This is a genomic window from Brevundimonas vesicularis (genome assembly GCF_027105095.1).
Classification (GTDB): Bacteria; Pseudomonadota; Alphaproteobacteria; order Caulobacterales; family Caulobacteraceae; genus Brevundimonas; species Brevundimonas vesicularis_E.
The window spans coordinates 1,676,470-2,568,732 of record NZ_CP114278.1 but is presented as its reverse complement, the minus strand read 5'-3'; the positions used below and the strand labels follow the sequence as shown (position 1 = coordinate 2,568,732).

Below are 892,263 nucleotides of genomic sequence, written 5' to 3'. Positions count from 1 at the left end.
TATACGACCGCCTCCGCCGCGATCCGACCGGGTCAGCGGCTTTCTTATTGGTTTCTTTCAGGACGTCCGACCATGAAGGTCCGTAGCTCGCTCAAGTCGCTGAAGACCCGCCACCGCGACTGCAAGGTCGTGCGTCGCAAGGGCGTCGTCTTCGTCATCAACAAGACCGACCCGCGCTTTAAGGCGAAGCAGGGCTAAGCAGCGTTCGCTGCGCGCCGCTTCGGCAGCGTGCGCACGCTGGGTCGCGCTCAAGCCGCCCGAAGGGGCGATAGCGCGCTTGAAAGATGACGATCCACAGGCTGCGGATTTCTGTCCGCGGCCTTTTTCGTGTTCGCGGTTGTCGCGCGCCTGTCCGCATGGTTAGCGTCCGCGCCTGATTTCTGGAGTATTCCCCATGGCTGACGACGCCTCGTTCGACGGTGGTTCCGACGTTCTCACCGCCACGGCGCAGGGCCGCCTTCGCACCATCATCGAGCGCCTGGAGCGCCTCGAAGAGGACAAGCAGGCCGTCATGACCGACATGAAGGAGGTCTTCGCCGAAGCCAAGGGCGAGGGCTACGACGTCAAGATCCTGCGCAAGGTCATCCGCATCAGGAAGCAGGACAAGGCCAAGCGCCAGGAAGAAGACGCCATCCTGGACCTCTACCTGTCGGCCCTCGGCGAGATCTGAGGCTGACCCGGCTTGAAGCGCACCCCCTTCAAGCCAGGAGGCGGGCTGTCGCGATCCGGCGGCTTGAAGGGCGATCGTGCCAACAAGAAGCCCACCCTGAGTCCATTTGAGCAACAGCGCGAAGCCGCCAAACGCGCTGCTCTCAACGCTTTGAAACGCGCCCGCCGCTCTGCAGAGAAGGCGGGCGTTTCTCTGTCCGAATGGGAAGGCGAATTCCTCGATTCCGTCAGCGACCGCGTAAAGACCCACGGCCGCGCCTTCGCCGATCCTGAAAAAGGCGCGCCGGGCCAGGCTCTCTCAGCCATGCAAGGCCGCAAGCTCAAAGAGATCACCGCCAAGGCCAATGGCGAAGAACCGAAAAGGCATTGGGGCAGGAAACCAAAGGAGCCATAACCGCTCGTCATCCTCGGGCTTGACCCGAGGATCGGCCTGTCCACAACTCAGCGTTTATGAGCGCCGCCCTTTCATCGCCACCTATATCCAAGCCAGCCGACCGCACGGTGTCATTTACATCGGAATGACGTCGAATCTCTATGAACGCGGCCATCAGCACAGGACCGGGGCTTTCGAAGGTTTCGCCAGTCGTTACGGGTGCGGAATGTTGGTCTGGTACGAGCAGTTCGAACTGGTCACGAACGCAATCCGGCGGGAGAAGGCGCTGAAACGCTGGAATCGCGTCTGGAAGCTGGAGCTGATCGAACGGACGAACCCCGAATGGGTCGATCTCTACCCAAGTCTATGCGGCTGGGCGCCGGATCCTCGGGTCAAGCCCGAGGATGACGGAGAGGGAAGTGTGGCGGCGTTTCTGAAGAGGCTGGAATCAGAAGCGTAACCCTCAACCCGCTTCCTTCAACTGCCCTTCCAGCCCCTGTTCGCGGACCTTGCGGTACAGGGTCGAGCGGCCGATCCCGAGGCGCCGCGCGATCTCGCTCATATGGCCGGCATAGACCTCAATGGCGTGCTGGATCAGGTCGCGTTCGATGTCTTCCAAGGTCCGCAGATGCCCGCGGTCGTCCAGGATGCGGATCGGCTGGTCCGCCTGGCTGGCGTTATCGGCCTGGGCGCTGGCGGCCGTGGCGGCATACAGGGGCTGGGTGTCCTGCATGGGGGCGGCGATGCCTGAGACGGCGGGGAAATCGTGCGGTTGCAGGAAGGGCGCGTCGGCCAGGACGATGGCGCGGAAAACGGCATTCTCCAGCTGGCGCACGTTGCCGGGCCAGTCGAACCCTTGCAGCAGGGCCAGGGTCTCGGGCGCGCAGCCGGCGATCCGCTTGCCTTCCTCGGCGTTGAAGCGGGCGATGAAATGATCGACCAGGGGCGCGATGTCCTCGCGCCGATCGCGCAGGGACGGAGCCTCGATCGGAAACACGTTCAGGCGATAGAACAGATCCTCGCGGAAGGCGCCGTCCTTGACCTGCTGGGCCGGGTCGCGATTGGTCGCCGAGACGATGCGCACGTCGATCTTGACCGGCCGCTTGCCGCCGACGGGGTCGATCTCGCCTTCCTGCAGCGCGCGCAGCAGCTTGACCTGCATGTCCAGCGGCAGTTCGCCGATCTCGTCCAGGAACAGGGTGCCGCCGTCCGCCTCGCGGAACTTGCCCAGCGTCTTGTCCACGGCGCCGGTGAAGGCCCCCTTCTCATGCCCGAACAGGATGGATTCGATCAGATTGGCAGGCAGGGCGCCGCAGTTGACGGCGATGAAGGGCTTGCCGGCCCGGTCGCTGGCGCCGTGCAGGGCGCGGGCGATGACTTCCTTGCCCACGCCGCTCTCGCCGGTGATCAGGACGGGGATCGAGGATTTGGCGGCCCGGGCGCCCAGCGCCTTGACCATGCGCATCGGCGCGCTGTCGCCCACGATGTCGTCGAAACTGGTGCGGCCCTGGACGCGCTTGGTCAGGCGTCCGACCTCGGCCGTCAAACGCTTCATCTGCATGGCGTTGCGAACCCCGACCAGCAGCCGTTCGGGCCCGACCGGCTTGACGAAGAAGTCCTGGGCCCCGGCCTGCATGGCCTTGACCACCATGTCGATGCCGCCGTTGGCCGTCAGCACGATGACCGGCTCGTTGATCCCGGCGCTGCGCAGTTCGGCCAGGCATTCCAGCCCCGACATCTCTGGCATTATCATGTCCAGCAGGATCAGGTCGGCCCCGCCGCCGCGCACCATCCGGTCGATGGCCTCGCCGCCGCTGGCGGCATGGACCACGGCGTTGCCGTCCCGCTCCAGCACGGCCTGGATCAGCCGGCGCTGGGTCGGATCGTCGTCAACGACCAGAATGGTCTTGGCCATGAAAGCCCCTTGTGCTGTCGCCACCCCTGTCGCGGATGGATCGTTTCGGGACGATTTTTAGGAAGTCGAGGTGAAAATCGAGTGATGGGGCATGGTGTCCGCCGCGTTAACGGCCGCTGGGATCGTCGCACCGAATCTCGGGCGTCGCCTGCAGTTTCTGACCACCGACGATCAAGTCCGGCAGGGCGGCTGGAGCCGTGGTCACGCCTGTCGAAAGGGCTCCGTCCAAGGCCTCGGCATTGCGGCTGCATGCGGCCTGATACTGCCCGACCTTGCGCCACTGCCCGTCGTCGCCCCTCTGCTCGAACGCCAGGACCGTCCGCGCCATCGCCACCAGCAAGTCGTCTCGCCCGTCGCCGTTCAGATCCAGCGTCCGAACGGCGCATGGACTGGCCACGGAGCAGCCGAACAGGACATCGGCCTGGCTTTCGATCTGCGTTTGGAAGCTGGCGGGAATGGTCTGACCTGCAACGGCTTGCAGACGAACGGCCGCCGCGCGATCCCGACGCGCCTTGGGCGTGTCGCCGGACCGGTAGGTTCTGGCCTTGGCCGCGCGGGCCAGGCGCGCGGTCTCGGCATCGCTGGATCGCGTCAGCCCATCCAGCGCGGCTGCCCCGACCTTGCCGCTCTCGAATCTCAGGAAATCATAGTCGAAGTCCCGAGCCGACACCGCGCCTCGCTGCAGCCGTGCGATCTGATCCTTCACCGACATCCGCGCCGGATCGGCTAAAGGGCTGAACAGGGCCAGGATGACCAGGACCGACAGGACGGCGGCGACGACATTGGTCCGCTCCAGCGGCTTCATCCAGCCGCCCGGCTTGGCCGCCGCCAGCAGATAGCCCGCCCCATAGACCGCCCCGACCAGGGCGCAGGCGGCGGCGATGATCCGGTCGGGCGTCAGGCCGTGCTGGCCGATCCGCAAAGCCAATCCCCACAGGGCCAGGATGATGAGGGGCGCGATCAGCACCGAGGCGACGCGCACGCCGTATTTCAGCACGACCGGCGGCACATTGTCGGGCCGCCCGTCCTGGTAGGCCGTGTTGATCAGCACGATCAGGGCGGCGGCGGCCGACAGGACCAGGGCCGTCGCACTGCGCGTCTCCCAAAGGCCGTCCAGGCCGGTGAAGGGCAGGGCCGCCAGGAAGCCGCCGACCAGCACGGTAATCACCAGCAACAGCCAGGAAAGCAGCATCAGGGCCACGGTCCGCACGCCCCGGATCAGGCCGTCACGCACATCGGTCAGCTGGACCGCCGTGGCGAAGATCAGGACCGTGACGGGGATTGAAAACCAGGCTTCGCCCAGGATGTCCTGCAGGAAGCTGAGGCCGATCATCTTGAACAGGGACGCGCCCAGATGCAGCAGCACCCAGAAGGCGCCGGTGAACCCCAGCGAAAGGGCCAGTTGCACCCCCGCCTTCCAGGCCACGTCGAAATACTCGGTATAGTCGACGATCCAGCGCCGTTCGCGGATCGCCGGAACGATCAGGTGATGGGCGATGAACAGGGCCGCCGCGCCGAAAGCCAGGACCGGAAAGCTGAGGAAGGGCGGTTCATCGTGCGGCGCGAGCACCTGACGCTCCACGTCGTGCGCGCCCAGCAAGGCCAGGACCAAGGCGGCTGCGCCTGTCCACAGGGCCAGGGCCAAAGGCTTGATCCGCCCCGCCCCCGCCAGAATGACCGCCGGGCCATAACCCGTCGCCAGGGCCAGGGCGCCGAACAGGGCAGGCTGGGTCGCGGGCCAGGCATGACTGTCCGCCGCCAGATACAGCAGATAAAGCGCCAGTCCCTGAACCAGGCCCGTCGCCAACCGAATCGCGAACAGGCCGGACGCCCCGCCCAGGCCTGTGCGGCCGGTGTCTTGATGCGTCGTCTCGGTCATTCACGTGTCTCCAAAATGCAGGATCGCACGGCCGGCGCCGTCGAGAAAGCGTGACGGAAGGTTGCGACTGTCGTCCGGCATCCCCAGAACAGGGGTCATGAACGCTCCTTTCAAGACGCCCAGCACCGAAGCCCCGCTGTGGGACCTGACCGACCTCTACGCCTCGCGCGACGACGCCAAGGTCGCGGCCGACCTGGAAAAGGCGCGGGGCCTGGTGGATTCGCTGAACGGCCTGAGGGGAAAACTGGCCGCCGAACAGGACGCCGCCAGCCTGGGCGCCGTGCTGGACCGGGCCATCCATCTGTATGAGCAGGCGTCGGACGTGCTGGGCGCGCTGGGCGCCTACGCCTTCCTGTCGGCCTCGACGGCGCGCGACGATGCGACGGCCCAGGGGTTCGAGGCGGACGTGCGCGAGAAGATCACCGCCATCGCCACCCCCACCGTCTGGCTGACGCTGGAGATCAACCAGATCGACGACGCGGCGCTGGAGGCCGCCCTGAGCGCCCATGCCGGCGCGGCGCGCTGGCGGCCTTGGCTGCGGCGGGTGCGGGCGATGAAGCCGCATGAGCTGTCGGCCGAGCTGGAGACCTTCATCGCCGAGCGCGGACCGATCACGGCCCAATGGCCGCGCCTGTTCGACGAGCAGCTGGCCGCCCTGCGCGCAAAGGCGGGCGGCGAGGAACTGACGCTGGCCGAGGCGCTGAACCGTCTGTCCGACGCCAAGCCTGCGCGGCGCAAGGCCGCCGCCGAGGGTCTGTCCGAGGCGCTGGCCGCCCGCGCCCCGACGCTGGCCCTGGTGCTGAACACCGTCGCCGCCGACAAGGCGATGGAGGATCGCTGGCGCGGTTTCAAACGTCCCGCCGACAGTCGCCATCTGGGCAACGAGGTGGATGGCGAGGCTGTGGACGCGATGGCCGAGGCGGTCGCCGCCGCCTATCCGCGCCTGTCGCACCGCTATTATGCGCTGAAGGCCAAGGCGATGGGCAAGGCGCGCCTGGACCACTGGGACCGCAACGCGCCTATCGAAACGACCGCTCCGCGCGCCTTCACCTGGACGCAAGGGCGAGAGATCGTGCTGGACAGTTTCTCTGACCTGGGCGGCGACTTCGCCGACCGGGCGGGCGGCTTCTTCGACAAGCCGTGGATCGACGGCCGGGCGCGGGCGGGCAAGCAGTCGGGCGCCTATGCCCACCCCGTCACCGCCGACCGCCATCCCTATGTCTTCCTGAACTGGATGGGCGAGCGGCGCGATGTCCTGACCCTGGCGCACGAGCTGGGTCATGGCGTCCACCAGACCCTGGCGGCCGATCAGGGCACGCTTCTGGCCGATACGCCCCTGACCCTGGCCGAGACGGCGTCGATCTTCGCCGAGGGGCTGACGTTTGATCGTCTCTTGGCCACGGCGCCGATGGCCGAGCAGCGCGGCCTGCTGGCCGGTCGGATCGAGGATGGTCTGAACACCGTCGTGCGCCAGATCGCCTTCCACCGGTTCGAGACCCGCTTCCACGACGAGCGCCTGCAGGGCGAGGTGTCGCAACAGCGGATCAACCAGCTGTGGCTTGAGGAAATGGGCGCCTCGCTGGGGCCGTCGGTCAAGCTGAACCCGGGCTATGAACACTGGTGGGCCTACGTCAGCCACTTCGTCCATTCGCCCTTCTATGTGTACGCCTACGCGTTCGGCGACCTGCTGGTGGCGGCGCTGATGGAGGCGCGTCGCAACGATCCGGTCGGTTTCACGCCCCTCTATCGCGAGCTTCTGGCCGGCGGCGGATCGCGAACCTACGTCGAGGCGTTGAAGCCGTTCGGTCTGGACCCGCGCGACCCGGCCTTCTGGAGCGTCGGCTGTCAGAGGCTGGAGCGGCTGGTCGATCAGTTCGAGGCGCTGGCCTGACCAAGGCATGACTGCGGGCTTGAGCGGGGCGGTCGCCTCGGTGTAAGTCCGCGATAACGACGAGGGGATTCCACGAATGGCCGACCTGCACGACACCGCCAACGCACCTGCCGACGCCGATGCGCAAGCCTATCTGCACGGCCATATGGAAGTGCGCGAACAGGTCTCGACCTACCGCCTGTTTCTGAACCTGGCCAAGTGGGGCAGCCTGGCCGTCGCCGTGCTGCTGCTGTTCCTGACCCTGTGGTTCCACCCGGGCGGCAGCTTCATGGCCGCCGTCATCGGCGCGGTCGTTCTGGGCGGCGTCGGCTTCGTGGCGCTGAAGTCCAAGCCCGGCGCCGCGCACTGAGCTTTGCTTAGGATCGCCCTCGGGCGGTCTGAAATCACGCGCCTTCGCCAAGCTTTGGCATAACCGTGCTTTGACGGCTTGCGTCGGAACGGCCTAACCTTCGTTTAACGAAAAGAACGAGGGGATTCGCTTGGCCGTCGCTATCGCCGTCACCCGTGAACGTCGCGAAGGCGAGACGCGCTGCGCCGTCACGCCCGAGACGGTCAAGAAGCTGATCGCCCTGGGGGCGACCGTCACGGTCGAGGCCGGGACCGGCCTTGGCTCCTCCATTCCAGACGCTGACTACGCCGCCGCAGGGGCCGTTGTGAAGCCGGACACCCGCGCCGTGCTGGACGGCGCCGACATCGTTTTGAAGGTGCGCGGCCCCACGGCCCAGGAAACCAGCGCGCTCAAGCCCGGCGCCGTCGTTATCGCCATGCTGGACGCCTATCGCGACAAGGCTGCGGTCGACGCCCTGGCCGGGGCTGGCGCCACCGCCTTCGCCATGGAGTTCGTGCCCCGCATCACCCGCGCCCAGGTCATGGACGTCCTGTCATCCCAGGCGAACCTTGCGGGATACCGCGCGGTGATCGAGGCGGCTTACGCCTACGGCAAGGGCTTCCCGATGATGATGACGGCGGCCGGCACGGTCGCCGCCGCGAAGGTCTTCATCATGGGGGTGGGCGTCGCGGGCTTGCAGGCCATCGCCACCGCGCGCCGCCTGGGCGCCGTCGTCACCGCGACCGATGTCCGCCCCGCGACCAAGGAACAGGTCGAAAGCCTGGGCGCCAAATTCCTGGCCGTCGAGGACGAGGAGTTCAAGAACGCCCAGACCGCCGGCGGCTACGCCAAGCCCATGTCGGCCGAGTATCAAGCCAAACAGGCTGACCTGACCGCCAGCCATGTGGTCAAGCAGGACGTGGTCATCACCACTGCCCTGATCCCCGGCCGCGCCGCCCCGGTGCTGCTGACCGCCGCCCATGTCGCCTCGATGAAACCCGGCTCAGTCATCATCGATCTGGCGGTCGAGGCGGGCGGCAATGTCGAGGGCTCCAAGCTGAATGAGATCGTGACCACCGCGAACGGCGTCACCATCGTCGGCTGGTCGAACCTGCCCGGCCGCATCGCCGCCGACGCCAGCGCCCTGTACGCCCGCAATCTCACCGCCTTCGTCGGCCTGTTGATCAAGGACGGCGGTCTGGCGGTCGATCTCGAAGACGAGATCCTGAAGGCGGCGGTGGTCACCAATGCCGGCGCCGTGGTGCATGAAGGTCTGAAGGGAACACACTGATGGAACACGTCGATCCCACCGTCTTCCGCCTGGCCATCTTCGTGCTGGCGATCTTCGTCGGCTATTACGTCGTCTGGAGTGTGACGCCAGCGCTGCACACGCCCCTGATGGCCGTGACCAACGCCATTTCCAGCGTCATCATCGTCGGCGGCCTGATCGCAGCGGCGGCCGTGTCCGGCGACGCGACCGGCCCCAGCGCCTGGATCGCCAAGGGGGCGGGCGTGGTCGCCGTCACCCTGGCCAGCGTCAACATCTTCGGCGGCTTCATGGTCACCCGACGGATGCTGGCCATGTACAAGAAGAAGGAGCGACCCGCTGCCAAGGCCGCTCCGGAGGCGTCTTCGTGACGGACGCCGCGCAGATCGCCGTCACCGGATCCTGGGTCGCGACCGGCATTGGTTTCGGCCTTTGGCTGTACGGCTGGTTCGGGACGAAAATCCCGATCAAGCGCCAGCGGCTGCACGACTGCGGCATCGCCCTTGTCTTTTCGGCCATTCTGGTTCGCGTCGTGACGCAGGACCGGCCGCTGGGCGTCTTCGAATGGGCCCTGTTCTTCATCGGCCCGCTGTTCATCGCCGCCGCCCTGTGGCGGCTGGCCCGCACGTCTTGAGGGGAGGGGCGTGATGAACGCATCGCTGGCCGCACTGGCCTATCTGGTTTCGGGCGTCCTGTTCATTCTGTCGCTGCGGGGGCTGTCCAGCCCGGAAACCAGCCGTCAGGGCAACACCTTCGGCATGGTCGGCATGGCGCTGGCTATCGGCGTGACCCTGCTGACGCTGGGCGCGACGGGGGCGCTGGATACCGTGACCCTGGCCCTGATCGCGGGCGGCGTCATCGTCGGCGGCGGAGCGGGCGCCCTGATCGCGAAGCGGGTCGCCATGACCGACATGCCGCAGCTGGTCGCGGCCTTTCACAGTCTGGTCGGCATGGCCGCCTGTCTGGTCGCCATCGGCGCCATCTATGCGCCCGAGGCCTTTGGAATCCTGTCCGACGACGGAAACGGCATCAAGACGCTGTCGATCATCGAACTCAGCCTCGGCGTCGCCATCGGGGCCATCACCTTCACCGGTTCGGTCATCGCCTTCGCCAAGCTAAATGGAAACATGAGCGGCGCGCCGATCATCTTGCCGGCGCGGCATCTGATCAATGTCGGCCTGGCGCTGGGTCTGGTCTTCCTGATCGGCATCCTGATCGGAACGAACGGCGCGGCGACCTGGGCCTTCTGGGGCGTCTTCCTGATCGCGCTGGTGTTGGGCGCGACCCTGATCATTCCCATCGGCGGCGCCGACATGCCGGTCGTGGTGTCGATGCTGAACTCCTATTCCGGCTGGGCGGCGGCGGCGCTGGGCTTCACGTTGGAGAACATCGCCCTGATCATCACCGGCGCCCTGGTCGGATCGTCGGGCGCGATCCTCAGCTACATCATGTGCAAGGGCATGAACCGCAGCTTCATCAGCGTCATCCTGGGCGGCTTCGGCGGCGGCGATGCGGGGGCAGGGCCAGGCGGCGCCAAGGAGACGCGCCCGGTCAAACAGGGCTCGGCCGAGGACGCCGCCTTCATCATGAAGAATGCGTCCAAGGTCATCATCGTGCCCGGCTACGGCATGGCGGTGGCCCAGGCCCAGCACGCCCTGCGCGAAATGGCCGACAAGCTGAAGGAGGAGGGGGTCGAGGTGAAATACGCCATCCACCCCGTCGCCGGTCGGATGCCGGGCCACATGAACGTCCTGCTGGCCGAGGCCAATGTCCCCTATGACGAGGTGTTCGAGCTGGAGGACATCAACGCCGAGTTCGCCACCGCCGACGTCGCCTTCGTCATCGGCGCGAATGACGTGACCAACCCCGCCGCCAAGACCGACCCGACCAGCGCCATCTACGGCATGCCCATCCTGGACGTGGAAAAGGCCGGCACCGTCCTCTTCATCAAGCGCGGCATGGGTTCGGGCTATGCCGGGGTGGAGAATGAACTCTTCTTCCGCGACAACACCATGATGCTGTTCGCCGACGCCAAGAAGATGGTCGAGGGGATCGTGAAGGGGCTTTGAGCCATGGCCAGCACGCCCAAGACCGGCCCCACAAACACCTCTGTCGATGTCTTCTTGTCCGCGATCGACGATCCACGCCGACGGTCTGACGCTCACGCCGTCGCCGCACTGATGTCGGAGATCACCGGTGAACCGGCCGTGCTCTGGGGATCGTCCATCGTCGGGTTCGGCAATGACGGCGGCCCCAAGGGCGGCTGGCCGCTGATCAGCTTCTCGCCGCGAAAAGCCAATCTGGTGATTTATGTCCCTAGCGATTTCCCTGAACGAGCCGAGCTTATCGCCCGCTTGGGCAAGGTGAAGACCGGCGTCGGGTGCCTCTATATTTCGCGTCTGGAAGATGTCGATCAGGCGGTTCTGCGCGATCTTTGCGGTCGCGCTGTTCGCGCGGTCAAAGCCGGCTCGGACTGAAGTCTCTTCAGACCCCTATCGCGCAACCTTGACCGGCGCTATCACGCGTCCGTGAACACGCTGTCCGGACTTCTTCCTGCCGCCCATCGCCGTTTCGAGGCTCTGGATTCCTTGCGCGGGGTCTGCGCCGTCCTTGTGGTGATGTTCCACATGCCGGTTGCAAGTCATTGGCGCGACTGGGGTTTCATTCAGCATTCCTATCTGTTCGTTGACTATTTCTTCGTCCTGTCGGGCTTCGTCATCGCCCATGCCTATGCGAACCGACTGCAGTCGGGACGCGATGCCGGGCGGTTCATGGTGCGGCGCTTCGGGCGGATCTGGCCGCTGCACCTGCTGATGCTGGCGGCCTTCATCGGGCTGGAGCTGGCGCGGCTGGTCTTCCATTTCGACAGCGCGCCTCCGTTCACGCGCGATCGGTCGATCGAGGCGATCTTCACCAATCTGGCGCTGATCCAGGCCTGGCATGTGCATCCCTATCTGACCTGGAACGGGCCATCGTGGACGCTCAGCGCCGAATGGGCCTGCTATCTGATCTTCGCGGGCCTGGTGCTGATTGCGCCAAAGCGTTTCCGCTGGATCGGGCTGGTGCTGGCGATCATAGGCGGCGTGCTGGTGCTCAGCTACGCGCGGCGCTGGATGAACACGACCTATGACTTCGCCGTGCCACGCGCGGTCTATGGCTTCTTCCTGGGCTGCCTACTGCAGGGGCTCTGGACCCGCATTCCGCGGCTCAAGGGCGGCGCCGCGACGCTGTTGGAGATCGCGGCCATCGTCGCGGCCTGCGTGTTCATCGGCTATGCTCAGGGGCCGATCACCGTGGCCGTCACCTTGATCTTCGTGGCGCTAATCTGGGTCTTCGCCGGCGAGGAGGGGGCGCTGTCACGCGTGCTGGACCATCCGGCTCTGGTCACCTTGGGGCGGTGGTCGTTCGCGATCTACATGGTCCACATGTTCATCCTGACTGTCATGATGATCGTGGCCAGGAAGCTGGACCTGGTCCCGGTTCGTCGCATCGACTTCGGCTCTGTCTGGCTGAACGACCTGTTCGCCGTCGCCATGTTCGGCTTCATCGTCGCGGTCGCCGTGGCGGCTCACCGACTGGTCGAGCAGCCGGCGCAGCGCATGATTGACCGCTGGACCAAGCCGAAGGCGGCGTGAGTTCAGGCGGCCATCCGCCATTCCGGGGCCATGTCGCCGGCGCGGCCTTCGTCCCACAGCATGTCCTCGTCCGAATAGCGGCTGCTGGCGGCGGCCGAAATGACGTCCACCACCTGTTCCTCCAGCCGGTCCCAGATCACGGCGAGGTCGGACGGCCCATCGGCCTCGCACGGCACGATGATGTAACGGCTGGCGTTGACGGCCGAATGAGCGAGCGAAGGGGTGGGTTGGAAATGCGCCATCTGATGATCTCCTGAAGCGGGGGCCTCTTGTCGATGATGTCGTTATGAAGCAGTGTTGCGTCAGAAACGGACGTAGGCATCGGCGAAGGCGTTGAGACACGACAAGGCGGCGATGGTGATCGATCTGGCGCGCCGCATGGCCGCCAGCGCCGAGGGACTGAGCCTGGACGAGATCGCGCGCGATATGCGGGTCGGCCGCCGCACCGCCGAACGGATGCGCGACGCGGTTTTGATGCTGTTCCCCCAGGTGGACGAGGTCTCGGACCCGCCGTCCAAACGCTGGCGCATCCGGGGCGGTCTGTCGGCGTTCGAACAGGCCCCGACGGCGACCGAAATGCTGGAACTGGCCAAGGCCGCGACCGCCCTGCGCGCCGCCGGCGAACCGGCGCGCGCCACGGCGCTGGAGGGGCTGGAGCGCAAGCTGAAGGCGGCGATGCGGTCGACCACGCTGAACCGGATGGCGCCGGATCTGGAGGCGCTGGTCCGGGCCGAGACCATTGCGGTCCAGGCAGGACCGCGACCCTCCGCCGACGAAGCCATGCTGACCGCCATTCGCGCGGCGGTGCTGGCGCAGCAGCCCTTGGGCTTCACCTATTCTCGTCCGGGCGCCGAGCCGCGGCGGCGCAGCGTGGCGCCCTGCGGCGTCATGTTCGGCCGGGCCAACTATCTGGTCGCCGCCGATCGTGAGACGGGCCGCATCCAGACCTTCCGTCTGGACCGGATGAGCCACGTCGCCCCGCAGGAGGGGATGGCCGTCCCGCCTGCCGATTTCGACCTCGGCGTCTTCGCCAGCCAGTCCTTCGGCATCTATCAGGATGAGATCGAGGACGTCGTTCTGCGCATCGCACCCGAGGGCGCGGCGGAGGCCAGGGGCTGGCGCTGGCACCCGACCCAGTCGTTTGAGGATCAGTCGGACGGTGGCGTGATCGTGCGGTTCCGCGCCTCGGGCATGCGCGAGCTGGCCTGGCATCTGTTCACCTGGGGCGAGCAGGTGCAGATATTGGCGCCGGAGCGACTGAAGGCCGTGATGGCCGGGGAACTGGCGGCGGCGGGCCGCGCCTTGGAACAGGCCTCAGCCTGACGAAACCGTAAGCTGACGCGGCGCGTTGACGACCGCTAGGCTTCGCGCCGACCGCCCTTCAGGAGATCGCCCTTGCGCGTCCACGCCTTCACCTCGTCCGCCGTTTTGGCCCTCGCCCTGATGAGCGGCGCCTGCGCCGCCGGGCCCATGTCGGCGCCGGCGACCTTTCAAGAGGAAGGCGGACCCCAGGTGACGGTGACCCGCGACGGCAATCACCTGAACATCGACTATCGCTTCGGGCGTGACGTGCCGGTCTGGGCCTTCCAGGATTCGGCGCTGGAACAGGACTCACGCCAGCCCTGGCGGCCGCGCCAATGGACGGTCGAGACGCCCGGCGTCGTCATGGAGCGACGCGGCCATTACGACATCATCCGCAGCACGGACGGCGGTCCCGTGCCGCGCGAAGTCCGCTTCCGCGTTCGACCGCAGGCGGTGGATCTTGAGGCCGAGTATCCGACCCTGCTGTTCTCCAATGGCGCGGTAGCGCTGCCGACGCGACAACTGGATGTCTTCGCCCTGCCGTCGGCCCAGGCGGCTGAACAAGTGCCGGACGACCTGAACCGAATCCGGCTGGATGGCGGTCCCTCGCGCGTGACGTGGCGGGACGAGCACGGACCCGTCCTGTTCAACGGGCGCCGCCGCGACGAACTGACCACGACGGACGAGCGCAGCTATGTCCTGCTGGGCGAGGCGACGATGACGCCGGGGGATGGCCTGTCGACCGTCATGGACCCCAATCTGCCGCCGTGGATCGGCGAGGAAATCCGGGGCTTTGCGCCGCGTGTCGGTCACTACTACCGCGATCGCCTCGGTGCGCCGGGCTCTGGCGGCGATACGCCCATCGTCATGGTGGCCTGGAACGGGCCGACCGAAAGTATGACCAGCATGGGTGGCAGCGTACTGCCGGGCCTGATCGTCATGTCGTTCGAGGGGAGGGGCGTGACCTCGCCCCAGCCAGAAATCGTGGAGCGTTCGCGCTGGTTCATCGGCCATGAGGGGGCGCATTTCTGGCTGGGACAGACGGTGCGCTACGCCTTCGCCGATGAGGCCTGGATTACCGAGGGCGGGGCCGACCTGATGGCTGTGCGCGCCCTGAAGGCCTTGGACGCAAACTACGACCACCGCGCCGAGCTTCAGTCCGAGGTGGACGACTGCGTCAACCTGGCCCGCCAGCCGGTCGCCCAGGCCGGCGCCCGGGGCGAACACCGCGCCTATTACGCCTGCGGGGCCGTCTTCGCCCTGGCGGCGGAAGGCGCGCAACGCCAGCGGACCGGCGGCGACTGGTTCGACTTCCTCAGGCCTCTGCTGCGCCAGCCGGACGGCGTGCTCAGCCGCGAGGAATGGCTGACGGCCCTGACCCGGACATCGCGCGACCCGTCTTTGCGCGGCGATGTCGAGCGGCTGCTGGACCAGGGCGCGCCCGATCCGTCCGCCGTCATCGCGCGCCTGTTCCAGCGCACAGGCGTGGCCTTCCGCATGATCGACGGCCGGGTGGTTCTGAGCTGAAACGCAAAACGGCGACCGGATGAACCGGCCGCCGTCTCACGCTCCGCGCGAGGGGATGGTCAGTGCGGCGTCGTGGCCTCGGCGATCAGGGCGCGGGCCTTGGCGATAGCGTCCACGTCGGTCGTCTCGCCGTCTGCGATCTGTTGCGCCAAATCCATCAACGGCCTGCCGGTGACGGAACCCGTGTCTCCGGCCTCCTGCAGATGGACGCCGTTATGGGCGTCGATGGCGGCGTCCCACGCGTCGCGCACGGCGGACCAGAAACCTTGGGTTTTGGTCCAGTAGTCGTCGCCGGCTTGGGGTGAATAGCTGGTGGAGCGGTCATAGGTGTTGATGACGTCTTCCTGGGCGATGGCGATGGGTTCGCCGCCGGCCCTGCCCGACATCTTCATATTGTCCTGGATATGCACCCAGCCGTCCGGCGTCAGGATGTGACGGTTCGTGCCCAGATAGCGGTCATAGACGGGATTGCGAACCGCATCGCGACGCGCCAGCGGCCGCCACGTGGCGTTCGAGGTCCAGGCCGAAAGGCCGTTGTCATAGGTCCAGCGGCCGACGCCGCCGTAGCGAGGCGAATCGTCGGTCTGCCACACCGTTTGTGACCAGGCGCCGGCGCGCTCGGTCTCGGGCACCGCCGTCAGCGTCCACTGGTTCGGCCCGGCATAGGTCAGGACCGTCTGGGGCTGATAGACCCAGTCGTGACGCCAGTGTTTGATGACTATCACCTGGCCCTCATGCTCCATCACCAGGATGTGCTGAAGGCTGATGCGGTCGCCCTTGTCGTAGACGACGCGCACGATCTCGCTGCCGCCCGACAGCTTCTCTTCCAGCGGGTCGTAATCGGCGCGGAAGCTCACGTTTTCGCGCATGTTGAAGTGAACGCGGTACTGGCCAGCCTGGGCCAGGATCGACTGGCGATCCCGTTCGAAGGCGTTGGCCGGTGTCGCCGTCGCCGTGGTCGTGGCGGTCGACTGCTGGGCCAGGGCGGCCGGAGCCGTCGTCGTCAGCAGGGCGGCGGCGATCAGAATGGCGCGCATCGGGCGGCTCCTTGAATTAGGGAGAGATTTCATGGTCGCTTACAGGCGCAGGGTCAGGGAGACGCCGAAGTTGCGGCCTGGCTGGGTGTAGGCATCCTTGACGGTGGATGTGGCGGACAGACCGCGCACATCGCTCCACCAGCCATAGGTCTCGTCAAAGACGTTGAAGGCTCCGGCGCGCAGCGTCGTCCGCTCCGTCACATTCCAATAGGCTGTCAGGTCCAGCAGGGTGAAGCTGTCGCCCAGATAACAGGCGTTCGCACACGACAGATTATAGGTCATCTGCTCCTTCTTGCCCGACCAGGTGACGGTCGCCGATCCGCCCCAGGCGCCAGACGGCGCAGCGTAGTTCAGGCCCGCGACCACCTTCACCGGATCGACGCTGCCCAGCGCCGTTCGACGGCCATCGGTGGTCTGCTCGCCCTCGGCGTAGGCGGCCGAGCCGATCAGGCTGAAGCCATTGTCCCAATACAGGTCGGCGCGCGCTTCCAGGCCCCGGATGTCAACCTCGGTCAGGTTGACGTACTGATAGACCAGCGGATCGACGCCGGGCACGCCCGTACCGCTGACTGCGACCTGATCGATGAAGTCGTCATAGTGGGTGGCGAAGGCGGCGGTGTTCAGCCGCATCTTCCCGCCCGCCACATCGATGTCGCGCAGACGGAAACCGGCCTCGAAGCTCTCGCTGGTCTCGGGCGACAGGTTCGGGTTCGGGATCGAGCGATAGCCGAAGACCGGATTCTCGAAGTAGTTGTTCACCTGCATAGGCGACGGCGCACGGAAGCCCAGGCTGTAGTTGGCGAAGACGCCCAGGTGTGCCCCGGTCCAATAGACCACGCCCAGCTTGGGCGAGATGTGATCGTCGCTCTGGCCCGAAGCCGCCGCAGGGAATTGGGCGTCGACCTTGGGTGACAGGTCATACCAGTCATAGCGGACGGCCGGAATGATGCTGAGCGCCCCATCCAGCAGTTCGATCTCGTCCTGCAAGAACAGGCCGGCCAACTGGAACTCGGTCTTGGGGAAGGCGCGGATGGGGAAGGTCTCGCCCACCGGCGGGGTCACGCCGTCGCGGAGGCCTTCCTGTTTCGTCATCGACCAGTCGCCGCCGAAGGTGACGCGGTGCTGAACCGCGCTTCCCTCGCCGAAGACGCGGGCGCCTTGGGCGGCGAAGCCATAGACGGTGTTGTCGAAGGTGGTGTCGCGCACGCGGTCGGCCAGGGTCGCGCGATCCTCGAAGGTGTACTGACGCGTCGTAGCGTCCTGCCAATAGACCGAGACCGAGCCGTCGCTGAGGCCTGCGAAGTCCTGGAAGCGCCAGTCCGTACTGACGCGGTCGCGCTGGGTCTCGTCGTGGGCGGTGACGGCCAGGACAGTCGCGGAACGGCTGCTCAGCGCGTCGCCGTCCATCTGCGAATCCAGATGGTCATAGGTCAGGCGCAGCGTGTGGTTCCGGTTCACCTCCCACACCAGCTTGCCGAGATAGGCGTTGGAGCTGAAATCTTGCGGGTTGGGTTCGGTACGGGTCGCGCCGACGCCCGCGACCGATCCTTTGTTCTCCGTCTCCTGCGCATCGCGACGCGTATAGGCCAACAGGCCCGACAGCGATCCTGACCGACCGGCGAAGGCCACGCCCTCGGTCCAGCCTTCGTCCGCAGAGTTGTAGGCCACGCGTCCGCGGGCGCCGAAGGTCTGATCTCCGACCAGGAAATCCGACGGATCCTTGGTCGTGAAGGCCACGGCGCCGGCGATGCCGTCAGAGCCGTAAAGCGCAGAGGCCGGGCCGCGCAGGATCTCGACCGACTTGACCAGATCCAGATCGTTGTAACCGCCACGACCCACCGCCTGCGCCCCGAAAGAGAAGCCCGCAGGAAGGCGCACGCCATCGTTGATGATCAGCACCCGGTCGCCGCCCATGCCGCGAATGGTGAAGCCGGAGTTGGCGTCGCGGCCCGCGCCGGACAGGGCCAGGCTGAACCGCGCAGGGGAGGTGGGGACGCTGACGCCCGGCTCGAACCGGATCAGGTCCTTGATGTCCGCCGCCAGCAGGCTCTCGATCTGCTCGGCGTCGATGACGCTCACCGTGCCGGGGACATTCGACGCCAGGCGCCGCGAACGGGTTCCCAGGACGACGACCGGATCGACCTCAGTGGCGGGCGAGACGGTGACGGGCGTTTCGGCGCGAACGGGCTGGGCGATCAGGGCCGACCCAATGGCGGTCGCGGCGGTGGAAAGGAGGAAGAGAGTACGCATCAATAGCCCCGCTTAGTGATTGGCAGGGTGGTAATGCGAACGATTATCAGAATCAACCGCAATAATTGGGCGCGTTGAACCTGAACCTTGGCCGTTGCGTTGTGGCGAGATGAAAACGGCTCTGCTTCCGGCGCTTGGCGCCTTCGCCCTCCTTGCGGCCTGTGGAGACGATCGGGTCAATCCGCCGAATGAACCGGCCGCGCCGCTTCGCACGCCCGAAGCCATGCAGCCGGTCGAGGCGCCGGGACCTTCGTCGCTGGCGTCTCGCGGGCCGCGCAGTTTCGTGGGCGTGTGGGCGGCCAATCCCGCCTGGTGCGCTCAGTCTCAGGGCCAGAACAGTCCCATCACCATCACGCCGATGCGGTTCGACGCCTATGATCGCAAGTGCGACATCGCGCGAATTGACGAACGCGGCTCAGGCTACGTCGCCGCCCTGTCGTGCATGGCGCAGGGCCGGGCCGTAAGCGAGCGTGTGCATATGGGCGCAGCCGGAGACGTGCTGACCCTGACCTATGTGGATCGCGATATGCTGACGGTGAAACTGGCGCGTTGCCCGGCGTCGCCGCGCGCGCCCGAACCCGCCAATCCGCTGGCGAAGATGATGAAGAAGGACGGGGCCGAAACCCCGCCGGCCGCGCCGCCTAGTTGAACAGGAAGTTCATCACGTCGCCGTCCTTGACGACATAGGACTTGCCTTCGGCGCGAAGCTTGCCCGCCTCGCGCGCCTTGGCTTCCCCACGTAGAGCGACAAAGTCGTCGAAGGCGATGGTCTCGGCGCGGATGAAGCCCTTTTCGAAGTCGGTGTGGATCACGCCGGCCGCCTGGGGCGCGGTGTCGCCGACACTGATGGTCCAGGCGCGGGCTTCCTTGGGGCCGACCGTGAAATAGGTCTGCAGGCCCAGCAGCTTATAGGCCTCGCGGATCAGACGGTTCAGGCCGGGCTCTTCCAGACCCAGGGTTTCCAGGAACTCCTTCTGCTCCTCGTCGTCCAGCACGGCGATCTCGGACTCGATCTGGGCCGAGATGACGACTGAGTTGGCGTTGTCCTGGGCGGCGCGGGCCGCGACCTTGTCGGACAGGTCGTTGCCCTTGTCGGCCGAGCCTTCCTCGACGTTCGAGACATAGAGGGCAGGCAGGGCGGTCAGCAGTTGCAGCATGTGCCAGGCCTTGACGTCCTCTTTGGACACCTCGGCGGTGCGGGCGGGCTTGCCAGCGTTCAGCTGGGCCAGGGCCAGATCGACCAGCTTCAGCGTCAGGACCGATTCCTTGTCGCCGCCCTTGGCGCGCTTCTCCAGCTGCGGCCGGCGACGCTCCAGACTTTCCATGTCGGCCAGCATCAGTTCGGTCTCGATGATCTCCAGGTCGGCGATCGGATCGATGCGGTCCTCGACGTGGGTGATGTCGTCATCCACGAAGCAGCGGGCGACGAAGGCCACGGCGTCGCAGTCGCGGATGTTGGCCAGGAACTGGTTGCCCAGGCCTTCGCCCTTCGACGCGCCGCGCACCAGACCGGCGACGTCGACGAAGGTGATGCGGGCTGGAATGATCTCTTTCGATCCGGCGATCTCGGCCAGGGCGTTCAGACGCGCCTCGGGCACCGCCACGTCGCCGGTGTTTGGCTCGATGGTGCAGAACGGATAGTTGGCCGCCTGGGCCGCCGCCGTCTTGGTCAGGGCGTTGAACAGGGTGGACTTGCCGACGTTGGGCAGGCCGACGATCGCGACTTTAAGAGCCATGGTATTCCTCGTGAGGCGCGAGCCTTTACCCGGTTCGAACCGGTTTGTCAGGCTCGCGCTTCAACTGAGGTCAGTGGGCGCTGTGATCCATGCCTTCCATGGCCGGTTGGCGAACTTGCGCCTGAACCGTGATCGCCGGCGCCGAGGCGAACTGGAAGGTCAAGGGCACGGTCTCTCCGGCGACCAGAGGCGCGGTCAGGTCGATCAGCATCAGGTGATTGCCGCCCGGCGCCAGGGCCACAGCCTGACCGGCGGGCAGGGGCAGGCCCGCCGTCAGCTCGGCCATCTTCATCATGCCGTTCTCGGTCTTCATCTCGTGAACCTGTAGCGATCCGGCGCGCGGCGTCGATCCGCCCGTCAGCCGGTCGTCGGTCGCGGCGGTCAGGGTGACGTAGCAGCCGCCGGCCTTGGCCCCGTTCGGCGACGGGCGGCACCAGGCGTCGGTTGCGGTCACGGCGGCGGCCGCCGTCGGCGTCTCAGCGGCGGGCGCCTTGGCGGGCTCGGACGGATTGCAGGCCGCCAGCGACAGGGCGACGGCGGCGAGGGCGATTTTGATCTTCATGGCGTCAGGTCTTTCACGAGGCGGCGGAACGGCGCCGGATCATCGGACGCAGGGCTCGGTCGAGCAATACGGCCGCGATCAGGCTCAGTCCCGTCAGGGGATAGAGGATGGCGAGGGGCAGGACGATGCCCAGGACAGCGGCGCGCGCACGCGGTCCCGGCGGGGCGGGCGGCGCGCCCAGGCGTCGGCGCGACAGATTGGGCGGGCGGCGCTTCCACCACATGACCAGGCCGCTGATCGCCAGCAGCCAAACGCCGATGCAGCCCAGCAGCATGACGATGCGGTTCGCCTGGCCGAACTGCGTGCCCTGGTGCGTATAGATGCCGAACTCGATGGTCTTTGCGCCGGCGCCGAACTGGTCATAGCCGATGTCGCCCAGCAGCCGCCCGGAGGCCCCATCGACATAGAGCGACCGGCTGTCCTGAACCCGTGTCGCCTGGGTCGTCAGCGTATAGGCGGTGTCATCGGCCTTGGGGATGTTCACCGTATAGGGGCGCGCCAGGCTGGCCTGATCCGCGACCCGCAGAACCTGCGCCAGACCGCCATGGGCGACATGGTCGTGGGTCATCACCATGCCTTCCATGGTCCAGCCGGCCCCGACCGGCGCATCGTGGTGCTGCGCCCTCTGCCAGGCGCCGGCGACGGGTGCGGGCGGCCGCCCGAGCCCCGTCTCCTTGATCGCCCCCATGACGTTGTCGCCCCAGACCGCCGACCACGGCATGCCAGTCACGGCCAGAAACAGCACGACCCCGCCGACATAGACACCCGTCAGCGCATGCAGGTCGCGCCAGAAAGGACGGCGGCGGCTGTCTGTCGTCTGCGGTGCAAAGGTCGCCACACCCCGCCCGCGCGGCCACCACAGATAAAGCCCCGTGGCGAACAAAATGATCGTCCAGCCGGCGACGATCTCGACCAGAATGTTGAACGGCCGCCCCAGCAAGGTCAGGCTGTGTGTCTTCTTGACCAACTCCATGAACCCGCCAGCCGGAATGACCCCGGTGACGCGGCCGGTGTGCGAATCGACGAAGACCGTCTTCTGTACCCCACCGGGTCGATCGACCCGCAGCCGGATCGCCTGATCGTCGCGCGCAGGCATGACCAGATTGGCGACCCGCCCCCCGCCAGCAGCCTGGGCGGCCGAAGCCACCCACGCATCCGGCGCCGCTTGGGTCTGAACCGCCGGCACGCGGATCATGTCGCGATACAGAAAGCCGTCGATCTCGTCCTTGAACAGATAGACCCCCCCCGTCAGGGCCAGCAGCATCAGCACCGGCATGACGAAGACGCCGGCATAGAAGTGCCAACGCCAGACCGCGCGATAGGCGTCGGACAGGTCGTCCGGCGTCGTCTTGTCGAGATTGCGCGCCATCAGTAGCTCATCCTGACGCCGACATAGGCCGAACGGCCGTCGCCGGGGAAGAAGACGGCCTTGGACACGGTGGCCACGCGGGCGTCCGTGACCGCGCCGAAGTTCGACACATAGGCTTCGTCGAACAGGTTGCGGACATCGGCGAACACCGTCAGTCGGCGGTTGACGGTCCAGCCCATATTCAGGTTCGCGACGGCGTAAGAGGGCGACTTCAGGGTGTTGGCGTAATCGACCCAGGCATCCTTGATCGACCATTCCACGCTGGGCGCGATGAACCAGCCGGCCGGATCGTCGTAGCGAAGCTCCGCGCGGTACAGGTGCGGCGGCACGACCGGCAGATGGCCGTCTCCATAGACCTTGTCCCCGTCGAAATAGAAGTCGGAGAAGGCGTAGGTCTGGCGCAGCCGCCATTCCGGCGCGATCCGCCAATCCAGCCCTGCCTCGATCCCCTGGTGGATGGTCGGTCCCGCGTTGAAGGTCGCGGCCGGTATGCCCAGGGCTGCGTTTACAGCAAAGTTCAGTAGTTCGTGCTTCAGATCGGCGCGATAGGCGGTCACGTCCCACGTCAGCGGTCCTCGCCGACCCCGCGTGCCGACTTCCCAGGTCACGGCCTCTTGCGGAACGAGGGGCTGATAGCCGCCGGCGGTCGGCGACAGGGCCGAGAAGTTGGGCGGCTCGATCGAGCGGGTGACGTTGGCGAAGACCTGGGCGCCGTCCTCGCTCTCCCACAACAGGCCGGCGCGAGGCGCGAACCAGTCGAAGGTCTTGTCGGTGGTCAGGTCGATCGTGCCGACGACGCCGGGAACGACATAGCTCTGATAGTCGCGCTCGGCGCGACCCCAGGTTCCTCCCGCGACCAGCGCCAGGCGATCGGTCACGAACAGCCGCCCCTCGCCGAAGACATCCAGCCCCTTGCCGTTCTGGAAGCTGCGGGCGCGTAGACCGTTCTGCTGTCCGCCGACATTGACCCACTGTTTGGCGTCCAGATCACCCTGTCGATACCAGGCGCCATAGAAGGCGTCGGCGCGCATCCCGCCGATCCGGCCCTGCCAATCGAACCGGCCGAAGGCGCCGTAGTTGCGGCTCTGCTGGTCGATGACCTGGAAGATGGGATGGTCCAGATCCTTCCAGGTTCCATAGAGGGCGCCCTCGAACACCGTCGCGTCGTCCAGCCTCCAGCGGGTCTGCAAAGTGGTGCGAAGCGAGCGCATATTGCGCTGATAGTTGAGGGCGATATTGGCGGGATTGGCCGCCTCGGGATTTGTCAGGGCGTCGGACAGACTGACGCTGCCCGGAATCTCCTGATGAATGTCACCCCACGAGGCAAACAGGCGAACTTCGCGATCCTGACCAAAGCTGCGCCCGATGTTGCCCGACAGGTTCAGCGCCTTGCCTTCGCTCTGTTGACGCCAGCCATCGACGCTCTGGCCCGTGACGGCGGCGAAGCCGTCCCAGTCGCCGCGAACGCCCGCGATCTCGGCATGGGCGCGCACGGTTCCGTAAGAGCCTCCGTCCAGGCGCAGGTTCAGGTTGGACGAGGCCGTGCGTCCCGTCGGCGTAACCAGATTGACCGCCCCGCCCAGCAGGGCTCCGCCGAACCGCAGCGCATTCCCGCCCTTGTAGACCTCGGTGTAGCGGGCGATCAGCGGGTCGATCAGCTGGAAATCACCGAACCCGTCGGCCTCGTTGAACGGCACGCCGTCCTGAGCCAGCAGAACGCCGCGATTGTGAACCGCATTGCCTATGCCCGATCCGCGAATCGACAAGCGAATGTCGCCTCCCCACTTCTTTTGGGCATAGACGCCTGGCGCATCGCGCAGCACGTCGGCGAGGTTGGTCGCATATCGGTCGGCGTAGGATTCGGCTGAAATGACAGCGACGGCGCCCGGCGTGCGTGACAGCCGCTGTCGCGCGTCTGCGACGATGGGCGGATCCTCGACGTTGCGGCGGCCGGTGACGATGACGCTGTCCAGCATGGTCGGTTCGGGCGTCTGCTGGGCCAGGACGGGGCTCGTCCAACCGGCGTTGGAAAGGGCGGCGAGCAGCAGCGCGCAGGGCGCTGCGGTAGTCTTGAAGGACATGGATTGAACCTGAAATTAGAACGAGATGGCGCGCGGGCGTTGGGGCCGGCGCGGGCTTGGGTCTGGTTCAGGCTTGGGGCGGGGCGGTGGACGGCGGACGCGGCGGCGCGCGCGCGGGCGGCGGCGGGCTGACGCTGGCGGCTATATAGACGACGCGTTCGACGGTGCGGACCACCGGCGCCGGCTCGGGCGCAGGCGGGCAGGGCAAGGCGGCGGCCAACGGCATGACGCAGGCGGCGCATTTGGCCCCGACGTGCTTGTTGACCGGGCCGTCCATGCCGCCGGACTGGATCGTCTGGGGACCTTCCGCCGAACAGATGACCAGCGGATGACCCGGCTGGACCGCCGCCAGGGCCGCGAACGGCAACAGGGTTCCGAGCACGAGCGCGAACACCGCCGCCAGGAAGGCGAGCGATTGCGAGATCGACCAATTGTCGGCCTGGGCGCGGGTCACGTCTGGCCTCTACGGCGTTTTGCGACGGCGCGATAGGCGGCGGTTTGCCCTAGAGCTCGCCGCGGGCGGCCTGGCGGGGGCTGAACTTGGGCGCGGGGGCCAGGCGCATGACCTCGCCCTGATAGCGTTCGTCGTCGCCGGCGATGGCGAAGTGCAGGGCGTCGGCGCAGGCCTGGAGCATGGCGTCCAGCCAGGGCTGTTCCGCCTTGTGGAAGTCGCCCAGGACGTGCGGCATGACCAGTTCCTTTTCACCCGGATGGCCGATGCCCATGCGCGCACGCCGGAAGTCGGCGCCCAGGTGGCTGATCAGGGAGCGGATGCCGTTTTGTCCCGCCGCGCCGCCGCCGGTCTTCATGCGGAACCGGCCCGGGGCCAGGTCGATCTCGTCGTGGAAGACGATGATTTCGCTCGGCTTGATCTTGTAGAACCGCGCCGCCTCGCCGACGGCCCGACCGCTTTCGTTCATATAGGTCTGCGGCTTCATCAGCAGGACTTTGGTCCCGTCGACCAGACCCTCGCTGACGATCGACTGGAACTTGGCGCGCTCCGGACCGAACCGCCACCGGCGCGCGATCTCATCGGCGGCCATGAAGCCGATGTTGTGCCGGTTCTTTTCGTATTTCCCGCCCGGATTGCCGAGCCCCGCGATGATGATCATGGCGTCCTCTTGCCGTTTGCGTCAGGCAAAGAAAAGCCCCGCACGGCGAACCGGGCGGGGCGTGATCTTGTCGAAGCGACGAAGGATCAGTCTTCGGTCTTCTCGACCGGAGCCGCTTCGGCGTCGGCGGCTTCGTCGGCGGCGGCCGACAGAGCAGCCGAAGAAACCTTGATCGTGGCGATCACGAAGTCGCGGTCGGTGATGGTGGCTTCCGCGCCCTTGGGCAGGGTGATGTCCGAGATACGGATGGTGTCGCCCATCTGCGACTTGGCCAGGTCGACCACCAGTTCTTCCGGGATCTGGTCGGCGCGAACCAGGATTTCGACGGCGTGGCGGACGACTTCCAGCGAACCGCCCTGGCGAGCGAAGGGCGCTTCGTCGGCGTTCAGGAAGTGCACCGGCACTTCGATCTTGACCGGGGCCTTCTCATCGACGCGCATCAGGTCGAAGTGCAGGGGGCGGTCCGATACCGGGTCGAACTGCACGTCCTTGGCGATGACCGGCTGGGTCTCGTCGCCGTACTTCAGGGTCACCAGGTGGCCCAGCAGCTTGCCGGTGTAGAGCGACTTGCGGAAGTCCTTCTCGTTCACCGAAATGGCGACGGGGGCCTTGTCGCCGCCGTAAAGGACGCCCGGCACGAAACCGGCGCGACGCGCAGCGCGAGCGCCGCCGGTGCCGACGCCATCGCGGACGTCCACGTTCAGAATGATCTCGGCCATGTGGCTCGCCTCAACAACAACGGAAACGCCGCGCCAACCCGGGGCTCTCGCGGCGGGGGTGATGAACCCTCGAATTCAAGAGCGCGGGCTATTACACGCATCAGGTCCGAGGCGCAACCGTCAAAGGTTCCGCTTCAGGAACGGGTCAGGCCGCTTTTGCGCAATCCGCCAGCAAGGAGGCCGGCGAAGCCACGATGCCCAACAGTTCGGCGGCGTTGAACGGTTTTGCCAGGTGGTGGTCGGCGCCCGCCGCCCGCCCGGCGGCGACGTGCTCTGGCATGGCGTTGGCGGTCAGCATGACGATTGGCGTGTGATCCAGACCCATGGTCGCCTCGTGCAGGCGAATCTCCTGCGTCGCCGTCAGTCCGTCCATGATCGGCATCTGCATGTCCATCAGCACCAGGTCGAACGCCGCGCTTCGGAAGGCCTCGAGCGCCTGCGCGCCATCTTCTGCGATGACGATCTGCGCCGGGGTCTGGGCGAGGATGAGCTCGATGACGCGACGATTAGTCGGATGGTCGTCCGCCACCAAAACCCGCACCGGCCGTTCCTGAGCGGCAACGGCGGGTTGCCGCGCCGATTGTTCCCTCGCCATGGGCGGCCGGGCCGGCCTCAACGGCAGGGTCAGTATGAAGGCCGCACCCGAGCCGGGCTCGCTTTCGCAGTCGAGATCGCCGCCCATCATCTCGGCCAGCTGACGACAGATGGACAGACCCAGGCCCGACCCGCCGAATCTGCGCGTGATTCCGCCATCCGCCTGTTCGAATCGGCTGAACAGGCGCGCGCGGGTCGCGGCGTCGAATCCGATGCCGCTGTCCTCGACGGTGAAGCGCAGAACCGGCGATCCGTCTCCATCTACGCCGCTCTGCACGACCATGCCGACGAAACCCTTGCTGGTGAACTTCACGGCGTTCGAGATCAGGTTGGTCAGCACCTGTTTCAATCGCACCGCGTCGCCCAGAATCCAGACGTCGTCTTCCAGATCGATGTCGACGTGGAAGTCGAGGTGCTTCTCACGCGCATTCTCGGCATATAGTTGCGCCGCCTCGCGCACGGCCGTCGCCAGTTCGAAGGCGTCTTCGGTCAGCTCCAGCTTGCCCGATTCGACGCGGGCTAGATCCAGAATGTCGCTGAGCAGGGTCTGCAGCGTCTTTCCCGACGCCTGCATCAGATCCAGCATTTCGCGCTGTTCTTGCGTCAGGTCGGTCTTGGACAGCGCCTGCGACAGGCCGATCACGCCGTTCAGGGGCGTACGAATCTCGTGGCTCATATTGGCCAGGAACTGGCTCTTGGCGACATTGGCCGATTCGGCGGCGTCACGCGCCTCCGCCAGAGCCTGGGCGTCGCGTTTCAGGTCTGTGATGTCGCTGCAGACGGTGACCGTCCCGCCTTCGGAGGTGCGCCGGTCCTGAATCCGCAGCCAGCGTCCTCCGGTGACCTGCTGCTCGATGCTGGAGGACAACTGGCGACGCGCCTTTATGCGTTCGTTCAGCCATTCCTCTTCACGACCCTCCGCCTCTGGGTAGCGGCCTTCGTCTATGCCGATCCGCAGCGCTTCACGGAAGGTAAGGCCGACGATCAGGTGGGGTTCCAACTCGGGGTTCACCTCGGCGTAGCGCGCGTTCCATAGCACCAGCCGATCCCTGGAATCATAGAAGCCCAGACCGTCCGGCATGGCGTCCACGGCTTCGCGAATGCGGCGAAGCGAGGTGGTGGCCGACCTCAGGTCCATAACGCCCAAGGCGACGCCGACTCCGCAGATCAACAGCAGGATCGAGCCCAGGAGGATTTTTATGGCTCCGCTCGACAGGCCCTGATCATTGGCGATCGAGAAATCGGGCGAGACATTGATCGCGGCCATGCCGACGAAATGAAGAACGATCACTGTCGCCGAAAGACATGCGGCAGTGACGATCAATCTGACGGGGCCTCCCCGACGATAGAAGAAGGCTGTCGGACAGCCGATCGCAAGGGCGGCGATGATCGATGCTGCGACGAGGCCTGGGTCCCAACTGATGTGCGCCGGCGCCCGGATCGCCGCCATGCCGAGGTAGTGCATGGCGCCTACGCCAACGACGGCGACGACGGCCGCCAGCATGCGCCACTGCGGTCCCCTGCCCAGCATGGTGGAGCCGATCGTCAGGGCGATCATGGCGAGAGCTACCCCAAGCGAGGCCAATGTCAGACCCGTGTCGTAGCGCACTGGAACGCCGGCGACGAAACCCTGCATGGCGACGAAGTGGGTCGCCCAGATCGACAAGGCGCCGATAATGACCGCTAAAATGACGGATCGGCGGCGTCGCGCGGGATCGCGTGTTCTCATACGCTGCATGACGCGAGTCGCGACGAGGAGGCCCCCCATGCAGATCAGAGCGGCGAACAGAGTGATCCGCCAATCGTGATCGTGCGCAATGCAATGGATGATGCGGTCCACGAGGCCTCCCTTGGCGACATCCTGGCTGAAAATCCTAAAGAAACCGTGCGGCAAAGCTAAAGAACGCCCTGGCTGTCGACGCGCCGTCATGAAATCCGTGCAAGGATCGGAAATCACTTTCAGATGGAGGTCGGCCTGACGCCATGCCTTATGAAGTCTCGCCTTCGCCCGTCGCCCCGATCTCCACTTCACGGTTATGGACGGTCGGCGCCAGCATAGGCATCGCCATCGCGACGCTGCTGGTGCTGGCGATTCTGCATCCTCAACTGGCCGATTGGTTGGTTGGCGGCGCGGTGGTCGTGGCGGCTTCCGCCTGGTTGCTGAACATGGGCGAGCCATCGCTGGCGGCTCCGGTTGCGAACGACAGCGCTGCGACCGAGCCCGCCATCGACATGGTGACGGGCGATCTTCTCGACCGGGTGTTCGAGGCGCTGGACGATCCGGTGCTGGTGGTCAGCGGCGGCGAGCCGGACGACATCGCCGGGCGACGCATCGTGATGGCGAACGCGGCTGCGCGCGAGCTTCTGCGCATCCAGCGTCAGGGCGCGTTGCTGGTTCAGGTGATCCGCGAACCGGGCGTGCTGGAGGCGGTTGACGAGGCCCTGTTCGGCGGGACCGCGCGCACCACGGATTATGCGACGGGCGGTCAGCGCGACCGACGCTGGCGCGCCTGGACCCGTCCGCTCTCACTCGAAGCGTCAGGCAAGACCGGGTCGGAGCTAGCCCTGCTGATCCTGCGCGACGAAACGGACTCGCGCCGCATCGAGATGATGCGCGTGGACTTCCTTGCCAACGCCAGCCACGAACTGCGCACGCCCTTGGCCTCGCTCAGCGGTTTTATCGAGACCCTGAAGGGCCATGCCCGTGAGGATGTGGTCGCGCGGGACCGCTTCCTGGACATCATGTCGGCCCAGGCGGATCGGATGGGGCGGCTGGTCGCGGATCTGCTGTCGCTCAGCCGGATCGAACTGAACGAGCATATTCCGCCGTCCGGCCGCGTCGATCTGGACCGCGCCGCTTCCGACGTGGTCGACGCCATCAGCGTTCTGACGCGCGAAAAGGAGATCGCCATCGCCCTGGATCAGGGGGAGGCGAGGGCGTCGATCAGCGGCGATCGCGACGAGATATTGCAGGTGGTGCAGAACCTGCTCGACAACGCCGTCAAATATTCGTCACGCAACGGCACGGTCGAAATCTCGGTCCGTTCGGACCTGTCGTTCGACGAGGCCTGGGCCTCGCGCATGCCCGGCGCCACACGACTGCCGCTGGTCACGCCGGACCGCACGGCGGGCATCTCCTATGCCGCCGTCACAGTGCGCGACCATGGGCCCGGCATGGCGCGCGAACACCTGCCCCGCCTGACCGAGCGCTTCTATCGGGTCGAGGGTCAAAAGAGCGGCGAGCGGCAGGGGACGGGGCTGGGCCTGGCCATTGTCAAACACATCATCAACCGTCACCAAGGCGGTCTGGTGGTCGAAAGCGCGCCGGGCATGGGCGCGGCCTTCACCGCCTGGTTCCCGCAACCGGTCGAGCGACGCTGAGGGCGCGACGGACGGTCGCTGTCACCCAACTGTCATCGACCCGTCGTAATCCGCTGACCATTCGCAGGCAGTAGTCGCGCCGCGTTGGTCCCGATGTTCAGGACCGTCGTCGATTCGCGCACGGCGCTTCGGACTTCTGAATGATCTGGATTTATCTGCTGATCCTCGTCGCCTTGAGTGCGGCCGCCTTCTTGGGCGGACGCACGTTGGCGCGTCGTCGTGCGATCGGCGCAAAGCCCCATTCCCGCCCCGGCCAGCACGGCGCCTATGCGCTGATCTGGGTCGCCGCGCCGGCTCTTCTGGTTCTGATCCTGGCCTCGGTTTTCGCCGCCCCGCTTCAGCGTCAGCTGACCGCCGTCGGTACGCCTGATGCGGTCGCGGCGCTGGAGCCCTTCCGCCGCGACGCCTTCTTCGCCGACGCCCACCGCGTGGGTCGCGGAGAGGCCGCGCTGCAAATCTGGGAACGCCCGCTGGCCGAACAACTGCCGGTCGAGGCGCGCCGCATGGTTCGCATCGAACGCACCCTGTCGTGGGGCGGCGGCGTCGCAGCCATCCTGGCCGCCATCCTGGGCGGCCTGTTCGCCCTGACGCAGATCAAGCCTCAGACGCGCGCCCGCAACCGGGTCGAGGGCTGGATCTACGGCGCGCTGTTCGTCTGCTCGGCCATCGCCGTCCTTACGACCCTGGGCATCATCGCCTCCCTGGCCTTCGACAGCTTCCGCTTCTTCCAGAAGGTGCCGGTTCTCGACTTCCTGTTCGGCGCCCAATGGAGTCCCCAGATCGCGATCCGCGCCGATCAGGTCGGGTCCTCTGGCGCCTTCGGGGCCGTGCCGCTGTTCGCCGGCACCCTGCTGATCATGGTCATCGCCATGTGCGTCGCTGCGCCCATCGGCCTGCTATCGGCCATCTATCTGTCGGAATACGCCGGCCGCACGACCCGCGCGGTGATCAAGCCGCTCTTGGAGATCCTCGCCGGCGTGCCGACCGTCGTTTACGGCTTCTTCGCCGCCCTGACCGTCGGGCCGTTGCTGCGGGTCTTCTTCAACGAGATCGGCCTCTTCCTGATCGGCGGACCGCTGGACGGGCTCGGCCAATACTTGGCTCTGGTTCAGAACCAGATGGCCCTGACGGCCGGCGCCGTGATGGGCATCATGCTGATCCCGTTCGTGTCGTCCCTGTCCGACGACATTCTGAACGCCGTGCCCCAGTCGCTGCGTGACGGCTCGTTCGCCATGGGCGCGACCAAGTCCGAGACGGTGAAGCGGGTTCTTCTGCCCGCCGCGCTGCCGGGCATCGCCGGCGCCCTGCTGCTGGCGGTGTCGCGCGCCATTGGCGAGACCATGATCGTGACCATGGCCGCGGGCCTGGCCGCCAACCTGACCTTCAACCCGCTGGACACCGTCACCACCGTCACCGTTCAGATCGTGACCCTGTTGACCGGCGACCAGGAGTTCAACAGCGCAAAGACCCTGTCCGCCTTCGGCCTGGGCCTGACCCTGTTCCTTGTGACCCTGATGCTGAACATCATCGCCCACCGGATCGTGCAGACCTATCGGGAACAATATGACTGACGCGACCCCCGATCAGATCGACGGCGCGGCCGCCAAGGGACGTCTCGACCGCCTGCGTGCAGGTCTGAAGCGTCGTCACGCCAAGGAAACACGCTTCAAATGGTATGGCCGCCTGGCCATCGCGGCCGCCATGCTGTTCCTGGCCGTGCTGCTGGTCCGCATCGTCGAGCAGGGCCACACAGCCTTCTACACCCACACCGTCACCGTGCCGGTCTTCATGGACCCGGCGCGCGTGGACCGCGCCTATCCGCAGGGCTCAAACTTCGAGCAACTGGCCGCCGAGCAGCAGCTGGCCCGCATGGGTATTCAGGACGACGCGGCCGGGACGAAGGCCGCGCAGATGAAGCGGTTGTTCTCGTCGGAGCTGAAGTTCGTCGCCGCCGATCTGGTCGCCAAGCGCAGCGAAGTCATCGGCGAAACCGTGCCCCTGGCCGTGCCGCTCTCTGACGACGCCGATCTGTATCTGAAGGGCGAACTCTCCAGGGAGACGCCTGAGGATCAACGCCGCCTGACCGACCAGCAGATCGCCTGGCTGGACCGGATGCAGACCGAAGGCGTGATCGGCTCGCACTTCAACACCGCCCTGTTCACCAACGGCGATTCGACCCAGCCCGAGCTGGCGGGCGTCCTGGGCGCCGTGGTCGGTTCGGCCCTGATGCTGATGGTCACGGCCCTGATCGCCATTCCGCTGGGCGTCGGCGCGGCCATCTGGCTGGAAGAGTTCGCGCCCAAGAACAAGCTGACCGACATCATCGAGGTCAACATCAACAACCTCGCGGCCGTGCCGTCGATCGTCTACGGCCTCTTGGGTCTGGCCCTGTTCATCAACTGGATGCATCTGCCGCGCGCCAGTCCCATCGTCGGCGGTCTGGTCCTGGCGCTGATGGCCCTGCCGACCCTGGTCATCGCCACCCGTTCGGCGCTGAAAGCCGTGCCCCCGTCGATCCGCGAGGCCGCCCTGGCCATGGGCGCATCCAAGACCCAAACGGTGTTCAGCCACGTCCTGCCGCTGGCCATGCCCGGCGTCATGACCGGCGCCATCATCTCGATGGCTCACGCCCTGGGCGAGACCGCGCCGCTGCTGCTGATCGGCATGGTCAGCTTCGTGCCGGGCGTGCCGCACGCCATCGACCAGCCTGTCGGCGCGCTGCCCTCGCTGATCTACATCTGGGAGAACGCCTCGGAGCGGGCCTTCCACGAACGCACCGCTGCGGCGATCATCGTCCTGCTGGTCTTCATGATCATCATGAACGCGGCGGCCATTATCCTGAGGCGGCGCTTCGAGCGTCGGTGGTAAGAGAATGAAATTCCGTATTTTCCGCTCCGCCGAGGACCAGACCGGCGCCGGCTCGATCGATCCGACGGAAACGCCGCGCATGGGCGGTCAGATTCTGCCCGACATCGCCCCGTCCAAGGGCGCAGCCGCCGAACCGCGTGTCGAGGACGCTACGCCCCGGTCGGGGCCCGCCGTGGTCGACAGCCCGCCCGTCGGTCCGATCAAGATCGCCGCGCGCGACGTTTCGGTCTTCTATGAGGGCAAACAGGCGCTCTACGACGTCTCGTTGGATATTCCGGACAAGACCGTCACGGCTCTGATCGGCCCCTCGGGCTGCGGCAAGTCCACATTCCTGCGGACCATGAACCGCATGAACGACACCATCGCCGGGGCCAAGGTCACGGGCCGCATCGCCATGGACGGCGAGGACATTAACGACCGCTCCATCGACCCGGTGCTTCTACGCGCCCGCGTCGGCATGGTGTTCCAACGTCCGAACCCCTTCCCGAAATCGATCTACGAAAACGTCGCCTATGGGCCCAAGATCCACGGCTTGGTGTCGTCGAAGGCCGAGATGGACGAGGTCGTTGAAAAGGCGCTGAAGCGCGCCGGCCTGTGGGAAGAGGTCGCCGACCGCCTGCAATCGTCGGCCATGGGACTTTCGGGCGGTCAGCAGCAGCGTCTGGTCATCGCCCGCGCCATCGCCGTGAACCCCGAAGTCATCCTGATGGACGAGCCTTGTTCGGCGCTGGACCCCATCGCCACGGCGCGGATCGAGGAGCTGATCGACGAACTGCGCGAGCGGTTCTGCATCGTCATCGTCACCCACTCGATGGCCCAGGCCGCGCGCGTGTCACAACGCACCGCCTTCTTCCACATGGGCCGTCTGGTCGAGACCGGGGACACGGAAGACATCTTCCAGAATCCACGCGAACGGCGCACGCTCGACTACATCACGGGACGCTTCGGCTAATCCGATGAACCAGCACACCGTCAAAGCTTATGGCGACGAACTGAACCAGATCACGGCCGAGATCGCCCGTATGGGCGGTCTGGCCGAGGCCCAGGTTGCGGACGCCATCGATTCCGTCGCCCGGCGCGATATCGCTCTGGCCCGCGCCGTGGTCGAACGCGATCTGAAGTTGGACGCCCTTCACCGCGATATTGAGAAGAAGGCGATCCGCCTGATCGCCTTGCGCCAGCCGGTCGCGAGCGACCTGCGCCGCACCCTGGGCGCCATGAAGATCGCCACCGATCTGGAGCGCACAGGCGACCTGGCCAAGAACATCGCCAAGCGCGCGTTGATCCTGGCCGAAGCCCAGCCGATGCAGCCCCTGACCCGTTCGATCGAGCGGATGGGACGGCTGGTCTCGACCCGCCTGCGCGATGTGCTGGACGCCTATACGGCCTCGGAACTCGATCGGGCCGTCGCCGTCTGGCAGACCGACGACGAGGTCGACGAGCACTACAACGCCCTGTTCCGCGAACTGCTGACCTACATGATGGGCGATCCGCGCACGATCGGCGCCTGCACCCATCTGCTCTTCATGGCCAAGAACCTGGAGCGGATCGGCGACCACGCGACCAACATCGCCGAGACCGTCCACTACGAGATCACGGGCGAGGACATCGTGGGCGAACGCCCGCGCGCCCAACCTACGGCCGAGGATTCCGATCCGACGCCGAACCTTTCGACGCACTGACCCGAGACCGGAGACCCGACGTGCAGCCCTATATCCTTGTGATGGAAGACGAGGACGCGCTGGCGACCCTTCTTCAGTATAATCTCGAAAAGGAAGGCTACGACGTCGCCGTTGCCGCCGACGGCGAGGAGGGCATGCTCCAGATCGACGAGCGTCTTCCCGATCTGGTGCTGCTGGACTGGATGCTGCCCAAGCTGTCGGGCATCGAGGTCTGCCGTCGCATTCGCGGCAAGGCCGAGACCCGCAACCTGCCGATCATCATGCTGACGGCGCGCGGCGAGGAGAGCGACCGGGTTCGCGGTCTGGACACCGGCGCCGACGACTATCTGACCAAGCCCTTTTCGATGGTCGAGCTGATCGCGCGCATCCGCGCCGTCCTGCGCCGCATCCGTCCGGGTCTGGCCGACGACCGCCTGAACCACGGCGACATCGTCGTGGATCGCGTCTCGCACCGGGTGAAGCGCAATGGCAAGGAGGTCCATCTGGGCCCGACCGAGTTCCGCTTGCTGGACCACTTCATGCAACACCCCGGACGGGTGTTCAGCCGCGAGCAGCTGCTGGACGCGGTCTGGGGCTCGGACGTCTATGTCGAGGCCCGCACCGTCGACGTCCACGTCGGGCGCCTGCGCAAGGCCCTGGCCATCGCCGACGAAAGCGCCAACCCCATCCGCACAGTCCGCTCGGCGGGCTATTCGCTGGATTTGGAAGGCTGAAACTAAAAAAGGGCGGCTCTCGGAGCCGCCCTTTCTCGTTCAGATCTGCTCGGCGACCACTTCGTCAGGGTCCAGCGCATAGACCGTGGCGCAGTATTCGCAGGTGACGCGGATCTTGCCGTCGTCCTCCAGCATCTCGGCGCGCTCGGTGGGATCGAACGAGGCCAGGACCGAGGCGATCCGTTCGCGTGAGCAACGGCAGACGGCCGTCAGTTCTCGCGCGCCCTCCAGCCGAACGCCGTCCTCGTGGAAGAGGCGGAACAGCAGCGTCTCGGGCGAGATCGTCGGATCGACCAGCTCGTCATCGCCCAGCGTGCCGAACAGGGCCCGCGTGCGGTCCCAGACCTCTTCGGTCGAACCGCGGGCCTCGTCGCCGGCGATGATCTGGATCATCGCCCCGCCGGCGCGCCATTGCGATCCGGCCTCGGTCTGAGCCTGGCCGACGGCCAGACGTACCTTGGTCGGCACCTGTTCCGACTGCTGGAAATAGTGTTCGGCGGCCAGCGACAGGCTTTCGCCCTCGATCGGCGTGATCCCTTGGGTGCGCTCAAAGTCCGGGCCGCGATCCAGCGTCATGATGAAGACGCCCTGGCCCAGCAGCGAGCGGGCGCCGGGACGGGCGAAGCCCTGCGACGCCTCGGCCACCTCAGCCTCGTCGTAGCGGCAATAGCCGCGCAGCGACCCGTCGGTGCCATAGTCGGCGACGACATAGCGCACGGGGCCGTCGCCCTGGGCCTGGACCAGCAGGCGGCCCTCGAACTTCAGGCTGGAGCCGATCAGGGCAGCCAGCGCGCAGGCCTCGCCCAACAAGGCGGCGACCGGCTCGGGATAGGCGTGGGCGGCCAGGATCTTGTCGATGGTCGCGCCCAGGCGAACCAGGCGACCGCGCACGGGCCAGCCTTCGATCTGGAAGGCGGCGGCCAGATCGTCGGAAACGGGAATGTTGGGCGCGTGATCGGTCACGGCGAGGTCCTTTGGGGCGTCATTTCGGGATCGCGGCTATGTAGGCGCCCGCAGGCGGCTTGATAAGGGGCTAATCCGCCGGGTCTTGGGGGAGGGCGACGGAACCGATTTCGGCGCGGATCGCTCTTTTGGCTCAAGCGGAGCCGTCGCTCCGTTCATGACGCCAATAACTGAAGAGGTTCTGCCGATGATCCGCGACATCGATCCGATCGAAGAGATTCGCAAACACCCCGGCATCACCGCCGGCAGCCTCCTCGCGGTCGCGCTCGGCGCTGTCGCCGTCGTCTATCTGACGCAACGCAGCGGCCCTACCCGTTACCAGCGCATCAAGTCGCGCATCGACCCGCGCGGCTGGGTCGATACGTCCGACCTGCGCGATCGTTTCCACGACGCCGTCGACGCCTTCCGCCACCGCGCCGAGGATGTCGGTGAACGCGCCGGCGCCCTTTCGCGCGACGCCCGCCACCGCGCCGCAGACAGCGCCTACGATTTCCGCGACCGTGCCGACGACTGGTTCCGTTCGGCCCGCAAGGACGGAAAGAAGGCGTTGAAGAAGCATGGCAAGACGGCGCGCCGCTATGCTGACGACGCCGGTCAATATGCGCGCGACCACGCCCGTGAAGGCGGCGCGCTGCTGGCGGTGGCGACCATCGCCGCAGCCGTCGGCGCAGCAGTGCTCGAAAGCCGTCGCCCCGACAGCCACGTGCGTCGCATCGCGCGCTTCTGACATTTTCGTGCCGCCCGCCCGGTGAAAATCGCGGCGGGCGGCAAACTTTTAGCGCATCTGCCCACAGTGAGCAGCATCGCTCGGCTTTGCCGCAGGCGCGAAGGCCGCTAAGACGCCGCCCATGAGCGCGCGCCCCACCCTGATCTTCGACTTCGATTCGACCCTGGTCGATTTCGAGACCCTTGAGGCCTTGGCCGACATCGCCCTGGCAGACGCGCCGGGCGCATCCGACACGCGCGCCCAGATCGCCGCCCTGACAGATCAGGCCATGGCTGGAGAGATCGAATTCGGCGAGGCTTTGCGCCGCCGTCTGGCTCTGCTGCCGCTGACCCGCGCCCATGTCGCCGCCCTGGCCCAGAGCGCGTCGGACCACCTGACGGCGTCGGTGCGGCGCAATTTGAACTTCTTCCAGCAGAACAAGGGCAAGGTCGTCATCCTCTCCGGCGGCTTTCGCGAGGTGATTGCGCCCGTCGCCGAAGAGTTGGGCGTCTCTCCCGATCGGGTGCTGTGCAACGATCTGATCTATAACGCGGACGACCGCGTGGTCGGCGTGGACGACGCCAACCCGCTGTCGCACGCCAATGGCAAGCCGACCGCCATACACGGCCTGAACCTGTCGGGTCGCGTCGTCATGGTGGGCGACGGCTGGAACGACGCCGAGGTCAAGATCGCGGGCGCCGCTGACGCCTTTTACGCCTTCACCGAGGTCGTGCGCCGCGCGCCGGTGGTCCAGGTCGCCGACGCCGAGGCCGCGTCGCTCGACGAGGTGCTGCATGCCGAAGGGCTGGTCGGTCGCTGGTCCTTCCCGCGCAGCCGCATGAAGATGCTGCTCCTGGAAAACATCCACCCCGCCGCCGTTGAGCGGTTGGAAGAGGCGGGCTATTCCGTCGAAACCCAGAAGGGCGCGCTGGACGAGGACGATCTGATCGCGGCCATCAAGGGCGTCCATGTCCTGGGCATCCGCTCAAAGACCACGGTCAGCCGTCACGTGCTGGAACAGGCCGATCGCCTGATGGCCGTCGCGGCCTTCTGCATCGGCACCAACCAGATCGACCTGGACGCGGCGTCGGATCACGGGGTGGCGGTGTTCAACGCGCCCTATTCGAACACCCGCTCGGTGGTCGAGCTGGCCATCGGCCTGATGATCGTCCTGATGCGCGACGTGGCGGACAAGTCCGCCGCCATGCACGTCGGCAAGTGGAACAAGTCGGCGACCGGCTCAAAGGAACTGCGCGGCAAGACTCTGGGCATTGTCGGCTACGGCGCGATCGGCAGCCAGTTGTCGGTCCTGGCCGAAAACCTGGGCATGCGGGTGCTTTTCTATGACCTCTCCGAACGCCTGGCCCTGGGCAATGCGCGCCGCATGCGCTCGCTGGACGCGCTGCTGGCCGAAAGCGACGTGGTCACCCTGCATGTGGATGGCCGCAAGGAGAACGCCAACATCTTCGGCGCGGCCCAGTTCGCCCGAATGAAGGAAGGCGCGTTGTTCCTGAACCTGGCGCGGGGCCATGTGGTCGATGTCGGCGCCCTGTCCCAGGCGATCGGCTCGGGCCGGGTCGCCGGCGCCGCCGTCGATGTCTTCCCCGAAGAACCGCGCACCAACGCCGACCCCTTCGAGAGCCCGCTTCAGGGCCTGCCCAACATGATCCTGACGCCGCACATCGGCGGCTCGACCGAAGAGGCGCAGGAGGCCATCGCCGAGTTCGCGGCCGAACGCCTGCTGGGCTATCTGAACCGGGGCGATACGACGTTCAGCGTCAACTTGCCCAACGTCCAGCTTTCCGAAGTTTCGGGCGCGCACCGCATCCTGCACATCCACAGGAACCAGCCTGGCGTGCTGGCCGAACTGAACCGCGCCCTGGCGTCGGCGGGCCTGAACATCCTGGGCCAGCACCTGAAGACGGACGAGCGCACGGGCTATGTCATCACCGATGTGGACCGCGACTACGACCCGGAGGCGCTGCGCGAACTCAAGACGGTGCCGGGCACGCTGAAGTTCCGCACGTTGCAGTGATACGTCGCTCGCAAATATCTTCTCAAAGCTGACCTCGCGGCATCTTGCGCTCTGCGTGAACTGGCGCATCCTCACGCCGAACGGCCGCGCAACGACGGCTGCGGGAGGAATTTCATGTCACGCTTCATCACCGGCGGCGCCGTCGCCGCTCTGGCGCTCGCCGCCTGCGCCTTTGCCGGCTCGGCCTCGGCCCAGACCTACAACCGTCTCGTCGTCTTCGGCGACAGCCTCAGCGACAACGGCAACCTGTTTCTGATCTCGGGCGGGACCCAGCCGCCGTCGCCGCCCTATGCGCGCCGCTTCTCGAACGGTCCGACATTCGTTGAACTGCTGGGCTTCAACGCCGCCAACTTCAACGGCTCGGTCGCGGGCAGCATCAACTACGCCTTCGGCGGCTCGCGCACCGACGCCTCGGCCGGCGTGCCGTTCGGCATGCTGAACCAGCTGTCGCGCTACACCGCCGCGGGCGGCCGGTTCAGCTCGACCGACCTGGTCAGCGTCCTGGGCGGCGCAAACGACATCTTCCAGGGTCTGCCCGCCGCCGGCCTCACCACCAATCCGGTTGCCGCCATCACCCCTGTCGCCACTACAGCTGCCACTAACGTCAACACGCTGGTCAACACCGTGGCGGGCGCCGGCGCCGGGACCATCCTGGTCACCAACCTGCCCAAGCTCAGCCTGACGCCTCTCTTCCGCGGCCAGAAGGCGGCGCCGCTGGCCGACTATGCGGTGACCACCTTCAACACGGCGCTACAGGCCAATCTGACCGCCACCGCCGCCGCGCGTCCAGACAGCAACATCATCATGATGGACCTGTTCAAGGTCAGCGACACGCTGGCCGCCAATCCAGGGCTGTTCGGCATCACCAATATCACTGAGAAGTGCTTCAACGGGGTTACGGTTTGCGCGAACCCCGACAGCTATTTCTACTTTGACGATGTCCACCCGACCGCGGCGGGCCACCGGATCATCGCGCAGCTGGCGACCGACTACCTCTACTACGGCGACATCGGCGCTCAATCGACCCTGCAGGGCGAGACGACCTATCGTCACCGCGAGGACGCCCTGGACGCCGCCGGCGAGGCTCTGTCGGGTCGCCAGCCGTGGGAGGCCGGCGTGTCCGTCACAACTTCGGCCCTGATCGACAGCGTCGACACCGACGCGCGCGGCTCGGTCACCAGCTCGTCCAGCGACGGCTGGGGCGCCCGTATCGCGCTCGAGGCCGGCCCCTCGGCCAACTGGCGCTTCGGTCTGGCCGGCACGGCGCGCAACACCGACGTTGAAAGCCAGGCGCTGCAGTTCAACGTCGAAAGCTTCGGCCTGGACGTCTATGGCGGCTGGCGCTCGGGCGATGTCTTCGTCAACGCCGCCGTCGGCGTGGCGCGCGACAACATCGACGACATCGAACGCACCACCAGCCTGGCGCCGATCGTCCACACCGCCGACACCCGCGCCCTTAGCAGCGGCGCGCGTCTGCAGGGCGGCATGTGGTTCGACATGGGCGGCGTCGCCCTGTCGCCCCGTGCGGCCCTCGCCTATGTGTCCAGCGACGTGGACGGCTATTACGAACAGGGCGTCGGCGCCCAGTATCAGTACGGCGATCGCACCGTGAAGGCCCTGACCGGCGAGGTCGCCCTGCGCGCCGAGGCGGAAATGGGCGGCTTCGGCCTGTTCGCCGAAGGGGGCTACCACGACGCCCTAGACGACAGCTCCGATCCGGTGCGCGTCGGTCTCTACAACAACCCGGCCCAGGTGCTGTCGCGCGAGATCGACGATCCGTTCGGCGGACAGTTCCTGGCCTCCGCCGGCGTCGAGGGTTCGGTCGGCCCGGTCAAGGTGACGGTCGGCTATCGCGGCCGCTTCGGCGACCACGCCGACAGCCACATGGGCGGCATTCAGCTGAAACTGCCGCTTTAAGCGGCAGGGGCGGGAAGGGGCCTCAGCGCCCCTTCTTCCTCACCCACATGGCGGCGTCGGCCTCGGTCAGCCACACCTCGGCGTCGGTATGGCCGTCCCAGGCGCGCACCCCGAACGAGCCGCCCAGTTCAGTTTTCTGGCCGTCCCAGACGAAGCCTTCGGTCTTCAGCGCCTCGGCCAGCTGACGCGCCTTGGCCCGGCCCTCTTCATAGCCCGCGTGCAACATCAGCAGGGCGAACTCGTCGCCGCCCAGCCGGCCCACCGCATCCGACTCGCGCAGATTGGCCAGGAACAGCTCGGCCACCGCGACCAGGGCCGCATCACCGGCCGCATGGCCCAGGCTGTCGTTGACGCTCTTGAACCCGTCCATGTCCAGATACAGCAGCACCGCCGGCACCTCGTGCCGCTGGCAATAGGCCATGGTCCGCTGCATCGCCGTGATGAAGCCGCGTCGGTTCAGGGCGGGCGTCAGCACATCGTGGTCGGCGGCGGCCTCGGCGGCGGCGGCGCGCGTCTTCCACGCTTCCAGCTCGACGCGCAGGCGCGCGATCTCGGCGGTCAGGTCGTGTTCGGCCACGTCGGTCACGGCGCAGGAATGGCTCCGAAGGCGCGACTCAGTCTGCGTCGCGCGGTCGAACGATGGTAGAGCGTGATCCGCCGACATTGAAGGCCGACATTACGGGCCGACGCGGCTGAAATCACGGTGTTGCGGTTGCGGGCGTCACCCGCGTGCTGTAACCGGCGCCTTTCCGCGAGGGGCCTTGCAGACATGGCGACTTCCGAAACCCCGGTGGCGATCATCATGGGCAGCCGGTCCGACTGGCCGACCATGAAGTTGGCCGCCGATCGCCTGGATCAACTGGGCGTCGCCTGGGACGCCAAGGTCGTCAGCGCCCACCGCACGCCCCAACGCCTGGTCGATTTCGCCACGGGCGCCAAGGCCGCCGGATATAAGGTCATCATCGCCGGGGCAGGGGGCGCCGCCCACCTGCCGGGCATGGCCGCCTCCATGACCGAACTGCCGGTGCTGGGCGTACCGGTCCAGTCCAAGGCGCTGAAGGGCATGGATAGCCTTCTGTCGATCGTTCAAATGCCGGCGGGCGTTCCGGTCGCCACCCTGGCCATCGGCGAGGCGGGGGCAGCCAACGCCGGCATCCTGGCCGCCCAGATACTGGCCCTGTCGGACGAAGAGTTGGCCGCACGCCTGGCCGCCTTCCGCGCCGCCCAGACCGAATCCGTTGCAGAAACCGTCGAGGACTGAGTGCCTGATCTTCCGCTTCCCCCCGGTTCGACCCTCGGCATCATCGGCGGAGGCCAGCTGGGCCGGATGCTGAGCCAGGCCGCCTCGCGCCTGGGCTTCGACGTCGTAATCTTGGACCCCGAGGCCGACAGCCCGGCCGGCCGGGTCTCGGCGCGCCAGATCGTCGCCGCCTATGACGACCCCAAGGCCCTGTCGGCGCTGGGTCGCGCCGCCGATGTCGTCACCTTCGAGTTCGAGAACGTACCGGCCGAATCCATCGAGCGTCTGGCCGAGGCCGGCGCCCTAGTCGCGCCGGGACCGACGGCGTTACGCGTGTCGCAGGACCGGGTGGACGAAAAGACCTTCCTGAACGCCGTCGGCGCCCCGACGGTCGCCTTCGCCGTCGTCGACACGCTGGACGACCTGGTCGTCGGCCTGACCGAACTGGGCCTGCCCGCCCTCCTGAAGACCCGTCGCGAGGGCTATGACGGCAAGGGCCAGGTCTGGATCCACGCCATCGAGGACGCGCCCGCCGCCCTGGAAAGCCTGGGCGGTCGTCCGGCCATCCTGGAGGCCAAGGCGACCTTCGTGCGTGAACTGTCGGTCATCGCCGCCCGCGACTGGGACGGCCATATGGCGGTCTATCCGCTGGGCGAGAACCGGCACGAGGGCGGCGTCCTGCGCACCACCCTGGCCCCCGCCGCCGTGGACGAAAAAACGCAAGTTCGCGCCCGCGCCATCGCCGAGGCGATCCTGGACGGGCTGGACTACGTCGGCGTTCTGGGCGTCGAACTGTTCGACCTCGGAGACGACGTGCTTCTGGTCAACGAGATCGCCCCGCGCGTTCACAACACCGGCCACTGGACCCAGGACGGCTGTGTCTGCGACCAGTTCGAACAGCATATCCGCGCCGTCGCCGGCTGGCCGCTCGGCCCAACGACGGCCCACGCCCGCATCGAAATGACCAACCTGCTGGGCGACGAGGTCGAGGACTGGCGCAAGCTGTCGGCCAAGTCCGACGAACGCCTGCACCTCTACGGCAAGGCCGATGCCCGCCCCGGCCGCAAGATGGCCCATGTGAACCGGGTATTGGGGGCGGTCTAGCGCACTCACTTTCGTCATCCTCCGACGAGCGGAGCGAGATCGGGGGACCCAGCGGCGCGCGCGATCGCGAACCTGTCGCGGCGTTCCGGCCTAAACACCTGGGCGGCGGACGCATCGCCTTCGGCGCCGCTGGGTCCCCCGGTCTGCGCCGAAGGCGGCTTGCCGGAGGATGACGAAAGAAGAGAACTAAGCCCTCGCCCCATACCGCATGCGGCTCAGCGCATCGCTGACCTTTCGGAACGGCGCGTCGAAATCCTTGCCCGCCTTCCACTTCTCGAAGGCCATGACGTTATCGATCCGGCGGGCGACGAAGGCCTCCGCCGCTTCTCGTCCGTCGAACCAGCGCATCGTCAGGGCGGGAATCAGGATGCCCGACAGGATCGTCCGCTTCGAATAGTGATTCCAGTCGGTCGCCTCGTCCCCGGCCCAGCGCCACAGATGATCCGCGCTCTCCCAGGCCAGTTTCAGCCCCAGATCGGCGTTGACGGGCAGGGCCAGGAAGGCGGCGCAGCGACGCGTGGCCTCCAGATCGGCGGCGCCGGCCTCCATCCGTTCGGACACCGCGCGGGCGATTCGCTCGCGAATCTTCAGCGACTTGGCGTCGATTTCACCCAGAGCCGCCAGCGCTCGCGCATCATGGCGTCGCGACAGCAGGGCCGCCAGATCGCGCGCGCCGTTGGGCAGCAGCAATTCCTCGTCGCCCTGCGATAGTCCGGACGCCTCGCAGGCCTCGCGCACCAGACGCGCATTCCAGCCCAGGGCGGGCGCGCGGGCGATGGCGGCGTCCAGCACGGTCTGTTCGGTCCGGTCGGCCCAGTCTGTCGTCTCGGTCATAAGGGCGATCATACGCCGGTCGTGATGGCGTTTCGAGCCTTGAAGAATGGTCGCGACGATCTGGACAGAAGGGGGCGGCTCGTGTATCAGCGCGCCTTCATCCGAGAGCCCGGCTGTCGGAAGACGATTTTATTTTGTTCGCCCGTCTCCCTCACAGGACGCGGCGGGCGGCCAAAGGAGAGTTTAACCTGGTTCAGATTTTCGTTCGCGACAACAACGTCGACCAAGCGCTCAAAGCCCTGAAGAAGAAGATGCAGCGCGAGGGCAGCTTCCGTGAAATGAAGCGCCACGTGCATTTCGAGAAGCCCTCGGAAAAGCGCGCCCGTCAAAAGGCCGAAGCCATCCGTCGCGCTCGCAAGCTGGCGCGCAAGCGCATGCAGCGCGAGGGCCTGCTGCCCGCGCCGAAGCCGCGCGTTCCCGGCGGTCGTTAAGACCCCGGCGAAAGCCGAAAGATTTAAGGCCGCTTCCTTCGGGAAGCGGCCTTTTTCTTTGCGTTTCTTTTCTGCGGAGCGTGGTGGAGAGCTCTTCAAGTTTGACAGAGGAAGCGCCGCGTCACCTCCCCATCGCGACGCGATAGGGAGGTGACAACCGTGCCGCCTACGCCCGTCCGGTAATCGCCCGGCCGAAGCTCTTCCAGCTCAGCTTCACGTCTGACAGCGCGCCGGCGCGGAAGGCCCGCCCGGCAATCCAGACCATGAAGGCAGCGGTCGCGAACATGCCGATCAGCGTCAGAATCACCTCCACCAGCGGCGGATCGCTGGGCGCGCGGGCGCTCATCAGGAAGGGGGTGAAGAACGGGATCCAGGACAGAACCTTGACCACCGGCGCATCCGGGCTGGTCAGGGCCATCTGCATCACCAGGATCGGCACGACCAGGATCATCATGATCGGCCCCATCAGGGTCTGGGCGTCGCGCGGCGTCTCGCAGAAGGCGCCGATGGCTGCGAACAGCACCGCATACATCAGGTAGCCGCCGACCATATAGGCGATGAAATAGAAGATCAGGCCGTCGTGCAGAAGCACCTGTCCGACCGTCGCCGCCGTCTCGGGCGAGGCCGAAATCAGGGTGAAGGCCCCGATCCCGCCCCAGACCCCCATGACCGTCAGGGTCAGCAGCGCCACGCCCAGCACCTTGCCCGTCAGGATTTCGGTCGCCGAGGCCGAGGACAGCAGCACCTCCAGGATCTTGTTCGACTTCTCCTCCATCACGCTGTTCAACAGGATGGAGGCGCCGGTGATCACCAGCGACCACAAAAGGAAGCCGACGCCCAAGCCGATGAAGGACGGGATTCGGTCACGCATCGACACCTCGCCCCCGCTGGCGGCGCTGGGCGAGAAGGACTTCACATCGGGCCGGAAGGTCTGAACCTCCTGCGCCACGGCCGGGGCGACCCCGGCGGCGGTCAGAAGTTCGGTGCGTCGGGCATCACGCAGGGCATTTCGAATGAAGCCGGAGACGTCGTTGTCAGTGGCGCGCGCGGTCCAGACCTGGGCGGCGGGCTTGCCATCCGTGCGGCTCAGGAAGACCACGGCGTCGAGGCGCCTGGCGTTCGAGGTCTGCTTGTCCAGCGCCTTGCGGATCGCCTCGTCACGGGCCGGGCCGACGGCGTCGGCGATGGCGGGCGGCGTGTCAACCAGACGGATCTTGGGGCCGGTAATGGAGGCGACGGCGCGCCCGGCGCCGGCCTGTCCCTTTTCAGCGGCTTCGCGCAAGCGCTCGTTCTGACGATCCACGTCGGCTTGCAGAGAGGCGCGAACGGCGGCGGCCAGACCCGTCGCATTGGGGCCTTCCTCGATCACCGCCACCGACTTGATCGGCTCGGAGGCCTTGATCAGCGCTGGAATGCCGCCGCCCAGCACGGCGAATAGCGGAAAAGCCAACAGCGACAGCCAGAAGCCGACGGTCTTGGCGTAGGCGACATATTCGCGTCGCGCGATCAGCAGCGTGCGGTTCATCGGACAGCCTCCACGGATGCGACGGGTTGGTCGGGATGGTCCCCGGTCAGGCCGATGAAGGCGTCGTGCAGCGTCGGCTCCTTCAGCGCGAAGCCGCGCACGTCCAGGCCGTTCAGGAAGGCCGTCTTCAACGTATCCTGACCCCCGGCGCCGGGCGCTAGGGCGATCTTCAGGCGACGCACGCCATCCACGTCGGACAGGGTCTCGACGCCCGCCACGCCGGGCAGGGCGGCGGCGGCGTCCGCGCTGATCGCACCATCCAGATCCAGGAAGCGCGGCGAGGTGGCCTTGGCCTGATCCACTGTCCCCTCGAACGCCTTCTTGCCACGCGCCAGCAGCACGACCTTGTCGCACAGCCGCTCGGCATGCTGCATCACGTGGGTGGAGAACAGCACCGTGGCGCCGTTCGCGGCCAGCCCGCGAATCATCGCTTCCAGGCCCTGCTGGTTCATCGGGTCCAGACCGGAGAAGGGCTCGTCCAGGATGACGAACTCGGGCTGGTGCACGACCGAGGCGATCAGCTGCACCTTCTGCGCCATCCCCTTGGACAGCTCCTTCATCTTCTTTTTCTGCGCCTCGCCCAGCCCCTGTTGCTCCAGCAGGGTCTTGGCGCGCTTGCGGCCCTCGGCGACCGGCAGGCCTTTCAGCGCGCCGAAGAAGGCGATGGCCTCGACCGGCGTCATCTTCTTATAAAGACCGCGCTCCTCCGGCAGGAAACCGATCCGGTCGCGCACCTTGCGCCCGTCGTCGGCGCCCAGGATTTCGATCCGCCCCGACGTCGCTGGCTGCAACCCCAGGATCATCCGCAGGGTGGAGGTCTTGCCCGCCCCGTTGGGTCCTAAAAAGCCGCAGATCGCCCCCTTCTCGACCTGAAAACTCAGATCGCGCACGGCGTGAAAATCGCCGTATCGCTTGTTCACCCCATCCAGCGTCAACGCCGCCATCTAGCACCCCCGTACTCAGACGATCAGCCTAGCAAGGGAAGCGAGCCGGAAGCCAGCAACAATCGGACGCGTCGAAGCCTTCAGGCCTTGGCCTTCACCGTCACTTCGAAATGGCGATCGACCACCTTGGTCGGATTTACCTGCGCGCCGCCGCGACGGACCTCGAAATGCAGGTGCGGGCCGGTGGAATAGCCGGTGGAGCCGACCAGACCGATGCGCTGACTGGGCGCGATCGCATCGCCGTTCGCCACATCGATCCGGCTGAGGTGGCCGTACAGGGTGCTCATGCCGTTGGGGTGGCGCACCTCAATGAAGTTGCCATAGCCCTCGGGGTCGTACCCCGTGCGGATGACCTCGCCCTCGGCGGCCGTGAAGACGGTCGTGCCTTTCGGCGCGGCGATGTCGACGCCCTTGTGCGCGCGCGCCTTGGCTTCGATGGCCAGTTTGCGCAGGCCGAACGGAGAGTTGATCGCATAGCCGCGCACCGGGGCGGTGAAGGCGATCTGGCGCGTGATCGGCCCGGCCTTCTCGACCTCGGCCTTTAAGGGCGGCGAGACCGGCGCGGCGATCTGGGTCGGCGGCGGCATGGCGGCCTCGCGCGCGGCATTTGGCGCGGCGGCGGCGGCGAAAACAGCCACGGCGGCGAAGGCGGCCGTCTGGCCGGAGTGGATCAACAGGGTCTTGCACCGCGCCATCGGCGCGTTGGACAGCAGGCGTCGCATTCGGCGGCCTCTCCAGCGTCTCTACGCTCTGGAATGAAGGAAGCGGCGCCCGACAGCGCACGGCGTTCCGTGGGAGGGCGGCCTTATGCGTGACGGCCTAGGCGACTTTGGGGCCATGCGGTGCGGCGGATTGTCGCAGGCTGGAACCAGGCGCCAAGAGCGCGATCAGGCGATGATGTCCGGCAGGATGCGGTCTTCCAGCTTCACGATCTCATCCTTCAGCGCCAGCTTCTTGCGCTTCAGCCGGGCGATCATCAGCTGATCGGGAATGGCGGCCTGACCCAGGGCCTCGATGGAGGCGTCCAGGTCGGCGTGTTCCTGGCGCAGATGGTTCACCCGCGCCTGAAGCTCGGCCATTTCCTCGGTGATCGCAGGCGTGTCGTCGTTCATCGTGTCACTCTCAAGCCGCTTATAGCCAAGCCGGCTTCAGCCCGGAAGGGCGTCTGCGAGCCGGATCAGGGCCGGACGCGGCGTGACGTCCGCCCACATCCGGGCGGTGGCTGCCAGGCCGTCGATGATCGGGCGGGCCGGCCCGCTGGGTTCGGGCGCCAGCGCCTCCAGCGCGTCCAGCAAATGCCGCTCCGCCTCCAGCTCCAGCGCCTTGACGCGGTTGCGCACGCTCTCGCGCGGGCCGTCGTCGATATCGGGCACCGGCGCCTTCAGGGTCCGCCGGACTGCACGCAGCGGGGCGACCACGACGCTGTCCCAGGCGCGGGCCGTGTCGCAGGCCGCCTCGATCGTCTCTTCGTCGGGCTTTCGGCCTGTCGCCGCGACCCAGGCGGACCACAGCAGTAAGGGCACGTTCTGGTCGTGGCTGTCCTGCAGCGCCAGACACGCCTCGCCGACCCCCGGCGCGCCATAGGCGGCGATCGCCCAGTCCCACAGCCTCATGACTTCAGGCCTTCCCAGCGCCGCACCGCGCCCCAATCCAGGCCGAACAGGTCCAGCGTCCGCCCCACCGACTGATCGACCATCTCCATGATCGAGCTCGGCCGGGCGTAAAGCGCGGGCAGGGGCGGGGCGATGATCGCGCCCATTTCGGCCAAGGCCGTCATGGTGCGCAGGTGGCCCAGGTGGAACGGCGTCTCGCGCACCATCAGCACCAGCGGTCGCCGCTCCTTCAGCGTCACGTCCGCCGCCCGCGTCAGCAGGGTGGAGGTCACGCCCGTCGCGATCTCGCTCATCGTCTTGATCGAGCACGGCGCTACGATCATGCCCAGGGTGCGGAACGAGCCGGAGGCGATCGTCGCCCCCACGTCGCCCAGCTTGTGGACCACCGACGCCTTGGCCGTCAGTTCGTCGGGCGACAGGTCGGTCTCCTGCGACAATGTCAGCAGGGCGGCCTTGGTCACGACCAGATGGCTTTCGACGCCCAGATCGTTCAGCGCATCCAGCACCCGGGCGCCATAGACGGCGCCGGAAGCCCCTGAAATTCCGACCACCAGTCTGGCGAGCGGGTTCCGTATGGCTCCGTTCACATCATCGTCCATTTTGAGGGTCAGCCTCCTTCGGGTCCGGGGCGAGGGGCTGTCACTGGAAAGTGATTACACAGCGCGCCAAACCGGGCGCTCACTCTACTGGTCCCTAACCAAAGGAGGCGCAAGCCATGACCATCGAGGCTCGTATTCGCGAACTGGGTAATCGTCATCGCACCCTGGATGAGACCATCCAGAAGGAGCTTACCCGCCCGTCCACGGATCCGTTGCAGGTCAGGGCGCTGAAGCAGAAGAAGCTTCGGCTGAAGGAAGAAATCACCAGTCTGGAGGCGCGCGCGACCTAGCGCCGACCTCCTGAAAACGACGACGGCCCCGGAGATCGCTCTCCGGGGCCGTTTTCGTTGCGCGAACGTGGATCAGTCCTTGGTGCCGAACACCGATTCCGCCGTCGGCTCGGCGCCGGGACGTTGGCGGGCTTCCGGCACGAACTCGGGCTCGGCCTCGACCTGTTCGACGGGCTGGATCGTGCCGCCGCCGTTCTTCAGATCGTCCTTGGCCTTCTTGTCGGCGGCCTTCTTGACGATTTCGTCCAGCGCCAGCTGGCCGACCAGGCCAAGGGTCACCGGGTCGACCGGCTTGATGTTGGCGCTGTTCCAGTGGGTGCGGTTGCGCACGCTTTCGATGGTGGACTTGGTCGTGCCCAGCATCTTGGCGATTTGGGCGTCCGTCACCTCGGGGTGGTTGCGCACGAACCAGGCGATGGCGTCGGGGCGGTCCTGGCGGCGCGACACGGGCGTGTATTTCGGGGCCGGCTTGGCCGACTTCAGCAGTTCGGCGTGGCGGCTGACGATCGCCTTCATGCGATAGTTTTCGTCGCCCTGGGCCTTGTCCAGTTCTTCGCGCGTCAGCTGGCCGCCGGTGACGGGATCGACGCCACGGATGTCGCGCGCCACGTCGCCGTCGGCGATGCCGCGAACTTCCAGCGGGTGCAGGCCGCAGAAGTCCGCGATCTGCTCGAAGCTCAGAGAGGTGTTGTCGACCAGCCAGACCGCAGTGGCCTTGGGCATCAGAATGTCGCTCATGGGGCGTTCGTCCCGGTGTTGTTGAGCCGCCGAATGAGGCTTCGGCTGGCGTTGGATACGACGGCGCCCGGCCTTTCGACCGGGCGCGTATGATGCCGATATAGGCCTATTCGACACAAAAGAAAACGCTGACCGACAATCCCATACAGCAACAGTTCATCCGCCCTCACGCAACCTTCGCGGTAATGAAGCTTTTCGGCTTCGGGAGAGGAAACCACCATGTCCATTCTGCTTGGCGCGGCTCTGGCCGCAGCGATGGCCTCGGGCCAGGACTACGGCCCCCAACGCGTCGCCCCGCGCGGCGGCTACGCCCAGTCGTGTTCGGAAGCCTATGTGAATCGCGGTCGTCTCTATGCCGATTGCCGCGACATGCGCGGCCGGATGCGCGGCACGTCGATCGAGCTGAACCGCTGCGGCGGCGAGGAGATCAACAACGACAACGGCCTGCTGGTCTGCGGGCGTTTCCGGGGCGACTATGAAGACAGCCAGCCCGGCCGTCCGGGCGGCGGCTGGGGTCCCGGCAACGGGGGGCCAGACTGGGGCGCCGGCCGCGCGCCCCAAGGCAGTTATCGCCAAAGCTGCACGGACGCCTCGGTGCGCGGCGGTCGCCTGTTCGCCCGTTGCGAGGGCGGCGGTCGGGATCGTCGCGCCAGCTCGTTGGACTACAGCCGCTGCGGCCGCTTCGACATCGCAAACGAAAATGGCCTGTTGGTCTGTGGCCCGGTGCGAGGTCAGTGGGAAGGCGAAGGGGGATGGGGCGGCGGCAATGGGGGCGGCTGGGGTCGGTCCTCGATCACCGTCTATGAAGACGCCAACTTCCGCGGCGCCTCGCGTGAATTCACCAGCGAGGACCGCAACCTGGGTCGCACCCCGTTCAACGACCGCATCAGTTCGATGCGCGTCGAGGGCCGGTGGGAAGTCTGCACGGACGCCGAGTTCCGGGGGCGCTGCCGCATTGTCGAAGGCGACGTCCGCTTCCTGAACGGCGGCTTCAACGACAACATCTCGTCGCTGCGCCCCGTGCGCGGCGGGCGCTACTAGACGCTCAGCACGATCTTGCCGATGTGCCCGCCGGCTTCCAGCTCGGCGTGCGCATCGGCCGCCTGCTCCAACGCGAACACCGCCTGAACCGGCGGCTTCACCTTGCCGGATGCGACCCACGGCCAGGCGGTCGCCTCGACAGCCGCAGTCAGACGCGCCTTTTCGTCTGCCGGGCGGCTGCGCAGCGTCGATCCGGTCAGGGTCAATCGCTTCAGCATGATCCGCTGCAGATCCATCTCGACCTTGGGGCCGGTCAGAGAGGCGATGACCACCCAACGCCCGCCCGCATTCAGACTGTTCAGGTTCAGGGCGGCGTAATCGCGCCCCACCATGTCCAGAACCACATGCGCGCCGCCCGCCTCGCGGATCTGCGCCTCCAGATCATCGCTCTTGGCGTCTAGGCTGATGTCCGCGCCCAGCGCCTTGGCGGCTGCGGCCTTGTCCGCCCCGCGTGAGGTGGCGATCACTCGGGCGCCTGCCGCCTTGGCCATCTGGATGGCCGTCACGCCGATGCCGCTGGTCGCCCCGTGGATCAGCAACGTCTCGCCGGCCTTCAAAGCGCCGCCCTCGAACACATTGGCGAAGACGGTGAAGACGGTTTCCGGCAGCACAGCCGCCTGCACGTAATCCAAACCGTCGGGGATCGGCAGGACATGACGCGCATCCACCACGGCGAACTCCGCATAGCCGCCGCCGCCCAGCAGGGCGCAGACCCGGTCGCCGACCGTCCAGCGCGTCACGCCCTCTCCGAGGGCCTCGATCTCGCCGGCGATTTCAAGCCCCAGAACGTCCGACGCGCCAGGAGGAGGGGGATAGGCACCGGTGCGTTGCAGGAGGTCCGGCCGGTTCACGCCCGCCGCCCGCACCCGGATCAGCACCTGACCCGGCCCCGCCACGGGATCGGGCCGTTCGGCGATCTTCAGAGCCTCGGCCGGTCCGGAACCGCCTTCGATTTCGATCACGCGCATCGCACTCGCCTTGCATTCGTCCGTATCCGGGCGTTCAGATAGAGACGGTGGACGGCCTTGGCCATGACAGCGCGAAAGGAAGGCGACGATGTTCGAAGATCTTGAACCCCGCCCGCAACGCGGCGAACCGCTGCGGGCCCTGTCACGCGAAGACCTGGATGTTTACGCCGTCGAGGATTTGCAGGAGCGGATCGCCGCGCTTGAGGCCGAGATCGCGCGTTCGCGCGCCGCGATCGACACCAAACGCTCCAAGAAAAACGCCGCCGACGCCCTTTTCAACTTCGGTTCGTGATCGCGAATGGCACGTCCGCATGGCATGAGCGTTGCACCCATTCTGCGAAATGCCGCCGCGAGCGGCCGATTGCAGGACGGACCCGCACTTTTCCGATGTTTAAAGCTCAGATGACCTCCGCTCTCTCTCCCGCTGACCGCAGCCGCACCGTTCGCGATTTCGCCCGGTCGGAATTGTTCGATCGCACCTTCCGCGAAGGCATGGAGCTGGTCGAGGAGACCGCCGCCTATCTGGACGGCGAGGGCCGTCGCGATTCCAAGATGCTGTCTCGCGCCGCCGCCCTGGCCTATGCGGCCGAGAGCATGAAGCTGACCACCCGCCTGATGCAGATCGCCTCCTGGCTTCTGGTCCAGCGCGCCGTGCGCGAGGAAGACATGACGCCCGAGGCCGCCTGCGAACCGCGCTACCGGCTCAACGACCGTCGCATCGACGCCGAGCCCAGCCACGCCGAACTGCCGATCGCCCTGATCGAATATCTGGTTCGTTCGGAAAAGCTGTTCGACCGCACCCTTTATCTGGATCGCCGCATGTACGCCGACGATCAGGATCAGGCCCCGGAAAACCCGGTGCTCAGCCAGATGGGCATGCTTGAGGCGGCCTTCAGGGGCTGATCGCCCCCTTTACGGCCCGACGTCGTTGGCGTCCGCCCGGCCGTCGTCGATGGGCTTGGGCAGGTTGACGCCGATGCCCAGCGCCTGAGCCAGCTTGTCGTCGCGGCCGTAGACGTCCTCGCGGAACGCCACCCGGCCCTGACCGTCCACGAAGGCGGTCCAGTACAGCAAGCGCACCGAGATTTCCCGGCCGGTGGTCACGCGCGTCGTCTCACGCGTGTCCTGGGCCGTGTCGAACTGGGCCAGCTTGGTCGGATCGGGCGACAGCAGCAGGCGCGCGAACTCCACCGCATTCTGCACCCGCACGCAGCCGTGGCTGCGCTGACGCGTGGACAGGTTGAAGGCGGCCTTCGACGGCGTGTCGTGCAGGAAGATGGCGTAGCTGTCGCGCAGCTCGAACTTCACATAGCCCAACGCCGAGCGCGGACCGGCGCGCTGGATGACCGTGCCGTCCTTCACATACATGTCGTTGGCGGCCAGATAGCCCGGCCCCTTAGGCAGGATTTCGCGGCGCGCGATGCCGGCCGGCACATACCAAGGCGGATTGGCCACGACCGAAGCGAACGGCTTCTCCAGGCTTGGCGTCTGGTTCTCGGCCGAGCCGACCACGACGCGGTTGGAGTGAACCGGCTTGCCGTCCTTCCAATAGACCATGATGGCGGCGGCGGTGTTGACCTCGATCCGCTCCGGCGCAACCTCGCGCTTCAGCCAGCGACGGCGCTCCAGGTTCAGTGCGATCTGACGCGCACGGTCCTCGGCCGAGGCGCCCAGCGAGCGCTGGGTGCCCGCGCCGATCCGCCCGTCGGCGCCGAGGCCATGGCGGTTCTGGAAGCTTTGCACCGCACGTTGCAGTTCGGCGTTGTAAACCAGGCCCTGCGACTTCAGCCGCGCGCCGTCGGCGGCCGACAGGTCGCCCTCGGCCGTCAGGCGGTCGATCAGGGCGGGGATGCGGCGATCGCTATTGCCCGGCTCTATGGTCGCGCCCTGGGTGAAGCGCGGCCAGCCGCCCTGCGCCGCTAATCGGCGATAGCGGACATAGCCGGCCGACAGGTTCTGATAGCCGATGTCGGTGGGCGCCAGGCCGTCGTACCATTGGCCCAGCACATTGCGGGTCAGGGCGTCGCTGAGACCGCGCGGCAGGTCCACGCGGTTCTTCTGCATTTCCCAAAGGTCTTCGACCGTCTCGGGCCGCACCTTGCCCTCGGCCAGGACGCGGGCATAGGCCAGCGCCGCCGCCGTGGTCCGCAGGTCCGCGCTCGCCGGCTCGGCCGCCAGTCCCACGAAGTCGAAATAGTCAGAGCCCGCCAGACCATGGCGATTGGCGCCGGCCGCGACGGTGTTCAAGGCCCGCACCCGGTCGGCGTTCCACACCGGCCGCCAGCCGTTCATTTCATAGAAGGCGCGTACATCCGCCTGCTGAGTCTCGGGCAGACGAGAAATCTGGTCGTTGAAGCTGTTGTAGAAGGCGGTCGCCTCCGGTCCGCGCTGCACGAAGACCTGCTGCGCGCGCGCCGCCGAGCCAAGGGTCATGGCCGCCGTCGCGACGCCCAGACCCAGTTGCCGTCTATTCATAGTCTTCCGCTTCTTCGATCGCTTCGGCCAGCGTGGCCGACGCCCCTGGTACCCGAACGCCCCCACATTATCGGTGTTCCGACCAAACAAAAAGCGCCGGCCTTGCGACCGACGCTCTTGGTGTTCCGATTGCTGCGAGATGTCGCAGCCAAGACGCGCTTACTTCTTGATGAAGCCGGCGAACTTGTTGTTGAAGCGCGAGACGCGACCGCCGCGGTCCATCAGCTGGGCGTTGCCGCCCGTCCAGGCCGGGTGCGTCGACGGATCGATGTCGAGGGCCAGCTTGTCGCCTTCCTTCCCGTAGGTCGAACGGGTCTGGTAGGTGCTGCCGTCGGTCATCACCACGGTGATGAAGTGGTAGTCGGGGTGGGTATCCGCCTTCATGGTCGTCGTCCGGTCTCTGCGCGGTGACGATGCCGACCGTCCGTGCGCGTGAAATGAGAAACCCGCCAGAAATCCGGCGGGAATGAGGGGCGGCGTTTACACCGGGGGGCGTTCCGGGGCAAGAGGCGGGCGAAATGACCGATCAAGCCGCCGCCTCCGCCCCTTCCGCCAACCGCGCCTCGGGCATGGCGTCGCTGGAGGGGAGGCCCAGCGCCGGCGCCCTTCTGGCCGATCAGATGTCCGAAGCGGGCGCCAAACGCGCCAAGCGCCGCGACATCCGCCCGCTGGCGCGACTGATTCCCTTCGCCATGCGCCACAAGGGTCATGCCCTGATGGCGGTCTTCTGGCTGCTGCTGTCTACCGCCGCTTCGCTGGGCCTGACCGCCCTGGCGCGCGGGGCCATCGACCATGGGTTCGAGGCCGGCGGCGCCAATCTGAACATCTGGTTCCTGCTGCTGGGCGCCAACGCCCTGTTCCTGGGGCTGGCGACCGCCGCCCGCTACTATTTCGTCACCCGCACGGGCGAGCGCGTCATCGCCGATGTGCGAAAGGGCCTGTTCGGCCGCATCCTGACGCTGGACCCGTCCTTCTACGCCCATATGCGCACCGGCGAGGTGCTGTCGCGCCTGACCACGGACATCGCCCTGGTCGAGACGCTGATGACGACGTCGATTTCTTACGCGCTGCGCAACTTCCTGACCCTGATCGGCGGCGTGGTCCTGCTGTTCTTCGTCAGTCCCAAGCTGACCGGCTTCGTCCTGCTGATCGTGCCCTTCCTCCTGGGGCCGATCTTCATCTTCGGCCGCAAGGTGCGCAAACTGACCGTCGCGTCCCAGGACCGCTTCGCCAACGCTGTCGGCTTTGCTGGCGAAAGCGTGGACGCCATCGAGACGGTCCAGGCCTTCGGTCGCGAACAGAGCGCCATCACCCGCTTCGGCGCGGCGGTCGAGGACGCCTTCAACGCCTCCCTGACCCGGATGCAGGCCCGCGCCTGGATGACCGCCCTGATCATCGTCGTCATGTTCGGCGGCGTGACCCTGGTGCTGTGGCTGGGCGCCCAGGACGTGGTGAAGGGCGCCATGACGCCCGGCGCCCTGCTTCAGTTCGTTCTGCTGTCCGTTTTCGCCGCAGGCGCCGTGGGCGCGCTAGGGGAAAGCTGGGGCGACGTGCAAAAGGCCGCCGGCGCCATGGAGCGGATCGAGGAGCTGATGCGCGCCGTCGCCGGCATCGCGCCGCCGCCCCACGCCACGGCCCTGCCGACGCCCCCGCGCGGCGAAGTGTCGATGTCGGCCGTCGGTTTCGCCTATCCCGGCCGCCCGGATCTGCCGGCCCTCAAGGGCTTCAGCCTGACCGTGCGCCCCGGTGAGACGGTCGCCCTGGTCGGCCCGTCCGGCGCTGGCAAGTCCACGGTCTTCCGCCTGCTGCTGCGCTTCTATGATCCACAAACCGGCATGGTCTCGGTCGACGGCGTCGATGTGCGCCAGGCCGATCCAGTCGCCGTGCGCGATCGCTTCGCCTGGGTGTCGCAGGAGACGCCGCTGTTCTCGGGCTCGGCCTTGGAAAACATCCGATTCGGCCGCGAGAACACCACCCTGGAAGAGGCCCGCGCCGTCGCCGAAAAGGCCCAGGCGCTCGGCTTCATCGACGCCCTGCCGGAAGGGTTCGACACCCCGCTCGGAGAGCGCGGCAAGAGCCTGTCGGGCGGTCAGCGCCAGCGCCTGGCCATCGCCCGCGCCTTGGTCCGCGACGCCCCCATCCTGCTGCTGGACGAGGCCACCAGCGCGCTGGACGCCGAAAGCGAACGCCTGGTCCAGGTCGCCCTCGATCAGGCGATGGAGGAGCGCACCACCCTGGTCATCGCCCACCGCCTCGCCACCGTCCTGCGCGCCGACCGCATCGTCGTCATGGACGACGGCCGCGTGGTCGAAGAGGGCACCCACGAGCAACTCGTCGCCCAGGGCGGCCTCTACGCCCGCCTCGCCGAGCTTCAGTTCCGAGCAGACTAAGGTCCTGGGTCAGCACAGGCGGCGATCTTGGACGGTTTGGCCTGTGTCTTCGTCGATAACACAACTATGCCCCGGATCTCCGGCTGGCAAAGGAACGCCTGCGCCGAGCAAGAAGGCTACAGAATGCGCTCCGCTTAAACCGGCCGGAAAGCGAGCGATCGGTTTGTCAATGCGCAAGCCATCGGATAGGCGGACGATCTGACCTGACCCTATGAGTTGGGCAAGGCCCGCCTGTTGGGGCAGAACATCATAGGATTCGACTTTGACGTCGCTGAGAACCTGATCCGGATCGATCTTTGAGAAGCCGCCTGGGTGGAACCGAAGTAGTTCGCGCCACATGCCCTGGTCGAAACCATCCGGGGATCGCCCGAGCCAGTCGCCCCTCGCTGCTTTGCCGGACGGTAGTTTGACAGCGCCTACGGAATAATGCGCGGCGATCACGTCGGGCGTGCGTCCTGTCGCTCTCCGAATTACGCCGCCTGCTCGCGTCGCCTGTATTGATTCGGGGTCGGAAAAATATCCGAAGCAACTGCCAGGGTTTCGGGTCGTGATTACGTCTGACGCGATGCCCGTGACGCCTGCGAATGGTCGTTCCGAAAGTGCTCCAGCGCTTGATTGGCGACGTCCGCCTGCGATTTGAGCGGCGGCGACGGCCGCGCGTTCGGCGTCTTGCAGGGTCGCTGTCCGGCGGGACGAAGCGACAGCACCATCTGCCGCCAATAGAATCAACTTTTCCACACGGCTCGTTGCGCCGGAGAAGCGCCAGACCATGTTGTCGTAGGCTGCCAAGACCACATACAGCGGCTCGTCTCCGGCCTCCATTTCAACCTCTATAGTTGTTGTTTCAACGTCCCGGTTACCCAACGCGACTGTGGAGATCGCATCGCCCTCATAGACGCTAAAGACCACTAGTTTGCGCTCGCCTGCAGTCGGGAGGACGCAAGACGACGTCGAAAGCACACCCACGCCGCGCGGCGAGGGACGATAAGAAGCCGCATCGGCCTCGTCGCCTTTGGTCACATCAATGTTGAAGTCGAGGTGGGAGTGTTCGGCAGGCGTACCCGTCTCACCCTTCGCTTCGAACGGGTTGAACACAGGCAGAGTGAAACGTGTCTTCGCCCCCAATGATGGGTGGGCGATGCTGAGGTCCAGTCCTCCGCCGATGCACACGCCTGTGACGATGGCGACGCCGATCGCCGCTGCAAATCCCAAGTTTCGCATCTGCTCTCTCCACCTTTGTGCGGAGGATACAACTGGGGCGTTAATCCTGGCCTGACTGTGATGATTAATACACGGGCTTGGACGTGGCCTTCGACGTCTTTGCCAAGCATCGAGTTATCGGTCGTTTCGATGGCCCGGACGCACCAGGGCCGAGAAATCGGTGAACAGCGCATCGACTCCGGCCTCGGCGAACGCTGAGGTATAGCCGGTCATGTCGCCGTGCCCGGCCGGGTCGTCGCCTCTGCGTCGCTCGACCGCCAGGAAGGCGTTCTCGGCCCGCAGGGTCCAGACCACGACCTTGAAGCCCGCCGCATGGGCGTCGGCGACCAGGGGGCTCGGCGCGGTCGTGCGGCCTTCGGCGTCGCGCGGCAGGACCAGGGTCATCTCCGGCGCGAGCCAGTCGGCGTAGGCGGCGATGGCCTTTAGCCCCTCGGGCGTGATCATCCGGGCATAGGTTACGTCCGCCCTGTCCGCCGGTCCGCCCTTGGCGGCCACGAGTTGAGCCAGCGGCGCATCGATCCGCGTCGCCAACCGCTCCAGCGGCCCGACCTCGAAACACTGGATGATGATCGGGGCCTCGGCGCCCGTCAGACCCAGCCGCTCCAGTTCCGCGACGAAACCGTCCTCCATCGGCAGGCCGATAGCGGCGAAATAGGTCGGGTGTTTCAGCTCGGGCGCCACGCCGATCGTCCGCCCGGTCCGCGCCGAGGCCTCGCGCGCGATGGCGACGACCTCGTCGAAGGTCAGGATTGGTTCCTGACCGTCATGGGCGGCGCTGTCCCGTCGAAATGCGGGCAGCCGCTCCCTGGCCCTCAAAGTCTTCAACTCGGCCAGGGTGAAGTCTTCGGTGAACCAGCCAGTGGTCTCGACCCCGTCGATGGTCCTGGTCGTCTGACGGCCTGCGAACTCGGGCCGGTCGCCCACGTCCGTCGTGCCGCCGATCTCGTTCTCATGCCGATCGACGAAGACACCGTCCCTGGTCAGCACCAGATCCGGCTCGATCACGTCCGCGCCCTGTTCGATCGCCAGTTCATAGGCCGCACGCGTGTGCTCGGGCCGTTCGCCGGACGCACCACGATGGGCGATGATCAGGGGCTGGGCCAAGGCTGGCGTTCCGGTCAGAAGGACGAGGCCGCACAGGATGAAACGGATCATCCGCCTTGGATAGGGCAGGGGCGCGACAGGCCGATGACCGTCTCCGCCCCACGTGTGGGGAGGGGGAGCACGAAGCGGTGGAGGGGTTCTTGACGCCCCACCGGTCGCTGGCGATCAACCAAGATCCCCTTCGTCACGGCGCTGAAGAAGCGCCGCGCCACTTCCCCGCAAGCGGGGAAGAGACAGAAGCGAGCCTCAGGAGCCCTGCAGCACCTTGCGCAGGTGCGGATGCAGTTCGGTGTTCGACGCCAGGATCGACTTGCCCGTCTTGGGATCGCCGTCGTTCTCGATGGTCGTGACCCGGCCGCCGGCCTCGGTGACGAACAGGATGCCCGCCGCCACGTCCCAGGGCTTCAGATTGCGCTCATAATAGGCGTCGTAGCGACCGGCTGCGACCCAGGCGAAGTCCAGGGCGGCCGAGCCCAGGCGGCGTATGCCCGCGACGCGCTGGCCCACGGCGTGCAGGTCCTTGATCGACTGGGCGTGGCCCGACTTGCCGATGAAGGGCAGGCCGGTGGCGATCAGGCTTTCGGACAGATCACGACGGCCGGCGACGCGGATGCGCTGGTCGTTCAGATAGCAGCCCTTGCCCTTTTCGGCCCAGAACAGCTCGTTCATGACGGGGTTGTAGGTCACGCCGGCGACAATCTCGCTCGACCCGTCCGGCGCGCGGCGCTCCAGCCCCACCGTGATGGCGAAGTGGGGCATGGCGTGCATGAAGTTGGTGGTGCCGTCGATCGGATCGACGATCCAGGTGTGGGACTTGTCCGTCCCCTCGATCATGCCACGTTCCTCGCCCAGGAAGCCGTAGCCGGGGCGGGCCTTCATCAGCAGTTCGTAGAGCGTGTCTTCGGCCTTCAGGTCGGCGGCCGTGACGAAATCGCCGGGGCCCTTCCTCGACACCTGAAGCTGGGAGACTTCGCCGAAGTCGCGCAGCATCGGGCGGGCGGTCTTGCGCACCGCATCGGTCATGACTTGGAGCAGGGCGGAGGCGAGGGCCATCGGGGAATCTCCTGGTCCGAAAGTCCTTCAAAGCCGCAGCCGGACAGTCGGAGAAGTTCAGAAAGGAACGGCCCCGCGAGGGGCCGCTTTAGCATGGTGGTCTGTTAGTCCGCGCGGCGGACGTATTCGCCGCTGGTCGTGTCGACGACGATCTTCTCGCCGGCCGACATATAGGGCGGGATCATGATCCGCACGCCGTTCGAGGCGATGGCGGGCTTGTAGGAGGACGAGGCCGTCTGACCCTTCACGGTCGGCTCGGTCTCGGCGACTTCCAGCACGACCTGATCCGGCAGCTCCAGGCCGATCGGACGCTCTTCGTGCATCTCGATGACGACCTTCATGCCTTCCTGCAGATAGGGGATGCGCTCTTCGCCGACCCAGTCCTTCTGCAGCTCGATCTGCTCATAGGTGGCGTCGTCCATGAAGACCAGGCTGTCGCCGTTGTCGAACAGATAGGAGAAGTCCTTCTGCTCCAGGGTCACGCGCTCGACCTTGTCTTCCGACCGGAAGCGTTCGTTCAGCTTGTTGCCGGTCTCGAGGTTCTTGGCCTCGACGTTGGCGAAGGCGCCGCCCTTGCCGGGCTTGACGTGGCTGGCCTTGGTGACGACCCACAGGCCGCCATTGTGCTGCAGGACCATGCCGGGCTTGATGGTGTTGCCGTTGATCTTCATGGGGTCACATCGGAAATGGAGTTGCGCCCTCGCACCGTTCGGGGCGAGGCGAATAGGGCGCGATCCCTAGAGGAAGCCCCGATAAAGGGCAAGGCGACGCAACCTAATGCAGGGTGCGTCCGCTCGAAGCGGCGTCGGCCTTGCGGTGCAGGAAGTTTCCGATCCGCACGCCCGACCCGATCGGCGCCGCCATCTTGCCGGCCCCTTCGTCCAGCTTGCGCGCTTCGTGGGCGAAGGCGGCGGCCAGGCCGGCCGACGACATCGCGGCGACCACCTGACGCGCCATCGACGACGGACGCAGCCCCAGCCAGATGGCATTCACCGTCTGGGCGGCCACCCACAGGCCCATGGCCCTGGTCCGCTCCCGCTGGGGCGGGGCGTTCCAGACGCGCACCGCAGACAGGGTCGTGGCGGAAAACACGGCGGGCAGGATCAGGCTGAAGGCGCCGCGCGGCTTTTCCGTGATCGGCAGATCCTTCTTGCGGACCTGTTTCAGATTGCGCTTGGGCGTCAACGCCCCCGACGCGATCCCGTGCGCCAGCAGGGCGAATCCGACCGTCAGGGCGATACCGGCGGCAACGTGGCTTGCGCTGCGGCCCTCGCTGTTCAGCAAATCCACGGCGGCGTCGCGCACGTCGTCGATGGCGTCGTCAATATCGGTCATGGTCCGCTCCAGCTTGGCCCTGACAGGCTAATGGCCGGAGCGGATACGGGTTCCGTCAGACGGCAGAGCTTAGTTGCCGGTCGCCGCTCCGTCGGTGACGATCTCTTTCATCGCCGATTGCAGATAGTTCTGCGCGCCGATCAACTCGATCAGCTTGTGCTGATTTTCCAGGAAGTCGATGTGCTCTTCGGTGTCGGCCAGAATCTTCATCAGCAGGTCACGGCTGACGTAATCGCGGGTTTCCTCGCACTGGGTCACGGCGGCGGCGGTCGTGGCGCGGCTGTCCAGTTCCAGTTGCAGGTCGGCGCCCAGGCACTCGATCGGATCCTCGCCGACCTTCAGCTTGTGCAGGTCCTGCAGGTTGGGCAGCCCGTCCAGGAAGAGGATGCGCTTGATCAGCATGTCGGCGTGCTTCATCTCGCCGATCGATTCTTCATAGATCACGTTGCCCAGGTGCGCGAGGCCCCAGCTTTCGAACATGCGGGCATGCAGGAAATACTGATTGACGGCCGTCAGCTCGTTGGTCAGCACCGCGTTCAGCGTGCGCAGGATTGCGGGGTCGCCCTTCATGGCCATGGTCCTTGGTCTCGCCACGGCGCTATCGCCGTCTGTCGAGCGCAGCCATAACACAGTAAAACCCAGTGTGTTTATTTGCGAGTTTTTATCACTGCATTGAGAGTGCGAGTGGCTGTCGGCCGCAGGCGAAGAAAACTATTCGGCTGCGAGTGCGAACGCTTCGCGGCTTTCCTGAATCATCTGACGCATCTCGCAGACGCATTTGGCGCACTGGGCCTGGCACTGGTTGCGCGCGAAGATGTCACGCGGACGGCAGGCGCCGGCCTCGATGGCCTGGGCGACATCACGCTGGCGAAGACCGTTACAGTTGCAGACGTACACGAGGCGCTACACGTTTCACTGGCTGAGAATGGTTCGCTATAGCAGTCCTTAAGGCGATTGCAAGTCGTTCGCACGGTTTCGCCCGGCCTTGGGCCGTTGACGGAGGGTCGCGGGGGCAGGCAATGACGGACATGGCCCGAACACCCACCGTCCCCGAGCGTCCGCCCTGCCGGCTGTACCTGATCACGCCGCCCGCGATCGCCGACCTGAACGCCTTTGCGCAAACCCTCGATCAGGCCTTGGCCGCCGGCGATGTCGCGGCCTTGCAGATCCGGCTGAAGCCCGCCGACGACGCCGCCATCCGCACGGCGGTCGAGGTCTTGGCTCCCATCGCGCGGCGTCACGATGTCGCGGTCCTGCTGAATGACCGGCCCGATCTGGCGCGGGCCACCGGCTGCGACGGCGTTCACATCGGTCAGGAAGACGGCTCGCTGGCCGAGGCGCGGCGTATCATGGGGCCGGACGCCATGATCGGCGTCACCTGCCACGACGACCGCGATCTGGCCTGGGACGCCGCAGAGGGCGGCGCCGACTACGTCGCCTTCGGCGCCTTCTATCCCACCGATACAAAGGAAACGGTGCATCGCCCGCCGCTGGACATCCTGACGGTGTGGCAAGAGACGGTCGAGACGCCCTGCGTCGCCATCGGCGGGATCACAGTAGAAAACGCCGCAGAGCTTGCCCATGCCGGCGCCGACTTCGTGGCGGTCAGCGGCGGGGTCTGGAACCATCCTGAGGGCGCGACCGAGGCCGTCAGGCGTTTCAATAAAAAATTGCGGGCCTGACTTCAGGGGATATTAGGAACCGTGTCGTCCTATCCCGACCTCTGATTGGTCGGAACCTGTCCATGATCGTGAGCCGCGCGCTCAATGCCGATGAGCCCCGCACCGCGTCCGTCAAGGGCGTGATGGAGGTCGGCTATCGGCCCGGCCCAGGCGACGCCGACGGCCCTGACGGTCCTAATCCCCTGATCCCGGTATTGACGGGCGTGGCGGTCGCCATCCTGGTCGCCATGGCCATCGCCTACACGCGTTCGGCCGGTCTGGTCGCCGGTCTCTGGGGCGCCAGCGGCGTTGCGGTCGCTGTCTGGCTGCGCACCAGCCGTGGCCGCACCAGCGACCTGATCTTCGCCGGGGTCATGACGGTCAGTATCCTGATCGGCGAGATCATCGCCGGCAACAACCCGCCGCTGGCGCTGGCCTTCACCATCACCAACATGATTGAAATCGTGGGGGCCGTCCTGCTGGCGCGCCGGTTCTCTCCCACGCTCAATCTGTCCAGCCTGAACGGCGCGGTCAGCTTTCTGATCTTCGCGGCTGTCCTGGCGCCGATCCCGGCCGCCCTTTGCAGTGTCCTTATCCTGTCGCAGATCGGTCAGACCGAGATCGTGTGGCAGGGCTTCCAGACCTGGTGGCTTGGCCACACTTTGGGCATCGCTGTGCTGGGCTCGCTGGGCATGTCGCTGACGCCCGCCATGTTCGCCCGCCTGCTGAAGCCCAGGAAACTGATCGAGGCCGTCGTTCTGATCGGACTGGTTCCCGTCTTCTATTATGTCGCCTTCACGGGCGACGTGCCGATGGGCTTTGTCCTGCTGCCGCTTCTGCTGGGCATCGCGGTGCGGCTCGGCGTCGCCGGCACAGCCTTTACCCTGGTCGTGATGAGCGTGCTGCTGGTCGGCAGCGCCATGATCGGCAATGGCCCCTATGCTCAGGGCGACCTGACCCACCAGGTTTTGATGGCTCAGATGCTGGTGCTGATCGGCTATATGCCCGTGCTGCTGGTGGCCTCGCTGCTGGAAGAGCGCGATCTTCTGGCGGAGCGCGCGCGCGTCGGTCGCGAACGCGCCGAAAAGGCCTCGGAGGCCAAGTCTCGCCTGCTCGCCAACGTCGCCCATGAGATCAAGAGCCCCGTTGCCGGCATCATCGGCATCGGCGATCTATGGCGGCAGGGCCACCTGGGGCCGGTCTCGGCCCAGCAGGCCGAGATGTCCGACATGCTGGTCAAGACCGCGCGGCAGGTCGAGACCCTGGCCCACGATCTGCTGGATGTGGCCCGCGCCGAATCCGGGGCCGTCCGGGTCGATCTGCGCCCGACCGACATTCCGGGTCTGTTGGAAGACGTGCGCCGCACCTGTCTGCTGTGGCCCGACGCTGACTGGGTCGTCGTCGTGGTGGTGTGCGAGGGCGATGGCTTGATCGCGGTCGCGGACTCCCAGCGTCTGGCCCAGATCATCACCAACCTGACCAGCAATGCGCTGAAATACGGCGGGTCCGGCGGTCGTGTCGTGCTGCGGGCGCTTCGTCAGGACGACTGCGTCCGCATCGAGGTCAGCGATTTCGGCCCCGGCCTGTCGCTACAGAAGCAGGCGCAGTTGTTCGAACCCTTCAACCGCCTGGGCCTCGAGCGTTCGACGGTCGAGGGACACGGCGTCGGCCTGGCCCTGGCCAAGCGATTGGTCGAGTTGCAGGGCGGCTCGATCGGCGTGATCTCGGCGCCGGGCGAGGGCGCCACCTTCTGGGTCGCGCTGCCCAAGGCATGAGGTCGCGCTTGCGGTCGCGCCCCGGCCGCGCGATGGTCGGGCCATGCCCATGATCGCCCTTGCCGCCGCCCTCGTGATTTCCGGACAGGCGACGACGCCCCCGCCGCAACGTCCCGGTTCAAACCTGACGCGCGATCTGAACAGCGCGCCGCCTTCCGCGACCCCGCCCGCCGCCTCCACCGCAACCCCGAGCCAGGCCCCGGCCCAGATGCCGGCCCAGGCTCCGGCCAGGTCGACGACCCAGGCCTTGCCTCCGATCGGCCAGACCCCCGCAGCATCGCCGCGTCCGGCGCCCGCCGCGTCATCCGCACCGCGCACGACCCAGGCCCAGCCGCCCATCGGCCAAAGCCCGGCGGCCACGACGCGCCCGGCTACGGCGACACGTCCGCAAACGCCAGCACCGACCACAAGCACGCCTCAAGCGACCGCGCCCCAACCGGCAACGACCGCGCCTGCCGCAACAGCGCCGGCCGCCGCACCCGCCCCGGCGGCCTTGAACGCCGCCGCCATCGCCGCTCTGCCGTTCAGCATCCAGCTGCCTGCCGGCCTGACGATCACCCCGGCGCGCGCCGGTGCGAACGCCAGCATCTATCGTGTCCAGCGCGGCGACCAGACCCTGCTGATGATCTACGCCGGCCCGTCGTCGCAATTTCAGATCTATGACGGCGAGACGGTCCGCGCCGGCGGCCGCGCCTCGGTCGTCGTGACCGAAGGCAGCCGCCGTCTGGCGATGGAGCACCTGTTCCAGCGCGCCACGGACCCCAAGGAGATCCACGTCTGGATCGCCAGCGTTGAGGGCGCGGACCGGGATCTGGCCGAACGCATCGGCCAGTCCATCGACGTCAAATAGGGCTCAGCCCTCGGACCACACCGCCATTTCGGTGCCGGCCGGATCGGCGAAGTGGAAGCGGCGACCGCCGGGGAAGCTGTAGATCGGTTTCAAAATCCGGCCGCCGGCCGCCTCAACCTTGGCCAGCATGGCTTCAAGCTCGTGGGCGTACAGGATGGGCAGGGGAGCCCTGGTCTGATCGGCCTGGTCGGCGTCGAACCCGCCGTCCAGACCCTGATCGAAGGCCGCATAGGTCGGGCCGTAATCCACGAAGGTCCAGCCGAACGCCTGGCTGTAGAATTGCTTGGTCGCAGGCAGGTTGGCGGCGGGCAGTTCGAGGTAGTCCAGCTTTCCGTCTTCACGCACGGTTGATCTCCTAAGTTGGGCGCCACCGGTCCCTTGTCTTGCACGCGCCCTCGACATGCGCAAACCTGCAAACGGTTCGCAGTTGCAGGAATCGAGCGATGATCGTGATGACGACAGGCCTGTCGGCCCTGATGGCCCTGATGCGGTGCGAGGCGCGTCCGGCCGAGCCGTCGCTTAGGCTCGACGCCGGTCGCGCCAACCAGCGACAAGCCCGCCCCAAGCCCTGATCACCCGACCTGGGCGCGGTGCCTCAGATGCGCGTCGGCGAGGACGCAGGCGGCCATGGCCTCGACCACCGGCACGGCGCGCAGGGCGACGCACGGGTCGTGACGCCCCTTGGTGCGCAGGTTCGTCTCTTCGCCGTCGCGGGTGATCGTCTGGCGCAGGGTCAGGATGGACGAGGTCGGCTTGAACGCAACCCGCGCCGTCACCGGCTGGCCCGTCGAAATCCCGCCCAGCACCCCGCCCGCCTTGTTCGACAGGAATACCGGCTGCTTGTTCAGGTCCAGCCGCATCTCGTCGGCGTTCTGTTCGCCGGTCAGTTCGGCGGCCTCGAAGCCCGCCCCGATCTCGACCCCCTTGGCCGCATTGATCGACATCAGGGCCGCAGCCAGTTCTGAATCCAGCTTGCCGTACAGCGGCGCGCCCCAGCCCGCCGAAACGCCTGTGACCTCCAGTGCGACGACCGCCCCGACCGACGATCCCGCCTTGCGGATGCTGTCCAGATAAGCCTCCCAATCGCCCACGACCTCGGCCGAGGCGGCGAAGAGTGGATTGGTGTGGACGGCGTCGAAATCGATCCGGTCCGGTGCGATCTTATGCGGTCCGATCTGCACCACGCCCGCCCTGATCTTCACGCCGTCGCCCAGCACCTTGCGCGCCACGGCCCCGGCCGCCACGCGGCTGGCGGTCTCGCGCGCCGAGGATCGACCGCCGCCCCGGTGGTCGCGCACCCCGTATTTGGCCTGATAGGCATAGTCGGCGTGCCCCGGCCGATAGGCGCGGGCGATCTCGCCATAGTCCTTTGACCGCTGGTCCTCGTTCTCGATCATGATCGAGATCGGCGTGCCCGTCGTCACCGGCCCGTCGCCGTCGTCGAACACGCCTGACAGGATGCGCGCCGTGTCGCTTTCCTTGCGCTGGGTCACGAAGCGGCTGCCGCCCGGCTTCCGCTGATCCAGCCACGGTTGAAGATCCGCCTCGGTCAGGGGGATCATCGGCGGGCATCCGTCCACGACGCAGCCGATCGCCGGCCCGTGGCTCTCGCCCCAGGTGGTCACGCGAAACAGATGGCCGAAGGTGTTGTGCGACATGGCCCCGACTTAGGCCGCCAGACGCTCCTGCGTCCAGACCCGCGTGAAGCGCACCAGCAGGTCCTCGGCCGCCGAGGGAACATCGGACGACGGCTCCAGCGTCACGAACAGATGGCCCGCCGGCCGCGATCCGCGCGCGGGCAGGCCCAGGTCCTTCAACCGCACCCGTACTGGGACGGCCATGTCGGCGGTGATCCAGGCCGAGCGCGTGCCGACAGGGGTCTCGATTTCCACCCGCCCGCCGTCGGCCATCAGGCGACGCTCGACGGGCCAGGTCATGAACAGGTCGTCGCCGACGACCGACAGCCCGTCTTCGGGCCGGATCAGCACCGACAGATAAAGGTCGCTCCCGTCCGCCGCCCCGCGTCTCAGCCGCAGATGATCGCCGCTGCGCAGGCCCTTGGGCGCCGTGACCCGTACTATGCGCGCGCCCAGCCGAACCTCGACCTGCCCCCCGGCCAGGGCCTGCATCGGCGACAGGACCAGAACCGGCATCGGCGCGGGCCGCGCGGTTGGCGCCGACAGGGCGGGGCGAGGGGGCTGGTGCGCCTGGATCAGCCGATAGGCCGCGATCACGCGCCGGAACCGCTCGGCGTCCCCGCCGGCCTGATCCGGCCGCGCCGCCTTCACCGCCGTGCGGAAGGCGGCCTTCAGCGTCGACGCATCGACATCGCCGCGCACATCCGTTTCCAGGCCCAGGATCGACAGGGCCTCGCGGACGCCGGACACATCTGAAATTGTAACAGGCGCGCTCATGCCGTCACCGTTCGCCCATCAGGGTCAATGGGCGGTTAACCCTGACGACGAGGCGCCCGTTTTTGACCGCGATCATTCCCAGCCGCGCCTGCACCGACTACATCACCCTCATGACCGCATCCGTGATCCCGCCCAGCCCGTCGCGTGAGGAATACGCCCGCGACTATGCCGCCGCCCTGGCCGCGAATGGCGACGAGACCATCTTCGATCGGCCCGAACCGATCGGCCTGTTCGTCGAATGGCTGGCGGACGCGAGGGCGCACGAGCCGAACGATCCCAACGCCATGACCCTGTCGACCGTCGACGCCGACGGCCTGCCCGATGCGCGGATCGTCCTGCTGAAGGACGTCGATGCGCGAGGCTTCACCTTCTATTCGAACAGCGAGAGCGCCAAGGGCGTCGAACTGGCCGGTTGCGCGGCCGCCGCCCTGACCTTCCACTGGAAATCCCTGCGTCGCCAGGTGCGGGTGCGCGGCGCGGTCGAGCCGGTCACGCCGGCCGAGGCCGACGCCTATTTCGCCAGCCGCGCGCGCGAAAGCCGCATCGGCGCCTGGGCTTCGGACCAGTCCCGCCCCCTGTCGGACCGCACGGTGCTGGAAGAGGCCGTGGGTCGTGAAACCGCGCGTTTCGATGGTCAGGAGGTGCCGCGCCCGTCCCACTGGACCGGCTGGCGCGTCGTGCCGCGCTCGGTCGAGTTCTGGCGCGATCGCCCGTTCCGCCTGCATGACCGACTGCGGTTCGACCGCGACGGCGAGGCCTGGCGCTCGGGCCGCCTCTGGCCCTGATCGGGATTACTGATATCCGTCCCACAGCCGTCATTCCGGGGCGCCCGAAGGGCGAACCCGGAACCCAGGAGGCTCGCATCCGGCGTTGGATTGCGATCGGCGGTGGAGGCGTGGCCCTGGCTTCCGGGTTCTTCGCTACGCTTAGCCCCGGAATGACGGACTGTAGAGCTTTAGGGCTTTTTACGCTCTGAACAGCAGCGATCCGTCGCCGTAGGAATAGAAGCGATAGCCGTCGGCGACCGCATGAGCATAGGCCGCCTTCATCGTCGCCGTGCCGGCAAAGGCGCTGACCAGCATGAACAGCGTCGACTTCGGCAGGTGGAAGTTGGTCATCAGCACATCGACCGCCCGGAACCGATAGCCGGGCGTGATGAAGATGGCCGTGTCGCCGTGGAAGGGTTTGATCTCGCCGTCCTCGGCCGTCGCGCTTTCCAGCAGCCGCAGGGAGGTGGTGCCGACGCAGACGATGCGCCCGCCCTTTGCATGAACGGCATTCAGGGCGGCGGCGGTTTCAGGCGACACCTCGCCCCATTCGCTGTGCATCTTGTGGTCGGCCAGATCGTCGGCCTTGACCGGCAGGAAGGTGCCGGCCCCGACATGCAGCGTCACCGCATGGGTCGAGACGCCCTTGGCGCGGATGGCGTCCAGCAGGGCCGGGGTGAAATGCAGCCCCGCCGTCGGCGCCGCGACCGACCCGTCATGCTCGGCGAACACGGTCTGATAGTCCGACCGGTCGCGGTCGTCCTCGGCCCGTTTGGCGGCGATATAGGGCGGCAGGGGCATGACCCCGACATCTCGGATCGCATCGTCCAGCGCCGGTCCCGCCAGGTCGAAGGTCAGGGTGATCAGGCCGTCTTCCCCCTTGGCCGTCACCGTCGCGTCCAGCCGTCCCAGGTCGCAGGCGGCGTCGCTCGCGCTTCCGAACCGGATCCGATCCCCCGGCTTGATCCGCTTGCCCGGCTTCATGAATGCGGACCAGACGTCGGGCGCGTCGCGGTGGTGCAGCGTCGCCTCCACCTCGACCATCAGGGTCTCGCCCTCGGCCCCGATCCGCTGACGCACGCCCGACAGACGGGCGGGAATGACCCGCGTATCGTTGAACACCAGGGCGTCGCCCGGCTGCAGGAAGTCCGGCAGATCGCGAATGATCCGGTCCTCCAGCGCGCCGCCTTTCACCACCAGCAGCCGTGCGGAATCGCGCGGATCGGCGGGGCGCAACGCAATCCGGTCTTCGGGCAGGTCGAAATCAAAATCGGCGGTCTTCATCGCGCGCTCTATAGGGGGCTCCGACGCGCCGCGCCACGCTGCGGCGTGCTGCCAGCGCATCGTCGGCGCCCCGCTATTTGATTTCCAACGGGTTTTCGCCCCCGAGCGGCGTCTAACCGACCGCGCTCCGGCCACGTGCTAGACTGGCCGTGGATCTTTGACAGCGTAAGTTCAGGCGGAAGGGACGACCAAATCCCGCCCGCGCCTCACCCGGATGATGGCGTCAGATTAGACGAATTAGACACTTTAGACGGTGAATTCCCGTCCGCGCCCCAAGGCCCCGCCGCCGCGCGATTAGACGAATTAGACTCTTTAGACGGTAAAATTCCCCGCCGACGTCTGATCTCAGCTGTAGCCCGGCGCGAACGCCCCGGCCCAGGCGCCGTAGCGGTTCAGCGACAGGTCGCGGGTCTCGATCTCGGGCGCCTTGCCATCGACGATGTCGGCCAGCACCCGTGCCGAGCCGCACGCCATGGTCCAGCCCAGGGTGCCGTGGCCGGTGTTTAGATAAAGCCCCGGAACCTTGGTCGCGCCGATCACCGGCGTGCCGTCCGGCGTCATTGGACGCAGGCCCGACCAATAGCTGGCGCCCGCCAGGTCGCCGCCGCCCGGAAACAGGCTGCCGACAGAATGGGCCAGGGTCTCGCGACGGACGGCGGGCAGGGTGTTGTTGTATCCCGACAGCTCGGCCATGCCGCCCACGCGGATGCGGTCGCCCAGACGCGTGATCGCCACCTTGTAGCTTTCGTCCATGACGGTGGAGACGGGCGCCCGGTCTTCGTTCACGATCTTGGCCGTGATCGAATAGCCCTTCACCGGATAGACCGGCAGATCGAGACCCAGCGGCTTGGCCATCATCGGCGAATAGGAACCGAGCGCCAGGATCACCAGATCGGCCGTCATGGCGCCCTTGCTGGTCAGGGCGCCGGTCGCACGACCGTCCGTCATCGTGATCGACTGGATCTCGGTCCCGGTGTGGAAGACCACGCCGCGCTCCGCCGCCAGATTCGCCAGGGCATTGGTGAACAGGAAGCAGTCGCCCGTCTCGTCGTGCGGCAGACGAAGGCCTCCGACGAAATCGACGTCGGAGGCGGCCAGGCCCGGCTCGGCCGCGATACAGCCCGCGCGGTCCAGAACCTCGCACGGCACGCCGGCGGCCTTCAGCACATCGACGTCCTTGTGCACGTCGGCCAGCTGCTTTTCGGTGCGGAACAGCTGCAGCGTGCCCTGCTGGCGACCGTCATAGGCGATGCCGGTCTCGCGGCGCAGCAGGTCGATCTGGTCGCGGCTGTATTCGGCCAGACGCACCATCCGGCTTTTGTTCAGCGCATAGCGGTCATGGGTGCAGTTGCGCAGCATGGCGACGGTCCAGCGCACCATGGCCATGTCCAGCCGCGGCCGCACGATCAGCGGCGCGTGGCGCATCAGCAGCCACTTCATCGCCTTGACCGGGATCGACGGCGCAGCCCAGGGCGCGGAATAGCCCGGCGAAATCTGCGCGGCGTTGGCGAAGCTGGTCTCCAGCGCCGGACCGGCCTGCCGATCCACCACCGTGACCTCATGCCCGGCCTGGCTGAGATACCAGGCGGTGGTGACGCCTATGACGCCCGACCCAAGCACCAGAACCCGCATGTGACGTTCCCAAGCCCAATATTGTTATTCGCCGCAAGCTAGCGCCGCATGGATCGACGATCCTGCCTGTTTGCGCAACGATCGGTCGCTGATAGAAAGCTGACGCAATAATCTGCGGCTGAACGGCGGAAACTTGTGTCCCTGCTCGATCCCCTCGACCAACGCCTCCTTCAACGGCTCCGCGCCGACGGGCGCATCAGCAATGCGGACCTAGCCTCCGCCGTCGGTCTGTCGCCTTCCGCCTGCCTGCGGCGCGTGCGGCGGCTGGAAGAACGCGGGGTGATCCGGGGCTATGCCGCCGTCCTGGCCAACGACAGCGACGACGGCGTCGTCGCCTATGTCGAGATCACGCTGGAGAAGCAGACCGACGACCACATGCGTCGGTTCGAGGCGGCCGTCCGCAACCACCCGGAAATCCGCGACTGCTATCTGATGGCGGGCGAGGCCGACTACATCGTCCGCGCCGTCGCGCCCGACATCGCCGCCTATGAGGTGATCCATAAGGACGTCCTGTCGCGTCTGCCGGGGGTGTCGCGCATCCACTCCAGCCTGGCGATCCGCAACGTCCTGGCGGCGCGCGGCTGAAACGGGCTGAACCTTCCTGCCCGGTCGGGTGTTGTGGCGGCATGAAAGCCCTCGACCTCCTCCCGTCCGCCCTCATCGGCGCCGTCGCCAGCGCCCGTTCCATGACCCCGATGGCGGCCCTCGCCACCGCCGAACTGGCGCATAAGCCCTTGCCCGGTCGGGTCTTCCTGCTGAACCGGCCGCTGTTCAAGTTCGGCGCCCTGGCCATGGGCGTCGGCGAACTGCTGGGCGACAAAATGAAGTCCGCGCCCGATCGCACTGTCTTTCTCGGCCTATTGGCCCGGGTCATGAGCGCGGGCATCGCCGGCGCCGCCCTGGCCCCTCGCGGCAAGGAGAAGCTGGGCGCAGGCCTGGCGGTCGGCACGGCCGTGCCGCTGGCCTATCTGACCCTCTCGGGGCGCAAGAAGGCCATGGCCCGCATCGGCCAGACCAAGAGCGGCCTGATCGAGGACGCCCTGATCGTCGGCGCCGGCGCCCTGGTCGTCGGCCTTACCGTCTCGCGGTTCAACCGCCGCTAGCCGCTCGACAGCCGAGCCCCGGCGGCGATAGGTGAGGGACGTTTTCGAAGGAGCCCCGCCCATGATCACCCGCATCCAGCCCGGCGCCCGCATGAGCGAGGCCGTGGTCCACGGCGACACCATCTATCTCTCGGGCCAGGTCGGCGAACCCGGCGACGACGTGGCGACGCAGACCCGAACGGCGCTGGCCGAGATCGAGGCGCTGCTGGCCGAGGCCGGCAGCGACAAGTCCCGGATCCTGATGGCCCAGATCTGGCTGGCCGACATCGCCGACTTCGAGGCGATGAACGGCGTCTGGGACGCCTGGGTCGACACCGCCAACCCGCCGGCCCGCGCCACGGGCGAAAGCCGGCTCGCGTTGCCCGACTACAAGGTCGAAATCATCGTAATCGCCGCCAAAGCCTGATCGCGGTTGACCGGGCGGGATGCAGACTGCAAACCGCCGCCATGCTTCAGAACCTCGAAACCCTCGCCCGCGAGGCCAAGTCCTGGCCCTTCGAACAAGCCCGCAACCTGCTGGCCCATGTTCTGAAGAAACGGCTGGGCGAGACCGAGCGAGCCGAAGCGCGCGCCCTGATCGACGCCGGCAAGGCGGATGAAGCCCTGGCGGCCTTTCCCGCCCTGCAACGCCCGGTGGTCCTGGAGACCGGCTACGGCCCGTCGGGCCTGCCGCACATGGGCACCTTCGGCGAGGTCGCCCGCACCACCATGGTGCGCAACGCCTTTCGCGCCCTGACCGGCGACCACTGGCCCACGCGCCTGATCGCCTTCTCCGACGACATGGACGGCCTGCGCAAGGTGCCGGAGGGCGTGCCGAACCCGGAGATGCTGCGCGAGGACCTGCACCTGTCCCTGACGCGGGTGCGCGATCCCTTCGGCACCCACGATAGCTTCGGCGCGCACAACAACGCCCGCCTGCGCGCCTTCCTCGACAGCTTCGGCTTCGATTATGAGTTCATGTCCTCGACCGAGACCTACAAGTCGGGCCGGTTCGACGCGACGCTGCTGACGCTGCTGGAACGGTTCGACGCGGTCCAGGCCATCATGCTGCCGACCCTGGGCGAGGAGCGCCGCGCCACCTATTCGCCCTTCCTGCCCATCAGCCCGATCACCGGCCATGTGCTGCAGGTCCCGACCCTGGCGCGCAACGTCGAGAAGGGCACCATCACCTTCGAAGACCCCGCCGGCGAACCGGGCAACCGCACCGAGGCGCCGGTCACGGGCGGCCATGTGAAGCTGCAGTGGAAGCCCGACTGGGCCATGCGCTGGGTCGCGCTGGACATCGACTACGAGATGTCGGGCAAGGACCTGATCGAGAGCGTGCGCGAAAGCTCCAAGGTCTGCCGCGCGTTGGGCGGCACACCTCCTGAGGGCTTCAACTACGAGCTCTTCCTCGACATCGAGGGCAAGAAGATCTCCAAGTCCAAGGGCAACGGCCTGACGATGGACGAGTGGCTGCGCTACGGCACGCCCGAGAGCCTGTCGTGGTACATGTTCCAGTCGCCGAAGTCGGCCAAGAGCCTGCACTTCAACGTCATCCCGCGCGCCATCGACGACTATCTGGCCTTCATCGAAAGCTACAAGACCCAGGAGCCGGCCAAGCGGATCGACAACGCCGTCTGGTCGATCCACGCAGGCGATCCGCCGACCCACACATCGCCGGTGTCCTTCGCCCTGCTTCTGAACCTGGTCGGCGTGGCCAACGCCTCGACCAAGGACCAGCTGTGGGCCTATTTCGCCAAATACCTGCCTGACGCGACGCCGCAGAACGAGCCCCTGCTGGACCGGCTGATGGACCACGCGCTGAACTACTACGAGGACTTCGTGAAGCCCTCGAAGTCCTATCGCCTGCCGGACGACAAGGAGAAGGCGGCGCTGCTGGACCTGGCCGAACGGCTGAAGGCCCTGCCGGCCGACACCACCGATGGCGAGCTGATCCAGAACGAGGTCTATGCGGTCGGCAAGGCGCATGCGTTCGAGCCGCTGCGGGCGTGGTTCGGCGCGCTCTACGAGGTGCTGCTGGGCGCCAACCAAGGGCCGCGTTTCGGTTCGTTCGCCGCCATCTACGGCCTGCCGCAGACGATCGCCCTGATCGAGGCGGGGGCGAACGGAGAGCTGGCGCAACCTTGACGCTTCGTCAGGGTTGTTGAGTGATGCCATTCTTGGATGGACGGAGCCAGGGGAGGGGCGACGTTGCGTTACGAGATCGACGAGACGAATAAGATCCTGCTGGTCGACATAGCCTCCGCCGGCCCCGCCGACCGGGTGCTAGAAGCGACGGTTGATCTGATCACGCGGCGGCCCGAGCTGTGCAGCTGGGACTGGATCGTCGGGTGCGAACCCATGACGGACGACGCCACCGTCCAGCACCTGGATGAGCTCGCCAAAGCCTGGGGGCCGCCCCCGCCCGTCGAAGCCGTGACGGTCTTCATCTCGCATGACCGCATGCTGCATCTCTGGGCGAGGGTATTGGACTTCCAGTTCGCCCGACGCAAACACCTGATCGAACGCGACATTGATGCGGCCAAGCGGCTGGTGGCGCGCCGGCAAACCGCACGCGCAACGAAGATGAACGGAAAATAACGGCGAAGCTCCGGGAGCCTTCAGTTTCGTCCGTGCATTCTCCCCTCATCGGCAAACGCGCTGACAGGAGAAGAGTTATGTCGAACAAGATTTTCAAGACCGGTCTGGCCACCGCTGCCGCTCTGGCCGCCATGGTGACCGCCGCCCCGATGTCCGCCCAGGCTCAGGCCAACGGCGTGACCAACTGTGACGCCCCTGGCGGTCGCCAACGTGCGGGCGCTCTGATCGGCGCCGTCGTCGGCGGCGTGGTGGGGTCGAACCTCGCTCGCAACGAGCGGACGGCCGGCACCATCGTCGGCGCGGGCGCCGGCGCCGCCGCCGGTTCCTATATCGGCTGCAACCAGCAACGCGCCCGTGCTGCGTCGGCGTCCAGCGGCGCCCAGTATCGCGCTTCGTCGAACCTGCGCATCCGCAGCGGCCCCGGCACCAACTATCGCCAAGCCGGCACGCTGTCGGCGGGCCAGCCCTTCACCGCTATCGGTTCGCAAGGCGAGTGGGTGCAGATCGCAGGCGGCGGTTGGGTGAACGCCCACTACGTCACGGCTAACTGAGTCCACTGCGCCCTAATCGAAAGCCCCGTCCGGTTCGCCGGGCGGGGTTTTTGCTGCGCTTTACTGACTGACCCAAAGGATGCGGGCCATCCATTCGATCTCACGTCGGGGCACGATCCTGGGCGGATAGTCGGGATTGATCGAGGCCAGGGTGACGGCTCGGCTGGTCAGGCTGGTGACCTCCTTAGCCACGGTTTCTCCGCTGGTCAGGCGGGCGACGACGCGATCGCCCCGCCGCACCTGCGTCGCTTCCTGATCCACGATCACGCGGTCGCCTTCGCGATAGAGGGGCGACATCGAATCGCCGGTGATCTGAAGGCTGAAGAGCGTGTCCTTGGCGCGCGGCAGGTCCGTCTGATCCCAGCCTTCGCCCACCGGCAGGCCGGCGTCGTCGAAGAAACCGTCCTGACCCGCCTTGGCGAGGCCCAGCAAGGGCACGCTGATCGGCGCCTCAGGCGCGTCTTCGGCCAACACCGCAAACTCCGACAGCGACAGGCCCGTCGCCTGAAGCACCAGCGTCATGCTCTCGGTCGAGGGCCAGCGCGGACGCGGCGGATCGCCGGGCCCGAAGCGTTTTGAGGGATTGAAACTCGTCGCATCCAGACCGGCCAGTCGCGCCAAGCCCGACGGCGTCAGACCCTCACGCCGCGCCAAGGCGTCGACGGCCTTCCAGAGCTTGGCGTGGGATAGCGGCATCGTGTTCCAGCGACTGATTCTTCGCGAGAATACGGCAAGGTACTAGGAATTTCTACCTATGTTCAAGTTTGCAGCCTTGCGGGTTTGCCAAGCCCAGAAAGTCCCGGCTGTGATGCAGCCGATGATGAGGTAGCCGGTGAAATTCATGACGGTATAGATGGACGCCACCGACACGGGCTGTCCCGTCAGGATCATGATGTGAGACATCACCATGATCAGTTGCAGGCCGCTCGCCCACACAGGCCAGGATCCACGATACCTCCACGAAAGACCGACGAAGGCAGACAGAAGCGCCAGATCGATGACGAACATTCCTAGAGGGACGCCACGAAAACCGCTGTTCTCCTGCATGATGATCGTCGCAAACCAAGCGAACAGATAGGCTGCTGCGCCGAAGCGTTCGGGCTTGCCGCCTTTCAAAAAGGCGAAAAGAGCCATACCGACCATGAATACCGCGCCGACGACGGCGTAGATCATGTTCACCATGTGAAATCGCCCCCGCGCAGGAACGCGCGGAGGCGATAATGGCCTAAGTCAGATCAAACTGAAATCTCGATAAGCTAAGCTTACCAAGAATTCACGCGACGCGGAGATGTCCTTGCGGACGAACCTGCTCCTGCGGATTCAGCCAGTCATCCGGCTTGCCAACAGGGCCGGCGGCATAGGTGCCGTAGCCGAGGCGGCGGTGATCTTTTTGCAGCTCGGCGTGGCAGGCCACGATGGACTCGCGCGCGGCCGAGAGGGCGGCGATGGTTTCCATGGCCTTGGCTTGCGAAACCGTGCCGGAGACAGGCGACAGCGAAAGCGCGGCGCGAGCGCCGATGAAGGATTGAACCAGCGTGGTCGCCTGGGTGATCGCGGCGTCGATCGCGAGTTCGGTGGCATGCAGATCGCCAGCAACGCTGGTGACGACTTCAGTGCGGTCCATGGAAAGCCCCTCAAAGACAGGTTTACAAGAAGCTTATGGTTATCACGTCTTAACCTTGTTTGGTAGAGCAATGTTTACCATTTCGGCAATCGCGCGTTGAAGCGCCGCCGTAAGAACGGCGTCGAAACGCAATGAAGACGGGAAGTAGAGGCGAATCAGCGCTTTAGTGCGCGGTGATCAGTCCTGGTTGTCCAATAGGAAGTGGGCGGTGAGAGACGCAATCGGCTGTTGACGTTCTTCCTGCCAGGCCTCCGCATGCACATGGGCCACGCGACGACCCGCCCGGCTGATGCGAGCGCGGGCGAAGACGTCGATCGGTCTGCCTGTGCGCAGATAGGCCACCGTGACATTGATCGGGCGGGGCAGTCGCGGACCAGGAAAGCTGAGCGCCACCTGGGCCATCGCCGTCATTTCCAGAAGGGCGGCCGTCGATCCGCCGTGCAGGGCGGGCAGCATCGGATTGCCGATCAGCTTATCGTCGAATGGCATGATGACGGTGACTTCGTCGCCGCTGACCAGGGTTTGAAGGCCGAGAAAGCGGGCGTAGGGCATGCGGTTCAGGACGTCGGTCATGCCGCCGCTCCCTTTGCATGGGACGCCCGCTCGCGGGTCTGGTTGAGGATATAGGCGGCTTGCGCTGCGGCGACCGGGTCGGTGGGATCGTCCTCGAAAGCCCAGGCGCGCACGAAGGCGATGCTGGGCGTCAGTCGGAAGCACAGGCCCTGCGCCAGCAGGTCCTGACGCGGCCTTGCCGCGCGCATGTAGTCGACGCGCAAATCCAGGGTGGCGATGGGCTGGAAAGCGTCCATCGCGGTCCACACGGCCAAGCCGCCGATATGATCCAGCAAGGTCGTCACCAGCCCTCCAGCGAAGATGCCGCTGTCGGGATCGCCGACCAGATCTTCACGCCACGGCACACGGATCCGGGGTTCGCCGTCGTGCAGCCCGTCGAAGGTGAAGCCCAAGGCGCCGGTGTGGGCGGCGCCGGCGGCCAATTGCGGCAGAATGGTGGTCAGGAAACTCTCGTGCATCGTGCGGACTGAACCTGTTGCGCCGATTTTCGGGGTCATCCTCTATGGGGCGGCGCCCCGACGGCGTCGAGAGCGTTACCGCAAGATGATCCGACCCGAAGACCTGCTGCATCCCACGCCCGCCGGGCTCTACTGTCCTCCGGGAGATTTCTACATCGACCCGGTTCGGCCGGTGGATCGCGCCGTCATCACGCACGGCCATGCCGACCACGCGCGCGCCGGTCACGGGGCGGTGCTCGCGACGCGCCAGACCTTGGCGATCATGGCTGAACGTTATGGCGCGGATTTCACGCTGCAGCCCCAATCGGTGGAGTATGGCGAGGCGACGGCGATCAATGGGGTCGATCTCAGATTGGCGCCCGCCGGCCATGTGCTGGGCTCGGCCCAGGTCGAGGTGCGCTGGAAGGGGCTGATCATGGTGGTGTCCGGCGACTATAAGCGCCGCCGCGATCCGACCTGTGCGCCGTTCGAGCCTGTGCCGTGTCACGTCTTCATTTCGGAGGCGACGTTCGGACTGCCGGTCTTCAGCCATCCGCCGGCGGAGGAGGAAGTCGGGCGGCTGGTGCGGTCGCTGGGGCAGTTTCCCGAACGGGCGCATCTGGTCGGCGCCTATGCGCTGGGCAAGGCGCAGCGGATCATCCGCCTGCTGCGCGAGGCCGGATGGGACCGCACCATCTATGTTCACGGTGCGCTGGAGCGGCTGAACGGCCTGTACGAGAGAGAAGGGGTCGACTTGGGCCCGCTGGCGCTGCCCAAGAATGCGCTGGGCGGCGAGGTCGCCATCGCACCGCCGTCGGCCATCCAGGATCGATGGGCGCGTCGGTTCGCCGATCCGGTCACGGCCTTTGCTTCAGGCTGGATGGGAGTGAAGGCGCGGGCGCGGCAGCGCGGTGTGGAACTGCCGTTGGTCGTGTCGGACCATGCCGACTGGAACGAACTGACCGCGACCTTCACCGAGATCAAGCCGGAGGAAATCTGGATCACTCACGGCCGCGAGGAGGGCCTGCTGCGCTGGGCCGAGATCAACGGCCAGAAGGCGAGGGCCCTGCGACTGGTCGGCTATGACGAAGAGGACGAAGAGGCGCTGGACGTTCGTCCGGACTGAGGATCAGGCGACGGCGCGACCGGATTGGTCCTGCTCTTGTGCGCTTTCGTGAGCGGCGGAGATTGCGGCGTTCATCGCCATCCGCAGGCGTTCGGGCTTGATGGGCTTTTCAACGACGGCGGCCATGCCGATCGAGAGATAGTGTTTGGCGTCTTCGGGGTCCGCATTCGCGGTCAGGGCGACGATCGGCACGCGACCGACGGCCCCGGGCAGGGCGCGAATGGCCTGCGTGGCCTGAACCCCGTCCATCCGGGGCATCTTGATGTCCATCAGGACCAGGTCGTAGCGGCTCTCCTGAACGGCCTGAAGCGCCTCGAGGCCGTCTTCGGCCAGTTCGGAGCTGCAGCCGAACATCTCGCACAGCGCCTGGGCGACGACGCGGTTGGTGGCGTTGTCGTCGACGATCAGGATGTGCGGCGCGGATTTCAAATCGAGGCCCGACAGGTCCGACACATTGGATGGCGCCTCCACCTCGATCACGGCGCGGGGCGCCGTCAGATCGAAGGCGAAGGTCGCGCCGCGACCCTTGTTGTTCTCGGCCCAGATTCGGCCGTTCATGCGGTCGATCACCTGACGACAGATCGACAGACCCAGGCCGGCGCCGTCGGGGCCGGAGCCGTGAACGAAGGGCTCGAAGATGGAATCGACGCGTTCTGGCTCGACGCCCGGGCCGTCGTCGCGAATGCGGGCTTCCATACGAATGCGGTCGCCCTCGACCCAGGCCTTGAGGCCCGCCTCGACCACGCCGTTGCGGGCGAACTTCAGCGCATTGCCGATCAGGTTGTTGAACACCTGCTTCAGGCGCATGCCGTCGATGACGGCCGCCAGTTCGGTGTCGCCTTCATAGCCGACGAGCAGGGTCACGCCGTCCTGAGAGGCGCGCGGCTCCCACATCGACTGAATGTCGTCCATGACGGCGCGCAGGGCGGTCGGCTCGGTCTTCAGCTCCAGCTCGCCGGCCTCGGCCTTGGACAGGTCCACCGCGTCCTGAAGGATGCGCAGCAAGGTCTCGGACGAGTCCATGATGGTCTGGACGTGCGCCTGGGCCGCCGTATTCAACGGCTGACGGCGCAGCAGTTCGGCTACGGCCAGGACGCCGTTCATCGGCGTGCGCAGTTCGTGACTCATGATGGCCAGGAACTGGCTCTTGGCGCGGGCGGCGGCGATGGCCTGGGCGCGGGTGTCGCTGAGGATCGCGGCCTGTTCAGCCAGTTCCGCATTCTGCTGGCGCTGACGCGTGTTGACGGCCTGCAACAGGGTGGCGGCGGTGCCCACGCCCCAATCGGCGCCGTTCTTCGTGACGATGAAGCCGCGCAGCAGGGCGGCCGGACCGCCCTTCAGCATGATGTCGCAAAAGGCGTCGATGCGGACGCCGCCCTCGACCACAGCCGGCTCGGCATCCATGGCGACGGTGATGGGGCGAAGATCGTAAAGGGCGTGGCCGAAGCGGGCGGCGATTTTCTGAAGGAAGGCGGTGCGTTCGACCAGGCCGACGGGACGGTCGCCATCCACCACGGGAATGACCAGCGTATCCGGCTCGCGTTCGAAACGCGCCAGAACCTCGCAGCCGAGAGTCGTCGGTGCAACCGGCTTTGGACGCTCGGAAAGGGTCTCGATGGTCGGCATACTGCCTGGAACTCCTACTCATTGTGAGTAAAAGCCGAAATCGCTTGCGGATTGGTTAAGCTGTATCTTCCAAGACGCAAATCCGCCTTTTTTGCTCACGGGCAGGGTCTGGTGTAAGAGGCCCGCCCGACCCATCTGGGTCTCCATCCCTTTGTGCATGCGCGCGGCCGAACGGCCGACCGCAGATTCGTCATGAGCGTCATCCTGGAAAAGACCTCCCCCACCGCTAGCAAGACGGCCCTGGTTCTGTTCTCCGGCGGGCAGGACAGCGCGACCTGCCTGGCCTGGGCGCTGGAGCGGTTCGAGCGGGTGGAGACGGTCGGGTTCGACTATGGCCAGCGCCATCTGGTGGAGATGCAGGCCCGTCAGGCGGTGCGCGACGGAATGAAGACGGCCCTGCCGCGGTGGGCCGATCGCCTGGGCGATGACCATGTGGTGGACCTGACCGGATACGGCCGGATCGCCGAGAGCGCCCTGACCGCCGACCGCAAGATCGAAATGGACGCGCGCGGCCTGCCGACGACCTTCGTGCCAGGTCGCAATCTGATCTTCCTGGTTGCAGCCGCGGCGCTGGCGGATCGGCGCGGGCTGGACGTGCTGGTCGGCGGCATGTGCGAGACGGATTATTCGGGTTATCCGGATTGCCGCCACGAGACCATGGAGGCGATGGCGCGGGCGCTGTCGCTGGGGCTGGATAAGCCGGTCGTCATCGACACGCCCCTGATGTGGTTAACCAAGGTCCAGACCTGGGAGCTGGCGGACAGGATCGGCGGCGACAGGCTGATCGAGCTGATCATCGAGGATAGCCATACCTGCTATCAGGGCGACCGGGCGCATCGACACGTCTGGGGCTACGGCTGCGGGTCTTGCCCGGCCTGCGAACTGCGCGCGGCCGGCTATGACGAATGGGCGTCGGGGCGATGACCTATTCGGCCAAGGAAGTGTTCCTGACGGTTCAAGGCGAGGGCGGACAGGCGGGGCGGCCGGCGGTCTTCCTGCGATTCGCCGGCTGCAATCTGTGGAGCGGTCGCGAGCAGGATCGGGCCAGCGCCGTCTGCACCTTCTGCGACACCGACTTTGTCGGGGTGGACGGGGACGGGGGCGGCAAGTTCGCGACGGCGGACCTGCTGGCCGATCATGTCGCGGCGATGTGGCGCGGGCGTGAAGGTGATCCGAAACTGGTGGTCTGCACCGGCGGAGAGCCCTTGCTGCAACTGGATGCGCCGCTGATTGACGCGCTGCATGCGCGAGGTTTCGAGATCGCCATCGAGTCGAATGGCACCTTGTTGGCCCCCGCCGGCGTCGACTGGATCTGCATCAGTCCCAAGGCCGACGCGGATGTGGTGCAGACGCGAGGCACCGAGCTGAAGCTGGTCTTCCCCCAGCCCAAGGCCATGCCGGATCGGTTCGAACACCTGGATTTCGAACGGTTCTGGCTTCAGCCGATGGATGGGCCAGATCAGGTGGAGAACACCGCCGCCGCCATCGAATATTGCCTGACCCACCCGCAGTGGCGCCTGAGCGTCCAGACCCACAAATACATCGGCGTCCGCTAATGCCCGTCTTTGAGATCACCAAACAGGCGACCTTCGACGCCGCCCATCACTTCCCGAACGAGCCTGAGGGCAGCATCTATCGCCGCGTCCACGGCCATTCCTTCACGGTCGAAGCGACGGTGCGGTCCGAGGTGCTGGACGTCGAACACGGCTGGGTGGCGGACCTGGGTGCGCTTGACCGGGCGCTTAAAGCGGCGGCCGAGACGCTGGATCACGGCATGCTGAACGAGCACGAGGGTCTGGAGCTGCCCAGTCTGGAAAACCTGTGCCTGTGGTTCGCCAAGACGCTGAAACCCGAGTGGCCGGGCCTTTGCCGAATTCAGGTGGCGCGGCCGACGATCAACGAGCGGTGCGTTCTAAGTCTCTGACCTAGCAGCGTTTGCCCTGACGCTGGCGCTGTTCGCAGCGGCGTTGTTCGCGTTCATAGTCGCGCTGTTCACGCTCGCGACGCAGTTTGGTTTCCTCGTCCGAGGTGGTGACGGCGTCGAAACCGGCGCCGACGACCGCGCCGGTGGCTTTCGCCGTCCCGCCGACGACCGCAGCGGTCCCGCCGACGACGGCGCCGACAAGGCAGCCCTGCAGCATCAGACAACCGCCCAGCACAACGACGACTTGGGATACGGAAACGAGGCGATTTCGACGACGCATGGGCGACTCTCCAGAGATTTGGAATAGTCGTCGATAATGATGAACGAGGGCTGACTTCAGGCGGGACGTTGCGGCAGCAGTTTGCGCCGCTGGCGCGACAGGGCCAGCGGCGTTCCATCAGCGCCCCAGGCGATCGCCTCGTCCACCGTCCAGCCCAGGCCGAGGTCCAGCATCCTGAACTCGAAGAAGGCCCAGCCGTCCGGCGCGGTCTGTGGCGTTGGATCGGTCAGGATGTCGATGCGCAGATCGACGGTGGTCATGGCGCTCGGCGTCTTGGATGCGGTCCAGGCGGGCGGGTACAGCGCGTCCAGCAGGTAGCACAGGCCGACCTCATCCAAGGGCCGGCCGTCGGCCATCCGCATCCAGGTGCGCTCGATCACCGGCTTGCCCTCATTGCCGCCCAGGATGTTGGGGCCGCCGTCGAAGCGGTATTCGACGTGCTGGGCGAAATGCGGCGACATCGTCCCGCGTATGGTGGCCTTGGGGTCCAGTTCATCCAGCGGCGGTGGCGGCGCGTGCAACGGCGTCAGCGGAGGCGGCGCGGCGTCCAGCCCATAGGCGCCGGTGGCGTGGTGGGTCATGCGCCCGTCCTGCTGGGCCTCGACCGCGGCATACAGCACGTTACGGCCGCCGCGCAGCAGGCGAGGGCGAAAGGCGACCTGTTCGCCGAACCTTGCCGCTGACAGATATTGGACCGACAGGGTTCGAAGGGGCGCGGTCAGCGCCAGTCCCTGTCGCATCGACTGAGCGCACAGGGCCGCCAGCAGCCCGCCGAACGGAAAGCCCTTCTCCGGCGTCATGCTCGATGGGCCATTTGAAAAATGACCCGGCACAGGCGCGGACAAACCGCCATCGTCGAGGAGCTGGAAGGTGAGGGCGGCATCGAGGGAAATGGGCGGCGTCATTGCGCAATCCTGCGTCAGGCGAAGAAGCGGCGGAAGACCTGATGAAGATCTCCTGCCGAAGTCCAAGGAACAAGGCGGCGAACCGGGAGGCTTGCGCGTCCGTTGCGAAACACAACTGACTTGGAGCGTTCGGATTTGCAACCCTTGCCAAATGCCTGACGTGGCGTCACTTTCGCGCCTATGGGACGCACCGCCGACTACAGCCGCCAAAGCTGCTCCATCGCCGCCACGCTTGAGGTGATCGGCGATCCCTGGACCCTGTTAGTCATTCGCGACGCCTTCAACGGCGTCAGCCGGTTCGAACAGTGGCAAGACAATCTGGGCGTGGCGCGCAATGTCTTGGCCGCACGGCTCAAAAGCCTGGTCCAGCACGGCGTGCTGGAGCCGCGCCTGTATTCCGAACGCCCGCCGCGCAACGAATATGTCCTGACCGCCAAAGGCAAGGATCTGTACGGCGTTCTGGTCACACTACACGGCTGGGGCAACAAACACGTCTATGGCGACGCCGACAGCGGCATCGACATGGTCCACAAGACCTGCGGCGATTCCCTGACCCCGCGCATCGCCTGTGGCTGTTGCGGCGAGATCGTCAAGCCCAGAGACATCGCCCTGACTCGCGCGGAGAACCGGCCGACAGTCGGCGATGTGATGCCCAAGGAAGCGGCTTAGAGGGCGCTGCGTCAGACCATGAAGCGTTTGATGTTGAGATCACTGATCGCGACCGCGGTCGTCTCAGCGGTTGTTGCCGGGGCTTGGACCTACAAGATGGAAGATGACTGTAGGCGGTTGCTGGCAACCAGTTCCCAAAGCGATATCGAGGTGCGCCGCACGAGCGCGGGCATCTGCTATCCTTGTCGCGCAGACGGCCCCTTATACGATATCAGTTATCGCCCGTGCGAGGGTGGCGATCGCGCTTACCGCGCGTCCTGATACGGCGAGCCAATAACTATGCCCGTGTCGCCGCCCTGCTGACGCTTTCTGGCAGTAGCGCTGCTAGGATCGCGGGGTGTCACGCTCCGAACGCCTTCTCGATCTACTGAACGTCCTGCGGCGGCATCGTCGGCCGGTGAGCGGGCAGGTGTTGGCCGCGGAGATGGGCGTCAGTCTGCGGACGCTTTATCGCGACATCGCCAGCCTGCAGGCGCAAGGCGCGACGATCGAGGGGGAGGCGGGGGTCGGCTATGTGTTGAAGCCGGGCTTCATGCTGCCGCCGTTGATGTTCACGCCGGAAGAGATCGAGGCCCTGGTGCTGGGATCACGCTGGGTGGCGGACCGCGCCGATCCGCGCATGCGCGATGCGGCGCTGGCGGCGCTCGGACGGATCTCGGCGGTGCTGCCGCCCGACCTGCGCGACGAGATGGACACATCGGCCCTGCTGGTCGTGCCGGGAGAACCGTTCCCGGCGGATCGAGTCGATCCGGCCTTATTAAGAAAAGCGATCCGCACCGAGCGCCGGCTGAAGCTGTGTTACCGCGACGAGGCAGGGTCGGCGTCCGAGCGTGTCGTCTGGCCGTTCGCCCTGGCTTTCTTCGATCGGGTGCGATTGCTGATCGCGTGGTGCGAACTGCGCGGTGATTTCCGCAGTTTCCGCACCGACCGCATCGTCGAGGCGGAGGTGATGGAGGCGCGCTATCCAACGCGTCGTCAGGCGCTGATGAAGACCTGGCGCGAGGCGCATGAAAGATCGAAGTCGGGCGGCGGCTGCTGACGGAAACTGGCAGCAGCGAAGGCTAGGGTTCGAAGTGTTGGAAACACAAAGGGGCCGGGCTGATGAGCGAGATCGAGGATATTCTTTTGGCCGTCGCGGATCCGGAAATCAGCGCGCGCTTCTATGCCAGCCTGCTGGGTTGTCGGCCGGTGATGGCGGGACCGGACCGGGCCTTGTTCAAGCTGACGTCTGGTCGGGCATTGGGGCTGTTGCGGCGTGCCGGCGATCGGCGCGAGGTGTGCGAGGTCGACTTTCCGCTGGAGGGCGCCGAGGCGGTGGATCAGGCGCATATAGACTGGTGGGATCGCGGGGCGCGCATTCTGACGCCGCCAACGGACGCCGCGCCGGTCCGCAGCTTCGTGGCGGGCGATCCGGACGGCCATCGGCTGAGGGTCTTTGCCGTAGCGGCGTGAGCGCGATCAGACCTCGGCCTCGAGCCGGTATCCGACCCCACGCACATTGGTCAGCAAGCCGGCGGCGTCGGCGGCGTCCAGCTTGCGGCGCAGGTGGCTGACGTGGCTGTCGATCGTGCGTTCCAGAACCGCCTGATTGGGGAAGCAGGCTTGCATGATCTCGCTGCGGCTGAAGACGCGCAGGGGCGTGCGGGCCATGTGGGCCAGAATGCGAAACTCCGTCAGGGTCAGGTCCAGACGGCGCTTGCCCGACGGCGTCAGGATCGCCGCCAGATAGTTTTCCAACTGCACCTCCAACGGACCGACGCGCAGTGTCTTGGCGGCCCGCCCGCCGCCGCTGCGTCGCAGGATGGTCTGGATCGAGGCCGCGACCTCGGCCGGATTGAACGGCTTGGCGATATAGTCGTCCGCCCCGATCCGCAGCGCCTGCAGTTTGTCTGTGGCCTCGTCTCGGTCGCCGACCATGATGACGGGCGTTTCGCCGCGCCGACGAAGTTCGCCCAGCACATCCCAGCCGTCGCGCACAGGCAAGCGGACGCTGAGCAGGGCGAGATCGGGTTTGAGCGACGCATGCAGGTCGGCCGCCTGCTGGCCATCGGCGGCGACGACGGTGCGAAAGCCGTCCCGACGCAGGGCCGCGTCCAGGATTTCGACGCCCTCGGCGGCGTCATCGGCGATCAGGATCAGGCTGCTCATGGCGTCTCCGAAAGCCGCCATCGCGCCAGATCGTCGCGTCGTCCAGCAAAACCGGACGGCTGCGGTGAAGTTTCATATCGCCGTCGCAAAGCTTTCACGCAGACGAAGAAAAACCCCCTTCCGCCAAGGCGGAAGGGGGCCAGTCGTTCGTTCGGGAGGAACGCTTAGTAGGAGGCGCGCAGCTCGATGCCGAAGGTGCGCGGGTTGTTGAAGTTGCCGTAGTCGCCCAGGGTGTTCCGGTTCGACGGATCGCGGCGATAGACGTAGGTCTCGTCCAGCAGGTTGCGCGACCACAGGGCCACTTCCAGCAGCGGACCGCCGTCGCGGGTCGTGATGTCGGCGATGGCGACGCGGGCGTTCACGACGAAGGACGAGTCGGCCTTGATCGCGAACTGCTCGAAGCTGTGGGCCGCATCGGCGTAGTTGGCGTCGATGTGCGCCTTCAGGGTCGCGCCCATGAAGGGCGAGTTCCAGTCGGCGGCGACGCTGCCGGCGTTCTCAGGCGTATAGGCGATGAAGACCTGCTGAACCTGGCCGTTGAACGGGTTGACCGTGTCCGGCACCTTGGCGTCCGTATAGGCGTAAGAAGCCGACAGGGTCAGATTGTCGGTCGCCCGGAGCTGACCTTCCAGCTCGACGCCGCGGATTTTCGTGGTGCCCGGAGCGTTGATCGTTTCCAGCGTGTTGCGGGTCGAGGCGCCCTGGACGGTGACCAGGCTGAAGTCGATCTGGCTGTCGGTGCGGTCCATGGCGTAGACGGCGGCGTTGAAGCGGACGCGACGGTCGAACAGGTCGCTCTTCAGGCCAATTTCGTAGGCCTTGACCTCTTCGGGATCGAACGAACGGTAGGTCAGCGAGCGCGAGGAGGCGCCACCGGCGCGGTAGCCGGTCGAATACTTGCCGTAGACGTTGATGTTGTTGCTGACGTCATAGGCCAGGGTGACCAGCGGATCGAAGCGATCGACCTTGGAGCTGAAGGTCAGGTTGGTGGCGGCGTTGTTGACGACCTCCAGCTTGCCGTCCTTGTCGTCCCAGGTGTAGCGCCCGCCGACCGTCAGGTGCAGCGCGTCCATGCTGGCCGGGGTCCAGGTCGCCTGGCCGTAGATGGCCTTGGATTCCGAATGGGCGGTCGATTTGCGGTCCAGCGAGCGGAAGCCGCGGATCGTCGGGGTGGGGTCCAGGATGGTGTAGCCCGTGCCGTCGGCGTTCCACTGGTTCGTGGAAGGCGTGGATGCGTCGTCCGAGACGGTTTCCTTGAAGTAGAAGACGCCGCCGACGTAGTCGATGCTGTCGCCCAGCGAGCCGACGGCCTGCAGTTCCTGGCTGAACTGATGCTGCCAGAAGCCGGCCAGAGAGTAGCGGCTGAACTTGCCGTTAGGGCCTGTAACCGGCGGGCGGTGCGCGCCGGCGATGTTGTCATACTGTTCGACGTCCAGGTCGCGGTAGGCCGTGATCGAGCGGATTTCCAGTGAGTCGGTCGGGCGATACGACAGGTGCAGGTCCATGCCGCGCGTGTCGTCGACGCTGAACTGCTGAGGCACGCCGATGTCGGCCTGCGTCATGCGCTTGGAGCCTTCGACCTGAACCAAGGGCGACAGGGCCCGAATGCTGCCCGAGGGAACCGTAGCCGAGGTGAATGGCACGACGGTCAGGCCATTCGGGTTGAAGTTCAGCAGTTGGCTGTAGAACGGGGTGTTCTTGTCCTTGCTGATGTCAGCCGCGAAGTTGGCGGTGAAGTTTTCAGCCGGCGTCCAGCGCGTCTGGAAGCGAAGGCCGCGGCGGTCATACTCGCCAAAGCCCGTCTGGCCCGGCAGGATGTTCTCGGTCACCGGACCCTGGACGGAAATGATTCCGTCGACCTTGAAGGCGAAGTCGCCGAGGGCGGGGAAGTCGACGTGCAGTTCGGAGTTGTAGGACTCCAGATTGCCCACGCCGGCGATGGCGCGCATGCCGAACACGCCCGTGGGCTTCTTGGTCACCAGCGACAGGGCGCCGCCTTCGGTGTTGCGGCCGAACAGGGTGCCTTGCGGACCCTTAAGGACTTCGACGCGCTCGATGTCGAGTAGGGCGGCGGCGAGGCCGTGCTGGCGGGCCAGATAGACGCCGTCGACATAGACGCCGACGCCCTGCTCACGCGCGGGCTGGTTGGCGTCGTTCGGCACGATGCCGCGGATGCCGATGGTCAGGGCGGACTGACGGGCCTCGAAGGTGGCGATGCGCAGGCTGGGGACGCTGCCGTCGGCCAGGTCCATCAGGCTCTGCACGTGGCGATCGGCCAGGGCTTCGGCGTTGACGACCGAGATCGAGATCGGCGTGTCCTGCAGGTTTGTTTCCCGCTTGGTGGCGGTCACGACGATGTCGTCAAGACCGGCCGGCTCGGCGCTGGCGGCCGTCGGCGCGGTCTGGACCGGAGCGGTCTGGGCGAAGGCGGAAACGGGCGCGGCGAGAAGGGCGGTCCCCAGCAGCAGCTGAAGGCGCAGTTTGGTCTGACGGTGCATTTTTATCCCCTGCTTAGTCGGGGCGGGGATTACGCCGTCATTGCGATGCGCAGTTCACAGCCGTGCAACAGCCCGGTGCATCTTTGATGTCTAGCGTGGCGAGAAGTCTGCAATCTTGATCCACCGCAGCTCCACGCTGTCTCCACAATCGCACGAAGCGTGGTTAGACAGCGACTGCCGTCGTGTCGCGGATAAAGCCGCCGCCCAGGACGCGTTCCGTGTCCGTCGGGTCGTACAGGGCGCAGGCCTGGCCCGGCGCGACGCCCTCTTCGCCATCGTTGAAGACGACGCGGATATCGCCGTCGATCAGGGCGAGGCGGGCTGGCGAGGGCTGGCGGGTCGAGCGGACACGGGCCAGGACCGGGATGTTGGCCTTGGCCGCTTCATTGATGGTCGCCTCGTCGCCCAGCCAGTTGGTTTCTTCCAACGTCAGACTTGCCGTCAGCAGGGCTTCGCGCGGCCCGACGATGACGCGACGGGTCTCGGGCTCCAGTCTGGTCACGAACAGCGGCTCGCCTACGGCGACGTTCAGGCCGCGGCGCTGGCCGATCGTGTAGTCCGTGATGCCCGCGTGCTGACCCAGCACCCGGCCGTCCATATGCACGATCTCGCCGGCCTCACGCCCTTGCGGACGCAGGCGGTCGATCAGGGTGCGATAGTCGCCGGAAGGCACAAAACAGATGTCCTGGCTGTCCGGCTTGGCGGCGATCTTCAGGCCCAGTTCAGCGGCGACGCCGCGCACCTGAGGCTTCTCCAGATCGGCCAGAGGGAAGCGCAGATAGTCCAGCTGGTCCTGGGTCGTGGCGAACAGGAAATAGGACTGGTCGCGCGAATGGTCGATCGCCTTGCGCATCTGCGAGCGGTTTCCGGCGACGGCGCGGCGTACGTAGTGGCCCGTCGCCATCGCCTCTGCGCCCAGGTCGCGGGCCACGTCCAGCAGGTCGCGGAACTTGACGGTCTGATTGCAGCGGATGCAGGGAACCGGCGTCTGGCCCTTCAGATAGCTGTCGGCGAACTGGTCGATCACCGCATCCTTGAACCGGCTTTCATAGTCCAGAACATAGTGCGGAATGCCGATCATGTCGGCGGCCAGACGCGCGTCGTGAATGTCCTGGCCCGCGCAGCAGGCGCCCTTCTTCTTCAACGCCGCGCCGTGGTCGTAGAGCTGCAGGGTCACGCCGACGACGTCGTAGCCGGCCTTGTGCAGCAGGGCCGCGACAACGGTCGAATCCACCCCGCCCGACATGGCGGCCACCACGCGCGCGCCGACCGGCAGGCCGACCGCCGCCCGCGCGTTCTCGACCGCCGCATCCATGTCGGTGCGGACGATGTCGGGAACGGGGCAGAAATCTTCGACCAAGGTCATCGCGGCCATTTAGTGCGGAACCGGTGCGATTTCGAGGCCCGCAAAAGAAAAGGGCCGCACCCGTCGCCGGATGCGGCCCTTAACGTCTTCGGGGAAACCCTCAGGAGCGGTAGCTCTGGATCCGCGTCGTGCGCAGACCCTGCATGCCCCATTTGTCGATGGCCTTTTGCCAGGCCAGGAACTCTTCGGCCGTAAGGCGATATTTCGCCAGGGCGTCGTCGAGGCTGAGCAGGCCGCCGCGAACGGCGGCGACGACCTCGGCCTTGCGCCGGATCACCCACCGGTCCGTGTTGGACGGCGGCAGGTCATTAAGGGTCAGGGGCGTGCCAGTCGGTCCGACCACGTATTGTTCGCCTTTGCTATTAAGGCGTCGCTCTTGCAACATGGGCTTATGCCTCTTTCACCAACACCGTAGTGTCATGAAGGTAGGCGTCCCCGACTAAGGTCCGTTTAAGGGTCGTGGTGAAGGAACGGATAACTTCCGCCCCTTCCCGAACGACTCTGTAAACCTTGCTTGCGCGACGATTCATCGAGACTAACGCTTACTTGCTCGCCGATCAGCGTTTGATGTTGATCAGCTCGGCCAGCATTTCATCGGCCGTGGTGATGATCTTGGACGAGGCGGAGTAGGCGCGCTGGGTGGTGATCAGGCCCGTGAATTCGGCCGACAGATCGACGGTCGAGGACTCCAGCTGCTTGGCCGCGATCTCGCCCGCGCCGCCTGTTCCCGCCGCCTTTAGGTTAAAGGTGCCGGACTGAAGGCTGACGGCGTAGGCGTTGCCGGACACTTCACGCAGGCTGTCGGGGCTGGGGAAGGTGGCGACCGCCACCTGGGCGATGCGGCGCATGACGCCGTTGTCGAAGATGGCGGTGACGTACCCGCCTTCGTCGATCTTGATCTCGCTCAGATTGCCGAAAGCGGTGCCGTTGGTGACCGTCGACTGGACGACCGAGGCCGTGTTCAACTGGCTGAGGCCGCCGGCCGAGGTGTTGAGGTCCAGCGTGACGGCTTGGGCGGCGATGCCCAGACCGTCGGCCCAGGCGACTTGGCCGGCCGGCATCGTCAGATTGTTCGGATCGGACTTGCCGAAGTCCAGCGTCGCCATGGTCGGGTCGTCGAACAGACCCGTGCCGGCGGGCCAGGCTTTCATCGTGTCGACGTCCAGGCGACCTGACGGCGTGAAGGCGATCTTGCCGGTCTTGATCTGGCCATTGGCGTAGGGTGCGCCTGCGATTACGTCGCTGGCCGGCACGGACACGATTTCCGCGTACCAGATGTTCGGTTCGTCGCTCTTCAGGAAGCGGAGTTCCAGATTGCGCTGGCCGCCCTTGGAGTCCGAAACCGGGATGTTCATCTTGAAGTCGGGCTTCACGCCGACGGGGTTGTCGTCGTCTGCATTGTACATGGCCATCGAGTTGACCGAGGGGTCATACTTCGTCTTGGCGACGTTCTCGTTGCCCAGACCGATATCCGCCAAGTTGACGGTGTAAGCCGGGCCGCTGGCGGGGGTGAACTGGATCTGGGTCGGCGGCGTGCCGATCGCGGTCGCCGAGCCTGCGTTCGCGCCGTTGATGGTCAATCCGGTGATGGCGCCGGTGGTCGGGTCGAAGGTCGCCGAGGCGTCGACCTTCTGCGAACCGGACTTGATCACCAGATCATGGCTGTTGGCGCCGGTGCGGGTGTAGCGGACAGACACGTCGTGGGTCGCGGCCGGCGTCGCCGTATCGGACACGCCCTTGTAGGATTGGGCGCTGGCGGCGGAAGACGCCTCCTGGCTTGAACGCAGATTGGCGTTGATCTGCACACGAGTCGTGGGTTCTGCGGTGCCGCCGACCGAGCCGATGTTGATCGAGCGCAGACGCGTCAGGTCGGACGGATCGGTCGAGATCTCGCCGTTGGAGTCCACCGGCCAGCCTTGCAGATACAGGCCGGCGCTGTTTTTCAGATAGCCCTGCTTGTCGACGGTGAAGGCGCCGGCGCGGGTGAAAAGGCGTGTGTCGGTGGCGCCGACATTCTCGGCCTGGGTCGTCGTGACGAAGAAGCCCTGTCCGCTGACCGCGAGGTCGGTGCTGGACGTCGTCCGCTGAAGCTGGCCTTCCTGACTGATGAAGGCGCGGCTGTTGGTCGTGACGCCGCCGGCCGAATAGCTTCCGCCCACGGCCGACTGGCTGTTGACCAAGGTCTGGAACTCGCTGGCGGTGCGCTTGTAGCCAATGGTGTTGACGTTGGCGATGTTCTGCGAAATCGCCGCCAGGGCGGCGGAGTTGGCGGCCAGGCCGGACACCCCGGCTTGCATTGCGCTGTTGAGGCTCATGGGAGAACGCTCCTTAAATGAAGGTCATCGGGAAGGCGGCGGATCGCATCATGCGGCCGCCTCCTCGGTCGGGACGTTCGGATTCTCCGTATCGTCAGTATCGTTTCCCGCCTGGGACCTGATCTCGTTCAGCGAAATCACGGTCGAAAGCGGAAGGATGGAATCGCCGATCACCAGGTAGGGCGCGCCGCTGTACATCTCGACGCCGGTGACGCGGCCCTGGATCAGAGCCTGCGCATCGACCTTGGCGCCGGTGGCGTCGGTGGCGGCGACCTTTAGCGTATAGACGCCGCCGTCTTCGGCCTTGCCGCCGTCCTTCAGCTTGCCGTCCCAGTTGAAGGTGTGCAGGCCGGATTTCTTGTCGGGCGCGGCGCCTTCCCAGACTACGACGCCCTTGCTGTCGACGACCTGCAAGGTGGCCTTGTCCGCGTCGGCGCCCAGCTCATAGGCCCAGGTGGCCTTGCCGTAGCTGAACTCGGTCGCGGTCCAGGCGGCGGTGACGCTCTTGCCGATATAGTTGGCGGCGTTGTCCAGTCCGCCGCCGGCCTGAGCGGCGAGAAGGCTGGTCAGCAGGTCGTTGGTCAACAACTGCTGCTCGACACCGGCCATCTGCGTCAGTTGAGCCGTGAACTGGTTGGAATCCAGCGGCGACAGCGGATCCTGGTTCTTCATCTGCGTGGTCAGCAGGGTCAGAAAGGTCTCGAAGTTCGAGGCCAGGGCCTTTGTGCCGCCGGTGACCCGGCCGGCTGCTGTGTTTGTGGTGACGGCGTCGACCATGGGGTCAGACCTTCAGATCGACGCGGTCAGGCGTCTGGGAATGATTGATCCAGGCGGCGGGCGCCGGGACGATGGGGGTGTCGGCCTGGGCCGCCAAGCGCGAGGCGCCGGCGAACAGGGCGTTGCGCTGCTGCTGGCGCTCGAAGGCGCCGCCGCCCGCGGATGGATCGCGTTGCGAGAAGTCGAGCGCGTCGCCTGCGACCTGGAAGCCGGCGTCCTGCAGCTGGCGACGCAGTTCGTCGGCGCGACCCTTGAGATCGGCGGCGGCGGCGGGATTGTCGAAGGCCAGGCGAGCGGACAGCTGGCCATCCTTGCCGATTTCCAGGCTGACATCGACGCGGCCCAAATCTTCGGGCGTCAGCACCATGTCGAACCGGGTCGAACGGCTGTCCAGTCGTCTCGCGATCTGCGAGGCGAGTTGAGCCGTGGTCTCGACCGTGGCCCGAGAGAGTGTGGACAGACCCAGATCATGACCGGGAGCAGCGACCTGATGACGGGCCTGAGCATCGACAGTCGCTGTCGCGGCCGGCGCGTCAGGCATAGTCGATGTCGGCGTGGCGACGAAAAGGGCCGCCTCTTCGGTTGTCTTCGTGGGTTGGGACGTCGGTTCGGCGGCCAATCCGATCTTGTCGATGACAGGCGCTGCGGCCTTGCCCGTCTCACGTTTGACGGTCGCCACAGCGGCTTCGCCGGCCTGGTCTGTCGTCTTTTGGTAGGGGCCCACCAACAATGAAGCGGATTGAGGCAACGGCTTCGCCGCGTCGGCCACAGTCAGCCTGGGCGGCTGATCGGGGGCTACTTCTTCGCCCTCTGGGGCGGTGGAAACCTGGGCTTCAGCTACCGCCGCGACTACATCTGTGGCGGCCGCGACGAGGATCGTGGACTTGGGCGTGGCCGCAGTGGCGGCAACCTGGACCTGCGCCATCGGGATTTGAGCGGCCGTAAGGGCCTGAGCGATAGGCGAGGGAGAGGCCGGCTTTTCGGCGACGGCGGCGGGCGTCGCTGCGGCGGTTTTTGCGCTATCGGGCGCGACGGGTGTCGTTGTCGCAACATCAGTCGAACGAGATGCAACATCGGTCATGGGGCGATCGGAAGGCGTCGCCGGAACGGGTGGCTTTGCAGCGACGGTCGCGGTTACGGGCTGAGGCGACGCCGCTTGCGCAAGGTCGGCTTCCATCTTGACCGCTTCCCCAGACCCTCTGGCCGCAGGCATGGTTGGGTGGGCCGCCGCCTGGTCGCCCACTTCAGACATGAGCGCTTGGATGGCCGCTTGAGCCGCAAGATTCGGCGCTTTTGCGTTCTGATCTGACGGCGATGCAATTCCATTCGCCGCGATGGTGGTTTCTGCGCCGACAGGCGTTGCGGTGACTGGCGCTGACGCGTCCGTCGCTAGCGCGATGGGCAAGCCTGTAGGCTGAGCTCGCGGAGCCGTCAGATCCCCATTGGCTGGCGGGGTTTCGTCGGTTTGGAACGTCGGCGGCGTTGCGGCGAAGGTGGGAGCAGGCGAAACGACCGTGGACGAATGCGGCGCGGTGGTCGGTGACGCGACGCCTTGGTCTAAGACGGCCTGATCCTTCGCGGCCTCTTCCAATGTGATGGCGCTCTCATCGGAAACTGGCGGCTGCACGTCCAGTTCAACGGTCTCGTCAACGCTCTCGCCGGGTGTCGGCGTGACGGGGCCGTTTGCCTGGCTCGGGCCGATCCCGTCTGCCTCGGCTATCATGGCTTGAGCCGTGACGACCCCCGGCGATGGAGCGCCCGTCAGGCGGCCGGGCGTCATCCGTTCGACAGGCGCGCCGTGGACGCCAATGTTCAGCGCGTCGGCGACCTTGCTGGAGAACAGACCCGCATCGACTGCCTCTGCGCCCAGGGCGGCAGCCGACGGTCCGGTCGAAACCGGAGCGGCAGGCGCGAGCAGGGCGGATGCGATGGACATGGAAGCGCGGCGGCTTTCGTAGGAGCGACAACGGCGCCTGCTGCGCCCAAGAGTTCGCCGCCCTCGACGCAAGGGTCGGGCCAAGAAAATAAGTCAGCAAAAACAATGCAGAACTTAGCCTTGAGATCTGTGGCCCCGAAGGGTGGCGGTCGTTATTGCCGCGCTCTCGCCACTTTTTGCCCGGCTTCGCGACGCCGCCGTCAGTGACACGTGGGACGTCTGCGTCCGATTGGCCCGACCTTTGCGCATCCTTCCCATCATGACGGCCGCCCGATCAACGATCCTATGGAAAAACAACGCTTTGTACGAGCGGGCGCGGCGTGTGGCTGGGCAAGAACTGCGCATCGCGATGCAGCGGTTGCCGGGTAGCGCGGGGGAGACGCGTCAATGTCGCTGAACTCGATCATGAACATTGCGACCTCAGGGCTGAAGACCGCCCAGTCGCAGTTGCGCGTAACCGCCGACAATATCGCCAACCTCGATACGCCCGGCTACATCCGCAAGGTCGCCGATCAGTCGGCCGCCGTCACCAATGGCTATGGCGCGGGCGTCGACGTTACGCGGGTGCGTCTGGCGACAGACCGCTTCCTGCAGGCGGCCAGCCTGAGCGCCGGATCGGACGCTGCGCGCCAGACCGTGCGCTATGAACTGTACTACCAGATCCAGAACCAGTTCGGCGATCCCAGCAGCGACACCAACTTCTTCGCCCAGGTCGACAAGCTGTTCGCCACCTATGCGACCCTGGCCGAAAGCCCGACATCATCGGCCGGGCGTCAGGACACCATCTACAAGACCCAGGCGATCTTCAATCAGGCCGCCGGCATCGCGTCCCAGATCCAGTCGGCGCGTCAGGAGGCGGACGGTCGACTGTTGAGCGCGGTCGAGACGGTCAATCCGCTGCTGGAACAGATCGCCAAGCTGAACAAGACCATCGCCGCCGGCACGGTGACGAACGAGGATGTGACGGGCGCCCAGAACGCCCAACTCGGTCTGATCAACGAACTGTCCAAATATATGGATGTGAAGGTCGAGGCGCGCTCCAACGGCGGCGTGACGCTGCGCACCAACACAGGCACGACCCTGGTGGGCGAGGGGGCGGCGACGCTGTCGTACCAGGCGGCTGGCACTGTGGACGCCATGACGGCCTTCTCGGACATCATGATCACCGAGCCCAGCGGCACGCGCTGGCCGCTGCTGGACGGCGTGTCGTCCGGTCAGATCCGGGGTCTGGTCGAGATGCGCGATGTCGATGCGCCTGCCGCCGCCGCGCGCCTGGGTGAGTTGACGGCCAAACTCGCGGACGAACTGAACCGCGCCCATAACGCAAACAGTAGCGTTCCTGCACCGACCACCTTGACCGGGCGCAACACCGGCCAGTCGCTGGAGAACGCCCTGACCGGCTTCACCGGCACGACCACCATTTCGGCGGTCAATGCGTCGGGCGTGGTGCAGGCGTCGGCGCGGATCGTCTTTTCCGGCGGCACGATGACGATCAACGGCGCCGCCGCCGATCCGACCACCTTCCTTAGCGTGCTGAACGCCCAACTGGGCGGCACGGCGACGGCGAGCTTCTCGGACGGCCAACTGCGCCTGGACGGGGCGGGCGGAAACGGTGTGGCCATCGCCGACGATGCGACCTCGCCCAGCACGAAGAGCGGGCGTGGATTTTCGCACTGGTTCGGCCTGAACGACCTGGTCGCCACGACGACGCCGACCTTCTTCGAGACGGGCCTGACCCTGACGTCTCAGCATGGGTTCGATCCGGGTGAGAGCCTGACCTTGCGCTTTGCCGGCCCGTCCGGTGCTCGCCTTCGCGACATCACCGTGTCCGTGCCCGCCGGGACGGGAACGATGGGCGAGATGTTGGGCGCGCTGAACGATCCCATCACCGGCGTCGGCCGCTATGGCGCCTTCAGCCTGGATGCGGCGGGCAAGCTGTCCTTCAAGGCCTACGACGCGTCAGCGACGTCGATGAGCGTCGTGAAGGACAACACGACCCAGGATCCGTCCGGCGTTTCAATGTCGCAACTGTTCGGTCTGGGCGCGACCGGATCGACGCGGGCGGGCGCCTATACGGTGCGCAGCGACATCCAGCAGGACCCCGGCAAGCTGGCTTTGGCGCAGCTGAACCTGTCGGCGGCGGCGGGGACACCGGCGCTGAGCAAGAACGATGGGCGCGGCGGCCTGGCGCTGGGCGATGTGGGCAAGACGAACGTCGCCTTCGCGGCAGCCGGCGGAAATGCCGGCGGGACCAAGACCCTGTCGTCCTATGCGGCGGACTTCGCCGGCGAGATCGGCGGCAAGGCCTCGGCCGCCAAGACCCGCAGTGAAACCGCAAGCGCCCTGGCCAAGGAGGCGGACAGCCGCCGCACCTCGGCCGAAGGCGTGAACATGGACGAGGAACTGGTCAATATGACCACGTTCCAGCAAGCCTATAACGCCTCTGCGCGCCTGATCCAGGCGAGCAAGGACATGTACGACGTACTGATCGGAATCCTGCTATGACGCGCGTCGCGACCCACGGGAACTACCAGTCGGCCTTGCTCAGCCTGATGAACGCGCAAGGCCGCGCGCAGCAGGCGCAGGAGCGGATCGACAGCGAAAAGATCGCCACCGACATGTCCGGCTATGGCCGAGGCGCAGAGCAACTGACCAGCCTGACATCGACACAGGCGCGACTGGAGGGCTTCATCTCCACCGGCGAGGCCGTGAAGGCGCGGCTGAGCGCCCAGGATCTGGCCATGAGCCGCATCTACGAAGGCGGCAATGCGGCCCGCGAGGCCATTGCAAACAGCCTGGCGGCCGGGCGGATCGACAATTTGATGGTCGAGCTCGGTCTGAACTATCAGACGGTGCAGGGTGGACTGAATGCGGAACACCAGGGCTCGTATCTGTTTGCGGGCGGCCAAAGCGACATTGCTCCCGCCACGGCTGCAACCATGGCCGATTTGACGGCGGCGCCGTCCACCGCCGCGACCTTCGCCAACGACACCTTGAAGCAGAAGTCCCGCATCGACGAGAAGACCACGGTCGAGACCGGGTTTCTGGCCAGCGAGATCGGCGGGCCGCTGACCGAGGTGTTCCGCAACATTCAGGCCTTCCAGAACGGCACGGCGGTGACCGTCGGCGGCGTGACCTATACGCCGGCCGGCGCGGGCACGCTGACGGGACAGCCCGACGCTAACGTCACCGCGTTTTTGAAGGCGCAGATGGGCGAACTGGATAAGGCGAATGCGGGCCTGACGAACCAGACGGCCAAGAACGGTCTGATCCAGAACCATGTCGAGACGGCGCTGGACGCCCAGGAAAATCAGAAGATCGCTCTGCAGAAGATGATGCAGGACAAGTCCGGCTATGATCCGGCACGGGCGATCACCGACCTGCAGATGGCGCAGGTGGCGATCGAGGCTTCGGCCCAGATCATCAACTCGCTGAAAAGCACTTCGCTGCTCAATCTCCTGCGTTAAGTCGTCGTTTCAAAAAAGAAAACGGCAACGCTGGACCAATCATCGTTCTGGAACGTATCATGAACGATGGCCCGTCTCGATCTGCGTCGAAAACTTTCCATCCTGGCTGACGCCGCCAAGTATGACGCCTCGTGTTCGTCGTCGGGAACCTCGAAAAGAAACTCCGTCGGCGGCAGGGGGATTGGCTCGACCGAGGGCACGGGCATCTGTCACGCCTATACGCCGGACGGGCGGTGCATCAGTCTGCTCAAGATCCTGCTGACCAACTTCTGCATCTACGATTGCGCCTATTGCATCAATCGCGTGTCGTCGAATGTGGAGCGCGCGCGGTTCGATGTCGACGAGGTGGTTGACCTGACGCTCAACTTCTACAAGCGCAACTATATTGAGGGCCTGTTCCTGTCGTCGGGCATTATTCGATCCGGCGACTATACGATGGAGCAGCTGGTTCTGGTGGCCAAGACGCTGCGGGAAGTCCACGATTTCCGGGGCTATATCCATTTGAAGCTGATCCCGGAAGCGGATCCGAAGCTGGTGGAAATGGCGGGACTGTATGCCGACCGCCTGTCGGCCAATATCGAACTTCCGCGCGACGAGGCGCTGGCGCGACTGGCGCCGCAGAAGGACGTCGGGGTCATCAAGAAGGCGATGAGCCAGGTGCGCCTGGGCGTCGAGGCGGCCAAGCCAGCCAAACGTGAAAAGATCAAACCGCCGAAGTTCGCGCCGGGCGGCCAGAGCACCCAGCTGATCATCGGCGCCGACGGCGCGCCGGATACGGAAATCCTGGATCGCAGCGCTTCGCTCTACGGCGGTTACGGCCTGCGTCGCGTCTACTATTCGGCGTTCAGCCCCATCCCGGACTCCAGTTCGATCCTGCCGCTGTCCAAGCCGCCGCTGATGCGTGAGCATCGGCTGTATCAGGCCGATTGGCTGATGCGGTTCTATGGCTTCTCCGCGCCGGAGATCGGCGAGGGCGCATCGAACGGCATGCTCGATCTGGCGGTCGACCCCAAACTGGCCTGGGCGCTGAACAAGCGCGAACAATTTCCCGTCGATGTGAACCGTGCGCCGCGCGAGATGCTGCTCCGTGTGCCGGGGCTGGGCGTGAAAGCTGTGGACCGGATCGTCGCGGTGCGCCGCTATCGGACCCTGCGGTTAGAGGATGTCGGACGGCTGACGCGATCGGTGGCGAAGATCCGGCCCTTCATCACGGCGCTGGATTGGACGCCAGGCGGTCTGACGGACGCGGCGGACCTCAAGGCGCGCGTGACCAGCCGCACGCCCGAGCAGTTGAGTCTGTTCTGATGGCGGTGGCGACGCTGGACGGTGAGACCGACTTCGATGGCTGGCGGAAAGCGGCGCGCGCGTTTCGATTGGCGGGTGTTGAGCCCGCAGCGGCCCGCTTTGTTGTGGCGGGGGCGGCGGAACAGGGCGGGCTGTTCGATCAGCCGATTGCCGAAGCGGCGTCGCCGACGCCGGATGAGGGCAGAGCTTTCAACGTGCCGAAAGAGTTCGTGGACCTGGCCCAGAACCTGATCCTGCATCGATCCGCCGACCGTTTCGATCTGATGTATCGGCTTCTGTGGCGACTGAAGGATGAGCCGGACCTGATCAAGGTCATTTCGGACCGGGACGTCGCCGACGCGCTGGAGCGGGTCAAGAACGTCAGCGGCGCCTCGCACAAGATGAAGGCCTTCGTTCGCTTTCGCCAAGTGCATGACGATTTGGGCGAAGCCTGGGTGGCGTGGTTCGAGCCGCCGCATCGGGTTCTGGAGAAGACCGCGCCCTTTTTCCAACGGCGGTTCACGACCATGCGCTGGTCGATCCTGACGCCGGATGGTTCGGCCTTCTGGGATGGCGAAATCCTGCGGTTCGGGCCGCCGGCGACCCGCGACATGGCGCCGGCCGAAGACGAGATTGAGGATTTCTGGAAGACCTACTACGCCTCGACCTTCAATCCTGCGCGGCTGAAGGTGAAGACCATGCAGGGCGAGATGGCCAAGTCCTACTGGAAGAACCTGCCGGAAGCCGCCCTGATCCCGGAACTGGTCGCGGCCTCGTCGGTTCGAACCGAGACCATGGTCGCCACGCCGTCGCCTCAGCCCAATCCGCGTTTCGCGCGCGCCGTCGCGCCGGACCTTCATTCGGTGCGTCCCGACGCCGAGGCCGTGCCCGAAAACCTCGACGATGTCGCCGGCGGCGTTCAGGCCTGCCGCCGTTGCCCGCTTTACCGCGACGCGACGCAAGGCGTGTGCGGGGAGGGGCCGAAGTCGGCGCGTCTGATGATCGTCGGCGAACAGCCCGGCGATCAGGAGGATCTGGCAGGCCGCGCCTTCATCGGGCCGGCGGGACAGGTGCTGAACGCAGCACTGGCGGAGGCCGGCATTGATCGATCCGACGTTTATGTCACCAACGCGGTCAAACACTTCAAACACGAGCCGCGCGGCAAGCGTCGCCTGCACAAGACGCCGAACGCGGGCGAGGTTGAGGCCTGCCGTTGGTGGCTGGACTCTGAACGCCGGCTGATCAAGCCGCAAGTCGTGCTGGCCCTTGGGGCGACGGCGGGTCTGGCGTTGCTGGGTCGAAAGCCGGCCGTGATGCAGGAACGCGGCGCGCCGATCGACCTGAGCGATGGATCGACCGCCGTACTGACGGTTCACCCCTCCTATCTGCTGCGTCTGCCGGACGAGACGGCGAAGTCCGAGGCGAGACGGTTGTTCATTGATGATCTGGCGGCCGTGCGGCGACGTATGAGGTGACGCGAGAACGAATCCCGTTCGGCCGCGTTTGGCATCAGCGCCAGCGTGACCGTTGGACGTTTCATCGGGGGAGGCGATCTCGACACGGTCGATCGACAAACATTCGCGCGAATGTCATCGCGCGTTGACATCGAATGCCGGCTTGACCATTAGCGCGGCAGAGATTTCGGCTGTCTGTTCAGAGGGTCAGGGGAAAATCGCGATGTCAGACCGGTCTTCAGGGGCGCGATGAACACGGCCGCATACGAAATCGTCGATAGAGATGGCGAGGCCCGTCTGCGCCTGACCGGCGACTGGACGACCACGGCGCTGGGTCGTCTGCCGACGGAACTGAGCCGCGATCTGGAAGGCCGCGATATCGCCAGCATCGACACCTCCGATCTCGGTCGCTTCGATACCGCCGGCGCGCTGGCTCTTGTGCAGGCCTCAAGCGGCCGACTTTCCAAGAGCCAGTGGAAGGACCGACCGGAGGCCGGTCGCATCTATCACATGATCGAACTGCTGGAGCGCCAAAGCGCCCCGGCGCCGAAACGTCCTAGCGCCTTCGTGCGCACCTTCGCCAAGATCGGGCGCGGCGTTTACGATTTCGGCGGCGAGGCCATGTTGTCGCTGGCCTTCCTGGGTCGGCTGATGGCTGCTGTCGTGGAAGCCGCCAAACATCCCGGCGGCATCCGCTGGCCGGCCTGGGTCAGTCAGGCCGAGCGCGCCGGGCTGGACGCCATTCCGATCGTCATGATCACCAACTTCTTCATCGGCGCCGTCATCGCCTTCATCGGCGTGGATTTGCTAACCGACTTCGGCGCCCAGGTGTTTGCGGTTCAGCTGATCGGCGTCGCCATGTTCCGCGAGTTCGCCGTGGTCATCGCCTCGGTCTTGTTGGCTGGACGTTCGGCCTCGGCGTTTGCGGCCGAGATCGGGTCGATGCGGATGAATCAGGAGGTCGACGCCATGCAGGTCATGGGCGTCAATCCGTTCCAGGCCCTGGTGATTCCGCGAGTCGCGTCGCTTGTAATCATGCTGCCGCTTCTGACCTTCATGGGCATGATTGGGGGCCTGATCGGCGGTCTGGTCGTGTGCTGGAGTTCATTGAACCTCGGGCCGTCTTTCTTCTTCCAGCGTCTGGTCGAGGACGGCACCATGGCCCAACACCTGATGGTCGGTTTAATCAAGGCGCCGGTCTTCGCCTTGGTGATCGCCGCGATCGGTTGCCGCCAAGGCATGGCCGTCGCCGGTGATGTCGAAAGCCTGGGCCGGCGCGTGACGGCCGCCGTAGTGCAGGCCATCTTCGCCATCATCTTCCTGGACGCCGTGTTCGCCCTGGTCTTCCTGGAGCTGAACATATGACCGAGGCGCCAGAAAACTTGATCGAGGTGCGCGGCCTGTTGAGCCAGTTCGTCGAGCGCACCATCCACGAAAACCTCGACCTCGACCTGGTGCGCGGCGAAGTTCTGGGCGTCGTCGGAGGATCGGGGGCGGGCAAGACCGTGCTGCTGAACACCATCATCGGCTTGAAGGAGCCGGAAGGTGGGTCGGTGAAGGTGCTGGGTTACGACCGGGCGAACCTGACCAAGGCCGAGGCGGCCGACATCGAGAAGCGCACCGGCATCCTGTTCCAGCAGGGCGCGCTGTTCTCGTCGCTGAGCGTCCTGGAGAACGTGGCTTCGCCCCTGGTCGAACACACCAAACTGCCCAAATCGGTCATCTATGAGCTAGCCGAGCTCAAGATCGCCATGGTCGGTCTGAAACCCGAGCACCATCACCTGAAGCCCGCCGAACTGTCGGGCGGCATGAAGAAGCGCGCTGGCCTGGCGCGTGCGCTGGCGCTGGATCCCGAGCTGGTGTTTCTGGACGAGCCGACGGCGGGTCTGGATCCCATCGGCGCGGCCGCGTTCGACGATCTGATCCGGCAACTGGCGGACGACCTAGGTCTGTCCGTCTTCATGATCACCCACGACCTCGATACGCTCTACGCCATCTGTGACAAGGTGGCGGTGCTGGCGGACAAGCGGGTCGTGGAAAAGGCCACGGTGCAGGAGCTGGAAGGCTCCGACCACCCGTGGATCAAAGAATATTTCCTGGGGCCGCGCGGACGCGCAGCCACCAAGTCTGCCGCCTGAGGAGAGCGGATCATGGAAAGAGACGCACATTACGCCGCCGTCGGCATCGCCACCGTCGCCCTTCTGGCGGCCCTGGCGGTGTTCACCATCTGGCTGGCCCGTCTGCAGTTCAACAGCGACTATGACATGTACGACATCGTCTTCTATGGGCCGGTGAACGGCCTGTCCGAAGGCGGCGAGGTGCATTTCAACGGCATCCGCGTCGGCGAGGTCACCGACCTGAACATCGACACCAAGCGCGGCGACCAGGTCATCGCCCGTGTCCGCGTGGACGGCACGACGCCGGTGCGGGTCACCTCGCGCGCACAGCTGGAGCCGCAAGGCATCACCGGCCTGAACTACATCCAGATCACCGCCGGTTCGCCCAACAGCGCCCTGCTGAAAGACCAGTATCCGGACAATGTCGTGCCCGTGTTGCAAAGCCAGCCGTCGCCGATCGCCGAGCTCTTAAGCGGTTCGGGCACGGTGCTGGCCCAGACCGTGGATGCGCTGAACCGGATCAACCGCGTCATGTCCGACGACAATATCCGCAGCTTCTCCACCAGCGTGAAGAACGTCGAGGCACTGACGACCGAACTGGAAGCCCGCAAGGCCATCTTCCAGCAGCTGGAAGAGGCCGTGACCAACGCCAACGCGGCGGTGAAGGAATACCAGGCCCTGGCCGTCGACACGCGTCAGATCATCAACACCGACGGTCGCCAGGCCATCGCCAACATCAACGCGGCGACGGCGGAAGCCCGCACGGCGATCGCCTCGGCCAACCGTTCAATCACGGGTCTGGAGCGGCCGCTGGGCGACTTTGCGACGACCAGCCTGCCGCAACTGACCGGCACGATCGAAGAACTGCAAGACGCCACCCGGTCTCTGCAAGCCCTGATCGACGACGTCCGCGCCAGCCCGCGCGACTTCATCGGTCGTCCCAAATCCAAAGAGCTGGAGGTGCAGCCGTGATCCTTCGTCCTGTCCTTCGTCTGGCGGCGTCCGCCGCTGTCCTGACTGCGCTGAGCGGGTGCGCGCTGCTATCGTCGCCGGACCCGGTGCAGAACTATCGGTTCGGCCTGCCGATGGCCGCGCCGTCGGCGGTGGGCGACACGCCTGCGCCTCTAACGGTCTCGATCCGCCGCATCGAATTCCCCGAGGCGACCGGCGACGACAAAATCCTGGGCGTCACGGGTCTGGAGACGGCTTATATCGGCGGCGCACGCTGGGTGTCGCCGGCCTCGACCCTGTTCGACGACAGCCTGAAGGTGGCCTTCGCCAACCGAGCTGATCGCATTCGCGTGCTGGGTCGCCGCGAGCCGGGGACGCCGCCGCTGATCCTGCAGGTCACGGTGACGACGTTCGAGGCGCGTTACGCCGCGCCGGGCGCAGCGCCGGATGTTGTCGTGACGGCGCGGGCGCAGCTGCGCTCCACCCCGGAACGGCGCGCTGGCGCCGGAACCATTCGTCCCGAGGAAGGCCGCTCGGTCGAGCGCGTGTTCACCGTGACCCAGCCCGCCGGCGACAACCGCGTGTCCGCCATCGTTGCAGCCTTCGACACGGCGACCCGCGACATCAACACCCAGATCGCGGACTGGACAATCGCCTCCGCGAACTGAGGCGGTCGAACGCCTGACGCCTGACGCCGGGACGGTGGCGGTGCGGGACGTAGGCTTGCGGATGCGCTAGGGTGCGCCGCGAATCTGCTCCCGGAGTTGTCATGAGTTTTTCCGCCACCGACGCGGCCTTCGAAGGCTTCCGGGTCGTTCGCCGGCATCCGATTGTCGCGGTCGCCTGGGGCCTGGTCTATTTGGCCGTCTATGTCGCCATGTTCGGCCTGGGCGCCGACAAGTGGGCCAGCCTGATGGCCGCGGGTGAAGCGCTGGAACAGTCGGCCAACCCATCGATGGCGGAGTTCCAGGCCCTGGGTCAGACCTATGCCGGAGCGCTGATCTGGGCCGCGCCGATTGGCCTGCTGGTTGGCGCGGTGCTGAGCGCGGCGGTGGCGCGCTCGGTTCTGCGTCCGGACGAGTCGTCGTGGGGCTATCTGCGCCTCGGCATGGATGAAGTCCGTGTTCTGGCGGTCAGTCTGATCGTCAGCCTGGCTGTCGGTCTGGCGTCGGGTGTCGGCATGATGGTGGTCGGGACGGCCATCGGTTTCGGCGCGGCGTCGGGTCAGGCGCTGCTGATCTTGGCCGGCGTGCTGCTGATCTTCGCCGTCTTCGCCCTGATCGTCTGGCTGGCGATCAAGTTCAGCCTTGCGGTTCCCATGACGATCGATCGCCGCAAGATCACCATCGTGGAATCGTTCGCCGCCACCAAGGGGCATTTCTGGTCGCTGCTCGGCATGGCCGTGATTGCCATCGTCATGTACTTTATCGTCAGCATCTTGGGGATGATAATCGGCGCTGCGGCGGATTTGGCTACCGGCGGCATCCAGACCTTGGCCCGTTTCGATGGGGAAAGCCTGGGTCAGATCCTGATGCAGGCCTGGCCAGCGATCCTGGTGTCCTCGATCGTCAGCGCTTTCATCGCGGCGCTTCAATTCGCAGTGCTTTATGCGCCGTTCGCAGCGGCCTGGGCGGCGCTGAAGCCGCGCTAAGGAAAAAGTGGCGTCGGCTCAAGCCGACGCCTTCACCCTTTTCTTCTTGGCCGGAGCATCGACGGACCCGCCTAGGGCCGCCACGCGCGACTTGCGGCGGTCCTCATGCCGATTCAGCACCTCCTTGAGGTATTTGCCGGTCCAACTGGCCTTGTTGTCCGCGACTTGTTCGGGCGTGCCGACCGCGACGATCTCGCCGCCGCCGTCGCCGCCCTCGGGACCGAAGTCGAGCAGATAGTCGGCGACCTTGATGACATCGAGATTGTGCTCGATCACCACAATGGTGTTTCCGGCCTCCACCAGTTCCTGAAGCACCTCGAGCAGCTTGCGCGTATCCTCGAAGTGCAGGCCGGTGGTCGGCTCGTCGAGGATGTACAGGGTGCGGCCCGTTGCGCGTTTCGACAGTTCCTTGGACAGCTTGACCCGCTGGGCCTCGCCGCCCGACAGGGTGGTCGCCGGCTGGCCGACCTTGACGTAGCCCAGGCCCACCCGCTCCAGCGTCAGCATCTTGTCGCGGATCGGCGGCACGGCCTTGAAGAAGGTCGCCGCCTCCTCGACGGTCATGTCCAACACGTCCGAAATGGACTTGCCCTTGAACACGATCTCCAGCGTCTCGCGGTTGTAGCGTTTGCCCTTGCAGACGTCGCAGGTGACATAGACGTCGGGCAGGAAGTGCATCTCGATCTTGATGACGCCGTCGCCCTGGCAGGCCTCGCAGCGGCCGCCCTTGACGTTAAAGCTGAACCGGCCGGGACCATAGCCGCGCGCCTTGGATTCCGGCAGGCCGGCGTACCAGTCGCGGATGGGACCAAAGGCGCCGGTATAGGTCGCGGGGTTCGAGCGCGGGGTGCGGCCGATAGGCGACTGGTCGATGTCGATGACCTTGTCGAAATGCTCCAGGCCTTCGATCCGATCGAAGGGGGCAGGGGCTTCCGATGCATTGTTCAGGCGACGCGCGGCGGCCTTGTACAAGGTCTCGATAGTGAAGGTGGACTTGCCGCCGCCCGAGACGCCGGTGATGCAGGTGAAGACGCCGACCGGGATTTCGCCCGTGACGCTCTTCAGATTGTTGCCGCTCGCGCCGCTGATCTTCAGCATCCGCTTGCGGTTGATGGGGCGGCGACCCTCGGCGGGGATTTCGATCTCGCGCTCACCGGTCAGGTATTTGCCGGTCAGGGACTTCGGGTTGGCCATGACCTGGGCCGGCGTGCCTTCGGCGCAGACCTGTCCCCCGTGAACCCCGGCGGCCGGGCCCATGTCGATGACGTAGTCCGCGGTCAGGATGGCTTCTTCGTCATGCTCGACCACGAGGACCGAGTTGCCGAGGTCGCGCAGCCCCTTCAGGCTTTCCAGCAGACGGGTGTTGTCGCGCTGGTGCAGGCCGATGGACGGCTCGTCCAGCACATAGAGGACGCCGGTCAGGCCCGAGCCGATCTGCGACGCCAGGCGGATACGCTGGCTCTCGCCGCCCGACAGGGTGCCGGAGGATCGCGACAGGTTCAGATAGTCCAGGCCGACGTTGTTCAGGAACCGCAGCCGGTCGCAGATCTCCTTAAGGATTCGCCGGGCGATCTCCATCTGCTTTTCGGTCAGATTCTCTTCCAGCGTCGAGAACCACAGATAGGCCTTGGAGATCGACAGGGTGGAGATGTCGGCGATGTCCTCGCCCCCGACCTTGACCGCCAGGGCTTCGGGCTTCAGCCGCTTGCCGTGGCACGCGTCGCAGGGCGTCTCGGATTGATAGCGGGCCAGTTCCTCGCGCACCCAGGCGCTGTCGGTCTCGCGCCAGCGGCGCTCCAGGTTCGGCAGCACGCCCTCGAACGGCTTGGAGACCTCGTATTTGCGGGCGTTGTCGTCATAGACGAACTTGATCTTCTCGGATCCCGTGCCGTGCAGGATGGCCTTGTGCGCCTGGGCGGGCAGGTCGCGCCACGGCTTGTCCATCGAGAAGCCGTAGTGGAGGCTGAGCGACTGCAGGGTCTGGGTGTAGAGCGGCGACGGCCCGCGCGCCCATGGCGCAACGGCGCCCTTGTGCAGGGTCTTGTCGCGGTCCGGGATCACCAGATCGGCATCAAAGGCCAGCTTGACCCCCAGGCCATCGCAGACCGGGCAGGCGCCGAAGGGGTTGTTGAACGAGAATAGTCGCGGTTCGATCTCGCTGATCGTGAAGCCCGACACCGGGCACGCGAACCGTTCGGAAAACAGGATGGAGCGGGGCGCCGTCTCGCCCTCGGCGGTCGAGGCCCATTCGGCGTTGGCGATGCCGTCGGCCAGACCCAGCGCCGTCTGTAGACTGTCGGCGTAGCGGGCTTCCTGATCCGGCTTGGTGACGATCCGGTCCACGACGATGTCGATGTCGTGTTTGAACTTCTTGTCCAGCGTCGGGGCTTCATCGATAGGATAGAATTGCCCGTCGATCTTCAGCCGCTGGAAGCCCTGGCGCTGCCACTCGGCGACTTCTTTCTTGTACTCGCCCTTGCGGCCGCGAACGACGGGGGCGAGCAGCAGGATGCGCTCGCCGTCGGGCAGGGCGACCAGCTTGTCGACCATCTGGCTGACGGTCTGGCTCTCGATGGGCAGGCCGGTCGCCGGCGAATAGGGCACGCCGACCCGCGCCCACAAAAGACGCATATAGTCGTGGATTTCCGTCACCGTGCCGACGGTCGAGCGCGGGTTCTTGGAGGTTGTCTTTTGTTCGATGGAGATGGCCGGGGACAGGCCTTCGATCAGGTCCACGTCCGGCTTGCCCATCAGCTCCAGGAACTGGCGAGCATAGGCCGACAGGCTCTCGACATAGCGGCGCTGGCCCTCGGCATAGATGGTGTCGAACGCCAGCGAGGATTTGCCCGACCCCGACAGGCCGGTCATCACCACCAGCTGTTCACGCGGAATGTCGAGATCCACGCCCTTGAGATTATGCTCGCGGGCGCCGCGAACGCGGATGAAGTTGTGCTTTTCGGTCATGCTGTCCGGAGAACGCGGAGGAGGGCCGGCGGGTCCGGCGCGACATCGCTATATGGGGACGAATTGCGTGATTGAAGCAAGAACAATGTAGGAACATTGCGGCTGACGCATCATTCGGGTGTCCACGATTGCGTGGGGCGCACGAAACGCTCGCCCTTGGCCAGAAGCACGCCACTGGCGTTGGCGACACCCAGTTCCAGGCTTTCGGCGATGCGGCGGGCGCGTTCAATGAAGTGGTCGGCGGCGATGGGCGGGCACAGGGCACGCGCAGTTTCGGCGAACAGCTCCAGCCAGCGATCGAAATGCCGCGCATCGATGGGAAGGGGCAGGTGTTTCGGCATCGGCCGGCCCTGATAGACGCCGGTGGACAGGGCGACCGACGACCAGAACAGCTTCATCTGCGCCAGATGCGGCGCCCAGTTGGTGATCCGGTCCGCGAAGATCGGGCCGATCAGGGCGTCGTCGCGGACACGGGCGTAAAAGCCTTCGACCAGGGCGTCGATCATGGCTTCGTCTATGCCCGTTCCGTCCCGCAGGCGCTGGACGGCGGCCTCGCGCCGCGCGGCGGCGCCGGCGGGGTCGTCAATGCGGAAACGGGTTTGCATGACGGCTGGTCTAGCCGTGGCAGGCCTATTGGTCGAGGAAGTCGCCAGCGTTGAACGACAGGACGCAAACCGCATCGTCGCCTGTCGCATCGGTCGAGCAGTAGTCAACGCCGAACAGATCGGCCTGCACCTTGGCGGTCGAGCGGAAGGTGCGTCCGTCACGCTGGAACACCGATCCGATCTTGTCGCTCCAAGGTGCGAGCGCGGCGGCGAAGGCGGTGGCGGGCTCGCCGGTGCAGGTGAACAGCAAAAGCTCTGTTCCATCCCCATCGTCAGTGCGCCGATAAGCTCCCGCAGCGGCGGCCTGATGCAGACATGACGCATACAGATGCGCGTGTCGTGTCGGCGCCTGCGTCGGGACGGCGGCGTAGTTCGGCGTTGACAAAGGCGCATCCGGCGCTGTCGCGCAGGCGGCTGATGTCAGGGTGGCGACGATGGCGAATGCGGCGACGGTCTTCATGGTTGTCTCCTCAACGCCAAGCTTCTCACGCGGCCGTGTTCGACGCCAGACTTGCGCATTGCGGGATTACGACCCATCCTCCTTGTTCTGACGCGTTTTGCAGAAGGTTTGACGATCATGATCATCGCACTGGCCACTGGTTCCGCCCTGTCCGCCATGCTGCTCGTGATCCTCAATGCCAATCAGCCCAAGCCGAAACGCGTCCCCGTCCGCACTCGCGACACTCGACAAGGTCGCCGCTAGGACGCCGGACGGCGCCACATTATTCGACAATCTGAGCCTGACGTTCGGGCCTGAGCGAACCGGCATCGTCGGTCGCAATGGCGCGGGCAAGAGCACGCTGCTGCGCCTGATCTCGGGCGAAGCCGCGCCTGCCGAGGGTGCAGTCGCGCGAGCCGGAACGATCGGCGTACTGGATCAGCGCTATGAGCCAAACCCCGGTGAGACCGTCGCTCAAACCCTGGGCGTTGGAGCGGCGCTGGCTGTTGTGGCGCGGGTTTTGGCGGGGCAGGGAACGGCTGACGATCTCAATGAGGCGGACTGGACGCTGGAGACGCGTCTGGACGAGGCCTTAAGAGACGTCGGGCTGCCGGAACTGGATTGTGAACGCCTGACATCCAGTCTCAGCGGGGGCGAGCAGACGCGGTTGCGGCTGGCAGGTTTGAGGCTGGCCCGGCCCGATCTGATCCTGCTGGACGAGCCGACCAATCATCTGGATGCGCAGGCGCGGGCGCTGGTCGCCGATGTCATCGCGCGTTGGGACGGCGGTGTCGTGGTGGTCAGCCATGATCGCAACCTGTTGCGCCGCATGGACCGAATCCTTGAGGTGTCGAGCCTGGGCGTCGCCAGCTACGGCGGCGGCTATGACGCCTATGTCGAGCGAACAGCGCTGGAGCGCGAGGCGGCGACGCGGGATCTGGCCGAAGCCCAACGCGACCTCGCGCGTGCCGGCGCCGAGGCTCAGCAGCGCGCGGAGGCCCAGTCGCGCCGCGACGCCGCCGGCCGACGCAAGGCCGCCAAGGGCGACATGCCGAAAATCCTGCTGGGCGCACGGGCCGAGCGCGCCGAAAACACGGGCGGGCGCAGCCGGTTGCTCGCCGAACGACAGGCCGAGGCCGCGCAGGACGCCTTGGCCTCAGCCCAGGCGCGCGTAGAGCGGACGCGGACGCTGGCGATCCCGATGCCGACGACCAGCCTGCCAACGGGACGGACGGTGCTGACGATGGACCAGGCCGGCTGGGCGACACCCGAGGGGCGGACGATCGTCGGGCCGATCGACCTGAAGCTGGTCGGGCCGGAACGAGTCGCGATCACGGGACCGAACGGCGCGGGCAAGACGACCCTGCTTCGGCTGATCACTGGCGATCTGCAACCGACGACGGGCGCCGTCGATCGGCCTGTGCGTGCAGTGCTGCTGGATCAGGAGGTCAAGATCCTGAGCCCGGAAGAAACGCTGGTGGAGGCGTGGCGGCGGCTGAACCCGCAAGGGTCGGTCAATGACGCCCAGGCGGCGCTGGCGCGGTTCCTGTTTCGCAATACGGCGGCGCAGCGCCGAGTCGGCGACCTGTCAGGCGGGGAGCGGCTGAGGGCGGGTCTGGCCTGCGTCATGACGGGCGCGACGCCGCCGCAGTTGCTGGTGCTGGACGAACCGACCAACCACCTCGATCTGGACGCCATCGCGGCGGTCGAAGAGGCGCTGACCGCCTATGACGGCGCCTTGATTGTCGTGAGCCACGACGTGGACTTCTTGGCGGCGCTGCAGATCACGCGCATGATCGAGTTTTGACGGCTGTCGCTGGTCAGCCCCAGGCTTCGACGGCCCCCTTGCGGCGGACGAGCGAGGGATTGGACAGTTGCGTGCGCGGTTCGGCCTCTGCACGGCCGAACAGCCAACCCTGACCAAAGTCGACGCCTGCCGCCTTGAGTTCGGTCGCAACGCCGTCGGTCTCGATCATTTCGGCGATGGTTTCCAGCTTCATGGAGCGGCACATCTCGACGATGCTGTGCAGCATGGCCTTGGATCGCTGATCGGTCTCGATGTCGCGCACGATGGCTCCGTCGATCTTGACCGAGTCCACGGACAGTCGACGCAAATAATCAAGAGCGGCAGCGCCTGCGCCAAAGTCGTCGATGCAAACCTTGATGCCCGCTTCGCGCAATGCGGCCAGACGGCGATCTGCGGCCTCGATGTCGGAGACGGCGGAGGTTTCAGTCACCTCGACCATCAGGCGGCGCCGTTCATCGGGCGCGGTGGCGGTCATGCGCAGCAGTTGTTCGACATAGTTGTCGTCGCCGAGCGAAGCGCCCGAGACGTTGATCGCCATCTTCAGCAGACCCGCGCCGGGCTGGCGCATACGCTTCAAGACCTTTTCCGCCACGGCGAGATCGAAGGACTCGATCATGTCCAACTCCTCAGCCATGCGGATGGCGTCAGCGGGACCGCTGTTGCCGTTGAAGCGGGTCAGGGCCTCGAAATGATGGACGGCGCGAGAATCCAGATGGACGATGGGCTGATAGTGGACCTGGAATTCACGCGATTTGACCACGCTGCGGAAGGTCTCGGCGTCGCGGAATGTGCGCTTCAGGGAGTCCGCGAAGGCGATCTGCGGATTGGCGAGACCGTCGCCCCTGAGGCAGCCTTCAATGGCGAACCGCATGGCGCGCAGTACGCATAGGGTGTCTGAGCCCGGCGGGACAGGCGAGCTGACGGCTTCGGCTTCGAGAGCGAGACCTTCGGCGCGCCCCACTTCCACGATCTCGGCGGCGATGTCGCGGCGGTCGTTGGCCGGGCGCAACAGGGCATAACGGACGCCGGTGACCTGCGACGCGCTCGATCCCTCGACGGCGGCGGATTGCAGTGTTGCCTCGATGCGGCGGTTGAGACGGTCGGCGGCGTCGCCGGTGACATTCTCCAACCCGGTAATGTCGAGGAAGGACAGGGCCAGGTCGGGGTTGGACTCCAACACACGCCCGGCGTCGGCGAGGAAATCCTCCGGTTCCAGAAGCGGGCGTGTTTCCAAATCCTCCAGCGCAAAGGCCGGGCCTTCGTAGGAGATGGCGCAGGAGACGGCCGGCGCCATCTGAGGCAGGACGAAGGCGCGGAACGAAGCGCGGCGCACGCGGTCTGGCCCGGCCGCCACCAGGATCGAAGTCGCGGGAATACGCACGCCGGGCTTCATGCCGTGCAGGGCGGTCAGAGTAGAGGCGCCGTCGTGCAGCAGATCGAGCAGGGGACGGCCCGTCCAGGTCGCACCTGCGTCTTCGCCGGCCACGGCGCCCGCGCCGATCGCAAAGGCGACCACGCCCTTCGGATCCACCTCCACCAGCGTGTCGGCGGAAGCGAAGGCCAGGCCTAGGAGGCGAGTGGTCAGCGTCATGAGGCCATGCTGGCACGCCGTCGCTTAAAAAATAGGCAATGACCCTTAGGACGCGAACCGTGATCTGCGAACGGTCTGGGGCCGTCCTGTTCAGGCCATGCGATTCAGGGCGACGGCGCGTCCGTCGCCCAGCGAGGCGCGGCCGTCGGCGGCATAGGCGGAGGCGGGTGTGCGGGCGGCGGTGACCTCCGCCGCGATGGCGCGGACCAGACCCTCGGAGATTTGACGCGCGGCGTCGACGGCGCGGCTGTGTCGCGTCAGGGCCGCGTCGAACTCACGCGTGGCGTCGATCAGGGTCTTTCGATCTTCGAGCGGAGCGCCGCTCAGCAGAGCCGGATTGGCCTTCACATGGGCGGAATCGCGACGGTAGAGATTGGCCATCTCCTGGGTTTCCAACAGACCGGCGGCCACATCCTGAGGACGGCCATCGGCGAAGGCGGCTGTTTCGCCCTTCAGTCGCTCGGTCAGACGCAAGGTCAAGGTCGTCAACTGTCGAACCCGCGCCTGGGCCAGTTCGGTGTCGCTCATGGCCGGCCCTCCTGCATCTTCAGCATTTCGGCCATCACGGTGTTGCTCAGGCCAATGCCGCCCGCCTTCACCGTGGACTTGGCCATTTCGTCCAGCATGAAGCTGCGCCATGTCGCCTCGCCTTGGCCGCCGCCAAACAGGCCGTCTGTCGACAGGCCTTCGAACATCGGCTTCAGCATTTGCGAGATGAAGGTGGCCTCGAAGGCCTTGGCGGTTTCCGCGATCTTGTCGCGGTTCACGGCCGTGGGCGCGGCCGTGGCGGGGCGCAGCAGATCTGCAGAGACGGTCAGGTCGGTCATACTCACATCACCTCGATGTCGGCCTGCAGGGCGCCGGCGGCCTTGATGGCCTGCAGGATGCTGATCATGTCGCGCGGGCTGACGCCCAGGGCGTTCAGGCCGTTGACCAGGGTGGACAGGTTGGCCCCGCCGCCGACCAGCCGCATCTGGGTGCCCAGATCCTCTTCGACGTTCACCTGGGTCGAGGGCACGACGGCGGTCTGGCCCCGGCTGAAGGGCGCCGGCTGACTGACCTGTGGCTGCTCGTCCACTGAAATAGTCAGATTGCCCTGGGCGATGGCGACGCGGGAGATGCGCACGGCGTCGCCCATGACGATGACGCCATTGACCTCGTCGATGATGACCTTGGCGGGGGTGTCGACGCTAACGGCCAGGTTTTCGATCCGGCTGATGAAGCCCGCCATGCCCAGTTCACCAGGCGCGCGCAGGGCGACGACCGTGCCGTTCTCGGCCAAAGCCGATCCTGGATAGGCGGCGTTCACGACGGCGGCGACGCGCTGGGCGGTGGTGAAGTCGGGGTTGCGCAGGTTCAGACGCACCTCGTTCATATTGGCCATCTGGAAGCCGGTCTCGCGCTCGACCAGGGCGCCCGAGGCGATGCGGCCCGCGGTCGGCACGCCGCGCGTCACCGACGACCCCGACCCGCCCGACGCCGAGACGGCGCCGGTCTGAACCGAGCCTTGCGCCACGGCATAGACCTGCCCGTCTGCGCCTTGCAGGCTGGTGACGACCAGCGAACCGCCCAGCAAGCTCTTGGCGTCGCACATGGAGGCCACCGACACGTCGATGCGCGAGCCGGGCGTGGCGAAGGCTGGCAGGTCGGCCGTGACCATGACGGCGGCCATATTCTTGGTGTTGGCGTTGGCCCCGCGAATGTTGACGCCCAGCCGCTCGGTCATGCCTTCCAGCGATTGGCGGGTGAAGGGGCAGTTGCGTAAGGAATCGCCCGTGCCGTTCAACCCCATGACCATGCCGTAGCCGACCAACTGGTTGCCTCGCACGCCTTCAACGGCCGCGATGTCCTTGATGCGCGACTGCGACTGGGCCAACGCCGAGGTCGCGCCGCCGGCGACGACGAGCGTCGCGGCGACGGAGGCGATCAGGCGGGCAAGCAGATTTTGCATCGGTCAGGCGTCCACGCAACGTTACGCCGCCAGCTGTGCGAGGATCGTGCCGGAGAATTAACGACGTGAATTCAATGTCGGTCGGCCTTTGGCGGTCAGAGAAGCGGCAGGATTTGCCGGGGCGTTAACCAAACAGTCATCGCCGCCCTTCATGCATGGTTTCATGACGCGGAGCACCTGCACATGAAGGTTGTCGGCCCCAACGGCGTCACCACGCCTGCCAGCACACGTCCCACGCGATCCGCCAGCGGCTTTTCGCTGGGGCAGACTGCGGCTGCGTCCGCGCCCGCTGCAACGACCGCCAGCGCAGCAACGGGGGGGGTCTCTGACGTCTCGGCCCTTATGGCCCTTCAAGGGGTCGAGGGACCGCTGGAAAAGCGACGTCGCGCGATCCGGCGCGGCAGCGGTCTTCTGGATCGCCTTGACGAAATCAAGCTGGCCCTGCTGAACGGCGACGCCGACGAGGGGGCGCTGGACCGTCTGGCGTGGAGCCTGCGCGAGGAGCGCGCCGCCGACGACGACAAGGACCTGGGCGCCTTGCTGGATCAGATCGATCTGCGCGCGTCGGTCGAACTGGCGAAGGCCGAAATGCGCCGCAACCGCCCCTGATGCGAAATAATCGTCTGGCATCAGGCGCTAAGCTTCGGCAGTGAGTGACTTTTGCCACTGTCAGACGGTTAGTCGCCCTATTTCATCACGGAATCGAGAGCCGCGTTGCTGCGACTCAACGGGCTGACTATACGGCCATCTACGCCACAGGGGGGCGTGTTAGAGAGCGTGAGATCGATGAGCGCCTTGGCGTCCGTTGTGTCCGACGAAACCGGCCCGTATCGGCCGTCTGACAGCGAGCCGTTCATGAACGAACGGCAGCAAGCCTATTTCAAGAAGAAGCTGCTGGCCTGGAAGGATGAGATCCTTCGCGAGTCCAAGGGCACGGTCGTCAATCTGAAGGCCGAGACCGAAAACCACCCCGATCTGGTGGACCGGGCGTCTTCGGAATCCGATCGCGCCCTGGAGTTGCGCACCCGCGACCGCCAACGCAAGTTGATCTCCAAGATCGACGACGCGCTGCGCCGGATCGAGGACGGCTCGTACGGCTACTGCGAGGACACAGGCGAACCCATCAGCCTGGGTCGTCTTGAAGCCCGTCCGACGGCGACCCTGTCGGTCGAAGCGCAGGAACGCCACGAACGCCGCGAACGCGTTCACCGCGACGACTGAGGTTTAAGCCTTCCGCGCCTTGACTTCGCCGGGTTGCGGGGCGACCTAGCCGCCTCGCTTTCGAGGTCGTCTATCCATGTCCGTCAAGGTTCGTTTCGCCCCGTCGCCCACGGGTAAGCTGCACGTCGGCAATGTCCGCACCGCCTTGGTGAACTGGATGTTCGCCAAGGGGCAGGGCGGGTCCTTTGTGCTGCGCATCGACGACACCGACCTGGCGCGCTCCACGCCCGAGTTCGAACAGGGGATCGAAGATGATCTGACCTGGCTGGGGATGCCGTGGGACGAGCGCTATAATCAGTCCAAGCGGTTCGATCGCTACGAAGAAGCGGCCGCCAGGCTGAAGGCGTCGGGGCGGCTTTATCCCGCTTATGAGACCGCCGACGAGCTCGACCGTCGGCGCAAGGTGCAACTGTCGCGCGGCTTGCCGCCGATCTATGACCGCGCGGCGCTGGAACTGACCGAAGAGCAGAAGGCCGCTTACGAATCCGAAGGCCGTCGCCCGCATTGGCGCTTCAAACTGGACGGCAAGCGCGTCGCCTGGGAAGACCTGGCGCGCGGTCATGCGGAGGTGGACACCGCCTCGATGTCGGACCCGGTGCTGATCCGCGAGGACGGCCTGTTCCTCTACACCCTGCCGTCGGTGGTCGATGACATCGACATGGCCATCACGCACATCATCCGGGGCGAGGATCACGTCACCAACACCGGGGCGCAGATCGAAATCTTCGAAGCGCTGGGCGCGACGGTTCCCGGCTTCGCCCATATGCCGCTGCTGGTCGGCGCCGACGGCGCGGCCCTGTCCAAGCGGCTGGGATCGCTGTCGATCAGCGACATGCGCGACCAAGGCTATGAGCCGATCGCGATCACCAGCCACCTCGGCCGGATCGGGACGTCTGATCCGCTGGAAGTCGGCGCCTCGGTCGAGGCTCTGGGGCAGAGCTTCGCCTTCTCCAAGATGGGGCGTTCGCCGGCGCGTTACGATACGGCCGACCTGGACCGGCTGAACGCCCAAGCGCTGCACGTCATGGACTATGCGACGGCGCAGCCGCGTCTTCAGGCTCTCGGCGCCGATCTGGGCGAAGCCTTCTGGAATACGGTGCGTGGCAATCTGACGAAGTTCGCCGATGTCGCGGACATGGCGCAGATCGTCCGTGGTCCGATCCAACCGGTGATCGAAGATGGGACCTTCATCGAATCGGCGCTGCGTCTGCTGCCGGAAGTGATCGACGAGAACGCCTGGTCGGCGTGGACCTCGGCCGTCAAGGCCGAGACGGGCGCCAAGGGCAAGACGCTGTTCATGCCGCTGCGTCTGGCGCTGACGGGGCAGCAGCACGGGCCTGACATGGCGGCCATGGCGCCGCTGATCGGTCGCGAAACCATCCAGCGGCGTCTGAGAGGTGAGGCGGCCTAAGCCGCCTCACGCAGTCTAGGCGTTGCAGACAGCCAGTTCGTCGGCGCTTAGGGCCACACCCTTGTAGGAGAAGGCGGTCACGGGACCGAACTTCTGAACCACGCGGCGGCAGGCGCGCGTCGCGGGCTGTTCCGTGCCGCCAGCGGCGGTGCAGGTCGCGCCTTCGCAGGACCAACGAGCGCCGTCGATGATGGTGGCGCGTGCGGGCGCCTTGGCGGCGTCGGCCAGCGTCAGGCTGGTGGCGGCGGGGGCTTGGGCGACCGCAGGGGCGGCGGCGAACAGGGCGGCGGCGATCAGCAGAGCGCGCATTGAAAACTCTCCGAAATGAAGAACGGCGTCATGCCGCTGCGCCCCCATGTCAGTTTTCGATAAAAACTGTCAAGACGTGCGCAGCGGATTATGAGCGATGATCACTTATCGATGATCATGTTTCAATTGCGGCGCATCGCCGCCGGCCTGAACCTGCGCCATCGCCTCTTCGACGGTTTCGGCGACGGTCCAGGCGTCCAGGAATGACGGCGGCGTCATTCCTTCTGCGACGCTGTGCTTCATCAGCTCGAAGAAGCCGTTCCAGAAGCCGTTCAGGTTCAGGAAGACGACCGGCTTGTGGTGCAGGTCCAGCCGCTTCCAGGACAGCAGCTCTACGACTTCTTCCAGAGTGCCGATGCCGCCGGGGGCGACCACGAAGGCGTCCGACTGATCGTACATCAGCTGTTTGCGTTCGTGCATCGAAGTGACGACGACGGTCTCGACCTCGTCGAACAGGCGTTCGCGGCTGCGCAGGAAAGCCGGCATGATGCCGACGACCCGGCCGCCCGCCTCATGCGCGCCGCGCGCCGAGGCCCCCATCAGGCCCACGCCGCCGCCGCCATAGACCAGCCGCCAGCCGGCCTCGGCCGTCACCTTGCCGAACGCATAGGCCGCCTCGGTATAAATAGGATCGGCGGTCTCGGAGGCGCCGCAGAACAGGCAGACGGAAGAGCCGTCGAACGGCAGGAACGAAACGGGGGGCAGGGACATGGAGCCTCGAAGAAAACGAATAGGCGGCCTGGCCATGGCCAAACCGACGGCGCTCAAGCTAACACAGGCTCGAGCCGCTGGGTCGCCAGTCCTATATCGTAGAGGCGCAGGATGAAACGTCAGATGATGGTCGCGTGTGTCGCGGTCCTGGCTGCCGCAGCCTGTTCCGATCAGCAGGGTGGCGTGGCGGGGCCGACGGGGGCCGACGAGGCCTCGCCCTGGGTTCGCCCGCCCCAGATTGATGGCGTGATGCGCGACGGCGGCGTTCTGGTGCTGCGCGGCGGGGCGGGGCCCAATGCGCGCGTCGTGCTGCGTGCGCTGGATACTGCGGCCGTGGCGACGACGGCGGACGGCGCGGGGCGGTTCGAACTGCGACTGCCGCCTTTGAGCGGCGATGTGCGCTTTACGCCCGAGGTGCAGGTGGGCGAGGACGCCGCCGTCTCGCCTGAGACCCTGGTGGTGATCCGGGGCGGAGCCGGTCCCGTCGCCCTGATCGCAGCAGGCCAGCCGACTGTTCGGCTCGATGGCGGCGAGGGGCTGGATGCGGTGGATTCGGACGGTGCGACTCTGATGGCTTCAGGCCGGACGAATGGGGCGGCTCCCTCGGTCAATATCAACGGCGCAGATATGGCGCCGACGGCGATCGGACGCGGCCGCTGGCGGGCCGTCATCGGACAGTCGGGTGGGGCGACGATCACGGTGAATGGAAAGCGCTTCGACTATCCGGGCGCGGGGGCGACTGCGGGCTTCGTCGTCGAGCGGGCGGGGGCGGGCTGGCGGATCACATGGCCCGTCGATCCAGCGGGACGTCAGACGACATGGTTGCCGGACTGAAGGCGCTTAACGATCTGGAAACCATTTCGGTTAAGGAATGGGCCGTCCTCAGGGACACCATCACCGAACCTGCTTGCAGCCCGGCGCCCCCGCCGGGCTTCTTTTTTGCCGGACGATCAGCCCTTCCTCGGCGTATCTTCGACCCTGTCGGTGCGATCGCGGAACAGGGCGGCGCGGGCGAGCAGGATCAGGGTGACCGGCGTCGTGACCGTCAGGAACAGGCCGATCAGGATTTCGCGGGGCATGAAACGCCGCTCGACGGTCGTGAACCAGACGATCGAGGCCAGCAGGACTAGCGCCATGCCTAGCGTGGCCCCGAGCGTCGGAGCGTGGACGCGCTCATAGAAGGTCTTCAGCCGAACCAGCCCAACCGTGCCCAGCAGCGAGAGGGCCGAGCCGATGACGGCCAGGGCGACAACGATGATCGCGGCCCATGCGGGAACGTCAGCTTCGGTCATTCAATCACCTCGCCGCGCATCAGGAACTTGGCCAGGGCCACGGTGGCGGCGAAGCCCAACATGCCGATCACCAAGGCGGCCTCGAAATAGAGCTGGCTGTTGGTGCGGATGCCGAACACCACCACCAGCAGCATGCCGTTCAGATAAAGTGTGTCCATGCCCAGGACGCGATCCTGGGCGCGCGGACCGTGAATGATCCGCCACGCCGCCAGGCCCATGGCGCAGATCAGCATCATCTGGGCCAGACCCAGGCCCCACGTCAGCACCGCCGCCGTCATTCGAAAATCTCCATCAGCCGACGCTCGTAGCGGTCCTTGATCAGCCGCACCCAGGTCTCCTCGTCCACCAGATCGAGAACGTGCAGAAGCAGGCGGCCGGTCGCGGCTTCATATTCGACCCACAGGGTGCCGGGCGTCGAGGTGATGATGATGGCCAGCACCGCCAGACCGTATCGGTCGCGCAAATCCAGCGGAATATGGATGAATCCGGACGTGCGCTCATGCCGTCGCCGCCCCAGAATGATGTGCGACACCGCCCAGTTGGAGCGCACGATGTCGCCAATGACGTCGATGGCGAGGCGCATTATGGCCATCGGCGACTTCACCCGCACGCGATCAACGCCCAGCGCCAGCATGATGACCGGCGCCAGAAGGGCCAGCAGCACCGCGAGCGCCAGAGACGGCGGCGCGACCGAGGCGCTGAGCAGGATCGAGGCGACGAACAGGCCTAGTGAAAGGATGGGGTAGGGCAAGACGCGTCTCATCGACCGCCCCCGCCCAGCACCGCGTGGATATAGCCTTGCGGGTCAGCCAGCCAGGCCGCCGTGTGGTCGGTGTAGATCAGGGCGGAGCCAGCGAAGATGGCCAGGAACACGCAGGCGCCAAGCAGGGCCGCGACCGCCGTCAGCTCGGCCGCACCCACCACGAAAGCCGGCGCATCTTCGTCGCGCGTCCAGATCGCGCCGACGCCCAGGCGCGTCAGGCCGATCAAGGCGCCGAGGCTGGACACGGAAAGTACGGCGACCAGCGTCCAGGCCGCCGCATCGCCAACGCCGACCAAGGCGCTGATCATAGACAGTTTCCCGACGAAGCCGGCCAAAGGTGGCAGGCCGGCAACCATCAGGGTGCAGATCAGAAAGGCCCCGCCCAGGGCCGCGACGGCCGCCGGAATGACCAAGCCCGGCTCGTTGCGCTCTTCGTCGTCGAATGGATCACGATATTCGTCATCGAAAACAGCGCGCGCCTCGCCAACGTAGGCCTCACGTCCACGCTGGAGGATCTCGGCCAGCAAAAACAGGGCTGCGCAGGCCAGGGTGGAGCCAATCAGATAAAAGAGCGCGCCGCTGAGGGTCGCTGCATCGCCGACGCCCAGGCTGGCCAGAACGGTGCCGGAAGAAATCATCACGCCGAATCCGGCGGCGCGGGACAGATCGCGAGAGGCGATCAGGCCGAATGTGCCGAACGCTATGGTCGCCAGTCCGCCGACGAACAGCCAGGTCAGGCCAAATCCGGCGGAGGCGCCCGCGTCGGCGCCGAACAGCAACAGACTGAGGCGGATGACGATATAGACCCCGACCTTGGACAGGATGGCGAAGACCGCCGCCGCCGGCGCGCTGGCTGCCGAATAGGTCGGGGTCAGCCAGAACCCCAAGGGCCACATGGCGCACTTGATCAGAAAGGCCGTACCCAGCACCGCCGCGCCGATATGAAACAGTCCCAGGTCATCCACTGAGATGGTCGCAACCCGCGTTGCAACATCCGCCATGTTCAGCGTGCCGATCACCCCGTAGATCAGGCTGACGCCGATCAGGAACAGCAAGGACGCGGTCAGATTCACGGCGATATAGATCACGCCTGCCCGCACACGCGCCTCGCCCGACCCATGCAGGGCCAGTCCGTACGAGGCGGCGAGCATGATCTCGAAAAAGACGAACAGGTTGAACAGGTCGCCGGTCAGCAGGGCGCCGTTCACCCCCATGATGAGAAGCAGGAACAGGGCGTGGAAGCGCGGCCCCGCCCGGTCCCATCGCGCCAAGGCGAAGATCAGGGCGCATCCGCCCAGAACGCTGGTCAGCGCAACCATCATCGTCGAAAGCCGGTCGGCCACCAAGACGATGCCGTAGGGCGCAGCCCACGACCCCAGGCGATAGACGCGCGCAGTATCGCCGCCGCCCACGGCAGCGTTTGCGCTCTCGTGCAGCAGAACCAGGGCCATGACCAGAATGGCGGCCATAGCGCTCAAGCTGAGCGCCGCCTTCAGCGTTCGGCGACGCTCGTCCAGCAGCAGCATGGCTGAGGCGATGATCATCGGCAGGACGATGGGGCCGATGATCAGATGGGCGTTCCAGTCGATCATGCGTCCGGCTCCTTGCCGTCGACATGGTCGCTGCCGGTGATGCCGCGGGCGGCCAGAATGACGACCAGGAACAGCGCCGTCAGGGCGAAGCTGATGACGATCGCGGTCAGGACCAGCGCCTGCGGCGTCGGGTCGGTGTAGCGCGCGGGGTCGGAGACCTCGCCCGCCAGCACCGGCGGCGCGCCCGACCTCAGCCGTCCCATGGCGAAGATGAAGATATTGACCGCATAGGACAGCAGCGACAGCCCCATGATCACCTGGAAGGTGCGCGGGCGCAGCAGCAACCAGACACCCGAGGCCGACAGCACGCCGATGGCGAGGGCGAGAACCAGCTCCATCATGACAGCTCTCCGTCTTCGGCGTCTCTTTGCTTGGGTTTGCGCAGCGACTGGTGCGCCAGGGCGACCAGGGTCAGGACGGTGGCGCCGACCACCAGAACAACCACGCCCAAGTCGAACAGCACGGCGCTGGCCAGCGGCACGCGGCCTAGGATCGGCAGGTTGGCATACTGGAACCAGGAGGTCAGGAAAGGATAGCCGAACAGCCACGATCCGATCCCGCTGAGGGCGGCGATCACCAGGCCCGCGCCGATCCAGAAGATGGGCCGGATGGCCAGCCGCTCTTCGACCCACCGGGCGCCCGAGGCCATATATTGCAGGATGAAGGCGATCGACAGGGCCATGCCCGCCGCAAAACCGCCGCCCGGCAGGTCGTGCCCGCGCAGGAACAGGTGAACGGCGAGCAGGATGATGAAGGGGAAGATCCAGCGCATGACAACGCGGGGGATCAGCATGCTTTCCTTCAGCGTGTCGCCCTCCGATCGCGTCTCGTGATCGCGGTCTGAGGCGTCCTGCACGCTCTGCTGACTGGGATTTGACAGGGTGTCGTCGGCGGGACGGAAGCGGCGCAGCAGGGCGAAGATGGTCAGGCCCACAATGCCCAGAACCGTGATCTCGCCGAAGGTGTCGAAGGCGCGGAAATCGACCAGGATGACGTTGACGATGTTGCGCCCGCCCGCGTCATTATAGGCGTGCTCGACGAAGAAGCGCGAAATCCCCTCGATCGATGGTCGCGTCATGACGGCGTAGGAAATGGCCGCCAAGGCCGCGCCGACGGCGGCGGCGATGATCAGGTCGATGCGGCGACGGCGGCGAGACCGCTTCTCCATGGCCTGTGGCAGGCGAATGGTCTCGAGCCGCTTCGGCAGCCAGCGCAGACCCAGCAGCAGCAGGACTGTGGTCACGACCTCGACCAGCAACTGGGTCACGGCCAGATCCGGCGCTGATAGCCAGACGAAGGACAGGCAACTGGCCAGACCTGCGCCGCCCATTAGAACCACCGCCGCCAGCCGGTGATATTTCGCCTGCCATGCCGCCGCGACTGCACAGCTGGCGCCGACCAGCCAAAGACCGGCGAAGGCCCAATTGGACAGGGTCAATGTCGGCATGATCGGGCGGATCACCAATCCGGCGTTGACCGCCGCCAGCCCGCCTGCCAGCAGGGCGACCAAGACGATGGCCCGCAGCTGTGGCTGCTGTCGCTTGGCCCCGAACAGGCGAAGCATCGCTTCCGACCCTTTGAACAGGCCGGTCATGGTTCGCTCGAACACCCAGCCGCCGTTCAGACGCTTCCAGCCCCACGGTCCGCCGCGCTGATTGGCGTTGATGCGTTTGCCGAAGACGACATAGAGACCCACGCCGCCGGCGAGGGCGATAAGGCTCAGCACCAGCGGCAGATTGAACCCGTGCCACAGGGCCAGACTGTAATAGGGCAGGTCAAAGCCCAGCACCGAAACGGCGGCGCTCTTCAGGAACGGCCCCACCGTTACAGCCGGGAAGATGCCGACGACCAGGCACAGGGCGACCAGCACCTCGACGGGGCGCCGCATCCAGGCGGGCGGCTCGTGCGGGATGCGATCCAGCTCGGTCGGAGCAGGGCCGAAGAAGGTCGCGTGGATAAACCGCAGTGAATACAGAACACTGAAGGCGCTGGCCAAGGTGGCCAGGGCGGGCAGCAGCATGTTCAGGCCGTGCGTATGGGCGCTGGCCACCGCCTCGGCCAGGAACATTTCCTTGGACAGAAAGCCGTTCAACAGGGGCACGCCCGCCATCGCGGCTGCGGCCACCATGGCCAGGGTGGCTGTAAAAGGCATGAAGCGAAACAGACCGCTGAGCTTGCGCATATCCCGCGTGCCGGCCTCGTGATCGATGATGCCGGCGGCCATGAAGAGCGACGCCTTGAAGGTGGCGTGGTTCACCGTGTGGAAGATGGCCGCGATACAGGCCAACGGACTGCCCAATCCCAGCAGCAGCACGATCAGGCCCAGATGGCTGATCGTCGAATAGGCCAGCAGGCCTTTGAGATCATGCTGGAAGATGGCGCACCAGGCGCCGAGCAGCAGCGTCGCCAGACCCATGCCGCCGACGATCAGATACCAGCTCTCGGACCCCGCCAGGACGGGCCAAAAGCGGATCAGCAGGAATATCCCGGCCTTCACCATGGTCGCGGAGTGCAGATAGGCGCTGACCGGCGTCGGCGCGGCCATGGCGCGGGGCAGCCAGAAGTGAAACGGAAACTGCGCGCTCTTGGTCATCGCGCCCAGCAGCAACAGGATCAGCGCGGGCAGATAAAGTGGGCTGGTCTGGATCGCCTCGCGTGACGCCAAGACGACATCGAGGTCATAGCTGCCGACGATCCGCCCGATCAGGATCATCCCGACCAGCAGGGCGATGCCGCCCATGGCCGTCACCGTCAACGCCATGCGCGACCCTTCGCGCGCGGCGGGGTTCTGGTGCCAATAGCCAATCAGCAGGAAGGAAAAGAGGCTGGTCAGCTCCCAGAATACGACCAGCTGAATCAGATTGCCCGACAGCACCACGCCTTGCATCGCGCCCATGAAGGCCAGCAGGAAGGAAAAGAACCGCGGCACCGGATCCTTCGGCGACATGTAGTAGCGGGCGTACAGCACCACCAAGGCGCCGATCCCCAGGATCAGGGCGCTGAACAGCCACGACAGTCCATCCAGTCGCAGCACCAGATTGACGCCCAGCGACGGCAGCCACGGGATTTCGTAGCGCAGCGTCTCACCGTCCTGGAACATCGGCCATAGCGCGGCCAGACACCCCAGGCTGACCAAGGACACCACCCACGACAGGATGGCGGCCGAGGTGCGTGCGTGACGCGGCAAGCCGGACGCGACGATCGCGCCAAGGAACGGCAGGACCAGGATGACGACAAGAAGGAAGCTGATGGACATCGAGGCGGGGCGTCTCTCCTGGACCGTGAGGGATAGCTTTGCCAACGCTCAGGGTTGGCCAAGGTTCGCTATGATCTACGTGCAGGGGCGGGGTGCGTCAAAGCGACACCAGATCGCGGCACGTCCGCGCCCAGCAGCTCGGTAGTCGTGCGAGAAGGATCAGGTATTATGGAGAGTTTTTGACCTAACGCCTTGTCTGGCCTCAGTCTTTACCCCGAGTGGCTCCGCAGGTAGGATTCGAACCTACGACCAGCCGATTAACAGTCGGTGTCATGTGGTTGAAAACACATCTCGCCGTCTGACTGTTCTGCAAATGTTCACGCCAGCTAAACGCTTGATTTGATTGGGGCCGACGGGAAAGTCAGACGGCTCAGGACGCAATCAGAAACCCTTTCGATCCGTGGAAAAGGTCGCTAAGAAATGATCATGGACAGCACCTCAGAGCAAATCCGAGACCTTGAAGACGACCTCGTCTATCTGCGCAGGGAGATAGCAGACGGGCTTCTGGAGCCCACCCTTGGGCGCGAGTGCATCCAGGCTTATGAGGATCGTATTGCGTGGAAAAGGGACGTCCTGGCGAAGGAGCGACGCTCTCAGCTAAAGGTGTTACGAAGGCGGCCTCGACGCGGAATGATGGTCTCGATCGCTCGCTGGACTAAACCGTTCCGAACTCGTCTTGGGCTGCTGTAGGCAAAGAATGTCGAGTGATTAAGGGCCATGCCGCAGGGTCGCGGGCTGGCTCGTCAGGGAGAATGCACCCAAGCGGAAATGGCAGGGGCTTTCCAATGCCGGGGCGGCCGGTTATGGATTTTGCATGTTCATGCACGAAGACTTCTGGCTCCCCGATGGTGAGCAACACTGGCTCCAAGCGAACCTTGCCGACTATCAGTCTGCGGGACGACGCGCGGCGTACAAGTACGTGAAGGACTGGCGCCGCGCCCTCGACATCGGGGGCAACATCGGCATATTCGCCCGCGCCTTCTCGGACTATTTCGGCGAGGTCGTGTCGTTCGAACCGGTCCCCGGAATCAGGGAGTGCCTGGTTCGGAATGTGCCTAAGACCGTCGTGGTTCAGCCTTACGCCTTAGCCGATCAGCCAGGCGAGTTGATCATGCACCAGCTAACGAAGGGGTCTGGCGGCTCGTTCATCGCCAATCACCCCGGCATCGCCACGCCCACAAACGAGATGCCTGTTGGGCGAAAGGCCGTGCCGGTCGAAGTCCGCACTATCGACAGCTTCGAGTACGATTCTGTCGGCCTGATGAAGCTGGACATTCAGGGCGCTGAATATCTGGCCCTGTTGGGCGCCCAGGAAACGATCACGCGGTGCCGGCCGGTCATCATCCTGGAGGAGAAGCCTCGGCCCGGCGATGACCTGGACGCGCAGAACGCACACAAAGCCGCAGAGCTTCTTGTGTCGCTCGGCATGACGCCGAAGGAAAAGCCTGGCGGCGACCGGATCTATATTTTTGAGTGATCTCTAGCTGGCGATCCGAACGACGGAGGCGCGGCTGTTGACGTGGGTCATGAGCGCGGCGCCGATGTTCTGTTTCGTCTGCACCTTCATGAATGCGCCGGGAGCCCCGACAACAAGTGTTTCTCGCGCTACGACATCCGTAATAATAGACGCGCCAGCGCTGTTCACGCGAACCGACGGGAACGCGGGATTATAGCCCGATCCCGTGTCTACCACTATGCGAACATCCCGCACACCATTGACGTTTTCCACATAGGCGACCAGCGCATTGATGCTCCATACGCCTTGCGTTAGCGTGAACACGCCTGTCGAGGCGTTATAGATCAGATCAGGATCAACCTTACCGACGCCTGTGAAGATAACATCAGTCCAAGCGTCATCCGGAATGGTCTGATTTGCGTCCGTCGCGATATAGGCCGCACGACCCGCAAAGCCTGAGTTGTCCGAGACGGTTGCGCCGCCGCCTTGGTTTTCGCGGAAATAGTTAGGGGCCGCACGGTCCTTCACGGCGCCGCTGGTCACAAGCCCCCGATAGCGCATGAACGACTTGCCGGTCATCGTGTGCGTGCCGTCGCCGGCCGTCGTCAGCGTCAGGAAGACGCCATCCTCGGCGTTATTGTAGCTGGACGCCACCTGGACCGCGAGCCCGGCCTGGTCCCATCCAAGCCAATACGTCGTCCCCGCGACGAGTGGCGAGGGCAGGGTGCCGGTCGTGCTGAAGGTAACGGGCTTGCAGGTCGAGACGGGGAACGAGCCATTCGCCATGACCAGCGTGTTTGCCGACCGGGTGACGACAACCGCGCCGGTGTGGGCATTGATGACGTTCCCCTCGACCACGATGTTCTTCGGGAACTCGTTGCGGGTCGATAGCGCACTGTTGCGCTCCAGCACAACGCCGGCCGTGTCTTGCCCCAGCCCGTCGTAATAGCCGTTCGATCCAGTCTCGCTGATTGCCAGGCCAGAGATGCGGATGTTCTGCTGGTACGGAAGCGCCTCGCTGTCGTTGGGGCCGGCGATCAGAACGCCATACCGGCCGACGTGCTCGGCCTTGACGTTCGAAATGTTGTCGGCGTGGTGCGAGTGAGCCAGCTTGACGCCATTCGTAAAGCAATAGCCAATATAGCCGCTGATCTTCAGGTTCGACGAAGACCCCAGGCCCGATGCATCAACGGGCTGTTCGCAGCGCGTGATCTTGACGTTCAGCGCACCGCCGCCGACGCGGTCCAGCGTCAGACCGCGCGAATAGCGCCAGCGCTGGGCCGAGGTTAGGTCGGTCCGGCCGAGGCGGTCGATCGACACATTGCCGAAGACCGATTCGACATCGGACAGAACGACGCCCTCGATGGTGTCGTTCGTCTGCGACGAATGCACGTAACCAGCGTCGTGGACGTTGACGTTCAGATAGGCGCGCTTGACGGTGTCGATCTTGATCAGCTCGCCCGAGTTGTTGCCGCTCACATCGGCATCGACATACGGGTAGGCCACGCCGACAATCCGGATCCCCTGGTTCGGGCGCAGGGTAGTGGATACCGAGCCGCCGTTGCGAAGCACCTTGATGGCCTGCAGGCGCACCCACTCGCCAGCAGCTTTACCTGTGCCGATGCACTCGATAACTTTCGAGTTCGCTCCGCCATCAACGCCAGTGTCCGGCGCTAGGTGCTTGAACGTGGCGTTGCGGATTTCGACGTTCGGAGCGAACGAGAATGCAGCGACGCCGTAGGTCAGGCCCAGACCGTCAACCGGGAGGCCCAGCGTCCGGCCGACGCTGATCGCCGCCAGCCACCACGCCGTGTCGTCCGCGACCCCATCGCCGACGGCGCCATAGTTGAGCGGGTTCAGATAGAGGCGGGCATTGGCGCGAAACTGATCGGTGAGATTGGCGCCATTGGTCAGGGCGCGTGTTGAGATCGCCGTCGCTGCGTCGATGACGTCCTGGGGCGACACCAGATCGGCGCCAAACTCCACCTTCAAGGCGCGCGCTGCATCTCTGCACGCATCCTGAATCAAGGCCATGGCGCGGTTGAGCGCCATGTCGATAGACGTGACCGGCACACTGTTGCTGGGAGCGAACTGCGATGCTCGCTCTGGCGTCACATCGCGCCAGATGATGACCTCGCCCGTCGCAGCAGTGTTCAGCGTGACCGTTCCGCCCGAATAGCCACCACCGTCCAGCAGCGTTCCGGAGAACGTAAAGTCGCTCTGCCCCCGCTCAACCCCGTCGACCGAAACCCGCAGGTCGGGCTTGCCGGACAGCAGGGCGAACGAGATCGGGAAGACGGTTTGCGCCGTCGCCGTGAACGTCGCGTAGGTCTGTTCGTCGGGGATGGTGAGCCTGGACATGAGGCCACATTGCTGTGACCCCACATACCCTCAACGCACGCCGCTACTCAGGCATCCGCGCCTCGTCCCTTCGCCTGATCTTCTCGGCCGCCATGTCCTGCAGGTCGCTGGCGTACATCTCGGTGATCGCGGCTCGCGCGTCGCGGCGGTAGGCGGTGATCACGTCCTGAATGTACTCGGCCTTCCCGCCGCTCGGGCCGTCCGTCAGGCTGAAATAATACTCGCTGTCGGGGTGCCGGCCCTCGACCACGGCGCTCAGCTGTTCAAACGCGGGCTCGCCCGACAGGCGGATGAACTCGCTGTAGATGTCCGGCCGGTTCTTCAGGCTGACCGTCTCGCCCATGACGCTGATCGAGCGGCCCGGCATCTGGACCGACACGCCGTTGTTCAGGATCTCCAGGTCGATGGCCGAGCCGCCGGCCGCGCGCGTCTGCACCGGCGTGATGGCGTCGTAGAGCGTGCCAAGGCCGGTCTGGTAGGTACGCGGCTTGCCCCACAGGTCGCGCTGCGGCGGCAGGTCGTCCGAGAAACCGGGGATGGTGTTGCGGATCGCCGAGGTGACGTTCCACGTCTCCCGCAGATATTCGTCCTCACCGCGCCGCGCCATGCGCAAGGCAGACGAGCCGGGGATGGCGCCCGACGCGCGCTGCATAAGCAGGCGCTCCGCGTCCGCGCTGGTGCCGTCGAGAATCGCCGAGGTGAACTCGGTGGCGCCCTTCAGGATCGTCTTGTCGAAGAAGGCCTGACCCAGCGCCTGGATCGCGTGGGCCGCCACCTCGGTCAGCTCTTCCTGCCCGGCCTCGTCCCAATCGGCATTCTTCATCAGCTCGGCCATGTCGCCGATCAGCGCCATGCCCTGGCCAAGCGGATCTGCACGCTCGAAGCTGTACCAACGATCGCCGAACTTGACCGAATAGGGCTGGAAGACCTGACCGCCGAACTCGTCGGTCCGCATCAGGGCTTCCTTCTGGGCGCGGTTGCCCGGCCCTTGACCCGTGATCTGCCCGTCCATAGCCATGCCCATCCAGACGGACCACAGGGCCGTGCCGACGGCCATGCGTGCCTTTGCCGTCTCGGCGGCCGCGCCGCCCGCTGCCAGGTCGTCTCGGAACCGGCGGCTGAACGGGGCGAGGGGAGAGTAGCGCATCCCCATGCTGATCAGGTTTGCCGGCGTGCGGACGAAGGGCAGGACGACGGTGCCAAACGGGACCGGCGTCGGGTTGTTGTCCATGTGCTTGCGCAGGTCGGCGAACGTCTGGGCGATGCCGGGCGTCTGACGCGTGAACGTCAGGTCGTGCATCTCCTGCTCGGCGGCCTGCAGCATGTCGTCTGTCGGGTTGTCCAGCAGGTCGGCCATGCGGGCGGCTGCCGGTCCGCCCTCCAGCCCCTCGCGCATCGTCTGGCGGAAAGCCTGAGCGTGCAGTTCGCCGCGCGCCGAGATTGTCTTGAACAGGTCGTCGGTCAGGTTGTTGATGTTCGTCGGCGCGCCCACGATCATGTTCAGGATGTCGAGAGTCCGACCCAGCGGAGTGTCCTCTTCGACGCGCCATGCCGCAGCGGAAAGGGGGCGGTCCGCGCCGCCGCCTAGCATCCCGGCCTCTTCACGCTCGGCCCGCATCTTCACGCCGGCCGGCGCGGCGTCATCCAGGCCGGGCGCCATGCCCCGGAAGATTCCCTCACGGCGCAGAGCCTCACCGGCGTTCGCGCCGATGCGCTCGGCGGCCTCGCCCGGCTTCAGCTTGAAGATGTCGCGCATGGCCATCTGATAGCCATGGATCAGCGCCGTCGCCTCACCGACAGCCGTTGACGCCTCGCCGCCAAACGCACGGGCCAGACGGGGCGCCATGGCTCGGCTGGCCACGTTCAGCGCCAGCATCCCGCCGTTGCCCACGGCGTTGATGACCGGCGTGCCGACGCCCGACAGCAGGCTGTTGGTATAGACGAACTTCAGCAGATCACGCGACCGCGCCAGCGCGCCGCCACGGATCATCTGGTTCAGCGCCACGTCGCCCTTGTCCGCCGCCGCCAGGATGCGGCTCGCCAGTTCCTGCGCGCTGTTCGCCCCGCCGGCGTCAGCCAGCAGGTTGTCCACCTGACGCAGGGCATTGGCTGGCGATCCGGCCGGGATCTTGAAGGCGTTCAACGCGCGGCCCGCCTCGGCGCGGGCTCCCATCAGCTCGTTCTGGATCGCGTAGTGGGCGGCGGTCGCGCGGCGGAAGGCGTATTGGTTCGCCAGCGTCGGCTCGGCCTGCACGGTGCGCGCCAGTTCCAGCACCTTGCTCGCGCTGGCGTTCGTCGCCTCACGGAAGGCGAGGGCAGTCTCGGCATTCACGGCGCCGCCAGTCCGGCGCTCGGCCATCGCCTGCACCCAATCGACGTTGCCGGCCGCCTCTCGCGTCTGATCCCAGCTGCGTTGCGCGCGGCGGGCCAGGTCGACGTCCTTGGAGAAGCGATCCGCCATGCCGGTGATGACGGTCTGCACGTCCTCCGGCGTCTCGATGCGCGCCAGGTTGATGTCGAAGACGTTGGCGCCTGCGGTCATGGCCTGCGCTGGCGTCGTGCCGTCTGTGACTTCGGCGCCGCGGCGCATTTTGGTCGCCATTGTGGGTTTAGGCGGCTCTGCCGCAACAAACACAGGCGATCCATCTGGCGTGCGCCAGCTTTCCGGCCCCATGCCGTTCAGATCAACTGCGCCTCCTCGATCTTTGAGGGCCGCGTCTGGGTTTCTTTCGATTTTCCAGCCGCGTCGTTCCAATCCCTCCCAGACGCGCACGGCAGCTGGCGTGACTTCAGAATCACTGACAAGGCGCGATCCAGCAGCATCGGCTGCTTTAGCAGCGGCGACGTATGCGCGAACAGCAATGCCTTGACCGCGGACTGTTTCGGGAATTGAGGCCAAAGCAACCTGCCATTGCCCGTCAGCCCTGATGCTTCCAACGACCGCTTCCTGTCCCACACCGGGGATTTCAACCCGGAAACCAGGGATTTCCGGGTTGAGGTAGTTTTCTTCAGGAGAAACGCGCACGACTTCTGGAGCGGTTGCGCGCTCAGTCGTGCCAAACCGCGGACCGGCCGGGTTGCCCAGCGCGGCGCGCACGCTCTCCTGCATCGCCTCGCCGTCGGCGGCCGCGCGCGTTGCGGCAATGTCGGGCGGCACTTGGAGGCCGGCTGCTGCGGCCTCTTCACGGGCCAACGTACGCGTCTGGCGTGCCGCGCGCAGCGTGCGGACGCCGCCCATCAGGAAGTCGGTCGCCACGCCCAGCGCCGCGCCCTCCAGAGCGTTCTTGAATCGGCCCAGCAGTTCGGGGTCGTCCTCGTTTGCGGCAAGGAAATCGAAGGCGGGCGCGACGGCCTCTGGCGCATGTTCCGCCAACAGGTTCGACAGGCGCGCCTCCTGACCGTCGAACGCGGTGAAGTCCGCCAGCGCCCCCTGCGCCAGCGCCTTGCCGATCTGACCGCTCCTTGCCGCGACCTTCCAGCCCTTCAGCGCAGCGCCGCCCCCGGCCCAGCCCGTCGCAAACTGCGTCACACCCTCGATCATCCGGCCGGTCACGGTCTCCGGACGCTCGCCTTCGTTCGTCGGCGCCCGCACGCGCGCCGCAGGCCACGACGATCTTGCCGTCCTCGATGGCGATCTGCATCTTGAACAGATCGGCTGCGACCCACGGCACGGACGCGGTGATCGCCTGCACCGTGGCGCCGTCCAACGTGCGGACCTCGAACCGGCCTTCGCTGAAGACCAGCAACCGCGCGTCGTCCTCGCCGATACCGTAGGTTTCGAGGCGCGACAGGGCGGGAAGGGCGGCGACATCGGCCGTCCCCCACCGGCGCTTGAATCCACCGCCCGCCAGGTTCAGCGCATTGCGAAACCGGCGCGATGCCTCATTGCGGACCTGCAGGTCGGTGCGCAGCAGGTATTCCTCGGCGATCTCGCCGGCGGCCATGCTGGTGATGAAGGGGAAACGACGCGCCATCAGAAGCGCCTCGCGCGACCGCCTCGCCACACGTCAGCCAACGGCGAGGCCGTGGCGGCGACGCCGGGTTCCTGGCGCTTGTCGCGCACGATCGCGTCACGCAGCTTCTGGTCTGCGTCGCGCTCTTTCAGACGGGCGTCTTGCGGCTTGTCGCACAGCGCCTCCAGGAACAGGGCCTGCAGGCGGGTGACGATCGCCTCCGACAGGTCACCGGGCCACGTCGACTCGTGCGCGCGGACCGTGGCGACGATCTGGAGGCCGTCGGTCTCATAGCGACCGCGCGTCAGCAGGCGTCCGCTCTCGATGCTGTAGTCGCCAGTCTTGAGCCGGCAGCCGTTCGCCATGACGTAGCGGATGTTGACGACCTCGGCGGGCCACAGACGCCTTACCAGCGTGAAGTTATAGTCGTCGCGGCCGCCGCTTCCGCAATCATATTTGCCCGCAGCGTCATGAGCCTCAACACCCCAGATGTTACCGACCACGACATTTTGGAGGCCCTAACCGAGAGCCTGCTTGACGCTCGCCCTGCGCACGGAACACCCCAATGACCGCCCCCTCTAACGCGAACACGTCGGGGCTGGATTATTTCGGCTATCGAGTTTTCAACGCTGGCGTCGGTGCTTGCTGGTTGGTCGCCAACCCCGGCCCGAACGACACCAACCCCGAACCCCTCGTAACCGCCGCATCCGCTCAAGCCAGGATCGACGCAGCCGAAGCCCGAGCGGATAGGCTGGCGAAGGCGTTGACCGAGATCGCAGAAAACAGCGCTGCCGCCGGATGGTCGCGCGACCTCGCCCTCGCCGCCCTACAGCAGGAGACACAGAAGTGAGGGATTTTCAGACATTGCCCGAAAGCCTCGAATGGAAGGCACGTCAGCGCGATCCCGACGCTTGGAAAAGCGCAGACACGCAAGGGGAGGCTTTTGACCTGAGGTATCGCCGTGAGCGCGCTCGGGAAGCGGAAACCAAGGACACGCCCCAATGACCCATAACCCCACCGATGCGCTGCGCCTGGTGCCGAGCATGCCTACCGTCGAGTTGAGCGATGACATGCTGTTCAAGATCGAAACCGGAGAGACCGTCACATGGGGCGAGTTGAAGCGGCGTCAGTACGAACAGGCTGTACGAAACTTCAACACCATGCGCGAAGACGGATCATTGCCCGCACCCGCATCGCCGCTGCCAGGGGGCGGGATGCGTGCTGAACGGATCGCTGAGCTTCCCGATTTCCTCATCGCACTTTTCGACGAGTGGGGCGAAGAGGACCATGCAGAAGCCGCCAAGCAGATAGTCACCTTCCTGACCGACAGCGAAGGACTAGAGCGATACCGCGAATCCTATGGGCTTCCCGCCGCCCCGACAGGTGAACAGAAATGAGCGCCCGATACGCAGCCGACACGTCCGTCAGCCAGGATCGCAGCCGGTCTGAGATCGAAGCGACCCTGAAACGCTACGGCGCCACGTCGTTCATGTATGCGACCGAGGACACGCGGGCGATGATCGGGTTCCGCATTTCCGACCGCATGGTGAAGTTCCTGCTTCCGATGCCGGATCCGAAAGCACGCGAGTTCACTCACACTCCGGCACGCGGGACTCTGCGCTCGCCTGCCGAAGCGGAAAAGGCGTGGGAGCAGGCTGGGCGCCAACGGTGGCGTGCCCTGGCCCTCGTCATCAAGGCGAAGCTGGAGGCAGTCGCGGCGGGCATCACGACCATCGAGGACGAGTTCCTAGCCCACACCGTCCTGCCGGATGGCCAGACCGTCGGCGAGTTCATGCAGCCGCAGATAGCTATCGCCTATGAGCGCGGCTCGATGCCGACGGCGCTGATGCTGGAAGGGCCAAGCCGATGACCAGCACCGCCCGGGCCTTCCTCGCCCGCAATGGGAAGGGGGAGGGAGAATGAGAACCGCTCTTTGGGCCGCTGTGACGATGTTGGTTCTTGAGATCATCAAATGGCTGTTCGGGGTTGGCGTCAGCCTGACCATCGCTGTTGCGGCCATGTCGTTCTGCATTGGTGCACTTTGGGTGGCAGGCAAGAAATCCGACGCGGATGGGAAGAGGGAGGGATAGATGGCCTTATTGAAATCGAACGGCATCGAGGTTGCACCAGAAGGATTCGCCTTCGTTCGCGGTGAGGATTTAGAGCTTTGGGCCTGTCATGTTCAAAAGGCTTTGGGCGGCGAAAAACTGACCGATTACCTGATCGGTTGCATAAAAAATGACAGGATTACCTTTTTGGACAACCCCGCGCGTGAAAGACCGCTTCGAGTGTCTGTTAAAGATCAGGCGAGGATATTGTCGTGAGCGATTTGCCCGACCGTGACGTGCTGACGACGCGCGAGATCTGCGCATGGCGCCGCATCACCACCGAGACATTCTCCCGCCGGCGAAAGTCCGGCGCCATCGTCCTTGAGCCCTGCGACCGCGGCGCACAGCTCCTCTTCAACCGCAATGACGTTCTCCGCGCCTTTGGATTGGTGCAAGATGACCGACAACAAGCAGCGGCCGAAGCGCCGACCTGGGGCCACACAGACGCCGATGCCTTCCGTAAAGCTCGATCTCGGCAAGTACGTCAGCGTCCGGGTCCGAAAGGACGGAACGGCGCGGGTGCTGTTCGAAGTGCCGCCACGGCTCCGGCCGCACGACTGGCCATCGACAATACCGCTGCCCACTGAGGGCCGCGCCGGGAACCTACAGGATGCCGGCGAGGTCGCGCGGATTCAGCAGGATGCGGCGCGCCTGTTTGATCGCTTGCAGGCCTTGCGCCAGGGCGTGAACCCCAAGACCGCGCCCCGCAATCTGCGTACGCTTTACGACGCCTGGCGTCAGACGCAGCAGTACAAGGGTCTGCGACCGCGCACGCAGCGCGGCTACGACAAGTCCTGGCTGCACATCGCGGCATGGTCCGAGGTCCACAAGCACCCGGACCCGTCGGGCCTGCGCAAGGTCGACGTCGAGGCGTTCCTGGCGCTGCTGGATCACGCGCCCACAACGCGCCGCCACGTCAAGGTCGTCCTCAAGATGATCATGGATCAGGCCATCGACATGGGCTGGCGGCCGGACAATCCCGTAGGCCGCATCAAGATGTCGGCGCCCGATACCCAGGTCACGATCTGGGAACAGGCGGACGTCGAGGTCTATGCGTGGGCGGCGGTCGCCGTGGGTCAAGCGGACATGGCCAAGTTGCTGCTCATGGAGTGGGAGATCGGGCAGCGCCTGACCGACGCGTACCTCTTCCGCTACGGCGAGGAATACGACCCGCAGCGTGGCGTCTTCTCGTTCGCCCAAGGCAAGACCGGCAGCAAGGTCACGATCCGCGTCAGCGACCGCCTGCAGGCCATGCTGGACGACCGCCCGGTAGGAAGGCTGCATCTGTTCCATGACGCCCGTGTGGGGCGGCCCTATGCGCGCCTGATCGGCGGACGCCTTGAGGCAGACGACATTGCAGCATCGAAAGTGTTCGCCAAGGTTCGCGACATGGCCATCAGCGGCGGCGCTCGTCCTCTCAAGCTGAAGGAGCTGCGGCACTCTTGCGTCGTGCAGTTGGCTCGGTCGCAATGCACCGTGCCGGAGATTGTCGCCATCACTGGGCACAAGATCAGCAGCGCCGAGCAGATCCTGCAGAAGTACCTGCCGCGCGATTCGCAGGTCGCCGAGAACGCCCAGCGCAAGCGCGGGCTCGTGAACAATGTGGAAACAAAGAGTCTGACGGGGAGCCGACAATGAGTCTGACGGGCGCCGCTGTGAGGTTTGATCTGAGAACGAAAAACTCAATCAGATCAATGCCCCCGAGTGGCTCCGCAGGTAGGATTCGAACCTACGACCAGCCGATTAACAGTCGGCTGCTCTACCACTGAGCTACTGCGGAACATCTGCTCGGGAGGCGGGCGTATAGCAGCGGCTGTTCCGATCTTGCAATGGGAAAACGAGCCAATCGAAACGATATTTATCGACGATCCCGCAGACCCGCGTGTTGCGGCCTATCGCGATATCCGCGAGCGCGATCTGACGGGTCGTCAGGGATTGTTCATCGCGGAAGGGGAGGTGGTGGTGCGTGGATTGGCGTCGATGGCTTCGCGCTGTCGGCCCCTGTCGCTGCTGCTGGCGGAAAAGCGCGTTGCGGCCTTGGGCGACGTCATCACGTCTCTGCCGCCCGCGACGCCCGTCTATGTCGCGGGCCAAGCCGTGCTAGACCGGATCGCGGGTTTCGAACTGCACCGGGGCATTCTGGCCTTGGGCCAAAAGCCCGAGCCCCTGTCGCTGGACAAAGTGCTGGCGGATATCGGGCCGCAGGACGTGTTCGTCTTGGCCAGCGGGATCGGCAACCACGACAATGTCGGCGGCCTGTTCAGGAACGCCGCCGCGTTCGGCGCCAGGGCTGTGCTGCTTGATCCGACCTGCTGCGATCCCTTTTACCGCAAGGCGATTCGCGTTTCGGTCGGCGCGGTGCTGCGTACGCCGTTCGTCGTCGTCGGCGCGACAGACATTATCGAGGCCCTGCGGCGGGCCGGCGTCGAGGTGTTGGCGCTGACGCCTTCGTCGACCGAGCGGCTTTCGGACTACAGGCGCGCCGGACCGGTCGCTCTGATGCTGGGGTCCGAAGGTCGGGGGCTGCCCAAGGATTTGATCGACCGTTGCCGGCCGATCGGCATCGCTATGGCGGGCGGTTTCGATTCGCTGAATGTCGCGGCGACGAGTGCGGTTGCGCTTCATCATCTGACGACCACGGCGCTTGCTGGAAGCTGAAAACGCGAAGGCCGCCCCGAGGGGCGGCCTTCGTCCGTATCGTCGCGATGGAGGCCTGACCGGGAATCGAACCCGGGTGCAAGGATTTGCAGTCCTCTGCGTCACCACTCCGCCATCAGGCCGCTTTTTGTCCCCGATTTCTCGGGGGCGATCATCGCGAGGGGCGTTCGCTATCAGATCGGATTGTCCGCTGCAACGCACGGACCTATAAGCGCGCGAGTTTTCCTCCCGGATTATCGTTGAAGGCTGCCTACAGATGGATTTCACCGCAGAGCGCAAGGCCATGGTCGACTCGCAGGTGCGAGTGAACGACGTGACGGATCGCGCGATTCACCTGGCCATGATGGCCGTGCCGCGTGAAAAGTTCTGCGCGCCTGATCGCGCCTTCGCCGCCTATTCCGAAGAATCGGTGGTGATCGCAGGCGAGCGCCGCCTGATGCCGGCGCGCGACGTCGCCAAGCTGCTGCAAGCGGCCGATGCACGCGAAGGCGAGAAGGCCCTGGCCATCGCCGCGCCCTATGCCGCCGCGCTGCTGGCCCGTATGGGTGTCAGCGTCACAGCTCAGGAATCGGACGCCGCCGTTTTCGCCGTGGTCGGCGAGGCTCTGGCGGACGAAGGCGTGACCACGGTCGTCGCGCCGTTGGTCCGACCGACCGGCGAAGGGTGGGATCTGATCATTTCCGAAGGCGGCGTCGAGAGCCTGCCCGAATCGTGGGGCGCGGCCCTGCGTCCCGGCGGCCGGATCGTCGTGGTCGAACGCCGCGGCGCCATCGGCAAGGCGGCCCTGTATGTTCAGACGCGCGAAGGCCTGTCGCGCCGTGAACTGTTTGATTCGTCGCCAGCGGTCCTTGCCGAGCTGAAGCCCGCCCCCACTTTCGCGTTGTAAGATCAAAGAGACGCGCGGTTGCGACGGAAATCCCGTTCGCAACCGTGAAGAAAACTTAACTGGCGTGTGGTTCGGTCAGGCCGCAGTTACGCTTGAGAAAACATTCGGGCGTTCTTCGGAGCGTCACGCAAGGACGGACAATGTTGAAACGCTCGCGTGTGCTGGCTTCGGCCGCTGTGGTCGCCGTGATGACCGGTCTGGGCGCGCCGGCCTGGGCCGAGACGCTGCAGGACGCCATCGCCCTGGCCTATCGGACCAACCCCAACCTGCTGGCCCAACGCGCCAACCAGCGTGCGCTGGACGAGACGGTGGTCCAGGCGCGGTCGGGCCTGCGTCCGACCATCGGCGCCTCGGCCGGCGTGGACTACACCCGCAGCGACTTCCCCGCCGTGACCCAGTTCGTCGATACGAACGGCGACGGCATACCTGATACCCAGGTCACGACCTCATCGTCCGAAACCGAAGGCGCCAATGTCGGCGTCAGCGTCAGCCAGAATGTCTGGACCGCCGGTCGCACCTCGCGCGCCATCGACCAGGCCCGCGCCAGCGTCCTGGCCGGCCGTGAGAATCTGCGTGAGATCGAGCAGTCGGTCATGCTGTCGGTGATCCAGGCCTATGTGAACGTCACCCGCGACATGGAAATCCTGCGTATCCGCCAAGAGAATCTGACGGTGCTGCAACGCCAGCTGGAAGAAACCAGCGCCCGCTTCGAGGTCGGCGAGATCACCCGCACCGACGTGGCCCAGGCCGAAGCCTCGCAGGCGCAGTCCGAAGCCGACTTGGCGAACGCCCAGGCCCAGCTGTCCACGTCGCGCGCGGCCTATGCCGCCGTCGTCGGCCAGTCGCCGGCCGACTTGGAAGCCGCGCCGGTCCTGCCGGAGGTTCCCAGCGACTTCGACGTCGCCATCGAGACGGCGTTGCAGCGCAATCCCGCTGTTCTGGCCGCGACCTATCAACTGCAAAGCGCCGAGGCCGCCGTCGCCGCCGCCCGTTCGGAATATCTGCCGTCGGTGCGCGCCACCGCCTCCTACGGCGGATCTTCCAATGATCTCGGCGACCTGGGCCAACTGGCCGATCGCCGCAGCTTCACGGCCGGCGCCACTCTGTCTGTGCCGCTCTTCACCGGCGGTCTGAACCGCTCGCGCGTCGCGCAGGCTTTGGAGCGCGCCAACGCGGCCCAGATCGGCATCGAGGGCGAGCGCCGCACCGTGCTTCAGAACGTCAGCTCGGCCTACGCCCAGGTGCTGTCGACCCGCGCCACGGTCGCGGCCGGCACGGAAGCCGTTCGCGCCGCATCGGTCGCGGCCGAAGGGGTGCGCCAGGAAGCTCAAGTCGGCCTGCGCACCACGCTTGACGTGTTGAACCAGGAACTGGCGCTGCGGAACGCCCAGACTTCGGTCGCCAGCGCCCGCGCCGCCGAATACGTCGCTCGCGCCTCGCTGTTGGCCGCCATGGGCCAGCTGGAAGGCCCGGCCCTGAACCCGACGATCGAGGCCTATGATCCCGCGACGAACTACGACCAGGTCAAGGGACGCGGCGGCCTGCCGTGGGACGGCGTGATCGAGACGCTGGATCGCGTGGCCTCGCCGCCGATCGTGACCACGCCGGACACCGTCGACGCGCCGATCGACGCTCAGCTCAAGGGCGAGGTCGTGCGCACGGCGCCGCAGAACTGACCGCGTCGAATACGGACGGAAACCGCCCGTTGATTCCGACGGGCGAAGATGCGACGACAAGGCACAGGTTTCGAGCGATCCTTCGTTCGGCGCCCACCCCTTCTACCCAGGCCTCGCCCAAGGTTGCGCCATGACCGATCAGTCCGCCCAGGAACCGACCATGGAAGAGATTCTGGCGTCGATTCGCCGGATCATCTCTGAAGACGAGGCCCCGGCCGAGACGCCGGCGGCCGCGATGCCGGAAGCCACGCCTGAGCCGGTTCCCGAGCCGATCGCGGCCGAAACCGTCTTTGCCGCCCCGGTCGAGCCGACGCCGGAACCCGCCGCCGTCGAAGACGACGTGCTGGAACTGACCGACCGCTATGAAGCGCCGGCCGAGACCATCGGCGATCTGGACGTGGTCGAGCATTCGCCCGCGCCCTATCAGCCCGAACCTGAACCCGCGCCGGCTTACGAATCGGCTCCCGAGCCGGCCCCGGCCTATGACACTCTGGTCGGCGAGAGCGCCGCCGCCAGCGCCGCGTCGGCCTTCGCGGGTCTGGCCGCCAGCTTCAAGAAGCCTGAGCCGGCCCCATCGGCCTCGGGCGACCTGCCCTTCGTCAGCGGCAACACGGTCGAGGCCATGGTCGCCGAGATGCTGCGCCCGCTTCTGAAGGACTGGCTGGACAACAACCTGCCCCGTATCGTCCAGGCGGCGGTACAAAAGGAAGTCGAACGCATCGCGCGCAGCGCCTAGCCCTTCGCTTCAGCCCAGACTAATCCGAGGGGCGGCTCCTGAAGGGGCCGCCCTTTCGCATTTTGATATGCTCATTTAGCGACGCGCCGCGCGCGGAGCGTTAGCAAAAAGAACGACGATGCTTGAGAAGACTTTCGAACCCCAGGCCGCCGAGCCCCGCCTTTACGCCCAGTGGGAAGTGAGCGGCCTGTTCGCGCCCCGCACCGACGGCGCCGCCGAGGCCTATTCGATCGTCATTCCGCCGCCCAATGTGACCGGCAGCCTGCACATCGGCCATGCCCTGAACAACACGCTGCAGGACATCCTGGCCCGCTATCACCGGATGAAGGGCAAGGCGGTTCTGTGGCTGCCCGGCACGGACCACGCCGGCATCGCCACCCAGATGGTGGTCGAGCGTCAGCTGGCCGCCGCCGGCAATGTCGGGCGTCGCGACATGGGCCGCGACGCCTTCATCGAGAAGATCTGGGAATGGAAGGCCGAAAGCGGCGGAACGATCGTGCGCCAACTGCGCCGCCTCGGCGCCTCGTGCGACTGGTCGCGCGAGCGGTTCACCCTGGACAAGGGGCTCAACGCCGCCGTCCGCAAGGTCTTCGTGCAACTGCACAAGGAAGGCCTGATCTATCGCGACAAGCGGCTGGTGAACTGGGACCCGCATTTCCAGACCGCCATTTCGGACCTTGAGGTCGAGCAGCGCGAGGTGGACGGCGCCTACTGGCATTTCGCTTATCCGCTCGCGGACGGTGTCACCTACGAACACCCCGTCGCCTTCGACCAGGACGACCAGGCGACCGAGTTCGAGACGCGCGACTTCATCGTCGTCGCCACGACCCGGCCTGAGACCATGCTGGGCGACACCGGCGTGGCGGTGCATCCGGATGACGAACGCTATGCCGGCCTGGTCGGCAAGTTCGTGACCCTGCCGATCACCGGCCGTCGCATCCCAATCGTCGCCGACGACTATGCCGATCCGACCAAGGGTTCGGGCGCGGTGAAGATCACGCCGGCCCATGATTTCAACGACTTCGGCGTGGGCAAGCGGGCGGCCCTACCGTCGCTGAATATCCTCGATGCTTTCGGGCGCATCACCGACGTCGATACGCCCGACGTGCCTGCGGATTACGTTGGGCAAGACCGCTTCGCCGCGCGCAAGGCCATCGTCGCCCGCGCCGAGGAAGAGGGCTGGCTGCGCGAGATCGAGAAGACCAAACACGTCGTGCCGCACGGCGACCGCTCCGGCGTGGTCATCGAGCCGTGGCTGACGGATCAGTGGTACGTCGATGCCAAGGTCCTGGCCCAACCCGCGCTGAAGGCGGTGGAGCAGGGCGACACGGTGTTCGAGCCCAAGTCGTACGAGAAGATCTATTTCGAATGGCTGCGCAACATCGAGCCGTGGTGCATTTCGCGCCAGCTGTGGTGGGGTCACCGCATCCCCGCCTGGTACGGCCCGAACGGCGAAATCTATGTCGCCGAGACGGAAGATGACGCGCGCGAACAGGCGATGGCGGACTATGATTCCGAGGTCGCCCTGACCCAGGACGAGGACGTTCTGGATACCTGGTTCTCCTCGGCCCTGTGGCCGTTCTCGACCATGGGCTGGCCCGAGAAGACTGAGGATCTGGAGCGGTTCTATCCGACCAGCGACCTGGTCACGGCGGCGGATATCATCTTCTTCTGGGTCGCCCGGATGATGATGATGGGCCAGCACTTCATGGGCGAGGTTCCGTTCAAGCGCGTCATCATCAATGGCCTCGTCCGCGACGAGAAGGGCCAAAAGATGAGCAAGTCCAAGGGGAACGTCATCGACCCCCTGGGCATCATCGACGAGCTGGGCGCCGATCCGCTGCGCTTCACAATGGCGATCCTGTCCGGCACGCGGGACATCAAACTGTCGAAGCAGCGGATCGAGGGTTATCGCAATTTCGGCACCAAGCTGTGGAACGCCGCGCGCTTCAGCCAGATGAACGAGGCGCGCCGGGTCGAAGGCTTCGATCCCGCCACTGTCGACCAGACGATCAACCGCTGGATCCGCGGCGAGGTGACCAAGGCCGAACGCGCGGTGTCGCAAGCCATCGAAGGCGGACGCTTCGACGATGCGGCGGGCGCTTTGTATCGCTTCGTCTGGAACGTCTTCTGCGACTGGTATCTGGAACTCGCCAAGCCGGTGTTCCAAGGCGCCGACGAAGCCGCAAAAGCCGAAACGCGGGCGATGACGGCCTGGACGCTGGATCAGACGCTGAAGCTTCTGCATCCGGTCATGCCCTTCATCACAGAGGAACTGTGGGCCGAACTGGGCAAGGAAGGTCTGGCTCGCGACGGCTTGCTGATTGGGGCCGAGTGGCCGGTTCTGCCGGACGCCTTCATCGACGCCTCGGCCGAGGCCGAGATCGGCTGGCTGGTCGATCTGGTCGGTGAGGTTCGCGGCCTGCGCGCCGAAATGAACGTGCCGCCGTCGGCCAAGCCACCGCTGGCCTTCGTCGCACCCGACGCCGTGACCGCCGAGCGGATCGCCCGCCACCGCGACCTGATCCTGACCCTGGGCCGCGTGTCCGAGGTCGGTTCGGCGGATGCGGCGCCGACCGGGGCCGTGACCTTCGTCTCGGGCGGTTCGACGGTGGCGCTTTCGCTTGCGGGCATCATCGATCTGACCGCCGAACGGGCCCGTCTGGAGAAGGAAATCGCCGCCTTCGATAGCGACATCGGCCATGTGAGCAAGAAGCTGGGCAACCCCAACTTCGTGTCTCGCGCCGCGCCGGAAGTCGTCGACGAACAGCGCGCCAAGCTGGCCGAGGCCGAGGCGGGCAAGGTCAAGCTACAGGCGGCGCTGGCGCGTCTGGCGTCGCTTTGACGCCCCGATGAAAGCAAGGCCGTGAAGACGCGGATTGATCAGCTTCTCGTCGCACGCGGCCTGTTCGACAGCCGCTCGCAAGCGCGCGCCGCAATCGAGGCGGGGCTGGTTCTGGCCGACGGCGCGCTCGTGCGGAAGGCGTCCGAACAGTTCGCGGATGACATCGCGCTGGAGGCCCAACCCGCCCACCCTTGGGTCGGGCGCGGGGCGCTGAAGCTGGACCACGCCCTGACCCTGTGGCCCGTCCTCGTGAAGGGCAGGGTGGCGCTGGACGTTGGCGCATCGACCGGCGGCTTTGCCGAGGTTTTGCTGAACCGAGGCGCGGCCAAGGTGTTCGCCGTCGACGTCGGCTTCGGCCAGATGCACGCACGGGTGTCGTCCGATCCCCGCGTGGTCAATCTGGAGCGCACCGATGCGCGGGACCTGACGCCTGATCTGATCCCGCAGCCGCCGTCGCTGGTGGTCTGCGACGCCAGTTTCATCAGCCTGATCAAAGTGCTGCCAGTCGCTCTCGATCTGGCGACGCCTGATGCGGATCTGGTCACCCTGGTCAAGCCGCAGTTCGAGGCCGATGGCCCGGGCGGCGGCAAGAAGGGCGTGATCAAGGATGCGGCGGCGCATGCGGCCGCTGTCGAGCGAGTGCGCGACTGGCTGGAAGCGCTGGGCTGGGCGGTGTTGGCGACGACCGAAAGCCCGATCACCGGCGGCGACGGCAACGTCGAGTTCCTGCTGTGGGCGAAGAAGCCGGGCTGACCAAGCCCGATACCCAAGACCGATAGCTCAAAGGCCGGGCTCAAGTAGGCCAAAGGCCGATAGCCCGAAAACAAAGAGAAACCGCCGAAAGATTGCTCCTCCGGCGGCTCCGTCACGTCGTCGATTGACAGGGGGGCTGAAAATTAATCGACGACGCGATAGCGGCCGTACTGGTCGGGGCAGGTACGGACGTAGCGCGTGTCCGTGCGACCGTCCGGCAGACGGATCTGGCTTTCGGCCAGACGGCATCCGTCTGAATTCTGGTAGGAGTCGACCGGGCGCGAACGGTCGTCATAGTAGCCGCCACGGCTGTAGGCATAGTCGTCGCGACGGTCGTAGTCGTCGTAGCGATAGCCTTGATCGCCGGTGTAGCGATCATCGTAATAGCCGTAGCTCGGTTGGCTGTAGCCCTGAGCATAGTAGCCGTTTGAACCATAGCTGCTCTGATAGCTGCGGCAGGCGTCCGAGCTGGATCGACCGACCTGCGAACCTATCACGGCGCCGACCACACCGCCCAGGATGCTGCCTTCCGTGCGGCGACCGCGTGCGGCCAGTTGCGAGCCGATGACGGCGCCCGCGCCGCCGCCGATGACTGCGCCGGCGCCGGTGCGACCTTGGCGCTCACGCGTGCAAGGATCGTAATAGCGGCCGCTATTGTAATCATATGAGCGGCTATAGGCGCCCGTGCCGTAGTTCTGGCTGTAGCCGCTGCCGTAATAGTTCTGGGCCGACGCCGTAAGCGGGGCGGCCGTGACGCCGAACGCCAGGGCGGCGACGGCGGCGATCGATGTTTTCGTGAGACGCATTTTCCAACCCTCTGAGGACCGAACGGTTTCCGTCAAACGTTAACGGCAAAGCCTCGTGTCTCGTTGCAATGGGATTTACGACGGCGAAGCTGAACGGCAATTGATCGGTTCGTTCATCTTCATTCATGTTCAGCGAACCTGCCGCGATGGCCCTGTGGCTTGAGCGAAGGGGGACCTGCGGCTAGAAGCCCGCCGATGGACATCTTCACCATCGACCGCGTCGGCGGCCAGGGCGACGGCGTCGCCCAGACGCCGTCTGGCCCGGTGTTCGCCGGCCTGACCTTGCCAGGCGAAACGGTGCGCGGCGTCGTCGCGGACGGACGGCTGGAAGAGGTCGAAATCATCACGCCCAGCCCTGACCGGATCGCACCGGTCTCGCCCCAGTATGGCGACTGTGGCGGCTGCTCGCTTCAGCATTGGTCGGAAAAGCCGTATCTGGATTGGAAGCGAGAACAGGTGCGCCTGGCCCTGGCGCGCGAGCGGATCGAGACCGAGATCGAGGCGACGGTGGCGACCCCGCCGGCCAGCCGTCGCCGCCTGGCTCTTCATGCCCGTCGCGCCCAGGATGGACGCGTGGTGCTGGGCTTCAAGGCGCGCCGCTCCTGGCGGTTGGTCGAGGTGACGGCTTGTCCGGTCGCCGATCCCCGGATCGTGGCGGCTATTCCGGCGCTGACGCAGGTCGCGGCCGCCTTTTTCGAACATCCGAAGTCCGCGCCGACCCTGCACGTCACCTGGACCTTGTCGGGGCTGGACGTCGATGTGACCGGGGTCGAACGCCGCTCGGGCGGCGGCCTGTCGGCTGACGCCCAGATGCAGGCCATTCAGGCCGCGCACCGGGCCGATCTGGCGCGCCTCAGCCTGGCGGGCGACACCCTGGTGATGGCGCGCCAGCCCAAGGTGGCGTTTGGCCCAGCCACCGTGTCCCTACCGGCGGGTGGATTTCTGCAGGCGGTCCCTCAGGCCGAGGCGGCGATGGTTGCGCGCGCGCTGGCCGCGGTGAAGGGCGCCAATAAGATCGCCGATCTGTTCTGCGGCGCGGGGACCTTCACCTTCCCGTTGGCCAAGGTCGCGCCGGTGATCGCAGCGGACGCATCCAAGCCAGGCATCCTTGCGCTGAAGGCCGCCGTCGGTTCGGCCAAAGGAATGAAGGCCATCACGGCCGAGGCGCGCGATCTGTTTCGTCGACCAATGAATCCCTATGACCTGAAGGGATGCGACGCCATCGTGTTCGATCCGCCGCGGGCCGGCGCGATCGACCAGACGGCTCAGATCGCGGACACCAAGGCCGGCGTCGTCGTGGGCGTGTCGTGCAATCCTCAGACCTTTGCGCGTGATGCGCGGGTGTTGATCGATGCCGGTTTCCGGCTGGAGGCGGTGACGCCCGTGGATCAGTTCCTGTGGTCGTCGCACGTCGAACTGGTGGGGGTTTTCAAACGATGACTTTGGACGACACGAGCGAAGAGGACGGCGGCGGCTTCGACGCCGACGACTGGATGCGGCTGAAGCCGTTTACGGGCGCCGTGGCGACCCTGGACGACGTTCAGGCGCGACGTGCGGTGTTCGCCCTGGGCGAAACCGACGATCCGCGTCCCATCGTCATGGACCTGCCCCAGCCGGTCATCTGGTGGGATGAGGACGGCGAACAGGCGGCGGTGGCCGTTCAGGCCGAAAGCCATCTCGACGCCGACGGCGAGGAGATGGAAATCCTAGGTCTGATCCTGCCGGACGGGGAGGGCGCGGTGGCCCTGATGGAGGATGTCGATCTGGTCGATGACACCGCCCCCCCCTGGCGCGATCTGGTCACGCGCGCCATCGACCCATCGGCGGCGGACGACTACCCGAACAACTCCAACTGAGGCCGAGCGTCTGCGGGCACCCGGAACTGGGTTTCGTCCAGCAAACGGTGCGGCGTGTCGAGACCGTAGCGTTTGACAGCGGCCTTGAACCGCGTTCCGATCAGCTCGGCGACAGGCCCGGTGCCCTTCATCCGTTGGGACCAGTCAGCGTCATATTCCTTGCCGCCGCGCGTCTGGCGGATCAGGGACATGACGCGGGCGGCGCGATCCGGGCGGGCGTCGGCCAGCCATTCCCGAAACAGATCCTTGATCTCAAGCGGCAGACGCAGGGTGACATACATGGCCCGCGTGGCCCCGGCCTTGGCGGCGGCCTCCAGGATCGCTTCCAGTTCGTGGTCGTTCAGACCGGGAATGACGGGGGCGAAACCGACCCCGACCGGACAACCGGCGTCGGCCAGGCGGCTGATCGCCTCCAGCCGCTTGGCGGGGGTGGAGGCGCGCGGCTCCATCGCCCGCGCCAGCCCACGATCCAGGGTGGTGATGGAGACGAAGGCCGAGGCCAGCCCCGCCTTGCCCATCGGGCCCAAAATGTCGGCGTCGCGCGCGATCAAAACCGACTTGGTGATGATGCTGAACGGGTGATTGAACCGCTGCATGACCTCCAGGATCGAGCGCGTCGACTTCAGATCACGTTCGACTGGCTGATAGGGGTCTGTATTGCCGCCTATGTGGATGCGCTTGCATCGGTATCGGGGTGCGAGGAACGCCTGTTCCAGCAGACTTGCGGCCTGGGGCTTGAAGAAGATCCGGCTCTCGAAATCCAGGCCCGGGGATAGGCCCATCCAGGCATGGGACGGACGGGCGTAGCAGTAGATGCAGCCATGTTCGCAACCTTTGTACGGGTTGATGGAGCGGTCGAAGCCGATGTCCGGACTATCGTTCCGGGCGATGATGGTGCGGGCGTGTTCAGGGGTGAGGGTTGTGCGCAGCGGCGCGGCCTCGGCGTCGTCTTGCGTCCAGCCGTCATCGAACGACTGGTGCTGCTCAGGCTCATAGCGGCCGCTTGCATTCGAACGCGCGCCTTTTCCCTTGGCGGTTTCCATGGGAAGGACGATGCGACATCGTCTGGAACAAAGCAAGAACATTTGTTCTCGCGATTTTGGTCTCAGTCGGGGCCGATGACCATGCAGGTCACGCGACGCGCGGCCAGCGCCTCGCAGGCGGACTTTGCCCCGGTTTCGGTCAAGCCGACAAAGCGCGAGCGATACCAGTCGCCGGCGGTCTGGACGTTGCGTTCGGCGGTGGCGAACTGATCGCGGAAGCGGCGGTTGACCTCGATCAGCCAGTCGGTCGCCACCTTCTCTTCGCGGAAGGCGCCGACCTGCACTGCCCAGCGACCGGCCGGCATTCTGGGCGCGGCGCGGGCGGGTTCCCGCGTTGCGGACGACGCCGAGCGACGGGGCGTGGTGGACGGCGCGACAGCGGCATTGGCCGGGGCGCCGTTCAGCGAAGCGGTGACATTGCGGGCCGCACGGGGAGCGGAAGAAGCGGCCGGCGCCGAACCAATGGGCGGCAGCGTCGCGGCGGCCCGCTGGCTGGCTGCGCGCTCCGACGGGGCGGGGGCGACACGGGTCGGCAGGGCGGCGGGCACCGGTGCGGCCGTATAGGCGACAGCGGTGGATTCCGCGCCGACGCCGTCCTCGTCGTCATTGACCGAAGCATAGGCGATTGGGGCGTCTGCGATCGCCGACCCAACGCCGAATCCGCGCTGCTCGAAGAAGGTCTGCGCCACCTGGATCCGCTCGCCCTGGGCGCGGCGGCGCTCGACCTCGAACCCGGTGTCCATCAGCTCGGCGACGTGGGCGTTGCGGCTGGCGGTCGAACGGCCGCCCAGTACCACGGTGATCAGGCGTCGTCCGTCACGCACGGCCGAGGCGGCGAGGTTGTAGCCGGAGGCGTTGGTGTAGCCGGTCTTCATCCCGTCATAGCCGCGCCCGGTCGGCAGCAGGCCGTTGGTGTTGCGATAGTTGCGGCCATTGTAGGCCCAGTCGTGAAGGCCGAAATAGCTGTAATACTGAGGGAAATCGCGCATGATCGCGCGCGCCAGAATGGCCTGGTCGCGCGCGGATGTCACCTGGCGTGCGTCCGGCAGGCCGTTTGCGGTGTAGTAGCGCGTCTGGGTCATGCCTAGCTGCGCGGCCTTCTGCGTCATCATATTGGTGAAGCGGGCTTCCGATCCGCCGATGTGCTCGCCAATGGCCAAGGCCATGTCGTTGGCGGACCGCACGGCGGTGGCGCGCATGGCGTTGTCCAAGGTGATGGTCTGGCCTGCAGCCAGGCCCAGTTTCGATGGCGGCTGGGACGCGGCGCGCGGCGAGATCGTCAGCACGTCATTCACATTGGCCTTGCCCTGAGACAGCGCCTCGAACGTCAGATACAGCGTCATCATCTTGGTCAAGGACGCTGGATAGCGACGGCTGTCGGCGTTTCGTGCGAACAGAACCTCGCCCGTGGCGGCGTCGATCACGATGGCGGCGTAGCGGCTGTTCTCCTGGGCCGAGTAGGCGGTCTGGGCCTCGATCGGCCTGACGTTCGCGCCCAGAACCAGCGAAAGCGCGAGGACAGCGAACAGGCCACGGCGGAGAAAAGCGATCATGGGCGGGACAACCCCTCGGTGAGCAGGGTGCGACAGGCCCCCCGGCCGTCACGGACAAACAGCTAGCATAGGAAGCGCGGGTTTCGTGGTGGTTAACCGCGCGTCAACGCAAATTTGACCGGCCGATCAAGGTTATCGTCGATCATATTGTGCATTGCACAAAACGCTTGAAAAACCTTCGCACTTGCAGCATATTGCGGGTCTGCGAGATCCTCTCGCATCATTATTTCCGCCTTCAGGCCCGTTCCCAAGGGCCTTCTACCGGAGAGACGATCATGGCCGACGCCGCTGAAACCGTGAAGAAAACCGCCGACCAAGCCACCGCCGCTGCGACTTCGGCCGCCGCCAAGGTCAAGGCGCAAGCCGAAACCATGCAAGCCGCTGGCACGCAGGCCTTCCGTGAAGGCATCGACAAGTCGACGGCCTCGATGGCCGAGCTGAACGCGCACAGCAAGAAGACCCTGGAAGCCATGGTCGAGTCGGTCACCGTCGCCCAGAAGGGCGCCGAGGCCCTTTCGCAACAGGCGCTGGGCTTCGCCAAGTCGTCGTGGGAAGACGGCGTCGCCGCCTCCAAGGAACTGTCGACGGCCCGTTCGGTGCAGGAGTTCTTCGAGCTCCAGACCGCCTGGGCCAAGAAGTCGATGGAGCGCTATGTCGCCGAGCTGACCAAGACGAACGAGATCGTCACCGCCACGGTCAAGGACAGCATCAAGCCGATCAACGAGCGCGTCACCGCCTCGGTCGAAACCTTCCAGGCCGCTCGCTAATCCCGCGAACCGCCCGAAGAATCGAGAAGGCCCCGGAGTTCGCTCCGGGGCCTTTTTGCTGTCAGGGCAGGGCGGAATGGTCGTAGCTGAAGACCCGCGCCAGCTTCCACTCGGCCCCTTCCTGTTTCCACATCTGCGTGAAGCGGGCGCGTCCGACGCGGGTTTCGGGTCCGTCGCCCTGGCGTTCGTAAAAGACGTGCTCGCCCGTTTCGACTGCGCCATAGTTGTTGATGGGATAGACCGCCAGACCGTCCCGCAGAGCCTCGCGCCGGGTCCGCCACGCGTCTGGCGCGCTGCGGTCCTGACAGCGGGCGGCGTATTGCGCGACAAAGCCGTCGGCGTCGGTGGCCACGCGTCCGCCCCGGTCGTCGAAAAACTCGAAATCATCGGTCAGCATGGCCCTAAGTCCGGCCGGGTCGCAGCCTTCGAAAAAGACAGCGAAAAGTTTGGCGTCGGCCGCCATGACGGCGGTTTCCAGCGGCGTAGGCTGGGCGAAGGCGGCGAGCGAAAGGGCGGCGACGAGGGCGGCGGGCATGGCGATCGGGAGCTGTTCAACTGAGGCGCTCAACCTGAGCCGTTGACCTTCTGTGATCACGTGAAATCTTTGTCAGACGCGCTTCACGAAAGCCGTGACTGGACGCCGCTTCAATTCAGGCCATCATTCCCTATCTGAGAGCCAAGACGACTCCCCGATTACGGAACACGAATGCCCATACAAAGGCCCGGTGAGACCGGCGGCGGTCAAGGAACCGCCGTCGTCACCGAAACAAAGCCGAAGCTGCAAAAGCCCTCGCTCTATCGAGTGCTGATTCTGAACGACGATTATTCGCCGATGGAATTCGTCGTCTATGTGCTGGAGCGGTTCTTCCAGAAGAGCCGGGAAGAGGCCACCCGCATCATGCTGCATGTGCATCAGCATGGCGTCGGCGTCTGCGGCGTCTTCACCTACGAGGTCGCCGAGACCAAGGTCGCGCAGGTCATCGAGACGGCGCGCCGCCACCAGCACCCTTTGCAATGCACAATGGAAAAGGACTGAGAGGAGCCTCCCTATGCCTTCATTTTCCCGTCCTCTCGAAGAAACCCTGCACCGCGCGGTGGGATACGCCAATGCGCGCAGGCACGAGTATGCGACGCTCGAGCACCTGCTGCTCGCGCTGATCGACGATCCCGATGCGACCGGCGTCATGCAGGCCTGCAACGTCGATCTGTCGGCGTTGAAAGCGGCGCTGACCCTCTATGTCGACAACGACCTGGCCGCCCTGGCCACCAGCGACGGTGAGGACGCCAAGCCGACCGCCGGCTTCCAGCGCGTGATCCAGCGCGCGGTGATCCACGTCCAGTCGTCCGGCCGCGAGGAAGTGTCCGGCGCCAACGTTCTAGTCGCCATCTTCTCCGAGCGCGAGAGCCACGCCGCCTACTTCCTGCAAGAGCAGGACATGACGCGCTATGACGCGGTCAACTTCATCGCCCACGGCATCGCCAAGAAGGCGGGCGCCAACGAGGCCCGTCCGGCCAAGGGCGCTTCGCCCGAAGAGGCCGAGGATGCTTCCGCCGTCAAACAGGGCGGCGAGGCGCTGGAAGCCTATTGCGTCGACCTCAACGAGAAGTCGCGCCAGGGCAAGGTCGATCCCCTGATCGGTCGGCAGGCCGAGGTGGATCGCTCGATCCAGATCCTGTGCCGTCGGACCAAGAACAACCCGCTTCTGGTGGGCGACCCCGGCGTCGGCAAGACCGCCATCGCCGAAGGTCTGGCCCGCAAGATCGTCAACGGCGAAGTGCCCGACGTCCTGAAGGACGCCACCATCTATTCGCTCGATATGGGCGCGTTGCTGGCCGGCACCCGCTACCGCGGCGACTTCGAGGAGCGGCTGAAACAGGTGGTTAAGGAGTTGGAGAACCACGACAACGCCGTGCTCTTCATCGACGAGATCCACACGGTGATCGGCGCGGGCGCGACCTCGGGCGGGGCGATGGATGCCTCGAACCTGCTGAAACCGGCCCTTGCGTCCGGCACGCTGCGCTGCATGGGATCGACGACCTACAAGGAATATCGCCAGCACTTCGAGAAGGACCGCGCCCTGGTGCGTCGCTTCCAGAAGATCGACGTCAACGAGCCGACGGTCGAGGATACGGTGAAGATCCTGAAGGGTCTGAAGACCTACTACGAGCAGCACCACAAGGTCCGCTACACCGACAGCGCCGTGCGCACGGCGGTGGAGCTGTCTGCGCGCTACATGACCGACCGGAAACTGCCGGACAAGGCGATCGACGTAATCGACGAGGCGGGGGCTTCGCAGATGCTGCTGACCGAATCCAAGAGGAAGAAGGTCATCGGTCAGAAGGAAGTCGAGGCCGTCATCGCCAAGATGGCCCGCATCCCGGCCAAGTCAGTGTCGAAGTCCGATACCGAAAGCCTGCGCGAGCTGGAAACCGATCTGAAGCGTGCGGTCTTTGGTCAGGAGCAAGCCATCGAACAGGTGTCGGCGGCCATGAAGCTGGCGCGGGCGGGTCTGCGCGATCCGAACAAGCCGATCGGCAGCTTCCTGTTCAGCGGCCCGACCGGCGTCGGCAAGACCGAAGTCGCCAAGCAACTCGCCGCCACCTTGGGCATCGAGATGCAGCGCTTCGACATGTCGGAATATATGGAGCGCCACACGGTCAGCCGTCTGATCGGCGCGCCTCCCGGCTACGTCGGCCATGACCAGGGCGGGCTTCTGACCGACGCCGTCGATCAGCATCCGCACGCCGTCGTGCTGTTGGATGAAATCGAGAAGGCGCACCCGGATGTCTACAACATCCTGCTGCAGGTGATGGACAACGGCATGCTGACCGATGCGGTCGGCAAAAAGGTCGATTTCAGGAACGTCATCCTGATCATGACCACCAACGCCGGGGCCGCCGACAACGCTCGCGCCTCCATCGGGTTCGGCCGGGGCAAGGTCGAGGGCGAGGATGACAAGGCCATCCAGCGCCTGTTCGCGCCGGAGTTCCGCAATCGTCTGGACGCCATCGTGGCCTTCAAGCCGTTGCAGGCCGACACGATCCGCTCGGTGGTGACCAAGTTCATCCTTCAGCTGGAAGCCCAGCTGGCGGACCGCAACATCACCATCGAACTGACCGACGAAGCCGCCGACTGGCTGGCCAAGAACGGCTTCGACGAACTGTATGGCGCGCGTCCGCTGGCGCGGGTCATCCAGGACTCGATCAAGAAGCCGCTGGCCGACGACATCCTGTTCGGTCGCCTGACGCGCGGCGGACACGTCAGGGTCCAGCTGAAGGACGGCAAGATCGACTTCGACATCACGAGCGCCAGCGCGCCCGCGAAGGCCGAGGAAGAAGAGACGGCCTGATCCTTGAAAGGGTGATGACGAAAGGCCCGGCTGGCAGCAGCCGGGCCTTTTTCTATGCCTGCTTGTAGGGCGACAATTCTTCTGTCATCGCCCGCATCTCCGCAGCGACGGCCGGGCGTTCGCCGTCCAGATAGCGGGCAACAGGATCGCGCAGGGCGGGGTCGGCGATGAAGTGGGCGGAATAAACGGGGGAGGGCAGGTAGCCGCGCGCGATCTTGTGGTCGCCTTGGGCCCCGGCTTCGACGCGGGACAGGCCACGCGAAATGGCGAATTCGATAGCCTGATAGTAGCAAAGCTCGAAGTGCAGGAAGGGCACGTCTTCCAGCGTGCCCCACTGACGGCCGTAAAGCGCGTCTCGGCCAATGAAATTCAGGGCGCCGGCGATGGGCGTCTCATCCCGAAACGCCATGACCAGGGCGATCCGGTCGGCCATGGTCGCGCCGATGCGACTGAAGAAGTCGCGCGTCAGATAGGGTCGGCCCCATTTGCGCGAGCCGGTGTCCATGTAGAAGGCGAAAAGGGCGTCCCAGTGGGCCTCGGTGATGTCGGCGCCGGTCAGGACGCGGATATCCAGATCGGCCTGGGCGTCGCGGCGCTCGCGCTTGATGGTTTTGCGGCGGTTGGCCGACAGGGCGGCCAGGAAATCGTCGAAGGTCCGATAGCCGTTGTTGCGCCAGATGAACTGGATGTCCTGGCGTGGCAGCAGGTCCGCCTCGGTCATGGCTAACCAGTCCGCTTCGGTCGGGAAGTTGACGTGCAGGGAGGAGACGCCCAGCCGTTCAACCAGGGTCATCGCCCCTTGGATCAGGGCCTGACGCACCGTCGCAGCGTCGGTCTCAGGATGGTGCAGGAAACGCGGGCCGGTCGCGGGCGTAAACGGCACGGCGCCCAGCAGCTTGGGATAATACCGGCCGCCGGCCCGCTCATAGGCGTCGGCCCAGCTGTGGTCGAAGACATATTCGCCCTGGCTGTTGCCCTTCAGATAGAGGGGCATGACGCCCAGCACCGCGTTGTCTTCACTCCTTAGGGACAAGTGGCGCGGGGCCCATCCCTGAAGCGGCGCGGCGCTGCCCGAGGCCTCGCACGCGTGCAGGAATTCGTAGGAGACAAAGGGATCGCCGGTGGGCAGCGCGCACGCGTCCCAGGCCTTGCGGCCGATGTCGGCGATCCCTTCGTGAACCGAGATCTGAAAGATCAGCGGATCTCCACGATCGCATCGATCTCGACGGCGAAGCCGAGCGGCAGCTTGTACACGCCGACGGCCGAGCGGGCGTGCTTGCCTGCGTCGCCGAAGACCTCGACCATCATGTCCGAGCAGCCGTTGATCACGGCGGGAATGGCGGTGAAGTCGGGACCGGCCTGAACGAAGCCGCCCAGCTTCACGATGCGGACCACCCGGTCCAGATCACCATCGCAGGCCGCCTTGATCTGAGCGATCAGGTTCAGACCGCACAGGCGCGCGGCTTCCAGCGCCTGCTCCGGCGTCACGTCCACGCCAACCGTGCCCTTGATCCCGCCGTTCGCGTCGTTCGACAGCTGGCCCGAGATGGTGACCTGATTGCCCGAGCGGACATACGAGACATAGCTGGCCACCGGCTTGGCGGGTTCCGGCAGGGTGAGGCCGAGTTCGGCGATGCGGGCTTCGATGCTCATGGGGGCTCCTGTTTATCTGGGCGCGGTTTAGCGCGGGGCAAGGCCGGCGTCACCCGTTCGGCGCGCTTTAAAGGTTCGCCAACCGCGCCGTGTCATGCTGCGATCATGGATATGCATCTGACCCCCGACGTCGCCGCCTTCCATGCCGTGCTGGCGCGGTTGTCCGCTGAAGACCGCGCGCGCGTGGACGCTGCCGCAATCCCGGCCGCGCAAAAGGCCGCCGAGGCCGCGCCGCATTGGGACTTCGAAATGCCGGCCAAGACGGTGGATGCGCTGTTGGGCGCCGATGCCTCCGACGATGTGCGTCGCGGCCTGGTCGCCGCCTGGGCGCTGCAACTGCCCGACCGGGCAGCGGCGATGAGTCTGCCGGCCGAGGTCATGGCCCTCTATCCCTACTGGATCGAACAGTTGGCGGGGTTTCTGGATAAGGCTGAGGGCGACTACGTTTTCGACCACTGGTCCAAGGACGTCCGCTTCGCCCTGGCGCTCAGCGTGCCGGGCGCCAAGAGTCAGGTGATTGATCTCTCTTCACCGGTCGGACCAGGGCAGATCGTCAAACACGTCCGCGACGGCTGGGGCGTCAAGCCGTTGTTCCGCTATCTGGCGGCGGGCGCCAAGCGCGAGCCTTGGCTTGAGGTTCACACCGAGAGCCGCTGGCTGCGCGGCTTCAACGAAGACGGTTGGAACGAGGCCTGGGCGACGGCGGCCGAACTGTGCCGCGCGCGGCCCGAACTGGCCGGCATGATCGGCTCCAGCTGGTTCTACGATCCGCCCTTGACCGAGATCAGCCCCCGCCTGGCCCACCTGCGCCTGAACCCGCTAAAGGGCGGCGCCTTCATGGTCCACCAGGGACCAGGCGAAATCCACACCGAACGGGCGGCGACGGCGTCGGCGTCGCGCAAGGCGCTGATCGACAGCGGGGAGTACACCGCCCGCTCATGGTTGATGATCTGGCCCCGCAAGGAGCTGATCGCCTGGGCGGATCGGCGCAAGGCCGCCTGATCTTTCAGGCTGTCGCCATCCGCCACGCCGCCGCGACCGGCTGAATGTCCAGGTCGGCCGCCTTCGCCAGTCGGATCAACCGATCGATATCCTCCGGACGGCAACCATACGGCGTCGGCGCGTCGCTGACGTCGTGGCCGTAGGCGATCAGCCAGCCTCTGGATGAAGCCGTTTCGTCCACCAGCGCCTCCAGGTCGTAGCCGGGCAGCCGACGGCTCTCCAGGCCGATGGCCTGCAGCAGGTTGCGATCCGAACGGCCGGCGTTGATCCCGTCGCGGACCCCGCGCCCGCACAGGAAGCGTTTGTCGATCACGGCTTTCGATCCGAGGGCGCAATCGCCGAAGGGATAGGCGAAGGTCTGCATTTCGTACCCATCCAGCCGCTCGGCCACCCAAGTGGCGTTGCGAGCAAGGCTGGCGTCCAGCTCGGCCGGCGACAGGGTCAGGGTCGAGACATGCTCATAGGTGTGGCAACCGACTTCGTGTCCGGCCTTATGCAGGGCTTGCAGATGCTCCACCTCAAACTGGGGCAGGTCCAGATTGCGACCGCCCGATAGTCCGCCGCAGACATAGTAGGTCGCCCTGACTCCGTGATGAGCCAGGATTGGTCCGGCCTCGGTCCAGGCCGATGCCGGGATGTCGTCGAACGACAGGCTGAGGACGCCGCGCGCAGGCCGCACGTCGGCAGGACGGACATCGAGATAGCGGCCGGCGCGGCGACGCATCTTGTCGAGAAAGGCGCTCATGCCCGCCTTGTCGCACGACGGGCTTAAGGCCGGGTTTCAAACCGTGACGGGCTGGGCCGTGAGGCCGCGCACGCCGAAGACACGGCGATAGCGTTCGATCTCGCCGGGATCGCCGACCGCTTTCGCGGGATTGTCCGACAGTTTGACGGCGGGGCGACCACCGGCCTCGACCACCTTGCAGACCAAGGAGATCGGCTCCAGTTCGGGCGCGAAAGCGGGCGAACAGTCGCGAAAATCATTGGTCAGATTGGTCCCCCAGCCGAAGCTGAGACGCGCGCGACCGTGGAAATGGGCGTGGGTCGCCTCGATCGCGTCGATGTCCATCCCGTCCGAGAAGATCAGCAGCTTCTCCTTTGGGTCTCGCCCATGCGCGCGCCACCAGTCGATCAGGCGGTCGCCGGCCGGAATGGGCGGGGCCGAGTCGGGACGGAACCCAGTCCAGTCCGCCACCCAATCAGGCGCCTGGTCCAGAAACGCCTCGGTGCCGAAGGCGTCAGGCAGGACGATCAACAGATTGCCCGCATAATGCCTGCGCCATTCGTCCAGCACCGCATACGGCACCTGGGCCAGCGCGGCGTCGTCGGGTGCCAGGGCCGCCAGAACCATCGGCAGTTCGTGGCCATTGGTGCCGATGGCTTCCAGGTCGTTCTCCATGGCGTGCAGGACGTTGGACGTGCCGATGAAGGATTTGCCCAGCCCCTCCTTCAAGGCCTGAATGCACCAGCGTTGCCACAGGAAGCCGTGGCGCCGCCGCGTGCCGAAGTCTGACAGGGCGAGGTCGGGCAGAGCGCGAAGCTGCTCGACCTTGGACCACAGCCGCGTCTTGGCGCGCGAATACAGGATGTCCAGCTCAAACCGGCCCAGCCGCCGCATCCCGACCCGGCAGCGCAGCTCGTTCAGGATCGCCAGCGCCGGGATCTCCCACAGCGTCACCTCGGCCCAGCCGCCCGAAAAGGTCAGCACATACTGCCCATCCTGAACCGAAAGGTCGTAGTCCGGCAGGCGATAATCGGTCAGCCAGGCGATGAAGTCGGGCGAGAAGATCTGCTTCACGCCATAAAAGCTGTTGCCCGCCAGCCAGACCAGTTCCTTGTTGGTGAAACGTAAGGTGCGAGCATGATCCAGCTGCTCGCGCAGGGCGTCGATATCGATCTCGTCGGCCAGACGCACGGTCTTGGTGCGGTTGATGACCTGGAAGACGACCGGCACGTCGCGATGCTCGCGCCAGATCATCTGCAGCATCAGCAGCTTGTAGAAGTCCGTGTCCAGCAGGCTGCGGACGATCGGGTCCAGGCGAAAGCCGTGGTCATAGGCGCGTTTAGCGAGATCCATGCCCTGTCCTACGGCTTCAACGCACGGCCCGCCACCACCGCGTCCTTGCCGAACTTCTCGCGCAGCAAATCGATGGCGCGTTCGGTTTTCAAGGCGCGCGTTTCGGTGGTCTGGAACAGGCCGGCGGGCGCGTCCTCGGCGTCCTGCACGTCCGCCATGCCGATGCCGATCAGGCGATAGGGCCGGCCCAGCTCGGGCTTTAGCAGATCGCGCCCCGCGGCGAACAAGGCGCGGGCGGTCTGCACCGGGTCGGGCAGGGTGACGCGTCGGGTCACGATCTTGAAGTCGGTGCGCCGTAGCTTCAGCACCAGCACCCGGCTGGCGACGCCGTCGCGCCGGGCCTTGGACGCCAGTTTCTCGCACAGGGGCCACAGCTCGGCCTCCAGCGCCTCGGCCGAGGTCAGGTCTTCGTTGAAGGTCGTCTCGGCGCTCATCCCCTTGCGATCACGCTCGGGGTTCACGGCGCGGGCGTCGCGGGCGTGGGCCAGATCGTGCAGGCGCAGACCGGATTCGCCATAGCGTTTGACCAGGTCGCGCACGTCGGCCCGCGCCAGATCGCCGATGGTCGAATAGCCGTCGCTGCGCAACGCCTTGCCAAACACTGGCCCGACGCCGGGCAGGGCGGTGATTGGGCGCGGCGCCAGCAGGGCCTGGGCGTTGGCGGAGCCGACGACGGAGAAGCCGCGCGGCTTGTCCATCTCCGACGCCATCTTGGCCAGGAAGCGGTTGGGGGCCAGGCCGATGGAGACGGTCAGGCCGGTTTCCTCCTCAATCTGTTTCTGAAAGCGGATCAGCTGCAGCGCCGGCGGGCCGCCGTTCAGCCGCTCTGTGCCCGACAGATCAACCCAGGCCTCATCCAGCGACAACGGCTGGATCAAAGGCGTCAGCTGCCCCAACGCCCCCAGAATGCGCTGCGATTCGAAGACGTATTTGGTGAAGTCCGGCCTGATCACAACGGCCTCGGGACAGGCCTTCAGCGCCTTGAACATGGGCATCGCGGAGCCGACGCCATATTGGCGCGCGACGTAGCAGGCAGTGGAGACCACGCCGCGCTTTCCACCGCCGACGATCACCGGCTTGTCGCGCAACTCTGGCCGGTCGCGCTTCTCCACCGAGGCGTAGAAGGCGTCGCAGTCCATGTGCGCGATCGACAACTGGTCCAGTTCGGGGTCTGCGACCACGCGCCGCGATCCGCACGCCGGACAGCGGTTCTCGCGCGGCCCGGCGGGATCTTCGCCGGTCCAAAGGCAGTCGCGACAGATGGCCTTGATGGCCACGCTTAAGGTCTCCGTAAGGTTGGCTTCACCCCAACTTAAGACTGGGCGCCTACGAATGCGACCAACGAGGCGTCCCGCGTTCGAGGGGCGCGCAGGTCAGGTGATGATGTCCAAGAAAGTCCTCATCGTCGAGGATAACGAGCTGAACATGAAGCTTTTTCATGATCTGCTCGATTCCCAGGGCTATGAGACCCTGCAGACCCGCGAGGGTTTGCAGGCGCTCGCCTTGGCGCGCGCCCACCATCCCGACCTGATCCTGATGGATATCCAGTTGCCGGAAATCTCAGGCCTGGAGGTCACCAAATGGCTGAAGGACGACGAGGAGTTGAACCACATCCCCGTCATCGCCGTCACCGCCTTCGCCATGAAGGGCGATGAGGAGCGGATCCGTCAGGGCGGTTGCGAGGCCTATATCTCCAAGCCGATCTCGGTCATGCATTTTCTCGAAACCATCCGGCAGCACCTCGGATGAGCGCCCGTATCCTCGTCGTCGACGATGTGGACGTGAACGTCCGCCTGCTCGAAGCCAAGCTGACCATCGAATATTACGATGTGCTGACCTGCAACGACGGCGTGTCAGCCCTGGCCATCGCCTCCGAGCACCAGCCAGACCTGATTCTGCTCGACGTCATGATGCCTGGCATGGACGGGTTCGAGACGTGCCGACGGCTGAAGGCCCAGCCCGAGACGCGCCATATCCCTGTCGTGCTGGTCACGGCGCTGGACGGGCGCGAGGATCGGATCAAGGGGCTTGAGGCCGGCGCCGACGACTTCCTGACCAAGCCCATCGACGACGTCATCCTGTTCGCGCGGGTCAAGTCGCTGACGCGGCTGAAGCACGTCATGGACGAGCTGCGCGAGCGCGAGGAAAGCGGCCGTCGCCTGGGCGTCGATTCGGACAATGCCGCGCGGCTGCGTAGCGAGGGCGGGCGGGTTCTGATCGTCGACGACGACCAGCGTCAGGCCGAGAAGATCGCCCAGGAACTGGTCGGCGAACATCGCGTCACCATCGAAACCGATCCCGAGGCGGCGCTGGTCGCGGCCAAGGGCGCGCTGGACCTGATCATCGTCAATGTCGCCGCCGCCAGCTTCGACGGCCTTCGGATCGTCGCCCAGGCCAAGTCGGGCGATGCCCGCCGCGCGCCCATCCTGGCGATCGTGGAGCCGACCGAACGGCCGCGCATGATCAAGGCGCTGGAACTGGGCGCCGCCGACATCCTGCCGCGCCCTGTCGATACCGAAGAACTGTCGGCGCGGGTTCGCACCCAGATCCGGCGCAAACGCTACACCGACTTCCTGCGCCAGAAGCTGGACAGCAGCATGGAAATGGCCGTCACCGACGCCCTGACCGGTCTGCACAATCGGCGCTACATGACCGGCCAGTTGCAGGCGCTCGTTGGTCGTGCGGCCCAGGGCGGGGCCCAGGTGGCCGTGCTGGTTCTGGACATCGACCACTTCAAGTCGGTCAACGACAGCTTCGGCCATGACGCCGGGGATGAAGTGTTGGTGGAGTTCGCCGTGCGCCTGGCCACCAATGTCCGGGCCGTGGACCTGCCATGCCGCATGGGCGGCGAGGAGTTCGTGGTGGTCATGCCGGGCGCCAGCCTGGAAGACGCCGGTCGCGTCGCCGAACGGATTCGCCGAGACGTCGCGTCCGCGCCGTTCCGCGTCATGGGCGGCAAGGAGCAGATCACCATCACCATCTCGATCGGCGTGGCCGCCACGACCGGCGATGGCGACACGCCCGAAGGCCTGCTGAAGCGCGCCGACGAGGGGGTCTATGAGGCCAAGGCCGCCGGCCGCAACCGGGTCATCGCCAAGGCGGCGTGAGCCCGCTTCGAGACAACGAAAAACGCCCGGCTGGAGATCAGCCGGGCGTTTTCAATTCTCAGCCGGTCAAGAACTTACTTGATCTTGCCTTCCTTGAACTCGACGTGCTTGCGCACGACGGGGTCGTACTTCTTGACGACCATCTTCTCGGTCATGGTGCGGGCGTTCTTCTTGGTGACATAGAAGAAGCCGGTGTCGGCCGTGGAGTTCAGGCGGATCTTGATGGAAGCCGGTTTGGCCATCGGAATTACCTCTGCGACGGCGAAAGCCGCTTAAAATAAGAGGCGCGGAACATACTCAGGATCGCCCCAAAGTCAACGGGCGCGATGCCACGTTGATGAGGCGGAACGCACATATAGTCTGACCGCATGAAAATCGCATCCCTGCTGGCCGTCGCGGCCCTGATGTCCGTGTCGTGCGTCGGCGTCGCTACGGCCGATCCGGCTCAGTCCCAGGACGATTTCCTTGCGCGGCTGAACGCCCTGTGTGGCCAACGATTCGAAGGCCAGGTCGTCACCACCGACGCCGCCGACGCCAGGTTCGCCCGCGAGCGTCTGGTCATGCATGTCCGCGACTGTTCGCCGGGCGAGGTGCGCATTCCCTTCGCCGTGGGGTCGGATCGTTCGCGGACCTGGATCGTGACCAAGACCGACACGGGCCTTCGGCTGAAGCACGATCACCGACACGCGGACGGCACGACCGACGTGCTGCATTGGTATGGCGGCGATACGGTCAACGCCGGCACGGCCGAGCATCAGGAGTTCCCGGTCGACGCCGAATCGATCGCCCTGTTCAACGAAAACGACGCGGCCGTCTCGACCACCAATGTCTGGGCGATGGAGGTTTATCCCGACCGAGTGTTCGCCTACGAACTGCGTCGTCCCAACCGGCATTTCCGCGTCGAGTTCGACCTGACCAAGCCGATGGCCGACTAGGGTCAGACTGCGCGCCAGGTCCGGATCGGTCGCACGGTGGCGCAGGCGGGACCGCCGTCCTTGGCGCGGCCGGGCAGGACGACTTCCAGCACCTCGCCTTGGCGTGCCTGGGCCAGCAGATCGGCGGGAATGTCGTGGACGTCGATCTTGGCGCGTCGGCTCCATTCGCTGGCGTGCTGGCCTGCCGACGTGCCGATCGCGATATAGACGAACCGCCGCGTTGCGCCCTCGCGCCGCACGAAGGGGCCGGTCAGGCGGCCATCCTCGGACAGGGTGACGGGCGCGTCGAAGCTGATCGGGCCGTCGGCGGCGATGCGCGGCTCGACCGGCATGTTCGCCTTGTCCTGCAGGCTGTAGGCGACGCCCGCGACCGGATTGGCGATCGTCAGGCGCAGGGTGATCCCCGTTCCGGCCATGTCAGTCCCTGTGTTCGACCGTGTGCCGACCCCGCACCATCCGCACGAAGGGCAGGGGGCGGTTCGGGTGTTCCAAACGCTCGGCCAGTTCACCCAGCACGAAACGGGTGATGGCCGGCAGGTCCAGCGCGCGCGCCTCGTCGAGCGGCAGCCAGGCGATCTCGTCCAGTTCGCCCGACCCTGCGGTCGGCTCCGGGCTCAGCAAGGCCTCAGCCGAGGCCATAAAGAACCGGGCGTCGAACCGGCGGGTCCGGCCGGGCGGCGTAATAGCTCGCGCGATATAGGACAGAATCGACAGATCGGGCAGGGCGCCCGCCTGGCGATACTCACGCCACGGACCGGCGACTGAGGCGGGGGGCGCCGGCCGCCCCAGAATGAGCCCTGTCTCCTCGAACGTCTCGCGCACCGCCGTCAGGGCCAGGGCGCGCGCACGGCGAGCGGGCAGTTCGCCTTCCAGTCGCCGCGCAACCTCGCCCGACAACTCACCCGTCGCGGCGGCGGTGAAGTCGCTGCGGTCGATCCGCCCGCCAGGAAACACCCATTTCGACGCCATGAACACGTGCCCCGGCGCGCGACGCCCCATCAGCACCTCGGGCCGATCACCGCCGCGCGTCAGGATCAGCGTCGCCGCATCCTTCGGCCGCTGAGCCCCGCCGACACGCGGGGCGTCGGCCAGGTCCTGTGCGGCGTCGAAAGGTGTCACTTCCGCTTGCCCTTCCTCACGCCCTTCAGGCCGCCGGACGGCTTGGAGCCGCTGCGGGGCTTGGGGCCGCCGGGGCGGTTCTTGCCGCGCATCGGCGGGCCGTCGCCGCCGCGACCCCGGATGCCATAGCGGGGTGCTGGGGCGTTGGGATCGCGGGGTTCGGGTTCGCTGAGCATTTCGAACACCAAGCCGCCCGTGACGGGCGTGGCTTCGCGCAGCTTGACCTCGACCATCCGGCCCAGGGTGAAACGTTTGCCGGTGCGTTCGCCGACCAGGGCGTGGGCGCGGTCGTCGTGGGTGAAGTATTCGCTGCCGAGCGTCGAGACGGGCACCAAGCCGTCCGCGCCCGTGTCCTCCAGACGAATGAACAGGCCGAATCGCGTCACGCCTGTGATCCGCCCGGCGAAGGTCGCGCCGACGTGCTCTTCAAGATAGGCGGCGATGTAGCGATCCATTGCGTCGCGCTCGGCGGCCATCGACCGGCGCTCGGTCATGGTCACGCCCTCGGCGATGGCCGGCAGTTCGGCGATCTCGCGGTCGGTCAGTCCGTCCTTGCCCAGGTTCAGCGCCCGGATCAGGCCGCGGTGGACGATCAGGTCGGAATAGCGCCGGATCGGCGAGGTGAAGTGGGCGTAGCGATCCAGGTTCAGGCCGAAGTGGCCGATGTTCTCGGGGGAGTAGATCGCCTGCATCTGGCTGCGCAGGACCACCTCGTTGACCACGTCGGCGTGTTCGGTGTCGCGCGTCTCGTCCAGCAGTTTGTTGAACCGCTTGGTCGTGCCGGGCTCGCCCTTGTTCCAGGGCTTGCCGATGGTCGACAGGAAGTCGGCCAGGTTGAAGATCTTCTCCTGGCTGGGCGTATCGTGGACGCGGTAGATCAGCGGCGTCTTCTTCTGCTGCAGCGTTTCGGCGGCGCAGACGTTGGCCTGGATCATCATCTCTTCGATCAGCCGGTGCGCCTCCAGCGAGGCGCGCTTCTCGATGGAGGCGATGCCGCCATCGGGCGCCATGCGGATGCGGCGGTCAGCCGATTCGATCTGCAGCGGGCTGCGCTTCAGCCGGCCCTTCAGCATGGCGTGATAGGCGTTCCACAGCGGATAGAGGATCGCCTCCATGATCGGGCCGGTCGTGTCGTCCGGTTGTCCATCAATGGCGGCCTGCGCCTGCTCGTAGCTGAGCTTGGCGTGCGACCGCATCAGGCCGCGCACGAACCGGTGACCGGTCTTTCGTCCGTCCTTGTCGAAGACCATCCGCACGGCGAGACAGGCGCGGTTCTCGCCCTCCTTCAGGCTGCACAGACCGTTTGACAGCACTTCCGGCAGCATCGGTTCGACGCGATCGGGAAAATAGGTCGAGTTGCCCTTGTCGCGCGCCTCGCGGTCCAGCTGGCTGCCGGGGCGGACGTAGGCGGCGACGTCGGCGATGGCGACCCAGACGATCCAGCCGCCCTCATTCTTCGGATCCTCATCGCGCGCCGCATAGACGGCGTCGTCGTGGTCGCGAGCATCGGCGGGGTCGATGGTGATGAAGGGAACCTCGCGCAGGTCCTCGCGGCCCTTCAGGGTCGGCAGGGCCTGATCCTCGGCCTCGCGTTCGACCGCTTCGGAGAAGCCCGTCGGGACGCCGTGGGCATGGATGGCGATCAGGGAGGCGGCGCGGGGATCATCCTCCTTGCCGATGTGCTCCAGGATCTTGCCGCGCTTGGGACCGTAGCGGTGGTCGCCTTTCTCAACGGCGGCCAGAACCAGGTCGCCGTCACGCAGGTCGCCGGACTGGGCCTGGGGCACCAGCAGCACGTCCTTGGACCGGCGGTCGACCGGCTCGACGCGGGTCTCACGCGCCGACTTGCGGATGACGCCCAGGACGCGGTTGGTCCCCACGTCAAGCTTCTTGATCAGCCGGGCTTCCCAACCCTCGGCGCCGCGCTGTAACTTCACCAGCACGCGATCGCCCAGGCCAGGGGCGGCCTTGGACTTGTCGGGCATCAGAAGGGCGCGCGGGGCGTCGGGACTGGCCTCGACCAGGCGAACATACAGTTCGCCGTCGCCATCGCGTTCGATCACATCGGCGACGCCGACGGGGGGCAGGGCGCCGGCTTCGGAAAAACCCTTGCGACCGCGTTTGCCCAGTCGCCCTTCGGCTTCCAGTTCGCGGATCATTTCGCGCAGGGCCCGGCGGTCGCCGCCCTTCAGGCCGAAATGGCGCGCGATGTCGGTCTTCTCGGCCGATCCGGCCTCGCGCAGAAAGGCGACGAGGGTGTCTTTGTCGGGGAGACCGGCGGGCGGCCTCTTGGATGATTTGGTCATTATGTCTTTCGTAGCGCGGAACCGCGCCCTTGAGTAAATCTTGAGGGGTCAAATCTTGCGTGAGTTGACCATGTGAAGGCGGGGCTTCAGCTTCCGCCCGCCCCGAATGGAGTTTTCGATGTCTCTGACCGCCCCCGCCCTGAGCGCGACCGTCTCGTCGCCGCTGGATCTGATCGGCAAGACGCCGATGGTGGAGGTGACGAAGATCGACACCGGCCCGTGCCGCCTGCTGCTGAAGCTGGAGTCCCAGAACCCCGGCGGTTCGATCAAGGACCGGATCGCCATCTCGATGCTGGACGCCGCCGAGCGCGAAGGCTTCCTGAAGGAGGGCGGAACCATTGTGGAGGCGACGGCGGGCAACACCGGCCTGGCGTTGACGCTGGTCGGTCGGGCCAGGGGGTATAAGGTGCTTCTGGTCATCCCGGACAAGATGTCCAAGGAAAAGATCCAGCATCTCAGGGCGATGGGCGCCGATGTTCGTCTGACGCGTTCGGACGTGCCGCATGGTCACCCGGAATATTATACCGACATGGCCGAGCGGCTGGCCCAGGGCATTCCCGGCGGCTTCTACGTCAACCAGTTCGCCAACGCCGCCAATGCCGAGGCCCATGTGAAGACGACGGGTCCGGAAATCTGGGAGCAGACGGGCGGCGACATCGACGCCTTCGTCGCCGGCATCGGCTCGGGCGGCACGATCACCGGCACGGCGCAGTTTCTGAAGAGCGTGGGCTCGAAAGCCCAGATCATCCTGGCCGATCCGGTCGGCTCGACCCTGGCCGGCATCGTCAACGACGGCGTGCCGGGACCGGAAGGCAGCTACACCGTCGAGGGAATCGGTCAGAACTTCGTGCCCGACACGGCGGACATGAGCCTGATCGACAAGGCCTATGCGATCCCCGACGCGGAGGCGATCGCCACGGCGCGCGAGCTGTTGCTGAAGGAAGGCATCCTGGCTGGCTCGTCGTCCGGCACCCTGATAGCGTCGGCCCTGCGCTGGTGCCGCGAGCAGACGGAAGCGAAGACGTGCGTGACCTTCGTCTGCGACACAGGGGCCAAATATCTGTCCAAGGTCTATAACGACGCCTGGCTGGCGGATCAGGGCCTGGGCGAGCGCGAGCTGCACGGCGACCTGTCGGACCTGATAAACCGCAAATACGAGAAGGGCGATGTCGTCGTCGCCGGGCCGGGCGATACCCTGGACACCGCCTTCAAGCGGATGAAGGGCGCCGACGTATCGCAACTGCCGATCATCGAAGACGGCCGGCTGGTCGGGATTCTGGACGAAAGCGACCTGATCCGCATCATGAACACCGACGAGATCACGCGAAAGGAACGGTTCGCGAAGCCCGTTTCCTCGGCCATGACCAGCGATCTGGACACGCTTCAGGTCAATGAGCCGCTGGACGCCCTGATCCCTGTCTTCGACCGCGACCGCGTGGCCATCGTGCTGGACGGAGAGCAGTTCGTCGGCCTGATCACCCGCACCGACCTGATCAACCACCTCAGCCTGAACCGGTAAGTCCATGAGCGACAAGAAGAACAGCCAGGGCTTTTCGACCCGCGCCATCCATGCAGGCCAACATCCTGACCCGACCACGGGCGCGGTGATGACCCCGATCTACGCCACCTCGACCTACGCCCAAGAAAGCCCGGGCGTGAACAAGGGTTATGAGTATGCGCGGGGCAAGAACCCGACGCGCGAGGCGTTCGAGGCCTGTATCGCGGACCTGGAGGGCGGCACGCACGGGTTCGGCTTCGGCTCGGGCATGGCGGCGACCTCGACGGCGCTGGAGTTGCTGGATGCGGGCGATCACATCGTCACCGGCGACGATCTGTATGGCGGCTCGTGGCGACTGTTCGAGAGGGTGCGCAGGCGAACCATGGGGCTGGACTTCGCCTATGTGGACCTGAGCGACATCGCGGCGGTCGAGGCGGCGATCACGCCCAAGACCAAGATGCTGTGGGTCGAGACCCCGACCAATCCGTTGATGAAGCTGGCCGACATCGCCGCCCTGTCGACGGTGGCCAAGGCGCATGGGTTGCTGCTGGTCGTGGACAACACCTTCGCCACCCCCTTCTGCCAGCAGCCGCTGAGCCTGGGGGCGGACGTGGTGATGCATTCGGCGACCAAGTACCTGAACGGCCATTCGGACATCATCGGCGGGGTGCTGGTGACGGCAGACGCCGAGCTGGCGACGCGGATCAAGTTCCTGCAGAACTCGGTCGGCGGGATCATGGGACCTTTCGACGCCTTCCTGGCCAACCGGGGCTTGAAGACCCTGGCGCTGCGGATGAAAGCGCATTGCGAGAACGCGCTGACCATCGCGCGCTGGCTGGAGACGCGCGCGGGGATCGCAAAGGTCGTCTATCCCGGCCTGATCGCCCACCCGCAGCATGAGCTGGCCGCACGCCAGATGCATGGCGGGTTCGGCGGGATGGTGACGGTGATCCTGGAGGGCGATCTGGAGCGCACGAAGCGGGTGCTGGAGCGGGTCCAGGTCTTCACCCTGGCGGAATCGCTAGGCGGGGTCGAAAGCCTGGTGAACCACCCGGCGATCATGACCCACGCCAGCGTGCCCAAGGAGGTTCGCGAGGCGGGCGGCGTGACCGACAACCTGATCCGGCTGTCGGTCGGGGTCGAGAACGTAGAGGACTTGATCGCGGATCTGGATCAGGCCCTGGGCTGATCTGAGCTGGAGGGAAGGGCTGTCTGGTGTCCGGTGACGGGCGGCAGCTTCTTCTTGGGCGCGGCGCGTTTCACCGGCGCCTTGGCGGCCTTGGGCAAGGCGGCGCGGCGAGCCATTTCGGTGTCGATGACCGGGATGATGTCGCTGGCGGCCATCACCTGGGTCGAGGCGCCGTGTTCGACCAGGCGGGCGGCGTTGGCGCGCAGCGTCGTCAGGTCGGCGTCGGTCATCGCGGGGATCATGTCGGCGAGCGGGGTCATGTCGGCATCCGTATGCAGAAGCTTCAGGGCTGGCGCGACAGGCGCCAGCCCTTCAGCTGATTGAAGGCGATTTCCACCGTCACGCGGTCGCCCAGCCGCGAGACGCCCGTCTGGGGCGCCCAGCGAGGGCAGGACTGTGATCAGGTGTCCGTTGTCCAGGCGAACGCGACGGCCGCCGAGCGGCATCAGTTTGATGACCTCGCCGTCGAAGGCGATCACGCCGGCCCTGGTCGGGGCCGGCTCGTTCGTGTTGGACGCGTGGAGCGTGTCCTACTCCGCCGCCGCAAGGCGACCGGCGGACTCTTTGCCGGAGCGCGAATCGCGCTCGATTTCGTAGGAAATCTTCTGGCCTTCGTTCAGCGAACCGACGCTCGAGGTTTCGACGGCCGAGGCGTGGACGAAGACGTCCTTGCCGCCGTCATCGGGCGCGATGAAGCCGTAGCCTTTGGTCGGGTTGTACCATTTTACAGTGCCGGTAGCCATTTGGAGACCTCCGTCTGGCGTTGACCGCAGGGAGGGATCCCTGGTCGGCCTGTCGGGTCTGAATGGGATCGGCTTTTGGACCTCGGTGCGTGATGCAAAGGGAGCAGCGGCGTTACGCAGAGAGATCGACCAAAACTAGATGGGCACCCGACAACCGTTACGCAAGGGGCTGGCGATCAGAAGGCGTAGGCGACCTTGGCGACCAGGGCGTCCTCATACTGTTCGCCGAAGGTGTGGGCGTCGGTGTCGTAGTAGCGCAGGTCCAAATCCAGGGCGTCGGTGAGGGCGTAGGTCACGCCGGCGTTCCAGCCGGTGTAGTCGGGCGCGCCGTTCTGCTCGCGGCGACCGACGGCGACCGTGCCGCTCAGCTGGGGCGTGAAGTCCCAGCCCAGGCGGCCCTCAACCCAGGTGAAGCTGTCGGCCGAGCCGGCGGCGTCGGGCGAATACTGGACCTGCAGTCGCGCCTTGGCGGGGCCGATCGAGCGGCTGACGTTGCCGGTGATCTCCCAGGCGTCCTGATCATAGCCGGCGTCGGCATCGAGGCGGTTCTTGTAGGCGACATTGAAGTCGAAGCGATAGCCGAAGGCCTCGGGCTGATAGCCGACCACAAACTCGGCCTCGACGTTGGAGCCGCCGGCCTGGATCGTCTGGAAGCCGGGGCCGACGTAGAACAGGCCGTCCGCGCTTTCCCAGGTCGCCGAGCCGAAGGCGTAACCGTCGTTGCCGGACTTGGACGCATCCTTGGAGCGGTTGTCCGTGCCCGCGCCCAGTTCGAAGGACCAGGCGTCGCGCGCGGCAGGCGCCGACTGGGCGGCGGCCGGCAGGGCGACGGCGAGCACGGAGACGGAGAGGGCTGCGAGGACGGTCGTGCGGATCATGGGGGCTCCAACGCGCGAGGTGCGGATTGGCGCCGCCTTTAGCGCGCTCCGGCCTTGATGGCGAATTCCTCCGTGGCCTGAGCGAACTCTTGTCGCAGGTGCGCGACCAGTTCGGCGGTCGGCAGGACGTCGTGGATGGCGCCCGCGCCCTGGCCGGCGGACCAGACGGTCTTCCAGGCCTTGGCCTCGTCGCCCATGTCCAGCTTGTGCTCGGGCAGGGTCTTCGGATCGATGCCGTTCTCGATCAGCGACTTGCTCATGAAGTTGGCGGGGATGCCGGACACGGCGGGCGTGTGGACGATGTCGGTCGCGCCGCTGTCGATGACCATCTGCTTGTAGGCGTCGGCGGCCATGGCCTCGGTCGTGTTGATGAAGCGCGTGCCCATATAGGCGAAGTCGGCGCCCATCATCAGGGCGGCCGCCACGTCCTGACCCGTCGAAAGCGCGCCCGACAGGATGATGGTCCCCTTGAAGAAGCTGCGAACCTCATTGACCAGGGCGAAGGGGTTGATGACGCCCGCATGGCCGCCCGCGCCGTTGGCGACCAGGATCAGACCATCGACGCCCGCCTCGGCCGCCTTTCGCGCATGGCGAATGTTGGCGATGTCATGGAAGACCTGACCGCCGTAGCCATGGACCGCGTCGACCACGTCGCGCACGGCACCCAGGGAGGTGATGATCAGCGGCACCTTCTCCTCGACCGACACCATCATGTCGGCCATCAGCCGGGGGTTGGTCGGGTGGACGATGTGGTTGACGCCGAAGGCGGCGGCCTCGAGCTTCAGCCGACCTTTAATCTCCTGAATCCAGTCCCGATAGCCCTCGGTCGTGCGCTGGTTCAGCGAGGGGAAGGTGCCGATCACGCCCGCATTGCAGGCCTCGACCACCAGATCCGGTCCCGACACCAAAAACATCGGCGCCGAAATGATCGGCAGGATCAGACCTTTTTGCAGCGAAGCGGGAATGGCCACGGACGTCTCCTTTGGTTTTCTTTCGCTACGCTTAGCGGGCTGTCGCCGGGGAAGGCAATCGGGGGGATTTCAGACGGTGGCGCGAAAAAATGAGTCTAATTCGTCTAATCTCGGGTTCGAGGCGGGGTGAAAGCAGGCAGGCGGCGACAGCGGGTGAAAACCGGCCATCATACGACGGTTCGGACGGAGGATCAGTCGATTGACGCTGGTCGCGACGAAGGCGTTGAAAGGGTGAGGGAAGCCGTCCGGGATTAGGATGGCTGGCTGGTCGTCTCCCTTCTCCCGTTGGGAGAAGGTGGCCCGGAGGGCCGGATGAGGGTCGGTCGGTTGGCCAGATCACGCCATCCGACCCTCACCCTTTCGCGCAATGACGCCGGCTGACGCCGCCGTGCGCTCAAGCCCTCTCCCAATGGGAGAGGGAAGTGGAGCGGGGGAGGATTTTCATACGCGTCGCAAGCGCCTAAATGCCCGGCATGACCCACTATACCGACAACCTCAGCCAGCTCGGCGCCCAGACCGTCGCACCAACCAGTCCCGAGACGGCGGTGCTGGAGCGGGTGCCGAACCCGCATGCGGACACGCTGTATCTGGCCCGGTTCACGGCGCCGGAGTTCACCAGCCTTTGCCCGGTGACGGGCCAGCCGGATTTCGCCCACATCGTCATCGACTATGCGCCGGGCGACTGGCTGGTCGAGTCCAAGAGCCTGAAGCTGTATCTGACCAGTTTCCGCAATCACGGCGCCTTCCACGAGGACTGCACCGTCGCCATCGGCCGCAAGCTGGCCGACCTGCTTGAGCCCAAATGGCTGAGGATCGGGGGGTACTGGTATCCGCGCGGCGGCATCCCGATCGACGTCTTCTGGCAGACCGGCGCGCCGCCCGAGGGGCTGTGGCTGCCGGACCAGGGCGTGCCGACCTATCGCGGGCGGGGGTGAAGCCCTGTATTCTGACACTACGCCAATGGAGTCGGTAGGATTCCCACTGCGATAAGACGGATTGGCTCGTTTGACCTGTCTCTAACAAAATATGTTTGCAAATACACCAGATCTTTCTTCATATTGTCGATGATTTTCTGCTTCATTGTGTGAAGAATGTCGAAGGGAATGCTGAAGCTTACCGTCTTGGCACCATTCTCTATCTTAATTTTTCCCCACCCGTTATCTTTGTTGAACTGAGTGATATCTCCTAATATTGGTGTGATTTCTTGGTCAACAATTGCTGTCTCAATTTCTCTAGCCATGTCCTGATCCAAGAATAAAACCGATTGAGTAAGATCGTTTTCGGACGACGTTATTTCTAACGTATTGGCACTTCTGCGTAACGCTGTAGCCATTTCACTTAGTAGCGGCGCCGACATCGCAATAAGTTTCTGGCTACGAGCAAAATCTATTTTTGATATTGCGTGTTGTGATTGAATTAGTCTGCGCTCTCGGTGTGTTTCTGCGATTCTTCGTTTTAATAAATCTTGCAGCGGTACGGGTAGTGTTGAAGGGATTTGTCCTTCAGACATCGTACTTTCTACCAGGTTATCTAGTGTAACGGCAGTATCGGTACGCTTCGACTTTAACGTTGACCTTGATAGCTTTAATGGTTCGGAAAGATCTTCATCATCGATCTTCTCTACTATCCGTTCGCTTACGTATGCGATAAGATCTGAGATCGAAATATCGATGAATGGCTTGTCTGATGCTGACTGAGGCGGGTCTTCAACGTTGATATTAAAAGATCCATCTGACTGACTAATAAGCTGTATGTTTGAGTTTGACTTGTTTGTTATCTTTTTTACAAATTTTCCGGTCTGCCGAAATTGAGCGAGCTTCACCATTAGTCTGGCGGCGGCATACTGAAATCGAGCCGACTCATAAAAATTCATCCTGTGATCGTCGGCAAGCGCTCCTTCAAAATGGAAGGTGATCGTATCTGTCATCGGGTCCTCTCTGGAAGCGCTATGCCGCCTTGCCAATTTGTTCATATGTTCTCACCATCGGCCGATTCCCGCAATCTGTGATTGCGGAGTAGTCGCCTGGTTTTGTGCGCGGAGTGGGGCAGTGAACGATTTAAGCATTGGTGCGGTCGGGGCCGCGATAGTGGCGGGCCTAGTATCTTTGCTAGGTCTAGTTATTTCGAAAGAGCAAAAAGTATCTGAGTTTAGACAGGCTTGGATAAACGATCTTCGTAAATGCCTGTCAGATTATCTGGTGTCTATAAATGCTATTTCAGACATTATAAGAACTAAGAAGTCCAAGCCAGATTTTGATAATACGTCACTTTTAGACAGGTATAGAGAGATTAATCAGGCTAGCTTTGGTATAGAGCTTCGCCTTAACTCTCAAGAAAAAACTTCTATAAGGCTGTTGAATTCTATGCGTAAGTTTGAACGTATAGCTTCGAATGACGATAGTCTTTCGCCAGAAAATATTAAGAATATCGAGAGTGACTTTTTAGACTCTGCACAAGAGTTGCTGAAATTTGAATGGGGAAGGGTCAAGGCTGGCGAGCCGATATTTATATGGACAAAACGGATGGTAATATTTGCCATCGTGATAATGTTTGCTGTTTTTTCAGTGCTATTACTCGTTGGGGGTAAGGCATCAAATAAGACAGACAAATCCAGCGATGGTGCTCCGGTGCCTCTGGTGGTGAGTATGTCCAGTCTGGTCGATCTGCAGACCGAAACCTCTTCGAGCGAGCCCGAAAAGGTTAGTGTAGAGCATCATTAGTGATCGATAGAGTTGAACGTTTTGATGGCTTCGACCCGAGCTCTTCCCCTCGAAGCCTGGGGCCGTCGCCTGATGGCGCGCGCCAAGAACTGGGCTGACCAATCCTGCCCTCGTCGCCATGCCTATGAGTTCCTGTGGTTCGGGCTGAAGCAGGGGTGGGCGTGTCTGTTCGGGGGGCTGATGCTGGCCCTGATCCTGGGGACGTTTCTGCTTTGGCCGGAGGGGGCGCCGGTGTCGCGTTACGATTTCCTGGCGGTCGGGGCGGTGGTGATCCAGGCGGCGATGCTGATCTTCCGGCTGGAGAGCTGGGAAGAGGCGCGCGTGATCTTCCTGTTCCATGTGGCGGGGACGATCATGGAGCTGTTCAAGACCGCGCACGGGTCGTGGGTCTATCCCGAGGACAGTCTGTTGCGGATCGGGGCGGTGCCGCTGTTCTCGGGCTTCATGTATGCGGCGGTCGGCAGCTATATCGCGCGGGTGCAGCGCATCTTCCATATTCGGGTGCGGAGGTATCCGCCGCTGTGGACGACCTGGGTGCTGGCGGCGGCGATCTACGTCAACTTCTTCGCTCATCACTGGCTGCCGGACGTGCGTATCGTGCTGTTCATCGCGACCGCCGTGCTGTTCGGACGGGGCTGGTTCTATTTCACGGCGGATCGGAAGCGGCGGTCGATGCCGCTGCTGCTGGGCTATTTCCTGGTGGCGCTGTTCATCTGGTTCGCCGAGAACCTGGGCACGCTGGGGCGGGCCTGGGTCTATCCGGGCCAGGCCGACGGATGGGAAATGGTGTCCCTGGCCAAGCTGGGCAGCTGGTTCCTGCTGATGATCATCTCGGTGGTGCTGGTCTCGTTGGTGCACCGGCCCGAGCCGGAGATCAGCGGCCCTGCAGCGCCCCGCGCATGATGGCCGACTTGCGGCTCATGCGGGCCTTCACCAGTCGATAGACGACGGCGACGACCAGGATGGTGACGGCGAGGCCGCCGATCAGCAGGGTCGGGCCATGGGCCTCGCTGAGGACTTCCATCTTCGCCAGGCCCTGGGCGGCGAGATAGCCCGGCGCCAGCATGGCCAGCACCCAGACGATCCCGGATGTGACATTGCCGAACTGGAAGGCGCGCTGACGCATCCTGAGCATGCCCAGGGTCAGGGGCACGAAGGCCCGCAAGGGGCCGAAGAAGCGGCCCACGAAGATCGACATGACGCCGTAGCGACGGCAGTACAGGCGCGTCCAGGCGATGCGGCGGCGGTGCGCCTTGAACATCGGGCGCTGGAGGAAGCGCACGCCCAGCCGACGTCCGGCCCAGTAGGAGATGGCGTCGCCGATCACCGCGCCGATGAGGCAACCGACAATGACATTGACGGGGTCAAGCACGCCGGCCGCGATCAAACCGCCCGCCGCGACCAGCAGGCCGGTGGCGGGCACGAAGGCGCCGACGACCGCCAGCGACTCGACGAACACGACCAGGCCCAGCATGACCCCGGCCCACATATGGTTGCGGGCGATGAAGTCGCCCACGGCTTGCAACAGGGAATCCATACGAAGGCCTTGGGGGAGGAAGGCGGGGTCGGTCGAGGTCAAACCGACGTAGGGCGACTTTATGTCACCCGCTTACGGCAGGCGTGTGACCTTGGCGGCCATGTCGGGACGCGGACGTTCCAGCGCGGGTTCGTTCAGCGTGCCGATGTGGATGAAGCCGGCGACGCTCTCGCCCTCGGTCAGGCCGAACAGGGCCGTGGCCTGGGGCTCGTAGCTGTACCAGTCGGTGATCCAGCTGGACGAATAGCCGAAGCCGGAGGCGGCGTGTTCCAGGTTCATGCAGACGGCGCCGGCCGACAGGTGTTGCTCCCAGATCGGCTTGGATCCTTCCATCGGCGTCGAGACGACCAGGATGGTGACGGGCGCGGCGGTCAGCTTGGCCAGCACGGCCTGATCCTTGGCCGGGCCGTTCCTGAGTTCGACCAGCACGGCAAGGCGGGCGGCGATGTCGGCGCGCGATTGAGGCCCCAGGACGACGAACCGCCACGGGAACAGCTTGCCGTGGTCGGGCGTGCGGGCGCCCAGGGTCAGGATCTCGTCCAGTTCCGCCTCGGAAGGGCCGGGCGCGACCAGGGCCTGGGCCGGGGCGGAGCGGCGCTGGGCCAGGCGGTCGCGGAAATCTTTCGACGGAACGGGCGGGGGCAGGGGTTCGTTCAGGGCGACCATGCCGTCTAGCTAGGCTTTCATTCGCGTCTTCGCCATAGGTGGCCCATGCGCAAATCCGACGAACCGAAATGGGCCGAGGGGCTGGCGAAACCGCCGGCCTGGCGCAGCGACGGAACCGAGACGGTGTTCGACAGCCCTTGGATGGCGCTGACCCGGCATCCGGCGACGGCGCCGACCGGGATGAAGGCCGACTATGCCGTCGTGCGGTTCAAGAACGTCGGGACCGGCGTCCTGCCCGTGCACGAAGACGGGACGGTGACCCTGGTGGGCCAGCAGCGGTTCGCCCACGCCAACTACAGCTGGGAAATGCCCGAGGGCGGCGCCCCGCTGGACGAGGATCCGTTCGACGGCATCCGGCGCGAACTGGCCGAAGAGGCGGGATTGCAGGCCGAACACTGGCTGCCGGCGCTGAAAGTCGAGATGTCGAACTCCATCACCGACGAGATCGGCATTACCTGGATCGCGTGGGGCCTGTCGCCCGCGCCGACCGATCCCGATCCCACCGAGATCATCGCCGTGGCGCGCGTGCCGTTCCTGGATCTGCTGGACGAGATCGGGCGGGGATCGGTGCGCGACAGCCTGACGGTGGCGACGGCCTACAAGGCCTATCATATGGCGATGAACGGCGAACTGCCCGAGGCGCTGGCGCGCGCCTTGCTGGGGCGCGTATGATGTCGCCGAAGGAGCCGGTCATGGCCAAGCTGGAAGTCGTCGCAGAAACCGAAATCGACAGCGTGTGGCGTCAGCTGCGTGCCTCGGCCGAGGCGGCGTCGCGCGAGGAGCCGCAACTGGGCTCGCAGATGAATGCGGTGATCCTGTCGCACGACGACCTGGCGGGCGCGCTGAGCTTTCAGATCGCGCGCAAGCTGGCGGACGGGGAAATGAGCGCCATGTCGGTTCGCGAGGTCTGTCTGTCGGCGTTCAAGGCCGATCCGTCGATGGTCGAGGCGGCTGAGGCCGATCTGCAGGCTGTGGCCGAACGCGATCCGGCGATCCGCAACCTGTTGCAGCCCTTCCTGTATTTCAAAGGCTTCCAGGCCCTACAGGGCTGGCGCGTGGCGCATTGGCTATGGGGACAGGGGCGCGAGACGCTGGCCTTCCACTTCCAGAGCCGGATTTCCGAACTGTTCCAACTGGACATCCACCCGGCCGCGCGGCTGGGCAAGGGTCTGTTCCTGGATCACGGCACGGGCATCGTGATCGGCGAGACGGCGGTGGTCGGCGACGACGTGTCTATGCTGCACGGGGTGACCCTGGGCGGGACGGGCGCCGAGCGCGGCGATCGCCATCCCAAGATCGGCAAGGGCGTCCTGCTGGGCGCCGGGGCCAAGGTGCTGGGCAATATCCACGTCGGCGACTACGCCAAGGTGGCGTCCGGCTCGGTGGTGCTGAAGGCGGTGCCGTCCGGCTGCACCGTGGCGGGGGTGCCGGCCCGGCTGGTCAACTGCCCGACCAACGCCGAACCGGCCCGCACCATGGATCACACCCTGGCCGATGTGGTGTACGATTTCGTCATCTGAGCGGACGCTTCACAGGGCGATCCTGAGCGAGGCGCGGACGCTGCGCGGGGCGCCGGGGTAAATCCACAGGGCGCTGTAGGAGCTGGCGGCGTAACGCTCGTCGAACAGGTTGTCGACCTCGACGCGGGCCGTGACCTGGGGCGTCAGTCCGTAGTCCAGCGCCGCCTTGGCCTTCCAATAGGCGGGCAGTTCGGGCGCGCCGAGCGCCAGGCCGCCGGCCCGAGCGCCGACGTAGGCCGCGCCGGTCATGAATGACCAGGTTGTGCCGTGGATGGTGGGGAAGCGACCGATCACGAACAGCGAGCCGGAATGTTCGGGCACGTTCAGCACGGCGTCGGTGGCGAAGGCGCTGTCGTCGGCCTTGGCGTCGGTCCAGCCGTAGTTGGCCACCACCTGCCAGGCGTCGTCGATCTTCAAGGCGCCGTCCAGCTCGATCCCGCGCGTCGTCAGCTTGCCTACCGGAGCCAGGAAGTTGGGATCGACCGGATCGGTCGTCAGAATGTTCGACTTCTCGATGTCGAAGACGGTGGCGGCCAAATCTAGTCCGTCCCAGGCGCCGGCCAGGCCGATCTCATAGCCCTTGCCATCCTCGGGTGCGAAGCCGGAGCCGTCGCGACCTGTGCCCGAGTTCAGCACGAAGGACTGACCATAGCTGGCGTGGGCGGTCAGGTTGCCGGTTAGGCGATAGCGGGCGGCGAAGCGGTATTTCAGGGGCGTATCGCTGGCCTCGCCGACGGCGCCGGTGCGGTTGTTTCGGATGGTCTGGTCGTAGTCGTCGAACCGCAGCCCGGCCAGCAGGCTGAGGCGGTCGGTCACCTCCCACAAATCCTGGGCGTACAAGGTGACGACATCGCGCGTTTCCAGATTGTCGGTGAAGGGCAGGGGCGTCGGCGGCGTGACCGCGCCATAGACGGGATTGAGGATATTGATCGGATAGGGATTGGCGGCAGTCGGATTGATGCGCAGCCACTTCTCGCCATAGGTGAGCTGATAGGCCTTCACCCCGAAACCGAGGTTGTGAACGCCCAGTCCCGTCTCGACCACGCCGTTCAGTTCGAGCCGGGCCGACAGGTCCTCGACCGAGAAGTCGCGTCCGCGACGCTGACGCCACAGCTGGTCGCCGACCAGGCGCGACTGATCGCTGGACAGGCCTTTCAGCGAGCCGCCGCGCCAGGCGACGCCGCCGTTCAGGCTCCAGTCGTCATTGATTCGGTAGTCGCCGGTGATCTGGTGCCGTTCGTTGCGGAAGCGGGTCGCGCCGTCGCCGGGCTCGCCGTAGTAGTTCGAAGGCGGCAGGAACAGCGCGTCGCCGTTGATCGCCGGCATCCCCCGGTCGAACAGGGTCGTGAAGGTGGTGAGCTCGCCCACATAGGTCAGGCGCAGATCATCGGTGGGACGCCAGGTCAGGGAGGGCGCCAACACGGTGCGGTCCAGGCCGACATAGTCGCGCCAGCCGTTCGAGGTCTCGCCCGCCACCACAAGCCGTCCGGCCAGGTTGTCGTTGATCGGGCCGGTCAGGTCCAGTTCGCCGCGACGCAGGCCAAATGATCCCACAGTGGCGGTGAAAACGGCGGCGGTGGCAAATCGCGGGGTCTTGGAGACGATATTGATGCGGCCCGCCGGATCAATATCGCCGAATAGGGCGCCGGACGGCCCCTTCAGCACCTCAATTCGCTCGGACGTGGCCGGGTCGCGGGGCGGGGCCATGCCGCGATTGGCCAGAAAGCCGTCGACATAATATTCCGCCCCGCCGTCGGGCGTGCCCAGGAAGCCGCGGATGGCGAAGTTGTCCATGACGCCGCCGCGATTGTTCTGCTGGCTGACGCCGCTGACCAGCTCCAGCGCATCGGCCAGGCGCGTCGCGCCCACGGCCTTGATCAGATCGTTCTCGATGGAGCGGCTGGACGGCGACATGGCCTCGGTGATCGGTCCTGCGCCCAGGGTCAGATCACGCGGCGCCGAACGGCGGCCCAGAACGACAATCTCCCCGACAGTCGCGGGTTCCGCCGTCCCAACGGGCAATGGGACGGGTGTGACGATGGGGCTGTTGGCGGCGCCCAGCAGGCATGCGCCGGCGCAGCTCAGGAGGAGAGACAAGGCAGACTCCGTTTGAAACGTTATAATATATCGGCTATCCGCTCCGGTATGACGATGTCAACCGCTGCAACGCCTGTCCCCGCCTTCGCCACTCCGATAGCCGCCGCGGTCCGAGCGGTCGGTCGGATTCGATCCATCGACGCCCTGCGCGGGCTGGTCATCCTGCTGATGCTGGTCGATCACGCGCGCGAGTCTTTCTTCATCCACGCCCAGGTCTCGGACCCCATGAACCTGGAGACGACCGAGCCGGCCCTGTTCTTCACGCGGCTGTCGGCGCATCTGTGTGCGCCCATCCTCCTGGCGCTGACGGGGGTGGGGGCCTGGCTTTACGGCAACAAGCAGGGCCAGGGGGAGCAAGGCGCCCGGTCGGCGGCTGACTTCCTGTGGAAGCGCGGCTTGTTTCTCGTCGTTCTGGAACTGACGGTCGTCGGGTTCGGCTGGAGCTTCTCGTTCACGCCACAGATCATCTATCTGCAGGTCATCTGGGCCATCGGCCTGTCGATGATCGCGCTGGCGGCGCTGGTGCATCTGCCGCGTCCCGCCCTGATCGCCGTCGGATTGGTGATCGTCCTGGGGCACAACCTGCTGGACCCGATCACCATCGCAGCCGGTCAGCCCGGTCATGTATTTTGGGCTGTGATGCATGATCGCAGCATGCTCGACCTGCCTTGGGGTGGTCAGGTGCGGACCTCCTATCCGCTGCTGCCCTGGATCGGGGTGGCGGCGTTGGGATATGCCATCGGGCCGTGGTTTATGGGCGAGCAGAGGACGCGGTTGCGGCGGCTGGTGCTGACAGGCTTGGGCGCTCTAGCCCTGTTCGTCGTGCTGAGGGGGACGAATCTGTACGGTGATCCGACGCCCTGGAGCGTGCAGGCCAAGCCGATCCAGACGGTGATGAGCGTGCTGAACCTGACCAAATATCCGCCGTCCGCCGATTTCCTTCTGCTGACGCTGGGGGTCGGGGCGCTGATCCTGGCGGGGCTGGAGAAGGCGCCGGATCGGTTGATCGGCTTGCTGGCCGTGTTCGGCGCGGCGCCTCTGTTCTTCTACATCCTGCATATCTATGCGCTGCACCTGCTGAACCTGGCGGCGTTGGCCGTGTTCGGCCCGAATCAGGGTGACGGGTTCGCCGTGCCGGGAGTGGCTTGGCTGTGGGCGCTTGCGGCCCTCCTGGCCGTGCCTTGCTGGTTCGCCTGCCGATGGTTCGGCGGGGTCAAGCGGCGCAGTTCGCAATGGTGGATGAAGTATCTCTGAGACGGGAAAATGCGCGACGCCGGTTTCCCTGAACCGCCGATGTCTCTAGGGTCCGCCGCCAACGTCCAGACCATGAGGCCCCCCGTGAAAGACACCGACCTGAAGCGCATCGAGGCCCACCTCAAGCGCACCTTCAACACCGGCGGAATCATCGTGAAGGCCCGCCCCAAGCAGAATGACTCGGCCGAGGTCTATGTCGGCGACGAGTTCATCGGCATCGTCTTCGAGGATGAGGACGAGGAAGGCTCGTTCATGTTTGAAATGGCGATCCTGGCCGAAGATCTTCCGGCCTGAAACGCCGACCGATCCAACCGCCCGGCGTGAATGCGCCGGGCGGTTTTCGATTGCGCCGACCCGTTCCGCGATGCGGGGCGGTCAGCGCGTGGGGGCCGCGCGTTCGAGGCCGTACAGCGCCTCGACGATGTCCTCGGCCTTCTGCTGGACCAGTTGCTGGGCGTCGTGGACGCCGCGATTGTAGAAGGCGCCGCCGATCTCCGTGCCGATGAAGTCCAGCAGCATCTCGGCCGGAAGCTGGCCGAGTTCCTGATCCAGTTCTCGGGCGAAGTAGTCGCGCAGTTTGGCGGTGATCGCCGCGCGGTCTTCCTTGGAGAATTCGATCGGTTTCATGCGACCTCCGCCAGGGCTTCTTCGGCGGCGACCCAGGCGGCTTCGGCGGCGGCCAGATCTGCCTCGGTCTTGGCGCGGGCGCGGGTCAGGCCTTCCAGGGCCTTGGGATTGCTGACCGAGGCGGTGGCCATGTCGTCGTCGATGCGGGCGATCTCGGCCGTCAGGCGGGTCATGGTCTCCTCGGCCTTCTTGACCGCATGGCGCAGGGTCGAGGGCGAGGGGCCGGATCGCTTCTTGTTGCCCCTATCGTTCGCGCCGCGGGCGCTCTCTACCTGAGTGGCGCCTGAGTTCGCCTTGGCCTCTTCCTTCTTGATCTGGCTGGGCTTGGCGATGGCCTGTTTGGCGCGGTCGAGGACGAATTTGGCGTAGTCGTCCATGTCGCCGTCGAACGGCTTGACCGTGCCGTCGGCGGCCAGCCACAGGCGATCCGCCACCATCTCCATCAGCGAGCGGTCGTGGGTGATCAGGATGACGGCGCCGTTGTAGTCGTTCAGGGCATCCAGCAGGGCGCGACGGCTGTCGATGTCCAGGTGGTTGGTCGGTTCATCGAGGATCAGGACGTGGGGCGCGTCCATCGCCACCATGTTCAGCAGCAGACGCGCGCGTTCGCCGCCAGACAGGCTGTCTACGGTGGTCTCCTGCTTCTCGTAACCCAGACCGAACTGGGCCAGTTTGGAGCGGCGGGCGCTTTCAGGCGCGTCCGGCATGGCGCGGCGGATGATCTCCAGCGGCGTGTCGGTCGGGTCCATGGCCTCGATCTGGTGCTGGTGGAACCAGCCCACGCGCATCTTCCTGTCGCGGTGAAGTTCGCCCTCGGACACGTCCAGGGCGCCGGCGATCATCTTGGCGAAGGTCGACTTGCCCGCGCCGTTGACGCCCAGCAGGCCGATGCGGTCGTCCAGGTCCATGCGCAGGTTCAGATTGCGCAGGATCGGCTTGCCCGGCTCATAGCCCACATTGGCCCGCTCCAGCCGGATCAGCGGCGGGGCCAGCGGGCGCGGCGGCGAGGGCAGGGTGAAGGGGGCGACCCGCTCCTCGATCGTGGTGGCGACCGGCTGCATCTTCTCCAGCCGCTTCATGCGCGACTGGGCTTGGGCGGCCTTGGAGGCCTTGGCCTTGAAGCGATCGACGAAGGCCTGAAGGTGGGCGCGCTCGGCGTCCTGCTTGGCCTTGGCCGACAACTGCAGCCGCGCCTTTTCCGCGCGCGCCTTTTCGAAGGCGTCGTAGTTGCCGGTGTAGAGCGTCAGCGTGTGGTTCGCGAGGTGCAGGATATGGGTGCAGACCTCGTTCAACATCTCGCGGTCGTGGGAGATGATCAGGGCGGTGTGCGGGTATTTCTTCAGCCGCGCCTCGAGCCACAGGGCGCCTTCCAGGTCGAGGTAGTTGGTCGGTTCGTCCAGCAGCAGCATGTCCGGCTCGGCGAACAGGGCGGCGGCCAGGGCGACGCGCATCCGCCAGCCGCCCGAGAACTCGGACATCGGCCGAGCCTGGTTTTCCTGGTCGAAGCCCAGACCGACCAGGATTTCGGCGGCGCGCGCGGGCGCAGCGTCGGCGTCGATCTCGATCAGGCGCGACCAGATCTCGCCCATCTCTTCCGGTTCGGCGGTCTCGAGCCGGCCCAGCAGGGTGTGGCGTTCGACGTCGGCCTCAAGAATGGTGTCGATGACGCTGACGGGGGTCGCCGGATGCTCTTGATCGACCGAGCCGATACGGGCGGTCTTGGGCAGGCTGATCTCGTCGCCGGCGGCGTGAAGCTCGCCCAGGATCAGCTTGAACAGCGTGGACTTGCCGATGCCGTTGCGGCCGACCAGACCGACCTTGGAGCCGGGCGGCAGGCTGACGGAGGCGTCCACGAGAAACTTGCGGCCCCAGGCGTTGAAGGTCAGGTCGGTGATCTGGAGCATTGCGGCGAAGGTTCTTCGATTGGTCGGCGTCCCTCAATCGGCAGGTCGCCATGCGGCGTGCGTCAGGGATGCAAAAAGGGACGGTTGGAAACGCGGGAGGTGGTCGCTATAAGCCCGCGACACTCAATCTCCCAACAAGAAGTCAATTCCCATGACCGAACGTACCTTCTCGATCATCAAGCCCGACGCCACGCGCCGCAACCTGACCGGCGCGATCAACGCCGTGATCGAAGGCGCCGGCCTGCGCATCGTGGCCCAGCGCCGCGTCAAGCTGACGACCGAACAAGCCAAGAAATTCTACGAAGTGCACGCCGAGCGCCCGTTCTACGGCGAACTGGTCGAGCAGATGACGGCAGAGCCGGTCGTCGTTCAGGTGCTGGAAGGCGACAACGCCGTCGCCGCCTATCGCGAAGTCATGGGCGCCACCAACCCGGAACAGGCCGCCGAAGGCACCATCCGCAAGCAGTTCGCCCTGTCGATCGGTGAAAACTCGGTCCACGGTTCGGACAGCCAGGACAACGCCAAGATCGAGATCGCGCAGTTCTTCACCGATGACCAGATCGTCGGCTAAGCGCTCAAGTCGCGAGCATAAGGCGCTCAAGTCGCGAGGGACCGCGTCCCGAGCGTAGCGCAAAAAAGAAGAGCTATACGAGAGCGAAGCCCCTCGCATAGCGTGACTATATAGGCCCGCGCCCGGAACCGGACGCGGGCCTTGTCGTTTGGTGGTCATTATCTCGTTCGTCTCCCGGAGAAGACCCATGAAGACCATGATCAAACTGGCCCCCGTCATCGGCGTTGTGGCCCTGCTGGCCGCCTGCGGCCAGACGATGGAACAACGCGCCGCCACCGGCGCCCTGGGCGGCGCCGTCGCCGGTCAGGTCATCGGCGGCAACACGGGTTCGACCGTGGCCGGCGCCGCAATCGGCGCCGTCGCCGGCGCGGCGACCAAGCCCCGCTAAATCAGGCTAAGGCTCTTGGGCGAAAGCCCGGATGACAAAAAAGGCCCGGAGCGTTCGCTCCGGGCCTTTTCTACGTCTGGCGTCCAGCGCCCTTACCAGATGCGGGCGCGGGCGTCGGGCGCGATATATTCCTTCTGGTCCGGGGAGACGCCGAAGGCCGCGTACCAGGCGTCGATGTTGCGCGGCGAGGTCGCGGCGCGCACCGGGCCGGGCGAGTGCGGATCGGTGGTCAGCTGCTCCTTCAGCGCCGCCTCGCGCGATTTCTCGCGCCAGACCTGCGCCCAGCCCAGGAAGACGCGCTGATCGCCCGTCAGCCCGTCGATGACCGGCGCCGGCTGGCCGTTCAGGGACTTGTGATAGGCGTCCAGGGCCAGCAGCAGGCCGCCCAGGTCGGCGATGTTCTCGCCCATCGTCAGGTCGCCGTTGACGTGCACGCCGGGGATCGGCTCCAGCTTGTCATAGATGTCGCCCAGCACCTTGGCGCGCGCCTCGAAGCGGGCGGCGTCTTCCGGCGTCCACCAGTCGCGCAGCACGCCGTCGCCGTCCGATTTGCGGCCCTGATCGTCGAAGCCGTGGGTGATCTCGTGTCCGATGACCGCGCCGATGCCGCCGTAATTGACGGCCGGGTCCGCGTTCAGATCGAAGAAGGGCGCCTGCAGGATGGCGGCCGGGAAGACGATCTCGTTGCGCGGCGGGTTGTAGTAGGCGTTCACCGTCTGGGGCGTCATGCCCCATTCCAGCGGATCGACCGGCTTGCCGATCTTGCCGCGCTTATAGGCCCATTCGAAGGCCGATGAGCGCTCGACGTTGCCGTACAGGTCGTCGGCCTTCAGCTCCAGCCCGTCATAGGAGCGCCACTTGTCGGGATAGCCGATCTTCACGCCGAACTTGGACATCTTGTACAGGGCCTGCTCGCGCGTGGGCTCGCTCATCCAGTCCAGGGTCTTCAGCCGCTCGGTCATGGCGTCGCGGATATTGCCGACCAGGGCTTCCATCTGGGCCTTGGACGAGGCGGGGAAGTGCAGGCGGACGTATTCCTGGGCCAGGACCTCTCCGAGTTGCCCGTCCACCAGAGCCACGCCCCGGTTCCAGCGGGGCCGGTTCTCAGGTTGGCCGCGCAGCGTCTTGCCGCGGAAGTCGAAGCGGGCGTCGACGAAGGCCTTTGACAGATAGGGGCTGGCCTGATCGACGACGTTGAACGCCTGCCAGGCCTTCAGCGTCTCGATGGGGGTGTCGGCGAACACCTGGGCGATGGCGGGGATGGCGGTGTTTTCCATCAGCACCAGGGTGTCGACGTCCGACACCTGGGCGCCGGCCAGGAAGCCGGCCCAGTCGAAGCCTGGAGCCAGGGTCGCCAGGTCCGAAGCCTTGGCCGGGTTGTACAGCTTGTCGATCTGGCGTCGCTCGACCGTCGTCCACTGCTTGTCGGCGACCTTGGTTTCGAAGGCCAGGATGTCGGCGGCGGTCTTGGCCGGATCGGCCCAGCCGATGGCGGTCAGGGTGGCCGTCAGATAGGCCAGATAGGCCTCGCGCTGGGCGGCGAAGTCGGGCTTCAGATAGTAGTCGCGGTCCGGCAGGCCCAGCGATCCCTGACCCAGATAGGCCGAGTTTAGGTTGGGGTTCTTCAGGTCTTCGAACACGTCGATGCCGAACAGGGAGCCGCCGAAGCCCGAATGGCTCTCGCCCATCAGGCGCGCCATGCCGGCGTGGTCGGTGACTGCCTTGACGGCGGCGAGGTCGGCGGCCAGCGGCGTTGCGCCCAGCTGCTCGATCTTCGCCTCGTCCATGAAGCTGGCGTACAGGGCGCCGACCTTGCGGGCGTTCTCGTTGGCGGGATTGGCGGCGCTGGTCTCGATGATCGACTTCAGCTGGGACTGGGCGTTCTCATACAGGACGTCGAACGGGCCGAAGCGCGACTTGTCGGCCGGAATCTCGGTCGTGCGCAGATAGGTCCCGTTGGCGTATTCGTTGAAGTCGTCGCCGGGCTTCACCGAGGTGTTGCGACCGGCCAGATCGAAGCCCCAGGCGCCGAAGGGGCTGTGGGCCGCGCCGGCCATGCCGTGCGAATGCTGGGCCGAAGCGTCCTGGGCCGAGGCCGCGCCGCCGGTGAGAGCGACGACGATACAGGCCGAGCAGGCGGCCACCAGACGAATGCGAGTCATGTATAGAGAGGGTCCCGATTGAGGTCGGGCGCACCATTGCGCCGGTGCGGCGGTCTGTCGCATGACGTTTTTGTAATCTTGGTTCTTCTCCCCTCCGCTCATCCCCGCGAAAGCGGGGACGCAGAGTTTGGGGCGCTCATAGGTTTAGATTTTGGAGGCCGTCGGTTATCCGCGACAGCTTGCCCGCAACAGAACTGGGTCCCCGCTTTCGCGGGGATGAGCGGAAAGAGAAGGGGTCAGGCCCGTCCAAGCGCCTTGCAGAAGTCGCCGAGCACCTGCGGGTAAAGCTGATGCTCCGCCGTCTTGACCCGTTCGGCCAGGGCCTCGGCCGTGTCGCCCTCGACGATCGGCACGCGCGCCTGGCCCAGGATCGGGCCTTCGTCCACGCCCTCGGTCACCAGATGGACCGTGCAGCCGGCCTCGGCGTCGCCGGCGGCGATGGCGCGGGCGTGGGTGTCCAGACCCGGATAGAGGGGCAGCAGGCTGGGGTGGATGTTCAGCATCCGCTCGCGCCAGCCGCCGACCAGCCAGGGCGTCAGCACACGCATATAGCCGGCCAGCGCCACGACCTCGACGCCGGCGTCGCGCAGTACGGCGTCCACCGCCCGCTCATGCGCCTCGCGATCCTTGCCGAACGGTTTGTGCGCCACGGCCGCTGTCGCCACGCCCTTGGCCGCCGCAATCGCCAGACCGCCCGCGCCCTCGATGTTCGACAGCACCAGCACGACCTCATAGCCGCTGTCCGGCGCCTGACCGGCGTCGATCAGAGCCGCCATGTTGGAGCCCGCCCCCGAGATCAGGACGGCGACGCGCGTGGTCACGAGATCAGGCCGCTTCCAGTTGTCCGCAGACGAAGGCGACTTCGCCGGCGTTGAGCAGGGCGGCCAGCACCGGCTCGGCGTTCTCGGGCGCGACGATCAGGATGAAGCCGACGCCGCAGTTGAAGGTGCGGCGCATCTCGTGGTCGCTGATGCCGCCGGTCTCGGCCAGCCACTGGAAGACGGCGGGCATCGGCCAGGCGTTCCAGTCGAAGCGGGCCTGCAGGCCGTCGGCGATGCAGCGCGGGGGGTTTTCGATCAGGCCGCCGCCGGTGATGTGGGCCGCGCCCTTGACCAGGCCCGCCTTCATGATGGGCAGGACCGGCTTCACATAGATGCGGGTCGGCTCCATCAGGGCCTGGGCCAGCGAACGGTCCTTGGCGAAGGGGGCGTCGTCGCCCCAGGCCAGGCCGGACTTCTCGACCACCTTGCGCACCAGCGAATAGCCGTTGGAGTGCGGGCCGGTGGAGGCCAGGCCGATGATGACGTCGCCGGCCGCCTGGCGATCCAGATAGGGCAGGGCGTGGCCGCGCTCGACGGCGCCCAGGCTGAAGCCGGCCAGATCGTAGTCGCCCTCGGTGTACATGCCCGGCATTTCGGCGGTTTCGCCGCCGACCAGGGCGCAGCCGGCCTGGCGACAGCCCTCGGCGATGCCGGCGACGACGCGGCGGGCGGCGTCGATCTCGAGCCGACCGGTCGCGTAATAGTCGAGGAACAGCAGGGGTTCGGCGCCCTGGGCCAACAGGTCGTTGACGCACATGGCGACCAGGTCGACGCCAACGCCGTCATGACGGCCGGTCTCGATCGCGATCTTCAGCTTGGTGCCGACGCCGTCGGTCGTGGTGACGATCAGCGGGTCCTGGAAGCCGGCGGCCTTGAGGTCGAACAGGGCGCCGAAGCCGCCCAGCGAGGGCTCCGATCCGGGGCGCGCCGTCGATTTGGCCAGCGGCTTGATATGTTCGACCAGCATTTCGCCCGCGTCGATGTCCACGCCCGCATCGGCGTAGGTCAGACCGTTGTCGAGAGGCTTTTGGGTGTCGCTCATGGGATCTCGGGCCTGAATCGGGGCGGAAATGCAGCGCGGCTCTTGCCACAGGTAGGATGCGCGGGGCTATAGCATCGGAATGACGCCGATCACCACCACCGAGGCGCTGGCCGATTTCTGCGCCCGCGTAGCTAACGCTCCTTTCATTACGGTCGACACCGAGTTCATGCGGGAAACGACCTATTGGCCGAAGCTGTGCCTGATCCAGGCGGCCTCGGCCGATCACGCCGCCATCATCGACCCGATGGCGGAGGGGCTGGATATGGAGCCGTTCCTGAACCTGCTGCGCGACGAGAAGATCGTGAAGGTCTTCCACGCCTGCCGACAGGACGTAGAAATCTTCGTGCGCCTTGGGGCCATGCCCAAGCCGATGTTCGACACCCAGGTCGCCGCCATGGCCGCCGGGTTCGGCGAACAGGTCGCCTATGATTCGCTGGTGCGGCAGATGCTGCGGATCGAGGTGGACAAGGGCAGCCGCTTCACCGACTGGGCGCGCCGGCCGCTGTCGGAGAACCAACTGGTCTATGCGCTGGGCGATGTGACCCACCTTGCGGCGCTCTATCCCAAGCTGCGCGACCGGCTGCAGAAGGAAGGCCGGCTGGAGTGGGTGATGTCGGAGATGGAGAGCCTGACCGATCCGGCCCTCTACGACACCAATCCCGAAAACGCCTGGAAGCGGCTGAAGCCCAAGAAGTTCTCGGCCAAATATTTGGCGGCGTTCAAGGCCGTCGCCGTCTGGCGCGAGCGGGCGGCGCAGGAGCGCGACCAGCCGCGCGGCCGCATCCTGAAGGACGAGGGCATCGACGAGATCGCCCAACAGACCCCGACGGATGTCGAGGCCTTCAATCGCCTGCGCTCGGTGCCCAAGGGTTTCGGCGGTTCACGGCTGGGTCTGGAACTGGCCGAGGAGCTGAAACGAGTTCTGGCCGATCCCGAAGCCTTTGCGCCCGAGATGGAGCGCCCCGCCCATCGCCAGCCGGCCCCGCCGTCGGTGGTGGAGCTGTTGAAGGTGCTGCTGAAGGCCAAGAGCGACAACGCCGGCGTGGCCTCAAAGCTGATCGCCACCGTGTCGGACCTGGAAAAGATCGCCATCAGCGACGACGCCGACATCGACGCGATGAAGGGCTGGCGCCGCCAGATCTTCGGCGAGGACGCGCTGAAGCTGAAGCGCGGCGAGATCGCCTTGGTGCTGAACGGCGCGCGGGTGGAAGTCGTCGAGATCGAGTAGGGGAACGTCTCCTCCCCATGCAATGGGGAGGGGGACCACGAAGTGGTGGAGGGGCTGTTGAAGTCCCACGGGCGCCTGTGAGCGTTGAAGAACCCCTCCGTCACGGCGCGCCACCTCCCCCACAAAGTGGGGAGGAGACGGGTCGCTTTATATCTTCAGCCCCAGGTCCATAGCCTCGGCGAGGGCCTTGGCGCGCTTTTTGGTCTGTTCGCCCAAAAGGACGTCGGCATAGCCTTCGGTCGCGGTCAGACGCAGGTCGCCGCCTTTGACCTTGGCGGTGGCGTTGGCCATCAGCTGGGGTGAGCGACCGGACAGGTCGCAGGCCAGGCGGATGGCCAGGCCGATGGCGCGGGCGCGCTTGGCGGCGGCGGCGTCGAGCAGGCGGTCGATGACCTCGGGCTGAGGCGTGGCGGGCGCGCCGCCGTAGCGGGCGTTCATGGCGCTGGCCAAAAAGGCGCGTTCCTTGTGGCTGATGCCGGCGACGGGCGCGCGCAGCACCTGGTCGAAGACTAGCTCCAGCCGGTGATCTGGGTGCAGCCGCGCGCCCAGGTCCGCCAGACGGCAGGCGGCGCTGACCAGTACAGCGTCGCGTTTCTCGCCGAACACCTCGGGCAGGGCGGCGACGATCTCGGAAATCCAACCGTTGAGCGCGCCAGGCAGGGCGGGGGCCACGCCCTGGCGACCGCCCAGGGCGGTGCAGCCGGCCAGCAGCGGATCGGCCGTGCGCGTCGCCTCGTCCAGCGTCTCGAAAAGCAGGCCCTCGCGCACGCCCCAGGCCGACATCTCGATCTGTTTGAGACCGAGATGTTTGATCAACGCCTCAAGCACCAGCCCGGCGTAGGGCAGGGTCTCGGCGCGCTTCTTCGATACGCCGGGCAGTTTGGCCAGGCTGGCCGCCGACTGCTGCGCCACCAGACGCGCGGTCTCCAGCGCCTCCTCGGCCGACATCTGATACTGATGCACGACCTTCAGCGGATAGGATTTCAGGCCCATCTGCACCTGAGCCAGGGTCCGCCAAGCGCCGCCCACGGCGTAGAGGCGCTCGCTCTTGAACTGGCCTGCGACCGGTTTCAGGGCCTGATCGATACGGGCCTTGATGCGCTCGGCGTCGAAGGCCTTGCCGTCAGCCAGAGCAAAAGGACCCAGCGGCAGTGTCAGGCCGTTCTCGACGCCGTCTCCGTTCAGCCGGGTCAGCTCAAGACTGGCGCCGCCCATGTCGGCCGAGACACCGTTGGCCAGGGGGGCGCCAGCCAAAACGCCCATGGCCGCATATTTGGCCTCTTCCTCACCCGACAGGACGCGGATTTGGAGGCCGGTCTCGGCGGCGACCCGTTCACAGAACTCCGGCCCGTCCAAGGCTTCGCGCACGGCGGCGGTGGCGGCGATCAGGGTCGCGTCAGGCCGCACGCCTTCCAGCACGGCGGCGAAACGGCGCAGCGCCGTCATCGCCATGACCACGCCCTCGGGCGACAGTTTGCGCGTCGTCGGCAGGTCGCGGCCCAGGCCGGCCAGAACCTTCTCATTATAGACGGTCCAGATCGCGCGGCCTTCCAGCCGGTACAAGACCAGGCGAACCGAGTTTGAACCAATGTCGATCGCGGCGATGTCGCGGTCGGTAAGCATGATGTCGGGCATCAGCGGCCCGGACGCTCGTAGCGCAGGACGGCGGGCAGGCTCTTGGCCTTGCGGCCGCGCCCGGACAGGCTGGGATTTGTCATGAAGTATTTGTGGGCCGAAAAGGGCCGCTCAGGATCGGCGGGGGTGACGCGTGTATAGCGCCCTTCGGCGTCCAGCACCCAGCTTTGTGCGTCGTCCTTCAGATTAGCGACCATGATCTGGTCCAGCACCTGATCGTGGACGGTGGCGTTGCGGATCGGCGTCATCAGCTCGACCCGGCGATCCAGGTTTCGCGTCATCCAGTCGGCCGAAGAGATAAAGACCTTGGCCTTGTCATGCGGCAGGTCCTTGCCATTGGCGAAACAGACGATGCGGCTGTGTTCCAGGAAGCGGCCGACGATCGACTTGACCCGGATATTCTCCGACAGGCCCGGGACGCCGGGACGCAGGCAGCAGATGCCGCGCACCACCAGATCGATCCGCACGCCCCACTGGCTGGCCCGGTAAAGGGCGTCGATGATCTCGACATCGACCAGGGCGTTCAGCTTGACCCAGATGGCGGCGGGCTTGCCCATGGCGGCGGCCGACATCTCCTTGCCGATCAGTTCGATCAGCGTGGCCTTCATGTTCAGCGGCGAGACGACCAGGGCCTCAAGGTGGTCCGGCGTCGCATAGCCCGTGATGTAGTTGAACACCCGCGTCGCATCGCGCCCCAGGACGGGGTCGCAGGAGAACAGCGACAGGTCGGTATAAACCTTGGCCGTGACGGGGTGATAGTTGCCGGTGCCGAAGTGGCAGTAGGTGCGCAGGCCCTCGCCCTCGCGCCGGACGACGACACTGACCTTGGCGTGGGTCTTGTATTCGACGAAGCCGAAGACGACGTGGACGCCGGCCCGCTCCATCGCCCGCGCCCAGCGCAGATTGGCCTCTTCGTCGAAGCGGGCCTTCAGTTCGACCAGGGCGGTGACGTTCTTGCCGTTCTCGGCCGCCTCGATCAGGGCGGCGACGATGGGGCTGTCCTTGGAGGTGCGGTACAGCGTCTGTTTGATCGCGATGACATTGGGGTCGCGCGCGGCCTGACGCAGGAACTGAACCACCACGTCGAAGCTCTCGAACGGGTGGTGGATCAGCAGATCCTTTTCGCGAATGGCCGCGAAGACGTCGCCGCCATTGTCGCGGACGCGTTCGGGATAGCGCGGCTCATAGCCCTTGAACTTCAGGTCCGGATGGCCGCCGGGGATCAGATCCGACAGCTGGGCCAAACCCAGCATGCCGTCCACCAGAACCACGTCCTGGGGCGCAGCCTCCAGCTCGCCGACGATGAAGTCGCGCAGATCGACAGGCATGGACGCCTCGATCTTGACGCGCACCACCGAGCCCAGACGACGCTGCTTCAGGGCTTCCTCGAACTCCAGTACCAGGTCCTCGGCCTCTTCCTCGATCTCGATGTCCGAGTCGCGGATCAGGCGCAGCACGCCTTTTTCCTGAACCTCGCAGCCGGGGAACAGGTGGTCGATGAACAGCAGCAGCACGTTTTCCAGCGTGATGAACCGCTTGTGCCCCGGTGTGGAGCGGCCGTCGGTCGGCAGTTCCCAGAACCGACGCACCTGGGTCGGCACCGGCACCAAGGCGTAGAAGGTCTTGGTCTCGCCCTTGCGCTTCAGCTTCAGCGCCAGGGAGAAGCCGAGGTTGGGCAGGAAGGGGAAGGGGTGTGCCGGGTCGATGGCGAGCGGCGTCAGGACGGCGAAGAGCTGGTTCAGGAACTCGGGTTCCAGACGTTCGCGCTCGGTTTTGGTGATCTTCTGGCGATCGACGATCTCGATGCCGGCGACGGTCAGCTCCTTCTTCAGCTGACGCCAGCGCAGCTGCTGTTCGGCCATCAGCTCGCCGGCGGCGATGTTGATCCGCTCCAGCTGTTCGGCGGGCGTCAGGCCGTCGGCGGACAGGACGCGCAGCCGTTCGCGTAACTGACCCTTGAGGCCGGCGACGCGAGTCATGAAGAACTCGTCCAGGTTATTGGCCGAGATGGACAGGAACCGCAGCCGCTCCAGCAGCGGGTGGTTGGGGTTGGCCGCTTCTTCCAGCACGCGTTCGTTGAACGCCAGCCACGAGGTTTCGCGATTGAAGAACCGGCTGGGCGAGGCCATCAGCTCTTCGCTCAGCGCCAGTTGAGGGGCGCGAGAGGCGGGAACCTCTTCGCCTCGGGTGTCGTCATGGATCGCGGCGTCGGTCATGAACCGGTTCTCGCGCGCGTGTGTGACGGCCGCAAGCGGGCGCCGAGAAAATGTCGCGGGTCAGTCGGCGGCGGCGTCCATCGCGTCCAGCACCTGACGCGCCAGAACGCGCGTGACCGGGCGGTGAAGGGCGTCCAGACGTTCGACCACCGAAGCGGCGGTCTCGGCCGAGCGGTCCAGGCGGCGCACCAGATAGTCGATCACGTCGTCGGACGGGGTGATGCTGCGTTCAGCGAAGCGGGCGCGCAGGATGGCCGAAAGGACCGCGTCGTCGGGCGAGGCGATGGCGACGGCGCGCACGGCGTCCAGCCGCGAACGCAGATCGGGCAGATCGACCGACCACTGACGCGGCGCCGAACGCGACACCAGCAGCAGGGCGCCCCCGCCGGAGTTGGCCAGGTTGATCAGATGAAAAAGGCTTTCGTCGTCGGCGTCCGCCGCGCGGTCGAGCAGGACCGGCCGGCCTTCCAGTTCCAGCGGATCAATCAGGGCGGCCTCGGCGCCGTTCAGCGGCACGGCGCCGATCCTCTCGGCCCAGTCGGCGGCGAGGCGGCTCTTGCCCGATCCCGGGGGGCCGTGCAGCGCCAGCACCGCGCCCACGCCGTCGGGCCAGCGGGCCAGAACGCGCACGGCCTCGGCATTACTGTCGGACGTCACGAAGGCCTCGCCCGCAACGGGCCGCTCCAGCGGCAGACGCAGCTGTTCGGTCGTCGTCGGGGGCAGGGCGCTCAGCGCGGACATGCGCCTGTCATAGCAGAGGCCGGCGTTAACCGCGTCAGGCCCGCGCTGTTGGTTGCGGGGAGCGAACCGCGCCCCTGTGGATGAAATCAGGCGAATTCGGCCAGGGCGGGGTTTAGCTTGCCGGCCTTGAACTCGGTCACCGTGTAATCGGCCAGGCCGTGAACCTGGAACGGATCGTCCTTCAGCAAGGTCTCCAGCTCTTGCTTGGTCCCGCCGCTGCGCACCACCAGAATGCCGCCGGTGCGCGGCACCATCGGCCCGGCGGCGATGATCAGGCCGCTGGCGACATGCTGATCCAGCCACGCGCGATGCTCGACCGTCCGCGCCTCGATGGCTTCGATGGGCTGGGTGTAGGTGATGGTGACGATGAACATGGCGGCCTCGGACGGGATGGAAGCGTCAGATATCATGCGCGGCGGCGGGCTTTGCAACGGCTGAAACCTTGACTTTCCGGGGCGATGATGCGCCCTACGCCGCTTCGATTTCGGGCGCCGACGGCGTCGGATTCCACCGCCCAGAGACTCCAGACGGTTCGTTTCATGCACGCCTATCGCTCTCACACCTGCGGCGCCCTGCGCGCCTCCGACGCTGGTTCCGCTGTTCGTTTGTCGGGCTGGGTTCACCGCAAGCGCGATCACGGCGGCCTGCTGTTCATCGACTTGCGCGACCACTACGGCCTGACGCAGCTGGTGCTGCACCCTGAGACGCCTGGCTTCGCCGCCGTGGAGCGTCTGCGCGCCGAGAGCGTGATCAAGGTCGATGGCGAGGTGGTCGCCCGCGACGCTTCGGTGGTGAACCCTAACCTGCCGACCGGCGAGGTCGAGGTGCGCGTCCAGGGCGTCGAGGTGCTGTCCGAAGCCGCCGAACTGCCGATGCCGGTCTTCGGCGATCAGGAATATCCCGAGGATATCCGCCTGGCCAACCGCTTCCTGGATCTGCGCCGCGAGCGACTGCACAAGAACATCGTGCTGCGCTCCAAGGTGATCTCCTCGATCCGCCGTCGCATGGTCGATCAGGGCTTCCTGGAGTATCAGACGCCGATCCTGACGGCCTCGTCGCCGGAAGGCGCGCGCGACTTCCTGGTGCCGTCGCGACTGCATCCGGGCAAATTCTACGCGCTGCCCCAGGCGCCGCAGCAGTTCAAACAGCTGCTGATGGTCTCGGGCTTTGATCGCTACTTCCAGATCGCGCCGTGCTTCCGTGACGAAGACCTGCGCGCCGATCGCTCGCTGGAGTTCTACCAGCTCGACGTCGAGATGAGCTTCGTGACGCAGGAAGACGTCTTCGCCGCCATCGAGCCGCTGATGCACGGCGTGTTCGAGGAGTTCGGCGAGGGCAAGCCGGTCTCGGCCATCGACGGCGTCCATACCTTCACCAACGACTTCGGCGAGACGTTCGAGCACAAGGGCTTCGAGCGCCTGACCTACGCCCAGTCGATGGCCTGGTACGGTTCGGACAAGCCGGACCTGCGCAATCCGATCAAGATGCAGGTGGTGTCGGATCATTTCCGCGACGGCGGCTTCGGCCTGTTCGCCAAAATCCTGGGCGCGGACGACAAGAACGCCGTCTGGGCCATTCCGGCCCCCACGGGCGGTTCGCGCGCCTTCTGCGACCGCATGAACAGCTGGGCGCAGGGCGAGGGCCAGCCGGGCCTGGGCTATATCTTCTGGTCCGAGGATCAGGGCGCCTGGGGCGGCCCGATCGCCAAGAACCTGGGTCAGGAACCGACCGAGGCCCTGATGTCGTCGCTTGGTCTGGGGCAGGGCGACGCCGCCTTCTTCGTCGCCGGCCTGCCTGCGGCCTTCGCCAAGTTCGCCGGCCTGGCGCGGACGCGCGTCGGTACGGAGCTGAAGCTGGTGGACGAAGACCAGTTCAAATTCTGCTGGATCGTCGACTTCCCCATGTTCGAATGGTCGGAAGAGGAGAAGAAGGTCGACTTCAGCCACAACCCCTTCTCCATGCCGCAGGGCGGGCTGGAGGCCCTGGAGAATCAGGACCCGCTGACCATCCGCGCCTATCAGTACGACATCGTCTGCAACGGCTATGAACTGTGCTCGGGCGCGATCCGGAACCACAAGGCCGAGATCATGCTGAAGGCGTTCGAGATCGCCGGCTATGACGCCTCGGTGGTCGAGGAGCAGTTCGGCGGCATGCTGAACGCCTTCCGCTTCGGCGCCCCGCCGCACGGCGGCCTGGCCCCCGGCATCGACCGGATCGTCATGCTGCTGGCCGGCGAGACGGCCATCCGCGAGGTCATCGCCTTCCCGCTGAACCAGCAGGGCGAGGATCTGCTGATGAACGCCCCGACCGAGGCCGAGGAGCGCCAGCTGAAGGATGTCCACATCCGGACGGCGCTGCCGATCAAGGTGTGATCGGCGAGGTCGGATCAAGGACGAAGAAGGGGGGACGCTTCGCGGCGTCCCCCTTTTTTGCGCTCGCGCTCAGGGCGAGCACGATTGCCTGCAACCGCTGACCGGGATTTACGTTCGCATCGGACGTTAATCTTTCGGTAACCAAATGCGACGCGCCATTCGACTGGGTATCTTCATCGGCACCGTGCTGGGCATGAGCGCCTGCGCGACCCAGTATGACGCCAATGGCCGGCCGGTTTCGGGCGCCTACGGCTCGGTCGAAGCCGGGCGGACGGGCTGAGCGCAAGGAAAACGTGGCGCTGGTCGCGATCCTGCCCTAATGTAGCGCTGCGGACGCCGTCTGTCGCGCCGCGTCGGTCCCCAAAACCCCCTAGATGTTACTCATCGCTATTGCTGTCGTTCTGCTCCTGGTGGTGCTCAACGGCTTGTTCGCCATGACTGAATTGGCGGTCGTCTCCTCGCGGAAATCCAAGCTGCAGGCGAGGGCGGAACGGGGCGACCGGGGGGCGCGGGCGGCGCTGAAACTGTCGGAAGAACCGACTCAGTTCCTGTCCGCGGTTCAGGTGGGCATCACCCTGATCGGCATTCTGGCGGGCGCCTATGGTCAGGCGACCATCGCGGGCGAGCTGGATCGCATTCTGGAAGTCGCCTTCCCGGCGCTGGCGCAATACACCGAATTCTTCGCGACCGCCGTGGTGGTCGTGTGCATCACCTATGTTTCGCTGATCATCGGCGAACTGGTGCCCAAGCGCCTGGCGCTGATCTTCCCCGAGACGGTGGCGTCCAAGATGGCCAAGCCGATCTCGACGCTGGCGATCGTGCTGAAGCCCTTCGTCCTGCTGCTGACCGCCTCGACCTCGGGCATTCTGAAGCTGCTGGGCGTCAAGGATCGCGACGGATCGGACGTGACGCAGGAAGAGGTGGCCACCATTCTGGCCGAGGGCACCTCGGCCGGCCTGATCGAACCGGAAGAGCAGGAGATGATCGAGGAGATCATGCGCCTGGGCGACCGTCCGGTGCGGGTGGCCATGACGCCGCGCCACGAGGTGTTCTGGATCGCCCTGGACGACCCCGAGGAGGTGGTGCGCGAGGAAATCCGCACCTGCCCCTATTCGCGCATCGTCGTGGCGCGCGAGAACGACGTCGATAATCCGCTCGGCCTAGTGCACAAGAAGGACCTGCTGGACGCCCTTCTAACGACCGGCAAGATCGATGTGGAGCCGCTGGTCGCCGAGCCGGCCTTTATTCCTCAGTCGACATCGGTGCTGAAGGCGTTGGAGATCCTGAAGGGCTCGCGGGTCCACATGGCCTTCATCGTCGACGAATACGGCGCCTTCGAAGGCGTGGTGACGGCGACCGACATCCTGGAGATGATCGCAGGCGACTTCGACGAGGGCCATGACGAGGAGCAGGCCTGGATCCATCAACGCGCGGACGGCACCTGGCTGGTGGACGGCCAGACAGACCTTGACGATCTCGCCGACACCCTGGGCGAGGACTTCGGCGAGCATGAAGGCTTCCACACTGTCGCCGGCCTGATTCTGCACCAGATCTCGCGTGTCCCGGACGAGGGCGAGGTGCTGCAGGTCGGTCGATTCGAGGTCGAGGTCGTGGATATGGACGACCGCCGCATCGACAAGCTGATCTTCAAGGAACTGGTGAAGGCCGAGGACGAGCGGGACGCCATCGCCGCGCATCTGGAAGACTGATCGCAAGTGTCACATCGCCCTTGAAATGGCGGGCGGTGTCGGGCATACGCCCCCCTCTGGCGAACGCACGGACCTTTCGGGTTTGCGCGGTAGTCTAGGAGTTTAGCTCAGCTGGTAGAGCACCGGTCTCCAAAACCGGGGGTCGTGGGTTCGAGTCCCCCAACTCCTGCCAATCCCCCCTGTCGCTTCCGGATGGGATTTCCCATCTGGGGCGACAGGAACAATTGTGTGAAGAGCAACTGATGGCCAAGGCCAAAACTCCCGGCAAGCGGCCTCAAGGCAGCGCGAAGCCCCAGATGGGCGCCAAGCCTCAGGCGGCCGGCGCCGCCGCCATCACGGTCGATTCGCCCGAGCCCAAGAAGCCCCGCACCAGCCCCGGCCAGTTTCTGAGCCAGGTGCGCGCCGAAGGCCGCAAGATCGTATGGCCCAGCCGCAAGGAGACCTGGATCACCTCGGTGATGGTCTTCATCATGGTCATCATCGCCTCGATCTTCTTCTGGATCGTGGACACCGGCCTGGGCTACGCCTTCCGCTACATCATCGCTCTCGGATCCTGAGAAAGACGCGCCCATGACCGATGCAGCGCCTGCAAAGCCCGCCAATCCGCGCCACAAGTGGTATATCGTCAACGCCTACTCGAACTTCGAGAAGAAGGTCGCCGAGCAGCTGCGCGATCAGGCCAAGCAACAGGGCCTGGAAGACGCCTTCTCCGAAATCCTGGTTCCGACCGAGGACGTCGTCGAGATCCGTCGCGGCCGCAAGGTGAACTCGGAACGCAAGTTCTTCCCCGGCTATGTGCTGGTGAAGATGGAAATGACCGACCAAGCTTATCACCTGGTCAAGAACACGCCGAAGGTCACCGGCTTCCTGGGCGCCGCAGGCGGCACCAAGCCCCTGCCGGTCTCCGAGCGTGAAGTTCAGAACATCATCGGCGCCGTGGAAGAAGGCGTCGAGCGTCCGAAGCCCACCATCCGCTTCGACATCGGCGAGAAGGTCAAGGTCATCGACGGCCCGTTCGCCAGCTTCGACGGTTCGGTCGAGAGCGTGGACGAAGAACACGCCCGCCTGCGCGTCGCCGTGTCCATCTTCGGTCGCGCCACGCCGGTCGAACTGGAATACGCCCAGGTGGAGAAGGTCGCGGGCTAAGGCTCACGCACCTGTCGAGATTTAAGCCGCGTCCGAAAGGGCGCGGCTTTTTCGTTTCTGTGGCGACGACGGGGCGGTGCGTTGCCTTTCCATCCCCCCTCTGTTACAGGCGCGCCTTCGCTCGGCGGGCCCTTCGGTTCGTGGAGCGGCAAATCCGTGGGAGGCAGCCATGCCGCACCACGGCTCACCGGCCCTGCGTTCGCGCCGGGTCATTCATAGGAGAGACCAATGGCCAAGAAGATTCTCGGCTATATCAAGCTGCAAGTGCCGGCCGGTTCGGCCACGCCTTCGCCCCCGATCGGCCCGGCTCTGGGTCAACGCGGCGTGAACATCATGGGCTTCTGCAAGGAGTTCAACGCGCGCACCGAGAAGGAAGCCAAGGGCACCCCGCTTCCGACCGTGATCACCGTCTATCAGGACAAGTCGTTCACCTTCATCACCAAGACGCCCCCGGCGACCTGGTACCTGAAGCAGGCCACGGGCCTGAAGTCGGGTTCGAAGCTGGTTGGCCGTGAAGTCGCCGGCAAGATCACGCAGGCGCAACTGCGCGAGATCGCCGAAAAGAAGATGAAGGATCTGAACGCCAACGACATCGACGCGGCGGCCAAGATCATCGAAGGCTCCGCCCGCGCGATGGGCCTCGAAGTGGTGGAGGGCTAAACCATGGCCAAGCAAACCAAGGCCTTCAAGGCCCGCACCGGCGTGACCCAAGACCTGCTGCCGTTCTCCGACGCCATCAAACTGGCCAAGGAAAACGCCAAGGCCAAGTTCGACGAGTCGCTGGAAATCTCGGTCAACCTGGGCGTCGACCCGCGTCACGCCGACCAACAGGTCCGTGGCGTCGTCAACCTGCCGTCGGGCACCGGCCGTGACGTTCGCGTCGCCGTCTTCGCCAAGGACGCCAAGGCCGCCGAAGCCACCGCAGCCGGGGCCGAACACGTCGGCGCCGAAGATCTGTACGAAAAGATCGCCGGCGGCTTCATGGAGTTCGATCGCGTGATCGCGTCGCCGGACATGATGGCCCTGGTCGGCCGTCTGGGTAAGGTGCTGGGCCCGCGCGGCCTGATGCCGAACCCCAAGGTCGGCACCGTGACTCCGAACGTGGCCCAGGCCGTCAAGGACGCCAAGGGCGGCGCCGTCGAGTTCCGCGTCGAGAAGGCGGGCATCGTCCACGCCGGCATCGGCAAGGTCTCGTTCACCCAGGACGCCCTGGAAGCCAACGTGAAGGCCATCGTGGACGCCCTGGTGCGTTCCAAGCCGTCGGGCGCCAAGGGCACCTATGTGAAGCGCATCAGCCTGTCCTCGACGATGGGCCCGGGCTTCAAGGTCGACCCGGCCTCGCTGGGCGCCTAAGTCGAAAGACAAGCCACACTGAAGAACGGCGGGGAGCGATCCCCGCCGTTTTTTCTTGCCCGGATCAGTAGGCGGCGGTGAAGCGGGCGCGACTGTGCTTGGGGTTTTCCAGCTCGTCGACCATGGCGACGGCGTAGTCGGAGAAGCCGATCTTGCTGTCGCCGTTGGCGTCCACGACCAGTTGGTCGGTTCCGGTGCGATAGCGGCCCAGGCGCGGCGTTTCCTCGATCAGGGCGGCGGGAGAGAAGAAGGTCCAGTCGATGTCCGTTTCCTGACGCAGGTCGTCCAGGAAGGTCAGCCCGCCCTTGGCGATGGGCTTCCATTCGGCCGGAAACTGCGGCGTGTCGAACAAGAGGACGCCGGGCGCGACCTCCAGGCTGGCGGCGCCGCCGGTGACGAGCAGGCGCGGGACGCCGGTGGTCTTCAGCGCGCCAAGGATCGTCGCGGCGGGAATATCGAAGTGCAGGGCGCTGATGACCGCGTCCGAACCCTTGATCAGGTCGGCGAGCGCGGCGGCGTCCGAGGCGTCGCCGGCGACAGGCGTGACGCCGGTGACGGCCGGGATCGCTTCCGGCTTGCGGGCGATGGCGGTGACCGTGTGACCGCGCGCGGCCAGTTCCTTGGTGATTTCCGAGCCGGCGCGACCGCTGGCGCCGAGGACTGCGACTTTCATGGAGGGCTCCTTTGGGTATCCAATGGATACCAGGTGCGATATGGGATGCGCCCATGCAAGACGGCACCTCTCAGACACCTGGTCACCTTCAAGAAACCTGGCTGCGCGGCGATGTGTTCGCAGCGAACTGTCCGACGCGCCAGCTGCTGGACCGCATCGCCGACAAGTGGAGCACCCTGATCCTGATCGTGCTTGGAGAGGGGCCGATCCGGTTCAACGCCCTGAAACAGCGGGTCGATGGGGTATCGCAGAAGATGCTGAGCCAGACGCTGAAATCTCTGGAGCGAGACGGGCTGGTGTCACGCTCCGTCGTGGCCACCGTGCCGGTGTCGGTGACCTATGCGGTCACGCCGCTGGGCCGGACCCTGATGGCGGCGATGCAGTCGATGATCGACTGGGCCGAGACCCGGATGCCGGAAGTCGCGGCCGCGCAAACGGCCTACGATCAGCGATCCTCCGACGCCCACTGACTTTTTTAGCGCATGCGGCGAACGGCCACGCTCGACCCGCGTTTCTGTCGCGACCTTGAAGGGGGCGATATGTTCGGACTGGGAAAACTGATGGGCGACAAGCCTAGTGTGGGCGGCCACGACCTGTGGAAGGGGCGCCTCGCGTTCGGCGCCATCGTGCTGGTGGCGGCCTATTTCGCGGTCCAGCTGATCGTGACGCTTCAGACTCTGTGGCTGCTGATCTTCGGCGCCATCGTGGTGGCGGTGATCCTGCGGGCCTTGGCCGATCCCATCGTGCGCTGGCTGAAGGCGCCGGATCCTTTGGCGGTCTTTCTATCGCTCCTGATCGTCGTCGCCGTGCTGGCGGGCGTGCTGACCCTGTTCGGCACGCAAATCACCGAGCAGGTCGTCGCCTTGTCCGCCGTTGTGCCGGAAGGCTGGAACCAGGTGCAGTCCTGGATTCAGGCCCAACCTTATGCCGCGCAACTGTTCGACCAGATTCAGGGCTTGGGCGACCGAGCCGGTCAGGCGCTGCAGGTGGCGCAGAAGTTCGCCCTGGGCTTCGCATCTGGCGTGACGACCCTGTTGCTCGTCGTTGTGGCCGGCGTCTTCCTGGCGATCGAGCCCGCCAAGTCGCGCGAGGGGCTGCTTTCCATGCTGCCCATGGATCGGCGGCCGCGGATGCGCGAAGTGCTGAACAGCTGCGGCAAGGCGCTGAAGGGCTGGCTGAAGGCGCAGCTGTTTTCGATGGTGCTGGTCGGGACGCTGACGGGCGTCGGTTTGGCCATCATCGGCGTCCCGTCGGCGCTGGGGCTGGGTCTGCTGACGGGTCTGGCGCAGTTCGTGCCGATCGTGGGTCCCATCGTCTCCACCGTGCCGGCTGTGCTGGTCGGGGCCACGCAGGGTTGGCAAATGGCCCTGACGACGCTGGCGCTGTATGTCGTGGTGTCTCAGCTGGAGAGCAACTTCATCACGCCGATGGTGCAGAAGAACGTCGCCAACCTGCCGGTCGTGCTGGGCATCTTCGCCGTCGTGGGCATCGGCACTCTGTTCGGGCCGCTGGGCGTGCTGTTCGCCACGCCGCTGGCGCTGGTGCTGCACACGCTGATCACCATGCTGTATCGTCAGGACGTGCTGGGCGATCCAAAGGCCAAGGCGCCGGGAGAGAAATAAAACGGACCGTCCGTGGTCTGACAACTTGACGCCGCCGTCGCGATCCCGTTTCGAGGGCGGCCGCGACCGGCAGACCTGGAACCAGACGTGAAGATTGGGCGAGCGCCAGCACGAATCGTCAGGACCGCTCACGCGATGGGCGAGGGCTGAGGCGTGGCGCAGGCCCGGTCGAAACGCACCACCCGCTCCGAGACACGGCAGGTCGCGGCCCTGCCGTGGCGGCTGGAGGACGGCGAGCGTCGCATCCTGATGATCACCTCGCGCGAAACGCGGCGCTGGGTGATCCCCAAGGGCGGGCGGATGGTCGGCAAGAGCGATCCCGAAGCCGCCGCCCAGGAGGCGATGGAGGAGGCGGGGGTCAAGGGCGACATCGACATCCAGTCCATCGGCGTCTTCCGATACGCCAAGGGGTTGAAGGATGGGGGCGTGCGCCAGTGCGTGGTGTCGGTCTATCCGCTGGAAGTGTTGATCCAGATGGGCGCCTGGCCCGAGGCGCATCAGCGCGAGCGCCGCTGGATGAGCCTGAGCGAGGCGGCGGACCTAGTTCACGAGCCCGACCTGGCCGCGCTGATCCGCGACTTCGACGCCACGCCGCTGGAGGATTGAGCAACCGTCGGTCGAATTCGACTGGTCAGCTGGGGTAATGCCTGCCGATAAGGGAGCAGGGGAGGCGATCATGAGCATCATTCATAATCTGGCGCTGGGAGTGGCGCTTGTTTCGGCGTTCGGTTCGGGTACGGCAGCGCTGGCGCAAAGCACTGGGGCGCCGAACGGGGGAGAGGAGCGCCTCCAGGTCGTCGTTCGTCCAGACGAAGGCCTGGCCCGCCGCAGCGTCCTGGCGCGCGAACTGATCGACCTCTCCGCCGGACCGAACTTCATGAAGGAATTCGAGCAGGCCATGAGCGAGCAGTTGGACGGAATCACTCAGAAGGGCGGCGAGGAGGCGGCCTGGATCCGGACCAATATGCCGCCGATGCTCAGCCGCATGGTGGTGCGTCTGCTGGACGACATGGTTCCGGCCTATGCGGAGCTTTACACCGAAGAAGAACTGCGCGGTCAGATCGACTTCTATCGCAGTCCTGTCGGAAGAGCGGTAGCGGCCAAGGCGATTCCATTGGGCGTGGCCGTGCAAGAGTCGCAGATCGAAGTGATGACCAGCTTCATGACCGAATTGCAGAGCAAATACTGCGCCCGGTTTGACTGCGGCGAGGCCGGGCAGACCGGCGCTAAGCCCAGTCGGCGTTAAGCCGGGTTGATTTCCAACGCCGGCGCCTGTAAGAGCGCCGCTTCCCGTCGGAGGTTCATCTTCTGACGGTCCTGTCCGAGAACTTCGGGGCGTGGGGGTCACCCAGGCCATAACTGTCAGAGAGCCCTCTGACGCCGTGGGGAGATGGGGACGCGACCTTGCGCTGTCAGCCCGCATTCCGGGATGGACGCCGTCAGACGCATCCTTCGGACAATAAGACCGGCCCGACGTTTCGCAGCAATGCGACGCGCTTTGGCCAATCCGTCGTCGGGAATAAGCCCGGCGGCGAATACCAAGACTGGAGACCGCAATGGATCGCGCTCAAAAAGCCGAGTCTATCGAATCGCTCAAGGGCGTTTTCGCCGACGCCGGCAGCGTGGTCGTGACCCACAACCTGGGTCTGACCGTTGCGGAAATGGAAGATCTGCGTGGCCGTCTTCGTAAAGAAGGCGGCGCGTTCAAGGTGGTCAAGAACCGCCTGGCGCTGAAGGCGCTCGAAGCGGAGGAAGGCAGCGAATACCACAACCTGTTCAAGGGTCCCGTGGGCATCGCCTATTCCGAGAACCCCGGTACGGCCGCCAAGGTCGTCACCGAGTTCGCCAAGGCCAACGATCGCTTCAAGATCGTCGGCGGCTTCATGGGCTCGACCGTCGTTGACCAGAAGGGCGTGGACGCACTGTCCAAGCTGCCGACGCTCGACGAGGTTCGCGGTCAACTCATCGGCCTGCTCAACGCGCCTGCGACCCGTATCGCCGGCGTGCTGCAAGCACCCGCCGGTCAGCTGGCTCGCGTGTTCAACGCCTACGCCACCAAGGAAGCCGCGTAAGCGGCCCAGCCTTTCATCTCTGCATCACTCTCTAAAACCAATCCTCCGAAGGAAAACTGACAATGGCTGACCTCGCCAAGATCGTCGAAGACCTGTCCGCTCTGACCGTCCTCGAAGCTGCTGAACTCTCCAAGCTGCTGGAAGAAAAGTGGGGCGTCAGCGCCGCTGCTCCGGTCGCCATGGCTGCTCCGGCCGCCGGCGGCGGCGCTCCGGCTGAAGCTGCCGAAGAGCAAACCGAATTCACCGTCGTCCTGGTCGACGGCGGCGACAAGAAGATCAACGTGATCAAGGAAGTCCGCGGCGTCCGTTCGGACCTGGGTCTGAAGGAAGCCAAGGACCTGGTCGAAGGCGCTCCGCAGAACGTCGTCGAGAACGTCTCCAAGCAACAAGCCGACGAAGTCGCCAAGAAGCTGACGGAAGCCGGCGCCAAGGTCCAGATCAAGTAAGATCTGACTTTCGGCATTTGCTGAAGATCGGAGAGGCCCGGCGGGAAACCGCCGGGTCTTTTCTTTTGGGGGCTACCGCAAGTTTTTTCTGGGCCTATCGCGCTTCGCGCTACTTGAGGCCGGGCGCTACTGTGGTGCGTCGAGCGCTCAGCGCTGCGGTCGGCTGCGCATAGCGAAGAAGGCCCACAGGGCGTCGTTGTCGGCGACCCAGCTGTGGCCGCCGCCTGAGGTGATGCGGCCCACCACGTCCGCGCCGTCGCGGCAGGCGGCGTAGCCCTCTTCATAGACCTTGTCGGCGATCCAGCGGGTGTCGCGCACCTGGGTGCAGCCGTTCAGCTGGGCCCAGCGCTGTTCGGCGGCGTGCATGGTGTAGCTCCAGTAGCCTGCACCGCCGCCCTGGATCGGATTGGTGGTGTCGGCGTCGCCGGCGAAGGCGATGACCGGCATGGGACGCGAGGGGCGGCAGGTGGCGGGATCGGGTTGCTGCGGGCGGTCCTTTATCGGGTTGCCGGCGCGCAAGCCGACGACCGGGGCGATGGCGGCGAAACGGTCGGCGGCGACGCAACCCAGCCAGGACGCCATCCGCCCGCCGCCCGACAGACCGGTGGCGTAGACTCGGTTGTCGTCGACGCAGCCCTGGTCGGCCAGATAGCGGATGGCGGTCGTCAGATAGGCCACGTCGTCGGCGTCGTCGGGGCCGGGAACGGCGCCGGTGATGGTCGGGACGCCGGGAATGTTCCAGACGAAGCCCCGCTCGACCGGAATGCCGGCGTCGGGCGCAGCGACGATGAAGCCGTGCCGATCCGCCGCCTCAGCCAGGCCGGAAGACGCCAGCATCTTCTCTCCGGTGCCGCCGCTGCCGTGCAGCAGGAAGACCAGAGGCGACGGCTTTGCGGGGTCAAAACCGATGGGCAGGTGGATCCGCATCGTGCGTCCGCTGCGGCCGAAGGCGACGGCCTGGGTCGCGCCCGCCTGCCCGATGTTGCAGGGGCCGGCCGCGTGCGCCGACGGGCTGAAGATCATCAGGCCCATCAGGGCGGCGAACAGACCGAACCAAGGCTTCATGCGACGTCGTCTCCGCTGATCGAGGTCGACAGGGTGGGGTGTTTTCGGCATCGAGGCCAGTCTTGAGCGGCGCCGTGCGGCTTCCCATCTGTGGACACCCCAAGACGGAGCCATCCCCTATGAAAATTCTGCTGGTGCTGACGTCGCACGACCAACTCGGCGACACGGGCAAGAAGACCGGCTTCTGGCTGGAAGAACTGGCGGCGCCCTATTACGCGCTGAAGGATGCGGGCGCGGAGATCGTGCTGGCCTCGCCGAAGGGCGGTCAGCCGCCGCTGGACCCCAAGAGCGACGACCCCGACGCCCAGACCGACGACACGCGCCGGTTCAAGGCCGACCCCGAAGCCCAGGCCGCCCTGGCCTCGACCGTCGTCCTGTCGTCGGTGAAGGCCGAGGATTTCGACGCCGTCTTCTATCCCGGCGGCCACGGACCGCTGTGGGACCTGGCGAACGACGCCGACTCCATCGCCCTGATCGAGGCCTTCGCCAAGGCGGACAAGCCGACCGGCTTCGTCTGCCATGCGCCCGGCGTGCTGAAGTCGGTGAACGGGCCGGATGGCAAGCCGCTGGTCAACGGCCGCAAGGTGACCGGCTTCACCAACTCCGAAGAGGAGGCCGTGGGCCTGACCGACGTGGTGCCCTTCCTGGTCGCGAACGTGCTGACCGCCAACGGCGGCGACTACTCCAAGGGGCCGGACTGGGGCTCCTATGTTCTGACCGACGGCAAGCTGGTGACCGGGCAGAACCCCGGCTCGTCGCACGCGGCGGCCGAGGCGTTGCTGAAGCTGTTGAAGTAGGGGGAGTGTCTTCTCCCCGCAAGGCGGGGAGGAGACGCTTTCAGCGCCGGCGAGGCGCGAGGATGTCGGCCAGGCGATCCGGCGCGCCCGCGATCCGTTCCAGCCGCGGGTAGCGCAGGCCGTCGTGGTAATCGAAGGCCACTGTGCGGAAGTGATCGCCGGATTTCAGCAGCAATTCGATTGGGGCGTCGCTCCCTTTCGCCGCCGTGACGGCGTCGCGCAACACCTCGGCCGAGCCGGCCTTGCCGTTGACGGCGACTAGGCTCCAGCCGGCGCCGAGGCCTTGCTCAAAGGCGGGCCCGCCCCAGCGGATGTTGGTCAGCTTGTCGCCCGACAGGGTGAAGCCCAGCGAATACTGGAAGTCGTTGGCCCAGCCGCTCTGAACCGACTTTTCCACCGCCGAGGGCGTGTCTGTGTAGGTCAGTCGCCAGCCGCCACGCTCGATCCCGGCCAGCGGCGCACGGGCGTCGGGACCGACGGCGTCCAGACGGGTGCGCAGGAAGACGGCCCAGTCGTGGGGATAGACCGCATTCAGGGCCGCGACGACGTCTTCGAAGGTGTAGCCCTGAGGCGCCCATTCGCCGTCGTCGTGACCGAAGAAGCCCTTGGCGAAATCATCTAGCGACTTGCGGCCATTGGTGCCCTCGCGGATCAGGGTGTCGGCGTCCAGCCAGACCAGCAGGCTTTCACGGTAATAGTCCCCCGTGCCGCGCATCCATGAGGTGAACTGGCCCGGCACGCGATAGCCCAGCAGATTGTGATTGTTGGTGTCCTGCAAGGCGCGCCACTGGCGACCCGGCTGGTTGTCATAGAAGGCGGCGACGCTGGCCAGGGTGGCCAGGGCCACGTCTTTCGAATGCAGGCCCGAACGGGCGGCCAGCACATCGCCCCAGTATTCGGTCTGACCCTCATAGACCCACAGCAGGGTGTTCTGGGTCGGGACGTTGTGGTTGGCGGTCAGCTCATCCGCCGGACGCATGAACTTGCCGTTCCAGGAGTGGGTGTACTCGTGCGGCAGCAGACCCCGGTCGCCGGCGCTCTTGGTCCAGTTGGTGAAGAAGTCGGGCGCGCCGGTGTTCTCGGACGAGCGATGATGCTCCAGCCCGATGCCGCCCATCTGATCGGTCAGGGCGAACAGGAATTCGTAGTTGTCGAAGTGGCGGGCGCCGAACAGGCGGTCGGCCTGCTGGACCATGTTCTCGAACAGTTTCAGCTGGTCGTCAGTGGCGGCCAGACCCTTGGCCTCGTCAGCCAGGATGTTCAGGTGGACGCGCTCGCCGCTGGGGTCGATGTCCACGCGGCGATAATGGGCGCCGGCGAAGATGGGGCTGTCGATCAGGGTGTAGAGGTCGGTCGGGGCGAAGGTCGCCACGTCGCCGTCCTGAGACGCCGTGGTCAGGGCCGTGCCGTATTTCCAACCGGTAGGCAGGACCACTGAGGGGGCGACCTGGATCTGGCGGCTGAAATAGCCGGACGGATAGAGGATGGCCTTTTCCCACTGCAGATTGACCATGGCCGGAGTCATCAGCACGCGCCAGTTGGAGGCGTCCGGCTGGGTCAGTTGCTGGAACTGCACGTCGATGCTGGTCACGCCCGCCGGGATGTCGAGGTGGAAGGCGTAAGGGTCCAGCGTGTCGCGCAGCCACTCGATCCGCTGGCCATTGGCGGTGACGGTCAGGCCGGACAGCAGCTGGATCGGGCCGGTGGCGGCGTGGTTGCCGGGCAGGAACTTCGGATAGAGCAGGGTCAGCGGGCCCGGGCTGGCGACCGGGATGGTCTGGCTGACGTTGATGATGCGACGGTTTAGGTCGGTGATGTCGGCGCGGTACTGGATCACGCCCGGATAGGGCTTGTCTTGCGGCGCCGGGATGGCCGGCTGGGCGCGGGGCAGGGCCAGCGGCGCCTGGGTCGCATCGATGACGACCGGAGTGGACTGGAAACTCTGGGCCAGAACTGGCGAAGCGGCGGCCATCATCAAAACGGCGAGGCAGGCGGCGGTCAGACGGGTACGCGGCATTCGGTCATCCGGTTCGGCGAGGGAGCCGCACCGTCGGGGGCGAGGGGCGATGCGTCAAGCGTGGCGTTGTGTCTCCTCCCTCTCGCGAACGATCGGGAGGAGACGTGCGACGTCAGCGCCGACGCGGCGTCAGGATGTCGCCCAGGCGGTCAGGTGTGCCGGGGATGCGTTCCAGGCGGGGGTAGCGCAGGCCGTCGTGGTAGTCGAAGACGACGGTGCGGTATTGCTCGTCGTCCTTGACGATCAGGGTGATGGGCGTCGACGGATCCTTGGCCGCGGTGACGGCCTCGGTCAGGCGTTCGGCGCTGGCGGCCTGCCCATTGACGGCGACGATCTCCATCCCGGCGGCCAAGCCCGACTTGAAGGCCAGGCCGTTCCACTGGACGCTGCGGATCTTGTTGCCCTCGCCCGTCTGGAAGCCCAGCGAATAGGTGAAGTCATTGCGTTTCAGCTCGGCGTACAGGGTCTTCATGTAATCGGTGGGCTTGTCCGAATAGGCCAGCCGCCAGCCGCCGCGCGCCAGACCGTCCAGCGGGGCGCGGGCCTCGGGGCCGTCGGCGTCCAGGCGGGTGCGCAGGAAGGTCGCCCAATCATTGGCGACGACGCCGTTCAGGGCCGCGACCACATCCTCGAACGTATAGGGAGCGGGGGTGTAGCTGCCGTCCTGAACGCCATAGAAGGCGCGGGCGAAGTCGTCGAGCGACTTCCGGCCACCGGTCTTCTCGCGGATCGTGGTGTCGACGTCGAGCCAGATCAGCTCGCCCTCCGAATAGTAGTCCTCGTCGCGCTGCCACGACAGCCAGCCCTTGGGCTGGCGCTGGCTGATGATCGGGTCGTTGGTGGTATCCTGAAGGGCGCGCCATTCGCGGCCGACGCGCGTGTCGTAGGTCGCGGCGGTCATGGCCAGAGCGTCCATCGCCTGTTGCTTGCTGAGCAGGCCCGAGCGGGCGGCGATCACCTGGCCGTAGTACTGGGTCTGGCCCTCGTAGACCCACAGCAGGCTGTTCTGCAGCGGGCTGTTGAAGTTGGGCACATACTGGTCGGCGGGGCGGCGCCATTTGCCGTCCCAGGAGTGGTTCATCTCGTGGCTGAGCAGGTCGCGGTCGGACAGATGGGTGTCCCAGCCGGTGAAGAAGGCGGGATCGACCGAGTTTTCCGAACTGCGGTGATGCTCCAGCCCGATGCCGCCCAGCTTGTCCGTCATGGCGATCAGGAAGTCGTAGTGGTCGAAATGGCGCGCACCATACAGCCGGTCCATCTGGGCGACCAGATTGCGCAGGATCTGGATCTGCTCGTCGGTGGCCCTCAGGCTGTCGGCCTTGTCCGCGACGATGTTGGCGCGAACGGGCGAGCGGCCGCCGGGATCGAGGTCGATCTGGCGATAGTGGACGCCGGCGAAGACCGGGCTGTCGATCAGCACCTCCAGATTGACGGGCTTGAAGGTCTGGACGTCGCCAGCCTTGGTTTCGGGTTCCAGCGCTGTGCCGAACTGCCAGCCGGCGGGGAACTTGACCGTGGGCTGGATCGTGATGTTCCGCGACCAGTGGCCGGCGGGATAGAGCAGCATCTTCTCCCACTGGATGTTCAGCATCTCGGGCGTCATCGTGATGCGGCCCTGATTGCCGGTCGTCGGCGACAGGTGCTGCAGGGTGATGTTCAGCGCCGTCGCACCGGCCGGGACGACCACGTGGTAGGCGAAGGGATGCAGGGTGTCGCGAACCCACTGCACCCGCTGGCCATTCGCGGTGATCTCGATGCCGGCCAACTGCGCGATGGGGCCGACGGGGCCGTGGTTGCCCGGCAGCCACTCGGGGAAGAACAGGGTCATCGGTCCCGCCTGGGCGACCGGGATCGTTTCCTTCACCGCAAAGATGTGCTGGGCCAGATTGGTGGCGTCGACGTCCAGGGTGATGACGCCGGGATAGGCGACGTCCCGCGCTTCCGGAATCGCAGGCAGGGGCGCGGGCAGGGAGGGCGGAGTGGTCGAGGTCTGCTGCGCCAGGGCGGCCGGGGCGGTCGAGGCCAAGAGTAGGGCGAGGCCGAGCGGAGCGGCGCGCAGGCAAGAACGGATCATCGAGGACTCTTCAGGCGGCTTGGGGAGCCGCGACAGTCCGACGCAGGGTGCAAGGCGTCAAGCTCGAAGCCGTTGACAATCTTGCGTTCGCCGCCGGGCGGAACGGGCTGTCCCGCTTTTCCGTTGAGGCCGCGCACACGCCTTGATCCGGCCCGAAACCGGGTGCGGAATGGTGTCGCTTGAAGCCTGACTTTCTCGGATGCCCATGAAGACCCGATCGATCGTGCTCGCCGCCGCCTTCGCCTTGTCGGCGTGCGGCAATCCCTCGAACTCCAAGGCGCAGGAGGGCGAGTTCGCCCAGCCGACGCGCACCGCCCCGGCCGATGCGGCGGGAATGAAGTCCAGTTTTGCGCCCGTGGTGCGATCCGCCGCGCCGGCCGTGGTCAATATCTCGGCACGTAGCGTGCAGCGGGTGCAGGCCGATCCCTTCTTCCAATTCTTCGGCGGCGGCATTCCCCAGGCGCGGGTGGCGGAATCCGTGGGTTCCGGCGTCATCGTCCGCTCTGACGGGATCGTGGTGACCAACAACCACGTCATCGACGGCGCCCAGCAGATCAAGGTCGTGCTGAACGATCGGCGCGAGTTTCCCGCCACCGTCATCCTGGCCGACGAGCGCAGCGATATCGCCGTGCTGAGGCTGGAGAACGTCAGCGACCGCCTGCCGGTCCTGGCTATCGACGATCAGGAAGAGCAGCAGGTCGGCGATCTGGTTCTGGCCATCGGCAATCCGTTCGGCGTGGGCCAGACGGTGACCAACGGCATCATCTCGGCCCTGAACCGAACCGAGACCGGCATTTCCGACAGCGGGTCCTTCATCCAGACCGATGCGGCCATCAACCCCGGCAACTCAGGCGGGGCGCTGGTAGACATGGACGGCGACCTGATCGGCATCAACACCGCCATCTTCTCGCGCTCGGGCTCCTCGGCCGGCGTCGGGTTCGCCGTGCCGGCGGCCATGGTCAAGCGGGTCGTCGACAGCGCGCTGGGCGGCGCGACGGCTGTGGTTCGGCCGTGGCTGGGCGTGAAGGGCGACACTGTGACTGGCGACATCGCCGGCAGCCTGGGCCTTAGCCGGCCGCAGGGGCTGGTCGTCACCGACGTCTACGCCAACGGTCCGGCCGCGCGCGCCGGCATTCGTCAGGGCGACGTCATCACCGCCGTCGACGGTCAGGAGATCAATGACCAGAACGGGCTGAACTATCGCATCGGCTCACGCAATCCGAACGATCAGGTGCAGGTGTCCATCCTGCGCGACGGACGGGCGCAGACCCTGACGGCGCGGGTGCAAAGCCTGCCGGGCGACGCTGATCCGAAGCAGGGGGTGACGATCCAGTCCGGCCCCTTCGCCGGGGCCGAGGTCGTCGCGCTCAGCCCTGCTCTGGCCGACCGACTGGGCGGCGATCCGTTCGCGACGGGCGTCATCGTGACGGGCGTGTCCGGACGCGGCTACGCGGCCCGTGCGGGCTTCCGCCAGAACGACCTGATCGTCAGCATCAACGGCCGCGCCATCGGCTCGGCCCGCGATGTGGAGGCCGCCAGTTCCGGTCGCGGCCCTTGGGAGGTCGTCGTCAACCGTGGCGGCCGTCAGATCCGCGGCGTGCTGAGATAGGTCTTCAGGTCTTCGTCGGCCCGCCGATCGACCAGGTATGGCCGAAGGGGTCGCGCAGGACGCCGTAGCGGTCGCCCCAGAACTGATCGGCCATGTCCAGCACAGGTTCCGCGCCGCCGACGGTCATGGCGCGCGTCCACCAGGCGTCGGGATCGGAGACCTGAAGATGCAGGGTCACGCCGGCAGGGCGGACATCCTGCGAGCCGCCGTATTCCGGAAACTCGTCATTCAACATGACGCTGGCGCCGTTGATCCTCAGGTGGGCGTGCATCAGTCGCTCGCCGTCGTCGGCGAGACGGCGGTCCAACACCCCGGCGCCGAAGGCGATGATGTAGAAATCGATCGCCGCAGAGGCGCCGCGCGACGGGATGGTAAGGTGGGGTGTCACGCCAGAAGTCGGACCTTGGGTCGGATTGGCTTCGGTCATGGGGCGGTCTCCGTGGCGGTTCGCCATACTAACGCGTGAAAAGCCTTTGGCGAACGCCTACATAGGTCGCACCCATGAGCGACCTGTTCGAAGCCTCCGGCATTCTGCCCCCCGACGCCCCCTTGGCCGACCGCCTGCGTCCGCGCACGCTGGACGAGGTGGTGGGGCAGGATCATCTGCTGGGGCCAGGCGGGCCGATCCGGCGCATGATTGAGGCCGGGCGGCTGGGGTCAATGATCCTGTGGGGACCGCCGGGGACGGGCAAAACCACGATCGCGCGCCTGCTGGCGCAGGCGGCCGGCTATGAATATCAGGCGATCAGCGCGGTGTTTTCGGGCGTCGCCGACTTGAAGAAGGCGTTCGAGGCGGCGCGGATGCGGCGTGCGGCGGGACAGAGCACGCTGCTGTTCGTCGATGAAATCCACCGCTTCAACCGCGCCCAGCAGGACGGCTTTTTGCCCTTCGTCGAGGCAGGCGTGGTGACCCTGGTCGGGGCCACGACGGAAAACCCCAGCTTCGAGCTCAACGGCGCCTTGCTGTCGCGCAGTCAGGTCTATGTGCTGAAGCGGCTGGACGACGCCGCATTGGATCAGCTGCTGAGCCGGGCCGAGACGCATATGGACCGGACCCTGCCGCTAACGCCGGAGGCCCGGCAGGCGATGCTGGCCCTGGCCGACGGCGACGGGCGCTATCTGCTGACCATGTCGGAGGTGTTGTTCGATCTGCCTGAAGGCGAAAAGCTGGACGTGCAGGGGCTAGCAGGCGTCCTGCAACGCCGAGCGCCCGCCTACGACAAGAGTCGAGAAGAACACTATAACTTCATATCCGCCCTGCATAAATCGGTGCGCGGGTCTGATCCTGACGCCGCGCTCTATTGGCTGGCGCGGATGCTGAACGGAGGCGAGGATCCGCTCTATCTGGCTCGGCGGATCGTGCGGATGGCGGTCGAGGACATCGGCGAGGCCGATCCGCTGTCGATCCTGGTCGCCAATGCAGCCAAGGATACCTACGACTTCCTGGGCAGTCCCGAGGGCGAACTGGCCTTGGCCCAGGCGGTGGTGCATCTGGCGACAGCGCCCAAGTCGGTGGGTGTCTATGAGGCGTTCAAGGCGGCCAAGAAGGCGGCCTATGAGACGGGCTCGCTGATGCCCCCCGCCCATATCCGCAACGCCCCGACCAAGTTGATGAAGTCGCTGGGCTACGGCAAGGGCTACCAGTACGACCCAGCCACGCCCGAGGGCTTCTCGGGCGCGAACTTCTTCCCTGACGAGATGGACCGTCGCACCTTCTACAAGCCCAAGGGCGAGGGACACGAGGAGAAGGTCAAGGCGCGTTTGGAGCGCTGGGCCGAGATGCGGGCGCGGATGGCGGTGGACGGGTCAGACGACTGACTGAACGTCGTTCATTGTCGCCAGTCGACAACGCAGTTAGCGTTCCGGCCTGACATCCTTGGGAGGGGACGATGATCGAGACGGTGAAAACGCCCTGGCATCTGTGGCTGGTGGGGGTGTTGTCGTTGCTATGGAATGGGTTCGGCGCGTTCGACTTCATCCAGACCACGACGCGGGGTGAGGCCTACATGCGGGCGGCGGGTTTCGACGATGCCATGGTCGCCTATTACGAGGCCATGCCCGGCTGGATGTATGTGCCGTGGACGCTGGGAGTCTGGGGTGCGGTGATCGGTTCGGTGATGCTGCTTTTGCGCCTGCGCTGGGCGGTTCAGGCCTTCGGCCTGTCGCTGTTGGGAGCCCTGGTCAGTCTGATCTATGGCAAGCTGATCGATCCCCCGCCGCCTGCGCCGCCCGAGGTGGCGGCCATGAGTTGGATGCCGATCGTCATCCTGCTGATTGCGGTTCTACTGTTTAGCTATGCGTTCAATATGCGCAAACGCGGCGTGCTGCGCTGATGGGCTGACGCAGGGCGCGCCGTCGCGTATGGACGCGCCGTGACCCGCATTCCTGCCGATCTTTCATCCGATGATATCGCCGCCGTCCGGTCGTGGGTTATCCACGAGGATGCGCACGTCATCGCCTTTTCCAAGCCGCCGGGCCTGTCCAGTCAGGGCGGGCGGATCAAGGCCCATACGCTGGACGACCTGCTGTGGGCGTTCGCGCGGTCAAACGGCAAGCGGCCGGAGCTGGTACATCGGCTGGATCGCGACACCTCGGGCGTGATCCTTGCGGCCAAGACCAAGCCGGCGGCGAGTTTTCTGGGCAAGGCGTTGCAGATGCGGCGGTTCAGAAAACAGTATCTGGCTCTGCTGTCAGCCGCGCCTGAGCCCAGGGCGGCCACCATAGACGCGCCGTTGCGACGCGAAGAAATCGGGCGCGAGAGCTATATGCGGGTCGTCGCCTTTGACGCGCCGGGCGCGCAAGGGTCGCAAAGCCGCTATCGGACCTTGGCCGAGGGACCGGAAGGGGCCGTGGTCGAGCTGGAGCCGCTGACCGGGCGGATGCATCAGTTGAGGGTGCATATGGCCCATATCGGCCGGCCGTTGATCGGGGACGTGCGATACGGGGGCGCCTTGACCACACCGGTCGGGCCGGCGCCGCGTCTGATGCTGCATGCCGCCAAACTGACCTTTCCGCATCCCGAGGGTGGGACGACGACGGTCGAGGCGCCGCCGCCTGAGGATTTCGCGAAGCTGAGGACGGCGCTAGGCTTATAGGTTGCGGGCCTACTCCAAGCGTGATCGACTGGTATCGGAAACTGGAGAGGCCCCATGATCGCCACCGTCCTGATCGGCGTCGTCGCCCTGATCCACGCCTACATTGTCGTCCTGGAAATGGTGCTGTGGACCACGCCGCGCGGCCGGCACGCCTTTGGCATGAACGCCGAAAAGGCTGAGGAGACCAAGGTGCTTGCCGCCAATCAGGGCCTCTACAACGGGTTTCTGGTCGCTGGGCTGGCGTGGGGCCTTTGGCTCGGCGAGCCGGGGTTTCAGATCAAGATCTTCTTCCTGGGCTGCGTCATCGTCGCGGGCCTGTATGGAGCGGCGACTGTCAGCCGCAAGATTCTGCTGGTCCAGGCTGTGCCAGCCGCTTTGGCGCTGGCCGCCTTGCTCCTCGGCCTCTGACGGAACGACGTCCCGGCTTCGGCGCTATGTCACGGAAAGGATAACTCTGATGAAGCGTCTCGCCCTCGCCCTAACCGGCCTTTCCGCCCTGGCCCTGACCGCCTGCGCCAGCCTGGCGCCCTATGGCGCGCAGATCGGGCCGAACGGGCAGGGGTATTCCGAGCAGCGGATCGAATCCAATCGCTATCGGGTCACCTACGACGGCGTCGGCGCTGCGGGCCGTGTCGCCAATTGGGCGCTGGTGCGCGCCGCCGACCTGACTACCGAACAAGGCTACGACTGGTTCGAGGTGACGCAGAGCTGGACCGATGGTCGGCCGGGTGGCGCAGGCGGCGTCAGCCCGAGCGTCTCCATCGGCGGCGGCAGCAGCCGATATGGCGGCTATTCGGCGTCTGGCGTCGGCGTGGGCGTTGGTCTGAATTTCAGCGGACCGCAGCCGACCTCGACGACGTTGGAAGTGGTTCTGGGACGCGGCCAGAAGCCCGATCGTCCGAACGCCTATGACGCACGTTCGGTGCAGAGCTCCATCCCGCGCTGACCATCGCTTTCGGCGCGGGCGGCGTATATATCGCCGCACGATGACACGTTTTCTTCTCGTTGCGGCAGGTGGGGCCATCGGCTCCATGGCGCGGTATGGCCTTGGCCTCGCCGCCGGGCGGCTTGCCCCCAATGCCGGCTGGCCCGTTGGCACCTTCGCCGCCAACGTCGGCGGCGGTCTGCTGATGGGTCTGCTCGTCGGCTGGCTGGCGTTCCGGGGCGGGGCGCAGCAGGAGATGGTGCGCCTGTTCGCCGCCGTGGGCGTGCTTGGCGGGTTCACGACCTTTTCGTCCTATTCGCTGGAAGCGGTGCAGATGATCGAGCGCCGCCAAATCGGCCTGGCCGCCGCCTATGTGATCGGCTCGGTGGTTCTGGCCATCGCGGCCCTGTTCGTCGGCCTGATGGTCGCCCGCCGCGCCTTTGGAGTTCCCGCTTGACCGATCAGCCGCCCGCAGCCGACGCGCCCAAGCGCGAAGTCCTGACGATCTATGTCGCCGAGGACGAGGACGGCATCCGGCTGGATCGCTGGTTTCGTCGGCGCTGGCCGCATCTGTCGAACATCCAGGTGCAGAAGATGGCCCGTAGCGGCCAGATCCGCGTGGACGGCGCCCGCATCAAACCCGAAGGTCGGCTGACCGCCGGCGCCGCCGTGCGCGTGCCGCCGATCCCCGACGACACCTCTCGCCAGGCGGGCGACGCCCACACCCTGTCCGAACGCGACATCGCCTTCGCCAAGTCGCTGGTGCTGTACGAAGACGACATGGTCATCGCCCTGAACAAGCCGCATGGTTTGGCGGTGCAAGGCGGGACCAAGACGAGCCGCCACGTGGACCGTCTGCTGTCGGCATGGGGCGAGGGATTGGAGCGTCCGCGTCTGGTCCACCGTCTGGACCGCGACACTTCGGGCGTTCTGCTGCTGGGAAAGGGGCCGGAGGCGGCGAAGCGGCTGGCGGGCGCCTTCGCGCGGCGGCAGGCCAAGAAGACCTATTGGGCCATCGTCATCGGCAATCCGAAACCCTATTCGGGCCAGATCGACATGCCGCTGAAGAAGACCGGCATCAACGACTTCGAGATGATGCGCCCGGCCGAGCGCAAGGACCCGCGCGCCGAACCGGCCGAAACGGCGTTCTCCACCATCAGCCGCGCCTCGCACCGGGCGTCATGGATGGCGTTGCGCCCCTTCACCGGACGGACGCACCAGTTGCGCGCCCATATGGCGGGGATCGGCCATCCGATCCTGGGCGATCCGAAATACGGCGATGAGAAATCGCGTGAACTGTCGGGTCCGCTGAAGCTGCAACTCCACGCCCGCAGCATCGAACTGGACCACCCGCGCGGCGGCGTTCTCAAGGTCACCGCCCCCTTGAGCCCCGAGATGAAAGCCGGCTTCGCCCACTTCGGCTTCTCCGAAGACGAAGCCGAAGACGATCCATTCCTGGGCGTGAAGCGAATCCGATGAGCCATATTCCACCGCTCGATCCCATCGTTGCCGCTCGCAAAGGGTTCCGCGAGACAGAAGACCGCATCTCCCGTTTCTGGACCGAGGCGGGTGTCGGGCCGCATGCGGACGGGGGCTGGGCCGTGCTGTTGGACGGACGCACGCCGAAGACGCCGGACAAGGCGGCGCTGGTCTTGCCGACACAGGCTGCGGCGCAGTTGGTCGCCGACGAATGGGCGGCGCAGGGGCAGTTCCTGGATCCCTCGACCATGCCAGCGACGCGCTTGGCCTCGACCGCGATCGACCGGATTGGGCAGGCGCGCGAGGCTGTGGCGGACGAGATCGCCGCCTATGCCGGATCGGATGTGGTCTGCTATCTGGCTGAACATCCGACGCCGCTGGTCGAACAGCAGGCGCGGGAGTGGGGGCCTTGGCGCGATTGGGCCGCGCGCGAGATGGGTGTGGCGCTGGAGCCTGTGGAAGGCATCGTGCATCGGCCGCAGTCGCCTGACGCCATCGCGCGGGTCAAGGCGCACGCCCTGTCGCTGGACGACTTCCGCCTGACCGGACTGGCGACGGCCGTGCCTCTGCTGGGGTCGGCCGTATTGGCCTTGGCGGTGGAGCAGGGGGCGTTGGAGGGCGGCGCGGCGTTCGACCTGTCGCGGATCGACGAGCTGTTTCAGGAAGAGCAGTGGGGCGTGGACGCCGAGGCCGCCGAACGCACCGCGGCGCGCCGTGAGGAAGCCCAATTGCTGGATCGGTGGTTCAGGGCGCTAGATTATGGCGCGGGCGGCGTCGTCGAGGCCGCGATCAGCATCGCGCGTTCCTGATCGGTCAGGTGGCGCCAGCGACCCTCGGGCAGGTTGCCCAGTTCCAGCGGCCCGATGCGGATGCGATAGAGATCCACGACCTGCAGCTCGACCAGTTCGCACATGCGGCGGATCTGGCGATACTTGCCCTCCGTCAGGACGAAGCGAAGGCGTTGCTGCTCGATCTGGGTGACGCGGGCGGGCTTCAGGGGCTTGTCGTTCAGCGACAGGCCGTGGCGCAGCTTGCTGAGCTTGCCTTCGGTGATCTGGCCTTCGACGACGACCAGATATTCCTTGTCCAGCTCGGACGCCGGGCCGATCACCGCCTTGGCGACGACGCCGTCCGACGACAGAAGCAACAGGCCACGAGAATCCTCATCCAGCCGACCGATGGGGGGTAGGGAGGCGTCGCGGCCAGGCGTCTCGCCCTCGCCGATACGATTGGGCGTCTTCAGAAGTCGCACGGCTGGGATCTTGCCGGGATCTGGCTGGCCCGAGACGTAACCGACCGGCTTGTGCAGCACCAGGGTCATGCCCGTCGCCAAGGCCGCCTGGGCGGTGTCGTTCAGGCTCAGGGTTTCGCCCGGTTGGATCTTTCTGCCGGCGTCGGTGATCGTCTCGCCATCGATAGAGACCAGACCATTGGCGATCAGGGTATCGGCCTCGCGTCGCGAACAGACGCCGGTCTGGCCCAGCCACTTGTTCACGCGAACGGGCTCGTCGCCATCATAGGTGCGGGTGAAGGCCATGCGATTCCGTCGTCCAGTCGATGCGGCTGTCTAGAGCCGGGCGGGATCGCGAGCAAGCGGATCGCCGTTTTCAGAATTAGCAAGGCCGGTCCGTTTGAACTGGCAGGTTGATTCAGACGGGATCGTCACTATATCTGACGGCATTCCACAAATGATCCAGAGTGCGGGACGACACGCGTCGGACCCGTCGATTTTCATCTTTCTGGTCATCGGCGTGGGTGGTTCGACAGCGTCGCTTGTCGGATCTGGATCAGTATTGAAACATACCAAGGAGACGTCTTGTTCGCTCAAAACAAATCTTCCGCAGGCCCCCGTCGCACCGGTTACAACCGTCCCGTTCCCACCCGTCTGCGCATGGGGCTGGTGATGCGGCGTGACATGGCGTTTGGCGAGTTGGGTGATGTGGAGGGCGCGTTGCGGGCCGAAGGCGTGGGCCTGGCCCCGATCTCGACGGGCGACGCCAGTCTGATCGCCGGCGGCGTGACAGTGCTGGCCACCGCAACGGCCAAGGACATCGCCGAAGGCCGTCTGAAGGGTTTGGTCGTTCCGGGCGGTTCGACGGACGAGGCGTCGTTGGCGGCCGCGCGGTCGCTGATCGACCTGGCGCGCGCCAACGGCCTGACGGTGATCGCCTTCGCTAACGGCGTGGCCCTGTCGGCCGAGCGCTTCGGCGTTTCCGCCGAGGCCGATGGCGCGGTTTTCAAGGACGGCGCCGTGACCCTGCTGAGCGACAACGGCGCACTGTCCAAGCTGGTCGGCGCGATCGTCTGATCAGACGGTGCGGAACAGCAGGATGAGGTTGTTCGTCGGCATCTGAACCCGTAGCGTGGCTGCAAGGCCATGCGAGCGGGCTAGGGCCTCGACCGCTTCGCGATCACGCAAACCCCATTGCACGTTTCGCGCCTTCAGACTGGCCTCGAAGGCGGCGTTCGACTCCGCCAGCGTAACCTCGGCCTCGCGGTAGGGGCCATAAAGCGCCAGCAGGCCGCCGGGCCGTCGCAAGACCCGACCGGCCAGATCCATCAGCCCCTCGGTCGCCGACCAGGGGCTTATGTGCGTCATGTTCGCACAATACAGGGCGTCAAAAATGTCGGACGGCCATGTCGTGTGATCGCCGGCGTCGAGCGCCAACGGCGGCTTCAGGTTCGACAGATCGAGCTGGCGGCTCCAGGCGGTGATGCTTTCGCGGGCCTGATCGCTGGGGTCGCTGGGCGTCCAGTCCAGATCCGGCAGGGCGGCGGCGAAGGCGGCGGCGTGTTCGCCCGATCCGGACGCGATCTCGAGCACCGATCCACGCGCGGACAGATGGGCGCGGAGCACACGAAGAATCGCCTCGGCGTTTCGACGCGCGGCGGGCGATGTCAGTGCGCCGTCCGGCAAGACAGTGATGGAATCCAGGCTATTCATGCCACCTAAGTATCGCCGAAACGCGACGAACACATCTGCGATTTCTCACCGCGAAAGGCCGGTTGTGTGTGCATTTTTTGCGCAACTTGACGATCACCGAGGCCCGGCGCAATTCGCTTGTAACAGTGCGTGATCGTCACGCGCTGAAGGCCACGACGGCGTCAGATCGTCGGACCTTTTCGCTCAGGAGACGCCCTTGTCCATTCTCACTACGCCCGGATTGCGCCCGGCGCCCACCGCCCATGCCGGGCTGATCGCCTGGGTCGAGCAGATCGCCGCCCTGACCAAGCCCGCCAAGGTCCATTGGTGCGACGGCTCCGAGGCCGAGAAAGAAGCCATCACCGCCGACCTGCTGGCCAAGGGCACGCTGAAGGCGCTGGATCAGACCAAGCGGCCGGGCTGCTACTACGCCGCCTCCGATCCCCGCGACGTCGCGCGCGTGGAGAGCCGCACCTTCATCTGCTCGGACGACGAGGCTGACGCCGGTCCGACCAACAACTGGGCCGATCCGATCGAGATGCGCGCCCGCCTAGACAGTCTGTTCGACGGCTGCATGGCCGGGCGGACCATGTATGTCGTCCCGTTCTGCATGGGCCCGCTGGGGTCGGAGATAAGCGCCCTGGGCGTCGAGATTACCGACAGCGGCTATGTCGCCCTGTCGATGGGCGTGATGACCCGTATGGGTAAACCGGCGCTGGATCAGTTGGGCGAAACGGGCGTCTTCGTGCCGGCAGTCCATACCCTGGGTGCGCCGCTGGCCGATGGTCAGGCGGACGTGGCCTGGCCCTGCAACGACGACAAATGGATCGTGCATTTCCCCGAGACGCGGGAGATTTGGTCCTATGGCTCGGGCTATGGCGGCAACGCCCTGTTGGGCAAGAAATGCTACGCCCTGCGCATCGCCTCGATCATGGCTCGTGATGAGGGATGGCTGGCCGAGCACATGCTGATCCTGAAGCTGACGGATCCGAAGGGCCGAGCGAAATACGTCGCTGCCGCCTTCCCCAGCGCGTGCGGCAAGACGAACCTGGCCATGCTGCAGCCCAGCCTGCCGGGCTGGAAGGCCGAGACCATCGGCGACGACATCGCCTGGATGCGGTTCGGCGACGACGGGCGACTGTATGCGGTCAATCCCGAGGCCGGCTTCTTCGGCGTCGCGCCGGGCACCAGCCGCAACACCAACCACAATGCGCTGGAGACCTTGGCCTCCAACACCCTCTTCACCAACACCGCCCTGACCAACGATGGCGACGTGTGGTGGGAGGGGCTGACGAAACAGGCGCCTGACGGCCTGACGAACTGGAAGGGAAATCCGCACGATCCCGCGTCCGGCGAACCCGCCGCCCACCCCAACGCCCGTTTCGCGGCGCCCGCCAGCCAATGCCCGGCCATCGCGCCGGAGTGGGAAGATCCCAAGGGCGTGCCGATCGACGCCATTCTGTTCGGTGGCCGCCGCGCCAGCGCCGTGCCGCTGGTGACCGAAGCCTTCGATTGGGAGCACGGCGTCTTCATGGGCTCGACCGTGGCGTCCGAAGGCACGGCGGCGGCCGAGAACAAGGTCGGCGAACTGCGCCGCGATCCCTTCGCCATGCTGCCGTTCTGCGGTTACAACATGGGCGACTATTTCTCCCATTGGCTGAAGACGGGGCAGGGGCGAGACGCCTCAAAACTGCCGCGCATCTTCTTCGTCAACTGGTTCAGAAAGGATCAGGACGGCCGCTTCGTCTGGCCCGGTTTTGGCGACAATGCGCGCGTGCTGAAGTGGATCAGCGAGCGGATCGACGGCGACGCCGAGGCGGTCGATACGGCGGTCGGGCGCGTGCCGTCAGTCACGGCCTTGGACCTGTCAGGCCTGGACCTGACGCCGGCGCAATTGTCGACCCTGTTGGACGTCGATGCAGGCGTCTGGGCCGAAGAGGCGGCGCTGATCCCCGACTTCTATCGCCAGTTCGGCGATCGACTGCCGACCGCCCTGTGGGACCAGCACGCGGCCCTGGTCGCGCGTCTGGACGACGCCGGCGCGGCCTCCATGGCGGCGGAATAGGCGAAAGCCATCTTGCAATAGGGGCGTCACGGGTCGATCAGACGGCCCGTGATGTCTTCTTCTCCAATCGTGATCGTCGGCGCCGGCGTGCTGGGGCTTTGCACGGCGTTCGAACTGCATCGGCGCGGCCAAGCGGTGTTGGTGGTCGATCCCGGCGAGGTGAATGCCTCCCTGATCGCTGCGGGGATGATCGCCCCGGCAATGGAATCGGCCATCGACGACGTGTCGGTTGATCGCGCCCAACTGTTTCGGGCGGGACGCGACCTTTGGCCCGAGTTCGCGGCGGCGGCGAGGATCGCTCTGGCGTATCGACCGGCCGAATGGCGAGGCGGCGACGTGGAAGGGATGGAAGCGAGATTGCGCGCGCTGGGCTTCGACGCATGGCGCGAGGGCGACTCCGTCACGACAGAAGAGGATTATCAGGTCGATCCTGCACAGGCGTTAGCGGCGCTGAGGCAGGCGCTGGGCGAGGCTGTCGTAGCGGGGAGGGTGACGACGATCGCCCGCGCCGATGGCGGCTGGCGACTCGAAATCGGCGATCAGTGGCTGGATGCGGAGGCGGTCGTGCTGGCCACCGGCGCCGGTGAGGCCGTTGCGGGTCTGCCCGATGTCGCGCGCCGATTGATCGAGGAGATCCAGCCGATCCGCGGACAGATCGGTGTCGCAGCCGGACATCTTGTCGATCATGTCGTGCGCGGACCGGGCGCCTATGTCGCGCCAATGGCGTCTGGCGCGGTCATCGGAGCGACGATGGAGCCGGGGCGGCGGGATACGGCGCCGGATGCCGAGGCGTGCGAACGCCTGACCCAGGCGGCGTGGGCTGCGCTGGGGCGGTCGCCTGAACCGCTGGCGGTCGAATGGCGCGTCGGCATCCGGGGCGCTACGGCGGATGGTCTGCCGCTCGCGGGCGCGGCGCCTGGTGAAGAGGGTCTGTTTTTGGCCTTGGCGCCGCGCCGCAACGGCTGGCTGCTGGGACCCTTGGTCGGCGCCGTGGTCGCCGATTCGATCGAGGGGCGGACGGCGTCGCCGCACGCCCGCGCCCTCGACCCTGGTCGGTTCTAGCCCTCCATCGCGAATCGGACGGTGAAGTTGACGGTCGCGCCGTCGATGGGCCGGCCGTCAACGGTGCGCGGGTTCATGCGGAAGTCACGCGTCAGGCTCTGCGCGGCGCGGCCGAAGCCCTGGCCGCTCGGCGTCTCGCCCACAACGCGACAGCCGGTCAGACCGCCATCGACCCGCACCACGCAGCTGAGGCTGGCGGACCCTGGCGTCCCGTTCTCTGCGGCGCGGCTTGGATAGGCCCGCGCCATCTGGGCCGCCGACGGACGGCTGGCCCAGGTCGGATTGTTGATCACCGAGGGCGGGCGAGGCGGCGTCTCGACCGTCGCCGTGCCGCCTTCGACGCCGGTGGGTGCGGTGCTGACGATCACTTGTCCGGGCGGCGCCGTATTCGTCGGATTGTCTGGCGGGGTCAGTGCGATTGTCGGCACATCGACAGGAACGGCCAGCGCCGGCTTATGGATTGGCGTCGGCGGGGCGGCCGTAACCGTGGGCGGAAGCGGCTTGGGCTCCGGCAGCGTTTGGAAGACGATATCGATCGGGGCATCGGGCTTTTCGGGCGGCGTCAGCCCGCTCAGCTCGAACCGTTGATTATAAAGCACCACCCCCGCCGCAACGTGCAGGATCACCGAGACGCCGATGGCGCCCAGCATCCAGCGCGGGATAGGCTTCTTGCGTTCCCCGAAGTCGATCGGGCTGATCAAGCCGGGACCACCGGCAGCACGGATCATCATAACGTCACTCCCTCGTTCACCGCCCCCGCAGCGCCCGTAACTGGAAGTTGAGCGCGCAGGTTGTGGCGGCTTTACGGCGAAGTTTTCCCGTTCGACGAAGGTCGAGGCGTTAACGCGACCGTTAAGAATTAAGAGTTGGTTAACTACGTTCGCCGACCCTTCGCACATGGGTATCGGAGCGATTCCATCGACAGGAGGCGTAGAGGCGGCCATCCGGCGCGCGTCGAACGCCGTTGGCGTGGACTATGACTTCCTGGTCAAGACCGCGCGGCGCGAGAGCGCGATGAACCCGTCGGCCAAGGCCCCGACCTCGTCAGCGGCCGGGCTGTTTCAATTTATCGAGCAGACTTGGCTGGGCACGGTCAAGCAGCACGGGGCCCAGCACGGCTATGGCCAGTACGCCGATCTGATCCATCGCGGGTCGGACGGACGTTGGCGCGTCGAGGGTTCGGCGCGCAACGTGGTGCTGGACCTGCGGTTCGATCCCCATGCGGCCTCAACCATGGCGGCCGAGTTGACGGCGTCCAACGCCGCCTATCTGCGCGGACGCACGGGCAAGGAACCGGGCGCAGGCGATCTGTATGCGGCTCATTTCCTGGGGCCGGCTGGGGCCGCTGGTTTGATGGAGGCGATGGATCGTAATCCGGGCGGCAGCGCCGCAGCGCTGTTCCCCGACGCTGCGCGGGCCAACCGCAGCATCTTCTATCGCAATGGACGCGCCGCCACGGTCGCCGAGGTTCACGCCAATCTGCAGCGTACGGCCGGCGAGGGCGCACCCGCCGCCGGAGCCGGCGAGACGAAATACGCCGTGCCGAACCTGAGCGACAAGGACCAGATGCTGGCCGCACGTCTGGATCGCCTGAAGCAGGATCAAGGCCTTCTGGCGCTATTGCTCGGTCAGGATGGGTCGTCCAGCAGCGGCTTCGGCGGCGCTTTCTCGCCAAGTGGCAAGGAATCGACCTAGAGCCTGATCGGTAGAGGGGAAGTCGCTTCGCGACTTCGCTGATGCCGTGAATCAGGCTCCAGATTAAAGCAAGAGCCTGATTCACACATCAGCCGAACCGCGCAGCGGTTCGTCAAAAAAGCGATCAGGCTCTGAGTCGTTACATTGCAACCGATGGTAAACCGCCCGTTAAGCATGGCAGTCTCATTCTGGGATCAACGTCCGATTCCATCACGAGCCGTCCATGACCGCCTTCCGCGCCCGCCTGACAGAAGTGGACATTCGACGCCTGATCAAGGCGACGGACGACGATGAGCGGGCCGAGGCGGCGCACAAGCTGTGCCGCAACATGGAGCGCACGGAACTGAATGAGGACGACCGGGCGGCGGCGCAGAAAATCCTGCGTCTGCTGGCCAATGACGCCGCCGAACTGGTACGTCGCGCCATGGCCGTCACGCTGAAGGCGTCCGATCTGATTCCCAATGACGTGGCCCGTAAGCTGGCCGGCGATCTGGACAGCATCGCCCTGCCGATCATCGCTTCGTCGCCGGCGTTCAGCGACGAGGATCTGATCGAGATCGTGCGCGCCGGATCGGTCGTACGTCAGGTCGCCGTAGCTGGACGGGCGCGGGTGTCGCGCGATGTCGCGACGGTGCTGGCGGCCGAAGGCTGCGAGCAGTCGGTTCGCACCTTGGCGGCGAACGACAACGCCGACCTGTCCGAAGGGGCGCTGGCGACCGTCGTCGATCGTTTCGCCGAAGCGCCTGAAGTCGTTACCGCCGTGGCCTATCGCCAGGTCCTGCCGCTGCATGTGACCGAACGGTTGATCCAACTGGCCAGCGAGGCGGTGCGCGAACATCTGATCAGCCACCACGCCGTGGCGCCGGAAACTGCGATCCGTCTGGCTCAATACTCTCGTGAGCGGATGACGGTCGATCTGGTAGATCAGGCCAGCGTCAGCACCGATCTTGCGGCCTTCATGGCCCAGCTCAATGTCCGTCGCGTGCTGAATGCATCGCTGCTGCTGCGCGGACTGGCCCGAGGTCAGATGGCGATGTTCGAATATGGGCTGGCCGAACTGGCCAACACGCCGCATCACCGCGCCTGGCTGATGGTGCATGACGCCGGTCCGCTGGGGCTGAAGGCCATCTATGATCGCGCGGGTTTGCCGCCGCGCCTGTTCCAGGCCTTCCGCGCGGGCGTCGACACCTGGCGTGCGCTGGCGGCGGAGGGCATCGATACGTCGAGCGCCTATTTCCGCGATCAGATGCTGGAGCGGTTCCTGACCCAGCGTCCGGCGGTGCTGCGCGACGATCTGGCCTATCTGATGGAGCGGCTGGATCAGTCGCCGTCGCTTAGCCTGTCCGCCGCCAACGCCGCCTAAGAAAAAAGGCCCGCCGGAGACGGCGGGCCTTTCGCAAACGGCCGGGGGGACTTCAGCCTGCGAGGTGATCTGCGACGCGGGCTTCCAGGGTCTCGGCCAAGGCGCGGCCGGTCGGATGTTCGTCGGTCTTGATCTGGTCGCGGACAACGGCGCGGATGGCGTCGATGTGGGCGTCCAGAATGGCGATGGGCGCGGTCATGCGGCGATCGGCGTCGTCCAGCATCTTGCACAGCGAACCGGCGATGCGGGTGACCAGCGGATATTCATAGGTCGTGCCCAAGCCCTTCAGATCATGAGCCCGGAAATACAGAGCCTCTGCGGTGGCGGGGGTGTAGCCCTGCTCACGAATGTCGGCCTGGGCCTTGTCCAGCTTGACGATCTCGTCGTTCAGCCACTGGCCGAACTGGGCCGACATGGCTTTCAGCGCCTCCTCTGCACGAGCGATGGCGTCGGCGTTGATGCCGAAGCCGCCACCGACCTTGAGGCGCAGCGAATTGGTCGGAGGGGTGATCTGCGCCGGATTGCTCATGGCGGGCTCCATAGGACGTTCACGCCAAGATACGGTAGCGGGCTTAAGAAGCCGTGACCGATCAGTTGGCGAACTGTTCGGCCATCACGCGTTCGTCGAACGACCGGCCCGCATCGAAGAGCATGGTCAGGGTGACGTCACGACGCTCGCGCACCTCGACGCGGGCGACGCGTCGGACCTCGAAGTTGTCGGCGGTGGCCGAGACCGGGCGCTTGTCAGCCTCCAGGACCTCGAACCGCACCTTGGCCCCATGCGACAACAGGGCGCCGCGCCAGCGACGGGGCCGGAAGGCGCTGATGGGCGTCAGGGCCAGGATGCGGGCGTCCAGAGGAATGATCGGACCGTGCGCCGACAGGTTATAGGCGGTCGATCCCGCAGGCGTCGCTACCAGGCAGCCGTCGCAGGACAGTTCTTCGAGCCGCACGCGTTCGTCGACGGTGATCCGCAGTTTGGCCGACTGGCGCGTCTGGCGCAGCAGCGACACCTCGTTGATGGCCAGGCCGGTGTGGACCTCGCCGCTTTCAGTCCAGGCGTCCATCTGCAGAGGGTGGATGACCGTCCTTTCGGCCGTCGCGATCCGCTCCAGCAGATCGTTTTCGTCGTAGTCGTTCATCAGAAAGCCGACCGACCCGCGGTTCATCCCATACACCGGCGTGCGCTGGCGCAGATTGCCGTGCAGGGTTTCCAGCATCTGTCCATCCCCGCCCAATGCGACGATCACATCGGCCTCGTCTTCAGACACGGCGCCATATCGGGCGATAAGCGCCTTGCGCGCCGCCTGGGCTTCGGGTCGATCGCTGGCGACGAAGGCCAATCTGGGCGATGACGGCAGGGGAGAGGCGCTTGACTGAGTCACTTGGCGACGTGGCCCGAGCTTGGGCGCGGAGTCAAACGGTCGCGGGCTTGTGCATCATCTGATGGAAGGCGCGAGAGGCGGCGTGCGCGCTCATCGGCGTCGCCTTCCAGCCGCCGTCGGCAGGCATTCCGCCCGAAAGCTTGCGCACCTCGACCAAAAGGGAGGCGAAGACGGCTTTGTCCACGCCCACGGCGATGCAGGCGAGATAGAGCGGCTCGGCGGTCGGCGCGCGGATGGCGTGATGCACCTGAGCCTCGCTGAAGCCGCCCAGGACCGCCAGCGTCTGTTCAAACAGTTCGAAACGCTGTTCCCGCAGCGCGCGGACCAGCAGGCCAGGACGCAACTGGCCGGCGGCTTGAAGCTTTTCCACCAGTCGTCGTTCCGCGTCGATGCGTGCGCGATCCTCGGTCATCCGGGCGGACATGGCGCGCCATTCCGGGCTGCCGACAGCCTTCGCCGCCGCGTCCTGAACCGCCACATTCAACTGGGCGTCGTCGATGCGGAAGCGTTCGCCGATCGACTGACGCAGAGCCTGGCCGACCCATTGATAAAGCTGCTGAGCCAGTTGTTCGTTCAGCCTGGGGTGACGCGTCAACGGCGCCCGTAGGCCCGCGATGCGGCGCGAATGATCGACCAGCTTGCGCATGGCGTCTTCGCCAATGTCGGCCGTACGGTTGGACGCCAGCGCCGTCATGGTGACGGGTTCGGCGCGATCGACAATCGTGTCCACGACCGGCCGCGCCAGCTGCGGGCGCCGCGCGACGGCGATCTGATGCTCTAGCGTCGCCTCGATCAGCAGGCGTATGAGGTCGGCGTTTTGAAGAAGCGGGCTGGAGGTGATGACCGGGCGGGCGATCTCGATCTCATCCAGCGCCAGCATATTGATCAGGGCGGGCGGCGCCCAGTCGACGCCCGCGATCCGTTCGGACAGGGCCAGTCGAATATCCCGCTCGGCCTGGGCTGTCAGAGCGAGGAAGATGTCGCTGAGCAGCGGCGCGACCTTGGGCGGCGGCGGATCGGATTCACACAGCGAGGTGACCTTCAGCAGCAGGCGCTGACGGTCGTCGGCCGAACGGCTGCTGGCCAGCGCCAGAAGCTCAGACACAGTCCGGTCGTCCCAGGCGTCGCGGGGCGGCTCCAGTTGAACGACAGACAAGGCGGCTCCCCGAACCGGCGACGATGCTTAACCATATACTTGCGTGATGAAGACCGGGTTAAGCAAGGCCGCCGCAGGCGGTGACGTCACGTCAACGGCGGCCTTGTCGGCTTGACGACGCGACCGCGCGGGGTGACGGTTTGTAAAAGCCCATTCAGAGGCAGGAGGAAATCATGGCGGACGGAACCAGTCCCTCGATCAAGTCGCGCGTGTCCGAGGCCGAATGGCAGGTCCGTGTCGAGCTGGCGGCCCTCTATCGGCTCGTCGCCTTGAACGGTTGGGACGACATGATCTTCACCCATATCTCGGCGCGCGTGCCCGGGCCGGAGCATCATTTCCTGATCAATGCCTACGGCTTCTACTTCGACGAGATCACGGCCTCTTCGTTGGTGAAGGTCGATCTGGAGGGGAACATCGTCCAGGACACACCCTATTTCATCAATCCGGCGGGCTTCACGATCCACTCGGCCGTCCACGCCGCGCGCGAAGACGCCAAGTTCGTCATCCATCTGCACACCGTGAACGGCGTGGGCGTCGCCGCTCAGGCCGAGGGTTTGCTCCCCGTCAGTCAGAACGCGTGTTTACTACAGCATCAGGTTGCGTATCATGGGTATGAGGGGTTGGCCCTGAACCATGACGAACGCGAACGTCTGGTCGCCGACCTGGGGGACAAACCGCTGATGCTGCTGCGAAACCACGGCACGCTGGCGGTCGGGGAAACGGCGGCTCAAGCATGGATCGGCATCTTCTTCCTGGAGAGGGCCTGCGCGCAGCAGGTTGCGGCGTTGTCCGGCGGGCGCGAGCACATCTTGCTGGCGCCGGACGAGGCTCAGGCCGAGACCAAGGAGCAGGGGCGCGGCATCGGCTACATCTCGTCGCTGGCCTGGCCGGGCGCTCTGCGACAGCTGGATCGAAAGTCGCCGGGCTACGACGCCTAACTCCACTATTCGCGGGGGCGCTTGTCCTCGCGGCGCTGACGCCGACCCAAGCCCTCGCCGGCGCCTGGACCCAGCCGAAGGGCAAGGGCCAGGCGATCGTCAAATACGAGCGGCTGAGCGCCGACACAGGTTTCGACGCTGCTGGCGAGGAGCGTGATCTGTCTGGTCAGCGGCGCGACGCGACCTTGGGCGTGTTCGCCGAATACGGCGTGTCGAATCGGCTGACGTTGCAGTTGAAGGCGGACTGGCAGGACGGCGAGGACGCCTTCGTCAATTACAGTGGGCGCGGTCCCATCGAGATCGGTGCGACCTGGCAGGTCTGGCGCGATGACCGGAACGCCGTCAGCCTTTATGGCGGCTATACCCAGGCCGGGGAGGGGCGCAATGCCGGCTATGCCGCGCCGGGCGTCGGCGATCACGATTGGGAGGCGCGAGTGTCGGTCGGCCGGTCCCTTGGCGAGATGGGCGAGCGCTGGGGAATGGACGGCGCATTCGTCGAGGTTCAGGCGGCGCGCCGACTGCGCGACGGCTTGCCGGACGAGACCCGCATCGACGCGACGGCGGGCGCCCGGATCGGCGAGGATTGGATGGTGCTGGGTCAAGCGTTCGGCGGCGCGGCGGACGGCGGCGCGCGTTGGTTGTCGCTGGAAGCCTCGGTCGTGCGCGATTTCGGCGCTTGGAGCGTGCAGGCCGGATGGAGACAAACCGTCGCAGGCCAAGAGATCCCCATCAGCCGCGGGCCCGTTCTTTCGATCTGGAGACGATTTTAGGCAAGATTTCCGCGACGGAAAATGTGATCCGGCACGTTACTGATACGTAACATTGCGCGCACTTCATTACCCGGTAATGCATGCGGCGTCCCCCTGACCGAGAGACCCCCGCGTGATCAAACGTCACTTCTTCCTCGTTGCCGCCGCCGTCCTGCTTGCCCTGATGGTCGTCGCCGCCATCGTCAAAGTCTCCGCCGGAGATGAAAAGAAGGCGGCAGGACCCGGCGGTCGCGGACGCGGGGCGCAGCAGGTTTCCGAGGCCGTCGTGGCGCAGCGACCCTTCTCGGATCAGATTCGCGTTTTGGGCGTGGCGCGCGGCGAGCGGTCGGTGAACGTCACCTCTTCGACCACCGAACTGATCACCCGCGTCCTGTTCGCGGACGGCCAGTACGTCTCGGCCGGCGCGCCTCTGGTGGAGCTTCAGGCGCGCGAAGAAGACGCGGCCATTATCGAAGCCCGCGCCAACGTCAATCAGGCCCAGCGTGAATACGATCGCTACAAGGCCCTGGCCGACCGGGGCGTCGCGCCCCAAGTCATGCTGGAACAGGCCGAGACCGGCTTGGAAACCGCGCGGGCGTCGTTGCAGGCGGCCCAGGCGCGTCGGGGCGACCGGGTGATCCGGGCGCCCTTCTCCGGGCGCGTCGGTCTGACGACGGTGACGCCCGGCACGCTCATCAACCCGGGCGCGGTCATCACGACGCTGGACGACACCTCGACGATCCGCGTCGATTTCCCGCTGCCTGAGCGCTATCTGAACCTGCTGCGTCCCGGCGCCCAGCTGACCGCGACGGCAGACGCCTATGGCGACGAGCCGTTTCAGGGCCGGATCGCCCTGATCGACACGCGCGTCAACGAAACGACGCGCGCCGCAACCGCGCGCGCGGAGTTCCCCAACCCCGGCGGTCGCATCCGTCCCGGCATGCTGATGCGTGTTGCGGTCCAGCAAGGTCAGCGTCAGAGCGCCGCCGTGCCCGAGTCGGCTGTGCAATATGAAGGCGCCGGCGCCTTCGTCTATCGCATCGCGCCCGGCCAGAACGGCTCCACCGCGCAGCGGGTCGAGGTCGAAGCCGGGGCTGTCGAGAACGGCTTCGTCGAAATCCTGTCCGGCATCGAGGCCGGTGACAGAATCGTCGGATCGGGCCTGAACCGCATTCAGCCGGGCGCCCCGGTCAGCGTGGGCGGCCACGGTCGCAAGTCGGGCCCCGCCAAATGATGCTGTCCGACGTTTCGGTCCGGCGACCCGTCTTCGCGGCCGTCGCGGCCATCGTGCTGTGCGTCATCGGCGCCGCGGCCTTCTTCTTCCTGCCCGTGCGCGAACTGCCGGACGTCGATCCGCCCATCGTCTCGGTCAACACCAGTTATGCCGGCGCCTCGGCCGAGGTGATCGAGAGCCGCATCACCGAGCCGGTGGAGCAGCAGATCGCCGGCATCCAGGGCGTCGAACGCATCAACTCGACCAGCCGCGACGGACGCTCCAACGTGAACATCGAGTTCTCGCTGGACCGTAATATCGACGACGCCGCCAACGACGTGCGCGACCGCGTCAGCCGCGTGGTCGGCCGCTTGCCCGATCAGGCCGACCCGCCCGAAGTGGCCAAGGCCGATTCCGACAGCCAGCCGATCATCATCGTCTTCCTGCGCTCGACCAGCATGAACCGGCTTCAGCTGACCGATTACGCCGACCGCTATCTGATCGACCGGATGGCGACGGTGCCCGGCGTGGCTCAGGTCAATATCTATGGCGAGCAGCGCTACTCAATGCGCATCTGGCTGGATTCCGCCGCCATGGCGGCGCGGGGCCTGACGGTCAACGACGTCGAGACGGCCCTGACGAGCCAGAACGTCGAGCTTCCCGCCGGCTCGCTGGAGTCGACGGACAAGAATTACACCGTCCGCGTGGCGCGCACCTACGCCCTGCCGGAAGACTTCCGCCAACTGCCCATCGGCACGCGAGGCTCGGCCTCGGCCTCAGCGACGGTCGCCACAGGCACGGGCAGCGGATCGTCGGCTATCATCCAGGGGCAGCCGACCTATGTGACGCGCCTTGGCGACATCGCCCGCGTCGAGGAGGCGCCGGAAGAAGACCGTCGTCTGTTCCGCGGCAATGGGATGGACCAGATCGGTCTGGCCGTGACCCGTCAGGCGCAGTCGAACGACCTCGCCATCTCGGATGGCGTCCACAAGATGATCGACCAGATCCGGCCGACCCTGCCGCCGGGCGTGACCATCGAGATCGGATCCGACAACTCGGTCTTCACCTCGCACGCGATCGATGAGGTCTGGATCACCATCGGCATCTCCATGGCCCTGGTGGCGCTGGTGAACTTCATCTTCTTGGGCAGCCTACGGGCCGCGCTGATTCCGTCCATCGTGGCGCCGATCTGTCTGCTGGCGACCTTCATCGTCCTGGCGCCGCTTGGCTTCTCGCTGAACCTGCTGACGCTTTTGGCCCTGGTTCTGGCCATCGGCCTGGTGGTCGATGACGCCATCGTGGTGGTCGAGAACATCCAGCGCCGTCTGGATCTGGGCGAGCCGCCTCTGGTCGCCGCCGAACGCGGTGCGCGCCAGGTCTTCTTCGCGGTCGTGGCCACCACCATTGTGCTGCTGTCGGTGTTCGCGCCGCTGCTGTTCCTGCCGGGCTATGTCGGACGTCTGTTCGTCGAACTGGCCGCGGCGATCGCGGCGGCCGTGGCCTTTTCCGCCTTCCTGGCGCTTAGCCTGTCGCCGATGCTGGCCTCCAAGATTCTGCGACCCGCACATGGCGGCGGCTGGGTGGCGCGCAAGGTCGACTGGGGCATGGACCGGCTAAAGTCGTCCTATGGCCGGTCGCTGGATATGCTGTTGGGCCGTCGCATCGCGGTGATCGGCGTCGGCGCCCTGATCCTGCTGGTCGCAGCGGGGGCGGGCGGCATCTTCCTGACCCTGCCCAACGAGCTGGTGCCGGACGAGGATCGCGGCCGGGTCACGGTGCGCGTCGCCGGGCCCGAGGGCGCGGGCTTCGACTATACCCGCAAGATCATGCTGGGGCTGGAGCCTCTGCTGGCTGAATACAAGACCAGCGGCGAGGCCGACAGCTATCTGGTGTCCGCGCCCGGCTTCGGCGGCGGCAGCTTCAACTCCGGCAACGCCGTCCTCACGCTCGCCGACTGGTCCAAGCGCGACCGCTCGGCGGCCGAGATCGCTCAGGAACTGAACGGCAAGCTGCGCGGCCAGACGGGCGCCCAGGTCAACGCCTCGACCCCCGGCGCCTTCCAGCGCGGCGGCGGCAACTCCAATTCCATCGAGCTGATCGCGACAGGAAGCGACTATCAGCAGATCTACGCCTGGCTGCAGCCGATGCTGGCCGCGGCCCAGGCCAATCCCGGCTTCTCGCGTCCACGCCTGAACTATGAGCCGAACTCGCCGCGTCTGCTGGTCGATGTCGATCCACAGAAGGCCGCCGCGCTGGGCGTTTCGTCCCAGTCGATCGGCCGCACGCTGGAGACCATGTTTGGCTCTCGCCGCGCCACGACCTACATCAAGGGCGGTCAGGAATACGATGTCATCCTGCAGACCGAGCGCGACAATCGTCGCGAGGTCGCTGATCTGGAAGCCCTGTATGTCGCGACCGGGGGCGGCCAACTGGTGCCGCTGTCGGCCGTTGTGACGACCAAGACCAGCGGCGACACGCCGGACCGTCGCCGTCTGGATCGTCAGCGCGCGATTTCCCTCCAGGCCGACCTCAATCCCGGCACCACGATCGACGACGCGATACAGTTCCTGAACGCCGAGGCGGCCAAGCAGCCGCAAGGCGCCGTCGTCACCCAGTGGGGTGGGGCGGCGCGCGATCAGCAGGAAGCGGGCGGGGCGGTGTTCGCGGCGTTCGGTCTGGCGCTGTTGCTCGTCTTCCTGGTTCTGGCGGCCCAGTTCGAAAGCTGGATCACGCCTGCGGTCATCATGCTGACGGTGCCGCTGGCGGCGGCGGGCGGTCTGTTCGGCCTGCTGATGGCGGGCTCCAGCCTGAACATCTACAGCCAGATCGGCCTGATCATTTTGATCGGCGTGGCGGCCAAGAACGGCATTCTGATCGTGGAGTTCGCCAACCAACTGCGCGACCAGGGGCGGTCGATCCGGGAGGCGATCATCGAGTCGTCGTCCTTGCGGCTACGTCCGATCATCATGACCTCGATCGCAACCGCCTTCGGCGCTCTGCCGCTGGTGCTGTGGCAAGGCGCCGGCGCCGGCAGCCGTCAGACGATCGGCGTGGTGATCTTCACCGGCGCCATCTTCGCCACCGTCCTGACCCTGTTCGTGGTGCCGGTGATCTATGGCGTCCTGGCGCGCTTCACCAAGTCGCCGGAATGGACCGCCCGCAAGATCGAGGAGTGGGAAGCCCAGGAACTGCGCGAAGGCGGCCCCAAGGAACTGCCCGAGGCCTGACGGATCAGGAGGCGGGCGCAGGCTCCGGCTTGTAGCCCGTCTCCACCTTCAGGAAGGCGATGACGTCGCGGCGATCCGTGGCGTCGGGCAGACCGGGGAAGGTCATCTTGTTGCCGGGCAGGAAGGTGCGCGGGTTTTCCAGCCAGTGGTCCAGCTTCTCGGCGTCCCAGGTGAAGTTCGCCGTGCGCATGGCGTTGGAATAGTTATAGCGCGGGCGATCTCCCGCCTTGCGGCCGAACACACCGTACAGGTTCGGCCCCGCCATGTCCGGGCCGCCTTCGCCTATGGTGTGGCAGGCGCGACAGCGCGCAAACGCCCGACGCCCGTTCTCGAGATCGCCCGCATTGTAGGGGGCGGGCAGGGAGGCCAGCAGGGTCGCCTTTTCCGCATCCGTCAGCACGTGAAGCGGCGCGGCAGGCGTAGTTGTGGACGGCTCGCCCTGGCCACAGGCGGCCAGAGTTAAAAGCGGGGCCAGAAGAAGGGGGGCGACGAGGGTTTGGCGTGTCATGGCGGCTTCCTGTTTGCCTTGTGATAGCGCAACGCATCGGCGTGGCAATTGGTCAAGCTGTCCCGCTGGACGGAGCCCCCTCGCACCTGATAATCAGTGTCAAAGAAACGCGGAGCCGTTGGGGAGCGGCCTCGCCCGTGCGAGCGTAGAATTGACCGACACCATCAAGTTGAGCCAGGCCCGACGCGGCGATCGCGGCGTCATCGTTCAGGTGGGCACCCATTGTCACCATCAGGGCGAGGCGGTCGAGCTGGAACGCCGTCTGCTGGAATTGGGCTTTGTTGAAGGCGCGCAGATCGAACTGCTGCACGAAGGTCTGTTCGGACGCGACCCCATCGCTATGAAGGTGGACGACATGCGCGTGGCCCTGCGTCGCCACGAGGCGGAAAGCCTGTCGATCCGACTGGGCGCCGCCTGATGGACGTTGCGCTGAAGACGGCTCGCGTCGCGTTGGTCGGCAATCCCAACAGCGGCAAGACGGCTCTGTTCAACGCCCTGACCGGCGCTCACCAGAAGGTCGCCAACTACGCCGGCGTGACGGTGGAGCGTAAGGAAGGCCTGATCCGCGCCGCCTCGGGCCGCACGATGTCGGTGCTGGACCTGCCCGGCACCTATTCCCTGCGCGCGCGCAGCCCGGACGAGGAGGTCACGCGCGACGCCGTTCTGGGGCGACTGGCCGGCGAGACGCCGCCCGACGTGGTGGTCTGCGTCGCCGACGCCACCAATCTGCGTCTGGTCCTGCGCCTGATTCTGGAGCTGAAGGCTGTCGGCCGGCCGATGGTTCTGGCGTTGAACATGTATGACATCGCCCAGCGCCAGGGCCTACGCATCGATCTGGAGCGACTGCGCGCCGAACTGGGCGTGCCGATCATCACCACCGTGGCGACGCGCAAGCGCGGCATCGACGATCTGGTCGTCGCCATTGAGGCCCAGGCCGCCGTCGCCGCCATGACCGAAAGCCAATGGCGCAGCCCTGACGCCGCCGAGCTACGAGCCGCCGCCCGCGAGGCCGAGCGGATCATGAAGGCCTGCGTCCGACCTCCCGAGCGGCCCGACACCCTGACCGGCAAGATTGACTCGGTGCTGCTGCATCCGGTCGGCGGGCTGCTGATCCTGTTTGCCCTGCTGTTCGTGATGTTCCAGGCCGTGTTCAGCTGGGCCGCGCCCGTAATGGACGGAATCGAGGCCGGCATCGCCTGGTTGGGCGGCTTGGTCGCCAATGTCCTTCCCGACGGCCTGCTGCAAAGCCTGATCGTGGACGGGGTCATTTCCGGCGTGGGCAGCGTGCTGGTGTTCCTGCCGCAGATTTTGACCCTGTTCCTGTTCATCATCGCGCTGGAAGATTTCGGCTATATGGCCCGTGCGGCTTTCTTGATGGACAAAATCATGGGCGGCGCTGGGCTCCACGGCCGGGCCTTCATCCCGCTGCTGTCCAGTTTCGCCTGCGCCATTCCCGGCGTCATGGCGGCGCGGGTGATCGATTCGCGACGCGACCGCCTGACCACCATCCTGGTCGCCCCGCTGATGACCTGCTCGGCGCGCATCCCAGTCTATACGCTGATCATCGCCGCCTTTATTCCGAATGAGACGGTATGGGGCTTTGCAAACCTTCAGGGTCTGGTGATGTTCGGCCTCTATGCCGCCGGCATCGTCAGCGCCCTGATTGTGTCCCTGCTGATCCGCAAGGTGTTCTGGCGCGGCGCGGTCGAGCCCTTCATGATGGAGCTTCCGGCTTACAAGACGCCGGACCTGCGCAGCGTCGGCTTCAATCTGTGGCTCCGGGCCAAGATCTTCCTGAACAGGGCGGGCCGCATCATCCTGCCGCTCGTGATCATTCTGTGGGTGCTGGCGACCTTCCCCTATCCGCCGGAGAACGCGACCCTGCCGGCCATCGACTATTCGTTCGCGGGCATGATCGGCCGGGCGCTGGAGCCGATATTCGCCCCTATCGGCTTCAACTGGCAGATGGTCATCGCCCTGATCCCCGGCATGGCGGCACGTGAGGTCGCAGTGGCGGCGCTGGGCACCACCTACGCCATCGCAGACGCCGAGAATGCGACGGGCCTTCTGGCCTCGACCCTGGCGTCGCATTGGTCGTTGGCGACGGCCTTGTCCTTCTTGGCCTGGTACATCTTTGCGCCCCAGTGTGTGGCCACTTTGGGCGTGGTGCGGCGCGAGACCAACTCGCTGAAATGGACTTGGATCATGATCGGCTACATGTTTGGTCTGGCCTATCTGGCGTCGCTGGTGACCTATCATGTGGCGGTGGCGCTCGGAGGCGGCTAAGCCAGAAGGGTTCGCCGCCTTCGAGACGCCCTGATGAATCCTGTACTCGCCGCCGCCGTCATGGGCGGGCTGGGCGTGATCGTCGGCAGTTTCATCGCCGCCGTCAGCGTTCGCCTGCCGCGCGACGAGGACATCGTCGTCGCCCGCTCGCGATGCCGGGGCTGCGATCAGACACTACGCCCTTGGGAGCTTGTGCCGGTCTTCAGCTGGCTTGGCTTGCGCGGGCGGTGTGCGCGATGCCGCACGCGGATTTCGCCGCGTTATCCGCTGATCGAGTTAGCTTCGGCCGGCGTCGGCATCTGGGCCGGGGTGTGGGGCGCGACAGGCGCCGCCTCAGTATTCATAATCGCCGCCACGGCCGTTCTGGGTTGGCAGTTGTTGCTGATCGCCATCATCGACGGCGAACACTTCTGGCTGCCGGACAGTCTGACCCTGCCCTTGATCTCTACAGGCGTCACGGTCGCGCTGATTCTGGACTGGGGCCTCGGCTTTTCCCATCTGATTGGCGCGGCGGTCGGTTTTGGCGGACTTTGGCTGGTCGGTTGGCTGTACCAGCTCGTCCGCAAGCGCCAGGGACTGGGGGGAGGCGACCCCTTCCTGTTCGCGGGGGCAGGGGCCTGGGTCGGCTGGATGGGCCTGCCCAGCGTGCTGCTGTGGGCCTGCGCGGTAGGGCTCAGCCTGGTTTTCAGCATTCTGGTGGTCCGGCGCAGCGTCAGCGGATCGGATAAGCTGCCTTTCGGCGTCTTCCTGGCCGTCGGCATCTGGCTGACCTGGCTGTATGGGCCGCTGGGTCTCTAACGTCCTGTTGTCAGCTTGACGATGATGATGGCCGCCGTATCCAGAATGGCCTCGGGCGTATCGGCCCGCCGCAACAGATCGAAACTGGCCGCCGTCGATTCGGCGATGGAGGCGATCTGATAGGAGGCCAGCCGCGGATTGTAATCCTTGGGATGCAGGCCGCTGGCGTGGGCTTGGGCCACGCGGCGTTCGATGGACAGGTGTAGTCGGCGCAAACGGCGCACCCGGCTCTCGACGAAGGCGGCGTCGCCGTTGTCCGCCAGCATATGTTCGACACGCAACACCTGACCGTGACTACGCCAGATCGCCATCACGTCCAGAATGAAGGCGCGCGCGATGACGAAGGCCTTGTCGCCCGGCCAGTCGGCCTGGAAATGCGCCGCCAGCCCCTGAAAATCCGCTGCGGCGACCTCGCACAACGCCAGAACAGGTTCTTCGACCGTCTTGAAATAGGTGTAGAAGTTGGAAGGCGATACACTGGCGGCCGAGGCCAGATCGGCGACGCGGATTTCACCGTAATGCCGCTCGTTCAACAGGCGTTGGGTTGCGTCGAGGATCGCCTGGCGGGTTCTGCCGCCTCGCGCACCGATCTTGTGGCCCAGCTTGTTGGTTGTGTCGGCCATGTCCCCGATGTTCGAAAAGCGTGGTGCCGGCTGCAGGAATCGAACCCGCGACATCCAGTTTACAAAACTGGCGCTCTACCAACTGAGCTAAGCCGGCCCGCATTTGCGGTCTCGCTCTTATGTCTAGGCTGTGGCTGCGACGCAAGACGATGCTGCGCCGCAAACGGACAAATCCCGCCGACACGAGGAACTGTCTGATGTCGGCAGCACGACAAATCACCCGCCTAGTTGAGCGGGTAGTTTATGAGGTTGGCGACACGCTCAATGGTCGTTTGAGGCATGGACAACCCGTGGTTGAGGTAGACGGAGAGGATCGTGCGTCAGCTGTGTCCAAGAGGACACGATCGGCAAGATTGTTGCGTGCGGGTTGTTGCGGGGTGCGATTTCATCTCACGGCGTTAGGGCTGCCAGTTTGGTGCAAGCTTGGCGACGTATCCATGACGGTGTTGCAACGTGCTGCGGAATTTCTGCCGGTCACTGAACGCCGCGTCATTCCCTTCACCACGCAACGGAGGTGGAAATTTTCGCCGGCGTGGCTGGCAGGGGGAATGACGTGACGACGAGACCGATGAGCACTTCAATGCTGGCGCTGATGCTCTGTGCATCTGCTGGCGGGGCCTGGGCCCAATCGGCTCCGCAGCCGACGGAAGCTGAACGCGCCCGCGCCGCTCAGCCAGCCGGTGAGGCTTCGGTCGTGGAATCGGTCGAGGTGACAGGGAGCCGTCTTGCAACGGGTGACCCGACCTCGCGGGTCATTGTCATTTCGAAGGAAGAAATCCAGGCGCGCGGCGTGACCAGCGTCGAGCAACTGATCCGGACTCTGCCGCAGAACGTCAACACCATCGGCGCCGTCACCAATGAACGCGCGCGGGGGCCGCTGTCCAATCGCGGCAAGGTCGGTGTCTCGCAGATCGGCTCGCTCGGCGTGTCGGCCGCCAATCTCGGCGGCCTGGGCGCCGGCAACACGCTGATCCTTGTCAACGGCCGGCGCGTCGCCGGAGCCGCAGGGATCGAGGATGGTTTTGCTAACCTCAACGGCATCCCCCTCAGCGCCGTGGAGCGTGTCGAAATCTCGATTGGCGGCGCGTCCGCCATCTATGGCGCCGACGCCATCGGTGGCGTCATCAACTTCATTCTGCGCAAGGATTTCGTCGGTTCGACCCTGACGGTTCAGCACGAAGAGTCCAGCAATGACGCAGACAACAGCCGCATAAGCCTGTTCTCCGGCTATTCCTGGGGCTCCGGCAACATCTCGGGGACGATCGACTACAGCCGCCGTAAGCCGGTCAACAACTATAAGAGCGGCTATGTCACGCAAAACTACGCCAGCTACTACGGCGGCGACACGTCGTTTGATCTGCGGTCGTTCAGTCGCGGGCTGCAGCCTGGCGTCATCGACCGTGGCTACTATTCGTTCGATCCGCCCGATTACAATGCGCGTTACGTCGCGCAGGGTCTGACCGTCAGGCCGGGCCTGGTTGGTCGTCCCGGTTTGAACGACTTCATTACAGTCGGGGCTGAGGCCTTGCCGGACATTGTGCCGGAGTTGGCCGGTCCGGAGTCTGACACGATCAGCGGTACGCTCAACTTCGAGCAAAAGCTGACCAGCAGGCTGACAGCTTTCGGCAACGCACTATATTCGCGCAGCAAGAACGAGCAGGACATCCTGTATTCGGAAGGATTGCGCGTTCAGCTGGCCCCTGGCCAGGCTTACAATCCCTTCCCAGCCTATTATTTCGACCGATTCACGCCGGGGCCGCTGGTGGCCTACAACCCCAAGTCGGAGGTCGACGCGGGCGAGCTGCCGACAGGGCGGATTTCGAATACGGCGACACAGTGGAACCTGAATCTGGGCCTGCGTTACCAGATCAACACCGACACCAAGGCGGAGCTTTTTTACACCACCTCCAAATCCGAGACGTCAGGTCAGAGCCCGCTGTTAGGCTCTACTGTTGAACTCATCAGAGACGCGGCCGCCCCAAACGGCGTGAGTTGCTATAACTTCCAGCTTGCGCAGAACCAACTCAACGGTACGGACCGGGAGATGCTCCAGGCGGTCTTCGACCGGCAATGCCTCGCCTTGACGAGCAGCGACCCCGCGCTCGCCTTCAATCCCTGGAAGTCGTCCGCCGACGGCGGCGGGTCCAGTGTCGCCGACTTCTACTATATTCCTGTCACCGAGGAGCGGTCGACGCGCACCGAGAACTGGGAAGCGCGGCTGACGGGTGCCCTGTGGGCGCTGCCCGCTGGGAAGATCCGTTACGCGGCGGGGGCCGAGATGTCTGTGGACGACACGGACAGTAAGGAAGTCCGTGTCCGGACCATCAATCCGGTCACGAGCGACCGCCACGCCTACTTCGGCGAACTGACCGTTCCGATCTTTGGCGAGGGTTTCAACTATCCGGGCGCGCGATCCCTGTTGTTGAGCCTGGCTGCGCGACGCGACAGCTATAAGACCTCGGGACCGATCGGCACGGTCAACAATGTGCCCTATTCCCAAGGCGGAGAACTGCTCTACGAGTCCAACACCTTCGCCAACACCACCCCGGCCATCGGTCTGCGCTGGGAACCGTTCCAGGGCCTGGCGCTCCGCGCTCGGTGGACCGAGGGTTTCAAGGCGCCGCCGTACACGCAACTCTTCAACCCGACTGGCACTCAGCGTTACACCACGACGATCTCTGACGATCCGCTTTACACCTGCACGACGGACTGTGTGCGGCCAAGAACCTATGTCGTCCCAATGGTCGTGGCCCCGAACCCCGACCTGGAGCCGCAGGTGTCCACGCAATACACCCTGGGCTTCAACTGGCGTCCCGAGGGCGTACTGAAGGGCTTGACCCTGGATGTCGCCTATAACTCGACCAAGATCGACAGCGAATACGCCAACCCCAACGACCTGCAGACCTTCCTGACCCGGCGCGAGATTCTTCAGCTTTCTCAGTTCTATCCACGCGACGCCAGCGGCAAGATCATCGAGGCGAGGAACTACACCTTCAACATTATCGGCTCGGAATATGAGTCGATCGCCTACGAGCTGAGCTACCTTTGGCCGACGCGTTGGGGCACGTTCGAGCCGAAGATCAATGTGTTGGACAATATCAAGTCGGAACGCCAGGCCTTCGCCAATCGCGAACCCGTCTCGAACCTGGGCTTCCTCCAGGGGCCTGACGACTACAAGGTGGTGGGCTCGGTCGGCTGGTATTATCACGACATGAGCGCATCCCTTTGGGCCTACTACACGCCGAAGTACACGAACGACTACGAGGTCTTCCGGGCCGCCGGCAACGTAACCGACGAGCGGAAGTTTGTGCCGGTCGATGACATGCTCATCCTCGACCTGACGGCCGCCTGGCGGGTCACGAACGACATCCGCATCAGTTTCGCGGGTCGAAACATACTGGATCAGGCGCCGCCGTTCGTGGTGGTTCAGGGGCGGCCTTACGATACGGGACGCTACAATGCCGCAGGTCGGACCTTGTCTCTGGAGCTCCAGTATTCATTCTGACAAAAGCAGGGCGCGCACCAGCGCGCCCTGCCTCTGGGCCGACGGCCTGCCTGTTCGTTAGAAGGCGAAATGCTTCATATCCGGCCAATACGGATTGGAGCGTCAGAAGGGAGGTCGGAGGTGCGTCTGTTGCTGGTGGAGGACGACGTCGACGTTGCGGAAACGCTTGTCGTCTACCTGGAAAGACAGGGCTTCGTCGTCGATGTCGCGCCATCTCTCGCGATCGCAAGGACTGCCGTCGACGCGAATGACTTCGACCTTGTGCTGCTGGATCGAGGATTGCCGGATGGCGACGGGGTTTCCCTGATCGCCTATTCGGCGCATCGCAACCGCCGTCAGCGCTATATCATCCTCACGGCCATGGCCGCGCCGGATCATCGTGTCGAAGGCCTTGAGTCCGGCGCCGACGACTATATCGCCAAACCGTTCGAGCCGCGTGAACTTCTGGCGCGAATTCGCATCGCCCTGCGTCGTTCGCTTGAGGCGCGTCGTGAGACTCGTCAGTTCGGACCATTGATGCACGATCTGGAAAGCGGTGTCTTCTTCATCGACGAGGCGCCTTTGACCCTGCGCCGCACCGAGGCGCTGGTGCTGGAAGCGTTGATGGCCCGGCCCGGCGCGGTGATCCAGCGCGAGACGCTGGAGGCGCGGGTCTATGGATACGACAAGGTCGTCAACGCCAACTCGCTTGAGTCACAGATTTCACGGCTGAGGACCAATCTGGCGCGGCGCACGGACAAGGTGCGCATCCAGGCGGTCCGCGGTCTCGGCTATTGTCTGGCGGCGGAAGGCTGACGCCGCTTCGGCTTTCGAAAGGCCTGCCAGACTGGTGCAAGCCTTCTATGCCATACCCTGTTTGACTGGATCTAAGTGTGCGGATTTTCAATGGTTTCGACTGACGACGTAGAGCTGGCCCGCCAGAGCGCGGCCGCGTTCAAGGAAACCTTCATCAAGATTCGCGCCGAGGTCGGTCGGATGATCGTGGGTCAGGCCGATGTCGTCGATGGCGTTCTGACGGCCTTGATGGCGGGCGGCCACGTCCTGCTGGAAGGCGTGCCGGGATTGGGCAAGACCATGCTGGTCTCGTCGATCAGCCGGGCCATCGACCTGCCGTTCTCACGCATTCAGTTCACGCCCGACATGATGCCCGCCGACATCGTCGGCACCACGGTCCTGACGGAAAGCGAAGGCGGCGGTCATGAACTGACGTTCCAGCAGGGACCGATCGTCTCCAATTTGGTTCTGGCCGACGAGATCAACCGCGCCACGCCCAAGACCCAATCCGCCCTGCTGGAAGTGATGCAGGAACGCCAGGTCACGGTCGGTCGCCGCACGATCAAGATGCCCGAGCCTTTCTGCGTCATGGCGACCCAGAACCCGGTGGATCAGGAAGGCACCTATCCGCTGCCTGAAGCCCAGCTCGATCGCTTCCTGTTCAAGCTGGTGGTCGGATATCCGTCCGAAGCCGACTATCACGCCATCATCGACCGCACGACGAGCGGCCATGACGTCGTTCTAAACGCGGTCACCAATGCGGAGACTCTGCAGCAGATGCGAGCGGTCGTCCGTCAGGTTCCGGTCACCGAGGCCGCCAAGGCCTACGCCATCCGTCTGGTCATGGGCACCCAGCCCGGCAGCGACTATGCGCCCGACAGCATCAACCGCAGCGTGGCCCTGGGCGCGTCGCCGCGCGGCGTACAGAGCCTGATGCTGGCCGCCAAGGTCCAGGCCCTCTTGGACGATCGGTTCTCCGTCTCCACCAACGACGTCGCAGCTGTCGTCATGCCGGTGCTGCGTCACCGGCTGGTGCTGAACTTCCACGCCCAGGCCAACAACCTTTCGGCCGACGACCTCCTGGGAGAGGTCCTGGCGCAGGTGAAGCGCCCCTACGCGACGGACTAGCCCCCAATCTGGACCGTCAAAGAGGGTGCTTAAGGGCGCCGCGGGATCCTGCTTGGCCCGCGGCGCTTTTTTTGAGGAGGTCCGCCGATTAGCGGACCTTGTGGCCATAGACGTCCCAGACCTCGACAGGGCCATAGTTGAGCGCGCGGACGGAGGTCTCGATCTTGGACAGGTCGCCCACCACGACCCAGGTCAGGCGGGCCGGATCGTAGGTCCGCCGGGCGACAGCCTGGACCTGATCGAGCGTGACCGCCGTCAGACGAGCGCCTGAAGACGCTGCATGATCGTACGGCTGGCCATACGCCGCCGCGCTGGTCATCGCCGCAAGGAAGGCGCCGTTGCCGGAAAAGGCCGAGGGCAGGGCAAGCGTCCGCGCGGTGCGATCCCGTTCCAACTCTTCGGCCGTGGCCGGCCTGTCGGCGACATAGGCGGCGATCTCCTTGCGGATCTCCGCCATCGCGTCGGCCGTCCGGCCGGCCTCGACCGTGCCTGAGGCGGTGAAGGTGCGTGGGCCAACGGGCGTGTCGGCCACGCCGCCGGTGAAGCCGTAGGTCCACCCCTTCTCCTCGCGCAGATTCATATTCAGCCGGCTGTTGAAGGCGGCGCCCAGGATGGAGTCCGCTAGGGACGCCGCCGCCTGTTCCGCGACGAACGGCGTGGTCAGCTCGCCCACCGTCAGGCTCGTCTGAGCTGCACCAGGCGCGTCAACCAGGATGATGCGACCTGGGACGCCGGTCGCCGCGCCTCGCTCGTTGAGAGGTGTCGGGGTGATGCGTCGCCAGTCGCCGAAATATGACTGCGCCAGCGACTTAGCCTGCTCGAGTGTGATGTCGCCAACGATATAGAGGGTGGCGTTGTTCGGGCCGATCTCGCGATCGTGGAAAGCTTGGATATCGTCGCGTGACACGGCCTTGGCGTCTTCGCGCGTGCCGATACGACCGAGAGGATGGTCTTCGCCCCATATCGCTCGAGAATAGATTGGGCCGGCCGCCTGGAGCGGATTGCGCTCATAGGCGTCGAACTGGGGGGCGACTTGATCTAACGCCTTGTCGATCTCGGTCTGAGGGTAGGTGGGGTGCCGCACCACCTCGGAAACAAACCTGAAGCCGTCGTCCAGGCGCGCGGCGAGCATGGTCCAACTCACGGCGCTCTGCCGACTTTCAGCACCGGCGGCGATGTTGACGCCAGCCTTGGTCGCCTCGCGCTGCAGCTGTTCGACGGTGTAGCGGCGCGAGCCGCTGGTCAGCATGGCCACGGCGCGATTGGCCGTGCCACGTCCATACGCCTCTTCGGCAAGCGCGCCGGTTGAGAACTGCAGGCTGGCGCTCACGATCGGAAGATTAGGGCGATTGGCCACAACGATCTTGAGCCCGTTGGCGAGCGTCGCCTCGGCCACGGCGGGGAAGGCGATCGTCGTGTCCGCCGGGCCGGGATCGGGCATGCGCGTGGGGTCGGCTACGCCGGACGGTGCGGCGACAGGAACCGGCGTCGGAAGCTGGACCAGCTCATAGTAGGGCCGCGAGAGCACGCTCTGCGTCAGCCGCGCCAATGCGTCCGGATCGACATCGCTGATCCATTCGCGCTGCTTGAGGAAATAGACAGGGTCGTCGTGCGTCACGGCGCCGTTGGCGAGCCAGGCGCCGATCGCTGCGCTGCTTTCCATCGTTTTCAGGAGAGAGATGTCGGTGGCCGTCACGACCTGTTCCAGACGATCTGGGTCGGGTCCAGCGGCGAAGAAGGCCGCCAGTTCGCGATCGATGGCCTCGCCGGCGGCCTGCGGCGTCACGCCAGGCTTCAGGGCGACGGACAGGGTGAAGGCGCTGGCCAGTTGACCTTCGCCGACGGATGCGGACACGCCGTCGGCGATTTTCAGCCTGTCGACCAGAGCGTCGTGCAGCGGCGTGCCGCGCCCCGCCGCCATCGCACGGGCTGCGAGTTGCGAGAGCGTGTTTTCGCGCGGCGACGCATTGCTGAGCGGCCAGGTCCGCGAAATGACGGCCGCCGGAATATTCTCATAGACAATATCGCGCCGGATGTCGGGCATCGACGGAGTCCAGCGATCCGGTCGACTGATCGGCTCGCCCTGGCGAACGCCGCCGAAATAGAAGGCGACCTTTTCGCGCGCCGTCGCGGCGTCGATGTCGCCCGCAAGGACCAGCACGGCATTGGAGGCGCCGTAGTTGGCGTCGAACCAGGCCTTGACGTCGCCAAGGGTGGCGGCGTCCAAATCCTCCATCGAACCGATGGTCGTATGGGCGTAAGGGTGTCCGGCAGGGTAGTAGCTCTTGAGGAACTGCGCCTCAGCCGCCCGACCCGGGCCGAGTTCGCTCTGGCGCTTCTCGTTCTTCACCACGGCCCGCTGCTCGTCGAGCAGCGCCTGCGTCATCCCGTCTGTCAGATGGCCCATGCGGTCCGCTTCCATCCACAAAGCCCGGTCTAGCGCGTTGGTGGGCACCGTCTGGATATAGTTTGTGTAATCGGTTGTGGTGCTGCCGTTCAGGCCCGTGGCTCCAACGGCTTCCAGCGGCGTGAAATATTCGGTGGGACGATTGACCGTCGGCTGGAACATCAAATGTTCGAACAGATGGGCGAAGCCGGTCTTTCCGACGGGCTCGTCCTTGGAGCCGATCCGGTACCAGACGCCGACAAAAACCGTGGGCGCGGTGTGATCGGTGTAGACCAGGGTCGTCAGGCCGTTCGGGAGGGTGAAGGTCTCGTAGGGGATGCGGACCTGGCCCAGTTCGGGGCGCGCCTGGGCCAGCGCCACGCTCGAGGCGCCGCAGGACAAAAGGACGGCCAGCACGACGCCGGCGATGGGTTTTCCGAAGGTCTTCAAGGTCGATCCTCACACGCCGAAGTCGCGTGGCCGCCATCAAACATACGAAGCTTGCGCCAGCCTGACGTCCGACAGCCTCGCCCTTGGAGCGCAAGGAAAAATGGCCCTCGCTAGCGCACAGGCTGTAAGGTTGGTGCAAGCTGACGGTCCTATGTGACAGTTCTGATGAGTTTGCGCGGGTCGAAATGGAACGGATGATCCAGGGCGTCGATGATGGGTTGCGTCGTCGCCTCGATCGTCTCGAGACGCGCGGCCGCAACGTGCTGTCGACCATGGGTCGACGTCAGGTTTTCGGAACGGCGCTGGCCTGGGCCGCGCCCGCTTCGCTTCTCGGCCCTGCGGCGCTCGTATTGAGTGCTCCGTTTGTCGCGCCAAGCTTGATCGCAACGGCCATCGCCGTCGTCGTTCCTCCTGTGGTGGCGATAGGCCTGGCCTATGCTCAAGCGCATCAGTCGACTGCGCGGTCCCGCACTGCGGCCTTGGCGCTTCTCGATCAGCGTCTGAGGTTGAACGACCGTCTGCAGACGTCCGACGAGTTTGAACGGCTGGATCGCCGGACCGCCTTTCATGATGCTGCCCTGCTGGAGGCGGCGCCGTGGGTGGCTCGGGCGCAGGACAGTCCGCTGGCCGATGAAGCAGGCGCGCTGAGGCTTGGCCGCTCACGCCTCTGGCTTTGGCCGGTCGCGGGCCTCCTGTGCCTCGGCGCCGCCTTCGTCATGCCTCAGTTCGCAACGGGCGCCGCCGGCGGAGCGTCGAACCCGGCGAGAAGCGACCTGACGCCAAGATCGGCCGTCGCCGTGTCCGACGATCCCTCGGTCGATCCACCGTTGATGGCTGGAGCGGCTCCCTTTGCAGAAACAGGTCGTGACGCGGGCGCTGCCGTTCGGAGCGGTGAGGACAAGCCCGGGGCTGGATTGATCGCCGCGTTTCAGCGCCTGATCGCCCGCCTGTCGCCGTCGGGGGGCGCCGCCGCGCCGGCGCAAAGCGCCGCCGCGCGTCCGGCGGCGCCGTCCCAGTCCGCCGCCAGCGGCGAAGGCGCGGGCCGCGGCGGTCAGGGCGGAGCGGGAACCAGCGCGTCCCGCACCGGCGCGGCTCAGGGTTCTGACGGCGAGCAACCCCGCGATGAGGCGCAAGAGGCGCAAGGCGTGGCCGGCGCCCAGATCGAAGCTGACGCGTCGACCTCCCGCACGTCGGGCGGACAGTCCGCCGGCGCCCGCCAGAACGCGCCGTCGGCCAGCCGGCCTCAGCCGCCTCAGGAGGGTTCCGGGTCATCGCAGAGCGGCGAGGGGCAGCAGCCCGGGCGCAGCCGGCGTGGCGATCAGGGCCAGTCCAGCCGAGAGCAGGGCGGCGGGCAGGGCGAGAATGGCAGTCAGAGCGGAGCCGAGACTGGTCCCAAAAAGGGTCGCGGCGTGTCCAGCCTGATGCTGGCCACCCCGATGCAGGATCAACTCAGCGGGATGATGAGTCCCGGCCGCGTCAGCACCACCACACGTGATGGCGTGCCCCAGCCCCTGCCGGCGCGTGGCGCGTCGGCCCAGGATCGTGGGAGCGCTCGGGGCGAGGCGCGACGGACAGCGCCGCTGGCCGCCAGCGCCCAAGACCTGCGTGTCACGCGCGACTACTTCAATGCGCGCAACGCGGGCGGCCGCTGATGCTCTTTCACCGTCGCGCGGCCGTCGCCGCGCCAGCCGCAGTCGCTGGCCTCGCCGATCCCCTGACCTTCGAGGCGCTGTTCGATCCAGCCTTTCTGGCGGCGCTTCGTCCGTTTTCGCTGCGGATATCTCGCGCCCAGAAGGGCGGCCGTTTGGCCGAGCAAAGGACCAACGCGCGGGGACAGGGCGCGGAGTTCGCCGACTTCAAACCCTATGTGGCAGGCGACGACCTGCGTGCCATCGACTGGAACGTCTATCGCCGCCTGGGACGCCTGTTCGTGCGGGTGTTCGAAGAAAGCCAGGACATGCCGGTCTATTTCTTGGTGGATCGGTCGCGGAGCCTGTTCGTCGAACAGCCGCCGCGCATTCATGCGGCCCAGGCGGCGACCCTGGCCCTGGCGGCGGTGGCCTTGGACCAGCACGATTCCGTCGGCCTCTTCCCCTTCTCTGACAAGCTGGAAATCGAGTTTCGAGCGGTCTCCGGAAAGGGCAACCTCGCACGCGTAGCGCATAGCCTGGCGGGATATTCGGCGCTGCAAGGCACAGGCCTGGCGGCGGCCCTCTCTCACCTGGCCGGCCTTCGCTTGCGCCAGGGGTTGGTGATCGTGGTGTCGGACTTCTTCGATGAAGCGGGCGTCGAGGCCGTGGTGCGCGGGCTGGAGCAACTGCCGCACCGGCTTCTGCTGGTGCAGATCGTCAAAGCTCATGACGCCGATCCTGAGCGTCACCCGGATTTGAACGGCGACATCCTACTTGAAGACGGCGAACACGCCCAGCCGACCTCGGTTACGGTCACGCCCGATCTGATGGCCCGCTACAAGGCCGCCTACCGTCACTTCAGCAACGTCCTGTCGGACTTCGCCCGGACACGGGGGGCGGGTCTCGTCCAGATCGACGCCGACCGGCCGGTGCGCGACCAACTGTCGGCCCTGTTCGGCCAGGGCGGGGTCAGGCTGTGAGTTTCCTGTCCCTTCCGATGTGGGCGGTCATCGCCGGCGCCGTCGGCCTCGCCGCCCTGCTGTTCGCCTTGCAGATTCTGAAGGCGCGACAGAAGCTTGTGCGGATCGCCGCTGCCGGCCTTTGGGCGCAGGCGGCCAGGGTCACACCCTTGCGAGTGTTTCGGCAGCGGTTCCAGCGCTGGTTGGCCTATCTGCTGATCCTGACGATCGCCCTGTTGCTCTGGATCGCCGGCGCACGGCCCGAGATGACGCCCGGTCGAGACGCAGCGGATCACATCTTCTACCTCGACGCCTCGGCCGTGCTGATGGGACGTGACGACCTGGCGCAGGCGCGTCGCGCCCTGATCGCCGATGCCCGGAACACCGATCCCGCGCGCCGCGCCGTCTATCTGGACGGCGCGGTCGCCACGCCGCTGCTGCAGCCTGGCGAAAACCTCGCCCTGCTCAGTCAACGGCTGGAAGACGTGAAGGCCCGGCCCGCGCCCTCCAGCTTTGCCCATGCCGTCGCCGGTCGTGAGTTGGACGGCGCGGCGTCGTCGGGTCGGCCTTCCGTCATCCACTATTACGGCGCCTGGTCGGGCGCGCGGACAGTCGCGCCATCTGCCGATCGGCGTCTGGTCTATGGCTATCTGGCCGCACCGACGCCGGACAATCGCGGCGTGGTCGCACTCGGCGCATCGCCCGCCGCCTCAGGCGACGCCGTTCGTGCGGATATCCTGGTTGAGGCGACCGGCGCAGATGGTCGTCCCTTGCCGGCGGACGCCCTGCGTTTCAGTCGCGATGGGCGCGATGTCGGGGTCGAAACCCTAGCTCGTCCCGACGGACGGCTGATCGTTCGGGACGTGGTCGCGGACGGCGCTCTGTTCACCGTCCGACTGGCGCGCCCAGACGCCTTCCCAGCGGACGACCAAGCCAGCTTGCGCCTGCCGGACGAGCGCCCTGTAAACGTCGCCTTGTCGCCGGGCGCCCCCGCCGCCGTCGTGCGCGCCGTGAGGCTCAATCCCGCCTTTTCTGTCACAGCGCCGCAGGACGCCCAGGTCGTGGTGCGGCGTTCAGGCGAGCGGTTCGGCGAGGACCGCCCAGCCCTGGTCGTCACCCAATCTGGCGATCAGCCCGCTTTTGTCTTCACCTATGGCGTCGGCGAGCCTGAGCCGGACCTGTCCGGCGCGCTGGACGCCCTTGGGATGTCCGACGTCGAGACCCAGGCGCTGGCCCGCACGACACGGCGCGATGTCTCGGCTGAAACGCGGCCGGGCCAGCAGCGGAGCGTGGCGGTCTGGTCGGCCCTGTTCGACGATGGCGGTGGATTTCCGGCGGCCGCCAGCTTCCCCGTCTTCGTGTCGCGCACCCTGTCCTGGCTGGTGGATGCCGGCCCCTGGGTTCCCTATGCCCAGGCCGGAACCGATCTGACTGATCAGTCGGACCTCTATGGCCTGTCTTCCGATCGCCGGATCGCCGAACGCGCCCTGAACGGCGACCTGTATTTGAGCCAGGCGGGCGAGACCCGGATCGGCGACCTGCGCCTGGCCGTCTCCTTGACGGATCGCGAGATCACGATGGACGCCGCCAGCGCCGCGCCTTCCGATGTCGTCGTGACGTCGGTGCGGGGTCCGGCTGTCGATCTTCTTTTCATCCTGCTCGTCGTGATCGCCGGTCTGCTGTTGTTGCTCGAGTGGCGGCTGCATCAGCGCGGCGCGATGGCCTGAGAACCGCGCCGTGAACCTGACCTTTCTTCATCCTGAGGCGGGCTGGCTCCTGCTGCTGATCCCCGGATTCGTCTGGTGGGCGCGCAAGGCTTCCAGGGTGCGCGTTGCCCTTCGTACGACCGTCTTCGTGGCGCTCGTCGCGGCCCTGGCTCAACCCAGTCTGATTGTGCGTCGGGGCGGTCCGACGTCGGTGATCATCGTGGATCAGGGCGCTGCGCTTTCGCCTGCGTCTCGCGCGCTTGCCGCCTCGGCCGCCCAATCGGTGGTGGCGCGGGTGGAACGCAACGGCCCCGTCGTTGTCATCCAGCGGGGCGGCGCGCCTCTCGCCCTGAAGGCGGCGCGGCACGTCACCTTGCCGGAAAGCGGCCAGACGGGTGGCATCTCTCATGCGCTTGATTTAGCGCTTGCAGCTTTCCCGCTCGGCTCAGAGGGCAGGGTCACGATGATCGGCTCTGGCCTGGGCGCCGATCGCGTCTGGGGGCGTTCCGTCGATGCCCTGTTGGCGCGTGGCGTGGTCGTGGACAGCGTGCCAGTCACCGTTGGACGCCGGGACGCCTTCATCTCCGACGTCGCCATTCCTGCAGGCCGCGCCGGCGAGCGCGTCTCGGCGCGGGTGCGGCTGGACGGCGTCGGGCAGGATTTGTCGATCTCGGTGTTCAGCGGCGATCGGCGGGTCGGCGGGGCTGGACCGATCGACCTCGACGGCCCTGCCAGCGTGGCTCTGGCCATCCCCCTCGATCAACCAGGCTTCATGCCGCTACGTATCGAGCTGACACGCGGCGGCGCTGTCGCCAGCCAGTTCGAGACGGCGGCCGCCGTGCAGGATCCGCTTCCCATCCTGTATGTCGACGGAGGCCAGGCCGGCGGCGCGGCGGCGCTTCAGAGACTTGCGGGTCCGGGTCTTCGCATCGACAGCCGGGCGCCGGCGGCCTTGGGCGGCATCGACCTGTCGGCCTACCGCGCGGTCATGTTGGATGATGTGCCCGCGTCTGCGCTGCCGGTTCCTTCGCAGCAACGGTTGATCGAGGCGGTCCGCTCTCGCGGTCTCGGCCTGATGGTGTCCGGTGGGGACAGCGCCTTCGCCGCGGGCGGTTACGCCGGCACGCCGCTCGCCGCCGCCTTGCCCGTGACCATCCGCCAGGACGAGCAGACCGAGGATCCCAGCGTCGCCGTCGCCGTCGTGATCGACACGTCAGGCTCGATGCTTGGCGCGCCGCTTGATCTGGGCAAGCAGGTCGCGCGCCTGGCGGTGCGCAAACTCACGCCGGCAGACAGCGTCGGCGTGGTCGAGTTCTACGGCGGTCGCCAATGGGTCGCGCCGATGCAGCCTGCGCGAGATGTTCCTGAGATCGAGCGCGCCATCGGTCGGGTCCAGGCCCAGGGCGGAAGCGAACATCTCTTCGGCGCCCTGCAGGAAGCCTATTATGGGCTTCAGAACACCCAGGCCCGCTATCGCCATATCCTGGTGATCTCGGATGCTGGGGTGAACGCCGACCGCTATCCCCAACTGATCCGACACATCGCCGAGGACCAGGTCACTGTATCGACCGTGCTGGTCGGCGGCAGCGTCGAGGGCCAAGCCCGGATGGCGCAGTGGGCGCGGCTGGGGCGGGGTCGGTTCTATGTCGTTGGGGACGAGTTCAACCTTGTCGAGATCAACTTCAAACAGCCGCAGCAGAAGCCTCAGCCGGGCGTTAAGCGCGGAGGTTTCGCCCTGGCCGCATCCGCCCCATCTTTCGGTTGGGGTGAGTTGGCGGCGGCCCCGCCCAGGCAGTTGGACGGCTACACCCAGGCGGGCGTAAAGCCGTTGGCGCAGACCCTGATCCGCACGACGACCGGCGAGCCGGTTCTGGCGTCCTGGCAATGGGGCGCCGGGCGTGTGACGGCGCTGATGACCGAGCCTGTGGGGCAGGGAACCGCCCGTTGGCGCAACTGGTCCGGCTACGGCGACTGGATGCAAGGCCTGATCGCCCGCACGGCCGACCCGCGACCCGACTGGGATGTCCGTCTCGGCCGCGTCGGCGACCGGGTCAAGATCGTGGCGCAGCGTGTCCGCAGCGCCGGCGCCGACGCGCCGCAGATCCGGTTGATGGACGCCGCAGGCCAAGCTGGTCCCGCGCTTTCGACAGTCGAACGGGCGCCGGTTCTGTTTACGGCGGAAGGCCCTGCGCCGACGAAGTCTGCGGTGCTCGCCGAGGTTCGCGACGGACGCGGCGTGTCCCGAGCGGCGCTGCCGGCCGTTTCCGGCGGTCAGTCCGACCGCCCGGTCTCCGAGGCCGACGGCCTGCCACTGGATGAACTCGCGCGTCTGACGGGCGGGACGGTGATCCAAAATCCGTCTCGCATCAGCGCCGTCGCCCTCTCGCCGGCACGTCCGCCCGCCTCGGCGCTGGACCTTTGGGGCTGGCTCTGTTGGTTGGCTTTGGCCCTCTATGTCGCCGACATCGTCTATCGTCGCTGGCCGCCTCGGCGGATCGCCGTTTGAGATCGAGATCATGACCTTGCGATCACGCTCCCTGTTTCTCGCCCTCGGCCTTAGTTTGGCCGGCGCCGGCGTCGCGTCGGCAATGGCGCAAACGGCGCCGGGCGGCGAGATTTCGACGCCGCCGACCCCGAACGGCGTCGGTTCACGCGCGATGATCGACAGCGCCCTGTCCGGCGCGCGGCTCGACTTCGCTGCGGCGGATAGCCTGTACGCCCGCGCCGTGCTCGCGAACGAATTGAGCGCCGTCTATGGACGACTGGATGAGCTGTCGGTCGGCGCCGATTCAGAGCGCGCCTGTCGGGTCGGCGTTTTGAAAGCGGTGCTGGAATGGCGTGACGGCGATGTCGATGCCGCGACCGACACCGTCTCAGATGCGCTCGATCACTGTCAGTCCACGGACGCGCTGCTCCTGCGAGGTCAGTTGCTGGACATTCAGAACCAGGCCGGGGCGGCTTCGGTCTGGTATGAACGGGCGCGGGCGCAATCTGAGGACCCGCAAGAGCGCGCCTTGCTCGACCGTCGCCTGGCGATCATTGGAGTGACGGGACGTAAGCCGGAGGCCCTGTCTCAGCTTGCGGGATCGGGTGACGCGGTCATGGCGAACCGGGCGGCGGCGGTTCTCGCGCTGCTTGGGCGACCCGGCGATGCCGCGGCGCTCTATCGCCCGCAGACGGAAGCCAGCGCGCGGTACAGCGATGGGGTGCGCCTGGCGGATTGGGCCATCAGCCAAGGTACGCCGGATGCGGCCGCCGCTTCAGCCTGGCGTGCTGCCGAGGCCGCCGTGACCACCGAAGATCGGCTCTACGCCCTGGCCCTCTTAGTGGAAGCCTATCGGACAGCGAATCAGCTCGCGGGCGCCGAGGTGTTTCTGGCGCAGAAACCGCGTGGGGCGGACGTGGATCAGGCTCGCCTCGATGTGCTTTTGGAGCTGCGACGCTACGACGATGCAGTCGCCCTGGTTCGGCAGAGCGGGAACGGCGCTCTGCGCGAGCGGTTGCTCAGCGTGCTGAAGACGGCGGATCGCACGGCGGAAGTCGAGGCCGAATATCGCCGCCTGATTGCGGCTCAGCCCGCCGACCCCCGTTGGGCCGATGGCTTGGCCGCCCTTTATCTGGAACAGGGCAAGGCGGACGAGGCGGTTGAGGTCTATCGCGGTCTCGCTGTCGCTAATCGCGCCGACGCTGATGTGCAGATCGAGACGGCGCGCAAGATGATCGCCATGGGGATGGGGGAGCAGGCGACCCGTATCCTGGGTGACGCCGGCTCGTCGCCGGCGGTGACCGCCGCGATCCGTCGCTTCGAAGTCGAGACCGCCATAGATCAGGGTCGCGAGGCTGAGGCCGAGGCGGGCCTTCGTGCTCTTTCGGCGGCCGCGCCGCGCGATACGGCCCTCCTTGTCGCCGTGGCGGAAGATTACGAGCGGCTGGGTCGCCAGGATCTGGCGCTCGAAACCCTGCTGGGCGCGGAGTCGCGAGGCGGCGCGCTGGACGACGATCAACAGGCCCATATCGCGGACCTGGCCTTCGCTGCCGGCCAGCCTGCGGAAGCGTTGAGACGTTGGCGGGTGCTGTGGGCCCGCACCCAGCTGCCCGCGCGCAAGGTCTTTCTGCAACGACAGATCATTCGCGCCGCCCGGCAAACGGGTCAGTTGGAGACGATTGCCGCCGAACTCGAAGGGCGGATCACCTCGGGCGCTGCGGATCAGGGCGAGGTGAGCCTGCTGGTCGAAATCCGCATCGCGCAGCAGGACGGCGCGGGGGCTGAGCGCGCGGTTCGCCGCTATGCTGAGCGTTCGCGGTCAGGAGAAGTTCGGACCCTGGAGCAACTGGCGGCGGTTCAGGCGCGGCTCAGGAACTACGCCGGTCTCAACGCAAGCCTGGCCCTCTTGGCCGATTCCGATCCCGCCAACGCGGACGCCTATCTGCGCCGGCTGATCATCAATCTGCTGCGTTTCCCGGACCCCGCCGAGAGCGAGGCGGATCGCAATCGTCGCGTGGATGAACTGATGACGCGGATGCGCGCCGCCGGCCAACTCGACGATGTCGAAGCCGCGCGGTTCGCGGCGTCGATTTATACATCGGGATACCGACGCGCCGAGGCGCTGGCCGAACACAGACGCGCTCTCGCGCTAGCCCCGGGAGACGTCGACGCGCTGCTGGAATACACCTCGGCGATGAAGACGGAAGGACAGGCGGCGCAGGCCGCCAGTCTGCTTCAGTTCAAAGCGGAGGCGGCCCCGGGCGCCGCCGCGTTCATGGCCGCCTTGAATGGCCTTCTGGACGTGCTGTCCGCCGGCGACGCAGACAGCGACCCAGTCCCGGCCGATCTAACGCAAGCCCGCCTGGGGTGGGCGAGGCGCGCAGCGCTGGAGCGTATGCTGCAGGATGGAGATGATGTCCGGCTGTCATCGCTGGTCGGCGATATAGGCCAAGGGCGCGGCGATCCTGAACTACAGTTGCGCGCCCTCCAGTCCTCGCTGGCGGTCGCGGGCGATCAGAAGCCGGCGGTCCTGCGTCAACTGATCAGTCTGACGTCCGACAGTGAATCGGCGGCAGGCGACCCGGCGCGCAAGGCGGTCTACGGCCGCCGCCTTGTGGCGATGCGTAAACCCTATCCGCCGGAGGTTTACGCCGACCTCGCGGAGACCTTCCTGAAGGAAGGCGATGTCGCCGGCGCCGAGCGGGCGTTTGCATTGATGGGCGACATCGGCGGACTGGTGAACGTGGACGCCTTGCGAGGCGAGGCCTATGCCGAGGCTGGAATGACACGCGAGGCCCTGGCCAGCTACCGCGTGGCGCTTTTGCAGGATCAGGACAATCTCGATCTGATCGCCCGCACTGCTGTCCTGCTGGAACAGTCGGGCCAGAAATCGGAAGCCGGCGCCCTCTATTGGCGCGGTCTAAACGCCCTTGTGCAGCGGCAGCCGACGCAAAGCGCCAGCGACGCCCTGAAGGCGCTCGATGCCGCTCAGTACGCGCCGACGCTGATCGAAGGCGCGCTGTTGACGTGGCCTGCCGATGAGACCCCAGAGCGTTTGGCCGCCTGGCGCCGGACCGCGTCCTCTGCAGCGCTGCCGCCGCAATCGGCCGCATCGGGCGGGGCGGCCAAGCTGGCCGATTATCCCAGGCTCGCGCTGATCGTCAGCATCAACCAGCGGCTGGCTACCTTCCTAGGCGAGGCCGATCTGGGCGAACTGCAGACATCGCTCCTCGCCCCCTTTGCGAAAGATACTGATGCACGGAACGCGTTGGCCGATCTGCCGGCTCCGGCGCCTCAGGCGTCCCCAGCGGCGGGAGCTGACTGGCCCATCGCAGATCTGCGGCGCCAGTCAGAGGCGAGCGGCGATTTCGATCTGGGTCTGGCCTTGGCCTTCGAAGCCCGGGACCGCGTCCGTATTCGTGCCCTGACCGACGAGGCGATCGCGGCGGACACGCCCTGGCGAGCCCAACGTGAAAAGGGCGTGATCGAAGGCCAGCCGCCTATGTTGGTCTCGCTTCTGCTCAAGGCGGCCGACGTCGACCGTCCAGAGATCGTGCGCGAGGACATTCTGGCACCGCTGGCGCAGACATCGTTCAACGATCTGGCTCTTTACGACGTCTATCGCATCGATCCCGCCAGGTTCGCCAAGCTGGAGGCCGCTGCAGGTCGTCGCCTGCTTTCGGATGAAGTCCTCATCCAACTGCTGGTTTCGCGCGGTAATGATCCGCTTCCCGTGGCGGGGGCGGCGGGCCGGCGGGACGGCGGTCCGACGCCCCTGCAGGTGATGACGCAACGGTTCGAGCCGGATCGGCTCATTGATCTCTACGATGCGCTCGTTGAGCGTCTCGAGCAGACGGGTGCGGCCTCGGGGCTGCAGAAGGCCATCGCCGGCTATCTGCTCGACGCCTCGATCACCCCGGCGCAAAGGGCTCGGCTGCAAGCCGTCTTGATCCGGGACATCAGCGCTGAACGGTCGGCGGCGGCTGACACCGGCGCCGGCTTTGTGGAGTTGCTTTTGCGGTTGGATGCGCCGCCCGCCAACCAGGAGGTCTTGATAGCAGGCGCGCGGGTCGTCGCGGCGCGCTACGCCGACAGCGCGCGTCTGCCGGAGGTTCTGACAGCTTGGTTTGCTGGTGATCGCGCCCGGGCGTTCGAAGCCTTGACCGCTCTGCAAGAGGCGATGGAAACGCCGCCATTAAGTCTCGCGGGACTACTGACGCAGAAGTTCGAGGTCGAGCGTCAGGCGGCATTTGACGCCTTCCTATCGGCGCCCCGGCTAAGTCGTGACGAGACGGCTCGCTTCCAAAGACGCTTCTTGCAAGGCGAAGCTGCCAAGACGCCGGTCAATCCCAAGGTCGCCGCCGCCTACGCCAAACTGGTCTCCGTCGAGCCCGAGAACGGCGCCTGTATCGCGGGCTTGCTGTTGATCCAGGCCAAGGCCGGCGATTTTCCCGCCTTTGTCGCGAGCGCAGCCCCGTACGCCGCGAGCCGATCAGAGGATCAGGTGCTCGCCACCCTGCTGGGCCTAGCCTACCGTCTGACAGACAATCCCGCCGACGCGGCGCGCGTGGCGCAAGCGTCGAGCGTCGATCTGGATGATCCCGAATGGATCGGTCAACTCGTCACCCGAGCTGCAGCTCCGCGCCGCGGCGAAGTCGATCTGCTGAGCGCCTTCGAGCCGGTCTGGGCCGCCTATAGGCAACGGTTTGCGCAAGCGCCAGCTGTCGTCGCCCTCGCTGTTCAAGAGCCAAAGCGTATGGCCTCGGCGGCCGCTCGGCCGCTTGATCGACTGGTTGAGCCGCAGATACAGGGTGCGGCGAGAGCCGACGCTCTCCGCAGTCTATGGCGCTCCACGTCGCCACGCGGACGCGAGGAGGGCGACACGGCCGATCGTCAGGCCTTGATCGACAGTCTGGCGGATCCGACAGCCGCCGGTTATGCCGCGCCGGTTCTGGCGGCCTTGACCGACGATCCCGCCGTCACGGCAGAGGTCGAAGCCGAGCTCTCGAGCCTGTCGGGAGCCATGCAGGCGCGGCAGATGCGACTTTATGACAGGATTGCAGACGGTCTTTGGAGCCAGGGCGCGGGACAGGCGCGGCTCGACGCGCTTGCCGGCCGACTGTTGGGACCGCCGATCGGCGTCAATGACCTGGCGCTCTTCCTGGCGCTCGAACGCAAGGCTCCGGTGGCGCTGAATGAAGAGCGCCTGGCGGGGTTGACCCGACAGTTGCGGTTCTTGTCGACGCCATCCGCTGGCCTGAGATTAGCGGCTGCACGCGCCTATGGACGCGCCGGTGAGAATGCTATCGCCGCAGAACTGATGCAGGCTGCGCTGCTGCAAAGTCTGTATCCCGCCGATCGCGACTCCGTCGATCCAGGTGACCCGCCACTGGATTCTGACGCCTTCGCAGAGACGTTGGCGACATTCTCAGACAGGCCGGCTGCTGAACGGATTCGAAGGGACCTCGCGCAGTTGGTCAAGCGGCAGGCCGCCAGCTCTGCCGGAAATCGCTTCGAGGGTCTCGCGGCCGACTGAGGCCCACGCCCCTGTAAGCGTGCTGTTTTGACCCTCGCGGGCATCGGCTAGGATGAGGCATGAGCGCTCAAGGGCGAGGAGGACGGGTTGGGTCTGGCGTTACGAAGTCTGCACCGGTCCATGTTCGGGCAACTGGCGCTCATCACCATTCTGTTCGTGGGGTTTGGCGTCTACTTCTTCACGCTGCGCCCCCTGCTGTCCGTCGAACCCTCCGGCGTCGCCGATCCCGTGCAGATCACGGCATCTAACGCCTCTCAGGTCCTCAGCCGGTTCGCCTTCGCCGAACGCGAGCGCCCGGGCGCAGGCGGCGACCTCGCCGCTGATCCTGTCTTGCGCGACATCAAGGCGCACAATCCGCAGTTTCGGTATTTCATAAAGGTCCGTGGGCGTGAGTTTCGCTCGGGTGAAGGGACGCCCTTCTTCATCAGCCTGGCGTTCGACAGGCTGCAAAAGCAGGATTTGACGAAGGCCTATTCAGGCCTGTGCCTGACCAGCACGAACGACGACCCTGGCGGACCGGGACGCAGCTTTCTCGCCTATTCGGAATGTGGAGGTCAGGCCAGCTACTACGAGTACGCTGGGATCGAACATGCGACGACCACGGCGGCCAGCGGATCGGTTCGGCTCTACAGCAAATTCATCTGGAGTTACGGGGGCATCTTCCTCTTCACCGTCGGGGCGGCGTTCGTCGTTTTCGCAATCATCCTCCTGGCGAACGTTCTGCGCATTCGCAGGGTCGCCGCCATGGCGCGCGATCTCGATCCCGACAATCTGAGCGACCTCTTCCCGGAGAAAGGCCTCCCCCTGGAGGTCGCGCCCCTTGTATCGGCGCTCAACCAGATGATCGTGCGGGTTGATGAGGCCCAGCGTCGACAGCGCTTCTTCCTGTCGGCCGCCGCCCACGAGATGCGCACCCCTCTCACGGTGCTGCGCACCCGTCTCGAAATCATGGACGACGGACGGCTGAAGGAGAAGCTGATCTCCGACGTTCGTCGTCTGACTGACCTGGCCAACCAGTTGCTCAAGCTGATGACGATCGGCGAGGCGCCGGAACCGCTGAAAGAATCCGATCTGGTCACGCTGACGGGGAAGGCGGTTGGCGAGCGCGAAGTCGTCGCGGCCCGTCGCGGTCTCGATCTCGTTTTCGAACGCGAAGTGACGCGCTACACCCTCTGGGCCGATCCGGGCCTGGTCGAGACCGCGATCGGCAATGTGATCGACAACGCCCTGTCGTTTTCGGCTGAGGGACAGCGGGTCGTGGTGCGGCTGGACAAGGATGGCTGGGTCAGGGTGCGCGACCAGGGGCCCGGTATTCCCGCCGAACAAATCAAGACGCTGTTCGAACCGTTCACCCGCTTTTCGACGGGACGTAGCGGTTACGGTTTGGGGCTTGCGATCGTGAAAGCTGTGGTCGATCGGCACGAGGGCGCGGTGGAGATCGGAGAGGCGCCGGGCGGGGGCGCCGAAGTGGCGCTGCGCTTTGATCCCGACGCGTCCTCGCGGCCATGACGACAGGCAGACCAAGTCTGGCGAAATGACGGCGCCAGTTTCCGATCAGCTTGGTCGAGTACAGATCGAGCGATCTGTCCTGGAGACTGACATGTACGCTCTGATCCTGATCGCCGGCCTGGCCATCAACGCGCCCCAGCCCACCACTGGGCAGCCACGGCAGCAAGCCGCGGCAGCCGCGGCGCCCATGCTCGCTTCCAAGGAGTCGGCCTTGACCCGCGACAGCCGTGGCCGACCGACGATCGAGGCTGAGATCAATGGGAAGGGACCCTTCCGTATGGTCGTCGATACCGCCGCGCAGACCAGCCTTCTGACGCCGGCGCTGATCGACGAGCTGGGGTTGCCGGCGATTGGGGAGATGGGTGTCGGCGGGGTCGCTGGCCAGCAGCAGGCTGCGCTTTATGGCGTCGATCATTTCAAGACAGCCCTGTTTGATAGGACGGCCGTCGGCATGATCGCCTTGCCGAACGCGACGGTCACCGAGGCGCGCGGCATCGTCGGCATGGAGGTTTTCACCCAGGATCGTGTCGTCTTCGACAACGCTGCAAAGCGTCTTTCGATCGAACCCTCCGGTATCCCGAAGACGGGCTTTGTCTCCGTCGCCGGCCGCCTCAACGACAGCGGCCTGCTTGAGGTGCCGGTCGACATCGACGGCGTAACCTTCAACGCTTTGATCGATACCGGCGCATCCGTTTCCGTGGCGTCTGGAGGGGCCTTGAAGGCCCTCGGCTGGACGGAGACCGATTCGCACCTTGCGCCAGCGGGCGAGATCCGCGGTGCGACCGACCATGGGACGGCGGTCCTAGAGGGAACTGTGAACCGCATCCGTTTGGGGCCGGTCAACTTCCAGAACGTGCCGTTGATCTTCGTTGCTGACGAAGCACCTGACGCCAGGGGGGGGCAAACGCCAGAGCTGATCCTCGGGTCGGACCTGTTGAATAACCTCGATGCCTTCGCCCTGGATTTTCCCAAGGCGGAGCTTCAGGTTCGGATACCGAAATAGCGCCGACACCATGGCTCTCGCTCTTGTGTCGTGGGGAAGAGGGCGTGGCGTTGTTCTGAGCGAGGGTCTTCGTCGGTTGTGCTCTTCGACCTCAACATCGGGGCGGCGTGCGCACGGCTGAATGTCGTCACAACTGACGGCGCCATTTAAGAAAACCTGTCGATCAGCGGCGGCCCCGTCAGCGGGTGCAGGGGATTGCCTTAGAGCACGGCGACGCACGCGCGCTGAGCAATGATGCATGCCAGAAGGTCAGAATCAGCGGGCGTCTGAGGCTTGGATCTTTTGAGTTTAGGCTATTCCCGACGGAATGGCGGAGAGGGTGTCTGCCTGACCAACGTCCACAAAAGTATCTCTCAATGTTTTATATGAATATAAAACAATAGCTTAATATTGTGAGACGTCCACGCCCAACCATGGTTGTCGCTTGAAATCCACTATACTATGTGGGACAACAAGTGGGTTTGATGGAGGGCTCGTGCCGCGCAAAGCCAAGGAGTTGTCTGCACTGGCCGTGAGCCGCCTCAGAGATGAAGGGCGCCACGCAGTTGGCGGTGTCGATGGTTTGCACTTGCGCATAGCGGGGGCAAGTCGAGCTTGGGTGCTGCGCGCAACGGTCGGTGAACGCCGTTGCGATATAGGCTTGGGGCCGTTTCCAGAAGTGACGCTCGCGGAGGCTCGCGATGCCGCAATCGACTTAAGGCGGCAAATCCGGAGGGGCATTGATCCCGTGGAGGAGCGGAAACACGCCAGACTGCAGAATCAGGCAGAGCGGCAGCCTGTAACCAGCTTCGGATCCTGCGTGGAGGCCTATGTGGAAATGAACCGTGCAGGCTGGAAGAATAAGAAGCACGCCGCTCAGTGGTCAGCGACTTTGAAGACCTACGCCTATCCCACGATTGGCGAGAGTGCTGTCGCCGACGTGGATACGCGTGCGGTGCTTACCATCTTACAGCCGATCTGGACCTCAAAAACCGAGACAGCCAGTCGTCTGCGGGGCCGGATTGAAGCGGTCCTCGACTGGGCTCGGGTTCAAGGGTTTCGGGATGGCGACAACCCAGCGCGATGGCGTGGCCACCTAGATAAAATTCTGCCTCCACGTCGACGTGTGCAGGACGTCATTCACCATGCAGCTCTGCCCTATAACAAAGTCGCTGAGCTGATCCGCGACCTCCAAATGCGACCTGGCGCTAGCGCCCGTGCTCTCGAGTTCAGCATCCTGTGCGCTTCGCGGTCCGGCGAGGTCAGAGGGGCCCTGTGGAATGAGTTCGATCTGGAGGGCGCTATTTGGACAATCCCAGCCGACCGTATGAAGGCGGGTAAAGAGCACCGGGTCCCGCTCGCGCCTCAAGCGGTCCAGTTGCTGAGAATCCTGCCGCGTTTCGACAAGGAGCCTCACGTGTTCGGGGCGCCTCGAGGAGGGCCGCTATCTGACATGTCATTGACGGCCGTACTCAAGCGTATGGGTTATACGGATATAACCCAACATGGGTTTCGATCGACTTTCAGAGATTGGGCTGGCGAAACGACAAACTACCCCCGGGAGGTGATCGAGCACGCCCTTGCGCATCAACTGAAAGACAAGGCGGAAGCCGCCTACCAGCGTGGTGACCTCCTCCAAAAGCGGGCCTCATTGATGAGGGACTGGGGCGACTTCTGCACGCGCTTTCCGACGACGGATTGACGGTCATGAACCTCGTTCCATCGACGCACTTGCTGATTAGCCGCGGTCGTCGCAGGTTCCGTCTGGTCCTGATGCGGACGCCGAAGCTTGGGATTGTCTATCGCTGCACAGAGCGTAAGTCGGGCCGATCCGCGAAAAAAGTGCAAGCCCGAAGAAGGCGCCCAAAGAATTTTATAAGTCACTGAAATCGTTAAGTCGTGACGGGCGTTATTGTCTCTCGTTTGAAACGCCAAGCGATTTTTTTGTGCTGAAAAGCGGGCCGCTCCGGCGGTCGTGACGCGATGCTGATGTCCTGTCTGCGCAACCCGCGTAGGCGATTTAAAAAGGGACATCTTAATGTCAGTCGATAGCCTCCGCCTTGAGCGGCTGACGAGCGTTGTCGCTCGCACGGGCATGAGCCGCTCTTGGCTCTACAAACAGGTCGCCGCCGGCCGCTTTCCACCTCCATGCAAGGTGGGTGGCGCCTCGCGTTGGAGCGCAGCTGCGGTCGATGATTGGATTTATGCCCAACTCGATGCCGCAAGAGCGTCTGCCGGAGGGCGCCAATGACCGTTTCGACTCACGCTGGGTCGTGTCGTAAAGCCCTCTTATGGGCCAGGCAGATTTCCTACGGGGAGCCTGAGCCCGTGCATCACGCCATCAAATCCCCCTGCCTCGAACGGTTGCCTTCGGTTCTCATGCGGACCGGCATGGGCAAGTCTTGGATCTATCGCGAAATCGCAGCCGGTCGTTTTCCACCTCCGGTAAAGATCGGCCGATTCAGTGCCTGGAACACCGCTGCAGTTGATGCCTGGATCGAGACTGCGCTGATCGTTGAGGCATCTCTCGTACCGGCCCAATCCGGGGATCGCGCATGATGAGGGTGCCAACGAACCTCGGTCTGATGATGACGAAAGCCGAAGTTTCACAACGCCTCCAGGTGTCAATCAAAACGATCGAGCGGTGGATGGCTTCCGGCGAATTGCCCGTCCACCGCTTCGGCAAAAGCGTCCGGATATCTGCCGCCGACTATCGTGTATTTGTCGAAAGAGGGCGAAATTGAAGCGTGATCTGCGTGGTGGCAATCAGAAAAGGCCAACCAATGGGGGCGCTATTAGGCTTATTCATGGCGGCATAAGTAACAATAGCCATAACAATGGCTGAGTATATGACGCCATTATACAATAAATGTATTGGCTATTGTCGTGGGCTGTCGCGTTCCGTCGTCCATTGTTGGTCTGCCGCGTGTCCGCGTATCCGTAATGGAGAAAGATAGGATGATGACTACAGAAACTGCTGATGCGATGCTTGTTCTACGTCGTGCCTCGGATGCTCCGCGCGCCACGAAGGCGTCAGTCCGCCGCGGATGGGTCCGCGCCTTTGATTTGGACGATCCGACGGATACGCCCAGGACCTTTGCGGAGGTCATCGCTCGCCTTGATATGCAGGATCCGCCGCATCGCTATGCCGATCAGGTAAAGTGCGCCTTCAACCGCATGTCTGATGTCTTTGGTAAAGCTCCAGGGCAGGTGCCGACTGATCCGGTGGTTATTCGAAAACTCATTGCAGATGCGGTGCCTGCCGCGGTGCCGAAGATGACGCCTGCTCGCTGGACGCGCATCCGTAGCCTTGTGACCACGCACCTTCGAAAAAGCGGGATCGAAATTGAGCCTGGTCGCGACGTCGGCGGCCACAGCGCTGAATGGTCTGTCCTTCTTGAGGGAGCTGCGAAGCCTATCCAACTGGGGCTTTCTCGGTTTGCTAGCTACTGCACACGCCATGCGGTTCAGCCGACGAACGTCAATGAAGCGACCTTCGATCAGTTCGAAATTTATCTGCGTGACCGCTCTTTGAAAGAGGGCCACGAAGCCGTGTTTCGCAACTCGGTCCGCCGTTGGAATGATGCTGTCGGTGTTGTTGTAGGCTGGCCTCAAGTGACAATTCCCCTCAAGCGCCATGCACGCTATTTCTCGCGGCCTTGGACAGATTTCCCAGCTAGCTATGTCGCCGAAGTAGAGTCCTTTCTGACGTCGTACGCGGTGGATGATATTTTCGCGGACGATTATAAGGATAAGTCCGCTCCCACGACGATTTCGCTCCGGCGCCGTCAGCTACGCCTCCTCTCAAGCCTTCTGGTTTGCAGCGGCTTTCCTATCGAAAGTCTCACAAGCCTGTCGGTTCTCGTCACCCCTGAAAATGCTATCTCAGCTTTCAGAGTCCAAAAAGATCGGAAGGGTATATGCCGATCACTTGAGCAGATGGTTTGGCTTCTTTCACTTATTGCCGACAAAACCGTGAAAAACAGTGCTCACGCCGCTGAATTGCGTGAGCGCGCCAAGCGGCTTAGCAAAAAGCTCAGCAAACGTACTGGCATGTCAGAGCGCAACCTGGCGCGGCTGCGGCAGTTCGATGTGCCAGCCAATAGAGCGGCGCTGCTGAACCTTCCCTACAGGGTCTTCGCTGAAGCGCGTATGGACGAGGGGCGCGATAAGAGTGATCCGCGTCGCCTGATGCTGGCTTTTGCGGTCGAGATGCTACTTTTCGCGGCGCTTCGAGGGAGCAATCTCACCGCCTTGGAAATAGATCGGCACTTTGTTGTGATCGGGCGTGGACGCCACCAGGTTCGCCATCTTCATATTGACTCGGAGGAGATGAAGGGCCCAGACGACCTCGAAATGGCCATGCCGCCTGACACCAGCGCGCTGATGGATGAGTATCTCGCTCTGTATTGGCCTCGCCTCGCATCGGCTGGATCTAGCTTCTTGTTTCCGAACCGCTTTGGCCAAAAACGGGCAACGGCCCATTTCGCTCAGGCAATCTGTGCATTCGTGCGCGAGGAGACCGGCCTGATCATGCATGTGCACTTGTTCCGGCACCTTGCAGTCAAAATGTATCTCGCCGCGCACCCTGGAGATATGGAAACGGCGCGTCAGTTCCTAGGGCATCGGTCCGACAAGGTGACCCGCACGCACTATGCAGAGTCGCAGTCCAATACCGCCCATGCGCAATACCATCACACCCTTGCCGAGGCCCGCGTTAGCCTACGTCAGGGTGTCAGATGAAGCAGACGCCTGAGAACCGCTCTTTACCGCTCTGGCAGTGGCCAACCTTTGATAGGGAGCGTTGGACACAAGCCATTCAGGGCCGCGACATCTTCGATCTTCGATCGAACGCTCTTTCTGAGCTGGCGCCGGCCACGATCGAAGGGATCGCGCATGGGTATGGCCATTGGCTGAACTGGCTAGGTCGAGAGGAGCCGTACCTTCTCATGCTCCGGCCGGGGGACCGGGCGACCATTGACGTCTTGCGGGTTTATCATTCAGCCATGAGAAAGCAGGGGCTTGCAGACTACACGATCGCTGGTCGGATCCGCTCGATTGCAAGAGCCTTGGGAGCGATCGAGCCAGATAACGACTGGTCCATCCTCCGGCTCGCGGCCGACCGTGTTCATCGCGAAGCCAAACCCCAAAAGGAGATCCGAAACATCCTGCGACCCGCTGCCGAAGTGCTGGATTTAGGGTTCGCTTTGATGGAAGACGCCGTAACGGGCGCCCACGGTCCAGATGCGGGCGGCTATGGTTCGCTCCGGTTTCGGGATGGGCTGATGATTGCGTTGCTCATCTTCTGCCCGCTACGGCGCCGCAACCTTGCATCGCTGGCCATTGGTAATGGATTGGAGAGGCAAGGTGATCACTGGCAGATCCGTATCCCCGGCGAAGAGACCAAATCCGGACGGGAAATCTTTTGCCGTTGGCCGGGTCAGTTGGATGTGGCGTTGGCCGAGTATCTGACGGTTCACAGACCAGCACTGCTTGCACGATATGCCGTTCGTGGGCCAGCTACCGAAGCTCTCTGGATATCGCGCCACGGCCGCAAGATGTCATCTCAGGCCATATATGAAACGGTGTGTCGGCGGACGGAGGTCGAGTTTGGGACGGCGATCCATCCTCATGCATTTCGCCATATTGCTGCGACAACGATTGCGACCAGCGCGCCAGAACAGATCGACCTGATAATGACGATCTTGGGCCATTCTTCGATCCGCACGTCCGAAAAATACTACAACAAGGCGCGCGCTTTGGAGGCGGCCTTGAGGGTGAACCAGAACCGGGCTCGCGAGCGTCGAGCCTCACACCCGGCCGGGATCGGTTGGCGGGCTGCTGGGATACTCGCCGACGGAACTATCCAATCGCGTCCTAGCTAGACGCCGATAACCACCCGCGCAGCGCTACGCGCGACGCGAAGCCGACCAGATGAAATGTAAATTACGTCTATCTGAGCCCAAACCCCGGAAAACTAGCCCCAAGCCTCTGCATGGGGGAGGGCGATCATAGACCACCAAGCGCATGCCAACGTGAAACAGGAATGATGCCGCCTAGCATGTGCATTCCTTTCGTGATCTAAAGCCCCGGTCGCGGCTCGGCTTGAACACCGCTCGCGACCGCGCATGCCGTGAACACAGGAGACCCCGCTTTTGTCGGGCGGCTCCCGGAATACAACACCTCTCGTAGGGAATACGGGAGGCGCGTTCCCTGTGTGCGCGTGTTCAACCGCCCCGGCTTCAGCCGGAGGCGAACACGGGGATGACTATGCGTATTCAAATGCTGGCATGCGCCGCTGTGGCGCTGTCCTTGTCTGCTTGCCAACCGTCCAACCAGGTTCAGATAAAACCACCTGAACAACAATCAGCCGAGCAGCAACTGGAGGCGATCCGCCAGCAGGATCCTGACTATGTTACAGAAGCGGAGAGCAGAGCAAAACTGGAGCAGATACCGGCGCGGCCTGAATCACCGTCTGACAAGATATGGTATGTCGCTGCTGTGGGGGAAGGAAGGTGTGAAAGCCTTACCAGCAGCATCAACCTGGAAAACCCTGCCCAAGTCATCGATCTATTCGCTTCGCAGGGAATGCCTCTGGAAGTCATCTACGATGATGGTTCTATGGTGGCGGTGCGGAAGGTGGGAGATCCAAATGATGCAGGAATGGTGTTTGTCAGAGGGGAGTCGACCTGCCGGACTGCCTTAATCGGCCTTACGGCCATGGCGCGCTGAATTTCAGCTTTGTCTTCTCCGCGCAAGCTTTGACGACGCCGACGGTATACTCCTCGTGATCTCGCCGCGGCCCGTTATCCGAGGAATCCTTTTGGTGTCCCATTGTCGGGTGCGGAAGATGGTCGATCGGACATCCGTACTTGGACGACACGGTCGCGGGCAAATAGCTTCATCTGACGTGGTCGATTGCCCACGTCCGTTTCTGACTCAAGGGAGAAGTCCAAAGCGTCCGTTTTTCGACGGCAGCGGCGGAAGCTGAAAGACGAGCGGAGCTGGAGCAATGTGCGCAGCGCGGCATACCAAGACTCAGCGCTCTGCGGAGCGAGTATCAGGATCGAGTTCCGCGCAATAGCAGGCGCCTAATTATAGCTTTATCAATAGGACTAGCAAAGTATTAATCCATCCTAACGGATAGGACGTGTTGGTTGCACATTGAGGTGGAGGTTAGACTCTGTCAATAAACGCCCATTAACTAGGATCAATGTTTAGAACCCGCAGCATATACGCTACGACAAAAGGGGTGGAAAACTTCGACCGCTCAGGCTATTTTCCACGCTGAACGAGGAAGTGCCATGGATCGACCGCAGCAAACCGACACCATTCTCCGCGCCAAGGAGGTGCCCTCTGCGGCCCTGGCGCGGCTCATCGGCGAAGTCACCGGGCCCGAAGTGAAGGCAGCTGCCGGTCGCTACAACCGGACGCACAACCGGCACAATCGATAGTGCCGGCGGAGACACCGTTCGTTCTCGACACGGTGCTGTTGAAGGTTGCGAGCCGCTGCAACCTCGATTGCAGTTACTGCTACGTCTATCACATGGGCGACGAGGGCTGGCGCGATCAGCCCAAACGTATGAGCGCCGAGACCGGCGCTCGCATCGCCGAGCAACTGGGCGGCGTCTTCCGTGCGCAGCAGGTTCCCTTCAGCGTCGTACTTCACGGGGGCGAGCCGCTGCTCTTGGGACGCAAGCGGCTGGCCGAGCTGCTCGCTGCGCTGCGCGCCGAGCTCCCGCAGCCTTGCGGGCTTCACATCCAGACCAACGGCCTGCTGCTGAGCGACGACATCATCGATGTCCTGATCGCCTACGATGTGGGCGTGTCGATCAGCATCGATGGCCCGGCAGAAACCCACGACCAGTTTCGGGTCGATCACCTCGGACGTGGGAGCTACACGCGGGTTTCGAAGGCGATCGCCCGGCTGCGAGCGCGCCCGGACGCGATGCCCTTGTTCGCCGGGGTGTTGGCTGTCATCGACCCACGCACCGACCCCGCGGCGGTCTATGCCTCGCTGAAGGCTGCCGGGGCGCCGGGCGTGGACGTCCTGGTGCGCGACGGGAACTGGGATCGGCTTCCGTTCGGCAAGGCGGCTCCTGAGACGCTCGAGTACGGCAAATGGCTTGAAGGTCTGCTGATGGCCTATCTTGCCGATGCCGATCCTCCGCGGGTGCGCCTGCTCGACGACTTATTGCGGCTGATCTTGGGGGGGCGGTCCCAAAAGGAAGGGGTCGGCCTTTCCGACTACGGCATCCTAGTGATTGAGCCCGACGGCGAAGTGCAGAAGAACGACACCCTGAAGGTGGCGCACGCCGGAGCCGACCGCTTCGAGACCACCTGGAATGTCCACCGTGATCGGCTGACGGACATCCTCGGGAGCCAAGCCTACGCGGCCTACCACGCTCAGCAGCAACCCACGTCCAGTCTATGCCAAGCCTGCCCCGAACTGAGCGTATGCGGCGGCGGCATGGTCGCCCACCGCTGGCGCGACGGCTCGGGATATGAGAATCCCACCATTTTCTGCGCCGACCAGAAGCACCTCATCGCGGCCATGCGTGCGACGATCGCGCAATTGCCCGCCTTGGAACCGAGAAGCACCGCCGCATGACTGAGTTGGACCCCAAAGCCTTTGCCGCCGGACCCGAATCGAAGCTGATCGGCCTGAAGGCGATTAGCAGCACCGCCTTGCGCCGGCTTATCGAGGAGGTGCGCAACACGGGCGACGCCAAAGCCGATGTGACGGCCTACAATCGCACCTATCACCGGCACAATCGCTGAGATGAGCGTCGCCGCCACGGGGTTCGACATCGGCCGGCCGGATCTGCAGGTGGCGCCTTTCAAGCACATCCTGGTGGACCGCTGCCTGGATCCGCACGCTGAGACGGCGCTGCTGGACTGGTTCGAGCGGGACGCGCCTTGGCGGCTGGTCGAAACCGACTTCTACGAGCAGTACGAATTCAGCCTGTTCCATGAGACTTTGCCGCCAGCGGTCGCCCGCCTGTTCGACGAGTGCGCTATGGCGGCGCTCCGCCGGCAGCTGTCCGAGACGTTCGGCGTTTCGTTCACGCCACGCCTAAACGCCATCGCACACAAGTTGACGCCCGGTCAGCGCATCGCGATCCACAATGACTACCTTGTCGGCGAAGAGACCCACCGGCTGACCGTGCAGCTCAACCGCGGGCTCGATGTGGAGGCTGGCGGCCTCTTCATGTTGTTCAACAGCTTCGATCCCACCGACATTCATTCCATCCATCGGCCCCTCTCGCGCAGCGGGATCGGCTTTGCGATCGGGCCGGACTCGCATCACGCCGTTTCGCGCATGCACGCCGGGGAGCGGTTCACGATCGTCTTTTCCTTCTATGCCGAGCCCGTCGATTTCTGACCTGGACCTCGACTTCACCCGGCCGTGGTTTCCGGGCCTTGCGGAGCATCTGGTGGGGCCGGTTCTGGCCGCGCGCGGCCTGACCCCCGCCACGTATCGAACCAAGCGCTGGATTGACGGGGAAGCAGTAGACGCCGGACCACCATCGCGCTTCGAAGATCCGCCGTCGTCGCTGATCAAACCCTATGCCGAGATGGGGCTGGCCTTCGCCGCCCCGCCTAGCTCGAAGGCTCATGCCTTGCTCGGCGACGCCTGGGGGTTCCTGGACCGTGTGCCCGATGCGGAGCAGGCGATCTCGACCCTCGTTTGCTCGATTCATGTCCTCGAGCCACCCGGTCCGGGCTACGACACCAGCCATAGCGATCCTGACCTGCCGTGCTCAATCTTCCTGTCACTGCCCATCGGCGAGCCGCACGCGGCGCTTCGGGCTGCCGAGTCAATCCTCCACGAGGCCATGCACCTGCAGCTCACGCTGATCGAGGCGCAGGTGCCGGTCGTGCGGGCCAGCGGCGCGACCCTCTATTCGCCGTGGCAGCAATGCCACCGCCCGGTGTCTGGTCTCGTGCACGGCCTCTATGTCTTCGCCGCGATCGACGCCTACTTGGCCGAGCTGCTGACCCAGGACGGAGTCCTCGACGAAACGGCCGCATTCGCGCGGAAGCGACGGCGCGAGATCGGCGAGGAGATTAGCGAGGCGAGGGAGGTCGTGGGCCACAACGACCTGACGCGCTTCGGCCTGGCCTTCGTCGATGGCTTGCTGGCGGAGATGAACGCGCGCGCCTAGCGGCCGAGGGTGTCGAGGACCATGGCACTGAACGGCTCCTGCGCCTGCGCCATCACCTCCAGTTCGGCGGCGGCGTCGTGGCCGTCTGCCTGCGCCTCGGCGCTCGCGCCCGGCAGCAGCCCGGCTCGAACGAGCTTTTGCAGCGCCGTTACATGGCGGAAGTAGCGCCAACGGACCCCGTTCAGCTCGATGCGGTCGAGGTTCAGGCATTCAATGGTGGTCCAACCGATTTCGCTCAGACCAGTCGGCACACTGTTCTCGAAACGGATGTGGGCCCTAGGATCCTCGTCGCCGGTCGGATCGAGCAGGAGCGGCTCTTCATTGGCCACCGCCTCTGGGGTCGTCGCCCGGGCGTCCGGGTTGCGCAACGGGAAGAGGTTCTTCTTTCGTGAGCGATTGCAGCGCTCGCAGGAGAGGACCAGGTTCGTCCAGTCGTAGGCGAGCCAGTAGTAGCCTGGACGGATCGTTGGTGCGCCGACGTTCTGCTGGCTGTAGGCCTTCGGTCGCTGATGCTCAGTGTCGCCATAGCTGAAGGCGCGGAAGTCGCCTTCGCAGTAGGCGCACTTGCCGTGCTGCATCGCGATCAGGGCGTCCTTCACCGGAGTCGCGCCGTAGATCTTGTTGTCGAACGTGAAGGGCTCGTCTTTGCCACCGGCCACTCCCGGTCGGTCACTTACCGCTTGGTGCATTGCCTGCACAAGGGCATCACCGGCCCTCAGATCGGTCGGCGCCGGAGCTGTGCGCTCTATTCTGATCACGTGTCGGCGCCGTCCCGCTCCAAGCGCGCCGCGGCGCGGCGGATGATCGCCAGTGCCCGGTCGTCGGCTGGATCACTCTCCTGCGGCAGGTCCATCAGTTGCTGCTCGACCTCGGCGAGCCGCAGGGTCTCGGCCGGGGTCCGCTGGCGCTTGGTGCGGAGTAGGCGCTGTGTCTCGAAAAGGGCCTCGACCTCTGGCGAATAGGCCGATGTCAGGCCGAAGAGTTCCGAGGTGATGACCTGGTCGAGTCGCCAGCCCTTGACCGCATCCGGCTCGTTGACGATCACGGCATGGTCGCCCTCGCGGCGCACCACGGCCAGGTTCTCCGACATGTAGGCCTGGGCCATGAGCGGGCTGTGGGCGGTAGCGATGAACTGCACTGCCGGGAAGTGGGCCGCCAGCCGTTCGCGAAGTTGCCGCTGCCAACGTGGGTGGAGGTGAAGGTCGATCTCGTCCACCAGCACGATAGCTGGTTGTAGCAAGGGGTTGGCGCTCTCGGGATAGTGCCGGAATAGCCGGTAGCCAATGTCCGCCAGCCACGCCGTCATCGTCTGATAACCGAAGCTGAGCTCACTTAGTGGAACTTCGCCGTATGGGGTGCGGACTACGACCCCTACCTTCTGCCGCGGCGTGAGGGGGGAGGGGCCGTAAAGGATAATGTTCTCGGCCGTCTCCACGTCGGGCAGCAGGGCCGCGATCATCTCCTTCATAACCCTGTTCTGGCGCGAGGAGATCTTGCTGCCTCGCCGCAGCGCCGCGTAGTCAAGCTGCTGAATCAACTCCTCGGCGTCCACGAGCTCGACCTGGTCGTCAAAGAGCGAGGCCATCCCGGCTGTGGCGGACACCGGATCGATGTTGCCCCGCCCGAGCTTTCGACCGGCACCGTAGGCGATGATCAGGGGTTCCTTTTTTATGACGTCTTCAGTCTGGCTTGCCTCGAACCGCTCGATTTTGCCGCTCTTCCGCTCGAACTCGACGAAGTTGGTGAATTGCCGGGACCGGCGGTTTCGCTGCGACTCGTCGAGCACGCCAGCGGCGACGAACGTCGCCTCGAGCCGCACATTTTGCGCGCCATGACGTGCAAGCGCCTCAATATTGGAAACTTCCGACGCTCCCGTAGGCTCAATAAAGAAGGTGGGGTCCTTCGCGCCGTCCGGGTCATTAGTGTTCCGGAAGGGTGCCATGTGGGCGATACACTGGAGCAAGGTAGTCTTACCCACGCCGTTATCGCCCAGGATCAGTGTCCACCTGGCCAAGCGATCTTCGCTGTCGCGCAGGCTCAGAACATGATCGTCCTTGAACGACTTGATGTTCGAGAGCTTGAGCTCGGTCAGGTACGTACCAGTCTTGGCGTTCGGCATATGGCGTCTCTGGCACGAGTCGCGCTCGGGCTCTGCTGTGTTCGACTTGCGTACTGCAAAGCGGCGTCAAGCTCCATACGCTCAGCGGTCCTCGACGTCCCTCCGCAAGGCGCGCCGGTGATGTTGGCCACCTTTGTGCTGAGCGTAGACAATCGTTGAATCGCGCTCGTCCCAGCGGCGTTAGAAGCTGAGTAGCACGCCGCCTCTCACCATCGACCAGAAGTGCCTTGATCGCCTCGTTCACGGCCATCTGCCCGGTACCGCTGAATGTCTGCATTCGGATGCCAGCCCAACTACCGCTACTGGCGTATCTCAGACATTTGCGTCCGAAGGCAGCACCTGACTCATAGCGGCCGTTGAACCTGTCCGCTCATAGGGCTTACCTGACCTTTCCAAGCGCAGGCGGTCGGCCGTTTGGACGAGGTCAGAAGATCGCAATTTTGTAGACCTCTGCGCTAGTGAAAAACCGACGATCCACAACTATCGAGTGTTGGGATAACGACGGTCATTGCATCCCCTGACATCGGAGAACAGAATGGCAACTCTGATTCGAGCGAGGAAGTGATGACCGATCAAACTAGCGAAGTCACTGACGGAGTGTCGGCAGGGCCGGATGCTGACGAGTCCCAACCGAGCATATTCGACCAGCCGGAAGGCACGGACTGGCTCCTAGCGTGGTTGCTTACGTATGCAGAGAACTACGGAGTGGAGTTTCAAGTCACGCTGCACGTTCGCGGGCTGATTATCACGGGCGTGCTGATCAGCGGTCATGCGTACCTGACTGAGATGGCTAAGCAGTTTCGTGGGCTGATCCATGGGGATCCTCCCGAGGGGCAACTATCAATCCATGCGCTCGTTGCGGACTCTCTGGATCAATACAAATCCATCTACCGCGACCCCGCGAGTGAAGGACCATTTGAACTGGCTCAACCGGGATACATGCATTTGAGACGATCGAGGATCATCCATGATAATGGCACGATGATCCCGAGCGGCGGTGCCCTCTGGCGCGGAAAACTTAGCTCAGTTGACGGCTTCACCATCGGTGAACTGTCGGTTTCGCGGAGCTAACACATGGACAACGAACGCGGCTTCGCCCTAGGTCAGCTGGATCGGGTGCAGGCGATGTTCCCACGAGTGGAGGGCAAGGCTTCGTTTCTCTTCGCACTCGATGTCGCCATGCTCGCGGTCGTCGCAGTCAACTTGAAGCTGACGGCATCGATGGGCTGGGAGGGCGGCATCGCCTTGGCCACCATTGTCATCCTCGGCGTTAGCCTGTGGAAGTTATTTGCCGCTTACGCCCCCAACCTCGAAGGCGCGAGCAGAAAGTCCCTAGTGTATTTCCGCGACGTGGCCCAGCACACCGAGAGCGCCTATTGCGCCGCCGTGAAAGCGGCCACCGATGCGGACTTGATCGACGACGCGCTGGCTCAGGTTTGGCGCAACTCCGAAATACTCCAGCGCAAGTTTGACCGGGTACAGGATGCGTTCACTGCGACGATGGTGAGCGTTCCGTTTTGGCTAATCTTCCTGGTGGCTACGTCGTTCGACACCGGCTTCGTCAAGCTGGGGAACTGACGTGGCATTCAAAGAGAATCTGACCAACTACGTCGTGAACGGGCTGGCAGGGGAGTGGGAGATCACGGCCGGAACGGTCGTCCCACACGAAGGAATCCTGAAAGTCGCGAAACACGGCAGCCGGGTCCAAGCCACAATCCTCTATGCTGATCTAGCGGATTCAACGCAGCTCGTTGATGGGTCGGCTGACTGGTTCGCGGCAGACGTCTACAAGGCGTTTCTGCTCTGTGCCGGGCAGGTCATCCGCTCTGACGCTGGTGAGATCGTGTCGTATGACGGCGACCGCATCATGGCTGTCTACATGGGTGATGATCGGGACAGCCGCGCTGTCAGGTCCGCCTTGACGATAAACTGGGCTGTCAGGGAAATCGTCCGCCCCGCTATCCAGCGGCGCTACCCGACGAGCACATATCAACTCCGTCACGTCGTGGGGGTAGATCGGTCTCAAGTGCTGGCTACGATCGGCGGTATTCGGGGCAACAATGACCTGATCTGGATTGGTCGCGCTGCGAACTATGCCGCGAAGCTTTGTTCTGAGGATGACAACTGGCCGACTTGGATCACCGGAGAGGTCTACGATCACATCACAGACGATCTTAAGTACGCGATCGACACAGGTTCGTTGATTTGGGAAGGCGCAGTTTCAAATGCGCTACCGCATATGCGGGTGGTGCGGTCGTCCGGGTGGTACTTCTATACCTAATGATACTCTGTCGCGTGATGGTAGCCGAAATCTGAGCGAGATCGGATCGCTTGGGATAGCTGTTGAGGAATGTCGTGTTGCGGGCGGCTAGTGAATGACCCCTTCTGGCGCATAGGCGACCCGAGGCAGCGGGAAGGGCAGGGCGCTTTGCGCCTAAGCGGCATTCACCGAAACCGAGATTGCTGGGGGTAAACTTGGTACTGTCCGCCTCCGGTCGATCTCACAGATACTTCGTGATCTCGCGAAACTGCCCCATCGCCTGACGTGCCTCCGCCGGGTCGCCTTCGGCCGCGTGCGCTAGGCAATGGTCGATATGGTCGTGGATCAGCGTCTTCTTCGCGGCGGCGACAGCCTTTTCGATCGCATGCAATTGCTGGGCGAGGTCCAGACACGACCGCTCGGCCTCGATCATGCCGATGACTGTACGCAGGTGCCCTTCGGCCCGCTTGAGCCGCTTGATGATGTCGGGGTGCGAGGCGTGAGATACGTGTGCCATGGAATTTGACCTATCCCCCTGGAGGGGATACGGCAAGATGAAATTCCAGTCCCTAAGGCGCGCGGATCAGACCCGACGAAGGGAAGCGACGTGCGCCGAGATCAGGAGAAGCGAACCGAGAATCGTGCTCCCCACAGCCCAGCCGTGCCCCATGAGTTCGGTCGCGCCGAACGCCAGTAGCGAAACGCCTAAGACGGCGACCGTCTTGATCGCGGTCGCAATGTCCGGTCGGCGCAGGATCGACCCGTAGGCGAAGGGCGCCGCGATAAGGGCGAACACGCCGTGCAGCCACTCGGTCGTCGCCAGACCGATCAGCGGCAAAGCGCTGACCAGCACGGGGGCCGTCAGACAGTGCAACAGGCACACCACGGACAGACCGGCGCCCAGAACGTCTCCAGACCTGCGAGGCGTAAGGGCTTCCGACAAAGACATACTCCGATGTTACGCCGTAACGTTTAGTTCCCTCAGTCAGGCATTGAAAGATGTTCTCCCCGCTTCGTAACGCCGCATATCGCCACCTCTTCATCGCCCAGGTTTCGGCCCTGCTCGGAACGGGGATGGCGACGGTGGCGCTGGGTCTGCTCGCTCATGACCTCGCCGGCGCCAATGCGGGCGAGATCCTTGGGGCGGCCCTGGCCATCAAGATGATCGCCTATATCGGCGTCGCACCCTTCGCGAGCGCCCTGGCGGCGAAGTTGCCGCGCAAGACCCTGCTGGTCGGCCTCGACCTCGTCCGCGCGGGCGTGGCCGTCGCCCTGCCGTTCGTGGGCGAGGCCTGGCAGGTCTATGCCCTGATGACGGTGCTGTACGCGGCCTCGGCCGCCTTCACCCCGGCCTTCCAGGCGATGATCCCGGACATCCTGTCGGACGAGGCCGAATACACTAAGGCGCTGTCGCTCTCGCGGCTCGCCGCCGATCTGGAAAGCGTCGCCAGCCCCATCGTCGCCGCCCTGCTGCTGGCGGTCATCAGCTACAACAATCTGTTCGTCGGCACGGCTATAGGCTTCGTCCTGTCCGCAGGTTTTGTCGTCACGGCGATCCTGCCGCGTCCGTCGGACGTTCGGCCCCTGCCTTTCCTGCGTCGCCTGACCGGCGGCCTGCACCTGTTCGCCTTCACGCCTCGACTGCGCGGCCTGTTGGCGATCAGCCTGGCGACGGCGGCGGGCGGCGCCATGGTGTTCGTCAATACGGTCGTGCTGGTGCAGTCCAACTTCGGTCTGTCGCAACAGGCGACGGCCTGGGCGCTGGCGGCCTTCGGCGGAGGCTCGATGACGGCCGCCGTCCTGCTGCCCCGTCTGCTGCACAGCCTGACCGACCGGACGGCCATGGTCCTGGGCGCGGGACTGATGACGGCGGTTCTGACAGCGGGCGCGATCGTCGCCGACACCTATCCGATCCTGATCGGCCTGTGGATCGCGATGGGGTTCGGCTACTCTCTGACCATCACGCCGGCGGGTCGGGCTTTGCGCCGGTCGGCGGCGCCCGAGGATCGACCGGCCCTGTTCGCGGCCCAGTTCGCCCTGTCCCATGCCTGCTGGCTGATCGCCTATCCCGTCGCGGGTCTGGTTTCGGCCGAAGCCGATCCGAGGGCGGCCTTCATGGTCCTGGCCGGGTTGTGCGGTCTGGGCGTCGTGCTGGCCTTGTGCATCTGGCCTGCGCATGATCCGCTAAACCTGCTGCACAGCCACGACGACCTGGCGGCCGAGGATCCGCATCTCAAGGAAGGGATGACGTCGGATGAAGCGTGCGCGACGCACGCCCACCCCGTGGTGATCGACGACCGTCACAGGCGCTGGCCGCGCGGGAGGTGATGCGATGAACGCTTCACAAACGCGGCCTTTGGCATAAGCTGCAAGTACGGGCCTGCTGCGGACGCCCGTTCAGACGCTTCGTCCAAGATCCGCTCCATCGGCCGCGCCTGCGGTCTGGAGCCGACATGACGACATCGTTCGAACCCCGTCCCCCTTCACTTTCCCTGCTGAGCCTGTTCCTGAAGTTTCTCGGTTTCGGCGCGATGGCCTTCGGCGGTCCCGTCGCCCAGATCGCCATGATCCGGCGGGCGTTGGTCGAAGAAGAGCGATGGATCTCCAGCGCACGGTTCAACAAGCTGATCGCTGTGATGCAGGCGTTGCCCGGTCCGGAAGCGCATGAACTATGCGTCCACCTTGGAGTGATGGCGAGGGGGCGTTGGGGCGGCGTTCTGGCCGGACTGGGTTTCATGGCGCCGGGGTTTGTCCTGATGCTGGGCGCGGCCTGGCTTTACGACACCTTCCTAGCGGGCCGGATGATTTGGGTCGGCGCCCTGACCGGCGTCCAGATCATGGTCCTGGCGTTGATCGCCCGCGCCGTCGAGAAGATCGGCCGCCATGCGATAGCGGGGGCTCGACTTTGGGGCGTCGCCGTCTTCGCCCTGGCGGCCACGCTCTTGCACGCACCCTTCTGGCTGCCGCTCGTGGTTGGAGGTGTGGTCGGCGTATTGCGCGCGCCAAGATTGGTTCTGGCAGGGCTTCTGATCGTCGCGCTGGGCCTGGCCTATCTCATGGGCGACCGCACCGCTGGTCCGTCCGTCGCGATCCAGGCGTCGGAGCCGACGCTTTGGCTGCTGTTCCTCGCCGGTCTGAAGGGCGGTCTGCTGACCTTCGGCGGCGCCTATACCGCCATTCCCTATGTTCAGGCCGACACGGTGGGACGGGGCTGGATTTCGGGACCGGCGTTTCTGGACGGGGTGGCCTTCGCGGGCGTCCTGCCGGCGCCCCTGGTCATCTTCAGCACCTTCGCCGGCTATCTGGCGGGCGGGGTTCCCGGCGCCCTTGTGATCACGGCCGGGATGTTCCTGCCGGCCTTCGCCTTTTCGCTGGTTCTCTATGAAAGACTGGAGGCCTTGGTCGAGGCGCCGACCCTGCACGACACTCTGACGGGCGTCGCTGCCGCCGTGGTCGGCGTCATCGCCGGCGTCTGGTTACGGATGGCCTGGACGACGGGAGCCGCCGTACCCTCGTTGGTGGTCGGCATGCTTATCTTCATCGTCGCCCTGACCGCGATCTGGCGCCTGAAAAGCCGCTGGGCGGCCCCCGTGGTTATCATCGGTGGAGCCGTGGCCGGGCATCTTGCTCTGGGTTGAAAGAAAAGAGGGCCGCCCTTTCGAGCGGCCCTCAGTCTGCGTCGGGTCAGACGAACGATACCCATCCGCACAAGCCGGTGTCAGACCACCCGCTTGATCTCGGTATAGGCGCCCTGGGTGCGCAGGGTGATGGTCACCGGCTCGCCCGTGCGGTTGCGCCAGAACCAGCCGTGGCTGCCGGTGAAGGCCGCCGTCAGTTCGCCGGACTGCTGCTGGGCCGAGCCCTTGCCGTAGCCGTGGTAGGACAGACCCGGTCGGTCGGCGTGGGTGTCGAAGTTGATCTTGCCCCCGCTGCTGAGCCAGGTGAACCGCGCCTTGGCGCCTTCGGCCATCACCAGCTTGATCTCGGCGGCCTCGTCAGGCGCGAGGGTGATCACGGTCTCGTCGTCGCGCATCTCGACAGCGGGCGTCGCGGCGGCGGGAGCAGGCGCGGCTTCGGCGGGGGCGGCGGGAGCGGTTCCCCCTGCGGCGGGCGTCGCCACTTCGAGCGGCGGAGCCTCCGAAAGGCCGGACGCGGCGGCCGCATCGGCAGCGGCGTCGGCCTCCGCTTCAGCGGCGAGTTGGACCTTGATGCGGCCCATTTCAGTCAGGCCGAGCGCCGAGCCGATACGGGTCGGATCGACGCCGTATTCGCTGGGCAACACCACGGTCACGAGAAGGACCGAGGCGACGGCGGCGGCGATGCCGGTGGATTTGAGAAGCTGACCTGTGGTCGGCAGGTCGGAGCGGGCGGGACGGTTTGCGTTGTACATGGAGGTGTCTCCGATCATATGACGAAGAAGCCGACGAGCTGATAGCCCATCAGGATGAAGCCGCAGGTCATCAGGACGACCTGGGTGAGGTAGGCGTGTTTCCAGAAGCTGTTCGACTGACGCCAGAAGCCCATCAGGATCAGGATGCCGCCCAGGGCGAGCAGTTGGCCGATCTCGACGCCGATGTTGAAGGCGATCAGGTTCGGGATCAGACCGTCAGGCGACAGGTTGAAGTCCTGCAGCTTGGTGGCCAGGCCGAAGCCGTGGAACAGGCCGAAGACCAGGGTCGCGCCCTTGGTCGAGGGCTGGAACCCGAACCACCTCTGGAAGGCGCCCATATTGTCGAGCGCCTTGTAGACGACCGACAGGCCGATGATGGCGTCGACCAGATAGCTGGAGACGCTGATGTCGGTCAGCACGCCCAGCAGCAGGGTCGAGGAATGGCCGATGGCGAACAGCGTCACATAGATGCTGATGTCCTTCATCCGGTAGAGGAAGAAGATCACGCCGAACAGGAACAGCAGGTGGTCGTAGCCGGTGACCATGTGCTTGGCGCCCAGATAGACGAAGGGCCAGAACAGGAAGCCGGAGGTTTCCTGGATATAGCCCTTGTCGCCCTCGGCGACGCCGTGGGCGAGGGCCGTGCCGAGCAGGCCGTCGGCGAAGAGGATGAGTAGGCCCAGCAGGAGGACGCCCGTGGGCGTCCTCCACCAGGCGGCCAGATGGCGCGCGACGGTCATGCGTTGCTCCGATTGAAAGGCAGGCGCGAACGCCAGTTGCTAGAGGTTCCGGCCCCGGCCGAAGGGCGACCGTGAACCAGGCTGTAGAGAGCCGGCAGGACCAGCAGGGTCAGCACCGTCGAGGAGACGATGCCGCCGATGACCACGGTGGCCAGCGGACGCTGGACCTCCGCGCCTGCGCCGACATTGATCGCCATCGGCACGAAGCCGAGGCTGGCGACCAGGGCGGTCATCAGGACCGGCCGAAGCCGGGTCAGGGCGCCGTCGCGGATCGCTTCTCCGACCGGTTTGCCCTCCTGGATCAGCGACCGGATGAAGGTCACCATCACCACCCCGTTCAGCACGGCCACGCCCGACAGGGCGATGAAGCCGACGCCTGCCGAGATCGACAGGGGCAGACCGCGCATAGCCAGCGCCGCCACCCCGCCGGTCAGGGCCAGGGGCACGCCGGAGAAGACGATGGCGCTGTCCTTCCACGAGCGGAACAGGGCGAACAACAGGCCGAAGATCAGCAGCAGCACGGCCGGAACGACCAGTTGCAGCCGTTTGGCGGCAGAGATCAGCTGTTCGAAGGTGCCGCCATAGGTGACCCAGTAGCCGGCGGGCAGTTCGACTTCGCGTTCGATCCGCTCCTGGGCCTCTCCGATGAAGGAGCCCAGGTCGCGGTTGCGGACGTTGGCGGTGACGACGATGCGTCGCTTCCCGTCCTCGCGGCTGATCTGGTTGGGTCCCGTCTCAAGCCCAATCGTGGCGATCTCGCTCAGCGGCACGAAGCCGCGCGGCTGACCGTCAATCGCCGGCACCGGCACCTGGATGCGGCCGATGGCGTCGGTGTTCGACCGAAGCGCCTCCGGCATCCGCACGACGATGTCGAAACGGCGGTCGCCCTCGAAGATCTGCCCGGCCGTCGTGCCGCCCATGGAGGTGGCGATGACGGACTGAACATCGTCGATGCTCAGACCCAGGCGGGCGATGGCGGCGCGGTCGGGCGTGATCTGCAGCATGGGCAGGCCGGTGACCTGTTCCGCCTGCGGATCGGCCGCGCCGGGAATGGCGCCGACGATCTCCTCGATCTGCGAGCCGAGCTGCACCAATTGATCCAGGTCGTCGCCGTGAACCTTGATGGCCACGTCGGCGCGGACGCCGCTGAGCAGTTCGTTGAACCGCATCTGGATCGGCTGGGTGAACTCGTACTTGCTGCCTGGCACCTCGCTGACGGCCTCCTCCATCTCGCGAACGAGCTGCAGCTTGGGCTTTCTCGGGTTCGGCCAGTCCTCGCGATCCTTCAGAAGGATGAAGGTGTCCGCGACCGAGGGCGGGACGGGATCGGTCGCCACTTCGGCGGTGCCGATCTTTGCGACGACACGCTCTACTTCCGGGAACTTCGCCAGTCGGGCCTCGAGCGCGGTCTGCATCTGGATGGCCTGGGACAGGCTGGTTCCGGGGATGCGCAGGGCGTGCATGGCGATGTCGCCCTCGTCGAGGTTCGGCACGAACTCCGAACCCATCCGAGAAGCGATCAGGCCCGAGAGCGCCACCAGGGCTACGGCGGCGCCGACCATCAGGACGCGGGCCTTCAGTGCGAAGTCGAGGGCCGGCTGATAGCCGGTCCGCGCCCAGCGCATCAGGAAGCTGTCCTTCTCCTGAACCTTGCCGGTGACGAACATCGCCACGGCCGCCGGCACGAAGGTCAGCGACAGGATCAGGGCGCCGGTCAGGGCGATGACCACGGTGATGGCCATAGGGTGGAAGGTTTTGCCCTCCACGCCGTCCAGCGCAAAGATCGGCACGTAGACCAGGGTGATGATCAGCACGCCGAACAGGGACGGACGGATCACCTCGCTGGACGCCGAGGCCGCAAGGCTGAACCGTTCCTCGCGGGTCAGCAGGCCGCCCTTGTGGTGCTGGGCTTCGGCGAAGCGACGCAGGCAGTTTTCGACGATGATGACGGCGCCGTCGACGATCAGACCGAAGTCCAGGGCGCCTAGGCTCATCAGATTGCCCGAGACCCCGGCCTGAACCATGCCGGTGATGGTCATCAGCATGGTGATCGGGATGACCGCCGCCGTGATCAGGGCCGCCCGGATGTTGCCGAGCAGCAGGAACAGGACGACGATGACCAGAAGGGCGCCTTCGACCAGGTTCTTTTCGACCGTCTTGATGGCCCGCTCGACCAGGTCGGTGCGGTCATAGACCGGCGAGGCGACCACGCCCTTGGGCAGGGCCTTGGCGGCTTCCTCCAGTCGCGCCGCCGCCGCCTGGGCGACCACGCGGCTGTTCTCCCCGGCCAGCATCAGGACGGTGGCCAGCACCGTCTCCTTGCCGTTCTCGGTCGCCGCACCGGTACGAAGCTCCTCGCCCAGGCCGACGTCCGCGACTTCCGCCACCCGGATCGGAACCCCGCCGCGCGTCGCGATGACGATGTTGGACAGGTCTTCCTGGGTGGAGGCCTGACCCGGCACCCGGATCAGCCATTGCTCGCCGAAACGCTCGACATAGCCGGCGCCGACATTGGCGTTGTTGCGCTCCAGCGCCTCGACCACTTCGCCCATGGTCACGCCGAAGGCCGAGAGCCGTTCGGGGTAGGGGTTGACGTGGTACTCACGCACGAAGCCGCCGATGGTGTTGACCTCGGTGACGCCTGGGGTGTTGCGCATTTGCGGGCGGATGACCCAGTCCTGCAGGGTGCGCAGGTCTTCGGGCGTATAGGCCGTGCCGTCCGGCTTGCGGGCGTTGGGTTCGGCCTCGATCGTGTACATGAAGATCTCGCCCAGCCCCGTGGCGATGGGGCCGAGTTCCGGCGACAGACCCGGCGGCAACTGACCGAGCGCGCTCTGCAGCCGCTCGTTGACCAGTTGCCGCGCCCGGTAGATGTCCGTGCCGTCCTCAAAGACGACCGTGACCTGGCTCAGGCCGTAGCGCGAGACGGATCGGGTGTAGCTGAGGCCGGGCACGCCGGCGATGGCGGTCTCGACCGGGAAGGTGATGCGTTGTTCGGCTTCGAGCGGCGAATAGCCGGGCGCCTCCGTGTTGATCTGGATCTGGACGTTGGTGATGTCGGGCGTGGCGTCGATGGGCAGCTTCTGGAAACTCCAGACGCCGACCGCCGCCGCGACCAGGACGAGCGCCATGACGACCCAGCGGAACCGGATCGACAGCGCGATGATGCGTTCAAGCATGATGCGCGCGCCCCCTTAGTGGTCGTGGCTCGCGCCGGACTTGTCGATGTCCGCGCGAATGAGGAAGGCGCCGTCGACGACATAGGTCGTGCCGGGCTCGATGCCGCCAAGAACCTCGGTCCACTCGTCGGTCCGACGGCCCAGATCGAGCATCCGCACCTCGTATGTGTCGCCGACTTTGGCGTAGACGACGGTGAAGTCGCGGAACGGCTGCAGGGCCTTGGTCTTGACCGCCAAGGGAACTTCGCCTGCCCCGACCTGGACGACGCCCGACACGCCCAGACCCGGTCGCCAGGCGCCCGACTGGGCCCCCAGGTGGACATGGGCCACCATCGTCTGGCTCATCACGTCCGCCGACGGCAGGATTGCCTCGATCGTCGCCGTGGTCCGGCTGTCGCCGGCCAAGCTCTTGACCTCGACACGCTGGCCGACACGGACGCGTTCGGCGTCACGCGGATAGAGGAAGAACTCCGCGTGCAGTTGGGACGGGTCGCCGATCTCCAGCATGGGCTGGCCGCCGCCGGTGATCTGGCCGGGGTTGGCGTTCTTGACCGTGATCACGCCCGAGATCGGGGCTGTGACCGTATAGGTCTGCAGGCTTTCGCTGGACTCGACGCGTGCCAGGACCTGGCCGCGCCGGACCGACTGACCCAGTTCCACGTTCATCGAGACGATCCGACCCGGATAGCGGGCATGGACCTCGGCCTTGCCCTCGGGCTTGATCTCGACCCGACCGTTCAGCGGCAGGGTCTCTCCCAGCACCGCCGGCCCGACCCGTTCCGTCGTCACACCGCCGGCCTGAGCCGCCTGCGCGGTGATCGTGGTCCGTCCCTCATAGGACTGATAGGTCCAGTTGGACCGATTGCCGGCCCGGACCGCATTGACCGAGACGTCGAACGAGTGAGGCTCGAACACGACGCCGGGGCTGGCCAGATAGTCGTTCTCCGGGGTGAAGACGAACCGATCCACCTTCGGCCCCAGACGGCTCAGGGCCATTGTGACCTGGACCTGACGCGGATCCAGCGGCTTGTCGTTTTGGTACGGATAGAGGCGGAAGAGCGGTTCCGGACCTTCTTCATAGATGGTCACTTCCAGGGCGAAGTCGCCGTCGCGGAGCAGACGACCGTTGTGCGGGCCGCGCTCGTAGTCGGCGGCGGCGGCCGCCGCCTCCTCGGCGGTCGGTTCCGCCTTCTCCGTGCCGCCGCCGCAGGATGCCAGGGCAAGAGCCAGAACGGTTACGGCCGCGCCATAGGCGAGCCTGGGGGTTCGGATGCTGTTCATGGTTGGGTCTCCAGGCCGAGCAAGTCGGCGTGCGCTCCGGTCAGCCGGTCGAGGCGGGCGCGGTCGTTGTGGAAGGCCTGCAGCACGGCCACGCGTCGGGCGCGGGCCTGCAGAAGGGCCGTATGGGCGGACATGACGTCGTTGTAGGTGAAGCCCCCTCGGGCGAAGCCGTCGCGGACCAGGGTCACGGCCCGTTCCGCCTGAGGCAGGGTCTCCTCGGAAATCCGCCGCGCTTCGTTGGCCTGGGTCAGAAGCAGGACCTGCAGACGGGCGATCTCGCGATCCAGTTCGATCCGGCGCGCGTTCATGTCCGCCTGGGCGGCGACGCCTTCGGCCCGTGCGCGGTCGATGGCACCCTGGTTCGTGTCGTAACGCTGCAGGGGAATACTGCCCCCGAACACCAGCGAGACGTCGTTGGCCCACATATGCCGTACCCCGACGCTGACCGTCGGATCGGCCACGGCGCGCGCCTCTTCGACACGAACCTGGGCCTCGGAGATTGCCCGACGCGCCTGGAAGACCTCCAGGTCGGCCGGCGAGACCTCGCCCGCCGCGATCCGGGACGCGCTGGTGTCCTCGAAGGCGTCGCGGCCGACCGAGAAGTCGACGACGCCGTCCCAGAACTTCGCCAGCACGATGCGGGCGAGGCGGGCCGCGACCTCGGCCTGATCGAATTCGATCTGGGCCTGGGCCAGTTCCGCCTCGGCGCGCGCCCCGGCGAACAGGGGATCGCGGGCGGCGTTGACGCGCCGCTGCACCTCGGCCTGGAAGCGTTCGGCCAGATTCAGTCGTTCGCGGGCGATCTCCACCTGGGCGTCGGCGGCGAGGGCGTCGGTCCAGGCGCGCTGGACCAGTTCCAGCCGGTCGAGTTGGGCCACCCGCGCCTCGGCGACGACCAGCAGGCCTTCGCTACGGGCCAGGCTGGACCGCGCCGGTCGATCGCCGCCGCGTTCCAGCCTCTGATCATAGGTCAGGGTGGTCTGGGTCTGGTCGATGAAGGAACCGGCGCCGAAGGTCGGCAGGTTCTCGACCATCAGGCCAAGGGTGGGGTTGGGCCGCACGCCGGCTTGGCGCACCCCGGCCTCGACGGCGCGCAGGCGCGCCTCGAGACCGGCGCGGGCCGGGTCGGCGGCGATCGCGCGGCGCAGGGCCGCATCGAGGTCCATGAGGGGCGCCGCCGATGAGGCAGGCGCGGCGGGCGACTGCGCGAGCGCAGAGGAAGGCGGCGACAGGGTCGCGGCCGCGACGAGCACCAGGGCGGACACAGCCGCGCCTCGGCCTCGCCATCCGGCAGAGCCGGACTGAGGACGTATCAAGGAATTTCTCCAACAGGACGCACACGGCCGAACGGCCGCGCAGGATCAGCTTTTCAGGCGATCAGGCGTTCTGTCTGGGAGGTTGGTGCGGGGCGTCGACCAGGGCGCCGGGCGGCACGGAATCGGGCGCAGGCCCGAGACGCGCGACATGGATCATGGAGCCGTCGATCGACGGCAACTCGTCGCCGATGACCAGATGCTGGTCGCCGCCGCCGTGGTGGTGGTGCGGTTTGACCGGCTGCTCGTCGATATCGCTATCGGCGACGTCGAAGGCGGTATCGCCCGGTACGGCATCGACAGCCTGGCGATCATGGTCGTGGTCATGATCGTCGGCGGCGATTTCGACGTAGGCGACGCCGGGGAACTGCACCGCATGTTCGATCTTGTGCTCGGCGCTGATCGCGCCAAAGCCCTGCAGCGCGACCATCAGGGTCACGGCTAGGCCGACGCAGAACTGGCGAGCAAGGTGCGACAATGGAATACCCCGGAGCCTCCGCTTACGCCGAACGCGGAGTTTCGGCAATGGGACGCTCCTGGGGCAGATTGTCCTTGACGACCCCTAGAGTGATGACGGTGCGTTGGGCTCATCTTTGGATTGTATTTACGTCGCGTGTGTAGTTGTGCCTCTCGAACAGGGAGAGACGCGATGAAAGCGATGTCCGGTATTTCACCCCAAGTGGCGGGCGGTGTTCTTGTCGCGGGCTCCGTGCTCTCGGCGGCGACCTTCATTCTCTGGGGCGCAAGCATCGGGCACGCGATGGAGGCCGTCGAAATGTCGGCTCTCGCCGTGGTTCCCGCCGCGCTCGGCATGGCGATCTATCGCTCGGGTCTTCGCAAGGCCTAGTCCGAGATCCGTCCGATCCTGACGAGCGTCCCATCCGGATCGCTCACCGCGAACTCGTAGGTTCCCCACGGCTTCAACTCGGGCGACCCCGGGGCGAGGATAAGATCTCGGACGCGGTCGGCGACCGCGTCGACGTCGTCCACATAGAGGTACAGGCCGAAAGGATTGTCCTCGATCCGTCCCGGCCATTGGGCGGCGCTCAGATGCAGATGCCACCCCCGACCATCGGACAGGATCAGATAGTGCCCATGGTCGCTGACGACCCGAAAGCCGAGGCGGGCGTAGAAAGCTTCGCTGACCTTCAGGTCACGACTGGCCAGAATGGCGACGGCTCGATGCGTCTCGCTCATCGTGCGGGCTCCTTAGCGGGGGCGACCATCATCTGCGATGCGATCAGGATCGACCAGAGGCCGAACAGGGCCGTGGCGGTCACCGCTGGATAGAGGCCGAAGGCGCCCTGGCCGACGATCATCCAGCACGCCGCTGCGACGGCCGCGATGAGGCCGAGGCCGCCCGCGATCCGTGCCACCATGTCGAGCCGCAGCATCCGCACGGCCCAGGTCGCCATGGCCGCTGCGGTCAAGGCCATGCCCAGATTGGCCAGGGCCTGGTTCAGCGCCACGAAACCCTTGAGCATCAGACGTGCATCGTCCGGTTCCAGGCGCGCCGCGACGCCGCTGGCGGCGAAGCCGCTGATCAGGGCGGCGGCGATGAAGGCGGTCATGCCGCTGTCGAGTAGCATGGCGCCGAGACGAACACTGAGGTGTGCCTTGCCCAGTCGCTGCGCCCATTCGGCGTGACCGAAACGTAAGGCCAGCAGGCAGACGATCATGGCGCCGTGCACGGCCGTGTTGCTCCAGTCGTTCAACAACAGGCCGTCGTCCGGTCCTTTGAAGGATGTGGGGTGGTGAAGCATCAGCGTGGCCGCAGCCCCGACAGCGCCGACAATCAATCCCCCCGAAATACGATCCTGATCGCGCCCGGTCATGTTCATCCCCTCGAAATATGGAGAGCGAAGGTGGGCGCAGAGGCAGACTGTCCGCCAGAGACGAAACCGCCAAAAGTCCGATTCCGGACAACGGGGCGCAATCGTCCGCCGGCATGGTCGCCTGACGGGCTGAACGTCGTGCGGGCTTGGGCTATCGTCACGACATGACCCAAGGTGCCGATCACGATCTGGACCGCCGAATGAAGCGCACCCGCGCGGCGATCTTCGACGCCCTTATCCGCCTGATCTTCGAGCGCCGGTACGACGCCATCCGCACGGCCGATGTCATCGAGGCCGCCGGCGTGGGCCGCTCCACCTTCTATGAGCATTTCCGGAACAAGGACGAGGTTCTGCTCGCGGTGATCGAGCCGGTCTTCATCCCTTTGGCGGCGGCTGCTTCCGGTCGGACCAGTCGAGCCGCGCTGAAGGCCATGCTCGAGCACGTTTGGCCCCAACGCGCCTTGGCCCGGATGCTGTTCGAGCCGCCGCTGTTGTCCAAGCTGCAACGAAAACTGGCGACCATGATCGAGGCCCGTTGGCCGATGGGCGCGGAGAGAGCGGCGGCGCTTCTTTCTGCGGGTAACGCCGCCGGACAGATGGCCATGCTCCGGATGTGGCTGATTGGAGAAGTGTCGTGTTCGTCAGACGAACTCGCCGGATGGTTCATGGAGTTCAGCGCACCGCCCGCGCCGACATGTACCGACATGAACCACCCAATGTCGTTTTTTGGGACAGATGGTGAGGTCCGCTAATGGCGCATTGCAGACTTCGGTGAGCAAAGGAGGGCAGGGGTCTTTGCGCCTAGCGGTGGCGTTTGAAGGATAGTGGCTTCACGAAATGCGATCTCCGATCAGGCCTTAAGGCTGCATAAGTGGAGACAAGTTAGCGTTAGACTGACAGCACCCCCGTTAGACTGCCAGCACCTCCGCGCCAGCACCAACCGGGGGTCAGACTGACAGCACAGACCCGCCTCATCTTTTGAGGGGAGGGATGTGGGCCGGAAGCCCTATCGGGGTAAATTATATAAATAATTCAATCGGAAATGGCGGAGAGGGTGGGATTCGAACCCACGGTACCCTTCCAGGCACGCCGCATTTCGAGTGCGGTACATTCGACCACTCTGCCACCTCTCCGCGGCGCCGATATCGCTTGGTCGAGCGAGGGGCTTCTCTAGTCGGAGCCGCAGCGCTTCGCAACCCGTCTGTGAAAGAAATCCGACGCTATCTTTGCGCGGGCAAAGACAGGCCCGGCGCGGCGCCGGTCTGGGCGTCAACGCCCTTGAATCGAAACAGTTCGGCGGGTCGCCCGCCCGTTGTGGAAGAGAGCTGTCCGGTGGCCTCGACAAGCCCTGTCCGCTCCACGCCGCGCCGGAAATTCTGCTTGTGCAGGCTGAGGCCCGACACGGCCTCGGCGCCGGCCTGAAGTTGGGAAAGGGTGAAGACGCCAGGCGTCAGATCGAACAGGACCGGGCGGTATTTCAGCTTGCTGCGCAGGCGGCCGAGCGCAGTCGCCAGGATGCGCCGGTGATCGGAGGTCATGATGCGGCCCGGCATGGGCTGCGTGGGCGACAGATCGGCGTCGCGCCAGGCCTCGGCAACCAGACGCGCTTCGTAGAGCAGTTCATAGCGCTCCAGCACCCGCTCTTCGTTCCAGCGGTGATCGGGCGTCAGGGCGAACAGGGCGCGGGCGCGGGCCAGCCGGTGCTCGTCGCCATCTGCCCACGCGTGAAGGCCTTCCGCGATCTGAGTGTCTTGGCCGCCGCGCCGGTCTTCCCAGGGAAAGAACTCGAACACGGCGTCCCAGCGGGCGTCGTGGGTCTGGCCTTCCGCCGCGTCGGGCGTCAGGGCCAGATAGCCGACCGAGACCTCTCTGTGACGCCCAGGGCCGGGCGTCGCGCGGGGCGAGGCGCGGCCCGCGTCGCCGAAGGTGTAGAGCTGTTCGACGAAGCCGAGCCGAAACCCGGTCTGAGCCGTCACGAAGTCTCGTAGGGCGCGTTCGAAGGTGCGGTCGCGCACGGGATCAAACGGCCCGAAGGGCAGGGCCCGCGAACCGTCCTCGGTCGGGGTCGTCAGGACGACGGCCTGCCGGTCTCTCAAGGTAATCACGACCGCCGACAGACCGATGCGAACGCCGTCCTCCGCCCCCTGGGTCATCGCGCTATTCCGTATGCCAGGCGTCGTCGGCGGGGATCAGGCCGACGGCTCCAGCCAGGACACGGTAGCGTTCAAGATAGCGGGCCTGGGCGACCGGCGCGGGTTGAGGCTCGATCGTCAGGCTGTAGCCTTCGGGCGGGCTGCCGAAGAAGCCCAGCGATTCCTTTTCGGTGAAACCCGCCAATTGCGTCGCCTCAAAGAAGGCGCAGGCCTTGTCGGCCTTTTTGATCAGGGTCTTGACCGTTTGCGGCGTCTTGGGCGGCAGGCCGTAGCGGAGGTGGATCGCGGCTTCCAGCTTGGCCTCGAAGTCCTTGTAACCGGCTCCGAGCGCGGCCTTGAACGGCGAGATCATGTCGCCGATGACGTATTCCGAGGCGTCATGCAGCAAGGCGGCCAGACGCCATTTCGGATCCAGGCCGGGCTTGATGTGGGCGGCGATCTCTTCAACCACGCACGAGTGCTGGGCGACCGAAAAGGCGTGTTCGCCGATGGTCTGACCGTTCCAACGGGCGACGCGCGCCAGGCCGTGGGCGATGTCCTCGATCTCGATGTCGAACGGCGACGGGTCCAACAGATCCAGGCGACGACCGGACAGCATGCGCTGCCAGGCGCGGGGGGCGTTCTTCTTGGTGGGGCGCTCGGCCAAATCGCGTGTCCTGATCGCTTGTCGGCTGGTCAGGTGACGCAAAGATACGCCGGGATCAAGCGGGAGGGACCAGACGGCGCAGGAAATCGCCGCGTCAGCGTCCGACGTTCAGCGTGACCAGCTCCTTGGCGTCGTCGAAAATGCCGTCGTTGCGGCGATCCTTGGACCTGACCACGGCGATCACGATCGGGCCGCCACTGGGGCCGCGCGCCTCGAAGCCGACTTGGCGCCAACCCGCATCGCCGGGCTGATCGTCAGCCAGGATATAGGTCATGCGCGTCGCTGCGCCCGGCGCACGGGTGCGCACGCGCGTGGAGTTGTCGTTGGCGTCCACGCTGACCGTCGAGGTTTCGGTGCGGACGTTTTGTCCGTCCTTGGACTGGATATTGATGCCGCCGATGCGGACTCTGGCGTTATCGCCCTGGGTCTCGATCTTCAGGCCGGGCAAGCGGACCGAGGCGTCCTCGCCACGCGTCTTGATGTCGACCCCGAGCGCCTCGACAGAAGTCGTATCGCCTGCCTCGATCGCTGGCGGCGGCGGCGCATCTCCGGCCCCGGGAGCAAGGCGCGCGACAGTATGGGGCAGATCGGCGCTGGCGCGCGCTTCGAAATCCCGCAGCACGTCATCGACGGAGCGATCATCCAGCTTGACCAGATGCAGCACGACGTCGGCGCCCTTGGGGCCGCCATAGACGCAGTTCGCGCCGCCCGCCGCCGCCAGGCCCTTCCGCGTCAGGACGCCAAGATTGTCGGGGCATTGCAGGGCGTCGATCACCTTCAGTACCCCCGCATCCTGATCGTCGCTGGACGAGGTGGTGGTGATGCGGACCGAGTTGTCGCCGTCGCAGGCAGCCAGGCTGGCGCTGAGAGCTAGATAAAGCAGGACATGACGCATGGTCGAACCTCTCTTGGCCCCCATTCTGCGCGCTGCGGTCGCATGATCCAGTGAAATCGCGGTAATCACCGGGTCAGCCGCCGGGGCGCGAGCCTTCGCGGCGGTTCAGGAACGCCAGACGTTCGAACAGATGCACGTCCTGTTCGTTCTTCAGCAGCGCACCGTGCAGCGGCGGGATCAGCTTGTTCGGCGTCTTCTCGCGCAGGGTCTCGGCGTCGATATCCTCGACCAGCAGCAGCTTCAGCCAATCCAGAAGCTCCGAGGTTGACGGCTTTTTCTTCAGGCCCGGCGTGTCGCGGATTTCGTAGAAGGTCTTCAACGCCTCGGAAACCAGGCGCGGTTTGATGCCGGGGAAATGCACTTCGACGATAGCCGACAGGGTTTCGGCATCGGGGAAACGAATGAAGTGGAAGAAGCAGCGGCGCAGGAAGGCGTCGGGCAGCTCCTTTTCATTGTTGGAGGTGATGATGACGATGGGGCGAACTTCGGCGCGGATCGTCTCGTCCGTTTCCTGGACGTAGAACTCCATGCGATCCAGTTCCTGCAGCAGGTCGTTGGGAAACTCTATGTCGGCCTTGTCGATCTCGTCGATCAGCAGGACGGGGCGGGCAGGGGCGGTAAAGGCCTCCCACAACTTGCCCTTCTTCAGATAGTTACGGACGTCATGGACGCGTTCCTCGCCCAACTGGCTGTCGCGCAGCCGGCTGACGGCGTCGTATTCATACAAGCCGTTGTGGGCCTTGGTCGTGGATTTGACGTGCCAGGTGATCAGCGGGGCGTCAAAGGCCTTGGCGATCTCATAGGCCAAGACCGTCTTGCCTGTGCCAGGCTCGCCCTTGATCAGCAGCGGACGCTCAAGTGCGACCGCGGCGTTCACCGCGACCTTGAGGTCGCTGGTGGCGATATAGCGGTCCGTGCCTTCGAAACGGCTCATAGAAAAACCCACTCCGTGTTTCTACGAAGTGGGTTAGCGGATCACTTGCGTTGTGAACAGCGATCAGGTGATGCGCTTCGCCGAGACTGGATCGCTGGCGGGGAACGTTTCTTCCAGGCCTTCATCAACCAGGGCCTCCTGGCGGCTGTCGGACTTGTCGATCTTGTCGAGCTGGTCCGGCACGCCGTCCTGCGAAGTCGTGCGCTTGGCGTGCGGAGCGTCGGGCGACGCGTCGTGACGGGCTTTGTCGTCGGTCATGTCATTCTCTCCTTATTGCGCCGGAGCGTCTTGATCGCCGTCCGGGCCGTATCCCAGGTCGGTGATGTCGTCATCGGAAAGCCGCTTGGCCTCCCAGTGTGCGGCGCTGGCCTGTGCGCCGCGTTCGTTTTCCATCAGGCCCGAATAGACCAGCTCGACTTCGTCCGGCGCCGACGCAGGCCCGCCTTCGGCGTCGATCTGATCGCGGTTTTCGCCATCCACGCCCAGCAGGGCGTCGGCTTCGCGTTCGATGCCGTCGAGGGCCAACTGGTCATCGAGATCAATCTCGGCGTCTTCGTCGAAATCCTCTTCGTCGGCGTCGCCATCGGCCTGGGTCACGTCCAGCACCTGATCGGCTTCATCCAGCAAAAATTCGCCGTCGCCCTCGTCGTCCAGATGGGTTTCGTCGAACGTCTCAGACTGTTCCTGATCGTCCTGATAGTCGTTGTCCGGCATGGTCGTCTCCTCTTCGACAAGCCAACGCAACGGCGACGATACGCGTTCCAGCGGATCGCTCTCACAAGGGATGGTTAACTGATGCCGGGGTAGAGTCTGATTCACTCGGAGCTGTCGTGCGCGACCGGCTCGACCACGACTGGAGTACGGTCCTCAATGGCCTTGAAGCTGTCGCTGAAACCCGGCGAAAAGTTCGTTCTGAATGGCGCCGTGGTCCAGAACGGCGATCGTCGCGGCGTGCTGATCCTTCAGAACCGCGCCAGCGTCCTGCGCGAGAAGGACATCATGCAGGCCGAGGACGTCACTACGCCCGCACGCCGCATCTATTTCCCGATCATGATGATGTATCTGGACGAGAGTTCGGCGTCGAAGTTCTTCGACGAACTGGCCCTGCGGATCACGGAATTCATGGGCGCTACACAGAATCCCGAGATACTGGCGGAATGTGTCGCGGCCTCGCGTCATGTGCTGGCGCGCGAATACTACAAGGCCCTGATGTCGGCGCGTAAGATTGTCGAGTATGAAGAGAGAGTGCTGAATGTCGCTTCAGGCCTACACAGCGGCGACGGCGAGAGCTGAGAGTCCGCGCGACCTGGAGTACCGTCTGTTCGGTCAGGTCACGCGCGCTCTGGTTCATGCCTCGACCGTCGATGAATCCGACATCGCCACCCGCATCGATGCGCTGGACTGGAACCGGCGTCTCTGGTCGACGCTGGCCGGCGAGTGCAGCGATCCGGGCAACGCCCTGGGCGCTCCGATGCGGGCGCAGATCATCTCGCTGAGCCTGTTCGTCAATCGCCATTCCTCGGCGATCATGCGAGGCGAGGAGAGCTTCCAGGACCTGATCGACATCAACCGCATGATCATGCAGGGCCTGTCCGGCGGGGCGTCGCCGACGCAGTAGATCGGCACGCGTTCACGAAAGCGCGAAGCCCATTGGCGCAAGCCGTTGAGCCGTCTTATGTTTCACCTCCCTGTTCAACAGTCGAAAGGAGGTGATCCAGTGTCTCATTGTCATCAATCGCGAGCGGCGACCGCGACCCTGGCCCTCGGAGAGGGTCTGGTCTGAGCCTTTCAGACTGAGTTGCGGCCGGACCGTTCGCGGTCAGGCAATGAAGGGTCGTCGGGGAAACCCGGCGGCCCTTTTTGTCGCCGTCAGTGCAGCAGCTTGGCGAACCAGCCGGTGAGGTGCTGAGCGACCTCGACCACCGTCGCCCAGATCAGGAACAGATAGAGGGCGCTGGCTGCGGTGGCGACGACGCCGAGCAGGATGGCGACCCCGTCGCGCTGCATCATGCCCAGGGCGAACAGAACCAGGGCGATGCCGGGCAGAGCGTCTCCAAACGGGATGGGCAAGGCCATGATCAGGGCCAGCACCACGCAGACCAGGCCGGTGAAGGTGTCGGCGACATCGCCGGTCAACAGTGGCAGGCGCGGCCGCGTCAATCGCTCGATCGCGCGGACCATCTTCAGGACGCTCAGGCCGTTCGGCCGTCTGCGAACGGCGCGCCTCACGCCGTCGGAGAAAATGTAGCGGCGCCCGGCGATCTTCACCTTTGTCGACAGCACCCATCGGCGTAGCCAGGCGGGGGCTGCGAAAGGCGTGGCGATCAAGGAATTGTAGGCAGAGCGGGACACCGAGGCCTTCAACATCCAGCGCGGCAGCCACACGCTCTGTCTCTGGAAGGCCAGTTCCAGAGACATCAGGATGATCGGTACGGCGAAGACCGCCTTGCCGCCCGGCGGCCAGGGCAGAAGCGCCAGCAGCGACAGGATCAGAATCATGGCCCCGAAGCCGCGCTCGCCGAACGATGCGACCAGTTCGGCCATGGTCAGCTTGGGTTCGGGGGCGTGGCCGAGGTCTTCAAGAACGTCGGAGAACCGCCGCAGGTCGTCGTTCGGAAGCGGTTGGGCGGGCATCAGGCGGGGCGCTCGGCTGCAGATTGCGCCCATCTAGGCGGTCGGCGCTCGGATCGCCACTTACAGAACGGACAGGCGATCAGATAAATCGACTGTGTCTCAGTCCTGCACGTGCTCGGGTTTGCCCTTGCGCTTGGTTTCGGCAAGGTCTTCCAGCTGCTTTTCCGTCATGGACTCGACCATGGACTTGGACGCGCCCTTCAGCTTCGACTTCGGCGTGTCCCCACGCTTGGCCGACAGGGCGGCCCCGGCGGCCTTTTGCTGAGCGGCGGATTTTGCGGGCATAGTCTGTCTCCTTGTGCGGAGACAAGGCGTCAGCCGCCGAGCAGTTCCCACTATCGCCTAGAACGGCCATTTACTGGGGAGGGAGAAGACATTTTCGAAAGCTTGATCGGTAAGAGTCAAAAATCTCTCTTCTTGGTCTTTAAGCTCTTGAATCAATACGCTCTTAGTTCGCCGCTCAGCATCCTTTCGTCTTGATGTCATAAGTGCGACAAAATTCTTATCCGAAACCGCATCGGATGATAGAAGTTCCAGAGTCTTTAGTTGCTCAACAAGTGGATGATGGGCATCGTATTCATGTGTATGACGGTGGCGGGCATATAGGATACTATCAGATTGCTTTTTATAAGCGGCCATCTCTTTTTTAATATCTGCCTCTAATCCAGCAGCACAGGGGCTTAACTTAAGCAAATCGACGAGATTTCGAAGACGTTCTCTAGCGGTATATTGGCTATCCCAGCTTTGAATGAAAACGATATGGGCTCGTTCTGATAAGGGGAGCGACGCTAGTCGAAGTATGACTTTTCGTGTTGATGCTGAGGTGATAAGCGCTTGCCTTGCCATGATGAAAGAGAAAGCAAGTCTTTTAAAGCGGTATTCTCCCTGAGAATCAGAAAACGGATTGCGCTCTTTGGCGCCGCTTTCAGACAGAAGGTCCTCGTTGAATGCGGCCTTCATTTCAGGTGTCGGCACTAAACCGCTCACTGAATCGAGCAGCGCTTGCTGAAAGCGATCGAAGGTCGGACCTTTGTTCACCCGCCCAGCAGTTCCCGTCCGATCAGGAAGCGGCGGATCTCGTTGGTGCCGGCGCCGATGTCATAGAGTTTGGCGTCGCGGACCAGTCGTTCGACCGGCCATTCCTTGGTGTACCCGGCGCCGCCCAGGGCCTGAACGGCCTCCATCGTCACCTTCACCGCATTTTCGGACGCCAGCAGGATCGCACCCGCCGCGTCGTAGCGCGTTGTCAGGCCGGCGTCGCAGGCTCTGGCGACCGAATAGACATAGGCGCGGGCGCTGTTCAGGGCGACGTACATGTCGGCGATCTTGCCCTGCATCAGCTGGAACGAGCCGATCGGCTTTCCGAACTGCTTGCGGTCGCGGACGTAGGGCAGGACCGTGTCCAGCGCGGCTTGCATGATGCCAAGCGGACCGGCGGCCAGAACGGCGCGCTCATAATCCAGGCCGCTCATCAGCACGCCGGCGCCGCCGCCCAGCGGACCCATGATGTTCTCTTCCGGCACTTCGCAATCTTCGAAGACCAGTTCGGCGGTGTCGGACCCACGCATACCCATCTTGTCCAGCTTCTTGGAGACGCTGAAACCCTTCATGCCCTTTTCGATCAGGAAGGCGGTGCAACCCTTTGATCCGGCTTCCGGATCGGTCTTGGCATAGACGACGAGGGTGTCGGCGTGGGGGGCGTTGGTGATCCAAAATTTCGTGCCGTTCAGGACGTAGCGATCGCCCCTCTTTTCAGCGCGGGTGCGCATCGACATAACGTCCGAGCCTGATCCGGCCTCAGACATGGCCAGCGAACCGACATGTCCGCCGCTGATCAGCTTGGGCAGATATTTCTGCTTCTGCTCGGCCGTGCCCCAGCGCCGGATCTGATTGACGCACAGGTTGGAGTGGGCGCCGTAGCTCAGGCCGATCGAGGCCGAGGCGCGCGACACTTCCTCCATCGCCACGACATGTTCGAGATAGCCCAGGCCAAGGCCGCCGAACTCTTCCTCGACGGTGATTCCGTGCAGGCCCAGTTCGCCCATCTCGGGCCAGAGCTCGCGTTTGAACTCGTTCTTTTCGTCGATCTCGGCGGCCAGCGGGGCCAGGCGATCGGCGGCCCAGCGGGCGGTGGTGTCGCGGATGGCGTCGGCGTTATCGCCAAGGCCGAATTCCATGGATTGGGGCGCGAAGGGAATGCTCATGCGCTAGGGCGTAGCATCGAGCACGGGCTTTCGCCAAGCGCTGTCAGACGCGGTCAGCCCGTCCCCAGCGCCGATAGCAGTTGTAGCCCGACACCCCCAGGCAAGCGGCGGCGACCAGGATCAGGACCCATGCGACCGTGGCGGTGTCGCTGCTGTTCGATATCGACGCGCGGCGAAAGGCGGCCATAGCGACGCCAAGGCACAGAGCGCCCAGGCCGCCCATGATGACGAAGGTCAGGGTTTCACCCAGGCCCGAGCGCCGCTTGGCCCGAGCGCGGGCCACGACGTCGCGCGTGCTCAGCACGTCTTCGCTGGCTGCCGCATCCCCCTCGATGGCCGGTGCGGCGGCGCTGTCGGCAGGCGCGGCTTCGGCCAATCCAGGCGCGGTCAGCGCCACGCTGGTCTTCTGCGCATCGGCGAAGCCCGACGGCGTCTCCGGCTGTTGGGTTTCAACCAGGGCGTGGATGTCGTTGGCGGCGATGATCGGCGCAGCGACGGAGACGGTCTCCGATTGCCCGGTCAGCGGCACGACGTCCGGGACCAGGCCGACAGCCGTTGCAGCATAGACGGCGTGCGGCTGAGGCGCAGTGGTCGCTTGAGGCAGCGCTACGTCGTCCTGGGCCGGGAAGGGGGCGACGGCTTCATCCAGGGCGCCGTCGACGGCGGGCAGGGTCGGCTCGTCCGTCTCGAAAGGAGACGGCAGGGGCGCTGCGAGAAGATCCGCCAGGGTGACCGGCGCGCCGGGTGCGGCGTTGAACAGCGCGTGTTCGGCCGAGCGACGGCGGGTCGGGGTCTCGGCTGCGGCTTCATCGGCCCAGGCGCTCATGGAGGCGGACGCCTGACGAGCAGATCCTGCATTCAACTGCTCGACCACGTCGGAGGCGGCGAACCTGTCCGCGCCGATGGAAAAGGCGAAACTGGCCAGGGCGTCGAACTGATGCTGGTTGAGGGGAATGCGGACATGATCGGTCACGGCCTTCACGACCGGGATCAGGTCGTACTGCATCAGCAGTTCGGCCTCGGCCTCGGAAACCCTCGCGCCCTCGCGAGCCGACTGGGTGTGGCCATAGCCGATGACCCAGCGACCGTCGCTGCGCTGCATGGCCCGAGGCCGGAAGCCTTCGAAACTCTTGATCAGCAGGACGCCCTCGCGGGACACCTTGCTGGGTTTGGGGAGGACGTCAGACACAGTTGACCCAATTGGAAACAGGCGCGCGGCGCTCGCACCGCTCCCAGCAAGGGCCGCGCCGGATCGTCCGCGTCGTGTCTAGAGCAGCACCAGTGTGGCCAGACCAAGGAAGATCAAGAAGCCGAAGAAGTCGGTGGTCGCCGTGACGAACACGGCCGATGACACGGCCGGGTCGAACTTCAGCTTGGACAGGGTCAGGGGCGTCAGGACCCCGATCGAAGCGGCGACCAGCAGGTTCAGGATCATGGCCGCGCCGATCACCAGGCCGATTTTCCAGTCTTCGTCCCGGAACCAGAAGCCGGCCGCGATGCCGATCAGGGGGGCCAGGATCAGGCCGTTGGCCAGGCCGACCATCATCTCGCGCCAGAAGGTGCGCGGGGCATTCGAACTGTTCAGCTCGCGCGTCGCTAGGGCGCGTACGGTCACCGTCAGGGCCTGGGTGCCGGCGTTGCCGCCGATGGCCGAGACGATCGGCATCAGCACGGCGAGGGCAACGATCTGCTGGATGGTGGCCTCGAACAGGCCGATGACGCTGGCGCCCAGGGCCGCCGTCGCCAGATTGATCGCCAGCCAGGGCACGCGACCGCGCACGATCTCGGGCACGGACGAACCCCGGTCCTCGTCGGCGACACCGGCCAGACGCAGGATGTCCTCGCGGTTCTCTTCCTGAATGATGTTGACGATGTCATCGACGGTGATCTGACCGACCAGCCGACCGGCCGCGTCCACGACGGGCGCCGAGATCAGGTGGTATTTCTCGAAGATGTAGGCGACCTCTTCCTGATCCTGATCGACGGCGATCTCGTTGATGGGCTCCATAAGATCGGTCAGGGCGACGGTGCGGGCGGCTCGCAGCAGGCCGCTGATCGGCACGCCGCCGACCGGGCGGTTCAGCGGATCGACCACATAGATGTCGAAGAACAGCTCGGGCAGGTCGTCGCCCTGTTTGCGGATGTGGTCGATGGTGTCGCCCACGCTCCAGAACTGGGGCGCGGCCATCACCTCACGCTGCATCAAACGGCCGGCGGATTCTTCCGCATAGCCCAGGCTGCTTTCGATGGCGGCGCGATCGACCTCGGGCATGGCGGCCAGAACGCGCTCGCGCTGGTCGTCTTCCAGGTCTTCGACGACGGCGGCGGCGTCGTCGGAATCCAGTTCCTGCAGCGCCTCGGCCAGGGTGCCGTGCGGGACACGCTCCAGCACTTCCTCGCGGATATTGTCGTCCAGCTCGGGCAGGGTCTCGGCCAGAAGCTCCGGCGGCAACCACAGCACGACGACGGCGCGGTGTTCCGCCGTCAGAAAGCCCATCAGGTCGGCGACGTCGGCCGGGTGCAGGTCTTCCAGTAGTGAGCGCAGCCGCATCCCGTCGCCGTCGTCGGCGGCGTCCACGACTTTCTCGACGAATTGAGGGGTGAGGACATAGTCCTCGTCCAGGGCGGCGTGGTCTTCGTTATCGAGCGTCTCGTCTGGAGCAAAGGCGGTGTCCGTGGTGCTCACGTGGTCGCCTCCCTTGGTAGAATGTCCAGCCGTACTTAGCCGATGAATCGCCCTGTTTAGCCAGATGGTGCGGTCGAGAAGACTCGAACTTCCACGGGTTGCCCCACAGCGACCTCAACGCTGCGCGTCTACCAATTCCGCCACGACCGCTCGCATCGGAGCGGCGGCGAATAGACGAAGCCGTTGGAAAAGGAAAGGGCGAATTCAGTGGCGAGTGACGAGTGGTCAGTGCCGAGGACATCAAAGCGGTTTCAGGCAACGCCGCGACCAGGGTTTGACGACGGAAAGCAGAGTGAGCTCACTCGTCACTAACCACTCGCCACTGACTGATCAGGCGGATCCGGCCATGAAATCATACACGTCCGCCTGGCGGGTGACGGTGATGGCGATACGGTCGTCCCGGATCTCGATTTCGCCGCGCGCGACCGGATAGTTGTTGGCCAGAATCCAGACCTCGTCGCCCTCGGCAGCGTCCAGGGGAATCACCGCGCCGCGACCCATGCGCAGCAGTTGCGACATCGGCAGCACCGAGCGACCCAGAACCACTGAGATTTCGACATCGACGGCGTTGATCTGGGTCACGTAAAGCTCTCTTCACTGGAGGGCCGTCTCTTGCAGAAACGCCCTGGCGATCACATTGAAGCCTCATGCTTGCTGAGCCGTTAAGCCCATCCCTTCAGAAACTGCGTCTCGACGATGACCGACCGGTCGAATGGGCCGTGTCGAAAGGCTACGTCGATTATGCGGCCGCAGAGGCCTTCATGGAGGCGCGCGTCGCGGCCATTGCGGCGGGCGAGGCGAATGAGATGGTCTGGTTGCTGGAGCATCCGCCGCTCTACACCGCCGGCGTCTCGGCCAAGGACGACGACCTTCTGGATGCCGGCCGGTTTCCGGTGCATCGCACAGGGCGGGGCGGACAGTTCACCTATCACGGGCCGGGACAGCGCGTGGCCTATGTGATGCTGGACCTGAACCGACGCGGCAAGGACGTGCGGTGTTTCGTGCGCGGGCTTGAGCTGTGGCTGATCGGCGCCCTGGAGACGTTCGGCGTGACGGCCGACATCCGGCCGGGTCGCGTGGGCGTGTGGGTCGAGCGCAAGGGGGCGGGCTGGTCGCGTGAGGACAAGATCGCCGCCATCGGCGTCAAGGTCCGCAAATGGGTCAGCTTCCACGGCATCAGCCTGAACGTGGAGCCGGATCTGGATCATTTCGGCGGCATCGTCCCCTGCGGCATTCAGGAACACGGCGTCACCAGCCTGGTCGATCTCGGCGTTCTGGCGACGATGGACGAGGCGGACGAGGCCTTGAGGCGCAGCTTCGATCGAATATTCGGCGCAGCGGTCGAGGCGTCGGCGCCGCTTTGACGCGCGCCGCATCGCCGCAGCCCATGTGACAATCGGGCGAAATCCCGCGCGGCGGGGTTGGCAAGCGCCGGACGCATGGGGTTTAACCTTTCCCACGAGCTTGAAATCAAAGGGCGCAGGAAACCCATGAATCGAATGATCGCAGCCGCATCGGCCGCCGTTCTGTCGCTGACCGTCGCCGCCGGCGCCGCTGTCGCACAGGATTATCGCGCCCTGGCGCAGCAAGACCTCCAGGCCGCGCATGACGCCCTGGCCGCCAACCACCCCGCCGCCGTGATTCCCGGCGCGCCCAGTCAGGCTTTCCGCAGCTGGATCGATGCGGGTCTGACGGACGCTCAAGGCAAGGTCGGACGCGTGAACAGCGGCGACAGCCACGCCTATCTGATGCGCTACTACGCCAACGGCTTCCGCGATTCGAACATCGCGATTCGCCCGACCTATGAAGGCCTTGGCCCCTTCTTCGCGACCAGCTGGCCGGGCGTCACCACGGCGTGGCGCAACGGCGAATATGTCGTCTCCTATGTGAAGCCCGGCGTTCGCAACGTGCCGCCGCTCGGCGCCACCCTGGTCAAGTGCGGCGACAAGACCGCCGCTCAGCTGGCCGAAGAGCGGCTGGACCGCTGGGAAGGCGATCTGACGACGGAAGCCGGGCGTGTCCGCACCGCGCCCTATCTGCTGTGGAACCGCAACAATCCCTTCACCGGCGGCGTGCCGTCGCTGTGCACCTTCAAGGTCGGGCGTCGCGATCGCGACTTCCAGATGCAGCCCCAGCCGGCCGACGCCGCCAGCCTGGAAGCCGCCTATCGCGCCACCGTCTATACGCCGGGCGCCAATCCGCTGTCGGTCGAGACGGTCAACGGCCGTCCGTGGATCAACGTTCACACCCTGGCTGACGACGCCGGATGGGACGCCTTCTACGCCGCTGTCGAAGCCCAACTGCCCGCCATTCGCGGCGCGCAGGGTCTGGTCATCGATCTGCGCGGCGCAAACGGCGCGTCGCTGAATGCGACGGGCAAAGGCTATGGCCTGGCCAACCGCATCTGGACGCCGGAGTTCACCGTCAGCCGTCAGCCTGAAGCCGGCTCGATCACCTACCGCGCCACGCCCGCCAACCGTCAGTGGTTCGCCGACACCCTGGCCCGCATGCAGGCCGACCCGCGCTTCGTCGCCGAATCCGGCCCGGTGATCGAACAGACCCAGGCCATCGTCGCCGCCTTCGATTCGGCCCTGGCCGCCAACCAGCCGACCTTCACCATGCCGGGCCGTCCTTCCGTGGCGGACACGGGCGCAGCAAACCCCGTGGCGGGTTCGGTTGTGGTCTTGGTCGATAGCGGCTGCACTAGCGGGTGCCTGGATACGCTGGACCTGCTGACGCGCCTGCCGAACGTGCGCCTGGCCGGATCGGTCACGGCCGAGGACTCGATCTTCATCGAGCCGACCGTTCTGCGCCTGCCGTCGAACTATGCCGAGCTGACCTATGGGCATAAGGCCTGGACCACGCGTCAGCGCGGCAACGATGCGCCCTTCACCCCGGCGCAAGGCCTTGCCTACACCGGCTCGGCGACGGACGAAGCGGCCGTGCGCGCCTGGGTGGGCACGCTGTTCCAATAAGGAACGGTCGGTCGAATGAACGAGGGGCGGGCAGGGGTGGAACCCTTGGCCCGCCCTTCTTATTTGCAGTCCATGACCGATCTCGCCCAAACTTCCGAATCCCTCCGTTCGCCGTCGGGCTATGACCTGACCCCGCCGAACGCTGAAGAACGCGCCCGGCTCGAAGCCGATCTGAACCCTGAGGAAAAGCGCGTCCTGCTGTCCCATGGCACGGAGGCGCCCTTCTGCGGCACTCTGCTGGGCGAGAAGCGGGCCGGCGTCTTCTGCTGCCGCGAATGCGGCTTGCCGCTGTTCAAGAGCGGAACCAAGTTCGAAAGCGGCACCGGCTGGCCCAGCTTCACCCAGCCGGTCGATGAAACGCACGTCCACGCGATCCGCGACACCAGCTACGGCATGATCCGGATCGAGACCCAATGCGCCAGGTGCGGCAGCCACCAGGGTCACGTCTTCCCCGACGGGCCGCCGCCCACCGGAAACCGCTATTGCATCAACTCGGTCGCGCTCAGTTTCGTAGCCGAGGGCGACGCTCTGCCGGACCCCCTCAACCGCGGCGACGGCGTCGCCTGACCTTGGCCTCAATCGCTGTGCTAGGATGACGTCGAACGGAGGTGGCCTATGCTGATCGCAAGTCTCTTGGCGGGTGTGGCGCTGGCGGCGTCGGACGGTGATCCGGACGGCGTGGTGACGACGGCGCCGACAAACGCGCCCACCCTGGCCCAGGCCCTGGCGGCGGCGCCTGAGGCGTCGTTGACCGCGCCGACAGCTCAGGATGCCGCTCCGCACGGCATGACCACCGAACAGCAGATCCAGAACTGGATCAGCGCGCGTACGCCGGGCGCCAGCTTCGACGAAAGCGCAGAGCCCGGCGCGCCGGCCGAGCGCAAGATGCATGGCATGGTCGAGGCCGGGATCGGCACCGGGGGCTATCGCAGCTATGGCGCGGCCGTTTCCCTGCCCGTCGGCGAGAACGGTCGCCTCGACCTTGCCTACCGCGAAGGCCGCAACGAGCCGTGGGGCTACGGCTACGGTGGCTATGGCCTGCGCGGACCCAGCTTCTACTCGCCCTATGGCGGCGGCTGGCGCGGTCGAGGCTATGGGGCCGACACCACGACCAAGTCGATGTCGATGGGTTTCAGCTGGAGCAAGGACGGGGATGCGGATGACCGCGATCCCTATCGCCGCGGCCTGTACGGCTACGACTGAAGACATTTTCGTCCGACCTGGAAATCAAAAAGGCCCGGCGAAAGCCGGGCCTTTTCAAGTCTCAGATGGTGCCGCCGGGGGGAATCGAACCCACGACCTCAGCCTTACCAAGGATGCGCTCTACCACTGAGCTACGGCGGCCCCGACTGAGGAAGCGGCCGTATAGCCAAACCCTTCCGGGGAGGGAAGCGGCTTTTTGACGATCTGAAAGAAAGTTTGGACATGGCCTGTGATCACGGCATCATCGCACCATGACTCGCACGCCGCATGACGCCGATACGCCCTCCGCCGCCGCGCAGGCGACGCCGATCGTCGAATCGGGGGCTGAATTCGAGAAAGCGCGCGCAAAGGCGGAAAAGGCCATGCGGCTTGCCTCCGCCCTTCGCGCCAACCTGCGACGCCGCAAGGCGCCCGCGCGGACGCCGGCCGCGCCGCGCGACAGCAACTGAAAGTCATCGGCTCGCGATCACGCAGCCCTTTGGCAAGCGCCCGCCGGCTTGCTAGAGAACCTTCCCCCCGAGGCGTTGGCATCGGGCGCGCTTAAGGACGTCATGGACAGCATCGCCATTCAGGGCGGCGCCCAGCTTTTCGGGGACATTCCCGTCAGCGGCGCCAAGAACTCCGCCATCAAGCTGATGGCCGCCTCGATCCTGACGGATCAGCCTTTGCTGCTGACCAATATGCCGCGCCTGGCCGACACGCGGTTCCTGGGTCAGTTGCTGCGCCAGTTCGGCATCGAAGTGACCGAGCGTGACGGCGCCGATGGGCAGGAGAGTCTATTCCACGCCAAGGACCTGACCTCGACCTTCGCCCCCTATGATCTGGTGCGCCAGATGCGGGCTTCGTTCAATGTGCTGGGGCCTCTGCTGGCGCGTACCGGCGAGGCCAAGGTCTCGCTGCCAGGCGGCTGCACCATCGGGGCGCGTCCGGTCGATCTGCACCTGCAGGCGCTGACGGCGCTGGGCGCCGAGATCGAGCTGGACGAAGGCTATGTCACCGCCCGCGCGCCCAAGGGCCTGAAGGGCGCCGAGATCGAGTTCCCCTTCGTTTCGGTCGGCGCCACCGAACATGCGCTTCTGGCCGCTGTGCTGGCTGAGGGCACGACCGTCCTGCGTCGTGCGGCGCGCGAACCCGAGATCGGCGATCTGGCCCACTGTCTGACGGCCATGGGCGCCAGGATCGAGGGCATCGACACCGACGTCCTGACCATCACCGGCGTCACGTCGCTGAACGGGACGACCTGGTCTGTGATTCCCGACCGGATCGAAATGGGCTCCTACGCCGTCGCCGCCGCCATGGCGGGCGGCGAGGTGCGTCTGACCAAGGCGCGGGCCGAACTGATCGGTTCGCTGACCGACAAGATGGTCGAGGCGGGCGTCGAGGTGTCGCCGACCGCCGACGGCGTGCTGATCAAGCGCGATCCGAAGCAGCGCCTGAAGGCCGTGGACGTCGAGACGGCCATCTATCCGGGCTTCGCTACCGATCTCCAGGCCCAGTTCATGGCGCTGATGACGACGGCGGCGGGCGTCAGCACGGTTCGCGAGACGATCTTCGAAAACCGCTTCATGCATGTGCCGGAGTTGGCGCGACTGGGCGCCGACATTTCGGTTCATGCAGGAGAGGCGCACGTCAACGGCGTCGAAGTTCTGCACGGCGCACAGGTTATGGCCACGGATCTTCGGGCTTCGATGTGCCTGGTCATCGCGGGCCTCGTCGCCGAGGGCGAAACGACGGTCGGACGCGTCTATCATCTGGATCGCGGTTTCGAGCGTTTGGAAGAAAAGCTCGGCGCATGCGGAGCCGACATCCGCCGCATAAAGGGAACAGGTGATGAGCACTGAGATCGACGGCGTCATCCCCGAAGCCAAGGCGCCGGTCGAACCGCTGCGCCTGCTGGCCGAGGACGCCGACGATCTTCAGATCATCTCCGCCGCCCTTCAGGACGCGATTCTGCGGCCCGTCGACATCGTCTGGGAAAAGGCCGCCAGGACCCTGACCATCGCGTTCAGCCGTTTCTGCTGGGAATGCGGCGGGACGCGGGTGATGTGCGCCATGCAGTTCGGCGACGTATTAGCGGTCAAGAGCCGTCGCTTGTCGCGCAGTCCCGACGCCTCGCTCGAGCTGCTCGCGCTCGACTTCATTCCGACCGAGGACCTGAGCGGACGCGTCATACTGATGTTCGCTGGCGGCGGCGACCTGCGAATCGACGTCGAATGCCTGGACGCCGTGGTCACGGATATTTCCGACCGCTGGCCCGCACGGATCGCGCCGACCCACCTGGACACGCCCGAACTGGACGAAGGGACTGCGGCATGAGCGCCGATCACAAGCTGGCCTCGGTCGAACTGGACGCCGCGACCCTGCCGGCGGCGACGGCCGAGATCGAGCACGAGCGTCGGGTCGCCATCTTTGATCTGGTCGAGAAGAACAGCTTCGAGCCCGTCGGCGCCGAGGGCGGACCCTACAGGCTGAAGTTGTCGCTTCAGGACAATCGTCTGGTGTTCGACATCGACGGCGAGAACTTCACGCGCACCTACGCCATCAGCCTGACGCCGCTGAAGGGCGTGATCAAAGACTATCTGATGATCTGCGACAGCTACTATGAGGCTCTGCGCGGATCCTCGGCCAGCCAGATCGAATCGGTCGACATGGGCCGCCGCGGCCTTCACAACGAAGGAGCCGAGCAGCTGAAGACGCGACTGGACGGCAAGATTGTGGTCGATCACGAGACGTCACGGCGCCTGTTTACATTGCTCTGCGCCCTCTACCGTCGCGGCTGACCTCGACTATCTCTGTGTTTTCGGGCATTAGGCCCGTCCATTCCGCCCCTCGCCCCCGCCCGGCGTGGGGTCGAACGCATATTCAACGGGCGTGAGAGGCCGCATGGCTAAGGAAGAACTGCTCGAGTTTCCCGGCACCGTCAGCGAACTGCTGCCGAACGCCACCTTCCGCGTGACGCTCGAGAACGACCACGAGATCATCGCCCACACCGCCGGCAAGATGCGCAAGAACCGCATCCGCGTCCTGGCCGGCGACAAGGTGCTGGTGGAAATGACCCCTTACGACCTGACCAAGGGTCGCATCACCTATCGCTTCAAGTAGGTGGCTGCGGGTCGCCCCGAACTGGTGCTGGCTTCGGCCAGCCCGCGCCGCATCGAACTGCTGGCGCAGGTCGGGATCACGCCCGACCACATCGATCCCGCCGATATCGACGAAACGCCTCTGAAGGGCGAGACGCCGCCGCGTCTGGCAGAGCGGCTCGCCACCTCGAAAGCGCGGGTTGTCGCAGAACGCCGTGCTGGCGCGGTCGTCATTGCCGCTGATACGGTGGTCGCTGTCGGGCGTCGCTTTCTGGAGAAAGCGGCGGATGAGGCCGAGGCGACGCGTTTTCTGAAACTGCTGTCCGGCCGCAATCACCGCGTCTTCACCGGCGTCGCCGTCTGGCGCGACGGGAAAATGTCGTCGCGCGTCAACGAAACTCGCGTGACTTTCAAGCCCTTGTCCGATCACGAGATCGCCGCCTACGTCGCCACGGGCGACTGGCGCGGCAAGGCCGGCGGCTATGGCATCCAGGGCCCAGCGGCCGCCTTTATTCAGCGAATCGTCGGCAGCCATCCGTCTGTGATGGGCCTGCCCGTCTATGAGGCCGTCCAGCTTTTGCACGGCGTCGGCTGGCGTTCATGAGCGGCGCAGTCGAGGTCTTCCTCGACGAGACGCCTGGCGAGACGCGTGGCGTGATCATGCGGGACGGTCGCTGCACTCATCTTTTGATCCATCGTGAGGATGATGCGGCGCAGACCCGGCTCGGCGCCCACTCGGTGGGGCGTGTCATCGAGGTGAACCCCGGCTTGCGCGGCGCCTTCGTCGATATCGCCGCGCCGGCCGCCGCCTTTCTGCCGTTCCCGAGAAATGACCGACTTACGCAAGGCCAACGGCTGGAAGTCGTCGTCACCGCCGAACCTCGAGCGGGAAAAGGGGCGGTGGTTCGTCGTCTGGGGCCGGGGGAGGGGACGCCTCGTCTGATTCAAGCCGCGCCCAGCATAGCCGATCAGTTGCGCGATCTCGCGCCCGGCGAGGAATCAGTCACCGGCATCGCCGCTATCGACGCCGTGGTCGAGGCGGAGGAGGAGGCTCTGGCTCAGTCGATCGTTTTCGCCTCACATGGAATCGATCTCGCCATCGAACGCACGCGCGCCTTGGTGGCTGTGGACATCGACTTCACCTCCACCCCCGGTCGTGATCCGAAACAGGCGAGGGCTGCTGCGAATCGCAAGGGGTTGAAACAGGCGGCGCGCCTGATCGGCCTGCGGAACTGGGGCGGCTTGGTCGTCATCGACATGATCGGGGATGGCACGGACGCCGAGGCGCAGTCAAAGGTCGCGCGGGCCGCGTTCGGCTACGAACCTCAGACCGTCTTCGGACCCGTCAGTCGATTCGGCCTGTTGCAGATGTCGCTTCCCTGGCGCCGCACGCCGATCGAGGAGGTTCTGCTCGACGCCGGCGGACGCCCGCCCGTTCAAGCGCGGGCCTTGTCTGTCGTGCGCGCTTTGCGGCGACAGCTTCTGGCCGATACCTTGTCGCCGCGCATCATTGCGCGCTGCGCGCCGGAAGAAGCCTTGATTGCTCATCCGCTGGCGGACCGTCTGGGACCGCGAGCGGTGATCCAGGCCGATCCCGCGATCCCGGCTGGGCGCGGACGAATAGAAGAGGGTTGAGCCGTGGCTTCCTGTCCCATCTGCCGCAACGCCGACGCCGATCCCAAGTACAAGCCCTTCTGCTCACGCCGCTGTTCGGACGTGGATCTTCAACGCTGGTTCACAGGCGCCTACGCCATTCCGGTCGCCTTGGACGAGGGTGCGCAAGATGATGACGAAAAGGACGGATTGGGCGCTGGACAGGCGGAAAAGCCTCCCCTATAGACCCGCCTCTCGCGACGCCGCGTCGGCGCCTGGATAGCTCAGCTGGTAGAGCAGCGGATTGAAAATCCGCGTGTCGGTGGTTCGAACCCGCCTCCAGGCACCATCTTTTCCTACACCCTGAAAATCGATTGTTTCGGACGCATGATCCTGCGCTGCGGCCTTTGCGCCGTCCTTGGGTTTCAGTCGGCTTGTAGCGATCAGCCCTACAATTTGCAGTATCGGGAAATGATCGCGCTCAGGATGGCCGTTTTGAACAAACTTGCTCCATCTGACGCCAGATCATCATCAAAATGTCGCGCAGCTGCACTTTAATGCGCCGGTTGGTGGAACTTTTCTCCATGTCTCTCGGCGGGTTAAAAGCCCCTCTTGTCCCTTGACGCTCCGGTAAGGGTTCGTCAAAGGGTTGAGGCGCCTTCGCAAGAAGACGTTAATGCGGATCGCCGGGGACGTGTCCCCGAAGGTTCGACCAGCGGAGACGAGGCGGGTGACCGGTTCGATCTCCACCGAAGATTTCAGCGGGCTCTGATCCTCGAAAGGACGGGCGCGTTGAAGGAAACATTTCAGGTTGGGGGGCGGTCGCTGACTATGGCCGCACCTTTGGTTCCACGAGTCAGACCAAGCAGGAACTGGCGAATTATGCTGAACAGCAAAAAGACGAATATCCTTCTCGCCATGGCCGGCGCCGCCGCGCTGATGGCGAGCTCGCCGGTCCTGGCCCAGGCCCCGGCCGAGCCCACCCCGGCCGCCTCGACTGCGGCTCCCGCAGCCGCCGCTCCGGCTGCTGGCGAAGCTGATCCGGCAACGGTGAACGACGCCGTCGGCGGCGGTCACGGCGACATCACCCCGATCTCCATGTTCATGGAAGCGACGGTCGTCGTTAAGGTCGTCATGGCCGGCCTGCTGCTGGCCTCGATCCTGTCGTGGACCCTGCTGCTCATCAAGCTGTTCGAGTTCGGCGCTCTGAACCGCAAGACCGACAACTTCCTCGAAAACTTCCGCGGCGCTCGCACCATCGCTGACATGCGCGCGGTCTCGACTCAGGAAGAGTTCGACGGCAACCCGCTGGCCGACATGGCCGCCGCCGCCACCGAGGAAATCGAACTGTCGCGTCAATCGGGTCTGTCGGTCACCGGCGATCACCTCGACTCGGCCATGGCCCGCGCTCAGTCGGCTGTCGCCGCCGTGCAATCCGGTCTGGCCCTTCGCCTTTCGGGCGGTCAGCAGTTCCTGGCTTCGGTCGGCTCGATCGGTCCGTTCGTCGGTCTGTTCGGCACCGTTTACGGCATCATGAACTCCTTCATCGGTATCGCCCAGTCGAACACGACCAACCTGGCCGTCGTGGCTCCGGGTATCGCTGAAGCTCTGCTGGCCACCGGTATCGGTCTGTTCGCCGCTATTCCGGCCGTTGTGTTCTACAACTACTTCAACACCCGCATCGCTGCTTACGGCACGCGCGCCGACGGCTTCGCCGCTGAGCTGCTGAACGGCATCTCGCGTCAGCTCGACAAGGGGGCGTAAGACGGATGGCCGCCAAGATTAAATCGGGCGGCGCTGGCAACCTGCCTCAGGCCAATAGTGATATCAACGTTACGCCTTTCGTTGATATCATGCTGGTCTTGCTCATCATCTTCATGGTGGCGGCTCCGCTAGCCTCCGTGTCGGTGCCTGTTGAGTTGCCAATCGCCGTCGCCAAGGCGGCCCCGAACCCGCCCAAGCCGGTCTATATTTCGATCCAGAATGACGGCGACGTCTATGTGGGCGACTTCCGGACCGACGTCGGAGCCCTGGGTGAAGATCTGAAGAAACAGATCGGATCCCGGAACCCGGCCGATGAGCGGATCTTCATTCGGGGCGACCAGAACACCCGTTACGGCGACTTCATGCAGGTCATGAATGCGCTGCAGGATAACGGCTTCTATAGCGTTGCGCTGGTCGGCGAAGACCAGGCGACGAGTTAGGATGCGGAGATAGTATGACAGACGTCGAATATCATCGCAGTCGCTACGACGTACCCAAGAAGAAGGGCTTCATGGGGGTGTCCTACCCCGTGCTGATCGTCTGCTTGATGGTGGTCAGCATCTTGTTCGCGTTGCTGATCTTCTTTGTTCAGCAGTCCAAGTTCAAGCTGAAGGAGTTTAACTACGTCGACGAGTCCGTCGAGGTCGAGTTGGTCGAGCCGGTTCCGCCGCCTCCGCCGCCTCCGCCCCCGCCGCCTCCGCCGACGGATACGCCTCCGCCGCCGAAGCTTCAGGTGCGCGTGCCGGCTCCGGTCCCGAACATCGTCCCCCCTCCGCCGGTCAACATCACGCCGACGAAGAAGGAAGATCGGGTTGAATACACGGGTCCGCCCGTCAATATTCCTGGACCTCCGCCTCCACCCGCACCCCCGGCTCCGGCTCGCCCGTCGACCATCACAAACGTCTCGTGGTCACGGCAACCTCGTCCCGAGTTCCCGGCTCGCGCCCAAGAGCGTGGAATCGAGGAGGGAACGGTCGTGTTGCTCTGCTCGGTTCAGGCCAATGGGTCGGCGACGAACTGCAGCGTCGTTTCCGAGACGCCCTCTGGCGCCGGGTTCGGTCGCGAAGCGCTTTCGTCCATGCGTTCCGCGCGCTTTGCGCCGGGCACGGTGGACGGGGTCGCTCAAGGTGGACAAGCGCGCTTTACGGTTCGCTTCCGCCTCCAGTAGACCTTAGCTTCTATTCGACAGAACGCCCCGGCATCCGCCGGGGCGTTTTTGTTTGTCTATGCCGCACTCTATGCTTGATTGGTTGGTGAGGCCTCGGTAGAGAACGCGCCTCGCGATGCGCGGGCCGCCTTAGCTCAGTTGGTTAGAGCGCCGGTTTGTGGAACCGGAGGTCCTCAGTTCAAGCCTGAGAGGCGGTACCATCGCAAAGCGCGGCCGGGCTTGCAGCCCGCCGTCGCCGCGACCATCTCCTGATCATCGGCCGCCATATCCGTTTTTTTAGGCCGATCCCCCATATCGACAGGAGAAGGCCCCCATGAAGACGCGCAAGTTGGGTGCGAACGGCCCCGAGGTCTCGGCCATCGGCTTGGGCTGCATGGGCATGAGCGCCTTCTACGGCGGCGCCGACGAGGCCCAGTCCATTTCCGTGATTCATCGCGCGCTCGATCTGGGCATCACCCTGTTCGACACTGCCGAGATGTATGGCCCTCACACCAACGAGGTGCTGGTAGGCAAAGCGCTGAAGGACCGGCGCGACCAGGCGTTCATCGCAACCAAGTTCGGCATCAACTATAACGCCGACCGCACCAAGCTGATGACCGACGGCAGCCCGGCCAATGTCCGTGGCGCCATCGAGGGCAGCCTGCAGCGCCTCGGCATCGATCACGTCGATCTCTACTATCTGCACCGCGTCGATCCGGACACGCCGATCGAGGACACGGTCGGGGCGATGGCGGAACTGGTAAAGGAGGGCAAGGTGCGCTTTCTGGGCCTGTCGGAGGCCGCGCCTGACACCCTGCGCAAGGCCCATGCAACCCATCCGATCACGGCGCTGCAAACCGAATATTCGCTATGGAGCCGCGAGCCGGAGGACGAGCTGTTTGCGCTCGTGCGTGAACTGGGCATCGGATTCGTGCCCTACAGCCCGCTGGGCCGCGGCTTCCTGTCGGGCGACATCACCTCCATCGACGATCTGGACGCCGACGACTTCCGCCGCACCAACCCGCGCTTCATGGGCGAGAACTTCCAAAAGAATCTGGATCTAGTCGAGGCGGTGAAGGCCATTGCGTGGGACAAGGGCATAACCGCCGCTCAACTGGCGCTGGCCTGGGTGCTGGCGCAAGGCGAGGATCTGATCCCGATCCCCGGCACCCGTCGTATCGCGACCCTGGAGCAGAATGCGGCGGCCGTGGACGTCGTTCTGACGCCTGAGGATCTCGCCCGGATCGAGGCCGTCTTCCCCAAGGGCGCGGCGACGGGGCATCGCTACGCCGAGGCGGCGCGGGCGGCGCTGAATCGCTGAGCTACAAGCCAAATGAAAAAGGCCCGGTCGGATCGCTCCGACCGGGCCTTTCGTATGTGGGCGTCCTGATCCTACTGGATGCGGGTCCAGGTCTGGGTCTTGCAGAGCGGCGCGACTATACACCCGCGCAGACGCAGGCTGTTGTCATTGGTCATGGTGATGGTGCCGCGATAGGTGCCGCCGTCGGCCGGATTATAGACCGAGCCGTTGCGCCATTCCGTCGGACCGCCGGTGAAGCCGGTCAGCATGGGCAGATTGCGCAGGGTGCGGTTCCGCAGCGAGGCGTCGCGATTGTTGGCGTCGCGCGCATTGGCGTCGCGGCGAATGTGGTCCGAGGTCACCAGCGTGCCGCACAGCGCCTGGCCGCAGCGCGCGATGCGCACTTGGCCGCCGTTGGTCGGCGTCTGCCAAAGTCCGGTTGGGTCGCCGGCCAGCGCCGGAGAGGCCAGGGCGCCCGCCAGAGCAGCGGCGGCCAGCATGATCTTGGTCTTCATGGTCGTTCCCTTGTTCAGGTCGCCTGTGCGACCCTTTGATGCACAAGGTGATCCGGCTTTCGGCCGAAAACAAGGCCGAACTGATCCACGAAGACTAACGAAAACTGGACCTTACGGAAGCTTTTGAAGCTCTGCCGGGCATCCCTTGACCTTGGCTCGGTGCGGGCGTCTGATTGGAGCGAGAAAGTCCTGGGAGACACCATGGCCGACCGGCCGGGACACAACCATGGAAGCCTAATCAAGCAGGCGCTTGAAAACGGCGCCGAGCCCGCGCGCTCGGCCCTGGCGGCGTCGTGGCGCCGATCCCTGTCGCTGTATGGCCTGGATCCCGAGGACCGGGGCATGCCGCAAACCCTGACCGAGGGGCAGTTGCGCGAGGCGCGCCAGGCGATGGAGCCGATGACGAGGGCCGCGCAAGGGGTTCTGGATCGGCTGTTTCTGGCCGTGGGCGATACCGGCTGCTGTATCCTGCTGACCAATGCCGACGGGGTGCCGCTGGAGCGCCGGGGGGCGGCGGCGGACGACGTCGCCTTTCGTCGATGGGGGCTGTGGCCGGGGGCCATATGGTCGGAGGCGGTCGAGGGCACCAACGGCATCGGGACCGCGCTGGCGGAGCACAGGCCCGTGACGATCCACCGTGACCAGCATTTCCATACGCGCAACACGGCCCTGAGCTGCACGAGCCATCCGATTCACGATCACCTGGGGCGGCTGGCGGGACTGCTGGATGTTTCGTCGTGCCGCGCCGATGCGACGGAGGGCGTGCTGGGACTGATCGCGGCGGCGGTCGCCGACGCCGCACGGGCCATCGAGGCGCAGACCTTCCGCCAGGCCTTCCACCAGGCCCGGATCGTGCTGGCGGGCGATACCGGCGAGCGCAACACGGCGGCGCTGTTGGCTGTCGACCGGGACGATATGGTGGTCGGCGCGACTCGCGCCGCACGTCTGGCCCTGTCGATCACCGATGAACGGATCGCGGCGCAGCTGGCGGCATCCGAGGTGCTCGACACGGGTTCGGTCGAGGCCGAGCTTCTGGAAGCCGAGCGAGGGGCAGTACGTCGGGCCCTGGCGCGCACTGGGGGCAATGTGTCCGCAGCGGCGAAAGCGCTGGGCGTCAGCCGCGCGACTCTGCATCGCAAACTGCATCGGCTGGGGCTGTTTCGGGAAACCCACTGAACCGACTGTCGCAGGGATGCGACAGGTTTGCACTGCACCATCGCGTTGTCGTCTGGCGGATGGGCGCAGGCCGATGGCACTTCTGGCTCCAACGACGTCGACAATCGACGCCAGAGGAAACCGTAGGAGGCCATCATGACCAAGCCCGAGTTCAGCCGCGCCGCGACCCCCAAGTTCAAGGCGCGTTACGACAACTTCATTGGCGGACAGTGGGTCCAGCCCGTCAACGGCCGCTATTTCGAGAACACCTCCCCGGTGAACGGCCGCGTCCTGTGCGAGGTCGCGCGATCGGACGCGGCCGACGTCGAACTGGCCCTGGACGCCGCACACGCGGCCAAGGACGCCTGGGGGCGAACCAGCGTCGCTGAACGCGCCGTCATCCTGAACAAGATCGCCGACCGGATCGAAGCCAATCTGCAAGCCGTCGCAGAGGCGGAGACCTGGGACAACGGCAAACCGGTGCGCGAGACCACGGCCGCCGACATCCCCCTGGCGATTGACCATTTCCGCTACTTCGCCGGCTGCATCCGGGCGCAGGAAGGCGGGATTTCGGAACTGGACCACGACACGGTCGCCTATCATTTCCATGAGCCGCTGGGCGTGGTGGGGCAGATCATCCCCTGGAACTTCCCTATCCTGATGGCGGCCTGGAAGATCGCTCCGGCCCTGGCGGCGGGCAACTGCATCGTGCTGAAGCCTGCCGAGCAGACCCCGGCATCCATCCTCGTTGTGGTCGAACTGATCCAGGATTTGCTGCCGGCCGGCGTGCTTAACATCGTTTCGGGCACGGGGGCCGAGGTGGGCGAGCCGCTGGCCACCAATCCGCGCATCGCCAAGATCGCCTTCACCGGCTCGACCGCCGTTGGCCAAAAGATCATGCAGTATGCGACCCAGAATCTGATCCCGGTGACGCTGGAGCTCGGCGGCAAGTCGCCGAACATCTTCTTCAAGGACGTGATGGATCACGACGACGCCTATCTGGACAAGGCGTTGGAAGGCTTCGCCATGTTCGCCCTCAATCAGGGCGAGGTCTGCACCTGCCCCAGCCGCGCTTTGATCCATGAGGACATCTATGAGGCCTTCATCGAGAAGGCGATCGCCCGGGTGGAATCCATCGTCCAAGGCGACCCTCTGGACCCGGCCACCATGGTCGGCGCCCAGGCCTCGGACCAGCAGCTGAAGAAAATTCTCGGCTATCTGAAGCTGGGCAGGGAGGAGGGCGCCGAGGTCCTGACCGGCGGCGATCAGGCCGCGCTCAAGGACGATCTGGCCGGCGGCTATTACGTGAAGCCCACCGTGTTCAAAGGCACCAACGACATGCGGATCTTCCAGGAGGAGATCTTCGGTCCGGTCCTGGCGGTCACGACCTTCAAGACTTTTGAAGAGGCCATGGAAATCGCCAACGACACCGAATACGGCCTGGGCGCCGGGGTGTGGTCGCGCGACATGAACACCGCCTATCGCGCCGGTCGCGCCATTCAGGCGGGACGGGTCTGGACCAACTGCTATCACCAGTATCCGGCCCATGCGGCGTTCGGCGGCTACAAGAAGTCGGGCATTGGGCGGGAGAACCACCGCATGATGCTGGACCACTATCAGCAGACCAAGAACCTGTTGGTCAGCTACAGCCCCGACAAATTGGGCTTCTTCTGATCTGCATCAAGGATGGCTGGTCGCGGATCGGCCATCCTGTGATCGCTCTCTGATCCATCGGTTCGGAGAGCATACGTCCCAAGAGGGCGGGCCGGTGTCCTGCTTCCGGCCCGTCTGTCCCCTAAAATGACGAGGATGTTCCATGCCCAGAACCATGAAGGCCGCCGTCGTGCGCGCGTTCGGTCAGCCGCTGACCATCGAAGAGGTTGCGGTGCCCGAGCCGGGTCCAGGTCAGATCCAGGTCAAGATCGAGGCCTCGGGCGTCTGCCACACCGATCTGCACGCGGCCGAGGGCGATTGGCCGGTCAAGCCGAACCCGCCCTTCATTCCGGGCCACGAGGGCGTCGGCTATGTCTCGGCGGTCGGGGCGGGGGTCACCTTGGTCAAGGAAGGCGACCGGGTCGGTGTGCCGTGGCTGTATTCAGCCTGCGGCCATTGCAAACACTGCCTGGGCGGCTGGGAGACCCTGTGTCACGACCAGCAGAATACCGGATATTCGGTCAATGGCGGGTTCGCGGAATACGCCATCGCAGACCCCAACTACGTCGGCCACCTGCCGGCCAACGTCAGCTTCACCGACATCGCCCCGATCCTGTGCGCCGGGGTGACGGTCTATAAGGGGCTGAAGATGACGGACACCAAGCCGGGCGACTGGGTGGTGATTTCCGGCATCGGCGGCCTGGGCCATGTGGCGGTCCAGTACGCCAAGGCCATGGGGCTGAATGTCGCCGCCGTGGACGTGGACGACGCCAAGCTGGATCTGGCGCGACGGCTGGGCGCGACCGTCACGGTCAACGCCAAGACGTCCAACGATCCCGCCGCCGACATCAAGGCCCAGACCGACGGCGGCGCCCAGGGCGTGCTGGTCACGGCCGTTTCGCCCAAGGCGTTCGAGCAGGCGGTTAACATGACCTCGCGCGGCGCGACCGTTGCGCTGAACGGCCTGCCGCCCGGCGACTTCCCCCTATCGATCTTCGATATGGTGCTGAACGGAACCACAGTGCGCGGCTCGATCGTCGGCACCCGGCTTGACCTTCAGGAGGCGCTTCAGTTCGCCGCGGACGAGAAGGTCAAGGCCACGGTCTCGGTCGAGCCGCTGGAGAATGTGAACAGCATCTTCCAACGGATGCGCGATGGTCAGATCGAGGGCCGCGTCGTGATGACGATCTGAAGCGCGGCCACGGCTTAGCTGCCACCCGTGTGTGCGGGCAGTTTAGGCGCGCTCGGCCTCGCCGGCGCGCCTATCCTCCGATCAGGGCCAGCCAGTCGTCCTCGGTCAGCACCTGGACGCCGTGCTTTTCGGCGTCCTTCAGCTTGGAGCCGGCGCCCGGACCGGCGACGAGGTAGTCGGTCTTTTTCGACACCGAACCCGAGACCTTGGCGCCCAGGCTTTCGGCGCGGGCCTTGGCCTCGTCCCGCGTGAAGCGTTCCAGGGCGCCGGTGAAGACGACGGTCTTGCCGGCGACCGCAGTGTCGGACTTGGGCCTTTCGGCATCGAGGATTTCGGTCAGTTCGGCTTCGAGTGCGGCGACGACCTTGAGATTATGCGGCTCGTGGAAGAAGTGGGCCAGGGCCTCCGCCGCGACGGGGCCAACGCCGGTGACGCCGGCGATCTGGTTCAGGATTTCGGACGGGCCGTCCTCGCGCGCGACCCGGGCCAGTTCGACCAGCCCGGACCAGTCGTGAACCATCGTCGCCAGAGACCGGCGGGCGGGGGCCGCCATGCCGGGGAAGGCCTGGCTGATTTTCATGTCCATCGTGGCCTCGGGCCAGGGATCGACGGCGGGGGGCGTGACCTCTGCCATCAGGGCCAGGACGCGGGGCGATATGGCGTGGGCGGCGGCCAGTTCGGTCCAGGCGTCGGACGGCACACCCGAAGCGGCCTGGAGGCAGGCGGCCTTCAGCGCGGTCCAGCTCTCGAAGGCGCGGGCCAGGACGATGGAGGTCTGTTCGCCGATATCGCGGATTCCCAGGCCGAACAGGAACCGGTCCAGCGCGATGACGCGGCGGGCGTCGATGCCGGCGACCAGATTGCGGATGCTGGTCTCGCCATAACCGTCGTCTCGCTGCAGTTCCTTCAGCCGCGTCTCGTCGCGCGCCAGTCGGAAGATGTCGGCCGGCTCCTTGATCCAGCCCCGCGCATGGAAGGCGACCAACTGCTTTTCGCCCAATCCCTCGATGTCGAAGGCGCGGCGGCCGACGAAATGCTTGAGCCGTTCGACGATCTGGGCGTCGCAGATCAGGCCGCCGGTGCAGCGGCGCTTGACCTCATCGCCATCGCGCACCGCTTCCGAGCCGCAGACGGGGCAGTGTTCAGGGAAGACATAGGGGGCGGCGTCGGCGGGACGTAGCTCGGGGACCACGCCCAGGATCTGGGGGATGACGTCGCCGGCGCGTTGCAGGCGGACCGTGTCGCCGATGCGGACATCCAGACGTTCGATCTCGTCTTCATTGTGCAGGGTGGCGTTGCGCACCACGACGCCGCCGACGGTGACGGGGTGCAGCCGGGCGACGGGCGTCAGGGAGCCGGTGCGGCCGACCTGGATGTCGATGCCTTCCAGCACAGTGGTCGCCTGCTGCGCCGGGAACTTATGGGCAATGGCCCAGCGGGGGCTGCGGGCGACGACGCCCAGGCGGCGTTGCCAGTCGATGCGATCCACTTTGTACACCACGCCGTCGATGTCATAGCCCAGGGTCGCGCGGTCGCGTTCCAGCTCGCGATAGACGGCGATCAGGCCCTCGGCGCCCTCGACCCGGCGCGAGCGGGCGTTGACGGGAAACCCCCAAGCCTTGAGCTTTTGCAGGGCTTCCCACTGGGTCTCGGCGAAGTCGCTGGAATGTTCGCCCCAGGCGTAGGCGAAGAAGTTCAGCGGGCGTTTGGCGGTGATCCGGGCGTCCTTCTGGCGCAGGGAGCCGGCGGCGAAATTGCGGGGGTTGGCGTAGGTGCGGCGGCCTTTCGCCTCGGCGGCGCCGTTGAAGGCGGCGAAGGCTTCGTTGGGCGCATAGACCTCGCCCCGGATTTCGATCCGGTCGGGCCAGTCGTCGCCGGCCAGGGTCGGCTGCACATCCGCAATGGTGTTCAGATTGGCGGTGACGTCCTCGCCCGCGCGGCCGTCGCCGCGCGTGGCGCCGATCGTCAGCTTGCCGTCGACATACAGGAGGTTGGCGGACAGGCCGTCGATCTTGGGCTCGGCGACGAAGGCGATCGGTTCGTCGGCGGGCAGTTTCAGGAAGCGTGTGATCCGGGCAACGAAGTCGCGCACCTCGCCCTCGTCAAAGGCGTTGTCCAGCGACAGCATGGGCACGCCGTGGCGAACCTCGGCGAACTGGGTTGAGGCGGCGGCGCCGACCTTGTTCGACGGAGAGTCAGGCCGGATCAAATCGGGGAAGGCGGTTTCGATCGCCAGGTTGCGCGCACGCAGGGCGTCGTAGTCGGCGTCAGAAATCTCGGGCGTCGCCTCGTTGTACAGCGCGTCGTGACGGCCCATTTCGGCGGCCAGCCAGGCCAGGGCCTCGGCGGCCGTCTCGGCGGTGAGGTCTTCGACGGGGACTTCGAGAGGAATCGCATTGGCCATGGCCGTCGTCATATCATCTGACGCGCCGCGCGTGCATCGCGCAAAGCCGATGATGACAGAACCGTAGGCTGACGAGCCGGCCGCGCTTCGCTAGGTTCGCGCGTCCCTTTCGGAGCCTGTATGACTCGTTCGACCCTCTGCCTTTTCGTCGCCGGCGCCGCCCTGATCGTCAGCGGTTGCACCGCCGTTCCCGCAACAGCGCCGAGTGCTCCGAGCGCCGTCGCGACGGTTTCCAGCCAACTGCTGGAGGACGTTCGCATCCTGTCCGCCGACGACATGCAGGGCCGCGACACGGGCTCAGAAGGCGGCGAGCGCGCGCGCGCCTATATCGTCTCGCGGCTGGAGGCCATGGGCGTCCAGGCGCCGCCGTTCGGGCGTTTGCAGCGGTTCGAGACGCCGGGCCGCACGCGCGAGGGCGTGAGGACGTTCAGCGGCGTCAACATCGTCGGCCTGATTCCCGGAACCCGCGTCGCAGACCGCTATATCGTGGTGACGGCCCACTACGACCATGTCGGCGTCAATGACGGCCAGATCTTCCACGGCGCCGACGACAACGCCTCCGGCGTGGCGACGATGCTGGAACTGGCGGCCCGACTGAAGGCCCAACCGCCGGAACACAGCGTGCTGATCGTGGCGCTGGACGGCGAGGAGCGGGGGCTGTTGGGCGCTCGAGAGTTCGTCAAGGCGCCGCCGGTGCCCCTGTCGTCACTCAGCCTGAACTTGAACTTCGACATGACGGCGCGGGCGGAGACCGACGGCCATTTGTGGGTCACCGGGACCTATCAGCATCCCAATCTGCGCCCCGTGCTGGAGGCCGTGGCGCCGAACGGGGCCGTCTCCTTCGCCTTCGGCAAGGACACCCCGCAGGACACGGGCGAGAACAACTGGGTCGACGCCTCCGATCATGGCGCCTTCCACGAGGCTGGCGTGCCCTTCCTGTACATGGGCGTCGATTATCACCCCGACTATCATCGACCGAGCGACACCATCGACAAGATCACGCCGTCGGTCTTCACCAACGCGACCGAGATCGCCATCGCCGGGTTCCGCGCCTTGGACCGGGCGCTTGATCGATGAAGTCCCCATGGGCGGTTGTGGCGGTAGTGGGCTTGCTGGGCCTGGCGGCGTGCGAGCGGCGAGACGCCGCGAAGCCGACGCCTGAAGCGGCGTTCCAGCATCGTCTGAGCGGCGATATGTCGGGCGACTATCGCCCAACAGGTGAGGGAGCGATGCAGCCCGTGGCATCGCTGTTCATCGGCCAGGATGAGGCCTTCGCCGCATGGGAAGGTGGGTCCCGCGCTTCGCCACCGCTGATCCTGTCGCTGAACGGGCCGCAAGGCGAGGTAAGAGTTCTGCCGGACGCCTATGTCGTCACCGACGATCGGGTCCAGATGCGCGGCTCGGCGCCTGGCATGGGCTTGGTGGAGTTGTCGGCGCAGATTGATCAGGGCGCGTTGGCGACGGCGCGGCGCAATCTCGGAGATCATACGCCTGTTGTCGCCGGGACGGTTTCGGTGAGCGGCCGTCGCACGTCGTTCACGCTGAGTTGGTGGGGCGGCGACTGATCTAACCGACCTGCGCTGACAGCTCGTCAAGATTGCCAATCACGCAATCCCAGGTCATGATCACACTTGGGGGCGTTGAATGTCGATATCGGATTTGGCCGAGTGCGATGTCACGCCGACACGCGGTGTCGGTGCGCATCGGCGCCGCGTTCGTCCCGACCCGACCCGCGCCATGGATGTCGTGTTCGCCTTAATAGGCCTGCTTCTGACCTGGCCGCTCTTCGTTTTCATCGCCCTGGGCGTCAGGGCGCAGGACGGGGGGGCCGCGATCTTTCGCCAGCAGCGCATCGGACGCGACGGGCGAATGTTTGACTGCCTCAAGTTCCGCTCGATGAGAATGGGCGCGGAACAAGCCCTGCCGTCAGCCTCTGACCCGGAATGGCAGGCGATGCGAAAGCTGACACGCGATCCGCGCGTGACGCCGCTGGGCCGGCTGTTGCGCCTGTCCAGCCTGGATGAACTGCCGCAGCTGATCAATGTGTTGAGGGGCGAGATGTCGCTGGTCGGCCCCCGACCGATCGTGATCGATGAGGCGGCGCGATACGGACGGCGACTGGCCGACTACTGCGCGGTCCGCCCGGGCCTGACGGGGCTGTGGCAGGTCTCGGGGCGCAACGCCGTGCCTTATCCACGCCGGGTTGCGATGGATGTCTGGTTGGTCAGAAACCGGAGCATCGGGGTTTATCTCGCGATCCTGGCGCGCACGGTTCCGGCGGTGCTGAGCCGCCGGGGCGTGTCCTAGGGAAGACGTTCCTCAATGCCATCGTCCGTGCCGATGATGGCCAGGTCAGCGAGGTCCAGGAACAGCCCGTGTTCCACCACGCCGGTAATCAGTTTCAGATCGTCGGCCAGACGGACCGGATCGTGGATCGCCTTGCAGCCCGCATCATAGATCAGATTGCCGCCGTCGGTGCGAACCAGGCCGCGATCCGCCTTACGCACGCGGGCCGGCTGGTTGATGTCGTGGTCGATCAGCACATCAGCGATGCGGTTGGCCGTCGTCTTGTGACCGAAGGCCACGACCTCGATCGGCAGGGGGAAGGTCCCCAGCACAGGCACCACCTTGGCCGCGTCGGCGATGACGATGCAGCGGGCCGAGGCCTCCCACACCAGCTTTTCGCGCAGCAGGGCCGCGCCGCCGCCCTTGATCAACGCCAGACCCGGCCCGATTTCGTCGGCGCCGTCCACGGTCAGGTCGATGCGGGGCGTGTCTTCCAGCGTCGACAACGTCAGACCCAGTTCGCGCGCCAGGTCTGCGGTCTTCTCTGATGTCGGGACGCAACGCAGACCCGACAGGTTCCGCGCCGCCAACGCCTTGACGAACCAGGCGGCCGTCGAGCCGGTGCCCAGGCCGACGATCATGCCCGCCTCGACGTGGGCGGCGGCGGCCACGCCGGCGTTCTTCTTCTGGAGGTCGCTCATTTGGATTTCGCAGCCTTCTTGGCCTTGGCTTCGACCCGGAAGGCCGCGGCCGCTTCGGGTTTGACGGTCTGGCGCGCGCGGCCGAAAGCCATGGCGTCGGCGGGCACGTCCTCGGTGATGACAGAGCCGGAAGCGATCAGGGCGCCGTCGCCGATGACCACCGGGGCCACCAGGCTGGAGTTCGATCCGACGAAGGCGCCGGCGCCGACCTGGGTCTGCGCCTTGTTGAAGCCGTCGTAGTTGCAGAATATCGTCCCTGCGCCGACGTTGGCGCCCGCACCGACCGACCCGTCGCCCAGATAGGCCAAGTGATTGGCCTTTGAGCCCTCTGCCATCTTGACGTTCTTGACCTCGACGAAGTTGCCGACCTTGACCCCCGTCGCCAGGTCCGCACCGGGACGCAAGCGCGCATAGGGACCGACTTCGGCGCCGGCCGCGACACGCGCGCCCTCGATATGGCTGAAGCTGCGAATGCGCGCGCCGCCCTCTATGACCGCGCCGGGGCCGAAAACCACGAACGGCTCGATCACGGTTCCGCCGCCGATCTGAGTGTCCCAAGAGAAATGAACGGTGTCGGGCGCCGCCATCGTCACGCCGGCCGCCAGGAAGGTGTCGCGTTGCACGCTCTGGAACAAGGCTTCGGCCTGAGCCAGCTCGGTCTGGGAGTTGACGCCCATTACCGCGTCCTCCGCGGCGAAGACGGCGCGGGTCGGGTGGCCGCCCTGGCGCGCCAGAGCGACGACATCCGTCAGATAGTATTCGCCCTTGGCGTTTTCGTTTTTCACGTCGGCCAGCAGCGAGAACAGCAAGGCCGACGGGGCGGCCATGACGCCCGAGTTGCAGGCGGTGATGGCGAGGATTTCGGCCGACGCCTCCTTGGCCTCCGTGATGGCGGTCAAGGTGTCGCCGTCGACGATCAGACGGCCATAGGCGCCGGGATCGCGAGCCTCGAACCCGATGACGGTGACCCCGTCGGCATTGAACACGGGCTCGATGTCGGCGGCTTTCAGCAGGGGGACGTCGCCATAGGTGACGACCACCTCGCCGTCGAAGCCGGCAAGGGCCTGTTCGGCGGCGCGCACCGCGTGGCCGGTGCCGAGCGGCGGGTCCTGGACCGCAATGGCGGCCTCGCCCAGCCGTTTCACCACATGGGCCCGGACCTCGGGCGAGTGATTGCCGACCACGACGACGATGCGCTCGCAGCCCAGGCCTTCCGCCGCATCGATGGCGTGGTCCAACATGGCGCGGTGGGCGACGGGGTGCAGCACCTTGGGCAGCGGCGATTTCATCCGCGTGCCCTGGCCGGCGGCGAGAATGATGGCGGCGCGGGCGCGCGTCTGGCTGGTCATGAATCGTCTCGCAGTCTAGTCGTCCTGCGATCTAGCCCATCATGCGGGCCAGCGGGAGATGGGGATGAGCGATCGCGACCTGGAAGGCTGGACCATCGCCTTCGATCTGGATGGGACGCTGGTCGATTCCGCCCCGGACCTGATCGGCACGCTGAACCGGATGCTGGTCGAGGAGGGGCTGCCGCCCGTGCCGATGGAGTCCGCCTCGACCCTGATCGGATCGGGCGCACGGGCGCTGCTGGTGCACGGCTTCGAAGCCGCCGGCGCGCCGGTCGAGCGGGCAAAGTCCGACGATCTGTTCGAGCGGTTCCTGGCCGATTACGCCGCCCATATCGCTGACGGCTCGCAGCCGTTCGAGGGCGTGGTCGAGACGCTGGAGCGTCTAACCGAGCGGGGCGCAATCCTGGTTGTGGCCACCAACAAGCGTTCGGACCTGTCGGAGCTGTTGTTGGGCAAGCTGGACCTGACCCGACATTTCGCCGCCATCGTCGGGCCGGATCGGGTCAGCGCGCGCAAGCCCTCTGGCACCCATCTGAAGGAGGCCGTGGTGATCGCGGGCGGTGATCCCGAACGGGCGATCATGGTGGGTGACGCTTCGCCGGACGCGGATGCCGCCAAAGACGCCGGCATGCCCTGCATTCTGACGACCTTCGGCTTTACGCCGACACCCGTCGAAGACCTGGGCGGGGACGTATTGATCGATGCTTTCGAGGACGTGGAAGAGGCGATCGACGGCATCCTTGCCGACTTCTACGTAAGGCGGGCGCTGAAATTCTGAAGCCAGCCGACAGGAAATCTGTCGGCTGAATGATCGCTGCTGCGGTTGCGGATCGCCATGGCGATGGACAGATTGGCGCACCCCTGTTGAAAGTGCCGTCATGCTCGCTCGCTTTTTCAAGATCCCGCTGTGGCAGCGGACCGCCGCCGGCTTCATCCTCGGCATCATCGCCGGGCTGATCCTGCGCGAGCGGGCCGAGACCTGGCTGCAGCCGATCGGCGACGTTTATCTGAATCTGATCCGCATGGTGGTGGCGCCGCTGGTGCTGTTCACCATCGCCAGTTCCATCGCCAAGCTGGGGGAAGGGGCGGGGGCCGTGCGGCTGGGGGTGCGGACCATCCTCTGGTTCGCCGTCACGTCGCTGCTGGCGGTGCTGGTCGGGTTCGCCTTCGGTCACATCATCAATCCGGGCGTCGGCCTGTCCAACCTGCCGCTGGGCGAGGTCAAGGAACGGGTGATCCCGACGCCGCTGGAAGTCTTGATCGGCGTCGTGCCGACCAATCCGTTCGCCGCCCTGGCCGAAGGCAAGGTGCTGCAGATCATCTTCTTCTCGGCCCTGGTCGGCATGGCCCTGGTGGCGCTGGGCGACCGGGCGCAGGGCGTTCGGCGTCTGGTGGATGAGGGCGCGGCGGTCGTCTTCCGCATCACCCGCTGGGTGATCCAGCTGACGCCCATCGGCGTCTTCGGCCTGATCGGATCAGTCGTCGGCGGCTATGGCTGGGAGGCGCTGCTGCCCCTGGTGAAGTTCATCCTGGCCATCTACGCCGCCTGCCTGTTCCACATCCTGATCGTCTATTCGGGCCTGCTGAAGGTGCATGGGCTGAAGGTGACCAGCTTCTTCCGCGGCGCTTTTGCAGCCCAGCAGACGGCCTTTGCGACCTCGTCCTCGCTGGGGACGTTGCCGATCACCCTGCGCCAGACGGTGGAGCGGCTGGGCGTGCCCCAGGCCTATGCCGCCTTCGCCGTGCCCCTGGGGGCCAATGTGAAGATGGACGGGTGCGGGGCCATCTATCCGGCCATAGCCTCGATCTTCATCGCCCAGTATTTCAAGATCGATCTGACGCTGACCCAGTACGTCCTGATCGGCCTGACGGCGGTGCTGGGGTCGCTTGGGACCGCAGGCGTGCCGGGGACCAGCATCGTCATGCTGACCCTGACCCTGTCGACCGCCGGCCTGCCGCTGGAAGGCATCGGCTATATCGTCGCCATCGACCGGATCATCGACATGATGCGCACCGCGACCAACGTCACCGGACAGATGCTGGTGCCGGTGCTGGTGGCCAAGGAAGAGGGCATCCTGAACCAGGACATCTACAACGGTCATGTCGCCTGGCTGCCGGGCGACCCGGAAGCCGATACGCCCGAAGGCGTTCGCGCCGCCGGAATCTGAAACAGGCGCTTGCGCAGGGCCGGCGACCGGGCTATGTCGCCGCCTCCGCAAGGCAAGGACGCGTAGCTCAGCGGGAGAGCACCTCGTTCACACCGAGGGGGTCACAGGTTCAATCCCTGTCGCGTCCACCATCTCCACTTCGATTTGACCCTGGCCTTGCGTCGCCCAGTTCTTGGGCCACGCGCCCGTGACAGAACGGTAGGCGAGGGCCAATGCGCCGATCAGGCCGGCGGACACGCCCGCGGTCGGCGCCGCGATATAGGTTTTCATATCCAGACCTTTCAGGCTGGCGTCATAGCCGCCGAGCTGTCTCACCAGCGCCTGTCTGACCAGATCGTACATGTGCGGCTGCATCACGCCGCCGCCGATGATGATTCGCTCTGGCCGCAGCGTGTAGGTCAGGTTGGTGCACAGACCGGCGATATACTCCGCCGCCATCGGCCAGGCCGGATGGTCGTGAGAAAACGTCTCGGCCGCCGCGCCCCAGCGCGCTTGCAGCGCCGGCCCGCTCGCCAGGCCTTCCAGGCAGTCGCCGTGGAAGGGACAGACGCCCGAGAAGGTCTCGTCGCCCTTGGTGCGGGGCAGCCGGATATGACCGGCTTCGGGATGGTTCGCACCGCCATGCGGCGCGCCCCCGATCATCACCCCAACCCCCACGCCCGTGCCGACCGTGACATAGCAGAAGCTCTCCAGTCCTTGCCCGCTGCCGAAGAGGCGTTCGCCCACGGCCGCGCCGTTCACATCGGTGTCCAGCGTCATTGGAACATCGATGAGGCGGCGCAGACGGGCCAACAGGTTGACGTCGCTCCAGCCGGGCTTGGGCGTGCTGGTGATAGCGCCGAAATCCGGCGCGTCCGGTTTCAAGGACAAAGGGCCGAAACTGACGATCGCCAGCGCAGAAAGCCGGCCGTGCCTCGACTGGGCGTCGACGAAGAAGGCCGCGACCGCATCGAGCGTCTCGTCGGGCGATGTCGTCGGGATACGGATCTGGTCGATGATCACGCCGTCGGCGGCGGCGATGCCGCAGATGAACTTGGTGCCGCCGGCTTCGACACCGCCGAGGAGGATGGGTTGGGTCGACATGGGCGCCTGTCTTTCGGGTGCGACGAAGGTTCGCGGGACTGAACATCAAATAGGGCCAAGCGTTCGAAGCCCATGACTCTTCTAGCCCGCCTGTTCATCGCCTTCGACGCCGCCGCCAAGATTTTGACGCGCAAGGAGAGACTGCTGTGAGCCGCTTTTGCATGGTGCGCGATTTGGCGATTGCGTCTGACCGAATGCAACGCCACCTTCACCGCAAGATCACGATAAGAGACGAGGACGCCGATGGCTCGCAAACCCAACTACAGCTTTGAGCGTCAGGAACGCGAGCGCGCCGCAGCGCTGAAGGCGGCTGAGAAGGCGGCGGCGAAGGCCGAACGCAAGGCTGAAGCTGCGGCGGAAAAGTCGCCTTCTTCGGAAGACTGACATTTCGCGGCAAAATCCTCCCGGCTTTTCGTTGTTTGAATAGGCGCGAAGTCCTATTCTTGCGCGATGACACGCTGGACCCCCGAAAGCTGGAGAACCAAGACCGCCCTGCATATGCCGGCGGACTATCCGGATCCCGCCGCCCTCGCTCGGGTGGAAGACGAGCTGCGCGCCTTGCCGCCGCTGGTCTTCGCCGGCGAAGCGCGGCGCCTGACGTCGAAGCTGGCGCAGGTCGAGCGGGGTGACGCCTTCCTGCTTCAGGGCGGCGACTGCGCCGAGAGCTTCAAGGAGTTCTCGACAGACAATATCCGCGACACCTTTCGCCTGATCCTGCAGATGGCGGTCGTCCTGACCTTCGCCGGGCGCAAGCCGGTGGTGAAGGTGGGGCGGATCGCGGGCCAGTTCGCCAAGCCCCGCTCGTCGCCGCTGGAGGAGATCGACGGCGTCGAACTGCCTAGCTATCGTGGCGACATCATCAACGGCATGGGCTTCACGCCTGAAGAACGCGCGCCCGATCCGCAGCGTCTGATCCGCGCCTACAACCAGTCGGCCTCGACGCTGAACCTGCTGCGGGCCTTCGCGGGCGGCGGCTATGCCGACCTGTACAACATCCATCGCTGGACCCTGGGTTTCGCCGGAGACAACGCCGCCGGCGCGCAGTACCGCGAGCTGGCCGATAAAATCACCGAGGCCCTGGCCTTCATGGAGGCGGTCGGCGTCACGCCCGAGACCCATCCCGATCTGAGCCGGGTCGAGGTCTTCACCAGCCACGAGGCGCTGCTGCTGAACGTCGAAAGCGCCCTGACGCGTCTGGACGGCGGTTCCGGCGAATGGTTCGACACCTCGGCCCACATGCTGTGGATCGGCGAGCGCACGCGTCAGCTGGACGGCGCTCACGTCGAGTTCATGAAGGGGATCAAGAATCCCATCGGCGTGAAGTGCGGGCCGACCATGACGGCAGACGACCTGCTGCCGCTGATCGACGCCCTGAACCCTGACAATATTTCCGGTCGTCTGACGCTAATCGGACGCTTCGGTCACGACAAGGTCGGCGAGCGTCTGCCCAAGCTGATGCGCGAAGTGAAGGCCTCGGGCCGCAAGGTGATCTGGTCCATCGACCCGATGCACGGCAACACGTTGAAGGCTGGCAATGGCTACAAGACCCGGCCGTTCGACCGGATTATGGGCGAGGTGAGGACCTTCATCGACGTGGCCGAGGCGGAAGGGGTTCACCCCGGCGGCGTCCATCTGGAAATGACCGGCCAGAACGTCACCGAGTGCATCGGCGGCGCCCAGGCTGTGACGGAGGACGATCTGTCAAATCGCTATCACACCCACTGCGACCCGCGCCTGAACGCGGACCAGGCGCTAGAGCTGGCCTTCCTGGTCGCGGAGCGGCTGAAGGCCGGGCGGGTGGCGCAGTCGGCGGCGGCCTAGCCGTCGTCAGCGCCGCAAATGCGGGCCGATCCGGTCATGGTGACGCCACCGAGGCAGCGCCAGATCGATCCGAGACCGAGGGAGTGATCGATGCAATCAGCGGCTCCAACTGAGGAAAAGCCCGGCCGGGTCGCCTATCAGGGCGCGCCTGGATCGTTCAGCCATGAGGCCTGTCTGGCCCTGCGTCCTTGGGACGAGGCTGTGGCGTTCGAAACCTTCGCCCAGGCCCTGGATGCGCTGCGCTCCGGCGACTGCGGCTGTGCCCTGATCCCGGTCGAGAACTCGACCATAGGCGTGGTCGAGCCGGCGGCGACGCTGGTAGGTGGGCTTGGCGTGGAGCCCGTCGCCGAGGTCTGGCGGCCGATCCGTCATGCGCTGATGGCGGTCGACGGAGCGCGGCTGTGCGATATCCGCACGGTTGAGAGCCACCCCATCGCCCTGGCCCAGTGCAAGGACACGCTGGCCGGTTTGAATGTCGAGGTCATCGAGCATTTCGATACCGCAGGCGCGGCGCGCGACGTCGCTGAAGCGGGCGACCCGACACGGGCGGCCATCGCCCCGGTCGGCGCCGCCGAGGTGTATGGTCTGTCGATCCTGCGCAACGACTTGCAGGATTCCGGCGATAATCAGACGCGTTTTGTCCTGTTGAGCTTCCCTGAGGGTTGACGGCGCACGGTCTTTGCGTCCTTAAGACACCCACGGATCGCAATACGATCCGCACAAACCGGAACCGGACCATGTCCCGCCTGCGCGCTCTTTCTGTTTCTTTCGACCGTTCGCGCGCGGTTTCCGGCCTCTATTTCGGCTACGGCTTTTACGGCTTTCGATACGCCGGCTGAGGCGTCGGGCGCACTCCGTCCCTGACCGTCTCACCGGCGACCGCTCTGGATCAGAGCGGCTGTTCGCCCCTGCACATATCGAATCTCAGAATGCCGAAAGCCCTTTCCCATGCCCCATTCCAATCTTCAGCAAGTCTGGCCTGACATGGCCGACCTGACCCCCGAACAGCAGGCGCTGGCCGCCCTGCGCGCCGAGATCGACGGCATCGACGATCAGATCCTGGCCCTTTTCGAACAACGCCTCGCCATCGCCGCCACCGTCGGGCGCGCCAAGGACGCGCCCACCGGACCGCACACCAAGCTGCGTCCCGACCGAGAGCAGACGGTCCTCTCGCGCATGCTGAAGCAGGCCAAGCCCGAGAACGCCGAGGCGGTCGAGCATCTGTGGCGCGAGATCGTCGGCTGGGGCTTGGCGCGCCAAGGCCGGCTTCAGGTCCAGGTCTGGGCGCCCATCGAACCGACCCGCGCCTATGACGGCGCGCGCCTGCGTTTCGGGGCCGCCGCCGACATCAAGATGGTGCGCGATCCGCAGAAGGCCCTGGCCTTCGCCGCCGAGGGGCACGGCATCGCCGTGCTGGCGATCAATACTGAGGACGCCTGGTGGATGGGCCTGCGCCGCGAATGGTCGATGTTGAGCGTGTTCGACGGCTACGGCGGCGAGACGCCGACGTCTCTGGCGGTCGGCAAGATCGATCCGCCGGCTCTGCCCAAGGGCCGACGCGTGGTGGTCACCGCGGGTGGGGACGCCGGCGACGGCGGCGGCGCGCGACGCTGGGGCCTGAACACCCATCACGGCTGGACCATCGCCCTGACCGACGCCGCTCTGGCGCCAGGCGACGCCGAGGGCTGCGTCGGCGCGATCGGCTGATCTGACAGGGCCGCATCCGGCGAACGGATGCGGCCCTTGTCGTTTCAGACCGCCATATTGTCGATCAGTCGCGTCTTGCCCAGCCAGGCGGCGGCCAGGATGCGCGCGGGGGCGTCGATGATGTCGTTGCGGAACGGCGTCAGGTCCTCAGCGTGGCGGATGGCGACGTAATCGACGCGATCAAACCCGGCTTTCAGAAGCGCGGCATAGGCTTCGCGCTCGACGCCGGGCAGGGGGCGGCCGCCTGAAGCATGGACGCCAGTCTCCGCCAGAATGCCGTTCAGCCGGCGCGCGGTCTCAAGCTCGGTCTCCGACAGGTAGGCGTTGCGCGAGGATAGGGCCAAGCCCCAGCCATCCCGCTCCGTCGGCGCGCCGACGATCTCGACCGGCAGGTCCATGTCACGCACGAACCGACGAACGACCATCAGCTGTTGGTAGTCCTTCTCGCCGAAGACCGCGACATCGGGCTGGACCTGGTTGAACAGCTTGGTGACGACCAGGGCGACCCCGCCGAACATCTGTGGCCGGAAATCGCCTTCCAGACCCAGCGCCGGGCCGGCGACGGCGACGGTTGTCGCAAAGCCTTCCGGATACATCTCGTCGGCTGAGGGCGCGAACATCAGATGGCAGCCGGCGCCGGCCAGCAGACGGGCGTCTTCCTCCTGCTGGCGAGGGTATTTGCCCAGATCCTCATGCGCCGCGAACTGGGTCGGATTGACGAAGTTGGAGGCGACGACGCGGTCGGCGCGGCGTGCGGCCTCGCGCACCAGGGTCAGATGGCCTTCATGCAGGGCGCCCATGGTCGGAACCATGCCGACGCTCAGGCCTTGACGTTTCCAGTCCCGGACGATCGCCCGCAGGTCGGCGACCGTGCGGACGACAGGGAGGGGGGCAGCGTCTATCATGATGAAGCGATTAACCTTTCCGCTTAAGCCTGTTGATGCACCAGACCGAAAAGTCTGGGCTCTAGGGTCGTGCTTATGACGCCCGCAGAAGCGACCCGTCCAGTTCTGATCGCCCTGGCCTTCGCCAGCAGCCTAGCCGTCGCCGGCTGTGGCGCGGTGGACAGCGATCCCCATCGATTCAGTGCGATGGCCGAGAACGTCGCGGCGATCGACATTCCGCTCTCGACCGGTGATCGCGAAACCCGGCATGCCGTGGCTGAAAAGGCCGGACTGCGGCCTGTGCGCTTCACGCCGGTCAAGGTCGCCGTCATGGATCCCCACGCCATGTGGGACGCCCGCGACGTTCAGGCGGGGCTGCGCCCCGTCGGTGAGGATACCGGGCTGCGCGACGCGGTTGTGCGGGCTGCCTCGCCTGCTGTCATGAAGGTCGTGGCGGATGAAGCGGTTTCGCGGGTTCAGGCGCCTGTGTTGCGTCCCGCCAGTCTCACGGCGGCGCCGGAAACCGGGAGAACGATCCAGCTGGGCGCCTACTCCAGTGCGGCCGGCGCGCGTCAGGCCTGGGATCGGGTGAAAGCCACATCAGACCTGTCGGGATTGTCGCCGATCTACCAGGAGGTCGAGGTGGACGGCCGTCGCCTGACGCGGCTGAAGGTCGGTCCGATTTCGACCGAAACCGCCGCTGCGGTGTGCCGCTCCGCCGCTGTCGCCGACGCCTGGTGCGCACGCAACAGCTGACCGACCCCGGTTCGCCGTCCACAGGTCTGCGTTAAGGTTCCGTTGACGTTTGGCCCGTTGAGGCCGAGTCTCGCCGGACCTAGGACCGCGCAGTCTGAGTCGCGCGGTCGGCACAGAGGATTCCCTCGAATGACGCAGCCGCATGTGATCGTCCTCGGCAACGAAAAGGGTGGGGCGGGCAAGTCCACCCTGGCCATCCACATCGTGACCGGCCTGCTGCACGCCGGGCGCTCGGTGGCGATCATCGATCTGGACCTGCGCCAGCGTTCGATGCAGCGCTTCTTCCACAATCGTTTGGCGTGGCTGGCGGCGAACGGGCACGATCTGCCCCAGCCGTTCATTCCCGACATGGGCGACGGCAAGGCCCTGGCCAAGGCGGACGTGGCCGAACAGATCGCCACCTTCGAGCGCGCCTTCGATGAGGCGGCGGCGCGGGGCGTCGATTGCATCCTGATCGACACGCCCGGCGGCGACACGGCCGTTTCGAACGCCGCCCACGCCCGCGCCGATCAGATCGTGACGCCGATGAACGACAGCTTCGTCGACTTCGACCTGCTGGGCGACGTTGATCCGGTTACCCTGGAGCTTCTGAAACCCTCCATCTACTCCGAGAGCGTCTGGGAAGCGCGCAAGCAGCGCGCCATCGCCCAAGGCCGTCACGCCACGATCGACTGGCTGGTGGTGACCAATCGCCTCGCCGTCGCCGAAGCCCGCAACCGCAAGCGTCTTGAAGAACGGATGACCAAGCTGGCCAAGCGCGTCGGCTTCCGCGTCGGGCCGGGCCTGCGCGACCGGGTCATCTATCGCGAGCTGTTCCCGTTCGGCCTGACGGTGGCGGACCTGTCGAACGACATCCGGCCGGTCGCGGTGTCCCTGGCCCATGTCGCCGCGCGCCAGGAGATGCGCAATCTGATGATGGCGATGGGCCTGGAGCAGGTTCTCAGCCCTTTGGACGTGGCGGCCTGATCGCCTGATGGGTGTGATCTGGCTGGCCCTGGCGGCGATCGCCGTATGGGCGCTGGTGCGGCTGGGCCGACAGACCGAGCGACGCGGCCGCGCTCACTGGCGCGTGACGGCGACCCTGCTGGGCGCGGTGCTGCTGGCGGGCGGCGCGCTGGCGGCGTTTCGTGGATCGTGGCTGACGGCGGCGGCGCTGGCCGGGGCAGGACTCTATCTGGCCTGGTCCTCCCGCCTCCGACCAATCGTGAGATCCGAACCCATCAGCGAGGCTGACGCACGCGCCGTGCTGGGCGTCGGGCCAGCTGCGACCGAGGCTGAAATCCGCGCGGCATGGAAACGCGCCATGGCCCGCGCCCATCCCGATCAGGGCGGCACGGAGGGGCTGGCGACGCGCGTCAACGCCGCGCGCGATCGACTGCTGCGAAAATCCGGGCGCCGCTGATCGTCAGCCCGGCTTGACGTCCAGCAGTTCGACCGAGAAGCGCAGGGTGGAGTTGGGGGGCAGTTCGTCGCCGCCGACCCAGCGCGAGCCGTAGCCCAGCGAGGCGGGAATGACGAACTCATAGATTTCCCCGACGCGCATCAGGGCCACCCCCTCGGTCCAGCCCTTGATGACGCGGTTCAGCGGGAACTCGGCCGGTTCATTGCGGGCGTAGGAGCTGTCGAACTCGCGTCCGTCGATGAAGGCGCCGCGATAGTGGACCTTGACCATATCGGTCGCCCTGGGCTGAGCGCCCTCGGGGTGGGCCTTGCCGACGCGGCGATATTGCAGGCCGCTTTCGGTGGTGGTCCAGCCGCGCCGGGCGCCGTTCCAGGCCAGATAGGCGGCATTGCCCTGGTCCCACTGCTGCTGGGGCGTCAGTCCGGCCTCGCCCTGAACCTGGGCGGCGGCGCGCGCGGCGGCCGAAGCCGTCTCTGCATAGGTGACCGGCTGACGCGTGGCGCAGGCGGACAGGGCGAGAGCGGCGAGCAGCGGCAGAGCGATACGTGTCATAAGGCGACGCTAGATCAGGCCATCGTCGCTCGCAACGAGATTGGTCGGCTCTGTCGAAAAGGTTCCCTTGGGCCTTTATTTCGTCGCGAATGCGCGTATATGTGCGCGCTCCGCAATACTCCATATGAGTCTGCGCGCAAGCGCCGAGGCCCGGTCCGTCGCCCTCCGACCGAGCGAAGGCGCGGCTCCTTCCCAGGGAGCCGGTACATTTCAGGCGTCCTGGCCCGGCAGCGGGCCGAGGGTGGATGCCGAAACCCTGGCTGCGGACGCGGAGACGCGCGCCGTGGCTGCTGCATTTCACGCACGCCTTCCCCGGGGCGTGCGCCATGGGAAACACTGAATGACTGACGTCGCCCACGATCTCGCCATCAACGGTCAGATCGCTTCCGCCACCTCGTTCACCGGCAAGAAGCGCATCCGCAAATCCTTCGGGCGTATTCCCGAAGCGATCGCGATGCCGAACCTGATCGAGGTTCAGCGCGCTTCCTACGAACAGTTCCTGCAGCGCGAGGTCCGTCCGGGCGTCCGCAAGGAGCAGGGCATCGAGGCGGTCTTCAAGTCGGTGTTCCCGATCAAGGACTTCAACGAACGGGCCATCCTGGAATACGTCTCGTACGAGTTCGAAGAGCCGAAGTACGACGTCGAGGAGTGCATTCAGCGCGACATGACCTATGCCGCGCCGCTGAAGGTCAAGCTGCGCCTGATCGTATTTGAAACCGACGAGGAAACGGGAGCCCGTTCGGTCAAGGATATCAAGGAGCAGGACGTCTACATGGGCGACATCCCGCTCATGACGGACAAGGGCACCTTCATCGTCAACGGCACCGAGCGCGTGATCGTCTCGCAGATGCACCGTTCGCCGGGCGTCTTCTTCGACCACGACAAGGGCAAGACGCACTCGTCGGGCAAGCTGCTGTTCGCCGCCCGCGTGATCCCGTACCGCGGCTCGTGGCTCGACTTCGAGTTCGACGCCAAGGACGTGGTCTATGTCCGCATCGACCGCCGCCGCAAGCTGCCCGCCACGACCTTCCTGATGGGTCTGGGCATGGACGGCGAAGAAATCCTGAAGACCTTCTACGAGACCGTGCCTTACGAGAAGCGCGGCGAAGGCTGGGTCACGCCTTACAAGGCCGAGCGCTGGCGCGGGGTTAAGCCGGAGTTCGACCTGATCGACGCCGACACCGGCGAAGTGGTCGCCCAGGCCGGCCAGAAGATCAGCGCCCGCGCCGCCAAAAAGCTGGGTGAGACGACGACCTCGCTGTCGCTGGCCGCCGACGCCCTGGTCACCAAGTACTTGGCCAATGACGCCGTCAACTTCGAGACCGGCGAAATCTTCGCCGAGGCCGGCGACGAACTGGACGCCCCGACCATCGAAGTGCTGGAGCAAAACGGCTTCACCACCATCGAAGTGCTGGACATCGACCACGTCACGGTCGGCGCCTACATGCGCAACACCCTGCGCGTGGACAAGAACGACAACCGCGAGGACGCCCTGTTCGACGTCTATCGCGTGATGCGTCCGGGCGAGCCGCCCACCCCGGAAGCCGCCGAGGCCATGTTCAACTCGCTGTTCTTCGACAGCGAACGCTACGACCTGTCGGCTGTCGGCCGGGTCAAGATGAACATGCGTCTGGAAAGCCCCGAGGTCTCCGACGAGATCCGCGTTCTGCGCAAGGAAGACGTGCTGAAGGTGCTGCAGATCCTGGTCGGCCTGAAGGACGGCCGCGGCGAGATCGACGACATCGACAACCTGGGCAACCGCCGAGTCCGTTCGGTCGGCGAGCTGCTGGAAAACCAGTACCGCGTCGGTCTGCTGCGCATGGAGCGCGCCATCAAGGAGCGCATGTCCTCGGTCGATATCGACACGGTCATGCCGCACGACCTGATCAACGCCAAGCCGGCCGCCGCCGCGGTTCGCGAGTTCTTCGGTTCGTCGCAGCTGTCGCAGTTCATGGACCAGACGAACCCGCTGTCGGAAATCACCCACAAGCGTCGTTTGTCGGCGCTTGGCCCGGGCGGTCTGACGCGTGAGCGCGCGGGCTTCGAAGTCCGCGACGTGCACCCGACCCACTACGGCCGCATCTGCCCGATCGAAACGCCGGAAGGCCCGAACATCGGCCTGATCAACTCGCTGGCCACCCACGCGCGCGTCAACAAGTACGGCTTCATCGAGAGCCCATACCGTCGCGTGAAGGACGGCCAGGCCCAGGGCGAGGTGGTCTACATCTCGGCCATGGAAGAGTCGAAGTACACGATCGCTCAGGCCAACATCGAACTGAAGAACGGTCAGATCGTCGAGGACCTGGTCCCCGGCCGGATCAACGGTGAATCCCAGCTCCTGAACAAGGACGCTGTGGACATGATGGACGTGTCGCCAAAACAGGTCGTTTCGGTCGCCGCCGCCCTGATCCCGTTCCTGGAAAACGACGACGCCAACCGCGCGCTGATGGGCGCCAACATGCAACGTCAGGCCGTGCCTCTGGTGCAGTCGGACGCGCCGCTGGTCGGCACCGGCATGGAAGCGGTCGTGGCCGTGGACTCCGGCGCCGTCGTGGTCGCCCGTCGTGACGGCGTCGTCGAACAGATCGACGGCACCCGGATCGTCGTGCGCGCCACCGGCGACGTGGACGCCGCCCGCTCGGGCGTCGACATCTACCGCCTGTCGAAGTTCCAGCGCTCGAACCAGTCGACCTGCATCAACCAGCGCCCGATCGTGCGCGTGGGCGATCAGGTGAAGGGCGGCGACGTCATCGCCGACGGTCCGTCGACGGACCTGGGCGAACTGGCTCTGGGCCGCAACGCCCTGGTCGCCTTCATGCCCTGGAACGGCTACAACTTCGAAGACTCCATCCTGATCTCCGAGCGCATCGTGCGCGACGACGTCTTCACCTCGATCCACCTGGAAGAGTTCGAAGTCGCCGCCCGCGATACGAAGCTTGGCCCTGAAGAAATCACGCGCGACATCCCCAACGTCGGCGAGGAAGCCCTGCGCAACCTCGACGAAGCGGGCATCGTGGCCATCGGCGCCGAGGTTCAGCCGGGCGACATCCTGGTCGGCAAGGTCACGCCGAAGGGTGAAAGCCCGATGACGCCGGAAGAAAAGCTGCTGCGCGCCATCTTCGGCGAGAAGGCTTCGGACGTGCGCGACACCTCCCTGCGCCTGCCGCCCGGTGTCGCCGGCACCATCGTCGACGTTCGCGTCTTCAACCGTCACGGCGTCGACAAGGACGAGCGCGCCATGGCGATCGAACGCGCCGAGATCGAGCGTCTGGGCAAGGACCGCGACGACGAGCTCAAGATCCTCGAGCGCAACGTCTATGGCCGCCTGAAGCCGCTGATCGTCGGCAAGAACGCCGTGTCGGGGCCCAAGGGCATCGGCCGTGGCGAACTGACCGACGAGAAGCTGGCCGAGGTCAGCCGTGGTCTGTGGTGGCAGATCGCCCTGGACGACGAAAAGGCCATGGGCGAGCTGGAAGCGATGAAGCGCCAGTTCGAGGACGCTCGCAAGCAACTGGACCGTCGTTTCGAAGACAAGGTCGAGAAGCTGCAGCGCGGCGACGAACTGCCCCCCGGCGTGATGAAGATGGTCAAGGTCTTCGTGGCCGTGAAGCGCAAGCTTCAGCCCGGCGACAAGATGGCCGGCCGTCACGGCAACAAGGGCGTCATCTCCAAGATCCTGCCGATCGAGGACATGCCGCACCTGGAAGACGGTACGCACGTCGACGTCGTTCTGAACCCGCTGGGCGTGCCTTCGCGCATGAACATCGGCCAAATCTTCGAAACCCACCTGGGTTGGGCCGCCGCCGGTCTGGGCAAGCAGATCTCCGGTCTGCTGGAAGCCTGGCAAGGGGGTGGTCAGAAGCAGGCTCTGGTCGAGCGTTTGACCGAAATCTACGGCCCGGAAACCCCGCTGCCGGAAGATGAGGAAGAACTGGTCGAACTGGCGAAGAACCTGTCCAAAGGCGTGCCCTTCGCGACCCCGGTCTTCGACGGCGCGCACATCGGCGACATCGAGCGTCTGCTGGAAGAGGCGGGGCTGAACAAGTCGGCCCAGTCGATCCTGTACGACGGTCAGACCGGCGAGCAGTTCAAGCGTCCGGTCACGGTCGGCTACATCTACATGCTGAAGCTGCACCACCTGGTCGACGACAAGATCCACGCCCGCTCCATCGGCCCGTACTCGCTGGTCACCCAGCAGCCGCTGGGCGGCAAGGCGCAGTTCGGCGGTCAGCGCTTCGGGGAAATGGAGGTCTGGGCTCTGGAAGCTTACGGCGCCGCCTACACCCTGCAGGAGATGCTGACGGTGAAGTCCGACGACGTGGCCGGCCGGACCAAGGTCTACGAGGCTATCGTCCGTGGCGACGACAGCTTCGAGGCCGGCATTCCCGAGAGCTTCAACGTGCTCATCAAGGAAATGCGTTCGCTGGGTCTGAACGTGGAGCTGGGGAACAGCTGATCCGGATCACGAGCCCCTCTCTCGCCACGGCGGGGGAGGGCGATCCCTCCGCTTTTCTCCGTTCTGAATAATTTTCGCGGGTCAGCCCCGCAGAAGGAATCAAGATGAACCAGGAAGTCCTGAACATCTTCAACCCGGTCCCGGTCACCCCGACCTTCGACCAGATCAAGATCGCTTTGGCCTCGCCCGAGAAGATCCGTTCGTGGTCGTTCGGCGAGATCAAGAAGCCGGAAACCATCAACTACCGTACGTTCAAGCCCGAGCGTGACGGCCTGTTCTGCGCGCGTATCTTTGGCCCGACCAAGGACTACGAATGCCTGTGCGGCAAGTACAAGCGCATGAAGTACAAGGGCATCATCTGCGAGAAGTGCGGGGTCGAGGTTACCCTGGCCCGCGTTCGCCGCGAGCGCATGGGTCACATCGACCTGGCTGCGCCGGTCGCCCACATCTGGTTCCTGAAGTCTCTGCCCAGCCGCATCTCGCTGATGCTGGACATGGCGCTGAAGGACGTCGAGCGCGTCCTGTACTTCGAGAACTACATCGTCACCGAGCCGGGCCTGACCCCGCTGAAGCAGAACCAACTGCTGACCGAAGACGAGTTCTATCGCTACCAGGAAGAGTTCGGCGATGACGGCTTCACCGCCGAGATCGGCGCCGAGGCCGTCCGCAACCTGCTGATGGGCATCGACCTGAATGCGGAAGCCGAAAAGCACCGCGCCGAGCTGGCCGACAATCCCTCGGAGATGAAGGCCAAGAAGGCGTCCAAGCGCCTGAAGCTGATCGAGGCCTTCCTGGAATCGGGCAACAAGCCCGAGTGGATGATCCTGACGATCGTGCCGGTCATCCCGCCGGAACTGCGTCCGCTGGTGCCGCTGGACGGCGGTCGTTTCGCGACCTCCGACCTGAACGACCTGTATCGCCGCGTCATCAACCGCAACAACCGCCTGAAGCGCCTGATGGAGCTGCGCGCACCGGACATCATCATCCGTAACGAAAAGCGGATGCTGCAGGAGTCCGTCGACGCCCTGTTCGACAACGGCCGTCGCGGTCGCGTGATCACGGGCGCCAACAAGCGTCCGCTGAAGTCGCTGGCCGACATGCTGAAGGGCAAGCAGGGCCGCTTCCGTCAGAACCTGCTGGGCAAGCGTGTCGACTATTCGGGTCGTTCGGTCATCACCGTGGGTCCGGAACTGAAGCTGCACGAGTGCGGCCTGCCCAAGAAGATGGCGCTGGAGCTGTTCAAGCCGTTCATCTATGCGCGCCTGGACGCCAAGGGCCTGTCGGGCACCGTCAAGCAATCCAAGCGCATGGTCGAGCGCGAGCAGCCCGCCGTCTGGGACATCCTGGACGAGGTCATCCGCGAGCACCCGGTTCTGCTGAACCGCGCGCCGACGCTTCACCGCCTGGGCATCCAGGCGTTCGAGCCCAAGCTGATCGAGGGCAAGGCCATCCGCCTGCACCCGCTGGTCTGCACCGCCTTCAACGCCGACTTCGACGGCGACCAGATGGCCGTTCACGTCCCGCTGAGCCTCGAGGCCCAGCTGGAAGCGCGCGTCCTGATGATGTCGACCAACAACATCCTGTCGCCCGCCAACGGCAAGCCGATCATCGTGCCGTCGCAGGACATCGTTCTGGGTCTGTACTATCTGTCGCTGGTCAAGGACGGCGAGCCGGGCGAAGGCAAGCTGTTCGCCAACATCGGCGAGATCGATGCGGCGTTGGACGCCAAGGTCGTCACCCTGCACACGCGCATCAAGGCGCGCTGGACGGAACAGGACGCCGAAGGCAATGAGGTGACCAAGGTCATCGACACGACGCCGGGCCGGATGAAGCTGGCGGCCCTGCTGCCGCGCAACCCGAACGTCGGCTATCGCCTGCTCGAGAAGAACCTGACCAAGAAGGAAATCGGCAATCTGATCGACGTGGTTTATCGCCACTGCGGTCAGAAGGCGACGGTCATCTTCGCCGACCAGATGATGGGCCTGGGCTTCCGCGAAGCCGCCAAGGCCGGCATTTCGTTCGGCAAGGACGACATCGTGATCCCGGCCAAGAAGGTCGAACTGGTCGCCGAGACCCGCACCCAGGTCGAGGAGTACGAGCAACAGTACGCCGACGGCCTGATCACGCGCGGCGAGAAGTACAACAAGGTGGTCGACGCCTGGTCCAAGGCCACGGACCGGATCGCCGACGCCATGATGGGCGAGATCGCGCAACCGCGCGTGCTGATCGAGGGTGAAAACCCCGACATCAACTCGGTCTTCATGATGGCCAACTCCGGCGCCCGTGGTTCGCAGGCCCAGATGAAGCAACTGGGCGGCATGCGCGGCCTGATGGCCAAGCCGTCCGGCGAGATCATCGAGACGCCGATCACCTCGAACTTCAAGGAAGGCCTGACCGTCCTTGAATACTTCAACTCCACCCACGGCGCCCGTAAGGGTCTGGCCGACACTGCGCTGAAGACCGCCAACTCGGGTTACCTGACCCGCCGTCTGGTGGACGTGGCGCAGGACTCCATCGTCACCGAGCAGGATTGCGGCTCGACGCGCGGCATCACCCTGCGTGCGGTGATGGAAGGCGGCGACGTGCTGGTCTCGCTGGGTCAGCGCATCCTGGGTCGTTATGCGGCCGAGGACATCAAGGAGCCGGGCACCGATACCGTCCTGTTCCCCGCCGACACCTATCTGGTGGAAGAAGTCGCCGAGGCTGTCGAGGCTGCGGGCGTTCAGTCGGTCAAGGTCCGTTCGGCCCTGACCTGCGAGGCCGAAGCCGGGATCTGCGCCCACTGCTACGGCCGTGACTTGGCGCGCGGCACCAACGTCAACATCGGCGAAGCGGTCGGCGTCATCGCCGCCCAGTCGATCGGCGAGCCGGGCACCCAGCTGACGATGCGGACCTTCCACATCGGCGGTACGGCTCAGGTGGCGGAAACCTCCTTCATGGAGGCGACCAACGCCGGTACGGCCAAGGTCACCGGCCCGACCGTCGTCGCGGCCCACGGCGACCTGGTGGCCATGAGCCGCAACGTCATTGTGACAGTGGTCGTGGACGGCAAGGACCGCGAGACGCACAAGGCTCCTTACGGCGCCCGCATCCGCGTCAAGGACGGCGACGAGGTCAAGAAGAACCAACGCCTGGCGGAGTGGGACCCCTACACCACCCCGATCCTGACGGAAGTCGGCGGCGTCGTGCGCTTCGAGGACCTGGTCGAAGGCCTGTCGGTCAAGGAAGAAACCGACGAAGCGACGGGTATCGCCCAGCGCGTCGTCAGCGACTGGCGCGCCAGCCCGCGCGGCTCGGACCTGCGTCCGGCCATGGGCGTCACCCTGGGCGACGCCTACGCCAAGCTGTCGTCCGGTTCGGACGCCCGCTATCTGCTGCCGGTGGGCGCGGTTCTGTCCGTGTCGAACGGCGATGAGGTCAAGCCGGGCGAGATCATCGCTCGCGTTCCGACCGAAGGCGCCAAGACCCGCGACATTACCGGCGGTCTGCCGCGCGTAGCCGAACTGTTCGAAGCTCGCCGTCCGAAGGACTGCGCGGTCATCGCCGAGATGGATGGTCGCGTCGAATTCGGCCGCGACTACAAGAACAAGCGTCGCATCAAGATCACGCCCGAGCCCAACGCCGATGGCGTGCAGGGCGAACCGGTCGAGTTCCTTATCCCGAAGGGTAAGCACATCTCCGTCCACGACGGCGATCTGATCCAGAAGGGCGACTACATCATCGACGGCAACCCGGATCCGCACGATCTGCTGCGCATTCAGGGCGTCGAGGCGCTGGCCGAGTATCTGGTGAACGAAGTGCAGGAGGTCTATCGACTGCAGGGCGTGCCGATCAACGACAAGCACATCGAAGTCATCGTGCGTCAGATGCTGCAGAAGGTGGAAGTGCTGGATTCGGGTGAAACCACCTTGATCCGCGGCGACACCGTCGAAGTCGCCGAAGCCGTTCTGGAAAACGCCAAGGTCGAGAAGCGTGGCGGCCGTCTGGCCACCACCCAGCCCGTCCTGCTGGGCATCACCAAGGCGTCGCTGCAAACCCGCAGCTTCATCTCGGCGGCGTCCTTCCAGGAGACCACTCGCGTCCTCACCGACGCCTCGGTCCACGGCAAGAAGGACATGCTGGAAGGCCTGAAGGAAAACGTCATCGTCGGCCGCCTGATCCCGGCCGGCACCGGCGCCTACCTGCGCAGCCTGCAGAAGATCGCCAACGAGCGTGATGCAGAACTGACCTCGGCTCTGGAAGAGGCGATCGAGCCGCTGCCGGCCGATCTGCAACTGGAGCTGGAGAGCAGCGAAAGCTGATCTCACGCTTCTCGAGCGAAGATACGAAGAGGGCGGCGCCGGCGACGGCGCCGCCCTTTTTCTTTCAGTCCTTCCACCGCTCCATCGGGGCCGAAGCGCCCGGCGTGATCGGTGCACCGCCGGCCCGGTGGCCGTCGCGTCGGGTCTGGACGTTGCGGGTCGAGTCGGGCGCCAGCGACGGATTCAACTGCGCGCCGGCGCAGCCTGTGCCGAAGTTCGAGCCGACGCAGTCCGCCGGACCCACCACGCCGACGCCGCCGGACAGAGGACGACGGCGCGCCTCCCATTCGGCCAGACGCCGCGCCCCCTCGCGAGCAAAGGCGGCGTCGCGCTCGGGGTTGTCCGTGCCGGTGATCGGAGCGGCGTTTCGGCCGCGCCGCTCGGCGTCGTGGAGGCAGTTTGCGCTCTCGGCCGCGCTGAGCTGTTGCGGCGTGGTGCAGCCGATCAGACCCTGACGCAAGACGCGCGACATGGCCCCGGCGCGGTCGTTCGGATTGACCGTCCAGGCGTCCGGCGGGGCAGGCGCGCCCTGGGGCGTGGGCGCGGCGATGCGGGGACGGATCGGCGCAGGGCGACTGTCTGGCGGCGTTGCCTGGCGCGGGGAGGGCGTCTGAACCGTCGGGCGCGCGTCCTGCGCCGACGCGGCCATATCGTCGACTGCGGGCGCCTGGACCGGCGTTCTAGCCCGCTCGTTGGGCAGCAGGGGGCGGGGCTTAACATCGACGTAGATCGGCGGCTGTTCGGGCGCGACGACGTCGCCCTCTATGCCCAGGGCCATGAACGACAGGAAGGCGAGCAGCGCGGTGTTGATCGCCACCGACGCCGTCGCCAAGCCTGCCTTTCGCCAGTCGAGGCGCCGGTCAGGCCGCGTCAGCTGTGCAAACGCCAATGCGTCGTCCCCCTTGACCCTATGCAAGCTGTGCTAGAAGCATGGCCGCTTTCGGGCGGAGGGCGAACTGACTGTGAGGGACGCAGCGCTGGTTTCCACTTTGAAGATTAGCGCCGCCTTGACCTTCGCGCCCATCGGGCGTAGAAGCCGCCCACTTTCGAGGCGTGGCCGGTTCGCCGGTCGCTGAGATCGTGACAATCCAACGGACGGGCTGTGCCCGCCGGAACGCCCAAAGCGCGCGTTCCGGCTTTTCTGTTTGGGTGGTCGCGCGCTCAGTCTCGATGACACCCGGGCGAGGGGATGGTCCCCCCGTTCACAAGAAGGCGAGAGGCGCTTCGGTCGAAAGACACACGCCTCCATCAGAAGTCGAGACGAGTTTCGAATGCCTACGATCAATCAGCTGATCCGCAAGCCGCGCAAGCCCAAGCCCACCCGCAACAAGGTGCCGGCTCTGGAGGGTTCGCCCCAGCGTCGCGGCGTCTGCACCCGCGTTTACACCACGACCCCGAAGAAGCCGAACTCGGCTCTGCGTAAGGTCGCCAAGGTCCGTCTGGCCAAGAACGGCTACGAAGCCGTGTGCTACATCCCCGGCGAAGGCCACAACCTGCAAGAACACTCGGTTGTTCTGATCCGCGGCGGCCGCGTGAAGGACTTGCCCGGCGTTCGCTACCACATCCTGCGCGGCGTTCTGGATACCCAAGGCGTCAAGGACCGTAAGCAGCGTCGTTCGCATTACGGCGCCAAGCGTCCGAAGTAAGCCATTCTTCTCCGGGCCGTCGCGCCCGGAGGCCTTTTCGAGATCTTCCCGGCGCTGGTCGGGCACTGCAAGGAATACCCCATGTCGCGTCGTCACCGCGCCCAGAAACGTGAAGTTCTGCCGGATCCCAAGTTCGGGGACCTGGTCGTCACCAAGTTCATGAACTACGTCATGTACGAAGGTAAGAAGGCCGTCGCCGAGAACATCGTCTATGGCGCCTTCGACATCCTGGCCGAGAAGAAGAAGGACCAGGAGCCGGTCGCGACCTTCCACGCCGCCCTGGAAAACGTCTCACCGTCGGTCGAAGTGCGCTCGCGTCGCGTCGGCGGCGCCACCTATCAGGTGCCCGTCGAAGTCCGTCCGGACCGTCGTCGCGCCCTGGCCATCCGCTGGCTGGTGAACGCTGCGCGCAAGCGTGGCGAGAACACCATGACCGAGAAACTGGCCGCCGAACTGCTGGACGCTTCGAACAACCGCGGCACCGCGGTCAAGAAGCGCGAAGACACCCACAAGATGGCCGAAGCCAACCGCGCCTTCAGCCACTATCGCTGGTAACGCCTTCAAAGCGTCATCTGCGCTGACTATCTAAGGGTTTCCGGTGCGGGCGGTTTGAGCTAAATCGCCCGCACTCGCTTATCCGAACACCGACATCCTTCCGTGGGCGCCCTTTAGCGTCCTGAAAACTTTCAAGGCACGTTTCCATGGCACGTACGCACGCGCTCCAGGACTACCGCAACTTCGGCATCATGGCCCACATCGACGCGGGCAAGACGACGACGACCGAGCGGATCCTGTATTATACCGGCAAATCCCACAAGATCGGCGAAGTCCACGACGGCGCCGCCACCATGGACTGGATGGACCAGGAGCAGGAGCGCGGCATCACCATCACGTCCGCCGCGACGACCGCCTTCTGGCAGAACAAGCGTCTGAACATCATCGACACCCCAGGCCACGTGGACTTCACCATCGAAGTCGAGCGTTCCTTGCGCGTCCTCGACGGCGCCGTGACGGTGCTGGACGGCAACGCCGGCGTCGAGCCGCAGACCGAAACCGTCTGGCGCCAGGCCGACAAGTACAAGGTTCCGCGCATCGTCTTCGTCAACAAGATGGACAAGATCGGCGCCGACTTCGACGCCTCGGTCGAGTCGATCCGCGACCGTCTGGGCGCCAAGGCCGTGCCGATCCAATTCCCGATCGGCGCCGAATCCTCGCTGTCGGGTCTGGTCGACCTGGTCCGCATGACCGGCGTGGTCTGGGACAACGACGGCCTGGGCGCCTCCTACAAGGACGTGCCGATCCCGGACGACCTGATGGACAAGGCGATCGCCGCGCGTCAGTACCTGATCGACAACGCCGTGGAGCTGGACGACGAGGCGATGGAAGCCTACCTCGAAGGCAACGAGCCCGACGAAGCCACCATCAAGAAGTGCATCCGCAAGGCCGTTCTGACCGGCGCCTTCTATCCGATCCTGTGCGGCTCGGCCTTCAAGAACAAGGGCGTGCAGACGCTGCTGGACGCCGTCGTCGACTATCTGCCGTCGCCGCTGGACATCCCGCCGACCCCGGGCATCGACTTCAAGACCGAAGAGCCCGTCGTGCGTAAAGCCTCGGACGAAGAACCCCTGTCGGTCCTGGCGTTCAAGATCATGGACGACCCCTTCGTCGGCTCGCTGACCTTCTGCCGCCTGTACTCGGGCAAGATGGAAACGGGCATGAGCCTGCTGAACTCCAGCCGCGACAAGAAGGAGCGCGTCGGCCGGATGCTGCAGATGCACTCCAACAACCGTGAAGACGTCAAGGAAGCCTACGCCGGCGACATCGTCGCCCTGGCCGGCCTGAAGGAAACCCGCACGGGCGACACCCTGTGCGACCCGATCAAGTCGCCCGTCATCCTGGAGAAGATGGAGTTCCCGGCGCCGGTCATCGAGATCTCGGTCGAGCCCAAGACCAAGGGCGACCAGGAGAAGCTGGGCGTCGCCCTGGCCAAGCTGGCCTCGGAAGATCCCTCCTTCACCGTCTCGACCGACCACGAGTCGGGCCAGACGATCCTGAAGGGCATGGGCGAGCTGCACCTGGACATCAAGATCGACATCCTGAAGCGCACCTACAAGGTCGAGGCCAACATCGGCGCGCCGCAGGTCGCCTATCGTGAATCGCTGGGCCGCAAGGTCGACATCGACTACACGCACAAGAAGCAGACCGGCGGTACGGGCCAATTCGCCCGCGTCATGATCACCTTCGAACCCGGCGAGCCGGGCTCGGGCTTCGTGTTCGAGAACTCGATCGTGGGCGGCGCGGTGCCGAAGGAATATATCCCCGGCGTCGAAAAGGGCCTGAATTCGGCCAAGGACAACGGCCTGCTGGCCGGCTTCCCGCTGATCGACTTCAAAGCGACCCTGACGGACGGCAAGTTCCACGACGTCGACTCCAGCGTGCTGGCGTTCGAAATCGCGGCCCGCGCCGCCTTCCGCGAGCTGAAGGAAAAGGGTTCGCCCAAGCTGCTCGAGCCGATCATGGCGGTGGAAGTCGTGACCCCCGAGGAATACCTCGGCTCGGTCATCGGCGACCTGAACGGCCGTCGCGGCATGATCCAGGGTCAGGACATGCGCGGCAACGCCACCGTCGTGAACGCCTTCGTGCCGCTGGCCAACATGTTCGGCTATGTGAACACGCTGCGCGGCATGTCGCAGGGCCGCGCCCAGTTCACCATGCAATACGACCACTACGAGCCGGTGCCGCAACACGTCGCCGACGAAGTGATCAAGAAGTACGCCTAAGCTTTCCCTTTTCGGAAAGCCCGCCTATATGCGCCCGGACCGTAAGGATCGGGCGTCCTTAACCCCCAAACTGCAGGAACCCCGGTTCGGGGACCTTAGGAGCTAGAAAATGGCCAAGGAAAAGTTCGAACGGACGAAGCCGCACTGCAACATCGGCACGATTGGTCACGTTGACCACGGCAAGACGACGTTGACGGCAGCGATCACGATGACGCTGGCGAAGGCCGGCGGCGCGAAGGCGATGAACTACGCCGACATCGACGCTGCGCCGGAAGAGAAGGCGCGCGGCATCACGATCAACACCGCGCACGTGGAATATGAGACGGCCAACCGTCACTACGCCCACGTGGACTGCCCCGGCCACGCCGACTATGTGAAGAACATGATCACCGGCGCTGCGCAGATGGACGGCGCGATCCTGGTGGTGTCGGCCGCTGACGGCCCGATGCCGCAGACCCGCGAGCACATCCTGCTGGCCCGTCAGGTCGGCGTGCCGGCCCTGGTGGTCTTCATGAACAAGGTCGACCTGGTCGACGACGAAGAGCTGCTCGAGCTGGTCGAGATGGAAGTGCGCGAGCTGCTTTCGTCGTACCAGTTCCCCGGCGACGACATTCCGATCACCAAGGGTTCGGCCAAGGCCGCGACCGACGGCGTGAACCCGGAAATCGGCGAACAGCGCGTTCTGGCCCTGATGGAAACGGTCGACGCCTACATCCCGCAGCCGGAGCGTCCGGTCGACCTGCCGTTCCTGATGCCGGTCGAAGACGTGTTCTCGATCTCGGGCCGCGGCACCGTGGTCACGGGCCGCGTCGAGAAGGGCATCATCAAGGTCGGTGAGGAAGTCGAGATCGTCGGCATCCGTCCGGTCCAGAAGACGACCTGCACGGGCGTGGAAATGTTCCGCAAGCTGCTGGACCAAGGTCAAGCGGGCGACAACGTGGGCGTGCTGCTGCGCGGCACCAAGCGTGAAGACGTCGAGCGCGGCCAGGTGCTGTGCAAGCCGGGCTCCATCACCCCGCACACCAAGTTCCTGGCCGAAGCCTACATCCTGACCAAGGAAGAAGGCGGTCGTCACACCCCGTTCTTCACGAACTATCGCCCGCAGTTCTACTTCCGCACGACGGACGTGACCGGCATCGTTCAGCTGAAGGAAGGCGTCGAGATGATCATGCCGGGCGACAACGCCGAGCTGAACGTCGAGCTGATCACCCCGATCGCGATGGACCAGGGCCTGCGCTTCGCCATCCGTGAAGGCGGCCGCACCGTCGGCGCCGGCGTCGTGGCCAAGATCATCGCCTAAGCTAAAACGGCCTCAAGTCGCGCGCCTCCGCGAGGCGCGCATAGGCCGAAAGACAGAGTCGCGTAACAGAACGGCCCCCGGAGCAATCCGGGGGCCGTTTTGCTCTGTCCTGATCATCCCCGTCATCCTCGGGCTTGACCCGAGGATCGAGCATTGTGCCGTATTGCCTCAACGGTGGCGCAACACCCATCAACATCCGATCCTCGGGTCAAGCCCGAGGATGACGGAGATGAGGCGGAAGACAGGAAACGTCGCCCGCGTTCAGGCGTTAGGATCGTCTGCCCAACAGCCAAGGTTCACGATGCGTCTGATCTCGTTGCTTGCGTGCCTTGTCGCCCTGTCGGCCTGCGCCACCCATCCCGGCAAGGTCGATCAGGTCCGGTTCGCCAAGGACGCCGAGCCGGTGTTGGCGATGACCGAATCCGGGACGGTTCGCGGCGTCGATGGGGCGGGGACGCGAGCGTTCCTCGGCGTGCCGTTCGCGGCGCCGCCCGTCGGCGATCTGCGCTGGCGCGCGCCGCAGCCGGTTCAGGCCTGGCAGGGCGTGCGGGATGCGACGCGGATCGGTTCGGACTGCACCCAGGCGATCGGGCGACGCTCAATCTTGGGTGGCGGCGGCGGGATCGTCGTCGGGTCCGAGGACTGTCTGTATCTGAACATCTATGCGCCGGGCGGAGACGCGGCCGAGGCGCGGCCGGTGATGGTCTATATTCCGGGCGGTGCCTTCACCGTGGGGGCGGGCGCCAACTACGACCCGTCGAAACTGGCGCGCGAGCAGGGGCGGGTGGTCGTGACGATGAATTATCGGCTCGGCGCGCTGGGCTGGCTGGCGCATCCGGGGTTTCAGGCGACCGGCGAAGGCTTTGGGGGAAACTTCGGCCTGATGGATCAGCAGGCCGCGCTGAAGTGGGTGCATCGGAACATTGCGGCCTTTGGCGGCGATCCAGGCGACGTTACCCTGTTCGCCGAGAGCGCGGGCGCATGGACGGCCTGTTACCTGATGGCGTCGCCGCAGTCGCAAGGGCTGTATCAGCGGGTCATCATGCAGAGCGGCGGATGTCTTGAGCCGTCGTCCCTGGTCAGTGCGCAGGACGCGGCCCAGTCGGGGCCGATGTTCGCTGAAAGGCTGGGCTGCACCGGCCAGGATCAGATCGCGTGCCTGAAGGCGCTTCCGGCCTGGCGGCTGTCGCGGGCGGCGTCATTGAGAGCGGGCATCAACGGGCCGGGATCGTGGGGGCCGGTGCACACCGACGCCACTGTGCTGGAAAGTCCGGCTGTCGCGATCCGCGAGGGGCGGTTCACGCGCGTGCCCGTCCTCGTCGGGACGAACCTCGATGAGGGGCGGCTGTTCGCCAACGAGGTGCAGGATATGGATCGCTATCAGAAGGAGACGATCTGGATGTACGGCGATCAGGGCGAGCGGGTGCTGGCGCGCTATCCGGTGGGTGAGGACGGGCCCGCCTATGCCATCGCTGCGAACTTCACGGACCAGAGGTTCGCCTGTCCGTCACAGGCCTTGCGACGCGTTTTGGCCCAGTATGTGCCGGTGTGGGGCTATGAGTTCGCCGATCGCGGGGCGCCGTTCGTGCTGCCAGACTGGATCGTCGGTCTGGACCTGGGCGCCTATCACGCCAGTGAACTGGCCTATGTGTTCGGAACGCGCTGGGTGTTTGCTGATCCCAAGCGGTTCACGCCTGAACAGAAGGCGCTGTCGGAACGGATGCAGAGGCTGTGGGCCACGTTCGGCCGTTCGGCCTTCGCCGCCGAATGGCCCCGCGTCGAGGGTGCGGGGCCGGTGCGCGTGTTCAAGCCACAAGGCGATGTCATGGACGACGGATTCTTCGAACGCCACCATTGCGACTTCTGGGACGGGACGCCGTTCGGCGCCGTCCACTAGATAAAGCGGACGGTGACGCCTGGCTTGACCTTGTCGGCCAGCATCCAGGCGTCCCAGTTGGTCAGGCGCACACAGCCGTGCGAGGCCGTCTTGCCGACCAGATGAGGGTCCGGCGTGCCGTGGATGCCGTAGCTGGGCTTGTTCAGATCGATCCAGACGACACCGACCGGATTGTTCGGACCGGGTTTCACAACGACCTTCTTCTTGCCATCGCCATAGCTGAGTTTCGACGGGTCGTAGGTGTAGTCCGGGTTTCGCGCCACGCCGTTGACCTTGACCGTGCCGGTCGGTGTCGGGTTGTCGCCGCTGCCGATGGTGGCGGGGAAGTAGGCGATCAGCTTGCCGTCGGCGTCGAACGCCTTCACCGAGCCTTCGCTCTTGTCGACGTCGATGTGGTCCACGTCGGCGGGCAGTGGCGCGCTGTTGACGGCGGGGACAAGCAGGCCCTGGCCCACGCGGTTGAAGTCGGCGCCGGGGTTCATGGCGCGCAGCAAGGCCTCGGTGACGTGGAACCGCTCGGCCAAGGCCTCGACGATATTGGCGTAGCCCATGTGGGCCGCCTGACCTTGAGCCTCCAACTCCGTGGGGACGACGCCGAGATAGGGTCCGGCGATGTCCTGCTGGGTGATGGTGTAGGTGGTGGTCACCGCGCCCGGTCCGGCGGCGGCGCGCAGTCTTCCCATCACGTCAGCGTTCAGCTCCCCGTTCACCGTCATGCCGTTGGCCTCCTGAAACGCGGAGATCGCTTGGCGCATGTTCGACCCCACCAGGCCGTCGATCGCGCCGGGCGAGAAGCGGGCACGCTCAAGAAGAACCTGCGCGCGGATAAGGGCGGGCTGCGGCTGCTGCTGGGCGGCATTCGGGGTGGCGGGCTGGCCCTCTTGTGCGGCCGGCGGCGGCGCATAGGCGGTGTTTTCGATGGCGTCTCGAGATAGCGGCCCCGTCTGGCCCACTTGCGCCGTCTGGGCAGTCTCGGCCGTCTGCGCTGGGGGTGCGGCCTTATTCTCCTCCTTTGGCGAGCAGGCGCCCAAAGACAGAACAGCGAGTGCGGCGAGGTAGGCGGGACGGTTCATAAGAGACTTTCGAGGCGGTGAGTGCAGGCGGTCGGTTGTTCAGCTGGGTTCGCCGGTCGCGGGGTCGGTTTCGGTCTCGCCGGAGTTGGACGAGTCCTTTGAACCCTTCGGTTCGGTCGCGGGGCGCGGCGGCTGGCCTTCGGCGTCCGGCCGCAAGTTCTCGTTCTCGACGGCTTTGCTGTCAGGGCGTTGATCGGTCATGGTCTTCTCCTTGGGTCAGTCAAACGCGCCAGGGCGACCGCGGCTCCGTCAACGCGCGTTCACCATGCCGGTGAACCCTGATGAAACGCGCATGGGGCAGTGTGCAGTCTGGAATGGACCTTGCTGCGCAGGGCCCTAAGAGGATGCGTATGGCCGGAATGCTGCAGGTCGAGATCATGGACGCGGCGGCGATGGATGCTACCGCCGTCGCCCTGTGGCGTACGTGGACGGCTGGCAATCCCAATCTGGCCAGCCCCTATTTCCGCTGGGACTATGCCGAGATCGCTTCGCGTGCCTGCCCCGGCGCGGCGATCGCCTTGTTCCGACGGGACGGTGAGATCGTCGGCTTCTTCCCGCATCAGCGACGCGGCGGGGCGGTGCAGCCACTGGGCGCGCCCATGAACGACTATCACGGCGTCATCGCCCCGGCGGGCGAGACGATCACGCTGGAAGAGGTGGCGCGGCTGTTGAAAGCCAAGCGGCTGAACGTGCCTGGGTGGATCGGCGCGGGCGAAACAGGCCAGGCGCGTGAGACCGTGCAGGTAGCCATGCCCAAGACGGGCTATGACGACTGGTACGCCGAGCGACGCAAGACCTTCGGCAAATACTTCAAGGACAAGGAGCGGGCGCGCCGCAGCCTGGAGGCCGAACTGGGGCCGATCCGGGCGGAGCGGGGTCTCAGAGATCCGGTGCTGCTGGATCATTTGATCGCGCTGAAGGCGGCGCAGTATCGTCGCTCGGGGCTGCATGACATCTTCGCCTGCGGCTGGACGCGGGATCTGCTCCACGCGCTGATGAACGAACCGCGAGAAGACTTTGGCGCCTCGATGGCGGCGATGCATGCGGGCGAAAAGCTTGTGGCGATCGAGTTCTCGCTGCACGCCGGGCGGCATTACCATTTCTGGTTCCCGGCCTATGAGCCGACGCTGGCGCGGTGCTCGCCGGGCATCCTGCTGAGTATGGACACGATGCGGCTGGCGGCGGCCGAGGGCTTCCGGGTGTTCGACTTCGGCTTCGAGGGCGAGACCTACAAGAAATACTTCGTCAACGCCCGCCAAACGGTGCGCGAAGCCGTGGTGATGCAGCCGGGCGTGACCCAGGCGCTGGGCGACATCACGGTCGCGGCGCTGAACAGGGCGGGCGGACGCGGCGAGGCGGTGCGGGCGTCCCTGCGTCGGCGCTGGGCCACGATCGAAGCTTGCGAGGCGACGCCGGTCGCGCGGCTGAGGGGCGCGGCGGTCGCCGCACGGTCGGCTGTCCAGAAGGCGTCTGCGAAGAAGAAGACGCCGGCGCGCGTTGCTCACGTTTGAGGATATCGGCATGACCCAACGTCGCACACGCTATCCGGGCCCGATCGCCGAGGCCAAGACCCACGCCCACACCCTAATCGAGCAAGGATTCGCCGAGGACGCGGCGCTGGCCGCCGTGCTGGATCGCTATCCGGCCGAGCTGTTCGACATCAACCTGTATGACTACGACGAGGAGGGGCAGGTGTCCTTGCGCACCGGCGCGCGCGGGCGGCTGTCAGGCGAGGAGCTGCTGGAGGCGATCAAACAGGGTCGGCTTTGGGTCAATCTGCGCGGGGTCGAAACGGGCTGGCCCGAGCTGTGGGCGGCGGCGATGAAGGATTTCGCGGCGATCCAGGCGACCTATCCGGGGATGCGGGCGGTGCGAAACGCGGGGCAGTTGATCCTGTCGTCGCCCAAGGCGCGGGTGCCCTATCATTTCGACGCGGCGGGCGTGGTGCTGTTCCATCTGCGCGGTCGCAAGCGGCTGTTCGTCTATCCCGGTGACGAGGGGCATCTGCCCGAGCGAAACATGGAACAGGTGGTCGCGCGTCAGACGACCGAGGAACTGCCCTATGCGCTGGCGTTCGAACAGGATGCGCAGGTGATGGATCTGGAGCCAGGTCGCGCCCTGACCTGGCCGCTGTATGCGCCGCACCGCGTGGAGAATCTGGACCGCTTCTGCGTCAGCCTGTCGATGGATTTCCAGACCTGGCCGTCGCGGTTCCGCAACGGCGCGCTGTTCACCAATGCGGTGATCCGCAGCCGGGGCGGGCGGCCGCGCTTCACCGACGGCATGACCACGCCGGAGCTGGCGGCGCGCTGGGCCGCGTCGCTGGCGCTGAAGAAGGCGGGCGCGATGAAAAGCAAGATCGCCAACTTCGAGCGCGACTTCGAGCCGGAGATCGGCGCGGCGGACGGCGCGGGCGCGCTGAACGCCAGGTCATAGGCTCGGGGCGTTAATTCGAGTTCATGACCTCGAGTTAAAATGACTTGGGCGCGGGCGGCGCGCACCTTCTCCTCACATTCGGGAAGGGAACACCGCTCATGAAAACCGCACTGATCGCCGCCGCCGCCGTCGCCACCCTGACCGGGTTCGTCCCCGCGCCCGCTTCGGCCGCCGAGGTCGAGATCCGCAACGCCGTCGCCCGCGTGGTGGTCATCGTCGAGGATCGTCAGGATATCGGCGTCGAGGTCACGCAAGGCCAGACGCGCTTGCCGGCCATCCAGGTTCGCCGCGACGGTAATGACGTGAAGATCGACGGCGGCCTGCGCCGTAACGGCATGTGGGGCGGCAACAGCGCCATTCGCGGCTGCAACTCCGGCCGCAGCGATGCGGGCCAGCCGGGGCAGGGCGCGACCGTCGAGGTGCGCGACCTGGGCCGCATCCGCCTGGAAGACGCGCCCTTGATCGTCGTGCGCACGCCGCGCGCGGTAGATGTCAGCGCCAGCGGCGCGATCTTCGGCTCGGTCGGACGCGGCGCGCGATCTGTCGAGTTGGACAACGGCGGTTGTGGCAACTGGAACGTGGCCAATGTGGACGGCGATGTGGAACTGGGCCTTGGCGGATCAGGCGCGATCCGCGCGGGCACGTCTCGATCGCTGAAGGCCAGCGTCGGCGGGTCTGGCTCCATCTCTGCCGGAGCGACCGGAGCCCTGAAGGCGGCTGTCGGCGGATCGGGCAATGTCGAGGTGGCCAGCGCCGGCGGACGCAGCGAACTGTCCATCGGCGGGTCGGGCGGTGTGAATGTGCGGCAAGGCCGAATGGACAAGCTGTCGGTCGCCATCGGCGGCTCGGGCGATGTTCGCTACGGCGGCGCGACGCGCGACCTGGACGTGGCGATCGCCGGATCGGGCAGCGTCCGCGTCGCCTCGGCCACGGGATCGGTTTCTCGCTCCGTCGTCGGATCGGGAACCCTGCAGATCGGGCAGTAAGACCCGAGCGACGAAAAGGCCCCCGGTCGTGGAACCCCGGGGGTCTTTTCCGGCCCAACAAAAAGCCCCGGCGGATTGCTCCGCCGGGGCTCTTCGCATGGCTCAGGTCCGAGACGCTTAGAAGACGTTCAGGACGCTGGAGATGGCCGAGACGCCCAGGTTGGCGCCGGCGCGGTCACGCGCTTGCAGACCGCCGCCGAACGAGTAGCGCAGGCCGACCGACCAGGTGTCGACGTCCAGCGAATCGATGTCGGCGCGGGTGTAGGCGGCGCCCAGCGAGAACGGGGTGTTCTCGAACTCGTATTCGGCGCCCACGCCGTAGGTCCAGGCGTCGGTGTCGCCGCCCGAGAAGTCGGCGTTGTTGTAGGCGACGCCGGCGTTCAGGCGCAGGTTCGGCATGACATAGAAGGCTGCGTCGGCGCCAACGGTCCAGATGTCGGCGTCCACGTTGTCGGCGGTCGTGTAGGCGACTTGGCCGGTCAGGGTGGCGTTCGACAGATACTTCTGGGCTTCAGCGCCCGCGGTCCAGATCGGCTCGTTGCCGCTGCCGATGCCGTTGGCGGCGACGAAGGCGCCGGCGCGGACGTCGGAGGACCACATCTTGGTCAGGTGAGCGGCGGCGGCGCCGGTGACGTCTTCTTCGCCAAAGGCCTTGGTGTAGTCGATCGCGCCGTTCAGGGTCACGGTCCAGTCCTGGGCCGGCAAGGCGACCGAGCCGTCAACGGTCCAGACGTCGGCGTCGACGTCGTGGCCGGCGACTTCGATCGACGGGTTGGAATAGGTCACGCCGACCGAACCGATGGCGTCTTGGGCGAAGGCCGGGGCGGCGAACAGGGCGGCGGCGGCGGCCGTGGCGAGGAGGATCGTCTTCATTTTTCTTTTGTCCTTAGCAGTCTGCACCCGGATGGGGGTCCGGGGAGGGGCGCTGCTATCAGCCTAAGACGAAGCGGAGCAATAAACCGACGTTCGATTGGCCTGGGATGGCAAGGTTGTTGCGCAACAGCCACGCGTTGCGGCTAGAATGTGTCACGACTTGGCGATCTGTGGGGCAAGTCGTTAACCGCGCGCCGCAGTCGCGCTCATGCACTATAAAGAGGGCGTACAACGCCGCCGACGTCGCCGCCGTATGTGTCGTCGCGCCGTGCGCAGCCCTCGGCGAAGACCGCGTCGAAATCCTGTGTCAGCCCGGGTTTGCGCGCTTGACGAAATCAGAATCGATAGGCATAAGCCACCACTCTTGTTGGACCGGCTGTGCAGTTCGCTGCAAACGCGGTTCGCAGGAACGACCTAAGTCACTGTTCTTTGCAGCTTCTTGGGATATCAACGGCCTTCGCGGGCAACTGCGTGGGCCGATCGTTTTTGCGGATTTGCGTTCCCTGAGGGCTTTTTGCCCGAAGGCCTTCGGTCTTTGAAATGGTTCACAGGGACGCGGTCCTCCGACCGCATTGGAAGTAAGCACCGATATGGATCAAAGCATCCGCATCAGGCTCAAGGCCTTTGATCACCGCGTCCTCGATTTTTCGACGCGCGAGATCGTTAATACCGCCAAGCGCACCGGCGCGACCGTTCGCGGTCCGATTCCGCTGCCGACCCTGATCGAGAAGTTCACCGTGAACCGCTCTCCGCACGTCGATAAGAAGTCGCGTGAGCAGTTTGAAATCCGCACGCACAAACGCGTGCTCGACATCGTCGACCCCACCCCGCAGACCGTGGACGCGCTCATGAAGCTCGACCTGTCCGCCGGCGTGGACGTCGAGATCAAGATTTAAAGTAGAAAGAGGCGGGATCCGATGCGCACGGGCGTGATCGCCAAGAAGCTGGGCATGACCCGCGTGTTCGCCGATGACGGCGCGCACGTACCGGTCACTGTGCTGCAGCTCGACGGCTGCCAAGTCGTCGGCCAACGTACCCAGGAGCGTGACGGCTACGTCGCTCTCCAACTGGGTGCTGGCACGAAGAAGGCTAAGAACACCAACAAGGCTCAACGCGAGACCTTCGCCAAGGCGGAAGTCGAACCGAAAGCCTATGTGACCGAGTTTCGCGTCGATGCGGACGGTCTGCTGGACGTGGGCGCCGAACTGTCGGCCGAACACTTCCTGGTGGGCCAGAAGGTCGACATCCAGGGCGAGACCATCGGTAAGGGTTTCGCCGGCGCCATGAAGCGCTGGAACTTCGGCGGCCTTCGCGCCACCCACGGCGTTTCGGTCTCGCACCGTTCGCACGGTTCGACGGGTAACCGTCAGGACCCGGGTCGCACGTTCCCCGGCAAGAAGATGGCCGGCCACTACGGCACCGAAACCGTCACCACCCAGAACCTGACCGTCGTCCGCGTGGACGCCGAGCGTGGCCTGATCCTGATCAAGGGCGCTGTCCCCGGTCACGACGGCAGCTACGTCAAGGTTCGCGACGCCATCAAAAAGGCTCGCCCGGCCGACGCTCCGTTCCCCGGCGCGCTGAAGTCGAGCAAGTCTGCTGCTCAACCCGCCTCGACTCCGGCTGAAGAAGCCCCCGTCGAAGCGACCGAAGGCGGTGAAGCGTAATGAAACTCTCTGTCATCCAACTCGACGGCAAGGCTGCTGGCGACGTGGAACTGTCGGACGCCGTCTTCGGCATCTCCGACATCCGCGGCGACATCCTGGCCCGCACCGTCAACTGGCAACTGGCCAAGCGCCGCGCCGGTACGCACAAGGTTCAGACCCGCAACGAGAACTCTCGTACGGGTAAGAAGATGTACAAGCAAAAGGGCACCGGCGGCGCTCGTCACGGTTCGCGCCGTGCACCGCAGTTCGTCGGCGGTTCGCGCGCCTTCGGCCCGATCGTTCGCGATCATGGCTTCTCGCTGCCGAAGAAGATCCGCGCGCTGGCTCTGCGTCACGCCCTGTCCTCCAAGGCCAAGTCGGGCGACCTGATCGTGGTCGACACCGTCTCGGTGAAGGAAGCCAAGACCGCTTCGCTGCGTGAAGCGCTTGGCAAGCTGGGCTGGACCAAGGCTCTGATCATCGCGGGTCCCGAAGTCGACACGAACTTCGGCCTGGCCGCACGCAACATCCCGCACATCGACGTGCTGCCGAACGCCGGCCTGAACGTCTATGACATCCTGCGGGCTGACAAGCTGGTGCTGACGAAGGCCGCCATCGAGGCCATCGAAGCCCGCTTCAGCGATAAGGAAGCCGCGTAATGGCCGCTCAACCTACCGCCAAGCACTACGACACCATCCTGGCCCCGGTGATCACCGAAAAGGCCACGATCCTGTCCGAGCAGAACAAGGTCGTCTTCCGCGTCGCTGACACGGCGACCAAGGACGAGATCGCCGCTGCGGTCGAAAGCCTGTTCAAAGTCAACGTCCTGAAGGTCAACACTCTGGTTCAAAAGGGCAAGACCAAGCGCTTCCGGGGTATCCTGGGCCGCCGGGTCGACATCAAAAAAGCGATCGTGACGCTGGCTGACGGCCAGTCGATCGACGTCACCACGGGGCTCTGATCAGATGGCCTTGAAACATTACAATCCGACCTCGCCGGGCCGTCGCGCCCTCGTGCTGGTTGACCGTTCGGAACTCCACAAGGGCCGTCCGGAAAAGTCGCTTACCGAAGGCCTGACCAAGTCGGGCGGACGCGGGCAGGGCGGTCGCATCGCGGTCCGCTTCCGTGGCGGCGGCGCCAAGACCCTGTACCGCAAGATCGACTTCAAGCGTCGCAAGTGGGACATGGTCGGCACGGTCGAGCGTCTGGAATACGATCCGAACCGCACGGCCTTCATCGCTCTCGTGACCTATGAGGACGGCGAAAAGACCTACATCATCGCGCCGCAACGCCTTAAGGCGGGCGACACGATCGTCGCGGGCGAAAAGACCGACGTGAAGCCGGGCAACGCCATGCCGCTCCGTTCGATGCCGGTGGGTACGATCATCCACAACATCGAAATGAAGCCGGGCAAGGGCGCCCAGCTGGCCCGTTCGGCCGGCGCCTACGCCCAGCTGGTCGGTCGCGATCAGGGCTACGCCCAGATCCGTCTCGGCTCGGGCGAACTGCGTATGGTTCTGGACGGCTGCATCGCCACGGTGGGCGCGGTTTCGAACCCCGACCACATGAACCAGAACCTGGGCAAGGCCGGTCGCAAGCGTCACATGGGCTGGCGTCCGCACGTTCGCGGCGTCGCCATGAACCCGATCGACCACCCGCATGGTGGTGGTGAAGGCCGGACCTCTGGTGGTCGTACCCCCGTCACGCCGTGGGGTAAGGACACCAAGGGCACTCGTACCCGCAAGAACAAGGCTACGGACAAGTACATCATCCGTACCCGCCACGTTAAGAAGGCTCGCTAAGAATGGCCCGCTCCTCCTGGAAAGGCCCGTTTGTCGACGGGTATCTGCTCAAGAAGGCCGACGCCGTTCAATCGTCGGGCCGCAAGGACGTGATCAAGACCTGGTCGCGCCGCTCCACCATCCTGCCGCAGTTCGTCGGTCTGACGTTCGGCGTCCATAACGGTCAGAAGCACGTGCCCGTGTCGGTCTCGGAAGAGATGGTCGGCATGAAGCTCGGCGAGTTCGCCCCGACCCGGAACTTCCCGGGTCACGCGGCGGACAAGAAGGCCAAAAGGAAGTAACCGATGGCCCAGACAAAAAACGAGCGTCGGGTCGCCCCGACCGAGGCCCGCGCCAAGCTGGTCAACGTGCGCATCAGCCCGCAAAAGCTGAACCTGGTCGCCGCTTCGATCCGCGGCATGCCGGTCCAGAAGGCGCTGAACGAGCTGGAATTCAGCCGTAAGCGCATCGCTGGCGACGTCCGCAAGGTGCTGTATTCGGCGATCTCGAACGCCGAGAACAACCACAACCTCGACATCGACAATCTGGTCGTCGCCGAGGCCTTCGTGGGCAAGAACCTGGTGATGAAGCGTTTCGCGAGCCGTGCTCGCGGTCGTTCGTCGCGCATCCTGAAACCGTTCAGCGAGATCACCATCGTGGTCCGTGAAGCCGGCGAGGCCGCCTGATGGGACAGAAAATCAATCCGGTCGGTCTGCGCCTCGGCGTGAACCGCACGTGGGACAGCCGCTGGTTCGCCGCCGGCGCCGACTATTCCCGCCTGCTGCACCAGGACCTGAAGCTGCGCGAGTGGCTGCGGGAACGTCTGGCCGCCGCCGGCGTGTCGCGCATCATCATCGAGCGCCCGCACAAGAAGTGCCGCATCACCATCTACGCCGCCCGTCCGGGCGTCGTGATCGGCAAGAAGGGCGCTGACATCGAGAAGCTCCGCAAGGACATCTCGGCGCGCACTGAGGGTGAAGTTCACCTGAACATCATCGAAGTCCGCAAGCCGGAAACCGATGCGCAGCTGATCGCCGAGAACATCGCGCAGCAGCTGGAGCGCCGCGTGGCCTTCCGTCGCGCCATGAAGCGTTCGATGCAGTCGGCCATGCGTCTGGGCGCCAAGGGCATTCGTATGAATGTCTCGGGTCGTCTGGGCGGCGCCGAAATCGCACGTATGGAATGGTACCGCGAAGGTCGCGTGCCGCTTCACACGCTGCGCGCCGACATCGACTATGGTTTCTACGAAGCCAAGACGACCTACGGCATCATCGGCGTGAAGGTCTGGGTCTTTAAGGGTGAAGTGCTGGAGCACGATCCCATGGCGCAGGACAAGCGTTGGGCCCAGGAAGCTTCGGGTCCGTCCTCGAACGAAGGCCGCGAACGCGGCGGCCCCCGTGGCGACCGCGGTCCGCGTCGCGACCGGGGACGTGAGAACTAAGTCATGTTGCAACCGAAGAAGACCAAATACCGCAAGGCCTTCAAGGGCCGGATCCATGGCTCGGCCAAGGGCGGTTTCTCGCTGAACTTCGGGTCGTATGGCCTGAAGACGCTGGAGCCGGAACGCATCACCGCGCGTCAGATCGAAGCGGCTCGCCGCGCGATCACTCGCCAGATGAAGCGTCAGGGCCGCGTCTGGATCCGCGTCTTCCCCGACCTGCCCGTCACGGGCAAGCCGGCTGAAGTCCGGATGGGTAAGGGCAAGGGCGCCGTGGACCACTGGGCCGCGCGTTGCCACCCGGGCCGTATCCTGTTTGAAATCGACGGCGTGCCGGACGATGTCGCCCGCGAAGCACTCCGTCTCGGCGCCGCCAAGCTGCCGGTCCGCACCAAGGTCGTGACCCGTATCGACGCCGGCGTCGCGCATGTGGAGGCTGCCGCCTAATGACCAAGATCGCCGATCTGCGGTCGCAAACGACCGACCAACTGTCCGACGAGCTGCTGAAGCTCAAGAAGGAACAGTTCAACCTGCGCTTCCAGGCAGCCACCGGCCAAATGGAAAAGACTCACCGCGTTGGTGAAGTCCGCAAAGACATCGCTCGCATCTCGACGCTTCTGCGCGAGAAGCGTGCGGCCTCGTAAGGAAACGAATATGCCCAAGCGAATTCTTGAAGGCGTGGTCGTGTCCGACAAGGGCGAGAAGACTGTCGTTGTGAAGGTGGAGCGCACCCTGCTTCACCCGCTTCTGAAGAAGACCGTCCGGTCGTCCAAGAAGTACCACGCGCACGACGAAGCCAACGCGCTCAAGGTCGGCGACATCGCTCGCATCGTCGAGTGCGCCCCCAAGTCCAAACTGAAGCGCTGGGAAGTCCTTTCCAACGCCTCCGCCTCGTAATCAGAAGGATCTGATCTTATGATCCAGATGCAAACTAACCTGGAAGTGGCCGATAATTCGGGCGCCCGCCGGGTCATGTGCATCAAGGTGTTGGGCGGCTCCAAGCGCCGCTACGCCTCGATCGGCGACACAATCGTCGCCTCCGTGAAGGAAGCCATCCCGCGCGGCCGTGTGAAGAAGGGCGACGTCGTTCGCGCCATCGTCGTGCGCACCGCCAAGGACATCCAACGCAAGGACGGCTCGGTCATCCGCTTTGACAAGTCGGCCGCCGTCATCGTCAACAAGCAGAACGAGCCTGTCGGCACGCGGATCTTCGGCCCGGTTCCTCGCGAACTGCGCGCCAAGAACCACATGAAGATCATCTCGCTGGCTCCGGAGGTCCTGTAACATGGCCGCCAAGATCAAGAAGGGCGACCGCGTCGTCGTCCTCACCGGCAAGGACAAGGGCCGCACGGGCAACGTGCTGAAGGTCCTGCCCACCGAAAACCGCGTCCTCGTCGAAGGCGTCAACATGGTTCAGCGCCACACGCGCCCGAGCCAGGCTGACCCGCAGGGCGGCATCAAGAACAAGGAAGCCTCGCTTCACCTGTCGAACGTCGCGATCGCCGACGCCAACGGCAAGGCGACCCGCGTCGGCTTCAAGATCGATGGGGACAAGAAGGTCCGCATCGCCAAGACGACGGGAGACGTCATCTGATGGCTACCGAAAAGTACACCCCGCGCCTCAAGGACGAGTATCACGCTCGCATCCGCCAGGTGATGAAGGAAAAGTTCGGCTACACGAACGAGATGCAGGTGCCCAAGCTGGACAAGATCGTCCTGAACATGGGCATCGGCGAAGCCGTCGCAGACTCCAAGAAGGCGAACACCGCCCTCAAGGATCTGACCGCCATCGCCGGTCAGAAGGCCGTCGCCACCAAGGCCCGTAACTCCATCGCCGGCTTCAAGCTGCGCGAAGGCATGGTCATCGGCGGCAAGGTCACCCTGCGTGGCGACCAGATGTACGAGTTCCTGGACCGGTTCATCACGATCGCGCTGCCGCGCGTGAAGGATTTCCGTGGTCTGAAGGGCACGTCCTTCGATGGTCGCGGCAACTACGCCACGGGTCTGAAGGAGCACATCGTGTTCCCGGAGATCAACTACGACCAGATCGATCAGATGTGGGGCATGGACATTGTCGTCTGCACCACGGCCAAGACCGATGAGGAAGCCAAGGCTCTCCTCACCGAGTTCAAGTTCCCGTTCGTGAAGAACTGAGCGGGAAGGGAAGAGCACAATGGCTAAGAAAAGCGCCGTAAACCGCAATGAAGCCGTTAAGGCCCTGGTTGCGAAGTATGCCGCGAAGCGGGCCGCCCTCAAGGCGACCGCCAACGACGAAAACCTGCCGCTGGAGGAGCGCTTCGACGCGCGCCTGAAGCTGGCCGAACTGCCGCGCAACTCCGCGCCGAGCCGCATTCGCAACCGCTGCGAAGTGACGGGTCGTCCGCGGGCGTTCTACCGCAAGCTCAAGATGAGCCGGATTGCGCTGCGTGAACTGGGCAACCTGGGCCAGATTCCCGGCCTGACGAAGTCCAGCTGGTAAGGGGAGCGAACAGACATGATGATCAACGATCCCCTGAGCGACATGATCGCTCGCATCAAGAACGCGGCGACCCGCAAGCGTTCCAAGGTGCTGACCCCGGCTTCCCGTCTGCGCCAGCGCGTTCTCGACGTGCTGCAGGACGAAGGCTACATCCGCGGCTACAACCTGGTTCAGAACCCGGGTGAGTTTCCGCAGTTCGAGATCGAGCTGAAGTACTTCGACGGTCAGCCCGTCATCGCCGAGATCGCGCGCGTGTCCAAGCCGGGCCGCCGCGTCTATTCGGCGATCGGCGATCTGAAGCCCGTCAAGAACGGCCTCGGCATCTCGATCCTCTCGACTTCGAAGGGCGTCATGTCCGACGCTTCCGCCCGCGACGCTAACGTCGGCGGCGAAGTCCTCTGCAGGGTCTACTGATATGTCCCGTATTGGCAAGAAAACCATCGCCGTGCCGAAGGGCGTGACTGTCACGCTCGACGGCCAGAACGTCACCGTCAAGGGACCCAAGGGCGAGAGCGCCTGGACCGTCGCCGACGAGATCGAAGTCAAGCAGGAAGGCGACGAACTGTCGCTGACGCCGCGTTCGGACACGCCTCGCGCTCGCGCGATGTGGGGTCTGTCGCGCACCCTGGTCGACAACATGGTCGTCGGCGTCACCACGGGCTTCGAAAAGTCGCTGGAGCTGGTCGGTGTGGGTTACCGCGCCGCGATGAAGGGCGACGCCCTTTCGCTGCAACTCGGCTTCTCGCACGAAGTCGATATCGCTCCGCCGGCCGGCGTCAGCTTCGCTGTGCCGAAGCAGACCGAGATCAAGATCTCGGGCGCTGACAAGCAAGCCGTCGGTCAGATCGCCTCGGTCATCCGCAAGCTGCGTCCGCCGGAGCCCTACAAGGGCAAGGGCGTCCGTTACGCGGGCGAGACCGTCCGTCGCAAGGAAGGCAAGAAGAAGTAAGTCATGGCTCTTTCTCTTCGACAACAAGCCAAGCGTCGCTCGGAGCGCACGCGTCGCCGCCTGAAGGCTGTCGCCAACGGTCGTCTGCGTCTGTCGGTCTACCGTTCGGACAAGAACATCTCGGCCCAGATCATCGACGACGCCCAGGGCGTGACCGTCGTGGCTGCCTCGTCGCTGGAAGGCGGCAAGGGCAAGCGCGGTTCGGACACGGCTGCGGCCGCCGCGATCGGCAAGCTGATCGCCGAACGCGCCATCGAGAAGGGCGTCAAGGACGTCGTCTTCGACCGTGGCGAGTACATCTATCATGGACGGGTGAAGGCGCTGGCGGAAGCCGCGCGTGAAGCCGGCCTGAACTTCTAAGGGACGCGACAGATGGCGCAACAACCCCAACGCGGCGGCGGCGGCAACGATCGCAACCGTCGTGACAACCGCAACGGTCCCGCTGCTGATGGTCCGGATTCCGACATCGTCGAGAAGCTGGTGCACATCAACCGCGTCGCCGCTACCGTCAAAGGCGGCCGTCGCTTCAGCTTCGCAGCCCTGATGGTCGTCGGCGACGGCAAGGGTCGCGTCGGCTTCGGTCACGGCAAGGCGCGCGAAGTGCCGGAAGCCATCCGCAAGGCGACCGAAGAAGCCAAGAAGACGATGATCCGCGTTCCGCTGCGCGAGAACCGCACGCTGCACCACGACGGCAACGGCCGTTGGGGCGCCGGCAAGATCATGATGCGCGCCGCCCCTCCCGGGACTGGCGTCATCGCGGGCGGTCCGATGCGCGCCGTGCTCGAAACCCTCGGCGTCCAGGACGTCGTGGGCAAGTCGACCGGTTCGTCGAACCCCTACAACATGATCCGCGCGACGTTCGAAGCGCTGAAGGTCCAGTCCTCGCCCCGTCAAGTCGCGTCCAAGCGCGGCAAGAAGGTCGCGGATCTGATGGGCCGCCGCAACGACGGCGCCTCGGCGCCCGAAGCCGTGGAGTCCTAAGTCATGGCTGAGAAGAAAACCCTCACCGTCAAGCAGACCGGTTCGCCGATCCGCCGCAAGAACGACCAGCGCGCCACCTTGGTGGGCCTGGGCCTGAACCGCCTGGGTCGTGAATCGACCCTGGAAGACACGCCTTCGGTTCGCGGGATGATCGCCAAGGTCGCCCACCTGACCGAGATCGTCGAGAAGTAAGCCGTTTCGCCTTCTCCCGAACCCGGGGGAGGGCGTTTCTGCACTTGCGAATACCCAAGGGGTCGCTTATCAGCGGCCCTTCATTTTTTCCAAGCCGAGTCCGGACAACGTCCGGGCGCTAGCACCCGAAAGGATCAGGCACATGAAACTGAACGAAATCCGCGACAACGAAGGCGCCCACAAGAAGCGCATGCGTGTCGGCCGTGGCCCCGGTTCGGGCAAGGGCAAGACCGCTGGCCGTGGCGTCAAGGGTCAGAAGTCGCGTTCGGGCGTCGCCATCGGCGGCTTCGAAGGCGGCCAAATGCCGCTGTACATGCGTATGCCCAAGCGCGGCTTCAACAACGCCAATGCTCTGAAGCTGGCTGAAGTGAACCTGTGGCGCCTGCAAGACGCCGTCGACGCCGGCAAGCTGGACGCCAAGTCCGAACTGAAGGGCGACGCTCTGGTCGCCGCCGGCGTGATCCGTCGCGTCAAGGACGGCGTGCGTCTGCTGGGCACCGGCGAGCTGAAGCAAGCGCTGAACCTGGTCGTCTGGTCGGCCACCGCCGGCGCCAAGAAGGCTATCGAAGCCGCTGGCGGCTCGGTCGTCGAGCAACGCATCGAAGCCGAAGCCAAGGCCGCCGCGCGCGTCGAGAAGCGCAACGCCGCCAAGGGCAAGGCTCCGGCCGCCAAGGCGCCGCGCGGCGACGAGAACAAGATCTCGGCCCGCACCAAGCGCACCGCCGCCAAAGCCTGATCAACGCGTCGCTGCGGTCGTTTAGGCCGTGGCCTGAACACATCGCAGCGACGAAAGAACGGAAGCGGCCCTCGCATGAGGGCCGCTTTCCGCCTATCTGACGACTCAATCAGTCGTGGGGACGCATAATGGCTTCGGCCGCAGAACAACTCGCCGCCAATATGAATATGGGCTCGTTCGCGAAAGCGACCGAGCTGCATAAACGCCTGCTGTTCACGCTGGGCGCGCTTCTGGTCTATCGCATCGGCACCTATGTGCCGATCCCGGGCATCAACTCGCAGGCCTTCCTGCAGTTCTTCCAGAACCCGGACGGTCAGCGCGGCATCCTGGACATGTTCAACATGTTCTCGGGCGGCGCGGTCGAGCGTATGGCCATCTTCGCGCTGAACGTGATGCCCTACATCTCGGCCTCGATCATCGTGCAGCTGATGGGCACGGTGTATCCGCCCTGGGAGAAGCTGAAGAAGGAAGGCGGCGAAAGCGGCCGCAAGCAGCTTAACCAGTACACCCGTTATCTGACGGTGTTCTTGGCGCTGGCCCAGTCCTTCGGCATCGCGGCGGGCCTGAACAGCACGGCCGGCCTGGTCGACAACCCCGGCATCTTCTTCATAATTTCGACGGTCGTGACCCTGACCGGCGGCACCATGTTCCTGATGTGGCTGGGTGAGCAGGTGACGGCGCGCGGCGTCGGCAACGGCATCTCGCTGATCATCTTCGCCGGGATCGTGGCCGTTCTGCCGTCCACCATCGCCCGCCTGCTGGGCCTGGCCCAGCAAGGCCAGATGTCGGCATTCGCCCTGCTGTTCATCGCCATCCTGGCTGTGGCCACCGTGGTCTTCATCGTCTTCATGGAACGCGCTCAGCGCCGTCTTCTGATCCAGTATCCGAAGCGCCAGGAAGGCAACCGCATGGCCGGGGGCGAGCGTTCGTTCCTGCCGCTGAAGGTCAACACCGCCGGCGTGATCCCGCCGATCTTCGCCTCGTCGCTGCTGATGCTGCCGACGACGGTCGCGACCATGACGGCCAACGCCGACCTGCCTAGCTGGATGAGCTGGCTCCCGCTGGTGACGGCGCAGCTGACGCACGGCCAGCCGCTGTTCATGGCGCTGTATGCCGCCCTGATCGTCTTCTTCTGCTTCTTCTACACCTCGATCACCTTCAATCCCGAGGACACCGCCGAGAACCTGCGCAAATATGGCGGCTTCCTTCCGGGCATCCGTCCGGGCAAGCGCACGGCGGAATATCTAGACTATGTCCTGACCCGCCTGACCGTGATCGGCGCCGCCTATATCACCGCGGTCTGCCTGCTGCCGGAGTTCATCGTCAGCCAGTTCGGCAACAGCCTGTATTTTGGCGGAACGTCTATCTTGATCGTCGTCTCGGTCACCATGGACACTGTGGCCCAGATCCAGTCCCAACTGCTGGCGCACCAGTACGAAGGCTTGATCAAGAAGGCCAAGCTGCGTGGTCGTGGCGGTCGCGGCGCTCCCACGCCCGTTCGCCGCTAAGTCTTAGGTTGTCAGACGCCCAGGGGAGGGCTGAAGCATGAACTTGATCCTGTTCGGACCGCCGGCGGCGGGCAAGGGCACCCAGGCCAAGCGGCTGGTGGAAGAGAAGGGCATGGTCCAGCTCTCCACCGGCGACATGCTGCGCGCGGCGATCGCCTCGGGCTCGGAGTTGGGGCTCAAGGTCAAGGACGTGCTGGCGCGCGGCGATCTGGTCACCGACGAGATCGTCATCGCCCTGATCGAGGATCGCCTGCCGGAGGCCGAGGCCGCCGGCGGCGCCATCTTCGACGGCTTCCCCCGCACCGTGGCCCAGGCCGAGGCGCTGGACGAGATGTTGGCCAAACGCGGTGTTCAAATCGACGCCGTCGTCCGCCTGAAGGTCGACGACGCCGCCCTGACCGAACGGATCGCCAAGCGCTTCGCCGAACAGGGGCGTCCGGACGACAATCCGGAATCCTTCAAGGTCCGGCTCGAGGCCTATAACCGCAACACCGCGCCGCTGCTTCCCTACTATCAAGCTCAAGGCAAGCTGACCGAAGCCGACGGCATGGGCTCGATCGAGTCCGTCGCCAAAGCGATCGACGAGGCACTGGCCTGATTTGCGTTTTCGGGCGTTGATCGCCTGATGACCGAGTTGGACGATCCCAAACCCGAAAAGACCCGCCTGCGTCGCTGGCGCATGGCGGGCATATTCGTCGCCGTCGCGGCCGCGGAAATCGGCCTGTTCCTGTGGCTGGGACAGGTGATGGGCCCGGCGCCGACGCCTGTGGTCGAGCCGCCGCCGTTCGAGGTCGTGCTCTACGATCCGCCGCCGCCGATTTCCAACGAACCCCCGGCGCCCGAGACCGGTGGCGGCGCGCCCGCTGCGCCATCCGTCATTCACACGCCGCCGCCTCCGCCTAGGGAACGCCCCCGCGAAGTTCCCGCGCCGCCCGTCAAGGCGCCGGAACCCGCACCCGTCGTCGGAGTCGCGCCATCCCCATCCCCGCAGCCCGGCTTTGGCCAAGGCGGGCAGGGGACCGGCAGCGGATCCGGCGTCGGCTCTGGATCTGGCCCCGGCAGCGGCTCGACCGGACCGCGTCTGGTCACCGGTCCCACCATCGGCCAGATCCGCGCCAACCACCCGCCGGGCGCCCGCAGCCGTTACGGCCGGGTCGAACTGTCCTGCGTCATTCGTTTGGACAGCCGGCTGGACGGTTGCCGCGTCGTTCAAGAGACGCCCCCCGGTTTGGGCTTCGGCGCGGCCGGCTTGCAGGTGTCCGGCTATTTCCGCTTCCAGCCGCCGACCGAAGACGGTCGACCGGTCGAGGGCCAGCGGGTCACCGTCGGCGTCGATTTTGGCCGCCCGCCACGCTGAAGCGGCGCCGCGCGGGAGCGGATGTTGACGCCCGGTGAATCATCTGTATAAGGGCGCCTTCCCGCGAAGGGCGCCACGCTCCTGGTTTGTTAACCGGAGCGTTTGTTGCGTCTGACTAACGCGTATCTGGAGAATTTCGTGGCCCGTATTGCTGGCGTCAACATCCCGACCAACAAGCGCGTAGAGATCGCGCTTCAGTATATCCATGGCATCGGCCCCGCCGCCGCCAAGGACATCACCGAGAAGGTGGGCATCGAGCCCGCCCGCCGGGTGAACCAGCTGACGGACGCCGAAGTCCTGTCGATCCGCGAAACGATCGACAAGGATCACACCGTCGAGGGCGACCTGCGCCGCGAGACGTCGATGAACATCAAGCGTCTGATGGATCTGGCCTGCTATCGCGGCCTGCGTCACCGCAAGGGCCTGCCGGTCCGCGGCCAGCGCACCCACACGAACGCCCGCACCCGCAAGGGTCCCGCCAAGCCGATCGCCGGCAAGAAGAAGTAAGACAGACACATGGCCAAGGAACCGGGTCGCGTAAAGAAGCGCGAGCGCAAGAACATCACTTCGGGCGTCGCCCACGTGAATGCTTCGTTCAACAACACCATGATCACGATCACCGATGCCCAGGGCAACGCGATCTCGTGGTCTTCGGCGGGTCACATGGGCTTCAAGGGTTCGCGTAAGTCGACCCCTTACGCCGCTCAGATGGCTGCGGAAGACGCTGGCAAGAAGGCCCAGGAACACGGCGTGAAGACGCTGGAAGTGAACGTTTCGGGTCCGGGCTCCGGCCGTGAATCGGCCCTGCGCGCGCTGCAGTCGGTCGGTCTGACGATCACGACGATCCGCGACGTCACGCCGATGCCGCACAATGGTTGCCGTCCGCCCAAGCGTCGTCGCGTCTAAGCGATAGCGTTCTAAGGCACCCCCAATCTCCGTCCGCTCCATCATGGCCTCGTCGACAAGGCCGGAGCAGGCGAAACCCGTTCGAGGGACAAAATGATCGAAAGAAACTGGCAAGAGCTGATCCGTCCCGAGAAGCCGCAGATCGAGATCGGTTCCGACGCCCAGCGCAAGGCGCGCCTGGTGGCCGAACCCCTCGAGCGTGGCTTCGGCGTGACGCTCGGCAACGCGCTCCGTCGCGTTCTGCTGTCCTCGCTGCAAGGCGCAGCCGTCACGGCCATCCAGATCGACGGCGTCGTTCATGAATTCTCGTCGCTGGAAGGCGTGCGCGAAGACGTGGTCGATATCGTCCTGAACATCAAGCAACTGGCGCTGCGTATGCACGCCGAAGGCCCCAAGCGCATGACCCTGCGCGCTACGGGTCCCGGTCCGGTGACGGCCGGCCAGATCGACGTGCCGGCGGACATCGAGGTTCTGAACCCCGACCACGTCATCTGCACGCTGGACGACGGCGCATCGGTGCGCATGGAACTGACCGTCCAGAACGGCAAGGGCTATGTCGCCGCCGAGCTGAACCGTCCGGAAGATGCGCCGATCGGCCTGATCGCCGTCGACGCCCTGTATTCGCCGGTCAAGAAGGTGGCCTACCGCGTCGAGCCGACCCGTCAGGGCCAGTCGCTGGACTACGACAAGCTGCTGCTGGAAGTCGAAACCAACGGTGCGGTCACGCCGGTTGACGCCGTGGCTTACGCCGCGCGCATCCTGCAGGACCAGCTCCAGATCTTCATCACCTTCGAAGAACCCAAGAAGGCTGTCGAGCAGTCGGACGGCAAGCCCGACCTGCCCTTCAACCCGGCGCTGCTGAAGAAGGTGGACGAGCTGGAGCTGTCGGTTCGTTCGGCCAACTGCCTGAAGAACGACAACATCGTCTACATCGGCGACCTGATCCAGAAGACCGAGGGCGAAATGCTTCGCACCCCGAACTTCGGCCGCAAGTCGTTGAACGAGATCAAGGAAGTTCTCACGACGATGGGCCTCAGCCTCGGCATGGACGTGCCGAACTGGCCGCCCGAAAACATCGAAGATCTGGCCAAGAAGTTCGACGACCAGATCTAAGTTCAACCCTCCGCCCGTCTCCTTCGGGAGAATGTCGGGGCGGTTAGAAGATTACGGTTCCAGGTCCGATTGAGGATACCGGTTCCGGAGTAGGAGAGACCCAGATGCGCCACGGCGCCGCCCATCGTAAACTCGGTCGCACGAGCAGCCACCGCACCGCCATGTTCGCCAACATGGCTGCCTCGCTGATCAAGCACGAGCAGATCACCACGACCCTGCCCAAGGCGAAGGAACTGCGTCCCTTCGTCGAGAAGCTGGTTACCCTCGCCAAAAAGGGCGACCTGCACGCGCGTCGTCAGGCCATCAGCCAGGTTCGCGACGTGCCGCAAGTCGGCAAGTTGTTCGAAACGCTTGGCCCGCGCTACAGCGAGCGTAACGGCGGCTATATCCGCATCATGAAGGCCGGCTTCCGCCACGGCGACAACGCCCCGATGGCCGTCATCGAGTTCGTCGATCGCGACGTCGAAGCCAAGGGCAAGGACTCTGGTCCGGTCCTGGCCTTCGAAGGCAACGACGAAGACTAAGATTTGGTCGTTTGACCAAACGCCGGAAGGGCGGTCGGAGCGATCCGACCGCCCTTTTGCTTTGCGTGCACACCGGACATGAGGGGTGAATGACCGTCGCCATCGTCGATTTCCGTTCCGATCACGCCGCCGTCTGGGCGCAGTTGAACACCGCCTGGCTGATCGAGGGCGGCTTCGCCATCGAAGACAAGGATCGGCTGGCGATCGATGATCCGCACGGCGTCTTCCTGACCAAGGGCGGGCGCATCTTTATCGCGGAGAAGGATGGGGAGGCCGTGGGCTGCTGCGCCATGGTCCCGACCGATGACGGGGTGGAGGTCTGCAAGATGACCGTCACGCCCGCCGCGCGCGGCCTGAGGCTGGCGCGACGCCTGCTCGAGGCCTGCGAAGAGGCGGCTCGGAAAGCGGGCGCCGCCCGACTCTATCTAGAAACCAACAGCACCCTGAAGCCCGCGATCGCCTTGTATGAAAGCGCCGGCTTCGTCCACCTGCCGCCACGGCCCACGCCCTATGCGCGCGCTGACGTCTTCATGGAGAAGCGGCTTTAGCCGTCCCAGAAAGCGGCGATCGCCACGCCCCATATGAGCAGAATGCACAGGCCGTAGGCGATCTGATCCTGAAGCGAGCGGCGGGGCGGTTTGGGCGGTGGGTTCGGATGCGGCATCGCCAAGCTTGAAGCCGATAGGCGACGACTGCGAAATCGATTAAGCGGGTGACGGTCTGTGAGGGGAGGTCACATGTCAGGTCGCGTTCCGCCGCCGCTGAATGCGCTGCGAACCTTCGAGGTCTTCGCTCGGCACGGCAGCATGACCCGCGCAGCAGCCGAGTTGTGTGTCACCCACGGGGCGGTCAGCCGTCAGATCGCGGCGCTGCAGGCTTCGCTGGGCGTGGCTCTGGTGACCGGGCCACGCCATGCGCTTGCGTTGACGGAGGCTGGGGCAAAGCTGGCCGAGGGCCTGACGCCAGCGTTTGGCGCGATCACGGATGCGATCGAGGCCGCGCGGCAGGGCGCGGTGCGGGAGATCGAGATTTCCTGTCTGGGCACCTTCGCCCTGAAATGGCTGATCCCACGTTTGCCGTCCTTTCTGGAGGCGCATCCTGAGGTGCGCGTGAGGCTGTCGGAATCCTATGCGCCGGTCGATTATCGGCGCGACCGCTTCGACGGCGCCATCCGCATCGTGGAGCCGGATCAGGTTCATGCGCGAACCGAAGCGACACCCTTTTTGGCTCAACATCAGGGACCTGTCGGATCGCCATCCATGATGGCTCAGCTGCAGACGATGGAAGCCTTAACTGGAGCGCCGCGGCTGAATTCGGCGACCTTCCGTCGGGCGTGGTCGGTCTGGGCTGAACTGGCCGGCGTGACCCTGCCGCCGGCGGCGATGGAGCGAGAATTCGCGCACAATCATTCGCTGGTGGAGGCGGCGATCGCTGGATTGGGCGTGGGGATCGCGCCCTGGGCTTTCGTTGCGCCGGACGTGATGGCCGGCCGGTTGGCAGCGCCATTCGGTTTCGTCGAGCGACCGTCCCGGTTCGTCTTTCTGCGGCCGGAAGGCCGCAAGGACGCGGCGGTGGACGCCTTCCGCGACTGGCTGGTTGCGGAAGGGGCGCGTAGTCCGTCGCCGCCTATTCCTTCGACAGGTCCTGGCGGTTGAACCAGGCGACGGCGGCGGCGAAGGCGACGCCGATCCAGAGGGCCAGGCTGAGGACGCCCTTGAGCACGGCCTGATCGGGCAGTTGCGCCGCCGATGCGCCGCCCTCGATGGCGGCCTTCAACAGGTCGGTGGCCATGCCCGGCGACAGCAGGGGCAGAAGCCAGCCGTCTGGCGTCACGCCCATCGGCAGCAGCAATTGGGGCAGGAAGAACTGGGCCACGCCGATCACCAACGGCGCGAACAGGGCGGCCAGCAGCGACCGCGTGACCACGGCGGCCAATAGGCCGAGCATGGTGAACTGCAGGATGCGCGCCCAGGAGGTCAGGGTCAGCAGGCCGAAGTCCGCCGCCGCTGCGCCGGTCATCGAGAAGGTGAGGGGGCGGCCGAACACCGCCGCCTGGATCACACTGGCGATCACGTCGGAGATCAGGGCGGCGATGGTCGCCAGCACGATCACCAGACCCACGACCGCGACCTTGCCGGTCAGCAGGTTCGGCCGGGTGTTGCGAGCGCTGATCAGCCGCCAGGTCTCCCAACGATAGTCGCCGGCATAGATGGTCGCCGCGCCGATCAGGACGAACATCAGGATGGCGGGGTTGGCGAAGTCGCTGGCGCTCTTGACCAAGGCCATCCCCAGATCGAGCGGGCCGCCCTTCATCATGTCTGGCGGCAGCTTGCCCGCCAGCTTGCCCTCATTCGCCTTGGCGACGACAAAGCCCAGGGTGGCCAGGATCACGCCCATGATCGGGATGAACAGCACGCTCCAGAACAGGGCGGTGCGGTTCTTGGACAGGCGGTAGGTTTCGGAACGGATCGCGTCAGCCAGCACGGTTTTGCTCCTGCACGCCGGTCCAGCCGGTTTCGCTCATGAAGACGTCTTCCAGGTCCGCGCCGATCCAGCGGGCCTCTTCGATATCGACTCCGCCCTCGACCAGAGCCTTGATGGCGGCGGCGGCTTCGCTACGCGGCACGGCGGCCACAAGTGCATCGCCCTCCAGCGTCGCGCGCTCGCCCAGCACGGACATGGCCTTCGCCAACGGCGTGACCGACAGGCGCAGACGCTCGCCCGAGGCGGTCAGGTCGGAGACGCGGCCCTCGGTGATCACCTTGCCCTTGTTGAAGATGGCGACGCGGTCGCAGACGCGCTGGACCTCCTGCAACTGGTGGCTGGCCAGGATGACCGTCACGCCGTCGTGGTCGGCCAGGCTGCGGATCAGGGCGCGCATCTCCTGGATGCCGGGCGGATCCATGCCGCTGGTCGGTTCATCCAGGATGACCAGATCCGGCTTGGTCATCAGGGCGGCGGCGACGCCCAGGCGTTGCAGCATGCCAACCGAAAAGCCCTTCACCCGGCGATTGGCCGCCTCGGTCAGGCCGACGCGTTGCAGCCAGTCAGCGATCTCGGCCGAGGACACGCCGCCATGGGCGCGGGCCAGCCATTCCAGCACCTGGCGGGCGGTCATGAACGGCGGAAAGCGCGGGGTCTCGATCATCGAGCCCATGCGCCGCATCGAGGCCGGATCGCCGATCCGACCGCCCATCACCGTGGCCTCGCCCTCGGTCGGACGAATCAGACCCAACAGTGTGCGAAACAGCGTCGATTTGCCCGCACCATTGGGACCCAGAATGCCGTAGACCCCGCCGCGCGGGATCGACAAGGTCAGCCCGTCCAAGGCCTTTACCGTCCCGTAGGTCTTGGTCAGGCCGCGAATGTCGATGACGGTTTCCATACGCCAAGCTTGGCGAGTGAACGCCGGTCGCACAACCCGTTGCGTGGTCGTCGTCCATTAAGTTTAGGCAATGGTTGGGATCGCCGCCGCCTGCGCGACCTGCATTTGGCGCTAGGCGTTTTTGAGCGCACACTGGTCGCCAAAGGGGAGGCGGGGATGCGTAAGAGTCTGTGGGTCGCGACGGTTTCGATCGCCTGTCTGATTGCACCCGTGGCGGTCGCCGACGCCACGGCGACGGCGGCGACCTTGGCCCTGATCACCAATCCGCAGGTCTGCGGCCGGGCCGGTGCCGTCGGCGATGTCCAGCCGACACGGGGCATGGTCATGGCCCCAGGCTTTGGCGACGAAGGTTTCGCGGTCGATACGCAGAACCCCGACGCCCAGGCCTGGTTCGACCACGGCGTGCGACTGCGCTGGGCGTTCGAACATTCGGAATCGGTGCGGGCCTTCAGGAAGGCGAGGCAACTGGACCCGTCGTGCGGCATGTGCGCCTGGGGCGAGGCCTGGGCGATCGGGCCAAACCTGAATGGCGGCGGCGGCGATCCCGAATCCATCGCCACCGGCCTGAGCGTCGCCCGTGACGCGCGGCGTCTGGCCCGCGACGCCACGCCGATGCAGCGCCAGATGATCGACGCCCTGATCCAGCGCTATTCCGGCAAGGAGAAGATCCGCGCCCTGCGTTACGCCCGCGCCATGGACCGGATCGCAAAGCGTCACGCCGACGAGGTGTCGGTCGCGTCGATCACCGCCGACGCCTGGATGCTGCAGCCCGAGGGCGAATGGTGGGACAAGGACGGCAAGGCGACCGATCCGGCCGTCACCCGCGCCATGGCGACCCTGGAGCACGCCCTGACGGTCAAGCCGAACGATCCGGGCGCCATTCATCTGTATATCCACCTGACCGAATGGTCGGACGATCCGCACCGGGCGCTGGCCTATGGTGAGCGGCTGGCTCTGCTGGCGCCGGGCGCCAGCCATCTGGTGCACATGCCGTCGCACACCTTCTATCGAGTCGGGCGCTACAAGGACGCGATGATGTCCAACGTCAAGGCCGTGGCGCTGGACAAGAGCTACGACCAACTGGTCGGCCCGCCGGGCGGCATTCGCGGCATGCGGCTGCATGCCCACAACATCCATTTCGGCATGGGCGGCGCCCTGATGGCGGGCGGGGCCGAGCGAGGGCTGGTGCTGGCCGACTGGTATATGGCGACGTATCCGCAGCTGGCGGGACCGCCCGAGGCGGGCGAGGACGGCTATGTCGTCTATCGTCAGGTGATGGCGGCCGACGCCTATGCGCTCTACGGCCGGTTCGGATCGGACGCCCAGGTCGCGGCGCTGACCGAACCGGACGCAGGCCGTCCACTCATGCGTGTCGGCTGGCGCTATGCACGGGGTGAGGCGGCGGCGCGGCGCGGCGATGCGGCGGCCGTTCGGGTCGAGGCCCAGGCCATCGCCGCCCTGCTGGCGGACAAGGCGTTCAAGGGCCCGATGGCGGATCGTCAGGCCGGTTTCGCCGAACTGTTCCAGAAGGTGCTGGAAGGCCGCGCGGCCATGATTGATCAGGACTATCCCGCCGCCATCGCCGCCTATGGGCGGGCGGCGGCGATCCAGGCCATGGCGCCCGAGGGCGGCGATCCGCCGATGATCTGGTATCCGACGCGTCGCAGCCTGGCCGCCGCCATGCTGGCGTCCGGCGATGCGGCGGGGGGCAAGGCCAAGATCTTCGAACTGCTGAAGGATTGGCCGAAGGACCCCTACAGCTACTACGTCCTCTACCGCGCCGAACAGGCGCTGGGCGACGAAACGGCGGCCAATGACGCCCTGCGCCATGCTGGCGTCGAATGGATCGGCGGACAGATGAGTTTGGCCGAGGCCTGACGCCTCGGCCGCAGGTTGGTCAGCGCTTCGCCGCTTCGATCAGTTTGCCGATCTCGGCCGGATCGATGCCGGGGCTGGCCTTGCCGTTGACGAAGAAGGTCGGCGTGCCGCGCAGGCGCAGGGCGGCGGCCGTGGTATGGATGTCGGCGATGTGGCGGGTGGTGTCGGGCGCGGCGATCGCGGCCTTGGCGCGGGCCATGTCCACGCCGTGCGCGGCCAGGATGGCGTCGACCGCTTCGATCGACAGCGCTCGCTCGGTCATCAGGGCGTCATAGACCTCCAGATACTTGCCCTGCTGGTGCGCAGCCAGGGCGGCGCGGGCGGCGTATTGCGAGGTGATGTCGTCGCCGCGGTCCAGGATGGGCCAGTCCTTGAAGACGAAGCGGACTTCCGGGTGGGCGGCCATCAGGGCGCGATAGTCGTGGGCCACGGCCTTGCAGCCGGGGCAGCGGAAGTCGAAGAACTCGATCACCGTGACCTTGGCGTTCGCCGGACCGAAGGCCGGGTCGCGGGCGTCGGGCGCCAGGAGGCCGGCGTTGGCGGCGGCGGCCTGGTTCGTCTCCTCGACGGCGGCCTCGGCGTCCTTGGTCTGGAGCGCCATCTGCGCCTCCTGCAAGACCTCGGGATGCTCCAGCAGATACGCACGCACGTTCGATCCGCCGGTCAGATAGGGCGCGGCTGAAAAGCCCAGCGCGATGACCGACAGGCCCAGGGCCAAATAGCCGGCGCGGCCGCCGCTGAGCCATCCTGGCTTGGCGGTCTTGGGTTCGGGCGCAGGCGTGGGGGCGTCGTCGGTCATTCAGGCTCGCAGTCGGCGGTAAGGGTCAGTTGAGGGTGGCGGGCCGGCGCGCGGCGTCACGGCGGTCCAGGTCGTTGAGATCGTCGGGCGTGGCGCCCGAGGCCAGGACGATATCGACGGCGCGGCGCCATTCGATCGAGCCGGGATCCAGCATGGAGCGGGCGCGCAGGGCGAACTGGGTGGCCTGTTTCTCGTCCCCGCCGGCGAAATAGTATTCCGCCGAAGCCAGGCGCGCTTCGCCTTCCTTGCCCTGCGAGGCATAGGCCTGGGCCAGCAGGCGCCAGGCCATGGTGTTGTCCTTCTCGGCGACGACGGCGTGTTTCAGCTGGTCGATGGCCTCGTCCAGATTAGCCCTGTCGTTGGTCTCGATCAGGGCGTGCGCCAGGTTAACGCGCAGCAGGGGGGCGTCGGGCTTCAGGCGGACCACCTCGCGGTGGGCGGCGACGGCCTCGGCCGGGCGGCCTTCCTCGAACAGGATCTGGCCCTTCAGTTCCTGGAAATAGGGGTTGTTCATGTCGCCGGCGATCAGCGCGTCCACCGCCGTCAGCGCCTTGTCCGTCTGGCCGTCGCGATACCAGGCGATAGCCCGCGCATAGCGGCCTGGCAGGGAGGTGTCGGTCGACGGATAGTCGCGCAGGGTGGCGTTCGGCGCATCCATGAAGGCGTGGATCTTGGCCAGGATCAGCGCGTGCTGCGCCATACGTTCGGGGCTGTCGCGATGGTCGTAGTGCGGCTGTTCCTGCACATAGCGGCGCAGGCTCTCGATCCGGTTCGACGACAGGGGGTGGCTGCGGAAATAGGGATAGCGGCGAGCGTCGGAGAAGACCTCCTGCGAGCGGAAGTTCTCGAAGAAGGACACCAGCCCGGCGCCGGATTCACCGGCCGCCTCCAGCGCCCGCGCGCCCGAGATGTCGGCCTCGCCTTCCTGGCTCTGCATGTAATGCAGCGCGCCGAGAGCGCCGAAATACTGGCTGGAGCCCAGTAGGGCCACGCCTGCGTCCGGCGCGCCGGCGGCGATGGCCAGGGCGCCCAGCGCCATGGTCATGAACATCGGCTGTTTGCCGGCGTTCTCGGCCCCGTCGCGCAGGGTGTGGCGGTTCTTGATGTGGCCCGCCTCGTGCGCCATCACGCCCAGCAGTTCGCCGGGGGTCTTTGTGCGCAGGATCAGGCCGGTGTTGACGCCCATGATCCGCCCGCGTGTCGCAAAGGCGTTCAGGTCGTTGTCGTTGACCAGCAGAACTTCGATGTCGTTCGGGTTCAGCCCCATGGCCACGAAGACCGGGTCGGCCCATTCGCGCACGATGCCCTCGACCTCGGTGTCGCGGATCAGGCTTTGCGCGGAGGCCTGGCCGGCGACGGAAACAGCCATCAAGGCCGTCGCCGCCGCCGCCAGAACGCGGGATGCAGATCGGGGAAGCCACCTCATGGCTCTACTCCAACAACAACCGGCCCCCGCCTGTATCCAGACAGTCTAATCGTGACCGATCAGCGGCGCCACCACCCGCGCTTGGGCTTTTCGGGCGGTGCGACGATCTGGTTCGGGTCTTCGGCGATGATGGCCTGAACGTCGATCTCCGGCGTGGGGGCGACGAAGGGCTCGGCCAGCACGGCCTCGATCACCGGCGCCTCCGTCGGGGCGGCGACCGGGGCGACTTCGGCCGGTTCGGCGGCCAGCGCCTCGTGCGGGGTCACGTCCAGCTCGACCGGCGCGCCTTGGACCGTCGCCTCGTTCGGCTCGATGGCGGTGTCGGGATGCGGTTCGGTCGCGATCTCGACAGTGGCGCTGGCCGACTTGCGGCGCACGCGACGACGCTGAGGCTCGGGCGCGATGGCCGGGGCGGCCGTCTCGACGGCCTCGGTCGGCTCGACCATGACGGCCATCGGCGTCTCGGGCGAGCCGTCGGGCGGCATGCCTTCGTTGGTGGCGCGGTTCTCGACCTTGATCTCGTGGCTGACGGAACCGTCGCCACGGCCGCGACCGCGACGACGACGACGGCGTGAACGGCCGCCTTCCTCGCCGGAGCCTTCGCCGGCGCCGCTATGGGCGACGACATCCAGGCCTTCGCCCTCGGACTGAGCGACAGCGGGGCGTTCGGCCCGCTCGGGGCGCTCGCCGCGTTCCGGGCGACCTTCCGAGCGGCCGGGGTTTAGCGGGTCGAACCAGACATAGGGATCGTCCAGCGACGGGGTGCGGCCGCGGACCCAGGTGTAGACGTCGCGCTCGCCATCCTCGCGGACGCGGCGACCGCCACGGCGGCCACGGCGACGGCGGCGGCCGTTTTCGTCTTCCTCATCGTCCGAGGCGTCGTCGACGCTGACCGTATCGACGGCCTCGACGTCCGAGGTTTCCTCGTCGCGACGACCGCCGCGACGGCGACGGTTGCGCCCACGGCCGCGATCGCGACCGCCTTCGTGACGCTCTGAGCGTTCGCGCGGTTCGTCGTCATCGCTGTCTTCGCGATCCAAGGATTCGACCGTGTCGTCATCGTCGTCGGCGATGATCTCCTCGTCGTCGTCCTCATCCTCGTCTTCGTACAGCGAGGCGTCGAAGTCGTCGTCGAGGTTGGGCATCTCGATCTCGGGCGCGACGAAGTCCTCGTTCGTTTCGGTGCGCTCGATGTTGTGTTCGCCCTGGCCCAGGCTGTCGTCGATCTGGACGATGACGTTGAGGCCGCGGCGCTCCAGCAGCGACTGCAGATAGGCGCGCTTGTGGTTCAGGATGTACAGGCCGACGGCGGTGCAGACCTTCAGGATCACCACGCCCGCGCCGTTCTTGCCCGCCTCGATATCGACGGCGCGCAGGGTCATCAGGGCGGCGGACTCGGCGGACCGGATGCGGCCGGTGCCCTGGCAGTGCGGGCAGGATTCAGTGGCGCCTTCGATTACGCCCAGGCGACGGCGCTGGCGGCTGATCTCCATCAGGCCGAACGGCGAGATGCGACCCATCTGGATGCGGGCGCGATCCGCCGCCAGGGCTTCCTTCAACACGCGCTCGACGGTGCGGTTGTTCTTGCCCTCGTCCATGTCGATGAAGTCGATGACCACCAGGCCGGCGAGGTCGCGCAGACGCAGCTGGCGGGCGGCTTCCTCGGCCGCTTCCAGATTGGTCTTGAACGCGGTCTGTTCGACGTTGCGCTCCTTGGTCGCACGACCCGAGTTGACGTCGATGGCCACCAGGGCCTCGGTCTGGTTGATCACCAGATAGCCGCCCGACTTCAGGGGCACGACCGGCTGGTGGATCTGGGTCAGCAACTCCTCGATGCCGTTGGCGGCGAACAGGGGGCGCGAACCGCGGTAAAGGTGAACCTTCTTGGCCTGGGCCGGCATCAGCACGCGCATGAAGTCGCGCGCTTCCTTGAAGCCCTCGACGCCCTCGACCTGGATGCCGTCGAAGTCCTTGTCGAACATGTCGCGCACGGCGCGCCGGACGAGGTTCTCTTCTTCGTAGATCAGCGAGGGGGCGTGGGAGGCGAGGGTTGTCTCGCGGATCGTCTCCCACAGACGCAGCAGATACTGATAGTCGCGCTTGATCTCCGCCTTGGTGCGCTTGGCGCCGGCGGTGCGGATGATCAGGCCCATGCCCTTGGGCACGTCCAGGGCCGAGACGGCGCTCTTCAGGCGACGACGGTCCGAGGTGTTGGTGATCTTGCGGCTGATGCCGCCGCCCTTGCCCGTATTGGGCATCAGCACGCAGTAACGTCCGGCCAGCGACAGCCAGGTGGTCAGGGCCGCGCCCTTGGCGCCGCGCTCGTCCTTGACGACCTGAACCAGCAGGATCTGGCGACGCTTGATGACGTCCTGGATCTTGTAGCGGCGCATCAGGCGGCGCTTCAGCCGCTCTTCGTCGGCCAGGGCGGCCTCCGGATCGACATCGTCGCCGGTGGATTCCCGATCCAGATCGTCGTCGTCCTCGTCGTCATGCGCCTCGGCCATGATGGCTTCGCGGTCGGCGACGGGGATCTGGTAGTAGTCCGGGTGGATTTCGTTGAAGGCCAGGAAGCCGTGACGATTGCCGCCGTACTCGACGAAGGCGGCCTGCAGGCTGGGTTCTACGCGGGTGACCTTGGCGAGATAGATGTTCCCGCGAAGCTGGCGCTTCGCACGGGATTCGAAGTCGAATTCCTCAATCTGGCGTCCGTCCACGATGGCGACCCGGGTTTCTTCCGGGTGGGCCGCATCGATCAGCATGGTCTTTGACATGGAAAGTCTCTCTCTGGCGCGCACAGGCCGACCGTCCCGGAACACCGGGCAGGGTCATGGCGGCTCGCCGAATGGGGGTAGGGGCCGACGCGTGCGACATCCCTTCGCCGCGGAGGGCGAAACAGGCTTGATCAAGCCGTCGGGGAGCGCAGGCGTAAAGGCCCATGGAGGTCGTCGGTCCTGAACCGGGCGCGCCAATCCCTGAGGAAGGCCGCGTCCCTGGTCCGCTCTTCGAACCATCGGCCAGGCCGGGGCGGTTCTAGGATTGGTGAAAGTCAACGCCGCGAGGAGGGCGCGCCAAGATTCGCAGAGGCGAAATCGGCGCGATCGGTTCGCGAGCGGTCACAGCATAGTCATGCAACGGGAGAATTAAAAGGCGCTCGCCTTAACCCCCTGAATACGAGCCTCTGTCATGATGAGGTTCAAGTAGGCTTAAACCGGGTTCGCCGACGCAGATGAGCGGTCGCGTTTTGACAGGTCTGATGCGCTGGGGCGCGAAGGAGTGGGCGATGACCGCCCTGGCCTTCGTGGTCATCTGCATGGTCGGTCTGTCCGCAACGCGCGGTTTCGCCTGGGGCGCGCAGGGCGATGTGCTGGCGGTGCGCTTCGGCGCCGACGGCGATCGGACCCGCGTCGTCATCGATCTGGACAAGACGGCGCAGGGACGCGTCATCGACGCGGGCGGCGAAGGCCGTGTGGTGCTGGCCCTCAGCGGCGTCGCGCCAGGACGCGGTCTGAACGGCGGCGGTTCGGGTCTGGTGCGCTCTTATGAGGTCACTTCGTCCGGCGGTTCGTCGCGGGTTCAGCTGGAACTGGCGCGCGGCAGCGAGATCGAACGGCGCTTCCTGCTGCCGCCCGGCGACGGCGTCAGCCATTATCGCTATGTCGTGGACCTGAAGGCGACCGGAGCCGCCGCGCGCGCCTCGACCTCACCGCCGCCGCGCGCCAGCGCGCCGCCACGTCGCGCCGAACGCCCCCTGATCGTCATCGACGCCGGCCATGGCGGCAATGATCCCGGCGCCAGCGGCGCGAGCGCCCAGGAAAAGCAGGTCACCCTTGCTGCCGCCCTGGCGTTGAAGGCCGAGCTTGAGAAGAACGGCCGCTATCGCGTGCGCCTGACACGGACCGACGACCGCTACGTCGACCTCTATCGCCGCGTCTCCATCGCGCGTCAGGCCGACGCCGATCTGTTCATTTCCTTGCACGCCGACGCGGGCGCCGATCCGGCGCTGCGCGGGGCCAGCGTCTATACCCTGTCGGAGCAGGGCGCCGGCCGGGCGGTGCGTGAGTTCACGCGGGGCGACAACTGGCACCGCGAGCTGCACCTGCCGGGGCGCGACCCGTCGGTGGATCGCATCCTGCTCGACATGACGCAACGTGCGACCCAGAACCGCTCGGCCCAGTTCGCGCGCGTTCTGCTGACGCACCTGGAAGGCTCGGACCATCCTCTCCTGCGCCGCAGCCATCGCGATGCGGGTCTGGCTGTGCTCCTGGCCCCCGACGTGCCGGCCGTGCTGCTGGAAATGGGCTTCATCACCAATCCCGAGGACGAGCGGCTTTTGACCGACGAGCGCGCGCGCCGTCGCCTGATGAAGTCGGTGGCGGACGGGATTGATCGCTATTTCCGCGAGCCGTTGAGCCCGATGATGGCTGCCGCGAACATCCAGGCGGCCGGTCAGCCCTGATCCGGCGCAACCAAGCCGGCTGTCGCCGGTTTCCCGACCATGAAAAAAGCGATTGTCACGGGCGGATCAGGCCTGATCGGAACGGGCGTCTGTAGGGCCTTGCTGGCCAACGGATGGGAAGTCGCCTCCTTCGACCTGAAGCCGGGAGAGGGCGAAGCGCGTCACATCGACTGCGATTTGGGTGATGAGGACTCGGTCAAACAGGCGTTCGAGACGCTGGGCTGGTCGTCGCTGGACCTGCTGGTCAACAACGGGGGCATCGCCGATCCGGTGAACGGCCCGCTGGCTGAGCTGTCGCTGGCGGACTGGCGCAACACCATCGACAGCCATCTGACCGGCGCCTTTTTGATGAGCCGCGCCGCCATTCCGAGACTGAACGAGGGCGGCGCCATCGTGAACATGATCTCGACGCGCGCCTTCATGTCCGAGCCGCACACTGAGGCCTATGCGGCGTCCAAGGGCGCGCTGTTCGCCCTGACCCACGCCCTGGCGATCAGCGAAGGTCCTCGGATCCGGGTCAACGCCATCGCGCCCGGCTGGATTTCGGACGGCGAGAATTTGCGTCCTGTCGATCACGAACAGCATCCGGTCGGCCGCGTCGGCCGCGCAGAGGATATCGCCGGGGCGGTGCTTTATCTCGCCGAAGCGGGCTTCGTCACGGGGCAGGTGCTAACCGTGGACGGCGGCATGACGCGCAAGATGATCTACGCCGACTAGACCGTCAGGCCAGGCCGGCCTTCTTCAGCGTTTTCCAGGCCTTGATCACGCGTTGCAGCTTGGCCTCGGCGCTGCGGTCGCCGCTGTTGGTGTCGGGGTGAAACCGCTTCAGCAACTCGTGATACTGAGCCTTGATCTTCGCCTTGTCCGCGCCCGGGTCCAAGTCGAGGTCGGCGAGGGCGGCGCGTTCCAGCTTGCCGATGCGACGGTCCTCGGTCGCGGACTGCGGCGCCTGATCGCCCTTGCGCCCGAACAGGCCGAAGCTGTCGCGCCATGAGCCGGCGCCGGTGGTGTTCGAGGTGCCCATCTTGGCGGCGAAGGCGGCGGCTTCGCGCGTGAACTTGCCGGCCTGCATCTCCCATGTCGGGCGCCCGCCGGTCATGGCCTCGTTTTCCTGGGCGGCGCGAATCTCGCCCTCGGTCATGCCAGCGTAGAAGTTCCAGCCCTTGTTGTATTCGCCGGCGTGCGGCTGGCAGAACTCATAGAAGTCGTTCAGACGTTCGCGCGACTTGGGCGCCTTGGCGGCGGCGGCCCGGCGACAGTCGGGCCACTGGCATGGCTTTTCGCCGGGCTTCAGGTGCAGGACGTCGGCTTTCGCCGCCTCTTCCTCGGGCTTGGGCGGCTTCACCCGAATGTCGGTGAAGCGCGGCTTGTATTGAAAGGAGGCGGACATCAGCCGAAGTGTAAGCCCGATTGGGACAGCATCAAGGAATCGATCATGTCTGAAGGCCCGGTGGCGACGATTATTCGTGCAAAACTGACGGCAGGGCTGTCGCCCGTGCGTCTGGAGGTCGAAGACGACAGCTGGCGCCACGCCGGACATCATCATGAAGGCGGAATGGACGCCAGGCCTGGCGGCGAAAGCCATTTCAATCTGGTGATCGTGTCCGCCGCTTTCCAGGGGCAGTCGCGGCTGGCGCGACAGCGCGCGGTCAACGCCCTTTTGAAGGACGAGATGGCCGGACCGGTCCACGCTCTTTCGATCAAGGCGCTGACGCCGGAGGAGGCGTCGTGACCGAAAGAACCACGTTCACACCGTCTTAGAACCTTCGTCTTAGCGTCATGCGACCAAACAGAACGTGGGGATCTGGGCTTATGGTGGAATCAGACGGCGTCGCGAAGGCGCTCCCGGGCGAAGAACGCGCCGGCGACGCGGCTCAGGCGCTGACCGCCATCCTGCAGACGCAGTATCTCCGCTACCTGATCATCGCGTCCTGGGCGGTGGGCCTGCTGGGCACGGTGGGCTTGTGGCCGGCGCTTCTGTGGTTCGGCGGAACCGTCGCAGCTGGATCGCTTCGGGGGCTGGTCGAGCGTCGGGTCAGTCAGCGGGTTGGCAAGAACTGGGGCCTGATCTTCCCGATCGTGGCCACCGTGACGACGGGCGCCTGGGCGATCGCGCCTCTGTTGGCCTGGTTCTCGCCCTCCGAATTTGGACGCCCTCTCGCGCTCGCCCTGATCATTTCCGGCTATGTGCTGGTTTTCGCACAGCTGCGCAGTTCGCCGCGTCAGGCCGTGATCATCTCCTCGCCCTATGGCGCGGCTGCGACGATCATCCTTTTCAGCCTGTGGGGCACGTCCGAGTTCTGGTCGATGCTGGCGGTTCTGCCCTTCACCGCGGCCGGTCTGTTCGTTCTTGTGACCATGACTCTGCTGCGCGAAGACCGCATCCGGGCGTTTCAGTCCCACCAGGCCCATCTGATCGAAGAGCTGGAAGCCGCCCGCGACAAGGCCAACGCCGCCAACGAAGCCAAGTCGAACTTCCTGGGTGTGATCTCGCACGAGCTGCGCACGCCCATGAACGGCGTGCTGGGCGCCGCCCAGTTGCTTAGCGCGACCCGTCTGGAGGCGACGCAGCGGGAGTATCTCTCGATCATCCGCAACTCTGGCGATAACCTGCTGTCCCTGCTGAACGACATCCTCGACATGACCAAGATCGAGGCGGGCAAGATGAACTTCGAGGTCGTCGACATTGTCATCGAAGACCTCAGCAAGCGCATCACAGGCCCGTTCGAGGCCCAGGCCGAGGCCAAGGGGCTAGCGTTCGTCTCGACCATGGAAGGTGAGATTCCGACGGTGGTGCGCGGCGATCCGCTGCGGGTCTGTCAGGTCGTGCAGAACCTGTTGTCCAACGCGGTCAAGTTCACAGAGACTGGCCAGATCCATTACCTCGTGCGCGGCCACCGTGTCTCGGACCAGCGCGCGCGCTTCGAATTCATCGTTCAGGACAGCGGGGCGGGTATTGCCGCAGCCGATCTGGAGCGGCTGTTCATGCCGTTCACCCAGGTCGACACCTCCTCGACCCGGCGGTTTGGCGGCACGGGTCTGGGGCTGACCATCGCGCGGCGCATGGCCAATATCATGGGCGGCGACATCACTGTGACGTCCAAGCTCGCCGAGGGCTCGTGCTTCACCCTGGAAATCGAGGCCGAGGTCGTCGAATGGGCCAAGCCCGTCGCGGCGGCCGAGGTTCATGCCGAAATCGAGGGCGGCGAGTCGCTGCGCGTCCTGGTGGTCGAGGATCACCCTGTGAACCGCATGATCCTGGAGGCCTGGATGAGCTCGGCCAGCCACGTCACCTCGACAGCGGAGAACGGCCATGTCGCCGTCGATATCGCCAAGGAGCAGCCGTTCGACCTCATCATCATGGATGTGAACATGCCGGTGATGGACGGTTTGACGGCAACGCGTCTGATCCGCGAAGGCGGTCTCAATACCGGCACACCCATCGTCGTCCTGTCTGCGTCGGCGCGCCACGAGGATCACGAGGCCGGTCTTGCAGCGGGTGCGGACGCCTATCTCAACAAGCCGATCGACTTCGGCGCCCTGGCCGCCCTGATGGGGCGCGTCAGCGGCGGGCGCGAGGCTGTGGCGCAGATGGTTGCGCCGCAGCCTGAAACCTCGGTCGCCGCCTGATTGCGGCGAGCCTGTGTTCGGGACATGAACCGCAGCCGATAACGCCGGTTCAGGCTCGCCTCAGTCGCCTTGCTCCATAACTGCACCCAAGCCGACGTTCTTCGGCGCAGATGGAGACACGATCATGAGAAAGATCCTGACCGCCACGATGGCCGCCCTGATGGCCACAACCGCCCTGGGCGCCGCCGGCGCGGCTTCCGCGCAATCCCGCCATGACCACCGCTACGAGCAGCGGGATGATCGTCGCGACTATCGTCACGACCGCCGCGACTACCGCCGCGAGCTGCGTGAGGATCGTCGCGAGTACCGCCAGCAACAGCGCGCCTATGAGCGCTGGCAGCGTGCGGAACGTCGCTACTACGCCCCGCGCTATGTCCCGCCGCGCGGCTATGCGGTTCGGACCTGGAGCTATGGTCAGCGGATGCCGTCCTACTATCGCACCAACGCCTATGTGGTGAACGACTACGACCGCTATGGCCTGCGTGCGCCGCCCCGTGGCTATCAATATGTCCGCAGCGGCAATGACGTGGTTCTTTCCGCCGTCGCCGGTGGTCTGATCACCGCCGTTATCGCCGGATTGTTCAACTGATCTGCTGAAGATTTGAGATGCGCCCCGGAGGGAAACCTCCGGGGCGTTTTTCGTTCTGAGGAGGACGGCGACGCTTCCGGCGCCCAAGATGGATGACGATGCGCGCCTTCGCCGAGCTACTGGACCGACTGTCCCTGACGGCCTCGCGCAATGCGAAGCTGGTGCTGGTGCGCGATTATCTGAGGGCGACGCCTGATCCCGATAGGGGATGGGCGCTGGCGGCCCTGACCGGCGACCTGACGTTCGACGCCGCCAAGCCGGCCATGATCCGAAAAGCGGTCGAAGGCCGGGTCGACAGCGTACTGTTCGGCTGGTCCTACGACTATGTGGGCGATCTGGCGGAGACGGTGGCCCTGATCTGGCCCGTGACGCCGGACCATCGACCGAACCGCGAGCCCGAACTGGCCGAGGTTGTCGAGGCGCTGAGGACCGCCACGCGGGCGGAGGTGCGCGGTCTTCTAGAAGGCTGGCTGGATGCGCTGGAGCCGAAAGGACGGTGGGCGCTGCTGAAGCTGATGACCGGGGCCTTGCGTATCGGTCTGTCGGCGCGGCTGGCCAAGACGGCGGCGGCCATGATGCGTCCGGACGCCGTGATGGCACCGCCGTCGCCGGACGGGGAGGAGGCGCAGAGGACGCTGGAGGCGCTCGACGCCTCGGCCATCGAGGAGGTCTGGCACGCGGTCGAGCCGCCCTACGCCGACCTGTTCGCCTGGCTTGAGGGCAGAGCGGAGCGGCCCAGCCCGGATGCGCCCGGCCGATTTCGACCCGTCATGCTGGCCGTCGCCATCGATGAAGCGGTCGATCTGCCCAAACTGTCGCCGACCGACTATGCGGCCGAATGGAAGTGGGACGGCATCCGGGTTCAGGCGGTGCTGGAGGGCGAGGTGCGCAAGCTCTATTCCCGCACCGGCGACGAGATTTCCGCCGCCTTTCCTGATGTGATGGAGGCCCTGGCGTTCGAAGGCGCGATCGATGGCGAGCTGATCGTCTGGCGCGACGGGGCGGTGGCGCCGTTCGGGGACCTGCAGCAGCGGCTGAACCGCAAGTCGGTGGACGCCAAGGCGATGCAGGCCTTTCCGGCGGCGGTCGTCGCCTATGACCTGCTGGCCCAGGATGGCGAGGATCTGCGCGGCCTGCCGCTGCGCGAGCGTCGATCGCGATTGGAGGCGCTGGTCAATGGTCATGCCGGCGAGCGGCTGCACCTGTCGCCGGTGGTCGATTATGCCGATTGGGATGAACTGGCGCGGCTGCGCGCCGATCCGCCGGTCGGGGCGGCGGCGGAAGGCCTGATGCTGAAACGCTGGGATAGCCCCTATCTGGCGGGGCGACCCAAGGGACCGTGGTTCAAGTGGAAGCGCGACCCCCACGTCATTGACGCCGTCCTGATGTACGCCCAGCGCGGGCACGGCAAGCGTTCCAGCTTCTATTCCGACTACACCTTCGGCGTCTGGACGCCGGAAGGGGCGCTGACGCCGGTGGGCAAGGCCTATTTCGGCTTCACCGACGAAGAGTTGAAGCAGCTCGACAAGTTCGTGCGCGATCACACCATCGACCGGTTCGGGCCGGTGCGGTCGGTACGGGCCGAGCGGGATTTCGGCCTGGTGCTGGAGATCGCCTTCGAGGGGCTGAACCGCTCGACGCGGCACAAGTCGGGCGTGGCCATGCGCTTCCCGCGCGTCAGCCGCATTCGCTGGGACAAGCCGGCGCGAGAGGCCAACACCATCGACGATGTCATGGACCTGCTGGACGCCATCGAAAGCGGCGGCGGGCGGATCGCAAAGGCCTGAAATCGGGCATTCGGGGGTTCCAATCGTCGCGTCAGGCGTTAGACCCGACCTCATGTCTCTGCCTCTTTCCAACGAAGTCGCCGACGCGGTGGCCGCAGGCCGTAAGGCCGTTTCGATCGACGCCGCCATGATCGCCAAGCTGACCGACATGGCGGGCGATTTCGCGATCAACCTGACCATCGCCATCCTGATCTTCGTCGCCACCCTGTTTGTGGCGAAGTGGGCGGCCGGCGCGGCGCGCAAGACGCTGTCGCGAGTGCGCGGCTTCCGACATGACCCGACCGTCCTGAGTTTTGCGGTGCAGGTGGTGCGGGTTGTGGTGATCATCATCGGCATGATCGCCGTGCTGCAGCGGCTGGGCGTTCAGACGACCTCGATCATCGCCGTGTTGGGCGCGGCCTCCCTGGCGGTGGGCTTGGCGTTGCAGGGCACGTTGTCGAACGTGGCGTCGGGGATCATGCTGCTGGTGCTGCGGCCCTACCGGGTCGGCGACGTGGTCGATGTCGGCGGGATGAGCGGCACGGTGCAGCGCCTGGACCTGTTCACGACCCAACTGTCCAACGCCAACAACCACAAGATCGTCATTCCGAATTCCAAGGTCCTGAGCGATCCGCTGACCAATCTGACCGGCCAGCAGACGCGCCGGATCGAGATCAACTTCACGGTCGGTTATGGCGACGATCTGAACCAGGCGCGCTGCGTGCTGGCGGATATGGCCACCGCACACGACAAGGTGCTGCACGATCCCCATCCGTGGACTGGCGTGACGGGCCTGCTGGACAGCTCGGTGCAGGTGACGCTGCACGCCTGGGTCAAGGTCGGCGACTGGTGGCAGACCCAGGCCGATCTGATGCAGGGCGGCAAGGAGGCGCTGGACGCCGCCGGGATCGAGATTCCGTTCCCGCATCAGGTCGCCGTGCCCTATGGCGATGAGGATGTGGTGCCGGTCGTGCGCGTCCGCACGGTCGAAGACGATACGGCCGATCTGAAGGCGACGAACCGTTGATGCGTTACGATTTCGGCTCCGATAACACCGCCGGCATGGCGCTGAGCGCCATCGAAGGCCTGGTGCGCGCCAACAAGGGATTCGCCCGCGCCTATGGCGCAGACGATGTCACAGCCCGCGCCGCCGACCAGATCCGCCAGCGTCTGGATGCCGACGCCGAGGTGCGTTTTGTTTTCAGCGGGACGGCGGCCAACGCCATCGCCCTGTCGATGCTGGCCCAACCCTATGAGGCGGTGCTGGCGCACCATGCGGCGCACATCTGCACCGACGAGACGGGCGCGCCGGGCTTCTTCGGTCACGGTGTCGGCCTGATCGGGCTGCCGGGGTTCTCGGGCAAGATCGATCCATTGGCCCTGCAGGCGCAGTTGGGCGAACCCGAAGTCGGGCATCGTCAGCCGCCCGCCGCCCTGTCGCTGACCCAGGCCACGGAATATGGCTCGGTCTATACCGAGGAAGAGCTGCGCCACCTGATCGAACCGGCCAAGGCGCTGGGCTACGGCGTTCACATGGACGGCGCGCGCCTGACCAATGCGGTCGCCGCCGGCTTTGACCTGAAGGACATTCCGCGCCTGGGCGTGGACGTGCTGGTGTTCGGCGGGGCCAAGGCGGGCGCCAACTGCGCCGAGGCGATCGTGCTGTTCGACAAGAGCCTGGCGCGGCGACTGGACAACCGTCTGAAACAAGCGGGCCAGACGTCGTCTAAGACGCGTCTGCTGTCGGGTCCGATGCTGGGCTTGCTGGAAAGCGGCGATTGGGAATCGGGCGGCGCCCACGCCAATCTGATGGCGCAGCGCTTGGCGGCCGGCATCGCGGGGCGGTCGCCCTTCGTCCTGGCCCATCCGGTGGAGGCGAACGCGGTCTTCGTGCGAATGCCGCCAGAGGCGCACGCCCGCCTGAACGAAATGGGTTGGGCCTGCTACGCCTTCGATGACGGTTCGGTGCGCTTCGTCTGTTCATGGGCGACGCAGGAAGCGGCCGTGGACGAGTTGATCGAGGCGGTCGCCGGTCTGGGCTGAGCGACGAATCCCCGCTTGCGCGCCAGCGTGGCCTTTCCCCGGTCGCATTGGCTTTCCATATGCGGACCATGGCGATGCGAGGCGAACGCTCCGGCGGCAGGCGTGACCCGATGGTCAAGGCGCAGCAGGCAGGGAGCCCACAGGACAAGACGGACGGACCTCCGACGCTGACGGCGCTGGCGGATCTGGCGCGGCTGGTGGCCCGATCGGGCGCGCCGCACCTGAAACTGCGGCTGATCTCGGCCATACTGCTGACGCTGGCGGGCAAGGGGCTGGGCGTTCTGGCGCCGCTGGTGCTGGGCGCGGCGGTCAACCGTCTGGCGGCGGGGCAGGGTGCGGCGACCGCCGTCGGCCTGGGCTTTGCAGCCTTCGCCATAGGCTGGGCCGTCGTGCGGTTCCTGTCGGCTGCGTCGCCCCTGGTGTCGGACGTAGTGTTCGCGCCGGTGCGCGCCGCCGCCCAGCGCGCGACGGCGGCCGAGGCCTTCGCCCATGCGCTGAGCCTGTCGCTGGATTTTCACCAGACCAAACGCTCGGGCGCCCTGTCGCGGACGATGGACCGGGGATCGCGCGCGGTGGACTTCCTGCTGCGCATCCTGGCCTTCAACCTGGTTCCGACGGGGGTGGAGCTGGTGCTGGCGGCCGGGGTGCTGGGGGCCAAATACGACTGGCGTTTCGCCGCCGTCGCGGTGGTCGTGGTCGTCATCTACACCGCCGCCACCTTCGCCATGTCCAACTGGCGACTGGAGCATCGCCGGATCATGAATGCGGCCGATTCCGAGGCCGCCGGCGTCTCGGTCGACGCCCTGCTGAACTATGAGACGGTCAAGTCGTTCGGGGCCGAGACGCGCGCGGCCCAGACCTATGACCGGGCGCTGGGCGACTATGCCGAGGCGTCGCTGAAGGCCAACAGTTCGCTGAACATGCTGAACGGGATGCAGGCCCTGGTGATGAACCTGGGCCTGGGCGTCATGGCGGTGATGGCCGGGTTCGAGGCGGCGGCCGGAAGGATGGGGCCGGGCGACGTGACGGCCGCGGTGCTGATCATGATCTCGCTGTATGCACCGCTGAACATCCTGGGCTTCGCCTATCGGGAAATCCGTCAGTCCTTCATCGACATGGAGGAGATGCTGAAGGTGACGCGGCAGACGCCGCAGGTCGCCGATGCGCCGAACGCCGCCGCCCTGCCGCGGCCTGTCGATGCGCGCGGGGCGTCGGTGGCGTTCGAGGGCGTCGGCTTCCGCCACGACGCGCGGGCCAATGGGCTGGAAGGCGTCAGCTTCTACGCCGCGCCGGGCACCACGACGGCGCTGGTCGGCCCCTCGGGCGCGGGCAAGTCCACCATCGTCAAACTGGCGCTGCGTCTGCTCGATCCGCAGGAAGGGCGCGTGCTGATCGACGGCCATGATGCGCGTGAGGTGACCCAGGCCTCGCTGCGATCGGCGGTGGCGCTGGTGCCTCAGGATGTGGCGCTGTTCAACGACACCCTGGCCGCCAATATCGCCTTCGCCCGGCCCGAGGCGGACGAGGGGCAGGTGTGGGCGGCGGCGGAGGCGGCGGAACTGGCCGACTTCATTCGTGGATTGCCGGACGGGATGCAGACCAAGGTCGGCGAGCGAGGTCTCAAGCTGTCGGGCGGCGAACGCCAGCGGGTGGGCATCGCCCGAGCGCTGCTGGCCGATCCGTGCATCCTGATCCTGGACGAGGCCACCAGCGCCCTGGACAGCCGCACCGAGGCCGCGATCCAGAAGACCCTGCGTAAGGCCAGGAACGGCCGCACGACCCTGGTGGTCGCGCACCGGCTGTCGACCGTGGCGGACGCAGACCAGATTCTGGTGCTGAAGGCCGGGCGGATCGTCGAACGCGGCGGGCACCACGAACTCGTGGCCCGACAGGGTGGGGAGTATGCGGCCTTGTGGCGCAAACAGACGCGCGGCGGAAAGACGCCTCAGATGGCGGACTGACCGGCGGCCGGCAGCTTCTTTCTGAGCACCTCTTGCAGGTTCGTCAGGATGGCGGTCCGCGCGGCCTGCTCCTCGGGCGGCAGGGCCAGCAGCAGTTTCATCGCCTGGGCGTGGACCGTGGCGATGCGCCAGTCGAAACCGCCCTGACGCGGCGCGGCGTCCAGCAGGTCGCACAGACCCTTCGCCGCCGTGCAAAGGTCGTCCATAGAAAAGGGGCTTGCGGCGTCGATGATCTGGCTGGAGGCGGAATAGGCCAGGTCCAGCCGCATCGGCTCGATCAGGTTCGGATCGGGCTTTGCGAGGAGTGCCGCGATATTGTCGCCGATGATGGCGCGGGCCTGATCCTGAAGTCCGTCCAGATTGGCGCGGGCCTGGGCCAGGGCGACACCGACGCTGACGCCGCCGGGGCGATCCAGCATTTCGGACAGACGGGACTTGCGCTGGGTATGGGTGATGACGGTCATAGGGCCAAGGTCTCCATCCCGTTCGCCTTGCGGATCATGTCGGCGCGACGCTCGACCCCTTCATAGCCGGTATGCCGGAACCGGCGATCGGGGCCCATATAGTCTCCGACCTCGAGGAAAGGCCGGCTGTCGCGCGCGACCCACAGGATTCGCTCCAGCAGAAGGGCCGGGCTGAACGGCTTGGTGATGACGAAGTTGGCGCCGCAGTCGCGCGCCTCGGCGACGCGACCGCGACGAATATGGCTCGCGGTCATGATCACGGGGGTGAAGGTGTTGGGATTGGCGCCCGAGCGACGCAGCCAGCGCACCAGTTCGAAGCCGTCGATGTCAGGCATGTCTGTATCGACGACCAGCAGATCGACGGGCTTGTCGGTCAGCAGCTTCTGGGCCTCGGTCCCCGTGCCGCAGGCATAGGTCGGGCGGATGCCGAAGCCGGTCAAAGCGTTGGAGGTCAGTGTCAGCGAAAACGGCGAATCGTCGACGATCATCGTGATCGCGCCGCCCAGGTTGAAGACGGCGCTTTCGCGCAGAGACTCGCCGCCGCTCATGACCCCAAGGCCCCCGTCTGGCCCGCCGATAGACTCATGGCCGGTCGCAAACCCCGATGCCCCTAAACGAAGGGCGGAGCTTGGCAGACGAGGGTGGATGCTGCGTTAACGCTGACTCGGGCGATCAAGCGTCAGAGGGCGCCGATGGCGTAGAAGCGATCCGCGCGGCGCTTTTTGATCTGCTGGGGCGTAAGGCCGTCAAAGCCCTTCAGCTCTTCGGCCAGCACGTCGCCGACATTGGCCATGGCCGTGTCGCGATCGGTATGGGCGCCGCCAACAGGCTCTTCGATCAGGCGGTCCACGATCTTCAACTGCATCAGGTCTGGACCGGTGATCTTCATCGCCATAGCCGCATCCTTGGCCCGCGCGCCGTCGCGCCACAGGATGCCGGCGGCGCCCTCGGGCGAGATGACCGAATAGATCGAGTGCTCCAACATCAACACGCGGCTGGCCGCAGCGATGGCGATGGCGCCCCCCGAACCGCCTTCGCCCGTGATGGTGGCGATGGAGGGCACGCCTAGGGTAAGGCAGCGCTCGGTCGAGCGGGCGATGGCCTCGGCCTGGCCGCGCTCCTCGGCGCCCAGGCCCGGATAGGCGCCGGCGGTGTCGATGAAGCTGAGAACCGGCAGGCCGAACTGCTCGGCCATGTCCATCAGGCGCACGGCCTTGCGATAGCCCTCTGGCCGGGCCATGCCGAAGTTGTGGGTGATGCGGGTCGCAGTGTCGTGACCCTTTTCGTGGCCCATGATGACGACCGGACGACCGCGGAACCGGGCCAGACCGCCCAGGATGGCCTGGTCGTCCCCGAACTGGCGGTCGCCGTGCAGTTCGTTCCAGTCGGTGAACAGGCTCTGGACGTAATCGATGAAGTGCGGGCGCTGCGGATGGCGCGCGACCTGGGTCTTCATCCAGGGGTCGAGGCCGGCGTAGGTCTTCCTGCGCAGTTGCTCGGCCTTCTTGCGCAGGCCCTCGATCTCATGGTCGATGTCGCCCGAGGTGTCGGCCAGCAGCGACAGCTCCTCGATCTTGGCTTCCAGATCGGCGATCGGCTTTTCGAAGTCGAGATAGTGCGTGGCCATCAAGGCGTCCGGGAACTGCAAACGGGCGAAAGCGCCCTTGGGGAAGGCGCGCGAACCTAGAGAGGTCAACGCCGCCGGGCAAGCGGGGGTTCAGAACGCCTTGGGCAAACCGGCATCTTTGAGAACCGAGTTTGCGGTATGGCGGCTTTTGGAGCGCGGCACGATAACGGCGTGCGGTCGGTCGGGATGCCGCCATTTCTCATGGCTGCCCTTGGCGTTGGCGACACGACGCCAGCCGGCGGCGGAGAGGAGGGTGATCAGTTCGGGGTAGAAGTCTTTCGGCATGGCGGTTTCCGATCAGGGCAGATCGCGCATCATCGCCGCCGACATTTCCGGCTCAACGCACGGTCACGCAGCGATCACGTCAAATCCACCAGCCGCTTCGAAGCGCACTGGAACAGCGCCGTGAACGCCCAGATTCTCCGCCAGCAGCTCAGGCGCGAAATGGCGCGCAAGATTTTCGAACTCTCCGAGCGTCGCCGTTTCCAGCACCAACCCAACAATGTTCGACTCGCTGCACCAGACCCCTGCCTCGGGATCCCAGATCGCCTTGACGTAGAACTCTTCAGCCATGTTCGGAATATGCGCTGTCAGTCGTCGCGCGCCAAGGGGTGGTTTTGGTGGACGACCTGGGACAGGCGGTCGGTGGCCACATGGGTGTAGATCTGGGTCGTGGCGATATCGACATGGCCCAGCAGGGTCTGGACGACGCGCAGGTCCGCGCCGCCTTCCAGCAGGTGGGTGGCGAAGGCGTGGCGCAGGACGTGGGGGCTGACGCGGGCGGGGTCGATGCCGGCGGTAATCGCGGCCTCGTCCAACAGTTGGGCGAAACGGCGCGGGGTCAGATGGCCGGTGCGGCCGGAGGAGGGGAAGAGCCAGGGACTGTCGGGCACCTCAGGCTTTCGCTTCGCGTCGCGCGCTACGAGCCAGGCCTTGATCGCTTCGCGAGCGGCGGTGTTGAGGGGCGCGAGCCGTTCCTTGCCGCCCTTGCCGCGTACGATCAGATAGGCGGGGTCGCGCCGAACGGCCTCGACTTTCAGCCCCAGCAGTTCGGATACCCGCAGGCCGGAGGCGTAGGCCATCTCGACCAAGGCGACGAGGCGCAGGCCCGCCGCCGCGTCGCGCGCGGCTGAGGCGGCCAGCAGGGCGTCTATCTCGGCGCGGCTCAACACCTTGGGCAGTGATCGGCCCTGTTTGGGGGCGTCGAGGCGCCGCGACGGGTCGTCGGTGCGCCACCCCTCGGCCAGGGCGAAGCGGTAGAACTGCCGCGCGGACGAGCGGCGACGGGCGGCGGTGGCGGCGGACAGGCCGCGCCGCGACAGGTCCGCGAACCACGCTTCGACCGCCTCGGCGTCGGCCTTCATCAGCCCGCCGGCGTCCGACAGCGCCGTCTCCGCGTCCGCCAGATCGCGGCCATAGGCGGACAGCGTATGGGGCGAGGCGTCGCGTTCGACCGCCATCATCTCCAGAAAGGCCTCGATCTGGGGCGTCATGCGGCGATCCGCAGCCTGAACGACTGGCGCAAGGTCAGGCTTGGTGTAGAGGTTTTCTGGATCATGCCTGCCCGCGCCTTCGCCTTCGCCTTCCTCTCGACCGACCGTTCCGCCGGAGCCGCCGGATGAGGCGGCGCGCGAATCCGGGTCCGACCCGCACCATAGCCCTCGTCGGCCTGATGGGGGTGGGCAAATCGTCAGTCGGTCGTCGGCTGGCCAATCGGCTGCGACTGCCTTTCGCGGACGGAGATGTGGAGATCGAGGCGGCGGCCGGGATGACGGTGTCGGAAATCTTCGCCGCCCTGGGCGAGGCCGAGTTCCGCGCGGGCGAGGCGCGGGTGATCCGCCGCCTGCTGGAGGGCCCGCCCATCGTGCTGGCGACCGGCGGCGGGGCGATGATGAACCCGGAGACGCGGGCGCTACTGAAGGCCAAGGCCGATACGGTCTGGTTGAGGGCCGATCTGGCGGTCATCGCGGAACGGGTGGCGCGGCGCGACACGCGGCCCCTGCTGCGCGGCAAGGATCCGCTGGAGGTTCTGACCGGCCTGGCCGAAGCGCGCTATCCCATTTACGGCGAGGCCGATGTGACCGTGGACGTCGGGCAGGGCTCGCACGGTCAGGCGGTGGACGCCATTCACAAGAACCTGCGCCGACACTGGCGCCAGAGACGACGCACGGAGACCCCGCAATGACGATCATTCCGGTCAGCGGCGGGGCCTTTGCCGCCTATGACGTCGTGGTGGGACGCGGGCTGCTGGCGCAGGCCGGCGCACACATTGCACCGCTGGCCAAGGGGCGGACGGTCATCGTCACCGACGAGACGGTTGCGGGCATCCACGCCCAGGCCCTGACCGCGTCGCTGACGGCGGCGGGCGTGACCAGCGAGATCGTGGCCGTGCCGGCGGGCGAGGGCTCCAAGTCCTTCGCCGAGCTGGAGCGCGTGCTGGACCGGCTGCTGGAGATCGGCCTGGATCGCAAGGATGTGGTGATCGCTTTGGGCGGCGGGGTCGTCGGCGATCTGGCCGGGCTGGCGGCAGCCCTGTTCATGCGCGGCATCGACTTCGTGCAAATCCCCACCACCCTGTTGGCCCAGGTCGACTCGTCTGTCGGCGGCAAGACAGCCATCGACACCCCGCGCGGCAAGAACCTGGTCGGCGCGTTTCATCAGCCGCGTTTGGTGCTGGCGGATGTCGACGTGCTGGCCACGCTGCCGGAACGCCAGGTGAGGTCCGGCTGGGCCGAGGTGCTGAAGCATGGGCTGATCTGTGACGCGCCCTTCTTCGACTGGCTGGCAGGCGAGGGGGCTGCGGGCGCGCAGGGCGATCCGGCGGCGCTGGAACGGGCGGTGATCCGCTCGGTCGAGATCAAGAGCGCGGTGGTCGGCGAGGACGAGAAGGAGGCGGGACGACGCGCCCTGCTGAACCTAGGTCACACCTTCGGCCATGCGATTGAGACCGAGGTCGGCTTCGACGAGGGGGCGCTGGCGCACGGCGAGGCGGTGGCGCTCGGCTGCTGCATCGCCTTCCGCTATTCGGCGGGTGATGGCCTGTGTTCGGCGGACGACGTGGCGCGTGTCGAGACGGTGGTCGCGGCGGCTGGGCTGCCGACGCGGCTGGATCAGGCAGGATCGTTCGCGGCCGACCGACTGCTGGCCCTGATGGCCGGGGACAAGAAGGCCGAGGGCGGGGCGCTGACCCTGATCCTGGCGCGCGGCATCGGCGAGGCCTTCGTCGCCAAGGGCGTGGATCAGGCCAAGGTGCGGGCCTTCCTGATCGAGGAAGGCGCGACCGCGTGATGCGGATCGGCATGGGGCCGCTGGAGGACCGCTTCGTGCGGCTGGAGCCGTTCGAGGACGGGTTGAAAGCCGAGGTCCGCGCGGCTCTGGATTGCGATCCCGACGCCTGGGAGATCATGGTGGCGCCCGCCTATGGCGATCATTTCGAGGCGTGGTGGAACGCCGCGATGGCGGCGATGGAGGCGCAGATGCGGATCGCCTATGCGGTGCGGCGGCGCTCGGACGGGGCGGTGGTCGGGACGACCAGCCTATATGAGATCAATCCCGCCTATCGCCGCTGCGAGATCGGCTCGACCTTCTATCGGCCCGAGGCGCGGGGCGGGGCGATCAACCCGGCCTGCAAGCGGCTGTTGCTGGGGCATGCGTTCGACGCGGGCGCGGTGCGGGTCGAGATCATCACAGACGCCGTCAACGTCCAGAGCCAGGCCGCCATCCTGAAACTAGGCGCCAAGGCCGAGGGCGTCCTGCGCAAGCACAAGATCACCTGGACCGGCCGGGCGCGCGACACCGCCATGTTCGCCGTCATCGACGACAACTGGCCCTCGGTGCGCGACGGGCTGGATCGGCGACTGGCGGCTTTCGCTTAGTCCACCGCGCGGCATTCCGTCGGCTGACGGCCTTCGACGGACCAGGTGGCGAGGACGCCCTTGCCGCGCAGTTCGACGTTGGAGGCGCGATACCAGATGCCGTCGGCGGCGCGCTCCTGATACAGGTCGATGGCCTCGCCGGACGAATTGCGGATGGTGGCCATCTGGCGCGGGTTGTCGAAGTCGACCGACAGACGCTCGCCATTGTCGCACAAATAGACGGTGTGGACGACGCGGTTCAGGGTGCGGTCCTGGATTTCGGCGCCGGTGCGCTGGCGGGCGGTCTGGGCCTGGATGGCGCGTTCCTTGACCTCGTCGCCGGTGCGCGGAGCCTTGTCGGGATCGGCGCCGCAGGCGGTGAGGAGGGCCAGGGCGGCCAAGCCGCTGAACACGATCGGTTGCGGCAGATCCGGCTTGAACAAGGTCTTTCCCTCCACGGCGTCGCCCAACGGCGCCGCTTTCGCGGCGGTCTAACGTGCGCCGCCTGTCGCCGTTCCCCGTCGCAGACGGAAGAACGACTTGAGCAGGCTGGACGCCTCGTTCGCCAGAAGGCCTGAGTCCGTGGTGGGGCGCCAGTGGCAGGTGGGTTGTTCGAACAGACGCGGGCCGTGGATGACGGCGCCGCCCTTTGGATCGTCGGCGGCCCAGACGACGCGGCCGATGCGGGCGTGGCTGATGGCGCCGGCGCACATCGCGCAGGGCTCCAGCGTCACATAGAGGGTCAGGCCGGTCAGGCGATAGTTGTCCAGCGCCGTCGCCGCGCGCCGCAGGGCGACGATCTCGGCATGGGCGGTGGGGTCGCGAGCCGCAATCGGACCATTGGCGCCGGTCGAAATTACCTCACCTGAGGCAGGATCGACAAGAATTGCGCCCACGGGCACCTCTCCTGCGTCCGCCGCCGCTTGCGCTTGGTCCAGCGCCATGCGCATGAACCGCTCATCATGGTCCGCCATACAGACGACAACGACAAGAAGCCCCGCGCCCGTCAAGACGAACGGTCGCCCCGGCCCTTTAAATCCTCCGGTCCCCGCAAGAGCGGCGACGGGACGAGATCATTCGGCGACAAGCCGCGCGGCCCTCGCGAAGACGGCGCCAAGCGGTTCGGCGACAAGGCCGACCGCCCCCGCAGCGACAAGCCCCGCGGCGACCGGCCCCGCACCGACAAGTCGCGCAGCGATGGGGGCGGCAAGGACAGCAAGTCCAAGACGCCGGACACGCCCCTGCGCGCCGAGCGAATCGCCAAGACCATGGCCCGAGCCGGCATCGCCTCGCGTCGCGAGGTCGAGCGTCTGATCGGTCTGGGCAAGGTGGCGGTCAACGGCCGCATCCTGGATACGCCCGCGACCCTGGTGACGCGCGACGACGTGATCACCGTGGACGGCAAGCCCATCGGTTCGACCCAGGCGACGCGGGTCTGGCGCTATCACAAGCCGGCGGGCCTGTTGACCAGCCACAGCGATCCGACGGGACGACCGACGGTGTTCGACGCCCTGCCGGCCGGCCTGCCGCGCGTGATTTCGGTCGGACGGCTGGACCTGGCGACCGAAGGCCTGCTGCTGCTGACCAACGACGGCGAGCTGAGCCGGGCGCTGGAGCTGCCTTCGACCTCGCTGGTGCGTCAGTACCGGGCGCGGGCGCGGGGCAAGATCACCCAGGAGCAGCTGGATGCGCTGAAGGACGGCGTGGTCGTGGACGGCGTCTCCTATGGTCCCATCGAGGCCAAGCTGGACAAGGCCAAGGAGTCCAAGTCCGAAGACGGAAAGGCGCCGGCGAACCTGTGGATCTCGGTGTCGATCACCGAGGGCAAGAACCGCGAGGTCAGGAAGGTGCTGGAGTCCGTCGGCCTGACGGTCAACCGGCTGATCCGCCTGGCCTACGGCCCGTTCCGCCTGGACGTCCTGCCGATCGGGTCGGTGGAAGAGGTCGGGCCGCGCGTGATCCGCGAGCTGCTGGCCGAATACATCCGGCCCGAGAACCTGCCGACCGGCAATACGGTCGAGACGCCCGCGCCCATCCCCGGTCGTCGGGTCTCGACGCCCATCGTTAAGGGCCGGTCGGGTTCGGCCATGTCGGACCCGTCGAGGAAACCCAGCCGCGTCCGCGCCGCCGAGACGGCCCAGGCCGATGCGGTCGAGCGCCGCGAGCGTCCGCCCAAGAAGGAAGGCTGGGCCAAGGCCGCGCCCAAGTTCGAGCATTCCAAGAGCTTCAAGCCGCGCGAACGCACCGCGCCCGCCGGCGATCGTCCGGCGCGTGAAGACGGGGACCGGCCAAAGCGCGCCTTCAAACCGCGCGACGACCAGTTCATCGACGACCGGCGCGGCAAGCCGGCGGGACGCGGCGGCTTTGGCGCCAAGAGCGACGCCAGACCGGCCGGCCGCGAGTTCAAGCCCCGCACCGGCGGCAAACCGGCGGGACCGTCGGGGACCAGCGGTCGCGGACCGGGGGGCAAGCCCGGCACGCCGCGCGGCTGATCCATGCGCATCGTCGCCGGAAGCCTGAAGGGCCGGGCCATCGTCGCGCCGGAGGGGCAGGGTACGCGCCCGACCTCGGACCGCGCGCGCCAGGCCCTCTTCAACGTGCTGGAGCACGCCGCCTGGGGCCAGAGCCTGCAAGGCTTGCGGGTCATCGACCTTTACGCCGGTTCGGGCGCCCTGGGGTTCGAGGCGGTCAGTCGGGGCGCGGGCTTCTGCCTGTTCGTCGAGACGGACGACGCGGCGCGCGGTGCGATCCGCGAGAACGCCGACGCCTATGGGCTGATGGGACGCACGCGGGTGCATCGCCGGAGCGCGACGGACCTGGGCGTGCGGCCCGGCCCGATCGCCGAAGCGTTCGACCTGGCCTTTCTGGACCCGCCCTACGGCAAGGGGTTGGGGGAGCAGACGCTGGCGCGGCTGATCGAGGGAAACTGGCTCAAGCCCGGCGCCCTGGTGGTGTTCGAGCGCGGGTCGGACGAGCCGGAGATCGACACCCCCGGCTATCAGCGGCTGGACGCGCGCGATTACGGTGCGGCGCGGGTGCTGTTTCTGAAGGTGGCGGACCCCGCCGCCTGAGCGGAAAATGTGCACTGTGCGTTTTTACAGTGCACTTTCGTGCAGATTTTTGCGAGCGGATCGCAACCGCCTCAGTCCTCGGGCGGCGGTCCGAGCAGGGCCTCGTCCTCCGCCTCGATCTCCAGGCGCATCTCTTCCAGCGAGGCGGCCACCTCCTCGCGGCTCATGCCCCTGAAGAAGTCCCGGTCGAAGGCGCGGGCCTCGCGGCGCAGTTCGTCGGCTAAAGCGCGCCAGCGGCGGGCGTCCGACGCGCGCCCGCCCTCGACCGCCTCGGCGAAGCGCAGGCGCGCGGTGCGGGCCAGATCGTCCATGTCCAGGTCGGAATAGAGGTTCAAATCCAGCTCGTCGGGTGGCGGGTTGACCTGATCGCTGCGCCGCCAGCCGTATTTGCGGGCGCGGCGGCGAAACGCGGACAGGCCCAGATCGTGGCGGCGACACACGGCCTCGGCGCTGAGACCCGACAGATAGTCGGTGCGGGCCTGGGCCCAGACGGCGGCTTCACGGATGCGATAGAGCTCGGTCATGATCCCAGCCATAGACCGGCGCTACGTCACATGCGGACGTGGGAATCTCCCTTCCTTCTCCCATTGGGAGAAGGTGGCCCGAAGGGCCGGATGAGGGTTGGGCCCATCCGTCGGCGTCAGCCGTCGCAAGGGAAGAACTAAAGCAGCCGACCCTCACCCTTTCGGCTGGCGCATCGCTGCGCTCTGCGAGCCTCAAGCCCTCTCCCAACGGGAGAGGGTTACAAATTTTCGACCAAGCCCTTCGCCGCCGCCGTCACCTCGGCCCAGGTGATCTCGAACCCGTCGTCGTCGCCGAAATAGGGGTCGGCGACGGCCTGACCTTCGCGGCCGGGGACGTGGTCGAGCAGCAGGCTGAGCTCGGCGGTCGCGTCGTCGGGCCGCAGGCGGCGCAGGTTTTTCAGGTTCTCGTGGTCCAGGGCGATGACATGGGTGAAGCGGCGGAAATCGGCCTGCGTCACCTGCCGCGCCTTCAACCCCGAAATCTCGACCCCATGCCGCCGCGCCGTCGCCTGCGCCCTCGGGTCCGGCGGTTCGCCCGCATGCCAGTCCCCGGTCCCGGCGGAATCGACGATCAGGTCGAGCCGGAGCCGCTCCGCCTCGGCGCGCAGGGCGGCCTCGGCGAGGGGCGAGCGACAGATGTTGCCGAGGCAGACGAAGAGGATGGAGGGCATGGCTCAGAACTCCGCTACGCCGTCAGGTGATGCAATCGCCTAAGCGCCACCATTGGAATTTCCGCAGCGACTGGTAGTGTGGTCGCAACCGGAGGGAAAATGTCTTCAAAACTTAAGATAAAGATGGGTCACATCGAATTCGAGTACGAAGGCGATGCGCAGTTCGATTTCGAGGGCATCAAGGACCTTTTCAGCCATCTGGAAAGCCTAGTGGGAGTGACCCCAGCCGCTGCATTCGACGCACCGTCCGCCTCAACCTTGCATTCGCCCGACATTCCCACGGGCGGCGATTTGACGCTAAATTTTTCTCCAAATACTATTGCCGCCAAGTTAGGCGCCGCTTCAGGACCAGATTTACTTGTGTCTGCCGCAGCATATCTTCAGTTCGTAAACTCGCAAGAAAGCTTCAAGAGGCAAGAATTGCACGAAGCCATGAAGGCTGCGAAAAGCTATTATAAAGCAAACATGGGCGGAAATCTAAGCAAAATGATTGCAAGTCTAGTTTCTGCGGGACGAATTAATGAGCTATCTAACAGCGAATTTTCGTTGTCAGCGTCTGAACAATCATCGCTGAAGGGCCGTCTTGTTGCTGAGTGATGATCAGCTGAAGGTATGGCTTCAGAAGGATGGCTTACAGCGGATTGACAAGATTTTGCTTGTGCTTTCCGTGTTTGAGAAGCCGATGGGGGTTACGGAGATCAAGGCCAAGGCGCGTTCTTTAGGATGTAATATCGACAAGTGGAACGTGTCAGACATCTTGGCGAGGGGGAAGGGGATGTCGCTTCAGATGTTGGGTGGTCATGAAATTGCTGAGAAAGGCAAAGCTCGGTTGCAGTCGATAGGTCTAGATTCGGCGAGTCCCGCTGCTACCCAAGTGGCGCTAGATCTCCGAAAACACCTAGTGAATGTCAAAGATACCGATACTCGCTCCTTCGTTGAAGAAGCAATTAAATGCTACGAGGCAAGGCTGTTTCGTTCTGCCATTGTAATGGCTTGGCTTGCTGCCGTGGATGTTCTGAAAAAAGAAGTTGTCGCAAACCACCTAGCTGCATTTAATGCTGAGGCTCGGAAAGTTAACCTGAAATGGAAAGATGCGAAAAACGCCGACGAAATAGGCGCGATGAATGAAGGAGATTTCCTAAACCGCATCATGGGCATCTCCATGATCGGGAAAAACAGGAAGCAACGATTGGAACAAGCGTTGACCCTTCGAAATGGATGTGGCCATCCGAATAGTCTAAAGGTTGGGCAGAACGAGGCTGCAGCACACGTCGAAGCGTTGTTGCAAAATGTCTTTGAGGTTTTCAACCCCGGTTCTTAATCGGTTATAATAGAGGCGGCAAATTCACCGCCGCCCAAACAGCTTCTCCAGGTCGTGCAGCTTCAGCTCCACATAGGTCGGGCGGCCGTGGTTGCATTGGCCGGAGTGGGGGGTGGCTTCCATCTGGCGGAGAAGGGCGTTCATCTCCGGCGCCGAGAGGACGCGGCCTGAGCGGACGCTGCCGTGGCAGGCCATGGTGCCGCAGATGGCGGCGAGGCGTTCCTTGAGCGACAGAGCCTGGCCGTGTTCGGACAGATCGTCGGCGATGTCGCGGATCAACCCTTGCACGTCCGTGTCGCCCAGCATGGCCGGGGTCTCGCGCACCAGGACGGCGCCGGCGCCGAAGGCCTCGACGATCAGGCCCATCTCGGCCAGTTCCTCGGCTCGGCCGGCGACGCGTTCGGCCTCTGCAGGATCCAGATCGACAACCTCGGGCGTCAGCAGGGCCTGGCGGGTCACGGCTCCCTCGGCCATCTGGGCCTTCATCCGCTCATAGACCAGCCGCTCGTGCGCCGCGTGCTGATCGACGATGACCAAACCATCGCGGGTCTGGGCGACGATATAGTTGGCGTGGAGCTGACCCCGCGCGGTGCCCAGGGGGTAGTCGAGGGGGTCGTGAGGCTGAGTGGCGAGTGGTGAATGGCCAGTGGCGAGGTCGCTGTTTTGGGCGGGTTGCGACGGCCATGTGGGACCGTCCCACGACGGTTCGACGCGGGCGCTGCGTTCGTTGAGGCCGGGCAGGACCTGGGCGGTCTGTGAAGCCGGCGCGTTCCAACCGGCCCATCCGGACCAGCCCTCGGCACTCGTCCCTCGCCACTCGCCACTGTGCGTCACGCCGGTGTGGGGCTGGAAGCCGGAAAGGGCGTCGGCGGCAACGGTTGTGCTGGCGCGGTGGCCGGCGGCGTGGAGCGCGTGCCGCAGGGCGCCGACGATCAGCCCGCGCACCAGGGCCGGATCGCGGAACCGGACCTCGGCTTTGGCGGGGTGGACGTTGACGTCGACATAGAGCGGATCGATGTCGAGGAAGAGGACGGCGGCCGGGTGCCGGTCGCGCGCCAGGAAGTCGGCGTAGGCCCCGCGCAGGGCCCCTTGCAGCAGCCGGTCCTTCACCGGGCGGCCGTTGACGAACAGATACTGATGCGCCGCATTGCCGCGCGAATAGGTCGGCAGGCCCGCATAGCCCGACAGGCGCACGCCGTCCCGCTCCTGATCGATCAGCAGGGCGTTGGCCTCGAAGTCGCGACCCAAGAGGGCAGACAGCCGCTTCAGACGGCCTTCGTCGCCCGGATGTTCGGCGGGCAGGCGCAGCGTGACCTTGCCGTCCAGCGACAGGGTGAAGGCGACGGCCTCGTGCGCCATGGCCTGGCGCTTGATCTCTTCGGAGATGGCCATGGCCTCGGCCCGCTCGGACTTCATGAACTTGAGCCGGGCGGGGGTGGCGTAGAAGAGGTCGCGCACCTCGACCCGCGCGCCGTGCGGACCGGGGAAGGGGGCGGGGGCCAGGGGGCGGGTCTCGCCGCCCTCGACCGTGATGGCCCAGGCGTCGGTTTCGTCACGTGATCGGGTGGTGATCGACAGGCGGGCCACTGAGCCGATGGAGGGCAGGGCCTCGCCCCGGAAGCCCAGGGTGTGGATGCGCAGCAGGTCCACGTCGCCGGCGTCGTCGGGCTCAAGCTTGGACGTGGCGTGGCGTTCGATGGCCAGCGGCAGTTCCTCGCGCGGAATGCCCTTGCCGTCGTCGGCGATCAGGATGCGCGACAGGCCGCCGCCGTCGGCCTGGATCTCGATATTGCGGCCGCCGGCGTCCAGGGCGTTCTCGACCAGTTCCTTGATGGCGCTGGCCGGCCGCTCGACCACCTCGCCGGCGGCGATGCGGTTGACGGTTTCGGGGGAAAGGCGGCGGATGGGCATGAGCAGGCGAAGATAGGGCGCGGGGGGGATTCGCGCCATGCGTCAGGCGTCCTTCTCCCCCTGGGGGAGAAGGGGGGGACGCAGGCCTCGGATGAGGGGTATCTGTCCTTCTCGGACCGGTGAGAGGGAGACTGCGTCTGGCAGCCCCCTCATCCGTCTCGCTCCGCGAGCCACCTTCTCCCACGAGGGGAGAAGGGATTACTCGGTCGTCTTCTTCTTCGCCGGAGCCTTCTTGGCGGCCGTCTTCTTGGCGGCGGCCTTTTTCGGGGCGGCGGCCTTCTTGGCGGGCGCCTTCTTCTTGGGCGCGGCGCCGGCCTTGGCGGCCAGCAGTGGCAGGGCGTCTTCCAGGGTCAGGTCTTCGGGCGCAGTGCCTTTCGGCAGGGTGGCGTTGATCTTGCCGGACTTGACGTAGGGGCCGAAGCGGCCGGCCATGACGTGGATCGGCTCGCCCGTTTCCGGGTGGGCGCCCAGGTCCTTGAGCGGCGCCGTCGCCGCGCCGCGACCGGGACGACCGGCGCGCTTCTCGGCCAGCAGGGCGACGGCGCGGTTCAGGCCGACCTCGAACACCTCGTCGATGTCAGACACATTGGCGTAGGTGCCGGCGTGCAGGACGAAGGGTCCGTAACGGCCCAGGCCCGCCGTGATCATCTTGCCGTCCTCGGGGTGGACCCCGACCTCGCGCGGCAGGGCCAAAAGACGCAGGGCCTGATCCAGCGTCAGAGAGGCCGGCGACCAGCCCTTGGGCAGGGACGAGCGTTTGGGCTTGTCGCCCTCGGGCGGGGTGATTTCGACGTAGGGGCCGAAGCGGCCGATCTTGAGCTGGACCGGCTGGCCCGTTTCCGGATCGACGCCCAGTTCGCGGTCGCCGCTCTCGGCCGAGCCGTCCTCCGCCGACGGGCTGGCGACAGGGCGGGTGTATTTGCACTCGGGATAGCGATCGCAGCCGATGAAAGCGCCGAAGCGGCTGGTCTTCAGGCTGAGCTGGCCCTGGTGGCACAGGGGGCACTCACGCGGATCGGTCCCATCGCCCTTGTCCGGGAAGATGTGGGCGCCGAGGCTTTCGTTCAGGGCGTCCAGGATCGCCGTGGTGCGCAGCTCGCCGGCGGCTTGCGTCGCGGCGTGGAAGTCCTGCCAGAAGTTGCGCAGCAGCACCTTCCAGTCCAACTGACCGGCCGAGACCTCATCGAGCTGGGTCTCCAGCGCTGCGGTGAAGTCGTATTCGACCCACTTCTTGAAGAACCGCTCCAGGAAGGCCGTGACCAGCCGTCCCTTGTCCTCGGGATAGAAGCGGTTCTTGTCGACGCGGACGTATTCGCGGTCGCGCAGGGTCGATAGGGTCGAGGCGTAGGTCGAGGGGCGGCCGATGCCCAGCTCTTCCAGCTTCTTGACCAGGGTGGCTTCCGAATAGCGCGGAGGCGGTTCGGTGAAATGCTGGTCGGCGCGGATGGCGTCGACCTTGGCCTTGGCGCCTTCCTTCAGGGCGGGCAGGCGGCTCGTGTCGTCGCTTTCGTCCTCTTCGGCGCCCTTCTGCTTTTCGTCGCGGCCTTCCTCATAGACGGCGAGGAAGCCGTCGAAGGTCACGACCTGGCCGGTGGCGCGCAGACCCGTCTGGCCGTCGGCGGTCTCGATGTCGACGGTGGTGCGGTCCATGCGGGCCGCCTCCATCTGCGAGGCGACCATCCGCTTCCAGATCAGCTCATAGAGGCGCTGAAGATCGGATTCGAGGCGCAGGCTGTCGGGATGCCGGGCGATGTTGGTCGGCCGGATCGCTTCGTGCGCTTCCTGAGCATTCTTGGCCTTGGTCTTGTAATAGCGCGGTTCTTGCGGGACGAAGGCCGGGCCGAACGCTTGACTGATGACCTCGCGCGCCTGGGCGATGCCCTCGGGCGTGGTCTGGACGCCGTCGGTCCGCATATAGGTGATCAGGCCGCCGGTCTCGTCGACGCCCTCATACAGTTTCTGCGCCGCCTGCATGGTGCGCTGGGCCGAGAAGCCGAGCTTGCGCGCCGCCTCCTGTTGCAGGGTCGAGGTGGTGAAGGGCGGGGCCGGATTGCGACGGACGGGCTTCTTCTCCACCGCATTGATGGTGAAGTCGCCGGCGGCGATGGCCGCGCGGGCGGCGGAAGCCGTGGCCTCGTCCTTGATGTCCAGACGCTGGATCCGCTTGCCGGCGTGCTTGACCAGGCGGGCGGTGAAGGGCGGGCTGTCGGCGTTCAGATCGGCCTCGATGGACCAGTATTCCTGAGCCTTGAACTTCTCGATCTCCATCTCGCGATCGACGACGATGCGCAGCGCCACCGACTGGACGCGGCCGGCCGAGCGGGCGCCCGGCAGCTTGCGCCACAGGACCGGCGAGAGGGTGAAGCCGACGAGGTAGTCCAGCGCGCGGCGCGCCAGATAGGCCTCGACCAGTTCCATGTCGATCTGGCGCGGATTGGCCATGGCCTCGAGCACGGCGGATTTGGTGATGGCGTTGAAGGTGACGCGCTGGACGTCTGTGTCCTTCAGCGCCTTCTTCTTGTTCAGCACCTCTAGCACGTGCCAGCTGATGGCTTCCCCTTCGCGGTCGGGGTCGGTCGCCAGGATGACGCGGTCGGCGCGCTTGGCGGCCGCGGCGATTTCGGACAGGCGTTTGGCGCCCTTGGCGTCGGCCTCCCAATGCATGGAGAAGTCGTCGTCGGGCAGGACCGAGCCATCCTTGGACGGCAGATCGCGGACGTGGCCGTACGAGGCCAGGACCTCATAGTCCGAGCCCAGATACTTATTGATGGTCTTGGCCTTTGCGGGGCTCTCGACGATGACGAGGTTCATAACGGTCCGGTCTCGGGAAGGGGCGCGAACGTGGTTGGAGCGGAGCCGTGAGTCAATCGCACCTGTCGTCTTACACCCCAGGGTAGCGTTTTAATGAAGCCCGGCTAGATTGTGTTTCTGGCAACGGAGACGATCATGGCGACGGCGCAACCTCAATCCTGCGAAACGGATCGCCAGGCGCATATCGAAGCGGCGGCTTTTCCCACGCGGGACTACATCGGCGCCATGGCGCTGGAAATGGCGCGGCTGGCGCGGGACGAGGGCGACGTGCGCCTGGCCGGCTTGCTGGAACAGGCGGCGAGCGTTGCGGTACATCCGCCGGCCTAGAGCGAAGCCAGGCCGCCGGGCAGGAGGTCGGCGCGGCCGGTCAGGCTGAGCTCCAGCAGGGCGGCGGCGACCTGGGACACCGGGGCGTTCAGGGCGCGGGCGATCTCGTCGCGCGGCGTCGGGGTCGGCGACAGCAGAGCGGCGACTCGGTCGAGGAACGCGTCGTCGATGTCGCCGTCGAATCGCATCGGATCGGCAGGCGGCTCGCGCAGGGTGCGCAGGGTGTTGAAGGCGCGTTCGATATCCTCGATCCCCTCGCACAGGATGGCGCCCTGACGCAGCAGTTCGTTGGGGCCGCGCGCGCGGGGATCCAGCGGCGATCCGGGCACGGCGAAGACATCGCGACCCTGTTCGGCGGCGAGACGGGCCGTGATGAGGGAACCGGACCGGACCTCCGCCTCGACCACCACGACGCCGCGCGACAGGCCCGAGATGATGCGGTTGCGGCGTGGAAAGTCGCGCGCCTGGGCGCGGGCGCCGACCGGGCTTTCGGAGACGACGCAGCCTTGTTCCGTCAGGCGGGCGTAGAGGTCGGCGTGTTCGGACGGATAGATGTCGTTCACCCCGCCGCCCAGGACCGCGAGAGTCCCGGTCGCCAGGGCCCCTTCGTGGGCGGCGGCGTCGATGCCGCGCGCCATGCCCGAGACGACGACATGACCGGCCTGACCGAGTTGCTGCGCCAGGCCGCGTGCGATCCGCTGCCCCCCCGCCGAGGCGATGCGGGCGCCGACAATGGCGACAGAGGGCTGGTTCAGCAGATCGACGCGACCGCGCGTCCACAGGATCGGCGGCGGCGGATCGAGCGCGGCCAGCATCTCGGGATAGTCGGGATCGCCCAGCACCAGCAGGCGCGCGCCGATGGCGTCGCCGGCGGCGATCTCGCGCTCGACCGTCTCGACGGACGGGGGAATGGAGGCGGCCCCGGACTTGCGCACCAGATCGGGCAGGGCGTCCAGCGCACTGAGGGCCGAGCCGTAGCGGCCGATCAGTTGGGTGAAGGCGACGGGGCCGATGCGGTCGGTGCGGGCGAGCCGCAGCCGGGCGAAGCGTTCGGTCCGGTCCAGGCTCACGCCTTCTTGGCCCCGATGCGCGGTTCCTCGCCCTTCAGCAGCCGGGCGATGTTCTGGTGATGTCGAACCCAGATCAGGACGGCGGCGAAGACGGTCAGGGCGAGGATGGGAAGGCTGACCGGCAGACCGACGACGGCAAGCGGCAGAAGCGCCAGCAGCGGCGCGGTCGCCGATGAGATGAGCGCCGCCAGTGACGAATAGCGGAACAGGAAGGCGCAGAGCAGCCAGACCGCCCCCGCCATCAGGCCCAGCGGCCAGGCGGCGGCCAGCAGCAGGCCGTAGAAGGTGGCGACGCCCTTGCCGCCCTTGAAGCCCAGCCAGACGGGAAACAGATGTCCCAGGAAGGCCGCGCCGCCGGCGATGGCGCCGGCCAGCTCGCTGCCGAACAGATGACGGGCGATCAGCAGGGCGACCGCGCCCTTGCCGGCGTCCAGCAGCAGGGTGGCCAGGGCCAAATCCTTGCGGCCGGTGCGAAGGACATTGGTCGCGCCGATATTGCCCGAGCCGATATTGCGGACGTCGCCGGCGCCGGCTGCACGCGTGATCACCACGCCGAACGGAATCGAGCCGAGCAGATAGCCGCCCAGCGCCACCAGCGCCAAGGTCCCGAGAGCCAATGTCTCGGAATTTTGGGCCACTAGATCCTGCACGTTGATTCGCTCCCCGCGTGTCGTTGCGGCAAAATGCGTCGCGGGGCGGTCGGGAGCAAGGGCGATCCGACCTCTTGACCCGATGATCGGCGCAGCGTTTGGTCCGCGCGTCTTTCCGGAGCCGATCCATGACCCGTATTTCCGCCGCCGCCGCGACCCTGCTGCTGCTTTCGACGTCAGGTTGCGTCGGGGCGCGGCCGGTGGCGTCTGCGCCGTCGTCGGGTCCGGCCATGGCGGCCTATTTCGACTGCGTGCGGGACGGCGGCGTTGCGATCTCGGCGCACCGGGCGGTCTCGGCGCTGGACCAGCCCGAGAATTCCATCGCCGCCATCGAGGCGACGGGCCGAGCGATCCCCAATGCGATCCTGGAGCTGGACGCGGTCCTGACCAAGGACCGGCAGCTGGTTCTGATGCACGACGACACCATGGACCGAACGACGACGGGACGCGGGCGGGTTGCCGACCTGACGCTGGCCCAGGTGAAACAGGCGCGGCTGAAGGCGTCGAACGGCGCTCTGACGCGCGCCGCGCCGCCGACGCTGGCCGAGGCGTTGGACGCCGCCGGACGCGTGGGGGCCATCGCCAGCATCGACCTGAAACCCGCCGACGGCGAGACCACGGTTGATCTGGCGCGGGCGGTGATCGATCAGGTGCGACGGTCACGGGCCGGAAACCGGGTAATCCTGATCACCTATAATGACGCCGATGCGCGGGTGGTGGCGGCCATGGCGCCGGAGATGATGATCTCGGCCGGGCTGGGCGGTGTGGACGATCTGAGCGGGCTGAACCCGGCGCAGATCCTGGCCTGGACCGGCACGCGCGAGGAGCGTCCGGCGCTGTGGCGCGCCTTGCGCGAGGCCGGCGTCGAGGTTCAGTTCGGCACGTTGGGCGCCGAGGGCGTGCGCCGCGACGACCGCTACGCCGCCGACGGGGACGTCTCGGAATACCGCGATCTGGTGCGCCAGGGCGTCACCGTGATCGCCACCGACACGCCGCTGGCCGTCAAATCGGTGCTCGGCGCCGAGGTGGCCAAGGCCGCGACCTGTCCTCGCCTGCGCTGACTTGCCGGGGTTTGCGCTGCATCAAGGGCGGGGGCGTTGCGATCGGGCAGAAGCGCGCCAATGAGCCAGGATCTGACGTTCGATATCGCCATGATCGGGGCCGGACCGGCGGGCCTGGCCTTCGTCCGATCGCTGGCGGGAGCCGGGCTGTCCGTGGTCCTGATCGAGGGGCAGGCAGAGACGAGCCTGCGCGATCCGGCCTTCGACGGACGCGAGATCGCGCTGACGCACCATTCGATGCGCCTTTTGAAAACGATGGGTGTGTGGGACCGGATCCCGGCCGATGATATTTCGGACCTGCGGCAGGCGCGGGTGCTGGACGGCGGCTCGCCTTTCGCCCTGACCTTTGGCGCGGCGGACGCGGACCGCTTGGGCGTGCTGATCCCCAATCATCTGATCCGGCGGGCGCTGTTCGAAGTCGTTGAGGATCAGGCAGGCGTCGATCTGATGGCCGGACGGCGGGTGGCCGACTGTCGGATCGGGCCTCGGAGACCGCGCGGGCGGCTGACGCTGGACGACGGAACGACGATCCGGGCCGATCTGATCGTGGCGGCGGATTCGCGGTTTTCCTTCATGCGGGACCGACTGGGCGTGGGGGCCGAGATCAATCGGCTGGGGCGTTCGATGATGGTCTGCCGGATGCGGCATGATCAGGCGCACGGCCATGTGGCGACCGAGTGGTTCGACCACGGCCAGACCATCGCCCTGCTGCCGGTCGCGGACCCTGAGCAGCGGATGTCTTCGGTGGTCATGACCCTGGCGGCGCCGGCGATTGCGGACTTGATGGCGCAATCGCCCGAGGCCTTCGCATCGTCCATGGAGCGGCGGTTGAAGGGGCGGATGACCGGGTTGGAACTGGTGGGTGCGCGCCACGCCTATCCGCTGGCCACGACCTGGAGCAATCGGTTCGCAGGCGAGGGCTTCGCCCTGATCGGTGATGCGGCGGTGGGCATGCACCCGGTCACCGCCCATGGCTTCAACCTGGGTCTGCGCGGGCAGGAGACGCTGGCCAAGGTGGTGCGGGGTGCGCGAGGGGAAGACATAGGTTCGGGCCGTCTGCTGGCGCGCTACCAGCATGAACATCGACTGGCCAGCTGGCCGCTTTATCAGGGCACGAACGCTCTGGTGCGCCTGTTTACCCAGGAGACGCCGCCGGCTCGACTGGCGCGCGGCGCGATGCTGCGCGCCGGTCAGGCGACCGCGCCGTTCAAGGCGGTGGTGAAGCGGATGCTGACGGCGTGACGCCTGGCGTCAGTGAACCTTGCGACCACCCACCCAGGTTCCGATCAGCTTGCCCTGAAGCCGGCGGCCGTCGAAGGGTGAGTTCTTGGATTTGGAGTGAAGGGCGTCGGCGTCGATGATGACGGGGGCCCCGGCATCGAACAGGATGACGTCGGCCGGCGCGCCCTCGGCCAGGACGCCCGCGTCGAGGCCGAGCAGGGCGGCGGGGCCCTGGGTCAGCGGGCGCAACACGTCGAGCAAATCCAGACCGTCTTCGTGGTGCAGGGTCAGGGCGGCGGGGAGCAGGGTCTCTAGGCCGATCGCGCCGGGCGCGGCCTCGGCGAACGGGCGGCGCTTGTCCTCGGCGGGGGCCGGGGCGTGAGCGGAGGTGATGACGTCGATCAGGCCCTCCCGCACAGCCTCGATCAGGGCCTGGCGGTCGGCTTCAGAGCGCAGCGGCGGGTCCAGCCGATAGAAGGTGCGGTAATCGCCGATGTCCACTTCGTTGAAGCACAGGTGGTTGATCGAGACGCTGACGGCGACCTCCAGCCCCTTGGCGCGAGCGCGGGCCAGGGTGTCCAGGGCGCCCTCGGTCGAAATCTGATCCACCAGGAACCGCGCGCCGGTCTGTTCGACCAGGGCCAGGTCGCGCTCTAGCCCGATCCGCTCGGCGATGGCGGGGCTGCCGGAAAGGCCCAGGCGCGTGGCCAGTTCGCCGGAGGCGGCGACCGCGCCTTCCGTCAGCCAGGGGTCGGCCGGGCGGCAGGCGATCAGGGCGTTGAAGGCGGCGGCGTAGCTCATCACCCGTTGCAGGGTGCGGCTGTTGACGATGATCTTGTCGCCGTCGGTGAAATACAGAGCGCCCGCCTCGTCCATCAGGCCGATCTCGGCCATGCGCTGACCGTCCAGGGCTTTGGTCGCGGCGCCGGCGGCGCGGACGTTGACCAGGTTCAGCGCTGCGCCGCGTCGCTGGATAAAGTCGATCATGGCGGGGTCATCGACGGCGGGATCGGTGTCGGGCTGGACCACGATGGTCGTCACGCCCCCGGCGGCGGCGGCCAGGCTGGCGGACTTCAGCGTCTCCTTGGGCTCGGCGCCGGGTTCGCCGGTCTTGACCCGAATGTCGATCAGGCCGGGCGCGAGGCACAGACCGTCGGCGTCGATGATCTGATCCGCCGCCAGGTCCGGCGTCGGGCCGTGGATGACGCGGCTGATGTGACCGTCCTGGATCAGCAGGCCGCCGGGGCCGTCATAGTCCGTAGCGGGGTCCAGCAGGCGGGCGTTGATGATGGCGACGGTGGTCATCGGGCGTCTCCCCAACGGGCGGAGAGCGACGCCAGCACGGCCATGCGGGCGGCGACGCCCATCTCGACCTGATCCTGGATCAGGGAGACGTCCAGGTCGTCGGCCACGTCGGAATCGATCTCGACGCCACGGTTCATGGGCCCGGGGTGCATCACCCGGGCGCCGGGATTGGCCCAGGCCAGCTTCTCGCGATCCAAGCCCCAGAAGCGGAAATATTCGCGGGTCGAGGGGACCAGGGCGCCGGCCATCCGCTCCAGCTGCAGGCGCAGCATCATGACCACATCGCAGCCTTTCAGACCCTCGCGCATGTCGTGGAAGACCTCGCAGCCCCAGCGGTCGGCGTCGCCGGGCACCAGGGTCGGCGGGCCGATCAGGCGCACGCGCGCGCCCATCATCTGCAGCAAAGCGACATTGGAGCGGGCCACGCGGCTGTGAGTGATGTCGCCGCAGATGGCGACGGTCAGGCTGGTCACATCGCCGAATGCGCGGCGCATGGACAGCAAATCCAGCAAGGCCTGGGTCGGGTGTTCGTGGCGGCCGTCGCCGGCGTTGACGACGGCGCAGCCGACCTTCTGGCTCAGCAGCTCCGCCGCGCCCGAGGCCGAGTGGCGGATGACCAGGATGTCGGGCTTCATGGCGTTCAGGGTGACCGCCGTGTCGATCAGGGTCTCGCCCTTCTTCACCGAGGAGGCGGCGACCGGCATGGTCACGACGTCGGCGCCCAGCCGCTTGGCGGCGATCTCGAACGAGGAGCTTGTGCGGGTCGAGTTCTCGAAGAACAGGTTCACGACCGTGCGGCCGTGCAGCAGGTCCAGGGCCTTGGACGACTGGCGATTGAAGTCCACGAAGGCGTCGCCCAGGTCCAGCAACTGCGGCGTCACATACGGATCGAGGTCCGATGCGGCCAGGAAGTGCGGTTTGGGGAACGGAACCAGCCGGTCGCGGATGGTCTGATCGGTGACTTGAGCGGGCTGGGTCATCGAGACGCGGCTATAGGCGTGACTCGCCCTGAACGCCAGTCAGGTGAAGTGGAACAGGGCCAGCAGGATGGGAATGACCACGGCGCTGCCCACGGTGGTCAGGGCGATGACGCCGGCGATCAGGGGCGCGTCGCCGCCCATCTGACGCGCCAGGATGTAGGAGGCGGCCGAGCCGGGCGCGGCGCCGCAGATCAGTGCGATGCCCTGCGCCAGGCTGTCGCCGCCCAGGGCCCAGGCGATGAACCACATCAGCGGCGGCATGACGCCGAGCTTGACCAGGCTGACGGCGGCGATGGTGGTGCGGCGGCGTTTGACCTCGGCGAAGGACAGACCCGCCCCGGCGACGATCAGGCCCAGGGGCAGGGCGGCGGCGCCCAGCAGGTCCATCGCATCCGATAGGCCGGGGATCAGCGGCACGCGCAACAGGTTCAGCGCCAGGCCGATCAGGCAGGCCAGCAGGATCGGATTGGCCAGCATCGACTTGATCAGGCCGACGACCGACGGCTCGCGCCGCAGCGAACCCCATTTCGCCAGCACGGCGACGCAGGCGATGTTGGTGACGGGAATGATGAAGGCGATGGCGACGGCGGCCAGCGCTGTGCCTTCGGAGCCATAGACCGACTGGATCACCGGCACGAAGACGAAGCTGTTCCAGCGGATCACGCCCTGAAAGACGCTGGTGTAGGCCGGGCCGTCCAGGGTGATCAGGGGCTTGGCCGCCAGCGTCGCCGCCGCCACGATCAGCGTCGCGCCCACCGCCGCCGCGCCCGCCACGGTCGCGCCGCCGCCGTCGAGGTCGGCGTGCCAGATCGCGGGGATCAGGAAGCTGGGATAGAAGATGTTTATCGACAGCTTCTCGATCGGCCGCCAGGCCTCGTCGGGCAGGAAGCCAGACTTTCGCAAGCCATAGCCCAGGGCGATCATTAGAAAGACCGGCAGGACGCCGGCGATCAGGGCCGTCAAACCCAGGTCGCCTGGTCCCGAACCCGATCCAGCGCCCCTTGCAGAATCCAGGCGGCGGCCGTGCGGTCCACGACCTGGGCGCGGCGTTTGCGGTTCAGGTCCAGATCCTCGATCAGGAAACGTTCGACCGCGCTGGTGGACAGCCGCTCGTCCCAGAAGGCGATGTTGACGGGCCGCAGCCGCTCCAGGTTGCGGGCGAAGGCGCGGCACGACTGGGCGCGCGGGCCTTCCGTGCCGTCCATGTTGGCGGGCAGGCCGATGACCAGGGCCGAAACCTTGCGATGCGCCATCAGCTTGAACAGGTGTTCGGCTTCCTGCGTGAACTTTGACTTGCGGATCAGCTCCAGCGGCGAGGCGATCAGGCGGGTGGAATCCGACACGGCGACGCCGATGGTCTTCTCGCCCAGATCCAACCCCATCCACGGCGTGTCGGGCGGGCAGGCGGCGGGCAGGTCGAGGAGGTCGAGGACGGGCACGGCCTGCGGTTAGGACTGGCGCGGGCCGAAGTCAAAGGCGATGGTGAAGACGATCGACAGGAAGGACGATGACATGCGCACGGCGACAGCGGCGATGACGGCTTTCGGGCTGGTGTTGAGTGGATGTGGCCAGTCCGATGCGCCGGCGAAGAGCCAGACCACCCAAGATGTTAATGTCGCCGCCGCTGCGCCGACGCCGGCCGCGATCACGCGTGCGGCCCCGCCCTCGACCACCAAGCCGGTCGGGCCTGCCGAACGGCGCGCGGCTGCTGCACGCGAAGAGATCGGCACGGCCGCCGACGTGTCGCAGTTGCAGGCTCTGCCGGACCAGAACGCCAAGGTCTTCAGCCTGTCAGGCGGCGATCCGGCGGTGAATGGTCTGGTGACCTATTTCGCCCTGTTCGGTGGCCCGGCCGAGGGCTGGCGCGCCTATCCTCTGGGCGACTATGCCGAATGGAAGGTCGTCGAGGCGAAAGGCGGGCGTGTGGTCCTGGCGGTGCGTCAGGACACGGCGAGGCCGAACGGCGACATCGAGAAGATGGAGCGCACGGTGCAGATCGACTTCTCCTCAGGCGGCGAGACGCCGCCCGACGCGGTGTCCGTCAGCACGTCGCAGTGAGATCACGCCTGACGACGGGCGGCTGATCCTTGTGAATCCCAGTGCGGGCGGCTAATCCGACCGCTTCGTTTTCATTTTGTGTGTTGGAGGGCCGCATGGCCATCGACGCTGCGACGGTGCGCAAGGTTGCGCATCTCGCCCGCATCAAGACCCCCGAGGACCGGCTGGAGCCGCTGGCGCAGGAGCTGAACGGCATCCTGGCCTGGATCGAGCAGTTGGATCAGGTGGATGTCGAAGGCGTGGAGCCGATGACCTCGAACGTCGCCCAGCCGCTGCGCCTGCGCGAGGACGTCGTCACCGACGGCGCCAAGGTCGATGCGGTCCTGTCGAATGCGCCCAAGTCGGCGGACGGCTTCTTCGTCGTGCCCAAGGTGGTCGAATAGTCATGAGCGACCTGACCAAACTGACCCTGAAGGGCGCCGTCGACGGGCTGAAGGCCAAGGACTTCACTTCGGCCGAAATCACCCAGGCCTTCCTGACCAATATCGAGGCCGCCAATCCGACCCTGAACGCCTATGTCGAGGTGACGGCGGACAAGGCCATGGACATGGCCCGCGCGTCCGACGCCCGCATCGCCTCCGGCCAGGGCGGGGCGCTGGAAGGCGCGCCGCTGGGGATCAAGGACCTGTTCTGCACCGAGGGCGTCCAGACGACGGCCGGCTCCAACATGCTGCGCGGCTTCGTGCCGCCCTATGAATCGACCGTCACCGCCAATCTGTGGCGCGACGGGGCGGTCATGCTGGGCAAGCTGAACATGGACGAGTTCGCCATGGGCTCGTCCAACGAGACCTCGGCCTTCGGTCCGGTCAAGAACCCGTGGAAGTCGACCGGCTCGAACGCCGAGCTGACCCCTGGCGGTTCGTCGGGCGGTTCGGCCTCGGCCGTGGCGGCGGACCTGTGTCTGGCCGCCACCGCATCGGACACCGGCGGCTCGATCCGTCAGCCTGCCGCCTTCACCGGCACGGTTGGGATCAAGCCCACTTATGGCCGCGCCAGCCGCTTCGGCATGGTGGCCTTCGCCTCGTCGCTGGACCAGGCCGGGCCGATCACCAAGACGGTGGAGGACGCGGCCCTGCTGCTGCAATCCATGTGCTCGTTCGACGCCAAGGATTCGACCAGCCTGGACATTCCGACGCCCGACTGGACGCAGTCGGTCGGCCAGTCGGTCAAGGGTCTGCGCATCGGCGTGCCGCGCGAATATGTCGTGGACGGGATGCCGGCCGAGATTCAGTCCCTGTGGGACCAAGGCGTGGCCTGGCTGAAGGACGCCGGTTGCGAGATCGTCGAGATCAGCCTGCCGCACACCAAATACGCCCTGCCGACCTACTACATCGTGGCCCCGGCCGAGGCGTCGTCGAACCTGGCTCGCTACGACGGCATGCGGTTCGGGCACCGGGCGGAGGACTTCAAGTCGCTGGACGACCTGTACGCCACCTCGCGCGCGGAAGGGTTCGGCAAGGAGGTCCAACGTCGCCTGACCATCGGCGCCTATGTGCTGTCGGCTGGCTTCTACGACGCCTACTACGTCAAGGCGCTGAAGGTGCGTCGCCGCATCGCCGAGGACTTCGACAACGTCTGGGGCCAGGTGGACGCCATCCTGACGCCGTCGACGCCGTCGGCTGCGTTCGCGCTGGGCGACAAGCAGATCGACCCGCTGACCATGTATCTGAACGACGTCTTCACGGTGACGACCAATCTGGCCGGCCTGCCGGGCATTTCGGTGCCGGCGGGCGTGGACGCCGGCGGCCTGCCGCTGGGTCTGCAGGTCATCGGCAAGGCGCTGGACGAGGCGACGGTGTTCCAGGTCGGCGCCGCGCTGGAACGGGCGGCGGGCTTCACGGCCAAGCCGGGCAAGTGGTGGTGAGCATGAGCGACAATACCAAGACCATCAAAGGCCGCACCGGCGATTGGGAAATCGTCATGGGCCTGGAAATCCACGCCCAGGTGGCGTCGAAGGCCAAGCTGTTTTCCGGCGCGGCCGTCGGCTTCGGCGCGGGACCGAACGAGCAGGTGTCGCTGGTCGATGCGGGCTTTCCCGGCATGCTGCCGACGCTGAACAAACACTGCGTCGAACAGGCGGTGAAGACGGGCCTGGGCCTGCGCGCGCAGATCAACCGCCGCAGCCAGTTCGACCGCAAGAACTACTTCTATCCCGACCTGCCGACCGGCTATCAGATCAGCCAGCTCTATTACCCTATCGTGGGTGAAGGCGTGGTCGAGGTGGAGGCCGAGGACGGCAGCTTCTTCAACGTCGGCATCGAGCGGCTGCACCTGGAGCAGGACGCCGGCAAGCTGATCCACGACCTCTCGCCGACCGAAAGCTACGTCGACCTGAACCGGGCCGGCACGGCGTTGATGGAGATCGTCTCGCGTCCTGACCTGCGCACGCCGGACGAGGCGGTGGCCTATGTGAAGAAGATCCGGACCATCCTGATCTATCTGGGCACCTGCGACGGCGACATGGAGAAGGGCAATCTGCGGGCCGACGTGAACGTGTCGGTCTGCCGCGCCGGCAACTACGACAAGTTCAAGGAGACGGGCGACTTCGGCTATCTGGGCACGCGCTGCGAGATCAAGAACGTCAACAGCTTCCGCTTCATTTCTCAAGCGATCCAGTATGAGGCGCGCCGCCAGATCGAAATTCTGGAGGACGGCGGTTCGATCACTCAGGAGACGCGCCTGTACGACCCAACAGCCGGCGAAACGCGCTCGATGCGGTCCAAGGAAGAGGCGCAGGACTATCGCTACTTCCCCGATCCCGACCTGCTGCCGCTGGATCTGGAAGAGGCGTGGATCGCCGAGATCAAGGCGTCGCTGCCCGAGTTGCCGGACGACAAGCGCAAGCGTCTGATGGCCGACTATGGCCTGTCGCAATATGACGCCATCGTGTTGATCTCGGAACAGGCCAAGGCCGACTATTTCGAAGCCGCCGCCAAGGGCCGCGACGCCAAGCTGGTGTCGAACTGGGTCACCAACGAGGTTTCGGCGCGCTTGGCGGCCGAGGGTAAGGACTTCAGCCAGAACCCGCTGCCGGCGGCGCACGTCGCGCAGCTGGTGGAGTTGATCGAGACGAACGTCATCTCGTCCAAGATCGCCAAGGAGGTCTTTGATCACGTGTGGAACGGCGAAGGCTCGCCGGCCGAGGTGGTCGAGAAGCACGGTCTGAAACAGGTCACGGACACCGGCGCCATCGAAAAGGCCGTGGACGAGATCATCGCCGCGAACCCGGACAAGGCGGCGGCCGTGGCCGAGAAGCCTCAAGCCATCGGCTGGTTCGTCGGTCAGGTCATGAAGGCCACGGGCGGCAAGGCCAATCCGGCGGCGGTCAACGACATCCTGAAGGCCAAGCTGGGCCTTTAAGGCTTGGGGCTGCGGCCCCCAAACCCCCGGCTGGTCGCTAACGCTCGCGACGCGGTCGCTCGCTGCTTGAGCGACACATCAGCTAGAAAGAAGGCCCGGAGATTGCTCTCCGGGCCTTTGCTGTTACCAGCGCCAAGCGTCGCGAACGACGTCGATAATATAGCCGTCGTATTCGTCGATCAGATACAGGGTGTTGTCGACGGAGACCCAGCGCGTGCCATCGGGCGGATAGCCCAGGCCGTAGGTGCGCCAGTCGTTCAGCTGATAGCGCCAGAAGGCGTCCGGCAGATACTGGCCGACCGACCACGACCGGCCCCAGTAGGAGCGCGGCACGCTGTAGTAGCCCCAGCCTGGCGCAAAGTAGAAGCCGACGCGTACGCCGTTGTAGCCCCTGAAGCGCCGATCATTGCGCCACCAGTCCGAGCGGTGGTTGCGATAGAAGTCGCGCCGCCATTGATCGCCGTTGAAGCGCTGGCGGAACTCGCGGTGCTGACGGTCGCGGTCACGGCCGCTGTTCCAGCCCGAGCCTGGACGGTCGGGACGGTTCCAGCCGTTTCCGGGACGGTCGGGGCGTTGAACGCCAGCATTTGGGCGGTCGGGCCGATCGGGTCGGTTCCAGCCGCCTTCGGGGCGGTCGCGACGCTGGCCGCCGGTGTTCGGGCGATCGGGACGGTTCCAACCGCCTTCGGGTCGGTCGAGGCGTTGGCCGCCGGTGTTGGGACGATCAGGCCGGTTCCAGCCGCCTTCGGGACGATCTGGACGTTGACCGCCTGCATTGGGACGTTCGCCACCCGACGGGCGCTCGGGACGGGGCGTATCGTTTGCGGGTCGGCTGGGACGCTCAGGACGGGGCGTGTCATCGACCGGGCGGTTAGGACGTCCAAACCGAGGTTCGCGAGACCCATCATCCGACATTTGCGGGCGATCTGCGCCGCCATAGGGGCGTTCACGACGCGGCGGCTCTCGCTGTTCCTGTTCCTGTTCCTGGGCGAGGGCCTGCATCGGGGCTGCAAGCGGGCCGGCGACGGCGGCGATGGCGGTGAAAGCCATCAGGAGGCGTTTCATGGTCTTTGGTTCCTGCACGCCGGGTCTCCGGCGGCTTGAGGCGATCTTCGATCCGTGGCGATGAACCCAGTCTGAACACCGTTCGCAATCAAGGGGCTGCCGGAAAAAGCAGAACCCCGCAGGCAAGACCCGCGGGGTTCGATCGTCCGGTTATGACGGGGGCTTAATAGACGCCCGAGAGGACGCTGGCGATCAGACCGCTGGCCACAGCGATCAACAGGATGTCGTTGCCGGCGTGGACGTAGCGGTAGCCGCGCGGGGCTTCGCGAAGGCCGTAAACATAGGGGTCGCGGACGTAGTAGCTGCGATACTGTGCCGGCAGATAGCCGCCGGTGCGCCAGCGATAGCCGCTGTAGCGCGGCTCGACCCGGTAATAGCCGTAGCTGGGCGCATACCAGTAGCCTGAGCGCGGACCGTTGTAGCCACGGAAGTCCGAGCGGCCGCGCCACCAGTTGCTGTTGTTGCGGTCCCAGCGGTCGTTGCGCCAATCGCGACGGTCGTCCCGGCGTTCCGCCCAGTAGTCGCGGCGGTCGTCGCGGCGATCACGACGATAGTCCTGGCGGCTGTCATAGCGACCGTCGCGCCAGTCGCGGCGATCTTCACGGCGTTCCTGGCGGAAGTCGCGGCGGTCGTCACGGCGATCCTGGCGATACTCGCGGCGGTCGCGGTCCTGCGCCTGAACGAGCATCGGCACGGCCGTGGTCGACAGGGCGAGGGCGACGACGGCGGCCTTGGTGAGGCGGTTCATCTTCGTGCTCCATTCTGGGCTGCCGACGGATGTGCCGACCCGACCCGTTAATGATGAGCAAGGTCAGATTTCGCGCCTGAATGCCCGCTGAACGATCGCGTCAGGTTTGCGGAGCGCGCGTGGGCCGCGCCGGCGAGGCGTATACGAGAGATTTATCAGAGATTTCCGAGGTCTGAATCCCGTCGGAAGTATTCATTTTTGTTTTACTGAAAAGTCCGGGCGAGGCGTTTCGCCGTTAACTTTAACTTCAAACCACCGGTATTTGATGGCGTCTCAGAGGCGGGCTCAGAATGGCGCCCGATCAGGAGATACGGTGATGAACGCGCAAGAAATGGCGCACGACCTGCAGGCCCACGACGACGGTCTGCCGCTGCCGACGCCGGACATGTCCGGCGACGACCTGTTCAAACTGGGCATGATGTATTCGGCCGGATCGGGCGGTTGCCCGATGGACCGGGTGTCGGCCCACATGATCTTCAACCTGGCGGCCATGAAGGGCTCTATCGAGGCGCGCGTTTATCGCCGCGAGATGAGCTTGGAGATGGAACGCGAGGAGATCGCCGAAGCGCAGAAGGCCGCGCGTCGCTACATCGACCAGGGCGTGGTTCAGCTGGTCGCCTAAACGACTGGCTCAGAACTGTGCGTAGCCGTTGCCGTTCGATCCGTTGATCGAATAGCTGAAGCCGATAGGCAGGGCGGCGCGCACCTGGGTGAAGAAGGCCGCCAGTTCGCCCAGCGTCGAACGCGGCACGAAGACGATGTCGCCACGCCGCAAGGGCACGACCTCGCCGCGACGCGGACGCAGGTCCACCACGCGCATCATGCGCGATCCACCCGGACCGCGACGGATCAGGGCCACGCTGTCCTGACGCGACGTCGGGGCGAACCCGCCGGCCTGGATCACCGCCTGATAAGCGTCCAGATCGCCGATCATTTCGAAGACGCCCGGGTTGCGCACCTCGCCATCGACCCAAACGCGGATCGGGCCGGCCTGGCGTAGGGTGACCTCGACAACAGGGCGCACCAGCTGGGTCGCATAGGCCGCAGAGACGACCTGCTGAAGCTGGGGCAGGGTGCGATCCGCCGCCATGACCGATCCGATCAGGGGCAGAGCGATGCGACCATCGGGACCGACTTTGAGCGTGCGCGTCAACTCCGAGGCTGTTGGAGTCGCCACCTCGATCTCGTCGCCAGGATACAGCAGATATTCCGGCTCCTGGTCCGTCCAGGGAGCGAAGGGCAGGCCGGCGAGCGCGTCGTAGGGCGAACGGTCGGCGCGCCGGGGATCGCGAACGCCGCCAGCCCCGCCGCAGCCCGCCAACGAGGCGGCGATGGCGGCTGAACCCAGGGTCAGCAGAAACAGGCGGCGATCGGTCAGCATGGGAATCGGTCGGCCTCGACGAGGGATATCAGGCAACCTCGCCGGTTATGGGTAATCATCGGTTAACGCCGGTGGGCGAAGGGTGAGGATCACACGCCTTTCAAGGGATTCGGCCCGCCCGATGCGCTCCACCGCACACGTCACCACAAGGCCGCGCTACGGCGTTCTGGACGTGATCGGCCTGTTGTTCCGCGAACTGCTGCTGATGATCGTCGTCTTCGTGGTGATCCTCGGGCTGGGGTTCGCCGCCGCCATGACGCTGAAGAAGAGCTACACCGCCACCGGCTCGGTCTTCGCAGGCGTGGGCCAGGAATACGTCTATCAGCCGCGCGTCGGCACGGCCGAGCGGGGCCAGGCGCCGCAAGGCGACGAGGTCGCCAACTCCGAAGCCGCCATCCTGGGCTCCAGCGTCGTGCGTCAGAAGGTGGTCGAGGCGCTGGGCCCCGCCGCCATTCTAGGCGAGCAGCCCAAGGGCAGTCCGCAGGCCGCGCGTTCCGCCGCGCTGAAGGCCGTCGGCGGCGGCTTGGGCGTCGCCACGGCGCCGGGCAGCGCGGTCATCCACCTGACCTACAAGGCCGACGATCCCGAACGGGCGGCCCGGGTCCTGAACACGATCATCGAGCAATATCTGATCTATCGCCGCGAAGTCTTCCAGGACAAGACGCCGGCCATCGCCAGCCAACGCATCGCCTTCGAGGATGAACTCGGTAATGCGGACCGGGCCTATGAGGCCTTCCTGGCGTCCAACGACATCGGCGACTTCACTGCGGCCAAGGCGACGCTGGCGGCGACCTATCAGACGGTCTTCACCGACCGGATGTCGACACAGAGCCAGCTGAACCAGACCGCCCAGCGGCTGAACACCCTGGTGGCGCAGCAGGCGGGAACACCGGCGGAGGTGGCGCTGCAGCAGGATCTCAACATCTCGGCCCAGGACCAGGTGCTGCAACTGCGCACCGAGCGCGAGCAGTTGCTGTCGCGCTATCAGCCCGACGCCCAGCCGGTGAAGGACATCGAGGCGCGGATCAATCAGCTGCAAGCCTATGTCGCGACCGGCACGGCCGTTGGGGCCAAGGAGGTCCGCACCGGCCCCAACCCCGTCTGGACCGAGCTGGAGACGACGCGGATCAACACGCGAGCCGAGCGCGACTCGCTCGCGGCGCGTCTGGCGGTCCTGGACCGGCAGCTGGCCGATATCCGTTCGCGTCAGGCGCGGCTGACGGCGCTGGAATCCGAGAACACGACCCTGGCCGGCAATCGCGAAGTGCTGAGCGCCTCCATCCGAGAGTTCCAGCAGCGCGAGACGCAGAGCCGCGCCGACAACGCCCTGGTCGCCGCCGGCGCCGACAACGTCACCGTCATCGAACGCGCCCAGCCGCCGGCGACGGGCAAGAGCCTGAAGATCCCGCTGCTGGCGGCGGTCTTCCTGTTCGCGGGCTTCACCGCCCTGTGCGTCGGCCTGTTGCGCGTGTTCACGCGGCGCGGCTTCATGACGCCGGCCTCGGTCAGCCGCACTCTGGACATGCCGGTCCTGGCCGTCGCGCCCGCCAAGGCGGCGTAGGTAAAGTCGTGCTAGGCTGAGGGCTTAGGGAACGCCTTGGCGATTCGATGGTCGATCTGACTTCAGAAATGGCGGGCCTTTGGGCGGCGCTGGGACCGGCGCCGGCGCACCGTGCGCGGGTGATCCAGTTCGCCTCCGCCGCGACCGGCGAGGGCGTCTCGACCGTGGCGCGTGAGTTCGCCCGATTGGCGGCCGTGCGGGCGCGCAAGCCCGTCTGGCTGATCGACGGCGACCTGGCGCAACAGGGGCAGTTGGAGACGGTGTCGGCCGAGCCGGATCGGTTCGGTCAGGTCGGCAAGGCGGCGCAAGGCTCGCCTGACGGATCCAGCTTTTACGCCGTGACGCCGCGCGTGACCGGGCGCGACGGAAAGCCGGTGCCGGACTCGCGACTGTTGACGGCGCGGTCGTGCCTAGGCGGCCGTCTGTGGGTGACGCATTTCCACATGGAGGCGCTGCGATCCGGACACCGGGTCGAGGCGATCGGAGAGCCCCGCTACTGGGAGGCGCTGCGACCCCACGCCGACACCATCGTCATCGACGCGCCCGCCGCAGACCGCAACGACATGGCGATTATCCTGGCGCCCTTCGTGGACATGACGGTGCTGGTGGTCGCGGCAGAAAGCACCGCCGCCCACGCGCCGGTCATCCTGCGCGACGAGATTGAAGCCGTCGGCGGCAAGATCGCCGGGGTGGTCATGAACCGCTCGACCTACAAGGCGCCGGGGTTTTTGCAGCGGCTGATGGGCTAGCGACGATCCGCTTCCTGTCTCGGCGCCATGTGAGAATGACGCTATGGGCGACGTCGGGCCGGAGCGCCCTGTTTTCGATGGAGGTCGGCGTTGTCTGACGGCTCAATCATAGATCGCATCGTCATCGTCGGGGGCGGCACGGCTGGCTGGATGGCGGCGGCGGCGCTGGCGCAGGCGTTCGAGGGCGCCGGCAAGACCGTGACCTTGGTCGAATCCGAGGCGATCGGCATCATCGGCGTCGGCGAGGCGACGATCCCCGAAATCCTGAAGTTCAACGCGCGCCTGGGGATCGACGAGGCGGACTTCCTGCGAGAGACCAAGGCCACGTTCAAGCTGGGGATCGAGTTCGACGGCTGGCGACGCGAGGGCGAGCGCTATTTCCATCCGTTCGGCGCCTTCGGGCTGGATATGGAAGGCATCGCCTTTCATCATTTCTGGTTGAAAGCCTGCGCCGAAGGCGGGTCGGAGCCGCTGGAAACCTATTCCATGGCCTGGCAGGCCGCGCGCCGTGGCCGTTTTGTTCATCCGCAGGGCGGGCCGCAGTCGCCATTGTCCAGCTTGGGATACGCCTATCATTTCGATGCGGCGCTCTATGCGGGCTTCCTGCGCCGCTTTGCGGAAGGGCTGGGTGTCGTTCGCCATGAGGGGCGGGTGGTCGAGGTCCAGCAGGCAGCGGATGGCGATATCTCGGGCGTCAGGCTGGACGACGGGCGGATCGTCGAAGGCGACTTCTTCATCGATTGCACCGGCTTCATCGGCCTTCTGATCGAGCAGGCGTTGAAGTCAGGCTATGAGGACTGGAGTTCCTGGCTTCCGTGTGACAGCGCTGTCGCCGTGCCGTGCGAGCGTGAGGAGCCCTTATCGCCCTACACGCGTTCGACGGCGCGCGAGGCCGGATGGCAATGGCGCATCCCGCTGCAACACCGGGTGGGCAATGGCTACGTCTATTCCTCGGCGCATCTCTCGCATCAGGCCGCCGAGGACGCGCTGATGTCGCGGCTGGAGGGTACGGCTCTGGCCGAGCCGCGTCGCCTACGGTTCGCCACGGGCAGGCGCAAGGACTGCTGGAAGCGCAACTGCGTGGCGGTTGGATTGTCCAGCGGATTCCTTGAGCCGCTTGAATCGACCAGCATTCACCTGATCCAGAGCGCCATCACCAAGCTGATCACCCTGTTTCCATCGCACAAAGACAGCGAGGGCCTTCGCCGCGAGTTCAACGCGCTGATGGAGGAGGAATTCGTCACCGTCCGCGACTTCCTGATCCTGCACTACAAGGTCACGCAGCGGGAAGGGGGCTTCTGGCAGCAGGTGCGCGACATGCCGATCCCGGACCGGCTGGCGGCCAAGATCGCCCTGTTCGAGGAGACGGGTCGGATCGTCAGGCGCGACCATGACATCTTTTCCGAATCAAGTTGGCTGGCGGTCGCGGTGGGGCAGGGGCTGACGCCGCAGGGACGTCACCCGATTTCCGACGTCATCGGTCATGACGCCAACCTGGGCCGACTGTCGGCGATCCGTGACAGCATCTGGCGCACGGCTGACGCCCTGCCGTTCCACGCCGATGCGCTGGCGGCGACGATGGCCGGCCGGTCGTAGAGAGTTGAGCGACCTTCGCGGTTCCAAATTCTTTGCTGAGGGTGACCGCCATCCCTCATGCCCGAGAAAACCCCAGAAAGATTGTCCTGGGGCGTTGACATCGCTGTCAATCGAGCGTTCCTACCCGCTCGCGGACGGTCGATAAGGCTGCCGACAACTTCGCGACGGGCATCGCCGTCGGACCTCGGGGGAAACCATGATGAAGTCAGAGATCTTTCACGCCAGACGTGCGCCCTTTGCGCGAGGGCTGCGCCGCTCCGTGTCCGCCCTGGCCTTGACCGTCGCCGTGGTCGGCGCGACCGCTGCCCACGCCCAGTCGGACGCTGAGCCGCAAACGACGGCGCCCGCGGATGATGCGGCGCAGGTCGATGACGTCGTCGTCACCGGCATCCGCGCGCGGATCGCATCCTCGCAGGCGATCAAGCGCGACTCCGACACCTTCGTCGATGCCGTGACCGCCGACGACATCGGCGCCCTGCCGGACAAGTCGGTCAACGAGGTGCTGCAGCGCATCCCCGGCGTGAACATCAACCGCTTCCAGGGCCCGACCGACCCCGACCACTTCTCGGTCGAAGGCTCCAACGTCATCATTCGCGGCCTGAGCTATGTGCGCTCGGAGTTCAACGGCCGCGACGCCTTCAGCGTGAACACGGGGCGCGCCCTGGGCTTCAACGACGTGTCGCCGGAACTGCTGGCCAGTGTTCAGGTCTTCAAGAACGCGACGGCCGACCGGATCGAGGGCGGCATCGCCGGCGTGGTCGATCTGCGCACCCGCAAGCCGTTCGACAGCCGCAAGTTCGTCTTCGGCGCGACGGCGGAAGGCTCTTATGGCGATTTGCGTGAAAAGCCGGGCCTGGGCTTCTCGTCCCTGATCAGCAACGTCTGGGACACCCAGTACGGCTCGTTCGGCGCCCTGCTGAGCTATGGCGAATCCGATCTCTATTCCGAAGCCTACGGCAGCCACCTCACCGACTTCACCTATCGGTCCGATCTGTCGAACGGCGAGGATCGCCGGTACGTCCCGCGCGGCGGCGCGGTGCGGACCCAGCAGTTCGACCGTTCGCGTTCGACCCTGGATGGCTCGCTGCAATGGGAATCGACCGACGGCCGCGCCAAGCTGACCGGCGAATACATTCGCGCCGACTCGACCTCGGCCTGGGGCGAGCGCGTGGTCGAGGTCGATCTGGGCAGCGGCGGCAACCCGACCCCCTTGCCGGGCCAGTCGTTCACCTATGACTCCAACGGCGTCTTCACGAGCGGTCTGCTGGTCAGCAATGCGCCGAACCTTCAGGTTCTGCCCAAGCGTCAGCGCGATCTGCAGACCCTGACCGAAGACTTCTCTCTGGCCGCCGAATTCCATCCGACCGATCGCCTGTCGATCTGGCTGGATGCGCAGTATAGCGAGGCCAGCGCCGACGATCTGGACATGAGCGTCTATGGGGCCATCACGCCGCTCTACACCTTGATCGGGGAAGGGCGTCACGGCGTGTCGGACATCCAGTTCGTGGACGCCTCGGGCCAGCCATCGGCCAGCACAAACGACCCGTCGAACTTCTACTATCGTTCGGCGATGGACCACATCGAACAGTCGGACGGCGATCAGACCGCGTTCAAGGCCGACGTCAAATACGACTTCGACAACTCGCCGCTACGCGCCATCCGCATGGGCGCGCGCTATTCGGACCGCGAGCAGACGCGTCGCTATACCGCCTATAACTGGGGCGCCATTTCCGAGAGCTGGGCTGGCGGCGTCACGCCGTTCCAGACCACCGGTCCGCTCGCTGTCGAAGCCTATGACTTCCCCAACTTCCAGCGCGGTCACAATCCGACGCCGATGAACGGCTTCTATCCGACAGCCGATCTGATTACGGCCTATCGGGACGGCACGCTGCAGGCGGCCTTGGCTGCAGCGAGCAGCTCGGGCTCGACCTGGCGTCCGCTGGATCAGCGTCCGGGCGCCATCGCCGGCACGCCTTTCCTGCCGGGCGATATCAATAACTCGGCCGAACAGACGACATCGGCCTATGTCCGGTTCGACTTCGGCTGGGATGATGTCTTCGGTCCGGACACCGCCATCACCGGCAACCTGGGTGTTCGCTACGCCAAGACCGACTTCCAGACGCGCGGCTTCATCTCCAGCCCCAACATCGCGCAGAACTTTGGTGATGCGAACGGTTTCGACCCGCGCTTCCCTGGTCAGAACATTCCGGTGACCCAGGCCAATGCGGCGGCGATTGTGCAGTTCCGTTGCTCGACCATCCAGCCGGGGCAGTCGGCGCCGGGCTATTGCCTGCTGTCGAACGACCGTCTGAACCAGCTGGTCGCCTTCAGCGACGGCAGCTTCCAAGAGGTCGAGCGCGGCAACAGCTATGACGACTGGCTGCCCAGCCTGAACGTCAATCTGAAGTACAAGGAATGGGTTTTCCGCGGGGCCGTGTCGCGCGCCATGACGCGCCCGGACTTTGGCGTGACGGCCTTCGCCGCCACCCTGTTCTACACCGACATGAACCAGGTCCGGGACAATGGCGGCGACGTCAACACCGCCCCGCTGCTGACCACCTTCACCGGCGGATCGCAGCTGACGGGCGTCCGCTCGTGGAACTATGACCTGGGCGTGGAATGGTATTTCAAGCCGGGCAGCTCGGTGACCTTCAACGCCTTCTACAAGGACCTGTCGGACATCCTGGCCAGCGGTTCGACCGTCCAACAGTTCAGCAACGCGCAGGGCGTCTCCACCGACGCTCAGGTCAACCAGCAGGTCAATATCGGCTCAGGCTGGATCAAGGGCTTCGAGATTGGTTATCAGCAGACCTACAGCTTCCTGCCAGGCCTGTGGAGCGGGCTGGGCATCGAGGCGAACTACACCTACGTCGAGCCTTCGACCTTCCCCAACGCTGTGACCGAGCCGCGCTATGTGGGTCTGGAACTGCCGTTGCAGCAGCTGTCGAAGCACACCTACAACTTCTCGGTCTTCTACGAGAGGGATCGTCTGTCGGCACGTCTGGCTTACAACTGGCGCAACGGCTTCCTGCTGACGCCGCGCGACGACGTGAACCCGTTCTCGCCGATCTTCAACGACTCGACCGGGCAGCTTGACGGTTCGATCTTCTACACCCTGAACGACAACTGGAAGATCGGTCTGTATGGCGCCAACCTGCTGGACGAGGTCACCGTCACGCAGCAGCAGACGTCCTATAACCTCAACGGCGCGAACCAGGCCGGTCCGCTGGCGCCGCGATCCTACTTCCGCAGCGACCGCCGCGTGACGTTCAGCCTGCGCTACACCTTCTAAGACTTCTTTCTCTGAGCGAAGACTTGGGGCGTCGATCTGATCGACGCCCCTTTTTTCGTTCTGGATCAGCCGCCTTCGCGTAGCCTTTCGATGAACTGCGAATGGGCGGGCAGGGCGGCCAAGGTCTGGTCGAAAGCCATGACCATTCGCCCCAGCGACGCCATGGCGGCCTTGATGTCCAGACGGTCGGCCTGGATGTCGTAACGGCGCGGCATGAAGCCCAGGCTGGCCATGAGCAGGGTCCAGTGCTGCGCGTCGTAGGGATCGCCGTCCAAGCCGACGCCGGCATTGCGAGACGTGAACTGGGCGATGCGACGCGCCAGGTCGTCGCCAGCCGGGGCTAGTCGTTGGCCTTGCGATCCGCACAGAAGGATCAAATGGAGTCGGTCCGCGCTGTGCGTGATGTCGCGAACGACGGCATCATTATAAGCCTCGGCGCAGGCTGGAATCTGCGCGGACGCGCCCGGCAGCGATGCGACGAGTTGTGTCAGCTGTCGCTCCAGTAGGACGCTGTCCAGGCCCAGTCCGTCGCCAAAGCGCGCCGCCGCCGGACCAAGAGCAAGCCGACGGCCGCTCCAGGGATGCGTATCCAGGCCGGGGGCGAGGGCGACGTCAGACTGGGCGACGACATCAACATCACCCAGCCAGGCCATCAGCGCCGCCTTCGCAACGTCAGCGGTGGTGCGGTCTGCGGCGTAGGCCAGACTGGCGAAGCCGCCGCCGGGCAGGGGGCTGCGACTGGCGAGCCCTTCTTCGAGGCTGGCCATATCCAGACGCGGCGCGTGATCTCCACCCGCGAAGCGCACGGTCAGACACCGGTCGTAGCCCAGGCGCGCGGTCCAGTCGCCGTCGCCGCTGAAAACTCCGTTCGTTCGCGTTTCCAGGGTCATGAAAGCCTTGACCTCACCGACGTCGTCAGACGCCTCCCGCACGCCAGCGCGCAGGGCGATGTCCCGCAGTCGCGCCGTCAGAACGCGCGCGTCCAGCATCAGTCGGGGGCGAAGAAGAGACCGCGGCGACTGCCGATCCGGGCTGGGATGGGCGTAACGACCGGCCGCCATCACCCGCGCCTGGAACTGCAACGGCGCCAGAAGCGCGGCGTAGTCGGGGGCGTCGGGAGATTGACGGGCGGCGCGCAGCGCGACGTCCGCCAACGCGACCCCATCGATCCCAGGCAGGGGCTCCTGCTCGACGACGGCGATGTCTCGCCCGTCGCGCCAGTTTCGCAGCAGCGAGCCGAGGAAGAAGCCGCCGTGGCCCTGAGCCAACAGGTCGGCGGCCTCCGACAACTGGACGAGCACGCCGTCTGGATCGGCGATAACGACCTCAGGCTCTTCACCGAGTGCTGGGGCAACGGCGTCTTCCATCAGAACCGAATGACCGGAAGGCAGCGTCTTGGCCAACAGGGCGGTCGCCGCCCAGGCCGCCAGTCCGCCGCCTCGAATGACCCAAACCTTGTCTGACCCGCTCATCGGCCGCCCCCTGCGCGCTGGGCCGCTTGGTGGATGAAGGTCATGTGATCGGGCGTCTGATCGACGGTCGATCGGACGTCGTCGCGCAAGGCTGCCAGCTTGGCGGATAGGACGTGCGGTTCCAGCCGATCGACGCGCGGATCCCAGCCCTTCGAGACGATGTTCTGCCCCACCAGTACGGCGAGCCAGCTTGGCGGCAGAAAAACTCCGATATCGTAGTCGGGCAGCACGCCGCGCGACTTGAAGGCCTCGACCTTGGCCGAAAGGCTGTCGGGCCAGGCCATGGTTCGCATCTCGCGCCAGAACGGCTCGTCACGTTGGTTGGCGACATAGTGCAGGACGAGGAAGTCACGAATCCGGTCGTACTCCAGCGCCATGATCCGATTGTATTCTTGGGCGTCCGCCTCCATCCCGACCCTGTCGGGGAATAGATCCAGCAAGGTCGTGATCCCCAACTGGATCAGATAGATGCTGGTGGACTCCAGCGGCTCCAAGAAGCCGCCGGACAGGCCGATGGCGACGACGTTTCGGTTCCATAGCTTGTGTCGTCGCCCGGTCTTGAAGCTCAACCGACGCGGCTCGGCCAGCGCTGGACCTTCCAGATTGGACATCAGGATCGTCACGGCGTCCTCATCCGAAATATGGGCCGATGAGAAGACGTGGCCGTTCCCAGTGCGGTGTTGCAGCGGAATGCGCCATTGCCAGCCTGCCGCACGGGCCGTCGCGCGGGTATAGGGGCCGACCGGCGCCGCCGTCTGGCACGGCACGGCGAAGGCGCTGTCGCAGGGCAGCCAATGGCTCCAGTCCTCGAACGTCGTCTCCAGCGCCTGATTGATCAGCCGTCCGCGAAAGCCCGAGCAATCGACGAACAGATCGCCCGAGATGCGGCGCCCGTCCGACAGGACGACGGCGTCGACATCGCCCGTCGCGCCATTCAGGGCATGATCGACAACCTTTCCTTCGGTGCGGACCACGCCGCGCCCGCACGACACCTGGCGCAGGAAGGCTGCGTAAAGACTGGCGTCGAACTGAAAGGCGTAACTGAAGGTGGACAGGATGGAGCCGGGGTCGGAAACCGGCCGCTGGAAGCGGTTCGCCTCGGCCGCCCTGACCGGATAGCTGTAGTCGCTGATGTCGGCGGCGTCGCCCATGGCGCGCCGCGCAGCCCAGACATGGTGGAAATCGATCCCCTCGATCGGCTCGCCATAGGCGCCGAACGGATGGATATAGCTGTCGCCGGGTCGTCCCCAATCCACGAACTGGATGCCCAGTTTGAAGGTCGCCTGCGTCTCGTCGATCAGCGTCTGCTCGTCGATGCCCATGGCCGTGTTGAAGGCGCGGATGTGGGGCAGGGTGGCCTCGCCCACGCCGACGATGCCGATCTCGTCGGACTCGACCAGTTCGATCGAGACGGCGCTGCCCGCCAAACGATGAGACAGGGCGGCGGCCGTCATCCAGCCAGCGGTTCCTCCGCCCAGGATGACGATTTTTCGGATCGGTCCAGCATCGTTTTGGATCATCATGCCGACTGTCTAGCAGACCATTTTTAGGCATGACAGCGATGGACAAGCCTGACCATAAGCTGTGTCGGCATCGCCTTTTCGAGCGGGGATGTTAGAAGCGATCTGAGCGACGTTCAGGGGGACGGATTTTGGCGACGGTGACGATCTATGACGTGGCCGCGAAGGCGGGCGTGTCCATCAAGTCCGTGTCGCGCGTGCTCAACAACGAGCCGAACGTCAGCCCCACGCTGCGCACCAAGGTGGAGGAGGCGGCTGCGTCTCTGGGTTATCGGCGCAGCCTGTCGGCGCGCAGTCTCGCGGGTGCGTCTTCGTCATTGATCGCGGTCCTGGTGGATGCGGATCTGACCATCGAACACTGGAAGAGCGGGCGCGGCAGCGACTATCTGGGGCGTCTGGAGTTCGGCGCCCTGATGGAGGCGCGCCAGGTCGACTATCATCTGATGATCGAACTGGTGGACCACAACTCGCCTGATCTTGAACGCGATCTGATGGCGCTGCTGAACTCCATCCGGCCTGAGGGCGTCATTCTGACGCCGCCGAACTCGGACAACGTCGCTGTGATGGACGTGCTGGACGCGGCCGGCACGCCCTATGCCCGCATTGGACCGGAAGCGGCCTTTGATCGGGGGTACTGCATCGAGATGGACGAACGGCGCGCAGCGCTGGAGATGACGCGTCATTTGATCGACCTCGGGCACACCCGGATCGCCTTCGTCACCGGACCGGTCGCCTATGGCGCCAGTCGACGGCGCCTGGGGGGCTACAGGGACGCCATGGCCGAGGCTGGTCTGGATGTCGCGCCGGCCTGGGTGGTGGAGGGCGACTTCACCTTCACCTCCGGAGCGCTGGCGATGGAGAAGCTCCACCAGACCGCGCCGGACATCACGGCGATCTTCGCCAGCAACGACGATACGGCCCTTGGCGTCCTGCAATGTGCGGCGAGGCTGGGGCTGTCGGTGCCCGGCGACCTGTCGGTGGCCGGTTTTGACGATTCGCCCGGCGCGGGTTTCAGCACGCCGGATTTAAGCACCATCCGTCAGCCGGTAGCGGAGATGGCCGCCGCCGCCGCGCAACGCCTTATTCCGCCTCTTCGTCGTCTCTTGGACGGCGACGCCGCCGCGCGTGTCATCGTTCCGCATGATCTGATCGCGCGCCAGTCCACGGCTCGCATCGAGCATTGAAAGGGCAGGCTCAGGCAGCTGTTGACAGCGCTGTCAAACGTTTGGCACAGTGGGTTTGTCCGGGGCTGTTTCGGACATCCATATCGGCCTGAAGGCGCGTCTCCGGGGTTGGCTTGGGCGGCGTGGCGGCCGCAACGATCAGGTCTCCCTCCATGCGCATGGCCGCCACCGCCCTGGTGATCACCCTCATGTCGAGCGCGTGCGCGATTGATCCTGGCATGGTTCGGGCCGTTCCGGTTCAGGCGGTGACGCCGCAGGCGTCGATCGTGACGGATGCGACGCGCGCGCATCCTGCGCTGTGGCCGCGTGCGGCGTCGCCGGCGGCGATGACGGATCGGGCGACGGAGGCCTTCGTCACCGAACTGATGAGCCGGATGACGCTGGAGGAGAAGGTCGGCCAGACGATCCAGGCCGACATCGCCTCGATCAAGCCTGAAGACCTGCTGACCTATCCGCTGGGCTCGATCCTGGCGGGCGGCAACTCCTCGCCGGGCGGCGACGAACGCGCCTCGGCCCAGAAATGGGTCGAACTGGCCCAGGCCTTCCGTGCGGCGGCGGCCCAGCGGCCGGGCGCCAAGGTGCCGCTGATCTACGGCATCGACGCCGTGCACGGTCACAACAACGTCGTCGGCGCCACCATCTTTCCGCACAACATCGGCCTGGGCGCTGCGCGTGATCCCGACCTGATCCGCCGCATCGGCGAGGCGACGGCGCTGGAAGTCGCCGTGACCGGCGCCGACTGGACCTTCGGCCCGACCCTGGCCGTGCCCCAGGACGACCGCTGGGGCCGCGCCTATGAAGGCTATGCCGAGAACCCGGAAGTGGCGCAAAGCTACGCCGGTCCCATGACCCTGGGCCTTCAGGGCGCGCTGTCGGCCGATCATCCGCTGGCGGCCGGCCATATCGCTGGCTCGGCCAAACACTTCCTGGCCGACGGTGGCACCACGGGCGGCAAGGACCAAGGCGACTTCGCTGGGTCCGAACAGGAGATGATCCGCACCCATCTCACCGGCTATCCCCAGGCCATCGACGCCGGCGTGCTTTCGATCATGGCCAGCTTCTCCAGCTGGAACGGCGTCAAACATTCGGGCAACGAGACCATTCTGACCGACGTGCTGCGCGGCCCGCTGGGCTTCGACGGCTTCGTGGTGTCGGATTGGAACGCCCATGGCCAGCTGCCGGGCTGTTCGAACGAAAGCTGCGCCCTGGCCTTCAACGCCGGCATCGACATGTTCATGGCGCCCGACAGCTGGAAGCCCCTGTACGAAAACACCCTGGCCCAGGCCAAGTCGGGCGAAATCCCGATGGCGCGCCTGGACGAGGCGGTGCGCCGCATCCTGCGCGTCAAGGTCAAGACCGGCCTGTTCAACGACAGCCGTCCGGTCGAGGGGCGTCTCAACGAACTGGGCTCGCCCGCTCACCGCGCCCTGGCGCGCGAGGCGGTGCGCAAGTCGCTGGTGCTGCTGAAGAACGAGGGCTCGGTCCTGCCGATCCGCTCGGGCGCGCGGGTGCTGGTCGCGGGTCACGCCGACGATATCGGCCAGGCCTCGGGGGGCTGGACCCTGACGTGGCAGGGCACGGGCAACTCCAACGCCGACTTCCCTAACGGCCAGTCGATCTGGGGCGGCATCCAGGAAGCGGTCGCCGCCGGCGGCGGTCAGGCGACCCTCAGCGCCGACGGGTCCTTCACCCAGAAGCCGGACGTCGCCATCGTCGTCTTCGGCGAGACCCCCTATGCTGAGTTCCAGGGCGATGTGGATACGCTGGACTTCCTGCCGACCGAACCGCTGGAGACGCTGAAGCGTCTGAAGGCGGCGGGCATTCCGACCGTGTCGGTCTTCCTGTCGGGGCGTCCGATGTGGACCAATCCTGAGATCAATGCGTCCGACGCCTTCGTCGCCGCATGGCTTCCAGGCACCGAAGGCGCGGGCGTGTCCGACGTCCTGATCGGCGATGCCGCGGGCAAGCCGCGCCATGACTTCACCGGCAAACTGTCTTTCAGCTGGCCCAAGGACGCCAAGGGCGAACCGCTGAACGTCGGTCAGCCCGGCTATGACCCGCAGTTCGCCTATGGCTACGGCCTGACCTATGCGCGCAACGCCCGCGTCGGCGCCCTGTCGGAAGACAGCGGCGTGGTCGGGTCCGGCAGCAATCTGGATCGCTACTTCGTCGATGGCCGCTTCGTCGCGCCCTGGTCGCTGATGCTGCGCGATGCCGGCGGCGAGTTCCGCCTAGGCTCCGAAAAGACCGGCGCCAGCCCGCGCGGCGGCGTGTCGGTGCGCTCCACCGACGGCGCCGGCCAGGAATCGGCGCGCGCCCTGACCTTCTCGCAGGGCGGGGGGCAGGCCCTGATCGCGGCGCAGCCGGTCGATCTGACGCGCCAGTCGAACGGCGAGATGGCCATCGCCTTCCGCTACCGCGTCGATACGCGGCCAAAGGGTCCGGTGTTCCTGACCCTGGGCGCCGGGTCGGTGGACATCTCCAGCCTGATCGCTGCAGCCCCCGTCGGTGAATGGCGCACGCTGAAGGTGCGGCTCTCGTGCCTGCGCGATCGCGGCGCAGACATCGCCGCCGTCGACCAACCCTGGGGCCTACGCACCGCTGCCGACTTCGCGGTTACGGTCGAGGATATCCGCCTGGCCTCAAACGAGGGCGACGCCGTCTGTCCAACGCAGTAGGCTGGCGCTCGCCAAGGGGGAACCGGCCGCATGACCAATGCTGAACTGAGCGTGGCCTTCTTCCTGCAGATGGCGATCATCATCGCCGCCTGCCGAATCGTGGGCTGGCTGGCCAAACGCTACCTCGGCCAGCCGCAGGTGGTGGGCGAGATGATCGCCGGGGTGATCCTGGGCCCATCGGTGTTCGGCCTGTTGGCGCCTGATCTTCAGGCGGCCCTGTTTCCCAAGGAGTCGCGGTCGATCCTGTTTGTCGGCGCCCAGTTGGGCGTCGGCCTCTACATGTTCCTGGTCGGGCTGGGCTTCCGTCGCGACCACTTCAGGGCCAATGCGAAGAGCGCGGCCGCCGTGTCGCTGGCGGGCATGGCGGCGCCCTTCCTGGTCGCTGTCGCCCTTGCGCCCTGGCTGGTCGCCGAGGGTCTGTTCGGGCAGGGGATCCAGACCTGGCAGGCCATGCTGTTCATGGGCGCGGCCATATCGATCACCGCCTTCCCGATGCTGGCGCGCATCATCCATGAGCGGGGGCTCAGCGGCACGCGGTTGGGTTCGCTGTCGCTGGCGGCGGGCGCCATCGACGACGCCGGTGCCTGGTGCGTTCTGGCCATCGTCCTGGCCAGCTTCGGCGCGGGGCCGATGGTGGCGGTGACGGCCATCGCGGGGGGCGGGGCCTTCGCCCTGTTCATGCTGACGCTGGGACCGAAGATGCTGGCGCCGCTGGGCCGGATCGTCGAGCGGGAAGGGCGGCTCAGCCCGACCGTGCTGGGGATCGTGCTGATCCTGTTCATGCTCAGCGCCTGGGCCATGGACGCGGTCGGCATCCATGCCGTCTTCGGCGGATTCATCCTGGGCGTCGTCATGCCGCGCGGCTTGCTGAGTGATGAGGTCAAGCGTCAGCTGGAGCCGTTCGCCGTGCTGGTGCTGCTGCCAATGTTCTTCACCTTCTCGGGCCTGAACACACAGCTGACCATGGTCAACAGCCTGGGGCTGTTGGCCGTGACCGTCGTCATCCTGCTGGGCTCGATCCTGGCCAAGGGCGGCGCCTGCTGGGCCGCCGCCCGCCTGACTGGTCAGGACAACGCCACGGCCATGGGCATCGGCGCCCTGATGAACGCGCGCGGCCTGATGGAGCTGATCATCATCAACATCGGCCTGCAAAAGGGTGTCATCGGCCCAGCCCTGTTCTCAATCCTGGTGCTGATGGCCATCATCACCACCCTGATGGCCTCGCCCCTGTTCGAGTGGGTTTACGGCAGAAAGGCGCGGGCGCGGGGCGAGCTGGGGCAGGTCAACTAGCCCGATCGCGATCTGGCCCAGACGTCCTTGCTGGCGCCCAAGGCTTGAAGACCGCACACCCGCCACGGAATCGTGGCGGGTGGCTCGGCGCCTCGATCTAGGCCATCGATCCCGTCAGCGATCGTCGATGAAGGCGGCGACCCAGACCAGGGGCGCGTTCCAGTTGATGGCCACTTCGTTCAGGGCATAGGCGTTGATGTCGTCGGCCCAGCAGGTCTGGGCCGCGCATTTGCCGATCAGGGTCTTGGCCACGTCGTCGATCATGGCCTGATTGTTCGGCCCGCCCGACAGGGCGCCTGCCGGGGGCATGGGATAGGCCGGGTCGGCCTGATGCGCCCAAAAGCGATGGTGCGGGTTCTGGACTGGCCGGTCGCCGTAGCCGGTCACATAGGACCGATCCATCGGATTACGGCCGAGGATATAGTCCAAGGACCAGATCACTGCGTTGCGGAAATTCCAGTCGCCGGTGTAGTCGAACGCAGAGCCTAGGATCACGGCCCGGCTCATCAGGGCGCCGTTCGAGCCCCATTCGTAATTCACGCCCGATACCGGCAGGCCGTAGCCCTGACCATAGCCGGCGTCGACATAGGCGCGTGCCGCCGCCACGATGTTGGCGCGCACGGTCACAAGATCCTCCGGCGGCAGAACGTCGGGCACGGTCGCCAGCGTCAGCGATCCCAGCGACGCCGTCCAGGAGAAGCCCGGATCACCAGTCGCGCTTTTGCCCGACAGCGGTCCGCCCAGATAATAGGGCGAGGTCTTCAGCGCGGTCAGATAGGCTGGATTGCGCGTGGTCGCCAAAAGCTCGGCCGTGGCCCAATAGAACTCGTCCGAGAAGTCTTGGTCGCCATAGGCGCCGCCGCCGGCGAAATTCTCTCCGGCCCGAACGTCGCGATTGCGCAGCGCCGCGCGGAAGGCGCGCTGCGATGCCGTCAGACACTGGCGCGCGAACGCCGGATCGATGTCACGCCAGATCCGCGCGCATTGGGCGCCGACGGCGGCGAGATTGAGCGTTGAGGCTGTGCTGGGCGGATAGAGAAGGCGCGGCTGGGGATCGTCCGCCGGGGCCATCGGCAGGCCCGTCCACTGCGCATCATGCACCTTGTGATGGACCATGCCGCCGGCGTCGATCTCGGTCAGGGTCAGCGGCTGACCCGGCGCCTGGGCGCCGACCGGGACCTTCAACTTCACGCCGTCGGCGATCTGCACCTTCAGCAGGAACTCGATCTCATATCGCGCCTCGTCGAGCAGATCGTTGACGCCGTTTCCGGCCTCCGGAATATCGACCTTGCCGTCCGTAAAGGCGCTTGCGCCGGATCCCCCCTTGGCCATGGCGCGTTCGTAGGCATTCAGCAGCATCCAGACCGAGATGCCGCCGTTGACGACGTATTTTCCGTGATCGCCGGCGTCATACCAGCCGCCCGTGACGTCCAGCGTATAGTCGCACCCGGGCCAGACCACTCCGGCCGTGTCCGCGCCCGAGAAACAGGCGGCGACCTCGTGCGGGTGACCGGCCGCGCGCGCCAGATCCGGCCGCGCGACATGATCCCCCAGGATCGGCACGCCCGCTCGGTTCTGATAAAAATAGGCCAGGGCGTCGTACTTCAGTCGCGCGTGCGGATGCTGCTGAATCGAGAAGGGGCGGCTTTCGTGCGATCCCACGATCAGACGGTAGCCATCGCCGTCCGTCTGCAGCGACTGAAAATCGACCGTGTGGACGCTCTGTCCAGAGGCGGCGTCTTGGCCGAAGACTTTCGACGCGCCCTGAGCGACGACGGCGCCGGAGCGATTGACGATCCGCCAGGGCAGGGGACGGGCCGTCTGGTCCTCGACGGTGGCCGTCTTCGGCCCTTGGGTTTCGAAGCCGACCTGGTTCATGCGAACGCCGTTGGCGTCAGGTTCGGCGTGCGCCGCGCCAAAGCCGGCCGCCAAGGCCATGGCCGCAACGCTCGCCGTCACTCTCTTTCTCATACCACCCTCCCTCAAGGCCTGTTTTCGTTCACGCGCGACACCAATACGCGTCGGCGTGCCGCACCATCTTTCCAAAAACACTAACAGCTGACAGCGTTGTCACAAGATGCGGCGTGATCGCTTTGTGTTGCAGCCGGTGAGGCTGGATGACGCGGTGATCGTGCTAGCAAGCGCGTCGGGGCTCGTGTCATAGAGGCGAGGGTCGTTCGATGGAGGAGGGCGAAGTTTCAACTTATTCCCATCCCCGCCGCACGCGTCTGGTCGTTGCGGCGTATTTGGTGCTCTTTCTGGCCGCCTTCATTGGCCTGGCGCCCCTTTTCCAGATCATCGCGCCGATCCATGCGGCCGGGCTGGATGCTGGCTCCAAAACGGAAATCCTGAGCCGCGCGATGTTCTGGGGCGCCGTTACGGCTGCCGCCGCCAATGTTCTCATGGGGACCATCAGCGATAGGACTACGTCGCGGTTCGGGCGTCGGAGGCCTTGGATCGCGTTGGGCGCCCTCCTGACGGTGTTGAGCTATGTCGGCATATGGCGGTCGTCGACGCCGGGTGAGTTCGTCTGGGCCTTGATCGGGTTTCAACTCGCCTTCAACGTTCTGATGGCGCCGCTTTCAGCGGTGTTTGCAGATCGCGTGCCGATCGCCTTGAGAAGCACCGTCTCTGCGATGCTGGGCCTGTCGTATCCGCTCGCGGTTGCGCTGGGGTCCAGCCTGATGGCGCTCGGGCCTCAGTATGAGCCCGGACGATTAGCGCTCCTGGCCGGCATTCTTCTCGGCGCGGCTGTCATCTTCCTGGTCGTTTACGACGAGCCGCCCTGTTCTGAGCGACCAGAAACGCCGCAACCCTCCGTTTCCGGCGGCATAGGCTCGTTCATCGCGCCATTCAGATCGCGAAACTTCGCCGTGGTCTGGACCGGGCGGCTCTTCATCGCGACAGGTTACGCCCTGGTCAGCATGTATCTGCTGTATTTCGTCACAGACGCGGTGGGATGGCCCGGTCGCTCACCGGAACGCGCGCATGCCTTGCTCACGGGCATCGCCTTTGTGAGTGTCGTGGTCGTCGCGGGGGCCATCGCCGTGTTTGGGCGGCGGATAATCTGGCGACAGCCTGTCGCGCTGATGGGAGCGCTGTTGCTGTGTGGGGCGACCGCCGTGCTGGCGATCGCGCCTTCCTGGACAACGGCGGTTCTCGCCCTCGCGGTCTATGGCTTGGGCCAAGGCGCCTATGGATCCGTGGAGATGGGGTTGATGGCGGATGCTCTTCCCACGCAGGACAATCGCGGGCGAGACATGGGGTTGAACAACCTGGCGGTCGCCCTGCCTCAGGCGATGGCCCCGGTCGCCGCCCTCATTCTCGAGCGTTCCGGCGCTGATGTTCGCGGCCTTTATGTCGCAGCGGCCGCGTGTTTCGCCGTCGCCGTCGTTGTCATGAGCCTGTTTCGATCAACCCCTGTGTTGGAGCGCTCCAAATAGGCGGCTCTGCTGGTCCGATGACGTGATCCGAATGGTGTCACGCTTCAGGAAGGGCGCGACTTCGATTTCATCGCTACGGCCATTTGTCTGCGTCAGACGTCTGACCGCGACAGCATCGCCGAACCATAGAGTTTCGGCTCGAAGCCTTTGGTCCAGAACACCTTGCCGAGGCCGCGCGCGCAGCGGTCATAGATGTTCGCGCGGTCGGGTCGGCGCAGGATCGCTGACAGGACGGACGCGGCGCCCCAGAGCGCGGTCTGGACCAGTCCGACCAGCATCCATTTGATGACGCCGGGCCAGTCGCGGCGGTCGGCGGCCATCTGCGTCGGGCTCTGGCCATAGGCGAAGGCGCGGGTCAGGGCGTAGTTCAGCGTGGCGCGATGGGGCGGGGCGAACTCGTCGACCCAGGCGTCAGCAGCCCAGCCGAAGCGGCCGCCGCGTGCCGACAGGGCGGTGAACAGCCGGTCGTCCTCGCCGCCCGTCTCGTTCATGGCGACATCGAACGGGGCGTCGCCGGGCAGGGCGGTCGCGCGCACCATCAGACTGTTGCCGCAGCCGTGGATGTCGTCGGTCAGGCCGGTCTCGCGCGGGCCGTTCCGGCCAAAGAACCGCTCCAGATAGGCGGTGGTCCGGCCGATGTTTTCCGGCACCCGCCCGCGAATGGGTCCAAAGACGACGTCGGCGCCGGTCTGCGTTTGGGCGTCCAGCAGGGCGGCGAGCCAGCCGGGAGAGGCGGCTTCGTCGTCGTCCAGAAAGGCGATCAGGGTCGCGTCGGTGGCGGACAGGCCGATGTTGCGCGCCGTCGCCACACCGGGGATGGGGGCGTGGGCGTAGGTCAGGGGCACGGGCGCCTCGGCGCGCAGCCGTTCGATCAGGGGGGCGGCGGACCCCAGCGGGTCATTATCCGCGACGACGATGGCGGCGACGCGATGCAGCGATCCGACCTGGACGAAGACGGAGCGCAAAGCCCGCTCCAAGTTTTCGGGGCGGCACAGGGTCGGGATGATGACGGCGACGTCGCGCATATTAGACGACGTCCGCATAGACGGCGGCGCGGTAGAGTCTGAGCGCGAAGGCGCGGGCCTTGACCGGCAGGGCCACCGTCAGGGCGGCCTGTTTCATCATGCGGCGCGCAAAGGGCAGGGCGGGCAGGCGTTTCAGGGCGCGCGCGGCCTTGTAGCTGGGATAGGTCTGGACGATGGCGGGGTGCAGGGCGACGACGCGGGCGAAGTTGCCGGCGCCCTGATCGAACTTGCGCGCCAGATCCTCGACCGTGTCCAGGCCCATATGGGTGGCGGGATTGTCGATATGGACGACGTGAAAGCGGCGGGAAACGCGCATGGCCCACTCCACGTCCTCCCAGCCCCAGCCGTTGAAACCGGAATCGAAGGATTCGGCGGCGAATACGTCGCGGCGCACCAGCAGATTGGAGGTGTAGACGTATTTCTCGGCCGTCAGGGCGCGCTGGGACGCGGACAGGCATTCCGAGGCGCCGGACAGTGCGCGGTGAACGGCGAACCGCGCGTCGGTCGGCGCTTGATCCAGCGAGAAGCCGCCGAAGGCTACGGCGGGCGCTTTGTCAGTGACCAGGCGCAGCCAGTTTTGTAGGAAGGCCGCCGTATCTGGCCGCATGTCGCTGTCGAGGAACAGATAGGCCTCGCCCCGAGCGGCGGTGGTCAGGCGGTTGCGCCCCCTGGCGCGGCCTTCGTTGGCGGCCAGGGTGATGAGACGGGCGGGCAGATGCAGGGCGTCGATGGTCGCCTGAAGCCGGGTCGTCAGATCAGCGTCTGCGGTGCCGTCGTCCAGCAGGATCAGCTCGACGGCGCCGGACATGGCGGCGGCCTCGGTGTCTAGTTGACGAAGCAGTCTTTGCGGATCGTCGCGCAGGAAGGGGATCAGGACCGAGATCGTCGGCGCCGCCTGAGACCAAGCAGCGTTGTCGTGGATATGGGCGCTCATGCCGGCACACTCCGGCGCGCGCGGATCAGGCGCAGCAGGACGTTACGCACCCCGGCGGCGTTCAGCGTCAGGGCGACGACGGCATAGACGAGACCGCCCACACTGGCGTCCAGCATCAGCTCCACGAAACCGCCGATGGGCGGCAGCATCCATACGACCCCGGCCATGACGGCGGACGCGATCCCGCAACGGATCAGCGCCTCCCACGGCATTGGCAGGGCGATGGCGCGGCGGCTGAGCAGGATACAGGCGATCAGGCCGATGGCGAAGCTGGCGGCGGTCGAGACGGCGGCGCCCGTCACACCCATGCGCGGGATCAACAACAGGTTCAGCGCGACGTTGCAAAGAGCCGGAATCGCCATCGTCACCAGCAGCAGCCCGGTCTTTTTTCCAAGCGTGAAGCCGAAGCCGAAATAGTAGGCGATCATCCCTGACAGGAAGGATGAGGCGGCGATCCACGGCGTCACCAGTGCAGCGGCGGCGCGCAGATCCTGGCCGATCATCAACTCCGCCAGCGGTCGCGCGACCAGCGACAAGCCGACGGCTGCGGGCAGGCCGATCAGGATAAGGGTCGAACCTTGCTCGATGGCCGTCTGACGCAGCGCCTCGCGCCCGCCGCGCTCCAGCGCCATGACCATGGCCGGCGCGCCCGCTGCACCCAGCCAGATGAAGATGATGTCCAGCGTCCGGTTCGCCAGGCTGTAGCTGGCGTGATAGGCGCCGACCGCCGCCGCATCCATGAAGGCGGCCAGCAGGAACCGATCCGTCGAGGCCAGCACCAGCGCCAGCATCAGCGACGCCGCGATCGGATAGCCGTAGAGGGCATAGGCCTTCAGCCGCGTGCGATCCACGGTACCGCCCGTCGACTGACGCAACTCGCCCGGCAGGATGAAGGGCAGGGCGAACAAGGGCGCGATGGCCAGGCCCAGCAGTGGCGAGGCCGCGCCGGCGCCGGCCAGTGCGAACCCGGCCCCGACCAAAAAGCCCAGGATGGCGACGCCGATGTCCACGGCGGCGGATTTCGACACCTCGCCCGCCGCGCGATACCGCTCCTGCGCCAGCTTCGCGAGGTTGCGCACCGGCGCGCCGGCCAGGCCGAAGGCGACGGCGATCTTGAACGCCGGCGTCAGCGGCGCCAGCCACACGATCAGGGCCGCGATCGGGGTGAAGACGGCGATGATCGTGAACGACGTGCGGTACAGACTGGCGAAATGGGTCGCCATTCCCTCGGGTGTGCGCTCGGCCGCCCAGAAGCGCGCCATCGACGCTTCCAGCCAGGTGAACGTCACGGTGTGGGCCAGGGTCGTGACCGAAAACGCCAGGGCGTAATGGCCGAAGTCGTCGGCGCTGAGCAGGCGCGTGAAGACGAAGATCGTCAGGAACCCGACGACCCCCTGGACGATCTGGGCCGGCAGATAGCCCCAGACGCCGCGCCAGAACATGCGCTTCTCGCTCAACGCACGGCCGCCCGGTCGCCCAGCAGGACGGGGATGGTGACGGCGATGACCCACAGGTCCAGCCAGAAGGACTGGCGCTCGATATATTCGATGTCCAGCTGGACGCGCTCGCGTACCTGGGCCTCGGTGTCCACCGGTCCACGCGAGCCCTTGATGGCGGCCCAGCCGGTCATGCCGGGCTTGATACGGTGGCGATGGGCGTATTCGGCGACCAGCAGGGCGGATTCGGTCTCGCCGGTCTTCATGCCGATGGCGTGCGGGCGGGGGCCGACCAGGGACATCTCGCCTGACAGCACGTTGAAGATCTGGGGCAGTTCATCCAGGCTGGTGGCGCGGATGAAGCGACCGACGCGGGTGACGCGGTCATCGTCGGCGCAGACCTGACGGCTGGCGGTCGCATCGGCGGCGGCGTGGCGCATAGAGCGGAACTTCCACACGATGATGGTCTCGTGATTGAAGCCGTGACGGCGCTGGCGGAAGAAGACGGGGCCGGGGCTGTCCAGCTTCACCGCCAGGGCGACCAGGGCCATGATGGGCGCAGCGACGACCAGGGCTGCGGCGCCGATCACCAGATCCTGCATCCGCTTGTTGAAGGCCCGGCGATCCGGGTTGGCAGGACCATCCAGAGACGCAAGCGGCGCATTCGCCAGCCGGTTCAGCAGCCCGTCGCGGCCCAACTCCGAATCGACCAGGACCGTCAGCGGATTGGGCAGGGCGTTCAGGGTCTGCGTCAGGTCGCGCACGCGCTGGCCAGCCTCCGGATCGATGGCCAGCACGATCCGGTCGACATAGGGCGTCAGTCGGTGCGTCAGCAGGGCCTTGGCGTCGCCCAGCACCGGCACGCCGGCGACGCTGTCGGGCGATCGGGCCAAGCGATCGTCGAACACGCCGAGCACATTCATGTCCCGCCGCTCCAGCGCCTGTTCGATCAGACGTCGCGCGTTTCGGGTCGCGCCGACGATGACGATATTCGGCGACAGCACGCCCAACCGACGCCACCGAACGATCATCGCCAGCCATAGGCCGTGCAACATGATCAGGCCGGCTGTCGTCGTCAGCGCCCAAGGCGCAATGACGTCCAGCGCCGGCCGGTCCATCACCCAGCCCAGGGCGAGCGCGATCGCGGCCGAGGCGACACCCACGCCCGCCACGCCCGCTATGTGCAGGGGCCAGGGCGTGTCGCGCCCGAATCGATAGAGCTGAAGCGCGCGCATCAGAACGAGCACAAGAACGGCGCCGACGACCACGGGTGCTGCGTCGCCCACGGTGATGTGGGCCAAGCCTGAGGGGTGCATCACGACGATCGCGCCGAGCGCCAGCCCGCAAACCATCAGCACGTCTATTAGCCGGAAATAATGCGCCGACAGCCGCACGGACGATCGCTCGCGCGCATTCAGCCAGATCTCCGGGCGGAACGGCCCGCGCGACGGCCGGCTCTTCAGCGGCATGTCGGCGGCAAGACTGGCGGGACGGTCGAGCAACAGGCGATCCAGGAGCGATCCGGGGGAGCGAATGATGGCCGCGATACTGCCGCTTCGGCCTCTATGTCGCGTTAACGTGGACGCTTTCTTTCGAACCGGATTGCGCGACGCATCAGCCTCCGCTATCGACGCCCTCGCAGGAGACGTGGCCGAGTGGCTGAAGGCAACGGTTTGCTAAATCGTCGTACCCCGTAAGGGGTACCGAGGGTTCGAATCCCTCCGTCTCCGCCACACCCTTGCCCCCAAATGTCACCGCTTGCCAACCCAGCGCCCCGCTGCGCAAGGATTTGCGCCTTAAGCCCGTCATAGCTGGACGGGACGCGGACCGCTCATCTTAGGGCGGGACTTAGGGCGAGCTTAGGGTGGCGACCGCTTCTGTCGTCGGCGTATGTTCTCCTTACGTTCTGGAGAAGCCATGGCGCGCGACGTGAACAGATTGAACGGCAAGAAGGTGCCGGGGATGGCCCCCGCCATCGTCAGCGCTGGTCGGTCGAGATGAACGTCCCTTGTCCCGGTGCTGGACAACGTCGGAGTCGGCGCGGGTGTCGGAGGAATTGAAAAGGCCCCGAACTCATGGGAGCCGGGGCCGATCTCGGGTCGCGCGAAGCGACTGTCAGAAAAGTGCACTGCTTCGGTTAATTGGTCAATGGGGGTTTCTCCCGGTCATTGAGGCGCGCGGCTTGGTGTATGCGAGAGACATGTAGCTGTCGAACAAAGCCCTAGCCGCGCGTTCAAGGGTCGGGTTGGTCATGCCGCCATCGCCTCCGCTCTCCGGTTCTTCCGATCCCGCAAAAGGCGATCGCTGATCGTCCGGATGTGGGCCAAGTGCGCGCACGCCGCCCGAACGGCGCCACCCTGGGCCTGGGGGTTCGTCTCGCCGGTGCAGCGCTGGACGACATCGCGCCAGCGGGTCAGCAGGGCTTCATCCGGCTTCAGCAGCTCGAACAGCATCCGGGCGTCGCGGGGCGCCATATGCTCGGTGACGGCGGACAGCATATCGTCAGCGTCGATCATGGATTGGCTGACGTTCTGGCCCGGCGCGCCGTCGGAAGATGCGCGGATGAAGTCGGGCCGGCGCTCCTGACCGTTCTCGCCCGATGCGGTGCGGATCAGATCTTCAAGCCATTGGACGGCGGCGCGAGCGTCAGGGCCTTCTTTCAGTAACAGCGTGAAACAGTCCCGGCGATAGCCCGCCACCATGTTTCCATCATTGTCCTCAATGATCTTGGCGCCGTGAACCCGAAGCGGCGCATGGTCAGCCTGTCGCGCCGCCTTTTCCCTCGCCGCACGCTCTTGCCGCTCTTGGGCCTCACGCGCCCTGCGGGTCTTTTCGGCCTGGGCCGCCTGCGTCTGCGCCTTCTGCTCCTCAAAGGTCAGGGGCGGTGTTTTGCGCTTGCTCATGCGGCTTGGTGGGGAACACGAAAGAAGCGCGTTCCTGTGCCGTGGCCCGCATCATGGGACCCTCGCTGGTGGAAGCCAACCGGGGACCGACGCCGCGATCTGGTGAAGGCAGGCGCTCTGATCATCGCTGAAATCGAACGTTTAGACCGTGCGGAGGCTGCAAAATGAAATACCGGAAAACAGCACTTGTTGAGGCTGAACAGTTCTTGCCTGCCGAGGACAAGATACCGCCTGGCGTGTTCTCCGATGGCCTGTCGGACCCGCGCAAATCGACTTCGCAATGGGTTCTGGAAACACTGGAAGGAAGGCATACGCTTCGTCCAGGAGATTACATCTGCACCGGACCTGCGGGAGAGCGCTGGAACGTTGAGCGGTCGATTTTCGAAGCTACATACGAGCTTGTGACCACCCAACCCGACACCGGGAAGGTCGAAGCGGGCGGGGTGGAGCGGGAGGCGTTTGATGCGGTGTCAACGTTGGCGGAGGCCATGACCATGTTCGCAGATCATGGTGGAACCCTCATCGCGGACGCCGGGTCTTCATTCCACGAGCCGAGTTAGAGAAGCACTTCGGCCCTATCGACAGCGCGGCTTAGGGCGCATTTTAGGGCGCCGCTCCGAAATGGCCCTGAAACGCCCGCCACGACTGACGGCTTCTAAACCCTCCGTCTCCGCCATTCCTCTCAGAAATAGGCCGATCAGCAACCACTTGCCGCGCAACGGGTCAGTAGGCTTCGCGCGTCATGTCGTCGTTGAAGACCACCGCCGTGGACGCCTAGCTGAAAAGACGCCACCAGGGCTTCCAGGGGGTCAGGTGGTGTTCGTGGTGGCGGCCGAAGTGGAAGCAGGTCAGCAACGACAGGATCGGGCCGAAGGGGCTGGTGCGGGCGTTGTGGTGGTCGGGGAAGGCGTCGTCGGTATGCCTGTGAGGCAGCCAGGTGCCGAATGTGAAAAGCTGTAGCGCCGAGAGCAGGGCGGGCGCGGCCCAGAAGACCAGAAGATTGGGCATGCGGGCGCCAAGGATCAGCACTGCGACGGCCACGAGCACCGTCAGAACGGCCAACTCGCGCCAACCGAAATAGGTACGGAAAAAGCCGTAGAACCAGGGCAGGAAGGCGCGCGGGGCGTCGGCGTGAAAGTCGGGGTCGTCCGCCGTGCCGGGCGCGGCATGATGAGCGTGGTGCGCCGTCTTCAACGGCGCAAAACGAAAACCGGCGTAGAGGCCCAGCGCCAGGCTGCCGATCGCCGTGTTCAGCCGAGGGCGTCCCGGAGCCAGAGAGCCGTGCATGGCGTCGTGGGCGACGATGAACAGGCCGACGGACAGCCAGGTCTGGAAAGCGACGATTAGCGGAACGGTCAGGATGCTCCACATCGTCCAGCGATGAAAATAGACGCCGTAGATATGCAGGCTCAGCCAGGCCGTCGCGATCAGGCCAGCCAGCGTCAGACCGATCAGGGCCTGGTTCGGGACGACCCGTGACATTGGCGTGACGGCGGACATGGCGCGACACTTAGCGCATCGCGGCCCGGTAAGCATCCTGTTCGCTTGCCGCATGCGTCCGCGCGTGCCACCTGTCTGCAATGCAGGTCGACGCCTCTGACACTTCCGCGCCGGACCTTTTGCTGGTCGGCGGCGGCCTGGCCAATGGCCTGCTGGCGCTGCGGCTGTCACAGGTCCGTCCTGATCTGGACGTGCGGATCGTCGAGGCTGCGCAGACCCTGGGCGGGGTCCACACCTGGTCCTTCTTCGACAGCGACCTGACGCAAGCGCAGCGCGATTGGATCGCGCCCTTGATGGTGCATCGCTGGCCAGGATACAGCGTCCGTTTTCCTCAGTTCGAACGCGCGCTGTCGACCCCCTATTGCAGCGTCACGGCCGAACGGTTCGCGGCGGTGATCGAGGCGGCCTTGCCCGGAAAGATCATGCTGGGTGCGCCGGTCGCTTCGGTGTCGCCGACCGAAGCGGTGCTGGCTGATGGACGGCGTCTGGGCGCCAAGACGGTGATCGACGGGCGCGGGCCGACTGCGACGCCGGATCTGGCGCTGGGTTTCCAGAAGTTCGTCGGGCTGGAGGTGCGGCTGGCGGCGCCGCACGGCCTGACCACGCCCATCGTCATGGACGCCTGCGTCGACCAGGCCGGGGGCTACCGGTTTCTCTACACCCTGCCGTTCGATGATCGCACGCTGCTGATCGAGGATACGCGTTACACCGACGGGGATGCGCTGGATCGCGCGGCGTTCCGGCAGGGCGTGCTGGAATACGCCCGCGCGCAGGGCTGGGAGATCGAGACGGTCCTGCGCGAGGAGGACGGCGTCCTGCCCGTGGCGCTCGACGGTGACATCGGCGCGCATTTGTCGCGGATGGGGCCGACGGCGCTCAGCGGCCTGCGCGCCGGGCTGTTTCACCCGACCACCGGCTATTCCCTGCCGGAAGCCGTGCGCCTGGCCGACCGGTTGGCGCTGGATTTCGAGCCGGCGGCGATCGCCGAGGACATCCGCTGCCATGCGCATGACGTATGGGCCGGACGAGGCTTTTATCGGTTGCTGAACCGGATGCTATTCCGTGCGGCGCGACCGGATGAGCGATACAAGGTGCTGGAGCGGTTCTATCGTCTGCCCCAGCCCTTGGTCGAACGCTTCTACGCCGCGGAATCGACCCTCGCCGACAAGGCGCGGATCCTGAGCGGAAAACCCCCGGTGCCGATCGGCGCCGCACTGACCTGTCTGGTCGAAAGAGGACGTGCGTGATGCGGGCTGCTGTCATCGGATCGGGCTTCGGAGGCTTGTCGCTGGCCATACGGCTGCAGTCGGCGGGCATACAGACCACGGTGTTCGAGGCCCGCGATCTGGAGGGCGGCCGGGCTTACGTCTTCAAGGACAAGGGCTATACCTTCGACGCCGGTCCCACCGTCATCACCGACCCGTCGGCGCTGGAGGAACTGTTCGAGGCCAGTGGGCGCAAGCTGTCGGACTACGTCGAACTGTTGCCGGTCGCGCCCTTCTATCGGCTATGCTGGGAAGACGGCGACGTCTTCGACTACGTCAACGACCAGGACGAGCTGGACCGCCAGATCGTGGCGCGCAATCCGGCCGACAAGGAAGGCTATCGCAAGTTCCTCGCCTATTCGCAGGACCTGCTGAAGGAAGGCTATCTGAAGCTGGGAGCCGTGCCGTTCCTGGACTTCGCAAGCATGGTCAAGGCGGCGCCGGAGCTGATGCGGCTTCAGGCCTGGCGGTCGGTCTATGACAAGGTCGCCAGCTATATTCAGGACGAGCATCTGCGTCAGGCGTTCAGCTTCCACTCCCTGCTGGTCGGCGGCAATCCGTTCGCGACATCGTCGATCTATGCCCTGATCCATGCGCTGGAGCGGCGCTGGGGCGTGTGGTTCCCGCGCGGCGGTACTGGTGCGCTGATCCAGGCCATGGTGCGTCTGCTCAAGGATCTGGGCGGGGAAGTGCGGCTGAACAGTCCGGTCGAGCGCATCACCATGGCGAACGGTCGCGCGACCGGCGTGGTGGTCAACGGCGAGACGCTGGCCTTCGACATGGTCGCCTCCAATGCCGACGTGGTGCACACCTATCAGCGCCTGCTGGGTCAGGAACCGCGCGGTCAAAAGGAGGGCGCCAAGCTGGCGTCGCGGCGTCACTCCATGTCGCTGTTCGTCATCTATTTCGGCCTGAAACGCGTCCACCCGGAGGTGCGCCACCACACGGTGCTGTTCGGGCCGCGCTATCGCGAGCTGATCGCCGAAATCTTCAAGGGGCCGGACCTGCCCGATGACTTCTCGCTGTATCTGCATGCGCCGACGCGGACCGATCCGTCACTGGCGCCGGAAGGCTGCGACGCCTTCTATGTGCTGGCGCCGGTGCCGCACCTAGCCTCGGCCGACATCGACTGGGAGGTCGAGGGGCCGCGCTATCGCGACCGGATTCTGGCCTATCTGGAAGAACGCTACATCCCCGGTTTGACGGCGGACCTGGATACCTGCCGGATCTTCACGCCGGTCGATTTCCGCGACCAGCTGAACGCCCACCAGGGTTCGGCCTTCTCGCTGGAGCCTATCCTGACCCAGAGCGCCTGGTTCCGGGTGCATAACCGCGACGACCAGATCCCCAACCTGTATTTCGTGGGCGCCGGCACCCATCCCGGCGCGGGCGTGCCGGGCGTGGTCGGATCGGCTAAGGCCACCGCCGCCCTGATGATCGAGGACGCGAGGCAGCCGGCATGACCGACGCCGTCCTGGATCACAGCCGCCAGTCGATGGAGCAGGGGTCCAAGAGCTTCGCCGCCGCCGCGCGCCTGTTCCCGGCGGCGATCCGGGATGACGCCTGGATGCTGTATTCCTGGTGCCGGCACTGCGACGACGAGATCGACGGCCAGGTGCTGGGCCACGGCGCGGTCGGCATCGATCCGGTTCTGGCCGGCGAGAAGCTGGACGAACTGCGTTTGCGCACCGCCGCCGCCCTGGCCGGAGAGCCGCAGACGGACCCGGTCTTCACCGCCTTCCAGCGCGTCGCCATGCGTCATGGCATTCCGGCCGACGAGGCGATGGACCTGTTGCAGGGGTTCGAGATGGACGTGGTCGGCCGGCGCTACGATACGCTGGAGGACACGCTGGACTATGCCTATCACGTCGCCGGCGTCGTCGGGGTGATGATGGCGCGGATCATGGGGGTGGACGATACGCCGACCCTGCGACGCGCCCAGGACCTGGGGCTGGCGTTTCAGCTGACGAACATCGCCCGCGACGTCGTCGAGGATGCGAAGGGGGGGCGGGTCTATCTGCCCGGCGCCTGGCTGGATGAAGCGGGCGTGCCCCGCGATCAGGTCGATCAGCCCCAGCACCGCGCCGCCGTGGCCAAGACGGCGCAGCGTCTGGTGGCGGCGGCCGAGCCCTTCTACGCCTCGGCGCGGTGGGGGTTGCGCGATCTGAACCCGCGCTCGGCCTGGGCCATCGCCACGGCGCGCGGCGTCTATCGGTCTATCGGCCGCCATGTGTCGCGCGCCGGCGTGAGCGCCTGGGACGGGCGGACGTCCGTCGACAAGGCGGGCAAGCTGATGCTGCTGGGGCGGGGTGGTCTGATCGCCCTGTGGTGCAAGACGCTGGACGCTTGGCGCGAGCCGCCGCCGCGCCCGGCCTTGTGGACCCACGTCTGACGATCAGCGGGCGGCGCGCCGCCTTTCCAACATCAGGGCGACCGCAAGGCCGCCTGCGCCCAGACCAGCCATGACCGCCCAGGCGGCGATGACGGTCGAGGTGAACTCGCCGCGCCAGATCACGGCCTGATAGGCCTCGATGGCCCAGGCGTGGGGCGTGATCCAGCCGAGGTCACGGAAGGCTTCGGGCATCAGAAAGCGCGGCGCCATCGATCCGCCCAGAGCGGCCAGCAGCAGGACCACGCAGGTCGTCAGCGGCTGGGCCTGTTCGCGCGATCGACACGCCGCCGTCAGCGCCAGGGCCAAGCCGGCGGCGCAGAAACCGACCGCCAAGGCTGTGACTGCCGTCGCCGCCATCTGCCAGGGGGCCAGGTCAGGCAACTTGACCCAGGCGGCGACGAAGACCGCCGCCGACTGCATCACGCCCACCGTCGTCAGCCAGGCAGCCCTTCCGCCAAGGATGGGCGCAAGGCCGCCGCGGGCCAGGGCCAGGCGGGATTGGAGGCCGGATCGCCGCTCGTCCAGCCCGCCCATGGCCCCGTGCATGGCGGCGAAGAAGACGAACATGACGCTGACCGCGCCCGCATAGTAGGTCGCCTGCACATCACCCTGGGGACCGATCTGCAGGGTCTGAACGCGCGACGCGGGTCGTGCAACCTGACCAGACAGGGCGGCGGCCATCGGCTCCAGCCGCGCCTGAAGCGCCGATGCCGCCACGTCCCGGCCGGCGGCGGAAACGATCACCAGTTTTGGCGGTCCCTGCGTCGATGGCCGAATCAGTATGCCGGCGTCAGCGCGACCGTCGATGACGGCGCGATCGAAGGCCTCGCGATCGTCGACGATGCGAAGACGATCGCCCATGTCCTTCGACACCGCTTCGCGGATCGCCGCCGTCGCGGGCGTGCGCGACGCATCGTGCAGCACGACGGTGGTGTCGATGTCGCCGCGCGCGCCCGCGCCGAAGATCGCCGAGAACAGCAGATAGACCAGGGGCGGCAACAGCAGGGTCAGGATCACGCCTGCCCGTTCGCGCCAAAACCCTCTCGCCCAGGCGCCCGCCACCGCCATCATGACGGAGCCTGCGACAGCTGTGCGACCAGATCGTCCAGGCCGGGGCGGCGCACGGCGACCTCGCCGTCCTCGCCATCGACGACGGCGGCCAGCATCTGGGCGATGGCCAAGGCGTCCTCGCAGAGCCGCCGCCACTCCAGTCCGTCGTCGGACGCGGTCAGCCCCGCCTGGGCGAACCATTGGGCGGCGGGGTCCGAAGCCGGTCGGGTCAGGCGAATGCTGAGCAGCCGAGCTGAGCCGAACGCGCGATGAAGTAGGGCGTTCGGCGCGCCTTCGGCCAGCAGCCGCCCCTGCGCCAGGACCCCGATCCGGTCGGCGGTGTCGGCGACGAAGAAGGCATCATGGCTGATCAGCAGGCAGCCGGCGCCGGCTTTTGCGGTTTCGCGCAGTGCGACCGACAGGACGCCGCGGGTCGTCGCATCCACGCCTTCCGTCGGTTCGTCGGCGATCAGCAGCCGCGGTTGCCCGACCAGGGCGGCGCTGAGGTTGGCGCGCCGCTTCCAGCCGCCGGACAGGGTGCGCACCGGCTGGTCCGCGCGCGGGCCGCAGCCGGTCAGGTCGAGCGCGCGGTTCACGGCGGCGCCGCGATCACGCTTGGGCACGCCGCATAGCCGCGCCGTCACATCGACGTTCTCGCGCGGCGACAGGGCCGGGAACAGGGCGCTGTCCTGCGGCGCCAGCCCGATGCGCCCGCGTGGTCCGCCGCCTTCGCCCAGGACGACACGCCCGCGCCGAGCAAGCAGCAGCCCTGAGGCGACACGCGCCACCGTGGACTTGCCCGCGCCATTCGCCCCGAGCAGGGCATAGACCTCGCCCGCAGCGATGCTCAGGCTGAAGTCACGCAGCACAGGTCGGCCGTCGTAGCCCGCTTCGATCCCGCTCAGCGACAGGGCCGGCGCGCCGTCAGACCCCAAGTTCGGCCTGCTGGAAAAGGTCCAGGACATAGAGAGCCAGGGGGCTGTCATGGCCGACCGCCTCGACCGCCTTGGCCAGCGACTGCCGCACCGCCGCGCGCGCCCGGCATTCGCCCCACAGATCGACGAAGGTGGTGGTGTCGTCGTCCTGACCCACGTCCTTGCCGACGGCGTCGACGGTCGAACAGGCATCCAGCAGATCGTCGCAGAGCTGGAAGGCGAAGCCGACCGCCTCGCCGAAAATCGACAGTCGCGCGAGATCCTGCGCATCGCCGCCGCCGAGCAGCCCCCCGCCGCGCACGGTGGCCACGAACAGGGCGCCGGTTTTCAGGTCATTGATCTGGCGCAAGGCGGTTTCGTCGCGATCCCTCGCGTCGTCGCGCAGGTCGCGCATCTGACCCTCGGACAGGCCGTCGAAGCCGATCGCCTGCGTCAAAAGGTCCAGGGCCGCCAGACGCGCTTCCCCCGGCGCCGGGGTCTGCAGCACCAGACGCGTCGCCTGGTTCAATAAGGCCACGGCCGCCAGAACCGCCGTATCCTCGCCGTGGCGACGGTGCAGGGTCGGCTGGCCCCGACGCAGCGAGGCGTCGTCCATGCACGGCAGGTCGTCCAGAACCAGCGACGCGGCATGGACCATTTCAAGCGCGCAGCCATAGTCCAAGGCGTCTTCCGGATCGCCGCCGACATGTGCCGCCGCCAGCATGGCCAGCACCGGCCGGACGCGTTTTCCCTGTCCCAGCAAGGCCTCGCGGGCCGCCGTGGACAGCAGGCCGTCGTGCGCCGGCGCCACCTCGGCCAGACGCGCCTGAACCTGCAGACGCAGATCGTCGGGCGCGCAGGATGCGTCCGCCAGGGGCGGTTGGCGCCGGATGCCGACGATCGCCATACAGATCTCCCATAGTCGCCGGCGTCGCGTTGCGACCACGCGCCGAACCCTTATGATGCCATACGGCATCACGACCGCGTCGGATGCAACCCGCCAGGAGCCGTTTGCGATGTCCACCGACGCCGATGCCTTGATCCGGCGCAAGGACGAACACATCGACCACGTGCGGGCCGGGCGAGGCGTCAGCCAGACGACCTCGGGTCTGGATGCCGTCCGTTTCGTTCACGACGCCCTGCCGGATCTCGATCACGACGCGATCGATCTGGCGACGCGTTTTCTGGGGCGACGGGTCGCCTTGCCGTTCCTGATCAGTTCGATGACCGGCGGCCCGTCGCGGGCCGAGGCGATCAATGCGCGTCTGGCCGAGGCCGCCCAGGCTTTGGGCGTCGTTCTGGCGGTCGGCTCGCAGCGTGTGGCGCTGGAGACGGACGGCGGTTTGGGTCTGGGGCTGGACCTGCGACGCCGGGCCCCCGATGCGATGATCCTGGCCAATCTGGGCGCCGTGCAGTTCGCCCTGGGCTATGGAGCCGACGAGGCGCGGCGGGCCATGGAGATGATCGGCGCCGACGCCCTGATCCTTCATCTGAATCCGTTGCAGGAAGGCGTTCAGCCCGAGGGCGATCGCGACTGGCGCGGCGTGGCGCGAGGCATCGAACGGGTCGCGGCGGCATTTCCGGGCCAGGTCATCGTCAAGGAGACGGGCGCCGGCCTGTCCGGCGCGGTGGCGGGTCGCCTGGCGGACATGGGGGTCGCGGCGCTCGACGTGGCCGGAGCAGGCGGCACGAACTGGGGCCTGATCGAGGGTGCACGAGCGACGGGCGGTCGGGCCGAGGCGCTGGCCGCGCCCTTCGCCGGCTGGGGCGTGCCGACGGCGCGCAGCCTACTAGACTGTGCAAAGGCCGCGCCGGAACTGGATCTGATCGGGTCGGGCGGCATCCGCGACGGCCTGGACGCGGCGCGCGCGATCCGGCTGGGCGCCTGTCTGGTCGGCCAGGCGGCGGGCGTGCTCGAGGCGGCGCTGACCTCGACCGAGGCCGTGGTCGATCATCTGGACCTGATGGCGGCCCAGCTGCGGCTGGCCTGTTTCTGCACCGGATCGGCGGACCTCGCCGCCCTGGCTCAGGCGCCGTTGCTGGAAGCGCCGCGTTTCTGAGACAGTTCGGCCTTCAGCGCGCGCGCCGACCGCACCCATAGGAAGCCGAACGACACGCAGCCCTCGCGCGTCCGCACCGCATGATGCAGCCGATGCGCCTGAATGCGCCGCGTCCAGAACCCCGAGCGTCCCGCAATCCCCGTCGGGAACCGGCGATGCACCAGCCCGTCATGGAAAAAGAAGTAGACCAGTCCATAGGCCGTGACGCCCAGGCCGATCGGCAGCGCCCAGGGCCAGACGTGCAGCCCCAAGGCGACGAAGACGATGGCCGGGGCGGCGAACACCACGGCGAACAGGTCGTTCTTCTCCAGCACGTCGTCGTGCGGCTCATGATGACTGCGGTGCCAGGTCCACAGCAGGCCGTGCATGACATAGCGATGCATCGCCCAGGCGAAGACCTCCATCCCCAGGAAGGTGGCGAGGAACAGCAGGATCATCGTCGGCCAGGACATGACTGCACCATAGGCGCTTTGTAGCCTGCGCGTCACGAGACTTGACCCGGCGCGGCGTTTCGCCGTCTGTGCGCCCATGTTGAAGGACCTGATCGTCACCACCCTCGCGCTCAGCCTGATCATCGGCGTGCGCTATCTGCTGGTCGGCGTCGTGACCCATGGCCTGCTGTGGGGCGGAGCAGGACGGGGACGTCAGCTGAACCACAGGCCGCCGGTGGCGAAACGCATCCGCGCCGAAGTCATCGCGTCCCTGATCGCCTGCCCGATCTACGCCTTGCCGGCCGCATTCGTCATCGAGCTCTGGAAGCGCGGCGGGACGGCGATCTACGACGATATCCATGTCAAGCCGCTGTGGTGGCTGCCCGTCAGCTTCATCGCCTACATGCTGGCCCACGACGCCTTCTACTATTGGGTCCATCGCGGGCTGCATCACCCGCGCATCTTCCCCTGGGCCCATGCCGAACACCATCGATCGCGCGACCCCAGCGCCTTCGCCTCCTTCGCGTTCGATCCGGCCGAAGCGATCGCCACGGCCTGGTTCCTGCCGGCCCTGACCCTCTTCATGCCGATTCACTGGGGCGTAGTGCTGGCGCTGCTGACCTTGATGACCGCAACCGCCGTGCTGAATCACGCAGGCCGAGAGGTCTGGCCCGCCTCGTGGTTGAAACGTGCCCCGCTACGCTGGATGATCACCGCCACCCACCACGACGCGCACCACAAGCGCTTCAACGGCAACTATGGCCTCTACTTCCAGATGTGGGACAAATGGGCAGGCAGCGAGATTTCACAGCTAGATCGGCCATCGCCGCGAAACCCTCTTACTTGAAGACGGTGACGACCTTCGCTGCCTCGCCGCAGGGCGATCTGACGCAAACCTGACCCAGCGATAGCCCAAAACGCAACACGGCCCGCAGGTGACTGCGGGCCGTGCCTGTTTGTGCGTGACCTGAAAGATCAGGCCGTCTTGGCGCGATCCTTGTCGGAGGAGCTGCGGGCCAGTTCGCGGTTCAGCCACAGGGCCAGCAGCGTGCAGACGGCGCCCGACAGCAGATAGGCGCCGGCGGCGATCAGGCCGAACTGGCTGGAGATCCACAGGGCCGCCAGGGGCGCGAAGCCGGCGCCGAACAGCCAGGCCAGGTCTGAGGTCAGGGCGGAGGACGTGTAGCGGTTGGTCAGGCTGAAGCTGGAGGCCACCGGACCCGAGGCCTGGCCAAACGATAGACCCAGCAGGATGAAGCCGGAGATCATGAAGGTCAGCTCGCCGACCGGGCCGCCGTTCAGCAGCTGTGGCGCAAAGCCCGAGAAGGCCGCGATGCCGGCGGCCGTGATGGCCAGCAAGGTGCGGCGGCCGTAGCGGTCGGCCAGAACGCCCGAAGCCAGGATGGCCAGCAGGCCGAAGACGGCGCCGACCATTTCGATCAGAAGGAAGCGGACCGGCGTTTCCTTGGTGAACAGGAACACCCACGACAGCGGGAAGACGGTGACCATGTGGAACATAGCGAAGCTGGCCAGCGGAGCGAAGGCGCCGATGGCGATCTTGGGGCCTTCGTCGCGCAGGGCCTGGGAGACCGGGGTCGGTTGCAGTTCGCGCGTCTCAAACAGCGTCTGGAAGGCCGGCGTCACCACGATGCGCAGACGGGCGAACAGGGCCACTACGTTGATCGCAAAGGCCACGAAGAACGGATAGCGCCAGCCCCAATCCAGGAAATCGGGCGCCGAGAGCGTGTTCAGGAAGAAGGCGAACAGCGCCGAGGCCACCAGCAGGCCGATGGGCGCGCCGAGTTGCGGGATCATGGCGTACCAGCCGCGCTTCTTCTCGGGCGCGTTCAGCGCGAGCAGCGAGGCCAGACCGTCCCAGGTGCCGCCCAAGGCGACGCCTTGGCCGATACGGGTCAGGGCCAGCAGCACGGGCGCCCACATGCCGATGCTTTCATATCCGGGGATGAAGGCGACCGACACGGTGGAGGTGCCCAGCAGCAGCAGGGCGGTCGTCAGCTTCGCGCCGCGCCCGAACTTGCGGTCGATGGCGATGAAAAGGACCGTGCCCAGCGGACGGAACAGGAAGGCCAGGGCGAAGACGGCGAAGGAGAGCAGGGTGCCGCCCACCGCGCCCGCATAGGGGAAGATCAACTGCGGGAAAACGACCACCGAGGCGATGGCGTAAACAAAGAAGTCGAAAAACTCGGAAGTTCGGCCGATAATGACGCCGATGGCGATCTCGCCGGCGTCAACCTTGCCATGGCCCGTGTGAAGGGCGGCGGCGTCGCGTTCCAGCGACTCTGACGAAGGGGTCGTCGAGGCGGACATGGGCTTGGTCGCTCCGTGTGAGACTGAATTATCGGCCGTACGGCAGGTCGCCGCATTATGACCGCGCGGCCTTTGCGATGAAAGCGGCCTCAAGAGGATAGGACAGATTGTCCAATGTCGTTCCAGGTTGAAGCTGACTATCGGGCGCAGTTCGAACGCCAACCGTCGCGGCGCCTCCCGCTTGCCCGACGCTTTCCGATTGGACCCGCCTTGCGCCGTTTGCGTCTACTTTTGCTCGCGCCCGTCGTGGCCCTGCTGTCGGCCTGCAATCTGGTCGTGCTGAACCCTGCCGGCGACGTCGCCGCCCAGCAGGGCGATCTGCTGATGATCTCGACCCTGCTGATGCTGATCATCATCGTGCCGGTGATGGGTCTGATCGTCTTCTTCGCCTGGAAGTATCGGGCGTCGAACAAGGAGGCCGAGGCCGACTACCGTCCCGACTGGGACCACTCCACCTCGTTGGAGCTGGTCATCTGGGCCGCGCCGCTGATGATCATCATCTGCCTGGGCGCCCTGACCTGGGCCGGCACCCACCTGCTGGACCCCTATCGTCCGATCGACCGGATCAAGCCGGGCCAGGCCGTCGAGGAAAGCGTCGAGCCGTTGCAGGTCAATGTCGTCGCGCTCGACTGGAAGTGGATGTTCATCTACCCACAGTACGGCGTCGCCACGGTCAATGAGCTGGCCGCGCCGGTGGATCGCCCGATCCGTTTCCACATCACCTCATCCTCGGTGATGAACAGCTTCTACATTCCCGCCCTGGCCGGTCAAATCTACGCCATGCCTGGCATGGAGACGAAGCTGCACGCCGTCATCAACCGTCCGGGCGAATACGAAGGCTTCTCGGCCAACTATTCCGGCGACGGCTTCTCGCACATGCGCTTCGCCTTCCACGGTCTGGATCAGTCCGGGTTCGACCAATGGATCGCCGGCGTGCGCCAGGGCGGCCAGACGCTGGACCGCGATCGCTATCTGGAGCTGGAAAAGCCCAGCGAGAAGGTGCCGGTCATGCGCTTCGGCGCCGTGGACGGCGCGCTGTGGGACGCGATCCTCAACATGTGCGTCGAGCCGGGCAAGATGTGCATGGGCGAGATGATGGCCATCGACAAACAGGGCGGCCTGTCCATGGCGTCGGTGCGCAACACCATGCCGCTGGTCTATGACAAATACGCCGGTCGCGGAAAATCGCCCGCCTACTTCGGCTCCAACGACAGCTACGTCATGACGATCTGCACCCCGCTGCAGGCCGAGGCGGCCGCCGCCGACCGCATGCGCCGCGCCGAACTGGATACGGTCGCCGGACCGACCAGCCTGGAGCGCCTGACCGGGCAGGGGTTGTCGCCGGGCCAGACTCCGATGGCCTCGCTGACGACGCTGGCCCGCAATCCCTTCGCCACGGGGCCGGTTCCGACCGACGTCCGTTCCGCACCCAATGCCTGAGCGAACACAGTCGATGAACGCTGATCAACTCATTCCGCTAATCTTCGGGCGCCTCACGCTTGAGGCTCTGCCGTTGCACGAGCCGATCCTGGTCGTGACCATGTCGGTCGTACTGCTGGGCGGTCTCGCTCTGGTCGGCGTCCTGACATACTTCAAGCTGTGGGGCTATCTCTGGAAGGAATGGTTCACCACGGTGGACCACAAGAAGATTGGGATCATGTACATGATCCTGGGTCTGATCATGTTTGTGCGCGGCTTCGCCGACGCCATCATGATGCGCCTGCAACAGGCGATGGCCTTCGGCGGGTCCGAGGGTTACCTGAACGCGCACCACTATGACCAGATCTTCACCGCCCACGGCGTGATCATGATCTTCTTCGTGGCTATGCCGCTGGTGACGGGCATCATGAACTATGTCGTGCCGCTGCAGATCGGCGCGCGCGACGTGTCCTTCCCCTTCCTGAACAACTTTAGCTTTTGGATGACTACGGCCGGCGCCATCATCGTCATGGCCTCGCTGTTCGTGGGCGAGTTCGCGCGCACCGGCTGGCTGGCCTATCCGCCGCTGTCGGGCATCGGATACAGTCCCGGCGTCGGCGTCGACTACTACATATGGGCGCTGCAGATCGCGGGGGTGGGGACGACACTGTCGGGCATCAACCTGATCGCAACCATCGTGAAGATGCGCGCGCCTGGCATGGGCATGATGAAGATGCCGGTCTTCACCTGGACCTCGCTGTGCACCAACGTGCTGATCGTGGCGTCCTTCCCGGTCCTGACCGCCGTCCTGGCCCTGCTGACGCTGGACCGTTACGTCGGCACCAACTTCTTCACGAACGACTTCGGCGGCAACCCGATGATGTACGTGAACCTGATCTGGATCTGGGGTCACCCCGAGGTCTACATCCTGATCTTGCCGCTGTTCGGCGTCTTCTCGGAGATCGCCTCGACCTTCTCGGGCAAGAAGCTGTTCGGCTACACCTCCATGGTCTACGCCACGGTCGTCATCACGATCCTGTCCTACCTGGTCTGGCTGCACCACTTCTTCACCATGGGCTCTGGCGCCTCGGTGAACAGCTTCTTCGGCATCACGACGATGATCATCTCGATCCCGACGGGCGCGAAGATCTTCAACTGGCTGTTCACGATGTACCGCGGGCGCATCCGGTTCGAGCTGCCGATGATGTGGCTGGTCGCCTTCATGCTGACCTTCGTGATCGGCGGGATGACGGGCGTGCTGCTGGCGGTGCCGCCGGCCGACTTCGTGCTGCACAACTCGCTGTTCCTGATTGCCCACTTCCACAATGTCATCATCGGCGGGGTGCTGTTCGGCCTGTTCGCGGCGATCAACTTCTGGTGGCCCAAGGCCTTCGGCTTCAAGCTGGACAAGAAGTGGGGCCTGATCAGCTTCTGGTGCTGGGTGCCCGGTTTCTGGCTGGCCTTCCTGCCGCTGTATGTGCTGGGTCTGATGGGCGTAACGCGCCGGATGCGGGTGTTCGACGATCCGTCGCTGCAAATCTGGTTCGTCATCGCCGCCATCGGCGCGGGCGTCATCGCCCTGGGCATCGCGGCCATGTTCGTCCAGTTCGCCGTGTCGATCATCAACCGCGACAAGCTGCGCGACACCACGGGCGACCCGTGGGGCGGCCGCACGCTGGAGTGGGCGACCTCGTCGCCGCCGCCGGCCTACAACTTCGCCGCTACGCCCTACGTTCATGACGCCGACGCCTGGTGGGACATGAAGAAGCAGGGCTATCAGCGTCCGCTGAGCGGCTACAAGGCGATCCACATGCCCTCGAACACAGGGGCGGGGATCATCATCTCGGGCCTGTGCCTGGTGATGGGTCTGGCCTTGATCTGGTACATCTGGTGGCTGGCCGCCATCAGCTTCATCGGGGTGTTGGCCGTCTCGATCGGCCATACCTTCAACTACAAGCGCGACTACTACATCCCCGAAGATGAGGTCCGCGCGACAGAAGAGGCGCGCACCCGCGCCCTGGCCGGAACGGAGGCCTGATCATGAGCGCGACTGCGACCGAGATCGACCGGACCGTCTTCCACCTGGAAGAGGAGCCGCATCACGAGGAAGGCTCCAGCACCATGCTGGGCTTCTGGCTCTATCTGATGAGCGACTGCCTCATCTTTGCGATGCTGTTCGCCGTGTTCGGCGTGCTGGGCGGCAACTACGCCGCCGGGCCGGGGCCGCAGCAGTTGTTCGACTTGAAGCTGGTGGCGATCAACACCGCCATGCTGCTGTTCTCGTCGATCACCTATGGCTTCGCCATGCTGGCGATGGATCGGAACAACCAGCGTCAGACGTTGGTCTGGCTGGCGATCACCGGCCTGTTCGGCCTGGCCTTCCTGGGGATCGAACTCTACGAGTTCGCGCACCTGATCCATGAGGGCGCGACGCCGCAGCGCAGCGCCTTCCTGTCCGCCTTCTTCACCCTGGTGGGCACCCACGGCCTGCACGTCACCTTCGGCATCATCTGGCTGGTGACGCTGATGGTTCAGGTCAGCATGAAGGGCCTGATCCCCGCAAACAAACGCCGCCTGATGTGCCTGTCGATGTTCTGGCACTTCCTGGACGTCATCTGGATCGGCGTCTTCACCTTCGTCTATCTGCTGGGCATGCTGCGATGAGCGCCGACAAGAACGACCACAGCCCTGAGTCTCACGAGACCGACCACCTGGGTCACGAGGGGCACAATCACGGCTCCTTCAAGAGCTACATGATCGGCTTCGTGCTGTCGGTGATCCTGACGGCCATCCCGTTCGCCCTGGTCATGACGGACGTCCTGCCGACCCAGGCGACGGCCCTGATCGTCATGGGCTTCGCCGTGGTGCAGATCGTGGTCCACATGATCTACTTCCTGCACATGAACTCCAAGTCCGAGGGCGGGTGGATCATGCTGGCGCTGATCTTCACCATTATCGTGGTGGTCATCGCCCTGTCGGGTTCGCTGTGGGTCATGTACCACCTGAACACCAATATGATGCCCATGACGCACGACATGGCGCAGATGGGCGGCTGAGGTCGAGATTACGGACCCGTCCTCAGCCCCGGCCGGCGGCAAGGCCAGACGCTCGCGATCCTTCCGCATGGCGGTCGTGGTTGCGGGCCTGGCCTTGTTCGTCGGCTTTCTGGTGCTGGGCGGGTGGCAGGTTCAGCGCCTGGCCTGGAAGACCAATCTGATCGCCCAGGTCGATGCTCGCGTTCACGCGGCCGCCGTCCCAGCGCCTGGCCCGACCCAATGGGCCGGCGTGACGCGCGACAAGGATCAGTACCGCCGCGTTACGGTTCGCGGTCGATTCCTGCACGACAAGGAAACCCTGGTTCAGGCGGTGACCGACGCCGGCGGCGGCTTCTGGGTCATGACGCCCCTGGTTGACGACCGGGGCTTCACCGTCCTGATCAATCGAGGCTTCGTGCCGTCAGGCCGACGCGATCCGGCTGTCCGCGCCAATGGTCAGGTCGAGGGGTCGCAGACGGTGACGGGCCTGCTTCGGATCACCGAGCCTAAGGGTGGCTTCCTGCGCGCCAATGATCCCGCCGGTGATCGCTGGCGGTCTCGCGACGTCGCGGCGATCGCTGCGCGGCGCGGCCTGACGACCGTCGCGCCCTATTTCATTGATGCAGACGCCAGTCCGAACCCGGGTGGATGGCCGCGCGGAGGACTGACGGTGATCCGGTTCGCCAACAGCCATCTGGTCTATGCCTTTACCTGGTTCGGCATGGCGCTGCTGAGCCTGGTCGGTCTTTGGCTGTTCCTGCGCGACGGCAGGCGAAACAGGTCGTGACGACGACAACTGTACAGAGGCTGCTGGGCCTGGGACTCAGAGGCGGGGTCGCGACCCACGGCGGCGCCAACCGCCGCAACATGCTGTTGCTGATCCAGTTGCGCTGGCTGGCGGTCGCCGGGCAGGTGGCGACGATACTGCTGGTCCAGTACGTGATGCGGATTCCCCTGCCGGTGCTGTGGCTGCTGGCGGCCCCGGCGGGCCTGGTGCTGGTCAATCTGGTCAGCGCGCCTTTGACCGTGCGCCGGCAGGAGGTCGAGGATCAGGCGCTGATGATCGCCCTCCTTGCGGATGTGGCGGCGCTGACCTGGCTGCTGTTCCTGACCGGGGGCGCGGCCAATCCGTTCGTGGCGCTATATCTGCTGCAAGTCGTCTTGGGGGCGGTGCTGCTGGCGCCGGTCTATGCCTGGGCGCTGATCGCCGTCACCAGCCTGTGTTTCGCCGGGCTGGGCCTGCATTCGCGGCCGTTGAACCTGCCGCCGGCGCGCGAGGATTCGCTGCTCAGCCTCTATCTACAGGGCAGTTTGATCTGTTTCGTGTTGATGGCCGTGCTGCTGGTGCTGTTCGTCACCCGGATCAGCCAGAACCTGCGCGAGCGCGACGCCTCCATGGCCGCCCTGCGCCAGCAGACGGCCGAGCATGATCATATCGTCCGCATGGGCCTGCTGGCGTCGGGCGCGGCGCACGAGTTGGGAACGCCGCTGGCCTCTCTGTCGGTGATCCTCAGTGACTGGAAGCGGATGCCGGCCCTGACCCAGGACGCCGACCTGGCCCAGGACATGACGGTGATGCGGGCCGAGGTCGAACGCTGCAAGGCCATCGTCACCGGCATTCTGATGTCGGCCGGTGAGGCGAGGGGACAGGCGCCCGAGCGCACGACCCTGCGGGCCTTTGTCGCCGATGTGGTGGCCAGCTGGAGCGGCGACGGGGTGGCGGTGCAGATCCGCGACGAAGTGGCTCAGAACCCGTCGATCATCGCCGACCCCGCCCTGCGTCAGGTGCTGGGCGTGCTGTTCGACAATGCGGTCGAGGCCGGAGCAGGCCGCATCACGGTGACCACGATGTGCACGGACGAGGATTTCGGCATTGCTGTCCGTGACGACGGACCGGGCTTTCCGCCGTCGATCCTTCAGGCCTGGGGCAAGCCCTATAACTCCACCAAGCCCAGGCCCGGCGCCGGGCTTGGGCTATTCCTGCTGATGAATGTGATCCGGTCATTGGGCGGTCGGGTCGAGGCTTCCAATCCTGCGGCGGGCGGCGCAGAAGTGCGTCTGACCCTGCCGCTTTCGGCCTTGGCGCCTACGGATGAGACCGCGCATGACCGATGACGCCAGATTGCTGCTAATCGTTGAGGACGACGAGTCGTTTTCGACCACCCTGCGACGCTCGTTCGAACGGCGTGGCTATACTGTCGTCAGCGCCGCCAGTCCCGACCAGATGGCCGAGGTGCTGAAGACGCATCGCCCCGGCTATGCAGTCGTCGATCTGAAGCTGGGGGGGCATTCCGGCCTGACCTGCGTCGAGGCCCTTCACGCCTTCGACCCCGAGATGAACATCGTCGTCCTGACCGGCTTCGCCAGCATCGCGACGGCGGTGGAGGCGATCAAGCTTGGCGCCCGGCACTATCTGGCCAAGCCCGCCAGCACCGATGACATCGAAGCCGCCTTCGGCCGGGCAGACGGCGACGCCGAGACGCCGCTGGGCACGCGTCCCACCTCGATCAAGACGCTGGAATGGGAGCGGATCCACGAGACGCTCGTGGAGACAGACTTCAACATCTCGGAGGCGGCGCGGCGCTTGGGCATGCACCGCCGCACCCTGGCGCGAAAGCTGGAAAAGCGCCGCGTCACCTAGTCCAGTTCGGCTGCGATCCGGTCGGCCAGCGCCCGTAAGGTCGCGGTATCCGCCATCGGCGCATGGCCGTGACCCTTCATCTCTCGATCGGCCCAACGCGGCACGATGTGGAAATGCAGATGAAAGACCGTCTGTCCGCCCGCCTCGCCATTGAACTGCAGGACCGACAGGCCGTCGGGCTTCAACGCTTTCTCGACCGCCTTGGCCGTGCGTTGCAGGGCGGCGGTCACGCGGGCCAGCACCTCGGGCTCGATCTCCAGCAGATTACGCGCCTGGGACTGTTTGGCGATGATCAGGACGTGGCCTTCCGATTGGGGAAACACGTCCATGAAGGCCAGGACGTGGTCGTCCTCCCACACCGTCACCGACGGAATGTCGCCGCGCAGGATCTTGGCGAAGATGTTGTTGGTGTCATAGGCGCCGTGCAGGCTCATGGGCGGTCTCCGTGCGGTTCGGACCTTCGATAGCAGCGCCGTCCGCGAAGGGGGAGCCTTCGTCCACGTCGTGCATTATGGTCACGCTTGAACGTAATGAGGTCCGACATGATCCGTTTCATCATCCAGGCGCTGGTCACCATGGCGGGCCTTTGGCTATCCGCCCAGATTGTGCCGGGCGTCGATTTCACCAGCACCGGATCGCTGATGGCGGCGGCCATCATCTTGGGTCTGGTCAACGCCTTTGTGCGGCCGATTTTGGTGGTGCTGACCTTCCCGATCACCGTGGTGACGCTGGGTCTGTTTCTGCTGGTGGTGAACGCCGCCATGATCGGGCTGACTTCCGTCTTCCTGGACGGCTTCCGGGTCGACGGCCTTTGGGCGGGCATCGGCGCCTCCATCGTAACCGGCGTCGTCAGCTGGATCGCCGGCGCCTTCATCGGCGGAGAAGAGGGGCGGCGCTAGGCGTCCGCCAAAAGGGCGCCCATGATGACGCTCTGAAGTGCGGCGATCTCGATGGGCTTTCTCAACACTCCGTCGGCGCCGGCCGCCCTGTAACGTGCAACATCGTCGTCGAACACATTGGCCGTCAACATGTGTATTGGGGTGCGACGGCCGCCGGATGCGGCTTCATCGGCGCGGATAGCGGCCAAGGCTTCCACACCGTCCATTACGGGCATCATCACATCCATCAGCACGAGGTCAAAGGTTTGATCGCGCACGGCGGCGACCGCCTCTTGTCCATTCTCAACAAGTGTCAATTGGACGCCAAATTGTTCCAGCAGTAGCGTCAGAAGCTTGCGATTGGCGGGATGATCCTCGGCGGCTAGAACCCGAGGCGGCTGATCAGGAAGGTTCTGCGCGGGTGCAGCGGGCGAAGAATCGATTGCAGGTGTCGCGCAGTCGGCGGTGAAGCGGAACCAAAAGACAGCCCCATTCGGCCGCGCGGACCGAGCGCCAAGAGCCCCGCCCAGCGCTTCGACGCTGGCGCGACAGAGGGCCAGCCCCAGACCTGTTCCGCCTGCCGCACGTCCGGCGGCGAGTTGTTCGAAGGGCTCGAAGATGCGTTCGCGTTGATCCTCCGGCACGCCTGGCCCTTGGTCGTGAACCTCGAAATCCAGGTCGATGCGCCCATCTGAGGCGGGGAGTGCGCGGGCCAAAATGCGGATGGCGCCATGTGGCGTCAGCTTCAGGGCGTTGGACAGATAGTTGATCAGCACCTGTTCCACCCGGGCCTCGTCGGTCATGACGACAAAATGTTCGGGCGCGCCCTGCCGTTCGATCTCCAGCGTCAGGCCCAGTTCCTCCACGCGGGAGCGCCAGATACGGGCGATGGCGTCGAGCCGTTCGGCGAGATCGACCGGGGCGAGTTGGAGCTCGGCCTGTCCGGATTCGATCTTCGAGATGTCCAAAGCCCCGTTCAACAGCCGCAGCAACATACCCCCTGCATCCGCCATGTCGGTGACGATGGTGGCTTCCGCAGCGGGGCGTGGCCTGCCACGGAGCACTTCAATCAGCCCCAAGATGACGTTCAGCGGGGTGCGGACCTCGTGGCTGATCATCGCCAGGAAGCGGGATTTGGCCTTGTTCGCGCGTTCGGCGGCGGAGCGGTTCACCTCGGCCTCGGCCAGGGCGGCTCGCAGCTCGCGCGAACGCTCCGACAAGGCGCTCATCAGCTCAATGCTCTCGCGGTCGCTGCGCCATTGACGCCAGGCCGCCGCAATGACGCCGACGACGAACAGCGCCACTGCGCCTAGAAGGCGAGGATCCGAACCGACCTGGTACGAGGCGATCACCATCGCGGCGATGGATGGCGGCAGAACGGCAGCGACAAAGCTTGCGCGGCTTACGTGCACCTGATGGGCGCCGACCATCAAGTTGCCGGCCAGCAGCAGGCGGAGATAGTCGAGGTGTTGAGGCTGAGCCTGCCAGGCGGCCAGAATGAACACGGCGTTATGGCTGGCAAGACAAAGGGTGACGATCTCGGCAGACCGGCGGAACCTACGCGCTGCGGCGGGTGCATCAGGCCGTGCCAGCGCTGTCTGAACGGCCTGCCACAAAGGAACATAGAGGCAGAACTGAAACAGGCCGAAAGCCGCTGCCCATCCCCATCCCATGACCCAGAACGTCAAGGCCACGATAGCGGCAATCGTCGCCAGCCGCACAGGGAACATGTCCCGGTAGCGACCAGCGTAGGCCGTTAGGTAATCCGTACTGTCAGCCAATGCCACCAAGCCCCGCGTCAAGCGTGGCCATACCGGGTGAAGCTTAATGAGCTCTCAATCGGAGCTTGTCGTCAGCCCACCTTCACCCGCGTCGCCGCCTCGGGCAGGTCTTCGCCGAAGGCGCGTTGGTAGAACTCGGCGATGGTCGGGCGTTCCAGTTCGTCGCACTTGTTCAGGAAGGTCAGGCGGAAGCTGAGGCCCAGGTCGTCGTTGAAGATCTGGGCGTTCTGGGCCCAGGTGATGACGGTGCGGGGCGACATGACGGTCGAAATATCACCGTTCATGAAGGCGTTCCTGGTCATGTCGGCGACGCGGACCATGGCGGCGATCCGGCGGCGGCCCTCGGCGTCCTTCCACTCGGGCGCCTTGGCGGCGACGATCTCGGCTTCCACGTCATGATCCAGATAGTTCAGCGTGGTGACGATGTTCCAGCGGTCCAGCTGGGCCTGATTGATCTGCTGTGCGCCGTGATACAGGCCGGTGGTGTCGCCCAGGCCGATGGTGTTGGTCGTGGCGAACAGGCGGAAATAGCGGTTGGGGCGGATGACGCGGTTCTGGTCCAGCAGGGTCAGGCGGCCCTGAGCCTCCAGCACGCGCTGGATCACGAACATGACGTCGGGCCGGCCGGCGTCGTATTCGTCGAAGACCAGGGCGATGGGGCGTTGCAGCGACCAGGGCAGGATGCCCTCGCGGAATTCGGTGATCTGCTTGCCGTCCTTCAGGACGATGGCGTCCTTGCCGATCAGGTCGATCCGGCTGACATGGCTGTCCAGGTTCACCCGCACCAGCGGCCAGTTCAGGCGGGCGGCGACCTGTTCGATATGAGTCGACTTGCCGGTGCCGTGATAGCCCTGGACCATCACGCGGCGGTCGAAGGCGAAGCCGGCGCAGATGGCGATGGTCGTCTGGGGATCGAAGCGATAGGCCTCGTCAATCTCGGGCACATGGCTGTCGCGCTCGTCGAAGGCGGGCACGGTCATGTCGCTGTCCACGCCGAAAGCTTCGCGCAGGGTCACGCGGCGATGCGGTTCGAGCGTCAGCAGGGGATCGGGGGAGGCGTCGAGCGGGGAGGTCATGGACCTCATCTAGAGGCGCCGCGCGCGCGGCTCAACACGCGCGCGGCCCTCGGCGTCGGTTATTTCGCGCTCAGGCGAACATCGACGTTGTTGCGGGTGGCGTTGGAGTAGGGGCAAACCTGGTGCGCCTTTTCGATCAGGTCGTCGATGACGGCCTGCTCCAGGCCGTGGTCCGTCACGGTCAGGTCGACATCCAGGTTGAAGCCTTCACCCTTGGTGTTCTTGCCGAAGCCGACGCCGGCGGTGACCTTGGTGTCGGGGCTGACGGGCGTGCCAGCCTTGCTGCTGACCAGACGCAGCGCACCGAGATAGCAGGCGGCGTATCCGGTGGCGAACAACTGCTCGGGGTTGGTGCCGTCGCCGCCCTTGCCGCCCATCTCGGTCGGCGTCGACAGTTTGACGTCGATCTTGCCGTCGGCGGTGGCCGAACGACCGTCTTCGCGGCCTCCGCCCGATGCCGTCGATTGGGCGCGATACAGAACTTCCATGGCAGGCTCCTTGGGTTGGGATGCTTGAGATGGGAGCTTAACGGCGGACGGGAAGGGGCCGTTGCATCGCGGCTCTAGCCATCGGCGGGCGACGCGGGCTAAAGCACCCTTTCGGGGCGCGTCGTCGGAGTACGCAGTGAAGATTGCCGAACGCTGGTTCGTGTGGGCGGGCATGGTTCTGCTGGGCGGCATCGCCTTGGCGGGGTTGGTCGTCGCCGTCTATGCCGCGTGGCTGTTCCACGACCTGCCGGATGCCTCGGAACTGGCGGACTATCGCCCGCCGACCGCGACGCGCGTCTATGCCGGCGACGGCACCCTGATCGGCGAGTTTTCTGACGAGCGCCGAATCTATGTCTCCTACGACCAGATCCCTCAGCCGGTGATCCACGCCTTCCTGGCGGCCGAAGATCGCAACTTCTTCCAGCATGGCGGCATCGACGTGGGCGGCATCGGCCGCGCTTCGCTGAAGAACGTCTTCAACCTGGCGTCGGGACGCCGGCTGGAAGGCGGTTCGACCATCACCCAGCAGGTGGCCAAGAATGTCCTGCTGACCAACGAATCCAGCCTGAACCGCAAGCTGAAGGAAGCCATCCTGGCCAATCGCCTAGAGGCGACCCTGTCTAAGGAACAGATCCTCGAGCTGTATCTGAACGAAATCTTCCTGGGATATCGCTCGTTCGGCATCGCTTCGGCGGCCTACAACTACTTCGGCAAGTCGCTGGCGCAGCTGACGCCGGACGAAGCCGCCTTCCTGGCGTCCCTACCCAAGGGGCCGAACAACTATCACCCCAAGCGTCACCCCGGCGCGGCCAAGGGCCGTCGTGACTGGGTGCTGGGCGAAATGGAGCAGAGCGGCTGGCTGACGCCTGAACAACTGGTCGAGGCCCGTGCCAAGCCTCTGGTCACGCGCGATGCGCCGCAACGGTCGGACTACAAGGACGCCGACTTCTTTGTCGAAGAAGCGCGTCGCCAGGCCGCAGCCAATCCCCAGTTCGGCGAGCAGCTGCGCGCCGGCGGCTTCTATATGCGCACGACCCTAGACCCCACGCTGCAGACGGCGGCGCGCCGGGCCCTGATGCAGGGGCTTGAGAACTACGACCGTCGTCATGGCTGGCGCGGCGGTTGGGGCACGACCGACTTCGCCGACGGCTGGCAGGCGGTCGCGCTGAAGGAACAGGCGCCGCCCGAGCGCCGCAGCTGGCAGGCCGCCGCCATCGAAAGCGTCAGCGGCAATACGGTGCGCATCCGCACGGCCCGCGACGACAAGTCCGGCACGCTGCTGGCGTCGGACGCCGCCTGGGCCAACGCCAATCGCCAGTTGAAGCGCGGCGAACTGATCTTCGTGGAGCCCCAGGGCGGGCAGTTCGCCCTGAAGCAGGTGCCGCGCGTCAACGGGGCCCTGGTGGCCATAGAGCCGCAGTCCGGCCGCGTGCTGGCGATGGTCGGCGGTTATTCCTATGCGCTGTCCAGCTTCAATCGGGCGACCCAGGCCAAGCGCCAGCCGGGCTCGGCGTTCAAGCCGTTCGTTTACGCCACGGCGCTTGAAGGCGACTTCACCCCGGCCTCGATCGTGCTGGATGCGCCGATCAGCTTCGCCGGCGGGCCGAACGGTCAGCGCTGGACTCCAGAGAACTACAGCCGCCAATACTATGGCCCTCAGACGCTGCGGCGCGGCTTGGAGTTGTCGCGCAACGTCATGACGGTGCGGCTGGCCCAGTCGGTCGGCATGAAGAAGATCGTGGAGCAGGCGGATCGCATGGGGCTGCCCGGCATGACGCCGAACCTGTCGGTCTCGCTGGGCGCCGGCGAGGTCACGCCTCTGGACATCACGGCCGCCTATTCCGCCTTCGCCAACGGCGGCCGGCGGGTGACGCCCTATCTGATCGACTATGTTCAGGACCGCGATGGCGAGACCATCTTCCGCGCCGACAACCGCAGCTGCCGCGAATGCGGACGGGGCTTCTCCGGCCAGGAATCGCCGCGCCTGCAGCAGCGCGGAACCCAGGTCATCGACCCGATCACCGCTTATCAGATGAGCTCCATGCTGGAAGGCGTCGTTCAACGCGGCACAGCCGCCAGCGCGCGCGGCCTTGGCCCCTGGGTCGCCGGCAAGACGGGCACGACGAACGAATATCGCTCGGCCTGGTTCGTGGGCTTCACCACTGACATCGTCGTCGGCATCTTCATCGGCTTTGACGACAACCGCTCTCTGGGATCCGGAGAAGCCGGCGCCTCGGCCGCCGTGCCGGTCTTCACGGAGTTCATGCAGACGGCCTTGAAGGAAAGACCGGCTCGCCCGTTCGTCCGGCCCAAGAACGCCATCTTCCGCACCGTCAATGGCATTGAGGAGGCCTTCCGTCCCGGCACCGAGCGCCAGGCGCCGCCGCCACGCCCCACCGGCCCCGCGCGGCCCGTCGGACCGCAGAACTACTACGACGTGATCCGCCGCGAGCAGGAGGCCGCAACCGGCGCGCCGGCCGCTTCGCCAGCGCCGTCCGCGCCCCCGCCGCCCAAGAAGGCGCCGGCCGAGGACTTGAGCGGATTGTACTGAGGCTCTAGGTAGGCCTTTCGAACGGCGCGTCCTCGTGGCGCGCCGTTTTCCATTAATCCTGCCCTGTCACGCGGCCTGCGGGCCTGGCGACTTGAGGGCGTTGTGTCGCGGAGATTGCGATGAGACCGGATGTCGAGGCCATGAAGGCCGACATCGAGCAGAGCGTCGCTCTGCTCAGGAGGCGTCTTTGACTGGGATGTCGCTCTAAGGAAGCTCGATGAGCTGAATGCGCGGGTGGAGGATCCCACGCTGTGGGACAAGCCCGACGAGGCCCAGGCCGTCAGCCGCGAACGCTCGCAGCTGGAAGGCAAGATCAACACCGTCAAGGCGATGGAGCAGGACCTCGAAGACGGGGTGATGCTGGCCGAGATGGCGGACGAGGAAGGCGACGAAGGTGCGCTGGAAGACGCCCGCGCGTCGCTGCGCGGCATCAAGGAACGCGCCGCGCGCGCCGAGCTGGAAGCCCTGCTGTCCGGCGAGGCTGACGGCAACGACGCCTATCTGGAAGTGAACTCCGGCGCCGGCGGCACCGAGTCGAACGACTGGGCCGGGATGCTGCTGCGGATGTATTCGCGCTGGGCCAAGGCGCACGGTTACGAGGTCACGATCGAAGCCCACGAAGAGGGCGAACAGGCGGGGGTCAAGTCGGCCACCATCCTGATCGAAGGGCCCAACGCCTATGGCTGGCTGAAGTCGGAATCGGGCGTGCACCGCCTGGTCCGCATCAGCCCTTATGACGCGGCGGCCAAGCGCCACACCAGCTTCGCCTCCATCGGGGTGTCGCCGGTCGTGGACGACGCGATCGAGATCGACATCAACCCCTCGGACGTGCGCACCGACACCTATCGCGCCTCTGGTGCGGGCGGTCAGCACATCAACAAGACCGACTCGGCTGTGCGCCTGACGCACACTCCGACCAACACCGTCGTGGCCTGCCAGGCCGGCCGGTCGCAGCACCAGAACCGCGAGATGGCGTGGAAGATGCTGCGCGCGCGCCTGTACGAGCTGGAACTGCAAAAGCGTGAGGCGGCGGCTCAGGCGCTGGCCGACGCCAAGACCGACATCGGGTGGGGCCACCAGATCCGCTCCTATGTCCTGCAGCCCTATCAGATGGTGAAGGACCTGCGGACCGAGGTTGAGACCTCGGACACCCAGGGGGTGCTGGACGGCGACCTGGACGCCTTCATGGGCGCGGCCCTGGCCCAGCGGGTCGGCGAGACCCGCGGATCGAGCGTGGATTAGAGCCAAGTTCCATCGTCATTCCGGGGCTGAGCGCAGCGAAGAACCCGGAAGCCAGGGGTGCCGTCGCCACGTCAATCGCATCGAGCGATGGAGACGATTCCCTGGGTTCCGGGTTCGTCCTTCGGACGCCCCGGAATGACGAATGCGCTCTGATCAGGCGGCGGTCTTGTCCGCCTTGTCGGCCTTCGGGGCGGGGGCTTCCAGCATGGCGGCGCCGGGCGTGTCGCGCTTGGCCTGGTTGCAGCGGCCCTGGAACCAGGCGCCCTGGTCGATGGCGAGTTGCTCTTGCGTGATGTCGCCCTCGACGCGGGCGGTGGCGTGAAGCTTGACCTGTTTGGCGACGATGGCGCCCGAGACGCGGCCGCGCACGTCAAGGACGTCGGCATGGACCGTGCCCTCGACCGAGCCGCCTTCGCCGATCACGACGCGCGAGACGCGGACGTCGCCCTTCAGCGAGCCGTCGACCTGAAGCTCGCCGGCGCCGGAGATGTTGCCTTCGTATTTCACGCCGGCCGACAGGGTCGACAGATTGCTGGACCGGGCCGCCGGACGGGCCGGTTCGGGCGCGCGCGGCGCAGGCGTCGTGGCGGGCAGGGACGGCGTGCTCGCTGCCGTCGGCGTGGGGGTGGTCGGTTCGGGCGCCGGGGGGATGCCCAGGCCGTTCGATCCGCTGTCGTAGGATTTGCTCTTGGTGAACATGGTGCGCTCCGCATCTGCCAGCCAAGGCCGGCCAAGCCCCTATTAGCCCCGACGCCCACTAGGCCGTGGAGGAGGGGCCAAGGTCAAGCATCGCTTCCGAACGGCGCTCGCCGATCACAGGGCCCTGGCGGCCTCCCGCACGGCGGCGGCGTGGTCTGCGACCTTCACATTGCGCCAAGCCTTGGCGACGCGGCCCTCGGCGTCGATCAGGAAGGTGGCCCGCTCGATGCCCATATACTCGCGGCCATAGAGCTTCTTCTGCACCCAGACGCCCCAAGCCTCGCAGGCGCCGCCGTCCTCGTCGGAGGCGAGGGTGACGGCGAGATCGTATTTGGCCTTGAACTTGTCGTGCTTCTTCACCGTGTCCTTCGACACACCGATCACCGGAACGCCCAGCGCGGCGAAGTCAGAGGCAAGGGCGGTGAAATCCTGGGCCTCACGCGTGCAGCCGGTCGTGTCGTCCTTGGGGTAGAAATAGACGACCGCGGGCTTGCCCTCCAGGGCGGCGAGGGTGACGCGGCCGCCGCCATCCGTGGGCAGGTCGAGGGCGGGCGCGGGTTGACCTTCGGCGGCGGACATCAGACGGGCCTCACCAGAACGATCTTTTTCTTGCCGGCCGCCAGTTTGATGACGCCGTCCTTGAGGTCGGCCTCGGTCAGCAGTTGGGCGCCGTCGGACACCGCGGCGTCGTTCAGACGCAGGCCGCCGCCCTGGGCCAGGCGACGGGCCTCGCCGTTGGAGGCCGTCAGGCCGGCCTTCGTCACGACAGCGGCGATCATGGCGCCGTAGACCTCGGCCGACGGCAGTTCGACGGTCGGCAGGTCGGCGGACAGCTGGCCTTTTTCGAAGGTGCTCTCGGCGGCGGCGCGGGCGGTTGCGGCGGCCTCGGCGCCGTGCAGCATGGTCGTCGCGGCGTCGGCGAGGGCCTTTTTGGCGTCGTTGATGGCCGCGCCTTCCAGCGACTCGTAGCTGGCGATTTCGACGTCCGTCAGGTCCGTGAACAGGCGCATGAAGCGGCCCACGTCTCCATCCTCCGTGTTGCGCCAATATTGCCAGTAGTCATAGGGCGACAGGGCGTCGGCATTCAGCCAGACGGCGCCGCCCACGGTCTTGCCCATTTTCTGGCCCGAGGCGGTGGACAGCAGCGGTGTGGTCAGGCCGAAGGCGGCCTTCTGATCCACCTTGCGGGTCAGTTCGACGCCGTTGATGATGTTGCCCCACTGATCCGAACCGCCCATCTGCAGCGTGCAGCCGTAGCGGCGATTCAGCTCCAGGAAGTCGGTGGCCTGCATCAGCATGTAGTTGAACTCGAGGAAGGTCAGCGGCTGCTCGCGTTCCAGGCGCAGCTTGACGGAATCGAAGCTGAGCATCCGGTTGACGGTGAAATGCGTGCCGTAGTCGCGCAGAAATTCCAGGTAGCCCAGCTTGGACAGCCATTCGTCGTTGTCTACCATGATGGCGTCCGACGGGCCGTCGCCGAAGGTCAGGAACTTTTCAAACACGCCTTTGATGCCGGCGATGTTCTCGGCGATCCGCTCTTCGGTCAGAAGGGGACGCTGCGTATCCTTGAAGCTGGGGTCGCCTACCTTGGTGGTGCCGCCGCCCATCAGGACGATGGGCTTGTGTCCCGCTTGCTGCAGGCGACGCAGCAGCATGATCTGGATCAGGTGGCCGACGTGCAGCGAAGTGGCGGTGGCGTCGAAGCCGATATATCCGGTGACCACGCCGGCAGCGGCCGCCGCATCCAGTTCGGCCGGATGAGTGATCTGATGGATATAGCCTCGCGCCTGCATGGTGCGGAGGAAGTCGGATTTGAAGGCGTGTTCGGTCATGGTGAGGCTGGGTTAGCAGGGATGACGAGGGTCGTCTTCCCCTAGTCGAGGCGGCGCCGGCTGTTCAGACGGTGCGGATGAAAAACACCGTCTAAAGTGTCTAATTCGTCTAATCTCGATCGGCGCGCCATTGTGCGGTGCCTGGTTGGGCCAGTCGATGCGACGTTGGCGGTTCAGACGGTCCGGAAGAAAAAACACCGTCTAAAGTGTCTAATTCGTCCAATATCCCTCGATGCGAAATTGCACTGCAACGCGAAAACGCGTGCAAAATGCACGGTGGTGCAATTTCAGGTGGAGCGGCTTTGGGCATGGCGCGCCCATTTTAGCGCCGTTTCAGGCCGTGGCGGGTGCGGTGACGCTGCTGCGTCTCAGAGCACTGTAAACCCGGCTAATATCTCGCGTGGATGCGATGGCTGGCGAACTTATGCCGACGGGTCCGCCTGAGAATCACGGGGTTCAGCATCACGGCTACCGCTTTGACCCACGACCGGCCTGCGATACGAAGGCGCCATGCGCCTGCCTCTGATCCCGCACCCGACATCCAACTCTGCGGGACTGACTCTGGAGGTCGAGGCGCGGCGAGCCGGGCGGGTGCTGAGCCTGGAGTATGTGCTGGCCGGACCGGTGGAGGGCGTGTGGCGGCCGGAGGCGGCGGCGCGGGTGCGGACGGACGGGCTGTGGCGGGCGACCTGTTTTGAGGCCTTCGTGCGTACGGCAGGCGGCTATGTCGAATACAATCTGTCGCCGTCGGGGGCGTGGGCGGCCTATCGGTTCGACGGCTATCGCAAGGGGATGCGGGATCTGGAGATGCCCGCGCCGTTCATCGTGACGCGGTCGGCGCCCGGACAGTTCGTGCTGACGGCGGACGTTACGTTGCCGGAGGATGCGGTCGGGGCGGCGGGGTTGGCGGCGATGATCCGGGGCGTGGACGGGGCGATCGGCTATTGGGCGCTGGCGCATCCTTCGGATAAGCCCGACTTTCATCATCTCGACTCGTTCGCGCTGGACCTGACATGAACTTCGGCCTCGACTGCCTTTTGTCCGACGACGCCCTGAGGGCGCAGCTGAAGGGGCGACGCGTGGCCTTGCTGGCGCATCCGGCGTCGGTGACGAAGGATCTGACCCACGCGGTGGACGCGCTGGCCGCCTGTCCCGAGATCCGGCTGACCGCCGCCTTTGGCCCGCAGCACGGGATGAAGGGCGATCTGCAGGACAATATGATGGAGAGCCCGGATTATCGCGATCCGGTGCACGGCTTTCCCGTCTTCAGCCTGTACGGCGAGGTGCGGCGGCCGCGCGACGAATGGATGGCCGAGTTCGACGTGCTGCTGGTCGATCTGCAGGACCTGGGCTGCCGAATCTACACCTATGTGACGACCCTTCTGTACGTGCTGGAGGCGGCGGCAAAACACGGCAAGTCGATCTGGGTGCTGGACCGGCCCAATCCGGCAGGGCGTCCGGTCGAGGGTATGACGTTGAAGCCCGGCTGGGAAAGCTTCGTCGGGGGCGGGCCGATGCCGATGCGGCACGGCATGACGATGGGCGAACTGGGCCTGTGGTTCATCGACCAGTTCAAGCTGGATGTGGATTACCGGGTGGTGGAGATGCAGGGCTGGGCGCCCGAGACGGGGCCGGGCTTCGGCTGGCCGCTGCTGGACCGGTCGTGGGTCAATCCCAGCCCGAATGCGCCGAACCTGTCGATGGCGCGCGCCTATGCGGGCACGGTGATGCTGGAAGGGGCGACCCTGTCGGAAGGGCGGGGGACGACACGGCCGCTGGAGCTGTTCGGGGCGCCGGACATCGATGCGCGGGCGGTGATCGCAGAGATGCGCGCCCTGGCGCCGGACTGGCTGGGCGGCTGCGTCTTGCGCGACATGTGGTTCGAGCCGACCTTCCACAAGCACGTCGGAAAGCTGTGCAGCGGTGTGCAGATCCATGTCGATCATCCCGGCTACGACCACGCCGCCTTCAAGCCGTGGCGGGTGCAGGCCCTGGGGTTCAAGGCGATCCGGCGGCTGTATCCCCACTACGACCTGTGGCGGGATTTTCCGTACGAGTATGCGTTCGGGAAGCTGCCCATCGACGTGATCAACGGCGGGCCGGGCCTGCGGGAATGGGTGGACGACGCGGCGGCGACGCCTGGCGATCTAGACGCGGCGACGCAGCCAGATGAGGCGATGTGGGAAGAGGCCCGGCGACCGTTCCTGCTGTATTCACCATCATAAACAAAATCTATTGCACATCTGCAAATAAGTGATTGGGCTTATTTGGTGCGGTGCGGTAGGGAAGGGGCCTCCCAACCACCTTGCATTGGATTTTGCGCATGGCCCTCATCAACACGACCATCAAACCCTTTACGGCCGAAGCCTATAAGGGCGGCAAATTCCTGACGGTCACGGACGCCGACGTCGCGGGCAAGTGGGCGATCTTCTTCTTCTATCCGGCCGACTTCACCTTCGTGTGCCCGACCGAACTGGAAGACCTGGCTGACCACTACGCCGAGTTCCAGAAGCTGGGCGTCGAGATCTATTCGGTGTCGACCGACACCCACTTCTCGCACAAGGCCTGGCACGACTCGTCGCCGGCGATCGGCAAGATCGAATACACGATGCTGGGCGATCCGTCGGGTCTGGTGACCAACAACTTTGACGCCATGCGTCCGGGTGTGGGCCTAGCCGACCGCGCGACCTTCCTGGTCGATCCGGACGGCGTGATCCAGTTTACCGAGACGACGTCGGAAGGCATAGGCCGCAACGCCGCCGAACTGCTGCGCAAGGTCAAGGCCGCCCAGTATGTGCGCTCGCACCCGGGTGAAGTCTGCCCGGCCAAGTGGGAAGAAGGCGAAGCCACCCTGGCTCCGTCGCTCGACCTCGTCGGCAAGATCTAAGACTGACTGCGCCTATCGGGTCCGGCCTTCGGGTCGGACCCACCCGGCCTCCTACGTGTGGGGCGGACCTTAACGCGCAGGCCTCGCCGGGATCGGCTCGAAGGCGGCGCGTTACCCTGAAATTCGAGGAGCATCCGATGCTAGACGCCAATCTGAAATCCCAGCTCGAAGCCTACCTCAAGAACATCGTCCATCCCGTCGAACTGGTCGCCTCGCTGGGCGCGGGGCCCAAGTCGATCGAGCTGAAGACCCTGCTGGAGGAGATCGTCTCGGTCTCGCACGGCAAGGTCGAGATGGGCCGCGACTATGACGACGAACGCCAGCCCAGCTTCCTGATCCGGCGCAAGGGCACGGATATCGGCGTGCGGTTCGCAGGCATTCCGCTGGGCCACGAGTTCACCTCGCTGGTGCTGGCCCTGCTGCACGTCGGCGGCCATCCGTCCAAGGCGGCGCAGGAGGTGATCCAGCAGGTCAGGGACCTGGACGGCGACTATGTTTTCGAGACCTACTTCTCGCTGTCGTGCCAGAACTGCCCGGACGTGGTGCAGGCGCTGAACCTGATGAGCGTGATCAATCCGCGCATCAAACACGTCGCCATCGAGGGGGGCCTGTTCAAGGACGAGGTCGAGCAACGCAAGATCATGGCCGTGCCGACGGTCTTCCTGAACGGCGAGCTGTTCGGTCAGGGCCGGATGGAGCTGGAGCAGATCGTCGCCAAGCTGGATTCCGGCGCCGAAGTCCGCGCGGCTGAGCGTCTGAAGTCCAAGGATCCGTTCGAGGTTCTGGTGGTCGGCGGCGGCCCGGCCGGGGCGGCGGCCGCCATCTATACGGCGCGCAAGGGCATTCGCACGGGCGTCGTCGCCGAACGCTTCGGCGGCCAGGTGCTGGACACGATGGCGATCGAGAACTTCGTCTCGGTCCCTTACACCGAAGGGCCCAAGCTGGCGGCCCATCTGGAGCAACACGTCCGCGAGTATGAAGTGGACCTGATGAACCTGCAGAAGGCGGCCAAGCTGATCCCGGCCAAGGTTCCGGGCGGCCTGCACGAGGTGGTGCTGGAGAACGGCGCATCGCTGAAATCGCGCACCGTCATCCTGTCGACCGGCGCGCGCTGGCGCCAGATGAACGTGCCGGGCGAGGAGCAGTACAAGAACAAGGGCGTGGCCTATTGCCCGCACTGCGACGGGCCGCTGTTCAAGGGCAAGCGGGTGGCGGTGATCGGCGGCGGCAACTCCGGCGTCGAGGCGGCGATCGACCTGGCGGGCATCGTCGCCCATGTGACCCTGATCGAATACGACAGCGAACTGCGGGCCGATGCGGTGCTGCAGCGCAAGCTGGCGACCCTGCCGAACGTGCGGATCGTGACCTCGGCCATGACGACCCAGGTGCATGGCGACGGCGAGAAGGTGACGGGCCTGTCCTACAAGGACCGCAACTCCGACGCCCACCACGACATCGATCTGGAAGGCATCTTCGTGCAGATCGGTCTGGTCCCGAACACCGAATGGCTGCATGGCGCAGTGGGCGTGACGCCGCGCGGCGAGATCGAGGTGGATCACCGTGGCGAGACCTCGCAGCCGGGCATATTCGCGGCGGGCGACGCGACAACCGTGCCTTACAAGCAGATCGTCATCGCCATGGGCGAGGGGTCAAAGGCGGGTCTGTCGGCCTTCGACTACATGATCCGCACCGAGCCGGCGAAAGAGGCGGTGGTCGAACCGGCGTGATCGCCTAACGGTGAGGGCAGCCGGGCCAGCAGCAGGGGCGGCGCTTGCCGTCGGCCAAGCTCGCCCGGCCCCAATCCAGCCGTTTGCGCCGGGTGTCCGACTTCTTGGCGGACTCGATCCAGCATATCCATTCGTTGCGGGCCAGGGGCGTGATGTCGCGCCAGGTCGCCAAGGCTTCCGGCGCGGCGACCAAAGTCTCGCGCAGGTCGTCCGGCAAGTCGTGAACACGCCGCCCGGGATGTCGATCGCATTGGCCATGCCCATTTGTCGCGGCGGAAAGACGGAGCCGCAACCAGGGCTTCGCCTCTCCGTGCCAGACCGACGCCGACCTGACGCTAGCGGGCGTTCGGCATCCAGGCCGAATATCAGGCCGGTTTTTCTTCCAGACGCTTGTCCAGATAGGCGCCGACGCGGGTTTCGACCGCGCTCATGTGGTCTTGCCAGAAGTGGCTGGCGCCCTCTTCCAGTTCGTAGTCGATGATGATGCCCTTTTGGGTGCGCAGCTTGTTGACCACGCGCTCGACCTCGACCGGCGGGACGATGGTGTCGGCCGTGCCGTGCAGGAACAGGCCGGACGCCGGGCAGGGCGCCAGGAAGCTGAAGTCATACATGTTCGACGGCGGCGAGACCGAGATGAAGCCGTCCGTTTCGGGGCGACGCATCAGAAGCTGCATGCCGATGTAGGCGCCGAACTGATAGCCGGCGACCCAGGTCTGGCTGGCGCCCGGATTGTTGGCCTGGAGCCAGTCGAGGGCGGTGGCCGCGTCGGCCAGCTCGCCGATGCCCGAATCGAACTCGCCCTGCGACTTGCCGACGCCGCGCGAATTGTAGCGCAGGGTCGCAAAGCCGCGCTGCTGGAACAGTTGGTGCAGGGTGACCGCGACCGGGTTGTTCATATGTCCGCCCGCCTTGGGGTGCGGGTGCAGGATCAGCGCGATCGGGGCGTTCGGGCGCTTGCCCGGGGAATAGCGGCCTTCGATGCGACCGGAGGCGCCGGGCAGGATGACTTCAGGCATAGGGGCTCTGGAATCCGTTCAACTGTCATTTCGCGAGTGCGTAATACTTGACCGCAGAGGTGGGACTTTCTAAGTCCCTCCGCAAGCGCGCCGCCTTTGCGAAGGCGCGGGTTCTAGCACAAGAGCCCCGAAAAGCGCGCAATTTTTGAAGGTGCGAGATGCGTCTGTCGACCAAGGGACGATACGCCGTGATGGCGATGGCCGATCTGGCGAAGAACGGACGCGGCGAGAGCGGTGAAATCCGGGCGGTTTCGCTGGCCGAGATCGCCGCGCGCCAGGAGATTTCGCTGAGCTATCTGGAGCAACTGTTCGCCCGACTGAGGAAGAGCGAGCTGGTCAAGAGCGTGCGCGGACCGGGTGGCGGATACCGTCTGGCCAAGGCGGCGCACGAGACGGTGGTCGCCGAGATCGTGCTGGCGGTGGATGAGCCGATCCGGGCGACGCGGTGCGTGGCGCATGGCTCGCCCAAGGGCTGCATGCTGGCCGGCGAACGCTGCATCACTCACAATCTTTGGGAAGATCTGGGCGACGAGATCCATCGCTATCTGGCCGGCGTGTCGCTGGAGGATGTGGTGATGAACCGCACGGGCCAGCGTCGGCGCAATGTCGAGGCCTCGGCCGTCGGGGTCGCGGCATGACCGGCGTCTATCTGGACTATAACGCCTCGGGCCTGGTGCGGCCGGAGGTGCTGGAGATCATGGCCAGGACCCTGGCCGACAACGGCAATCCGTCGGCGGTCCATGCGGCGGGCCGGCGGGCGCGGGCGCGGGTCGAGACCGCACGGGCGCAGGTCGCGGATCTGGTGGGGGCCGATCCGACGGCGGTGGTGTTCAACTCGGGCGGCACCGAAGCCAATGCCCAAGGCATCGCCAGCGCCCTGGCGGCCGGATGCGAGCGATTGATCGTGTCGGCGACGGAACATCCGTGCGTTGCCGAGACGGCCGCGAATTCGGGCGTAGCCGTAGAGATTCTGCCGGTCGATGCGAACGGGGTGGTCGATCTGAGTTGGCTGGCTGAGGCGCTGCGCCGTCCGGGCCGGGCCGTGGTCGCCATCCATCATGCGAACAACGAAAGCGGCGTCATCCAGCCGATCGCCGAGGCGGCGGCGCTGGTACGAGCAGCGGGCGGCTGGCTGCACGTTGATGCGATCCAGTCGGCGGGCAAGATCGCGGTCGATATGCGCGCGCTGGACGCGGACACCCTGACCCTGTCGGCGCACAAGCTGGGCGGGGCGCAGGGCGTCGGCGCCCTGATCTTCAAGGAAGGCCTGTCGGGCGTGCGGATCCTGCATGGCGCGGGGCAGGAGCGGGGCCTGCGCGCCGGGACCGAGAACGTGCCGGGCATCGCCGGGTTCGGCGCCTCGGCTGACTGCGCCGCGCGGGATCTGGAGACGATGGCTTCGCACGTCGCCTGGCGCGATGCGGCGGAGGTGAAGGTCAAGGCCGCGGGCGCGACCATCATCGGCGGCGACGTGGCGCGTCTGCCCAACACCCTGTTCATGGCCGTCGAAGGTTGGGACAGTCCGCAGCAGCTGATCACCCTGGACTTGACGGGCGTCATGGTGTCGGCCGGCTCGGCCTGTTCGTCGGGCAAGGTGAAGCCGTCCAAGACCATCAGCGCCATGGGCCTGAACGCGCTGGCGACCGGGGGCGTGCGCGTCTCCGGCGGATGGGGCACGGTCGAGGGCGACTGGGCAAGGTTCGCCGACGCCTGGGTCGCCGCCTACAACAAGCACAAGACGCGCGCCGCCGAGCGCGTGAGAGAGGTCGCCTGATGGCCGCCGTCAAGGAAACCATCGACGCCGTCGCCGCGCTGGAGAAGTACGAGCACGGCTTTACGTCCGACATCGAGACGGAATATGCGCCCAAGGGACTGAGCGCCGAGATCGTGCGCTTTATTTCCGAAAAGAAGGGCGAGCCGGAATGGATGCTGGAATGGCGTCTGGCCGCCTATGAGCGCTGGCTGGCGATGGAGGAGCCGACCTGGGCGGCGGTCCGCTACGAGCCGGTCGATTATCAGGACCTGTTCTACTATGCGGCGCCCAAGGCGAAGGAGGGGCCCAAGTCGCTGGACGAGGTCGATCCCGAGATCCTGGAAATCTACAAGAAGCTGGGCATCCCGCTGAAGGAGCAGGAGGTGCTGGCCGGGGTGCAGGGCGCGCCCAAGGTCGCCGTGGACGCCGTGTTCGACAGCGTGTCGGTGGTGACGACCTTCAAGGAGGAACTGGCCAAGGTCGGCGTGATTTTCATGCCGATTTCCGAGGCCTTGCGCGAATATCCTGATCTGGTGCGGCAATATCTGGGATCGGTGGTGCCGGTCTCGGACAACTATTTCGCGGCCCTGAACAGCGCGGTCTTTTCGGACGGGTCGTTCGTCTACATCCCGCCGGGCGTGAAATGTCCGATGGAGCTGTCGACCTATTTCCGCATCAACGCTAGCCAGACGGGCCAGTTCGAGCGGACCCTGATCATCGCCGACAAGGGGGCTTACGTCTCCTACCTTGAGGGCTGCACCGCGCCGATGCGCGACGAGAACCAGCTGCATGCGGCCGTGGTCGAGATCGTGGCGCTGGACGACGCCGAGGTGAAATATTCGACGGTTCAGAACTGGTATCCGGGCGACGCCGAGGGCAAGGGCGGCATCTACAACTTCGTGACCAAGCGCGCCGACTGCCGGGGCGATCGGTCCAAGGTGTCGTGGACGCAGGTCGAGACCGGCTCGGCCGTGACCTGGAAATATCCGTCCTGCGTCCTGAAGGGCGAGGAATCGTCCGGCGAGTTCTATTCCATCGCCATCACCAACGGACATCAGCAGGCCGACACCGGCACCAAGATGATCCATCTGGGCAAGAATTCGAAGTCGCGGATCATCGCCAAGGCGGTGTCGGCGGGTCGGTCGGATTCGACCTATCGCGGTCTGGTCTCTGTGCATCCGAAGGCGACGGGGGTGCGCAACTTCACCCAGTGCGACAGCCTGTTGATCGGCAAGGACTGCGGCTCGCACACCATCCCATATATCGAGGCGCGCAACGGCTCGGCCCAGCTTGAGCACGAGGCGACGACGACGCGGTTGAGCGACGACCAGCTGTTCTACGCCCAGCAGCGCGGGCTGTCGCAGGAGGAGGCGGTGGCCTTGCTCGTCAACGGCTTCGTCCGCGACGTGATGCAGAAACTGCCGATGGAGTTCGCCGTCGAGGCGCAGAAGCTGGTCGCGATCAGCCTTGAGGGGAGCGTGGGGTGAACAAGGCCTTTGCAGCTGTCGCTTTTGCGACGCTTCTTGCTGGATGCACTCAGGCTCCTGCTTCGACTCAAGAGGGAGATGGGATGGTAGACATCTTCGATGGCAACCTGATCATGCTCAATGGTCAGCCCACATTAGGATCAAATATTTCCATTAATCTTGTCGCGACCGGAGACGACAAGAACGTGGCTAATCACTATTTCCTTAGTGGCGGTTGCCGGGATCATGGCTTCCTCGACAAGGCGGATGGCCGCTTCTGGAGCGGTAGCACACCGGAAAAAAACGGTGAGATGGCCGATGCAACCAGAGCAAAAGATCGATCGACATATTGCTTGGCCGAAGATGTTACGCGCTACCAGCAGATCATTGCGATGATGGAGGAAGGACCAACACTCGAGTTTGGGCCGGATCGCATTTCAGCAAAGTTTACGACGCCGTCGAATAAGACGATCGAGTTCTACTACCGCCCCTCAATGATGATTGATTGACGATGCTTTCCATCAACAACCTCCACGTCGCTGTCGGCGAAAAGCCGATTCTCAAGGGTCTGACGCTCGACGTTCCCGCCGGCGAAGTGCACGCCATCATGGGGCCGAACGGGGCCGGCAAGTCGACGCTGGGCTACGCCTTGTCGGGACGGCCGGGCTATGAGGCGACGGAAGGGTCTGTCGCATGGGCGGGCGAGGACCTGCTGGCGCTGGACCCGGCCGAGCGGGCGGCCAAGGGCGTCTTCCTGTCGTTCCAGTATCCGATCGAGATCCCCGGCGTGCCGGCCCTGACCTTCGTGCGGACGGCGCTGAACGCGCAAAAGCGCGCGCGGGGCGAGGAGGAGGTGGCGGCGCCCGCTTTCCTGAAGCTGGTTCGCGAGGCGTCCAAGGCGCTGAAGATGGATTTCGACATGCTGAAGCGGCCGCTGAACGTCGGCTTCTCCGGCGGTGAGAAGAAGCGGATGGAAATCCTGCAAATGGCCCTGCTGGAGCCGTCGCTGCTGATCCTGGACGAGACCGATTCCGGCCTGGACATCGACGCCCTGCGCATCGTGTCGGAGGGCGTGAACGCCCTGCGGCGTCCCGACCGCGCCATGTTGGTCATCACCCACTATCAGCGCCTGCTCGACTACATCAAACCGGACCGGGTGCATGTGCTGGCCGGCGGTCGGATCGTGGCCTCGGGCGGGCCGGAACTGGCGCTGAAGCTGGAGGCGGAAGGGTACGATAAGTATCTGCCGCAAGCCGCGTGATGATGATCCTCCCCAGCAAGCGAAGCGCCGCGGGGGAGGGGGACCGCGTAGCGGTGGAGGGGGCGACCCCACACACCAGCCTTTGGTCCGCCCCCTCCACCATCCTTCGGATGGTCCCCCTCCCCCGTGAACGGGGGAGGATCAAGTGAGCAAAGCTTTTAGCATCGACCTGACCGACGCCGAGACCTATCCGTCAAGGCGCATTGAGGCGTGGAAATACAGCGACCTGAAGCGCTATCTTCGCGCCGCGCCGGAGCCGTCCGGCACGGCCGAGGTCGGCGCGCCGGGACCGTTCTCTAATCTGGGCGGAGAGGCGATCGTCTTCGCCAACGGGCGCGCCGTGGGCGTGACCGACTTCATCGCCTCGGGCGAACGGACGCTGCGGCTGCGCTATGTGTCGGACGCCGTCGGCACGGGCCACACGGCCAGCGCGCGGGTGTCGGCGCGCGCCGGCGCCAAGCTGCTGCTGCTGGAAACGCACGAGGGCGCGGGCTCGGCCTATGTCGCGCACAATACGCTGGAACTGGACGTGGCGGCCGGCGCCGAGGTGACGCGCGTCGTCCTGGTCGAGGAGCCGGAGGACGCCATCTCCATCGCCGAGGCCCATGTGAAGGTCGAGGCGGGCGGCATCTATCGCCAGACCATCGTCACGACCGGCGCCAAGCTGCAGCGGATCGAGACGCGCATCACCCACTATGCCCAGGGCGCGCAGGTTCAGGCCGACGGCCTGTATCTGCTGAACGGATCGCGTCATGCGGACCTGACCAGCGTGGTGCGTCATGTCGAACACGACGGCGCGACCTCGCAACTGATCAAGGGCGTGGCTCGCGATACGGCGCGCGGCGTCTTCCAGGGCAAGATCGTGGTCGAGCGCGGGGCGGACGGCACCGATGCGCGGATGGGCCATCACGCCCTGATCGCCAGCGAGCGGGCCGAGATCGACGCCAAGCCGGAACTGATCATCTATGCCGACGACGTGCAGTGCGCGCACGGCAACACGGTGGGGACGCTGGACGAGAGCGCCCTGTTCTACATGCAGCAGCGCGGCATTCCGGCCGACGAGGCCCGCGCCCTGCTGACCCAGGCTTTCCTGATCGAGGTCATCGACCGGATCGAGCATGAGGGCGCGAGAGAGGTGGCGCGGGAATGGCTGACGGCGCGGTTGTGAACAGCTTCGATCCTTATGCCGTGCGGGCGCAGTTCCCGATCCTGTCGCGACAGGTGAACGGCAAGCCGCTAGTCTATCTGGACAACGCGGCCTCGGCGCAGAAGCCGCGCGCGGTGATCGACGCCCTGGTGGCGACGATGGAGGGCGGCTACGCCAACGTCCACCGGGGCCTGCACACCCTGTCGAACGAGGCGACCGAGGCCTTCGAAAAGGCGCGCGAGATCGTCGCCCGCTTCCTGAACGCCGAGAGCGCCGAACAGGTGGTCTGGACCAAGGGCGGCACCGAGGCGATCAATCTGGTGGCCAATGGGCTGGGCCTGTCGATACAGCCGGGCGACGAGATCATCGTCTCGGAGATGGAGCATCACTCCAACATCGTGCCCTGGCATCTGCTACGCGAACGGCGCGGGGCGGTGATCAAGTGGATCCCGGTCAAGGACGACGGGGCGCTGGACATGGCGGCCTATGCCGCCCTGCTGGGGCCCAGGACGCGGATGGTCGCGGTCACCCACATGTCCAACGTGCTGGGAACCATCAATCCGGTCGCCGAGATCAGCCGCCTGGCCCATGCGGCCGGGGCTCAGGTGCTGATCGACGGGTGCCAGGGGGCGGTTCATGCGACGCCGGACGTTCAGGCGATCGGCTGCGATTTCTATGTCCTGACCGGGCACAAGCTGTTTGCGCCCACCGGCATCGGCGCCCTGTACGGCAAGGCCGAGGCGCTTGAGGCGCTGCCGCGCTATCAGGGCGGGGGCGAGATGATCGAGACGGTCGAGCAGGACCGCGTGACCTATGCCCGGCCACCTCACCGGTTCGAGGCGGGGACGCCCCCGATCCTGGAGGCCATCGGCCTGGGCGCGGCTTTGGAATGGCTGGCGAAATACGACCGGGCGGCCGTGCAGGCGCATGAGCACGCCCTTTATCAGCACGCAGTCGATCGACTTCAGGGTCAGAACTGGCTGCGGATTCTGGGACAGGCCGAAGGCAAGGGCGCGATCCTGACCTTCGCCGTCGAGGGCGCGCACGCCCATGACGTCGCCCAGATCATGGACCGATATGGGGTCGCGGTGCGGGCAGGTCTGCATTGCGCCGAGCCGCTGGCGAAAAGAATGGGGGTGACGTCAAGCACCCGCGCCTCCTTCGCCCTATATAACACCGTGGAGGATGCCGACGCCTTCGTGGATGCGCTGATCAAGGCGCGGAACTTCTTCGTGTAAGCCGATGACAGATCAACCGATTCAAGACAGCGACGCCTTCAAGGACGCCTGGGACGAGCCCCAGAAGAGCGCCCTGTCGCAGGCCGAGCTGGACACCCTGACCGATCAGCTGATCGAGGCGCTGAAGTCGGTCTATGACCCGGAAATCCCGGTCGACATCTATGAGCTCGGCCTGATCTACCGCGTGGACGTCAACGACGATCGCGACGTGGTGGTGGACATGACGCTGACGGCGCCGGGCTGTCCGGTCGCCGGCGAAATGCCGGGCTGGGTGGAGACGGCGGTGGAGAAGGTCGAGGGCGTGCGCAGCGCCAAGGCCAATCTGGTGTTCGATCCGCCGTGGGACGCCTCCAAGATGAGCGACGAGGCCAAGCTGGCCCTGAACATGTTCTGATGGATATGTTCTGATGAGCGAGCTTCAAGCCACATCCCGTCCGCGCCGCCCGCGCCCCAAGGCCGTCACACTGACGGACGCGGCCGCCGAACGGGTGCGTGAGATTCTGGACAATGCCGAGAACGATCACATCGGCCTGAGGATCGGCGTCAAGAACGGCGGCTGTGCAGGGCAGGAATACACCTTCGCCTATGCCGACGAGATCGGGCCGCTGGACGAGGTGGTCGAGGACAAGGGCGTCACCATCCTGATCGAGCCCCGGGCCGTGCTGTTCCTGATCGGCACCGAGATCGACTATGAGACGACACGGCTGGCGTCCAAGTTCGTGTTCAACAATCCAAACCAGACCGACGCCTGCGGCTGCGGCGAGAGCGTGACCATCGTGCCGGTCGCCGCCGACTGAAATGGCATACGATGCGGACTTCGGCGAATGGGTCCGCGAGCATTTCCACGCGCTCGGCCGGCTGGAGATCAAGCGCATGTTCGGCGGGGCGGGGGTCTATGCCGCCGGCGTCATTTTCGCCCTGCTGGACGACGGCGTGGTCTGGCTGAAGGGCGACGAGGCGCTGGGCGAGGCCTTCGTCGAGGCCGGCTCGCGTCAATTCACCTATCCAACCAAGGACGGCCGCACGATGAGCATGGGCTACTGGACCCTGCCCGAAGCGGCCTTGGACGATCCCGACGAAGCCGTCGCCTGGGCGCGGCGGTCGCTGGATGTGGCGGTGAAGAAGGCGTCGGGAAAGAAGCGCTAGCCCGCATCAGGTCGAACCATCCGAACCGAGTGCCCTGGATGCGCCTCGGCCTCCGCTCTGGCGCATCGGACGGCGCTTTTGGCGTCGGTGAAGACGCCTTCGAACAGGCCGTCGCTTGAGGTGATGCGCCAGCGATCGCCGACGGGCTGGATCGTCAGGATTTCGACGGCGGTTGGTGAGGCTAAGGGCGTTATCATTGTGTGAGGCGATGTTGGTCGCGGTTCAGGCGGTCGGCCTCGGCCTGAAGTCGGGCGGCGAGGCGTTCGGCCGAGATGCGATCGGGCAGGGGGCGGGTGCAGGCGTTGTTGACCGCCACGGCCCAACCGCTGGCGCGAGGCACGACCCGATAGCGTCGGGGAGGGGCGGCGCGCGTCACGCCGCCCTCGACTTGGCCCTGCATCATCGCGCGCGGCCCTTACGGATCGGGGCTCCGAACAGGGCGCCGATGAAGGTCATCGCCATCTGAAGGGTTGTCGGCGCCGGGACGGGACGTTTCAGGGTCTCGGCCAGTAGGTGGGAACGGCTCATGGTCATCTCCTTGGAGCCGCAGAAGACGCCCGATCCCCGTAAAGCGGCCATGTCGAAAGCGCCGCCGGGCGTAATGCGGACCTAAAGCGGCGCGACCGGAAGGCCTTGTTGGCCACGCAGATGTGGGCCGTTCCGCGGTCACGCTTGAACCGCGGGTCTTTCAAACCACATACTCATCCGAACGCCGTCGGAATCGACGGGCCGCCATGCGCCGGTCGGGCCTCTTGCCCGGCGGACCCTGGCGGCGGGCCGGAGATGATCAATGGCCCAGGAGTACGCATCATGACTGAACCAAAAATCCTGCCCGTCCTGCCGCTGAGAGACATCGTCGTCTTCCCGCACATGGTCGTGCCGCTCTTCGTCGGACGCGAGAAGTCGGTGAAGGCGCTGGACGAGATCATGAAGGGCGAAAAGCAGATCCTGCTGGCGACCCAGAAGAACAGCGTCGACGACGATCCGTCGCCGGACGCCATCTATCCCATCGGCGTGCTGGCCTCGGTGCTGCAACTGCTGAAACTGCCCGACGGTACGGTCAAGGTGCTGGTCGAGGGCAAGGGCCGCGCGCGCCTGACCCGCTTCACCGATCGCGAGGAATATTTCGAGGCTGAGGCCGTTGAGATCGAAGACGAAGCCGGCGACGCCTCGCAGGCCGAGGCCATGCTGCGCGCCGTCGTCGAGCAGTTCGAAAACTATGTGAAGCTGAACAAGAAGGTCCCGCCCGAGGCGCTCAGCTCCATCCCCCAGATCACCGACGCCTCCAAGCTGGCGGACTCGGTCGCGGCCCATCTGTCGGTCAAGATCGCCGATAAGCAGGGCCTGCTGGAAACCTTCGACGTGCCCAAGCGGCTGGAGAAGGTCTATGGGCTGATGGAGGGCGAGATTTCGGTCCTTCAGGTCGAGAAGAAGATCCGCTCGCGCGTGAAGCGCCAGATGGAGAAGACCCAGCGCGAATATTATCTGAACGAGCAGATGAAGGCGATCCAGCGCGAGCTCGGCGAGACCGACGACGCGCGCGACGAGATCATGGATCTGGAGAAGCGCATCCGCAAGACGCGCCTGTCCAAGGAGGCCCGCACCAAGGCCGAGGCTGAGGTCAAGAAGCTGCGCAACATGAGCCCGATGTCGGCGGAATCGACCGTCGTGCGTAACTATCTCGACTGGCTGCTGTCGGTGCCGTGGGGCAAGGCCAAGCAGAAGCCGATCGACCTGGCCAAGGCCGAGGACATCCTTGAAGAGGATCACTTCGGCCTGGAGAAGGTCAAGGAACGGATCATCGAGTATCTGGCGGTCCAGGCCCGCACCGGCAGCCTGAAGGGTCCGATCCTGTGCCTGGTCGGCCCTCCCGGCGTCGGCAAGACCTCGCTGGCCAAGTCCATCGCCAAGGCGACGGGGCGTGAGTACGTCCGCATGTCGCTGGGCGGCGTGCGCGACGAGAGCGAGATCCGCGGCCACCGCCGGACCTATATCGGCTCCATGCCCGGCAAGATCATCCAGTCGATGAAGAAGGCCAAGACCACCAACGCCTTTGTCCTGCTGGACGAGATCGACAAGCTGGGGTCGGACTGGCGCGGCGATCCGTCGTCGGCCCTGCTTGAGGTGCTGGACCCGGCGCAGAACTCGACCTTCGGCGACCACTATCTGGAGGTGGACTACGACCTGTCCCAGGTGATGTTCGTGACGACCGCGAACAGCCTGAACATGCCACAGCCGCTGATGGACCGGATGGAGATCATCCGGGTCTCTGGCTACACCGAGGACGAGAAGGTCGAGATCGCCAAGCGCCACGTCCTGCCCAAGCAGTTGGCGGACCACGGTCTGAAGGACGGCGAACTGATCGTGCCGGAAGACACGATCCGCGACCTGATCCGCTATTACACCCGCGAGGCCGGCGTGCGTTCGCTGGAGCGCGCGCTGGGCGGTCTGGCGCGCAAGGCGGTGCGCGAGATGGCCAAGACGGGTGCCAAGTCGATCACGGTCGATGAGTCCAAGCTGGCTGACTATGCGGGCGTCAAGAAGTTCCGCTACGGCGAGACGGACGAGGAAGATCAGGTCGGCATCGTCACCGGTTTGGCCTGGACTGAGTTCGGCGGCGACATCCTGACCATCGAGGCGATCAAGATGCCGGGCCGCGGGCGCATGACCGTGACCGGCAATCTGAAGGACGTGATGAAGGAGTCGATCTCGGCTGCGGCGTCCTATGTGCGGTCGCGGGCCCTGGCCTTCGGCGTCAAGCCGCCGGTGTTCGAGAAGACCGACATCCACGTCCACGTGCCGGATGGCGCCACGCCCAAGGACGGCCCGTCCGCCGGCGTGGCCATGACGGTGGCGATGGTTTCTGTCCTGACCGGCATCCCGATCCGTAAGGATATCGCCATGACCGGCGAGATCACGCTGCGCGGCCGGGTAACCGCAATCGGCGGCCTGAAGGAGAAGCTGCTTGCGGCCCTGCGCTCCGGCGTCAAGACGGTGCTGATCCCGCAGGAGAACGAGAAGGATCTCGCTGATGTGCCGGACAATGTGAAGTCGGCGCTGGAGATCGTGCCGATCTCCACGGCGGACGAGGCGCTGAAGTGGGCCCTGGTCGGCACCCTGACGCCGGTCGAGTGGGATGAGGCGGCGGAACCGCTGCCGGCTCCGATCGCGGGTCCGGAAGGACCGGCGGCGGCCGTCAGCCACTAACGCCGAGTTGAACAACGAGCGCCGCCGGTGACCCCACCGGCGGCCTTTTCGTTTTTGACGCAACCGTCGATCTGCCCTCTAGTGATTCGGCTGGGAGACAACGATGACCAAGGCAGAACTGATCGGCCGCATGGCTGCGGCGGCGAATATCAGCCGAGACCAGGCGAAAGCGGCGCTGGAGGCCTTTACGGACGGCGTGACCGAGTCGTTGACGCGGGGCGCGGACGTGAAGCTGATCGGTTTCGGCAGTTTCGTCGCCGTGGACCGCAAGGCCGGCGTGGCGCGCAATCCCCAGACCGGCGCGGCCGTCGCCCGCCCGGCCTCGCGCACCGCGCGCTTTCGCCCGGGCGAAGGTTTGAAAAGCGCCTTGAACGGTTGAGGCGCGACGGGCATAAGCCCGTCTCTGCCCTTGGGGGCGGCTAGCTCAGCTGGTCAGAGCATCTCGTTTACACCGAGAGGGTCGGCGGTTCGAACCCGTCGCCGCCTACCAAACAAAAAGGCCGCCGGATTGCTCCGGCGGCCTTTCGTTTGTCTGGATCGGGCTGCGATCAGAAGCGGAAGCTGGCCCGCAGCAGCAGCGAGTAGCGGACATAGTCTTCCAGCAGCTCGGCGTCGCCGGTCAGCGACAGCATGCCCAGTTCGTTGCCGAAGTTCAGGCGGAAGCCCAGGATCGGCCCGCCGCCTTCGATGGCGTCGGGCGACAGGATGAAGTCCGGGCCGCCGCTGGCGAAGCGGGCGATGGTTTCGCCGGCGTCGACCGAGATGTTCTGCCGATAGCCGACGCGCAGTTCCGGACGGATCCAGCCGTTGCGGCCAAAGCCATAGCCGACGTTCATCGCCGCCACCGCCGAGAAGATGTGGCTGTCGCGCGAATCGATGTCGAGGTCGAAGCCGTCGCCGCCGCCCTTCTCACTGCGCGAGCCTTCCGACAGGCTGAAATATTCGCCGTAGATTTCTGGGCGAATGTTCAGGCGGCCGAAGTTGCGCTCATAGGAGGCGCCGCCGGCGACCGCAGCGGTCCAGCCGTGCCAGTCGGACTTGTTGTTCAGATAGACGCCCGTGGCGACCAGAGAGCGGTCCGCGCTGAAGGAGGCATAGCCGCCAGCCGCACGGGCCCAGGTCGTCCAGTACTGACCCTGAGCGCGCCAGTAGAGGCCCAGCTCCAGCAGGTTGGCCGACAGGACCTCTTCGGCCTCCGCCTCGGGATCCTTGATGTCGGACGAGGTGAAGGCGGCCGAGATGCCGACGGCGCCCAGGTTGGTGCCCTTTTCGACGCCGCCTGCGACGCCGAAGCCTTCCGAACGGAAGCCGTAGGAATCGGTCTTGTCCTTGTCGGCGTAGAAGTTGATCTCCTGCACCCAGGCGCTGGTTTCGCCCGGCGCAGCGGCGGCGTTGCGGCCGGTCAGCGCGCGGGTCACGGCATCAACGCCGGCCGAAAGCGACCTCAGCGGTCCGCCGGAGTGGTCGGGCAGCATCTGCTCATAGGCGTCGATGAAGCCGTCGCGCGACGTCTGCGACAGGAACAGGTTGCGCAGCGTCTCATTGGACCCCAACGCGCCATAGACGGCGTCGTACGCGGACGCCTCGACCGGGATCAGCCCAGCCTCGGAGGCCGTGCGGCGACGGGCGTCGACATAGACGGTGTTGCCCGCGACGCCGCCTTCGACGACGTAGAGATAGGGCGAGTTGTCGGATAGCAAGGTCTGGTTGATCTGACCCGCGTTCAATGTACCGGCGGTGATGACGTTGAAACGCTCAGGTCCGTCGATCAGCGAAGCGAAGCGTACGCCCAAGGTCGAGCCTGTCGCCAAGGTCGCATTGCCGCTGACGTTGAATCCGCCGGCGCGGTCGTTGGAGGGGTCAAGATTGACCAAGAGCGTGCCTTCCGAACCGATGTTCAGGTTCGAAATCGCCGTCGCACCCGTTTGGGTCGCATTCAGGGTGCCTTTCGACACGTTGATATCAAGCAGACCGTCGTCGTTTTTGATTGCGCCCGAAACGACGGCGCCGCCGCTGATGTTCAGTCGATCCGCACCTGAGCCAAAATCGATATCACCGGAGACAACGCCGTTCTCGATGTTGAACGTGTCGGCGCCTGAGCCAAACTTGATCGCGCCGACGATGGCGGGTTCGTTACTGTCCGGCACGCCGTCCTTGTCCGTGTCGGTCGCCGTGCTGCCAGCGGGCGCCAGAACGCCGTACTGACGCACAGTGGCGCCGGTCGTGTTCGAGGACAGATCAATGGCAATCGCTGTTCCATCAACCGGAGTAGTGTCGCTGCTATTCGGAACAAATGAGCCGACGATCGAGCCCGCATTGCTCAACTGGGTCAGCGAACCGGACTGATCGCGGATCGCCACCGCCGAGCCATGGTTTCCAGTGTAAGAGGCGACGATGTTGCCCGTGTTCGTCAGAGACCCGACGTTCGCACCGGCCCCAATAAGAATACCAGTCGAGACTTCCGTGCCCTTGCCGGAGGAAATCGCCTGGATATTGCTGGCGTTACTGATCGTCGGCGTTGTGACGCCGGACCCGACCCAGAGGCTCGTGGCATTGGCGTCCAATGCGGTGGACGTAATCCCGCCTTCGTTGCGAACGCCGCCAACGATATTGACCGCCTGGCCGCCGGTGACGCCGAGCTGAACCGCACGGGCTTCGACGCCGGAATACAGACCCGAGCCTGTGATTGTGCCGCGGTTAATCAATCCATAGGCCGCGTCGCCAGTCCCAACCGTGCCCAAGGTGACGGAGTTGGAGGTCGAACCGATCAGCAGCGCAGGCGCGCCGCCCAGCGATGTGATGGAGGCCGTCGTCTGGCTGGCGTCCGGAATGCCGTTGCCGTCACGGTCCGTATCGTCGCGGTTCTTGACGCCGTCGCCGTCATCGTCCTCGTCGCCGTTCTTGACGCCGTCCTTGTCGTCGTCGCCCTCGATGCCGGCCTCGGAATAGGCGAGCGCCTTGTCCAACAGCACGCCGCCGGCGACATTGGCGCCGACGCGCACGGCCGGTCCGCCTTGCAGCAGATCGTCGGCGTCGAGTTCGTCGAGGAACACGGTTGTGGCGTTATCGAACGTGCCGGTCGTCGGACGCACGGGCGGCGGGGTCGTGTAGCGGTAGCCGGTGGCGACCACGGTGGAGTGGATTTTCAGCGCGCCGCCGACATCGCCTTCAACGGAGACGCCCGACGCATTGGCGCCCAGCGCCGAGATAGAGCCGCCGAGCTCGACATTGCCGGAAATCGGGCCTGTCGTGCGGATGGCGGCGCTGTCGTTGCCGGTCACACGGACCGTGCCCAGGCTCTGAAGCTTGCCGTTCAGCGCGGATTCGACCGCCAGGCCGTAGGAGTTGTTGCCCTCGACTGCGATTGCGCCAGAGCCTTCGACCACAATGTTGCCGGTGAAGGGCGAGGCGCCGGTGACCCGTACGCCGTAGCGGCCGGTCCCGGTGGCGAACGGACCGTCCAGGTCGCCGTCGCCGTCGGTGTCCTTGATGTCGGCCGTTTCCTGGGTGTCGTTGACGGTGATCGAGCCGCCGACGATCACCGAGCCGGTGTTGCCGCCGTTGACCAGAAGACCTGTCGAGCCGTCGGCCGACTTGTCCATCGTGATGGAGCTGCCGCTGTCCAGATCGACGGTGTTGTTGCTGTTCAGGGTAACCGCCGCGCCCGAGGCGACGGCGACGCTGCCGCCGCTGGCGATGCGGATGTTGTCGGCGGCCGTGCCCGTCGCATTGGACGTCTGGATCGGCGTGGTCCGGGCGTTCGAGATGACGATCTCGGCCTGGGATCCGGTGGCGACCATCAAGGGGGCGATCGCCACGGCGGTCGCGAGCAAAATACGCATTCGGTAGAAACCCCTGGTGGTCACGCGTCACGTTACGGGAGACCCCTTAGCAGGGTCCGCGCCAGCGTTCCAAGTTTATCGAATTTGAGGCGAATGCAAGGCCGTGATGGTCCTTAGGCGATCCTGTAATGCGACCCGCGTTCGTTCGTCGATGCCCAATAGGCCGAATGCGGAGGGAATCGCGAAGGCGCGCACTTGAGCTTTGCCGCGCCGGGGTTTACGGGCGTCGAACGGTCTTAAAGGCTGCGTCCCGTGGACGCATCCATCGAACCCCTTCGGCGTTCGACAGCCCAGACCAGGCGAGAACACTCCATGAGCATGACAGACCTCGACGTCCAGGAAAGCGAACTCCGACTGATTCCGGGGCTGGACGTGGAAGTCGCCGATACGCTGCGGGCCTTGAAGGCGGCGGCGATGGACGAGCGGCCCCGGCTGGTGGACACCACAATGCTCTATGCGCCGCGCTCGGGCGGGGTGAAGCGCTATATCCTTTCCAAGAAGGCGTGGATCGAGGCCAATCGGCCAGGGGTCAGTCACTCGCTGATCGTGCCCGGCGCGCGTCACAAGGCGAGGGCCGACGGCATCGTGCAACTGCGGGCGACCAAGCTGCCGTTCGGGGACGGCTACCGCTGGCCCAGTTCGGTCAAGCGCTGGAGCGCCTGGGTGGCGGCGATGAAGCCGTCCATCATCGAGGCCGGGGACCCTTACACGCCGGGGCAGGGGGCTTTGGAGGCCGGTCAGCGAGTCGGATGCCCAGTCGTCGGCTTCTGCCACTCCGATCCAGCCGGGCTCGCCGCCTTGCATTTCGGCGAATGGGCCAAGAAGCCGGTGGAGAAACGCTGGGCGAAGCTGTTTTCACAGTTTGATCGGGTCGTGTCGCCCAGCCGCTTTATCGCGCGTCGCTTGGAAGAGGCCGGTGTGAACAACATCGTCATTCGGCCTCTGGGCGTGGAGATCGACACCTTCCGTCCGGAACGCCGTGACCGGCAGTGGCTGCTGAAACAGCTGGGTCTGGGCGAGGACGCGCGCCTACTGTGCTTCGCCGGTCGTCCAGCCAAGGAGAAGAACGTCGACGTGCTGATCGAGGCGGTCCAGAAGCTTGGCGCGCCCTATCATCTGGTTCTGGTCGGCGCTGGCGCGGGGATGCCGGAGGAAGATCGCGTCATCTCCATGCCCTATGAAAGCGATCCCAAGGCGGTCGCCAAGATCATCGCCAGCTGCGACGCCTTCGTTCACGCCAATGATAAAGAACCGTTCGGGCTGATCGTGCTGGAGGCCATGGCCTGCGGTCGCCCCCTGGTCGGGGTCAATGCGGGCGGCGTCGCCGAAACCGTCGACGAAAGCGTGGGGCAGCTGGCCGCCAGCGCGGATGCCGACGATTACGCCCAGGCGGTCGAGGCCTTGTTCACGCGTGACATCGAAGCGATCGGCCGGGTGGCGCGCGAAAAGGCGGTCAGCCAGTTCGCCTGGAACCGCGTCTTCGAAGACCTCTGCGTGGTCTACGGCGAGCTGACGGGCGAAGCGGCGTTCGTGAACCCGGATAGTGCACTGCCGCTGCACTGAGGCGGCCAAGGCCACGCCGCGTTCGAGTGGCGCGTTTCTGAAAACGGGAGCGCGCCACTTCTTTTAGTGATGTCTTGAAAAGAAGTGGCGCGAGTGACGGGGCTCGAACCCGCGACCTCCGGCGTGACAGGCCGGCACTCTAACCAACTGAGCTACACCCGCGTATCAGGTCGAAACTTTTGAGCTGTTTCGAAAGCTTTTTGGGAAGGCGGTGTGCGCCACTCTTCTATTTCTAGAAAGAGTGGCGCGAGTGACGGGGCTCGAACCCGCGACCTCCGGCGTGACAGGCCGGCACTCTAACCAACTGAGCTACACCCGCGTTTCCCGGCCGAAGCGGCTGTGCGCCCCGGCGAGGGGCGTCGTTTAGGCGGGCTGACACATCGCGTCAAGCGACCTTTTCGGAGAAACGCGCCCCTCAACGCGACGGGGCTGTGGACGGTGTGACGATCGCCGCCTGGGGCGGGCTTTGCGGGCCCGCTACGCCGCCGTCGGCAGGCTCATGGGCCGCCACAGCGGGAGGTGGCGGTTCATAATGGACGCCGACGCCCGGCCCCAACGGCAGGTCGAAGGCGACCCAGGCCGCGACCATGGCCAGACCGGCGACCAGGAAGGCCCCGGCGTAGGGGAGCATGGTCGCCATCAAGGAACCGAGGCCGAATCGCGGATCCCAGCGTTGGGCGAAGGTCAGGATCAGCGGGAAGTAGCTCATCAACGGCGTGGCGATGTTGGTGACGGAATCACCCATACGATAGGCGGCGGTCGTCATCTCGGGCGAAATGCCCAGCAGCATGAACATCGGCACCACGATGGGCGCCAGGGCCGACCACTTGGCCGAGGCCGAGCCGATGAATAGGTCGAAGAAGCACGAGACGAAGACGACGCAGATCAGCAGCAGCGGGGCGGGCAGGGCCAGGGTTTTCAGACCCGCCGCCGCATTGACCGCCAGGATCGGCCCCAAGCCCGACCAGTTGAACATGGCCACGAAGTGGGCGGCGAAGAAGGCCAGCACGATATAGGGCGCCAACTGGGCGATGCCGTCGCGCATCATCGTGACCATGTCGCGGTGCGACTGGATCGTGCCGGCTCCGGCCCCATAGGCCCCGCCGGTGACGAAGAAGGTGATGGCGAAAAAGGCGACCAGGGACTTGTAGAGCGGATTGAACTTCTGCTCGGGGTCCACCTCGGGATCGACGAATGGCGAGCCCGGTATGAAGGTCAGCAGGGCCCAGAGCGCGATCATGCCCAGAAGCGCCAGACCGGCGAACTTCAGGCCGCGCCTTTCGGCGGCGGTCAGGGGCTGTTTTTCCGAAGCGTTCGGTGCGGCGACGCCCTCTGCCGGCTTCCAGACGCCGAGGCGCGGCTCGATCACCCGGTCGGTCAGGAACCAGACGATGGGGGTGAAGACGAAGACGACGCCGACGATGAAGAACCAGTTGCCGGCGATGTTGACCGAATAGGACGGGTCGATCAGGCGGGCGGCCGGCTCGGTGATGCCCAGGATCAAGGCGTCGCTGGCGCCAGGGAACAGGTTGCCGGCATATCCGCCCGACACGGCGGCGAAGCCTGCGGCCAGACCCGCCAGCGGATGGCGGCCCGCAGCGGCGAAGATGACGGCCGCCAGCGGGATGACCACCACATAGGAGGCGTCCGACGCGTGATGGGACACCATGCCGGTGATCACGACGACGGGCGTCAGGATGGAGCGCGGGGCGTTCAGCAGGGCGCTGCGAATGGCGGTGGCGAACATCCCGGTCCGTTCGGCGACAGAAGCGCCGTAGATGATGGTGATGACGATGCCGAGGGGCGGGAAGTCCGCCAGGGTGCGGGGCATGCCGATGATCAACTGTTCCAGATTCTCGGCGGACAGCAGACTCTTTGCGACCAGTTGATCGCCGGTGACCGGATTGACGGCCGACCAGCCCAGGCCGGCGCCGACCATGCTGAGGACGATCAAACCGCCGATCAGCCAAAGGAACAGGAAGACAGGATCGGGAAGTCGATTACCGATCCGCTCGACAGCGTTCAGGGCGCGGCTGGCTAGGCTCATTCGGATGACTTTCGGTTACGCGATCGGCTCGCCAATAGGCCTTTGCGGCCCGGCGACGCGCAAGCGTCGGCCCTGCGACATATGGCGCGCAAAGTTGCGAGCCGTTCTCAATGAAAATCCAATGGCCGCAGGGGTTTGAACGGCGGCGGTCTTGGGTCTAAGAAGCGCCGAATCCCGCCTCTCCCCGGCGGACGAGGTTCTTCGAATGAACGCATTCCTTCTCGAATATCTTCCGGTCCTGGTCTTCGCCGGCCTAGCCGCCTTCATCGGCATTCTTTTCATCGTGCTGCCGCTGCTGCTGGCGCCGAAGAGCCCCGATAGTGAGAAGCTGTCGGCCTATGAGTGCGGCTTCAACGCCTTCGACGATGCCCGGATGAAGTTCGACATCCGCTTCTATCTGGTGTCGATCCTGTTCATCATCTTCGACCTGGAAGTCGCCTTCCTGTTCCCGTGGGCGGTGTCGATGTTCGATCTGTCGCACGCCGGCATGGTGTTCGCCTTCTGGTCGATGATGGTCTTCCTGGGCGTATTGACCATCGGCTTCATCTACGAATGGAAGAAGGGAGCCCTGGAATGGGAGTAGTCGCCGCTTCCAAGCCCGCAGGCCTGGTGTCTGCATCGGGCGCGCCGCTGGTTCCGGCCGGCGCCGGCGCGCGTTCGACCGTCGAGGGTTATGACCCCAAGGTCCACGACAAGTTCTTCGAGGCCGTGGACATGGAGCTCGGCGAGCGCGGCTATCTGGTCGCCGCCGCCGACGACGTCATCAACTGGGCCCGCACGGGCTCGCTGATGTGGATGACGTTCGGCTTGGCCTGCTGCGCCGTCGAGATGATCCAAATGTCGATGCCGCGCTTCGATGTCGAGCGCTTCGGCATGGCGCCGCGTGCCAGCCCGCGTCAGTCGGACCTGATGATCGTCGCCGGCACCCTGACCAACAAGATGGCCCCGGCCATCCGCAAGGTCTACGATCAGATGCCCGATCCGCGCTATGTCGTGTCGATGGGCAGCTGCGCCAATGGTGGCGGCTACTACCACTATAGTTACAGCGTCGTGCGCGGTTGCGACCGCGTTGTGCCGGTCGACGTCTATGTGCCCGGCTGTCCGCCGACTGCCGAGGCGCTGCTTTACGGCCTGCTGCAACTGCAGAAGAAGATCCGTCGCACGGGGACCATCGACCGATGACCTCTCTGGCTGTTCAAGCGCAACACGAAGCCGCCCTGACGCCGCTGGGCGCCGAGATGGTCGGTGCGCTGGGCGTCGAGGCCCAGGTGGCGTTCGGCGAGCTGACGTTGGTCGCGCCGCGCGAGCGGATCGTCGAGGTGCTGACGACCCTGCGCGATCAATTCGGCTTCCAGCAGCTGCTCGACCTGTGCGGTGTGGACTATCCAGATCGCAAGGAGCGGTTCGAGGTCGTCTATCACCTGCTGTCGATGACGCGGAACGCGCGCCTGCGGGTCAAGGTCTCGACCGACGAGACCCAGCCGGTGCCGTCGGTCATCTCGGTTTATCCGGCCGCCAACTGGTTCGAGCGTGAAGCCTACGACATGTACGGCATGCTGTTCTCGGGTCACCCGGACATGCGTCGCCTGCTGACGGACTATGGCTTCGAAGGCCATCCGCTGCGCAAGGACTTCCCGATGACGGGCTATGTCGAGGTCCGCTACGACGAGGAACAGCGCCGCGTGGTCTATGAGCCGGTCAAGCTGACCCAAGAATTCCGCACCTTCGATTTCCTGTCGCCCTGGGAGGGCGCCGAATACCCCGCGCCGGTCCTGCCCGGCGACGAGAAGGCGGGAGGCCAGGCGTAATGGCTGACGGAAACCCCACGGTGGCGCCGCTGGGCGTCAATGTGTTCGAGGACGACCTCGACACCCGCACCGCCCACGCGCGCGAGATGGAAGACCGCAAGTTCACCATCAACTTCGGTCCGCAACACCCGGCCGCGCACGGCGTGCTGCGCCTGGTGCTGGAACTGGACGGCGAAATCGTCGAGCGCGTCGATCCGCACATCGGCCTGCTGCACCGCGGCACCGAAAAGCTGATGGAGGCCCGCACCTACCTTCAGAACGTGCCGTATCTGGACCGGTTGGACTACGTCTCGCCGATGAACCAGGAGCACGCCTTCTGCCTGGCCATCGAGAAGCTGCTGGGCATCGAGGTTCCGTATCGGGCGCAGCTGATCCGCGTTCTGTATTCGGAAATCGGCCGCATCCTGTCGCACATGCTGAACGTGACGACCCAGGCCATGGACGTCGGCGCGCTGACGCCGCCGCTCTGGGGCTTCGAGGAACGCGAAAAGCTGATGGTGTTCTACGAGCGCGCTTGCGGCGCCCGTCTGCACGCCAACTACTTCCGTCCCGGCGGCGTCCACCAGGACCTGCCGATGGACCTGATCGACGACATCGGCCGCTGGTGCCACGAGTTCCCGCCGGCGCTGAAGGACATCGAAAGCCTGGTCACCGAGAACCGCATCTTCAAACAGCGCAACGTGGACATCGGCGTGGTGTCCAAGCAGCAGGCCCTGGAATGGGGCTTCACCGGCGTGATGCTGCGCGGCTCGAACATCGCTTGGGACCTGCGCAAGTCGCAGCCCTATGAGTGCTATGCCGAGCTCGACTTCGACGTGGTCGTCGGCAAGAACGGCGACTGCTGGGACCGCTATCTGGTGCGCATCGAGGAGATGAAGCAGTCGGTGCGGATCATGGAGCAGTGCATCCACAAGCTGCGCAACTGCCCCGGCGAGCCGGTGATGGTCGAGGACAACAAGATCGTCCCGCCGCGCCGTGGCGAGATGAAGCGCTCGATGGAATCGCTGATCCACCACTTCAAGCTCTACACCGAGGGCTTCAAGACGCCCGAGGGCGAGGTCTATGCCTCGGTCGAGGCGCCCAAAGGCGAGTTCGGCATCTATCTGGTGTCGGACGGCACCAACAAACCCTATCGCGTGAAGATCTCGGCGCCGGGCTTCCGCTCGCTGCAGGCGATGGACTGGATGAACCGTGGCCACCAACTGGCCGACGTGTCCGCCATCCTGGGCTCGCTCGACATCGTTTTCGGAGAAGTGGACCGATGAGCGTTCGTCGTCTCGCCAAGGAACAGCCCGCCTCGTTCGCCTTCTCGGCCGATACGACGGCCAAGGCCGAATGGTGGATCAAGAAGTATCCCGAGGGCCGTCGTCAGTCGGCGGTGATCCCGATCCTGTGGCTGGTGCAAAAGCAGGAAGGCTGGGTGTCCGAACCTGCCATCCGCGCGATCGCCGAGCTGCTGGACATGGCCTATATCCGGGTGCTGGAGGTGGCGACCTTCTACACCATGTTCATGCTGGAGCCGGTCGGCAAGACGGCGCTGATCCAGGTGTGCGGCACCACGCCTTGCATGCTGCGCGGCGCCAATGAGCTGATGCGCGTCTGCAAGGAGAAGATCGGTCCCAAGGATCATCTGTCCGCCGACGGCCGCTTCACCTGGCAGGAAGTCGAGTGCCTGGGCGCCTGCTCCAACGCGCCGATGGCCCAGATCAACGACTACTATTTCGAGGACCTGACGCCCGAGACGATCGGCCGGATCATCGACGACTTCGCCGCCGGCAAGACGCCCGAGCCGGGCTCCTACATTGGTCGCACCAATGCGGCGCCGGAGGGCGGGGCCAAGACCCTGCTCGATGCGACGCTGTATGACGGCTCGGCCGCCAAGCCGATCAATAAGCTGCCGAACAGCGACCCCGCGCCGGTCGAGAAGGCCCCGGCCTGATGTCGCCGCCGGATCTGAACACCGAGGAGGGCCGCGCAGCCTACCGCAAGGAACTGCGCAACGTCGGGCGTCCGCTGCGCGCGGGCGGCCTGGCCATGGTCGTCGGCGCGGCCGTTCTGATCCTGATCTCGCGTCAGGGCGCAGTCGGGCCGTGGGCGGTCAATCTCTCCTACTTCATGCTGGCGGCGGGCTGGGTGATGGTCATCGCGGCCATCTGGATGCGCACGCGCCACCACAAGCGCCGTCTGGCGGAAGGACTCTGAGGGCCATGGTCGGCATTCTCGAAGACAAGGATCGCATCTTCACCAACCTGTACGGCTTCCACGACTGGACGCTGGACGGGGCGAAGAACCGCGGTGCCTGGAACGCCACCAAGGACATGCTGGACCTTGGCCGCGACTGGATCATCAACAACGTCAAGGCCTCGGGTCTGCGCGGCCGGGGCGGCGCAGGCTTCTCGACCGGGCTGAAGTGGTCGTTCATGCCCAAGGATGTGAAGGATCGTCCTCACTACCTGGTCATCAACGCCGACGAATCCGAGCCCGCGACCTGCAAGGACCGCGAGATCATGCGTCATGATCCGCACCTGCTGATCGAAGGCGCGCTGATCGCCAGCTTCGCGATGCAGGCCCATGCCTGCTACATCTATCTGCGCGGCGAGTACGTGCTGGAGCGCGAGCGGATGGAAGCGGCCGTCAAGCAGGCCTATGAGGCCAAGCTGATCGGCGACGGCAACGTCCACGGCTGGGACTTCCACGTCTATATTCACCATGGCGCGGGCGCCTATATCTGCGGCGAAGAGACGGCTCTGCTGGAATCGTTGGAAGGCAAGAAGGGTCAACCCCGCCTGAAGCCGCCGTTCCCGGCCGGCGCGGGTCTGTACGGCTGCCCGACCACGGTGAACAACGTCGAGTCGATAGCCGTCGTCGGCACGATCCTGCGTCGCGGCGCCGACTGGTTCGCCAGCTTCGGCCGTCCGAACAACACCGGCACCAAGCTGATGTCCCTGTCCGGCCACGTGAACACGCCCTGCGTGGTCGAAGAGGCCATGTCGATCCCGCTGCGTCAGCTGATCGAGGATCACGGCGGCGGCGTGCGTGGCGGCTGGAGCAATCTGAAGGCCATCATCCCCGGCGGCGCGTCCTGCCCGGTGATCACGCGCGAACAGGCCGAGACGGTCCTGATGGACTTCGATTCCATGCGCGAGGTTCGCTCTTCGCTGGGCACCGCCGGCGTGACGGTCATGGACGAATCCACCGACATCGTGAAGGCGATCGCCCGCATCAGCTACTTCTTTAAACACGAGAGCTGCGGCCAGTGCACGCCGTGCCGCGAAGGCACGGGCTGGATGTGGCGCGTGCTGGAGCGGATGGCCGTGGGCGAGGCCGATCCGTCGGAAATCGACCTGCTGCTGGACGTCGCCGGACAAGTCGAGGGGCACACGATCTGCGCCCTGGGCGACGCGGCCGCCTGGCCGGTTCAGGGCCTGATCCGTCACTTCCGTCACGAGATCGAAGAGCGGATCGCGAACTATCGCAGCCGCCGTGCGAACTTCGCCGGCCACGCGATCGCGGCGGAGTAGAGATGCGCCTCGCCGTCGCCCTGTTGCTGACGCTTCCGATCCTCGCCGCTTGCGGCGAGGGGGAAAAGGTTGCGCCTGAAGCGTCGACCGCGCCTGCGACGGCCGCCCCCGCTCAAGTCGCGCCTGTCGCGATGGCGGCGACTCCGGCGAACCTCGAGACGGCTTGCCGCGACGTGGTGAACCGCATGTATGGCCAGGAAGGCGACGCCATCGCCTTCACCGCCACCGGTGAACGCACGGCCCAGGTGTCGTGGCGCGCGCCGGTCGATGGTGGCAGGCTGGAATTCGAATGCCGGGCGGAAGCCGACGGCGCGGGCCTGTTCCGCGACGGTCAGCCGATGTCCGTGGATGTACAAATGGCGGCTCCCGCCGCCAAGCAAGAGGCCCGCTGATGCCTATCGCCAAGGTCAACGGCGTCGAAACCGAGTTCGAGCCCGGCATGACCGTGCTCCAGGTCGCCGAACGCGCGGGACAAGAGATTCCGCGCTTTTGCTATCACGAGCGCCTGTCCATCGCCGGCAACTGCCGCATGTGCCTGGTCGAGGTGAAGCCTGGACCGCCGAAGCCGCAGGCTTCGTGCGCGCTTCCGGCCGCCGACGGCCAGGAAATCTTCACCGACACGCCGATGGTCAAGAAGGCCCGCGAAGGGGTGATGGAATTCCTGCTCATCAACCACCCGCTGGATTGCCCGATCTGCGACCAGGGCGGCGAGTGCGACCTGCAGGACCAGTCGGTCGGCTATGGCCGCGACGGCTCGCGCTATTCGGAGAACAAGCGCGCGGTCGAAGAAAAGGCGATGGGTCCGACCATCAAGACCTTCATGACGCGCTGCATCCAGTGCACGCGCTGCGTCCGCTTCATCACCGAAGTCGCCGGCGTGCCGGACATCGGCATGATCTCGCGCGGCGAGGACGCCGAGATCACGACCTATCTGGAGAAGTCGGTCGCCTCGGAACTGTCGGGCAACGTCAACGACCTGTGCCCTGTCGGCGCCCTGACGCACCGTCCGTGGCAGTACCACTATCGTCCGTGGGAACTGAAGAAGACCGAGACCATCGACGTCATGGACGCCTTGGGCTCGAACATCCGCGCCGACTACCGCGGGTCCGAGGTCATGCGCGTGCTGCCGCGCGTCAACGAGGGCATCAACGAGGAGTGGCTGTCGGACAAGAGCCGCTATGTCATCGACGGCCTGACCGCGCGTCGTCTGGACCGTCCGTGGATCCGTGAGAACGGCAAGCTGCGCGCCGCCTCGTGGAACGAGGCGCTGGACGCCGTCGCCGCCAAGCTGAAGGCCGCGCCGGCCGACCGCATCGGCGTCATCGCCGGCGACCTGCAGGACGCCGAGTCGATGAAGGCGACGCTTGACCTGTTCCGCGCGCTCGGCTCCAACAACACCGACTGCCGCCAGGATGGCGCCGCCCTGGGTTATGGACCGCGTGAAGGCTGGCTGTTCAACTCCGGCTTGGAAGGCATTGAAAAGGCTGACGCTGTTCTGATCGTCGGCGCCAATCCGCGCACCGAGGCGCCGCTGCTGAACGCCCGCCTGCGCAAGGCCTGGCTGAAGGGCGACATGGAGATCGGCCTGATCGGCGAACAGGCCGACCTGACGTTCGACTACGCCTATCTGGGCGCAGGCACGCAGACCCTGGCCAAGCTGCCGAAGTCGGCGCTGGACTTCCTGACCAAGGCCGAGCGCCCGGCGATCATAGTCGGCTCCGGCGCGCTGGGCGGGGAGGGCGGTCCGGCCGTTCTGAACGCGCTCGGCGCCCTGGCCAAGAAGGTCGGCGTCGTCGCTGACGGCTGGAACGGCTTTAATGTCCTGCACCACGCCGCGTCGCGCGTCGCCGGTCTGGACATGGGCTTCGTGCCGGCTGACGGCGGCCTGACGGTCTCTGAGATGCTGAAACCGGATGCGCTGGACGTGCTGTTCCTGTTGGGCGCCGATGAGGTCGATCCGACCGGTTCGAACGCCTTCCGCGTCTATCTGGGCAGCCACGGCGACCGCGGCGCGCACGGCGCGGACGTGATCCTGCCGGGCGCGGCCTACACCGAGAAGGCCGGCCTGTACGTCAACACCGAGGGCCGGGTGCAGATGGCCGAACGCGTCGTCTTCCCCAAGGGCGAGGCCAAGGAAGACTGGGCCATCATCCGCGCCCTGTCGGCGCGCGTCGATCAAACCCTGCCTTACGACACGCTGGAGCAACTGCGCGCCAGGCTGATGGGTGATCATCCGACCTTCGGCCGGATCGACTATCTGCCCGCGCCGGCGACGTTCGACGTGGCGGCCCTGGGCGCCAAGGGCGATCTGGGCGACCGCGCCTTCGTCTCGGCGGTGACCGACCCGTATCTTTCCAATCCGATAGCGCGCGCCAGCGCGACGATGGCCGAGCTGTCCGCCCTGCGGACCCAGCCGGTCGCAATGGCGGCGGAGTAAGCCATGGACCCCGTTTCCTTCTGGGCCACCCCTCTGGGCTGGACGCTGATCACGGTCGGCCAGGTCCTGCTGATCACGGTCGGCGTGCTGATCGCCGTCGCCTTCCTGCTGCTGGCCGACCGCAAGGTCTGGGCCGGGGTGCAGATGCGCAAGGGTCCGAACGTCGTCGGTCCCTTCGGCCTGCTTCAATCCTTCGCCGACATGATCAAGTTCGTGCTGAAGGAGGTCGTGATCCCGGCCGGCGCGGACAAGGCGGTCTTCATCATCGCCCCGATCATCACCGTCATCCTGGCCTTCATGGCCTGGGCGGTCATTCCGTTCGCGCCCGGCTGGGTCGTGTCGGACCTGAACGTCGGCATCCTGTACATCTTTGCCGTGTCGTCGCTTGGCGTTTACGGCATCATCATGGGCGGCTGGGCTTCGAACTCGAAGTATCCCTTCCTGGGCTCGCTGCGTTCGGCGGCGCAGATGGTGTCCTATGAAGTCTCGCTGGGCCTGATCATCATCAATGTGATCCTGCTGGCCGGCACCATGAACCTGTCGGCCATTGTCGACAGCCAGAAGGGCATGTTCTGGAACTGGTACGGCTTCGGCGGCGGCGCCGACACCTGGCCGCTGGTCGTGATCCTGTTCCCGATGTCGATCATCTTCTTCATCTCGGCTTTGGCCGAGACCAACCGCCCGCCGTTCGACCTGCCCGAGGCCGAATCCGAACTGGTCGCCGGTTATCAGGTCGAATACAGCTCGACGCCGTATCTGCTGTTCATGATGGGCGAGTACGTCAACATCGTCTTCATGTCGGCGATGATCAGCCTGCTGTTCTTCGGCGGCTGGAACCCCGGCGTGCCACAGGCCTGGATGGATGGGCTGCCGGCCTGGATTGCCTATACGATCTATCTGCTGACCTTCATGGCCAAGACGGTCTTCTGGTTCATCATGATCTCGATGGTGAAGGCCTTCGTGCCGCGCTATCGCTATGACCAACTGATGCGCCTGGGCTGGAAAATCTTCCTGCCGACGTCGCTGGTCGCGGTCGTGATCGTGTCGGCCTGGCGCGTCTTCGTGGTGGGGTCGTGATGCGCGGCCTCATCATCGGCCTCGGTCTTCTGACGATGACCGCCGCATGCGCGCCCGACGCGTCGCGCATGCCCGAGTCGAGCTATCAATGGCAGCAACGCCAGGACCGCATCGAACACGACTGGCGCGCCAGCCAGACCGCTTCCCAGACCGCCCCCAAGACGACGCCCGCCCCCAAGGATAAGCCCTGATGTTCACCCGTATCGTCCAGGCGACCAAGGGCGCGATGATGCTGGACGTCATCGGCGCCATCGGTCTGTCGCTGAAATATATGGCCCGTCCCAAGATGACGGTGAACTATCCGTTCGAGCGCAATCCGCAGTCGCCGCGTTTCCGTGGCGAACACGCGTTGCGTCGCTATGCGAACGGTGAGGAACGCTGCATCGCCTGCAAGCTGTGCGAGGCCATCTGCCCGGCCCAGGCCATCACCATCGAGGCCGAGCCGCGCGCCGACGGCAGCCGCCGCACGACCCGCTACGACATCGACATGGTCAAGTGCATCTACTGCGGTCTGTGCCAGGAGGCCTGCCCGGTGGACGCCATCGTGGAAGGGCCGAACTCGGAGTTCGCCGTCGAGACGCGCGAAGAGCTGCTCTACGACAAGCAACGCCTGCTTGATAACGGCGACCGCTGGGAACGGCAGATCGCCAAGAATCTGGAACTCGACGCGCCTTACCGCTAGAGCGTGATTCCGAAAAGTGACTACCGGTTTTTCGGACAAGATCACGCTCCACTACAGTTGCCGTTCAAGACCTCTTCAAGAGGAAGAGGACTTGAACTAGGCAGCATCTCGCTAAACGGGTCGGCGATTCCTGAACGGGGTCGCGGCCGATACGAAAGGGGCTTCGTCCCGACATGCTGCAAGGCATAGCCTTCTATCTGCTGGCGGCGGTCGCCACGGTTTCCGGCCTTCTGGTCGTGACCGCGCGCAACCCGGTGCACAGCGTGCTGTGGTTGATCCTGGCCTTCTTCTCGTCGGCGGGTCTGTTCGTCCTGCTGGGCGCCGAGTTCCTGGCGATGCTGCTGGTCGTCGTCTATGTGGGCGCGGTCGCGGTGCTGTTCCTGTTCGTCGTCATGATGCTGGACGTGGACTTCCTGAAGCTGCGCGAAGGCTACGCGCGCTACCTGCCGCTGGGCGCCATCATCGCCGCTGTGCTGCTGGTGGAGATGATCATCGTCTCGGTCGCCGTGGTCCAGGGCGGCGCCGCTGCGGGCCTGCCGGCGCCGGGTGCGCCGGACGCCAGCGTAACGAATGTCGAGGCCATCGGTCGCGTGCTCTACACAGACTATGTCTATTTCTTCCAGGCGGCCGGGATCGTGTTGCTGATCGCGATGATCGGCGCCATCACCCTGACCCTGCGCCACAAGCCGCACATCAAACGCCAGAACCCCGGCGACCAGGTGAACCGCGACCGCCGCAAATCGGTCGAGATCAAGTCCGCCGCCACGGGTGAAGGCGTCAGCGCCGAGGAGCTTCTCTGATGATCGGTCTGACCCACTATCTGACGGTCGCTGCGATCCTGTTCACCATCGGGGTGTTCGGCATCTTCGTGAACCGCAAGAACGTCATCATCATCCTGATGTCGATCGAGCTGATCCTGCTGTCGGTGAACATCAACTTCGTCGCCTTCTCGGCCTATCTGAACGAGATCAGCGGGCAGATCATGGCGATGTTCGTCCTGACCGTCGCCGCGGCCGAAGCCGCCGTCGGCCTGGCCATCCTGGTGACCTTCTTCCGTAACCGCGGCGACATCGCCGTGGACGACGCTTCCGTGATGAAGGGCTGAGCGTGACTTTCCATACCCTCGTCATTCTCGGGATCTTCGCCCCGCTGCTGGGCGCGGCCATCGCCGGCTTCTTCGGACGCCGGATCGGCAATATCCCGTCGCAGGCCGTCACGACCGGCCTGCTGTTCTTCTCGTGCGCCGTCGCCTGGACGGTGTTCGGCCAATGGACCTGGGGCCACCTGGAGCCCTTCACCATCCGGCTGGCGCCCTTTATCAATGTCGGCGACTTCCAGTCGGCCTGGTCGATCCGCATCGACGCCCTGTCGGCGACCATGCTGATCGTGGTCACCAGCGTGTCGTCGCTGGTTCACCTGTATTCCTGGGGCTACATGGCCGAGGACGACAGCCGGCCGCGCTTCTTCGCCTATCTGTCGCTGTTCACCTTCATGATGCTGGCGCTGGTGACGGCGGCCGACTTCATGCAGATCTTCTTCGGCTGGGAAGGCGTGGGCCTGGCGTCCTATCTGCTGATCGGCTTCTGGTTCAAGAAGCCGACGGCCAGCGCCGCCGCCATCAAGGCCTTCGTCGTCAACCGCGTCGGCGACTTCGGTTTCGTGCTGGGGATCATGACGATCTTCTGGATGTACGGCACCATCAACTTTGCCGAACTGTTCCCGCTGATCGCCACCAAGGCCGGCACGACGTGGGAGTTCCTGGGCGTCCAGTGGTCCGCGCTGGATCTGGCCGGATTCCTGCTGTTCATCGGCGCCATGGGCAAGTCGGCCCAGTTCTTCCTGCACACCTGGCTGCCGGACGCGATGGAAGGCCCGACCCCGGTTTCGGCGCTGATCCACGCCGCGACCATGGTCACCGCCGGCGTCTATATGGTCTGCCTGCTGAGCCCCATCTATGAATATGCGCCGGGCGCGTCGCAGATCATCGCCATCATCGGCGCCATCACCGCCCTATTCGCCGCCACGGTCGGCCTGACCCAGAACGACATCAAGCGGGTCATCGCCTATTCGACCTGTTCGCAGCTGGGCTACATGTTCTTCGCGGCGGGCGTCGGCGCCTATCAGGCGGCCATGTTCCACCTGTTCACGCACGCCTTCTTCAAGGCCTTGCTGTTCTTGGGCGCCGGCTCTGTGATCCACGGCATGCACCACGAGCAGGACATGCGGAAGATGGGCGGGCTGTGGAAGCTGCTGCCGGTCACCTATGCGGTGATGACCATCGGCACCATCGCCATCACCGGCCTGGGCATCCCCGGCGTCGGCGGCTTCGCCGGCTTCTACTCCAAGGACTCGATCATCGAGAGCGCCTATGCCTCGGCGGCCTCGGGTCACTCGGCCATCGGTCTGTTCGCCTTCTTCGTCGGCATCATCGCCGCCGGTCTGACGGCCTACTATTCGTGGCGCCTGGTCTTCATGACCTTCCACAACAAGCCGGTGTGGAAGGAAGAGGGCGACGCCCATCATGCTGACGACCACGCTTCCCACGCCCAGCTGGAAACCCATTCCGAGCCGGTCGGCGATCAACACGACGATCATGCGCATGACGACCACGGTCATCATGGTCCGCTGAAGCCGCATGAGAGTCCGCTGGTCATGCTGATCCCACTGATCCTGCTGTCGGTCGGCGCCGTCGCCGCCGGCTTCGTCTTCGCGCCGCACTTCATCGGCCACCATGAGGGCGAGTTCTGGCGTGGCGCGATCTTCACCGGCGCGAACAACCACGTCCTGCACGAAAGCCACGACGTTCCGACCTGGGTGAAATGGTCGCCGCTGATCCTGACGCTGATCGGCACCGCGTTCGCCTATTGGATCTACGTCGCTCGCGAGGGCATGGGCCGTCGCATGGCCGAGCGGAACGGCGTCATCTACCGCTTCCTCTACAACAAGTGGTATTTCGACGAGCTGTACGACTTCGTCTTCGTGCGCGGCTTCCGCGCCATCGGGAACTTCTTCTGGAAGATCTGCGACGTGAAGATCATCGACGGTCTGGGCCCGAACGGCGCCGCCTGGGTGTCGCTGAAATCCGCCGCTCGACTGGGCAAGATCCAGTCCGGCTATGTCTATCACTACGCCTTCGTGATGCTGCTCGGGGTGGCTGGTCTGCTCACCTTCGCCATCCTCGCGTGGGGAGCCTGATCTCGTGCCCTACATCCTGAGCCTCGTTACATTCCTGCCCCTGGTCGGGGCCCTGGCGATCTTCGCCGCCCGGCTGACGTCAAAGTCGGCCGATGCTGCCGCGCCGGCCGCGCGCTGGATCGCGCTGATCACCACCCTGGTCACCCTGGCGGTGTCGGTCGTGCTGGTCGCCGGCTTCGATCCGGCCAACACCAGCTATCAGTTCGTGGAGATGGTCCCGTGGTTCGCGGGCGCCAGCTATCACCTGGGCGTCGACGGGATTTCGATCCTGTTCGTGCTGCTGACGGCCTTCCTGATGCCGATCTGCATCCTCGCCAGCTGGAAGTCGGTCGAGACGCGCGTCGTCGAATATATGATCGCCTTCCTGGTGCTGGAGACGCTGGTCATCGGGGTGTTCACCTCGCTGGACCTGTTCCTCTTCTACATCTTCTTCGAAGGCACCCTGGTCCCGATGTTCCTGATCATCGGCATCTGGGGCGGTCAGAACCGCATCTACTCTGCCTACAAGTTCTTCCTCTACACCCTGCTGGGGTCCGTCCTGATGCTGCTGGCCATGCTGTGGATGGCGAATGAGGCGGGCACCACCAGCATTCCCGAGCTAAAGCGTTTCGCCTTCGATCCGGCCGTCCAGCCGATCCTTTGGCTGGCCTTCTTCGCCTCGTTCGCGGTCAAGATGCCGATGTGGCCGGTCCACACCTGGCTGCCTGACGCCCACGTTCAGGCGCCGACGGCCGGTTCGGTCATCCTGGCGGGCATTCTGCTGAAGCTGGGCGGCTACGGCTTTATCCTGTTCAACGTGCCGATGTTCCCGATGGCGTCGGAGATGTTCCGGCCGCTGGTCTTTACACTGTCGGTGATCGCCATCGTCTATACGTCGCTGGTCGCCTGGCGTCAGACGGACATCAAGAAGCTGATCGCCTATTCGTCCGTGGCCCACATGGGCTTTGTGACCCTGGGCATTTTCGCCGGCAACGACATCGGCATGCAGGGCGCCATCTTCCAGATGATCAGCCACGGCCTGATCTCGGGCGCGCTGTTCCTGTGCGTTGGCGTCGTCTACGACCGGATGCACACTCGCGAGATCGCCTTCTACGGTGGTCTGACGTCCAAGATGCCGTGGTACGCCGCCATCTTCCTGATGTTCACCATGGCCAACGTCGGCCTGCCGGGCACCTCGGGCTTCATCGGCGAAGTGCTGACCATGACGGGGGCCTACAACGCCTCGACCTGGGCGGCGCTGGTTGCGGCCTCGGGCGTCATCTTCTCGGCGGTCTATGCCCTGACCCTGTACCGCGCGGTCATGTTCGGCGAGATCACCAATCCGAAGCTTGAGACCATCACCGACATCGACAAGCGCGAACTGCTGCTGTTCGTGCCCCTGATCGTCGGCACCATCTGGCTGGGGGTCCATCCGGCCTCCGTCCTCGATTACACCGGGCCTGCCGTCGAGGCCCTGACCAGCGCGTATCGCGCCGCGATCGGCGGGTGAGACTTACAGATGCCTGATCTATCCTCCGCCCTGCATCTCGCCGCCTCGGAAGTCACCCTCGCGGTCGGCGCCCTGGTCCTGCTGATGGTCGGCGCCTTCATGGGCGACAAGAGCGCCCGTCTGGTCTCGATCCTGTCGGTCCTGCTGCTGATCGCCGCGTCGGTCATCTCGATCGTCGGACCGTGGGGCGTCGCCTTCAACGGCGCCTATGTCGCCGATCCTCTGGCCATCTACGCCAAGAGCCTGATCTATCTGTCGGCCGCCGTTGCGGTCGTGCTGGGCGACGGCTGGATGAAGCGCACGCGCATCGCCAAGTTCGAATATCCGGTCCTGATCGTGCTGGCCTCGGCCGGCATGGGGATGATGGCGTCCTCGGGCGACCTGATCTCCATGTACGTCGGGATCGAGCTGCACTCTCTGGCCCTGTATGTTCTAGCCGCCTTCCACCGCAACGACGTCAAGGCGTCGGAAGCGGGCCTGAAGTATTTCGTCCTGGGTGCGCTCTCGTCGGGTCTGCTGCTGTATGGCGCCAGCCTGATCTACGGCTTCGCCGGCTCGATGCGGTTCGAGGACATCGCCGCCGTCGCCGCCGACAATCCCGGCCCGGGTCTGGTCTTCGGCCTTGTCTTCCTGATCTGCGGCCTGGCGTTTAAGGTTTCGGCCGCGCCGTTCCACATGTGGACGCCCGATGTCTATGAGGGCGCGCCGACGCCGGTCGTGGCCCTGTTCGCCACGGCGCCGAAGGTGGCGGCCATGGTGCTGATCGCTCGCGCGCTGGAAAACGGTTTTGGCGACGCCCACGCTCAGTGGTCGCAGGTCCTGATCGCCATCTCGCTGATCAGCTTCGTCGTCGGCGCCTTTGGCGGCCTGGCGCAGAAGGACATCCAGCGCCTGCTGGCCTATTCCTCGATCGCCAACATCGGTTACGCGCTGCTGGGTATTGCGGCGGGCACGGCCGAGGGCCTGCAGGCCATGCTGATGTTCATGACGCTGTATGTCGTCGACCAGCTGGGCTTCTTCGCGATCCTGCTCAGCCTGTCCAAGTCGGGCCGTCCTATCCGCCGCATCGCCGATCTGGCCGGATTGAAGAAGGATCGTCCGCTGACGGCTGTGGCCCTGACCATACTGTCGCTGTCGGTTCTGGGCATGCCGCCGTTCTCGGGCTTCTGGGGCAAGTACTATGTGTTCGGCGCCGCCGCCGATGCAGGACTGTGGCCCGTCGCGGCCGCCGGTCTGGTCGCCTCGGTCGTCGCCGCCTTCTACTATCTGCGCATCCTCAAGCTGATGTGGTTCGATGCGCCGGTGGACGACATCGCGACCGACGCCGCGCCGGTCGAGGCCAAATGGATCGGCTGGGCGTGCGCCGCCTTCGCCTTCCCGCTGGTGATCGTCGGTCTGACCTGGCTGGAGCCGCTGACCAAGGCTGCGAGCGCCGGCTTCGGGAACGGATAGGGCGTTGGCGCCCGTCCCTCTGGTCATCCTCGACGAGATCGACTCGACCAACGCCGAGGCGCGCCGCCTCGCCGAGGCCGGAGAGGCGGGCCCGCGCTGGATCGTGGCGCGCCGCCAGACCGCTGGCCGCGGTCGGCGGGGTCGCAAGTGGGACACCGATCAGGGCAATCTGGCGGCCACCCTTCTGATCACTACGCCCAAGTCGGCGGCGGAGGCGGCCCAAGCCACCTTCATCGCGGCCCTGGCCGTCGCGGACCTGCTGGATGTCTTCGTCTCGCCCGCGCTCGTTTCGATCAAATGGCCCAACGACGTCCTGCTGGACGGGGTCAAGGTGTCGGGCATCCTGGTCGAATCCGGCCGGCACGTGAACGGCGACCTCTGGCTTGCGGTCGGCATTGGCGTGAACCTGGCCCATGCGCCCGAGGGCACGGAACGGGGGGCGACCTCGGTCGCCGAACGTCTGCGCTCCGACCTCGCCTATGTCCCGCCGATTGAGGCCGCTGCCGAAATCCTGGCCGAGACCTTCGCCGTCTGGTGGGGGCGTTGGCAGACGATGGGCTTCGAGCCCGTGCTCGACGCCTGGACCAGTCGTTTGATTGGCCTAAACGGACCGTGCGTCGCTCGGCTGGACAATGAGACTATCGAAGGCCTGGCCGAGGGCGTGGAGCCGGATGGCGCCCTACGCCTGCGTCTGGCCGACGGCTCCATGCGTTTGATTTCCGCCGGCGACGTCTTCTTTGGCAAGGCCGCCTGATGCTGCTGGCGATCGAGCAGGGCAACACCAATACGCTGTTCGCGGTCCACGACGGCACGGAATGGATCGCGCAGTGGCGCGCCGCGACCGAGGCCAGCCGCACGGCCGACGAATACGCCGTCTGGCTGAACCAGCTGATGGTTATGAAGGGGCTGAAGTTCGACGCCCTCGGCGGCTGCATCATCTCCAGCGTCGTGCCCCAGTCGATCTTCAACCTGCGCAATCTGGCGCGGCGCTATCTGAACATCGAGCCTCTCGTCATCGGCGAGAACGCCGAACTGGGCATCGAGGTGCGGATCGCCAAGCCCAGCGAGGCGGGCGCCGATCGTCTGGTGAATGCTGTGGGCGCCTCGCTGATGTATTCCGGCGACCTTCTGCTGATCGACAGCGGCACGGCGACGACCTTCGACATCGTCTCGGGCGACGGCGCCTTCGAGGGCGGTCTGATCGCGCCCGGCATCAATCTGTCGCTTCAGGCCCTGCACGAAGCGGCCGCCAAACTGCCGCGCATCGCCATTCAGAAACCCGAATACGTCATCGGCAAGGGCACGGTCGAGGCCATGCAGTCCGGCGTCTTCTGGGGCTATATCTCTTTGATCGAAGGCCTGGTCGGGCGCATCAAGGCGGAGTGGGGCAAGCCCATGACCGTCGTCGGCACCGGCGGGGTCGCCAGCCTGTTCGAAGGCGCGACCGACAGCATCGATCGCTTCGATCCCGACCTGACTATTCGCGGCCTCCTCGAAATCTGGCGTCGTAACGCCCATTTGACTGATTGAATGAAAAAGCAAACCCAAGACGAACTCGTTTTCCTGCCGTTGGGCGGCTCGGACGAGGTCGGTATGAACCTGAACGCCTATGGCTTCGGCCCAGAGGCGAACCGTGAATGGCTGATCGTCGATGTCGGCGTCACCTTCGGCGACCTGTCCACGCCCGGCGTGGACGTGATCGTGCCCGATCCCACCTTCCTGGAGGGTGAAAAAATCAAGGGCATCGTGCTGACCCACGCGCACGAAGATCACATCGGCGCTCTGGGCTGGCTGTGGCCGCGCATCAAGGCGCCGATCTACGCCACGCCCTTCACCGCCTATCTGATCCGCGACAAGTTGCGCGAGCGCGGCATTCTGGACGAGGTCGAACTGGTCGAGGTTCCGCTGGGCGGGACCGTTGACATCGGCACGTTCGGCGTGACCTTCGTCAACATGACCCACTCGATCGCCGAGCCCAGCGGCCTGGCCATCGATACGCCGCTGGGGATGGTGTTCCACACCGGCGACTGGAAGATCGACGACCAGCCGGTGATCGGGACCAAGACCGACGCCCCCGTCATCCGCGCCCTGGGCGACGAAGGCGTGCTGGCCATGGTCTGCGATTCGACCAACGTCTTCGTGCCGGGCGTCGCCGGGTCCGAGGGCGATGTCGCCGTCGCCATCTCCAAGCTGATCGCCAGCCTGAAGGGGCGCGTCGCGGTCGGCTGCTTCGCCTCCAACGTCGCCCGGATGGACAGCGTGATCCGCGCCGCCGAGGCCTGCGGGCGTCGCGTGGCCCTGGCCGGCCGTTCGATGCACCGGATCACGGCGGCGGCGAAACACGTCGGCATGCTGAAGGACGTGAAGCCCTTCCTGTCGGATGAAGAGGCCCGCGTCTGGCCCGCCGATCAGATCCTGTATCTGTGCACCGGCAGCCAGGGCGAGGCGAGGGCGGCCCTGTCGCGCGTCGCGGACGGCACCCACCCGGTCGTGAAGCTGGGCCTGGGCGACCACTGCATCTTCTCGTCGCGTCAGATCCCCGGCAACGAGCTGGCGATCGGCAATCTGCAGGACCGGCTCGCGGACCGCGGCGTGCGCCTCTACACCGAGAAGGATCACCCGGGCATCCACGTCTCGGGCCACCCCTGCCGCGACGAGCTGAAGCAGATGTACGAATGGGCCCGGCCGCAGATTGCGGTGCCGACCCATGGCGTGCGTCGCTTCCTCTTGGAACATGCCAACCTCGCCAAGGACATGGGCGTTCCCGAAACGGTGACGCCACGCAACGGCGACATGGTCCGCCTGGCCCCTGGCCCGGCCAAGATCATCGACGAGGTGCCGAACGGTCGCCTGTACGTTGACGGCGGGATGCTGGTGACCGAGCAGGGCGAGGCCCTGAAGGAACGTCGTCACGCCTCGACCAACGGCGTGCTGATCGTCAGCTTCGCCTTGGACAAACGCGGTCGCATCGCCAGCGACATCGATATCCGCAGCGTCGGCCTGCCCGGCGACACGGCCACGCCGCTCGGCGATGCGCTGGACAAGCTGGCCGAGCGCGTCGAACAGGTGGTCAAGGGCCTGAAGGGCGATGCTCTGGACGATGAAATGGTCATCGAACAGGCCGTCGCCCGCGTGCTGAAAAAGGCCAGCCAGCAGATCTGGGATCGTCGTCCCATCGTCGAGACGGTCGTCCTGCGCGTCTGATGCAACCTTGACCGTTTGGGCGCATTTGTCGTGCGCCTGAACGGTCGGGGAAACGCATGTCGAAAAAGCCTGCCCGTGCGCGCCGCCTGCTGGAGCGGATCCGGCACGCCCGTCATCCGCTGCGCGGTTGGCGGCGGTGGGCGGTGATTGCAGGGCAGGGGCTGGTCGGCTTCGTCGCCCTGTTCGCCGTGGTCAATCTGGTGCTCAGCCTGTCGACCTTCCGGGGCGAAGACCCTTTGGCGCGGACGGTTCACGAACTGCGCGTGCTGTGGTTCAGCCCGCCCGACGGCCAACCGATGTCGCCGACCGCCTTTCCGACCGTATATGGTCGCGATCTGGGACCAGCGCCCGACACCGCCGCCATCCATTCCTATCTGGAGCGCGAGGCAGAGGACGGCGTCTTTCTGCTCGACCACGTCATGGTCGATCGCATCCTGAAGCTGAATGGCCGGATCGATGCGCGCAGCGTGCCGTCGGGCGTCTATGTCGGCGCCCACGCTTTGGGACCGGACGGGATGCCTTTGGTGCCAGTGACCAAGTTCATGGCGCAATATCTGCTGTTTCCGCGCCATGCCTATATTCTCGTCGTGCCTGAGAGCGGGCCGGCCATCGCCTTCTCGGCCAGTCAGAACGCCAAGTTCGGCATCGACATTCATCCCGAACGCCTGTCGGCCGAGATCGCGCCGTTCGATCCGAACGCCTATGACTTCCCCAGTTCGGGCGAGGCGCTGCACGAGATGACGCGCATCACCAATGACCCGGCGCGCGTCGCGACGGCCGTCGAAACGTTGAAGGGCGCCCAGGCTCGCCTGGCGCAGGAGGGGCTGACCTACGGCCTTCTGGCGCCCAACTCAAACACCGCTGTCGGCTGCGTGCTGCAAGGCGCAGGGGCGATCACGCAGCAGGCGCGCTCTTCGATCCTTCTGGCGTTACGGGCGCCGGGGTTTGGCGCATCGTGCGAATAGCGGTCGCGCCGACGGCCTCAACTCGGATATATCCACGCCGATGACCGAGCGACTCTTCCTGCTGAACCCCGACTGGCACGACGATCAGGGCGGTCCGTGGTTCTGCCCGCCTGGCGCCTATATCGAGGGTGTCCTGGCCTTCTATCCTCAGCTTCGCGACGCGCTGGACGTCGTCTATCTGGACCATCCGCGCCCACGTCAGCCGGTCATCGACCAAGTCGGCGAGGTGCATCAGAGCTGCCCCATCCTGATCCTGGACGGCGCGCTGGATTGGCCCGAGGCCGAGGTCAGCGAAACGACCGGCCGGCGGTTTCTTCAGGATCACGCCATCGCTCCCTATCTGGCGGCCCGCTACGGCGTCGGCCGGCCCCATCCCTAGAGGTCCGTCATGCCCATCGGCGTCTTCACCATGGTCGGCATCTACATCATCGCCTGGTGGACGGTGCTGTTCGCCGTGCTGCCGCTGGGCACGGCCAGCGAAACGCACGAGCCGCCGACCGACGGCTCACAATGGGGCGCGCCCAAGACGCCCAATCTGAAGAAGAAGTTCCTGACGACGACCTGGGTCTCGGCCCTCGTTTGGGTGTTCGTGATGGTGCTGATCTTCACGGGCTGGCTGCCTCTTCCGAACTTCGCCAGCGGCCCCGCTGTCTAAACGACGCATCGGCCTAGCTTTCGCCCCGTCCGAGCGGCTAAAGCCTTGTTCCGTCTCTACGCCTAGGATTCCCGACCATGCGCCTGTCGCGCTTTTTCCTGCCCACGCTGAAGGAAGCCCCTTCGGACGCCCAGATCGTCTCGCACCAGCTGATGCTGCGCGCCGGCATGATCAAGCAGGAGGCCGCCGGCATCTACGCCTGGCTGCCGCTGGGTCTGAAGGTGCTGCGAAAGATCGAGCAGATCGTGCGCGAGGAGCAGATGCGGGCCGGGGCCGTCGAACTGCTGATGCCGACGCTGCAACTGGCCGACCTGTGGCGCGAGAGCGGCCGCTATGACGCCTACGGCCCCGAGATGCTGCGCATCACCGACCGGCATGAGCGCGAGCTGCTTTACGGACCGACCAACGAGGAGATGATCACCGACATCTTCCGGGCCTATGTGAAGTCCTACAAGTCGCTGCCGCTGAACCTGTTTCACATCCAGTGGAAGTTCCGCGACGAGCGCCGTCCGCGCTTTGGCGTGATGCGCGGGCGCGAGTTCCTGATGAAGGACGCCTATTCGTTTGATGTGGACGAGGCCGCGGCCCGCGTCGCCTACAACCGCATGTTCGTCGCCTATCTGAACACCTTCGCCCGCATGGGCCTGAAGGCCGTGCCGATGCGCGCCGACACAGGCCCCATCGGCGGCGATTTGAGCCACGAGTTCATCGTCCTGGCCGAAACGGGCGAGAGCGAGGTCTTCTGCGACCGCAAGCTGGTCGAGATGCCCGCGCCTGGCGACGACTTTAGCCCCGAAGCCGTGCAGGCCGTGTTCGACGAGCGGACCGCGCTCTACGCCGCCACCGAAGAGATGCACGATCCGTCGCAGTTCGAGGCCAAGACCGCCGAGGGCGACCGCCTGTCGGCGCGCGGGATCGAGGTCGGCCACATCTTCTACTTCGGGACCAAATACTCCGCCCCGATGAAGGCCAAGGTCGCCGGGCCTGACGGTCAGGACGCCGAGGTCCACATGGGCAGCTATGGCGTCGGCGTGTCGCGCCTGCTGGGCGCCATCATCGAAGCGAGCCACGACGCCGGCGGCATCATCTGGCCCGACGCGGTCGCGCCGTTCGACGTGGTCGTCATCAATCTGCGCGCCAATGACGAGGCCGTCTCGGCCGCCTGCGAGGACGCGGTGGCCCAGCTTGAAAAGCTCGGCAAGGACGTCCTGTACGACGACACCGACGAACGTCCCGGCGGCAAGTTCGCCACCGCCGACCTGATCGGCGTGCCGTGGCAGCTGACCATCGGTCCCAAGGGTCTGGCGGACGGCGTGGTCGAACTGAAACGTCGCGCCACCGGCGAGAAGGTCTCCGTGCCGCTCGCCGAAGCTATTGAAAGGCTGACCGCTTGAGCCTGCCGTCTCGTCCGTCCGGCGCCTTCTCCTCGTGGGAGATCGGCCTGGCCCTGCGCTACCTGCGCGCCAAGCGCAAGGAAGGCGGCGTCGCCACCATCGCCGTCATCAGCTTCATCGGCATCATGCTGGCTGTCGCCGTGCTGATCAGCGTCATGAGCATCATGTCCGGCTTCCGCAGCGAACTGCTGGGCCGCATGCTGGCGTTCAACGGCCACATGTATGTGCAGGGGCAGGTCCTGACCTCGCCGGATCGCGAAGCCGCCCTTAAGCGCATCCAGGCCGTGCCCGGCGTCGCCAGCGCCAGTCCGCTGAACGAGGCCCAAAGCCTGATCCGCGTCGGCAGCTATACGACCGGCGCCATCGCCAAGGGCATCCGCCCAGAGGATCTGGCCAAGACCCAGTATGTCTTCGACAGTCTGAGCCCGCAGGAACGCGCCAGCTTCGGCAAGGGGCCCTATGGCGGCGACCGCATTCTGGTCGGCGCGGCCCTGGCCAACTCCATGGGCCTGCGCGTCGGCGATCCTGTGACCCTGTATTCGCCGACCGGGGCCGACAGCGCCTTCGGCAACCTCGGCGGACTTGAGAAGACCTATTTCGTCGGCGGCCTGTTCCGTTCGGGCGCCGCCGACTATGACCGCGCCTTCATCTTCATGCCGCTGGAGCAGCAGCAGCTCTTCTTCGGCAAGGAAGGGGTCTGGGACGCGATCGAAATCAAGGTGGACGATCCCGATCAGGTCGGCGCCCTGACCGCCGCCATCCGCGACGCGGCCGGTCCCGGCTCGGTCGTCAGCGACTGGCGCGAGCGTCTCGCCGCCTTCTATGGCGCGCTGAAGGTCGAACGCGTGGCCATGAGCATCATCCTGGGCCTCGTCGTCGCCATCGCCGCCATGAACATCATCTCCGGCATCGTCATGCTGGTGAAGAACAAGGGTCGCGACATCGCCATCCTGCGCACCATCGGCGCCAGCCCCTCGGCGATCCTGCGCGTCTTCTTCATGGCCGGCGCCATGATCGGGGTGGCGGGCACCATCGCAGGGCTGATCCTGGGTCTGCTGTTCTGCTGGAACATTGGTTCGATCCAGCATTTCCTGGAGTTCGTGCTGCAGACCAAGCTGTTCGATTCCGACGTCTATATGCTGGACGCCATCCCGGCCCTGGTCGATCCGGTGGACGTGACCTGGGTGGCCTTCTGGTCCCTGTTGATGAGCTGTATCGCCAGCCTGCCGCCGTCCTGGAACGCGTCTCGCATCGATCCCGTGGAGGCGCTGCGCTATGAGTAAGGCTCCCATCCTTTCGGTGCGCGGCCTGACCCGCACCTATGACACCGCCCAGGGCGGCCTGACCGTGCTGAAGGGCGTCGATCTGGACGTCTATCCCGGCGAACTGGTCGGGCTGATCGGGCCGTCGGGCTCGGGCAAGTCGTCGCTGCTGCACGCCGCCGGCCTGTTGGAGAAACCCACCAGCGGCACGGTCGCCATCGACGGCGAACAGGTCGGTGATCTGGACGAGCGCGCCCGCACGCGTCTGCGCCTGGGCCGGATCGGCTTCGTCTATCAGTTCCACCACCTGCTGCCCGAGTTCGATGCGCGCGATAATGTCGCTTTGCCGATGCGGATCGCCGGCGTGTCCCAGGACGAGGCGCGCAAACGCGCCGAGGTCACGCTGACGGCCCTTGGGCTAGGCGAACGCCTGACGCACCAGCCGGCTCAGCTGTCGGGCGGTGAACAACAGCGCGTCGCCATCGGTCGCGCGCTGGCCAACGGCCCACGGCTGCTGCTGGCCGACGAGCCGACCGGCAATCTGGATCCGACCACCAGCCAATCCGTGTTCGAATCCCTGCGCGACCTGGCCAAGACCACGGGCGTGGCCGCCCTGATCGCCACCCACAATATGGAGTTGGCCGGCCATATGGACCGCGTCTTCGCCCTGAAGGATGGTCATCTGGAACAGCGCGAGGCCCAGAGCCACGCCTACTGAGCCACGCCTATCGATCAGCTGACGGCGGCGTCGCCCCAAATCGCTCGCAGGCGTTCGGGGCGGCGGCATCCGATCCGGTAGGCCTGATAGCTGGCGGCGTGGCGTTTGGCGTAGTTCTGGTGTTCCTCGCCGGCCGGCCAGAACCGCTGGGCGCCGACGACCGGCGTGGTGAAGCTCTTTCTCAGCACGCGCATCGCCGTATCGCGCGAGGCGATGGCGTCTGCGCGCTGAATCGCTGTCGCAAAGACGGCGGATCGATACGACGGCCCCTGGTCGCAGAACTGACCGTTCGGATCGGTCGGGTCGATGGTGCGCCAATAGCGATCGACCAGGGTGCGATAGCTGACCACGCGCGGATCGAAGGTGACCTGCACCGCTTCCATATGGCCAGTGCCGCCGCGCACCACCTGCTCATAGGTCGGGTTGGCGGTATGGCCGCCGACGAAGCCGGACACGGCCGAGCGCACCCCCGGCACGTCGTCGAAGGCCTTCTCCTCCGACCAGAAGCAGCCGCCGGCGAAGATCGCGGTCTGAAACGCCGACTGCGCTTCGGCCTGACGGGCCAGAGGCGCGCCGATCGCCAGCGCGGCGACGCTCAAGGATGCAACGGCGGCGAGGGCTGTCGTGCGAAGGGACATGGTCTCATCTCCTGTTGCAGTGACTACGACGGCGACGCGCAAACGGTTTTACCGAGCGCGACTTGACCGGAACAAAACGCCAACATAGAACATTCGCAGAACATATCGGATGTCTCGGAGCCAAGATCATGCCGCGTTTGATAAGGGATATGCTGTCGCTGGCGTCGTGCGGCGGTTTTGTTTGGATGGTCTGGACCGTGGCGATCAGCGTCACCGCCTGAGATCAGACGAATTAGACACTTTAGACGGTGTTTTTTTCGAGGACCGTCCGAAGCCGGCGATCCACAGCCGATCCGTGGGGCGACCGGTTTGCGATGGCCGCGCGCCGCCCGATATGAGACTCAGGGTAGAGTAGGGCTCTTCAGCGGGCCAGGGTCGAAGAAGGCGTGAACGAGCCGGTGAACAGTCAGGGTTTTGTCCATCTGCGGGTCCGTTCGGCCTATTCGCTGCTGGAAGGCGCGATCAAGGCGGCCAAGGTCGGCAAGCTGGCGGCCGACTCCGGAATGCCGGCGGTCGGGGTGGCGGACCGGGCCAACCTGTTCGGTGCGCTGGAGTTCAGCCAGACGGCGAAGGATGCAGGTGTTCAACCGATCGTAGCCTGCGCCCTGCCGGTTTTCGGCATCGGCGGCCAGATCAACGCCCGCTGGGCCAAGGTGCCGACCGTGGTTCTGCTGGCCCAGGATACAGCCGGGTGGCTGAACCTGTGCGCCCTGTCGTCATCCGCCTATCTGGACGCCGGAGAAATGGCCGAGCCGGGCGTGGCCTGGGAGCAGGTCGTCGCCCGCTCCGAAGGCCTGATCCTGCTGTCCGGAGGCCCGGACGGCCCGGTCGATCCGCTGTTCGCCCAAGGCAAGAAGGCCGAAGGCGCCGCCGGTCTGGCGACGATGAAGGCGGCGTTCGGCGACCGCTTCTACGTCGAGCTGCAACGCCACGGGCTTGAGGACGAAAAGCGCGCCGAGCCGGGGCTGGTCGAATGGGCCTATGCCAATGACGTGCCGCTGGTCGCCACCAACGACGTCTATTACGCCAAGGCGGCGCAGGCCAAATCGCACGACGCCCTGCTGTGTATCGCCGACGGCGCCTTCACCGGGCAGGAGGATCGCCGCCGCATCACCGGCGAACACTGGTTCAAGCCCGCCGCCGTCATGCGCGAGCTGTTCGCCGACCTGCCCGAGGCTTGCGACAACACCATCGACATCGCGCGGCGCTGCGCCTTCCTGGTCAATACCCACGCGCCCATCCTGCCGCGTTTCGACACCGGCGCCGGGCGCTCCGAGGCCGATGAACTGGCCTACCAGGCGCGCGAGGGGCTGAAGGTCCGCCTGACCGAGGTCACGCCGGCCGTGCCCGAAGAGGAATACTGGACCCGCCTGGAATGGGAGGTCGGGATCATCCAGCAGATGGGCTTCCCCGGCTACTTCCTGATCGTGTCGGACTTCATCAAATGGGCCAAGACCCACGGCATTCCCGTGGGGCCGGGGCGGGGCTCCGGCGCCGGCTCGCTTGTCGCCTGGTCCCTGACCATCACCGATCTGGACCCGCTGCGGTTTGGCCTGCTGTTCGAGCGGTTCCTGAACCCCGAACGCGTCTCCATGCCCGACTTCGACATCGACTTCTGCCAGGAGCGGCGGGAAGAGGTGATCGACTATGTGCAGCACCGCTACGGCAAGGACCGGGTGGCTCAGATCATCACCTTCGGCACCTTGCAGGCGCGGGCCGTGCTGCGCGACGTGGGCCGGGTGCTGCAGATGCCGCTGGGTCAGGTCGACCGGCTCTGCAAGATGGTGCCGAACAACCCGGCCGCGCCGGTCACCCTGGCCCAGGCCATCGACATCGAGCCGCGCCTGAAGGATGCGCGAGACGCGGAGCCGGCGGTGAAGACCCTGCTGGAAACCGCGCTGGAGCTGGAAGGGCTTTACCGCAACGCCTCGACCCACGCCGCCGGCATCGTCATCGGCGACCGGCCTCTGACGGAACTGGTGCCGCTGTATCAGGATCCGCGCTCAACCATTCCGGCCTCCCAGTTCAACATGAAATGGGTCGAGCCGGCCGGCCTGGTGAAGTTCGACTTCCTGGGCCTGAAGACGCTGACGGTGCTGGATCGGGCGCGCGGCTATCTCGAACGGCGCGGCGCAGCCAAGGACTGGAACAGCCTGCCGCTGGACGATGCGCGTACCTACGAGCTGATGGCCTCTGGCCAGACGGTCGGGGTGTTCCAGCTGGAATCCCAGGGCATGCGCGACACCCTGCGCAAGATGCGCTGCGGCTCCATCGAAGAGATCACCGCCCTGATTTCGCTCTATCGGCCGGGGCCGATGGAGATGATCGACACCTATATCGACCGTAAGTTCGGACGCGCCGAGGTCGATTATCTGCACCCCAGCCTGAAAGAGGTGCTGACCGAGACCTACGGCGTCATCATCTACCAGGAGCAGGTGATGAAGATCGCCCAGATCCTGGCGGGCTACAGCCTGGGTGAGGCCGATCTGCTGCGCCGGGCCATGGGCAAGAAGAAGAAGGAGGAGATGGATTTCCAGCGCCTTCGCTTCCTCAAGGGCGCCGCCGAGAAGGCCGTGCCGGAATCGCAGTCCGGCTCCATCTTCGACCTGGTCGCCAAATTCGCCGGATACGGCTTCAACAAGTCTCACGCCGCCGCCTACGCCCTGATCTCGTTCCAGACGGGTTGGCTGAAGGCCAATCAGCCGGTCGAGTTCTTCGCGGCGTCCATGAGCCTGGACTTGTCGAACACCGACAAGCTGGCGGTCTTCTATCAGGACGCCAAACGGTTCGACGTGCCGGTCCTGGCGCCCGACATCAATCGCTCGTCGGCCGACTTCGACGTAGCCTGGGACGACGACAAGGGCGCGGTGCTCTACGCCCTGGGCGCGATCCGAAACGTGGGTCTCGAGGCGATGAAACACGTCATCGAGGTGCGCGAGACGGGCGGCCGCTTCGCCGACATCTTCGACTTCCTCGAGCGCGTCGATCCGCGCAGCGTCAACAAGCGCGCGCTGGAAGGTCTGGCCAAGGCCGGCGCCTTCGACAGCATCCACCCCAACCGGCGTCAGTTGCTGGAGCAGGCCGACGTTCTGATGGCCTATTGCCAGAGCGTGGCGGCCGAACGCGCCTCGTCGCAGGTGTCGTTGTTCGGCGGCGACCAGGCCCATGCCGCGCGCCCGCGCCTGAAGAGCGTCGAACCGTGGGTCGGGCCGGAGCGGCTGGATCACGAACTGTCGGCGGTCGGCTTCTATCTTTCGGGCCACCCGCTGGACGAGATGACCTCAGCCCTGAAGCGCAAGCGCGTCACCTTCGTCGCCGAAGCGATTCCGTTGGCGGAGTCGGGTCACGAAGCGTTCCAGATGGCGGGCGTCGTGCGTCGCAAGCAGGAGCGGGCCAGCGCGCGGACGGGCGAGAAGTTCGCTTTCGTGACCTTCTCGGATCCGACCGGCGAGTTCGAATGCCTGTTCCCGCCCGAACAACTGCGAAAATGCCGCGAGGTGCTGGAGCCCGGCGCCTCGGTGATGGTGCGGGTGCGCGCCAAGTCGTCGGAGGGGGAGGTGCGCTTCTTCGGAGACGACGCCTCGCAAATGGACAATCTGCTGGACGACGCCAACATCGGCCTTCGTATTCATGTCTCGGCCCGCAGTGCAGACGCCGAGGCGCTGAAGGCGCGGCTGGAACGCGCGCGATCGGGCGCGATCGGCAAGGGGGGCGAGGTGTCGCTGATGATTGCGGGCCTCGAGCAGGGACGCGAGGTCGAGGTCAAGATTCCCGGCCGCTACCGCCTGGACGGCGCCTTGCGCGGCGCGCTGAAGTCGGCGCCGGGCGTCGTCATGCTGGAGGACGCCTGATGTGCGTCGCCGCGTTGATGTTCGGCTTGGCTCTTGCTGGGGCTGGTCCCTCGGCCGCTGCAGTCGCACAGCCCCTTGCTCCAATGGAAAGCCAGATCATGTCCCAAGCTGTCGGAACCTTCGAGGTTCAGATGACGCCCGTCGCGGCCGAGGCCGACTCACCCGCCGGAGCGCCGGGCCGGATGCGCCTGTCCAAGACCTTTCGCGGAGATCTGGAAGGCGAGGGCGCCGGCGAGATGCTGGGCCTTCTGAACAATGGCTCGGGCGCCTATGTCGCGATGGAACGCGTGTCAGGGGTGCTAGACGGACGACGCGGCGCCTTCGCCTTGGTCCATCGAGGGGTCATGGAGGCGGGCAGCCAGGATTTGCTGATCACCATCGTTCCCGGTTCCGGGGAAGGCGACTTGGCGGGGATTGCGGGCGTCTTTCACTTAAAGATCGAGGGCGGCGTTCATCGCTACGATCTGGAATACACGCTTCCCTGACGGTCGACCGTGAGCCCCGGATAAATGGTCAAGCTTTTGATTTTTTGGGAACCTCACGGGCGCGTGATGGGTTTGGTCAGTCCATAGGGAGACTGTTCCAATGAAATATCTCGCCATCGCCAGCGTCGCCTCGCTGGCCCTTCTCGCCGCCTGCAACCAGGGTGGCGACAGCGCCGCCCAGAACACCGGCGAAGCGGTCAACGCTACCCAGGACGCCACGTCCGGCGTCGTGGGCCAGACCTCGGCCATGACCATGGGCGCCAACACCGTCGATGGTTTCGTCACCGGTCTGGGCACCGGCAACATGTACGAGCTGGAAGCCGCTAAGATCGCCGCCGCCAAGTCCAAGAATGCGGACGTGAAGGCCCTGGCCGCCATGATCACCAAGGATCACACCGCCGCCGGCGAGAAGCTCGCCGCCGCCCAAGCGACCGCCGCGCCGAACGTCGCCATCCCCACGACGCTGGACGAACGCCGCAAGGGCCTGATCGACAATCTGAACGCCGCGACGCCGGACGACTTCGACAAGGTCTATCTGGATCAACAGGTCACGGCTCACAACGAGACGCTGACGCTGCTGAACGGCTTTGCCGACAACACCGAAGCGCCGGCTCTGTCCACGCTTGCGCGCGAACTGGTGACGCCGGTCACCGCGCACCGCGACCGCGCCCAGACCCTGCTGGACGCGATGAAGTAAAAGCAACCGTCGCGTTGCTGACCAAAGGCGGTCCCGAAAGGGGCCGCCTTTTCCGCATTTGAACGGCTGCGCTTGCTATTGCGGCCCATCCGGCCTACATGGCCCCCGCATTTCGCAACGCGGGAGAGGCGCGCTTCGGGGAGACATCCCGATCCGCACCATTCCGAGGGTCTTCAGACCTTTAATCCCCCGCGCCACGTTTGATCGGAAAAAGGACTGAACGATCATGGCTCTGCCTGAATTCTCGATGCGCACCCTGCTTGAAGCAGGCGCCCACTTCGGCCACCAGACGCACCGCTGGAACCCGAAGATGGACCGCTACATCTTCGGCTCGCGCTCGAACATCCACATCATCGACCTGTCGCAGACGATGCCGCTGTTCCACCAGGCTCTGGTGGCCGTGCGTGAAGTCGCCGCCAAGGGCGGTCGCGTTCTGTTCGTCGGCACCAAGCGCCAGGCCGCAGAGCCGGTCGCCGAAGCCGCCAAGCGCTGCGCCCAGTACTACATGAACAACCGTTGGCTCGGCGGCACGCTGACCAACTGGCGCACCGTGTCGGGCTCGATCGCTCGTCTGCGTGAGCTGGAAGGCATTCTGGAAAACGGCGGCGAAGGCCGCGTCAAGAAAGAGCTGCTGAACCTGCAGCGCGAGAAGGACAAGCTTGAATTGTCGCTGGGCGGCATCAAGGACATGGGTTCGATCCCGGACATCATGTTCGTGATCGACACCAACAAGGAAGCGATCGCGATCCAGGAAGCCCGCAAGCTGAACATCCCGATCATCGCCATCCTGGACACCAACTCGGACCCGGACGGCATCACCTATCCGGTCCCCGGCAACGACGACGCCGCCCGCGCCATCCAGACCTACTGCGACCTGATCGCCGACGCCGTCCTGGACGGTCTGGCCGCCGGCGCTTCGGCCTCGGGCATCGACCTGGGCGCTTCGGAAGCTCCGGTCGAGCCGATGCTGCGTGAAGCCTCGGCCCCCAAGGCTGAAGCCGAAGCCGTGCCGGCCGGCACGGAAGGCGCCGCTGCCGAACTGGAAGCCGCTGCTGAGCCGGCTGCCGAAATCGAGAAGGCCGAGGGCTGATCGCCCGCCGGGCGGCGTTCGCGTTCTTGAGCGCCGCCTGACGAACTGACACACGGCCGGGCTAAATCAGTCCGGCCGTTCCCACATACGAAATCCCCCAAGGAGAAGAACATGGCCGAGATCACTGCCGCCCTCGTGAAGGAGCTTCGCGAGCGTTCGGGCGTCGGCATGATGGACTGCAAGAAGGCGCTGGTCGAAAACGACGGCAACATCGAAGCAGCAATCGACTGGCTGCGCGCTAAGGGCCTGTCCAAGGCCGCCAAGAAGGCCGACCGCGTCGCCGCTGAAGGTCTGGTCGCCGTCGCGTCGAAGGAAGACGGCAAGGGCGAAGTCGCCGCCGCCATCGAGTTCAACGCCGAAACCGACTTCGTGGCCCGTAACGAGCTGTTCCAGAACGCCGCCAAGTCGTTCGCTCAGCTGGGTCTGGAGCACCACTCGGTCGAGGCCCTGCACGGCGCCGAACTGGAAGCCGGCAAGACGGTCCAGGACGAAGTGACCAACATGATCGCCACGATCGGCGAGAACATGCAGCTGCGCCGCGCCGCCCGCCTGTCGGTTTCGGAAGGTGTCGTCTCGACCTACGTCCACAACGCGGTTTCGCCGGGCGTCGGCCGCATCGGCGTGCTGGTGGCTCTTGAAGGCGAGGGCGACAAGACCGCGCTTCGCGAACTGGGCCGCAAGATCGCAATGCACGTCGCCGCCACCGCGCCGCTGTCGCTGAACACCGACGACCTGGACCCCGCCGCCATCGAGAAGGAACGCGCCGTTCTGATCGAAAAGGCCAAGGAAGAAGGCCGCCCGGAAGCCATGATCGAAAAGATCGTGGAAGGTCAGATCAACAAGTTCCAGAAGGACGTGGTGCTGTCCAAGCAGCCGTTCGTCATGGATCCGGACGTGACCATCGAACAACTGGTCGCCAACTCGGCCAAGGAACTGGGCTCCTCCAACCTGCACCTGGCCGGCTTCGTCCGCCTGGCGCTGGGTGAAGGCGTCGAGAAGGTCGAAGGCCCCGACTTCGCGTCGGAAGTCGCCTCCATGATGGGCGGCAACTAAAAAACATTCCCCTCATTCGTGAGGGTTTTGTATCAGAAGGGCGCGTTCGGCTTTGATGGCCGGCGCGCCTTTCGTCTATAAGAAGCCGCCTGATTCAATGGCGCCGCAGTCAACGGACCTTCCCGCATGCCCGACGCCCCCTCGACCTTCCGCTACAAACGCGTCCTGCTGAAGGTGTCGGGCGAGGTGCTGATGGGCGACCAGTCGTTCGGCGTCGACATGAAGACGGTGGATACGGTCGCGAAAGCGGTCGCGGACGTCGCGGCCGAGGGCGTCGAAATCTGTCTCGTCATCGGCGGCGGCAACATCTTCCGCGGTTTGTCCAAGGCGGCGGCCGGCATGGAGCGCGCACAGGCCGATTATATGGGCATGCTGGCGACCATCATGAACGCCCTGGCCATGCAGTCGGCGCTGGAGAAGATCGGCGTCTCGACCCGCGTGCAGAGCGCGATTCCGATGGCGGCCATTGCGGAACCCTACATTCGCCGTCGCGCCCTGCGTCATCTGGAAAAGGGCCGGGTCGTGATCTTCGCCGCCGGCGTGGGCGCACCGTTCTTCACCACGGACTCGGGTGCGGCGCTGCGGGCGGCGGAAATGGGCTGCGACGCCCTGCTGAAAGGCACCAGCGTGGACGGGGTCTATACCGCCGACCCGAAAAAGGATCCCGACGCGACGCGGTATGAGACGCTGTCCTATCAGGATGTGCTGGCTAAGGATCTGCGGGTCATGGACGCCTCGGCCATCGCCATGATGCGCGACACGGGCATACCGATCGTGGTCTTCTCAATTCGGGAAGACAATTCGCTGCGCCGGACCCTGACTGGCGAAGGCACGTTCACGGTCATTCAGGACGTCGCCTGAACGTTCGCCTGACCAGGAAAGACAAGAGAGACCAAAGACCATGGCAAAGCCTGACCTCAAGACCTATCGCGACCGCATGGATCGCTCCGTCGCCGCTCTGAAGGAAGAGTTCAGCGGTCTGCGCACCGGTCGCGCCAACGCCGGCCTGTTGGAGCCCGTGCGGGTCGAAGCCTACGGCTCGGCCTCGCCCCTGACCGCCGTCGCCGCCATCAGCGTGCCCGAGCCGCGCATGATCAGCGTCAGCGTCTGGGACAAGGGCATGGTGGTCGCCGTCGAAAAGGCGATCCGCAACGCCAATCTGGGCCTGAATCCGATCGTGGACGGCCAGACCCTGCGCATTCCGGTGCCGCCCCTGACCGAGGAACGCCGCAAGGACCTGGTCAAGCTGGCCGGCAAATATGCCGAGCAGCAGAAAATCTCGGTTCGCAACGTCCGCCGCGACGCCAACGACGACCTGAAGAAGGCCGAGAAGGCCGGCGAGATCAGCCAGGACGAGCAAAAGAAGATGGAGACCGAGGTCCAGAAGGACACCGACGCGGCCATCAAGCGCATCGACGAGACCTTGAAGACCAAGGAACAAGAGATCATGCAGGTCTGAGGCGAAACGGCTGGGTCCGGAAGGGATCGCACGACAGATGACGGCAGACCGCGCCGCGCCTTCAGGCCAAAGCCCAGACAAGCAGGGTCAGGACGGCCCGCGCCACGTCGCCATCATCATGGATGGCAATGGACGCTGGGCGAAGGCCCGGGGCCTGCCGCGCGCCCTTGGCCACCGCGAAGGCGTCCAGGCGCTGAAGCGCACGATCCAGGCGGCGCCGGATCTGGGCATCGATTGCCTGACGGTGTTCGGCTTCTCGACCGAGAACTGGAGCCGTCCCGAGGACGAGGTGTCGGACCTGATGGGGCTGGTGCGCTCCTACGTCGCCAGCGATCTGGCCCGCTTGACCAAGGCCGGCGTCCGGCTGAAGATCCTGGGACGACGCGAAGGACTGCCAGCAGACATCGCCGCCATCATCGAAAGGGCCGAGGCACAGACTGCCCATAACGACCGGTTCCTCTTGCAGGTCGCCTTCAACTACGGCGGTCGCGCGGATTTGGTGGACGCGGCGCGTCGCCATATGGAGCGGGTGCTGGCGGGCGAGACGGTCGAGCCTTTCAACGAAGCGATCCTGACCTCAGGCCTGGCCACGGCGGGCTCGCCGCCGCTTGACCTGATCGTGCGGACGTCGGGCGAGCAGCGGCTGTCGAACTTCCTGTTGTGGGAGGCCGCCTACGCCGAGCTCGTTTTCCAGGACATTCTGTGGCCCGACTATGGCCCCAAGGCGCTGGCTGAGGCAATCTCGGCCTTTGGTCAGCGCGATCGTCGTTTCGGCGGACGCGTGATCGCGCCTGAGCGCGCGACGGCCTGATGGCGGTCAAGGGTCGGGATATCGCCCTCAGGGCTGCGTCCGCCGTCGTGCTGGCGCCCGCCGCCGTCGCTGCGACGTGGGGCGGCGGCGTGTGGTTCCTGGCGCTGATGATCGTCGCCAGCGTCGTCCTGGCGTTCGAATGGGCGGCGATGAGTGCGCCCCATGCGCGCCGCGTCATGGGCGGAGCGGTCAGCTTCGGCGTCGTGGCGGCGGTGATCAGCGCCCATTTCGGCGCCATGTCCGTCGCCTTCATCATGCTGGTGTTCGGCGCGGTCGCGGCCGGGGTCTATGCCCGTAGTCGAGGGCAGGAGGCGCTGGATGCCGCCTACGGCGTGCTCTATCTCGGCTGGCCTTCGGTCCTGCTGATTTGGCTGCGCGACGTCGACAGTTTGATCGGTCTGCACTGGACCGTGCTCGTCTTCGCCGTCGCCTGGTCGGCCGACATCGTGGCCTACCTGGCAGGATCCACCTTTGGCGGACCCAAGCTGTGGCCGCGCTTCTCGCCGAACAAGACCTGGTCCGGGTTCATTGGAGGCGTTGCGGCCGGCGCGGTTGCGGGCGCCGTCATGACGGCCTGGGTCAATATGGGCGCCTTGAGCGTCGTCTGGGGAGCGGTGCTGGGCTTTGCGGGAGCTTTGGCAACCATGGCGGGCGATCTGTGGGAATCGGCGCTGAAGCGACGGTTCGGGGTCAAGGATGCGGGCAACACCATTCCCGGCCACGGCGGCCTGCTGGACCGCGTCGATGGTTTGATGTTCGCGGTCGTCGTCGTCGCGGCGGGCCGACTGATCGTCCTGATGCTGGAGCGTGGGGCGTGATCCGGCGTCGCATCACCGTGCTTGGCGCGACCGGATCGGTCGGCGCTTCCACGCTGGACCTGATGGCTCAAGCCGAGGCGACGGGCACAGGCGCGTTCGAGGTTGAGGCCCTGACGGGCGGCGCCAATATCGCCAAACTGGCAGAGCAGGCCAAACGTTGGCGGCCCAAGCTGGCCGTGACGGCGGATCCGGCGCGATTGGACGAACTGCGCGACGCCTTGTCCGGCACGGACGTCGCTGCCGCCGCCGGCGACGCCGCCGTCGTTGAGGCGGCGACGCGACCTGCCGACTGGATCATGGCGTCCATCGTCGGAGCGGCGGGTTTGAAGTCCGCCTGGGCGGCGGCGGGAACGGGCGCGACCCTGGCGCTGGCCAACAAGGAAAGCCTGGTCTGCTGCGGCCCCGCCCTGATCGAGCGGGTTAACCGGGCAGGGGGGCGCTTGATCCCCGTCGATTCCGAGCACTCCGCCATCTTCCAGGTGTTTCCGGCCGAAGCGCCTGAGCGGGTGGCCAAGCTGATCCTCACCGCATCGGGCGGGCCTTTTCGCAACACGCCGCGCGAGCAGATGGTCGCCATCACGCCGGAACAGGCCGTCGCCCACCCTAACTGGAGCATGGGCGCCAAGATTTCAGTCGACAGCGCCACCATGGCCAACAAGGGCCTGGAGATGATCGAGGCGGCTTATCTGTTCGATATGCCGCAGGATCGGATCGACGTCGTGGTGCACCCCGAATCGATCATCCACAGCCTTGTGGAATATGTGGATGGTTCGACGCTGGCCCAGATGGGACCGCCGGATATGCGCACGCCGATCGCCTGCGCCTTGGCCTGGCCGGACCGGATCGCGTGGCCGGCGCCCAAGTTGGATCTGGCTGCGCTGGGTCGGCTGACGTTCGAAGCGCCCGATCTGACACGCTTCCCCGCCCTCGATCTGGCGCGTCAGGCCCTGAAGGCGGGCGGCGCTACGCCCGCCGTGTTCAACGCCGCCAACGAGGTCGCCGCCTTCGCCTTCCTTGACCGCAAGCTGGCGTTTCTCAATATTGCCGCAGTCGTCGCCGAAACCCTTGAGCGTGCGACGAAAGCGGGGATGGCTTTCGGTTCTGGAGACGCCTGCGGCGCGGCCCTTTCGGTCGACGCCGAGACGCGTCGAATGGCCGAGAGCGTCGTCGCCAGCCTTGCGAATGCGGCCTGACAGCAGGCCAGGGGAGACGATTTTCGAATGCTGGGCGTCCTGGGTCAGGTCCTGATCTCCATCGCCTCGTTCCTGCTGGTGCTGACCTTCATCGTCACCATCCACGAACTGGGTCACTTCCTCGTCGCGCGCGCCTTTGGCGTGAAGGTGGATCGGTTCGCGGTCGGCTTCGGCAAGGCCGTGGCCAGCCGCACAGATCGTCACGGCATCGAATGGCGTCTCGGCTGGCTGCCGCTGGGCGGCTATGTGAAGTTCTCGGGCGATCTGGATGCGTCCAGCGTGCCCGACCGGGCCGGACTGGACGAACTGCGCAGCCGCGTGGTCGCCGAGCGTGGACCGGGCGCCGAGCGTGATTATTTCCACTTCAAGCCGGTTTGGCAGCGCGCCCTGATCGTCGCGGCCGGGCCCGTCGCGAACTTCATCTTGGCCATCACCATCTTCGCCGTCGTCTTCATGGCCGTCGGCGTGTCTCTGCGCCCCGCGCGTGTTGCTCAGGTCCAGGCGGGATCGCCAGCCGCCGCCGCCGGTTTCCAGGTCGGCGACCTGATCACCGAGGTGAACGGCAAGGCCATCAAGGACGGAAGCGCGGTCACCCGCACCGTCATGCTATCGACCGGCGATCCCGTACGTTTCACGGTCGAGCGCGCCGGGCGTCCTGTCGAGCTGGTCGCGACGCCGGAACGTCGCGAGGAAAACGACCCCATCGCCGGACGCGTCAAGGTCGGCCGCATCGGTCTGGGGCTGGGCTCGTCGGCCGGCGATGTCCGCCACGTGCGCTATGGCCCCGTCGAGGCTGTCGCCGAGGGAGCGCGCCAAACGGCCGACGTCATCGGCTCGACCCTGACCTACCTCGGACGCCTGGCGACGGGCCGCGAGTCGGGCGATCAGTTCAGCGGTCCGCTGGGCATGGCCAAGGCGACGGGCTCGCTGACGACGGCTGCGGTCGAAGCCAATCCAGCGCCTGGCGCCATGGCGATCAACCTTATCCTGACGCTGACAACCTTGGCCGCCATACTTTCGATCGGAATCGGCTTTCTAAATCTGCTTCCCATTCCGGTCCTCGACGGCGGACATCTGCTTTTCTACGGCTATGAGGCTGTGGCGAAACAGCCTGTGTCGGCGCGGTTCCAGGAGATGGGCTATCGTGCAGGCCTTGCGCTTTTGGCGGGATTTATGTTGTTCGCAACGTGGAACGACCTACAGAAGCTCAATATCTTCCAATTCCTCGGCGGGCTCGTCTCGTGAGCCGACGCCAGCCCCCGACGGTTTCCCGAATGAATGACATGACCTCTCGCGCCGCCGTTCGACTGAGCGCCCGCTCCAGCCTGCTGGCTCTGGCGGTCGCCGCCGGGCTGGGCGCACCCGCGCTGGCCCAGACCGCGCCGACGACGACGCCTGCTGCGCCGACTCAAACGCCGGCCCAGACGGCCCCGGCGAGCGCCGCCGAACCGCGCGTCGAGATCGCTGCGCCGCAGACGATCACGATCAACCGCATCATCGTTCAGGGCGCGCAGCGGATCGATCAGACGACGGTCCTGTCCTACCTGCCGATCCGTCCCGGTGATGCGGTCGACGCCTCGGTGCTGGACGTCGCGGTGCGCACTCTGTCGCGCACGGGCCTGTTCGCCGATGTGCAACTGGGCATCCAGAACGGCGACCTGATCGTCCAGATCGTCGAGAACCCGATCATCAACCAGGTGGTGTTCGAGGGAAACAAGGCGCTGTCGAAGGACAAGCTGACCAAGGAAGTGACCCTGGCGCCGCGCGGCATCTATACCCGCGCCAAGGTTCAGGAAGACGTCGGTGCCATCGTCGAGCTGTATCGCCTGCAGGGCCGCATCTCTGCGACCGTGACGCCCAAGCTGGTCCAGTTGGAACAGAATCGCGTCGATGTGATCTTCGAGATCAACGAAGGACCGCAGACCGGCATCAGCGCCATCAACGTGCTCGGCAACGAGGCGTTTTCGGATCGCGACGTGCGCGGCGTGATGGTCACCGAGAAGTCCACCTGGTGGAAGTTCTTCTCCAACAACGACAACTACGATCCCAACCGCCTGGAATACGATCAGGAGCAGCTGCGGAAATTCTACACCAACCGCGGCTATTACGACTTCCGTGTGGTGTCCTCGGTCGCCGAGCTTCAGCCGGACGATCAGGCGTTCCAGCTGACCCTGACGCTGAACGAAGGCGACAAGTACAACTTCGGTGAGATCAAGGTCGTCACCCAGAACGACCGGCTGAACGCCGACTTCCTGAAGGCCCTGGTGCCGATCCGGGAAGGCCAGCTGTACGAAAGCGACAAGATCGAACAGGCCGTCGACGCCCTGACGTTCGCGGCGGGTTCGGCCGGCTACGCCTTCGTCGAGATCAATCCGACCTATAAGGCCAATCCCGAGACGGACACGGTCGATGTGACCTTCAACGTGTCCGAGGGCCAGCGGGTCTACATCGATCGCATCAATGTGGTCGGCAACACCCGCACGATCGACCCGGTGATCCGCCGCGAACTGCTGCTGACCGAGGGCGACGCCTTCAACCGCGCCCTGATGGAGCGCTCGCGCAACAACCTGCGCGCCCTGGGCTTCTTCAAGGACGTGACGGTCGAGGAAACGCGCGGCAGCGCGCCGGATCGTTCGGTGATCAACGTCAACGTTCAGGAACAGCCCACCGGTGAACTGTCCGTCGGCGCGGGCTTCAGCTCCGTTGATTCCTTCACGGTCAATCTGGGCATCTCGGAGCGGAACTTCCGGGGGCGTGGCCAGAACGTCGTGGCTCGTCTGGAGTGGGGCTCGCTGCGCCAGCAGGTGGACTTCCGCTTTACCGAGCCGAAGTTCCTGGGGCGCGACCTGCGCGCCGGCTTCGACCTCTTCCACTCGCGCTACGACCTGAGCCAATATTCGTCATACGACTATCGCTCGACGGGCGGCGGTCTGCGCTTATCCTATCCGCTGAACGGCAACATGCTGCTCAGCACGCGCTACTTCCTGAAGTCCGACGAGATCATCGTGCCGGACGGCTATTGCAATGGCGTGGGGCGAGGCTCCTCTGCCCTGTGCGATCAGGTCGGCAGCTTCATCAACTCGTCGGCGGGCTATACGCTGCAGGTCAACTACACCAACGATCCGATCCGTCCGACGCGCGGTTGGGCCGGGTCGCTGCGTCAGGACCTCGCGGGTCTGGGCGGCGACGTGAACTATGTGAAGACTGAGGCCGATGCGAGCTGGTACTACGGTTTCACACCCAACTGGATCGTCAGCGTTCAGGGTTCGACCGGATACGTTAGCGGCTGGAACGGCGATCCGATCCGCATCAACGACCGGTTCTTCAAGGGCGGCAACAGCTTCCGCGGCTTCGAGACGGCCGGTATGGGGCCGCGCGATCTGACCACGACCGACGCCCTGGGTGGCAACTTCTACGCCATCGGCACGGTGGAACTGACCCTGCCGAACTATCTGCCCGAGCAATACGGCATCAAGACCTCGCTGTTCGCCGATGTCGGTACGCTGGGCGTGCTGGATGACCGCTACAAGCTGACGTCCACCGGGACGGTGAACACCAACATCGCCGATGAGCTGTCGCTGCGCGCATCGGCTGGCGTCAGCATCCACTGGAAGTCGCCGATGGGTCCGATCCGCTTCGACATCTCCAAGGTTCTGTCCAAGGAAGATTACGACAAGACGGAATCCTTCCGCTTCTCGACCTCCACTCAGTTCTAATCGCGGCTTTTTCGACCGCACGAGGAAACACCATGAAAGCTCTTATCATCGCGGCGACCGCCGCTGCTTCGCTCATCGCGACCGCCGCCTCGGCGCAACAGGCCGGCGCGCCCGCCAATCCCGGCCCGGTCATCCCCGGCGTCTGCGTGTATTACAACGCGCGCCTGCTGGCCCAGTCGTCGGCAGGCCAGGCCGTCGAAGCCCGCATGCAACAGCTGGCCCAAGAAGTTCAGGGCGAGCTGCAACCGTATGCAACCCAGATCCAAACCGAAGCCCAACAGCTGCAGTCGGCGGGCGCCAGCCTGCCGGCCGACCAACTGCAACAGCGCCGTCAGGCTCTGCAGCAGCGCGCGCAAGAGGCGCAACAGCTGGAAGCCACCCGTGAAAACGAGCTGCGCTACACCCTGGGCATGCAGCGTCAGGCCATCACCGAGGCCGTCTCGCCGATCCTGACCGCCCTGTATCAGGAAAAGGGCTGCGGCCTGCTGCTGGACCGCGAGAGCGTCTTCATGATGAACCCGGCCATGGATGTCACTGACCTGGCGATCCAGCGCCTGAACACGGCCCTGCCGACCCTGAGCTTCAACCGTATGGCCGTGCCGGCTCAGACGCAGGCTCAACCGGCCGCCGCCAACTAAGTCGTCGATGCCCGATCCCCGCTTTTTCGAAACCCTGTCGCCCCTCAGCGTCGCCGATCTGGCGGCGAAGATCGGCGGCGAGGTCGAGCGGGGCGGGGATCGCATGATCGCCTCTGTCGCGCCCCTGTCCTCAGCGGATGGGGGCGCGATCGCGTTTCTGGGCGACCGCAAGTTCGCCGCCGCGCTGGCGACGACCCAGGCAGACTGCGTCATCGTCCCGGCTGAGGCCAGGGACGCCGCGCCGTCGTCCGCCGCCGTCATCATCTCGCGCACGCCTCAAGCCGCCTGGGCCAAGGCGTCGTTGGCGCTGCATCGGCCCATACTTCTGGACGAAGCGATCACCTGTGACGAGGCAAGCGAGGACGACAGCGTCGTGGTCGAACCTGGCGCGATCCTGGGGCAGGGCGTCCGCGTCGGTCGAGGGTCCCGCATTGGCGCCAACAGCGTCATCGCGCCTGGCGTGCAAATCGGCCGGGATTGCGTGATTGGCGCCAACGTCAGCGTGGCCTTCGCGCTGATCGGCGACCGGGTGAAGCTGTATGCCGGCGCCCGGATCGGCGAAGCGGGCTTCGGCGCCACGGGGACAGCGGCGGGGGTCATGGATATTCCCCAACTGGGCCGCGTCATCCTTCAGGACGGCGTGACGGTGGGCGCCAACTCGTGCATCGACCGTGGCGCCTATGACGACACGGTCATCGGCGAAAACACCAAGATCGATAATCTGGTCATGGTTGGCCACAACTGCGTCATCGGCCGCAACTGTTTGCTGGTCGCCAATACCGGCATCTCGGGCTCGGTGACCGTGGGCGACAACGTCATCTTCGGCGGCAAGGCGGGGATCGGAGACCATATCACCATCGGCGAGGGCGCGCGCGTCGCGGCCGGGGCCGGTGTGCTGGCCGATGTTCCCGCTGGCGAGACTTGGTCGGGTTATCCGGCGCGTCCGATCCGACAGTTCTTGCGCGAGACGGTCTGGCTCGCCAAACAGGCCTCATCCAAGAAGGCTCCAAAGGAATCGTAGGGATGAGCGACACGACTGCCGTCGAGGGCAAGATCGATTACGCCGAGGTGATGCGGCGGCTGCCGCACCGTTATCCCTTCCTGCTGGTGGACAAGGCCGAAGACTTCGCGCCCGCGACGTCGATCGTCGGCATCAAGAACGTCACCCACAACGAGCCCTTTTTCCAGGGGCACTTCCCGATCGATCCGGTCATGCCCGGCGTGCTGATCGTCGAGGCCATGGCCCAGACCGGCGCCCTGCTGATGTCCAAGACGCTGGATGTCGCCGTGGCCGACAAGGTCATCATGTTCATGTCGATCGACGGAGTTCGCTTCAGAAAGCCCGCGCGGCCCGGCGACCAGCTCCGTATGGAGGTCAAGGTGATCCGCGCGCGGGGCGACGCCTACAAGTTCCGGGGCGAGACCTTCATCGACGGCAAGCTGGCGGCCGAAGCCGAGTTCATGGCGATGGTCGTGACTGTGCCTGCTCCGGCGCCTGGGCCGGCGGCCTGATGACCGTTCATTCTACCGCTATGATCGACGCGATGGCGACATTGGGCGAGGGTGTGGAGGTTGGCGCCTGGTGCACGGTCGGGCCGAATGTTGTGCTGGGCGACCGTGTGCGCCTGGTCAGCCATGTCGTGGTCCAGCAGGACACGACGGTCGGGGCCGGGACGGTCATTCACCCCTTCGCCGTCATTGGCGGCGATCCGCAGCACAATGGTTACAAGGGTGGGACGGTTCGGCTGGAGATCGGCGAGAATAACCTGATCCGCGAGCACTGCACCTTCAATCGAGGCACGCCGCAGGGGACGGGCGTGACGGTCGTGGGGTCGAACAACCTGTTCATGACCGGCGCCCATGTCGGTCACGACTGCGTCGTCGGCGACAATGTGGTCATGGCCAACAACGCGACCCTTGGCGGTCATGCTCAGGTCGGGGACAAGGTGTTCCTGGGTGGACTGTGCGCAGTGCACCAGAACGGCCGCGTTGGGCAAGGCGCGATCATCGGCGGTCTGGCGGCGGTGACGCGCGACGTCATTCCCTATGGCTCGGCTTGGGGCAATCATGCGCGGCTGCGTGGGCTCAACTTGATCGGGCTGAAGCGCAAGGGCTACGGCAAGGATCAGGTGCGGCGTCTGCTTGCGGCCTATCGTGATCTGTTTGAGGGTGAGGGCGAGTTCGCCGGTCGGATCGATGGCGTGGCGGCACTCTATGCCGACCTGCCAGAGATCATGGAGATCATCGCCTTCATCCGCGACGGCGGGCGGCGTCCGCTGTGCCTGCCCAACGCGGAATGAGCGCGGCTGGAAAGCTGGGTCTGATCGCGGGCGGCGGCGATCTGCCGGCGGCCGTGGCGGCGCGTTGCGACGTGCTCGGGCGGCCGGTTTTCGTGATCCGTCTGGCGGGGTTCGCGGATGAGCATCTAGCGCGCTGGCCCGGCGCCGAGTTCGGCATGGCGCAGATCGGCGCGATCCTGAAGGCGTTGAAGGCCGAGGGCTGCACCACCGTGTGTCTGGCGGGCATCGTCAATCGGCCGGATTTCAAGACGCTAAAGCCTGACTTCAAAGGGGCGACCCTGTTGCCGGGCATCGTCGCCGCCGCCTCCAAAGGCGATGACGCCCTACTGCGCAAGATCCTGTCGGTGTTCGAGGCCGAAGGCTTCGCCGTCGAGGGCGCCGACGACATCCTGGGCGGCGACACGCTTGGCGCGGGCGCCTTGGGCGCCGTCTCGCCGACCGAGGAGCAGCTAGCCGATCTGAAGAAGGCGCTGCATGTCGCCGAGAAATCAGGCGAACTCGATATCGGGCAGGGCGCCGTGGTCTGTGCTGGCCTGGTTCTTGCGGTTGAGGCGCAGGAAGGCACGGACGCCATGCTGACCCGCGTCGCCAACCTGCCGAGCGATCTGCGCGGGACCACCGACAACCCCAAGGGCGCGCTCGGCAAGGCGCCCAAGCCGATCCAGGATCTGCGCGTCGATATGCCCGTGATCGGGCCGCGCACCGTCGAAATGGCGGCGGCGGCGGGTCTGGCGGGTATAGGCGGCGTGGCCGGGCGTTTGATCCTGATTGATCGCGACGCCATCGTCGAGATAGCGAACCGTCTCGGCCTGTTCGTCTGGGGTGAGGATCGGTGAGCCGCCCGCTGAAGGTCATGCTGGTGGCGGCGGAGGCTTCGGGCGATGCGTTGGGCGCCGGTCTGGCCAGGGCGTTGAAGGTGCGGTTAGGAGACGATGTGGCCTTTGTCGGCGTCGGCGGGCCCAAGATGGCGGCCGAAGGCGTGGTCAGCCCCTTCGATATCGCCGAACTGTCGATCCTGGGCTGGATCGAGGGCTTGCGCGCCTACGGCAAGGTCAAGCGGCGCGTCGAGCAGACGGCTGCGCTGGCCGAGCGGGAAAAGCCCGACGCCGTGGTGCTGATCGACAGTTGGGGCTTCACGATCCGTGTGGCCAAGGCGATCCGGGCCGCGCGCCCGGACCTGCCGCTGATCAAATACGTCGGGCCTCAGGTGTGGGCCTCGCGGCCGGGCCGGGCCAAGACCTTGGCGGGCGCAGTCGATCATCTTCTGGCCCTCTATGGATTTGATGCGCCATGGTTCGAGCGCGAGGGCCTGCCGACGACGGTCGTCGGCTCGTCTGCGCTTCATATGAACGTGGATGCTGCGGACGGCGCAGCGTTCCGCGCGCGTCGTGGGATCGCCGCCGATGCGCAACTTCTCTTGGTGCTGCCCGGCAGCCGACCCAGTGAGATCACTCGAATGGCCCCCGTCTATGAGGCGACGGTCAGGAAACTGAAGACCACAAATCCCGGCCTGGAAGTCGCCGTGGTCGCCGCGGGGACGGTGGCTCACGATGTTGCAGGCCGCGTCGCCGCCTGGCCTTTCCGCGTTCACCTGGTCGAAGAAGCCGAAAAGTATGACGCCATGCGCGCCGCGACCGTCGCCCTGGCCACCAGCGGCACCGTGTCGACCGAACTGGCGCTGGCGGGCGCGCCGATGGTCATCGCCTACAAGATCGACGGGCTCAGCTATCAGCTGATGAAGCGGTTCGTGACCGCCAAACATATCACCCTGTTTAATGTCGCGGCGGACGACCGGATCGCGCCCGAGTTTATCCAGCACGAGGCGACTCCGGCCATTCTGACGGCGGCGGTTGGGCGGCTGTTGGCCGACCCGGCCCTGGCGACCGAACAGGCGCGTCGCCAGACGGCGGCATTGGCCCTGATGGGACGCGGAGGACCAGACCCCTCCGAACTGGCTGCCGAAGCCGTGCTCAGGGTCATCGCTGCCAAGTCGGCGCGCTGACGATGACGCGGGCGCTCAGTCCGCGACGTGGGGCCGAGGTCCGCGCTGCGCTTCAGATGGCGGTCGGCGCGATGGCTGCGCTCTATCTCGCGACCTGGCTGAACCTGCCGCACCCATACTGGAGCGTGATTTCCGCCATCGTCGTCATCCAGGCGAGCGTCGGCGGCGACGTCCTGACCGTTGCGCGCGACCGGGCCATCGGCACGGCGACCGGGGCGCTGGCGGGGGCGGCTTTCGTCTTCCTTCGTCCGCCCGGCCTGGAGAGCATGGCGCTGAGCATCGCCATCTCGGCGGGGCTGCTGGCCTTCTTTGCAACCGGGCGGCCTTGGCTGAAGGTCGCGCCCGTGACGGCGACCATCGTCATCGCCGGCGGGACGGGCGCGGAAGGGCCGGCGTCCCTGGCGGTGGATCGGGTGATGGAAATCCTGGTCGGCAGCGGCGTCGGCGTGCTGGCGATCCTGGCGCTGTTTCCGCGTCATGCCGGGCAGTCGTTCAAACTTCAAGCGCGCGAGGCGGCGGGCGAAGCGGCGGGGCTGTTGGCTTTGGTTTCAAAGGCCGCCCCGGAGGACGCCTCCGAGATTTCGCGCCGTCATGCCGATCTGAAGCGACGACTGGATGCGCTGGGTCAGGCGGCCAAGAACGTCATCGATCTGCCTGGTCCGCAACGCGAGACGGCGGACCGGGCTGCGCTCGTCCGCGCCTTCTGGCGCGTGCGCAGCGACATCGTCATCCTGGGCCGCGGTTTCCAGGCCGAGGGTTTAGGCGCACGGCTGGATCCCTGGTCGCAGGACGCGGAGCGGGCGGTGGAGCAACTCAAGGCTCTGTCTGAGGGCAGGGCCGCCCAGCCCATGGGCGCGATCGACCAAAGCCTGGCGCTGTCCATGGCCGTCGAGGGCGACGATGTGGCTCTGGGCGCCGCCGCGATCGGCGTGGCCCATATGCACCGCGATCTGGACGACCTCGCTGCCCGTTTCGCGGATCTGAAGCTGGTCTGACGACAAAGAAAAACGCCGGGGATGTCTCCCCGGCGTTTTGCATTTTAGCCTACGTATCAGCCGCGCTGTTCGATCGGCACGTAATCGCGCTGGGTCGGACCCGTGTAGAGCTGACGCGGGCGACCGATCTTCTGCGACGGATCGGCCATCATTTCCTGCCACTGAGCGATCCAGCCCACGGTGCGGGCCAGGGCGAACAGGACGGTGAACATGGTGGTCGGGAAGCCCATCGCCGACAGGGTGATGCCGGAATAGAAGTCGACGTTCGGGAACAGCTTGCGCGAGGTGAAGTATTCGTCCGACAGGGCGACCTTCTCCAGCTCCTTGGCGACCAGGAACAGCGGATCGTTCTCGCGGCCGGTGGCGGCCAGCACTTCATAGGCCGACTGCTGCATGACCTTGGCGCGCGGATCGTAGTTCTTGTACACGCGGTGACCGAAGCCCATCAGCTTGTACTTGCGATCCTTCACGCCCTGAATGAACTCAGGAATCTTGTCGGGCGTGCCGATTTCCTTGAGCATGTTCAGCGCCTCTTCGTTGGCGCCGCCGTGCGACGGGCCCCAGAGGCAGGCGATGCCGGCGGCGATACAGGCGAACGGATTGGCGCCCGACGAACCGGCCAGGCGCACGGTCGAGGTCGAGGCGTTCTGTTCGTGGTCGGCGTGCAGGGTGAAGATGCGGTCCATGGCGCGAACCAAGGCCGGATCGACATGATAGTCTTCGGCCGGCACTGCGAAGCACATGCGCAGGAAGTTTTCAGCGTACGAGAGGTCGTTGCGCGGCGAGATGAAGGGCTGGCCGACGTGGTATTTGTAAGCGCGGGCCGCGATGGTCGGCATCTTGGCGATCAGGCGGATGGCCGAAATGTCGCGTTGCACCGGATCATGGATGTCCAGGCTGTCGTGATAGAAGGCCGACAAGGCGCCGACGGTGCCGACCATGATCGACATCGGGTGGGCGTCACGGCGGAAGCCCTCGAAGAAGCGGTCGAACTGGGCGTGCAGCATCGTATGCGTGGTGATGCTGTTTTCGAACTTCTCGAATTGAGCGGCGGTCGGCAGTTCGCCGTGCAGCAGCAGGTGGCAGACTTCCAGGAAGTTCGACTTCGACGCCAGCTGGTCGATCGGATAGCCGCGATGCAGCAGTACGCCGGCGTCGCCGTCGATATAGGTCAGAGCCGATTCACAGGCCGCCGTCGAGGTGAAGCCGGGATCGAAGGTGAAGGCCCCCGTTCCCGCATACAGTTTGCGGATGTCGATGACGTCCGGGCCGGTGGAGCCCGAAAGGACCGGCAACTCGATCGTCTTGTCCTCGAAGGACAGGGTCGCCGAGCCGGCGGGTTTGGCTTGTTCAGTCATGAATGCCCCTTTGCATCACACGTCCAGGCGCGGGGAGGCGTCGGCCGCTTTTTGGTTTGTGGGTGATCACTTAGTCTGTTGCAGCGCATCATCCAAGCGCCCGAGACTTTCGTCTCGCCCAAGAGCCGACAAAGTTCGTGCAATATCAGGTGATGTTGACCCTGCGGTAAGCGCTGCGCGCATCGGCGGGCCGATTTTTCCGAACCCGACGCCCTCGGATTCCGCAAAGGCCTTGAGCTCGGCTTCCAGCGCAAAAACATCCCAGGATTGGAACAGGGACAGCCGTTCGCGCAGACGGGTGAGGCGCTCCAAGGTTTCACCCGACAGTAGCGCCTTCGCCTTGTTGTCCAGCGTCAGCGGGCGAGATTTCAGTACGAAAGCGGTTTGATCGGCCAGATCGAGGATCGTCTTGGCGCGATCCTTGACGAAAGGCATGGAGCGCTGAAGCCGGGCTTCGTCCGCCTCTGCGAGGGCGTGGCCCTTCTGCAGGTGCGCATCCAGCGTCAGCTTGGCGAGCCGCTCGTCGTCGGCCAGACGCAGCCAGTGCGAATTGACATGGGCCAGCTTGTCGAAGTCCAGGCGGGCCGGCGCCTTGCCGATGCCGGCGAGGTCGAACCATTCGATGGCCTGGGCGTCGCTGAACAGTTCGTCGTCGCCGTGCGCCCAGCCGAGACGGGCCAGATAGTTGCGCATGGCCTCGGGCAAGTAGCCCATCTCCGCGTATTCATGCACCGCCTGGGCGCCGTGACGCTTCGACAGTTTGGCGCCGTCCGGGCCGTGGATCAGGGGGATGTGGGCAAAGGTCGGACGCGTCCAGCCCAGCGCACCGTAGATCAGGCTCTGTCGCGCGGCGTTATTCAGATGGTCGTCGCCGCGAATGACGTGGGTCACCCCCATGTCGTGGTCGTCCACGACGACGGCGAGATTATAGGTCGGCGCGCCGTCCGAACGCATCAGAACCAGATCGTCCAGGTCGTCGGTCGACCAGTTCACGTCGCCTTGGACCTCATCGGCCACCGTGACCGTCGTCGCCTTTGGCCGACGGAAGCGCACGACGTGCGGCAGGGCCAGATCGTCCACGGTCGGCTCACGGTCGCGCCAGGGCGATTCGAAAGTGCGCTTCTCCGCCTTGGCCTCATCGCGCAGACGACCGGTCTCCTCGGCCGAGGTAAAGTCGCGGTAGGCGTGGCCGGTTTCGAGCAGTTGATCGACCACCTCGCGGTGACGATCGGCCCGGCTGAATTGGAACACCGGCTCGTCGTCGGCGAACAGCTCCAGCCAGCTTAGGCCGTCGAAAATGGCCTTCACCGCCTCATCGGTCGAGCGTTCACGGTCGGTGTCTTCGACCCGGATCAGGAAACGTCCAGCGTGTCTCTTGGCGTACAGCCAGTTGAACAAAGCGGTTCTCGCCCCGCCGATATGCAGATAGCCTGTCGGCGAGGGGGCGAAGCGGGTGACGACAGTCGAAGAAGGTGAGGTCATGGGGGAGGGGTCCGTAAGCGAGGCCCTTATACGCCCCGATGCGGCAAAACCTACCCCCGCTGCGCGATTGCGCGCCTGGCTGCACGCCGAGGTCGCCGCACAGACCCTGAGATGGCGGCTATGGGCGCCGGTCGCATTCGGCGCGGGCGGAGGCGTCTATTTCGCTCTGCGAGCCGAGCCGGTCTTGTGGCCACTGTTGCTGGGCGCCGCCTTGGCCTTTGGGCTGTGGGGCGTGGCGCGCCGGCGCGGCGGGTCGCGACGTCTGACCTGGCTGCTGTTGATGGTCGCCTGCGCGTCAGGCGGGCTGGCGGCGGCCAAGGTGCGCACCCAAGCCGTCGCCGCGCCGATCGCGCCCGCCCTCGGCGAACCGACCGTGATCGAAGCCTGGGTTGTCGATGTCGACAGCACGGGGCAGCGAGGCGCGCGGGTCGTGATTGCGCCGGCCTGGATCCGCGGACTGACGCCAGACCAGACGCCGGTGCGCTTGCGAGCGACGGTGCGGGGCGAGCCGCCGCGACCCGGCGAAGCGATCCGCCTGTTCGCCATTCTGAACCCGCCGCCTGCGCCGGCCAGCCCCGGCGCCTACGACTTCGGCCGCAACGCCTTCTTTCAGGGCATGGGCGGCGTGGCGTTTGCCTTGGGCGAAACGCGTGGGGCCGAGCTTGCCCCGCCGCCGTGGCGACTTCGACTTGAAATGGCGGTCAACGGCGCCCGCTTCGCACTGGCCGAGCGGATCGTGGCAAGGCTCGGCGAGCGGACCGGCGGGATCGCCGCCGCCATGACCACCAGTCATGAAACCTGGATCAGTCAGGAGGACATGGATGTGATGCGCGATTCCGGCCTGGCGCACATCCTGTCGGTATCAGGGCTGCATATGGCCACCGTCGGCGGTTTCGTCTTCTTTGCGGTGCGGCTGGGCGTGGCGGCCTGGCCGTGGTTGGCCCTGCGGGTTCACGGCAAGAAGGTCGCGGCCTTGGCGGGCCTCACGGGGGTCGGGGTCTATCTGGTGGTGTCGGGCGCGCCCCCGCCGGCAGAGCGGGCCGCCATCACCGCCTCCATCGCGTTTCTGGCCATCCTGCTGGATCGACAGGCGGTCACGATGCATGGCCTGGCTGTGGCGGCCTTCATCGTTCTGGCCATACAGCCTGAAGCCATCGTCACGCCGGGTTTCCAAATGTCGTTCGCGGCGACGGCGGCCTTGGTCGCCCTGGTCGAGGCCTGGCCGAAGCGCCCCCGCGAAATATCCGCGCCGTGGCCGATCCTGGCGGTGCAGCGGCTGGGCGGTTGGTTGACGGCGGCTGTTGCGGCCAGCATCGTCGCGGGACTGGCGACGGGACCGTTCGCCATGCAGCATTTCAACCGCACCGCCATGTACGGACTGCTGGCCAATCTCGGCACGTCGCCCGTGGCGGACTTCATCCTGATGCCGGCGCTGGCCTTGGGCGCAGCGCTGGAACCCTTGGGGCTGGGGGGACCGTTGCTGGCGGTCGCAGGATGGGGCGTGGATCTGATGCTGGCGATCGGCGCCTGGACGGCGGGATTGCCAGGCGCGGTCAGAACGGTCGCCAGCGCGCCGAACTATGTCCTGCCGGTCGCGTTCCTGGGCGTGTTGTTCGTCTGTTTGTGGCAAGGCCGCCTGCGCTGGTTGGGACTGCCCTTTGCAGCCGCCGTCCTGATCTGGCCGCGTGAACCGACGCCGGACCTCTGGCTTGGCGATGGCGGAACCAACGCCGCCTTTCACCGTGATCAGGCAGCGGTCGTCGTGCGGCCTGGCGTGCGCGAGTTTGCCGTGGATCTGTGGTCGCGACGACGAGGGCTGACCATGGCGGATCGATCAGAGACGGGCTGGGTTTGCGAGCGCTTCTCCTGTCGGCCGGACACCGATGAGGCCGGGCCCGTTGCCATCTGGTGGGGGCGAAAGTCGCCGAGCTCAGATCAGATGGAGGCCTTATGCCGCGCAGCGCCCGTCGTCAGCGTCCGCGCTGTCGTCACCTCAATTCCAAGCGTCTGTCAGGATCGCCTTGTCCTGGACGGCGTGGACTTTGCGCGGGGCGGAGCCGTGGAGTTGTGGCGTGTCCGTTCGGGCAAGCCAAATCGATGGCGCGCGGTGTGGACGGCCGACGTTCGCGGCGACCGCCCCTGGACGCGTCAGTCCGATCCGGAGGTCAGTGATACCGGCGCATGAGTCCGACCAGCTTGCCCTGAACCGCGACCTGATCCGAGCCGTAGATCTTTGTTTCGTAGTTGCGGTTGGCGGGCTCCAGCGCGATCGAGGCGCCCTTCTTGCGAAGGCGTTTCAGCGTCGCCTGCTCGCCCTCGACCAGCGCCACCACGATCTCGCCGGAGGCGGCGTTGTCGGTCGATTTGATCACCACCATGTCACCGTTCAGGATGCCGGCCTCGATCATGGAGTCGCCTTCGATCTCTAGGAGGTAGTGCTCGCCAGAGCCCAGCATGGACTCCGGAACCGGATAGCGGGCGGTTTCATGCTCGATCGCGTCGATCGGCGTGCCGGCGGCGATCTTGCCCATCAGCGGCAGTTCGCGGGTGTCGTTGGCCGCCATCGGGGCCGCAGGTCGGACACCGCCGCCGCCTTCGATGACGTCGGGCTTGAACCCGGTGCGACCGCGCGGCGCGCCGGCCGTCGCCTGTTCGGGTAGTTTCGTCACTTCCAACGCGCGGGCGCGGTGAGCGAGACGGCGGATGAAGCCGCGTTCCTCCAGCGCCGTGATCAGCCGGTGAATGCCGGACTTGGAGGCCAGATCGAGCGCCTCCTTCATCTCGTCGAACGAAGGGGAGACGCCGGTCTCCTGGATGCGTTCGTGGATGAACATCAGCAGTTCGTGCTGTTTGCGCGTGAGCATCGCCAGGCCCTCATGCGCCCGCCGACGAATCGGAACGGGCCGTGAACATTTGTCGATGTTCTGTAAGTGTTCCTTGCTAATGTCAACTTAACGGCGAGGCTTGCCGCCGCGTCTCGGCTCAAACGGCCAGCAACTGACGGGTGGCCGCCTCGACATCGGCCTGCCGCATCAGGCTCTCGCCGACCAGAATCGCCTGGGCGTGCGCCGCCGAAACCCGCGCCACGTCGTCGGGCGTAAAGATGCCGCTCTCCGCGACCAGCAGGGCCCGAACGGGGCTCAGCATGGACAGCCGCTCCGTGGTTTCCAGATCGACCTCGAACGTGCGCAGCGAGCGGTTATTGACCCCGACAAGATCGCCGCCAAGCGCACAGGCGCGCGCCATTTCGTCCTCGTCGTGGGTCTCGATGAGCGCGTCCATGCCAAAGCGTTCGGCTTCCGACAGCAGTTCAGCCGCCAGGTTGTCGTCGATCATGGCGAGGATGATCAGGATGCAGTCGGCGCTCAAGGCGCGGCTTTCGGCGACCTGCCAGGGATCGACCAGGAAATCCTTGCGCAGGCAGGGCAGGGCGACAGCCTCGCGGGCCTGTCCCAGATAGGCGTCGTCGCCCTGGAAGCTGGGGCCATCGGTCAGCACCGAGAGACAGGCCGCGCCGCCGGCCTCATAGGCTTGGGCCAGGGCCGGCGGATCGAAATCGGGCCGGATGAGCCCCTTGGATGGGCTGGCCTTCTTGATCTCGGCGATCAGGGCGGGACGACCGGTTTCCTTTCCGACCCGCTCCAACGCGGCGCGAAAGCCGCGCGGGGTCGATGCGGCGCGGGCCAGGGCTTCGATCGCGTCCTGCGAGGTCGCAGCCTTGCGGGCGGCGACGTCCTCGCGTTTGTAGGCGGCGATACGGTCCAGAAAGTCGGTCATGCGGGCTCTTCGCTTTCCAGCGGCGTGGAGGTGATGCGGGCCAGGCGATCCAGCGCCTCGGCGGCTCGACCGTCGTCGATTGCGGCAGCGGCGAGCGCGGCGCCCTCGGCCAGATCGGCCGCGCGATCGGACACCACGAGGGCGGCGGCGGCGTTCAGCAGCACGATGTCGCGGTAAGGGCCAGCCGCGCCGGCCAGAAGCGCGCGCAGGGCGACGGCGTTCTCCTCGGCGTCGCCGCCGCGAATGTCTGCGACAGAGGCCCGCGGCAGGCCGGCGTCCTCGGGCGTGACCTGGAAGCGACGAACCGCGCCATCCTTCCATTCGGCGACGTTCGTGGGGCCAGAAGTCGCCAGTTCGTCCAGGCCTTGGCCATGAACGGTCCAGGCCCGGTTGGCGCCAAGCCGGCCCAGCACCTCAGCCAGCGGCTCCAGCAGGCGCGGATCATAGACGCCCATGACCTGTCGCCTTGCAGACGCCGGGTTCGAAAGCGGTCCCAACAGGTTGAAGACGGTGCGAAAACCGATCTCGGCCCGCACCGGCCCGACATGACGCATCGCCCCGTGATAGGCAGGCGCGAACAGGAAGCAGATGCCGGCCTCGTCCAGCGCCTTTTTCTGCTGCGCCTGCGACGCCATCAGGTTCACGCCCAGGATCGACAAGACGTCGGAAGAGCCTGATTTCGATGACATCGCCCGATTGCCATGTTTAGCGACCTTCAGACCGGCGCCGGCCAGAACCAAGGCGGCGGCGGTCGAGATATTGTAGGTGTGCTGACCGTCGCCCCCGGTGCCGCAGGTGTCGATCACCTCATAGGGATGGTCCAGCGTCAGGGCGGCTTCACGCATGGCGCCCGCGAAGGCGGCGATCTCGTCCACGGTCTCGCCGCGCATCCGCATGGCGGTGACGGCGGCGGCGACTTGCGACGGGGTCGGCTCGCCGCGCAGGCAGGCGGCGAAGAAGTCGTGCGCCTGCTGGGACGTCAGGGGATGGCCCTCGACCAGTCGGGCGAGGATCGGCTTGAAACCGTCGCCCATGGTCAGGCGGCCGCGAGGCGCTTTACGCCGGCGATCTCGAGGAAGTTGGCCAGCATGTCGTGACCGTGTTCGGTGGCGATTGATTCCGGGTGGAACTGCACGCCGTGGATCGGTCGGCTGCGATGCTGCAGACCCATGATCTCGCCGTCGGCGGTCCAGGCGGTGACCTCCAGACAGTCGGGCAGGGTTTCGCGCTTGACCGCCAGCGAGTGATAGCGTGTGGCGGTGAAAGGCGAGGGCAGGCCGGCGAAGACGCTCTGACCCTCATGCAGGATCGGCGAGGTTTTGCCGTGCATCAGGGTCTTGGCGCGAATGACGTCGCCGCCGAACGCCTGGCCGATGGCCTGATGACCCAGACATACGCCTAGGATCGGCATCGACGCTGGCACTGTCGTGATCAACGGCAGGCAGATGCCCGCCTGATCCGGCGCGCAAGGGCCGGGCGACAGCAGAACGGCGGCGGGGTTCAGCGCCCACGCCTCGTCCACCGTCAGGTCGTCGTTGCGCACCACATGCGTCGGCGCGCCCAACTCCGCGAGGTAGTGGACGAGATTGTAGGTGAAGCTGTCGTAGTTATCGACGACGAGGATCATGGCTTGGCTTCTAGGCGTGACGCGCGTCCGCGCCAAGCGGGCGCGGCCTTAAAGCGCATTTTAACTCGACGGGACTAGGACTGGGCCGGTGAAACTCGCCGCTGAAAAAGACATCGCCGCCAAGATCGCCGCCGCAAAGGCGAAGCTGGTCGTGGTCGAAACCCGGCCCAACCCCGTCGCCGCGCTTGGCGCAGCCGCGCTCGCGGCCACCGCAGCGGTTCTGATGGCGGGCGTCGTCATCATCGGCCCCGGCGTGCAGTTCAACGACCCGGCGATGACGATTTCGCGCTAGCGATTGCCGGTCCTGAAGCGCCAGGCGTCTTCCGCCGCTCGCATCGGCGCCCGCGCCTTGTGCTGGGTCTCGGCATATTCGGCCGCAGGATCGCTGTCGGCGACGACGCCGGCCCCGGCCTGAACGAAGATCCGAGCGTCAGCGAAAAGGGCGGTGCGCAGGGTGATGCAGATGTCCGCCTCGCCGCCGGCCGAAATGTAGCCGACGCCGCCGCCGTAACCGACGCCGCGCTTTTCGCTTTCCAGTTCGTCGATGATCTCCATCGCGCGCACCTTGGGCGCGCCCGACAGGGTGCCGGCGGGCAGGGCAGCCAGAAGCGTGTCAACCGCATCCAGCATGGGGTCGGCCTTGCCCCGCACGTTGGAGACGATGTGCATGACCTGGCTGTAGCGCTCGACGACGAAGCTCTCGGTGACCTCGACCGTGCCGGGCGCCGCGACTCGCCCCACATCGTTGCGGCCCAGGTCCAGCAGCATCAGGTGCTCGGCAAGCTCTTTTGGATCAGCGAGCAGTTCGACTTCCAGCGCCTTGTCCGCTTCTGGCGTCGCACCGCGCATGCGCGTGCCGGCCAGCGGCCGGATCGTCACTTCGCCGTCCTTGAGCCGAACTAGGATCTCGGGGCTGGAGCCGGCGAGTTGGAAACCTTCGAAGTTTAGATAGAACAGATAGGGCGACGGATTCTGGCGACGCAGCGAGCGATAGAAGGCGAACGGATCGTCGGTCCACGGGGCCGAAAAGCGGTGGCTGAGCACGACCTGGAAAATGTCGCCGGCGCCGATGTAGTCCTTGGCCCTGGCGACCATCTCGCCGAAGGCCGGCTCGTCCACCGACGAGGTGAAGACGGGAGGCGGCGTTTGCTGCGGAGCGGCGCGAACGGGCAGGGGTTCGCGCAAGGCCGTCTCGAACGCATCCAGCCGCGCCGTCGCGGCGTCGAACGCTTCTTGCGGGGAGATGCCGGCGTCGGGATAGGCGGCCGAGACCAGAACGATCTCGTGACGGACCGAATCGAAGATGGCCACCAGCGACGGCCGTGTCAGCACGGCGTCGGGCAAGTCGAGCGGGTCACGGTTTGGCGCGCCCAGCGGCTCCAGCAGTCGCACCATGTCATAGCCGAAGACGCCGAAGAGGCCAGCGGCCATCGGCGGCAATCCCTCCGGCAGATCGAACTTCGACGCCGCGATCAGCGCGCGCAGGGATTGCAGCGCTGGCAGGTGTTCGGCTGTAAACCGACCTTCGCCTATGGCTGAGCCGCGCGACAGTTCCGCCGCGTTGGAGCGACAACGCCAGACCACATCGGGATCCAGCGTCAGGATGGAATAGCGTCCCTTGACGGCACCGCCCTCGACCGACTCCAGTAGACAGGCGTACGGCCGATCGCGCCCCAGCTTCAGATAGGCCGAGACCGGGGTTTCCAGGTCGTCGATAATCCGGCGAACCAGGACCTGCGGCCGACCAGCCGAAAGGCCGGCCGCGAAGGCGTCGAGCGTGATGTCGCGCGAAGCGTCGTCGGTCATTGCGCCGGTGCGGCGGGCGTTGCGCCACCGGACAGACCCAGGGCCGACAGCGCCTGGGCCGGGTCGTGCTTGGCCTTGGAGCGCTGAGCGCCCGCCGAGACCGACGATTCGACCATCGCCTGCACCAACTCCTGGGTCAGGCGCGGGCGGACCTGCTCGGCCAGCGGACCGGCCACGGCCGGATTGGCGGCGCGGACGTTGTCGACGCGGCCGACCACATAGGCGGTCTGCGACGCCGGCTGCGAGAAGGCCTGGCCCTTGGATTGGCCGAACAGGCCTTGAAGCACGCCCTGACCCAGGGATTCCTGGGTTTGCTGATTGCGGATGACGCCGGTGCGCACGGTCAGCGGCGCATTGACCGAACGGGCGACCGCGGCGATGTCCTCGCCGTTTCGCACGCGGGTCGTCAGTTCTTCAGCCTTGGCCGACAGGCGACGCATGGTCTCACGCTGGATCCATTGGGCGGCCAGGGGCTCACGCACCTCTGCCAGGGTCGGCAGGGCCGACGGGCGGATGTCGTTGACGCGCACGGCGAAATACTGACCCTGACCGGCGTCGATGACGTCACTTTCGCCGCCCTTGGTCAGGCTCCAGGCCGTCTCGAAGATTTGCGGCGGAGCGTTCAGCGCCTGACCGTTCGGCAGCTTGCCGTCCTTGGTGAAGGGCGGCAGATCGACGACGCGACCGCCGGCCTCACGCGCCGCGTCAGCCAGGTTCTTACCGGCCGTGCGAGCGGCTTCGTACTTCTCGACCTTGGCGTAGGTCTGGGTCTTCACGTCCTCGGCGCGCAGTTCCTGGATCAGCTCCTCACGAGCGCTGTCCAGCGTGGCGGGCGCAGCGGGTTGAACCGCCGTGACCTTGGCGACGGCGAAGCCGACACCGGCCTGGACCGGGTTGGACACCTGATTGGCTTGCAGGCCGAAGACGGCGGCTGCGGTCGCGGCGTCGCCGATGACCGAGCGGGGGGTTTCGTTGAAGGCGGCCGGGGTGATGTTGTTGGCGCGGCCGACGTCGGCGGGCGATTGGCCCGCGCGCAGGGCGGCGGCGATCTTCTGGGCCGTCTCGCGGTTCGGCGCAGTCAGGGTGACGAACGAGCGCGTTTCGGGCTTGCTCAGCGTGTCCTTCTTGAACTCGAAGCGCTCGCGGATGCGGTCTTCCGAGATCGGCGCATTGGCCGAAGCCTCAGGCGTAAACAGAACCACCGACACCATGCGGAACTCGGGCGCGCGCAGACGGTCGGCGTTCTCCTGGATGAAGGCGTTCAACTGGGCGTCAGTCGGGGCGGGGATCTGACCGGCCATCGCGGGGGTCACCTCGAACCAACGACCGTCGCGGCTTTCGAAGGCGGAACCGGCCAGCAGCGCGCCATAGATGCGCGGCACGCGGGCGCCGGCGAAGACGGCGGCGCCGAAATGTTCCGTCGCGTATTGGTCGCGCAGGTCCTGCTCCAGCATGGCGGGCGTCAGGTTCTGCTGCGCAAGCGCAGCCTCATAGGCCTGCTGGTCGAACTGTCCGGTGACCGAGTTGAAGAAGGCCGGGATCTGGCGGATCTGCTTGACGATCAGTTCCTTGCCCGGGCGGATGCCCGCCTTGTAGGCCCAGTTCAGGAAGCCCAGCTGCTGCGTCTGCTCGGTCAGGAAGCGAACGTGAATGTTTTCCGCGACCAGCTCCTGGTTCGTCAGGGGACGGCCGACCTGCTGCTGCAGCCGTTCACGCACCTGATCGAAGGCGGTGCGGAACTCGATTTCGTTCATCGAGCGGTCGCCCGCGTCGATGACGTGTTTCGGTCCCAGGTTGGAGAAGACGTCCATCCGCGCGCCGACGATCACGAAGCTGATCGCGATCAGGACAAGCAGGGCGGCCGCCCATTTGGATCGAGAGAAGGCGCGGAAGGCGGTGAGCATTCGAAAACCCGGGACTGGCCGATATTGGCGTCAATCGTCGCGTATAGTCGGGGCGGGGCCGCCGCTGCAAGGATGGCGTCGTGTCCGGATTGCGGCGGCGCCTCTTGGCTTGGCGGTTTTCGCCTTCTAGACAGGCGGCCATGAAACAATCCGTGAAGATGATCGTCGGCAATTGGAAGATGAACGGCGTCTCGGCCGGCTTGGCGCAGGCTGAGGCGATCAGGGACGCCGTCGGAACGACGGCGCAGGAATGCCGTGTGGTGCTTTGCCCGCCGTCGACGCTAATCGACCGTATGCAGTCCGCCCTGGCGGGCAGCGGCGTGGCCGTGGGCGGTCAGGACTGCCATGAGAAACCCGCCGGCGCGTTCACCGGCTCGGTATCGGCTGAGATGCTGGCCGACGCCGGCGCGACCGTGGTGATCCTGGGGCATTCCGAACGCCGCTCGGCTTTCGGCGAGACTGATGCGGACGTCGCCGCCAAGGTCGAGGCCGCCGTCGCCGCCGGGCTGGAGCCCATTGTGTGCGTGGGTGAAACCCTGCAGCAGCGGGAAGCGGGCGACGCCATCGCCGTCGTGTCGGGCCAGGTCGCGGGCTCGCTGCCGTCAAGCCTGGCCGAGCGCGACTTTGCGGTGGCCTATGAGCCCGTCTGGGCCATCGGGACGGGCCTGACCGCGACGCTGGATCAGATCGCCGAGGTCCATGCAGCCGTGCGCGCCGCCATCGTCGCAAAGCTGGGAGAGGGCGCTCGCACCGCGCCCATTCTTTACGGCGGTTCGGTCAAGCCAGAGAATGCGCGGGACATTCTGGCCACGCCGGAAGTCGGCGGCGCCCTGGTCGGCGGCGCGTCCTTGAAGGCCGAGGACTTTCTGCCGATCGTCAACGCAGCCGCGTGACGTTTGCCCCTGGCGCGCTTCGATGATAGAGGCCGCCGCTTGATCGGCGCAGATCCGCGCCCACATGAATGACGCCATGCTCCAGACCATCCTGCTCGTCGCCATCATCATCGTCGCCATCGCGCTGACGGGCATCGTCCTGCTTCAGAAGTCCGAGGGCGGCGCCCTAGGCATGGGCGGCGGTCCGTCGGGCTTCATGACCGCACGCGGGGCAGGCAATCTTCTGACCGTCACCACCTGGTGGCTGGCGGCCGCACTGTTCGTCCTGACGATCATTCTGACGGTTGTCGGCAATATGGACCGCGCTTCGGTGTCCGGCATCGACGCCGACGCTGTGGGTTCGCTGGCCACGACGCCGCAGACCCAGACGCAGCAACCCGCCCAGCAACAGCCCGCTTCGCCGGCCAAACCGGCGACGCCTTCGCTGGATGATCTGGAAGCCAGCCTGCCGTCGGCCTCCACCGCTCCGGCGCCGGCCCAACAGCCCGCCCAGTAAGGCTCCGACAGAGACCCGAGTTTCCGAAAGCGCGCCGCAGGGCGCGCTTTCTTCTTTTGATCAACAGTTCGATTCGACGGCGGCATGACCGAGCCGCGAATCATGGAGTAAGGTGTCCCCCCATGGCTCGCTATGTGTTCATCACCGGCGGCGTGGTTTCCTCGCTAGGAAAAGGCCTCGCCTCCGCCGCTCTCGGCGCTCTTTTGCAGGCGCGCGGCTACAAGGTCCGCCTGCGCAAGCTCGACCCCTATCTGAACGTCGATCCGGGCACGATGAGCCCGTATCAGCACGGCGAGGTCTTCGTGACCGACGACGGCGCCGAGACCGATCTGGACCTGGGCCACTACGAGCGGTTCACCGGCGTGTCGGCGGCCAAGTCCGACAACATCACGACCGGCCGCATCTATTCGACCATTCTGGAGAAAGAGCGTCGCGGCGACTATCTGGGCGCGACGGTGCAGGTCATTCCGCACGTCACCGACCAGATCAAATCCTTCTGCCTGACGCCCGCCCTGACGGACGCGGGCGAAGACGTCGACTTCGTTCTGGTCGAGATCGGCGGCACGGTCGGCGATATCGAGGGCCTGCCCTTCTTCGAGGCGATCCGCCAGTTGGGGCAGGACCTGCCGCGCGGCCAGAGCTGCTTCGTCCATCTGACGCTGCTGCCGTTCATCAAGACGGCCGGCGAGATGAAGACCAAGCCGACCCAGCACTCGGTCAAGGAACTGCGCTCCATTGGCATCCAGCCGGACATCCTGCTGTGTCGCTGCGAGCAGCCTATCCCGGCCGAGGAAAAGCGCAAGATCGGCCAGTTCTGCAACGTGCGCGAAAGCGGCGTCATCCAGGCGATGGACTCCGCGGACATCTACGCCGTGCCGTTGGACTATCACCGTGAGGGGCTGGACCGCGAAGTGCTGGCGCACTTCGGCATCAACGATGCGCCCGAGCCGGATCTGACCGGCTGGCAAGAGATCGCGCGTCGCCGCCTGCAGCCCGATGGCGAGGTCACCATCGCCGTGGTCGGCAAATACACCGTCCTCAAGGACGCCTATAAGTCCCTGATCGAGGCCCTGCATCACGGCGGCGTGGCCAACAACGTCAAGGTCAACATCGACTGGGTCGAGGCCGACACCTTCGAGGGCGATCCCGAGGCCTGCGAGGAGCGGCTGCAAGGCGCGCACGCTGTCCTGGTGCCCGGCGGCTTCGGCGAGCGCGGTTCGGAAGGTAAGATCGAGGCAGCCCGCTTCGCCCGTGAGCGCAACATCCCCTATTTCGGCATCTGCTTCGGCATGCAGATGGCGGTGATCGAGGCGGCGCGGAACCTGGCCGGCTATCCCAAGGCCTCGTCCACCGAGTTCGGCCCGACCGCCGAGCCAGTCGTCGGCCTGATGACCGAATGGACCCAAGGCAATCAACGCGTCCTGCGTCAGCAGGGCGGCGACCTGGGCGGCACCATGCGGCTCGGCGCCTATGATTCGACCCTGACAGCCGGGTCCAAGATCGCCGAGATCTACGGTTCCACCGCGATCAGCGAGCGTCACCGCCACCGCTACGAGGTCAACATCAACTATCGCGAGGCGATCGAGCAGAAGGGCGGGCTGGTCTTCGCCGGTCTCTCGCCTGACGGCGTCCTGCCCGAGACGGTTGAACGCCCGGATCACCCCTGGTTCATCGGCGTTCAGTATCACCCCGAGCTGAAGAGCCGTCCGTTCGCGCCGCACCCTCTGTTCGCCAGCTTCATCGGCGCGGCGGTGGTGCAAAGCCGCCTGGTCTGACGGAACGCGGTTCTGACGGACTCCATCAGGTCCGCGTTTTGCAGTAGACTGTCCGGAACGGATCGAATTGGCACGATCCGAATGCGGCGGGACCGTCGATGATCGGCGAGTTGCTTTATCAACTGCATCGGCACGTTCGGCTGATCCTGATCGTCGGAGGCCTGATGCTCGCGCTTGGCGTGGCGCTGCTGGGCTATGAAGCCGTCCGGCATTTCGCGGAGCCGCCGGCCCGCCCGGCCGAAGCCGGACGGGCCTGAGCCGTCAGTCGATCTTCAAACGCATGAAGATCATCGCGCCGTCAGGATCGCCGCCGTAGAGCGGCTCCAGCGCGGTCGGTACGCGATTCATGGCATAGAGACCGCCGAGGCCGAACCGGACGTGTTCGGCCACCCGCCAATCGCGGACCACGCCGACCGACGCCTTGCCGACGGTGTAGAGCGGGCCGTGGCCGCCGCCGACGCCGGGAACCAATTCATCCGTCTCGATCCGCTCGGCTCGGGCGAAGACGGTCCAGCGGTCGTTCGGATGGACCGCCGATTCGAGCAACCAGCCGTCCTTCGATTCACCGTGGTCGTTGGTCTTTCGGCCCCAGGCCAGCGTCGAGGACCACCAGCCGTCATCGCCAAGACGGCGGGTGTGGATGGCGCTGGCCGACCATTTCGTCTCGTCCTCGTCGGGCTCCAGCTGTTCGGGCGCGGAGACGTCAGCGTAGGAGGCTTGCAGCGACCATTCGTCGTTTGGGTTCCAGGCGGTCCGGATCGACCAACTGTCGAGCCGTGGCGAGTCGATGCCCCAGCGTTCCTCGTCCGGCTCGCGTCCCTTGAAGGCCGAAGCCTCGATCTTGAAGCGGTCGTGCGCCCAGCCCAGGGTGGTCACGCCGAAGACGATATGGGTCGAATCCAGCCAGTGGTGGGTGATCGGCGCCTCCGGACTGTCTATCGCGCTCATGCGATGCATGAAGGCGGGCGGCCCGAAGGCGGGCTCGCCAGGCAGGCCGATATAGCCGTAAACGCTGTCCTTATCGGACAGACGCTTCGAATAGCTGGCCGACAGCTCCATGAAGAAGTCGTGCGGGTGCTGGCGATCGACCAGCGGATTGACCCCGTCCGCCGTCTCGCCCGCCGCCAGCAGCAGCGGATAGCCGGACTTGCCCATCAGCGGGTCGGGGCTGAGCATGGCGCGCAGGTTCAGCGTCGAACCATCGTCGAAGTCACGGCGAGCCGAGGTCATCAGCATGCCGGCGACGAAGGTCTTGTCGCCGCCGCGCGGCCCGGACTGGCTGTCATAGACCAGGTTCAGCATGGCGTGGCTCATCACCATCCAGTCGCCACGGACGGTGTGGATGCCACCGTGTTCGCCGGCGTCGGGTTGCCAACCGGTGCCTGAGGCGTCGCGGTTGATGGGCCAGGGGCCATACGGGCTGGTCATCGTGTGACCCATGCTGGCGTGATCGGTCATCGGTTCGGCGGATGACATGGGCATGTCGTGACCCGCGTGCGGATCGGCAGTGGGCTTGCTCGACGCGTGGTGAGAGTGATCCTGCGCCGCCGCAGCCTGAGCCAGGGCGAATAGGGAGACGCCGGCGCAGGCGCCGACGAGAGTGCGGATAGCCATTCAAGGCCTCCTCTGATGATCGGAACGATTTGCGCCTTCAGAAGGCGCGAGCGGTGTCAGACGATCAGGAGGCGGGGTGGACCGGGCTCCGGCGACAACAGCCGACCGGCCGGCAGAGCGGCGGGAACAGCGGCGACGCGCGCCGGCGACAGGGTCAGGGCGGAGATCGGCGCAGAATCCAGCGTGGGCGCCGCCACACAGGCGACGCAGCAGACCATCGCCTTCATGGCTTTGGGCGCATGGCTGGGAGTCTGCTCTGGCGAAGATTGGCCCGTCTCATGGCCCGTTTCATGGCACGGCGCAGCGTTTGCCGGCGACGCCGACGCGCCGACCGTGCCGAGCGCCAGCACCGACAGGGCGCCGATCAGCAGCAAAAGGGATTGAACCATCTTCACAGCGTCAGGATAGGCGTCGGGTGATGACGCCGCAATGCGTCAGCGCAGCGGCTTTTTGTCTACAAGCGGCAGACCCTGCGCGTCGGGCGCTGTGGCGCCGCCGTCGCTCAGCGCGCGCTGCATGAACACCACGTCGCGCCAGTCCTCGTGCTTCCAGCCGGCCGCCTTGAACACGCCGGCGTCGGTGAAGCCGCGCTTACGGTGCAGGGCGATTGAGCCGACGTTCTCCGAATCGCCGATGACCGCGACCATCTGACGAAGACCCATCGCTTCGCACCGTGCAATCAGCGCATCGAGCAGGGCGCCGGCGACGCCGCGGCCCCTGGCCCAAGGCGCGACGTAGATCGAGTCCTCGACCATGTAGCGATAGGCCTGACGCGTGCGAAACGGCCCGGCATAGGCATATCCGGCGACCGCGCCGTCGACCTCGACCACAAGGCGCGGCAGGCCGAGCGCTTCGACGGCGGCGAGCCGTAAGGCCATTTCGACCTCGTCGGGCGCCTCCAGTTCGAAGGTGCCGCGCCCATTGGCGACGCTTTCGGCATAGATGGCCGTGATCGCGGCGGTGTCGTCAGGACGGGCGTCGCGAACAGTCAGTCCGCTCACGCCTGCTCCCAGCCCTTGTCGATGGCCCAGACGGCGAAGGCGTAGTCGTGGGCGACTTCTTTCAGATAGTCGAACCGCCCGGCCGCGCCCCCGTGACCGGCCTCCATATTGATCTTCAGCAGCACAGGCTTGCCCGAGGTGGTGGCGGGTCGCAGTTTGGCGACCCACTTCTCCGGCTCCCAGTAGGTGACGCGCGGATCGGACAGGCCCCCCGTCGCCAGCACCGCCGGATAGGCTTTCGGCTCGACCTGATCGTAGGGGCTGTAGCTCATCATGTAGTCGTAGGCGGCCGGGTCCTCGATCGGATTGCCCCACTCGGGCCATTCCGGCGGCGTCAGCGGCAGGGAGGTGTCAGACATGGTGTTGATCACGTCCACGAACGGCACCTGACCGATGATCCCGGCCCACAGGTCGGGCCGCATATTGTTGACCGCGCCCATCAACAGACCGCCCGCAGATCCGCCCTGGGCCACGATGTTTCCGGCCGTGGCGTATTTGTTGTCGATCAGGTGTTCGGCGGAGGCGATGAAGTCGGTGAAGGTGTTCTTCTTCGTCATCTTCCGGGCGTCCAAGAACCAGCCCCAGCCCTTGTCCGAACCGCCGCGAATGTGGGCGATGGCGTAGATCCAGCCGCGATCCACCAGAGACAGCCGGTTGGTCGAGAAGCTGGCCGGCATGGGGATGCCGTAGGAGCCGTATCCGTAGAGCAGCAGGGGCGCCGAACCATCGACGGGCGTCGATTTGCGACGCAGCACCGTCACCGGCACCAACTGGCCGTCCGAAGCCGGGGCGTTCAGCCGCTCGACCACATAGTCCTCGATATTGTGACCGGACGGAATCTGCTGCGTCTTGCGCAGGGTCCGCTCGCGCGACGACATGTCGTAGTCGAAGGTCTGCGTCGGCGTAGACGGCGAGTTGTAGGTGTAGCGTGTGGTCGTCGTCTCGTATTCGGAGGCACCGGCCAGCGACAGGGCGAAGGCCGGTTCGTCCACCGCGATCTCATGCTCGGCGCCTTCGCGGTCGCGGATGATGATGCGGGTATTGGCGTCTGCACGTTCCTGACGCGCCAGATGGGCGTTGGTCAGGTCCAGGCCTTCGATGAAGCGGCCCGGCGTGTGCGGCACCAGATCGGTCCAGTTCGCCTTAGCCGGCGTCGCGGTCGGGGCCTGGACGATCTTGAAATCGATGGCGTCGTCCGCATTGGTGCGGATCACCCAGCGGTCGCCCCAGTGATCGACGTCGTAGCGGGTCCCGACCACGCGCGGCTCCAGCACGACGGGTTCGGCCGTCGGCGTGGCGGCGGGAATGTAGCGCGCCTCCGACGTTTCCTGGTTCTGGATGCCGATCACGATGAACTGGTCATCGGCGGTGCGGCCCACGCCGATGAACATGCCGTCGTCGGCTTCCTCATAGACCAGGGTGGTCTCGCCGCCGCGCGCCGGGCGACGGAAGATCTTGTCCGGACGGCCGTTGTCGTCGCGGTTGGTCCAGAAGATCCACTGGCTGTCCGGCGAGAAGACGAAGTCGCCGGTGGCGCTATCGATCACCTCGGGCAACACCTCGCCGGTCGCCAGATCCTTGACGTAGATCTTGTGAACCTCGGAACCCTGGGCGTCCTCCGCATAGGCGAAGAGGGAGTGATCCGGGCTGTGGCTCGCGGCGGACACTTCCGAATAGGCCTTGCCCTTGGCCAGTTCGTTGGCGTCCAGCAGCAGTTGAGGCGTAGGCGCCATGACGAAGTTTTTCGTCACCGGCTGACCATCCACCATCCACGTGCCCTGACGCTCGACGCGCATGTAGCGGGGGTGCTGATCGCCCGTCTGGTATTCGACATAGTAGTTCCAGCCGCCGTCCGGCGCGGGAACCGAGCTGTCGTCTTCCTTGATGCGGCCGCGCATCTCGGCGAACATCGTCTCCTGCAAGGGCAGGGTGGAGGCCATCATGGCCTCGCGGTAGGCGTTCTCGGCGATCAGGTGTTCCTTGACCTCGGCCTTGATCAGGGTCGGATCGCGCAGGACAGCCTGCCAATTGTCGTCCTTCATCCACTGATAGTCGTCTGTGCGGGTGCGGCCCAGCTGTTCGATGACGACAGGGATTTTCTTGGCGACGGGCGGCTGAGGCATGGGGGATCCGGTGGACTGACGGGCGAGCGCGGGGGAGGCCGAGACGGCGAGGGCGGTCGCCGCCGTGGACATGATCAGTTGCCGACGATTCATCGAACGCTCCCTGCCTGTTTGAAGGGCGGACCTTGAAGGTCCGGCCCCCTCTACGTCAAACGAAGAAACGCCAAGCCGATCATCCGGCCAGCGCGTCCACCGTCATGCGCCGCAGTAGGTCGCCGCCCTGACCCACGGCCGCCAGACGGCTGGAGACGTGGCCCAGCACATTGGCGGCATAGACTTCGTAGAGGTCCAGCTTGCCCTGCAGCCAGACCGGATCGCCGTCGTTGGCGTCCAGCTTCGCCTTCGCCGCCAGCGCGCCCTTGGCCAGCATCCAACCGCCGGCCACATCGCCCAGCAGTTTCAGATAGGCGTCGGCCGCCGCCAGCACATCGGCCGCCGCGTTCGGATCGGCCTTCTGATCCAGCAGCCACAGGGTCGCGTCCTCGACCGCCTCGATGGCGGTGGCGAACCGTTCGACCGGCTTGCCGCTGTAGAGCTTTCCGAGGTCGACCAGCGTCGCCTTCATGTCCGCGATCAGCGCCTTGGCTGCATCGCCGCCGTCCATCGACAGTTTGCGACCGACCAGATCCATAGCCTGAATGCCGTTGGTGCCTTCGTAGATCGGGGCGATGCGGGCGTCGCGATAGTATTGCGCCGCGCCGGTCTCCTCGATGAAGCCCATGCCGCCGTGGATCTGAACGCCCATCGAGGCGACCTCGCAGCCGATATCGGTGGACCAGGCCTTGGCGATCGGGGTGAACAGGTCTTCTCGTCCCTTCCAGCGACGGCGTTCCTCTTCGGTCCCGGCGTGGCGAGCGAGATCGGCGGCCACGCCGGTCGACAGGCAAACGGCGCGCGCCGCCGAAATCTTGGCCTTCATGACGCTGAGCATGCGGCGCACGTCGGGATGGTCAAAGATCGGAGCGTTGGCCTCGCCGGTCCAAACCGAGCGACCCTGACGACGGTCCAAGGCATAGGCGAGTGCGTGCTGGTAGGCGCGTTCGGCGATGCCGACGCCCTCGACGCCGACGGCCAGGCGCGCCGCGTTCATCATCACGAACATATGGGCCAGGCCCTGGTTCGGCTGGCCGACCAGTTCCGCGGTCGCCCCCTCATAGCTCATGACGCAGGTCGGCGAGGCGTGGATGCCCAGCTTGTGCTCGACGCCGACGGGGCGGAAGGCGTTGCGGTCGCCCAGCGTGCCGTCTTCCTTCACCGCGAACTTCGACGCCAGGAACAGGCTGATGCCCTTGGGGCCCTTGGGCGCGTCCGGCAGACGGGCCAACACCAGATGGACGATGTTGTCGGTCGCGTCGTGGTCGCCCCAGGTGATGTAGATCTTCTGCCCGTTCAGCGCATAGGTCCCGTCGCCGTTCGGCGTCGCCGTGGTGATCAGCGAACCCAGGTCCGATCCGGCGCCCGGCTCGGTCAGCACCATGGCGCCGGTCCATTCGCCGCTGACCAGCTTGGTCAGATATTTGGCCTTCTGCTCTTCCGTCCCGACCTGCTCCAGCGCCTCGATCGAGGCCAGCGACAGCATGGGACAGAGGCCGAACGCCATGTTGGCGGCATGGACGGTCTCGTAGGCCGCCAGTTCCAGCGCCTTGGGCAGGGCCTGCCCGCCCGCTTCGGTCGAGGCCGACAGCCCGGTCCAGCCGCCGGCCGCGAACTGGCGATAGGCGTCGGCGAATCCAGGCGCGGCGGTGACGGCGCCGTTGGCGTAGGTCGAGCCCTTCTGATCACCGATCCGGTTGAGCGGAGCCAGCACCTCTTCCGAGAACTGTCCCGCCGCCTCCAGAACGGCGCCGGCGACATCGGCGTCGTAGTCGGGAAAGGCGCCGGTTGCGGCCACGTCGGCCATGCCGGCGACGGATTCCAGAGTGAAGGCCAGGTCTCGAACGGGCGCGCGATAGGTCATGGGTTTCCTCAATCGTCTTTGCGGCCTAAGTGCCGCGTCGGGGCCTGTCGCTGCAAGCGTCTTGGCGACGCGCCCCGTCTCAGTGCAAAGTGGCTGAACGCATGGTGACGCCGTGCCGTCGCGGAAGGGAAGACATGGGCGAGCCCCGCAATCGATATTCGACGGTTTCCCTGCTGATGCACTGGGGCATCGCCGCCGCCGTTCTGGCGCAGGTGCTGCTGATCACCGCGCATGAGAATACGGAAGGGCCGATTTCGGGCCAGTTCGTCATGCTGCACAAGTCGCTGGGTCTGACGATCCTGGTGCTGACCCTTGCGCGGATCGGATGGCGCTTGGCCCATCCGGCGATTCCGTTGCCCTCGGCCTTGCCGCGCTGGCAGAAGGTGGCGGCGCGCGCGACGCACGTCCTCTTCTATCTGGCCCTGATCGTCATTCCGATGACCGGTTGGCTCGCATCATCGGCGGGCGGGCGCGCGATCGAGTGGTTCGGCCTCTTCTCCTGGCCCCTGCTGCCCGTCGACGGCGGGCGTGAGGCGGCGCGCAGCCTGATGGGCCTGCACGAACTGGCGGTGAAGGGTCTCTATGTCTTGATCGCCCTGCATGTGATCGCGGCGCTGAAGCACCAGTTTATCGATCGCGACAATGTGCTGCACCGAATGATCCCGATCATCCCGCGCCGACCGTGAGCCAGACGCCGCTCCAAGCCTCCCAGTCGCTGGCGAACGGCGATCTGATCCTGCTGCCGACCGAGACCGTTTACGGACTGGGCGCCGACGCGAGCAATGCCGAGGCCGTCGCCGCCATCTTCGCCGCGAAAGGGCGGCCGAAGTTCAATCCGCTGATTTCGCATGTCGTCGGTGTCGGTGCGGCGGCGCAGATCGGGGAGTTGGGCCCGCTCGGACGGGCCTTGGCGGACGCCTTCTGGCCCGGACCCTTGACTCTGATCACGCCAATCCTGGACACGCGCAGCGTCTGCGACCTGGCGCGCGCCGGATTGGACAGCGTCGCGATCCGCGTTCCGGCGCATCCGGTGGCGAGGGAAGTGTTGGCGGCGTTCGGTGGCCCGGTCGTGGCCCCCTCCGCCAATCGTTCCGGCCGACCGAGCCCGACGACCTTCACGGATGCTGTCGAGGAGACGGGCTTTGCCGTCTCAGCGGCTGTCGATGGCGGGCCTTGCCAGGTCGGTCTGGAAAGCACGGTCGTATCGGTGCTGGGAGGGCGGGTCGCCTTGCTTCGTCCCGGCGCCATTACCCGGTCCGAGGTCGAGGCGGTCGTCGGTCCCATTGAAGAGGGCGCAGAGGGGCATCGTTCGCCCGGGCGACTGACCCTGCATTACGCGCCGGATGCGCCGGTTCGCATCGAGGCCGGCACAGCACGCGACGGCGAAATCCTGCTCGGCTTTGGCCCTAACGCCGGTGAGCCGCGCTGGAGCCTGAGCCCGTCGGGCGACCTGCGCGAAGCCGCCGCCAACCTGTTCCGACTGCTGCGCGAAGCCGACCGCACACGGCCGAAGGGTATCGCCATATCGCCGATCCCGACGACGGGACTGGGTGAAGCCATCAACGACCGTCTGCGCCGCGCGGCAGGCTTCGTCGGCTAGCCGAACCGGGCCTGAAGATCGACGCTGGACTGGCGTCCGACGCTGCCCAGGCACGCGTTCAGCCAATCGTCGGCCGCCGCACGTCCCCGCGCCTTCAGGTCGTTGAGAAAACCCCATTCGGTATTGAACTTGGACCGCAGCGACAGGTCCGAGAGCCAGCCGTCCGCCTCGATCGCGTGCAGCCGAACGTGCCGATAAGGTCCCGCGCCGCCGCCTTTCAGCTGCCCATGTTCGATCAGTTCACCCGCCAGGGCGATGGCGCGCAGTTCGGAGACCAGCGGCGCATTGAAGACGATTTCGTTCAGCCGATCGACGATGTCGCCTGCGCCTTTAGGCGTCTCGTCGCGCACCATCGGATTGAGTGTGATCAACAGCACGTCGTCCGGCGTGTCGTCTCCGGTCAACGGCCACAGCGGCGGATTGGTCAGATAGCCGCCGTCCCAATAGGGCTCCCCGTCGATCTCTACGGCTTGAAACAGATGGGGCAGGCAGGCCGACGCCATCAGGACATCGGCGTTGATCTCATTCGTCTGGAAGATGCGCGCTTTCGCTTGGCGCACAGCGGTGGCGGCGACGAAAAGCCGGATGTCCGAGGCCTGGACGGCGCCGAAATCGACCGAGGCCTGCAAAACTCGTTTGAGAGGATTGTGGTTCAGCGGATTGAATTCGTACGGGCTCATCGACATTGCCAGCGTCTCGCCCGCGCGCCAGAATGGGCTATCCTTGATCCAGTCGGGCGTCCGCGCTGCATTCCAGATCGCGCTGTCTCCAAAGACGTTGCGACCGCCGAACTGGTTGACCTCTCGCCAGAGCTTGTCCAACGCGGCGCGGCCATCGCCTGATGCGAGGCCCGACACCAAGGCCGTGCCGTTCATGGCTCCCGCTGAGACGCCTGTCACCGCGCGAATATCCAGACGATCGTCTTCCAACAGACGATCCAGCACGCCCCATTGGAAGGCGCCGTGTGCGCCGCCGCCCTGAAGCGCAAGGCAGATGGGCCGTCTGGCGAGAGCGGCGGGAACGATGTCCGCCGCTGCGGCGGTCTTGCGCTTGAAAATCGCCATGACCGCCGCCTTCCTTGGCTACTGCGCGGTCCAGCCGCCGTCGATGGAGAAGCTGGCACCGTTGGCCGAGGCGCCGAGGTCGCTGACCAGATAGAGGAAGATGCCGGTCAACTCCTCCGTCGTGACGAACCGCTTTGTGGGCTGGGCCGCCAGGATCACATCCGTCAGCACCTGCTCCTCGGTCATATTTCTCGTGCGCGCCTGATCCGCGATCTGTTTGGTCACGATCGGCGTCTCGACAAAGCCGGGGCAGATGGCGTTGCAGGTGATGTTGTCGCGCGCCAGTTCCAGCGCTGCGGTCTTGGTGAAGCCGATGACGCCATGCTTCGCCGCGACATAGGCGGACTTGAACGGACTGGCCACCAGACCGTGCGCCGAGGCCATGTTGACGATCCGGCCGCGCCCCTGCGCCTTCATGATCGGGATCGCCGCGCGCGTGGCGTAAAAGGCCGACGACAGGTTGATGGCGATGATTTTCTCCCACTGATCGGTGGGGAATTTCTCGACGGACTCGACGTGCTGGATGCCGGCGTTGTTGACCAGGATGTCCAGGCGGCCCAGTTCGCGTTTAGCGAAGGCGATCATGTCGGCGATTTCGTCACCGCGCGTCATGTCCGCCGGATGATAGAGGACGCGAACGCCGGATGAGGCCTCCAGATCGGCGCGGGTGCGCTCGATCTCTGCGGGGTCGCCCAAGCCGTTCAGAACGACGTCGCCACCGCCTGCCGCCACGGCCCGCGCCAGAGCCAGTCCGATGCCGGAGGTCGAGCCCGTAATGACCGCGACCTGCCCTTTCAGATCGCCGATACCGCGTGCCGCCCGACTGTCGGCGCCCTTGGAGTCCTTAGGCCCTTGCGACATGAATCCGCCCCTTCGTTTGTTTTGGCGAGATTAGCGGGAGGTCGATGTCGGGATCAAGAATTTCCCGATCTGATGAATATCCACTCGGCGTCGGTCGAGGCGGCCTTGTCGAACGCATAACCGTCCCGGTCGAAAGCCTTCAGGTCCGCGACCCGTTCCACGCGCTCGTCGATCGCGAACCGCGCCATGGCCCCGCGCGCCTTCTTGGCGAAGAAGGAGATGATGCGGCTCTCGCCGTTTTTCTCTTCCCGGAACTGGGGCGTGACGACAGGCAGTTTCAGAGCCTTTGCATCGACGGCGCCGAAATATTCCTGGCTGGCCAGGTTCACCAGCGTTGGATCCGACTGGCCCTCGGCGTCTTCGTTCAGTTGTTTGGAAATCCGGTCGCCCCAGAAGTCGTACAGACTGGCCCCGCGACGCGTCTTCAGCCGCGTGCCCATCTCCAGGCGATAGGGCTGAATCCGGTCCAATGGACGCAGCAGGCCATAGAAGCCGGACAGGATGCGCAAATGATCCTGCGCAAAAACCAAGGCCTCGGCGTCCAGTTCACGCGCTCGCAAGCCCTCATACACATCGCCGGCGAAGGCGAAGGCCGCCTGAACACCCTCGGTCGATTCAGGATCGAAAGCCTTGAAGCGCGCGGCGTTCAGGGTCGCCAGATCGTCCGAAATCCCCATCAGCCGACGCAGATCCGCCTTGGTCTGGCGCTTGGCGGTCTTGGACAGGCTTGCGGTGTCTTCGAGAAACCGCCGGTCCGTACCCGGAATGGCCGCATCGGCTTCGGTGAAATCGAGGCGCTTGGCCGGGGAAAGAACAATCAGCAAGACGCGGCTCCGTAATGTCGCCGCCCACATAGGATGCTTCGATGACGATTTGAACCGGCTGCGGCGAAGGGCGCCTCAGGCGTCTCGGCGCGACCAACCCAGCTTGCCGAGGGTTTCCATCGGGCGGAAGTCGGCCTTGTAATCCATTTTGGCCGAGCCGTGGACCCAATAGCCGAGATAGACGAACGGCAGGCCGACGATGGAGGCCTGGCGCACGTGATCCAGGATGGCGAACCGGCCCAGGCTGCGCCGCTCCATCGTCGGATCATAGAAGCTGTAGACCATAGACAGCCCGTCTTTCAGCAGATCCGTCAGGGTCACGGCGACCAGATCGCCCGGTCCGCCGTCGGCGGAGGGCAGACGGTATTCGATCAGATGGGTTCGCACGGCCGTATCCTCGACCATGGCGACGTAATCCAGCCAGCCCATGTCGCTCATGCCGCCGGTCGGATGGCGCGTGGTCAGGTAGCGGCGCAGAAGCTGAAACTGTTCGGTCGTCGCCTCCGCTTCGACCAGGTCGCGCGACAGGTCGGCGTTGCGGGCCAGGACCTTGCGCTGCGAACGGGTGAAGGCGAACTCCGGCACCGGCAGCCGCACCGATACACAGGCGTCGCACGCCTCGCAGGCCGGGCGATAGGCGATGTTCTGGCTGCGGCGAAAACCGGCCAGCGTCAGTTCGTCATTGACGTGCGCGCCGTCCGAAAAGGGCAGATTGGCGAAAACTTTCCGCTCCGTCTTGCCTGGCAGATAGGGGCAGGGCGCGACCGAAGTCATGAAGAAGCGAAGCTGTCGGGTCGGTACGTGCTGGGTCACGGCCTCAGGTCCGCATCCGATCTTGCCAATATTGCGACGACACAACGATCATGGCGCGATTTGGCGTCATCCGTGCTCCGGCTGCAAGCCTGTTCGCGTTGCAGCCGAGCCGCGTCACAGCGAGGTGTCCGACGGCAGGACCGGCGCCTCGCGCAACAGGACGATGGCGATGCGGCGGTTGCCCGCCAGGGTCGGATCGTCCGGATAGAGCGGGTCAGACCCCGCCTTGCCCGCCACCGAATAGACCCGGTCGGGATCGACGCCCGAACCTTGCAGCACCAGACGCGAGCCGTTGGCGCGCTCGGACGACAGGGTCCAGTCCGCAGGGGCGCTGGCGCGGCTGGAGCCGGGCGCCGCGCTGGTGTGTCCGGTGATGGAGATGCGGTTCGGCAACTGATTGATCACCTTGGCCACGGCGCGCAGCAGCACCTGGGCGCGGGCATTCGGGCGCGCAGAGTTGTTGTCGAACATCGACCGGCCTTCCTGATCGACCAGTTGGATGCGCAGCCCCTCGGGCGTCTGGTCCACGATCAGCTGTTTCGACAGTTCGGCCAGTTCCGGCATCGACTGCATGGCCTGGCGCAGCGATTCGGCGGCGCTGGCGAACTCGGCGGCCTCGCGCTTCTGGATTTCGGCCTGGAGAGCCGAGTCGCTGGCGGACGACAGGCTGGAGCCTGTCTGATCGGTCGCGGGCGCCTCGGGCGCCAGTTCTTCCAGAACCGACTGCGAGCCGGCGCTCTTGACGCCATCGTCGCCCAGCGATGTGCCGCCCAGAATGCCGCCCGAACCCGACGTCGTCTCGGACACGCTAGCCGGTGCGAAATATTCGGCGATGCCGCGCTTCTGCTCGGGGTCGGTGGTGTTGATCAGCCACATCAGCAGGAAGAAGGCCATCATGGCGGTCACGAAGTCCGCATAGGCCACCTTCCACGCACCGCCGTGGTGGCCTCCGCCGGAGACCTTCTTGACCTTCTTGATGAGGATCGGACGATCGCTCACGGACATGGACGCGCACCCCGACGAATGGTGTCCCATTGTGGGCTGGCCAAGGTTAACCGGGCGTTGACCTTGAACCCCGACGCGGCGGGGCCTAGTCCGACGGCAGGATCAAGGAGCCTGTCATGAAAATCGCATTCGCCGGCCTGGGCGTCATGGGCGCCCCGATGGCCCGTCATCTGATCCAGGCGGGCCACTACGTGACCGGCTTCAATCGTACTGAGTCAAAGGCCGAGGCCTGGGCAGCGGCGACGGGCGGCAAGGCGGCGGCGACGGTGGCTGAGGCGGCGCGGGGCGTCGACCTGTTCATCCTGTGCGTCGGCAATGACGAGGACGTGCGCGCCGTCGTGACCGAGGCCTTGCCGCATCTGTCGAAGGCCGCCGTGATCGTCGATCACACCACGACATCGGCCAAGGTGGCGCGCGAAATGGCCGAACTGGCGAACGAGCAGGGCAGGTCGTTCATCGACGCACCGGTGTCAGGCGGCCAGGCGGGCGCCGAGAACGGACAGCTCAGCGTCATGGCCGGCGGGGATGCCGCCACCCTGGCGAAGGTCGAGCCCGTGGTGAAGGCCTATTCCAAGGCGATCAAACATATGGGACCGGCCGGCTCGGGCCAGTTGACCAAGATGGTCAACCAGATCGCCATCGCCGGCGTCGTCCAGGGCTTGGCCGAGGCCGTCCACTTCGCTCAGGTCGCGGGACTGGACACCGACGCCGCTTATGAGGCCGTGTCCAAGGGCGCGGCGCAAAGCTGGCAGATGGACAATCGCTGGAAGACGGCGGCCAAGGGCGAGTTCGAGTTCGGCTTCGCCGTGGATTGGATGCGCAAGGACCTGGGTCTGGTGCTGGACGAGGCGCGCTCAAACGGCGCGCGCCTGTCTCTGACGGCCCTGGTCGATCAGTTCTACGCCGAGGTTCAGGCCATGGGCGGAAACCGCTGGGACACGTCCAGCCTGGCGGCGCGACTGCGACCTCGCGACTGACGCCTAAAGCCGGCGGTGCATGACGTGCAGGCCGACCAGGCCGTGCGCCGGGTGATCGAAGGCCTCGGGGACCGTGCCCACGATCTCGAAACCCAGCTTCTTCCACAGCGCCACGGCGACAGTATTGGTCTCGACCACGGCGTTGAACTGCATGGATCGGAAGCCGGCATCTCGCGCAAAAGCCAGGGCGGCTTCGCCCAGCGCCCTTGCAACGCCGCGCCCGCGCGCTTCGGGCGCCACCATGAAGCTGCCGTTGGCGACGTGGGCGCCGTTTCCCTGCTGGTTCGGAATGATCTTGGCGGCGGCCAGCACCTGGCCGTTCTCAACCGCAACCAAGGTTCCGCCGGGCGGCGGCGGGGTCCACATGGCGCGCGCCTGCGCCTCGTCCATGTCTAACGGATAGGTATAGGTCTCGCCCGCGCGGGTGACGGTCTCGATGATCGGCCAAAGGCCCGGCCAGTCGGCCTCCGTGATCGGCCGGATCTCCACGCCCATCAGCCCAGCAGCCGTGCGGCCTGCGGTGCGAAATAGGTCAGCACGCCCGCGCACCCCGCGCGCTTGAACCCGTGCAGGGTCTCAAGGATCGCACGGTCCTGGTCCAGCCAACCATTGGCGATGGAGGCCTGCATCATCGAATATTCGCCCGACACCTGATAGGCGAAGGTCGGCACGCGGAAGGTCTCGGACACCCGTCGCACGATATCCAGATACGGCATGCCCGGCTTGACCATTACTGCATCGGCGCCTTCCGACAGGTCCATCGCCACCTCCTTCAGCGCCTCGTCGGAGTTGGCGTAATCCATCTGATAGGTCTTCTTGTCGCCCTTCAGCATCGCCGAGGAGCCCACGGCATCGCGATAGGGGCCGTAGAAGGCCGAGGCGAACTTGGCGGCGTAGGACAGGATCAGCGTGTCCTGAAACCCGTTCGCCTCCAGCGCCTCGCGCACCGCCTGGATGCGGCCATCCATCATGTCCGACGGGGCCACGACATCGGCGCCGGCATGGGCGTGGATGAAGGCCTGTTCGGCCAGACGGTCCAGCGAGGCGTCGTTGGCGATCCGGTCGCCCTCCATCACCCCGTCGTGGCCATGGTCGGTGTAGCAGTCCAGGGCGACGTCGGTCATGACGCCGATCTCGGGCGCGGCGTCCTTGATGGCCTTGATGCAGTCGGGAATAAGGCCGTCGGGGTCGGTTGCGCCGGTGCCGACCGCATCCTTGATCGCGCCGTCGACATTAGGAAACAGAGCCACCATCGGAATACCGAGGTCGCGCGCCTCGACCGCCGCCGCAGCAGCAGCCTTAGGTGAAAGCCGAAACACGCCGGGCATGGAGGCGACCGGGACGCGATCCTCGGCGCCGTCATGGACGATCAGCGGCCAGATCAGATCGGCCGGCGTCAGGGTCGTTTCCGCCACCAGCCGCCGCACCCACGGGCTGGACCGCAGGCGGCGCGGACGGGCGAGCGGGAAGGGGGCGGGCTGATAGGGAAGCATGGCGAGACCTTGGAAAATCCAGCGTCGGACTAGCGCCGCAACGACCGCTGCGCAAATCGCGTGATGCGTCGGATCGTTTCGTGCGTGATGACGGCTTGCGCGGATCGGCGAAATGCGAGCCTATCGCGACAAATCGATGGAGACGATGATGATCGGGAAATTGGCGGCGGGTGCAACGGCCTTGGTTCTGGCGGCAGGTCTGTCCGGCTGCATCATCATCGACTCGGACGGCGGCGAGCGGACCGTCGTCACACCCGCTTCGGACTATGCCTTGATGGTCGATCAAGCAGCGGCTGACGCAGAAGCAGCGCGCTATTCCAGTCTCTATGCCGATGCGGTCGCCGATCCCAAGCGTCCGGCCGAAGAGGTCGCGCGTGATCCGCTGCGCCATCCGGCCGAGATTCTCGCCTTCGCCCAACTCGAGCCGGGCGACAAGGTCGCCGACATTCGCCCCGGCGCCGGCTATTTCACCCGCCTGTTTTCCGACGTGGTCGGCACGACCGGCCGGGTCTACGCCTTCGTGCCCGAGCGGACGATGGCGCGCGAGAACGCCGGGGCCGATGCGCTTGTCGCCGCCTATTCGAACGTGACGCGGGTCAACGGCCTGCTGGACTCCATGACCTTCGCCGAGCCCCTGGACATGATCTTCATGAGCCAGGAATACCACGACTTCCACATCCCCGGCTTCAACACCGACGTGGCCAGGATGAACGCGGCGGTGTTCGCGGCGCTGAAGCCCGGCGGCCGCTACATTTTGATCGACCATGAAGCCGCGCCTGGCACAGGCATCTCGGCGGTCCAGACCCTGCACCGCATCGAAGGCGACTATCTGAAGCGCGAGGTCGAAGCGGCCGGCTTTGTCTTCGAGGGTGAGAGCCAGGCCGTCGCCAATCCCGCAGACGACCACAGCCTGAACGTCTTCGACGAGAAGATCCGCGGCAAGACAGACCAGTTCGTCTACCGCTTCCGCAAGCCGGGCTGATCAATCTCGATACTGAGAACCGTTATCAATTAAGGGTTTGGGGCGTTTTGTCCATGCGGCGGACATGGACAAGCCCGCTTCGGGAGAGCAAACAACGCAAAGACATCGCCATAAGCGAAAGAACGCGTAGTTTGTTCGACTATAAGGCCGCCTTTAATAGCTCCGTGGAGCAGGTTCGCAGCGAAGGACGCTATCGCGTCTTCGCCGATCTGAAGCGCGTGCGCGGTCAGTTTCCGCAGGCCGTGCGTCGCCGCGAGGATGGCTCCGAACAGGACGTCGTCATCTGGTGCTCCAACGACTATCTCGGCATGGGCCAGCACCCCGTCGTGCTGGACGCCATGCATAACGAGATCGATGCGGTGGGCGCCGGCGCGGGCGGAACGCGCAACATCTCGGGCACGACACGCTCCGCCGTCGATCTGGAAGCCGAGCTCGCCCACTGGCACCAGAAGGAAGCGGCCCTGCTGTTCACCTCGGGCTATGTCGGCAACGAGGCGACGCTGTCGACCCTGCAGAAGATCCTGCCGGGCCTGATCACCTTCTCCGATTCGCTGAACCATGCCTCGATGATCGCCGGCATCCGCCACGGCGGCGGCGAGCGTCACGTCTTCATGCACAACGATCTGGCGCATCTGGAGGCCCTGCTGGCGGCGGCGCCGGCCGATGCGCCCAAGCTGATCGCGTTTGAGAGCGTCTATTCGATGGACGGCGACATCGCCGATCTGGCCGGCACCATCGCTCTGGCCAAGAAATACGGCGCCCTGACCTATCTGGACGAAGTCCATGCGGTTGGCCTGTATGGCGAAACCGGCGCGGGCGTCGCCGAGCGCGACGGCGTGCTGGACCAGATCGACATCATCGAATGCACCCTGGGCAAGGCGATCGGCGTGATGGGCGGCTATATCGCCGCCGACGCCATGATCATCGATGCGGTGCGCAGCTGGGCCTCGGGCTTCATCTTCACCACCTCGCTCCCGCCGGCCCTGACCGCCGGCGCCTTGGCCTCCGTGCGTCACCTGAAGGCCCATCCCGAACTGCGCGTCCAGCATCAGGAACGCGCCGCGACGCTCAAGGCCCGCTTCGCCGCCGCCGGCATCCCGGTGATGGAAAGCGAGAGCCATATCGTGCCGGTGCACGTCGGCGATCCGATCCACTGCAAGATGATCTCGGACATGCTGCTGGACGAGTATGGCGTCTATGTTCAGCCGATCAACTATCCGACCGTGCCCAAGGGAACGGAGCGCCTGCGCTTCACGCCCTCACCGAACCACACCGACGCCATGATGGATCATCTGGTCCAAGCGATGGACAAACTGTTCGCCCACTGCAACGTGGCGCGCCGACCCGTCGCCGCATGACGACGGGCGACGACCTCGGAGAGGTCATCGTCGAATTCACCCGAAACGGCCCCTACCTCAAATGCTCGGCCATCCATGTTGCGACGGGCCGGGAGGTCAGCGCCATGGGGCCAGTCAACGAACCCAAGTCCGTCGAAAGGGTGGCGATCGCTAAGCTGAGGCGGGCTCTGGGCAAAGGCTGACCACAAGATGTTGTGGTCGCGCGCGGCTGGGGATAGATAGGCCAGCTTCTGATTTCCGGGGATTCCAGCGTGACGGCCTTCACCCACGACGCCTATTTCACCAAGACGCTCGCTGACGCCGACCCGGATGTCTTCAAGGGCATTCAGGGCGAGCTGGGCCGTCAGCGCGAACAGATCGAGCTGATCGCGTCCGAGAATATCGTCTCCCAGGCGGTGTTGGATGCGCAGGGGTCGGTCCTGACCAACAAATACGCGGAAGGCTATCCCGGCCGCCGCTATTACGGCGGCTGCGAGTTCGTGGACGTCACCGAAGATCTGGCGCGCGAGCGAGCCAAGCAACTGTTCGGCGCGGCCTTCGCCAACGTCCAGCCCCACTCGGGCGCCCAGGCGAACCAGGCGGTCTTCTTCACCCTGCTGCAGCCCGGCGACACCTTCCTGGGCATGGATCTGGCCTGCGGGGGGCACCTGACGCACGGTTCGCCGGCGAACCAGTCGGGCAAGTGGTTCCGCCCTGTGACCTACAAGGTCCGCGAAGACACCCACCTGATCGACTACGACCACGTCGCCGAAATGGCCGAGCGTGAGAAGCCCAAGCTGATCCTGGCCGGCGCCTCCGCCTATAGCCGCCACATCGACTTCAAGCGCTTCCGCGAGATCGCCGACAGCGTCGGCGCCTATCTGATGGTGGACATGGCCCACTACGCCGGCCTGATCGCCGGCGGCGCCTATCCGGACCCGGTCCCGCACGCCCACGTCGTCACCACGACGACGCACAAGACCTTGCGCGGTCCGCGCGGCGGCATGATCCTCTCGAACGACGTCGATCTGGGCAAGAAGATCAACTCCGCCGTCTTCCCCGGCCTGCAAGGCGGCCCGCTGGAACACGTCATCGCCGCCAAGGCCGTGGCTTTCGGCGAGGCGCTGAAGCCCGAGTTCAAGGGCTATGCCCAACAGGTGGTCAAAAACGCCCAAGCCCTGTCCGGCGTCCTGATCGAACGCGGCCTGGCCATCGTCTCGGGCGGCACCGACAGTCATCTGGCCTTGGTCGACCTGCGGCCCAAGGGCGTGAGCGGCAAGGCGACCGAGCATGAGCTCGAAAAGGCGCTGATGACCTGCAACAAGAACGGCGTGCCGTTCGACACCGCCCCGTTCACCGTCACCTCGGGCGTCCGCCTGGGCACGCCGGCCGGCACCACGCGCGGCTTCGGCGAGGAAGAGTTTAAGCAGATCGGTCACTGGATCGCCGACGTCGTCTCGTCGATGAATGGCGGCGACGAGGCCGATCCGGCCGTGGTCGCAGGCGTCGCGGCCCAGGTGCGAGAGTTGACGCACCGCTTCCCGATCTACGGATAAGCGCCTGATGAAGTGCCCTTTTTGCGGTCATCAGGACACTCAGGTGAAAGACAGCCGGCCGTCGGACGACGGCTCGGCCATTCGACGCCGCCGGTCCTGCCCGAACTGCAACGGGCGCTTCACAACGTTTGAGCGGGTGCAGTTGCGCGAACTGGTTATCCTGAAACGCAATGGACGGCGCACGCCCTTCGATCGCGACAAGCTGGAACGCTCGCTGGGCGTGGCGCTGCGCAAACGCCCGGTCCAGGCCGATCAGGTCGAGCAGATGGTCAATCGGATCGTCCGCCAGTTGGAAAGCCTGGGCGAGACCGAAATCCCGTCCAGCACGGTCGGCGACTTCATCATGAAGGCGCTGAAGGGCGTGGATGAGGTCGCCTATGTCCGCTACGCCTCGGTCTACAAGGATTTCCGCCATACCGGCGACTTCGCCAAATTCCTGGGCGACGAAGGGTTCGACGAACCGTCCGGCAAGGCCTGATGCGGGTCACGCTGAAACTGGCGACCTCCCTGGACGGGCGAATCGCCACGGCCTCGGGCGAGAGCCAGTGGATCACCGGCGAAGCGGCGCGGCTCGAGGGTCACCGTTTGCGCGCCGCCCACGACGCCATCCTGGTCGGTGTCGAGACGGTCCTGCACGACGACCCCGGACTGACCGCCCGCCTGCCGGGCCGCAGCGTGGACCAGCCCCTGCGCGTCGTGCTGGACAGTCGGCTGCGAACACCGCAGGCGGCGAAGGTCGCCGGCGAAAACGCCCTGATCCTGACCGCTGCGGAGCCACGCACGATCGGCGCCGCCAAGGTGGTGCAGGTCGCCGCCAAAGACGGTCGTCCGACCATCCCGGCCGTGCTGAAAGCCTTGGAAGCCGCCGGCGCAACGTCGCTTCTGATCGAAGGCGGCGGTCAGGTCGCGGCATCCTTCCTGCGCGCCGACGCCGTCGATGCGCTGGAGTGGTTTCGCGCCCCGATCCTGCTGGGCGGGGAAGGGCGGCCCTGCGTCGCCGCCCTGGCTCTTGCAAAGCTGGCCGACGCCCCCAAGTTCCGTCGCCTGGGCGTCGAGCCCGTCGGGGACGATCTGTGGGAACGCTACGCCCGTCTGACGCCGTCCAATTAGACGATTAGACGAATTAGACGGTATTTTCTCCCAAGGGGTCCAGAGTCCAAATGTTCACCGGCATCGTCACCGACATCGGCCGCGTCCGCGAGGTCCGCGAGACCGATCGCGACCGCCGTTACGAGATCGAGACCGCCTGGAACATCGACGGCATCGACTTGGGCGCCTCCATCAGCCACGCGGGCTGCTGCCTGACGGTGACCGAAAAAGGCCCCGGTTGGTTCGCTGTCGAGGTGTCGAACGAGACCCTGTCCAAGACCACCCTGGGCGCCTGGAAGACAGGCGACGGCGTCAATCTGGAGCGGGCCGCCAAGCTGGGCGACGAGATGGGCGGCCATGTCGTGTCCGGCCACGTTGACGGTCTTGGTCGGGTGGTTTCGATCACGCCCGAAGGCGGATCGCACCGGATCGAGGTCGAGGCCCCCGCGCCCCTGCATCGCTATATCGCCGCCAAGGGCTCGATCACGGTCGACGGGGTGTCTCTGACCGTAAACGCCGTCGAGGGTCAGGTCTTTTCGCTGAACATCATCCCGCACACTTGGGACGTGACGACCTTGGGGCGCTTGAAAGTGGGCGATCCCGTCAATCTGGAGATCGACATGCTGGCGCGATACCTCGCGCGGTGGCAGGAGACCGCGTGATGCAAGCCCAGGCCGCGAACATGAACGACAGCCCCATCAGTCCCATCGAGGACATTCTGGAAGACGCCCGTAACGGCCGTCCCTACATCCTGGTGGACGCCGAGGATCGCGAGAACGAGGGGGACATCATCATCCCCGCCCAGTTCGCGACGCCGGATCAGATCAACTTCATGATCCGCCAGGCGCGCGGGCTGGTGTGCCTGGCCCTGACGGCCGAGCGCGCCCAGCAACTGCGTTTGCCGCCAATGGCCGCCGACAACCGCGAGAGCATGAAGACCGCCTTCACCGTCTCGATCGAGGCCAAGGACGGCGTCACCACCGGCATCTCGGCCGCCGACCGCTCGCGCACCATTCATGTGGCGACCGACGCGTCAAAGGGCATGGACGACATCGTCTCGCCGGGCCACATCTTCCCGCTGGTGGCGCGCGACGGTGGCGTGCTGGTCCGCGCCGGCCACACCGAGGCGGCGGTGGATATCAGCCGCATGGCCGGCCTGACGCCCGCCGGGGTGATCTGCGAGATCATCAAGGACGACGGCGAGATGGCGCGGATGCCCGATCTGGTCGCCTTCGCCCAGTTGCATGGGCTAAAGATCGGCACCATCGCCGACCTGATCGCCTATCGCCGCCGCACCGAACGCTTCGTCGAGCGGATCATGGATACGCCGTTCGAAAGCGTCCACGGCGGACCGTTCCGCCTGATGCTGTACAAGAACACCATCGAGGGCGCCGAGCATGTGGCCCTGGTCAAGGGGCGCATCGATCCGGCCAAACCGACCTTGGTGCGGATGCACCAGGTGGACTTTGCCTGCGACCTGCTGGGCCACGTCGAGGCGCGCCAGGACTATGTGCCCAGCGCCCTGAAACAGATCACCAACCATGACGGCCCCGGCGTCGTCGTCTTCCTGCGCGATCCGTCGCTGACCTCGCTGGCCGAACGGCTGGCGGGCGCGGACAAGCCGGCGGCGATGGATCGATCGCTGCGCGCCTATGGCGTGGGGGCCCAGATCCTGCTGGACCTGGGTGTCAGGGATATGATCGTGATGAGTTCGACGCGACCCGAACCGACGGCGCTGGAAGGCTACGGCCTGCGCATCGTCGGCTGGCGTGACATGGATGGAGAAACAAAGGCGTGACCGAAGCCCCCCGTATTCTGATCGTCGAGGCGCGCTTCTACGACGACCTGGCCGACGCCCTGCTGGAAGGGGCCAAAGAGACGCTGAAGGCGCGCGGCGCCGACTTCGACGTCATCACCGTGCCCGGCGCGCTGGAGGTGCCGCCGGCCATCGCCCTGGCCGAGGAGGCCGGCCGCTTCCCGACCGCGCCCCGCTATGACGGCTACGTCGCCCTGGGCACGGTCATCCGTGGCGAAACCTATCATTTCGAGATCGTCTCCGATCAGTCGGCGGCCGGCATCATGGCTCTCGGCGTCAAGGGCGTCATCATCGGCAATGGCATCCTGACGACCGAGGACGAAGACCAAGCCTGGTATCGGGCCCGTCTTTCGGAAGGGGATAAGGGCGGCGGCGCCGCCAAGGCGTGCCTGGACCTCATTGCATTGAAGAAGCGGTTGCGTCATGGCGTCGGCGCATGACTGAACCGAACAGTGTCAAAGCCGTCCTCGAACAACTCGCCGAAGCCGAAAAGCAGCGCGCCGAGCCCAATCTGAGCTCCAAACAGCGTCGCGCTCGCACAGTGTCGCGTCTCGCCGCCGTCCAGGCCCTGTATCAAATGGAACTGGCCGGCGAGGGCGTGGAGACGGTGATCACCGAATTCTCCAACTTCCGCTTCGATGCCGATATTGAGGGCCAAGCCCTGGCCGAGGCCGATGAGGCCTATTTCGCCGACATCGTGCGCGGCGTGATCGAAAGCCAGCGCGACATCGACACGGCCATCAAGGCCCGCCTGGCCTCCAACTGGAAGCTGGAGCGGATCGACGCCACCCTGCGCGCCCTGCTGCGTTCGGGCGCCTGGGAGCTGATCAAGCATCCCGAGACCCCGCGCGAGGTCGTGATCGACGAATATGTCGAACTGGCCAAGGCCTTCTTCGACGACGCCGAGGCGCGCTTCGTCAACGCGGCGCTGGACGGCGTGGCCAAAGACACCCGCAAATAATGCCGGCGCTCGACGTCGCGGGCGAGTTCGAGACGATCGAGCGGCTGTTCAAGCCCCTGGCCCATCCCGAGTGGGGCAGGGGACTGGTCGATGATGTGGCGGCGCTGCCGTCACGCGCCGGCTATGACCTCGTCCTGACCAAGGACGCCATCGTCGAGGGCGTGCATTTCCTGCCTGATGATCCGCTGGACACGGTCGCCAGGAAGCTGCTGCGGGTGAACCTCTCGGACCTTGCCGCCAAGGGCGCTGAGCCGTTCGGCTATCTGCTGGCCTGCTTCTGGTCCGAACGCTGCGGCTGGCCCGAGCGCGAGGCCTTTGCGGCCGGGCTGGCCGAGGATCAGGCTCGGTTCGGCGTTCATCTGCTCGGCGGGGACACGGTCAAGACTCCTGGCCCGCTGTCCTTCTCTCTGACGGCCTTGGGGTGGGCGCCGACGGGCAAAGCCATTTCTCGCGCCGGCGCGCAGGTCGGCGACCTCGTCTTCGTCACCGGCGTGATCGGGGACGGGCTGCTAGGGCTCAAGGCGGCGCAAGGACAACTGGCTCTGGCGCCCGAGCGGATGGAGGCCTTGGTCAGCCACTACCGGATGCCGACGCCACGCAACGACTTCGCCGACATCGTGCGCGAGTTCGCCACAGCATCCGTCGATGTGTCGGACGGCCTGGCCGCCGACCTGGCCCACATCGCGCGGGCCAGCAGGGTCGGCGTGGCGGTCAATCTGAACGTCCTGCCGCTGTCCGCGGCGGCCCAGGCCTGGTTCGACGACCGGGTCGATCCGCAGCTGTCTTTGGAAGACCTGGCTAGCGGCGGCGACGACTACGAGATCGCCTTCACCGCCCATCCGCGCCACGAAGACGCCCTGCGGCGCGAGGCCGAGCGCCGACTGATTCGTCTGACTCGCGTCGGAGAGGTCACCGCAGGTCAGGGCTTGACGGTCCTTTACGACGGTCAGCCCGTGCCGATGGCCAGAAACGGCTGGACCCATGGCTGACGCGGCAAGGGAATCCTAACGCCCGTCCGGCAGGGTGTCGCTATGGACCGTAGAACCCTGATCGCCGCCGGAACCGCCGCCCTGACCGGCGCCGCCGCCAGTCGCGCCGCCGCCTCCAGCAGCGAAACGGAGTCCGCACCTGCGGCCCTGAGCATCGCGGGCCTCGGCTTGCCCGTCATCGAGGGCGGGCGTTTGCGGAACTACGTGTTCGTCGCCCTCAGGCTCGAACTGGGCGCCGGCAAGACCGTCGAGCAGATGAAGGCCAAGGAGGCCTTCTTCCGCGACGCCGTCGTCCGCGCGGCGCACAAGACGCCCTTCACCGTGCCCGGCGACTGGACACGGCTGGACGAGCGGGCCCTGTCCGCCTCGCTGGTGGCGGCGTCTGCGGCGATGTCGGGTCGCGGCTCCGTGCGACGCGTCGAGGTCGTCAGCCAGTCGCCGCGTCGCCGAACTGGCATGCAGACCGCCCGCTGAACGGGCTGACCGACCGCTGTTGCGTCACTCCGCCTGCCATGACAGGCTCCCTTTGCAAATCCCAAAGAACGCACTGACGCGTTCGCCGCGTGCGGGGGGACCGGAAGGCGGACAGAGGCGATAACGCCCGACCGCGCCAAGGCCTGCGCGCCTGTTTGCAAGGGCATGGAAACGCCAATGACGAACTCACTTACGCTGGTCTTCGCGGCCGGTGTGCTGGCGGTGCTGTATGGCGCCGCTCAGACCGCCGTGCTGATGAAGGCGAGCACCGGCAACGACAAGATGCGAGAGATCGCCGCCGCGATCCAGGAAGGCGCCTCGGCTTATCTGAAGCGGCAATATCTGACCATCGGCATCGTCGGGATCGTGATCCTGATCGCCGCCTATTTCCTGATCGGCGTCTATGCCGCCGTCGGCTTCCTGATCGGCGCCGTCCTGTCCGGGGCAGCGGGTTACGCCGGGATGCTGATCTCGGTGCGGGCCAATGTGCGCACAGCGCAGGCGGCGTCCGAAAGCCTGTCCAAGGGCTTGAACCTGGCGTTCCGCTCGGGCGCCATCACCGGCATGTTCGTGGCGGGCGGCGCCCTGATCGGGGTGTCAGGCTACTACATCGTGCTGACCCAGCATCTGGGCTTGCCCTCGACAGGCCGCGAAGTGATCGACGGGCTGGTGGCGTTGGGGTTCGGCGCCTCGCTGATCTCGATCTTCGCGCGACTGGGCGGCGGCATCTTCACCAAGGGCGCCGACGTTGGCGGCGACATGGTGGGCAAGGTCGAGGCGGGTATTCCCGAGGACGATCCTCGCAACGCCGCGACCATCGCGGACAATGTGGGCGACAACGTCGGCGACTGCGCCGGCATGGCGGCCGACCTTTTCGAGACCTATGCCGTGACGACTGTCGCGACCATGGTGCTGGCCGCGATCTTCTTCAGGGGCCAGCCCTATGTGGCTCTGATGATGGTGCTGCCGTTGGCGATCTGCGCGGTGTGCATCGTCACCTCCATCATCGGCAGCTTCTTCGTGCGGCTGGGCAAGTCGAACAACATCATGGGCGCCCTCTATCAGGGGCTGATCGTCACCGGCGTCCTGTCCATCGGTGCGGTCTGGTGGGTGATCGACCAGATGGTGAAGGGGCCGATCGTGACGGCTAGCGGTCTCGAAATCCAGCCGATGGCGCTGTTCTGGTCCGGCATGGTTGGTCTGGCGGTAACGGCGGCGATCGTGGTCGTGACCGAATACTATACCGGATCGGGCTTCCGTCCGGTGCGATCGGTGGCCAACGCCTCGGTGTCCGGGCACGGCACCAACGTCATTCAGGGCCTGGCCGTCTCGCTTGAGGCGACGGCGCTGCCGGCGCTGACGATCATCGTGGGCATCGTGGCCAGCTTCCAACTGGCCGGCCTGTTCGGCATCGCCATCGCCACCACGACCATGCTGGGTGTGGCGGGAATGATCGTGGCGCTGGACGCCTTTGGACCCGTGACGGACAACGCCGGCGGCATCGCCGAGATGGCCGGTCTGCCCAGCGATGTGCGGCATTCGACCGATGCGCTGGACGCCGTGGGCAACACGACCAAGGCCGTGACCAAGGGCTACGCCATCGGTTCGGCGGGCCTCGGCGCGCTGGTGCTATTCGCCGCCTATACGTCGGACCTGCAGTATTTCTCGGCCAACCCGGCGGACTATCCCTTCTTCGCCGGGATGGGCGAGATCGCCTTCGATCTGACCAATCCCTACGTCGTCGTCGGCCTGCTGTTCGGGGGACTGCTGCCGTTCCTGTTCGGCGGCATGTCGATGATGGCGGTCGGACGGGCGGCCGAATCGGTCGTTGCGGAGGTCCGACGCCAGTTCCGCGAGAACCCCGGCATCATGACCTATGAGGTGAAGCCGGAATACGGCCGGGCGGTCGACATCCTGACCAAGGCTGCGATCCGCGAGATGATCGCGCCGTCGCTGTTGCCGGTGCTGTCGCCGATCGTCTTGTTCATCGCGGTGCTTGGCATTTCGGACAAGGCGAACGCTTTCGCAGCCCTCGGCGCCATGCTGATGGGCGTGATCGTCACCGGCCTGTTCGTCGCCATTTCGATGACATCGGGCGGCGGCGCCTGGGACAACGCCAAGAAGGTGATCGAGGAAGGTTTCACCGACAAGAACGGCGTCGTCCACGGCAAGGGCTCGGAGGCCCACAAGGCGGCCGTGACCGGCGATACGGTCGGCGATCCCTATAAGGACACGTCCGGTCCGGCGGTGAACCCCATGATCAAGATCACCAATATCGTCGCCCTGCTGCTGCTGGCGGTGCTGGCGAGCGGGACCATCGGCTAGGCTCAAATACCCAGCCCTTATGAAAACGCCCCGGAGAGCGATCTCCGGGGCGTCTTTGCTTTGGGGAGATGAGCCGCCTTAGTCGGGGCGGCGTTGGCCGGGCGTGTCATCCTCGGTGCGGGGCAGTTGGCCACGACCGACGTTGCCCAGCAGTTGTTCTAGAACCGTCAGCTCACGACCGCGCGTCGGCGTCTCGTTGCGGTTCATGGCGATCTGCTCGCCTTCCGTAAGGCCAAGGGTCCGCACCGACGCCACCTGATCACCCTGCGGGACGAAGGTGATCTCAGTCACCGTGCGCGTCGAAACCTTGGGCAGGTTGTAGGTGTATTTCTCGGTCGTCTGGCTGATGTAATACCAGACCTGATCCGGCTCGAAGGTCGAGGTGGTCGAAGGCGATCCCAGCTTGGCGAGGACGGTTTCCTTGGTGTCGGTGCCGGCGACCACATCTTGCGGTTTGGCGTCGATGGCCTGGAAGCCGTTGGAGCCGATGGTCGGGGCGCAGGCGGCGGACAGGCCGGCCAGCGAAACAGCGACGAAAAGCGGGACGAAACGGGACATGGTCGGGCGCCTGCGAGAGAACAAGGTCTTTGACCTAGACGGACCTGCGTCCTAGTTCAACGGCGCGGCGGAAAAGGGGCCGTTGGAACCCATGCTGAAAAACCTGTTCAAACCCCGGTCCGGCGTCCGTCTCGGCGACGATCTCTACGCCAAGGCTGTCAGCCAGGCCCGCAATCCGGCCTTCTACACGCGCCTGGCGGTCGATGACCGCATCGACGCGCGATTCGAACTCTACACGCTGCATGTGCTGTTGCTGGTGCTGCGGCTGCGCGATGAGAACACGGCTCAGGGCCAGGATGCGGCTCAGGCGGTCTTCGACGTCTATGTCTCGGCGCTGGATCACGTCTTGCGAGAAGAGGGCGTGGGCGACGTCGCCGTCGGCAAGAAGATGCGTAAGTTGGGCGAGGCCCTTTACGGGCGAATGAACGCCTATGAGCAGCCGCTGCGCGCCGACGATGCGGCGGCTCTGGCGGAGGCGATGGCGAAGAATGTCTATGCGGATCCGCAAGCGCCCCATGCGGACACATTGGCGCGCTATGCGCTGACGACACGCGCGGCCCTGGCGGCGCAGGATTTCAACAAGGTGCTGGCGACGCCGGCCTGGGCGGAAGTTTGAACGAGATGAGCGCGACGCTCCCCTACAGTGAAACGGTGCGGGTCAATCAGATCGGCGCGGGCCTGAGCCGCCGGCTGGAGCCGGATGCAGACATTCGCAAGCGAATCGCCCGCAGCCTCGATCTTCAGGGGCTGGACGATTTCGCCGTCGATCTGGAAATCAAGCCGACGCCGTCAACCAGCGAATGGACGATGAAGGGCAGGGTGACCGCACATGCGGTGCAGACCTGCGGCCTGACGCTGGAGCCCTTGCCAGTCGATGTGGATCGCCGGTTCTCCATTCAGCTTGTCGAAGCCAAGCCCGAGGAAACCGACGAGATCGAGGTCACGCTGGATGAAGAAGACGCCGACGTGATCGAGGACGGCAAGATCGACCTGGGCCAGTATGCGGTCGAGCAATTGGTGCTGTCGCTTGATCCGTTCCCGCGCAAGCCCGGCGCGGAGTTCGTGCAACCTGAGGAGCCAACGGAGATTTCTCCGTTCGCGGCCCTGAAGGCGCTCAAATCCAAAGACGACCAAGGCTGAGGTTGACGTAGGGGTCGGGTGGTTGCATCCCCCGGCGTCGGCGCTATCGTCCAGCGCATCCTGCCAAGCGTCGCGCGACAAGACGACGCGGCCACGAGAGGTCCATTTGCCAGCCCCAGTTACGATCTCGCTTGACGCCATGGGCGGCGATCACGGGCCCTCCGTCGTCGTTCCCGGCATCCGCAGCTATATCCGCACCCACGATGGCGAGGGGATTCGCTTCCTGCTGCATGGCGACGAGGCCAAGATCGCGGCGGAACTGGCGCGTTGCGGGCTGACCGCGGACGTCTGCGAAGTTCGTCACACCGACAAGGTCGTGGCCATGGACGAAAAGCCCGCCCAGGCCATGCGGCGCGGCAAGGGCTCCAGCCTGTGGAACGCCATCGAGGCGGTTAAGACGGGTCAGGCGGGCGGCGTTGTCTCGGCCGGCAACACCGGTGCCCTGATGGCGATCTCGAAACTGATTCTGCGGATGTCTGCGCCCGGGCTTGAGCGACCGGCCATCGTCGCCAGCTGGCCCACCTTCAAGGGCCACACGGCGGTGCTGGACGTCGGCGCCAACATCGGCAGCGATGCGGAGCAGCTGATCGAGTTCGCCATCATGGGCGAAGCTTTCCAATCCGCGGTGCGCGGGATCGCGCGCCCGACCATCGGCCTGTTGAACGTCGGTTCGGAAGACATGAAGGGCAACGAACAGGTCAAGGAGGCGCACGCCATCCTGCGCGACGGGCCGTTCGACCTGAACTATCACGGCTTCGTCGAGGGCGACGATATCGCCAAGGGCACGGTGGACGTGGTGGTGACCGACGGCTTCACCGGGAACATCGCGCTGAAGACCGCCGAAGGCACAGCGCGCTATATTTCGGCCCTGTTGAAAGAGGCTTTGACCTCCAATCTGCAATCCAAGCTGGGCGCCGTCATCGCCATGCCGGCGTTGAAGAAGATGCGCCAGAAGATCGACCCCAGCGCCATCAACGGCGGCCCCCTGTTGGGCCTGAACGGTATTGTGGTGAAGAGCCATGGCGGCGCCGACGCCAAGGGCTTCGGCAACGCCATCCGCATCGCTGTCGATCTGGCCCGCAGCGACTATATGAGCAAGGTGGGGGACAACCTGGGCAAGCTGGACGCGGTGTTCGACCATGCCGCCAAGCCCGCCGCAGCCGTGGGAGAACCCCTCCAGTGACCGTCACCCGCAGCGTCGTGACCGGCGTCGGCTCCTATCTGCCGGACGAGATCGTCACCAATGCCGACTTGGCCAAGTTCATCGACACCTCCGACGAATGGATCCAGGAGCGCACAGGCATCAAGCAGCGTCACAAGGCGCGCGACGACCAGCCGACCAGCGATCTGGCGGTCGAGGCCGCCAAGAAGGCGCTCGCCGACGCGGGCAAGACGGCGTCCGATGTCGATCTGATTATCGTGGCCACGACCACGCCCGACATGACCTTCCCGGCGGTCGCGTCGATCGTCCAGGCCAAGCTGGGCGCGGGCGTCGGCATCGCTTTTGACGTGCAAGCCGTCTGCTCCGGTTTCGTCTATGCGCTGAGCGTCGCCGACGGCTTCGTGGCGCGTGGTCTGTCGAAATGCGCCCTGGTGATCGGGGCCGAGGAGATGACGCGGCTGATGGACTGGACCGACCGGACCACCTGCGTCCTGTTCGGCGACGGGGCCGGCGCTGTGGTGCTGGAACCTCGCGAAGGGCGGGGAACATCGGACGACCAGGGCATGTTGGGCTTCGCCTTGCGCGCTGACGGATCCAAGACCGATCTGCTCTACGTTGATGGCGGCCCGGCGACCACGGGGACCGTTGGCCACCTGCGTATGGCCGGAAACCAGGTCTTCCGTCATGCCGTCGTAAACATCGCAGAAGGCATCACCGCCGCCTGCGCCGCCGCCAACATCCAGATCGCGGATGTCGACTGGTTCGTGCCGCACCAGGCCAACCAGCGAATCATCAAGGGCGTCGGCGACCGGTTGGGTTTGGATGAGAACAAGGTGATCTCCACCGTCGCCAACCACGCCAACACCTCGGCCGCCTCGATCCCGCTGGCTCTGGATGCTGCGATCCAGGACGGACGAATCAAGAAGGGCGATCTGGTGCTGCTTGAAGCCATGGGCGGCGGCCTGACCTGGGGCGCGTGCGCGCTTCGGCTCTAATCGACATCGAGGCATTGATTTTTCGGGGGCTTTGCGCCCCTATGGATGCGAGCGGATCGCAGGACAGCGGGGATACGATGGCAGGCCAACAGACCGTGACGCGCGCCGACTTGTGCGAAGCCGTACATGAAGAGGTCGGCCTGTCGCGTCAGGAATGCTCCAGCCTGGTCGAGCGCACCCTGGAACTGATCGTGGAATCGCTTGAGCGCGGCGAGACGGTGAAACTGTCCGGCTTCGGCGTCTTTCAGGTGCGCGAGAAGCGCGCGCGGATGGGCCGAAATCCCAAGACGGGCGAACCGGCGGCGATCAATCCGCGCCGGGTCATCAGCTTCCGCGCCTCACAGATCATGAAAAGCCGGGTTCACGACGCCGTCGTCGAGGCCTGATCGCGGTGGCCAAGAGCGCCGACGCCTTCCGAACCATTTCCGAAGCGGCTGAAGAGGTCGGCGTGCCGCAGCATGTCCTGCGGTTCTGGGAGACGAAGTTCGATTTCGTCACGCCGGTCAAACGAGCCGGCGGTCGGCGCTTTTATCGGCCTCAGGACATCGCGGTGCTGAAGGCGGTCAAACGCCTGCTGCACGATGACGGGCTGACGATTCGCGGCGTTCAGCGTCTGCACAAGGAACAGGGGCTGAGAAAACTGATCGGGGCGGAGGCCGCCGCACTGATCGACGACGGCGATGTCACGATCTCTGCTGCGACTTCCGACGTCACGCGGGCCGAAACCTCGAAATTGCATCAGGTTCTGGCCGATCTCGAGCAGGCCAAAGCGCGTCTGGACGTCGTTCTTTCACGGTAGGTGGAAAAGTCGTTTTAGCGTTTGCGGACAGCGATCCCCCCGTCTATAGGGAGCGCCTTCGGAGCGTGGCGCAGCCTGGTAGCGCACTTGACTGGGGGTCAAGGGGTCGCAGGTTCGAATCCTGTCGCTCCGACCATTCTTGAAAAAGAATGATGATGGTGGGGTCGTCCTTGCGGGCGGCCCCATCGCCGTATCTGGGGGCAGGCTCGGCGCTCAGCCGCGCTCGGCCCATCGCAGCAACGGGATGAGGGGCAGGCCCCAGGCGGTCCCGCCGATGCCGAAGAACAGGAAGTCGATCCACTGCGACGGCGGCAGCATTCCGCGCAGGGCGATCAAGCCCCAGACCCAGAAAACGAGAAAGAGCAGCACGCCGATCGCGGCGACGAAGCGACGCAGACGCGGCGGCATCAGCGCTTGTTCCGGAACAGGAAGAAGGCGACCAGACAGATACCCGATCCAACGAGCGCCCACGGCACCCACACCCAGCTGTCCATCGTGCTGACCGCGAAGACCCGCACCGCCAGAAACCATCCGCAGGCCAGACCGATCCCGGACACCAGGCTTGTGCCGCCGAAGCCGCGCCGGCCCGTCAGAAGGTCCGCGATCCAGGCCAGCAGCAGGCCGCCTGCGACGGCGGCGGCGATATCGGCGTATTGCAACCCTGATCTCCTGCGGCGACAGCGCCGTTAACTCAATCCGACTCGATCTTGTCGCTTGGGGCGGGCATACCGCACCGGTCGCGTCTGGTCTTCTTTCCACGCGACACCATATCCGGGTCAGTGTCAGGCGTCGAATGAACCGTTTCGGAAATCCAGATCGTAACCGCGCCGTCGCCGTATGGCTGTTCGCCACGGCCGCCGTCGTCTTCCTGATGGTGGTGATCGGCGGCATCACGCGGCTGACCGGCTCGGGCCTGTCGATCACGGAGTGGAAGCCCATCATGGGCGCCATTCCGCCTCTGAACGACGCGCAGTGGGCCGAGGCCTTCGAGAAATATAAGCAGATCCCGCAGTACGCGCAGGTCAACGCCGGGATGAGTCTGGGCGAGTTCCAGGGCATCTTCTGGTGGGAATGGCTGCACCGGCTGATCGGGCGTCTGGTGGGTATGGTGTTCGCCCTGCCGCTGATCGTCTTCCTGCTGTGCCGTCTGGCGCCGGCTCGCTCGGTATTCCACCAGTGGGCGATGCCCAATCGCCTGATCTGGCGCTGTGTCCTGCTGCTGGCCCTAGGCGGCCTTCAGGGGCTAATCGGATGGTGGATGGTGTCCAGCGGCCTGTCCGAGCGTGTCAGCGTGGCGCCCGAGCGTCTGGCGACGCACCTTGGCCTGGCGTTCGTGCTGTTCGCCGCCCTGATCTGGACGGGTCTGGAGGCCTGGAACGGCGAGGATCACGGCCGCCCGCCGTCGGGTTGGGCGAGGGGCGCCGGCCTGCTGCTGGGCGCGGTCTTCCTGCAATGTCTGCTGGGCGCCCTCGTGGCCGGCGGTCATGCGGGGCTTGTCTATACCGACTGGCCGCTGATGAACGGCGCCGTTTTGCCGCCGGCCGACTGGAGCCTGGGCGCGGCCGCCTTCCTGCATGATCAGGCGCTGACGCAGTTCAATCACCGACTGGTCGCCTATGGTCTGCTGATCGCCGTCAGCATCTATGCTTTCCAGGCGTGGCGGTGGCGCGTAGCGGAGGGAATGGGGCTCGGCGCCTTCATGCTTGCGGGTGTGATCTGGTTCCAGGCTCTGCTGGGGATCGTGACCCTGCTGCACGCGGTTCCGGTGTGGCTGGGCGTGCTGCACCAGGCAGGCGCCGCGATCGTGCTGGCGACGGCTACCGTGAACCTATGGTTGGTGCTGCGGGCTCAGCCGCGCATCTTCATGTCCGGACCGAGGACCATGGGCCTCTGATCGCCAGCGTCATGCCGGGGTACATGATGTTGACGAACAGCACCTCGCCATCCGGCGAGAAGCAGGCGCCGGCAAACTCGGAGTTGCCGGTGAAGACGTTGCGGCCGATCGTATAGACCTTGCCCTCTGGCGTGACGCCTTTCAGGTGGTTGCGGACGTCCGAGGAATAGTTGTCCTCGCACAGGATCAGGTGTCCCCAAGGCGCGACGGTGATGTTGTCGGCCATGTTCATCGTCTTTGGATCAGTGCTCTCGACGAACAGCTGAAGACGATCGGCGGCGCCGCTCAGGCCGGGAACCAACCGCATGACCTGACCGCGGCGGATTGGCCCGCCCGAGGTTGCGGTGAAATACAGCTCGTCATCGCCCCACCAGACGCCTTCGCCCCGCGCAACCCAGGCCGCGCCGGCCGCATGACCGCGCTTGGCCAGGTCGCCATTGGGAGATTCGACGTCGTCCAGATCAATCCATTCGATCTCCCTCCAGTCGCCGACAGCCCAGGTGCGACTGTCCTGATTGCGGGTGTCGGCCGAGGGCGCGCCTTTCCAGGCCATGGCCTGAAGCCGGCCGCCCTCGATCAGCTTGCCGGGCGCATTGGGAATGAAGCGATAGAAGAGGCCGGCGTTGTCGTCTTCCGTCAGATAGACGACGCCGTTGCGAGGATCGACGCAGACGGCCTCGTGATCGAACCGGCCCATCGCCTTGAGCGGCACGGGATCGACCAGACCCGTCGCGGTCGCCGGCACTTCGAACACCCACCCGTGGGCCTTGGTCACATCGGCGTCGGCCGGCGTCTCCAGCGTCTCCTCGCAGGTCAGCCAACTGCCCCAAGGCGTCGGACCGCCGCAGCAGTTGGTCGAGGTGCCGGCCAGCGTCAGATGTCGGCTGACCATCCGGCGGGTCGACAGATCATAGATGATGGTGGAGCAGCCGCCGGGCAGGGGGCGGCCATTCTTGTAGGTATCGTAGCCCCGGCTGGCGTCCAGCAGGTCAAGCCGTTCCTCACGAAGGCCGCCAGGACCCAAGTTGCGATGCAGGCTGCTGGAGCCCTTCAGCTCGTGATTGACGACCAGGGCCACGCAAGACCCTTCCAGCGGGAAACAGGCCATGCCATCAGGCTGCCCCGGAGCGAACAGGCCGTCGTCCATCGTGTCGCCGCTCTGGGCGACGACCTGATAGGAAAAGCCTTCGGGCAGATCGAGCAGACGATTGGGATCGCGCATCAGCGGTCCGTAGCCATGGACCTCGTTGACGTAGGTCTCTTCACCCGTCTGAGCGGCGGCATGACGCGCCAATCCCGAGAAGGCGGCGGCTGCGCCCGTGGCGATCAGACCACGACGATGAAGGATCATGAGGGCTCCAAAGCTGTCGCCGTTGCGATGCCCTCCTATAATCATGGTTTGATGACGTTTTGTGCTACGCCGCAACGCTGCTTGTGCTCTTGGCGTTGGGTATTTTAATACCGCATTTGAAAAGCTTTGTTTAAACAGTACGTTGTGGCAGATGCGGTGTTGTCGCGTGCGTTGACGCGACCAATCGTCTCCTGTATCAGCGCGCCTTCATTCGGTTCCCTCGGGGGCCGGACCCGATTTTCGTCTCCAGGAACCCCCTCATGCTGAAGAGCACTACGGCTTCGTTGAAGCCGGCCGAGGTCGAGAAGAAGTGGATCCACATCGACGCCGAAGGCGTCGTGGTGGGCCGCCTTGCGACCTTCATCGCCAACCGTCTGCGCGGCAAGCACCGCGGCGACTACACCCCGCACGTCGATTGCGGCGACTATGTCGTCGTCACCAACGTCGACAAGGTGGTGTTCACGGGCAAGAAGAACACCGACAAGATCTACTATCGCCACACCGGTCACCCGGGCGGCGTCAAGTCGACCACGCCTGAGAAGGTTCTGGGCGGCCGCTTCCCCGAGCGCGTGCTTGAAAAGGCCGTCGAGCGCATGCTGCCCAAGGAAAGCCCCTTGGCCCGCAAGCAGATGACGCACCTGCGCCTGTTCTCTGGCAACCAGCACGACCACGAAGCCCAGCAACCGGAAACGATCGACTTCAAGTCGGCGTCGCCCAAGAACACCCGGAGCGTCTGAGCATGACCGACGTGACCAACACCGAAACCGCAACCGGCTTCGACGCCCTGAAGGGCCTGAGCTCTTCGGTCGAGAACGACGCGCCCGTCTATGTCCAGAAGCTGGACGCTCAAGGCCGCGCCTATTCGACCGGCAAGCGCAAGAACGCCATCGCTCGCGTCTGGGTGAAGCCCGGCACCGGCAAGATCACCATCAACGGCAAGGACCAAGAGCAGTATTTCGCTCGTCCCGTGCTGCGCATGATGATCGCCCAGCCGCTGACCGTCTCGGACCGCGCCACGCAGTATGATGTGATCTGCACCGTCGAAGGTTCGGGTCTGTCGGGCCAAGCCGGCGCCATCCGCCACGGCCTGTCGCACGCCCTGACGCACTTCGAACCGGAACTGCGCAAGGTCCTGAAGCCGCACGGCTTCCTGACCCGCGACAGCCGCGTCGTCGAGCGCAAGAAGTACGGCCGCGCCAAGGCTCGCCGCAGCTTCCAGTTCTCGAAGCGCTAATCGCGTTTACGCGGTTTGGATTTGGGGCGCTTCGGGGAGACCCGGAGCGCCCTTTTTCTTGCGCCTTTGCTCCTTAAGCGGAGAAGGGACGGGAGAGGCAGATGACCTACACCATCTTCATCGACGGCGAGGCCGGCACCACGGGGCTGGAAATCCGCGAGCGCCTGGAGGCACGCCCGGATCTGGAGCTGATCCTGCTGGGCGATCGTCGTCGCGATATCGAGGCGCGGCGCGGGGCCTTGAACGGCGCCGACGCCGTGATCCTGTGTCTGCCTGACGACGCGGCGCGAGAGGCCGTGTCTATGATCGACAACCCGTCGGTCAAGGTGATCGACGCCTCGACCGCCTATCGGGTCGCGCCGGGCTGGGCCTATGGTTTTCCTGAAATGGATGCCGGGCAGCGTGCGCTGATCGCCCGCTCTCAGTTCGTGTCGAACCCCGGCTGCTATCCCACGGGCTTCATCGCTCTGGTGCGGCCGCTGGTGAAGGCGGGTCTGGTTCCAGCCAACTATCCTGTCACGGTCAATGCGGTGTCGGGCTATTCCGGCGGCGGCAAGGCCATGATCGCCGAGTTCGAGGCGGCCCCAAAAGGCAGCGGGGGCGCTACGACCGCCTATCGCGCCTATGGTCTGACGCTGAGGCACAAGCATGTGCCCGAAATGACCAAACACACAGGTCTGAGCCGAGACGTGCTGTTCACGCCGGCGGTCGGAAACTATCGCCAGGGCATGCTGGTCGAGGTTCCGCTGCATCTGGCGGCCCTGCCGGAAACCCCTTCTGTCGAACGGCTGCACGGCGCTCTGGTCGAGGCCTATGACGGCCAGCGTTTCGTCGAGGTCGCCGACCTGGAAGAGACCGAGGCCATGACCGGCATCGAGCCCGAAGGCCTGAACGGCACCAACCGCCTGCGCTTGCATGTCTTCGGCGCTCGCAATGGCGAGCAGGCGCGGCTGGTCGCTTTGCTCGACAATCTGGGCAAGGGCGCGTCGGGCGCGGCGGTGCAGAACCTGAACATCATGCTGGGCCTGGATGAGGCGACCGGTCTGATGTGAGGTCTGAAACCATTCCGCGACCTTTGTCGTATCAGGGACATGACCCAGTCCCTGATCCTGCATCGCCGGGGCCTTCTAATGGGCGCCGGCGCGCTCGCCCTGTCCGCCTGTTCGCCTGAGATGTCCGAAGCCGGGGAGGGGCAGTACGCAGCCTCGCCCTATCGTCGGGTGTCCGATGCGGATTGGCGACGACGCTTGGGCGACGCCTCCTGGCGCGTGATGCGGCACGAGGGGACGGAGCGTCCCTATTCCAGCCCGTTCAACGATCAGCATGCGCGCGGGACGTTCGTCTGCAAGGGCTGCGATCTGCCGCTGTTCCGATCGCAGTGGAAGTTCGATTCCCACACCGGCTGGCCCAGCTTCTATGACATCATCGCCGCCAATATCGGCAAAAAGCGTGACCTGGCCATCGGCATTCCGCGCACCGAATACCACTACGCCCGCTGCCTGGGACACCAGGGGCATGTGTTCGATGACGGTCCGCGTCCGACGGGGCTGCGCTACTGCAACAACGGCGTGGCGCTGAAGTTCGTCTCGGCCTAGGCCCGGTGTGCGCGGACGGCTGAATCGACGGTCAGGCCGAAGATGACCGAGGCGATGATCACCAGCAGCCCATAGTCGTGACCGGCGAAGAATACGGGCGCGCAGGCCATGGCGATGACGATCAGTGGAAACAGTCCGGCCCACACCGCCGTGCCAGGCGTGCTGACGTGGATCAGCGGCTGAGCGACCGGTCGTTTCATCGCGCGCGCCATCCGTTCGTTGAGCAGGACAAAGGCGGCCGCGCAGATGACAGCCGAGATCAAGTATTTGACCGTATTGCCCGGTTCTCCGAACAGGCTGGCCGTCATGATCAGCAGGATCAAGGCGACGCCTGTGCTGACGGCGAGCAGGGCGTTGGGTTCGAGACGGTTCAAGACTTCACTTTCACATAGCGGCCCGGCGCCGGCTCGATGGGCTTGAGCGGGCCCTTGGCGGGGTCGCGGGCGGGGATTTGCTTACCGGATCGCGCGCCGAGCCAGGCCGACCAATGCTCCCACCAGCTGCCTGAATGTTCGACGGCTTCTTCCTGCCATTCAGCTAAGGTGGCGGGCAGGGCAGGGTTGGTCCAGTGCTGATACTTCTTTGCGGCGGGGGCGTTGATGACGCCGGCGATGTGACCTGACCCGGCCAGGGTGAAGGTCACATCCTTGCCGCCGAACAGTTTGGCGGATCGATAGACCGAGTTCATCGGCGCGATGTGATCCTCTCGGCTGGCCTGAAAATAGAGCGGGATCTCGACCTTCGACAGGTCCGCCGTCAGGCCGCCGATCTCGAACTGCCCCTTGGCCAGGGCGTTGGCCCCATACATCTGACGCAGATAGTCCAGATGCAGCGCCTTGGGCATGCGGGTCTGGTCGGCGTTCCAGAACAACAGGTCGAAGGCGGGCGGATCCTTCCCCATCAGATAGTTGCTGATGAAGAAGGACCAGATCAGGTCGTTGGACCGCAGGGCGTTAAATGTTTCCGCCATGGCTGCGCCCGGCAAGACGCCGCCCGCCGCATCCATCTGACGCTCGATCTCGGCGATCCAGTGTTCGTCGGTGAATAGCAGCAGGTCGCCGGCCTCGGCGAAGTCATGTTGAGCGGCGAAGAAGGTGGCGGCGGCGATGCGCTTGTCGCCCTTGGCCGCCATATGCGCCAGACCAGCGCCAAGCAGGGTGCCGCCGATGCAATATCCCACGGCGTTCAGTTGCTTGGTTCCCGCCTGCTCCAGCGTCTTCTCGACCGCGCGATAGATGCCCTTTTCCAGATAGTCGTCGAAGCCGAAGCCGGCCTTGTCCTTGTCCGGATTGACCCAGGAACAGACGAAGACAGTGAAGCCCTGAGCCGACAGCCAGCGGATCAGCGAGTTCGCCGGCTGCAGATCCATGATGTAGAATTTGTTGATCCAAGGCGGAAAGATCAGCAGCGGGATTTCGTGCTGGGTCTCGGTCGTCGGCGCGTATTGGATCAGTTCGAACAACTCATCGCGCCAGACGACATGGCCCGGCGCCGTGGCGACGTTCTCGCCGACGACGAACTTGCCGTAATCGGCCTGGCTGATGCGCAGCGATCCGCCGCCACGTTCAAGATCCGCGGCGAAGTTCTGCATGCCCTTCACCAGCGATTCGCCGCTGGTCTCCGCCAAGGCTTTCAGCGCGACGGGGTTGGAGGCCAAAAAGTTCGACGGCGAGAAGGCGTCGGTCAGCAGGCGGGTGAAGAACTGGGCGCGACGTTTCAGCGTGGGATCGACGTCCTCGACCCCGGCGATCAGGCCGTTCATCCAGTCCGACGTCAGCAAATAGGATCGCCGCATCATGTCGAACATTGGGTTTTCGGACCATGCCGGGTCCTTGAACCGCTTGTCGACCGGTGCGGGATCGGGCGCCTCGCCGGCCGCCTGACGCGCCGTCGACGACCAGAGCTGCATATAGCGGCCAAACAGGTCGGCCTGGGCTTGAATCATCTTGTCGGGCTGGGCCGCAAGGCTGGTCATGACTGACGTCATGGCTGGTGCGACGTTGAAGGGATCGGCGGAAAGGGCGGCCGGCCGATCGGCCTGGGTCAGCGCCGCCTCGGCGATCGCGCTCTGGGCCATCATGGCCGCCTTGGCCAGATTCATCGACAGGGTTTCGATCAACTCGGCCTGGTTGGGCGTCGCTGCGGTCGGTTCAGGAGTCGGCTCTGCATGAGTTTCTGAGGCGGCATCCCGCGTTTCGGCAGGTTTCGACCTGGGCTGGCGAGGGGGGCGTGGCTTGGCCGACGTCGGACGTCCGGCCTTGCGTGCGGGGCGGTCGGGGGCGTCTGTCGGCGTTATGGGGGTCTTGGCCATGATCGTCCTTCGCGCTTCCGGCGTCAGAGGGCGGTTCATCCGCCCTTCCGCGCACCGCGATGATGGCATAAGACCATCAAGGAAATGAACGCGTCGCACTCGAAAAAGATGATCCTGATCGCTGCAGCCGCGATCGCGACGCCATTGAGCGGCTGTATTGGCGCATCCGCCTCGAAGACTGAGGCTGTCTCGCCGCTGGCGCCGCGTATCCAGGAACTGGTCGACGCCAATCGGCGCTATCCGCGCTGGGAGGACTTTCCGACAGCGCCGACCGATCTGCCGCCGGTCACTCAGGTCGCGTCGAATGTGCAGCGTCTCCAAGGCGACAGCGCGACGCTGACCAGCGAGATCGCACGCATCGACTGGACGCTCGGCGACGCCGAGGCGCTCGCCGCCGAAACACGCGCGGCCGTGAACGCCGTTCCGGTGTCGCCCGACGCCGTCCGGACCCAGGCGGATATCGAGGCCTTCGCCCAAAGTCTGCGTGACAGGGCAAAGGCTCCGCCGCCGCTCGACCGTCGCCCGGCGCGATGAGCGGTCGCGCGGGATGCAGAATCCCGCGATAACGCGCCGATGGCAGACGACAGCGGCGCAAAGACACTGAACGCATTCCTCGGCGTGTCTCGGTCCCTGTCCGGGCGCTCCTGGCGTCAACGTCCGGCCGACGCCGCAACGACGCGCGCGCACATGCAGACCCTGAATCTGGAAGAACCGCTGGCCCGGGCCTTGGCCTCGCGGGGCGTTCGCGCAGACCAGGGCCAAGATTTCCTTACCCCGACCCTGCGCGCCCTGTTTCCCGACCCGTCCAGCTTCATGGATATGGACGCAGCGGCCGATGCGATCCTGAACGCGTTACAGGCCAAGGCGAATATTCATGTGTTCGCCGACTATGACGTGGACGGCGCCTCCAGCGCGGCGCTGCTGGTGCGTTGGTTCCGGACGATGGGGCATACGCTTTCGATCTATGTTCCGGACCGGATGACCGAAGGTTACGGCCCCAGCGCCAAGGCCTTCGATACGTTGAAGGCGTCGGGCGCCGATCTGGTCATCACGGTGGATTGCGGGGCTGCGGCGAACGAAGCCCTGGCCCATGCGGCCGCCATCGCCCTTAACGTCGTCGTTATCGATCACCACCTGATGCGCAGCGAGCCGCCGAGGGCGTTGGCGGTCGTCAACCCAAACCGGCCGGGCTGCAACTCTGGTCAAGGAAATCTGGCGGCGGCGGGCGTCGTGTTCGTGCTTCTGGCGGCGCTGAACCGGGAGGGGAGGCGTCGGGGCCTGTTCGCCGAGAGGCCCGAGCCGGACATTCGTCAGTGGCTGGATCTGGCGGCCCTGGGCGCGATCTGCGACGTGACGGGCCTGACAGGCTTCAATCGCGCCCTGACCGGCCTTGGTCTCAAGGTCATGAGCGACTGGCGTAATCCGGGTCTGCGTGCCCTTCTGGCGGCGGCCGGCGCCGAACCGGGACCGGCCAAGAGCAATCATGCCGGTTTCATCCTGGGGCCGCGCATCAATGCCGGAGGACGGATCGGTCGCTCCGATCTGGGCGCACGGTTGTTGTCGACGGATGATCCGGCCGAGGCCGAGGCCCTGGCGATCGAACTCGATGCAATGAATCTATCGCGGCGCGATGTCGAGCGGGCCGTCACCGAGGCGGCCATTCGTCGCGTCGAGGCGACCGGCGCACATGCCGACGAGAGCGCCGTCGTCGTGGTCGCGGGCGAGGACTGGCATCCGGGCGTCGTCGGGATCGTCGCCGGCCGTTTGCGCGAGCGCTGGCGCAAGCCGGTGATCGTCATTGGCGTCGATCCCGTAACCGGTCTTGGAAAGGGCTCGGGCCGGTCACAGCCAGGCATGAACCTGGGACGCGCGATCCAGGCGGCCTGGGAGAGCGGGATCCTGCTCGCTGGCGGCGGTCATGCCATGGCGGCAGGCCTGACGATGGACGGTGCGCTCGTGCCCGAGCTGACCGCCTTCCTGAACGAGAGCCTCGCTACCGAAAGGGTCGAAGCTGTCGCACAGGACGTGCTGGAGATCGACGCCCTGATCGACCCCGCGGCGGCGACGCGCGATCTGTTCGAATCGTTCGAGCGTCTGGCCCCATTCGGCCCTGCCAACCCGGAACCCAGCTTCGCCCTGAGCGGGGTTCAAGCCCGCGAACCCGTCGCCATGAATGGCGGTCATGTGCGGTGCCGGCTGGTCGGTCCAGATGGCGCGTCGGTCAAGGCCATCGCCTGGCGCTGCGCCGATCTGCCGACGGGCCAGGCCTTGTTGTCGGGGCAGGGCGGGCTGAGCATTGTGGGCCGGCTGAAGGCTGATGACTGGAATGGCCGCAAGGGCGTGCAGTTCGAGATTGAGGATGTCGCCGATCCTCGAATGATCTGACGGCGGTTCCAAAAAACTGAAAATCCACGCTTGCACCGCTCCGAGGGCGCGGCTATATCGCCGGCTCTCCCGCGCAGCGGTCCCTTCGTCTATCGGTTAGGACGTCAGGTTTTCAACCTGAAAAGAGGGGTTCGACTCCCCTAGGGACTGCCACGCGGGCAGGACTACGGTTGAGCCTTTAAGGCTCCCGGCAAGCAGCCTAGCTCGGATAGCACAAGAGACTGGCGATCATTCGCCATCGCCTGCGATCCCTCAAACGCAAGCTTCTGCATAGACGCGCATTTTCCGCTTTTCAAAATTTCGCGGAACGGTGTTAAATATAAAACGAGTCCGCTGGAGGCGCGGGCGGGGGTTTTTAAGTGTCTGACTTTAGAGAGACGGAAACGGCGCAGACCGTTCGCGTCACTGGGCGCGTGAAGTGGTTCGACGCCGTCAAGGGCTACGGTTTTATCGTCCCTGACGATCCGACCCTGACCGAAACGAGAGATGTCCTGCTGCATATCAGCAGCCTGCGGGATCTCGGCCGTGATGCGGCCGACGAAGGCGCGACCATCATCTGCGACTGCGTCAAGCGCGCCAAGGGTTGGCAGACGATCGAGATCCATGATCTGGGCCAGGGCGAAGCGACGCCGGCCGTGCGTCGACCCGTGACTTCGGTGCCGCCGCGGCCGGTGGCCGAAAGTGACGAACAACTGGAGACCGCCTTGGTCAAATGGTTCAATCGCACCAAAGGCTACGGATTCGTCGTGCGTGATCGTGAGCCGGGCGATATCTTCGTCCACATCGAAACCCTGCGTCGTTGCGGCCTGGATGATCTGATTCCTGGCGAGGCGGTGCGGGTGCGATTCGCCAACGGGCCCAAAGGTCTGGTGGTGGCGGACATCAGAACGGGCGAGTGATCCAGCGCCCAGGAGAGGCGTATGATCAAGGCGACGAGACGTTTTGCACTGGCGGGGCTTATGATGCTCGCGCTCGCCGGATGCGCGGCCAAGGCGCCGGTCGGTCCCAATGGCGAGCCGCTGCAGAAGCTGGCCGTCGTGACCACGTCGGGCGAGCATCAGTTCTGGGTCGAAATCGCCGACGAAGAGCCCGAACGCCAACGGGGGCTGATGTTCCGTCCGCCGCTCGAGGCCGACCGCGGGATGCTGTTCCAATGGCCGGGCGAAGCGCCGCGCGAGCAAAGCTTCTGGATGCGCAACACGCCCAGTTCGCTGGACATTCTGTATATCGATCCACAGGGCCGGATCGTCTCCATCGCTTCGCACGCCACGCCTTTCTCCGAGGCGCCGATCCCTTCCAATGGCGCCGCCAACGGCGTCTTGGAACTGCGGGCAGGGCGGGCGGCCGAAATCAACGCCAAGCCCGGCGACAAAGTTTTGCATCCTTATTTCAAGCCTTGATTGCGGATTGCGTCGCGAAGTGCCAATAGAGCGCTCCGTTCGGTCCGGGGTGTAGCGCAGCCTGGTAGCGCATCTGGTTTGGGACCAGAGGGTCGGAGGTTCGAATCCTCTCGCCCCGACCAACGGAAGGCCGCTGGATCATATGTCCAGCGCGCGTTATGGCAGGGTCACAGACCCCGCCGTCACTGAGGATTTCGCCATGTTGGCTCGCATCTACCGCCCGGCCAAAACTGCGATGCAGTCGGGCAAGGCCAAGAGCCGCGACTGGCGGCTGGAATTCGAACCGGCTTCGGCGCGAACCATTGATCCGCTGATGGGCTGGACCAGCTCCACCGACATGAACGGCCAGGTTCGTCTGAGCTTCGAGTCGAAGGAAGAGGCGATCGAATACGCCGAGCGCCACGGCATCGCCTTCCGTCTGCACGAGCCGAACGATCCGCCGGTGATCATCAAGGCCTATGCCGACAATTTCGCCACCAACCGCAAGCAGTCCTGGACGCACTGACGCCTGACGTCTTGCCAGAGCGCCCATAGCTCAACCGGATAGAGCACCCGCCTTCTAAGCGGGATGTTGCAGGTTCGAGTCCTGCTGGGCGCGCCATCTCCGGCGCATTCTAGGGGCTGATCCATGACTGACAATCAGACCTCGTCCGATCAAGCCGTCCGTGTCGCCGCACTCTACCGGTTCGCGCGGGTGGCCGACCCCGAAGCCGTACGCAAGACGCTTCAAACGGTCTGCGACGCTGGGCAGGTGAGGGGGACCCTGCTCGTCGCGCCGGAGGGTCTGAATGGCACCATCGCAGGATCGGAAACAGCCATCGCAGCGGTGCTGTCCACGATCCACGCCATGCCAGGATTCGAGACGCTCGAACTCAAATATGCCTGGACAGACGCCCTGCCGTTCCACCGGATGAAGGTGCGCGTCAAACGCGAGATCGTCACCATGGGACAGCCGGATCTGGACCCACCCAATCAGGCGGGCGTCTACGTTACGCCCACGGACTGGAACGCGCTGATCGCCGATCCCGAGACCTTGGTGATCGATACGCGCAACGACTACGAAGGCGAGATCGGCGCGTTCGAACGGGCCGTCCAACCCAATACCCGCAGCTTTCGCGATTTTCCCGACTGGTTCCGGAGCGAAGGTCGCGCGCTGATTGAGCAGACCGGCGCCAAGCGCGTGGCCATGTACTGCACCGGCGGCATTCGCTGTGAGAAATCGACGGCCTTCCTGAAGGCTGAGGGCGTGCAGAACGTCCATCATCTGGAAGGCGGCATCCTTCGCTATCTTGAGACGGTGGATGAAGATCAGAGCCTATGGCATGGATCATGTTTCGTCTTTGACGAACGCGTGTCGGTCGGGCACGGCCTCAGCCAAGGTCCCCACACCTTGTGCCGGGGATGTCGTATGCCAGTGGATGAGGCCGGTCGTGCTTCGCCTCACTATGTCGAGGGCGTATGCTGCGAGCGCTGTCACGACGCCCGCGACGAGGTCCAGCGGCAGCGATATGCCGAGCGTCACAGACAGATGGAGATGGCCCGCGAACGCGGCGAAACCCATCTGGGATCAGCTCAGAAAGACTAAGATCCCCTCATCGCTCGGGCGGGCGAGGGAAGAAGGCGCTGGTGCGGGCGGCATAGGCCTCGAACGCCTTGGGTCGCGACTGTCGCATATGCTGTTCCAGCAAGGGCACGCCGGACACCTGGGTCAGAAGCCAGTACATGTAGGCCGGCCCGATCAGCGCCAGCCAACCCCAGGGCCATTCACCGCTCAGATTGATGGCGAACACCGGCCAGGCGCACCAACTCACCCATTCGAAGAAATAGTTGGGGTGGCGTGACCAGGCCCACAGACCGACATCGCAGACGCCACCCTTGTTGCCCGGATCGCGTTTGAAGGCCGCCAGCTGGCGATCGGAAACGGCTTCTCCAACCAAGGCCCCGACAAAGATCAGTGTCGCCACGGCATCCTGAAGCGTCAGGCCCGGCGCCGGGTTGCGCGCCGCCGCCATCACGCTGAGCGCCAGGAAGGCGGCGGCTCCAGCTTGCAGCATCAGGAAGCCGAACATCTTGACCTGAAAGCCGGCGCCCCAGTCCTCTCGCAGACGTGCGTAGCGAGCATCTTCGCGCTCCTCGTGGGCGGCGCGAACAGCGATGTGGGACCCCAGCCGCAAACCCCAAAGGCCAATCAGAAGCGCTGCAAGATACTGGCGCAACGACGGAGCGGCGCCGTCGATTGGGAAGAGGGCGACGCCGACGCCAGCCGCTGCCAGTCCAAGCGACCAGAAGGCGTCCGCCCAACCGCCCTTGCCCGTTCGATTCTGAACCAGCCAGGCTGTAGACATGACCACAACGAGACATAGGGCGGCGACACCCCAGATGGTCGCAAGAGCGGTCACAGGCGAACGAAGGGCTGGATCAGCTTGCCCAGCCATCCATCCAGCTGAATCTGACCGTCAAGCGCGACGACGCACAGGCACGGCTCGTCCGACACCACACGAGGTTGGTGCAGCACGTCCGGGTCCGCCTCTTCGAAATCGCCCACGTCGAAACGTTCGGTTTCGGTCGCATAGGCGCCGGAGATGACGCAGGTCAGCTCGACGCCGCCATGCGTGTGTTTTGGCGTCTCACGACCCGATTCGATCTTCAGAAGAATGACACGGCAATCGCCATCCCGCGGCGCATGGACGTCGCGCACGCGCATGCCGGGCCCGACCCAGCGCCATGGGCCCAGCCCATAGCGTCGCAATGGCTCGGGCAGCTCGGGCATATCGTTCAGGGGCGCGCTGTGCCTGGCCTTGCCGGCATCCGTCTCGATCCGCGCCATCGCCAAGGCGAGCGCATCATTCGACAAGGGGGAGGGGGGAGTCTCGTCCAAGAACTCGCCGCCGACCGACTGTAGGTCGCGCACCCAGGCGTCATTGGCCGGGCGCATCGCCAGATGCGCCGCCATCACCACAGCCTCGGGCGGGCTGAGCGTGCCGGCCGCATAGGCCAGCAAACGTTCTTCGGAGGGATTGCGCTGAGGTTTCATCGCGCAGCCTCCTCAGAGGGCGCGAGGATCAGACGAAGCTTGGTCATGGCGTTACGAATACGGGATTTGACGGTGCCGAGCGGGAGGCCGAGATGTTTGGCGATTTCGGAATGAGAGTTGTCCATGAAGAAGGCCAAACGCAGGACTTCGACATGGTCAGCGCTGAGCCGTGCCAGAGCGTCGCGCACGCGATCCGCGTCTTGCGACATCGACAGCAGTTCATCGGGCCGGCGGACGTCGTCCCCCGCCAGCTCGATTTCGGGCGTCGGCAAGGGTCGCGCGTCACGGCGCAGCATGTCCAGCCGACGGTTGCGAGCGATGGTGAAAATCCACGTGGCGGCGCGCGCCTTTGACGAATCAAACAGGTCGGCCTTGCGCCACACGGTCAGCATGGCGTCCTGCGCGAAGTCCTCGGCCGCGCCGGGCGTCGCGCCCGACTTGATCAGCCAGGCCTTCAGCCGCGGTGCGAAATAGGCGAAGAGCGCAGCGAAGGCGTCACGATCGCGCCTCAGGGCGATCTGTTCGATCAGCCGATCGTGCAGCAGCGGATCAGGCAAGCTGTCGAGCGCCTTCACGCGGTTGGACCGACATGGCGTTGATGCGAAGGACGACGGCTCGGCATGCATGAACACTAATACGCTCAGCGGAAATGTCTGGATCAATCGCGATCCGAACATGACGGCGACCCGTAATCCGTTCATGCCCTAGCGATTGCGCTGCGGCGTATCTTTCGGAGTTTTCATGCCCCTGTCGTCCGCGACGCCCTCTGCCGAACGTCAAAAGATCGCTGTGGTCGGATCTGGCGTCGCCGCCCTGTCTTCGGCCTGGCTTCTGTCGAAACGTCATGACGTGACGATTTACGAAAAGGGCGACCGCCTGGGCGGGCATTCCAATACGGTGATGGCCAGCGTGCCTTCCGGCGACATTGCGGTCGACACTGGCTTCATCTGCTTCAATGACGCGACCTACCCCAATCTGATCGCCCTGTTCGAGCATTTGGGGATCGCGACACGCGCGACGGATATGTCGTTCGCTGTCTCGCTGGATGACGGACAGTTCGAATATGCCGCGCCAGGCTTGTTTGCTCAGCGGCGCAATGCCCTGCGCCCTCGCTTCTGGTCGATGCTGAGCGAAATCCTGCGCTTTTATCGCGATGCGCCCAAGGATTTGGCTGCGATGTCCGATTCCTCGCTGACGCTCGGCGACTACCTGAAGCGCGAAGGGTTCAGCGAGGCGTTCCGCGACGATCACCTGCTGCCCATGGCCGCCGCGATCTGGTCATCCCCGGCGCACACGCTGATGGACTATCCGGCCGAGTCCTTCATCCGTTTCTGCGGCAATCACGGCTTGCTGAAACTTGTGGGGCGCCCGCTGTGGCGCACCGTCGAGGGTGGCAGCCGCGTCTATGTCGAACATCTCGCCCGCGCGATCCAAGACATTCGTTTGGACCACGGCGTCACGGCTGTGCGGCGTAGCGACCAGGGCGTCTTCGTTCACGACAGCCAAGGCGGCGTCGAGCGCTACGACCAGGTCGTGATCGGGTCCCATGCCGACCAGGCTCTGGCGATGCTGGCCAAACCGACGGCGCGGGAGAAGGCGCTGCTCGGCGCTTTCCGGTACAGCCGAAATCTGACCGTCCTGCATACCGACGCCAGCCTGATGCCGCATCGTCGTCGCGCCTGGGCCAGCTGGAACTATATCGGCGCGGACGACGGCCTCTGCGTCACCTATTGGATGAACCGTCTGCAAGGTCTGCCGGGCGACGACCTGTTCGTCACCCTGAATCCGCCGCGTCCGCCGCGCGCCGACACGATTTTGCGTAGCGAGCTCTACGAGCATCCCATCTTCAATCCCGCCGCCATACAGGCTCAAAAGCAGTTGTGGAGCCTGCAAGGGCAGGGGGGCGTCTGGTTCTGTGGGGCCCATTTCGGCGCGGGCTTCCACGAGGATGGCCTGCAATCCGGCCTCGCTGTCGCCGAACAACTCGGCGGCGTGCGTCGCCCGTGGTCTGTCGCCAACGAAAGCGGTCGCATTCATTTGACGACGCCGATGGGCGCTCAGCTGGAACGCGCCGCGTGACGCTCGGCTCGGCCCTTTATCGCGGCCGGGTCATGCACCGACGCCTTCGCCCCAAGATCCACGAGCTGAACTATCGCGTCTTCTGGCTTCTGCTCGACCTGTCGGAAATCGATGATTTGGATGCGCGCCTGCGCCTGTTTTCACGCAATCGGTTCAATCTCTTGTCTTTCCACGACAAGGATTACGGAGACGGTTCTGGCGCGCTGCGTCCTCAGGTGGATGCGTGGATGGCTCAAGCCGGCATCGATCTTGAGGGCGGGCCTATCCGGTTGTTAACCATGCCGCGCGTCCTCGGATACGTCTTCAACCCGATCAGCATCTACTATTGCCATTGGCCCGATGGACGGTTGGCCGCCATGGTGTACGAGGTGACCAGCACCTTCGGCATCCGACACGCCTACGTCATTCCGATCCCGATCGAAGATCAGGCCGCAGGCGTCATTCGTCAGGGCGCGGCGAAGGCGCTCTACGTTTCGCCATTCATGGGCATGGAGATGGATTACCAGTTCCGTGGCCATACGCCGGGCGATCGCCTCGACATGACCATCGATGGGCTAGATGCCGGGGGCGTGCTTATCACGGCCGCTATGGCGGCCAAGCGGGAACGCCTGGATGATCGCAACATCGCTGCCGCGACAGCGGCGATCCCACTGATGACGTTTAAAGTGGTCGCGGCGATCCATTGGGAAGCCCTGAAGCTGTGGCTCAAAGGCGTCGGTGTGACCCGACAGCCTAAGCCGGCTGAAGAGCCAGTGACGATTCAAAGCCAAGTTCAAGAGAGCCGTCTGCGACGCTGAAAAACTAGATCGCGTTATCGCCTAAGATATATTATGTGAAGCGATGCAAACGTGATCGTGTCGAATTGAGCCGTGTTTAACCTGAAATTCCTTAGTGTTGCGGCGCTTCGCTTCCTTTAACCTGAGACTCTAGTTCTGATACGGCGAATACATTGCAGGCATAGTGCTCCAGTCCCAGTTCTGTCCCTATGGTTGCAACAGCGATCACTCCATTGACGTTTTGTGCCTCTGCAAAGCCGTCAGCGACCACTTCTGTAGCCTCGTTGGGACGCCCGCCTTCATAGCGAGCTTCATGTGGCTCAACCAAGTGGCAACGAAGACGCTCGCCCGCCCAACCCATAGATTTCGAGAGTAATCAGCCGCCAGCACCCAAGGTTAGTCCTGATCAAGGCCCGGTTCGATCGAACCGCCGAGCGGCACTTCCGGACCCGGAATGTCTGCGCGGACAAGCCGATGCGCCGCTGCGGCAAGCTTGTGTCGCATCTGCGCGGGTCGGCGCCACGGTCGAAGGCTGTCGGCTGCCGAGATGGGATCGCCTAGATGGTGTTCGGCGACGAACCGGGAAAAGGCGCCGTGACTGCGTGATCGAAGCGGACGCAGACGATCCCAACCTTCATCCCGCAGATGTTCGATGCCGGCGCTGATGCCGCCGTGGGCCATTATCGCCTGGGTGACCTGCATTTCTTCGCACCCCAGCCAGTGCGCGATCAGCCGGTTGCGAAACACGCCGATACACGCTCCTCCCGCCGCGTCAGGGCCCGCCCCCGTATCCAGGGTCAGGTCGCATTCGCTATCGAAGCCCTGCGACCGGTTGTTGACGTTGCTGGACCCGATGCGAACAGAACGGTCATCGACGACGGCGAGCTTGGCGTGGACGATGATGATCCGGCCATTGCGGGTGACGGGGCTGTAGGCGCTGAACCGCCCATGCCGGTCCGCGTCTTCAAGCCTCTTGAGAAACGTCGAGCGCGTCTTGTCCATGGTCATCTGGTCAAACCAGCTTGGCGAATGCCGGGTCGACACCAGGATCACCTCCGGACCGTCGGCTTCGTCGAGCCGCTGGGCAATGGCCTCCGCCACGATGGGCGAGGTGAAATACTGGTTTTCGATATAGAGGGTCGTTTTGGCCGAGGCGATCGCGGCCAAGGTGGCCGCCTCCCCTTGCCTCAGCTCCGGGAAATCTTTCCACGGCGCCTGGGTTCGGGACACGCCGATCTCGACGTTTTCCAGATCAGGCTTCACGTCGGCCGGCCAGACGTCGGAAACCGTTTCAGCCGGCGCAGCAAGCATCTCTCCGGTCGCTCTCGCCCACCGTTCGCGGAAAAGATCACCCAGAGTGGGCGCCGGCGGACCGTCGATCATCGCCATGACCTCATGGCGGCAATCGTAGCAGGGCGTCCCTTTGGCCGTCTTCCCGCGACGCGGGTCGGGGTGAAGGTGTTCGGGACTATCCCACCGGTCGGGACCTATGTCGCAACTGCCGCAGAAGGCCACGGCGTCATCGACGATGATGACCTTCTGGTGGTGGGAAGCGCCTGGCGGCAAGGTTCCGTCCAGACGAAAATCGACGCGCGTGTCGGCGAAGAAGCGACGACTGCGCCAGGGAAAGAACCGCTGAGTGGCCGCAACGGCGACGGGCGACTTCCAACACAGGATCCGGATTTCGAGCTCCGGCCGGGCCTCGGACAAATCTTTGAGGAAGCTGCCGATTGTTTGCGGAGCCGAACCGTCCGTCGGCTCATGATCAAGGATGGTGTCGGGATCAAAGGCCCAGTTCAGGAAGTGGATGGACCGGCTCGCCTGGCTCATCGCCGCCTTTGCGGCCGCCAGATAAGGCTCCATGTCTACCAGCAGCGCGGCGCGGGGCGCGACTTCGGCGCGCCAGCAGGTGGTTCCGACTTCCAGCATCTCGACGTCTCCCGACAAAAATCGCCCGGTGAGCCGGTCGCATGAACTACAGCATCTAGAAGGTGACGCGACGCCGCCGAAATGCATCGGCAGCGTCGCGACGTTTGTCTTATTGGGTCCGCGCTGCGGCGTCGGCCGCCGCATCGGTCTTGCGCGCCGCGGTATCGGCGGCGGCGTCGGCGTCGGCTGCCGCGTCCTTGGCCGCAGCCGCGGTGGCGTCGGCGGCGGCGTCTGCATTCGCGGCTGTGTCGCTGGCCGCCGAGGCGACGGTGTCGCCGGCGTTGTCCGCAGTGGCGGCGGCGTTTTTCTCGGTCCGGTCGGAGCAGGCCGCCAAGGCCAAGGCGGCCGCAGCGGCGATGTACAGGATGCGCATTGTCTGTTTCCTCTTGCTGATCCAGCGGCTTATCCGCCTTTGATTGCAGCGTCGTCAGGCTAGAACGAAGGCCTGCCGATGGCGACAGACATTTTCTGTACTGGCATGATGCGTCGAGCGTCTGGCGCCAAGTCGCCCGGGCGTCGCAGCTGGCAAGCCCCCAATTCGCCATCGCGCCAGCAGCGGACATTTCGAACGCTGCCTCAAGCCGACATTCCTTACGTAAGTTTAGGAGGGCTGGGCGAGTGCGATCCTCTAAGCGCTAATCCCCCTCGTCGCCCACGGGTTGGTGGGTAAAGCCTTTTGCTCCACTCAAAGACTTGGCGTCTCGGCCGATTTCGACGTCGCTTTCGGCATAGGCGATCAGCAGGCGCGACAGGTCTTCCAGCGCGCTTTCGTGAATGCGTTCATAGCCGTGGCTGGCGTCAATGCCGAAGGTGACCAAGGCGGTCCGGATGTCGGCGCCGGCTTCCAAGGCCGAGGCCGAGTCGGAGCGATAGTACCGGAAGACGTCCTTCTGGTGCGGGATATCGTGGGCGCGGGCCAGTTGAACCAGTTTGCGTGACAGGTGCCAGTCGAAGGGACCTGTCTGGTCGGCCATGGCGATGGTGACGCCGAACTCTGAGGAGTTCTGGCCGGGCGCGGTCGTGCCATTGTCGACCGTCACCATGGCGGCGACATCCGGGATCAGCACGGATGATGCGCCCAGCCCGACCTCCTCGGCGATCGTGAACAGCCACCAGGTATCGACTGTCGGCGTGCGATCTTCGCGGATCATGCATTCCAGCGCGGCCAGCAGCGTGGCGACGCCCGCTTTGTCGTCCAGATGGCGCGAGACGATGAAGCCGGTGTCGATGAACTCGGGCTGGGGATCGATGGCGACGATGTCGCCGACGTCCACGCCAAGCGCCAGGGTGTCTTCGCGGCCGTGGGTCACGGCGTCGATGCGCAGCTCGACCTGGGCCCAGTTTACCGGCTGAGTGTCCACCTCTTCGTTGAAGGTATGGCCGGACGCCTTCAACGGCAGGATGGTGCCGCGATAGGCGCCGCCTTCGGAGAAGATCGTCGCCCGCGCCCCCTCGGCGAAACGCGACGACCAGTGACCGATCGCGACCAGTTCCAGCCGGCCGTTGGCCTTCACCTGTTTGACCTGGGCGCCCAGGGTATCGACGTGGGCGACGATGGCGCGCGCCGGTTTTGGCGTACGGCCCGGCAGTCTTGCGCGAAGGGCGCCGCGGCGGGTCATTTCATAGTCGAGGCCCAGCCGCTCGAGTTCTCGGCACAAGAGCCAGACCGCCTCGTCCGTGTAGCCGGTCGGGCTGGGCGTGTTCAGCAGGTCGGCCAGGCGGGCCTTCAGGTAGTCGAGGTCTATCGCGGGGCGGGCCAAGGGGCCTCCTTCAGGCTTCGGATCGCGGAAATGTCCGTGCAGCGGCCGGCGCGGACAGTGGAAAGAGCAGATCCACGAAACGCTCGGCAGTCGGTTGGGGTTCGTGGTTGGCCAGGCCGGGGCGCTCGTTCGCCTCGATGAAGGCGTAGTCGGGTTCACGCGGAGACTTCACCATCAGATCAATGCCGGTGACCGGAATGTCGATGGCGCGCGCGGCGGCGACGGCGGCGCGGATCAGGGCGGGATGCACCTCATCCGTCACATCATGGATGGTGCCGCCCAGGTGCAGATTGGCCGCTTTGCGCACCAAAATCTCGGTCCCTTCCGCCGCCACGTCGTCGAGACAATAGCCGGCCTCGGCCAGGGTGCGCTCGGTCTCGGCATCGATCGGGATGGTGGATTCCCCGCCGGTGGCGGCGGCGCGACGACGGCTTTGGTGTTCGACAAGGGCGCGCAAGGTCGAGCGCCCGTCGCCGACGACGCGCGGCGGACGACGCAGGGCGCAGGCCACGACCTTATAGTCGATCACTACCAGCCGCAGATCCTCGCCCTGCACCTGTTCCTCGATCAGCACCTCGGAACAGATGCGGCGCGCGCGGACCAGGGCCGTCTGGACCTCGTTCATCGTCGTCAGGCCGACGGCGACGCCCTGGCCCTGTTCGCCCCGCGCGGGCTTGACCACCAGGGCGCCGAACCTGGCCAAGGCCGCGTCGATAGCGGACGGGTCGGCGGGGTCGATCCGCTCGGGCACGCGGACACCGGCCGCCTCGACGATGCGCCGCGTCATCCGCTTGTCGTCGCAGATGCTGAGCGCCACGGCCGAGGTCAGCTCCGACAGGCTCTCGCGGCACCGCACCGACCGGCCGCCCCAGTTCAGACGGAACAGTCCGCCTTCGGCGTCGATGATCTCGGTATGGATGCCGCGCCGCCGCGCCTCATTGACGATGATCCGGGCATAGGGGTTCAGGTCGTGATCATCGGTCGGGCCGACGAACAGAGCCTCGTTGATCGGGTTCTTGCGCTTGACCCCGAAGAAGGACACGCGGCGAAACCCCAGCTTCTCATACAGGGCGATGGCCTGGTCGTTGTCGTGCATGACCGACAGGTCCATGTGGGCCAGGCCCTGGGTCTTGAAATGCTCGGCCAGCCGCCGGACCAGGGCCTCGCCGACGCCCGGCTGGGTCGCCTGGGGATCGACCGCCAGACACCACAGAGACGCGCCGCATTCGGGATCGTCGAAGGCGCGCGCATGATTGACCCCCGTCACCGTGCCGATCACCGCCCCCGTCGTCGTATCCTCGGCGACGAAATAGGTGATGGTCCGGTCGTCGCGATGCGACCAGAAGAAGTCGGGCGGGACCGGCACCATCCTGCGCTTGGCGTAGATGTCATTGACCGCCTGGGCGTCCGTTTCCGACGTCAGACGGCGCACGGTGAAGCCTCGGGGCTGGCGTCGGCTGGTGCGATAGGTCGCCAGTTCCAGCCGATAGGTGTGCGACGGATCCAGGAACAACTCCTGCGGCGCCGAGGCCAGCAGGACGTGCGGATTGCGGACATAGAAGGCGATGTCGCGCCGGTCCGGCCCCTCGGCGCGCAGGGCCTCGACCAGGGGCTCGGCCGTCTCGAAGGTCTGGGCGAACAGCAGCCGGCCCCAGCCGCAGTCCAGCACGGCGTCCGGCCTCGGTCCGTCGCCGGACTGAACAGGCGGCTTCAGCCCCTCGTGACGCAGCCGTTTCAGCCGGTGCGCCTTGGACCGTTCAGGTCGGATGTCAGACGCCATGCTGTTGCATCCACATCTCGAGCACGGCGACCTGCCACAGTTCGGACCCGCGCAGCGGCGTGATGTGCTGGGCCGGATCGGCGAACAGGGTGTCCAGATAGGCCTTGTCGAACAGGCCCCGGTCGCGCGCCGCCTGGTTGGTCAGGGCCTCGCGCACCATCTCCAGATACGGACCCTGGATGTATTTCAGTGCGGGCACGGGGAAATAGCCCTTCTTGCGATCGATGACCTGGGAGGGGATCACCAGACGCGCGGCCTCTTTCAGCACGCCCTTGCCGCCTTGGGCCAGCTTGTGCTCAGGCGGGATGCGGCCCGCCAGTTCGACCAGTTCGTGATCGAGGAAGGGCACGCGCGCCTCCAGACCCCAGGCCATGGTCATGTTGTCGACCCGCTTCACCGGGTCGTCGACCAGCATCACCTGGCTGTCCAGGCGCAGGGCTTGGTCGACGGGCGTCGCTGCGCGGCCTTGCGCGAAATGAGCCTCGACCAAGGCGCGGCTGACGTCGGTGTCGGCCATATAGGCGCCGTTCAGCTGGGTCTTCAGCGTGTCGTGACTGCGGTCGAAGAAGGCCTTGGCGTAGGTTTCGACCGGATCGGCCGCGCCCAGCATCGGCGGGTACCAGTGATAACCGGCGAACACCTCGTCGGCGCCCTGTCCCGACTGCACCACCTTGATGTGTTTGGAAACTTCCTGGCTCAGCAGGTAGAAGCCGACGTTGTCGTAAGAGACCATCGGCTCCGACATGGCGCCGATGGTGCCCGGCAGGGCCTCCATCAGCCTCTGGTGCGGCACGAAGATCTGGTGATGCTTGGTCCCGTAATGTTTGGCGATCAGGTCGGAATAGACGAACTCGTCGCCCTTCTCGCCATTCGCTTCTTCAAAACCGACCGAGAAGGTCATCAGGTCCTTCTGACCCAGTTCGGCCAGCAGACCGACGATCAGGCTGGAGTCCACCCCACCCGACAGCAGCACGCCTACCGGCACGTCGGCGACCATGCGGCGCTTCACCGCTGCGCGCAGACTGTCCAGGACCCGATCGCGCCAATCCTCGGCCGTCAGGGCCGCGTCCTCAGCATGGCGCGTCATATCGGGCTGCCAGTAGAGGCGGTCCTTGGCCCGCCCATCCGCCTCGATCACCCGGATGGTGGCCGGCGGGAACTTCTTGACGCCCTTCAGGATCGTGTGTGGCGGCGGCACGACCGCATGGAAGGTCATGTAGTGGTGCAGGCCGACGGGATCGATGGTCTTATCCACGTCGCCCGCCGCCAACACGGCCGGCAGGGTCGAGGCGAAGCGCAGACGCTTGCCCTGTTCGGCCAGATACAGCGGCTTGATGCCGAAACGGTCGCGAGCGACCACGGTGCGGCCGGTGTCGCACTCATGCAGCACAAAGGCGAACATGCCCTTGAATCGCTCGACGCAGGCTTCGCCCCACGCCTTCCAGGCCTTGATGATGACCTCGGTGTCGCCGTGCGAGAAGAAGCGGAACCCCATCCCCTGCAGCTCTTCGCGCAGTTCGGGATAGTTGTAGATGCAGCCGTTGAACGCCAGGGTCACGCCCAGGTCAGTGTCCACCATCGGCTGCTGAGCTTTCTCACTCAGGTCGATGATCTTTAATCGGCGGTGACCGAGCCCCACCGAGCCGCGCATAACAATGCCGGAACCATCCGGTCCACGGGGCGAGAGCGCATCGGTCATGCGTTGAACAGCGCCGGCATCGGCCGGTCGTCCGTCGAAATTGATCTCGCCGCTAAGACCGCACATGGGTCCTCCTTGAATTGTGGAAGCAGCGGGTACAAATGGTTAGGGCACGAAAGAGTTCAACCCGAATGGCGGATATTTCCCTTGAGCCAGGCCCTGAAGCGGCGGTTGACGCCACCGCATCCCTTGTCCGGTCAGTCCGTCGCGTCGCCCAGGCGATTGATGTTCGGTCTCGAGAAATTTCACGTCTGACCGGGCTGACGCTGCCGCAACTCCTCGTGCTGCAATCCATCCGCACATTGGGCGAAGTCAGCACCAGCGCCATATCGCGGGACGTCTCCATGTCGGCGCCGACCGTCGTCGCCGTGCTGGATAAGCTCGAAGCCAAGGGCATGGCCGCCCGCTATCGCTCCACCGTGGATCGCCGCGTCGTCCATGTGCGTTTGACCGACGCGGGGCGACAGGCATTGCAGACGTCCCCGGGCCTGCTCGGCGACGGTTTTCTCGCCGCCTTGGCTGAACTTCCACACAGCGAGCGACTGGCGATGGCTGAAGCTGTCGAACGCCTCGCAGTTTTGATGCAGCCTCGCGACTCTCAGGCCTCTTTGAAGCCGCATTATCAGGCTGTCAGGCCCTCATAAGCGTCTCGGGATGTCGAGCCGGCGAACAGCCGGAAACGGTGATCCTGACCTGTCTGTTCCAACGCTATCTTCTGACCTCGAGCCAATCAAAGAGGCCAAAATAGCAAGATGAGCGAGGGCCCCGTGACCAGAACGAGCGCGCTCAAAGGCGCGCCCAGTCTGGGATAATCAGAAAACTTGTAGCCGCCAGGTCCCATAACCAGCGTATTGCACTGGTGACCGATGGGCGTCAGGAAGTCGCACGCGGCGCCGACCGCGACCGCCATCAGGAACGGATCCGGATTGTAGCCAAGCTGCTTGGCCAGCGTCGCTCCGATCGGGGCGACGATCAGGACGGTCGCCGCATTGTTCAGGAAGGGCGTGACCGCCATTGAGGCGAGCATCACGCCGGTGATCGCGACAACGCCCGGCAAGCCCGTGAACACGTGGCGAAGCAGTCCCGCGATCAGGTCGGACCCTCCCGTGGATTGGATCGCGTCTGAGACGGGAATGAGGGCTGCGATCAGAACGAGCAGGGGGCCATCCAGAGCGGCATAGGCCTCACGCATCTTCAGGCCGCCCAATGCGACGATGACGACGGCGGCGCCGAAGAAGGCGACGGCGACTGGAACCAGGCCAAGGCCAACGAGGGTCATGGCGCACGCAAGAACAACAGCCGGCATGAAGCGCCTGCGCACGCTTCCGAGTTGAACCTGACGCTCCGCCAGGGGCAGTAAATCCAGCGCCCTCAGCGCGACCGGCAGCGTCTGTTCGGCGCCTTGGAGCAGGATGATATCGCCGGGCGCCAGTTTTGCCGTCCGCAGATGCTGGGTGAGTTGAAAGCCGCTTCGCGACACGCCCAGCAGATTGATCCCGTGCTGGCCGTACAGATCCGAGCTTCGAACAGACTGCCCTTGCAGAGGGGAGTTTCGGCCGATCACCGCCTCTACAATTGCAATCTCCTCGGATGCGGTCGCTAGGGGAACCGGGCGGTCATCGCGGATGAGATTCATCTGAGCCCGACTGACGAAGCCCTCCAGCGCCTGCTGCTCGCCCTCGATCAGCAACGCATCACCCGCCTTGACGACGACATTGCCTCTGGGACTCAGCCGCCGTTTCCCTGAACGGATCAGCGCCATGATCTTGACCTCGCCGTCGCCGAGGGCGCCGAGAGCGGACACGGTCATAGATCCCGGAGCCCAGCCTTCAGGCGCCCTGACTTCCGTGGCATACGCGTTGGCGGCCAAGGCCGCGCTCAAAGACGTTGCGCCCTGTCGATCGCGGGGCAACAGGCGATAGCCGAACGCCAAAAACGCCAGGGCGATCAGCGTGAGCGCCAGGCCCACGGGTGCGTAGTCAAACATGGCAAAGGGTTCGCCGACGATGCTCTGACGCACTTCGGCGACGATGATGTTCGGGGCGGTCCCGACCAGGGTGACCATGCCGCCCGCCATGGCGCCGAAAGCCATTGGCATCAGGAGCCGGGAGGGGGACGACTTCGTCTGGCGCGCCACCTGAAGCGCCACCGGCATCATGATCGCCAGGGCTCCGACATTCTTCGTCGCCATGGAAAGCAACGTCACAGCACCGGTCAGAACCGGGACCTGGGAGCGCTCAGTCTTTAGCAGCGGCATCACCCGCCGCATCGCGAGCTCAATGACCCCCGATCGGGCGAAGGCGGCCGAAACGATCAGCGCGCAGGCGATGATGACGGTGACGTCGTTTTTGAAACCGTCAAATGCAGCCTCGGCGGGGATGATGCCGATCGCCAATCCTGCAACCAACGCGACGACCGCGACCAGGTCGTAACGAAACCGACCCCAGATGAAGGCGCCGATTGTCAGTCCGACGAGGCCGAAGGCCAGTCCTTGTTGAAGCGTCACTCGCCTAGCGCCCTTGCATCATGAGCAGACAGCGTAGGCTCAATGTTGATAGGCAGCCAACTCTTCGTCATTTTGAATGATGTACGAGAGCCAGCCGTAATCTTCCCCTCGCCTGCCATCAGGCTGGGGTCAGAACGATACTCGGGCGCCGGGAAGGCCGACATCTAAGCTCGCCAACGTCGTACATTTTCGCGCATGGTGCATGGCGCTGTCATTAGGCGTGTTGGCGGCAGCGAGCCGTGGATCACCATAGGGCATGGCATCGAGATCGGGCTCTGCTCGTACCAAGCACCCAAGCGTAAGAGCGCGCGTTAGCCGTTACGAGCGTCGGATCAGGGTTAGTATTCAAAAATTGCGGCGCTGGGTTCTCGGCTTTGGATCTCGTCCCGTCGTCGGCCAGCCTTCGCGCTGGCGTGCCCTGTCGCCATCTGTGTCCTCTGTCTGATCGTGAAGAAGCATGACTGAGGTCGGGAAAGGAAGATCGATAGCGTTGATTTTTGCCGTCTTGTGCAAAGCGATGATCACACGAGGACGTACATGCACCATGTCCGTACGAAGGGATTGTGTCCACCAACGCACCCTCAGGGTGACGTAGCTGTCATCCAGCGACCACGGCAACACCTCAGGCGCCGGATCTGACTGAACCCCATCGAGCACCTTAATTGCATCGAGGAAAAGACGCGCAGCCTCTTCGGGATCGTCAGCATAGCCAATGCCGACGTCGTACTGGTCACGTCTGATGTCGAAAGCCGTGTGAACCTCCACAGGCGCCGTATATAGAGCGGCGTTTGGAATAACGACGCGCCGGCCGTCATAGGTTTTGATAGATGTCGCCCGGCTTTCGATGTGCTCGATTGTACCCTCGTAATCGAGGACCGTAACCTGATCTCCGCGCCTGTATGGGCGCTGGATGAGCAGCAGAATCCCGGCGAGCAAATTTTGGAGAATATCCTTAAAGGCGAAGCCGATTGCGACCGATCCCACACCAAGCCCTGCCAGAATGCTGCCGGGATTGACGCTCGGAAACAGAATAGCGGACGCGCCGAGCAGGCCGACAATCCAGATCGTGCCTGTCGTCAGGGAGCCCATGAGTGTCCCGAGGTCCGGGCGATCGCGTCGCGCCACGACGCGGGTCACTAGGCGGCCAAGATACTTGGCGGCGAAATAGACCAGAACGACGAAGACCGCCGTCGCCAGGATGTTGGGCAGTTGAAGAAAGAAGCCGTCGATCGCGGCGGACACCTTGGACGAGATCAGGACGAGCGGATTTTCGGGCGTCGCGATGGTGTCCGACGGAGGCGTTTCCATGACGGCTCAACCCGCCGCCGGCTTGACCGTTCCAGCGCCGATCACGCCGAAGAGACCTTGGCCGACCAACGCTTGACGAGATGTCCGATGGTGCCTCCTTGGGCGAGCACTGAAAACAGCACCACGACATAGGTCGCGGCGACCAGAACATCCTTCGGGGTCCCATTGGGCAGAGAGAGTGCAAGGGCGATCGAAATACCACCCCGAAGGCCGCCCCAGGTCATGACCGGGAAAGCGAGACCGAAGGGCAGCAGGCGACGCCAGAAAAGCAGCGGAACGCCTACCGAGAGCCCCCTGGCGAAGAGCACCAGCGGAACCGTCAGAATGCCGAGGCCGAGAAGACCGAAGCGCTGGGCGAGCACCACAGCCTCAAGCCCGATCAAGAGGAAGAGAACCGCATTGAGGACCTCGTCGATGAGCGCCCAGAACTTGACCACATAGTCCTTGGTCTGATCGCTCATGGCGAAACTGAAGCCCTGATTGCCGATGATCAGACCTGCGACCGCCATGGCCACAGGTCCACTGATGTGAAGCGCCGAGGCCAGGGCGTAGCCGCCCATGACGGTGGCCAGGGTGACCATCACCTCGACCGAATAGTCGTCTATCGCCTTCATAGTGCGATAGGCGATCCAACCGATGATGCCCCCCAGGGCCGCTCCGCCCAGGCCTTCGATGAGAAACAGCTCCCCGGCATGCACGATTGAAAAGGCTTCTCCGCTCACCGCGCTCGCAACATGGATCGAAAAGACCACCACGCCGACGCCGTCATTGAACAGGCTTTCGCCGGCGATCGTCGCCTGAAGCGTCGGGGGAACCCGGGTCGTTCGCAGCACCGCCATGACGGCGACCGGGTCGGTCGGACTGACAATCGCGCCGAACACGAAACACCAGATCAAGGGCAAATCGATCGCCAAAAGGCGGGTGAGACCCCACAATCCGCCGCCGACGATCAGGGTCGAGGCGACGACGCCGATCGTGCTGAGCGTGGCGATCTGCCAGCGCCCTTTCCTGAGATTGTCGAGATCAACGTGCAAGGCGCCGGCGAAGAGCAGGAACGACAGCATGCCGTTCATCCAGTGTCTCGTGAAAATCGATGTCGTTCAGAAAGCCTGTGACGGCGTCCGAGACCCGGCTGCTCGGAAGAATCAGGTCGATGACGATGACCACAACGGAGGCCACCGCCCCCATCAGCGTCATGGCGACCGTCCCGGGAAGCTTGATGCAGCGGTGATTGACCCAGCCCAGCACGGCGCTGAGCACGATCAGAACCGACGCGGCGTCGAAAGGTGAAAGCTCAAGATGGATCATTGCACATCAACCTGATCGACGCAGACGGATCGCGACCCTAGTCCGGCTAGGCTCCATGCGACACCTCGGCCGTTCTCACCAGAGGAAGGTTGGGGTCCGCCCGTACATCGAAGCGCGCGCCACCGGTGACGCTGGCCCAAGAGGTTCGGGTCGGCGGTCGCGGCGCCGTTTAACGGCTGATGATGGTGATCGACCCGTTGCGCTCTAGAGACACTGTTTTGACCTCGTCCAGATTGGCGTGGCCAGCGGTTCTCAACGCCATCCGAAGATCGCCCTCTCCAATCCCGGCGCGCTGCATTCTCTTGGCGTCGGCCACGCCATCCTCCACCAATACGACGGCGCCGCCCTTGGCCAGATGACCCAGCCAGGACCAACGCGCCGACGCCCGCGCAAGAATCCCATGCAAAACCACAAGCACAAGCGTGGCGATCAGGGTCGCCAAGAAAGGCGCACTTCCGGTCATCGCCCGGCCGAGATTGGACCCGACCACCACAGCGAAAATAATATCGAGGGCGCTCCATTTCCCAAAAGCCCGGGTCGCAGCGAAGCGCACGATGAGCACGCCGAGAACGAAGATCAAAGCCGCCCGCAGCGACATCTGCCACCAACTGATCGCCCCGCCTTCGGTGCCGATGATCGCGTGGACCCACTCCATCAGTAAGATCGCATCAGGGCGGTCAGCGTGCCGTCTGCTTCAAGGTAGATCGCCTGTGCTTGGAGTTGCGATGTCCCTCCTGCCTGACGAACAGCCACGTCGAGCTCTTGCAACGTGATCCTTTGGCGCTTCATGGCTGATGACAGAGGCTCCCCGTTGCAGAGCAACAGGGTCGGCTCTGCCTTCAGCGCCCGTCCCAATGAAGGCCACCGGACCGACGCCGCCGTGACCACGAATTGAAGACTCACCAGGATCGCCAAGGCGACGATGCCTTCGGCCAAAGCCAGCGACTGGGTGGTGATGACGGAGGCCAGGGGCGAGCCGATGGAGAGGGTCACGATGAAGTCAAAAGCGTTCAGCTTGGACAGCGTTCGCTTGCCCGATACACGCAAGATCAACACGACGGCGACGTAGGCGGCGCGCGCAATCGCGAGCATTCTCAGGATCGCGCCCCATCCGTTGAAGATGAAATCTGGCATCAAGTGCTCTGCCAGGCGCCGAGAACGCCACCGGCTGTATCTTCGAATGCGACCTTGTCGAGCGGAACTGCCGCGCCACCGTCGGGGCGTTGGGCTGGACTGGAAGCGAGGCAGCGGATCGCGCGCCCCTTGGTAAAGCCCACAACGCGACATTCCAGGACCAGCGTGTAACCGTCAGCTGGCGGCGACATCGGCTGGTCTCCATTTGCGCGGATCGTGAAGTTTTACACCCTCCCATTCCTGCGGCCTATGCGCGCCCCTCCCACTGGAATACGGCGGCAACGCAGATAAGAAAGATAATGTGTTCGCTACTGCACTTTACTAATGCAGCGGCCGCCGAACTCGTCCCATCTGCGAAGTTAGATCGCTGAATTCGGAGCTCTGATTAGTGCTCAGCTTGGCTTCACGAGGACGCCGTCCGTGGGCTGAAGCACGCCGTTGGCGGCTGGCGTCTCACGTCCGGTTAAGCGGGCAACGGCGCCATCTGGAGCGATGACCAGAATTTCGTCGCCATAGCGGCTGAAGGTCAGCAGTGTGTCTGCCATCGTGCGCATCTGGATGCCATCGTCGCCGCCGCGCTCAATCGCTGCAAGGATGTCTGCGCGCGTTAGCGCGCCAGGCACAATGTGGGCGCGCAGAAGCGCTGCGCCTTGAGCCTTCTGCGCGTCACCAGTCAGGGATCCGCTCAACCGACTGAGTGACGCGTTTGTGGGCGCAAAGACGGTGTATGGGCCTTTGCTCGCGAGCACCTCTGAGAGACCCGCAGTCTTGATCACGCCATCCAGTGTGTCCAAGTCGGCGTTATCACGTATTTCCGCGTCCAGCGTCTTCGTTGAGGGCGCAGCCGCAGGCACGGCCCCGGACTTCGCGGTCGCCGAACCTGCGTTGTCACCGCAAGCAGCCAGGGCGAGCGCCATCATCGGCGCCAACGCCCACACATTGGTGTTACGCATTAGGCCCTCGCTCACGTCAGCAGTTGAACGATGGCCTGCACCACCTGAGTGGTGGGGTCGACCTGATACACATAGCCGTCATTGTAGCGATACAGGCTCTGTCGGCTGTCGACGTACCGGTCGCGATAGGCGTAGGGCACATTGTAGACGTCGTAACCCGCCGGCATGCGCTGGCCGACGTTGAACTGTTGCCCGGTCAGGAGCGCCGCGATCTGGCCGATCCCTTGGGTCTGTGGATCCACACCGTAGAGCACGCCATCAGCATAGCGGTACTGGTACCGGTCATTCAGCCCGTAATAGTCAGAGAAGTATTGAGGGGCCGGCTGATATTCGTATCGCGTCGGCCAAACATTGCCCTGTGAAAGAACGCCGCCGAGAATTGGCAGGTAACCGAGCAGGCCGCCTTGGGTGTTGTAGCGATACATGTATCCGTCGCGGTACATGTAGTTCGCTTCATCTGCGCGAGTGCGCCACAAATAGTTGTAGCGGGCATAATCCTCTCTCGCGTCGACAATCTTGCGCGCTTGGCCGGGCGGGAGACAGCCGTTGTTCTTTCTGGAGAGCCCGGGAGGGCAGCCGTCCGTCAGGGCCCGGTCAAAACCCCGTCGATAAACCAGTCGATCACGCTCACGATCGATGCGGCGATCCAACTCTTTCCGAGCATCCCTTGGGCTGCCTGCCATGACATCCGCACGACGCTCGATCTCGCGGCGGAGGTCGCGCTCGGACATACGGTTCTTCCCGTTCGTCCGCTCACCAACAAATGCTGGCTGACGAACATCGACGTGGGCTGCCGGCCCGCCCCTTCCACCTGGCCCATCACGACGACCTTCACGCGCCTCCTGATCGCCGCGCCCAGGACCATCCCGGCCAGGTCCGCCTTCGCGATGGTCGCCCCTCCCCTTCCCGTTGCCGTGCCCGCCGCCCGGTCCGGGCTGAGCTAGGGCGATGCTGGATGAGCCAAGAACAAGAACTAAGGCCGCGGCAAGTGGGATGGATCGCTTCATCGTGAACTCCTCGTCGGCAGCAAAAACGTGTGCAGCGTACCGATGTTCCATCGCCGGCAGGCCCTCCGCGCAGCCCACCGGTCAGGACTTGGCGACGTTTCACGCTGCCTTAGCTTTGCTGGGCAGCCGCTTCCCAGATCGTCGTTTTAGTCCAGCGCCGAACTCCGCATCTCTGATAAAACCTTGGGCAAACAGTCCGGCAGGTCATCCGAAGTCAGTCCGGGACCGAACGTGTGCGCCGCATCCGAATGAAGCCACACGGCGGCGCAGGCCGCGTCGAAGCTCTCCATCCGCTGTGCCGCCAATCCGCCGATCATGCCGGCGAGCACATCCCCGGTTCCCGCCGTCGCCAGCCACGGCGAGCCGTTTTCGTTTCGGCGTACTCGCCCGTCCGGGGACGCGATCAGGGTCTGCGCGCCTTTCAGAACGATCGTCGCCTGAGCCAATCGCGCGGCCTCCTGAACGGCGACTTCTCGGCCATGAGTGAGCAAACCTGGGAAAAGCCTCTCGAACTCGCCTTCATGCGGCGTCAGGATGTCGTCGCGATCCAACACGGCGAACAGTTCGGCCGTTCGCCCCTTGAAGACCGACAGGCCGTCGGCGTCGATCACCAGAACGGCGCCGGTCGAACCAAGCGACTGAATGTTTGCCATCGTCGCGTCGTCCAGGCCTGCGGCCGGGCCGATCACCACGGCGTCGCTGCCGGCGGCTTCTCGACTTAAGTTTTCCGGTGAAGAAAAAGGCGTCAACATCACCGCCTGCACAGCCGGCGCGATCACCGACGCCGCATCTGGCGGACAGAGGATTCGCACGACTCCAGCGCCCATCCTGAGACCCGCATGAGCTGCAAGTCGCGCAGCGCCGGTATGATGCGCCTTTCCCGAAACGACCGCCAAACGTCCACGCGCATGCTTGTGCGTTTCCGCGCTCGGCCAAGGCAGAAAATTGCGCCAGATCGCCGGGTCGTTGGTTTCTATCATCCGCGTTCCGATTATCCTTCGCCAGCCTGCGAAAATCGCTTGCTTTGAGCGGCCCTGCTGTGTCCCATTCGCGCCCGAGCGCCGCTGCATTCCGTGCGCCGCTCCGGGGTCGCCATGAAGAAAATCGAAGCCATCATCAAGCCCTTCAAGCTGGATGACGTCAAAGAGGCGCTCCAGGACGTGGGCGTGCAAGGCATGACAGTGCTGGAGGCCAAGGGATATGGCCGCCAGAAGGGTCATTCCGAACTGTATCGCGGCGCGGAATACGTCATCGACTTCCTGCCCAAGATCAAGATCGAGGTGGTCGTCGCCGATGACCTCGCACCCGCAGTTGTCGAGGCCATTCAGACCTCGGCCCGCACAGGCAAGATCGGCGACGGCAAGATCTTCGTGTCCGACGTCGCCGAGGTAATCCGCATCCGCACCGGCGAAACCGGAGCCCAAGCCGTCTGACCTGACTACCCTCCCCGGCCCTCGGCCCTCGGGTCGCTGTCCGGTCTCCTCCCCAAACGACAAGAACAGGACTTTTCGAGAATGAGCGCCAGCAAGATCCTCAAAGAGATCAAGGATGAGGAGGTCCAATATGTGGACGTCCGCTTCACCGACACGCGCGGCCGTCTGCAGCACGTCACCTTCGACGTCGATCTGGTCGACGAAGACTTCCTGAACGAAGGCACGATGTTCGACGGTTCGTCGATCGCCGGCTGGAAGGCCATCAACGAGTCCGACATGCTGCTGAAGCCGGACCTGACCACGGCCTATATCGATCCCTTCTATCAGCAGAAGACGATGTTCCTGTTCTGCGACGTGCTGAACCCGGACACCGGCGAGCCCTACAACCGCGACAGCCGCTCGATGGCTAAGAAGGCGCTGTCCTACGTCCAGTCGTCGGGCGTGGGCGACCAGGTCTTCTTCGGACCGGAAGCCGAGTTTTTCATTTTCGACGACGTACGCTGGTCCACCCAGCCGCACGACACCGGCTACAGCTACGATTCGACCGAGCTGCCGGCCAACACCGGCGCCGAATATTCCGAAGGCAATATGGGTCATCGCCCTGGACCCAAGGGCGGCTATTTCCCCGTCAATCCGGTCGATTCCGGCCAGGACCTGCGCGGCGAAATGCTGGGTGTCATGCGCGATCTGGGCCTTCAGCCCGAGAAGCACCACCACGAGGTGGCTCCGGCTCAGCACGAACTGGGCCTGAAGTTCTCGGACCTGCTGACCATGGCGGACCGCCTGCAGCTCTATAAGTACGTGATCCACAATGTGGCCCACGCCTACGGCAAGTCGGCGACCTTCATGGCCAAGCCGATGTTTGCCGACAACGGTTCGGGCATGCACGTCCACATGTCGATCTGGAAGGACGGCAAGCCCCAGTTCGCCGGCGACCAGTACGCCGGTCTGTCGCAGGAATGTCTGTGGTACATCGGCGGCATCATCAAGCACGCCAAGGCCATCAACGCCTTCGCCAACTCCACGACCAACAGCTATAAGCGTCTGGTCCCCGGTTATGAAGCCCCGGTGAAGCTGGCCTATTCGGCCCGCAACCGTTCGGCCTCAATTCGCATCCCGCACGTCTCCTCGCCCAAGGCCAAGCGTCTGGAAGCCCGCTTCCCCGATCCGATGGGCAACCCCTATCTGACCTTCGTCGCCCTGCTGATGGCCGGCCTGGACGGGATCGAGAACCGCATCGATCCGGGCGCGCCCGCCGACAAGAACCTCTACGATCTGCCGCCGGAAGAGCGCGGCTCGATCCCCGAGGTCTGCGGCTCGCTGCGTGAAGCGCTGGAGAACCTGGATAAGGACCGCGCCTTCCTCAAGAAGGGCGGCGTTATGGATGACGACTTCATCGACAGCTACATCGAGCTGAAGATGGAAGAGGTGATGCGTCTGCAACTGCACCCGCATCCGGTCGAGTTCGACATGTACTACAGCTGCTGATCACCTGATCTCAGTCAAGACAAAGGGCCGGGGATCGCTCCCCGGCCCTTTTTGCATGGCCTGGCGGCTTCGAGCAGCGATCGACACGCCGCCGTGGCGCTAAGCGATCTCGGCTTCCAGATCGTCCGCCTTCTTGCGGCGCAGCTCGATCAGCCGCACGCACCAGATTGAAATCTCGTAGAGAATGACTAGAGGCACCGCCAGCATCAGTTGGCTGATCGGATCGGGCGGCGTAACGACCGCCGCGACCACGACCACGGCGACGATGGCGTAGCGACGACCGGCCGCCATAACCTTAGAACTGATCAGACCGGCGAGGCCCAACAGAGTCGTCACTACAGGCAGCTGGAAGCAAAGCCCGAAGGCGAGCAATAGCGAGGTCACCAGACTGAGGTAGTCGGAAATCTTGGTGGTTTGCGCCACCGATATGCCGTCAGTGGCCACCTGCTGGCTTAGCGAGAACAGCATCACGAACGGCAGCATGACGTAGTAGACCAGCGCCCCGCCCAGGCAGAACATAACAGGCGCGGCGATCAGGAACGGTAGAAACGCCCCGCGCTCGTTGCGATAGAGGCCCGGCGCCACGAACCGGTACATCTGCCACGCCATCACCGGGAAGGTCAGGACCGCCGCACCAAAGGCCGCGATTTTCATCTTGGTGAAGAGCTGTTCCAGCGGCGCCGTCGCGATCAGTTGAACAACGGCGGCGCTGCCTGGCGGATAGGGTTTGATCCCCGTCATCACCGCGATCAGTTCGATGGGATTGGCGTGACCCCCGGTCCCCAAGGCAGCGGCGTGGATCGCCACGGCGGCCTGATACGGCTTGATCAGCGCAATCTGGATCTGGTTGGCGAAGGCGAAGCAAAGGATGAAAGCCAGAAAGAAAGCCACCACACAGATGAGCAGTCGCCCGCGCAGCTCGATCAGGTGATCCATCAGGGGCGCGCGCGACGCCTCGATCTCGGCCTCGTCACGATCGGAAGGCGTCACAGGTCAACGGCTTTCTTGCGCGAGGTCTTGGACTTGGTGGCTGCAGGCTTAGTATTGGCGGCAGGCGCGGCGTTCTTCGGTTTGGCGGCCGAGCGAGGTTTGGCCGGCGTCGATCCGGCGACAGCCGCCCCCGTCTTTGTCTTGGGGGCCGCTCGCTTGGATTTCGTCGTCGTAATGGGCTCAACGGGCGCGGGCGTATCCGGCCATTCATCGGCCGCAGGTGTCATCACCGGCGCCTCCGGCTCGGGCGCAGGCAGGGCAGCCGCCGCAGTCGGCCCGGTCAATCCGGCGTTGATGTCCTTGAACGCGGCGTCCGCCTCGGCGCCCAGGGGATACATGGCCCCCTGCCCCGTCCGCAGCGCCTCGACCTCCTTGCGCAGGTCGTCCAGTTCGGACTGACGCGCCATCTCGTCGAAACTGGATCGGAACTCGTTGGCCATAGCGCGCGCCTTGGCGACCATCTGACCGACGCGACGCATCAGGACAGGCAGATCCTTTGGCCCCACCACAAGCAGGGCCACCAGACCGATCACCACTAATTCGAAACCCCCGATACCGGGGCCGAGCCCGCCCATGCGTCAGCCCTTACAGACGACGACTAGCGCTTCAGTTCTTCCTTTTCCGCCTCGGTGCGCGGCAGCGAACTGACGCCCTCGTGCGGGCCGTCCTTCTTGTCTTCGTCCTTCAGGCCGTCCTTGAAGGCGCGGATGCCCTTGGCGGCGTCGCCCATGATGCCCGACAGCTTGCCCCGGCCGCCGAACAGCAGCGCGATGACGACGATGACGATGGCCCAATGCCAGATGCTCATGGAGCCCATGGCTAATCTCCTCGCGGGGATCGGTCATCCGATCCCATCCACTCTTATTCGACCCGCATATAGGCGCAGTGATGGCCCCGCGCCAAGGGAGGCTGTAGGTCTGCGCGACCATGAGTCCCTCCGATCACGTCATCATCCACACCGACGGCGCCTGCAAGGGCAATCCGGGCCCCGGAGGCTGGGGCGCCGTGCTTCAGGCCGGCGGCGGTCACGAAAAGGAATTGTGGGGCGGCGAGGCCAACACGACCAACAACCGCATGGAGCTGATGGCCGCCATTATGGCGCTGGAAGCCCTGAAACGGCCCTGCAAGGTCGAACTGCATACCGACAGCAAATACGTCATGCAGGGCATCACCGAATGGATGCGCGGCTGGAAGGCGCGCGGTTGGCTGACCTCGGATAAAAAACCGGTCAAGAACGCCGACCTGTGGCAGCGGCTGGACGCAGCGCGCCTGCGTCACGACGTGAAATGGCGATGGGTGAAGGGGCATGCCGGGCATGAACTGAACGAGCGCGCCGACCAACTGGCGAATCGCGGCGTCGCGGAACTGCCTCGGCGCTGAGACGCGACATTTGGCTAAAGGCGCCGCGACAACCGTTGCGGCTCAGACCGGCGACTGGACCGTCAACAAAGAGCCGTTCACCCGCATCACGACCACGTCTTGGCCCTCAAGCGGCGCCTCGCCCACGATCTCCGCCGGCCATTCGGCGCCGGAGATGAAGACGCGACCGCGGCCCGAGACGAACGTCTCGACCACCCGCGCCCGCTGGCCGACCAGGCGGCTGTCGCGGTCATTGATGTCGGGACCGTCGGGAGTGGCTTTGGCGATCAGACGACGGGACAGCAGGGTGGCGACGACGGTCAGAACCGCGAAGACGGCGACCTCGCCCGGCAGCCCCAACCGCACACCCGCCGCCGTCATGACCGCGACAACGCCGGCCGACACAGCCGGCCACAGCAGCCATTCGGTCGAGAACATCGCCTCGACCGCCAGCAGCAGAACCCCGATCGCCAACCAGATCCAGAACGGCTGGGCGACATAGAGATCAGCAAGCGACATCATCGGTCAGCCTCCTTGGATCAGGCCGAGGGTGGAACGGAGCCCCCGGCGGGACGGCGGGGCGGCGCAGGCCGCACGGGAGGCGTCGCGGCCGAGTTCTGATCCTTGGCCAGGCTGACCATCTCGCCGATTCCGGCGATGGTGCCGACCAGGGCGCCCATTTCGGCGGGCACGATGACGGTGCGCTGTTGCGGGCTGCGGGCCAGTTCAGCGAAGGCCTCGACGTATTTCTGAGCCACGAAATAGTTGATGGCGTTGACGTCCCCGCGGGCGATGGCTTCCGACACCATGGCCGTGGCGCGGGCCTCGGCCTCGGCCTCGCGCTCGCGCGCCTCGGCGTCGCGGAAGGCGGCTTCCTTGCGACCCTCGGCCTGAAGGATGGCGGCCTGTTTGGCGCCCTCGGCGCGGGCGATGGCGGCGGATTTTTCTCCGTCGGCCTCGGTGATGACTGCGCGACGTTCACGCTCGGCCTTCATCTGACGGGCCATGGCGTTGGTGATGTCGGTCGGCGGGGTCAGATCCTTGATCTCGATCCGGTTGACCTTGACGCCCCACGGTTCGGTCGCTGCGTCGATGACATGCAACAGCCGCGTGTTGATGCTGTCGCGCTGGCTCAGCACTTCATCTAGTTCCATCGAACCGACCACGGTCCGCAGATTGGTCATGCACAGCTGCGAAATCGCATAGGGCAGATCGTCGACGCGATAGGCGGCGCGGGCGGAATCCATCACCTGGATGAAGACGATGCCGTCGACCTTCACCATGGCGTTGTCTTTGGTGATGACCTCCTGGGTCGGCACGTCCAGCACCTGTTCCATCATGTTCATGCGGCGGCCGACGCGTTCCACGAACGGTGTCAGGAAGCCGATACCAGGGCTCAGCGTCTTGGTGTACTTGCCGAAGCGTTCGACCGTAAATTCACGGCCTTGCGGCACGATCTTGATCACGCTGATCAACAGCACAATGGCCAGCAGCAGCACGACGCCGGCGAAGATGGCGGTCACGTCCATTCAGATCCCTCCCTGACGCGGCAAGCCTACCCGCTGCGCGCGAGCGGCGCCAGACAAACCGAGAAGACGGCCGCTTTAAAGGCCGTGCTTGGCCCGCCAGGCCGCGAGACGGACGCTGACGTCACGCTCGATGTCGCCGTAGAAAAGATTGTAGGGGACGATCTTGCGCCGATCCGCCCAACTGCCGCCAGCAGTCAAGAAATCGGCGTCCGGCGCGCTATGCCACAACAAGCCGCCACGGCATTCGGTGGAGATCAGCCGGCCAGTCAGGGCCGGTCGGGCTCCCCATTCCAAGCCGGTCGCATTGGTCGCGCCGCTGTGCTGACGCGCCGCGGCGCGCGGCTGACTCGCAGCGCCCGTTACCGGATTCACACAGATGGGGTCAGTGGACAGGTTCACCAGATCGCCGCGATCGTCCCATTCCAGAGCGCGTCTCAGCTTGCGCCGCGCGCTCGGTTCGTCGCCCTCCTGCACCGACGCCCAGGCCACGATGCACCCCGTTTGATCGGCGACGTCGCAGGGCGAGATCGCCTGCAGGAACATCTCGCGCCCGACCAGGGTCTCGATCAGATAGACGGCGACAAGCCTGTTCTTCAGCGCCGGATCGGCGCGGAGTTGATCGCGAACCAGACGCGCCGTCAGCTCCCCTCCCTGTTCGACGCCGGCGATGACGATGGGGCCGGCGAGATGCTGTTGCAGCCACAGTTCGAAGGCGGCCTTCACGTCCTCATAGGCGAAGGCGCGTGCTTCGCGCGCATCGTCACGCAAGGTCAGCCGGGTATAAAGGCTGGCTTGGCGATAGAGGGGCGCGCTGACCCTGCCTTCTCGGGCGAAAGGCGACGCATAGTTGGGCAGCACGACGCGCCGCATGTAAGCATTGGCCCGCGCATCGTCGATCGGCCCATTCCACTCGGCCCCGCCATCGAAGGTGGTCGGCATGACGAAGAAGACCGCCGCCTGGTTGGGCGCGCCCTGATCGATCAGCGCCCAGGAGGATATCTTTCGATAGTCGGGCGCCGGCGGCGGATTGTAGGTCTGGAACGGCACCTGCGGGTCCAGACCTGCCCTCAGGATGTCGCCGCTCCACACCGCAACGGCCGCCGTCAGCACGAAGACGGCGGCGAAGCCTGCATATCCGACCCATTGCCTGAAGGTCAGCCGACGCATCAGCGGTACGGATCGGCCGTGGCGAGGAAGTCCTGCACGTAGCGCCGCACGCCCTCTTCCAACGGCGTGGACTGCCCCTCGAAGCCTGCGGCGCGTATGCGATCCATGCGGGCTTCGGTGAAATATTGGTAGCGGTCGCGGATCGACAGGGGCGTATCGACATAGTCGATGGACGGCGTCTTGCCGGCGGCGTCGAAAGTGGCGCGTGCAAGATCGGCGAATGATCGCGCCTGGCCCGATCCGGCATTGAAGATGCCCGAGACCTGCGGTGACTGGAGCAAAAACTCGATGATATCGACCACATCGTCGACATAGACGAAGTCGCGCATCTGCCCGCCATCCGCGTAGTTCGGATTGTGCGACCGAAACAGGGTCACGGCCTCACCTGCTGCGACCTTGGGCCAGATTTGAGCCACGACCGACTTCATTCCGCCTTTGTGACCTTCGTTCGGGCCATAGACATTGAAGAATTTCAGCCCGGCCCACTGGGGCGGCGCCTGACCCCGATCCGCCTGCCGAATAGCATACTGGTCAAACAGCATTTTCGAATAGCCATACGCATTTAGCGGTCGAAGCTGCGACAATGAGTCTGCATCGTCATCGTCGTTGAAGCCCGTTTCGCCGTCGCCATAGGTGGCAGCGGAAGACGCGTAGATCATCCGCGAGCCTCGAATTGCGCACCAGTCCCATAGGTCGCGCGAAAGGGTGAAGTTGGTCCGCAGGATCAGGTCAGCGTCCGGCTCGGTCGTCGAAGAAATCGCGCCCATATGCACCACGGCCTCAATCCGCTCGGCATGGTGCTCCAGCTGTTCGAACAACTCCTCGGGCGACCAGAAGTCAGCGATCGCGTGTTTGGCCAGGTTCTTCCACTTGGCCAGGTCGGCCGTCTCCAACCGATCGCAGACGACCACATCATAGGCGGTCTCGGCTGTCAGCCGCGCAACGATGTTTGAACCGATGAAACCGGCGCCGCCGGTCACGACGATCATTCTCGGCGTCACTGCGCGCTCCCTGTCATTTTCTCGATCGTTCGCGTGGTCGAATAGCCGTCCTTGAAATCCGCCAGCTTGACCTCGCCGCCCCAGCTTTCGACCAGATCGCCGCCCACGACGCCCTCTCGCGTATAGTCCGAGCCTTTGATCAGAACATCAGGACGCAGCCGTTCGATCAGGGCGATCGGCGTCGGATCATCGAAGCTGGTGACGCGGTCGACGCTGGCCAGCCCGCCGATGACGACGGCGCGACTATCCAGATCATTCACCGGACGCCCCTCGCCCTTCAATCGCTTGACCGATGCGTCGGTATTCAGCGCCACGACCAGACGATCGCACCAGCTGCGGGCCTGCGCCAGATAGGCCACATGGCCGCGGTGCAGGATGTCGAAACAGCCGTTGGTGAAGCCGACTTTCAGGCCCTGACGTCGCCAGCCCTCGACCTCGACCGCCAGCTCGTCGAGCGGCGTCACTTTGGATACCGCAGCGGTGGCGTGCTGGCTCAGTTCGGCTTCGATAAGCTCGGCGGGTGTAACCACGGCCGTGCCGGCCTTCCCGACAACCACGCCCGAGGCCAGGATGGCGAACTCGACCGCCATCTCCAGTGACGCGCCCGCGCCCAGCGCCAAACCGATGGCGGCCAAGCCTGTATCGCCCGCGCCAGACACGTCGAAGACCTCGCGCGCCCGGCCGGGGAAGTGCTTAACCGCTTCGCCGCGCCGCGCCAGGCTCATGCCCTTGCCCGCACGGGTGACGATGATCGCCTTGGCGGTCGTGGCGGCCAGCAAGGCGGCCAGCGCCGTCTCGACCTCGCCGTCCGTCCCGACTCGCAGGCCTGTGGCGCCGGCCAGTTCCGAAGCATTGGGCTTGATGACATCGACCGCGCCGTAGCGAGCGAAATCCCTTCCCTTTGGATCGACGACAACCGGCGCACCGGATGTCTGCGCCGCGTTCACCGCCGAAGCCAGAAGCGCATCGCTGACGACGCCCTTGGCGTAGTCTGACAGCAAATAGACCGAAGTATCTGCAAACGCGTTGGAATCTTGGATTGGCGTCGGTGCCGCCTCATCGTCCAAACGCAGCAGCTGTTGCCCTCCCGAAACGAAGCGCGTCTTCACGATGGTGGACGCGCCTGCCGGCCTCGCCACGACGTCCTCGATGTGCGGTTCGGCAGCGATCAGAGCGGTCAATTCCGCGCCAGCCACGTCGTCGCCGATCACGGCGCCCAGCCGCGCCACCCCGCCCATGGCCGCAATATTGCGCGCGACGTTGCCGACGCCGCCCGGCATGGCGACGGTGCGGCTGGTGCGGAGCACAGGGATCGGCGCCTCGGGCGAGATGCGGCTGACCTCGCCATAGACGTAGCGATCCAGCATCAGGTCGCCGACGCAGGCGATCTTCAGACCGCGCACGCGCTCCAACAGGCTTTGCAGGGCGCTCAAGTCTAGGGTGTCAGACATGGGTCCGACCTAGAGGATTCAGGCGGCCTGCGCCACCGGCGCCTTGGCCCCGATCTTGATGGCCAGGTCGTCGAAGGCGATCAGTTCGGCGGCCAGGGCTTCGAATTGGCTCAGCGGCACCATGTTAGGGCCATCCGACGGCGCATTATCCGGGTCTTGGTGCGTTTCCATGAAGACCGCATCGACGCCCACAGCCACCGCAGCGCGGCCCAGCACCGGCACGAACTCGCGCTGACCGCCCGACGACGCGCCTTGCCCGCCCGGCTGCTGAACGCTGTGGGTCGCATCGAACACGACAGGGCAGCCGATCTCGCGCAGCACCGGAAGCGCCCGCATATCGCTGACCAGAGTATTGTAGCCAAAGCTGGCGCCGCGTTCACAGGCCATGACGTTGGGATTGCCGGCGCCGACCACCTTGGCGATGACGTTCTTCATGTCCCAAGGAGCCAGGAACTGACCCTTCTTGATGTTGATCGCCTTGCCGGTAGCGGCGGCCGCCAGCAGCAGGTCGGTCTGGCGGCTGAGGAAGGCCGGGATTTGCAGCACATCGACGACCTCGCCGACCGGACCACACTGAACCTCGGAGTGGACATCGGTCAGGGTTGGCAGGCCGGTCACCTCGCGAATCTCGGCGAAGATCGGCATGGCGTCTTTCAGACCGATACCACGCGCCGCGCTGGCGCTGGTCCGGTTCGCCTTGTCAAAACTGGTCTTGTAGATGATGCCGACATTCAACCGCTCGCCAATTTCCTTCAGGGCGTGGGCTGTCTCCAGCGCGTGCTGACGGCTCTCCATCTGGCAAGGACCGGCGATGAAAGCGATTCTTGCGCCGCCGCCGATGACGACAGGCGTCCGAAGACCTTCGGACAACGTAATGACAGCGTTGGGTCGGCTCACGAGGCGGCTCTTTCGACGTTCGGTGTTGTGGAGGCGGCTTTTGCCGCAGCTATTGGGCCATCAGGTGGCGCTCTGAAGGGATGAGCGCAAGTTATCACGGAGTTCGCCCGCGTGGCCACCAAACCTGTCATCCTGTGGTTTCGCCGCGATCTGCGACTGCATGACAATCCTGCCCTGAACCACGCGGCGGAGACGGGGCGACCAATCCTGCCCGTCTATATTCTGGACGAGTATTTCGAGCGGCCGATGGGCGCCGCGTCGCGCTGGTGGCTCGACAAGTCGTTGAGGGCGCTGGATGCCGCGCTTCAAGATCGCGGTTCGCGCCTAATTCTGCGCAAGGGCAATGCTCTGACCCAGCTTCAGGCGCTGATCGCCGAAACCGGCGCCGACGTCGTCTTCATGAACCGCCTGTTCGAACCCGAGGCGTTTGAGCACGACGCCGAAATCGCTCACACGCTCAAGGCGGATGGCGTCGAATGCCATGGCTTCAATGGGGCCCTGCTCTGCCGCCCTGGCGAGGTGCTGAACGGTTCGGGACAGCCGTACAAGGTCTTCACCCCGTTCTTGAGAGCCCTGTTGGCCACGGCCGAGGCGCCGGCTCACACAACGGGACCCCGCCAGATACAGACGCCCGAAACGGTTCAATCCGACGACATCGACAGTTGGAAGCTGCACCCCCGCCGACCGGATTGGTCCAAGGGCTTCGACTGGACGCCGGGGGAGGATGGGGCCTCGCAGGCCTTGTCCATGTTCATACCATCCGGCCTGAGGACCTATGCCAAGGATCGAGACTTTCCTGACCGGCAGGGCGCCAACAGCCGCCTGTCGCCGCATCTTCATTGGGGCGAAATCAGCCCTTGGCGGGCGATAGACCGCGTCCGACACGCGGCGAAAGACGGCAAGGTGTTATCGTCGGAGGCCGACAAATTTGTTGCTGAGATTGGTTGGCGCGAGTTCTCGGCGCACCTGTTGCACCATTTTCCCTACATTACCGAGCGCGCGTTCCGTCCCGAATATGACGCCATGCCCTGGCGTGAGGACGACGCGAGCTTCAAGGCGTGGCGACAGGGCCGGACCGGATACCCGTTGGTGGACGCCGGCATGCGCCAGCTCTGGACGACAGGGTGGATGCATAATCGGGTTCGGATGGTCGTCGCCTCCTTCCTGATCAAACATCTGCTGATCGACTGGCGCGAAGGCGAAGCCTGGTTTTGGGACACGCTGGTGGACGCCGACCGGGCCAGCAATGTACAAAACTGGCAGTGGGTCGCAGGCTCGGGCGCAGACGCCTCCCCCTTCTTCCGCATTTTCAATCCCATCACGCAGGGCGAAAAGTTTGATCCCGACGGCGGCTATGTGCGTCGGTGGGTGCCGGAACTTCACCGCCTGCCGGACCGCTGGCTGCAGTCGCCCTGGACCGCACCCGCTGAAGTGCTGCGTGACGCCGGAATCGTTCTAGGGCGCGATTACCCCAAGCCCATCGTCGAACACGAGAAGGGTCGCGCCCGGGCGCTCGCGGCCCTGAAGACCGTTTCCGGTCGCGGCGACGACCACAGCGACCGTGATTGACCCCCTTTGTATTCCGCGTTGAAAGTCAAAAGATGAGCGTCGCACACGCCGATATCGAAGCCGTCGCCAGCCGAACACCGCGCGTGTTCGCCATGTTGCTGCGGCTCCTGGCTGCCAACTGGACCTTCGGCCGCTTGACGGTGCAACTGCCCAATGGCGAGACCCATGTGCTTCAAGGCAAGCAGCCGGGCCCCAGCGGCATGATGACGGTGCGCGACTACCGGTTCGCACGCCGCGTACTCGCGGCCGGCGATATCGGCTTCGCCGAAGGCTATATCGCGGGCGAGTGGGACAGTCCGCACCTGGCCGGTCTGCTGGAGACCCTGGTGGACAACTACGATCACATCCGGCGTCTGTTCGACGGCAATCTGATCATGTGGGTGGTCAACTGGCTGAGCCACCGCACCAATCGTAACAGCAAGACCGGGTCGAAGAAGAACATCCACGCCCACTACGATCTGGGCAACGCCTTCTATTCCCAATGGCTGGACAGCACGATGACCTATTCATCGGCCCGCTTCAGCCGCGATGGTGAGGCACTGGAGACGGCGCAGCGCGAGAAATACGCCGCCTTGGCCCGAATGATGGATCTTCGGGCGGGCATGTCGGTCTTGGAAATCGGCTGCGGCTGGGGCGGCTTCGCCGAGTTTGCGGCGCGCGAGATCGGCGCCAAAGTCACTGGGATCACGATCTCCAAAGAGCAGCACGATTTCGCTCGCCAGCGCATGTTCAACGCGGGGCTGAGCAACCGCGCCGATATTCAGCTCATCGACTACCGCGATGTGCAGGGTCGATTTGATCGGGTGGCGTCCATCGAGATGTTCGAGGCTGTGGGCATGGAGTACTGGCCCGCCTATTTCGGCAAGGTCCACGACGTCCTTCAATCTGGCGGTAAGGCCGGACTGCAGATCATCACGATCCAGGACGACCTGTTCGACGAATACAATGCCCGGACGGATTTTATTCAAAAGTACGTCTTCCCCGGCGGCATGCTGCCCTCCGAAGAACGGCTGGCGCCGGTCGTGTCGAAAGCCGGACTGTCATGGCAGTCGGTGGAACGGTTCGGCCTCGACTACGCTGCGACGCTCAAGCTTTGGGATGAGCGTTTCCAGGCGTCCTGGGGCGAAATCAGCAAGCTTTCCGGCTTTGACGAAAGATTCCGCCGGCTCTGGCACTTTTATCTGGCCTATTGCGAGGCCGGATTCCGCTCTCGCCGCACCGACGTCATCCAACTGAGCCTGTCTCGCCTATGAGCGCGCTGATTTCGACAACGGACCTTGCCGCGCGATTGGGCGCGCCCGATTTGCGGATCGTCGATGGCAGTTGGCATCTGGACGGCCGCGACGCGCACGCCGATTTCGAACAGGCCCATATCCCTGGCGCAGTCTTCTTCGATCTGGACGCGATATCGGATCGCGACAGCGCTTTGCCCCACATGATGCCGACGCCAGAGGCCTTTGGGGCGGCGGTCGGGACGCTGGGCCTCTCCGTCGATGACCAGATCGTCGTTTATGATACAGCCGGATTGTTCTCGGCGGCGCGCGTCTGGTGGATGCTGAAGACTATGGGCGCGACGAGAGTTCAGGTGCTCGACGGCGGCCTGCCGCGCTGGCGTGACGACGGCCTGCCAACCGTCTCCGGGCCTTCAGTCGCAAATGCAAAAGACTTTCATGCCAAGATGGCGCCCGATGCTGTCGCCTCGTTGGATGACGTGCGCGCGGCCTCGGCCCAGGACGCCCAGGTCGTGGATGCGCGCGCCGCACCGCGTTTCAAAGGTGCGGCGCCCGAACCTCGCGCCGGTGTTCGCAGCGGCCATATGCCCGGCGCGCGCAATCTCCCCTATGGTCGCTTGCTAAACGACAATGGCACTATGAAGCGTGGTGCGGCCTTGGCGCAGGCCATTGCGGACGCTGGCGTGGATATCAGCCGACCCGTGATCACGACCTGCGGATCCGGAGTGACCGCCGCAATACTGACACTGGGCTTAGCCGAACTCGGTCGTTCGTCGCGGCTTTATGACGGTTCCTGGGCTGAATGGGGCGCCCGAACGGACACCCCCGTCGAAACCGGCTGAGATCAGGCCGGCGGCGCCACGGGGACGACATCGTCGGCGTCGATCGGCTCGTCTTCCTCGCCGCGCGAAACGACGGTGGCCAGAACCAGATCGCCCGTGACGTTCAGGGTTGTGCGGCACATGTCCAGGAAGCGATCCACGCCCAGGATCAGGCCGATGCCCTCCGGCGGCACCTTCACCATCACCAGGATCATCGCCACGACCGGCAGCGAACCGGCCGGCACGCCCGCCGTACCGATACCGCCAAGGATGCAGACCAGCATGACGATGATCTGCTGCGTGATCGTCAGGTCGATGCCGAAGAACTGGGCCAGAAACAGCACCGTTACGCCTTCAAACAGGGCCGTGCCGTTCTGATTGGCGGTGGCCCCAACCGTCAGGACGAAGCGGGCGATCTTGCGCGGCAGCTTCAGCTCCTGCTCGGCCGCCTTGAGCGACACCGGCAGAGACGCGTTGGATGAAGCGGTTGAGAAGGCCACCACCATCGGCTCGCGCACGCCCTTGAAGAAGGCGATCGGCGACCGGCCGCCCAGGATCCAGATCACCAGCGGATAGACGACGAACATGTGGATCGCCATCGCGCCCACCGCGACGCCGACATAGGCTGCCAGACGCACCAACAGGTCCCAACCGAACAGGGCCGCCAGGTTGAACATCAAGCAGGCGATGGCGATGGGGGCCAGTTTGATGAAGAGGTTGATCAGCTTCATCGTGACTTCGAACATGCCCTCGATGACCTGCTGCAAGCGGTCGGTTGCAGGCGACTTGGCCATCACCAGGCCGATGCCGAAGAACAGAGCGAACACCATCACCGGCAGGATCTGGTTCTCGGATGCAGCGGTGAAGACGTTCGACGGGATCAGATCCAGGAAGAAATCACCCAACTGGATGGTTTCGGGCGCGCCGCTGACGATGCCGGCGGCGCCGTCACGTCCCTGGTCCAGCAACTGCTGCGCGAGGACCGGGTCCACGCCCCTTCCGGGCTGGAACACATTGACCATCACCAGCCCGATCACCACGGCGATGCTGGACACCAGAATGGTCAACAACAGGGTCTTAATTCCCGCCCGTCCCAGCGAGCTCAGATCGCCCATCTCGGCCACCCCGACCACCAGGGCCGAGAACAGCAGCGGGATCACCATCATGAACAGCAGGCGCAGGAAGATCTGGCCCAGCGGTCCGGTGACGTTGTCCGTCAGCCAGACCACCCAGGCCGTATCCGCTCCCAACGTCAGATTGACCAGCAATCCCCCGATCAGACCGACCGCGAAACCGATCAACATCAGCCAGTGCAGCGCAAGGCCGCCGCGTTTCGTCTCGGTCATCTGTCCCCCAGGAAGCGATGCAAGCGTCGGCGCTTATCGGATTGGCAGGCCATAGATCAAGCCGGCCGGGCGTGCGTTCCATTGTGCGTTCAAACCGCGCGCCAGGTCGAGCGCCGATTGCGATCCCAGATTTCGCTCGAAAATCTCGCCATAATTCCCGACGGCTTCGACCGCGTCCTTGGCCCAATCGTCGGATAGCCCCAGCATGGGGCCGAACTCGCCCTCGGCGCCCAAAAGACGTCGCACGCGTGGGTCCGTCGTGGTCTTGAACTGATCTTCGGCATTGGCCTTGGTGACCCCGAGTTCTTCGGCCAGCATCAGGGCGTTCAGGGTCCAGCGGACTGTCGAGGCCCAGCGTTCGTCGCCCGCCTTGACCACCGGTCCCAGCGGCTCCTTGGACGCGACGTCTGACAGGATCACATGTTCGTTGGGATTGGTCAGCACAGTCCGCGCGGCGGCTAGCGCAGAGATGTCGGCGCTGAAGGCGTCGCAATCCTCGCGACCATAGGCGTCGCGCGCCGCTTCCTCCGTTTCGAACACGACGGGCCGATATTCGATGCCGCGAGACCGGAAATAGTCGGCGGCGTTCGCCTGGGATGTCGAACCCGACTGAACGCAGACCCGCGCGCCCGTCAGTTCTGTCGCGCTGTTCAGATTGAGCGAACGCCGGACCAGAAAGCCCTGGCCGTCGTAATAGTTGACGCCGGCGAAGACGAACCCCTCGCCCGCGTCGCGGCTCATGGTCCAGGATGAGTTGCGCCACAGCACATCGATCCGGCCGTCGTTCAGCGCCGTGAAACGATCCGACGCCGACAGAGGCACGAACCGCACCGCATCGGCATCGCCCAGCACCGCCGCCGCCGTCGCGCGACAGAAGTCCACGTCGAAGCCGCGCCACTGGCCGCGATTGTCGGTGTAGGCGAAGCCGACCAACCCCTGATGCACGCCGCAGTTCAGGCGACCGCGGCTTTTGATGGCGGCCAGCGTCGGGCTTTTCGCGACCGCCGTTGAAGACGCTAGCGCGGGCGTGGCAGGGCTAGCTTCCGGCGCAGGGCTAGCGTCCTTGCGCCCGCAAGCCGTCGTCATCAGCACAAGGGCCATCGCTCCGATCGTCCAGCACCGCATCGCGTTTCTATCCCTCGCCGCTTGCGCCCCGCTGGCTTTAGAGGCCTTTAGGGACCGATCCGCAACCCATCGGAGGGGCCATGTCTCCGCTTTCGGACCGCACCCGCCTGATCGCCGCCGCCACGCGACGCGGCCAGGGCCGGCGCGGCGTCAATCCGCCGATCGAACGCGCCTCGACGATGTTGAGCGATAGCGCGGCCGTCATGCGCGACGAGACCGACGGGCCGACCTATGGGCTCAGCGGCGCCAGCGCAGCACGCGATCTTCGCCGCGTCCTGGCCGATCTGGAGGGGGCAAAGGACGCCTTTCTCGTTCCGTCGGGTCTTGCGGCCGTCACGGTTCCGCTACTGGCGCTTTTGAGGCCTGGCGACGAGGTGATCACGACAGACGCCGTCTATGGTCCGACGCGCCGGTTCCTGAGTCGGTATCAATCGGCCCGCGGCGTCACGACCCGTTTTTTGCCCGCAGACGCAGATGCGCAGACTGTTCTGGCCGCAATTGGCGAACGCACGCGGTTGGTGCTGATGGAGTCGCCAGCCTCTCTCACATTCGAGATGGTCGATGTCACCGCCCTGGCCAAGGCCTGCCGCGCGCGAGGCGTCCTGACGGTGGTCGATAATACCTGGGCCGCCGGCCTGGCCTATCGTCCGCTGGCCCATGGCGTGGATGTCAGCGTTCAGGCTGTCACCAAATATGTCGGCGGTCATTCGGACGTGCTGATGGGCAGTATCGCTTCAAACGACCCCGCCTGCCTGCGCGCCATCGGCGACACGATCGAGGACCTCGGCTGGCATGTGTCGCCCGATGACGCCTGGCTTGCGCTGCGCGGGCTGCGGACCTTGCCGCTGCGCTATGCTGAACAGGCGCGGTCGGCCTTGATCGTCGCGGAGTGGCTGCACGCTCGGCCCGAGGTGTCCCGCGTCCTTTACCCACCCCTGCCCGGCTCGATCGGCCATGACGTGTGGCGGCGAGATTTCACTGGCGCGGCGTCCCTGATGGGCGTGGTCATGAAGGGCGGAGACAAGGCGGCGGGCGAGGCCTTGCTGAACGCCCTGACCCTGTTCGGCCTAGGCTATTCCTGGGGCGGGTTCGAAAGCCTGATCACTCATGAGACCCATCAGATGGCCTACCGCCACCATCCGCCTGTGCTTGAGGGCGAATTGATCCGACTTCATGTCGGTCTTGAAGATCCTGCGGACCTTGTCGCCGATCTCGAACAGGGCCTCGCCGCCTTCACCGCCGCGCTCACGGTTCCTTAAGCGCCGCAAAGGACTGTGCGCCCGTGCGCGAACCGCCTGTCCAGACTCCGGATGATTCTCCGCCGCTGTGGGAACAGTGGGCGGCCGGCTTCGTCGTCTTCATGCTGACCGGCGCCCTTATCGCGCCCGTCATCGCGCCGACCCAGGTCGAGACGCCGATCCTGCGGTTCATCTGGCTGCCCGTCTATGCCGTCATCGCCGGCCTGATCGTCTTTCGTTTCGACAAGGTTATCCGCGCCTGGCCGGCATGGCTGATGATGTTCGCCCTGGTCGCCCCGTGTTTCGTCTCGAAATACTGGTCCATCGACCCCGAGGTCACGGAGCGCCGCGTTATCGCCATGGCGATCAACAGCGCCTTCGCCATCTATCTGGGCGCCCGCTTCCGTGACGATGCCCTGCCGCGCGTCCTGATGTACACCTGTCTGGTGATGGCGGTCGGCAGCCTGATCATGGTTTTCGGCTATCCGAAGGTCGGGGTGCACCAGTTCGACAACGCCGGCCTGTGGCGCGGCCTCTGGTACGAGAAGAACCAGATGGGGCTGGTCATGGTGGTGGGCGCCGTCTCCGCGGCAGCGACCCTGGCCGCCGATCATCTCGCCGGACGCAGCCATCGGTTCTGGATTTGCCTTCTGACATTGGGCCTGACCACGCTCCTGGTGCTCGCCACCCAATCCAAGACGTCGCTTCTGTGCTGGGGCCTGGGCCTAGGCATGATCGGCGGGTGGTGGGCGTTGAAACAGGGCGGCGCCGTCATCACCGTCATCGGCGTTTGGCTTGCTGTCATCCTTGCGGCGGGCGCGACCTGGCTGTGGAACTCCGACTCCGCCGCGATCCTCGAGGCGCTGGGCAAGGACCCGTCACTGACAGGCCGCACCCTGATCTGGGAAGCCTTGATGCGAAAGGTCGCTGAGCGCCCTTGGACGGGCTATGGCTTCAGCGCCTTCTGGGGCGTGGACTCGATCCCTGCGCGCGAAATCCGCATCGAGACCCAATGGCCCGTCCCCTCAGCCCACAACGGATGGATCGATCTGCTCGTGCAGCTGGGCTGGCCCGGTGCGTTGGCGGTGGGCGCCGTCATGGCAATCTCTGCGATCTTCGTCATCGCGCGCACGAACGGGCTCGGTGCGCGCGAAGGCTATTGGAGCATCGCCTATCTGTCCGCCTTCACCGCCTTGAGCCTTTCAGAGAGCGTCCTGCTGACCCACGCCAACCTGCCGTGGATTCTGATGCTGGCGATTATGGCCCGCGCCGTGACCTTTGATCCGGCCCCGGTTCGTGCGCCGCTTGCTCGACCGGCCTCACGGGCCTACCAGACCCGGTCCCGAATCGCCTCAGACTATGTGAATGGCCGCCGACCTCTTCGCTTTTGACGACGAACCCGAAGCTCGCAAACCCGAGCCGCCCAAGCCTGTTGCGGTGACCCCGCCTGCGGCTGCGCTCATTATCGCCCCAACCCCCGCGCCGCCACCTGTTCAGGCCACAGCGACGACGGCGGCCGCCACCGGCTATTACGCCTCCTCCATTGAGGTGCTGGAAGGGCTTGAACCCGTTCGCAAACGCCCCGGCATGTATATCGGCGGCACCGACGAGCGCGCCCTGCACCACCTGTTCGCCGAAGTCCTGGACAACGCCATGGACGAGGCGGTGGCGAAGCACGCCAAGCTGATCACCGTCGATCTGGACGCCGACGGCTATCTGTCGGTGCGCGACGACGGACGCGGCATTCCGGTGGACCCCCACCCCAAACACCCCGGCAAGTCGGCGCTGGAAGTCGTTATGACTGTGCTGCACTCGGGCGGCAAGTTTTCCGGCAAAGCCTATGAAACTTCTGGCGGTTTGCACGGCGTCGGCGTCTCGGTCGTCAACGCCCTGAGCGAGAGCGTCGAGGTCACGGTCTGGCGCGACGGTTTCGAATGGAAACAGGCCTTCAGTCGCGGCCACGTCCTGGCCCCGATCCAGCAGATCGGCCCGTCCAAGAAGCGCGGCACCCTGATCCGCTTCAAGCCCGACGACGAAATCTTCGGCATGGGTGCGGCGTTCAAGCCCGCTCGTCTATTCCGCATGGCGCGATCAAAGGCCTATCTGTTCCGCGGTGTTGAGATCCGCTGGACCTGCGCGCCAGAGCGGATCACCGACGCCACTCCCGCCCAAGCCAGTCTGCATTTCCCCGGCGGCCTGGCCGACGCCCTGATCGACCGTATCGGTCAGTTGGAGACCGTCACCCCGACTTTCGCCGGCCGCGCCGAGCGTCAAGGCGAAGCGGGCGCTTTCGAATGGGCCGTCACCTGGTCGCCGATCGGCTTCGGCGAATCCGACGGCTTCATCCAGTCCTACTGCAACACCGTCTCCACCCCCGACGGCGGCACCCACGAGGCCGGCTTCCGCGCCGCCCTGGTCAAGGGGCTGAAATCCTACGGCGAACTGACCAACGAGAAGCGCGCCGCGATCATCACCGCCGAGGACGTCATCGCCAACGCCGGTGCCCTTATCAGCGTCTTCATCCGCAATCCCGAATTCCAAGGCCAGACCAAGGACCGTCTGTCCTCGCCTGAGGGTGCGCGCATCGTGGAGCAGCTGCTGCGCGACCCGCTGGACCACTGGCTGACCGAGAGCCCCAAACAGGCCAACGCCCTGCTGGGCTTCGTCGTCGATCGTGCCGAGGATCGGCTACGCCGCCGTAAGGACAAGGAGGTCCAGCGCGCCGCCGCCACCCGCAAGCTGCGCCTGCCCGGCAAGCTGTCGGACTGCAGCCGCCAGTCGGCCCAAGGCACCGAACTCTTCATCGTCGAAGGCGATTCGGCGGGCGGCTCGGCCAAACAGGCGCGCGACCGCACGACCCAGGCGATCCTGCCCCTGCGCGGCAAGATTCTGAACGTCGCTTCCGCCACCGCCGACAAGCTGCGCGCCAACGTCGAACTGTCTGACTTGGCGTTGGCCTTGGGCGTCCAGCCCGGCAACCGGTTCAACATCGACGACCTGCGCTACGAGCGGATCGTCATCATGACCGACGCCGACGTGGACGGCGCCCACATCGCGGCCCTGCTGATCACCTTCTTCTACCGCGTCATGCCCGAGACGATCCGTCAGGGCCGGGTATTCATGGCCCTTCCGCCGCTGTACCGCATCAGCGCCGGCCCCTTGAGCGAATATGCCCGTGACGACGCCCATCGCGACGAGTTGCTGGCGACCGTCTTCAAAGGCAAGAAGACCGAGATCGGCCGGTTCAAGGGGCTGGGCGAAATGATGGCCTCCCAGCTTAAGGAGACCACTATGGACCCCAAGAAACGCACGCTCGCGCGGATCACTGTGCCCGACGCTGAGGCCAGTATCGAAGATCTGGTGGAACGCCTGATGGGCAAGCGCGCCGACGCCCGCTTCCAGTTCATTCAGGAAAATGCCCAGTTCGTGAAAGAAGAACTCGACGTCTAACGGCGTCGCGGCCCTTCCAACGCACGGCGACGCCTGACAAAAGGGGGCATGCAGACGCCCGCCCCCTCCGCCGCCGTGCTTGACGAACTAAAGGCCGCGCTCGGTCCGGGCGGCTGGACCCAGGACCCGGATGTCATCGCGCCACATCTGACCGAATGGCGCAATCGCTGGACGGGCGACACGCCGATTCTGCTGACCCCACGTTCCACGGAAGAGGTTGCGCGCGCTGTGACGATCTGCGCTCAAGAGGGCGTCGCCATCACGCCCCAAGGCGGCGGCACCGGCTTGGTCGGCGGCCAGATCCCCTTCGGCGAGGTCCTGCTGTCGACCCGCAAGATGCGCGCCGTCCGCGATGTGACCCCGCTCGACGACGCCATGACGGTGGAGGCCGGCCTGACCCTGCTTGAGGCGCAGCAGGCGGCGACGGCGGCCGGCCGCTACTTTCCGCTCAGCCTAGCGGCAGAAGGTTCAGCGACCGTAGGCGGCGTCATCTCGACCAACGCTGGCGGTACCCAGGTGCTGCGCTATGGCATGATGCGCGACCTGGTGCTGGGCCTTGAGGCGGTCATGCCCAACGGCGAGATTTTCAACGGCCTCAAGCGGCTGCGTAAGGACAACACCGGCTACGATCTGAAACAGCTGCTGATCGGCGCCGAGGGCACATTGGGCGTCGTCACCGCCGCCACCCTAAAACTCTTCCCCATCATGCGCTCGCGCGCCATCGCGGTGGTCGGGCTGGAAACCGCCGCCGCCTCCGTCGAACTGCTCGCACGCGCCAAGGCCGAGACGGGCGGCGGGGTGGAGGCCTTCGAACTGATGAAGCGCCTCGGGATGGAACTGGTCCTCAAGAACATCCCCGACACCCGCGAGCCGCTGGACTCGACGCCCGAGTGGTATGTCCTGATCGAGATCGCCTCCGGTACGCCCGGCGGCGGCGAGGCCCAGATGGAGGCCCTGTTGGAGGTCGCCTTCGAACAAGGCCTGATCACCGACGCCGCCATCGCCCAGAACGACGCTCAGCGCGCCGCCTTCTGGCGTCTGCGAGAAGAACATTCGGCGGCGCTCAAGCCAGAGGGCGGCGGCTGGAAACACGACGTCTCCGTCCCCATCAGCCGCATCGCCGACTTCATCGACGAGGCCTCCGCCGCCGTCGAACGCTTCCATCCCGGCGCGCGCATCTCGGTCTTCGGCCATGTCGGCGACGGCAATCTGCACTACGACATCCTGCCGGGCGTCGGTCAGGACATCCCCGCCTTCATCGCCCGGTGGAAGGAAGGCTCGCAAGTGGTTCACGACGTGGTCGGAACCTATGACGGCTCCATCTCCGCCGAACACGGGTTGGGCCGGCTGAAGACCGAAGAGGTCAAGCGCTACAAGTCCCCGCTCGAGATCGAAACCATGGCCGCCATCCGCAGAGCCATCGATCCGAAGCGGATCATGAACCCGTCGGTCCTGTTCTAGAACCGACGGGGGGGGGGGGGCGATTATCTGAACTTCCGCAGGCCTCTGGGGCCCTGGCGACCGGCGCCGGCGCGTTTGCCCAGCCAGTCTTTCCAGTCGAGCCAGTTGCGACGACGTCCGCCGCCGTCGGCCCACTCCGGCCCGTTCTCGGCGTTGAAGACGGTGATGTCGGCGAGGCCGCCCTGTTTAAAGCTTTGCAGCTTTACGCCCTTGCCACGTCCCATTTCTGGCAATTCCGCGAGAGGGAAGATCAGCGTCTTGATGTTCTCGCCGATCGTTGCGACGTGATCGCCTGTCACCCGCAGCACCGCCAACATTTCGCCGTTCAACACCTGCTTGCCGCTGCGCTTCTGCGCCAGCGTGTCGTCTTCCGGCGCAATGAAGCCGTATCCGGCCTTAGATGCGATCAGCAGCTTGCCGCCCGGCTGGTGCGCCAGCACGTTGATGATCTCGGCCTTCTCGTCCAGATCGATCATCAGGCGCAACGGCTCGCCATGGCCGCGTCCGGACGCCAGCTTGTCCGCGCCGATGGTGAAGATGCGCCCGTCCGACGCCGCCACCAGCAACTTGTCGGTCGTATAGGCCGGGACGAGGTAGGCGAGTTGGTCGCCTTCCTTGAACTTCAGCTCCGCCGGATCCTCGACCTTGCCCTTGGCGGCGCGGATCCAGCCGCGTTCCGACAGTATGACGGTGATCGCCTCGCGCGGAATGAAGGCCTCGGGCGCGACGAAGGCGGACGTATCAACCGCCTCTGCGATCGTGGTCCGTCGCGGAGAGATCAACGCCTTGCGCACCGCCTCCAATTCCTTGGAGATCGCCTTCCATTGTTTGCCTTCTGACGACGTCAGCGCTTTCAGATTGGCAAGTTCTTCAGACAGGACATTGAATTCCTTTTCGATCGTCATCTCTTCCAGCCGCGCCAACTGACGCAGCCGGGTGTCGAGGATAAAGTCGGCCTGAACTTCCGTCAGACCGAAACGCGCGATCAGGACGGCCTTGGGCTGCTCCTCCTCGCGGACGATGCGGATCACTTCGTCCAGGTTGAGGAAGACGATCCGTAGGCCTTCCAGCAGATGCAGCCGCTTCTCGACCCGCTCAATCCGCCATTGCGAACGGCGGTTCAGCACCTCGCGGCGGTGATCCAGGAAGGCGCGCAGACAGTCTTTCAGCCCCATGACGCGCGGCGTGCCGCTGGCGTCCAGCACGTTCATGTTGATCGGGAAGCGGACCTCCAGATCGGACAGCTTGAATAGGCTTTCCATGAGCATTTCAGGCTCGATGGTGCGGTTCTTGGGCTCGAGGATCAGGCGAATATCCTCGGCCGATTCGTCGCGCACATCTCCCAGCAGAGGTGCCTTCTTGTGCTCGATCAGGTCCGCCAGCGCCTCGATCAGGCGCGACTTCTGCACCTGATAGGGCATTTCGGTGACGATGATCCGCCAAACCCCCCGCCCCAGATCCTCGGTCTCCCAGCGCGCGCGCAGGCGCACACCGCCCCTGCCCGTCTCATAGGCGTCCAGGATGGAGGCATGGCCTTCAACCGCAACGCCCCCGGTCGGGAAGTCGGGACCCGGCACATGCTGCACCAGGTCCTCGGTCGTCGCGTCCGGTCGCTCTAGCAGCAGTAGGCAGGCGTCGATCAGTTCGCCGACATTGTGCGGCGGGATCGAGGTGGCCATGCCGACCGCGATGCCGGACGAACCATTGGCCAGCAGATTCGGGAAGCCGGCCGGCAGGACGATCGGCTCTTCGTCCTGATCGTCATAAGTGGGCCGGAAATCGACGGCGTCCTGATCGATGCCGTCCAGCAGCAGGACCGCGGCCGGCGTCAGCTTGCACTCGGTGTAGCGCATGGCCGCGGCGCTATCACCGTCGATATTGCCGAAGTTCCCCTGACCATCGACCAGCGGATAACGCTGAGCGAAATCCTGAGCCAGGCGCACCAGGGCTTCATAGATCGAGGCGTCGCCGTGGGGGTGGTATCCGCCCATCACCTCGCCGACGACCTTGGCGCATTTGCGCGCCGCCGCCTGTGGGTTCAGCCGCATCTGATGCATGGCGTAAAGGATGCGCCGGTGCACGGGTTTGAACCCGTCACGCACGTCCGGCAGCGCGCGGTTGGTGATGGTCGACAGGGCGTAGGCCAGATAGCGGCGGCTGAGCGCCGTCTCCATCGGCTCGTCAATGATGCGGCCGCCTTCCGGCGGCGGGGCGTGGATCGTCATGGCTCTGCGAATCGGGGATCGGAAGCGGGAAGTCTAGCCCGTAAGACGCCAGATTGGCGGATAAGCGCGCTGGTGAGTCACCAAACCGCTCCGCCGTGCGTATGTGAGTGACACACCCTCGTCAGGCCGCGCCATGATCCTGTTCCTACTCTCCTATCTCGCCGGCGTTCTGACCATCGTCAGTCCCTGCATCCTGCCGGTTCTGCCCTTCGTCTTCGCGCGGCCCGATCGGCCGTTCATCCGCAACGGTTTGCCGTTGTTGCTCGGGATGGCCGTGACCTTTGCGGGCGTGGCGACGCTGGCGGCGCTGGGCGGTGGCTGGGCGGTTCGGGCCAATGAGGTCGGGCGCTGGATCGCCTTGGCCGTCATGGCGGTGCTGGGCGTCAGCCTGCTGTTTCCGGCCGTGGGCGATCGCCTGATGCGGACGTTCGTGGCGGCGGGGTCCTGGCTGACCGATCGCGCCGAGCGCCAGGGCAGCGATCAGGGCAACGTGCGCTCGTCCCTGCTGCTCGGCGTCGCCACAGGGCTGCTCTGGGCGCCGTGCGCCGGACCCATTCTGGGCGTGATACTGACGGGCGCAGCGCTTCAGGGCGCCGGCGTCGGAACGACGGTTCTGCTGCTAGCCTATGCAGCAGGCGCGGCGACATCACTGGGTCTGGCCCTATTGGTCGGCGGTCGCGTGTTCAAGGCCATGAAAGGCGCGCTTGGCGTCGGCGAATGGGTGCGGCGCGGCCTGGGCGTGCTGGTGCTGATCGGCGTGGTCATCATCGGTCTGGGTGCGGACAGGGGACTGTTGACCCGGATTTCGGCCGCCAGCACGGGTCGGATCGAACAGGCGCTGCTGGGCGGGATCGGGCGCAGCATGCCGACGAACCAAGCCCCGGCCGATCTGGCCAATCTGCCGGTCGAAGCGGTGATGCCGCCGCTGACGGGCGCGACGACCTGGATCAACACACCGCCGCTCACGACCGAGCAGTTGAAGGGCAAGGTGGTGGTGGTCGATTTCTGGACCTACTCCTGCATCAACTGCATCCGCTCCATCCCCTACGTCCGCGCCTGGGCCGAGAAGTACAAGGACCAGGGTCTGGTGGTGATCGGCGTGCACACGCCCGAGTTCGCCTTCGAGAAATCCGAGGCCAACGTCCGCCAGAACGTCCAGCGCCTTGGCATCACCTATCCGGTCGCCATGGACAATGAGTTCGCCGTCTGGCGTGCGTTCAAGAACCAGTACTGGCCCGCCCACTACTTCATCGACGCAAAGGGGCAGGTCCGTCACCACCATTTCGGCGAAGGGGACTATGCGGGCTCCGAACGCGTGATCCAACAGCTTCTGAAAGAGGCGGGCGCCGCGAACGTCGCCAGCAACGTCGTCACGGTCCAGGCTCAGGGCGCAGAGGCCGCCGCCGACATGGCCCAGGTCGCATCGCCGGAGACCTACGCCGGCTATGGCCGCGCTGAGAACTTCCGCTCTCCCGGCGGTTTGGCCAACGACGTGATCAAGGACTATGTCGCCGCGCCGCTGAAACTGAACGATTGGAGCCTGTCGGGCCGCTGGCGCGTGACGCGTGAGCATGCCGACCTGCAGACGGGCGGCGGCCGTATCGCCTTCCGCTTCAAGGCGCGCGATCTCCATCTTGTCATGGGGCCCAGCAAGCCGGGCGCACCCGTCCGCTTCCGCGTCCGGATCGATGGCGCGGCGCCGGGCGCGAACGCCGGCAGCGACATCGACGCTCAAGGCCTTGGCCGGGTCGACGGCGAGCGGCTGTACCAACTGGTCCGTCAGACGGGCGCGGTGCGCGAACGGACGTTCGAGATCGAGTTCCTGGATCCCGGCGTTCAGGTCTTCGCCTTCACCTTCGGCTAGAGGCGGCCGGCGTCGCCCAGCTTGTCCAGCATCCACACGCGCGCAGGCGGCAGGGGCTTGTTCTGCGGGTGGAAGACGAACTGCTCCAGGAAATGTCCCGTCAGGTCGAACCCGGCCCGGACGTCGCCCTCGATCAGACCGGATTGCGCGCCCAGCATGAAGGGCGGCAGGGTCAGCATCTTGTCGGCATAGGGAGCGCCGGCGTCGCGGCTGACCGCCCGGCCGGTGCGAGGACTGACGTAGATCAAGTCGTCGGCCGTGCCGGTCGCGGCGCATTTGGACAGGTCCAGGCCAAAGCCCAGATCTTCCAGCAGCCCCGCCTCGAACCGCACGAAGATCGCAGGCCAGACCGCCGGCATTTCGAACGCCACCATCAGCGCCTCGAACGCCAGAAAGACGCCGGGATGCGGTTCACGCTCCGGCAACGCGCCTTGCGTCACGCCCGCCGCCGCCGCCAGTCCTGTCAGCGCCAGGGCGTCGTCGAACAGGGCGCTGGGCCCCTCGCCTACCGGCTCCAGCCGCACAGCGCCGAGGTTATCCGAGGTGCGGGCGCGGTAATCGGCCACGACCCGCGCACCCGCCTGCAGGAACGGCCTCATCTTGCGCGACGCTCCGCCCGCCACATAGGCCAAATGCCTGCCGTGGTTCTCGGTCAGCAGATCGACTACAGCGCCCGTGTCGCCGTGGCTGCGCGCCGAAAGGACGAACGCCTCTTCGTGGAAATCCATGGCCACGGCTTAGCGCGGCCCCACGAGGTTGGCCATACGTTCCGCCTCAATGCGCGGCCGCCGCCTCACCTTTGATCAGGGCGACGACCGCATCAGCTTTATCGTTGGGCACCGCGAGGCTCAGCACATACTGCTCGATTTTCCAGCCGTCATCGGTCAGGCGCATGACGCCCGAGCCGCGCGTCTCGCCGTAGGACGGGCTGGCTAGCTTCTCTTCGAACCAGGCGATGCAGCGGCAGTTGATGGGGGCGATGGTGATGGTTCGAGACGTCGCTGGAAACGACCAGGCGCTGTCGTGTTTGAACCACGGCTCGGCGAAGGCGCGGAACTGGGCCATCGTCCAGTGCTCGTTTGCGTCCGTACCGATGAAGCGGGCATTGGGGGCGAACAGGCTGAAATAGGTCGCTTCGTCGGCGGTGGACGAGGCCTGATTGAGGCGATCCAACACCGACGCCACCTGCGCCTCGTCGGTCGGGGCCGGCGTCGCGGCTTGCGACAGTGCCAGGGCGGCGATCAAGGCGGTGAACATGGCGATCTCCCTTCGGTGGTCAGGAAGGTGCAGCTCCCACCGTCCCTCCGCAAGCGGCAATCGGGCGCCTATTCTCCGCCTTTTAGAACGGCATAGGTTTCCGGCTTCAGCGGTCCCGGCCCGAGTTCCCAATAGATCCAGCTTTGCGCCGGCATGATAAGGGCTTCCATCGGCCGACCTTTTCGCGGGCTTCCCGCTGACCGATGCTCGCATCCTGCGTTCTCGCCTTGATCAAGATCATGGACGGCGTGAATGGCCTCGACCAAGGTCGAATGGATCACCGTCGTCGCCCCGACTAGCACCGGGCGCCCCAGGCCCTCCCCGGCCGCAGCCCACAGCCGCCCATGTCATCGCGTATCCGCAGTCAGGCCCTGAAATCCAAGGTCATGTCGGCCCACGACGCAGCTGCTCTGATTCCCCCCGGCTCCACCGTCGGCATGAGCGGTTTCACCGGATCGGGCTATCCCAAGGCCGTGCCGCCCCAGCTGGCCCAGCGGATCGAGGACGCCCACGCCGCCGGGGACGCCTTTCGCCTGAATCTGTGGACCGGCGCCTCGACAGGGCCGGAGCTGGACGGCGCCTTGGCCAAGGCCGACGGGATAGAACTGCGTCTGCCCTACAACTCCGACCCCACCGCGCGCGACAAGATCAACTCGGGCCAGATGGAATACCTCGACATGCACCTCAGCCAGCTGGCGCCCGCTGTCTGGCAGAGCGTGCTGGGGCCGCTGGATACGGCGGTGATCGAGGTGTCGGCGATCAATAACGACGGTTCGCTGGTGCCGTCATCGTCCATCGGCAACAACAAGACCTGGCTCGACCGCGCCGACCGCGTGATCCTGGAGGTCAACCGCTGGCAGAACGCAGCGCTAGAGGGCATCCACGACATCTACTATGGCACCGCCCTGCCGCCCGATCGCGTGCCCATTCCCCTGACCCGGCCCGACCAGCTGATCGGCCAGCCCAGCCTGCGTTGCGACCCCGACAAGATCGTCGCCATCGTCGAGACGGATGCACCGGACCGCAACCTGCCCTTCGCCGCGCCGGACGCCGCGGCGCGAGCCATCGCCGGCCATCTGATCGAATTGCTGAAGCACGAGGTGAAGGTCGGCCGCCTGCCCGCCGCCCTGCTGCCGCTGCAATCCGGTGTCGGCAATGTCGCCAATGCCGTGCTGGCCGGCCTGATGGACAGTCCGTTCGAACGGATGGCCGCCTATACCGAAGTCATCCAGGACGGGATGTTGGACCTGCTGGACGCGGGCAAACTGACGGTTGCCTCGGCCACCGCCTTTTCACTCAGCCCCGAGGCGGCGGCGGACCTCAACGGGCGGATAGCCGAGTTCCAAGGCAAGATTATCCTGCGCCCGCAGGAAATCTCGAACCACCCGGAGCTGATCCGTCGCCTGGGCTGCATCGCCATGAACGGACTGATCGAGGCCGACATCTATGGCAACGTCAACTCGACCCAGGTCATGGGATCGCGCATCCAGAACGGCATCGGAGGATCGGGCGACTTCGCGCGCAACGCCTTCATTTCCTGCTTCGTGACGCCCTCGACGGCCAAGGGCGGCAAGATTTCCGCGATCGTGCCCATGGCCAGCCATGTCGATCACATCACACAGGACGTGCAGGTGCTGGTCACCGAACAGGGTTTGGCCGATCTGCGCGGCCTTTCGCCCAAGCAGCGCGCCAGGGTCATCATCGCCAACTGCGCCCATCCCGACTATCGCGATGCCCTGATCGATTACTATGCACGGGCGCTGAAGGGATCGTACGGCTTGCAGTCCCCGCACCTGCTGGACGAGGCCCTGTCCTGGCACCAACGCTTCATCGAGACGGGCTCGATGAAGCCGATCTAGCGCGCCAGCGTCATCGGAAACTCGTGGCCCAAGGCCTCGGCCATCGCTTGCTGACTGATCAGGAAGACCTGATCACGCAGGTGATAGTTGTTGGACAGAACGATCACCGTCACGTCCGCGTCCGGCTGATAGAGCATCAGATTGCGGAATCCGCCCCAACTGCCGGTGTGGTAGATCTGGCGGTCCTGGAAGCTGGGCCGCACCTGATCGCCCAGGCGATTGGCGAAGATGCCGAAACCCCAATCCCGACGCGGATGGCTGCGCTCGTTCGGCCTCATGTCGGCCGGCGCGTGGTCGGCCAGCATCTGCTGATAGCTGTCGGGGGTCAGCAAACCGCCGCGGTGCAGCGCCCTTTGCCAGACCAGCAGATCGTCCAGCGTCGAATAGACCGCGCCGGCGCCCGCCACGATGGAGGTGTTGGCGTTCGGCTGGGCCGCCAGACCCCCGGGGAAGTTGGCGTAGCCCATGATGACGCCGTGATCGCCGCCATCGAGATCAAGCCCGCTATCCTTCATGCCGAGAGGCTTGAAGAAGGTCTCTCGCATATAGGTCTGAAAAGGCTTGCCGCTGGCCTTTTCCACGATGGCGGCGGCCAGATTGAAACCGGCGTTGTCGTACCGCACCTTGGTCCCCGGTTCGAACTGAAGGCCGAAGCGCTTTGAATCTTCAGTCAGTTCGTCCAGCGCCGCCGGCGTCGTGCGGCGCATGCCCCAACCCGGCCGCGCCATCAGATCGGGAATGCCCGACGTGTGTGACAGCAGATGGCTGATGCGGATCGGCGCCCAGGCCTGCGGACAGGGCTGGATCCATTTGCAGACCGGATCAGAGACGTTCAGCTTGCCCTCGTCCTGAAGCTTCAGGATCGCCGTCGCCGTGAACTGTTTGGAGATCGAAGCCAGGCGGAAGCGCGAGCCCAGCCCCAGCGGCTGATTCTGCTCGTAGTTGGCCTTGCCATAGACCTGGCGGAACAGGACCTTGTCGCCCTTGGCCACCAAAACCGCGCCCATGAAGCGTCCTGAAGCGGCTTCGCGATCCAGGCGCGCCGTCAGTTGCGGCAGGTCCTGAACCACGACCACGGGTGGTCGCGGCGGCGCATCGGCGCGCTCGGTCGCCAGTTCCACATCGGTCTTGGGGGCCACGGCCGTGGCGATGCCGCCCCAGACCGCGCCGCCAAGGATCAGCGCCCCAAGGACGCCTAGAACGAGCCGGGGATGTCCCCCGGCGGTACGCGGCACATCAAACACAGGAACTCAGACGTCGAAATCCAGACCGAACTGCGCATAGAGGGCGCGGCTGTCCTGCCATTTCGGATCGACCTTGACGGTCAAGAACAGGTGCACCTGACGGCCGAGGATTTCGTTCAGCTCCTCGCGCGCCTTCTGGCCAATCCATTTCAGGGTTTGGCCGCCCTTGCCCAGGACGATGGGCCGCTGGCTCTCGCGCTCGACATAGATGGTCTGTTCGATCCGGGCCGAGCCGTCGGCGCGGTCCTCGAAACTGGTGGTCTCGACGGCGGCCGAATAGGGCAGTTCCTCATGAACGCGTAGATAGACCTTCTCGCGCGTGATCTCCGCCGCGAGAACCCGGACCGGCACATCTGCGGCCTGATCCTCGGGATACAGCCACGGCCCCTTGGGCATGGACAGGGCCAGACGCTGCTTCAAATCCTCCACGCCGTCGCCATTGGCCGCCGAGATCATATAGACCTCGGAATAGACGCCGCTTTCGAACAACTTCTGCGACAGCGCCAGCAGGGTGTCGCGGCGCATGCCGTCGATCTTGTTCAGCGCCAGAACGACCTTGGTCCCGGTGGCCTGCAGGTTGGCGATGATGGTCTCGGTGTCCTCGGCTGAGCGACGATCGGCCGCCGTGCCCTCCCGGCCTTCGGCATTGATGTGAGACTGGGCGTCGATCAGGTGAACGACGATATCCGCATCTTCCGCGCCGCCCCAGGCCGAGGCGACCATGGCCCGGTCCAGCCGACGGCGCGGGGTGAAGATGCCTGGCGTGTCCACCAGCACGATCTGGGCGTCGCCTTCCATGGCGATGCCGCGCACCGGAAAGCGCGTCGTCTGCACCTTTTGCGTGACGATCGAGACCTTGGACCCGGTCAGCCGGTTCACCAGCGTGGACTTGCCGGCGTTGGGGGCGCCGATGATGGCGGCAAAGCCTGCGCGCTGGTTTTCGATATCGGTCAAATGACGCCTTCACGTTTGAGGAGAGCCGTTGCGGCCGCCTTCTCCGCCTCCTGACGCGAACGCCCTTGCGCGGTCAAGGGCTGCACGTCCTGCACGGACACTTCGACAGTGAATGTGGGCGCATGATCCGAACCCGTCCGATCGGCAACGCGATAGGTGGGCAGCGGTCGGCCTTGCCCCTGCGCCCACTCCTGAAGCGCCGATTTCGGATTGGTCACGGTGCGGGACGGCGGCGCCGACAGTTCGTCGGACCAGGCCCGTTCGAATACGGCCCTGGCGGCATCCAGCCCGCCGTCCAGATAGACGGCCGCTAATATGGCCTCGACCGCATCGGCGATGACGCCGGCCTTGCGGCGCCCGCCGGTCTTGGTCTCGCCGGACGACAGCCGCAGCGCCGGCCCCACGCCCAGGGCTTCGCCTACGCGGGCGCAGGCGCCCTTGTCGACCAAGGCGTGCAGGCTCGACGACAGCTGGCCTTCATCCGCCGTCGGGAACTGGACCGACAGGCGTTCGGCGACCAGCAGACCCAGCACCCGGTCGCCCAGGAATTCCAGCCGCTCGTTGTCGCGTGGACCGTGGGCGCCGACCGGCGCTCCCTCGCCCACGCTGGCGTGGGTCAGGGCGCGCTCCAGCAGGGCCTTGTCCTTGAACCTGTGTCCCAGGCGCGTTTCCAGCGCCGCGACCGCTTCGGCTCTCAGATTGGCCATCAGTGGAGGACGTTGAAGAACCGGTCGAGCCGCACGTTGAACCAGCTGACAGGGTTCCACAGCGACGAACCGGACTTCCACGAGAACAGGATGATCTGCGCCTTGCCGACCAGGTTTTCGGCCGGGACCATGCCCACGCCGCTGGACTGTTCGACACGGCTGTCGATCGAGTTGTCGCGGTTGTCGCCCATCATGAAGTAATGGCCGGCCGGGACCTCATAGACCGGGGTGTCGTCCAGGTCGTTTCCGGGACCGAAGTCCTGGGTCATGAAGCTCTTGCCTTCCGGCAGGGTCTCGCGGACCTCCGTCACCGGGCGCGGGCCGAAGATGTCGTTGATCTCCTGCTCGCTGACGACGACGTCCTGTACCGGCTTGTCGTTGATATACAGCTTGTTGGCGATCATCTGGATGCGGTCGCCGGGCAGGCCGATCACGCGCTTGATGAAGTCGGTCTTGTTGTCGCGCGGCAGTTTGAACACGACAATGTCGCCGCGCTTGGGCGCCGAGCCCATGATCCGGCCGTCGAACAGCGGCGGGCTGAACGGGATCGAGTGTTTGGAGAAGCCATACGACCACTTGGAGACGACGATATAGTCGCCTTCGTACAGGTTCGGCTCCATCGAGGCCGAAGGGATGGTGAAGGGCTGGAACAGGAAGATCCGCAGCACCATCGCGATCAGCAGGGCGAAGACGATGGTCTTGAAGATTTCGCCGGTCTCGCTGGCCGCCGAGGTCGCCTTGTCGCCGCCCTTGGGGGTCTTGGCATAGACCTTCTGGTTCGCCGTTGTCGGCTCTTGCACCGACTTGACCGGAGCGTCCGCCTCCGAGGCCGCAAATCGTTCTTCGGGGGTGGCGTCGCGATTGGCGTCGTCGGGCTTTTGGTCTTCGCTCATGCGATCAGGCATCCTCGCCGCGTCCGCGCGGTCATCGCGCACGCCTATAACCTGATTACGACTGCGGCAAGGCTTCGATCACCACGAAGGCGAGCGCATAGGGATGTTCGTCGCTCAGCGTCAGGTGGATTTTCGCCTCGTGTCCGGCTGGCGTCAGACGCGCCAGATGCTCAGCCGCATGGCCGGTCAGCGCCATCGTCGGCTGACCCGACCGCAGGTTCACCACCCCCATGTCGCGCCAATAGACATCGGCGCGCATGCCTGTGCCCAAGGCCTTGGCGCAGGCCTCCTTGGCGGCGAACCGTTTGGCGTAGCTCCAAGCCGGGTCCGGTTTCCGATCCGAGCGGGTGCGTTCCAACTCGGTAAAGCAGCGGGCCTTGAAGCGATCCCCAAACCGATCAAGAGACGCCTGGATGCGACGGATGTCCGACAGATCCGCGCCGACGCCAATGATCATTTGGCCGCATCCATCGCGGCCCGCATCCGGCGGATCGCCCCGTCCAGGCCGATGAAGATCGAGTCGCCGATCAGGAAATGACCGATGTTCAACTCGCGGATTTCTGAGATCGCCAGCATGCGCGGGGCCGTGTTGTAGTCCAGCCCGTGGCCTGCATGGACCTCGAGCCCCAGGATGTCGGCCTGGGCTGCGGCTGCGGCGAGGCGTTCGAACTCGACCTCCCGCTCTGCCGGATCGGTCAAGTCGCAGTAGCGACCGGTGTGGAATTCGACCACCTGGGCGCCGACGGCGGCGGCGGCCTCGACCTGCGCTTCGGACGGTTCGATGAAGAGCGAACCCCGGATGCCGGCGTCCGCCAGCGCCTTGACCACAGGCGCGATCCGTCCTTCGTGACCGGCGACCGCCAGACCGCCTTCGGTCGTGATCTCCTCGCGCCGCTCGGGCACCAGACAGGCGGCGTGCGGCTTGTGACGCAGGGCGATGGCCAGCATCTCGTCCGTCACCGCCATTTCCAGATTCAGCGGCTTGCCGGCGCGGGCGCACAGGGCGCTCAACACATCGATGTCGGCGTCGGTGATGTGGCGTCGATCTTCGCGCAGGTGAGCGGTGATACCGTCGGCGCCGGCCGCCAGCGCCGCCTCGGCCGCGCGCGCCGGATCGGGATGAGAGCCGCCGCGTGCGTTTCGCACCGTGGCGACGTGGTCGATGTTGACGCCCAGCCTGACCCCTTCCCGCATGGCTCTATTTCGACAATCTGCGGCTGCCGGGATCTTCCACCGGAAGCGCGGCCAACTCAGGCGGAAGAGCGTCGGCTGGGTAAGCGGGCACGTCCAGCGACGCCAGGGCGATCAGCGGCACGCCCACATCCGCCTTGCCGCCCGACCGATCGACGATACAGGCGGCGGCGATCACCTCGCCACCGGCGGCCTGGATGGCGGCGATGCATTCGCGCGACGACAGGCCGGTCGTGACGATATCCTCGACCATGACGACCTTCTCACCCGGCTCGACCGAGAAGCCGCGACGCAGTTTGAACGAACCGCCTTCGCGCTCGACATACATCGAACGGACCTTCAGGTGTTTGGCCGTCTCGTAACCGGGGATGATGCCGCCTACAGCCGGCGATATGGCGACATCGACCGGGCCGACCGTGGCCGTGATCTTGTCCGCCAGCGCCTTGCACAACCGCTCGCAGCGCGCGCCGTCCATGAAGACCAGGTTTTTCTGCAGGAAGACCGGGCTGTGCAGACCCGACGACAGGACGAAATGGCCTTCGCGCAGGGCGCCGGCGCCACGAAACTCGTTGAGGACGTCTTCAGTGTTCATCACAGGGTTCTAGACCCGGATCGCGCGCGGATGAACCCTGCGGCGACGCTTCATTCGATGTTTTCGTTCGGCCGAAGCCCGCGCGCGAGCAGTTCGGCCCAGACGCCCTCCGCGTCCTCGGCGAAACCGATCAGGTCCAGGTCAGACGCGGCGATCATTCCATGTTCTACCAGGGCGTCGAAACCGATCACCGAGGTCCAGTAGGCCTTGTCCACCAGAACGACCGGAACCGGCGGCGCCTTCTTCGTCTGGCGCAAGGTCAGCATCTCGAACATCTCGTCGAAGGTGCCGAAGCCGCCGGGAAACACCACCAACGCATTGGCGCGCATCGCCAGATGCATCTTCCGCATCGCGAAATAGTGGAAACGGAACGTCAGCTCCGGCGTCGAGTAGGCGTTCGGCTCCTGCTCATGCGGCAGAGTGATGTTGAAACCGACCGACGGCGCGCCCGCGTCCACGGCTCCGCGGTTGGCCGCTTCCATGATCCCCGGGCCGCCGCCGGTGGCGATGACATTGTCGCGGGGTTCGCCGACGCGACCTCTCAAGGCCCCGCCCCGCTCGGACGCCAGTCGACCAAAGGCGCGCGCCTCTTCATACCAACGGTGCCCTTCACGGACGCGCGCGCTGCCGAACACGACGAGGGTCGAGCGCACGCCCCAGGCCCTCAACGCCTCCTCAGGCTTGGCGTATTCCATCAGGAACCGCACGCCGCGCATCGAATCGCCCAGCAGGAAGTCCTGATCCATCGCCGCCATGCGATAGGACGGCGAAGCCATCTGCGCCGCGTTCGGCTTTACCGGGTCGCTCATTCGCCGCGCGCGCGCTCGACGGAATCGACCGACGGATTGGCCCTCAGCGCCGCCATGATCGTGGTGGCGTGCTTGGCGTCTTCGACCTCGACATCCACGTCCACGTCGAAGAAATCCTGCTGACGGTGCGCCATCGACAGGTTAATGATGTTGCCGCCGGCCTCGCCGATCAAAGTGGTGACCTGACCCAGCACGCCCGGCGCATTGCGGATCGTCGCGCGAATCCGGGCGGCGGCGACCGCGTCCGTTTCGGCCTGAGGCGTCCATTGCAGGTCATGCCACACCGAATCGTCATCGGCGAAGGCGGCCAGGGTCTGGCAATCAATGGTGTGGACGGTCAGGCCAGCTTCCGGCTCCAGAATGCCCACGATCCGGTCGCCCGGAACGGGCGTGCAGCATTGACCAAAATGCACCGAAACGCCGGGCGTCAGCCCGCCGCCGCGCACGAACAGCCGCGCCTTCTCGCCCTCGATGCGCTGCTTCTCGGGTCCGGCCTTCAGCCGACCCTTCAGCGCGGGGAACAGGATTTCGGCCGCCGTCGTCGGCGACAACCGCCCGCGACCCAAGCCTTCGAACAGATCGTCGTCGCTCGCGACCGCCAGCAACTCCAGAACCGGCTTCAGCGACACGTCGGTCAGGGTCTTGTCGACCCGGCCCAGGGTCTGATCCAGCGCGACGCGGCCCAGCTTGATGAACTCTTCACGCTCGGAGGTGCGGATATGGCGGCGAATGGCCGAGCGGGCCCGGCCCGTCACCGTCAAACTGCGCCAGTCGGCAGGCACTTCGCGCTTGGAGCCGCGAATGATCTCGACCACGTCGCCGTTCTGGAGCGGCGTCCGCATGGGCTTCAGCTCGCCGTTGACCTTGACCCCGACGGCCGTATCCCCGACCTCGGTGTGGACGGCATAGGCGAAGTCCAGAGGCATTCCCCCGCGCGGCAGGGTGACGAGTTGCCCCTTCGGCGTGAAGACGAAAACCTGGTCCAGATACATTTCGAGCTTGGCGTGCTCGACCCAGTCTTCGCCGCCCTCGCCGTGCTCGATCACCTGAACCAGGTGACGCAGGTTCTGAAGCGGGTCACGCCCGCCGCCCTGTTCCATCGCCTCACGGTCGAAGCCATAGGAATGGTTCTTGTAGCGCCAGTGGGCGGCGACCCCGTCCTCGGCGATCCGGTCCATGTCCTCGGTGCGGATCTGCATCTCGATCCGCAGGCCCCGGGGGCCGACGACGGTCGTGTGCAGCGAGCGATAGTTGTTCGACTTGGGCGTCGAGATGAAATCCTTGAACCGCTCGGGCACCATCGGCCATTCGCGGTGGATCACGCCCAGTGCGCGGTAGCAGTCGTCCTCCGCCTCGACGATCACGCGGAAGCCGTAGATGTCGGACAGGGACGAAAAGCCGACCGACTTGCGCTGCAGTTTGCGCCAGATCGAATAGGGCGTCTTCTGCCGGCCATAGACACTGGCCTTCAGGCCCGCCTCGGACAGGACGCGCTCGACCTCGCTCGCCACGCCGTCGATGGCGCGACCATGCTCCAGCTTCAACGCCTCCAGCCGCCGCTCGATGGCGGTCTTGGCCGTCGGGTTCAGATGGGTGAAGGCTAGTTCTTCCAGCTCGGACGCGATCGAGTGGATTCCGATCGACCGGCCCAGGGGCGCATAGACTTCAAGCGTTTCGCGGCTGATCCGCTCGCGCTTCTCCGGCTTCACGAACTGGAGCGTGCGCATGTTGTGCAGACGGTCGGCCAGCTTGACCAGCAGCACCCGCACGTCACGGCTGATGGCCAGGATGAACTTGCGCAGGTTCTCGGCTTGGCGCGTGTGTTCGGCCTGAAGCTCCAGCCGCGACAGTTTGGTCACGCCCTCGACCAGGACCGCGACCTCTTCACCGAACATGCCGGCGATGTCGTCACGTGTCGCGGTCGTGTCCTCAACCACGTCGTGCAAAAGGGCGGTGACGATGGTGGCGGTGTCGAGTTTGTAGTCGGTCAGTATCCCCGCGACCTGAATCGGGTGGGCGAAATAGGGATCGCCCGAGGCTCGCAACTGCGAGCCGTGCATCTTCATCGCATAGACGTAGGCGCGGTTCAGAAGCGCTTCATCGGCGGTGGGGTCATAGGCCTTGACGGCCTCGATCAGTTCAAACTGGCGCAGGATCGGCGCGCGCTTGGGCTGCGGCGCCGGATCGACGAGCGCCGTCTGGGGGTCGTTTTTGTTTGCAGCTTGGGGCGCCGGCGGAACCGTCTCGGTCCGCGCCGGCAGGATAGTGACGCCAGGGGCTCCCTCGGGCGTCAGTACCGCTCCTCCTGACCGCCGTCGCGGTCGCTTTGCAGGGCGCGGATCAGTTCCGCCTCGGCCATGTTCATGTGCTGCGGCGAGGCCAGCAGGGCGACCGTTTCCGCCTCGTCCTCGGCTTCCGTCCGCTCATCGACGCGTTGCAGCGTGGTGATGATGGTCTCGCGCAGCTCGTCCGGCACGACGGTGTCGTCGGCGATCTCGCGCAGGGCGACGACAGGGTTCTTGTCGTTGTCGCGGTCGATCGTCAGGGCGGCGCCGTTGGCGATGCTGCGGGCGCGGTGGCCAGCCATCAGCACCAGACCAAAGCGGTTCGGAACCTTCTCGATGCAGTCTTCGACGGTGACGCGGGCCATGAAATTCCTCGAACGCGGGGGAGAACCGCGTCAAATACAGATGAGGATGGCTTTTTGCAACGCCACAGGGGCGGAAGTTGGGCGTCAGCTCGGGCGAGCGTCGGCGCCGATGGAGGCGGAAGCGGCCAGATCGCTCGCGGTCCGGCCATGCGGATGCGTCCACGCCGGAGCGATCTCGGCGATGGGGCCCATGACGAACCGGCGCTCGGCCGCGCGGGGATGGGGCAGGATCAACCCCTGCAGATCACCGCTCAATCGTCCGTAGGCGATCAGGTCCAGATCCAGCGTCCGCGGCGCATTGCGAACCGACCGCTCGCGGCCGAACGCGTCCTCGATCCGGCCGAGCGCCGCCATCAGAGCATGCGGATCGTGTTCTGTGCGTACGATGACCACGCCATTCAGAAAGGCTGGGTCGTGCGGATCGGGCCAGGCCTGGGACGACCACCACGACGAGCGTGCGACGACATCAATCCCCTCGCTGCGAAAACGCGCGAGCGCCGCCTCCAGCGCTTCGGTGCAGGAAGACCATGCCCCCTTGTCATTGCAGCCCAGGGCCACGATGACTGCATCATTCAGGTCGAACCCGTCATCGATTCCGACGGCGACCGCGCGATCCGATTTTTTATCTTTTTCCACGGCTTCGACCATGTTTCATCCCAACGACCGGCTGGCGATCTTTATCGATGGCTCCAACCTCTACTCCGCAGCCCGAGCCTTGCAGCACGACATGGATTTCCGGCGGATGCTGGACTGGTTCCGCGAGAGGTCCATCCTGACGCGTGCATACTACTATACGGCCGTGGTCGAGGGCGAAGAATTCTCGCCGGTGAAGCCGCTGGTGGACTGGCTCGACTACAACGGCTTTTCGGTCGTCACCAAGCCGGTGAAGCGGTTCACGGACAATAGCGGCCACAGCCGGATCAAAGGCAATATGGACATCGAGATCGCGGTGGACATGCTGGAGCTGGCTCCGCACATCGACCATGCGGTGCTGTTCTCCGGCGATGGCGACTTCAGGCGTGTGGTTCAGGCGATCCAGGCCAAGGGCGTGCGGGTCACTGTCATCTCGACCCAGAAGACCCAGCCGCCGCATATCGCTGACGAACTGCGTCGTCAGGCCGACGACTTCCTGGACCTGAACGATCTGATGGCCGACTTCGGCCGCCCGAAGGCCGCCCAATGACCCTGACGCCCGAACCGCCTCGCGACTGCCCCCTATGTCCTCGCTTGGTCGCCTATCGTCAGGAGAATGCTCGCCAGAATCCAGACTGGTGGAACGGACCGGCCCCCTCGTTCGGCGATCCGAACGCGCGTCTGCTGATCGCCGGCCTCGCGCCCGGCCGAACCGGCGCCAACCGGACGGGACGTCCCTTCACTGGCGATCACGCCGGCTGGCTGTTGTACGACACCCTGAAGAAGGCCGGGTTTGCGCACGGCCATTACGATCCCAACGGCGACGATGACCTGACGCTGACGGACTGCATGATCACCAATGCGGTCCGGTGCGCCCCGCCGGCGAACAAGCCCCTGCCGATCGAGGAAACGACCTGCCGTCCCTTCCTGATCGACCGGCTCAAACTGCTGCCGAATCTGAAGGTGATCGTGACCTTGGGCGACGTCTCGCGCCGCAATATCCTGAAAGCGTTCGGACGGCCTGCGTCAGCGATGCCGGCGGGTCACGGGGCGCAGGGCGAAGCCGGCGGCTACGTCATTCTGAACAGCTATCACTGTTCCCGCCTGAACACGAACACCGGTCGCCTGACGCCGCAGATGTTTGAGGATATCTTCGCGCGCGCCCGAACCATGATCGAGGCCTGAGCCTCAGCCCTTGTCACGCATCAGGCGGGCCTTGTCGCGCTGCCAGTCGCGTTCGGCCGAAGCCTCGCGCTTGTCGTGCAGCTTCTTGCCCTTGGCCAACGCGATCTCCAGCTTCGCCTTGCCTGCATCGTTCAGATAGAGCTTCAGCGGAATGATGGTCTGGCCGTCGCGCTGAACCGCCCCCATCAACTTGTCGATCTGCTTTCTGTGCAGCAGCAGCTTACGGGGTCGGCGCGGCTCGTGGTTGAAGCGGTTTGCCTGTTTGTACGGCGGGATATCGGCGTTGATCAGCACGATCTCGCGCCCCTCCACCGCCGCATAGCTTTCGGCGATATTGGCCCGGCCGTCGCGCAACGCCTTGATCTCGGTGCCCAGCAGTTGGATCCCGGCCTCGATATTGTCTTCCAGGAAATAGTCGAACCGCGCGCGGCGGTTTTCAGCGATGACCTTGGACTTCGATTGCGGCTTGGGGGCCATCAGATAACGCCCGCCGCCGCCATGGCGCGGTCGATAAAGGGTTTGACCGCATCGGAAGTCGGCGACAGCGGCAGACGCGCCTCCTCATTGCACAAGCCAAGCTTGGCCAGGGCGTATTTCGTCGGCGCGGGCGAGTTGTCTAGGAACAACGCCTTGCACAGACTGATCAGTCGGTCCTGCCAATCCCGTGCTGTGGCATAATCTCCGGCGGTCATCGCATTGTGTAAGGCGACCATGGCCTCGGGCGCGACATTGGACGCCACCGAGATCAGGCCGACGCCGCCATGGGCGTGGTAGCCGAGATAGCTGGGGTCGTCGCCCGAGATCAGGTCGAACTGGCCATCGATGTTTGCGCGCATCCAGCTGACACGGCTCATGTCGCCCGTGGCGTCCTTGATGCCGACGATGTTGGGGTGGGCCGCCAGCCGCGCCACTGTCTCATTGGACAGATCGGCCCCCGTCCGGCCCGGCACATTGTAAAGCAGGATCGGCAGTTGAACCGCGTCGGCCACCGCTTCGAAATGGGCCGCCATGCCCGCCTGGGACGGGCGAATATAATACGGCGTCACGATCAAAGCCCCATCGGCGCCCACCGTCTTGGCGTGGCGGGTCAGGTCGATGGCTTCCTTGGTATAGGGCGATCCGGTGCCGGCGATGACGGCGATGCGCCCGGCCGTCAGACGCACGCACAGTTCTATGACGTGCTTGTGCTCATCCAGATCCATGCTGGCGCCCTCGCCCGTCGTGCCCATCGGGACGACGCCGTGAACCCCTGCGGCGATCTGACGCTCGAGCAGTTTGGCGAATGCGGCTTCGTCCACGTTTCCGTCACGAAGTGGTGTGATCAGGGCGGTGATCACGCCCTTGAACAAGGGGGCGTTCATGAGACTAAGCTGGCCTGCGTGGGGAGTGACGATGGACGGATGTTCATCGCCTTTGCAATGAGCGCGGGACGTTAGGTCGCCAGCGGCTCCGCCGCAACCGGGATTGAATGGGAACAGGACAGATCATGATCGCGACCAGTCTGGCGGCGGCCCTCGCCGTTCTTGCGCCGAACCCGCAGGACGTCCTGCCTACCCAGCCTGTGCCCTATGCCTCGGCGTCTTCGTCAGTGCCCGGCTATTCGGCGACATATCAGGGCCGCGTGCTGAACGATCAGGACACGGCGCTGTTTCGTCAGGGGCTGGCGGCTGCCCGTGCGCGCGACGTGTTCGGCGCCCAGTCCGCCATGTCGCAGATCAGGGACGCCTCTGCTCGCAAACTGGTCGAATGGGCGCTGATCGACACCTCGGGCGAGCAACTGTCCTACTCTGACCTCGCGCGCGGTCAATCCGATCTGGCGGGATGGCCGCGCGGCGAATCAAGACGCGCCGCCGCCGAAAAGGTGCTGGACCGCTCCGGCATGGGCGCGGACGCGGCCCTGGCCCTGATGTCCGACGGAAAGCCGACGACGGTCGAGGGCGCCATCGCCTATGCCTCCGCGCTGCAGCAGCGCGGCCGTCAGGATGAGGCGCGCGTCCTGGTCCGCGACTGGTGGCGCACCCGGTCGTTCGATGACGCGCCGCAATCGCGTATCCTCAGCCAATGGGGCTCCTGGTTGACGCCCGCCGATCACGAGACGCGGCTGAACATGCTGCTGCTCGGTCCGCACGGACCGGCGACGCGCAGCATGATCAATCTGGTCTCGCCCGATCGCGCCGCCATCGCGAACACGGTCATGACCCTTCGCTCGGCCTACAGCCCCGACGCCGTCGTCGCCAATCTGACGCCGGCCCAGGCCGCCGATCCGGCTGTCGTGCTGGAGCGCGTTCGCCTGCTGCGATCGCAAAATCGGCAGTCCGAAGGCTTTGCTCTGCTGGCCAATCTTCCGCCGGCGCCGGGCCATACGACCGGCGACAACACCCTGTGGAGCGAGCGCCGCAACTACTTCCTCGACGCCCTGCAACAGGGCAACTGGCGCGCGGCCTATGACGCCATGAACGGTCACGGCTTCAGCTCGGGTGACCGGATGGTGGACGCCGAGTTTTTCGCCGGTTGGGTCGCCCTGACCAAGCTGAACCAGCCCGAAGTCGCCGCCCGCCACTTCGAAGCCCTGCGCACCGCCTCATCCACGCCGATCACTCAGGGCCGCGCCTTCTACTGGCTGGGTCGCGCCGCCGAGGCGCGCGGCGAACGCGACGCCGCCCTCGCCTACTATCGTAACGGCGCCCAGCACTGGCAGACCTTCTATGGGCAGTTGGCGGCCGAGAAGGCGGGCATGACCACGCTTCAGCTGCCCGGCGAACCTGTGCCGTCCCAAGCAGATATCGCCCGCTTCGAAGGCAATGAGATCGTCCGCGCCACGCGCATCTTGGGCGAGACGGGCGAAATGAGCCTGCTGCGCGTCTTCGCCTATCAGCTGGACAACGACCTGCCGACCATCAACGACCTGGCCCTGCTGATGGACCTGTCGCGCGGCTATGGCGAGGGTTTCACCGCCATGATGGTGGGCCGCGCCGCCAGCCAGCGGGGCTTCGTCATGCCCGAGCGCATGTATCCCGTCCGCATCCCGCCCCAGGTCGCCGGCGCCGCCCCGCTGGAGTTCACCCAGGCGATCACGCGACAGGAATCCAGCTTCGATCCCCGCGCTCGCTCCGGCGCCGATGCGCGCGGCATGATGCAGTTCCTGCCGTCCACGGCCTCCGGCGTCGCCCGCCGTCTGGGCATGAGCTATTCCGCCGAGCAGTTGTGGGATCCCGACTACAACATGACCCTGGGCAGCTACCACTTGGGCGAGCTGATGGCGGCGAACAACGGCTCCATGCTGCTGGCGACGGTCGGCTATAACGCCGGACCGGCGCGCCCCAGCCAGTGGATCGCCCGTTGCGGCGACCCGCGCGGCGATGCGATCAAGACCATCGACTTCATCGAGTGCGCGCCCTTCACCGAGACGCGCAACTACATGATGCGGGTGATGGAGAACATGGCGGTCTACAAGGCGCGCCTGAACGGCGGCACGGCGCCGCTGACGCCGTCGGCCGACATTTCGCGCGGATTGGCGGCCGGCGCGCGGCCCTACATCGCCTACTGAGCCCGGCGGGCCGCCAGCAGCGGCCCGTTCGGTCCCTCGATCCACGCGCCGTCCAGCCCGAAGACCTCCCGCAGGACGGCGGGCGACAGGGCCTGGATCGGTGGGGCGTCAGCAACGTCTCGCCCCCGATCCAGCACGACGATGCGATCCGCGACGGTGGCAGCCAGGGTCAGGTCGTGAAGGCTGACCAGCACCCCTGCCCCATCGTCAGCGCGCGCCCTCAGGCGCTCCAGCACCAGACGCTGCGCATCCGGGTCCAGCCCGGCGATCGGCTCGTCGGCCAGCAGCAGCGGCGCATCGACGACAAGGGCGCGCGCCAGCAGAACCCGCGCACGCTCGCCGCCCGACATCTCCGCAACGCCACGGTCCGCCAGATGACCGGCGCCGACTTCGTCCAGAGCGGTTCGCGCGCGCGCCAGCGCATCAGCGCCAGACAGAAACGGCGCGCCGAGCGCCGCCACCTCTGCCGCCGGCAGATTCCAGGCGATGCGCCGTTCCTGCGGCAGATAGGCGACGCGTTCCGCCCGCTGGCGATGGGACAGATCGACAATGTCCGCGCCGCCCAACCTGATTTGTCCGCCGGTCGTCTCCAGCAGGCCCGCAGCGGCGCGGATCGCGCTGCTCTTGCCCGCGCCGTTCGGCCCGCACAGGGCCACGATCTCGCCCGCCATGACCGACAGGCTTACCCCATCCAGCACGACGGCCTTGCCCAGTCGCGCCTGAATGTTCTCCAGCGCCAACAGGCTCACAGCCGCCACTCCCGCGCCGCTCGCCACGCGATCAGGGCGAACAGGGGCGCGCCGATCAGGGCGGTGAACACGCCCAGCTTCAGTTCCTGATCCGTCGGCGTCAGTCGCGCCAACAGGTCCGCGACGATCAGCATCAGTCCGCCCGCCAGCGCCGAGGGCGCCAGGATTCGCTTCGCATCACCCCGCACCGCCGCGCGCACCAGATGCGGCGCGGCCAGGCCCACGAACCCGATCACGCCCGCCACCGCCACTGCCGCCCCTGTGGCCAAGGCCGCCGCGATCAGGGCGAAGGCCCGCAACCGCCCCATGTTCAGTCCGGACGCCGCCGCCCCCTCGGCACCCAGGGTCAGCATCCGCAGACCGGCGCCCGACAAGGCAGCGAAGACGCCCGCGACGATGACGGCCGGGGTCACCCAAGCCACATCGACCCAGCTTCGGTTCTGCACCGATCCCAGCAGCCAGGACATGACCTCGGCCGAGGCGATCGGCGACGGCGACAGGTTGAAGATCAAGGCCGTCGCCGCGCCTGCGAAACTGGACAGCGCCACCCCGAACAGGATCAGGGCCTCGGGCGCCCGCATGGCCCTCGACGCCGCGATCAACAGTCCGCCCGCCAGCGCCGCACCCGCCAAGGCCGACACCTCGACCAGTCCCGGCACGGCCGCAGCGCCAAGGACGATCGCCAGCGCCGCGCCCAGGGCCGCCGTCGCCGACACGCCCAGCACGCCGGGATCGGCCAGCGGATTGCGCAACAGCCCCTGCATCACCGCCCCTGCCAAACCCAGGGCCGCGCCGACGATTAGGGCGCAGACGGCGCGCGGCGCCCGCACCTGCCATAGCACCTCGGCCGGACCGGATGTCGGATCGCTGAAGGCCGCCGCATACTGATCGACGCTGAACGCCGTCTCGCCGGCCAGCACCGCCAAGGCCAGCGCCGCGACGATTAAGCTGATCAGAACCAGGCAGAGCCGAACCGTTCTGTTCACGGCCGCCCCTTGGCCATCATCTCAACCGCGTCGGCGGCGAACCAGGCCGGGCAGGTCAAGGTCGCGGCGGGCAGGCGCGCCGCCGTTCGACCCTCGGCCGCTCGCGCGACGACCGGATGCCGCCCCGGTCCGCGCAGGTCCGCGCGCAGCTGATCGAAGAAGCCGAGCACAAATCGCACCGGCGGGTTAAGCGCGATTCGCTCGACGCTGAGCGCGCCAAAACCGGGCGCGGCCGACAGATTTCTAAATCCGGCCGCCCGTATCATCGCATCCATCAGCGTGCCTGGCCCCGCAGTGAAGCCTCCCGAGGTCAGATAGACAGCCACCGGCGCCTCAGCCGAGCGCTTCACCGGCGCCGCTTTGGCCAACTTCCCGTCCATCCGTCGCTCTAACGCCTGTCCGCGCGGCATTTGATCCAGATCGCGCGCGACGTTTCGGATGTTCCTGCGTACGCCCTCTAGGTCGACCGCGTCATCGATCGTGACCACCTTGACCCCGCGCTGCGCCAGCGCTGCCAGCAGCCGCGGTTCGCCGCCCCAGTAGCGCACCACCACGTCGGGCTGAAAACCCACGGCGGCCTCGAGCGTCGGACGCAAACGCCTGTGACCGACCGCCTGCTGACGCAGCCAGGCGTCAGGATCGTCGGCGCGCGGCGACAGCGCGATGTCCGCATCCGGCGCTAGAGCCAGCACATATTGGTCGGCGCACTGGTCCAGCGCCATGATCCGCAAGGGCCTGGCCTGAGCCGTGCTGCTGCTGAAAGCCAAAGCCGCCAAGGCGACGCAGACACGCTTCATCCTTCGATAAGACCGGCGAACAGGGCGTCCAGAGTCGTGCGAACCAGCGCCTGCCGATCGGACCACGGGAAATAAGGCTTTGTGATCATCAGAGACACGATCCCGTGCGCCGCAGCCCAGATCGCCTGGGCGATCGTTGCGGGATCGCCCTTCATGCGTCCGGCCGTCACGGCGTCCCCGACGGTCGCTTCCAATGTCGTGAACAGGCTGGAGCCCAGTTCGCGCGCCGCGTCCTGCGCGCCCTCTCGCGCCTCGACAGGTCGTGTAAGATAGATCAGGCGATAGGCGTTGGGATGGGCGAAACCGAAGTCGATGTAGCCTTCGATCATCCGCCGCAGGCGCTGCTCTGGCGGCGCGGCCTCATCGGCGACGGCGGCATTGGATGCGATCAACCGGGCGAATGCGTCACGGCAGATTTCCTGCAGGATCGCGCCCTTGTCCGGGAAATGCATATAGAGCGCCGTGGACGACAACCCGACCTCGTCCGCGATCTTGCGAATCGTCGCGCCTTCATAGCCGTGCTCGACAAAGATTCGCTCGGCCGCCGCCAGGATTTCGCCCCGCCGCGAATGGCCTTCGCCCTTGGGCTTTCGGGTCGTGCGCGAGGCGTTCGAAAGTTCAGACAAGCCGCTGCTCCGGGTGAGGCGCCCTGAATAGCGACAATCCGTCCCGGACGCCAACCGACTTGCAGAACACGGTTGTTTCAAATAGCGATTAGAGGTTGTGGTGCTTTGGGGGCGGATGCGGTGAAGGATTGGGCGCATCCGGGGATCAGGCCCCGCAGAAACGGCGCCTCGCGACGCACGTGGAGCGGTTTCCAGATCACGACCTTGATCCTGCTTATCCTGACCTCCGTCGTGGCGCTGATCCGCTGGCCTGAAACCGCTTTCGACGTCGCCTTGGTGTTGTTCCAAGCCGCATTCGTCGTGTGCGCGCTTTGGAAGGCCGTTATCGGCGTCGCCAGCCTGCGACGCCCCGCGCCTGTTCCGCGTCCGATCGAATGGCCGCGCTACACCATTCTGGCAGCGCTTTATGACGAGGCTGCCGTGGCGCCGCAGTTGATCGCCAACCTCAGCCGGATCGACTATCCGGCGCACAGGCTAGAGGCCTTCATCGTGCTTGAGGCGCATGATGAGGTCACCCTGGCCGCAGCCCAGGCGACGCCCAAACCGTCGTGGCTGAAAATCCTGATCGCGCCGCCGGGCAGTCCCCAGACCAAGCCGCGCGCTTTGAACTACGCCCTGGGTCACGCGCGGGGCGATCTGGTCACCATCTATGACGCGGAGGATCGACCGCATCCGCAACAACTCCGTCAGGCGGCTGCGCGCTTCGTGGCCCAGCCACGGCTGGGTTGTCTTCAGGCACCGCTTCGCATCCGAGCATCCGGCAAGGCTGGCTCCTGGTTTCTGGATCGACAGTTCGCCTTTGAATATGCGGCCCTGTTCGAAGTGACCTTGCCGGGCATGGCGCGGCTGGGCCTGCCCTTCCCGCTGGGCGGCACCAGCAACCATATCCGCATGACGGCTCTGCGTGGCGCAGGCGGCTGGGATGCGCACAATGTCACCGAGGACGCCGACCTGGGCTTTCGCCTGTGGTCGCTAGGCTGGAAGCTCGACGTCATCGACAGTCCCACCTGGGAGACGCCGCCGGGCGCGATGGACCGATGGCTGCCGCAGCGCACCCGGTGGCTGAAAGGTTATATGCAGACCTGGGGCGTGCATACGCGGCGTGCCAACGCCTTGGGCCGACGCGGGAGCTTGTCGCTGGTCATGACCTTGGGCGCGGCGATCCTTTCGGCGGCCGCCCATGCCCCGACGCTGGCCTGGCTGGTTCTGGCTATCGCCGTCTGGGCGCTGTCCGGCGTCCTGCCGCCCCTGCCCGGAGGCTCGCTAGGCGTGCTGGCGCTGGGCGTCATCGCCGCCTGGATGAGCTGTGCGGTCGGAGCACGACGGGCAGGGCTAGATTATCGACTGGGCGATGTGCTGGTTGCGCCGGCATACTGGGCGCTGCTCAGCCTGGCTTTCGTCCATGCAGCCTGGCGGCTGGCGGTCGAACCGCACGTCTGGGACAAGACCCCGCACGATTGCGACGATCAGAGGCCGGAATTGACCGTCGTGGCGCTGGACGCTGGACGCGAGGCGGCCTGAGCGCCTATCAGCCCGACGATGGCGCCCGTCCTTTCCAAAACTCCCGAAACCCTCGTGACCTCCGGCTGGTCCGACTATGCCCTGCTGGACAGCGGTGACGGCAAGAAGCTGGAGCGCTATGGTCGCTACACCGTCGTCCGGCCTGAGCCGCAGTGTTTTTGGTCGCCCCGCGATCCGGCCGCCTTCGAAGACGCCACAGCGACGTTCGATCCGCAGCAGGAAGAGGAAGACAGCGGTCGCTGGCGGTTCGACAAGCACGGCCCCATCGACGCCTTCCCTTTGAGATGGCGCGATGTGAAGTTCACCGGCAGGTTCACCCCCTTCCGCCACCTCGCCTTCTTCCCTGAACAGGCGGCCAACTGGGAATGGCTGGACGTACGGGTGCGAGACTTCTCACGTTCGAGCGGCCGTGCTCCGAAGATCCTGAACCTGTTCGGCTATACCGGCGTCGCCAGCCTGGCTGCAGCCGCCGCGGGCGCAGAGGTCACTCACGTCGACGCCTCCAAGAAGTCGGTCGCCTACGCGCGCGAGAACGCCGAACAATCGGGCCTGGCCCAGCATCCGATCAGGTGGATTGTCGAGGACGCGCGCAAGTATGTCGCGCGCGAAGTTCGTCGCGGCTCGAAGTATGAGGGCATAATCCTGGACCCGCCGAAATACGGGCGCGGCCCTACGGGTGAAGTCTGGCGCCTGTTTGAGGACATGCCTGGTCTGCTCAAGGACTGCGCCGCCCTTTTGTCCGACGATGCCGACTTCCTGCTGCTGAACGCCTATGCGGCCCGCGTGTCCGGCCTGTCCCTGGCGCATCTGATGGTCGAGGCGACCCAGGATCGCGGCGGCCGGATCGACTGGGGCGAACTGGCCCTGTCTGAAGACGGCCCGGACGCCCGCGCTATCGGCCTGTCCTTCTTCGCGCGGTGGAGCCGATGAGCGCCCGAGACGAATATCGCGTCATCACCTCCTTGACCAACGACACGGTCAAGGGCGTCCGCGCCCTGCATATGCGCAAGGAACGCGACCTGACCGGCACCTTCCTGGCCGAAGGTCTGAAATTCATCGGCGAGGCGCTGGACCAGGGTCGTGCGCCCCGGATGCTGCTGGTCGGCGAGGATGCCCGGCCTCATCCGTTGCTTGACCGCGCCAAGGCCGCCACGCTCAAAGCCGGCGGCGATATCATCGTCGTCACCCACGCCATCCTCCAAAAGATCAGCCGCCGCGACAATCCGCAGACGGTCTTGGGCGTGTTCGAACAGGCCTATGCGCCTCTCGACAGCCTCAATCCCGCCTCTGCGCCCTGCTGGGTCGCGCTGGAGCAGGTGCGCGATCCCGGTAATCTGGGCACCATCATCCGCACGGCGGACGCGGCCGGTTGCGGCGGAGTCATTCTGATCGGCGATTGCGTTGATCCCTATTCGGTCGAGGCCGTGCGCGCGACGATGGGCTCGGTCTTCGCCGTTTCGATCACCAAGACGACGCCCGAGGCTTTCCTGACCTGGCGCAAGACTTGGCCCGGCAGCGTTGTCGGCACACGACTGGACGCCAAGGTCAGCCATCGTTCAGCCGTCATTCAACAGCCGTCGCTTATCTTGATGGGCAATGAACAGGCTGGCCTGACCGACGACCTGGCCGCCGCCTGCGACGTCAACGTCAAGATTCCGATGCGCGGCCGCGCCGACAGCCTGAACCTGGCCATCGCCACCGGCATCATGGTCTATGCCGCGACGGACGAAGCTTAGCGCTTCTCCTCCGGCGCCACTCGGCCCATGCCCCACAGGGCGGCGATGGTGATCAGGGCCGAAATCGCCAGATAGCCGCCGACGGCTCCCGGCCCGAATCGCTCGGCCAGCTTTAGCGCGATATAGGGCGCAAGCGATGCGCCCAGGATGCCCGCCAGATTGAAGGCCATCGACGCACCGGTATAGCGAACTGCTGTGGGAAGGGGCCGCGCCATGGCGGCACCGATGGGGCCATAGGTGCAGCCCATCAGGGCGAACCCCAGCGCAAAGAAGATCAGCAGGCCGCTGAGGCCGCCCCCGAACAGCGGCGCGAACACAAAGCCGAACAGGCCGATCCCCACGGACGAGGCGATCAGCACCCTGACCTGCCCGTATCGATCCGCCAGCAAGGCTGTCACGGGGATGAAGGCAGCGAAGAACAGCACGCCGATCAGCTGGATGGGCAGGACATCGGCCCGGGCTAATCCCATCCCTGTCGTCGCCCACCCCAGGGCGAAGACGGTCATCAGATAAAACAGGGTGAAGGTCGTCACGCCGCTGAACGTCCCCAGAACCAGCGCCGCCTTGTGATGGGCGAACAGGGTCACGGCGGGCGCCTTCACGCGCTCGTCACGGTCCACCGCCTTCTGGAACTCGGGCGTCTCGGTGATCTTCAGCCGCACCCACAGGCCGACGAACACCAGCACGGCGCTGGCCAGGAACGGAATGCGCCAGCCCCAGCCCTCGAACGCGGTCTCGCTCATCGTCGACGTCAGGACGATGAAGGATGTGGTGGACAGGATGAAGCCGATGGGTGCGCCCAGTTGGGGGAACATGCCGAACCAGGCCTTCTTTCCGGGCGGCGCATTCTCGGTCGCCAGCAACACCGCCCCTCCCCACTCGCCGCCCAGGCCCAGCCCCTGACCGAACCGGCACAGGGCCAGCAGCAGGGGCGCAAGCAGGCCAACCTGCTGGTGCGTCGGCAACAGACCGATGGCCACCGTCGACAGGCCCATCGTCATCAGCGCCGCGACCAGCGTCGCCTTGCGTCCCACCCGGTCCCCGAAATGCCCAAAGGCCAGCGCGCCGATGGGCCGCGCGAAGAAAGCGATGGAAAAGGTGGCGAACGAGGACAGCAGCGCCGTCCCCGGATCCTCGCCCGGAAAGAACAGCGTTGGGAACACCAGAACGGCCGCCGTGGCGTAGATATAGAAGTCGAAGAACTCGATCGTCGTGCCGATAAGGCTGGCGAACAGCACGCGGCCGGTGGAGTTCTTCGGCAGGACGTCGGACATCTTCTTCTCCCGGTTGTCCCAGCGATGCCCGTTTCCCGCCCGCCGCGTCAAGGCGATCAAGTCCCGCGCGGCTTGGCCCGGTTCGTCGCCTGCGCCTCGGCCGGGTTTTCCGGCCACGGATGACGGGGATAACGGCCGCGCATCTCCGCGCGCACCACCGCCCACGAGCCCGACCAAAAGCGCGGCAAGTCCTTGGTGACTTGCACCGGCCGCCGCGCCGGCGACAACAGGGCGAGGGTCAACGGCACGCCGCCGACAGTCGGATGCTTCGTGACGCCGAACAGTTCCTGCACGCGAATATCCACGCGCGGCCCGCCCTCGGCGGCATAGTCGATGGCCGCCGAGCCTAGCGGCGTGATCAGACGCGGGGGCGCCAGCTCGTCCAGCCGCCGCTGTAGGTCCCAAGGGATCAGCCCGCGCAGGGCCTCGGCCAGACGGCCGTCAGCTATCCCCTCCAGCGACTTGGCCCCGTCCAGCAAAGGCCACAGCCAGTCCTCACGCGCGGCCAGCAGGGCGTTGTCCGACACATCAGGCCAAGCTGGGTCGCGCGCGTGTAGAAAGGCCAGTCGAGCGCGCAGTCCCAACGCCTGCTCGCCCCATTTCAGCGCGCCCAGCCCATCCGCCTCGATCTCGGCCCGAAGAGCGGCGGTCAAGGTCTTCGCATCCGGCGGGCCGACGACCTTTTCGTCCAGCACGATGGCCCCGATACGCCGCGAGCGCCGGATCACCGACCGCCCCGAGGGTTCGCGCACCAGCCGGTCCTCCGTCGAGATCAGGCGCGCCAGATCGCTGTCGATCCGGTCCGCCTCCAGCGCCGCCGCCAGTCGCACCCGGTCGCGCGTGTCGCCGCCGCCGAGTTCGGCGATCGCCAACCAAGGCTCACGCGCCAGATGGTCGGTCGCCTCCAGCACGGCCCCTCTCCCGCTGGCGAGAAGATATTCACCCGCCTTGCCCCGCGCCTTTGCGATCCGCTCGGGAAAGGCCTCGGCTAGCAGCAGTCCCGGATCGATCATCCGACCCGACCCACCGCCGGCCGCGCGCGCCCAGCGCTGCGCCAGCTTCATCGCGTCACGCGCTCTTTGCGACCGATCTCGTTCCAGCCCAACCAAGCGATCCGCCAGATCGACGCCCGATCCGCCCAGACCCGGCTCGCTCAGCACTGCGGCGATCCGCGCGCCCGTCATCGCATCGCCTGCGTCGGAGGCAACGGCGGCCATATGGGCCAGCCTCGGTGACAGCGGAATTCGCGTCAACCGCAGCCCGTGCTTCGACAGTCCCCCGTCCGCATCCAGCGCCCCCAGCCGCGTCAGCACCTTGCGCGCTTCGGCCATGGCCCCGGCCGGCGGCGGGTCCAGCAGCGCCAGCCCCTCGACCGACCGCGCGCCCCATCGCGCTAGATCCAGCGCGAGGCCCGTCAGGTCCGCCTCCTGAATCTCCGGTTGCTGATGCGGGACCAGCCCGCGCGTCTGTTCCTCATCCCACAGGCGGTAGCAGACGCCCGGCTCGGTGCGCCCGGCTCGGCCGCACCTCTGTTCGGCCGAGGATCGACTGACCTTGACCGTCGCCAGTCGGGTCAGGCCGCTGGACGGTTCGAACCGCGGCACGCGCGACAGGCCTCCGTCGATCACCACCCGCACGCCTTCGATGGTCAGGCTAGTTTCCGCGACCGATGTCGCCAGCACCAGCTTGCGCCGCCCCACAGCCGCTGGTTCGATAGCCCGGTCCTGTTCGGCCCGGTCCAGTCCGCCGTACAGGGGCACGACATCGACGTTCGGTAGCCGCAGCCGCTCGTTCACAAGCCGAGCGACCCGATGGATTTCACCCTGCCCTGGCAGGAAGACCAGCACCGACCCCGTCTCCTCGCCCAGCGCTGTCAGGCAGGCGCGCGCCACACCCTGTTCGAACCGTTCGGACGGATTGCGGCCCAGATACCGGGTCTCGACCGGCCAGACTCTTCCCTCGGCCTCGATCACCGGTGCGCCGTCGAGCAGGCGCGAGACCCCGACTACATCCAGCGTCGCGGACATGACCAGCAGCCGTAGGTCCTCACGCAGCAGCTCTTGCGTGTCGCGCGCGAGCGCCAGCCCGAGGTCGGCGTCCAAGCTGCGTTCATGAAACTCATCGAACAAGACCGCGCCCACGCCGTCCAGCCCCGGGTCGTCCAGAATCATGCGCGTGAAGACGCCCTCGGTGATCACCTCGATCCGCGTGTTCGGCCCGATACGGCTCTGCAGGCGGGTGCGATAGCCCACTGTCCCGCCCGGCTGTTCGCCCAGGGTCGCAGCCATCCGGTCGGCCGCCGCCCGTGCGGCCAGGCGTCGCGGCTCCAGCACCAGCACCTTGCCGTCCAGCCAGGGCTGATCCAGCAGGGCCAGCGGCACGACCGTCGTCTTGCCCGCCCCCGGCGGCGCCGCCAGCACGGCCGTATTGTCCGCGCTCAGCGCGGCTTTCAGCGGTTCCAGAACGGCGTGGATGGGCAGCATACGTCGCCTCTAGCCTGCCGATGGGCGATCACGAAAGCGTCGTCGCGCCTTAACCACCCCGTCATGCGCGTTGCGCGCCGCCTCATCCGTCGCTAGCGTCCGCCCCAAGCAGCCGAGAGGCTGCATCAAAACGTGGGGGTATTTTATGTGGCGCGTTAAGTCGCTCGACGCGATCCTTGCCACGGCCGAGAAGAAGTCGCTTCACCGGTCGCTTGGTCCTATTCAACTGACGCTTCTGGGGATCGGGGCCATCATCGGCACCGGAATCTTCGTCCTGACCGCTTCGGCCGCCCAAAAGGCCGGACCGGGCATGATGATCAGCTTCGTCATCGCCGGCGCCGTCTGCGCGGTCGCGGCGCTGTGCTACTCCGAACTGGCGTCGATGGCCCCGGTTTCGGGCTCGGCCTACACCTATACCTACGCCGTGATGGGCGAGCTGCTGGCCTGGACGGTCGGTTGGGCGCTGATCCTGGAGTACGCCGTGGCCGCCTCGGCCGTGTCGGTCGGTTGGTCGGGTTATGTGCTGGGGCTGATAGAACAGGGGCTCGGATTCGACTTCCCTGATCTCCTATCCGCCGGGCCGACCTGGTCGATGAACGGCTTCATCCCCACGCCTGACTTCTCGGCCGGGATCGTCAACATCCCCGCCATCGTCGTGGCCCTGCTGGTGACGGCTCTGCTGATGGTCGGCACTACGGAATCGGCCCGCGTCAATGCGATCCTGGTCGCGATCAAGGTCATCGCCCTGACGGTCTTCATCGTCATCACCCTGCCCGTCATCAAGTCGGCCAACCTGTCGCCGTTCGCCCCTAACGGCCTGTTCGGCCAATATTCGGGGATGGGCATCGTCGGCGCCGCGGCCTCGATCTTCTTCGCCTATGTCGGGTTCGACGCCGTTTCGACGGCGGCCGAGGAAACCAAGAATCCGCAGCGCAACGTGCCCATCGGCCTGATAGGCTCGCTGGCCATCTGCACGATCTTCTATCTGCTGGTCGCGCTCGGCGCCGCCGGCGCTATCGGCGCTCAGCCCGTTCTGGGCGCCGCCGGTGAAGCGGTACAGCCGGGCTCGCCCGCCTTCGTGGCCGCCTGCGCCCTGCCCGCCAACGCAGAAATGCTGGTCTGCTCCAACGAGGCCCTGGCCCACGTTCTGCGTGTCGTCGGTCACCCCCAGATCGGCAACGCCCTGGGCACCGCCGCCCTCTTGGCCCTGCCGTCGGTCATCCTGATGATGATCTTCGGTCAGACCCGCATCTTCTTCGTGATGGCGCGCGACGGTCTGTTGCCGGAGGGGCTGACCAAGATCCACCCTAAGTGGAAGACGCCCTATATCGTGACCGCCGCCACCGGCATCGCGGTCGCCATCGCCGGCGCCTTGTTCCCGGTGGGCCAACTCGCCGACATCTCGAACTCGGGCACCCTGTTCGCCTTCTTCATGGTGTCGATCGCGGTGCTGGTGCTGCGGGTCAAGGATCCGAACCGTCGCCGTCCGTTCCGTACGCCGCTGATCTGGGTGTTCGCGCCCCTGTCGGCGTTCGGCTGCGCCTTCCTGTTCTGGAACCTGCCGCACGACGCCAAGATGGTGCTGCCGATCTGGGGCGGCATTGGCCTGCTGATCTACTTCGCCTATGGCTATCGCAAGAGCCACTTGGGTCGCGGTCTGGTCGAGGTTCACGAAACCGACGGCGACGTTCCGCCGCCGCCCGTGCCGCCAATCAGCTAAGACCAAACCGGGCCTGTCGCACCAATCGCGGCAGGCCCATCTATCGGCCTCAAATAGCCCGCGAGGGCGATAGGCCAGGAATAAAGAAAGGCCCCGGATCGCTCCGGGGCCTTTTTTGTATTGGTGCGGATGAGAGGACTCGAACCTCCACGCCTCTCGGCGCTGGAACCTAAATCCAGTGCGTCTACCAGTTCCGCCACATCCGCATCGAGGTAGGACGGGCCTTCTAGGGGCGTTTCATCGTTGCGGCAAGAGCCAACGAACCGGAACAAACAGGGTCTGTGCGACACAATCCGGAGGGACCGCGTCACAAAATCCCCCACACTCCGTTCCGCAAGCGTTCACGGTGCGACTTGCTCATGTCTGACCGTTTCACCGCCAACAAGCTCGCGTGGCTGGAGCAGGTGCAGGACGATGGTGGGCTGAGCGCCACAGTTTTCGCGGTCGCGTTCGGCATCGCGCGCCACCTGAACCGCGAAACCGGCGATGCCTGGCCCAGCCAAGCCACCCTCGGCGAGATGGCCGGTGTGTCCGATCGTCAGATCAGAAAGCTGCTCAAGATCCTCCACACCCAAGGGCATCTCGATATCCAGACGGGAGGTTTCCATCGGCCCGATAGGTACCGACCGATCCTAAAAGACCGGAACTCCAGTTCCAGTCATGACCGGAACCACAGTTCCGCCCTTACCCCTCAAGACCAGAACTCCAGTTCCAGAGAGACCGGAACTCCAGTTCCGCCTAACCCTTTGAGAGAACTCTTTGAAAGAAGCGCTGCGCTTTCTCGTGACGAGGAGAGCGAAGCCGACCGCATTTTCGCGATGATGCCGAAGGGCTCGGCGAGCAGATCAAACAAGTCCAAGATCCGCGAAGCCGTGGCCAGCATCGTGAGCGAGGGAACCCCTGCTCTGTCGCTCCGGATCGCCGTCGGTGCTTTCGTGGCGGCCTCCCCTGACGCCAAGGACCAAGACGGGCGGTTCATGGGGGCGGCCCATACTTGGCTCACCGAGAAGCGAGGCTGGGAAGCCTACCTGCCATCGGCCGACGATCTGTTCTTGAGAAGCCGGCCCCCTGCTGAGGTGCAATGGTTCCATCGCGTCAGGTCCTGGCAGCACAGCCCCGGCTACTGGCGCATGAAGCAGGACGACTTCGGTCCTGAGCCCGATTCGCCGAATACCCGCGTACCCCAGGCCGTGCTGGCCTATTGCCTCGAGAACACACCACCACAGCCACGGCCAGCCAATGACACACACCGGCTCAACCAGAAGCGGATCCGATGGCAATGAAAGAGAATGCGCCGCCGGAACACGCCAGCCCGATCAGCTATTCGGTGCGGCTCCCTGCCCTTTCGCGAAGCAGTCGGGCTTCGTCGAGGTCAGTCAAACCTGAAAGCCTCAAAAAGGGCCGCCATACGATTATCTTCTGGGATTTCCGATCTGGGATGGAATGGACGTTCTCCCAACCGACCGAACACGATCTCGGCAGCTTGGCCCGCAACTTCTCTTGCCTGCCGAATGTCGCTTTCGCTCATCGTTCTTTTCGCCATCGCCAGGGTGAGGCTCAAAATCATCATTGTCTGATAGCCGGCCTGCTTGGCAGACCACTCCGTCATGTCAGGTGAGTAAGCGACCAACGCGTCCGACACGTGCTCGCTCATTGTCTTTCCCAGCCGCTTGGCTTGATTTTCCGCCCGACGGTAAACGTCATATTCGATGTAGGCTTGTATGCGCGGGCGTCGCGTAACCACTGATTTTCTCCAGTAGGGGTGGATCGTCGGCAACCCACTTAGATGACTGATTAGACGCGGTAAATAGACATAGCGATGTTGTGGGTCACTTATGACCCATTTTGCGCCCGGTTTTTCATGTTAAAATACCGTGACTTATACCCAACGCAGGTGTGCGTAATGTGTGCATCATCCATCACAGGATGATTTTCCTATCGGCCCCTTTGGGGCGGAATCGTTTTGCCAACGATTTGATTTGTGTGAACGCTAGGCTTCACTCGCCTTTAGGCGCTCATGAACGATGGAAGATTTTCAAGCGTGGCCATGGGTGGAACAAATGTCGCGAGTGCGGGGACGGCAGACCCATCTGGTGCCGTGCAAGTCGTGCGCTTACTCAGACTGGTCCCATGCACGGTCGCGACTCCACATTCGCCGACCTGCGTGTCAGGGTTCGGTTGGGAGGACTACCTGATGGCGACACGCAAGACCCTCATCAGATCACGGGCAGGCGTTCGCCTTCAACGCATCGAGCATCTGGCCCGGCAGCAGGTGGTCCAGTCATCTTGGCGACTTCCGAACTGCGGCAGAACCAACCACGCTCATTTGCCGATGAGACGGAAGTTGAGGACGCCTTTGACATGGAGGTCATCTCTTCGCTGACCGATCCCATCATCATGGACATGCAGCGTCGCGGACTGATCGACTGAAATGGCGGCCAAGCTGAAGGTCTTCACCTGGTCCGACGGCTTCCATGCCTTCACCGTCGCCACCACCTCGCGAGCCAAGGCGTTGGAGGCCTGGGGCTCAAAGCAGGATCTGTTCGCAACCGGCCTGGCCAGCCAGCTTTCCGGCGGACCGGATTTCGAGGCCGCGCTGGCCTCTCCTGGCGAGGTCGTCGAACGCGGCCTCGCGATCGATGTCGGCAAGATTGGCAAGGCTAAACCCGCGAGACCTCAGGGACCGTCCAAGGCGAGGGCCGCCAAAATCGAAAAGCTTCAGGCGGCGCTGGCCGATCTGGACGAACGTCATCGGGCGGTAATGGCTGATTTCGAAGAACAACAGGCCGCGCTAAGCCAGGCGCGTCAGGAGGCGGATGCGACCTATGAGGCGGATCGTAAATCCCTCGCTGCCGATCTGAAAAAGGCTAGGGCCTGATGTGCAATCTGTATCGCCAGCGCTCTGGCCCCCAAGCCATAATGGATGCGGCGAACGCGATGCGGTCGACCGTCGGTAACCTCGCGCCGGGCGATATCTATCCCGACTATCCGGCGCCGATCGTGCGCTGGGCGGGCGCAGAGTGCATCCTTGCATCCGCGCGCTGGGGCATGCCGTCGTCCAAGAAGATGATCTTTGACAATGCGACGAAGCGCGCCGACAAGCTGCGCGCCAAAGGCGGTGCGGTCGACTTCCAGAAAATCCTGGAGTTCGAACCCGACAGCGGCACGACCAACGTCCGCAACACCAACTCGAGCCATTGGCGCCCACATCTGTCGCCGGCGTCGCGCTGCCTGATCCCCTTCACGGCCTTCAGCGAACCGGGCCGGGACGCGGCCGGAAAATACCGACCCGTCTGGTTCAAGCTCGCGGTAGACGAACCCGAGCCGCTCGCCTTCTTCGCCGGCATTCACGTTCAGGCCCACACAAGCGTGCGCAAGATCAAGACCGGCATGGAGACGATCGACGTTTTCGCCTTCCTGACGACCGACCCTAACGCCGAGGTCGGCGCGGTTCACCCCAAGGCCATGCCAGTGATCCTGACGCAGCCCAACGAGATCGAAGCCTGGATGACGGCGCCGTGGGAAACGGCCAAGGCGCTTCAGCGCCCGCTGCCCGACGGCGCTCTGTCAGTTATCGACGCCTGAACCGCGTAAAGCCTCCGATCGTTGTTTAAAGACGATCCGGTCCCGTCTTGGCGGTCGACACAAGGCCTGCGGTCAACGGATCAGGCGAAAGGCCCCAACGTGCGAGCGCCGCGTCGAACACGGTTGGATCGGCCGCCACGGCGGCGAACAGGGTCATCGATGAGCGGAACTTGAGATCATCGGGCGATCCGAACAGCTGATGCACCGACGCCGCCGGCGCCGTGGTCGCAGTCCGGGTGGCGCGGGCAAGCCGCTCCCCTAGAACCGAATGAGCCAGGTAGGCCTCGGCCTCCTTGAGCGACCCAATGCCATAGAAGGCGGCTGTCGAAGACTGTCCCAGCGACCGGGCCTGGGGGAAGACAAACCACATCCAGTGGCTTGTCTTGCGACCCGCCGCGAGCTCGGCCATCGCCGTTTCGATCACGGGGTCTTGAGCTAGGACGAAACGGTCGAGTGCTGTGGTCATTCGGCCGTCTCGCCCAGACTGGCGAACCAGTCTGCATAGGTAGTGTTTCGCGCCATGTGTCGATTGAGATCCGGCGAGCCGTCGGTCCACCACACAGGGCCCCGCTCACCCAACCCCACCTTGGCCTTGTCGACGCTGCGCCGCGCTGCGGCCAAAGCGTCCGTATCCTCAGCCGCCAAGGCCGTCCGCACCGCCCGGCGCGCCGACATCAGATCATGCACCAGTTCGTCCCTCGCCTCCGCCGACAGAGCAGGATTGGAGCACCGCCACAGCCGGCCTCGAACCACGAAATAGCGGCCGTCGGGGGTGGTGGGGTATCGGAGGGGCTGCGTCATCGTGGGGCTAACGCGCCGCGCCCGGGATGGCGCCGCCCACAGGGCGATCCACAACGCCGTTGCGATCCGCCTTGACTCTCACACGCTCGAATAAGAACAAATAAGGAACGTTCAGCTCGCATCCGGTTTCAGGAGAACATGTCCGCCGCCTCCCCATCCTTCCAGGCGCTCCGCGCGGAGATCGCCCGTATCGAGGCGGGTCGACGTCCGCCTGGCGGCGTGCTGCCGTTTGGACTGGCCGCGCTCGATCGCCGGCTGCCCGCCGGCGGCTTGGCGCTCGGCGCGCTGCATGAGGTGACTGGCGGCGGCGACGGGGCCATCGACGGGGCCGTTGCCGCCTTGTTTGCGGCCGGTGTGGCAGCGCGCACCCAGGGGCCGGTGCTCTGGTGTGTGACCCGCCCGGACCTGTTCGCGCCGGCGCTGGAGCAGGCGGGGCTGTCTTCGAACCGAGTCATCTATGTGGAGGCCGAGGACGAGGCCGGATTGCTGGCCGCCTTCGAGGACGGCCTGCGTCACGGCGGCTTCGGCGCGGTCGTCGGCGAAGTCGCCCGCCTGTCCATGATGGCGTCGAGGCGCCTGCAGCTCGTCGCCGAGGACACGGGCTCGCTCGGACTGGCAGTCCGACGATGGCGTCGTCAGGCCGAGGCGGCGGACTTCGGCCAACCGACTGCCGCCGCCACCCGCTGGCGGGTCACCGCCCTGCCCTCCGCCCCCCTGCCCGTGCCCGGCGTCGGCCGCCCGCGCTGGTTCGTCGAACTGATCCGCTGCCGCGCCGGAGCCTGCGCGGATTTCGAACTGGAAGCCTGCGATGAGACGGGTCGTCTCGCTCTACCTCCCCACCTGGCCGACCGATCGGCTGCGACGCTGGCTTGGACCCGACGCGCCGTCGCCTGAGACGCCCTTGGTCCTGGTCGGGCGCCAAGGCCGCAAACGCGTGGTGTTGGCCGCCGACCCCGCCGCCCGCGCCCATCGCCTGCATCCCGGCATGGCCGCGACCCAAGCCCGGGCCCTGGTCGCCGATCTTGTCGTCCATCCCTTCGATCCGGCAGGCGACGCGGCCGCCCTGGACCAACTCGCCCTCTGGGCGCTGCGCCGCTATGCGCCGATCGTGGCCGCCGACCCGCCGGACGGCCTGGTGCTCGACGTCACCGGGGCCGGTCACCGCTATGGCGGCGATGAGGGCCTGCTCGAGGATCTGATCGCCCAGACCGCCGCTGTCGGCCTGGGCGCCCTCGCCGCCCTCGCCGACACGTGGGGCGCCGCCCATGCCTTGGCCCGCAACCTCGCCGAACCAACCATTGTCGTCGCGCGCGGGGGGCCTGCCATCCGTCGCCTGCCCTTGCGCGCCTTGCGCCTGCCCGCCGACATGGTCGATGGCTTGGGACGTCTGGGGATCGACGCCATAGGCGAACTGGAGGCCAAGCCCCGCGCGCCTCTGGCCCTGCGCTTCGGGCCGGAACTGATCCGCCGACTGGATCAAGCCTACGGTCGCGCCCAGGAGCCGATCACCCCGATCGACGCTCCGGAACTGATCCAGGTCCGGCGGGTCTTCGCCGAGCCGATCGGCGCGCCCGAGACCCTGGCACGCTACACGCTGAAACTGGTCGAAGCCCTGAGCGAGGCGCTCGAGGCTCAGGGGCTTGGCGCGTCGCGGCTCGACCTGCGGTTTGAACGGATCGACAACCGGACCGAGGCCATCCGCGTCGGACTGGCGCGCCCCGTCCGTGATGTCGCGCGGCTCACCCGTCTGCTCTGCGACAAGATTGAAACCATCGATCCTGGCCGCGGCGTGGAGGCCATGGTCCTGGCGGCGCCGGTCGTCCTGCCGCTGGACTGGTCGCCGAGTTCCGGTGATCTGTGCGGCCCGGCGACGCCCGACATCGGCGATCTTGTTGATCTGCTCGCCAATCGTCTCGGCCCGCAAAACCTGTACCGGATGGCCCCCGCGCAGAGCGACGTGCCCGAACGCTCAATCCGCAAACTGCCGCCGACCGCGCCGCCGGTGCCGGAAACCTGGACGCGTCGCTGGCCGCGCCCCTCACGGCTGCTCGCTAAGCCCGAAGCCATAGAGGCCGTCGCGCTCCTGCCCGACCAGCCGCCGGTCGCCTTCAGTTGGAGCGGCGTCCGCCATCGTGTCAGGCGCGCTGACGGTCCTGAGCGGATCTTCGGCGAATGGTGGCGACGCGACGGCGAACGCGATGCGGTGCGCGACTATTTCCAGCTTGAAGACGAGGCTGGGCACCGCTTCTGGGTCTTTCGACGCGGCGATGGCGAACAGCCTCAGACCGGCGATCTCAGCTGGTGGCTGCACGGGCTCTTCGGCTGACGCCTTTCGACCGGGGTCAATCTCGAGCGGTCCGCGCTGTCTAGAAATTGCTGACCGATCGTCCATTGCTGCCGCTTGTTGATCGGACAACTAACACGTTTGCATGGCTCTCCTCAGCAATACCGGTTTGACCAGGCCACGTCTGACAAGCACGGGCAAGGCGAGGGATAGGCGGTAGCCGGTCGATGCGACCTAATGCTCGTCAGGATCGCCGTCGCGAAACCGCCACTTCATGATCAGGACGCAGGCCGCCATGACCAGGGCAAAACTGTTCGACACAGTCACCGGCCAGGCTCGGGTCATGACGCCATAGACAACCCAGAGGATGAAACAGGTGACGGTGAGCGAATAGGTCCTGAGGCTGACCGAAGACGCGTCGCGCTCTTTCCAGATCTTGAGGGCTTGGGGCGCAAAGCTCGTGATCGAGCAGACCGCCGCCGCTGTACCCACGATATTGGCTGTCAAGTCGCTCATGGATGGGCAACGACGCCCCCTGGCTCACCGTTCCTTTGTGCGAAAACGCACCTCTACAGTGGTAAAGCGGCGCAGGCATAGGACGTTTCCAATCCTGATTTCTGCCCCGTCCGGCGTCGGCCTGTCTTCCCGGCGACGACACTTCGGGGGCCCGCAAAAAGAAGGGTTGGCGTGCTGAACCGTTGCTCGCTCTTGGGGTTGACCCTTGGCAGGGAGCGCTCGCCATCATGACCATCGTCGATCCATTGGGCGTCGCCCCGATGCCTTCATTCACCAATGCGGCCGCGCTCGCCGGCATCGCGCTCTTCGATCCGGACGGGCACAACCCGGGCAATCTGCACGATCAGGCGTCCAGAGAGATGCTAGTCGCTCGCCTGGCGCGCCTTCTGCGCCTCCCGGTCGTTGATGTCGTCGAAGATGCGGAGGACGTCGGACCCGACGTCTTGCTGGTGCCTCGCGACACCCTGATCGGTGAAGACATGACCTCACGCACAGTCTTCACCTCAGGCAATTTACTAGGCGGCCGCGTCCCCCACCGCTTCATCGCAACCAAGGCGATCACCCACGGCCTGATTGATCGATCCGCGACCTGCCCGCCCGGCTGGTCCAACACCATGGCCGACCGCCTGGGCGATGCGGCTCTGGAAGGCTACACCGCCTTCTCCGTCGCCGACGCGATCGAAGCCGGTCGACGCCTCCTCGAGACGGGACCTGTCCGCGTCAAGGACGTCCTGGCCAAGGCAGGGCTGGGACAGACAGTCGTCGAGACGCCTGAAGCGCTCGCCGCCGTCATCGCCGAGCAGGATGAGGCGCAAATCGCCGCCTTCGGCGTCGTCCTTGAGGAAAACCTGCTCGGCGTGGAAACCTACAGCGTCGGAACCCTGTCGGTCGGCGGACTGCGCATCAGCTACGTTGGCGATCAACGGGAAACGACGGACCACAGGGGACGCGAGGTATACGGCGGTTCACGACTGAGGTGCGTCAGGGGCGATCTCGATCGACTGACCCACCTCGGACTGACCCCAGAGGCGGTGGAAGCGGTGCGTTGCGCTGCCGTGTTCGACGACGCCGCCCATCGCGCCTATCCGGATCTGGTCCTGACCCGCCGGAACTACGATGTCCTCGCCGGCAAAGATGCACGCGGGCGAAGGCGTGTAGGCGTGCTGGAGCAGTCCTGGCGGGTCGGCGGCGCGACGGGCGCCGAGATCGCCGCGCTTGAAGCCTTCGCGGCCTCGCCGGCGCTGACTTCGGTCGAAACCGCCACGGTCGAAGTGTACGGCCTCGCCGATGTCGGACCGGAGGACGTCGTCTATTTCCGGGGTGAGGACCCCAAGGTCGGGCCGATGACGAAATATGTGACGAGGACAGCGTGATTGAACCTGACGACGTCGAGGAAGGGCGGGTGCGACTGTCTGTCGACGGACAGAAGCTGACCGGCACGCTTCTGACGCCGGAAGCCCCCGTGCCGGGCTTTCTGTTTGTCCACGGCTGGGGCGGCGATCAGGAAGAGGATCTGGGCCTGGCCGAGGATCTCGCTCGACTGGGCTGCATCTGTTTCACCTTCGACCTTCGAGGCCATGCCGAAAGCGATGCGAGCCGAGACGAGGTCACCCGGCAGAATGGCCTGGACGACGTCACCGCGGCCTATGACTATTTGGCGTCCCAGCCGCTGATCGATCCCGGCGCGATCGGCGTGATCGGCACAAGCTACGGAGGCTATTTGTCGGCTCTGCTGACGAGCATCCGTGACGTGCGCTGGTTGGCGCTGCGCGTGCCGGCGCTTTATCCAGACGCGCACTGGGACGTCCCCAAGGCCAAGCTCGATAAGGACGCGGTGCGCACCTATCGACAACAACTGCGAACGCCGCAGGAAGACAAGGCGCTCTCGGCCTGCGCCGCGTTCGAGGGCGACGTCCTCATCGTGCAGTCGGGCAAGGACGATCGCATTCCGCCAGAAGTAATCGCCTCCTATCAGGCCGCCTTCAAGGAGGCGAACTCCTTCAGCCACAGGATCATCGCCGAGGCGACCCATGCGATGCGCGATCCCGCTCATCAGCGACTTTACGCCACTCTGTTGATCAACTGGGTGGAGGAAATGGTGCGGGCGAGCCGCCGGTCTTATCGGTGAGCCTGTCGCCAGCGCTCAGCGCCCAGCGCAGACGCACGTACCGAGGCCTGACTAGCCGCTACGCCACTTTCGTCTCTGGAACGCCGCGCGTCGCGCCTCGTTAATGGCGTAGGTAAACGGAGATCCAGCATGACCGACCTCTCGAACATCAAAGAACATATGGAAGTGATCGGCGCCGACGGCGTCCATCTCGGCACCGTCGATAAGGTCGAAGGTGATCGCATCAAGCTCACCAAAGCCGACAGCGGATCGCACAGCGATCACCATCATTACCTTTCAGGCGGCCTTGTCGCCGAGGTCGAGGGCAATCAGGTGCGCCTTTCCGCAAACGCCGACAACGCCGCTCTGCTCGAGGAAGAAGAGGCCGGCGAGGCGATCGCCGACCTTAAATAGAGTCGATGATTCAGGATAACGATGCCGTCGCCGCACAGCTTCTGGCCATCCGCGAGCAGCTGACGACCGAAGTGTGGTCAACCGCCGTGGCCGCCGCGACGTCCGGCGACCCCGAGCGCATCCGTGATCTGGTGAAGCTGAAGGTCGATATAGAAGCCATCGACTTCGCCCTCGGACACCGGCCGGCGGGAAGAGCTGAGGGAGAAGAGAGATGATCGACCTGAACATCGCCAGCGCCGACGCTTTGGACGGGATTGAGATGTTGCGCGGCCACGGCTTCGAAATCGTTCGTTATCGTGAGGAAAGGGGTCGTTTCACCAGCCTTCGCCAGCTCGATGAGGTACCGGGTTTGAGCGGCAAGACTGACGGCGTTGAAGCGCACGTTTCGGTCAAATCCACGAGTTCAGCGACCTAGCCAGCTACGCAATAACGGTCCAATGCGTGGTCGTCGCCTGATCAAGATCCCTTCCTCACTAGAGAAGACGGACACTCAACTGCGTCGGCTCGTTGAGTTTCATACGTACGGCGAGCCTGCGCTTTGAAAGACGGCAATCCTAAAAGGGATTTGCAGGATCTTTTCGTGCGGCGGCGATTTCAGCCGGCGTAGGGTCGCGGCGGATGGTCAATCCATCCGACGACCAGTCGACAAGCCCGAGATCCGCCATCGCCCGCAGCCAACCGTCCATCGGCCAGATCGACCAGGCGGCGTGGAAGCGCTTGGCGTTGGCGATCAGCGCGCGAAAATGCTGCAGGGGCGGATCATAGCCGTCATGATGTTGGTGGAAGACGGGCGCGCGGCCGGCGAAGAGCAGCGGCAGGCCCTCTCGCGCGATGCGAAACCCCAGGTCCGTGTCTTCGGCGCCGTAGCCGACATAGGTCTCGTCGAACCCGCCGATCCGATGGAAGGTCGAGCGACGGAGCGCGAAAGCCAAAGACCAGAACAGGCCGGGATTGCGCTCGAGGCTTTCGCCTTTCTGCGGAAAGGGGCGCACGGGATGGGGGCGCCCGGCCGCTCTCAGATCAGTTTCCGACAGGGGGCCCGGCCGGACGGCTCCGGCGGGGAGATAGAGCACTTCTGGACAGACGACGGCGTCATTGTCGGCGAGCAGAGCCTTCATCCGCCCGCAAACTGCCGACGACACGATGCAGTCCACATCCAGAAAAAGCAGGCTATCACCTGACGCCAAGGCGGCCGCCAGATTTCGGGCGGCGGCCAGAGGCAGGGCGTCGCCCGCCAGACGTTCGACGCGGACCGGAAAATCCACCGACGGCAGCGTCACCGGCGCATCGCTCATGTCGATGACGATCAGTTCGTCTGGCGGCGAGGCGCTGATCGTCAATCCCTCAACCAATCGGTCCAGATGGGCTTGCCGGTTACGAACCAGCGTGAGCGCGGACAGGGTGGTCATCGACGGCTCCACAAATCCAGCCGATAGTTCGGATGCCGCTCGGCGAGATCCACTTTCATGACAGCCGACAATCCAAGCCAGAGGCGTTCCACGGCGTCGTCGGCGGTCTGGGGATAGTCGGTCTCGCCGGTCCAGTGCACCAGAAGCACGCGTCCGCCCTCGACCAGGCCATCGGCGATGCGTTGTGTCGCAAAGTCCAGATCGGCCTGGCTCCAATAATAGGCCACCTCGGACAGGACGACGAGATCCAGCCCATCAACAGCCGGACATTCCCGGGGGAAGTCCGCAGCCTCGAACCGGACGTTCGACCGCCCCGACAGACGCTGGCGCGCTCGCCCCAGGGCGGTCGGGCTAACGTCGATCGCCAACAGATGATCGCAGACGGCACTCAGCCGCTCGGTCAGGACGCCGCCCGCACAACCGACCTCGAGCGCAAAAGCCGCTCGCCGCACCGACAGGGCGGCGATGGTGCGATCGAACTTGGCCGCCTCATAGGGGCTGGAGGCCAGACCCCACGGATCGGCGTCCCCGGCGAAGATGCCTTCGAAATAGGCGGCGGGAAGCGAGCGTTCAGCCATAGGCGTCGCGCCGATAAAGGGTGTCTGAGGCGGCGCGCAGCCCCCTCTCCTTCTCAAGCCGGAACCCTTGGCCGAACATCGGCGTCAACTGACTTTGATGGCTCGATAAGGCGTACGCTCTGAGGCCGGCCCTTAGAGGTCGCGTCGTGATCCGCAGTTTCGACCCGGGCGGAGCCGCCCCCCACACGACATAATCGAACACGGCGACCGGCCGGCAGGCTATACGGGCCGCGCGGCGCGCCAGCTGGGCCGCTGCCTGATGATCGCAATGGGGATCGTCTGGTCCAGTGACGGCGATCGCATCGACGCGCCGATCACGGCACAGGGCGGCGAGACGACGCGCGGTCGCCTGGAATATCGTGCTGCCAGGAGAAGCGGGCTGAGCATCAGGCCAATCCAGAAACACGGGCGCTATAGCCGCATCCCCCGCCAACCGTCGAACGGCGCGCCCCGCCTCCAGGCGTCGGGTCCGGATAAGCCTCGCACGGGAGGTCGCGTCCGGATGGTCGTGCGAACCCGCGCCGTCGGTGAGGATCACGACTCCCGCCAACCGGCCGGCCTTGGCCGCCTGGTGGATCAAGGCTCCGGCGCCTAGTGTCTCGTCGTCGGCATGCGGGGCAATGACCAGCCACCGCGCGGATCGCCAGGGGGAACGCTCCAGCGCCAGGGTCGCCAGCCTGCCGGTTTTCTCGCTCACCATAGGGCGTCGCCCTCGCCCCAGAGATCGCGATCCAGCCAGGTCTTGGCCGCCTGGTCCTTTGCATAGTCGGGTCCGGCCTGTCGAAGGTAGAGGCTGAGATCACGGGTGATCTTGTCGATGCGCTCGCCGTCGAAGGCGCTGCGCGTCCCGACCGACCGCGCCGCCAACTCCATGACATCCAGGGCGCTCCGTTCGACGACGCCGCGCGTGGCGCGCGCGAAATCCTCGGCGTCAGGCGCTTCGGACGCCGCGCGGATCGCGGCTTCGCGGACCCAGAGCCAGGCCGTCCGCATCGCAACGACCGCATCGGCGAAGCGCGCGCGCTGGATGGGATCGGCGCGGGCGGCGTCGGACAGCGCGTCGCGCATCGCCATGACCAGGCCTTCGACGCCGCCCTGCTGCACCGCCGTGAACCGCCACGCCCCGGCCGTGAAACGCGGTTCGCGATCATAGTCTCCGGGACGTCCGAGCCGCTGATCGATATTGACCGTCAACCCGGTCACCTCATAGCGCCCGCTGGTTGTCGCGCGCATGCCGCGGACGCGCCAGCCGCTCAGATCGGCCCTCTCGGGCGCGTTCGCCGGCACGACGATCAACTCGCGTTCGCCCTGTTCCGGCTGGGCGGTGATGATCGCATATTCCAGACCGCCTGCGCCGGTCGCGAACATCTTGGTGCCCTGCAGCCGGTCGCCGACCAGACGAACGCCGGGCGGCGGTTCCGTCGCCCAGACGCCGAACCAGCCGCCCTGCGCAAGGACCTTGCCGAGCCAAGCCTTCTGGGCCGGATCCGCATACCAGTCGAACAGCGCCAGGGCGTTGACGTGCCCTTCGAACAGTCGGCCGACGCTGAGATCCGACCGTCCCACACTGCGTAGGGCGTCCATCAAGGCCAAGGCCTTATGGATTGGATCGTCATAGGCCGTTCCGCCGCTTTGGACCGGAGCGAACCGCCGACCCCAACCCTCCGAGGCGAGCAGCGTCAGACTGTCGGCGGGATATCGCGGCGCAGCGTCGTAACGCGCACCTAGCGCCGCCAATCTAACCTCAAGTTCGAGAGGCGATGACGCGGTAGGCCGTGTTTCCATAACTGTCATCGGCGTGCCTCAAGCTCTGATGCGAGATCGACAAGCCAGGGTCCGGCGGCGCCAAGTCCCTGTCCGCTGATCTGCTGCCGATCAGCGGGCGACAGTGAGAGTGCTGACCTAAGGATGCTCGGCCATTCCTGCGCGTGCGGCCACTCCGCCAGGACGATCGAAGCGCCTAGCGCCGCCAACCGTTCGGCCTTTGCCATCTGCTCATTATAGGCGCGAGGCTCGGGAAGACAGACAAAGGGTTTGTCGGCCGAAATCACCGCGTTCAGCAGGCCGTCTCCCGCGCCTCCGACGATGATCTCCGCCTTTTCGATCTCGTCGCCGATAGCGTCGATCCAGCCTGCCAGCTTCAGGTTCGGCGGCATGATCGGCGGCGGCTCGATCGGCCCGACCCCGGTCCACACTTGATCGGGCGTAGCTTCTGCAGCCGCCACCAGCTTGGCGCCATCCAACGGATCGCCACCCCGCCCATGAACGACCAGGATGCCTGATCCACGCTTCGGGCCTGAATTGCGCCGGGGGGCGAAGTAGTGCGTCTTGTCGCGCACCTCTCTGGCCCCCATTCCATCCAGCCGCTCATGGAAGGGCGCAAGCAAGACTTCTGCGCCGCGGAAAGCGTCCAGATGCGCCGGGTCCGATCGATCCCCCGCGAGACGGACATAGACCACAGGCGTCGCACACAGCCGGGCCAGCATCGCCATCTCGACCGACACATCGATCACCATCAAGGCCGGCTTGGCGTCGCTGATCCACTGGGCGAACCGGGCGGTTCGCGCCCGGACGCCCGCATGGTGATAGGGGGCGTAATGCAGCGCCTCGGGCCGGACAGGCGCCTCGTCACGGCCGGAGAAGAGGTCTCCCTCGTGGGGCCTGTCATCCTCCAGATCCACGCAGGCGATGTCTTCGGTTCGCCCTTTCAGTCCCGTTCCAAGCAGGACAAATCGCTCGGGCGCAGCGGCGGCGATTTCCAGTGCGCGCTGGCGGTGGCCGTCGCCCTGGTGATGGACATAGTATCCGATCGGAGCCCTCACGCTGCGGCTCTCGCAATGCCGTCGGCCCAACGTCGTAAATCCATGTCGAGCGGCATGGCGGGCAGCTGGGTTTCCAATGCCGACAGCCGCCTGGCGCTCGCCGCGTCGTGACGCTGATCCCGGCGCCACATCGCCCGCTGCCGCCAGTGCGAAAAGTCCGGCGCCATGATCGGACCGCCGTTCCGCGCCTGATCGAACAAGCGGGTCATATCCTCCGCCATCCCCCCGGCGGCGCGGCCCGTGGTGCGTGCCGAGACTCGCGTCCACACCGCCAAGGGATGCACAAGCCTGGCCCCCTGCGCTTGAGCGGCGATCACAAGCGCCCGATCCTCGCCCGTCGGCTGTTCCGGCACGCCGCCGGCTGAAACATAGGCCACCGCCGTGATGGCAAGGCTGGCTCCGGTGTGATCGCCATGGCGAGGCGCCGGATCATGCGGCGACGGGTCGATCTCGTCCTCGATCGCGCGAACTTCGCGCCAGTAGGCGTCCCACATCTGGCGCAGAGCCGCGACATCCGTGGAGATCGCTTCCGCCTCATCCAGCTCCAGCCGTCCGCCCACCAGATCCGCTCCTGCTGCGATGGCTGCAAGATTGGCGGACAGCCAGTTCGGCGGCGGTCGCGTGTCGGCATCCGTCGAGATCAGAACGCCATTGGATCGATCTCCGAGACGCTCGAGACCGGCGGACATGACCGCGCGCCGCGCTGCGCCGGCATGCGCGCGATGCTCTGGGAAGGTCTGCAGATCGATGACGATGTCCAGTCGATCCTTCCACCGATCGGCCGCTGCCTGCGCTTGAGGAAGCGAACCGTCCGTGGAGTTATTGATGCAGAGCGCAACCGAAATCCTGCCCGGAAGATCCTGCGCGGCCAGGGCGGCCAGCAGCACGGGAAGACGCCGTTCCTCATTCCGCGCGGGCACACAAACGCAGAAGGCAGGTTCGCCTTTCATGCGATCAACCGATCTTCCAGCGCGTCATTGGCCTGCATCTGGCCCGCCGCAGCTGCCTGGATCATCTCGCCATAGAGCCGTTCATAGGCGGCGATCATCCGGCGCACATCGCAGGCCGCCTCGGCGCGCGCGCGGCAGGCCGACCGAGACAGGCCGACCGCACGGGCGATTGCGCACGCCAGGTCCTGCACATCGTCCGGTCGCGCTAGGGCGCCGCAGTCGGGGGTTAGAATCTCGGGAATGGCGCCACGCGCGAAAGCGGCGACGGGCGTCCCGCACGCCAGCGCTTCGGCCACCACCAGTCCATAGGGTTCGTCCCAGCACGGCGTGCAGACGAAGGCGGCCGCGTGCCCGATCTCCTTCGACAGCGCTTCGTGATCGAGGTGACCGAGATAGGTGGTCTTATGCGTCAACCTCGGAGCGATCTCGGCATCGAAATAGGCTTGATCTAGCATCGGACCCGCGAAACGCAGCGGAATACCCGCCAATGCCGCCGCGTCCAGCGCCAGATGCAGACCCTTCTCGGGCACAATCCGCCCATACCAGATCAAATGCCCAGGTTCGTCGTGACGTGCCTGCCATGGAAAGCGGTCCAGATCGATCCCGTTCAGAATGACCTGATCGATCGGCCGCACTGGGCTCCATTGTTCACGCATCGCCTCCGACACGCCGACGAACCGCGCGAACGGCGCGCTCGCTTCGCGGATACCGCTCTCCAGCCAGCAAAATGGCGGCGTGTGGAGGGTGGTGACCATCGGCATCGGCAAGGTCTCCGCCATCGAGACCGGCAGATAGTGCAGGCTGTTGTTGTGGATGACGTCGAATGAACTGCGTCGAAGCCGGCTCATCAACGACAGATAAGCATGATGCTCTCGGAAGAAGGCGACGTCGCCGGCCTCTGCAGTCCCGACCTTGGCGATTTCCGTCTGCTCGCAGATCGCCTCCAGACCGAGCGCGGGGTCGGACAGGGTCGCTGCAAACAGCGTGACGTCATGACCGTTCAGCCGCAGTTGGCGACAGAGCAGATGGGTATGCATCTCCAGCCCGCCGGCGAAGGGTTCTGCGATCGGATATTTGAGATGTGCGATGACGCCGATGTGCATCCATACCGCCGTGATCGACAACCCGACCCCCCTCGGATCGGTCCATGGCGTAAAGCCTGAAGGTCAAAGCTATGCCGCGGCTATTCGTTCCTGTGTGCGATAATGGTCTCAAGCAGATGGGAGGCGTTCGGCTTTTGAAGCCAGCAGAACCAAGAGCATTTGGTCGAGATGATCCGATGCAATCGCGCGAGGGCTGCGGAGAGCGGTCAGCTTTGGAGCGATAAACTACGCAGCGCGTTCAGTGGACGAACTAAGATGACCCAACCATGACCAACCTTGTCGCCTCCACATTCGCAACACGTAGAGACGCCGAGCTCGTGGTCGAACGGCTTGTCCAAACCCATGGCATGGAACGAGACGCCATTCAGGTCGCTCCTGAAGGCGAGGCGAACACGGTTGGAGACAGGCCTTCGGGCGGAGACGTCGAAGGCGACAGCCCCAGCGTCGACTCTCGGTCGGACGTGCCGATCGCCGGCCGTGTCAAAGTCGTCGTGTCTGCAGAAACCGATGACGAGGAACAGACGATACGCGCCGCATTCGTCGAATTCGGCGCCAAGGACGGATGACCCTCATGCGAGCCGGTCCTCGGCTACGTCGCGTTGATCCTGTGACAAGGGCCGCAGCGTCCCGACGCCTCTGTTCGCAAGGATGACGTCCGTGGAATCGCTCATCGATGCCAAGCTTCATCGCCTCGGCGACCTCTCGAACGACGATCGCGGACGGCTTGGAGGCCTCCTAAGTGGGCGCCGTCGCGCAGCAGCCGGTGAAGCCTTGGTGGAAGAGGGCAATCGACCCACGTTCAGTACGCTGCTGCTCTCGGGATTTGTCGGCCGAGTCTCGACCCTGGCGGACGGCGGTCGTCAGATCACAGCGATTAGCGTTCCCGGGGACTTCATCGATCTGCATGGCTTTCTTCTGAAAACGATGGATCACAGCCTGGTAGCCTTGTCTGACGTCACCGTTGCGGTTGTCCAGCACGCCGACTTGAGGCGCGTGACGGAACACGCCCCTCGCCTTGCGCGGGCGCTTTGGCTTGAAACGCTGATAGATGCGGCCATCCACCGGCAGTGGCTGGTGGCGCTGGGACGCAGAGACGCAGGGACACGACTGGGCCAGTTGATCTGTGAACTCTACCTCCGTCTGGAAGCCGTAGCCCTCGCCCAAGACCACACCTTCGAATGCCCTCTGACCCAATCGGACCTAGCGGACATGCTGGGGATGTCGAGCGTCCACGTGAACCGCTCGCTCAAGGTCCTTCGCGACACGGGCCTGGTGCGATGGCGGAATGGTCAGGTGTCGATCGACGACTGGACGGCGCTGACCGAGCGCGTCGCCTTCGACGCCTCCTATCTCGATCTGAAGCTGTCCAAATCCTCAACCACCGCGCCTCTCGCGAGGCGGCGGACGGCGTAAGTCTGTGCAAAGCGGGCTAGCGCCAGCCGCTGGGCGCATACATCTCGGCGCCCGCGACGTCAGTCGTTCGCGATCCAGTCCGGACCGGACACATGATGCCTGACAGGCAGCCCAGCGATACGGCGGAGCCGATCAACATCGAGCAGCGAAATCGTCTGGTCGGACCGTTTGATCAGATTCAGGCGATCCATTTCGCGAAGGGTTCTGTTCACATGCACCGGCGTGATCCCGATCAGGTCGCCGAGATCGCGCTGGGTCAAAGGCATATGGAACATGCCGCCCGGCGCATCGCCGCGTTCGGACAATCGATCGAACAGATTGGTCAGCGTGGCGGCGATGCGAACGTGTGCGGGCGCCTGACCAACCACGGCCAGACTTTCCATCAACGCGACACGCTCTTTCTGAGCGCTCAGAAAGAGCGAAAGCGCAATCCGCGGATAGGCCTCAAATGTCGCTATCAGCCTGGACCTCGATATCGCGTGCACAGCGATGGGCGTCATGGCGGTCAGGCAGTCGACCGTTGTCGTCAGGCACAAGCTCGGCGCTCCCAGGAGATCGCCCGGAAGATGGACCTTCACAATCTGCTGCTTGCCCGATGCAAGCGCGATGGACGATGCGACCCAGCCCTGGGTCAGCAGATAGAGATGCGAAGGTTCAGCCGCCTCATGACGCAACACATGGTGGCGAGGCCAATGCTGGACCGGCTCGAGAAGCCCGGCCAGCGCTGCACGCTCGCGAGATGACAGAGTGACGAATTCCCCCAACCGCCCCGGCGCATCGGATTGCGAATCGTTTGGGGGCGGCAGGTCCTCATCCATGCCCCGCGTTCCCCCAAACCCGGCATGCCTGCACTAACCCATGTAAAGGGCTGTCCGACGCGCCTTCGGGGGTACTCTCGACAGGCTAGAAGCCTGTCCAAAATCGGACCTATGAAACTCAACGGACGCACCAGGATTGGTTGTCTTTTGATCCGGCGAGAAGGCGACATGACCCGACATACGCCACACAGGGACAAGATTGATCATACGCGCGGCTTGGCGCAGGGCGGTCTAGGTGGTCCCGAGGACGAAATACTCGACGTGGGCCAGGAGGAGGTCTTCTCCCGCACTGAAGTCGAGCAAGGCGAGACCGAACACCACCTGGGCGAAGAGACGCCGGGGCTCAGGCCGTGACACGCGGCCTGAAGACGCGCATTCCGGAAACAGCGGCGCACCTTTGCATCGACATGCAGCGCATGTTCGTGGAAGGGACCGAGTGGCATACGCCCTGGGCAGCCAAAACGCTTCCGGCCATCGAGACGCTATGCGCTGCAAGGCCTGAAAAGCTGTGGTTCACCCGATTCATCCCCGCCGCAACGCCCGATGAGGCGGAAGGCACCTGGCGCGACTATTGGCGGCGTTGGTCGACCATGACGAAGAACGCTCTTGATCCGGCGATGTTGGATCTGGCGCTTCCGCTTCAGCGGTTCGCGCCGCCCGCCCAGATCATCGACAAGACGGTCTATTCCGCCTGGTCAGGCACACGCCTCCACAAGGCGTTCAAAGATCAGGGTGTCGATACGCTCGTCGTAACGGGGGCGGAAACTGACGTTTGCGTTCTCTCGACCGTGCTCGGAGCCATCGATCTGGGCTATCGCATCGTGGTGGTCAGCGATGGGGTCTGCAGTTCGGCTGATCAGCCTCACGATCACCTTTTGGCGCTCTACAGCGACCGCTTCAGTCTCCAGGTCGAAACTGCCGAATGCCGAGAGGTGCTGGAGGCCTGGGTGGCATGACCGTCCATCCTCCTGTTCTGCGCTATCAGATCCGCTACCGTGATGGCGGAGAGCCTGAGACCCTGATCTCAAACGATATGGCTGACGCCATGGCCCAGGCGTCTCAGCGCGCAAAAGCGGTGGGTCAGGCTGTCGCCCTGTGGTGCGATGGTCGGTGGATCGCCGACGTCGATTCAGCCCCGTCGCTCCTTTCGCCCGACTTGATCGCAAAGCTCGTCTATGCCGGCATCCATGTATTCGGCGCACCGGTCCGAGACCGGTGACGGGCTGATCTAGGCCGCCTCGGCCGCGATGGCTTCGGCGAACGCTGGAGACTGCGGACGATAGTGACAGCAGGCCACGCTCGCGAGAACGGCCTCATCCTTCAAAAGGATTCGTCCTCGCACGGTGCGTAGGGCGCCGGCGGCGCGAAGGCTCTGACACGCCTGATTGATGCTGGATCGACGCAGGCTCAGCAACGCTCCGATATTCGATTGCGACAGCGCGATCTCGAAGCTGCCGGTAGCGCGATGAATATCCAGAAGAAAGCTGGCGACGCGAGAGATCGACCCATGCGACATGGCGCACCTCAAACGCGTCTCCATCGCCCTCAATCGCTTGACGCCGCCTGAAAGCAGAAATTGAACGCCTTCCTCACCCGCTTCCCGGCAGAAGGCCGCCACGGGCGCCCGGTACACCAAGCCGTTCGACAGCCAGAGCCCTGGGCTTCCCCCTGCGATGTCGATCAGGTCGCCCGCCGCAGCGACGCCGCAATGGGTTCCTCGTTTCCCGTCATCGAGAAGAAGACAACCGTCGAGAACGACAGCGATCTCGCCATCCGGACGATAAAGTCCGCCCGACACGACGGGAATGATCTCTCCAAGGCGCAGCGCACGACTGCGACTTTCGAAGGAGAGCGCATCGAACGCCCGCCACAATGAAAGAATTTCCTCGCGCGGCTCTAGACATGGCGAGGTTTCGCCGGACGGTGTCGCAGGATCGAGCATAGACGCATCCTGCGACTTTCCGGGCGTCGCGCACTTACATGGGTTAACTGACGCCTTCGTCCTCGATCAGTGCGGTCGTGGTCCCTGCCCCAGGTCCCGCCCCTAGATCAGCGCCGGTCACAGGATTGCTGTCGGGGTCAGAGGCTGTCCGGGCGGCAAAGGCCTGGACAGCGGCGGCGTCCAGTTCGCCCAGTGAGACGCTGGCGGAGCCGTCGCCGCCGTCCACGGCGCCCTGCTGTTCACGGTCGTCGATGAATTCCCATTGCTCCCCCTCATTCCAAGGTCCGCGGACATCGCCCTCCCCTTGGGACATGTCGTAGTATTTGTCAGCGAAGGCGGGCAGGCCGACCAATTTGCCCGCCGGGAAGTTCGGCTCGATGGCGTAGAGGGCCTTTTCGAAGGACTTCTGATGCGCAACTTCGCGCGTCATCAGGAAGTTCAACGCGTCCTTCACGCCGGGATCGTCCGTGCAGTTGATCAGACGTTCATAGACGATCTTGGCACGGGACTCGGCGGCGATGTTGGAGCGTAGGTCGCAGGCGGGATCGCCGATCGAGTCGATGTAGGCGGCGGTCCACGGGACACCGGCGGAATTGATCAGGGCAGGCGCGCCGCCATAGAGAATGGAGGTCGTATGGCTCTCACCACCGCTGTTCAGCGAGGCGTAGAGATCGGCCTCCTCCATCGCGGCTTCCGCCAACTGGCCCTTGACCCCCCTGTTCAGCATGGACACGATCGAGCCGATAACCTCGAGGTGGCTCAACTCTTCCGTGGCGATGTCGAGCAGCATGTCTTTGCGGCCCGGATCTTCATCCGCCAAAGCCTGGGTGAAGTAGCGCATGGCGGCGGCGAGCTCGCCCTGCGGCCCTCCGAATTGCTCAAGCATCAGGGTGGCGAGACCCGGGTTCGGTTCGGATACCCTGACCGTATACATCAGGCGCTTGTTGTGCATGAACATGGTTGGCTCCTTGGGTTGAAGCCGAGCTAACCGGGCCATTCCGCGTGCTGTTCCGAAGGTCGGTTTTCGGACCTTGAATCATTCTACTCTCGCGCACGGACAGCGGTTGTGCCCGTTATTGGACAGTCGGAACGGACATCTCCGAGCAGCTCTTGAACCTTCTTTCACGGGAGGTTTGATGTCCCTCATCGACAAGGCGCTCTCCGCCGTCACCGCGCAGCCTGACAACGAGACGCGCAAGGCGGCGACGGAAAAGGCCCGCGCCGCCTCCAAGGCTGGAGACTGGCTTTCGCTGGTGCTCGATCATCACGACGCTATCCGCGCCGCTTTCGCTTCCGGCCGAACGGCCAAGACCGCCGTCGAAAGAAACGCCGCTCGCGATGCGCTCGCCGTCGTGCTGAACGGCCATGCGCTGGCTGAAGAACTCGTTCTTTATCCGGCCCTCGGTCAGGCCGGCGAAAAGATGCACGCAGCCCACGCCTACCTCGAGCAGACGACCACGAAGGCTCAGATGGCGGAGCTTGAAAACATCGCGCCCTCAAAGCCCGCCTGGCTGGACAAGTGGGCCCACATCGAAGGCGCCGTGCTCACCCATATGTTCGAGGAAGAAAGCGATTGGTTCCTGACGCTCAAGGCCAAGGGCGACCACCAGGTCCGTCTAGCCTTGCGTTACGCCGAAGAGTTCGAACGCTACGCCGGCGCGCCCCAGTCTCAAGCCGCCTGATCCCGACCGTCCAACAACAAGGAGGCATCGACGATGTCCGCCCCCCTTTCGACAGACGCCGACGTCCAGTCACCAGCCTTCCATGACGACGACTATGTGGAAGGCGCCTACGACTCCACCAGCGTCCGCGCCGTTATGATCAACCGGCCTCGCCAGCAACTTTATGACTACTGGCGCGATTTCAGAAACCTGCCTCGCTTCATGGAAAATGTGAAGTCTGTCGATCTTCTCGATGACGTTCGGTCCAGCTGGACCGTCGCAGGCCCCGCCGGTGCGGAAATCGAACTCGTCAGCGAGATCACCGAAGATCGTCCCGGTGAATACATCGCTTGGCGCTCCACCGAAGACAGCGACGTCGATCACGAGGGCTGGATCGAGTTTCGCGACAACGCCTTCGGCCGAGGCACCGAGGTCCGTGTCCTGATCAGCTACGACCCGCCGGCGGGCGCCGTCGGTAAACTGGTCGCGAAGGTGATGCAGCGCGAGCCCCGGGTCCAGGCCCGGCGCGAGCTGCGACGTTTCAAACAGCTGATGGAGACGGGCGAAATCTCGACGTCCAAGGCTCCCGACGCGGCGCCGCGCGCCGACCGTCATTTCTGATCCAGGAAGGAATTCCCATGCGCGCCCTGACTTGGCACGGCAAACACAATGTTCAGGTGGACACGGTCCCCGATCCTCAGATCGTCAATCCCCGCGATGCGATCATCAAGATTACGGCGACCGCTATCTGCGGATCAGACCTGCACCTCTACGACAGCGTGATCCCCGGCATGTCCAATGGCGACATCCTCGGCCATGAGTTCATGGGCGAGGTCGTCGAGATCGGCCGGGGCAACACGAGCCTTCAGGTTGGCCAGAAGGTCGTCGTCCCCTTCGTGATCGCCTGCGGCTCGTGTTTCCATTGCGGCAAGCAGCAGTTCTCGGCCTGCGACAACTCAAATCCCGCCGACAAGTCTGACGCATCCGAGATCGCCTACGGTTACCCGGCTGCCGGCCTGTTCGGCTATTCACACCTGACCGGCGGCTATGCGGGCGGTCAGGCGGAATATGTCCGCGTCCCCTATTCCGACGTCGGCCCGATCGTGGTGCCGGACGGAATCGAGGATGAGCGGGTCCTGTTCCTGTCCGACATCTTTCCCACGGGTTGGATGGCGGCCGAGAACGCTGAGATCGAACCCGGCGACACGGTGGCGATCTGGGGCTGTGGCCCCGTCGGCCTATTCGCCATCAAGAGCGCCAGATTGATGGGCGCCGGTCGCATCATCGCCATCGACCATCATCCACGCCGACTGGAGCTCGCCAAGGCGAACGGCGCGGAAGTCCTCAACTATCATGAGGTCAAGGTTCGTGAAGCCCTGATGGAGATGACCGCCGGCATTGGGCCGGACGCCTGCATCGACGCGGTCGGTATGGAGGCGCATGGCTTTTCGCCCGACAACATCATCGATGCGGTGAAGCAGGAAACGAAGCTGGGCACGGATCGCCAACATGTCCTGCGCGAGACGATCATGGCGTGTCGCAAGGGCGGCCGCGTGTCGATCCCCGGCGTGTATGGCGGAATCGGCGACAAGCTGCCGATCGGCGCCCTCATGCAGAAGGGTCTGACGATCAAGACCGGCCAGACCCATGTGCAGAAATATCTGCCGCAGCTCCTTGAACTGGTGATGGAAGGAAAGATCGACACGACGGATCTGATCAGCCACCGCCTGCCCCTGGAGCAGGCGCCAGAAGCTTACAAGAACTTCCACGACAATCCGAACGAATGGACGAAGGTCGTACTGAAGCCGCACGGCTGATCAACGGCCTTCTTTAAAGCCTTACTGCCGTGGACGATCGACAGCCAGACGAGCCCACCACGGCCGGAGTTCGGGATTGTTTTCAAACGACCTGAGAGGAACAGGACAGGTTCGGCCAGACTTTGGGTAGGACATGAAGCATGACCCGCTGCACTCCGACCGCCCAAGATCCGGTTTCGGCCTGCCTGTCATCGGACGCTGACAGGAGCGCCATGGGCAATGCTGAGCGTGTCGTAACGCTTCTCGGCGACTCGCTGACCGCAGGCTACGGCCTGAAGTCGGCTGAAAGCTTGCCGCGCCAACTTGCGGCGCGACTGGCGAGCGAAACGCCTTTGGTTCGCGTCATCGGCGCGGGCGTGTCCGGCGACACGACGGCGGACGGCTTGCAAAGGCTCGATCGGGACGTGCCGGCGCAAACGGATCTTTGCGTCGTCGCCTTGGGCGCCAACGACATGATGCGGCTGGTCCCGACCGATCACGTCAGGGACAATCTGCTGTCGATCATCGACAGACTCCGGAGGCGAGAGATCCCCGTTCTGCTGATCGGGATGCGCGCGCCGCCCTGGTTCGGCGCCTACGCCTGGGCCTTCGATGCCGTCTACACCGAGGTCGCTCGCGCAGCGAACGTGCCCCTGATGCCGTTCCTGATGGACGGTGTCGCGTTGCACCCAGCCTATGTCTTGCCGGACCGGATCCATCCCAACGCCGCCGGCGTGGGCAAGATGGCCGACGCCCTCGCCCCCCATGTGCGATCCGCCCTGGCGGCCCTGCGGACGCGATGACGGGATGCGGATCGCCACCTTCAACATCAACGGCGTCAATCGTCGCCTGCCCAACCTACTCGGCTGGCTGAAACGGGCCCAGCCGGACGTGGTCTGCCTGCAGGAACTGAAGGCGGCCGACACGCAGTTCCCGGCCGCCGAGCTCGAGGCGGCCGGCTATAGCGCGGTCTGGGTCGGCGAACCGCGCTGGAACGGCGTCGCCATCCTCAGTCGGATCGGCGCGCCGGTCGTGACCCGACGCCGGCTGCATGGCGACGCCGACGACCGCCAGGCCCGTTATATCGAGGCGGCGGTGAACGGCGTGCTGATCGGCTGCCTCTATCTGCCCAACGGCAATCCCAGGCCCGGGCCCAAGTTCGATTATAAGCTGGCCTGGGCCCGACGGCTCACCGCTCACGCGGCGTCGCTTTATTCGACCGAGGCGCCGGTCGTTCTCTGCGGCGACTACAATGTCGTCCCGACCGACGCCGACATCTACAATACGCGCTCTTGGAAGACCGACGCCCTGCTCCGACCCGAGAGCCGCGCCGCCTTCCAGAGCCTGCTCGACCAGGGCTGGACCGACGCCCTGCGCGAGCGCTTCCCGCACGATCCCCCGCCCTGGACCTTCTGGTCCTATTTCCGGGAGGCCTGGTCGCGCGACGCCGGTCTGCGGATCGACCACCTGCTGCTCAACGGGCTTGCAGCCGAACGCCTGACCGATGCCGGGGTCGATCGCGCGGTCCGCGGCGTCGAGGGCGCCAGCGACCATGCGCCGGCCTGGATCGACCTCGCGGACTAAGCCGATCCGGATCCTTCCATGCCAGCCGGCCGCGCCATTGAACGTCAGGCGGCCAGGGTCCGGAAGGTGATGGAATAGCGCAAGGCCGTCATCGGCGTGATCGAATGCTCCCAGTCCGCGCGCGCCTCCCCCGACAACCGATAGGCCGAGCCGCACGCCAGCGGCGCATTTCGGCGCAGAAAGCCCGCCCCCTGACGACGGCGCAGCCGCATGACGCAGGGCGCGAGGAGGGACAGGCCCAGGATCTCGCTGTAGACGGGGCGGTCGCGATGCCAGCCGATGCCGGCGCCCGGCGCATATTCATTGATCAGAACCTGGACAAAGGCCGCGCCGTCCAGATCGAGGCGACCCGCCAAGCGCGCCATCAAGGTCGAGAAAAACGCCGGCCACCCCGCGCCATCGCCCCCGCGGTCGAAGGCGGCGATCCGGCGATGACCCAGGTAGCCCAGATGTTCATAGGGTTTGAACGCCAGAGTCTGGAGCGCGGCGGCTAGCGCGGCCTGTTCGGGCGCCGACAGGACGTCCGCCCAATAGTCAAAGCCCGCCACCACGGGCGTGCGCGCGGGTGCATCGCCGAACAGGTCGATCTGCGATAGTTCGGTCACGACAGGACCAATTGGTTCGCCGCAGCGCCGGTCGTCTGCAGATTGGACAGGCTTACCCCGACCAGGCGCACGCCCCGGCTTGGCGGGTAGAGGGACCGGACCAGCACCCGACTGAGCTCGTGCAGGGCCTGGCGGGAGGCCACGGGCTCGGACTGGGACCGGCTTCGCGTCGATTGCTGGAAGTCCGCCCATTTGACCTTGACGGTGACCGTCCGTCCCCGACTTCCGGTCTTCTCGCACCAGGCCCAGACATCGTCAGCCATGGCTGCCACACCGGCTTCGATCGCGTCCGGATCGGTCAGGTCGGAGGCGAAGGTCGTCTCCGACCCGCTCGATTTGCGAGTCCGGTCCGGATTGACCGCTCGGTCGTCCCGCCCGCGGGCGATGGCGTGGTACCAGGGCCCGGACTTGCCGAAATGATGCTGAAGAAAGGCCAGGGATTGACGCCGCAAGTCTGCGCCGGTGCGGATCCCCAGCCCTTCCATCTTGGCGGCCGTCACCGGCCCCACACCGTGGAAGCGCTGGACCGGCAAATCCTCGACGAAGGCCTCGCCGCGCCCTGGCGCCACAACGAACTGGCCGTTCGGCTTGTTCTGGTCCGACGCCAGCTTGGCCAGGAATTTGTTGTACGAAACGCCTGCCGAAGCCGTCAGGCCGGTCTCCTCGAGGATACGCCGCCGGATTTCCTCCACCGTCGCCGAGGCGGTCCCCAGGCCGCGCCGATCTGAAGTCACATAGAGATAGGCCTCGTCCAGCGACAGGGGTTCGATCAGGTCGGTGTAGTCCGCAAAGATCGCATGGATCTGCGCCGACACGGCGCGATAGACCTCGAAGCGCGGCGGGACGAAGACGAGGTCCGGACACTTCCGCTGGGCTGTTGTCGAGGGCATGGCCGATCGCACCCCGAACCGCCGCGCCTCGTAGCTGGCGGCCGCGACCACGCCGCGCGCCGCCGCATGACCGATCGCCACGGGCCGCCCTCGCAAGGCGGGATCATCTCGCTGTTCGACCGAGGCGAAGAAGGCGTCCATGTCCACATGGACGATCTTGCGGGTGGCGACGCCAGACATCCGCCATGCATATCAAGACCAGAACAAAAAGAAAACCTTTGTCCACGGCGACGCTTGCCATTCGGCTCGCCGGAGTGCTGTCGGGGAGGTCGAACAGCCGCTCAATCCCTATGTCTTACGTCGAGCTTCAAGCCACTTCGCACTTCTCCTTCCTGCGCGGCGCCAGCAGTTGCGAGCTGCTGTTCGAACAGGCCCGCCTGTGCGGGCTGGACGCCCTGGCCATCGTCGATCGCAACTCGCTAGCGGGGATCGTGCGCGCCCATGAGGCGGCCAAGGCCTCCGGCGTGCGGCTGATCGTCGGCTGCCGGCTTGATCTGATCGATGGGACAGGCGTGCTCGTCTATCCGACCGACCGGCCCGCCTATTCCCGACTGACGCGCCTGCTCTCCCTGGGCAAGCGACGCGCCGGCAAGGCCAAATGCCACCTCGACTGGTCGGACCTGAAAGACTGGTCGGAGGGCCTGATCGCCATCCTGGTCCCGGACGAGGCGGACGAGGCTTGCGCCGCCAATCTGCGACGGCTGAAGGCGACCTTTCCTGCGGGCGCCTATCTCGCCCTAACGCTGCGGCGACGCCCAGGAGATGCGCTGCGGCTGCACGACCTGTCGAATCTCGCCGTCCAGGCGGGCGTGCCGACCGTCGTGACCAACGACGTCCTCTTTCACCACCCGGACCAACGCCTGTTCCAGGACGTGGTCACATGCGTGAGGCACGGCTGCACGATCGACGAGCTAGGCTTTCGGCGCGAGCGCCATGCAGATTGCTATCTGAAGCCGCCCCACGAGATGCACCGCCTGTTCAAGGCCTATCCCGAGGCCCTGGCCCGCTCGGTCGAGATCGCCGACCGGTGCCGCTTCTCCCTCGATGAACTGGCCTATCAATATCCCGACGAGGTCTCGACCCCGGGCATGACGCCGCAGCAGACGCTGGAACAGCTGACCTGGGCCGGGGCCGCCGATCGCTATCCGGATAGGGTTGCCGGACAGCGTGCGCAAGACGCTTCGGCACGAACTCGATCTGATCGGCCAGCTCGACTACGCCCCCTATTTCCTGACGGTCCATTCGATCGTTCGCTTCGCCCGCAGCCGGGACATCCTGTGTCAGGGTCGTGGTTCGGCCGCCAATTCCGCCGTCTGTTACGTGCTGGGCATCACCTCGATCGACCCGGGCCGCAATGATCTGCTGTTCGAGCGCTTCGTCAGCCAGGAGCGCCGCGAGCCCCCGGACATCGATGTCGATTTCGAGCACGAGCGGCGCGAGGTCGTCATGCAGTGGATCTTCGAGACCTACGGCCGCAACCATGCGGCCCTCTGCGCCGTCGTCACCCGCTATCGCGCGCGCGGCGCCCTGCGCGACGTCGGCAACGCGCTGGGGCTCAGCGAGGACCTGATTAAGACCCTGTCGTCCCAGGTCTGGAGCTATTCCAGCGAGGGCGTCGAGGACAAGCATGTCGCGGACCTCAACCTCAATCTGGAGGACCGGCGGCTTCGCCTGGCGCTGGAGCTGTCGCGCCAGCTGATCGGCGCCCCGCGCCATCTCAGCCAACACCCCGGGGGCTTCGTCCTGACCCACGACCGTCTGGACGACCTGGTCCCGATCGAGCCGGCGGCGATGAAGGATCGCCAGGTCATTGAATGGGACAAGGACGACATCGACATCCTCAAGTTCATGAAGGTCGATGTGCTGGCCCTTCGGCATGCTCAGCTGCATGAAGCGCGGCTTCGACCTGCTGGCCGAGAATAAGGGGATCGCGCTCGACCTCGCCACTATCCCGGCCGAGGACCCCAGGACCTATGCGATGATCCGCAAGGCCGACACGCTCGGGGTTTTTCAGATCGAGAGCCGGGCCCAGATGGCCATGCTCCCGCGCATCAAGCCCCGCACATTCTACGATCTGGTCATTGAGGTCGCCATCGTCCGCCCCGGCCCGATCCAGGGCGATATGGTCGATCCCTATCTGCGCCGCAGAGAGGGCAAGGAGGATGTCGTCTATCCCAAGCCCGAGCTGGAGAAGGTGCTGGGCAAGACCTGGGGCGTGCCCCTGTTCCAGGAACAGGCCATGCGGGTCGCGATCGAATGCGCCGGCTTCACCGCTTCGGAGGCCGACCAGCTCCGCCGGGCCATGGCGACGTTCAAGTTCACCGGCGGGGTCAGCCACTTCAAGGACAAGCTGATCAGCGGCATGGTTGAGCGCGGCTATGACGCCGCTTTCGCCGAGAAGACCTTCAGCCAGCTCGAAGGGTTTGGCTCCTACGGCTTTCCGGAAAGCCATGCGGCCTCCTTCGCCCTGATCGCCTATGCCTCCTCCTGGCTCAAATGCCATCACCCGGATGTCTTCTGCGCCGCGCTGCTGAATGCCCAGCCCATGGGCTTCTATGCGCCGCCGCAGATCGTCCGGGACGCCCAGCGGCATGGCGTTGAGATCCGGCCCGTCTGCATCAACGCCAGCCGCTGGGACTGCACCCTGGAGCCGGCAGGCAAGGACGGACGCTTTGCCGTCCGCCTCGGCCTTCGCATGGTGCGCGGCCTGGTGAATGGCGACGCCGCCCGCATCCTGGCGGCGCGAACGGACGGCGCCTTCCGCTCCGTCGACGACCTGTGGCGGCGTGCCGGCGTCCAGGTCGCCAGCCTTGTCCGCCTGGCGGAGGCGGATGCCTTCAGGCCGGATCTGCACCTGGACCGCCGCGACGCGCTGTGGGCCATCAAGGGGCTACGGGACGACCCCCTCCCCCTGTTCGCCACCGCCGACGCCCACGACCACAAACCGGAAATCCTGGAGCCCGATCCGGGCCTGAAACCGATGACGCCCGGACGGGAGGTGGTCGAGGACTACAGCCTGTCCGCCTGACCCTGCGCGACCATCCGCTGACCTTCCTGCGCGACGATCTGCAGGCCCGGCACGTCATGACCTGCGCGGATGGGACGGCCATGCGCGACGGCCGGCTGACGCGCGTCGCGGGCCTCGTCCTGGTGCGACAGAAGCCCGGCAGCGCCAAGGGGGTCATGTTCATCACCATCGAGGACGAGACCGGCGTGGCCAATCTGGTCATCTGGCCCAGCCTCTACGAACAGCAGCGCCGCATCGTCCTGTCGGCCTCCATGCTGGTCGTCGACGGCAAGGTTCAGCGGGAGGGCGACGTCGTCCACATCGTCGCGACCCGACTTCACGACGCATCGGCCCTGCTCGCCTCAGTCGGCGACCGGGGCGAGGCCTTTCCCCTGCCCCACGGGCGCGGCGACGAATTCCATCGCGGCGGGTCGCCGGATGCGCGCGACGCGCCCCCTCGCGCAATCAAGGTCCGGGACATCTACATTCCCGATCTCCATCTCGACACGATCCGTCCGAAGACCCGGGATTTTCGGTGAGCGGATTGAAGGTGACCGTGGTCACAGGAGGTTGCGGCCCGCCAGCTCTGCGACACAGTTCTTGCGCTGACGCGGCCTCGGGCCGTTACTCCGGCTTATGAGCGATTATGAAAACGACTGGACGTCGCGATAGGCAAGGCTATCGGCGACCGCCGTGAAGCTGTGGGTATGACGCAGCGTCGGCTGGGGGCAGCGATTGGCGTCAGCGTTCAGCAGATCCAAAAGTATGAAACCGGGTCAAATCGTATCGCTTCATCGAAACTGATGCTCGCTGCGGACGCGTTGACGTGCGATGTCGCCGAGCTTTTGGGCGAACGTCGTGGCGAACCTCCTGGAACAGCTTGTTTGATCCGAGCGTGGTCGAACCTCAACGACAAGCAACGCGAAGCCGTGGGCGAGACCACAGGCGGCAATCGGCGCGGCATAAACGGCGGCGCCTTCTACTTCCTGCGGCTACCTGCCACCGGCCTTGAAGTCGACCTGCCGCTGATCGGTACATTCCCGCAACAACCCCAGCCGGATACAGGCGTTCAGCCGGACATCACCATCCCGCGCCCGGCCCAGGCGATCGCAAGAGGGCGCGATCCGGTGATGGAAGCGGCGCTAACCTGATCAAGCCGACCGGTTCGCGCCAAGCTGGCTTGGAGAATGGCGGGACCTGCCTCCGACCTGGCGTCATTTGGCGGGAATGACCGAGCCGCTTGATCACCAGCTCTGATAGGGACCAAAAACGGCCTTCACCGTCATATCTTCAGTGGCGTCGTCCAGCACGAAGACGCGAAAGCTGTCGCCGCCTTCAGTGACGCGGATAACCACGTGGCCCTGAGTGCTCTTTGCCGTCTCCGCTACGCCGTAGGTCGTTGTGGCGGTCGCCTGCGAGACATTGGTGACGAAGATGTCGCGTTGTCCTGGCCAGACCCGTTCCGAGGTCATTCGTTTCCAGGTGTTCACCGACGGATGCCCGTCGGCCCGAGACCCGATGACGATCACCCGGGGACGAAGCGCCGCCAGAAATGGAATACTGTTGGAATCCCAGCTGCCATGATGGTTCGCCTTCATGGCGTCGACCGGCCCAGTAGCCTGGCCGACCAAGGGCTCCACATCCCCCCAGGCAGGCGGGGTGACCGCTGTCTCCTCATTGATCGAAGACAGGTCGCCGCCAGTGAAATAGTCGAACGGACCGTAGCTGACGCGAAACGCGATGCTGAATTTGTTCTCGTCCGGCTGGTCGTCTTCAGGCCAGGTCTCAAAGGCAGGGAACAAAGCGCGTGTTGCCTCGCCCTGTCCGGTCCAGAGCACCCCGTTTGCGTATAGGTTCCGGATCTGGAATTGGGGATAGGCGTCGGCGTCGTGCACCAGGATCAGTTGATTAGCGCGCCCGGGCTGGAATCGCTCCACTTGAAGATGATTGTGTTCGGCCTGCCACGCCAGGAAGGTGCGGTAGTTGGTCATCGTGCGGTCCGAAATCGGCCTCGGATAGTCGTAGTCGGGCCAAGCGCGGTCGATCACCTTTGCGATCGGCAGATGCTCCGCGACTTCCGTGATGCCACTCAGCCGATAGGTGCCATTGGCCGCCCAGGGGGAATTCTCAACGATCGCGCCCATGTGGTCGCCGTGGAAGTGGCTGATCAATGCATAGTCGATGCCTTGCGCAGACTGCGGCAGGACGCGCCGCACATAACGCGCCACCCATTCACCTGGAGGGCGAGAACTGTCCGGCCGTGTCGGCAGCGAGAACGGCGGCCGTTCCACGGTCTTGCCGCTCATATCGACAAGAAGGCTCGTGCCGTCGGGCAGGATCAGCAGTTGCGCCTCCCCCCGCCCCGTATTGATGTGGTGAATGTCCATCTCGCCCTTCCGCCATGGGCGCAGCGGTGCGCCGATAGCGGGATCGATGGCTTGCGCCCAGGCTGGGACGGCGAAGCCCACGAAAAGAGCGGCGACGGCTAAAACGGGTCTAAGTGTCATCTTGGCCTCGAAGGTCGCTTCATCGCGCCTTGTTGCGGAGATTTGGGATTGGGGCGTCAACGCCCGCACGACCGGCGGTCGAGATCAGAAGCGAGCGCGGAAACCGACGGTGGCCTTCTGTCCGCTGTAGATATCGATCTGGCTGTGATGACCTTTTGATCCCGGCCAAATCTCGCTGTTGTCGTACCAAGTGCCGCGATGGTTGCCGAAGATGTTGTTGGCGCTGAAATAGGCCTCCAGCCCCATGAAACTGCCACGGGTCTTTTTGATCAGCGTATAGCTGCCGGAGACATTCACCTCGAGGTACGGCACGAAGGGTTGGGACTGGGTGATGACACCTCGCGGCGTCGAAATGTTGCCGGTCTGGCCGCGATCCTTCTCGTTGGACCATACACTGTTCAGATTCAGCCGTGCCGGCCCCTGGCGCCAGCTCAGCCCAAACTGTCGGACCTGGGTCGAGACGCGCTCCTGGACGACGTCCGGATCGCTGTACAGCCACGACCCACGCACCGACAGACCCCGCAGCGCTCCAGGCAGATAATCCATGGCGTGGTTGAACTCGAGTTCGTAGCCATTGATGCCGACCTCTTGATCAGACCGGTTCGTGTAGGACTCGAAGGTGGCATCGGCGTATTCCGTCCCCTCGTAACCGAATTCTTGGGCCGTGAAGCTGCGCGATATGATCCCGTTCTTTATGCGGTTGCGATAGTAGTTGACCCCGACCAGACCAACCGGCTCGAAATATTTGACCAATCGGACCGAGACATTGTCCGAGTACTCCGGTTTCAGGTCCGGGTTCGGGGCCGTCACCACCGAGCCCTCTTCTGTCAACGCCGTCGACCAAACCCCCGCAAGCAAGCTGACGTCAGGTCTTTGAATGGTGCGGCTGTAACCGACGATGAAGTCGATATTGTTGTCGAACCGATAGCGGACCGATGCACTTGGAAAAACGTCTGTATACCGCCCTTCCCGTTCAGCTTTAGGGCGCGTCAGGTACTGATACTCTAGGCCGGCGATTGTGGTAGCCCGACCAGTCGCGGCATTGACCGCATAACCCGCTCTGATGACCTCCTGCGCACTGAAAGGATCGAAATCGGCGCTTCGGCCTGTCGTTTCTTCAGCTCGCAAACCCGCCCGTAGCGTCAGGCGATCCGTGAGTTCGGCCGTCGCCATGAGATAGGCGGCGCCGATGTCTTCCTCGTATTCGCGGGTGTTGACGATGTTGGCGTTGTACCAGTTGCTTGCCGTGACCGCGTTGGTCCACTGGCCTGGGTTCGCCTGCATCATGTCGTAGATCTTCGTCAGGCTCGGCATATAGAGGCCGTTCCCGGACAGGGTTCTGACCCTTATGCCGCTGTTGGCGAACGAGGCCTGATTGCTGCTTTGCACAACTCGGAGGAACTCGGTGTTGGTCAGCGGGCCGCCGTAAATCCACTGAAGGGCTTCGCTGTTGTTGGCGTAATCGTAGGTGTTGCGGGCCAGCTTGACGCCCGTTTTCCAGGTCACAGGCAGTCGGCCGAACGTCGTATCGAACTCGAGATTGAGCCCTCCGCCCAGCATCTCGGCCTGGATTGAGGATCCCGAGGTGGTCCGGATTTGCGGTCGGTTGGAGCCATTGACCGTGCTGAGCGTGAAGCTGGCAGGATCGGCCCAGTCAGTCCCGCTGACCTGTTGGATCTTCCAATCCTGATCGAGAAGGTTGCTGCGCGCCGCGCTGAAGTTGCCACGCGCTTCCACAGCGTTCAGCAACGTCGAAACCTGACCCCGGGCCGCTGAATCATACCGGCTGCTGGAGTCCGAATAGGCCGCATAGCCGTCCACGCGGAAGCGAGCGCCCGACCATTCGAAACTGGGAATGACGCTGGTGGTTTCGCCGACCTTGTAGGTGAAGGTGTTGGACAGAGACAAAGTGGTCGATGTCGCGGCAGCATTGGTGGTGAAGTCGAGCGCGGGGTCGCCGCCGCCGACGACACCCCGGGTGCGAGCCAGCGTCGTGAAGGTCGGTGTAAAGGTGCTGGGTTCGATGTCGCCGCGATTGTAGGTGCTGATCAGCGATAGGATCAGATTATCAGCGGCTTTGAAGTCCAGTCCAAAAGTCGCGGACTTGCGATTGTATTCTCGGTCATAGAAGGCGCTGCCGATTGATGTCACGGCATAAGGCTGGGGACTGACAGCGGTAGGTATGTAGTTTCGGCCCGCCGTGGTCTGAACATGTTCGATCAGCGTCGTGGAGTCGCTGAGACCCGCCGTCACGCCCAAACGCCCGCCCAAAAAAACGTCGGCGTAGGTGATCTGAGCCATGGGGAGAAACTTGCGGTCGCCATAGCCGCCTTCCTGCCAACCCGTTTGATAATCATCCCAAAGGCCGGTGTGGGTCGAGGCGCCCAACTGCACAGTGACGCTGCGCCCGCGGCGATCAAAGGCCTTGCGCGTCCGGATGTCGATTGTCCCGGCGGGCGCGTTGGCGTCCATGTCAGCGCTGGTCGTCTTGGAAACGCTGATGGTGTCGATCCCCGTCAGCGCCAGCTGCTCAAAACTGTACTGGCGCGACGTTGGGGAGGTCGTGCTTGTATTCGCGTCAGCGCCGCCGGCTAATGACCGGCCATTGACAGTGATGCCGGTGTACCGAGACGGCAGGCCTCTCAGAGAGATGTTGCGGGGCACATCGTCAGCCACCACGTCGAAATCCACACCGGGCATATACTTCAAGAATTCGGCGGGGTTGCCGTCGCCGATTTCGCCAAAGCTGTCTGCCGACAATGTGTTGACGATATTCATGGAGGCGCGCTGCTCCATGATGGCGCGCGCGTCGCCCTCTCGTGCTCCGACGACGACGACTTCGGCGACCTCGGTAGCGGACAGATCTGAAGCCGCCGAAAGGGAACTGCGCAGTTCGACGTCGCTCCGCGCCACCCCTCCGGCAGGCACACGGACTATTGTGCGAGCGGGGACGTAACCTGTGTACTCAATCGTCAACTCCACATCCCCTGCGGGAACGCCAGCGACCCTGTATTCGCCCCGTTCACCCGAGATGGCGACTTGGCGGCCGTCAATCTTCACGACAGCGTTGCGCAGATAGTCACGGGTAGAGGGATCCGAGACTGTCCCGGTCACCACGCCCACCGCCGATGCTCTGACCGAGCGCAAGGTGATGAGTGAACCTGTATCGGCCGCAATCCCCAAAGGGGAGCCTGCGATAAGTCGCTCCATCGCATCACGCACCTTCAGTTCGCCTATGATGGCGGGCGTGCGCACGCCTTCCAAATCGCGCGCGGACGCGACAACCTGAATCCGCGCCTGCCGGGCGAACTCAGGAATGGCCGTCACCGCCGGTTGTGCGGGAATGCTGAAGTCGCGGGTTTGCGCTTGTGCCTGCTCAAACGCGCAGACGACAAATACGGCTGAGCCGCAGGCGAGAAGAGCCTTGTGAGACATCATGATCTTTCCCCGTGCCGCTGAGAGGCGACCTATGATCGGGAGAGGTTTGGGCGGATCGGGTTCCGCCATCCGTCATGAAACTTTTATGCGCCAGCCTGCGGCAGGCCGACCACTACGCGAGTTCGCTCCACCCTTATTGGGGCGCCAAAGAGATCGGCGACGGCTCGGCTGAAACCAACCGGATCATTCGCGGAAAAAAGGCCTGACACGGGTTCGCGCGCCAGCGTCGGATTGGCGATCAATATCCGCACGTTGCTGTAGCGCTGAAAAGCTGAAGCCGCCTGTCCCAGACTTTCGCCCTCGAATGCGATCTTGCCCTCGCGCCAAGCCAACTCTCTGTTGATTACGGTCGGAGAGACATGACGCGGCAGGGAGTCTCGGCACCCGTCTCCTCCGCTCCCGAGGGTGATCTGCGTGTCCGACCGTAACAGATCGCGTCGGCCGATCTGGTCGTCGCCGATCTGGACAACACCTTGGTGAACCAACAAGTCGATCGGCTCTTGTTCAAGCTTACGAATCCGGAAACCACTGCCCTCTGCTGCTTCAATCTGGCGATGGCCGACTTCAACGACAAAAGGCCGACCCTGATCGCCCAGGACGGTGAAGTCCGCCTCCCCTTCGAGTAACCGCACCAGACGCCTTGTCTTGCTGTAGCTGACGGTCACGCGAGACGCCGTGTTCAAGACAACCGTGGACCCATCGGGCAGCGGAACTAGACGCATCTGTCCGCGCTCGGTCGCGTAGGCCGTTGGCGCTGTGAGGATGAATCCCACAGCCGCGACTGTGGCAACGCAGGCCGCCGCTCCACCGCTCCATGCCATCAACTGGCGACGCGATAGGCTCTTTTGCACGGGAGGACGCCGTGTGGACCTAGTGAATCGCCTCGGATCAAAATCCCGGCCGAGAGCCGATGCCGCCTCGCTGCTCAGGCCTATGGCGCGAGCCCGCAACAGGGCACCGGCATGGCGGGAATCCGCATGCAGCCACACCTCCAGCGCAGCTTGATCGTCGTTCGACAGCTGCCCCCGATCCTCCCGCGCGACCCAAGCCGCTGCGGCGTCGTCAATGGCCTGACTTGTGTCTCTTGCGACCATGGGGGACGCGTTTCTCCATCTTCAAATCTGTAGAGCGTTGGGACGCGCCATTTCCGCCATCTGCGCACCAATCAATCAGAAAACGAACGCCTCGCGCGATGTGTTTTTCAACCGTGCTTTCCGACAGACGCATCTGATGCGCGATCTCGCGTTGGGCATGACCATGTACCCGGCGAAGGATGAAGGCTTGGCGCGTTTGGCCGGGCATGGCGGCGATCGCTTCAGCCAATCGTCGCAACTCGTCACGATCTATGAGCGACTGTTCAAGCGAAGCCGCCCCATCGATCGGATCGAACCCATCCATCTCCTCGATCGCCTGAATCGATACGACCTTGGCTCTTCGAATGTGGCGCACGACGATCGAATGAGCGACCTGGAAAATGTAAGCGCGGGGGTTCTTTATGTCGCCCACGTGTTCGCGCGCGGCCAAAACGGTATAGGTTTCCTGGATTACGTCGTCGACATCGATGCCCGCGTAGCGTTTCCGCCTGAGCCAGATCCGCAATCCGGGCTCGTGAGGCAAAATATGGCGGCAAAACCACCGCGTCTTTTCTTCGGTGAAAACGAACATTGAGCCGATCCCCTGAAGCGGGACCGGTAGACGGCGGTCTTTACGACGGCGTGACGGACGCGTGACGTCTTGCGCAGCGACACCGCCAAAGTGAGCTAACAGACGATTGCGAAAGACGCTCCGCGGCTTCTGGGAAACTTCAGCTTCGTCGAGGCAACGCCGGTCGCCATCACTAATTGCGGCCGCAATGCGCCAGGAGCGGTCATGCGGACCATGCCGGAAAGACGACATTCCGTGCGTGGATCAGAGGTCCTGTTTCGGGGGCGATGGCTGCTTCGCAAACCAACCCGTTGCGGACGTTGAGCTCGAGCCAAGATCGCATAGGCTAGCCTCATGGGACTTCTGACCTTCAGCATCAACCTCACTCTAGATGGCTGCGTCGACCATCAGGAAGGCATCGCCGACGACGAGACGCACGCCTTTTTTACCCGCTTGATGGACGAGAACGGCGCGATGCTCTGGGGTCGTGTGACCTACGAGATGATGGAGAGATACTGGCCTACCGTCGCTAGTGGCGAGGTGGATGCACCTGCGGCGATCCGCGAGTGGGCGGTCAAGCTGGAAGACAAACCAAAGTATGTGGCGTCAACGACGCGTACGACGTTCCCGTGGACAAACAGCCACCATCTTGGCAGCGACTTACATGCGGCGGTGCAAGCGCTGAAGGACGCTACGCCGGCTGGCGTGCTCCTCGGCAGCGACAAGCTGGCGACGGAACTAGATCGGTTGAATCTGATCGACGAATACAAGCTCGTCGTTCATCCAAGGATCGCAGGGCACGGTCCGACCCTTTATCACGCCGGCTTGTCCGCAACACGCAGACTAGAACTGCTCTCGACCAAGCCTTTCAGTAACGGCGCGGTCGCTATGCATTACCGAGCTCATTGATTGAAAGTTGGGACGATGTCCGCTTCCCACCCGAGGCGGACATCGGCCCAGCCGATTAGGCTAGTGCGATCTGGGGTATTCGCATGTCAAAGTCGCCTGCTGGATCGTTCAACTGACCATGGGCAGTGATGTCCAGCGTGACGGCATGTTCCTCGAACTGTCGGATGGGGTGATCGAACACGCGCTCTTGGCAGAGGTTTTCTACGCTGACGCAAACGGTCAGATGACCTTGGCGACGTTTGATAACGGAAGCATCCCCCTTGAAGTCGTGGAGTGGCTCATCTCGGAAGCTAAGCGAAGGCTACCGCCAGTCGATGACCGCTAACCACCCGTAGCGGACATTTGAGGTGCCTGATCCAATCGGCCTTGGTCACAAAGTCAGGCTGACGTTCCTCGCCCCGACGTTTCGGCCTGCACCCCATCCGCCTCTGCATCCGGATCGCGGCCTTCGCTGCGGTCAAACCATCGCATCACCGGCGTGACCGTGATCCCGTGCAGCAGGATCGACATCAGGCAGATCAGCCCCACGATGGCCCACAGCCGGTCGTCGCTCTCGAACGGCGCGGCGTTCAGCCCATAGGCCAGATAGTAGAAGGACCCCACGCCCCGGATCCCGAAGAAGGCCAGAATCAGCTTCTCGCGCATCGGCCGCCTCCAGCCGATGAAGCCGATCATCCCGGTCAGAGGCCGCACCACCAGCACGATCGCCAACGCCACCATCGCATCCAGCGGCCGCAGCGGCGCCAGCAGGCCCGACGCCAGCGCCCCGCCGAACAGCACCAGCACCACCATCATCGCCATACGCTCGATCTGCTCGATGAAGTCGTGCATCTCGACTTGGAAATCGTGGTCCCGGTCGGCGTGCCGGAACGCCAGCGCCGTGATGAACACCGCCAGAAAGCCGTAGCAGTGCAGCATCTCCGTCACCGAGTATGAGATGAAGGTCGCCGCCAGGGCGATGAACCCGTCGCGCGTCGCGGCCAGTCGCGTGCTGGCCGGAATGGTGAAGGTCAGCCAGCCGAACAGCCAGCCGATCGCCCAGCCGATGCCCAGCCCGGCGCCGATTTCCCACAGCACGCTGACGGTCAGCCACTCTACGAACCAGTCGTCCTTCTGGCCCGCCGCCACCAGGGCCAGGGCGATGGCCAGGTTCACGAACGGGAACGCCAACCCGTCGTTCAGCCCCGCCTCGGACGTCAGGCCGAACCGCACCTCGTCTTCACGCCCTTCGCCCGGCGCCGCCACCTGGATGTCCGACGCCAGCACAGGATCGGTCGGCGCCAGCGTGCCGGCCAGCAGGATCGCCCCCGCCAGGCCCAGCCCCAGGACCGTCCATCCCAGCAGCACGATCGCCACGATCGACAGCATCATGGTGACGCCCAGCAACCGCCAGGTCACGCCCCATCGCCTCGGATTGAAGATCCGGTCGATCTTCAGCCCTGCCCCCATCAGGGCGATGATCACCACGAACTCGGTCAGCCGCTCGGTGATCTCGGGATAGGTCTGCGGCAGCGGATCGAACCCCACCTGCGGCAGGCTGAACAGCGCGGCCCCAAGCCCGACGCAGACGATCGGCAGCGAAAGCGGCGCGCGCCGGAACACCAGCGGCAGCCACGCCACCAGCGCGACCAGCGCCCCCACCACAAACAGCATGAGGATATAGGGATCGGGCATGGCTCTCCGGAGGATCGACAAGGCGTCGTTCCCTTAATGCTGCAACGCCCGTCCGGTTACCGGTCGTTTCTAGAGGCTATGGTTCCACGCCCCGTTGTTTCGATGAGGAACGTCCACTAATCACCCCGATTTGGCGTCAAGGGCGACTGCTTTCCGGCCTAACGGCCAACATCCGCGTTCGGCGCCAAAGCCCAGAACCGAAATCGACCCGTTGCGGAACTATCCGCTTGTCTCGATCTATCGGCCAGCTAACGTATTGCGATGGAAATCAGCCGCAGAATCGTCGTTGCTGGCGTCGGCTTGGCCGTCACTTCACCGCTTCGCGCGTCTGCTGCGGACATGGAAAGTTCATCGATGTACGGCTTGATCGGCAAAATGACAGCGCAGCCAGGTCATCGCGACGAGCTGGTCAGAGTCCTCATCGAGGGTGTAAGCGGACTGCCGGGCTGTTTGAGCTACATCGTTGCTTTGGACCCGCTAGAGCCGGAGGTGATTTGGATCACAGAGGCATGGCAAAGCAAGGAAGCGCACGGCGCGTCACTCACGCTTCCGGCGGTCCGCGATGCGATCTCGAGAGGGCGACCGATGATCGCGGGAATGTCGAGGGTGGCCGAGACGGCGCCCGCAGGAGGGTACGGCCTCTCGGCGCCTGCCCACTAACATCCGCTTCCCACCCAAAGCTGACCATCGCCGGGCCTGCTTCAGGGCCCGGCGATGGTCACAAGTCGATTTGCTCTGACATCTCCCAGGCGTCATCCACCTCGATACCGAGATATCTGACTATGCTCTCCAATCTCCTGTGGCCGATCAGGAGCTGGCATGCGCGAAGATTGCCTGTCATTCTTGTGAATGAGCGAGACATTAGTGCGTCTAAGGCTTTGAGCGCCGTACCCTTAGGGCTCTAGGTCAATCAACGGCGCCATCGGTCTATCAGCCCAGCATACGGCCTGGCGCCGATGTGCTGGCCGCACCGGCTCCGGCTTGGGAACGGCCAGTCGTCTTCAGGCTGGCGCCGCACACTCAGGCGAGCAGCGATCGCATCACGCGCAGGCTCGGTGATCTCAACGGGCACAGGTCTCCCGGTCTTCTGTTGGATGACGACCGACCGCTGACGGAGAACACCGCCTCTCGCCGCATCGCTCACGCGAAGTCGGACCAGGTCGCAGGCGCGTAGTTTCGAATCCAACGCGCAGTTGAACATGGCGAGGTCGCGAAATCTCCTAGCCACACTCAACTGTTGTCGGATGGACCAGATGAGCTTGGGCTTAAGCGGCGCCTTGGGGCCGATTAGACGGCCGGCGTTCCCTGAGGGCTTCGGTTGTAGGAACAGGTCAGACTGTCGCATGCCCCCTCCTCTGAGGTCGCCTGCCTGTCGTGACGCCTGCTTCCAGATAATGAACTTCTGGGCGCTAGTCCCAGACATTCACTGCCGCATTGTTTGGCAATAGCCGCGCCTACTCCGACGGTCGATGCTATGCTGAACGCGGCAACCGTATGGTGAAACAGCTGCCGGCGCCCGGACCGTCGCTTTCCACGCGGATGTCGCCCTTATGCAGATCGACCAGTTGGCGGACCAGGGCCAGACCGATGCCAAGGCCTTCGCTGGATCGATCGTCGGGCCCCTTCAACTGCGTGTACAGCTCAAAGACCCGAGCTTGCATATCCTTGGAAATACCGACGCCAGTGTCCGAGACGGCGACTTCGACGTAGTCGGGCCCAGCGCTCGCCCGGAGCTGGATCGTCCCGCCGGACGGGGTGTATTTGGCCGCGTTGGTCAGCAGATTGCTGACGATCTGCGATAGGCGGGTGACGTCGGCTGTGACCCATACGGCTTCCGCCGGTAGGTCAAACGTGAAGGCATGCCCGCCTGCGTCGATCCTGGGACGGCTTGTATCGATCGCGGAGTCCAGCACGGTCTTCAACAGCACCCGTTCGAGGCGCAGGGCGATCTTGCCCTGATCGATCCTCGAAACGTCAAGCAGATCCTCGACAAGCCGCGAGAGGTGGAACAGTTGGGTCGCCATCCGCTCCCGGATGACGGCGGCTTGATCTGGCTCGCCGGCGCGATCGAGCAACTTCAGCCCTGCGTTCAGGGCCATGATGGGATTGCGTAGCTCATGACCTAAGACCGCCAGGAACTCGTTCTTGCGTTGATCTGCGGCGCTCAAGGCCGTCGCATGCACGTCCAATTCGTCTCGTTGCAGGCGTATCCGCTCACGCTGCTGATAGAGTTCAATGAAGATCTCCGTCTTCATTCGCAGGATATCAGGCTCGATCGGCTTCTGGATAAAATCGACAGCGCCGGCCTCATAGCCGCGAAACCGGCGCTGCTGTTCTGCGCTGCCCGCCGTGACGAAGATGATGGGGACATGACGGACCCGGGCGTTGCCGCGCATGAATTCGGCCAGTTGGAAGCCGTCCATGCCAGGCATCTGCACGTCTAGGAGGGCGAGAGCGACGTCTTCGGCAAGGAGCAGCTCAAGCGCCTGATCTCCGGACTTCGCCTTGAGCAGGTGGAGACCTTCGCGCTGGAGCAAAGCCTCAAGCGCGAGGAGGTTTTCCTCGAGATCATCGACAAGAAGAACCTTTATCGGGGCGTCGAGGGTCGTCATGCGGATTCGAGTTCCACCAGATAGTTTGCGATGTCCGCCAGACTCATGGCCGTTGCGCCCGCGCAGGCCGCGAGAGCGGCTTCTGGCATCGCTGACGCATAGGCCTCTGACGGGCATTCGACGAAGGCCTCGCCACCCCTTTCCATAACGGCTCTCAGTCCGGCGGCCCCGTCATTGTTGGCGCCCGTCAGCACGACGCCGATCAGGCCGGCTCCATAGGCGTCGGCGGCGCTTTCGAAGAGAACGTCAATCGATGGGCGAGAATAGTTGACCGGCTCATCCGAGGACAAGGCCAGCCCGCCATCTCGCTCGACCAGAAGGTGATAGTCGGGGGGCGCAAAATAGACGGTTCCCGGAAGGACCCTTTCCTTGTCCTCGGCTTCAAGCACCGCAAGGGCGCAGCTCGCTTGAAGCAGCGGCACGAGACCATTGCCTCGATCCGGGGGGACATGGACCGCGATCAGAATGGGCAAGGGATAGTCCGCTGGGAGGATGGGAAGGATGGCTAAAAGCGCCTGCACGGCGCCGGCGGAAGCGCCGATCACCACCGCGCGTTGTGATGGGACACTCATGCGCCTAGCCTTCGGTAGAGCTTTTCCTGGGGGACGAACTCAGAAAATTCGCCGGCGTGGGCCGAAAACCTCAAACTTTCCTTGGAGCCGAGGCCGAGGAAGCCTCCGCGTGGTAGGGAGTCCTTGAACAGGCCAATGGCGCGATCCTGCAGGGCGCGATCAAAATAGATCATGACATTGCGGCAGGAGATCAGTTGCATCTCGGCGAACGCCGCGTCCGTGACGAGGCTGTGATCGGAGAAGACGACCCGGGCGCTGAGGCTACGGTCGAAGACGGCCCGCCCGTAGTCGGCCGTATAGTAGTCGGACAGGGACGAACGTCCGCCCGACTTCTGGTGGTTCTCGGTGAATTTGCGCAGCCGATCGAGGGCGTAGACCCCGGCTTCTGCTGCGCGGAGCGCATCGGGATTGATGTCGGTGGCATAGAAGAGGGTGCGATCATACAGCCCTTCCTCCCGGAACAGGATGGCTAGGGAGTAGACTTCCTCGCCAGTGCTGCACCCCGCAATCCAAACCTTGAGCGACGGATAGGTGCGCAAATGGGGAAGCACCGTCTCGCGCAAGGCTTTGAAATAGGTCGGGTCGCGGAACATTTCGCTGACCTGCACCGTCAGATAGCCCAGCAGCCGAGGCAGCATCGTCGGGTCGTGCAGGACAGCGTCCTGCAGCGCGGTCAGCGTCGGATAGCCCATCTGGTCGCGGGCCTGCACTAGCCTCCGCTTGATCGACGCACGGGCATAGTGACGGAAGTCGAAATGATAGCGCTGGAACAGCGCCTCCAGCAGCAGTTGGATTTCGAGGTCTTCGAGAGCGTCGGCCATGGATCAGCGCGGCATCCACACGCGGACCAGAGAGAGCAACTTATCGACATCCAGGGGCTTGGCCATGTAGTCGTTGGCCCCTGCTGCGAGACAGCGTTCCTGGTCGTCCGGCATGGCTTTGGCGGTCAGCATCAGGATCGGCAGGCCGCCCCAGCGTCCATCGCTCCGGATGCGCTGTGTCGCGGTGAGCCCGTCCATGACCGGCATCATCACATCCATCAGAACGAGGTCTATGGCGGGTGCAGAGGCGGCGGACGCATCGAGCGCGTCGAGCGCTTCCTGCCCGTTGCGCGCGATCTGCACGACGGCGCCGCGAGGTTCGAGCACGCTGGTGAGGGAATAGATGTTTCGGACATCATCCTCGACGACGAGGATGCGCCGGCCTTCCAGCACGGCATCTCGATTTCGCGCCTTCTGGATCATGCGCTGCTGTTCGGGCGGCATGTCGGCGACCACCTGGTGGAGGAACAGCGAGACCTCATCCAGCAGGCGTTCCGGCGACTTGGCGCCCTTGATGATGATTGAGCTGGAGTAGCGGCGCAGTTGTTGCTCGTGGTCCGCCGTCAGATCCTGGCCGGTATAGACGATCACCGGCGGATAGGCCTGCTGACCGTCCAGACTGAGCGTCTCCAGCAGCGAGAAGCCGGAGGCGTCGGGCAGGGACAGGTCCACAACCATGCAGTCGAAGGTCTGCTGTTCGAGGGTTTGAAGGCATTCCGCCGCCGTGCCCACCCCGACCGTCTCGACCCCGCCGCTCGACAGAAGGGCTCTCATGGCCTCGCGCTGGACGGCGTCATCCTCCACGATCAGGACTCGTCGAACGGTCCGGGTGAGGTCCTCCTCCAGGGCCCGAAGGACATCCGCCAGCGCCTCACGTTTGACCGGCTTGGTGAGATACCCCATCGCGCCAAGCGCGCGCGCGGTCGTGGCATGGTCTCCAGCGGACACCACATGGATCGGTATATGGCGGGTCTGGTCGTCGCGCTTCAGCGTGTCCAGGACCGTCAGACCGGACTGGTCAGGAAGGCCGACGTCAAGGACGATGGCGCTCGGCCGGTACTGTTTGGCCAGCTTGATCGCGTCCTCGCCATTACTGGCCACAAGACACTGGAACGCCATTTCGCGCGACAGGTCCCGGACGATGGCGGCGAAACGATCGTCGTCTTCAACGACCAGCAACGTGCGCCGGTTCACGGCCAGCGCGTCCCGATCATCCTCAATCGCGCGGGGCAGGACAGCGGGCGACGATTTCGGGGCGGCCTGCGTGACTGAGGACGCCGCGGGTTGCGGAGCAAAGGGCGCGCGCGACGCAACCTGAGCGGCGTCGTAGGCGAGGGGCGCGCTGAGGGTGAAGGTGCTGCCTTTGCCGGGCTTGCTTTCCAGAGTGATCGCGCCTCCGAGCAACCGAGCCAGTTCCCTGGAGATCGAAAGTCCGAGCCCCGTCCCGCCGTACTTGCGGCTGATCGTGCCGTCGGCCTGCTGGAAGGCTTCGAAGATGCTGTTCTGCTGTTCGCGCGAAATACCGATTCCGGTGTCTTTCACCGAAAAAACCAAGCCCCGGTCGCCGGGCGCGATCCTCAGCTTTACGCTCCCCTTCTCTGTGAACTTGAAGGCGTTCGAAAGCAGGTTCTTAAGGATCTGTTCCAGACGTTGACGGTCCGTCTCAACCAGATCGGGCGTCCCCTTGGCGACGTCGATCGTGAAGTTCAGCCCCCGCTGGTCTGCAATCGGATCGAACAGCTGGCGCAAGTCGCCGGCCAGTCTCTGGACCGAAACAGCTTCGGGACGGATCTGGACGTGCCCGGCCTCGATCTTGGAGAGGTCGAGAATGTCGTTGATCAACGTCAACAGATCGTCGCCCGAGGACTGAATGGTCCGGGCGTAGCGAACCTGCTCTTCGGACAGGTTTCCGTCGCTGTTGTCGCCGAGAAGCTTCGACAGGATCAGCAGGGAGTTAAGAGGCGTCCGGAGTTCGTGGGACATGTTGGCGAGGAAGTCGGACTTGTACTGGCTGGCCGCTTCGAGCTCCCGGGCCTTGAGGGCCAGATCGGCGCCGGTCCGTTCCAGGTCGTCGCGCTGTCCCTCCAGAACCTGTGCTTGCTCTTCCAGCTGGCTGTTGGTCTGTTCAAGCTCCACCTGCTGCTGCTCCAGCCGCACCTGGGATTCCTTGAGCGCGCGCCCCTGCTCCTCCAACTCCTCGTTGGAAACCCGAAGCTCTTCGCTCTGCACCTGTAGTTCCTCGGACTGGCGCTGGGTCTCTTCGAGGGCGTTCTGAAGATCCAGACGATAGCGCGCCGACCTGAGGGCGACGCCTATCGCAGCCGCACTTTCGTCCAGCAGCCGAAGGACCTGCGGTCCCGGGGCATGGATAAAGCCCAACTCGATCACGGCGTTGATGACGCCATCAGCGTTCGCAGGGGCGATGACGAGATGACGCGGGTCATCCCGTCCCAGCGCGGATCCAATAGTCAGATAGCCTTGAGGGACATCCGTCAGCAGCACTGACGCCCCATCAGCGGCGACCTGGCCCAGAAGGCCCTCCTTAAGTCGGAACTCCATAGGCACGGGCGCGTCTGATGGAACGCCCAGGGTGGCGGCGCGGCGGAAAACGCCGCCTTCGCCCTTGAAGATCGCTGCGGCTTGAAAGTCGACATATCGAGCCAGGAAGCCCAAGATGCTGTCGGCCAGCGCCTCGATGGTCTTGTCGCCGCTCATTGCTTCGGCGAGCCCGACCTGTCCGGCCTGAAGCCACTCCCGCCGGGCGCGTTCCCGCGTGCTGTTGCGGATGAGCAGGAACACCCCGACGGTGAGGGCGGCGCCGAGCAGGGCGGACAGGATTCCGGTCAGCAGGGCGGTCCGGTAAGCGACCTCCATCTCAGACAGCCACTGTCGCCGCTGCTGCGCGACGTCGGCGCGCATGATGGCCAAGCGTTCCCGGATCGCATTCATCGCCGTCCTGCCGCGGTCGGTTTCGATCATCGCGACGGCCGCCGCGAGGCCGCCCGTACGCCGCGCTTCGATTCCCCGGGTCAACTGCTCCATCTTGACGCCGACATGGCGCTTGACCTCTTTGAGGTTGGCCTGCTGCGCTGGGTCGCGCGAGGTCACTTCGGTGAGGATCGCAAGGTCACGGTCCATTGCGGCCACGGCGTCTTCGTAGGGCTCAAGATAACGGTCTTGGCCCGTGAGAAGGTAACCGCGCTGTCCCGTTTCAGCGTCCTGCACGGTCGACAGGACCTGGTCTATGGCCACCAGTGTCGTATGGGTTCCAACCACCTTCTGACTATTGGCGCGCAGGCCCTGGACGTTGAGGTAGGCGACGACGCCGCTAATCAGGAAGAAGGCGAGAACGAGCACGACGCCCACTCCGACCCAAATTTCGACCTTCGATCGAATGCGTCCAACGCCATGCTGCGTCTGAGCCAAGCTCGCTCTCCAACCCGAAAAGTTCATTCCGCCCGTCCATAGCTGCAAGCCACACCTTGGCAAACAGTGCTGAGGACGCCACCGCTGTTTTCATAATTTCCCTGACCGAAAGCCGACGTCCCCAACCGCCGCTTTGAGTCACAAACGGACGGACGTCACAAGAAATAGTCCGGTCCGACGCGCCACGTCGGCAGGGAGCGAACATTTACTAGCTAGCCAGCTACGCAAAAAACTCGGCTGCTGAACACTTCAGACCGGCGGCCAACGCAAACACCGCCTTAATCCCGACGTTTCGCTCCCCGCGCTCGATTCCGCCGATGTAGTTCCTGTGCAGACCAGCTCTATCAGCCAGTTCCTCCTGGCTTAGCCCAAGCGCGATACGACGACGCCTCACCGCCCGGCCAAAACTCAAAAGATCAGGGTCAACTTCCACCCGATGGACTTGCGGTGGACGCGGATCCTTCTCTACACACTATCAGTGTGATTTTGAGGGCGACCCGAATGACAGGCTTTGCCGACATCTCCGAGATGAGCCCCCAGCTCCAACTGATGATCGGAACCGGATCGCATCTCGATCCTGCCGAACTCGATCCGCTAATCATGCTCGCGTCGCTTACAATCATGAAGAACGCCGGACGTGCCGGCCTGGGTGACGACGCCCTAACGACGCTCTCGCTGCTGCTGATGGTCTGGACTCGCCTGCTGCGGGACAATCCCGACAATGGAGGGCTAGTGAAAACGTCCGCCGAAGACTTGGCAGATCTCTCAGGCTGGCCTGTCGAGCGAGTCCACGCGTCCCTGCAGGCGCTAGGTCCGCATATCCTGATCGATGACCTCGCCCTGTTCGCCGCAGGGGATTTGGAGATCGGCTTCGCACCGCTGCTACATCAGGATGGCGCCGACTGCGGCGAGACGCTGATCCGCTATTGGACGGCTCACTATGTGATGAGAATGGGGCCGAAGCTCGAAGCTGCCGTAGAGACCATCGCGGAGGGCTTGGCACGAGCGAAGGACATGGACGGTGCCGGGGAACGCGTAGCGAGGCTCAAGGCCCGTTGGTATGCCCATAGAGCCCAGCGAGACGGCCTCGCTCACTACACGGTGTACGGCGTCGGCGCGGACCTAGCCTCCTTCGTGGATAGTGTCTCGACTCTTGAGGCCTTGCACGACGCAGTGGTTGGTCTGGTAGACCCTGCCAGCCATGGGCCACTGACCTTTGCTCAGGAATGCGGCCTTCTTCCCTGCACCAAACTTCAGGCTCTCGCGATCAGTGCAGCTGAGCCGCAACTGAACCCTGTCGAGGCGAGGGATATTCGGCACTGAAAGGCAGGGCATTCGGAGGTGTGTCGTGGTCGCCGCGCCGCCCCGCAGCTCTGGTCATACGGCATACTGCCTTATACGACAGCCACAGACTTCGCTGGGAGACCTGGCATTACGACTTCCAGTTCGCGAGTCAGCGATATCGGGGGACGACGCGCTGCACCAAAAAGGGTGACGCCCAAAAGCATCTCGAACGCCTCCGCCGAGATCTTGCCCTGGGATCATCTGACGCGCTCCAAGAGCAAACGCTGAAGGATGTTTCAGTGGAGTGGTTCAATGCCAAGGTGGCGGGCACCAAGGCCGAGGCCACCGTCGCGTTTAGACTGAACATAATGCTGCGACATTTCGACGGCGACGCTCTGATCTCCACCATCGGCGCGGCCGAGGTTCAGGCGGCAATCAGCCGGCGCCGCGTGGAAACCACTCGCCAAGGTAAGCTGCCCTCCAACGGCACAGTCAACCGCGACCTGATCGACACGACTCTTCGGCCGATCCTGCGCTTTGCGCGACGAAATCTTGAGCTCAAGGTCCGCGAGATCCCATGGAGCGATCTGCGTCTGAAGGAGCCCAAGGGTCGCACTCGCACTTTCAGCGGCGATGAGATCGAAACCTGGCGCGCGGGTCTGCCGGAATGGCATCGCCCCCTATTCGACTTTATCAATCGCTACGGCGTCCGGCTGAACGAGGCCTTCTTCCCGCTAGACGCCGTTGACGTCGTGGGAGGACGGGTCGCGCTTCGGGCCCGCAAGAACGGCGGCACATATTACCTCCCTCTCCTGCCCGACGACCTTTCCGACATGAAGGCGAGGATGGGTCGTGCCAGGGATGCCGATCTCGCCACGGTGTGGTTTCGTCAGAAGCCGGACGGTAAGCTCCAAGCCATCACACCCAGAGGGCACCAAGCAGCGTCCCAAGCCGCGCTCAGGGCGGCCAAGATCGTCGACGCGCGGCCGGTTCATGACAGACGTCACCACGCCGCTACCACGGCATTAAAGGCCTCGGGAAATCTCGCTGTGGTGAAGCAGCTTCTTGGGCCGAGAGCATCACTTCGACCGCTCGCTATGCCCACGTCTCAGACGCTGACGTACTTGCAGCTCTAGGGCACAAATCCCACCACAGCGACGCGGAGATCTCAAAAATCTCTAGCGAAAACAATGTGAAAGATGCTGGATGAGCAGAAACCTAAATCCAGTGCGTCTACCAGTTCCGCCACATCCGCATCGGGTAGGCGGTCGCGTCTAGGGGGTGACGCCGCTCAGGGCAAGGCCTCAGCGACGCCCGGCGACCAGTTCGTTGCGAATGGAGCGTCCCAAGGGATCGCGGGCGCGCCAAGTGTCGCCGACATCGGCCTCGACCATCCGGCTGCAAAAACGCGGCAGGACCTGTCGCGGGCTGAACCCGCTCAGGCAAATCTTGTCACCCTCAGCCGACCAGCGCGCCGCCACCCGTCTCCCGTCCGAAAACTGCGAGGTGTAGCGTCCATCCGGCTCGAAATAGTGCCTGACCCACTGTCCGTTCGGATAATGGGACACGATCGTATTGCCGAACGCCTTGGACATGTCGGCTGAAGCGGGCGAGGCCGCCAGCACGCCCAAGATCGCCAAACCGCAGATCACCACACCCTGCTTCACACGCCTCTCCTGCGCCGTCCGTAATCGACTATCGACGATACATAAGACGGCGCAAGCGCTGCGGTTCCTCAGCTGTTGCCGCGACGACCCGATTCGAACAGGAACCAGACGCGCTTTTCGCTCTCGTCGATCCAATTCTCGAGCAGGCTGGCGGTCGCGACGTCGTTATGCTCGTCGCATAGGTCATGGACCTCGCGCATTCGGCCGATCAGCTCACCGTTGTCGTCGCGAAGCTCGGCCAGCATATCCAGCGGGTCGACATAGTCGGCGTCATTGTCGGCGATGCGTGATTCCTTGGCGATCTGACCGATGGAGCGCAGCGTGGTCCCGCCGATCTTGCGCGCCCGTTCGGCCATCGGATCGGTCATGGCCAGGATTTCCGCCGACTGCTCGTCCAGCATCAAATGATAGTCTCGGAAATGCGGGCCTGAGACGTGCCAGTGGAAATTCTTGGTCTTGATGTAGAGGGCGAACGTATCGGCCAGCAGGCCGGTCAGAGCGGCTGAAATGCTCTGGGTCGCCTCCTCCGACAGGCTCGTCGGCGTCCTCAGGGGCGCCAGGCGCTTTTCTTTGGCGGTGACCATCATCGTTCTCCTCAGCAGCAGTCTGCGGTCAAGCTAGGTATCCGGGCATCCGAACGGAAGCCCTGACGCAGATGATAATGCTGAAGCTGTGAAGTGGTTCGGCGGCGCCGACCTTTGTCGGCGGATGGCTGGGGAACTAGGACTCGAACCTAGAATGACGGTACCAAAAACCGTAGTGTTACCATTACACCATTCCCCAGCAGGACCGGCGTTTCCGAAGCACTCTGTGCGGCGGAGGCGGTCAGATACGCCAAGCCGTTTTGGGATGCAACACCCTCTTTCAGGACTATTTTCGCTTACCGTGAAGATGGGTCGAAATGGGCGCTTGCGGCCTATCGAACCCATGGCTATAAGCCGCGTCCTCACTTCGGGGCGACGCCGCCAGGCCAGCCCCCACGGTCGGAGTGTGGCTCAGCCTGGTAGAGCACTGCGTTCGGGACGCAGGGGTCGGAGGTTCGAATCCTCTCACTCCGACCATCTTCTCCTCAGAAAAATCGACGATGCGACAGCGGGTCTTCGCCCGCCGCCATGTCCGCGTTAGTCGTCGTTCGCCGCGCTCTCCATCGCCTGGCGCGCCACAGCATTCAGATGCGCTCCAACCGACTCGATGGTCCTAGAGCTCAGCGCCTTTCGGCGCGCGTTGAGATCGGGTGAACCGGCGTCATAGTCGGCCATCAGCCGCCGCACGAACGCCCCGCCCTGAACCTCGGCCAACACCTGATCCATCGCTTGGCGAGACTCGGCTCCGATGATGCGCGGTCCGGTCAGATAGGCGCCGTATTCCGCCGTGTTCGAAATCTTGGCGAAGGCGCCCGCGATGCCGCGTTCGTACATCAGGTCGGTCACCAGCTTCGTTTCATAGAAGCATTCGAACCATGCCACCTCGGGCGGATAGCCGGCGTCGACCAGTTTCATGAAGGCCGCGTCGATCAGTTCGGCGATGCCGCCGCACAGCACCACCTGTTCTCCGAACAGGTCGCTCTCGCACTCGTCGCGCATCGTCGTTTCCAGAATGCCCTTGCGCCCGCATCCCAGCGCCGCCGCATAGGACAGGCCCAGCGCATGCGCGCCTCCCGTCGCGTCCTGCTGCACGCCGAACAGGCAAAAGACCCCCTCCCCGGCTTCGTACAGATCGCGGATGCGCGGCCCGATCCCCTTGGGCGAGGCCAGGACGACGTCCAGATCCGCGCGCGGTTCGACCAGGCCGAATCGCACCGACAGGCCGTGGGCGAAGACCAGGGCCGCGCCCGGCCGCACGTTCGGCTCCAGCTCGTCGCGCCACAGATCGCGATGCGCCTCGTCCGAAGTCATGACGACGACCACGTCGGCGCCCGACGCGGCCTGCCCGGCCGTCATCACCTCGAATCCATCGGCGCGCGCTAGGTCGCGTGTTCTGGAGTCGGCCTTCAAACCCACAACGATGTCGGTCACGCCCGAATCACGCAGGTTCAGCGCATGGGTCCGGCCCTGGCTGCCGTACCCGATCATGGCCACGCGCTTGCCGCGGATGATCGAAAGGTCGCAGTCGCGGTCATGGAAGACGGGCAGCGGATTGGATAGGGTCTGGGTCATGACCGCCTTCATAACCCCATCCGACGTTGTCGCCTTCTGGAAAGAGGCTGGGCCCGAAAAGTGGTTCGCCAAGGACGAGGCGTTCGACGCCGACTTCCGCGACCGAGGCCACGCCCTGCATTGGGCCGCCGCGCGCCGCGAACTGGACGACTGGATGGACACGGCGGAGGGCGCCTTGGCGCTGCTGATCCTGCTGGATCAGTATCCCCGCAACAGCTTTCGCGGCACGGCGCATCAGTTCGCCACCGATCCTCTGGCCCTGATGTTCGCAAACCAGGCCGTGGCGCGCGATCTGCATCTGGCGTTCGAGCCGGCTTTGAAGAATTTCCTGCTGCTGCCGTTCGAGCATTCCGAGAGGATCGAGGATCAGGACCGCTACATGGCCTTGGTCGCCGGGGACGAAGAGTTGGAGAAATGGGGCAAGCTGCACCGCGACATCATCGTCCGCTTCGGCCGTTTCCCGCACCGCAACGCCGCGCTGGGCCGCCAGACCACTCCCGAAGAACAGGCCTTCCTCGACGAAGGCGGCTTCGGGGGTTGATTCGATTTCTGTGGACTCCCTAGGACTCTGCATCGATTTGGATTTCGAATCGCAGGTTCTGAGGCAAGCTCGAGAAATGAACGCTCAGGTCGCCATCGCTGAACTTCAGGCTCGCATCGCCGCGGCGCCGGCCGATCATCCCGAGCGGCAGTATCTGAACCTGCTGCGCGACATCCTCGACAATGGCGTCCGTCGCGACGACCGCACCGGCACCGGCACCTTGGGCGTCTTCGGCCGCCAGATGCGATTCGACCTGTCCAAGGGCTTTCCGGTCCTGACGACCAAGAAGCTGCATCTGCGGTCAATCATCGTCGAACTCCTGTGGTTCCTGCGTGGCGAGACCAACATCGCCTATCTGAAGGACAATGGCGTTCGCATCTGGGACGAATGGGCCGACGCCGAGGGCGAGTTGGGTCCGGTCTATGGCAAGCAATGGCGGTCCTGGACCGCGCCGGACGGCCGCGTCATCGACCAGATCGAGAAACTAGTTCACGGGCTGAAGACCAATCCCAACAGCCGCCGCCACATCGTCACCGCCTGGAACCCGGCCGACGTCGACGACATGGCCCTGCCGCCCTGCCACTGCCTGTTCCAGTTCTTCGTCGCGGACGGCAAGCTGAGCTGCCAGCTGTACCAGCGCAGCGCCGACGTCTTCCTGGGCGTGCCGTTCAACATCGCCTCCTACGCCCTGCTGACGATGATGCTGGCCCAGGTGGTGGGGTTGGAGCCGGGCGACTTCGTCCACACCTTCGGCGACGCCCACCTTTATCTGAACCACCTCGAACAGGCCGAGCTTCAGCTGACACGCGAGCCCCTGCCCCTGCCTGTCATGCAGATTGCGCCCAAGACCGACCTGTTCGCCTTCGACCTCTCGGACTTCACCCTCGAAGGCTACGAAGCCTGGCCACACATCAAGGCGGCCGTGGCTGTTTGAAAGAGTGATCGTCGTGTCCCAAACCCCTCGCACAACGCCGCAGTTGCCCTTTAAGGACTCCGTACCAGTGGCACCGTCACGGACGCCGCCACCCCCTCCGCCTCCGCCTCCGCCGCCCGCGAAAGGGCATTAAACATGAGCAGCCCTCCTCGGCCCGCACCTTGGCCAACTGAAAAAAGCTCGGTGCCGGTGCCCAAATCACCAAGCCCACCACCACCACCACCACCACCACCGCCTCCCTCCCCTAATCGTGGTGAACAGCGAGGCTGACGTTTCCGACGCGCCCAACATTGCCGACTGGCTGGCCGCATGCGCGGCAGTTACAGGTCTAGGTCTCGTACTAGCGCAGATCAGACACAGCAGTCGCGTGACTGCTATTGATGTGGCTCGGAAATTTATCGAAGACACCACAGAACAATGGGCTACTTGCAGTAGCTCGGCAGGTGCCACAGATTTTGATGCCGACAAATTTAGACAAGCCTTGGGCCAACTATTCGCTCAACTCGAACTGAATGTCATCGCGCTCTACGAAATTGACTTTCCTGATCGCATTGAGCGCATGATTGAGAAAACGATAATTTCATATCTGAACGAAATGATCGCGGCATCTTACGACCCATACTTAGTCGAAATTTTCACCAATAAGATCACTTGCCCATGTCTTCGTGATTTTTGTCTTCAGAGATATCGACTCTTTGATGAAGGCCCTCGCCTCATGACCGCAATGTGTATAGAGCCATTTCGGTATGGCTGAGCTCTCTAGAAACGATACTTCTTATGGGAGATGCGCGCATCTGGATGTCGGCAAATACCAATGCATTTCTCCGACCTGACCGCCTCCGTCCTGCGCATCTCCGACATCTACGCGGCCGAACACGACATCGACCGGGATCGCGACTGGGCGCTGCTGAAGCTTCAGGAGGAGCTGGGCGAACTGACCGCCGAGCATCTGCGCCTGACCGGCCGCGCGCGGGGCGCACCTGACAGCCAGGCGCTGGGCGACGAAGCGGCGGATGTGCTGGGGATGCTGCTGATCTACTGCGCGCGAGCGGGCGTCGATCTTGATCAGGCCATGCAGCGCAAATGGCTGAAGTGGCTGGAGCCGAAAGCATGACCGTTCCCCAGATCGCATTGGTCGTCGCGCGTGGACGCAACGGCGTCATCGGCCGTGACGGCGACTTGCCCTGGCGGCTGCGCAGCGATCTACAGCGCTTCAAGGCCATCACCGTGGGCAAGCCCTGCCTGATGGGCCGCAAGACCTGGGAAAGCTTGCCGCTGAAACCCCTGCCTGGCCGGCTCAATCTGATCCTGACGCGGGACCAGTCCTACGAGGCGGACGGCATGGCCAAGGGCGGCCTGGTCTGCGCCACTCTGGACGAGGCCATTGAGATCGGGCGCGAAACGGCTGAGGACGACGGGATGGACGAAATCTGCGTCATCGGCGGTACAGCCCTGTTCGAGGCCGCCCTGCCCCGCGCGAAACGCCTCTACATCACCGAGGTGGAGGCTTCGCCGGAAGGCGACGCCGTCTTTCCGTCATTCGACGAAACAGCCTGGGTCGAGGTATCGTCGGAATCGTACCCGGCAGGCGAGAAGGACGACCACGCCTTCACCTTCCGCGTACTGGAACGCCGCTAGGAGAAACAGATGTACGTCACCACGACCAACGACCTGCCCGGCTTTCGCGTCACCCGCCATATCGGCTTGGTGCGCGGTGTCACGGTGCGCTCGCGCAACGCCATCTCCGACGCCATCGGCGGGGTCCAGTCCATGCTGGGCGGCCGCGTCGGCGCCTATGTGAAGTTGGCTGAGGCCGGGCGTCAGGAAGCCTATGACGAACTGGTCAAACACGCCCAGGCCCACGGCGCCAACGCCATCCTGGCCGTTCGCTATGACGCCACGGAAATCATGCCGGGCGTCACTGAGGTCTTGGCTTACGGCACGGGCGTGATCGTCGAGCCGGCATAACCGGCTCGACGTTTCCCGATCAGGACAGGGTCATCAGGTCCGAACGCTCGAAGTTGCGCAGCTCGTCTTCGCGACCGTCGCGGATCTTGGCGACCCATTGAGGATCGGCCAGCAACGCGCGGCCGACGGCGACCAGGTCGAACTCCTCGTTCTCCAGACGGCGCAACAGACCGTCCAGCGAGGCGGGCTTTGAACCTTCGCCGCCGAAGGCCGCGATGAACTCGCCATCCAGGCCCACCGACCCGACGGTGATCGTGGGCTTGCCCATCAGCTTTTTGGTCCAGCCGGCGAAGTTCAGGTCCGAGCCTTCGAACTCCGGCTCCCAGAAGCGGCGCTGCGAGCAGTGGAAGACATCGACGCCGGCGTCCGACAGCGGGGTCAGCCACTCGACCATCTGCTCCGGCGTCTCGGCGATTCGGGCTGTGAAATCCTGCTGCTTCCATTGCGACAGGCGCAGGATGACCGGAATGTCATCTCCCACGCCCTCTCGCACCGCCTTGACGACCTCGGCGCCGAAACGGGCGCGGTCGGCGATTGTCGGCCCGCCCCAGCGATCCTCACGCAGATTGACCCCGCCCCAGAAGAACTGGTCGATCAGATAGCCGTGGGCGCCGTGAACCTCGACGGCGTCGAAACCCAGGTCGCGAGCGGCTCGCGCCGACCGACCGAAGGCGGCGATGGTGTCGGCAACATCCTCCTCGGTCATGGGCTCGTACTTGGGCTTGCCCGGCGACGTCAGGCCCGAGGGGCTGTCCACCTTACCCAGCGGCGTCCAGTCCGCCCCCTGTCCCCGCGCCGAACCGACATGCCAGATTTGCGGCGCGATCAGCCCGCCGGCGGCGTGAACCTCATCCACGACCGATTTCCACTCCGGCAGCGCTTCGCCGTGGAAGACCGGAACATTGGCGTCGTTGCGCGCCGCCGGACGCTCGACGACCGTGCCCTCGGTGACGATCAGCCCAACCCCGCCTTCGGCCCGCCGACGATAGTAGCCGGCGACATCGGACGTTGGCACGCCGTTCGGCGAGAAGGATCGCGTCATGGGCGCCATGACGATGCGGTTGGGCAGGGTCAGCCCCTTGATCGTAAAGGGGCTGAACAGGGCGTCGAGGCTCATTGGATCTCCTTGAGTATCTGTAGCACCCAAGGTGGCGAACAGGGTTGCGTTTGAAAACCCCCTGCGGCGGCTTTTTCTATATCTCGAGCGCAGACGAGACGCGCGCGGCGATTTCGGCGAAGCGGCCGGCGATATCGCCCTGCGGATCGGTTGCGACAGGCGGTCGTCCGGCATCGCCGCCTTCTCGTAAGGCGGCGTCCAGCGGCAAGGCGCCCAAGAACGGGATGGATAGGCGCTCGGCCTCGGTCTTCCCTCCGCCTTCTCCAAAGACTGGCCCGCTCATATTCTCAATCAGGCCAAACGTCGGGACATTGACGCGCTGGAACAGGGTGTGGGCACGCCGGGCATCGGCCAGAGCGACTTCTTGCGGCGTGGAAACGATCACCGCTCCATCCAGCGGCGTCTTCTGGATCAGTGTCAGCTGGACGTCGCCCGTGCCCGGCGGCAGATCGACCACCAGCACGTCCAGGGGCGCATCAGCCGTCCCCCAACGCGTCTGGGTCAGCATCTGGGTGATGGCCTGCGACGCCATGGGTCCGCGCCAGATCATGGCGTCGTCCATCTTGGTCAAAAGGCCGACCGACATGGCCTTCAGCCCGTGGGCGACGTGCGGCACGATGGCGCCGTCCTCGTAGGCGGGCTGACCACTGATGCCCAGCATGGTCGGCAGCGAGGGCCCATACACATCGGCGTCGAGAATGCCGACTGAAAGCCCGCGTGCAGAAAGCGCAGCAGCCAAATTCACCGCGACCGTGGACTTGCCCACCCCGCCCTTGCCGCTGGCGACGGCCAGGACGCAGCGAACGTGCTTCGGCCGATCGGTCGGGACCGGGGCCTTGGCGCGGCCCTGATCGACCGCCGCTTTTGACAGGCTCGCCGTGCGCGGCGCGGCAGCTGGCTTGGTCTCGGCGGTCAAAATGACCGAGACGCGCGCCATGCCGGGAATGGCCTTTAGCGCAGCCTCCGCCGCATCACGAACCGGCGCGTAGGCGGCTGCTTGAGTGCGATCGACTTCCAGAGCAAACCCCGCGCGATCCTCAGCCACGACCAGACCTTGAACCAGACCGGCGGCGACCAGCCCTTGGCCGGAAACCGGATCGATGATGGCGTCGAGGGCGGCGATGACGGCGGAGTGTTCGACCAAGGCGGTCTCCAGAAGACTTGCAGGCGATGATGCGCGCGTTCTATCGCCGTCGAACCCGTCCCGCGAGCCACGATTTGTCCCAGCCACCCTCAATCACGCTGATCGCCGGCCCGACAGCCTCGGGCAAGTCGGCGCTGGCGCTGAAGATGGCGCGCGAAACGGGCGCGGTGATCATCAACGCCGACAGCCAACAGCTCTACGCCGACCTGCGCATCCTGACGGCCCGCCCCTCGGTTGAGGACGAAGCCCAAGCCGATCACCGACTATATGGCATCGCAGACGCGGCCGACGCCTGGTCGGTCGGACGTTGGAGCCGCGCGGTGATGGCGTTGCTCGACGACCTTCGCAAACAGGGCCGCCCGGCCATTCTGGTGGGCGGGACAGGCCTTTACTTCATGAGCCTGACGCGCGGCCTGGCCGATATTCCTGCAGTGCCGAGCGCGATGCGGGATCAGATGGAAGCCGACTACACGGCGCTCGGCGAGTCAGGTTTCCGCCAGCGCTTGGGCCAGATCGATCCTGAGGCGGCGCAGGCCATCGAACAGGGAGACCGCCAGCGCCTTGTGCGAGCCATGAGCGTCTTCATCGCCAGCGGCCGCGCGCTGAGCGCCTGGAAGGCCGATACCCAACCCTTGTTGGCGCCGGGTTCATGGACCGGATGGGTCATGGAGCCCGAACGTCAGCAACTCTATGCAAACTGCGACCAGCGCGTGAACCTTATGATCGATCAGGGAGCGATAGACGAAGTCCAAGCCTTTGTGGGGCGTGGCTTGAACCCCGCCCTGCCCGCCATGAAGGCGGTCGGGGTCAGAGAACTGGCCGCCTACTTGTCTGGCGACATGGCCCGCGACGACGCGATCACCGCACTGAAACAAGCCACTCACAACTACGCCAAACGTCAGTTGACGTGGTTTCGAAACCAGACGCCGGACTGGCGCCGTGCCTAAGAAACAATCCGGCGCTTGGAATGCCTCACGGCTGCGCCTATATTCGTTTGGTCCGGTTTCGGCCGGACTATAGCGATAAACGCGCTTGTAATAAGCGGACCGGACCCGGGTGCGATTCCCGGCGGCTCCACCAACTTTCTCCCCGCGTTATCGGCGGAGGCAGCATGGGGCCGACTAGCATCGACGGACGTGTAAAGAGGATTGCTTTCGCTCGTCCTGGCCCACCGTATCGGGCCATTTTCTAACTGCGAACGATAACTTCGCTGGAGAAGTCGCTCTCGCCGCGTAATGCGGTTCGAGTGATTTCGAATCTTAAGTCCTAGGGGTTCAGATCCCTGGGCGGGGCCCGTCGGGGGGCCTGGCAACAGAACCCCCGGCACTTTCCAAAAGATGATCGGGAGCCTGGCGCCAGAATCCCGGCGCTTTACCTTCATGACACCTTTCGCCTGCGGCCCCGCGCCGCTATCAGTCGCGCTCTGATGTGAGGTGACGATGAGCGACCAGGCCCCTCCGGTCGATGAGATGCGGTACGAACAGCTGGCGCAGGAAGCCCTGCGCGGCGTCATGCGCGCCGCGCTGGAACGCGTGCTGGCCGAGGGGCTGCCCGGCGCCCACCACTTCTATATCACATTCAAGACACGCGCCGTCGGCGTCAGCGTGGCCCCTGACATTCTGGCGAAATATCCGGAAGAGATGACGGTCGTTCTGCAGCACCAGTACGACGACCTGCGCGTCGAGCCTGAGCGTTTCTCGGTCAAGCTGCGCTTCGGCGGCATGCCCAAGAGCCTGGTCATCCCCTATTCCGCGATCACGCGCTTCTACGATCCCAGCGTCCAATTTCTGCTGCAGTTCGAAGACCCACAGCTTCTGGACGAGGTCGAAGACGAGCCGACCCCGCCTCAGGACATGCCGCCGATTTCGGACGGCCCCAAGGTCGTTTCGCTGGACCAGTTCCGCAAGAAATAGCTGCCGTCAGTCCTTGCGCGGATAGGAGCGGATCAGGATCCGCTCTCTTTCGCCTTCGCGTCTTTCGACCAGCAGCCGCGCGACCTGCGCGTCGTCGTGGAACAGATAGCCTTTGATGGAGTCGAGCAAGGCCTTGGCCAGGTTGTCGAGGTCCATCCAGGGCGGCTCTCCGACATGCTCCATGCGGATTTCTACGACATGGTCGCCCCATGATGGTCTGGCTCCGCGCCATTCCTTGCGCATGAACTCATAGACCAGCGGCTTGTAGTATTTGGCCTGGGTCGTCAGGCCGTCGATAACGATCTCGACCGCATCGCCATCCTCGCGCGCCCTGACCTTGCCGGTCCCGATCCAGCCGGCGATCATACGACGATTGCCGTTGTGAGGATATCCGCGCTCTTCTTGCCCTGCATGGCTCTCGTGCTACACCGCCGCGCAACCCATCGCCACGCCTGAGAGACGAGATTTACGCGCATGAGCAACGTCCGGACAGAGACCGACACCTTCGGCCCGATCGAAGTCGCCGCCGATCGCTACTGGGGCGCCCAGGCGCAGCGATCGCTGGGCAACTTCAAGATCGGTTGGGAAAAGCAGCCCCTGCCTGTCGTGCGCGCCCTAGGCATCGTCAAGCGTGCGGCCGCCGAGACCAATCGCGACCTGGGCAAGCTGGACCCGGCCCTGGCCGACGCCATCATCAAGGCCGCCAATGAGGTCATTGAAGGCAAGCTGAACGACCATTTCCCGCTGGTGGTCTGGCAGACGGGTTCGGGCACCCAATCGAACATGAACGCCAATGAGGTGATCTCGAATCGCGCGATCGAGATTCTGGGTGGCGAGATGGGCTCCAAGAAGCCGGTCCATCCCAACGACCACGTCAATATGAGCCAGTCGTCCAACGACACCTATCCCACGGCCATGCACGTCGCCTGCGCCGAACAGGTGGTTAACGACCTGATCCCGGCCTTGAAACATCTGCACGCCGCGCTGGACGCCAAGGCCAAGGCCTGGGGCCACATCATCAAAATCGGCCGTACCCATACCCAAGACGCCACGCCTCTGACGCTGGGCCAAGAGTTCGGCGGCTATGCGCAACAGGTCGAGAACGGCATCAAGCGCATCGAACAGACCCTGTCGGCCCTGATGGAACTGGCGCAGGGCGGCACCGCCGTCGGCACCGGCCTGAACGCGCCCATCGGCTTCGCCGAGAGGGTTGCGGCCCAGATCGCTGAGATCACCGGTCTTCCCTTCACCACGGCCCCGAACAAGTTCGAGGCCCTGGCCGCCCACGACGCCATGGTCTTCAGCCACGGCGCCATCAACACGGTCGCCGCCAGCCTGTTCAAAATCGCCAACGACATCCGCTTCCTGGGTTCCGGCCCGCGTTCGGGTCTGGGCGAATTGGCGCTGCCGGAAAACGAGCCAGGCTCGTCGATCATGCCGGGCAAGGTCAATCCGACCCAATGCGAAGCCCTGACCCAGGTCTGCGTCCAGGTGTTCGGCAACAACGCCGCCCTGACCTTCGCCGGGTCGCAAGGCCATTTCGAGCTGAACGTCTACAATCCCGTGATGGCCTACAACTTCCTGCAGTCGGTGCGCCTGGTCGCCGACGCGGCCATCAGCTTCACCGACAACTGCGTCGTCGGCATCGAGGCGCGCGAGGACAATATCGCGCGCGGCCTGAACAACTCGCTGATGCTGGTCACCGCCCTGAACGGCAAGCTGGGCTATGACCTGTGCGCCAAGATCGCCAAGACCGCGCACAAGAACGGCACCACGTTGCGCGAAGAGGCTGTCGGCGGCGGCTATCTAACGGACGCTGAGTTCGATGAAGCCGTGCGGCCGGAAAAGATGATCTCGCCGGGCTGATCCCATCCAGGGACGATATTTTGCAGCGCCGACGTCGTCTGACGTCGGCGTTTTTGTTTGGGTCAGGCATTGTCGCGGATGGTGCGTCCGACCGGCGCCAGCGCCAGCTTGGCCAATTCGAGATCCTTCAGCGCAAATGGTATGCCGATGATGGAGACGAACTCCGCCACGGCGATGATCAAATGCGTCAGGGCGATGTACCAGCCGGCCACGACGAACCAGACCACGTTCAACACGACGCCGACACAGCCAGCGACGGGATGCGTGTCCTGCCACACGATCTCGCGACCGAAAGGCCAGAACGAATAGCTGGCGATGCGCCACGCCGCGAACGTCCACGGCAGGCCGACGACAGTCAACGCCAGGATCGCGCCGCCTAGCAGCCACAGCAGGCCGGAAATCCAGCCGCCGAAGATGAGCCAGAGGACATTCAGGAACAGGCGCATCGAGACAGGCTCCAATGTCGCCCAATGCGACACATCTCAGATAAGCAAAAGGCCCCGCTTGTGCAGCGGGGCCTTTATTAAATCGGCTTCAGATCGGCCTTAGTGCGGCTTCTCGGTCCAGCGCGCCTTGGCGTCGTCTTGGGTCAGGCTCAGATGGACGTGCTTGTCGTCAACCCGTTCGACCCAGCTGACCGGGATCATGTGGTGCTTGAAGCCGCCTGCGAAATCCAGCTTCGCCAGTTCGATCTGGTCGCCCAGGACGTGATCGACCCGGCCCACGTGACCGCCGTCCGAGCCCACGACTTCGAGGTGTTCCTTGATGAGCGAAACGTCAACCATGTGTATCTCCAGCAGTTTGGTTTGTCCTGTCGATGAGAACACACCCGGCCTGCGACGGTTTCAAACGGCGACGCTTGTTCATCGCCTTGATGACAGGATTGGCAAGGACGCGGTAGAAGCCGGCGTTCACACGGAACCGGAACTCGAGATATGCGTCGGATTGGATCGGGCCTATTCGGCGTCCTCATGGCCCTGGCCTTGTCGGCGTGTGGAACGCTGGATCGCCCGACTGGCCCTCTTCGGATTGCAGACGGCACGCTCGTCAAGGCGGAAGACCCTCGCATCCGCGCCAGCGACAGCGCGCGCCTGCAGGCCTTCACCCAGGAAATCGGTCAGCGACTTCGGCCCGACAAGCCAACCTCGATCCTGGCGCTGTCTGGCGGCGGCGCAAACGGGGCCTACGGCGCCGGGCTGCTGGTCGGTTGGACCGAACAGGGCGATCGCCCCGCATTCGACGTGGTCACCGGCGTCAGCACGGGGGCCCTCGCCGCTCCATTCGCCTTTCTTGGATCGGATTGGGACGACGAACTTCAGCACGCCTACACCAGCGGCGCCGCCAGCAATTTGCTGAGCTGGCGCAGTTTCGCCGCCTTCCTGAACCCGAGCCTGTTCTCGTCACAGGTCCTGCGTAATCTGGTGGACGAGAATGTCACCCCTGAACTGATGCAGGCCGTCGCGCGCGAGCACGCCAAGGGCAGACGGCTGCTGGTGGCGACGACCGATCTGGACAGCGAGGAAACCGTCATCTGGGACATGGGTCTTTTGGCGACCCAGGGCGACGAGAACGCCCGCGAACTGTTCAAGGAGGTGCTGGTCGCCTCGGCCAGCATTCCCGGCGTCTTTCCTCCGGTTCTGATCGCCGGGCTTCAGGACGACGACAAGGTGGTTCTGGAAATGCATGTCGACGGCGGCGTCAACACGCCGTTCCTGGCCATCCCTGAAGACCTGATGCTGTGGACCCGTCCAAAGGACGAAGGGCGTGTCGGCGCCCTCTATGTCATCGTCAACGGTCAGGTCGGCCGCAACGACGGGGTCACGCCCGGCCGGCTGTCGGGAATTCTGGCGCGGACCTATGACAGCATGAGCAAATCGTCGCTGCGCATCCATCTGGCCGTGACGGCGGCGTTTGCGCGGCGCAATGGGCTGGACATGGCGCTGTCGGCCATTCCAGACAATGTCGCCGCCTCCAGCCTGAAGTTCGATCAGGAGACCATGACGGCCATGTTCGAACTGGGTCGCCAGCGCGGACGCGGCGCCGATGCCTGGACCCGGCTGGGCGAGCGCCCGGCGGACCAGCCCTTTATCCCCCAGACGACAATTTCGGAGTCTCAAGTGCCAGCTGTGCTGACGCCCGAGCCCTCGGCGAAACCGTCGGCGGATACGCCTCCCGCTGATAAGCCCACGTCGTAATCATGGGCGAGATCATCAATCTGAACCGGGCGCGAAAGGCCCGCGCCAAGGCCGAAGACAAGGCGCTGGCCGCCGCCAACCGCGTGGCGCACGGACGCTCCAAGGCCGAAAAGACCCTGTCCGCTCTTGAGCGTCAACGCGCCGAGAAGCAGTTGAATGGTCAGAAGCTGGAGCTGAAATCCGACGACTGACGGCTCAGGCCTTGGGCGCGCGGATGAGCATGACCTGCCCAGCCAGCACAAGCGCCAGGCCGATTAGGGCGCTCCAGCCGAAACGCGCGCCCTCGAACAGCACCGACACCAACATGGCGATGGGCGGCGTCAGAGCCGAGATGTAGCTGGCCAGGGCATAGCCACGCTGACGGGCGATGGTGAAATACAGGCCGAACGCGATCACCGACCCGAACAGCGAGAGATACAGCAGCGACAGCACATAGTCTGCCGTCGGCTCGATCCGCCACGTCACGCCGGTCGCCATACCGTACAGCGCCAACATGGCCGTGCCGTAAGCCATCGCCCAGGAAGTGGCGGCCATGACGGGCGCGCCCGCCTGCTGTCCCTTCCAGGCGAACCAGTTGCCGAGCGCCGAAGCCAGTACAGCGGTCAGGGCGAAGAGGACGCCCAGCCCCGGATTGAGGCCGGCGCCCGCCGCCGTTATCTGGCCGTAGGACAAGACCCCGACGCCCATGACGCCCAGTACTGCGCCGATCCACGCCGCCGGCGCCGCCTTCTGTCCGCCCAGCAGCCGAAACAGGATCAGGTTCACAAAGGCCAGGGCGGCGAAGATGACCGCGACCACAGCCGACGCCACCTGCCCTTCCGCCGCATAGACGAAGCCATAGCTGACCGCGAAGACGAAGGCGCCCTGCCCGATGGCGGCCAGATGCTGGCTGCGCGTCAGACGCAGCGGCCGGCGCGTCACGGCGCAGAAGCCGAACAGGACCGCCGACGCCAGACCAAACCGCCAGACGATGGAGACGATGGAATCAACCGGCCCCAGCTGCAGGGTGATCGCGTACCAGGTCGTGCCCCAGATCAGGGCGCAGATGGTGATCGCGACGATCGCGAAGGGGCGGCTCAAGGGTTGACCTCCGGCGGTGGACGGCCCGCATAACACGCCCTGACGCCACGCGCCCTCACGTCTTGCGCCTGAGTGTGACACACTGGGCGCCTCGAAGGAGATCGCCATGCGAAACGCCCCCCTGATCCTGCCCGCCGCCCTGGTCCTGGCGGCCTGCGCCACCACGCCGGACATGACGACCGGAACGACAGTCGTAAACGTGACCGCCACCTATCGCGAACGGATCATGCTGCCGCCCGGCCATGTCCTGACCGTTAGGGTTGAGGACGTCAGTCTGGCCGACGCGCCCGCCAAGGTTCTCGCCGAGACCAGCGAGCCGCTGACCGGCGCCCCGCCCTATCGCGTCACCCTTGGCTTTCCCACGTCTCAGATCGATCCACGCCACACCTATGCCGCGCGCGCCGAGATCCGAGACGCGGCCGGCGCTCTGGTCTTCGTTACGGACACCCGCCACGCGATCCTGACGAACGGCGCGCCGGCCTCGGCCGAGATCATGCTGAAGTCCGCGCGTTGAGCAGCCTCAGCAAACGTTCGGTCGCCCTCGCCGGCCATGCCACGTCGGTGGCGCTGGAGCCGGAGTTCTGGGCCGTGCTGGACCGGATCGCGGCCGCTCGCAGCCTCAGCAAGGCTCAGCTTCTGGCTGAAATCGACGCCGGTCGCGGCCGACGCCCTCTCGCCTCCGCCTGTCGCCTGCTGGCGCTGGACTGGGTGGCGGATCATGGAAGACCGGCGTAGCTTCGATATAACGGAGACCTGACCATGTCAGACAATCGTCTGCTTCCAGCCGCCGTGGTCGGCGGTCTTCTGGCTGTCGGCTTCATCGGCGCCGGCGCCCTGATCGGTCAGGGCGTCATTCACGCGCGCGCCGGCGACCGCACCGTGACGGTGCGCGGCCTGTCCGAACGCAATGTGAAAGCGGACCTTGCCGTCCTGCCGCTACGCTTCACGGCCTCGGGCGATGTCCTTTCGGAAGTTCAAACCAAGATCGACAGCGATCTGGCGCTGGTCCGCCGCTTCCTGACCGCCCAGGGCTACCCTGCCCAAGCCATCGAGCTAGGCCGGCTCGAGGTGGCCGACACACGGTCGCGAGAATACGCCGCCCAGAACGGCGGTCCACGCTTCATCCTGGCTCAGACGGTGATCGTTCGAACCAACGATGTGGCCCGGGTTCAGGCCACGACGCGACTGCTCAACGACCTGGTGCGTCAGGATGTGGTGCTGCAGGACTTTCAGGGTCCGTCCTACATCTTCACTAAGTTGAACGACGTGCGCCCGCAAATGATCGCCGAGGGTACAGCGGCGGCGCGCACCGGCGCGGAACAGTTCGCCAAGGACAGCGGAACGCCCCTCGGCCCGATCCGTCAGGCCACCCAGGGCTCGTTCGAAATCCTGCCGCGCGATGGCGCAGCCGGCGACGAGGCCGTCTCCATCGACAATAAAATCCGGGTCGTTACGACTATCACCTATAGTCTAAAGTAGTCTCGGGCGGTCCGGCGTCGGAGGATTGCGGTTGCCCGATGAAATCGACGTCGGCGTGCGGATCTTGGCCCATCTCGACCAACACGACCCAGACGGCCAGGATCACGAACATTCCGACCATGCCCAAAACGAAGGCCCACCACCCGGCCTTCTTGCCGCGTGGTTTGCGGTGTGACGCCGCGTCCCTTTTGTCAGTGTTCTGCTGCATCGCACCTAGGAACCGGCCGTCCATCCGCCGGGTTCCGAGGTTTCATTGTGGCGGCGGCCCTGACATTGCCGCGCGGTCCCCTTATGTTCCGGTTTCGAATCTGACTGACGGATGTTTCTGCGCCTGTGACCGACCTTCCCGCCTCCCGAATTTCCGACCTGGCGCGAGCCCGTGCGCCCGAGGGCGAGGCGTCGAACGACTATCTGAAAGGGCTGAACCCGGAGCAGCGCGAGGCGGTCGAGACGACCGAGGGGCCGGTTCTGGTTTTGGCGGGCGCCGGCACGGGAAAGACCCGCGTGCTGACAACACGGCTGGCGCACATTCTGGCGACGGGCCGGGCCAAGCCGTGGGAGCTGCTGGCCGTCACCTTCACCAACAAGGCCGCGCGCGAGATGCGCGAACGGATCACGCATCTGATCGGCCCCTCCGCCGAAGGGTTGCGTTGGCTGGGCACCTTCCACTCCATCGCCGCCCAGATCCTGCGTCGCCACGCCGAACTGGTCGGTCTGAAATCCAGCTTCACCATCCTGGACACCGACGATCAGGAACGCGTGCTGAAACAGCTGCTGGAAGCGGCTAATATCGACACCAAACGCTGGACGCCCAAGTCGCTGTCCGGCCTGATCGACCACTGGAAGAACCGAGGCTGGACGCCGGACAAGCTGCCGCCGGGCGAGGACTTCGCCAACGGCAAGGGCCAGGGTCTGTACGCCGCCTATCAGGCGCGCTTGCGCAGCCTGAACGCCTGCGACTTCGGCGATCTGCTGCTGCACAACATTACCATCCTGTCGCAACATGCGGACCTGGCGGAGGAATATCGCCGTCGCTTCCGCTACATCCTGGTGGACGAATATCAGGACACCAACGTCGCCCAGTATCTGTGGCTGCGGCTGCTGACGGCCTCGACCGGCAACGTCTGCTGCGTCGGCGACGACGATCAGTCGATCTACGGCTGGCGCGGAGCCGAGGTGGACAACATCCTGCGCTTCGAGCGCGACTTCCCCGGCGCCAAGATCGTCAAGCTGGAGCGGAACTATCGCTCGACCAGTCATATCCTGGGCGCGGCGTCCGGCCTGATCGCCGCCAACCGCGACCGACTGGGCAAGACCCTGTGGACCGAGGATGACAGCGGCGACAAGGTGCGGGTGCGCGGCGTCTGGGACGGCGAGGCCGAGGCCCGGCTGATCGCCGACGAGATCGAGACTGCGCGGCGTCCCAACGCCGGCGAACCGGGCCTGAAATACAAGGACATGGCTATTCTGGTTCGCGCCTCGTTCCAGATGCGGGCCTTTGAAGAACGGCTGGTGATGCTGGCCATCCCCTATACCGTCATCGGCGGGCCGCGCTTCTTCGAGCGCGCCGAGATCCGCGACGCCCACGCCTATCTGCGCCTGATCCTGTCGGAAGACGACGACCTCGCCTTCGAGCGGATCGTCAATGTGCCCAAACGCGGCATCGGCGACACCAGCGTGCAGAAGATCCTGCAACTGGCCCGCCAACACGACCTGTCGGCCCTGACCGCCGTGCGGGGCCTGATCAATACCGACGAGCTTCAGGCCCGGACCCGCACCGCCCTGTCCAACTTCGTGCGCGACATCGACCGCTGGCGCCAACTGTCCGAGACTACGCCCCACTGGCAGGTCATGGAGACGGTGCTGGAGGAGAGCGGCTATACCGACATGCAGAAGGCCGACCGCACCAGCGGCCAGACCCGCCTGGAGAACCTGAAGGAACTGACCCAGTCCATGCAGCAGTTCGAGACGCTGCAGGCCTATCTGGAGCACGTCTCTCTGGTGATGGATCTGGAGCGCGCGACCAGCGATGATCCCAATGGCGACGGCGCGGTGCAGATCATGACCCTGCACGGCGCCAAGGGGCTGGAGTTCCCGCTCGTCTTCCTGCCTGGCTGGGAAGAAGGCGTCTTCCCCAGCCAGCGCAGCATCGATGAGAAGGGCGAGAAGGGCCTCGAGGAGGAACGCCGCCTGGCCTACGTGGGCGTCACCCGCGCCAAGCAGGACGCTCGCATCTCCTTCGCCGCCAACCGGTTGGTCTATGGCCGCTGGACCTCGCAACTGCCCAGCCGCTTCGTCGACGAACTGCCCATCGCTCACGTCGATCCCCAATCCGATACCGGCTATTACGGCGCTTCGACCGGCATGAAGGAGGCCAAGAGCCGCTGGGACGACGCGCCATCCTTCGGCAGCGGCTATTCCTCCCCCGGCTGGAAACGCGCCCAATCCTTCACCGCCACTCAGACCCCGGCCAAGATTCCCGCGCGCAGGGCCGTCATCGAAGGCGACGGCCGACTGATCGCCACCGCAGACCCCAAATCCAGTTCAGGCTGGAAAAAGGGCGAACGCGTCTTTCACCAGAAGTTCGGCTACGGAAACGTGCGCGTCATCGAAGGCAACAAGCTGCTGGTCGAGTTCGAAAAGGCCGGGGAGAAGCGCGTCATCGACAGCTTTGTCGAGAAGGCCTAACCCGACGCTCTGACCCAATGAACGGAGCCAAAGATGGCGGGCCTCAAGGACAAGCGCGGCTTCATCGACAAGGATCGCATTGATCTGTCGGAACGTCAGTCGGTCGAATACTGGATGAAACGCTGGGGCGTAACCAAGGACCAGATCACCGCCGCCCACCGCAAGGTTGGGCGCATGACCAAGGATATCGCGGCGGAATTGGGCAAGAAGCGCTGACGCCGCCTGCCTGAAACGAGAAACGGCCCCGGAGCACTCCGGGGCCGTTTCCGTCTCTGGCTTAGATGTGGATCACACGCCCATAGGCGTCCAGCGCCGCCTCGTGCATGGCCTCCGACATGGTCGGGTGCGGATAGACGATCCCGTGGATGTCTTCCTCTGTCGCCTCCATCGTGATGGCGGTGACATAGCCCTGGATCATCTCGGTCACTTCGTGACCGATCATGTGGGCGCCGATCAGGGCGCCGGTCTTGGCGTCGAAGATCACCTTGACGAAGCCGTCGGTGTCGCCCGAGGCGATCGCCTTGCCGTTCACGCGGAACGGGAAGCGGCCGATCTTGACGTCGCGCTTCTCGGCGCGCGCAGCCTGTTCGGTGACGCCGACCGAGGCGACCTGCGGCTGGGCATAGGTGCAGCCGGCGATGGGTGAATGGACGTTGGGGGTCTTGTAGCCGGCGATATGTTCGGCAGCGTGGATGCCTTCGTGCGACGCCTTGTGCGCCAGCCAGGGCGCGCCGGCGCAGTCGCCGATGGCGTACAGCCCCTTGACGTTGGTCTGGCAGTGGCTGTCGATCTTGACGTGGCCGCGGTCCATTTCCAGACCCAGTTCTTCCAGGCCGATGCCGTCGGTGTTGGCGGTGATGCCTACGGCCGAGATGCAGACCTCGGCCTCCAGGGTCTCGGCCTTGCCGCCGATCTCGACGGCGACCTTCACGCCCTTGGCGTCCTTGCTCACCTTAGTGACCTTGGCGCCCAGCTTGAACTTCATGCCGCGCTTTTCGAACGACTTCTGGGCGGCCTTGGAGACCTCTTCGTCCTCGACCGGCATGATGCGATCCACGGCCTCGACCACGGTCACGTCACAACCCAGGGCGCGATAGAAGCTGCCGAACTCGATGCCGATGGCGCCCGAACCGATCACGACGATCGACTTGGGCATGAATTTCGGCGCCATCGCCTCGCGATAGGCCCAGATGCGATCGCCGTCGGCTTCCAGTCCGATCTGCGGCAGGGCGCGGGCGCGGGCGCCGACGGCCAGCATGACGGACTTGGCCTCCAGAGCGCGCGAACCGCCCGCTTTAAGGGCGACGACGACCTTGGGCGCGGCGGCGCCCTTCTCCAGCTTGGCTGACCCCTCGATCACCTCGATCTTGTTTTTCTTCATCAGGAAGCCGACGCCCTGATTCAGCTGTTTGGCCACTCCACGCGAGCGCTGGATGATGGCGTCGAAATCGAACGACGCGCCCGACGCCGACAGGCCGTACTCCTTCAGATGGCTCAGGCTCTCGAACTTTTCGCCCGACTTCAGCAGGGCCTTGGTCGGAATGCACCCCCAGTTCAGGCAGATGCCGCCCAGGTTCTCGCGCTCGACGATGGCGACCTTCAGGCCCAACTGGCTGGCGCGAATTGCCGCGACATAACCGCCGGGGCCCGAGCCGATGACGACGAGATCGAATTCAGCAGCCATTAGATCAACTTCTCGATGTCGGCCTTGATGGCCTCGGGTTCAGTCTGCGGGGCATAGCGGGCGACCACCCTGCCCTCGCGGTCGGTCAGGAACTTGGTGAAGTTCCACTTGATGGCTTTGGAGCCCAGGAAGCCGCGCTTCTGTTCGGTCAGCCAGGCGTAAAGCGGATGTCGGTTCGGTCCGTTGACCTCCACCTTGTCGAACAGGGGGAAGGTCACGTCGAAACTTGTGGCGCAGAAGGCGGCGATTTCCGCCGCCCTGCCCGGCTCCTGCTCGCCGAACTGGTTGCAGGGAAAGCCCAGCACCTCGAACGGCTGATTGGCGAACGTCCGGTGCAGCTTTTCCAGACCATCGTATTGGCCAGTGAAGCCGCACTTGGACGCCGTATTGACGATCAGCAACGCCTGACCGCGAAAGCGATCGAGCGAAACGTCCGTGCCGTCGATGGCGCGGGCGGAGAAGTCATAGACCGAGGTCATGACCTCACCCTCCCCTTAGGCCAGCATCGCGACGGGATCTTCGATCAGCGGCTTGAACGCCTGCAGGAAGCGGGCGCCGGTCGCACCATCGACCACGCGGTGATCGCAGGTCAGGGTGACCGTCATCACCGTGGCCGGAACGACCTGGCCGTTCTTGACGACCGCGCGCTGCTCGCCCGCGCCCACGCTCATGATGCAGCCCTGGGGCTCATTGATGATCGAGGTGAACTGCTTGATGCCGAACATGCCCAGGTTGGACACCGAGAAGGTGCCGCCCTGGAACTCTTCGGGCTTCAGCTTGCGCTCGCGGGCGCGCTTTGCCAGGTCCTTGGACTCGGTCGCGATCTGCGCCAGGCCCTTGGTCTCGGCCTTCTTGATGATCGGAGTGATCAGGCCGCCGTCGATCGCCACCGCCATCGAGACGTCGGCGTTGTGGTGCATGGCGATGCCTTCAGGGGTGTACGAAGCGTTGGCCTCCGGCACCATCTTCAGGGCCAGGGCGGCGGCCTTGATGACGAAGTCGTTGACCGAGACCTTGATCCCTTGCGGCTCCAGCATCTTGTTCACCTTGGCGCGCACGGCCATCAGCTGGTCGATCTCGCAGTCGATGAACAGCGGGAAGTGCGGCACATTCTGGACGCTGTCGACCATGCGGCGCGCGACGGCCTTCTTCATGCCGTCCAGCGGGATCAGGTCGTAGCTGCCGTCCGGAATGCCCATTTGCGCCAGCGACTGCGCCTTGCGCGGCTCCGCTGCGGTCGCGGCGGGCGACGCCGACGATGCGGTCGCGGGTTGAGTCGACGCCTTGCCGGCGGCCTCGACGTCGCGCTTGACGATGCGACCATGCGGACCGGTGCCCTTGATCGATTTCAGATCGACGCCGTTCTGCGCGGCGATACGTCTAGCGAGCGGCGACGAGAAGATGCGATCTCCGCTGTCCGACTTCGGCGCGGCGGGCGCCGGAGCGGCAGACGTAGCGGGCTTGGGCGCCTCGTCAGCAGCGGGAGCAGCCTCGGCCTTGGGCGCTCCTTCCGTCTTGGCGGCGGGTTTTTCAACCGGCTTGGGCGCGGCCGCGCCGCCCTCGTCCTTCAGGCGGGCGATGGGCGTATTGACCTTCACGCCTTCCGTGCCTTCAGCGACCAGGATGTCGGTGACTTCGCCCTCGTCCACGGCCTCGACTTCCATCGTCGCCTTGTCGGTTTCGATCTCGGCGATCACGTCGCCGGCGGAGACGACGTCTCCGACCTTGACGTGCCACCTGGCCAGAACGCCCTCCTCCATGGTCGGAGACAGGGCCGGCATCAGGATGTCGGTCATCAGGCGTTCCCCCCGGTTGGCGTAATCGGTTCGGCGACAGTGCGGACGTCATTCGCCTTCACCACTTCGCTGAGACCTTCGAGGATGCGGTGGTAGGCCGCAGTTTCATCGTGTTGATGCCGCACGGCATAACCATGCGCCATATGTCGAGCCGCATAGGCCAGCAGCCGACCGAACTGTATGGGATCGTTGAAGGCCGGTTTGACGGACATCACCGGCTCGTCCTTCGACCACCACATCCGAAGGACTTCGATGGCCTTGGGGTCAGCAGCGACGCTGTCTGGCGTCGTCAGCATGAACTCCGATGCCTCGGTCATGCCATCACCTGCTTCACGGCCGCGATGATCTTGTCCGCGCCCGGCAGCGACAGCGCTTCCAGATTGGCGGCGTAGGGCAGCGGCACATCTTCTTGGTGAACCCGCAGCGGCGGCGCATCCAGATAGTCGAAAGCATGTTCGATGACGCGGGCCACAACCTCGGCGCCGACACCCATCGGACCCCAGCCTTCTTCGGCCGAGACCAGACGGTTAGTCTTCTTGACGCTCTCGACGATGGTCTCGTGATCCAGAGGACGCAGGGTACGCAGGTCGATCACTTCGGCCTCGATACCCTGCTCGGCCAGCTTCTCGGCGGCCTGCAGGGCGAAGCCAACCATGCGGCTGTGCGCGGTGATGGTGACATCCTTGCCTTCGCGACGGACCTTGGCCTTGCCGATCGGCAGGACATAGTCCTCGACCTCCGGCACGTCGAACTCCAGGCCGTACATCATCTCGTGTTCGAGGAAGACGACCGGGTTCGGGTCACGGATGGCGGCTTTCAGCAGGCCCTTGGCGTCGGCCGCGTCATAGGGCGCGATGACCTTCAGACCCGGCACCTGCGCGTACCAGGCCGAGTAGTCCTGGCTGTGCTGGGCGCCGACGCGCGAAGCGGCGCCGTTCGGGCCGCGGAAGACGATAGGCGCGCGGATCTGACCGCCCGACATATAGAGCGTCTTGGCGGCCGAATTGATGATGTGGTCGATCGCCTGCATGGCGAAGTTAAACGTCATGAACTCGACGATCGGCTTCAGGCCCGACATGGCGGCGCCGACGCCCAGGCCGGCGAAACCATGCTCGGTGATCGGCGTGTCCACGACGCGCTGATCGCCGAACTCCTGCAGCAGGTCGCGGCTGACCTTGTAGGCGCCTTGGTACTGGGCGACTTCCTCGCCGATCAGGAAGACGCGATCGTCGCGACGCATCTCTTCGGCCATGGCGTCACGCAGGGCGTCGCGCACGGTCGTCTTGACCAATTTGACGTCGGCCGGGATTTCCGGATCGCGCAGTTCGACCTTGGGCGTCGCGGTCTGGGCCGGGGCCTTTTCGGGATCGCCGGTTTTGCCCTCGGCCGCAGCCTTGGGCGCCTCGGCTTCGCCCTGCGCGGGTTCAGCCTTGGGCGCAGGGGCCGCTGCGCCGTCTTCGCCGGCCAGACGAGCGATCGGCGTGTTGACCTTCACGTTCTCGGAGCCTTCGGCGACCAGGATTTCCAGCACTTCGCCTTCATCCACGGCCTCGACTTCCATCGTCGCCTTGTCGGTTTCGATCTCGGCGATCACCTGGCCGGCCGACACGGTGTCGCCCGCCTTGATATGCCATTTGGTCAGCGTGCCCTCTTCCATCGTGGGGGACAGCGCCGGCATCAGAATGTCGGTCACGGATCAGGCCTCCACGTAGACGTCGGTATAGAGCTCGGACGGATCGGGTTCCGGGCTCTCTTGGGCGAATTGAACAGCTTCGGCGACGATCGCCTTGATCTCGTTGTCGATGGCCTTGAGCTCGTCCTCGGTCGCATTGGCGGCCGACAGCAGCGTCTTCAGGTGATCGATCGGGTCGCGGGTCTTCTTGACCTCGTCGACCTCTTCCTTGGTCCGGTATTTGGCCGGGTCTGACATCGAGTGACCGCGATAGCGATAGGTCTTCACTTCCAAGATGAAGGGACCGCCGCCCTCGCGGGCGCGCTTCACCGCACGCGCCGTCGCGTCGCGCACGGCCAGCACGTCCATGCCGTCGACCTGCTCGCCCGGAATGCCGAAGCTGGCGCCGCGCTGATACAGTTCGGTCGTTGAGGACGAGCGTTCGATGCTCGTGCCCATGGCGTACTGATTGTTCTCGATGATGTAGATGGCCGGCAGCTTCCACAGCTGCGCCATATTGAAGCTCTCGTACACCTGCCCCTGGTTCGAGGCGCCGTCGCCGAAATAGACGAAGGCCACCGAATCGTCCCCGCGATACTTGCCGGCGAAAGCCAGGCCGGTGCCCAGCGCCACCTGGGCGCCGACGATGCCGTGACCGCCGTAGAATCCGGTCGGCACGTCGAACATGTGCATCGATCCGCCCTTGCCCTTGGACGATCCGCCGCTGCGGCCGGTCAGCTCGGCCATGACTTCCTTGGGGTCCATGCCGGCGGCCAGCATGTGGCCGTGGTCGCGGTAGCCAGTGATGATCTTGTCGTGGCCTTGTTTAACGCTCTCCTGGACGCCGACCGCCACGGCTTCCTGGCCGATGTACAGGTGGCAGAAGCCGCCGATCAGCCCCATGCCGTAGAGCTGGCCCGCACGCTCTTCGAAGCGGCGGATCAGAACCATCTCGCGATAGAACCGGAGAAGATCTTCCTTGGACGCCGTCGGCGTGTTGGGCAGTTTGTCAGGCGTGGTCGTCTGAGCGGATTTGGCTGGGGCTTTCGCCATCCGGTATCTCCCGGCTAGGCGCCGAGGACCGACGCCTTCTTATCGTTACGGAAAGGGGCTTTAGCAGCCTTCCTTCCGGAAACGCAAAGGGGTGCGGGTCGCCCTGTAACAATAGTTCAAGTGGCGAAGACTTTTACCCTTGAACAGCCGGAGCCGAGACATGGATCACATAGTCGCGCGGGTCGGAGAAGCCCAGCACGGCGCGGGCGCGCTCTTCCAAAAGGTCGCGAGACAGGCTGTCGGTGCGCAGATAGCGAACCCGTGTCTCAAGGTCGCGGCGCTGCTCGGTCAGATGCGCCAGCTGGTCCTCGCGCTGCCCAAGCAGGGCGTCGCGAGACGAGCCGCTCAACAGTCCGCGCTCGCCCGTCAGCGCCTGCACCCCGAGATAGGCCAGAAGCAGCAACAGGGCGAGGGACAGGCGGTAAGGTTTCATCCGTTCGGGCACTTGAGACGCTCCTTCTGAGCGCGAAAACACAGTTCAGAAACCGTGCCCGAAAATGCCTAACGAAATGTAGCTTGACCGTAAGATTGTCGGCGGAAAACGCTGATTCTCCGCCGACAATTCCGATCTCTATTTCAGCAGCATGCCGTCGCCGAAATAGACGCCCTGGTCGCCCAGCATTTCCTCGATGCGGAGCAACTGGTTGTACTTCGCCACCCGGTCGGAGCGGGCCAACGAGCCGGTCTTGATCTGCCCGCAGTTGGTCGCCACGGCTAGGTCGGCGATGGTGTAGTCCTCGGTCTCGCCCGACCGGTGGCTCATCACAGCGGTATAGCCCGCGCGGTGGGCCATATCGACGGCGTCCAGGGTTTCCGACAGGGTGCCGATCTGGTTGACCTTGATCAGGATCGAGTTGGCCAGACCTTCGCCGATGCCGGCGGCCAGACGCGCCGGATTGGTCACGAACAGGTCGTCGCCGACCAGTTGGACGCGGTCGCCAAGGCGCTCGGTCAGCAGGCGCCATCCGTCGAAGTCATCTTCCGCCATGCCATCCTCGATCGACACGATCGGGAAGCGTTCGCACAGATCGACCAGATAGGCGGCCATGCCGTCGGAATCGACGGTCTTGCCCTCGCCCGCCATGACATATTTGCCGTCCTTGAAGAACTCGGTCGAGGCGACGTCGAGACCCAGGTGGAAGTCCTCGCCCGCGAGATAGCCCGCCGCCTGGCCTGCCTTGGTGATGAAGCTCAGCGCCTCATCGGCCGAGGCCAGATTGGGCGCAAAACCACCCTCGTCGCCGACATTGGTGTTGTGCCCGGCGTCCTTCAGCTGCTTCTTCAGGGCGTGGAAGATTTCGGCGCCCATACGCACGGCGTCCGAAAAGGTCTCGGCGCCGGTGGGCAGGATCATGAACTCCTGGATGTCGATCGGATTGTCGGCGTGCGCGCCGCCGTTGATGATGTTCATCATCGGGGTCGGCAAGACACGGGCCGAGACGCCGCCCAGATAGCGATACATCTCCTGATTGGCCGACAGGGCGCTGGCCTTGGCGACGGCCAGAGACACGCCCAGGATCGCATTTGCGCCCAGACGGCCCTTGTTGGGCGTGCCGTCCAGCTCGATCATGGCGTCGTCGATCCGGCGCTGCTGCTCGGCGTCCATGCCGGACAGGGCGTCGAAGATCTCGCCGTTGACGGCGTCGACCGCCTTCTGGACGCCCTTGCCGCCCCACATGTCCTTGTCGCCGTCGCGCAATTCGACCGCTTCGTGGGCGCCCGTGGACGCGCCGGACGGAACAGCGGCGCGGCCGAACGAACCGTCTTCCAGCGTGACATCGACCTCGACCGTCGGATTGCCCCGGCTGTCGAGAATCTGGCGGGCGACGATGTCGGCGATGTCGGTCATGGCTCGGCTCTTTGGCTCAAGGGGCAAGGGAGGTCCGACGGTTTAGCCGCCTCCCCGCCAAACGCCAATGCCGACATCGTCGCCGTGCGTCAGGAACAGCCTTCGACCAGCTGGATCGAAGGATCGCCGGCGTGAATGGCGATGACCTTGCCGTCCGCGCCGACTTCATAGCGGACCCCACGGGCCGCCGGGTCGGTGACATAGGCGCTGGAACCGCCTTTTGACCAAGCATACAGGTCTTCGGCAGGCGCATCCTGATATTTGTGGGGTTGCGCGAATATCGATCCGCCGTACGCCTGTTTGATCGCCATGGCCGTGTCGCCAACCTTAAACCCGCGATCGGTCTCGATTGTCGCGCCACGAGACAGGGTGATTCGCGTCAGGACCCCTCTTTGGATCATCACGAGCACGTCCGCTGGCGCTTTGGTCGGATGGAACTGATCGCAGACCTCCGGCTCCGGGCCGCCAACAGCGTTCGGCTGAGAGTCCTCACCCCAAACCTTCACCAGATCGGCCCGCGACATGCCGATTCGCACGGGGCCCAGCCCCTCGGCTGTAAGGATATTGGGATCGGCGGCAGGCGTGACAGGCGGGGTCGGAGCCGCCGGCGCCATGGCGACCGGCGGCGTCTCCTGAGGCGCTTCTGCGGTCGGGCGCTCGTCACGGCCGCAGGCGGCAAGGGTGATAAGCGCGACGGCGCTGACGGCGGTGAGACGAATCATCATGCAGTATTCTCCAAATGAAGCTTCACCGCATTGAACGCATGAAAACGGCGCGCGGGTCACCGCGCGCCGTCGAAATCGTCATCCGACTGAAGTCGGGGTCGCCTGAAAGACTAGTCTTCCTTCGGCGTGATGACCTGACGACCGCGATAGGTGCCGGTCTTCAGGTCGATGTGGTGCGGGCGCTTCAGCTCGCCGGTGTCCTTGTCCTCAACGTAGACGTTCGAGGTCAGGGCGTCGTGGGCGCGGCGCATGTTGCGACGCGAGGGAGATACTTTGCGCTTCGGAACGGCCATGTCCGTCTCAATCTTCTAAGTCGGGCGCCGCCCAGAGCCGAGCTCCGTCTAGCGCGAAAACAATAGCGGCGGCCCTCAGGACCGCCACGCGAGGCGCGGCTTATGCATGAACCACGCGACGATTTCAAGGCGTTTAAGCAGGCGTCAGACGCCGGACGATCTTCGCAGGATTGCCGACCACCACCACGTCGGACGGCACGTCCTTCGTCACGACCGATCCCGCGCCGATCACCGAACGATCGCCGATGGTGACGCCCGCCAGAACGATCGCGCCGCCGCCGATCCAGACGTCGTCCCCGATGAGGATCGGCCGCGCCGTCTCCTCGCCCCGGCGGGCGACCGCGTCCAGCGGATGTTCCGGCGTCAGAAGCTGTACGCCCGGCCCGGCCTGGAAGTTGTCGCCGATGCGAATCTCGGCGCAGTCCAGAAACACGCAGTTGGCGTTCGCAAAGGCCCGCGCGCCCAAGTGGATGTTGACGCCGTAGTCGCAGAAGAAGCCCGGCATGATGATCGCCTTGCCGTCGGCCGCATTGACCAGTTCGTTGACCAGGGCGCCGCGCCGGTCGCGATCCGGCTCGGCGTTGATGGCGACGGTCAGGCTCACGGCGCGGGCGCGACCGTCGCGCAGATCGGAATCGCCCGGATCGTAAGGCAAGCCCGCAAGCATCTTCTCGCGCTCGGTCATGCGTTCTCCGTCAGAGCGTCAGCCACCGCTTCACCGATGGCCAGCGAACTGGTCAGGCCGGGGCTTTCGATGCCGAACAGGGCCATCAGGCCATCGATGCCGTGATGTTCGCGGCCATAAAGCTGGAAGTCCGGTTGCGGCTCGCCCGGCCCATGCAGCTTGGGCCGAATGCCGGCGTAGTCTGGCGTCAGGGCGCCATCGGGCAATCCAGGCCAGAAACGGCGAATGTAGGTGGCGAACTCTTCGGCCTTGGCAGGATCGACCGAGTAATCCTCGGTATCGACATAGGCCAGGTCGGGCCCGAACACGGCCTGACCGCCCAGATCCTTGCGATAGTGGGTGCCCAGCGCGCCGGGGATGGGCGGCGGATAGATCAGGCGGTCGAACGGCGCCTTGGCTGTCAGCCGGAAATAGACGCCCTTGCCGAAATGTCCGGCGGGAATGTCTCCGGGCGGATAGCCTTCGATCGACGCCGCCACAGCCTGGGCCGACAGTCCGGGCGCGGTGACCAGAAGGCGGCTCGTGACCTGCATCGCCCCCTCCCCGCCGACACGGATCGTGAACCCGCCGCCCGCCAGCGGCTCTGCGCCCTCGAACGGCGCCGAGACCACGACCGACCCGCCCGCATCCTCGATCTCGCCTTGCAGGGCGAGCATATAGCCGTGGCTGTCGAGCAGGCCGCTCTCGGGCGACAGGATGGCGGCGTGGGCGTTCAACTCCGGCTCCAGCGCCCGCGCCTGGGCGCCGGTCAGATGCGCCAGCCCCTCGACGCCATTCGCCGTCGCCTGTTCGAAGATGGCCTCGATCCGCTCGACCTCTGATGCCTGCGTCGCCACGACCAGCTTGCCGCATTTCCGGTGGTCGATCTTGCGGCTGGCGAGGAAGTCGTAGAGCGCATGGCGTCCCTCGACGCAGTAGCGGGCCTTCAGCGATCCGGTCGGATAATAGAGGCCGCCGTGGATCACCTCGGAATTGCGCGAGGAGACGCCCTGACCAATGTGGGCTTCCTTCTCCAGCACCAGCACCGTCAGGCCCCGTTTCGACAACGCCCGACCGCACGCCAAGCCCACAGCGCCGGCGCCAACGACGGTCACGTCGAAATCAAAACTCATCGGCCGCCGTACCTCCGTTTCGCCTCGGCCTCGAAACAGCCGATCAGCTTTTCCACGGCCCGGTCGAAGTTCGCCGACAGCATCATGTCCAGCATCCGGGACTTGAAGGCGAAGTCGATCATGAACTCCAGCCGCGTGCCGTCGGGATGAGGAAAGAACTCCCAACGGTTCTTCAGGTGTTTGAAGGGGCCGCGCAGCAGGCCGACCTCGACCTTGGGCGCGTGGCGATCATGCCGAACCCAGGTGGAGAACCGCTCCTTTAGGAAGGAAAACCCGACGCTGGCCTCCGCATCCTGCAAGCCGACGCCCTCGCCTTCCTCGCGCGCGTTCCAGACGCGCATCGACGTCACCCACGGCACGAAGTCGGGATAGGCACGCACGTCGGCGACCAGATCGGCAAGCTGTTCGGGCGCATAGGGAAGAATGCGCGTGACGCGGTGGACGGCCATTCGGAACTTAGCGGCGCAGCTGCGCCTCGCGCGCCGCCTTCAGCCGGGCGAAATCGTCGCCGGCGTGGTGCGACGAACGCGTCAGCGGGCTGGACGACACCATCAGGAAGCCCTTGGCCCGGGCGATCGCCTCATAGGCCTTGAACTCTTCCGGAGTGACGAACCGATCAATGGCGGCGTGTTTGCGCGTCGGCTGCAGGTACTGGCCAATGGTGATGAAGTCGACGCCGGCGGACCGCATGTCGTCCATCACCTGCATGACCTCTTCCTTGGTTTCGCCCAGGCCGACCATGATGCCGGACTTGGTGAACTGGTTGGGGTCGCGCTCCTTGACCATCTGCAACAGGCGCAGGCTGTGGAAGTAGCGCGCGCCCGGCCGGATCTTCAGATACAGGCGCGGCACGGTCTCGAGGTTGTGATTGAAGACGTCGGGCCTGGCGTCGATCATCACGGCCGCCGCCCCGTCCTTGCGCAGGAAGTCGGGCGTCAGGATCTCGATCGTGGTGTCGGGCGCCTGGATGCGGATCTGGCGCACCACTTCGGCGAAGTGGGCCGCACCGCCGTCGGCCACATCGTCGCGGTCGACGGACGTGATGACGACGTGGTTCAGACCCATCTGCTGGACGGCCAGGCCCACCTTGCTCGGCTCTTCCGGATCGAGCGGCTGAGGCAGGCCCGTCTTGACGTTGCAGAAGGCGCAGGCCCGCGTGCAGGTGTCGCCCATGATCATCAGGGTAGCGTGTTTCTGGCTCCAGCACTCGCCGATGTTCGGGCAGGCCGCCTCTTCACAGACCGTCACCAGCCCCTTGGAGCGAACGATCTCCTTGGTGGTGTTGTATTGACCAGAGCCCGGCGCCTTCACCCGCAGCCAGTCGGGCTTCTTCAGAACGACCGACTCGGGCCGGTTCTGCTTTTCGGGGTGACGCAGCTCGGACGGCTTGCGCTGAAGGGTGTCGATCAGGGTGACCATGGCCGGTATTTCGGACTTTGAGGCCGTTTAGGCAAGGCACACCGGGTAACAGACTTGCCGCAGGCGTCGCGCATCGGAACTCACGCGACGTTACGCATCTTTTCAAGATGACGCGGCGTCATTAATGACAGTCGCCCGAACAACAGAGAGGGCCGCCCGCGTCCTCCGTAGGAGACGCGCTTGCGCCAGGCCCTGGATCCCTCGCTTTACGACTCGACCCTGATCGACGCCCTGATCGATGCGCGGTTGCGGTTCGGCGACAAGGAAATCCTGGAGGATCAGGACCGGCATCCGCTGACCTACACCGGCCTGATCCGCGCCGCCTTCGTGCTGGGCCGCAAGATCGCCAATATGACCGAGCTGGGCGAGCGTGTCGCGATCCTGCTGCCGTCGTCCATGGGCGTCGTCGTCACCTTCTTCGGTCTACACGCCCACGGTCGTGTGCCGGTGATGCTGAACTTCACCGCCGGCGAAGCCAATCTGAAGGCGGCGATCAAGGCCTCTGGCGTCAAGAAGGTGCTGACCGCAAAACGCTTCATCGATCAGGCCAAGCTGGACGACCTGATCGTCGAACTGAAGACGGTGGCCGAGGTAGTCTGGCTGGACGATGTCCGCAAGACCATCGGTCTGGCCGACAAGCTCTACGGCCTCGCGGCCGGCGCGGCGCCCAAGCGGTTCCGCGTGAAGACAGATCCGGACGCACCGGGCGTCGTCCTGTTCACCTCCGGCAGCTTCGGCACGCCCAAGGGTGTGGTGCTGAGCCAGAAGAATCTCGTCGCAAATGCGCGTCAGGTGGCGGCCCACATCGACCTGCTGCCGGAATGGGTGATGTTCAATCCCCTGCCGACCTTCCACTGTTTCGGCCTGACCGGCGGGGTCATCCTGCCGCTGCTGCAAGGGTTGAAAGCCTTCCAGTATCCGTCGCCGCTGCACGCCAAACAGATCACCGACCTGCTGCCCCAGGTGAACGCCTCGATCCTGTTCGCCACTGACACCTTCCTGAACCAGTACGGCCGCGTCGCCGAACCGAACGACTTCTCGACGCTGAAGTTCGTCGTCGCCGGCGCCGAGAAGGTGCGCGACGAAACCCGAACCCTGTTCAACACAAAGTTCGGCGGCGTCGAACTGCTGGAAGGCTATGGCGCGACCGAGGCCTCGCCTGTCATCGCCGTCAACCATCCTGATCGCAACGCGCCGGGCACCGTGGGCCAAATCCTGCCCGGCATCGACTGGAAGCTGGAGCCGGTTGAGGGCGTCAACGCGGGCGGTCGCCTGATGCTGCGCGGTCCCAATGTCATGAGCGGCTATGTCACATCGGCCGAGCCCCTGCAGTGGGATCCGATCGGCGACGACTGGCTGGACACCGGCGACATCGTCGATGTGACCGACGACGGCTATGTCACCATCCGCGGCCGCGCCAAGCGCTTCGCCAAGATCGGCGGCGAGATGGTCTCACTGACCGCCGTCGAAGGGATCGCCGGCGCCGTCTGGCCGGATCAGCGCCACGCCGTGGTGTCGATTCCGGACAGCCGCAAGGGCGAGAAGCTGGTGCTCGTCACTGACCACGCCGAAGCCGAGGTCGCGCCCCTGGCTGAATGGGCGCGAACCAACGGCGCGCCCGAATTGATCGTGCCGAAAAAGATCGTCAAGGTCGCCGAAGTCCCCGTCCTGGGCACCGGCAAGACCGACTATGTGTCGATCCAGAAGATGGTCGAGGCCGAGAAGGCGGCCTGATCAGCCGATCCGGACGCCCGTCATAGAGATCGAGCCGCCGTCGATGCGGTCGTTAAAGAAGCTGACCGCCTCGCCCGGCTCCTGCTGGGCGGCGATATAAAGCACCGGCAGGAAATGTTCGTCGGTCGGCACGCTCAGTTGCGCGTCCTCGGCCAGACCCACCCAGTCGATCAGCGCTTCATGGTCGCCCCGTTCGAACGCCGTCTTCACCGCCTCGTTGAAGCCGGTCGCCCAGGCGTAGGGCTCTGCGCCGTCCTCTCGCTTCCAGGTCCGCAGATTGTGGACGAAGTCGCCCGAGCCAGCGATGACGATTCCCTCGTCGCGCAGCGGTTTCAACGCCTTGGCCAGTTCGTAATGCTGGCGCGCCGTCAGCTCGCGGTTCAGCGACAGTTGCACGACCGGCACGTCGGCCTCGGGCCACACATGGCACAGCACCGACCAAGTCCCGTGATCCAGGCCCCACCCTTGCGTCTGGACGGCCCCGGTCAGCGCCGACACCCGCGCCGCCAGCGCAGGCGACCCGGGCGCCGGATACTGCATCTGATGAAGTTCGCGCGGAAAGTTGCCGAAGTCATGGATGGTCTCGGGCCTCTCCTGCGCGGTTACGCCCAGCCCGCGCGTCTCCCAGTGGGCGGAGATCATCACCACACCCTTGGGCTTGCCGATCGCTTCGCCCAGTGCACGCCAGGCCGCCCCATAGGGACCGCCGAGCGCGTTCATGGGCGAACCGTGGCCGAAGAAGACGGCGGGTTGACGCATCGGATCAGCCGTGCAGCTTCTTAGCCAGCTCGGCGATATGCTTGCCCTGGAACCGGGCGCCGTCCAGCTCGACGTCGCTGGGCTGACGCGAGCCGTCGCCGCCCGTGATCGTCGATGCGCCATAGGGCGAGCCGCCGTGGATGGCGTCCAGCGTCATTTGTCCCTGGAAGGAATAGGGCAGACCCACGACCGGCATGCCGTGGTGCATGAAGAAGTTGTGCAGGCCCTGGAAGGTCGTCTCCTGACCGCCGTGCTGTGTCGCCGTCGCGGTAAACGCCCCGCCAACCTTGCCGATAAGGGCGCCCGAGAACCACAGGCCGCCGGCCTGATCCAGGAAGGCGCGCATCTGCGACGCGGCCGAACCGAAGCGGGTGCCGGCGCCGATGATGATGGCGTCGTAGTCCTTCAGGTCGTCGATCTTGGCGATCGGCGCCTTCTGGTCCAGCTTGTAGTGCGAGGCCTTGGCCAGCTCTTCCGGCACGGTTTCCGGCACGCGCTTGATGTCCACGACGGCGCCTTCGACCTCGCGCGCGCCTTCGGCGACCGCCTCGGCCATGGTTTCCAGGTGACCATAGGTCGAATGATAGAGGACGAGGACTTTCGGCATCGGGGAGGCTCCATTGAATGACAAGGGTCGTAATTCGCAACAACGACCGTTGCTAACTTGGCGCGCTGCTTGCCCTTCTGCAAGTCCTCCACGTCAAATCACGTCTTGAAGGGACAGACGGCGTCGTAAAAGGTCCTGTCGCCCGGTGTGAGGCGACCGCGGCGACAGTGGAAACGATGCTCCATCACCATCGCCTGCTGCTCGATGTTCAACGCGTCCCACCGGCAGGTCGGTTCCACGCGATAGGCGTAGGAGGCGGAGGTGTCCCCAGCCTTCAGCTTTGCGAACAGCAGATTGACACCCTGCTGGGCCTGCCAGACGTGCGTCAGTTCATGAATCAGCACGCCCTGCATTCGCTCGGACGCCGAAGTGAAGTCTGCGACGAGCTGCGCTTGCGGCCATACGATCCAGTCTCGCCCGAACCAGCGTCCAGCCACGAAGGCGCGGCGGAACGGCCAACCGATCAAACGGACGGGCGCCAGGTCGATCGCGGCCCCGAACGCCTCTCGCGCCAGCGATTTCTCAGCTTCGGTCAGGGCGCGAACGAAGGATCCCAAGGCTTCACATACTCCCAGTGCCACGGCTCATAGACATAGGGCACAAAGCCGAAACGCCCAGCGTTCGTCACCAGCCAGCGATAGGTCGCCGACCGCGCCATATATTCACGGCTGGCCGGGGTGGTGGAATCGACGCCCAGACCCGGCGCCTGGCCGACGTAAAGATCGACCGCCGTGCCCGTCCGATGAGGCGAACAGACGGCGCGGCGCAGGCCGTCGCAGTTGCCCTGCTGCGCACAGCGCGCCGCGTCCGCCTCGGGATCGCGGAAGCCGGAGAAGATCTGCAGCAGTTCGGGATCGGCCCCCACCTCCGGAGCCTCGGCCCGGGCGGCGGCGACCAGTCGGCGATAGGCGTCCAGCACGTCGCGGCGCAGCAGACGTGTCAGACGGTCGGCATGTTCCTCGGACGCGACCAGATAGCCCAGCTGATTGATCGGAGGCGGCTCGGGACAGGCTCCGCCGACGCGCGCCATGACGAATGGCCTGCGCTCCTGCCAAAGGCCACGAAACACCTGGAATGTCGCCGCATCGAACAGGCCGGTCGGCGCCAGGCCGTGCGTCTGCTGAAACCCCGCCAGCTGCGATGCGAAGATCGGCGTTCCGGGTCCGCAAGTCGTATGCAGCTCGCGCTGGATCAGCGGCAGATAGGCCTGCCACCCCCACTCCGCCGCCCCGAACGGCGCCCATTCCATGCCGTAGACCGATGCCGCGTTCGCCAGTCCCTGCGCCTGCCAACCGTCGGCGTTGGTGTGGCAGGGCCCGGCCGCACGCGCGCCGCCGGCAAACGCCAAGACGAAGCCAAGGGACAGGAACGCAAGAAGGCTTCGCCACATGTCCCACAGGAAGCCCCAAGCCGGTCGATCTCACAAGTGCATGCGTCACCGATCGCTGGCATGGTGGCGCGCGGCCGACTCGCGCCGCGCCTTTCGGACCGACGCATGTCCACCGCCGCGCCGACCGCGCCCCGCCGTTCCAACGCCGTGCTCGCGGCCTTTTCCGGCCCGTGCCTGCCGCTGGCGGCCTTTGGCGTCGCCCTGCCCGTCACCCTGCCGGAGTTCTACGCCACCCATGTGGGCTTGGAACTGGGAGTCGTGGCGGCCGTCTTTATGGCCGTGCGCCTGATCGACATCGTCTTCGACCCCTTCATCGGCTGGGGCATGGACAAGACCAAGACGCGGTTCGGCCGCTATCGCCCCTGGATGGCGATTTCGACGCCGATCCTGATGCTGTCGGCCTTCATGATGTTCGTGGTTGTCCAGCCCGGCGCCGGGCCCGCCTATCTGCTCGGCTGGTTGCTGGTTCTCTATCTCGGCTTCTCGATCGGCACCCTGGGCCAACTTGGCTGGGCCGCCGTGCTTGCGCCGCAGTATGACCAGCGCAGCCGCGTCTATGGCTGGTGGCAGGTGTTCAACATCATCGGCGTGATCCTGATTCTGGTGCTGCCGACCGTGGTGGTTCAGACCGGCATCGGGAATTATGCCGACGGCGTGCGGATCATGGGCTGGGCCATCCTGATCGCCCTGCCCGTCACCATCGGCCTGGCCATGGTCGCCGTGCCGGAGCCCGTCAACGCGGGTGACCAGCCGCATGGGGGCGCCAGCGCCTATTTGGCCCTGCTGAAGATGCCCACGGTCCGGAAGCTCTTGATCGCCGACCTGCTGTTGGGCGTCGCGCCGGGCATCACGGGTTCGCTGCTGTTCTTCTTCTTCGGACAGATCAAGGGCTACGACCACAGCCAGGCCGGCCTGTTCATGTTGTTCTATTTCATCGCCGGTCTGTGCGGCGCGCCGATCTGGGCCTGGCTGGCCACGCGGATCGGCAAGGACAAGGCCCTGGCTGTCGCCAGCCTGATCTTCGCGGCCCTCTATATCGCCGCCACCCTGGTTCCCGGCGGCAACTTCATGCTGACGGCGGCCGCCATGTTCATCGCCGGCCTGCCCTATGCCGCCGGCCTGTTCCTGCTGCGGGCCATGATGGCCGACGCGGGCGACGAGGTTCGGCTGGAGACCGGCGTGGACCGCACCGGCCTGATGTTCTCCATCCTGTCCGCCACGACCAAGATCGGCCATGTCGTGGCTCTGATCCCCTACCTCATCCTGCAGTGGGTCGGCTTCAAGGCCCTGCCGGGCCCGGCGGGCAACAGCGCGTTCTCGCTGCTGACGCTCCAGATCCTGTTCATCCTGGTCCCCGGCCTGCTGCTGGCCGCCGCCGCCTGGGTGCTGAAGGGCTATCCCCTGACGCCCCAGCGCCATGACGAGATCCGTCTCGCCCTGGACGCCCGCGACGGAGCCCGGACTTGAGGCCCATCGACCGCCTGCTCGGCGTCATGGAGCGGCTGCGCGACCCGGACGGCGGCTGCCCCTGGGACGTAGAGCAGACCTTCGCCACCATCGCCCCCTATACGATCGAGGAGGCCTACGAGGTCGCCGACGCCATCGAGCGCAACGACCTGAACGAACTGAAGGGCGAACTCGGCGACCTGCTGTTCCAGGTCGTCTTCCACGCCCGCATGGCTGAGGAACAAGGGCTATTCCCTTTCGACGACGTGGTCACAGCCATCGCCGACAAGCTGGAGCGCCGCCACCCGCACGTTTTCGGTGACGAGGCGCAGCGCTCCTCGAAGGAACAGACCGTCGCCTGGGAAGCCATCAAGGCCGCCGAGCGCAAGGATCGCAAGAAGCCGGGCGTTCTAGACGACGTGCCGGTCGGCCTGCCCGCCCTGACCCGCGCCGCCAAGCTGACGAAGCGCGCCGGTCGCATCGGCTTCGACTGGCCCTCCACCGACGAGGTCTTCGACAAGCTGGCCGAAGAGGTCGAGGAATTGCGGGTCGAGATCGCCGCTGGCGACAAGGCCAAGGCGCGCGAAGAGCTGGGCGACCTTCTGTTCGTCGTCGCCAACCTGGCGCGCAAGCTGGACGTCGAGCCCGAAGACGCCCTGCGCGCCGCCAACGCCAAGTTCGTGCGTCGCTTCGGCTTCATCGAGGCGGAACTGGCCAAGGACGGCCGTACGCCCGACCAATCGGATCTGGCCGAGATGGACCGCCTCTGGGACGCCGCAAAGGTCGCCGAAAAGGCCGCGCCTGAAGCCTGAGCGACCCCGCGTGACCTACGACCTGATCATTTTCGACTACGACGGCGTGGTCGCCGACAGCGAGGTGCTGAACAGCACCGTCATGGCCGAGCAACTGACCGCCATCGGCCTGCCGACCTCGCTCGACGACGTCCTGGCCGCCTATACGGGCAAGCGCTGGCGCGACAATCGGCCGGTCGTCGAGGCGGCCTTGGGTCGTGCTTGCCCCGATGACTTCCACACCACATGGTTTGCGACCTGTCGCCAGCGCGCGCCGCAGCAGCTTGAACCCGTGCCCGGTCTGTTGGACTTCGTTGCCGCCCGCCCCGAGCCCCGCTGCATCGCCTCGTCCAGCGGCCCCGACTGGATCAGCGTCGGCCTGAAGCTGTTCGGCCTGACGGATCATTTTGACGGCGCGGTCTTCACCGGCCTGGTGGTCGAACGGGGCAAGCCCCACCCCGACATCTTCCTGCACGCCGCCCACGCGATGGGCATCGATCCGGCCCGCGTCCTGGTGATCGAAGACAGCGAGGCGGGCGTCACCGCAGGGGTCGCGGCCGGTATGACGGTCGTGGGGCTGACGGCGGGCGGCCATGTCCGCGACGGCCATGCCGAACGCCTGACGGCGCGCGGCGCACACAACATCGCCGACAGCTACGCCGCCGTCGCCGCCTTCATGGATCGCTGAGCGTCAGAGGTAGCGCAGTTCCTGTAGATCGACGTCACGGAACAGCTTCTTGGCCGTCACCTCATCCAACTGACGCGCCCTCAGCAGCCGCCGCAGTTCTTCGCGCTCGGCGGCCAGCCCCGCCAGCCAGAGACGACGCTCGATATCGTCCATCTTTCGCGTGAGGGCGGCGTCTTCCTCGTCCGTGCGGGTGTGGGTCTCGATCCGCTGGCGATAGGTCTCCATGATCCGACCGGCGATGTCGGAATAGAGATCGGGGTTGGGTTTGCCCTCCGCCATAGCGTGCGAGGCGTCCTCAATGGCGCGGAGGGCGGCCGAGGCCGCGGCAACCCGGCCGCGATCCTCTTCCTGCTCGTGCGACGGCTCCGGCGGCAGTTCGACGTTCTTCAGAAGTCTAGGCAAGGCGAACGTGGCCACCACCAGCGACACCACGATCACACCCGCCGCGAGGAAGATCGCAAGGTTCCGCGACGGCATCGGCGATCCGTCGCCCAAGGCGAATGGAAGGGTCAGGATACCCGCCAGAGTGATCGCGCCCCGCACGCCCGCCAGAGACATCACCATGGTCAGCCGCAGACCGACCTTGGCCGGCGGCCCACGATGGCGGCGACGAAACAGGGTCAGCTTCAGCGAGGTCCAGACCCAGACGAACCGCAGCGCCGCCAGGGTGGCGACGATGCCGAACACATAGACCGCCAGCCACCAGACCTCGGGCCGGCTGGTGCCCGCCACCACCTCGGCCGCGCGCGACATGATCGAGGGCATTTGTTCGCCCAGGATCACGAAGATGATGCCGTTCGCCACGAACTGAACCGTGTCCCACACGACGCTGCGCCGGATCCGCGTCGTCGCCATCGACTGGCCGGCGATGCCGCCGCGTTCGGTGAAACTCATCGTCACCCCGGCCGCCACCGCCGCCAAAATACCGGACGCGTGCAATTCTTCCGCCACCAGATAAGCGGCGAACGGGATCAGCAGGCTGACCAGAATCTGCGCGCCCACGTCCTCGCCCCAGCGTCGGCTGACGAAGCTCTTGGCGTAGCTGATGGCCATGGTGACCAGAACGCCGACGGCGACCCCGACCAGAGCCAGCCAGGCGAACGTCCCGACCGCATGGCCGATCGAAAACGCTCCCGTCGTCGCGGCGGCGACCGCGATGCGCATGCAGGTCAGACCTGTCGCATCGTTCAACAGCGACTCGCCTTCCAGAATGTGCATCAGGCGCTTGGGGATGGGCGCCCGCGCCGCGATGGCCTGAACTGCGATGGGATCGGTTGGCGACAGGATGGCGGCCAGGGCGAAAGCGACCGGCAGCGGCATCTCCGGGATCATCCACCAGATCAGGAAACCCAGACCGACGACGGTGAACAGCACCAATCCCAGCGCCAACTCAAGGACTACCGCCCGGTCACGGAACAGGTCTTCCTTCGGAATGCGCCAACCGTCCAGAAACAGCAGCGGCGGCAGGAACAGCAAAAAGAAGATGTCTGGCTCAAGATCGACCGTCTTGCCCGTAATCAGCACGATGGCGGCGCCCAGCCCGATCTGAACCAAGGGCAAGGCGATGCGTGTGATCCGCGCGATCGAACCCGACACCACCACGGCCAACAGCAGAAGCAGGACGGTTTCGATCAGATGCATGAAAACTCAGTCGGTCAGGTCGGGATACAGGCGCTCGAATCGCCCGAGCGCCGCAGGGTGCAGCCGCACCGTGACGTGAGTACGGCCAAGCTCGTCCGCATCGCGCGACATGACCCTTCCATGTTCATAAAGCCAGGCCAGGGCCTCGCCCTGATGAGGCTCGAGCGTCAGCTGCGTCTCGGGATCGTCGTCGATCAGGCCGGCGATGATCTGGCGCAGAGGCTCGATTCCCTCGCCCGTCCAGGCTGAGACGGCGACCGCCTCACCGTCCTTCGCCAACCGTTCGGCTTGACCCAGCACAGTCTCGCGCGCCTCGTCGTCCAGCAGGTCGATCTTGTTCCAGACTTCCAGCACCCGGCGCGTCTTGCCCTCTGGCGTCTCGATCTGTTTCAGCACGGCCTCGACGTCCTTGGCCTGAGCGGCGCTGTCGGGCGAGGCGATGTCGCGGACGTGCAGGATCAGATCGGCCTCGCCGACTTCCTCCAGCGTGGCGCGAAAGCTCTCGACCAGTTCGTGCGGCAGGTCAGAGATGAAGCCGACCGTATCCGCCACGATGGCCGGCCGCCCTTGCGGCAGCCGGATGGTGCGCTGGGTCGTGTCCAGAGTGGCGAACAGCAGGTCCTTGGCGAAGACCTCCGACCCCGTCAGCCGATTGAACAGCGTCGACTTGCCGGCGTTGGTGTAGCCGACCAGGGCGATCGTTGGGAACGGCGCCTTCTGACGCTGCTTGCGGTGCAGGCCGCGCGTGCGTCGCACCTCCTCCAACTCGGACTTCAGCCTGACGATCCGGTCGGCGATCAGACGGCGGTCCAGCTCGATTTGGGTTTCGCCGGGCCCGCCGGTCGAACCGGTGCCGCCACGTTGCCGCTCAAGGTGGGTCCAGGTCCGCACCAGCCGCGACCGCTCATAATCCAGCCGCGCCAGTTCGACCTGAAGCCGCCCCTCCTTGGTCCGCGCGCGACGGCCGAAGATCTCCAGGATCAGGCCGGTGCGGTCGATGACCTTCACCTCCCACGCCTTTTCTAGATTGCGCTGCTGCACGGGCGTCAGGGCGTCGTCGATGATGACGGCTTCGGCGTCCGCGGCGCGCACGAGCGCGGCCAGTTCCTCGACCTTGCCCGTGCCGAACAAGGTCGCAGGCGTGGTGCTGCGCAAACGCACGATCTCTTCGGCGCGCACGTCGAGATCCAGCGCGCGAGCAAGGCCCGCCGCCTCCTCAAGCCGTTCGCTCGCCAGCCGGGGACTGTCCGAGCGTCGGTCGGGGTGAATGACGACCGCCCGGATCAGCGGGACGGTGTGGTCGATCAGTTTTTGGGTCAATCAGTCTTCTTCGGCGTCGGGCTCGTACAGTTGCACGGGCGCGGACGGCATGATGGTGGAGATGGCGTGTTTGTACACCAGCTGGGACTGGCCATCGCGGCGCAGCAGGACACAGAAGTTGTCGAACCAGGTCACGATGCCCTGCAACTTTACCCCATTGACCAGGAAGATGGTCAGCGGCGTCTTGGTCTTGCGGACCGAGTTGAGGAAGGTGTCCTGAAGGTTCTGACGTTTGTCTTGCGACATGGCAGGTTTTTCCTGTTCTTCGTTGTTTGTCGCCGTGGGAGCGGCGGGGCCGATGCAGCCGACCGCGACCTTAACCGCCGCCCGGCCGCTCGGGCAACGCCCTAAATGGCCCCTCGACGCGCCTGTTCAAGATAGAGTTCTCGCAGGCGGGTCGCGACGGGGCCGGGCTTGCCGTCACCGATCTTCACGCCGTCCAGCGAAATCAGCGGCATGACGAAGGCGCTGGCGGCGGTGACAAATACCTCGCGCGCCCGTTTCGCTTCATCGACCGAGAAGGCGCGTTCTTCCAGTTCGACACCCTCGGCGGCGGCGAGATTGAGGACCGCCGCTCGCGTGACGCCCCGCAGGATGTTGGCCTGGATGTCCCGCGTTCTCAGCCTGCCGTCCTCATCCACGATCCACGCATTGGTCGATGCGCCTTCGGTGATCAGACCCATGTCGTCGTACATCAGGCACTCGTAGGCCCCGCGCTCGCGCGCCGCCTGTTTGGCCAGCACGTTCGGCAGCAGACCGACCGTCTTGATGTCGCAACGTCCCCAGCGAATATCGGGCTGGGTGACCCCAGCCACACCGATTTGCGCCAGTCGCTGATTTCGCGCCGGATCAATCGACTTGGCCGTCACCACGACACTGGGCGTGATATCGACCGGAAAGCCATGATCACGCGGCGCCGTGCCGCGCGTGACCTGCAGATAGACCATGCCGTTGCGCACGCGATTGCGCCGCACGGTCTCCCGCAGAACGACGCCCAAGGCGCCGGCGCTCATTGGAATGTCGATCTTCAGTTCGCCCAGACTGCGGTGCAGGCGGCTCATATGACCTTGGAAATCGGCCAGCCGCCCGTTGAAGACGGACCAGACCTCATAGACGCCGTCTGCGAACTGGAAACCGCGATCCTCTATATGGATCACGGCCTCGCCATGCGCGCTATACGCGCCATTCACATAGGCCACGCGTGACATCAGGCCGGCTCTTCCTCATCGCCGCCGCGCGCGGGCGAGACGCCTAGCGACTTCAGCTTTCTGTGCAGGGCTGATCGCTCCATGCCGATGAAGGCGGCCGTGCGCGAGATATTGCCGCCGAACCGCATGATCTGGGCCGCCAGATACTCGCGCTCGAAGACTTCGCGCGCCTCCCGCAGCGGTAGAGCGATGGTGCGTTCGCCGCCCAGATTCGACGCCCCGCCGTTCGAGGTCGCCACCTCCTGCGGCAGCATATCGGCGGTGATCGTCTCGGCCGGATCGCCGGTCGCCAGGATCAGCAATCGCTCGATATTGTTGCGCAGCTGGCGGATGTTGCCGGGCCACGGGTGGACTTGCAGCACCGCCACCGCATCATCGCCGACGATGCGTTTGGGCAGACCTTGCGAGGCGCTGATCGTGTCAACGAAATATTCGACCAGTTCAGCGATGTCCTCGCGCCGTTCCGACAGCGGCGGGACACGGATCGGCACCACGTTCAGACGGTGGAACAGGTCTTCGCGGAAACGTCCCTCTGCGATCTCCGCCTTTAGATCGCGCGAGGTCGAGGTCACGACGCGCACGTCGACCTGAACGTCCTGCTCGCCGCCGACACGCCGGAACCGCTGGTCCACCAGAACGCGCAGGATACGGCTCTGGCTCTCGCGCGGCATGTCGCTGATTTCGTCCAGGTACAGCGTACCGTTGTGGGCGCGTTCAAACACGCCGATCTTGCGCGGGCGGCCGTCTTGCCCCTCCTCGCCGAACAGTTCGACGTCCAGACGTTCCGGCGTCATGCCGGCGGCCGAAATCGCGACGAACTCGGCACGGGCGCGCGGGCTGGCTTCGTGGATCTGGCGCGCCACCAGCTCCTTGCCCGAGCCGGCCGGTCCGGCGATCAGAACCCGGCTATTGGCCTGGGCCACCTTGGCGATGGTGCTGCGCAAGGCCTGCGCGGCCTGTGATCGGCCGATCAGACCCGACGGCGTCATGGTGGCCGCGCGCAGGCGGCGGTTCTCGCGCCTCAGCGTCGCGGCCTCGATAGCGCGTTCGACCACGACGACGAGCCGATCCGACTTGAACGGCTTTTCGATGAAGTCATAGGCGCCGCGCTTCAGCGCCGTCACCGCCGTCTCGATATTGCCGTGACCGGAAATCATCACGACCGGCAGATCAGGATCCAGTTCCTTGACGACCTCCAGCAGCTCCAGCCCGTCCAGCCCCCCGCCCTGCATCCAGATGTCCAGGATCGCCAGCGACGGCTTTCTGGCGCGGATCGCGGCCAGAGCATCGTCGGAGTTTGCGGCCACGCGCACGGCATGCCCCTCATCCTCCAGCAGGCCGGACACCAGGTCGCGGATGTCGGCCTCGTCGTCGACAACGAGAATGTCGGAACCGGTTGGTCGCATCTTGCCTCGCTATTCGGCGGCCAGGGTCTGGAGCTTGCGCTCCTTGCCCTCGCCGTCTTTGCCGTGGGGTTTCAGGGGGAAGATCATGCACACGCGTGCGCCGCGCAGGGTGTCGGCGTCGGCCAGCTTCAGCTCGCCGCCGTGGTCCTCGCAAATGCGTTTGACGATGGCCAGGCCCAGGCCCGTGCCCTTTTCGCGCGTGGTCACATAGGGTTCGGTCAGGCGATCCCGGTCGCGCGCCGGCAGACCCACGCCGTCGTCCTCGATGACGAAGGTCGCGATGCCGTCCTCGATCGTCAGCGACGCGATCACGCCCGCGCGGTCCGACGACGCCGCCTCGCCTGCCGCAAGCCGTTGCGCGGCAACGGATTCGCCCGCGTTCTTGAGGATGTTGATCAGCGCCTGCCCCACCATACGGCCGTCGGCCTGCATCGTCGCCTTGGGCAGGGGCTCGGTGATGTCGACCACGATGTCCGGCGCGGCGACCCGTTGGGCGAACACCGCCTCGCGCAACATTTCGGCCGGGTTCTCGGGCGCGAAACGCGGCGCTGGCATGCGAGCAAAGGAAGAGAACTCATCGACCATGCGGCCGATGTCTCCGACCTGGCGGATGATGGTGTCGGTGCACCGGTCGAAGATCTCGACATCCTCCCCGATCCGCGCGCGATATTTCCGTTTCAGTCGCTCTGCCGACAGCTGGATCGGCGTCAGCGGGTTCTTGATCTCATGGGCGATGCGACGGGCCACGTCACGCCAGGCCGCGTTCCGCTGGGCCGTCACCAAGCGAGTGATGTCGTCGAAGGTCAGGACCATCTCGCCACCGAAGCCGCCCTCGATCCGAACGCGGAGCCGTCGCGTGTCCCCACCCCGGCTGACGTCGATGTCCTCCTCGATATGGGCCTCGGCGCGCCGCACCAGATCGCTGAACTCTGGCGACAGGGCTGCGAGTTCATGGCCCAGAACCTCGGTGTCTTCGATATGAAGCAGTTGCAGGGCGCTGTCGTTGATGGCCGACACTCGCCCGCGCTTGTCCAGGCCGATGACCCCGGCGCTGACGCCCGAGAGCACCGTCTCGATGAAACGGCTACGATCATGCGCCTCGTCGCTCGCGGCCTTCAGCGCCGCCTGCTGGGCCTGCAGATCGCCGGTCATGCGGTTGAAGGCGTCCGACAGGGTGGCGATCTCCGCCGGGGCGCCGTCGCTGTCGACCCGTGCGGTGAAGTCGCCGCCCGCGACCTGTCCCGCCGCCTTCACCAAGCGACCAATGGGCGCGGAGATGCTGCTGGCTGCCGACATTCCCAGCCACACCGCCCCGACCAGCACCAACAGCGCCGTTTCCAGATAGCTGAGGATGAAGGCCGACTGGATCCGGGCCCGGCTTTCTTCCGCCTCGCGATAGGCCTGGATCGACTGCACGGCCGAACGCATTTGAGCGACGAGTCCCGGCGCCAACGGACGCACGACATAGAGATAGGCGTCGCCATATCCCGGCAGCGGATAGAGGGCGCGAACGGTATCGGGATTTTCAGTGACCTTGACGGGAATATCCTGACCCTCAGCGGCGATTTCCAGTTCGGATACAGGAGGCGCCAGATAAGGCGGTGTGCCGGGAAGTTCCCCGGTCGCCAGAACCTCACCCTTGCCGTTCAGAATATAGACGGCGGGATAGCCGAAGAACTCGGCGATCTGCGTCAATGCGCCGGTGAACTGAATGCGATTGTCAAAGACTTGGCGAGCCCCGCCCAGCTCAGTGCTCATGGTGCGCAGGTCGCGCGTCATGTCGGAACTGACGTCGGCGATATAGGCTTTGCCGATCGAGGCGCCGTTGTCGACCGAGGTGCTTACATTGGCGCTGAACCATTGGTCTACGCCTCGATTGACCAGAACGCCGAACACCAGCGCGATCAGCACCGAAGGCACCAGGGCCACCATCGAAAACAGGGCCACGAACCTCAGATGAAGGCGCGATCCGGCTTCGTCGGTGCTGCGCACCAGGGTCAGCACGCGCCGGCCGACGATGATGGCCAAGCCGGAAATCAGGAGCAGATTGGTGGCCAGCACGATCAGCGCGATCTGGCTGCTCGATCCGCGCGCCGACCCCGATGTCGCGCCCGGCGCAACCGCCACCAGCCAGATGGCCGCCGCCGTGATCACGACCGCTAGAAAGAACGCCAGCCCGAACCCGGTCCGCGCGCGTTCGCTATCGACCCACCCCCAGAACGACCCGTCGTCCGACTCAAGGTCGGGCGAAGCGGTGCGTGCTGAAGGCGTATCCGTCATGCCACAGCAGTCTCCAACACCTGTGGCCCATTTTCAACAGCAGACTTGCCAGTCCGAGGCAAATCCGGCCGCCACAGTTCGTGCATGGCGGCTTCGACGGCCATAGGATCGTCCAGACGGCAAATTCTTGCCTTGGCCTCACGACGGTGTTGCGGATCGGCCGGCCAGGGCGCCTGTTCGATATACCAGCCCAGATGTTTGCGGAACATCTTCAACCCCAACGGCAGGCCGTAGAAGTCAGCCGACGCGCGCAGATGCTCGATCACGATCGCCAGACGCTCTTCAGGTCCGGGTTCCTCCAGCGCCACGCCGTCGATCAGCGCCCGTTCAAGGTGCGCCGCCAGCCACGGCCGGCCATAGACGCCGCGTCCCAGCATCAGTCCGTCCGCGCCGGACTGCGCCAAGGCCTGGCGCGCTTCCTCGGCGGTGATGATGTCGCCATTGACGATGACGGGGATGCCGACCGCCGCCTTCACCGTCCCGACCGCGTCCCAATCCGCTTGCCCGGTGTAGAACTGCTTTCGCGTGCGACCATGCACTGTGACGGCCTTGACGCCGATCGCTTCGGCGCGGCGAGCCAGTTCGGAGGCGTTCCGGCTCTCGTCGTCCCAGCCCAGCCGCATCTTGACCGTCACCGGCCGATCGGTCGCCTTGACCGCCGCCTCCATGATCCGACACGCCAGATCGGGCGTCCGCATCAGGGCCGAACCGGCGGCCGAACCCGTGACCTCCTTGGCCGGACAGCCGAAGTTCAGATCGACGATGTCCGCCCCAGCCTTTTCCGCCATGCGCGCCCCCTCGCCCATCTGTTCGGGATCACGCCCGACCAGCTGGATGACGGTCAGCGGCAGACCTGCCCCCACGGCGGCGCGCCGCACGACGTCCGGCCGCGCCCGCGCCAGTTCCTTGGCGGCCACCATCTCTGTCGCGACATAAGCGGCGCCCAGTCTGGAGGCCAGCACGCGGAACGGCAGATCGGTCACGCCGGTCATCGGCGCCATCAGCACCTGGCCGGGCACGGTCACATCGCCGATTTGCAAGGTCTTGGGCATTTCCGTCTTTCGCCGCATCGCAGCCGCCCTCGTCAAGCACGACCGCGGCGCTTTGATGGTTTCGCCCCGTCGCCGCGCGCACTATCAAGGCCGCCATGACATTCTCGGGCATCATCGTCGCGGCCGGTTCGGGCTCGCGCGCCGGCGGCGACAAACAGTGGCGGGACCTGGGTGGAAAGCCTGTCCTGCGCTGGTCTGCCGAGGCCTTGCTGAACGCCGGCGCCGACGAACTGATCGTCGTGATCGCCCCCGACGCCGTTGAGCGAGCAGCGGACGCGCTGTCCGGCCTGCCGCGTTGGAAAGCCGTCGTCGGTGGAGCCGCCCGCGCCGATTCGGTCCGCGCCGGACTTGCAGCCCTGACCTGTGGAACGGATCAGCCGGTGCTGATCCATGACGCCGCCCGTCCGCTGCTGTACGCCGCCGTCATCAAACGTCTGCTGTCGGCCCTTGAAAGTTCGGACGGCGCCCTTCCTGTCCTGCCGGTCGCAGACAGCCTTCGACGCGGCGAGGCGGACGTCATGACCGACGTGGTCGAGCGCGACGGTCTCTGGCGCGCCCAGACGCCTCAAGCCTTCCGCCGGGGAGTGATCGAGACCGCCTATGCCGCCTGGTCGGACGCCGAGGTCTCGACCGACGAAGCTGTCGTCGTCCAGCGCAACGGCGGCGCGGTGGCCCTGGTTCAGGGCGATGCGCGTCTGATGAAACTGACCTATCCCGAGGATTTCGCCATGGCCGAAGCTCTGCTGCCCCAAGCGCAGCGTTATCAGACCCGCATGGGCTCCGGCTATGATGTGCATCGCTGGGGACCCGGCGGGTCCGTCTGGCTGTGCGGCATCGAGGTGCCGCATGATCAAACGCTGATCGGTCACTCCGACGCCGACGCCGGTCTCCACGCCCTGACAGACGCCATCCTGGGCGCCATAGCGGCGGGCGACATCGGCGACCATTTCCCCCCGACGGATCCAAAATGGAAAGGCGCCTCGTCCGACCAGTTCCTGATCCACGCCGCCGAACTGGTCTCAGCGCGGGGCGGCCGCATCGTCAATGTCGACGTCACCCTGATCTGCGAGCGACCCAAGGTGAAGCCGCACCGCCAGGCCATGCGCGACCGGATCGCCGGGCTGCTTGATCTTCCGCTCGACGCCGTCAGCGTCAAGGCGACCACGACCGAAGGTCTTGGCTTCACCGGACGCGGCGAGGGTCTGGCCGCCCAGGCTGTCGCGACCGTGGAAACGCCAGTCGCCTAACGCGCGGCCATCTTCATCTGACGCACCAGCGATCCGAACAGATTGACATAGTCGTCCGTCCAGGGACGCACCGTCGTCGGCGACAGCTTGCGCCAACGCGCATCGTCCCTGAACCCTTCCAGCGCCGCCAGACTCTTGCCGATCAGCAGGGCCTCGGTCGAGGCCTCGGCCATGCCGCCCTGGCCTGACTGTTCGATGTAGACCTGGTGCAGGTGCGGGACCTTCAGCGCCTGCGCCGCCGCCTCGGCCGGCAGGGTGATCTCCAGGTTCCGGTTCGACAGATGCAGCACCACGACGCCGTCGGGCGCCAGCAGCCGCAGATAGCCGCGGATCGCCTCGACCGTCAGCAGATGCGTCGGCACGGCGTCGGACGAGAAGGCGTCGATGACCAGCAGGTCGTAGGATCCCGCCGGCTCGCGATCCATCGTCAGACGCGCATCCCCCAGAACCGTCCGCACCGGCCCGTCGGCGCAGCCGTTGATGAAGCTGAACCATTGGGGATCGCGCGACAGCCGATCTACCATCGGATCGATCTCGAAGAAGGTCAGTCGATCCTGCGCGCGCTTGTAGGCGGCCATGGCGCCCGAGCCCTGCCCCACCACGCCGACGCGCGCGCCTTCCAGCCGACGCGCCTGCATCTGCAGCATCGCCTGCCCCAGCGGCGTCGAGGTCGCATAATAGAGCGTGGGCTGACAGCGGTTCGACGGCGCCTGGGCCTGGGCGCCATGCAGCGTCGTGCCGTGCATCAGTACGTGGACCGGCCCGCCCATCAGCGGATCGTCGATCTTGGCCACCCGCATCACACCAAAGAAGCTGCGTTCCGACAGGGCCCAGTCATAACCGCGCGCCAGATGATAGCCAGACCAGACGATGGCGGCCAAAACGATCGTGAACATCACCGCCCGATCGCGCACCAGGAAGGCGAACAGGGTCGCGATCCCCAGGATGGCTTGCGCGATCCGCACCAGTTCGGCGTCGGGGATGGCCGCGCGAATGTCCGGCGCATAACGGACCGCCTCCATCGACAGCGGCCCCAAAAGGGCGATGATCACGCCGGCGACGCAGCAAATGATTTCCCACGGCCTGATGTCGCCACGGCTCCACGGTCGCAGCAATCCGGCCGCCACCAGCACCAACGGATATTCCCACACCATGTCGAAAACGGCCGGCGCGATCAGGCCGTTGAACAGCCCGCCGACCACGCCGCCCAGCGACAGCAACAGATAGAATTCGGTCAGCCGATCCGGCGCCGGCCGCCGCGCCGCCAGCCTCTGGTGACACATCAGCGCGGTAAAGAAGAAGGCCGCCAGATTGACGGCGAACACCAGCAGCCATTCACCAGTCCGGAACGCGATCAGGGCGGCGCAGGCCGCGCCCATCGCCGCCTGCAGCCCAAGGCCGATGACTGGCGGGATCGCCGGCCGGGTCTGGAACGCGATGACAAACGTCAGCAGATAAAGCGCAAGCGGTATGACCCACAGAAAGGGCGCCGAGGCGACATCCGTCGTCAGGTGCGCGGTCACGCCCAGCATCAGACTGGACGGCGCGGCGGCCAGCAGAACCAGCATCCCTTTTTCGCGCCAGGCGATCGGCGGGCTGGCCTCAAGCGGCGCAGGCTCCGCCGTTCCAATCTCGCGGCGCCGCCAGACCTGAACGCCCAGCCCCACGACCATAACCACGAACAGCCCATAGCCGACGCTCCAACCGAGGCGCTGATCCGACAGGCTGGCCAGCGGCTCGATCACCACCGGATAGGCCAGTAGGGCCAGGAAGCTGCCCAGGTTCGAGGCGGCGTAGAGAGCATAGGGGTTCTGGCCGTCTGCGTGTCCGGCCCGCACTCGCGCATACCACGCCTGAAGCAGCGGCGCGGTCGCCGACAGCACTGCAAACGGCGCGCCGATCGACACGGTCAGCGTCGCCAGCAGCCACATCGCCGGTTGGGACGGATCGGGATCGCCCAACAGACCGCTGATCTGCAAGGGCAGGAAAAACGCCGCGACGATCAGCAGGCCCAGGTGAACCCCGACCTGCGCGCGCATCGTCGCTAGACGTTGCAGCAGGTGCGCATAGCCATATCCGGCGAGCAGCGCAGTCTGGAAGAACACCATCGACGCGTTCCACACCGAAGGCGATCCGCCCAGCGTCGGCAACAGTAGCTTGGCCGCCATCGGTTGAACGACGAAGACCAGACAGGCCGATGTGAAGATGGCGACGGCGAACAGGATCGGCGCGATGCGATCCGACGTCGGGGCTGCGGGGCGTAACGGATCGATAGCCTCGGTCATGCCTCTGGTTAGAGCGGGGTTCGCGGCCTATGAAAAGACCATGTTTTCCCAAGATATCGCGCAGCTGGCGCAACAGATTGTCGCAACAGCCAGCGAACGCGGCCTGATGCTGGCGACGGCCGAAAGCTGCACGGGCGGTTTGGTATCCTCTGCGATCACAGCCATTCCCGGCTCGTCAGTGGTCCTGGATCGCGGCTTCGTCACCTACAGCAACGAGGCCAAGGCCCAGATGCTGGGCGTGTCGCTGGAAAGCCTGTCCGCCCACGGCGCCGTGTCGCAAGCGGTCGCAGTGGCGATGGCTGAGGGCGCGGTCAAACACTCGCGGGCCTCCGTCTCGGTGTCCGTGACAGGGGTGGCTGGACCGGGCGGCGGATCGGTCGATAAGCCCGTGGGTCTGGTCCATTTCGCGGCGTCCGGGCCGAAGGGTGTCATTCACCGCGTCGAGCGGTTCGGCGACCTCGGCCGCGACGACATTCGCCAAGCCAGCGTTCGTGTGGCGCTGGAACTGCTGGCGGATCGGCTCGCGTGAGCGACCCTGTCGTCATAGACGCCAGGGGTCACCGCTGCCCTGTTCCCAGCCTGAAGCTGATGAAGGCGTTGGAAACCGCCCCGCCCGGCGCGCGGATCGTGCTGCTGGCCACCGATCCGATGGCCCGGATCGACGTGCCGTTTCTGATGTCTCAAAAAGGCGGGCGCGTGCTCGAGATCGAGGACGCCGACGGCCTTCTTCGCATTACGATCGAGACCGGCGCCCGGCTCGACGCTCCGACAGATTGACGACATCGGCTGGAGGCGCATCGGCGATCACGCGCGCCTTGGCCGCCAGCTCCATCTCGGTGGCGAAGGCGCCGCCGTAGAAGATGGCGTTGACGTTCCACGACAGCCAGATCAGCAGCACCACCACGGCGCCGACCGATCCATAGGTGGCCCCCAGCGGCGCAATCTGCTCGACATAGATGGCGCATAGCCAAGACGACACGACGGACATCAGCGTCGCCACCAGACCGCCCGCTGTCGCGGGCAGCCAGGCGACCGGCGTCCTGTGGCTCATGGCGTAGCGGTAAAGCAGCGTCAGCCCGATGACCAAGCCGATGGCGGGCAGGAAGGCGTCAAGCGGCGCCATGCCGCTTCGCCCGGGCAGGCCGGCGGCCGACGACGAGGCATGCGCCATGATGCGCACGGTCACGACGGCGCCCGACACCACGGTGAACAGCGCAAAGGCGAAAATGGCCACGAAAAAGGCCAGCAGATTGAACTTGAAGAAGCCGTGCGGCTCGGTCTCGTCATGAATCAGGTTCAATCCCGCCAACAAGGCCTTGAAACCTCGATGCGCGGCATAGGCGCCGACGAACAGGGCGAAGGCGCTCTGAGCGGAAACCGTCCGCGCCGACGCGTTGCTCAAACGTGTGATCTCGCCCTGAAAAATGGTCTGCGCCGCCTTGGGCAACAGGTCCGACAAGGCGGTCGCCTGGGCGCTGACCTCGCTGATCGACAGGCCCAGCTTGTAGAAGCCGATCAGGATGGCGATCGCGGGAAACACGGCCAGCAGGGCGAAGAAGGACACGCCGCCCGTATAGAGCATGACGTCGCGCCCCCAGCTGCGGGTGAACGCTCGCACGGCCAGCCCGCCCCAGAATCCGGGCGCTTTCAGGACCGACCGTGTCAGTTGCTCACTCAAATCGGTCCCCACAACCGTTGCACAAGCGGCGGAACCTAGCGGAATTCGCCTGCGGCGAAAGTCTCATCCGCGTGAGGACGATCATTCGCGATCCGGCCGCATCGCTTTGGCCGGACGACATTGCATCCTTAACACCCTCGTCGCTATGGTCCGCGCGTTTCCGGCCGGCTATTGGCGCGGCGACTTTTGGAGACGATCGGCTTGGCTTTCGACGCGCGCGTATTGATCCTGGCGGCTGACGATGGCCGGATCGGGCCGCTCGCTGCGGGTCTGGACGCGCTGGGCTGGACGACGGTGACCGCCCGTGACGTCGTCTCCGCTGAGATGACGCTTCAGGACTTTCCGCTCGAAGCCGCCGTCATCGATATCAACACCTTCGACGCCGACGTGGCGTCACGCCTTCGCGCCGCCGCCGAGCCGCGTCGCCTGCCCATCGTGCTCATCGGCGCCCGCCCTGATTCGGTAAAGGGTGCGGATCTGACCATGTCCACGCCGCCGCATCCGGCCCAGGCGGCCTTGCGTCTGGAGCAGTTGGGCAGGGCCGCCATCGCCGAGGAAGAATATCGGCTGCGCGTCACCACCTTCGCCACGCGCGGGGTCGGCTTGGACAAAAGGGCCGACGACGATGGTCCCTTGCGCGTGCTGGCCGCCGGCGTCGCGGACCGGCGCTTTCTCGCCCTGTCGAACGCCCTGACTGCGGCCGGTGTCGAGGTGGTCGCGGCGCCGACGCCCTACACCGCCTTCGACTATCTGCACGAAAGCCCGTTTGACGCCGCCGTTTTGTGGGGCGCCGAAGACCATGCGCCGGCCCTGTCGATCGCGGCGGGCATGAAGCGCAATACGCGCCTCTATCATATTCCGCTGATGCTTTATCTGCGCGGCAGGAACGAGATCAGCCTGGCTGAACTGTTCAACCGGGGCTTCGCAGACGTCGCCTCCGCCGACACGCCCGAGAGCGAAACGGCCGAGCGGATCCTGGCCTTGGCCGGCGCGCACCGCATCCACCTGGGCATTCGCAAGACGCTGGACTCGGTGCGCAGCCTGGACGTGATGGATCCGGAAACGGGCCTGTTCACGCCCGAACTGTTCGCAAGCCACCTGGGCCGTGTCGCCGAGGCCTCGCGCGCGCGCAAGCGCCCGCTTTCCGTCTGCGTCCTTAGGGTGCGCGAAACCCAATCCGTCACCTGGGCGCGTCAGGGCGGCTGGCTGGATCGCGCCATGCCGCAGATCGGGGCCATGGTTTCGCGCCTGGTCCGTGTCGAGGACACCCCTGCCCGCCTGGCCAAGGAGGTCTTCGCCCTCGCCCTGCCCGCGACCCACGCTGAACCGGCGCGTCTGGCCGCAGAACGAATCGCCGCCGTGATCGGCTGCACCGCCTTCGACGCCGGTCCGGACCGGTCGCCCTTCGTCGCCGAGTTCGACGTCGGCGCCGCCGAGATGCGCCCCGACGAAAGCGCCGCCGCCCTGCTTGAGCGCGCCTCGGCCGACCTTTTCGAAAAGACGCGCTGAGGGGCTTTACGCCCCCGCCACCCGCGCCAGATCGGCGGTGATCCGTTCGGCCACCTTCAGTCGCTCTTCCGCCGTCGGCCAGTCGCCCGAAACGACGATCTTCTGATCTGGCCGAATCTTCCAGAAGGCGTGGTTCTTCTGGATCAGCCCGACCAGTCCCGCCGGATTGGGGAAGCTGTTGTCGCGCAACGTCAGCACCGCGCCGCGCGGTCCGATGTCGATCTTCTCGATCCAGGCCTTGCGGCAGTTCGACTTGATGCCGACGATCTTCAGCAGTTGCTGCGCCTCATCCGGCAAGGGCCCGAAACGGTCGATCAGTTCGGCGGCCAAGGCTTCGCGATCCTCGGCCTGTTCGGCGTCGGAAAGACGACGATAGAGGCTCAGACGCACGTTCAGGTCCGGCACGTAGTCTTCTGGAATCAAGACAGAAGCGCCGACATTGATCGACGGCGACCAACCGCGATCCACCGCCTGTCCCTCGCCCTTCTCACGCAGCTCCGCCACGGCGTCTTCCAGCATCTGCTGGTACAGTTCGACGCCGACCTCGCGGATATGGCCCGACTGCTCGTCGCCCAGCAGATTGCCGCCGCCGCGCTGGTCCAGATCGTGGCTGGCTAGCTGGAAGCCGGCGCCCAGATTGTCGAGCGACTGCAGAACCTGCAACCGCCGCTCGGCCGACAAGGTCATCGGCTTGACCGCATCGGTGGTCAGGTAGGCGAAGGCGCGCGCCTTGGACCGGCCGACCCGGCCCCGGATCTGATACAGTTGCGCCAGACCGAACATGTCGGCGCGGTGGACGATGAGCGTATTGGCCGTCGGGATATCCAGCCCGCTCTCCACGATGGTGGTGGAGACCAGGACGTCATATTCCCCGTCGTAGAAGGCGCTCATCACCTCCTCCAGTTGGGTGGCGCTCATCTGGCCGTGGCCGACGACGAACTTCACCTCGGGCACCTGTTCGCGCAGGAATTTCTCGATGGCGGGCAGGTCCTTCAGGCGCGGCGCCACATAGTAGGCCTGACCCCCGCGATATTTCTCACGCAGCAGGGCCTCACGCACCAGGATCGGGTCCCACGGCGTGACATAGGTCCGCACCGCCAGGCGATCGACCGGCGGGGTGGCGATGATCGACATCTCGCGGATGCCCGACAGCGCCATCTGAAGCGTGCGCGGAATCGGCGTGGCGGTCAGGGTCAACAGATGCACGTCGGCGCGCAGCGTCTTCAGCTTCTCCTTATGCTTGACGCCGAAGTGCTGTTCCTCATCGACGATGACCAGGCCCAGATCGCGGAAGCCGACCTGTTCGCTCAGCACCGCATGGGTGCCGACGACGATCTCGACCGAGCCGTCCTTCAGCCCGGCCCGCGTCTCCGCCGCCTCCTTGGCGCCCACCATCCGCGACAGTTGACGCACCTTCACCGGCCAGCCCGCGAAACGTTCAGAGAAGGTCTTGAAGTGCTGGCGCGCCAGCAGGGTCGTCGGCGCGACGATCGCCACCTGCTGCCCCGTCATGGCGACGACGAAGGCGGCCCTCAGCGCCACCTCGGTCTTGCCGAAGCCGACGTCGCCGCAGATCAGGCGATCCATTGGCGTGCCCTTGCCCAGATCCTCCAGCACATCGCCGATGGCGTTCAGCTGATCGTCGGTCTCCTCATAGGGGAAGCGCGCGCAGAACTCGGCGAACAGACCCGGTGGGGGCGTGACCGCATCGGTCTCGCGCAGCGCCCGCTTGGCGGCCAGGGCGATCAGCCCCTCGGCCATGGCGCGCAGACGTTCCTTGGCCTTGGCCTTTCTGGCCTGCCAGCCTGCGCCGCCCAACTTGTCCAGTTGGACGCCCTCGGAGTCCGAACCGTACCTTGTCAGAAGATCAATGTTTTCAACCGGCAGATAAAGTTTGCTCTCACCGGCGTAGAACAGTTCCAGACAGTCGTGCGGGGCCTGCTGGATTTCCAGCGTCTTCAGCCCCTCATAGCGACCAATCCCGTGATCTAGGTGAACGACCAGATCGCCCGTCGTCAGGGCCGACGCCTCCGCCAGGAAGTTGGAGGCGCGGCGTTTCTTGCGCGGTCGCGCCAGACGGTCGCCCAGGATGTCGGTCTCGGAAATGACCGCCACCTCGTCGGTGACAAAGCCATGCTCGACCGGCAGGACGCCGCGCAGATAGAGGTCTTTCGGCGCAGCCTGAACATCAGACCAGTCGCGCACGGCGACGATGTGATCCAGCCCATGGTCGGCCAGCATGGTCGCCAGCCGCTCCGAAGATCCTTCGGTCCAAGAGGCGAGCAGCACCCGCTTGCCCTCGGCCTTGAGCGCCGCCGCATGGGCCGCCACCGCCTCGAAAAGATTGACGCTGTCCTGCGCCCGCTCGGCCCCGAAGGTCCGGCCCAAACGTCCGCCGGCATCCTCGCCGCCCGTGGAAAAGGGCGTGAAGCGCCGCACGGTGCGACCCGCCAGCGCCTGGTTCCAGTCTCCCGCGTCCAGATAGAGCCGCTTGGGCGGCAAGGCGCGATTGGCGCTGGCCTGCCCTTTGGCTTTGGCCGCCTCGGCGCGCGCATCATAAGCGTCCGCGACCAGATCCCATCGCTCGGCGCGGGCCGTCTCGACCTGATTGTCCAGGAAGATCGCCGCGTCGTCCGGCAGATAGTCGAACAGGCTGTCCAGGGTCTCATAGAACAGCGGCAGCCACTGCTCCATGCCCTGACGCCGCGCGCCCTCGCTGATCGTCGCATACAGCGGGTCGTCGCCCGGCGCGCCGAACAGGTTCAGATAGCCGGTGCGGAAGCGCGAGATGGCCGCCGCATCCAGCAGCGCCTCCGACACCGGCGCGAGGGACACGGACGTCATCTGGCCGGTCGACCGCTGCGTTTCGGGATCGAAGGTGCGGATCGATTCCAGCTCGGATCCGAACATATCCAGCCGGACCGGCTCTTCGAAACCAGGCGGATAGACGTCGACGACCCCGCCGCGCACCGCGAACTCGCCGCGCTCCGACACGGTCGAGGCCCGGACATAGCCGTTGGCGGCGAAATAGCGCTCCAGCGCCTGGATATCGAGATCGCGTCCGACCTTGGTTTCGAACCCGGCCTGTGTCGTGACCGACTTCGGCGGGGTGCGCTGCATGGCCGCTGACACCGTCGTCACGACCAGAACCGGCGCATCGCCGGGGTTGCGCATCGCCAGCCGCGTCAGCGTCGCCATCCGCTGCGCCGCAATCCCTGCCGTGGGGCTCAGCCGGTCATAGGGCAGACAGTCCCACGCCGGATAATCCAGGATTTCAATATCTTTCGAGAAGAACTGAAACGCCTGAACGAAGCTACCCGACCTCTGAAAGTCGCGTGCGACAAACAGGCCGACGCCGCCGCCCGCCTTGATCCGTTCGGCGACGATCAGTGCGTCCAGCCCTTCGGGCGCGCCGCCCAGATCAGCGTCGGTCCGGTGTTCGACCTTGGCGTCCATCAGCCGATCCCCTTGCCGACTTCGGCCGCCACGTGGGCGCGCATGAAGGCGCGCACCTTGGCCATAACCGGCGTCTCGAGCTCGGGCGGCGTCGGGTCACGCTCGATGATCCAGCCGTAAAGCCACTGATCTTCCTCGTCGATCAGCCGTTCGAACTGGTCCAGTTCCGCATCGGTCAGGGTCGGCGCGACCTGATCGGAAAACGGACCCAGCACCATGTCGGCCTCGCGAAAACCCCGCCGCCAGGCGCGGAACTGAATGCGTCCCAGCCGCTGCCTGCGCTCAGGCGTCATGGGCTCAGAGGTCATTTCGCTGTCGGGACGCGCGTCGATTTCGGCCACAAGAATCCTTGCCCGTTAAAAATGCCGATGCGCTCATGCAGCGATCCGCCGCGCGGAGAGCGATAGCGCATCAGGAATGTGAGAAGCGCAGATAGCGTTCCTGAACGCACTTCGCCACCCGTCATGGTCACGCTATGTTCACGGCGATGCGTCCGCAGATTCTCTTTCCCCTGTTCGCCGAGGTCTCGACCCTTAAGGGCGTGGGCCCTCGCGTCCTGCCCCTGGTGCAAAAGGTGGCGGGCCCTCTGGTCCGCGATCTGCTGTTCCTCAGCCCGTCCGGCGTCATCGTCCGCCGCCCTGCCGAGGCCGCGACCGCAGTAGATGGCGAGGTGGGCGTCTTCACCGTGACCATCGATCGCCTCTTCACGCCCAGCCGCCCCGGCGCGCCGCTGAAGGTCCGGGCCAGCGATCCGACCGGCTTCGTTCACCTGGTCTGGTTCGGCGGTTCACCCCAGCACATCGACCGGCTGTTGCCGCGCGGCGAGACGCGGTTGGTCGCGGGCAAGGTCGAAAGGTTCAACGGCGAGGTTCAGATCGTCCATCCGGACATCGTGACGCTCGAAAAGGCCGCCGACATTCCGGCGTCCGAACCCGTCTATCCGGCGACGCAGGGGCTCAGTTCTCGCCAGTTGCGCAAACTGGTCCACGCCGCCCTTGCTGACGCGCCCGACCTGCCCGAATGGCAGGATTCCGCTTGGCTCAAGAGGCAGAACTGGCTGGGTTGGCGCGCCGCTCTAGACGCCCTGCATGCCCCTGCAGGCGAGATCGACCTGACGCCCGACGCCCCCGTTCGCCAGCGCCTGGCCTATGACGAGTTCCTGGCCCATCAGTTGGCTCTGGCCCGTCGTCGCCGCGCGCGCGAGATCAGGCCCGCCCCCGTCATCGCCCCCGGCGCGGCGTCCGAACACCTGCTCCAGACCCTGCCCTTTCAGCTGACCAACGCCCAGGTCCAGGCCGTCGCCGACATCCGTCGCGACCTGGCCTCGGGCCAGCAGATGGGCCGATTGCTGCAAGGCGATGTCGGCTCGGGCAAGACCGCCGTCGCCGCCCTGGCGCTGGCCGACGCCGCTTCCAGCGGTTTCCAGTCCGCGCTCATGGCCCCGACCGAAATCCTGGCGCGCCAGCATTACGAGAAGCTCGGCCCCATGCTGGGCGCGGCTGGCGTGACTGCGGTCCTGCTTACCGGCCGCGACACCCCTGCTCAACGACGCGAGAAACTGGCTGTCCTGGCCTCTGGTCACGCCCAGGTCGCCATCGGCACCCATGCCCTGTTCCAGGACGCCGTTCGCTTCGACCGCCTGGCCCTGGCCGTCATCGACGAACAGCACCGGTTCGGCGTGAACGAGCGCCAGCGGCTGCAAGCTAAGGGCGACCCGCGCCTGGGCGCCGTGCACCTGCTGACCATGTCGGCCACCCCCATTCCCCGTACGCTTGAGCTGACGCAGTACGGCGAACTGGAGGTCAGTCGCCTGATGGAAAAGCCGCCCGGCCGCACCCCCGTCACTACCGCCGTCCTGCCCTTGGCCCGCATCGGCGAGGTCGCCGCCCGTCTGAAGAACGCCGTCGAAAGCGGCGCCCAGGCCTATTGGATCTGTCCTTTGGTTGAGGAATCCGAGGCCATCGACCTGGCGGCCGCCGTCGATCGCGCCGACGATCTGCGACGCCTGCTGGGCGTCGAGGTCGGCCTGGCTCATGGCCAGATGCCGGGCGCAGAACGCGAGGCCGTCATGGCCGACTTCGCCGACGGCCGCCTGCCGATTCTCGTCGCCACCACGGTGGTCGAAGTCGGCGTGGACGTACCCAACGCCTCAATCATGGTCATTGAACACGCCGACCGCTTCGGTCTGGCCCAGTTGCACCAACTTCGGGGCCGCGTCGGTCGCGGCGCCAAGGCCAGTTCCTGCATCCTGCTGTATGGCGGTCAGGACGGCGCCCTCGGCGAGACGGCGAAAGAGCGGCTCGAAACCCTGCGTCGCACCGAGGACGGATTCGAGATCGCCGAGGAAGACTTCCGCCTGCGCGGCGGCGGCGATCCCCTGGGCCTGAAACAGAGCGGTTTTCCCGCCTACCGCTTCGCCGATCCGATCCGCCACCGCAGCCTGATGCTGGCCGCCGCCGATGATGCGCGGCTGATCATGAACCGCGACCCGGATCTGACGTCGGAACGCGGTCAGGCGGTGCAGGTGCTGGAAGAGCTATTCGACTGGAAAAACCACAAGGCCGGCGCGAGCTAGCCGATCACTCGGCTCCAGCCATCGAATCCGACCTCGACGTTTTCGGGAACAAGCGCCGACAACGCCTTGTAATCCATGTCGATGTGCAGATTCGTCAGCACCGCGCGCTCCACGTCTGCGGCGGCGATCCACGCCAGGGCCTGGTCCAGATGAGCATGGGTCGGATGCGGCGCATAACGCAGCGCGTCCACGATCCAGAACTTGCACCCGGCCACCGCCGCCAAGGCCGCCTCGTCCAGATCGGAAACATCGCTGGAATAGGCGACATCGCCGAGCCGATATCCCACCGAACGGATCGGCCCATGCGCCTGATCAAAGGTCGTGACCGGGATCGAGCCGCCCGCGCCCTCGACCGACCAGGCCGTGCCATGCGGCGGAATGATCCGTCCGTCCAGCAGCGGCGGATAACCGAACTTGCTCTCGAAAATGTAGTCGAACCGATGCGTCAGCGAGCCGTGCGTCACCGCATCCATCCACGCCGGTATCCGCTTCCTGGCCCGCGCGGCGAAGGTGCGCAGGTCGTCGATGCCGTGGGTCTGGTCCGCATGATCGTGGGTGTAGAGAACCGCATCCACATGCTTCGTCCCGCTGGCCAGCATCTGTTCGCGCAGGTCCGGCGATGTGTCGATCAGGACATTGGTCACACCCTCGGCGCCGGTCTTCCTGGCCAGCATCGAACAGCGCGTGCGCCGGTTCTTGGGCTCGGCTGGGTCGCAGGCACCCCAGTCGCCGTCCCCGCGCGGCACCCCACCCGACGATCCGCTGCCCAGAATGACGACTTCGAAACTCATGCGGGCCTGGGTATCCGGTCAAAGAGGCCGAAGAAGGCCTCGGTCGTAATGCGATCCGCCTCCTCGGCGCTCCAGCCCCGGATCTGGGCCAGCTTGTCCAGCACATGACCGATGTAGGCCGGCTCGTTGCGCCGTCCACGATGCGGGATAGGCGCCAGATAGGGGCAGTCGGTCTCGACGATGATCCGGTCGCCCGGCATATCGCGGATCACCGACCGCACGTCCTCGGCCGCCTTGAAGGTCGCAATGCCGGACACGGAAAACCAGGCGCCCATTTCGGCAGTGATTTTCGCCAGTTCCGCGCCACTCGTATAGCAGTGCATCAACATCTTGAATGGCCCGGCGGCATATTCCTCGCGCAGGATCGACGCCATTATATCGTCCGCCTCACGCGTGTGGATCACCAGCGGCAGACCCGTCTCGCGCGCCGCCTTCACATGCTGTCGGAACACCGCCGCCTGCACCTCGCGCGGGCTGAAGTCGTAGTGGAAATCCAGCCCGCATTCGCCGATCCCGACCACCTTGGGCCGCTGGGCCAGGTTGATCAGGGTCGCCGCCGTCAGGTCCGCCGCATCCTTGGCCTCGTGTGGATGGACCCCGACCGTGCACCAGATGTCGTCATTGGCCATGGCGATGCCGTGCGTCGCCTCGAAGGTCGTCAGCTTGTCGGAAATCTCGACCATCAGCCTGACGCCCGCCTCGCGCGCGCGCGCGATCACGGCGTCCCGGTCCTCGTCGAACTGTGGCGCGTGCAGGTTCACATGACTGTCGATCAGCATCAGCCCATTCGCTCCTGCTGCGCCTGGACCCGCTTCAGATCCGCCAGAGCCCCCGCCAGCACATCGGCCTTGTCCAGGTTCAGTCCCGCCGCCCGTTCCGGCAGCGGCTGCAACCGCTCCCACAGCTCGGCCCATCGATTGCCGGCGCCCGGCGCGCTCTGCAAGGCGCGCATCCGCACCGCCGCGATCAACCGGTCCATCAGGGTCTCGAACCGCTCCTGCCCCTCGGCGCCGCGGAACCGGTCGGCGATGGCCAGGGCTTCGGCCCGGTCCACGTCGCCCTCGACCCATCGCCGCGCCAGCTGGTCCATCTCGAACGTCGCGCCGGACGCCAGGGCCAGGGCTGCGCCCGGCGATCCGCCCGCCATGGTCGCCGCGTGTTCGGCGTCCTCACGCTCCGCGCCCGTCCGGTTGCGCACCAAGGTTTCCAGCCGTTCCGGCGTCCAGATCGGAAAGCTCAGCCGCCGGCACCGCGACCGGATCGTCGCCAGCAACCGCCCCGGCGCATGGGTCACCAGGAACAGCACGCCGCGCTCTGGCGGCTCCTCAAGAACCTTCAGCAAGGCGTTGGCGGCATTGAGATTAAGGTCATCCGCCGCATCAATGATCGCCACCCGGAACTGGGCTTGCGACGGGCTCTTGGAAAAGAACTCCGGCAGTTCGCGCGACTGATCGACCGAGATCGACTTCTTGGTCTTGCCCCCCTCGACCAGACGTTCCAGCACCAGAAGATCCGGATGCGACTGGGCCGAGATCAGCCGGCTGACCGGATCATCGCGCCGCGCGCCCAGCGGCCCCGACGCCGGATCGGCCGCCGCCCCCAGCAGCCGCCGCGCCGCACGATAGGCGAAGGTCGCCTTGCCCGTCCCCTCGACCCCGCACAACAGCCAGGCGTGGTGCAATCGCCCCCGTTCCCAGGCGTCCAGAAACGCCGTCTCCGCCGCGGCATCAGGAATCAGGTCGAACCGGTCACGCGGGTGATCGCTCACAGCAGCCGGTCCTGAACCGCCTGCCAGACCCGCGCCTCGACCTCGTCCAGCGATCCGACCGCGTCGATCAGCACGCAACGCTGCGGATTGGCCTCGACGATGCGCAGGAAGCCCTCGCGCAGGCGCTGATGGAATTCCAGCCCCTTGGATTCGAACCGCGTCTCGAACAGGCCGCGCCCGAACGCCCGTTCCAGCCCGACCTCGACCGGCAGGTCGAACACCAGGGTCAGGTCCGGCTGGTCGTCCCCGACCACGCCCGCGTCGATCTGTTCGATGAAGCTTTGCGCCACGCCGCCGCCAGCGCCCTGGTAGGCCCGGCTTGAATCGGCGAACCGGTCGCACACCACCCAGTCGCCGGCCGCCAGCGCCGGGCGGATGGTGCGCTCCAGATGGTCCGAGCGCGAGGCGTACATCAACAGCGTCTCGGTCATGGCCGACCACGGCTCGGCATCGGTGGCCACCACCAGATTGCGGATCACCTCCGCGCCCTTTGAGCCCCCCGGCTCACGCGTGCGCACGACCTTGCGCTCGCCCAATACCGCCTGCAGCCGCGCGACCAGCCGCCCGACCTGGGTCGATTTGCCGGCGCCCTCGCCGCCTTCGAAGCTGATGAATTGTCCACGGGTCACGCGCCTTCATGGCGCGCCGACGCCGCCCGGCGCAAGCCCGCTCGCGCGATCAGCTGCCGGATATCAACAGGGCGCCCGCATAACCCCGCGCCACGACCGACTGACGCGCCGCCTCGGCCGCATTGGCGCTATCCCACGGCCCCACCACGACGTTGAACCGCCCCGCGCCCCGATCGGCGCGCACCCAGCCGCTCAGGCTGTCGGCGATTCGCCCGGCCTCGACCTGATCCGAGAAACTGCCCGCCTGGACCCAGAATGTCGTCACCTCCGCAACCGCGACCGGCGCGGGGGCGATAACCGGCGCGCTGACGTGCGGGCTCGCCGGGACCGCACCTCGCGTCGTCGGCGCCGAGGCTCGCAACAGCGTGCCCCCGCCCTGCTGCGGCGCCCGGCCGAGGTAGCGCACCCGCACCCGCCCCACGCCTTGCGACAACATCCCCAGTTCGCTCGCCGCCTCGCGCGACAGGTCGATGATCCGGCTGTCCACGAACGGTCCCCGGTCGTTGATCCGCACCACCAGTCGCCGCCCGTTCTCCAGGTTCGTCACCTCCACCAGACCGGGCAGAGGCAGGGTCTTATGCGCCGCCGTCAGGGCATGCATGTCGAATCGTTCGCCGGTCGAGGTCGGCCGCCCGTTGAAGGCGTCGCCGTACCAGGACGCCATCCCGACCTCTTCGTAGTCCGGCTGTTCCTTGGGCGTGTACCAGCGCCCGCGCACCTGATAGGGCCGCATCGTCCCCGACACGATCGGCGCCGGGTCCTTGACGACCGGCGGATGGTCCTCGCCGCGCCCGGCGACCGTCCCGCGCACGCCTGCTCCGCCGACGGTGGAACAGGCGGCCAGCAGCGAAAACAGCCCCAGGATCAGCGCGCCGCGCACTCCCTGTCCAAACGTCATCGACCCGCCTCGCAAAAAATACGAAAACAGGATGACGGAAGACATTTCCGCTTTGGTTAATGACCCGTTCGCCTGCTATGGCGTCCGCCTCCGCTGCGGCGGCAAGGAAGTGTGGCCGAGTGGTTTAAGGCACTGGTCTTGAAAGCTTATGCGGGCTTGGACCTTGAACCGGGACGGGCGGCTGAATAGGAGTGTGGTTACAGCCGCTTAGCTGGCGGTCTTGGGCGAGGCTTAGGATGACGACAAGTCACCCATAAGCCCACCGTAAGCGACAGCGATGAGTTGGTATGGAAGAGTGTCCGAGTGGTTTAAGGAACCGGTCTTGAAAACCGGCGACGGCGCAAGCCGTCCGTGGGTTCGAATCCCACCTCTTCCGCCAGCGGCTCGGTCAGACGCACGCCAAAAGTTCCTCGTTCGTTCTGGCAATTTCGTCGATCCTGTGCCAAGCTTGACCGATGAGCGTCGCTGACAACTTCCGCGCCTTCCGCGCCAACTACCTCATCCCGACAGACACTGTCGGCAGCATCTCCGCTCGCTACAGGCGCATCACCAAGCAACTCAACAAGGACTTCTGGAACACGGAGTCGGAAACTGCGCACAGCCTGTATGTGGGATCATACGGCCGCGACACGGCGGCGAACGGCGTCAGCGACCTCGATGTCGCGTTTACGCTCCCCGCCAGCGTCTATCATCAATACAATGGACATGCCGGTAACGGTCAGTCGGCACTGTTACAGGCTGTGCGAAGCTCAATTTTGCGCACCTACGCCAACTCGTACATCGGCGGTGACGGTCAGGTCGTGGCACTGAACTTCACGGATGGTATCCGCTTCGAAATTCTACCGGTGTTCTTGAACCAAGATGGCAGCAGCTTCACGTTCGCTGACTCAAATGGTGGAGGTAGTTGGAAGGTATGCAATCCGCGAGCCGAGATGGACGCCTTCGCCGCCCGCAATACTGGGACTAACGGCAACCTAAAGGCTATCGGGCGAATGGCGCGCATCTGGCGCGACAAACATGCGGTCCCTTTAAGCGGAATGCTTATCGATACGCTAGCGTATCAGTTCATCGAGACATGGGCACACCGAGACAAGTCATATATGTATCATGACTGGCTCGTCCGAGATTTCCTGCTTTATCTTGCTGGGATCGACAGGTCCAAAGACTATTGGCGCGCGCCGGGTAGCGGCTCATCTGTGTGGAAGAAGGGCAATTTTCAGACGCCCGCAGCTAGTGCGTACTCATTGGCGATCAGCGCAATCGACTATGAGTCCAACAACCGCCCCGACACAGCGCGTAATAAGTGGAGGGAGATTTTTGGCTCAACCTACCCCTGACGAAACTGGAACTCTAGAAGGTCAAGTTCGCGAATGCTTCGCTCGCGTGGTCTATTCCCACAAGACCCATGAGAAACAAGGCGATATCTGTGCGACGACGCTAACCCGTTATAAGTTGGCTCAGATTGCGCTAGCCGCCCTGACCACATCGGGAGTTCTGGCCCTCCTGTTCACTGACCATTTTTGGGTGAAGCTGATCACAGCGCTGGTGTCGCTGATATCCCTGTTCGTTACTGGATATATGAAAGGCTTCGACCCAGGTGCCGCTGCGCAAAAGCATCGTGACACAGCGGCTGACCTTTGGGCAATTCGTGAATCCTACCTGTCCCTGTTGACCGATCTCTCCACCGGCGCGCTGTCCGATAGTCACGCAAGGGAGCGTCGTGATGAGCTGCAGAACGCATTGGCCGCGATCTATAAATCTGCTCCCGGTACAACTCCAAAGGCCTATGGCAAGGCGCAGAAGGGCCTGCAGGATCTCGAAGACTACACCTTCAACCCCGGCGAAATTGACAAGTTTCTTCCTCCAGCGCTCAAGCGGGGCTGACCGAGGCGCTGCCATGCATCGCGGTACTGCTCACAATCGTACTCGCGGGGTTCAAGCCAGAACCGCCCCCCATTTCTATCTTGGGATGCAGCTGCACAGACTTCCTCTCGGCTTAGTATGAAACAGGTTGGATTGTCCGAGTTCGCACCGACGGTGATAACCCACCATTCAGAACGAAGGCCTTCAAGTGATTGGCCCAGCGGCACCGCCTGACGCCTACTCAGCGCCTTCGACTGGACGCCGAAGAACACTGCCTCCTCGCTGTCCGTCACAATCAGATCCGAACCGCGCGCATTGCGTATTGTAGGCATTACATGCCATCCGCGCCGGGACAGCTGCCATGACGCGTAGTTGAGTCCCGCGTTGCCAGTCATGGCGCTATCGAACTGAGATCGAGGTTGCGTGGTCAAACATTCGCTCCGTCATCTGGAGCGGCCCGGCGAGAAGCCGGGCGTTCGTAACCCTGGGCACAGCTCAAGGCGCTGCCGCCTTTGGGCAGAGCCTTGGACATGCGCGACAGCCGCCCGGCCAAGAACACTTGACCGGCCTATGCCATTTCGGGGTTACGAAGCCCCACGAGTGGTACTGACCACATCGCCAGCCATCATTGCCACAGCGTCGCCGATAGGCCAACGATCTTCACCGCCCACCAAGTTGTTCTTGACCTGTTCCGATTGGTGCATAGCATCAGGTAATGGCTGCCATCACAGACCCAGCTCGCGAACTTGGCGAGATTGCGAAAAGACTCGCTGTTGGGACTAGCGCCAAGGGCGCTCAGTTCCTCGCCGAGCAGTTCGGCGTAAGTGCGTGGTCCACCCCCTTCTACCGCATCCTTGCGTGCATTCTGGAGCGGGCGGACTTGGTGGCCTCTATCGTTCGGCGCTCTGGAATGGACGACGACCACAAGGAGGATGCGCTTGCGCACCTAGAGGGGTTCAAGTCCGCGTTTCACGGCACCTCGTTAGTCAACCAATGGAGCCACCAAGGCTGTGGTCTGACACTGATTCAGCAGCACGGGCAGCCGGTTCAATTCTGACGACCGAGGTTCGCGCTGTGGTGAAGTTTCCCCGGCTAACCGACGAAGAGGTGACAGAGTTTTTGAGCCTGATCGACGAATATTGCGCTGAATTGCGGACGGCCCATGACACTCCCGACTTTGTGCGCCAAGCGATTTTGGACGGACTCGCGAGTCTGCGGTTTCAGCTTGAGTACATGGGCTGGATGGGGGCTGGATACACGCTTGCGGCCTTCCGTCATGTGATGATGGTGTACGAGGCGCTGCAGCGTGATCAGGCGCAAGATGTCTTCGACGCAGAACGGGTTCTTCGCGGATTGGGTCGCATTATCGTTCAGTTCAAAGAAACGGTGGAGAAGGCTCAAGGATGGGCTGATGCGGGCGGCACCGTTCTAAAGGCGTGGCAGTTGAGCAGCAGCGTCGCAACGCCATTGCTGTTAGCTCACATGGCGGGTGGCGGCTAACTCGGCTCGTTCAACCAGACGGACAAGCAACTGACGATGTGCGGGACGTCGCGGCGGTCATAACGACCTTCGGCTAGCCCTACCTGCACCTCAGCTTGAATGCGAACCCAGCCGTCCTCGCCACCTAGCGCGGCAAGCACAGGATGCACCGTAGGGGCCTCTAGCCGCCGCACACGGGCCGCGAGCGTGCGGTGCCGCCCCAACCCTACCGCCCCCGTCGTGCCAGCAGCATAGCCAGCGCTACTAGGGTCGCCTCAGCGTTTTCCGCTTCCAGCCTGCGCATCCGTGCCCGCTCAGTCGTCACGGCCATCATCCGCTGCCGCTCGTCAGGCGTGAGGCCATGCTTCACCGGCGCGTTCATCCAGTCCTTGTTGAGGTCGATGATCACGCAACCTCTCCCATCGATTTGAGCAGATCGCGCGCTTCCGCCCTGGTCGATTGCTCGGGCGCTTCGACCATCGCCTTGCGCAGGGTCTCGACGGTGAGTTGGCGCAGTTCTGCCTGAGAAGCTGGCGATACGGCCAAGTCCGTCGGGCGGATGCCAGCGAACGCGATGTACTCACGCGCCGTCATCGGCAGCACCTTGACCGCTAAGTCTGTCTCTGTCGCCAATCGCTGAGCGCGCCTGACGACCTCCTCGAAACGGTCGATTGTGGTCGTCTCGATACGCCTTCCGTCGGCAAGGGCGACCACAAAGCTGTCCCTTGGGCCCGGCTTCAGAACGCCGAACGGCTTTCCCTCGGTCCACCCGCTCATGTTCGGCGATCCTCAAGCTGTGCGATGCGCTGTTCCAGATCCTCGACTGCGCGAAGGCTTCCCAGCGCTTCGACTGCTGAGATGATTTGTTGACCTACGTCGGGTGGCACTTGCCCGGTGGCGATACCTTCCAGTACCTGCTCCACCTGACGTGCGAGCGAAGCCGTTGCATCGAACTCGAATTGAACAGGCTGGCTCTGAGCGCGGAGCGTCGGAGCGATACGCGCGAGGACGAGCGAAGCGGCTTGAAGGTCGCCTTCCAGAGCTGCCTCAACGACCACGCGGGCTATGGCCGGTGCATCGTCCGCGAGCGCTTGAGACACCTTCGTCCGCTTATCCAGAACCCCGCGCGGGCGACCGGCCGGGTTGGGGCTAGGTCCGCCTCTCACCCACGCTGGGTTGCCCTTCGGCTTCACGGGCGCTGCCTGAAACCCCTTCATCCAGTCCGGTTGCGTCGCCACCGCTGTGGTCGTGTCGCTCATGATCTCAACAATCCCCCATCAAGCCTTGGGCATGACGAAGGCGCGCTCGGCATGCGCCTTGGCCTTCTTGAGCGCTTGTACCTTGTGGGGCGGCGCGCCCACGGCCTTCTCAATCTCTTTGAACACGAGGCCCGAACGCTGACCGATCAAGTCAAGCGCTCCCTGCATCGCCCTCAGCTTCTTGGCGGTCAGCGGGTTCGCGCGCTCGTGATACGCCCGGGTGTAAACCTCCTGGGTCTTCCGCTCGATGCCAGACAGATAGGCAGGAGCGCCAAGCACGGCCCCTACCGTCAGATCATCGCCGTCGTCGATAGCGCGCTGGATGAACGACATGCGCTCACCCCCTTGGAGGGCTTTCGCGTACGCCCTTATCTCGCTGGCCACGCCCTGCGCCGCCTTGCTCGCGATGGGCGCAGACAGTTCAGCTTCCAGCGCTTCGATAGAGCGGGTGAGCGCGGCGCCAGCGCTATCAAACCGGCGCGCGATGCTGGCGAACGTCTTCTCCGCGAAAGCCTGCGTCTGAATCAGTCGCTCGTCCGGCGTCCATGAGGGGTTTCGGTCTGCCGCTGCCTTCGCGTCGTGTATGCGGCCGATGCCCACATACGCTTCCGAGAAGGCCGTTTCGGTAGGCGCGAGGTATGACCGCGTGTCGTCGTCATATCCGGCGATGCGGGCGACATTGGCGACATGCAGGGAGGGGGTGACTCGGGTATCGATAGGGTCAGACACGATGGGAAACCTTGGGATAGGCTTATGTTGTGCTAACAGCGTGCGAAAACAGCTTGTAGGTCCGCAAGTAAAAACATTGCAGATCAATGCGTTAGGTCCGTCTTGCACGACCACGACCAGCAGTTAGTCTATTTGTAGGAGGTGGCGTCGCCAGCACCTTCGACCTCTGGGACGGCGACACCGAGGTAACCACAACGACCACGCTGGGGCGGCTATAGCCGGGGGGAAGGGGAAACTGCACCCCCTACCGGCGGCGGCGGCGAAGTACCGGCCACAGCCCCCGCAAAACCGCCCCCCCCAAGCCCCTATCAGCAAACATCTTCACCGCAGGCGCAGATCGGTTTAATCAATTGCCCATGCGGGCATCTGAACGAATGGACTTACTGGAGAAGATCGGCTCCGAGTTGCAGAGTCGATATACCTTCACGGACATCGACGCTTTCTTCACGGCGATGAACATATCGTCGGCGAACGTCGAAGGATGGGGCGGCAGTAATAGCAAACGGGTCTATTCCAAAGCCGTTCTGGCACGGGTTTCTGAGAACGATCTCGTCCGTGTAGCTAACGAACTCGACTTGCTGCCGAGCATCGGGTCTAGGCCTACTGTTCAACCGCCCGAAAACTGGAAGGGCACCACAGCCTTCCGGCTTTTCATTTCGCACATCAGCAAAGACAAAAGCATTGCCACACGCCTCAAAGAGGGGCTCGCAAAATACGACATATCGGGTTTCGTCGCTCACGAAGATATTCATCCCACGCTCGCTTGGCAGGATCAGATTGAGCGCGCCCTCCAGACTATGGATGCACTGATAGCCGTCCATACGGTCGGCTTTTCTGCATCGATTTGGACTCAACAAGAAATCGGTTACGCCCTTGGCCGTGGAGTGAAGATCATCTCATTCAAGTGGGGAGAGGACCCGACGGGCTTCATCGGCAAACACCAAGCCCTGCCGAGGTTGAACAGGAACGCCGACCAGATCGCCGCAGAGGTTCAAAGGCTGCTGCTCGCCGACCCGGCAACCAAGGACCGTCTGGAAACCGCGCAGGCTGAGCCTATTCCATTCTGACCACCCCGGCCCATAAACCGTAGAACCAGCGTAACACACCAAACGCGGCGACTACGGGGTCAGTGGCAGCCGTTGAGCTTGGATTGCCCCGCCGCTTGGTGCGTTTCCCTATAGGGGCTAACGCAGCAACGCACCAACCGCGTTGCGTAGCGTGCCCCCGCTCCTTGGTGTGTTGACGCGCCAATAACGCGCCAATAACGCGGCAACACACCAAAGCCGATCATGTGGTTATCTGCACCTCGCACGGACGCAGAAAATGATGCGCTCCACCCCGGCCGCCGCCCGCGTCTTCTTTCATGAGGCGGCCTTGAGCAAGTAGACGAGCTACTGTCTGCCGGGTCGCCTTTTGCGGCATCACCGCTGCGTCCTGCAACGTGTTCTGGGTATGACGACGCCCAGCTAGCCATTCGTCTGCAACGAACTTCCAGATCTTGTCTTCAGCAATCTGGTTCACCCGCTGCGCACCCTCGGTCTCACCAATGTGGTCGTATCGACGGAATGTGTAGCTGGATCGTTTGAGATAAATATTAGGCTGAGGGCGGCACCACGTCATCTTTGGACGCGCCAGGATAAAGCCCGACTCTGCCTCTTGTAGAAGGTCGCCTGTTGCCTTGGTCCACTCCTCCGCATCCAGCCGCTGGAGCACATGGATCATCCGGGCACCATCGGACAGGGCGCTTCCTCCTCGACCGCTATACTGATCCGTCGTCCTATTGCGAGCGTTCTCCTTGCCGGTGTGGTGGACGTAGATCACGGCGCAGTGGACCACATTCCTAATCCGTCGAGCGGCATCGATTAGGCCCTGCTCGCTGTCATTCACGCGGCTTTCGCCGATTCCGAACGACACCATAGGGTCAATGACGAGGAGCGATGGGCAAAGCACTCCAATCTCGACAATCAGCTTGTCGAGCGCCTTGCTCGGCATCACGACATCTTTCTCAACCGTAGTGAGCTTGATCCCCTTCCCCGACACATCGGTGATGATGATGTCCTCACGGACTGTTCGGATTTCCTCCTCGGTCAATGGCATCTCGACACACATCTGGCGCAGGCGCGCGACCAGCGTTTCTCGACTGTCCTCGGCGGTGATGATGACGACCGGGCCAGGCGCAGTCACGGCGTAACCGAACAACGGTCGGCCCAACACGATGTGAATGACTTGAAACAGGAGGAGCGTGGTCTTCCCGGTTCCACCAGGGGCAATGAAGCAGCCGACGTCCTCGTAAAACCACTGATCGACAACGGAAGGCTGCGTTGACCGAGCTTCCCGCCATTCAGTTTCGCTGATTGGGCCATCAAGCTTAAGCGGGTTCACACGGTCGGAGCGTTCTTGCAGCTCAGCGAAGAAAGTCTTCGCCAGCGTCACGACACCCCACTTGTCGGCAAAGGGGTCGCTCAACGCCGCCTCTCGGGCAGTAATCGGCGAACTATCAGGCTCGTCAGGCGGCGGTCCATCCCAGAAGAAGCCGTGACTGGCTGCTTGCGGACCTTCGGGGCCATCCCGCATAATTTCAGTAGTCATGGCGCGCTCCCTCTGACTGGGGGTGCTTGTGGCTCTCAAATCGGATGGGGACGGTCGGGGTGGCTCCCGACCGTTTTCGTGAGAAGGCGTATGGTCGGCGTGCCGCAGGCGCGCGACCTGCATCAAACGACTGGAAACTCAACATGATGCCCCCGTCGACCGGCATTTATTGAATTTGTCGGAGGTCTGCGCAGAGGGGCTATAGGCGCTCGTGTGAGCGTAGGAATGGGACGCTAACCACTTCGATAGTTCGATGCGGAAATAGCGGATCGGCGCACACGGCCCATCGCCGAGCCGAATGAACGGCGGCCCCCTCCCCTTGTGTCGCCAGATTTCTAAAGTGTTAGGTTTGACGCCGAGGACGGATGCCGCCTCTTTCGTCGTCAGCAAATCATCCAGATTTACGGTGACAGCCATGCTTGGTGACTTTCAGTACAAGCGTTCGACTTGCGCTGTGGTCACCAGCACCAGACCCAGCCGAATGCTGCCCTGGCAGTGTCTGACGCCCTGGGGGATTGGCTACCCTTGCTTCGCCAGCTCTCGTCACAGATACTTTTTTGATTGGCGCCCTGTGCGGCCCCGATCCCGTAAAACAGGGATTGCTATCTTTTTACGGCAGGCCAGCTAGGTCACGCAAACACTAAAATGCTGGTGTCCGGGGCAAAAACGCGCTGTGCGGTTGGGCTACAGCCGGGAAACGCGGCTGCCCGAGGCACTTACCCCTATAGTACCTGTCGAGCCTGTACGGACGGCCTACGCGGCCTGCGCGCGCGGTTCCAACCGCGCCACGTTCGCGCTCTCGGCAATCGCCGCCTGCTGGTCCAGCCAATCGCCGATTTTCTGCGCCTCCGGTTGAAGCCACTGGAGGTTGGTCGTGTCGAAATAGTGCTCTGCGGTCACGTCGCGCGTGATGTGGTTCGTCAGCAGGTCAGTTCTGAACTTTTCGATGCGGCAGGATCGCAGGGCGATATTCGTATAGGTGCGCCTCATGTCGTGAGGCGTCAGATGGCTCCCAGCGACCGCCGACACCTTCTTCATCATGTCGCGCGGGTCTCTCAGGCTGCCAGCCCATGACGGGAAGACATGCTGATTGTCAGCGACGCGCGGGCGCGCTTTGAGCAGTTCAACGGCCTGTGTCGAAAGCGGCATCGAAACCGGGTTTGAGTTTTTCGGGTTTGGCAGATGGAAGTAGCCGTCCTCCAAGTTCACCTGGGGCCATTGAAGAGACGACGCCTCAGAAATACGAAGCCCCGTGAGCAGCAAAAAGCGAACTAGGTCGATGCTCGACATGGTGTCGCGGTTGTACGCTGTCGTCCGCCACTCACGCAGAGCCAACCAGACCGGGCCAACCTTGTGGTCAAGGATTCGACTCGTGCGAGGTTTTAGCCGAACCCGGTCGTCCTTGAGCGCATCGACGGGGCTGCGGTCGCATAGCGGCGCTCCATCGACACGCCGATACTGGCGACCGGCGTAGGCGAGCAAAGCACCGAGAACGGAAAATGCTTGATTGGCTTGGCCCGGCGAACCTTGTTTGCGATCACCACGCAGGCCCTTCGTCAAAACCTCGCGGTATCGCTTCTTGCACATCTCCTCGGTGATGCTGGCGATAGGTTGACCCGCCCACTTCTCGAACGTCGTCCGGATATGGCGTTCAATCGCTTCGCGGCTGCTAGCCTTTAGCTTTCCCGGTCGAGAAACATAGGCATCGCAGACCTGTTGAAGCGTCACCTTCGCGGCTTCGTCCGCCTTTCGCGCCGCGCGCGGATCAACGCCCATGCGCATCGACCGCAAGTGCTCTCGGGCCACGTCACGGGCCTGATCGACCGTGAAGACACCGTAGGCTCCGATGGTGATGCGGATGGCAGATTCAACGCCATCCACCCTTCCCTGCACGATGAATGTGAGCTTGCCCGTTGGGGTCACGCGGACACCAAAGCCCTTGGTGTCGGCATCCCAGTGAAACTCGTCCTTCCGACCGGGTTTGATCCGATCGACATATCCCTTCGTCAGCTTGGCGCGGTTGGGCTGGCTGGTCATGTTGGCTCCTGAAAAGCGGGTCATAAGCAACTTGGGTAAAGCGATACCAAGTGGCGTAAGGCTTATCGTCGGAGCCAAGCAACTGATTTTATGAAGGAATAAAGCGATATAAAGAGAGAACAAGTGGCCTAAAGGCCGTTACCGACAAACTTGAAAACCAGCGACGGTGAGAGCCGTCCGTGGGTTCGAATCCCACCGCTTCCGCCAAGAAGCACTGAATTAACTGAATAATCTGAGCGCCGAGTTGGCGCCACCCGCCTTTGCACCCCTCTAAAATGGTCGTGCGGACACCGACGCCAAGCCCTTTGCGCGCCAAAAGCCGATTCTGGCTGCGCGCCAGCAAGCCCGCATTCAGGCTTCCAGCCGATAACCCACGCCAGGCTCGGTGAGCAGTAGGATTGGGCTAGCCGGATCGGCCTCCAGCTTATGTCTCAGCTGCCCCACCACAACGCGAAGATATTGTGTGTCGTTGACGTGAGCTGCGCCCCAGACGGCTGTTAGCAGATCGCCGTGGCTGATGACCTTGCCGTGGTGGCGGGCCAGATGCGCGAGAACCTCGAACTCCTTGGGGGTCAGTTTGACGATTTCGCCAGCGCGACGGACACGGCGGCGTTCGATGTCGATGGAGATGTCTCCAGCGGTCACGGGACCGATGGTCTCGGAAATCGAGGCGCGCATGCTCACCCTCAGACGGGCCAGGAGTTCACCGATGCCGAAGGGCTTTTCGACATAGTCATTGGCGCCCAGATCAAGGGCCGCGATCTTCTCCGCCTCTCGGTCCCGCGCCGAGAGGACAATGATCGGACCGGCGTAGAAATCTCGCGCGCGTTTCAGGACATCCTTGCCGTCCATGTCAGGCAAGCCGAGATCCAGAACGACCGCATCGGGCGACCAGAGGGCGACACCCCGCAAGCCATCTTGCCCGCTGTCCGCTCGTTTCGGCTGATACCCGGCCGCGTCCAGCGCAGGCGACAGGAAACGGTGAATCTGAGGCTCGTCGTCGATGACGAGGATCACGGGGCGGACGGCGGACATGGGCGCTCTATAGCAGGTCGCGGTGGGTCGCGATCGCCTTCGAAAGGCTGATCAGAATGCGGGTGCCCTTGCCGTCGGCGATTGGGCTGGCGGCGGCGATGCGGCCGCCCATGGCTTCGACAAATCCCTTGGATATGGCCAAGCCCAGGCCCGCGCCCTTTGATCGGTCGGTGGATTCTTCCATTCGACGGAACTTGTCGAAGACCCGTTCCAGCTCGGCGGTCGGTATTCCCCTGCCCTCATCTTCGATGGAGATGACGACCGAGCCTCGATCCTCATACGCCGCGAGTTCGATGATCGAGCCGTCGGGGCTGTAGGCGATGGCGTTTTCCAGAATGTTGACGACGGCCTGCTCCAGCAGACCCTGGTCCAACAGAACCAGGCTCAACTGGGAGGGAAAGTCGCGGGTCACGTGACGGGTCCCCAGCCGACGCGCCACCCGCTCTGCGGCGGCGTTGAGAATATCGCGCACGTCCACCCAGTCTGTGCGCACGTTCAGCCCGCCGCCTTCAAGCCGGGTCATGTCCAAGAGGTCGCCGACATAACGCGACAGGCGTTCGGCCTCTTCACGGATGCTGAGCAGCAGGTCGTCGCGGACCTCCGGCTTCAGGGTCGCGCCATAGTCGATCAGGGTCGTCGCCGAGCCCAGGACGGTGGACAGGGGCGTGCGCAGGTCGTGGCTGACCGAGTTCATCAGGGCGGCACGGAAACGGTCGGCGCGGCGCAGGGTCTCGGTCTCCAGCGCCTGACCGGCCAGATCGGCGCGCTCCAGGGCCACGGCGCCCTGGTCCAGCAGGGCCATGGCCAGACGTTCCTCGTCCGAGCCCGCCGCCACGGCCGAGGCGTCGACGCCCGCCACGCCGGCCCGGCCGCGCACGCCCTGTAAGGGCTGAAACCGCCAGTGGGTTTGCGGCAGGGTGCCGGTGCCGTGGCCCGTGACCTCGCCGTGGGTCCAGGCCCAACGGGCGGCGGCCATGGCGTCGGGGGCCAGGGTTACGCCCTCGGGACTGGCCGCGGTCAGGACGATATCCTCGCCGTCGGGCAGCAGGACGACGGCGCCCGCGCCGGCGGCGGCCGAGGCCTGTTCGGCCAGGCTGCGGGCCGTGGTCGCGCGATCCTGGCCCGCCGACAGGGTCTGGCTGGCGGCCAGCAGGGCCGAGACGGCGGCGGCGCGCCGCTGCGCGGCTCTGGCCTGTTCGCGCACCCGCCCCGCCAGGGCGCCGGTGCCCAGGGCCACGCCCCAAAATAGCAGCAGGGTCAGGAAATCGGTCGGCGAACCGATCAGGAAGCTGTAGCGCGGCTGAAGGAACAGGAAGTTGTAGGTCAAAAAGGCCAGGGTCGCAGCCGCCAGCGCGGGTCTGAGGCCGTTCAGCACCCCGGCCGCCACCACCGCCGCTAGATAGATGACACCCAGATCGACCCGCTCGAACCGGGTGTCGAGCAACAGGGCCGCCCCCGTCGCCGCCAGGACGAACCCCGCCCCCGCCGGATAGCCGCGCCAGTCCAGCGCCGCCCTGACGCCGGACTTGGCCACCGGTTCGGGCGTGGCCAGGTCGCCCTCTGTCACGACGTGGACGGCGACGCCCTGCGCCTTGCGCAGCAGTTCGGTCGCCAAGGCCCGGCCGGTCCATTCGGCGAACCGCCCGCCGCGCGTCTTGCCGATGACGATCTGGGTGACGTTGTTGCGGTGGGCGTGGTCCAGAACGGCGCGCACCACGTCGTCGCCGCTGATCGTCACGGGCCGTCCGCCCAGCTGCTCTGCCAGCTTGAAGGCTTCTGACAACCGTCCCGCCGACCGGGCGTCGACGCGCGATCCGCTGGGCCGCTCGACATGGGCCACCGACCAGGGGGCGTCCATCATCATGTCCGACATCCGCCGACCGGTCCGAACCAGGGAGGCGGTCATGGCGTCGCCGCCGACCAGAACCAGGATCCGCTCGTTCGCCGCCCACGGCCCCGACACGCCCCGCTCGCGCAGGTGGGTCAGAAGCTGGTCGTCCACCGTCTGGGCCGCGCGCCGCAGGGCCAGTTCGCGCAGCGCCGTCAGATTCTCTATCTTGAAGAAGTTCTCGGAGGCCACCCGCGCCGTTTCGGGCACATAGACCTTGCCCTCGGCCAGACGCACCCGCAGGTCTTCGGGCGTGATGTCGATGACCTCGATGTCGTCGGCGCCGGTCAGGGCGCTGTCGGGCACCGCCTCGCGCTGGCGCACGCCGGTGATGCGCAGAATGACGTCGGACAGGCTTTCCAGATGCTGGATGTTCAGCGTGGTCCAGACGTCGATGCCCGCGGCGCGCAGCTCCTCCACATCCTGCCAGCGCTTGGGATGGCGCGAACCCGGCGCGTTGGAGTGGGCGTATTCGTCGACAAGCAGCAGTTCGGGCCGTCGCGCCAGGGCGCCGTCCAGGTCGAACTCCATCAAGGCGCGGTCGCGGTGTTCAATGGGCGCGCGGGGCATGACGTCCAGCCCGCGCAGCAGGCTCATCGTTTCCTTGCGGCCGTGGGTTTCGACCACGCCGACGACGACGTCCAGCCCCTCGGCCTTTCGACGGCGCGCGGCGCGCAGCATTTCATAGGTCTTGCCCACGCCGGGCGACATGCCCAGAAACACCTTCAGCCGCCCGCGCTTGCGGCGCGGAACGGCTGAAGTCGCGGGCGTTTCGGGCGCCGTTTCGGGCAATCAGCCCTCCACCCCGAAGCGGGCGTCCAGTGCACGGTTGGTCAGCGGGACATTGACGTGCGGCTGGCCGATGAAGCCCAGGAAGGCTCCCTCGATGTGCGCGTCGATGATGCTCTGGACCTGTTGCACGGGAACGCCTCTGGCGCGGGCGATCCGCGCGGCCTGAAGCCGAGCGTAGGCCGGGGACACGTCCGGGTCGAGGCCCGAACCCGAGGTCGTCACCGCATCGGCGGGGATGACGCCGGGGCCGTCCTCGGCGCGGATCGCCTGGGCGCTTTCGGCGACGCGAGCGATCAGGTCCGGGTTCAGCGGCCCCATGTTGGAGCCGGACGAGGCGGCGGCGTCGTAGCCGTCGCCCGCCGCCGACGGGCGCGGATGCAGATAGATCGCGCCGACGAAAGGCTGGCCGATCAGTGACGAGCCGACGACCCTCCCGTCGGCGTCGCGCACCAGACTGCCGTTGGCCTGGTCCGGGAAGGCCACCTGGGCGATGCCGGTGACAGCCAGCGGATAGGCCAGGCCCAGCAGCAGGGTGAACAGAGCCGTCATGACGACGGCCGGGCGAAGTTGGTTGACCATGGTCGTCGCCTCAGAAGGTCGCCTTCAGCGTGGCTACGGCACGCGCGCCGTAGATGTCGCCGAAGTCGTGTTGATCGGTGTCGTGATAGCGCACGTCCACCGCCAGATTGCTGGTCAGCTGATAGGCCGCGCCCAGGTTCCAGGTGGTGTAGTCCAGGTTGGATGACACCCACTGACGCCCGACGGCGCCCGAGACGGTCCATTTGTCGGCCGGGCTAACGGCGCCGTTGATCTCGGCATAGGTCGCCTCGTCCTCGGCCGCGCCGAAAAAGTCGGGCGAATAATAGACGGCGGCGCCCAGGGTGGCCGGACCCACGGCGCGCGAAGCGGCGGCTTTCAGCTCGACATAGTCATAGTCGGCGCCGTCGGGCTGACCGGCGTAGAGATAGCCGATCACGCCGAAGTCCAGCGCATAGCCGGCGACCTCCGGCCGATAGCCGGCATACAGATCGACCTCGGCGTCCGTGTCGTCGCCGAAATCGACGTTGGAGGCCCAACCGCCGGCGTAGAAGCCGTTCCTGGTCAAATCGACGCCGGCCGAGAGGGCGGGGTTTTCCTGGGTCTGGCTGACCCCGCGGAAGACGTAGTCGGAGGTCACGGCGACGTTCGCCGACACGTCCTGGGCCTTGGCTTCGCTGCACAGGCCCAGACCGGCGAGACCGACGATACAGGCGGCAGCGAACCAGGCGTCGTTGCGGCCCGAGGCCTTGGAGAAGGATTTACGCATTGGATTTCTCTATTCGAACAGGATGAATGGCCATGGGGTTGGAGCGCGTGCGCGGATCGGTCTGCTGCAGCGTCGCCACGCCCCACATCACGGCGATGACCAGCACCGCCACGACGAGTTGCAGGATGCGAGAGACCTCCCGACGCATCACGCCAGACCCAGGCCGGAAATGACGAGGTCGATCAGCTTGATGCCGACGAACGGGGCGATCAGGCCGCCCAGGCCGTAGATCAGCAGGTTGCGACCCAGGAGGGCGCCGGCGCCGATGGCCCGGTATTTGACGCCCTTCAGCGCCAGCGGGATCAGGGCGACGATGACCAGGGCGTTGAAGATCACCGCCGACAGGATGGCGCTCTCGGGACTGTGCAGACGCATCACGTTCAGCGCGCCGAGCGACGGCAGGGCGACCACAAACATCGCCGGGATGATGGCGAAATACTTGGCCACGTCGTTGGCGACGGAGAAGGTCGTCAGGGCGCCGCGCGTGATCAACAGTTGCTTGCCGACCTCGACGATCTCGATGACCTTGGTCGGGTCGCTGTCCAGATCGACCATGTTGCCGGCCTCGCGCGCGGCCTGGGCGCCGGTCTGCATGGCCACGCCGACATCGGCCTGGGCCAGGGCGGGAGCGTCGTTGGCCCCGTCGCCGCACATGGCGACCAGACGGCCCTTGGCCTGTTCGGCCTTGATCAGGCGCATCTTGTCCTCGGGCGTGGCCTCGGCGAGGTAGTCGTCCACCCCGGCTTCCGAAGCGATGGCTGCGGCCGTCACCGGATTGTCGCCGGTGATCATCACGGTGCGCAGGCCCATGCGACGCAGGTCGGCGAAGCGCGCCTTCACGCCCGGCTTGACCACGTCCTTCAGGTGGATGACGCCGACCAGGACGCCGTTCTGGGTCACGGCCAGGGGGGTGCCGCCCGAGCGAGCGATCCGGTCCACGGCCTGGCGGAACTCGGCCGGGGCCGAACCGTCGGTCAGGTTCAGATCCTTCAGCACGGCATCGACCGCGCCCTTCCTCCAGCTGTCCTTGCCGACGTCCAGGCCCGACTGGCGGGTGACGGCGGTGAAGGGAATGGCGACGGCGCCGGCCGGCTGATCGACCGAGACGCCGGCGTTGCGGCCCAGCTCGACGATGGAGCGGCCCTCGGGCGTCTCGTCGGCGAGCGACGCCATGACGGCGGCGGCCAGGGCGGCCTCGGCGCGCAAGCCCGGAACCGGGATGACTTCGGTCGCCATGCGGTTGCCGAAGGTGATGGTGCCGGTCTTGTCGAGCAGCAGGGTGTCGACGTCGCCTGCCGCCTCCACCGCACGGCCCGAGGTGGCCAGCACATTCACCTTCAGCAACCGGTCCATGCCGGCGATGCCGACGGCGGACAGCAGGCCCCCGATCGTGGTCGGGATCAGGGTGATGAACAGGGCGCCAAGCACCATCGGATCCAGATCGACGCCGGAATAGGCGCCCAGGCCCACCAGGGTCACGACCGCGATCAGGAAGATCAGCGTCAGGCCGGCCAGCAGCACGGCCAAGGCCAGCTCGTTGGGCGTCTTCCGGCGGTCCGCCCCCTCGACCATGGCGATCATGCGATCGAGGAAGGTCGAGCCGGGCTTGGCGGTGATGCGCACCTTGATCCAGTCGGAGACGACGGTCGTGCCGCCGGTCACCGCCGAGCGGTCGCCGCCGCTTTCACGGATCACCGGGGCGCTCTCGCCGGTGATGGCGGCCTCGTTGACCGAGGCCACGCCCTCGATGATTTCGCCGTCCGAGGCGATCACGTCGCCGGCCTCGACCAGGATGATCGACCCGACTTCAAGCTCCGAGGCATTGGTCGGGACCACGCTGCCGGTCTTCGGATCGACGATCAGCTTGGCCTTGGTCGTGACGCGGGTGGCACGCAAGGAATCGGCCGCCGCCTTGCCGCGCCCTTCAGCGATGCTTTCGGCGACATTGGCGAACAGGACCGTGGCCCACAGCCACAGCGCCAGCTGCACCGCAAAGCCCGCCGATTGACCGCCCGCGATGGCCGCAGCCGCCGAGAGCGTGGACAGCAGCGCCACGATCCAGGTGGTGAAGATGACCGGATTGTTGATCAACTTGACAGGGTTCAGCTTGACGAAGGCGTCGCCCACGGCGCGTCCGATCATCTGTCCCGAGAGGCCGCCCGCGAGAGGCGACGCACGGCCGCCCTCGCGCGGATCCAGAGTTGTTTGTGTCATGTCAGGATGTCCGAAGGATCAGGCGCCGGCGACCGCCGCGAGCACCTGGAAGTGCTCGACGATCGGTCCCAGGGCGAGGGCGGGCAGGAACTGCAGGCCGCCGAGGATGAGGATCACGCCGATCAGCAGGCCGATGAACAGGCCGTTGTCGGTCGGCAGCGTGCCGGGGCTGGGCGCCAGCTTGGGCTTGACCACCAGACTGCCGGCGATGGCCAGGACGGCGACGGCCGGAATGAACCGCCCGAACAGCATGCCCAGACCCAGGGTCGTGTTCCACCAGGGGGCGTTGGCGGTCAGGCCCGCAAAAGCCGAGCCGTTGTTCGCCGCCGCCGAAGTGTAGGCGTACAGGATCTCCGACAGGCCGTGCGGCCCCCTATTCAGCAGCCCCGCCAACGCCGTCGGAAAGACGGCCGACACGGCGGTGAATCCCAGTATGGCCAGCGGCAGGATCAACACCGCGATCATGGCGAACTGGATTTCGCGCGCCTCGATCTTCTTGCCCAGGTATTCCGGAGTGCGCCCGACCATCAGGCCGGCGACGAAGACCGACAGCAGGGCCATGACGACCATGATGGCGATGCCCGAACCGACACCGCCGGGCAGGATCTCGCCCAACTGCATCATGAACATCTGCAACCCGCCGCCCAAGGGCATGAAGCTGGCGTGCATGGAGTTGACCGAGCCGTTCGAGGCGCCGGTCGTGACCACCGACCAGACGGTCGAGGCGGGCGCGCCGAAGCGGACCTCCTTGCCCTCCATATTGACCGAACTGTCCACCTGGGCCGCGACCAGGGCCGGGGCCGGCTGGGTCTCGATCACATACATGGCCGCGCTGGCGGCGCTCAGCAGGATCAGGGCGGCCGCCGCCAGGGCGCGGACGTCGCGTCCCGCCATCGCCGTGCGGCCGAAGGCGAAGAAGGCCGCCCAGCCCATGACGTTGATCGCCACGGCGGTCAGCAGATTGGTGATGGCGTTCGGATTCTCGAACGGATGGGCGCCGTTGACGTTGAAGACGCCGCCGCCGTTGATGCCCAGCTGTTTGATCGCCACCTGGCTGGCCGCCGGGAACAGCGGCAAGGTCTGGGATCCGCCCTCGACGCCGGTCGCCGTCACATGGGCCGCCAGGCTCTGAACGATGCCGAGACCCGACAGGGCCACGGCCAGGATCAGGGCGGCGGGCAGCAGGACATACAGGGTCGTGCGCGTCAGGTCGGCCCAGAAGTTGCCGACCCCCTCGCCGCGATTGGCCACGAAGGCGCGCGCCAGGGCCGCCGCGATCGTCGCGCCCGTCGCGGCGGAAACGAAGTTCTGCACCGTCAGGCCGACCATCTGGGTGAAGGTAGACAGGGTCGCCTCCCCGCCATAGCTCTGCCAGTTGGTGTTGGTCACGAAGCTGACGGCGGTGTTGAAGGCCAGATGGGGCGACACGCCTGCGAACCCTTGGGGGTTCAGCGGCAGCACGCCCTGCAGACGCAAGATCGCATACAGCAGGATAAAGCCCGCCAGATTGAAGGCCAAAAGGGCGCCGGCGTATCCCAGCCAGCCCTGGCTGCGTTTCGGATCGACGCCGGCGGCGCCGTAGAAGACGGCCTCGACCGGCTTCAGCACCGGGTCCAGCCAGGTCCGCTCGCCATTCCAGACGCGCGACATATAAACGCCGATGGGCCAGCCGAGCATTACGGCCAGCCCAAGGGTCAGGGCGATCTCGCCCCATCCTTGCATGTTCATGAAATCCGTCCCGGTTCCTCAGAACCGCTCGGGCCGCAGCAGCGCCGCGACCATGTAAACGGCGACGACCAGCGCCCCCGCCCCCCAGAGCATGGCGATCATCGTCATACCCGTTTCAACGCTGTGGCCAGCAAGGCGAAGACGGCGAACGCCCCCGCACCCACCGCCAGAAAAATCACATCGGCCATGCCGATCGCCTCCGACCTGTTGGAGACGGCAAATGCTCACCGAGAGGCATAAGCGCGCCATTCCGGATCACGCGCTGCGCATAAGGAAAACATAAGGGGCGGGTTGTGCGGGCATCCCACAGGCGCCTGCGAGCCGCGTGAAGCACCTTACGGAAGTGCCGTCGGACATGCGGGCAGCGTCAAGTTCCGGCTGTCTTCGGACGCGCCAAGTGTCGTAAAAAGCTTCCACCAGGAAATGACACGTCCTGGATAAGGCTTGCTATTGCCTCGTCTGCCGTTAGGAACCCGGCTCCCCTGCCTGGAGCCCTGCCATGACGGCGACGAAACCGATGACGATCGGGATCGATTTCGGCACGACCAATACGGTCGTCGCCCTGACCGATGCGGACGGCCTCGCCCATCTCGCGACCTTCGACGCGGTCGAGGGCCAGACCACCACCTTCCGCTCGGCGCTCAGCTTCCAGACCCATCCGGGCGTGGACGGCCAGCCGCCCGAGCGCGTGGTCGAGGCCGGGCCTTGGGCCATCGCCGGCTATGTCGAGGACCCGCTGGAGACCCGCTTCATCCAGTCGTTCAAGACCTTCGCCGCCAGCGCCGCCTTCACCGAGACCCGGATCGACAACAAACGCTACGCCTTCGAGGATCTGCTGGCCGCCTTCCTACTGCGCCTGCGCCACCATGCCGGCGACGCACTGACTGATGCCCCGCCCGCCGTCATCGTCGGCCGTCCCGTCACCTTTGCGGGCGGCAATCCGGACGAGACCCTGGCCCTGTCGCGCTATCAGACGGCGTTCGAGCGTCTGGGCTTCACCGACATCCGCTATGCGCACGAGCCCGTCGGCGCCGCCTTCTATTTCGCGCGCCAGCTGAAGGCGGACGCCACGGTCCTGGTCGCCGACTTCGGCGGCGGTACCAGCGACTTTTCCATCATCCGCTTTGAGCATACGCCCGACGGCCTGCGTTCGACGCCGCTGGCCCGCTCGGGCGTCGGCGTGGCGGGCGACGCCTTCGACTACCGGATCATCGATCAGCTGGTCTCGCCCGAACTCGGCAAGGGCGGGCTGTACAGCTCCGTCGGCAAGCAACTGCCGATTCCCCAGCGGTATTATTCCGCCTTCGCCCGCTGGGATCAGCTGGCTCTGCTACGGGCCTCGCGCGACATGCGCGACATCCGCGCCCTGGCCCGCACCGCGCTGGAGCCGGAGAAGATCGAGCGTCTGATCGAGGTGCTGGACGACAACCACGGCCATGACCTGTACCGCGCCGTCTCAACGCTGAAGATGGCTCTGTCGGCCGACGACCAGGCGACCTTCCTGTTCCAGGCCGGCGGCGTCCATATCGAAAAGCCGGTCGCCCGCGCCGATTTCGAATGCTGGATCGCGCCGGAACTGGCCGCCATCGAAGGCGCGGTGGATCAGGCGATGGCCCGCAGCGGCCTGGCGCCCCACGCCATCGACCGCGTCTTCCTGACCGGCGGCACCTCCTTCGTGCCGGCCGTGCGGGCGCTGTTCCAGAACCGTTTCGGCGCAGAGCGGATCGAGACGGGCGGCGAGTTCGAATCCATCGCCGCCGGCCTGGCCCTGATCGGGCGCGAGGCGGATCTGGACCTGTGGAGCGAAAGGGCGGTCTAGAATCCCGACCCTAGAACCCTTGCGCCCGCGCCACCCGTTCGGCGTGGAACCCGGCGTCGCCCAGCAGCTCGTTCAGCACCCGCACCCGCTTCATGAAAAGACCGACGTCGAATTCGTCGGTCATGCCGACGCCGCCATGCATCTGCACCGCCTCCTGCACCGCCAGTTCGGCGACCCGCCCCGCCTTGGCCTTGGCGACGGAGGCCGCCAGCGACGCGTCCTCGCGCCCCTCGTCGATGGCGATCTGCGCGCCGATCGTCGCCGCGCGCGCCAGCTCCAGCTCCGAGAAAAGATGCGCGGCCCGGTGCTGCAGCGCCTGGAACTCGCCGATCAGCTTGCCGAACTGTTTGCGAGTCCGCAGATACTCCATCGTCGTCTTGAACGCCTGATCCCCGGCGCCGGTCAGGCTGGAAGCCGCGCAGGCCCGTCCCAGGTTCAGCGCGCCGTCCAGCAGCGCCTCCCCGCCCCCGACCGCGCCGATCACCGCATCGGCGTCGACCGCCACATCGCTCAGCGTGATCCGCGCCGCATTGTGCGCATCCACCATCACCGTGCGCTCGATTTCGACGCCCCCCGTGGCCGGATCGACCAGGAACAGCGTCGTGCCCTCCTCAGTCGTCACTGCGACAATCAAGGCGTCCGCCACATGGCCGTCCAGCACAAAGGCCTTGGCGCCGTTCAGCCTGAAACCATTGCCCGCTCGCTCAGCCCGCGTGGTGATCCGCGATGGCGCGTGTTTCGCGCCCTCATCCACCGCCAGCGCCAGGATCGCCTCGCCCGCTGCGATCCTGTGCAGCCAGGCCTGCTGCGCCTGCGATCCGCCGTCGATCAGCACCTTGGCCGACAGGATCGACGAGCCCAGATACGGCGACGGCGTCAGGGTGCGTCCCAGGCTCTCGGCGATCACCCCGGCCTCTACGGCGCCCAGCCCCATGCCGCCCAGCGCCTCGGGGATGATGACGCCGGCGAAACCCATCTCGCCAAAGGCCCGCCACAGGTCGCGCGACACGCCGTCGGCGTCCCGCTCGTCCCGCAGCTTTCTCAGATGGGCGATCGGCGCCTGTTCGTTCAGGAAGCCGTCGGCGGCGTCCTGCAACATCGTCTGTTCTTCGGTCATGATCAGCGGCATCGTCTCACGCTCCCGGCAGTTGCAGCAGGTGTTTGGCAATGATGTTCAGCTGAACCTCGCTGGTGCCGCCCTCGATGGAGTTGGCCTTGGTGCGCAGCCAGTCGCGCGCCGCCTTGCCGTCGTGCGACCGCTCGCCCTCCCATTCCAGCGCATCGGCCCCGCCCGCCGCCATCAGCAGCTCATGGCGCCGCTTGTTCAGCTCGGACCCATAGTATTTCAGCATCGAGGCGATGGCCGGGTGCGCCTGTTTGGCCTTCACCTGATCTCCGACCCGCTCCATCGCCAGACGGAAGGCGGCGGCGTCGATCTCCAGGTCCGCGATCCGGGCGCGCAGCATCGGCTCGTCCAGCCGTCCCGCCTCATCGGCGCCGATGGCGTCCAGCGCCACCTGCCCCACAGGCCGCCCGCCGCCGACCTCGCCCATCGCGCCGATCATGGTCCGCTCGTGCGCGAGCAGGTATTTGGCCACGTCCCAGCCCCGGTTCAGCGTCCCGACCAGGTTTTCCTTTTCCACCCGCACGTCGTCGAAGAAGGTTTCGCAGAAGGGCGACTTGCCTGAAATAAGGGTGATCGGCCGCGTCGTCACGCCCGGCGTCTTCATGTCGAACAGCACGAAGCTGATGCCCAGATGTTTGGGCGCCTCGGGGTCCGTGCGCACCAGGCAGAAGATCCAATCGGCCTTGTCGGCGTAGGAGGTCCAGATCTTCTGGCCGTTGACGATCCAGTGGTCGCCCCGATCCTCGGCCCGCGTCTGGATGGACGCCAGATCCGACCCCGCGCCTGGCTCGGAATAGCCCTGGCACCAACGGATTTCGCCGCGCACGATCCCGGGCAGGAAGCGTTTCTTCTGCTCTTCAGTCCCAAAGGCCAGCAGCGCCGGGCCCAGCATCCAGACGCCGAAACTGGCCAGGGCCGGCTGGGCCTTTATGCGGCGCAGTTCGGAGGCCAGCACCTTGGCCTCCTCGCGGCTAAGGCCGCCTCCGCCGTATTCCGCCGGCCATTCCGGCGCCGTCCAGCCCCGCGCGCCCATCCGCTCCAGCCACAGCTTGTGCGCCGGGGTCTTGAAGGTGGGGTTTCGCCCGCCCCAGATCATCTCGTCGTCGGCCATCGGCCCGCGACATTCGGCCGGGCAGTTCGCCTCCAGCCAGGCGCGCGTCTCGGCGCGGAATTGCTCCAGATCGGTCATTCCTCGTCTCCCATGGCGTGCGTCGCTGATCGGTCGAAACTGATGCGAGACATCGTTGGGAATGACCTTATCCAGGAAATCCCCGCCTTAGAAAGCGAAACCTGAATGCCGATCACTTAGCTGGCGTAACGTCAGATCAGGCCGTGACCCTTGGGAAGTTCGGCGTAACGGTGGACCCGCGTCGCCATCACCAGACCGAAGCCGATCATGACCGTCAGCATCACCGTGCCGCCATAGGACAAGAGCGGCATCGGCACGCCCACGACCGGCGCCAGACCCATCACCATCGCCCCGTTGATCAGCACATAGAGCGCGAATGTCGCCGTCACGCCCGACGCCGCCAATCGCCCAAAGTGGCTGTGCGACAGCGAGGCGATCCTCAGCGAGATCAGAATGATGGCGGCATAGGAGGCCAGAAGCGTGAAGGTGCCCACGAAGCCGAACTCCTCGGCGAAAGCGGCGAAGATGAAGTCGGTCTGGCGTTCGGGCAGAAACTCCAGCTGGCTCTGGCTGCCCAGGCCGAACCCGCGCCCCAGCGGCCCGCCGGAACCCATGGCGATCTTGGACTGCACGATCTGATAGCCCTTGTCCGACATGTCGGCCTCGGGGTTCAGGAAGGTCAGCACCCGGTGACGCTGATAGTCATGCATGCCGAACATCACATAGGGCGGCACCAGCACGGCGGCCGCGACGATCAGCGGCAGGATGATCCGCCAGCTCAGCCCGGCGACGAACATGATCGCCGCTCCCGTCAAACCGATCAGCATGGCCGACCCCAAGTCCGGCTGGTGCGCGACCAGCAAGAACGGCAAGCCGATGATCCCGACCGGGAAGATCAGCTTCCAATGGAAACTCGCCTCCTTGGCCGAAGCGCCGTGATACCAGCGCGCCAAGGCCAGCACGACGCCGATCTTCATGATCTCGGACGGCTGGATGCGGGTAAAGCCCAGGTCCAGCCATCGCGTGGCCCCTAGCGCCGTATAGCCCAGCGGCGTCTCCACCAGTGCCAGCATGAACAGCGCCATCCCGTAGATGGGATAGGCCAGGGCGAACCAGTAGCGGATGCTGATCAACGACAGCATCAGCATCAGCGCCAGACACATGCCGAACCGGATCAGGTGCTTCATCGCCCACGGCGACCACGATCCGCCGGCCACCGAATACAGCATCAGGGCGCCCGTGCCGGACACCACGCACAGCAAGGCCGTCAGACGCCAGTCGATCTGGCCCAGCTTGGTCGAGACGCGTTCGCGCTCGCCGGGACGTGACAGAGCAGAGGCGGTCAACGGCCGGGCTCGGACAGATAGGGACGCGGCCCGCTGGTCGCAGACGGCGCGGGGCGGCTCGGCTGTAGCGGGGCCACGACATCGGGCTCGGGCGCGGCGCCCACCACGCCGTCCTCGACGATGGCATCCCCGGTCGGTTCGGGCGGCAGCGGCCGTTCGATGCGGGCTCGCATATCCGGATCCTTGAGCAGCACGGTGCGCATCACCTCGCGCGCACGCGGCGCGCCGGCGGTCGCCCCGCCCTTGCCCCCGTGTTCGACGATAACGGCGACCGCATATCGCGGCGCATCCACCGGCGCGAAGGCCACGAACAGGTTGTGATCCTTCAGCGCCCAGATATTGCTCTTGCGCGAGCCGGAGCCGTAGTTCCGGACCTGCGCCGTGCCGGTCTTGCCGGCCATCTGTATGTCACCCAGACCCAACTGGCTCTGGCGATAGGCGGTGCCGGATCGATCGTTGGCCACGGCGATCATGCCCTGGCGCACATATTCGACGTGGGCCGGATCGAACGGCAGGTCTGGGGCCTCTGCCCCGCTGGGCTGTTCGACGCCGCCGATGGACTTGATCAGGCGCGGTTGAAGCTGCTTCTTCCCGTTCGCCAGCCGCGAGGTCATGACCGCCAGCTGCAGGGCGTTGACCGTGATCGCCCCCTGCCCGATGGCGACCGAGGTCGTCTCGCCGGGATGCCAGACCGGATCGCGCGGGAAGGTCCGCGCCTTCCATTCCGTGGACGGCAACAGTCCCTTGCGCTGGTTGCCGACGCCGATGTCGAACTCGTGCTCGAAGCCCAGCGCCAGCCCGGCCTTGCGGATATTGTCCACGCCCGCGCGGTTACACATTGCGTAGAAATAGACGTCGCAGGAGTTCTTGATCGCGTCGTGCATATTCTGGGTGCCATGCCGCCCCCAGCATCGCTGCACCCGGTTGCCGGTGCGATATGCGCCGCTGCAGAAGACCGTCTGATTCGGATCGACACCCGCCTCCAGCAAGGCCAGGGCCGTCGTCGGCTTGAAGGTCGAGCCCGGCGGGAAGGTGCCGTTCAGCGTCTTGTCCAGCAAGGGCTTGCGCTCATAGTCGGCCAGCGCGCGATAGGTCTTGGTCGGCACCCCGCCGACGAACAGGTTCGGATCGAACGACGGCGCCGAGACCATGCACAGGATGTCGCCGTTGCGCACGTCCATGACCACGCAGGCGCCCGACTCGTCGCCGAACACCTCCAGCGCCCGGTTCTGAACGTCGGCGTCCAGCGTCAGGACGACTTCCTTGCCCGGCACGGCCGGTCGCGATCCGCCGATGTCCTCGGCGACGACGCGGCCGCGCGCATCCACCTCGACGCGGTTGCCGCCCGGCTCGCCGCGCAGCGACGCGTCCAGCGCCTTTTCCACCCCTTGGCGGCCGATGCGGAAGCTGGGGTTGAACAGCAGGGCCGGCGGCTGCTCGCCCTTGTCACGGATCGCCTTGACGTCGCGGTCCGACACCTTAGCCACATAGCCGATGACGTGGGCGAACGCTCCGCCGAACGGATAGTAGCGCGCCTCGTTCATATCGACCATCACGCCGGGCAGTTCGTTGGCGTACTGATTGACCTTGGCGAATTCCTCCCAGGTCAGGTCGCTCTTGACCGGCACCGGGTTGAACTTGGACGCCGCATTGACGTCACGGATGATGGCGCGCCGCCGCTCCAGCGTGTCGGGCAGCACCCGTCCCAGAAGATCCAGCGTCTGGTCCAGATCCTTGGTTTCGTCGCGCACCACCAGCACCCGGAAACTGGGGCGATTGCCTGCGATGACGACGCCGTTGCGGTCCTTGATCAGGCCCCGCGGCGGCGGGACCATGCGGAAGTTGAACTGGTTCTGCGACGACAGGGTCGCATATTCCTGAGCCTGCACGACCTGCAGCTGGCCCAGCCGTCCGATCAGCGCGGTGATCCCCAGAGCCGTCGCCCCGCCCAGCACGAAGGTGCGCCGCAGGAAGGACCCCTGACGCTCATTCACATCGGCAAAGAAGATGGAGGGCTCGCCGCTCATCGGAACCGAATATCTCCGTCGTCGAATCGCTCAAGCATCCAGTTGGCGATCGGAAACAGCAGCAGCGTCGGCACGACCTGTCCGACCAGCGGCAGGATCGCCGGCGCGTTCGCCGCCCGCATCGTCACCACCAGATAGGCCAGAAAAAAGGCGCCCAGCGTGCAGGCGGCATAGGCGCTGAACCGGATCAGCCCCTCATGCCCCGCCAGCAGATTGCGCGACAGCAGCACCGTTCCATAGACGCCCATCAGGCACAGCGCCCACAGACCCAGCGGCGTATTCCAGAACAGGTCCAGGAACAGGCCGATCAAAAACAACACTGCGGGCGCCAGCATCGACGGCCGGATCAAGGGCCAGGCGAAAGCCAGGATCATCGGAATGACCGGCTCGGGCAGATGCAGACCGAACAGTTGCAGCGGCGTTCCCAGAATGACCGTCGCGGCGAGGACGAGCAGGGCCGGATAGACGATCCACTGAAGAGGTCCGACAACGCGAACCGCGACGGGCCGTCTCACGCGGCGCCTCCCGGGGCGGGTGTCGGCGCAGGGCTTGGCGCAACCGGCGCAGGCGACGGGGTCGAAGCCGCACGCCTCGGAGACGTCACGGCCGGACGGGCCGCAGTCGGCGCAGCGGCGGGCGCAGGCGTTGGCGCTGGCGTCGCCGCCGCAGCACGCGCGCGTTCGGCCTGGGCCTGCTGCGCCGCCGCACGACGAGCGGCGGCGTCACGGATCGCTCCAACCTCGGCCGCGCTCGGCTCCGGCGCCGTCGCCAGGCCTGCGAGCGGCGGCGCGTTCAGGGCATTCGGACTGACCAACTGTCCAAAGCTCTGGAACAGCAGCACGCGGACATAATCGATCGCGCCGTGATCGCTGAACAGTTTGACCCGCCAGGCGCCGTCCACGCCCTTGGCGGCCACACCGACCGGCAGTCCGCGAGGCAGCCCGCCGCCGTCCCCTGAACTCAGAATTCGGTCACCCGCTTTGATCGAACCGGATCCGCGAATGAACTCCAGACGCGGGCTGTCGCCGCCGTCTCCGGTCAGCATGGCGCGCGCATCGGTGCGCTCGATCATTACAGGGGTGCGCGACGCCACATCCGTCAGCAGCACGACACGGCTGACGCCGCCCGTCACGCCCGTCACCCGACCGACCAGTCCATGTTCCGTCACGACCGGATTGCCGATCCGCACGCCCTTGGCCGAACCGACGTCGATCAGCTTGGCATTGGAGAAGGGACCGCGCGATTCCGAAATCGCCCGTCCGGTGGCCATCGGCACCGGCGGCTCGGTGCGCAGACCCAGCAGGGCCTCATAGCGGCCGTTGATGTTCTTTTGGGCAATCGCCTCGTCGCGCCAGCCGCGCAGTTCGGCGATCTCGGCCTTCAGACGGCGGTTCTCGCCGATCGCGAAGAAATAGCCGCCGACATAGTCGCGTGCGGCTCCGGCCCATCGCACTGGCGCGGCGAAGACCCCGCCGACCGGCCCGGCCGCCGCTTCGAAACCGCCGCGCGCCGCGCCCATGGTCGAGCCGCCCTCGGACGTGGTCCGATCGCCCAGCAACAGGACGACCGCGCCGATGACAGCCACGACGACGACGACCGCGGCGGTCCACGCCAGCGGCACCTTGATATTTTCAAAAGGGCCGTCGCGAAACGCCACGGGCGACCTTCCACTAAAAGGGGTTGGAATCGGCAGACGCCCCCTGCCGCTCAGCCTGCCTATCGCAAAATCAAGGCTGGAATGGAACCGTGATCACGCAGGCCTGAAAATGATTTGCAGCCAAGCTTTCACCCGGCCGCAACGGACGGATCAGAGCGCGGAGTCGAGGATGCCCTTCATCCAGCGCGGATGTTCCAGAACGCGACCGCAGCCGATGGCCACGCACGACAGCGGATCGTCGGCGACCGACACCGGCAGGCCGGTGTGATCGCGGATCTCGACGTCCAGACCGCGCAGCAAGGCGCCGCCGCCCGTCAGCATGATGCCCTTGTCGGCGATGTCGGCGGCCAGTTCCGGCGGGGTGGCTTCCAGCGCGACCTTCACGGCTTCGATGATCTGGGTGACCGGCTCGGCCAGGGCTTCCGCCGCCTGACGCTCCGAAATGCGCACCTCGCGCGGCACACCCTGCATCAGGTCGCGGCCCTTGACTTCGATCGACAGGCCTTCGCCGTCGGCCGGGATGCGGGCGGTGCCAATGTCCTTCTTGATGCGTTCGGCGGTCGTTTCGCCGATCAGCAGATTATGGTTGCGACGCATGTAGCTGATGATGCTGTCGTCCATCTTGTCGCCGCCGACGCGGACCGAACGCGAATAGACGATGCCCGACAGCGACAGGACGGCGACTTCCGTCGTGCCGCCGCCGATGTCGACGACCATCGAGCCGGTCGGCTCGTGGATCGGCAGGCCGGCGCCGATCGCGGCCGCCATGGGCTCGTCGATCAGGCCCACGCGGCGCGCCGAGGCGTTCAGGCAGCTGTCGTTGATCGCACGACGCTCGACCGCCGTGGCGCCCGAGGGCACGCAGACGATGATCTTGGGGTTCACGAAGCCCTTGCGGTTATGAACCTTGCGGATGAAGTGCTTGATCATCTCTTCGGCGACTTCGAAGTCGGCGATGACGCCGTCCCGCATGGGGCGGATCGCCTCCATGTGGCCCGGCGTGCGGCCCAGCATCTGCTTGGCCTCGATGCCCACGGCGTGGACGACCTTGCGCCCGCCGACGTTTCTCAGCGCCACGACCGACGGCTCGTTCAGGACGATGCCCTTGCCCTTCATGTAAATCAGGGTGTTGGCGGTGCCCAGGTCCATCGCGATGTCGTTGGAGATCGCGCCGAAAAGGGAGAAGCTCATGGGAATCGATACCGTTGTTAGCTGGCAGGGCGTCTAGATGTCTCAGTCGACCTGGCGACGCCCCAACTGCCCTGACATCCCCACGCCGGACAGTTCCTGATCGTCTTCGCCACGCCTACTAGCGGCGGGTTTGCCCGTATGAAACCGGGATTACAAGCCCCGATGACGGTCTCGTCATATCGAGAACGCCACAGCCGCGCAGCAGGCCTGTGGATGAGACTGAAAGCCCGCTTCTGTCAGATTACATGATCGTCCGTATACGGACGGTCATGTGATTATTCGCCGCGCGCGATCTCGCGCCGCTTGACCAGTTCACGCACCGCCAGCATCAGCGCCAGCCAGGCCAGCGCCACGCCAGCCAATATGGCCGAGGTCCAGATGCCGTCGCCGCTGACCGCCGTCATGAAGGATCCGCCGAAGAAGGCGACCAGAGCGGTCTTCGGCAATACACCCAGCGCGCACCCCGCCAGAAAGCCCGAGAACGACGCCCTCGCCGCCCCGAACGCCATGTTGACGACGATGAACGGCGCCGACGGCACGTTGCGGATCATGAAGCTGGCGTAGAAGGCGTTCTTGCCGACGAAACGCGTCAGCCGTCCGACCGTCTTGCCGCCGTGGCGCGCCAGCAGCCGTGCCGTGGGTCCGCGTCCCAGCCAATAGGTCACGCCCGCCGACACGACCGTCGCGATCCAGCTGTAGAGGAAGCCGAACCACGGCCCGAACGCCACGACGCAGGCGGCGATCAGGATGAACTGCGGCGCGCCGAAAAAGGCCGAGACCGTAAACACCACGATGGCGGCGACAAGGCCCCAAGGTCCCTGACGGAATCCGGCCAGCCAGTCTTCCAGCCGCCCCTCGGCCTCCAGCCCCAGCTGGCTCTTGCCCACAGCGAACAGGGCGATCATCGCGCCCAGCAGCAGGGCCGTCGCCAGCACGGCGCGCCAGCGACGCGCCTCCATGTTCGACAGAAAATCGATGATCCAGCGCATCAGAGCCGCCGCTTATCATCCCATCTCTGCATTAGCGAGCATCAGCGCATTGTCCCGAGGGGCGACGCCGCGTAAGGAACCTCGCCTCCCCGGCAAAAAACTTCCAAAACCACGGGATAGTTCATGTCCAGCCTGCAATCTTCCGCCCTCGCCCGCGTCAAGCCCTCGGCCACCATCGCCGTCACCGCGCAGGCCCGGAAGCTTAAAGCCGAAGGTCGCGACGTGATCGGCCTGGGCGCCGGCGAGCCGGATTTCGATACGCCTGAAAACATCAAACAGGCCGCCATCGACGCGATAAACCGCGGCGAGACCAAATACACCGACGCCGACGGCATGCCCGAGCTGAAGGCGGCCATCGTCGCCAAGTTCAAGCGCGAGAACGATCTCGACTATACGGCGGCCAACATCCACGTCGCGCCGGGCGGCAAGCCCGTCATCTTCAACGCCCTGGTCGCGACGCTGAACCCCGGCGACGAAGTCATCGTGCCGGCCCCCTATTGGGTCAGCTACCCCGACATGGTGCTGCTGGCGGGCGGCGAGCCCGTCACCGTGATCGGCGAGGAGAAGGACGGCTTCAAGCTGCTGCCCGCCGTGCTGGAGGCCGCGATCACGCCCCGCACCAAGTGGCTGATCCTGAACAGCCCGTCGAACCCCACCGGCGCCGCCTACACCCGCGCCGAACTGGAAGCCTTGGCCGAGGTCCTGCGTCGCCATCCGCACGTCTGGGTGCTGACCGACGACATGTACGAACACCTCGTCTATGGCGACTTCGAATACACGACCATCGCCCAGGTGGCGCCGGACCTGATCGACCGCACCCTGACGGTCAACGGCGTGTCAAAGGCCTACGCCATGACCGGCTGGCGGGTCGGCTACGCCGGCGGCCCCAAGCCGCTGATCGATTTGATGCGCAAGGTGGCCAGCCAGACAACGTCCAACCCGGCCAGCATCAGCCAGTGGGCGGCCGTCGAGGCGCTGAACGGCCCGCAGGACTTCATCCCTGAGCGCAAGGCCGCTTTCGAAAAGCGCCGTGACCTCGTTGTCTCGATGCTCAACCAGGCGGCTGGCATCACATGCGCCACGCCCGAGGGCGCCTTCTATGTCTATCCGTCCATCGCCGGACTGATCGGCAAGACGACGGAGACGGGCGTGGTCATCGACGGCGATTCCACCTTTGCCGCCGAACTGCTGAACGCCGAGGGCGTCGCCGTCGTCCAGGGCGAGGCCTTCGGCCTCAGCCCCTATTTCCGCATCAGCTACGCCACCTCGGACGCCGTGCTGGAAGAAGCCTGCACCCGCATCCAGCGCTTCACCGCCTCGCTGCGCTGATGGACACAGGGCGGAGGTTCAGGCCTCCGCCCGCCATCCGGCCCTACTTGCTGGGCTGCATATAGACGACCCGGCAGTCGCCATCGATCGTGGTGTAGCGGTTGTTCGACGCGTCGACGAACGAGATCCGGCCGCCGTCGTCGTACTCGACCTTGCCGGTCGAGCGTCCCTTGAAATTCTCCACCCCATAGGTCCAGCAGGTGATGTCGGCCGGCTTGTCGCCCCAGGTGGCGTCGTTGCGCGCCCGCTTGCTGTCGGTGCAGGCGGACAGTCCGCCGGTCAGGGCGAGGGCAACGGCGGCATAGACGAGCGCTTTCATAGGCTCAGCCTTGCACGGACGCCGTCCAAGGAAAAGGGCCGCCCCGGCGATGACGGGACGGCCCAACTTTCGACGCTGGCGCTCGACCTACGGCCGGCTGGCCATGCCCAGCTTCACCGGCTTGGCGTCGTCGGCCAGGGCGCCGCGCTTGACGCCCCACAGCAGGATGATCGGCGCACCGACATAGATCGACGAATAGGTTCCGACGATGATGCCGAACATCAGGGCGATCGAGAAGCCGAACAGGGCCTCGCCGCCGAAGATGGCCAGGGCCGCCAGCACCATGACGGCGGTCACGCCGGTGATGATGGTCCGCGACAGCGTCTCGTTCAGCGACAGGTCGATCACGTCGCGCAGCGGCATGGTCTTGTACTTGCGCAGGTTTTCGCGAAGGCGGTCGAACACGACGACGGTGTCGTTCATCGAATAGCCGATGACGGTCAGGACGGCGGCGACCATGTTCAGGCTGAACTCCAGCTTGAACAGCACGATCAGCCCGAACGTCAGGATCACGTCGTGCAGCAGGCCGACCACGGCGCCGAACCCGAACTGCGGCTCGAACCGGAACCAGATGTAAAGGAACATCAGGCCGATCGCGACGCCCAGAGCCAACAGCCCCGAGGTGAACAGCTCGCCCGACACCTTGGAGCCGACGACGCTGACGCCCGAATAGTTGACCTGACCGACCGCGCCGCTGATGGCGCCCTCGACCTGGTTGACCACCTGGGTCTGATCGCGGCCTTCCGGCACCTGGAAGCGAAGAATGGCGGTCGAGCCGTCATCGACATTGGTGTCGCGACGCGCAATGCCCTGGACCTGAACGTCGCCCAGGTTCAGGCCGTTCACGGCCTCGCGGACCCGATCCAGCTCGATCGTCTGGCCCGCAGGCTTGGACACTTCCATCGAGGCGCCGCCCCGGAAGTCGATGCCCATGTTCAGGCCGGGATAGAAGCAGGCGATGATCGAGGCGACGCACAGGATCACCGACAGGACGCCGGCGAACCGCGCATATTTGACGAAGTGGAAGTTCGTCTTCTGCGGCAGCAGTTTGATGAGGGGCCATCCACGCATCGCCATCACTCCGCGATCGGCAGTTTTTTGGGCTTGGCCGTCTTGAGCCAGTAGCCGAGCAGGACCTGGGCGACCAGGACCGACGAGAAGACCGAGGTGAACACACCGATGGTCAGGGTCCAGGCGAACCCGCGAACCGGGCCTTCGCCGAACACGAACATGATACCCGCCGCGACCAGGGTGGTCAGGTTAGCGTCGATGATGGTGCCCATGGCCTTGTTGAACCCGGCGTCCATCGAGGCGATGACGCTGCGGCCCGCACGGGCCTCGTCACGCATACGCTCATAGATCAGCACGTTGGCGTCCACCGCGACCGCGAAGGTCAGGATCAGACCCGCGATGCCCGGCAGGGTCAGCGTCGCCTGGGTCAACGACATGGCCGCCACGATCAGCACGCCGTTCAGCACCAGGCCGACGACCGACACGCCGCCAAACAGCAGGCCGTAAGCCAGGATCATGAACAGCACGATGATGGCGAAGCCGACGGCGGTCGACAGGGCGCCTGCGGCGACCGCGTCCGCACCCAGTTCAGCCGTCACGGTGCGGCGCTCTTCGACGTTCAACGGCGCCGGCAGGGCGCCCCCGTTCAGCAGGTTCACCAGCGTCGCCGCTTCCTGGATCGTGAAGTTGCCGGTAATCTGACCCGAGCCCGAGGTAATCGCGCTCTGGATCGTCGGGGCCGAGATGACCTTGCCGTCCAGAATGATGGCGAAGGGCTTTTGAAGATTGGCGGCGGTGGCTTCGCCGAACCGGCGGGCGCCGGCGCCGTCGAAGCGGAAGTCGATGGCCGGACGGCCGCTCTGGTCCGAACCGACGCCGGCGCGGGTCAGGTTCTCGCCCGACACCAGCACGCGCTTCTTGACCAGATAGGGCGTGCCGTCCTCGCCTTGCAGCAGTTCGGAATCGGGCGGCACACGGCCGGCCAGGGCGTCCTGAACCGAGTTCTCGACATCGACCATCTGGAAGGTCAGCTGCGCCGTCTGGCCGATCACTTCTTCCAGCTTGCTCGGATCGCTCTCGCCCGGCGCCTGGACCACGATCCGGTCGGCGCCCTGGCGGGTGATGGAGGGTTCGCGCGTACCCAGGCTGTCGATCCGGCGGCGCACCACCTCGATCGACTGGTCCACAGCCGTCGCGCCCATGCCGTTCAGCGCGGCGTCGGTATAGGCGAAGCGGATGCGGTTATCGCCCAGGCGCGTCGCGGTGCGTTCCGCCTGGCCGCCCGGTCCGACCTGACCGCCCAGTTGTTGCAGCGCCTTGAACGCAGCATCGCCCTGGGCCGGATTGGCCAGGGTGACGACCACGCCGCCGGCTTCACGCTGGAAGCCGTTGGTGGCGACGCCCGCGCCGTTCAGCGTGACCCGAACGTCTTCGATCAAGTTGGTGACGCGCTTTTCGCGCATCGCCGGCACGTCGACTTCCAGCAGCAGATACGAACCGCCCTGAAGGTCCAGCCCCAGGTTCAGCTTGTTCTTGGGCATGAAGCCGGGCAGCGCCTCGCGCTGCTGATCCGACAACAGGTTCGGCAAGGTCAGCACACAGCCGAGCACGGCCGCGACGACGACGAGAATGACTTTCCAGCGCGACAGCTGAATCATGGGGGCGGTCCAGGTATCGGCGGATACGCGAGCGTATCAGGCCTTGGAATCGTTGGCGGCGATGGCGGTGCGGTTGCGCACCTCGGCGATCATGGCCTTGACCACGCGCACATTGACGCTGGGCGCGATCTCGACGTTGACCTCGGCCTCTTCGACGCGGGTGACCTTGCCGATCATGCCGCTGCCCAGGACGACGGTGTCGCCACGCTTGACGGCGGCGATGGCGGTCGCGTGTTCCTTGGCGCGCTTCTGCTGCGGACGGATCAGCAGGAAGTAGAACAGGATGAAAATACCGATGATGGGCGCAAACCCGATCAACTGCGCCGTCAAGCCGCCTTCAGCGCCCATGGGTAGTCTCCGCAAACAGATAGGGGGCGGCCGTCATCGGCGCCCATCAAAAACGAGGCGCGGAACCTAGGGCTCCGCTTCGTGGAATGCAACGCGGCGAAAGCGCTACCTGGGCAACACTGTCAGAGGATCGACGGCGACCGGATCGTCGCCGCGCATCTGACGGGTCTCGAAGTGGATCGAGGGGCGTCCGTCGCCGGCCGTCAGACCCACGGTGCCGATCTGCTGGCCAGCGCGGACGTCGTCGCCATCCTTGACCGTCGCCGAACCCAGGTGGCCATAGACCGTGCGCCAGCCGTTGGCGTGCACGATCAGCACCGTCAGCCCCTGCCCCACCAGATCGCTGCCGACATAGGCCACACGCCCGGCCGCAGAAGCGCTGACCGTCGCGCCGGCCGAGGCGCCGATGTTGATGCCGTTGTTCCGCTCGCCCATGCCGACCGGGCCGAAACGCCGCACGATGTCGCCGCGTACTGGCCACAGCAGGTTCGGCTGACCGGCAGCGGCGCCGGCGGCGTTAGTCTGTTCGACAGGCCGCGTCTGGACCGGAAGCGCCGCATTGCCCGAGGGCGGCGGCGGGGGCGGCGGCACGGCGCCGTTGTTGGGCACCAGCACGCCGACGGGCGAAGCGCCAGTCGCGTAAGGATCGCGGCCGGTATCCACCGCCGCTTCAGGCAGGATGATTCGCTGGCCCGTCGTGATCGCCCCGCGCGGTCCCAGGCCGTTCAGATCGATCAGCGTCTGCACCGGGGTCTGGAAGCGGCGCCCCACGCCCGAGATCGTGTCGCCCGGCTGGATTACATAGGCCGCGCCCGGACGCACCGGGGCCGACGACGACGGATAGGACGGCGTGTAGGCGGGCGGCTGCGACGCCGGCGGCTGATAGGTCGGTTGGCTCGGACCGACATTGACCGTCGGCGGCAAGGCTCCGCCGTCCACCTGACCGATCGGCGCCGTCGCGGGCGGCGGCGATTCATAGGGGGCGGGACGATAGGGCTGGTTCGGATTCTGGCCGGCGTTCGGATAGGTCGGCTGCTGCGGATAGGCGCCCTGCCCCGGACCATAGGCCGGCGCCGGGTTCGCATGCGTCGAATAGCGCGGCTCCGAAGGATAGCTGATGCAGGCCGCCGTGCTCAACGCCGCCCCCGCGACCAGAACCGCTCTCATCCAGCCCGAAATCATCGCCACCGGCTGCTCCCATTCGTGGTTAAACTCGCCCGCCCGGTGTGCCCGCTCGCGCCTCATAAGCCAACCCCGCAAACCGCACGGAATTGGGGCGAGTGAGGTCGTAAGGAGTGAGACGTGAATCGTGAATGGCGTTCGCACACTCGGAATCACCACTCGCGAGTCACCATTCACGCCCCTAACCCTCCTTCGCCGTCCCCTCGACCAAGGGAACGAACCGCACTTCCGTCAGGCTTTCGCGGTGGAACGACCCGTCGCCTTGCCCGACGTAGCGATGCAGCATCTGCACCGAGGTCCGTCCCACCGGCGCGACCAGCACCCCGTTCGGCTTCAGCTGTTTCAGCAGTTCTGTCGGCTCGGTCGGCGACGCGGCCGTGACCATGATCCGGTCGAACGGCGCCTGTTCGGCCCAGCCCAGGCCGCCGTCGCCGTGCTTGGTGATGACGTTCTCGATCTTCAGCACCCGCAGTCGAGCTTCGGCCTCGACCAGCAGACTGCGATACCGCTCCACCGAATAGACATAGCGCGCCAGCCGGCTCAGCACCGCGCACTGGTATCCGCTACCCGTGCCGATCTCCAAAACCCGATGCCGCGCCTGCACGTCCAGCGCCTGGGTCATCAGTCCGACGATATAGGGCTGGCTGATCGTCTGCGCGCAGTCGATCGGCAGGGCCTGATCCTCCCACGCCTGATCCAGGAACTTTTCGTGCACGAAGACCGCCCGGTCGATGCTCTCCATCGCCTTCAGCACGCGCGGGTCCGTGACCCCCTGCTGCCGCAGCGACAGGATCAGCCGCCCGGCCCGGTCGTCGTGCAGGTTCAAGAAATCCTCCCCCGTTCACGGGGGAGGGGGACCATCCGAAGGATGGTGGAGGGGGCGGACCAAAGACCGGTGTGCGGGGTCGCCCCCTCCACCGCTTCGCGGTCCCCCTCCCCCGCTGTGCGGTGGAGGATCATGCGGCCCGATCCGTCTTTTTCGGCGGCGCCCCGCCCAACACCTTCTTCAGGTCATGCACGCTGGTCATGTGCGTCAGGTCGATATGCAGCGGCGTGACCGAGATCCGCCCCTCCTCGATGGCCCGCAGGTCCGTGCCCTCGGCATGCTCCTGCTTTTCGCCCCGGAAGCTCATCCAGTAATAGTCCCGCCCGCGCAGGTCCGTGCGCCGCACCGCGTGCATCTCGCCGACGTTGCGGAAGCCCTGGGTCGTCACCTCAACCTGATCGACCGCTTCGGGCGGCCGGTTGGGGAAGTTCAGGTTCATCACCACCCCGTTCGCCCACTTCTGCTCCAGCAGGCGGCTGATGATCGCGGGCGCAAAGGCTTCCGCCGTCTCCCAGTGCGCGACCACCTCGTCGTGGAACCGCTCCAGGCTCTGGCTCAGGGCGATGGAGCGGATGCCGAACGCCATCCCCTGCAAGGCGCCCGCGACCGTGCCGGAATAGCTGACGTCCTCGCCGATATTGTGCCCGCGATTGACGCCCGACAGCACCAGATCGGGCTTCTCCGGCATCAGGTCATTGACCGCCAGCACGACGCAGTCGGTCGGCGTGCCCGTCACCGCGAACCGCTTCTCGCCCAGGTTCAGCACCCGCAGCGGCTCGGTCAGGGTGATCCCCCGCCCCTTGCCCGACTGCTCGACGGCGGGCGCGCACACCCACACGTCGTCGCTCAGCGTGCGTGCGATCCGCTCCAGGCATTCCAGCCCTTCGGCCTCGATCCCGTCGTCGTTGGTCAGGAGAATTCGCATCAGCCGCCCACGAACTGCAGACCGCCCATATAGGGCTGCAACACCGCCGGCACGGCGATCCGCCCGTCGTCCTGCTGATAGTTTTCCATGATCGCCACCAGCGTCCGGCCGACCGCCAGGCCCGAGCCGTTCAGCGTATGGACGAACTCGGTCTTCTTCTCGCCGGCGCGCTTGAACCGCGCGTCCATGCGCCGCGCCTGGAAGTCCCCGCAGTTCGAGCAGCTGCTGATCTCGCGATAGGTCCCCTGGCTGGGCAGCCAGACCTCCAGGTCGAAAGTCTTCTGCGCCGAAAAGCCCATGTCGCCCTTGCACAGCAGCATCCGCCGGAACGGCAGCTCCAACGCCTTCAGCACCGCCTCCGCACAGGCCGTCATTCGTTCATGCTCGGCGTCTGAGTCCTCCGGCCGCGCGATGGACACCATCTCGACCTTGGAGAACTGGTGCTGGCGGATCAGCCCGCGCGTATCGCGCCCCGCCGACCCCGCCTCGGCCCGGAAGCACGGCGTCAGCGCCGTCATCCGCATCGGCGTCGCCAAGTCATCCTCGGACAGTATGGTCTCGCGCACGAGATTGGTCAGGGAGACTTCGGCGGTGGGGATGAGCCAGCGGCGCAATGGGTCAAAAATGTCTTTGAGTGATTGACGCTGATAGTCCTCAATCTCATTCATTCTAGCGAAGAATTCGTCAGACAATCCTTGGGCGAGAGGCGCAGGCAGCTCTGCCACTTTAGAAAGGTGTCCGGTGACCGCCTCGCGGATAACGGCACGATCGCGAACCGCCACAGCTTCAGCAACGGTTCCAATCCAACCGTCGGAAACTCCGAATAGATCAGCTTGAAATTTCGGCAACTGCCCCGTGCCGAACATCGCCTCGTCCCGCACCAGATACGGCGGGTTCACTTCCAGATAGCCGTGCTGATCCGTCTGCATATCGAGCATGAATTGGCCTACGGCCCGCTCCAGCCGCGCCAACTGCCCCTTCAGCACCGCGAACCGCGCGCCCGACATCTTGGCCGCCGCCTCGAAGTCCAGCATCCCCAGGGCCTCGCCCAGGTCGGCGTGGTCCTTGGCCGGACCGGTGTGACGCGGCTCGCCCCAGGTCGAGACCTCGACATTGCCCGCCTCGTCCTCGCCGTCCGGCACATCCTCGGCCGCCAGGTTCTTCTGCGCCGCCAGCAGGTCGCGCAGTTCCTTGCCGACACGCGCCTCGACCTCGGCCGCCGCCGCGATATCGCCCTTCAGCGCCTCGACCTCGGCCTTCAGCCGGTCGGCCTCGGCCATGTCCTTGCGCCCCATGGCGGCGCCGATCAACTTGGAGGCCGCATTACGCTTGGCCAGGGCGTCCTGCCCCGTCGTCTGGGCGTGACGCAGTTTGGCATCCAGCTCTCGGATATCGTCCACCACCTTCTGTGCATCATCCACCCCGCGCGACGACCAGCCCGCCACGTAAACCTGGGGGTTCTCGCGAATGGCTCTGATGTCGTGCATGGTCTGAAACTTCGGCTGGGCGGGAGAAGCCGAACGCTCTACCCGCCCACGCGGAATCGGGCAACGCGAGAAGCTCGCACCATCGTCTCCTCCCCGCTTCGCGGGGAGGGGGACCGCGAAGCGGTGGAGGGGTTCTTGACGCCCACGGGCGCCTGGGATGTGCGAGGACCCCCTCCGTCTCTCCGCTGCGCTCCGAGCCACCTCCCCATGAATGGGGAGGAGACGATGCTCAGCCATCGCAATGCCGCTGGTCTATCCGATGCGATTCCAATCGCTTGCCGATTTATGTCCCCCGTCTCCCATCCACGGGGTCAAACGGCCCCATAATGCATCCGTCTCGTCGCATGGAGGGCTCGTAAGGCCTGCGACCTTGCGGCGGCGGGAGCGGAGGGAACGGGGGCGATGGTGAAACCCCATCGCGGCGCCGGGGCTGATCGGTCGGGGAATCGCCCCGGCGTCCGCAGTCGCGTCGCAGGGTCGAGGGGGATACTCGGCCGCACCGGGGATCGGGGATCGCTGCTCCGACCCGCCCGTCGCAGGCTTATGGGGTTAGGCGATAAGACCGCCACCGCTCGGCGCCCCGAGCTTGCAGGCCAACCTTCCGCGCGGAGCGTCACACCCTTCGTCGAAACGGTAATCTCTAATCACACTCCGGGCGAAGGCCCGGCGCTCCGCCCAGCCCTCCAAACTTCGCTGCGACCGCGCGAGGGCGCCGTCGCACGTCCAAACATCCATTCACCCGCCCCAGAATCGCGCCTACAAAAGGACCATGGCCACGCTTCGCCCCGACACGCTGGCGACCTCGCTCGCGCGCATCTTCGAAGGTCGCATGGTCGACCGGGCCAGCTGGTTTGCCCTGACCGGCGGCGAGCCGCTGTTCACCCAGGGCGATCCGGCCGATACCCTGTATCTGGTCCGCTCCGGCCGGCTCGGCGTGTTTCGGATGGAGGCGGATCAGCCGCCGCACATGCTGGGCGTGGTCAAGGCGGGCGAGCCGGTGGGCGAAATGGCCATGCTGGCCGGCACCCCGCACACCGCCACCGTCGTCGCCTTGCGCGACAGCGAGATCCTGGCCCTGCCGCGCGAAGCCTTCTTCGAGGCCGCCCGCACCGAACCGGACCTGATGGTCGAACTGTCGCGGCTGATGATCCACCGCGCCCGCGAACGCACCGCCGGCGCATCCGAGCCCAGCGTCTTCGGCTTCGTCTCGGCCCGTCCCCGCCCCATCCGCGCCTTCGTCGAACGCATCGGTGCCGCCATCCAGGCCATGGGCTTCACCTGTCAGGTCATCGACCAGTCGGCCCTGGCCTCAGCGTCCGAATGGTTCAGCCGGGTGGAGGGCGACCACGACTATGTCCTCTATGTCGCCGAACAGGATCAGCCCGCCTGGGCCAGTCTGTGCGCGCGTCAGGTGGACCGGATGTTCATCGTCGGCAGCGGCCTTCTGGCGCCGCCGTCCGCCGTGCCGCGCCGCCAGGGCTTCGGCGACGGCCGCCGCCTGACCGACCTGATCCTGCTGCGCGATCCGCGCATGCATCATCCGGCCAACACCCGCGTCTGGCTTGATGCGCTGCAGCCCGATCGCTGGTTCCATTGCGTCGAGGGCGTGGCCTCCGACGCCGAGCGGATCGCCCGCGTCGTCACCGGCACGGCGGTCGGCCTGGTCCTGTCCGGCGGCGGCGCTCGGGCCTATTGCCACATCGGCGCGATCCGGGCGCTGGAAGAGGCCAAGGTGCCCATCGACTTCGCGGGCGGTGCCTCCATGGGCGCGGTCGTCGCCGCCGGCCCGGCCCTGGGCTGGTCCTACGAGCGGCTGGATTTCGAGATTCGGCGCGCCTTCGTCGAGTCCGATCCGCTGTCGGACCTAGCCGTGCCGATCATCGCCATGTCCCGCGCCCGCAAGGTCGCCCGTCTGCTGGAGCAAGCTTACGGCGACATCGACCTGGCGGACCTGGCCCTGCCCTTCTTCGCCGTCTCCTCGAACCTGACCTCGGGCCGGATCGAGGCGCACCGCACCGGCCTGATGCGTCGGGCCATGCGCGCCTCCATCGCCATCCCCGGCGTCCTGCCGCCGGTCGTGATGGATGGTCAGGTGCTGGTGGACGGCGCCGTTCTGAAGAACTTCCCCACCAGCGTGATGCGCCAGCTGAACAGCGGCCCCATCATCGGCGTGGATATGTCCCAGACGCGCGGCGTCGATCCCCAGGCGCTGGAGAATCCGCCGTCCTGGTGGAAATGGGTCCTGTCCGGCGCCTGGAAGGCCGGCCCGCCCATCGTCTCGATCCTGATGCGCTCGGCCACCATCACCACCGACGTCGAGATGACGCAGTCGCGCGCCGACGCCGACGTCCTGATCCTGCCCCAGGTCGCCGGCAGCGATATTCGCGACTGGAAGACCTACGACGGCCCCGTCGCCATTGGCTACGAGGCGACAAAGGCGGCGCTCGCCGACCTTGCCTGCCCCGTCACCCAGATGCGCCACTGTCCCAGCGCGCCCCCGGCGCCCTCACCCGCCCCTTAAAGCGGCGCGCAGGCCCGCTTCAGCCAGTCCAGCGCCTCGCCATCCATTAACGGCCCGACCTTGGCCAGCGTTTCGGCGTGATAGGCGTCGACATAGGCCCGCTCGTCCGGCGTCAGCATCTCGACCGAAATCAGCTTGCGGTCGATCGGCGCGAACGTCAGCTGCTCGAACCCATGCATGGGCCGCTCGCCGCCCTCGGGGACCACCGCCGGCGTCACCACCTGCAGGGTCTCGATGCGGATGCCCCAGTGGCCTTCGCGGTAATAGCCGGGCTCGTTGGACAGGATCATTCCTTCCAACAGCGGCTGGGACGTTCCCCATTTCGCGATCCGCTGCGGCCCTTCGTGGACCCCCAGATAGCTGCCGACGCCGTGGCCGGTGCCGTGATCGTAATCCAGCCCCGCCGCCCACATCGGCGCCCGCGCAATGGCGTCCAGCGCCATGCCGCTGGTCCCCGCCGGGAAACGGATCGTCGCCATGGCGATATGCGCCTTCAGCACCAAGGTGAACTTGTGGCGCTGATCTTCGCTCGGCTCGCCCACCGCCATGGCGCGGGTCACATCGGTCGTGCCGTCCAGATATTGGCCGCCGCCGTCCACCAGCAGCAGCGAGCCCTTCTCGACCCTGCGAATGCTGGCGCCCACCGGCTTGTAATGCGGCAAGGCCCCGTTCGGCCCGGCCCCGGCGATGGTGTCGAAGCTCAGGTCCTTCAGCGCCCCGGTCTCCTCGCGGAACCGCTCCAGCGCCTCGACCACTTCGCGCTCGTCGGGCAGGGTTTCCTGCACCACCGTATCGACCCAGTGCAGGAAACGGCTCAGCGCTGCCCCGTCACGGATATGCGCCTGACGGCTGCCCTCGATCTCCACCGCATTCTTGGCCGCCCGGGGAATGGCGCAGGGGTCCATCGCCCGCACCACCGTCGCGCCCGCCGCGTCCAGCCGGTCGAAATACCAGGCCGAGGACAGCGATGGATCGATCATGACCTTTTGGCCCGACAGCCCGTCCAGCGCAGCCGGCAGCTGCTCGGTCGCCTCGATGCGAACATCGTCGCCCAGCCAGCCCGGCAAAGCATTTGTCACCTTGGCCGGGTCCAGGAACAGCCGCGCCTTGCCGTCCGCCGCCAGAATGGCCTGGCCGATCGGCAGAGGCGACCGGATCACGTCCCCGCCGCGCACATTGAACAGCCAGGCGATCGACATCGGCGCCGTCAGCACCACCGCGTCGGCGCCCGCGTCCGCCACGGCCTTGCCGATCCGCGCCCGCTTGGACCCGTGGGTCTCACCGGAATAGACGTCCTCGTGCGGCACGACCGGCGCCGTCGGCTGGGCCGGACGATCGGCGCCCCAGGCCAGGTCCAGCGGATTGGCGTCCACGGCCCGCAACTCGGCCCCCGCCTTCTGCGCCGCCGCCTTAAGGGCCACGAGCGCATCCGGGCTGTGAAGACGCGGATCATAACCGATCACCGCCCCCTTCGCCGCCGTCTCCAGATAGGCCGCCACGTCATTGAGGTCGCGCCGCTCGAAAAGGGTCGGATCGGTCTGGGCCTTCACTTGAACGGTGTACCGGCCGTCGGTGAACATGCTGGCGCGATCCTGGAACACCACCGCCGCCCCGGCCGAACCGGTGAAGCCCGTCGCCCAGGCCAGACGCTCATTGGCGTCCGGCAGATACTCGTTCTGATGCTCGTCCTCGTGCGGGATCAGGAACCCGTCCAGCCCCTGCTTGGCCATTTCGGCGCGCAGCAGCGGCAGGTGTTTGGCCCCAAAGGACGGGTCGGTCGTCTCGTCGAAAGTCTGGCGCATGATCGATCTTCAGCCCTTGCGCAGTTGCAGGGCGCTCCAGGCGTCGTGATGGATGGTCTGCTCGACCGTGAAGCCCAGCGGCAGATAGGCCTCCAGCACCCGCTCCTCCTGCGTGCGCAGCAGGCCCGACAGGATCGCGACACCGCCGGTCTTCAGCGCCGCCCCGATCTCGGGCGCCAGATGCACCAGCGGCGCGGCCAGGATGTTGGCGAACACCAGATCATACGGCTGATGCTGGGCGATGCGCGGATCGCTGAGACCATCCGCGAAGTAGAAGTCGCACTTGGCCTCGTTGATCTCGGCGTTCTCATTGGCGATCCGGGCCGAGGGCTCGTCGATGTCGGTGCCGACCGCGATGGGCGTGCCCGTCTTGGCCGCCGCGATCGCCAGCACGCCCGTGCCGCAACCCACGTCCAGCACCTTCTCGAAGCTTTCGGTCTCCAGCAGCTTGTCGAACGCCTCCAGGCAGCCGACCGTGGTGCCATGGTGGCCTGTGCCGAAGGCGGCGCCGGCGTCGATCTTCAGCGTGACGCGGCCCTCGGGCACCTTGCCCTGATCGTGTGCGCCGTAGACGAAGAACCGTCCGGCCTCGACCGGCGGCAGACCCGACAGCGACATGGCCAGCCAGTCGGCGTCCGCCAGCTTCTCGACCAGCACCGTCACCGGATAGCCCGCCAGCACCGCCTTCAGCCCCTCGACCTCGTCATCGGTCGTGGGAAAGGCGTCGATGCGCCAGACGTCGTTGTCCTCGTCCTCTTCCAGGATCGAATAGGTCGCGCCTTCCAGCCGCGGATCGGCGTCTACGGCCTCTGCGGCGGCCTCTGCGGCGGCGCGCGGGCCACGTGCGATTATCTGAAGTGCGGACTCGGACATTCTTCAAACACCGGTAATATGGCGAATCGTAGCGAGCCGGTGCTGAACGCCCGTCGCCACCGCGTTTTTATCAAACCGAGGGGTCGGGGAATACATGGCCAAGTCACCGTCTACGTCTAAACCAGCGTCGCCAAAGCCGGCGACCGCCGCTTCCAAGCCTAAAGCCGCGCCGAAGTCGAGCGCCGTGAAGACCGCCGCCGAGAAAACCGCTGCGCCCAAGGCCGCGGCAAAGGCGGCAGCGGCTGCGCCGAAGCCCGCGGCCGCCAAGGCTGTCGCGCCCAAGGCTGCAGCGCCCAAAACCGCAGCCCCCAAGGGGGCCGCTAAGCCCGTCGCCGCCAAGGCCGCAGCCAAGCCGGAAATCACCCCCGCCGCCAAGGCTGCTCCGAAAGCTGCTGCACCCAAACCCGCAGCCAAGACCCCAGTGAAGGCCGCTGCTCCGAAAGCGGCCGCACCGAAGGCGACGGCGGCAAAGCCTGCGGCGGTAAAACCTGCCGCCCCCAAGGCTGCCGCTTCGAAACCCGCCGCCGCCCCGAAGGCCGCCCCTGTCGCCAAGCCGGCCGCAGCGGCGCCCAAGCCTGCGGAACCCGTCGCCGCGCCCAAGCCTGCCGCCACCCCTGCCCCCGCCGCTGCGGCGTCCGCGCCTACGCCGGCTCCCGCTCCCAAGCCGGTCGAAGCACCCAAGCCGGCCCCCGCCGCCAAGCCCGAGGAAAAGGGCTTCTTCGCCAAATTGGGCGACATGATCTTCGGCAAGCGCTGATCGCACTTCTTCTCTGATCCAGCAGATCGCCGGACGGCTCGCCCGTCCGGCGTTTCTCGTTGTGATCGTCTCAGTGAAAGTCGCGCGATCCCGGCAGGATACGGACATCGCGCGGATGTCGACCGGTCAGGCTGCGCGGCGCTTGCGGGTATTTCACAGCATCCGCCCGCGACAGTTCGACCTGTAGATCATAGTCTTCGGATAGCCGGCTCAACTCAGCTGAGCGGTCCACGACTTTTCGCACCATGATGTGTAGCACGTCCTCGATGCTTTTTTCGACCGTGCCCTCCACCTCCATCAGCCGCGCCGCCATCACCTCTCGCCGGAAGGTCTCGAACAGCCGCGCCCAGATCAGGGCATTCACCACGCCCGTTTCATCCTCCATCGTCACGAAGATGGCGTTGCCCGTGCCCGGTCTTTGTCGAACCAGCACGACCCCTGCCGCACGCACCAGACGACCGTGCTTCTGGGCCATGACTTCGGCGACGCTGAGTACGCGCTCGGCGCGGAACATCGGACGAAGGATCTGCATTGGATGCCCCTTCAGCGATAAACGCGTCGTCTGATAGTCGGTGGAGATATGCTCCTTGAGCGGCATCATCGGCAGGTTCGCCGCCGCCTCTTCTCCCAGTTCTCTCGCCCGCGCCGCCTGAAACAGCGGCAGCGGCTCATCGTCCGGCAATCGCCTAACCGCCCACAGTCCCTCGCGTCGATCCAGTCCCATCGACCGAAACGCGTCCGCATCCGCCAGCTTGCGCATCGCTGCGGATTCAACACCCGTCCGTCGCGCCATCTCCTCCACATCAACGAAGGCCGTGTCCCGCGCCGTGACGATCCCGTTCGCCCAGGCCTGTTTGAACCCATCGATCTGTCGCATGCCCAAGCGCAGAGCCAAACCGCGCTCGCCCGGCTCGAGCGTATTGTCCCAGACGCTGTGATTTACATCGATCGGCCGCACCTCGACTTTCTGCGGACTCTCCTGTGCATCCCTCACCAATTGCGCCGGCGCATAGAATCCCATCGGCTGGCTGTTCAGCAGCGCACAGGCGAACACCGCCGGATGGTGGCATTTGATCCAGGACGAGATGTAGACCAGCCGGGCGAAAGAAATAGCGTGGCTCTCAGGAAAGCCGTAGGAGCCGAACCCCTTGATCTGTTCGTAGCACCGCTCCGCAAAGGCCGGATCATACCCCCGCGCCACCATGCCCTTGACCATGAGTTTTCCGAAATAGTTCAGGTTTCCGTCGCCCCTGAAGGTCCCCATGGCCTTGCGCATGCCGTTGGCCTGCTTGTCGTTAAAGCCGGCCGCGACCATGGCGACCTTCATCGCCTGCTCCTGAAAAAGCGGCACGCCTAACGTCTCCTTCAGCACGTCTTTCAACTCATCGGGATGGCCATGTCCTGCGCCCGGCGATGGATAATCGACGGTTTCCAGCCCTTGTCGTCGTCGCAAATAGGGGTGGACCATATTGCCCTGGATCGGCCCCGGCCGAACGATCGCCACCTGAATGGCGAGGTCATAGAACCGCTCTGGCTTCAGCCTTGGTAGCATGTTGATCTGAGCCCGGCTCTCCACCTGAAAGACGCCAATGGACCGCCCCTCCTGCAACATCTTGTAGGTCGACCTGTCGGCGTCGGGGACCGTGTTCAGCTTTAACTCCTGCCTGTTGTGTTCAAGCAGCAGATCGAACGCCTTGCGGATACAGGTCAGCATTCCCAGCGCCAGGACATCGACCTTCATCAAGCGCAGCGCGTCGATGTCATCCTTGTCCCATTCGATAAAGGTCCGATCCGGCATGGCCGCATTGCCGATGGGAACCAGTTCATCCAGTCGATCCTGGGTCAGGACAAAGCCGCCGACGTGCTGTGACAGATGCCGAGGAAACTCCAGCAGCCGCCGGGTCATGGCGATAGCGCGCGTTAAGGTCGGATTGCTGATCTCAAGCCCGGCCTGCTCCACATGACGATCCGGGATATCCGATCCGAAACTGCCCCACTGGCTTCCCGCCAGACGCGCCGTGACGTCTTCGGTCAACCCCATCACCTTTCCGACTTCGCGAATGGCGCTGCGCGGGCGATAGCGGATCACGGTTGCGGCTATGCCGGCGCGGTGGCGACCATATCGCGAATAGATGTGCTGGATGACCTCCTCACGCCGTTCATGTTCGAAATCGACATCGATGTCGGGCGGCTCATTTCGGTCCGACGACAGGAAGCGTTCGAACAACACATTGTGCACACTGGGGTCGACTGAGGTTATCCCAAGAACGTAACAGACGGCCGAGTTCGCCGCCGACCCCCGCCCCTGACACAGGATGCGCTGGTCATCCGCAAATCTGACGATGTCGTGGATTGTCAGGAAATAATGGGCCAGCCTTTCCTTTGAGATGAAGGTTAGCTCCTTTTTCAGAAGGTCTCGCACCTTGACCGGCACGCCATCCGGATATTTCAGGGTTTCATAGGTCGCCACCAACGAAACCAGACGATCCTGCGCCGTCATGCCGGGTGGTACTGGCTCTTCCGGATAGTTGTAGGTGAGTTGGCCAAGATCGAAGCCCACACGCGCCAGAAAGTCCTGTGTCTCGGCTATCGCCTCGGGCGCGTCGGCGAACAGGCGGCTCATTTCCGCTGGCGGTTTCAAGTGGCGTTCTGCGTTCTGATCCAGACGGCGACCTGCCGCCTCCAAGGTCACGCCCTCACGGATACAGCTCACGACATCCTGCAAGTCTCGCTGTTCCACGTCGTGATAGAGGACATCATTGACCGCCAGCAGCGGCGTGACGGTCTCTGCGCCAATCGCCTTCAGCCTCGCCAGCCTTCGGCGGTCATCGCCCATTCGGTGCATCGTGGCGCCCAGCCAGACAGCACCTGGAGCGGCCTCGTTCACCTGACGGAGCAAGGATTCCAATCCCTGCGTTCGACGCGGCGGCATGACGATCAGTAGCAAGCCTTCAGGCGCTCGCAACAGATCGCCTAGACCCAGCTCGCAATGGCCTTTCTTTGCCCGGCGATTGCCAAGAGTCAGCAGGCGACACAGACGACTCCAGCCCTGCCGATCTTCGGGATAGGCCAAAATGTCCGGCGTCCCGTCGTTGAAGCGCAGTCGCGCGCCCAGGATCAGCTTGAAGGCCTCGGCTCGCGCCTTGATTGTCTCTGGGTCGAGATCGACCGGAAACTTGTCCTCCACGAGGATCGTCTCGCCGGGACCGCCGCCCTGACGCACCTTGTCCGGCGGCGACCAGCCGTCTTGGCGCAGGGTCTTCAACGCACTCCATGCCCGCACCACCCCGGCTAAGGTATTGCGGTCGGCCAACCCCATGCCTGTATGTCCGCGCAGGATCGCGCTCAGCACCAGATGCTTTGGATGCGACGCCCCTTCCAGGAAGGAGAAGTTGGTACGCGTCGCCAACTCGGCATAGGCGATCATGCGAAAACGCCATGCAGGAACCAGCGTGGCGCCGGCTCCTCGCCGTAAAAACCCAAACGGAACAACCAGAAGCGCCGCCCCTCCTGGTCCTCGACCCGATAATAATCCCGCGTGGCCTCCAGCGGCCCCCGCAATCTGCGCCACCATTCGGGCGCGATCCGTTCGGGACCTTCGACCCGAACCAGACGATGATCCACGCGACGCCAGATGAAGCGGTTCGGCGGATGGTCCGGCACCTCCGCCGTGGCGAGGATCGGTTGGGGCGGGTCGAACATCTGCAAGGGGCGCAGCGGCGGGTCCACAGGATCAGGTTCTGGCCAATTGACCTGTTCGCCGGATGGCAGGGCCGCAGGGGTCAGTCGGACCGCGCGCTCGGGCCAATGAGACTCCACAGATTCGAACCGTCTGACAGACTCGGGCCCCAGGCGCGCCGTCAAGCGATCCACGAGACGTCCCAGATCCTCGGCGCCCCGTTGGGTGCGCTCGAAGCCGTCCTGACGCGAAGCCAGTCGATCGGTGACAGGCGCAGACAGGCGCAACTGATCAAACCCGAACCCTGGATCCAGCGGCTTCGCCAGCGCCGCCAATCGCTCCCGAAACAGGCGCAGAACGCCGGAAGCGTCCCGGCTCGGCCGTCCCGTTCGAACGGTGATATGGCGCACCTCCCCATCCACACGAAAAAAGCTAACCCGAAAGGCGCGCCCGCCCTGACCGCGCAAATCCAACTGATCCATCACCTCGAGGAGCAGATCGCCGATGACGGCATCGACATCGATCATTTCCGTTATCGGCTCGACCAGGATCCGGCTCACAGCGATCATCATGATCGGCCGTTCGGGTCTTATCCGTGTATCCTCACGCCCCAGGACACGGTTCAGCCGGGTCGCCGCCACTGCGCCAAAGCGGGCGGCGATGGGGGCAGTGGGGCGATCGTCCAGATGCGCCAGGGTCTTCAGCCCGGCGCGCGACAGGGCCTGCGTCTCCTTGTCCGAAAGCTCCAGGGCCGCGACGGGAAGACGACGCAGGGCGTGACGCTGGTTCGAACCCTCGTAAATCCCACCGCTTCCAAACCGCGCCAAGGCACGCGCCGCTTCCGGCGTGCCGGCCATGGCCAGCCGCACCGCCAGACCGACGCGACGCGCCCGCGCCTCGACGGCCTGCATCATTCCCATTTCGCCTCCGAACAAGTGGGCGCAACCGGTCACATCCAGCGCCAGGCCATCCAGACCGTCCGTCGCCGCCATCGGCGTGAACCGGCCGAAATCCAGCAGAACGCGCTTCAACAGCGCCGCATCCGCTTCCGGACGATGCACGACCACGCGAAGATCCGGCGCCCTGGCCCGCGCGTCCGCCAGCGTCATTCCAGCAGACAGTCCCATCTCCAACGCCTGCCGATTTGCGGCTGCCAGCCGCAGCGCGCCCTTCACCTTCTCGACCAGCACGGTCGCCGGCTCAGCCGAAGCGTCGGATCGTCCCTCCTCGCGCCGCAGCCGATCTGTCGACAACAGAGGAAACCAGACCGACAGGTAGCGCCGGTCGTTGCGCGTGTTGATGTCCGGCATTGCGCCCACCCTGTTCGAAAACCCCGCGCTCACGATCCCATTCCATGGTCCAGGCCTTCGGCGGCGCGCCCGACCGATGCCGCAACAACTCGACCCCATAGTTCGGACGGCCGGGAGCATCCGCCTCCAAGGCTTGGGACAAGGCTGCGCGAACGCGCCAGCGGGTCTCGGCTGCGCTGGGCTGGGGTTGAGCCGCCAGTCGGGTCAGGATCGCCGTCGCCCGTCCCTGCCCCGCCGCCATGGACAGACGTCGCGTCGCCGTCAGGCCTAGGACCCAGCTTTCGCCCCAGGTCGTAAGCAGCACCGCACCCGCTGCACCGCATGATAGAGCCTCCTCACCCGCCGCCAGCAGGTCCTTGGCTTCCTTGACACTCACCAGGATCACGCGGCCGGGATCCAGACCCAGCTCGCGCAATCCAGGTCCGTAAATCTGACCGGTCTCCAGCCCGGCCATGGCCTGGATGCCCCACACCAATGGTCGATCCTTCGACGCCCGCTGAATCAGACCCATGGCAAACCCCAAGGCGGCCGTCGCATCCGGCGTCGTCGCCGCATAGATTTCGTGCAAACCATGGCTCGAAAGCCCGCCTATGTGCCGGTCCGCTTCTGCATGACCCAAGTCAAAGCGGACGGCGTCGGCCGGATGACCGTCCGTTTCCATCGCCTTCAGGCGCTGACGCAATGCCTCGATACCGCGGCCGGACCCCAAAACAGTTCTCCTTTTGTTCCCTTATATGCCGCTCGCGCCACCCTCGGAGTCAAGCGCAAGCAACCTTGGCCATGGGAATTTATTCCGACGCGCTCAGGCGGCGGAATATCGAGAATACTTGACTTTGACGCAGGGACTTCTATATCGCCTCCAGCCTCGGGACAGGTCTGCGATCCGCGCCGCCCGCTCGCCCAAAGAGGGGCGGTTCCGTCGCTGCTATGCACGCAGACGCTTTCTCTCCCAAGGATTCATGACCGAATTTTCCCAACTGGGCCTTTCGCCCACGACCCTTCAGGCCGTCGCCGACACCGGCTACACGACCGCCACGCCCATTCAGGAACAGGCGATCCCCGTCGCCCTCGCCGGCCGTGACGTGCTCGGCATCGCCCAGACCGGCACCGGCAAGACCGCCGCCTTCACCCTGCCCCTGGTCGATCGCCTGTCCACCGGCCGCGCCCGCGCCCGCATGCCGCGCGCTATCGTCCTGGCGCCGACCCGCGAACTGGCCGACCAGGTCGCCGAGAGCTTCGCCAAATACGCCAGGGGCACCAAGCTGAGCTGGGTCCTGCTGATCGGCGGCGTCTCCATGGGCGACCAGGTCGCGGCGCTGAACAAGGGCGTCGACGTCCTGATCGCCACGCCCGGCCGTCTGCTGGATCTGTTCGAACGCGGCAAGATGCTGTTGACCGGCGTCGAGATCATGGTCGTCGACGAGGCCGACCGGATGCTAGACATGGGCTTCATCCCCGACATCGAGCGCATCTTCAAACTGACGCCGCCGCGCCGCCAGACCCTGTTCTTCTCGGCGACCATGCCGCCGGAGATCACGCGCCTGACGACCGCCTTCCTTAAGGATCCGACCCGGATCGAGGCCTCGCGTCCGGCGATGACCGCCGACACCATCACCCAATATATCGTCCGCATCCCGACCTCGGACCCCAAGGCCAAGCGGACCGCTCTACGAGCGCTGGTCGGTCGTGAGGACGTGCGCAACGGCATCGTCTTCTGCAATCGCAAATCCGAAGTCGATATCGTCGCCAAGTCGCTGAAGACCCACGGCTTCGACGCCGCGCCGATCCACGGCGACTTGGATCAGTCGCACCGGATGAAGACCCTGGCGGACTTCCGCTCGGGGGCCCTGAAGATCTTAGTGGCCTCAGATGTCGCCGCGCGCGGCCTGGATATCCCGGACGTCAGCCACGTCTTCAACTACGACGTCTCGCACCACGCCGACGACTACGTCCACCGCATCGGCCGCACCGGCCGCGCAGGCAAGCTGGGTCAGGCCTTCATGATCGTGACGCCGGCCGACGACAAGTCGCTGGATAAGGTGCTCAAGCTGATCAAGAAGGATCCGGAAGAGCTGGTTCTGGACGGCATCGACTTCGCCGCGATCAAGGACGGCCCTCGCCGGGATGACAAGCGCTCGGGCGAGCGCGGTCGCAGCCGGTCGCGCACAACCAGTGCGGCCACCCCGTCCGCAGAGCCTGTCGACATCGCTCCCGTCACCGCTGCGCCTTCGTCTCAAGAGGCCGAACCGCCGCGCAGCCGCAGTCGTCGGAAGGCCCGCCCTGAAGCGCCGGTCGAAGTCGTAGCTCCCGCAGCCGCAGCCAGAGCCTCTATCGAGCCCGAGGCGACCGTCGAACCCGACGAGACGGCTCGCGCTCCGCGCCCCGCGCGCGCCGATCGTGAACCGCACCTGTTGCAATCGGACCGTCGCGGCGATCGCAAGGCCGACAAGATCGACGCTCAACGTCAGGGTGTGCGTGGGTTCGGCGACGATATCCCCGCCTTCCTGCGTCGACCGGTCGTCATCCGCGCCTGAAATCGTACATAACGGCGCAGCGAAGGCTGCGCTGTTTACTCTGCATTACGGAACATCCCCTAGTGTGCGCCCCGACACGGCTCCAGAAGAGAGCCTCAGGGGAACAAGAATGTCGAAAAAGGTCGAGACGGCGCTAAGAGCTCCTCAAGCTTATGCTTTGGCGCGCAACGTCATCGGCGAGATGGAAAAGGCCGGTGTCTGGCCGACCCCGCTGAACTTCGAACTCTGGTTGCATTACATCAGCGACCCCGACGGCCCTCTGGCCCAGGAAATCCAGCGCCTGCTCGCGCAGTCGACCGCCATTACCGACAAGACGTCAGAAATGTTGGCCGCCGAGTTCCTCCCACGCGGACGCTTGCCGGATCAGATCCGCGACGTCGGTGCCGTTCTGGACCGCGAACTGGCCAGCGTCGCCAGCGCTATCGCCACGGCCCACAAGACCCAGCACGACTATGGCGAAACCCTCGCCGACGCCTCTCAATGCATGGAAACGGTCGATGACCCCTCCTCTTTGAAAGACCTGGTCGGCGGACTGTCGACTGCGACCAACCGCGTGCGTCGAGAGACGGCGATTCTCGAAAAGCGGCTGGAGAACTCAAATAGAGAGGTCATCCGCCTGCGCGAGAACCTGGAACAGGTGCGGCGCGACGCTATGACCGACGCCCTGACCAACCTGGCGAACCGCAAGGCGTTCGATGAACAACTAGAGGCCGCCTGCGCAGAGGACGACGGCTCTCCGCTCAGCTTGGCCATCCTCGACATCGATCACTTCAAGCGGTTCAACGACACTTGGGGACATCAGACCGGAGACCAGGTCCTGCGCTATGTGTCCACGGTCCTGTCCAATGTCTGCGGCAAGACCCGATTCGCCGCGCGATTCGGCGGCGAAGAGTTCGCCATCATCTTCCCCGGTGAGGGCGCTGGCGTTGTCATGGCGGCGCTGGAGAGCATACGCCATGATATAGCCTCACGTGCTTTGCGTCGCCGTTCGACCAATGACGACCTCGGCTCGGTGACGGTTTCGGCCGGCTTCGCTCAGCGCCAAAAGGGCGAAACCGCCGCCAGTCTGCTCGAACGGGCCGACGCCGCCCTGTACGAATCCAAGCGCGCAGGTCGAAACTGCATCACGCAAGCCGCCATCTTGGAAAAGGCGGCTTAGACCTGAAAAGGCCAAGCTTTCTGCCATAGTCTCTCCATGCGCAGCTTCGCCTTCAATGTCGCCTACTGGATCCTGTCGATCGGCTACGGGCTGACCGCCGCCTTCGCCGCGCTGGCTCCCGGGCGCGGCCCGGCCAGCTGGGTCATCCGCCGCTATGTGAAGCGAATGGTCCAGGCCATGGAGGTCTTCGCCGGCATCAAGCTGGACGTTCGCGGCAAGGATCGACTGCCCGAGGGCGCCTTCATCATCGCCTCCAAGCATCAAAGCTGGGGCGACGGCTTTGTGACCTATGACCAGTTCGACGACATCGCCTTCGTCACCGGCGATCACCTGGAAAAGTTTCCTCTGCTGGGCGGCGTCCTCAAGAAACTGGGCGCCATCGTGGTCAACTCCTGCGGCGGCCATGAAGCCCGGAAGGCCCTGGCCATGCGCGCCGCCGAGGCCCGCGCCGAGAACCGCAAGATCCTGATCTATCCCGAGGGGCACCTCGCGCCTGTCGGCAAGAAATACAAATACCGCTCGGGCGTCTGGCACATGTACCGCGATTTCGACGTGCCCGTCGTGCCGCTCGCCACCAACCTCGGCCTCTTCTGGCCCCAGGAAAAGTACGAAAAACACCCCGGCACGGCGACGCTGGAGTTTCTCGACCCGATCCCCGTCGGCCTGCCCAAGGACGAGTTCCTCGTCCGTTTGGAAGGCGTGATCGAGACGCGCACCGCAGAACTGGTCGCCCAGGCTACGGGCAAACCCGTCACCCCGGCCGTGCTGATCGACGCACCGATAAAGTAGCGTCATCTAAGGCGCGACATCATCCACACGAAAAAGGCCGGAGCGATCTCGCTCCGGCCTTCGTCATTTCAGGTCGACCGCGTGATTAGGCGGCGCCGTCCGCCTTCTTCTTGGAGGCTTCCGAGTAGATCAGCAGGGGCTGGGCCTTGCCGTCGATGACCTCGGCGTTGACGACAACCTCTTCGACGCCTTCGAAAGTTGGCAGTTCGAACATCGTCTCCAGCAAAATGCCTTCGAGGATCGAGCGCAGGCCGCGCGCGCCGGTCTTGCGGGTGATGGCCTTCTTGGCGACGGCGATCAGGGCGTCGTCGGTGAAGGTCAGTTCGACATTCTCCATCTCGAACAGACGCTTGTACTGCTTAACCAGCGCGTTCTTCGGCTCGGTCAGGATGGTGACCAAGGCGGCCTCGTCCAGGTCCTCCAGCGTCGCCAGAACCGGCAGACGGCCGATGAACTCCGGGATCAGGCCAAAGCGCATCAGATCGTCCGGCTCGACGCCCTTCAGAATATCGCCCGTGCGACGCTCGTCGATTTCCTTGACCTGGGCCCCGAAGCCGATCGAGGCGCCGGCTCCACGTGCAGAGATCACCTTCTCCAAGCCCGCGAATGCGCCGCCGACGATGAACAGGATGTTGGCGGTATCCACCTGCAGGAACTCCTGCTGCGGATGCTTGCGGCCGCCTTGCGGCGGCACGGAGGCGACGGTGCCTTCCATAATCTTCAGCAGGGCCTGCTGCACGCCTTCGCCCGACACGTCGCGGGTTATCGACGGATTGTCCGACTTGCGGCTGATCTTGTCGATTTCGTCGATGTAGACGATGCCGCGCTGGGCGCGCTCAACGTTGTAGTCGGACGCCTGCAGCAGCTTCAGGATGATATTCTCGACGTCCTCGCCCACATAACCGGCCTCGGTCAGCGTCGTGGCGTCAGCCATGGTGAAGGGCACGTCGATGATGCGCGCCAGCGTTTGCGCCAGCAGCGTCTTGCCCGAGCCGGTCGGCCCGATCAGCATGATGTTGGACTTGGCCAGTTCGACGTCGTTGTTCTTCGTCGCGTGGTTCAGGCGCTTGTAGTGGTTGTGGACGGCGACCGAGAGGACCTTCTTGGCATGCGACTGCCCGATGACATAGTCGTTCAGGACATCGCGGATTTCCTTGGGCGTGGGTACGCCGTCGGTCGTCTTCTTGAAGCCGATCTTGTGCTCTTCGCGGATGATGTCCATGCACAGTTCGACGCACTCATCGCAGATGAACACGGTCGGGCCCGCGATCAGTTTGCGGACCTCGTGCTGGCTCTTTCCGCAGAACGAGCAGTACAGGGTGCTTTTGGCGTCGGTGCCGGCTGCTTTGGTCATAGACCCTTATCTCACTCCCGCGGGGCGGACCGAAATGGCCCGCAACGCGCTTCCCTCACGTTGATTCCAGCACTCTGGACGCAAAGGTCTTCAAAAAATGACAATCACCCATCACACGTTCCGCGACAACCCCGAAGGCGACACGGGATTGTTGCAGTGCGTGAATGGATCAGTGTCGACGGGGATCAAGGCGAATGTCTGACATGGGTATCGTGCAGGATTTACGCCAGTCCGCGGCGAATGGACGTGCCATCGTCGCCTTCGATTTCGACGGCACACTGACGATTCGCGACAGCTTCACCGAATTCCTGCGCTGGCGCGTCGGTCCGGGCGCCTGGGCGCTCGGGCTGGTCAAGCTGGCTCCTGCCCTCGCCGCCTACGCCAAGGATCGCGACAGGGGCCGGATCAAGGCGGCGTCCGTGCGGGAGTTCTTGCACGGCGTGGACCGTCAGACGCTGGAAGCGGAAGCCGCAGAGTTTGCGGAAGAAATCTGGCCGCGCTTCATGCGTCCCGATGCACTTAAAGTCTGGAACGCCTGGGGCGAACGCGGCGCACACCGTGTCATCGTGACGGCGTCGCCCACGACAACCGTCGCGCCCTTCGCCCGCAAGCTGGGGGCAGAGGCCCTGCTGGGCACCGAGTTCGTCTTCGACGTGGATGACCGAATCACCGGGGACTTCGTCGGCCCCAACTGTCGGGGCGAGGAGAAGGTGCGGCGGCTGAAAACTGCGTATGGCGACGACATGACGCTGACCGCCGCCTACGGCGACACCTCGGGCGACACCGAGATGCTGGCGATGGCGCAGCAGCCGGGCTTCAGGGTCTTTCGCCAGAAGCCCTAAGGCTCAGTTCCCGTCGACGTCCACGTCGAAAACCATCGCCTTGCCGCGCGAGGTCGGATCCCAGCCGGCCTCGATCGCCGAGGCGACCGCCGTGCGCACTGCGTCGACATTGACGCGCTGCTTTTCCACGTCCGGCCGGCCGCTAGGGCGAAGCGGCGGTGGGAACTGTACGATCGCTTCGCGTTTGAAGTCGACGTGCCGAAGAGAGACAGCCATGCCCTCCCAGACATTGCCGCCCTTGGGCTGAGGTTGGCGACGAAGCTCCCAGACGTAGCTTTCGCCATCGACATCGACCGTGCCGCTTTGATCTCGTGTGAACTGCATAGCGGTTCCGATAGCACAAAATGAAAAGGGCGCGCCGCGACGGGCGCGCCCTTTCGTCATTCGAAGGCTGTCTTAGTTGCCGGGCGTCTTCACGCCATCGGCGTCGGCCTGTTCGCGGCGATCGTAAACGTGGTCAACGATACCCCAGGCCTTGGCTTCCTCGGCCGACATGAAGTGGTCGCGGTCCAGAGTCTTTTCGACTTCCTCATAGGTCCGGCCCGTGTGGTGAACATAGATCTCGTTCAGACGACGCTTGGTGTAGCGGATGTCGGCGGCGTGCAGTTCGATGTCCGACGCCTGCCCCCGGAAACCGCCCGACGGCTGGTGCACCATGACCCGCGCATTCGGCAGGGCGATCCGCTGGCCTGCGGCGCCGGCCGTCAGGATCAGCGAGCCGGCCGAAGCCGCCATCCCCATGACGACGGTCGAAACCGGGCTCTTGATGTATTGCATCGTATCGTAGATCGCGAGCGCCGAGGTCACCTGACCACCGGGGCTGTTGATATACATGCTGATTTCCTTCTTCGGGTTCTCCGATTCAAGGAATAGCAGCTGAGCGCAGATCAGCGACGCCATACCGTCCTCGAACGGTCCCGTCAGAAAGATGATCCGCTCGCGCAACAGACGCGAGAAAATGTCGAAAGAGCGCTCGCCGCGGCTGGATTGCTCCACCACCATCGGCACCAGGTTCATGTTCATCAGTTCGATCGGATCGCGCATATAGCCTTCTCGTAATACGGCCTCATTCGGGCCTTCTGCGACTCACGTGCCGCACTGTCTGTCACGAGATATCGCGTCGCTAACGCCACCGCGCAAGGCGCAGCAGTGCTATTCCTCATCCAAGGATCGCCGACGCCGCAAGCCATCCGCCAACGATCGCTCCATGTCGTCCTTCTGCGACGCAAAGTTTGCGGCATTGGCGTCGGCATCATAGAGGGCGCTCAGATAGCTGTGATCCCATTCGGTCATGCCGTGAAGTGCGGCGCCGGGCGCAAAGAGCTTGAGCACGGTGTCGTGCGCCGTAAAATCTGCTTGAGGGTCAATCTGCGCCAGAGCGACCATCGCAATATAGTCGGCCAAGCTTGACGCGGGTACTTGGGCTGTCTTCGTGACATCGATGACGATGATCACCCACGCCATGTCGTAGCGTATGTTCGCACGCAATCGCGTGACGACACGGTCTGCAACAACTGGCGGGGCTTCGCCATCCAATGCGATTGCAAGCTTGCCGGTATCATCACTGACCGGCATCGCCACATGCCACCAACGAACAGCCGCATCAGAATTTTGAAAGCGGCGCAGCGCCGACCGGCCCAAATCCGTTCCGCTATCGCCCGGATGGAAGGTTCGAAAATCATCCCGGACCAATCCCTGCGCTGTCAGGTCAGCGGCGTCCGTCGCGACAATGATGACATTTGCGCGACACGCTCTGTCACCGACGCGAACGCGCAGCGATCTCGCCTCGTCTCTAAGGCGATCTGAGATGATCGACGACAAGCCCCGTTCAAGATTAACCACAGCGGGGCAGATCGCTTGGTTCCAGCGTGCGAGCGTCGCCTGCGGAAACGGCGCCGAAACGGCGGCGACAAATGCCTTGGCCTGCGTCTCAACAGGCGTGCTCTGCACCACGATATCGGGCAGAACGACCGGGGAAGGATCGGACGACGACTGGGGAAGGACCAACGCCGCGGCAGCAGCCAAAGTCGCCAAACCCGTCATCGCCAATCCCCCCTGAAAACAATCAGCCTTCGTCGTCTTCCTTCAGCAGCTCTTCCTTCGTGATCGGCTTGTCGGTCACGTCGGCGACGCCCACGATCAGGTCGACGACCTTCTCTTCGTAGATGGGCGCGCGCATCTGGGCGGCGGCGTTGGGGTTCTGGCGGTAGAAGTTCAGAACGGCCTGTTCCTGACCCGGGTAGTTGCGGGCTTCCTGCAGAATGGCGGCGTTCAGTTCCTGGTCGGTGACCTGGACGTTGTTGGCGCGACCGATTTCGGCCAGCACCAGGCCCAGACGCACGCGGCGCTCGGCGATCTTGCGGTATTCGGCCTTCAGGTCTTCGTCCGACTTGGCGGCGTCTTCTTCCGGCAGACGACCAGCGGTCTTGTCGGCCTCGACCTGCTGCCAGATGCCGTCGAACTCGGCGTCCACCATCTTCGGCGGCAGCGGGAAGTCGTGGGCCTCGTCCAGTTGGTCCAGCAGGGCGCGCTTCAGCTTGAAGCGGGCGGCGCCGGCGTACTGCTGGTCCAGGTTGGACTTCAGCAGTTCCTTCAGCTTGTCCAGCGACTCCAGACCGATGCGGGTGGCGAAATCGTCGTCGATCTTGGATTCGGCTTCAGCCTTGATGGCCTTCACCTTGATGTCGAAGGTGGCTTTCTTGCCTGCCAGATGGGCGGCTTGATAGTTCTCGGGGAAGGTGACCTCGATCGTCTTCTCTTCACCGACCTTGGCGCCCGTCAGTTGCTCTTCGAAGCCGGGGATGAATCGGCCCGAGCCGATCACCAGGTCCGCGTCCTCGGCGGCGCCGCCTTCGAAGGGCTCGCCGTCCAGCTTGCCCAGGAAATCGATCGTCAGCTGGTCGCCCTCGGCGGCCTTGACGGTCTTGCCCTTCTTGTCTTCGTAGGTCTTGGCCTGACCGGCCAGTTCCGTCAGGGCCTCGTCCAGATCGGCGTCCGACGCTTCATAGGTCGGGCGCTCCAGCTTCAGGGTCTTGGGATCGACCGGCTCGAAGTCCGGCATGATTTCCAGCGACATTTCATAGGCCAGGTCTTCCTGACCGGCGATGACCTTGTCCATGTCCGAGGTCAGCTTCATCTCGGCCGGCGCGGCGGGACGAATCTTGGCTTCGTCGAGCGCCTTCTGGCTGGTTTCGTTCAGCTCGGCGTTGATGATCTCGCCCATGAACTCACGGCCGAAGGTCTTCTTGACGTGGGCGACCGGCACCTTGCCCGGACGGAAGCCCTTCAGCTTCACCTGCGGGGCGACTTCCTTGACGCGGGCTTCGAGCTTTTCGTTCAGCTCCGCCACGGGAATGGTGACCGCGATCACGCGGCTGAGGCCTTCGTTCGACTTTTCGACGACTTGCATGGTCGGGATTCTGACGCTCTGGGGCGCATGAGCCATCGAGACGGCCGGCGCGGAATGGATAAAGCAAGAAGGCCGCCCCGTGTGGAGCGGCACCTCGAAGCCCGCCCTTATGTCGAGAAGGGCCCGAAAGGTCAACGCGGGCGTGGTCAGAGCCGGTGGTTTCGCGGCCTCTGCGTGGCTATGTTGACGAAATGAGCCAACCCGCCTCCCCCATCGGCGTCTTCGTCACGCCCGTCACCCCGCTTCAACAGAACTGCACGACCGTCTGGTGCACCGCGACCAATAAGGCCGCCGTGATCGATCCTGGCGGTTCGGTCGATGCAGTTCTGGGCGAGGTCACGCGGCGCGGCCTGACGCTGGATCAGATCTGGATCACCCACGGCCATCTGGATCACGCGGGCGGCGCGGCCGAAATGCAGGAGAAAACCGGCGTCCAGATCACTGGGCCCCAGAAGGCCGACCAGTTCTGGATCGACCGAATCGTGGAGAGCGGCCGGATGTACGGCCTGCCCGACGCTCGCCCCTTCACGCCGGACCGCTGGCTGGAGGACGGCGACACAGTATCGTTGGGAGAAACGACCTGGGACGTGCGCCATTGTCCAGGCCACACGCCCGGGCACGTCATCTTCTTCAATCGCGCGGCGCGATTCGCTCAGGTCGGCGACGTTCTGTTCAAGGGGTCAGTGGGTCGCACCGACTTCCCGATGAGCGATCCGCCCGCCCTGATCCGCTCAGTGATTGAAAAGCTCTGGCCGCTGGGCGACGACGTCACCTTTGTGCCCGGCCACGGGCCGATCTCCACCTTTGGTGAAGAGCGACGGACCAATCCGTTCGTGTCTGACGCCGCAATGCGACAGGCCCCGATCCAGCGTGAGCCGTCGGGGCCTGCCTGAGCCTGCTGATCGTGTGGCTTATCGGCGCAGGATCATGCCGATGATGACGCCGATGCCCAGCGCGTAGAGTGTCGCCTTCATCGGATTGTCTTGGATGTCTTCCTGCACACGGTGGACGCGTCCGGAAATCTTCTCACGCACCAGACCGGCGTCTTCTCTGACGGCCTGACGGACCGAAGCGGTCTTGCCAAAGCTGCGGCCCTCGCCCTCGGCGAGAATGGCGTCCGCCTGTCGGTCCAGACGTTGGGTCAGATCGTCGTCTTCCAGGACGATGTCGTCGGGTGATGTCGCGCTGATTGGGGTGTTGGTCATGTCGATCTCCATGGTTCGCTGAACAAACCGGCGTTGCGACCCATGGTTCCTTTTTGAACGTGGTCGATCACGGTGCGTTGGTTGATCGCATAAGGAGCCGCCCATGACCTACATCGAACCCACCCCGACCACGCCGCAACCCGAGATCCAGCCTGAGCCGACGCAGCAGCCGGAAATACAGCCGTCAGACACTCCTGATGAAGTTCCGCCGATGGAACCGGATGGCGGCGGCGAAGGTGATTCGCGACCTTATGGCGCTGGGTAAAGTCAAACTCACGAGGCCTTGAGGATCGCGACAGTAAAACGGAGTTCCCGACGGAACCGTCACGGAGTCACTGGGTTCACTTCAGCAAGCGCAACGGCAGCACTGAAAGGAACACAATGGACAGCCAACCCACCCGACCCTCCGGCGTTTCCAAGCGAGGTTTTGCCTCCATGGATCCGGAACGTCAGCGCGAAATCGCGCGCAAAGGGGGCGCCAGCGTCCCCAGTGAAAAACGCAGCTTCTCCCAAGACCGCAGCCTCGCCGCACAGGCCGGCCGCAAGGGTGGAGAAGCGTCGCACGGAACCAAGAAAGACGCGGACGCAGCCGAAGGGCAGTAGTCGGTTAGACTAGATACAAACAGGGCGGCCCATCGATCGATGCGCCGCCCTTTTTCTTGTCCGCGATCAGCCGCGCTTTCGGCTCAGGCGCGCAGGACCGCCAAGGCGACGCTCGGCGCCGGAGAGGTATCGATGCGGACGACCGTCCAGCCGGAGGCGACCGCCATGGTCTGGATCGATTCAGGCGTGAACTTGCGCGAGCTTTCGGTGTGGATCGTCTCACCGGTCATGAAGCGGAATGTCCGATCTCCGATGTGCGCGGTGGTCGGCGCAATCGCCTGCAGATGCATTTCCATGCGCGAGGCGTCCGGGTTCCACACGGCGCGGTGAACAAAGGCGTCCACATCGAAATCGGTATCCAACTCGTGATTGGCGCGGATCAGAACATTGCGATTGAAGGCCGCCGTAACGCCCTGGCTGTCGTCATAGGCGGCGACCAGGATCGCAGGATCTTTGACCAGATCGACGCCGAGAATGAACAACGCCCCCTCGCCTAGCATCCGACGCGCGGCCGCCAGGAATTGCTCGGCCTCATCAGGTTGCAGATTGCCGATGGTCGAGCCTGGGAAGAAGCCGATCCGTCGCCCCAATGGCAGGTCGTCGGGCAGCGGCGCCAGGTGCTCGAAGTCCCCCAGAACAGGCTGCACGCGCAGTTTGGGATAATCAGCGCGGACGCGAATGGCCGCGTCCATCAGGGCGCTCTCGCTGATATCGAGCGGGACGTAGGCGCCGAGGTCGTTTGCGGCATCCAACAGAATCCGCGTCTTCTCGCTAGCGCCGGATCCGAACTCGACCAGCACGGCGTCGGGGCCGAAGTCGGCCGTCAATTCCGCCGCGCGATCGCGCAACAGAGCCATTTCCTGCCGCGTCGGATAGTATTCCGGCAGCACGGTGATGTCTTCGAACAGGCGCGACCCGTCCGCGTCGTAGAACCACTTTGGCGGCACGGCCTTTTGCGCGCGCGACAGCCCCTCGATCATATCCTTTCGAAAGGCGGCGGTTTGGGCGTCGTCCGCGGCGGCGTCTCGCGCCACGGTTCGATCTTCAGCCAGTCTCAAACCCATGAAGGCCCACCTCTGTTGGGGATAGAAGAAGTTGCGGTAGGTGATGCGGTCATGGCCCGGCGGCGTGGCGAACGACCCGCCCCGCAGCACCATCTGATTGGCCATGAACTTGCCGTTGTATTCGGCGGCGGTGCCCGGCGTCGGCTGGAAACCGGGATAGGGCGCATAGGCGCTGGACGTCCACTGCCACACTTCGCCAGCCAGGTTCGAGAACGCGTCAGGCGAAGAGGCGGCGCCATGTTCCCATTCCGCCTCGGACGGCAGGCGCTTGCCGGCCCACCGGGCGTAGGCGTCGGCCTCGTAAAAGCTGATGTGGCGAACCGGCGCGGCAGGATCGACAGATGTACGCCCCGTCAAACCCATCACGGTCCAGTCGCCATCCGCCAAACGCCAATACAGCGGCGCGGTCCAGCCCTCGGCCTTGACCGTCGCCCAGCCGTCCGACAGCCACAGGTCGGGACGCGAATAGCCGCCATCCTGAACGAAGCCGATCCAGTCGCCGTTCGTCACCAGATCCGCAGCCAGAGCGAACGGCTCCAGCCATACGCGGTGCGCAGGCCCCTCATTGTCGAAGGCGAAGTCCGATTGGTCGTGGCCGATCGTCACCAGACCGCCGTCAAACGCCACCGTTCCGCCGCGCCTGATCTCAAGCGGCTCGGTTCTGGGTTCAATCTCATAGGCGGCGGGGTCGAGCGGAGAGCGCGACATCAGGTTCAGCATATCCATCAGGAAAAGCTCCTGATGCTGCTGGTCGTGGTGCAGCCCCAGCTCGAACAGATAGCGTTGATGGCCGCTGGTCTCGCCCTGCGCCAGCCAGGCGATCATCCGGCGGTCGATCTCTCGCCGATAGGCCAGGACCTCATCGACGGACGGGCGAGTCATCAGCCCGCGCTGGTCCCGCCTAACCCGCTCGCCTAAGGCCTCATAGTAGGAGTTGAACAGCTGCTGAAAACGCGGATCGACGGGCTGGTATCCGGGATCAGACGACAGGATCATCGCCTCGAAAAACCAGCTGGAGTGCGCCAGATGCCATTTCCCCGGGCTGCAATCCGCCATCGCCTGAGACGAAAGATCCTCGGCAGAGAGACCTTCAGCCAGATGGGTCATCCGCGCGCGAACGACCTTGAACCGCGTCACGTCTGACGCAACCCGCTGGTCGGGTTCGGAGCGCGCATTCATGTCAGCTGTCCCGTCCGACACCAGCCCCAGCGCCTTGTCAGTGCCGAACAAACGCACCAACAAGGCCAAGGTTCCCAAGCACTTGGCGTTCGGGATCGCCCATCAGCGCATCGGTCGGCCGCCGTGTTTGGCGTATTCCAACCGCGCGATGGTGCGATTATGCACCTCGTCCGGGCCGTCGGCGATGCGCAAGGTGCGGACACCTGCGTAAAGCTCGGCCAAGGGCGTGTCGCCCGAAACACCGGCGCCGCCGAACGCCTGAATGGCGTCGTCGATGATCTGCAAGGCCATCTTCGGCGCGGCGACCTTGATCTGGGCGATCTCGGAGCGGGCGTTCTTGGCTCCCGCCTGATCCATCATCCAGGCGGCCTTCAGCACCAGGAGGCGGCACATCTCGATGTTGGTGCGCGCCTCCGCGACGCGCTGTTCCCACACCGAATGCTCGGCCAACTGCTTCTTGAACGCCGTCCGGTTCAGCAGCCGCGTCACCATCAGTTCCAGCGCCCGCTCGGCGGCACCGATGGTGCGCATGCAGTGGTGAATACGGCCCGGACCAAGCCGCCCTTGGGCGATCTCGAAGCCCCTGCCCTCGCCCGCGATCAGGTTCTCGACCGGCACGCGGACGTTCTCCAACACGACCTCTGCGTGGCCGATCGGCTTTTCGTCATAGCCGAACACCGACAGCATCCGCTCGACGCGGAAGCCAGGCGTATCTGCCGGTACGATGATCTGCGACTGCTGGGCGTGGGATGCGGCGTCCGGATCCGTCTTGCCCATGACGATGGTCACGGCCAGATTCGGATGGCCCATGTTGGTCGACCACCATTTGCGGCCGTTAATGACATAGTGGTCGCCGTCCCGCTCGATCCGGGTCTGGATGTTGGTGGCGTCGGACGAGGCGACCTCAGGCTCGGTCATCAGGAAGGCCGAACGGATTTCGCCGGCCATCAGGGGCTTCAGCCAGCGCGCCTGCTGCTCGGCGTCTCCGTACATATGGAGCACCTCCATATTGCCGGTGTCGGGGGCGTTGCAGTTGAACACCTCGGCCGACCACAGATGCCGCCCCATCATCTCGGCCAGCGGCGCGTATTCCAGATTGGTCAGACCCGCCCCGTGTTCGCCGGGCAGGAACATATTCCAAAGTCCGGCCTCCTTCGCGGCCGCCTTCATCGTCTCCATAACCGGCGGCTGACGGTTCGAATCCTCGCGGACCTGTGCGAAATATTCGGCTTCGCGCGGGATGACCTGCTCGTCCAGGAAGCGACGGACGCGGGCGTGCCAATCCAGGGCGCGGTCGGAGTGTTTGAAGTCCATGTCGTTTCCTCTTTCCCGTTCGCGTCTCTGCCGGACGCTCGATACGAAAACGGCGCGGCCCCTGGTCGGGAGCCGCGCCGCCATAACTAGTCGTTCAGACCGGCATCAGCGCTTCAGCAGCGGAGCCAGCTTCTGGGCGATCATCATGTCGCCGGCGATCTTCAGCTTGCCCTGCATAAAGGCCATCATTGGGTCCAGCTTGCCTTCCGACAGGGCCATAAAGTCATCCCACTTCATCGAGACGGTGGCGTCGGCGGGCTTGTCCTCGTTCGTCACCGTGTTCGGCGTGGAGGCGCCGTCGATGTAGATCTTGCCCTCGTCGCCGAGGTCGAGCTTGACGGTCTTGCCGAGGCCGGAGTTGTCGCCGACGGCGCCGCGGATGTGTTCGGTGACTTGTGCGAGATCGGGCATTGGGGGCGTCTCCCTGTTGGACGTTGTGAACTACGGGTTAGCCCGCATCGGCGGGGGCGCCAAGATCACGTCGGGGAAAGCTCGGTCACTTCTCGTCAGCGGAGCTGGAATACAGGCTGGCTGCGCCTAGCGCGACCATGAAGAAGGCGAACGCCGTCACGATTGCGGCGACGAAGGGAACAGCGGATTGCGGCATCGGAAATCTCCTCTGCCGCCTTTCTGAGCCCTACCGCGCCAGCGCGCCTTGATCAGGATCAAACCGTTATTTGTCGGGATCGCCGTCGCGGAACCGCCACTTCATCACCAGCACGCCGGACGCCATCACCAGGGCGCACGCGTTGGCGACCGTGACAGGCCAGGTCTTTGTCATGACGCCGTAGACGACCCAGAGGATGAAACAGGTCACCGTCAGGGAATAGGTCTTCAAGCTGACCGACGACGCATCGCGCTCCTTCCAGATCTTGATGGCCTGCGGCGCGAAACTGGTGATCGAGCAGATCGCAGCCGCTGAGCCGACGATATTGGCGATCAGATCGCTCACGTCGCGTCCGCTCTTTTTCGCCAGATCGACTGCTTGCCCATCGCACCGTCCTCTGGGCCGCTGCTCCTGTCGTCAGGGGCGCGATGCAGGCGGCGGCCGCCTCGCCTGCGTCGCCTGTTCGAAGGCGTAACCCAGGGAAAGGATGCGAGCATCCTCCCACTTTCCGCCAATGAAGCTCATGCTGACCGGCATGCCCTGATCAAAGCCCATCGGCACGGTCAGGTGAGGATAGCCAGCGACGCCGCCAATCGGCTTGCCGATCCCTGCATGTCATCGTCATCTTTCGGATCGTTGGTCCAGGCGCGAGACGTTGTCGGCGCGATAAGGGCGATGAAGGCGTTTTCACGGATCAATCGATCGATGCCCTCCGGCCCCGCCAGCCTAAGCGAGGTCGCGCGCGCCTCCAGATAGTCAGCGTCCGTCAAATCGCCCATCGCCTGGGCGCGCTCGAATGTGTCCTGGCCGAACAGCACCGTCTCGCGCGGTTCGGCGGCGTTGAAGGCGATGACCTCGGCCAGGGTGCGGGCGCGGACCTGCTGCGGGTCGGTCGAGGCCAGATAGGCGTTCAGATCGTGCTTCAGCTCATAGAGCAGCACCTTGAACTCGGCCCCGCCGATGGCTCGGCCGTCCGGTCCCTCGGGCAGATCGACCAATACGGCGCCGGCATCGCGCAAGGCCTTCAGGTTCTGCTCGAACACCGCCTGGGTTTCGGGCGAGTAGCCTTTCAGGAACCGCATCACCCCGATCCGCGCACCGCGCAGCGCGTTGGCGTCCAGCCTGGCGGCGTAGTCGACCTTGCGCGCATCGGCCTCGACCGTCGCCGGATCGGCCGGATCGGACCCGGCGATGACGGTCAGCACCCTGGCCGCATCCGTGACGGTCGTCGCCATCGGCCCGGCCGTGTCCTGCGAATGGCTGATCGGCACGATGTGGGTGCGCGAGACCAGGCCAACGGTCGGCTTGAACCCGACCACGCCGTTGACCGACGCCGGGCAGGTGATCGACCCGTCGGTTTCCGTCCCGATGGCGACGGGCGTCAGGCCCAGCGCCACGGCCGCCCCGCTGCCGGACGACGATCCACAAGGCGTGCGCGTGGGATCATAGGGGTTCAGCGTCTGGCCGCCGACCGCGCTCCAGCCGCTGATCGAGTCCGACGACCGGATATTGGCCCACTCCGACAGGTTGGTCTTGCCGACGATTACGGCCCCGGCGGTGCGCAGTCGCCCGACCAGCGGCGCGTCCCGTCCCGGCGCATTGTTCGCCAGCGCCAACGATCCGGCGGTGGTCGGCATGTCCGCCGTCTCGATATTGTCCTTCAGCAGGATCGGCATGCCGGAAATCGCCGACACGCCCTGACGGGGCGATCTTGCGGTCCAGACCAGCACCGAATGGGCGCTGTCGTTGGCCCGCCCCGCCGCGACCACGGCGGATGCAGAAGGATAGGCGCCCTGCCCGGTCGCGCAGCCCGCAAGGGCCAGCGCGACCGCAGCCGCCAAAATCAGTCGGCCTTGGGCGCGGCCCGGTCGCCGATGGTGCGGTCCAGGAAGTCGAGATAGGTGCGCCATTGTTGCAGTTGCCTCGGATCGCCGCGGACGCCGTGCCGCTGGCCGGGATAGAGCATCATCTCGAACGGCACGCTCTTGGCCTGTAAGGCGTCGATGACGCGCGTCGCATTGCCGAAGATGACGTTGTCGTCGGCCATGCCGTGCAGCAGCAACAGCCGCCCCGTCATGTCGTCCAGCCGCGGCAGGACGTCGGTGGCGGCATAGCCCTCCGGATTGGCCTGAGGCGTGGACATATACCGTTCGGTATAGTGGGTGTCGTACAGGCTCCATTCCGTCGGCGCCGCGCCCGCCAGAGCCGAGGCCAGGCCGGCGTCCTTGTCCGTTAGTGTCAGCAAGCTGAGGAAGCCGCCGAAGCTCCAGCCCATCACCGCGATATGGTCGGCATCGACGTAAGGCAGGGTCTTCAGCCATTGCGCGGCCTGGGCCTGATCCTCGACCGCCGGAAGGCCCAGGCGGCGATAGATGCTGGTCTCGAACGCCTGCGACCGGTCGCCCTCGCCGCGATTGTCGACACGGAAGACGATGTAGCCCGCCTCGGTCAGCAGTTGGTTGGTCAGCGGCTGCCAGCTCTTCTGCACGCCCGCCCCGGTGCCGGGCCCGCCATAGACCTGCATCACCACCGGATACTTCTTGGACGGATCGAAGTCGGGCGGCGTGGTCATGCGCCAGACCAGGGTCTGGCCGTGGCTCTGCATCGTGCCGAACTCGGGCGTGCGCAGGCGCGAGACGTAAGGGGCGAACGGATGGCTGGCGTCGAGCTTGTTCTCTTCGATCCAGCGCACGCGCGTGCCGTCGATGCGGTAAAGCGCCGACTGCGTCGGGGTCACCGGGTCCGAATAGTTGCCGACATAGGCGGTCGCCGGCCCGTTCACCGACACCGTCCACCAGCCGCCGCCCGGCGTCACCGCGACCGGATCGACCGTGCGGTTCAGATTGGCGCGGAACATCTGCTGCTCGATCGGCAGTTCCTTGCCGTCGCGCATCGAGGCGGTGAAATAGACGTCCCCGGTCTGCTCGTTGACGCCGTCCAGGTGCTTGACCGGATAGTCGCCGCGCGTGATGGCCCGCAGGCGACGCCCGTTGCGGTCATACAGATACAGGTGCCGCCAACCCGAATCCTCATTGGACCAGATGAACCGGCCGTCAGACAGGACGCGGAAGTCGTCGTTTAGATCGACCCAGGCCTGCGCCTTCTGGCTCAGGATCACGCGTGACGCGCCGGTCGTCGGATCGACGCTCAGCAGGTCCAGTGTCTTTTGGTCGCGCGACTGGCGTTGGACGTACAGTGTCTTGCCGTCGCCGGACCAGTTCACCCGCGCCAGATAGATGTCGGTGTTGGATCCCAGGTCCACCTTGACCCGTCCCCCGCCCTGCAGGTCGCGCACATACAGTTCGACCACCGCATTGGGCCGGCCTGCGCGAGGATAACGCTGCTCCACCATCGTCGCGCCGCCGCCGGTGATCTCGAAGCGCGGCACGATATCGACCGGGCTCTCGTCCACACGCGTCATGGCGATGTAGCGCTCGTCGGGGCTCCACCAGTATCCGGTGTCGCGATCCATCTCCTCCTGGGCGATGAACTCGGCCGTGGCCCAGGTGATCAGACCCGCGCCGTCGTCGGTGATCGGCGTCTCCTTGCCGCTCGCCAGATCATAGACGACCAGATTCTGATCGCGGACATAGGAAACGTAGCTGCCCTTGGGCGACACCTTGGCGTCGATCTCGTCAGCCGGCGTCTCGGTCAGGCGGCGCACCTTGCCGTCCGCCCGGCTCGCCAGGAAGATGTCGCCTTCCAGCGGCGCCAGGATGTAGCGGCCCTGCTGGTCCCAAGAATATTCGACCACGCCGCGCGCACTGATCCGCATCCGCTCGCGCCGGGCCTTTTCGGCTTCCGACAGCTCACCCGCATCGGGAACCAGCGCCCGTGCGTCGATCAGCTTATAGGGTTCGCCCTCGCCCGTCGGCGCCGCCCACAGGTCCTGCACATCCACATTGTCCTCGCGCGAGCGCAGGAAGGCGACCAACTGGCCGTCAGGCGACAGGCTGACCCCCTTGGCCACCGGCCCGTTCAGGCTGGGGCTGGAAAAGACCCGTTCGGGCGTCAGGATGTTGGAGGGAGTCTCCTGTGCGAGCGCCGATGTGGCCGACAGGAGGATGGTCGAGGCGAGAAGAGTGGTGCGCATGGGTCGGGACGCTAGCCGCGCTTCTGCAAGCCGTCACGAGGAAATGTCGTCGCCGGGCGAAAGGCTTATCCTTCCCTGCGAGGGGTTCTCAGATTAGAGAGACGGCACGATGACAGACGCCGCCCTCTCCCCCGCCCCCGTGAAAGCCAGTCCGTTTAACGAGCTTGAGGTTCTGTGGGTGCGCCACTGGACCGACAGTCTGTTCAGCTTCGGCGTCAAACGACCCGAGGATTTCCGCTTCCGCTCGGGCGAATTCGTGATGATCGGCTTGCCGGGCGAGGATGGCGGTAAGCCTGTCCTGCGCGCCTATTCCATCGCCAGCCCGTGCTGGGCCGAGGAACTGGAGTTCTTTTCCATCAAGGTCGCCGACGGCCCGCTGACCTCGCGCTTGCAGAAAACCCAGCCCGGCGACACCGTTCTGATGGGCAAGAAACCGACCGGCACCCTGGTTCTGGACGCCCTGACTGGCGGCGAACGCCTGTTTCTGATCGGCACCGGCACGGGTCTGGCGCCTTGGCTCAGCGTCGCGCGCGATCCAGAGACCTATTCCCGCTTCGGCCATGTCTATGTGATCCACACGGTTCGCAGCGTCGCCGACCTGGCCTATCGCGACTTCTTCACGCGGGAAATTCACGACGACCCCCTGATCGGCGACGAGGCCAAGGCCCAGCTGACCTACTATCCGACGGTCACCCGCGAAGCGTTCGAGACGCCGGGCCGGATTACCGACCGCATCAAGTCCGGCGACTTCTTCCGGGACCTGGGCCTGCCCGAAGGGTTCGACCCCGCCCGCGACCGCGCCATGTTGTGCGGCTCCATGGCCATGATCAAGGAAGCCGGCGAACTGCTGGAGACCTATGGCCTGAAGGAAGGCTCCAACGCCGAACCGGCGGACTACGTGCTGGAGCGGGCCTTCGTTGGTTGACAGCCTTGGCTTGGGCGGCCTGACCCGCTAACCCGACGCCATGTCAAAGCCTGCCCTAGTCGCCGTCGACGCGCGCGTCGATCCGTCCGAATGCCAGTCCATGGCCGAGGTCCGCCAGGGCGTTGACGCCCTGGACCGCGCCCTGGTCGCCCTGCTGGCCGAGCGTCAGCGCTACATGGACGCCGCCGCCCGCATCAAGCCCGACCGCGACGCCGTCTTCGACCAGGCCCGGATCGACGACGTGGTCGCCAAGGTTCTGGTCTCGGCCGAGGCCCACGATCTGTCACCCGACATCGCCGAACCCGTCTGGCGCCTGCTCATCGACCGCTGCATCGCCCACGAGTTCGCGACCTACGACCGCACGCGCAGCTGAACGCGACAAGCCCGACTAGGTCTTGAGACTTCTCAGCATGATTTCGTGCCGATAGGCCGCGACATCAGCCAAGGCCGTCGCCAGCGCATCGCGCACCCGCTCAACCGCCGGCGCGGCCAGCTTCTGATCCACCGCTTCCGCCTCGGCGCAGATCGCCGCCAGGTCTCGCGCGCCGATGCCCGCTGCCGCGCCTCGGATCGTATGGACCCCGTCGCGCCAGCCCTCGACCTTGGGATCCAGCATGGCGGACCACAGGCCGGCCTGATTGACGAACAGGCCCAACACCTCCTCATTGATGGCGTCGTCCCCGCCCGTCATGCCGTTCAGCACGGCGAAATCGACGGCGCCCGTCAGATCACGCAACGCCATCAGGCCGCCGTCTCCTCACCCTTGGCAAGGCGGGAGTTCCGCGAGGACCACAGCAGATAGATCGCCACGCCGACCACGTTCCAGACCACGAAGCCGATCTGCGTCACCGGCTTCAGGCTCAGGAAGAAGACCAGGCAGCCGATCACGCTGACCGCTCCAACGACCGGCCACAGCGGCGCCTTGAACACCCGCTTGCGACCCGGCTCGCGGATGCGCAGCACGATCAGGCAAACCCCGACCGAGCAGAAGGCCGCCAGCGTCCCGGCGTTGGCCAGCGACGCCAGTTCGTCCAGCGGCAACAACCCCGCCAGAATCGCCACGACGATGGCGGTGAACACAGTCACCACCGCCGGCACGCCCCGGCTCGATACCTTGGCCAGGCGACGCGGCAGCAAGCCATCGCGCGCCATGCCCAGGAAGATGCGGCTTTGCCCGAACAGGAAGGCCAGCAGGACGGTCGGAAGCGCGATCACCGCCGCAGCGGCGATCCACTGGGCCGCCGTCCCCTGCCCCATCTGACGCAGAATCAGGGCCAGCGGCTCGGGGCTGCTGGCGAAGGTCGCGACCGGCCGCGCGCCGATGGCTGCGGCCGCGACGACCAGATATAGCGCCGTGCAGATGAGCATGGAGCCGACGATGCCGATGGCCAGGTCACGCTCAGGCTTCTTGGTCTCTTCCGCCGCCGTCGAGATGGCGTCAAAGCCGTAGAAGGCGAAGAAGATGATCGCCGCCGCCGCCATTACCCCGGTTTGGACGAAGGGCGCGCCGAAGCCGTTGGGCATGAAGGGCGTGAAATGCTCGGGCTTGAACGCCGGCAGGGCGATGGCGACGAACACCACCAAGGCCGCGATCTTGATCAGGACCAGCACCGCGTTCAGCGTCGCGCTCTCCTTGGTGCCCAGCAGAAGCAGGCCCGTCACCACCCCGATGATGGCCACGGCCGGTAGGTTGATGATGCCCCCCGCATGCGGCCCGGCGACCAGCGCCGTCGGCAAATCGATCCCCAGCCCGCTCAGGAAGCCCACCGCATAGCCGGACCAGCCCACCGCCACGGCGCTGACGACGAGTGAATATTCCAGGATCAGGCTCCACCCCACGATCCAGGCGATCAACTCACCCAGCACCGCATAGGAATAGGTGTAGGCGCTGCCCGCCGTCGGCATCATGGTCGACAGTTCGGCATAGGCCAGGGCCGCGCAGGCGCAGACCAGTCCCGCAAGGCCGAAGCTGATCAACACCGCCGGGCCCGCCAGGCCCGCCCCCACCCCGATCAGCGTCAGGATGCCGGTGCCGACGATGGCCCCAACGCCCAGGGCCAGCAGGTGCGGCCAGCTCAACGTCGGCTTCAGCCGTGGGCCGTCGTGCGGCGCCATCATGGCGTCGATCGATCGACGTCGGTTCCAGAAGGCCATGATGTTCGCTCCCCCGCCGCTTGCCGCGGCTGATTCCACGCGGACCATACTCCGTCGCAGAAAGTTTGCGAAAGCGCTTGCCAACCCCCGAACCGCTGGGTAGTAGGAGCGCCCTTCGGCAAGGCCTCGCCCCCGAAGACGCAGACGATCGGTCGGGTGATTAGCTCAGTTGGTAGAGCAGCTGACTCTTAATCAGCGGGTCGTAGGTTCGAACCCTACATCACCCACCATCGTCCCCCTTGTTTTTGCTAGAGAAAATCCCCCACCATTGGGAAGCGACTATGTGCGCTCAGCCTTAGTTGGGAAAAAAGTTGGAAAGCCCGCTTTCGCTTCGAGCTTCTTGATCGCAGACACAGCGAGCGAATGATCGCGCTTGAGATAGTGGCCATCGAGGATCGCACCGACGTCTCGCAGGCTATGGCCCGTGATCGTAGCGATCTCAGCTTCGTTGCAACCCGCCATAGCTAAACGGGTGACCGCCGTTCCGCGCAGATCGTGGAACGTGACGTCGGCGATGCCAGCTTTGGCGCAGGCCTTTCTCCACGAAGCGCGGAAACCAGATTCGGTCCAAGCCCGTCCCGCTTCAGTGGTCAAAATCGTCTCGCTGTCGCCCGTATGGATGGCGAGCGTCTCGAGGGCCGCCCTCAGAGGGGCGCCGACAGGGATCGCCACTCGCGCTCTTGTTTTGCGCTGCTTGAGCCGAATGACGTCGCCATCATAGTCGCTCCAGCTCAGCCGCAGCAGATCCCCCTGCCGTTGCCCGGTCCATAACGCGAGAAGCAACGCTAGTTGGAGATGGCGAGGGGCCTGCGCCAGGAAGGTCGCTTCATCATGGTCGGTCCAGACATTATCCCGTCGCGTCGCACGATAGACGCGCCCTTGTCGCTCCAATGGATTGAAAGGGGCGAGCCCCCGGTCAACGGACCAAGACAGAGCGCGCGCGAAGACGGTGAACCGGTAGTCAGCTGTACGTCGCGAGCTCAACGCTAAGCGGTCGCGCCAGGATAAGAAGTCGCCCCGCACGCGCTTGTCGCTCAGCGCGGCGATAGGGAAGTCGCCGAACTCGCTGGCGATCGCTCGAAGATGCTTTTTGTAATCTGTGCGCGTACGTTCGGCGAGACTGCGGAAGTCCGATGACGACTCATAGGCGTCCAGTAGGGCGACGAGGGTATCGGACGGCTTGCGCCTACGGTCGGCGAGGGCCGCGTTGTAGTTTTCCATGAACTCGGCAGAGCCCAGCTCGCCCTCGATGCGCGGACCGCCCTTCCAAGCGTAGTAGTAGATGACCTTCGTTCCGTCGGCGCGCGTCTTTCGCACGACGTTGAGCCCTTTCAGCTTAATGCGCACCCCGCTTAGCCTTCCACTGATCATACGCACTTAGGACGGGCTCTACGGTCACCCCGCCCTTTGAGATGCGGATCACGCCGTCAGGCATTATCTCGACGCTGGTCGCGTCGAACCCCGCTTCATTGGCCCCTTTCAAGGCGCGCGCCACATCCGCCTTTGTGAATCTTGTTGAAGCCCTTGGCATTATCGCCCCCTACTCAACGATCGTGATCATGCGGCTGCGCGCGCCGAACAGGGTCGCGAGCTCTTCGAGCCGATCATCAGCAATCAGGGCCTGCTCCGCCCGCAGATAGACGAGCTGGACACAGAGATTGAGATTGATGGTTATGAGACCATCGAGCCAGCGATCCTGCCCGAGGGCTTCCTGGATGCTTTGCAGCTCGCTCGCGATGTCACTCGCTGATCCAACCAACGGAAACTGGTCGTCGGCGACAAGCGTCGTCTCTGCGATGCCGAAGGAGGTCACCACGCCGAGATAGACGGGATCGGTAGACTTGCGGTCGTTCTCGCTCGCGCGCTCGATGGCCACGTCGAAATAGAGATCGACCCACGCACGCGCGTTATTCTTTTTAACGCCACATCGCGCCAATGCGACAGCCGCCTCAAAGGCGATGGCGTCCTCAACCGTGAAATCCTGCCACCCCGAACCAGGAGGCCGCCCACGCATCGGGACATGTTTACGGGCCTTGAGAAGATTAAAGGCCTCCTCGCTCAACCCCACCAACTTCACTAGCTGCGATCTGCGCATGCGTTGCTTCTCCGATTACGAGCGAAAGGTATCATGCTGATATAACAATATCAATAGGATATTTTTTGAAGACGGCCGGCTCGGTTCGGCACTTTTTTTCATGCCTTTTCAATGCGTTATTGACATTGCACCAAATCGATGGTATAATGAAATGTCAGCCAAACACATCGAGATCAGTCCATGCTCAGCGAAATGCGCGGCTCACGGCCAGCGCGGATCGTGAGCATTCACGTCAAAGGCTCCCCCGCCACACGCCCCCGATCGACCGAGCTTCGCCTCGACTTTATGGTCACAATCATGCGCGCCATTCGGCGCCGGGGTTGGCGCGCTCTCGACGCCATTGTCTTCCCCGCTGGCTACCTTCGAACGGCAGACTGGCTCGCTCCGGCTCCAACCACACTCAGACGCGCGATGATCGACGCATCTGTCGGCGACATCTGCGTCCAGGCCGTTCGTAAGCTCAGTGAAGGGTCGCCCGGGTGCGTCATCGTGATAGGGATCGACACCAACCGGTTCCGCCCGTGGGGGTTTCGAGGAGACCAGGCTCTAGCGGCATTCAATCAGAATGGCTGTCTAGCGGTCGTCCGAAAAATCTTCCCGACAGATGGCGATACCAATGAATATGGTCGTGCCCCGTATCTCTTGGACCATGAGGATGCTCTCACCGAAGATCGTTTTCTGCCGCTCCCCAACGGCGACATCGCGATGCTGTGCCTCTGCTACGACAGCTTCGTCTTCTCCGAACTTGCGCTAGGCCCAACGACCAAGCTGCGAGCCATGCGATACAAGACGGCCGTTCCAGATGGATGGGACGACCTGACGCCAACGGAATCGTGGCTCTGGCTTTCAGACCTTTACCACCGAATTCGCACTCATTGGCCCCGCGTGCTCCTCAACCCTATCCACGGGTTCGACGCCCCCGGTCGGGAAGTCTTTTGGCATCGTCACGGGCTCGCATGCGCCAGCAGCTTCCTCGGCGGCGGCTTAGCAATCGGGGCAGCGCATTATCAAAGAATGCTACCAACCGAGGGCTTCGCCATGCTGGCGGCTTCACGGGCGCCGCCGGAGCAACTCGGGCTCGCGAACTTTCGAACGGCCTACACGCATGCCCCGACAGATAGCTTCAGCGTTCGGGGCAGCGGCCGTCGCCCGATGAACGCATTTATTCAGCTCCACGAGGGCTGACTTCGACAGCTCTTACCACCCTGCCCCCGCGCCCCAAGCGCGGGGGTATTTTTGCATGCCCAGAAAGGAACTTCATGGCCGGCAGACAAGCAAAGATCCTCACCAGCGGCGAGCTTCGGCGACTGCTCGCACACACTCGGCGCTCCCCGACCCCCGAGCGAGATCGCGTCATCGTGCTACTCTCGGTCCGCGCCGGGTTGAGAGCCTGCGAGATCGCGGGGTTGGACTGGTCCATGGTCACGGACGCTAGAGGTCGAGTGTCGAACATCATCGAGCTTAGAGACGCGATCGCTAAGAAGGGATCCGGCCGTCGCATTCCCATCCATCCAGAACTCAGTCAGGCCCTGGTCAAGCTGGCCCCAAAAGCACTACGCATAGGGCCGGTCGTGCGCTCGCTAAGAGGCGGAGGCATGCGCGCAAACAGTATCGTCAACTGGTTCAGCTGCGCATTTCACGCCATTGGCGCGGACGGCTGTTCGTCGCACTCTGGACGGCGCACGTTCGTAACCGCCGCAGCAAAAGCAGCGCACCGCGCCGGCGCAAGCCTCAGGGATGTCCAACTTTTAGCCGGGCATCAGTCGATCGAGACGACGCAACGCTACATCGATGGCGATAGTCGCGCGCAACATCGATTGGTGCACACGCTGTGACCCGCTCTCTTTCGCATCTCATCGATCCCGTAACGATCAGCATTCAATCCATCGCGTTTGACCCCGATCTAGAAATTGTGGGGATCGATCTCGACGGTGGCCATTCGGTGCGGGTGACGGTTGAAACCAATGCATTGGCTGATTTTCCGCGTCAGCTTTCTCAATCGAACGGGCTCGTACTCGTTCTTACGCTGATGGCGCTGGATCGAATCTAGCGTCTTCGCCGCAAAAGGCATTTCCTAAAATGACAGACGAAAAGACTGCGCGCATTCGCGCGCTGAACGATCAACTGCGCGCGTCCGGCCAGGGCGGGCTGGTTCTTGTAACGCGAGGACTGTTGGAATTCGGTTTTCCCTTCGTCGCTCAGGTTCGCGCTGCGATCGCGCGAGAAACCAACTTTCCCGCTGGTAACGACCCTTATAACGAGCACGATTTCGGCGGCGTCGATATCGAGGGCAACCGTGTCCTCTGGAAAATCGATTATTACGATCTGGATCGTCGATATGCCTCTGACGATCCGTCAGATCCAAACATCACCCAGCGCGTCATGACCATTATGCTGGCTGATGAGTACTAAGCGCCCCCCAGACCCATCTAGATGTGTTCCTGATCCATCTAAACGGCTTTTAGATCGGTCAACTGGGCCCAATTCTCGTTTTTCCCCAAAAGCTGTTGTGGGGATTATGTGGTCCTATTCGGCGATTTTTGGTTCACCGACACGCGTCGCGACCATTGGGATCTTGGAAAGCTCACCAAGACCTACAAGCAGCCGGCCCGCGTCAATGTTTAGGGCGTCAGCCAACTTCAGAAACTGAATAACGTTGAGACGGACCCGTTCGGATTCAAATTTTCCGATCCAGGAGTGATCGACGCCAAGCCGCTCGGCCAACTGGCGCTGGCTTAAACCGGCAGCAATTCTGGCCTCCACAAGCCGCCTGACGAGCTCTCGGTGAGGCTCGGAAAAAGCGACGTTCATCGGGGGAAGAACTCAACCATCCCCTTCTCGCTAGACCCCGCCCAGGTTGCTGCTAAAAGAGCAGCACCTGGGCGACCTTTGATAGGATTTCACATGACCCGGCTTCCGCCGGCAGCCCTATTGGCTGCTATTCCCCTTTCGGCCTGCATCCCGCAATCGCCGGAGCAGGTCTGCGCATCGCCCCAAGTTCACCAGGACGTCATTTCTGTCCTGATCGCCAATCTTGGTGACTATCGTCTTCTTCTTGGAGATGGCGTCGACGCCGCTATCGCCCGGCGCTCTGACATCGCAGAGATCATCGCAGACGAGATCCAGTTCGCAGATATTGCCGTCGAAGGGCGAGATCCTCAGACCAAACGTGTCAGCTGTTCAACCACTGTCTCCCCTGCTTCAGGCGATGGTCAGAGCTATCGGTTGGAATTCACGCGCCAGAAGGAAGCTGGAGGCCGCGAGTATCTCTATACCACATCGATTTCGGATGGACCTGGTAGCCGGCAGACAACGTCCTCTGTTCCAGACGTTTGGTTCTTCGAGCTGGTCGCCAAAGCGACAAAGCGTCTTAGACAAGCCGGGGCTACGACGGATGCGGCGCAGCCCACCGATGAGCAGGCCAGGACATCCGATCCCTACTCCAGCGACCAAACGCTCTTCGAGCGCGGAGGTTTGAAGTTGGTCAGCAACAATGAGGAGAACGACGTCTTCTGCATTGGATGCGAAGGGTCGCGAAGCCGTCGCGCTCTGCGGTTGGGGCTCGTTCATTTCACGCAGGCCTGGGGCGACTTTGTGTTGTTGACCCAAAATACGGGCAACGCCGCAGGCGGCGGGACGACCTATGCGGTCAATCTCAAGACCATGAAGATAAATGATCTCCAGACAAACTCAGGCGCCGGCCCTACGTTTGAATTCCAGAGGTCTGACGGGGGAGTGATAATCGAGGTTTCCCAAAGCGGTAGAAAGCGAAGGCTTATCCTGGTCCCGGCTACGGCTAGCCCTCAAAGGCCCGAGACAGACCCCGCCCCATCTGAGAGATCCTCACCTCGCTCTGAAGACGCAATCCCTTCGCTAAATCACGACGTCTCAAGACCGAGCGCGTCGCAGCCCCCAACCATCACGCCTGCGTCATGGATATCCCAGCCACAACCTAAAATGCCTCAACGCGCGATAGAAGCAGACGTAACTGGCGCGGCGCTACTGCAGTGCACAGTTACAACCAACGGTCGTCTGGCCGATTGCGAGGTGCTGTGGGAAAGCCCACCGCGATATGGATTAGGTCCCGCAGCCGTTGCAGGAGCGTTATCATCCGGGAGACTGCGACCCGCCATGTCGGGCAATGACCCCGTGCCTTCAACCATCCGTTTCCATGTGACGTTTGAGGCTCAGTGACTATGCTCATTACGACATTGGCTTCGGCCCTGATTGCGGCTTCCCTTGCCCCGACCGAAACGGCTTCCCAGGCAGTCGGTGGATCTAAAAACCGTCCGAGCTCGATCTCTGAGCATCTTCTTTCAGAGTATCGTTCGGTCTGTAACGGCACCAATCCGCGAGGCGGACTAAATCGTATCAGTGACCAGGGTGAAGACCGTGACGTGACCCCCGTTTCTCATCCAGCCATAACGAGAGTCCTTTGCTGATCTGAACTGGGGTTGGTGGGGTTGGCAAGAGGCCGGTCAGCGCAGCCTTCAACCAGCGCAGCGGACCGGCCGATCTGTCCGTTGAGCGCATCTGCGTAAGCCTGCGGCGTCAGCCATCCCAGCTTCGAGTGCGGCCGGGTTTCGTTGTAGTCGCGCCGCCAGGTTTCGAGCACGGCACGGGCGTGCGGCAGGGACCGGAACAGCGTCTCGTTCAGCAGTTCGTCGCGCAGGCGGCCATTGAAGCTCTCGTTGAAGCCGTTCTGCTGGGGCTTGCCCGGCGCGATGTAATGCCAGCCCACGCCGGTGCCGTCGGCCCAGGCCAGGATGGCGTTGGACGTATATTCCGTGCCGTTGTCGCTGATGATCGTCTCGGGGCGCCCGCGTCGCAGGATGATGGCGTCCAGTTCGCGCGCCACCCGCCGGCCCGACAGCGAGGTGTCGGCGACGAGTCCGAGGCACTCACGTGTGCAGTTGTCGATCACCGTCAGGATGCGGAAGCGCCGCCCGTCGGTCATCTGATCGGACACGAAGTCCAGCGACCAGCGCTGGTTCGCGACCAGAGGAATCTCCAGCGGCCGCCTTGTGCCCATCGCGCGTTTGCGCCCGCCGCGCCGACGCACCGTCAGCTTTTCCTCGCGGTAGATCCGCTGGACCCGCTTCTTGTTGACCGCATGGCCCTCGCGCCGGAGCATCACGTGCAGACGACGATAGCCGAACCGCCGACGCTCCTGGGCCAGGGCCTTCAGCCGATCGCGCAGGGTGCCATCGTCCGGTCGTGTCGCCTGATAGCGCACGCTCGTCCGATCAATGCCCAGCACCCGGCAGGCCCGCCGTTCGCTCATCTCGTAGGCCGACTGCAGGTGCGCCGCCGCCTCTCGATGCGCAGCGGGCGTCACCACTTTTTTCCCAGCAGATCCTTCAGCGCGACGTTGTCCAGCATCGAGTCCGCCAGCATCCGTTTCAGCTTGGCGTTCTCGTCTTCCAGCGCTTTCAGACGACGGGCCTCCGACACGTCCATGCCGCCATACTTGGCCTTCCACTTGTAGAAGGTCGGCGAGCTCAGCCCGTGCTTCCTGCACAGGTCCGCCACCGGGACACCGGCCTCCTGCTCGCGCAAGATTCCGATGATCTGCTCTTCCGTGAACCGTGATCGCTTCATTCTGTCCGTCCTTTCGAGGGGCGGACTCTAGCTATTCCTGGAGGAGTTTCAGGGGGTCACGTCAACCACTACGTCTAAATAACCAAAGCACTTTTGCACTGTAAATATTATATAATCAGCTTTGTTATTGATCGATAGAGTTGAGAAAAACGCGCCTCATGGGCGCTAATCTTACAATTGCTTCAAACGACCTTCAAAGGAAACCAACGCATGACAAAATCAACGCGAGAGAGTGCAAGCCGCGGTGCTGAAAAGTTAACGCCGGGGCTAAAGTTCCGACCCCCTACCCCTCTTTTCGAGGCTCGGACCTATTGCGGCTCGGAGCATCACTTGAGAGGTTTTGATATAAACAAACGTGGATCCGCAAATGACAAGGAAATAGATAAAACCCAGAGGAAGAAAATTTACAAATTGATAGACCAGCTTCATGATGAAGGGATATCGGCAAGCAGCATCGTCATCGCGTTGCTAGATTGCGCGGTTGATCTTACCGCTGCGTATCTTCCAAACGAAGGCAAGGCGTATACGCCGTTTGTGGAGGCTACCGCCCACCTTTTCAATCATTACGCTGCAGTCGGGGTGTCTGACATTGACACACCATGGGATTTGTACGGATGAAATCCTATGCCTGAAGGCAACAGAATGCTTTTGTGAAGGTGGTATAGACGGGGTTTAAACTGGTAAGCCCCGTCTTTAGCATTTGACAACAATCCCACTCTATTCGGTCCATCAAAGGCGCCTACGACCCAATATTGCTATACGATACAAAAGTGCGAGTCATATCGGACATCGGGTTGGTGTGACTTCGACCACACCTGGAATGTTCACAGCGCCTGCCCCGGCGCGTAAAACGGGCCGCAGCTGTTGGATTTTTCCCCGCATCAGTGGGTTTGTCTGGATCTACACTTAGACAGGCCTGCGCCGGCTTTGCGCCAGGAACGACCGTTTTTATTCACCCAGAAAGGCGAGCTTCGAGTGCTCGACCAAGCAACGAAGATCGGATCTGTGCGTCCCGCGCGGCGGCGATGCTGGGTCATTTGTAGACTATCGCCAGACCGTAGATTCGGAGATCCGCGCCCCTTGCCATCTCAACAACTCGCGTTACGTTAAAGGCATCCGGGAGGGAATAACCGGGCAGGCCCGTTCCGAACCTTCAGTGGCTCAGGGGCGGGCCGAACTTGGTTTTGACCGCTGCGGCGAGTCTGTTTCGACAAAGTACAGGCCCTCCCCCCCTACCAACGCCGGCTGACATGACCATGCGTTAAGGCTAAGCTGGCGCGTCGCGGCTCATGCCCGAACTGCGTCAGGCGGCCTGGCTGGGCGAGGACATCATCGGCCAGGCCGCATTACCGCCCTTGAGGGCTGCGATGGATGGAGTCGCACTGGATCGGAACGCAATGCGGGTCCACCAGATGTTCGCTGCCAGCCTCGCCGATGGGCAGCAGTCGCTGGCGGGTTGTTCTTTCCCGGGACGACATATCCGGGCGGATCGCAAACACAGCTCCCGTCAGCAGTCATGAAAAGGAGCGTGGCGCTTTCGAATTCCTTGGCGGCTTGCTGGGCAAGCCCGCTTCGCCTGCGACGGCGCCCGGGAGAGGGTGAATGGTTGGCCGCAGGCGGCGGTTTCCGTGTCGGCCGAGGGACGCGGTCAGGTGGGGCGGTCGGCCGGCCTCGTCGTTCACTGGAAGCGGACTCGTCGGAAGTTGCGCAGAACCGTGTCGGACGCGGCCCGCTGGTGCTCGCGGCGGTCGAGACCTGCGCCTGCGTCCGCCTACCCGCCTGCCCTGCGAACAGGAACCAATAGAGCCGCCTGCCCTTTTTGCTGGGCGCGCTAGGCGCATCATCAGGAGTTTGCACCATGGCCGAGAAAACCCTCGACACCCTGTTCCACGACACGCTTAAGGACATTTATTATGCCGAAAGGAAGATCCTGAAGTCTCTGCCGAAGATGGCCCGGGCCGCGCAGTCCCCCAAGCTAAAGGCCGCCTTCGAAAAGCACAAGGATCAAACCGAAGGCCAGATCGAACGCCTGCAGCAGGTGTTCGAGATCATCGGCAAGGCTCCCCGCGGCAAGACCTGCGACGCAATCGAAGGCATCCTTGCCGAGGGGGACGAGATCATGGAGGAGTACAAGGACACAGCTGCGCTCGACGCAGGCCTGCTGGCCGCGGCCCAGGCCGTGGAACACTATGAAATCACGCGCTACGGCACGCTTAAGCGCTGGGCGCTGGTGCTGGGTCTCGAGGACGCCGCTGCCCTGCTAGACGAGACGCTCGAGGAGGAGTCCCAGACCGACGAAGACCTCACCACGATCGCTGATGCTGCAGTCAACGCCGAAGCGATGCAACGCAAAGGCGCGTAGAGCCTCGAACCCCAACGGCCCCGTCGCCCAGCGACGGGGCGTCAACCGGCCGCCGCAGCTGACGCTTAACAATGGCTGGCAGGGGCGGCGGATCCGATGCAGTGACTCAAGCCCCGAGCGCCGGTTCCAATGGCGTCCGCTCTTCGTCGGGAGAGACCTTCGCGAGGCCTGGCCTGTTTATCGTAACCTGATGAGGATAGGGGAAGCTCAACCCATGCGCCTCCAGGGTCTCCTTGATCGCCTTGGTCAGGTCGAACCGCGCATCGACATAGTCATCGGAGCTTGCCCAGCAGCGCAGGGTCACATTGACGGCTTTGTCCCCCAAACTGGTGACCTTGGCCCAGGGCGGCGGATCGTTCAGGACGCTTTGATTTGCCTGGGCGCACTCGATCAGGAGCCGCAAGGCCGTGTTCAGATCGTCGTCGTAATCGACGCCGAAGACGAGTTCGATGCGTCGATGGCCGGACTGGCTCATGTTGACGATCATCTCGCCGAACACCTTGCCGTCGGGCAGGTAGAGGGTCAGTCCGTCGAAATCGACGACCCTCGTGTTGAAAAGGTCGAGATCGACCATCTTCCTGTCGCCCGTTGAGCTCGACCTTGTCGCCGACCCGATAGGGTCTCAACAGGACAATCATCTCCCCGGGTGCGACGTTGCCCAGTGTGCCCTGGAGCGCCAGCCCGATCGCTAGGGACGCCGCCCCCAGGACGGCGAGGACCGACGTGGCCTGGACGCCGATCTGCTGCAGGACCGCAATTACCCCGATCGCGATGACGAGATAACG

At 65.4% G+C, this 892,263-nt stretch carries 889 protein-coding genes, 23 tRNA genes, 1 other RNA gene and 6 pseudogenes (1 of these 919 only partly in view); 502 read left to right on the top strand and 417 right to left on the bottom strand.

Annotated features, from left to right (window positions below):
* Positions 1-72 precede the first annotated feature (72 nt).
* The 4 genes from ykgO to O2K97_RS12835 all read left to right on the top strand — a co-directional run bounded on the left by ykgO (position 73) and on the right by O2K97_RS12835 (position 1,502).
* Positions 73-198 carry a type B 50S ribosomal protein L36 gene (gene ykgO, locus O2K97_RS12850; protein WP_008263184.1) on the top strand — a complete coding sequence of 42 codons (126 nt, stop codon included), beginning with the start codon at positions 73-75 and terminating at the stop codon, positions 196-198.
* Positions 199-394: 196 nt separating this feature from the next.
* Positions 395-670, top strand: a complete 276-nt coding sequence (locus tag O2K97_RS12845; RefSeq protein WP_017505946.1) for a DUF2312 domain-containing protein — start codon at positions 395-397, stop codon at positions 668-670.
* Between the two features lie 96 nt (positions 671-766).
* Positions 767-1,063 carry a hypothetical protein gene (locus O2K97_RS12840; protein WP_269221139.1) on the top strand — a complete coding sequence of 99 codons (297 nt, stop codon included), beginning with the start codon at positions 767-769 and terminating at the stop codon, positions 1,061-1,063.
* Between the two features lie 19 nt (positions 1,064-1,082).
* Complete coding sequence (locus tag O2K97_RS12835) at positions 1,083-1,502, top strand: GIY-YIG nuclease family protein (RefSeq protein ID WP_269219559.1); 420 nt, start codon at positions 1,083-1,085, stop codon at positions 1,500-1,502.
* A 3-nt stretch (positions 1,503-1,505) separates the two neighbouring features.
* Here the strand turns inward: O2K97_RS12835 and O2K97_RS12830 are convergent, their stop codons facing one another.
* Positions 1,506-2,957: a sigma-54-dependent transcriptional regulator gene (locus O2K97_RS12830; RefSeq protein WP_269219558.1), complete on the bottom strand. Its 1,452-nt coding sequence runs from the start codon at positions 2,955-2,957 to the stop codon at positions 1,506-1,508.
* Positions 2,958-3,063: 106 nt separating this feature from the next.
* Positions 3,064-4,836 (bottom strand): DUF4153 domain-containing protein, encoded by a 1,773-nt coding sequence (locus O2K97_RS12825; protein WP_269219557.1) that lies wholly within the window; start codon positions 4,834-4,836, stop codon positions 3,064-3,066.
* 97 nt (positions 4,837-4,933) lie between these two features.
* On the opposite strand from O2K97_RS12825, the gene O2K97_RS12820 reads away from it, so the two are divergent.
* The 8 genes from O2K97_RS12820 to O2K97_RS12785 all read left to right on the top strand — a co-directional run bounded on the left by O2K97_RS12820 (position 4,934) and on the right by O2K97_RS12785 (position 11,957).
* Positions 4,934-6,727 (top strand): M3 family oligoendopeptidase, encoded by a 1,794-nt coding sequence (locus tag O2K97_RS12820; RefSeq protein ID WP_269219556.1) that lies wholly within the window; start codon positions 4,934-4,936, stop codon positions 6,725-6,727.
* Between the two features lie 76 nt (positions 6,728-6,803).
* Positions 6,804-7,076, top strand: a complete 273-nt coding sequence (locus O2K97_RS12815; RefSeq protein WP_269219555.1) for an aa3-type cytochrome c oxidase subunit IV — start codon at positions 6,804-6,806, stop codon at positions 7,074-7,076.
* 130 nt (positions 7,077-7,206) lie between these two features.
* On the top strand, positions 7,207-8,346 hold the full coding sequence (locus tag O2K97_RS12810) for a Re/Si-specific NAD(P)(+) transhydrogenase subunit alpha (RefSeq protein WP_269219554.1): 1,140 nt from the start codon (positions 7,207-7,209) through the stop codon (positions 8,344-8,346).
* Positions 8,346-8,693 carry an NAD(P) transhydrogenase subunit alpha gene (locus O2K97_RS12805; protein WP_017505954.1) on the top strand — a complete coding sequence of 116 codons (348 nt, stop codon included), beginning with the start codon at positions 8,346-8,348 and terminating at the stop codon, positions 8,691-8,693. The genes O2K97_RS12810 and O2K97_RS12805 overlap by 1 nt, the downstream gene beginning before the upstream one ends.
* On the top strand, positions 8,690-8,956 hold the full coding sequence (locus O2K97_RS12800; RefSeq protein ID WP_269219553.1) for a hypothetical protein: 267 nt from the start codon (positions 8,690-8,692) through the stop codon (positions 8,954-8,956). Before O2K97_RS12805 ends, O2K97_RS12800 begins: the two co-directional genes overlap by 4 nt.
* A 13-nt stretch (positions 8,957-8,969) precedes the next feature.
* The gene (locus O2K97_RS12795; protein WP_269219552.1) at positions 8,970-10,391 is read left to right on the top strand and encodes an NAD(P)(+) transhydrogenase (Re/Si-specific) subunit beta; all 1,422 of its coding nucleotides are present in this window, start codon (positions 8,970-8,972) and stop codon (positions 10,389-10,391) included.
* A 3-nt stretch (positions 10,392-10,394) separates the two neighbouring features.
* Positions 10,395-10,799 (top strand): DUF1801 domain-containing protein, encoded by a 405-nt coding sequence (locus O2K97_RS12790; protein WP_269219551.1) that lies wholly within the window; start codon positions 10,395-10,397, stop codon positions 10,797-10,799.
* A gap of 51 nt (positions 10,800-10,850) precedes the next feature.
* Positions 10,851-11,957 carry an acyltransferase family protein gene (locus O2K97_RS12785; protein ID WP_269219550.1) on the top strand — a complete coding sequence of 369 codons (1,107 nt, stop codon included), beginning with the start codon at positions 10,851-10,853 and terminating at the stop codon, positions 11,955-11,957.
* Positions 11,958-11,959: 2 nt separating this feature from the next.
* On the opposite strand, the gene O2K97_RS12780 is transcribed toward O2K97_RS12785, so the two are convergent.
* Positions 11,960-12,199, bottom strand: coding sequence for a hypothetical protein (locus O2K97_RS12780; RefSeq protein WP_269219549.1), 240 nt, complete (start codon positions 12,197-12,199; stop codon positions 11,960-11,962).
* A gap of 91 nt (positions 12,200-12,290) precedes the next feature.
* Between O2K97_RS12780 and O2K97_RS12775 the strand changes: the two genes are divergently transcribed.
* Positions 12,291-13,280 carry a helix-turn-helix transcriptional regulator gene (locus tag O2K97_RS12775; RefSeq protein WP_269219548.1) on the top strand — a complete coding sequence of 330 codons (990 nt, stop codon included), beginning with the start codon at positions 12,291-12,293 and terminating at the stop codon, positions 13,278-13,280.
* A gap of 72 nt (positions 13,281-13,352) precedes the next feature.
* Complete coding sequence (locus O2K97_RS12770) at positions 13,353-14,786, top strand: hypothetical protein (protein WP_269219547.1); 1,434 nt, start codon at positions 13,353-13,355, stop codon at positions 14,784-14,786.
* Between the two features lie 59 nt (positions 14,787-14,845).
* Here the strand turns inward: O2K97_RS12770 and O2K97_RS12765 are convergent, their stop codons facing one another.
* Both O2K97_RS12765 and O2K97_RS12760 read right to left on the bottom strand, forming a co-directional pair.
* On the bottom strand, positions 14,846-15,823 hold the full coding sequence (locus O2K97_RS12765; protein ID WP_269219546.1) for a DUF6607 family protein: 978 nt from the start codon (positions 15,821-15,823) through the stop codon (positions 14,846-14,848).
* A 39-nt stretch (positions 15,824-15,862) separates the two neighbouring features.
* Positions 15,863-18,073, bottom strand: a complete 2,211-nt coding sequence (locus O2K97_RS12760) for a TonB-dependent hemoglobin/transferrin/lactoferrin family receptor (RefSeq protein ID WP_269219545.1) — start codon at positions 18,071-18,073, stop codon at positions 15,863-15,865.
* 109 nt (positions 18,074-18,182) lie between these two features.
* On the opposite strand from O2K97_RS12760, the gene O2K97_RS12755 reads away from it, so the two are divergent.
* Positions 18,183-18,722, top strand: coding sequence for a hypothetical protein (locus tag O2K97_RS12755; RefSeq protein ID WP_269219544.1), 540 nt, complete (start codon positions 18,183-18,185; stop codon positions 18,720-18,722).
* Here the strand turns inward: O2K97_RS12755 and ychF are convergent.
* The 8 genes from ychF to O2K97_RS12715 all read right to left on the bottom strand — a co-directional run bounded on the left by ychF (position 18,715) and on the right by O2K97_RS12715 (position 28,086).
* Complete coding sequence (gene ychF / locus O2K97_RS12750; protein WP_269219543.1) at positions 18,715-19,809, bottom strand: redox-regulated ATPase YchF; 1,095 nt, start codon at positions 19,807-19,809, stop codon at positions 18,715-18,717. The genes O2K97_RS12755 and ychF overlap by 8 nt on opposite strands.
* 70 nt (positions 19,810-19,879) lie before the next feature.
* Complete coding sequence (locus O2K97_RS12745; RefSeq protein WP_269219542.1) at positions 19,880-20,371, bottom strand: copper chaperone PCu(A)C; 492 nt, start codon at positions 20,369-20,371, stop codon at positions 19,880-19,882.
* Positions 20,372-20,384: 13 nt separating this feature from the next.
* The gene (locus tag O2K97_RS12740) at positions 20,385-21,740 is read right to left on the bottom strand and encodes a PepSY-associated TM helix domain-containing protein (protein WP_269219541.1); all 1,356 of its coding nucleotides are present in this window, start codon (positions 21,738-21,740) and stop codon (positions 20,385-20,387) included.
* Complete coding sequence (locus tag O2K97_RS12735; protein ID WP_269219540.1) at positions 21,740-23,821, bottom strand: TonB-dependent receptor family protein; 2,082 nt, start codon at positions 23,819-23,821, stop codon at positions 21,740-21,742. Before O2K97_RS12735 ends, O2K97_RS12740 begins: the two co-directional genes overlap by 1 nt.
* A gap of 67 nt (positions 23,822-23,888) precedes the next feature.
* Entirely contained in the window at positions 23,889-24,275 is a 387-nt protein-coding gene (locus tag O2K97_RS12730) for a hypothetical protein (protein ID WP_174085676.1), read from the bottom strand.
* Positions 24,276-24,324: 49 nt separating this feature from the next.
* The gene (gene pth / locus O2K97_RS12725; RefSeq protein ID WP_269219539.1) at positions 24,325-24,933 is read right to left on the bottom strand and encodes an aminoacyl-tRNA hydrolase; all 609 of its coding nucleotides are present in this window, start codon (positions 24,931-24,933) and stop codon (positions 24,325-24,327) included.
* Between the two features lie 86 nt (positions 24,934-25,019).
* Positions 25,020-25,652, bottom strand: a complete 633-nt coding sequence (locus O2K97_RS12720; protein ID WP_017505970.1) for a 50S ribosomal protein L25/general stress protein Ctc — start codon at positions 25,650-25,652, stop codon at positions 25,020-25,022.
* 145 nt (positions 25,653-25,797) lie between these two features.
* Positions 25,798-28,086, bottom strand: a complete 2,289-nt coding sequence (locus O2K97_RS12715) for an ATP-binding protein (RefSeq protein WP_269219538.1) — start codon at positions 28,084-28,086, stop codon at positions 25,798-25,800.
* 143 nt (positions 28,087-28,229) lie between these two features.
* Here O2K97_RS12715 and O2K97_RS12710 point away from each other — a divergent pair, with 143 nt between their 5' ends.
* From O2K97_RS12710 to phoB, 6 genes are all read left to right on the top strand, one after another.
* Complete coding sequence (locus tag O2K97_RS12710; RefSeq protein WP_269219537.1) at positions 28,230-29,627, top strand: ATP-binding protein; 1,398 nt, start codon at positions 28,230-28,232, stop codon at positions 29,625-29,627.
* Between the two features lie 140 nt (positions 29,628-29,767).
* Entirely contained in the window at positions 29,768-31,198 is a 1,431-nt protein-coding gene (gene pstC, locus O2K97_RS12705; protein WP_269219536.1) for a phosphate ABC transporter permease subunit PstC, read from the top strand.
* Positions 31,191-32,495, top strand: a complete 1,305-nt coding sequence (gene pstA / locus O2K97_RS12700; protein ID WP_269219535.1) for a phosphate ABC transporter permease PstA — start codon at positions 31,191-31,193, stop codon at positions 32,493-32,495. Before pstC ends, pstA begins: the two co-directional genes overlap by 8 nt.
* Before the next feature lie 4 nt (positions 32,496-32,499).
* Complete coding sequence (gene pstB / locus O2K97_RS12695) at positions 32,500-33,447, top strand: phosphate ABC transporter ATP-binding protein PstB (protein ID WP_269219534.1); 948 nt, start codon at positions 32,500-32,502, stop codon at positions 33,445-33,447.
* A gap of 4 nt (positions 33,448-33,451) precedes the next feature.
* Complete coding sequence (gene phoU / locus O2K97_RS12690; RefSeq protein WP_017505976.1) at positions 33,452-34,177, top strand: phosphate signaling complex protein PhoU; 726 nt, start codon at positions 33,452-33,454, stop codon at positions 34,175-34,177.
* Between the two features lie 20 nt (positions 34,178-34,197).
* The gene (gene phoB, locus O2K97_RS12685) at positions 34,198-34,890 is read left to right on the top strand and encodes a phosphate regulon transcriptional regulator PhoB (RefSeq protein ID WP_017505977.1); all 693 of its coding nucleotides are present in this window, start codon (positions 34,198-34,200) and stop codon (positions 34,888-34,890) included.
* Between the two features lie 39 nt (positions 34,891-34,929).
* On the opposite strand, the gene O2K97_RS12680 is transcribed toward phoB, so the two are convergent.
* Positions 34,930-35,853, bottom strand: a complete 924-nt coding sequence (locus O2K97_RS12680; RefSeq protein WP_269219533.1) for an Hsp33 family molecular chaperone — start codon at positions 35,851-35,853, stop codon at positions 34,930-34,932.
* 187 nt (positions 35,854-36,040) lie between these two features.
* Here O2K97_RS12680 and O2K97_RS12675 point away from each other — a divergent pair, with 187 nt between their 5' ends.
* The 4 genes and pseudogenes from O2K97_RS12675 to O2K97_RS12665 all read left to right on the top strand — a co-directional run bounded on the left by O2K97_RS12675 (position 36,041) and on the right by O2K97_RS12665 (position 40,511).
* Positions 36,041-36,580 (top strand): hypothetical protein, encoded by a 540-nt coding sequence (locus O2K97_RS12675; RefSeq protein ID WP_269219532.1) that lies wholly within the window; start codon positions 36,041-36,043, stop codon positions 36,578-36,580.
* A gap of 121 nt (positions 36,581-36,701) precedes the next feature.
* A pseudogene (locus O2K97_RS15665) lies at positions 36,702-37,181 on the top strand (HAD family hydrolase); the annotation flags it as partial.
* 216 nt (positions 37,182-37,397) lie between these two features.
* Complete coding sequence (gene serA / locus O2K97_RS15660; protein ID WP_419466123.1) at positions 37,398-38,594, top strand: phosphoglycerate dehydrogenase; 1,197 nt, start codon at positions 37,398-37,400, stop codon at positions 38,592-38,594.
* Positions 38,595-38,708: 114 nt separating this feature from the next.
* Positions 38,709-40,511, top strand: a complete 1,803-nt coding sequence (locus O2K97_RS12665; protein ID WP_269219530.1) for an autotransporter domain-containing protein — start codon at positions 38,709-38,711, stop codon at positions 40,509-40,511.
* Between the two features lie 22 nt (positions 40,512-40,533).
* On the opposite strand, the gene O2K97_RS12660 is transcribed toward O2K97_RS12665, so the two are convergent.
* Positions 40,534-41,097, bottom strand: a complete 564-nt coding sequence (locus tag O2K97_RS12660) for a GGDEF domain-containing protein (protein WP_269219529.1) — start codon at positions 41,095-41,097, stop codon at positions 40,534-40,536.
* A 183-nt stretch (positions 41,098-41,280) separates the two neighbouring features.
* Here O2K97_RS12660 and purE point away from each other — a divergent pair, with 183 nt between their 5' ends.
* Both purE and O2K97_RS12650 read left to right on the top strand, forming a co-directional pair.
* Positions 41,281-41,772: a 5-(carboxyamino)imidazole ribonucleotide mutase gene (gene purE, locus O2K97_RS12655; protein ID WP_269219528.1), complete on the top strand. Its 492-nt coding sequence runs from the start codon at positions 41,281-41,283 to the stop codon at positions 41,770-41,772.
* A complete protein-coding gene (locus O2K97_RS12650) occupies positions 41,773-42,855 on the top strand; it encodes a 5-(carboxyamino)imidazole ribonucleotide synthase (protein ID WP_269219527.1) in 1,083 nt (360 codons plus the stop codon). It begins immediately after the preceding gene.
* A 186-nt stretch (positions 42,856-43,041) separates the two neighbouring features.
* On the opposite strand, the gene O2K97_RS12645 is transcribed toward O2K97_RS12650, so the two are convergent.
* Positions 43,042-43,689: a COQ9 family protein gene (locus O2K97_RS12645; protein ID WP_269219526.1), complete on the bottom strand. Its 648-nt coding sequence runs from the start codon at positions 43,687-43,689 to the stop codon at positions 43,042-43,044.
* A gap of 188 nt (positions 43,690-43,877) precedes the next feature.
* Here O2K97_RS12645 and rpsU point away from each other — a divergent pair, with 188 nt between their 5' ends.
* Positions 43,878-44,120 (top strand): 30S ribosomal protein S21, encoded by a 243-nt coding sequence (rpsU, locus tag O2K97_RS12640; RefSeq protein ID WP_026108547.1) that lies wholly within the window; start codon positions 43,878-43,880, stop codon positions 44,118-44,120.
* A 166-nt stretch (positions 44,121-44,286) separates the two neighbouring features.
* Here rpsU and O2K97_RS12635 read toward each other — a convergent pair whose 3' ends face one another.
* The 6 genes from O2K97_RS12635 to O2K97_RS12610 form a co-directional block, all read right to left on the bottom strand.
* On the bottom strand, positions 44,287-45,645 hold the full coding sequence (locus O2K97_RS12635; protein ID WP_269219525.1) for an ABC transporter permease: 1,359 nt from the start codon (positions 45,643-45,645) through the stop codon (positions 44,287-44,289).
* Entirely contained in the window at positions 45,642-46,589 is a 948-nt protein-coding gene (locus O2K97_RS12630) for an ABC transporter ATP-binding protein (protein ID WP_039245312.1), read from the bottom strand. Before O2K97_RS12630 ends, O2K97_RS12635 begins: the two co-directional genes overlap by 4 nt.
* Before the next feature lie 80 nt (positions 46,590-46,669).
* Positions 46,670-47,311, bottom strand: coding sequence for a M23 family metallopeptidase (locus O2K97_RS12625; RefSeq protein WP_269219524.1), 642 nt, complete (start codon positions 47,309-47,311; stop codon positions 46,670-46,672).
* A gap of 165 nt (positions 47,312-47,476) precedes the next feature.
* A complete protein-coding gene (locus tag O2K97_RS12620) occupies positions 47,477-47,701 on the bottom strand; it encodes a YdcH family protein (RefSeq protein ID WP_017505991.1) in 225 nt (74 codons plus the stop codon).
* 36 nt (positions 47,702-47,737) lie between these two features.
* The gene (locus tag O2K97_RS12615; protein WP_269219523.1) at positions 47,738-48,202 is read right to left on the bottom strand and encodes a TIGR02444 family protein; all 465 of its coding nucleotides are present in this window, start codon (positions 48,200-48,202) and stop codon (positions 47,738-47,740) included.
* Positions 48,199-48,801, bottom strand: a complete 603-nt coding sequence (locus O2K97_RS12610) for a UbiX family flavin prenyltransferase (protein ID WP_269219522.1) — start codon at positions 48,799-48,801, stop codon at positions 48,199-48,201. The genes O2K97_RS12615 and O2K97_RS12610 overlap by 4 nt, the downstream gene beginning before the upstream one ends.
* Before the next feature lie 116 nt (positions 48,802-48,917).
* Here O2K97_RS12610 and O2K97_RS12605 point away from each other — a divergent pair, with 116 nt between their 5' ends.
* Positions 48,918-49,091, top strand: a complete 174-nt coding sequence (locus O2K97_RS12605) for a YdcH family protein (RefSeq protein ID WP_017505994.1) — start codon at positions 48,918-48,920, stop codon at positions 49,089-49,091.
* Between the two features lie 72 nt (positions 49,092-49,163).
* Here O2K97_RS12605 and O2K97_RS12600 read toward each other — a convergent pair whose 3' ends face one another.
* Positions 49,164-49,829: a DUF1013 domain-containing protein gene (locus tag O2K97_RS12600; protein ID WP_039245300.1), complete on the bottom strand. Its 666-nt coding sequence runs from the start codon at positions 49,827-49,829 to the stop codon at positions 49,164-49,166.
* Positions 49,830-50,048: 219 nt separating this feature from the next.
* On the opposite strand from O2K97_RS12600, the gene O2K97_RS12595 reads away from it, so the two are divergent.
* The gene (locus O2K97_RS12595; protein ID WP_269219521.1) at positions 50,049-50,870 is read left to right on the top strand and encodes a beta/gamma crystallin-related protein; all 822 of its coding nucleotides are present in this window, start codon (positions 50,049-50,051) and stop codon (positions 50,868-50,870) included.
* On the opposite strand, the gene O2K97_RS12590 is transcribed toward O2K97_RS12595, so the two are convergent.
* Entirely contained in the window at positions 50,867-51,838 is a 972-nt protein-coding gene (locus O2K97_RS12590) for an NAD(P)H-quinone oxidoreductase (RefSeq protein ID WP_269219520.1), read from the bottom strand. The two genes, O2K97_RS12595 and O2K97_RS12590, sit on opposite strands and share 4 nt — an antisense overlap.
* A gap of 88 nt (positions 51,839-51,926) precedes the next feature.
* Between O2K97_RS12590 and O2K97_RS12585 the strand changes: the two genes are divergently transcribed.
* Both O2K97_RS12585 and O2K97_RS12580 read left to right on the top strand, forming a co-directional pair.
* Entirely contained in the window at positions 51,927-52,130 is a 204-nt protein-coding gene (locus tag O2K97_RS12585) for a DUF1192 domain-containing protein (RefSeq protein WP_269219519.1), read from the top strand.
* 110 nt (positions 52,131-52,240) lie between these two features.
* On the top strand, positions 52,241-52,741 hold the full coding sequence (locus tag O2K97_RS12580) for a DUF1465 family protein (protein WP_017505999.1): 501 nt from the start codon (positions 52,241-52,243) through the stop codon (positions 52,739-52,741).
* Between the two features lie 9 nt (positions 52,742-52,750).
* Here the strand turns inward: O2K97_RS12580 and O2K97_RS12575 are convergent, their stop codons facing one another.
* Complete coding sequence (locus O2K97_RS12575; RefSeq protein ID WP_269219518.1) at positions 52,751-54,313, bottom strand: L,D-transpeptidase family protein; 1,563 nt, start codon at positions 54,311-54,313, stop codon at positions 52,751-52,753.
* A 159-nt stretch (positions 54,314-54,472) separates the two neighbouring features.
* Positions 54,473-54,697 carry a 50S ribosomal protein L31 gene (gene rpmE / locus O2K97_RS12570; protein ID WP_017506001.1) on the bottom strand — a complete coding sequence of 75 codons (225 nt, stop codon included), beginning with the start codon at positions 54,695-54,697 and terminating at the stop codon, positions 54,473-54,475.
* 134 nt (positions 54,698-54,831) lie between these two features.
* Here rpmE and O2K97_RS12565 point away from each other — a divergent pair, with 134 nt between their 5' ends.
* A complete protein-coding gene (locus tag O2K97_RS12565; protein ID WP_269219517.1) occupies positions 54,832-56,703 on the top strand; it encodes an ABC transporter transmembrane domain-containing protein in 1,872 nt (623 codons plus the stop codon).
* A 9-nt stretch (positions 56,704-56,712) separates the two neighbouring features.
* Here the strand turns inward: O2K97_RS12565 and O2K97_RS12560 are convergent, their stop codons facing one another.
* From O2K97_RS12560 to O2K97_RS12530, 7 genes are all read right to left on the bottom strand, one after another.
* Positions 56,713-57,924, bottom strand: a complete 1,212-nt coding sequence (locus tag O2K97_RS12560) for a hypothetical protein (protein ID WP_269219516.1) — start codon at positions 57,922-57,924, stop codon at positions 56,713-56,715.
* Positions 57,925-58,038: 114 nt separating this feature from the next.
* On the bottom strand, positions 58,039-59,079 hold the full coding sequence (locus O2K97_RS12555) for a glycerophosphodiester phosphodiesterase (RefSeq protein ID WP_269219515.1): 1,041 nt from the start codon (positions 59,077-59,079) through the stop codon (positions 58,039-58,041).
* 195 nt (positions 59,080-59,274) lie between these two features.
* Positions 59,275-60,081 carry an inositol monophosphatase family protein gene (locus tag O2K97_RS12550; protein ID WP_017504555.1) on the bottom strand — a complete coding sequence of 269 codons (807 nt, stop codon included), beginning with the start codon at positions 60,079-60,081 and terminating at the stop codon, positions 59,275-59,277.
* 104 nt (positions 60,082-60,185) lie between these two features.
* Entirely contained in the window at positions 60,186-60,752 is a 567-nt protein-coding gene (gene efp / locus O2K97_RS12545; RefSeq protein ID WP_269219514.1) for an elongation factor P, read from the bottom strand.
* Positions 60,753-60,855: 103 nt separating this feature from the next.
* Positions 60,856-61,416 (bottom strand): tryptophan-rich sensory protein, encoded by a 561-nt coding sequence (locus O2K97_RS12540; RefSeq protein WP_269219513.1) that lies wholly within the window; start codon positions 61,414-61,416, stop codon positions 60,856-60,858.
* A gap of 69 nt (positions 61,417-61,485) precedes the next feature.
* Complete coding sequence (gene bfr / locus O2K97_RS12535) at positions 61,486-61,986, bottom strand: bacterioferritin (protein ID WP_269219512.1); 501 nt, start codon at positions 61,984-61,986, stop codon at positions 61,486-61,488.
* Between the two features lie 141 nt (positions 61,987-62,127).
* Positions 62,128-62,313: a (2Fe-2S)-binding protein gene (locus tag O2K97_RS12530; RefSeq protein ID WP_017504559.1), complete on the bottom strand. Its 186-nt coding sequence runs from the start codon at positions 62,311-62,313 to the stop codon at positions 62,128-62,130.
* A gap of 131 nt (positions 62,314-62,444) precedes the next feature.
* Between O2K97_RS12530 and thiE the strand changes: the two genes are divergently transcribed.
* The 3 genes from thiE to O2K97_RS12515 all read left to right on the top strand — a co-directional run bounded on the left by thiE (position 62,445) and on the right by O2K97_RS12515 (position 65,702).
* Positions 62,445-63,098: a thiamine phosphate synthase gene (gene thiE, locus O2K97_RS12525; protein WP_269219511.1), complete on the top strand. Its 654-nt coding sequence runs from the start codon at positions 62,445-62,447 to the stop codon at positions 63,096-63,098.
* 62 nt (positions 63,099-63,160) lie between these two features.
* Positions 63,161-64,852, top strand: a complete 1,692-nt coding sequence (locus O2K97_RS12520; RefSeq protein ID WP_269219510.1) for a sensor histidine kinase — start codon at positions 63,161-63,163, stop codon at positions 64,850-64,852.
* 43 nt (positions 64,853-64,895) lie between these two features.
* Entirely contained in the window at positions 64,896-65,702 is an 807-nt protein-coding gene (locus tag O2K97_RS12515) for a hypothetical protein (protein ID WP_269219509.1), read from the top strand.
* A gap of 3 nt (positions 65,703-65,705) precedes the next feature.
* On the opposite strand, the gene O2K97_RS12510 is transcribed toward O2K97_RS12515, so the two are convergent.
* Positions 65,706-66,047 carry a VOC family protein gene (locus O2K97_RS12510; protein WP_269219508.1) on the bottom strand — a complete coding sequence of 114 codons (342 nt, stop codon included), beginning with the start codon at positions 66,045-66,047 and terminating at the stop codon, positions 65,706-65,708.
* Positions 66,048-66,145: 98 nt separating this feature from the next.
* On the opposite strand from O2K97_RS12510, the gene O2K97_RS12505 reads away from it, so the two are divergent.
* On the top strand, positions 66,146-66,274 hold the full coding sequence (locus O2K97_RS12505; protein ID WP_269219507.1) for a hypothetical protein: 129 nt from the start codon (positions 66,146-66,148) through the stop codon (positions 66,272-66,274).
* Here the strand turns inward: O2K97_RS12505 and aroC are convergent, their stop codons facing one another.
* Positions 66,275-67,360, bottom strand: coding sequence for a chorismate synthase (gene aroC, locus O2K97_RS12500; RefSeq protein ID WP_269219506.1), 1,086 nt, complete (start codon positions 67,358-67,360; stop codon positions 66,275-66,277). It abuts the gene before it with no gap.
* 9 nt (positions 67,361-67,369) lie between these two features.
* Complete coding sequence (locus tag O2K97_RS12495) at positions 67,370-68,116, bottom strand: J domain-containing protein (protein WP_269219505.1); 747 nt, start codon at positions 68,114-68,116, stop codon at positions 67,370-67,372.
* A gap of 110 nt (positions 68,117-68,226) precedes the next feature.
* Between O2K97_RS12495 and pdxH the strand changes: the two genes are divergently transcribed.
* Complete coding sequence (gene pdxH, locus O2K97_RS12490; protein ID WP_137722581.1) at positions 68,227-68,901, top strand: pyridoxamine 5'-phosphate oxidase; 675 nt, start codon at positions 68,227-68,229, stop codon at positions 68,899-68,901.
* A gap of 180 nt (positions 68,902-69,081) precedes the next feature.
* Here pdxH and queA read toward each other — a convergent pair whose 3' ends face one another.
* Positions 69,082-70,167, bottom strand: coding sequence for a tRNA preQ1(34) S-adenosylmethionine ribosyltransferase-isomerase QueA (queA, locus tag O2K97_RS12485; protein WP_269219504.1), 1,086 nt, complete (start codon positions 70,165-70,167; stop codon positions 69,082-69,084).
* Between the two features lie 345 nt (positions 70,168-70,512).
* Complete coding sequence (locus O2K97_RS12480; protein ID WP_269219503.1) at positions 70,513-71,799, bottom strand: D-amino acid dehydrogenase; 1,287 nt, start codon at positions 71,797-71,799, stop codon at positions 70,513-70,515.
* Between the two features lie 135 nt (positions 71,800-71,934).
* Here O2K97_RS12480 and O2K97_RS12475 point away from each other — a divergent pair, with 135 nt between their 5' ends.
* The 6 genes from O2K97_RS12475 (at position 71,935) to O2K97_RS12450 (ending at position 76,036) form a co-directional block, all read left to right on the top strand.
* On the top strand, positions 71,935-72,384 hold the full coding sequence (locus O2K97_RS12475; protein ID WP_039246401.1) for an Lrp/AsnC family transcriptional regulator: 450 nt from the start codon (positions 71,935-71,937) through the stop codon (positions 72,382-72,384).
* Positions 72,385-72,425: 41 nt separating this feature from the next.
* Positions 72,426-72,902, top strand: coding sequence for a hypothetical protein (locus O2K97_RS12470; protein WP_269219502.1), 477 nt, complete (start codon positions 72,426-72,428; stop codon positions 72,900-72,902).
* A gap of 61 nt (positions 72,903-72,963) precedes the next feature.
* Positions 72,964-73,308 (top strand): RidA family protein, encoded by a 345-nt coding sequence (locus O2K97_RS12465; protein WP_269219501.1) that lies wholly within the window; start codon positions 72,964-72,966, stop codon positions 73,306-73,308.
* Between the two features lie 41 nt (positions 73,309-73,349).
* Complete coding sequence (locus O2K97_RS12460) at positions 73,350-75,032, top strand: lysine--tRNA ligase (protein ID WP_269219500.1); 1,683 nt, start codon at positions 73,350-73,352, stop codon at positions 75,030-75,032.
* 63 nt (positions 75,033-75,095) lie between these two features.
* Positions 75,096-75,485, top strand: coding sequence for a hypothetical protein (locus O2K97_RS12455; RefSeq protein ID WP_269219499.1), 390 nt, complete (start codon positions 75,096-75,098; stop codon positions 75,483-75,485).
* 77 nt (positions 75,486-75,562) lie between these two features.
* Positions 75,563-76,036, top strand: a complete 474-nt coding sequence (locus O2K97_RS12450) for an SH3 domain-containing protein (RefSeq protein WP_039246408.1) — start codon at positions 75,563-75,565, stop codon at positions 76,034-76,036.
* Positions 76,037-76,096: 60 nt separating this feature from the next.
* Here O2K97_RS12450 and O2K97_RS12445 read toward each other — a convergent pair whose 3' ends face one another.
* The 5 genes from O2K97_RS12445 to O2K97_RS12425 all read right to left on the bottom strand — a co-directional run bounded on the left by O2K97_RS12445 (position 76,097) and on the right by O2K97_RS12425 (position 78,730).
* Positions 76,097-76,732, bottom strand: coding sequence for a S24 family peptidase (locus O2K97_RS12445; RefSeq protein ID WP_269219498.1), 636 nt, complete (start codon positions 76,730-76,732; stop codon positions 76,097-76,099).
* 42 nt (positions 76,733-76,774) lie between these two features.
* Positions 76,775-77,218: a hypothetical protein gene (locus O2K97_RS12440; RefSeq protein ID WP_269219497.1), complete on the bottom strand. Its 444-nt coding sequence runs from the start codon at positions 77,216-77,218 to the stop codon at positions 76,775-76,777.
* A gap of 91 nt (positions 77,219-77,309) precedes the next feature.
* Positions 77,310-77,660, bottom strand: coding sequence for a hypothetical protein (locus O2K97_RS12435; protein ID WP_112861636.1), 351 nt, complete (start codon positions 77,658-77,660; stop codon positions 77,310-77,312).
* A 177-nt stretch (positions 77,661-77,837) separates the two neighbouring features.
* Positions 77,838-78,233: a PaaI family thioesterase gene (locus O2K97_RS12430; protein WP_269219496.1), complete on the bottom strand. Its 396-nt coding sequence runs from the start codon at positions 78,231-78,233 to the stop codon at positions 77,838-77,840.
* Positions 78,230-78,730, bottom strand: coding sequence for a PaaI family thioesterase (locus O2K97_RS12425; protein WP_269219495.1), 501 nt, complete (start codon positions 78,728-78,730; stop codon positions 78,230-78,232). Before O2K97_RS12425 ends, O2K97_RS12430 begins: the two co-directional genes overlap by 4 nt.
* 46 nt (positions 78,731-78,776) lie before the next feature.
* Here O2K97_RS12425 and O2K97_RS12420 point away from each other — a divergent pair, with 46 nt between their 5' ends.
* A complete protein-coding gene (locus O2K97_RS12420) occupies positions 78,777-79,796 on the top strand; it encodes a ligase-associated DNA damage response exonuclease (RefSeq protein ID WP_269219494.1) in 1,020 nt (339 codons plus the stop codon).
* Positions 79,797-79,799: 3 nt separating this feature from the next.
* Here O2K97_RS12420 and O2K97_RS12415 read toward each other — a convergent pair whose 3' ends face one another.
* Complete coding sequence (locus tag O2K97_RS12415; protein ID WP_269219493.1) at positions 79,800-81,422, bottom strand: response regulator; 1,623 nt, start codon at positions 81,420-81,422, stop codon at positions 79,800-79,802.
* A gap of 192 nt (positions 81,423-81,614) precedes the next feature.
* Between O2K97_RS12415 and queC the strand changes: the two genes are divergently transcribed.
* Genes queC through O2K97_RS12400 form a run of 3 tightly spaced genes read left to right on the top strand, consistent with a single transcriptional unit; the run spans position 81,615 to position 83,346 of the window.
* A complete protein-coding gene (gene queC, locus O2K97_RS12410; RefSeq protein ID WP_269219492.1) occupies positions 81,615-82,346 on the top strand; it encodes a 7-cyano-7-deazaguanine synthase QueC in 732 nt (243 codons plus the stop codon).
* On the top strand, positions 82,343-82,978 hold the full coding sequence (gene queE / locus O2K97_RS12405; RefSeq protein ID WP_269219491.1) for a 7-carboxy-7-deazaguanine synthase: 636 nt from the start codon (positions 82,343-82,345) through the stop codon (positions 82,976-82,978). The genes queC and queE overlap by 4 nt, the downstream gene beginning before the upstream one ends.
* Positions 82,978-83,346: a 6-pyruvoyl trahydropterin synthase family protein gene (locus O2K97_RS12400; protein WP_112861642.1), complete on the top strand. Its 369-nt coding sequence runs from the start codon at positions 82,978-82,980 to the stop codon at positions 83,344-83,346. The genes queE and O2K97_RS12400 overlap by 1 nt, the downstream gene beginning before the upstream one ends.
* A gap of 1 nt (position 83,347) precedes the next feature.
* On the opposite strand, the gene O2K97_RS12395 is transcribed toward O2K97_RS12400, so the two are convergent.
* Both O2K97_RS12395 and O2K97_RS12390 read right to left on the bottom strand, forming a co-directional pair.
* Complete coding sequence (locus O2K97_RS12395; protein WP_017504585.1) at positions 83,348-83,626, bottom strand: hypothetical protein; 279 nt, start codon at positions 83,624-83,626, stop codon at positions 83,348-83,350.
* A gap of 56 nt (positions 83,627-83,682) precedes the next feature.
* Positions 83,683-84,426 (bottom strand): thioesterase family protein, encoded by a 744-nt coding sequence (locus tag O2K97_RS12390; protein ID WP_269219490.1) that lies wholly within the window; start codon positions 84,424-84,426, stop codon positions 83,683-83,685.
* A 285-nt stretch (positions 84,427-84,711) separates the two neighbouring features.
* Here O2K97_RS12390 and O2K97_RS12385 point away from each other — a divergent pair, with 285 nt between their 5' ends.
* From O2K97_RS12385 to O2K97_RS12375, 3 genes are all read left to right on the top strand, one after another.
* Positions 84,712-85,200, top strand: a complete 489-nt coding sequence (locus tag O2K97_RS12385; RefSeq protein ID WP_269219489.1) for a winged helix-turn-helix transcriptional regulator — start codon at positions 84,712-84,714, stop codon at positions 85,198-85,200.
* Between the two features lie 337 nt (positions 85,201-85,537).
* Complete coding sequence (locus tag O2K97_RS12380) at positions 85,538-86,239, top strand: helix-turn-helix transcriptional regulator (protein ID WP_269219488.1); 702 nt, start codon at positions 85,538-85,540, stop codon at positions 86,237-86,239.
* Positions 86,240-86,301: 62 nt separating this feature from the next.
* A complete protein-coding gene (locus tag O2K97_RS12375) occupies positions 86,302-86,652 on the top strand; it encodes a VOC family protein (protein WP_269219487.1) in 351 nt (116 codons plus the stop codon).
* 6 nt (positions 86,653-86,658) lie between these two features.
* Here O2K97_RS12375 and O2K97_RS12370 read toward each other — a convergent pair whose 3' ends face one another.
* From O2K97_RS12370 to O2K97_RS12340, 7 genes are all read right to left on the bottom strand, one after another.
* Positions 86,659-87,348, bottom strand: a complete 690-nt coding sequence (locus tag O2K97_RS12370; protein ID WP_269219486.1) for a response regulator — start codon at positions 87,346-87,348, stop codon at positions 86,659-86,661.
* A 164-nt stretch (positions 87,349-87,512) separates the two neighbouring features.
* The gene (locus O2K97_RS12365; protein WP_269219485.1) at positions 87,513-89,846 is read right to left on the bottom strand and encodes a TonB-dependent receptor; all 2,334 of its coding nucleotides are present in this window, start codon (positions 89,844-89,846) and stop codon (positions 87,513-87,515) included.
* Positions 89,847-90,009: 163 nt separating this feature from the next.
* The gene (mnmA, locus tag O2K97_RS12360) at positions 90,010-91,221 is read right to left on the bottom strand and encodes a tRNA 2-thiouridine(34) synthase MnmA (protein WP_269219484.1); all 1,212 of its coding nucleotides are present in this window, start codon (positions 91,219-91,221) and stop codon (positions 90,010-90,012) included.
* Between the two features lie 91 nt (positions 91,222-91,312).
* A complete protein-coding gene (locus O2K97_RS12355; RefSeq protein WP_026108337.1) occupies positions 91,313-91,597 on the bottom strand; it encodes a DUF1153 domain-containing protein in 285 nt (94 codons plus the stop codon).
* Positions 91,598-91,769: 172 nt separating this feature from the next.
* Positions 91,770-93,527, bottom strand: a complete 1,758-nt coding sequence (gene flgE / locus O2K97_RS12350; RefSeq protein ID WP_181669108.1) for a flagellar hook protein FlgE — start codon at positions 93,525-93,527, stop codon at positions 91,770-91,772.
* A 48-nt stretch (positions 93,528-93,575) separates the two neighbouring features.
* Complete coding sequence (locus O2K97_RS12345) at positions 93,576-94,304, bottom strand: flagellar hook assembly protein FlgD (protein ID WP_269219483.1); 729 nt, start codon at positions 94,302-94,304, stop codon at positions 93,576-93,578.
* A 4-nt stretch (positions 94,305-94,308) separates the two neighbouring features.
* A complete protein-coding gene (locus O2K97_RS12340) occupies positions 94,309-96,240 on the bottom strand; it encodes a flagellar hook-length control protein FliK (RefSeq protein WP_269219482.1) in 1,932 nt (643 codons plus the stop codon).
* Positions 96,241-96,627: 387 nt separating this feature from the next.
* Between O2K97_RS12340 and flgK the strand changes: the two genes are divergently transcribed.
* The 9 genes from flgK (at position 96,628) to O2K97_RS12295 (ending at position 107,164) form a co-directional block, all read left to right on the top strand.
* Positions 96,628-98,745, top strand: a complete 2,118-nt coding sequence (gene flgK / locus O2K97_RS12335) for a flagellar hook-associated protein FlgK (protein ID WP_269219481.1) — start codon at positions 96,628-96,630, stop codon at positions 98,743-98,745.
* Complete coding sequence (locus tag O2K97_RS12330) at positions 98,742-99,707, top strand: flagellin (RefSeq protein ID WP_269219480.1); 966 nt, start codon at positions 98,742-98,744, stop codon at positions 99,705-99,707. The genes flgK and O2K97_RS12330 overlap by 4 nt, the downstream gene beginning before the upstream one ends.
* 66 nt (positions 99,708-99,773) lie before the next feature.
* Positions 99,774-101,012, top strand: a complete 1,239-nt coding sequence (locus O2K97_RS12325; RefSeq protein ID WP_269219479.1) for a putative DNA modification/repair radical SAM protein — start codon at positions 99,774-99,776, stop codon at positions 101,010-101,012.
* Entirely contained in the window at positions 101,012-102,466 is a 1,455-nt protein-coding gene (locus O2K97_RS12320; protein WP_269219478.1) for a UdgX family uracil-DNA binding protein, read from the top strand. Before O2K97_RS12325 ends, O2K97_RS12320 begins: the two co-directional genes overlap by 1 nt.
* 228 nt (positions 102,467-102,694) lie before the next feature.
* Positions 102,695-103,810: an MlaE family ABC transporter permease gene (locus O2K97_RS12315; protein ID WP_269219477.1), complete on the top strand. Its 1,116-nt coding sequence runs from the start codon at positions 102,695-102,697 to the stop codon at positions 103,808-103,810.
* A complete protein-coding gene (locus tag O2K97_RS12310) occupies positions 103,807-104,583 on the top strand; it encodes an ABC transporter ATP-binding protein (RefSeq protein WP_269219476.1) in 777 nt (258 codons plus the stop codon). Before O2K97_RS12315 ends, O2K97_RS12310 begins: the two co-directional genes overlap by 4 nt.
* 12 nt (positions 104,584-104,595) lie before the next feature.
* Positions 104,596-105,534: an MlaD family protein gene (locus tag O2K97_RS12305; protein ID WP_269219475.1), complete on the top strand. Its 939-nt coding sequence runs from the start codon at positions 104,596-104,598 to the stop codon at positions 105,532-105,534.
* Positions 105,531-106,181 (top strand): ABC-type transport auxiliary lipoprotein family protein, encoded by a 651-nt coding sequence (locus tag O2K97_RS12300; RefSeq protein WP_269219474.1) that lies wholly within the window; start codon positions 105,531-105,533, stop codon positions 106,179-106,181. The genes O2K97_RS12305 and O2K97_RS12300 overlap by 4 nt, the downstream gene beginning before the upstream one ends.
* A 101-nt stretch (positions 106,182-106,282) precedes the next feature.
* Positions 106,283-107,164 (top strand): hypothetical protein, encoded by an 882-nt coding sequence (locus O2K97_RS12295; RefSeq protein WP_269219473.1) that lies wholly within the window; start codon positions 106,283-106,285, stop codon positions 107,162-107,164.
* 18 nt (positions 107,165-107,182) lie between these two features.
* Here O2K97_RS12295 and uvrA read toward each other — a convergent pair whose 3' ends face one another.
* The 3 genes from uvrA to O2K97_RS12280 all read right to left on the bottom strand — a co-directional run bounded on the left by uvrA (position 107,183) and on the right by O2K97_RS12280 (position 111,193).
* Positions 107,183-110,128 (bottom strand): excinuclease ABC subunit UvrA, encoded by a 2,946-nt coding sequence (gene uvrA / locus O2K97_RS12290; RefSeq protein ID WP_269219472.1) that lies wholly within the window; start codon positions 110,126-110,128, stop codon positions 107,183-107,185.
* Between the two features lie 110 nt (positions 110,129-110,238).
* A complete protein-coding gene (locus O2K97_RS12285; protein ID WP_269219471.1) occupies positions 110,239-110,733 on the bottom strand; it encodes a group III truncated hemoglobin in 495 nt (164 codons plus the stop codon).
* Positions 110,734-110,758: 25 nt separating this feature from the next.
* Positions 110,759-111,193, bottom strand: a complete 435-nt coding sequence (locus O2K97_RS12280) for a hypothetical protein (RefSeq protein WP_269219470.1) — start codon at positions 111,191-111,193, stop codon at positions 110,759-110,761.
* A gap of 175 nt (positions 111,194-111,368) precedes the next feature.
* Between O2K97_RS12280 and O2K97_RS12275 the strand changes: the two genes are divergently transcribed.
* Positions 111,369-112,979 carry an ABC-F family ATP-binding cassette domain-containing protein gene (locus O2K97_RS12275; RefSeq protein ID WP_269219469.1) on the top strand — a complete coding sequence of 537 codons (1,611 nt, stop codon included), beginning with the start codon at positions 111,369-111,371 and terminating at the stop codon, positions 112,977-112,979.
* A gap of 13 nt (positions 112,980-112,992) precedes the next feature.
* On the opposite strand, the gene O2K97_RS12270 is transcribed toward O2K97_RS12275, so the two are convergent.
* From O2K97_RS12270 to O2K97_RS12255, 4 genes are all read right to left on the bottom strand, one after another.
* Positions 112,993-114,570, bottom strand: coding sequence for an EAL domain-containing protein (locus O2K97_RS12270; protein ID WP_269219468.1), 1,578 nt, complete (start codon positions 114,568-114,570; stop codon positions 112,993-112,995).
* Positions 114,571-114,660: 90 nt separating this feature from the next.
* Positions 114,661-115,098, bottom strand: coding sequence for a flagellar basal-body protein FlbY (locus O2K97_RS12265; RefSeq protein WP_269219467.1), 438 nt, complete (start codon positions 115,096-115,098; stop codon positions 114,661-114,663).
* Entirely contained in the window at positions 115,095-115,397 is a 303-nt protein-coding gene (locus tag O2K97_RS12260; protein WP_269219466.1) for a rod-binding protein, read from the bottom strand. Before O2K97_RS12260 ends, O2K97_RS12265 begins: the two co-directional genes overlap by 4 nt.
* A 2-nt stretch (positions 115,398-115,399) precedes the next feature.
* Entirely contained in the window at positions 115,400-116,521 is a 1,122-nt protein-coding gene (locus O2K97_RS12255; protein ID WP_091747795.1) for a flagellar basal body P-ring protein FlgI, read from the bottom strand.
* 183 nt (positions 116,522-116,704) lie between these two features.
* On the opposite strand from O2K97_RS12255, the gene O2K97_RS12250 reads away from it, so the two are divergent.
* The 3 genes from O2K97_RS12250 to gltX (O2K97_RS12240) all read left to right on the top strand — a co-directional run bounded on the left by O2K97_RS12250 (position 116,705) and on the right by gltX (O2K97_RS12240) (position 119,153).
* Positions 116,705-117,130: a flagellar assembly protein FliX gene (locus tag O2K97_RS12250; protein ID WP_269219465.1), complete on the top strand. Its 426-nt coding sequence runs from the start codon at positions 116,705-116,707 to the stop codon at positions 117,128-117,130.
* Positions 117,131-117,307: 177 nt separating this feature from the next.
* Positions 117,308-117,742, top strand: a complete 435-nt coding sequence (dksA, locus tag O2K97_RS12245; protein WP_017504616.1) for an RNA polymerase-binding protein DksA — start codon at positions 117,308-117,310, stop codon at positions 117,740-117,742.
* Positions 117,743-117,818: 76 nt separating this feature from the next.
* Positions 117,819-119,153 (top strand): glutamate--tRNA ligase, encoded by a 1,335-nt coding sequence (gene gltX / locus O2K97_RS12240; RefSeq protein WP_269219464.1) that lies wholly within the window; start codon positions 117,819-117,821, stop codon positions 119,151-119,153.
* A gap of 15 nt (positions 119,154-119,168) precedes the next feature.
* On the opposite strand, the gene O2K97_RS12235 is transcribed toward gltX (O2K97_RS12240), so the two are convergent.
* Both O2K97_RS12235 and O2K97_RS12230 read right to left on the bottom strand, forming a co-directional pair.
* Positions 119,169-119,462: a CC_3452 family protein gene (locus O2K97_RS12235; RefSeq protein WP_017504618.1), complete on the bottom strand. Its 294-nt coding sequence runs from the start codon at positions 119,460-119,462 to the stop codon at positions 119,169-119,171.
* Between the two features lie 105 nt (positions 119,463-119,567).
* Entirely contained in the window at positions 119,568-120,173 is a 606-nt protein-coding gene (locus tag O2K97_RS12230; RefSeq protein WP_269219463.1) for a TIGR00730 family Rossman fold protein, read from the bottom strand.
* A gap of 111 nt (positions 120,174-120,284) precedes the next feature.
* Between O2K97_RS12230 and O2K97_RS12225 the strand changes: the two genes are divergently transcribed.
* Positions 120,285-121,007, top strand: a complete 723-nt coding sequence (locus tag O2K97_RS12225; RefSeq protein WP_269219462.1) for a hypothetical protein — start codon at positions 120,285-120,287, stop codon at positions 121,005-121,007.
* 116 nt (positions 121,008-121,123) lie between these two features.
* Here the strand turns inward: O2K97_RS12225 and mnhG are convergent, their stop codons facing one another.
* The 6 genes from mnhG to O2K97_RS12195 are packed head-to-tail and all read right to left on the bottom strand — an operon-like array spanning position 121,124 to position 127,076.
* Positions 121,124-121,465: a monovalent cation/H(+) antiporter subunit G gene (gene mnhG / locus O2K97_RS12220; RefSeq protein ID WP_269219461.1), complete on the bottom strand. Its 342-nt coding sequence runs from the start codon at positions 121,463-121,465 to the stop codon at positions 121,124-121,126.
* Positions 121,462-121,743, bottom strand: a complete 282-nt coding sequence (locus tag O2K97_RS12215; RefSeq protein WP_269219460.1) for a K+/H+ antiporter subunit F — start codon at positions 121,741-121,743, stop codon at positions 121,462-121,464. Before O2K97_RS12215 ends, mnhG begins: the two co-directional genes overlap by 4 nt.
* On the bottom strand, positions 121,740-122,216 hold the full coding sequence (locus O2K97_RS12210; RefSeq protein ID WP_269219459.1) for a Na+/H+ antiporter subunit E: 477 nt from the start codon (positions 122,214-122,216) through the stop codon (positions 121,740-121,742). Before O2K97_RS12210 ends, O2K97_RS12215 begins: the two co-directional genes overlap by 4 nt.
* An 8-nt stretch (positions 122,217-122,224) precedes the next feature.
* Positions 122,225-123,820 (bottom strand): monovalent cation/H+ antiporter subunit D, encoded by a 1,596-nt coding sequence (locus O2K97_RS12205; protein ID WP_269219458.1) that lies wholly within the window; start codon positions 123,818-123,820, stop codon positions 122,225-122,227.
* On the bottom strand, positions 123,817-124,158 hold the full coding sequence (locus tag O2K97_RS12200) for a Na+/H+ antiporter subunit C (RefSeq protein ID WP_055804418.1): 342 nt from the start codon (positions 124,156-124,158) through the stop codon (positions 123,817-123,819). Before O2K97_RS12200 ends, O2K97_RS12205 begins: the two co-directional genes overlap by 4 nt.
* Entirely contained in the window at positions 124,158-127,076 is a 2,919-nt protein-coding gene (locus O2K97_RS12195) for a monovalent cation/H+ antiporter subunit A (protein ID WP_269219457.1), read from the bottom strand. Before O2K97_RS12195 ends, O2K97_RS12200 begins: the two co-directional genes overlap by 1 nt.
* 814 nt (positions 127,077-127,890) lie before the next feature.
* Here O2K97_RS12195 and O2K97_RS12190 point away from each other — a divergent pair.
* Positions 127,891-128,553, top strand: a complete 663-nt coding sequence (locus O2K97_RS12190; protein WP_269219456.1) for an FkbM family methyltransferase — start codon at positions 127,891-127,893, stop codon at positions 128,551-128,553.
* A gap of 3 nt (positions 128,554-128,556) precedes the next feature.
* Here the strand turns inward: O2K97_RS12190 and O2K97_RS12185 are convergent, their stop codons facing one another.
* Positions 128,557-130,584 carry a hypothetical protein gene (locus O2K97_RS12185; RefSeq protein ID WP_269219455.1) on the bottom strand — a complete coding sequence of 676 codons (2,028 nt, stop codon included), beginning with the start codon at positions 130,582-130,584 and terminating at the stop codon, positions 128,557-128,559.
* Positions 130,585-130,936: 352 nt separating this feature from the next.
* Positions 130,937-134,446: a hypothetical protein gene (locus O2K97_RS12180; protein WP_269219454.1), complete on the bottom strand. Its 3,510-nt coding sequence runs from the start codon at positions 134,444-134,446 to the stop codon at positions 130,937-130,939.
* A gap of 89 nt (positions 134,447-134,535) precedes the next feature.
* Here O2K97_RS12180 and O2K97_RS12175 point away from each other — a divergent pair, with 89 nt between their 5' ends.
* Entirely contained in the window at positions 134,536-134,667 is a 132-nt protein-coding gene (locus tag O2K97_RS12175) for a hypothetical protein (RefSeq protein ID WP_269219453.1), read from the top strand.
* Between the two features lie 199 nt (positions 134,668-134,866).
* On the opposite strand, the gene O2K97_RS12170 is transcribed toward O2K97_RS12175, so the two are convergent.
* The gene (locus O2K97_RS12170) at positions 134,867-135,349 is read right to left on the bottom strand and encodes a hypothetical protein (RefSeq protein ID WP_269219452.1); all 483 of its coding nucleotides are present in this window, start codon (positions 135,347-135,349) and stop codon (positions 134,867-134,869) included.
* A 62-nt stretch (positions 135,350-135,411) separates the two neighbouring features.
* Between O2K97_RS12170 and O2K97_RS12165 the strand changes: the two genes are divergently transcribed.
* From O2K97_RS12165 to O2K97_RS12140, 6 genes are all read left to right on the top strand, one after another.
* Complete coding sequence (locus O2K97_RS12165) at positions 135,412-135,696, top strand: hypothetical protein (RefSeq protein WP_269219451.1); 285 nt, start codon at positions 135,412-135,414, stop codon at positions 135,694-135,696.
* A gap of 151 nt (positions 135,697-135,847) precedes the next feature.
* Positions 135,848-136,243: a hypothetical protein gene (locus tag O2K97_RS12160; protein ID WP_269219450.1), complete on the top strand. Its 396-nt coding sequence runs from the start codon at positions 135,848-135,850 to the stop codon at positions 136,241-136,243.
* Positions 136,240-136,716, top strand: a complete 477-nt coding sequence (locus tag O2K97_RS12155) for a hypothetical protein (RefSeq protein ID WP_269219449.1) — start codon at positions 136,240-136,242, stop codon at positions 136,714-136,716. Before O2K97_RS12160 ends, O2K97_RS12155 begins: the two co-directional genes overlap by 4 nt.
* 49 nt (positions 136,717-136,765) lie before the next feature.
* Positions 136,766-136,936 carry a hypothetical protein gene (locus O2K97_RS12150; protein WP_269219448.1) on the top strand — a complete coding sequence of 57 codons (171 nt, stop codon included), beginning with the start codon at positions 136,766-136,768 and terminating at the stop codon, positions 136,934-136,936.
* Positions 136,937-137,170, top strand: coding sequence for a hypothetical protein (locus O2K97_RS12145; protein WP_269219447.1), 234 nt, complete (start codon positions 136,937-136,939; stop codon positions 137,168-137,170).
* 180 nt (positions 137,171-137,350) lie between these two features.
* Positions 137,351-138,592: a tyrosine-type recombinase/integrase gene (locus O2K97_RS12140; protein WP_269219446.1), complete on the top strand. Its 1,242-nt coding sequence runs from the start codon at positions 137,351-137,353 to the stop codon at positions 138,590-138,592.
* Between the two features lie 67 nt (positions 138,593-138,659).
* Here the strand turns inward: O2K97_RS12140 and O2K97_RS12135 are convergent.
* Positions 138,660-138,734: transfer RNA gene (locus O2K97_RS12135), tRNA-Asn, on the bottom strand.
* Positions 138,735-138,778: 44 nt separating this feature from the next.
* On the opposite strand from O2K97_RS12135, the gene O2K97_RS12130 reads away from it, so the two are divergent.
* The gene (locus tag O2K97_RS12130; RefSeq protein WP_269219445.1) at positions 138,779-139,612 is read left to right on the top strand and encodes a TrmH family RNA methyltransferase; all 834 of its coding nucleotides are present in this window, start codon (positions 138,779-138,781) and stop codon (positions 139,610-139,612) included.
* Positions 139,613-139,660: 48 nt separating this feature from the next.
* Here the strand turns inward: O2K97_RS12130 and O2K97_RS12125 are convergent.
* Positions 139,661-139,734: transfer RNA gene (locus O2K97_RS12125), tRNA-Cys, on the bottom strand.
* Between the two features lie 134 nt (positions 139,735-139,868).
* On the opposite strand from O2K97_RS12125, the gene O2K97_RS12120 reads away from it, so the two are divergent.
* From O2K97_RS12120 to O2K97_RS12100, 5 genes are all read left to right on the top strand, one after another.
* Positions 139,869-140,498 (top strand): protein-L-isoaspartate O-methyltransferase family protein, encoded by a 630-nt coding sequence (locus O2K97_RS12120; RefSeq protein ID WP_269219444.1) that lies wholly within the window; start codon positions 139,869-139,871, stop codon positions 140,496-140,498.
* A 140-nt stretch (positions 140,499-140,638) separates the two neighbouring features.
* Positions 140,639-142,174, top strand: a complete 1,536-nt coding sequence (locus tag O2K97_RS12115; protein ID WP_269219443.1) for a TolC family outer membrane protein — start codon at positions 140,639-140,641, stop codon at positions 142,172-142,174.
* 130 nt (positions 142,175-142,304) lie between these two features.
* On the top strand, positions 142,305-142,910 hold the full coding sequence (locus tag O2K97_RS12110) for a DUF2497 domain-containing protein (RefSeq protein ID WP_269219442.1): 606 nt from the start codon (positions 142,305-142,307) through the stop codon (positions 142,908-142,910).
* A 118-nt stretch (positions 142,911-143,028) separates the two neighbouring features.
* A complete protein-coding gene (locus O2K97_RS12105; protein ID WP_269219441.1) occupies positions 143,029-145,755 on the top strand; it encodes a valine--tRNA ligase in 2,727 nt (908 codons plus the stop codon).
* Positions 145,756-145,776: 21 nt separating this feature from the next.
* Positions 145,777-146,508 carry a TlyA family RNA methyltransferase gene (locus O2K97_RS12100; protein ID WP_269219440.1) on the top strand — a complete coding sequence of 244 codons (732 nt, stop codon included), beginning with the start codon at positions 145,777-145,779 and terminating at the stop codon, positions 146,506-146,508.
* 143 nt (positions 146,509-146,651) lie between these two features.
* Here O2K97_RS12100 and O2K97_RS12095 read toward each other — a convergent pair whose 3' ends face one another.
* Positions 146,652-147,314 carry a glycine zipper 2TM domain-containing protein gene (locus O2K97_RS12095; protein ID WP_269219439.1) on the bottom strand — a complete coding sequence of 221 codons (663 nt, stop codon included), beginning with the start codon at positions 147,312-147,314 and terminating at the stop codon, positions 146,652-146,654.
* 195 nt (positions 147,315-147,509) lie between these two features.
* On the opposite strand from O2K97_RS12095, the gene O2K97_RS12090 reads away from it, so the two are divergent.
* Positions 147,510-148,754 carry a class I SAM-dependent RNA methyltransferase gene (locus tag O2K97_RS12090; protein ID WP_269219438.1) on the top strand — a complete coding sequence of 415 codons (1,245 nt, stop codon included), beginning with the start codon at positions 147,510-147,512 and terminating at the stop codon, positions 148,752-148,754.
* Entirely contained in the window at positions 148,751-149,170 is a 420-nt protein-coding gene (locus O2K97_RS12085; protein WP_269219437.1) for a hypothetical protein, read from the top strand. The genes O2K97_RS12090 and O2K97_RS12085 overlap by 4 nt, the downstream gene beginning before the upstream one ends.
* On the opposite strand, the gene O2K97_RS12080 is transcribed toward O2K97_RS12085, so the two are convergent.
* Together O2K97_RS12080 and O2K97_RS12075 are read right to left on the bottom strand one after the other, a co-directional pair.
* Positions 149,149-150,213 carry a PA0069 family radical SAM protein gene (locus tag O2K97_RS12080; RefSeq protein ID WP_269219436.1) on the bottom strand — a complete coding sequence of 355 codons (1,065 nt, stop codon included), beginning with the start codon at positions 150,211-150,213 and terminating at the stop codon, positions 149,149-149,151. The genes O2K97_RS12085 and O2K97_RS12080 overlap by 22 nt on opposite strands.
* 62 nt (positions 150,214-150,275) lie before the next feature.
* Positions 150,276-151,766 carry a serine hydrolase gene (locus tag O2K97_RS12075; protein ID WP_269219435.1) on the bottom strand — a complete coding sequence of 497 codons (1,491 nt, stop codon included), beginning with the start codon at positions 151,764-151,766 and terminating at the stop codon, positions 150,276-150,278.
* 275 nt (positions 151,767-152,041) lie between these two features.
* On the opposite strand from O2K97_RS12075, the gene O2K97_RS12070 reads away from it, so the two are divergent.
* Complete coding sequence (locus O2K97_RS12070) at positions 152,042-152,533, top strand: phasin family protein (RefSeq protein WP_082465129.1); 492 nt, start codon at positions 152,042-152,044, stop codon at positions 152,531-152,533.
* A gap of 61 nt (positions 152,534-152,594) precedes the next feature.
* Here O2K97_RS12070 and O2K97_RS12065 read toward each other — a convergent pair whose 3' ends face one another.
* Positions 152,595-153,068: a nuclear transport factor 2 family protein gene (locus O2K97_RS12065; RefSeq protein WP_269219434.1), complete on the bottom strand. Its 474-nt coding sequence runs from the start codon at positions 153,066-153,068 to the stop codon at positions 152,595-152,597.
* Positions 153,069-153,239: 171 nt separating this feature from the next.
* Between O2K97_RS12065 and clpS the strand changes: the two genes are divergently transcribed.
* Positions 153,240-153,569: an ATP-dependent Clp protease adapter ClpS gene (gene clpS / locus O2K97_RS12060; RefSeq protein WP_017504641.1), complete on the top strand. Its 330-nt coding sequence runs from the start codon at positions 153,240-153,242 to the stop codon at positions 153,567-153,569.
* Positions 153,570-153,582: 13 nt separating this feature from the next.
* A complete protein-coding gene (gene clpA, locus O2K97_RS12055; RefSeq protein WP_026108343.1) occupies positions 153,583-155,883 on the top strand; it encodes an ATP-dependent Clp protease ATP-binding subunit ClpA in 2,301 nt (766 codons plus the stop codon).
* A gap of 52 nt (positions 155,884-155,935) precedes the next feature.
* On the opposite strand, the gene O2K97_RS12050 is transcribed toward clpA, so the two are convergent.
* A complete protein-coding gene (locus O2K97_RS12050) occupies positions 155,936-157,081 on the bottom strand; it encodes a GNAT family N-acetyltransferase (protein ID WP_269221138.1) in 1,146 nt (381 codons plus the stop codon).
* Complete coding sequence (locus O2K97_RS12045; RefSeq protein WP_017504644.1) at positions 157,078-157,536, bottom strand: RidA family protein; 459 nt, start codon at positions 157,534-157,536, stop codon at positions 157,078-157,080. Before O2K97_RS12045 ends, O2K97_RS12050 begins: the two co-directional genes overlap by 4 nt.
* Before the next feature lie 111 nt (positions 157,537-157,647).
* Between O2K97_RS12045 and O2K97_RS12040 the strand changes: the two genes are divergently transcribed.
* Entirely contained in the window at positions 157,648-158,538 is an 891-nt protein-coding gene (locus tag O2K97_RS12040) for a hypothetical protein (RefSeq protein ID WP_269219433.1), read from the top strand.
* Positions 158,539-158,542: 4 nt separating this feature from the next.
* On the opposite strand, the gene O2K97_RS12035 is transcribed toward O2K97_RS12040, so the two are convergent.
* Genes O2K97_RS12035 through O2K97_RS12025 form a run of 3 tightly spaced genes read right to left on the bottom strand, consistent with a single transcriptional unit; the run spans position 158,543 to position 161,892 of the window.
* The gene (locus tag O2K97_RS12035; RefSeq protein WP_269219432.1) at positions 158,543-159,283 is read right to left on the bottom strand and encodes a polysaccharide deacetylase family protein; all 741 of its coding nucleotides are present in this window, start codon (positions 159,281-159,283) and stop codon (positions 158,543-158,545) included.
* 36 nt (positions 159,284-159,319) lie between these two features.
* Positions 159,320-160,615, bottom strand: coding sequence for a nicotinate phosphoribosyltransferase (pncB, locus tag O2K97_RS12030; protein ID WP_269219431.1), 1,296 nt, complete (start codon positions 160,613-160,615; stop codon positions 159,320-159,322).
* A gap of 8 nt (positions 160,616-160,623) precedes the next feature.
* Positions 160,624-161,892, bottom strand: coding sequence for a DNA polymerase IV (locus tag O2K97_RS12025; protein ID WP_269219430.1), 1,269 nt, complete (start codon positions 161,890-161,892; stop codon positions 160,624-160,626).
* A gap of 106 nt (positions 161,893-161,998) precedes the next feature.
* On the opposite strand from O2K97_RS12025, the gene O2K97_RS12020 reads away from it, so the two are divergent.
* Positions 161,999-162,364 (top strand): response regulator, encoded by a 366-nt coding sequence (locus O2K97_RS12020; protein WP_164952723.1) that lies wholly within the window; start codon positions 161,999-162,001, stop codon positions 162,362-162,364.
* Complete coding sequence (locus O2K97_RS12015; protein ID WP_269219429.1) at positions 162,361-163,722, top strand: PleD family two-component system response regulator; 1,362 nt, start codon at positions 162,361-162,363, stop codon at positions 163,720-163,722. The genes O2K97_RS12020 and O2K97_RS12015 overlap by 4 nt, the downstream gene beginning before the upstream one ends.
* 74 nt (positions 163,723-163,796) lie before the next feature.
* Here O2K97_RS12015 and rpmG read toward each other — a convergent pair whose 3' ends face one another.
* Positions 163,797-163,964 (bottom strand): 50S ribosomal protein L33, encoded by a 168-nt coding sequence (gene rpmG, locus O2K97_RS12010; RefSeq protein WP_003164451.1) that lies wholly within the window; start codon positions 163,962-163,964, stop codon positions 163,797-163,799.
* A 126-nt stretch (positions 163,965-164,090) separates the two neighbouring features.
* Between rpmG and O2K97_RS12005 the strand changes: the two genes are divergently transcribed.
* The gene (locus O2K97_RS12005; protein WP_269219428.1) at positions 164,091-164,657 is read left to right on the top strand and encodes a hypothetical protein; all 567 of its coding nucleotides are present in this window, start codon (positions 164,091-164,093) and stop codon (positions 164,655-164,657) included.
* Positions 164,658-164,659: 2 nt separating this feature from the next.
* On the opposite strand, the gene O2K97_RS12000 is transcribed toward O2K97_RS12005, so the two are convergent.
* The 3 genes from O2K97_RS12000 to rnr are packed head-to-tail and all read right to left on the bottom strand — an operon-like array spanning position 164,660 to position 168,082.
* The gene (locus tag O2K97_RS12000; RefSeq protein WP_269219427.1) at positions 164,660-165,073 is read right to left on the bottom strand and encodes a DUF5990 family protein; all 414 of its coding nucleotides are present in this window, start codon (positions 165,071-165,073) and stop codon (positions 164,660-164,662) included.
* A 1-nt stretch (position 165,074) separates the two neighbouring features.
* Positions 165,075-165,776, bottom strand: a complete 702-nt coding sequence (locus tag O2K97_RS11995) for an NUDIX hydrolase (RefSeq protein WP_269219426.1) — start codon at positions 165,774-165,776, stop codon at positions 165,075-165,077.
* Positions 165,773-168,082, bottom strand: a complete 2,310-nt coding sequence (gene rnr, locus O2K97_RS11990) for a ribonuclease R (protein ID WP_269219425.1) — start codon at positions 168,080-168,082, stop codon at positions 165,773-165,775. The genes O2K97_RS11995 and rnr overlap by 4 nt, the downstream gene beginning before the upstream one ends.
* A 118-nt stretch (positions 168,083-168,200) precedes the next feature.
* Between rnr and O2K97_RS11985 the strand changes: the two genes are divergently transcribed.
* Together O2K97_RS11985 and O2K97_RS11980 are read left to right on the top strand one after the other, a co-directional pair.
* Positions 168,201-169,601 (top strand): cystathionine beta-synthase, encoded by a 1,401-nt coding sequence (locus O2K97_RS11985; RefSeq protein WP_269219424.1) that lies wholly within the window; start codon positions 168,201-168,203, stop codon positions 169,599-169,601.
* Between the two features lie 4 nt (positions 169,602-169,605).
* Entirely contained in the window at positions 169,606-170,769 is a 1,164-nt protein-coding gene (locus tag O2K97_RS11980; RefSeq protein ID WP_269219423.1) for a cystathionine gamma-synthase, read from the top strand.
* On the opposite strand, the gene O2K97_RS11975 is transcribed toward O2K97_RS11980, so the two are convergent.
* The 4 genes from O2K97_RS11975 to O2K97_RS11960 form a co-directional block, all read right to left on the bottom strand.
* Positions 170,754-171,248 (bottom strand): hypothetical protein, encoded by a 495-nt coding sequence (locus tag O2K97_RS11975; protein WP_269219422.1) that lies wholly within the window; start codon positions 171,246-171,248, stop codon positions 170,754-170,756. The two genes, O2K97_RS11980 and O2K97_RS11975, sit on opposite strands and share 16 nt — an antisense overlap.
* Positions 171,249-171,299: 51 nt before the next feature.
* Complete coding sequence (locus O2K97_RS11970) at positions 171,300-171,512, bottom strand: cold-shock protein (protein ID WP_269219421.1); 213 nt, start codon at positions 171,510-171,512, stop codon at positions 171,300-171,302.
* Between the two features lie 176 nt (positions 171,513-171,688).
* Positions 171,689-172,390: a TorF family putative porin gene (locus tag O2K97_RS11965; protein WP_269219420.1), complete on the bottom strand. Its 702-nt coding sequence runs from the start codon at positions 172,388-172,390 to the stop codon at positions 171,689-171,691.
* Between the two features lie 38 nt (positions 172,391-172,428).
* On the bottom strand, positions 172,429-173,361 hold the full coding sequence (locus O2K97_RS11960; RefSeq protein ID WP_269219419.1) for an NAD(P)H-dependent flavin oxidoreductase: 933 nt from the start codon (positions 173,359-173,361) through the stop codon (positions 172,429-172,431).
* 473 nt (positions 173,362-173,834) lie between these two features.
* On the opposite strand from O2K97_RS11960, the gene queF reads away from it, so the two are divergent.
* Positions 173,835-174,296, top strand: coding sequence for a preQ(1) synthase (gene queF, locus O2K97_RS11955; RefSeq protein WP_269219418.1), 462 nt, complete (start codon positions 173,835-173,837; stop codon positions 174,294-174,296).
* A 17-nt stretch (positions 174,297-174,313) separates the two neighbouring features.
* On the opposite strand, the gene O2K97_RS11950 is transcribed toward queF, so the two are convergent.
* Entirely contained in the window at positions 174,314-175,288 is a 975-nt protein-coding gene (locus O2K97_RS11950) for a hypothetical protein (RefSeq protein ID WP_269219417.1), read from the bottom strand.
* Between the two features lie 121 nt (positions 175,289-175,409).
* Here O2K97_RS11950 and O2K97_RS11945 point away from each other — a divergent pair, with 121 nt between their 5' ends.
* Together O2K97_RS11945 and O2K97_RS11940 are read left to right on the top strand one after the other, a co-directional pair.
* Complete coding sequence (locus tag O2K97_RS11945; protein ID WP_269219416.1) at positions 175,410-176,081, top strand: hypothetical protein; 672 nt, start codon at positions 175,410-175,412, stop codon at positions 176,079-176,081.
* 24 nt (positions 176,082-176,105) lie between these two features.
* Positions 176,106-176,984, top strand: a complete 879-nt coding sequence (locus O2K97_RS11940; protein ID WP_269219415.1) for a DUF817 domain-containing protein — start codon at positions 176,106-176,108, stop codon at positions 176,982-176,984.
* Here O2K97_RS11940 and O2K97_RS11935 read toward each other — a convergent pair.
* Together O2K97_RS11935 and O2K97_RS11930 are read right to left on the bottom strand one after the other, a co-directional pair.
* Complete coding sequence (locus O2K97_RS11935) at positions 176,956-177,618, bottom strand: DedA family protein (RefSeq protein WP_269219414.1); 663 nt, start codon at positions 177,616-177,618, stop codon at positions 176,956-176,958. The genes O2K97_RS11940 and O2K97_RS11935 overlap by 29 nt on opposite strands.
* A gap of 72 nt (positions 177,619-177,690) precedes the next feature.
* Positions 177,691-178,284 (bottom strand): nitroreductase family protein, encoded by a 594-nt coding sequence (locus O2K97_RS11930; RefSeq protein WP_269219413.1) that lies wholly within the window; start codon positions 178,282-178,284, stop codon positions 177,691-177,693.
* Positions 178,285-178,329: 45 nt separating this feature from the next.
* Here O2K97_RS11930 and O2K97_RS11925 point away from each other — a divergent pair, with 45 nt between their 5' ends.
* Both O2K97_RS11925 and cysE read left to right on the top strand, forming a co-directional pair.
* A complete protein-coding gene (locus O2K97_RS11925) occupies positions 178,330-178,956 on the top strand; it encodes an NUDIX domain-containing protein (RefSeq protein WP_269219412.1) in 627 nt (208 codons plus the stop codon).
* Positions 178,957-178,976: 20 nt separating this feature from the next.
* Positions 178,977-179,804 carry a serine O-acetyltransferase gene (gene cysE, locus O2K97_RS11920; RefSeq protein WP_026108345.1) on the top strand — a complete coding sequence of 276 codons (828 nt, stop codon included), beginning with the start codon at positions 178,977-178,979 and terminating at the stop codon, positions 179,802-179,804.
* A gap of 9 nt (positions 179,805-179,813) precedes the next feature.
* Here the strand turns inward: cysE and O2K97_RS11915 are convergent, their stop codons facing one another.
* A complete protein-coding gene (locus tag O2K97_RS11915) occupies positions 179,814-181,901 on the bottom strand; it encodes a TonB-dependent siderophore receptor (RefSeq protein WP_269219411.1) in 2,088 nt (695 codons plus the stop codon).
* Positions 181,902-181,955: 54 nt separating this feature from the next.
* Here O2K97_RS11915 and O2K97_RS11910 point away from each other — a divergent pair, with 54 nt between their 5' ends.
* Together O2K97_RS11910 and O2K97_RS11905 are read left to right on the top strand one after the other, a co-directional pair.
* Positions 181,956-183,155 carry a DUF1624 domain-containing protein gene (locus O2K97_RS11910; protein ID WP_269219410.1) on the top strand — a complete coding sequence of 400 codons (1,200 nt, stop codon included), beginning with the start codon at positions 181,956-181,958 and terminating at the stop codon, positions 183,153-183,155.
* An 84-nt stretch (positions 183,156-183,239) separates the two neighbouring features.
* On the top strand, positions 183,240-183,449 hold the full coding sequence (locus O2K97_RS11905) for a DUF3126 family protein (protein ID WP_017504669.1): 210 nt from the start codon (positions 183,240-183,242) through the stop codon (positions 183,447-183,449).
* Between the two features lie 81 nt (positions 183,450-183,530).
* Here O2K97_RS11905 and O2K97_RS11900 read toward each other — a convergent pair whose 3' ends face one another.
* Both O2K97_RS11900 and O2K97_RS11895 read right to left on the bottom strand, forming a co-directional pair.
* Positions 183,531-183,782 (bottom strand): DUF2164 domain-containing protein, encoded by a 252-nt coding sequence (locus O2K97_RS11900; protein WP_055754806.1) that lies wholly within the window; start codon positions 183,780-183,782, stop codon positions 183,531-183,533.
* Positions 183,779-185,686: an ABC-F family ATP-binding cassette domain-containing protein gene (locus O2K97_RS11895; RefSeq protein WP_269219409.1), complete on the bottom strand. Its 1,908-nt coding sequence runs from the start codon at positions 185,684-185,686 to the stop codon at positions 183,779-183,781. Before O2K97_RS11895 ends, O2K97_RS11900 begins: the two co-directional genes overlap by 4 nt.
* A 151-nt stretch (positions 185,687-185,837) precedes the next feature.
* Here O2K97_RS11895 and ndk point away from each other — a divergent pair, with 151 nt between their 5' ends.
* Both ndk and O2K97_RS11885 read left to right on the top strand, forming a co-directional pair.
* Entirely contained in the window at positions 185,838-186,257 is a 420-nt protein-coding gene (ndk, locus tag O2K97_RS11890) for a nucleoside-diphosphate kinase (protein ID WP_017504672.1), read from the top strand.
* Positions 186,258-186,444: 187 nt separating this feature from the next.
* Positions 186,445-186,645, top strand: coding sequence for a YMGG-like glycine zipper-containing protein (locus O2K97_RS11885; RefSeq protein ID WP_017504673.1), 201 nt, complete (start codon positions 186,445-186,447; stop codon positions 186,643-186,645).
* Positions 186,646-186,737: 92 nt separating this feature from the next.
* On the opposite strand, the gene O2K97_RS11880 is transcribed toward O2K97_RS11885, so the two are convergent.
* The 3 genes from O2K97_RS11880 to purM form a co-directional block, all read right to left on the bottom strand.
* On the bottom strand, positions 186,738-188,807 hold the full coding sequence (locus O2K97_RS11880; RefSeq protein ID WP_269219408.1) for a M13 family metallopeptidase: 2,070 nt from the start codon (positions 188,805-188,807) through the stop codon (positions 186,738-186,740).
* Between the two features lie 236 nt (positions 188,808-189,043).
* Positions 189,044-189,583, bottom strand: coding sequence for a phosphoribosylglycinamide formyltransferase (gene purN / locus O2K97_RS11875; protein ID WP_419466122.1), 540 nt, complete (start codon positions 189,581-189,583; stop codon positions 189,044-189,046).
* A 49-nt stretch (positions 189,584-189,632) separates the two neighbouring features.
* Positions 189,633-190,670: a phosphoribosylformylglycinamidine cyclo-ligase gene (purM, locus tag O2K97_RS11870; RefSeq protein ID WP_269219406.1), complete on the bottom strand. Its 1,038-nt coding sequence runs from the start codon at positions 190,668-190,670 to the stop codon at positions 189,633-189,635.
* Positions 190,671-190,749: 79 nt separating this feature from the next.
* Here purM and rnd point away from each other — a divergent pair, with 79 nt between their 5' ends.
* The gene (gene rnd, locus O2K97_RS11865) at positions 190,750-191,898 is read left to right on the top strand and encodes a ribonuclease D (protein WP_269219405.1); all 1,149 of its coding nucleotides are present in this window, start codon (positions 190,750-190,752) and stop codon (positions 191,896-191,898) included.
* A 147-nt stretch (positions 191,899-192,045) separates the two neighbouring features.
* Here the strand turns inward: rnd and O2K97_RS11860 are convergent, their stop codons facing one another.
* The 4 genes from O2K97_RS11860 to O2K97_RS11845 form a co-directional block, all read right to left on the bottom strand.
* A complete protein-coding gene (locus O2K97_RS11860; RefSeq protein ID WP_269219404.1) occupies positions 192,046-193,533 on the bottom strand; it encodes a Ppx/GppA phosphatase family protein in 1,488 nt (495 codons plus the stop codon).
* A complete protein-coding gene (locus tag O2K97_RS11855; RefSeq protein WP_055804537.1) occupies positions 193,533-195,749 on the bottom strand; it encodes an RNA degradosome polyphosphate kinase in 2,217 nt (738 codons plus the stop codon). Before O2K97_RS11855 ends, O2K97_RS11860 begins: the two co-directional genes overlap by 1 nt.
* Before the next feature lie 60 nt (positions 195,750-195,809).
* Positions 195,810-196,490 carry a DnaA/Hda family protein gene (locus O2K97_RS11850; RefSeq protein ID WP_269219403.1) on the bottom strand — a complete coding sequence of 227 codons (681 nt, stop codon included), beginning with the start codon at positions 196,488-196,490 and terminating at the stop codon, positions 195,810-195,812.
* Between the two features lie 86 nt (positions 196,491-196,576).
* Positions 196,577-196,900 (bottom strand): YciI family protein, encoded by a 324-nt coding sequence (locus O2K97_RS11845; protein WP_258522486.1) that lies wholly within the window; start codon positions 196,898-196,900, stop codon positions 196,577-196,579.
* Positions 196,901-197,029: 129 nt separating this feature from the next.
* Between O2K97_RS11845 and aspS the strand changes: the two genes are divergently transcribed.
* The 8 genes from aspS (at position 197,030) to rplA (ending at position 203,070) form a co-directional block, all read left to right on the top strand.
* Positions 197,030-198,862, top strand: a complete 1,833-nt coding sequence (gene aspS / locus O2K97_RS11840) for an aspartate--tRNA ligase (RefSeq protein WP_269219402.1) — start codon at positions 197,030-197,032, stop codon at positions 198,860-198,862.
* Between the two features lie 145 nt (positions 198,863-199,007).
* The gene (locus O2K97_RS11835; RefSeq protein ID WP_255360388.1) at positions 199,008-199,142 is read left to right on the top strand and encodes a hypothetical protein; all 135 of its coding nucleotides are present in this window, start codon (positions 199,008-199,010) and stop codon (positions 199,140-199,142) included.
* 94 nt (positions 199,143-199,236) lie between these two features.
* Positions 199,237-200,571 (top strand): hemolysin family protein, encoded by a 1,335-nt coding sequence (locus O2K97_RS11830; RefSeq protein ID WP_210416064.1) that lies wholly within the window; start codon positions 199,237-199,239, stop codon positions 200,569-200,571.
* Between the two features lie 96 nt (positions 200,572-200,667).
* Positions 200,668-200,743, top strand: a tRNA-Trp gene (locus O2K97_RS11825).
* A 70-nt stretch (positions 200,744-200,813) separates the two neighbouring features.
* The gene (gene secE, locus O2K97_RS11820) at positions 200,814-201,128 is read left to right on the top strand and encodes a preprotein translocase subunit SecE (protein ID WP_017506693.1); all 315 of its coding nucleotides are present in this window, start codon (positions 200,814-200,816) and stop codon (positions 201,126-201,128) included.
* Positions 201,129-201,141: 13 nt separating this feature from the next.
* Positions 201,142-201,717 carry a transcription termination/antitermination protein NusG gene (gene nusG, locus O2K97_RS11815; protein ID WP_017506694.1) on the top strand — a complete coding sequence of 192 codons (576 nt, stop codon included), beginning with the start codon at positions 201,142-201,144 and terminating at the stop codon, positions 201,715-201,717.
* Between the two features lie 228 nt (positions 201,718-201,945).
* Positions 201,946-202,377: a 50S ribosomal protein L11 gene (gene rplK, locus O2K97_RS11810; protein WP_055754816.1), complete on the top strand. Its 432-nt coding sequence runs from the start codon at positions 201,946-201,948 to the stop codon at positions 202,375-202,377.
* A gap of 3 nt (positions 202,378-202,380) precedes the next feature.
* Complete coding sequence (gene rplA, locus O2K97_RS11805) at positions 202,381-203,070, top strand: 50S ribosomal protein L1 (RefSeq protein ID WP_017506695.1); 690 nt, start codon at positions 202,381-202,383, stop codon at positions 203,068-203,070.
* Positions 203,071-203,134: 64 nt separating this feature from the next.
* On the opposite strand, the gene O2K97_RS11800 is transcribed toward rplA, so the two are convergent.
* Complete coding sequence (locus tag O2K97_RS11800; protein WP_269219401.1) at positions 203,135-203,743, bottom strand: NAD(P)-dependent oxidoreductase; 609 nt, start codon at positions 203,741-203,743, stop codon at positions 203,135-203,137.
* A gap of 53 nt (positions 203,744-203,796) precedes the next feature.
* On the opposite strand from O2K97_RS11800, the gene O2K97_RS11795 reads away from it, so the two are divergent.
* The 6 genes from O2K97_RS11795 (at position 203,797) to rplL (ending at position 207,883) form a co-directional block, all read left to right on the top strand.
* Positions 203,797-204,213, top strand: coding sequence for a winged helix-turn-helix transcriptional regulator (locus O2K97_RS11795; RefSeq protein WP_269219400.1), 417 nt, complete (start codon positions 203,797-203,799; stop codon positions 204,211-204,213).
* A gap of 69 nt (positions 204,214-204,282) precedes the next feature.
* Positions 204,283-205,365, top strand: a complete 1,083-nt coding sequence (locus O2K97_RS11790) for an AI-2E family transporter (RefSeq protein ID WP_269219399.1) — start codon at positions 204,283-204,285, stop codon at positions 205,363-205,365.
* A gap of 153 nt (positions 205,366-205,518) precedes the next feature.
* On the top strand, positions 205,519-205,971 hold the full coding sequence (locus O2K97_RS11785) for an NUDIX hydrolase (RefSeq protein ID WP_269219398.1): 453 nt from the start codon (positions 205,519-205,521) through the stop codon (positions 205,969-205,971).
* Between the two features lie 70 nt (positions 205,972-206,041).
* Positions 206,042-206,611 carry a DUF2059 domain-containing protein gene (locus tag O2K97_RS11780; protein WP_269219397.1) on the top strand — a complete coding sequence of 190 codons (570 nt, stop codon included), beginning with the start codon at positions 206,042-206,044 and terminating at the stop codon, positions 206,609-206,611.
* A 310-nt stretch (positions 206,612-206,921) separates the two neighbouring features.
* Positions 206,922-207,437: a 50S ribosomal protein L10 gene (gene rplJ, locus O2K97_RS11775; RefSeq protein ID WP_017506701.1), complete on the top strand. Its 516-nt coding sequence runs from the start codon at positions 206,922-206,924 to the stop codon at positions 207,435-207,437.
* Between the two features lie 62 nt (positions 207,438-207,499).
* Positions 207,500-207,883, top strand: coding sequence for a 50S ribosomal protein L7/L12 (rplL, locus tag O2K97_RS11770; RefSeq protein WP_017506702.1), 384 nt, complete (start codon positions 207,500-207,502; stop codon positions 207,881-207,883).
* 147 nt (positions 207,884-208,030) lie between these two features.
* Here the strand turns inward: rplL and O2K97_RS11765 are convergent, their stop codons facing one another.
* A complete protein-coding gene (locus O2K97_RS11765) occupies positions 208,031-208,948 on the bottom strand; it encodes an alpha/beta hydrolase family esterase (RefSeq protein ID WP_269219396.1) in 918 nt (305 codons plus the stop codon).
* 119 nt (positions 208,949-209,067) lie between these two features.
* On the opposite strand from O2K97_RS11765, the gene O2K97_RS11760 reads away from it, so the two are divergent.
* The gene (locus O2K97_RS11760) at positions 209,068-209,745 is read left to right on the top strand and encodes a type 1 glutamine amidotransferase domain-containing protein (RefSeq protein WP_269219395.1); all 678 of its coding nucleotides are present in this window, start codon (positions 209,068-209,070) and stop codon (positions 209,743-209,745) included.
* A 40-nt stretch (positions 209,746-209,785) separates the two neighbouring features.
* Here O2K97_RS11760 and O2K97_RS11755 read toward each other — a convergent pair whose 3' ends face one another.
* On the bottom strand, positions 209,786-211,762 hold the full coding sequence (locus O2K97_RS11755; protein ID WP_269219394.1) for a M61 family metallopeptidase: 1,977 nt from the start codon (positions 211,760-211,762) through the stop codon (positions 209,786-209,788).
* Positions 211,763-211,874: 112 nt separating this feature from the next.
* Positions 211,875-213,836 (bottom strand): M61 family metallopeptidase, encoded by a 1,962-nt coding sequence (locus tag O2K97_RS11750; RefSeq protein ID WP_269219393.1) that lies wholly within the window; start codon positions 213,834-213,836, stop codon positions 211,875-211,877.
* A gap of 205 nt (positions 213,837-214,041) precedes the next feature.
* Here O2K97_RS11750 and O2K97_RS11745 point away from each other — a divergent pair, with 205 nt between their 5' ends.
* Positions 214,042-215,445, top strand: coding sequence for a Do family serine endopeptidase (locus O2K97_RS11745; RefSeq protein WP_269219392.1), 1,404 nt, complete (start codon positions 214,042-214,044; stop codon positions 215,443-215,445).
* Positions 215,446-215,449: 4 nt separating this feature from the next.
* Here O2K97_RS11745 and O2K97_RS11740 read toward each other — a convergent pair whose 3' ends face one another.
* Positions 215,450-215,872: a VOC family protein gene (locus O2K97_RS11740; protein WP_269219391.1), complete on the bottom strand. Its 423-nt coding sequence runs from the start codon at positions 215,870-215,872 to the stop codon at positions 215,450-215,452.
* A 74-nt stretch (positions 215,873-215,946) separates the two neighbouring features.
* Here O2K97_RS11740 and O2K97_RS11735 point away from each other — a divergent pair, with 74 nt between their 5' ends.
* The 8 genes from O2K97_RS11735 to O2K97_RS11700 all read left to right on the top strand — a co-directional run bounded on the left by O2K97_RS11735 (position 215,947) and on the right by O2K97_RS11700 (position 221,753).
* Positions 215,947-217,263, top strand: coding sequence for a replication-associated recombination protein A (locus O2K97_RS11735; protein WP_269219390.1), 1,317 nt, complete (start codon positions 215,947-215,949; stop codon positions 217,261-217,263).
* A 71-nt stretch (positions 217,264-217,334) separates the two neighbouring features.
* Positions 217,335-217,778 carry a hypothetical protein gene (locus tag O2K97_RS11730; RefSeq protein ID WP_269219389.1) on the top strand — a complete coding sequence of 148 codons (444 nt, stop codon included), beginning with the start codon at positions 217,335-217,337 and terminating at the stop codon, positions 217,776-217,778.
* A 39-nt stretch (positions 217,779-217,817) separates the two neighbouring features.
* Entirely contained in the window at positions 217,818-218,540 is a 723-nt protein-coding gene (locus tag O2K97_RS11725) for an RluA family pseudouridine synthase (RefSeq protein WP_269219388.1), read from the top strand.
* Positions 218,541-218,594: 54 nt separating this feature from the next.
* Positions 218,595-218,948, top strand: coding sequence for a DUF1304 domain-containing protein (locus O2K97_RS11720; protein ID WP_269219387.1), 354 nt, complete (start codon positions 218,595-218,597; stop codon positions 218,946-218,948).
* 49 nt (positions 218,949-218,997) lie between these two features.
* On the top strand, positions 218,998-219,486 hold the full coding sequence (locus O2K97_RS11715; RefSeq protein WP_269219386.1) for a CC0125/CC1285 family lipoprotein: 489 nt from the start codon (positions 218,998-219,000) through the stop codon (positions 219,484-219,486).
* 40 nt (positions 219,487-219,526) lie between these two features.
* Positions 219,527-219,922, top strand: coding sequence for a fluoride efflux transporter CrcB (crcB, locus tag O2K97_RS11710; RefSeq protein ID WP_112861726.1), 396 nt, complete (start codon positions 219,527-219,529; stop codon positions 219,920-219,922).
* Positions 219,919-220,944 (top strand): RluA family pseudouridine synthase, encoded by a 1,026-nt coding sequence (locus O2K97_RS11705; protein ID WP_045811444.1) that lies wholly within the window; start codon positions 219,919-219,921, stop codon positions 220,942-220,944. The genes crcB and O2K97_RS11705 overlap by 4 nt, the downstream gene beginning before the upstream one ends.
* Positions 220,941-221,753 carry an ATP12 family chaperone protein gene (locus O2K97_RS11700; RefSeq protein WP_269219385.1) on the top strand — a complete coding sequence of 271 codons (813 nt, stop codon included), beginning with the start codon at positions 220,941-220,943 and terminating at the stop codon, positions 221,751-221,753. Before O2K97_RS11705 ends, O2K97_RS11700 begins: the two co-directional genes overlap by 4 nt.
* Here the strand turns inward: O2K97_RS11700 and O2K97_RS11695 are convergent.
* Positions 221,702-222,481: a pseudouridine synthase gene (locus O2K97_RS11695; RefSeq protein WP_269219384.1), complete on the bottom strand. Its 780-nt coding sequence runs from the start codon at positions 222,479-222,481 to the stop codon at positions 221,702-221,704. The two genes, O2K97_RS11700 and O2K97_RS11695, sit on opposite strands and share 52 nt — an antisense overlap.
* 279 nt (positions 222,482-222,760) lie before the next feature.
* Here O2K97_RS11695 and O2K97_RS11690 point away from each other — a divergent pair, with 279 nt between their 5' ends.
* The gene (locus O2K97_RS11690) at positions 222,761-223,252 is read left to right on the top strand and encodes a hypothetical protein (protein WP_269219383.1); all 492 of its coding nucleotides are present in this window, start codon (positions 222,761-222,763) and stop codon (positions 223,250-223,252) included.
* On the opposite strand, the gene O2K97_RS11685 is transcribed toward O2K97_RS11690, so the two are convergent.
* A complete protein-coding gene (locus tag O2K97_RS11685) occupies positions 223,253-223,888 on the bottom strand; it encodes a DUF938 domain-containing protein (RefSeq protein WP_269219382.1) in 636 nt (211 codons plus the stop codon). It lies immediately after the preceding gene.
* Between the two features lie 196 nt (positions 223,889-224,084).
* On the opposite strand from O2K97_RS11685, the gene O2K97_RS11680 reads away from it, so the two are divergent.
* Positions 224,085-225,932 (top strand): phosphoenolpyruvate carboxykinase (GTP), encoded by a 1,848-nt coding sequence (locus O2K97_RS11680; protein ID WP_269219381.1) that lies wholly within the window; start codon positions 224,085-224,087, stop codon positions 225,930-225,932.
* 51 nt (positions 225,933-225,983) lie between these two features.
* Positions 225,984-226,994, top strand: coding sequence for an NAD(P)/FAD-dependent oxidoreductase (locus tag O2K97_RS11675; protein WP_269219380.1), 1,011 nt, complete (start codon positions 225,984-225,986; stop codon positions 226,992-226,994).
* Here the strand turns inward: O2K97_RS11675 and O2K97_RS11670 are convergent.
* A complete protein-coding gene (locus tag O2K97_RS11670) occupies positions 226,991-227,725 on the bottom strand; it encodes a TonB family protein (protein WP_269219379.1) in 735 nt (244 codons plus the stop codon). The genes O2K97_RS11675 and O2K97_RS11670 overlap by 4 nt on opposite strands.
* Positions 227,726-227,891: 166 nt before the next feature.
* On the opposite strand from O2K97_RS11670, the gene O2K97_RS11665 reads away from it, so the two are divergent.
* Complete coding sequence (locus O2K97_RS11665; protein ID WP_269219378.1) at positions 227,892-228,689, top strand: transglycosylase SLT domain-containing protein; 798 nt, start codon at positions 227,892-227,894, stop codon at positions 228,687-228,689.
* Between the two features lie 223 nt (positions 228,690-228,912).
* Positions 228,913-230,052, top strand: a complete 1,140-nt coding sequence (locus O2K97_RS11660; RefSeq protein WP_269219377.1) for a DUF2336 domain-containing protein — start codon at positions 228,913-228,915, stop codon at positions 230,050-230,052.
* 52 nt (positions 230,053-230,104) lie between these two features.
* Here O2K97_RS11660 and O2K97_RS11655 read toward each other — a convergent pair whose 3' ends face one another.
* From O2K97_RS11655 to O2K97_RS11645, 3 genes are all read right to left on the bottom strand, one after another.
* Positions 230,105-230,581: an Hpt domain-containing protein gene (locus O2K97_RS11655; RefSeq protein WP_269219376.1), complete on the bottom strand. Its 477-nt coding sequence runs from the start codon at positions 230,579-230,581 to the stop codon at positions 230,105-230,107.
* Between the two features lie 61 nt (positions 230,582-230,642).
* Positions 230,643-231,395 (bottom strand): NAD kinase, encoded by a 753-nt coding sequence (locus O2K97_RS11650; RefSeq protein WP_269219375.1) that lies wholly within the window; start codon positions 231,393-231,395, stop codon positions 230,643-230,645.
* A 73-nt stretch (positions 231,396-231,468) separates the two neighbouring features.
* The gene (locus O2K97_RS11645) at positions 231,469-232,593 is read right to left on the bottom strand and encodes a DUF2336 domain-containing protein (RefSeq protein ID WP_269219374.1); all 1,125 of its coding nucleotides are present in this window, start codon (positions 232,591-232,593) and stop codon (positions 231,469-231,471) included.
* A 173-nt stretch (positions 232,594-232,766) separates the two neighbouring features.
* Here O2K97_RS11645 and O2K97_RS11640 point away from each other — a divergent pair, with 173 nt between their 5' ends.
* The 4 genes from O2K97_RS11640 to O2K97_RS11625 all read left to right on the top strand — a co-directional run bounded on the left by O2K97_RS11640 (position 232,767) and on the right by O2K97_RS11625 (position 238,720).
* Positions 232,767-233,531 (top strand): class II aldolase/adducin family protein, encoded by a 765-nt coding sequence (locus tag O2K97_RS11640; protein ID WP_269219373.1) that lies wholly within the window; start codon positions 232,767-232,769, stop codon positions 233,529-233,531.
* Positions 233,532-233,722: 191 nt separating this feature from the next.
* Positions 233,723-234,301 (top strand): hypothetical protein, encoded by a 579-nt coding sequence (locus O2K97_RS11635; protein WP_331276149.1) that lies wholly within the window; start codon positions 233,723-233,725, stop codon positions 234,299-234,301.
* Between the two features lie 112 nt (positions 234,302-234,413).
* Positions 234,414-235,514 carry an efflux RND transporter periplasmic adaptor subunit gene (locus tag O2K97_RS11630; protein WP_269219372.1) on the top strand — a complete coding sequence of 367 codons (1,101 nt, stop codon included), beginning with the start codon at positions 234,414-234,416 and terminating at the stop codon, positions 235,512-235,514.
* Positions 235,514-238,720, top strand: coding sequence for an efflux RND transporter permease subunit (locus O2K97_RS11625; protein WP_269221136.1), 3,207 nt, complete (start codon positions 235,514-235,516; stop codon positions 238,718-238,720). The genes O2K97_RS11630 and O2K97_RS11625 overlap by 1 nt, the downstream gene beginning before the upstream one ends.
* Positions 238,721-238,724: 4 nt before the next feature.
* On the opposite strand, the gene O2K97_RS11620 is transcribed toward O2K97_RS11625, so the two are convergent.
* A complete protein-coding gene (locus tag O2K97_RS11620; RefSeq protein ID WP_269219371.1) occupies positions 238,725-239,228 on the bottom strand; it encodes a c-type cytochrome in 504 nt (167 codons plus the stop codon).
* 151 nt (positions 239,229-239,379) lie between these two features.
* Between O2K97_RS11620 and O2K97_RS11615 the strand changes: the two genes are divergently transcribed.
* From O2K97_RS11615 to O2K97_RS11605, 3 genes are read left to right on the top strand one after another with little or no spacing between them, the layout of a single operon-like run.
* The gene (locus tag O2K97_RS11615; protein ID WP_039247243.1) at positions 239,380-239,646 is read left to right on the top strand and encodes a FeoA family protein; all 267 of its coding nucleotides are present in this window, start codon (positions 239,380-239,382) and stop codon (positions 239,644-239,646) included.
* A complete protein-coding gene (feoB, locus tag O2K97_RS11610) occupies positions 239,646-241,514 on the top strand; it encodes a ferrous iron transporter B (RefSeq protein WP_269219370.1) in 1,869 nt (622 codons plus the stop codon). The genes O2K97_RS11615 and feoB overlap by 1 nt, the downstream gene beginning before the upstream one ends.
* 33 nt (positions 241,515-241,547) lie before the next feature.
* Positions 241,548-242,312 (top strand): prepilin peptidase, encoded by a 765-nt coding sequence (locus O2K97_RS11605; RefSeq protein ID WP_269219369.1) that lies wholly within the window; start codon positions 241,548-241,550, stop codon positions 242,310-242,312.
* On the opposite strand, the gene O2K97_RS11600 is transcribed toward O2K97_RS11605, so the two are convergent.
* A complete protein-coding gene (locus O2K97_RS11600; protein WP_269219368.1) occupies positions 242,309-242,935 on the bottom strand; it encodes a TetR/AcrR family transcriptional regulator in 627 nt (208 codons plus the stop codon). The two genes, O2K97_RS11605 and O2K97_RS11600, sit on opposite strands and share 4 nt — an antisense overlap.
* 21 nt (positions 242,936-242,956) lie before the next feature.
* Positions 242,957-243,032, bottom strand: a tRNA-Thr gene (locus O2K97_RS11595).
* Positions 243,033-243,515: 483 nt separating this feature from the next.
* Here O2K97_RS11595 and O2K97_RS11590 point away from each other — a divergent pair.
* From O2K97_RS11590 to O2K97_RS11580, 3 genes are all read left to right on the top strand, one after another.
* Complete coding sequence (locus O2K97_RS11590) at positions 243,516-246,440, top strand: TonB-dependent receptor domain-containing protein (RefSeq protein WP_269219367.1); 2,925 nt, start codon at positions 243,516-243,518, stop codon at positions 246,438-246,440.
* Between the two features lie 120 nt (positions 246,441-246,560).
* The gene (locus O2K97_RS11585; protein WP_269219366.1) at positions 246,561-247,235 is read left to right on the top strand and encodes a response regulator transcription factor; all 675 of its coding nucleotides are present in this window, start codon (positions 246,561-246,563) and stop codon (positions 247,233-247,235) included.
* Positions 247,236-247,325: 90 nt separating this feature from the next.
* On the top strand, positions 247,326-248,342 hold the full coding sequence (locus tag O2K97_RS11580) for an AAA family ATPase (RefSeq protein ID WP_269219365.1): 1,017 nt from the start codon (positions 247,326-247,328) through the stop codon (positions 248,340-248,342).
* A gap of 88 nt (positions 248,343-248,430) precedes the next feature.
* Here O2K97_RS11580 and O2K97_RS11575 read toward each other — a convergent pair whose 3' ends face one another.
* The gene (locus O2K97_RS11575) at positions 248,431-251,178 is read right to left on the bottom strand and encodes a M16 family metallopeptidase (protein WP_269219364.1); all 2,748 of its coding nucleotides are present in this window, start codon (positions 251,176-251,178) and stop codon (positions 248,431-248,433) included.
* A 194-nt stretch (positions 251,179-251,372) separates the two neighbouring features.
* Here O2K97_RS11575 and O2K97_RS11570 point away from each other — a divergent pair, with 194 nt between their 5' ends.
* The 19 genes from O2K97_RS11570 to O2K97_RS11490 all read left to right on the top strand — a co-directional run bounded on the left by O2K97_RS11570 (position 251,373) and on the right by O2K97_RS11490 (position 276,155).
* Positions 251,373-252,830: a hypothetical protein gene (locus O2K97_RS11570; protein WP_269219363.1), complete on the top strand. Its 1,458-nt coding sequence runs from the start codon at positions 251,373-251,375 to the stop codon at positions 252,828-252,830.
* Positions 252,830-253,789, top strand: coding sequence for a DUF58 domain-containing protein (locus O2K97_RS11565; RefSeq protein WP_269219362.1), 960 nt, complete (start codon positions 252,830-252,832; stop codon positions 253,787-253,789). Before O2K97_RS11570 ends, O2K97_RS11565 begins: the two co-directional genes overlap by 1 nt.
* The gene (locus O2K97_RS11560) at positions 253,786-255,495 is read left to right on the top strand and encodes a hypothetical protein (protein WP_269219361.1); all 1,710 of its coding nucleotides are present in this window, start codon (positions 253,786-253,788) and stop codon (positions 255,493-255,495) included. Before O2K97_RS11565 ends, O2K97_RS11560 begins: the two co-directional genes overlap by 4 nt.
* Before the next feature lie 10 nt (positions 255,496-255,505).
* Positions 255,506-257,980, top strand: a complete 2,475-nt coding sequence (locus O2K97_RS11555) for a VWA domain-containing protein (RefSeq protein ID WP_269219360.1) — start codon at positions 255,506-255,508, stop codon at positions 257,978-257,980.
* Positions 257,981-257,990: 10 nt separating this feature from the next.
* Positions 257,991-263,495 (top strand): hypothetical protein, encoded by a 5,505-nt coding sequence (locus tag O2K97_RS11550; RefSeq protein ID WP_269219359.1) that lies wholly within the window; start codon positions 257,991-257,993, stop codon positions 263,493-263,495.
* Between the two features lie 120 nt (positions 263,496-263,615).
* On the top strand, positions 263,616-265,004 hold the full coding sequence (locus O2K97_RS11545; RefSeq protein WP_269219358.1) for a sensor histidine kinase: 1,389 nt from the start codon (positions 263,616-263,618) through the stop codon (positions 265,002-265,004).
* 91 nt (positions 265,005-265,095) lie between these two features.
* The gene (locus O2K97_RS11540; RefSeq protein WP_269219357.1) at positions 265,096-266,007 is read left to right on the top strand and encodes a retropepsin-like aspartic protease; all 912 of its coding nucleotides are present in this window, start codon (positions 265,096-265,098) and stop codon (positions 266,005-266,007) included.
* Between the two features lie 475 nt (positions 266,008-266,482).
* On the top strand, positions 266,483-267,688 hold the full coding sequence (locus O2K97_RS11535; protein ID WP_185224815.1) for a tyrosine-type recombinase/integrase: 1,206 nt from the start codon (positions 266,483-266,485) through the stop codon (positions 267,686-267,688).
* Between the two features lie 336 nt (positions 267,689-268,024).
* Positions 268,025-268,237 carry a helix-turn-helix transcriptional regulator gene (locus O2K97_RS15745; protein ID WP_371929758.1) on the top strand — a complete coding sequence of 71 codons (213 nt, stop codon included), beginning with the start codon at positions 268,025-268,027 and terminating at the stop codon, positions 268,235-268,237.
* A 77-nt stretch (positions 268,238-268,314) separates the two neighbouring features.
* Positions 268,315-268,545: a helix-turn-helix transcriptional regulator gene (locus tag O2K97_RS11530; protein WP_269219356.1), complete on the top strand. Its 231-nt coding sequence runs from the start codon at positions 268,315-268,317 to the stop codon at positions 268,543-268,545.
* Positions 268,542-268,730 carry a helix-turn-helix domain-containing protein gene (locus tag O2K97_RS15740; RefSeq protein ID WP_185224818.1) on the top strand — a complete coding sequence of 63 codons (189 nt, stop codon included), beginning with the start codon at positions 268,542-268,544 and terminating at the stop codon, positions 268,728-268,730. The genes O2K97_RS11530 and O2K97_RS15740 overlap by 4 nt, the downstream gene beginning before the upstream one ends.
* Positions 268,731-268,944: 214 nt before the next feature.
* On the top strand, positions 268,945-270,729 hold the full coding sequence (locus O2K97_RS11525) for a site-specific integrase (RefSeq protein WP_269219355.1): 1,785 nt from the start codon (positions 268,945-268,947) through the stop codon (positions 270,727-270,729).
* Entirely contained in the window at positions 270,726-271,871 is a 1,146-nt protein-coding gene (locus tag O2K97_RS11520; protein WP_269219354.1) for a tyrosine-type recombinase/integrase, read from the top strand. Before O2K97_RS11525 ends, O2K97_RS11520 begins: the two co-directional genes overlap by 4 nt.
* 385 nt (positions 271,872-272,256) lie before the next feature.
* The gene (locus tag O2K97_RS11515; protein WP_269219353.1) at positions 272,257-272,718 is read left to right on the top strand and encodes a hypothetical protein; all 462 of its coding nucleotides are present in this window, start codon (positions 272,257-272,259) and stop codon (positions 272,716-272,718) included.
* A 572-nt stretch (positions 272,719-273,290) separates the two neighbouring features.
* Entirely contained in the window at positions 273,291-273,440 is a 150-nt protein-coding gene (gene yhhA, locus O2K97_RS11510) for a YhhA family cyclophane-containing RiPP (RefSeq protein WP_269219352.1), read from the top strand.
* Positions 273,440-274,597 carry a cyclophane-forming radical SAM/SPASM peptide maturase YhhB gene (gene yhhB / locus O2K97_RS11505; RefSeq protein ID WP_269219351.1) on the top strand — a complete coding sequence of 386 codons (1,158 nt, stop codon included), beginning with the start codon at positions 273,440-273,442 and terminating at the stop codon, positions 274,595-274,597. The genes yhhA (O2K97_RS11510) and yhhB overlap by 1 nt, the downstream gene beginning before the upstream one ends.
* Positions 274,594-274,767: a YhhA family cyclophane-containing RiPP gene (yhhA, locus tag O2K97_RS11500; protein WP_269219350.1), complete on the top strand. Its 174-nt coding sequence runs from the start codon at positions 274,594-274,596 to the stop codon at positions 274,765-274,767. The genes yhhB and yhhA (O2K97_RS11500) overlap by 4 nt, the downstream gene beginning before the upstream one ends.
* Before the next feature lies 1 nt (position 274,768).
* Positions 274,769-275,371 carry a cyclophane-containing peptide 2OG-Fe(II) oxygenase YhhC gene (yhhC, locus tag O2K97_RS11495; protein ID WP_269219349.1) on the top strand — a complete coding sequence of 201 codons (603 nt, stop codon included), beginning with the start codon at positions 274,769-274,771 and terminating at the stop codon, positions 275,369-275,371.
* Entirely contained in the window at positions 275,349-276,155 is an 807-nt protein-coding gene (locus O2K97_RS11490; protein ID WP_269219348.1) for an aKG-HExxH-type peptide beta-hydroxylase, read from the top strand. The genes yhhC and O2K97_RS11490 overlap by 23 nt, the downstream gene beginning before the upstream one ends.
* Here the strand turns inward: O2K97_RS11490 and O2K97_RS11485 are convergent.
* On the bottom strand, positions 276,152-276,814 hold the full coding sequence (locus tag O2K97_RS11485) for a hypothetical protein (RefSeq protein ID WP_269219347.1): 663 nt from the start codon (positions 276,812-276,814) through the stop codon (positions 276,152-276,154). The two genes, O2K97_RS11490 and O2K97_RS11485, sit on opposite strands and share 4 nt — an antisense overlap.
* A 95-nt stretch (positions 276,815-276,909) precedes the next feature.
* Positions 276,910-278,274 (bottom strand): AAA family ATPase, encoded by a 1,365-nt coding sequence (locus O2K97_RS11480; RefSeq protein WP_269219346.1) that lies wholly within the window; start codon positions 278,272-278,274, stop codon positions 276,910-276,912.
* A 564-nt stretch (positions 278,275-278,838) separates the two neighbouring features.
* Here O2K97_RS11480 and O2K97_RS11475 point away from each other — a divergent pair.
* From O2K97_RS11475 to O2K97_RS11465, 3 genes are read left to right on the top strand one after another with little or no spacing between them, the layout of a single operon-like run.
* Positions 278,839-279,345 (top strand): hypothetical protein, encoded by a 507-nt coding sequence (locus O2K97_RS11475; protein WP_269219345.1) that lies wholly within the window; start codon positions 278,839-278,841, stop codon positions 279,343-279,345.
* A gap of 3 nt (positions 279,346-279,348) precedes the next feature.
* Positions 279,349-279,852: a Pycsar system effector family protein gene (locus O2K97_RS11470; protein ID WP_269219344.1), complete on the top strand. Its 504-nt coding sequence runs from the start codon at positions 279,349-279,351 to the stop codon at positions 279,850-279,852.
* Position 279,853: 1 nt separating this feature from the next.
* Complete coding sequence (locus tag O2K97_RS11465; RefSeq protein WP_269219343.1) at positions 279,854-280,555, top strand: adenylate/guanylate cyclase domain-containing protein; 702 nt, start codon at positions 279,854-279,856, stop codon at positions 280,553-280,555.
* Between the two features lie 220 nt (positions 280,556-280,775).
* Here the strand turns inward: O2K97_RS11465 and O2K97_RS11460 are convergent, their stop codons facing one another.
* Both O2K97_RS11460 and O2K97_RS11455 read right to left on the bottom strand, forming a co-directional pair.
* The gene (locus tag O2K97_RS11460) at positions 280,776-281,051 is read right to left on the bottom strand and encodes a metal-sensing transcriptional repressor (RefSeq protein ID WP_269221135.1); all 276 of its coding nucleotides are present in this window, start codon (positions 281,049-281,051) and stop codon (positions 280,776-280,778) included.
* A 66-nt stretch (positions 281,052-281,117) separates the two neighbouring features.
* Positions 281,118-281,477 carry a MerC domain-containing protein gene (locus tag O2K97_RS11455; protein ID WP_269219342.1) on the bottom strand — a complete coding sequence of 120 codons (360 nt, stop codon included), beginning with the start codon at positions 281,475-281,477 and terminating at the stop codon, positions 281,118-281,120.
* Positions 281,478-281,533: 56 nt separating this feature from the next.
* Here O2K97_RS11455 and O2K97_RS11450 point away from each other — a divergent pair, with 56 nt between their 5' ends.
* Complete coding sequence (locus O2K97_RS11450) at positions 281,534-282,862, top strand: MFS transporter (protein ID WP_269219341.1); 1,329 nt, start codon at positions 281,534-281,536, stop codon at positions 282,860-282,862.
* A 125-nt stretch (positions 282,863-282,987) separates the two neighbouring features.
* A complete protein-coding gene (chrA, locus tag O2K97_RS11445) occupies positions 282,988-284,172 on the top strand; it encodes a chromate efflux transporter (protein ID WP_269219340.1) in 1,185 nt (394 codons plus the stop codon).
* An 80-nt stretch (positions 284,173-284,252) separates the two neighbouring features.
* Here the strand turns inward: chrA and O2K97_RS11440 are convergent, their stop codons facing one another.
* The 6 genes from O2K97_RS11440 to O2K97_RS11415 all read right to left on the bottom strand — a co-directional run bounded on the left by O2K97_RS11440 (position 284,253) and on the right by O2K97_RS11415 (position 291,915).
* A complete protein-coding gene (locus tag O2K97_RS11440; RefSeq protein ID WP_269219339.1) occupies positions 284,253-284,924 on the bottom strand; it encodes a transmembrane anchor protein in 672 nt (223 codons plus the stop codon).
* Positions 284,925-284,938: 14 nt separating this feature from the next.
* A complete protein-coding gene (locus O2K97_RS11435; RefSeq protein ID WP_269219338.1) occupies positions 284,939-285,664 on the bottom strand; it encodes a HupE/UreJ family protein in 726 nt (241 codons plus the stop codon).
* Positions 285,661-288,843: an efflux RND transporter permease subunit gene (locus O2K97_RS11430; protein ID WP_269219337.1), complete on the bottom strand. Its 3,183-nt coding sequence runs from the start codon at positions 288,841-288,843 to the stop codon at positions 285,661-285,663. Before O2K97_RS11430 ends, O2K97_RS11435 begins: the two co-directional genes overlap by 4 nt.
* Before the next feature lie 15 nt (positions 288,844-288,858).
* On the bottom strand, positions 288,859-290,124 hold the full coding sequence (locus tag O2K97_RS11425; protein ID WP_269219336.1) for an efflux RND transporter periplasmic adaptor subunit: 1,266 nt from the start codon (positions 290,122-290,124) through the stop codon (positions 288,859-288,861).
* Entirely contained in the window at positions 290,121-291,389 is a 1,269-nt protein-coding gene (locus O2K97_RS11420) for a TolC family protein (protein WP_269219335.1), read from the bottom strand. Before O2K97_RS11420 ends, O2K97_RS11425 begins: the two co-directional genes overlap by 4 nt.
* Before the next feature lie 112 nt (positions 291,390-291,501).
* Positions 291,502-291,915 (bottom strand): hypothetical protein, encoded by a 414-nt coding sequence (locus O2K97_RS11415; RefSeq protein WP_269219334.1) that lies wholly within the window; start codon positions 291,913-291,915, stop codon positions 291,502-291,504.
* A gap of 171 nt (positions 291,916-292,086) precedes the next feature.
* Here O2K97_RS11415 and O2K97_RS11410 point away from each other — a divergent pair, with 171 nt between their 5' ends.
* A complete protein-coding gene (locus O2K97_RS11410) occupies positions 292,087-292,284 on the top strand; it encodes a hypothetical protein (RefSeq protein WP_269219333.1) in 198 nt (65 codons plus the stop codon).
* Here the strand turns inward: O2K97_RS11410 and O2K97_RS11405 are convergent.
* Positions 292,281-292,634, bottom strand: coding sequence for a VOC family protein (locus O2K97_RS11405; protein ID WP_269219332.1), 354 nt, complete (start codon positions 292,632-292,634; stop codon positions 292,281-292,283). The two genes, O2K97_RS11410 and O2K97_RS11405, sit on opposite strands and share 4 nt — an antisense overlap.
* Entirely contained in the window at positions 292,631-293,272 is a 642-nt protein-coding gene (locus tag O2K97_RS11400) for a hypothetical protein (protein ID WP_269219331.1), read from the bottom strand. Before O2K97_RS11400 ends, O2K97_RS11405 begins: the two co-directional genes overlap by 4 nt.
* 200 nt (positions 293,273-293,472) lie before the next feature.
* Between O2K97_RS11400 and O2K97_RS11395 the strand changes: the two genes are divergently transcribed.
* A complete protein-coding gene (locus O2K97_RS11395) occupies positions 293,473-294,024 on the top strand; it encodes a TetR/AcrR family transcriptional regulator (RefSeq protein WP_269219330.1) in 552 nt (183 codons plus the stop codon).
* Positions 294,025-294,315: 291 nt separating this feature from the next.
* Here O2K97_RS11395 and O2K97_RS11390 read toward each other — a convergent pair.
* The 7 genes from O2K97_RS11390 to O2K97_RS11360 form a co-directional block, all read right to left on the bottom strand.
* Positions 294,316-294,405: transfer RNA gene (locus O2K97_RS11390), tRNA-Ser, on the bottom strand.
* Between the two features lie 87 nt (positions 294,406-294,492).
* Positions 294,493-295,425: an NUDIX hydrolase gene (locus O2K97_RS11385; protein ID WP_269219329.1), complete on the bottom strand. Its 933-nt coding sequence runs from the start codon at positions 295,423-295,425 to the stop codon at positions 294,493-294,495.
* A 4-nt stretch (positions 295,426-295,429) separates the two neighbouring features.
* Entirely contained in the window at positions 295,430-296,071 is a 642-nt protein-coding gene (locus tag O2K97_RS11380) for a YfbR-like 5'-deoxynucleotidase (RefSeq protein WP_112861754.1), read from the bottom strand.
* 94 nt (positions 296,072-296,165) lie between these two features.
* Complete coding sequence (locus tag O2K97_RS11375; protein WP_269219328.1) at positions 296,166-296,966, bottom strand: methyltransferase type 11; 801 nt, start codon at positions 296,964-296,966, stop codon at positions 296,166-296,168.
* A 73-nt stretch (positions 296,967-297,039) separates the two neighbouring features.
* Positions 297,040-297,900, bottom strand: a complete 861-nt coding sequence (locus O2K97_RS11370; RefSeq protein ID WP_269219327.1) for an AAA family ATPase — start codon at positions 297,898-297,900, stop codon at positions 297,040-297,042.
* A gap of 63 nt (positions 297,901-297,963) precedes the next feature.
* Positions 297,964-298,158: a hypothetical protein gene (locus O2K97_RS11365; protein ID WP_017505218.1), complete on the bottom strand. Its 195-nt coding sequence runs from the start codon at positions 298,156-298,158 to the stop codon at positions 297,964-297,966.
* Positions 298,159-298,170: 12 nt separating this feature from the next.
* Positions 298,171-298,614: a hypothetical protein gene (locus O2K97_RS11360; protein ID WP_205681219.1), complete on the bottom strand. Its 444-nt coding sequence runs from the start codon at positions 298,612-298,614 to the stop codon at positions 298,171-298,173.
* Positions 298,615-298,770: 156 nt separating this feature from the next.
* On the opposite strand from O2K97_RS11360, the gene flbT reads away from it, so the two are divergent.
* Together flbT and flaF are read left to right on the top strand one after the other, a co-directional pair.
* Positions 298,771-299,193, top strand: a complete 423-nt coding sequence (gene flbT / locus O2K97_RS11355) for a flagellar biosynthesis repressor FlbT (protein WP_269219326.1) — start codon at positions 298,771-298,773, stop codon at positions 299,191-299,193.
* Positions 299,153-299,518, top strand: a complete 366-nt coding sequence (flaF, locus tag O2K97_RS11350; RefSeq protein ID WP_017505215.1) for a flagellar biosynthesis regulator FlaF — start codon at positions 299,153-299,155, stop codon at positions 299,516-299,518. The genes flbT and flaF overlap by 41 nt, the downstream gene beginning before the upstream one ends.
* A gap of 251 nt (positions 299,519-299,769) precedes the next feature.
* Here flaF and O2K97_RS11345 read toward each other — a convergent pair whose 3' ends face one another.
* From O2K97_RS11345 to O2K97_RS11310, 8 genes are all read right to left on the bottom strand, one after another.
* On the bottom strand, positions 299,770-300,534 hold the full coding sequence (locus O2K97_RS11345; protein ID WP_269219325.1) for an exopolysaccharide biosynthesis protein: 765 nt from the start codon (positions 300,532-300,534) through the stop codon (positions 299,770-299,772).
* Positions 300,535-300,633: 99 nt separating this feature from the next.
* The gene (locus tag O2K97_RS11340) at positions 300,634-300,819 is read right to left on the bottom strand and encodes a DUF3008 family protein (RefSeq protein WP_039247297.1); all 186 of its coding nucleotides are present in this window, start codon (positions 300,817-300,819) and stop codon (positions 300,634-300,636) included.
* A 57-nt stretch (positions 300,820-300,876) separates the two neighbouring features.
* Entirely contained in the window at positions 300,877-301,572 is a 696-nt protein-coding gene (locus tag O2K97_RS11335) for a hypothetical protein (RefSeq protein ID WP_269219324.1), read from the bottom strand.
* Complete coding sequence (locus O2K97_RS11330) at positions 301,569-302,738, bottom strand: isovaleryl-CoA dehydrogenase (RefSeq protein ID WP_269219323.1); 1,170 nt, start codon at positions 302,736-302,738, stop codon at positions 301,569-301,571. Before O2K97_RS11330 ends, O2K97_RS11335 begins: the two co-directional genes overlap by 4 nt.
* 43 nt (positions 302,739-302,781) lie before the next feature.
* The gene (locus O2K97_RS11325; RefSeq protein WP_269219322.1) at positions 302,782-303,927 is read right to left on the bottom strand and encodes a glycoside hydrolase family protein; all 1,146 of its coding nucleotides are present in this window, start codon (positions 303,925-303,927) and stop codon (positions 302,782-302,784) included.
* A 78-nt stretch (positions 303,928-304,005) separates the two neighbouring features.
* Complete coding sequence (gene mgtE, locus O2K97_RS11320; protein WP_066551775.1) at positions 304,006-305,424, bottom strand: magnesium transporter; 1,419 nt, start codon at positions 305,422-305,424, stop codon at positions 304,006-304,008.
* A gap of 65 nt (positions 305,425-305,489) precedes the next feature.
* Positions 305,490-305,574, bottom strand: a tRNA-Leu gene (locus tag O2K97_RS11315).
* Between the two features lie 180 nt (positions 305,575-305,754).
* On the bottom strand, positions 305,755-306,006 hold the full coding sequence (locus O2K97_RS11310; RefSeq protein WP_017505209.1) for a FliM/FliN family flagellar motor switch protein: 252 nt from the start codon (positions 306,004-306,006) through the stop codon (positions 305,755-305,757).
* Between the two features lie 65 nt (positions 306,007-306,071).
* Between O2K97_RS11310 and lipB the strand changes: the two genes are divergently transcribed.
* The 4 genes from lipB (at position 306,072) to O2K97_RS11290 (ending at position 309,602) form a co-directional block, all read left to right on the top strand.
* A complete protein-coding gene (gene lipB / locus O2K97_RS11305) occupies positions 306,072-306,788 on the top strand; it encodes a lipoyl(octanoyl) transferase LipB (RefSeq protein ID WP_269219321.1) in 717 nt (238 codons plus the stop codon).
* 135 nt (positions 306,789-306,923) lie between these two features.
* Positions 306,924-308,399, top strand: a complete 1,476-nt coding sequence (locus tag O2K97_RS11300) for a hypothetical protein (protein WP_269219320.1) — start codon at positions 306,924-306,926, stop codon at positions 308,397-308,399.
* 72 nt (positions 308,400-308,471) lie between these two features.
* The gene (gene msrB, locus O2K97_RS11295) at positions 308,472-308,966 is read left to right on the top strand and encodes a peptide-methionine (R)-S-oxide reductase MsrB (protein WP_269219319.1); all 495 of its coding nucleotides are present in this window, start codon (positions 308,472-308,474) and stop codon (positions 308,964-308,966) included.
* 48 nt (positions 308,967-309,014) lie between these two features.
* A complete protein-coding gene (locus O2K97_RS11290) occupies positions 309,015-309,602 on the top strand; it encodes a hypothetical protein (protein WP_269219318.1) in 588 nt (195 codons plus the stop codon).
* 66 nt (positions 309,603-309,668) lie between these two features.
* Here O2K97_RS11290 and O2K97_RS11285 read toward each other — a convergent pair.
* Positions 309,669-309,743: transfer RNA gene (locus O2K97_RS11285), tRNA-Thr, on the bottom strand.
* A 110-nt stretch (positions 309,744-309,853) separates the two neighbouring features.
* Between O2K97_RS11285 and O2K97_RS11280 the strand changes: the two genes are divergently transcribed.
* The 14 genes from O2K97_RS11280 (at position 309,854) to O2K97_RS11215 (ending at position 318,507) form a co-directional block, all read left to right on the top strand.
* Entirely contained in the window at positions 309,854-310,051 is a 198-nt protein-coding gene (locus O2K97_RS11280) for a hypothetical protein (protein WP_269219317.1), read from the top strand.
* A 102-nt stretch (positions 310,052-310,153) separates the two neighbouring features.
* On the top strand, positions 310,154-311,443 hold the full coding sequence (murA, locus tag O2K97_RS11275) for a UDP-N-acetylglucosamine 1-carboxyvinyltransferase (protein WP_269219316.1): 1,290 nt from the start codon (positions 310,154-310,156) through the stop codon (positions 311,441-311,443).
* Positions 311,433-311,918 carry a DUF2948 family protein gene (locus tag O2K97_RS11270; RefSeq protein WP_066551770.1) on the top strand — a complete coding sequence of 162 codons (486 nt, stop codon included), beginning with the start codon at positions 311,433-311,435 and terminating at the stop codon, positions 311,916-311,918. Before murA ends, O2K97_RS11270 begins: the two co-directional genes overlap by 11 nt.
* Positions 311,915-312,382 carry a UPF0262 family protein gene (locus O2K97_RS11265; protein ID WP_017505201.1) on the top strand — a complete coding sequence of 156 codons (468 nt, stop codon included), beginning with the start codon at positions 311,915-311,917 and terminating at the stop codon, positions 312,380-312,382. The genes O2K97_RS11270 and O2K97_RS11265 overlap by 4 nt, the downstream gene beginning before the upstream one ends.
* A gap of 103 nt (positions 312,383-312,485) precedes the next feature.
* A complete protein-coding gene (gene infA / locus O2K97_RS11260; protein ID WP_008261544.1) occupies positions 312,486-312,704 on the top strand; it encodes a translation initiation factor IF-1 in 219 nt (72 codons plus the stop codon).
* The gene (locus tag O2K97_RS11255; protein WP_269219315.1) at positions 312,705-313,286 is read left to right on the top strand and encodes a Maf family protein; all 582 of its coding nucleotides are present in this window, start codon (positions 312,705-312,707) and stop codon (positions 313,284-313,286) included.
* The gene (locus tag O2K97_RS11250) at positions 313,283-314,317 is read left to right on the top strand and encodes a ribonuclease E/G (protein ID WP_269219314.1); all 1,035 of its coding nucleotides are present in this window, start codon (positions 313,283-313,285) and stop codon (positions 314,315-314,317) included. Before O2K97_RS11255 ends, O2K97_RS11250 begins: the two co-directional genes overlap by 4 nt.
* A 3-nt stretch (positions 314,318-314,320) precedes the next feature.
* On the top strand, positions 314,321-314,521 hold the full coding sequence (locus O2K97_RS11245) for a DNA gyrase inhibitor YacG (protein WP_269219313.1): 201 nt from the start codon (positions 314,321-314,323) through the stop codon (positions 314,519-314,521).
* 27 nt (positions 314,522-314,548) lie between these two features.
* Positions 314,549-314,624 (top strand) — tRNA-Phe (locus O2K97_RS11240).
* Between the two features lie 533 nt (positions 314,625-315,157).
* On the top strand, positions 315,158-316,039 hold the full coding sequence (locus O2K97_RS11235) for a MotA/TolQ/ExbB proton channel family protein (protein WP_017505197.1): 882 nt from the start codon (positions 315,158-315,160) through the stop codon (positions 316,037-316,039).
* Positions 316,040-316,044: 5 nt separating this feature from the next.
* On the top strand, positions 316,045-316,479 hold the full coding sequence (locus O2K97_RS11230) for an ExbD/TolR family protein (RefSeq protein WP_017505196.1): 435 nt from the start codon (positions 316,045-316,047) through the stop codon (positions 316,477-316,479).
* A 14-nt stretch (positions 316,480-316,493) separates the two neighbouring features.
* Positions 316,494-317,207, top strand: coding sequence for an energy transducer TonB (locus O2K97_RS11225; protein ID WP_066622824.1), 714 nt, complete (start codon positions 316,494-316,496; stop codon positions 317,205-317,207).
* A 123-nt stretch (positions 317,208-317,330) separates the two neighbouring features.
* A tRNA-His gene (locus O2K97_RS11220) sits at positions 317,331-317,407 on the top strand.
* A 113-nt stretch (positions 317,408-317,520) separates the two neighbouring features.
* Complete coding sequence (locus O2K97_RS11215) at positions 317,521-318,507, top strand: aldo/keto reductase (RefSeq protein ID WP_269219312.1); 987 nt, start codon at positions 317,521-317,523, stop codon at positions 318,505-318,507.
* Between the two features lie 71 nt (positions 318,508-318,578).
* Here O2K97_RS11215 and O2K97_RS11210 read toward each other — a convergent pair whose 3' ends face one another.
* Positions 318,579-319,001, bottom strand: coding sequence for a DUF2147 domain-containing protein (locus O2K97_RS11210; RefSeq protein WP_017505193.1), 423 nt, complete (start codon positions 318,999-319,001; stop codon positions 318,579-318,581).
* A 201-nt stretch (positions 319,002-319,202) separates the two neighbouring features.
* Between O2K97_RS11210 and O2K97_RS11205 the strand changes: the two genes are divergently transcribed.
* The 3 genes from O2K97_RS11205 to adhP all read left to right on the top strand — a co-directional run bounded on the left by O2K97_RS11205 (position 319,203) and on the right by adhP (position 323,001).
* Positions 319,203-320,177 (top strand): GAF domain-containing protein, encoded by a 975-nt coding sequence (locus tag O2K97_RS11205; protein WP_017505191.1) that lies wholly within the window; start codon positions 319,203-319,205, stop codon positions 320,175-320,177.
* Between the two features lie 135 nt (positions 320,178-320,312).
* Complete coding sequence (locus tag O2K97_RS11200) at positions 320,313-321,830, top strand: aldehyde dehydrogenase family protein (protein ID WP_269219311.1); 1,518 nt, start codon at positions 320,313-320,315, stop codon at positions 321,828-321,830.
* 142 nt (positions 321,831-321,972) lie between these two features.
* Positions 321,973-323,001, top strand: a complete 1,029-nt coding sequence (adhP, locus tag O2K97_RS11195; protein ID WP_269219310.1) for an alcohol dehydrogenase AdhP — start codon at positions 321,973-321,975, stop codon at positions 322,999-323,001.
* 70 nt (positions 323,002-323,071) lie between these two features.
* On the opposite strand, the gene ligA is transcribed toward adhP, so the two are convergent.
* Entirely contained in the window at positions 323,072-325,405 is a 2,334-nt protein-coding gene (gene ligA / locus O2K97_RS11190; RefSeq protein WP_269219309.1) for an NAD-dependent DNA ligase LigA, read from the bottom strand.
* A 120-nt stretch (positions 325,406-325,525) separates the two neighbouring features.
* Here ligA and O2K97_RS11185 point away from each other — a divergent pair, with 120 nt between their 5' ends.
* The 3 genes from O2K97_RS11185 (at position 325,526) to O2K97_RS11175 (ending at position 327,712) form a co-directional block, all read left to right on the top strand.
* Entirely contained in the window at positions 325,526-326,482 is a 957-nt protein-coding gene (locus O2K97_RS11185; protein WP_269219308.1) for a M28 family peptidase, read from the top strand.
* Positions 326,479-326,970, top strand: coding sequence for a hypothetical protein (locus tag O2K97_RS11180; RefSeq protein WP_269219307.1), 492 nt, complete (start codon positions 326,479-326,481; stop codon positions 326,968-326,970). Before O2K97_RS11185 ends, O2K97_RS11180 begins: the two co-directional genes overlap by 4 nt.
* Positions 326,971-327,049: 79 nt before the next feature.
* Positions 327,050-327,712 (top strand): sugar transferase, encoded by a 663-nt coding sequence (locus O2K97_RS11175; protein ID WP_269219306.1) that lies wholly within the window; start codon positions 327,050-327,052, stop codon positions 327,710-327,712.
* Here O2K97_RS11175 and rpiA read toward each other — a convergent pair.
* Positions 327,709-328,392 carry a ribose-5-phosphate isomerase RpiA gene (gene rpiA, locus O2K97_RS11170; RefSeq protein WP_269219305.1) on the bottom strand — a complete coding sequence of 228 codons (684 nt, stop codon included), beginning with the start codon at positions 328,390-328,392 and terminating at the stop codon, positions 327,709-327,711. The two genes, O2K97_RS11175 and rpiA, sit on opposite strands and share 4 nt — an antisense overlap.
* Positions 328,389-329,741 carry a bifunctional UDP-N-acetylglucosamine diphosphorylase/glucosamine-1-phosphate N-acetyltransferase GlmU gene (glmU, locus tag O2K97_RS11165; protein WP_269219304.1) on the bottom strand — a complete coding sequence of 451 codons (1,353 nt, stop codon included), beginning with the start codon at positions 329,739-329,741 and terminating at the stop codon, positions 328,389-328,391. The genes rpiA and glmU overlap by 4 nt, the downstream gene beginning before the upstream one ends.
* A 64-nt stretch (positions 329,742-329,805) precedes the next feature.
* On the opposite strand from glmU, the gene O2K97_RS11160 reads away from it, so the two are divergent.
* The 3 genes from O2K97_RS11160 to O2K97_RS11150 all read left to right on the top strand — a co-directional run bounded on the left by O2K97_RS11160 (position 329,806) and on the right by O2K97_RS11150 (position 332,040).
* A complete protein-coding gene (locus O2K97_RS11160) occupies positions 329,806-330,519 on the top strand; it encodes an HAD-IA family hydrolase (RefSeq protein ID WP_269219303.1) in 714 nt (237 codons plus the stop codon).
* A 100-nt stretch (positions 330,520-330,619) separates the two neighbouring features.
* Positions 330,620-331,909, top strand: a complete 1,290-nt coding sequence (locus O2K97_RS11155; protein ID WP_269219302.1) for a dicarboxylate/amino acid:cation symporter — start codon at positions 330,620-330,622, stop codon at positions 331,907-331,909.
* A gap of 56 nt (positions 331,910-331,965) precedes the next feature.
* Positions 331,966-332,040, top strand: a tRNA-Val gene (locus tag O2K97_RS11150).
* Here the strand turns inward: O2K97_RS11150 and O2K97_RS11145 are convergent.
* Complete coding sequence (locus O2K97_RS11145) at positions 331,997-332,992, bottom strand: ROK family protein (protein WP_269221134.1); 996 nt, start codon at positions 332,990-332,992, stop codon at positions 331,997-331,999. The two genes, O2K97_RS11150 and O2K97_RS11145, sit on opposite strands and share 44 nt — an antisense overlap.
* 243 nt (positions 332,993-333,235) lie before the next feature.
* Between O2K97_RS11145 and O2K97_RS11140 the strand changes: the two genes are divergently transcribed.
* From O2K97_RS11140 to O2K97_RS11125, 4 genes are all read left to right on the top strand, one after another.
* A complete protein-coding gene (locus O2K97_RS11140) occupies positions 333,236-333,376 on the top strand; it encodes a hypothetical protein (RefSeq protein ID WP_165116349.1) in 141 nt (46 codons plus the stop codon).
* A gap of 66 nt (positions 333,377-333,442) precedes the next feature.
* Positions 333,443-334,813, top strand: a complete 1,371-nt coding sequence (locus O2K97_RS11135; RefSeq protein WP_269219301.1) for a class II 3-deoxy-7-phosphoheptulonate synthase — start codon at positions 333,443-333,445, stop codon at positions 334,811-334,813.
* Between the two features lie 90 nt (positions 334,814-334,903).
* Positions 334,904-335,479 (top strand): prephenate dehydratase domain-containing protein, encoded by a 576-nt coding sequence (locus O2K97_RS11130; RefSeq protein ID WP_269219300.1) that lies wholly within the window; start codon positions 334,904-334,906, stop codon positions 335,477-335,479.
* A gap of 282 nt (positions 335,480-335,761) precedes the next feature.
* Positions 335,762-336,520, top strand: a complete 759-nt coding sequence (locus O2K97_RS11125; protein WP_269219299.1) for a chorismate mutase — start codon at positions 335,762-335,764, stop codon at positions 336,518-336,520.
* 44 nt (positions 336,521-336,564) lie between these two features.
* Here O2K97_RS11125 and panC read toward each other — a convergent pair whose 3' ends face one another.
* Positions 336,565-337,425, bottom strand: coding sequence for a pantoate--beta-alanine ligase (gene panC, locus O2K97_RS11120; RefSeq protein ID WP_269219298.1), 861 nt, complete (start codon positions 337,423-337,425; stop codon positions 336,565-336,567).
* A gap of 75 nt (positions 337,426-337,500) precedes the next feature.
* On the opposite strand from panC, the gene O2K97_RS11115 reads away from it, so the two are divergent.
* The 3 genes from O2K97_RS11115 to O2K97_RS11105 all read left to right on the top strand — a co-directional run bounded on the left by O2K97_RS11115 (position 337,501) and on the right by O2K97_RS11105 (position 339,562).
* Positions 337,501-338,160, top strand: coding sequence for an SPOR domain-containing protein (locus tag O2K97_RS11115; protein WP_269219297.1), 660 nt, complete (start codon positions 337,501-337,503; stop codon positions 338,158-338,160).
* Between the two features lie 129 nt (positions 338,161-338,289).
* A complete protein-coding gene (locus O2K97_RS11110; RefSeq protein ID WP_174085798.1) occupies positions 338,290-339,126 on the top strand; it encodes a division plane positioning ATPase MipZ in 837 nt (278 codons plus the stop codon).
* A 7-nt stretch (positions 339,127-339,133) separates the two neighbouring features.
* Positions 339,134-339,562, top strand: coding sequence for a molecular chaperone DnaJ (locus O2K97_RS11105; RefSeq protein WP_269219296.1), 429 nt, complete (start codon positions 339,134-339,136; stop codon positions 339,560-339,562).
* A 3-nt stretch (positions 339,563-339,565) separates the two neighbouring features.
* On the opposite strand, the gene O2K97_RS11100 is transcribed toward O2K97_RS11105, so the two are convergent.
* On the bottom strand, positions 339,566-340,114 hold the full coding sequence (locus tag O2K97_RS11100; protein WP_269219295.1) for an FKBP-type peptidyl-prolyl cis-trans isomerase: 549 nt from the start codon (positions 340,112-340,114) through the stop codon (positions 339,566-339,568).
* A 340-nt stretch (positions 340,115-340,454) separates the two neighbouring features.
* Here O2K97_RS11100 and rpoB point away from each other — a divergent pair, with 340 nt between their 5' ends.
* Together rpoB and rpoC are read left to right on the top strand one after the other, a co-directional pair.
* The gene (rpoB, locus tag O2K97_RS11095; RefSeq protein ID WP_269219294.1) at positions 340,455-344,570 is read left to right on the top strand and encodes a DNA-directed RNA polymerase subunit beta; all 4,116 of its coding nucleotides are present in this window, start codon (positions 340,455-340,457) and stop codon (positions 344,568-344,570) included.
* 104 nt (positions 344,571-344,674) lie between these two features.
* Complete coding sequence (rpoC, locus tag O2K97_RS11090) at positions 344,675-348,871, top strand: DNA-directed RNA polymerase subunit beta' (RefSeq protein ID WP_055754901.1); 4,197 nt, start codon at positions 344,675-344,677, stop codon at positions 348,869-348,871.
* A gap of 64 nt (positions 348,872-348,935) precedes the next feature.
* Here rpoC and O2K97_RS11085 read toward each other — a convergent pair whose 3' ends face one another.
* Complete coding sequence (locus O2K97_RS11085; RefSeq protein ID WP_269219293.1) at positions 348,936-349,703, bottom strand: hypothetical protein; 768 nt, start codon at positions 349,701-349,703, stop codon at positions 348,936-348,938.
* A gap of 439 nt (positions 349,704-350,142) precedes the next feature.
* On the opposite strand from O2K97_RS11085, the gene rpsL reads away from it, so the two are divergent.
* The 5 genes from rpsL (at position 350,143) to O2K97_RS11060 (ending at position 356,494) form a co-directional block, all read left to right on the top strand.
* Positions 350,143-350,517 (top strand): 30S ribosomal protein S12, encoded by a 375-nt coding sequence (gene rpsL / locus O2K97_RS11080; RefSeq protein ID WP_008260482.1) that lies wholly within the window; start codon positions 350,143-350,145, stop codon positions 350,515-350,517.
* Positions 350,518-350,598: 81 nt separating this feature from the next.
* On the top strand, positions 350,599-351,072 hold the full coding sequence (rpsG, locus tag O2K97_RS11075; protein ID WP_017506744.1) for a 30S ribosomal protein S7: 474 nt from the start codon (positions 350,599-350,601) through the stop codon (positions 351,070-351,072).
* A gap of 146 nt (positions 351,073-351,218) precedes the next feature.
* Entirely contained in the window at positions 351,219-353,297 is a 2,079-nt protein-coding gene (gene fusA, locus O2K97_RS11070) for an elongation factor G (protein WP_017506743.1), read from the top strand.
* Between the two features lie 109 nt (positions 353,298-353,406).
* Entirely contained in the window at positions 353,407-354,597 is a 1,191-nt protein-coding gene (gene tuf / locus O2K97_RS11065; protein ID WP_017506879.1) for an elongation factor Tu, read from the top strand.
* A 301-nt stretch (positions 354,598-354,898) separates the two neighbouring features.
* A complete protein-coding gene (locus O2K97_RS11060; protein WP_269219292.1) occupies positions 354,899-356,494 on the top strand; it encodes a carboxylesterase/lipase family protein in 1,596 nt (531 codons plus the stop codon).
* Here O2K97_RS11060 and O2K97_RS11055 read toward each other — a convergent pair.
* Positions 356,491-357,567 carry a L,D-transpeptidase family protein gene (locus O2K97_RS11055; RefSeq protein ID WP_269219291.1) on the bottom strand — a complete coding sequence of 359 codons (1,077 nt, stop codon included), beginning with the start codon at positions 357,565-357,567 and terminating at the stop codon, positions 356,491-356,493. The genes O2K97_RS11060 and O2K97_RS11055 overlap by 4 nt on opposite strands.
* Before the next feature lie 39 nt (positions 357,568-357,606).
* Positions 357,607-357,768, bottom strand: a complete 162-nt coding sequence (locus O2K97_RS11050; RefSeq protein WP_269219290.1) for a hypothetical protein — start codon at positions 357,766-357,768, stop codon at positions 357,607-357,609.
* A 149-nt stretch (positions 357,769-357,917) separates the two neighbouring features.
* On the opposite strand from O2K97_RS11050, the gene O2K97_RS11045 reads away from it, so the two are divergent.
* The 3 genes from O2K97_RS11045 to O2K97_RS11035 all read left to right on the top strand — a co-directional run bounded on the left by O2K97_RS11045 (position 357,918) and on the right by O2K97_RS11035 (position 360,989).
* Entirely contained in the window at positions 357,918-359,078 is a 1,161-nt protein-coding gene (locus tag O2K97_RS11045; RefSeq protein ID WP_269219289.1) for a GNAT family N-acetyltransferase, read from the top strand.
* A 10-nt stretch (positions 359,079-359,088) separates the two neighbouring features.
* Entirely contained in the window at positions 359,089-360,003 is a 915-nt protein-coding gene (locus tag O2K97_RS11040; protein ID WP_269219288.1) for a transcriptional regulator, read from the top strand.
* A gap of 98 nt (positions 360,004-360,101) precedes the next feature.
* Positions 360,102-360,989: a GIN domain-containing protein gene (locus tag O2K97_RS11035; RefSeq protein ID WP_269219287.1), complete on the top strand. Its 888-nt coding sequence runs from the start codon at positions 360,102-360,104 to the stop codon at positions 360,987-360,989.
* A 117-nt stretch (positions 360,990-361,106) separates the two neighbouring features.
* Here the strand turns inward: O2K97_RS11035 and O2K97_RS11030 are convergent, their stop codons facing one another.
* The gene (locus tag O2K97_RS11030) at positions 361,107-361,862 is read right to left on the bottom strand and encodes a porin (RefSeq protein WP_269219286.1); all 756 of its coding nucleotides are present in this window, start codon (positions 361,860-361,862) and stop codon (positions 361,107-361,109) included.
* Positions 361,863-362,452: 590 nt separating this feature from the next.
* Here O2K97_RS11030 and rpsJ point away from each other — a divergent pair.
* The 30 genes from rpsJ to O2K97_RS10880 all read left to right on the top strand — a co-directional run bounded on the left by rpsJ (position 362,453) and on the right by O2K97_RS10880 (position 379,127).
* Complete coding sequence (rpsJ, locus tag O2K97_RS11025; protein ID WP_003164367.1) at positions 362,453-362,758, top strand: 30S ribosomal protein S10; 306 nt, start codon at positions 362,453-362,455, stop codon at positions 362,756-362,758.
* A gap of 21 nt (positions 362,759-362,779) precedes the next feature.
* Positions 362,780-363,529 (top strand): 50S ribosomal protein L3, encoded by a 750-nt coding sequence (gene rplC, locus O2K97_RS11020; protein WP_055753390.1) that lies wholly within the window; start codon positions 362,780-362,782, stop codon positions 363,527-363,529.
* Positions 363,529-364,167 carry a 50S ribosomal protein L4 gene (rplD, locus tag O2K97_RS11015; RefSeq protein ID WP_269219285.1) on the top strand — a complete coding sequence of 213 codons (639 nt, stop codon included), beginning with the start codon at positions 363,529-363,531 and terminating at the stop codon, positions 364,165-364,167. The genes rplC and rplD overlap by 1 nt, the downstream gene beginning before the upstream one ends.
* A complete protein-coding gene (locus O2K97_RS11010) occupies positions 364,167-364,469 on the top strand; it encodes a 50S ribosomal protein L23 (RefSeq protein WP_008260292.1) in 303 nt (100 codons plus the stop codon). Before rplD ends, O2K97_RS11010 begins: the two co-directional genes overlap by 1 nt.
* Positions 364,470-364,473: 4 nt before the next feature.
* Complete coding sequence (rplB, locus tag O2K97_RS11005) at positions 364,474-365,310, top strand: 50S ribosomal protein L2 (protein WP_055753391.1); 837 nt, start codon at positions 364,474-364,476, stop codon at positions 365,308-365,310.
* Between the two features lie 2 nt (positions 365,311-365,312).
* Entirely contained in the window at positions 365,313-365,591 is a 279-nt protein-coding gene (rpsS, locus tag O2K97_RS11000) for a 30S ribosomal protein S19 (protein WP_017506055.1), read from the top strand.
* Between the two features lie 3 nt (positions 365,592-365,594).
* Positions 365,595-365,975 (top strand): 50S ribosomal protein L22, encoded by a 381-nt coding sequence (rplV, locus tag O2K97_RS10995; protein ID WP_017506054.1) that lies wholly within the window; start codon positions 365,595-365,597, stop codon positions 365,973-365,975.
* Complete coding sequence (rpsC, locus tag O2K97_RS10990; protein ID WP_017506053.1) at positions 365,975-366,730, top strand: 30S ribosomal protein S3; 756 nt, start codon at positions 365,975-365,977, stop codon at positions 366,728-366,730. The genes rplV and rpsC overlap by 1 nt, the downstream gene beginning before the upstream one ends.
* A gap of 3 nt (positions 366,731-366,733) precedes the next feature.
* The gene (rplP, locus tag O2K97_RS10985) at positions 366,734-367,174 is read left to right on the top strand and encodes a 50S ribosomal protein L16 (RefSeq protein WP_017506052.1); all 441 of its coding nucleotides are present in this window, start codon (positions 366,734-366,736) and stop codon (positions 367,172-367,174) included.
* Positions 367,174-367,371 (top strand): 50S ribosomal protein L29, encoded by a 198-nt coding sequence (gene rpmC, locus O2K97_RS10980; RefSeq protein ID WP_008263673.1) that lies wholly within the window; start codon positions 367,174-367,176, stop codon positions 367,369-367,371. The genes rplP and rpmC overlap by 1 nt, the downstream gene beginning before the upstream one ends.
* Before the next feature lie 10 nt (positions 367,372-367,381).
* Complete coding sequence (gene rpsQ / locus O2K97_RS10975) at positions 367,382-367,624, top strand: 30S ribosomal protein S17 (RefSeq protein ID WP_017506051.1); 243 nt, start codon at positions 367,382-367,384, stop codon at positions 367,622-367,624.
* Positions 367,625-367,642: 18 nt separating this feature from the next.
* Positions 367,643-368,011 (top strand): 50S ribosomal protein L14, encoded by a 369-nt coding sequence (gene rplN / locus O2K97_RS10970; RefSeq protein ID WP_003164378.1) that lies wholly within the window; start codon positions 367,643-367,645, stop codon positions 368,009-368,011.
* Between the two features lies 1 nt (position 368,012).
* Positions 368,013-368,321 (top strand): 50S ribosomal protein L24, encoded by a 309-nt coding sequence (gene rplX, locus O2K97_RS10965; RefSeq protein ID WP_039248554.1) that lies wholly within the window; start codon positions 368,013-368,015, stop codon positions 368,319-368,321.
* Positions 368,321-368,881 (top strand): 50S ribosomal protein L5, encoded by a 561-nt coding sequence (rplE, locus tag O2K97_RS10960; RefSeq protein WP_017506049.1) that lies wholly within the window; start codon positions 368,321-368,323, stop codon positions 368,879-368,881. Before rplX ends, rplE begins: the two co-directional genes overlap by 1 nt.
* A gap of 19 nt (positions 368,882-368,900) precedes the next feature.
* Positions 368,901-369,206, top strand: coding sequence for a 30S ribosomal protein S14 (rpsN, locus tag O2K97_RS10955; RefSeq protein WP_055753393.1), 306 nt, complete (start codon positions 368,901-368,903; stop codon positions 369,204-369,206).
* 15 nt (positions 369,207-369,221) lie between these two features.
* Positions 369,222-369,620, top strand: coding sequence for a 30S ribosomal protein S8 (gene rpsH, locus O2K97_RS10950; RefSeq protein WP_008262310.1), 399 nt, complete (start codon positions 369,222-369,224; stop codon positions 369,618-369,620).
* A gap of 1 nt (position 369,621) precedes the next feature.
* The gene (rplF, locus tag O2K97_RS10945; RefSeq protein ID WP_184277821.1) at positions 369,622-370,155 is read left to right on the top strand and encodes a 50S ribosomal protein L6; all 534 of its coding nucleotides are present in this window, start codon (positions 369,622-369,624) and stop codon (positions 370,153-370,155) included.
* Between the two features lie 3 nt (positions 370,156-370,158).
* Complete coding sequence (gene rplR, locus O2K97_RS10940) at positions 370,159-370,515, top strand: 50S ribosomal protein L18 (RefSeq protein WP_008259637.1); 357 nt, start codon at positions 370,159-370,161, stop codon at positions 370,513-370,515.
* Between the two features lie 12 nt (positions 370,516-370,527).
* Entirely contained in the window at positions 370,528-371,136 is a 609-nt protein-coding gene (gene rpsE, locus O2K97_RS10935) for a 30S ribosomal protein S5 (RefSeq protein ID WP_055753395.1), read from the top strand.
* 3 nt (positions 371,137-371,139) lie between these two features.
* Positions 371,140-371,328: a 50S ribosomal protein L30 gene (gene rpmD / locus O2K97_RS10930; protein WP_055753396.1), complete on the top strand. Its 189-nt coding sequence runs from the start codon at positions 371,140-371,142 to the stop codon at positions 371,326-371,328.
* Between the two features lie 142 nt (positions 371,329-371,470).
* Entirely contained in the window at positions 371,471-372,064 is a 594-nt protein-coding gene (gene rplO, locus O2K97_RS10925; RefSeq protein ID WP_017506044.1) for a 50S ribosomal protein L15, read from the top strand.
* A gap of 128 nt (positions 372,065-372,192) precedes the next feature.
* Positions 372,193-373,572, top strand: coding sequence for a preprotein translocase subunit SecY (gene secY / locus O2K97_RS10920; protein WP_017506043.1), 1,380 nt, complete (start codon positions 372,193-372,195; stop codon positions 373,570-373,572).
* A gap of 37 nt (positions 373,573-373,609) precedes the next feature.
* On the top strand, positions 373,610-374,170 hold the full coding sequence (locus O2K97_RS10915; RefSeq protein ID WP_269219284.1) for an adenylate kinase: 561 nt from the start codon (positions 373,610-373,612) through the stop codon (positions 374,168-374,170).
* 27 nt (positions 374,171-374,197) lie between these two features.
* The gene (locus O2K97_RS10910) at positions 374,198-374,929 is read left to right on the top strand and encodes an energy transducer TonB (RefSeq protein WP_269219283.1); all 732 of its coding nucleotides are present in this window, start codon (positions 374,198-374,200) and stop codon (positions 374,927-374,929) included.
* Positions 374,930-375,067: 138 nt separating this feature from the next.
* Entirely contained in the window at positions 375,068-375,436 is a 369-nt protein-coding gene (rpsM, locus tag O2K97_RS10905; RefSeq protein ID WP_026108555.1) for a 30S ribosomal protein S13, read from the top strand.
* Between the two features lie 9 nt (positions 375,437-375,445).
* Positions 375,446-375,835: a 30S ribosomal protein S11 gene (gene rpsK, locus O2K97_RS10900; RefSeq protein ID WP_013268944.1), complete on the top strand. Its 390-nt coding sequence runs from the start codon at positions 375,446-375,448 to the stop codon at positions 375,833-375,835.
* 93 nt (positions 375,836-375,928) lie between these two features.
* Positions 375,929-376,948: a DNA-directed RNA polymerase subunit alpha gene (locus tag O2K97_RS10895; RefSeq protein ID WP_017506040.1), complete on the top strand. Its 1,020-nt coding sequence runs from the start codon at positions 375,929-375,931 to the stop codon at positions 376,946-376,948.
* 104 nt (positions 376,949-377,052) lie between these two features.
* Complete coding sequence (gene rplQ / locus O2K97_RS10890; protein WP_055804627.1) at positions 377,053-377,472, top strand: 50S ribosomal protein L17; 420 nt, start codon at positions 377,053-377,055, stop codon at positions 377,470-377,472.
* An 89-nt stretch (positions 377,473-377,561) separates the two neighbouring features.
* Positions 377,562-378,020, top strand: a complete 459-nt coding sequence (locus O2K97_RS10885) for a GNAT family N-acetyltransferase (RefSeq protein WP_269219282.1) — start codon at positions 377,562-377,564, stop codon at positions 378,018-378,020.
* A 189-nt stretch (positions 378,021-378,209) separates the two neighbouring features.
* Positions 378,210-379,127, top strand: coding sequence for a LysR substrate-binding domain-containing protein (locus tag O2K97_RS10880; protein WP_269219281.1), 918 nt, complete (start codon positions 378,210-378,212; stop codon positions 379,125-379,127).
* Here O2K97_RS10880 and O2K97_RS10875 read toward each other — a convergent pair.
* Positions 379,099-379,956, bottom strand: coding sequence for an ABC transporter permease subunit (locus O2K97_RS10875; protein WP_269219280.1), 858 nt, complete (start codon positions 379,954-379,956; stop codon positions 379,099-379,101). The genes O2K97_RS10880 and O2K97_RS10875 overlap by 29 nt on opposite strands.
* A complete protein-coding gene (locus O2K97_RS10870) occupies positions 379,946-380,857 on the bottom strand; it encodes an ABC transporter ATP-binding protein (protein WP_269219279.1) in 912 nt (303 codons plus the stop codon). The genes O2K97_RS10875 and O2K97_RS10870 overlap by 11 nt, the downstream gene beginning before the upstream one ends.
* 156 nt (positions 380,858-381,013) lie before the next feature.
* On the opposite strand from O2K97_RS10870, the gene O2K97_RS10865 reads away from it, so the two are divergent.
* The gene (locus O2K97_RS10865; RefSeq protein ID WP_269219278.1) at positions 381,014-382,735 is read left to right on the top strand and encodes a hypothetical protein; all 1,722 of its coding nucleotides are present in this window, start codon (positions 381,014-381,016) and stop codon (positions 382,733-382,735) included.
* Between the two features lie 19 nt (positions 382,736-382,754).
* Here the strand turns inward: O2K97_RS10865 and O2K97_RS10860 are convergent, their stop codons facing one another.
* From O2K97_RS10860 to O2K97_RS10850, 3 genes are read right to left on the bottom strand one after another with little or no spacing between them, the layout of a single operon-like run.
* Positions 382,755-383,534, bottom strand: a complete 780-nt coding sequence (locus tag O2K97_RS10860; RefSeq protein WP_269219277.1) for a thioredoxin domain-containing protein — start codon at positions 383,532-383,534, stop codon at positions 382,755-382,757.
* A gap of 25 nt (positions 383,535-383,559) precedes the next feature.
* Positions 383,560-384,960: a M48 family metalloprotease gene (locus tag O2K97_RS10855; protein WP_269219276.1), complete on the bottom strand. Its 1,401-nt coding sequence runs from the start codon at positions 384,958-384,960 to the stop codon at positions 383,560-383,562.
* Between the two features lie 59 nt (positions 384,961-385,019).
* On the bottom strand, positions 385,020-387,734 hold the full coding sequence (locus O2K97_RS10850; protein ID WP_269219275.1) for an Rne/Rng family ribonuclease: 2,715 nt from the start codon (positions 387,732-387,734) through the stop codon (positions 385,020-385,022).
* Between the two features lie 509 nt (positions 387,735-388,243).
* On the opposite strand from O2K97_RS10850, the gene O2K97_RS10845 reads away from it, so the two are divergent.
* A complete protein-coding gene (locus O2K97_RS10845; protein ID WP_269219274.1) occupies positions 388,244-389,419 on the top strand; it encodes an N-acetylmuramoyl-L-alanine amidase family protein in 1,176 nt (391 codons plus the stop codon).
* A gap of 39 nt (positions 389,420-389,458) precedes the next feature.
* A complete protein-coding gene (locus O2K97_RS10840) occupies positions 389,459-390,136 on the top strand; it encodes an SDR family oxidoreductase (protein WP_269219273.1) in 678 nt (225 codons plus the stop codon).
* Between the two features lie 4 nt (positions 390,137-390,140).
* Here O2K97_RS10840 and O2K97_RS10835 read toward each other — a convergent pair whose 3' ends face one another.
* Positions 390,141-390,809: a J domain-containing protein gene (locus O2K97_RS10835; RefSeq protein WP_039247646.1), complete on the bottom strand. Its 669-nt coding sequence runs from the start codon at positions 390,807-390,809 to the stop codon at positions 390,141-390,143.
* A gap of 45 nt (positions 390,810-390,854) precedes the next feature.
* Between O2K97_RS10835 and O2K97_RS10830 the strand changes: the two genes are divergently transcribed.
* From O2K97_RS10830 to O2K97_RS10800, 7 genes are all read left to right on the top strand, one after another.
* Positions 390,855-391,151 carry a BolA family protein gene (locus O2K97_RS10830; RefSeq protein ID WP_269219272.1) on the top strand — a complete coding sequence of 99 codons (297 nt, stop codon included), beginning with the start codon at positions 390,855-390,857 and terminating at the stop codon, positions 391,149-391,151.
* 80 nt (positions 391,152-391,231) lie between these two features.
* Positions 391,232-393,049 (top strand): response regulator, encoded by a 1,818-nt coding sequence (locus tag O2K97_RS10825; protein WP_269219271.1) that lies wholly within the window; start codon positions 391,232-391,234, stop codon positions 393,047-393,049.
* 124 nt (positions 393,050-393,173) lie between these two features.
* Entirely contained in the window at positions 393,174-393,638 is a 465-nt protein-coding gene (locus O2K97_RS10820) for an RcnB family protein (RefSeq protein ID WP_269219270.1), read from the top strand.
* 98 nt (positions 393,639-393,736) lie between these two features.
* Positions 393,737-395,425 (top strand): cisplatin damage response ATP-dependent DNA ligase, encoded by a 1,689-nt coding sequence (locus O2K97_RS10815; protein WP_269219269.1) that lies wholly within the window; start codon positions 393,737-393,739, stop codon positions 395,423-395,425.
* Between the two features lie 52 nt (positions 395,426-395,477).
* Positions 395,478-396,431, top strand: a complete 954-nt coding sequence (locus O2K97_RS10810; RefSeq protein WP_269219268.1) for a mechanosensitive ion channel family protein — start codon at positions 395,478-395,480, stop codon at positions 396,429-396,431.
* On the top strand, positions 396,431-397,447 hold the full coding sequence (locus O2K97_RS10805; RefSeq protein ID WP_269219267.1) for a threonine aldolase family protein: 1,017 nt from the start codon (positions 396,431-396,433) through the stop codon (positions 397,445-397,447). Before O2K97_RS10810 ends, O2K97_RS10805 begins: the two co-directional genes overlap by 1 nt.
* Positions 397,448-397,521: 74 nt before the next feature.
* Positions 397,522-399,408: an ABCB family ABC transporter ATP-binding protein/permease gene (locus O2K97_RS10800; protein ID WP_269219266.1), complete on the top strand. Its 1,887-nt coding sequence runs from the start codon at positions 397,522-397,524 to the stop codon at positions 399,406-399,408.
* Here the strand turns inward: O2K97_RS10800 and O2K97_RS10795 are convergent.
* The 6 genes from O2K97_RS10795 to O2K97_RS10770 form a co-directional block, all read right to left on the bottom strand.
* Positions 399,393-399,872, bottom strand: coding sequence for a chemotaxis protein CheE (locus O2K97_RS10795; RefSeq protein WP_269219265.1), 480 nt, complete (start codon positions 399,870-399,872; stop codon positions 399,393-399,395). The genes O2K97_RS10800 and O2K97_RS10795 overlap by 16 nt on opposite strands.
* Complete coding sequence (locus O2K97_RS10790; protein WP_017506018.1) at positions 399,869-400,420, bottom strand: response regulator; 552 nt, start codon at positions 400,418-400,420, stop codon at positions 399,869-399,871. The genes O2K97_RS10795 and O2K97_RS10790 overlap by 4 nt, the downstream gene beginning before the upstream one ends.
* Positions 400,421-400,551: 131 nt before the next feature.
* Entirely contained in the window at positions 400,552-401,499 is a 948-nt protein-coding gene (locus O2K97_RS10785) for an acetyl-CoA carboxylase carboxyltransferase subunit alpha (RefSeq protein WP_269219264.1), read from the bottom strand.
* Between the two features lie 90 nt (positions 401,500-401,589).
* The gene (locus tag O2K97_RS10780; protein WP_269219263.1) at positions 401,590-401,784 is read right to left on the bottom strand and encodes a type II toxin-antitoxin system HicA family toxin; all 195 of its coding nucleotides are present in this window, start codon (positions 401,782-401,784) and stop codon (positions 401,590-401,592) included.
* Positions 401,785-401,847: 63 nt separating this feature from the next.
* Positions 401,848-402,072 carry a DUF1902 domain-containing protein gene (locus O2K97_RS10775; RefSeq protein WP_269219262.1) on the bottom strand — a complete coding sequence of 75 codons (225 nt, stop codon included), beginning with the start codon at positions 402,070-402,072 and terminating at the stop codon, positions 401,848-401,850.
* 17 nt (positions 402,073-402,089) lie between these two features.
* Positions 402,090-402,992, bottom strand: a complete 903-nt coding sequence (locus tag O2K97_RS10770) for a site-specific tyrosine recombinase XerD (protein WP_269219261.1) — start codon at positions 402,990-402,992, stop codon at positions 402,090-402,092.
* Positions 402,993-403,117: 125 nt separating this feature from the next.
* On the opposite strand from O2K97_RS10770, the gene O2K97_RS10765 reads away from it, so the two are divergent.
* From O2K97_RS10765 to O2K97_RS10755, 3 genes are read left to right on the top strand one after another with little or no spacing between them, the layout of a single operon-like run.
* Positions 403,118-403,684, top strand: coding sequence for a shikimate kinase (locus O2K97_RS10765; RefSeq protein WP_165117140.1), 567 nt, complete (start codon positions 403,118-403,120; stop codon positions 403,682-403,684).
* Positions 403,681-404,787, top strand: a complete 1,107-nt coding sequence (gene aroB, locus O2K97_RS10760) for a 3-dehydroquinate synthase (protein WP_269219260.1) — start codon at positions 403,681-403,683, stop codon at positions 404,785-404,787. Before O2K97_RS10765 ends, aroB begins: the two co-directional genes overlap by 4 nt.
* Positions 404,787-405,374, top strand: a complete 588-nt coding sequence (locus O2K97_RS10755; RefSeq protein WP_269221133.1) for a GNAT family N-acetyltransferase — start codon at positions 404,787-404,789, stop codon at positions 405,372-405,374. The genes aroB and O2K97_RS10755 overlap by 1 nt, the downstream gene beginning before the upstream one ends.
* On the opposite strand, the gene O2K97_RS10750 is transcribed toward O2K97_RS10755, so the two are convergent.
* A complete protein-coding gene (locus O2K97_RS10750) occupies positions 405,371-405,796 on the bottom strand; it encodes an MliC family protein (RefSeq protein ID WP_269219259.1) in 426 nt (141 codons plus the stop codon). The genes O2K97_RS10755 and O2K97_RS10750 overlap by 4 nt on opposite strands.
* Before the next feature lie 48 nt (positions 405,797-405,844).
* The gene (gene tadA / locus O2K97_RS10745) at positions 405,845-406,303 is read right to left on the bottom strand and encodes a tRNA adenosine(34) deaminase TadA (RefSeq protein ID WP_269219258.1); all 459 of its coding nucleotides are present in this window, start codon (positions 406,301-406,303) and stop codon (positions 405,845-405,847) included.
* 12 nt (positions 406,304-406,315) lie between these two features.
* Between tadA and O2K97_RS10740 the strand changes: the two genes are divergently transcribed.
* Together O2K97_RS10740 and rsmD are read left to right on the top strand one after the other, a co-directional pair.
* Positions 406,316-407,845, top strand: coding sequence for a pseudouridine synthase (locus tag O2K97_RS10740; RefSeq protein ID WP_269219257.1), 1,530 nt, complete (start codon positions 406,316-406,318; stop codon positions 407,843-407,845).
* A gap of 3 nt (positions 407,846-407,848) precedes the next feature.
* On the top strand, positions 407,849-408,424 hold the full coding sequence (gene rsmD, locus O2K97_RS10735) for a 16S rRNA (guanine(966)-N(2))-methyltransferase RsmD (protein ID WP_269219256.1): 576 nt from the start codon (positions 407,849-407,851) through the stop codon (positions 408,422-408,424).
* A 71-nt stretch (positions 408,425-408,495) separates the two neighbouring features.
* Here rsmD and O2K97_RS10730 read toward each other — a convergent pair whose 3' ends face one another.
* On the bottom strand, positions 408,496-408,948 hold the full coding sequence (locus O2K97_RS10730; protein ID WP_269219255.1) for a hypothetical protein: 453 nt from the start codon (positions 408,946-408,948) through the stop codon (positions 408,496-408,498).
* Between the two features lie 218 nt (positions 408,949-409,166).
* Complete coding sequence (locus tag O2K97_RS10725; protein WP_269219254.1) at positions 409,167-409,619, bottom strand: low molecular weight protein-tyrosine-phosphatase; 453 nt, start codon at positions 409,617-409,619, stop codon at positions 409,167-409,169.
* 123 nt (positions 409,620-409,742) lie between these two features.
* On the opposite strand from O2K97_RS10725, the gene O2K97_RS10720 reads away from it, so the two are divergent.
* Both O2K97_RS10720 and O2K97_RS10715 read left to right on the top strand, forming a co-directional pair.
* On the top strand, positions 409,743-410,216 hold the full coding sequence (locus tag O2K97_RS10720; RefSeq protein ID WP_205195889.1) for a hypothetical protein: 474 nt from the start codon (positions 409,743-409,745) through the stop codon (positions 410,214-410,216).
* Positions 410,203-410,940 (top strand): hypothetical protein, encoded by a 738-nt coding sequence (locus tag O2K97_RS10715; RefSeq protein WP_269219253.1) that lies wholly within the window; start codon positions 410,203-410,205, stop codon positions 410,938-410,940. The genes O2K97_RS10720 and O2K97_RS10715 overlap by 14 nt, the downstream gene beginning before the upstream one ends.
* 24 nt (positions 410,941-410,964) lie before the next feature.
* On the opposite strand, the gene mutL is transcribed toward O2K97_RS10715, so the two are convergent.
* Both mutL and topA read right to left on the bottom strand, forming a co-directional pair.
* Positions 410,965-412,851: a DNA mismatch repair endonuclease MutL gene (mutL, locus tag O2K97_RS10710; RefSeq protein ID WP_269221132.1), complete on the bottom strand. Its 1,887-nt coding sequence runs from the start codon at positions 412,849-412,851 to the stop codon at positions 410,965-410,967.
* Positions 412,852-413,049: 198 nt separating this feature from the next.
* Positions 413,050-415,662, bottom strand: coding sequence for a type I DNA topoisomerase (topA, locus tag O2K97_RS10705; protein WP_269219252.1), 2,613 nt, complete (start codon positions 415,660-415,662; stop codon positions 413,050-413,052).
* 135 nt (positions 415,663-415,797) lie between these two features.
* On the opposite strand from topA, the gene O2K97_RS10700 reads away from it, so the two are divergent.
* Positions 415,798-415,989 carry a hypothetical protein gene (locus tag O2K97_RS10700; protein ID WP_269219251.1) on the top strand — a complete coding sequence of 64 codons (192 nt, stop codon included), beginning with the start codon at positions 415,798-415,800 and terminating at the stop codon, positions 415,987-415,989.
* On the opposite strand, the gene dprA is transcribed toward O2K97_RS10700, so the two are convergent.
* Together dprA and plsY are read right to left on the bottom strand one after the other, a co-directional pair.
* A complete protein-coding gene (gene dprA, locus O2K97_RS10695) occupies positions 415,986-417,059 on the bottom strand; it encodes a DNA-processing protein DprA (RefSeq protein WP_269219250.1) in 1,074 nt (357 codons plus the stop codon). The two genes, O2K97_RS10700 and dprA, sit on opposite strands and share 4 nt — an antisense overlap.
* The gene (gene plsY / locus O2K97_RS10690) at positions 417,056-417,676 is read right to left on the bottom strand and encodes a glycerol-3-phosphate 1-O-acyltransferase PlsY (protein WP_419466121.1); all 621 of its coding nucleotides are present in this window, start codon (positions 417,674-417,676) and stop codon (positions 417,056-417,058) included. Before plsY ends, dprA begins: the two co-directional genes overlap by 4 nt.
* Positions 417,677-417,837: 161 nt before the next feature.
* Here plsY and O2K97_RS10685 point away from each other — a divergent pair, with 161 nt between their 5' ends.
* Positions 417,838-418,770 carry a glycerophosphodiester phosphodiesterase family protein gene (locus O2K97_RS10685; RefSeq protein ID WP_269219248.1) on the top strand — a complete coding sequence of 311 codons (933 nt, stop codon included), beginning with the start codon at positions 417,838-417,840 and terminating at the stop codon, positions 418,768-418,770.
* Between the two features lie 60 nt (positions 418,771-418,830).
* Positions 418,831-420,012: a 5-demethoxyubiquinol-8 5-hydroxylase UbiM gene (gene ubiM / locus O2K97_RS10680; protein ID WP_269219247.1), complete on the top strand. Its 1,182-nt coding sequence runs from the start codon at positions 418,831-418,833 to the stop codon at positions 420,010-420,012.
* Positions 420,013-420,021: 9 nt separating this feature from the next.
* On the opposite strand, the gene pyrC is transcribed toward ubiM, so the two are convergent.
* The 4 genes from pyrC to ruvX are packed head-to-tail and all read right to left on the bottom strand — an operon-like array spanning position 420,022 to position 423,715.
* The gene (gene pyrC / locus O2K97_RS10675; protein WP_269219246.1) at positions 420,022-421,296 is read right to left on the bottom strand and encodes a dihydroorotase; all 1,275 of its coding nucleotides are present in this window, start codon (positions 421,294-421,296) and stop codon (positions 420,022-420,024) included.
* Positions 421,293-422,276 (bottom strand): aspartate carbamoyltransferase catalytic subunit, encoded by a 984-nt coding sequence (locus O2K97_RS10670; protein WP_026108614.1) that lies wholly within the window; start codon positions 422,274-422,276, stop codon positions 421,293-421,295. The genes pyrC and O2K97_RS10670 overlap by 4 nt, the downstream gene beginning before the upstream one ends.
* A gap of 39 nt (positions 422,277-422,315) precedes the next feature.
* The gene (locus tag O2K97_RS10665) at positions 422,316-423,239 is read right to left on the bottom strand and encodes an AEC family transporter (RefSeq protein WP_269219245.1); all 924 of its coding nucleotides are present in this window, start codon (positions 423,237-423,239) and stop codon (positions 422,316-422,318) included.
* On the bottom strand, positions 423,236-423,715 hold the full coding sequence (ruvX, locus tag O2K97_RS10660) for a Holliday junction resolvase RuvX (RefSeq protein ID WP_017506485.1): 480 nt from the start codon (positions 423,713-423,715) through the stop codon (positions 423,236-423,238). Before ruvX ends, O2K97_RS10665 begins: the two co-directional genes overlap by 4 nt.
* 40 nt (positions 423,716-423,755) lie before the next feature.
* Between ruvX and O2K97_RS10655 the strand changes: the two genes are divergently transcribed.
* The 4 genes from O2K97_RS10655 to gatB all read left to right on the top strand — a co-directional run bounded on the left by O2K97_RS10655 (position 423,756) and on the right by gatB (position 427,694).
* Positions 423,756-424,334, top strand: coding sequence for a hypothetical protein (locus O2K97_RS10655; RefSeq protein ID WP_269219244.1), 579 nt, complete (start codon positions 423,756-423,758; stop codon positions 424,332-424,334).
* Between the two features lie 95 nt (positions 424,335-424,429).
* Positions 424,430-424,717, top strand: coding sequence for an Asp-tRNA(Asn)/Glu-tRNA(Gln) amidotransferase subunit GatC (gatC, locus tag O2K97_RS10650; protein ID WP_017506483.1), 288 nt, complete (start codon positions 424,430-424,432; stop codon positions 424,715-424,717).
* Between the two features lie 2 nt (positions 424,718-424,719).
* Positions 424,720-426,198 (top strand): Asp-tRNA(Asn)/Glu-tRNA(Gln) amidotransferase subunit GatA, encoded by a 1,479-nt coding sequence (gene gatA / locus O2K97_RS10645; protein ID WP_269219243.1) that lies wholly within the window; start codon positions 424,720-424,722, stop codon positions 426,196-426,198.
* A 2-nt stretch (positions 426,199-426,200) separates the two neighbouring features.
* Positions 426,201-427,694 (top strand): Asp-tRNA(Asn)/Glu-tRNA(Gln) amidotransferase subunit GatB, encoded by a 1,494-nt coding sequence (gene gatB / locus O2K97_RS10640; RefSeq protein ID WP_269219242.1) that lies wholly within the window; start codon positions 426,201-426,203, stop codon positions 427,692-427,694.
* Positions 427,695-427,817: 123 nt separating this feature from the next.
* Here gatB and O2K97_RS10635 read toward each other — a convergent pair whose 3' ends face one another.
* Positions 427,818-428,759, bottom strand: coding sequence for an RcnB family protein (locus O2K97_RS10635; RefSeq protein WP_269219241.1), 942 nt, complete (start codon positions 428,757-428,759; stop codon positions 427,818-427,820).
* Between the two features lie 163 nt (positions 428,760-428,922).
* Positions 428,923-429,507: an RcnB family protein gene (locus tag O2K97_RS10630; protein ID WP_269219240.1), complete on the bottom strand. Its 585-nt coding sequence runs from the start codon at positions 429,505-429,507 to the stop codon at positions 428,923-428,925.
* A gap of 316 nt (positions 429,508-429,823) precedes the next feature.
* Between O2K97_RS10630 and O2K97_RS10625 the strand changes: the two genes are divergently transcribed.
* The gene (locus tag O2K97_RS10625) at positions 429,824-430,129 is read left to right on the top strand and encodes a hypothetical protein (protein ID WP_039247692.1); all 306 of its coding nucleotides are present in this window, start codon (positions 429,824-429,826) and stop codon (positions 430,127-430,129) included.
* A 9-nt stretch (positions 430,130-430,138) separates the two neighbouring features.
* Here O2K97_RS10625 and O2K97_RS10620 read toward each other — a convergent pair whose 3' ends face one another.
* Positions 430,139-430,888: a polysaccharide biosynthesis/export family protein gene (locus tag O2K97_RS10620; RefSeq protein WP_269219239.1), complete on the bottom strand. Its 750-nt coding sequence runs from the start codon at positions 430,886-430,888 to the stop codon at positions 430,139-430,141.
* A 121-nt stretch (positions 430,889-431,009) separates the two neighbouring features.
* Between O2K97_RS10620 and O2K97_RS10615 the strand changes: the two genes are divergently transcribed.
* The 4 genes from O2K97_RS10615 (at position 431,010) to O2K97_RS10600 (ending at position 438,086) form a co-directional block, all read left to right on the top strand.
* Complete coding sequence (locus O2K97_RS10615) at positions 431,010-432,449, top strand: GumC family protein (protein ID WP_269219238.1); 1,440 nt, start codon at positions 431,010-431,012, stop codon at positions 432,447-432,449.
* 47 nt (positions 432,450-432,496) lie between these two features.
* Entirely contained in the window at positions 432,497-433,198 is a 702-nt protein-coding gene (locus tag O2K97_RS10610) for a hfsB (RefSeq protein WP_269219237.1), read from the top strand.
* Between the two features lie 90 nt (positions 433,199-433,288).
* Positions 433,289-434,794 carry a tryptophan halogenase family protein gene (locus O2K97_RS10605; protein WP_269219236.1) on the top strand — a complete coding sequence of 502 codons (1,506 nt, stop codon included), beginning with the start codon at positions 433,289-433,291 and terminating at the stop codon, positions 434,792-434,794.
* A gap of 199 nt (positions 434,795-434,993) precedes the next feature.
* The gene (locus O2K97_RS10600) at positions 434,994-438,086 is read left to right on the top strand and encodes a TonB-dependent receptor (protein WP_269219235.1); all 3,093 of its coding nucleotides are present in this window, start codon (positions 434,994-434,996) and stop codon (positions 438,084-438,086) included.
* A gap of 65 nt (positions 438,087-438,151) precedes the next feature.
* On the opposite strand, the gene O2K97_RS10595 is transcribed toward O2K97_RS10600, so the two are convergent.
* Both O2K97_RS10595 and O2K97_RS10590 read right to left on the bottom strand, forming a co-directional pair.
* Positions 438,152-439,558 carry a tryptophan 7-halogenase gene (locus O2K97_RS10595; protein ID WP_269219234.1) on the bottom strand — a complete coding sequence of 469 codons (1,407 nt, stop codon included), beginning with the start codon at positions 439,556-439,558 and terminating at the stop codon, positions 438,152-438,154.
* Complete coding sequence (locus O2K97_RS10590; protein WP_269219233.1) at positions 439,555-441,081, bottom strand: tryptophan halogenase family protein; 1,527 nt, start codon at positions 441,079-441,081, stop codon at positions 439,555-439,557. The genes O2K97_RS10595 and O2K97_RS10590 overlap by 4 nt, the downstream gene beginning before the upstream one ends.
* Positions 441,082-441,218: 137 nt before the next feature.
* Here O2K97_RS10590 and O2K97_RS10585 point away from each other — a divergent pair, with 137 nt between their 5' ends.
* From O2K97_RS10585 to O2K97_RS10575, 3 genes are all read left to right on the top strand, one after another.
* A complete protein-coding gene (locus O2K97_RS10585) occupies positions 441,219-442,262 on the top strand; it encodes a LacI family DNA-binding transcriptional regulator (RefSeq protein WP_269219232.1) in 1,044 nt (347 codons plus the stop codon).
* A gap of 152 nt (positions 442,263-442,414) precedes the next feature.
* A complete protein-coding gene (locus O2K97_RS10580; protein ID WP_419466062.1) occupies positions 442,415-444,940 on the top strand; it encodes a glycoside hydrolase family 3 protein in 2,526 nt (841 codons plus the stop codon).
* A gap of 30 nt (positions 444,941-444,970) precedes the next feature.
* The gene (locus O2K97_RS10575; protein WP_269219231.1) at positions 444,971-446,230 is read left to right on the top strand and encodes a cation:proton antiporter; all 1,260 of its coding nucleotides are present in this window, start codon (positions 444,971-444,973) and stop codon (positions 446,228-446,230) included.
* A 114-nt stretch (positions 446,231-446,344) separates the two neighbouring features.
* Here O2K97_RS10575 and O2K97_RS10570 read toward each other — a convergent pair whose 3' ends face one another.
* On the bottom strand, positions 446,345-448,201 hold the full coding sequence (locus O2K97_RS10570) for a glycoside hydrolase family 9 protein (RefSeq protein WP_269219230.1): 1,857 nt from the start codon (positions 448,199-448,201) through the stop codon (positions 446,345-446,347).
* Positions 448,202-448,479: 278 nt separating this feature from the next.
* Here O2K97_RS10570 and O2K97_RS10565 point away from each other — a divergent pair, with 278 nt between their 5' ends.
* Complete coding sequence (locus O2K97_RS10565; protein WP_269221130.1) at positions 448,480-449,673, top strand: MFS transporter; 1,194 nt, start codon at positions 448,480-448,482, stop codon at positions 449,671-449,673.
* A 92-nt stretch (positions 449,674-449,765) separates the two neighbouring features.
* On the opposite strand, the gene O2K97_RS10560 is transcribed toward O2K97_RS10565, so the two are convergent.
* Genes O2K97_RS10560 through O2K97_RS10545 form a run of 4 tightly spaced genes read right to left on the bottom strand, consistent with a single transcriptional unit; the run spans position 449,766 to position 454,570 of the window.
* On the bottom strand, positions 449,766-450,698 hold the full coding sequence (locus O2K97_RS10560) for a glycosyltransferase family 2 protein (protein ID WP_269219229.1): 933 nt from the start codon (positions 450,696-450,698) through the stop codon (positions 449,766-449,768).
* Between the two features lies 1 nt (position 450,699).
* A complete protein-coding gene (locus O2K97_RS10555) occupies positions 450,700-451,632 on the bottom strand; it encodes a glycosyltransferase family 2 protein (RefSeq protein WP_269219228.1) in 933 nt (310 codons plus the stop codon).
* The gene (locus O2K97_RS10550) at positions 451,629-453,074 is read right to left on the bottom strand and encodes a lipopolysaccharide biosynthesis protein (protein ID WP_269219227.1); all 1,446 of its coding nucleotides are present in this window, start codon (positions 453,072-453,074) and stop codon (positions 451,629-451,631) included. Before O2K97_RS10550 ends, O2K97_RS10555 begins: the two co-directional genes overlap by 4 nt.
* An 11-nt stretch (positions 453,075-453,085) precedes the next feature.
* A complete protein-coding gene (locus tag O2K97_RS10545) occupies positions 453,086-454,570 on the bottom strand; it encodes an exopolysaccharide biosynthesis polyprenyl glycosylphosphotransferase (RefSeq protein ID WP_269219226.1) in 1,485 nt (494 codons plus the stop codon).
* Positions 454,571-454,709: 139 nt separating this feature from the next.
* Here O2K97_RS10545 and O2K97_RS10540 point away from each other — a divergent pair.
* Positions 454,710-454,801: transfer RNA gene (locus tag O2K97_RS10540), tRNA-Ser, on the top strand.
* 516 nt (positions 454,802-455,317) lie between these two features.
* Here the strand turns inward: O2K97_RS10540 and O2K97_RS10535 are convergent.
* Positions 455,318-455,971, bottom strand: a complete 654-nt coding sequence (locus O2K97_RS10535) for a hypothetical protein (RefSeq protein WP_269219225.1) — start codon at positions 455,969-455,971, stop codon at positions 455,318-455,320.
* A 164-nt stretch (positions 455,972-456,135) separates the two neighbouring features.
* On the opposite strand from O2K97_RS10535, the gene O2K97_RS10530 reads away from it, so the two are divergent.
* Positions 456,136-456,531 carry a PGDYG domain-containing protein gene (locus O2K97_RS10530; RefSeq protein ID WP_269219224.1) on the top strand — a complete coding sequence of 132 codons (396 nt, stop codon included), beginning with the start codon at positions 456,136-456,138 and terminating at the stop codon, positions 456,529-456,531.
* A gap of 214 nt (positions 456,532-456,745) precedes the next feature.
* Here O2K97_RS10530 and O2K97_RS10525 read toward each other — a convergent pair whose 3' ends face one another.
* Positions 456,746-457,471, bottom strand: coding sequence for a fatty acid desaturase (locus O2K97_RS10525; RefSeq protein WP_269219223.1), 726 nt, complete (start codon positions 457,469-457,471; stop codon positions 456,746-456,748).
* Positions 457,472-457,551: 80 nt separating this feature from the next.
* Between O2K97_RS10525 and crtY the strand changes: the two genes are divergently transcribed.
* Genes crtY through O2K97_RS10510 form a run of 3 tightly spaced genes read left to right on the top strand, consistent with a single transcriptional unit; the run spans position 457,552 to position 461,128 of the window.
* The gene (gene crtY, locus O2K97_RS10520; protein WP_269219222.1) at positions 457,552-458,718 is read left to right on the top strand and encodes a lycopene beta-cyclase CrtY; all 1,167 of its coding nucleotides are present in this window, start codon (positions 457,552-457,554) and stop codon (positions 458,716-458,718) included.
* A complete protein-coding gene (locus O2K97_RS10515) occupies positions 458,718-460,199 on the top strand; it encodes a phytoene desaturase (protein WP_055754144.1) in 1,482 nt (493 codons plus the stop codon). Before crtY ends, O2K97_RS10515 begins: the two co-directional genes overlap by 1 nt.
* Positions 460,196-461,128 (top strand): phytoene/squalene synthase family protein, encoded by a 933-nt coding sequence (locus tag O2K97_RS10510; protein WP_269219221.1) that lies wholly within the window; start codon positions 460,196-460,198, stop codon positions 461,126-461,128. Before O2K97_RS10515 ends, O2K97_RS10510 begins: the two co-directional genes overlap by 4 nt.
* A gap of 3 nt (positions 461,129-461,131) precedes the next feature.
* Here the strand turns inward: O2K97_RS10510 and O2K97_RS10505 are convergent, their stop codons facing one another.
* Genes O2K97_RS10505 through O2K97_RS10495 form a run of 3 tightly spaced genes read right to left on the bottom strand, consistent with a single transcriptional unit; the run spans position 461,132 to position 463,999 of the window.
* The gene (locus O2K97_RS10505; RefSeq protein WP_269219220.1) at positions 461,132-462,145 is read right to left on the bottom strand and encodes an ABC transporter permease; all 1,014 of its coding nucleotides are present in this window, start codon (positions 462,143-462,145) and stop codon (positions 461,132-461,134) included.
* Between the two features lie 50 nt (positions 462,146-462,195).
* Positions 462,196-463,113: an ABC transporter ATP-binding protein gene (locus tag O2K97_RS10500; protein WP_269219219.1), complete on the bottom strand. Its 918-nt coding sequence runs from the start codon at positions 463,111-463,113 to the stop codon at positions 462,196-462,198.
* Positions 463,103-463,999: a polyprenyl synthetase family protein gene (locus O2K97_RS10495; RefSeq protein ID WP_269219218.1), complete on the bottom strand. Its 897-nt coding sequence runs from the start codon at positions 463,997-463,999 to the stop codon at positions 463,103-463,105. The genes O2K97_RS10500 and O2K97_RS10495 overlap by 11 nt, the downstream gene beginning before the upstream one ends.
* A gap of 109 nt (positions 464,000-464,108) precedes the next feature.
* On the opposite strand from O2K97_RS10495, the gene fni reads away from it, so the two are divergent.
* Positions 464,109-465,152: a type 2 isopentenyl-diphosphate Delta-isomerase gene (gene fni / locus O2K97_RS10490; protein ID WP_269219217.1), complete on the top strand. Its 1,044-nt coding sequence runs from the start codon at positions 464,109-464,111 to the stop codon at positions 465,150-465,152.
* Here fni and O2K97_RS10485 read toward each other — a convergent pair.
* Entirely contained in the window at positions 465,119-465,604 is a 486-nt protein-coding gene (locus O2K97_RS10485; RefSeq protein ID WP_269219216.1) for a sterol desaturase family protein, read from the bottom strand. The two genes, fni and O2K97_RS10485, sit on opposite strands and share 34 nt — an antisense overlap.
* A 76-nt stretch (positions 465,605-465,680) precedes the next feature.
* Here O2K97_RS10485 and O2K97_RS10480 point away from each other — a divergent pair, with 76 nt between their 5' ends.
* Positions 465,681-466,430, top strand: a complete 750-nt coding sequence (locus tag O2K97_RS10480; RefSeq protein ID WP_269219215.1) for a sterol desaturase family protein — start codon at positions 465,681-465,683, stop codon at positions 466,428-466,430.
* Positions 466,431-466,558: 128 nt separating this feature from the next.
* On the opposite strand, the gene O2K97_RS10475 is transcribed toward O2K97_RS10480, so the two are convergent.
* Positions 466,559-467,911 (bottom strand): MFS transporter, encoded by a 1,353-nt coding sequence (locus O2K97_RS10475; RefSeq protein WP_269219214.1) that lies wholly within the window; start codon positions 467,909-467,911, stop codon positions 466,559-466,561.
* Positions 467,912-468,121: 210 nt separating this feature from the next.
* On the opposite strand from O2K97_RS10475, the gene cyoA reads away from it, so the two are divergent.
* From cyoA to O2K97_RS10440, 7 genes are all read left to right on the top strand, one after another.
* The gene (cyoA, locus tag O2K97_RS10470; RefSeq protein WP_269219213.1) at positions 468,122-469,351 is read left to right on the top strand and encodes a ubiquinol oxidase subunit II; all 1,230 of its coding nucleotides are present in this window, start codon (positions 468,122-468,124) and stop codon (positions 469,349-469,351) included.
* 13 nt (positions 469,352-469,364) lie between these two features.
* Positions 469,365-471,368 (top strand): cytochrome o ubiquinol oxidase subunit I, encoded by a 2,004-nt coding sequence (gene cyoB, locus O2K97_RS10465; RefSeq protein WP_269219212.1) that lies wholly within the window; start codon positions 469,365-469,367, stop codon positions 471,366-471,368.
* A gap of 2 nt (positions 471,369-471,370) precedes the next feature.
* Positions 471,371-471,994: a cytochrome o ubiquinol oxidase subunit III gene (gene cyoC, locus O2K97_RS10460; protein ID WP_137721762.1), complete on the top strand. Its 624-nt coding sequence runs from the start codon at positions 471,371-471,373 to the stop codon at positions 471,992-471,994.
* Positions 471,991-472,386 carry a cytochrome o ubiquinol oxidase subunit IV gene (gene cyoD / locus O2K97_RS10455; protein ID WP_269219211.1) on the top strand — a complete coding sequence of 132 codons (396 nt, stop codon included), beginning with the start codon at positions 471,991-471,993 and terminating at the stop codon, positions 472,384-472,386. The genes cyoC and cyoD overlap by 4 nt, the downstream gene beginning before the upstream one ends.
* 67 nt (positions 472,387-472,453) lie before the next feature.
* Positions 472,454-473,152 carry an SURF1 family protein gene (locus tag O2K97_RS10450; protein ID WP_269219210.1) on the top strand — a complete coding sequence of 233 codons (699 nt, stop codon included), beginning with the start codon at positions 472,454-472,456 and terminating at the stop codon, positions 473,150-473,152.
* Positions 473,149-474,480, top strand: coding sequence for an ATP-binding protein (locus O2K97_RS10445; RefSeq protein ID WP_269219209.1), 1,332 nt, complete (start codon positions 473,149-473,151; stop codon positions 474,478-474,480). The genes O2K97_RS10450 and O2K97_RS10445 overlap by 4 nt, the downstream gene beginning before the upstream one ends.
* Entirely contained in the window at positions 474,470-475,006 is a 537-nt protein-coding gene (locus O2K97_RS10440) for a response regulator transcription factor (RefSeq protein ID WP_039247355.1), read from the top strand. Before O2K97_RS10445 ends, O2K97_RS10440 begins: the two co-directional genes overlap by 11 nt.
* Here the strand turns inward: O2K97_RS10440 and O2K97_RS10435 are convergent.
* Entirely contained in the window at positions 475,003-475,440 is a 438-nt protein-coding gene (locus tag O2K97_RS10435) for an HIT family protein (RefSeq protein WP_269219208.1), read from the bottom strand. The genes O2K97_RS10440 and O2K97_RS10435 overlap by 4 nt on opposite strands.
* Positions 475,441-475,548: 108 nt before the next feature.
* Here O2K97_RS10435 and O2K97_RS10430 point away from each other — a divergent pair, with 108 nt between their 5' ends.
* Positions 475,549-475,905 carry a phage holin family protein gene (locus O2K97_RS10430; protein ID WP_269219207.1) on the top strand — a complete coding sequence of 119 codons (357 nt, stop codon included), beginning with the start codon at positions 475,549-475,551 and terminating at the stop codon, positions 475,903-475,905.
* Here the strand turns inward: O2K97_RS10430 and O2K97_RS10425 are convergent.
* From O2K97_RS10425 to O2K97_RS10415, 3 genes are read right to left on the bottom strand one after another with little or no spacing between them, the layout of a single operon-like run.
* Positions 475,902-477,686, bottom strand: a complete 1,785-nt coding sequence (locus O2K97_RS10425; RefSeq protein WP_269219206.1) for a response regulator — start codon at positions 477,684-477,686, stop codon at positions 475,902-475,904. The genes O2K97_RS10430 and O2K97_RS10425 overlap by 4 nt on opposite strands.
* A gap of 50 nt (positions 477,687-477,736) precedes the next feature.
* Positions 477,737-478,741: a cobaltochelatase subunit CobS gene (cobS, locus tag O2K97_RS10420; protein ID WP_269219205.1), complete on the bottom strand. Its 1,005-nt coding sequence runs from the start codon at positions 478,739-478,741 to the stop codon at positions 477,737-477,739.
* Between the two features lie 59 nt (positions 478,742-478,800).
* Entirely contained in the window at positions 478,801-479,229 is a 429-nt protein-coding gene (locus O2K97_RS10415; protein WP_269219204.1) for an organic hydroperoxide resistance protein, read from the bottom strand.
* A gap of 136 nt (positions 479,230-479,365) precedes the next feature.
* On the opposite strand from O2K97_RS10415, the gene O2K97_RS10410 reads away from it, so the two are divergent.
* Together O2K97_RS10410 and prfB are read left to right on the top strand one after the other, a co-directional pair.
* A complete protein-coding gene (locus O2K97_RS10410; protein WP_331276130.1) occupies positions 479,366-481,780 on the top strand; it encodes a penicillin-binding protein 1A in 2,415 nt (804 codons plus the stop codon).
* Between the two features lie 119 nt (positions 481,781-481,899).
* Positions 481,900-483,022 (top strand): peptide chain release factor 2 gene (gene prfB, locus O2K97_RS10405; protein WP_099052186.1). Its coding sequence is split into 2 segments (ribosomal slippage): positions 481,900-481,968 and positions 481,970-483,022, totalling 1,122 coding nucleotides; the frame shifts between segments, so codons are not numbered across the junction.
* A 153-nt stretch (positions 483,023-483,175) separates the two neighbouring features.
* On the opposite strand, the gene O2K97_RS10400 is transcribed toward prfB, so the two are convergent.
* The 3 genes from O2K97_RS10400 to tyrS all read right to left on the bottom strand — a co-directional run bounded on the left by O2K97_RS10400 (position 483,176) and on the right by tyrS (position 485,553).
* Positions 483,176-483,721, bottom strand: a complete 546-nt coding sequence (locus tag O2K97_RS10400; RefSeq protein WP_082465003.1) for a bactofilin family protein — start codon at positions 483,719-483,721, stop codon at positions 483,176-483,178.
* Positions 483,722-483,835: 114 nt separating this feature from the next.
* Complete coding sequence (locus tag O2K97_RS10395) at positions 483,836-484,300, bottom strand: peroxiredoxin (protein ID WP_269219203.1); 465 nt, start codon at positions 484,298-484,300, stop codon at positions 483,836-483,838.
* Positions 484,300-485,553, bottom strand: coding sequence for a tyrosine--tRNA ligase (tyrS, locus tag O2K97_RS10390; RefSeq protein ID WP_269219202.1), 1,254 nt, complete (start codon positions 485,551-485,553; stop codon positions 484,300-484,302). Before tyrS ends, O2K97_RS10395 begins: the two co-directional genes overlap by 1 nt.
* Positions 485,554-486,063: 510 nt before the next feature.
* On the opposite strand from tyrS, the gene O2K97_RS10385 reads away from it, so the two are divergent.
* The 4 genes from O2K97_RS10385 to ahpF all read left to right on the top strand — a co-directional run bounded on the left by O2K97_RS10385 (position 486,064) and on the right by ahpF (position 490,167).
* A complete protein-coding gene (locus O2K97_RS10385) occupies positions 486,064-486,570 on the top strand; it encodes a DOMON-like domain-containing protein (RefSeq protein WP_269219201.1) in 507 nt (168 codons plus the stop codon).
* Complete coding sequence (locus O2K97_RS10380; protein ID WP_269219200.1) at positions 486,567-487,778, top strand: DUF1343 domain-containing protein; 1,212 nt, start codon at positions 486,567-486,569, stop codon at positions 487,776-487,778. Before O2K97_RS10385 ends, O2K97_RS10380 begins: the two co-directional genes overlap by 4 nt.
* A 98-nt stretch (positions 487,779-487,876) precedes the next feature.
* The gene (gene ahpC / locus O2K97_RS10375; RefSeq protein WP_017504020.1) at positions 487,877-488,440 is read left to right on the top strand and encodes an alkyl hydroperoxide reductase subunit C; all 564 of its coding nucleotides are present in this window, start codon (positions 487,877-487,879) and stop codon (positions 488,438-488,440) included.
* A 137-nt stretch (positions 488,441-488,577) separates the two neighbouring features.
* On the top strand, positions 488,578-490,167 hold the full coding sequence (ahpF, locus tag O2K97_RS10370) for an alkyl hydroperoxide reductase subunit F (protein WP_269219199.1): 1,590 nt from the start codon (positions 488,578-488,580) through the stop codon (positions 490,165-490,167).
* A gap of 4 nt (positions 490,168-490,171) precedes the next feature.
* On the opposite strand, the gene O2K97_RS10365 is transcribed toward ahpF, so the two are convergent.
* Both O2K97_RS10365 and O2K97_RS10360 read right to left on the bottom strand, forming a co-directional pair.
* Positions 490,172-490,384, bottom strand: a complete 213-nt coding sequence (locus O2K97_RS10365; RefSeq protein ID WP_269219198.1) for a YdeI/OmpD-associated family protein — start codon at positions 490,382-490,384, stop codon at positions 490,172-490,174.
* Between the two features lie 148 nt (positions 490,385-490,532).
* Complete coding sequence (locus O2K97_RS10360) at positions 490,533-491,183, bottom strand: alpha/beta hydrolase (RefSeq protein WP_017504016.1); 651 nt, start codon at positions 491,181-491,183, stop codon at positions 490,533-490,535.
* Positions 491,184-491,341: 158 nt separating this feature from the next.
* On the opposite strand from O2K97_RS10360, the gene O2K97_RS10355 reads away from it, so the two are divergent.
* The 10 genes from O2K97_RS10355 (at position 491,342) to O2K97_RS10310 (ending at position 499,194) form a co-directional block, all read left to right on the top strand.
* A complete protein-coding gene (locus O2K97_RS10355; RefSeq protein ID WP_017504015.1) occupies positions 491,342-491,821 on the top strand; it encodes an Rrf2 family transcriptional regulator in 480 nt (159 codons plus the stop codon).
* Entirely contained in the window at positions 491,818-492,957 is a 1,140-nt protein-coding gene (locus O2K97_RS10350) for a cysteine desulfurase family protein (protein WP_269219197.1), read from the top strand. The genes O2K97_RS10355 and O2K97_RS10350 overlap by 4 nt, the downstream gene beginning before the upstream one ends.
* Positions 492,957-494,423: a Fe-S cluster assembly protein SufB gene (gene sufB, locus O2K97_RS10345; protein WP_269219196.1), complete on the top strand. Its 1,467-nt coding sequence runs from the start codon at positions 492,957-492,959 to the stop codon at positions 494,421-494,423. Before O2K97_RS10350 ends, sufB begins: the two co-directional genes overlap by 1 nt.
* The gene (locus O2K97_RS10340) at positions 494,420-494,911 is read left to right on the top strand and encodes a hypothetical protein (RefSeq protein ID WP_269219195.1); all 492 of its coding nucleotides are present in this window, start codon (positions 494,420-494,422) and stop codon (positions 494,909-494,911) included. Before sufB ends, O2K97_RS10340 begins: the two co-directional genes overlap by 4 nt.
* A 2-nt stretch (positions 494,912-494,913) precedes the next feature.
* Complete coding sequence (gene sufC, locus O2K97_RS10335) at positions 494,914-495,663, top strand: Fe-S cluster assembly ATPase SufC (RefSeq protein WP_269221128.1); 750 nt, start codon at positions 494,914-494,916, stop codon at positions 495,661-495,663.
* Between the two features lie 145 nt (positions 495,664-495,808).
* Positions 495,809-496,831 (top strand): Fe-S cluster assembly protein SufD, encoded by a 1,023-nt coding sequence (gene sufD, locus O2K97_RS10330; protein WP_269219194.1) that lies wholly within the window; start codon positions 495,809-495,811, stop codon positions 496,829-496,831.
* A complete protein-coding gene (locus O2K97_RS10325; protein ID WP_269219193.1) occupies positions 496,810-498,048 on the top strand; it encodes an aminotransferase class V-fold PLP-dependent enzyme in 1,239 nt (412 codons plus the stop codon). Before sufD ends, O2K97_RS10325 begins: the two co-directional genes overlap by 22 nt.
* Before the next feature lie 4 nt (positions 498,049-498,052).
* A complete protein-coding gene (locus O2K97_RS10320; RefSeq protein WP_017504008.1) occupies positions 498,053-498,442 on the top strand; it encodes an SUF system Fe-S cluster assembly protein in 390 nt (129 codons plus the stop codon).
* A 13-nt stretch (positions 498,443-498,455) separates the two neighbouring features.
* Entirely contained in the window at positions 498,456-498,845 is a 390-nt protein-coding gene (locus O2K97_RS10315; RefSeq protein ID WP_112862111.1) for a HesB/IscA family protein, read from the top strand.
* Position 498,846: 1 nt separating this feature from the next.
* The gene (locus tag O2K97_RS10310) at positions 498,847-499,194 is read left to right on the top strand and encodes a TfoX/Sxy family protein (protein ID WP_269219192.1); all 348 of its coding nucleotides are present in this window, start codon (positions 498,847-498,849) and stop codon (positions 499,192-499,194) included.
* A 193-nt stretch (positions 499,195-499,387) separates the two neighbouring features.
* Here the strand turns inward: O2K97_RS10310 and O2K97_RS10305 are convergent, their stop codons facing one another.
* Together O2K97_RS10305 and O2K97_RS10300 are read right to left on the bottom strand one after the other, a co-directional pair.
* Positions 499,388-499,597, bottom strand: coding sequence for a hypothetical protein (locus O2K97_RS10305; protein ID WP_269219191.1), 210 nt, complete (start codon positions 499,595-499,597; stop codon positions 499,388-499,390).
* Positions 499,594-499,722, bottom strand: a complete 129-nt coding sequence (locus O2K97_RS10300) for a hypothetical protein (protein ID WP_255520708.1) — start codon at positions 499,720-499,722, stop codon at positions 499,594-499,596. Before O2K97_RS10300 ends, O2K97_RS10305 begins: the two co-directional genes overlap by 4 nt.
* Before the next feature lie 282 nt (positions 499,723-500,004).
* Between O2K97_RS10300 and lon the strand changes: the two genes are divergently transcribed.
* The 3 genes from lon to O2K97_RS10285 all read left to right on the top strand — a co-directional run bounded on the left by lon (position 500,005) and on the right by O2K97_RS10285 (position 502,891).
* A complete protein-coding gene (lon, locus tag O2K97_RS10295) occupies positions 500,005-502,401 on the top strand; it encodes an endopeptidase La (protein ID WP_269219190.1) in 2,397 nt (798 codons plus the stop codon).
* Between the two features lie 103 nt (positions 502,402-502,504).
* Positions 502,505-502,780, top strand: a complete 276-nt coding sequence (locus O2K97_RS10290; protein ID WP_269219189.1) for an HU family DNA-binding protein — start codon at positions 502,505-502,507, stop codon at positions 502,778-502,780.
* A gap of 34 nt (positions 502,781-502,814) precedes the next feature.
* Positions 502,815-502,891: transfer RNA gene (locus O2K97_RS10285), tRNA-Val, on the top strand.
* 58 nt (positions 502,892-502,949) lie between these two features.
* Here O2K97_RS10285 and O2K97_RS10280 read toward each other — a convergent pair.
* The gene (locus tag O2K97_RS10280; protein ID WP_269219188.1) at positions 502,950-506,243 is read right to left on the bottom strand and encodes an autotransporter outer membrane beta-barrel domain-containing protein; all 3,294 of its coding nucleotides are present in this window, start codon (positions 506,241-506,243) and stop codon (positions 502,950-502,952) included.
* A 312-nt stretch (positions 506,244-506,555) separates the two neighbouring features.
* On the opposite strand from O2K97_RS10280, the gene O2K97_RS10275 reads away from it, so the two are divergent.
* The gene (locus tag O2K97_RS10275) at positions 506,556-507,806 is read left to right on the top strand and encodes a glycosyltransferase (RefSeq protein ID WP_269219187.1); all 1,251 of its coding nucleotides are present in this window, start codon (positions 506,556-506,558) and stop codon (positions 507,804-507,806) included.
* A gap of 85 nt (positions 507,807-507,891) precedes the next feature.
* On the opposite strand, the gene O2K97_RS10270 is transcribed toward O2K97_RS10275, so the two are convergent.
* The 3 genes from O2K97_RS10270 to O2K97_RS10260 all read right to left on the bottom strand — a co-directional run bounded on the left by O2K97_RS10270 (position 507,892) and on the right by O2K97_RS10260 (position 509,853).
* Positions 507,892-507,968, bottom strand: a tRNA-Asp gene (locus O2K97_RS10270).
* Positions 507,969-508,048: 80 nt separating this feature from the next.
* Positions 508,049-508,125 (bottom strand) — tRNA-Asp (locus O2K97_RS10265).
* Between the two features lie 96 nt (positions 508,126-508,221).
* Complete coding sequence (locus O2K97_RS10260; protein ID WP_269219186.1) at positions 508,222-509,853, bottom strand: AbgT family transporter; 1,632 nt, start codon at positions 509,851-509,853, stop codon at positions 508,222-508,224.
* A gap of 205 nt (positions 509,854-510,058) precedes the next feature.
* Here O2K97_RS10260 and O2K97_RS10255 point away from each other — a divergent pair, with 205 nt between their 5' ends.
* The 26 genes from O2K97_RS10255 (at position 510,059) to O2K97_RS10130 (ending at position 533,712) form a co-directional block, all read left to right on the top strand.
* Positions 510,059-510,436: an NADH-quinone oxidoreductase subunit A gene (locus O2K97_RS10255; RefSeq protein WP_269219185.1), complete on the top strand. Its 378-nt coding sequence runs from the start codon at positions 510,059-510,061 to the stop codon at positions 510,434-510,436.
* Positions 510,406-511,035, top strand: coding sequence for a NuoB/complex I 20 kDa subunit family protein (locus O2K97_RS10250; protein WP_269219184.1), 630 nt, complete (start codon positions 510,406-510,408; stop codon positions 511,033-511,035). The genes O2K97_RS10255 and O2K97_RS10250 overlap by 31 nt, the downstream gene beginning before the upstream one ends.
* Positions 511,032-511,661, top strand: coding sequence for an NADH-quinone oxidoreductase subunit C (locus tag O2K97_RS10245; protein WP_269219183.1), 630 nt, complete (start codon positions 511,032-511,034; stop codon positions 511,659-511,661). Before O2K97_RS10250 ends, O2K97_RS10245 begins: the two co-directional genes overlap by 4 nt.
* Positions 511,662-511,747: 86 nt before the next feature.
* Entirely contained in the window at positions 511,748-512,926 is a 1,179-nt protein-coding gene (locus O2K97_RS10240) for an NADH-quinone oxidoreductase subunit D (RefSeq protein WP_088582886.1), read from the top strand.
* Positions 512,923-513,600: an NADH-quinone oxidoreductase subunit NuoE gene (gene nuoE, locus O2K97_RS10235; RefSeq protein WP_269219182.1), complete on the top strand. Its 678-nt coding sequence runs from the start codon at positions 512,923-512,925 to the stop codon at positions 513,598-513,600. The genes O2K97_RS10240 and nuoE overlap by 4 nt, the downstream gene beginning before the upstream one ends.
* Positions 513,600-513,863 (top strand): hypothetical protein, encoded by a 264-nt coding sequence (locus O2K97_RS10230; RefSeq protein ID WP_017503994.1) that lies wholly within the window; start codon positions 513,600-513,602, stop codon positions 513,861-513,863. Before nuoE ends, O2K97_RS10230 begins: the two co-directional genes overlap by 1 nt.
* Positions 513,864-513,868: 5 nt before the next feature.
* Complete coding sequence (gene nuoF, locus O2K97_RS10225; protein WP_269219181.1) at positions 513,869-515,182, top strand: NADH-quinone oxidoreductase subunit NuoF; 1,314 nt, start codon at positions 513,869-513,871, stop codon at positions 515,180-515,182.
* A gap of 2 nt (positions 515,183-515,184) precedes the next feature.
* Entirely contained in the window at positions 515,185-515,574 is a 390-nt protein-coding gene (locus O2K97_RS10220) for a hypothetical protein (protein WP_269219180.1), read from the top strand.
* Positions 515,574-517,619 (top strand): NADH-quinone oxidoreductase subunit NuoG, encoded by a 2,046-nt coding sequence (gene nuoG / locus O2K97_RS10215; RefSeq protein WP_269219179.1) that lies wholly within the window; start codon positions 515,574-515,576, stop codon positions 517,617-517,619. The genes O2K97_RS10220 and nuoG overlap by 1 nt, the downstream gene beginning before the upstream one ends.
* A gap of 3 nt (positions 517,620-517,622) precedes the next feature.
* Entirely contained in the window at positions 517,623-518,696 is a 1,074-nt protein-coding gene (nuoH, locus tag O2K97_RS10210) for an NADH-quinone oxidoreductase subunit NuoH (RefSeq protein ID WP_039247406.1), read from the top strand.
* Positions 518,696-518,887 carry a hypothetical protein gene (locus O2K97_RS10205; protein ID WP_269219178.1) on the top strand — a complete coding sequence of 64 codons (192 nt, stop codon included), beginning with the start codon at positions 518,696-518,698 and terminating at the stop codon, positions 518,885-518,887. The genes nuoH and O2K97_RS10205 overlap by 1 nt, the downstream gene beginning before the upstream one ends.
* On the top strand, positions 518,887-519,378 hold the full coding sequence (nuoI, locus tag O2K97_RS10200; protein WP_017503987.1) for an NADH-quinone oxidoreductase subunit NuoI: 492 nt from the start codon (positions 518,887-518,889) through the stop codon (positions 519,376-519,378). The genes O2K97_RS10205 and nuoI overlap by 1 nt, the downstream gene beginning before the upstream one ends.
* A gap of 173 nt (positions 519,379-519,551) precedes the next feature.
* Positions 519,552-520,178, top strand: a complete 627-nt coding sequence (locus O2K97_RS10195; RefSeq protein ID WP_017503986.1) for an NADH-quinone oxidoreductase subunit J — start codon at positions 519,552-519,554, stop codon at positions 520,176-520,178.
* Positions 520,178-520,483 carry an NADH-quinone oxidoreductase subunit NuoK gene (gene nuoK / locus O2K97_RS10190; RefSeq protein WP_269219177.1) on the top strand — a complete coding sequence of 102 codons (306 nt, stop codon included), beginning with the start codon at positions 520,178-520,180 and terminating at the stop codon, positions 520,481-520,483. The genes O2K97_RS10195 and nuoK overlap by 1 nt, the downstream gene beginning before the upstream one ends.
* A gap of 2 nt (positions 520,484-520,485) precedes the next feature.
* On the top strand, positions 520,486-522,573 hold the full coding sequence (gene nuoL / locus O2K97_RS10185; RefSeq protein WP_269219176.1) for an NADH-quinone oxidoreductase subunit L: 2,088 nt from the start codon (positions 520,486-520,488) through the stop codon (positions 522,571-522,573).
* Positions 522,574-522,577: 4 nt separating this feature from the next.
* On the top strand, positions 522,578-524,062 hold the full coding sequence (locus O2K97_RS10180) for an NADH-quinone oxidoreductase subunit M (RefSeq protein ID WP_269219175.1): 1,485 nt from the start codon (positions 522,578-522,580) through the stop codon (positions 524,060-524,062).
* 9 nt (positions 524,063-524,071) lie between these two features.
* Complete coding sequence (nuoN, locus tag O2K97_RS10175) at positions 524,072-525,514, top strand: NADH-quinone oxidoreductase subunit NuoN (RefSeq protein WP_269219174.1); 1,443 nt, start codon at positions 524,072-524,074, stop codon at positions 525,512-525,514.
* Between the two features lie 4 nt (positions 525,515-525,518).
* Positions 525,519-526,268, top strand: a complete 750-nt coding sequence (locus tag O2K97_RS10170; protein WP_269219173.1) for a biotin--[acetyl-CoA-carboxylase] ligase — start codon at positions 525,519-525,521, stop codon at positions 526,266-526,268.
* Positions 526,265-527,044, top strand: a complete 780-nt coding sequence (locus tag O2K97_RS10165; RefSeq protein ID WP_269221127.1) for a type III pantothenate kinase — start codon at positions 526,265-526,267, stop codon at positions 527,042-527,044. The genes O2K97_RS10170 and O2K97_RS10165 overlap by 4 nt, the downstream gene beginning before the upstream one ends.
* Positions 527,045-528,718 carry a ribonuclease J gene (locus O2K97_RS10160; RefSeq protein ID WP_269219172.1) on the top strand — a complete coding sequence of 558 codons (1,674 nt, stop codon included), beginning with the start codon at positions 527,045-527,047 and terminating at the stop codon, positions 528,716-528,718.
* A gap of 56 nt (positions 528,719-528,774) precedes the next feature.
* Positions 528,775-529,683 (top strand): hypothetical protein, encoded by a 909-nt coding sequence (locus O2K97_RS10155; protein WP_269219171.1) that lies wholly within the window; start codon positions 528,775-528,777, stop codon positions 529,681-529,683.
* Between the two features lie 40 nt (positions 529,684-529,723).
* On the top strand, positions 529,724-530,062 hold the full coding sequence (locus O2K97_RS10150; RefSeq protein ID WP_269219170.1) for a DUF3088 family protein: 339 nt from the start codon (positions 529,724-529,726) through the stop codon (positions 530,060-530,062).
* A 9-nt stretch (positions 530,063-530,071) separates the two neighbouring features.
* Positions 530,072-530,338 (top strand): DUF1467 family protein, encoded by a 267-nt coding sequence (locus O2K97_RS10145; RefSeq protein ID WP_055753501.1) that lies wholly within the window; start codon positions 530,072-530,074, stop codon positions 530,336-530,338.
* A 77-nt stretch (positions 530,339-530,415) separates the two neighbouring features.
* Entirely contained in the window at positions 530,416-531,732 is a 1,317-nt protein-coding gene (gene proS, locus O2K97_RS10140; RefSeq protein WP_269219169.1) for a proline--tRNA ligase, read from the top strand.
* Positions 531,729-533,015, top strand: a complete 1,287-nt coding sequence (locus tag O2K97_RS10135; protein WP_082465008.1) for a lipoprotein-releasing ABC transporter permease subunit — start codon at positions 531,729-531,731, stop codon at positions 533,013-533,015. Before proS ends, O2K97_RS10135 begins: the two co-directional genes overlap by 4 nt.
* The gene (locus tag O2K97_RS10130; RefSeq protein ID WP_269219168.1) at positions 533,008-533,712 is read left to right on the top strand and encodes an ABC transporter ATP-binding protein; all 705 of its coding nucleotides are present in this window, start codon (positions 533,008-533,010) and stop codon (positions 533,710-533,712) included. The genes O2K97_RS10135 and O2K97_RS10130 overlap by 8 nt, the downstream gene beginning before the upstream one ends.
* Before the next feature lie 14 nt (positions 533,713-533,726).
* Here O2K97_RS10130 and msrA read toward each other — a convergent pair whose 3' ends face one another.
* Positions 533,727-534,350 carry a peptide-methionine (S)-S-oxide reductase MsrA gene (gene msrA / locus O2K97_RS10125; protein ID WP_269219167.1) on the bottom strand — a complete coding sequence of 208 codons (624 nt, stop codon included), beginning with the start codon at positions 534,348-534,350 and terminating at the stop codon, positions 533,727-533,729.
* Between the two features lie 386 nt (positions 534,351-534,736).
* Between msrA and dnaE the strand changes: the two genes are divergently transcribed.
* The 19 genes from dnaE (at position 534,737) to O2K97_RS10030 (ending at position 555,458) form a co-directional block, all read left to right on the top strand.
* Positions 534,737-538,201: a DNA polymerase III subunit alpha gene (gene dnaE, locus O2K97_RS10120; RefSeq protein ID WP_269219166.1), complete on the top strand. Its 3,465-nt coding sequence runs from the start codon at positions 534,737-534,739 to the stop codon at positions 538,199-538,201.
* Between the two features lie 98 nt (positions 538,202-538,299).
* On the top strand, positions 538,300-538,686 hold the full coding sequence (locus O2K97_RS10115; protein ID WP_269219165.1) for a DUF3224 domain-containing protein: 387 nt from the start codon (positions 538,300-538,302) through the stop codon (positions 538,684-538,686).
* Positions 538,687-538,786: 100 nt separating this feature from the next.
* Positions 538,787-539,383 carry a DUF4142 domain-containing protein gene (locus O2K97_RS10110; RefSeq protein WP_269219164.1) on the top strand — a complete coding sequence of 199 codons (597 nt, stop codon included), beginning with the start codon at positions 538,787-538,789 and terminating at the stop codon, positions 539,381-539,383.
* A gap of 226 nt (positions 539,384-539,609) precedes the next feature.
* A complete protein-coding gene (rpsB, locus tag O2K97_RS10105) occupies positions 539,610-540,473 on the top strand; it encodes a 30S ribosomal protein S2 (protein ID WP_269219163.1) in 864 nt (287 codons plus the stop codon).
* Between the two features lie 111 nt (positions 540,474-540,584).
* Positions 540,585-541,526 carry a translation elongation factor Ts gene (gene tsf / locus O2K97_RS10100; protein ID WP_039247421.1) on the top strand — a complete coding sequence of 314 codons (942 nt, stop codon included), beginning with the start codon at positions 540,585-540,587 and terminating at the stop codon, positions 541,524-541,526.
* A gap of 126 nt (positions 541,527-541,652) precedes the next feature.
* Positions 541,653-542,387 (top strand): UMP kinase, encoded by a 735-nt coding sequence (gene pyrH / locus O2K97_RS10095; protein WP_017503965.1) that lies wholly within the window; start codon positions 541,653-541,655, stop codon positions 542,385-542,387.
* Positions 542,388-542,427: 40 nt separating this feature from the next.
* Positions 542,428-542,985 (top strand): ribosome recycling factor, encoded by a 558-nt coding sequence (frr, locus tag O2K97_RS10090; protein ID WP_055809105.1) that lies wholly within the window; start codon positions 542,428-542,430, stop codon positions 542,983-542,985.
* Between the two features lie 118 nt (positions 542,986-543,103).
* On the top strand, positions 543,104-543,796 hold the full coding sequence (gene uppS, locus O2K97_RS10085) for a polyprenyl diphosphate synthase (RefSeq protein WP_231868805.1): 693 nt from the start codon (positions 543,104-543,106) through the stop codon (positions 543,794-543,796).
* On the top strand, positions 543,796-544,614 hold the full coding sequence (locus O2K97_RS10080) for a phosphatidate cytidylyltransferase (RefSeq protein ID WP_205680905.1): 819 nt from the start codon (positions 543,796-543,798) through the stop codon (positions 544,612-544,614). Before uppS ends, O2K97_RS10080 begins: the two co-directional genes overlap by 1 nt.
* Complete coding sequence (dxr, locus tag O2K97_RS10075; RefSeq protein ID WP_269219162.1) at positions 544,611-545,807, top strand: 1-deoxy-D-xylulose-5-phosphate reductoisomerase; 1,197 nt, start codon at positions 544,611-544,613, stop codon at positions 545,805-545,807. The genes O2K97_RS10080 and dxr overlap by 4 nt, the downstream gene beginning before the upstream one ends.
* Positions 545,808-545,834: 27 nt before the next feature.
* Positions 545,835-547,052: a M50 family metallopeptidase gene (locus O2K97_RS10070; RefSeq protein ID WP_269219161.1), complete on the top strand. Its 1,218-nt coding sequence runs from the start codon at positions 545,835-545,837 to the stop codon at positions 547,050-547,052.
* Between the two features lie 29 nt (positions 547,053-547,081).
* The gene (gene bamA, locus O2K97_RS10065; protein WP_269219160.1) at positions 547,082-549,523 is read left to right on the top strand and encodes an outer membrane protein assembly factor BamA; all 2,442 of its coding nucleotides are present in this window, start codon (positions 547,082-547,084) and stop codon (positions 549,521-549,523) included.
* 32 nt (positions 549,524-549,555) lie between these two features.
* On the top strand, positions 549,556-550,161 hold the full coding sequence (locus O2K97_RS10060) for an OmpH family outer membrane protein (protein WP_137721571.1): 606 nt from the start codon (positions 549,556-549,558) through the stop codon (positions 550,159-550,161).
* A 7-nt stretch (positions 550,162-550,168) separates the two neighbouring features.
* The gene (gene lpxD / locus O2K97_RS10055; RefSeq protein WP_269219159.1) at positions 550,169-551,182 is read left to right on the top strand and encodes a UDP-3-O-(3-hydroxymyristoyl)glucosamine N-acyltransferase; all 1,014 of its coding nucleotides are present in this window, start codon (positions 550,169-550,171) and stop codon (positions 551,180-551,182) included.
* A gap of 2 nt (positions 551,183-551,184) precedes the next feature.
* Positions 551,185-551,673, top strand: coding sequence for a 3-hydroxyacyl-ACP dehydratase FabZ (fabZ, locus tag O2K97_RS10050; protein WP_269219158.1), 489 nt, complete (start codon positions 551,185-551,187; stop codon positions 551,671-551,673).
* Positions 551,673-552,461, top strand: a complete 789-nt coding sequence (gene lpxA, locus O2K97_RS10045; protein ID WP_269219157.1) for an acyl-ACP--UDP-N-acetylglucosamine O-acyltransferase — start codon at positions 551,673-551,675, stop codon at positions 552,459-552,461. Before fabZ ends, lpxA begins: the two co-directional genes overlap by 1 nt.
* Positions 552,458-553,297, top strand: a complete 840-nt coding sequence (gene lpxI / locus O2K97_RS10040; RefSeq protein WP_269219156.1) for a UDP-2,3-diacylglucosamine diphosphatase — start codon at positions 552,458-552,460, stop codon at positions 553,295-553,297. The genes lpxA and lpxI overlap by 4 nt, the downstream gene beginning before the upstream one ends.
* Positions 553,294-554,463: a lipid-A-disaccharide synthase gene (gene lpxB / locus O2K97_RS10035; protein WP_269219155.1), complete on the top strand. Its 1,170-nt coding sequence runs from the start codon at positions 553,294-553,296 to the stop codon at positions 554,461-554,463. The genes lpxI and lpxB overlap by 4 nt, the downstream gene beginning before the upstream one ends.
* Before the next feature lie 2 nt (positions 554,464-554,465).
* A complete protein-coding gene (locus O2K97_RS10030) occupies positions 554,466-555,458 on the top strand; it encodes an FUSC family protein (protein ID WP_269219154.1) in 993 nt (330 codons plus the stop codon).
* A 56-nt stretch (positions 555,459-555,514) separates the two neighbouring features.
* Here O2K97_RS10030 and gltA read toward each other — a convergent pair whose 3' ends face one another.
* The gene (gene gltA, locus O2K97_RS10025) at positions 555,515-556,816 is read right to left on the bottom strand and encodes a citrate synthase (RefSeq protein ID WP_205680916.1); all 1,302 of its coding nucleotides are present in this window, start codon (positions 556,814-556,816) and stop codon (positions 555,515-555,517) included.
* Positions 556,817-556,882: 66 nt separating this feature from the next.
* Complete coding sequence (gene gltX / locus O2K97_RS10020; RefSeq protein ID WP_269219153.1) at positions 556,883-558,298, bottom strand: glutamate--tRNA ligase; 1,416 nt, start codon at positions 558,296-558,298, stop codon at positions 556,883-556,885.
* A 67-nt stretch (positions 558,299-558,365) separates the two neighbouring features.
* Between gltX (O2K97_RS10020) and O2K97_RS10015 the strand changes: the two genes are divergently transcribed.
* A complete protein-coding gene (locus O2K97_RS10015; protein WP_331276129.1) occupies positions 558,366-560,483 on the top strand; it encodes a ComEC/Rec2 family competence protein in 2,118 nt (705 codons plus the stop codon).
* Here the strand turns inward: O2K97_RS10015 and lexA are convergent.
* From lexA to O2K97_RS09995, 4 genes are all read right to left on the bottom strand, one after another.
* Entirely contained in the window at positions 560,464-561,162 is a 699-nt protein-coding gene (lexA, locus tag O2K97_RS10010; protein ID WP_269219151.1) for a transcriptional repressor LexA, read from the bottom strand. The two genes, O2K97_RS10015 and lexA, sit on opposite strands and share 20 nt — an antisense overlap.
* Before the next feature lie 118 nt (positions 561,163-561,280).
* A complete protein-coding gene (gene trpC, locus O2K97_RS10005; RefSeq protein WP_269219150.1) occupies positions 561,281-562,075 on the bottom strand; it encodes an indole-3-glycerol phosphate synthase TrpC in 795 nt (264 codons plus the stop codon).
* Positions 562,072-563,109 (bottom strand): anthranilate phosphoribosyltransferase, encoded by a 1,038-nt coding sequence (gene trpD, locus O2K97_RS10000; protein ID WP_269219149.1) that lies wholly within the window; start codon positions 563,107-563,109, stop codon positions 562,072-562,074. The genes trpC and trpD overlap by 4 nt, the downstream gene beginning before the upstream one ends.
* Positions 563,110-563,111: 2 nt before the next feature.
* Complete coding sequence (locus O2K97_RS09995; protein ID WP_269219148.1) at positions 563,112-563,702, bottom strand: anthranilate synthase component II; 591 nt, start codon at positions 563,700-563,702, stop codon at positions 563,112-563,114.
* A gap of 88 nt (positions 563,703-563,790) precedes the next feature.
* On the opposite strand from O2K97_RS09995, the gene O2K97_RS09990 reads away from it, so the two are divergent.
* Positions 563,791-563,994, top strand: a complete 204-nt coding sequence (locus tag O2K97_RS09990) for a hypothetical protein (RefSeq protein ID WP_055809137.1) — start codon at positions 563,791-563,793, stop codon at positions 563,992-563,994.
* Here O2K97_RS09990 and trpE read toward each other — a convergent pair.
* The gene (gene trpE, locus O2K97_RS09985; RefSeq protein WP_269219147.1) at positions 563,991-565,508 is read right to left on the bottom strand and encodes an anthranilate synthase component I; all 1,518 of its coding nucleotides are present in this window, start codon (positions 565,506-565,508) and stop codon (positions 563,991-563,993) included. The genes O2K97_RS09990 and trpE overlap by 4 nt on opposite strands.
* The gene (locus O2K97_RS09980; protein WP_269219146.1) at positions 565,505-567,412 is read right to left on the bottom strand and encodes a peptidylprolyl isomerase; all 1,908 of its coding nucleotides are present in this window, start codon (positions 567,410-567,412) and stop codon (positions 565,505-565,507) included. Before O2K97_RS09980 ends, trpE begins: the two co-directional genes overlap by 4 nt.
* A 140-nt stretch (positions 567,413-567,552) precedes the next feature.
* Between O2K97_RS09980 and tpiA the strand changes: the two genes are divergently transcribed.
* The 4 genes from tpiA (at position 567,553) to O2K97_RS09960 (ending at position 570,833) form a co-directional block, all read left to right on the top strand.
* Positions 567,553-568,305 carry a triose-phosphate isomerase gene (gene tpiA / locus O2K97_RS09975; protein WP_269219145.1) on the top strand — a complete coding sequence of 251 codons (753 nt, stop codon included), beginning with the start codon at positions 567,553-567,555 and terminating at the stop codon, positions 568,303-568,305.
* A gap of 64 nt (positions 568,306-568,369) precedes the next feature.
* On the top strand, positions 568,370-568,801 hold the full coding sequence (gene secG / locus O2K97_RS09970) for a preprotein translocase subunit SecG (protein ID WP_269219144.1): 432 nt from the start codon (positions 568,370-568,372) through the stop codon (positions 568,799-568,801).
* A 122-nt stretch (positions 568,802-568,923) separates the two neighbouring features.
* The gene (locus tag O2K97_RS09965) at positions 568,924-570,576 is read left to right on the top strand and encodes a CTP synthase (RefSeq protein ID WP_066551592.1); all 1,653 of its coding nucleotides are present in this window, start codon (positions 568,924-568,926) and stop codon (positions 570,574-570,576) included.
* Between the two features lie 98 nt (positions 570,577-570,674).
* The gene (locus O2K97_RS09960; protein ID WP_269219143.1) at positions 570,675-570,833 is read left to right on the top strand and encodes a hypothetical protein; all 159 of its coding nucleotides are present in this window, start codon (positions 570,675-570,677) and stop codon (positions 570,831-570,833) included.
* Positions 570,834-570,837: 4 nt separating this feature from the next.
* On the opposite strand, the gene O2K97_RS09955 is transcribed toward O2K97_RS09960, so the two are convergent.
* From O2K97_RS09955 to O2K97_RS09935, 5 genes are all read right to left on the bottom strand, one after another.
* Positions 570,838-572,190: a hypothetical protein gene (locus O2K97_RS09955; protein WP_269219142.1), complete on the bottom strand. Its 1,353-nt coding sequence runs from the start codon at positions 572,188-572,190 to the stop codon at positions 570,838-570,840.
* Between the two features lie 56 nt (positions 572,191-572,246).
* Positions 572,247-572,579, bottom strand: a complete 333-nt coding sequence (locus O2K97_RS09950; RefSeq protein WP_269219141.1) for a hypothetical protein — start codon at positions 572,577-572,579, stop codon at positions 572,247-572,249.
* Positions 572,580-572,624: 45 nt separating this feature from the next.
* Positions 572,625-573,182, bottom strand: a complete 558-nt coding sequence (locus tag O2K97_RS09945) for an N-acetyltransferase family protein (protein ID WP_419466120.1) — start codon at positions 573,180-573,182, stop codon at positions 572,625-572,627.
* Positions 573,183-573,187: 5 nt separating this feature from the next.
* A complete protein-coding gene (locus O2K97_RS09940; protein ID WP_269219139.1) occupies positions 573,188-575,407 on the bottom strand; it encodes a S9 family peptidase in 2,220 nt (739 codons plus the stop codon).
* Positions 575,408-575,486: 79 nt separating this feature from the next.
* Positions 575,487-577,271 carry an acyl-CoA dehydrogenase gene (locus O2K97_RS09935; protein ID WP_055809159.1) on the bottom strand — a complete coding sequence of 595 codons (1,785 nt, stop codon included), beginning with the start codon at positions 577,269-577,271 and terminating at the stop codon, positions 575,487-575,489.
* 134 nt (positions 577,272-577,405) lie between these two features.
* Here O2K97_RS09935 and O2K97_RS09930 point away from each other — a divergent pair, with 134 nt between their 5' ends.
* A complete protein-coding gene (locus O2K97_RS09930; protein ID WP_269219138.1) occupies positions 577,406-577,957 on the top strand; it encodes a cytochrome b in 552 nt (183 codons plus the stop codon).
* Positions 577,954-578,871, top strand: a complete 918-nt coding sequence (locus tag O2K97_RS09925; RefSeq protein ID WP_269219137.1) for an L-threonylcarbamoyladenylate synthase — start codon at positions 577,954-577,956, stop codon at positions 578,869-578,871. Before O2K97_RS09930 ends, O2K97_RS09925 begins: the two co-directional genes overlap by 4 nt.
* On the opposite strand, the gene O2K97_RS09920 is transcribed toward O2K97_RS09925, so the two are convergent.
* From O2K97_RS09920 to O2K97_RS09900, 5 genes are all read right to left on the bottom strand, one after another.
* Positions 578,868-579,935: a patatin-like phospholipase family protein gene (locus O2K97_RS09920; protein WP_269219136.1), complete on the bottom strand. Its 1,068-nt coding sequence runs from the start codon at positions 579,933-579,935 to the stop codon at positions 578,868-578,870. The genes O2K97_RS09925 and O2K97_RS09920 overlap by 4 nt on opposite strands.
* 18 nt (positions 579,936-579,953) lie before the next feature.
* On the bottom strand, positions 579,954-580,796 hold the full coding sequence (locus O2K97_RS09915; protein WP_269219135.1) for a 3-hydroxybutyrate dehydrogenase: 843 nt from the start codon (positions 580,794-580,796) through the stop codon (positions 579,954-579,956).
* Positions 580,797-580,849: 53 nt separating this feature from the next.
* Positions 580,850-581,620: a peroxide stress protein YaaA gene (yaaA, locus tag O2K97_RS09910; protein ID WP_269219134.1), complete on the bottom strand. Its 771-nt coding sequence runs from the start codon at positions 581,618-581,620 to the stop codon at positions 580,850-580,852.
* A gap of 75 nt (positions 581,621-581,695) precedes the next feature.
* Positions 581,696-582,433 carry an arginyltransferase gene (locus O2K97_RS09905; RefSeq protein WP_269219133.1) on the bottom strand — a complete coding sequence of 246 codons (738 nt, stop codon included), beginning with the start codon at positions 582,431-582,433 and terminating at the stop codon, positions 581,696-581,698.
* Positions 582,434-582,547: 114 nt separating this feature from the next.
* The gene (locus O2K97_RS09900) at positions 582,548-583,438 is read right to left on the bottom strand and encodes a flagellar motor protein MotB (RefSeq protein WP_055753623.1); all 891 of its coding nucleotides are present in this window, start codon (positions 583,436-583,438) and stop codon (positions 582,548-582,550) included.
* A 116-nt stretch (positions 583,439-583,554) separates the two neighbouring features.
* Here O2K97_RS09900 and O2K97_RS09895 point away from each other — a divergent pair, with 116 nt between their 5' ends.
* Positions 583,555-584,415 carry an NAD(P)-dependent oxidoreductase gene (locus O2K97_RS09895; protein WP_269219132.1) on the top strand — a complete coding sequence of 287 codons (861 nt, stop codon included), beginning with the start codon at positions 583,555-583,557 and terminating at the stop codon, positions 584,413-584,415.
* Between the two features lie 3 nt (positions 584,416-584,418).
* Here O2K97_RS09895 and O2K97_RS09890 read toward each other — a convergent pair whose 3' ends face one another.
* Together O2K97_RS09890 and hemB are read right to left on the bottom strand one after the other, a co-directional pair.
* Positions 584,419-584,910 (bottom strand): GNAT family N-acetyltransferase, encoded by a 492-nt coding sequence (locus O2K97_RS09890; RefSeq protein WP_269219131.1) that lies wholly within the window; start codon positions 584,908-584,910, stop codon positions 584,419-584,421.
* Positions 584,910-585,908 carry a porphobilinogen synthase gene (gene hemB / locus O2K97_RS09885; protein WP_017503923.1) on the bottom strand — a complete coding sequence of 333 codons (999 nt, stop codon included), beginning with the start codon at positions 585,906-585,908 and terminating at the stop codon, positions 584,910-584,912. Before hemB ends, O2K97_RS09890 begins: the two co-directional genes overlap by 1 nt.
* A gap of 112 nt (positions 585,909-586,020) precedes the next feature.
* Here hemB and O2K97_RS09880 point away from each other — a divergent pair, with 112 nt between their 5' ends.
* The 13 genes from O2K97_RS09880 to O2K97_RS09825 all read left to right on the top strand — a co-directional run bounded on the left by O2K97_RS09880 (position 586,021) and on the right by O2K97_RS09825 (position 597,437).
* Positions 586,021-586,890: a class I SAM-dependent methyltransferase gene (locus O2K97_RS09880; protein ID WP_269219130.1), complete on the top strand. Its 870-nt coding sequence runs from the start codon at positions 586,021-586,023 to the stop codon at positions 586,888-586,890.
* 131 nt (positions 586,891-587,021) lie between these two features.
* The gene (gene hemA / locus O2K97_RS09875) at positions 587,022-588,248 is read left to right on the top strand and encodes a 5-aminolevulinate synthase (protein ID WP_269219129.1); all 1,227 of its coding nucleotides are present in this window, start codon (positions 587,022-587,024) and stop codon (positions 588,246-588,248) included.
* Positions 588,245-588,430, top strand: coding sequence for a DUF6898 family protein (locus O2K97_RS15735; RefSeq protein ID WP_055753617.1), 186 nt, complete (start codon positions 588,245-588,247; stop codon positions 588,428-588,430). The genes hemA and O2K97_RS15735 overlap by 4 nt, the downstream gene beginning before the upstream one ends.
* A gap of 69 nt (positions 588,431-588,499) precedes the next feature.
* Positions 588,500-589,783 carry a serine hydroxymethyltransferase gene (gene glyA, locus O2K97_RS09870; RefSeq protein ID WP_269219128.1) on the top strand — a complete coding sequence of 428 codons (1,284 nt, stop codon included), beginning with the start codon at positions 588,500-588,502 and terminating at the stop codon, positions 589,781-589,783.
* A gap of 7 nt (positions 589,784-589,790) precedes the next feature.
* Complete coding sequence (gene nrdR / locus O2K97_RS09865) at positions 589,791-590,261, top strand: transcriptional regulator NrdR (protein WP_039245113.1); 471 nt, start codon at positions 589,791-589,793, stop codon at positions 590,259-590,261.
* Positions 590,261-590,893 carry a RibD family protein gene (locus O2K97_RS09860; RefSeq protein WP_269219127.1) on the top strand — a complete coding sequence of 211 codons (633 nt, stop codon included), beginning with the start codon at positions 590,261-590,263 and terminating at the stop codon, positions 590,891-590,893. Before nrdR ends, O2K97_RS09860 begins: the two co-directional genes overlap by 1 nt.
* 50 nt (positions 590,894-590,943) lie before the next feature.
* The gene (locus O2K97_RS09855; RefSeq protein ID WP_269219126.1) at positions 590,944-591,534 is read left to right on the top strand and encodes a riboflavin synthase; all 591 of its coding nucleotides are present in this window, start codon (positions 590,944-590,946) and stop codon (positions 591,532-591,534) included.
* Positions 591,534-592,670: a 3,4-dihydroxy-2-butanone-4-phosphate synthase gene (gene ribB / locus O2K97_RS09850; protein ID WP_269221126.1), complete on the top strand. Its 1,137-nt coding sequence runs from the start codon at positions 591,534-591,536 to the stop codon at positions 592,668-592,670. Before O2K97_RS09855 ends, ribB begins: the two co-directional genes overlap by 1 nt.
* Positions 592,667-593,128, top strand: coding sequence for a 6,7-dimethyl-8-ribityllumazine synthase (gene ribH, locus O2K97_RS09845; RefSeq protein WP_017503913.1), 462 nt, complete (start codon positions 592,667-592,669; stop codon positions 593,126-593,128). The genes ribB and ribH overlap by 4 nt, the downstream gene beginning before the upstream one ends.
* Entirely contained in the window at positions 593,125-593,649 is a 525-nt protein-coding gene (gene nusB, locus O2K97_RS09840; protein WP_039245120.1) for a transcription antitermination factor NusB, read from the top strand. Before ribH ends, nusB begins: the two co-directional genes overlap by 4 nt.
* Positions 593,649-594,638 (top strand): thiamine-phosphate kinase, encoded by a 990-nt coding sequence (gene thiL, locus O2K97_RS09835; protein ID WP_269219125.1) that lies wholly within the window; start codon positions 593,649-593,651, stop codon positions 594,636-594,638. Before nusB ends, thiL begins: the two co-directional genes overlap by 1 nt.
* 42 nt (positions 594,639-594,680) lie before the next feature.
* Positions 594,681-595,112, top strand: a complete 432-nt coding sequence (locus tag O2K97_RS09830) for a hypothetical protein (protein ID WP_269219124.1) — start codon at positions 594,681-594,683, stop codon at positions 595,110-595,112.
* Positions 595,113-595,289: 177 nt separating this feature from the next.
* On the top strand, positions 595,290-597,437 hold the full coding sequence (locus O2K97_RS09825) for a sodium-translocating pyrophosphatase (protein WP_269219123.1): 2,148 nt from the start codon (positions 595,290-595,292) through the stop codon (positions 597,435-597,437).
* 78 nt (positions 597,438-597,515) lie between these two features.
* Here the strand turns inward: O2K97_RS09825 and O2K97_RS09820 are convergent, their stop codons facing one another.
* Positions 597,516-597,995, bottom strand: coding sequence for an outer membrane protein assembly factor BamE (locus O2K97_RS09820; protein WP_269219122.1), 480 nt, complete (start codon positions 597,993-597,995; stop codon positions 597,516-597,518).
* Positions 597,996-598,086: 91 nt separating this feature from the next.
* Here O2K97_RS09820 and O2K97_RS09815 point away from each other — a divergent pair, with 91 nt between their 5' ends.
* From O2K97_RS09815 to O2K97_RS09785, 7 genes are all read left to right on the top strand, one after another.
* Positions 598,087-598,611 (top strand): ubiquinol-cytochrome C chaperone family protein, encoded by a 525-nt coding sequence (locus O2K97_RS09815; protein WP_269219121.1) that lies wholly within the window; start codon positions 598,087-598,089, stop codon positions 598,609-598,611.
* Positions 598,612-598,616: 5 nt separating this feature from the next.
* Complete coding sequence (locus O2K97_RS09810; protein ID WP_269219120.1) at positions 598,617-599,135, top strand: YceD family protein; 519 nt, start codon at positions 598,617-598,619, stop codon at positions 599,133-599,135.
* 139 nt (positions 599,136-599,274) lie between these two features.
* A complete protein-coding gene (gene plsX, locus O2K97_RS09805; RefSeq protein WP_419466119.1) occupies positions 599,275-600,318 on the top strand; it encodes a phosphate acyltransferase PlsX in 1,044 nt (347 codons plus the stop codon).
* Positions 600,315-601,292 carry a beta-ketoacyl-ACP synthase III gene (locus O2K97_RS09800; protein WP_269219118.1) on the top strand — a complete coding sequence of 326 codons (978 nt, stop codon included), beginning with the start codon at positions 600,315-600,317 and terminating at the stop codon, positions 601,290-601,292. Before plsX ends, O2K97_RS09800 begins: the two co-directional genes overlap by 4 nt.
* A gap of 77 nt (positions 601,293-601,369) precedes the next feature.
* Positions 601,370-601,678, top strand: coding sequence for an integration host factor subunit alpha (locus tag O2K97_RS09795; RefSeq protein WP_026108237.1), 309 nt, complete (start codon positions 601,370-601,372; stop codon positions 601,676-601,678).
* 5 nt (positions 601,679-601,683) lie between these two features.
* Positions 601,684-602,091, top strand: coding sequence for a MerR family transcriptional regulator (locus O2K97_RS09790; protein ID WP_269219117.1), 408 nt, complete (start codon positions 601,684-601,686; stop codon positions 602,089-602,091).
* 59 nt (positions 602,092-602,150) lie between these two features.
* Positions 602,151-602,227, top strand: a tRNA-Pro gene (locus tag O2K97_RS09785).
* A 77-nt stretch (positions 602,228-602,304) separates the two neighbouring features.
* Here O2K97_RS09785 and O2K97_RS09780 read toward each other — a convergent pair.
* Together O2K97_RS09780 and O2K97_RS09775 are read right to left on the bottom strand one after the other, a co-directional pair.
* On the bottom strand, positions 602,305-602,499 hold the full coding sequence (locus tag O2K97_RS09780) for a DUF2842 domain-containing protein (protein WP_017503901.1): 195 nt from the start codon (positions 602,497-602,499) through the stop codon (positions 602,305-602,307).
* Complete coding sequence (locus O2K97_RS09775) at positions 602,499-602,750, bottom strand: hypothetical protein (RefSeq protein ID WP_017503900.1); 252 nt, start codon at positions 602,748-602,750, stop codon at positions 602,499-602,501. The genes O2K97_RS09780 and O2K97_RS09775 overlap by 1 nt, the downstream gene beginning before the upstream one ends.
* A gap of 134 nt (positions 602,751-602,884) precedes the next feature.
* On the opposite strand from O2K97_RS09775, the gene O2K97_RS09770 reads away from it, so the two are divergent.
* Positions 602,885-603,985: a COX15/CtaA family protein gene (locus O2K97_RS09770; protein WP_269219116.1), complete on the top strand. Its 1,101-nt coding sequence runs from the start codon at positions 602,885-602,887 to the stop codon at positions 603,983-603,985.
* Here the strand turns inward: O2K97_RS09770 and O2K97_RS09765 are convergent.
* Complete coding sequence (locus O2K97_RS09765; protein WP_269219115.1) at positions 603,954-605,336, bottom strand: alkaline phosphatase PhoX; 1,383 nt, start codon at positions 605,334-605,336, stop codon at positions 603,954-603,956. The two genes, O2K97_RS09770 and O2K97_RS09765, sit on opposite strands and share 32 nt — an antisense overlap.
* A 260-nt stretch (positions 605,337-605,596) precedes the next feature.
* On the opposite strand from O2K97_RS09765, the gene rplM reads away from it, so the two are divergent.
* The 4 genes from rplM to msrB (O2K97_RS09745) all read left to right on the top strand — a co-directional run bounded on the left by rplM (position 605,597) and on the right by msrB (O2K97_RS09745) (position 608,165).
* Positions 605,597-606,073, top strand: coding sequence for a 50S ribosomal protein L13 (gene rplM / locus O2K97_RS09760; protein ID WP_055809236.1), 477 nt, complete (start codon positions 605,597-605,599; stop codon positions 606,071-606,073).
* A 2-nt stretch (positions 606,074-606,075) separates the two neighbouring features.
* The gene (gene rpsI, locus O2K97_RS09755) at positions 606,076-606,570 is read left to right on the top strand and encodes a 30S ribosomal protein S9 (RefSeq protein ID WP_017503896.1); all 495 of its coding nucleotides are present in this window, start codon (positions 606,076-606,078) and stop codon (positions 606,568-606,570) included.
* Between the two features lie 101 nt (positions 606,571-606,671).
* A complete protein-coding gene (argC, locus tag O2K97_RS09750) occupies positions 606,672-607,622 on the top strand; it encodes an N-acetyl-gamma-glutamyl-phosphate reductase (protein WP_269219114.1) in 951 nt (316 codons plus the stop codon).
* A 39-nt stretch (positions 607,623-607,661) separates the two neighbouring features.
* Positions 607,662-608,165, top strand: coding sequence for a peptide-methionine (R)-S-oxide reductase MsrB (gene msrB / locus O2K97_RS09745; RefSeq protein ID WP_269219113.1), 504 nt, complete (start codon positions 607,662-607,664; stop codon positions 608,163-608,165).
* Here the strand turns inward: msrB (O2K97_RS09745) and O2K97_RS09740 are convergent.
* Together O2K97_RS09740 and phaC are read right to left on the bottom strand one after the other, a co-directional pair.
* Positions 608,162-608,539 (bottom strand): hypothetical protein, encoded by a 378-nt coding sequence (locus tag O2K97_RS09740; RefSeq protein ID WP_269219112.1) that lies wholly within the window; start codon positions 608,537-608,539, stop codon positions 608,162-608,164. The genes msrB (O2K97_RS09745) and O2K97_RS09740 overlap by 4 nt on opposite strands.
* Complete coding sequence (phaC, locus tag O2K97_RS09735) at positions 608,536-610,476, bottom strand: class I poly(R)-hydroxyalkanoic acid synthase (RefSeq protein ID WP_269219111.1); 1,941 nt, start codon at positions 610,474-610,476, stop codon at positions 608,536-608,538. The genes O2K97_RS09740 and phaC overlap by 4 nt, the downstream gene beginning before the upstream one ends.
* 84 nt (positions 610,477-610,560) lie before the next feature.
* Between phaC and O2K97_RS09730 the strand changes: the two genes are divergently transcribed.
* From O2K97_RS09730 to O2K97_RS09690, 9 genes are all read left to right on the top strand, one after another.
* Complete coding sequence (locus O2K97_RS09730) at positions 610,561-611,010, top strand: hypothetical protein (protein ID WP_269219110.1); 450 nt, start codon at positions 610,561-610,563, stop codon at positions 611,008-611,010.
* 39 nt (positions 611,011-611,049) lie between these two features.
* Positions 611,050-612,861: a single-stranded-DNA-specific exonuclease RecJ gene (recJ, locus tag O2K97_RS09725; protein WP_269219109.1), complete on the top strand. Its 1,812-nt coding sequence runs from the start codon at positions 611,050-611,052 to the stop codon at positions 612,859-612,861.
* Between the two features lie 78 nt (positions 612,862-612,939).
* Positions 612,940-613,014 (top strand) — tRNA-Glu (locus O2K97_RS09720).
* A 206-nt stretch (positions 613,015-613,220) separates the two neighbouring features.
* Positions 613,221-613,760 (top strand): cold-shock protein, encoded by a 540-nt coding sequence (locus O2K97_RS09715; RefSeq protein ID WP_269219108.1) that lies wholly within the window; start codon positions 613,221-613,223, stop codon positions 613,758-613,760.
* A gap of 21 nt (positions 613,761-613,781) precedes the next feature.
* Positions 613,782-614,261 (top strand): DUF192 domain-containing protein, encoded by a 480-nt coding sequence (locus O2K97_RS09710; protein WP_039245153.1) that lies wholly within the window; start codon positions 613,782-613,784, stop codon positions 614,259-614,261.
* Between the two features lie 45 nt (positions 614,262-614,306).
* Positions 614,307-614,383: transfer RNA gene (locus tag O2K97_RS09705), tRNA-Pro, on the top strand.
* Positions 614,384-614,460: 77 nt separating this feature from the next.
* The gene (locus O2K97_RS09700; RefSeq protein WP_039245189.1) at positions 614,461-614,766 is read left to right on the top strand and encodes an ETC complex I subunit; all 306 of its coding nucleotides are present in this window, start codon (positions 614,461-614,463) and stop codon (positions 614,764-614,766) included.
* Between the two features lie 19 nt (positions 614,767-614,785).
* Positions 614,786-614,862 (top strand) — tRNA-Arg (locus O2K97_RS09695).
* A 27-nt stretch (positions 614,863-614,889) separates the two neighbouring features.
* Positions 614,890-615,846: a rhodanese-related sulfurtransferase gene (locus O2K97_RS09690; RefSeq protein WP_269219107.1), complete on the top strand. Its 957-nt coding sequence runs from the start codon at positions 614,890-614,892 to the stop codon at positions 615,844-615,846.
* A 7-nt stretch (positions 615,847-615,853) separates the two neighbouring features.
* Here the strand turns inward: O2K97_RS09690 and O2K97_RS09685 are convergent, their stop codons facing one another.
* Genes O2K97_RS09685 through O2K97_RS09675 form a run of 3 tightly spaced genes read right to left on the bottom strand, consistent with a single transcriptional unit; the run spans position 615,854 to position 617,957 of the window.
* Entirely contained in the window at positions 615,854-616,606 is a 753-nt protein-coding gene (locus O2K97_RS09685) for a DUF1295 domain-containing protein (protein ID WP_269219106.1), read from the bottom strand.
* Between the two features lie 50 nt (positions 616,607-616,656).
* The gene (locus O2K97_RS09680) at positions 616,657-617,295 is read right to left on the bottom strand and encodes a ChrR family anti-sigma-E factor (protein ID WP_269219105.1); all 639 of its coding nucleotides are present in this window, start codon (positions 617,293-617,295) and stop codon (positions 616,657-616,659) included.
* On the bottom strand, positions 617,292-617,957 hold the full coding sequence (locus tag O2K97_RS09675; protein WP_258522504.1) for a sigma-70 family RNA polymerase sigma factor: 666 nt from the start codon (positions 617,955-617,957) through the stop codon (positions 617,292-617,294). Before O2K97_RS09675 ends, O2K97_RS09680 begins: the two co-directional genes overlap by 4 nt.
* Before the next feature lie 79 nt (positions 617,958-618,036).
* On the opposite strand from O2K97_RS09675, the gene O2K97_RS09670 reads away from it, so the two are divergent.
* On the top strand, positions 618,037-619,374 hold the full coding sequence (locus tag O2K97_RS09670) for an NAD(P)/FAD-dependent oxidoreductase (RefSeq protein ID WP_269219104.1): 1,338 nt from the start codon (positions 618,037-618,039) through the stop codon (positions 619,372-619,374).
* Positions 619,371-620,171 (top strand): DUF1365 domain-containing protein, encoded by an 801-nt coding sequence (locus O2K97_RS09665; protein ID WP_269219103.1) that lies wholly within the window; start codon positions 619,371-619,373, stop codon positions 620,169-620,171. Before O2K97_RS09670 ends, O2K97_RS09665 begins: the two co-directional genes overlap by 4 nt.
* Positions 620,172-620,546: 375 nt before the next feature.
* Here the strand turns inward: O2K97_RS09665 and O2K97_RS09660 are convergent, their stop codons facing one another.
* From O2K97_RS09660 to O2K97_RS09640, 5 genes are all read right to left on the bottom strand, one after another.
* Complete coding sequence (locus tag O2K97_RS09660) at positions 620,547-622,166, bottom strand: phospholipase D-like domain-containing protein (RefSeq protein WP_269219102.1); 1,620 nt, start codon at positions 622,164-622,166, stop codon at positions 620,547-620,549.
* 22 nt (positions 622,167-622,188) lie between these two features.
* Positions 622,189-622,452, bottom strand: coding sequence for a hypothetical protein (locus tag O2K97_RS09655; protein ID WP_269219101.1), 264 nt, complete (start codon positions 622,450-622,452; stop codon positions 622,189-622,191).
* A 262-nt stretch (positions 622,453-622,714) separates the two neighbouring features.
* Positions 622,715-623,839 carry an osmoprotectant NAGGN system M42 family peptidase gene (locus O2K97_RS09650; RefSeq protein WP_269219100.1) on the bottom strand — a complete coding sequence of 375 codons (1,125 nt, stop codon included), beginning with the start codon at positions 623,837-623,839 and terminating at the stop codon, positions 622,715-622,717.
* A 10-nt stretch (positions 623,840-623,849) separates the two neighbouring features.
* Positions 623,850-625,619 carry an N-acetylglutaminylglutamine synthetase gene (gene ngg, locus O2K97_RS09645; RefSeq protein ID WP_269219099.1) on the bottom strand — a complete coding sequence of 590 codons (1,770 nt, stop codon included), beginning with the start codon at positions 625,617-625,619 and terminating at the stop codon, positions 623,850-623,852.
* Positions 625,609-627,384 carry an N-acetylglutaminylglutamine amidotransferase gene (locus O2K97_RS09640; RefSeq protein ID WP_269219098.1) on the bottom strand — a complete coding sequence of 592 codons (1,776 nt, stop codon included), beginning with the start codon at positions 627,382-627,384 and terminating at the stop codon, positions 625,609-625,611. The genes ngg and O2K97_RS09640 overlap by 11 nt, the downstream gene beginning before the upstream one ends.
* Positions 627,385-627,449: 65 nt before the next feature.
* On the opposite strand from O2K97_RS09640, the gene O2K97_RS09635 reads away from it, so the two are divergent.
* Positions 627,450-627,962 carry a MarR family winged helix-turn-helix transcriptional regulator gene (locus tag O2K97_RS09635; RefSeq protein ID WP_269219097.1) on the top strand — a complete coding sequence of 171 codons (513 nt, stop codon included), beginning with the start codon at positions 627,450-627,452 and terminating at the stop codon, positions 627,960-627,962.
* Positions 627,963-628,048: 86 nt separating this feature from the next.
* Here the strand turns inward: O2K97_RS09635 and O2K97_RS09630 are convergent, their stop codons facing one another.
* The 9 genes from O2K97_RS09630 to O2K97_RS09590 form a co-directional block, all read right to left on the bottom strand.
* Positions 628,049-629,824 (bottom strand): SLC13 family permease, encoded by a 1,776-nt coding sequence (locus tag O2K97_RS09630; RefSeq protein WP_269219096.1) that lies wholly within the window; start codon positions 629,822-629,824, stop codon positions 628,049-628,051.
* A 345-nt stretch (positions 629,825-630,169) separates the two neighbouring features.
* On the bottom strand, positions 630,170-631,132 hold the full coding sequence (locus O2K97_RS09625) for a mechanosensitive ion channel family protein (RefSeq protein ID WP_269219095.1): 963 nt from the start codon (positions 631,130-631,132) through the stop codon (positions 630,170-630,172).
* A 41-nt stretch (positions 631,133-631,173) separates the two neighbouring features.
* Entirely contained in the window at positions 631,174-632,205 is a 1,032-nt protein-coding gene (locus O2K97_RS09620; protein WP_269219094.1) for a cation:proton antiporter, read from the bottom strand.
* Positions 632,156-632,440, bottom strand: a complete 285-nt coding sequence (locus O2K97_RS09615) for a hypothetical protein (protein ID WP_269219093.1) — start codon at positions 632,438-632,440, stop codon at positions 632,156-632,158. Before O2K97_RS09615 ends, O2K97_RS09620 begins: the two co-directional genes overlap by 50 nt.
* Positions 632,441-632,609: 169 nt before the next feature.
* A complete protein-coding gene (locus tag O2K97_RS09610; RefSeq protein WP_269219092.1) occupies positions 632,610-633,095 on the bottom strand; it encodes a DUF421 domain-containing protein in 486 nt (161 codons plus the stop codon).
* Positions 633,095-633,574 (bottom strand): DUF421 domain-containing protein, encoded by a 480-nt coding sequence (locus tag O2K97_RS09605; protein WP_269219091.1) that lies wholly within the window; start codon positions 633,572-633,574, stop codon positions 633,095-633,097. The genes O2K97_RS09610 and O2K97_RS09605 overlap by 1 nt, the downstream gene beginning before the upstream one ends.
* Positions 633,575-633,966: 392 nt before the next feature.
* Positions 633,967-634,527, bottom strand: coding sequence for a fasciclin domain-containing protein (locus tag O2K97_RS09600; RefSeq protein WP_269219090.1), 561 nt, complete (start codon positions 634,525-634,527; stop codon positions 633,967-633,969).
* Positions 634,528-634,538: 11 nt separating this feature from the next.
* The gene (locus O2K97_RS09595) at positions 634,539-635,534 is read right to left on the bottom strand and encodes a hypothetical protein (RefSeq protein WP_269219089.1); all 996 of its coding nucleotides are present in this window, start codon (positions 635,532-635,534) and stop codon (positions 634,539-634,541) included.
* 146 nt (positions 635,535-635,680) lie between these two features.
* Complete coding sequence (locus O2K97_RS09590; protein WP_258522503.1) at positions 635,681-636,706, bottom strand: NAD(P)H-hydrate dehydratase; 1,026 nt, start codon at positions 636,704-636,706, stop codon at positions 635,681-635,683.
* Between O2K97_RS09590 and O2K97_RS09585 the strand changes: the two genes are divergently transcribed.
* Together O2K97_RS09585 and glnA are read left to right on the top strand one after the other, a co-directional pair.
* Positions 636,629-636,967, top strand: a complete 339-nt coding sequence (locus O2K97_RS09585) for a P-II family nitrogen regulator (protein WP_008261682.1) — start codon at positions 636,629-636,631, stop codon at positions 636,965-636,967. The genes O2K97_RS09590 and O2K97_RS09585 overlap by 78 nt on opposite strands.
* 81 nt (positions 636,968-637,048) lie before the next feature.
* Entirely contained in the window at positions 637,049-638,455 is a 1,407-nt protein-coding gene (gene glnA, locus O2K97_RS09580) for a type I glutamate--ammonia ligase (RefSeq protein ID WP_066551526.1), read from the top strand.
* A 99-nt stretch (positions 638,456-638,554) separates the two neighbouring features.
* Here the strand turns inward: glnA and tatC are convergent, their stop codons facing one another.
* The 3 genes from tatC to O2K97_RS09565 are packed head-to-tail and all read right to left on the bottom strand — an operon-like array spanning position 638,555 to position 640,262.
* Complete coding sequence (tatC, locus tag O2K97_RS09575; protein WP_017503865.1) at positions 638,555-639,445, bottom strand: twin-arginine translocase subunit TatC; 891 nt, start codon at positions 639,443-639,445, stop codon at positions 638,555-638,557.
* Entirely contained in the window at positions 639,442-640,020 is a 579-nt protein-coding gene (gene tatB / locus O2K97_RS09570; RefSeq protein WP_269219088.1) for a Sec-independent protein translocase protein TatB, read from the bottom strand. The genes tatC and tatB overlap by 4 nt, the downstream gene beginning before the upstream one ends.
* A gap of 23 nt (positions 640,021-640,043) precedes the next feature.
* Entirely contained in the window at positions 640,044-640,262 is a 219-nt protein-coding gene (locus O2K97_RS09565; protein WP_017503863.1) for a twin-arginine translocase TatA/TatE family subunit, read from the bottom strand.
* 110 nt (positions 640,263-640,372) lie between these two features.
* Here O2K97_RS09565 and rnhA point away from each other — a divergent pair, with 110 nt between their 5' ends.
* The gene (gene rnhA / locus O2K97_RS09560) at positions 640,373-640,825 is read left to right on the top strand and encodes a ribonuclease HI (protein ID WP_269219087.1); all 453 of its coding nucleotides are present in this window, start codon (positions 640,373-640,375) and stop codon (positions 640,823-640,825) included.
* 42 nt (positions 640,826-640,867) lie between these two features.
* Here the strand turns inward: rnhA and O2K97_RS09555 are convergent, their stop codons facing one another.
* The 6 genes from O2K97_RS09555 to kdsA form a co-directional block, all read right to left on the bottom strand.
* Positions 640,868-641,326, bottom strand: a complete 459-nt coding sequence (locus tag O2K97_RS09555; protein ID WP_269219086.1) for an NfeD family protein — start codon at positions 641,324-641,326, stop codon at positions 640,868-640,870.
* Positions 641,327-641,343: 17 nt separating this feature from the next.
* Positions 641,344-642,327, bottom strand: a complete 984-nt coding sequence (locus O2K97_RS09550; RefSeq protein ID WP_419466118.1) for an SPFH domain-containing protein — start codon at positions 642,325-642,327, stop codon at positions 641,344-641,346.
* An 81-nt stretch (positions 642,328-642,408) separates the two neighbouring features.
* Entirely contained in the window at positions 642,409-643,500 is a 1,092-nt protein-coding gene (locus O2K97_RS09545) for a DUF3089 domain-containing protein (protein ID WP_269219084.1), read from the bottom strand.
* The gene (rfaD, locus tag O2K97_RS09540; RefSeq protein ID WP_269219083.1) at positions 643,500-644,489 is read right to left on the bottom strand and encodes an ADP-glyceromanno-heptose 6-epimerase; all 990 of its coding nucleotides are present in this window, start codon (positions 644,487-644,489) and stop codon (positions 643,500-643,502) included. The genes O2K97_RS09545 and rfaD overlap by 1 nt, the downstream gene beginning before the upstream one ends.
* A gap of 8 nt (positions 644,490-644,497) precedes the next feature.
* Entirely contained in the window at positions 644,498-645,952 is a 1,455-nt protein-coding gene (rfaE2, locus tag O2K97_RS09535) for a D-glycero-beta-D-manno-heptose 1-phosphate adenylyltransferase (RefSeq protein WP_269219082.1), read from the bottom strand.
* Between the two features lie 18 nt (positions 645,953-645,970).
* Positions 645,971-646,849 (bottom strand): 3-deoxy-8-phosphooctulonate synthase, encoded by an 879-nt coding sequence (kdsA, locus tag O2K97_RS09530; protein WP_026108227.1) that lies wholly within the window; start codon positions 646,847-646,849, stop codon positions 645,971-645,973.
* A 111-nt stretch (positions 646,850-646,960) separates the two neighbouring features.
* Here kdsA and O2K97_RS09525 point away from each other — a divergent pair, with 111 nt between their 5' ends.
* The 3 genes from O2K97_RS09525 to sseA are packed head-to-tail and all read left to right on the top strand — an operon-like array spanning position 646,961 to position 650,492.
* Positions 646,961-648,418, top strand: a complete 1,458-nt coding sequence (locus O2K97_RS09525; RefSeq protein ID WP_269219081.1) for a cryptochrome/photolyase family protein — start codon at positions 646,961-646,963, stop codon at positions 648,416-648,418.
* Positions 648,419-648,450: 32 nt separating this feature from the next.
* Positions 648,451-649,671 carry an SAM-dependent methyltransferase gene (locus O2K97_RS09520; protein ID WP_269219080.1) on the top strand — a complete coding sequence of 407 codons (1,221 nt, stop codon included), beginning with the start codon at positions 648,451-648,453 and terminating at the stop codon, positions 649,669-649,671.
* Positions 649,668-650,492, top strand: a complete 825-nt coding sequence (sseA, locus tag O2K97_RS09515; protein ID WP_269219079.1) for a 3-mercaptopyruvate sulfurtransferase — start codon at positions 649,668-649,670, stop codon at positions 650,490-650,492. Before O2K97_RS09520 ends, sseA begins: the two co-directional genes overlap by 4 nt.
* 2 nt (positions 650,493-650,494) lie before the next feature.
* On the opposite strand, the gene O2K97_RS09510 is transcribed toward sseA, so the two are convergent.
* Both O2K97_RS09510 and O2K97_RS09505 read right to left on the bottom strand, forming a co-directional pair.
* Complete coding sequence (locus O2K97_RS09510; protein ID WP_066628371.1) at positions 650,495-651,817, bottom strand: dicarboxylate/amino acid:cation symporter; 1,323 nt, start codon at positions 651,815-651,817, stop codon at positions 650,495-650,497.
* Positions 651,818-651,850: 33 nt separating this feature from the next.
* A complete protein-coding gene (locus tag O2K97_RS09505) occupies positions 651,851-652,918 on the bottom strand; it encodes an amino acid ABC transporter substrate-binding protein (protein ID WP_269219078.1) in 1,068 nt (355 codons plus the stop codon).
* A 104-nt stretch (positions 652,919-653,022) separates the two neighbouring features.
* On the opposite strand from O2K97_RS09505, the gene metC reads away from it, so the two are divergent.
* The 4 genes from metC to O2K97_RS09485 are packed head-to-tail and all read left to right on the top strand — an operon-like array spanning position 653,023 to position 659,091.
* Positions 653,023-654,201 (top strand): cystathionine beta-lyase, encoded by a 1,179-nt coding sequence (gene metC, locus O2K97_RS09500; protein WP_269219077.1) that lies wholly within the window; start codon positions 653,023-653,025, stop codon positions 654,199-654,201.
* Between the two features lie 23 nt (positions 654,202-654,224).
* Positions 654,225-655,571: an O-antigen ligase family protein gene (locus tag O2K97_RS09495; RefSeq protein ID WP_269219076.1), complete on the top strand. Its 1,347-nt coding sequence runs from the start codon at positions 654,225-654,227 to the stop codon at positions 655,569-655,571.
* On the top strand, positions 655,546-657,630 hold the full coding sequence (locus O2K97_RS09490; RefSeq protein ID WP_269219075.1) for a DNA topoisomerase IV subunit B: 2,085 nt from the start codon (positions 655,546-655,548) through the stop codon (positions 657,628-657,630). The genes O2K97_RS09495 and O2K97_RS09490 overlap by 26 nt, the downstream gene beginning before the upstream one ends.
* 48 nt (positions 657,631-657,678) lie before the next feature.
* The gene (locus tag O2K97_RS09485) at positions 657,679-659,091 is read left to right on the top strand and encodes an FAD-binding oxidoreductase (RefSeq protein WP_269219074.1); all 1,413 of its coding nucleotides are present in this window, start codon (positions 657,679-657,681) and stop codon (positions 659,089-659,091) included.
* 23 nt (positions 659,092-659,114) lie between these two features.
* Here O2K97_RS09485 and parC read toward each other — a convergent pair whose 3' ends face one another.
* Entirely contained in the window at positions 659,115-661,316 is a 2,202-nt protein-coding gene (parC, locus tag O2K97_RS09480) for a DNA topoisomerase IV subunit A (RefSeq protein WP_269219073.1), read from the bottom strand.
* Between the two features lie 103 nt (positions 661,317-661,419).
* On the opposite strand from parC, the gene O2K97_RS09475 reads away from it, so the two are divergent.
* Positions 661,420-663,180, top strand: coding sequence for a cytochrome c biogenesis protein DipZ (locus O2K97_RS09475; protein WP_269219072.1), 1,761 nt, complete (start codon positions 661,420-661,422; stop codon positions 663,178-663,180).
* Here the strand turns inward: O2K97_RS09475 and recO are convergent.
* Positions 663,177-663,908 carry a DNA repair protein RecO gene (gene recO, locus O2K97_RS09470; protein ID WP_269219071.1) on the bottom strand — a complete coding sequence of 244 codons (732 nt, stop codon included), beginning with the start codon at positions 663,906-663,908 and terminating at the stop codon, positions 663,177-663,179. The two genes, O2K97_RS09475 and recO, sit on opposite strands and share 4 nt — an antisense overlap.
* Before the next feature lie 46 nt (positions 663,909-663,954).
* The gene (locus tag O2K97_RS09465; RefSeq protein ID WP_269219070.1) at positions 663,955-664,437 is read right to left on the bottom strand and encodes a nuclear transport factor 2 family protein; all 483 of its coding nucleotides are present in this window, start codon (positions 664,435-664,437) and stop codon (positions 663,955-663,957) included.
* A 344-nt stretch (positions 664,438-664,781) separates the two neighbouring features.
* On the opposite strand from O2K97_RS09465, the gene O2K97_RS09460 reads away from it, so the two are divergent.
* Positions 664,782-666,296 carry an acetyl-CoA hydrolase/transferase family protein gene (locus O2K97_RS09460; RefSeq protein ID WP_269219069.1) on the top strand — a complete coding sequence of 505 codons (1,515 nt, stop codon included), beginning with the start codon at positions 664,782-664,784 and terminating at the stop codon, positions 666,294-666,296.
* On the opposite strand, the gene O2K97_RS09455 is transcribed toward O2K97_RS09460, so the two are convergent.
* The 11 genes from O2K97_RS09455 to folK all read right to left on the bottom strand — a co-directional run bounded on the left by O2K97_RS09455 (position 666,293) and on the right by folK (position 675,984).
* On the bottom strand, positions 666,293-667,531 hold the full coding sequence (locus tag O2K97_RS09455; RefSeq protein WP_269219068.1) for a serine hydrolase domain-containing protein: 1,239 nt from the start codon (positions 667,529-667,531) through the stop codon (positions 666,293-666,295). The two genes, O2K97_RS09460 and O2K97_RS09455, sit on opposite strands and share 4 nt — an antisense overlap.
* A gap of 15 nt (positions 667,532-667,546) precedes the next feature.
* On the bottom strand, positions 667,547-668,494 hold the full coding sequence (gene era, locus O2K97_RS09450) for a GTPase Era (RefSeq protein WP_017503839.1): 948 nt from the start codon (positions 668,492-668,494) through the stop codon (positions 667,547-667,549).
* Positions 668,491-669,201 (bottom strand): ribonuclease III, encoded by a 711-nt coding sequence (gene rnc / locus O2K97_RS09445; RefSeq protein WP_269219067.1) that lies wholly within the window; start codon positions 669,199-669,201, stop codon positions 668,491-668,493. Before rnc ends, era begins: the two co-directional genes overlap by 4 nt.
* Complete coding sequence (lepB, locus tag O2K97_RS09440; RefSeq protein WP_269219066.1) at positions 669,201-670,094, bottom strand: signal peptidase I; 894 nt, start codon at positions 670,092-670,094, stop codon at positions 669,201-669,203. The genes rnc and lepB overlap by 1 nt, the downstream gene beginning before the upstream one ends.
* A 55-nt stretch (positions 670,095-670,149) precedes the next feature.
* Positions 670,150-670,551, bottom strand: a complete 402-nt coding sequence (gene acpS, locus O2K97_RS09435) for a holo-ACP synthase (RefSeq protein ID WP_269219065.1) — start codon at positions 670,549-670,551, stop codon at positions 670,150-670,152.
* Positions 670,548-671,288, bottom strand: coding sequence for a pyridoxine 5'-phosphate synthase (locus tag O2K97_RS09430; protein ID WP_269219064.1), 741 nt, complete (start codon positions 671,286-671,288; stop codon positions 670,548-670,550). The genes acpS and O2K97_RS09430 overlap by 4 nt, the downstream gene beginning before the upstream one ends.
* A 4-nt stretch (positions 671,289-671,292) precedes the next feature.
* Positions 671,293-671,877 carry an orotate phosphoribosyltransferase gene (gene pyrE, locus O2K97_RS09425; RefSeq protein ID WP_269219063.1) on the bottom strand — a complete coding sequence of 195 codons (585 nt, stop codon included), beginning with the start codon at positions 671,875-671,877 and terminating at the stop codon, positions 671,293-671,295.
* Positions 671,878-671,927: 50 nt separating this feature from the next.
* Positions 671,928-672,686 carry a TIGR00730 family Rossman fold protein gene (locus tag O2K97_RS09420; RefSeq protein ID WP_269219062.1) on the bottom strand — a complete coding sequence of 253 codons (759 nt, stop codon included), beginning with the start codon at positions 672,684-672,686 and terminating at the stop codon, positions 671,928-671,930.
* Positions 672,683-674,752: a RelA/SpoT family protein gene (locus O2K97_RS09415; protein WP_419466061.1), complete on the bottom strand. Its 2,070-nt coding sequence runs from the start codon at positions 674,750-674,752 to the stop codon at positions 672,683-672,685. The genes O2K97_RS09420 and O2K97_RS09415 overlap by 4 nt, the downstream gene beginning before the upstream one ends.
* A gap of 224 nt (positions 674,753-674,976) precedes the next feature.
* Positions 674,977-675,336 carry a DNA-directed RNA polymerase subunit omega gene (gene rpoZ / locus O2K97_RS09410; RefSeq protein ID WP_017504892.1) on the bottom strand — a complete coding sequence of 120 codons (360 nt, stop codon included), beginning with the start codon at positions 675,334-675,336 and terminating at the stop codon, positions 674,977-674,979.
* Between the two features lie 84 nt (positions 675,337-675,420).
* On the bottom strand, positions 675,421-675,984 hold the full coding sequence (folK, locus tag O2K97_RS09405) for a 2-amino-4-hydroxy-6-hydroxymethyldihydropteridine diphosphokinase (protein WP_269219061.1): 564 nt from the start codon (positions 675,982-675,984) through the stop codon (positions 675,421-675,423).
* Here folK and O2K97_RS09400 point away from each other — a divergent pair.
* Together O2K97_RS09400 and O2K97_RS09395 are read left to right on the top strand one after the other, a co-directional pair.
* Positions 675,983-676,519, top strand: a complete 537-nt coding sequence (locus O2K97_RS09400; protein WP_269219060.1) for an NYN domain-containing protein — start codon at positions 675,983-675,985, stop codon at positions 676,517-676,519. The two genes, folK and O2K97_RS09400, sit on opposite strands and share 2 nt — an antisense overlap.
* Positions 676,516-677,154, top strand: a complete 639-nt coding sequence (locus O2K97_RS09395; protein ID WP_269219059.1) for a uracil-DNA glycosylase — start codon at positions 676,516-676,518, stop codon at positions 677,152-677,154. Before O2K97_RS09400 ends, O2K97_RS09395 begins: the two co-directional genes overlap by 4 nt.
* A 3-nt stretch (positions 677,155-677,157) precedes the next feature.
* On the opposite strand, the gene smpB is transcribed toward O2K97_RS09395, so the two are convergent.
* Both smpB and dapA read right to left on the bottom strand, forming a co-directional pair.
* Entirely contained in the window at positions 677,158-677,631 is a 474-nt protein-coding gene (smpB, locus tag O2K97_RS09390; RefSeq protein WP_055809902.1) for an SsrA-binding protein SmpB, read from the bottom strand.
* Complete coding sequence (gene dapA / locus O2K97_RS09385) at positions 677,631-678,515, bottom strand: 4-hydroxy-tetrahydrodipicolinate synthase (protein ID WP_269219058.1); 885 nt, start codon at positions 678,513-678,515, stop codon at positions 677,631-677,633. Before dapA ends, smpB begins: the two co-directional genes overlap by 1 nt.
* Positions 678,516-678,640: 125 nt before the next feature.
* Between dapA and O2K97_RS09380 the strand changes: the two genes are divergently transcribed.
* Positions 678,641-680,701, top strand: a complete 2,061-nt coding sequence (locus tag O2K97_RS09380; protein WP_269219057.1) for a lytic transglycosylase domain-containing protein — start codon at positions 678,641-678,643, stop codon at positions 680,699-680,701.
* On the opposite strand, the gene O2K97_RS09375 is transcribed toward O2K97_RS09380, so the two are convergent.
* From O2K97_RS09375 to O2K97_RS09360, 4 genes are read right to left on the bottom strand one after another with little or no spacing between them, the layout of a single operon-like run.
* Positions 680,695-681,450, bottom strand: a complete 756-nt coding sequence (locus O2K97_RS09375) for an ABC transporter ATP-binding protein (RefSeq protein WP_269219056.1) — start codon at positions 681,448-681,450, stop codon at positions 680,695-680,697. The two genes, O2K97_RS09380 and O2K97_RS09375, sit on opposite strands and share 7 nt — an antisense overlap.
* Positions 681,447-682,436: a FecCD family ABC transporter permease gene (locus O2K97_RS09370; RefSeq protein WP_269219055.1), complete on the bottom strand. Its 990-nt coding sequence runs from the start codon at positions 682,434-682,436 to the stop codon at positions 681,447-681,449. Before O2K97_RS09370 ends, O2K97_RS09375 begins: the two co-directional genes overlap by 4 nt.
* Positions 682,433-683,233 (bottom strand): ABC transporter substrate-binding protein, encoded by an 801-nt coding sequence (locus O2K97_RS09365; protein WP_269219054.1) that lies wholly within the window; start codon positions 683,231-683,233, stop codon positions 682,433-682,435. The genes O2K97_RS09370 and O2K97_RS09365 overlap by 4 nt, the downstream gene beginning before the upstream one ends.
* Positions 683,230-683,859: a TetR/AcrR family transcriptional regulator gene (locus tag O2K97_RS09360; protein WP_066551490.1), complete on the bottom strand. Its 630-nt coding sequence runs from the start codon at positions 683,857-683,859 to the stop codon at positions 683,230-683,232. Before O2K97_RS09360 ends, O2K97_RS09365 begins: the two co-directional genes overlap by 4 nt.
* 204 nt (positions 683,860-684,063) lie before the next feature.
* Here O2K97_RS09360 and O2K97_RS09355 point away from each other — a divergent pair, with 204 nt between their 5' ends.
* The 3 genes from O2K97_RS09355 to O2K97_RS09345 are packed head-to-tail and all read left to right on the top strand — an operon-like array spanning position 684,064 to position 687,116.
* Complete coding sequence (locus tag O2K97_RS09355; RefSeq protein ID WP_269219053.1) at positions 684,064-685,380, top strand: glycosyltransferase family 2 protein; 1,317 nt, start codon at positions 684,064-684,066, stop codon at positions 685,378-685,380.
* 18 nt (positions 685,381-685,398) lie between these two features.
* Positions 685,399-686,310, top strand: a complete 912-nt coding sequence (locus O2K97_RS09350; RefSeq protein ID WP_269219052.1) for a class I SAM-dependent methyltransferase — start codon at positions 685,399-685,401, stop codon at positions 686,308-686,310.
* Positions 686,307-687,116, top strand: a complete 810-nt coding sequence (locus O2K97_RS09345; RefSeq protein WP_269219051.1) for a TrmH family RNA methyltransferase — start codon at positions 686,307-686,309, stop codon at positions 687,114-687,116. Before O2K97_RS09350 ends, O2K97_RS09345 begins: the two co-directional genes overlap by 4 nt.
* Here O2K97_RS09345 and O2K97_RS09340 read toward each other — a convergent pair.
* Together O2K97_RS09340 and hrpB are read right to left on the bottom strand one after the other, a co-directional pair.
* A complete protein-coding gene (locus tag O2K97_RS09340; protein ID WP_269219050.1) occupies positions 687,113-688,390 on the bottom strand; it encodes an MFS transporter in 1,278 nt (425 codons plus the stop codon). The genes O2K97_RS09345 and O2K97_RS09340 overlap by 4 nt on opposite strands.
* Positions 688,391-688,446: 56 nt before the next feature.
* The gene (gene hrpB, locus O2K97_RS09335) at positions 688,447-690,873 is read right to left on the bottom strand and encodes an ATP-dependent helicase HrpB (protein WP_269219049.1); all 2,427 of its coding nucleotides are present in this window, start codon (positions 690,871-690,873) and stop codon (positions 688,447-688,449) included.
* A gap of 145 nt (positions 690,874-691,018) precedes the next feature.
* Between hrpB and O2K97_RS09330 the strand changes: the two genes are divergently transcribed.
* A complete protein-coding gene (locus O2K97_RS09330) occupies positions 691,019-692,593 on the top strand; it encodes an amino acid permease (protein WP_269219048.1) in 1,575 nt (524 codons plus the stop codon).
* A 121-nt stretch (positions 692,594-692,714) separates the two neighbouring features.
* Here the strand turns inward: O2K97_RS09330 and O2K97_RS09325 are convergent.
* Positions 692,715-692,799: transfer RNA gene (locus O2K97_RS09325), tRNA-Leu, on the bottom strand.
* Between the two features lie 153 nt (positions 692,800-692,952).
* Between O2K97_RS09325 and O2K97_RS09320 the strand changes: the two genes are divergently transcribed.
* Positions 692,953-693,876 carry a helix-turn-helix domain-containing protein gene (locus O2K97_RS09320; RefSeq protein ID WP_269219047.1) on the top strand — a complete coding sequence of 308 codons (924 nt, stop codon included), beginning with the start codon at positions 692,953-692,955 and terminating at the stop codon, positions 693,874-693,876.
* Between the two features lie 89 nt (positions 693,877-693,965).
* Here O2K97_RS09320 and O2K97_RS09315 read toward each other — a convergent pair whose 3' ends face one another.
* Complete coding sequence (locus O2K97_RS09315; RefSeq protein WP_055753652.1) at positions 693,966-694,247, bottom strand: hypothetical protein; 282 nt, start codon at positions 694,245-694,247, stop codon at positions 693,966-693,968.
* Between the two features lie 632 nt (positions 694,248-694,879).
* On the opposite strand from O2K97_RS09315, the gene O2K97_RS09310 reads away from it, so the two are divergent.
* Genes O2K97_RS09310 through O2K97_RS09300 form a run of 3 tightly spaced genes read left to right on the top strand, consistent with a single transcriptional unit; the run spans position 694,880 to position 696,178 of the window.
* Positions 694,880-695,023: a hypothetical protein gene (locus O2K97_RS09310; protein ID WP_269219046.1), complete on the top strand. Its 144-nt coding sequence runs from the start codon at positions 694,880-694,882 to the stop codon at positions 695,021-695,023.
* 1 nt (position 695,024) lies between these two features.
* Positions 695,025-695,471: a hypothetical protein gene (locus O2K97_RS09305; RefSeq protein WP_269219045.1), complete on the top strand. Its 447-nt coding sequence runs from the start codon at positions 695,025-695,027 to the stop codon at positions 695,469-695,471.
* 59 nt (positions 695,472-695,530) lie between these two features.
* Positions 695,531-696,178 (top strand): SOS response-associated peptidase family protein, encoded by a 648-nt coding sequence (locus tag O2K97_RS09300; RefSeq protein WP_269219044.1) that lies wholly within the window; start codon positions 695,531-695,533, stop codon positions 696,176-696,178.
* A 25-nt stretch (positions 696,179-696,203) separates the two neighbouring features.
* Here the strand turns inward: O2K97_RS09300 and O2K97_RS09295 are convergent, their stop codons facing one another.
* Both O2K97_RS09295 and O2K97_RS09290 read right to left on the bottom strand, forming a co-directional pair.
* Positions 696,204-696,644, bottom strand: coding sequence for a DUF1810 domain-containing protein (locus O2K97_RS09295; RefSeq protein ID WP_269219043.1), 441 nt, complete (start codon positions 696,642-696,644; stop codon positions 696,204-696,206).
* Positions 696,641-696,979: a hypothetical protein gene (locus tag O2K97_RS09290; protein WP_039247186.1), complete on the bottom strand. Its 339-nt coding sequence runs from the start codon at positions 696,977-696,979 to the stop codon at positions 696,641-696,643. The genes O2K97_RS09295 and O2K97_RS09290 overlap by 4 nt, the downstream gene beginning before the upstream one ends.
* A gap of 138 nt (positions 696,980-697,117) precedes the next feature.
* Between O2K97_RS09290 and O2K97_RS09285 the strand changes: the two genes are divergently transcribed.
* Positions 697,118-697,873, top strand: a complete 756-nt coding sequence (locus tag O2K97_RS09285) for an ImuA family protein (protein ID WP_269219042.1) — start codon at positions 697,118-697,120, stop codon at positions 697,871-697,873.
* A complete protein-coding gene (locus O2K97_RS09280; protein WP_269219041.1) occupies positions 697,788-699,305 on the top strand; it encodes a Y-family DNA polymerase in 1,518 nt (505 codons plus the stop codon). The genes O2K97_RS09285 and O2K97_RS09280 overlap by 86 nt, the downstream gene beginning before the upstream one ends.
* 192 nt (positions 699,306-699,497) lie before the next feature.
* Here the strand turns inward: O2K97_RS09280 and O2K97_RS09275 are convergent, their stop codons facing one another.
* Positions 699,498-699,779: a SemiSWEET family sugar transporter gene (locus tag O2K97_RS09275; RefSeq protein WP_269219040.1), complete on the bottom strand. Its 282-nt coding sequence runs from the start codon at positions 699,777-699,779 to the stop codon at positions 699,498-699,500.
* 227 nt (positions 699,780-700,006) lie between these two features.
* On the opposite strand from O2K97_RS09275, the gene O2K97_RS09270 reads away from it, so the two are divergent.
* From O2K97_RS09270 to O2K97_RS09250, 5 genes are all read left to right on the top strand, one after another.
* Entirely contained in the window at positions 700,007-701,152 is a 1,146-nt protein-coding gene (locus O2K97_RS09270; RefSeq protein ID WP_269219039.1) for a DUF3182 family protein, read from the top strand.
* Positions 701,149-701,907, top strand: coding sequence for an alpha/beta hydrolase family protein (locus O2K97_RS09265; RefSeq protein ID WP_269219038.1), 759 nt, complete (start codon positions 701,149-701,151; stop codon positions 701,905-701,907). Before O2K97_RS09270 ends, O2K97_RS09265 begins: the two co-directional genes overlap by 4 nt.
* Before the next feature lie 129 nt (positions 701,908-702,036).
* Positions 702,037-702,300, top strand: coding sequence for a DUF2171 domain-containing protein (locus tag O2K97_RS09260; protein ID WP_091752197.1), 264 nt, complete (start codon positions 702,037-702,039; stop codon positions 702,298-702,300).
* Positions 702,301-702,305: 5 nt separating this feature from the next.
* Positions 702,306-702,515 (top strand): hypothetical protein, encoded by a 210-nt coding sequence (locus O2K97_RS09255; RefSeq protein WP_269219037.1) that lies wholly within the window; start codon positions 702,306-702,308, stop codon positions 702,513-702,515.
* Positions 702,512-702,715 carry a helix-hairpin-helix domain-containing protein gene (locus O2K97_RS09250; RefSeq protein ID WP_269219036.1) on the top strand — a complete coding sequence of 68 codons (204 nt, stop codon included), beginning with the start codon at positions 702,512-702,514 and terminating at the stop codon, positions 702,713-702,715. Before O2K97_RS09255 ends, O2K97_RS09250 begins: the two co-directional genes overlap by 4 nt.
* 139 nt (positions 702,716-702,854) lie before the next feature.
* On the opposite strand, the gene O2K97_RS09245 is transcribed toward O2K97_RS09250, so the two are convergent.
* From O2K97_RS09245 to O2K97_RS09215, 7 genes are read right to left on the bottom strand one after another with little or no spacing between them, the layout of a single operon-like run.
* On the bottom strand, positions 702,855-703,709 hold the full coding sequence (locus O2K97_RS09245) for a glycosyltransferase family 2 protein (RefSeq protein WP_269219035.1): 855 nt from the start codon (positions 703,707-703,709) through the stop codon (positions 702,855-702,857).
* Positions 703,706-704,287 (bottom strand): class I SAM-dependent DNA methyltransferase, encoded by a 582-nt coding sequence (locus O2K97_RS09240; protein ID WP_269219034.1) that lies wholly within the window; start codon positions 704,285-704,287, stop codon positions 703,706-703,708. Before O2K97_RS09240 ends, O2K97_RS09245 begins: the two co-directional genes overlap by 4 nt.
* A complete protein-coding gene (locus tag O2K97_RS09235; protein ID WP_269219033.1) occupies positions 704,280-704,987 on the bottom strand; it encodes a PIG-L deacetylase family protein in 708 nt (235 codons plus the stop codon). Before O2K97_RS09235 ends, O2K97_RS09240 begins: the two co-directional genes overlap by 8 nt.
* On the bottom strand, positions 704,981-706,024 hold the full coding sequence (locus tag O2K97_RS09230; protein WP_269219032.1) for an acyl-CoA dehydrogenase family protein: 1,044 nt from the start codon (positions 706,022-706,024) through the stop codon (positions 704,981-704,983). Before O2K97_RS09230 ends, O2K97_RS09235 begins: the two co-directional genes overlap by 7 nt.
* A gap of 53 nt (positions 706,025-706,077) precedes the next feature.
* Entirely contained in the window at positions 706,078-707,109 is a 1,032-nt protein-coding gene (locus O2K97_RS09225) for a glycosyltransferase (protein WP_269219031.1), read from the bottom strand.
* Positions 707,106-707,996: a glycosyltransferase family 2 protein gene (locus O2K97_RS09220; protein WP_419466060.1), complete on the bottom strand. Its 891-nt coding sequence runs from the start codon at positions 707,994-707,996 to the stop codon at positions 707,106-707,108. The genes O2K97_RS09225 and O2K97_RS09220 overlap by 4 nt, the downstream gene beginning before the upstream one ends.
* A 59-nt stretch (positions 707,997-708,055) precedes the next feature.
* Positions 708,056-709,183, bottom strand: a complete 1,128-nt coding sequence (locus O2K97_RS09215; protein WP_269219029.1) for a glycosyltransferase — start codon at positions 709,181-709,183, stop codon at positions 708,056-708,058.
* A 245-nt stretch (positions 709,184-709,428) separates the two neighbouring features.
* On the opposite strand from O2K97_RS09215, the gene O2K97_RS09210 reads away from it, so the two are divergent.
* Together O2K97_RS09210 and O2K97_RS09205 are read left to right on the top strand one after the other, a co-directional pair.
* On the top strand, positions 709,429-709,728 hold the full coding sequence (locus tag O2K97_RS09210; protein ID WP_066551468.1) for a hypothetical protein: 300 nt from the start codon (positions 709,429-709,431) through the stop codon (positions 709,726-709,728).
* A 91-nt stretch (positions 709,729-709,819) separates the two neighbouring features.
* Positions 709,820-710,575 carry a Crp/Fnr family transcriptional regulator gene (locus O2K97_RS09205; RefSeq protein ID WP_269219028.1) on the top strand — a complete coding sequence of 252 codons (756 nt, stop codon included), beginning with the start codon at positions 709,820-709,822 and terminating at the stop codon, positions 710,573-710,575.
* A gap of 59 nt (positions 710,576-710,634) precedes the next feature.
* Here O2K97_RS09205 and O2K97_RS09200 read toward each other — a convergent pair whose 3' ends face one another.
* A complete protein-coding gene (locus O2K97_RS09200; protein ID WP_269219027.1) occupies positions 710,635-711,393 on the bottom strand; it encodes a Crp/Fnr family transcriptional regulator in 759 nt (252 codons plus the stop codon).
* 111 nt (positions 711,394-711,504) lie between these two features.
* On the opposite strand from O2K97_RS09200, the gene O2K97_RS09195 reads away from it, so the two are divergent.
* Genes O2K97_RS09195 through O2K97_RS09185 form a run of 3 tightly spaced genes read left to right on the top strand, consistent with a single transcriptional unit; the run spans position 711,505 to position 712,612 of the window.
* Positions 711,505-711,747 (top strand): hypothetical protein, encoded by a 243-nt coding sequence (locus tag O2K97_RS09195; protein WP_269219026.1) that lies wholly within the window; start codon positions 711,505-711,507, stop codon positions 711,745-711,747.
* Entirely contained in the window at positions 711,744-712,349 is a 606-nt protein-coding gene (locus O2K97_RS09190; protein ID WP_269219025.1) for a cysteine hydrolase family protein, read from the top strand. Before O2K97_RS09195 ends, O2K97_RS09190 begins: the two co-directional genes overlap by 4 nt.
* On the top strand, positions 712,346-712,612 hold the full coding sequence (locus O2K97_RS09185) for a hypothetical protein (protein WP_269219024.1): 267 nt from the start codon (positions 712,346-712,348) through the stop codon (positions 712,610-712,612). The genes O2K97_RS09190 and O2K97_RS09185 overlap by 4 nt, the downstream gene beginning before the upstream one ends.
* A gap of 9 nt (positions 712,613-712,621) precedes the next feature.
* On the opposite strand, the gene O2K97_RS09180 is transcribed toward O2K97_RS09185, so the two are convergent.
* Both O2K97_RS09180 and O2K97_RS09175 read right to left on the bottom strand, forming a co-directional pair.
* Positions 712,622-713,335 carry a Crp/Fnr family transcriptional regulator gene (locus O2K97_RS09180; RefSeq protein WP_269219023.1) on the bottom strand — a complete coding sequence of 238 codons (714 nt, stop codon included), beginning with the start codon at positions 713,333-713,335 and terminating at the stop codon, positions 712,622-712,624.
* 43 nt (positions 713,336-713,378) lie between these two features.
* A complete protein-coding gene (locus tag O2K97_RS09175) occupies positions 713,379-714,293 on the bottom strand; it encodes a manganese catalase family protein (protein WP_269219022.1) in 915 nt (304 codons plus the stop codon).
* Positions 714,294-714,471: 178 nt separating this feature from the next.
* Between O2K97_RS09175 and O2K97_RS09170 the strand changes: the two genes are divergently transcribed.
* From O2K97_RS09170 to O2K97_RS09150, 5 genes are all read left to right on the top strand, one after another.
* Positions 714,472-715,017 (top strand): hemerythrin domain-containing protein, encoded by a 546-nt coding sequence (locus O2K97_RS09170; protein ID WP_269219021.1) that lies wholly within the window; start codon positions 714,472-714,474, stop codon positions 715,015-715,017.
* A gap of 33 nt (positions 715,018-715,050) precedes the next feature.
* Positions 715,051-715,617: an SRPBCC family protein gene (locus O2K97_RS09165; protein ID WP_269219020.1), complete on the top strand. Its 567-nt coding sequence runs from the start codon at positions 715,051-715,053 to the stop codon at positions 715,615-715,617.
* A gap of 17 nt (positions 715,618-715,634) precedes the next feature.
* Positions 715,635-716,813, top strand: coding sequence for a zinc-dependent alcohol dehydrogenase (locus O2K97_RS09160; RefSeq protein WP_269219019.1), 1,179 nt, complete (start codon positions 715,635-715,637; stop codon positions 716,811-716,813).
* 140 nt (positions 716,814-716,953) lie between these two features.
* Positions 716,954-717,595: an arylesterase gene (locus O2K97_RS09155; RefSeq protein WP_269219018.1), complete on the top strand. Its 642-nt coding sequence runs from the start codon at positions 716,954-716,956 to the stop codon at positions 717,593-717,595.
* A 4-nt stretch (positions 717,596-717,599) separates the two neighbouring features.
* Entirely contained in the window at positions 717,600-718,376 is a 777-nt protein-coding gene (locus O2K97_RS09150; RefSeq protein WP_269219017.1) for an exodeoxyribonuclease III, read from the top strand.
* Between the two features lie 44 nt (positions 718,377-718,420).
* Here the strand turns inward: O2K97_RS09150 and O2K97_RS09145 are convergent, their stop codons facing one another.
* Positions 718,421-718,981, bottom strand: coding sequence for an alpha-ketoglutarate-dependent dioxygenase AlkB (locus O2K97_RS09145; protein ID WP_269219016.1), 561 nt, complete (start codon positions 718,979-718,981; stop codon positions 718,421-718,423).
* Positions 718,978-720,051, bottom strand: a complete 1,074-nt coding sequence (gene dinB / locus O2K97_RS09140) for a DNA polymerase IV (RefSeq protein WP_269219015.1) — start codon at positions 720,049-720,051, stop codon at positions 718,978-718,980. The genes O2K97_RS09145 and dinB overlap by 4 nt, the downstream gene beginning before the upstream one ends.
* A gap of 110 nt (positions 720,052-720,161) precedes the next feature.
* Here dinB and O2K97_RS09135 point away from each other — a divergent pair.
* The 3 pseudogenes from O2K97_RS09135 to O2K97_RS15725 form a co-directional block, all read left to right on the top strand.
* Positions 720,162-723,305: pseudogene (locus O2K97_RS09135) on the top strand (error-prone DNA polymerase); the annotation flags it as partial.
* 280 nt (positions 723,306-723,585) lie between these two features.
* A pseudogene (locus O2K97_RS15730) lies at positions 723,586-723,666 on the top strand (helix-turn-helix domain-containing protein); the annotation flags it as partial.
* A gap of 141 nt (positions 723,667-723,807) precedes the next feature.
* Positions 723,808-724,029 (top strand): annotated as a pseudogene (locus O2K97_RS15725) (peptidase S41); the annotation flags it as partial.
* A 93-nt stretch (positions 724,030-724,122) separates the two neighbouring features.
* Here O2K97_RS15725 and O2K97_RS09125 read toward each other — a convergent pair.
* The 4 genes from O2K97_RS09125 to O2K97_RS09110 form a co-directional block, all read right to left on the bottom strand.
* Entirely contained in the window at positions 724,123-725,445 is a 1,323-nt protein-coding gene (locus O2K97_RS09125) for a ComEC/Rec2 family competence protein (protein WP_269219014.1), read from the bottom strand.
* A 24-nt stretch (positions 725,446-725,469) separates the two neighbouring features.
* Positions 725,470-728,823, bottom strand: a complete 3,354-nt coding sequence (locus tag O2K97_RS09120; RefSeq protein ID WP_269219013.1) for a TonB-dependent receptor domain-containing protein — start codon at positions 728,821-728,823, stop codon at positions 725,470-725,472.
* 83 nt (positions 728,824-728,906) lie between these two features.
* Positions 728,907-729,917, bottom strand: a complete 1,011-nt coding sequence (locus O2K97_RS09115; protein WP_269219012.1) for a FecR family protein — start codon at positions 729,915-729,917, stop codon at positions 728,907-728,909.
* A complete protein-coding gene (locus O2K97_RS09110) occupies positions 729,886-730,488 on the bottom strand; it encodes an RNA polymerase sigma factor (protein ID WP_269219011.1) in 603 nt (200 codons plus the stop codon). The genes O2K97_RS09115 and O2K97_RS09110 overlap by 32 nt, the downstream gene beginning before the upstream one ends.
* 333 nt (positions 730,489-730,821) lie before the next feature.
* On the opposite strand from O2K97_RS09110, the gene O2K97_RS09105 reads away from it, so the two are divergent.
* Positions 730,822-731,376: a dihydrofolate reductase family protein gene (locus O2K97_RS09105; RefSeq protein WP_165116485.1), complete on the top strand. Its 555-nt coding sequence runs from the start codon at positions 730,822-730,824 to the stop codon at positions 731,374-731,376.
* 378 nt (positions 731,377-731,754) lie between these two features.
* On the opposite strand, the gene O2K97_RS09100 is transcribed toward O2K97_RS09105, so the two are convergent.
* Complete coding sequence (locus O2K97_RS09100) at positions 731,755-733,050, bottom strand: cation:proton antiporter (RefSeq protein ID WP_269219010.1); 1,296 nt, start codon at positions 733,048-733,050, stop codon at positions 731,755-731,757.
* Between the two features lie 261 nt (positions 733,051-733,311).
* Here O2K97_RS09100 and O2K97_RS09095 point away from each other — a divergent pair, with 261 nt between their 5' ends.
* Positions 733,312-733,710 carry a putative quinol monooxygenase gene (locus O2K97_RS09095; RefSeq protein ID WP_165116481.1) on the top strand — a complete coding sequence of 133 codons (399 nt, stop codon included), beginning with the start codon at positions 733,312-733,314 and terminating at the stop codon, positions 733,708-733,710.
* Between the two features lie 812 nt (positions 733,711-734,522).
* Here the strand turns inward: O2K97_RS09095 and O2K97_RS09090 are convergent.
* From O2K97_RS09090 to O2K97_RS09070, 5 genes are all read right to left on the bottom strand, one after another.
* Positions 734,523-735,662 (bottom strand): hybrid sensor histidine kinase/response regulator, encoded by a 1,140-nt coding sequence (locus O2K97_RS09090; RefSeq protein WP_269219009.1) that lies wholly within the window; start codon positions 735,660-735,662, stop codon positions 734,523-734,525.
* Entirely contained in the window at positions 735,659-736,210 is a 552-nt protein-coding gene (locus tag O2K97_RS09085; protein WP_269219008.1) for a chemotaxis protein CheB, read from the bottom strand. Before O2K97_RS09085 ends, O2K97_RS09090 begins: the two co-directional genes overlap by 4 nt.
* A 20-nt stretch (positions 736,211-736,230) precedes the next feature.
* Entirely contained in the window at positions 736,231-737,055 is an 825-nt protein-coding gene (locus O2K97_RS09080) for a CheR family methyltransferase (RefSeq protein WP_152950508.1), read from the bottom strand.
* 3 nt (positions 737,056-737,058) lie between these two features.
* Positions 737,059-740,481 carry a response regulator gene (locus O2K97_RS09075; RefSeq protein ID WP_227975958.1) on the bottom strand — a complete coding sequence of 1,141 codons (3,423 nt, stop codon included), beginning with the start codon at positions 740,479-740,481 and terminating at the stop codon, positions 737,059-737,061.
* Positions 740,482-740,701: 220 nt separating this feature from the next.
* The gene (locus O2K97_RS09070) at positions 740,702-740,875 is read right to left on the bottom strand and encodes a helix-turn-helix domain-containing protein (protein ID WP_235559226.1); all 174 of its coding nucleotides are present in this window, start codon (positions 740,873-740,875) and stop codon (positions 740,702-740,704) included.
* A gap of 107 nt (positions 740,876-740,982) precedes the next feature.
* Between O2K97_RS09070 and O2K97_RS09065 the strand changes: the two genes are divergently transcribed.
* Both O2K97_RS09065 and O2K97_RS09060 read left to right on the top strand, forming a co-directional pair.
* A complete protein-coding gene (locus O2K97_RS09065; protein ID WP_269219007.1) occupies positions 740,983-741,804 on the top strand; it encodes a hypothetical protein in 822 nt (273 codons plus the stop codon).
* Positions 741,805-742,064: 260 nt separating this feature from the next.
* On the top strand, positions 742,065-742,901 hold the full coding sequence (locus O2K97_RS09060) for a hypothetical protein (RefSeq protein ID WP_269219006.1): 837 nt from the start codon (positions 742,065-742,067) through the stop codon (positions 742,899-742,901).
* Between the two features lie 168 nt (positions 742,902-743,069).
* Here O2K97_RS09060 and O2K97_RS09055 read toward each other — a convergent pair whose 3' ends face one another.
* The 3 genes from O2K97_RS09055 to O2K97_RS09045 all read right to left on the bottom strand — a co-directional run bounded on the left by O2K97_RS09055 (position 743,070) and on the right by O2K97_RS09045 (position 744,215).
* Positions 743,070-743,432 carry a hypothetical protein gene (locus O2K97_RS09055; protein WP_269219005.1) on the bottom strand — a complete coding sequence of 121 codons (363 nt, stop codon included), beginning with the start codon at positions 743,430-743,432 and terminating at the stop codon, positions 743,070-743,072.
* Positions 743,433-743,500: 68 nt separating this feature from the next.
* Positions 743,501-744,016, bottom strand: coding sequence for a Dps family protein (locus tag O2K97_RS09050; RefSeq protein WP_269219004.1), 516 nt, complete (start codon positions 744,014-744,016; stop codon positions 743,501-743,503).
* Positions 744,017-744,141: 125 nt separating this feature from the next.
* Positions 744,142-744,215: transfer RNA gene (locus O2K97_RS09045), tRNA-Gln, on the bottom strand.
* Between the two features lie 201 nt (positions 744,216-744,416).
* Between O2K97_RS09045 and O2K97_RS09040 the strand changes: the two genes are divergently transcribed.
* Positions 744,417-744,493: transfer RNA gene (locus O2K97_RS09040), tRNA-Pro, on the top strand.
* A 60-nt stretch (positions 744,494-744,553) separates the two neighbouring features.
* Here O2K97_RS09040 and ilvC read toward each other — a convergent pair.
* On the bottom strand, positions 744,554-745,588 hold the full coding sequence (gene ilvC / locus O2K97_RS09035; RefSeq protein WP_269219003.1) for a ketol-acid reductoisomerase: 1,035 nt from the start codon (positions 745,586-745,588) through the stop codon (positions 744,554-744,556).
* Between ilvC and O2K97_RS09030 the strand changes: the two genes are divergently transcribed.
* The 6 genes from O2K97_RS09030 (at position 745,587) to O2K97_RS09005 (ending at position 749,031) form a co-directional block, all read left to right on the top strand.
* Entirely contained in the window at positions 745,587-746,129 is a 543-nt protein-coding gene (locus O2K97_RS09030) for a DUF924 family protein (protein WP_269219002.1), read from the top strand. The two genes, ilvC and O2K97_RS09030, sit on opposite strands and share 2 nt — an antisense overlap.
* A 76-nt stretch (positions 746,130-746,205) precedes the next feature.
* Complete coding sequence (locus O2K97_RS09025) at positions 746,206-747,063, top strand: thymidylate synthase (protein ID WP_066554815.1); 858 nt, start codon at positions 746,206-746,208, stop codon at positions 747,061-747,063.
* A gap of 253 nt (positions 747,064-747,316) precedes the next feature.
* On the top strand, positions 747,317-747,817 hold the full coding sequence (locus O2K97_RS09020) for a hypothetical protein (protein WP_269219001.1): 501 nt from the start codon (positions 747,317-747,319) through the stop codon (positions 747,815-747,817).
* Between the two features lie 60 nt (positions 747,818-747,877).
* Positions 747,878-748,177, top strand: coding sequence for a phosphoribosyl-ATP pyrophosphohydrolase (locus tag O2K97_RS09015; RefSeq protein WP_269219000.1), 300 nt, complete (start codon positions 747,878-747,880; stop codon positions 748,175-748,177).
* Positions 748,174-748,701: a dihydrofolate reductase gene (locus tag O2K97_RS09010; protein ID WP_269218999.1), complete on the top strand. Its 528-nt coding sequence runs from the start codon at positions 748,174-748,176 to the stop codon at positions 748,699-748,701. Before O2K97_RS09015 ends, O2K97_RS09010 begins: the two co-directional genes overlap by 4 nt.
* A 9-nt stretch (positions 748,702-748,710) precedes the next feature.
* Entirely contained in the window at positions 748,711-749,031 is a 321-nt protein-coding gene (locus tag O2K97_RS09005) for a YbjQ family protein (protein WP_017504867.1), read from the top strand.
* Between the two features lie 19 nt (positions 749,032-749,050).
* Here O2K97_RS09005 and O2K97_RS09000 read toward each other — a convergent pair whose 3' ends face one another.
* Both O2K97_RS09000 and O2K97_RS08995 read right to left on the bottom strand, forming a co-directional pair.
* A complete protein-coding gene (locus O2K97_RS09000; RefSeq protein ID WP_269218998.1) occupies positions 749,051-750,148 on the bottom strand; it encodes an NADH:flavin oxidoreductase in 1,098 nt (365 codons plus the stop codon).
* A 76-nt stretch (positions 750,149-750,224) separates the two neighbouring features.
* The gene (locus tag O2K97_RS08995; protein ID WP_269218997.1) at positions 750,225-751,292 is read right to left on the bottom strand and encodes an Mrp/NBP35 family ATP-binding protein; all 1,068 of its coding nucleotides are present in this window, start codon (positions 751,290-751,292) and stop codon (positions 750,225-750,227) included.
* A gap of 146 nt (positions 751,293-751,438) precedes the next feature.
* On the opposite strand from O2K97_RS08995, the gene miaA reads away from it, so the two are divergent.
* The 3 genes from miaA (at position 751,439) to O2K97_RS08980 (ending at position 753,205) form a co-directional block, all read left to right on the top strand.
* On the top strand, positions 751,439-752,239 hold the full coding sequence (miaA, locus tag O2K97_RS08990) for a tRNA (adenosine(37)-N6)-dimethylallyltransferase MiaA (RefSeq protein WP_419466117.1): 801 nt from the start codon (positions 751,439-751,441) through the stop codon (positions 752,237-752,239).
* Between the two features lie 11 nt (positions 752,240-752,250).
* Positions 752,251-752,620, top strand: a transfer-messenger RNA (tmRNA) gene (gene ssrA, locus O2K97_RS08985).
* 111 nt (positions 752,621-752,731) lie between these two features.
* On the top strand, positions 752,732-753,205 hold the full coding sequence (locus tag O2K97_RS08980; protein ID WP_017504863.1) for an SspB family protein: 474 nt from the start codon (positions 752,732-752,734) through the stop codon (positions 753,203-753,205).
* 6 nt (positions 753,206-753,211) lie between these two features.
* Here the strand turns inward: O2K97_RS08980 and O2K97_RS08975 are convergent, their stop codons facing one another.
* Positions 753,212-753,571, bottom strand: coding sequence for a RusA family crossover junction endodeoxyribonuclease (locus O2K97_RS08975; protein ID WP_269218995.1), 360 nt, complete (start codon positions 753,569-753,571; stop codon positions 753,212-753,214).
* Positions 753,572-753,679: 108 nt separating this feature from the next.
* Between O2K97_RS08975 and fumC the strand changes: the two genes are divergently transcribed.
* Positions 753,680-755,071, top strand: coding sequence for a class II fumarate hydratase (gene fumC, locus O2K97_RS08970; protein WP_269218994.1), 1,392 nt, complete (start codon positions 753,680-753,682; stop codon positions 755,069-755,071).
* 62 nt (positions 755,072-755,133) lie between these two features.
* Here the strand turns inward: fumC and O2K97_RS08965 are convergent, their stop codons facing one another.
* Entirely contained in the window at positions 755,134-755,517 is a 384-nt protein-coding gene (locus O2K97_RS08965; RefSeq protein ID WP_269218993.1) for a YccF domain-containing protein, read from the bottom strand.
* A 99-nt stretch (positions 755,518-755,616) separates the two neighbouring features.
* A complete protein-coding gene (locus O2K97_RS08960; protein WP_039243689.1) occupies positions 755,617-755,856 on the bottom strand; it encodes a DUF2171 domain-containing protein in 240 nt (79 codons plus the stop codon).
* Positions 755,857-756,006: 150 nt separating this feature from the next.
* Here O2K97_RS08960 and O2K97_RS08955 point away from each other — a divergent pair, with 150 nt between their 5' ends.
* Both O2K97_RS08955 and O2K97_RS08950 read left to right on the top strand, forming a co-directional pair.
* Entirely contained in the window at positions 756,007-757,266 is a 1,260-nt protein-coding gene (locus O2K97_RS08955; protein ID WP_269218992.1) for a patatin-like phospholipase family protein, read from the top strand.
* Between the two features lie 2 nt (positions 757,267-757,268).
* Positions 757,269-757,457, top strand: a complete 189-nt coding sequence (locus O2K97_RS08950; RefSeq protein ID WP_269218991.1) for a DUF4169 family protein — start codon at positions 757,269-757,271, stop codon at positions 757,455-757,457.
* Between the two features lie 4 nt (positions 757,458-757,461).
* On the opposite strand, the gene O2K97_RS08945 is transcribed toward O2K97_RS08950, so the two are convergent.
* Positions 757,462-758,346, bottom strand: a complete 885-nt coding sequence (locus O2K97_RS08945) for a DMT family transporter (protein ID WP_269218990.1) — start codon at positions 758,344-758,346, stop codon at positions 757,462-757,464.
* A gap of 106 nt (positions 758,347-758,452) precedes the next feature.
* Here O2K97_RS08945 and O2K97_RS08940 point away from each other — a divergent pair, with 106 nt between their 5' ends.
* From O2K97_RS08940 to O2K97_RS08915, 6 genes are all read left to right on the top strand, one after another.
* A complete protein-coding gene (locus O2K97_RS08940) occupies positions 758,453-758,860 on the top strand; it encodes a YbaY family lipoprotein (RefSeq protein WP_269218989.1) in 408 nt (135 codons plus the stop codon).
* A complete protein-coding gene (locus O2K97_RS08935; RefSeq protein WP_066624790.1) occupies positions 758,857-759,081 on the top strand; it encodes a ribbon-helix-helix domain-containing protein in 225 nt (74 codons plus the stop codon). The genes O2K97_RS08940 and O2K97_RS08935 overlap by 4 nt, the downstream gene beginning before the upstream one ends.
* A gap of 24 nt (positions 759,082-759,105) precedes the next feature.
* Positions 759,106-759,825: an SIMPL domain-containing protein gene (locus tag O2K97_RS08930; protein ID WP_269218988.1), complete on the top strand. Its 720-nt coding sequence runs from the start codon at positions 759,106-759,108 to the stop codon at positions 759,823-759,825.
* Between the two features lie 31 nt (positions 759,826-759,856).
* Positions 759,857-760,000 carry a hypothetical protein gene (locus tag O2K97_RS08925; protein WP_269218987.1) on the top strand — a complete coding sequence of 48 codons (144 nt, stop codon included), beginning with the start codon at positions 759,857-759,859 and terminating at the stop codon, positions 759,998-760,000.
* Positions 760,001-760,158: 158 nt separating this feature from the next.
* Entirely contained in the window at positions 760,159-762,513 is a 2,355-nt protein-coding gene (locus O2K97_RS08920; protein WP_269218986.1) for an ATP-dependent helicase, read from the top strand.
* A gap of 33 nt (positions 762,514-762,546) precedes the next feature.
* Positions 762,547-762,729 carry a DUF3606 domain-containing protein gene (locus O2K97_RS08915; RefSeq protein WP_055753752.1) on the top strand — a complete coding sequence of 61 codons (183 nt, stop codon included), beginning with the start codon at positions 762,547-762,549 and terminating at the stop codon, positions 762,727-762,729.
* A gap of 61 nt (positions 762,730-762,790) precedes the next feature.
* Here O2K97_RS08915 and lpdA read toward each other — a convergent pair whose 3' ends face one another.
* From lpdA to lipA, 14 genes are all read right to left on the bottom strand, one after another.
* Positions 762,791-764,197, bottom strand: coding sequence for a dihydrolipoyl dehydrogenase (gene lpdA, locus O2K97_RS08910; RefSeq protein ID WP_091746660.1), 1,407 nt, complete (start codon positions 764,195-764,197; stop codon positions 762,791-762,793).
* Positions 764,197-764,676 (bottom strand): glutathione peroxidase, encoded by a 480-nt coding sequence (locus tag O2K97_RS08905; RefSeq protein ID WP_269218985.1) that lies wholly within the window; start codon positions 764,674-764,676, stop codon positions 764,197-764,199. Before O2K97_RS08905 ends, lpdA begins: the two co-directional genes overlap by 1 nt.
* A gap of 15 nt (positions 764,677-764,691) precedes the next feature.
* Positions 764,692-765,993 (bottom strand): pyruvate dehydrogenase complex dihydrolipoamide acetyltransferase, encoded by a 1,302-nt coding sequence (locus tag O2K97_RS08900; RefSeq protein WP_269218984.1) that lies wholly within the window; start codon positions 765,991-765,993, stop codon positions 764,692-764,694.
* Positions 765,993-766,310 (bottom strand): DUF5076 domain-containing protein, encoded by a 318-nt coding sequence (locus tag O2K97_RS08895; RefSeq protein ID WP_045810788.1) that lies wholly within the window; start codon positions 766,308-766,310, stop codon positions 765,993-765,995. The genes O2K97_RS08900 and O2K97_RS08895 overlap by 1 nt, the downstream gene beginning before the upstream one ends.
* The gene (locus tag O2K97_RS08890; RefSeq protein ID WP_269218983.1) at positions 766,307-767,686 is read right to left on the bottom strand and encodes a pyruvate dehydrogenase complex E1 component subunit beta; all 1,380 of its coding nucleotides are present in this window, start codon (positions 767,684-767,686) and stop codon (positions 766,307-766,309) included. The genes O2K97_RS08895 and O2K97_RS08890 overlap by 4 nt, the downstream gene beginning before the upstream one ends.
* 3 nt (positions 767,687-767,689) lie before the next feature.
* On the bottom strand, positions 767,690-768,718 hold the full coding sequence (pdhA, locus tag O2K97_RS08885) for a pyruvate dehydrogenase (acetyl-transferring) E1 component subunit alpha (protein WP_039243674.1): 1,029 nt from the start codon (positions 768,716-768,718) through the stop codon (positions 767,690-767,692).
* Between the two features lie 133 nt (positions 768,719-768,851).
* Positions 768,852-769,151: an FtsB family cell division protein gene (locus O2K97_RS08880; RefSeq protein ID WP_419466116.1), complete on the bottom strand. Its 300-nt coding sequence runs from the start codon at positions 769,149-769,151 to the stop codon at positions 768,852-768,854.
* A 138-nt stretch (positions 769,152-769,289) separates the two neighbouring features.
* Complete coding sequence (eno, locus tag O2K97_RS08875) at positions 769,290-770,567, bottom strand: phosphopyruvate hydratase (RefSeq protein ID WP_269218981.1); 1,278 nt, start codon at positions 770,565-770,567, stop codon at positions 769,290-769,292.
* Between the two features lie 89 nt (positions 770,568-770,656).
* On the bottom strand, positions 770,657-771,292 hold the full coding sequence (locus O2K97_RS08870) for a hypothetical protein (RefSeq protein WP_269218980.1): 636 nt from the start codon (positions 771,290-771,292) through the stop codon (positions 770,657-770,659).
* Positions 771,293-771,402: 110 nt separating this feature from the next.
* Positions 771,403-771,585, bottom strand: coding sequence for a 50S ribosomal protein L32 (rpmF, locus tag O2K97_RS08865; protein ID WP_026108365.1), 183 nt, complete (start codon positions 771,583-771,585; stop codon positions 771,403-771,405).
* 133 nt (positions 771,586-771,718) lie between these two features.
* The gene (locus O2K97_RS08860; RefSeq protein WP_269218979.1) at positions 771,719-772,270 is read right to left on the bottom strand and encodes a sugar O-acetyltransferase; all 552 of its coding nucleotides are present in this window, start codon (positions 772,268-772,270) and stop codon (positions 771,719-771,721) included.
* The gene (locus O2K97_RS08855; protein WP_269218978.1) at positions 772,267-773,382 is read right to left on the bottom strand and encodes an NAD(P)/FAD-dependent oxidoreductase; all 1,116 of its coding nucleotides are present in this window, start codon (positions 773,380-773,382) and stop codon (positions 772,267-772,269) included. The genes O2K97_RS08860 and O2K97_RS08855 overlap by 4 nt, the downstream gene beginning before the upstream one ends.
* Entirely contained in the window at positions 773,379-773,831 is a 453-nt protein-coding gene (locus tag O2K97_RS08850) for a type II toxin-antitoxin system RatA family toxin (RefSeq protein WP_269218977.1), read from the bottom strand. The genes O2K97_RS08855 and O2K97_RS08850 overlap by 4 nt, the downstream gene beginning before the upstream one ends.
* 7 nt (positions 773,832-773,838) lie before the next feature.
* Positions 773,839-774,801: a lipoyl synthase gene (gene lipA, locus O2K97_RS08845; RefSeq protein WP_269218976.1), complete on the bottom strand. Its 963-nt coding sequence runs from the start codon at positions 774,799-774,801 to the stop codon at positions 773,839-773,841.
* Positions 774,802-774,981: 180 nt separating this feature from the next.
* Between lipA and O2K97_RS08840 the strand changes: the two genes are divergently transcribed.
* Complete coding sequence (locus tag O2K97_RS08840) at positions 774,982-776,535, top strand: AMP-binding protein (RefSeq protein WP_269218975.1); 1,554 nt, start codon at positions 774,982-774,984, stop codon at positions 776,533-776,535.
* Here the strand turns inward: O2K97_RS08840 and ygiD are convergent, their stop codons facing one another.
* The 4 genes from ygiD to O2K97_RS08820 form a co-directional block, all read right to left on the bottom strand.
* A complete protein-coding gene (ygiD, locus tag O2K97_RS08835) occupies positions 776,536-777,294 on the bottom strand; it encodes a 4,5-DOPA dioxygenase extradiol (protein WP_269218974.1) in 759 nt (252 codons plus the stop codon).
* Positions 777,295-777,298: 4 nt separating this feature from the next.
* Positions 777,299-777,901: an NAD(P)H:quinone oxidoreductase gene (gene wrbA / locus O2K97_RS08830; RefSeq protein ID WP_055805062.1), complete on the bottom strand. Its 603-nt coding sequence runs from the start codon at positions 777,899-777,901 to the stop codon at positions 777,299-777,301.
* A gap of 98 nt (positions 777,902-777,999) precedes the next feature.
* Positions 778,000-778,458 carry a hypothetical protein gene (locus O2K97_RS08825; protein ID WP_269218973.1) on the bottom strand — a complete coding sequence of 153 codons (459 nt, stop codon included), beginning with the start codon at positions 778,456-778,458 and terminating at the stop codon, positions 778,000-778,002.
* Complete coding sequence (locus O2K97_RS08820) at positions 778,434-779,249, bottom strand: D-alanyl-D-alanine carboxypeptidase family protein (protein WP_269218972.1); 816 nt, start codon at positions 779,247-779,249, stop codon at positions 778,434-778,436. Before O2K97_RS08820 ends, O2K97_RS08825 begins: the two co-directional genes overlap by 25 nt.
* 147 nt (positions 779,250-779,396) lie before the next feature.
* On the opposite strand from O2K97_RS08820, the gene O2K97_RS08815 reads away from it, so the two are divergent.
* The 3 genes from O2K97_RS08815 to O2K97_RS08805 are packed head-to-tail and all read left to right on the top strand — an operon-like array spanning position 779,397 to position 782,216.
* The gene (locus O2K97_RS08815) at positions 779,397-780,758 is read left to right on the top strand and encodes an MFS transporter (protein ID WP_269218971.1); all 1,362 of its coding nucleotides are present in this window, start codon (positions 779,397-779,399) and stop codon (positions 780,756-780,758) included.
* 26 nt (positions 780,759-780,784) lie between these two features.
* Positions 780,785-781,549, top strand: a complete 765-nt coding sequence (gene mazG / locus O2K97_RS08810; RefSeq protein WP_419466115.1) for a nucleoside triphosphate pyrophosphohydrolase — start codon at positions 780,785-780,787, stop codon at positions 781,547-781,549.
* A gap of 10 nt (positions 781,550-781,559) precedes the next feature.
* On the top strand, positions 781,560-782,216 hold the full coding sequence (locus O2K97_RS08805; protein ID WP_269218969.1) for an HAD family hydrolase: 657 nt from the start codon (positions 781,560-781,562) through the stop codon (positions 782,214-782,216).
* Between the two features lie 3 nt (positions 782,217-782,219).
* On the opposite strand, the gene O2K97_RS08800 is transcribed toward O2K97_RS08805, so the two are convergent.
* From O2K97_RS08800 to dusB, 7 genes are all read right to left on the bottom strand, one after another.
* Positions 782,220-783,857, bottom strand: coding sequence for a Na+/H+ antiporter (locus O2K97_RS08800; RefSeq protein WP_269218968.1), 1,638 nt, complete (start codon positions 783,855-783,857; stop codon positions 782,220-782,222).
* Positions 783,858-783,863: 6 nt separating this feature from the next.
* Positions 783,864-785,177, bottom strand: a complete 1,314-nt coding sequence (hflX, locus tag O2K97_RS08795; protein ID WP_269218967.1) for a GTPase HflX — start codon at positions 785,175-785,177, stop codon at positions 783,864-783,866.
* A complete protein-coding gene (gene hfq, locus O2K97_RS08790) occupies positions 785,178-785,423 on the bottom strand; it encodes an RNA chaperone Hfq (RefSeq protein ID WP_003164861.1) in 246 nt (81 codons plus the stop codon).
* Between the two features lie 101 nt (positions 785,424-785,524).
* Positions 785,525-786,385: a D-amino-acid transaminase gene (locus O2K97_RS08785; RefSeq protein WP_269218966.1), complete on the bottom strand. Its 861-nt coding sequence runs from the start codon at positions 786,383-786,385 to the stop codon at positions 785,525-785,527.
* Positions 786,385-787,791, bottom strand: coding sequence for a sigma-54-dependent transcriptional regulator (locus tag O2K97_RS08780; protein ID WP_269218965.1), 1,407 nt, complete (start codon positions 787,789-787,791; stop codon positions 786,385-786,387). The genes O2K97_RS08785 and O2K97_RS08780 overlap by 1 nt, the downstream gene beginning before the upstream one ends.
* A gap of 9 nt (positions 787,792-787,800) precedes the next feature.
* Positions 787,801-790,071, bottom strand: a complete 2,271-nt coding sequence (locus tag O2K97_RS08775) for a sensor histidine kinase NtrY-like (RefSeq protein WP_269218964.1) — start codon at positions 790,069-790,071, stop codon at positions 787,801-787,803.
* Positions 790,068-791,123 carry a tRNA dihydrouridine synthase DusB gene (gene dusB, locus O2K97_RS08770; RefSeq protein WP_269218963.1) on the bottom strand — a complete coding sequence of 352 codons (1,056 nt, stop codon included), beginning with the start codon at positions 791,121-791,123 and terminating at the stop codon, positions 790,068-790,070. Before dusB ends, O2K97_RS08775 begins: the two co-directional genes overlap by 4 nt.
* 95 nt (positions 791,124-791,218) lie before the next feature.
* Here dusB and O2K97_RS08765 point away from each other — a divergent pair, with 95 nt between their 5' ends.
* The gene (locus O2K97_RS08765; RefSeq protein WP_269218962.1) at positions 791,219-792,370 is read left to right on the top strand and encodes a bifunctional 2-C-methyl-D-erythritol 4-phosphate cytidylyltransferase/2-C-methyl-D-erythritol 2,4-cyclodiphosphate synthase; all 1,152 of its coding nucleotides are present in this window, start codon (positions 791,219-791,221) and stop codon (positions 792,368-792,370) included.
* Here O2K97_RS08765 and O2K97_RS08760 read toward each other — a convergent pair.
* On the bottom strand, positions 792,367-794,655 hold the full coding sequence (locus tag O2K97_RS08760) for a spermidine synthase (protein WP_269218961.1): 2,289 nt from the start codon (positions 794,653-794,655) through the stop codon (positions 792,367-792,369). The genes O2K97_RS08765 and O2K97_RS08760 overlap by 4 nt on opposite strands.
* A 40-nt stretch (positions 794,656-794,695) precedes the next feature.
* On the opposite strand from O2K97_RS08760, the gene O2K97_RS08755 reads away from it, so the two are divergent.
* Both O2K97_RS08755 and O2K97_RS08750 read left to right on the top strand, forming a co-directional pair.
* The gene (locus O2K97_RS08755) at positions 794,696-795,184 is read left to right on the top strand and encodes a CinA family protein (RefSeq protein ID WP_269218960.1); all 489 of its coding nucleotides are present in this window, start codon (positions 794,696-794,698) and stop codon (positions 795,182-795,184) included.
* Positions 795,181-795,432, top strand: coding sequence for a sulfurtransferase TusA family protein (locus tag O2K97_RS08750; protein WP_269218959.1), 252 nt, complete (start codon positions 795,181-795,183; stop codon positions 795,430-795,432). The genes O2K97_RS08755 and O2K97_RS08750 overlap by 4 nt, the downstream gene beginning before the upstream one ends.
* Here O2K97_RS08750 and O2K97_RS08745 read toward each other — a convergent pair.
* The gene (locus O2K97_RS08745; RefSeq protein ID WP_419466114.1) at positions 795,389-796,237 is read right to left on the bottom strand and encodes a YihY/virulence factor BrkB family protein; all 849 of its coding nucleotides are present in this window, start codon (positions 796,235-796,237) and stop codon (positions 795,389-795,391) included. The two genes, O2K97_RS08750 and O2K97_RS08745, sit on opposite strands and share 44 nt — an antisense overlap.
* 297 nt (positions 796,238-796,534) lie before the next feature.
* Between O2K97_RS08745 and O2K97_RS08740 the strand changes: the two genes are divergently transcribed.
* Positions 796,535-797,842 (top strand): diguanylate cyclase domain-containing protein, encoded by a 1,308-nt coding sequence (locus O2K97_RS08740; RefSeq protein WP_269218957.1) that lies wholly within the window; start codon positions 796,535-796,537, stop codon positions 797,840-797,842.
* Positions 797,843-797,848: 6 nt separating this feature from the next.
* On the opposite strand, the gene mfd is transcribed toward O2K97_RS08740, so the two are convergent.
* Positions 797,849-801,298 carry a transcription-repair coupling factor gene (gene mfd / locus O2K97_RS08735; RefSeq protein WP_269218956.1) on the bottom strand — a complete coding sequence of 1,150 codons (3,450 nt, stop codon included), beginning with the start codon at positions 801,296-801,298 and terminating at the stop codon, positions 797,849-797,851.
* The gene (locus O2K97_RS08730; protein ID WP_269218955.1) at positions 801,298-801,606 is read right to left on the bottom strand and encodes a succinate dehydrogenase assembly factor 2; all 309 of its coding nucleotides are present in this window, start codon (positions 801,604-801,606) and stop codon (positions 801,298-801,300) included. The genes mfd and O2K97_RS08730 overlap by 1 nt, the downstream gene beginning before the upstream one ends.
* 179 nt (positions 801,607-801,785) lie before the next feature.
* Here O2K97_RS08730 and recG point away from each other — a divergent pair, with 179 nt between their 5' ends.
* Entirely contained in the window at positions 801,786-803,873 is a 2,088-nt protein-coding gene (recG, locus tag O2K97_RS08725; RefSeq protein ID WP_269218954.1) for an ATP-dependent DNA helicase RecG, read from the top strand.
* Here recG and O2K97_RS08720 read toward each other — a convergent pair.
* Genes O2K97_RS08720 through O2K97_RS08700 form a run of 5 tightly spaced genes read right to left on the bottom strand, consistent with a single transcriptional unit; the run spans position 803,870 to position 807,959 of the window.
* Positions 803,870-804,664, bottom strand: a complete 795-nt coding sequence (locus O2K97_RS08720) for an MBL fold metallo-hydrolase (protein ID WP_269218953.1) — start codon at positions 804,662-804,664, stop codon at positions 803,870-803,872. The two genes, recG and O2K97_RS08720, sit on opposite strands and share 4 nt — an antisense overlap.
* Complete coding sequence (locus O2K97_RS08715) at positions 804,661-805,443, bottom strand: TatD family hydrolase (RefSeq protein ID WP_269218952.1); 783 nt, start codon at positions 805,441-805,443, stop codon at positions 804,661-804,663. The genes O2K97_RS08720 and O2K97_RS08715 overlap by 4 nt, the downstream gene beginning before the upstream one ends.
* On the bottom strand, positions 805,443-806,432 hold the full coding sequence (locus O2K97_RS08710) for a DNA polymerase III subunit delta' (RefSeq protein WP_269218951.1): 990 nt from the start codon (positions 806,430-806,432) through the stop codon (positions 805,443-805,445). Before O2K97_RS08710 ends, O2K97_RS08715 begins: the two co-directional genes overlap by 1 nt.
* Positions 806,429-807,061 carry a dTMP kinase gene (tmk, locus tag O2K97_RS08705; RefSeq protein ID WP_269218950.1) on the bottom strand — a complete coding sequence of 211 codons (633 nt, stop codon included), beginning with the start codon at positions 807,059-807,061 and terminating at the stop codon, positions 806,429-806,431. Before tmk ends, O2K97_RS08710 begins: the two co-directional genes overlap by 4 nt.
* 49 nt (positions 807,062-807,110) lie before the next feature.
* Positions 807,111-807,959 carry a septal ring lytic transglycosylase RlpA family protein gene (locus O2K97_RS08700; RefSeq protein WP_269218949.1) on the bottom strand — a complete coding sequence of 283 codons (849 nt, stop codon included), beginning with the start codon at positions 807,957-807,959 and terminating at the stop codon, positions 807,111-807,113.
* Positions 807,960-808,248: 289 nt separating this feature from the next.
* On the opposite strand from O2K97_RS08700, the gene O2K97_RS08695 reads away from it, so the two are divergent.
* The 5 genes from O2K97_RS08695 to O2K97_RS08675 all read left to right on the top strand — a co-directional run bounded on the left by O2K97_RS08695 (position 808,249) and on the right by O2K97_RS08675 (position 811,322).
* Positions 808,249-808,338, top strand: a tRNA-Ser gene (locus O2K97_RS08695).
* Positions 808,339-808,414: 76 nt separating this feature from the next.
* Positions 808,415-809,296 carry an SMODS domain-containing nucleotidyltransferase gene (locus O2K97_RS08690; protein WP_269218948.1) on the top strand — a complete coding sequence of 294 codons (882 nt, stop codon included), beginning with the start codon at positions 808,415-808,417 and terminating at the stop codon, positions 809,294-809,296.
* Complete coding sequence (locus O2K97_RS08685) at positions 809,277-809,843, top strand: SLATT domain-containing protein (protein WP_269218947.1); 567 nt, start codon at positions 809,277-809,279, stop codon at positions 809,841-809,843. The genes O2K97_RS08690 and O2K97_RS08685 overlap by 20 nt, the downstream gene beginning before the upstream one ends.
* Positions 809,844-810,537: 694 nt before the next feature.
* Positions 810,538-810,879: a hypothetical protein gene (locus O2K97_RS08680; protein ID WP_269218946.1), complete on the top strand. Its 342-nt coding sequence runs from the start codon at positions 810,538-810,540 to the stop codon at positions 810,877-810,879.
* Between the two features lie 17 nt (positions 810,880-810,896).
* The gene (locus O2K97_RS08675; RefSeq protein WP_269218945.1) at positions 810,897-811,322 is read left to right on the top strand and encodes a hypothetical protein; all 426 of its coding nucleotides are present in this window, start codon (positions 810,897-810,899) and stop codon (positions 811,320-811,322) included.
* 205 nt (positions 811,323-811,527) lie between these two features.
* Here the strand turns inward: O2K97_RS08675 and O2K97_RS08670 are convergent, their stop codons facing one another.
* Genes O2K97_RS08670 through O2K97_RS08655 form a run of 4 tightly spaced genes read right to left on the bottom strand, consistent with a single transcriptional unit; the run spans position 811,528 to position 813,289 of the window.
* Positions 811,528-811,710 carry a hypothetical protein gene (locus O2K97_RS08670; protein ID WP_269218944.1) on the bottom strand — a complete coding sequence of 61 codons (183 nt, stop codon included), beginning with the start codon at positions 811,708-811,710 and terminating at the stop codon, positions 811,528-811,530.
* Positions 811,707-812,078 (bottom strand): hypothetical protein, encoded by a 372-nt coding sequence (locus O2K97_RS08665; RefSeq protein WP_269218943.1) that lies wholly within the window; start codon positions 812,076-812,078, stop codon positions 811,707-811,709. Before O2K97_RS08665 ends, O2K97_RS08670 begins: the two co-directional genes overlap by 4 nt.
* On the bottom strand, positions 812,075-812,560 hold the full coding sequence (locus O2K97_RS08660; RefSeq protein WP_269218942.1) for a DUF5681 domain-containing protein: 486 nt from the start codon (positions 812,558-812,560) through the stop codon (positions 812,075-812,077). Before O2K97_RS08660 ends, O2K97_RS08665 begins: the two co-directional genes overlap by 4 nt.
* 18 nt (positions 812,561-812,578) lie before the next feature.
* Positions 812,579-813,289, bottom strand: a complete 711-nt coding sequence (locus O2K97_RS08655; protein ID WP_269218941.1) for a hypothetical protein — start codon at positions 813,287-813,289, stop codon at positions 812,579-812,581.
* Positions 813,290-813,645: 356 nt separating this feature from the next.
* Here O2K97_RS08655 and O2K97_RS08650 point away from each other — a divergent pair, with 356 nt between their 5' ends.
* Entirely contained in the window at positions 813,646-814,356 is a 711-nt protein-coding gene (locus tag O2K97_RS08650) for a toll/interleukin-1 receptor domain-containing protein (protein WP_269218940.1), read from the top strand.
* A 220-nt stretch (positions 814,357-814,576) separates the two neighbouring features.
* Here the strand turns inward: O2K97_RS08650 and O2K97_RS08645 are convergent, their stop codons facing one another.
* From O2K97_RS08645 to O2K97_RS08595, 11 genes are all read right to left on the bottom strand, one after another.
* The gene (locus tag O2K97_RS08645) at positions 814,577-815,878 is read right to left on the bottom strand and encodes an AAA family ATPase (RefSeq protein WP_269218939.1); all 1,302 of its coding nucleotides are present in this window, start codon (positions 815,876-815,878) and stop codon (positions 814,577-814,579) included.
* Between the two features lie 138 nt (positions 815,879-816,016).
* A complete protein-coding gene (locus O2K97_RS08640) occupies positions 816,017-816,295 on the bottom strand; it encodes a helix-turn-helix transcriptional regulator (RefSeq protein ID WP_269218938.1) in 279 nt (92 codons plus the stop codon).
* Between the two features lie 336 nt (positions 816,296-816,631).
* Positions 816,632-817,915 (bottom strand): tyrosine-type recombinase/integrase, encoded by a 1,284-nt coding sequence (locus O2K97_RS08635; RefSeq protein WP_269218937.1) that lies wholly within the window; start codon positions 817,913-817,915, stop codon positions 816,632-816,634.
* Between the two features lie 351 nt (positions 817,916-818,266).
* A complete protein-coding gene (locus tag O2K97_RS08630) occupies positions 818,267-818,950 on the bottom strand; it encodes a response regulator (RefSeq protein ID WP_269218936.1) in 684 nt (227 codons plus the stop codon).
* Between the two features lie 7 nt (positions 818,951-818,957).
* Complete coding sequence (locus tag O2K97_RS08625) at positions 818,958-821,630, bottom strand: sensor histidine kinase (RefSeq protein ID WP_269218935.1); 2,673 nt, start codon at positions 821,628-821,630, stop codon at positions 818,958-818,960.
* Complete coding sequence (gene kdpC, locus O2K97_RS08620) at positions 821,631-822,209, bottom strand: K(+)-transporting ATPase subunit C (protein ID WP_269218934.1); 579 nt, start codon at positions 822,207-822,209, stop codon at positions 821,631-821,633.
* A 10-nt stretch (positions 822,210-822,219) separates the two neighbouring features.
* Complete coding sequence (locus O2K97_RS08615) at positions 822,220-822,936, bottom strand: TorF family putative porin (RefSeq protein WP_269218933.1); 717 nt, start codon at positions 822,934-822,936, stop codon at positions 822,220-822,222.
* The gene (locus tag O2K97_RS08610) at positions 822,929-823,084 is read right to left on the bottom strand and encodes a hypothetical protein (RefSeq protein ID WP_153923133.1); all 156 of its coding nucleotides are present in this window, start codon (positions 823,082-823,084) and stop codon (positions 822,929-822,931) included. Before O2K97_RS08610 ends, O2K97_RS08615 begins: the two co-directional genes overlap by 8 nt.
* Entirely contained in the window at positions 823,084-825,150 is a 2,067-nt protein-coding gene (gene kdpB / locus O2K97_RS08605) for a potassium-transporting ATPase subunit KdpB (RefSeq protein ID WP_269218932.1), read from the bottom strand. Before kdpB ends, O2K97_RS08610 begins: the two co-directional genes overlap by 1 nt.
* An 18-nt stretch (positions 825,151-825,168) precedes the next feature.
* On the bottom strand, positions 825,169-826,878 hold the full coding sequence (kdpA, locus tag O2K97_RS08600) for a potassium-transporting ATPase subunit KdpA (RefSeq protein ID WP_269218931.1): 1,710 nt from the start codon (positions 826,876-826,878) through the stop codon (positions 825,169-825,171).
* Positions 826,879-826,896: 18 nt separating this feature from the next.
* A complete protein-coding gene (locus tag O2K97_RS08595) occupies positions 826,897-826,986 on the bottom strand; it encodes a potassium-transporting ATPase subunit F (RefSeq protein ID WP_105625212.1) in 90 nt (29 codons plus the stop codon).
* 391 nt (positions 826,987-827,377) lie between these two features.
* Here O2K97_RS08595 and O2K97_RS08590 point away from each other — a divergent pair, with 391 nt between their 5' ends.
* Positions 827,378-828,697 carry an Hsp70 family protein gene (locus O2K97_RS08590; RefSeq protein WP_269218930.1) on the top strand — a complete coding sequence of 440 codons (1,320 nt, stop codon included), beginning with the start codon at positions 827,378-827,380 and terminating at the stop codon, positions 828,695-828,697.
* Positions 828,698-828,707: 10 nt separating this feature from the next.
* On the opposite strand, the gene O2K97_RS08585 is transcribed toward O2K97_RS08590, so the two are convergent.
* The 8 genes from O2K97_RS08585 to O2K97_RS08550 all read right to left on the bottom strand — a co-directional run bounded on the left by O2K97_RS08585 (position 828,708) and on the right by O2K97_RS08550 (position 838,162).
* Complete coding sequence (locus tag O2K97_RS08585) at positions 828,708-829,826, bottom strand: acyl-CoA dehydrogenase family protein (protein WP_269218929.1); 1,119 nt, start codon at positions 829,824-829,826, stop codon at positions 828,708-828,710.
* A gap of 4 nt (positions 829,827-829,830) precedes the next feature.
* Positions 829,831-831,012: an acyl-CoA dehydrogenase family protein gene (locus O2K97_RS08580; RefSeq protein ID WP_269218928.1), complete on the bottom strand. Its 1,182-nt coding sequence runs from the start codon at positions 831,010-831,012 to the stop codon at positions 829,831-829,833.
* Between the two features lie 131 nt (positions 831,013-831,143).
* The gene (rodA, locus tag O2K97_RS08575) at positions 831,144-832,298 is read right to left on the bottom strand and encodes a rod shape-determining protein RodA (RefSeq protein ID WP_269218927.1); all 1,155 of its coding nucleotides are present in this window, start codon (positions 832,296-832,298) and stop codon (positions 831,144-831,146) included.
* On the bottom strand, positions 832,295-834,325 hold the full coding sequence (gene mrdA / locus O2K97_RS08570; protein ID WP_269218926.1) for a penicillin-binding protein 2: 2,031 nt from the start codon (positions 834,323-834,325) through the stop codon (positions 832,295-832,297). The genes rodA and mrdA overlap by 4 nt, the downstream gene beginning before the upstream one ends.
* Entirely contained in the window at positions 834,322-834,840 is a 519-nt protein-coding gene (locus tag O2K97_RS08565) for a hypothetical protein (protein ID WP_269218925.1), read from the bottom strand. The genes mrdA and O2K97_RS08565 overlap by 4 nt, the downstream gene beginning before the upstream one ends.
* Entirely contained in the window at positions 834,837-835,982 is a 1,146-nt protein-coding gene (gene mreC / locus O2K97_RS08560) for a rod shape-determining protein MreC (protein ID WP_269218924.1), read from the bottom strand. The genes O2K97_RS08565 and mreC overlap by 4 nt, the downstream gene beginning before the upstream one ends.
* Positions 835,983-836,132: 150 nt before the next feature.
* The gene (locus O2K97_RS08555) at positions 836,133-837,173 is read right to left on the bottom strand and encodes a rod shape-determining protein (protein ID WP_112861881.1); all 1,041 of its coding nucleotides are present in this window, start codon (positions 837,171-837,173) and stop codon (positions 836,133-836,135) included.
* Between the two features lie 275 nt (positions 837,174-837,448).
* Positions 837,449-838,162, bottom strand: a complete 714-nt coding sequence (locus O2K97_RS08550) for a TVP38/TMEM64 family protein (RefSeq protein ID WP_269218923.1) — start codon at positions 838,160-838,162, stop codon at positions 837,449-837,451.
* A gap of 123 nt (positions 838,163-838,285) precedes the next feature.
* Here O2K97_RS08550 and O2K97_RS08545 point away from each other — a divergent pair, with 123 nt between their 5' ends.
* Positions 838,286-839,491: a pyridoxal phosphate-dependent aminotransferase gene (locus tag O2K97_RS08545; protein WP_269218922.1), complete on the top strand. Its 1,206-nt coding sequence runs from the start codon at positions 838,286-838,288 to the stop codon at positions 839,489-839,491.
* A 43-nt stretch (positions 839,492-839,534) separates the two neighbouring features.
* On the opposite strand, the gene O2K97_RS08540 is transcribed toward O2K97_RS08545, so the two are convergent.
* From O2K97_RS08540 to serS, 8 genes are all read right to left on the bottom strand, one after another.
* A complete protein-coding gene (locus tag O2K97_RS08540) occupies positions 839,535-839,810 on the bottom strand; it encodes a hypothetical protein (RefSeq protein ID WP_112861879.1) in 276 nt (91 codons plus the stop codon).
* A gap of 87 nt (positions 839,811-839,897) precedes the next feature.
* Positions 839,898-840,887, bottom strand: coding sequence for a protein translocase subunit SecF (gene secF / locus O2K97_RS08535; RefSeq protein WP_112861878.1), 990 nt, complete (start codon positions 840,885-840,887; stop codon positions 839,898-839,900).
* On the bottom strand, positions 840,887-842,479 hold the full coding sequence (gene secD, locus O2K97_RS08530; RefSeq protein WP_269218921.1) for a protein translocase subunit SecD: 1,593 nt from the start codon (positions 842,477-842,479) through the stop codon (positions 840,887-840,889). Before secD ends, secF begins: the two co-directional genes overlap by 1 nt.
* A gap of 36 nt (positions 842,480-842,515) precedes the next feature.
* A complete protein-coding gene (gene yajC, locus O2K97_RS08525) occupies positions 842,516-842,827 on the bottom strand; it encodes a preprotein translocase subunit YajC (RefSeq protein ID WP_017504795.1) in 312 nt (103 codons plus the stop codon).
* Positions 842,828-842,932: 105 nt separating this feature from the next.
* Positions 842,933-844,009, bottom strand: a complete 1,077-nt coding sequence (locus O2K97_RS08520; protein WP_269221123.1) for a peptidoglycan DD-metalloendopeptidase family protein — start codon at positions 844,007-844,009, stop codon at positions 842,933-842,935.
* 181 nt (positions 844,010-844,190) lie between these two features.
* On the bottom strand, positions 844,191-844,835 hold the full coding sequence (locus O2K97_RS08515; protein WP_039243626.1) for a protein-L-isoaspartate(D-aspartate) O-methyltransferase: 645 nt from the start codon (positions 844,833-844,835) through the stop codon (positions 844,191-844,193).
* Positions 844,836-844,965: 130 nt separating this feature from the next.
* A complete protein-coding gene (surE, locus tag O2K97_RS08510) occupies positions 844,966-845,760 on the bottom strand; it encodes a 5'/3'-nucleotidase SurE (RefSeq protein ID WP_269218920.1) in 795 nt (264 codons plus the stop codon).
* Positions 845,760-847,247: a serine--tRNA ligase gene (gene serS / locus O2K97_RS08505; RefSeq protein ID WP_269218919.1), complete on the bottom strand. Its 1,488-nt coding sequence runs from the start codon at positions 847,245-847,247 to the stop codon at positions 845,760-845,762. Before serS ends, surE begins: the two co-directional genes overlap by 1 nt.
* A gap of 769 nt (positions 847,248-848,016) precedes the next feature.
* Between serS and O2K97_RS08500 the strand changes: the two genes are divergently transcribed.
* A complete protein-coding gene (locus O2K97_RS08500; protein WP_269218918.1) occupies positions 848,017-849,768 on the top strand; it encodes a patatin-like phospholipase family protein in 1,752 nt (583 codons plus the stop codon).
* Here the strand turns inward: O2K97_RS08500 and O2K97_RS08495 are convergent.
* Positions 849,765-851,570, bottom strand: coding sequence for an aminopeptidase P family protein (locus O2K97_RS08495; RefSeq protein WP_269218917.1), 1,806 nt, complete (start codon positions 851,568-851,570; stop codon positions 849,765-849,767). The genes O2K97_RS08500 and O2K97_RS08495 overlap by 4 nt on opposite strands.
* Positions 851,571-851,579: 9 nt before the next feature.
* Complete coding sequence (locus tag O2K97_RS08490) at positions 851,580-852,443, bottom strand: 50S ribosomal protein L11 methyltransferase (RefSeq protein ID WP_184278022.1); 864 nt, start codon at positions 852,441-852,443, stop codon at positions 851,580-851,582.
* Positions 852,444-852,627: 184 nt separating this feature from the next.
* Here O2K97_RS08490 and O2K97_RS08485 point away from each other — a divergent pair, with 184 nt between their 5' ends.
* On the top strand, positions 852,628-853,200 hold the full coding sequence (locus O2K97_RS08485) for a hypothetical protein (protein ID WP_269218916.1): 573 nt from the start codon (positions 852,628-852,630) through the stop codon (positions 853,198-853,200).
* 70 nt (positions 853,201-853,270) lie between these two features.
* On the opposite strand, the gene O2K97_RS08480 is transcribed toward O2K97_RS08485, so the two are convergent.
* Genes O2K97_RS08480 through O2K97_RS08470 form a run of 3 tightly spaced genes read right to left on the bottom strand, consistent with a single transcriptional unit; the run spans position 853,271 to position 858,898 of the window.
* A complete protein-coding gene (locus O2K97_RS08480; protein ID WP_269218915.1) occupies positions 853,271-856,627 on the bottom strand; it encodes an error-prone DNA polymerase in 3,357 nt (1,118 codons plus the stop codon).
* A complete protein-coding gene (locus O2K97_RS08475; RefSeq protein WP_269218914.1) occupies positions 856,624-858,189 on the bottom strand; it encodes a Y-family DNA polymerase in 1,566 nt (521 codons plus the stop codon). Before O2K97_RS08475 ends, O2K97_RS08480 begins: the two co-directional genes overlap by 4 nt.
* Positions 858,080-858,898, bottom strand: a complete 819-nt coding sequence (locus O2K97_RS08470) for an ImuA family protein (protein ID WP_269218913.1) — start codon at positions 858,896-858,898, stop codon at positions 858,080-858,082. Before O2K97_RS08470 ends, O2K97_RS08475 begins: the two co-directional genes overlap by 110 nt.
* A 250-nt stretch (positions 858,899-859,148) precedes the next feature.
* Between O2K97_RS08470 and O2K97_RS08465 the strand changes: the two genes are divergently transcribed.
* From O2K97_RS08465 to O2K97_RS08455, 3 genes are all read left to right on the top strand, one after another.
* Positions 859,149-860,723 (top strand): DEAD/DEAH box helicase, encoded by a 1,575-nt coding sequence (locus O2K97_RS08465; RefSeq protein WP_269218912.1) that lies wholly within the window; start codon positions 859,149-859,151, stop codon positions 860,721-860,723.
* A 109-nt stretch (positions 860,724-860,832) separates the two neighbouring features.
* Positions 860,833-861,882: a GGDEF domain-containing protein gene (locus O2K97_RS08460; protein WP_026108573.1), complete on the top strand. Its 1,050-nt coding sequence runs from the start codon at positions 860,833-860,835 to the stop codon at positions 861,880-861,882.
* 36 nt (positions 861,883-861,918) lie between these two features.
* Complete coding sequence (locus O2K97_RS08455) at positions 861,919-862,671, top strand: lysophospholipid acyltransferase family protein (RefSeq protein WP_269218911.1); 753 nt, start codon at positions 861,919-861,921, stop codon at positions 862,669-862,671.
* Positions 862,672-862,756: 85 nt separating this feature from the next.
* Here the strand turns inward: O2K97_RS08455 and clpX are convergent, their stop codons facing one another.
* A complete protein-coding gene (gene clpX / locus O2K97_RS08450; protein ID WP_112861865.1) occupies positions 862,757-864,025 on the bottom strand; it encodes an ATP-dependent Clp protease ATP-binding subunit ClpX in 1,269 nt (422 codons plus the stop codon).
* 194 nt (positions 864,026-864,219) lie between these two features.
* Here clpX and O2K97_RS08445 point away from each other — a divergent pair, with 194 nt between their 5' ends.
* Complete coding sequence (locus tag O2K97_RS08445) at positions 864,220-864,867, top strand: HAD-IB family hydrolase (protein ID WP_269218910.1); 648 nt, start codon at positions 864,220-864,222, stop codon at positions 864,865-864,867.
* Between the two features lie 3 nt (positions 864,868-864,870).
* On the opposite strand, the gene O2K97_RS08440 is transcribed toward O2K97_RS08445, so the two are convergent.
* From O2K97_RS08440 to tig, 4 genes are all read right to left on the bottom strand, one after another.
* Complete coding sequence (locus O2K97_RS08440) at positions 864,871-865,191, bottom strand: hypothetical protein (RefSeq protein WP_269218909.1); 321 nt, start codon at positions 865,189-865,191, stop codon at positions 864,871-864,873.
* A gap of 72 nt (positions 865,192-865,263) precedes the next feature.
* Positions 865,264-865,911, bottom strand: coding sequence for an ATP-dependent Clp protease proteolytic subunit (locus tag O2K97_RS08435; protein ID WP_017506180.1), 648 nt, complete (start codon positions 865,909-865,911; stop codon positions 865,264-865,266).
* A gap of 108 nt (positions 865,912-866,019) precedes the next feature.
* Positions 866,020-866,910: a hypothetical protein gene (locus O2K97_RS08430; RefSeq protein WP_269218908.1), complete on the bottom strand. Its 891-nt coding sequence runs from the start codon at positions 866,908-866,910 to the stop codon at positions 866,020-866,022.
* Positions 866,911-866,932: 22 nt separating this feature from the next.
* On the bottom strand, positions 866,933-868,276 hold the full coding sequence (tig, locus tag O2K97_RS08425) for a trigger factor (protein WP_084375310.1): 1,344 nt from the start codon (positions 868,274-868,276) through the stop codon (positions 866,933-866,935).
* Between the two features lie 191 nt (positions 868,277-868,467).
* Between tig and O2K97_RS08420 the strand changes: the two genes are divergently transcribed.
* Positions 868,468-869,169 carry an MBL fold metallo-hydrolase gene (locus tag O2K97_RS08420; protein ID WP_269218907.1) on the top strand — a complete coding sequence of 234 codons (702 nt, stop codon included), beginning with the start codon at positions 868,468-868,470 and terminating at the stop codon, positions 869,167-869,169.
* 18 nt (positions 869,170-869,187) lie between these two features.
* On the opposite strand, the gene O2K97_RS08415 is transcribed toward O2K97_RS08420, so the two are convergent.
* A complete protein-coding gene (locus tag O2K97_RS08415; protein ID WP_269218906.1) occupies positions 869,188-869,481 on the bottom strand; it encodes a hypothetical protein in 294 nt (97 codons plus the stop codon).
* Positions 869,482-869,584: 103 nt separating this feature from the next.
* On the opposite strand from O2K97_RS08415, the gene O2K97_RS08410 reads away from it, so the two are divergent.
* Together O2K97_RS08410 and O2K97_RS08405 are read left to right on the top strand one after the other, a co-directional pair.
* Positions 869,585-869,746, top strand: a complete 162-nt coding sequence (locus tag O2K97_RS08410; protein ID WP_167544819.1) for a hypothetical protein — start codon at positions 869,585-869,587, stop codon at positions 869,744-869,746.
* A 116-nt stretch (positions 869,747-869,862) separates the two neighbouring features.
* Positions 869,863-870,084: a general stress protein gene (locus O2K97_RS08405; protein ID WP_112861859.1), complete on the top strand. Its 222-nt coding sequence runs from the start codon at positions 869,863-869,865 to the stop codon at positions 870,082-870,084.
* A gap of 83 nt (positions 870,085-870,167) precedes the next feature.
* On the opposite strand, the gene egtB is transcribed toward O2K97_RS08405, so the two are convergent.
* The 6 genes and pseudogenes from egtB to O2K97_RS08375 all read right to left on the bottom strand — a co-directional run bounded on the left by egtB (position 870,168) and on the right by O2K97_RS08375 (position 878,341).
* Positions 870,168-872,327 (bottom strand): ergothioneine biosynthesis protein EgtB, encoded by a 2,160-nt coding sequence (gene egtB, locus O2K97_RS08400; RefSeq protein ID WP_269221122.1) that lies wholly within the window; start codon positions 872,325-872,327, stop codon positions 870,168-870,170.
* A gap of 102 nt (positions 872,328-872,429) precedes the next feature.
* Positions 872,430-873,641 (bottom strand): acyl-CoA dehydrogenase family protein, encoded by a 1,212-nt coding sequence (locus O2K97_RS08395; RefSeq protein ID WP_269218905.1) that lies wholly within the window; start codon positions 873,639-873,641, stop codon positions 872,430-872,432.
* A gap of 105 nt (positions 873,642-873,746) precedes the next feature.
* Positions 873,747-874,052, bottom strand: coding sequence for an SCP2 sterol-binding domain-containing protein (locus tag O2K97_RS08390; RefSeq protein WP_017506191.1), 306 nt, complete (start codon positions 874,050-874,052; stop codon positions 873,747-873,749).
* Between the two features lie 262 nt (positions 874,053-874,314).
* Positions 874,315-874,593, bottom strand: coding sequence for a SemiSWEET family sugar transporter (locus O2K97_RS08385; RefSeq protein WP_269218904.1), 279 nt, complete (start codon positions 874,591-874,593; stop codon positions 874,315-874,317).
* Between the two features lie 72 nt (positions 874,594-874,665).
* Positions 874,666-876,158, bottom strand: a pseudogene (locus O2K97_RS08380) (amidase).
* On the bottom strand, positions 876,092-878,341 hold the full coding sequence (locus O2K97_RS08375) for a DPP IV N-terminal domain-containing protein (RefSeq protein ID WP_269218903.1): 2,250 nt from the start codon (positions 878,339-878,341) through the stop codon (positions 876,092-876,094). Before O2K97_RS08375 ends, O2K97_RS08380 begins: the two are co-directional and overlap by 67 nt.
* A gap of 109 nt (positions 878,342-878,450) precedes the next feature.
* Here O2K97_RS08375 and O2K97_RS08370 point away from each other — a divergent pair, with 109 nt between their 5' ends.
* Positions 878,451-879,266, top strand: coding sequence for a ferredoxin--NADP reductase (locus O2K97_RS08370; protein ID WP_269218902.1), 816 nt, complete (start codon positions 878,451-878,453; stop codon positions 879,264-879,266).
* Positions 879,267-879,306: 40 nt separating this feature from the next.
* Positions 879,307-879,639, top strand: coding sequence for a chorismate mutase (locus O2K97_RS08365; RefSeq protein WP_017506197.1), 333 nt, complete (start codon positions 879,307-879,309; stop codon positions 879,637-879,639).
* A 15-nt stretch (positions 879,640-879,654) separates the two neighbouring features.
* Here the strand turns inward: O2K97_RS08365 and O2K97_RS08360 are convergent, their stop codons facing one another.
* Together O2K97_RS08360 and O2K97_RS08355 are read right to left on the bottom strand one after the other, a co-directional pair.
* On the bottom strand, positions 879,655-880,008 hold the full coding sequence (locus O2K97_RS08360) for an Hpt domain-containing protein (protein WP_269218901.1): 354 nt from the start codon (positions 880,006-880,008) through the stop codon (positions 879,655-879,657).
* Positions 880,008-881,420, bottom strand: coding sequence for an amino acid permease (locus tag O2K97_RS08355; RefSeq protein WP_269218900.1), 1,413 nt, complete (start codon positions 881,418-881,420; stop codon positions 880,008-880,010). The genes O2K97_RS08360 and O2K97_RS08355 overlap by 1 nt, the downstream gene beginning before the upstream one ends.
* A 154-nt stretch (positions 881,421-881,574) precedes the next feature.
* Here O2K97_RS08355 and O2K97_RS08350 point away from each other — a divergent pair.
* Positions 881,575-881,650, top strand: a tRNA-Lys gene (locus tag O2K97_RS08350).
* Between the two features lie 49 nt (positions 881,651-881,699).
* Here the strand turns inward: O2K97_RS08350 and O2K97_RS08345 are convergent.
* Positions 881,700-882,767, bottom strand: coding sequence for a tyrosine-type recombinase/integrase (locus O2K97_RS08345; protein ID WP_200165762.1), 1,068 nt, complete (start codon positions 882,765-882,767; stop codon positions 881,700-881,702).
* Positions 882,768-882,960: 193 nt separating this feature from the next.
* On the bottom strand, positions 882,961-883,515 hold the full coding sequence (locus tag O2K97_RS08340) for a hypothetical protein (RefSeq protein WP_088582839.1): 555 nt from the start codon (positions 883,513-883,515) through the stop codon (positions 882,961-882,963).
* Between the two features lie 411 nt (positions 883,516-883,926).
* On the opposite strand from O2K97_RS08340, the gene O2K97_RS08335 reads away from it, so the two are divergent.
* The 4 genes from O2K97_RS08335 (at position 883,927) to O2K97_RS08320 (ending at position 885,927) form a co-directional block, all read left to right on the top strand.
* A complete protein-coding gene (locus O2K97_RS08335) occupies positions 883,927-884,700 on the top strand; it encodes a hypothetical protein (protein WP_200165770.1) in 774 nt (257 codons plus the stop codon).
* A gap of 74 nt (positions 884,701-884,774) precedes the next feature.
* A complete protein-coding gene (locus O2K97_RS08330) occupies positions 884,775-885,350 on the top strand; it encodes a tyrosine-type recombinase/integrase (protein ID WP_200165772.1) in 576 nt (191 codons plus the stop codon).
* Positions 885,347-885,565 (top strand): hypothetical protein, encoded by a 219-nt coding sequence (locus O2K97_RS08325; protein ID WP_269218899.1) that lies wholly within the window; start codon positions 885,347-885,349, stop codon positions 885,563-885,565. Before O2K97_RS08330 ends, O2K97_RS08325 begins: the two co-directional genes overlap by 4 nt.
* Positions 885,566-885,594: 29 nt before the next feature.
* On the top strand, positions 885,595-885,927 hold the full coding sequence (locus O2K97_RS08320; RefSeq protein WP_269218898.1) for a DUF3768 domain-containing protein: 333 nt from the start codon (positions 885,595-885,597) through the stop codon (positions 885,925-885,927).
* 114 nt (positions 885,928-886,041) lie between these two features.
* On the opposite strand, the gene O2K97_RS08315 is transcribed toward O2K97_RS08320, so the two are convergent.
* A complete protein-coding gene (locus O2K97_RS08315; RefSeq protein WP_269218897.1) occupies positions 886,042-886,326 on the bottom strand; it encodes a helix-turn-helix domain-containing protein in 285 nt (94 codons plus the stop codon).
* Positions 886,327-886,419: 93 nt separating this feature from the next.
* Here O2K97_RS08315 and O2K97_RS08310 point away from each other — a divergent pair, with 93 nt between their 5' ends.
* On the top strand, positions 886,420-887,709 hold the full coding sequence (locus tag O2K97_RS08310) for an energy transducer TonB (protein WP_269218896.1): 1,290 nt from the start codon (positions 886,420-886,422) through the stop codon (positions 887,707-887,709).
* A gap of 217 nt (positions 887,710-887,926) precedes the next feature.
* Here O2K97_RS08310 and O2K97_RS08305 read toward each other — a convergent pair.
* Positions 887,927-889,116 (bottom strand): IS3 family transposase gene (locus tag O2K97_RS08305; protein WP_269218895.1). Its coding sequence is split into 2 segments (ribosomal slippage): positions 887,927-888,858 and positions 888,858-889,116, totalling 1,191 coding nucleotides; the frame shifts between segments, so codons are not numbered across the junction.
* Positions 889,117-889,446: 330 nt separating this feature from the next.
* On the opposite strand from O2K97_RS08305, the gene O2K97_RS08300 reads away from it, so the two are divergent.
* Both O2K97_RS08300 and O2K97_RS08295 read left to right on the top strand, forming a co-directional pair.
* Positions 889,447-889,734, top strand: a complete 288-nt coding sequence (locus tag O2K97_RS08300) for a hypothetical protein (RefSeq protein ID WP_269218894.1) — start codon at positions 889,447-889,449, stop codon at positions 889,732-889,734.
* 1,240 nt (positions 889,735-890,974) lie between these two features.
* On the top strand, positions 890,975-891,478 hold the full coding sequence (locus O2K97_RS08295; RefSeq protein WP_039248899.1) for a ferritin-like domain-containing protein: 504 nt from the start codon (positions 890,975-890,977) through the stop codon (positions 891,476-891,478).
* A 106-nt stretch (positions 891,479-891,584) separates the two neighbouring features.
* Here O2K97_RS08295 and O2K97_RS08290 read toward each other — a convergent pair whose 3' ends face one another.
* On the bottom strand, positions 891,585-892,052 hold the full coding sequence (locus tag O2K97_RS08290; RefSeq protein WP_269218893.1) for a mechanosensitive ion channel family protein: 468 nt from the start codon (positions 892,050-892,052) through the stop codon (positions 891,585-891,587).
* Between the two features lie 151 nt (positions 892,053-892,203).
* Positions 892,204-892,263 (bottom strand): annotated as a pseudogene (locus O2K97_RS15720) (mechanosensitive ion channel family protein) (its annotated part continues 186 nt past the right edge of the window); the annotation flags it as partial.

What these genes read in the sequence shown, in the direction of transcription:
- ykgO (WP_008263184.1), top strand. Translation starts at nt 73, where the DNA reads ATGAAGGTCCGTAGCTCGCTCAAGTCGCTGAAGACCCGCCACCGCGAC.
- O2K97_RS12845 (WP_017505946.1), top strand. Translation starts at nt 395, where the DNA reads ATGGCTGACGACGCCTCGTTCGACGGTGGTTCCGACGTTCTCACCGCC.
- O2K97_RS12830 (WP_269219558.1), bottom strand. Translation starts at nt 2,957, where the DNA reads ATGGCCAAGACCATTCTGGTCGTTGACGACGATCCGACCCAGCGCCGG.
- O2K97_RS12825 (WP_269219557.1), bottom strand. Translation starts at nt 4,836, where the DNA reads ATGACCGAGACGACGCATCAAGACACCGGCCGCACAGGCCTGGGCGGG.
- O2K97_RS12820 (WP_269219556.1), top strand. Translation starts at nt 4,934, where the DNA reads ATGAACGCTCCTTTCAAGACGCCCAGCACCGAAGCCCCGCTGTGGGAC.
- O2K97_RS12815 (WP_269219555.1), top strand. Translation starts at nt 6,804, where the DNA reads ATGGCCGACCTGCACGACACCGCCAACGCACCTGCCGACGCCGATGCG.
- O2K97_RS12805 (WP_017505954.1), top strand. Translation starts at nt 8,346, where the DNA reads ATGGAACACGTCGATCCCACCGTCTTCCGCCTGGCCATCTTCGTGCTG.
- O2K97_RS12795 (WP_269219552.1), top strand. Translation starts at nt 8,970, where the DNA reads ATGAACGCATCGCTGGCCGCACTGGCCTATCTGGTTTCGGGCGTCCTG.
- O2K97_RS12790 (WP_269219551.1), top strand. Translation starts at nt 10,395, where the DNA reads ATGGCCAGCACGCCCAAGACCGGCCCCACAAACACCTCTGTCGATGTC.
- O2K97_RS12780 (WP_269219549.1), bottom strand. Translation starts at nt 12,199, where the DNA reads ATGGCGCATTTCCAACCCACCCCTTCGCTCGCTCATTCGGCCGTCAAC.
- O2K97_RS12765 (WP_269219546.1), bottom strand. Translation starts at nt 15,823, where the DNA reads ATGCGCGCCATTCTGATCGCCGCCGCCCTGCTGACGACGACGGCTCCG.
- O2K97_RS12760 (WP_269219545.1), bottom strand. Translation starts at nt 18,073, where the DNA reads ATGCGTACTCTCTTCCTCCTTTCCACCGCCGCGACCGCCATTGGGTCG.
- O2K97_RS12755 (WP_269219544.1), top strand. Translation starts at nt 18,183, where the DNA reads ATGAAAACGGCTCTGCTTCCGGCGCTTGGCGCCTTCGCCCTCCTTGCG.
- ychF (WP_269219543.1), bottom strand. Translation starts at nt 19,809, where the DNA reads ATGGCTCTTAAAGTCGCGATCGTCGGCCTGCCCAACGTCGGCAAGTCC.
- O2K97_RS12745 (WP_269219542.1), bottom strand. Translation starts at nt 20,371, where the DNA reads ATGAAGATCAAAATCGCCCTCGCCGCCGTCGCCCTGTCGCTGGCGGCC.
- O2K97_RS12740 (WP_269219541.1), bottom strand. Translation starts at nt 21,740, where the DNA reads ATGGCGCGCAATCTCGACAAGACGACGCCGGACGACCTGTCCGACGCC.
- O2K97_RS12735 (WP_269219540.1), bottom strand. Translation starts at nt 23,821, where the DNA reads ATGTCCTTCAAGACTACCGCAGCGCCCTGCGCGCTGCTGCTCGCCGCC.
- pth (WP_269219539.1), bottom strand. Translation starts at nt 24,933, where the DNA reads ATGATCATCATCGCGGGGCTCGGCAATCCGGGCGGGAAATACGAAAAG.
- O2K97_RS12720 (WP_017505970.1), bottom strand. Translation starts at nt 25,652, where the DNA reads ATGGCCGAGATCATTCTGAACGTGGACGTCCGCGATGGCGTCGGCACC.
- O2K97_RS12710 (WP_269219537.1), top strand. Translation starts at nt 28,230, where the DNA reads ATGCCTTATGAAGTCTCGCCTTCGCCCGTCGCCCCGATCTCCACTTCA.
- pstC (WP_269219536.1), top strand. Translation starts at nt 29,768, where the DNA reads ATGATCTGGATTTATCTGCTGATCCTCGTCGCCTTGAGTGCGGCCGCC.
- pstA (WP_269219535.1), top strand. Translation starts at nt 31,191, where the DNA reads ATGACTGACGCGACCCCCGATCAGATCGACGGCGCGGCCGCCAAGGGA.
- pstB (WP_269219534.1), top strand. Translation starts at nt 32,500, where the DNA reads ATGAAATTCCGTATTTTCCGCTCCGCCGAGGACCAGACCGGCGCCGGC.
- phoU (WP_017505976.1), top strand. Translation starts at nt 33,452, where the DNA reads ATGAACCAGCACACCGTCAAAGCTTATGGCGACGAACTGAACCAGATC.
- O2K97_RS12675 (WP_269219532.1), top strand. Translation starts at nt 36,041, where the DNA reads ATGATCCGCGACATCGATCCGATCGAAGAGATTCGCAAACACCCCGGC.
- serA (WP_419466123.1), top strand. Translation starts at nt 37,398, where the DNA reads ATGAAGATGCTGCTCCTGGAAAACATCCACCCCGCCGCCGTTGAGCGG.
- O2K97_RS12665 (WP_269219530.1), top strand. Translation starts at nt 38,709, where the DNA reads ATGTCACGCTTCATCACCGGCGGCGCCGTCGCCGCTCTGGCGCTCGCC.
- purE (WP_269219528.1), top strand. Translation starts at nt 41,281, where the DNA reads ATGGCGACTTCCGAAACCCCGGTGGCGATCATCATGGGCAGCCGGTCC.
- O2K97_RS12645 (WP_269219526.1), bottom strand. Translation starts at nt 43,689, where the DNA reads ATGACCGAGACGACAGACTGGGCCGACCGGACCGAACAGACCGTGCTG.
- O2K97_RS12635 (WP_269219525.1), bottom strand. Translation starts at nt 45,645, where the DNA reads ATGAACCGCACGCTGCTGATCGCGCGACGCGAATATGTCGCCTACGCC.
- O2K97_RS12630 (WP_039245312.1), bottom strand. Translation starts at nt 46,589, where the DNA reads ATGGCGGCGTTGACGCTGGATGGGGTGAACAAGCGATACGGCGATTTT.
- O2K97_RS12625 (WP_269219524.1), bottom strand. Translation starts at nt 47,311, where the DNA reads ATGCGACGCCTGCTGTCCAACGCGCCGATGGCGCGGTGCAAGACCCTG.
- O2K97_RS12620 (WP_017505991.1), bottom strand. Translation starts at nt 47,701, where the DNA reads ATGAACGACGACACGCCTGCGATCACCGAGGAAATGGCCGAGCTTCAG.
- O2K97_RS12615 (WP_269219523.1), bottom strand. Translation starts at nt 48,202, where the DNA reads ATGAGGCTGTGGGACTGGGCGATCGCCGCCTATGGCGCGCCGGGGGTC.
- O2K97_RS12610 (WP_269219522.1), bottom strand. Translation starts at nt 48,801, where the DNA reads ATGGACGATGATGTGAACGGAGCCATACGGAACCCGCTCGCCAGACTG.
- O2K97_RS12605 (WP_017505994.1), top strand. Translation starts at nt 48,918, where the DNA reads ATGACCATCGAGGCTCGTATTCGCGAACTGGGTAATCGTCATCGCACC.
- O2K97_RS12600 (WP_039245300.1), bottom strand. Translation starts at nt 49,829, where the DNA reads ATGAGCGACATTCTGATGCCCAAGGCCACTGCGGTCTGGCTGGTCGAC.
- O2K97_RS12595 (WP_269219521.1), top strand. Translation starts at nt 50,049, where the DNA reads ATGTCCATTCTGCTTGGCGCGGCTCTGGCCGCAGCGATGGCCTCGGGC.
- O2K97_RS12590 (WP_269219520.1), bottom strand. Translation starts at nt 51,838, where the DNA reads ATGCGCGTGATCGAAATCGAAGGCGGTTCCGGACCGGCCGAGGCTCTG.
- O2K97_RS12585 (WP_269219519.1), top strand. Translation starts at nt 51,927, where the DNA reads ATGTTCGAAGATCTTGAACCCCGCCCGCAACGCGGCGAACCGCTGCGG.
- O2K97_RS12580 (WP_017505999.1), top strand. Translation starts at nt 52,241, where the DNA reads ATGACCTCCGCTCTCTCTCCCGCTGACCGCAGCCGCACCGTTCGCGAT.
- O2K97_RS12575 (WP_269219518.1), bottom strand. Translation starts at nt 54,313, where the DNA reads ATGAATAGACGGCAACTGGGTCTGGGCGTCGCGACGGCGGCCATGACC.
- rpmE (WP_017506001.1), bottom strand. Translation starts at nt 54,697, where the DNA reads ATGAAGGCGGATACCCACCCCGACTACCACTTCATCACCGTGGTGATG.
- O2K97_RS12565 (WP_269219517.1), top strand. Translation starts at nt 54,832, where the DNA reads ATGACCGATCAAGCCGCCGCCTCCGCCCCTTCCGCCAACCGCGCCTCG.
- O2K97_RS12560 (WP_269219516.1), bottom strand. Translation starts at nt 57,924, where the DNA reads ATGCGAAACTTGGGATTTGCAGCGGCGATCGGCGTCGCCATCGTCACA.
- O2K97_RS12555 (WP_269219515.1), bottom strand. Translation starts at nt 59,079, where the DNA reads ATGATCCGTTTCATCCTGTGCGGCCTCGTCCTTCTGACCGGAACGCCA.
- O2K97_RS12550 (WP_017504555.1), bottom strand. Translation starts at nt 60,081, where the DNA reads ATGGCCCTCGCCTCCGCCCTGCTCCAAGTCATGACCGATGCGGTGCGC.
- efp (WP_269219514.1), bottom strand. Translation starts at nt 60,752, where the DNA reads ATGAAGATCAACGGCAACACCATCAAGCCCGGCATGGTCCTGCAGCAC.
- O2K97_RS12540 (WP_269219513.1), bottom strand. Translation starts at nt 61,416, where the DNA reads ATGACCGATATTGACGACGCCATCGACGACGTGCGCGACGCCGCCGTG.
- bfr (WP_269219512.1), bottom strand. Translation starts at nt 61,986, where the DNA reads ATGAAGGGCGACCCCGCAATCCTGCGCACGCTGAACGCGGTGCTGACC.
- thiE (WP_269219511.1), top strand. Translation starts at nt 62,445, where the DNA reads ATGGCCCGAACACCCACCGTCCCCGAGCGTCCGCCCTGCCGGCTGTAC.
- O2K97_RS12520 (WP_269219510.1), top strand. Translation starts at nt 63,161, where the DNA reads ATGATCGTGAGCCGCGCGCTCAATGCCGATGAGCCCCGCACCGCGTCC.
- O2K97_RS12515 (WP_269219509.1), top strand. Translation starts at nt 64,896, where the DNA reads ATGCCCATGATCGCCCTTGCCGCCGCCCTCGTGATTTCCGGACAGGCG.
- O2K97_RS12505 (WP_269219507.1), top strand. Translation starts at nt 66,146, where the DNA reads ATGATCGTGATGACGACAGGCCTGTCGGCCCTGATGGCCCTGATGCGG.
- aroC (WP_269219506.1), bottom strand. Translation starts at nt 67,360, where the DNA reads ATGTCGCACAACACCTTCGGCCATCTGTTTCGCGTGACCACCTGGGGC.
- O2K97_RS12495 (WP_269219505.1), bottom strand. Translation starts at nt 68,116, where the DNA reads ATGAGCGCGCCTGTTACAATTTCAGATGTGTCCGGCGTCCGCGAGGCC.
- pdxH (WP_137722581.1), top strand. Translation starts at nt 68,227, where the DNA reads ATGACCGCATCCGTGATCCCGCCCAGCCCGTCGCGTGAGGAATACGCC.
- queA (WP_269219504.1), bottom strand. Translation starts at nt 70,167, where the DNA reads ATGAAGACCGCCGATTTTGATTTCGACCTGCCCGAAGACCGGATTGCG.
- O2K97_RS12480 (WP_269219503.1), bottom strand. Translation starts at nt 71,799, where the DNA reads ATGCGGGTTCTGGTGCTTGGGTCGGGCGTCATAGGCGTCACCACCGCC.
- O2K97_RS12470 (WP_269219502.1), top strand. Translation starts at nt 72,426, where the DNA reads ATGAAAGCCCTCGACCTCCTCCCGTCCGCCCTCATCGGCGCCGTCGCC.
- O2K97_RS12465 (WP_269219501.1), top strand. Translation starts at nt 72,964, where the DNA reads ATGATCACCCGCATCCAGCCCGGCGCCCGCATGAGCGAGGCCGTGGTC.
- O2K97_RS12460 (WP_269219500.1), top strand. Translation starts at nt 73,350, where the DNA reads ATGCTTCAGAACCTCGAAACCCTCGCCCGCGAGGCCAAGTCCTGGCCC.
- O2K97_RS12450 (WP_039246408.1), top strand. Translation starts at nt 75,563, where the DNA reads ATGTCGAACAAGATTTTCAAGACCGGTCTGGCCACCGCTGCCGCTCTG.
- O2K97_RS12445 (WP_269219498.1), bottom strand. Translation starts at nt 76,732, where the DNA reads ATGCCGCTATCCCACGCCAAGCTCTGGAAGGCCGTCGACGCCTTGGCG.
- O2K97_RS12440 (WP_269219497.1), bottom strand. Translation starts at nt 77,218, where the DNA reads ATGGTGAACATGATCTACGCCGTCGTCGGCGCGGTATTCATGGTCGGT.
- O2K97_RS12435 (WP_112861636.1), bottom strand. Translation starts at nt 77,660, where the DNA reads ATGGACCGCACTGAAGTCGTCACCAGCGTTGCTGGCGATCTGCATGCC.
- O2K97_RS12430 (WP_269219496.1), bottom strand. Translation starts at nt 78,233, where the DNA reads ATGACCGACGTCCTGAACCGCATGCCCTACGCCCGCTTTCTCGGCCTT.
- O2K97_RS12425 (WP_269219495.1), bottom strand. Translation starts at nt 78,730, where the DNA reads ATGACCCCGAAAATCGGCGCAACAGGTTCAGTCCGCACGATGCACGAG.
- O2K97_RS12420 (WP_269219494.1), top strand. Translation starts at nt 78,777, where the DNA reads ATGATCCGACCCGAAGACCTGCTGCATCCCACGCCCGCCGGGCTCTAC.
- O2K97_RS12415 (WP_269219493.1), bottom strand. Translation starts at nt 81,422, where the DNA reads ATGCCGACCATCGAGACCCTTTCCGAGCGTCCAAAGCCGGTTGCACCG.
- queC (WP_269219492.1), top strand. Translation starts at nt 81,615, where the DNA reads ATGAGCGTCATCCTGGAAAAGACCTCCCCCACCGCTAGCAAGACGGCC.
- queE (WP_269219491.1), top strand. Translation starts at nt 82,343, where the DNA reads ATGACCTATTCGGCCAAGGAAGTGTTCCTGACGGTTCAAGGCGAGGGC.
- O2K97_RS12400 (WP_112861642.1), top strand. Translation starts at nt 82,978, where the DNA reads ATGCCCGTCTTTGAGATCACCAAACAGGCGACCTTCGACGCCGCCCAT.
- O2K97_RS12395 (WP_017504585.1), bottom strand. Translation starts at nt 83,626, where the DNA reads ATGCGTCGTCGAAATCGCCTCGTTTCCGTATCCCAAGTCGTCGTTGTG.
- O2K97_RS12390 (WP_269219490.1), bottom strand. Translation starts at nt 84,426, where the DNA reads ATGACGCCGGAGAAGGGCTTTCCGTTCGGCGGGCTGCTGGCGGCCCTG.
- O2K97_RS12385 (WP_269219489.1), top strand. Translation starts at nt 84,712, where the DNA reads ATGGGACGCACCGCCGACTACAGCCGCCAAAGCTGCTCCATCGCCGCC.
- O2K97_RS12375 (WP_269219487.1), top strand. Translation starts at nt 86,302, where the DNA reads ATGAGCGAGATCGAGGATATTCTTTTGGCCGTCGCGGATCCGGAAATC.
- O2K97_RS12370 (WP_269219486.1), bottom strand. Translation starts at nt 87,348, where the DNA reads ATGAGCAGCCTGATCCTGATCGCCGATGACGCCGCCGAGGGCGTCGAA.
- O2K97_RS12365 (WP_269219485.1), bottom strand. Translation starts at nt 89,846, where the DNA reads ATGCACCGTCAGACCAAACTGCGCCTTCAGCTGCTGCTGGGGACCGCC.
- mnmA (WP_269219484.1), bottom strand. Translation starts at nt 91,221, where the DNA reads ATGGCCGCGATGACCTTGGTCGAAGATTTCTGCCCCGTTCCCGACATC.
- O2K97_RS12355 (WP_026108337.1), bottom strand. Translation starts at nt 91,597, where the DNA reads ATGTTGCAAGAGCGACGCCTTAATAGCAAAGGCGAACAATACGTGGTC.
- flgE (WP_181669108.1), bottom strand. Translation starts at nt 93,527, where the DNA reads ATGAGCCTCAACAGCGCAATGCAAGCCGGGGTGTCCGGCCTGGCCGCC.
- O2K97_RS12345 (WP_269219483.1), bottom strand. Translation starts at nt 94,304, where the DNA reads ATGGTCGACGCCGTCACCACAAACACAGCAGCCGGCCGGGTCACCGGC.
- O2K97_RS12340 (WP_269219482.1), bottom strand. Translation starts at nt 96,240, where the DNA reads ATGTCCATCGCATCCGCCCTGCTCGCGCCTGCCGCTCCGGTTTCGACC.
- flgK (WP_269219481.1), top strand. Translation starts at nt 96,628, where the DNA reads ATGTCGCTGAACTCGATCATGAACATTGCGACCTCAGGGCTGAAGACC.
- O2K97_RS12330 (WP_269219480.1), top strand. Translation starts at nt 98,742, where the DNA reads ATGACGCGCGTCGCGACCCACGGGAACTACCAGTCGGCCTTGCTCAGC.
- O2K97_RS12325 (WP_269219479.1), top strand. Translation starts at nt 99,774, where the DNA reads ATGGCCCGTCTCGATCTGCGTCGAAAACTTTCCATCCTGGCTGACGCC.
- O2K97_RS12320 (WP_269219478.1), top strand. Translation starts at nt 101,012, where the DNA reads ATGGCGGTGGCGACGCTGGACGGTGAGACCGACTTCGATGGCTGGCGG.
- O2K97_RS12315 (WP_269219477.1), top strand. Translation starts at nt 102,695, where the DNA reads ATGAACACGGCCGCATACGAAATCGTCGATAGAGATGGCGAGGCCCGT.
- O2K97_RS12310 (WP_269219476.1), top strand. Translation starts at nt 103,807, where the DNA reads ATGACCGAGGCGCCAGAAAACTTGATCGAGGTGCGCGGCCTGTTGAGC.
- O2K97_RS12305 (WP_269219475.1), top strand. Translation starts at nt 104,596, where the DNA reads ATGGAAAGAGACGCACATTACGCCGCCGTCGGCATCGCCACCGTCGCC.
- O2K97_RS12295 (WP_269219473.1), top strand. Translation starts at nt 106,283, where the DNA reads ATGAGTTTTTCCGCCACCGACGCGGCCTTCGAAGGCTTCCGGGTCGTT.
- uvrA (WP_269219472.1), bottom strand. Translation starts at nt 110,128, where the DNA reads ATGACCGAAAAGCACAACTTCATCCGCGTTCGCGGCGCCCGCGAGCAT.
- O2K97_RS12285 (WP_269219471.1), bottom strand. Translation starts at nt 110,733, where the DNA reads ATGCAAACCCGTTTCCGCATTGACGACCCCGCCGGCGCCGCCGCGCGG.
- O2K97_RS12280 (WP_269219470.1), bottom strand. Translation starts at nt 111,193, where the DNA reads ATGAAGACCGTCGCCGCATTCGCCATCGTCGCCACCCTGACATCAGCC.
- O2K97_RS12275 (WP_269219469.1), top strand. Translation starts at nt 111,369, where the DNA reads ATGCCAATCAGCCCAAGCCGAAACGCGTCCCCGTCCGCACTCGCGACA.
- O2K97_RS12270 (WP_269219468.1), bottom strand. Translation starts at nt 114,570, where the DNA reads ATGACGCTGACCACTCGCCTCCTAGGCCTGGCCTTCGCTTCCGCCGAC.
- O2K97_RS12265 (WP_269219467.1), bottom strand. Translation starts at nt 115,098, where the DNA reads ATGAGCGACACCGAACTGGCCCAGGCGCGGGTTCGACAGTTGACGACC.
- O2K97_RS12260 (WP_269219466.1), bottom strand. Translation starts at nt 115,397, where the DNA reads ATGACCGACCTGACCGTCTCTGCAGATCTGCTGCGCCCCGCCACGGCC.
- O2K97_RS12255 (WP_091747795.1), bottom strand. Translation starts at nt 116,521, where the DNA reads ATGCAAAATCTGCTTGCCCGCCTGATCGCCTCCGTCGCCGCGACGCTC.
- O2K97_RS12250 (WP_269219465.1), top strand. Translation starts at nt 116,705, where the DNA reads ATGAAGGTTGTCGGCCCCAACGGCGTCACCACGCCTGCCAGCACACGT.
- dksA (WP_017504616.1), top strand. Translation starts at nt 117,308, where the DNA reads ATGAGCGCCTTGGCGTCCGTTGTGTCCGACGAAACCGGCCCGTATCGG.
- gltX (WP_269219464.1), top strand. Translation starts at nt 117,819, where the DNA reads ATGTCCGTCAAGGTTCGTTTCGCCCCGTCGCCCACGGGTAAGCTGCAC.
- O2K97_RS12235 (WP_017504618.1), bottom strand. Translation starts at nt 119,462, where the DNA reads ATGCGCGCTCTGCTGATCGCCGCCGCCCTGTTCGCCGCCGCCCCTGCG.
- O2K97_RS12230 (WP_269219463.1), bottom strand. Translation starts at nt 120,173, where the DNA reads ATGTCCCTGCCCCCCGTTTCGTTCCTGCCGTTCGACGGCTCTTCCGTC.
- O2K97_RS12225 (WP_269219462.1), top strand. Translation starts at nt 120,285, where the DNA reads ATGAAACGTCAGATGATGGTCGCGTGTGTCGCGGTCCTGGCTGCCGCA.
- mnhG (WP_269219461.1), bottom strand. Translation starts at nt 121,465, where the DNA reads ATGACCGAAGCTGACGTTCCCGCATGGGCCGCGATCATCGTTGTCGCC.
- O2K97_RS12215 (WP_269219460.1), bottom strand. Translation starts at nt 121,743, where the DNA reads ATGACGGCGGCGGTGCTGACGTGGGGCCTGGGTCTGGCCCAGATGATG.
- O2K97_RS12205 (WP_269219458.1), bottom strand. Translation starts at nt 123,820, where the DNA reads ATGATCGACTGGAACGCCCATCTGATCATCGGCCCCATCGTCCTGCCG.
- O2K97_RS12200 (WP_055804418.1), bottom strand. Translation starts at nt 124,158, where the DNA reads ATGGAGCTGGTTCTCGCCCTCGCCATCGGCGTGCTGTCGGCCTCGGGT.
- O2K97_RS12195 (WP_269219457.1), bottom strand. Translation starts at nt 127,076, where the DNA reads ATGTCCATCAGCTTCCTTCTTGTCGTCATCCTGGTCCTGCCGTTCCTT.
- O2K97_RS12190 (WP_269219456.1), top strand. Translation starts at nt 127,891, where the DNA reads ATGTTCATGCACGAAGACTTCTGGCTCCCCGATGGTGAGCAACACTGG.
- O2K97_RS12185 (WP_269219455.1), bottom strand. Translation starts at nt 130,584, where the DNA reads ATGGCGCTCAACCGCGCCATGGCCTTGATTCAGGATGCGTGCAGAGAT.
- O2K97_RS12165 (WP_269219451.1), top strand. Translation starts at nt 135,412, where the DNA reads ATGACCGCCCCCTCTAACGCGAACACGTCGGGGCTGGATTATTTCGGC.
- O2K97_RS12160 (WP_269219450.1), top strand. Translation starts at nt 135,848, where the DNA reads ATGACCCATAACCCCACCGATGCGCTGCGCCTGGTGCCGAGCATGCCT.
- O2K97_RS12155 (WP_269219449.1), top strand. Translation starts at nt 136,240, where the DNA reads ATGAGCGCCCGATACGCAGCCGACACGTCCGTCAGCCAGGATCGCAGC.
- O2K97_RS12150 (WP_269219448.1), top strand. Translation starts at nt 136,766, where the DNA reads ATGAGAACCGCTCTTTGGGCCGCTGTGACGATGTTGGTTCTTGAGATC.
- O2K97_RS12145 (WP_269219447.1), top strand. Translation starts at nt 136,937, where the DNA reads ATGGCCTTATTGAAATCGAACGGCATCGAGGTTGCACCAGAAGGATTC.
- O2K97_RS12140 (WP_269219446.1), top strand. Translation starts at nt 137,351, where the DNA reads ATGACCGACAACAAGCAGCGGCCGAAGCGCCGACCTGGGGCCACACAG.
- O2K97_RS12120 (WP_269219444.1), top strand. Translation starts at nt 139,869, where the DNA reads ATGGATTTCACCGCAGAGCGCAAGGCCATGGTCGACTCGCAGGTGCGA.
- O2K97_RS12115 (WP_269219443.1), top strand. Translation starts at nt 140,639, where the DNA reads ATGTTGAAACGCTCGCGTGTGCTGGCTTCGGCCGCTGTGGTCGCCGTG.
- O2K97_RS12110 (WP_269219442.1), top strand. Translation starts at nt 142,305, where the DNA reads ATGACCGATCAGTCCGCCCAGGAACCGACCATGGAAGAGATTCTGGCG.
- O2K97_RS12105 (WP_269219441.1), top strand. Translation starts at nt 143,029, where the DNA reads ATGCTTGAGAAGACTTTCGAACCCCAGGCCGCCGAGCCCCGCCTTTAC.
- O2K97_RS12095 (WP_269219439.1), bottom strand. Translation starts at nt 147,314, where the DNA reads ATGCGTCTCACGAAAACATCGATCGCCGCCGTCGCCGCCCTGGCGTTC.
- O2K97_RS12090 (WP_269219438.1), top strand. Translation starts at nt 147,510, where the DNA reads ATGGACATCTTCACCATCGACCGCGTCGGCGGCCAGGGCGACGGCGTC.
- O2K97_RS12085 (WP_269219437.1), top strand. Translation starts at nt 148,751, where the DNA reads ATGACTTTGGACGACACGAGCGAAGAGGACGGCGGCGGCTTCGACGCC.
- O2K97_RS12080 (WP_269219436.1), bottom strand. Translation starts at nt 150,213, where the DNA reads ATGGAAACCGCCAAGGGAAAAGGCGCGCGTTCGAATGCAAGCGGCCGC.
- O2K97_RS12075 (WP_269219435.1), bottom strand. Translation starts at nt 151,766, where the DNA reads ATGATCGCTTTTCTCCGCCGTGGCCTGTTCGCTGTCCTCGCGCTTTCG.
- O2K97_RS12070 (WP_082465129.1), top strand. Translation starts at nt 152,042, where the DNA reads ATGGCCGACGCCGCTGAAACCGTGAAGAAAACCGCCGACCAAGCCACC.
- O2K97_RS12065 (WP_269219434.1), bottom strand. Translation starts at nt 153,068, where the DNA reads ATGCCCGCCGCCCTCGTCGCCGCCCTTTCGCTCGCCGCCTTCGCCCAG.
- clpS (WP_017504641.1), top strand. Translation starts at nt 153,240, where the DNA reads ATGCCCATACAAAGGCCCGGTGAGACCGGCGGCGGTCAAGGAACCGCC.
- clpA (WP_026108343.1), top strand. Translation starts at nt 153,583, where the DNA reads ATGCCTTCATTTTCCCGTCCTCTCGAAGAAACCCTGCACCGCGCGGTG.
- O2K97_RS12045 (WP_017504644.1), bottom strand. Translation starts at nt 157,536, where the DNA reads ATGAGCATCGAAGCCCGCATCGCCGAACTCGGCCTCACCCTGCCGGAA.
- O2K97_RS12040 (WP_269219433.1), top strand. Translation starts at nt 157,648, where the DNA reads ATGCATCTGACCCCCGACGTCGCCGCCTTCCATGCCGTGCTGGCGCGG.
- O2K97_RS12035 (WP_269219432.1), bottom strand. Translation starts at nt 159,283, where the DNA reads ATGAGCGCCTTTCTCGACAAGATGCGTCGCCGCGCCGGCCGCTATCTC.
- pncB (WP_269219431.1), bottom strand. Translation starts at nt 160,615, where the DNA reads ATGGATCTCGCTAAACGCGCCTATGACCACGGCTTTCGCCTGGACCCG.
- O2K97_RS12020 (WP_164952723.1), top strand. Translation starts at nt 161,999, where the DNA reads ATGTCCAAGAAAGTCCTCATCGTCGAGGATAACGAGCTGAACATGAAG.
- O2K97_RS12015 (WP_269219429.1), top strand. Translation starts at nt 162,361, where the DNA reads ATGAGCGCCCGTATCCTCGTCGTCGACGATGTGGACGTGAACGTCCGC.
- rpmG (WP_003164451.1), bottom strand. Translation starts at nt 163,964, where the DNA reads ATGGCCAAACCGGCTTCCATCAAGATCCGCCTGAACTCCACGGCCGAC.
- O2K97_RS12005 (WP_269219428.1), top strand. Translation starts at nt 164,091, where the DNA reads ATGAAAATCGCATCCCTGCTGGCCGTCGCGGCCCTGATGTCCGTGTCG.
- O2K97_RS12000 (WP_269219427.1), bottom strand. Translation starts at nt 165,073, where the DNA reads ATGGCCGGAACGGGGATCACCCTGCGCCTGACGATCGCCAATCCGGTC.
- rnr (WP_269219425.1), bottom strand. Translation starts at nt 168,082, where the DNA reads ATGACCAAATCATCCAAGAGGCCGCCCGCCGGTCTCCCCGACAAAGAC.
- O2K97_RS11985 (WP_269219424.1), top strand. Translation starts at nt 168,201, where the DNA reads ATGTCTCTGACCGCCCCCGCCCTGAGCGCGACCGTCTCGTCGCCGCTG.
- O2K97_RS11980 (WP_269219423.1), top strand. Translation starts at nt 169,606, where the DNA reads ATGAGCGACAAGAAGAACAGCCAGGGCTTTTCGACCCGCGCCATCCAT.
- O2K97_RS11970 (WP_269219421.1), bottom strand. Translation starts at nt 171,512, where the DNA reads ATGGCTACCGGCACTGTAAAATGGTACAACCCGACCAAAGGCTACGGC.
- O2K97_RS11965 (WP_269219420.1), bottom strand. Translation starts at nt 172,390, where the DNA reads ATGATCCGCACGACCGTCCTCGCAGCCCTCTCCGTCTCCGTGCTCGCC.
- queF (WP_269219418.1), top strand. Translation starts at nt 173,835, where the DNA reads ATGACCCACTATACCGACAACCTCAGCCAGCTCGGCGCCCAGACCGTC.
- O2K97_RS11950 (WP_269219417.1), bottom strand. Translation starts at nt 175,288, where the DNA reads ATGACAGATACGATCACCTTCCATTTTGAAGGAGCGCTTGCCGACGAT.
- O2K97_RS11940 (WP_269219415.1), top strand. Translation starts at nt 176,106, where the DNA reads ATGGCTTCGACCCGAGCTCTTCCCCTCGAAGCCTGGGGCCGTCGCCTG.
- O2K97_RS11935 (WP_269219414.1), bottom strand. Translation starts at nt 177,618, where the DNA reads ATGGATTCCCTGTTGCAAGCCGTGGGCGACTTCATCGCCCGCAACCAT.
- O2K97_RS11930 (WP_269219413.1), bottom strand. Translation starts at nt 178,284, where the DNA reads ATGGTCGCCCTGAACGAACCCCTGCCCCCGCCCGTTCCGTCGAAAGAT.
- O2K97_RS11925 (WP_269219412.1), top strand. Translation starts at nt 178,330, where the DNA reads ATGCGCAAATCCGACGAACCGAAATGGGCCGAGGGGCTGGCGAAACCG.
- cysE (WP_026108345.1), top strand. Translation starts at nt 178,977, where the DNA reads ATGGCCAAGCTGGAAGTCGTCGCAGAAACCGAAATCGACAGCGTGTGG.
- O2K97_RS11910 (WP_269219410.1), top strand. Translation starts at nt 181,956, where the DNA reads ATGTCAACCGCTGCAACGCCTGTCCCCGCCTTCGCCACTCCGATAGCC.
- O2K97_RS11900 (WP_055754806.1), bottom strand. Translation starts at nt 183,782, where the DNA reads ATGAAACCGATCGAATTCTCCAAGGAAGACCGCGCGGCGATCACCGCC.
- O2K97_RS11895 (WP_269219409.1), bottom strand. Translation starts at nt 185,686, where the DNA reads ATGCTCCAGATCACCGACCTGACCTTCAACGCCTGGGGCCGCAAGTTT.
- ndk (WP_017504672.1), top strand. Translation starts at nt 185,838, where the DNA reads ATGACCGAACGTACCTTCTCGATCATCAAGCCCGACGCCACGCGCCGC.
- O2K97_RS11885 (WP_017504673.1), top strand. Translation starts at nt 186,445, where the DNA reads ATGAAGACCATGATCAAACTGGCCCCCGTCATCGGCGTTGTGGCCCTG.
- O2K97_RS11880 (WP_269219408.1), bottom strand. Translation starts at nt 188,807, where the DNA reads ATGACTCGCATTCGTCTGGTGGCCGCCTGCTCGGCCTGTATCGTCGTC.
- purN (WP_419466122.1), bottom strand. Translation starts at nt 189,583, where the DNA reads ATGGCGGCTCTGATCGACGCCGGTCAGGCGCCGGACAGCGGCTATGAG.
- purM (WP_269219406.1), bottom strand. Translation starts at nt 190,670, where the DNA reads ATGAGCGACACCCAAAAGCCTCTCGACAACGGTCTGACCTACGCCGAT.
- rnd (WP_269219405.1), top strand. Translation starts at nt 190,750, where the DNA reads ATGACGCCGATCACCACCACCGAGGCGCTGGCCGATTTCTGCGCCCGC.
- O2K97_RS11860 (WP_269219404.1), bottom strand. Translation starts at nt 193,533, where the DNA reads ATGCCCGACATCATGCTTACCGACCGCGACATCGCCGCGATCGACATT.
- O2K97_RS11855 (WP_055804537.1), bottom strand. Translation starts at nt 195,749, where the DNA reads ATGACCGACGCCGCGATCCATGACGACACCCGAGGCGAAGAGGTTCCC.
- O2K97_RS11850 (WP_269219403.1), bottom strand. Translation starts at nt 196,490, where the DNA reads ATGTCCGCGCTGAGCGCCCTGCCCCCGACGACGACCGAACAGCTGCGT.
- O2K97_RS11845 (WP_258522486.1), bottom strand. Translation starts at nt 196,900, where the DNA reads ATGATATCTGACGCTTCCATCCCGTCCGAGGCCGCCATGTTCATCGTC.
- aspS (WP_269219402.1), top strand. Translation starts at nt 197,030, where the DNA reads ATGCACGCCTATCGCTCTCACACCTGCGGCGCCCTGCGCGCCTCCGAC.
- O2K97_RS11835 (WP_255360388.1), top strand. Translation starts at nt 199,008, where the DNA reads ATGCGACGCGCCATTCGACTGGGTATCTTCATCGGCACCGTGCTGGGC.
- O2K97_RS11830 (WP_210416064.1), top strand. Translation starts at nt 199,237, where the DNA reads ATGTTACTCATCGCTATTGCTGTCGTTCTGCTCCTGGTGGTGCTCAAC.
- secE (WP_017506693.1), top strand. Translation starts at nt 200,814, where the DNA reads ATGGCCAAGGCCAAAACTCCCGGCAAGCGGCCTCAAGGCAGCGCGAAG.
- nusG (WP_017506694.1), top strand. Translation starts at nt 201,142, where the DNA reads ATGACCGATGCAGCGCCTGCAAAGCCCGCCAATCCGCGCCACAAGTGG.
- rplK (WP_055754816.1), top strand. Translation starts at nt 201,946, where the DNA reads ATGGCCAAGAAGATTCTCGGCTATATCAAGCTGCAAGTGCCGGCCGGT.
- rplA (WP_017506695.1), top strand. Translation starts at nt 202,381, where the DNA reads ATGGCCAAGCAAACCAAGGCCTTCAAGGCCCGCACCGGCGTGACCCAA.
- O2K97_RS11800 (WP_269219401.1), bottom strand. Translation starts at nt 203,743, where the DNA reads ATGAAAGTCGCAGTCCTCGGCGCCAGCGGTCGCGCCGGCTCGGAAATC.
- O2K97_RS11795 (WP_269219400.1), top strand. Translation starts at nt 203,797, where the DNA reads ATGCAAGACGGCACCTCTCAGACACCTGGTCACCTTCAAGAAACCTGG.
- O2K97_RS11790 (WP_269219399.1), top strand. Translation starts at nt 204,283, where the DNA reads ATGTTCGGACTGGGAAAACTGATGGGCGACAAGCCTAGTGTGGGCGGC.
- O2K97_RS11780 (WP_269219397.1), top strand. Translation starts at nt 206,042, where the DNA reads ATGAGCATCATTCATAATCTGGCGCTGGGAGTGGCGCTTGTTTCGGCG.
- rplJ (WP_017506701.1), top strand. Translation starts at nt 206,922, where the DNA reads ATGGATCGCGCTCAAAAAGCCGAGTCTATCGAATCGCTCAAGGGCGTT.
- rplL (WP_017506702.1), top strand. Translation starts at nt 207,500, where the DNA reads ATGGCTGACCTCGCCAAGATCGTCGAAGACCTGTCCGCTCTGACCGTC.
- O2K97_RS11765 (WP_269219396.1), bottom strand. Translation starts at nt 208,948, where the DNA reads ATGAAGCCTTGGTTCGGTCTGTTCGCCGCCCTGATGGGCCTGATGATC.
- O2K97_RS11760 (WP_269219395.1), top strand. Translation starts at nt 209,068, where the DNA reads ATGAAAATTCTGCTGGTGCTGACGTCGCACGACCAACTCGGCGACACG.
- O2K97_RS11755 (WP_269219394.1), bottom strand. Translation starts at nt 211,762, where the DNA reads ATGCCGCGTACCCGTCTGACCGCCGCCTGCCTCGCCGTTTTGATGATG.
- O2K97_RS11750 (WP_269219393.1), bottom strand. Translation starts at nt 213,836, where the DNA reads ATGATCCGTTCTTGCCTGCGCGCCGCTCCGCTCGGCCTCGCCCTACTC.
- O2K97_RS11745 (WP_269219392.1), top strand. Translation starts at nt 214,042, where the DNA reads ATGAAGACCCGATCGATCGTGCTCGCCGCCGCCTTCGCCTTGTCGGCG.
- O2K97_RS11740 (WP_269219391.1), bottom strand. Translation starts at nt 215,872, where the DNA reads ATGACCGAAGCCAATCCGACCCAAGGTCCGACTTCTGGCGTGACACCC.
- O2K97_RS11735 (WP_269219390.1), top strand. Translation starts at nt 215,947, where the DNA reads ATGAGCGACCTGTTCGAAGCCTCCGGCATTCTGCCCCCCGACGCCCCC.
- O2K97_RS11730 (WP_269219389.1), top strand. Translation starts at nt 217,335, where the DNA reads ATGATCGAGACGGTGAAAACGCCCTGGCATCTGTGGCTGGTGGGGGTG.
- O2K97_RS11720 (WP_269219387.1), top strand. Translation starts at nt 218,595, where the DNA reads ATGATCGCCACCGTCCTGATCGGCGTCGTCGCCCTGATCCACGCCTAC.
- O2K97_RS11715 (WP_269219386.1), top strand. Translation starts at nt 218,998, where the DNA reads ATGAAGCGTCTCGCCCTCGCCCTAACCGGCCTTTCCGCCCTGGCCCTG.
- crcB (WP_112861726.1), top strand. Translation starts at nt 219,527, where the DNA reads ATGACACGTTTTCTTCTCGTTGCGGCAGGTGGGGCCATCGGCTCCATG.
- O2K97_RS11700 (WP_269219385.1), top strand. Translation starts at nt 220,941, where the DNA reads ATGAGCCATATTCCACCGCTCGATCCCATCGTTGCCGCTCGCAAAGGG.
- O2K97_RS11695 (WP_269219384.1), bottom strand. Translation starts at nt 222,481, where the DNA reads ATGGCCTTCACCCGCACCTATGATGGCGACGAGCCCGTTCGCGTGAAC.
- O2K97_RS11685 (WP_269219382.1), bottom strand. Translation starts at nt 223,888, where the DNA reads ATGAATAGCCTGGATTCCATCACTGTCTTGCCGGACGGCGCACTGACA.
- O2K97_RS11675 (WP_269219380.1), top strand. Translation starts at nt 225,984, where the DNA reads ATGTCTTCTTCTCCAATCGTGATCGTCGGCGCCGGCGTGCTGGGGCTT.
- O2K97_RS11670 (WP_269219379.1), bottom strand. Translation starts at nt 227,725, where the DNA reads ATGATGATCCGTGCTGCCGGTGGTCCCGGCTTGATCAGCCCGATCGAC.
- O2K97_RS11665 (WP_269219378.1), top strand. Translation starts at nt 227,892, where the DNA reads ATGGGTATCGGAGCGATTCCATCGACAGGAGGCGTAGAGGCGGCCATC.
- O2K97_RS11660 (WP_269219377.1), top strand. Translation starts at nt 228,913, where the DNA reads ATGACCGCCTTCCGCGCCCGCCTGACAGAAGTGGACATTCGACGCCTG.
- O2K97_RS11655 (WP_269219376.1), bottom strand. Translation starts at nt 230,581, where the DNA reads ATGAGCAATCCGGCGCAGATCACCCCTCCGACCAATTCGCTGCGCCTC.
- O2K97_RS11640 (WP_269219373.1), top strand. Translation starts at nt 232,767, where the DNA reads ATGGCGGACGGAACCAGTCCCTCGATCAAGTCGCGCGTGTCCGAGGCC.
- O2K97_RS11625 (WP_269221136.1), top strand. Translation starts at nt 235,514, where the DNA reads ATGCTGTCCGACGTTTCGGTCCGGCGACCCGTCTTCGCGGCCGTCGCG.
- O2K97_RS11620 (WP_269219371.1), bottom strand. Translation starts at nt 239,228, where the DNA reads ATGACACGCCAAACCCTCGTCGCCCCCCTTCTTCTGGCCCCGCTTTTA.
- feoB (WP_269219370.1), top strand. Translation starts at nt 239,646, where the DNA reads ATGGACGTTGCGCTGAAGACGGCTCGCGTCGCGTTGGTCGGCAATCCC.
- O2K97_RS11605 (WP_269219369.1), top strand. Translation starts at nt 241,548, where the DNA reads ATGAATCCTGTACTCGCCGCCGCCGTCATGGGCGGGCTGGGCGTGATC.
- O2K97_RS11600 (WP_269219368.1), bottom strand. Translation starts at nt 242,935, where the DNA reads ATGGCCGACACAACCAACAAGCTGGGCCACAAGATCGGTGCGCGAGGC.
- O2K97_RS11590 (WP_269219367.1), top strand. Translation starts at nt 243,516, where the DNA reads ATGCTGGCGCTGATGCTCTGTGCATCTGCTGGCGGGGCCTGGGCCCAA.
- O2K97_RS11580 (WP_269219365.1), top strand. Translation starts at nt 247,326, where the DNA reads ATGGTTTCGACTGACGACGTAGAGCTGGCCCGCCAGAGCGCGGCCGCG.
- O2K97_RS11570 (WP_269219363.1), top strand. Translation starts at nt 251,373, where the DNA reads ATGATCCAGGGCGTCGATGATGGGTTGCGTCGTCGCCTCGATCGTCTC.
- O2K97_RS11565 (WP_269219362.1), top strand. Translation starts at nt 252,830, where the DNA reads ATGCTCTTTCACCGTCGCGCGGCCGTCGCCGCGCCAGCCGCAGTCGCT.
- O2K97_RS11550 (WP_269219359.1), top strand. Translation starts at nt 257,991, where the DNA reads ATGACCTTGCGATCACGCTCCCTGTTTCTCGCCCTCGGCCTTAGTTTG.
- O2K97_RS11545 (WP_269219358.1), top strand. Translation starts at nt 263,616, where the DNA reads ATGTTCGGGCAACTGGCGCTCATCACCATTCTGTTCGTGGGGTTTGGC.
- O2K97_RS11540 (WP_269219357.1), top strand. Translation starts at nt 265,096, where the DNA reads ATGTACGCTCTGATCCTGATCGCCGGCCTGGCCATCAACGCGCCCCAG.
- O2K97_RS15745 (WP_371929758.1), top strand. Translation starts at nt 268,025, where the DNA reads ATGTCAGTCGATAGCCTCCGCCTTGAGCGGCTGACGAGCGTTGTCGCT.
- O2K97_RS15740 (WP_185224818.1), top strand. Translation starts at nt 268,542, where the DNA reads ATGATGAGGGTGCCAACGAACCTCGGTCTGATGATGACGAAAGCCGAA.
- O2K97_RS11525 (WP_269219355.1), top strand. Translation starts at nt 268,945, where the DNA reads ATGATGACTACAGAAACTGCTGATGCGATGCTTGTTCTACGTCGTGCC.
- O2K97_RS11520 (WP_269219354.1), top strand. Translation starts at nt 270,726, where the DNA reads ATGAAGCAGACGCCTGAGAACCGCTCTTTACCGCTCTGGCAGTGGCCA.
- O2K97_RS11515 (WP_269219353.1), top strand. Translation starts at nt 272,257, where the DNA reads ATGCGTATTCAAATGCTGGCATGCGCCGCTGTGGCGCTGTCCTTGTCT.
- yhhA (WP_269219352.1), top strand. Translation starts at nt 273,291, where the DNA reads ATGGATCGACCGCAGCAAACCGACACCATTCTCCGCGCCAAGGAGGTG.
- yhhA (WP_269219350.1), top strand. Translation starts at nt 274,594, where the DNA reads ATGACTGAGTTGGACCCCAAAGCCTTTGCCGCCGGACCCGAATCGAAG.
- yhhC (WP_269219349.1), top strand. Translation starts at nt 274,769, where the DNA reads ATGAGCGTCGCCGCCACGGGGTTCGACATCGGCCGGCCGGATCTGCAG.
- O2K97_RS11490 (WP_269219348.1), top strand. Translation starts at nt 275,349, where the DNA reads ATGCCGAGCCCGTCGATTTCTGACCTGGACCTCGACTTCACCCGGCCG.
- O2K97_RS11480 (WP_269219346.1), bottom strand. Translation starts at nt 278,274, where the DNA reads ATGCCGAACGCCAAGACTGGTACGTACCTGACCGAGCTCAAGCTCTCG.
- O2K97_RS11475 (WP_269219345.1), top strand. Translation starts at nt 278,839, where the DNA reads ATGACCGATCAAACTAGCGAAGTCACTGACGGAGTGTCGGCAGGGCCG.
- O2K97_RS11470 (WP_269219344.1), top strand. Translation starts at nt 279,349, where the DNA reads ATGGACAACGAACGCGGCTTCGCCCTAGGTCAGCTGGATCGGGTGCAG.
- O2K97_RS11460 (WP_269221135.1), bottom strand. Translation starts at nt 281,051, where the DNA reads ATGGCACACGTATCTCACGCCTCGCACCCCGACATCATCAAGCGGCTC.
- O2K97_RS11450 (WP_269219341.1), top strand. Translation starts at nt 281,534, where the DNA reads ATGTTCTCCCCGCTTCGTAACGCCGCATATCGCCACCTCTTCATCGCC.
- chrA (WP_269219340.1), top strand. Translation starts at nt 282,988, where the DNA reads ATGACGACATCGTTCGAACCCCGTCCCCCTTCACTTTCCCTGCTGAGC.
- O2K97_RS11440 (WP_269219339.1), bottom strand. Translation starts at nt 284,924, where the DNA reads ATGTACAACGCAAACCGTCCCGCCCGCTCCGACCTGCCGACCACAGGT.
- O2K97_RS11435 (WP_269219338.1), bottom strand. Translation starts at nt 285,664, where the DNA reads ATGACCGTCGCGCGCCATCTGGCCGCCTGGTGGAGGACGCCCACGGGC.
- O2K97_RS11430 (WP_269219337.1), bottom strand. Translation starts at nt 288,843, where the DNA reads ATGCTTGAACGCATCATCGCGCTGTCGATCCGGTTCCGCTGGGTCGTC.
- O2K97_RS11425 (WP_269219336.1), bottom strand. Translation starts at nt 290,124, where the DNA reads ATGAACAGCATCCGAACCCCCAGGCTCGCCTATGGCGCGGCCGTAACC.
- O2K97_RS11410 (WP_269219333.1), top strand. Translation starts at nt 292,087, where the DNA reads ATGAAAGCGATGTCCGGTATTTCACCCCAAGTGGCGGGCGGTGTTCTT.
- O2K97_RS11405 (WP_269219332.1), bottom strand. Translation starts at nt 292,634, where the DNA reads ATGAGCGAGACGCATCGAGCCGTCGCCATTCTGGCCAGTCGTGACCTG.
- O2K97_RS11400 (WP_269219331.1), bottom strand. Translation starts at nt 293,272, where the DNA reads ATGACCGGGCGCGATCAGGATCGTATTTCGGGGGGATTGATTGTCGGC.
- O2K97_RS11395 (WP_269219330.1), top strand. Translation starts at nt 293,473, where the DNA reads ATGAAGCGCACCCGCGCGGCGATCTTCGACGCCCTTATCCGCCTGATC.
- O2K97_RS11385 (WP_269219329.1), bottom strand. Translation starts at nt 295,425, where the DNA reads ATGACCCAGGGGGCGGAGGACGGCGTTCGCATCGGTCTGTCGGCGGTC.
- O2K97_RS11375 (WP_269219328.1), bottom strand. Translation starts at nt 296,966, where the DNA reads ATGCGTCATGTCCTGCTTTATCTAGCTCTCAGCGCCAGCCTGGCTGCC.
- O2K97_RS11370 (WP_269219327.1), bottom strand. Translation starts at nt 297,900, where the DNA reads ATGAGCCGTTTCGAAGGCACGGACCGCTATATCGCCACCAGCGACCTC.
- O2K97_RS11365 (WP_017505218.1), bottom strand. Translation starts at nt 298,158, where the DNA reads ATGACCGACGACAAAGCCCGTCACGACGCGTCGCCCGACGCTCCGCAC.
- O2K97_RS11360 (WP_205681219.1), bottom strand. Translation starts at nt 298,614, where the DNA reads ATGCCGGACAACGACTATCAGGACGATCAGGAACAGTCTGAGACGTTC.
- flbT (WP_269219326.1), top strand. Translation starts at nt 298,771, where the DNA reads ATGGCCTTGAAGCTGTCGCTGAAACCCGGCGAAAAGTTCGTTCTGAAT.
- flaF (WP_017505215.1), top strand. Translation starts at nt 299,153, where the DNA reads ATGTCGCTTCAGGCCTACACAGCGGCGACGGCGAGAGCTGAGAGTCCG.
- O2K97_RS11345 (WP_269219325.1), bottom strand. Translation starts at nt 300,534, where the DNA reads ATGCCCGCCCAACCGCTTCCGAACGACGACCTGCGGCGGTTCTCCGAC.
- O2K97_RS11340 (WP_039247297.1), bottom strand. Translation starts at nt 300,819, where the DNA reads ATGCCCGCAAAATCCGCCGCTCAGCAAAAGGCCGCCGGGGCCGCCCTG.
- O2K97_RS11330 (WP_269219323.1), bottom strand. Translation starts at nt 302,738, where the DNA reads ATGAGCATTCCCTTCGCGCCCCAATCCATGGAATTCGGCCTTGGCGAT.
- lipB (WP_269219321.1), top strand. Translation starts at nt 306,072, where the DNA reads ATGCTTGCTGAGCCGTTAAGCCCATCCCTTCAGAAACTGCGTCTCGAC.
- O2K97_RS11300 (WP_269219320.1), top strand. Translation starts at nt 306,924, where the DNA reads ATGATCGCAGCCGCATCGGCCGCCGTTCTGTCGCTGACCGTCGCCGCC.
- msrB (WP_269219319.1), top strand. Translation starts at nt 308,472, where the DNA reads ATGACCGATCTCGCCCAAACTTCCGAATCCCTCCGTTCGCCGTCGGGC.
- O2K97_RS11290 (WP_269219318.1), top strand. Translation starts at nt 309,015, where the DNA reads ATGCTGATCGCAAGTCTCTTGGCGGGTGTGGCGCTGGCGGCGTCGGAC.
- O2K97_RS11280 (WP_269219317.1), top strand. Translation starts at nt 309,854, where the DNA reads ATGACTCGCACGCCGCATGACGCCGATACGCCCTCCGCCGCCGCGCAG.
- murA (WP_269219316.1), top strand. Translation starts at nt 310,154, where the DNA reads ATGGACAGCATCGCCATTCAGGGCGGCGCCCAGCTTTTCGGGGACATT.
- O2K97_RS11270 (WP_066551770.1), top strand. Translation starts at nt 311,433, where the DNA reads ATGAGCACTGAGATCGACGGCGTCATCCCCGAAGCCAAGGCGCCGGTC.
- O2K97_RS11265 (WP_017505201.1), top strand. Translation starts at nt 311,915, where the DNA reads ATGAGCGCCGATCACAAGCTGGCCTCGGTCGAACTGGACGCCGCGACC.
- infA (WP_008261544.1), top strand. Translation starts at nt 312,486, where the DNA reads ATGGCTAAGGAAGAACTGCTCGAGTTTCCCGGCACCGTCAGCGAACTG.
- O2K97_RS11250 (WP_269219314.1), top strand. Translation starts at nt 313,283, where the DNA reads ATGAGCGGCGCAGTCGAGGTCTTCCTCGACGAGACGCCTGGCGAGACG.
- O2K97_RS11235 (WP_017505197.1), top strand. Translation starts at nt 315,158, where the DNA reads ATGCTGAACAGCAAAAAGACGAATATCCTTCTCGCCATGGCCGGCGCC.
- O2K97_RS11230 (WP_017505196.1), top strand. Translation starts at nt 316,045, where the DNA reads ATGGCCGCCAAGATTAAATCGGGCGGCGCTGGCAACCTGCCTCAGGCC.
- O2K97_RS11225 (WP_066622824.1), top strand. Translation starts at nt 316,494, where the DNA reads ATGACAGACGTCGAATATCATCGCAGTCGCTACGACGTACCCAAGAAG.
- O2K97_RS11215 (WP_269219312.1), top strand. Translation starts at nt 317,521, where the DNA reads ATGAAGACGCGCAAGTTGGGTGCGAACGGCCCCGAGGTCTCGGCCATC.
- O2K97_RS11210 (WP_017505193.1), bottom strand. Translation starts at nt 319,001, where the DNA reads ATGAAGACCAAGATCATGCTGGCCGCCGCTGCTCTGGCGGGCGCCCTG.
- O2K97_RS11205 (WP_017505191.1), top strand. Translation starts at nt 319,203, where the DNA reads ATGGCCGACCGGCCGGGACACAACCATGGAAGCCTAATCAAGCAGGCG.
- O2K97_RS11200 (WP_269219311.1), top strand. Translation starts at nt 320,313, where the DNA reads ATGACCAAGCCCGAGTTCAGCCGCGCCGCGACCCCCAAGTTCAAGGCG.
- adhP (WP_269219310.1), top strand. Translation starts at nt 321,973, where the DNA reads ATGCCCAGAACCATGAAGGCCGCCGTCGTGCGCGCGTTCGGTCAGCCG.
- ligA (WP_269219309.1), bottom strand. Translation starts at nt 325,405, where the DNA reads ATGGCCAATGCGATTCCTCTCGAAGTCCCCGTCGAAGACCTCACCGCC.
- O2K97_RS11185 (WP_269219308.1), top strand. Translation starts at nt 325,526, where the DNA reads ATGACTCGTTCGACCCTCTGCCTTTTCGTCGCCGGCGCCGCCCTGATC.
- O2K97_RS11180 (WP_269219307.1), top strand. Translation starts at nt 326,479, where the DNA reads ATGAAGTCCCCATGGGCGGTTGTGGCGGTAGTGGGCTTGCTGGGCCTG.
- O2K97_RS11175 (WP_269219306.1), top strand. Translation starts at nt 327,050, where the DNA reads ATGTCGATATCGGATTTGGCCGAGTGCGATGTCACGCCGACACGCGGT.
- rpiA (WP_269219305.1), bottom strand. Translation starts at nt 328,392, where the DNA reads ATGAGCGACCTCCAGAAGAAGAACGCCGGCGTGGCCGCCGCCGCCCAC.
- glmU (WP_269219304.1), bottom strand. Translation starts at nt 329,741, where the DNA reads ATGACCAGCCAGACGCGCGCCCGCGCCGCCATCATTCTCGCCGCCGGC.
- O2K97_RS11160 (WP_269219303.1), top strand. Translation starts at nt 329,806, where the DNA reads ATGAGCGATCGCGACCTGGAAGGCTGGACCATCGCCTTCGATCTGGAT.
- O2K97_RS11155 (WP_269219302.1), top strand. Translation starts at nt 330,620, where the DNA reads ATGCTCGCTCGCTTTTTCAAGATCCCGCTGTGGCAGCGGACCGCCGCC.
- O2K97_RS11145 (WP_269221134.1), bottom strand. Translation starts at nt 332,992, where the DNA reads ATGTCGACCCAACCCATCCTCCTCGGCGGTGTCGAAGCCGGCGGCACC.
- O2K97_RS11140 (WP_165116349.1), top strand. Translation starts at nt 333,236, where the DNA reads ATGGCTCGCAAACCCAACTACAGCTTTGAGCGTCAGGAACGCGAGCGC.
- O2K97_RS11135 (WP_269219301.1), top strand. Translation starts at nt 333,443, where the DNA reads ATGACACGCTGGACCCCCGAAAGCTGGAGAACCAAGACCGCCCTGCAT.
- O2K97_RS11130 (WP_269219300.1), top strand. Translation starts at nt 334,904, where the DNA reads ATGCAATCAGCGGCTCCAACTGAGGAAAAGCCCGGCCGGGTCGCCTAT.
- O2K97_RS11125 (WP_269219299.1), top strand. Translation starts at nt 335,762, where the DNA reads ATGCCCCATTCCAATCTTCAGCAAGTCTGGCCTGACATGGCCGACCTG.
- panC (WP_269219298.1), bottom strand. Translation starts at nt 337,425, where the DNA reads ATGATAGACGCTGCCCCCCTCCCTGTCGTCCGCACGGTCGCCGACCTG.
- O2K97_RS11115 (WP_269219297.1), top strand. Translation starts at nt 337,501, where the DNA reads ATGACGCCCGCAGAAGCGACCCGTCCAGTTCTGATCGCCCTGGCCTTC.
- O2K97_RS11110 (WP_174085798.1), top strand. Translation starts at nt 338,290, where the DNA reads ATGACGCAGCCGCATGTGATCGTCCTCGGCAACGAAAAGGGTGGGGCG.
- O2K97_RS11105 (WP_269219296.1), top strand. Translation starts at nt 339,134, where the DNA reads ATGGGTGTGATCTGGCTGGCCCTGGCGGCGATCGCCGTATGGGCGCTG.
- O2K97_RS11100 (WP_269219295.1), bottom strand. Translation starts at nt 340,114, where the DNA reads ATGACACGTATCGCTCTGCCGCTGCTCGCCGCTCTCGCCCTGTCCGCC.
- rpoB (WP_269219294.1), top strand. Translation starts at nt 340,455, where the DNA reads ATGACTGACGTCGCCCACGATCTCGCCATCAACGGTCAGATCGCTTCC.
- rpoC (WP_055754901.1), top strand. Translation starts at nt 344,675, where the DNA reads ATGAACCAGGAAGTCCTGAACATCTTCAACCCGGTCCCGGTCACCCCG.
- rpsL (WP_008260482.1), top strand. Translation starts at nt 350,143, where the DNA reads ATGCCTACGATCAATCAGCTGATCCGCAAGCCGCGCAAGCCCAAGCCC.
- rpsG (WP_017506744.1), top strand. Translation starts at nt 350,599, where the DNA reads ATGTCGCGTCGTCACCGCGCCCAGAAACGTGAAGTTCTGCCGGATCCC.
- fusA (WP_017506743.1), top strand. Translation starts at nt 351,219, where the DNA reads ATGGCACGTACGCACGCGCTCCAGGACTACCGCAACTTCGGCATCATG.
- tuf (WP_017506879.1), top strand. Translation starts at nt 353,407, where the DNA reads ATGGCCAAGGAAAAGTTCGAACGGACGAAGCCGCACTGCAACATCGGC.
- O2K97_RS11060 (WP_269219292.1), top strand. Translation starts at nt 354,899, where the DNA reads ATGCGTCTGATCTCGTTGCTTGCGTGCCTTGTCGCCCTGTCGGCCTGC.
- O2K97_RS11055 (WP_269219291.1), bottom strand. Translation starts at nt 357,567, where the DNA reads ATGAACCGTCCCGCCTACCTCGCCGCACTCGCTGTTCTGTCTTTGGGC.
- O2K97_RS11050 (WP_269219290.1), bottom strand. Translation starts at nt 357,768, where the DNA reads ATGACCGATCAACGCCCTGACAGCAAAGCCGTCGAGAACGAGAACTTG.
- O2K97_RS11045 (WP_269219289.1), top strand. Translation starts at nt 357,918, where the DNA reads ATGGCCGGAATGCTGCAGGTCGAGATCATGGACGCGGCGGCGATGGAT.
- O2K97_RS11040 (WP_269219288.1), top strand. Translation starts at nt 359,089, where the DNA reads ATGACCCAACGTCGCACACGCTATCCGGGCCCGATCGCCGAGGCCAAG.
- O2K97_RS11035 (WP_269219287.1), top strand. Translation starts at nt 360,102, where the DNA reads ATGAAAACCGCACTGATCGCCGCCGCCGCCGTCGCCACCCTGACCGGG.
- O2K97_RS11030 (WP_269219286.1), bottom strand. Translation starts at nt 361,862, where the DNA reads ATGAAGACGATCCTCCTCGCCACGGCCGCCGCCGCCGCCCTGTTCGCC.
- rpsJ (WP_003164367.1), top strand. Translation starts at nt 362,453, where the DNA reads ATGGATCAAAGCATCCGCATCAGGCTCAAGGCCTTTGATCACCGCGTC.
- rplC (WP_055753390.1), top strand. Translation starts at nt 362,780, where the DNA reads ATGCGCACGGGCGTGATCGCCAAGAAGCTGGGCATGACCCGCGTGTTC.
- rplD (WP_269219285.1), top strand. Translation starts at nt 363,529, where the DNA reads ATGAAACTCTCTGTCATCCAACTCGACGGCAAGGCTGCTGGCGACGTG.
- O2K97_RS11010 (WP_008260292.1), top strand. Translation starts at nt 364,167, where the DNA reads ATGGCCGCTCAACCTACCGCCAAGCACTACGACACCATCCTGGCCCCG.
- rplB (WP_055753391.1), top strand. Translation starts at nt 364,474, where the DNA reads ATGGCCTTGAAACATTACAATCCGACCTCGCCGGGCCGTCGCGCCCTC.
- rpsS (WP_017506055.1), top strand. Translation starts at nt 365,313, where the DNA reads ATGGCCCGCTCCTCCTGGAAAGGCCCGTTTGTCGACGGGTATCTGCTC.
- rplV (WP_017506054.1), top strand. Translation starts at nt 365,595, where the DNA reads ATGGCCCAGACAAAAAACGAGCGTCGGGTCGCCCCGACCGAGGCCCGC.
- rpsC (WP_017506053.1), top strand. Translation starts at nt 365,975, where the DNA reads ATGGGACAGAAAATCAATCCGGTCGGTCTGCGCCTCGGCGTGAACCGC.
- rplP (WP_017506052.1), top strand. Translation starts at nt 366,734, where the DNA reads ATGTTGCAACCGAAGAAGACCAAATACCGCAAGGCCTTCAAGGGCCGG.
- rpmC (WP_008263673.1), top strand. Translation starts at nt 367,174, where the DNA reads ATGACCAAGATCGCCGATCTGCGGTCGCAAACGACCGACCAACTGTCC.
- rpsQ (WP_017506051.1), top strand. Translation starts at nt 367,382, where the DNA reads ATGCCCAAGCGAATTCTTGAAGGCGTGGTCGTGTCCGACAAGGGCGAG.
- rplN (WP_003164378.1), top strand. Translation starts at nt 367,643, where the DNA reads ATGATCCAGATGCAAACTAACCTGGAAGTGGCCGATAATTCGGGCGCC.
- rplX (WP_039248554.1), top strand. Translation starts at nt 368,013, where the DNA reads ATGGCCGCCAAGATCAAGAAGGGCGACCGCGTCGTCGTCCTCACCGGC.
- rplE (WP_017506049.1), top strand. Translation starts at nt 368,321, where the DNA reads ATGGCTACCGAAAAGTACACCCCGCGCCTCAAGGACGAGTATCACGCT.
- rpsN (WP_055753393.1), top strand. Translation starts at nt 368,901, where the DNA reads ATGGCTAAGAAAAGCGCCGTAAACCGCAATGAAGCCGTTAAGGCCCTG.
- rpsH (WP_008262310.1), top strand. Translation starts at nt 369,222, where the DNA reads ATGATGATCAACGATCCCCTGAGCGACATGATCGCTCGCATCAAGAAC.
- rplF (WP_184277821.1), top strand. Translation starts at nt 369,622, where the DNA reads ATGTCCCGTATTGGCAAGAAAACCATCGCCGTGCCGAAGGGCGTGACT.
- rplR (WP_008259637.1), top strand. Translation starts at nt 370,159, where the DNA reads ATGGCTCTTTCTCTTCGACAACAAGCCAAGCGTCGCTCGGAGCGCACG.
- rpsE (WP_055753395.1), top strand. Translation starts at nt 370,528, where the DNA reads ATGGCGCAACAACCCCAACGCGGCGGCGGCGGCAACGATCGCAACCGT.
- rpmD (WP_055753396.1), top strand. Translation starts at nt 371,140, where the DNA reads ATGGCTGAGAAGAAAACCCTCACCGTCAAGCAGACCGGTTCGCCGATC.
- rplO (WP_017506044.1), top strand. Translation starts at nt 371,471, where the DNA reads ATGAAACTGAACGAAATCCGCGACAACGAAGGCGCCCACAAGAAGCGC.
- secY (WP_017506043.1), top strand. Translation starts at nt 372,193, where the DNA reads ATGGCTTCGGCCGCAGAACAACTCGCCGCCAATATGAATATGGGCTCG.
- O2K97_RS10915 (WP_269219284.1), top strand. Translation starts at nt 373,610, where the DNA reads ATGAACTTGATCCTGTTCGGACCGCCGGCGGCGGGCAAGGGCACCCAG.
- O2K97_RS10910 (WP_269219283.1), top strand. Translation starts at nt 374,198, where the DNA reads ATGACCGAGTTGGACGATCCCAAACCCGAAAAGACCCGCCTGCGTCGC.
- rpsK (WP_013268944.1), top strand. Translation starts at nt 375,446, where the DNA reads ATGGCCAAGGAACCGGGTCGCGTAAAGAAGCGCGAGCGCAAGAACATC.
- O2K97_RS10895 (WP_017506040.1), top strand. Translation starts at nt 375,929, where the DNA reads ATGATCGAAAGAAACTGGCAAGAGCTGATCCGTCCCGAGAAGCCGCAG.
- rplQ (WP_055804627.1), top strand. Translation starts at nt 377,053, where the DNA reads ATGCGCCACGGCGCCGCCCATCGTAAACTCGGTCGCACGAGCAGCCAC.
- O2K97_RS10885 (WP_269219282.1), top strand. Translation starts at nt 377,562, where the DNA reads ATGACCGTCGCCATCGTCGATTTCCGTTCCGATCACGCCGCCGTCTGG.
- O2K97_RS10880 (WP_269219281.1), top strand. Translation starts at nt 378,210, where the DNA reads ATGTCAGGTCGCGTTCCGCCGCCGCTGAATGCGCTGCGAACCTTCGAG.
- O2K97_RS10870 (WP_269219279.1), bottom strand. Translation starts at nt 380,857, where the DNA reads ATGGAAACCGTCATCGACATTCGCGGCCTGACCAAGACCTACGGGACG.
- O2K97_RS10865 (WP_269219278.1), top strand. Translation starts at nt 381,014, where the DNA reads ATGCGTAAGAGTCTGTGGGTCGCGACGGTTTCGATCGCCTGTCTGATT.
- O2K97_RS10860 (WP_269219277.1), bottom strand. Translation starts at nt 383,534, where the DNA reads ATGACCGACGACGCCCCCACGCCTGCGCCCGAACCCAAGACCGCCAAG.
- O2K97_RS10855 (WP_269219276.1), bottom strand. Translation starts at nt 384,960, where the DNA reads ATGAGGTGGCTTCCCCGATCTGCATCCCGCGTTCTGGCGGCGGCGGCG.
- O2K97_RS10850 (WP_269219275.1), bottom strand. Translation starts at nt 387,734, where the DNA reads ATGTCAAAGACCATGCTGATCGATGCGGCCCACCCGGAAGAAACCCGG.
- O2K97_RS10845 (WP_269219274.1), top strand. Translation starts at nt 388,244, where the DNA reads ATGACCGCCCTGGCCTTCGTGGTCATCTGCATGGTCGGTCTGTCCGCA.
- O2K97_RS10840 (WP_269219273.1), top strand. Translation starts at nt 389,459, where the DNA reads ATGAAAAAAGCGATTGTCACGGGCGGATCAGGCCTGATCGGAACGGGC.
- O2K97_RS10835 (WP_039247646.1), bottom strand. Translation starts at nt 390,809, where the DNA reads ATGTCCGCCTCCTTTCAATACAAGCCGCGCTTCACCGACATTCGGGTG.
- O2K97_RS10830 (WP_269219272.1), top strand. Translation starts at nt 390,855, where the DNA reads ATGTCTGAAGGCCCGGTGGCGACGATTATTCGTGCAAAACTGACGGCA.
- O2K97_RS10825 (WP_269219271.1), top strand. Translation starts at nt 391,232, where the DNA reads ATGGTGGAATCAGACGGCGTCGCGAAGGCGCTCCCGGGCGAAGAACGC.
- O2K97_RS10820 (WP_269219270.1), top strand. Translation starts at nt 393,174, where the DNA reads ATGAGAAAGATCCTGACCGCCACGATGGCCGCCCTGATGGCCACAACC.
- O2K97_RS10815 (WP_269219269.1), top strand. Translation starts at nt 393,737, where the DNA reads ATGCGCGCCTTCGCCGAGCTACTGGACCGACTGTCCCTGACGGCCTCG.
- O2K97_RS10810 (WP_269219268.1), top strand. Translation starts at nt 395,478, where the DNA reads ATGTCTCTGCCTCTTTCCAACGAAGTCGCCGACGCGGTGGCCGCAGGC.
- O2K97_RS10805 (WP_269219267.1), top strand. Translation starts at nt 396,431, where the DNA reads ATGCGTTACGATTTCGGCTCCGATAACACCGCCGGCATGGCGCTGAGC.
- O2K97_RS10800 (WP_269219266.1), top strand. Translation starts at nt 397,522, where the DNA reads ATGCGAGGCGAACGCTCCGGCGGCAGGCGTGACCCGATGGTCAAGGCG.
- O2K97_RS10795 (WP_269219265.1), bottom strand. Translation starts at nt 399,872, where the DNA reads ATGACCGTCATCACCCATACCCAGCGCAAGTCCCGTCTGTCCGAAATG.
- O2K97_RS10790 (WP_017506018.1), bottom strand. Translation starts at nt 400,420, where the DNA reads ATGAGCGGCGGCGAGTCTCTGCGCGAAAGCGCCGTCTTCAACCTGGGC.
- O2K97_RS10785 (WP_269219264.1), bottom strand. Translation starts at nt 401,499, where the DNA reads ATGGCCACGCACTATCTCGACTTCGAAAAGCCGATCGCCGATCTGGAA.
- O2K97_RS10780 (WP_269219263.1), bottom strand. Translation starts at nt 401,784, where the DNA reads ATGCCGAAAGACTTCTACCCCGAACTGATCACCCTCCTCTCCGCCGCC.
- O2K97_RS10775 (WP_269219262.1), bottom strand. Translation starts at nt 402,072, where the DNA reads ATGGCTGAAGAGTTCTACGTCAAGGCGATCTGGGATCCCGAGGCAGGG.
- O2K97_RS10770 (WP_269219261.1), bottom strand. Translation starts at nt 402,992, where the DNA reads ATGACGCCCCAGATCGAGGCCTTTCTGGAGATGATGGCGGTCGAACGC.
- O2K97_RS10765 (WP_165117140.1), top strand. Translation starts at nt 403,118, where the DNA reads ATGAGGCGGCGCGCGAATCCGGGTCCGACCCGCACCATAGCCCTCGTC.
- aroB (WP_269219260.1), top strand. Translation starts at nt 403,681, where the DNA reads ATGACGATCATTCCGGTCAGCGGCGGGGCCTTTGCCGCCTATGACGTC.
- O2K97_RS10755 (WP_269221133.1), top strand. Translation starts at nt 404,787, where the DNA reads ATGCGGATCGGCATGGGGCCGCTGGAGGACCGCTTCGTGCGGCTGGAG.
- tadA (WP_269219258.1), bottom strand. Translation starts at nt 406,303, where the DNA reads ATGCGCATGGCGCTGGACCAAGCGCAAGCGGCGGCGGACGCAGGAGAG.
- O2K97_RS10740 (WP_269219257.1), top strand. Translation starts at nt 406,316, where the DNA reads ATGGTCCGCCATACAGACGACAACGACAAGAAGCCCCGCGCCCGTCAA.
- rsmD (WP_269219256.1), top strand. Translation starts at nt 407,849, where the DNA reads ATGCGCATCGTCGCCGGAAGCCTGAAGGGCCGGGCCATCGTCGCGCCG.
- O2K97_RS10730 (WP_269219255.1), bottom strand. Translation starts at nt 408,948, where the DNA reads ATGACCGAGCTCTATCGCATCCGTGAAGCCGCCGTCTGGGCCCAGGCC.
- O2K97_RS10725 (WP_269219254.1), bottom strand. Translation starts at nt 409,619, where the DNA reads ATGCCCTCCATCCTCTTCGTCTGCCTCGGCAACATCTGTCGCTCGCCC.
- O2K97_RS10720 (WP_205195889.1), top strand. Translation starts at nt 409,743, where the DNA reads ATGGGTCACATCGAATTCGAGTACGAAGGCGATGCGCAGTTCGATTTC.
- mutL (WP_269221132.1), bottom strand. Translation starts at nt 412,851, where the DNA reads ATGCCCATCCGCCGCCTTTCCCCCGAAACCGTCAACCGCATCGCCGCC.
- topA (WP_269219252.1), bottom strand. Translation starts at nt 415,662, where the DNA reads ATGAACCTCGTCATCGTCGAGAGCCCCGCAAAGGCCAAGACCATCAAT.
- O2K97_RS10700 (WP_269219251.1), top strand. Translation starts at nt 415,798, where the DNA reads ATGGCGACGGCGCAACCTCAATCCTGCGAAACGGATCGCCAGGCGCAT.
- O2K97_RS10685 (WP_269219248.1), top strand. Translation starts at nt 417,838, where the DNA reads ATGACCCGTATTTCCGCCGCCGCCGCGACCCTGCTGCTGCTTTCGACG.
- ubiM (WP_269219247.1), top strand. Translation starts at nt 418,831, where the DNA reads ATGAGCCAGGATCTGACGTTCGATATCGCCATGATCGGGGCCGGACCG.
- pyrC (WP_269219246.1), bottom strand. Translation starts at nt 421,296, where the DNA reads ATGACCACCGTCGCCATCATCAACGCCCGCCTGCTGGACCCCGCTACG.
- O2K97_RS10670 (WP_026108614.1), bottom strand. Translation starts at nt 422,276, where the DNA reads ATGACCCAGCCCGCTCAAGTCACCGATCAGACCATCCGCGACCGGCTG.
- O2K97_RS10655 (WP_269219244.1), top strand. Translation starts at nt 423,756, where the DNA reads ATGGTGAAGACGATCGACAGGAAGGACGATGACATGCGCACGGCGACA.
- gatC (WP_017506483.1), top strand. Translation starts at nt 424,430, where the DNA reads ATGGCCATCGACGCTGCGACGGTGCGCAAGGTTGCGCATCTCGCCCGC.
- gatA (WP_269219243.1), top strand. Translation starts at nt 424,720, where the DNA reads ATGAGCGACCTGACCAAACTGACCCTGAAGGGCGCCGTCGACGGGCTG.
- gatB (WP_269219242.1), top strand. Translation starts at nt 426,201, where the DNA reads ATGAGCGACAATACCAAGACCATCAAAGGCCGCACCGGCGATTGGGAA.
- O2K97_RS10635 (WP_269219241.1), bottom strand. Translation starts at nt 428,759, where the DNA reads ATGAAACGCCTCCTGATGGCTTTCACCGCCATCGCCGCCGTCGCCGGC.
- O2K97_RS10630 (WP_269219240.1), bottom strand. Translation starts at nt 429,507, where the DNA reads ATGAACCGCCTCACCAAGGCCGCCGTCGTCGCCCTCGCCCTGTCGACC.
- O2K97_RS10625 (WP_039247692.1), top strand. Translation starts at nt 429,824, where the DNA reads ATGAACGCGCAAGAAATGGCGCACGACCTGCAGGCCCACGACGACGGT.
- O2K97_RS10620 (WP_269219239.1), bottom strand. Translation starts at nt 430,888, where the DNA reads ATGCTGACCGATCGCCGCCTGTTTCTGCTGACCCTGGGTTCAGCCGCC.
- O2K97_RS10615 (WP_269219238.1), top strand. Translation starts at nt 431,010, where the DNA reads ATGCGCTCCACCGCACACGTCACCACAAGGCCGCGCTACGGCGTTCTG.
- O2K97_RS10610 (WP_269219237.1), top strand. Translation starts at nt 432,497, where the DNA reads ATGGTCGATCTGACTTCAGAAATGGCGGGCCTTTGGGCGGCGCTGGGA.
- O2K97_RS10600 (WP_269219235.1), top strand. Translation starts at nt 434,994, where the DNA reads ATGAAGTCAGAGATCTTTCACGCCAGACGTGCGCCCTTTGCGCGAGGG.
- O2K97_RS10595 (WP_269219234.1), bottom strand. Translation starts at nt 439,558, where the DNA reads ATGAGCGGGTCAGACAAGGTTTGGGTCATTCGAGGCGGCGGACTGGCG.
- O2K97_RS10590 (WP_269219233.1), bottom strand. Translation starts at nt 441,081, where the DNA reads ATGATGATCCAAAACGATGCTGGACCGATCCGAAAAATCGTCATCCTG.
- O2K97_RS10580 (WP_419466062.1), top strand. Translation starts at nt 442,415, where the DNA reads ATGCGCATGGCCGCCACCGCCCTGGTGATCACCCTCATGTCGAGCGCG.
- O2K97_RS10575 (WP_269219231.1), top strand. Translation starts at nt 444,971, where the DNA reads ATGACCAATGCTGAACTGAGCGTGGCCTTCTTCCTGCAGATGGCGATC.
- O2K97_RS10570 (WP_269219230.1), bottom strand. Translation starts at nt 448,201, where the DNA reads ATGAGAAAGAGAGTGACGGCGAGCGTTGCGGCCATGGCCTTGGCGGCC.
- O2K97_RS10560 (WP_269219229.1), bottom strand. Translation starts at nt 450,698, where the DNA reads ATGCGCGACGTCGCCGTCATCATCCCGACCCTGTGCCGCCCCGAAAAC.
- O2K97_RS10555 (WP_269219228.1), bottom strand. Translation starts at nt 451,632, where the DNA reads ATGAGCGCCCATATCCACGACAACGCTGCTTGGTCTCAGGCGGCGCCG.
- O2K97_RS10550 (WP_269219227.1), bottom strand. Translation starts at nt 453,074, where the DNA reads ATGTTCTGGCGCGGCGTCTGGGGCTATCTGCCGGCCCAGATCGTCCAG.
- O2K97_RS10535 (WP_269219225.1), bottom strand. Translation starts at nt 455,971, where the DNA reads ATGAGCAAGCGCAAAACACCGCCCCTGACCTTTGAGGAGCAGAAGGCG.
- O2K97_RS10530 (WP_269219224.1), top strand. Translation starts at nt 456,136, where the DNA reads ATGAAATACCGGAAAACAGCACTTGTTGAGGCTGAACAGTTCTTGCCT.
- O2K97_RS10525 (WP_269219223.1), bottom strand. Translation starts at nt 457,471, where the DNA reads ATGTCCGCCGTCACGCCAATGTCACGGGTCGTCCCGAACCAGGCCCTG.
- crtY (WP_269219222.1), top strand. Translation starts at nt 457,552, where the DNA reads ATGCAGGTCGACGCCTCTGACACTTCCGCGCCGGACCTTTTGCTGGTC.
- O2K97_RS10515 (WP_055754144.1), top strand. Translation starts at nt 458,718, where the DNA reads ATGCGGGCTGCTGTCATCGGATCGGGCTTCGGAGGCTTGTCGCTGGCC.
- O2K97_RS10510 (WP_269219221.1), top strand. Translation starts at nt 460,196, where the DNA reads ATGACCGACGCCGTCCTGGATCACAGCCGCCAGTCGATGGAGCAGGGG.
- O2K97_RS10495 (WP_269219218.1), bottom strand. Translation starts at nt 463,999, where the DNA reads ATGGCGATCGTCGGCATCCGGCGCCAACCGCCCCTGGCGGACGCATCC.
- fni (WP_269219217.1), top strand. Translation starts at nt 464,109, where the DNA reads ATGTCCACCGACGCCGATGCCTTGATCCGGCGCAAGGACGAACACATC.
- O2K97_RS10485 (WP_269219216.1), bottom strand. Translation starts at nt 465,604, where the DNA reads ATGTCCTGGCCGACGATGATCCTGCTGTTCCTCGCCACCTTCCTGGGG.
- O2K97_RS10480 (WP_269219215.1), top strand. Translation starts at nt 465,681, where the DNA reads ATGTTGAAGGACCTGATCGTCACCACCCTCGCGCTCAGCCTGATCATC.
- O2K97_RS10475 (WP_269219214.1), bottom strand. Translation starts at nt 467,911, where the DNA reads ATGTCCGCCTCGACGACCCCTTCGTCAGAGTCGCTGGAACGCGACGCC.
- cyoB (WP_269219212.1), top strand. Translation starts at nt 469,365, where the DNA reads ATGAACGCTGATCAACTCATTCCGCTAATCTTCGGGCGCCTCACGCTT.
- cyoC (WP_137721762.1), top strand. Translation starts at nt 471,371, where the DNA reads ATGAGCGCGACTGCGACCGAGATCGACCGGACCGTCTTCCACCTGGAA.
- cyoD (WP_269219211.1), top strand. Translation starts at nt 471,991, where the DNA reads ATGAGCGCCGACAAGAACGACCACAGCCCTGAGTCTCACGAGACCGAC.
- O2K97_RS10450 (WP_269219210.1), top strand. Translation starts at nt 472,454, where the DNA reads ATGGCGGTCGTGGTTGCGGGCCTGGCCTTGTTCGTCGGCTTTCTGGTG.
- O2K97_RS10440 (WP_039247355.1), top strand. Translation starts at nt 474,470, where the DNA reads ATGACCGATGACGCCAGATTGCTGCTAATCGTTGAGGACGACGAGTCG.
- O2K97_RS10435 (WP_269219208.1), bottom strand. Translation starts at nt 475,440, where the DNA reads ATGAGCCTGCACGGCGCCTATGACACCAACAACATCTTCGCCAAGATC.
- O2K97_RS10430 (WP_269219207.1), top strand. Translation starts at nt 475,549, where the DNA reads ATGATCCGTTTCATCATCCAGGCGCTGGTCACCATGGCGGGCCTTTGG.
- cobS (WP_269219205.1), bottom strand. Translation starts at nt 478,741, where the DNA reads ATGACCTCCCCGCTCGACGCCTCCCCCGATCCCCTGCTGACGCTCGAA.
- O2K97_RS10415 (WP_269219204.1), bottom strand. Translation starts at nt 479,229, where the DNA reads ATGGAAGTTCTGTATCGCGCCCAATCGACGGCATCGGGCGGAGGCCGC.
- O2K97_RS10400 (WP_082465003.1), bottom strand. Translation starts at nt 483,721, where the DNA reads ATGTTCACCAAGAGCAAATCCTACGACAGCGGATCGAACGGCCTGGGC.
- O2K97_RS10395 (WP_269219203.1), bottom strand. Translation starts at nt 484,300, where the DNA reads ATGTCCGCCGCCGAAGGTCAACCCGCGCCCGCCCTCGACCTGCCCACG.
- tyrS (WP_269219202.1), bottom strand. Translation starts at nt 485,553, where the DNA reads ATGACCGAACACGCCTTCAAATCCGACTTCCTCCGCACCATGCAGGCG.
- O2K97_RS10385 (WP_269219201.1), top strand. Translation starts at nt 486,064, where the DNA reads ATGCGCCTGCCTCTGATCCCGCACCCGACATCCAACTCTGCGGGACTG.
- O2K97_RS10380 (WP_269219200.1), top strand. Translation starts at nt 486,567, where the DNA reads ATGAACTTCGGCCTCGACTGCCTTTTGTCCGACGACGCCCTGAGGGCG.
- ahpC (WP_017504020.1), top strand. Translation starts at nt 487,877, where the DNA reads ATGGCCCTCATCAACACGACCATCAAACCCTTTACGGCCGAAGCCTAT.
- ahpF (WP_269219199.1), top strand. Translation starts at nt 488,578, where the DNA reads ATGCTAGACGCCAATCTGAAATCCCAGCTCGAAGCCTACCTCAAGAAC.
- O2K97_RS10360 (WP_017504016.1), bottom strand. Translation starts at nt 491,183, where the DNA reads ATGCCTGAAGTCATCCTGCCCGGCGCCTCCGGTCGCATCGAAGGCCGC.
- O2K97_RS10355 (WP_017504015.1), top strand. Translation starts at nt 491,342, where the DNA reads ATGCGTCTGTCGACCAAGGGACGATACGCCGTGATGGCGATGGCCGAT.
- O2K97_RS10350 (WP_269219197.1), top strand. Translation starts at nt 491,818, where the DNA reads ATGACCGGCGTCTATCTGGACTATAACGCCTCGGGCCTGGTGCGGCCG.
- sufB (WP_269219196.1), top strand. Translation starts at nt 492,957, where the DNA reads ATGGCCGCCGTCAAGGAAACCATCGACGCCGTCGCCGCGCTGGAGAAG.
- sufC (WP_269221128.1), top strand. Translation starts at nt 494,914, where the DNA reads ATGCTTTCCATCAACAACCTCCACGTCGCTGTCGGCGAAAAGCCGATT.
- O2K97_RS10325 (WP_269219193.1), top strand. Translation starts at nt 496,810, where the DNA reads ATGGCTGACGGCGCGGTTGTGAACAGCTTCGATCCTTATGCCGTGCGG.
- O2K97_RS10320 (WP_017504008.1), top strand. Translation starts at nt 498,053, where the DNA reads ATGACAGATCAACCGATTCAAGACAGCGACGCCTTCAAGGACGCCTGG.
- O2K97_RS10315 (WP_112862111.1), top strand. Translation starts at nt 498,456, where the DNA reads ATGAGCGAGCTTCAAGCCACATCCCGTCCGCGCCGCCCGCGCCCCAAG.
- O2K97_RS10310 (WP_269219192.1), top strand. Translation starts at nt 498,847, where the DNA reads ATGGCATACGATGCGGACTTCGGCGAATGGGTCCGCGAGCATTTCCAC.
- O2K97_RS10305 (WP_269219191.1), bottom strand. Translation starts at nt 499,597, where the DNA reads ATGATGCAGGGCCAAGTCGAGGGCGGCGTGACGCGCGCCGCCCCTCCC.
- O2K97_RS10300 (WP_255520708.1), bottom strand. Translation starts at nt 499,722, where the DNA reads ATGAGCCGTTCCCACCTACTGGCCGAGACCCTGAAACGTCCCGTCCCG.
- lon (WP_269219190.1), top strand. Translation starts at nt 500,005, where the DNA reads ATGACTGAACCAAAAATCCTGCCCGTCCTGCCGCTGAGAGACATCGTC.
- O2K97_RS10290 (WP_269219189.1), top strand. Translation starts at nt 502,505, where the DNA reads ATGACCAAGGCAGAACTGATCGGCCGCATGGCTGCGGCGGCGAATATC.
- O2K97_RS10280 (WP_269219188.1), bottom strand. Translation starts at nt 506,243, where the DNA reads ATGCGTATTTTGCTCGCGACCGCCGTGGCGATCGCCCCCTTGATGGTC.
- O2K97_RS10275 (WP_269219187.1), top strand. Translation starts at nt 506,556, where the DNA reads ATGAGCATGACAGACCTCGACGTCCAGGAAAGCGAACTCCGACTGATT.
- O2K97_RS10260 (WP_269219186.1), bottom strand. Translation starts at nt 509,853, where the DNA reads ATGAGCCTAGCCAGCCGCGCCCTGAACGCTGTCGAGCGGATCGGTAAT.
- O2K97_RS10255 (WP_269219185.1), top strand. Translation starts at nt 510,059, where the DNA reads ATGAACGCATTCCTTCTCGAATATCTTCCGGTCCTGGTCTTCGCCGGC.
- O2K97_RS10250 (WP_269219184.1), top strand. Translation starts at nt 510,406, where the DNA reads ATGGAAGAAGGGAGCCCTGGAATGGGAGTAGTCGCCGCTTCCAAGCCC.
- O2K97_RS10245 (WP_269219183.1), top strand. Translation starts at nt 511,032, where the DNA reads ATGACCTCTCTGGCTGTTCAAGCGCAACACGAAGCCGCCCTGACGCCG.
- O2K97_RS10240 (WP_088582886.1), top strand. Translation starts at nt 511,748, where the DNA reads ATGGAAGACCGCAAGTTCACCATCAACTTCGGTCCGCAACACCCGGCC.
- nuoE (WP_269219182.1), top strand. Translation starts at nt 512,923, where the DNA reads ATGAGCGTTCGTCGTCTCGCCAAGGAACAGCCCGCCTCGTTCGCCTTC.
- O2K97_RS10230 (WP_017503994.1), top strand. Translation starts at nt 513,600, where the DNA reads ATGTCGCCGCCGGATCTGAACACCGAGGAGGGCCGCGCAGCCTACCGC.
- nuoF (WP_269219181.1), top strand. Translation starts at nt 513,869, where the DNA reads ATGGTCGGCATTCTCGAAGACAAGGATCGCATCTTCACCAACCTGTAC.
- O2K97_RS10220 (WP_269219180.1), top strand. Translation starts at nt 515,185, where the DNA reads ATGCGCCTCGCCGTCGCCCTGTTGCTGACGCTTCCGATCCTCGCCGCT.
- nuoG (WP_269219179.1), top strand. Translation starts at nt 515,574, where the DNA reads ATGCCTATCGCCAAGGTCAACGGCGTCGAAACCGAGTTCGAGCCCGGC.
- nuoH (WP_039247406.1), top strand. Translation starts at nt 517,623, where the DNA reads ATGGACCCCGTTTCCTTCTGGGCCACCCCTCTGGGCTGGACGCTGATC.
- O2K97_RS10205 (WP_269219178.1), top strand. Translation starts at nt 518,696, where the DNA reads ATGCGCGGCCTCATCATCGGCCTCGGTCTTCTGACGATGACCGCCGCA.
- nuoI (WP_017503987.1), top strand. Translation starts at nt 518,887, where the DNA reads ATGTTCACCCGTATCGTCCAGGCGACCAAGGGCGCGATGATGCTGGAC.
- O2K97_RS10195 (WP_017503986.1), top strand. Translation starts at nt 519,552, where the DNA reads ATGCTGCAAGGCATAGCCTTCTATCTGCTGGCGGCGGTCGCCACGGTT.
- nuoK (WP_269219177.1), top strand. Translation starts at nt 520,178, where the DNA reads ATGATCGGTCTGACCCACTATCTGACGGTCGCTGCGATCCTGTTCACC.
- nuoN (WP_269219174.1), top strand. Translation starts at nt 524,072, where the DNA reads ATGCCTGATCTATCCTCCGCCCTGCATCTCGCCGCCTCGGAAGTCACC.
- O2K97_RS10160 (WP_269219172.1), top strand. Translation starts at nt 527,045, where the DNA reads ATGAAAAAGCAAACCCAAGACGAACTCGTTTTCCTGCCGTTGGGCGGC.
- O2K97_RS10155 (WP_269219171.1), top strand. Translation starts at nt 528,775, where the DNA reads ATGTCGAAAAAGCCTGCCCGTGCGCGCCGCCTGCTGGAGCGGATCCGG.
- O2K97_RS10150 (WP_269219170.1), top strand. Translation starts at nt 529,724, where the DNA reads ATGACCGAGCGACTCTTCCTGCTGAACCCCGACTGGCACGACGATCAG.
- O2K97_RS10145 (WP_055753501.1), top strand. Translation starts at nt 530,072, where the DNA reads ATGCCCATCGGCGTCTTCACCATGGTCGGCATCTACATCATCGCCTGG.
- proS (WP_269219169.1), top strand. Translation starts at nt 530,416, where the DNA reads ATGCGCCTGTCGCGCTTTTTCCTGCCCACGCTGAAGGAAGCCCCTTCG.
- O2K97_RS10130 (WP_269219168.1), top strand. Translation starts at nt 533,008, where the DNA reads ATGAGTAAGGCTCCCATCCTTTCGGTGCGCGGCCTGACCCGCACCTAT.
- msrA (WP_269219167.1), bottom strand. Translation starts at nt 534,350, where the DNA reads ATGTCCCTTCGCACGACAGCCCTCGCCGCCGTTGCATCCTTGAGCGTC.
- O2K97_RS10115 (WP_269219165.1), top strand. Translation starts at nt 538,300, where the DNA reads ATGTCCCAAGCTGTCGGAACCTTCGAGGTTCAGATGACGCCCGTCGCG.
- O2K97_RS10110 (WP_269219164.1), top strand. Translation starts at nt 538,787, where the DNA reads ATGAAATATCTCGCCATCGCCAGCGTCGCCTCGCTGGCCCTTCTCGCC.
- rpsB (WP_269219163.1), top strand. Translation starts at nt 539,610, where the DNA reads ATGGCTCTGCCTGAATTCTCGATGCGCACCCTGCTTGAAGCAGGCGCC.
- tsf (WP_039247421.1), top strand. Translation starts at nt 540,585, where the DNA reads ATGGCCGAGATCACTGCCGCCCTCGTGAAGGAGCTTCGCGAGCGTTCG.
- pyrH (WP_017503965.1), top strand. Translation starts at nt 541,653, where the DNA reads ATGCCCGACGCCCCCTCGACCTTCCGCTACAAACGCGTCCTGCTGAAG.
- frr (WP_055809105.1), top strand. Translation starts at nt 542,428, where the DNA reads ATGGCAAAGCCTGACCTCAAGACCTATCGCGACCGCATGGATCGCTCC.
- uppS (WP_231868805.1), top strand. Translation starts at nt 543,104, where the DNA reads ATGGATGGCAATGGACGCTGGGCGAAGGCCCGGGGCCTGCCGCGCGCC.
- O2K97_RS10080 (WP_205680905.1), top strand. Translation starts at nt 543,796, where the DNA reads ATGGCGGTCAAGGGTCGGGATATCGCCCTCAGGGCTGCGTCCGCCGTC.
- O2K97_RS10070 (WP_269219161.1), top strand. Translation starts at nt 545,835, where the DNA reads ATGCTGGGCGTCCTGGGTCAGGTCCTGATCTCCATCGCCTCGTTCCTG.
- bamA (WP_269219160.1), top strand. Translation starts at nt 547,082, where the DNA reads ATGAATGACATGACCTCTCGCGCCGCCGTTCGACTGAGCGCCCGCTCC.
- O2K97_RS10060 (WP_137721571.1), top strand. Translation starts at nt 549,556, where the DNA reads ATGAAAGCTCTTATCATCGCGGCGACCGCCGCTGCTTCGCTCATCGCG.
- lpxD (WP_269219159.1), top strand. Translation starts at nt 550,169, where the DNA reads ATGCCCGATCCCCGCTTTTTCGAAACCCTGTCGCCCCTCAGCGTCGCC.
- fabZ (WP_269219158.1), top strand. Translation starts at nt 551,185, where the DNA reads ATGAGCGACACGACTGCCGTCGAGGGCAAGATCGATTACGCCGAGGTG.
- lpxA (WP_269219157.1), top strand. Translation starts at nt 551,673, where the DNA reads ATGACCGTTCATTCTACCGCTATGATCGACGCGATGGCGACATTGGGC.
- lpxI (WP_269219156.1), top strand. Translation starts at nt 552,458, where the DNA reads ATGAGCGCGGCTGGAAAGCTGGGTCTGATCGCGGGCGGCGGCGATCTG.
- O2K97_RS10030 (WP_269219154.1), top strand. Translation starts at nt 554,466, where the DNA reads ATGACGCGGGCGCTCAGTCCGCGACGTGGGGCCGAGGTCCGCGCTGCG.
- gltA (WP_205680916.1), bottom strand. Translation starts at nt 556,816, where the DNA reads ATGACTGAACAAGCCAAACCCGCCGGCTCGGCGACCCTGTCCTTCGAG.
- gltX (WP_269219153.1), bottom strand. Translation starts at nt 558,298, where the DNA reads ATGACCTCACCTTCTTCGACTGTCGTCACCCGCTTCGCCCCCTCGCCG.
- lexA (WP_269219151.1), bottom strand. Translation starts at nt 561,162, where the DNA reads ATGCTCACGCGCAAACAGCACGAACTGCTGATGTTCATCCACGAACGC.
- trpC (WP_269219150.1), bottom strand. Translation starts at nt 562,075, where the DNA reads ATGACCGACTTTCTGGACCGTATCGCCGCCTACAAACGCGAGGACGTC.
- trpD (WP_269219149.1), bottom strand. Translation starts at nt 563,109, where the DNA reads ATGGGCGACGGTTTCAAGCCGATCCTCGCCCGACTGGTCGAGGGCCAT.
- O2K97_RS09995 (WP_269219148.1), bottom strand. Translation starts at nt 563,702, where the DNA reads ATGATCCTCGTCGTCGATAACTACGACAGCTTCACCTACAATCTCGTC.
- trpE (WP_269219147.1), bottom strand. Translation starts at nt 565,508, where the DNA reads ATGACCGACGACGCTTCGCGCGACATCACGCTCGACGCCTTCGCGGCC.
- O2K97_RS09980 (WP_269219146.1), bottom strand. Translation starts at nt 567,412, where the DNA reads ATGCTCACCGCCTTCCGCGCCTTCTCTCGATCCAAATGGGCGGCCGCC.
- tpiA (WP_269219145.1), top strand. Translation starts at nt 567,553, where the DNA reads ATGAAACAATCCGTGAAGATGATCGTCGGCAATTGGAAGATGAACGGC.
- secG (WP_269219144.1), top strand. Translation starts at nt 568,370, where the DNA reads ATGAATGACGCCATGCTCCAGACCATCCTGCTCGTCGCCATCATCATC.
- O2K97_RS09965 (WP_066551592.1), top strand. Translation starts at nt 568,924, where the DNA reads ATGGCTCGCTATGTGTTCATCACCGGCGGCGTGGTTTCCTCGCTAGGA.
- O2K97_RS09960 (WP_269219143.1), top strand. Translation starts at nt 570,675, where the DNA reads ATGATCGGCGAGTTGCTTTATCAACTGCATCGGCACGTTCGGCTGATC.
- O2K97_RS09955 (WP_269219142.1), bottom strand. Translation starts at nt 572,190, where the DNA reads ATGGCTATCCGCACTCTCGTCGGCGCCTGCGCCGGCGTCTCCCTATTC.
- O2K97_RS09950 (WP_269219141.1), bottom strand. Translation starts at nt 572,579, where the DNA reads ATGGTTCAATCCCTTTTGCTGCTGATCGGCGCCCTGTCGGTGCTGGCG.
- O2K97_RS09940 (WP_269219139.1), bottom strand. Translation starts at nt 575,407, where the DNA reads ATGAATCGTCGGCAACTGATCATGTCCACGGCGGCGACCGCCCTCGCC.
- O2K97_RS09935 (WP_055809159.1), bottom strand. Translation starts at nt 577,271, where the DNA reads ATGACCTATCGCGCGCCCGTTCGAGACCTGGCCTTCACTCTGGAATCC.
- O2K97_RS09930 (WP_269219138.1), top strand. Translation starts at nt 577,406, where the DNA reads ATGGGCGAGCCCCGCAATCGATATTCGACGGTTTCCCTGCTGATGCAC.
- O2K97_RS09920 (WP_269219136.1), bottom strand. Translation starts at nt 579,935, where the DNA reads ATGGCGATTTTCAAGCGCAAGACCGCCGCAGCGGCGGACATCGTTCCC.
- O2K97_RS09915 (WP_269219135.1), bottom strand. Translation starts at nt 580,796, where the DNA reads ATGTCGCAAGGGCCTAAGGACTCCAAGGGCGCCGACAGTCGGGCGGCA.
- O2K97_RS09900 (WP_055753623.1), bottom strand. Translation starts at nt 583,438, where the DNA reads ATGTCCGTGAGCGATCGTCCGATCCTCATCAAGAAGGTCAAGAAGGTC.
- O2K97_RS09895 (WP_269219132.1), top strand. Translation starts at nt 583,555, where the DNA reads ATGAAAATCGCATTCGCCGGCCTGGGCGTCATGGGCGCCCCGATGGCC.
- O2K97_RS09890 (WP_269219131.1), bottom strand. Translation starts at nt 584,910, where the DNA reads ATGGGCGTGGAGATCCGGCCGATCACGGAGGCCGACTGGCCGGGCCTT.
- hemB (WP_017503923.1), bottom strand. Translation starts at nt 585,908, where the DNA reads ATGCTTCCCTATCAGCCCGCCCCCTTCCCGCTCGCCCGTCCGCGCCGC.
- O2K97_RS09880 (WP_269219130.1), top strand. Translation starts at nt 586,021, where the DNA reads ATGCGAGCCTATCGCGACAAATCGATGGAGACGATGATGATCGGGAAA.
- O2K97_RS15735 (WP_055753617.1), top strand. Translation starts at nt 588,245, where the DNA reads ATGACGACGGGCGACGACCTCGGAGAGGTCATCGTCGAATTCACCCGA.
- nrdR (WP_039245113.1), top strand. Translation starts at nt 589,791, where the DNA reads ATGAAGTGCCCTTTTTGCGGTCATCAGGACACTCAGGTGAAAGACAGC.
- O2K97_RS09860 (WP_269219127.1), top strand. Translation starts at nt 590,261, where the DNA reads ATGCGGGTCACGCTGAAACTGGCGACCTCCCTGGACGGGCGAATCGCC.
- O2K97_RS09855 (WP_269219126.1), top strand. Translation starts at nt 590,944, where the DNA reads ATGTTCACCGGCATCGTCACCGACATCGGCCGCGTCCGCGAGGTCCGC.
- ribB (WP_269221126.1), top strand. Translation starts at nt 591,534, where the DNA reads ATGCAAGCCCAGGCCGCGAACATGAACGACAGCCCCATCAGTCCCATC.
- nusB (WP_039245120.1), top strand. Translation starts at nt 593,125, where the DNA reads ATGACTGAACCGAACAGTGTCAAAGCCGTCCTCGAACAACTCGCCGAA.
- thiL (WP_269219125.1), top strand. Translation starts at nt 593,649, where the DNA reads ATGCCGGCGCTCGACGTCGCGGGCGAGTTCGAGACGATCGAGCGGCTG.
- O2K97_RS09830 (WP_269219124.1), top strand. Translation starts at nt 594,681, where the DNA reads ATGGACCGTAGAACCCTGATCGCCGCCGGAACCGCCGCCCTGACCGGC.
- O2K97_RS09825 (WP_269219123.1), top strand. Translation starts at nt 595,290, where the DNA reads ATGACGAACTCACTTACGCTGGTCTTCGCGGCCGGTGTGCTGGCGGTG.
- O2K97_RS09820 (WP_269219122.1), bottom strand. Translation starts at nt 597,995, where the DNA reads ATGTCCCGTTTCGTCCCGCTTTTCGTCGCTGTTTCGCTGGCCGGCCTG.
- O2K97_RS09815 (WP_269219121.1), top strand. Translation starts at nt 598,087, where the DNA reads ATGCTGAAAAACCTGTTCAAACCCCGGTCCGGCGTCCGTCTCGGCGAC.
- O2K97_RS09810 (WP_269219120.1), top strand. Translation starts at nt 598,617, where the DNA reads ATGAGCGCGACGCTCCCCTACAGTGAAACGGTGCGGGTCAATCAGATC.
- plsX (WP_419466119.1), top strand. Translation starts at nt 599,275, where the DNA reads ATGGGCGGCGATCACGGGCCCTCCGTCGTCGTTCCCGGCATCCGCAGC.
- O2K97_RS09795 (WP_026108237.1), top strand. Translation starts at nt 601,370, where the DNA reads ATGGCAGGCCAACAGACCGTGACGCGCGCCGACTTGTGCGAAGCCGTA.
- O2K97_RS09780 (WP_017503901.1), bottom strand. Translation starts at nt 602,499, where the DNA reads ATGCCGCCGCGTCTGCGTCGCTTCGTCGCCGCGATCGGCGTGCTGCTC.
- O2K97_RS09770 (WP_269219116.1), top strand. Translation starts at nt 602,885, where the DNA reads ATGAACCGTTTCGGAAATCCAGATCGTAACCGCGCCGTCGCCGTATGG.
- O2K97_RS09765 (WP_269219115.1), bottom strand. Translation starts at nt 605,336, where the DNA reads ATGATCCTTCATCGTCGTGGTCTGATCGCCACGGGCGCAGCCGCCGCC.
- rplM (WP_055809236.1), top strand. Translation starts at nt 605,597, where the DNA reads ATGCTGAAGAGCACTACGGCTTCGTTGAAGCCGGCCGAGGTCGAGAAG.
- rpsI (WP_017503896.1), top strand. Translation starts at nt 606,076, where the DNA reads ATGACCGACGTGACCAACACCGAAACCGCAACCGGCTTCGACGCCCTG.
- argC (WP_269219114.1), top strand. Translation starts at nt 606,672, where the DNA reads ATGACCTACACCATCTTCATCGACGGCGAGGCCGGCACCACGGGGCTG.
- msrB (WP_269219113.1), top strand. Translation starts at nt 607,662, where the DNA reads ATGACCCAGTCCCTGATCCTGCATCGCCGGGGCCTTCTAATGGGCGCC.
- phaC (WP_269219111.1), bottom strand. Translation starts at nt 610,476, where the DNA reads ATGGCCAAGACCCCCATAACGCCGACAGACGCCCCCGACCGCCCCGCA.
- O2K97_RS09730 (WP_269219110.1), top strand. Translation starts at nt 610,561, where the DNA reads ATGAACGCGTCGCACTCGAAAAAGATGATCCTGATCGCTGCAGCCGCG.
- recJ (WP_269219109.1), top strand. Translation starts at nt 611,050, where the DNA reads ATGGCAGACGACAGCGGCGCAAAGACACTGAACGCATTCCTCGGCGTG.
- O2K97_RS09710 (WP_039245153.1), top strand. Translation starts at nt 613,782, where the DNA reads ATGATCAAGGCGACGAGACGTTTTGCACTGGCGGGGCTTATGATGCTC.
- O2K97_RS09700 (WP_039245189.1), top strand. Translation starts at nt 614,461, where the DNA reads ATGTTGGCTCGCATCTACCGCCCGGCCAAAACTGCGATGCAGTCGGGC.
- O2K97_RS09690 (WP_269219107.1), top strand. Translation starts at nt 614,890, where the DNA reads ATGACTGACAATCAGACCTCGTCCGATCAAGCCGTCCGTGTCGCCGCA.
- O2K97_RS09685 (WP_269219106.1), bottom strand. Translation starts at nt 616,606, where the DNA reads ATGTCTACAGCCTGGCTGGTTCAGAATCGAACGGGCAAGGGCGGTTGG.
- O2K97_RS09680 (WP_269219105.1), bottom strand. Translation starts at nt 617,295, where the DNA reads ATGAAACCTCAGCGCAATCCCTCCGAAGAACGTTTGCTGGCCTATGCG.
- O2K97_RS09670 (WP_269219104.1), top strand. Translation starts at nt 618,037, where the DNA reads ATGCCCCTGTCGTCCGCGACGCCCTCTGCCGAACGTCAAAAGATCGCT.
- O2K97_RS09660 (WP_269219102.1), bottom strand. Translation starts at nt 622,166, where the DNA reads ATGCATTTCGGCGGCGTCGCGTCACCTTCTAGATGCTGTAGTTCATGC.
- O2K97_RS09655 (WP_269219101.1), bottom strand. Translation starts at nt 622,452, where the DNA reads ATGCGCATCCTGTACATCGCCGCTGCGGCCGCCTTGGCCTTGGCGGCC.
- ngg (WP_269219099.1), bottom strand. Translation starts at nt 625,619, where the DNA reads ATGGCGTCTGACATCCGACCTGAACGGTCCAAGGCGCACCGGCTGAAA.
- O2K97_RS09640 (WP_269219098.1), bottom strand. Translation starts at nt 627,384, where the DNA reads ATGTGCGGTCTTAGCGGCGAGATCAATTTCGACGGACGACCGGCCGAT.
- O2K97_RS09635 (WP_269219097.1), top strand. Translation starts at nt 627,450, where the DNA reads ATGGCGGATATTTCCCTTGAGCCAGGCCCTGAAGCGGCGGTTGACGCC.
- O2K97_RS09625 (WP_269219095.1), bottom strand. Translation starts at nt 631,132, where the DNA reads ATGGAAACGCCTCCGTCGGACACCATCGCGACGCCCGAAAATCCGCTC.
- O2K97_RS09620 (WP_269219094.1), bottom strand. Translation starts at nt 632,205, where the DNA reads ATGAACGGCATGCTGTCGTTCCTGCTCTTCGCCGGCGCCTTGCACGTT.
- O2K97_RS09615 (WP_269219093.1), bottom strand. Translation starts at nt 632,440, where the DNA reads ATGATCCATCTTGAGCTTTCACCTTTCGACGCCGCGTCGGTTCTGATC.
- O2K97_RS09610 (WP_269219092.1), bottom strand. Translation starts at nt 633,095, where the DNA reads ATGGAGTGGGTCCACGCGATCATCGGCACCGAAGGCGGGGCGATCAGT.
- O2K97_RS09605 (WP_269219091.1), bottom strand. Translation starts at nt 633,574, where the DNA reads ATGCCAGATTTCATCTTCAACGGATGGGGCGCGATCCTGAGAATGCTC.
- O2K97_RS09600 (WP_269219090.1), bottom strand. Translation starts at nt 634,527, where the DNA reads ATGCGTAACACCAATGTGTGGGCGTTGGCGCCGATGATGGCGCTCGCC.
- O2K97_RS09595 (WP_269219089.1), bottom strand. Translation starts at nt 635,534, where the DNA reads ATGAAGCGATCCATCCCACTTGCCGCGGCCTTAGTTCTTGTTCTTGGC.
- O2K97_RS09585 (WP_008261682.1), top strand. Translation starts at nt 636,629, where the DNA reads ATGAAGAAAATCGAAGCCATCATCAAGCCCTTCAAGCTGGATGACGTC.
- glnA (WP_066551526.1), top strand. Translation starts at nt 637,049, where the DNA reads ATGAGCGCCAGCAAGATCCTCAAAGAGATCAAGGATGAGGAGGTCCAA.
- tatB (WP_269219088.1), bottom strand. Translation starts at nt 640,020, where the DNA reads ATGGGCGGGCTCGGCCCCGGTATCGGGGGTTTCGAATTAGTGGTGATC.
- O2K97_RS09565 (WP_017503863.1), bottom strand. Translation starts at nt 640,262, where the DNA reads ATGGGCTCCATGAGCATCTGGCATTGGGCCATCGTCATCGTCGTCATC.
- rnhA (WP_269219087.1), top strand. Translation starts at nt 640,373, where the DNA reads ATGAGTCCCTCCGATCACGTCATCATCCACACCGACGGCGCCTGCAAG.
- O2K97_RS09555 (WP_269219086.1), bottom strand. Translation starts at nt 641,326, where the DNA reads ATGATGTCGCTTGCTGATCTCTATGTCGCCCAGCCGTTCTGGATCTGG.
- O2K97_RS09545 (WP_269219084.1), bottom strand. Translation starts at nt 643,500, where the DNA reads ATGCGTCGGCTGACCTTCAGGCAATGGGTCGGATATGCAGGCTTCGCC.
- rfaD (WP_269219083.1), bottom strand. Translation starts at nt 644,489, where the DNA reads ATGATCGTCGTGACCGGCGGCGCCGGTTTCATCGGTTCAAACATCGTT.
- rfaE2 (WP_269219082.1), bottom strand. Translation starts at nt 645,952, where the DNA reads ATGTCTGACACCCTAGACTTGAGCGCCCTGCAAAGCCTGTTGGAGCGC.
- O2K97_RS09520 (WP_269219080.1), top strand. Translation starts at nt 648,451, where the DNA reads ATGAGCGTCGCACACGCCGATATCGAAGCCGTCGCCAGCCGAACACCG.
- sseA (WP_269219079.1), top strand. Translation starts at nt 649,668, where the DNA reads ATGAGCGCGCTGATTTCGACAACGGACCTTGCCGCGCGATTGGGCGCG.
- O2K97_RS09510 (WP_066628371.1), bottom strand. Translation starts at nt 651,817, where the DNA reads ATGACCGAGACGAAACGCGGCGGCCTTGCGCTGCACTGGCTGATGTTG.
- O2K97_RS09505 (WP_269219078.1), bottom strand. Translation starts at nt 652,918, where the DNA reads ATGGCCCTTGTGCTGATGACGACGGCTTGCGGGCGCAAGGACGCTAGC.
- metC (WP_269219077.1), top strand. Translation starts at nt 653,023, where the DNA reads ATGTCTCCGCTTTCGGACCGCACCCGCCTGATCGCCGCCGCCACGCGA.
- O2K97_RS09490 (WP_269219075.1), top strand. Translation starts at nt 655,546, where the DNA reads ATGGCCGCCGACCTCTTCGCTTTTGACGACGAACCCGAAGCTCGCAAA.
- O2K97_RS09485 (WP_269219074.1), top strand. Translation starts at nt 657,679, where the DNA reads ATGCAGACGCCCGCCCCCTCCGCCGCCGTGCTTGACGAACTAAAGGCC.
- parC (WP_269219073.1), bottom strand. Translation starts at nt 661,316, where the DNA reads ATGACGATCCACGCCCCGCCGCCGGAAGGCGGCCGCATCATTGACGAG.
- recO (WP_269219071.1), bottom strand. Translation starts at nt 663,908, where the DNA reads ATGGATTTCCACGAAGAGGCGTTCGTCCTTTCGGCGCGCAGCCACGGC.
- O2K97_RS09465 (WP_269219070.1), bottom strand. Translation starts at nt 664,437, where the DNA reads ATGTTCACCGCCTTGATCGCCGCCCTGGCACTGTCGCAAGCCGCGACG.
- O2K97_RS09460 (WP_269219069.1), top strand. Translation starts at nt 664,782, where the DNA reads ATGTCATCGCGTATCCGCAGTCAGGCCCTGAAATCCAAGGTCATGTCG.
- rnc (WP_269219067.1), bottom strand. Translation starts at nt 669,201, where the DNA reads ATGGCCAATCTGAGAGCCGAAGCGGTCGCGGCGCTGGAAACGCGCCTG.
- lepB (WP_269219066.1), bottom strand. Translation starts at nt 670,094, where the DNA reads ATGAGCGAAGACCAAAAGCCCGACGACGCCAATCGCGACGCCACCCCC.
- acpS (WP_269219065.1), bottom strand. Translation starts at nt 670,551, where the DNA reads ATGATCATTGGCGTCGGCGCGGATCTGTCGGACATCCGTCGCATCCAG.
- O2K97_RS09430 (WP_269219064.1), bottom strand. Translation starts at nt 671,288, where the DNA reads ATGCGGGAAGGGGTCAGGCTGGGCGTCAACATCGACCACGTCGCCACG.
- pyrE (WP_269219063.1), bottom strand. Translation starts at nt 671,877, where the DNA reads ATGAACACTGAAGACGTCCTCAACGAGTTTCGTGGCGCCGGCGCCCTG.
- O2K97_RS09420 (WP_269219062.1), bottom strand. Translation starts at nt 672,686, where the DNA reads ATGAGCGACCCGGTAAAGCCGAACGCGGCGCAGATGGCTTCGCCGTCC.
- O2K97_RS09415 (WP_419466061.1), bottom strand. Translation starts at nt 674,752, where the DNA reads ATGAAGATGCACGGCTCGCAGTTGCGAGCCTCGGGCGATCCCTATTTC.
- rpoZ (WP_017504892.1), bottom strand. Translation starts at nt 675,336, where the DNA reads ATGGCCCGCGTCACCGTCGAAGACTGCATCGAGAAGGTTCCGAACCGC.
- O2K97_RS09400 (WP_269219060.1), top strand. Translation starts at nt 675,983, where the DNA reads ATGTTTCATCCCAACGACCGGCTGGCGATCTTTATCGATGGCTCCAAC.
- folK (WP_269219061.1), bottom strand. Translation starts at nt 675,984, where the DNA reads ATGGTCGAAGCCGTGGAAAAAGATAAAAAATCGGATCGCGCGGTCGCC.
- O2K97_RS09395 (WP_269219059.1), top strand. Translation starts at nt 676,516, where the DNA reads ATGACCCTGACGCCCGAACCGCCTCGCGACTGCCCCCTATGTCCTCGC.
- smpB (WP_055809902.1), bottom strand. Translation starts at nt 677,631, where the DNA reads ATGGCCCCCAAGCCGCAATCGAAGTCCAAGGTCATCGCTGAAAACCGC.
- dapA (WP_269219058.1), bottom strand. Translation starts at nt 678,515, where the DNA reads ATGAACGCCCCCTTGTTCAAGGGCGTGATCACCGCCCTGATCACACCA.
- O2K97_RS09380 (WP_269219057.1), top strand. Translation starts at nt 678,641, where the DNA reads ATGATCGCGACCAGTCTGGCGGCGGCCCTCGCCGTTCTTGCGCCGAAC.
- O2K97_RS09365 (WP_269219054.1), bottom strand. Translation starts at nt 683,233, where the DNA reads ATGAAGCGTGTCTGCGTCGCCTTGGCGGCTTTGGCTTTCAGCAGCAGC.
- O2K97_RS09350 (WP_269219052.1), top strand. Translation starts at nt 685,399, where the DNA reads ATGGCGCCCGTCCTTTCCAAAACTCCCGAAACCCTCGTGACCTCCGGC.
- O2K97_RS09345 (WP_269219051.1), top strand. Translation starts at nt 686,307, where the DNA reads ATGAGCGCCCGAGACGAATATCGCGTCATCACCTCCTTGACCAACGAC.
- O2K97_RS09340 (WP_269219050.1), bottom strand. Translation starts at nt 688,390, where the DNA reads ATGTCCGACGTCCTGCCGAAGAACTCCACCGGCCGCGTGCTGTTCGCC.
- hrpB (WP_269219049.1), bottom strand. Translation starts at nt 690,873, where the DNA reads ATGCTGCCCATCCACGCCGTTCTGGAACCGCTGAAAGCCGCGCTGAGC.
- O2K97_RS09330 (WP_269219048.1), top strand. Translation starts at nt 691,019, where the DNA reads ATGTGGCGCGTTAAGTCGCTCGACGCGATCCTTGCCACGGCCGAGAAG.
- O2K97_RS09320 (WP_269219047.1), top strand. Translation starts at nt 692,953, where the DNA reads ATGTCTGACCGTTTCACCGCCAACAAGCTCGCGTGGCTGGAGCAGGTG.
- O2K97_RS09315 (WP_055753652.1), bottom strand. Translation starts at nt 694,247, where the DNA reads ATGAGCGAGCACGTGTCGGACGCGTTGGTCGCTTACTCACCTGACATG.
- O2K97_RS09305 (WP_269219045.1), top strand. Translation starts at nt 695,025, where the DNA reads ATGGCGGCCAAGCTGAAGGTCTTCACCTGGTCCGACGGCTTCCATGCC.
- O2K97_RS09300 (WP_269219044.1), top strand. Translation starts at nt 695,531, where the DNA reads ATGCGGTCGACCGTCGGTAACCTCGCGCCGGGCGATATCTATCCCGAC.
- O2K97_RS09295 (WP_269219043.1), bottom strand. Translation starts at nt 696,644, where the DNA reads ATGACCACAGCACTCGACCGTTTCGTCCTAGCTCAAGACCCCGTGATC.
- O2K97_RS09290 (WP_039247186.1), bottom strand. Translation starts at nt 696,979, where the DNA reads ATGACGCAGCCCCTCCGATACCCCACCACCCCCGACGGCCGCTATTTC.
- O2K97_RS09285 (WP_269219042.1), top strand. Translation starts at nt 697,118, where the DNA reads ATGTCCGCCGCCTCCCCATCCTTCCAGGCGCTCCGCGCGGAGATCGCC.
- O2K97_RS09280 (WP_269219041.1), top strand. Translation starts at nt 697,788, where the DNA reads ATGAGACGGGTCGTCTCGCTCTACCTCCCCACCTGGCCGACCGATCGG.
- O2K97_RS09275 (WP_269219040.1), bottom strand. Translation starts at nt 699,779, where the DNA reads ATGAGCGACTTGACAGCCAATATCGTGGGTACAGCGGCGGCGGTCTGC.
- O2K97_RS09270 (WP_269219039.1), top strand. Translation starts at nt 700,007, where the DNA reads ATGACCATCGTCGATCCATTGGGCGTCGCCCCGATGCCTTCATTCACC.
- O2K97_RS09260 (WP_091752197.1), top strand. Translation starts at nt 702,037, where the DNA reads ATGACCGACCTCTCGAACATCAAAGAACATATGGAAGTGATCGGCGCC.
- O2K97_RS09255 (WP_269219037.1), top strand. Translation starts at nt 702,306, where the DNA reads ATGATTCAGGATAACGATGCCGTCGCCGCACAGCTTCTGGCCATCCGC.
- O2K97_RS09250 (WP_269219036.1), top strand. Translation starts at nt 702,512, where the DNA reads ATGATCGACCTGAACATCGCCAGCGCCGACGCTTTGGACGGGATTGAG.
- O2K97_RS09245 (WP_269219035.1), bottom strand. Translation starts at nt 703,709, where the DNA reads ATGACCACCCTGTCCGCGCTCACGCTGGTTCGTAACCGGCAAGCCCAT.
- O2K97_RS09240 (WP_269219034.1), bottom strand. Translation starts at nt 704,287, where the DNA reads ATGGCTGAACGCTCGCTTCCCGCCGCCTATTTCGAAGGCATCTTCGCC.
- O2K97_RS09235 (WP_269219033.1), bottom strand. Translation starts at nt 704,987, where the DNA reads ATGGTGAGCGAGAAAACCGGCAGGCTGGCGACCCTGGCGCTGGAGCGT.
- O2K97_RS09210 (WP_066551468.1), top strand. Translation starts at nt 709,429, where the DNA reads ATGACCAACCTTGTCGCCTCCACATTCGCAACACGTAGAGACGCCGAG.
- O2K97_RS09200 (WP_269219027.1), bottom strand. Translation starts at nt 711,393, where the DNA reads ATGGATGAGGACCTGCCGCCCCCAAACGATTCGCAATCCGATGCGCCG.
- O2K97_RS09195 (WP_269219026.1), top strand. Translation starts at nt 711,505, where the DNA reads ATGAAACTCAACGGACGCACCAGGATTGGTTGTCTTTTGATCCGGCGA.
- O2K97_RS09185 (WP_269219024.1), top strand. Translation starts at nt 712,346, where the DNA reads ATGACCGTCCATCCTCCTGTTCTGCGCTATCAGATCCGCTACCGTGAT.
- O2K97_RS09180 (WP_269219023.1), bottom strand. Translation starts at nt 713,335, where the DNA reads ATGCTCGATCCTGCGACACCGTCCGGCGAAACCTCGCCATGTCTAGAG.
- O2K97_RS09175 (WP_269219022.1), bottom strand. Translation starts at nt 714,293, where the DNA reads ATGTTCATGCACAACAAGCGCCTGATGTATACGGTCAGGGTATCCGAA.
- O2K97_RS09170 (WP_269219021.1), top strand. Translation starts at nt 714,472, where the DNA reads ATGTCCCTCATCGACAAGGCGCTCTCCGCCGTCACCGCGCAGCCTGAC.
- O2K97_RS09165 (WP_269219020.1), top strand. Translation starts at nt 715,051, where the DNA reads ATGTCCGCCCCCCTTTCGACAGACGCCGACGTCCAGTCACCAGCCTTC.
- O2K97_RS09160 (WP_269219019.1), top strand. Translation starts at nt 715,635, where the DNA reads ATGCGCGCCCTGACTTGGCACGGCAAACACAATGTTCAGGTGGACACG.
- O2K97_RS09155 (WP_269219018.1), top strand. Translation starts at nt 716,954, where the DNA reads ATGACCCGCTGCACTCCGACCGCCCAAGATCCGGTTTCGGCCTGCCTG.
- O2K97_RS09150 (WP_269219017.1), top strand. Translation starts at nt 717,600, where the DNA reads ATGCGGATCGCCACCTTCAACATCAACGGCGTCAATCGTCGCCTGCCC.
- dinB (WP_269219015.1), bottom strand. Translation starts at nt 720,051, where the DNA reads ATGTCTGGCGTCGCCACCCGCAAGATCGTCCATGTGGACATGGACGCC.
- O2K97_RS09120 (WP_269219013.1), bottom strand. Translation starts at nt 728,823, where the DNA reads ATGATGTCTCACAAGGCTCTTCTCGCCTGCGGCTCAGCCGTATTTGTC.
- O2K97_RS09115 (WP_269219012.1), bottom strand. Translation starts at nt 729,917, where the DNA reads ATGGTCGCAAGAGACACAAGTCAGGCCATTGACGACGCCGCAGCGGCT.
- O2K97_RS09110 (WP_269219011.1), bottom strand. Translation starts at nt 730,488, where the DNA reads ATGTTCGTTTTCACCGAAGAAAAGACGCGGTGGTTTTGCCGCCATATT.
- O2K97_RS09105 (WP_165116485.1), top strand. Translation starts at nt 730,822, where the DNA reads ATGGGACTTCTGACCTTCAGCATCAACCTCACTCTAGATGGCTGCGTC.
- O2K97_RS09100 (WP_269219010.1), bottom strand. Translation starts at nt 733,050, where the DNA reads ATGCCCGATCCCTATATCCTCATGCTGTTTGTGGTGGGGGCGCTGGTC.
- O2K97_RS09095 (WP_165116481.1), top strand. Translation starts at nt 733,312, where the DNA reads ATGGAAATCAGCCGCAGAATCGTCGTTGCTGGCGTCGGCTTGGCCGTC.
- O2K97_RS09090 (WP_269219009.1), bottom strand. Translation starts at nt 735,662, where the DNA reads ATGACGACCCTCGACGCCCCGATAAAGGTTCTTCTTGTCGATGATCTC.
- O2K97_RS09080 (WP_152950508.1), bottom strand. Translation starts at nt 737,055, where the DNA reads ATGGCCGACGCTCTCGAAGACCTCGAAATCCAACTGCTGCTGGAGGCG.
- O2K97_RS09065 (WP_269219007.1), top strand. Translation starts at nt 740,983, where the DNA reads ATGACAGGCTTTGCCGACATCTCCGAGATGAGCCCCCAGCTCCAACTG.
- O2K97_RS09050 (WP_269219004.1), bottom strand. Translation starts at nt 744,016, where the DNA reads ATGGTCACCGCCAAAGAAAAGCGCCTGGCGCCCCTGAGGACGCCGACG.
- O2K97_RS09030 (WP_269219002.1), top strand. Translation starts at nt 745,587, where the DNA reads ATGACCGCCTTCATAACCCCATCCGACGTTGTCGCCTTCTGGAAAGAG.
- ilvC (WP_269219003.1), bottom strand. Translation starts at nt 745,588, where the DNA reads ATGACCCAGACCCTATCCAATCCGCTGCCCGTCTTCCATGACCGCGAC.
- O2K97_RS09025 (WP_066554815.1), top strand. Translation starts at nt 746,206, where the DNA reads ATGAACGCTCAGGTCGCCATCGCTGAACTTCAGGCTCGCATCGCCGCG.
- O2K97_RS09015 (WP_269219000.1), top strand. Translation starts at nt 747,878, where the DNA reads ATGCATTTCTCCGACCTGACCGCCTCCGTCCTGCGCATCTCCGACATC.
- O2K97_RS09010 (WP_269218999.1), top strand. Translation starts at nt 748,174, where the DNA reads ATGACCGTTCCCCAGATCGCATTGGTCGTCGCGCGTGGACGCAACGGC.
- O2K97_RS09005 (WP_017504867.1), top strand. Translation starts at nt 748,711, where the DNA reads ATGTACGTCACCACGACCAACGACCTGCCCGGCTTTCGCGTCACCCGC.
- O2K97_RS09000 (WP_269218998.1), bottom strand. Translation starts at nt 750,148, where the DNA reads ATGAGCCTCGACGCCCTGTTCAGCCCCTTTACGATCAAGGGGCTGACC.
- miaA (WP_419466117.1), top strand. Translation starts at nt 751,439, where the DNA reads ATGGCGCGCGAAACGGGCGCGGTGATCATCAACGCCGACAGCCAACAG.
- O2K97_RS08980 (WP_017504863.1), top strand. Translation starts at nt 752,732, where the DNA reads ATGAGCGACCAGGCCCCTCCGGTCGATGAGATGCGGTACGAACAGCTG.
- O2K97_RS08975 (WP_269218995.1), bottom strand. Translation starts at nt 753,571, where the DNA reads ATGATCGCCGGCTGGATCGGGACCGGCAAGGTCAGGGCGCGCGAGGAT.
- fumC (WP_269218994.1), top strand. Translation starts at nt 753,680, where the DNA reads ATGAGCAACGTCCGGACAGAGACCGACACCTTCGGCCCGATCGAAGTC.
- O2K97_RS08965 (WP_269218993.1), bottom strand. Translation starts at nt 755,517, where the DNA reads ATGCGCCTGTTCCTGAATGTCCTCTGGCTCATCTTCGGCGGCTGGATT.
- O2K97_RS08960 (WP_039243689.1), bottom strand. Translation starts at nt 755,856, where the DNA reads ATGGTTGACGTTTCGCTCATCAAGGAACACCTCGAAGTCGTGGGCTCG.
- O2K97_RS08955 (WP_269218992.1), top strand. Translation starts at nt 756,007, where the DNA reads ATGCGTCGGATTGGATCGGGCCTATTCGGCGTCCTCATGGCCCTGGCC.
- O2K97_RS08950 (WP_269218991.1), top strand. Translation starts at nt 757,269, where the DNA reads ATGGGCGAGATCATCAATCTGAACCGGGCGCGAAAGGCCCGCGCCAAG.
- O2K97_RS08940 (WP_269218989.1), top strand. Translation starts at nt 758,453, where the DNA reads ATGCGAAACGCCCCCCTGATCCTGCCCGCCGCCCTGGTCCTGGCGGCC.
- O2K97_RS08930 (WP_269218988.1), top strand. Translation starts at nt 759,106, where the DNA reads ATGTCAGACAATCGTCTGCTTCCAGCCGCCGTGGTCGGCGGTCTTCTG.
- O2K97_RS08915 (WP_055753752.1), top strand. Translation starts at nt 762,547, where the DNA reads ATGGCGGGCCTCAAGGACAAGCGCGGCTTCATCGACAAGGATCGCATT.
- lpdA (WP_091746660.1), bottom strand. Translation starts at nt 764,197, where the DNA reads ATGGCTGCTGAATTCGATCTCGTCGTCATCGGCTCGGGCCCCGGCGGT.
- O2K97_RS08905 (WP_269218985.1), bottom strand. Translation starts at nt 764,676, where the DNA reads ATGACCTCGGTCTATGACTTCTCCGCCCGCGCCATCGACGGCACGGAC.
- O2K97_RS08900 (WP_269218984.1), bottom strand. Translation starts at nt 765,993, where the DNA reads ATGACCGACATCCTGATGCCGGCCCTGTCTCCGACCATGGAGGAGGGC.
- O2K97_RS08895 (WP_045810788.1), bottom strand. Translation starts at nt 766,310, where the DNA reads ATGACCGAGGCATCGGAGTTCATGCTGACGACGCCAGACAGCGTCGCT.
- pdhA (WP_039243674.1), bottom strand. Translation starts at nt 768,718, where the DNA reads ATGGCGAAAGCCCCAGCCAAATCCGCTCAGACGACCACGCCTGACAAA.
- O2K97_RS08880 (WP_419466116.1), bottom strand. Translation starts at nt 769,151, where the DNA reads ATGAAACCTTACCGCCTGTCCCTCGCCCTGTTGCTGCTTCTGGCCTAT.
- eno (WP_269218981.1), bottom strand. Translation starts at nt 770,567, where the DNA reads ATGACCGACATCGCCGACATCGTCGCCCGCCAGATTCTCGACAGCCGG.
- O2K97_RS08870 (WP_269218980.1), bottom strand. Translation starts at nt 771,292, where the DNA reads ATGATGATTCGTCTCACCGCCGTCAGCGCCGTCGCGCTTATCACCCTT.
- rpmF (WP_026108365.1), bottom strand. Translation starts at nt 771,585, where the DNA reads ATGGCCGTTCCGAAGCGCAAAGTATCTCCCTCGCGTCGCAACATGCGC.
- O2K97_RS08860 (WP_269218979.1), bottom strand. Translation starts at nt 772,270, where the DNA reads ATGACCGAGCGCGAGAAGATGCTTGCGGGCTTGCCTTACGATCCGGGC.
- O2K97_RS08855 (WP_269218978.1), bottom strand. Translation starts at nt 773,382, where the DNA reads ATGAGTTTTGATTTCGACGTGACCGTCGTTGGCGCCGGCGCTGTGGGC.
- O2K97_RS08850 (WP_269218977.1), bottom strand. Translation starts at nt 773,831, where the DNA reads ATGGCCGTCCACCGCGTCACGCGCATTCTTCCCTATGCGCCCGAACAG.
- lipA (WP_269218976.1), bottom strand. Translation starts at nt 774,801, where the DNA reads ATGGTCACCCTGATCGACACCCTTCAGCGCAAGCCGTCCGAGCTGCGT.
- ygiD (WP_269218974.1), bottom strand. Translation starts at nt 777,294, where the DNA reads ATGCGTCAACCCGCCGTCTTCTTCGGCCACGGTTCGCCCATGAACGCG.
- wrbA (WP_055805062.1), bottom strand. Translation starts at nt 777,901, where the DNA reads ATGCCGAAAGTCCTCGTCCTCTATCATTCGACCTATGGTCACCTGGAA.
- O2K97_RS08815 (WP_269218971.1), top strand. Translation starts at nt 779,397, where the DNA reads ATGTCCACCGCCGCGCCGACCGCGCCCCGCCGTTCCAACGCCGTGCTC.
- mazG (WP_419466115.1), top strand. Translation starts at nt 780,785, where the DNA reads ATGGAGCGGCTGCGCGACCCGGACGGCGGCTGCCCCTGGGACGTAGAG.
- O2K97_RS08800 (WP_269218968.1), bottom strand. Translation starts at nt 783,857, where the DNA reads ATGCATCTGATCGAAACCGTCCTGCTTCTGCTGTTGGCCGTGGTGGTG.
- hfq (WP_003164861.1), bottom strand. Translation starts at nt 785,423, where the DNA reads ATGTCGCAAGACAAACGTCAGAACCTTCAGGACACCTTCCTCAACTCG.
- O2K97_RS08785 (WP_269218966.1), bottom strand. Translation starts at nt 786,385, where the DNA reads ATGTCACGCGTGGCCTATGTGAATGGCGCGTATAGCGCGCATGGCGAG.
- O2K97_RS08780 (WP_269218965.1), bottom strand. Translation starts at nt 787,791, where the DNA reads ATGCGACCAACCGGTTCCGACATTCTCGTTGTCGACGACGAGGCCGAC.
- O2K97_RS08775 (WP_269218964.1), bottom strand. Translation starts at nt 790,071, where the DNA reads ATGACGGATACGCCTTCAGCACGCACCGCTTCGCCCGACCTTGAGTCG.
- dusB (WP_269218963.1), bottom strand. Translation starts at nt 791,123, where the DNA reads ATGCCCAAGACCTTGCAAATCGGCGATGTGACCGTGCCCGGCCAGGTG.
- O2K97_RS08765 (WP_269218962.1), top strand. Translation starts at nt 791,219, where the DNA reads ATGACATTCTCGGGCATCATCGTCGCGGCCGGTTCGGGCTCGCGCGCC.
- O2K97_RS08760 (WP_269218961.1), bottom strand. Translation starts at nt 794,655, where the DNA reads ATGACCGAGGCTATCGATCCGTTACGCCCCGCAGCCCCGACGTCGGAT.
- O2K97_RS08755 (WP_269218960.1), top strand. Translation starts at nt 794,696, where the DNA reads ATGTTTTCCCAAGATATCGCGCAGCTGGCGCAACAGATTGTCGCAACA.
- O2K97_RS08745 (WP_419466114.1), bottom strand. Translation starts at nt 796,237, where the DNA reads ATGCTCTATACGGGCGGCGTGTCCTTCTTCGCCCTGCTGGCCGTGTTT.
- mfd (WP_269218956.1), bottom strand. Translation starts at nt 801,298, where the DNA reads ATGGACGCCAAGGTCGAACACCGGACCGACGCTGATCTGGGCGGCGCG.
- O2K97_RS08730 (WP_269218955.1), bottom strand. Translation starts at nt 801,606, where the DNA reads ATGACCTCTGAGCCCATGACGCCTGAGCGCAGGCAGCGGCTGGGACGC.
- recG (WP_269218954.1), top strand. Translation starts at nt 801,786, where the DNA reads ATGCGTCCGCAGATTCTCTTTCCCCTGTTCGCCGAGGTCTCGACCCTT.
- O2K97_RS08720 (WP_269218953.1), bottom strand. Translation starts at nt 804,664, where the DNA reads ATGAGTTTCGAAGTCGTCATTCTGGGCAGCGGATCGTCGGGTGGGGTG.
- O2K97_RS08715 (WP_269218952.1), bottom strand. Translation starts at nt 805,443, where the DNA reads ATGCTGATCGACAGTCATGTGAACCTGCACGCGCCACAGTTCGACGAG.
- O2K97_RS08700 (WP_269218949.1), bottom strand. Translation starts at nt 807,959, where the DNA reads ATGACGTTTGGACAGGGAGTGCGCGGCGCGCTGATCCTGGGGCTGTTT.
- O2K97_RS08690 (WP_269218948.1), top strand. Translation starts at nt 808,415, where the DNA reads ATGAGCGTCGCTGACAACTTCCGCGCCTTCCGCGCCAACTACCTCATC.
- O2K97_RS08680 (WP_269218946.1), top strand. Translation starts at nt 810,538, where the DNA reads ATGGCTGCCATCACAGACCCAGCTCGCGAACTTGGCGAGATTGCGAAA.
- O2K97_RS08665 (WP_269218943.1), bottom strand. Translation starts at nt 812,078, where the DNA reads ATGAGCGGGTGGACCGAGGGAAAGCCGTTCGGCGTTCTGAAGCCGGGC.
- O2K97_RS08660 (WP_269218942.1), bottom strand. Translation starts at nt 812,560, where the DNA reads ATGAGCGACACGACCACAGCGGTGGCGACGCAACCGGACTGGATGAAG.
- O2K97_RS08650 (WP_269218940.1), top strand. Translation starts at nt 813,646, where the DNA reads ATGCGGGCATCTGAACGAATGGACTTACTGGAGAAGATCGGCTCCGAG.
- O2K97_RS08645 (WP_269218939.1), bottom strand. Translation starts at nt 815,878, where the DNA reads ATGACTACTGAAATTATGCGGGATGGCCCCGAAGGTCCGCAAGCAGCC.
- O2K97_RS08640 (WP_269218938.1), bottom strand. Translation starts at nt 816,295, where the DNA reads ATGGCTGTCACCGTAAATCTGGATGATTTGCTGACGACGAAAGAGGCG.
- O2K97_RS08635 (WP_269218937.1), bottom strand. Translation starts at nt 817,915, where the DNA reads ATGACCAGCCAGCCCAACCGCGCCAAGCTGACGAAGGGATATGTCGAT.
- O2K97_RS08630 (WP_269218936.1), bottom strand. Translation starts at nt 818,950, where the DNA reads ATGTCCGCCGTCCGCCCCGTGATCCTCGTCATCGACGACGAGCCTCAG.
- kdpC (WP_269218934.1), bottom strand. Translation starts at nt 822,209, where the DNA reads ATGGTCAACCAACTTCGCCCGGCCGTCGTCATGACGGCTCTGTTCACC.
- O2K97_RS08615 (WP_269218933.1), bottom strand. Translation starts at nt 822,936, where the DNA reads ATGCGTAAATCCTTCTCCAAGGCCTCGGGCCGCAACGACGCCTGGTTC.
- O2K97_RS08610 (WP_153923133.1), bottom strand. Translation starts at nt 823,084, where the DNA reads ATGCGTCGGGAGGTCTCTCGCATCCTGCAACTCGTCGTGGCGGTGCTG.
- kdpB (WP_269218932.1), bottom strand. Translation starts at nt 825,150, where the DNA reads ATGACACAAACAACTCTGGATCCGCGCGAGGGCGGCCGTGCGTCGCCT.
- kdpA (WP_269218931.1), bottom strand. Translation starts at nt 826,878, where the DNA reads ATGAACATGCAAGGATGGGGCGAGATCGCCCTGACCCTTGGGCTGGCC.
- O2K97_RS08595 (WP_105625212.1), bottom strand. Translation starts at nt 826,986, where the DNA reads ATGACGATGATCGCCATGCTCTGGGGGGCGGGGGCGCTGGTCGTCGCC.
- O2K97_RS08590 (WP_269218930.1), top strand. Translation starts at nt 827,378, where the DNA reads ATGACGGCGACGAAACCGATGACGATCGGGATCGATTTCGGCACGACC.
- O2K97_RS08585 (WP_269218929.1), bottom strand. Translation starts at nt 829,826, where the DNA reads ATGCCGCTGATCATGACCGAAGAACAGACGATGTTGCAGGACGCCGCC.
- O2K97_RS08580 (WP_269218928.1), bottom strand. Translation starts at nt 831,012, where the DNA reads ATGACCGATCTGGAGCAATTCCGCGCCGAGACGCGCGCCTGGCTGGAG.
- mrdA (WP_269218926.1), bottom strand. Translation starts at nt 834,325, where the DNA reads ATGAGCGGCGAGCCCTCCATCTTCTTTGCCGATGTGAATGAGCGTCAG.
- O2K97_RS08555 (WP_112861881.1), bottom strand. Translation starts at nt 837,173, where the DNA reads ATGAGCTTCTCCCTTTTCGGCGCGATCTCCAACGACATCGCGATGGAC.
- O2K97_RS08550 (WP_269218923.1), bottom strand. Translation starts at nt 838,162, where the DNA reads ATGCGCTGGATCATCGATTTTCTGTCGAACATGGAGGCGCGTCGCTGG.
- O2K97_RS08545 (WP_269218922.1), top strand. Translation starts at nt 838,286, where the DNA reads ATGTCCAGCCTGCAATCTTCCGCCCTCGCCCGCGTCAAGCCCTCGGCC.
- O2K97_RS08540 (WP_112861879.1), bottom strand. Translation starts at nt 839,810, where the DNA reads ATGAAAGCGCTCGTCTATGCCGCCGTTGCCCTCGCCCTGACCGGCGGA.
- secF (WP_112861878.1), bottom strand. Translation starts at nt 840,887, where the DNA reads ATGGCGATGCGTGGATGGCCCCTCATCAAACTGCTGCCGCAGAAGACG.
- secD (WP_269218921.1), bottom strand. Translation starts at nt 842,479, where the DNA reads ATGATTCAGCTGTCGCGCTGGAAAGTCATTCTCGTCGTCGTCGCGGCC.
- yajC (WP_017504795.1), bottom strand. Translation starts at nt 842,827, where the DNA reads ATGGGCGCTGAAGGCGGCTTGACGGCGCAGTTGATCGGGTTTGCGCCC.
- O2K97_RS08520 (WP_269221123.1), bottom strand. Translation starts at nt 844,009, where the DNA reads ATGATTTCGGGCTGGATGAGAGCGGTTCTGGTCGCGGGGGCGGCGTTG.
- surE (WP_269218920.1), bottom strand. Translation starts at nt 845,760, where the DNA reads ATGCGAATTCTCCTGACCAACGACGACGGGATCGAGGCCGAAGGGCTG.
- serS (WP_269218919.1), bottom strand. Translation starts at nt 847,247, where the DNA reads ATGCACGACATCAGAGCCATTCGCGAGAACCCCCAGGTTTACGTGGCG.
- O2K97_RS08500 (WP_269218918.1), top strand. Translation starts at nt 848,017, where the DNA reads ATGGCCACGCTTCGCCCCGACACGCTGGCGACCTCGCTCGCGCGCATC.
- O2K97_RS08495 (WP_269218917.1), bottom strand. Translation starts at nt 851,570, where the DNA reads ATGCGCCAGACTTTCGACGAGACGACCGACCCGTCCTTTGGGGCCAAA.
- O2K97_RS08490 (WP_184278022.1), bottom strand. Translation starts at nt 852,443, where the DNA reads ATGTCCGAGTCCGCACTTCAGATAATCGCACGTGGCCCGCGCGCCGCC.
- O2K97_RS08480 (WP_269218915.1), bottom strand. Translation starts at nt 856,627, where the DNA reads ATGATCGCCTATGCCGAGTTGGCGACGCGTACCAACTTCTCCTTCCTG.
- O2K97_RS08475 (WP_269218914.1), bottom strand. Translation starts at nt 858,189, where the DNA reads ATGCCGGACATCAACACGCGCAACGACCGGCGCTACCTGTCGGTCTGG.
- O2K97_RS08465 (WP_269218912.1), top strand. Translation starts at nt 859,149, where the DNA reads ATGACCGAATTTTCCCAACTGGGCCTTTCGCCCACGACCCTTCAGGCC.
- O2K97_RS08460 (WP_026108573.1), top strand. Translation starts at nt 860,833, where the DNA reads ATGTCGAAAAAGGTCGAGACGGCGCTAAGAGCTCCTCAAGCTTATGCT.
- O2K97_RS08455 (WP_269218911.1), top strand. Translation starts at nt 861,919, where the DNA reads ATGCGCAGCTTCGCCTTCAATGTCGCCTACTGGATCCTGTCGATCGGC.
- clpX (WP_112861865.1), bottom strand. Translation starts at nt 864,025, where the DNA reads ATGACCAAAGCAGCCGGCACCGACGCCAAAAGCACCCTGTACTGCTCG.
- O2K97_RS08445 (WP_269218910.1), top strand. Translation starts at nt 864,220, where the DNA reads ATGTCTGACATGGGTATCGTGCAGGATTTACGCCAGTCCGCGGCGAAT.
- O2K97_RS08440 (WP_269218909.1), bottom strand. Translation starts at nt 865,191, where the DNA reads ATGCAGTTCACACGAGATCAAAGCGGCACGGTCGATGTCGATGGCGAA.
- O2K97_RS08435 (WP_017506180.1), bottom strand. Translation starts at nt 865,911, where the DNA reads ATGCGCGATCCGATCGAACTGATGAACATGAACCTGGTGCCGATGGTG.
- O2K97_RS08430 (WP_269218908.1), bottom strand. Translation starts at nt 866,910, where the DNA reads ATGACGGGTTTGGCGACTTTGGCTGCTGCCGCGGCGTTGGTCCTTCCC.
- tig (WP_084375310.1), bottom strand. Translation starts at nt 868,276, where the DNA reads ATGCAAGTCGTCGAAAAGTCGAACGAAGGCCTCAGCCGCGTGATCGCG.
- O2K97_RS08420 (WP_269218907.1), top strand. Translation starts at nt 868,468, where the DNA reads ATGAGCCAACCCGCCTCCCCCATCGGCGTCTTCGTCACGCCCGTCACC.
- O2K97_RS08415 (WP_269218906.1), bottom strand. Translation starts at nt 869,481, where the DNA reads ATGACCAACACCCCAATCAGCGCGACATCACCCGACGACATCGTCCTG.
- O2K97_RS08410 (WP_167544819.1), top strand. Translation starts at nt 869,585, where the DNA reads ATGACCTACATCGAACCCACCCCGACCACGCCGCAACCCGAGATCCAG.
- O2K97_RS08405 (WP_112861859.1), top strand. Translation starts at nt 869,863, where the DNA reads ATGGACAGCCAACCCACCCGACCCTCCGGCGTTTCCAAGCGAGGTTTT.
- egtB (WP_269221122.1), bottom strand. Translation starts at nt 872,327, where the DNA reads ATGAATGCGCGCTCCGAACCCGACCAGCGGGTTGCGTCAGACGTGACG.
- O2K97_RS08395 (WP_269218905.1), bottom strand. Translation starts at nt 873,641, where the DNA reads ATGGACTTCAAACACTCCGACCGCGCCCTGGATTGGCACGCCCGCGTC.
- O2K97_RS08390 (WP_017506191.1), bottom strand. Translation starts at nt 874,052, where the DNA reads ATGCCCGATCTCGCACAAGTCACCGAACACATCCGCGGCGCCGTCGGC.
- O2K97_RS08375 (WP_269218903.1), bottom strand. Translation starts at nt 878,341, where the DNA reads ATGCGCACCACTCTTCTCGCCTCGACCATCCTCCTGTCGGCCACATCG.
- O2K97_RS08370 (WP_269218902.1), top strand. Translation starts at nt 878,451, where the DNA reads ATGACAGACGCCGCCCTCTCCCCCGCCCCCGTGAAAGCCAGTCCGTTT.
- O2K97_RS08365 (WP_017506197.1), top strand. Translation starts at nt 879,307, where the DNA reads ATGTCAAAGCCTGCCCTAGTCGCCGTCGACGCGCGCGTCGATCCGTCC.
- O2K97_RS08360 (WP_269218901.1), bottom strand. Translation starts at nt 880,008, where the DNA reads ATGGCGTTGCGTGATCTGACGGGCGCCGTCGATTTCGCCGTGCTGAAC.
- O2K97_RS08355 (WP_269218900.1), bottom strand. Translation starts at nt 881,420, where the DNA reads ATGGCCTTCTGGAACCGACGTCGATCGATCGACGCCATGATGGCGCCG.
- O2K97_RS08340 (WP_088582839.1), bottom strand. Translation starts at nt 883,515, where the DNA reads ATGCGCAGATCGCAGCTAGTGAAGTTGGTGGGGTTGAGCGAGGAGGCC.
- O2K97_RS08335 (WP_200165770.1), top strand. Translation starts at nt 883,927, where the DNA reads ATGATCGACGCATCTGTCGGCGACATCTGCGTCCAGGCCGTTCGTAAG.
- O2K97_RS08330 (WP_200165772.1), top strand. Translation starts at nt 884,775, where the DNA reads ATGGCCGGCAGACAAGCAAAGATCCTCACCAGCGGCGAGCTTCGGCGA.
- O2K97_RS08320 (WP_269218898.1), top strand. Translation starts at nt 885,595, where the DNA reads ATGACAGACGAAAAGACTGCGCGCATTCGCGCGCTGAACGATCAACTG.
- O2K97_RS08315 (WP_269218897.1), bottom strand. Translation starts at nt 886,326, where the DNA reads ATGAACGTCGCTTTTTCCGAGCCTCACCGAGAGCTCGTCAGGCGGCTT.
- O2K97_RS08310 (WP_269218896.1), top strand. Translation starts at nt 886,420, where the DNA reads ATGACCCGGCTTCCGCCGGCAGCCCTATTGGCTGCTATTCCCCTTTCG.
- O2K97_RS08295 (WP_039248899.1), top strand. Translation starts at nt 890,975, where the DNA reads ATGGCCGAGAAAACCCTCGACACCCTGTTCCACGACACGCTTAAGGAC.
- O2K97_RS08290 (WP_269218893.1), bottom strand. Translation starts at nt 892,052, where the DNA reads ATGGTCGATCTCGACCTTTTCAACACGAGGGTCGTCGATTTCGACGGA.